This window comes from Streptomyces prunicolor (genome assembly GCF_045162825.1).
GTDB classification, from domain to species: Bacteria; Actinomycetota; Actinomycetes; order Streptomycetales; family Streptomycetaceae; genus Streptomyces; species Streptomyces prunicolor.
Map to the genome: position 1 here is coordinate 3,875,102 of NZ_CP108676.1, position 911,529 is coordinate 4,786,630.

Annotated in this window: 818 protein-coding genes, 10 tRNA genes, 3 rRNA genes, 1 other RNA gene, 13 pseudogenes and 2 riboswitches (2 of these 847 only partly in view); of the genes and pseudogenes, 390 read left to right on the plus strand and 455 right to left on the minus strand. The window is 69.6% G+C overall.

All coding sequences use genetic code 11. The features are described 5' to 3' along the window. Positions 1-423, plus strand: partial view of a DUF6177 family protein gene (locus tag OG588_RS17385; RefSeq protein ID WP_405948092.1) — the 3' end only. The gene continues 1,050 nt to the left of window position 1, outside the view; only the last 423 of its 1,473 coding nucleotides appear in the window; its start codon lies off the left edge, out of view; its stop codon occupies positions 421-423. 159 nt (positions 424-582) lie between these two features. Here OG588_RS17385 and OG588_RS17390 read toward each other — a convergent pair whose 3' ends face one another. The 4 genes from OG588_RS17390 to OG588_RS17405 are packed head-to-tail and all read right to left on the minus strand — an operon-like array spanning position 583 to position 6,855. Beyond that, positions 583-870, minus strand: coding sequence for a hypothetical protein (locus tag OG588_RS17390; protein ID WP_405948093.1), 288 nt, complete (start codon positions 868-870; stop codon positions 583-585). Then, positions 870-5,573: a putative T7SS-secreted protein gene (locus OG588_RS17395; protein ID WP_405948094.1), complete on the minus strand. Its 4,704-nt coding sequence runs from the start codon at positions 5,571-5,573 to the stop codon at positions 870-872. Before OG588_RS17395 ends, OG588_RS17390 begins: the two co-directional genes overlap by 1 nt. Beyond that, positions 5,573-6,223 (minus strand): hypothetical protein, encoded by a 651-nt coding sequence (locus OG588_RS17400; protein WP_405948095.1) that lies wholly within the window; start codon positions 6,221-6,223, stop codon positions 5,573-5,575. The genes OG588_RS17395 and OG588_RS17400 overlap by 1 nt, the downstream gene beginning before the upstream one ends. Further along, positions 6,223-6,855, minus strand: coding sequence for a hypothetical protein (locus tag OG588_RS17405; RefSeq protein WP_405948096.1), 633 nt, complete (start codon positions 6,853-6,855; stop codon positions 6,223-6,225). The genes OG588_RS17400 and OG588_RS17405 overlap by 1 nt, the downstream gene beginning before the upstream one ends. A 244-nt stretch (positions 6,856-7,099) precedes the next feature. Here OG588_RS17405 and OG588_RS17410 point away from each other — a divergent pair, with 244 nt between their 5' ends. The 4 genes from OG588_RS17410 to OG588_RS17425 all read left to right on the plus strand — a co-directional run bounded on the left by OG588_RS17410 (position 7,100) and on the right by OG588_RS17425 (position 12,296). Further along, on the plus strand, positions 7,100-8,641 hold the full coding sequence (locus OG588_RS17410; protein WP_405948097.1) for a pyridoxal phosphate-dependent decarboxylase family protein: 1,542 nt from the start codon (positions 7,100-7,102) through the stop codon (positions 8,639-8,641). Positions 8,642-8,766: 125 nt separating this feature from the next. Further along, a complete protein-coding gene (locus OG588_RS17415; protein WP_405948098.1) occupies positions 8,767-9,585 on the plus strand; it encodes an SAM-dependent methyltransferase in 819 nt (272 codons plus the stop codon). 172 nt (positions 9,586-9,757) lie between these two features. Further along, a complete protein-coding gene (locus OG588_RS17420) occupies positions 9,758-11,296 on the plus strand; it encodes an APC family permease (RefSeq protein WP_405948099.1) in 1,539 nt (512 codons plus the stop codon). Between the two features lie 40 nt (positions 11,297-11,336). Beyond that, positions 11,337-12,296 carry a D-2-hydroxyacid dehydrogenase family protein gene (locus OG588_RS17425; RefSeq protein WP_405948100.1) on the plus strand — a complete coding sequence of 320 codons (960 nt, stop codon included), beginning with the start codon at positions 11,337-11,339 and terminating at the stop codon, positions 12,294-12,296. 50 nt (positions 12,297-12,346) lie between these two features. Here OG588_RS17425 and OG588_RS17430 read toward each other — a convergent pair whose 3' ends face one another. Beyond that, entirely contained in the window at positions 12,347-12,895 is a 549-nt protein-coding gene (locus tag OG588_RS17430) for a DUF2087 domain-containing protein (RefSeq protein WP_405948101.1), read from the minus strand. Positions 12,896-13,091: 196 nt separating this feature from the next. Between OG588_RS17430 and OG588_RS17435 the strand changes: the two genes are divergently transcribed. Beyond that, entirely contained in the window at positions 13,092-13,391 is a 300-nt protein-coding gene (locus OG588_RS17435) for a chaplin (protein WP_019056476.1), read from the plus strand. Between the two features lie 116 nt (positions 13,392-13,507). On the opposite strand, the gene OG588_RS17440 is transcribed toward OG588_RS17435, so the two are convergent. The 7 genes from OG588_RS17440 to chpG all read right to left on the minus strand — a co-directional run bounded on the left by OG588_RS17440 (position 13,508) and on the right by chpG (position 18,108). Continuing rightward, positions 13,508-14,374 (minus strand): tyrosinase family protein, encoded by an 867-nt coding sequence (locus OG588_RS17440; protein WP_405948102.1) that lies wholly within the window; start codon positions 14,372-14,374, stop codon positions 13,508-13,510. Beyond that, the gene (locus OG588_RS17445) at positions 14,358-14,801 is read right to left on the minus strand and encodes a tyrosinase family oxidase copper chaperone (RefSeq protein ID WP_405948103.1); all 444 of its coding nucleotides are present in this window, start codon (positions 14,799-14,801) and stop codon (positions 14,358-14,360) included. Before OG588_RS17445 ends, OG588_RS17440 begins: the two co-directional genes overlap by 17 nt. 166 nt (positions 14,802-14,967) lie before the next feature. Then, a complete protein-coding gene (locus OG588_RS17450) occupies positions 14,968-15,486 on the minus strand; it encodes a hypothetical protein (protein ID WP_266856876.1) in 519 nt (172 codons plus the stop codon). A gap of 224 nt (positions 15,487-15,710) precedes the next feature. Continuing rightward, positions 15,711-16,208, minus strand: a complete 498-nt coding sequence (locus OG588_RS17455) for a DUF5949 family protein (protein WP_366091436.1) — start codon at positions 16,206-16,208, stop codon at positions 15,711-15,713. Between the two features lie 127 nt (positions 16,209-16,335). Beyond that, the gene (locus OG588_RS17460; RefSeq protein WP_266856879.1) at positions 16,336-16,626 is read right to left on the minus strand and encodes a hypothetical protein; all 291 of its coding nucleotides are present in this window, start codon (positions 16,624-16,626) and stop codon (positions 16,336-16,338) included. Positions 16,627-16,891: 265 nt separating this feature from the next. Further along, positions 16,892-17,608 carry a hypothetical protein gene (locus tag OG588_RS17465; RefSeq protein ID WP_405948104.1) on the minus strand — a complete coding sequence of 239 codons (717 nt, stop codon included), beginning with the start codon at positions 17,606-17,608 and terminating at the stop codon, positions 16,892-16,894. Between the two features lie 260 nt (positions 17,609-17,868). Continuing rightward, the gene (chpG, locus tag OG588_RS17470; RefSeq protein WP_019065678.1) at positions 17,869-18,108 is read right to left on the minus strand and encodes a chaplin ChpG; all 240 of its coding nucleotides are present in this window, start codon (positions 18,106-18,108) and stop codon (positions 17,869-17,871) included. A 254-nt stretch (positions 18,109-18,362) separates the two neighbouring features. On the opposite strand from chpG, the gene OG588_RS17475 reads away from it, so the two are divergent. The 9 genes from OG588_RS17475 to OG588_RS17515 are packed head-to-tail and all read left to right on the plus strand — an operon-like array spanning position 18,363 to position 28,855. Next, the gene (locus OG588_RS17475) at positions 18,363-19,442 is read left to right on the plus strand and encodes a DUF3344 domain-containing protein (protein WP_405948105.1); all 1,080 of its coding nucleotides are present in this window, start codon (positions 18,363-18,365) and stop codon (positions 19,440-19,442) included. A gap of 54 nt (positions 19,443-19,496) precedes the next feature. After that, positions 19,497-20,696 carry a glycosyltransferase gene (locus tag OG588_RS17480; RefSeq protein WP_405948106.1) on the plus strand — a complete coding sequence of 400 codons (1,200 nt, stop codon included), beginning with the start codon at positions 19,497-19,499 and terminating at the stop codon, positions 20,694-20,696. Then, positions 20,693-22,114, plus strand: coding sequence for an exopolysaccharide biosynthesis polyprenyl glycosylphosphotransferase (locus tag OG588_RS17485; RefSeq protein WP_405948107.1), 1,422 nt, complete (start codon positions 20,693-20,695; stop codon positions 22,112-22,114). Before OG588_RS17480 ends, OG588_RS17485 begins: the two co-directional genes overlap by 4 nt. Positions 22,115-22,117: 3 nt before the next feature. Then, positions 22,118-23,452 carry an O-antigen ligase family protein gene (locus tag OG588_RS17490; protein ID WP_405948108.1) on the plus strand — a complete coding sequence of 445 codons (1,335 nt, stop codon included), beginning with the start codon at positions 22,118-22,120 and terminating at the stop codon, positions 23,450-23,452. After that, positions 23,449-25,233 carry a murein biosynthesis integral membrane protein MurJ gene (gene murJ / locus OG588_RS17495; RefSeq protein WP_405948109.1) on the plus strand — a complete coding sequence of 595 codons (1,785 nt, stop codon included), beginning with the start codon at positions 23,449-23,451 and terminating at the stop codon, positions 25,231-25,233. Before OG588_RS17490 ends, murJ begins: the two co-directional genes overlap by 4 nt. Beyond that, the gene (locus OG588_RS17500) at positions 25,217-25,975 is read left to right on the plus strand and encodes a polysaccharide deacetylase family protein (protein ID WP_405948110.1); all 759 of its coding nucleotides are present in this window, start codon (positions 25,217-25,219) and stop codon (positions 25,973-25,975) included. Before murJ ends, OG588_RS17500 begins: the two co-directional genes overlap by 17 nt. Next, positions 25,972-27,126 (plus strand): glycosyltransferase, encoded by a 1,155-nt coding sequence (locus OG588_RS17505; protein WP_405948111.1) that lies wholly within the window; start codon positions 25,972-25,974, stop codon positions 27,124-27,126. The genes OG588_RS17500 and OG588_RS17505 overlap by 4 nt, the downstream gene beginning before the upstream one ends. Beyond that, positions 27,123-27,755 carry a lipopolysaccharide biosynthesis protein gene (locus tag OG588_RS17510; protein WP_405948112.1) on the plus strand — a complete coding sequence of 211 codons (633 nt, stop codon included), beginning with the start codon at positions 27,123-27,125 and terminating at the stop codon, positions 27,753-27,755. The genes OG588_RS17505 and OG588_RS17510 overlap by 4 nt, the downstream gene beginning before the upstream one ends. Positions 27,756-27,760: 5 nt before the next feature. Continuing rightward, positions 27,761-28,855 carry a GNAT family N-acetyltransferase gene (locus tag OG588_RS17515; RefSeq protein ID WP_405948113.1) on the plus strand — a complete coding sequence of 365 codons (1,095 nt, stop codon included), beginning with the start codon at positions 27,761-27,763 and terminating at the stop codon, positions 28,853-28,855. A gap of 22 nt (positions 28,856-28,877) precedes the next feature. Here the strand turns inward: OG588_RS17515 and OG588_RS17520 are convergent, their stop codons facing one another. Further along, positions 28,878-30,188 carry a glycoside hydrolase family 26 protein gene (locus OG588_RS17520; RefSeq protein ID WP_405948114.1) on the minus strand — a complete coding sequence of 437 codons (1,311 nt, stop codon included), beginning with the start codon at positions 30,186-30,188 and terminating at the stop codon, positions 28,878-28,880. Positions 30,189-30,341: 153 nt separating this feature from the next. On the opposite strand from OG588_RS17520, the gene OG588_RS17525 reads away from it, so the two are divergent. Then, positions 30,342-31,643: an ATP-grasp domain-containing protein gene (locus OG588_RS17525; RefSeq protein ID WP_405948115.1), complete on the plus strand. Its 1,302-nt coding sequence runs from the start codon at positions 30,342-30,344 to the stop codon at positions 31,641-31,643. Next, positions 31,643-32,899: an NAD(P)-binding domain-containing protein gene (locus tag OG588_RS17530; RefSeq protein WP_405948116.1), complete on the plus strand. Its 1,257-nt coding sequence runs from the start codon at positions 31,643-31,645 to the stop codon at positions 32,897-32,899. Before OG588_RS17525 ends, OG588_RS17530 begins: the two co-directional genes overlap by 1 nt. Before the next feature lie 44 nt (positions 32,900-32,943). Here OG588_RS17530 and OG588_RS17535 read toward each other — a convergent pair whose 3' ends face one another. The 3 genes from OG588_RS17535 to OG588_RS17545 all read right to left on the minus strand — a co-directional run bounded on the left by OG588_RS17535 (position 32,944) and on the right by OG588_RS17545 (position 34,927). Further along, complete coding sequence (locus tag OG588_RS17535) at positions 32,944-33,918, minus strand: chaplin (protein WP_405948117.1); 975 nt, start codon at positions 33,916-33,918, stop codon at positions 32,944-32,946. 106 nt (positions 33,919-34,024) lie between these two features. Further along, complete coding sequence (chpD, locus tag OG588_RS17540) at positions 34,025-34,252, minus strand: chaplin ChpD (protein ID WP_033284615.1); 228 nt, start codon at positions 34,250-34,252, stop codon at positions 34,025-34,027. A gap of 258 nt (positions 34,253-34,510) precedes the next feature. After that, positions 34,511-34,927, minus strand: a complete 417-nt coding sequence (locus tag OG588_RS17545) for a rodlin (RefSeq protein ID WP_405948118.1) — start codon at positions 34,925-34,927, stop codon at positions 34,511-34,513. A gap of 191 nt (positions 34,928-35,118) precedes the next feature. On the opposite strand from OG588_RS17545, the gene OG588_RS17550 reads away from it, so the two are divergent. After that, positions 35,119-35,532, plus strand: a complete 414-nt coding sequence (locus OG588_RS17550) for a rodlin (protein WP_328683251.1) — start codon at positions 35,119-35,121, stop codon at positions 35,530-35,532. Positions 35,533-35,847: 315 nt separating this feature from the next. Beyond that, complete coding sequence (locus OG588_RS17555; RefSeq protein WP_365300600.1) at positions 35,848-36,258, plus strand: rodlin; 411 nt, start codon at positions 35,848-35,850, stop codon at positions 36,256-36,258. 60 nt (positions 36,259-36,318) lie between these two features. On the opposite strand, the gene OG588_RS17560 is transcribed toward OG588_RS17555, so the two are convergent. From OG588_RS17560 to iolC, 10 genes are all read right to left on the minus strand, one after another. Further along, positions 36,319-38,250 carry an AMP-dependent synthetase/ligase gene (locus OG588_RS17560; protein ID WP_405948119.1) on the minus strand — a complete coding sequence of 644 codons (1,932 nt, stop codon included), beginning with the start codon at positions 38,248-38,250 and terminating at the stop codon, positions 36,319-36,321. Positions 38,251-38,346: 96 nt separating this feature from the next. Continuing rightward, positions 38,347-39,954: a von Willebrand factor type A domain-containing protein gene (locus OG588_RS17565; protein ID WP_405948120.1), complete on the minus strand. Its 1,608-nt coding sequence runs from the start codon at positions 39,952-39,954 to the stop codon at positions 38,347-38,349. A 148-nt stretch (positions 39,955-40,102) separates the two neighbouring features. Continuing rightward, positions 40,103-40,966 (minus strand): ABC transporter permease, encoded by an 864-nt coding sequence (locus tag OG588_RS17570; protein WP_019056502.1) that lies wholly within the window; start codon positions 40,964-40,966, stop codon positions 40,103-40,105. Beyond that, positions 40,963-43,809, minus strand: coding sequence for a CocE/NonD family hydrolase (locus tag OG588_RS17575; protein ID WP_405948121.1), 2,847 nt, complete (start codon positions 43,807-43,809; stop codon positions 40,963-40,965). Before OG588_RS17575 ends, OG588_RS17570 begins: the two co-directional genes overlap by 4 nt. A gap of 186 nt (positions 43,810-43,995) precedes the next feature. After that, on the minus strand, positions 43,996-45,420 hold the full coding sequence (locus OG588_RS17580) for an APC family permease (RefSeq protein ID WP_405948122.1): 1,425 nt from the start codon (positions 45,418-45,420) through the stop codon (positions 43,996-43,998). A gap of 208 nt (positions 45,421-45,628) precedes the next feature. Next, entirely contained in the window at positions 45,629-47,131 is a 1,503-nt protein-coding gene (gene mmsA, locus OG588_RS17585; protein WP_033284526.1) for a CoA-acylating methylmalonate-semialdehyde dehydrogenase, read from the minus strand. Between the two features lie 14 nt (positions 47,132-47,145). After that, entirely contained in the window at positions 47,146-49,032 is a 1,887-nt protein-coding gene (gene iolD, locus OG588_RS17590; protein WP_405948123.1) for a 3D-(3,5/4)-trihydroxycyclohexane-1,2-dione acylhydrolase (decyclizing), read from the minus strand. Next, the gene (gene iolB / locus OG588_RS17595) at positions 49,029-49,868 is read right to left on the minus strand and encodes a 5-deoxy-glucuronate isomerase (protein WP_405948124.1); all 840 of its coding nucleotides are present in this window, start codon (positions 49,866-49,868) and stop codon (positions 49,029-49,031) included. The genes iolD and iolB overlap by 4 nt, the downstream gene beginning before the upstream one ends. Positions 49,869-49,878: 10 nt before the next feature. Further along, positions 49,879-50,748 carry a deoxyribose-phosphate aldolase gene (locus OG588_RS17600; protein ID WP_405953146.1) on the minus strand — a complete coding sequence of 290 codons (870 nt, stop codon included), beginning with the start codon at positions 50,746-50,748 and terminating at the stop codon, positions 49,879-49,881. A gap of 119 nt (positions 50,749-50,867) precedes the next feature. Next, complete coding sequence (gene iolC, locus OG588_RS17605; protein WP_405948125.1) at positions 50,868-51,818, minus strand: 5-dehydro-2-deoxygluconokinase; 951 nt, start codon at positions 51,816-51,818, stop codon at positions 50,868-50,870. A 515-nt stretch (positions 51,819-52,333) separates the two neighbouring features. Here iolC and OG588_RS17610 point away from each other — a divergent pair. Continuing rightward, on the plus strand, positions 52,334-52,534 hold the full coding sequence (locus OG588_RS17610) for an AlpA family transcriptional regulator (RefSeq protein ID WP_019056510.1): 201 nt from the start codon (positions 52,334-52,336) through the stop codon (positions 52,532-52,534). A gap of 138 nt (positions 52,535-52,672) precedes the next feature. Here OG588_RS17610 and OG588_RS17615 read toward each other — a convergent pair whose 3' ends face one another. From OG588_RS17615 to OG588_RS17625, 3 genes and pseudogenes are all read right to left on the minus strand, one after another. Next, the gene (locus OG588_RS17615; RefSeq protein ID WP_366091410.1) at positions 52,673-52,957 is read right to left on the minus strand and encodes a hypothetical protein; all 285 of its coding nucleotides are present in this window, start codon (positions 52,955-52,957) and stop codon (positions 52,673-52,675) included. Between the two features lie 124 nt (positions 52,958-53,081). After that, a complete protein-coding gene (locus OG588_RS17620) occupies positions 53,082-54,125 on the minus strand; it encodes a zinc-dependent alcohol dehydrogenase family protein (protein WP_405953147.1) in 1,044 nt (347 codons plus the stop codon). A 193-nt stretch (positions 54,126-54,318) separates the two neighbouring features. After that, positions 54,319-54,534, minus strand: a pseudogene (locus OG588_RS17625) (cation:proton antiporter); the annotation flags it as partial. 61 nt (positions 54,535-54,595) lie between these two features. Between OG588_RS17625 and OG588_RS17630 the strand changes: the two are divergent. The 3 genes from OG588_RS17630 (at position 54,596) to OG588_RS17640 (ending at position 58,278) form a co-directional block, all read left to right on the plus strand. Further along, complete coding sequence (locus tag OG588_RS17630; RefSeq protein WP_405948126.1) at positions 54,596-55,546, plus strand: PrsW family intramembrane metalloprotease; 951 nt, start codon at positions 54,596-54,598, stop codon at positions 55,544-55,546. Between the two features lie 92 nt (positions 55,547-55,638). Continuing rightward, the gene (locus tag OG588_RS17635) at positions 55,639-55,878 is read left to right on the plus strand and encodes a heavy-metal-associated domain-containing protein (protein ID WP_019056516.1); all 240 of its coding nucleotides are present in this window, start codon (positions 55,639-55,641) and stop codon (positions 55,876-55,878) included. A gap of 129 nt (positions 55,879-56,007) precedes the next feature. Continuing rightward, on the plus strand, positions 56,008-58,278 hold the full coding sequence (locus tag OG588_RS17640; protein WP_405948127.1) for a heavy metal translocating P-type ATPase: 2,271 nt from the start codon (positions 56,008-56,010) through the stop codon (positions 58,276-58,278). A gap of 953 nt (positions 58,279-59,231) precedes the next feature. Here OG588_RS17640 and OG588_RS17645 read toward each other — a convergent pair. The 5 genes from OG588_RS17645 to OG588_RS17665 form a co-directional block, all read right to left on the minus strand. Next, on the minus strand, positions 59,232-60,521 hold the full coding sequence (locus OG588_RS17645) for a citrate synthase (protein ID WP_033287238.1): 1,290 nt from the start codon (positions 60,519-60,521) through the stop codon (positions 59,232-59,234). Positions 60,522-60,701: 180 nt separating this feature from the next. Next, positions 60,702-62,987, minus strand: a complete 2,286-nt coding sequence (locus OG588_RS17650) for an ATP-dependent RecD-like DNA helicase (RefSeq protein ID WP_405948128.1) — start codon at positions 62,985-62,987, stop codon at positions 60,702-60,704. A gap of 40 nt (positions 62,988-63,027) precedes the next feature. After that, positions 63,028-63,216, minus strand: coding sequence for a DUF397 domain-containing protein (locus OG588_RS17655; protein WP_405948129.1), 189 nt, complete (start codon positions 63,214-63,216; stop codon positions 63,028-63,030). A 4-nt stretch (positions 63,217-63,220) separates the two neighbouring features. Further along, positions 63,221-63,400: a DUF397 domain-containing protein gene (locus OG588_RS17660; RefSeq protein WP_405948130.1), complete on the minus strand. Its 180-nt coding sequence runs from the start codon at positions 63,398-63,400 to the stop codon at positions 63,221-63,223. An 8-nt stretch (positions 63,401-63,408) separates the two neighbouring features. Beyond that, complete coding sequence (locus OG588_RS17665) at positions 63,409-64,245, minus strand: helix-turn-helix domain-containing protein (RefSeq protein WP_405948131.1); 837 nt, start codon at positions 64,243-64,245, stop codon at positions 63,409-63,411. Positions 64,246-64,453: 208 nt separating this feature from the next. On the opposite strand from OG588_RS17665, the gene OG588_RS17670 reads away from it, so the two are divergent. From OG588_RS17670 to OG588_RS17705, 8 genes are all read left to right on the plus strand, one after another. Continuing rightward, positions 64,454-64,867, plus strand: a complete 414-nt coding sequence (locus OG588_RS17670) for an ATP-binding protein (RefSeq protein ID WP_405948132.1) — start codon at positions 64,454-64,456, stop codon at positions 64,865-64,867. Positions 64,868-65,214: 347 nt separating this feature from the next. Continuing rightward, on the plus strand, positions 65,215-66,444 hold the full coding sequence (locus tag OG588_RS17675; protein ID WP_405948133.1) for an FAD-dependent oxidoreductase: 1,230 nt from the start codon (positions 65,215-65,217) through the stop codon (positions 66,442-66,444). A 258-nt stretch (positions 66,445-66,702) separates the two neighbouring features. Next, complete coding sequence (locus OG588_RS17680) at positions 66,703-67,740, plus strand: LacI family DNA-binding transcriptional regulator (RefSeq protein WP_405948134.1); 1,038 nt, start codon at positions 66,703-66,705, stop codon at positions 67,738-67,740. Next, positions 67,737-69,275 carry a sugar ABC transporter ATP-binding protein gene (locus tag OG588_RS17685; RefSeq protein WP_405948135.1) on the plus strand — a complete coding sequence of 513 codons (1,539 nt, stop codon included), beginning with the start codon at positions 67,737-67,739 and terminating at the stop codon, positions 69,273-69,275. The genes OG588_RS17680 and OG588_RS17685 overlap by 4 nt, the downstream gene beginning before the upstream one ends. Beyond that, positions 69,265-71,217, plus strand: a complete 1,953-nt coding sequence (locus OG588_RS17690; RefSeq protein ID WP_405948136.1) for a substrate-binding domain-containing protein — start codon at positions 69,265-69,267, stop codon at positions 71,215-71,217. The genes OG588_RS17685 and OG588_RS17690 overlap by 11 nt, the downstream gene beginning before the upstream one ends. Before the next feature lie 75 nt (positions 71,218-71,292). Further along, a complete protein-coding gene (locus tag OG588_RS17695; RefSeq protein ID WP_266856955.1) occupies positions 71,293-72,195 on the plus strand; it encodes a ribokinase in 903 nt (300 codons plus the stop codon). After that, the gene (gene rbsD / locus OG588_RS17700; RefSeq protein WP_266856957.1) at positions 72,192-72,584 is read left to right on the plus strand and encodes a D-ribose pyranase; all 393 of its coding nucleotides are present in this window, start codon (positions 72,192-72,194) and stop codon (positions 72,582-72,584) included. The genes OG588_RS17695 and rbsD overlap by 4 nt, the downstream gene beginning before the upstream one ends. Before the next feature lie 244 nt (positions 72,585-72,828). Further along, a complete protein-coding gene (locus OG588_RS17705; protein WP_405948137.1) occupies positions 72,829-73,224 on the plus strand; it encodes a DUF937 domain-containing protein in 396 nt (131 codons plus the stop codon). 129 nt (positions 73,225-73,353) lie between these two features. Here OG588_RS17705 and OG588_RS17710 read toward each other — a convergent pair whose 3' ends face one another. Continuing rightward, positions 73,354-73,704, minus strand: a complete 351-nt coding sequence (locus tag OG588_RS17710) for a hypothetical protein (RefSeq protein WP_365989834.1) — start codon at positions 73,702-73,704, stop codon at positions 73,354-73,356. 277 nt (positions 73,705-73,981) lie between these two features. Next, complete coding sequence (locus OG588_RS17715) at positions 73,982-74,881, minus strand: LysR substrate-binding domain-containing protein (RefSeq protein ID WP_405948138.1); 900 nt, start codon at positions 74,879-74,881, stop codon at positions 73,982-73,984. Between the two features lie 175 nt (positions 74,882-75,056). Between OG588_RS17715 and OG588_RS17720 the strand changes: the two genes are divergently transcribed. After that, positions 75,057-76,070: an aldo/keto reductase gene (locus OG588_RS17720; protein WP_405948139.1), complete on the plus strand. Its 1,014-nt coding sequence runs from the start codon at positions 75,057-75,059 to the stop codon at positions 76,068-76,070. A gap of 39 nt (positions 76,071-76,109) precedes the next feature. Next, on the plus strand, positions 76,110-76,541 hold the full coding sequence (locus OG588_RS17725; protein WP_405948140.1) for an SRPBCC family protein: 432 nt from the start codon (positions 76,110-76,112) through the stop codon (positions 76,539-76,541). Positions 76,542-76,557: 16 nt separating this feature from the next. On the opposite strand, the gene OG588_RS17730 is transcribed toward OG588_RS17725, so the two are convergent. Genes OG588_RS17730 through OG588_RS17740 form a run of 3 tightly spaced genes read right to left on the minus strand, consistent with a single transcriptional unit; the run spans position 76,558 to position 79,702 of the window. Continuing rightward, positions 76,558-77,358, minus strand: coding sequence for a sugar phosphate isomerase/epimerase family protein (locus OG588_RS17730; protein WP_405953148.1), 801 nt, complete (start codon positions 77,356-77,358; stop codon positions 76,558-76,560). Positions 77,359-77,393: 35 nt separating this feature from the next. Then, the gene (locus OG588_RS17735; RefSeq protein ID WP_405948141.1) at positions 77,394-78,548 is read right to left on the minus strand and encodes a dihydrodipicolinate synthase family protein; all 1,155 of its coding nucleotides are present in this window, start codon (positions 78,546-78,548) and stop codon (positions 77,394-77,396) included. Beyond that, positions 78,545-79,702, minus strand: a complete 1,158-nt coding sequence (locus OG588_RS17740) for a Gfo/Idh/MocA family protein (protein ID WP_405948142.1) — start codon at positions 79,700-79,702, stop codon at positions 78,545-78,547. Before OG588_RS17740 ends, OG588_RS17735 begins: the two co-directional genes overlap by 4 nt. Before the next feature lie 239 nt (positions 79,703-79,941). On the opposite strand from OG588_RS17740, the gene OG588_RS17745 reads away from it, so the two are divergent. Beyond that, on the plus strand, positions 79,942-80,988 hold the full coding sequence (locus OG588_RS17745) for a LacI family DNA-binding transcriptional regulator (RefSeq protein WP_019056537.1): 1,047 nt from the start codon (positions 79,942-79,944) through the stop codon (positions 80,986-80,988). Positions 80,989-81,141: 153 nt separating this feature from the next. Here OG588_RS17745 and OG588_RS17750 read toward each other — a convergent pair. Then, a pseudogene (locus tag OG588_RS17750) lies at positions 81,142-81,599 on the minus strand (GNAT family N-acetyltransferase). Positions 81,600-81,649: 50 nt separating this feature from the next. Between OG588_RS17750 and OG588_RS17755 the strand changes: the two are divergent. Both OG588_RS17755 and OG588_RS17760 read left to right on the plus strand, forming a co-directional pair. Further along, positions 81,650-82,072 (plus strand): hypothetical protein, encoded by a 423-nt coding sequence (locus OG588_RS17755; RefSeq protein ID WP_405948143.1) that lies wholly within the window; start codon positions 81,650-81,652, stop codon positions 82,070-82,072. Further along, positions 82,069-82,461: a DUF4253 domain-containing protein gene (locus OG588_RS17760; RefSeq protein WP_405948144.1), complete on the plus strand. Its 393-nt coding sequence runs from the start codon at positions 82,069-82,071 to the stop codon at positions 82,459-82,461. The genes OG588_RS17755 and OG588_RS17760 overlap by 4 nt, the downstream gene beginning before the upstream one ends. 150 nt (positions 82,462-82,611) lie before the next feature. Here the strand turns inward: OG588_RS17760 and OG588_RS17765 are convergent. Next, positions 82,612-82,680: pseudogene (locus OG588_RS17765) on the minus strand (GNAT family N-acetyltransferase); the annotation flags it as partial. Positions 82,681-82,845: 165 nt separating this feature from the next. On the opposite strand from OG588_RS17765, the gene OG588_RS17770 reads away from it, so the two are divergent. The 3 genes from OG588_RS17770 (at position 82,846) to OG588_RS17780 (ending at position 85,926) form a co-directional block, all read left to right on the plus strand. After that, entirely contained in the window at positions 82,846-83,784 is a 939-nt protein-coding gene (locus OG588_RS17770; RefSeq protein WP_405948145.1) for a GNAT family N-acetyltransferase, read from the plus strand. A gap of 17 nt (positions 83,785-83,801) precedes the next feature. Beyond that, complete coding sequence (locus OG588_RS17775; RefSeq protein ID WP_405948146.1) at positions 83,802-84,602, plus strand: sugar phosphate isomerase/epimerase family protein; 801 nt, start codon at positions 83,802-83,804, stop codon at positions 84,600-84,602. A gap of 79 nt (positions 84,603-84,681) precedes the next feature. Further along, positions 84,682-85,926 carry an MFS transporter gene (locus tag OG588_RS17780; RefSeq protein WP_405948147.1) on the plus strand — a complete coding sequence of 415 codons (1,245 nt, stop codon included), beginning with the start codon at positions 84,682-84,684 and terminating at the stop codon, positions 85,924-85,926. Here OG588_RS17780 and OG588_RS17785 read toward each other — a convergent pair. From OG588_RS17785 to aroA, 3 genes are all read right to left on the minus strand, one after another. Then, a complete protein-coding gene (locus OG588_RS17785) occupies positions 85,904-86,494 on the minus strand; it encodes an RBBP9/YdeN family alpha/beta hydrolase (RefSeq protein WP_405948148.1) in 591 nt (196 codons plus the stop codon). The genes OG588_RS17780 and OG588_RS17785 overlap by 23 nt on opposite strands. A gap of 103 nt (positions 86,495-86,597) precedes the next feature. Next, entirely contained in the window at positions 86,598-87,257 is a 660-nt protein-coding gene (locus OG588_RS17790; protein WP_405948149.1) for a GNAT family N-acetyltransferase, read from the minus strand. A gap of 29 nt (positions 87,258-87,286) precedes the next feature. Then, positions 87,287-88,540: a 3-phosphoshikimate 1-carboxyvinyltransferase gene (aroA, locus tag OG588_RS17795; protein ID WP_398850559.1), complete on the minus strand. Its 1,254-nt coding sequence runs from the start codon at positions 88,538-88,540 to the stop codon at positions 87,287-87,289. Positions 88,541-88,942: 402 nt separating this feature from the next. Between aroA and OG588_RS17800 the strand changes: the two genes are divergently transcribed. Beyond that, positions 88,943-90,772, plus strand: coding sequence for a glycoside hydrolase family 3 protein (locus OG588_RS17800; RefSeq protein ID WP_405948150.1), 1,830 nt, complete (start codon positions 88,943-88,945; stop codon positions 90,770-90,772). A gap of 111 nt (positions 90,773-90,883) precedes the next feature. Next, positions 90,884-91,522: a hypothetical protein gene (locus OG588_RS17805; protein ID WP_405948151.1), complete on the plus strand. Its 639-nt coding sequence runs from the start codon at positions 90,884-90,886 to the stop codon at positions 91,520-91,522. 49 nt (positions 91,523-91,571) lie between these two features. On the opposite strand, the gene OG588_RS17810 is transcribed toward OG588_RS17805, so the two are convergent. The 5 genes from OG588_RS17810 to OG588_RS17830 all read right to left on the minus strand — a co-directional run bounded on the left by OG588_RS17810 (position 91,572) and on the right by OG588_RS17830 (position 99,490). Further along, on the minus strand, positions 91,572-93,005 hold the full coding sequence (locus tag OG588_RS17810) for a S28 family serine protease (protein ID WP_405948152.1): 1,434 nt from the start codon (positions 93,003-93,005) through the stop codon (positions 91,572-91,574). Between the two features lie 96 nt (positions 93,006-93,101). After that, a complete protein-coding gene (locus tag OG588_RS17815; protein WP_405948153.1) occupies positions 93,102-93,494 on the minus strand; it encodes a hypothetical protein in 393 nt (130 codons plus the stop codon). A 77-nt stretch (positions 93,495-93,571) separates the two neighbouring features. After that, on the minus strand, positions 93,572-97,321 hold the full coding sequence (locus tag OG588_RS17820; protein WP_405948154.1) for an ABC transporter ATP-binding protein: 3,750 nt from the start codon (positions 97,319-97,321) through the stop codon (positions 93,572-93,574). Between the two features lie 174 nt (positions 97,322-97,495). Next, positions 97,496-98,566, minus strand: coding sequence for an esterase-like activity of phytase family protein (locus tag OG588_RS17825; protein WP_405948155.1), 1,071 nt, complete (start codon positions 98,564-98,566; stop codon positions 97,496-97,498). Positions 98,567-98,638: 72 nt separating this feature from the next. Beyond that, positions 98,639-99,490, minus strand: coding sequence for a serine hydrolase (locus OG588_RS17830; protein WP_405948156.1), 852 nt, complete (start codon positions 99,488-99,490; stop codon positions 98,639-98,641). Positions 99,491-99,635: 145 nt separating this feature from the next. On the opposite strand from OG588_RS17830, the gene OG588_RS17835 reads away from it, so the two are divergent. From OG588_RS17835 to OG588_RS17845, 3 genes are all read left to right on the plus strand, one after another. Then, positions 99,636-101,957, plus strand: coding sequence for an ArnT family glycosyltransferase (locus OG588_RS17835; protein WP_405948157.1), 2,322 nt, complete (start codon positions 99,636-99,638; stop codon positions 101,955-101,957). A 242-nt stretch (positions 101,958-102,199) separates the two neighbouring features. Then, a complete protein-coding gene (locus OG588_RS17840) occupies positions 102,200-103,006 on the plus strand; it encodes an endonuclease I family protein (RefSeq protein WP_405948158.1) in 807 nt (268 codons plus the stop codon). 218 nt (positions 103,007-103,224) lie between these two features. Next, positions 103,225-104,073 (plus strand): LppX_LprAFG lipoprotein, encoded by an 849-nt coding sequence (locus OG588_RS17845; protein WP_405948159.1) that lies wholly within the window; start codon positions 103,225-103,227, stop codon positions 104,071-104,073. A 463-nt stretch (positions 104,074-104,536) separates the two neighbouring features. Here OG588_RS17845 and OG588_RS17850 read toward each other — a convergent pair whose 3' ends face one another. Next, positions 104,537-104,902: a hypothetical protein gene (locus tag OG588_RS17850; protein ID WP_405948160.1), complete on the minus strand. Its 366-nt coding sequence runs from the start codon at positions 104,900-104,902 to the stop codon at positions 104,537-104,539. 198 nt (positions 104,903-105,100) lie between these two features. On the opposite strand from OG588_RS17850, the gene OG588_RS17855 reads away from it, so the two are divergent. Then, positions 105,101-105,856 (plus strand): DUF5919 domain-containing protein, encoded by a 756-nt coding sequence (locus OG588_RS17855; protein WP_405948161.1) that lies wholly within the window; start codon positions 105,101-105,103, stop codon positions 105,854-105,856. Continuing rightward, positions 105,849-106,316: an NUDIX hydrolase gene (locus OG588_RS17860; protein ID WP_405948162.1), complete on the plus strand. Its 468-nt coding sequence runs from the start codon at positions 105,849-105,851 to the stop codon at positions 106,314-106,316. Before OG588_RS17855 ends, OG588_RS17860 begins: the two co-directional genes overlap by 8 nt. A 234-nt stretch (positions 106,317-106,550) precedes the next feature. Here OG588_RS17860 and OG588_RS17865 read toward each other — a convergent pair whose 3' ends face one another. Next, positions 106,551-107,087 carry an HXXEE domain-containing protein gene (locus OG588_RS17865; protein WP_405948163.1) on the minus strand — a complete coding sequence of 179 codons (537 nt, stop codon included), beginning with the start codon at positions 107,085-107,087 and terminating at the stop codon, positions 106,551-106,553. A gap of 167 nt (positions 107,088-107,254) precedes the next feature. On the opposite strand from OG588_RS17865, the gene OG588_RS17870 reads away from it, so the two are divergent. Continuing rightward, positions 107,255-108,037: a VOC family protein gene (locus OG588_RS17870; RefSeq protein ID WP_405948164.1), complete on the plus strand. Its 783-nt coding sequence runs from the start codon at positions 107,255-107,257 to the stop codon at positions 108,035-108,037. Positions 108,038-108,106: 69 nt separating this feature from the next. On the opposite strand, the gene OG588_RS17875 is transcribed toward OG588_RS17870, so the two are convergent. The 3 genes from OG588_RS17875 to OG588_RS17885 all read right to left on the minus strand — a co-directional run bounded on the left by OG588_RS17875 (position 108,107) and on the right by OG588_RS17885 (position 112,300). Further along, positions 108,107-109,792 carry a thiamine pyrophosphate-binding protein gene (locus OG588_RS17875; protein ID WP_405948165.1) on the minus strand — a complete coding sequence of 562 codons (1,686 nt, stop codon included), beginning with the start codon at positions 109,790-109,792 and terminating at the stop codon, positions 108,107-108,109. Then, positions 109,789-110,757 (minus strand): agmatinase, encoded by a 969-nt coding sequence (gene speB / locus OG588_RS17880; protein WP_019056560.1) that lies wholly within the window; start codon positions 110,755-110,757, stop codon positions 109,789-109,791. Before speB ends, OG588_RS17875 begins: the two co-directional genes overlap by 4 nt. Before the next feature lie 73 nt (positions 110,758-110,830). Continuing rightward, positions 110,831-112,300, minus strand: a complete 1,470-nt coding sequence (locus tag OG588_RS17885; protein ID WP_405948166.1) for a sodium:solute symporter — start codon at positions 112,298-112,300, stop codon at positions 110,831-110,833. Between the two features lie 157 nt (positions 112,301-112,457). Between OG588_RS17885 and OG588_RS17890 the strand changes: the two genes are divergently transcribed. Further along, on the plus strand, positions 112,458-114,005 hold the full coding sequence (locus OG588_RS17890; RefSeq protein WP_405948167.1) for a PucR family transcriptional regulator: 1,548 nt from the start codon (positions 112,458-112,460) through the stop codon (positions 114,003-114,005). 66 nt (positions 114,006-114,071) lie between these two features. Beyond that, the gene (locus OG588_RS17895; protein WP_405948168.1) at positions 114,072-114,863 is read left to right on the plus strand and encodes a phosphatase; all 792 of its coding nucleotides are present in this window, start codon (positions 114,072-114,074) and stop codon (positions 114,861-114,863) included. A 22-nt stretch (positions 114,864-114,885) separates the two neighbouring features. On the opposite strand, the gene OG588_RS17900 is transcribed toward OG588_RS17895, so the two are convergent. The 4 genes from OG588_RS17900 to OG588_RS17915 all read right to left on the minus strand — a co-directional run bounded on the left by OG588_RS17900 (position 114,886) and on the right by OG588_RS17915 (position 118,719). Then, entirely contained in the window at positions 114,886-115,857 is a 972-nt protein-coding gene (locus tag OG588_RS17900) for a cation diffusion facilitator family transporter (protein WP_405948169.1), read from the minus strand. A 4-nt stretch (positions 115,858-115,861) separates the two neighbouring features. Further along, positions 115,862-116,743, minus strand: a complete 882-nt coding sequence (locus OG588_RS17905; RefSeq protein WP_405948170.1) for an acyl-CoA thioesterase — start codon at positions 116,741-116,743, stop codon at positions 115,862-115,864. A 35-nt stretch (positions 116,744-116,778) separates the two neighbouring features. Next, entirely contained in the window at positions 116,779-117,936 is a 1,158-nt protein-coding gene (locus OG588_RS17910) for an acyl-CoA dehydrogenase family protein (protein ID WP_405948171.1), read from the minus strand. Positions 117,937-118,116: 180 nt separating this feature from the next. After that, complete coding sequence (locus OG588_RS17915; RefSeq protein WP_405948172.1) at positions 118,117-118,719, minus strand: TetR/AcrR family transcriptional regulator; 603 nt, start codon at positions 118,717-118,719, stop codon at positions 118,117-118,119. A 106-nt stretch (positions 118,720-118,825) separates the two neighbouring features. Between OG588_RS17915 and OG588_RS17920 the strand changes: the two genes are divergently transcribed. The 4 genes from OG588_RS17920 (at position 118,826) to OG588_RS17935 (ending at position 124,591) form a co-directional block, all read left to right on the plus strand. Then, complete coding sequence (locus OG588_RS17920; RefSeq protein ID WP_405948173.1) at positions 118,826-120,442, plus strand: carboxyl transferase domain-containing protein; 1,617 nt, start codon at positions 118,826-118,828, stop codon at positions 120,440-120,442. A gap of 77 nt (positions 120,443-120,519) precedes the next feature. Then, positions 120,520-122,448, plus strand: a complete 1,929-nt coding sequence (locus tag OG588_RS17925; protein ID WP_405953149.1) for an acetyl/propionyl/methylcrotonyl-CoA carboxylase subunit alpha — start codon at positions 120,520-120,522, stop codon at positions 122,446-122,448. Positions 122,449-122,486: 38 nt separating this feature from the next. After that, entirely contained in the window at positions 122,487-123,425 is a 939-nt protein-coding gene (locus tag OG588_RS17930) for a hydroxymethylglutaryl-CoA lyase (RefSeq protein WP_405953150.1), read from the plus strand. Between the two features lie 5 nt (positions 123,426-123,430). Then, entirely contained in the window at positions 123,431-124,591 is a 1,161-nt protein-coding gene (locus OG588_RS17935) for an acyl-CoA dehydrogenase family protein (RefSeq protein ID WP_405948174.1), read from the plus strand. A gap of 7 nt (positions 124,592-124,598) precedes the next feature. Here the strand turns inward: OG588_RS17935 and OG588_RS17940 are convergent, their stop codons facing one another. Continuing rightward, the gene (locus OG588_RS17940) at positions 124,599-125,234 is read right to left on the minus strand and encodes a biliverdin-producing heme oxygenase (protein WP_405948175.1); all 636 of its coding nucleotides are present in this window, start codon (positions 125,232-125,234) and stop codon (positions 124,599-124,601) included. Then, positions 125,231-126,352 (minus strand): polyprenyl synthetase family protein, encoded by a 1,122-nt coding sequence (locus tag OG588_RS17945; protein ID WP_405948176.1) that lies wholly within the window; start codon positions 126,350-126,352, stop codon positions 125,231-125,233. The genes OG588_RS17940 and OG588_RS17945 overlap by 4 nt, the downstream gene beginning before the upstream one ends. Before the next feature lie 189 nt (positions 126,353-126,541). On the opposite strand from OG588_RS17945, the gene OG588_RS17950 reads away from it, so the two are divergent. The 7 genes from OG588_RS17950 to OG588_RS17980 all read left to right on the plus strand — a co-directional run bounded on the left by OG588_RS17950 (position 126,542) and on the right by OG588_RS17980 (position 134,298). Continuing rightward, positions 126,542-126,862: a hypothetical protein gene (locus tag OG588_RS17950; protein WP_405948177.1), complete on the plus strand. Its 321-nt coding sequence runs from the start codon at positions 126,542-126,544 to the stop codon at positions 126,860-126,862. Positions 126,863-127,098: 236 nt separating this feature from the next. Then, a complete protein-coding gene (locus OG588_RS17955; protein WP_405948178.1) occupies positions 127,099-128,151 on the plus strand; it encodes an ABC transporter substrate-binding protein in 1,053 nt (350 codons plus the stop codon). Between the two features lie 110 nt (positions 128,152-128,261). After that, complete coding sequence (locus OG588_RS17960) at positions 128,262-129,095, plus strand: siderophore-interacting protein (protein WP_405948179.1); 834 nt, start codon at positions 128,262-128,264, stop codon at positions 129,093-129,095. 161 nt (positions 129,096-129,256) lie between these two features. After that, positions 129,257-130,699 carry a lysine decarboxylase DesA gene (gene desA, locus OG588_RS17965; RefSeq protein WP_405948180.1) on the plus strand — a complete coding sequence of 481 codons (1,443 nt, stop codon included), beginning with the start codon at positions 129,257-129,259 and terminating at the stop codon, positions 130,697-130,699. Further along, positions 130,683-131,966, plus strand: coding sequence for a lysine N(6)-hydroxylase/L-ornithine N(5)-oxygenase family protein (locus OG588_RS17970; RefSeq protein ID WP_405948181.1), 1,284 nt, complete (start codon positions 130,683-130,685; stop codon positions 131,964-131,966). The genes desA and OG588_RS17970 overlap by 17 nt, the downstream gene beginning before the upstream one ends. Continuing rightward, positions 131,963-132,523, plus strand: a complete 561-nt coding sequence (locus OG588_RS17975; RefSeq protein ID WP_405948182.1) for a GNAT family N-acetyltransferase — start codon at positions 131,963-131,965, stop codon at positions 132,521-132,523. The genes OG588_RS17970 and OG588_RS17975 overlap by 4 nt, the downstream gene beginning before the upstream one ends. Continuing rightward, positions 132,520-134,298, plus strand: a complete 1,779-nt coding sequence (locus OG588_RS17980; RefSeq protein WP_405948183.1) for an IucA/IucC family protein — start codon at positions 132,520-132,522, stop codon at positions 134,296-134,298. The genes OG588_RS17975 and OG588_RS17980 overlap by 4 nt, the downstream gene beginning before the upstream one ends. An 83-nt stretch (positions 134,299-134,381) precedes the next feature. On the opposite strand, the gene OG588_RS17985 is transcribed toward OG588_RS17980, so the two are convergent. After that, positions 134,382-135,971, minus strand: coding sequence for a beta-N-acetylhexosaminidase (locus OG588_RS17985; protein ID WP_405953151.1), 1,590 nt, complete (start codon positions 135,969-135,971; stop codon positions 134,382-134,384). A gap of 95 nt (positions 135,972-136,066) precedes the next feature. On the opposite strand from OG588_RS17985, the gene OG588_RS17990 reads away from it, so the two are divergent. Next, complete coding sequence (locus OG588_RS17990) at positions 136,067-136,945, plus strand: DUF4429 domain-containing protein (RefSeq protein WP_405948184.1); 879 nt, start codon at positions 136,067-136,069, stop codon at positions 136,943-136,945. 75 nt (positions 136,946-137,020) lie between these two features. On the opposite strand, the gene OG588_RS17995 is transcribed toward OG588_RS17990, so the two are convergent. Next, positions 137,021-138,598: a purple acid phosphatase family protein gene (locus OG588_RS17995; protein ID WP_405948185.1), complete on the minus strand. Its 1,578-nt coding sequence runs from the start codon at positions 138,596-138,598 to the stop codon at positions 137,021-137,023. 165 nt (positions 138,599-138,763) lie between these two features. On the opposite strand from OG588_RS17995, the gene OG588_RS18000 reads away from it, so the two are divergent. After that, positions 138,764-139,021 carry a hypothetical protein gene (locus OG588_RS18000; RefSeq protein WP_019056583.1) on the plus strand — a complete coding sequence of 86 codons (258 nt, stop codon included), beginning with the start codon at positions 138,764-138,766 and terminating at the stop codon, positions 139,019-139,021. Positions 139,022-139,035: 14 nt separating this feature from the next. Then, positions 139,036-140,853 carry a glutamine--fructose-6-phosphate transaminase (isomerizing) gene (glmS, locus tag OG588_RS18005; protein WP_019056584.1) on the plus strand — a complete coding sequence of 606 codons (1,818 nt, stop codon included), beginning with the start codon at positions 139,036-139,038 and terminating at the stop codon, positions 140,851-140,853. A gap of 182 nt (positions 140,854-141,035) precedes the next feature. Here glmS and OG588_RS18010 read toward each other — a convergent pair whose 3' ends face one another. After that, complete coding sequence (locus OG588_RS18010) at positions 141,036-141,563, minus strand: universal stress protein (RefSeq protein ID WP_019056585.1); 528 nt, start codon at positions 141,561-141,563, stop codon at positions 141,036-141,038. Positions 141,564-141,919: 356 nt separating this feature from the next. Between OG588_RS18010 and OG588_RS18015 the strand changes: the two genes are divergently transcribed. The 5 genes from OG588_RS18015 (at position 141,920) to OG588_RS18035 (ending at position 145,392) form a co-directional block, all read left to right on the plus strand. After that, positions 141,920-142,264: a hypothetical protein gene (locus tag OG588_RS18015; protein WP_405948186.1), complete on the plus strand. Its 345-nt coding sequence runs from the start codon at positions 141,920-141,922 to the stop codon at positions 142,262-142,264. Positions 142,265-142,641: 377 nt separating this feature from the next. Further along, positions 142,642-143,904 (plus strand): helix-turn-helix domain-containing protein, encoded by a 1,263-nt coding sequence (locus OG588_RS18020; protein ID WP_405948187.1) that lies wholly within the window; start codon positions 142,642-142,644, stop codon positions 143,902-143,904. Between the two features lie 141 nt (positions 143,905-144,045). Beyond that, positions 144,046-144,648, plus strand: a complete 603-nt coding sequence (orn, locus tag OG588_RS18025) for an oligoribonuclease (RefSeq protein ID WP_405948188.1) — start codon at positions 144,046-144,048, stop codon at positions 144,646-144,648. Between the two features lie 82 nt (positions 144,649-144,730). Further along, a tRNA-His gene (locus OG588_RS18030) sits at positions 144,731-144,803 on the plus strand. A gap of 88 nt (positions 144,804-144,891) precedes the next feature. Beyond that, positions 144,892-145,392 (plus strand): GNAT family N-acetyltransferase, encoded by a 501-nt coding sequence (locus OG588_RS18035; RefSeq protein WP_405948189.1) that lies wholly within the window; start codon positions 144,892-144,894, stop codon positions 145,390-145,392. Here the strand turns inward: OG588_RS18035 and OG588_RS18040 are convergent. Together OG588_RS18040 and OG588_RS18045 are read right to left on the minus strand one after the other, a co-directional pair. Then, entirely contained in the window at positions 145,364-146,143 is a 780-nt protein-coding gene (locus OG588_RS18040; protein ID WP_405948190.1) for a serine/threonine protein kinase, read from the minus strand. The two genes, OG588_RS18035 and OG588_RS18040, sit on opposite strands and share 29 nt — an antisense overlap. A gap of 264 nt (positions 146,144-146,407) precedes the next feature. Then, positions 146,408-147,463, minus strand: a complete 1,056-nt coding sequence (locus OG588_RS18045) for a LacI family DNA-binding transcriptional regulator (RefSeq protein WP_405948191.1) — start codon at positions 147,461-147,463, stop codon at positions 146,408-146,410. A 330-nt stretch (positions 147,464-147,793) separates the two neighbouring features. Between OG588_RS18045 and OG588_RS18050 the strand changes: the two genes are divergently transcribed. The 6 genes from OG588_RS18050 (at position 147,794) to OG588_RS18075 (ending at position 155,146) form a co-directional block, all read left to right on the plus strand. Beyond that, a complete protein-coding gene (locus OG588_RS18050) occupies positions 147,794-149,116 on the plus strand; it encodes an ABC transporter substrate-binding protein (protein WP_405948192.1) in 1,323 nt (440 codons plus the stop codon). Then, entirely contained in the window at positions 149,113-150,141 is a 1,029-nt protein-coding gene (locus OG588_RS18055) for a carbohydrate ABC transporter permease (RefSeq protein WP_405948193.1), read from the plus strand. The genes OG588_RS18050 and OG588_RS18055 overlap by 4 nt, the downstream gene beginning before the upstream one ends. Beyond that, positions 150,138-151,043: a carbohydrate ABC transporter permease gene (locus OG588_RS18060; RefSeq protein WP_366091336.1), complete on the plus strand. Its 906-nt coding sequence runs from the start codon at positions 150,138-150,140 to the stop codon at positions 151,041-151,043. The genes OG588_RS18055 and OG588_RS18060 overlap by 4 nt, the downstream gene beginning before the upstream one ends. A gap of 106 nt (positions 151,044-151,149) precedes the next feature. After that, positions 151,150-152,577: a GH1 family beta-glucosidase gene (locus tag OG588_RS18065; RefSeq protein ID WP_405948194.1), complete on the plus strand. Its 1,428-nt coding sequence runs from the start codon at positions 151,150-151,152 to the stop codon at positions 152,575-152,577. Positions 152,578-152,755: 178 nt separating this feature from the next. Further along, positions 152,756-154,300 carry a histidine ammonia-lyase gene (hutH, locus tag OG588_RS18070; protein ID WP_405948195.1) on the plus strand — a complete coding sequence of 515 codons (1,545 nt, stop codon included), beginning with the start codon at positions 152,756-152,758 and terminating at the stop codon, positions 154,298-154,300. A gap of 135 nt (positions 154,301-154,435) precedes the next feature. Next, entirely contained in the window at positions 154,436-155,146 is a 711-nt protein-coding gene (locus tag OG588_RS18075; protein WP_405948196.1) for a hypothetical protein, read from the plus strand. A 59-nt stretch (positions 155,147-155,205) separates the two neighbouring features. Here the strand turns inward: OG588_RS18075 and OG588_RS18080 are convergent, their stop codons facing one another. The 7 genes from OG588_RS18080 to OG588_RS18110 all read right to left on the minus strand — a co-directional run bounded on the left by OG588_RS18080 (position 155,206) and on the right by OG588_RS18110 (position 162,922). Next, entirely contained in the window at positions 155,206-155,580 is a 375-nt protein-coding gene (locus OG588_RS18080; RefSeq protein ID WP_405948197.1) for a VOC family protein, read from the minus strand. A 225-nt stretch (positions 155,581-155,805) separates the two neighbouring features. Then, positions 155,806-156,699 (minus strand): carbohydrate ABC transporter permease, encoded by an 894-nt coding sequence (locus OG588_RS18085; protein WP_366091326.1) that lies wholly within the window; start codon positions 156,697-156,699, stop codon positions 155,806-155,808. Continuing rightward, on the minus strand, positions 156,696-157,676 hold the full coding sequence (locus OG588_RS18090; protein WP_405948198.1) for a carbohydrate ABC transporter permease: 981 nt from the start codon (positions 157,674-157,676) through the stop codon (positions 156,696-156,698). Before OG588_RS18090 ends, OG588_RS18085 begins: the two co-directional genes overlap by 4 nt. After that, complete coding sequence (locus tag OG588_RS18095; protein ID WP_405948199.1) at positions 157,673-158,971, minus strand: ABC transporter substrate-binding protein; 1,299 nt, start codon at positions 158,969-158,971, stop codon at positions 157,673-157,675. Before OG588_RS18095 ends, OG588_RS18090 begins: the two co-directional genes overlap by 4 nt. Positions 158,972-159,234: 263 nt before the next feature. Then, positions 159,235-160,710 (minus strand): cellulose binding domain-containing protein, encoded by a 1,476-nt coding sequence (locus OG588_RS18100; protein ID WP_405948200.1) that lies wholly within the window; start codon positions 160,708-160,710, stop codon positions 159,235-159,237. A 107-nt stretch (positions 160,711-160,817) separates the two neighbouring features. Further along, positions 160,818-162,221 carry an ATP-binding protein gene (locus OG588_RS18105; protein WP_398850592.1) on the minus strand — a complete coding sequence of 468 codons (1,404 nt, stop codon included), beginning with the start codon at positions 162,219-162,221 and terminating at the stop codon, positions 160,818-160,820. Next, on the minus strand, positions 162,218-162,922 hold the full coding sequence (locus OG588_RS18110) for a response regulator transcription factor (RefSeq protein ID WP_019056609.1): 705 nt from the start codon (positions 162,920-162,922) through the stop codon (positions 162,218-162,220). Before OG588_RS18110 ends, OG588_RS18105 begins: the two co-directional genes overlap by 4 nt. Before the next feature lie 121 nt (positions 162,923-163,043). Here OG588_RS18110 and OG588_RS18115 point away from each other — a divergent pair, with 121 nt between their 5' ends. Then, on the plus strand, positions 163,044-163,586 hold the full coding sequence (locus tag OG588_RS18115; protein WP_405948201.1) for a hypothetical protein: 543 nt from the start codon (positions 163,044-163,046) through the stop codon (positions 163,584-163,586). A gap of 36 nt (positions 163,587-163,622) precedes the next feature. Here OG588_RS18115 and OG588_RS18120 read toward each other — a convergent pair whose 3' ends face one another. Then, entirely contained in the window at positions 163,623-164,495 is an 873-nt protein-coding gene (locus OG588_RS18120; protein ID WP_405948202.1) for a spermidine synthase, read from the minus strand. Positions 164,496-164,637: 142 nt separating this feature from the next. After that, entirely contained in the window at positions 164,638-165,072 is a 435-nt protein-coding gene (locus tag OG588_RS18125) for a hypothetical protein (RefSeq protein WP_405948203.1), read from the minus strand. 271 nt (positions 165,073-165,343) lie between these two features. Between OG588_RS18125 and OG588_RS18130 the strand changes: the two genes are divergently transcribed. Then, complete coding sequence (locus tag OG588_RS18130) at positions 165,344-166,807, plus strand: hypothetical protein (protein ID WP_405948204.1); 1,464 nt, start codon at positions 165,344-165,346, stop codon at positions 166,805-166,807. A 116-nt stretch (positions 166,808-166,923) separates the two neighbouring features. Here OG588_RS18130 and OG588_RS18135 read toward each other — a convergent pair whose 3' ends face one another. Then, positions 166,924-167,520: a histidine phosphatase family protein gene (locus OG588_RS18135; RefSeq protein WP_405948205.1), complete on the minus strand. Its 597-nt coding sequence runs from the start codon at positions 167,518-167,520 to the stop codon at positions 166,924-166,926. 208 nt (positions 167,521-167,728) lie between these two features. On the opposite strand from OG588_RS18135, the gene OG588_RS18140 reads away from it, so the two are divergent. From OG588_RS18140 to OG588_RS18170, 7 genes are all read left to right on the plus strand, one after another. Further along, positions 167,729-168,730, plus strand: a complete 1,002-nt coding sequence (locus tag OG588_RS18140) for a phosphatase PAP2 family protein (RefSeq protein ID WP_405948206.1) — start codon at positions 167,729-167,731, stop codon at positions 168,728-168,730. Then, a complete protein-coding gene (locus OG588_RS18145; RefSeq protein ID WP_405953152.1) occupies positions 168,681-169,826 on the plus strand; it encodes a hypothetical protein in 1,146 nt (381 codons plus the stop codon). The genes OG588_RS18140 and OG588_RS18145 overlap by 50 nt, the downstream gene beginning before the upstream one ends. Continuing rightward, positions 169,817-171,415, plus strand: coding sequence for a hypothetical protein (locus tag OG588_RS18150; RefSeq protein WP_405948207.1), 1,599 nt, complete (start codon positions 169,817-169,819; stop codon positions 171,413-171,415). Before OG588_RS18145 ends, OG588_RS18150 begins: the two co-directional genes overlap by 10 nt. Beyond that, positions 171,412-172,752, plus strand: coding sequence for an AAA domain-containing protein (locus tag OG588_RS18155; protein WP_405948208.1), 1,341 nt, complete (start codon positions 171,412-171,414; stop codon positions 172,750-172,752). Before OG588_RS18150 ends, OG588_RS18155 begins: the two co-directional genes overlap by 4 nt. 226 nt (positions 172,753-172,978) lie before the next feature. Further along, entirely contained in the window at positions 172,979-173,350 is a 372-nt protein-coding gene (locus OG588_RS18160) for a hypothetical protein (RefSeq protein WP_405948209.1), read from the plus strand. Between the two features lie 537 nt (positions 173,351-173,887). Continuing rightward, a complete protein-coding gene (locus tag OG588_RS18165; RefSeq protein WP_405948210.1) occupies positions 173,888-174,502 on the plus strand; it encodes a bifunctional DNA primase/polymerase in 615 nt (204 codons plus the stop codon). Continuing rightward, positions 174,493-174,566, plus strand: a tRNA-Lys gene (locus OG588_RS18170). Before OG588_RS18165 ends, OG588_RS18170 begins: the two co-directional genes overlap by 10 nt. Positions 174,567-174,627: 61 nt before the next feature. Here OG588_RS18170 and OG588_RS18175 read toward each other — a convergent pair. After that, the gene (locus tag OG588_RS18175) at positions 174,628-175,992 is read right to left on the minus strand and encodes a M6 family metalloprotease domain-containing protein (protein WP_405948211.1); all 1,365 of its coding nucleotides are present in this window, start codon (positions 175,990-175,992) and stop codon (positions 174,628-174,630) included. A 376-nt stretch (positions 175,993-176,368) separates the two neighbouring features. Here OG588_RS18175 and OG588_RS18180 point away from each other — a divergent pair, with 376 nt between their 5' ends. After that, on the plus strand, positions 176,369-178,324 hold the full coding sequence (locus OG588_RS18180) for a putative bifunctional diguanylate cyclase/phosphodiesterase (RefSeq protein WP_405948212.1): 1,956 nt from the start codon (positions 176,369-176,371) through the stop codon (positions 178,322-178,324). Here the strand turns inward: OG588_RS18180 and OG588_RS18185 are convergent. Beyond that, positions 178,312-179,448, minus strand: a complete 1,137-nt coding sequence (locus OG588_RS18185; RefSeq protein ID WP_405948213.1) for an LLM class flavin-dependent oxidoreductase — start codon at positions 179,446-179,448, stop codon at positions 178,312-178,314. The two genes, OG588_RS18180 and OG588_RS18185, sit on opposite strands and share 13 nt — an antisense overlap. Positions 179,449-179,490: 42 nt before the next feature. Further along, complete coding sequence (locus tag OG588_RS18190; RefSeq protein ID WP_405948214.1) at positions 179,491-180,960, minus strand: MFS transporter; 1,470 nt, start codon at positions 180,958-180,960, stop codon at positions 179,491-179,493. A 71-nt stretch (positions 180,961-181,031) separates the two neighbouring features. Between OG588_RS18190 and OG588_RS18195 the strand changes: the two genes are divergently transcribed. Then, positions 181,032-181,451, plus strand: coding sequence for a MarR family transcriptional regulator (locus OG588_RS18195; RefSeq protein ID WP_405948215.1), 420 nt, complete (start codon positions 181,032-181,034; stop codon positions 181,449-181,451). Between the two features lie 301 nt (positions 181,452-181,752). Here the strand turns inward: OG588_RS18195 and OG588_RS18200 are convergent, their stop codons facing one another. Next, positions 181,753-182,487, minus strand: a complete 735-nt coding sequence (locus OG588_RS18200) for an aspartate/glutamate racemase family protein (protein WP_405948216.1) — start codon at positions 182,485-182,487, stop codon at positions 181,753-181,755. Then, the gene (locus OG588_RS18205) at positions 182,484-183,302 is read right to left on the minus strand and encodes an aspartate/glutamate racemase family protein (protein ID WP_405948217.1); all 819 of its coding nucleotides are present in this window, start codon (positions 183,300-183,302) and stop codon (positions 182,484-182,486) included. Before OG588_RS18205 ends, OG588_RS18200 begins: the two co-directional genes overlap by 4 nt. 170 nt (positions 183,303-183,472) lie before the next feature. Here OG588_RS18205 and OG588_RS18210 point away from each other — a divergent pair, with 170 nt between their 5' ends. Together OG588_RS18210 and OG588_RS18215 are read left to right on the plus strand one after the other, a co-directional pair. Further along, a complete protein-coding gene (locus tag OG588_RS18210) occupies positions 183,473-184,435 on the plus strand; it encodes a D-2-hydroxyacid dehydrogenase (protein ID WP_405948218.1) in 963 nt (320 codons plus the stop codon). A gap of 22 nt (positions 184,436-184,457) precedes the next feature. Continuing rightward, positions 184,458-185,840, plus strand: coding sequence for an amidase (locus tag OG588_RS18215; RefSeq protein WP_405948219.1), 1,383 nt, complete (start codon positions 184,458-184,460; stop codon positions 185,838-185,840). Between the two features lie 45 nt (positions 185,841-185,885). Here OG588_RS18215 and OG588_RS18220 read toward each other — a convergent pair whose 3' ends face one another. Beyond that, positions 185,886-186,320, minus strand: a complete 435-nt coding sequence (locus tag OG588_RS18220; protein WP_405948220.1) for a hypothetical protein — start codon at positions 186,318-186,320, stop codon at positions 185,886-185,888. 94 nt (positions 186,321-186,414) lie between these two features. Continuing rightward, positions 186,415-186,909 carry a DUF3830 family protein gene (locus tag OG588_RS18225; RefSeq protein ID WP_365310422.1) on the minus strand — a complete coding sequence of 165 codons (495 nt, stop codon included), beginning with the start codon at positions 186,907-186,909 and terminating at the stop codon, positions 186,415-186,417. Between the two features lie 47 nt (positions 186,910-186,956). Here OG588_RS18225 and ehuB point away from each other — a divergent pair, with 47 nt between their 5' ends. From ehuB to OG588_RS18255, 6 genes are all read left to right on the plus strand, one after another. After that, positions 186,957-187,874 (plus strand): ectoine/hydroxyectoine ABC transporter substrate-binding protein EhuB, encoded by a 918-nt coding sequence (gene ehuB / locus OG588_RS18230; RefSeq protein WP_405948221.1) that lies wholly within the window; start codon positions 186,957-186,959, stop codon positions 187,872-187,874. Then, positions 187,871-188,590: an ectoine/hydroxyectoine ABC transporter permease subunit EhuC gene (gene ehuC / locus OG588_RS18235; protein WP_019056632.1), complete on the plus strand. Its 720-nt coding sequence runs from the start codon at positions 187,871-187,873 to the stop codon at positions 188,588-188,590. Before ehuB ends, ehuC begins: the two co-directional genes overlap by 4 nt. Then, positions 188,587-189,237: an ectoine/hydroxyectoine ABC transporter permease subunit EhuD gene (ehuD, locus tag OG588_RS18240; RefSeq protein WP_366091298.1), complete on the plus strand. Its 651-nt coding sequence runs from the start codon at positions 188,587-188,589 to the stop codon at positions 189,235-189,237. Before ehuC ends, ehuD begins: the two co-directional genes overlap by 4 nt. After that, a complete protein-coding gene (gene ehuA / locus OG588_RS18245; protein ID WP_398877075.1) occupies positions 189,227-190,024 on the plus strand; it encodes an ectoine/hydroxyectoine ABC transporter ATP-binding protein EhuA in 798 nt (265 codons plus the stop codon). The genes ehuD and ehuA overlap by 11 nt, the downstream gene beginning before the upstream one ends. 220 nt (positions 190,025-190,244) lie before the next feature. After that, a complete protein-coding gene (locus OG588_RS18250; RefSeq protein WP_405948222.1) occupies positions 190,245-191,003 on the plus strand; it encodes an IclR family transcriptional regulator in 759 nt (252 codons plus the stop codon). Between the two features lie 99 nt (positions 191,004-191,102). Next, a tRNA-Lys gene (locus OG588_RS18255) sits at positions 191,103-191,176 on the plus strand. Positions 191,177-191,262: 86 nt separating this feature from the next. Here OG588_RS18255 and OG588_RS18260 read toward each other — a convergent pair. The 5 genes from OG588_RS18260 to OG588_RS18280 form a co-directional block, all read right to left on the minus strand. Next, entirely contained in the window at positions 191,263-192,888 is a 1,626-nt protein-coding gene (locus tag OG588_RS18260; RefSeq protein WP_405948223.1) for a long-chain-fatty-acid--CoA ligase, read from the minus strand. A 39-nt stretch (positions 192,889-192,927) separates the two neighbouring features. Continuing rightward, on the minus strand, positions 192,928-193,383 hold the full coding sequence (locus OG588_RS18265) for a DUF3592 domain-containing protein (RefSeq protein ID WP_405953153.1): 456 nt from the start codon (positions 193,381-193,383) through the stop codon (positions 192,928-192,930). Between the two features lie 104 nt (positions 193,384-193,487). Continuing rightward, entirely contained in the window at positions 193,488-194,096 is a 609-nt protein-coding gene (locus OG588_RS18270; protein ID WP_405948224.1) for a lytic polysaccharide monooxygenase, read from the minus strand. 120 nt (positions 194,097-194,216) lie between these two features. Then, complete coding sequence (locus OG588_RS18275; RefSeq protein ID WP_405948225.1) at positions 194,217-195,353, minus strand: SPFH domain-containing protein; 1,137 nt, start codon at positions 195,351-195,353, stop codon at positions 194,217-194,219. Positions 195,354-195,407: 54 nt separating this feature from the next. After that, positions 195,408-196,760 (minus strand): peptidoglycan-binding protein, encoded by a 1,353-nt coding sequence (locus OG588_RS18280; protein WP_405948226.1) that lies wholly within the window; start codon positions 196,758-196,760, stop codon positions 195,408-195,410. 181 nt (positions 196,761-196,941) lie between these two features. Here OG588_RS18280 and OG588_RS18285 point away from each other — a divergent pair. The 4 genes from OG588_RS18285 to OG588_RS18300 all read left to right on the plus strand — a co-directional run bounded on the left by OG588_RS18285 (position 196,942) and on the right by OG588_RS18300 (position 202,059). Beyond that, positions 196,942-197,015: transfer RNA gene (locus tag OG588_RS18285), tRNA-Lys, on the plus strand. Between the two features lie 121 nt (positions 197,016-197,136). Further along, positions 197,137-197,850, plus strand: coding sequence for a FadR/GntR family transcriptional regulator (locus OG588_RS18290; protein WP_398850614.1), 714 nt, complete (start codon positions 197,137-197,139; stop codon positions 197,848-197,850). 316 nt (positions 197,851-198,166) lie between these two features. Further along, positions 198,167-200,128: a glycosyltransferase family 2 protein gene (locus tag OG588_RS18295; RefSeq protein ID WP_405948227.1), complete on the plus strand. Its 1,962-nt coding sequence runs from the start codon at positions 198,167-198,169 to the stop codon at positions 200,126-200,128. Beyond that, positions 200,125-202,059, plus strand: coding sequence for a galactose oxidase-like domain-containing protein (locus tag OG588_RS18300; protein WP_405948228.1), 1,935 nt, complete (start codon positions 200,125-200,127; stop codon positions 202,057-202,059). The genes OG588_RS18295 and OG588_RS18300 overlap by 4 nt, the downstream gene beginning before the upstream one ends. Before the next feature lie 126 nt (positions 202,060-202,185). Here the strand turns inward: OG588_RS18300 and OG588_RS18305 are convergent, their stop codons facing one another. Continuing rightward, positions 202,186-203,214, minus strand: a complete 1,029-nt coding sequence (locus OG588_RS18305) for a glycoside hydrolase family 6 protein (RefSeq protein WP_405948229.1) — start codon at positions 203,212-203,214, stop codon at positions 202,186-202,188. 175 nt (positions 203,215-203,389) lie between these two features. Between OG588_RS18305 and OG588_RS18310 the strand changes: the two genes are divergently transcribed. Beyond that, complete coding sequence (locus tag OG588_RS18310) at positions 203,390-204,133, plus strand: ANTAR domain-containing protein (RefSeq protein WP_405948230.1); 744 nt, start codon at positions 203,390-203,392, stop codon at positions 204,131-204,133. A gap of 252 nt (positions 204,134-204,385) precedes the next feature. On the opposite strand, the gene OG588_RS18315 is transcribed toward OG588_RS18310, so the two are convergent. Both OG588_RS18315 and OG588_RS18320 read right to left on the minus strand, forming a co-directional pair. Further along, entirely contained in the window at positions 204,386-205,069 is a 684-nt protein-coding gene (locus tag OG588_RS18315; RefSeq protein WP_405948231.1) for a class F sortase, read from the minus strand. Positions 205,070-205,074: 5 nt separating this feature from the next. Then, positions 205,075-205,647 (minus strand): hypothetical protein, encoded by a 573-nt coding sequence (locus tag OG588_RS18320; protein WP_405948232.1) that lies wholly within the window; start codon positions 205,645-205,647, stop codon positions 205,075-205,077. A 146-nt stretch (positions 205,648-205,793) separates the two neighbouring features. On the opposite strand from OG588_RS18320, the gene OG588_RS18325 reads away from it, so the two are divergent. Then, positions 205,794-206,573, plus strand: a complete 780-nt coding sequence (locus OG588_RS18325; RefSeq protein ID WP_019056659.1) for an HAD-IIA family hydrolase — start codon at positions 205,794-205,796, stop codon at positions 206,571-206,573. Between the two features lie 52 nt (positions 206,574-206,625). Here the strand turns inward: OG588_RS18325 and OG588_RS18330 are convergent, their stop codons facing one another. The 5 genes from OG588_RS18330 to OG588_RS18350 all read right to left on the minus strand — a co-directional run bounded on the left by OG588_RS18330 (position 206,626) and on the right by OG588_RS18350 (position 211,562). Further along, positions 206,626-207,312 carry a phosphonatase-like hydrolase gene (locus OG588_RS18330; RefSeq protein WP_405948233.1) on the minus strand — a complete coding sequence of 229 codons (687 nt, stop codon included), beginning with the start codon at positions 207,310-207,312 and terminating at the stop codon, positions 206,626-206,628. Between the two features lie 17 nt (positions 207,313-207,329). After that, entirely contained in the window at positions 207,330-208,454 is a 1,125-nt protein-coding gene (locus OG588_RS18335; protein WP_405948234.1) for a TIGR03364 family FAD-dependent oxidoreductase, read from the minus strand. 80 nt (positions 208,455-208,534) lie between these two features. Then, the gene (locus tag OG588_RS18340; protein WP_405948235.1) at positions 208,535-209,293 is read right to left on the minus strand and encodes a GntR family transcriptional regulator; all 759 of its coding nucleotides are present in this window, start codon (positions 209,291-209,293) and stop codon (positions 208,535-208,537) included. A gap of 31 nt (positions 209,294-209,324) precedes the next feature. Then, positions 209,325-210,125 carry a hypothetical protein gene (locus OG588_RS18345; protein ID WP_405948236.1) on the minus strand — a complete coding sequence of 267 codons (801 nt, stop codon included), beginning with the start codon at positions 210,123-210,125 and terminating at the stop codon, positions 209,325-209,327. Between the two features lie 252 nt (positions 210,126-210,377). Further along, complete coding sequence (locus OG588_RS18350; protein ID WP_405948237.1) at positions 210,378-211,562, minus strand: ROK family protein; 1,185 nt, start codon at positions 211,560-211,562, stop codon at positions 210,378-210,380. Positions 211,563-211,618: 56 nt separating this feature from the next. Here OG588_RS18350 and OG588_RS18355 point away from each other — a divergent pair, with 56 nt between their 5' ends. The 3 genes from OG588_RS18355 (at position 211,619) to OG588_RS18365 (ending at position 214,186) form a co-directional block, all read left to right on the plus strand. Continuing rightward, entirely contained in the window at positions 211,619-212,722 is a 1,104-nt protein-coding gene (locus OG588_RS18355) for a Gfo/Idh/MocA family oxidoreductase (RefSeq protein ID WP_405948238.1), read from the plus strand. After that, on the plus strand, positions 212,719-213,234 hold the full coding sequence (locus OG588_RS18360; RefSeq protein WP_405948239.1) for a heme-degrading domain-containing protein: 516 nt from the start codon (positions 212,719-212,721) through the stop codon (positions 213,232-213,234). Before OG588_RS18355 ends, OG588_RS18360 begins: the two co-directional genes overlap by 4 nt. 85 nt (positions 213,235-213,319) lie before the next feature. Continuing rightward, complete coding sequence (locus OG588_RS18365) at positions 213,320-214,186, plus strand: LLM class F420-dependent oxidoreductase (RefSeq protein ID WP_405948240.1); 867 nt, start codon at positions 213,320-213,322, stop codon at positions 214,184-214,186. On the opposite strand, the gene OG588_RS18370 is transcribed toward OG588_RS18365, so the two are convergent. The 5 genes from OG588_RS18370 to OG588_RS18390 all read right to left on the minus strand — a co-directional run bounded on the left by OG588_RS18370 (position 214,175) and on the right by OG588_RS18390 (position 219,101). After that, complete coding sequence (locus tag OG588_RS18370) at positions 214,175-216,346, minus strand: acyltransferase family protein (protein ID WP_405948241.1); 2,172 nt, start codon at positions 216,344-216,346, stop codon at positions 214,175-214,177. The two genes, OG588_RS18365 and OG588_RS18370, sit on opposite strands and share 12 nt — an antisense overlap. 89 nt (positions 216,347-216,435) lie before the next feature. Beyond that, positions 216,436-217,293, minus strand: coding sequence for a fumarylacetoacetate hydrolase family protein (locus tag OG588_RS18375; RefSeq protein WP_026150366.1), 858 nt, complete (start codon positions 217,291-217,293; stop codon positions 216,436-216,438). Between the two features lie 141 nt (positions 217,294-217,434). Further along, complete coding sequence (yidC, locus tag OG588_RS18380) at positions 217,435-218,121, minus strand: membrane protein insertase YidC (RefSeq protein WP_405948242.1); 687 nt, start codon at positions 218,119-218,121, stop codon at positions 217,435-217,437. Between the two features lie 102 nt (positions 218,122-218,223). Then, the gene (locus OG588_RS18385; protein WP_405948243.1) at positions 218,224-218,514 is read right to left on the minus strand and encodes a DUF6412 domain-containing protein; all 291 of its coding nucleotides are present in this window, start codon (positions 218,512-218,514) and stop codon (positions 218,224-218,226) included. 59 nt (positions 218,515-218,573) lie between these two features. After that, entirely contained in the window at positions 218,574-219,101 is a 528-nt protein-coding gene (locus tag OG588_RS18390) for a winged helix-turn-helix transcriptional regulator (RefSeq protein WP_405948244.1), read from the minus strand. A gap of 70 nt (positions 219,102-219,171) precedes the next feature. On the opposite strand from OG588_RS18390, the gene OG588_RS18395 reads away from it, so the two are divergent. After that, complete coding sequence (locus tag OG588_RS18395) at positions 219,172-220,569, plus strand: MFS transporter (RefSeq protein ID WP_405948245.1); 1,398 nt, start codon at positions 219,172-219,174, stop codon at positions 220,567-220,569. A gap of 67 nt (positions 220,570-220,636) precedes the next feature. Here the strand turns inward: OG588_RS18395 and OG588_RS18400 are convergent, their stop codons facing one another. The 3 genes from OG588_RS18400 to OG588_RS18410 form a co-directional block, all read right to left on the minus strand. Then, entirely contained in the window at positions 220,637-221,737 is a 1,101-nt protein-coding gene (locus OG588_RS18400) for a CU044_5270 family protein (RefSeq protein ID WP_405948246.1), read from the minus strand. After that, a complete protein-coding gene (locus tag OG588_RS18405) occupies positions 221,734-222,441 on the minus strand; it encodes an RNA polymerase sigma factor (RefSeq protein WP_405948247.1) in 708 nt (235 codons plus the stop codon). Before OG588_RS18405 ends, OG588_RS18400 begins: the two co-directional genes overlap by 4 nt. A gap of 110 nt (positions 222,442-222,551) precedes the next feature. Next, on the minus strand, positions 222,552-223,346 hold the full coding sequence (locus tag OG588_RS18410) for a class E sortase (protein ID WP_405948248.1): 795 nt from the start codon (positions 223,344-223,346) through the stop codon (positions 222,552-222,554). Between the two features lie 249 nt (positions 223,347-223,595). Here OG588_RS18410 and OG588_RS18415 point away from each other — a divergent pair, with 249 nt between their 5' ends. From OG588_RS18415 to OG588_RS18440, 6 genes are all read left to right on the plus strand, one after another. Next, positions 223,596-225,071, plus strand: coding sequence for a beta-1,6-galactanase (locus OG588_RS18415; RefSeq protein WP_405948249.1), 1,476 nt, complete (start codon positions 223,596-223,598; stop codon positions 225,069-225,071). 89 nt (positions 225,072-225,160) lie between these two features. Beyond that, on the plus strand, positions 225,161-226,315 hold the full coding sequence (locus OG588_RS18420) for an MFS transporter (protein WP_405948250.1): 1,155 nt from the start codon (positions 225,161-225,163) through the stop codon (positions 226,313-226,315). A 234-nt stretch (positions 226,316-226,549) separates the two neighbouring features. Continuing rightward, positions 226,550-227,578, plus strand: a complete 1,029-nt coding sequence (locus tag OG588_RS18425; RefSeq protein ID WP_405948251.1) for an SEC-C domain-containing protein — start codon at positions 226,550-226,552, stop codon at positions 227,576-227,578. A 6-nt stretch (positions 227,579-227,584) separates the two neighbouring features. Next, the gene (locus tag OG588_RS18430; protein ID WP_405948252.1) at positions 227,585-227,950 is read left to right on the plus strand and encodes an ester cyclase; all 366 of its coding nucleotides are present in this window, start codon (positions 227,585-227,587) and stop codon (positions 227,948-227,950) included. Between the two features lie 100 nt (positions 227,951-228,050). Further along, positions 228,051-228,518: a very short patch repair endonuclease gene (locus OG588_RS18435; RefSeq protein WP_405948253.1), complete on the plus strand. Its 468-nt coding sequence runs from the start codon at positions 228,051-228,053 to the stop codon at positions 228,516-228,518. Positions 228,519-228,740: 222 nt separating this feature from the next. After that, complete coding sequence (locus OG588_RS18440; protein ID WP_405948254.1) at positions 228,741-230,750, plus strand: DUF262 domain-containing protein; 2,010 nt, start codon at positions 228,741-228,743, stop codon at positions 230,748-230,750. Here OG588_RS18440 and OG588_RS18445 read toward each other — a convergent pair. Genes OG588_RS18445 through OG588_RS18455 form a run of 3 tightly spaced genes read right to left on the minus strand, consistent with a single transcriptional unit; the run spans position 230,747 to position 234,835 of the window. Beyond that, complete coding sequence (locus OG588_RS18445) at positions 230,747-231,592, minus strand: protein NO VEIN domain-containing protein (RefSeq protein WP_405948255.1); 846 nt, start codon at positions 231,590-231,592, stop codon at positions 230,747-230,749. The genes OG588_RS18440 and OG588_RS18445 overlap by 4 nt on opposite strands. Continuing rightward, positions 231,582-233,426 (minus strand): DEAD/DEAH box helicase, encoded by a 1,845-nt coding sequence (locus OG588_RS18450; RefSeq protein ID WP_405948256.1) that lies wholly within the window; start codon positions 233,424-233,426, stop codon positions 231,582-231,584. The genes OG588_RS18445 and OG588_RS18450 overlap by 11 nt, the downstream gene beginning before the upstream one ends. Continuing rightward, positions 233,426-234,835, minus strand: coding sequence for a transcriptional regulator (locus OG588_RS18455; RefSeq protein WP_405948257.1), 1,410 nt, complete (start codon positions 234,833-234,835; stop codon positions 233,426-233,428). The genes OG588_RS18450 and OG588_RS18455 overlap by 1 nt, the downstream gene beginning before the upstream one ends. A gap of 119 nt (positions 234,836-234,954) precedes the next feature. Between OG588_RS18455 and OG588_RS18460 the strand changes: the two genes are divergently transcribed. Continuing rightward, the gene (locus OG588_RS18460) at positions 234,955-235,644 is read left to right on the plus strand and encodes a hypothetical protein (protein ID WP_405948258.1); all 690 of its coding nucleotides are present in this window, start codon (positions 234,955-234,957) and stop codon (positions 235,642-235,644) included. A gap of 240 nt (positions 235,645-235,884) precedes the next feature. Continuing rightward, positions 235,885-237,252: a DNA cytosine methyltransferase gene (locus OG588_RS18465; protein ID WP_405948259.1), complete on the plus strand. Its 1,368-nt coding sequence runs from the start codon at positions 235,885-235,887 to the stop codon at positions 237,250-237,252. Positions 237,253-237,312: 60 nt separating this feature from the next. Here the strand turns inward: OG588_RS18465 and OG588_RS18470 are convergent, their stop codons facing one another. From OG588_RS18470 to OG588_RS18480, 3 genes are all read right to left on the minus strand, one after another. Beyond that, positions 237,313-237,909, minus strand: coding sequence for a hypothetical protein (locus OG588_RS18470; protein ID WP_405948260.1), 597 nt, complete (start codon positions 237,907-237,909; stop codon positions 237,313-237,315). A gap of 120 nt (positions 237,910-238,029) precedes the next feature. Further along, a complete protein-coding gene (locus OG588_RS18475) occupies positions 238,030-239,448 on the minus strand; it encodes a PIN-like domain-containing protein (RefSeq protein WP_405948261.1) in 1,419 nt (472 codons plus the stop codon). A gap of 148 nt (positions 239,449-239,596) precedes the next feature. Then, positions 239,597-240,229 (minus strand): ATP-binding protein, encoded by a 633-nt coding sequence (locus tag OG588_RS18480; protein WP_405948262.1) that lies wholly within the window; start codon positions 240,227-240,229, stop codon positions 239,597-239,599. Positions 240,230-240,447: 218 nt separating this feature from the next. Between OG588_RS18480 and OG588_RS18485 the strand changes: the two genes are divergently transcribed. Beyond that, positions 240,448-241,293 carry a helix-turn-helix domain-containing protein gene (locus OG588_RS18485; RefSeq protein WP_405948263.1) on the plus strand — a complete coding sequence of 282 codons (846 nt, stop codon included), beginning with the start codon at positions 240,448-240,450 and terminating at the stop codon, positions 241,291-241,293. Next, a complete protein-coding gene (locus OG588_RS18490) occupies positions 241,294-241,509 on the plus strand; it encodes a DUF397 domain-containing protein (RefSeq protein ID WP_405948264.1) in 216 nt (71 codons plus the stop codon). It abuts the gene before it with no gap. A gap of 20 nt (positions 241,510-241,529) precedes the next feature. On the opposite strand, the gene OG588_RS18495 is transcribed toward OG588_RS18490, so the two are convergent. Next, on the minus strand, positions 241,530-242,132 hold the full coding sequence (locus tag OG588_RS18495) for a nitroreductase family protein (RefSeq protein ID WP_405948265.1): 603 nt from the start codon (positions 242,130-242,132) through the stop codon (positions 241,530-241,532). Positions 242,133-242,247: 115 nt separating this feature from the next. Here OG588_RS18495 and OG588_RS18500 point away from each other — a divergent pair. The 6 genes and pseudogenes from OG588_RS18500 to OG588_RS18525 all read left to right on the plus strand — a co-directional run. Next, positions 242,248-242,766, plus strand: a pseudogene (locus tag OG588_RS18500) (DUF6879 family protein); the annotation flags it as partial. Positions 242,767-243,012: 246 nt separating this feature from the next. Then, the gene (locus tag OG588_RS18505; protein ID WP_405948266.1) at positions 243,013-243,753 is read left to right on the plus strand and encodes a DUF6879 family protein; all 741 of its coding nucleotides are present in this window, start codon (positions 243,013-243,015) and stop codon (positions 243,751-243,753) included. Then, positions 243,750-244,589 (plus strand): helix-turn-helix domain-containing protein, encoded by an 840-nt coding sequence (locus tag OG588_RS18510; RefSeq protein WP_405948267.1) that lies wholly within the window; start codon positions 243,750-243,752, stop codon positions 244,587-244,589. The genes OG588_RS18505 and OG588_RS18510 overlap by 4 nt, the downstream gene beginning before the upstream one ends. An 87-nt stretch (positions 244,590-244,676) precedes the next feature. Further along, positions 244,677-245,120 (plus strand): hypothetical protein, encoded by a 444-nt coding sequence (locus tag OG588_RS18515; RefSeq protein ID WP_405948268.1) that lies wholly within the window; start codon positions 244,677-244,679, stop codon positions 245,118-245,120. Between the two features lie 272 nt (positions 245,121-245,392). Then, entirely contained in the window at positions 245,393-245,830 is a 438-nt protein-coding gene (locus OG588_RS18520; protein WP_405948269.1) for a hypothetical protein, read from the plus strand. Positions 245,831-245,923: 93 nt separating this feature from the next. Then, complete coding sequence (locus OG588_RS18525; RefSeq protein WP_405948270.1) at positions 245,924-246,307, plus strand: hypothetical protein; 384 nt, start codon at positions 245,924-245,926, stop codon at positions 246,305-246,307. 54 nt (positions 246,308-246,361) lie between these two features. Here OG588_RS18525 and OG588_RS18530 read toward each other — a convergent pair whose 3' ends face one another. Next, positions 246,362-246,715, minus strand: a complete 354-nt coding sequence (locus tag OG588_RS18530) for a hypothetical protein (RefSeq protein WP_405948271.1) — start codon at positions 246,713-246,715, stop codon at positions 246,362-246,364. A 199-nt stretch (positions 246,716-246,914) separates the two neighbouring features. Here OG588_RS18530 and OG588_RS18535 point away from each other — a divergent pair, with 199 nt between their 5' ends. Together OG588_RS18535 and OG588_RS18540 are read left to right on the plus strand one after the other, a co-directional pair. Further along, complete coding sequence (locus tag OG588_RS18535; protein ID WP_405948272.1) at positions 246,915-247,766, plus strand: hypothetical protein; 852 nt, start codon at positions 246,915-246,917, stop codon at positions 247,764-247,766. 346 nt (positions 247,767-248,112) lie between these two features. Then, positions 248,113-249,045 (plus strand): annotated as a pseudogene (locus OG588_RS18540) (hydrolase); the annotation flags it as partial. A gap of 73 nt (positions 249,046-249,118) precedes the next feature. Here OG588_RS18540 and OG588_RS18545 read toward each other — a convergent pair. Continuing rightward, positions 249,119-250,528: a HupE/UreJ family protein gene (locus tag OG588_RS18545; RefSeq protein WP_405948273.1), complete on the minus strand. Its 1,410-nt coding sequence runs from the start codon at positions 250,526-250,528 to the stop codon at positions 249,119-249,121. Continuing rightward, positions 250,525-251,709 (minus strand): DUF3500 domain-containing protein, encoded by a 1,185-nt coding sequence (locus OG588_RS18550; RefSeq protein WP_405948274.1) that lies wholly within the window; start codon positions 251,707-251,709, stop codon positions 250,525-250,527. Before OG588_RS18550 ends, OG588_RS18545 begins: the two co-directional genes overlap by 4 nt. Before the next feature lie 401 nt (positions 251,710-252,110). Here OG588_RS18550 and OG588_RS18555 point away from each other — a divergent pair, with 401 nt between their 5' ends. Further along, positions 252,111-252,422: a hypothetical protein gene (locus OG588_RS18555; RefSeq protein WP_405948275.1), complete on the plus strand. Its 312-nt coding sequence runs from the start codon at positions 252,111-252,113 to the stop codon at positions 252,420-252,422. A 286-nt stretch (positions 252,423-252,708) separates the two neighbouring features. On the opposite strand, the gene OG588_RS18560 is transcribed toward OG588_RS18555, so the two are convergent. Both OG588_RS18560 and OG588_RS18565 read right to left on the minus strand, forming a co-directional pair. Beyond that, the gene (locus tag OG588_RS18560) at positions 252,709-253,134 is read right to left on the minus strand and encodes a hypothetical protein (protein WP_405948276.1); all 426 of its coding nucleotides are present in this window, start codon (positions 253,132-253,134) and stop codon (positions 252,709-252,711) included. Positions 253,135-253,258: 124 nt separating this feature from the next. Then, a complete protein-coding gene (locus OG588_RS18565; RefSeq protein WP_405948277.1) occupies positions 253,259-254,635 on the minus strand; it encodes a DUF445 domain-containing protein in 1,377 nt (458 codons plus the stop codon). Positions 254,636-254,742: 107 nt separating this feature from the next. Between OG588_RS18565 and OG588_RS18570 the strand changes: the two genes are divergently transcribed. Continuing rightward, positions 254,743-256,074, plus strand: coding sequence for an SGNH/GDSL hydrolase family protein (locus tag OG588_RS18570; RefSeq protein WP_405948278.1), 1,332 nt, complete (start codon positions 254,743-254,745; stop codon positions 256,072-256,074). 71 nt (positions 256,075-256,145) lie between these two features. Here OG588_RS18570 and OG588_RS18575 read toward each other — a convergent pair whose 3' ends face one another. From OG588_RS18575 to OG588_RS18590, 4 genes are all read right to left on the minus strand, one after another. Next, positions 256,146-257,003, minus strand: coding sequence for a DUF1707 domain-containing protein (locus OG588_RS18575; protein ID WP_405948279.1), 858 nt, complete (start codon positions 257,001-257,003; stop codon positions 256,146-256,148). A 67-nt stretch (positions 257,004-257,070) separates the two neighbouring features. Continuing rightward, on the minus strand, positions 257,071-258,048 hold the full coding sequence (locus OG588_RS18580; protein ID WP_405948280.1) for an ATP-binding cassette domain-containing protein: 978 nt from the start codon (positions 258,046-258,048) through the stop codon (positions 257,071-257,073). A gap of 2 nt (positions 258,049-258,050) precedes the next feature. After that, positions 258,051-258,827, minus strand: a complete 777-nt coding sequence (locus OG588_RS18585) for an ABC transporter permease (RefSeq protein ID WP_405953154.1) — start codon at positions 258,825-258,827, stop codon at positions 258,051-258,053. A gap of 88 nt (positions 258,828-258,915) precedes the next feature. Then, positions 258,916-259,716 carry an ABC transporter permease gene (locus tag OG588_RS18590; RefSeq protein ID WP_405948281.1) on the minus strand — a complete coding sequence of 267 codons (801 nt, stop codon included), beginning with the start codon at positions 259,714-259,716 and terminating at the stop codon, positions 258,916-258,918. Positions 259,717-259,939: 223 nt separating this feature from the next. Here OG588_RS18590 and OG588_RS18595 point away from each other — a divergent pair, with 223 nt between their 5' ends. Beyond that, positions 259,940-262,384: a transglycosylase domain-containing protein gene (locus OG588_RS18595; protein ID WP_405948282.1), complete on the plus strand. Its 2,445-nt coding sequence runs from the start codon at positions 259,940-259,942 to the stop codon at positions 262,382-262,384. A gap of 31 nt (positions 262,385-262,415) precedes the next feature. Here the strand turns inward: OG588_RS18595 and OG588_RS18600 are convergent, their stop codons facing one another. The 3 genes from OG588_RS18600 to OG588_RS18610 all read right to left on the minus strand — a co-directional run bounded on the left by OG588_RS18600 (position 262,416) and on the right by OG588_RS18610 (position 263,671). Next, a complete protein-coding gene (locus tag OG588_RS18600; protein WP_405948283.1) occupies positions 262,416-262,736 on the minus strand; it encodes a DMT family transporter in 321 nt (106 codons plus the stop codon). A 34-nt stretch (positions 262,737-262,770) separates the two neighbouring features. Further along, positions 262,771-262,847: riboswitch (guanidine-III (ykkC-III) riboswitch) on the minus strand. A 63-nt stretch (positions 262,848-262,910) separates the two neighbouring features. Continuing rightward, positions 262,911-263,267 carry a co-chaperone GroES gene (locus tag OG588_RS18605; RefSeq protein ID WP_026150372.1) on the minus strand — a complete coding sequence of 119 codons (357 nt, stop codon included), beginning with the start codon at positions 263,265-263,267 and terminating at the stop codon, positions 262,911-262,913. Between the two features lie 56 nt (positions 263,268-263,323). Beyond that, entirely contained in the window at positions 263,324-263,671 is a 348-nt protein-coding gene (locus OG588_RS18610) for a DUF3618 domain-containing protein (protein WP_019056704.1), read from the minus strand. Between the two features lie 94 nt (positions 263,672-263,765). Between OG588_RS18610 and bcp the strand changes: the two genes are divergently transcribed. After that, a complete protein-coding gene (bcp, locus tag OG588_RS18615; protein WP_405948284.1) occupies positions 263,766-264,233 on the plus strand; it encodes a thioredoxin-dependent thiol peroxidase in 468 nt (155 codons plus the stop codon). Between the two features lie 12 nt (positions 264,234-264,245). On the opposite strand, the gene OG588_RS18620 is transcribed toward bcp, so the two are convergent. Next, complete coding sequence (locus OG588_RS18620) at positions 264,246-264,782, minus strand: GNAT family N-acetyltransferase (RefSeq protein WP_405948285.1); 537 nt, start codon at positions 264,780-264,782, stop codon at positions 264,246-264,248. A 155-nt stretch (positions 264,783-264,937) separates the two neighbouring features. On the opposite strand from OG588_RS18620, the gene OG588_RS18625 reads away from it, so the two are divergent. The 3 genes from OG588_RS18625 (at position 264,938) to OG588_RS18635 (ending at position 266,355) form a co-directional block, all read left to right on the plus strand. Continuing rightward, on the plus strand, positions 264,938-265,591 hold the full coding sequence (locus OG588_RS18625; protein WP_405948286.1) for an HNH endonuclease signature motif containing protein: 654 nt from the start codon (positions 264,938-264,940) through the stop codon (positions 265,589-265,591). Further along, complete coding sequence (locus OG588_RS18630; RefSeq protein WP_405948287.1) at positions 265,588-266,265, plus strand: HNH endonuclease; 678 nt, start codon at positions 265,588-265,590, stop codon at positions 266,263-266,265. Before OG588_RS18625 ends, OG588_RS18630 begins: the two co-directional genes overlap by 4 nt. A gap of 17 nt (positions 266,266-266,282) precedes the next feature. Beyond that, positions 266,283-266,355: transfer RNA gene (locus OG588_RS18635), tRNA-Leu, on the plus strand. Between the two features lie 50 nt (positions 266,356-266,405). Here the strand turns inward: OG588_RS18635 and rdgB are convergent. From rdgB to OG588_RS18655, 4 genes are all read right to left on the minus strand, one after another. After that, entirely contained in the window at positions 266,406-267,008 is a 603-nt protein-coding gene (gene rdgB / locus OG588_RS18640; protein ID WP_405948288.1) for an RdgB/HAM1 family non-canonical purine NTP pyrophosphatase, read from the minus strand. Between the two features lie 42 nt (positions 267,009-267,050). Further along, the gene (locus OG588_RS18645; protein ID WP_317774915.1) at positions 267,051-267,464 is read right to left on the minus strand and encodes a hypothetical protein; all 414 of its coding nucleotides are present in this window, start codon (positions 267,462-267,464) and stop codon (positions 267,051-267,053) included. A 155-nt stretch (positions 267,465-267,619) separates the two neighbouring features. Then, positions 267,620-268,357 carry a ribonuclease PH gene (rph, locus tag OG588_RS18650; RefSeq protein WP_019056710.1) on the minus strand — a complete coding sequence of 246 codons (738 nt, stop codon included), beginning with the start codon at positions 268,355-268,357 and terminating at the stop codon, positions 267,620-267,622. 127 nt (positions 268,358-268,484) lie between these two features. Next, the gene (locus tag OG588_RS18655) at positions 268,485-268,844 is read right to left on the minus strand and encodes a PTS glucose/sucrose transporter subunit IIB (RefSeq protein ID WP_281169871.1); all 360 of its coding nucleotides are present in this window, start codon (positions 268,842-268,844) and stop codon (positions 268,485-268,487) included. Between the two features lie 15 nt (positions 268,845-268,859). Here OG588_RS18655 and OG588_RS18660 point away from each other — a divergent pair, with 15 nt between their 5' ends. Together OG588_RS18660 and OG588_RS18665 are read left to right on the plus strand one after the other, a co-directional pair. Next, positions 268,860-270,152, plus strand: a complete 1,293-nt coding sequence (locus OG588_RS18660) for a PTS transporter subunit EIIC (protein ID WP_405948289.1) — start codon at positions 268,860-268,862, stop codon at positions 270,150-270,152. A 193-nt stretch (positions 270,153-270,345) separates the two neighbouring features. Continuing rightward, the gene (locus tag OG588_RS18665) at positions 270,346-271,596 is read left to right on the plus strand and encodes a PTS transporter subunit EIIC (RefSeq protein WP_019056713.1); all 1,251 of its coding nucleotides are present in this window, start codon (positions 270,346-270,348) and stop codon (positions 271,594-271,596) included. 65 nt (positions 271,597-271,661) lie between these two features. On the opposite strand, the gene OG588_RS18670 is transcribed toward OG588_RS18665, so the two are convergent. Beyond that, complete coding sequence (locus OG588_RS18670; protein ID WP_405948290.1) at positions 271,662-272,414, minus strand: MBL fold metallo-hydrolase; 753 nt, start codon at positions 272,412-272,414, stop codon at positions 271,662-271,664. A 214-nt stretch (positions 272,415-272,628) separates the two neighbouring features. On the opposite strand from OG588_RS18670, the gene OG588_RS18675 reads away from it, so the two are divergent. After that, a complete protein-coding gene (locus tag OG588_RS18675) occupies positions 272,629-273,048 on the plus strand; it encodes a type II toxin-antitoxin system PemK/MazF family toxin (RefSeq protein ID WP_019056718.1) in 420 nt (139 codons plus the stop codon). Between the two features lie 109 nt (positions 273,049-273,157). Here the strand turns inward: OG588_RS18675 and OG588_RS18680 are convergent, their stop codons facing one another. From OG588_RS18680 to clpS, 7 genes are all read right to left on the minus strand, one after another. Continuing rightward, entirely contained in the window at positions 273,158-274,108 is a 951-nt protein-coding gene (locus OG588_RS18680) for a PLP-dependent cysteine synthase family protein (protein ID WP_405948291.1), read from the minus strand. Between the two features lie 6 nt (positions 274,109-274,114). Further along, positions 274,115-274,393, minus strand: coding sequence for a MoaD/ThiS family protein (locus OG588_RS18685; RefSeq protein ID WP_405948292.1), 279 nt, complete (start codon positions 274,391-274,393; stop codon positions 274,115-274,117). A 103-nt stretch (positions 274,394-274,496) separates the two neighbouring features. Further along, a complete protein-coding gene (locus OG588_RS18690; protein ID WP_019056721.1) occupies positions 274,497-274,592 on the minus strand; it encodes a putative leader peptide in 96 nt (31 codons plus the stop codon). 91 nt (positions 274,593-274,683) lie between these two features. Continuing rightward, positions 274,684-275,112, minus strand: coding sequence for a Mov34/MPN/PAD-1 family protein (locus tag OG588_RS18695; protein ID WP_019056723.1), 429 nt, complete (start codon positions 275,110-275,112; stop codon positions 274,684-274,686). 77 nt (positions 275,113-275,189) lie between these two features. After that, positions 275,190-276,617 carry an amino acid permease gene (locus tag OG588_RS18700; protein ID WP_405948293.1) on the minus strand — a complete coding sequence of 476 codons (1,428 nt, stop codon included), beginning with the start codon at positions 276,615-276,617 and terminating at the stop codon, positions 275,190-275,192. 277 nt (positions 276,618-276,894) lie between these two features. Further along, positions 276,895-277,500, minus strand: coding sequence for a DUF2017 domain-containing protein (locus OG588_RS18705; RefSeq protein WP_019056725.1), 606 nt, complete (start codon positions 277,498-277,500; stop codon positions 276,895-276,897). A 12-nt stretch (positions 277,501-277,512) separates the two neighbouring features. Continuing rightward, positions 277,513-277,830 (minus strand): ATP-dependent Clp protease adapter ClpS, encoded by a 318-nt coding sequence (gene clpS, locus OG588_RS18710; protein WP_019056726.1) that lies wholly within the window; start codon positions 277,828-277,830, stop codon positions 277,513-277,515. 80 nt (positions 277,831-277,910) lie between these two features. On the opposite strand from clpS, the gene OG588_RS18715 reads away from it, so the two are divergent. Both OG588_RS18715 and OG588_RS18720 read left to right on the plus strand, forming a co-directional pair. Continuing rightward, a complete protein-coding gene (locus tag OG588_RS18715) occupies positions 277,911-279,257 on the plus strand; it encodes a nicotinate phosphoribosyltransferase (RefSeq protein ID WP_405948294.1) in 1,347 nt (448 codons plus the stop codon). A gap of 143 nt (positions 279,258-279,400) precedes the next feature. Beyond that, entirely contained in the window at positions 279,401-279,985 is a 585-nt protein-coding gene (locus OG588_RS18720) for an isochorismatase family protein (protein ID WP_399005175.1), read from the plus strand. A 284-nt stretch (positions 279,986-280,269) separates the two neighbouring features. Here OG588_RS18720 and OG588_RS18725 read toward each other — a convergent pair whose 3' ends face one another. Together OG588_RS18725 and OG588_RS18730 are read right to left on the minus strand one after the other, a co-directional pair. Continuing rightward, positions 280,270-280,623, minus strand: coding sequence for a hypothetical protein (locus OG588_RS18725; RefSeq protein ID WP_405948295.1), 354 nt, complete (start codon positions 280,621-280,623; stop codon positions 280,270-280,272). A 134-nt stretch (positions 280,624-280,757) separates the two neighbouring features. Next, on the minus strand, positions 280,758-283,100 hold the full coding sequence (locus OG588_RS18730; RefSeq protein ID WP_405948296.1) for an immune inhibitor A domain-containing protein: 2,343 nt from the start codon (positions 283,098-283,100) through the stop codon (positions 280,758-280,760). 436 nt (positions 283,101-283,536) lie between these two features. Here OG588_RS18730 and OG588_RS18735 point away from each other — a divergent pair, with 436 nt between their 5' ends. Further along, positions 283,537-283,860: a hypothetical protein gene (locus OG588_RS18735; protein WP_019056735.1), complete on the plus strand. Its 324-nt coding sequence runs from the start codon at positions 283,537-283,539 to the stop codon at positions 283,858-283,860. A gap of 125 nt (positions 283,861-283,985) precedes the next feature. Here OG588_RS18735 and OG588_RS18740 read toward each other — a convergent pair whose 3' ends face one another. Further along, the gene (locus OG588_RS18740) at positions 283,986-284,639 is read right to left on the minus strand and encodes an RDD family protein (RefSeq protein WP_405948297.1); all 654 of its coding nucleotides are present in this window, start codon (positions 284,637-284,639) and stop codon (positions 283,986-283,988) included. An 89-nt stretch (positions 284,640-284,728) separates the two neighbouring features. Continuing rightward, the gene (locus tag OG588_RS18745) at positions 284,729-286,237 is read right to left on the minus strand and encodes an RDD family protein (RefSeq protein ID WP_405948298.1); all 1,509 of its coding nucleotides are present in this window, start codon (positions 286,235-286,237) and stop codon (positions 284,729-284,731) included. A 266-nt stretch (positions 286,238-286,503) separates the two neighbouring features. On the opposite strand from OG588_RS18745, the gene OG588_RS18750 reads away from it, so the two are divergent. Next, positions 286,504-286,977, plus strand: coding sequence for an SsgA family sporulation/cell division regulator (locus OG588_RS18750; protein WP_366091227.1), 474 nt, complete (start codon positions 286,504-286,506; stop codon positions 286,975-286,977). A 67-nt stretch (positions 286,978-287,044) separates the two neighbouring features. On the opposite strand, the gene OG588_RS18755 is transcribed toward OG588_RS18750, so the two are convergent. Further along, entirely contained in the window at positions 287,045-288,451 is a 1,407-nt protein-coding gene (locus tag OG588_RS18755) for an FAD-binding oxidoreductase (protein WP_405953155.1), read from the minus strand. Between the two features lie 92 nt (positions 288,452-288,543). Between OG588_RS18755 and OG588_RS18760 the strand changes: the two genes are divergently transcribed. Further along, positions 288,544-290,010, plus strand: a complete 1,467-nt coding sequence (locus tag OG588_RS18760; RefSeq protein ID WP_405948299.1) for a tetratricopeptide repeat protein — start codon at positions 288,544-288,546, stop codon at positions 290,008-290,010. A 9-nt stretch (positions 290,011-290,019) separates the two neighbouring features. On the opposite strand, the gene nthA is transcribed toward OG588_RS18760, so the two are convergent. The 4 genes from nthA to hppD all read right to left on the minus strand — a co-directional run bounded on the left by nthA (position 290,020) and on the right by hppD (position 292,460). After that, the gene (gene nthA / locus OG588_RS18765) at positions 290,020-290,601 is read right to left on the minus strand and encodes a nitrile hydratase subunit alpha (RefSeq protein WP_405948300.1); all 582 of its coding nucleotides are present in this window, start codon (positions 290,599-290,601) and stop codon (positions 290,020-290,022) included. Then, entirely contained in the window at positions 290,591-290,899 is a 309-nt protein-coding gene (locus tag OG588_RS18770) for an SH3-like domain-containing protein (RefSeq protein ID WP_405948301.1), read from the minus strand. The genes nthA and OG588_RS18770 overlap by 11 nt, the downstream gene beginning before the upstream one ends. Continuing rightward, positions 290,892-291,173, minus strand: a complete 282-nt coding sequence (locus OG588_RS18775) for a hypothetical protein (protein ID WP_405948302.1) — start codon at positions 291,171-291,173, stop codon at positions 290,892-290,894. Before OG588_RS18775 ends, OG588_RS18770 begins: the two co-directional genes overlap by 8 nt. A gap of 141 nt (positions 291,174-291,314) precedes the next feature. Then, positions 291,315-292,460: a 4-hydroxyphenylpyruvate dioxygenase gene (gene hppD, locus OG588_RS18780; RefSeq protein WP_405948303.1), complete on the minus strand. Its 1,146-nt coding sequence runs from the start codon at positions 292,458-292,460 to the stop codon at positions 291,315-291,317. 126 nt (positions 292,461-292,586) lie between these two features. Between hppD and OG588_RS18785 the strand changes: the two genes are divergently transcribed. From OG588_RS18785 to OG588_RS18815, 7 genes are all read left to right on the plus strand, one after another. Further along, positions 292,587-293,081: an Lrp/AsnC family transcriptional regulator gene (locus tag OG588_RS18785; protein ID WP_405948304.1), complete on the plus strand. Its 495-nt coding sequence runs from the start codon at positions 292,587-292,589 to the stop codon at positions 293,079-293,081. Between the two features lie 12 nt (positions 293,082-293,093). Then, positions 293,094-293,741, plus strand: coding sequence for an ABC transporter permease (locus OG588_RS18790; RefSeq protein WP_266857411.1), 648 nt, complete (start codon positions 293,094-293,096; stop codon positions 293,739-293,741). Then, entirely contained in the window at positions 293,734-294,993 is a 1,260-nt protein-coding gene (locus tag OG588_RS18795) for a betaine/proline/choline family ABC transporter ATP-binding protein (protein WP_405948305.1), read from the plus strand. Before OG588_RS18790 ends, OG588_RS18795 begins: the two co-directional genes overlap by 8 nt. After that, positions 294,990-295,796 carry an ABC transporter permease gene (locus tag OG588_RS18800; RefSeq protein ID WP_405948306.1) on the plus strand — a complete coding sequence of 269 codons (807 nt, stop codon included), beginning with the start codon at positions 294,990-294,992 and terminating at the stop codon, positions 295,794-295,796. The genes OG588_RS18795 and OG588_RS18800 overlap by 4 nt, the downstream gene beginning before the upstream one ends. Beyond that, positions 295,793-296,749 (plus strand): glycine betaine ABC transporter substrate-binding protein, encoded by a 957-nt coding sequence (locus OG588_RS18805; RefSeq protein WP_405948307.1) that lies wholly within the window; start codon positions 295,793-295,795, stop codon positions 296,747-296,749. Before OG588_RS18800 ends, OG588_RS18805 begins: the two co-directional genes overlap by 4 nt. Before the next feature lie 80 nt (positions 296,750-296,829). Next, the gene (locus tag OG588_RS18810; RefSeq protein WP_405948308.1) at positions 296,830-297,402 is read left to right on the plus strand and encodes an ArsR/SmtB family transcription factor; all 573 of its coding nucleotides are present in this window, start codon (positions 296,830-296,832) and stop codon (positions 297,400-297,402) included. Positions 297,403-297,417: 15 nt separating this feature from the next. Beyond that, the gene (locus OG588_RS18815) at positions 297,418-297,612 is read left to right on the plus strand and encodes a hypothetical protein (RefSeq protein WP_405948309.1); all 195 of its coding nucleotides are present in this window, start codon (positions 297,418-297,420) and stop codon (positions 297,610-297,612) included. On the opposite strand, the gene OG588_RS18820 is transcribed toward OG588_RS18815, so the two are convergent. From OG588_RS18820 to OG588_RS18845, 6 genes are all read right to left on the minus strand, one after another. Next, positions 297,609-298,403 carry a S16 family serine protease gene (locus tag OG588_RS18820; protein ID WP_405948310.1) on the minus strand — a complete coding sequence of 265 codons (795 nt, stop codon included), beginning with the start codon at positions 298,401-298,403 and terminating at the stop codon, positions 297,609-297,611. The genes OG588_RS18815 and OG588_RS18820 overlap by 4 nt on opposite strands. A gap of 145 nt (positions 298,404-298,548) precedes the next feature. Next, the gene (locus OG588_RS18825; RefSeq protein WP_355913202.1) at positions 298,549-299,190 is read right to left on the minus strand and encodes a helix-turn-helix domain-containing protein; all 642 of its coding nucleotides are present in this window, start codon (positions 299,188-299,190) and stop codon (positions 298,549-298,551) included. 385 nt (positions 299,191-299,575) lie between these two features. Further along, positions 299,576-301,375 carry a DEAD/DEAH box helicase gene (locus OG588_RS18830; protein WP_405948311.1) on the minus strand — a complete coding sequence of 600 codons (1,800 nt, stop codon included), beginning with the start codon at positions 301,373-301,375 and terminating at the stop codon, positions 299,576-299,578. 220 nt (positions 301,376-301,595) lie between these two features. Further along, positions 301,596-301,964 (minus strand): type II toxin-antitoxin system death-on-curing family toxin, encoded by a 369-nt coding sequence (locus OG588_RS18835; RefSeq protein ID WP_405948312.1) that lies wholly within the window; start codon positions 301,962-301,964, stop codon positions 301,596-301,598. Beyond that, positions 301,964-302,161, minus strand: coding sequence for a hypothetical protein (locus OG588_RS18840; protein ID WP_366091213.1), 198 nt, complete (start codon positions 302,159-302,161; stop codon positions 301,964-301,966). The genes OG588_RS18835 and OG588_RS18840 overlap by 1 nt, the downstream gene beginning before the upstream one ends. 32 nt (positions 302,162-302,193) lie before the next feature. Continuing rightward, positions 302,194-303,666 (minus strand): MFS transporter, encoded by a 1,473-nt coding sequence (locus OG588_RS18845; RefSeq protein WP_405948313.1) that lies wholly within the window; start codon positions 303,664-303,666, stop codon positions 302,194-302,196. Positions 303,667-303,879: 213 nt separating this feature from the next. Here OG588_RS18845 and OG588_RS18850 point away from each other — a divergent pair. Next, positions 303,880-303,954, plus strand: a tRNA-Cys gene (locus tag OG588_RS18850). A gap of 254 nt (positions 303,955-304,208) precedes the next feature. On the opposite strand, the gene OG588_RS18855 is transcribed toward OG588_RS18850, so the two are convergent. Then, positions 304,209-305,072, minus strand: coding sequence for an SDR family NAD(P)-dependent oxidoreductase (locus OG588_RS18855; RefSeq protein WP_405948314.1), 864 nt, complete (start codon positions 305,070-305,072; stop codon positions 304,209-304,211). A gap of 217 nt (positions 305,073-305,289) precedes the next feature. Between OG588_RS18855 and OG588_RS18860 the strand changes: the two genes are divergently transcribed. The 4 genes from OG588_RS18860 to OG588_RS18875 all read left to right on the plus strand — a co-directional run bounded on the left by OG588_RS18860 (position 305,290) and on the right by OG588_RS18875 (position 307,887). Continuing rightward, complete coding sequence (locus OG588_RS18860) at positions 305,290-305,964, plus strand: TetR family transcriptional regulator (protein ID WP_405948315.1); 675 nt, start codon at positions 305,290-305,292, stop codon at positions 305,962-305,964. Between the two features lie 47 nt (positions 305,965-306,011). Continuing rightward, on the plus strand, positions 306,012-306,713 hold the full coding sequence (locus OG588_RS18865; protein WP_405948316.1) for an NAD-dependent epimerase/dehydratase family protein: 702 nt from the start codon (positions 306,012-306,014) through the stop codon (positions 306,711-306,713). Between the two features lie 65 nt (positions 306,714-306,778). Beyond that, a complete protein-coding gene (locus OG588_RS18870; RefSeq protein ID WP_405948317.1) occupies positions 306,779-307,168 on the plus strand; it encodes an antibiotic biosynthesis monooxygenase family protein in 390 nt (129 codons plus the stop codon). Between the two features lie 185 nt (positions 307,169-307,353). Further along, positions 307,354-307,887 carry a DUF4328 domain-containing protein gene (locus tag OG588_RS18875; protein ID WP_405948318.1) on the plus strand — a complete coding sequence of 178 codons (534 nt, stop codon included), beginning with the start codon at positions 307,354-307,356 and terminating at the stop codon, positions 307,885-307,887. A gap of 69 nt (positions 307,888-307,956) precedes the next feature. On the opposite strand, the gene OG588_RS18880 is transcribed toward OG588_RS18875, so the two are convergent. From OG588_RS18880 to OG588_RS18935, 12 genes are all read right to left on the minus strand, one after another. Continuing rightward, positions 307,957-308,676 (minus strand): DinB family protein, encoded by a 720-nt coding sequence (locus tag OG588_RS18880; RefSeq protein ID WP_405948319.1) that lies wholly within the window; start codon positions 308,674-308,676, stop codon positions 307,957-307,959. Between the two features lie 117 nt (positions 308,677-308,793). Then, positions 308,794-309,978, minus strand: coding sequence for an SUKH-4 family immunity protein (locus OG588_RS18885; RefSeq protein WP_405948320.1), 1,185 nt, complete (start codon positions 309,976-309,978; stop codon positions 308,794-308,796). 170 nt (positions 309,979-310,148) lie between these two features. Then, a complete protein-coding gene (locus OG588_RS18890) occupies positions 310,149-310,646 on the minus strand; it encodes an AAA family ATPase (protein ID WP_405953156.1) in 498 nt (165 codons plus the stop codon). Positions 310,647-310,690: 44 nt separating this feature from the next. Next, entirely contained in the window at positions 310,691-313,009 is a 2,319-nt protein-coding gene (locus OG588_RS18895; RefSeq protein ID WP_393043302.1) for a xanthine dehydrogenase family protein molybdopterin-binding subunit, read from the minus strand. Next, positions 313,006-314,643, minus strand: a complete 1,638-nt coding sequence (locus OG588_RS18900; protein WP_405948321.1) for a 2Fe-2S iron-sulfur cluster-binding protein — start codon at positions 314,641-314,643, stop codon at positions 313,006-313,008. Before OG588_RS18900 ends, OG588_RS18895 begins: the two co-directional genes overlap by 4 nt. Continuing rightward, positions 314,640-315,533, minus strand: a complete 894-nt coding sequence (locus tag OG588_RS18905; RefSeq protein ID WP_019056386.1) for a xanthine dehydrogenase family protein subunit M — start codon at positions 315,531-315,533, stop codon at positions 314,640-314,642. The genes OG588_RS18900 and OG588_RS18905 overlap by 4 nt, the downstream gene beginning before the upstream one ends. A gap of 244 nt (positions 315,534-315,777) precedes the next feature. Continuing rightward, positions 315,778-317,418, minus strand: coding sequence for a beta-N-acetylhexosaminidase (locus OG588_RS18910; protein ID WP_405948322.1), 1,641 nt, complete (start codon positions 317,416-317,418; stop codon positions 315,778-315,780). A 1-nt stretch (position 317,419) separates the two neighbouring features. Beyond that, complete coding sequence (locus OG588_RS18915; protein WP_405948323.1) at positions 317,420-318,283, minus strand: carbohydrate ABC transporter permease; 864 nt, start codon at positions 318,281-318,283, stop codon at positions 317,420-317,422. Continuing rightward, the gene (locus OG588_RS18920; protein WP_405948324.1) at positions 318,280-319,197 is read right to left on the minus strand and encodes a carbohydrate ABC transporter permease; all 918 of its coding nucleotides are present in this window, start codon (positions 319,195-319,197) and stop codon (positions 318,280-318,282) included. The genes OG588_RS18915 and OG588_RS18920 overlap by 4 nt, the downstream gene beginning before the upstream one ends. Positions 319,198-319,240: 43 nt before the next feature. Next, positions 319,241-320,536, minus strand: coding sequence for an extracellular solute-binding protein (locus OG588_RS18925; RefSeq protein ID WP_405948325.1), 1,296 nt, complete (start codon positions 320,534-320,536; stop codon positions 319,241-319,243). A 242-nt stretch (positions 320,537-320,778) separates the two neighbouring features. Next, positions 320,779-321,066, minus strand: coding sequence for a DUF3039 domain-containing protein (locus OG588_RS18930; protein WP_026178118.1), 288 nt, complete (start codon positions 321,064-321,066; stop codon positions 320,779-320,781). A gap of 85 nt (positions 321,067-321,151) precedes the next feature. Beyond that, positions 321,152-321,724, minus strand: a complete 573-nt coding sequence (locus tag OG588_RS18935; protein ID WP_405948326.1) for a YqgE/AlgH family protein — start codon at positions 321,722-321,724, stop codon at positions 321,152-321,154. Between the two features lie 252 nt (positions 321,725-321,976). Between OG588_RS18935 and murA the strand changes: the two genes are divergently transcribed. Next, entirely contained in the window at positions 321,977-323,323 is a 1,347-nt protein-coding gene (gene murA, locus OG588_RS18940; RefSeq protein ID WP_019056393.1) for a UDP-N-acetylglucosamine 1-carboxyvinyltransferase, read from the plus strand. A 99-nt stretch (positions 323,324-323,422) separates the two neighbouring features. On the opposite strand, the gene OG588_RS18945 is transcribed toward murA, so the two are convergent. The 6 genes from OG588_RS18945 to OG588_RS18970 all read right to left on the minus strand — a co-directional run bounded on the left by OG588_RS18945 (position 323,423) and on the right by OG588_RS18970 (position 330,589). After that, positions 323,423-323,704, minus strand: a complete 282-nt coding sequence (locus tag OG588_RS18945; RefSeq protein WP_019056394.1) for an HU family DNA-binding protein — start codon at positions 323,702-323,704, stop codon at positions 323,423-323,425. Between the two features lie 418 nt (positions 323,705-324,122). Next, positions 324,123-325,562 (minus strand): NAD-dependent malic enzyme, encoded by a 1,440-nt coding sequence (locus tag OG588_RS18950; RefSeq protein WP_405948327.1) that lies wholly within the window; start codon positions 325,560-325,562, stop codon positions 324,123-324,125. Between the two features lie 306 nt (positions 325,563-325,868). Further along, complete coding sequence (locus OG588_RS18955) at positions 325,869-328,181, minus strand: HelD family protein (protein WP_405948328.1); 2,313 nt, start codon at positions 328,179-328,181, stop codon at positions 325,869-325,871. A gap of 163 nt (positions 328,182-328,344) precedes the next feature. After that, on the minus strand, positions 328,345-329,106 hold the full coding sequence (locus OG588_RS18960; RefSeq protein ID WP_266857491.1) for an anti-sigma factor: 762 nt from the start codon (positions 329,104-329,106) through the stop codon (positions 328,345-328,347). 38 nt (positions 329,107-329,144) lie between these two features. Continuing rightward, positions 329,145-329,666, minus strand: coding sequence for a sigma-70 family RNA polymerase sigma factor (locus OG588_RS18965; RefSeq protein ID WP_019056398.1), 522 nt, complete (start codon positions 329,664-329,666; stop codon positions 329,145-329,147). Between the two features lie 329 nt (positions 329,667-329,995). After that, positions 329,996-330,589, minus strand: a complete 594-nt coding sequence (locus tag OG588_RS18970) for a CGNR zinc finger domain-containing protein (protein WP_405948329.1) — start codon at positions 330,587-330,589, stop codon at positions 329,996-329,998. A gap of 221 nt (positions 330,590-330,810) precedes the next feature. Here OG588_RS18970 and OG588_RS18975 point away from each other — a divergent pair, with 221 nt between their 5' ends. Beyond that, a complete protein-coding gene (locus OG588_RS18975; protein WP_405948330.1) occupies positions 330,811-332,343 on the plus strand; it encodes a recombinase family protein in 1,533 nt (510 codons plus the stop codon). Positions 332,344-332,547: 204 nt separating this feature from the next. On the opposite strand, the gene OG588_RS18980 is transcribed toward OG588_RS18975, so the two are convergent. From OG588_RS18980 to OG588_RS19015, 8 genes are all read right to left on the minus strand, one after another. Further along, the gene (locus OG588_RS18980; protein WP_405948331.1) at positions 332,548-332,844 is read right to left on the minus strand and encodes a hypothetical protein; all 297 of its coding nucleotides are present in this window, start codon (positions 332,842-332,844) and stop codon (positions 332,548-332,550) included. A 172-nt stretch (positions 332,845-333,016) separates the two neighbouring features. Further along, positions 333,017-334,465: a replication initiator gene (locus OG588_RS18985; protein ID WP_405948332.1), complete on the minus strand. Its 1,449-nt coding sequence runs from the start codon at positions 334,463-334,465 to the stop codon at positions 333,017-333,019. A gap of 108 nt (positions 334,466-334,573) precedes the next feature. Continuing rightward, positions 334,574-334,768: a hypothetical protein gene (locus tag OG588_RS18990; protein WP_405948333.1), complete on the minus strand. Its 195-nt coding sequence runs from the start codon at positions 334,766-334,768 to the stop codon at positions 334,574-334,576. Between the two features lie 67 nt (positions 334,769-334,835). Then, on the minus strand, positions 334,836-335,027 hold the full coding sequence (locus tag OG588_RS18995; RefSeq protein ID WP_405948334.1) for a hypothetical protein: 192 nt from the start codon (positions 335,025-335,027) through the stop codon (positions 334,836-334,838). After that, entirely contained in the window at positions 335,020-336,204 is a 1,185-nt protein-coding gene (locus OG588_RS19000; RefSeq protein WP_405948335.1) for an FtsK/SpoIIIE domain-containing protein, read from the minus strand. The genes OG588_RS18995 and OG588_RS19000 overlap by 8 nt, the downstream gene beginning before the upstream one ends. Before the next feature lie 149 nt (positions 336,205-336,353). Further along, positions 336,354-336,539 (minus strand): hypothetical protein, encoded by a 186-nt coding sequence (locus tag OG588_RS19005; protein WP_405948336.1) that lies wholly within the window; start codon positions 336,537-336,539, stop codon positions 336,354-336,356. Between the two features lie 5 nt (positions 336,540-336,544). After that, the gene (locus tag OG588_RS19010; protein WP_405948337.1) at positions 336,545-336,781 is read right to left on the minus strand and encodes a hypothetical protein; all 237 of its coding nucleotides are present in this window, start codon (positions 336,779-336,781) and stop codon (positions 336,545-336,547) included. Further along, the gene (locus OG588_RS19015; protein ID WP_405948338.1) at positions 336,781-337,152 is read right to left on the minus strand and encodes a hypothetical protein; all 372 of its coding nucleotides are present in this window, start codon (positions 337,150-337,152) and stop codon (positions 336,781-336,783) included. Before OG588_RS19015 ends, OG588_RS19010 begins: the two co-directional genes overlap by 1 nt. Before the next feature lie 192 nt (positions 337,153-337,344). On the opposite strand from OG588_RS19015, the gene OG588_RS19020 reads away from it, so the two are divergent. After that, on the plus strand, positions 337,345-338,088 hold the full coding sequence (locus OG588_RS19020) for a GntR family transcriptional regulator (protein ID WP_405948339.1): 744 nt from the start codon (positions 337,345-337,347) through the stop codon (positions 338,086-338,088). A gap of 1,159 nt (positions 338,089-339,247) precedes the next feature. Here the strand turns inward: OG588_RS19020 and OG588_RS19025 are convergent. Next, the gene (locus OG588_RS19025; protein ID WP_405948340.1) at positions 339,248-339,574 is read right to left on the minus strand and encodes a hypothetical protein; all 327 of its coding nucleotides are present in this window, start codon (positions 339,572-339,574) and stop codon (positions 339,248-339,250) included. Positions 339,575-339,872: 298 nt separating this feature from the next. Between OG588_RS19025 and cutA the strand changes: the two genes are divergently transcribed. Then, positions 339,873-340,199 (plus strand): divalent-cation tolerance protein CutA, encoded by a 327-nt coding sequence (gene cutA, locus OG588_RS19030; protein WP_405948341.1) that lies wholly within the window; start codon positions 339,873-339,875, stop codon positions 340,197-340,199. Between the two features lie 3 nt (positions 340,200-340,202). On the opposite strand, the gene OG588_RS19035 is transcribed toward cutA, so the two are convergent. After that, positions 340,203-341,474, minus strand: a complete 1,272-nt coding sequence (locus OG588_RS19035; protein ID WP_405948342.1) for an XRE family transcriptional regulator — start codon at positions 341,472-341,474, stop codon at positions 340,203-340,205. Between the two features lie 232 nt (positions 341,475-341,706). On the opposite strand from OG588_RS19035, the gene OG588_RS19040 reads away from it, so the two are divergent. Continuing rightward, a complete protein-coding gene (locus OG588_RS19040; RefSeq protein ID WP_405948343.1) occupies positions 341,707-342,219 on the plus strand; it encodes a hypothetical protein in 513 nt (170 codons plus the stop codon). Continuing rightward, positions 342,216-342,404: a hypothetical protein gene (locus OG588_RS19045; protein WP_405948344.1), complete on the plus strand. Its 189-nt coding sequence runs from the start codon at positions 342,216-342,218 to the stop codon at positions 342,402-342,404. The genes OG588_RS19040 and OG588_RS19045 overlap by 4 nt, the downstream gene beginning before the upstream one ends. 542 nt (positions 342,405-342,946) lie before the next feature. Here OG588_RS19045 and OG588_RS19050 read toward each other — a convergent pair. The 3 genes from OG588_RS19050 to OG588_RS19060 form a co-directional block, all read right to left on the minus strand. Next, positions 342,947-344,107 (minus strand): uroporphyrinogen-III synthase, encoded by a 1,161-nt coding sequence (locus tag OG588_RS19050; RefSeq protein ID WP_405948345.1) that lies wholly within the window; start codon positions 344,105-344,107, stop codon positions 342,947-342,949. A gap of 124 nt (positions 344,108-344,231) precedes the next feature. Beyond that, positions 344,232-345,587 (minus strand): nitrate/nitrite transporter, encoded by a 1,356-nt coding sequence (locus tag OG588_RS19055; RefSeq protein ID WP_405948346.1) that lies wholly within the window; start codon positions 345,585-345,587, stop codon positions 344,232-344,234. Between the two features lie 283 nt (positions 345,588-345,870). Further along, complete coding sequence (locus tag OG588_RS19060) at positions 345,871-346,320, minus strand: ATP-binding protein (protein ID WP_405948347.1); 450 nt, start codon at positions 346,318-346,320, stop codon at positions 345,871-345,873. A 241-nt stretch (positions 346,321-346,561) separates the two neighbouring features. Here OG588_RS19060 and OG588_RS19065 point away from each other — a divergent pair, with 241 nt between their 5' ends. From OG588_RS19065 to OG588_RS19075, 3 genes are all read left to right on the plus strand, one after another. Then, positions 346,562-347,413 (plus strand): helix-turn-helix domain-containing protein, encoded by an 852-nt coding sequence (locus OG588_RS19065; protein WP_405948348.1) that lies wholly within the window; start codon positions 346,562-346,564, stop codon positions 347,411-347,413. Between the two features lie 12 nt (positions 347,414-347,425). Next, the gene (locus OG588_RS19070; RefSeq protein ID WP_405948349.1) at positions 347,426-347,623 is read left to right on the plus strand and encodes a DUF397 domain-containing protein; all 198 of its coding nucleotides are present in this window, start codon (positions 347,426-347,428) and stop codon (positions 347,621-347,623) included. An 80-nt stretch (positions 347,624-347,703) separates the two neighbouring features. Further along, positions 347,704-348,735, plus strand: a complete 1,032-nt coding sequence (locus OG588_RS19075; protein WP_405948350.1) for a hypothetical protein — start codon at positions 347,704-347,706, stop codon at positions 348,733-348,735. A gap of 74 nt (positions 348,736-348,809) precedes the next feature. On the opposite strand, the gene OG588_RS19080 is transcribed toward OG588_RS19075, so the two are convergent. From OG588_RS19080 to OG588_RS19095, 4 genes are all read right to left on the minus strand, one after another. Next, positions 348,810-350,096, minus strand: a complete 1,287-nt coding sequence (locus tag OG588_RS19080) for an acyltransferase (RefSeq protein ID WP_405948351.1) — start codon at positions 350,094-350,096, stop codon at positions 348,810-348,812. Next, positions 350,093-352,225: a glycosyltransferase gene (locus OG588_RS19085; protein ID WP_405953157.1), complete on the minus strand. Its 2,133-nt coding sequence runs from the start codon at positions 352,223-352,225 to the stop codon at positions 350,093-350,095. Before OG588_RS19085 ends, OG588_RS19080 begins: the two co-directional genes overlap by 4 nt. 206 nt (positions 352,226-352,431) lie before the next feature. Beyond that, complete coding sequence (locus tag OG588_RS19090) at positions 352,432-353,505, minus strand: hypothetical protein (protein WP_405948352.1); 1,074 nt, start codon at positions 353,503-353,505, stop codon at positions 352,432-352,434. A 231-nt stretch (positions 353,506-353,736) separates the two neighbouring features. Further along, complete coding sequence (locus OG588_RS19095; RefSeq protein ID WP_405953158.1) at positions 353,737-354,708, minus strand: LysR family transcriptional regulator; 972 nt, start codon at positions 354,706-354,708, stop codon at positions 353,737-353,739. A gap of 101 nt (positions 354,709-354,809) precedes the next feature. Here OG588_RS19095 and OG588_RS19100 point away from each other — a divergent pair, with 101 nt between their 5' ends. The 3 genes from OG588_RS19100 (at position 354,810) to OG588_RS19110 (ending at position 357,448) form a co-directional block, all read left to right on the plus strand. Then, on the plus strand, positions 354,810-356,048 hold the full coding sequence (locus OG588_RS19100) for an MFS transporter (protein ID WP_405948353.1): 1,239 nt from the start codon (positions 354,810-354,812) through the stop codon (positions 356,046-356,048). A 216-nt stretch (positions 356,049-356,264) separates the two neighbouring features. Beyond that, a complete protein-coding gene (locus OG588_RS19105) occupies positions 356,265-356,825 on the plus strand; it encodes a TetR/AcrR family transcriptional regulator (RefSeq protein WP_405948354.1) in 561 nt (186 codons plus the stop codon). Next, positions 356,822-357,448 carry a DUF1349 domain-containing protein gene (locus tag OG588_RS19110; protein WP_405948355.1) on the plus strand — a complete coding sequence of 209 codons (627 nt, stop codon included), beginning with the start codon at positions 356,822-356,824 and terminating at the stop codon, positions 357,446-357,448. Before OG588_RS19105 ends, OG588_RS19110 begins: the two co-directional genes overlap by 4 nt. A 309-nt stretch (positions 357,449-357,757) precedes the next feature. On the opposite strand, the gene OG588_RS19115 is transcribed toward OG588_RS19110, so the two are convergent. Further along, complete coding sequence (locus OG588_RS19115) at positions 357,758-358,021, minus strand: hypothetical protein (protein ID WP_405948356.1); 264 nt, start codon at positions 358,019-358,021, stop codon at positions 357,758-357,760. A 283-nt stretch (positions 358,022-358,304) separates the two neighbouring features. Here OG588_RS19115 and OG588_RS19120 point away from each other — a divergent pair, with 283 nt between their 5' ends. The 6 genes from OG588_RS19120 to OG588_RS19145 are packed head-to-tail and all read left to right on the plus strand — an operon-like array spanning position 358,305 to position 367,593. Continuing rightward, a complete protein-coding gene (locus OG588_RS19120; protein WP_405948357.1) occupies positions 358,305-359,573 on the plus strand; it encodes an extracellular solute-binding protein in 1,269 nt (422 codons plus the stop codon). Then, on the plus strand, positions 359,570-360,538 hold the full coding sequence (locus OG588_RS19125; RefSeq protein WP_405948358.1) for a carbohydrate ABC transporter permease: 969 nt from the start codon (positions 359,570-359,572) through the stop codon (positions 360,536-360,538). Before OG588_RS19120 ends, OG588_RS19125 begins: the two co-directional genes overlap by 4 nt. Next, the gene (locus OG588_RS19130) at positions 360,535-361,359 is read left to right on the plus strand and encodes a carbohydrate ABC transporter permease (RefSeq protein ID WP_019056421.1); all 825 of its coding nucleotides are present in this window, start codon (positions 360,535-360,537) and stop codon (positions 361,357-361,359) included. Before OG588_RS19125 ends, OG588_RS19130 begins: the two co-directional genes overlap by 4 nt. A 16-nt stretch (positions 361,360-361,375) precedes the next feature. Beyond that, entirely contained in the window at positions 361,376-363,616 is a 2,241-nt protein-coding gene (yicI, locus tag OG588_RS19135) for an alpha-xylosidase (protein WP_405948359.1), read from the plus strand. After that, positions 363,616-364,626, plus strand: a complete 1,011-nt coding sequence (locus tag OG588_RS19140; protein ID WP_405948360.1) for a LacI family DNA-binding transcriptional regulator — start codon at positions 363,616-363,618, stop codon at positions 364,624-364,626. The genes yicI and OG588_RS19140 overlap by 1 nt, the downstream gene beginning before the upstream one ends. 54 nt (positions 364,627-364,680) lie before the next feature. Further along, the gene (locus tag OG588_RS19145) at positions 364,681-367,593 is read left to right on the plus strand and encodes a glycoside hydrolase family 3 C-terminal domain-containing protein (protein ID WP_405948361.1); all 2,913 of its coding nucleotides are present in this window, start codon (positions 364,681-364,683) and stop codon (positions 367,591-367,593) included. A 70-nt stretch (positions 367,594-367,663) separates the two neighbouring features. Here OG588_RS19145 and ssrA read toward each other — a convergent pair. From ssrA to ftsE, 5 genes are all read right to left on the minus strand, one after another. Continuing rightward, positions 367,664-368,051: a transfer-messenger RNA gene (ssrA, locus tag OG588_RS19150) on the minus strand. A 105-nt stretch (positions 368,052-368,156) separates the two neighbouring features. Beyond that, positions 368,157-368,705 (minus strand): SsrA-binding protein SmpB, encoded by a 549-nt coding sequence (gene smpB / locus OG588_RS19155; protein ID WP_405953159.1) that lies wholly within the window; start codon positions 368,703-368,705, stop codon positions 368,157-368,159. A gap of 81 nt (positions 368,706-368,786) precedes the next feature. Continuing rightward, positions 368,787-369,971 carry a S41 family peptidase gene (locus OG588_RS19160; protein WP_405948362.1) on the minus strand — a complete coding sequence of 395 codons (1,185 nt, stop codon included), beginning with the start codon at positions 369,969-369,971 and terminating at the stop codon, positions 368,787-368,789. Between the two features lie 67 nt (positions 369,972-370,038). Continuing rightward, a complete protein-coding gene (gene ftsX / locus OG588_RS19165; RefSeq protein ID WP_393043232.1) occupies positions 370,039-370,956 on the minus strand; it encodes a permease-like cell division protein FtsX in 918 nt (305 codons plus the stop codon). Positions 370,957-371,012: 56 nt separating this feature from the next. Continuing rightward, positions 371,013-371,702 (minus strand): cell division ATP-binding protein FtsE, encoded by a 690-nt coding sequence (ftsE, locus tag OG588_RS19170; protein WP_405948363.1) that lies wholly within the window; start codon positions 371,700-371,702, stop codon positions 371,013-371,015. 260 nt (positions 371,703-371,962) lie between these two features. Here ftsE and OG588_RS19175 point away from each other — a divergent pair, with 260 nt between their 5' ends. Next, complete coding sequence (locus OG588_RS19175) at positions 371,963-372,154, plus strand: hypothetical protein (RefSeq protein ID WP_019056429.1); 192 nt, start codon at positions 371,963-371,965, stop codon at positions 372,152-372,154. Positions 372,155-372,271: 117 nt separating this feature from the next. Here the strand turns inward: OG588_RS19175 and OG588_RS19180 are convergent, their stop codons facing one another. The 4 genes from OG588_RS19180 to OG588_RS19195 form a co-directional block, all read right to left on the minus strand. Beyond that, complete coding sequence (locus OG588_RS19180) at positions 372,272-372,886, minus strand: hypothetical protein (protein WP_405948364.1); 615 nt, start codon at positions 372,884-372,886, stop codon at positions 372,272-372,274. Between the two features lie 335 nt (positions 372,887-373,221). After that, positions 373,222-374,328, minus strand: coding sequence for a peptide chain release factor 2 (gene prfB / locus OG588_RS19185; RefSeq protein WP_405948365.1), 1,107 nt, complete (start codon positions 374,326-374,328; stop codon positions 373,222-373,224). Positions 374,329-374,573: 245 nt separating this feature from the next. Then, positions 374,574-375,812: a serine/threonine-protein kinase gene (locus OG588_RS19190; RefSeq protein ID WP_405948366.1), complete on the minus strand. Its 1,239-nt coding sequence runs from the start codon at positions 375,810-375,812 to the stop codon at positions 374,574-374,576. A 177-nt stretch (positions 375,813-375,989) separates the two neighbouring features. Then, complete coding sequence (locus OG588_RS19195; protein WP_405948367.1) at positions 375,990-377,720, minus strand: serine/threonine-protein kinase; 1,731 nt, start codon at positions 377,718-377,720, stop codon at positions 375,990-375,992. Between the two features lie 345 nt (positions 377,721-378,065). On the opposite strand from OG588_RS19195, the gene OG588_RS19200 reads away from it, so the two are divergent. The 8 genes from OG588_RS19200 (at position 378,066) to OG588_RS19235 (ending at position 393,922) form a co-directional block, all read left to right on the plus strand. Then, positions 378,066-381,827, plus strand: coding sequence for an FHA domain-containing protein (locus OG588_RS19200; protein WP_405953160.1), 3,762 nt, complete (start codon positions 378,066-378,068; stop codon positions 381,825-381,827). A gap of 155 nt (positions 381,828-381,982) precedes the next feature. After that, on the plus strand, positions 381,983-383,368 hold the full coding sequence (locus OG588_RS19205; RefSeq protein ID WP_405948368.1) for an ABC transporter substrate-binding protein: 1,386 nt from the start codon (positions 381,983-381,985) through the stop codon (positions 383,366-383,368). Positions 383,369-383,375: 7 nt separating this feature from the next. Then, positions 383,376-384,716: a carbohydrate ABC transporter permease gene (locus OG588_RS19210; protein WP_405948369.1), complete on the plus strand. Its 1,341-nt coding sequence runs from the start codon at positions 383,376-383,378 to the stop codon at positions 384,714-384,716. Then, entirely contained in the window at positions 384,713-385,621 is a 909-nt protein-coding gene (locus tag OG588_RS19215; RefSeq protein ID WP_405948370.1) for a carbohydrate ABC transporter permease, read from the plus strand. Before OG588_RS19210 ends, OG588_RS19215 begins: the two co-directional genes overlap by 4 nt. A 165-nt stretch (positions 385,622-385,786) precedes the next feature. Beyond that, positions 385,787-388,048, plus strand: a complete 2,262-nt coding sequence (locus OG588_RS19220; RefSeq protein ID WP_405948371.1) for a CDP-glycerol glycerophosphotransferase family protein — start codon at positions 385,787-385,789, stop codon at positions 388,046-388,048. Positions 388,049-388,201: 153 nt separating this feature from the next. Then, a complete protein-coding gene (locus OG588_RS19225; protein ID WP_405948372.1) occupies positions 388,202-390,394 on the plus strand; it encodes a CDP-glycerol glycerophosphotransferase family protein in 2,193 nt (730 codons plus the stop codon). A 7-nt stretch (positions 390,395-390,401) separates the two neighbouring features. Further along, positions 390,402-392,627 (plus strand): CDP-glycerol glycerophosphotransferase family protein, encoded by a 2,226-nt coding sequence (locus OG588_RS19230; protein ID WP_405948373.1) that lies wholly within the window; start codon positions 390,402-390,404, stop codon positions 392,625-392,627. Beyond that, the gene (locus OG588_RS19235; RefSeq protein ID WP_405948374.1) at positions 392,624-393,922 is read left to right on the plus strand and encodes a hypothetical protein; all 1,299 of its coding nucleotides are present in this window, start codon (positions 392,624-392,626) and stop codon (positions 393,920-393,922) included. The genes OG588_RS19230 and OG588_RS19235 overlap by 4 nt, the downstream gene beginning before the upstream one ends. A 93-nt stretch (positions 393,923-394,015) precedes the next feature. Here the strand turns inward: OG588_RS19235 and OG588_RS19240 are convergent, their stop codons facing one another. Beyond that, positions 394,016-394,429, minus strand: a complete 414-nt coding sequence (locus tag OG588_RS19240; protein WP_019056748.1) for an organic hydroperoxide resistance protein — start codon at positions 394,427-394,429, stop codon at positions 394,016-394,018. 131 nt (positions 394,430-394,560) lie between these two features. On the opposite strand from OG588_RS19240, the gene OG588_RS19245 reads away from it, so the two are divergent. Next, positions 394,561-395,034, plus strand: coding sequence for a MarR family winged helix-turn-helix transcriptional regulator (locus OG588_RS19245; protein WP_405948375.1), 474 nt, complete (start codon positions 394,561-394,563; stop codon positions 395,032-395,034). Here OG588_RS19245 and OG588_RS19250 read toward each other — a convergent pair. After that, positions 394,994-397,069: a glycosyltransferase family 39 protein gene (locus OG588_RS19250; protein ID WP_405953161.1), complete on the minus strand. Its 2,076-nt coding sequence runs from the start codon at positions 397,067-397,069 to the stop codon at positions 394,994-394,996. The two genes, OG588_RS19245 and OG588_RS19250, sit on opposite strands and share 41 nt — an antisense overlap. 167 nt (positions 397,070-397,236) lie before the next feature. Here OG588_RS19250 and OG588_RS19255 point away from each other — a divergent pair, with 167 nt between their 5' ends. From OG588_RS19255 to OG588_RS19265, 3 genes and pseudogenes are all read left to right on the plus strand, one after another. Next, positions 397,237-398,508, plus strand: coding sequence for a glycosyltransferase 87 family protein (locus tag OG588_RS19255; protein WP_405948376.1), 1,272 nt, complete (start codon positions 397,237-397,239; stop codon positions 398,506-398,508). Positions 398,509-398,587: 79 nt separating this feature from the next. Further along, positions 398,588-399,568 (plus strand): UDP-glucose 4-epimerase GalE, encoded by a 981-nt coding sequence (gene galE, locus OG588_RS19260; protein WP_405948377.1) that lies wholly within the window; start codon positions 398,588-398,590, stop codon positions 399,566-399,568. Positions 399,569-399,596: 28 nt separating this feature from the next. After that, positions 399,597-399,836, plus strand: a pseudogene (locus OG588_RS19265) (ADP-ribosylglycohydrolase family protein); the annotation flags it as partial. Between the two features lie 42 nt (positions 399,837-399,878). Here the strand turns inward: OG588_RS19265 and OG588_RS19270 are convergent. Next, a complete protein-coding gene (locus OG588_RS19270; protein ID WP_266857566.1) occupies positions 399,879-400,505 on the minus strand; it encodes a TetR/AcrR family transcriptional regulator in 627 nt (208 codons plus the stop codon). A gap of 313 nt (positions 400,506-400,818) precedes the next feature. Here OG588_RS19270 and OG588_RS19275 point away from each other — a divergent pair, with 313 nt between their 5' ends. Together OG588_RS19275 and OG588_RS19280 are read left to right on the plus strand one after the other, a co-directional pair. After that, positions 400,819-401,736, plus strand: coding sequence for an ABC transporter permease (locus OG588_RS19275; protein ID WP_019056756.1), 918 nt, complete (start codon positions 400,819-400,821; stop codon positions 401,734-401,736). Further along, on the plus strand, positions 401,729-402,598 hold the full coding sequence (locus OG588_RS19280; protein WP_366091159.1) for an ABC transporter ATP-binding protein: 870 nt from the start codon (positions 401,729-401,731) through the stop codon (positions 402,596-402,598). The genes OG588_RS19275 and OG588_RS19280 overlap by 8 nt, the downstream gene beginning before the upstream one ends. 163 nt (positions 402,599-402,761) lie before the next feature. On the opposite strand, the gene OG588_RS19285 is transcribed toward OG588_RS19280, so the two are convergent. Continuing rightward, positions 402,762-407,693: an NAD-glutamate dehydrogenase gene (locus tag OG588_RS19285; protein ID WP_405948378.1), complete on the minus strand. Its 4,932-nt coding sequence runs from the start codon at positions 407,691-407,693 to the stop codon at positions 402,762-402,764. A gap of 716 nt (positions 407,694-408,409) precedes the next feature. On the opposite strand from OG588_RS19285, the gene OG588_RS19290 reads away from it, so the two are divergent. After that, entirely contained in the window at positions 408,410-408,976 is a 567-nt protein-coding gene (locus tag OG588_RS19290; protein ID WP_405948379.1) for a DJ-1/PfpI family protein, read from the plus strand. 217 nt (positions 408,977-409,193) lie between these two features. Here OG588_RS19290 and OG588_RS19295 read toward each other — a convergent pair whose 3' ends face one another. Continuing rightward, positions 409,194-409,859, minus strand: a complete 666-nt coding sequence (locus tag OG588_RS19295) for an HAD family hydrolase (protein WP_405948380.1) — start codon at positions 409,857-409,859, stop codon at positions 409,194-409,196. An 86-nt stretch (positions 409,860-409,945) separates the two neighbouring features. Further along, positions 409,946-410,461: a DUF6912 family protein gene (locus OG588_RS19300; RefSeq protein ID WP_405948381.1), complete on the minus strand. Its 516-nt coding sequence runs from the start codon at positions 410,459-410,461 to the stop codon at positions 409,946-409,948. Between the two features lie 835 nt (positions 410,462-411,296). Here OG588_RS19300 and OG588_RS19305 point away from each other — a divergent pair. Then, positions 411,297-411,674 (plus strand): Rv3235 family protein, encoded by a 378-nt coding sequence (locus OG588_RS19305; protein ID WP_405948382.1) that lies wholly within the window; start codon positions 411,297-411,299, stop codon positions 411,672-411,674. 344 nt (positions 411,675-412,018) lie between these two features. Here the strand turns inward: OG588_RS19305 and secA are convergent, their stop codons facing one another. Beyond that, positions 412,019-414,835 (minus strand): preprotein translocase subunit SecA, encoded by a 2,817-nt coding sequence (gene secA, locus OG588_RS19310; protein WP_405948383.1) that lies wholly within the window; start codon positions 414,833-414,835, stop codon positions 412,019-412,021. A 268-nt stretch (positions 414,836-415,103) separates the two neighbouring features. Between secA and OG588_RS19315 the strand changes: the two genes are divergently transcribed. Further along, a complete protein-coding gene (locus tag OG588_RS19315) occupies positions 415,104-415,709 on the plus strand; it encodes a GNAT family N-acetyltransferase (protein WP_405948384.1) in 606 nt (201 codons plus the stop codon). A gap of 69 nt (positions 415,710-415,778) precedes the next feature. Next, positions 415,779-416,954, plus strand: coding sequence for a winged helix-turn-helix domain-containing protein (locus OG588_RS19320; protein WP_405948385.1), 1,176 nt, complete (start codon positions 415,779-415,781; stop codon positions 416,952-416,954). Positions 416,955-416,973: 19 nt separating this feature from the next. Here the strand turns inward: OG588_RS19320 and OG588_RS19325 are convergent, their stop codons facing one another. The 3 genes from OG588_RS19325 to OG588_RS19335 all read right to left on the minus strand — a co-directional run bounded on the left by OG588_RS19325 (position 416,974) and on the right by OG588_RS19335 (position 419,480). Next, positions 416,974-417,720, minus strand: a complete 747-nt coding sequence (locus OG588_RS19325; RefSeq protein ID WP_405948386.1) for a response regulator — start codon at positions 417,718-417,720, stop codon at positions 416,974-416,976. Positions 417,721-417,925: 205 nt separating this feature from the next. Continuing rightward, entirely contained in the window at positions 417,926-418,618 is a 693-nt protein-coding gene (gene hpf / locus OG588_RS19330; protein ID WP_365308152.1) for a ribosome hibernation-promoting factor, HPF/YfiA family, read from the minus strand. A gap of 313 nt (positions 418,619-418,931) precedes the next feature. Beyond that, the gene (locus tag OG588_RS19335; protein WP_405953162.1) at positions 418,932-419,480 is read right to left on the minus strand and encodes a ComF family protein; all 549 of its coding nucleotides are present in this window, start codon (positions 419,478-419,480) and stop codon (positions 418,932-418,934) included. A gap of 18 nt (positions 419,481-419,498) precedes the next feature. Between OG588_RS19335 and OG588_RS19340 the strand changes: the two genes are divergently transcribed. Together OG588_RS19340 and OG588_RS19345 are read left to right on the plus strand one after the other, a co-directional pair. Continuing rightward, positions 419,499-419,738: a hypothetical protein gene (locus tag OG588_RS19340; protein ID WP_405953415.1), complete on the plus strand. Its 240-nt coding sequence runs from the start codon at positions 419,499-419,501 to the stop codon at positions 419,736-419,738. After that, positions 419,739-420,272 carry a hypothetical protein gene (locus OG588_RS19345; RefSeq protein ID WP_405953416.1) on the plus strand — a complete coding sequence of 178 codons (534 nt, stop codon included), beginning with the start codon at positions 419,739-419,741 and terminating at the stop codon, positions 420,270-420,272. A gap of 252 nt (positions 420,273-420,524) precedes the next feature. Here OG588_RS19345 and OG588_RS19350 read toward each other — a convergent pair. The 5 genes and pseudogenes from OG588_RS19350 to mtnA all read right to left on the minus strand — a co-directional run. Then, positions 420,525-420,830: pseudogene (locus tag OG588_RS19350) on the minus strand (ComF family protein); the annotation flags it as partial. Positions 420,831-421,014: 184 nt separating this feature from the next. Beyond that, positions 421,015-422,853 (minus strand): LpqB family beta-propeller domain-containing protein, encoded by a 1,839-nt coding sequence (locus OG588_RS19355; RefSeq protein WP_405948387.1) that lies wholly within the window; start codon positions 422,851-422,853, stop codon positions 421,015-421,017. Then, a complete protein-coding gene (gene mtrB / locus OG588_RS19360; RefSeq protein WP_405948388.1) occupies positions 422,843-424,927 on the minus strand; it encodes an MtrAB system histidine kinase MtrB in 2,085 nt (694 codons plus the stop codon). Before mtrB ends, OG588_RS19355 begins: the two co-directional genes overlap by 11 nt. A gap of 1 nt (position 424,928) precedes the next feature. After that, on the minus strand, positions 424,929-425,618 hold the full coding sequence (mtrA, locus tag OG588_RS19365; RefSeq protein ID WP_187284748.1) for a two-component system response regulator MtrA: 690 nt from the start codon (positions 425,616-425,618) through the stop codon (positions 424,929-424,931). Between the two features lie 8 nt (positions 425,619-425,626). Then, a complete protein-coding gene (gene mtnA / locus OG588_RS19370) occupies positions 425,627-426,766 on the minus strand; it encodes an S-methyl-5-thioribose-1-phosphate isomerase (protein ID WP_405948389.1) in 1,140 nt (379 codons plus the stop codon). Between the two features lie 140 nt (positions 426,767-426,906). On the opposite strand from mtnA, the gene OG588_RS19375 reads away from it, so the two are divergent. Genes OG588_RS19375 through OG588_RS19395 form a run of 5 tightly spaced genes read left to right on the plus strand, consistent with a single transcriptional unit; the run spans position 426,907 to position 432,541 of the window. Continuing rightward, complete coding sequence (locus tag OG588_RS19375; protein WP_405948390.1) at positions 426,907-428,262, plus strand: hypothetical protein; 1,356 nt, start codon at positions 426,907-426,909, stop codon at positions 428,260-428,262. Between the two features lie 4 nt (positions 428,263-428,266). Next, on the plus strand, positions 428,267-429,052 hold the full coding sequence (locus OG588_RS19380) for a DUF4129 domain-containing protein (RefSeq protein ID WP_405948391.1): 786 nt from the start codon (positions 428,267-428,269) through the stop codon (positions 429,050-429,052). Continuing rightward, positions 429,049-430,242 carry a DUF4350 domain-containing protein gene (locus OG588_RS19385; RefSeq protein WP_405948392.1) on the plus strand — a complete coding sequence of 398 codons (1,194 nt, stop codon included), beginning with the start codon at positions 429,049-429,051 and terminating at the stop codon, positions 430,240-430,242. Before OG588_RS19380 ends, OG588_RS19385 begins: the two co-directional genes overlap by 4 nt. Next, complete coding sequence (locus OG588_RS19390) at positions 430,239-431,231, plus strand: AAA family ATPase (RefSeq protein ID WP_405948393.1); 993 nt, start codon at positions 430,239-430,241, stop codon at positions 431,229-431,231. Before OG588_RS19385 ends, OG588_RS19390 begins: the two co-directional genes overlap by 4 nt. Next, positions 431,231-432,541, plus strand: coding sequence for a DUF58 domain-containing protein (locus OG588_RS19395; RefSeq protein ID WP_405948394.1), 1,311 nt, complete (start codon positions 431,231-431,233; stop codon positions 432,539-432,541). Before OG588_RS19390 ends, OG588_RS19395 begins: the two co-directional genes overlap by 1 nt. A gap of 98 nt (positions 432,542-432,639) precedes the next feature. Here the strand turns inward: OG588_RS19395 and rrf are convergent. From rrf to OG588_RS19415, 4 genes are all read right to left on the minus strand, one after another. Beyond that, positions 432,640-432,756: ribosomal RNA gene (rrf, locus tag OG588_RS19400) — 5S ribosomal RNA — on the minus strand. 92 nt (positions 432,757-432,848) lie between these two features. After that, positions 432,849-435,971: ribosomal RNA gene (locus OG588_RS19405) — 23S ribosomal RNA — on the minus strand. Positions 435,972-436,285: 314 nt separating this feature from the next. Further along, a 16S ribosomal RNA gene (locus tag OG588_RS19410) occupies positions 436,286-437,813 on the minus strand. The 16S, 23S and 5S rRNA genes sit together here, the layout of an rRNA operon. 581 nt (positions 437,814-438,394) lie before the next feature. Further along, positions 438,395-439,402 (minus strand): stage II sporulation protein M, encoded by a 1,008-nt coding sequence (locus tag OG588_RS19415; RefSeq protein WP_366097324.1) that lies wholly within the window; start codon positions 439,400-439,402, stop codon positions 438,395-438,397. Positions 439,403-439,530: 128 nt separating this feature from the next. On the opposite strand from OG588_RS19415, the gene OG588_RS19420 reads away from it, so the two are divergent. After that, on the plus strand, positions 439,531-440,559 hold the full coding sequence (locus OG588_RS19420) for an RDD family protein (RefSeq protein WP_405948395.1): 1,029 nt from the start codon (positions 439,531-439,533) through the stop codon (positions 440,557-440,559). A gap of 32 nt (positions 440,560-440,591) precedes the next feature. On the opposite strand, the gene OG588_RS19425 is transcribed toward OG588_RS19420, so the two are convergent. Together OG588_RS19425 and ahcY are read right to left on the minus strand one after the other, a co-directional pair. Beyond that, the gene (locus OG588_RS19425) at positions 440,592-441,206 is read right to left on the minus strand and encodes a hypothetical protein (protein WP_405948396.1); all 615 of its coding nucleotides are present in this window, start codon (positions 441,204-441,206) and stop codon (positions 440,592-440,594) included. A 163-nt stretch (positions 441,207-441,369) separates the two neighbouring features. After that, a complete protein-coding gene (gene ahcY, locus OG588_RS19430) occupies positions 441,370-442,827 on the minus strand; it encodes an adenosylhomocysteinase (RefSeq protein WP_019065449.1) in 1,458 nt (485 codons plus the stop codon). A gap of 484 nt (positions 442,828-443,311) precedes the next feature. On the opposite strand from ahcY, the gene OG588_RS19435 reads away from it, so the two are divergent. Both OG588_RS19435 and OG588_RS19440 read left to right on the plus strand, forming a co-directional pair. Further along, entirely contained in the window at positions 443,312-445,501 is a 2,190-nt protein-coding gene (locus OG588_RS19435; RefSeq protein ID WP_405948397.1) for a fructose-specific PTS transporter subunit EIIC, read from the plus strand. Positions 445,502-445,749: 248 nt separating this feature from the next. Further along, positions 445,750-446,094 (plus strand): S26 family signal peptidase, encoded by a 345-nt coding sequence (locus OG588_RS19440; RefSeq protein ID WP_405948398.1) that lies wholly within the window; start codon positions 445,750-445,752, stop codon positions 446,092-446,094. A 112-nt stretch (positions 446,095-446,206) separates the two neighbouring features. Here the strand turns inward: OG588_RS19440 and OG588_RS19445 are convergent, their stop codons facing one another. The 7 genes from OG588_RS19445 to OG588_RS19475 form a co-directional block, all read right to left on the minus strand. Continuing rightward, a complete protein-coding gene (locus tag OG588_RS19445) occupies positions 446,207-447,187 on the minus strand; it encodes a cation diffusion facilitator family transporter (protein WP_405948399.1) in 981 nt (326 codons plus the stop codon). A gap of 145 nt (positions 447,188-447,332) precedes the next feature. Further along, positions 447,333-448,484: a mannose-6-phosphate isomerase, class I gene (gene manA / locus OG588_RS19450; protein WP_405948400.1), complete on the minus strand. Its 1,152-nt coding sequence runs from the start codon at positions 448,482-448,484 to the stop codon at positions 447,333-447,335. Positions 448,485-448,593: 109 nt separating this feature from the next. Further along, entirely contained in the window at positions 448,594-449,721 is a 1,128-nt protein-coding gene (locus tag OG588_RS19455) for an SIS domain-containing protein (RefSeq protein ID WP_405948401.1), read from the minus strand. A 31-nt stretch (positions 449,722-449,752) separates the two neighbouring features. After that, positions 449,753-449,923: a Trm112 family protein gene (locus OG588_RS19460; RefSeq protein ID WP_019072213.1), complete on the minus strand. Its 171-nt coding sequence runs from the start codon at positions 449,921-449,923 to the stop codon at positions 449,753-449,755. 412 nt (positions 449,924-450,335) lie between these two features. Continuing rightward, on the minus strand, positions 450,336-451,700 hold the full coding sequence (locus OG588_RS19465) for a phosphomannomutase/phosphoglucomutase (RefSeq protein ID WP_405948402.1): 1,365 nt from the start codon (positions 451,698-451,700) through the stop codon (positions 450,336-450,338). A gap of 100 nt (positions 451,701-451,800) precedes the next feature. Further along, complete coding sequence (locus OG588_RS19470; protein ID WP_405948403.1) at positions 451,801-453,417, minus strand: L-lactate permease; 1,617 nt, start codon at positions 453,415-453,417, stop codon at positions 451,801-451,803. A 146-nt stretch (positions 453,418-453,563) separates the two neighbouring features. Beyond that, entirely contained in the window at positions 453,564-453,995 is a 432-nt protein-coding gene (locus OG588_RS19475; RefSeq protein ID WP_078532602.1) for a DUF3499 domain-containing protein, read from the minus strand. A gap of 278 nt (positions 453,996-454,273) precedes the next feature. Here OG588_RS19475 and OG588_RS19480 point away from each other — a divergent pair, with 278 nt between their 5' ends. Beyond that, a complete protein-coding gene (locus tag OG588_RS19480) occupies positions 454,274-454,723 on the plus strand; it encodes a metallopeptidase family protein (protein WP_405953163.1) in 450 nt (149 codons plus the stop codon). 29 nt (positions 454,724-454,752) lie between these two features. Here OG588_RS19480 and OG588_RS19485 read toward each other — a convergent pair whose 3' ends face one another. The 3 genes from OG588_RS19485 to OG588_RS19495 form a co-directional block, all read right to left on the minus strand. Further along, a complete protein-coding gene (locus OG588_RS19485) occupies positions 454,753-456,243 on the minus strand; it encodes a DUF5719 family protein (RefSeq protein WP_405948404.1) in 1,491 nt (496 codons plus the stop codon). Continuing rightward, positions 456,240-459,980, minus strand: coding sequence for a glycosyltransferase (locus OG588_RS19490; protein ID WP_405948405.1), 3,741 nt, complete (start codon positions 459,978-459,980; stop codon positions 456,240-456,242). Before OG588_RS19490 ends, OG588_RS19485 begins: the two co-directional genes overlap by 4 nt. 210 nt (positions 459,981-460,190) lie before the next feature. After that, complete coding sequence (locus OG588_RS19495) at positions 460,191-460,454, minus strand: WhiB family transcriptional regulator (protein WP_003975777.1); 264 nt, start codon at positions 460,452-460,454, stop codon at positions 460,191-460,193. 607 nt (positions 460,455-461,061) lie between these two features. On the opposite strand from OG588_RS19495, the gene OG588_RS19500 reads away from it, so the two are divergent. The 4 genes from OG588_RS19500 (at position 461,062) to OG588_RS19515 (ending at position 465,129) form a co-directional block, all read left to right on the plus strand. After that, positions 461,062-461,571, plus strand: a complete 510-nt coding sequence (locus OG588_RS19500) for a cysteine dioxygenase family protein (protein ID WP_366097312.1) — start codon at positions 461,062-461,064, stop codon at positions 461,569-461,571. A 101-nt stretch (positions 461,572-461,672) separates the two neighbouring features. Further along, entirely contained in the window at positions 461,673-462,632 is a 960-nt protein-coding gene (gene cofD, locus OG588_RS19505; RefSeq protein WP_366097311.1) for a 2-phospho-L-lactate transferase, read from the plus strand. Next, positions 462,629-463,954 carry a coenzyme F420-0:L-glutamate ligase gene (locus OG588_RS19510; RefSeq protein ID WP_405948406.1) on the plus strand — a complete coding sequence of 442 codons (1,326 nt, stop codon included), beginning with the start codon at positions 462,629-462,631 and terminating at the stop codon, positions 463,952-463,954. The genes cofD and OG588_RS19510 overlap by 4 nt, the downstream gene beginning before the upstream one ends. Before the next feature lie 164 nt (positions 463,955-464,118). Further along, a complete protein-coding gene (locus OG588_RS19515) occupies positions 464,119-465,129 on the plus strand; it encodes a DNA-3-methyladenine glycosylase family protein (protein ID WP_405948407.1) in 1,011 nt (336 codons plus the stop codon). A gap of 127 nt (positions 465,130-465,256) precedes the next feature. On the opposite strand, the gene OG588_RS19520 is transcribed toward OG588_RS19515, so the two are convergent. Both OG588_RS19520 and OG588_RS19525 read right to left on the minus strand, forming a co-directional pair. After that, positions 465,257-466,339 (minus strand): sugar phosphate nucleotidyltransferase, encoded by a 1,083-nt coding sequence (locus OG588_RS19520; RefSeq protein ID WP_405948408.1) that lies wholly within the window; start codon positions 466,337-466,339, stop codon positions 465,257-465,259. A 165-nt stretch (positions 466,340-466,504) separates the two neighbouring features. Continuing rightward, on the minus strand, positions 466,505-467,839 hold the full coding sequence (locus OG588_RS19525) for a peptidoglycan recognition protein (protein WP_405948409.1): 1,335 nt from the start codon (positions 467,837-467,839) through the stop codon (positions 466,505-466,507). Positions 467,840-467,978: 139 nt separating this feature from the next. Here OG588_RS19525 and OG588_RS19530 point away from each other — a divergent pair, with 139 nt between their 5' ends. The 5 genes from OG588_RS19530 to OG588_RS19550 all read left to right on the plus strand — a co-directional run bounded on the left by OG588_RS19530 (position 467,979) and on the right by OG588_RS19550 (position 473,954). After that, complete coding sequence (locus OG588_RS19530; protein ID WP_405948410.1) at positions 467,979-468,722, plus strand: TIGR03089 family protein; 744 nt, start codon at positions 467,979-467,981, stop codon at positions 468,720-468,722. A gap of 204 nt (positions 468,723-468,926) precedes the next feature. Continuing rightward, positions 468,927-470,111, plus strand: a complete 1,185-nt coding sequence (locus OG588_RS19535) for an LCP family protein (RefSeq protein ID WP_405948411.1) — start codon at positions 468,927-468,929, stop codon at positions 470,109-470,111. A 208-nt stretch (positions 470,112-470,319) separates the two neighbouring features. Then, positions 470,320-472,047, plus strand: a complete 1,728-nt coding sequence (locus OG588_RS19540; protein ID WP_405948412.1) for an LCP family protein — start codon at positions 470,320-470,322, stop codon at positions 472,045-472,047. 129 nt (positions 472,048-472,176) lie between these two features. Continuing rightward, a complete protein-coding gene (locus OG588_RS19545; protein ID WP_405948413.1) occupies positions 472,177-473,739 on the plus strand; it encodes an LCP family protein in 1,563 nt (520 codons plus the stop codon). Next, a complete protein-coding gene (locus OG588_RS19550; RefSeq protein WP_405948414.1) occupies positions 473,736-473,954 on the plus strand; it encodes a hypothetical protein in 219 nt (72 codons plus the stop codon). The genes OG588_RS19545 and OG588_RS19550 overlap by 4 nt, the downstream gene beginning before the upstream one ends. A 31-nt stretch (positions 473,955-473,985) precedes the next feature. Here the strand turns inward: OG588_RS19550 and OG588_RS19555 are convergent, their stop codons facing one another. After that, positions 473,986-475,035, minus strand: a complete 1,050-nt coding sequence (locus OG588_RS19555; RefSeq protein WP_405948415.1) for a glycosyltransferase family 2 protein — start codon at positions 475,033-475,035, stop codon at positions 473,986-473,988. A gap of 126 nt (positions 475,036-475,161) precedes the next feature. Between OG588_RS19555 and OG588_RS19560 the strand changes: the two genes are divergently transcribed. Further along, complete coding sequence (locus OG588_RS19560) at positions 475,162-476,619, plus strand: LCP family protein (RefSeq protein ID WP_405948416.1); 1,458 nt, start codon at positions 475,162-475,164, stop codon at positions 476,617-476,619. Between the two features lie 73 nt (positions 476,620-476,692). Here the strand turns inward: OG588_RS19560 and OG588_RS19565 are convergent, their stop codons facing one another. Then, complete coding sequence (locus OG588_RS19565; RefSeq protein ID WP_019065074.1) at positions 476,693-477,217, minus strand: acyl-CoA thioesterase; 525 nt, start codon at positions 477,215-477,217, stop codon at positions 476,693-476,695. Positions 477,218-477,337: 120 nt separating this feature from the next. Here OG588_RS19565 and OG588_RS19570 point away from each other — a divergent pair, with 120 nt between their 5' ends. Then, on the plus strand, positions 477,338-478,633 hold the full coding sequence (locus tag OG588_RS19570; protein ID WP_405948417.1) for an LCP family protein: 1,296 nt from the start codon (positions 477,338-477,340) through the stop codon (positions 478,631-478,633). A 69-nt stretch (positions 478,634-478,702) separates the two neighbouring features. Here the strand turns inward: OG588_RS19570 and OG588_RS19575 are convergent, their stop codons facing one another. Then, the gene (locus OG588_RS19575) at positions 478,703-479,860 is read right to left on the minus strand and encodes an acyl-CoA dehydrogenase (protein WP_405948418.1); all 1,158 of its coding nucleotides are present in this window, start codon (positions 479,858-479,860) and stop codon (positions 478,703-478,705) included. Positions 479,861-480,056: 196 nt separating this feature from the next. On the opposite strand from OG588_RS19575, the gene OG588_RS19580 reads away from it, so the two are divergent. Next, positions 480,057-481,400: a UDP-glucose dehydrogenase family protein gene (locus OG588_RS19580; RefSeq protein ID WP_405948419.1), complete on the plus strand. Its 1,344-nt coding sequence runs from the start codon at positions 480,057-480,059 to the stop codon at positions 481,398-481,400. A 340-nt stretch (positions 481,401-481,740) separates the two neighbouring features. Here OG588_RS19580 and OG588_RS19585 read toward each other — a convergent pair whose 3' ends face one another. Further along, positions 481,741-482,241, minus strand: a complete 501-nt coding sequence (locus tag OG588_RS19585) for a CGNR zinc finger domain-containing protein (protein ID WP_405948420.1) — start codon at positions 482,239-482,241, stop codon at positions 481,741-481,743. Between the two features lie 84 nt (positions 482,242-482,325). Here OG588_RS19585 and OG588_RS19590 point away from each other — a divergent pair, with 84 nt between their 5' ends. Beyond that, entirely contained in the window at positions 482,326-482,691 is a 366-nt protein-coding gene (locus OG588_RS19590; protein WP_405948421.1) for a VOC family protein, read from the plus strand. 43 nt (positions 482,692-482,734) lie between these two features. Further along, on the plus strand, positions 482,735-483,118 hold the full coding sequence (locus tag OG588_RS19595; RefSeq protein ID WP_405948422.1) for a VOC family protein: 384 nt from the start codon (positions 482,735-482,737) through the stop codon (positions 483,116-483,118). A gap of 15 nt (positions 483,119-483,133) precedes the next feature. On the opposite strand, the gene OG588_RS19600 is transcribed toward OG588_RS19595, so the two are convergent. From OG588_RS19600 to OG588_RS19615, 4 genes are all read right to left on the minus strand, one after another. Then, entirely contained in the window at positions 483,134-484,276 is a 1,143-nt protein-coding gene (locus tag OG588_RS19600; RefSeq protein WP_019063968.1) for a dipeptidase, read from the minus strand. 143 nt (positions 484,277-484,419) lie between these two features. Beyond that, positions 484,420-485,598, minus strand: a complete 1,179-nt coding sequence (locus OG588_RS19605) for a dipeptidase (protein ID WP_405948423.1) — start codon at positions 485,596-485,598, stop codon at positions 484,420-484,422. A 50-nt stretch (positions 485,599-485,648) separates the two neighbouring features. Continuing rightward, positions 485,649-486,185 carry a 5-(carboxyamino)imidazole ribonucleotide mutase gene (purE, locus tag OG588_RS19610; protein ID WP_366097296.1) on the minus strand — a complete coding sequence of 179 codons (537 nt, stop codon included), beginning with the start codon at positions 486,183-486,185 and terminating at the stop codon, positions 485,649-485,651. Next, the gene (locus OG588_RS19615; RefSeq protein WP_405948424.1) at positions 486,182-487,321 is read right to left on the minus strand and encodes a 5-(carboxyamino)imidazole ribonucleotide synthase; all 1,140 of its coding nucleotides are present in this window, start codon (positions 487,319-487,321) and stop codon (positions 486,182-486,184) included. Before OG588_RS19615 ends, purE begins: the two co-directional genes overlap by 4 nt. A 163-nt stretch (positions 487,322-487,484) precedes the next feature. Between OG588_RS19615 and OG588_RS19620 the strand changes: the two genes are divergently transcribed. Then, a complete protein-coding gene (locus tag OG588_RS19620) occupies positions 487,485-488,018 on the plus strand; it encodes a GtrA family protein (RefSeq protein WP_366097294.1) in 534 nt (177 codons plus the stop codon). A 16-nt stretch (positions 488,019-488,034) separates the two neighbouring features. Here OG588_RS19620 and OG588_RS19625 read toward each other — a convergent pair whose 3' ends face one another. Then, positions 488,035-489,312, minus strand: a complete 1,278-nt coding sequence (locus OG588_RS19625; RefSeq protein WP_026151512.1) for an ATP-binding protein — start codon at positions 489,310-489,312, stop codon at positions 488,035-488,037. Positions 489,313-489,440: 128 nt separating this feature from the next. Then, complete coding sequence (locus OG588_RS19630; RefSeq protein WP_174447603.1) at positions 489,441-490,118, minus strand: response regulator transcription factor; 678 nt, start codon at positions 490,116-490,118, stop codon at positions 489,441-489,443. A gap of 334 nt (positions 490,119-490,452) precedes the next feature. Between OG588_RS19630 and OG588_RS19635 the strand changes: the two genes are divergently transcribed. Beyond that, positions 490,453-491,949 (plus strand): oligopeptide:H+ symporter, encoded by a 1,497-nt coding sequence (locus tag OG588_RS19635; protein ID WP_405948425.1) that lies wholly within the window; start codon positions 490,453-490,455, stop codon positions 491,947-491,949. A gap of 118 nt (positions 491,950-492,067) precedes the next feature. Here OG588_RS19635 and OG588_RS19640 read toward each other — a convergent pair whose 3' ends face one another. The 6 genes from OG588_RS19640 to OG588_RS19665 all read right to left on the minus strand — a co-directional run bounded on the left by OG588_RS19640 (position 492,068) and on the right by OG588_RS19665 (position 497,549). After that, positions 492,068-493,405: a hypothetical protein gene (locus OG588_RS19640; RefSeq protein ID WP_405948426.1), complete on the minus strand. Its 1,338-nt coding sequence runs from the start codon at positions 493,403-493,405 to the stop codon at positions 492,068-492,070. Then, positions 493,402-494,520 carry a hypothetical protein gene (locus tag OG588_RS19645; RefSeq protein WP_405948427.1) on the minus strand — a complete coding sequence of 373 codons (1,119 nt, stop codon included), beginning with the start codon at positions 494,518-494,520 and terminating at the stop codon, positions 493,402-493,404. Before OG588_RS19645 ends, OG588_RS19640 begins: the two co-directional genes overlap by 4 nt. After that, on the minus strand, positions 494,517-495,380 hold the full coding sequence (locus OG588_RS19650; RefSeq protein ID WP_405953164.1) for a hypothetical protein: 864 nt from the start codon (positions 495,378-495,380) through the stop codon (positions 494,517-494,519). The genes OG588_RS19645 and OG588_RS19650 overlap by 4 nt, the downstream gene beginning before the upstream one ends. A 29-nt stretch (positions 495,381-495,409) precedes the next feature. Beyond that, positions 495,410-496,165, minus strand: coding sequence for an LPXTG cell wall anchor domain-containing protein (locus OG588_RS19655; RefSeq protein WP_405948428.1), 756 nt, complete (start codon positions 496,163-496,165; stop codon positions 495,410-495,412). 248 nt (positions 496,166-496,413) lie between these two features. After that, a complete protein-coding gene (locus OG588_RS19660; protein ID WP_019063980.1) occupies positions 496,414-496,941 on the minus strand; it encodes an ATP-binding protein in 528 nt (175 codons plus the stop codon). Between the two features lie 230 nt (positions 496,942-497,171). Continuing rightward, complete coding sequence (locus OG588_RS19665; protein ID WP_019063981.1) at positions 497,172-497,549, minus strand: STAS domain-containing protein; 378 nt, start codon at positions 497,547-497,549, stop codon at positions 497,172-497,174. Between the two features lie 324 nt (positions 497,550-497,873). Here OG588_RS19665 and OG588_RS19670 point away from each other — a divergent pair, with 324 nt between their 5' ends. From OG588_RS19670 to OG588_RS19680, 3 genes are all read left to right on the plus strand, one after another. Continuing rightward, on the plus strand, positions 497,874-498,755 hold the full coding sequence (locus OG588_RS19670) for an RNA polymerase sigma factor SigF (RefSeq protein WP_266857686.1): 882 nt from the start codon (positions 497,874-497,876) through the stop codon (positions 498,753-498,755). 165 nt (positions 498,756-498,920) lie between these two features. Next, entirely contained in the window at positions 498,921-499,850 is a 930-nt protein-coding gene (locus tag OG588_RS19675) for an aminoglycoside phosphotransferase family protein (protein ID WP_405948429.1), read from the plus strand. A gap of 106 nt (positions 499,851-499,956) precedes the next feature. Next, a complete protein-coding gene (locus OG588_RS19680; protein WP_405948430.1) occupies positions 499,957-500,760 on the plus strand; it encodes a DUF5995 family protein in 804 nt (267 codons plus the stop codon). Between the two features lie 31 nt (positions 500,761-500,791). Here OG588_RS19680 and OG588_RS19685 read toward each other — a convergent pair whose 3' ends face one another. Both OG588_RS19685 and OG588_RS19690 read right to left on the minus strand, forming a co-directional pair. Then, positions 500,792-501,691, minus strand: coding sequence for a hypothetical protein (locus OG588_RS19685; protein ID WP_405948431.1), 900 nt, complete (start codon positions 501,689-501,691; stop codon positions 500,792-500,794). Further along, entirely contained in the window at positions 501,691-502,104 is a 414-nt protein-coding gene (locus OG588_RS19690; RefSeq protein ID WP_266857694.1) for an ATP-binding protein, read from the minus strand. The genes OG588_RS19685 and OG588_RS19690 overlap by 1 nt, the downstream gene beginning before the upstream one ends. A gap of 196 nt (positions 502,105-502,300) precedes the next feature. Between OG588_RS19690 and OG588_RS19695 the strand changes: the two genes are divergently transcribed. The 4 genes from OG588_RS19695 (at position 502,301) to OG588_RS19710 (ending at position 505,677) form a co-directional block, all read left to right on the plus strand. After that, positions 502,301-503,152, plus strand: a complete 852-nt coding sequence (locus tag OG588_RS19695) for a helix-turn-helix domain-containing protein (protein WP_405948432.1) — start codon at positions 502,301-502,303, stop codon at positions 503,150-503,152. A gap of 8 nt (positions 503,153-503,160) precedes the next feature. Then, complete coding sequence (locus OG588_RS19700) at positions 503,161-503,355, plus strand: DUF397 domain-containing protein (RefSeq protein WP_405948433.1); 195 nt, start codon at positions 503,161-503,163, stop codon at positions 503,353-503,355. A gap of 88 nt (positions 503,356-503,443) precedes the next feature. After that, positions 503,444-504,625, plus strand: a complete 1,182-nt coding sequence (locus OG588_RS19705; RefSeq protein ID WP_405948434.1) for a serine hydrolase domain-containing protein — start codon at positions 503,444-503,446, stop codon at positions 504,623-504,625. A gap of 179 nt (positions 504,626-504,804) precedes the next feature. Beyond that, positions 504,805-505,677: an alpha/beta fold hydrolase gene (locus OG588_RS19710; protein ID WP_405948435.1), complete on the plus strand. Its 873-nt coding sequence runs from the start codon at positions 504,805-504,807 to the stop codon at positions 505,675-505,677. A 110-nt stretch (positions 505,678-505,787) separates the two neighbouring features. Here the strand turns inward: OG588_RS19710 and OG588_RS19715 are convergent, their stop codons facing one another. The 7 genes from OG588_RS19715 to hutU all read right to left on the minus strand — a co-directional run bounded on the left by OG588_RS19715 (position 505,788) and on the right by hutU (position 513,794). Beyond that, positions 505,788-506,765 (minus strand): CehA/McbA family metallohydrolase, encoded by a 978-nt coding sequence (locus tag OG588_RS19715; RefSeq protein WP_405948436.1) that lies wholly within the window; start codon positions 506,763-506,765, stop codon positions 505,788-505,790. Positions 506,766-506,784: 19 nt separating this feature from the next. Beyond that, on the minus strand, positions 506,785-507,192 hold the full coding sequence (locus OG588_RS19720) for a hypothetical protein (protein WP_366097279.1): 408 nt from the start codon (positions 507,190-507,192) through the stop codon (positions 506,785-506,787). 416 nt (positions 507,193-507,608) lie between these two features. Next, positions 507,609-508,202 (minus strand): winged helix-turn-helix domain-containing protein, encoded by a 594-nt coding sequence (locus tag OG588_RS19725; RefSeq protein ID WP_405948437.1) that lies wholly within the window; start codon positions 508,200-508,202, stop codon positions 507,609-507,611. 90 nt (positions 508,203-508,292) lie between these two features. After that, a complete protein-coding gene (hutI, locus tag OG588_RS19730; protein WP_405948438.1) occupies positions 508,293-509,480 on the minus strand; it encodes an imidazolonepropionase in 1,188 nt (395 codons plus the stop codon). An 83-nt stretch (positions 509,481-509,563) separates the two neighbouring features. After that, positions 509,564-510,910, minus strand: coding sequence for a formimidoylglutamate deiminase (locus OG588_RS19735; protein WP_405948439.1), 1,347 nt, complete (start codon positions 510,908-510,910; stop codon positions 509,564-509,566). Then, a complete protein-coding gene (locus tag OG588_RS19740) occupies positions 510,907-512,133 on the minus strand; it encodes an allantoate amidohydrolase (protein ID WP_405948440.1) in 1,227 nt (408 codons plus the stop codon). The genes OG588_RS19735 and OG588_RS19740 overlap by 4 nt, the downstream gene beginning before the upstream one ends. Next, on the minus strand, positions 512,130-513,794 hold the full coding sequence (gene hutU / locus OG588_RS19745; protein WP_405948441.1) for a urocanate hydratase: 1,665 nt from the start codon (positions 513,792-513,794) through the stop codon (positions 512,130-512,132). Before hutU ends, OG588_RS19740 begins: the two co-directional genes overlap by 4 nt. Before the next feature lie 149 nt (positions 513,795-513,943). On the opposite strand from hutU, the gene OG588_RS19750 reads away from it, so the two are divergent. From OG588_RS19750 to OG588_RS19770, 5 genes are all read left to right on the plus strand, one after another. Beyond that, complete coding sequence (locus tag OG588_RS19750; RefSeq protein WP_405948442.1) at positions 513,944-515,350, plus strand: diaminopimelate decarboxylase; 1,407 nt, start codon at positions 513,944-513,946, stop codon at positions 515,348-515,350. Positions 515,351-515,533: 183 nt separating this feature from the next. After that, positions 515,534-515,932 (plus strand): hypothetical protein, encoded by a 399-nt coding sequence (locus OG588_RS19755; RefSeq protein ID WP_405948443.1) that lies wholly within the window; start codon positions 515,534-515,536, stop codon positions 515,930-515,932. After that, on the plus strand, positions 515,929-516,804 hold the full coding sequence (locus OG588_RS19760; RefSeq protein WP_405948444.1) for a transcriptional regulator: 876 nt from the start codon (positions 515,929-515,931) through the stop codon (positions 516,802-516,804). The genes OG588_RS19755 and OG588_RS19760 overlap by 4 nt, the downstream gene beginning before the upstream one ends. 34 nt (positions 516,805-516,838) lie before the next feature. Beyond that, positions 516,839-517,369, plus strand: a complete 531-nt coding sequence (locus tag OG588_RS19765; RefSeq protein ID WP_405948445.1) for a roadblock/LC7 domain-containing protein — start codon at positions 516,839-516,841, stop codon at positions 517,367-517,369. Positions 517,370-517,391: 22 nt separating this feature from the next. Further along, complete coding sequence (locus OG588_RS19770) at positions 517,392-517,766, plus strand: hypothetical protein (protein WP_266771580.1); 375 nt, start codon at positions 517,392-517,394, stop codon at positions 517,764-517,766. A gap of 21 nt (positions 517,767-517,787) precedes the next feature. On the opposite strand, the gene OG588_RS19775 is transcribed toward OG588_RS19770, so the two are convergent. The 3 genes from OG588_RS19775 to OG588_RS19785 all read right to left on the minus strand — a co-directional run bounded on the left by OG588_RS19775 (position 517,788) and on the right by OG588_RS19785 (position 521,120). Further along, positions 517,788-518,381 (minus strand): hypothetical protein, encoded by a 594-nt coding sequence (locus tag OG588_RS19775; protein WP_405948446.1) that lies wholly within the window; start codon positions 518,379-518,381, stop codon positions 517,788-517,790. Between the two features lie 292 nt (positions 518,382-518,673). Beyond that, positions 518,674-519,528, minus strand: a complete 855-nt coding sequence (locus tag OG588_RS19780) for a MurR/RpiR family transcriptional regulator (protein WP_405953165.1) — start codon at positions 519,526-519,528, stop codon at positions 518,674-518,676. A gap of 53 nt (positions 519,529-519,581) precedes the next feature. Further along, complete coding sequence (locus OG588_RS19785; RefSeq protein ID WP_405948447.1) at positions 519,582-521,120, minus strand: aromatic amino acid ammonia-lyase; 1,539 nt, start codon at positions 521,118-521,120, stop codon at positions 519,582-519,584. 142 nt (positions 521,121-521,262) lie between these two features. On the opposite strand from OG588_RS19785, the gene OG588_RS19790 reads away from it, so the two are divergent. The 7 genes from OG588_RS19790 (at position 521,263) to OG588_RS19820 (ending at position 527,590) form a co-directional block, all read left to right on the plus strand. Continuing rightward, the gene (locus OG588_RS19790; protein WP_405948448.1) at positions 521,263-522,297 is read left to right on the plus strand and encodes an ABC transporter ATP-binding protein; all 1,035 of its coding nucleotides are present in this window, start codon (positions 521,263-521,265) and stop codon (positions 522,295-522,297) included. After that, positions 522,294-522,935 carry an ABC transporter permease gene (locus OG588_RS19795; RefSeq protein WP_019064012.1) on the plus strand — a complete coding sequence of 214 codons (642 nt, stop codon included), beginning with the start codon at positions 522,294-522,296 and terminating at the stop codon, positions 522,933-522,935. Before OG588_RS19790 ends, OG588_RS19795 begins: the two co-directional genes overlap by 4 nt. Next, entirely contained in the window at positions 522,935-523,606 is a 672-nt protein-coding gene (locus OG588_RS19800) for an ABC transporter permease (RefSeq protein ID WP_405948449.1), read from the plus strand. Before OG588_RS19795 ends, OG588_RS19800 begins: the two co-directional genes overlap by 1 nt. A gap of 117 nt (positions 523,607-523,723) precedes the next feature. After that, entirely contained in the window at positions 523,724-524,659 is a 936-nt protein-coding gene (locus OG588_RS19805) for an ABC transporter substrate-binding protein (RefSeq protein ID WP_405948450.1), read from the plus strand. 141 nt (positions 524,660-524,800) lie between these two features. Further along, positions 524,801-525,481 (plus strand): carbonic anhydrase, encoded by a 681-nt coding sequence (locus tag OG588_RS19810; protein WP_405948451.1) that lies wholly within the window; start codon positions 524,801-524,803, stop codon positions 525,479-525,481. A 59-nt stretch (positions 525,482-525,540) separates the two neighbouring features. Then, the gene (locus tag OG588_RS19815; RefSeq protein WP_405948452.1) at positions 525,541-527,139 is read left to right on the plus strand and encodes a SulP family inorganic anion transporter; all 1,599 of its coding nucleotides are present in this window, start codon (positions 525,541-525,543) and stop codon (positions 527,137-527,139) included. 19 nt (positions 527,140-527,158) lie between these two features. Further along, complete coding sequence (locus OG588_RS19820; protein WP_405953166.1) at positions 527,159-527,590, plus strand: hypothetical protein; 432 nt, start codon at positions 527,159-527,161, stop codon at positions 527,588-527,590. A gap of 485 nt (positions 527,591-528,075) precedes the next feature. On the opposite strand, the gene OG588_RS19825 is transcribed toward OG588_RS19820, so the two are convergent. Next, the gene (locus tag OG588_RS19825; RefSeq protein ID WP_405948453.1) at positions 528,076-529,467 is read right to left on the minus strand and encodes a cystathionine beta-synthase; all 1,392 of its coding nucleotides are present in this window, start codon (positions 529,465-529,467) and stop codon (positions 528,076-528,078) included. Between the two features lie 147 nt (positions 529,468-529,614). On the opposite strand from OG588_RS19825, the gene OG588_RS19830 reads away from it, so the two are divergent. From OG588_RS19830 to OG588_RS19840, 3 genes are all read left to right on the plus strand, one after another. Further along, positions 529,615-530,652, plus strand: coding sequence for an SGNH/GDSL hydrolase family protein (locus OG588_RS19830; RefSeq protein ID WP_405948454.1), 1,038 nt, complete (start codon positions 529,615-529,617; stop codon positions 530,650-530,652). Between the two features lie 511 nt (positions 530,653-531,163). Next, positions 531,164-532,384, plus strand: coding sequence for an acetyl-CoA C-acetyltransferase (locus OG588_RS19835; RefSeq protein WP_405948455.1), 1,221 nt, complete (start codon positions 531,164-531,166; stop codon positions 532,382-532,384). Positions 532,385-532,667: 283 nt separating this feature from the next. Continuing rightward, on the plus strand, positions 532,668-533,447 hold the full coding sequence (locus OG588_RS19840) for a hypothetical protein (RefSeq protein WP_019064021.1): 780 nt from the start codon (positions 532,668-532,670) through the stop codon (positions 533,445-533,447). 249 nt (positions 533,448-533,696) lie between these two features. Here OG588_RS19840 and OG588_RS19845 read toward each other — a convergent pair whose 3' ends face one another. Next, a complete protein-coding gene (locus OG588_RS19845; protein WP_405948456.1) occupies positions 533,697-534,008 on the minus strand; it encodes a hypothetical protein in 312 nt (103 codons plus the stop codon). A gap of 102 nt (positions 534,009-534,110) precedes the next feature. Between OG588_RS19845 and OG588_RS19850 the strand changes: the two genes are divergently transcribed. Further along, positions 534,111-534,341 (plus strand): DUF4287 domain-containing protein, encoded by a 231-nt coding sequence (locus tag OG588_RS19850; RefSeq protein ID WP_026151524.1) that lies wholly within the window; start codon positions 534,111-534,113, stop codon positions 534,339-534,341. A 105-nt stretch (positions 534,342-534,446) separates the two neighbouring features. Here OG588_RS19850 and OG588_RS19855 read toward each other — a convergent pair whose 3' ends face one another. The 3 genes from OG588_RS19855 to OG588_RS19865 all read right to left on the minus strand — a co-directional run bounded on the left by OG588_RS19855 (position 534,447) and on the right by OG588_RS19865 (position 537,029). Then, positions 534,447-535,334, minus strand: a complete 888-nt coding sequence (locus OG588_RS19855; RefSeq protein WP_019064024.1) for a Bax inhibitor-1/YccA family protein — start codon at positions 535,332-535,334, stop codon at positions 534,447-534,449. Between the two features lie 171 nt (positions 535,335-535,505). Beyond that, entirely contained in the window at positions 535,506-536,714 is a 1,209-nt protein-coding gene (locus tag OG588_RS19860) for a 4-hydroxybenzoate 3-monooxygenase (RefSeq protein ID WP_405948457.1), read from the minus strand. A 228-nt stretch (positions 536,715-536,942) separates the two neighbouring features. Beyond that, positions 536,943-537,029 (minus strand) — tRNA-Leu (locus OG588_RS19865). 450 nt (positions 537,030-537,479) lie between these two features. Here OG588_RS19865 and OG588_RS19870 point away from each other — a divergent pair. Beyond that, positions 537,480-538,250, plus strand: coding sequence for an ABC transporter ATP-binding protein (locus OG588_RS19870; RefSeq protein ID WP_405948458.1), 771 nt, complete (start codon positions 537,480-537,482; stop codon positions 538,248-538,250). Between the two features lie 159 nt (positions 538,251-538,409). After that, positions 538,410-540,938 (plus strand): ABC transporter permease, encoded by a 2,529-nt coding sequence (locus tag OG588_RS19875; protein WP_405948459.1) that lies wholly within the window; start codon positions 538,410-538,412, stop codon positions 540,936-540,938. Between the two features lie 93 nt (positions 540,939-541,031). On the opposite strand, the gene OG588_RS19880 is transcribed toward OG588_RS19875, so the two are convergent. Then, positions 541,032-542,324, minus strand: coding sequence for a class I SAM-dependent methyltransferase (locus OG588_RS19880; protein WP_405948460.1), 1,293 nt, complete (start codon positions 542,322-542,324; stop codon positions 541,032-541,034). Between the two features lie 257 nt (positions 542,325-542,581). Beyond that, positions 542,582-543,967 (minus strand): NAD(P)/FAD-dependent oxidoreductase, encoded by a 1,386-nt coding sequence (locus OG588_RS19885; RefSeq protein ID WP_365305576.1) that lies wholly within the window; start codon positions 543,965-543,967, stop codon positions 542,582-542,584. 487 nt (positions 543,968-544,454) lie between these two features. Between OG588_RS19885 and OG588_RS19890 the strand changes: the two genes are divergently transcribed. The 3 genes from OG588_RS19890 to OG588_RS19900 all read left to right on the plus strand — a co-directional run bounded on the left by OG588_RS19890 (position 544,455) and on the right by OG588_RS19900 (position 546,920). After that, positions 544,455-545,198, plus strand: coding sequence for a methyltransferase domain-containing protein (locus OG588_RS19890; protein ID WP_405948461.1), 744 nt, complete (start codon positions 544,455-544,457; stop codon positions 545,196-545,198). Positions 545,199-545,314: 116 nt separating this feature from the next. Continuing rightward, positions 545,315-546,328, plus strand: a complete 1,014-nt coding sequence (locus OG588_RS19895; protein ID WP_405948462.1) for a zinc-binding dehydrogenase — start codon at positions 545,315-545,317, stop codon at positions 546,326-546,328. A 304-nt stretch (positions 546,329-546,632) separates the two neighbouring features. Then, a complete protein-coding gene (locus OG588_RS19900; protein ID WP_405948463.1) occupies positions 546,633-546,920 on the plus strand; it encodes a hypothetical protein in 288 nt (95 codons plus the stop codon). Between the two features lie 48 nt (positions 546,921-546,968). On the opposite strand, the gene OG588_RS19905 is transcribed toward OG588_RS19900, so the two are convergent. The 3 genes from OG588_RS19905 to OG588_RS19915 all read right to left on the minus strand — a co-directional run bounded on the left by OG588_RS19905 (position 546,969) and on the right by OG588_RS19915 (position 549,333). Next, positions 546,969-547,772 (minus strand): protein kinase, encoded by an 804-nt coding sequence (locus tag OG588_RS19905; RefSeq protein ID WP_405948464.1) that lies wholly within the window; start codon positions 547,770-547,772, stop codon positions 546,969-546,971. Positions 547,773-547,779: 7 nt separating this feature from the next. After that, complete coding sequence (locus OG588_RS19910; protein WP_405948465.1) at positions 547,780-548,658, minus strand: radical SAM protein; 879 nt, start codon at positions 548,656-548,658, stop codon at positions 547,780-547,782. Positions 548,659-549,129: 471 nt separating this feature from the next. Beyond that, on the minus strand, positions 549,130-549,333 hold the full coding sequence (locus tag OG588_RS19915; RefSeq protein WP_405948466.1) for a hypothetical protein: 204 nt from the start codon (positions 549,331-549,333) through the stop codon (positions 549,130-549,132). A 303-nt stretch (positions 549,334-549,636) separates the two neighbouring features. Here OG588_RS19915 and OG588_RS19920 point away from each other — a divergent pair, with 303 nt between their 5' ends. After that, positions 549,637-551,004 (plus strand): hypothetical protein, encoded by a 1,368-nt coding sequence (locus OG588_RS19920; RefSeq protein ID WP_405953167.1) that lies wholly within the window; start codon positions 549,637-549,639, stop codon positions 551,002-551,004. Here OG588_RS19920 and OG588_RS19925 read toward each other — a convergent pair. The 14 genes from OG588_RS19925 to OG588_RS19990 form a co-directional block, all read right to left on the minus strand. Next, positions 551,001-551,954 (minus strand): exopolyphosphatase, encoded by a 954-nt coding sequence (locus tag OG588_RS19925; RefSeq protein WP_405948467.1) that lies wholly within the window; start codon positions 551,952-551,954, stop codon positions 551,001-551,003. The genes OG588_RS19920 and OG588_RS19925 overlap by 4 nt on opposite strands. Next, positions 551,951-552,613, minus strand: coding sequence for a DUF501 domain-containing protein (locus OG588_RS19930; RefSeq protein WP_405948468.1), 663 nt, complete (start codon positions 552,611-552,613; stop codon positions 551,951-551,953). The genes OG588_RS19925 and OG588_RS19930 overlap by 4 nt, the downstream gene beginning before the upstream one ends. Before the next feature lie 32 nt (positions 552,614-552,645). Further along, entirely contained in the window at positions 552,646-553,122 is a 477-nt protein-coding gene (locus tag OG588_RS19935; protein ID WP_019064035.1) for a septum formation initiator family protein, read from the minus strand. A 147-nt stretch (positions 553,123-553,269) separates the two neighbouring features. Then, positions 553,270-554,556, minus strand: coding sequence for a phosphopyruvate hydratase (gene eno, locus OG588_RS19940; RefSeq protein WP_366097248.1), 1,287 nt, complete (start codon positions 554,554-554,556; stop codon positions 553,270-553,272). Between the two features lie 331 nt (positions 554,557-554,887). Further along, positions 554,888-555,583: a transglycosylase family protein gene (locus OG588_RS19945; RefSeq protein ID WP_393045084.1), complete on the minus strand. Its 696-nt coding sequence runs from the start codon at positions 555,581-555,583 to the stop codon at positions 554,888-554,890. A 9-nt stretch (positions 555,584-555,592) separates the two neighbouring features. Continuing rightward, a riboswitch (cyclic di-AMP (ydaO/yuaA leader) is annotated at positions 555,593-555,773 on the minus strand. 193 nt (positions 555,774-555,966) lie between these two features. Next, positions 555,967-556,965 (minus strand): transglycosylase family protein, encoded by a 999-nt coding sequence (locus OG588_RS19950; RefSeq protein WP_405948469.1) that lies wholly within the window; start codon positions 556,963-556,965, stop codon positions 555,967-555,969. A gap of 226 nt (positions 556,966-557,191) precedes the next feature. Next, complete coding sequence (locus OG588_RS19955; RefSeq protein ID WP_405948470.1) at positions 557,192-558,541, minus strand: cytochrome P450; 1,350 nt, start codon at positions 558,539-558,541, stop codon at positions 557,192-557,194. Continuing rightward, positions 558,538-560,610, minus strand: coding sequence for a hypothetical protein (locus tag OG588_RS19960; protein ID WP_405948471.1), 2,073 nt, complete (start codon positions 560,608-560,610; stop codon positions 558,538-558,540). Before OG588_RS19960 ends, OG588_RS19955 begins: the two co-directional genes overlap by 4 nt. A 389-nt stretch (positions 560,611-560,999) precedes the next feature. Beyond that, positions 561,000-562,007 carry a nucleoside triphosphate pyrophosphohydrolase gene (locus OG588_RS19965; protein ID WP_405948472.1) on the minus strand — a complete coding sequence of 336 codons (1,008 nt, stop codon included), beginning with the start codon at positions 562,005-562,007 and terminating at the stop codon, positions 561,000-561,002. Positions 562,008-562,154: 147 nt separating this feature from the next. Beyond that, entirely contained in the window at positions 562,155-562,802 is a 648-nt protein-coding gene (locus tag OG588_RS19970; RefSeq protein ID WP_019065382.1) for a SurA N-terminal domain-containing protein, read from the minus strand. 174 nt (positions 562,803-562,976) lie between these two features. Beyond that, the gene (locus OG588_RS19975) at positions 562,977-563,801 is read right to left on the minus strand and encodes a glycoside hydrolase domain-containing protein (RefSeq protein WP_019065381.1); all 825 of its coding nucleotides are present in this window, start codon (positions 563,799-563,801) and stop codon (positions 562,977-562,979) included. Between the two features lie 158 nt (positions 563,802-563,959). After that, positions 563,960-565,489 carry a serine/threonine-protein kinase gene (locus OG588_RS19980; protein ID WP_019065380.1) on the minus strand — a complete coding sequence of 510 codons (1,530 nt, stop codon included), beginning with the start codon at positions 565,487-565,489 and terminating at the stop codon, positions 563,960-563,962. Continuing rightward, positions 565,486-566,097 carry a hypothetical protein gene (locus OG588_RS19985; RefSeq protein WP_405948473.1) on the minus strand — a complete coding sequence of 204 codons (612 nt, stop codon included), beginning with the start codon at positions 566,095-566,097 and terminating at the stop codon, positions 565,486-565,488. The genes OG588_RS19980 and OG588_RS19985 overlap by 4 nt, the downstream gene beginning before the upstream one ends. Before the next feature lie 112 nt (positions 566,098-566,209). Beyond that, a complete protein-coding gene (locus tag OG588_RS19990) occupies positions 566,210-568,555 on the minus strand; it encodes an N-6 DNA methylase (RefSeq protein ID WP_405948474.1) in 2,346 nt (781 codons plus the stop codon). A 235-nt stretch (positions 568,556-568,790) separates the two neighbouring features. On the opposite strand from OG588_RS19990, the gene OG588_RS19995 reads away from it, so the two are divergent. Then, positions 568,791-569,492, plus strand: coding sequence for a hypothetical protein (locus OG588_RS19995; RefSeq protein ID WP_405948475.1), 702 nt, complete (start codon positions 568,791-568,793; stop codon positions 569,490-569,492). A gap of 252 nt (positions 569,493-569,744) precedes the next feature. Further along, positions 569,745-570,494, plus strand: a complete 750-nt coding sequence (locus OG588_RS20000; protein ID WP_266857806.1) for a hypothetical protein — start codon at positions 569,745-569,747, stop codon at positions 570,492-570,494. A gap of 79 nt (positions 570,495-570,573) precedes the next feature. Here the strand turns inward: OG588_RS20000 and OG588_RS20005 are convergent, their stop codons facing one another. Continuing rightward, a complete protein-coding gene (locus OG588_RS20005; RefSeq protein WP_405948476.1) occupies positions 570,574-571,311 on the minus strand; it encodes an HNH endonuclease family protein in 738 nt (245 codons plus the stop codon). Positions 571,312-571,587: 276 nt separating this feature from the next. Continuing rightward, complete coding sequence (locus OG588_RS20010) at positions 571,588-572,532, minus strand: SCO6745 family protein (RefSeq protein ID WP_405948477.1); 945 nt, start codon at positions 572,530-572,532, stop codon at positions 571,588-571,590. Positions 572,533-572,638: 106 nt separating this feature from the next. On the opposite strand from OG588_RS20010, the gene OG588_RS20015 reads away from it, so the two are divergent. Continuing rightward, complete coding sequence (locus OG588_RS20015; RefSeq protein WP_405948478.1) at positions 572,639-573,250, plus strand: TetR/AcrR family transcriptional regulator; 612 nt, start codon at positions 572,639-572,641, stop codon at positions 573,248-573,250. 125 nt (positions 573,251-573,375) lie between these two features. Here OG588_RS20015 and mfd read toward each other — a convergent pair whose 3' ends face one another. The 3 genes from mfd to OG588_RS20030 form a co-directional block, all read right to left on the minus strand. Continuing rightward, positions 573,376-576,906, minus strand: a complete 3,531-nt coding sequence (gene mfd, locus OG588_RS20020; protein WP_405948479.1) for a transcription-repair coupling factor — start codon at positions 576,904-576,906, stop codon at positions 573,376-573,378. Positions 576,907-577,308: 402 nt separating this feature from the next. Beyond that, complete coding sequence (locus OG588_RS20025; RefSeq protein ID WP_405948480.1) at positions 577,309-579,882, minus strand: ABC transporter permease; 2,574 nt, start codon at positions 579,880-579,882, stop codon at positions 577,309-577,311. Further along, positions 579,879-580,667: an ABC transporter ATP-binding protein gene (locus OG588_RS20030; RefSeq protein ID WP_405948481.1), complete on the minus strand. Its 789-nt coding sequence runs from the start codon at positions 580,665-580,667 to the stop codon at positions 579,879-579,881. Before OG588_RS20030 ends, OG588_RS20025 begins: the two co-directional genes overlap by 4 nt. 434 nt (positions 580,668-581,101) lie before the next feature. Here OG588_RS20030 and OG588_RS20035 point away from each other — a divergent pair, with 434 nt between their 5' ends. Continuing rightward, complete coding sequence (locus OG588_RS20035; RefSeq protein WP_405953168.1) at positions 581,102-582,658, plus strand: MFS transporter; 1,557 nt, start codon at positions 581,102-581,104, stop codon at positions 582,656-582,658. A 12-nt stretch (positions 582,659-582,670) separates the two neighbouring features. Here OG588_RS20035 and OG588_RS20040 read toward each other — a convergent pair whose 3' ends face one another. The 3 genes from OG588_RS20040 to OG588_RS20050 are packed head-to-tail and all read right to left on the minus strand — an operon-like array spanning position 582,671 to position 585,235. Next, entirely contained in the window at positions 582,671-583,831 is a 1,161-nt protein-coding gene (locus OG588_RS20040; RefSeq protein ID WP_405948482.1) for an oxygenase MpaB family protein, read from the minus strand. 56 nt (positions 583,832-583,887) lie between these two features. After that, positions 583,888-584,943, minus strand: coding sequence for a polyprenyl synthetase family protein (locus OG588_RS20045; RefSeq protein ID WP_405948483.1), 1,056 nt, complete (start codon positions 584,941-584,943; stop codon positions 583,888-583,890). Beyond that, positions 584,933-585,235: a polyprenyl synthetase gene (locus tag OG588_RS20050; protein WP_405948484.1), complete on the minus strand. Its 303-nt coding sequence runs from the start codon at positions 585,233-585,235 to the stop codon at positions 584,933-584,935. The genes OG588_RS20045 and OG588_RS20050 overlap by 11 nt, the downstream gene beginning before the upstream one ends. Before the next feature lie 340 nt (positions 585,236-585,575). Between OG588_RS20050 and OG588_RS20055 the strand changes: the two genes are divergently transcribed. From OG588_RS20055 to OG588_RS20070, 4 genes are all read left to right on the plus strand, one after another. Further along, positions 585,576-586,010 carry a DUF485 domain-containing protein gene (locus tag OG588_RS20055; RefSeq protein ID WP_405948485.1) on the plus strand — a complete coding sequence of 145 codons (435 nt, stop codon included), beginning with the start codon at positions 585,576-585,578 and terminating at the stop codon, positions 586,008-586,010. A 23-nt stretch (positions 586,011-586,033) separates the two neighbouring features. Next, positions 586,034-587,692, plus strand: a complete 1,659-nt coding sequence (locus tag OG588_RS20060) for a cation acetate symporter (protein WP_405953169.1) — start codon at positions 586,034-586,036, stop codon at positions 587,690-587,692. Positions 587,693-587,817: 125 nt separating this feature from the next. Beyond that, entirely contained in the window at positions 587,818-589,539 is a 1,722-nt protein-coding gene (locus OG588_RS20065) for a PHP domain-containing protein (RefSeq protein ID WP_405948486.1), read from the plus strand. Then, positions 589,536-590,135, plus strand: a complete 600-nt coding sequence (locus OG588_RS20070) for a hypothetical protein (protein WP_405948487.1) — start codon at positions 589,536-589,538, stop codon at positions 590,133-590,135. The genes OG588_RS20065 and OG588_RS20070 overlap by 4 nt, the downstream gene beginning before the upstream one ends. An 84-nt stretch (positions 590,136-590,219) precedes the next feature. Here OG588_RS20070 and OG588_RS20075 read toward each other — a convergent pair whose 3' ends face one another. The 3 genes from OG588_RS20075 to OG588_RS20085 form a co-directional block, all read right to left on the minus strand. Continuing rightward, the gene (locus tag OG588_RS20075; protein ID WP_405948488.1) at positions 590,220-591,107 is read right to left on the minus strand and encodes a cellulose-binding protein; all 888 of its coding nucleotides are present in this window, start codon (positions 591,105-591,107) and stop codon (positions 590,220-590,222) included. Positions 591,108-591,314: 207 nt separating this feature from the next. After that, positions 591,315-593,999 (minus strand): SUKH-4 family immunity protein, encoded by a 2,685-nt coding sequence (locus OG588_RS20080; protein ID WP_405953170.1) that lies wholly within the window; start codon positions 593,997-593,999, stop codon positions 591,315-591,317. An 8-nt stretch (positions 594,000-594,007) separates the two neighbouring features. Continuing rightward, complete coding sequence (locus OG588_RS20085) at positions 594,008-595,033, minus strand: SMI1/KNR4 family protein (RefSeq protein ID WP_405948489.1); 1,026 nt, start codon at positions 595,031-595,033, stop codon at positions 594,008-594,010. 384 nt (positions 595,034-595,417) lie between these two features. Between OG588_RS20085 and OG588_RS20090 the strand changes: the two genes are divergently transcribed. Both OG588_RS20090 and OG588_RS20095 read left to right on the plus strand, forming a co-directional pair. Beyond that, complete coding sequence (locus OG588_RS20090) at positions 595,418-595,957, plus strand: YwqJ-related putative deaminase (RefSeq protein WP_405948490.1); 540 nt, start codon at positions 595,418-595,420, stop codon at positions 595,955-595,957. A gap of 95 nt (positions 595,958-596,052) precedes the next feature. Next, positions 596,053-596,547 carry an SUKH-3 domain-containing protein gene (locus OG588_RS20095; RefSeq protein WP_405948491.1) on the plus strand — a complete coding sequence of 165 codons (495 nt, stop codon included), beginning with the start codon at positions 596,053-596,055 and terminating at the stop codon, positions 596,545-596,547. A 250-nt stretch (positions 596,548-596,797) separates the two neighbouring features. Here OG588_RS20095 and OG588_RS20100 read toward each other — a convergent pair whose 3' ends face one another. Next, the gene (locus OG588_RS20100; RefSeq protein WP_405948492.1) at positions 596,798-598,129 is read right to left on the minus strand and encodes a sensor histidine kinase; all 1,332 of its coding nucleotides are present in this window, start codon (positions 598,127-598,129) and stop codon (positions 596,798-596,800) included. A gap of 195 nt (positions 598,130-598,324) precedes the next feature. On the opposite strand from OG588_RS20100, the gene OG588_RS20105 reads away from it, so the two are divergent. The 6 genes from OG588_RS20105 to OG588_RS20130 all read left to right on the plus strand — a co-directional run bounded on the left by OG588_RS20105 (position 598,325) and on the right by OG588_RS20130 (position 603,134). Then, a tRNA-Gln gene (locus OG588_RS20105) sits at positions 598,325-598,396 on the plus strand. A gap of 164 nt (positions 598,397-598,560) precedes the next feature. Next, entirely contained in the window at positions 598,561-600,006 is a 1,446-nt protein-coding gene (glmU, locus tag OG588_RS20110; protein ID WP_405948493.1) for a bifunctional UDP-N-acetylglucosamine diphosphorylase/glucosamine-1-phosphate N-acetyltransferase GlmU, read from the plus strand. A 77-nt stretch (positions 600,007-600,083) separates the two neighbouring features. Beyond that, entirely contained in the window at positions 600,084-601,064 is a 981-nt protein-coding gene (locus tag OG588_RS20115) for a ribose-phosphate diphosphokinase (protein ID WP_019064636.1), read from the plus strand. Between the two features lie 188 nt (positions 601,065-601,252). Continuing rightward, entirely contained in the window at positions 601,253-601,837 is a 585-nt protein-coding gene (locus OG588_RS20120) for a 50S ribosomal protein L25/general stress protein Ctc (protein ID WP_405948494.1), read from the plus strand. 97 nt (positions 601,838-601,934) lie between these two features. Next, positions 601,935-602,537: an aminoacyl-tRNA hydrolase gene (gene pth / locus OG588_RS20125; RefSeq protein ID WP_405948495.1), complete on the plus strand. Its 603-nt coding sequence runs from the start codon at positions 601,935-601,937 to the stop codon at positions 602,535-602,537. 96 nt (positions 602,538-602,633) lie between these two features. After that, positions 602,634-603,134 (plus strand): hypothetical protein, encoded by a 501-nt coding sequence (locus tag OG588_RS20130; protein WP_405948496.1) that lies wholly within the window; start codon positions 602,634-602,636, stop codon positions 603,132-603,134. A 74-nt stretch (positions 603,135-603,208) separates the two neighbouring features. Here the strand turns inward: OG588_RS20130 and ppc are convergent, their stop codons facing one another. Further along, positions 603,209-605,941, minus strand: a complete 2,733-nt coding sequence (ppc, locus tag OG588_RS20135) for a phosphoenolpyruvate carboxylase (RefSeq protein WP_405948497.1) — start codon at positions 605,939-605,941, stop codon at positions 603,209-603,211. Between the two features lie 307 nt (positions 605,942-606,248). Between ppc and OG588_RS20140 the strand changes: the two genes are divergently transcribed. Together OG588_RS20140 and OG588_RS20145 are read left to right on the plus strand one after the other, a co-directional pair. Beyond that, entirely contained in the window at positions 606,249-607,265 is a 1,017-nt protein-coding gene (locus OG588_RS20140; RefSeq protein ID WP_405948498.1) for an acyl-CoA desaturase, read from the plus strand. Then, the gene (locus OG588_RS20145) at positions 607,262-607,939 is read left to right on the plus strand and encodes a TetR/AcrR family transcriptional regulator (protein ID WP_019064642.1); all 678 of its coding nucleotides are present in this window, start codon (positions 607,262-607,264) and stop codon (positions 607,937-607,939) included. Before OG588_RS20140 ends, OG588_RS20145 begins: the two co-directional genes overlap by 4 nt. A gap of 65 nt (positions 607,940-608,004) precedes the next feature. Here the strand turns inward: OG588_RS20145 and OG588_RS20150 are convergent, their stop codons facing one another. The 3 genes from OG588_RS20150 to OG588_RS20160 form a co-directional block, all read right to left on the minus strand. Next, on the minus strand, positions 608,005-608,178 hold the full coding sequence (locus OG588_RS20150) for a CsbD family protein (RefSeq protein WP_019064643.1): 174 nt from the start codon (positions 608,176-608,178) through the stop codon (positions 608,005-608,007). Positions 608,179-608,268: 90 nt separating this feature from the next. Beyond that, positions 608,269-608,631, minus strand: a complete 363-nt coding sequence (locus OG588_RS20155; protein ID WP_405948499.1) for a VOC family protein — start codon at positions 608,629-608,631, stop codon at positions 608,269-608,271. Positions 608,632-608,634: 3 nt separating this feature from the next. Further along, positions 608,635-609,438: a trans-aconitate 2-methyltransferase gene (locus tag OG588_RS20160; protein WP_405948500.1), complete on the minus strand. Its 804-nt coding sequence runs from the start codon at positions 609,436-609,438 to the stop codon at positions 608,635-608,637. A gap of 104 nt (positions 609,439-609,542) precedes the next feature. On the opposite strand from OG588_RS20160, the gene OG588_RS20165 reads away from it, so the two are divergent. Continuing rightward, positions 609,543-610,040 (plus strand): MarR family winged helix-turn-helix transcriptional regulator, encoded by a 498-nt coding sequence (locus OG588_RS20165; protein WP_019064646.1) that lies wholly within the window; start codon positions 609,543-609,545, stop codon positions 610,038-610,040. A 131-nt stretch (positions 610,041-610,171) separates the two neighbouring features. Here the strand turns inward: OG588_RS20165 and OG588_RS20170 are convergent, their stop codons facing one another. Further along, entirely contained in the window at positions 610,172-610,939 is a 768-nt protein-coding gene (locus OG588_RS20170) for a response regulator transcription factor (RefSeq protein WP_033284298.1), read from the minus strand. Positions 610,940-611,200: 261 nt separating this feature from the next. On the opposite strand from OG588_RS20170, the gene OG588_RS20175 reads away from it, so the two are divergent. Further along, entirely contained in the window at positions 611,201-611,665 is a 465-nt protein-coding gene (locus OG588_RS20175; RefSeq protein ID WP_405948501.1) for a GNAT family N-acetyltransferase, read from the plus strand. On the opposite strand, the gene OG588_RS20180 is transcribed toward OG588_RS20175, so the two are convergent. From OG588_RS20180 to galT, 4 genes are all read right to left on the minus strand, one after another. Next, positions 611,652-612,290 (minus strand): Uma2 family endonuclease, encoded by a 639-nt coding sequence (locus OG588_RS20180; protein ID WP_405948502.1) that lies wholly within the window; start codon positions 612,288-612,290, stop codon positions 611,652-611,654. The two genes, OG588_RS20175 and OG588_RS20180, sit on opposite strands and share 14 nt — an antisense overlap. A gap of 154 nt (positions 612,291-612,444) precedes the next feature. Then, on the minus strand, positions 612,445-613,587 hold the full coding sequence (gene galK, locus OG588_RS20185) for a galactokinase (RefSeq protein WP_405948503.1): 1,143 nt from the start codon (positions 613,585-613,587) through the stop codon (positions 612,445-612,447). Between the two features lie 10 nt (positions 613,588-613,597). Beyond that, positions 613,598-614,563: a UDP-glucose 4-epimerase GalE gene (galE, locus tag OG588_RS20190; protein ID WP_405948504.1), complete on the minus strand. Its 966-nt coding sequence runs from the start codon at positions 614,561-614,563 to the stop codon at positions 613,598-613,600. Then, positions 614,563-615,621, minus strand: a complete 1,059-nt coding sequence (galT, locus tag OG588_RS20195; RefSeq protein ID WP_405948505.1) for a galactose-1-phosphate uridylyltransferase — start codon at positions 615,619-615,621, stop codon at positions 614,563-614,565. Before galT ends, galE (OG588_RS20190) begins: the two co-directional genes overlap by 1 nt. Before the next feature lie 157 nt (positions 615,622-615,778). Between galT and OG588_RS20200 the strand changes: the two genes are divergently transcribed. The 3 genes from OG588_RS20200 (at position 615,779) to OG588_RS20210 (ending at position 619,552) form a co-directional block, all read left to right on the plus strand. Next, the gene (locus OG588_RS20200) at positions 615,779-617,467 is read left to right on the plus strand and encodes a sodium:solute symporter family protein (RefSeq protein ID WP_405948506.1); all 1,689 of its coding nucleotides are present in this window, start codon (positions 615,779-615,781) and stop codon (positions 617,465-617,467) included. 21 nt (positions 617,468-617,488) lie between these two features. Further along, a complete protein-coding gene (locus OG588_RS20205; protein ID WP_405948507.1) occupies positions 617,489-617,821 on the plus strand; it encodes a hypothetical protein in 333 nt (110 codons plus the stop codon). 438 nt (positions 617,822-618,259) lie between these two features. After that, the gene (locus OG588_RS20210; RefSeq protein ID WP_405948508.1) at positions 618,260-619,552 is read left to right on the plus strand and encodes a helix-turn-helix domain-containing protein; all 1,293 of its coding nucleotides are present in this window, start codon (positions 618,260-618,262) and stop codon (positions 619,550-619,552) included. 38 nt (positions 619,553-619,590) lie between these two features. Here the strand turns inward: OG588_RS20210 and OG588_RS20215 are convergent, their stop codons facing one another. Then, a complete protein-coding gene (locus OG588_RS20215) occupies positions 619,591-619,998 on the minus strand; it encodes an ATP-binding protein (protein WP_405948509.1) in 408 nt (135 codons plus the stop codon). 227 nt (positions 619,999-620,225) lie between these two features. Here OG588_RS20215 and OG588_RS20220 point away from each other — a divergent pair, with 227 nt between their 5' ends. Both OG588_RS20220 and OG588_RS20225 read left to right on the plus strand, forming a co-directional pair. Further along, positions 620,226-621,077, plus strand: coding sequence for a helix-turn-helix domain-containing protein (locus OG588_RS20220; RefSeq protein WP_405948510.1), 852 nt, complete (start codon positions 620,226-620,228; stop codon positions 621,075-621,077). Positions 621,078-621,085: 8 nt separating this feature from the next. Next, on the plus strand, positions 621,086-621,358 hold the full coding sequence (locus OG588_RS20225; RefSeq protein ID WP_405948511.1) for a DUF397 domain-containing protein: 273 nt from the start codon (positions 621,086-621,088) through the stop codon (positions 621,356-621,358). A gap of 18 nt (positions 621,359-621,376) precedes the next feature. On the opposite strand, the gene OG588_RS20230 is transcribed toward OG588_RS20225, so the two are convergent. The 13 genes from OG588_RS20230 to rsmI form a co-directional block, all read right to left on the minus strand. After that, positions 621,377-622,069, minus strand: coding sequence for a response regulator transcription factor (locus tag OG588_RS20230; RefSeq protein ID WP_266857887.1), 693 nt, complete (start codon positions 622,067-622,069; stop codon positions 621,377-621,379). Between the two features lie 248 nt (positions 622,070-622,317). Continuing rightward, positions 622,318-624,117, minus strand: a complete 1,800-nt coding sequence (locus OG588_RS20235) for a PQQ-binding-like beta-propeller repeat protein (protein WP_405948512.1) — start codon at positions 624,115-624,117, stop codon at positions 622,318-622,320. Between the two features lie 46 nt (positions 624,118-624,163). Beyond that, positions 624,164-625,912, minus strand: coding sequence for a PQQ-binding-like beta-propeller repeat protein (locus tag OG588_RS20240; protein WP_405948513.1), 1,749 nt, complete (start codon positions 625,910-625,912; stop codon positions 624,164-624,166). 222 nt (positions 625,913-626,134) lie between these two features. Continuing rightward, positions 626,135-627,937 carry an ABC-F family ATP-binding cassette domain-containing protein gene (locus tag OG588_RS20245; protein WP_405948514.1) on the minus strand — a complete coding sequence of 601 codons (1,803 nt, stop codon included), beginning with the start codon at positions 627,935-627,937 and terminating at the stop codon, positions 626,135-626,137. A gap of 133 nt (positions 627,938-628,070) precedes the next feature. After that, on the minus strand, positions 628,071-629,063 hold the full coding sequence (locus tag OG588_RS20250) for a peptidoglycan recognition family protein (protein WP_405953171.1): 993 nt from the start codon (positions 629,061-629,063) through the stop codon (positions 628,071-628,073). A 237-nt stretch (positions 629,064-629,300) separates the two neighbouring features. Continuing rightward, positions 629,301-631,298, minus strand: a complete 1,998-nt coding sequence (locus OG588_RS20255) for a nitrate- and nitrite sensing domain-containing protein (protein ID WP_405948515.1) — start codon at positions 631,296-631,298, stop codon at positions 629,301-629,303. A 77-nt stretch (positions 631,299-631,375) separates the two neighbouring features. After that, entirely contained in the window at positions 631,376-632,155 is a 780-nt protein-coding gene (locus OG588_RS20260; RefSeq protein ID WP_405948516.1) for an MHYT domain-containing protein, read from the minus strand. A 192-nt stretch (positions 632,156-632,347) separates the two neighbouring features. Next, positions 632,348-633,277: a 4-(cytidine 5'-diphospho)-2-C-methyl-D-erythritol kinase gene (locus OG588_RS20265; protein ID WP_405948517.1), complete on the minus strand. Its 930-nt coding sequence runs from the start codon at positions 633,275-633,277 to the stop codon at positions 632,348-632,350. Continuing rightward, positions 633,274-634,176 carry a 16S rRNA (adenine(1518)-N(6)/adenine(1519)-N(6))-dimethyltransferase RsmA gene (rsmA, locus tag OG588_RS20270; protein WP_405948518.1) on the minus strand — a complete coding sequence of 301 codons (903 nt, stop codon included), beginning with the start codon at positions 634,174-634,176 and terminating at the stop codon, positions 633,274-633,276. The genes OG588_RS20265 and rsmA overlap by 4 nt, the downstream gene beginning before the upstream one ends. 100 nt (positions 634,177-634,276) lie before the next feature. Next, positions 634,277-635,587, minus strand: coding sequence for a ubiquitin-like domain-containing protein (locus OG588_RS20275; RefSeq protein WP_405948519.1), 1,311 nt, complete (start codon positions 635,585-635,587; stop codon positions 634,277-634,279). Positions 635,588-635,707: 120 nt separating this feature from the next. Continuing rightward, positions 635,708-636,616: a TatD family hydrolase gene (locus tag OG588_RS20280; RefSeq protein ID WP_405948520.1), complete on the minus strand. Its 909-nt coding sequence runs from the start codon at positions 636,614-636,616 to the stop codon at positions 635,708-635,710. A 51-nt stretch (positions 636,617-636,667) separates the two neighbouring features. Continuing rightward, entirely contained in the window at positions 636,668-637,093 is a 426-nt protein-coding gene (locus tag OG588_RS20285) for a hypothetical protein (protein WP_405948521.1), read from the minus strand. Between the two features lie 480 nt (positions 637,094-637,573). Then, on the minus strand, positions 637,574-638,434 hold the full coding sequence (rsmI, locus tag OG588_RS20290) for a 16S rRNA (cytidine(1402)-2'-O)-methyltransferase (RefSeq protein ID WP_405948522.1): 861 nt from the start codon (positions 638,432-638,434) through the stop codon (positions 637,574-637,576). 62 nt (positions 638,435-638,496) lie between these two features. Here rsmI and OG588_RS20295 point away from each other — a divergent pair, with 62 nt between their 5' ends. The 4 genes from OG588_RS20295 (at position 638,497) to OG588_RS20310 (ending at position 645,200) form a co-directional block, all read left to right on the plus strand. Beyond that, positions 638,497-640,239: a dolichyl-phosphate-mannose--protein mannosyltransferase gene (locus OG588_RS20295; RefSeq protein ID WP_405948523.1), complete on the plus strand. Its 1,743-nt coding sequence runs from the start codon at positions 638,497-638,499 to the stop codon at positions 640,237-640,239. Positions 640,240-640,280: 41 nt separating this feature from the next. Then, positions 640,281-641,657, plus strand: coding sequence for a hypothetical protein (locus OG588_RS20300; protein WP_405948524.1), 1,377 nt, complete (start codon positions 640,281-640,283; stop codon positions 641,655-641,657). A gap of 107 nt (positions 641,658-641,764) precedes the next feature. Beyond that, the gene (locus OG588_RS20305) at positions 641,765-643,396 is read left to right on the plus strand and encodes a penicillin-binding transpeptidase domain-containing protein (protein ID WP_405948525.1); all 1,632 of its coding nucleotides are present in this window, start codon (positions 641,765-641,767) and stop codon (positions 643,394-643,396) included. 124 nt (positions 643,397-643,520) lie between these two features. Then, the gene (locus OG588_RS20310; protein WP_405948526.1) at positions 643,521-645,200 is read left to right on the plus strand and encodes a penicillin-binding transpeptidase domain-containing protein; all 1,680 of its coding nucleotides are present in this window, start codon (positions 643,521-643,523) and stop codon (positions 645,198-645,200) included. A gap of 23 nt (positions 645,201-645,223) precedes the next feature. Here the strand turns inward: OG588_RS20310 and OG588_RS20315 are convergent, their stop codons facing one another. Beyond that, positions 645,224-645,580 carry an SsgA family sporulation/cell division regulator gene (locus tag OG588_RS20315; protein ID WP_405948527.1) on the minus strand — a complete coding sequence of 119 codons (357 nt, stop codon included), beginning with the start codon at positions 645,578-645,580 and terminating at the stop codon, positions 645,224-645,226. A 170-nt stretch (positions 645,581-645,750) separates the two neighbouring features. Between OG588_RS20315 and OG588_RS20320 the strand changes: the two genes are divergently transcribed. The 8 genes from OG588_RS20320 (at position 645,751) to OG588_RS20355 (ending at position 651,403) form a co-directional block, all read left to right on the plus strand. Continuing rightward, positions 645,751-646,785 (plus strand): energy-coupling factor ABC transporter permease, encoded by a 1,035-nt coding sequence (locus tag OG588_RS20320; protein ID WP_405948528.1) that lies wholly within the window; start codon positions 645,751-645,753, stop codon positions 646,783-646,785. Between the two features lies 1 nt (position 646,786). Further along, entirely contained in the window at positions 646,787-647,548 is a 762-nt protein-coding gene (cbiQ, locus tag OG588_RS20325; protein ID WP_405948529.1) for a cobalt ECF transporter T component CbiQ, read from the plus strand. Continuing rightward, positions 647,536-648,300, plus strand: a complete 765-nt coding sequence (locus tag OG588_RS20330; RefSeq protein ID WP_318016843.1) for an ABC transporter ATP-binding protein — start codon at positions 647,536-647,538, stop codon at positions 648,298-648,300. The genes cbiQ and OG588_RS20330 overlap by 13 nt, the downstream gene beginning before the upstream one ends. Next, on the plus strand, positions 648,297-648,764 hold the full coding sequence (locus OG588_RS20335; protein WP_405948530.1) for a MarR family winged helix-turn-helix transcriptional regulator: 468 nt from the start codon (positions 648,297-648,299) through the stop codon (positions 648,762-648,764). Before OG588_RS20330 ends, OG588_RS20335 begins: the two co-directional genes overlap by 4 nt. A gap of 129 nt (positions 648,765-648,893) precedes the next feature. Next, positions 648,894-649,358 carry an organic hydroperoxide resistance protein gene (locus tag OG588_RS20340; RefSeq protein ID WP_405948531.1) on the plus strand — a complete coding sequence of 155 codons (465 nt, stop codon included), beginning with the start codon at positions 648,894-648,896 and terminating at the stop codon, positions 649,356-649,358. A 33-nt stretch (positions 649,359-649,391) separates the two neighbouring features. Next, entirely contained in the window at positions 649,392-650,564 is a 1,173-nt protein-coding gene (locus OG588_RS20345) for a serine hydrolase domain-containing protein (RefSeq protein ID WP_405948532.1), read from the plus strand. 28 nt (positions 650,565-650,592) lie between these two features. Continuing rightward, a complete protein-coding gene (locus OG588_RS20350) occupies positions 650,593-651,027 on the plus strand; it encodes a RidA family protein (protein WP_405948533.1) in 435 nt (144 codons plus the stop codon). 94 nt (positions 651,028-651,121) lie between these two features. After that, on the plus strand, positions 651,122-651,403 hold the full coding sequence (locus OG588_RS20355) for a hypothetical protein (RefSeq protein WP_405948534.1): 282 nt from the start codon (positions 651,122-651,124) through the stop codon (positions 651,401-651,403). Between the two features lie 17 nt (positions 651,404-651,420). On the opposite strand, the gene OG588_RS20360 is transcribed toward OG588_RS20355, so the two are convergent. From OG588_RS20360 to OG588_RS20375, 4 genes are all read right to left on the minus strand, one after another. Further along, positions 651,421-652,266: a DMT family transporter gene (locus OG588_RS20360; protein ID WP_405948535.1), complete on the minus strand. Its 846-nt coding sequence runs from the start codon at positions 652,264-652,266 to the stop codon at positions 651,421-651,423. Continuing rightward, positions 652,263-652,775 carry a YbaK/EbsC family protein gene (locus OG588_RS20365; RefSeq protein ID WP_405948536.1) on the minus strand — a complete coding sequence of 171 codons (513 nt, stop codon included), beginning with the start codon at positions 652,773-652,775 and terminating at the stop codon, positions 652,263-652,265. The genes OG588_RS20360 and OG588_RS20365 overlap by 4 nt, the downstream gene beginning before the upstream one ends. Before the next feature lie 562 nt (positions 652,776-653,337). Continuing rightward, the gene (locus OG588_RS20370; protein WP_405948537.1) at positions 653,338-653,523 is read right to left on the minus strand and encodes a DUF397 domain-containing protein; all 186 of its coding nucleotides are present in this window, start codon (positions 653,521-653,523) and stop codon (positions 653,338-653,340) included. Further along, complete coding sequence (locus tag OG588_RS20375) at positions 653,520-654,365, minus strand: helix-turn-helix domain-containing protein (RefSeq protein ID WP_405948538.1); 846 nt, start codon at positions 654,363-654,365, stop codon at positions 653,520-653,522. Before OG588_RS20375 ends, OG588_RS20370 begins: the two co-directional genes overlap by 4 nt. A gap of 137 nt (positions 654,366-654,502) precedes the next feature. On the opposite strand from OG588_RS20375, the gene OG588_RS20380 reads away from it, so the two are divergent. Beyond that, positions 654,503-654,901: an ATP-binding protein gene (locus OG588_RS20380; protein WP_405948539.1), complete on the plus strand. Its 399-nt coding sequence runs from the start codon at positions 654,503-654,505 to the stop codon at positions 654,899-654,901. 14 nt (positions 654,902-654,915) lie between these two features. Here the strand turns inward: OG588_RS20380 and OG588_RS20385 are convergent, their stop codons facing one another. The 3 genes from OG588_RS20385 to OG588_RS20395 all read right to left on the minus strand — a co-directional run bounded on the left by OG588_RS20385 (position 654,916) and on the right by OG588_RS20395 (position 658,556). Beyond that, entirely contained in the window at positions 654,916-655,470 is a 555-nt protein-coding gene (locus OG588_RS20385) for an isochorismatase family protein (RefSeq protein WP_405948540.1), read from the minus strand. A 141-nt stretch (positions 655,471-655,611) separates the two neighbouring features. Continuing rightward, entirely contained in the window at positions 655,612-657,834 is a 2,223-nt protein-coding gene (locus OG588_RS20390; RefSeq protein ID WP_405948541.1) for an MMPL family transporter, read from the minus strand. Positions 657,835-657,956: 122 nt separating this feature from the next. After that, a complete protein-coding gene (locus OG588_RS20395) occupies positions 657,957-658,556 on the minus strand; it encodes a TetR/AcrR family transcriptional regulator (RefSeq protein WP_405948542.1) in 600 nt (199 codons plus the stop codon). A 213-nt stretch (positions 658,557-658,769) separates the two neighbouring features. Between OG588_RS20395 and OG588_RS20400 the strand changes: the two genes are divergently transcribed. Then, positions 658,770-662,024 carry a S41 family peptidase gene (locus tag OG588_RS20400; protein WP_405948543.1) on the plus strand — a complete coding sequence of 1,085 codons (3,255 nt, stop codon included), beginning with the start codon at positions 658,770-658,772 and terminating at the stop codon, positions 662,022-662,024. A 126-nt stretch (positions 662,025-662,150) separates the two neighbouring features. On the opposite strand, the gene OG588_RS20405 is transcribed toward OG588_RS20400, so the two are convergent. The 4 genes from OG588_RS20405 to OG588_RS20420 all read right to left on the minus strand — a co-directional run bounded on the left by OG588_RS20405 (position 662,151) and on the right by OG588_RS20420 (position 665,814). Then, the gene (locus OG588_RS20405) at positions 662,151-662,348 is read right to left on the minus strand and encodes a hypothetical protein (RefSeq protein ID WP_266857980.1); all 198 of its coding nucleotides are present in this window, start codon (positions 662,346-662,348) and stop codon (positions 662,151-662,153) included. Positions 662,349-662,441: 93 nt separating this feature from the next. Next, entirely contained in the window at positions 662,442-663,353 is a 912-nt protein-coding gene (locus tag OG588_RS20410) for an SDR family oxidoreductase (RefSeq protein WP_405948544.1), read from the minus strand. Continuing rightward, positions 663,350-664,285, minus strand: coding sequence for an alpha/beta fold hydrolase (locus OG588_RS20415; RefSeq protein ID WP_405948545.1), 936 nt, complete (start codon positions 664,283-664,285; stop codon positions 663,350-663,352). Before OG588_RS20415 ends, OG588_RS20410 begins: the two co-directional genes overlap by 4 nt. Continuing rightward, the gene (locus tag OG588_RS20420; protein ID WP_405948546.1) at positions 664,282-665,814 is read right to left on the minus strand and encodes a flavin-containing monooxygenase; all 1,533 of its coding nucleotides are present in this window, start codon (positions 665,812-665,814) and stop codon (positions 664,282-664,284) included. The genes OG588_RS20415 and OG588_RS20420 overlap by 4 nt, the downstream gene beginning before the upstream one ends. 183 nt (positions 665,815-665,997) lie before the next feature. Between OG588_RS20420 and OG588_RS20425 the strand changes: the two genes are divergently transcribed. Then, positions 665,998-666,645, plus strand: coding sequence for a MerR family transcriptional regulator (locus OG588_RS20425; protein WP_405953172.1), 648 nt, complete (start codon positions 665,998-666,000; stop codon positions 666,643-666,645). Here the strand turns inward: OG588_RS20425 and OG588_RS20430 are convergent. Continuing rightward, the gene (locus OG588_RS20430) at positions 666,633-667,436 is read right to left on the minus strand and encodes an exodeoxyribonuclease III (protein WP_405948547.1); all 804 of its coding nucleotides are present in this window, start codon (positions 667,434-667,436) and stop codon (positions 666,633-666,635) included. The genes OG588_RS20425 and OG588_RS20430 overlap by 13 nt on opposite strands. Before the next feature lie 68 nt (positions 667,437-667,504). Between OG588_RS20430 and OG588_RS20435 the strand changes: the two genes are divergently transcribed. Further along, positions 667,505-667,981, plus strand: coding sequence for a GNAT family N-acetyltransferase (locus OG588_RS20435; protein ID WP_405948548.1), 477 nt, complete (start codon positions 667,505-667,507; stop codon positions 667,979-667,981). Between the two features lie 24 nt (positions 667,982-668,005). On the opposite strand, the pseudogene OG588_RS20440 reads toward OG588_RS20435, so the two are convergent. Both OG588_RS20440 and OG588_RS20445 read right to left on the minus strand, forming a co-directional pair. Next, a pseudogene (locus OG588_RS20440) lies at positions 668,006-668,311 on the minus strand (transposase); the annotation flags it as partial. A 209-nt stretch (positions 668,312-668,520) separates the two neighbouring features. Further along, positions 668,521-668,973, minus strand: a complete 453-nt coding sequence (locus tag OG588_RS20445) for a MarR family transcriptional regulator (protein ID WP_366097156.1) — start codon at positions 668,971-668,973, stop codon at positions 668,521-668,523. 90 nt (positions 668,974-669,063) lie between these two features. Here OG588_RS20445 and OG588_RS20450 point away from each other — a divergent pair, with 90 nt between their 5' ends. Next, a complete protein-coding gene (locus tag OG588_RS20450; RefSeq protein ID WP_405948549.1) occupies positions 669,064-669,804 on the plus strand; it encodes an SDR family NAD(P)-dependent oxidoreductase in 741 nt (246 codons plus the stop codon). Positions 669,805-669,963: 159 nt separating this feature from the next. Here OG588_RS20450 and OG588_RS20455 read toward each other — a convergent pair whose 3' ends face one another. Next, positions 669,964-671,511, minus strand: coding sequence for an FAD-dependent oxidoreductase (locus tag OG588_RS20455; protein ID WP_405948550.1), 1,548 nt, complete (start codon positions 671,509-671,511; stop codon positions 669,964-669,966). A gap of 114 nt (positions 671,512-671,625) precedes the next feature. Here OG588_RS20455 and OG588_RS20460 point away from each other — a divergent pair, with 114 nt between their 5' ends. From OG588_RS20460 to OG588_RS20495, 8 genes and pseudogenes are all read left to right on the plus strand, one after another. Beyond that, positions 671,626-672,123 carry a MarR family transcriptional regulator gene (locus OG588_RS20460; RefSeq protein ID WP_366093527.1) on the plus strand — a complete coding sequence of 166 codons (498 nt, stop codon included), beginning with the start codon at positions 671,626-671,628 and terminating at the stop codon, positions 672,121-672,123. Between the two features lie 369 nt (positions 672,124-672,492). Further along, a pseudogene (locus OG588_RS20465) lies at positions 672,493-672,990 on the plus strand (recombinase family protein); the annotation flags it as partial. 86 nt (positions 672,991-673,076) lie between these two features. After that, entirely contained in the window at positions 673,077-673,502 is a 426-nt protein-coding gene (locus OG588_RS20470; RefSeq protein WP_405948551.1) for a hypothetical protein, read from the plus strand. After that, positions 673,499-673,708 carry a hypothetical protein gene (locus tag OG588_RS20475; protein ID WP_405948552.1) on the plus strand — a complete coding sequence of 70 codons (210 nt, stop codon included), beginning with the start codon at positions 673,499-673,501 and terminating at the stop codon, positions 673,706-673,708. The genes OG588_RS20470 and OG588_RS20475 overlap by 4 nt, the downstream gene beginning before the upstream one ends. 314 nt (positions 673,709-674,022) lie before the next feature. Continuing rightward, positions 674,023-674,547, plus strand: coding sequence for a hypothetical protein (locus OG588_RS20480; protein ID WP_405948553.1), 525 nt, complete (start codon positions 674,023-674,025; stop codon positions 674,545-674,547). A gap of 2 nt (positions 674,548-674,549) precedes the next feature. Continuing rightward, on the plus strand, positions 674,550-675,761 hold the full coding sequence (locus tag OG588_RS20485) for a sensor histidine kinase (RefSeq protein ID WP_405948554.1): 1,212 nt from the start codon (positions 674,550-674,552) through the stop codon (positions 675,759-675,761). Then, positions 675,758-676,423, plus strand: a complete 666-nt coding sequence (locus tag OG588_RS20490; RefSeq protein WP_405948555.1) for a response regulator — start codon at positions 675,758-675,760, stop codon at positions 676,421-676,423. The genes OG588_RS20485 and OG588_RS20490 overlap by 4 nt, the downstream gene beginning before the upstream one ends. 747 nt (positions 676,424-677,170) lie before the next feature. Continuing rightward, positions 677,171-677,440, plus strand: coding sequence for a hypothetical protein (locus OG588_RS20495; RefSeq protein WP_405948556.1), 270 nt, complete (start codon positions 677,171-677,173; stop codon positions 677,438-677,440). Between the two features lie 160 nt (positions 677,441-677,600). Here the strand turns inward: OG588_RS20495 and OG588_RS20500 are convergent. The 7 genes from OG588_RS20500 to galU form a co-directional block, all read right to left on the minus strand. Beyond that, positions 677,601-677,674, minus strand: a tRNA-Ala gene (locus OG588_RS20500). Positions 677,675-677,735: 61 nt separating this feature from the next. After that, a complete protein-coding gene (gene glpR, locus OG588_RS20505; RefSeq protein WP_405948557.1) occupies positions 677,736-679,070 on the minus strand; it encodes a gephyrin-like molybdotransferase receptor GlpR in 1,335 nt (444 codons plus the stop codon). 207 nt (positions 679,071-679,277) lie between these two features. Continuing rightward, entirely contained in the window at positions 679,278-679,892 is a 615-nt protein-coding gene (locus tag OG588_RS20510; protein ID WP_405948558.1) for a GNAT family N-acetyltransferase, read from the minus strand. 20 nt (positions 679,893-679,912) lie between these two features. Next, on the minus strand, positions 679,913-680,455 hold the full coding sequence (locus OG588_RS20515) for a molybdenum cofactor biosynthesis protein B (protein WP_405948559.1): 543 nt from the start codon (positions 680,453-680,455) through the stop codon (positions 679,913-679,915). After that, on the minus strand, positions 680,452-680,964 hold the full coding sequence (gene moaC, locus OG588_RS20520; RefSeq protein ID WP_405948560.1) for a cyclic pyranopterin monophosphate synthase MoaC: 513 nt from the start codon (positions 680,962-680,964) through the stop codon (positions 680,452-680,454). The genes OG588_RS20515 and moaC overlap by 4 nt, the downstream gene beginning before the upstream one ends. A gap of 62 nt (positions 680,965-681,026) precedes the next feature. Next, on the minus strand, positions 681,027-682,349 hold the full coding sequence (glp, locus tag OG588_RS20525) for a gephyrin-like molybdotransferase Glp (protein ID WP_405948561.1): 1,323 nt from the start codon (positions 682,347-682,349) through the stop codon (positions 681,027-681,029). A 5-nt stretch (positions 682,350-682,354) separates the two neighbouring features. Beyond that, complete coding sequence (gene galU, locus OG588_RS20530) at positions 682,355-683,257, minus strand: UTP--glucose-1-phosphate uridylyltransferase GalU (protein ID WP_026150493.1); 903 nt, start codon at positions 683,255-683,257, stop codon at positions 682,355-682,357. Positions 683,258-683,389: 132 nt separating this feature from the next. Here galU and OG588_RS20535 point away from each other — a divergent pair, with 132 nt between their 5' ends. Then, the gene (locus tag OG588_RS20535; protein WP_405948562.1) at positions 683,390-683,971 is read left to right on the plus strand and encodes a 5-formyltetrahydrofolate cyclo-ligase; all 582 of its coding nucleotides are present in this window, start codon (positions 683,390-683,392) and stop codon (positions 683,969-683,971) included. Positions 683,972-684,039: 68 nt separating this feature from the next. Here OG588_RS20535 and OG588_RS20540 read toward each other — a convergent pair whose 3' ends face one another. Beyond that, complete coding sequence (locus tag OG588_RS20540; protein ID WP_405948563.1) at positions 684,040-686,790, minus strand: penicillin acylase family protein; 2,751 nt, start codon at positions 686,788-686,790, stop codon at positions 684,040-684,042. 194 nt (positions 686,791-686,984) lie between these two features. Here OG588_RS20540 and OG588_RS20545 point away from each other — a divergent pair, with 194 nt between their 5' ends. The 6 genes from OG588_RS20545 (at position 686,985) to mscL (ending at position 692,800) form a co-directional block, all read left to right on the plus strand. Beyond that, a complete protein-coding gene (locus OG588_RS20545) occupies positions 686,985-688,565 on the plus strand; it encodes a potassium/proton antiporter (protein WP_405948564.1) in 1,581 nt (526 codons plus the stop codon). A 269-nt stretch (positions 688,566-688,834) separates the two neighbouring features. Next, positions 688,835-690,109 carry an MFS transporter gene (locus tag OG588_RS20550; protein ID WP_405948565.1) on the plus strand — a complete coding sequence of 425 codons (1,275 nt, stop codon included), beginning with the start codon at positions 688,835-688,837 and terminating at the stop codon, positions 690,107-690,109. A 70-nt stretch (positions 690,110-690,179) separates the two neighbouring features. Beyond that, entirely contained in the window at positions 690,180-690,509 is a 330-nt protein-coding gene (locus OG588_RS20555; RefSeq protein ID WP_366093510.1) for an FmdB family zinc ribbon protein, read from the plus strand. Positions 690,510-690,607: 98 nt separating this feature from the next. Continuing rightward, positions 690,608-691,441 (plus strand): S-methyl-5'-thioadenosine phosphorylase, encoded by an 834-nt coding sequence (locus OG588_RS20560; protein ID WP_405948566.1) that lies wholly within the window; start codon positions 690,608-690,610, stop codon positions 691,439-691,441. A gap of 165 nt (positions 691,442-691,606) precedes the next feature. After that, the gene (locus OG588_RS20565; RefSeq protein WP_405948567.1) at positions 691,607-692,179 is read left to right on the plus strand and encodes a hypothetical protein; all 573 of its coding nucleotides are present in this window, start codon (positions 691,607-691,609) and stop codon (positions 692,177-692,179) included. A gap of 159 nt (positions 692,180-692,338) precedes the next feature. Then, positions 692,339-692,800, plus strand: coding sequence for a large conductance mechanosensitive channel protein MscL (gene mscL, locus OG588_RS20570; RefSeq protein ID WP_019057455.1), 462 nt, complete (start codon positions 692,339-692,341; stop codon positions 692,798-692,800). 62 nt (positions 692,801-692,862) lie between these two features. On the opposite strand, the gene OG588_RS20575 is transcribed toward mscL, so the two are convergent. Next, positions 692,863-693,039, minus strand: coding sequence for a hypothetical protein (locus OG588_RS20575; protein ID WP_405948568.1), 177 nt, complete (start codon positions 693,037-693,039; stop codon positions 692,863-692,865). Between the two features lie 49 nt (positions 693,040-693,088). Here OG588_RS20575 and OG588_RS20580 point away from each other — a divergent pair, with 49 nt between their 5' ends. The 5 genes from OG588_RS20580 (at position 693,089) to OG588_RS20600 (ending at position 698,445) form a co-directional block, all read left to right on the plus strand. Continuing rightward, entirely contained in the window at positions 693,089-694,318 is a 1,230-nt protein-coding gene (locus OG588_RS20580) for a low temperature requirement protein A (protein ID WP_405948569.1), read from the plus strand. Between the two features lie 103 nt (positions 694,319-694,421). Beyond that, complete coding sequence (locus tag OG588_RS20585) at positions 694,422-694,742, plus strand: hypothetical protein (RefSeq protein WP_405948570.1); 321 nt, start codon at positions 694,422-694,424, stop codon at positions 694,740-694,742. A 301-nt stretch (positions 694,743-695,043) separates the two neighbouring features. Further along, complete coding sequence (locus OG588_RS20590) at positions 695,044-696,072, plus strand: P1 family peptidase (protein WP_405948571.1); 1,029 nt, start codon at positions 695,044-695,046, stop codon at positions 696,070-696,072. A gap of 242 nt (positions 696,073-696,314) precedes the next feature. Then, positions 696,315-697,541: an Ig-like domain-containing protein gene (locus tag OG588_RS20595; protein ID WP_405948572.1), complete on the plus strand. Its 1,227-nt coding sequence runs from the start codon at positions 696,315-696,317 to the stop codon at positions 697,539-697,541. A 157-nt stretch (positions 697,542-697,698) separates the two neighbouring features. Next, a complete protein-coding gene (locus tag OG588_RS20600) occupies positions 697,699-698,445 on the plus strand; it encodes a DUF6227 family protein (RefSeq protein ID WP_405948573.1) in 747 nt (248 codons plus the stop codon). Positions 698,446-698,455: 10 nt separating this feature from the next. Here the strand turns inward: OG588_RS20600 and OG588_RS20605 are convergent, their stop codons facing one another. From OG588_RS20605 to OG588_RS20640, 8 genes are all read right to left on the minus strand, one after another. Beyond that, positions 698,456-698,710: a hypothetical protein gene (locus OG588_RS20605; protein WP_405948574.1), complete on the minus strand. Its 255-nt coding sequence runs from the start codon at positions 698,708-698,710 to the stop codon at positions 698,456-698,458. Positions 698,711-698,836: 126 nt separating this feature from the next. After that, complete coding sequence (locus tag OG588_RS20610; RefSeq protein ID WP_405948575.1) at positions 698,837-700,909, minus strand: fructose-specific PTS transporter subunit EIIC; 2,073 nt, start codon at positions 700,907-700,909, stop codon at positions 698,837-698,839. 142 nt (positions 700,910-701,051) lie between these two features. Next, positions 701,052-701,999 (minus strand): 1-phosphofructokinase, encoded by a 948-nt coding sequence (pfkB, locus tag OG588_RS20615; RefSeq protein ID WP_405948576.1) that lies wholly within the window; start codon positions 701,997-701,999, stop codon positions 701,052-701,054. Further along, positions 701,996-702,757 (minus strand): DeoR/GlpR family DNA-binding transcription regulator, encoded by a 762-nt coding sequence (locus OG588_RS20620; protein ID WP_019057446.1) that lies wholly within the window; start codon positions 702,755-702,757, stop codon positions 701,996-701,998. The genes pfkB and OG588_RS20620 overlap by 4 nt, the downstream gene beginning before the upstream one ends. A 141-nt stretch (positions 702,758-702,898) precedes the next feature. Then, positions 702,899-703,375 (minus strand): hypothetical protein, encoded by a 477-nt coding sequence (locus OG588_RS20625; protein WP_405948577.1) that lies wholly within the window; start codon positions 703,373-703,375, stop codon positions 702,899-702,901. Between the two features lie 73 nt (positions 703,376-703,448). Further along, positions 703,449-704,186, minus strand: coding sequence for a Crp/Fnr family transcriptional regulator (locus OG588_RS20630; protein ID WP_405948578.1), 738 nt, complete (start codon positions 704,184-704,186; stop codon positions 703,449-703,451). Between the two features lie 2 nt (positions 704,187-704,188). Continuing rightward, the gene (locus OG588_RS20635; RefSeq protein ID WP_405948579.1) at positions 704,189-704,335 is read right to left on the minus strand and encodes a hypothetical protein; all 147 of its coding nucleotides are present in this window, start codon (positions 704,333-704,335) and stop codon (positions 704,189-704,191) included. Between the two features lie 1,284 nt (positions 704,336-705,619). Continuing rightward, positions 705,620-707,176, minus strand: a complete 1,557-nt coding sequence (locus OG588_RS20640; RefSeq protein WP_405948580.1) for an MFS transporter — start codon at positions 707,174-707,176, stop codon at positions 705,620-705,622. 102 nt (positions 707,177-707,278) lie between these two features. Here OG588_RS20640 and OG588_RS20645 point away from each other — a divergent pair, with 102 nt between their 5' ends. Beyond that, positions 707,279-708,244 (plus strand): helix-turn-helix transcriptional regulator, encoded by a 966-nt coding sequence (locus OG588_RS20645; protein WP_405948581.1) that lies wholly within the window; start codon positions 707,279-707,281, stop codon positions 708,242-708,244. 7 nt (positions 708,245-708,251) lie between these two features. Here OG588_RS20645 and OG588_RS20650 read toward each other — a convergent pair whose 3' ends face one another. Continuing rightward, on the minus strand, positions 708,252-708,884 hold the full coding sequence (locus tag OG588_RS20650) for a TetR/AcrR family transcriptional regulator (RefSeq protein WP_405953173.1): 633 nt from the start codon (positions 708,882-708,884) through the stop codon (positions 708,252-708,254). 603 nt (positions 708,885-709,487) lie between these two features. Beyond that, a complete protein-coding gene (locus OG588_RS20655; RefSeq protein ID WP_019057440.1) occupies positions 709,488-710,486 on the minus strand; it encodes an RNA polymerase sigma factor RpoD/SigA in 999 nt (332 codons plus the stop codon). Positions 710,487-710,699: 213 nt separating this feature from the next. On the opposite strand from OG588_RS20655, the gene OG588_RS20660 reads away from it, so the two are divergent. Continuing rightward, the gene (locus tag OG588_RS20660; RefSeq protein ID WP_405948582.1) at positions 710,700-711,230 is read left to right on the plus strand and encodes a GNAT family N-acetyltransferase; all 531 of its coding nucleotides are present in this window, start codon (positions 710,700-710,702) and stop codon (positions 711,228-711,230) included. 46 nt (positions 711,231-711,276) lie between these two features. Here OG588_RS20660 and OG588_RS20665 read toward each other — a convergent pair whose 3' ends face one another. Then, positions 711,277-712,080 (minus strand): dioxygenase, encoded by an 804-nt coding sequence (locus OG588_RS20665; protein ID WP_026150488.1) that lies wholly within the window; start codon positions 712,078-712,080, stop codon positions 711,277-711,279. A gap of 135 nt (positions 712,081-712,215) precedes the next feature. Here OG588_RS20665 and OG588_RS20670 point away from each other — a divergent pair, with 135 nt between their 5' ends. Further along, positions 712,216-712,743, plus strand: coding sequence for a MarR family winged helix-turn-helix transcriptional regulator (locus tag OG588_RS20670; RefSeq protein WP_405948583.1), 528 nt, complete (start codon positions 712,216-712,218; stop codon positions 712,741-712,743). 112 nt (positions 712,744-712,855) lie between these two features. On the opposite strand, the gene OG588_RS20675 is transcribed toward OG588_RS20670, so the two are convergent. Next, entirely contained in the window at positions 712,856-714,430 is a 1,575-nt protein-coding gene (locus tag OG588_RS20675; protein WP_405948584.1) for an MFS transporter, read from the minus strand. 148 nt (positions 714,431-714,578) lie between these two features. Further along, a complete protein-coding gene (locus OG588_RS20680) occupies positions 714,579-715,214 on the minus strand; it encodes a TetR/AcrR family transcriptional regulator (protein WP_052346976.1) in 636 nt (211 codons plus the stop codon). A 334-nt stretch (positions 715,215-715,548) separates the two neighbouring features. On the opposite strand from OG588_RS20680, the gene OG588_RS20685 reads away from it, so the two are divergent. From OG588_RS20685 to OG588_RS20715, 7 genes are all read left to right on the plus strand, one after another. Next, positions 715,549-716,832, plus strand: coding sequence for a M6 family metalloprotease domain-containing protein (locus OG588_RS20685; RefSeq protein ID WP_405948585.1), 1,284 nt, complete (start codon positions 715,549-715,551; stop codon positions 716,830-716,832). Positions 716,833-716,888: 56 nt separating this feature from the next. After that, on the plus strand, positions 716,889-718,544 hold the full coding sequence (locus OG588_RS20690; RefSeq protein WP_405948586.1) for an IclR family transcriptional regulator C-terminal domain-containing protein: 1,656 nt from the start codon (positions 716,889-716,891) through the stop codon (positions 718,542-718,544). 95 nt (positions 718,545-718,639) lie between these two features. Continuing rightward, positions 718,640-718,712 (plus strand) — tRNA-Arg (locus OG588_RS20695). Positions 718,713-718,904: 192 nt separating this feature from the next. Further along, positions 718,905-720,050, plus strand: a complete 1,146-nt coding sequence (locus tag OG588_RS20700) for a sensor histidine kinase (protein WP_405948587.1) — start codon at positions 718,905-718,907, stop codon at positions 720,048-720,050. 183 nt (positions 720,051-720,233) lie between these two features. Beyond that, positions 720,234-721,151, plus strand: a complete 918-nt coding sequence (locus tag OG588_RS20705; protein WP_405948588.1) for an ABC transporter ATP-binding protein — start codon at positions 720,234-720,236, stop codon at positions 721,149-721,151. Next, a complete protein-coding gene (locus OG588_RS20710; RefSeq protein WP_405948589.1) occupies positions 721,144-721,896 on the plus strand; it encodes an ABC transporter permease in 753 nt (250 codons plus the stop codon). Before OG588_RS20705 ends, OG588_RS20710 begins: the two co-directional genes overlap by 8 nt. Before the next feature lie 240 nt (positions 721,897-722,136). After that, a complete protein-coding gene (locus OG588_RS20715) occupies positions 722,137-722,811 on the plus strand; it encodes a response regulator (RefSeq protein ID WP_405948590.1) in 675 nt (224 codons plus the stop codon). 287 nt (positions 722,812-723,098) lie between these two features. Here the strand turns inward: OG588_RS20715 and OG588_RS20720 are convergent, their stop codons facing one another. From OG588_RS20720 to OG588_RS20730, 3 genes are all read right to left on the minus strand, one after another. Continuing rightward, a complete protein-coding gene (locus OG588_RS20720) occupies positions 723,099-724,211 on the minus strand; it encodes a DUF475 domain-containing protein (protein ID WP_405948591.1) in 1,113 nt (370 codons plus the stop codon). Positions 724,212-724,390: 179 nt separating this feature from the next. Continuing rightward, entirely contained in the window at positions 724,391-725,512 is a 1,122-nt protein-coding gene (locus OG588_RS20725; RefSeq protein WP_019057423.1) for a GNAT family N-acetyltransferase, read from the minus strand. A 183-nt stretch (positions 725,513-725,695) separates the two neighbouring features. Continuing rightward, positions 725,696-726,883 carry an MFS transporter gene (locus OG588_RS20730; RefSeq protein ID WP_405948592.1) on the minus strand — a complete coding sequence of 396 codons (1,188 nt, stop codon included), beginning with the start codon at positions 726,881-726,883 and terminating at the stop codon, positions 725,696-725,698. A 70-nt stretch (positions 726,884-726,953) separates the two neighbouring features. On the opposite strand from OG588_RS20730, the gene OG588_RS20735 reads away from it, so the two are divergent. The 3 genes from OG588_RS20735 to OG588_RS20745 all read left to right on the plus strand — a co-directional run bounded on the left by OG588_RS20735 (position 726,954) and on the right by OG588_RS20745 (position 729,518). Continuing rightward, the gene (locus tag OG588_RS20735) at positions 726,954-727,928 is read left to right on the plus strand and encodes an ArsR/SmtB family transcription factor (protein WP_405948593.1); all 975 of its coding nucleotides are present in this window, start codon (positions 726,954-726,956) and stop codon (positions 727,926-727,928) included. Between the two features lie 106 nt (positions 727,929-728,034). Next, entirely contained in the window at positions 728,035-728,538 is a 504-nt protein-coding gene (locus OG588_RS20740; protein ID WP_405948594.1) for a glutathione peroxidase, read from the plus strand. Positions 728,539-728,627: 89 nt separating this feature from the next. After that, complete coding sequence (locus OG588_RS20745) at positions 728,628-729,518, plus strand: MerR family transcriptional regulator (protein WP_405948595.1); 891 nt, start codon at positions 728,628-728,630, stop codon at positions 729,516-729,518. 114 nt (positions 729,519-729,632) lie between these two features. Here the strand turns inward: OG588_RS20745 and OG588_RS20750 are convergent, their stop codons facing one another. From OG588_RS20750 to OG588_RS20760, 3 genes are all read right to left on the minus strand, one after another. Beyond that, on the minus strand, positions 729,633-729,842 hold the full coding sequence (locus tag OG588_RS20750) for a DUF397 domain-containing protein (RefSeq protein WP_405948596.1): 210 nt from the start codon (positions 729,840-729,842) through the stop codon (positions 729,633-729,635). A 253-nt stretch (positions 729,843-730,095) separates the two neighbouring features. Further along, entirely contained in the window at positions 730,096-730,953 is an 858-nt protein-coding gene (locus OG588_RS20755; RefSeq protein WP_266858089.1) for a helix-turn-helix transcriptional regulator, read from the minus strand. A 419-nt stretch (positions 730,954-731,372) separates the two neighbouring features. Continuing rightward, complete coding sequence (locus tag OG588_RS20760) at positions 731,373-732,125, minus strand: GPP34 family phosphoprotein (RefSeq protein WP_026150485.1); 753 nt, start codon at positions 732,123-732,125, stop codon at positions 731,373-731,375. 477 nt (positions 732,126-732,602) lie between these two features. Here OG588_RS20760 and OG588_RS20765 point away from each other — a divergent pair, with 477 nt between their 5' ends. Both OG588_RS20765 and OG588_RS20770 read left to right on the plus strand, forming a co-directional pair. Continuing rightward, positions 732,603-735,206 carry a D-alanyl-D-alanine carboxypeptidase gene (locus tag OG588_RS20765; protein WP_405948597.1) on the plus strand — a complete coding sequence of 868 codons (2,604 nt, stop codon included), beginning with the start codon at positions 732,603-732,605 and terminating at the stop codon, positions 735,204-735,206. Between the two features lie 385 nt (positions 735,207-735,591). Then, positions 735,592-737,517 carry an MFS transporter gene (locus OG588_RS20770; RefSeq protein ID WP_405948598.1) on the plus strand — a complete coding sequence of 642 codons (1,926 nt, stop codon included), beginning with the start codon at positions 735,592-735,594 and terminating at the stop codon, positions 737,515-737,517. A 3-nt stretch (positions 737,518-737,520) separates the two neighbouring features. On the opposite strand, the gene OG588_RS20775 is transcribed toward OG588_RS20770, so the two are convergent. Next, positions 737,521-738,360, minus strand: a complete 840-nt coding sequence (locus OG588_RS20775; RefSeq protein ID WP_405948599.1) for a hypothetical protein — start codon at positions 738,358-738,360, stop codon at positions 737,521-737,523. An 81-nt stretch (positions 738,361-738,441) separates the two neighbouring features. Here OG588_RS20775 and OG588_RS20780 point away from each other — a divergent pair, with 81 nt between their 5' ends. Both OG588_RS20780 and OG588_RS20785 read left to right on the plus strand, forming a co-directional pair. After that, a complete protein-coding gene (locus OG588_RS20780; RefSeq protein ID WP_405948600.1) occupies positions 738,442-739,230 on the plus strand; it encodes an SDR family oxidoreductase in 789 nt (262 codons plus the stop codon). A 135-nt stretch (positions 739,231-739,365) separates the two neighbouring features. Then, entirely contained in the window at positions 739,366-740,943 is a 1,578-nt protein-coding gene (locus tag OG588_RS20785) for a sodium:solute symporter family protein (RefSeq protein ID WP_405948601.1), read from the plus strand. Positions 740,944-740,949: 6 nt separating this feature from the next. On the opposite strand, the gene OG588_RS20790 is transcribed toward OG588_RS20785, so the two are convergent. The 3 genes from OG588_RS20790 to OG588_RS20800 form a co-directional block, all read right to left on the minus strand. Next, positions 740,950-742,068, minus strand: a complete 1,119-nt coding sequence (locus OG588_RS20790) for an ADP-ribosylglycohydrolase family protein (protein WP_405948602.1) — start codon at positions 742,066-742,068, stop codon at positions 740,950-740,952. Positions 742,069-743,060: 992 nt separating this feature from the next. Beyond that, the gene (locus OG588_RS20795; protein WP_405948603.1) at positions 743,061-743,612 is read right to left on the minus strand and encodes a hypothetical protein; all 552 of its coding nucleotides are present in this window, start codon (positions 743,610-743,612) and stop codon (positions 743,061-743,063) included. A gap of 110 nt (positions 743,613-743,722) precedes the next feature. Beyond that, positions 743,723-746,308, minus strand: a complete 2,586-nt coding sequence (locus OG588_RS20800; protein WP_405948604.1) for a bifunctional FO biosynthesis protein CofGH — start codon at positions 746,306-746,308, stop codon at positions 743,723-743,725. Between the two features lie 303 nt (positions 746,309-746,611). On the opposite strand from OG588_RS20800, the gene OG588_RS20805 reads away from it, so the two are divergent. After that, positions 746,612-748,150, plus strand: coding sequence for a CehA/McbA family metallohydrolase (locus OG588_RS20805; RefSeq protein ID WP_405948605.1), 1,539 nt, complete (start codon positions 746,612-746,614; stop codon positions 748,148-748,150). 1 nt (position 748,151) lies between these two features. On the opposite strand, the gene OG588_RS20810 is transcribed toward OG588_RS20805, so the two are convergent. After that, positions 748,152-749,021 carry an endonuclease/exonuclease/phosphatase family protein gene (locus OG588_RS20810; RefSeq protein WP_405948606.1) on the minus strand — a complete coding sequence of 290 codons (870 nt, stop codon included), beginning with the start codon at positions 749,019-749,021 and terminating at the stop codon, positions 748,152-748,154. Between the two features lie 52 nt (positions 749,022-749,073). On the opposite strand from OG588_RS20810, the gene OG588_RS20815 reads away from it, so the two are divergent. Then, positions 749,074-749,466 carry a nitroreductase/quinone reductase family protein gene (locus OG588_RS20815; protein ID WP_405948607.1) on the plus strand — a complete coding sequence of 131 codons (393 nt, stop codon included), beginning with the start codon at positions 749,074-749,076 and terminating at the stop codon, positions 749,464-749,466. A gap of 49 nt (positions 749,467-749,515) precedes the next feature. On the opposite strand, the gene OG588_RS20820 is transcribed toward OG588_RS20815, so the two are convergent. The 4 genes from OG588_RS20820 to OG588_RS20835 form a co-directional block, all read right to left on the minus strand. Continuing rightward, complete coding sequence (locus tag OG588_RS20820) at positions 749,516-750,979, minus strand: aldehyde dehydrogenase family protein (RefSeq protein ID WP_405948608.1); 1,464 nt, start codon at positions 750,977-750,979, stop codon at positions 749,516-749,518. Then, the gene (locus OG588_RS20825; protein WP_405948609.1) at positions 750,976-752,706 is read right to left on the minus strand and encodes an amidohydrolase family protein; all 1,731 of its coding nucleotides are present in this window, start codon (positions 752,704-752,706) and stop codon (positions 750,976-750,978) included. The genes OG588_RS20820 and OG588_RS20825 overlap by 4 nt, the downstream gene beginning before the upstream one ends. Positions 752,707-752,802: 96 nt before the next feature. Further along, positions 752,803-753,921, minus strand: coding sequence for an LLM class flavin-dependent oxidoreductase (locus OG588_RS20830; RefSeq protein WP_405948610.1), 1,119 nt, complete (start codon positions 753,919-753,921; stop codon positions 752,803-752,805). Positions 753,922-754,029: 108 nt separating this feature from the next. Further along, positions 754,030-754,806: an SDR family NAD(P)-dependent oxidoreductase gene (locus OG588_RS20835; protein WP_405948611.1), complete on the minus strand. Its 777-nt coding sequence runs from the start codon at positions 754,804-754,806 to the stop codon at positions 754,030-754,032. A gap of 201 nt (positions 754,807-755,007) precedes the next feature. On the opposite strand from OG588_RS20835, the gene OG588_RS20840 reads away from it, so the two are divergent. Together OG588_RS20840 and OG588_RS20845 are read left to right on the plus strand one after the other, a co-directional pair. Further along, a complete protein-coding gene (locus OG588_RS20840; protein ID WP_405948612.1) occupies positions 755,008-755,742 on the plus strand; it encodes a hypothetical protein in 735 nt (244 codons plus the stop codon). Positions 755,743-755,814: 72 nt separating this feature from the next. After that, positions 755,815-756,609 carry a hypothetical protein gene (locus OG588_RS20845; protein ID WP_405948613.1) on the plus strand — a complete coding sequence of 265 codons (795 nt, stop codon included), beginning with the start codon at positions 755,815-755,817 and terminating at the stop codon, positions 756,607-756,609. A gap of 50 nt (positions 756,610-756,659) precedes the next feature. Here OG588_RS20845 and OG588_RS20850 read toward each other — a convergent pair whose 3' ends face one another. The 3 genes from OG588_RS20850 to OG588_RS20860 form a co-directional block, all read right to left on the minus strand. Continuing rightward, positions 756,660-757,310, minus strand: a complete 651-nt coding sequence (locus OG588_RS20850) for a response regulator transcription factor (protein WP_405948614.1) — start codon at positions 757,308-757,310, stop codon at positions 756,660-756,662. Between the two features lie 148 nt (positions 757,311-757,458). After that, the gene (locus OG588_RS20855; protein WP_405953174.1) at positions 757,459-758,361 is read right to left on the minus strand and encodes an LLM class F420-dependent oxidoreductase; all 903 of its coding nucleotides are present in this window, start codon (positions 758,359-758,361) and stop codon (positions 757,459-757,461) included. Between the two features lie 17 nt (positions 758,362-758,378). After that, positions 758,379-759,632, minus strand: a complete 1,254-nt coding sequence (locus OG588_RS20860; RefSeq protein ID WP_405948615.1) for an amidohydrolase family protein — start codon at positions 759,630-759,632, stop codon at positions 758,379-758,381. Positions 759,633-759,842: 210 nt separating this feature from the next. On the opposite strand from OG588_RS20860, the gene OG588_RS20865 reads away from it, so the two are divergent. Together OG588_RS20865 and OG588_RS20870 are read left to right on the plus strand one after the other, a co-directional pair. Beyond that, positions 759,843-762,800, plus strand: a complete 2,958-nt coding sequence (locus OG588_RS20865) for a BTAD domain-containing putative transcriptional regulator (RefSeq protein ID WP_405948616.1) — start codon at positions 759,843-759,845, stop codon at positions 762,798-762,800. A 217-nt stretch (positions 762,801-763,017) separates the two neighbouring features. Next, complete coding sequence (locus OG588_RS20870; protein WP_398849956.1) at positions 763,018-763,179, plus strand: hypothetical protein; 162 nt, start codon at positions 763,018-763,020, stop codon at positions 763,177-763,179. 78 nt (positions 763,180-763,257) lie between these two features. Here OG588_RS20870 and OG588_RS20875 read toward each other — a convergent pair whose 3' ends face one another. From OG588_RS20875 to OG588_RS20885, 3 genes are read right to left on the minus strand one after another with little or no spacing between them, the layout of a single operon-like run. Next, entirely contained in the window at positions 763,258-763,653 is a 396-nt protein-coding gene (locus OG588_RS20875) for a hypothetical protein (protein ID WP_405948617.1), read from the minus strand. Next, the gene (locus OG588_RS20880; protein WP_019057385.1) at positions 763,653-763,931 is read right to left on the minus strand and encodes a hypothetical protein; all 279 of its coding nucleotides are present in this window, start codon (positions 763,929-763,931) and stop codon (positions 763,653-763,655) included. The genes OG588_RS20875 and OG588_RS20880 overlap by 1 nt, the downstream gene beginning before the upstream one ends. A gap of 42 nt (positions 763,932-763,973) precedes the next feature. Beyond that, positions 763,974-765,554 carry a FadD3 family acyl-CoA ligase gene (locus OG588_RS20885; protein WP_405948618.1) on the minus strand — a complete coding sequence of 527 codons (1,581 nt, stop codon included), beginning with the start codon at positions 765,552-765,554 and terminating at the stop codon, positions 763,974-763,976. A 99-nt stretch (positions 765,555-765,653) separates the two neighbouring features. On the opposite strand from OG588_RS20885, the gene OG588_RS20890 reads away from it, so the two are divergent. The 3 genes from OG588_RS20890 to OG588_RS20900 are packed head-to-tail and all read left to right on the plus strand — an operon-like array spanning position 765,654 to position 768,060. Beyond that, positions 765,654-766,802: a lipid-transfer protein gene (locus OG588_RS20890; RefSeq protein ID WP_405948619.1), complete on the plus strand. Its 1,149-nt coding sequence runs from the start codon at positions 765,654-765,656 to the stop codon at positions 766,800-766,802. 17 nt (positions 766,803-766,819) lie between these two features. Continuing rightward, positions 766,820-767,236, plus strand: coding sequence for a Zn-ribbon domain-containing OB-fold protein (locus OG588_RS20895; RefSeq protein ID WP_405948620.1), 417 nt, complete (start codon positions 766,820-766,822; stop codon positions 767,234-767,236). Then, positions 767,233-768,060, plus strand: coding sequence for an enoyl-CoA hydratase/isomerase family protein (locus OG588_RS20900; protein WP_405948621.1), 828 nt, complete (start codon positions 767,233-767,235; stop codon positions 768,058-768,060). Before OG588_RS20895 ends, OG588_RS20900 begins: the two co-directional genes overlap by 4 nt. Before the next feature lie 3 nt (positions 768,061-768,063). Here the strand turns inward: OG588_RS20900 and OG588_RS20905 are convergent, their stop codons facing one another. The 3 genes from OG588_RS20905 to OG588_RS20915 all read right to left on the minus strand — a co-directional run bounded on the left by OG588_RS20905 (position 768,064) and on the right by OG588_RS20915 (position 771,907). After that, entirely contained in the window at positions 768,064-768,612 is a 549-nt protein-coding gene (locus OG588_RS20905) for a hypothetical protein (protein ID WP_405948622.1), read from the minus strand. A gap of 32 nt (positions 768,613-768,644) precedes the next feature. Then, entirely contained in the window at positions 768,645-770,993 is a 2,349-nt protein-coding gene (locus OG588_RS20910) for a PQQ-binding-like beta-propeller repeat protein (RefSeq protein ID WP_398849950.1), read from the minus strand. Positions 770,994-771,172: 179 nt separating this feature from the next. Beyond that, positions 771,173-771,907, minus strand: a complete 735-nt coding sequence (locus OG588_RS20915) for a VOC family protein (RefSeq protein ID WP_405948623.1) — start codon at positions 771,905-771,907, stop codon at positions 771,173-771,175. A gap of 134 nt (positions 771,908-772,041) precedes the next feature. Here OG588_RS20915 and OG588_RS20920 point away from each other — a divergent pair, with 134 nt between their 5' ends. Further along, positions 772,042-772,677: a TetR family transcriptional regulator gene (locus OG588_RS20920; RefSeq protein WP_019057375.1), complete on the plus strand. Its 636-nt coding sequence runs from the start codon at positions 772,042-772,044 to the stop codon at positions 772,675-772,677. Between the two features lie 121 nt (positions 772,678-772,798). On the opposite strand, the gene OG588_RS20925 is transcribed toward OG588_RS20920, so the two are convergent. Both OG588_RS20925 and OG588_RS20930 read right to left on the minus strand, forming a co-directional pair. Next, positions 772,799-773,263, minus strand: a complete 465-nt coding sequence (locus OG588_RS20925; RefSeq protein ID WP_405948624.1) for a nitroreductase/quinone reductase family protein — start codon at positions 773,261-773,263, stop codon at positions 772,799-772,801. Then, the gene (locus OG588_RS20930) at positions 773,260-774,450 is read right to left on the minus strand and encodes an acyl-CoA dehydrogenase family protein (protein ID WP_405948625.1); all 1,191 of its coding nucleotides are present in this window, start codon (positions 774,448-774,450) and stop codon (positions 773,260-773,262) included. Before OG588_RS20930 ends, OG588_RS20925 begins: the two co-directional genes overlap by 4 nt. A gap of 76 nt (positions 774,451-774,526) precedes the next feature. On the opposite strand from OG588_RS20930, the gene OG588_RS20935 reads away from it, so the two are divergent. Next, positions 774,527-775,699, plus strand: coding sequence for a thiolase C-terminal domain-containing protein (locus OG588_RS20935; protein ID WP_405948626.1), 1,173 nt, complete (start codon positions 774,527-774,529; stop codon positions 775,697-775,699). Here the strand turns inward: OG588_RS20935 and OG588_RS20940 are convergent. The 4 genes and pseudogenes from OG588_RS20940 to OG588_RS20955 all read right to left on the minus strand — a co-directional run bounded on the left by OG588_RS20940 (position 775,597) and on the right by OG588_RS20955 (position 779,216). Further along, positions 775,597-776,763 (minus strand): acyltransferase family protein, encoded by a 1,167-nt coding sequence (locus tag OG588_RS20940; protein ID WP_405948627.1) that lies wholly within the window; start codon positions 776,761-776,763, stop codon positions 775,597-775,599. The genes OG588_RS20935 and OG588_RS20940 overlap by 103 nt on opposite strands. 112 nt (positions 776,764-776,875) lie before the next feature. Continuing rightward, complete coding sequence (locus tag OG588_RS20945) at positions 776,876-778,207, minus strand: hypothetical protein (protein WP_405948628.1); 1,332 nt, start codon at positions 778,205-778,207, stop codon at positions 776,876-776,878. Beyond that, complete coding sequence (locus OG588_RS20950) at positions 778,204-778,383, minus strand: DUF397 domain-containing protein (protein WP_366093443.1); 180 nt, start codon at positions 778,381-778,383, stop codon at positions 778,204-778,206. Before OG588_RS20950 ends, OG588_RS20945 begins: the two co-directional genes overlap by 4 nt. After that, positions 778,380-779,216 (minus strand): annotated as a pseudogene (locus tag OG588_RS20955) (helix-turn-helix transcriptional regulator). The gene OG588_RS20950 and the pseudogene OG588_RS20955 overlap by 4 nt, the downstream one beginning before the upstream one ends. Positions 779,217-779,279: 63 nt before the next feature. Between OG588_RS20955 and OG588_RS20960 the strand changes: the two are divergent. Next, positions 779,280-779,705, plus strand: coding sequence for a hypothetical protein (locus OG588_RS20960; RefSeq protein WP_405948629.1), 426 nt, complete (start codon positions 779,280-779,282; stop codon positions 779,703-779,705). Between the two features lie 1,074 nt (positions 779,706-780,779). Here the strand turns inward: OG588_RS20960 and OG588_RS20965 are convergent. From OG588_RS20965 to OG588_RS20985, 5 genes are read right to left on the minus strand one after another with little or no spacing between them, the layout of a single operon-like run. Continuing rightward, complete coding sequence (locus tag OG588_RS20965) at positions 780,780-781,475, minus strand: pyridoxal 5'-phosphate synthase (RefSeq protein WP_405948630.1); 696 nt, start codon at positions 781,473-781,475, stop codon at positions 780,780-780,782. A gap of 9 nt (positions 781,476-781,484) precedes the next feature. Continuing rightward, positions 781,485-782,363 carry a GNAT family N-acetyltransferase gene (locus tag OG588_RS20970; RefSeq protein ID WP_405948631.1) on the minus strand — a complete coding sequence of 293 codons (879 nt, stop codon included), beginning with the start codon at positions 782,361-782,363 and terminating at the stop codon, positions 781,485-781,487. After that, positions 782,360-782,959 (minus strand): GNAT family N-acetyltransferase, encoded by a 600-nt coding sequence (locus OG588_RS20975; protein ID WP_405948632.1) that lies wholly within the window; start codon positions 782,957-782,959, stop codon positions 782,360-782,362. The genes OG588_RS20970 and OG588_RS20975 overlap by 4 nt, the downstream gene beginning before the upstream one ends. Before the next feature lie 12 nt (positions 782,960-782,971). Next, positions 782,972-783,400, minus strand: a complete 429-nt coding sequence (locus OG588_RS20980) for a Zn-ribbon domain-containing OB-fold protein (RefSeq protein WP_405948633.1) — start codon at positions 783,398-783,400, stop codon at positions 782,972-782,974. A gap of 25 nt (positions 783,401-783,425) precedes the next feature. Next, on the minus strand, positions 783,426-783,875 hold the full coding sequence (locus tag OG588_RS20985; protein ID WP_019057364.1) for a hypothetical protein: 450 nt from the start codon (positions 783,873-783,875) through the stop codon (positions 783,426-783,428). A gap of 231 nt (positions 783,876-784,106) precedes the next feature. Between OG588_RS20985 and OG588_RS20990 the strand changes: the two genes are divergently transcribed. The 4 genes from OG588_RS20990 (at position 784,107) to OG588_RS21005 (ending at position 790,297) form a co-directional block, all read left to right on the plus strand. Beyond that, a complete protein-coding gene (locus OG588_RS20990; RefSeq protein WP_405948634.1) occupies positions 784,107-785,720 on the plus strand; it encodes a subtype B tannase in 1,614 nt (537 codons plus the stop codon). Between the two features lie 239 nt (positions 785,721-785,959). Further along, the gene (locus OG588_RS20995; protein WP_405948635.1) at positions 785,960-787,153 is read left to right on the plus strand and encodes a flavin-containing monooxygenase; all 1,194 of its coding nucleotides are present in this window, start codon (positions 785,960-785,962) and stop codon (positions 787,151-787,153) included. 106 nt (positions 787,154-787,259) lie between these two features. Beyond that, positions 787,260-789,485, plus strand: coding sequence for an acetate--CoA ligase family protein (locus tag OG588_RS21000; RefSeq protein WP_405948636.1), 2,226 nt, complete (start codon positions 787,260-787,262; stop codon positions 789,483-789,485). Further along, positions 789,482-790,297 carry an enoyl-CoA hydratase/isomerase family protein gene (locus tag OG588_RS21005; protein WP_405948637.1) on the plus strand — a complete coding sequence of 272 codons (816 nt, stop codon included), beginning with the start codon at positions 789,482-789,484 and terminating at the stop codon, positions 790,295-790,297. The genes OG588_RS21000 and OG588_RS21005 overlap by 4 nt, the downstream gene beginning before the upstream one ends. A gap of 21 nt (positions 790,298-790,318) precedes the next feature. Here the strand turns inward: OG588_RS21005 and OG588_RS21010 are convergent, their stop codons facing one another. After that, entirely contained in the window at positions 790,319-790,912 is a 594-nt protein-coding gene (locus OG588_RS21010) for an HAD family acid phosphatase (protein ID WP_405948638.1), read from the minus strand. 221 nt (positions 790,913-791,133) lie between these two features. On the opposite strand from OG588_RS21010, the gene OG588_RS21015 reads away from it, so the two are divergent. Next, positions 791,134-791,742, plus strand: a complete 609-nt coding sequence (locus OG588_RS21015; protein ID WP_405948639.1) for a flavin reductase family protein — start codon at positions 791,134-791,136, stop codon at positions 791,740-791,742. 33 nt (positions 791,743-791,775) lie between these two features. Here OG588_RS21015 and OG588_RS21020 read toward each other — a convergent pair whose 3' ends face one another. Further along, positions 791,776-792,414: a TetR/AcrR family transcriptional regulator gene (locus OG588_RS21020; protein ID WP_405948640.1), complete on the minus strand. Its 639-nt coding sequence runs from the start codon at positions 792,412-792,414 to the stop codon at positions 791,776-791,778. Positions 792,415-792,504: 90 nt separating this feature from the next. Between OG588_RS21020 and OG588_RS21025 the strand changes: the two genes are divergently transcribed. The 3 genes from OG588_RS21025 to OG588_RS21035 all read left to right on the plus strand — a co-directional run bounded on the left by OG588_RS21025 (position 792,505) and on the right by OG588_RS21035 (position 794,073). Further along, complete coding sequence (locus tag OG588_RS21025) at positions 792,505-792,951, plus strand: anthrone oxygenase family protein (protein ID WP_405948641.1); 447 nt, start codon at positions 792,505-792,507, stop codon at positions 792,949-792,951. A gap of 160 nt (positions 792,952-793,111) precedes the next feature. Further along, a complete protein-coding gene (locus OG588_RS21030; protein ID WP_405948642.1) occupies positions 793,112-793,669 on the plus strand; it encodes a VOC family protein in 558 nt (185 codons plus the stop codon). 110 nt (positions 793,670-793,779) lie between these two features. Further along, positions 793,780-794,073 carry an SCO0607 family lipoprotein gene (locus OG588_RS21035; RefSeq protein WP_405948643.1) on the plus strand — a complete coding sequence of 98 codons (294 nt, stop codon included), beginning with the start codon at positions 793,780-793,782 and terminating at the stop codon, positions 794,071-794,073. A 3-nt stretch (positions 794,074-794,076) separates the two neighbouring features. On the opposite strand, the gene OG588_RS21040 is transcribed toward OG588_RS21035, so the two are convergent. Beyond that, positions 794,077-795,336, minus strand: coding sequence for an MFS transporter (locus OG588_RS21040; RefSeq protein ID WP_405953175.1), 1,260 nt, complete (start codon positions 795,334-795,336; stop codon positions 794,077-794,079). 247 nt (positions 795,337-795,583) lie between these two features. Here OG588_RS21040 and OG588_RS21045 point away from each other — a divergent pair, with 247 nt between their 5' ends. Continuing rightward, positions 795,584-796,657: a GlxA family transcriptional regulator gene (locus tag OG588_RS21045; RefSeq protein ID WP_405948644.1), complete on the plus strand. Its 1,074-nt coding sequence runs from the start codon at positions 795,584-795,586 to the stop codon at positions 796,655-796,657. Positions 796,658-796,671: 14 nt separating this feature from the next. On the opposite strand, the gene OG588_RS21050 is transcribed toward OG588_RS21045, so the two are convergent. The 4 genes from OG588_RS21050 to OG588_RS21065 all read right to left on the minus strand — a co-directional run bounded on the left by OG588_RS21050 (position 796,672) and on the right by OG588_RS21065 (position 801,333). Continuing rightward, complete coding sequence (locus OG588_RS21050; RefSeq protein ID WP_405948645.1) at positions 796,672-797,943, minus strand: MFS transporter; 1,272 nt, start codon at positions 797,941-797,943, stop codon at positions 796,672-796,674. 159 nt (positions 797,944-798,102) lie between these two features. After that, positions 798,103-799,152, minus strand: coding sequence for an alcohol dehydrogenase catalytic domain-containing protein (locus OG588_RS21055; protein ID WP_405948646.1), 1,050 nt, complete (start codon positions 799,150-799,152; stop codon positions 798,103-798,105). Further along, positions 799,152-800,306 (minus strand): acyl-CoA dehydrogenase family protein, encoded by a 1,155-nt coding sequence (locus OG588_RS21060; protein WP_405948647.1) that lies wholly within the window; start codon positions 800,304-800,306, stop codon positions 799,152-799,154. Before OG588_RS21060 ends, OG588_RS21055 begins: the two co-directional genes overlap by 1 nt. Positions 800,307-800,415: 109 nt before the next feature. Further along, the gene (locus OG588_RS21065; RefSeq protein WP_405948648.1) at positions 800,416-801,333 is read right to left on the minus strand and encodes an SDR family NAD(P)-dependent oxidoreductase; all 918 of its coding nucleotides are present in this window, start codon (positions 801,331-801,333) and stop codon (positions 800,416-800,418) included. Positions 801,334-801,428: 95 nt separating this feature from the next. Here OG588_RS21065 and OG588_RS21070 point away from each other — a divergent pair, with 95 nt between their 5' ends. After that, a complete protein-coding gene (locus OG588_RS21070; protein ID WP_405948649.1) occupies positions 801,429-802,376 on the plus strand; it encodes a cyclase family protein in 948 nt (315 codons plus the stop codon). Positions 802,377-802,744: 368 nt separating this feature from the next. On the opposite strand, the gene OG588_RS21075 is transcribed toward OG588_RS21070, so the two are convergent. The 4 genes from OG588_RS21075 to OG588_RS21090 form a co-directional block, all read right to left on the minus strand. Continuing rightward, on the minus strand, positions 802,745-803,233 hold the full coding sequence (locus tag OG588_RS21075) for an ATP-binding protein (protein ID WP_365987325.1): 489 nt from the start codon (positions 803,231-803,233) through the stop codon (positions 802,745-802,747). Between the two features lie 509 nt (positions 803,234-803,742). Continuing rightward, on the minus strand, positions 803,743-804,651 hold the full coding sequence (locus tag OG588_RS21080) for an acyl-CoA dehydrogenase family protein (protein WP_405948650.1): 909 nt from the start codon (positions 804,649-804,651) through the stop codon (positions 803,743-803,745). 1 nt (position 804,652) lies between these two features. Then, positions 804,653-805,786: an acyl-CoA dehydrogenase family protein gene (locus OG588_RS21085; protein ID WP_405948651.1), complete on the minus strand. Its 1,134-nt coding sequence runs from the start codon at positions 805,784-805,786 to the stop codon at positions 804,653-804,655. A gap of 10 nt (positions 805,787-805,796) precedes the next feature. Beyond that, complete coding sequence (locus OG588_RS21090; protein WP_317772899.1) at positions 805,797-806,993, minus strand: amidohydrolase family protein; 1,197 nt, start codon at positions 806,991-806,993, stop codon at positions 805,797-805,799. Between the two features lie 85 nt (positions 806,994-807,078). Between OG588_RS21090 and OG588_RS21095 the strand changes: the two genes are divergently transcribed. Further along, a complete protein-coding gene (locus OG588_RS21095; RefSeq protein ID WP_405948652.1) occupies positions 807,079-808,596 on the plus strand; it encodes a class I adenylate-forming enzyme family protein in 1,518 nt (505 codons plus the stop codon). Here OG588_RS21095 and OG588_RS21100 read toward each other — a convergent pair. Further along, on the minus strand, positions 808,575-809,087 hold the full coding sequence (locus OG588_RS21100; protein ID WP_019057337.1) for an EF-hand domain-containing protein: 513 nt from the start codon (positions 809,085-809,087) through the stop codon (positions 808,575-808,577). The two genes, OG588_RS21095 and OG588_RS21100, sit on opposite strands and share 22 nt — an antisense overlap. 204 nt (positions 809,088-809,291) lie before the next feature. Further along, positions 809,292-809,681 carry an STAS domain-containing protein gene (locus OG588_RS21105; RefSeq protein WP_019057336.1) on the minus strand — a complete coding sequence of 130 codons (390 nt, stop codon included), beginning with the start codon at positions 809,679-809,681 and terminating at the stop codon, positions 809,292-809,294. Positions 809,682-810,002: 321 nt separating this feature from the next. On the opposite strand from OG588_RS21105, the gene OG588_RS21110 reads away from it, so the two are divergent. Both OG588_RS21110 and OG588_RS21115 read left to right on the plus strand, forming a co-directional pair. Further along, entirely contained in the window at positions 810,003-810,575 is a 573-nt protein-coding gene (locus tag OG588_RS21110; RefSeq protein WP_405948653.1) for a sigma-70 family RNA polymerase sigma factor, read from the plus strand. 239 nt (positions 810,576-810,814) lie between these two features. After that, positions 810,815-812,128 (plus strand): zf-HC2 domain-containing protein, encoded by a 1,314-nt coding sequence (locus tag OG588_RS21115; protein WP_405953176.1) that lies wholly within the window; start codon positions 810,815-810,817, stop codon positions 812,126-812,128. A gap of 407 nt (positions 812,129-812,535) precedes the next feature. On the opposite strand, the gene purU is transcribed toward OG588_RS21115, so the two are convergent. Both purU and OG588_RS21125 read right to left on the minus strand, forming a co-directional pair. After that, positions 812,536-813,420: a formyltetrahydrofolate deformylase gene (gene purU, locus OG588_RS21120; protein WP_405948654.1), complete on the minus strand. Its 885-nt coding sequence runs from the start codon at positions 813,418-813,420 to the stop codon at positions 812,536-812,538. 184 nt (positions 813,421-813,604) lie between these two features. Further along, complete coding sequence (locus tag OG588_RS21125) at positions 813,605-814,105, minus strand: hypothetical protein (RefSeq protein WP_405948655.1); 501 nt, start codon at positions 814,103-814,105, stop codon at positions 813,605-813,607. Between the two features lie 117 nt (positions 814,106-814,222). Between OG588_RS21125 and OG588_RS21130 the strand changes: the two genes are divergently transcribed. Then, the gene (locus tag OG588_RS21130; RefSeq protein ID WP_405948656.1) at positions 814,223-815,533 is read left to right on the plus strand and encodes an ABC transporter substrate-binding protein; all 1,311 of its coding nucleotides are present in this window, start codon (positions 814,223-814,225) and stop codon (positions 815,531-815,533) included. Between the two features lie 38 nt (positions 815,534-815,571). On the opposite strand, the gene OG588_RS21135 is transcribed toward OG588_RS21130, so the two are convergent. Together OG588_RS21135 and OG588_RS21140 are read right to left on the minus strand one after the other, a co-directional pair. After that, complete coding sequence (locus tag OG588_RS21135) at positions 815,572-817,380, minus strand: hypothetical protein (protein ID WP_405948657.1); 1,809 nt, start codon at positions 817,378-817,380, stop codon at positions 815,572-815,574. 200 nt (positions 817,381-817,580) lie between these two features. Beyond that, the gene (locus OG588_RS21140; RefSeq protein ID WP_405948658.1) at positions 817,581-818,966 is read right to left on the minus strand and encodes a transcriptional regulator; all 1,386 of its coding nucleotides are present in this window, start codon (positions 818,964-818,966) and stop codon (positions 817,581-817,583) included. Positions 818,967-819,223: 257 nt separating this feature from the next. On the opposite strand from OG588_RS21140, the gene OG588_RS21145 reads away from it, so the two are divergent. The 3 genes from OG588_RS21145 (at position 819,224) to OG588_RS21155 (ending at position 822,347) form a co-directional block, all read left to right on the plus strand. Beyond that, the gene (locus OG588_RS21145; protein WP_405948659.1) at positions 819,224-819,886 is read left to right on the plus strand and encodes a bifunctional DNA primase/polymerase; all 663 of its coding nucleotides are present in this window, start codon (positions 819,224-819,226) and stop codon (positions 819,884-819,886) included. 83 nt (positions 819,887-819,969) lie between these two features. Then, on the plus strand, positions 819,970-820,743 hold the full coding sequence (locus OG588_RS21150; protein WP_405948660.1) for an ABC transporter ATP-binding protein: 774 nt from the start codon (positions 819,970-819,972) through the stop codon (positions 820,741-820,743). Further along, positions 820,740-822,347 carry a transporter gene (locus OG588_RS21155; RefSeq protein ID WP_405948661.1) on the plus strand — a complete coding sequence of 536 codons (1,608 nt, stop codon included), beginning with the start codon at positions 820,740-820,742 and terminating at the stop codon, positions 822,345-822,347. Before OG588_RS21150 ends, OG588_RS21155 begins: the two co-directional genes overlap by 4 nt. A 114-nt stretch (positions 822,348-822,461) precedes the next feature. Here OG588_RS21155 and OG588_RS21160 read toward each other — a convergent pair whose 3' ends face one another. Then, entirely contained in the window at positions 822,462-823,319 is an 858-nt protein-coding gene (locus OG588_RS21160; RefSeq protein WP_405948662.1) for an alpha/beta fold hydrolase, read from the minus strand. A 597-nt stretch (positions 823,320-823,916) separates the two neighbouring features. Continuing rightward, complete coding sequence (locus OG588_RS21165) at positions 823,917-824,609, minus strand: metal-dependent transcriptional regulator (protein WP_398849912.1); 693 nt, start codon at positions 824,607-824,609, stop codon at positions 823,917-823,919. Positions 824,610-824,847: 238 nt separating this feature from the next. Between OG588_RS21165 and OG588_RS21170 the strand changes: the two genes are divergently transcribed. Then, on the plus strand, positions 824,848-825,603 hold the full coding sequence (locus OG588_RS21170) for an SIS domain-containing protein (RefSeq protein WP_405948663.1): 756 nt from the start codon (positions 824,848-824,850) through the stop codon (positions 825,601-825,603). Between the two features lie 19 nt (positions 825,604-825,622). On the opposite strand, the gene OG588_RS21175 is transcribed toward OG588_RS21170, so the two are convergent. After that, a complete protein-coding gene (locus OG588_RS21175; protein WP_266858241.1) occupies positions 825,623-827,038 on the minus strand; it encodes a PAS domain-containing protein in 1,416 nt (471 codons plus the stop codon). 153 nt (positions 827,039-827,191) lie between these two features. Between OG588_RS21175 and OG588_RS21180 the strand changes: the two genes are divergently transcribed. Beyond that, entirely contained in the window at positions 827,192-827,800 is a 609-nt protein-coding gene (locus OG588_RS21180; RefSeq protein ID WP_405948664.1) for a nucleotidyltransferase family protein, read from the plus strand. On the opposite strand, the gene OG588_RS21185 is transcribed toward OG588_RS21180, so the two are convergent. Both OG588_RS21185 and OG588_RS21190 read right to left on the minus strand, forming a co-directional pair. After that, complete coding sequence (locus tag OG588_RS21185) at positions 827,781-828,245, minus strand: GNAT family N-acetyltransferase (RefSeq protein WP_405948665.1); 465 nt, start codon at positions 828,243-828,245, stop codon at positions 827,781-827,783. The two genes, OG588_RS21180 and OG588_RS21185, sit on opposite strands and share 20 nt — an antisense overlap. Before the next feature lie 466 nt (positions 828,246-828,711). After that, positions 828,712-828,849, minus strand: coding sequence for a hypothetical protein (locus tag OG588_RS21190; protein ID WP_405948666.1), 138 nt, complete (start codon positions 828,847-828,849; stop codon positions 828,712-828,714). A gap of 122 nt (positions 828,850-828,971) precedes the next feature. Here OG588_RS21190 and OG588_RS21195 point away from each other — a divergent pair. Together OG588_RS21195 and OG588_RS21200 are read left to right on the plus strand one after the other, a co-directional pair. Continuing rightward, positions 828,972-829,277, plus strand: a pseudogene (locus OG588_RS21195) (RRXRR domain-containing protein); the annotation flags it as partial. A gap of 67 nt (positions 829,278-829,344) precedes the next feature. After that, the gene (locus OG588_RS21200) at positions 829,345-830,184 is read left to right on the plus strand and encodes an HNH endonuclease (protein WP_405948667.1); all 840 of its coding nucleotides are present in this window, start codon (positions 829,345-829,347) and stop codon (positions 830,182-830,184) included. A 293-nt stretch (positions 830,185-830,477) separates the two neighbouring features. Here the strand turns inward: OG588_RS21200 and OG588_RS21205 are convergent, their stop codons facing one another. Genes OG588_RS21205 through OG588_RS21215 form a run of 3 tightly spaced genes read right to left on the minus strand, consistent with a single transcriptional unit; the run spans position 830,478 to position 833,122 of the window. Continuing rightward, the gene (locus OG588_RS21205; RefSeq protein WP_405948668.1) at positions 830,478-831,311 is read right to left on the minus strand and encodes an ABC transporter permease; all 834 of its coding nucleotides are present in this window, start codon (positions 831,309-831,311) and stop codon (positions 830,478-830,480) included. Beyond that, positions 831,308-832,297 (minus strand): ABC transporter ATP-binding protein, encoded by a 990-nt coding sequence (locus tag OG588_RS21210; RefSeq protein WP_405948669.1) that lies wholly within the window; start codon positions 832,295-832,297, stop codon positions 831,308-831,310. The genes OG588_RS21205 and OG588_RS21210 overlap by 4 nt, the downstream gene beginning before the upstream one ends. Positions 832,298-832,300: 3 nt before the next feature. After that, on the minus strand, positions 832,301-833,122 hold the full coding sequence (locus OG588_RS21215) for an ABC transporter permease (protein WP_405948670.1): 822 nt from the start codon (positions 833,120-833,122) through the stop codon (positions 832,301-832,303). A 128-nt stretch (positions 833,123-833,250) separates the two neighbouring features. On the opposite strand from OG588_RS21215, the gene OG588_RS21220 reads away from it, so the two are divergent. Further along, the gene (locus OG588_RS21220; RefSeq protein ID WP_405948671.1) at positions 833,251-834,192 is read left to right on the plus strand and encodes a winged helix-turn-helix transcriptional regulator; all 942 of its coding nucleotides are present in this window, start codon (positions 833,251-833,253) and stop codon (positions 834,190-834,192) included. On the opposite strand, the gene pdxH is transcribed toward OG588_RS21220, so the two are convergent. Further along, positions 834,182-834,865: a pyridoxamine 5'-phosphate oxidase gene (gene pdxH, locus OG588_RS21225; RefSeq protein WP_405948672.1), complete on the minus strand. Its 684-nt coding sequence runs from the start codon at positions 834,863-834,865 to the stop codon at positions 834,182-834,184. The two genes, OG588_RS21220 and pdxH, sit on opposite strands and share 11 nt — an antisense overlap. A gap of 171 nt (positions 834,866-835,036) precedes the next feature. On the opposite strand from pdxH, the gene OG588_RS21230 reads away from it, so the two are divergent. Continuing rightward, positions 835,037-836,149 (plus strand): citrate synthase 2, encoded by a 1,113-nt coding sequence (locus OG588_RS21230; protein ID WP_266858254.1) that lies wholly within the window; start codon positions 835,037-835,039, stop codon positions 836,147-836,149. 75 nt (positions 836,150-836,224) lie between these two features. Here OG588_RS21230 and OG588_RS21235 read toward each other — a convergent pair whose 3' ends face one another. The 13 genes from OG588_RS21235 to OG588_RS21295 form a co-directional block, all read right to left on the minus strand. Next, entirely contained in the window at positions 836,225-836,842 is a 618-nt protein-coding gene (locus OG588_RS21235; protein WP_405948673.1) for a TetR/AcrR family transcriptional regulator, read from the minus strand. Beyond that, a complete protein-coding gene (locus tag OG588_RS21240) occupies positions 836,830-837,564 on the minus strand; it encodes an enoyl-CoA hydratase family protein (RefSeq protein ID WP_405948674.1) in 735 nt (244 codons plus the stop codon). Before OG588_RS21240 ends, OG588_RS21235 begins: the two co-directional genes overlap by 13 nt. Next, positions 837,561-839,129, minus strand: coding sequence for a 4-coumarate--CoA ligase family protein (locus tag OG588_RS21245; RefSeq protein ID WP_405948675.1), 1,569 nt, complete (start codon positions 839,127-839,129; stop codon positions 837,561-837,563). The genes OG588_RS21240 and OG588_RS21245 overlap by 4 nt, the downstream gene beginning before the upstream one ends. Before the next feature lie 97 nt (positions 839,130-839,226). Beyond that, a complete protein-coding gene (locus OG588_RS21250) occupies positions 839,227-840,357 on the minus strand; it encodes an acyl-CoA dehydrogenase family protein (RefSeq protein ID WP_405948676.1) in 1,131 nt (376 codons plus the stop codon). Positions 840,358-840,427: 70 nt separating this feature from the next. Beyond that, the gene (locus OG588_RS21255; protein ID WP_405953177.1) at positions 840,428-842,281 is read right to left on the minus strand and encodes an acetyl/propionyl/methylcrotonyl-CoA carboxylase subunit alpha; all 1,854 of its coding nucleotides are present in this window, start codon (positions 842,279-842,281) and stop codon (positions 840,428-840,430) included. Positions 842,282-842,310: 29 nt separating this feature from the next. Beyond that, positions 842,311-843,909: an acyl-CoA carboxylase subunit beta gene (locus OG588_RS21260; RefSeq protein ID WP_398849902.1), complete on the minus strand. Its 1,599-nt coding sequence runs from the start codon at positions 843,907-843,909 to the stop codon at positions 842,311-842,313. Beyond that, entirely contained in the window at positions 843,906-845,621 is a 1,716-nt protein-coding gene (locus OG588_RS21265; protein WP_405948677.1) for an acyclic terpene utilization AtuA family protein, read from the minus strand. The genes OG588_RS21260 and OG588_RS21265 overlap by 4 nt, the downstream gene beginning before the upstream one ends. Then, complete coding sequence (locus OG588_RS21270) at positions 845,618-846,424, minus strand: TIGR03084 family metal-binding protein (protein WP_405948678.1); 807 nt, start codon at positions 846,422-846,424, stop codon at positions 845,618-845,620. Before OG588_RS21270 ends, OG588_RS21265 begins: the two co-directional genes overlap by 4 nt. Before the next feature lie 1,005 nt (positions 846,425-847,429). Next, positions 847,430-848,386 carry an EamA family transporter gene (locus tag OG588_RS21275; RefSeq protein WP_405948679.1) on the minus strand — a complete coding sequence of 319 codons (957 nt, stop codon included), beginning with the start codon at positions 848,384-848,386 and terminating at the stop codon, positions 847,430-847,432. Positions 848,387-848,467: 81 nt separating this feature from the next. Next, a complete protein-coding gene (locus OG588_RS21280; protein ID WP_405953178.1) occupies positions 848,468-850,585 on the minus strand; it encodes an ABC transporter ATP-binding protein in 2,118 nt (705 codons plus the stop codon). A gap of 111 nt (positions 850,586-850,696) precedes the next feature. Further along, a complete protein-coding gene (locus OG588_RS21285; RefSeq protein ID WP_019057298.1) occupies positions 850,697-850,828 on the minus strand; it encodes a hypothetical protein in 132 nt (43 codons plus the stop codon). A 266-nt stretch (positions 850,829-851,094) separates the two neighbouring features. Next, positions 851,095-851,856, minus strand: coding sequence for a metallophosphoesterase family protein (locus OG588_RS21290; protein ID WP_405948680.1), 762 nt, complete (start codon positions 851,854-851,856; stop codon positions 851,095-851,097). Continuing rightward, positions 851,853-854,696, minus strand: a complete 2,844-nt coding sequence (locus tag OG588_RS21295) for an FAD-binding and (Fe-S)-binding domain-containing protein (protein ID WP_405948681.1) — start codon at positions 854,694-854,696, stop codon at positions 851,853-851,855. Before OG588_RS21295 ends, OG588_RS21290 begins: the two co-directional genes overlap by 4 nt. 267 nt (positions 854,697-854,963) lie before the next feature. Between OG588_RS21295 and OG588_RS21300 the strand changes: the two genes are divergently transcribed. From OG588_RS21300 to OG588_RS21335, 8 genes are all read left to right on the plus strand, one after another. Then, positions 854,964-856,700 carry a sensor histidine kinase gene (locus tag OG588_RS21300; protein WP_405948682.1) on the plus strand — a complete coding sequence of 579 codons (1,737 nt, stop codon included), beginning with the start codon at positions 854,964-854,966 and terminating at the stop codon, positions 856,698-856,700. After that, complete coding sequence (locus OG588_RS21305) at positions 856,697-857,101, plus strand: roadblock/LC7 domain-containing protein (protein WP_019057294.1); 405 nt, start codon at positions 856,697-856,699, stop codon at positions 857,099-857,101. Before OG588_RS21300 ends, OG588_RS21305 begins: the two co-directional genes overlap by 4 nt. Further along, positions 857,101-857,445: a DUF742 domain-containing protein gene (locus OG588_RS21310; protein WP_327403236.1), complete on the plus strand. Its 345-nt coding sequence runs from the start codon at positions 857,101-857,103 to the stop codon at positions 857,443-857,445. Before OG588_RS21305 ends, OG588_RS21310 begins: the two co-directional genes overlap by 1 nt. Then, complete coding sequence (locus OG588_RS21315) at positions 857,426-858,103, plus strand: GTP-binding protein (protein WP_405948683.1); 678 nt, start codon at positions 857,426-857,428, stop codon at positions 858,101-858,103. Before OG588_RS21310 ends, OG588_RS21315 begins: the two co-directional genes overlap by 20 nt. Beyond that, positions 858,100-859,317 (plus strand): cytochrome P450, encoded by a 1,218-nt coding sequence (locus OG588_RS21320; protein ID WP_405948684.1) that lies wholly within the window; start codon positions 858,100-858,102, stop codon positions 859,315-859,317. The genes OG588_RS21315 and OG588_RS21320 overlap by 4 nt, the downstream gene beginning before the upstream one ends. A 68-nt stretch (positions 859,318-859,385) precedes the next feature. Continuing rightward, positions 859,386-860,612 (plus strand): cytochrome P450, encoded by a 1,227-nt coding sequence (locus tag OG588_RS21325; protein ID WP_405948685.1) that lies wholly within the window; start codon positions 859,386-859,388, stop codon positions 860,610-860,612. A 96-nt stretch (positions 860,613-860,708) separates the two neighbouring features. Next, positions 860,709-861,827 carry a phosphoserine transaminase gene (serC, locus tag OG588_RS21330; RefSeq protein WP_266858293.1) on the plus strand — a complete coding sequence of 373 codons (1,119 nt, stop codon included), beginning with the start codon at positions 860,709-860,711 and terminating at the stop codon, positions 861,825-861,827. A gap of 266 nt (positions 861,828-862,093) precedes the next feature. Beyond that, positions 862,094-862,897 (plus strand): acyl carrier protein, encoded by an 804-nt coding sequence (locus OG588_RS21335; protein ID WP_405948686.1) that lies wholly within the window; start codon positions 862,094-862,096, stop codon positions 862,895-862,897. Positions 862,898-862,966: 69 nt separating this feature from the next. Here OG588_RS21335 and OG588_RS21340 read toward each other — a convergent pair whose 3' ends face one another. Beyond that, positions 862,967-863,149 (minus strand): DUF397 domain-containing protein, encoded by a 183-nt coding sequence (locus OG588_RS21340; RefSeq protein WP_405948687.1) that lies wholly within the window; start codon positions 863,147-863,149, stop codon positions 862,967-862,969. Further along, positions 863,146-864,015, minus strand: coding sequence for a helix-turn-helix domain-containing protein (locus tag OG588_RS21345; protein WP_405948688.1), 870 nt, complete (start codon positions 864,013-864,015; stop codon positions 863,146-863,148). Before OG588_RS21345 ends, OG588_RS21340 begins: the two co-directional genes overlap by 4 nt. 189 nt (positions 864,016-864,204) lie before the next feature. Here OG588_RS21345 and OG588_RS21350 point away from each other — a divergent pair, with 189 nt between their 5' ends. The 4 genes from OG588_RS21350 (at position 864,205) to OG588_RS21365 (ending at position 866,967) form a co-directional block, all read left to right on the plus strand. Continuing rightward, positions 864,205-864,624: an ATP-binding protein gene (locus tag OG588_RS21350; RefSeq protein ID WP_405948689.1), complete on the plus strand. Its 420-nt coding sequence runs from the start codon at positions 864,205-864,207 to the stop codon at positions 864,622-864,624. Positions 864,625-864,833: 209 nt separating this feature from the next. Continuing rightward, the gene (locus OG588_RS21355) at positions 864,834-865,427 is read left to right on the plus strand and encodes a hypothetical protein (RefSeq protein ID WP_405948690.1); all 594 of its coding nucleotides are present in this window, start codon (positions 864,834-864,836) and stop codon (positions 865,425-865,427) included. A gap of 88 nt (positions 865,428-865,515) precedes the next feature. Then, complete coding sequence (locus OG588_RS21360) at positions 865,516-866,094, plus strand: GNAT family N-acetyltransferase (RefSeq protein WP_405948691.1); 579 nt, start codon at positions 865,516-865,518, stop codon at positions 866,092-866,094. A gap of 60 nt (positions 866,095-866,154) precedes the next feature. Then, positions 866,155-866,967, plus strand: coding sequence for a MerR family transcriptional regulator (locus OG588_RS21365; protein WP_405948692.1), 813 nt, complete (start codon positions 866,155-866,157; stop codon positions 866,965-866,967). Here OG588_RS21365 and OG588_RS21370 read toward each other — a convergent pair. After that, positions 866,949-867,383 carry a GNAT family N-acetyltransferase gene (locus OG588_RS21370; RefSeq protein WP_405948693.1) on the minus strand — a complete coding sequence of 145 codons (435 nt, stop codon included), beginning with the start codon at positions 867,381-867,383 and terminating at the stop codon, positions 866,949-866,951. The two genes, OG588_RS21365 and OG588_RS21370, sit on opposite strands and share 19 nt — an antisense overlap. Positions 867,384-867,645: 262 nt before the next feature. Further along, positions 867,646-867,870, minus strand: a pseudogene (locus OG588_RS21375) (hypothetical protein); the annotation flags it as partial. A 69-nt stretch (positions 867,871-867,939) separates the two neighbouring features. Between OG588_RS21375 and OG588_RS21380 the strand changes: the two are divergent. Next, complete coding sequence (locus tag OG588_RS21380) at positions 867,940-868,122, plus strand: hypothetical protein (protein ID WP_366093366.1); 183 nt, start codon at positions 867,940-867,942, stop codon at positions 868,120-868,122. Positions 868,123-868,269: 147 nt separating this feature from the next. On the opposite strand, the gene OG588_RS21385 is transcribed toward OG588_RS21380, so the two are convergent. Continuing rightward, positions 868,270-868,761, minus strand: a complete 492-nt coding sequence (locus OG588_RS21385) for a DUF5753 domain-containing protein (RefSeq protein WP_405948694.1) — start codon at positions 868,759-868,761, stop codon at positions 868,270-868,272. A gap of 71 nt (positions 868,762-868,832) precedes the next feature. Further along, complete coding sequence (locus OG588_RS21390) at positions 868,833-869,681, minus strand: helix-turn-helix domain-containing protein (protein WP_405948695.1); 849 nt, start codon at positions 869,679-869,681, stop codon at positions 868,833-868,835. Between the two features lie 106 nt (positions 869,682-869,787). Between OG588_RS21390 and OG588_RS21395 the strand changes: the two genes are divergently transcribed. From OG588_RS21395 to OG588_RS21410, 4 genes are all read left to right on the plus strand, one after another. Further along, positions 869,788-869,973 carry a hypothetical protein gene (locus OG588_RS21395; RefSeq protein WP_405948696.1) on the plus strand — a complete coding sequence of 62 codons (186 nt, stop codon included), beginning with the start codon at positions 869,788-869,790 and terminating at the stop codon, positions 869,971-869,973. Between the two features lie 305 nt (positions 869,974-870,278). Then, positions 870,279-870,971 carry a vWA domain-containing protein gene (locus OG588_RS21400; RefSeq protein WP_405948697.1) on the plus strand — a complete coding sequence of 231 codons (693 nt, stop codon included), beginning with the start codon at positions 870,279-870,281 and terminating at the stop codon, positions 870,969-870,971. Positions 870,972-870,973: 2 nt separating this feature from the next. Next, positions 870,974-872,212, plus strand: coding sequence for a protein phosphatase 2C domain-containing protein (locus OG588_RS21405; RefSeq protein ID WP_405948698.1), 1,239 nt, complete (start codon positions 870,974-870,976; stop codon positions 872,210-872,212). 3 nt (positions 872,213-872,215) lie between these two features. Next, entirely contained in the window at positions 872,216-873,865 is a 1,650-nt protein-coding gene (locus OG588_RS21410) for a hypothetical protein (protein ID WP_405948699.1), read from the plus strand. Positions 873,866-873,898: 33 nt separating this feature from the next. On the opposite strand, the gene OG588_RS21415 is transcribed toward OG588_RS21410, so the two are convergent. The 4 genes from OG588_RS21415 to OG588_RS21430 form a co-directional block, all read right to left on the minus strand. Next, positions 873,899-874,999: a macro domain-containing protein gene (locus tag OG588_RS21415; protein ID WP_405953179.1), complete on the minus strand. Its 1,101-nt coding sequence runs from the start codon at positions 874,997-874,999 to the stop codon at positions 873,899-873,901. Between the two features lie 107 nt (positions 875,000-875,106). Beyond that, positions 875,107-875,811 (minus strand): Type 1 glutamine amidotransferase-like domain-containing protein, encoded by a 705-nt coding sequence (locus OG588_RS21420; protein ID WP_405948700.1) that lies wholly within the window; start codon positions 875,809-875,811, stop codon positions 875,107-875,109. A gap of 71 nt (positions 875,812-875,882) precedes the next feature. Next, on the minus strand, positions 875,883-876,680 hold the full coding sequence (locus tag OG588_RS21425; protein ID WP_052346970.1) for an ABC transporter permease: 798 nt from the start codon (positions 876,678-876,680) through the stop codon (positions 875,883-875,885). Between the two features lie 68 nt (positions 876,681-876,748). Next, entirely contained in the window at positions 876,749-877,783 is a 1,035-nt protein-coding gene (locus tag OG588_RS21430; protein ID WP_405948701.1) for an ATP-binding cassette domain-containing protein, read from the minus strand. Between the two features lie 85 nt (positions 877,784-877,868). On the opposite strand from OG588_RS21430, the gene OG588_RS21435 reads away from it, so the two are divergent. Continuing rightward, complete coding sequence (locus tag OG588_RS21435) at positions 877,869-878,672, plus strand: TetR/AcrR family transcriptional regulator (RefSeq protein WP_405948702.1); 804 nt, start codon at positions 877,869-877,871, stop codon at positions 878,670-878,672. Here the strand turns inward: OG588_RS21435 and OG588_RS21440 are convergent. Further along, positions 878,656-879,651, minus strand: coding sequence for a WD40 repeat domain-containing protein (locus tag OG588_RS21440; RefSeq protein WP_366093348.1), 996 nt, complete (start codon positions 879,649-879,651; stop codon positions 878,656-878,658). The genes OG588_RS21435 and OG588_RS21440 overlap by 17 nt on opposite strands. A 94-nt stretch (positions 879,652-879,745) precedes the next feature. Between OG588_RS21440 and OG588_RS21445 the strand changes: the two genes are divergently transcribed. The 3 genes from OG588_RS21445 (at position 879,746) to OG588_RS21455 (ending at position 882,244) form a co-directional block, all read left to right on the plus strand. Next, entirely contained in the window at positions 879,746-880,492 is a 747-nt protein-coding gene (locus OG588_RS21445; protein ID WP_405948703.1) for an SGNH/GDSL hydrolase family protein, read from the plus strand. A gap of 116 nt (positions 880,493-880,608) precedes the next feature. Then, positions 880,609-881,196 (plus strand): Uma2 family endonuclease, encoded by a 588-nt coding sequence (locus tag OG588_RS21450; RefSeq protein WP_405948704.1) that lies wholly within the window; start codon positions 880,609-880,611, stop codon positions 881,194-881,196. Positions 881,197-881,251: 55 nt separating this feature from the next. After that, positions 881,252-882,244, plus strand: a complete 993-nt coding sequence (locus OG588_RS21455; protein WP_405948705.1) for an aldo/keto reductase — start codon at positions 881,252-881,254, stop codon at positions 882,242-882,244. A gap of 260 nt (positions 882,245-882,504) precedes the next feature. Here OG588_RS21455 and thpR read toward each other — a convergent pair whose 3' ends face one another. Beyond that, positions 882,505-883,062, minus strand: coding sequence for an RNA 2',3'-cyclic phosphodiesterase (thpR, locus tag OG588_RS21460; RefSeq protein ID WP_405948706.1), 558 nt, complete (start codon positions 883,060-883,062; stop codon positions 882,505-882,507). 39 nt (positions 883,063-883,101) lie between these two features. On the opposite strand from thpR, the gene OG588_RS21465 reads away from it, so the two are divergent. Next, positions 883,102-883,614: a GNAT family N-acetyltransferase gene (locus OG588_RS21465; RefSeq protein ID WP_405948707.1), complete on the plus strand. Its 513-nt coding sequence runs from the start codon at positions 883,102-883,104 to the stop codon at positions 883,612-883,614. Between the two features lie 54 nt (positions 883,615-883,668). Here the strand turns inward: OG588_RS21465 and OG588_RS21470 are convergent, their stop codons facing one another. Together OG588_RS21470 and OG588_RS21475 are read right to left on the minus strand one after the other, a co-directional pair. Continuing rightward, a complete protein-coding gene (locus OG588_RS21470; RefSeq protein WP_405948708.1) occupies positions 883,669-885,021 on the minus strand; it encodes an MFS transporter in 1,353 nt (450 codons plus the stop codon). A 149-nt stretch (positions 885,022-885,170) separates the two neighbouring features. After that, positions 885,171-885,608 carry a MarR family winged helix-turn-helix transcriptional regulator gene (locus OG588_RS21475; protein ID WP_405948709.1) on the minus strand — a complete coding sequence of 146 codons (438 nt, stop codon included), beginning with the start codon at positions 885,606-885,608 and terminating at the stop codon, positions 885,171-885,173. Between the two features lie 154 nt (positions 885,609-885,762). Between OG588_RS21475 and OG588_RS21480 the strand changes: the two genes are divergently transcribed. Continuing rightward, positions 885,763-885,945 (plus strand): hypothetical protein, encoded by a 183-nt coding sequence (locus tag OG588_RS21480; protein WP_026150456.1) that lies wholly within the window; start codon positions 885,763-885,765, stop codon positions 885,943-885,945. Between the two features lie 19 nt (positions 885,946-885,964). Here OG588_RS21480 and OG588_RS21485 read toward each other — a convergent pair whose 3' ends face one another. Next, entirely contained in the window at positions 885,965-887,359 is a 1,395-nt protein-coding gene (locus OG588_RS21485; RefSeq protein WP_405948710.1) for an NCS2 family permease, read from the minus strand. Positions 887,360-887,481: 122 nt separating this feature from the next. On the opposite strand from OG588_RS21485, the gene OG588_RS21490 reads away from it, so the two are divergent. Both OG588_RS21490 and OG588_RS21495 read left to right on the plus strand, forming a co-directional pair. Continuing rightward, entirely contained in the window at positions 887,482-887,772 is a 291-nt protein-coding gene (locus OG588_RS21490; RefSeq protein WP_405948711.1) for a DUF2530 domain-containing protein, read from the plus strand. A gap of 137 nt (positions 887,773-887,909) precedes the next feature. Continuing rightward, complete coding sequence (locus OG588_RS21495) at positions 887,910-890,306, plus strand: cation-translocating P-type ATPase (RefSeq protein WP_405948712.1); 2,397 nt, start codon at positions 887,910-887,912, stop codon at positions 890,304-890,306. Positions 890,307-890,476: 170 nt separating this feature from the next. On the opposite strand, the gene OG588_RS21500 is transcribed toward OG588_RS21495, so the two are convergent. The 4 genes from OG588_RS21500 to OG588_RS21515 form a co-directional block, all read right to left on the minus strand. Beyond that, positions 890,477-891,313 carry a hypothetical protein gene (locus OG588_RS21500; protein ID WP_405948713.1) on the minus strand — a complete coding sequence of 279 codons (837 nt, stop codon included), beginning with the start codon at positions 891,311-891,313 and terminating at the stop codon, positions 890,477-890,479. A 175-nt stretch (positions 891,314-891,488) separates the two neighbouring features. After that, positions 891,489-892,247: a calcium-binding protein gene (locus OG588_RS21505; RefSeq protein WP_405948714.1), complete on the minus strand. Its 759-nt coding sequence runs from the start codon at positions 892,245-892,247 to the stop codon at positions 891,489-891,491. Positions 892,248-892,382: 135 nt separating this feature from the next. Further along, entirely contained in the window at positions 892,383-895,529 is a 3,147-nt protein-coding gene (locus OG588_RS21510; RefSeq protein ID WP_405948715.1) for a sacsin N-terminal ATP-binding-like domain-containing protein, read from the minus strand. 107 nt (positions 895,530-895,636) lie between these two features. After that, on the minus strand, positions 895,637-896,374 hold the full coding sequence (locus OG588_RS21515) for a LuxR C-terminal-related transcriptional regulator (protein ID WP_405948716.1): 738 nt from the start codon (positions 896,372-896,374) through the stop codon (positions 895,637-895,639). A gap of 175 nt (positions 896,375-896,549) precedes the next feature. Between OG588_RS21515 and OG588_RS21520 the strand changes: the two genes are divergently transcribed. Next, a complete protein-coding gene (locus OG588_RS21520) occupies positions 896,550-897,203 on the plus strand; it encodes a calcium-binding protein (protein ID WP_405948717.1) in 654 nt (217 codons plus the stop codon). 84 nt (positions 897,204-897,287) lie between these two features. Here OG588_RS21520 and OG588_RS21525 read toward each other — a convergent pair whose 3' ends face one another. Next, positions 897,288-897,998 (minus strand): PH domain-containing protein, encoded by a 711-nt coding sequence (locus OG588_RS21525; RefSeq protein WP_405948718.1) that lies wholly within the window; start codon positions 897,996-897,998, stop codon positions 897,288-897,290. A gap of 208 nt (positions 897,999-898,206) precedes the next feature. Here OG588_RS21525 and OG588_RS21530 point away from each other — a divergent pair, with 208 nt between their 5' ends. Together OG588_RS21530 and OG588_RS21535 are read left to right on the plus strand one after the other, a co-directional pair. Beyond that, a complete protein-coding gene (locus OG588_RS21530) occupies positions 898,207-898,560 on the plus strand; it encodes a hypothetical protein (protein ID WP_405948719.1) in 354 nt (117 codons plus the stop codon). 150 nt (positions 898,561-898,710) lie between these two features. Continuing rightward, positions 898,711-898,983: a hypothetical protein gene (locus tag OG588_RS21535; protein ID WP_405948720.1), complete on the plus strand. Its 273-nt coding sequence runs from the start codon at positions 898,711-898,713 to the stop codon at positions 898,981-898,983. Positions 898,984-899,113: 130 nt separating this feature from the next. Here OG588_RS21535 and OG588_RS21540 read toward each other — a convergent pair whose 3' ends face one another. Together OG588_RS21540 and OG588_RS21545 are read right to left on the minus strand one after the other, a co-directional pair. Continuing rightward, complete coding sequence (locus tag OG588_RS21540; protein WP_405948721.1) at positions 899,114-899,305, minus strand: DUF397 domain-containing protein; 192 nt, start codon at positions 899,303-899,305, stop codon at positions 899,114-899,116. Further along, positions 899,302-900,168, minus strand: a pseudogene (locus OG588_RS21545) (helix-turn-helix domain-containing protein). Before OG588_RS21545 ends, OG588_RS21540 begins: the two are co-directional and overlap by 4 nt. Positions 900,169-900,590: 422 nt before the next feature. Here OG588_RS21545 and OG588_RS21550 point away from each other — a divergent pair. Next, positions 900,591-901,463 (plus strand): helix-turn-helix domain-containing protein, encoded by an 873-nt coding sequence (locus tag OG588_RS21550; RefSeq protein ID WP_405948722.1) that lies wholly within the window; start codon positions 900,591-900,593, stop codon positions 901,461-901,463. Here the strand turns inward: OG588_RS21550 and OG588_RS21555 are convergent. Beyond that, positions 901,457-902,011 (minus strand): Uma2 family endonuclease, encoded by a 555-nt coding sequence (locus OG588_RS21555; protein ID WP_405948723.1) that lies wholly within the window; start codon positions 902,009-902,011, stop codon positions 901,457-901,459. The genes OG588_RS21550 and OG588_RS21555 overlap by 7 nt on opposite strands. Positions 902,012-902,048: 37 nt before the next feature. After that, positions 902,049-902,975, minus strand: coding sequence for a DUF3027 domain-containing protein (locus OG588_RS21560; RefSeq protein WP_405948724.1), 927 nt, complete (start codon positions 902,973-902,975; stop codon positions 902,049-902,051). A gap of 479 nt (positions 902,976-903,454) precedes the next feature. On the opposite strand from OG588_RS21560, the gene OG588_RS21565 reads away from it, so the two are divergent. From OG588_RS21565 to OG588_RS21580, 4 genes are all read left to right on the plus strand, one after another. Continuing rightward, on the plus strand, positions 903,455-904,879 hold the full coding sequence (locus tag OG588_RS21565; protein WP_405948725.1) for an MFS transporter: 1,425 nt from the start codon (positions 903,455-903,457) through the stop codon (positions 904,877-904,879). Between the two features lie 72 nt (positions 904,880-904,951). After that, positions 904,952-905,416: a hypothetical protein gene (locus OG588_RS21570; RefSeq protein ID WP_019057242.1), complete on the plus strand. Its 465-nt coding sequence runs from the start codon at positions 904,952-904,954 to the stop codon at positions 905,414-905,416. Next, positions 905,386-906,090, plus strand: coding sequence for a futalosine hydrolase (locus OG588_RS21575; RefSeq protein WP_405948726.1), 705 nt, complete (start codon positions 905,386-905,388; stop codon positions 906,088-906,090). Before OG588_RS21570 ends, OG588_RS21575 begins: the two co-directional genes overlap by 31 nt. Further along, positions 906,087-906,950, plus strand: a complete 864-nt coding sequence (locus OG588_RS21580; RefSeq protein ID WP_405948727.1) for a 1,4-dihydroxy-6-naphthoate synthase — start codon at positions 906,087-906,089, stop codon at positions 906,948-906,950. Before OG588_RS21575 ends, OG588_RS21580 begins: the two co-directional genes overlap by 4 nt. Before the next feature lie 162 nt (positions 906,951-907,112). Here OG588_RS21580 and OG588_RS21585 read toward each other — a convergent pair whose 3' ends face one another. Then, positions 907,113-907,496: a cold-shock protein gene (locus OG588_RS21585; RefSeq protein WP_019057239.1), complete on the minus strand. Its 384-nt coding sequence runs from the start codon at positions 907,494-907,496 to the stop codon at positions 907,113-907,115. A gap of 151 nt (positions 907,497-907,647) precedes the next feature. Between OG588_RS21585 and OG588_RS21590 the strand changes: the two genes are divergently transcribed. After that, a complete protein-coding gene (locus OG588_RS21590) occupies positions 907,648-907,896 on the plus strand; it encodes a hypothetical protein (RefSeq protein WP_019057238.1) in 249 nt (82 codons plus the stop codon). On the opposite strand, the gene OG588_RS21595 is transcribed toward OG588_RS21590, so the two are convergent. Both OG588_RS21595 and OG588_RS21600 read right to left on the minus strand, forming a co-directional pair. Continuing rightward, entirely contained in the window at positions 907,875-908,540 is a 666-nt protein-coding gene (locus OG588_RS21595; protein WP_405948728.1) for an HAD family hydrolase, read from the minus strand. The genes OG588_RS21590 and OG588_RS21595 overlap by 22 nt on opposite strands. A gap of 51 nt (positions 908,541-908,591) precedes the next feature. Then, a complete protein-coding gene (locus OG588_RS21600; RefSeq protein WP_405948729.1) occupies positions 908,592-909,587 on the minus strand; it encodes a hypothetical protein in 996 nt (331 codons plus the stop codon). Between the two features lie 130 nt (positions 909,588-909,717). Here OG588_RS21600 and OG588_RS21605 point away from each other — a divergent pair, with 130 nt between their 5' ends. After that, positions 909,718-911,529 carry the 5' portion of a helicase-associated domain-containing protein gene (locus tag OG588_RS21605; protein WP_405948730.1) on the plus strand. The gene runs 843 nt beyond the window's last position, so 1,812 of the gene's 2,655 nt are visible here — the first part of the coding sequence; it begins with the start codon at positions 909,718-909,720; the stop codon falls past the right edge of the window.

Below are 911,529 nucleotides of genomic sequence, written 5' to 3' on the forward strand. Positions count from 1 at the left end.
ACCACCGCCGGCGTCGCCCAGGACACGACCCTCACCCTCGGCTACGCCACCCCCGCCGAAGTCCCCCTGGACGCCCTGGAATCCCTCGCCGCCACGCTGGTCCACGAACACGACCTGACGACGATGCTCACCACCCTGCGCAACGCCCGCGCCGACCTCACCCTGCCCTCACACCTGGAAGCCCCGCCCCTCCCGGTCTCCTTCACTCTCGGCCCACGCGACATCCGCGCCATCGGTCTCACCCACGCCCGCCGCCCACCCCTCGCCACAAAGCCGCGGCAACTCGGCGCCCCCACCTACCCGGCCCTCCACTACCCACTCGGCGACGGAACCGACCCCGAAGCCTGGTCGGCACTCCAGAACCTGGCCAACCACCTCAAGAACGGCCCGGGCGTTACCAGTTCGGCACAGCTGCCGAGCTGAGCCGACTACGCACTGAGGAACCGGCATTCCCCGGTCACGGCGTGCACCGAGATGTTGGTGGGGCCGTAGAGCAGGTACTTGTCGTCCCTGGTAGCGAGATACTTCACGCCCTGAAAAGGAATTCCGCCGCCAGCCGCTCCGCCTGCTCCAGCGCACACATCAGTTCGTCCGCTGGTTAAAGGGATCCACCGAGTGACATTCATGAATGCTCAGAAATCGGCAATCACCAGTCTCGCCGTGCACCGAAATATGAGTAGTTCCGTAGAGGAAGTACTTGTCGTCCCTGGTGGCGATATATTTCGCACCCTGCCAGGCAAAATAGTAGAACTCACCCTTCCTTGCCTTCAGCTCATCCTCACCAAACAGGGCAACCTCACTGTCCCAGCCAGCGGATGTTTTCCGGAGGAATTCCGCCGCCAACTGCTCTGCCTGGTCCAACGTATACATCAGTTCGTCCTCATCAGCTTGAATGCCTTGTAATATGTGGGGTTGACAAATCCCGTTTGGACGTCAACGAAAAGTACCCGACCTTGATGGTTCACGACATTGAATACGTGCCCCGGCTCACCTAGGACAGGGGAGTCCCCTGCGACTATACCGCGAGCACCGTCTCCAGAATTTCGAATATGGTCGACCATGTCCCAGAAGCTCGTATCCTTGAAGCTTCCTCCATACACACCCTCCAGTCGATCGAGGGATTGCGGAACCTTTACGTATCCGGGCGCAGGATTAATTCCCTCGCCGCGCATATATCGTTCATAAGATTCGACGACGTAGGTACAGTTCATATTCCCTCCCTCGGGGTTGAACTGCTTCGCCCAATCAGAAAGATCGGTCGTCTCGTACGGCTTGACCGGGATCGCCGTCTTCTGCGGAGCGAGGCCGAGCGGATCGCAGGACACCAGAGGCCGGTCCACATACGCGACGGGATTCGCCGCCGGGGCCAGGCCGAGGGGGTCCAGGCTGGTGTACCGGCCCACTTCCGGGTCGTAGTACCGGAGATAGTTGTAGTTCAGGCCCGTCTCGGCGTCGAAATACTGTCCCGGGAGACGGAGGGGCGTGTAGGCATTACTGCCCACCGCCCAGGACGTTTTTCCCCAGTGCGTGGCCCGGGACCGCCAGGCGATTTCCCCGGACTCGTCGATCAGTTCGCGCGGAGTTCCCGAAACATCGGAGACGATGGCGAAGAACCGGGCGTCGATCTCCTCCTGCGTGCTCTCGGACACGGCCCGGCGCTCGCTCTGGGCGATCGCTTCGGCACCGTAGAGATGCCACGTCATCGTCACCGAGTCGCGCGGGTCCCCCCAGCTCGTCGTCTGCTCGCACAGCGAGGATCCGTCCCAGGCGAAGTCCACCTGTTCCAGTACGTCGACGCCGTTCTCGGCGATGCGCTGTTTCCCGATGCGCCTGCCGAGCGCGTCGTACCGGTACCGCCACACCGTGTCGTCCGGAGTGACGACCTGAGTGAGCCGGTCCTCCGCGTCCCAGCTGTAGCGCCAAGTGTCCGGTTTGCGCGAGAGCCGGGTCTTCTGACGGAGCACCACCCGCCCGGCAGCGTCGTGCTCGTAGCGGATCCGGCCGGCGCCCCTGATGTTCGCGCCCTGGTAGGTGCGTTCGCCGCACGCGTCGTCCCCGAACTGGCGCGTGGGCCAGTCCGCTCCCACCTGGTTACCGACTCTGTCGTACGCGTAGGACTCCGCCCACCCGTCCCCACTGACCTGAGTCGCCCGTCCCGCCCGGTCCAGTTCGTACCGCACCGCGCCGTTCAACTGGTCGTGGACCTCGGTCGGCGTGCCGTCGGCGCGGTACTCGTAGGTTCTCGACTGGATACGGCCCAACGGGCGGTCCACGGCCTGGGACTTGAGCCGGCCCATGTCGTCGAACGAGCGGGAGATGCTCAGCAGGTCGCCGAACCGACGGCTGCTCTCACGGCCGACCCGGTCGTACTCCAGCATCACGACCCGGCCGTCCGCCGTGAGGCGGTGGGGCTGTGCCGCGGCATCGTATTCCCAGGCGCTGTCGACGCCCGCCGGTGTCGTACGTCCCGTCAGTCGTCCGAACTCGTCGTACCGGTACGCCACTTCCCGGCCGTCGATCCCCTCCGAGATCAGTCGCCCGCGCCGGTCACGGAGGAGGCTGAGATCCGAGTCGGTGTTGGTGGCCCGGGCGATCTGGTCGGTGAAGTCGTAGGCGTACGTCATCACCTCCCCGTCGGCGTTCTTGCGGACGACCTGGCCCAGCTCGTTGTGCTCGAAGGTGACGGTCTGGCCGAGCGCGTTCGTGCGGGAGACCAGATCGCCGGCCGCGCTGTAGGAGTACCGATTGACCCGGCCGCCGAAGTCGGTTTCGGTGACCAGCCGTCCGACGACGTCGTATGCGTACGTCCAGTCCAACCCGTCAGGGTTGCTCACTCTCGTCAGCCGGAGTTCGTTGTCGTACTGGAAGTCGTAGCGAGAGCCGTCCGGCTCGACGCGGGCGGTCAGCAGGTCGAAGGGGGAGTACTCGAAGCGGGTGACTCCCCCGATCGTGTCCGTGCGGGTGAGGCAGTTTCCCTCGCCGTCGTAGGTCCAGGTCTCCTCGGTCCCGTCCGGATTCAGCCGACGGGTGACCTTGCCCTCGACGGACCATTCGAGCCGGGCGGTGTCACCCAACGGGTCGGTGACGGACACGAGGCGGCCGAGCCCATCGTGCTCGTACCGTGTGACATTGCCCTGGTGATCACGGACCTCGATGGGCAGGCCGGCCGGGTCGGAACGGATACGGGTCACCCGGCCGTGCTGATCACGTACCGCGGACAGGTGCCCGGATTCGTCGTACGTGAAGGAACTCGTGCCGCCTGCCGAATCGGCGACCAGTGTGCGGTTGCCGCGCTCGTCGAACTCCTGGCGCACCGTGCTTCCGTCTGGCCGGACCGTGCGCGTGGGGAGTCCGAGGTCGTCGTAGGAGAACGTGGTGCGGCGACCGTCCGGGCGGATGATCTCGGTCGGGTTGCCCGTCTCGTCGTAGGAGAAGGACGTCGTGCGGCCTACGGCGTCGGTCCGGGACAGCAGCCGATTGAACCGGTCCCGCGTATACCGGGTGGTGTTCCCCGCAGGATCCACGATCGCGACGATGTGATGCAGGTCGTCGACGAAATACCGGCGCACGGCTCCGGCGCCGTTCGTCGCCGTCGTGGTGCGCAGGCCGGTTTCCGGGTCTCTGTCGCCGTAGGACAGGCGCAGACTCATGTGGCCCGCCGAGCCGCCCTGCGCGATGCACCGGTTCGCCTCGTCGTACTCGTAGGCGTACGCGTATCCGTTCGTGTCCGTCCACGACGTGACCCGGTGTGCCTCGTCGTACGCGAATCGGAGGGGCAGGCCGGACGAGTTGACGACCTCGGTGAGATTCCCGCGCGTATGGCCGTACTTGATCAGCGGGAGGTCCGATCCGCCGTCGCCGCCGCCGATCAGTTCCAGGCCGGTGATCAGTCCGTCGGCGCTGTCGATCCTCAGGTGGTGTCCGGCGCTGTCGACGATCGACGAAGGGACGCCTGTTCCGTCGTACTCGAAGGTGATCCAGTTGCCGTTGGCGTCGTCGATCTGGACGAGTTCGGCCAGCGTTTCGTCGCGGTCCGCGAAGTGCCAGACCCGCCGGGTCTGCGGGTCGGTGACGGTGTAGCCGTCCGCCTCCCGGCTCAGCGGCCACCGGGCGCCGTGCGTGGGCATGACGGGCAGGCCGGGGGCCGGATGCGGGTAGAAGAGGCGGGTTCCGTCCTCGTGGACGAAGGTGACGCCCGCCGCCGCGATGTCGAGGCGCTGATCGACCGTGCTGATCCAGGACGGGCCGAGCCAACGGCCGTACGTGCGGCCCGACTCGACCCGGCGCTTGAAGGCGAACGGCAGTGCGCCGGGCAGCGTGACGTCCGTCTGGGACAGGAACATCCTGCCCGTGGCCAGGTTGACCGGGTCCGTGCCCGCGGACTCCACATCCTTGGCAGCCTGGCTCTCGGCCGCGGCCGGCGTCTCGGCGAGCGCGCCCTCCTCGGCGAGCGTGCTGTCGGCGGCGAGCATGCCCTCCTCCGCGGCGGTGCCCGCACCGTCCGAGGCGACGGCCAGGACGGCCTGGGGAAACAGCTCGCCGGCGAAGTTGTACGGGTCCGACTTGAACGAGTTCCAGCCCGATTCCAGGGCGCGTTCGGGATGCGTGGCCATGCTGACCACGCCGCCGAGCAGCTGGACCTTGTTCTGCAGGAAGGCGGCCGGATGCGTGAGGTTGTACGGGTCCATCACATTGACGCTGCGGGCGAAGTTCACGATGCCCGCCGTGCCCTTGACCACGCCGCCGAGGACATGCGTCGAGTCGACGTACTGGGCCTCCAGGAGATCCGCGCCGTCCAGCTTCAACTGCTGTACGGCGGAAGGCTCCTTGGGGGCGTGCGCGAGCGCGGCCGTCAGCTTGGTCTCCGTCTCGGCGGCGACCGCGTTCCGCTGCCGCCGCGCCGCGTCGAGGACCTCCTGCGCCGCCCGCAGCGCGGCCCCGCCGGGATCCTGCTCGGGCGGCAGCGGGCCGGGGTCCTCGGTGCCGCCCTCCGCCTTGCGGTCGTAGTCGTCGACCTGCTTCTTGTACGCGTCCGAGGCGGACTTGCCCTTCCGGTACAGGCGGATGGCCTCCTCCGCCTGCTTCTGCGCCCACTCGACCGTGTCGGCAAGGCTGCCCAGCGCCGCGGCGGCGTCCGAGCAGGCCGCCCCCGCCTGCAACCACTTGGTCGGGTGTACGGCGAACTTCTCGCGGAAGGTGTCCGCGGCCTCGCCCTTCCAGCCCGCCGAGTCCACGGCCTTCATGCCGACGCCGACCTCCGCGAAGGCGTCGGCGAACACCGCCAGATGCGTGGCCTTCTCGCGGATCGTCGCCGGTTTGCCGTGGATCAGCCCGGTCGGCTCGGCGTCCGGCCCCAACTGCTGTTCGTCCACGTGCGCGCCGAGATAGGAGGCGAGCTGGTCCCCGCCGGCCCTTACCTTCTGCGCCGCCCCGTGCGCGCCGACCGTGTCGAGGACATCGCCGGTGAGGTCGGCGCCCTGGTCGACGGCGTGCCCCACATCGCGCTTGGCCTCGTCGAGGAGCCCCTTGCCCTCGCTCAGCGCCTTGCCGCCGTACTTGCTCCAGATCGACATCAGCCCTGCTGCCCCTCCGGCTTGAGGCCGAGGCCCGTGCTCACCGTGGCGTCGTAGTCGTCCTGGTCCATGCCGAGCGCGGTCGGCACCGCCTCCACACCGGGGACCACGTCGGTCGTGGCCACGTCACGGGCCATGCCCTTGAGGACCTGTTCCGAGTTGGTGGCACCGTCCTCGAACGACTTCGCGCTGTAGTCCGGGTCCAGCGAGGCGGGCGTGGCCAGTTGGCTCCAGCTCTGCTTCTCGATCTGGTCCTCGGAGGCGTACGGGTTGCCCTCCAGGGAGTTCAGGCCCACCTTGAGCGAGTTCTTCACGGTCTGGTCCGCCTGGTACTCCGTCCCCGCCGCGAGACCGATCGCTTCCGCGAAGGAGTTCCCCTCGGCGACGAGGGAACGGACACCCCACTGCCAGCGCTCGCAGAACGAATGGAACACGGTCCCTACGGCGTCGTCGCCGATCGTCACACCGTCCATCTCCAGATCGTCGAAACCGCGCCCCGCGCCCGACCAGCCCACCTTGTCGGCGAAGCCCAACTTCCCCAGCTCGCCAAGGACCTTGTCGATCCCGTCGGCGATCAGCGCCAGCCCGACGACCTGCAGATCCGGCCCGCCCGCGCCGCCGTCGCCGCCCTGCGAAACTTCCCCCGCCATTACCGCCCGACCTCCCCGTCCAGCCCGTCCAGCCCACCTGGTCCGTCCGGCCCGTCCACCGCGACGTCCTCCGGTACGACGCCGACCACCGGCGGCAGTACGAGCCCCCGCTCACCGTCCGCCGCGTCCACCAACACCCCGCACGGCACGCCCGATCCGGCCACCGTCGGTACGGCGGCGTCCAGGAGAGCGGCACCCCACACACCCCGGTACCGCCACTCCCGTTCCGCTTCGCCCCGGGCCGCCGCATACCGCGCCAGCGCGGCCTCCCCGGTGAACGCGAGGATCCACCGCACTCCACCCAGGTCGACCGTCAAGGGCGCTTCGGCCACAGGGTCCACCCCGGGCAACGCGCCCATCGGCACCAGCACTTGTGACCGCCGGAACTCACCCAACTGATCGAGGAACCGACGCCGCCGAGCCCGCACTTGCGCGGCCTCGACCTCGGCTTCGACCTCGGTCTCGACCTCGGTCTCCTCCTCGGAGACCACCTCTACGGCCACCTCTACGGCCACCTCGACGACCGTCTCCCTCGCCGTACGGATCACCGTCTGATCGGCGATGTCCGCCAACCGCGACCGTGGCGGCCCCGACGCGACTCCGCTCACCGCTGCCTCTGGCTCGTCCACCATCAAGCCCCCGTCGCAGGGCGGCTGTTCACCCTATTTCCGTGATCAAACTTCGGCATCGTCACACGTTGCGATTACCACCTGCAACCAGATCCGAGCCAAGTGCGAACAAAGGAATTCCCAAAAGGAAGTCTCAAGTCGAGTTGCACCGGTAGACGTGTCGGCCGATGTGGCCGCTCGTTACGATCATGGCCCTCGCTTCGCTGACCAGGGGGTCTTGTGACGACGAGAGGCCCCGCACGCCGCCATGACTCAGCGTTTGCACGACCAAGACCCGTCTCCGTTCGGCGAGTTCGACGAGTTCGGCGAGTTCGACCCGTCCCCGGAGCCGCCCGCGGTCCACGCGAAGGTGCTCCGGGACGAACTCGTGGCAGCCGCCGAGTGGGCCGCCCGCTACCTGAGCGAACTGCCACAGGGCCCGGTCGCCCGTCCGCTGCCCACGCAACTGCGATCCCGGCTGCGTGCGGGACAACTTCCGCAACGCGGCGGGGAGTTGAGCGGTGTGCTGGACTTCGTACGCGACGAGATCGCCCCGTACCCGACCGGAAACGGGCACCCCGCGTTCTTCGCCTGGGTCAACTCACCGCCCGCGCCCGCCGGGATCGTCGCCGACCTGCTGGCCTGCGCCGTCAACGCGACCTGCGGCATGGGCGAGAACGCCCTGATGGACCTGGAACGCGGCACCGTCCGCATGCTCGCCGACCTCGCGGGCCTGCCCGACAGCGCGGGCGGGGTACTGACCAGCGGCGGCTCCATGGCCAACCTGCTCGCCCTGGCCACCGCCCGCACCTGGTTCCTCACCCGGCGCGGCTCCGCCGACGGCCCCGCCTACGACCGCGACCACGCCCGCCTCACCCTCTACTACAGCGCCCAGGCACACATGTCCGTCGCCAAGGCAGCCGCCTGCGTCGGCCTGCCCGCCCATCGGCTACGCCCCGTCGCCACCGACCCGCACGACCGGCTGGACCCCGCCGCCCTGCGCGCCGCGGTCACCGCCGACCTGGACGCGGGCCTGCTCCCCTTCTGCGCCGTCACCACACTCGGCACCACCGCCACCGGCGCCGTAGATCCGCTCGAACCGGTCACGGACCTGTGCCGGAGCACGGGAATGTGGCACCACGCGGACGGCGCCTGGGGCGGACTCGGCGCAAGCGTGCCCGCCCTCGCACCCCACTACGCGGGCGTCGACGGCATCGACTCACTGACCGTGGACCCGCACAAGACCCTCAGCGTGCCAGTGGGCTGCGGCGCGCTGCTCGTCCCCGACCCCGAACACCTGCACACGGCCTTCGCCCACCAGGCCTCCTACCTCACCGCCGGTGAACCGGACGCCCTGCCCTGGCTGTCCCACGCGACGATCGAACTGACCCGTCCCGGCACCCGGGCCCTCGCCCTGTGGGCCACCCTGCACCACCTGGGCCGCGACGGCGTCACCGGCCTGATCGAGCACTACCTGGCCCTCGCCGACCAGCTGCGCGAGCGGATCACCGCCGAACCCCGACTCCAGCTGCTGGCGGGCGGCCCGTGGCCGGTCGCCTGCTTCCGGCTCACCGACCCCTACGGGGACTCCCCGGACGCCCTCCACACCCGCGTCGCCCGCCGCGTCCAGGACAACGGACGCGCCTACCTGGCCACCGTCGCCGTACACGGCCGCACCGTCCTGCGCGCCGCCCTGTGCAACTACCGCACCACCACGGACGACCTCGACCTGCTGATCCGCGAAGTCCTCCACGCGGCCGACGCCGAGCGCTCCGCCCCCGGGACCGATCAGTCACCCCGGCATCGGTAGCCACCGGCCGCCGTCTTCCCCGCCCCGGACGGTTGGCAGAAGATGGTGTCCTGCCAAGCCGCGCCCCGCGAACTCCCCGCGTGGCGAAGCCCGTTGGAAGCCCGTTGAGCGAAAGGTGATCACTCATGGCCGACGAGCCGGACCCTTCGCCCGGTATCGAACCCGACGTACCTGACGCGGCCAACGTGCCCAACGTCGCCCGTATCTACGACTACTTCCTCGGCGGCCACACCCACTACCCCGCCGACATCGCGGCCGCCCGCCGCATCACCGCCGCCAGCCCCCAAGCACCCCTGCTGGCCCGCGCCATGCGCCGCTGGCTGGTGCGGGTCGTGGCCGCCATGACCGCCGAGGGCATCACCCAGTTCCTCGACCTGGGGGCCGGCCTGCCCACCCAGGACAACGTGCACGAGGTCGCCGCCCGCCACCACCCCGACACCAAGGTCGTCTACGTCGACAACGACCCCGTCGTCCTCGCCGAGGGCAGGCCCCTCCTGGACCCCGGACGATCCGTACTGCTCATGGGCGACGTACAGGACATGGCAGCCGTCCTCGACCACCCCGACCTGCACACCCTGATCGACCTCACCGCTCCGCTGGGCGTCATCGTCTCCGGCGTCGTCCACTTCCTGCCCGAAACACCGGCCACCACGGCCCAGTTCGCCGCCCTCCGCGACCGTCTGGCCCCGGGCAGCGCACTCGCCCTCAACTCCCTTGTGTCCGACGGCGATCCCACCGGCGCCACCACCCTGTTCCGCCTCTACCAGGGAGAAACAGGCCGCGGCCAGCTCCGCACAGCCGATCAGCTCCGCCGGTTCTTCGCCGACTTCACCCTCCAACGGCCGGGCCTCGTCCCCCTGGACGACTGGCGTCCCGACGCCCCCGTCCCGCCGTCCGCGCTCCCCGACCCCTTGATATGGGGCGGCCTGGCACGCAAGCCGTAAGCCCCGGCCACCCAGGGAATCAAATCGGCCTCCGTGTTTCACCCCGGTTTCCGTTACGTCCGGATGGATACGTAATGGTCAAGACTGGCCCCCGAACGCTTGTGGGATTTCACAACGGCGACGGATCATTGGCCGAATCCCGCCCCTCCCCAGACCCCGCAGGAGGCCCCCGGTGGCCGCTGGTCAGTCAACCTCCAAGCCGGTCGACGCACCGGCCGCAGCACAGGCGGAGCGGCAGAAGCTGCGCAAGCACTTCGGCCGTTTCGACATCCTCTTCTTCCTCCTCTGCACGATCGTCGGCGTCGACACGATCGGCACCATCTCCAAGGAGGGTGCCGAGGCGTTCACCTGGCTCATCGTGCTGGCCGCGGTGTTCTTCATCCCCTCCGCGCTGCTGACCGCCGAGCTCGGCGCCGCGTTCCCGGAGGAGGGCGGCCCCTACATCTGGACCAGCCGGGCCTTCGGCCGCCTGGCGGGCGCGGTGAACAACTTCCTGTACTGGATCACCAACCCGGTCTGGCTCGGCGGCACCCTCGCCGTCTCCGCCGTCACGGCGTACACGACCTTCTTCAACGACGGCAAGGACCTCAGCACCCCCGCCTTCTACGTCTTCGCCCTCGTCTTCATCTGGGTCGGCGTCCTCGCCGCGATCCTCTCCTTCGACGTCGGCAAGTGGATCCCCACCATCGGCGCCTGGAGCCGCTTCGTCCTCCTCGGCCTGTTCACGATCACGGTCGTCGTCTACGGCATCCAGCACGGCCTGCACGGTTTCGGCCCCGGCGACTTCTCCCCGACGTACGCGGGCTTCGTCGGCCTGGTCCCCGTCCTGATGTTCAACTACGTCGGCTTCGAACTGCCCAACACCGCCGGCGACGAGATGACCGACGCCCAGAAGGACGTCCCCTTCGCGATCTTCCGCAGCGCCGCCCTCGCCGTACTCCTCTACGCCCTCCCCATCCTCGGCATCCTCCTGGTCCTCCCGGTCAAGGCCATCACCGGCCTCGGCGGCTTCCTCGACGCGATCCGCCAGGTCTTCACCGTCTACGGCGGTGACGTGGCCGCGGACGGCACCGTCACCAGCAGCGGCGCCGGCACGGTCCTCGGGGACATCGCCGCGGTCCTGTTCATCCTCACGGTGCTGTCCTCCGGCGTCACCTGGGTCATGGGCTCCGACCGCGCCCTCGCCGTCTCCGGCTACGACGGCGCCGCGCCCCGCTTCCTCGGCGTCATCTCCAGCCGCTTCGGCACGCCGGTCCGGGTCAACATCCTCAGCGGCCTGGTCTCCACCCTCGTCCTCGTCCTGGCCCACCAGCTCACCAACGGCAGCGCGGCCAAGCTCTTCGGCGCGGTCCTCGGTCTCGCCGTATCGACCACGCTGGTCAGCTACTTGGGCATCTTCCCGGCCCTGGCGGTACTGCGCTACAAGGCCCCGGACGTCCCCCGCCCCTACAAGGCGCCCGTCCCCATCCTGCTCAGCGTCGTGCTCACAGCGCTCATCGTGTTCGCGAGTGTGCAGCTGGTCGCGCCCGGTGCGGGCGACCACTGGTTCGGCGCCGACTACGCCCCGGACGGCTGGACCAAGGACGAGCGCGGGCAGTACCTGCTGACGGAACTCGTACCGCTCATCGGCTTCATGCTCCTCGGCGTCCTCTTCTGGGCCCTGGGCAAGCCGACCCGCACGGCCAACTCGCTCTCGCTCGCCAAGGAGTAGCGTTCCCGTCGATCACCGGGAACCGAACCAAGGAACCACCGTGCCCCTGCGCTGCGTTGTCCTCGACGACTACCAGAACGTCGCGACCGAACTCGCCGACTGGTCGCCGATCGAGGACACCGTGGAGGTCGTGAGCCTGCGTGAACACCTCGACGACGAGACCGAGTTGGCCGCCGCGCTCGCCACCGCCGACATCGTCGTCACCCTGCGCGAACGCGTCCCCTTCCCCGCCTCGCTGCTCGCCCGACTCCCCCGCCTGAAGCTGCTCGTCGCCTCCGGCATGCGCAACACGGTCATCGACTACGCCGCCGCGAAGGCGCACGGCGTCACCGTGTGCGGCACGGCCAGTTCCTCGACCCCGCCCGTCGAACTGACCTGGGCGCTGCTGCTGGGCCTCGCCCGGGGAATCGTCGAGGAGAGCAACTCCGTGCGCGACGGCGGCCCTTGGCAGCAGACGGTCGGTGCCGACCTGCACGGCCGCACCCTCGGGCTGCTCGGCCTCGGCAAGATCGGCAGCCGCGTCGCCCAGGTGGGCCTGGCCTTCGGGATGCGCGTCACGGCGTGGAGCCAGCACCTCACGAAGGAGCGCGCGGACGAAGTGGGCGTACAACTCGCCCTCTCCAAGGAGGAGTTGCTCGCGGGCAGCGACTTCGTCTCGGTCCACCTCGCCCTCGGCGACCGCACCCGCGGTCTCCTCGGCCCCGCCGAACTCGCCCTCCTCAAGCCCACCGCGTACCTGATCAACACCTCACGCGCGGCGATCGTCGACCAGGACGCCCTGCTCACCGCCCTGCACGAGGGCCGCATCGCCGGCGCCGGCCTCGACGTCTTCGACACCGAACCCCTCCCCGCCGACCACCCGATGCGCACGGCACCGCGCCTGCTCGCGACACCCCACCTCGGCTATGTGTCGCACGCCAACTACACGACGTACTACGGCCAGACCGTCGAGAACATCCAGGCCTACCTGGCGGGCTCGCCGGTACGGCAGCTGCCGTAGAACCCAAGGCCCGTACGGCAGTTGACGCCCATTGACGCCGAACCCGCGCGTCACGCCGCCGTTGTCGACGACAGCCGGTAGATACCCTCGCTCCGGCGCAGATGCTGGAGGTCCACCAGGTAGCGCCGGAGCGTCACATGGTCGATCTCGCCCTCGTCGCACCAGGCGCGCAGCTTCTCGTTGACGATCCGCTCGGGGTACTCGACGCCGGGGGTGAAGGTCTGCTCGGCGATGTGCTGGAGCACCACCTGCTTGCGGGTCCACTGGGCGGGGAGGCGGACGAGGCGGCCGCCCCGGACAAAGGTCCGCAGGATCATGTCGGTGTGCTCGTCACCGGTGGGCGGGGTCTCCTCGGCGGGCTCCTCGCCCTGCCGCGCCAGCTTCTTGAACAGGTCGTAGTCGACGCGGAGTTCGCCGTCGTCCATGGTCTTCACCACGCCCTGTTCGCGCAGCTTGAGCAGGGCGAGCGCCGTCCCCTTCGAGGTCAGGCCCGCCACCTCGGCGACCTGCTCGGTGGTCTCGGCGCCCAGGGCCACCGCCGCGAAGGCGCGCACCCGGTTCTGCTCGGCGAACAGACGGAACAGTTGGTCGGTTGCCATGCCGGGAGGTTAATGGACGCCCACCCGTCGAGGGCACCGAATTTCCGGCCGTCGAACGCCCGCTCCCGGCGCTCGAAGTCCTGTTCAAAAAGGTGATCCCCGCGCTGTCGCCGTTACCAGCCTTGCGCCGCCGCGTTGAACTCGGAGTGCGGTGGCGAGTCGTGCCACCGCACTCATCGAACCAAAGGAGAACGTGATGTCTCGCATCGCGAAGGTGGCCGTGGTCGCCCTCGGCACCGGTGCCGTGGCGCTCGGTGGCGCCGGCCTGGCCATGGCGGACGCGGGCGCGCAGGGTGCGGCCGTCGGTTCGCCCGGCGTCCTGTCGGGCAACGTCGTGCAGGTGCCGGTCCACATCCCGGTCAACGTCTGCGGCAACACCGTCAGCGTGATCGGCCTGCTGAACCCGGCCTTCGGCAACACCTGCGCCAACGTGAGCGGCCACGGCCACCCCGGCCACCCCGGCCCGGGCTACGGCGGCAACGGCTACGGCCACTGATCCGACCGCACGCTTCGACCGCACCCGCGGACGGACGTACGCGAAGAGCCCCGGCACCTCAGGCGCCGGGGCTCTCCCCGTGTCCGCGACCGGTCAGCCGTAGCGGCGAACCGACATCACGCGTACCGATAAATACTGCTGACGTCCTCCAGCTGCTGCGGCGTCACGTCCCACGGCGGCATCCGCTCCTGCCGGGCCACGACCCGCCCCTCCTGGTCGTCGCCCGCGCCCGGCGGCTTCGCCGGCAGATAGCGGGCGCCGCGGTGCTTGTTCTGCCAGCGCGTCCACTGCAGGTCGACGAAGGCGTGGTGCAGCCAGAAGACGGGGTCGTTGACGGACGCGCCGCCGAGCATCACGCCCCCGACCCACTTGTGGACCCGGTTGTGGTTGCGCCAGGACGCGCTGCCCCGCCCGGTGCCCCACCCCTCCAGCCGGTTGCGGAACCCCGTGCGGCAGGTCGAGTCCCAGGGCGAGACGTCGTAGACCGGGTCGGCGAGCGCCCCGTCCAGGTCGCTCTTCGTCGGCAGCGCGATCGGGGCGCCGGCCCGGCCCAAGTCCCTTGTGAGGTACGGCTCGTCGGTGATGTTCTCGGTGATCTTCCACTTGCCCGTCGCGTAGGCGAACGGCCCGGTCGTCACCTGATGGTCGGAGCGCCGCCCGGTGCCGCCGAGCAGGTCCTTGGTCCAGGGCGTGGAGGTCGCGGAGCGCTCCCGCGTCCAGTCCCAATAGGGCACCGTCACCGAGGAGTCGACCCGGCGCAGCGCCCGCTCCAGGTCCAGCAGGAACTGCCGGTGCCAGGGCAGGAAGGAGGGCGCCATGTGCGCGGAGCGCAGTCCGTACTCCCCGTCGGGCACGAAGAACTCGATGTGCGTGCGCACGAACTCGTCGTACTCGCCCCGCCGTTTGATCTCCAGCATCGCCGCCACGAACCGCCGCTTCTCGGCGCTCGTGAGTGTGCTGACGTCCTTACGCGTGTACGCCATGGTCTCCCCCCATGTGCATCTGCTCCATCGGCCCGTCCGCCTCGCGCAACTCCCGGCCGGGGCTCAGCTCGTCGACGGCCGCGCGGGTTGCCTCCAGGGCGGTGGGATACGAGCGGTAGTGGTCGACCATGCTGAGCCAGGTGCCGTCGGCGCGGCGCATCAGATGCAGCGGCCGGCCGTCCACCGTGACCTGCCAGCCGTCCTTCAGCACTCCGTGGATACGACGGCCCCGGTACGTCTCGTCGAAGGCGGTGTCCCCGGGGTCCTCGCCGGAGCGCGTGGGCCGCGAGGCCGCGACGACGGGCACGAGAGCCAGGGCGAGCACGGCACCGAACGCCCCGCGCAGCGCCTCCCGCCGCGACCTGCGCACCGGCCCGGGTCTGACCGCATCCCGGCCCACGGGTACTCCACCGACGCTCACGCTCATGGCCCAACTCCCTCGTCCGTTCCGACCGTTCGAGGGGCTAACGTCCGACCCCCCGCCCGGTCACCGTCCGAAGCGCCCAGGGCAAGCGGAAGGGCCCGGGTCGCACCACCCGGGCCCTTACCTCCACACTCCGGTCCTACGACCGTCCGCGCTCCGGCGCCATGGCCTACAGGCCCGCCCCCGTGACCAGGTCCGCGCCCGGCACGGTCTGCAACACCGGCGCCAGGACGCCCAGTTGGGGCGCCTTCAGGTCCGGGAGGCCGAAGTTGTCGGGGTTGGGCGGGGTCAGCGGCACGTCCAGCGCCAGGCCCGGGGCCATCGTGCGCAGGTCGGAGGCGGGCGTGCTGACGCCGACGTGGTCGAAGCCGTCGCCGAGGACGTGCGGCAGCGGTGCGCGCAGGCCGAGGCCGGGCAGGCCGCCGTGGACCGGGAGCTGGGGAATGGCCCGCTCGGGGATGAGCCGGCCCTCGACGTACCGCGGGCCCTCGGGCGAGCCCGGCATGGGCACCGGGATCTCCCCGCCCAGCTTGGGGAGTTCCATGCCGAGGGCGCTCTCCGCGCCTTCCAGCGGCACGGGCACGGGAACCGCGCCGAGCGCGGCGGCGGGGGTCGCGGCGGCGGCGCCGGTCGCGGCCGCCACGGCCGTGATGACGGCGGCGATGGTTCCTCGGGTGGTCGACTTCATCGAGTACGGTCCCTTTCGGAATTCGGAGGCTCTGCGTGCTGAACTCTGTGTGCTGCCCGGGTAACGAGGCCGGGCAGGACTTCAGTTCAAGATTCCCCCGAGTGCCGTAGTAGTCAGCTTTCCGGAATTCCCGTCGGCGGACCGGGATCTGCTTCCCGTCAGCGGGCCGGAACCGTCAATTCCCGCCCGCTGTGCGGTCGTTGATCCAGCCGTTGATCCGGCCGTCAGCCGCGCAGGCTGCGGGCGGGCAGGATGATGTGCGCGGCGGCGTTCAGGGTGTCCTCGGAGCCGGCGAACTCGGCCAGCGCCTCCGGGGTGACGGGCTTGCCCGGCTCGGCCTCGGGCCACGGGCGGGTGGTGAACACCAGGTAGGCGAAGCCGCGTTCGCCGACCGCCGCGAGCCACTCGGGCGGCGGCACGCACTGGGCGTTGAGCTGCGGCATGTTGAGGACGGCCTGCCCGGACTCGATGAGCATGGTGATCGGCAGGCTGGGCCTGGTGGCGCCGTCGACGACGTTGCCGCCGACCGGGAGCCCGTTGTCGGTCAGCAGCCGTTCCACGGCGGCGGTGGCGGCCTCGGGGCCGTCCGCGGCGTCGCCCAGGGTGTAGGCGAGGAGGTAGGGCATGTCCCCGTCGGGGGCCTCGCCGCTCCACGCCAGGACGACGAGGGTGCCGAGGTCGGCGACGCGGAAGGGGCGCGTTTCGCTTGAGGTTGAGGTCACCGCGCGACCTTATCGACGGGCCGGAAGGCCACCGGACGCGTTCTCACCCGTCCGGCCGATGGCGCGGGCACCCCGCCACACGAACGAGGGACGCCTCGCGACGCCCCTCGAACACCACCGGCGAGACTCAGCTCTGCAGCGGCAGACCGCCGAGCAGCGGGTTGTGCTGGTTCAGCGCGGCGGTCGCACCCTTGACGGTGTTGAGCGCGGAGCCCTTGTTCTCGGTGTCCAGCGCGTCCGACTGGTGCTGCAGCGGCATCACGTCGGCGGGCTGGAGCTGACCACTGGTGAGGGTGTTGACGGCGCCGGTGAGGCTGGTGGGCGTCACGTCGGCGGGGCTGTAGGCGAACGCGGGCGCGGCGGCACCGGCGATGGCGAGGGACCCGGCAACGACAGCGGCAGCCTTCAGGGACTTCATCGTGTTCCTTTCTTCGGCAACTCATGTCACCAGAGCGAATTCTGTCGCCGTGTGTAACGAGTTCCGGCCGGGGCGGAAACCCCGTGCGCAGAAAGTTTCTGCTGCCCACCCGAATGCAGCGTGTGTCTCATCGGCGTTTCCCATCCTCATATGAAAAGGCCGTACACGAGAAAAGGCCGCCGGACCGATCCCCGAAAGGACCGGCCCGACGACCGTTCTACGACTGCTCTACGACTCTTCTAGGGCTGTACTACGACAGCTCGCGTCAGACGCCCGGAAGTGCCGGAACCGCGGGCACCGCCGGAAGCGCGGACGTCGACGGCAACGACGGCAGCGCGGGCAGTCCGGGCAGGCTCGGCGCGGGCAGACCGCCGCCCAGCAGCGTGGCCGCGACCACGTTGACGAGGCCGGTCACCACACCGGTGACCGCCGGGACGACGCCGGCCACGTCGCCGGAGGTGACCGCCGCGAGCAGCGTGGCGACCGCTTTCTGCAGGGACGCGAGGGCGTCACCGGCGAGGTCGGCGGGCGCCTTGGCCTTGGAGTCGTCGCCGCTCTTGAGCGAGGGCAGCGCGGGCAGGGCGGGCGCCGCCGGCACAGCGGGAACGGCAGGCACGGCAGGCGCCGCGGGGACGGCCGGGACCGCCGGAGCGGCCGGCGCCGCCGCGGTGATCTTGGCGACGGCCGCGGTGACGGCGTCGCCCAGCGTCTTCGCCTGGTCGGCGGAGAGCTGGCCGTTGTCGGCCTTGAGCGCCTGGGCCAACAGGTCGGTGACGGGGGTGAGCACGCTGCCGAGGTCGCCGAGGCTCTTGACCGGGGCGAGCAGTGCGTCAGCGTTGGGGACCGGCGCGCTCGACGCGGCGTGGACGTGCTTCCGCGCCGAGTCGTTGTCGGCGGCGACGGCCGCGGGGCCGGCGATTCCGATCAGGACAGTGGCACAGAGCACGGAGGACGCAACGCGCCGTGCGGGCAGACCACGCATGGGTGTTTCCTTTCGGTGGTGCTTCGGATCTTGAGCCCACCGTGAAAGCGCTCACCACCATCTGCAACCGGTCGGACGCGCCGGGTGACCGCCCGTCAACCGCGCAGTCGACGTCGTGCCTGGTGAGGGCCATGTCAAGACCGAAGCGCCGGACCGGGACCGCTACCGCCCATTCGGGGCAACACCGCCGAACGCCGACCGGCCGTCCCCCCGTGGAGACCCCACGGGAGAACGGCCGGACGAAGTGATGCGCGCGGACGTCAGTCGTTGACGCAGGTGTTGCCGAAGGCCGGGTTCAGCAGGCCGATGACGTTGACGGTGTTGCCGCAGACGTTGACCGGGATGTGGACCGGCACCTGCACGACGTTGCCGGACAGCACGCCCGGGGAGTGGGCGGCCGCGCCGTGCGCGTCGCTGTCGGCGGCGGCGATGCCGGCGGTGCCCGCCATGGCGGCGGCGGCAACGGAGGTCAGGACCAGGCCCTTCGCGATACGCGACATGGAGAGGTGCTCCTTGGGGTTGAAACAAACACCCGGGCGGGGATGCCCGGCGCTGTGTCAACGCGCGGCGCCCAAAGGGGTTGTGCCGCCAATGGGGTGATCTCCCAGAGGGCCCAACTTCACCATTCCGACACACTTGTTGCGTTTCGCCGGATTAATACGGATAGCCACTAGAGTTGCGCACCTCCCGAAGTACCCCTATAGCCAGCAAATCGCATATAGGGGCCGTACTTCCCGAAAGGGCACCGCCGGTCATGCGCAATTCCCTGGGTCCGTTGCTGCGCCGGGCGTCGACGGGCGCTCTCGCCCTCGTCACGATCTGGGCCCCGGCCGCCTCCGGAGCATCCGCCCCGCCCACGGAGGCGGCGCGCGTCCCCTTCGCCCAGCGCTACCACGCGCTCCAACACGGCGGCATCGTCCGCGCGGCCAACACCTCCATCAGCTGCCGCGCGAACTCGGCCTCCTGCCCGGCTGTACGAGAGGGACAGTCGGCGGTCAACGGCGACTTCGACATGTTCTACGTCGACATCGACAGCGACCCGAACACCTACAACTCCTCCCGCGCGGAGGTCCGGCTGCCCGAGGGCGCCCGGGCCACGTACGCGCGCCTGTACTGGGGCGGCAACCTCCGCGTGGGCGAGCAGAAGCCGCCCAAGGACAACGGGCGGGTGCTGATCGCGGAGCCCGGCGGCGAGTACAAGGCGGTGCTCGCGGACACGGTCGTCGGGCACCGGGTGGCGGGCGGCGCGGACGCGTTCCAGGCCTCGGCGGACGTCACGAAGCTGGTCCGGGAGAGCGGTTCGGGCCTCTACACGGTCGCCCAGATCAACACGGCGATGGGCAAGTCGGCGACCGGTGCCTGGGGCGGCTGGACGCTCGTCGTGGCGTACGAGAAACCGCAGGAGCCGCTGCGCCGGCTGGAGTTGTGGGACGGCTTCGACGCGATGGACTCCCGTACCGGCGCGGAGATCCGGATGCGCGGGGTGCGTGTGCCCGCGCACGCCGGGGGACGCGCGGGCGTGGTGGCGTACGACGGGGATCGCGGCCGTACCGGGGATTCGCTCACTCTCTCGACCGGTCGTACGAACGCCACCGCGCTCGGTGACGGTGCCAACCCCCGTGACGACGTGCTGAATTCCACGATCAGCGACCCGGCGGCGGCGCCTTCGGAGCGTGCGCCCGCGTATGCGAACACGCTCGGCTACGACTCCGATGTGTTCGATCTCGGCAAGGCGCTGCGTCCCGGCGGTGACCAGCTGGCCTTCCGGCTCGTTTCCCACCGGGACGCGGCGTGGTTCGGGGCGCTCTTCGTCGCCGTCGACGCCCAGCAGTGAGGCGCGTTCCCGCCCGCAGTCCCGAGCGCCACCCGTGAGCGAGGAAACCGCGCAATGCACCCACCAGCAACCGACACTCGGCCACGGGTCCTGCACCTCGCCCAGCCCGTGGACGCCGGGGTCGCCCGTGTCGTCATCGATCTGACGCGGGCTCAGCTCGCCTCGGGCCTGCACGTCACGGTCGCCTGCCCCGCCGGCGGCATCCTCGCCGACGGGGTCCGGGCGCTCGGCGCCGACGTACGCCTGTGGGAGGCGACCCGGTCACCCGGTCCGGCGCTCGTCTCCGAGGTACGGCGGCTCGCCCGGGTGGTCGCGGAGGTGCGGCCCGATCTGGTGCACGCGCACAGCGCGAAGGCAGGTCTGGCCGGGCGGCTCGCGGTACGAGGGCGGATTCCGACCGTGTTCCAGCCGCACGCCTGGTCGTTCGAGGCGGTCGGCGGGGTCACCGCCGCGCTCGCCGTCGGCTGGGAGCGGTGGGGCGCGCGGTGGTCCACCCGGACGCTGTGCGTGAGCGAGGCGGAGCGGACGACCGGGCTGCGGGCCGGGGTCCGGGGGCGCTGGAGCGTGCTCCCCAACGGGATCGACACCGAGCACTTCCACCCCGCGGCCGTGGACACCGTACGGGCCGGGATCGAGCAACTCGCCGGGGTCGATCCGGCGGCTCCCCTGGTCGTCTGCGTCGGGCGGCTGTGCCGGCAGAAGGGCCAGGACGTCCTGCTGAGCGCATGGGACGAGGTGGTCCGGCGGGTGCCGAAGGCGCGGCTCGTACTCGTCGGCGACGGGCCCGACCGGGAGGCGCTGCGTCAACTCGCCCCGGATTCCGTGCTGTTCGCGGGCGCCGTCGCCGATCCGGTGCCCTGGTACCAGGCCGCCGACCTGGTGGTCCTGCCCTCACGCTGGGAGGGCATGGCGCTGGCCCCGTTGGAGGCGATGGCCTGCGGGCGGCCCGTCGTCGTCACCGATGTCGCGGGCGCCCGCGAGAGCCTGCCGGCCGGTCTCGCCCCGCGCTGTCTGGTGCCGGCCGAGAACCCCGCGGTGCTGTCCGGGGCCGTCGCCGAGCTGCTGCTCGATCCGCTGCTGCGCGAGTCCCTCGGCCACCAGGGGCGCCGGTACGTCCAGTCCACGCACGACGTGCGGCACACCGCCGAAGCGGTCGCGGGGGTCTATCGCGATCTGCTCGGCGGCGCCCCGGAGACGAAAGAAAAGGACACGTCCGTCGTGCCCACCGAGTGCAGGGAGTCCATCCACTCGTGACTGCGGAAAGCACCGTCCCCTCCCCCGGCGGACAGCCACGGGACCACGGATTCTCGAACGTCTCGGTCATCCCCCGCCGCACCGGCGGCGGTTTCCGGTTCCCGGTCCGCAGACCGCCCGCGCGGCCGGTCTCACCGCTGCCGCTGCTCGGCGCGGACCTCGGCGCCGCCCTGCTGGGCGCGCTCGCCCTCACCGGCAGCCAGCGCCGTCCACTCCTGGTGGCCCTGCTGATCGCCGGGTCGATACTGCTGCGCCCGCATCTGCCCCGGTCCGTACCGCGCGTCCTCGACGAACTGCCCGCCGTCTGCGGCCGGATCGCGGTCGCCTGGCTCGCCCTCGGCACGCTCACCGCGGCCTACGCCCCCGACCGCGCGCTCTCCGCACGCACCCTGCTCCTGGGCTTCGCCCTGCAAACGGCGGCCAGTTGCGTGGCCCGCGGCGCGGTCCACAGCCGTCGCCGCAAGGTACTCCTCAACCGCCCCCGCACCGCTCTGGTGATCGGCCCGGCGACGACCGCGCAACGCGTGGCGGCGGCGGTGCTACGGCACCCGAAGTGCGGGATCGAGCCGATCGGCATCGTCGCCGAACACCCGGACAGCACCGAGGGGTTGCCGGTCCTGACCACCGGCGAGGAGGTCGAGCGCGCCCTCATCCAGAACGGCGTCCGGGCCGTCCTCACCGTGCATCCCTCGGTACGGTCCGAACGCGGGCCGCTGCTGCGGGCGTTGGCGGAGTCGGGCTGCGTGGTCTGGGAGGTCGACGCCGACTCACCTTCGTACGAGATGCGTGACCAGCTCGCCGGATTCGCCTGCCGCAGGCTGGAGTTGGGGTCGCGGAGGGCGGGCAGCTTCGGTAAACGCGCGCTGGATGTCCTCGCGTCCGGCACCCTGCTCCTCCTGGTCAGCCCGCTGCTGCTGGTGTGCGCGGTGGTGCTCCGTCTCACCGACGGGCGCGGGGTCGTCTTCCAGCAGGAGCGCATCGGCAAGGACGGGCGCCCCTTCACCCTGCTGAAGTTCCGCACGCACCGCCCGGTCGACGAGCACGAGGCGGCGACCCGCTGGAGCGTCGCGGGCGAGCTGCAGATGAGCCGCTTCTGCCGCTTCCTGCGCCAGACCTCGCTGGACGAGCTGCTCCAGCTCTGGAACGTGTTCCGGGGCGACATGAGCCTGGTCGGCCCCCGCCCCGAACGCCCCTATTTCGTCGCGCAGTTCAGCCAGACCTACCCCGGCTACGCGGCCCGCCACCGGATGCAGACCGGCATCACCGGCCTCGCCCAGATCCACGGGCTGCGCGGCGACACCTCGATCGAGGACCGCTGCCGGTTCGACAACGCGTACATCGACAACTGGTCGCTGTGGCAGGACATCTGCATCCTGGCCCGCACGGTCACCGCGCTCGTCCGTCCGACCGGGAGCTGAGCCGTGAACCACCGCCTGCGCACGTTCGCCCCGGTCCTGCCGGTCGTCGCCGTGATCGCCCTGCTCGGCCTGCCGCTCACCCCGGGCGAGAGCGGCGCCGGCCCGGCCGACGCGGTCTCCGGACTCGTCGTGCTGTACTGCGGAATCCGCCTCCTCCGCGACCGGCAACGCCCCCTCACCCCAACTGCCGTAGCAGTCATGGGACTTCCGATCATCGGCCTGTCGATCGCCGCGATGGGCGCGTCCTCACCGGGCGCGGGCCTGAGCGGCCTGGGCCGCTACCTCCAGATCTTCGTCCTGGTCCCCGCGGCAGTCGTCCTCCTGATCCGCGACCGCCGCGACTTCCGCCTCCTGGCCTGGTCGTTCGTGTCACTCGCGCTGTGGCAGGGCGGGATCGGCGTCAAGCAGTACGTCACCGCGACCGGCGCCTCCTACCAGGGCGAGGACATCCGCGCGGTGGGCACCTTCGGCCCGACCGACGTGATGGGCATGGCGACGGTCGTGTCCTTCGGCCTGATCTGCGCGCTGGCCCTGGCCCTTGGCCGAAATGACGCACGCCAACGGGCAGTTGCGGCAGCCTGCGCCTTCGCCCTCCTGATCCCCCTCGCCCTCTCCTTCAGCCGGGGCGCCTGGATCGCGACGGCGGCGACCTGCGCGATCCAGTTGGCCCTGGCCGGCCTGCGCCGCGCCCTGAAGGTGGCCGCGGCAGTGACAGCGGCGGGCGTGGTCCTGGTAGGCGGCTTCGGCGTCGGTACGGCGATGCTCCAGGAGCGGATCGACAGCATCACCCAAGTCACCGACGCCCCCGACCAGTCGGTGATCGACCGCTACACGATGTGGGCGGCGGCAACGGCGATGTGGCGCGAACACCCGCTGACCGGCGTCGGTTTGAAGGGCTTCCCCGAACACCGGGACGGCAACGCCTCGTTGGCATTGTCCTCAGGCAGCGACACGGAGGGCGCGGGCGCCGCCTTCCTCAAACAACCCCTCCTCTCCCCGCACAACATGTACCTCCTGGTCCTGAGCGAACAGGGCCTGATCGGCCTCGTCACCCTGGCAGGCAGCTGGCTGGCCCTCCTGGTCTGCGCGCTGCGGGGCCTGTTCCGAGTCCACCGCACCAAACTCCCGGGCCTGGACTGCGCGTTGGTCTCCAGCGGCCTCCTCACCTGGCAACTGATCGACTTCATGTACGCAGACATCGGCGGCCCGTCGACGGTCCTGACGGCGGTGGTCTTCGGCGTGGTGGCGTGGTGGTCACTGGTTGGGGCGACGGCTGAGGACCGGCCGGCGGCGACAACTCCGGTGCGAGCGACCCCCGAAGGGGCCCTGACCCGATGACGGTGAAGCCTCCAACACAGGCCAACACCAACCCCCTCAAGGGGCGCGGGGCTGTATCAACCAGCGACTCCGCCGCAGAGCGCAACACACAGGCCAACACCAACCCCCTCAAGGGGCGCGGGGAACTGCGCGACCAGCCCCCACGGCGCAGCACCCAAACAACAACCGACACCACCCCACTACTGCCACCGGCCCGCACCTCCGAAGACACCCCCACCCCCGATTCCCGCAGCTTCCTCGCCAAAGCCGCACTGATCACCGCCGCCCTCTCCCTCACCGGCTCCCTCCTAGGCCTGGCCAGAGACCAATCCCTGGCCCGCCTCTTCGGCGCCGGCAGCGAAACAGACGCCTTCCTCGTCGCCTGGACCATCCCGGAATTCGCCGCCACCCTCCTGATCGAAGACGGCCTCGCCTTCGCCCTGATCCCAGCGTTCAGCATGGCCCTGGCCCGCAGAGCGCAAGGCGCCCCCGGCGACCCGGTACGAGCCCTGGTGGCAACCACCCTCCCCCGCCTGGCCCTCGCCTTCATCGCCGTATCAGCGCTACTCATCGGCACAGCCCCCTACCTGGTCGAAGCCCTGGCCCCCGGCCTCCCGAACCCCGCCCTCGCCATCAGCTGCACCCGCATCACCGCCACCTGCGTCCTCAGCTTCGGCCTCGCCGGCTACTGCAGCGCGGCCCTCCGAGCCCACCGCCGCTTCGTGGCCCCGGCGGCGATCTACGTGGCGTACAACATCGGCATCATCGCCGGGATGTACGCCTTCGGCGCCCACTGGGGCGTCCGCTCGGCGGCCCTCGGCGTGGCCGGCGGCGGCGTCCTGATGGTGCTGACGCAACTCCCGGCCCTGTGGCGCCAGTTGACGAGCCACAAGCCCACGACCCCGGACACGGGCCCCGCAGAAGCCCGCCCGATGAACCTCGCCCTGATGGCCACCGTGCTGCTCTTCGCCCTGTGCCGCCAGTCCCAGGTCCTCATCGAGCGCTTCCTCGCCTCGCACCTCCCGGCCGGCGCCATCTCGCACCTGAACTACGCGCAGAAGGTCGCCCAGATGCCGATGATGCTCTCGATGATGCTGTGCACGGTCACCTTCCCGGTGGTCGCGCGGGCGCTCGCCGAGGGCGACACGGAGAAGGCCCGCAACCGCGTGGAGCGGGACCTCGCGCTCGCCGCCTGCCTGGTGCTGCTCGGCGCCGCCACGGTGATCGCCTGCGCCCCGCAGATCATCCAACTCCTCTTCCAGCGCGGCGCGTTCACCGCTCACGACACCGCCGCCACGGCCGGCGTGATGCGCGTGTACGCCCTCGGGCTGCTCGGCCAGACCCTGGTGGGCGTCCTGGTCCGCTCCTACTTCTCGGCGGGCCGCCCCACCTGGTACCCGGTCGGCGCGATGGCCGCCGGCATCGTCGTGACCTCCTGGATCGGCGCCTGCGCGGTGGGCCCCTGGGGCGTCATCGGCATCGCCGTCGCCAACGCCACCGGCATCACCTTCACCGCTCTGCTCCTGCTCTACGGATCGGGCCCGCGCAGTGTCCCGCTCCGCACCCGGCAGGTCCTGATCGAGCTGAGCCGGCCGGTGCGCGCGGCCGTGGTCGCGACGATCGCGGGGGCGTTCGTGGCCCACGCGCTGCCCTCGCCGCTGCTCGGTCTCACCGTCGGCTGCACGACCGTCACCGTCGTCTTCGTCCTGCTCGGCTGGGCCCTGGGCGCCCAGGGCTTCGCACCCGCACTGGAAACCGTACGCTCCGTCACACGAAGGCTCATCCATGGCCGCTCCCGTTGATTCCCCGACCACCGGCAGACGCGCCACGGGCCCGGTCCCGTGGGTGGCGATGTACCACTCCGTAGGCGACTGCTCCGACGACCCCTACCGCATCACGGTCACCCCCGACCGCCTTGAGCAGCAGCTGAGTTGGCTGCGCAGGCGCGGTCTGCGGGGGGTGTCCATGGCCGACCTGCTCGCCGCCCGCGCCCGGGGCGAGGGCCACGGCCTGGTCGGTCTCACCTTCGACGACGGCTACGCCGACTTCGTCGCCAACGCCCTTCCCCTGCTGGCCCGTTGGGACTGCGGCGCCACCCTCTTCGTCCTCCCCGGCAGGCTCGGCGGCGACAACGCCTGGGACCCGCTGGGCCCGCGCAAACCCCTCCTCACCGCGGACGGCATCCGCCAAGCGGCCGCCGAGGGCGTGGAGATCGGCTCCCACAGCCTGACCCACGTCGACCTCACGAAGGCGGACGACGCCACCCTGCGCGCCGAGGTATCCGAAAGCCGCACCAGGCTCCAGGAGTTGCTCAACTCCCCCATCGACGGCTTCTGTTACCCCTACGGCACGATCGACGCCCGCGCCATGGACGCCGTGCGCGAGGCCGGTTACACCTACGCCTGCGCCATCGACCCCGGCGACCTCAACGGCCCGCACGCGCTCCCCCGCCTCCACATCGGCCAGAACGACACCGCCGTACGCCTCTTCCTCAAGTACCGGCTGCACCGCCTGCGCCGGCGTCCGGTGGAGGGGCTCGCATGAGGGCCCTGCACATCATCACCGGCCTCGGCGTCGGCGGCGCGGAGCAGCAACTCCGGCTGCTGATCCGGCACTTGCCGGTCGACTGCGACGTCGTGACGCTCACCAACCCGGGCGCGGTCGCCGCCGGCCTGACCGCCGACGGGGTGCGCGTCCACCACCTCGGCATGACCGGCAACCGCGACCTGGCCGCCCTCCCCCGCCTGGTCAGAATCATCCGCACCGGCCGCTACGACCTCGTCCACACCCACCTCTACCGCGCCTGCGTCTACGGCCGGCTCGCCGCCCGGATCGCGGGCGTGAAGGCGGTCGTCGCCACCGAACACTCCCTGGGCGACTCGCAGATGGAGGGCCGCAGCCTCAGCGCCGGGGTCCGCGCCCTGTATCTCGCGAGCGAGCGCCTGGGCCGCTCGACGGTCGCCGTGTCCCCCACGGTCGCCGAACGCCTGGAGCGCTGGGGCGTGCCCGGGCCGCGTATCGAAGTGGTCCCCAACGGCATCGACCTGGACCGCTTCCGCTTCGACCCGGTCCAACGCCTGCGCACCCGCCAGCGGCTCGGCCTCCCCGAGGGCGCGTACGTCGTCGGCGGCATCGGCCGCCTCGCCGCCGGCAAACGCTTCGACGTCCTGATCCGCGCCCTGGCCCAACTCCCGGACGACTACTGGCTGTTGCTGGTAGGCGGCGGCACCGAGGAGAACCTCCTGCGCCGCACGGCCCACGACTGCGGGGTCGCCGACCGGGTGCTGTTCACCGGCGAGCGCCCCTACACACCCGACGGCACCCCGGGCCCCGACCTGCCCTCCCTCACCGCCGCCATGGACCTGCTCGCCTCGCCGTCCCCCGAGGAGGCCTTCGGCCTGGCGGTCGTGGAGGGACTGGCGTCCGGGCTACCCGTGCTCTACGCCTCCTGCCCCGCCATCGAGGACCTCCCCCCACAGGCCGCGGCCGCCGCCCGGCGGGTGCAGGGCGGCCCCGAGGTCTTCGCCCGCGCGCTGGCGGCGGCCCGCGCGCAGGGCCCGCGTCCGCGCACCGCCCCGGACGCCGCCCACCACTACTGCATCACCCGCAGCGCCGCCCACCTCATGGACGTGTACGCGGCCGCGGTATCCACCTCGTCGCCGTCCCCCGCATCCCAGGGAGCCAGTTCCTCATGACCGAGATCCGACAGCACCTCCCCCTCAGCCGCGCGAAAGCCCTCCCGGCCTGGTCCCTCCTCGCGGCCGGCGCCGTGACCGGCGGCCTGCTCGGCGGCGCGTACGGCGTCGTCAAGAGCCCGACGTACACGGCCACCAGCTACGTCATCGCCGTCCCCACCGACAAGGCCGACTCCGCGACAGCGCTCGGTTTCGCGCAGGCCTACGGCCGGGTCGCCACGCAGCTCGCGGTGCTCGGGGACGCGCAGGTGTGGGCGGGCGTGCCGGTGAAGACACTCCAGTCGAGCGTGCAGACGGCGACCTCGCCGGACGCGCCGATGGTCGCCGTCACGGCCACCTCCTCGCGCGCCGACGTCGCCGCCGACATGGCCAACGCCGTGTCCCGCTCGCTGACCGTGCACGCGAACGACGCCAAGGCCGCGACCCACGTCGAACTCCAGACCTTCGCCCGCGCCATCAAGCCGACCGCGCCCACCTCGGCCTCGGCCGCGGTGACCGGCCTGGTCGGCGCGAGCGCGGGCGGTCTCCTCGGCGGCCTGCTGCTGCTCGTCCGCCCGCGCCGGACCACGGACGAGACCGGCCGTCCCGCCTCGGTGCCCAGCCCGGCCACCGCGGCCGACGTGCTGTGACACCGGTGTACTCGACCGAACTCGTCACGGACGCCCAGGAGTTCGCCGAACTGGCCCCGGCCTGGGGCCGGTTGTACCAGAAGTGCGGCGCGGCGACCCCGTTCCAGTCCCACGCCTGGCTGCACTCCTGGTGGCTGTCGTACGGCCGAACGGGCCGACTGCGCCTGCTCGTTGTCCGCGACGGCCGCGAACTCGTCGCCGCTGCACCCCTGATGCTCGTCCGCAGCCCGGTGCCCGCGCTGGTCCCGCTCGGCGGCGCGATCTCCGACTACGGGGACGTCCTGCTGGACGACGAGCACGGCGACCCGGCCGTGGCCGCGCTCACCGAGGGTCTCGCGTCCGCCGCCCGCACCGCGCTGATCGACTTCCGCGAGGTGCGCCCCGGCGGCGCGGTCGAGCGCGTCTACGACCGCTGGCGCGGCCCCCGCCGCCGCGTCCACGACTCGCTGTGCCTGGAACTGCCCGCCGTACCGATGGCCGACCTGGTCGCCCGGCTCCCCTCCTCCAAGGCCCAACGCGTCCGCGCCAAACTCCGCAAGCTGACCGCGCTCGGCGTCGAGCGTCACGTCGTACAGCCGGACGGCGTGGACTCGGCGCTACGGCGGCTGCTGGAGCTGCACGAACTCCAGTGGCAGGGGCGGAAGGTGACGTCCGAGCATCTCCAGACCCGGTTCTGCGAACACCTGGTGCGCTCGGTCGGGCCGATGGTGCGCTCCGGGGACGCCGTCGTCACCGAGTTCCGGCTCGACGAGGACGTGGTCGCCGTAGATCTGACGTTGTTGTCGCGGCGGCTCGCGGGCGGTTATCTCTACGGCGCGCATCCGCGGCTGCGGGAGCGGAAGGCCGATGTGGCGGTGATGCTGCTCGACGCGTGCGCCGAGCACACCGGGGCGGGCGAGCCCCGCACGCTGAGCCTGCTGCGCGGGGACGAGCCGTACAAGCATCACTGGCGGCCCGAACCGGTCGTCAACCAGCGGCTGTTGCTGGCCCGGCGGCGGACGGCGCCGCTGATGGGGGCGGTCGTCTGCGATGTCGCCGCGCGCCGGCGGGGCAAGGTGCTCGTGCGGAAGTGGAAGGAACGCGGTGGCGACGGACCGTGAGCGGCCCGCCGCCACCTCTGGTTCAGCGGTCGCGCTGCCACCAGTCGAACTTCACGCACAGCTTCCCACCGAGCCAGTACTCCACCCAGTCGCCCAGCTCGACCGGCGAGCAGTTGGCCGGGTGCGTCGGGGTGGGCGGTGTGGTGGGTGTGGTGGGTGTGGTCGGTGTCGTGGGCGTGGGCGGCTTGGTCGGCTCCGGAGTAACCGGAGTAGGTGTCGGAGTCGGGGTCGGGTCCTCGGTGCGGCCGAACAGGACCGAGCGGTAGACCTGGGACGACTTCGGGTTCTCGGAGCACTGCCACACACCGTGCGGGCAGTAGTCGGTGACCGTGTTGTACAGCGGCTTGTGCTCGTCCATCCAGGCGAGCATGCGCTTCATGTACTCCGCGTTGTCGCCGTTTCGGAAGAGTCCCCATTCAGGATAGGAAATGGGCTTGCCGTGGGATTTGGCGAAGTCCACATGTGCCTGAAGTCCGTAGGGCTCCTTCACTTGTTCGTCGAACGTCAGCCCGGACGGCTGGTCGTACGAATCCATTCCGACGATGTCGACCGTGCCGTCCCCCGGATAACACTGCGTCCAGGGAACGGCGTCCCGGCCACGGGTCGGATCGAAGTCGAACCGGAATTTCTGGCCCGGCACCGAGCGCATCGTGGTGACGATCCTGTTCCAGTACTTCTTCCAGGCCTCCGGGTCCGGCCCGCAACGAGAGGTGTACGTGGTGCCGTTCATCTCCCAGCCGAGCACGATCACCGTGTCCGGCACCTTCAGGTCGACCAGCCGTTCGGCGAGGGCCTTGAAGTGCTGATCGAACTGACCGGCCGCGCCCTGCTGGAGCAGCTGCCGCACCTGCCAGTCGGAGACACCGTCCTCGTTGTGCTCCTGCATCGGCACGTTGAGGACGAGCATCCGGTCGGACTTCTCGGTACGCCAGTCCGCCCACACGTCGAGGAGACCGGGGGCGCCCTCGATGTCGCTCCAGTGGTTGCCGGGCAGGTAGGTGTGCCCGACGCGCAGTTCGGCACCGCCCAGCCAGCTGCTGAGCGCGGCCATCCGGGCCACACCGCGAGCCCCGGAGTCGAGGAAGGCTCCGAAGGCGGGGGCGTCCTTCGGCTCGGAGGTCTTGGTGGCCTCGGGTGCCTTCGCGGGTTCCACGACGGCCGGGGTCGTGGGTGCGGTGGCCGCGGTCGGGGTGGTCACGGGAGCAGGCGGATCAGTGACCCGCGTCACCCCCGCCGCGAACCCGGGACCCGACGCGAAAGCCGCCGACGCGGCGACCGTGGCTGCGATGAAGGCGAGTCGTCCGGTCCGGGACCGTCGCTGCTGTGGGGCCATGCCTGCTCCTCTCTCCACTCTCGTACTCCGTTCCGACTTTGCTTTTCCTTCTACTGACACTCAGTCATATGAATATGAATTACGCCACCGCCGTTACGGCTTCCGAGTTCCTCCATCGCCCGCACGGGTGAACCGAACCGAAGGAAACAGTCCGTGTCGCTGCTCGACATCCGTGTCCCCGCAGTTCTGTTGCGGATCGACCGGAATCCCTTTCACCACGGAACACTGGGTGCCGTGCGTTCGCTGGGCCGGGCGGGAGTGGAGGTGCATGTGGTCGCCGATTCCACCGGAAGTCCCGTGCGCAGCTCCCGCTTTGTCTGCCAGATGCATCCCCCGCCGCCGCCCGGCGCGACGCCCGCCGAGATCGCCGGCACGCTCCGCCGGGTGGCCGCGCGGATCGCGCGTCCGGCCGTACTGATCCCGATGGACGACGCGAGTGCCGTCGCGGTCGGCCGACTGAGTGACGAACTCGCGCCCTCCTACCTGCTGCCGCAGCAGCCCGGCGCGCTGCCCGAACGGGTCGCGGACAAGGCGGAACTGGCCGCCGTGTGCGCGGGCGCGGACATCCCGCACCCGGTGACGCTGATCCCGGAGAGCCCGGCGCAGGCGGCGAGCGCCGCGTGGCAGCTGGGGCTGCCGGTGGTCGCGAAGTGGAGCCGGCCCTGGCTGGTGCCGGCCGGGACCGGGCTGCGCAGCACGGTGGTGGTGCACAGCGGGCAGGAGGCGCGCGAGCTGTTCCTGCGCGCCGAGGAAGCGGGCAGCCGACTGCTGTTGCAGGCGTTCCTGCCGTCGGGGCCCGACCGTGACTGGTTCTTCCACGGGTACGCCGACCGGTCCGGCGCCGTGCGCGGCGGTGGCCCCGGCCGCAAGCAACGGGCCTGGCCGCGTGGCGCGGGGTTGACGGCGGTGGGCCGCTGGACGCCCAACGCGCAGGTGCAGGCGCTCGCCGAGCGTCTCACCGCCTCGCTCGGCTACCGGGGCATCTTCGACCTGGACTTCCGCCGCTGCGGCACGACCGGCGACTATCACCTCCTCGACTTCAACCCGCGGCCCGGCGCCCAGTTCCGGCTCTTCGCGGACTCCGCGGGCCTGGACGTCGTCCGCGCCCTGCACCTGGATCTGACCCACCGTCCGCTGCCGGACGGGTCGCCGCGGCCGGGGCGGTCGTTCGTGGTGGAGAACTACGCGCCGCTCAGCGCACTGCGGCCGATGCTCGGCGGACGCGAGCTGGCCTGGCACTCGCCGGACGACCCGGGTCCGGGCCGCGCGATGTGGGGGCTGTGGGGACGGCATGTGCTGCGCAAGCTGCGGGAGCGGCTGGGCGGACCGGCCCCGGCGGCACGTCCGGCGGAGGCGCGGGTGGTCCGGCAGGCAGGCGAGAGCCACCCCAACACGCCCGTCGAACCGGCCGAGTTGACCAAGTTGACCGATGACGAGAAAGCGAGCAGCTGCTGATGTACGACCTGCTGGTGGTGGGCGCGGGCCCGTACGGCCTGTCCATCGCGTCCCACGCTGCGGCCGCCGGGCTGAACCTGCGGGTCTTCGGCCGGCCGATGGCGTCCTGGCGCGACCACATGCCCCGGGGCATGTTCCTCAAGTCGGAGCCCTGGGCCTCCAACTTGTCGGACCCTGAAGGCCGTTGGCCACTCGCCGGGTACTGCGCGACCCAGGGCGTGGAGGCCCGGCACGGGGAGCCGATCCCGGTCGAGATGTTCGCCTCGTACGGCCTGTGGTTCGCGCGCAACGCCGTCCCGGAGGTGGACGAGCGGACGGTGGAGCGGATCGCGCCGGTGCCGGGTGGTTTCGAGGCGGTGACCGACGACGGCAGGGTGCTGCACGCCCGGACCGTCGCGCTCGCGGTCGGTGTCATGCCGTTCGTCGAAATCCCGTCGGCGCTAAGGGGGTTGGGGCGGTCTCTCGTCTCGCACAGCAGCCACCACAGCGCGCTGGACGACTTCCGCGGCAAGGACGTCACGGTGATCGGCGGCGGCCAGGCGGCGCTGGAGACGGCGGCACTGCTCGCCGAACAGGGCACGCGGGTACGGGTGTTGGCGCGGACGGACGAACTGTCCTGGAACGACGTGCCGCCGGCCTGGGAGCGCCCGTGGTGGCAGTCGGCCCGCTCCCCGCACAGCGGCCTGGGCCCCGGCTGGCGCAACTGGTTCTACTCCGAGCGCCCCGGCCTCTTCCGCCGGCTGCCGGAGTCGACCCGGGCCGGGATCGCGGCGAACGCCCTTGGTCCGGCCGGTGCTTGGTGGGTGCGGGACCGGGTCGAGCCGGTGGTGGAGGTGCTGCTCGGCCATGAGGTCGCGGCGGCCGACGTGGTGCCGGGCGGGGTCCGTCTGGAGACGGTGAGCCGGGCGGGCGGGACACGCTCCCTGGACACCGAACACGTCATCGCGGCAACGGGGTTCAAGGCGACGACCAACCGACTCGGGCTGCTCTCCAGCGAGTTGAGGGGCTCCCTGGCCACGGTGGGCGACGGTTCCCCCGAGGTCGGCCGGGACTTCGAGTCCTCGCACCCCGGCCTCTTCATGGCGGGCCTGGTGACCGCCTCGGGCTTCGGCCCGGCGATGCGCTTCGTGCACGGCGCCACGTACACGGCGGGCGCGCTGGCGCGGGGAGTCGAACGCCGACTGCGCTCGGAGCCGCGCGGCGGGATGATCCCGGCGCCCGGACGACGGGGTACACCGGCCTTCGTACGACGCTGACGGCGCGGGCGTGCCGGGCGGTGACGTCCGGCACCCCGTGCGTATTACCTACGGGACGCGGCTCGGCCTCGCCGGTAGAGGATCATGCCACCCGCGATCAGCGCGGCACTGGCACCGGAAGTGGCCAGCATGGCCTCACTGCCGGTGTGCGCCAGAACGGGCGGCGGGGTGTGATTCCCACCGGTGGGCGGAGGCGTGTGGTTCCCGCCTGTGGGGGGCGGCGGGGTGTGGTTGCCGCCGGTGGGAGGCGGCGGCGTGTGGTGCCCGCCGGTGGGGGGCGGCGGGGTGTGGTGCCCACCCGTAGGAGGCGGTGGGGTGTGGTGTCCGCCCGTGGGGGGAGGCGGAGTGTGGTGCCCACCGGTGGGAGGCGGCGGCGTGTGATGCCCACCCGTAGGGGGAGGCGGCGTGTGGTGGTGGCCGCCGGGCGGAGGCGGCGTGTGGTGATGCCCGCCAGGCGGAGGCGGCGTGTGGTGATGCCCGCCAGGCGGAGGCGGCGTGTGGTGATGCCCGCCAGGCGGAGGCGGTGGCGTCTCCTCACAGTCCTCCGGAATGCCGTGGCCCGAGTCACCGGAGCCGTAGCCCGAGTGATCGCCGGAGCCGTAGCCCGAGTCGTCTCCGTAGCCATGACCGTGACCGTAGTTGTGGCCGTAGTCGTGCCCGTGGCCATAGCCGGAGCCGTACCCGTAGTCATCGCCCGAGTCGTCGTCGGAGTCTCCGTACGACGGCTCGGTCCACCGGTGGTGGCCGCCGTGCTCACCGCCGTGCCGGTGTTCCTCCTTGCCGCCGGCACAGGAGTTGCCGAACGTCGGGTTGAGCCCGGACACCCCGTCGGCGGTGTTGCCGCAGGCGTTGACCGGTGCGTCGATCGGGACGTCGATGCTGTTGCCGGACAGGACGCCCGGCGAATCCTTGGCAGCGCCGCCGGTGTACGAATCGGCCAGGGCGGGGCTGCCGCACAGGGACAGAATGCTCGTCGCGGCGGCCGCCGCGACCATTCCCTTACCCAGGGTCTGTCGCAATCTCGTTGTCTTCCTGCTTGAAGAAGTGGGAAAAAAAGCCGGCCTTGGAACGAAACGTGTCCAAGGCCGGCCGTGACACAGCCGGAACGGCTGGTGTGTTACGTCGTCAGTCGTTGACGCACGTGTTGCCGAACGCCGGGTTCAGCAGGCCGATCACGTCGATCGAGTTGCCGCACACGTTGACGGGGATGTGCACGGGAACCTGGACCACGTTGCCCGAGAGGACACCCGGCGAACCGACAGCGGCACCCTCGGCACCGGCGTCGGCGAAGGCCGGGGCGGCCATACCGAGAGCCATGATCGCACCGGCGACAACAGCAGCACTCTTCTTCATGAACGTTCCCTTCTCTGCGGTCATGCCCACCATGACCTGCAGCCTGTAAAACGAGGGATAGACGCAGGAAGAAACTCAAGAACGCGTGTCACCTGACAATTCACTCGATCGTCGGCACCTAATTGACGCGATGGCCGCACAGATGCAGAAACGCTTCTCTTCAAGGGGAGTCAGGAAGAAGGCGGCAATACGAAACGGCCGGGGTGGCCCGTACGAATTTTCCGTACGGGCCAACCCGGCCGCTTTATTGACGGACGGTCAGCTGCCGATGGCGCCGTTGCCCGACAGGACCGGGATGTTGTCCGCGATGTGCGACAGCGGCTCGTCACCCTTGGCCTGGGTGGAGTTCTCGGCGCACTGCTGGTTCTGCGGGGCCGAGAGGACCGGCACGTCCTGGAGGACGGTGACCGGCACCAGCACGCCCACGATCGAGGCCGCGTTGGCCTTGACCGGCAGGCCGACACAGAGCTTGTTCAGGTCGCCCTGGGCGAGCCCGAGCTGGGGGCTCATGTCGCCGGCCGTCTTGGCGTTGCCATAGGCCTGCTCGGCACCGTTCCCGTTGACCGTGGTGACGCCGTTGTCGTTGCCGATGGCCAGCGCCTGCGGGGCGGCCGTCGCCGAGACGCCGACGACGGAAGCCGCGACAGCCGTCGCAGCCATTGCCTTCTTGAGCATTTCTGCGGTCCTTTCCTGGCAGAGACACAATTCCTGCTCCCCCATCAACAGAGGTCGGCCGGATTGGTTGCGTGGCTTCACCCGGTTGGATTCATCTGGGCCATTGGAGTGAATCGGAGCAACCATGCGGCCCGGTGCCAGTTGTTCAGGTCGCTCCGGTGGACGGGGTTACTCCAGAAGGGACCACGCAAGTGATCAAGAAGGTTATGGCTGCTGCGGCTGTCGCCGCTTCCGTCGTCGGAGCCTCGGCTGCCGTCGCCGCCCCGGCGATGGCGATCGGTAACGACAACGGCGTCACCACGGCGAACGGCAACGGCGCCGAGCAGGTCTACGGCAACCAGGCCACGTACGGCAATATGAGCCCCCAGATGGCGCTCATCCAGGGCTCGCTGAACAAGCCCTGCATCGGCCTGCCGGCCAAGGCGAACCTGGCCTCGCTGGTCGGCCTCGTGCCGGTCACCGTCGCGCAGGACGTGCCGATCCTCTCCGCGCCGCAGAACCAGCAGTGCACCGAGAACTCCACCCAGGCGAAGGGCGACGAGCCGCTGTCGCACATCCTGGACAACATCCCGGTCCTGTCGGGCAACGGCTCCGCGGGCAGCTGACCTCGCGGACGTGCACAGCGGGCCGCCGATCTCTCGGCGGCCCGTTGGTTTGCCTCGCCGGGACGCACGGAAGGCGGCCGAGGAGTTCGGGAAGCTGCGCGCGGCCCGTCCGCTGGTCCCCCCGCGGACAGCAGCCCCTGCCGAGCGACCCGCCGCGGATCACCCGCCGCGTCCCCGGGCGAGGAAGCCAACTTGCTTACACGCGAGCCGACTTATTGCTCCATACGGGGTAAAGGCCGCAACCAAACCAGTCATCACTCAGTTGATCATCGTGCGGCTCCGCAACGGGAGTCCGTCCTCCGAAAGGGTTTGAACATGAAGAAGCTGTGGGCGACCGCGGCTGTTGCCGCCTCCCTCGCCGGTGCCACCGCCGCTGTCGCCACCCCGGCGATGGCGATCGGCAACGACGACGGTGTCACCACCACCCAGGGCAACGGCGCCGTGCAGAAGTACGGCAACCAGGAGACCAAGGGCGACATGAGCCCCCAGCTCTCCCTCGTTCAGGGCAGCCTGAACAAGCCCTGTGTCGGCCTGCCCGCCAAGGTCAACGCCGCCTCCCTGGTCGGCCTCGTGCCGGTCACGGTCCTGCAGGACGTGCCGATCCTCTCGGCCCCGCAGAACCAGCAGTGCACCGAGAACTCCACCCAGGCCAAGGGCGACGAGCCGCTGTCGCACATCCTGGACAACATCCCGGTCCTGTCGGGCAACGGCGCCGTGGGCAGCTGACCTCAGCACCACGCACCACAAGAGCGGGCCGCCGAGCAATTCGGCGGCCCGCTCTGCGTGTTACGGCCGTTTCGACTTCGCGTACAGGGCCTCGATGTCCTCCGCGTACGCCGCCGTCACCACGTGCCGTTTGAGTTTCAGGGACGGGGTGAGGAGGCCGTTGTCCTCGGTGAACTCGCCCTCGATCAGGGCGAAGGCGCGGATCGACTCGGCGCGGGAGACGGCCTCGTTGGCGTGGTCGACGGCTTTCTGGACGTCGGCGCGCAGGCGGGGGTCCTCGACGAGGTCGGCGAGCGGGGTGTCCGCGGGGAGTTTGCGGACCGCGAGCCAGTGGGCGAGGGCCTCGGGGTCGAGGGTGATCAGGGCGGCGACGAAGGGGCGGTTGTCGCCGACGACCAGGCACTGGCCGACCGGGGCGCGGCTGCGCAGGCGGTCCTCCAGGACGGCCGGGGAGACGTTCTTGCCGCCGTTGGTGACGAGGATGTCCTTCTTGCGGCCGGTGATGGTGAGATAGCCGTCCTCGTCGAGGGCGCCGAGGTCGCCGGTCGCGAACCAGTCGTCCTTCAGTACGGCGTCGGTGGCCGCCGGGTTGTTCCAGTACGCGCCGAAGACCACTCCGCCCTTGATGAGCACCTCGCCGTCGTCGGCGATGCGGATCGTGGTGCCGGGCACCGGGAGGCCGACCGTGCCGGGGCGGGGCCGCAGGGGTGGGACGACGGTGGCGGCGGCTGTGGTCTCGGTGAGGCCGTAGCCCTCGTAGATGATGATTCCGGCGGCGGAGAAGAAGAGGTTGAGGTCGCGGTCGAGCGGGGAGCCGCCGCTGATCGCGTAGCGCAGGCGGCCGCCGAGTTCCTTGCGGATACGGCGGTAGACCAGCAGGTCGTAGAGGGCCCAGGCGGCGTAGAGGGCGGGGCCGGGGCCCTTGCCCGTGCCGAGGAACTTGTTCAGATACGCCTCGCCGAAGCGGATCGCGATGCGGTCGGCGCGGTCGAAGGAGGCGGCGCGGCCCATCTTCTCGGCGGTCGCGCGGCCGGCGTCGTGGATCTTCTCGAAGAGGTACGGCACGCCGACCAGGAACGTGGGCCTGAACTCCCGTAGTGCCGGGCGGAGTTCGTCGGGCTTGATGCTCGGGCAGTGGCCGATCTCGATGCGGGCCATCAGGCAGGCGATCTGGAGGGTGCGGCCCATGATGTGCGCGAGGGGGAGGAACAGGAGCGTCGAGGCGACCTGGCCGGTGACCTCCGTGAAGAGGGGGTGCAGCAGCTCGACCATGTTGGCGGCCTCGGCGTGCAGGTTGGCGTGGGTGAGGACGCAGCCCTTGGGGCGGCCGGTGGTGCCGGAGGTGTAGCAGATCGTCGCGATCGTGTCCGGGGTCAGGGAGGCTCGGCGCTTGGTGATCTCGTCGTCGGGCAACTCCTCGCCCAGGGTGGTGAGTTCGGCCATGGCTCCGGCGTCCAGCTGCCAGACGCGCGGGGGTTGGGGGTGGCGGGCCGTACCGGTGGTGACCGTGTCGGTGTTCTCCGCGGTCTCCGTGACGACGAAGCGGGCGCCCGAGTCCCGGACGATCCACTCCACCTGGTCCGCCGACGAGGTCGCGTAGATCGGTACCGTCTGGCCGCCGGCCGCCCAGATCGCGAAGTCGAGGACCGTCCACTCGTAGCGGGTACGGGACATGACCGCGACCCGGCCGCCCGGTTCGAGGCCTGCGGCTATCAATCCCTTTGCGGTGGTGGTGACTTCGCGGGCGAAGGCGGTAGCGGTGACGGGGTGCCAGGTGCCGGCCCGTTCGCGGCGGAGGACCACGGTGTCGGGGGCCTCCGCCGCGTTGGTGAACGGCAGGTCGGCGGTGCTGCCGGTCGTCGGACGCGGGGCGAGCGGCAGAGTGCTCGCCTCTCGTACGACGCCCCGCTCGTCCCGGGTGAGTTCGACCCGGGTGCGGGCCGCGAGGTCGGTGCGTTGCCGCGCCCGCTTCAGGTCCTTGCGTACGCCCATGACAGCTGCTCCCGGTCGACGGTGAGACGGTGGCTGGGGCGTCAACTTACTCGCAAGTAGGGGAAGGTCAATGGGGTCTGTGCGGTACCGGTGGATTCAGTTCATTCGGTTCGCCTCGTCGATCGCCTCGGCGAGTTGCCGTACGTCCGCGTCCTCCGTTTTCTTCGCCAACGCGTGGGCGCGGGAGGCGAGTTGGCCGAGGCCCGGGTTGCCGGGCAGGGTGCCCTCGCTGTCCTCGGGTGAGCGGAGGGTGTCGGCGAAGTAGGCGGCCACGGCGGTGACTTGGAAGCGGGGGGACGCACTGCTCAGGGAGTCGTGCAGGGCGCCGGTCTCCAGTTGGCCCGCATCCTCGTGCGGGGCGCGGGTGTTCGGGTCGAGCCAGCGGACGCTCGCGGTGGCGAGGTGGCCGTCGGCGCCGGGCCTCGTGCGGACGGCGTAGAGGGCGGTGACGGTGTGGCCGGGGCCGATCTCGCCGCCGTCGACGTTGTCATCGCGGAAGTCGTCGTCGGCGACCTTGCGGTCCTCGTAGCCGATGAGGCGGAACTGGGCGACCGTCTCGGGGTCGAAGGCGACCTGGGCCTTGGCGTCGCGGGCGGTGAGGTCGATGTTCTGCGGGAGTTGGTCGACGAAGACCTTGCGGGCGTCGGCGTCGTCCGAGACGTACGCGGTGTGGCCGTCGCCCTTGTCGGCGAGTTTCTCCATCAGGGCGTCGCCGTAGTCGCTGCCGACTCCGACGCCGAAGAGGGTGATGCCGTGGTCGCGGCGTTCGTTCGCGATGCGTTCGAGGATCGAATCGGCGTTGGTGTCACCGGTGTTGGCGAGGCCGTCGGAGATGAGGACGACGCGGTTGGTGGCGCCCTTGCGCAGGCCCTCGCCGGCGGTGGCGTAGCCGGTCTGGACGCCCGCGCCGAGGTTGGTCGAGGACTGGGTCTCCAACTCGTCGATGGCGTCGTGGACTTGGCCGCGGTGGCCGTCGAGGCGGGTCATCGGGAGGACGGTCTCGGCCTCGTCGCTGAAGGTGACGAGCGCGACCGAGTCGTCATCGCGGAGCCGGTCGGTCATCTCGTCGAGGGACTTCTTGGCGAGGTCCAGGCGGCCCGTCTCGGCCATGGAACCGGAGACGTCGATGACGAACGTCAGGGCGGCGGGCGGGCGTTCGTCGGTGGAGTCGGCGGTGCGGGTGGCGAGGCCCACGCGGACGAGGGACCAGTTGGAGCTGTCGGTGCGGGCGCCGTCGACGGTGACCGTGAAGCCGTTGCCGTCGGGGCGGTCGTAGTCCTGGCGGAAGCTGTTGACGAACTCCTCGGGGCGGATCGTGGACGGGTCGGGGCGTTCGCCGTCGGCCAGGACGCGGCGGGCGTAGCCGTAGGACGCGGTGTCGACGTCGAGGGCGAAGGTGGAGAGGTAGTCGGGGGACGGGGCGATCTTGTCGGCGGGGGTGCTTGTCTGTTCGCCGTCCTGGTCCGCGTCCGAGCTCTGGCCGTCGTTCTGTTCGCCGCCCGAGGGGACCGCCGGGGCCGGGAAGCCGGTGCGGTTCGACGCGTCCGAGTTGCTGGAGTTGCTGCCGCCGCCGCCCGCGCCGCAGCCCGTGAGCAGTAGGCCGCCCGCGGCGGCGAGGGCGAGCAGGGTGGTGCGCAGTCGCCGGGTGCGGTGGTGTGACCGCTCCCCCGGCAACCTGCTCGGTCGTGTTCGGTTGGTCTCCATCTCCCGTGCCCCCTCGGTCCGTTGACGTCGACTTCTTGCGACTGTGACGGCGGAGGGGGCGGGAATGTGCGCTACGGGGAGTTGCGGAAGCGTCTCGAAGGGGTCGCGATCATGGCCCGTCGAGACCGGTGGGTGATCCTCCGGTGACCTAGGACACGATGTCCTTGCGGGCGAAACCCCGGAAGGCCAGGGCGAACAGGACGATGGCGTAGGTAACGGAGACCGCCGTGCCCTGGATCATGCCGGACCACTCGGGATGGGGTTGTACGGCGTCCGCCCAGGCGAACTGCCAGTGTGCGGGCAGGAAGTCGCGCCAGTGGCCGAGGGCCGTGACGGCGTCCAGGACGTTGCCGACGATGGTCAGGCCGACCGCGCCGCCGACCGCGCCGAGGGGGGCGTCGGTCTTCGTCGAGAGCCAGAACGCGAGCCCGGCGGTGACCAGTTGGGACACGAAGATGAACGCCACGACGACCAGCAGGCGTTGGGCGGCCGTGCCCGCGCCGATCGCGCCGCCGGTGGGCAGCTCCAGCGGACCCCAGCCGTAGGCGGCGGTGCCGACGGCCAGGGCGACGAGCGGGAGCAGGATCATCGCGGCGAGGCTGAGGCTCAACCCGACCACCAGCTTGGACCACAGGAGGCGGGCCCTCGGCACGGGTGCCGCGAGCAGATAGCGCAGGGAGGACCAGCTGGCCTCCGAGGCGACCGTGTCCCCGCAGAACAGGGCGACCGGGACGACCAGCAGGAAGCCGGCCGACACGAACAGGTTCACCGCGGCGAAGTTGGCGCCGGACGAGGTGGCCGTGTCCATCAGGGTCACCTGGGAGCCGCGCTCGCCCGGGGTGCCGCCGATCGCGAAGGCGGCGACCAGGATGAAGGGCAGCGCGGCGAGGATGCCGCCCATGATCAGCGTGCGGCGCCGCTTCAACTGCCGGACCAGCTCCACCCGTAGGGGCAGGGTGCGGCCGGCCCGGTAGCCGGAGGCCACCTCGACGGGCTCGGCGAGCGTGCTCATGCGGAACCTCCGATCAGGGTGAGGAAGGCGTCTTCGAGTCGGCGGTGCGGGCCGACCGAGGAGACGGGGACTTCCAGGCGGACGAGTTCTACGAGGAGTCGGGCGGCGGTGCCTGGGCCGTGGGGACCTTGGGTGGGAGGTGGGGACGGCGTGCCCTCGGTGGCGGTACCAGCCGGGGTGACTGCGGCAGCCGTGGCGGCGGCCGTACTCGCCCCGTTCGTCGGGGAGTTGGCGGACACCAGCTCATCACCCGGTACCAGCTCATCACCCGGTACCGGTTCGTCACCTGGCGCCGGTTGACCACCCGGTGCCAGCCGCACCAGCAGGCCGCCCTCCGCGCGGACCACCGACTCCACGTCCGTGAGCGCCGCGATCTTCTCCACCAGCGGGTCGGAGATGTCCGAGGCGAGGCCGACGAGGAGGGTGTCCCCGGAGCCGATGATCTCGGCGACCGGGCCCGCCTGGACGAGGCGGCCTCGGTCCATGACCACCAGGTGGGTGCAGGACTGTTCGACCTCGGCGAGGAGGTGGCTGGAGACGATGACCGTGCGGCCCGCCTCCGCGTAGCGGATCATCACCTCGCGCATCTCGCGGATCTGGGGCGGGTCGAGACCGTTGGTCGGTTCGTCGAGGATGAGGAGGTCGGGGAGGCCGAGCATGGCCTGGGCGATGGCGAGGCGCTGGCGCATGCCCTGGGAGTAGGTGCGGACCGCGCGGGCGAGCGCGTCGCCGAGGCCCGCGATCTCCAGGGCCTCCTCCAGGTGGGCGTCCTCCGGCGGGCGTCCCGTGGCCTGCCAGTACAGCTCCAGGTTCTCGCGGCCGGAGAGGTGCGGGAGGAAGCCCGCGCCCTCGACGAAGGCGCCGACCCTGGACAGCACCGGGGCGCCCGGTCGGATCGCGTGCCCGAAGACCCTGATCTCGCCCGCGTCCGGCTTGATCAGGCCCATCAGCATCCGCAGGGTGGTCGTCTTGCCCGCGCCGTTCGGGCCCAGGAGGCCGAGCACCTGGCCCTTCTCGACGCGGAAGGACAGGTCCCGTACCGCGTACCGGTCCGCCGACTTCGCGTACCGCTTGCTCAAGTCGGTGATCTGGAGCGGGACTTCGGACAGTTCGGGGGCGGGGGGTGCCGTGGCGGTGCGGCGGCGGCCGGTCAGGAGCAGGGCCGCGGCGATCGCCGCGCCTGCCAGCGGGAGCCACCAGACCCAGGACGGGAGCGTCGCCGCCGCGGTCGTGACGGCGGGGGCCGTCGGTACCTTGAGGTCGCTCTTCAGGGTGACGGTGTACGTCGCCGGGGCCGCCGGGGAGGCGTAGCCGAGGTCCGTCGAGGCGAGGACCAGGCGCAGGTGGTGGCCGCTCTGGACGTCGTAGTCGATGGCCGGGAGGGTGATCGTGACGTCCTTGCCGGACTTGGTGCCCTCGATCCTGAGGGGGGTCACCAGCTGGGAGGGGAGCACCTGTTGGGTGCCGCCGGGGCCCACGTCGTAGACCTTGCCGAAGAGGACGGTGTCGTCGCTCGTCGACTTGACGTGGACGGTGACCGTGGGCGAGCCGGTGATGCGGAGGCTCCTGGTGACGGGGGCCGAGTCGAACGCGGCGTACTGGCCGGGGAAGTCGAGGGAGACCCCGATGCCCAGGGAGGAGAGTTGGGACAGGCCGCCGGTGCTGCCGAGGCCCGGCAGAGCCGAGATGGCGGGTGGGCTGGCGCCTGCCGGGTTGGTGAAGGACTGCTCGCGGCGGCCGGTCAGGGCGATCGTGCGCGGGTCGCTCTCCAGGCCGGGGTACGCGCTGCCGCTCGCGCCGCGCAGCTGGGCCGCGCCGTCCGTGGAGTCGACGCCTCCGGTGCGGGTGACGCGGAACGCCGGGCCGGTGTCGGTGTTCTTGTCGTCCTTCAGGTACCGGTCGAACCAGGACGTCACGCGTGCCTGGACGCGGCTCGTCTCCATGTCGCCGCCGTCATGGCCGCCGGCGATCCAGTCGACGTCGACCGGGGCGCCGTTCGCGCGGATCGCCTTCTCGGCCGCGTCGGCCTGGCCGAGCGGGAAGAGGGAGTCGGTCTGGCCCTGGAGCAGGAGGGTCGGGACGTTGATCCGCTGGGCCACGGCGGACGGGGAGCGGGCTTCGAGGAGGGCGCGGGCCTCGGCGTCGGGCTTTCCGGACTCGGCGACCCTGTTGTACATCTGGCACAGCGCGGGCTCGAACTTGGCGCAGCCGCCACCGGAGTTGATGAAGATGCCGGCCCAGAGCTTCTTGAAGACGCCGTTCGGGAACAGGGCGTCCGCGAGGTTCCAGTACGTGATCGCCGGGGCGATCGCGTCCACCCGGTCGTCGTAGCCGGCGGCGAGGAGGGAGATGGCCCCGCCGTAGGAACCGCCTGCCATGCCCACGCGCGGGTCGCCCGGCTTGTCGAGCTGGACGTCAGGTTGCTTCGCCAGCCAGTCGATCAGCTTCGATACGTCCTTGACCTCGCCGGACGGGTCGTTCAGGCCGATCTTGCCGGTCGACTTGCCGAAGCCGCGGGCCGACCAGGTCAGTACCGCGTAGCCGTCCTTGGCCAGATCCTCCGCTTCTTTTCGTACGTCGTCCTTGTTGCCGCCGAAGCCGTGGGCAAGGAGGACTGCGGGGCGGCGCGTTGATCCGCCCGTTGTGAAGTACGAGGTGTCCAGGGTGACGCCGTCGATCGCCATCATCCGGTCTGTCTGGTGGACCGGGGGTGTGTTGTCCGAGGCTGCGGCCGTCCAGGTGCCGGCGGCGGCGAGCACGACGACGGCTGCGGTGGCTGCCAGCCAGCGCCGGGGGTGTCGTAGTCGTCGTAGGCCTTGCAGCCCGGGCAGTCGAAGATCCATGCGTTCAACGGTACGGGGCGTCTCTGACAGTTGGGGCAGACTCTGGGGTGAGCCGGGGGTGAGGTGTGTACCGCGCTTGGTGTACGGCCTCGGGGGTGGGGGCTTCTGTGGATTGCCGGGTGCGGGCTCGTCGTGGCTGGTCGCGCAGTTCCCCGCGCCCCTGAGGAGGCCTCGCCCCTTCGGGGCTTAGGCCTCCTCAGGGATTGAGATCAGCCAGCGGGTTTCCCTGCGTGGGCGGAGATAGAGCGCCCAGTACAGCGTTGCCGCCGTCACTATGCCGCCCGTCCACAGCAAGTACGTCGTCTCCTGCTGGGTGAGGATGTAGGCCAGGACTGCGATCAAGAGGATCGGCATTGCGGGCCACAACGGCATGCGCCACGCGTGCGTGTGGCGATGGTTGCCTCGTCGGGAGAGTAGGGCCGCTACCGCCACCAGCAGGTACATGGCGGTTACCGAGACGCCTGTCACGCCGTACAGGGTGTCGAGGTTGACGAAGCAGAGGATCGCGCCGGGGATGCCTACCGCGAGGGTGGCCACCCAAGGGGAGCCGAAGCGGCCTAGTTTCGAGAAGAGCGTGTTGACCGGGTGGGGCCAGGCCTTGTCCCGGGCCGAGGCGAAGAGGACTCGGGAGTTCTGGATGACCATGACGATGCCGGCGTTGATGATCGCGAGGGCTACGCAGAGGCTGACGAAGGTGCCCACCGCGGAGTTGGACCAGGCTGTCACCATCGACCCGATGTCGCCGCCGGTCAGGGTCGAGAGGTCGTTCGCGCCCATCGTGATCGCCACCACCGGGACCAGGATGATCACCGTGGAGATCGCGAGGGTGGCCAGGACCGTGCGGGCTACGTTGCGGCGCGGGTTCTCCAGTTCTTCGGAGAGGTAGACCGCCGTCGAGAAGCCTTGCGTGACGAACAGGGCTATCGCCAGGCCCGAGACCACCAGCATCGCCGTCACCGTGTCCGTGTGGCCGCCTGTCCCGGCTACCTGCATCGACGTCAGGCTGCCCAGGCCTCGTTGGCTGTGCGTGAAGCCGAGCAGCGCTACGACTCCTGCCGCTATGACCTCCAGGACCAGGAAGATGCCCGTGATCCACGCGTTGGCGCGTAGGTCCAACAGGCCCGCCAGCGTTGCCAGGAGCATCACTCCGGCGCCGGTCATGGACGGGTTCAGGTGGGCGATCGGGGCCAAGTAGTCCGCCGTGCCCATCGCTATCACCGGCGGGACGATCATCACGACCAGGAGGGACAGGACGAAGACCAGCCAGCCCGCGAGCCTTCCCGCCAGTGTCGACACCATCGCGTACTCGCCGCCCGCGCTGGGGATGAGGGTGCCCAGTTCGGAGTAGCAGAACGCCACGGCTATGCAGAGGACCGAGCCGATCGCGATCGTGAGGGCCGTCGCGGTGCCGAGCGTGCCGAACAGGTCGGGGACGACCACGAAGAGCGTCGACGCCGGTGTCACGCAGGAGAGCGTGAGGAGCGTGCCGCCAACGATGCCGATGGAGCGCTTCAGCTGCTGCGGGTTCTGGCTCTGGCTCTGCGGACTCTGGGGGCTGTCCGACGTCGCCTCGGAAACGGCGGCCTCGGCAGTGGGGAGGGTGTCGGTCACGCGCTGATGGAACATTGACGGAAACCATCACGTCAATGGGTGTTCACCTACGGAATTCGTTGATCCAGTCCGTTCGGAGTGCCGTATTCGGCACCTGGACGCAGTGCCGGTCCCGCCTGTGAGCGCTACGGGAACCGCAGCCGTCGTGGGCGAAAAAATGGGGCCGTCCGGGATACGGACGGCCCCACTCGGTGCTGCTCGGTGTTGATCAGTGGTTGCGCGGGAACCCCAGGTCCACGCCCGACGGGCCGTCGGCCGGGTCCGGCCAGCGAGTGGTGACGACCTTGCCGCGGGTGTAGAAGTGCGTGCCGTCGTTGCCGTAGATGTGGTGGTCCCCGAAGAGGGAGTCCTTCCAGCCACCGAACGAGTGGTAGCCCACCGGGACCGGGATCGGGACGTTGACGCCGACCATGCCGGCCTCGATCTCCAGCTGGAAGCGGCGGGCGGCGCCGCCGTCGCGGGTGAAGATCGCGGTGCCGTTGCCGAAGGGGGAGCTGTTGATCAGCGCCACGCCCTCGTCGTACGTGTCGACGCGCAGGACGCAGAGGACCGGGCCGAAGATCTCGTCCTGGTACGCCTTCGCCGTCGTCGGCACCTTGTCCAGCAGGGAGATGCCGATCCAGTGGCCGTCCTCGAAGCCCTCGACCGTGTAGCCGGTGCCGTCGAGGACCACTTCAGCGCCTTCTGCCGCCGCGCCCGTCACGTAGGACGCGACCTTGTCGCGGTGGACCGCGGTGATCAGCGGGCCCATCTCGCTCGTGGGGTCGTTGCCGGGGCCGATCTTGATCTTCTCGGCGCGCTCGCGGATCTTCTCGACCAGCTCGTCGCCGATCGAACCGACCGCGACCACGGCCGAGATGGCCATGCAGCGCTCGCCCGCCGAGCCGTAGGCCGCGCTCACGGCCGCGTCCGCCGCCGCGTCGAGGTCGGCGTCCGGGAGGACCAGCATGTGGTTCTTGGCGCCGCCCAGGGCCTGGACGCGCTTGTGGTTCGCCGCGGCCGTGGTGTGGATGTAGCGGGCGATCGGGGTCGAGCCGACGAAGGAGACCGCCTTGACGTCCGGGTGCTCCAGGAGGCGGTCCACCGCCACCTTGTCGCCGTTGACGACGTTGAAGACACCGTCGGGGAGGCCGGCCTCCGCCAGCAGTTCGGCGATCTTCAGGGACGCCGACGGGTCCTTCTCGGACGGCTTGAGGACGAAGGTGTTGCCGGTCGCGATGGCGATCGGGAACATCCACATCGGCACCATGGCCGGGAAGTTGAACGGCGTGATGCCCGCGACCACGCCAAGGGGCTGGCGGATCGACGAGACGTCCACGCGGCTCGCGACCTCCGTCGACAGCTCGCCCTTCAGCTGCACGGTGATCCCGCACGCCAGGTCGACGATCTCCAGGCCGCGCGCGACCTCGCCCAGCGCGTCGCTGTGCACCTTGCCGTGCTCGGCGGTGATCAGCTCGGCGATCGCGTCCCGGTTGGCGTCCAGCAGCGCGCGGAACTTGAACAGGATCGTCGTGCGCTTGGCGAGGGACGAGGTGCCCCAGGTCGCGTAGGCGTCCTTGGCGGCGGCTACGGCCGCGTCGACCTCGTCGACGGTCGCGAAGGCGACCTTCGTGGTGACCGCGCCGGTCGCCGGGTCGGTGACCGGCCCGTACGTGCCCGACGCGCCTTCGACGGTCTTGCCGCCGATCCAGTGGTTGACGATCTTCGTCATGCCCAGATGCTCCTTCACAGATGGCGGCGTCGGGTGGAGACGTGCCGTTCGTACAGCTCACGTGCCTTGACCGCGGACGATCGGGTCGCGGTCGCGGCCACAGGTACATCCCACCAGGCCTGCGCCGGAGGCGCGCCCGACACTGTGTCTGCGGTTTCGGTCTCCACGTAGACACATGTGGGAGTGTCGGCCGCCCGCGCCACGGCGAGTGCCTCGCGCAGGTCGCTGACGGTCTTCGCGCGCAGCACGCGCATGCCGAGGCTGGCCGCGTTGGCGGCGAGGTCGACGGGCAGCGGGGCGCCGGTGTATGAACCGTCGGCAGGCGAACGGTGGCGGTACGCCGTGCCGAAGCGTTCGCCGCCCACCGACTCCGACAGGCCGCCTATCGAGGCGTACCCGTGGTTCTGTATCAGCAGGACCTTGATCGCGATGCCTTCTTGTACGGCGGTCACGATCTCCGTCGGCATCATCAGATACGTGCCGTCGCCGACCAGCGCCCACACCGGCCGGTCCGGCGCGGCGAGCTTCACGCCGATCGCGGCCGGGATCTCGTAGCCCATGCAGGAGTAGCCGTACTCCAGGTGGTACTGGTCGAACGACCGCGTCCGCCACAGCTTGTGGAGATCGCCGGGGAGCGAGCCCGCCGCGTTGACGATGATGTCCGACGCGTCGACGATCTCGTCCAGCGCGCCCAGGACTTGGGGCTGCGTCGGGCGTACGTCGGGTTCCTCCGCCTCGTAGCAGGCGTCGACGCGCTGCTCCCAACGCTCCTTGTCCTCGCGGTACTCGGCGATGTAGGACTCGGAGACCCGGTAGGCGTCCGGGCCCAACTCCCTTGCCAGCGCGGTGAGTCCGGCGCTCGCGTCCGCGATCAGCGGCTGTCCGGCGAGCTTGTGGCCGTCGTAGGCACCGATGTTGAGGTTGAGGAAGCGGACGCCGGGGCGTTCGAAGAGGGTGTGGGAGCCGGTGGTGAAGTCGGTGTAGCGGGTGCCGATGCCGATCACCAGGTCGGCCAGGCGGGCGAGTTCGTCGGCGGTCGCGGTGCCGGTGTGGCCGATGCCGCCGACGTCCTGGGGGTGGTCGTGGTTCAGGGAGCCCTTGCCGGCCTGGGTGGAGGCGACGGGAATGCCGGTGGCCGACGCGAACTCGGCGAGGGCTGCCTCCGCGCGGCTGTGGTGAACTCCGCCGCCCGCGATGATCAGGGGGCGGTTGGCCGCGCGAACTGCCCTTACCGCTTCGGCGAGTTCGGCCGGGTCGGCGGCCGGTCGCCTTACGTACCAGGTGCGTTCGGCGAAGAACTCGTCCGGCCAGTCGTACGCCTCGGCCTGAACGTCCTGCGGGAGAGCGAGGGTTACGGCTCCGGTCTCGACGGGGTCGGCGAGTACGCGCATGGCGTTCAGGGCGGCGGGGATGAGTGCTTCCGGGCGGGTGACGCGGTCGAAGTACTTCGACACCGGGCGCAGACAGTCGTTGACCGACACATCGCCCGCATACGGGACTTCGAGCTGCTGGAGCACCGGGTCGGCGGGGCGGCCGGCGAAGGTGTCGCCGGGGAGGAGCAGGACCGGGAGGTGGTTGATGGTGGCGAGGGCGGCGCCGGTGACGAGGTTGGTGGCGCCGGGGCCGATCGATGTCGTAACGGCGTGTGCGGACAGGCGATTCGACTGACGCGCGTAGCCGACTGCCGCGTGGACCATGGACTGTTCGTTGCGGCCCTGGTGGTAGGGCATCTCATCGGCGTACTCGATGAGGGCCTGGCCGAGGCCGGCCACGTTGCCGTGGCCGAAGATGCCCCAGGTCGCGTCGATCAACCGCCGCCGTACGCCGTCGCGTTCGGTGTACTGGACGGACAGGAACCGTACGAGTGCCTGTGCGACCGTCAGCCTCGTCGTCGAGGTCATCGGTAACCACCTGTGCTTTCAACGTGGTCCGGGTGGAAGCAGATCCGCCACTCCCTCGTTCCCCCCGGCCCCGCCATGACGTTCAGGTAGTACATGTCGTGACCCGGCTGGGCGATCGACGGGCCGTGCCAGCCATCGGGCACGAGCACGGCGTCGCCGGAGCGGACCTCCGCGAGGACGTCGGATCCGCCCTCACGGGAGGGGAATACGCGCTGATAGCCGAAACCGTTCGGGCCGTCGATCTCGAAGTAGTAGATCTCCTCCAACTCGGCTTCCTCGCCCGGCCGTTGTTCGTCGTGCTTGTGGGGCGGGTACGAGGACCAGTTGCCGCCGGGCGTGATGACCTCGACCGCGATCAGCTTGTCGCAGGCGAAGGCGTCCGCGGAGGCGAAGTTGCGGACGCGGCGAAGGCAGGTGCCGTCGCCGCGTCGTTCCACCGGAACCTCCGGCGCGGGGCCGTAGCGAGCGGGGAGTCGTCGCTCGCACTTCGCTCCTGCCAGGGCGAAGCGGCCTCCCGCGCCGGAGGCGATCTTGACCTGGGCGTCGCGGGGCACGTACGCGAAGTCGGTGACTCCGGCGAACACGCTTTCCCTGCCCAGGAGTTGGAACTCTTCGTCCGCAATTCGCACGGTACATCCACCGCTGAGCGGAAGCACGATCCACTCGCTGTCACCGGTGGTGAAGTGGTGCGTCCCGCCCGGCTCCAGTTCGACGACCCGCAGACTGCTGTGGGTCCAGCCGGCCCGCTTGGGGTCGATGTCCACGGCGTACTGCGCGTTGGCGGCGGAGCCCTTGGGGACGTACAGCTCGGGGACGTACGGCTCGGCGGTCGTCATAAGGCGGCCCTCACAGCAGTCCTACGGCGGTGTCCACGGCGGCGGCGACGTCGCCGTCCGCCGGGTAGAGCAGCGAGCGGCCGACCACCAGGCCGCGCACGGTGGGGAGTTGGAGGGCGCCGCGCCACTTCTCGTAGGCGCCGTCCTGGTCGTCGCCGACCTCGCCGCCGAGAAGGACGGCGGGGAGGGTGGAGGTCTCCATGACCCGGGCCATGTCGTCCGGGTTCTCGGTGACGGGGAGCTTGAGCCAGGTGTAGGCCGAAGTGCCGCCCAGGCCCGAGGAGATGGCGATGGACTTGATGACGGCGTCGGCGGAGAGGTCGTTCTTCAGCTTGCCCTCGTCGGTGCGGCGGCTGATGAACGGCTCGACGAACAGCGGGAGTTGACGCGCGGCCATGTCGTCGATGGCGCGGGCGGTGGACTCCAGGGTGGTGAGGGAGCCCGGGTCGTCGTAGTCGATGCGCAGGAGCAGCTTGCCCGCGTCGAAGTTGAGGCGCTCGATGTCCTGGGCTCGGTGGCCGGTGAAGCGGTCGTCGAGTTCGAAGCTCGCGCCTTGCAGCCCGCCGCGGTTCATCGAGCCCATGACGACCTTGCCGTCGAGGGCGCCGAGGAGCAGCAGGTCGTCGAGGATGTCGGCGGTCGCGAGGACGCCGTCGACGCCGGGCCGGGAGAGGGCGAGGCAGAGGCGTTCGAGAAGTTCGGCGCGGTTGGCCATGGCGAACTTGTGCTCGCCGACGCCGAGCGCGCCGCGGGCCGGGTGGTCGGCGGCGACGATCATCAGCCGGCCGGCGTCGTTGAGCAGCGGGCGCCGGACGCGCCGGGCGGCGGCCTCGGCGATCGCCTCGGGGTGGCGGGAGCGGACGCGGACGAGCTCGGAGATGTCGACGCGGGGGCCGGTACCGCTCTCGTGCCCCGAGGGTCCGGAGGGATCCGACGGGCCGGTGGTGAGACCGTCCCCGCCTCCGTGTTCGTGCTCGGCGCCCGCCACGCGGCCGGCCCTCACAGGACCGCTCCGGCGGCGATCGCGCCCTCGACCTCGGCGACGGTGGGCATCGCGGAGGAGCACTCCAGGCGGGAGGCGACGATCGCGCCGGCCGCGTTGGCGTGCCGCATGATCTTCTCCAGGTCCCAGCCGGACAGCAGGCCGTGGCAGAGCGAGCCGCCGAAGGCGTCACCGGCGCCGAGTCCGTTGAGGACGGTCACGGGCAGCGGGGGTACCTCGGCGGTCGTACCGTCGCGGTGCACGGCCAGGACGCCCTTGGGGCCCTGCTTGACGACGGCGAGTTCGACACCGGCGTCCAGGAGCGCGCGGGCGGCGGCGTGCGGTTCGCGTACGCCGGTGGCGACCTCGACCTCGTCGAGGTTGCCGACGGCGACGGTGGTGTTGCGCAGGGCCTCTTCGTAGAAGGGGCGGGCCTCGCTCGGGTCCTTCCAGAACATGGGCCGCCAGTCGAGGTCGAAGACCGTCGTACCGGACTTGGCGCGGTGCGCGAGGGCCGCGAGCGTGGCCGTACGGCTGGGCTCCTCGCTCAGGCCGGTGCCGGTGATCCAGAAGATGCGGGCCTCGTGGATCGCGTCCAGGTCGAGGCCGTGGGCGTCGATCTCCAGGTCCGGGGCCTTGGGCTGCCGGTAGAAGTACAGCGGGAAGTCGTCCGGCGGGAAGATCTCGCAGAAGGTGACCGGGGTCGGCAGTCCGGGGAACGGGGTGACCCAGCGGTCGTCCACGCCGAAGTCGCGCAGCGCCTCGTGCAGGTAGGTGCCGAAGGGGTCGTCGCCGGTGCGCGAGATCAGGGCGACCTCGCGGCCCAGCCGGGCGGCGGCGACCGCGACGTTCGCCGCGGAGCCGCCGAGGAACTTCCCGAAGGTCGTCACCTGGGGCAGCGGCACGCCCGTCTGCAGCGGATAGAGGTCCACCCCTAGCCGCCCCATGGTGATCAGGTCGTACGCCATCGACTTCCCTTCGCGCCCTCGTTTCCGGGCCCCCTGAGGACCGGATGCGGAGCGGCTTCGTTTCGGCTCTCCACGGTTTGTAGTCCCGGTGGCCGAGCCCTGTCAATGTTTTGTCCAGACATTCGGACGAGACAGGGGTGGGCGAGGGGTAAGGGCTTGCATAGTGACGGCCAGGAGAGGTCGCTTTGTCGGGTGCGGGTCCCTTGCGGCTGGGCGTGCCCACGCGGCGGAGCCGCACATCGACACAGCCCCGCGCCCCTTCGGGGGCGCTCTAGTCAACGCGCCGCGCCTATGCGCCCGCGTGCGCCTTTGCGTCACCTGTGTCACAAAAGACCCCCTCGTGTCACACATATCGCGTGTACGCGGGTTTTGCGTCACACCCGGTCGACAGGCGCTTCCCGTCCCTCACTCTGTGTCGTTGACCGGGCACAGGCTTTGTGATCGCCAGCGCAGCGCACGGCTCCCCCGACGGCCGCCCCCGGTCGCCGCCGCGGCGCGCGCAGGGAGGTGCACTCATGACCGACCGACGGCTCTGGTCGTACAAGGAAATCGCGGCCCACATCCGCGTCCAGCCCGACACCGTCCGCTCCTACCGCAAGCACGGCCTGCTGCCCCCGCCCGACCACGTGGAGAGCGGCAAGCCGTTCTGGTACGCCGACACGGTCCGGGCGTGGGTGGCCGCCCGGCCGGGGAACCGGGGGCGTAGGGACGACTGAGCCGGTCTCGGGTCCGGCCGGGTCGGTCACGTCGGTGGACGGACCGGCCCGGAGCGGGATGCGGGCGGCCGGAGGTCACGGCGGCGATCGGTGGCGTTCGCCGCCCGGCCTCGCCGGGCGAGGTCTCGGCCCACGGGCCTACTCGCCCGGCGGAACCCGCACGAAACCCTCGGTCCAGTCGTCCTCGTCGAGCTCTCGGGCGTCGAAGTGGAAGCACTCCGGTTCGTCGCGGAAGCCCGGCAGCAGTCGCGCCTGACGCACACGCTCCTCAACCCGTTCAAGAGTCGAGTAGATGCCGAGCAGCTTCAGGTCGTCGCCATCGGACTCGTCGCAGAACACGCCGCTCTCGTCGACGTGCACTGTCGAGCCGTCGTCACCGGCTTCGTTCTGGTGGCCGACATGCCACAGCGGGTACACGATCACGGACGTGAAGCTAGCAGCACCCGTTCGTGGGGCTGCGTCGGCCGATTTCATGGTGGGCCGCCCTCTTCGTCTCGTCGTGGGCCGCGCTCTTCGTCGTGGGCTGCCCCCTTCGTGGTGGCCGCGCTCAACTCCACGGTTCGATGACCGTCACCCCCGCTCCCGGCGCCGTACCCATCGCGGCCAGCGCCGCCGGTGTCTCGTCGAGGGTGATCGTGGTGGTGGTCAGCAGGTCGGGGCGGAGCACTCCCGCTCGGACCAGTTCCAGCATGGGTGGGTAGGTGTGGGCCGCCATGCCGTGGCTGCCGAGGAGTTCGAGTTCCAGGCCGATCGCGCGGGCCATGGGGATCGGGGTCGTGCCGGACGGGGAGGGGAGGAGGCCGACCTGGATGTGGCGGCCTCGGCGGCGCAGGCCGTTCACCGAGGCGGCGCAGGTCGCCGGGGAGCCCAGGGCGTCCAGCGACAAGTGGGCGCCGCCGCCCGTCAGTTCGCGTACCGCCTGTGCCGTGTCCGGGGTGCTCGTGCCGTCCACGCACTCCGTCGCCCCGAACTTCCTTGCCAGCGCGAGTGCTTGGGGTGAGATGTCGACCGCGACGACTCTGGCACCCGCGGCCGCCGCGATCATCACCGCCGACAGGCCGACTCCCCCGCAGCCGTGCACCGCGACCCACTCGCCCGGCGCGACCCGGCCCCGCTGCACCACCGCGCGGAACGCCGTCGCGAACCGGCATCCCAGCGAGGCCGCCGTCGTGAAGGTCATCTCGTCCGGCATCGCCACCAGGTTCACGTCGGCGTGGTTCAGCGACACGTACTGGGCGAAGGAACCCCAGTGGGTGAAGCCGGGTTGGGTCTGGCGCTCGCACACCTGTTGGTCGCCGGACGCGCATGCTCCGCAGGTTCCGCAGGCGCACACGAAGGGGACGGTGACTCGGTCGCCGGGGTGCCAGTTGGTGACCCGGGTGCCTACCGTCTCGATCACGCCGGCTAGTTCGTGGCCCGGGACGTGAGGGAGGGTGATGTCCGGGTCGTGGCCTTGCCAGCCGTGCCAGTCGCTTCGGCAGAGGCCTGTGGCTTCGACCCGGACGGTCACTCCGTGGTCTGCGGGGTGGGGGTCGGGTACGTCTCGTACGTCGGCGGGGTCACCGTATTGCTCGAACACCACCGCTTTCACTTGGGCTCCCATCGCCGTTTTTGTCTGCGGGTTCGTCGTGGCTGGGCGCGCCCCGCGGCGGAGCCGCATATTGACGCAGCCCCGCGCCCCTGAAGGGGCGCTCAGTCTCAGCCTCTCTCAAGCCGAACCGTTGGTGAAAGCGTCGCAATGGACCCGGCACCCACCACGTCGCCCTCCCCGTCAGTTTCACCACCGCGAGGATGACCGCGGCGGCGGTTATCAGGCCGCCCGTGCGGTCGTAGACCTGTCCGTCGCCCGCCCAGCCGAGTACGTCGGGACCGACCAGGATGCCGAGGACGATCTCGAAGATGACCAGCGGGACGGGGAGCAGGCGGCTGATCGCGTAGGCCAGCAGGGGGGCCAGTACCGCGATGGCCATGATCAGGATGAGCGTCCCGGACTGCGACATGAGGCGTATCTACCATAAAGTGCCGGTAAATCTGCCCTGTAGGAGTACGAGGGGATTTGCCGTGATCTACTCTCCGCCGCCCGGTGCGCCCCGGGCCCGTATCCCCGGGCCGCAGCAGCCGCCGCCGACGTACCCCCAGATCCGTACCGGTCTCTGGAAGCACTGTCTGGGCGGCGGGCTGGCGCTGTGGGTGCTGACCGCGCTGGTCACGTACGCGACGAAGAACACCACCCTGCTGCCGACGCTGATCCTGCTCGGCAGCTTCCTGGTGCCGGTGACCTTCGTCCTGTGGGCGTACGAACGGCACGGGCGCGACCTGGGCGTCAGCGTGATCCTGGGCTGCTTCCTGACCGGCGGCACGCTCGGGGTGCTGGGCGCCTCGGTGATGGAGTACTACCTGCTGCACCCCTCCTTGTGGATGTTCGTCGGCGTCGGTCTCATCGAGGAGGCCGTGAAGCTGGGGGCGCTGATGTTCGTGCTGCGCCGGCAGCCCCGGCTGCACGGGATGCGCGCGGGCCTGATCCTCGGCGCGACGGTCGGCTTCGGCTTCGCGGCTCTGGAGAGCGCCGGGTACGCCTTCAACGCGGCCGTCTCCGCCAAGGGCATCGATCTGCGGGCGCTGTTGGAGACGGAGATCCTGCGGGGGGTCCTCGCACCCTTCGGACACGGGCTGTGGACAGCGATCGCGGGTGGCGTCCTACTCACGTACCGGCAGTTGAACGGGCGCTTCCGGTTCACCGCCCCGGTCGTCGGCACGTATCTCGGCGTCTCGTTGCTGCACGCCCTGTGGGACTCGACGCACGGGATCGCGATCTGGCTGGTGGCCCGGCTGTCGGGCACGGGCCTGGACAAGCAGTTGTTCGCCCAGGGGTACATCCCGAGGCCGACCGACCAGCAGGAGCATCTCTTCACGATGTTCTCGGTGGGCGGAATGGTGCTCGTGGCCCTGCTCGGCATCGCCTGGGTGCGGTCGCTGGCCCGTCGCGACCCCTCTTGGAGAAATACCCCCTAGGGGTATAGTGTCGAATGCACAGTGAGTCACCGTGGGCCACTCCGCGCCCATGACCCCCATCTGCCTCCACACGCCTCCACGAGGAGAACGACATGACCGCCCAGACCGACACCCAGGGTTCCGTCACCACCGTCTACAAGGTGAGCGGGATGAGCTGCGGACACTGTGAGGGCTCCGTCTCCGGCGAGATCTCCGGGCTGCCCGGTGTCAGCTCGGTGAAGGCCGTCGCGTCGACCGGCGAGGTCACCGTCGTATCCGCCGCCCCGCTCGACGACGAGGCGGTCCGCGCGGCCGTCGACGAGGCGGGCTTCGAGCTCGTCGGCCAGGCCTGAACAGCACCGGCCAGCACCCGTCTTCATCAGCAGGACGCTTCTAGTAGGACGCTTCTGTTTTCCGACCGGGCCGTGCCGACCAGCTGATACTGGCTCCGCGCGGTCCGGTCCGATGTCTGGAGTCCGGACATGACCAGCACCACCACAGCGACACCCACCACCGCGGAGACACCCATAGCCGCGGACCCTGAATCCGCCGCCGCCGAGGTCGAGTTGCTCATCGGCGGGATGACCTGCGCCTCCTGCGCGGCCCGCGTCGAGAAGAAGCTCAACCGCATGGACGGCGTCAGCGCCACGGTCAACTACGCGACCGAGAAGGCGAAGGTCAGCTATCCGGCGGGCATCCAGGTCGCCGATCTGATCGCGACCGTGGTGAAGACCGGGTACACCGCCGAGGAACCCGCGCCGCCGCAGCCCGAGACGCCGTCCACTCCCGAGGCCGATCCCGAACTCGCCTCGCTGCGGGAGCGGTTGACCGTCTCCGCCCTGCTCGCCGTGCCCGTCGTGCTGCTCTCGATGATCCCGGCCCTGCAGTTCGACAACTGGCAGTGGCTCGCGCTCACCCTCGCCGCGCCCGTCGTCGTCTGGGGCGGACTGCCGTTCCACAGGGCCGCGTTCACCAACGCCCGGCACGGCGCCGCCACCATGGACACCCTCGTCTCGGTCGGCACGCTGGCCGCGTTCGGCTGGTCGCTGTGGGCGCTGTTCTTCGGCGACGCGGGCATGGCCGGCATGCACGACGAGTTCCGCCTCACCGTCTCGCGTACGGACGGCGCCTCGACGATCTACCTCGAAGTGGCCGCCGGAGTCGTCGCGTTGATCCTGCTGGGCCGCTATCTGGAGGCCCGCTCGAAGCGCCGTGCGGGCGCTGCCCTGCGCGCGCTCATGCAACTGGGCGCCAAGGACGTCGCCGTACTGCGGGACGGGCGTGAAGTGCGGGTCCCGGTCGGCGCGTTGGCGGTCGGCGACCGTTTCGTCGTACGGCCCGGGGAGAAGATCGCGACCGACGGCACCGTCGTCGAGGGCGCCTCGGCGGTCGACGCGTCGATGCTGACCGGCGAGTCGGTACCGGTGGACGTGGCACCGGGTGACACGGTCACCGGCGCGACCGTGAACGCCGGCGGGCGGCTCGTCGTAGCGGCGAGCCGTGTCGGGTCGGACACCCAACTCGCCCGCATGGCGCGGCTGGTGGAGGACGCGCAGAACGGCAAGGCCGAGGTGCAGCGGCTCGCGGACCGGATCTCCGGGATCTTCGTGCCGGTGGTGCTGCTGATCGCGGTCGGCACGTTCGGGGTGTGGCTCGGAGTCACGGGTGACGTGGCCGCCGCGTTCACCGCGGCCGTCGCCGTGCTGATCATCGCCTGCCCGTGCGCGCTGGGCCTGGCCACCCCGACCGCCCTCATGGTCGGCACCGGCCGCGGCGCCCAGCTCGGCATCCTGATCAAGGGCCCCGAGGTCCTGGAGTCCACCCGCCGCGTCGACACGGTCGTACTCGACAAGACCGGCACGATCACCACCGGCCGCATGACCCTCCAGGAGGTCTACGTCGCCGACGGCACCGACGAGCGGGAGCTGCTGCGGCTGGCGGGCGCCCTGGAGCACGCCTCCGAGCACCCCGTCGCGCGGGCCGTCGCGGCGGGCGCGGAGGAGCGGGTCGGACCACTGCCGTCCGCCGAGCACTTCGAGAACGTGCCCGGACGCGGCGTACGCGGGCGCGTGGAGGGCCACGAGGTGGCCGTAGGGCGCCTCTTCGACGATCTGCCGGAGGAGTTGGCCCGCGCCAGGTCCGAGGCCGAGAGCGGCGGACGTACGGCCGTGGTGGTCGGCTGGGACGGAGAGGCGCGCGGAGTCGTCGCGGTCGCCGACGCGATCAAGGACACCAGCGCCGAGGCCGTACGGCAGTTGCGGGCCCTCGGGCTCACCCCGGTGCTGCTGACCGGCGACAACCGCGCGGTGGCCGATTCCGTGGCCGCCGCCGTCGGGATCGACCCCGGGGACGTCATCGCCGAGGTGCTGCCCGAGGACAAGGTCGCTGTCGTACGACGGCTACAGGGCGAGGGGCGGAGCGTCGCCATGGTCGGCGACGGCGTGAACGACGCCGCCGCGCTCGCCACCGCCGATCTCGGGCTCGCGATGGGCACCGGGACGGACGCAGCGATCGAGGCGAGCGATCTGACACTCGTGCGCGGGGATCTGCGGGTGGCCGCGGACGCGATCCGGCTGTCCCGGAAGACGCTCAGCACCATCAAGGGCAATCTCGTGTGGGCTTTTGGATACAACGTGGCGGCGCTGCCGTTGGCCGCCGCGGGGATGCTGAATCCCATGATCGCGGGGGCCGCCATGGCCTTCTCGTCGGTGTTCGTGGTCTCCAACAGCCTGCGACTTCGGACATTTCGCTGAAGTTCCGCAAAGTTACCGGGAGTTACGGGAAGTCGAAGTAAGAGTCCCCCTAGAGACGGACGACGGCCTCACATAAGCTCTTCACAAGGCTCGCGCATCATCCTTACGCTGGGGTCCCGACCACGACATCGGGGCTCTTGCGCATCTAACGGACATATGCAAGAGACGCAGATCACAGTGGTGTGAACGTAACCATCGAAGGGGTTCGAAGGTCTAAGTTGACGATGTCAGCAAGCGTCTTGGGGGGCGCGAACTGGCATCTGAGGATGTCTTGGGGGACTTCCTCAGAGATGCGTTGCCGGGACACGTACACCGGGGAGCTTTGAGCGGCCCTCCCGTCGTGCGGTGTCCCGGCAGATCGCACACATCACTGGCTCCACCCGGTAGTACGAGGAGTTTTGCTCGTTCTACTCAACGAGGCTCAGCTTGATCGAGCTTCGGCAGTACGCAGTACAGCGATTCAGGCGCTGGTTCTCAAAGACGCCCGGCCGGATCCCGTGGGGGGAATCCGCACCGGGACATGGGAAGGCGCCCTGTACGCCGGCCCGTGGGGGGACCGTCGGCAGGGCGCCTTCTTCCCCTCTTTTTTCGAGCTCGGTTCGCCTCCGGGGCGCCAAAGCCTGTGTCGAGAGCCCCACCGTGCTCGGCGCTGCGCGCCTCCGCGCTCCCCCAGAGGGGGGACCCCCAGCCTCTCGACACAGGCGCGCCCCTTCGGCTCACTCGCCGACGTGAGGCGAGGAGGTCGAAAGGGCGCGGCCTTGCCGTGGTCCGGAGTTTTGCAGTGGTGCAGTACTCCGGAGTTGTTGCTGCGCTGCGGCGCCCCTTCCCTTATGGACGCCGGGCACTGCTGCTTTTAGGGGCGCGGGGAACTGCGCGACCAGCCCCCACCGGACCCGCAGCGAACAACCTGCGGATCCAGCGGAGTTTCCTGGCGGAGTTCTTGGCGGAGTGCTTCAGCGACCCTCGACCGGCACGAAATCGCGCTCGACGACACCCGTGTAGATCTGGCGCGGGCGGCCGATACGAGAACCCGGCTCCTTGATCATCTCGTGCCACTGGGCGATCCAGCCCGGGAGGCGGCCCAGGGCGAACAGGACCGTGAACATCTCGGTCGGGAAGCCCATCGCCCGGTAGATCAGGCCGGTGTAGAAGTCGACGTTCGGGTAGAGGTTGCGCGAGACGAAGTAGTCGTCCGACAGCGCGTGCTCTTCGAGCTTCAGCGCGATGTCCAGCAGCTCGTCGGACTTGCCGAGGGCCGAGAGGACGTCGTGCGCCGCCGCCTTGATGATCTTCGCGCGCGGGTCGAAGGACTTGTACACCCGGTGGCCGAAGCCCATCAGGCGGACGCCGTCCTCCTTGTTCTTCACCTTGCGGATGAAGGAGTCGACATCGCCGCCGTTGGCCTGGATGCCTTCCAGCATCTCCAGGACCGACTGGTTGGCACCGCCGTGCAGCGGGCCCCACAGCGCGTTGATGCCGGCCGAGATCGAGGCGAACATGTTGGCCTGCGAGGAGCCGACCAGGCGGACCGTGGACGTGGAGCAGTTCTGCTCGTGGTCCGCGTGCAGGATCAGCAGCTTGTCGAGCGCGGAGACGACGACCGGGTCGAGGTCGTACTCCTGGGCGGGGACCGAGAAGGTCATGCGCAGGAAGTTCTCGACGTAGCCGAGGTCGTTGCGCGGGTAGACGAACGGGTGGCCGATCGACTTCTTGTACGCGTACGCCGCGATCGTCGGAAGCTTGGCGAGCAGCCGGATCGTGGAGAGGTTGCGCTGCTTCTCGTCGAACGGGTTGTGGCTGTCCTGGTAGAAGGTGGACAGCGCCGAGACGACCGACGACAGCATCGCCATCGGGTGGGCGTCGCGCGGGAAGCCCTTGTAGAAGTTCTTGACGTCCTCGTGCAGCAGGGTGTGCTGCGTGATGTCGTTCTTGAACACGGTGAGCTCGTCGACGGTAGGCAGCTCGCCGTTGATCAGCAGGTAGGCGACCTCCACGAAGGTGGAGCGCTCGGCCAGCTGCTCGATCGGGTAGCCGCGGTACCGGAGGATGCCCTGCTCACCGTCGAGGTAGGTGATGGCGGATTTATAGGCGGCGGTGTTCCCGTAACCGCTGTCCAGCGTCACCAGACCGGTCTGGGCGCGGAGCTTCCCGATGTCGAAGCCCTTGTCGCCGACGGTGCTGTCGATCACCGGGTAGGTGTACTCGCCGTCGCCGTACCGCAGTACTACAGAGTTGTCGCTCACGTCATCCCTCACCGACGTTGTGCCTCTTCTTCGAGGTTGCCCTGACTGTCTCTACCATCCCCCATTTGGCGCAGGAGAGTGCACTCGGGGTCGACCATTGGGCCTATTGGAGGCACTCAGTGCCGCCAACCTGTTCATCCTGCCCCCTCCACCCCGGCATCTGGAAGTGCTGTGTGACCTTCATGACTCATTTGATCGATCATTTTTTACGGTCAGTCGGAAGTCCAGTGCCGTGCAGCGCCGCCCCGCCGACACCGTGCGCACGGCCTGCCCGATCGCCTTGCGCGATCCGACCAGCACAACCAGCTGTTTGGCCCGGGTGACGGCCGTATACAAAAGGTTCCGCTGGAGCATCATCCACGCGCTCGTGGTGACCGGGATCACCACAGCCGGATACTCGCTGCCCTGCGAACGGTGAATTGTCACCGCATACGCGTGCGCCAGTTCGTCCAGTTCATCGAATTCGTACGGAACCTCCTCGTCCTCGTCCGTCAGCACCGTGAGGCGCTGGTCCACCGGGTCGAGTGAGGTGACGACGCCGACCGTGCCGTTGAAGACGCCGTTCTCGCCCTTCTCGTAGTTGTTGCGGATCTGGGTGACCTTGTCGCCGACCCGGAAGACCCGGCCGCCGAACCGCTTCTCGGGAAGGTCGGGGCGACCGGGCGTGATCGCCTGCTGGAGCAGTCCGTTGAGGTTGCCCGCGCCCGCCGGTCCCCGGTGCATGGGCGCGAGCACCTGCACGTCCCGGCGCGGGTCGAGCCCGAACTTGGCCGGAATCCGGCGCGCCACCACGTCCACGGTGAGCCGGCCGACCTCCTCCGTGTCGTCCTCGACGAAGAGGAAGAAGTCCTTCATGCCGTCCGTGACCGGATGCTGCCCGGCGTTGATCCGGTGCGCGTTGGTGATCACGCCGGACTGCTGGGCCTGGCGGAACACACGCGTGAGGCGTACGGCGGGGATCGGACCGCCGTCGGCCAGCAGGTCGCGCAGCACCTCGCCGGCGCCGACGCTGGGGAGTTGGTCCACGTCTCCGACGAAGAGGAGGTGGGCTCCTGGGGGGACCGCCTTCACCAGCTTGTTGGCGAGGAGGAGGTCGAGCATGGACGCCTCGTCCACGACCACGAGATCGGCGTCCAGGGGGCGGTCCTTGTCGTAGGCCGCGTCGCCGCCGGGCTTGAGTTCCAGGAGGCGGTGGACAGTTGAGGCCTCGGCGCCGGTGAGCTCGGCGAGGCGTTTGGCGGCGCGGCCGGTGGGGGCGGCGAGGACGACCTTGGCCTTCTTGGCGCGGGCCAGCTCGACGATCGAGCGGACCGTGAAGGACTTTCCGCAGCCGGGGCCGCCGGTGAGGACGGCGACTTTCTTGGTCAACGCGAGCTTGACGGCGGCCTCTTGCTCGGCCGCGAGCTCCACGCCCGTCTTGCCCTTCAGCCAGGCCAGCGCCTTGTCCCAGGCCACGTCGTGGAAGCCGGGCATGCGGTCCGCGTCCGTGCGCAGGAGGCGGCGGAGCTGGGCGGCGAGGGAGAGTTCGGCGCGGTGGAAGGGGACGAGGTAGACGGCGGTGACGGGGTCGGGGCTGCCGTCGGGGCCGGGGACCTTCTCGCGTACGACACCGGGGTCGCCCGACTCCTCGTCCGGGAGGGCGAGTTCGGCGAGGCACTCGATGACGAGGCCGGTGTCGACCTGGAGGAGCTTCACCGCGTCGGCGATGAGCCGCTCTTCGGGGAGGTAGCAGTTGCCCTGGTCGGTGGCCTGCGAAAGGGCGTACTGGAGGCCTGCCTTGACGCGCTCCGGGCTGTCGTGCGGGATGCCGACGGACTGGGCGATCTTGTCGGCGGTGAGGAAACCGATGCCCCAGACGTCGGAGGCGAGGCGGTACGGCTGGTTCTTGACGACGGAGATCGACGCGTCGCCGTACTTCTTGTAGATGCGGACCGCGATCGACGTGGACACCTCGACGGTCTGGAGGAAGAGCATGACCTCCTTGATCGCCTTCTGCTCCTCCCAGGCCTCGGCGATCTTCTTCGTCCGCTTGGGTCCGAGCCCGGGGACCTCGATGAGCCGCTTGGGCTCGTCCTCGATGATCTGGAGCGTGTCCAGGCCGAAGTGCTGGGTGATGCGGTCGGCGAAGACGGGGCCGATGCCCTTGACGAGGCCGGAGCCGAGGTAGCGGCGGATGCCCTGGATGGTGGCGGGGAGGAGTGTTGTGTAGTTCTCCACGGTGAACTGCTTGCCGTATTGGGGGTGCGAGCCCCAACGGCCCTCCATGCGGAGGGATTCGCCGGCCTGGGCGCCGAGCAGCGCGCCTACGACGGTGAGGAGATCGCCGCCGCCTCGGCCGGTGTCGACGCGGGCGACTGTGTAGCCGTTGTCCTCGTTGGCGTAGGTGATGCGTTCCAGGACGCCTTCGAGGACGGCGAGGTGGCGCTCGCCTGTGGGGGTCCCCGGTTTTGCCGCCTGGTTGGACATGGGTCGACGGTACCGGGCGGGTGTGACAGTGGGGGTGGGGTCAGGGGTGGGGGTGCTGCTTCAGGGCTTCTATGAAGGTGGTGAAGGTGGGGAAGGTGAGGGTGGCGTGGGTCGGGACCTTCGAGTCCCTGATGGCTATGTGCGGGTGGCGGTAGGCGATCTCCACGCAGGCGTCGCCCTGGCCGCCCCCGGAGAACGATGACTTCTGCCAAGTGCCAGGGGTGATCATGCGGTCACAGCTCCTTCGCCAGCCTGTTGATGAAGGCAGTGAAGGCCTCGGCGGGGAAGCTGAGGGTGGCTCGGGCCGGGACCTTGGAGTCGCGGACGGCTATGCGAGTGGGGGAGTTTGCGATCTCCACGCAGTTGTTCCCGTCGTCCGGGCCCGAGTAGGACGACTTCCGCCAGCTGCTCATGGCATGCCTCACAACTCTTTCGCCAGCCTGTTGATGAAGTCACACGACCGTTCAGGGGCGAGTGACACGGCCTCCACCTTACGGAAGCGCGTTCGAAAGGCGCCGAGTTGTGCTTCGGAGTCGATGAAAGCCGAGCCATGGGGTACATCCCGCACCACCGTGTCCAGTTTGGGAACCTGACCGCCCGCGTACGTCATGGCACTCGCGGCTCTGGCGAAGCCGTCCAGGTCGAACGGGATGACACGCACGGTGACGGTGTCCGCTCGGGAAAGTTCGAGGAGCTTGGCGAGTTGGGCTCGGGAGGCTGCGCGGTCACTGACCCTGATCCGCAGGGCCGACTCGTGGATCACCAACTCGTACGGGATGTTGGTCTGTTGACGCCTCATCCGGTGCCGGACGCGCAACTCAAGCTCGTCGTGGGTGAGTTCGGGCACCCTGGCGGAGAAAACCGCGCGGGCGTAGTCCTCCGTCTGCAGCAGACCCGGTACGTACAGGATCGCCACCTCCTGCAGAAACGTGGCGTGGTGGTCCAGTTCGGCAAGGTCCAGGAACGACGTGGGCAGCAGACCCCGGTACTCCTCCCACCAGCCACGCGTACGGTCGGTGGCCATCGAGACCAGTGCGTCGATGAACTCCTTGTCCGTACAGGCGTAGTGGGAAGCGAGACGGCGTACCCGTTCCTCACTCACGCCCACGAGTCCGGATTCGATGTGGCTCATCTGGACGCGGTTCGCCCCGAGCAGCGCTGCTGCCTCAACGGCGGTGAGCCCGGCCTCCTCGCGGAGCCTGCGCAGTTCAATCCCCAGACGCATGTTGCGTGCGGTTGGTTCGCGCCTCTGGACCATGAACTGCTCCTCGTTCGGGGCGGATTACGCGATTGACTTGCTCGGGGTTACACGTTACCCCTACCGTCGGTGATGCGACGCACACGCTGCGGAAATACCGGGGTACCGGAAGCGCACCACTCCGTCCTGCCGGGACGGCTGCGGCAAGCCACCGCCCGCGACACCCCGCAGTTCTCCGAAACCCCCATCACCGAACCGGAGTTGGCGCATGCCCGAAAACCCACCCGCGCCCTGGGAGTACTGCCTCTACATCCCGAACGACCTGCGTGCCGTCACCGTCAGCCGCCGCACCCTGCGCCTGATCCTCACCGTGCACGGCCTGATCCGCCTCGCCGACACCGCCGAACTCCTCGCGACGGAGCTGGTCGCCAACGCCGTACTGCACGCGAACGGGCCCGCCGCCCTGCGGGTGGGCTGGGTGGCGGGGGTGCTACGGCTCGGGGCGTGGGACGCGGACCCCCAACCTCCGGAGCCACCACGGTCGTTGGAGGAACTCGGCGACGCGGAAGACGGCCGCGGCCTCGCCCTGGTCCGGGCCTGCGCCGACCAATGGGGCTGGCAGCCGTTGTCCCGGAACGGCAGGCGGGGGAAGCTCGTGTGGTGTGAGCTCGCTGCTGCTTGAGGGGGCTTCGACGTTGAGTGACGCGCGGGGCGCCCAGCCCCAGGAGAGGTGACCCGCAGAACTGTGACACTCCTGCGGAAAGCGTCACACTTCTGCGGGGAGGGTCCCCCCGGCGGGGACGGGCAAAGGGCCGCACCGCTCACGTGGCCGTGTTCGGGATGTGGTCGGGATGCCTGGCACCTCTGTGGGCATGGAGATCAAGGCGCCAAGTTTGTTAGCGTGCGGGTCGAGGACACGCGAAGACACGGCCCGGTACGGGTTAGTCCGGGCAGCGCCGAAACGCGCCGAACACCTCACTTCGCCGGCAGCCTCCGTGTACGGGACTGCCAACGCCAGGTGTGACCTGTGTGTCCCTTTCTCTGTCGTTGCGCGAGGAAGGGACGGCCGGCATGCCGTATCCACACGTGATCGTCATCGGCGCGGGGCTGGGCGGGCTCTGTCTCGCACAGGGCCTGCGCCGGCGGAACATCGGATTCTCGGTGTACGAACGGGACGTCGACCTGGTGTCCCGTCAACAGGGCTATCGCATCCACATCGACACCCACGGGGACAGCTCCCTGGCCGACTCCCTGCCCCCGGAGCTGCACCGGCTGTTCCGGGCCACGGCCGGGGTGCCGCTGCCGCGCACGCCCGTATTCGACAGTCGGCTGAGGCAGTTGGCCATACTGGCGGGGGACGGAGGCACTCATCTCGCGGTCGACCGGCTGACGCTGCGTCGGATACTGCTGACGGGGCTGGCGGACGCCGTCACGTTCGGCAAAAGGTTCACCCACTACCGCACCGGGGCGGACGGCCGGGTCGTGGCCTGCTTGGGCGACGGGACCGAGGCGAGCGGCGATGTGCTCGTCGCCGCAGACGGGGTCAACTCCCCTGTACGCCGTCAGCATCTGCCGCACGCACGGGTGGTGGACACGGGCCTGCGGCAGCTGTACGGCAAGGTGCCCCTCACGAAGACGACCAGGCCCCTCTTCCGGGAGGAGATGTTTGCCGTGTTCACGCCGGTCATCGGACCGGAAAGGCAGTTCGTCGGCATCGCCCCGGTCGAATTTCTCGAGCCGCCGAGACGGGCAGCCGACCGCCTCGCGCCGATGGCGGCCCTGGACGACAGCGCGGACTACATGACGGTCTCCTTCGGTTCCCACCGGGATCATCTCCCGTACGACGACGCCCAGTTGCAGACAATGACCGGATCCGAACTTCAGCGGGCAACCCTCCGGCTGATCGAGGGGTGGCACCCGCAGGTCCGCCGGATCATCGAACACTGGATTCCCGAAAGCGTCTTCCCCCTGACCTTGCGCACCAGCGTGCCCATCCCCGCATGGCACCCGAGCCGCATCACGCTGCTCGGGGACGCTGTCCACGCGATGAGCCCGGCAGGCGGGATCGGCGCGAACACCGCCCTGCGCGACGCCGGCCTGCTCGCCGCCGCGCTGGGGAAGGCAGCCCATGGCCGGCCGGTCATCGACGCGCTCGCCGATTACGAATCCGTGATGACCGGATATGGATTCGACGCGGTGCGCACCTCGGCCGACAACGGACGGCGCATGCTCGGCCAGGACCCATTGCCGGGGTCCTGACGGCATCCGGGCCCAAGAGCGCCGTCACGGGCACGTTGGCGTCGGCGCTCGCGGGTTCTCCGTCGGCGCCGGCCGGCACGAACCACGGGTGACCGGCAGCACTCCGGCACGGGCAGAAACAGCCACCGCATACGCGACGCTCCGATGAGCAGGGTTCATCACGATCGGGTCTCAGAGGTCGGCCGGGGGCTTGATTTACTCCCGTGTAATCGATTCCAATCCTCCATGTAATCGATTCCACGAGGAGGTGGAACGGCGATGGCGAGCATCAAGGACGTCGCCGCCGCGGCCGGGGTCTCCGTGGCCACGGTGTCGCGGGTGCTGAACGACCATCCGTCGGTCAGTGACGACGCGCGTACCCGCGTGGTGGCCGCCGTAGAGGCGCTGGGTTATCGCCCCAACGCCGTCGCCCGTTCGTTGCGCACCGATCAGACCCGCACGCTCGGGCTGGTCATCAGCGACGTGCTCAACCCGTACTTCACCGAGCTGGCCCGCTCCGTCGAGGAGGAGGCCCGCGCCCTCGGGTACAGCGTCATCATCGGCAACGCCGACGAGCGGCCGGAGCTGCAGGACCACCACGTGCGGACGCTGCTGGACCGGCGTATCGACGGACTGCTCGTCTCCCCCACCGACGGCGGCTCCCCCGGCATGCTGGACGCCGCCCGAGCCGGGACCCCGATGGTGTTCGTGGACCGGTGGATCCCGGGCCTGGACGTGCCCGTCGTGCGGGCCGACGGACGGGCCGCGATCCGGGATCTCGTCGCGCATCTGCACGGGCTCGGGCATCGCAGGCTCGCCATCATCGGGGGGCCTGCTGCTACGACCACCGGTAGTGAGCGCGTCGCTGCCTTCAGGGACGCGCTGGCCGAGTACGGGATACCCCTCCCCGACGTCTACATCGGCCAGGGCGACTTCCAGGTCGAGAGCGGGCGGCGGGTCACCGAGGGCTTCCTCGATCTGCCCGAGCCGCCCGAGGTCGTGTTCGCCGCCGACAACCTGATGGCCCTGGGTGCTCTGGACGCCGTACGCGCGCGTGGGTTGCGGGTTCCGGAGGATCTCGCGCTGGCCGCGTTCGACGACATCCGGTGGTTCGTGCACACCGATCCGCCGATCACCGCGATCGCTCAGCCGACCAGTGAGCTGGGGCGGGCCGCCGTGCGCGCCCTGATCGATCTGATCGAGGGGCGGGCGCCGCAGTCCGTCACCCTCCCCGCCCGGCTCGTCGTACGCCGCTCGTGCGGCGAACGCGGTGAGCCGGGAACCTCGTCATCCCCTGTTCGAAGGAGCAAGTCGTGAGCAACCAGGACGAGTTGCTGCGCATCGAGGGCATCCGCAAGACCTTCCCCGGTGTCGTCGCGCTGGACGGCGTCGACTTCGATCTGCGCCGGGGTGAGGTCCATGTGCTGCTCGGTGAGAACGGCGCGGGCAAGAGCACCCTCATCAAGATGCTCTCCGGCGCCTACCGCCCCGACGGCGGTCGCATCCTGGCCGGTGGCGAGGAGGTGCGCATCCACAGTGCGCAGGACTCCGCGCACCTCGGGATCGCCACCATCTACCAGGAGTTCAACCTCGTTCCCGATCTGACGGTCGCCGAGAACATCTTTCTGGGGCGGCAGCCGCGTCGCCTCGGGATGATCGACCGGAAGCGGATGGAGGCCGACGCCGCCGTGCTGCTGGAGCGGGTGGGTGTGAACGTCTCGCCGCGCGCTCGGGTGCGTGAACTCGGTATCGCGCGGCTCCAGATGGTCGAGATCGCGAAGGCGCTCAGCCTGAACGCGCGCGTGCTGATCATGGACGAGCCGACCGCCGTCCTCACCTCGGAAGAGGTCGAGAAGCTGTTCTCCATCGTGCGTCAACTGCGCGCCGACGGGGTCGGGATCGTTTTCATCACCCATCACCTGGAGGAAATCGCCGCCCTAGGGGACCGCGTCACCGTCATTCGGGACGGGCGGTCCGTTGGACAGGTGCCTGCCTCCACCCCGGAGGACGAGCTCGTACGGCTCATGGTGGGGCGGTCGATCGAGCAGCAGTATCCGCGTGAACGGGCCGACGCCGGCGCCGCGTTGCTCTGCGTCGAAGGACTCACCCGGGACGGGGTCTTCCACGACATCAGCTTCGAGGTGCGGGCCGGTGAGGTCGTCGGCATCGCCGGGCTCGTCGGGGCGGGTCGTACCGAAGTCGTACGGGCTGTCTTCGGGGCCGACCCGTACGACCAGGGGGCCGTCACCGTCTCCGGTGGGCTCATCCCCAAGCATGACGTCAACGCGGCCATGGCGGCCGGGATCGGGCTCGTGCCCGAGGACCGCAAGGGGCAGGGGCTCGTCCTCGACCAGTCCGTGGAGGAGAACCTCGGGCTCGTCACCATGCGGGCCGCCACCAAGGGTGGGCTTGTCGACCTCAACGGGCAGCGGGTCGCCGCCGCGCGGATCGCGAAGCAGCTGGGCGTGCGGATGGCCGGACTCGGCCAGCAGGTGCGGACGTTGTCCGGTGGCAACCAGCAGAAGGTCGTCATCGGCAAGTGGCTGCTCGCCGACACCAAGGTGCTGATCCTCGACGAGCCGACCCGCGGTATCGACGTCGGCGCCAAGGTCGAGATCTATCAACTCATCAATGAACTCACCGCCGGTGGCGCCGCCGTGCTCATGATCTCCAGTGATCTGCCCGAAGTTCTCGGGATGAGTGACCGGGTGCTGGTCATGGCCCAGGGGCGGATCGCGGGCGAGCTCTCCGCCGAACAGGCCACGCAGGACTCGGTGATGGCACTCGCCGTCAGCACACCCAGCACATCAGACCAAGCAACTACCGCTGTGGAGGGCCACCGTGGCCACTGACACGCTCAAGAGCACGCCGGGCGCGAGTGGCGCCTCGGGGATCCGCCGACTGCTCCTGGACAACGGCGCGTTGACCGCGCTCATCGTCCTGGTCATCGCCATGTCGGCGCTGTCCGGCGACTTCCTGACCACCGACAACCTCCTCAACGTCGGTGTCCAGGCGGCCGTGACCGCCATCCTCGCCTTCGGCGTCACCTTCGTGATCGTCTCGGCGGGCATCGACCTGTCGGTCGGTTCGGTGGCGGCCCTCTCGGCCACCGTGCTGGCCTGGAGCGCCACGCAGCACGGCGTCCCGGTCTTCCTCGCCGTCGTCCTCGCGATCGCCACGGGCATCGCGGCCGGTCTCGTCAACGGTTTCCTCATCGCCTACGGCAAACTCCCGCCGTTCATCGCGACGTTGGCGATGCTGTCGGTGGCGCGCGGGCTGTCGCTGGTGATCTCGCAGGGTTCCCCGATCGCCTTCCCGGACTCGGTCTCGCACCTCGGTGACACGCTCGGCGGCTGGCTGCCGGTGCCGGTCCTGGTGATGATCGCGATGGGGCTCATCGCGGCCTTCATCCTCGGGCGGACCTACATCGGCCGCTCCATGTACGCGATCGGCGGCAACGAAGAGGCCGCGCGGCTCTCGGGGTTGCGCGTCTCCAAGCAGAAGCTCGCGATCTACGCCCTGTCCGGTGTCTTCGCCGCCGCCGCGGGCATCGTCCTCGCCTCCCGGCTCTCCTCCGCGCAGCCGCAGGCCGCCGACGGTTACGAGCTGGACGCGATCGCCGCGGTCGTCATCGGTGGCGCCTCCCTCGCGGGCGGCACGGGCAAGGCGTCCGGCACGCTCATCGGCGCGCTGATCCTCGCGGTGCTGCGCAACGGCCTCAACCTCCTTTCGGTGTCGGCCTTCTGGCAGCAGGTCGTCATCGGTGTCGTCATCGCGCTGGCGGTCCTGCTGGACACCGTGCGCCGCAAGGCGGGCGCAACTCCCGCCTCCGGTGCGGGCGGTGGCGGTGGCAGCAAGGGCAAGCAGGCGACCACATACGCGCTCGCGGCCGTCGTCACCATCGCGATCGTCGGCGCGACCTCCTTCCTGCACAACGACTCCGCTACGTCCGCGAAGCCCAAGCTCGGTCTGTCCCTCTCCACGCTCAACAACCCGTTCTTCGTGCAGATCCGGTCGGGCGCGCAGGCCGAGGCGAAGAAGCTGGGCCTGGACCTGACCGTCACGGACGCGCAGAACGACGCCTCCCAGCAGGCCAACCAGCTGCAGAACTTCACCAGTTCCAACTACGGCGCGATCATCGTCAACCCGGTGGACTCGGACGCGGCGAGCAACTCCGTGAAGGCCGCCGACAAGGCGAAGATCCCGGTCATCGCCGTCGACCGGGGCGTCAACAAGGCGGCCGTGGACACGCTCGTCGCCTCCGACAACGTCGTGGGCGGTGAACTCGCCGCCAAGACCGTCGCCGAGAAGCTCGGCGGCAGCGGCAAGATCGTCATCCTCCAGGGCCAGGCGGGCACTTCGGCGGCGCGCGAGCGGGCGGAGGGCTTCGCCAAGGGGCTCAAGGCCTACCCCGGTATCCAGGTCGTCGCCCAGCAGCCCGCCGACTTCGACCGCACCAAGGGCCTCGACGTGATGTCGAACCTGCTCCAGGCCCACCCCGACGTCCAGGGCGTCATCGCCGCCAACGACGAGATGGCGCTCGGCGCGATCAAGGCGCTCGGCTCCAAGGCCGGCAAGTCGGTCTCGGTCGTCGGCTTCGACGGCACGCCGGACGGCCTGACCGCCGTCAAGCAGGGCACGCTGTACGCGTCCGTGGCACAGCAGCCGAGCCAGCTCGGCAAGATTGCCGTGGACAACGCGCTGCGCGCGGCTCAGGGCAAGAAGGTGGAGACGACGGTGAAGGTGCCAGTCAAGGTCGTCACCAAGGAGAACGTGGCCGGCTTCACCGGCTGACCACGACCGCCCGACAACCACCGCCTGACAACGACCGGATCAACACTCCAAGTCACCACTGTGGGGAGTCAATTGATGTACGACTACGACCTCCTGGTCGTGGGATCGGCCAACGCCGACCTCGTGATCGGCGTCGAGCGGCGGCCGGGCGCCGGAGAGACGGTCCTCGGTTCCGACCTGGCCGTCCACCCCGGCGGCAAGGGTGCCAACCAGGCGGTCGCCGCCGCCCGGTTGGGAGCCCGTACGGTCCTGCTGGCCCGGGTCGGCGACGACGCGAACGGCCGGCTGCTGCTCGACTCGCAGAGGGCCGCCGGTGTCGACACGGTGGGTGTGCTGGTCGGCGGTGCGCCGACCGGGGTCGCGCTGATCACGGTGGACCCGTCGGGCGACAACAGCATCGTGGTGTCGCCCGGCGCCAACGGAAAGCTGTTCCCCGTGGACGTCCAGGCCGCCGGGTGCCTCTTCCAGGCCGCCCGGGTGGTCTCCGTACAGCTGGAGATCCCGCTGGAGACGGTCGTAGAAGTCGTACGGAGTCTCGCGGACGGCAGCCGCTTCGTGCTGAACCCGTCGCCGCCGCGGCCGCTCCCGGCCGAAGTCCTGGCCGCCTGCGACCCGTTGATCGTCAACGAGCACGAGGCGAAGGTGATCCTCGGGGACGCGTGTGTGAGCGAGCGGCCCGAGGACTGGGCGCGGATCCTGCTGGCGAAGGGGCCGCGTTCGGTGGTCGTGACGCTGGGCGCGGAGGGTGCGTTGGTGGCGTCCAAGGACGGGGTCACCCGGGTGCCGTCCGTGAAGGTGGACGCCGTGGACACGACGGGCGCGGGGGACGCGTTCACCGCGGCGCTGGCCTGGAAGTTGGGTGCGGGGTTGTCGTTGGCCGAGGCTGCCGCGTACGCGGCCAGGGTCGGGGCGGTGGCCGTCACCAAGAAGGGCGCCCAGGACTCCTTCCCGACGGCGGACGAGGTCGCGGCACTGTGAAGAAGGCAGGGATTCTCAACCGTCATCTCTCCGGCGCGCTGGCCGAGTTGGGGCACGGGGACGGGGTGCTGGTGTGCGACGCCGGGATGCCGATCCCGAAGGGGCCCCGGGTGGTGGACCTGGCGTTCCGGGCCGGGGTGCCGTCGTTCGAGGAGGTGCTGGACGGGCTGCTGGCCGAGCTGGTGGTGGAGGGCGCGACGGCGGCGAGCGAGGTGCGCGGCGCGAATCGGGCGGCCACGGCGCTGCTCGACGCGCGCTTCCCCGACGGCCTGGACCTCGTCTCCCACGAGCGGCTCAAGGAGCTGTCGGCGGATGCGCGGCTGATCGTACGGACGGGCGAGGCGCGGCCGTACGCGAATGTGCTGCTGCGGTGCGGGGTGTTCTTCTAGAAGTGTGACAGTTCGGGCGAATGTGTAACACTTTCAAATTCGAGGGGGCCCGGTCCGTCGACCAAGCCCCCTCGGGTTTTCCCCTCCAACATCAGGACCCCTCACGATCCCCCCAGATCCCCCTCCAAGAGTCCTGATGCCATGTACGACCCACGGACTACGGGGAGGGTTGTACGGCATCTTGAGAATTCTTCAAGACAGCTTCCGGGTGCCGACGAAACGGAGCGGACGTAGCGTTTCGGACATGAGCGAACCCTCGGCTACGACTTTCCAGAGCGCCGTCCTCGACGAACTGGGCGGCGACAAGGTGCAGGAGATCGCGGGGCTGCTGGGCACGGACGAGGCAGGCGCGAGGGAGGTCGTCGGCACGACGGCCTCGGCGCTGTCCGGCGAGGCGGCGGCCGTGGAGTCCCCGGCCGCCGAGGCACCCCAGGAGGCTCCGCTCCAGGGCGTGGCCATGCTGGGCGGGTTCGCGACCGGGGGGCTCATGGCCGGAGTGCTGGCGAAGGCGGCCAAGCCTGTGGCGAACGCGGTGGCCAAGAAGACGGGACTGCCGCCGGCGACCGTCACGCGGGTCGTCGAGATGCTGATCCCGGCAGTACTCGCGGTGCTCACGAAGCGGGCGGCGAAGAAGAAGTAGGGCGAAGAAGTAACCCGTGCGGTGCGGGTGTCGGCCGGTCGGTGCGGCATACTCCTGACCTCCTGCCCCACCCCGGATCGAACGGGGTGGGGCAGGGCTCAGGGGTGTGTCAGTGCGGGGTGGTCGGCGTCAGCGGACGGTGACCGAGACACCCTTGGACACGGCGGCGCCGTCCTTGACGCGCAGGACCTGGACGCCCTTCTTCTGGAACTTGTCGGTCAGCTTGTAGGCGCTGTGGTTGACCTTGGCGGTCACCGGCAGGGACTTCCAGGTCTTGCCGGTCTTGACCTGGAGCGTGACCTTGCTGCCCTCCTTCAGACCGGCGGTCTTGCCGGTGAAGGTGACCACGTCGCCGAGCTTCACGGCAGCGTGGTTGGCCTTGAGGGTGATGCTGGGCGCCGGGGCGGCGACGGCGGCAGTGGTACCGACGGCGACGAGCGCGGCGGAGACCACGGACACGGCGGCTATACGCACGTTCACAGATAACTCCTTGTTTTGTTTCTCGAATTACTTCTCTTATGCGTCTCTCAGGCTTCTCTCATGCAAGAGAAAGCCCGGAAGGCCGCGCTTCCGGGCTTTCTCCCGGCCCCGCGGCGAGCACGATCCTACAGACATGACCTGGGGAGATACGGTTCCGAAAAGCTCCGAAAAACCTAAATCGACAGGCTGTTCACAGGAATTGCGCACACTACGCGGACCCTGATCTGCGTTTATAAAAATGAGCTGTGTGAAGGTGACTCTCACATTCCGGCTGCGCTCAGGCGGCGCCCCGGCCCGCGAGGACCGTCTCGCGGAACGAGGCGACCACGGGCCGTAGATCGATCCGGTGCCAGGCCGCCCACAGTTGGACAGACGCTCCGTGCCAGGGCAGTTCGCGTACCGCGACACCGTCGGTCGTGCCGCGCATCATGCTCTTCTGGATGAGCGCGAGGCCGAGACCGGAGGCGACCAGCCCCAGCGCGGTGAGCGGATCGGCCGCGTCCAGACGGATGTCCGGGGTGAAGCCGGAGGCCACGCACGACGCGACGAACGTGTCACGCCAGGCCGGGTCGTGGGAGTCGCCCACCGCGATCCACGGCTGCCCGTCGAGGGCCTCGGGGGTCAACTCCGCCCGCCCAGCGAGGGGATGCTCCGCGGGCAGCGCGAGCAGCAGCGGATCCCGCAGCAAAGGGGCGGTGTCCAGGTCCGGGTCGTCCTCGGGCGGCGGCGTGCGCACGAGCGCGATGTCGAGGCTGCGCTGGCGCAGTCCCTCGAACTGCTCGGCCGACTCCTGGTCGTACAGCGCGACGTGAATGCCCGGGCGTCGATCGCGCAGGGTGCGCAGGGCGGTGGGCAGGATGCCCGTGTGCATGGCGTCGGCCACGTAGCCGATGCACAGACCGCCCTCCTCGCCGCGGCCGAGCCGCCGGCCGAGGTTCTCCAGCCGGTCAGCGTGGCGCAGCAGGGCACGCGCCTCGGTCAGGAAGACCCGGCCGTCGGAGGTCAGCCGGATGCGCTGCTGGCTGCGTTCGAAAAGGGTCAGGCCCAGGTTCTTCTCGAGCTGGGCGATCTGCCGGCTGAGCGGCGACTGGGAGATGTGCAGCCGCTCGGCGGCACGGCCGACGTGTTCGGTCTCGGCGACGGCGACGAAGTAGCGGAGTTGGCGCAGGTCAAGCATGTAGGACCTCGGAGGACTCAAGTATGTCCAAGCAAGTCTTGGACAGTCTCACCCAAGGATCCTAACCTCGAACACGCAAGGCCGACGGATCGCGCATTCAGTGATGAATACGCCGTAATCACCACCCCTCGGTACTCATCTCCATCTCCATCTCCATCGCAAGGATCCCCCCCCCATGACCATCAAGCCCCTCCTGCCCGGCACCCTCGGTTTCGGCACCGCGCCGCTCGGCAACATGTTCCGCGCCATCCCCGACGAGGAGGCCGCGGCCACCGTCGAAGCCGCCTGGGACCAGGGCATCCGCTACTTCGACACCGCACCCTTCTACGGCGCGGGCCTCTCCGAGATCCGGCTCGGTGACGTACTGGCGCAGCACCCCCGCGACGAGTTCGTCCTCAGCACGAAGGTCGGCCGCGTCATCCTCGACGAGATCGAGGACCCGGCCGCACGCGACCTCGGCGAGAAGGGCGGCCTCTTCGAACACGGCCGCCCGAACAAGATGGTCAACGACTACACCGCCGACGCCACCCTCCGCTCCATCGAGGACAGCCTCAAGCGCCTGCGGACGGACCGCCTCGACATCGTGTGGGTGCACGACGTGGCCCAGGACTTCTACGGGGACGAGTGGCTGGCCGCCTACGAGACCGCCCGCACCGGCGCGTTCCGTGTCCTGCAGAAGCTGCGCGAGGAGGGCGTCATCAAGGCCTGGGGCCTTGGCGTCAACCGTGTGGAACCCCTGGAGCTCACCCTCGACCTGGACGAGCCGAAGCCCGACGCCTTCCTCCTCGCCGGCCGCTACACCCTCCTCGACCACGACCGCGCCCTGCAACGCCTGCTGCCCGCCGCCGCCGCGCAGGACGTCGACATCGTGGTCGGCGGCCCCTACAGCTCGGGCATCCTCGCCGGCGGAACGCACTTCGAGTACCAGCAGGCGCCCGCGCACATCATCGACAAGGTGGCGCGGATCAAGGCGCTCACCCAGCGGCACGGGGTCGGTATCAAGTCCGCCGCGCTGCAGTTCTCCCTCGCCCATCCGGCGACGGCAGCCGTGATCCCCGGCGCCACCAGGCCGAGCCGCATCGCCGAGGACCTGGCCGCTCTCGGCGAGCCGATCCCGGCCGCGTTCTGGGCGGATCTGCGCGCGGAGCGACTGATAGCGCAGGACGCTCCCGTACCCGCCACCGTCTGACCCTTCACCCCTCCCCCCACGCCCCCTCAGGAGGATCCCGTGGCCACGACCACCGCATCCCTCGACATACCCGCCTCCCCCGACCACGTCTGGCAGCTCATCGGCGGCTTCGACTCGCTGCCCGACTGGCTCCCCTACATCCCCGCCAGCGAACTCAGCGACGGCGGACGCGTCCGCAGCCTCAGGAACGAGGACGGCGGCGTGATCGTCGAGCGCCTCGAAGCCTTCGACAACAAGGCCCGCACCTACAGCTACTCGATCCTCCAGGCCCCCTTCCCCGTCACCGGCTACCTCTCCACCCTCACGGTCCACGAGACACCCGGGCAGGACACGGCCCGCGTCGAGTGGTCCGGCGCCTTCACGCCGGACGGCATCAGCGACGACGAGGCCATCGCCCTGTTCCAGGGCATCTACGCGGACGGCCTCGCCGCACTGAAGCAGACGCTCACCGTTCCCGACCGGCGCGCGTGACCCCGCGAGGACGGGCTCAGCGGATCACGTGTTCCACGAACCTCGCGGCCGTCTCCGCCAGCACCTCCCGCCCGTCCCGCGCCCACAGCGCGTCGTTGAACAGCTCCACCTCGATGGGGCCGGTGTACCCGGCGGCCTCGACGTACGCCTTCCACTCCCGCATGTCGACCGCGCCGTCCCCGATCTGCCCGCGGCCGTTGAGCACGCCCTCGGGCAACGGGGTGGTCCAGTCGGCGAGTTGGAAGGTGTGGATACGACCGCCCGCGCCCGCCCGGGCGATCTGCGCCGGGGCCTGGTCGTCCCACCAGATGTGGTAGGTGTCCACCGTGACGCCGACCTGCTGGGCGGGGAACCGCTCCGCGAGGTCGAGGGCCTGGGTGAGCGTGGAGACCACGCAGCGGTCGGAGGCGAACATCGGGTGCAACGGCTCGATGGCCAGCCGTACGCCCCGCTCCTCGGCGTAGGGCCCCAACTCCCCCAGCGCGTCGGCGATCCGCTCCCGCGCGCCGTGCAGATCCTTCGAGCCGGCGGGCAGACCGCCGGACACCAGGACGAGGGTGTCGGTACCCAGAGTGGCGGCCTCGTCCACGGCACGGCGGTTGTCGTCCAGAGCGCGAGCGCGCTCGGCCGGGTCGATCGCCGTGAAGAAGCCGCCCCTGCACAACGTTGTCACCGTGAGGCCCGCGCCGCGGACCAGCTTCGCGGTCTCCTCCAGGCCGTACGACTGGACCGGCTCGCGCCAGAGGCCGACGCCGGGGACGCCCAACTCCAGGCAGGCGTCGACCAGTTCGGGCATCGACAGCTGCTTGACCGTCATCTGGTTGATGGAGAAGCGGGACAGGTCGGCGGCGCTCACTGGGTCACTCCGTACAGGGCGAGCAGGTTCTTCATCCGTTCCTCCGCGAGCTTCGGGTCGGGGAACAGGCCCAGGCCGTCGGCGAGTTCGTAGGCGCGGGCGAAGTGCGGGAGGGAGCGGGCCGATTGGAGGCCGCCGACCATCGTGAAGTGCGACTGGTGGCCCGCGAGCCAGGCCAGGAACACCACGCCGGTCTTGTAGAAGCGGGTCGGCGTCTGGAAGAGGTGACGGGACAACTCGACCGTCGGGTCGAGGAGTTCACGGAAACCGGCCGTGTTCCCGGTGTCCAGGACGCGGACCGCCTCCGCAGCCAGCGGGCCGAGCGGGTCGAAGATGCCGAGCAGGGCGTGACTGAAGCCCTGGTCGTCGCCCGCGATCAGCTCGGGGTAGTTGAAGTCGTCGCCGGTGTAGCAGCGGACGCCCTGCGGCAGTCGGCGCCGGATGTCGATCTCCCGCTGAGCCTCCAGGAGCGACACTTTGATGCCGTCGACCTTGTCGGGGTGCGCGGCGATGACTTCGAGGAACGTGTCGGTGGCCGCGTCCAGGTCGGACGAGCCCCAGTAGCCCTCCAGCGCCGGGTCGAACATCGGGCCCAGCCAGTGCAGGACGACGGGCTCGGTGGCCTGGCGGAGCAGGTGACCGTAGACCTCCAGGTAGTCCTCAGGACCCTTGGCTACGGCCGCGAGCGCGCGGGACGCCATCAGGATGGCCTGCGCACCCGATGCCTCGACGAGCGCCAACTGCTCCTCGTACGCGGCCTGTACGTCGGCCAGGGACGCCGGGCCGGTGAGCTGGTCGGTGCCGACACCGCAGGCGATGCGGCCGCCAACGGCCTTGGCCTCGGCGGCACTTCGGCGGATCAGCTCGGCCGCGCCCGCCCAGTCCAGGCCCATGCCGCGCTGGGCGGTGTCCATCGCCTCGGCGACACCGAGCCCGTGGGACCAGAGGTGACGGCGGAAGGCGAGGGTGGCGTCCCAGTCGACGGCGGCGGCCGAGTCGGGGCTCGTGTCGGCGAACGGGTCGGCGACGACGTGCGCCGCCGAGAACACCGTACGAGAGGTGAAAGGGGTGCCGGAGGTGACGGCGAGGGGTTCCTGGCGGGGCTCGTACGCCCTCAAGACCCCGCTGCTGTCCGGGAGTTGGATGGTCACAGGGTGATCTCCGGAACGTCGAAACGGCGGCCCTCGGCGGACGACTTCAGGCCCAGCTCGGCGAGTTGGACGCCACGGGCGCCGGCCAGCAGGTCCCAGTGGTAGGGGGCGTCGGCGTAGACGTGGCGGAGGAACAGCTCCCACTGGGCCTTGAAGCCGTTGTCGAACTCGGTGTTGTCGGGGACTTCCTGCCACTGGTCGCGGAAGACCTCGGTGGCGGGGAGGTCCGGGTTCCAGACCGGCTTGGGGGTGGAACTCCGGTGCTGGGCACGGCAGTTGCGCAGCCCGGCGACAGCCGATCCTTCCGTCCCGTCGACCTGGAACTCGACGAGTTCGTCGCGGTTGACGCGGACGGCCCAGGAGGAGTTGATCTGGGCGATGGCGCCGCTGTCGAGCTCGAAGATGCCGTAGGCGGAGTCGTCGGCGGTGGCGTCGTAGGGCTTGCCGTTCTCGTCCCAGCGCTGCGGGATGTGGGTGGTGGCGATGGCCTGGACGGACTTGACGCGGCCGAACAGCTCGTGGAGGACGTACTCCCAGTGCGGGAACATGTCGACGACGATGCCGCCGCCGTCCTCCGAGCGGTAGTTCCACGACGGGCGCTGGGCACTCTGCCAGTCGCCCTCGAAGACCCAGTAGCCGAACTCGCCCCGGATGGACAGGATCCGGCCGAAGAAGCCGCCGTCGATGAGCCGCTTGAGCTTCAGCAGACCCGGCAGGAACAGCTTGTCCTGGACGACGCCGTGCTTGATGCCGGCGGCGTCGGCGAGGCGGGCCAGTTCCAGGGCGCCGTCGAGGCCGGTGGCGGTCGGCTTCTCGGTGTAGATGTGCTTGCCCGCGGCGATCGCCTTCGTGAGCGCCTCCTCGCGGGCCGAGGTGACCTGGGCGTCGAAGTAGATCTCGACGGTCGGGTCGGCGAGGACCGCGTCGACGTCCGTGGAGACGTTCGCCGGGTCGAGCCCGTGCTGCTCGGCAAGCGCCTTCAGCGCGTGCTCGCGGCGGCCTACGAGGATCGGTTCCGGCCACAGCACGGTTCCGTCGCCAAGGTCTAGACCACCCTGCTCGCGCAGTGCGAGGATCGAGCGGACGAGGTGCTGTCGGTAGCCCATGCGCCCGGTCACGCCGTTCATGGCGATACGCACCGTCTTGCGTGTCACGTGTTTCCCTTCGTCCACGCACGTTTCCACGTACGCCTCAAGAATCCAGCAAGCGCTTTCTATATATGCAGAAGCTAGCCTTTGCCCACTGGTCTGTACAAGACCGTGATGGGGTCGAGTTGTTCGAGGGGGCGAACGACCGGGGCAGGTGGCCTTATGGTCTGCTCGGACGGGGGCTTCCTTTGAGCAGCCTATGTACAACGGCGTACGACAAGATGCGCGACCGGAGGACGAACAACATGACGGTGACCCTGGCGGACGTGGCGGCCCGCGCCCAGGTCTCCCCCGCGACGGTGTCGCGCGTACTGAACGGCAACTATCCGGTCGCGGCCACCACGCGCGAGCGGGTGCTGCGGGCGGTCGACGAGCTGGACTACGTGCTCAACGGTCCCGCGAGCGCGCTGGCGGCGGCCACCTCCGACCTGGTCGGCATCCTGGTGAACGACATCGCCGACCCCTTCTTCGGGATCATGGCGAGCGCGATCCAGGGCGAGATCGGGGGGCCGGGGGGTCGCGCGGGCGGGGAACGGCTGGCGGTGGTGTGCAACACGGGCGGCTCCCCGGAGCGCGAGCTGACGTATCTGACCCTGCTCCAGCGCCAGCGGGCGGCGGCCGTGGTGCTGACAGGCGGCGCGATGGAGAACGCGCCGCACGCGGCGGCGGTCGCGGCGAAGCTGCGGAAACTGGGCGAGGCGGGGACGCGGGTGGTGCTGTGCGGGCGCCCGCCGGCGCCGGACACGGGGGCGTTCGCGCTGACCTTCGACAACCGCGGGGGTGGGCGTGAGCTGACGGAACATCTGATCGGCCTCGGCCATCGCCGGCTGGGCTACATCGCGGGCCCGGAGGAACGGACGACGACCCGACACCGGCTGGAGGGCCACCGGGAGGCGCTGGCCGCGCACGGGATCGTGGAGGATCCGCGGTGGACTGTTCATGGCCGTTACGACCGTCGGTCGGGGTACGAGGCCACGCTGGAGCTGCTGCGGCGGGATCCGTCGCTGACGGCCGTGGTCGCGGCGAACGACTCCGTCGCGGTGGGAGCGTCTGCGGCTCTGCGGGAGTCGGGGCTGCGGATTCCGGACGATGTCTCGGTCGCCGGGTTCGACGATCTGCCGTTCAGCGTGGACGCGGTGCCTTCGCTTACGACGGTGCGGTTGCCGTTGTCCGAGGCGGGGGCTCGGGCGGGGCGGATCGCCATGGGGCGGGAGGAGCCGCCGCCCGGTGGGATCGCCACGGTTCGGGGGGAGTTGATGGTTCGGGGGTCTTCGGGGGTGCCTCGGAAGTAAGGGGCCCGGGAGTTGGGGGGTGTGGCGGGTTTTTTCCGGTGTCTGCCGCAGGGGACCTTGTCTGCGGAAGTGTGACAGTTTGGCGCAAAGTGTCACACTTCTGTGGGTCACCTTGCCGGTGGGGGCTTCTCCGCGCATCGCTCGGCCGCGGCCTCAGAGACCTCGGATGCAGGCATGCAGATGCATGCCGTGTCGGCCGTCGTCGTGTACGGCGGCGCTGCGCTTGGTGCCTTCCAGAAGGTAGCCGGAGTTGGTGGCGACCCTGCACGAGGCGTGGTTGCGGGTCGAGTCACCCAGTAGGCCACGCCCGCTGTGCCGTCGTCGAAGTCCAGACCGCGCAGTGCGAGCCGGCCGAGCACCTCGGCGCCGTCGTCGCGGGTGATCGCCCAGTGACCGCCCTTCTCCTGTTTCCAGTCCTGGCGGTATGCCTCGAACCACTCCCGGACCTGGTCCTCGGTGGAAGGCCGACGCGTGTGCCAGCGGCGGATCTCGTCGTCCTGGTAAGCGGACAGGAACACCGGCGCGTCGGCTTCCTCCCGGGAGCGCAGCAGCAAGCCCCCGATGACGGGGAGCACGGGTTGAGGTGAGCCGCCGAGCGAGCCGGGGGCAATGACGGGCGGCGTGACGTCCCGTTGTCAGTCCCTCCCCATATCGTCCCGGCATGGTCTTCCCCTTGCCCGATGAACTGTCCCCGCTCTCCGGCCGCTTCGAGGCGCGGGGGGAGGTGGAGGTGTGGTTCTCCGACGAACTGCCGGAGGATCTGGTCGAGTTGTGGCCCAGGCTGCTGGAGTCGGCCGAGGTCACGGGGCTGTATCCGTTCATCTGCTGGCGGGGTGATCCTTACCAGGCCGAGGACTTGAGCGAGGTCGACGCGGTCCGGCTCGATGACGTGCTCGCTGCGGACTTCGCCGAGTATCGGCGCCGGCGGCTGCCGTACTGGTCGAATCCGCCCTCGGCCGACGTATTGCCGGACGACGACGATCCGGAGGACTTCGGATCCTGGCCGCACGATCCGGGGCCGCCGTTCGAGAGCTGGCCCGGGCTCGCGGTGGGTGGGGTGGGGTGGGCACGGGTGCCGGGGTGAGTGCGGCGGAGGCCGGCCGGTGGGCCGTAGCGGAGCTGCTCGGGGACGAACCCTTTGTGCACACCTGCCAGTTGGCGCTTGTGCCCGCGCACCGTAGCGCCGATGTGCCGGCGATCGTCGGGTGGGCTGCCGAGGCGCCGGTTCCCTTGTTGTGTGCGTTGTTGCGGAGTTGGGAGGAGCGGTTCGGGGCGCGGGTCGTGTCGGGGTTCGGGGGTGCGCTGACCGTGTCGGTCGCCCGGCCGCCGCTTGATGTCCCGCACCCGGAGCAACTCGCCCTGGAACATGTGCTGTCGACCGCCGACAACATCGTGGACGATCCGCCGACACCGTTCCCCGAGTACGCGAACGGGCTTGTCGGCCGGCATCAGTGGCGGTTCTGGTGGGACTAGGGCGTGCCCCGAACATCGGGTCGTCGGTTCGGAGGATCGCGCGGCGGGCCGACCACCAAGTCCGCCTGGCCGCTTAGCCGCCTGGCCATCTGGCCGCCTTGCCCCCTGCGATCACTCAACCAGGCCGCCCCGCCGAAGACCGCTCACCCACTCGCGGAGTACCAGCCGCTCGGTCCTGATCGGGGCGGGTGGCCATGCGACGGGGCCGAGTCCGGTCATTGCGGGGAACCTGTCGCACGCCCCGGAGCATGCTCCGAAACCATGGAGGCATGGCTCCAACCGTGGACGCGCGGCCCTTCCCCGTACTACCGTCAGAACCGCAATACCTCTGACTGAGTCAACTACCCTGCGCGAGCACCGGGGACCGAGCACCGGGGATCGATCATGACCGTCCAGGACATCCGCGCCTTCAACCGTTTCTATACGAACGTCATCGGCGCCCTCGACTACAGCCGCCACCTCTACGCCCCCTTCACCCTCACCGAGTCCCGCGTCCTGTACGAACTCGCGCACTCCCCCCGTACGGACGCCGCCGATCTCCGTACCGAACTCTCCCTCGACGCCGGGTACTTGAGCCGGATCCTGAACCGGTTCGAGCAGGACGGGCTGGTCGAGCGGGCGCCCTCGGAGCGGGATCCGCGGCGGCGGCAGGTCACGCTCACCGAGCGGGGGCGGGAGACCGCCGAGCTGTTGGCCCAGCGGGCGGACGAATCCGTCGGGGCGCTGCTCGCGACCGTGGCGGACGCCGACCGGCCGCGGCTCGCCGACGCGCTGCACACCGTACGGACCATCCTGTCGGCGTCGGACAAGCGGCGGCCGCGGCCCGAGGACGTCGTGCTGCGGGAGCCGGGGGCCGGTGACCTGGGCTGGATCGTGCAGCGGAACGCCGCGTTGTACGCCGCCGAGTACGACTTCAACGCCGACTACGAAGGGCTCGTGGCGCGGATCGTCGCCGATTTCGCCGAGGATCACGATCCGCATCTGGAGCGGGTGTGGATCGCCGAGCTCGACGGGCGGGCGGTGGGGTGTGTGATGTGTGTGCGGGACGACGCCCCGGGGACCGCCCGGCTGCGGTTGCTGCTCGTCGAGCCCGACGCGCGCGGGCTGCGGATCGGGGATCAACTCGTCGCGGCGGTCGTCGAGTTCGCGCGCGGGGTCGGTTATCGCGACCTCGTGCTCTGGACGAACGACATTCTCGGCGCCGCCCGCCGTATCTACCAACGGCACGGGTTCGTGCTCGTCGCCGAGAAACCGCACCGTTCCTTCGGCCAGGATCTCGTCGGTCAGGACTGGCGGCTCGACCTGCACGGGACCGGTGAGTGACGAGTAGGGTCCCGAGTATGAAGCTCGCCTTCTCCACCCTCGGTGTCCCCGGCCTCCCCGTGGCCGACGTACTGGAGCTCGCCGTCACGCACGGCTACCACGGCGTCGAGCTGCGCGCGCACCCGGAGGAGCCCGTGCACCCCGGTATCGACGCCTCCCAACGGGCCGACGTGGTCGCCGAGTTCAAGGCGGCCGGGGTCGAAGTCCTGGGCCTCGCCGGGTATCCGCGGGTGGCCGCACCGGGCGACGACGACGTCGTACTCGCGGAGATCCGTGAACTGCTGGAGCTGGCACGGGACTTGGGCGCACCCTTCGTGCGGGTGTTTCCCGGCGGCGGCACCGAGCAGTCCGTCGAGGAGGCCGACGCGACCGCCGCTCGGCGGCTGGGCACGGCCGCCGAGTGGGGTGCCGACCTCGGCGTACGGGTGCTGCTGGAGACCCACGACTCGCACCGGACCGGTGCGGACGCGCTCCGTGTGCTCGGGCCGGTCGGGCATCGGCAGGTCGGGGCGCTGTGGGACGTCATGCACACCTGGCTGGGCGGTGAGCAGCCGTCGGAGACGGTCGCCGCGCTGGGCCCGTATCTCGGATACGTGCAGGTCAAGGACATCGCGTCGGCCGACGACACCACTCCGCTGGCGCTCGGGGCCGGTGTGCTTCCGCTCGCCGAGTGCGTCGAGGTGCTGTCCCGGCACGAGTGGGACGGCTGGCTGTGCTGGGAGTACGAGAAGCGGTGGTACGAGGGCGCCGCGCCACTCCCCGAGCTGCTGGCCGCCGGTCACGATCACCTGGCACGTCTGCTCAACGACTCCGCGTAAACAACTGGCGGCCCCTACGGGTCGCGGCTTAGGGTCCCCCGGTGCCTCCTCACCCCGCCCCGCGCCCTGTCATGCCCTCATGAGCCTCACCCGGACGTTGATCGACGTCCGGCCCCTGCGGACGTCCCCGGTGTTCCGGCGGCTGCTGATCGGGCGGACGGTGTCCGTGCTGGGCTCGTTCATGACCTCGGTGACCGTCATGTACCAGGTCTGGGACATGACCCACAGCACGGTCTGGACCGGCGCGGTCGGGCTGGCGAGCGCGGTGCCGACCGTGGTCGTCGGGCTGTTCGCCGGTTCGTGGGTGGACCGCGGCGACCGGCGGCGCATCTTCCTCTTCAACACCGTTGGGCAGGCCGCCAGTTCGCTCCTGCTCGCCGTGCAGGGTTTCACCGGTCACGTCCCGGTGCTCGGCGTGCTCGCGCTGATCGCCGCGCAGTCGGGCTTCAGCGCGGTGGGCGGCCCGGCGTCGGGCGTGTTCGTCCCCCGGCTGCTGCCGAAGGACCAGGTGGCGGCGGGGCTCGCCCTCAACACCATGTCCTTCACGACGATGATGCTCGTCGGCCCCGCGCTCGGCGGCCTGCTGATCGGCTGGGTCGGCATCGGCGCCGGCTACCTGGTCGACGCGCTCACCTTCCTCGTCGCTTTCTACGGCGCCTTCGGCCTGCCCGCGCTGCCGCCCGAGGGTGAGCCGTCGCGCGGCGGACTGCACGGCGTCCTGGACGGCCTGCGCTTCCTGGCCGGCCATCGGGTGGTGCGCGGCGCGCTGCTCACCGACCTGGCCGCGACGGTCCTCGCGATGCCGGTCAGTCTGTTCCCGCTGATCAACTCCGAGCGTTTCGGCGGCGATCCACGCACCCTGGGCCTGTTCCTGTCGGCGGTCTCGGTCGGCGGCATCACCGCGTCCGTCTTCTCCGGCACCGTCACCCGGCTCGGCCGCCCGGGCCCGGTGATGCTGCTCGGCGCGAGCATCTGGGGCGTCGCGCTGGCCGCCTTCGGCCTGATGACGAACCCGTGGGCGGGGCTCGGCTGCCTCGCCCTGGCCGGTGCGGCCGACGCCTGCTCGGTGGTCTCCCGCAGCACGATCATCCAGACCCACACCCCGGACGCCCTGCTGGGCCGCGTCTCCGCCGCCGAACAGATCGTCGGCCAGGCGGGCCCCAACCTGGGCAACCTCCGCGGCGGCCTGGTCGCCGGCTGGACCTCGGGCGCGACGTCTCTGTTCACCGGGGGGCTGCTGTGCGTACTGGCGGTGGCGGGGGTGGGCGCGAGCACGCCCGAGCTGCGGGCCGGAGCGGGCGTCACCCCACCGGTCGAGCCGTGAGCCGCGCCGTCCCGTCCAGGCACCAGTCCAGTACGGCGGGCCAGGAGCCGTAACCGGCGACCAGGTCCAAGTGGCCCCCGCCCGGGACGAGTTCGGTGGGGATGCCGAACGGATCGCCGTAGGCGGTGCGGGCGCCTTCCGGGCAGTACGGGTCGTCGTCACCGGCGACGAGACGGACGTTCCCGGGGAGGGTGAAGTCCGCGGCGGGCGGGACGAATCCGGCGACCTCCGGATATCCGGCGACGACGGACGCGGACGGCGGTCCGACCAGCAGCACCCGATCGACCGCACCGCCCTCGACCAGCCCGCGGGCGACGGCGTGCAGCCAGAGCAGGGCGGAGGCGCTGTGCGCGAGCACGACCCGCTCGGAGTCGGCACCGCCCGGCAACTCGCCGAGATGGCGGCCGAGTTCACCCAGCCATACGTCCAGGTCGGGCTCGTCGGGGTCGGGCAGCTGAGGGTAGGTGACGTGATGCCCGAGTGCGCGGAGCCGGTCGGTCAGCCAGTGCTGCCAATGCTCCTTCGGGCGGTGGTTCTGCCAGCCGTGGAGGATGAGGTAGGCGGTCATGAGAGCGATGGTTTCCGATCACCGGCCGAACGGTCCAGTCGGCCCACTCGGTCCATTCGGCCTGCTCGGCCCACCCGGTCCACCCGGTCCACCCGGTCCGCGATCAACTCAGGCTGTCCGCCCGCGGGTTGCCCCGCGCCAGCCGCGCCCGCGCCCGCACCCGCGCCTCCAACCCCGCCCGGCACTCCGGCCACTCCGCCGCCGTGATCGAGTAGATCGCGGAGTCCCGCAACCGCCCCTCCTCGCCCGGCGCCCAGGAGCGGGACCAGTTGCGCAGGACGCCCTCGAAGCGGGCGCCGACGCTCTGGATCGCCGCGCGGGAGCGGTCGTTGCGGGCGTCCGTCTTCAGGTCGACCCGGGACACGCCCCACACCTCGAACGCGTGCCGGAACAGCAGGAGTTTGGCCTCGGCGTTGACGCCCGTGCCCTGCGCCGAACCCGCCAGCCAGGTGAACCCGACCTCGACGGCGTCGAGTTGGTCGTCCGTCAGCCAGGAGCGGGGTTCCCAGTAGGCCGTGACACCGACCGCCCTCCCGGTGGCCGTCGACACCTGGGCGTACGGCGCGAGTTGGCCCGTCGCCGCCCTGCCCAACTGGGCGTCGATGTAGGCCTGCACCTGATCCGCCCTCGGCACCCAGGTGAACGCGTACGAACCCCGGTTCTCCTCCGCCGCCACCGCCAGTTCGGCCGCGTGCCGGTGATCGAGAGGCTCCAGGCGCACCAACTCGCCTGCCAGGACAGGAGCCTTCAGTTCGAAACCCACCCGTTGACTCCTTGTCCCGGCGTCTCGGCCTATTCCGGCAACTGCGCTCGCAGCGCCGCGAACGCCTCGTGGAAACCCGGGAAAGTCTTCCGTACGCACCCCGGGTCGTCGAACGAAATACCCGGCACCCGGAGCCCGGTCACCGCGAAGGACATGACGATGCGGTGGTCGCCGTAGGACTTGATCTCCGTGCCCGTGACGGGAGTTGCCCCCGGCACGTCACTCGGCCTGATCTCGATCCAGTCGTCCCCCGTCGCCACCTCCACGCCCAACCGCCGGAGGCCCTCCGCACAGGCCTCCAGCCGGTCGCACTCCTTCACCCGCGTGTTGCCCACGTCCTCGATCCGGACCGGGCCCGAGGCGAACGGGGCGATCGCCGCCAGCGTCGGCATGGTGTCCGAGATGTCCCGCATGTTGACCGTGAGGCCGCGCAACTCGCCCGTGCCCCGCACCCGTGTGCCGTGCGCGTCGGTCTCCACCTCCGCACCCATGCGGCGCAGTACGTCGACGAATCCGAGGTCGCCCTGGAGCGCGCCGGTGCCGAGCCCGGGGACCGTCACCTCGCCGCCGGTCACTGCCGCCGCCGCGAAGACGTAGCTGGCGGTGGACGCATCCGGTTCGATGCCGTAGGTGGTGGCCCGGTAGCCCCCCGACGGGACCACGTAAACGGAGCCCTCCGTGCGGACCTCCACCCCGAACTCCCGCATCATCGCGATCGTGATCTCGACGTACGGCGCGGAGACGAGGTCGGTGACCCTGATCCGCAGGCCCTTCCTGGTCAGGGGGCCGAGGAGGAGCAGGGCCGTCAGGTACTGAGAGGACTGGCCCGCGTCCAGGACCACCTCTCCACCCTCCACCCCCGACGCCTCGATGCGCAGCGGGTGGTGACCCTCCGCCTCCTCGTGGCGCAGGTCCACGCCCAGGTCGCGCAGGGCCTGGGTGAGCGGAAGGAGGGGGCGGCGGCGCATCTGCGGGGACGCGTCGAAGCGGAAGCTGCCGTGGCCGGCCGCCGCCAACGTCGGCAGGAAACGGGCCGTCGTCGCGCCGTCCCGGCAGTACACGTCCGCCTCCGCGACCGCGGGACCTTCCGGGCGGCCGTCGATCTGCCAGGCGTCCGGACTCCGGCCCACGCGATAGCCGAGCCGGGTCAGGCCCTCGGCGAACCCCTCGGTGTCGTCCGAGCGGAGGGGGCGCCGGAGGGTGGTGACACCGTCGGCCGCCGCCGCCAGGAACAGCGCGCGGGCGGTGATGGACTTGGAACCGGGGATGTCGACTACGGGCATGCCCTCATGATCGGACGGCGCTCGCCCGCCCCGCCGGGACGTCCACGGGATGGACGACCACCGTTCGCCCGCGCGTCCCTGTGCGTGACCGCATCCGTCCCGTTGTGCACGGGTTCACCAACTTCCGGGAATCGGCCACCAGGAGGGAACCCGCATCCCCTCCCCTCCGTCCAACCGGCATGCTGCCGGATGAGTCTCCGCGGTACGGCGTCGGCCTCGCTGCTGGCTGCGAAAGCTGACAAACCCTCTCCTCCGTACCGCGGCCGGCGGCACGCCGTCATCGGCGCGCCCCCCTCCAACTGCGCCGATGGCGGCCCCTCAGCTGGGTACTGTGCGTTCCCTTGACTGGCAGAAACTTCCCGGATATTCGTGAAGTCGTGGAAGTTTCCTTCAGCGGATCCGATGATCCGAAGTGGAACACCTCCGGAAGGAGCGCACGTGCCCTCCAGACGTACCGTTCTCGCCGCGACCATGGGCGTCACCGCGTCCCTCGCGGTCGGCGGCACCGCCCACGCCTACGACGCCGACGACAAGACACTCCGCTCGCTGATCTCCCGTATGACGCTGCCGGAGAAGGTCGGCCAGCTGTTCGTGATGCGGGTCTACGGCCACTCCGCCACCGCCCCCGACCAGGCCGACATCGATGCCAACCTGAGCGAGATCGGCGTGCGCACGGCCGCCGAGCTGATCGCCAAGTACCGGGTCGGCGGCATCATCTACTTCACCTGGGCCCACAACACCCGCGACCCGCACCAGATCGCCGCCCTCTCCAACGGCATCCAGAAGGCGTCCCTCAGTCAACCCCGAGGGCTACCCGTACTGGTCGCCACCGACCAGGAGCACGGCATCGTGTGCCGTATCGGCGCGCCCGCCACCCTCTTCCCGGGCGCGATGGCGATCGGCGCGGGCGGTTCCCGTGCCGACGCCCGCATCCTCGGCCGGATCTCCGGCGCCGAGCTGCGCGCGATGGGCGTCAACCAGGACTACTCCCCCGACGCCGACGTGAACGTCAACCCGGCCAACCCGGTCATCGGCGTACGGTCCTTCGGCGCCGACCCGGACGCGGTGGCCAGCCTGGTCGCCGCCGAGGTGAAGGGGTATCAGAGCAGCCGGGTGGCCGCGACCGCCAAGCACTTCCCGGGGCACGGAGACACCGCGGTGGACAGCCACTTCGGGTTCCCGGTCATCACGCACAGCCGCGAGGTGTGGGGGAAGCTGGACGCCGTGCCCTTCCGGGCGGCCATCGGCGCGGGCATCGACTCGATCATGACCGCGCACATCATGGTCCCGGCCCTCGACGACTCCGGCGACCCGGCCACCCTCTCCCACCCCATCCTCACCGGCATCCTGCGCGGCGAACTCGGCTACGACGGGGTCGTGATCACCGACTCACTGCAGATGGAGGGCGTACGCCAGAAGTACGGGGACGACAGGGTGCCGGTGCTCGCGCTGAAGGCAGGGGTGGATCAGCTGCTCAACCCGCCGTCCCTGGACGTCGCCTGGAACGCCGTCCTCAACGCCGTGCGGGGCGGGGAGTTGACGGAGGCGCGGCTCGACGAGTCGATCCTGCGGGTGCTGCGGCTGAAGGCCCGGCTGGGGTTGTTCGAGGACGCCCACGCCAGCCGGGCGGGCGTGGACCGCACGGTCGGGACCGCTGCTCATCTCGCCGCCGCCGACCGTATCGCCGAGCGGACGACCACCCTGCTGGTCAACTCGGCGGGACTGCTGCCGCTGTCCCGCCGTACGCACGGGAAGGTGCTGGTGGTCGGCGCCGATCCGGCCTCCCCCTCCGGTACTACGGGGCCACCCACCGGGGTGCTCGCGGCAGCCCTCGGGGAGCTGGGGTTCACGGCGACCGCCCTGTCCACCGGTACGGCTCCTTCCGCCGCGACCGTCGCGAAGGCCGTGGCGGCGGCGCGCGAGGCGGATGCGGTGGTGGTGGCGACCTACAACGTCACGGCGGCCGATGCGCAGAGGACGCTCGTCGAGCAACTGGTCGCCACCGGGAAGCCGGTCGTGGCCGTCGCCGTCCGCAACCCCTACGATGTTGCCCAACTGCCCGCAGTCTCCGCCTACTTGGCGTCCTACTCCTGGACCGACGTCGAACTCCGGGCGGCGGCACGGGTGATCGCGGGCCGCGTCCGGCCCCGCGGGAAACTCCCGGTGGCGGTACAGCGCGCGGACGATCCGACGCAGGTGCTGTATCCGGTCGGGCACGGACTGTCGTACTAGGGGTACGTTCCGCACCCGCCCCACCCCCGCCAACTGGCCCAAAGCCCCCCGCACGTCTGGCGTGCGCCCGCCACCGCGGGTCACGCTGGGCGGGGGCAGTCGGGGGGATCGATGCGTGAGCGATGGAGCGTGGGGGTGGTGTGCGCGCTGCTCGGCGCCCTGGTGACCGGCTGCTCGTCGGCGAACGGTTCCGACGCGCGGGAAGGCCGGCTCGGCGGGAAGGCGCCCGCGCCCTCGACCTCCTCGGGGACCACCCAACCCTCCGGCTACGGCACGGTGTTCCTCGGCGTCGACGAGTGCAGTTCCTTCGGTACGACGAGTTTCACCGAGGTGCCGTGCACCAGCGAGCGGGCCGCCGCCCGCGTCATCGCCCGCTACGACGGCGATGCGAGCGACGGTCCCGCGTGCCCGGCGATCACGGACTTCGTGCTGCACATCAGCGCCCAGGGATCCTCGGGCGGGGTCGGCGACGGGGTCATACCTAAGGGCTACGCCTGTCTGCGCAACCTGGAGCCGCCGCACCCCGGCGACCCGGGTGGCGGGGGCGGGCCCCGCACGATCGTCGGCGACTGCGTCTACAGCTCGGGCAGCGGCCAGGTGCGGGAGACGGCGTGCGACGGCTCGGGTCAGCGGAAGCCGCAGTACAAGGTCGTCAAGGCCGTGCTCCGGCGCGCGAGTTGCCCCGCCTCGACCGCCCTGTACGTCCAGCTCGGCGGCGAGCAACCGGTGGGCTGCGCCCGGCCGGTGTAGTCAGGTGACTGCCAACGGCCGGGCACAGCACGGAGGTTGAGAACGGGCTTTACGGGCGCAGCGTCGGCTCGCGCTGCACGTCCTGCCGGTCCAGCTTCGCGTCGTACGGCGCGAGGGGCTTGGCCTGTGCCGTGGTGGTGGCCGGGACACCGGCCCACGCGAGGATGCGGGCGGTGGCGAGTGCCTTCTGGTCGGCGGTCAGGGCCGCGACGTTCGCGCCGTGGTTGAGGCCGGGCGCGGTGAAGACGTACGAGTCCTTCGCGCCCTTGCCGACGGCGAAGCGCTCCGCGCCCCACGGGTCGTTCTGGCCGTAGACGAAGAGCATGTGGCTGGCGTGGTGGCGGACCCAGCTGTCCACGTCCCGCATGGCGCCCGGCTGGAACTTCATCGGGATGGAGCGGGGGACGAAGTTGCGGGGCGGCTGGTAGCCGTAGTGGATGTACTTCTTCTCGATGTACGGGAACTGGATGGTGGGGGCGCCGAGTTGGGTGCCCGCCTGGTAGTAGTACGGGGTGTACGGGTCCAGGCCCTGGTCGGTGTAGAAGGAGAAGCCGGAGATCGTGTCGACCGAGGTCCAGATCTCGTCGTCGGTGGCGGCCTGTGCGTTCGCGGGGATCGTGTCGCAGTCGGAGACCAGGCTGTACTGCCAGAAACCCCAGACGTAGTCGAGGACGACGGCTTCGTAGGCCTTGTCGAGGCTGCCGACGGTGGTGAAGGTGAAGCCGTTCTCGGCCGCGTACGCCGCGTACTTCTTCTCCAGCGCGTCCCTGCGCACCAGCGCCTCGCGCTGTACGGCGTCCAGGCGGTCTCGGCACTCCTTGGTGCCGACCTTGGTGAAGAAGCGGTCGTAGGCCGAATCCTCGTTGTTCACCACGTCGTTGGGGGCGACGTAGGCGACGACGCCGTCCATGTCGTGCGGGTAGAACCGCTCGAAGTAGGTGGCCGTCATGCCGCCCTTGGAGCCGCCGGTGGCGATCCAGTTCTTGGTGTAGATCGACTTGAGGGCCTTGAAGACGCGGTGCTGGTCGCTGGCCGCCTGCCAGATGTCGAGCTTGGACCAGTCGGCCGGGGCGGGCCGGGACGGCGTGAAGTAGCGGTATTCCAGGGAGACTTGGTTGGCGTCCGCGATCCGGGTCGGTTCGCTGCGGCTGGGGGTCGTGGAGACGTTGTAGCCGCTGGTGTAGAAGACCGTCGGGCGGGAGACGTCCTTGTGCAGCACGGTGATCCGCTGCTGGAACGTGCCCTTGGACGGGTGCCGGTGGTCGATCGGCTGGGTGTAGTTCAGGACGAAGTAGCGGTAGCCGGTGTACGGCTTCTCCTGGATCAGGCTCATGCCGGGTATCGCCAGCAACTGGTCCTTGATGTCCGCCGTTTGACTGGCCTGGCCAGTCTGGCCGACCTGGGCGGCGGTGGCCACCCCGGCCGTGCTCAGCGTGCCTATGAGCACGGTGAGCGCCAGCAGCCATCTGAGCGCCTTGCGCATGCAGTCTCCCCTGTGAGGCAGTTGTGAACGGGAAGCTATCGGAGCAACTCCCGTCACACCAGAGGAGATTGTGCGGCTACGGTGCCGACCTGCGGTTCAGCAGAGGATCCAGCCCGAACTGACCGAGCCGCCGCCGACCGCGCCCTTCACCCGTACGCACCGGTGCCCGGCGTGCACGGTGACCGGTCCGGCCCGGCGCGTGTACCGGCCCCTGTCGACGACCGGGCGGTTGCCGCGGGCCTGGACGCTGACCGACATGGTGCGCTTGGCACCGGACCTCTTGGGGGCGGTGTACGCGCAGATGTACTCGCCCCGGCGGAAGACATGGACGGTGCCGGTGGAGAAGGGCAGCGTCACCACCTCCCGCCCCGGGCAGACCACGGCCGCCTGGGCGGTGCCGGGGGCCGCGAGCGCGAGCAGTCCGGACACGGTGAGCACGGCCGTGCCGAGCGCCACCCGCCGTCGTAGCGCACCCATGTCCACAGTCATCCCTCCCGCACAGCACAGCAGCCGAACAGCGTACTGATGTACGGACGCAAGACGTATGTCGCATGGTTGCGCACCCCTCAGCGGGGCGCGGCGACCGGCTCCTCGGTCTCGGGCGCGCCGACGAACGTGCGCCACAGCTCGGCGTAGTACCCGTCGAGCGCGAGCAGCTCGTCATGTGTGCCGTCCTCGACGACCGCCCCGTGATCCATCACCACGACCCGGTCCGCGCGGGCCGCCGTCGTCAGGCGGTGGGCTACGACGAGGGTGGTGCGGCGGCCTGCCAGGCGGTCGGTGGCCTGGTTGACCTGGGCTTCTGTGGCCAGGTCCAGGGCCGCTGTGGCCTCGTCCAGGAGGAGGATGTCAGGGTCGACCAGTTCGGCGCGGGCCAGGGCGATCAGCTGGCGTTGGCCCGCCGAGAGGTTGCGCCCGCGCTCGGCGACCTCGTGGAGGTAGCCGCCGTCGAGCGTGGCGATCATCTCGTGGGCGCCGACCGCGCGGGCCGCCGCCTCCACCTCGGCGTCGGTGGCGTCGGGGCGGCCGTAGGCGATGGCGTCGCGGACGGTCCCCTGGAAGAGGTACGCCTCCTGGGGGACGACGCCCAGGTGGTGGCGGTACGACGTGATGTCGAGGGCGCGGAGGTCCGTGCCGTCGACGGTCACCCGGCCGCCCGTCGGGTCGTAGAAGCGGGCGACCAGCTTCACGAGCGTCGACTTGCCCGCGCCGGTCTCGCCGACGAAGGCGACCGTCTGGCCGGCCGGGATGCTCAACTCCACTCCCCCGATGGCCTCTGCAGTATCTGCCTCTTCGGCGGAGCCGTACGCGAAGTGCACGTCCTCGAAGGCGATGTCGCCGCGGAGGGACAGGACTTCGAGGGGTTCGTCGGCCGCTCGCGTGGACGTCGGTTCCTGGAGCAGCTCCTGGATGCGGCCCAGGGAGACGGTGGCCTGCTGGTAGCCGTCGAAGACCTGGGAGAGCTGCTGGACCGGGGCGAAGAACAGGTCGATGTAGAGGAGGTAGGCGACCAACGCGCCTGTCGTCAGGGTCGCGTTGTCCACCCTGCCCGCGCCCGCGATCAGCACGGACGCCGCCGCCACCGACGACAGCAGCTGCACGAAGGGGAAGTAGATCGAGATCAGCCACTGGCCCCGCGTGCGCGCCTCGCGGTAGCTGCTGCTGCGCTCGGCGAACCGTCGGCCGCCGTCGCGCTCGCGTCGGAACGCCTGCACGATCCGCAGCCCCGACACCGACTCCTGGAGGTCGGCGTTGACCGACGACACGCGCTCGCGGGCGAGTTCGTACGCCTTCACGCTCGCCCGGCGGAAGAAGAAGGTGGCGATGACCAGTGGGGGGAGCGTCGCGAAGACGACGAGGGCGAGCTGTACGTCGATCACCAGCAGGGCGACCATGATGCCGAAGAAGGTGACGACCGAGACGAAGGCCGTGACGAGCCCCGTCTGCAAAAACGTGGACAGCGCGTCGACGTCCGTCGTCATCCTCGTCATGATCCGGCCCGTCAACTCCCGCTCGTAGTAGTCGAGTCCGAGGCGTTGAAGCTGGGCGAAGATCTTGAGGCGGAGGGTGTAGAGGACCCGTTCGCCGGTACGGCCCGTCATGCGGGTCTCGCCGCGCTGGACCGCCCACTGCACAACTACCGCGAGCAGAGCCAGGATTGACGCCGACCAGATCGCGCCGATCGCCATCTTGTCGACGCCCTGGTCGATGCCGTGCCGGATCATGATCGGCAGCAGCAGGCTCATGCTCGCGTCCACGGCGACCAGGCCGAGGCTGATCAGCAGCGGTGCGCCGAAACCGCGCAGCAGTCGGCGCAGGCCGTAGGAGTCCTCGGCGCGTACCGCGCGTGCCTCGTCGATGTCGGGGACGTCGTTCGCCGGGGGCAACGCGTCGACCTGGGCGAGGAGTTCGGGGGTCGCGGGCATCCCGGACAGGGCGGTGTCCTTGGGTTCGCGGTCGCCGGTCCACAGGTGGGGGGTGAGCCCGCGCTCGGCGTCGAACTCCGCGTCCAACTCCTCGCGTACGGAGGTGTCTTCGGCCGGTTCCGCGGCGGGCAGGGCGTGGCCCGGTGAGACGCCGCCGAGTTCGTCGGGGTCGGTGAGGAGGCGGCGGTAGAGCGGTGAGCGCGCCTGGAGTTCGTCGTGGGTGCCGATGTCGGCGAGGCGGCCGGCGTCGAGGACGGCGATGCGGTCGGCGAGGTTGAGGGTGGAGCGGCGGTGCGCGATGAGGAGGGTGGTGCGGCCCTGCATGACGTGTTTGAGGGCCTCGTGGATCTCGTGCTCGACGCGTGAGTCCACCGCCGAGGTCGCGTCGTCGAGGACCAGCAGGCGCGGGTCGGTGAGGATCGCGCGGGCGAGGGCGACGCGCTGACGCTGGCCGCCGGAGAGGGTGAGGCCGTGCTCGCCGACCGTGGTGTCGTAGCCGTCGGGGAGTTCCGCGATGAACCGGTCGGCCTGCGCGGCCCGGGAGGCGGTGAGGATCTCCTCGTCGGTCGCGTCGGGGCGGCCGTAGGCGATGTTGTTGCGGACCGTGTCCGAGAAGAGGAAGGAGTCCTCGGGGACCAGGCCGATCGCGGCGCGCAGGGAGTCGAGGGTGAGTTCGCGGACGTCGTGGCCGCCGATGAGGACGGCGCCGTGGGTGACGTCGTAGAAGCGGGGCAGCAACAGCGAGACCGTGGATTTTCCGGAGCCCGAGGAGCCTACGACCGCCAGAGTCTCGCCGGGGCGGATCTCGAAGGTGAGGCCGTTGAGGACCGGGCGGTCGTGGTCGTAGCCGAAGGAGACGTCGTCGAACTCCACCGTGGCCGGGGCGTCGGCGGGGAGTTCCTTGGTGCCGTCCGTCATGGAGGGCTCGGTGTCGATGAGTTCGAGGACGCGTTCGGTGCCGGCGCGGGCCTGCTGGCCGACCGTGAGGACCATGGCCAACATGCGGACCGGGCCGACGAGTTGGGCGAGGTAGGTGGAGAACGCGACGAACGTGCCGAGCGTGATGTGGCCGCGTACCGCGAGCCAGCCGCCCAGCGCCAGCATCGCGACCTGGCCGAGGGCGGGGACGGCCTGGAGGGCGGGGGTGTAGCGGGCGTTCTGGCGGATCGTGCGGAGGCGTCCCGCGTAGAGGCGGCGGCCGACCTCGCGGAGCTTTCCGGTCTCCTGGTCCTCCTGGCCGAAGCCCTTCACGACGCGTACGCCGCTGACTGCGCCGTCGACGACACCGGCCACGGCGGCGGCCTGGGCCTGCGCGTACCAGGTGGACGGGTGCAGTTTGCTGCGGCTGCGCTTGGCGATGATGCCGAGGGCGGGGGCGACCGCCAGGGCTATCAGGGTCAGGGGGAGGGACAGCCAGGCCATGATCGCGAGGGAGATCACGAAGAGCAGGACGTTCCCGATCGTCATCGGGAGCATGAAGAGCAGGCCCTGGATCAGCTGAAGGTCGCTGGTGGCGCGGCCGACGACCTGGCCGGTGGACAGCTCGTCCTGGCGGCGGCCGTCGAGGCGGGTGATCGTCCCGTACATCTCGGTGCGGAGGTCGTGCTGGACGTCCAGGGCGAGGCGGCCGCCGTAGTAGCGGCGGATGTACGTCGAGACGTAGACGAGGATCGCGGCGATGATCAGGGCGGCTGCCCAGGGGGCCATCGTGCGGGTGTGGCCGGTGATCACGTCGTCGATGATCACCTTGGTGACCAGGGGGACGAGGGCGGTGACCGCCATGCCGGCGAGGGAGGCGCCCAGGGCGAGGATGACGTCCTTGGGGTAGCGCCAGGCGTATCCGGCGAGCCGTCGGGCCCAGCCCTGAGTGTCCCCCTGTTGTGCTGCCACGCGGGTGCCTTCCGTTCGCCGATCTACGGAAGGCACCAACGCGAGAAGGAGCGGATTTCATCCCTCCGCAACAAAAGAGGCTGCGAGGGTCGGCTTTCGGGTGCGGGTCCGTTGTGGCTGGTCGCGCCCACGCGGCGGAGCCGCGAATCGATACAGCCCCGCGCCCCTGAAAGACTAAAAGGCGGGGGTTGTGCGGACCCGGAGGTAGTAGAAGCGGGTCGTCTGGACCGTGTTCTGGTTGTCGTCGCTCACCAGTAGCACCTTGTAGGCGCCCTTCTCCTTGCCCGTGATCACCATGCCCTCGATGTTGTCGAGGAGGGGGTTCGGCTGGGGTTGCTTTGCCGTGGCGCCGAGGGTCGGGCAGTCGGCGATGTCGGCCAGCAGGGTCTTCTTGATCAGGTGGACGCCGGGCTGGCCGGTGAGGGTGTCGATGCCGCTGGTGTTCGTCGCGTGGCGGGGGTCGGCCAGGTAGAGGCGGACGGTGTTGCCGACGCCGCTGGTGAAGCCGCGTTCCAGGACGAGGAGGCGGCCGTCGGGGAGGGCCTGTACCTCGGGGACGCCGAGGAAGGAGGCGTCCGGCTTGTAGGCGTACTGCGCGGCGAGCTTGAAGTGGTCGCCCTTGGTCCGGGTCCAGGTCTGGAAGCGGACGGCGCCCGAGGTGTCCCCGGCGATCGGGTACTCCATCGACGCGAGGAGGGTGTGGCCGCCGGGCAGCAGGGTCAGGCCCTCGAAGGTCTGGTTGGAGACGGCCCGGCCCGCCGGGGCGACCAGGAGCGAGGACGGGACCGGGAGGCGGTCGAGGATCTTGCCGTCGGCGGAGTAACGGCGGATCGACGGCTCGGTCTCGGAGGTGATCAGGCGCGTGCCGTCGCGGTCGATGGCGAGGCCCTCGGAGTCGAGCGCGGCGCCGTTCTCGTCGGCGAGCGGGACGACGCGCTTCGGCTGGAGCGTCTTCGCGTTCAGATTGAACAGCGAGGAACGGTCCTCCAGGGCGGCGATCGAGCCGTCCTTGTCCACGGCGAGCGCGGAGAAGTTGCCGACGAACGTGCCGTCGTACGTCGTCTTGTCGAGCGCGTCGGAGAAGCGGTCGATCGAGACGGAGGGCGAACAGGCGTTGGCAGTACGGGTGTTGCTGGCATCGGTGGTACGGGAGTTGCTGGCGTTCGCGGGACCGGCGGCGGCGGTGAGGCAGGTGGCCGCCGCCAGGCCGGCGGTCGCGGTCGCTATTACGGTTCTCAGGCGCATGGGCGTCACCGTAGGACGGGTGGATGACGTGCGGGAGACCGCACAGTAAAGCGATGCCCTTGAGCAGGGGCTTTACGCAAGATCCTTGTGGATCGCCTTTGCGACGCCCTGGATCGTCGTGATGCCGTAGCTCATCGTGCTGTTGTCCTGGGTGAGCACGGACATCATGTAGTCGTGGCCGCCGCCGTTGAAGGTGCCCAGGCTGTGCACGCGCCAGCCGTGCGTGGAGCGCTGCAGCCAGCCGTTCTTGACGTGGACGGTGACGCCGGAGGGAGCACCGGACGGGGTGCCCCAGCGCTGGCTGGAGATGACCTGGTTCATCAACTTCAGGATGTACGCACGGGAGTTGTCGCTCAGCACCGTGTTCTTGGCGGTGACCAGCTTGAGCAGTTTCTGCTCGTCGGTCACGGTCTCCTGGGTCAGGCCCCAGTAGTTGTTCGCGCCGGGCTTGGTCTGGGTCATGCCGGCGGCGGACAGGAAGCCCTTGATCTTCGTCAGGGTCAGCTGCTTCCACAGGGTGGAGGTCGCGGTGTTGTCCGACTTGGTGATCATGGCCTTGGCGAGCGTCGACTCGCGCGTCGTCAGCGTGCGGTTGTGCTTCTTCGCGTCCCACAGCAGCGTGGCGAGGACGGTGACCTTGACGGTGCTGGCCGAGTCGTAGGCGCTCGTCGCCCGCAGGGTGCAGGTGGTCTTGGTGGTGCGGTCGTAGAGGCCGACGGCGACGGTCCCCTTGCGGTTCGCGAGCGCCGCGGTGATGTCCTTCTTCAGCTTGGCGGCGAGGCCGGCCTTGGCGGACGTACAGCTGACCGTCGGAGTGGCCGCGGCAGCGGGAGTCGCGGCGGCCAGCACGGGTATCAGGAGGCCGGCGCCCACGCCGACGGCCACCACTCTGGCTCGGCGGGATGTCCAATGAGACTGAGTCATGCATGAGTTGACTCACAGGAAGGCGTGAAAGGTTGTACGGGTTGGGGAACGGTTGTACGACGCGTTACCCGCCCCTTTGCGAATTCACAGCCGGGGGCAAGGTGCGGCACAGCACTCTCCCACCCTGCCTTCGCACGATGCGTGGGTGACATCTGCCACCGATCCGTACCCCCACACCGACCCCGCGTCCGCCGACTGGCCGCCGCCGGCCCCACCCGTCGACGCGCCACCCGAGAAGGCGCCCCGCTGGTCGCTGCCCGCGCTCGTCGCGATCCTGGTCCTGGCGGCCGTGCTGTACTCCTGGAACCTCTCCGGCTCCAGCCTCAACAGCTTCTACAGCAGCGCCATCTACAGCGGCACGCAGAGCTGGAAGGCCTGGTTCTTCGGCTCGCTGGACGCGGGCAACTTCCTCACGGTCGACAAGCCGCCCTTCTCCCTGATGGTCATGGGCCTGTCGTGCCGGATCTTCGGCTTCGGCACCTGGCAGATGATGCTGCCGGAGGTCGGCGCCGCGCTCGGCACGATCTGGATCCTGCACTCCTCCGTGAAGCGGTACTTCGGGCACGTGGCCGCGACGATCACCGCGCTCGTGCTCGCGCTCACCCCGATCACCGTCGCCATCAACCGTGACAACAACCCCGACACCATCCTCGTCCTGCTGATGGTGGCGGGCGCGGCCCTCGGCCTGCGCGCCGTGCGCACCGATCGACTGCTGCCGCTGATCGGCTCCGCGGTCTGCTTCGGCTTCGCCTTCAACACCAAGCTCCTCCAGGGCTACATCGCCCTGCCCGCCGTCTTCGCCGTGTACCTGCTCGCGTCGAGGCTCGGCTGGAAGAAGAAGCTCGTCCAACTGGCCCTGGCCACAGTCGCGTTGGCCGTCTCCAGCTTCTGGTGGGCCACGGTCGTCTCCCTCGTCCCGGCCTCGGACCGCCCGTACATCGGCGGCTCGACCGACGGCACCGCCTGGGACCTGATCATGGGCTACGACGGCTTCGGCCGCGTGTTCGGCGGCGAGGGCAACGGCGGCGGGGGCGGGGGTGGCGGCGGCGGTACGTTCGCCGGCACCGCGGGCCTCGGCCGTATGTTCAACGACATTCTCGGCGGCCAGATCTCCTGGCTGCTCCCCTTCTCGGCCATCGCCCTGATCGCCGGCCTGGTCCTGGTCGGCCGCGCCCCGCGCACCGACGCGACGCGCGCCGCGCTGGTCATGTGGGGCGGCTGGACCCTGCTGCACTACGTCACGTTCAGCATGGCCCAGGGCACGATGCACCCGTACTACACGACCGCGCTCGCGCCGGGCATCGCCGCCCTGTGCGGTGGCGGCGGCGTCATGCTGTGGCGCGCCTTCCGCAGCGGTGACGCGCGCTGGTCGTGGGTCCTGCCGGCCGGTCTCGGGGTCACCGGGATCTGGGCGATCGTCGTACTCCGCCGGGCCTCCGGCTGGAACACCTGGCTGTGGCCGACGATCGGCGTTCTCATGGTCCTCGCGATCGTGGGCCTGTTCGTGTTCCGCTCCGGCTCCGGCAATCGGGCCCGGCTGCTGACCGCGTCCATCGTGGCGGCGATCATCGCGGCCCTGGCCGGTCCGACGGCGTACGCCGTGACTCCGGCCGCGTCCAGCGGTACCGGCGGCGGCATGGGCGGCACCAACCCGACGGCCGGTCCGTCGACCGGCGGCGGCATGGGCGGCCCCGGTGGCGGGGGCGGCGGCCGCGGCGGCTTCGGCGGCGGCGAGGGTGGTCCCGGCGGAATGGCCGGCGGCGGCACCCAGCAGGGCGGCGGCCAGGCGAACGGCGAGGCGCCCGGCGGGATGACTCCGGGTGGCGGTGGCACCGGTGAGGTACCGCAGGGCGGTGGCGCGCCGAGCGGGGCGCCGACCGGTGGCACCGGCGGCACGGCCGGTGGTCAACAGGGCGGTACCACCGGGGAGTTCCCCGGCGGCGGTACGGCTCCTGGCGGCACCGGAACCGGCAGCGGTACGGCTCCGGGTGGCGGCACCGGCGGTACGCGGGGCGGCTTCGGCGGCGGCGGTGGCGGCATGGGCGGCACCACGTCCAGCGCGCTCATCTCGTACCTGGAGAAGCACCAGGACGGCGCCAAGTGGCTGCTCGCGGTGTCCAATTCGCAGAGCGCGGGCCAGCTGATCCTCAGCACCCACAAGCCCGTCATCTCCATGTGGGGCTTCACCGGCTCCGACAAGGCGATGACCCTCGCCAAGCTCAAGGAGCTGGTGAAGAAGGGCGAGTTGCACTACATCCAGCTCGGTGGCGGCGGGATGGGCGGCAACAGCACCCTGAACACCGAGATCACCGCGTGGGTGCAGAAGAACGCGACGGCGGTGAAGGAGAGCGCGTACGACAAGAGCGCGTCGACGGAGGAGAGTTCGAGCTCTTCGTCCTCCACGACCGGCACCTCGACGACCAACACGTCGACGATCTACCGGCTGGACCCGTCGGACGTGAAGTGACGCCGACGTAGCCGATTCGGACGTAGGTGACACCGACGTAGGTGACGCCGACGTAGCCGAACGGCCAACGGCCCCCGACCTCATGGTCGGGGGCCGTTTTGGTACGTCAACTCGCGTAGACACGAGGCAAATTGTCGCGTCCGGTCACCTGATCGACACGTCTCGTTTATTTACAGGACCGCATGTGCATGTCACGCTCCCGATTGCCGCCCCATTCAACCCGCGTAGATGGGACACTCTTTATGCTTGGGACACGGATCCACCGCTGGAAATCGGTGGCGTTGACGACCGCCGCCGTCCTGGTCGGCCTCACCGCGCCGACCCTGACCGCGACCCCGGCGTCGGCCACGACCACGGCGTACGACGCGACGTACTACAAGAACGCGGTCGGCAAGACGGGCACCAGCCTCAAGTCCTCGCTGCACACGATCATCAGCACCAACGTCACGAAGATCTCGTACGCGGCGGTCTGGAACGCCCTCATGGCCACCGACCAGGACCCGAACAACAGCAGCAACGTGATCCTGCTGTACAGCGGTGTCTCCCGCGCCAAGTCCCTCAACGGCGGCGACGTCGGCGACTGGAACCGCGAGCACACCTGGGCCAAGTCCCACGGCGACTTCGGCGAGGTGGTCGGTCCCGGCACCGACCTGCACCACCTGCGTCCGGCCGACGTCCAGGTCAACAGCATCCGCGGCAACCTGGACTTCGACAACGGCGGCAGCGCGGTCACCAACGGCGGCGGCAGCACCGTCGACTCCGACTCCTTCGCGCCGCGCGCGGCGGACCGGGGCGACGTGGCCCGCATGATCCTCTACATGGCCGTGCGCTACGAGGGTGACGACGGCTTCGCCGACCTGGAGCCCAACGAGAAGGTCGGCAACGGCAGCAACCCCTACATGGGCAAGCTCTCCGTCCTCAAGGCCTGGAGCGCGGCGGACCCGCCGAGCGCCTTCGAGGAGAAGCGCAACCAGGTCATCTACGACACCTACCAGCACAACCGGAACCCGTTCATCGACCACCCGGAGTGGGTCGAGGCGATCTGGTAGGTCTGTGTGACGGGTCGGGCTCCTCGCCGGTGGCGGGGAGCCCGATCGGTGAGCCGGCTGTCGTCGTTTGCCGAGTACTCCGGGCCGTTGACCGCACTGGACGCGCATACCTCACAAGACCCCGGCGGACCCCGGCAGACCCCAGTACGCACCCCGAGTTAGGCTCACGCCCTTGGCATGGATCTGCCATCTGCCATCTGTCTTGGGGGGTTGTGGGAATGTCCGTCCTTGTTTCCGTACCGCGCGGAGTGACGAGCGTGGCCTTCGCGGCCGTGCTGCTCGCGGGGGGATCGGTTGCTTGCGGTGCGGGTGCCAAGAACAACTCCGCGGTTGCCAACCCGCCCAAGGTGACGCCTGCGGTGGCCGTCGCGAAGGCAGCGAAGAACGCCTCGGACATCGCATCGCTCCACTATCGGATCAGCGGGACCGTGCCAGGGAAAGGCCGCCTGAAGGCCGAGGCCTCCATGACCACTCAACCGCTGGCCATGAGTATGAAGCTGACCACTACGGCCGCCCAGGGTGGAAACAGCCAACTGGAGATCCGGTTCGTCGACAAGGTGATGTACCTCGGCGGGAGTGCGGTGCGCCCGGACAAGCTGAACGGCAAGAGCTGGCTCACGGCCGCCCCGGCCGTATGGGGACGCGGCGGAGTGGACAACCAGTCCTACGGCATACTGCCAAGTCAGCTACAGGCAAGCCCCATTGCGCAGTCCACACTTCTGACCGGATCCAAGGACCTGCGGCTGATCGGGACCGAGACGGTCGACGGCGCCAAGACCACGCACTACAAGGGGACGGTCAACAGCAAGGCCCTGACCCTAGGGAGCCTCGACCAGTTCACACAGCTGGAAGTCTCCGACCCGCTGACCATGGACGTGTGGACAGACGGCGACGGCCGCACCAAGCAGTTCCGTATGCGGGCCCAGCACAATGACGACATGGTCGGCACCGGAGACGGGCCGCTCGACCTGACCATCACCTTCCTCGACATCAACCAGCCCGTGACCATCAAGGCGCCGCCGGCCAAGGACACCACTCCACTCGCCGCCGACGCGCAGGGAAGCTGAGCAATACCTGGCCGACGGAAGCCACGCTCAGGCTCAGCCCTCGAAGTCGTACTCCAAGATGTACGACGCCGCGTCCACCGGATGTGACTAGGCCCGACGGCGTGCCCACAGCGCGCCATGACTCCGACGGAGGATCAGGGCCACAGCACAGAGCCCCGCCCGATGCGTCGCAGGGGAGGACGCACGGGCGGGGCCGCCGACTCGCTGAGCCGTGTTGCTCGCCGTCGCTCAGCGAGCTGGAGTCACCACATGATCACCGGAACATCGGTACCGCTCGTGCACTCGGGGCAGGGCAGCATCCCGGTTTGCCGACAGCGGGAGCAGCCGTCGAAGCCGCAGCACTCGGGACACCACACCGCCCGGTGCCCGACGCACCGCTTGCAGTACCCCGGAAGTTCCTCCAGCGGCACGCCCACGAGCCCCTGCTCCGCTGACGGGTTGCGGGACCGCTCCGGGGCAGTGGTCACCCCGCTGCCTCAGCGGGCCGTTCGAGGGGGGCATCGTCATCGTCGTCGATCGCGTCGGCGTTGTCCCAGACAGGATCGGCCAGACGCGCGCCACGGCTCTCCGCGACGCGGTGCACATCGGTCAGAGCCTCGGTCAACTGCACGGCCAGCAAGTGGAGTTCGCCCGAAGTCCACCCGCGCCCGTCGAGGACGCCCCTGGCTTCCTTCATGAGGTCAGCGGCCAGGCCGAGTTGAACCGCCTCCATGTTGTCCGCAAGGCGCGCCAGGTAGCCGCCGGAACCATCCCCAGAGAGAAAACACGGCTTGCCCTCCGGACCCACCCACGGCAGGAGCCGTACTACGTCGTCGATGTGTCCCGTCATCCCGACACCTCCACCTGTCGTCAACTCCGCGTAGTTGATGGCCGCGCCCCCGGACCGTCCACCACGGTCGCGGGGGTCTTCGAGGCTGTCGCCCTTCACCCTTCCGGTCCGGCTGGGCCGTTCCTACTTCGTTCGGAGGCCGTTAGACACGGAGTAGGTCTAGCGTGAGAAGCGTGCCTAACGTCCTCGGGGGTACCTGTGAACGAAGCTCTTCGCCGTGCCATGGCTCAGGCGCGGATGTCGGACCGTCAGTTGGCAGAGAAGTGCGGCGTTGATATCAAGACGGTCGGCCGGTGGGTCACCGAAACGGGGCGCGTTCCTCGTGCCCGCCAAAGATGGGCCGTCTGCGAAGCACTCGGGGAGGACGAGGCGGTGTTGTGGCCAGCAGCCGCAAAGAAGGCGATCAAGGTCGGTCCGGACCGTGAGGTCGTGTCCGTCTATCCCTACCGCTCCGGCGTTCCGGCCTCCCTGTGGCGGTCGTTGATCACCAAGGCCGAGCGAGAGCTGACCTTCGCGGGATACACGAACTACTTCCTGTGGCTTGAACAAGCCCGGTTCGGAACCGCGTTACGTCGGAAGGCCGCCCAAGGGTGCCAAGTCCGGTTCCTGCTCGGCGACCCTGACAGCGATCTCACGCGATCACGTGAACAGGACGAAGACGTTGCACTCACCCTGTCCACCCGCATCCGCGTGACGCTCGCCGAACTGGAGAAGATCAGACAACAGCCAGGTATCAGCGCGAGGTTCAGCGATGGGCACGCGTACCTGTCCGTGTTCCGCTTCGACGACGACATGATCGTCACGCCCCTGCTGACGCACAGCGTGGGGCACGACGCCCCCACGCTGCACCTGCGTCGCCACCAGGACGACGGCATGTTCGACCGCTTCGCATCCCACGTCGACGAACTGTGGAACCGGGGCACTCAGGTATGGGACGAGGAAAACAATGGGTAGGCGCGACTACGAGAACGACCCGAACGCCCCGACTGCGAACAGCCTGGTCCCGGCTGCCTCCGCCATCGTTGTCGACGACTCCGGGCGCATCCTGCTCCAACGCCGTCGCGACAACGACATGTGGGCGCTTCCCGGTGGAGCCATGAACATCGGCGAGTCACTGCCGGAGTGTGCCGTCCGCGAGACCCGCGAAGAGACCGGGTTCGACGTCGAGATCATCGGCATCGTCGGCACCTACACCAACCCCCGCCATGTCTTCGCCTACGACGACGGCGAGGTACGGCAGGAGTTCTCCATCTGCTTCCTGGCACGCCCCGTGGCCGGGCGACTGGCGGTGTCCGAGGAATCCACGGACGTCCGCTGGTTCCAGCCCGCAGAGGTCGACGCACTCCCGATGGTCCCCAGCATCCGAAAGCGCGTGAACGACTGGCGCGACGGCAACGCGCCCGCGGCCCGGTAGTCGGAATGGCGACACCCACGGAGCTGTCCCTGCCACGACGAACGGCATGAACGCGAGCAACACCGTTCTGGCATGGACGTTGCCTCAGCCGGTCGTCCTCGCCCTCGACCACCGCTACCGGGATGTCGTTGCTCCCAGGATCGCCGCCGAGGCTCCGCTGCAGTTGCCCTGGGTTGAACTCCCCCTGATCCAGAGGGAGTTCAACCATCCCCCTTCTCGCACCCGGAACCCTGTTCACCCCCGGCGCAACAACTGCCGCGCCACCCCATGCGTCCCGACCGTCGCCGCCGCGGCGAGCGCCAGCCCCGTTGCCACATCACGCGGCCGCGCGGGACGCAGAACACCGGCCCGCCGCAGCCGGCCCCGGGCCCACAGCGTGAAGGGGACGACCACGAGGGGCGAGGTGACCACCCCGGGCGTGTATCCCCGGACGGCGGCGGCCTGCCCCAGATGCACCAGGGCGTGCAGGCCGAATCCGTTGAGGGCCGCTTGGTAGAAGCCGGAACGTCCACCCGTACGGTGTCCGTCGGCCGCGGCGATCGCGACCACCCCGCCCATCACGGCGACGGCCGTGGCGAACTCCCGCCCGTCGACGGACTCCAGCCGCCGCCACACCTGTTCCGGCACGCGCGGATACCGCTGCCGCAGCCCGGGCACGTGTCCTCGGGCCCAGCTCGGCATCGTGGCCAGCTCCTCCAGATCGTGCACCGCCCACGCGGCCAACAGCCCGAGGGCCACGCCGACTTCGATCGCCCGGCCGCCTTCGCCCACTCGTGTCCACCCATGGCGGGGAGTCCGTCAGCGCGCGGCGCCGGCATGGGCGAACGTTCGGCCGTTCGGTGGAAACCGGAGTCCTGTCAGTGCTCGTGCGCGGACGGCGCCGGTCGGGACGGCATCGTGGCTCCCGTCCCGGCCCACCCCTCGCTCAGGAGGACTTCATGCTCGGCACCGACTTCACCACCGGATCGCCCAACTGGCTCGACCTCGGCAGCCCCGACACCGACGCGGCAGCCGCGTTCTACGGCGCCGTCCTCGGCTGGCGGTTCGTCTCCGCCGGTCCCGACACAGGCGGGTACGGCTTCTTCCAGGTGGACGGGAAGACCGTCGCCGCCCTCGGGCCGCTCACCGAGGAAGGGGCGAACTCCGCCTGGATGATCCACTTCAAGACCGGCGACATCGCGGCCACCGTCGAGGCCGTCACGGCCGGCGGCGGAACCGTACGGATGGAGCCCATGGACGTCATGGGCGAGGGCATGCTGGCCCAGGCCACCGACCCGCAGGGCGCGCAGTTCGCACTCTGGCAACCGGGGAAGACCGCGGGTCTGGAACTCGCCTCCGCCCCGAACACCCTGCTCTGGGCCGAACTGCACGCCCCCGACCCGGAGGCGGACATCGCCTTCTACCAGGGCCTGTTCGGCTGGCGCAGCCAGGAGATGCAGGCGCCCGGCATGACGTACCGGGTACTGAGCACCGCCGAAGGGGACCAGCAGAACGCCTCCTTCGGCGGGGTCGCGCCGCTGGGCGACGGCGCGGGCGAACTCCCGCGCTGGGTACCGTACTTCCACTCGACGGACGTCGACGCCACGATCACGGCGGCACAGTCCAACGGCGGTTCCGTACTGATGCCGGCGACGGATGTGCCCGAGGTCGGCCGGATGGCCTGGCTCGCCGACCCCTTCGGCGCGGTGTTCGCGCTTCTGACGCCGGATCCGCGGATGTGAGACCAGGGGTACGCCGCGAAAGTGTGACACTCTGCGCCGAAGTGTCACACTTCCGCGGGGAGGGTCCCGTCACCCCAAGTGCGTAGCCGCGAACATCCGCAGCACGGCAGGGAGTACGACCACGGAGGGCCCCGGCTCCCCCAACGCCTTCGCCAGGTCCGACTCCAACGTCTCCGGAGTCGTACGAACCCCGCGCACCCCGAACGACTCCGCCAGCGCCACGTAATCCGGCCGGGTCAGTTCCGTCGCCGTCGCCTCGCCGAACGCGTCCGTCATGTACTCGCGGAGGATGCCGTAGCCACCGTCATCGACGATGAGCCACGTGACGTTCAGGTCGTACTGCTTGGCCGTCGCCAACTCCGCGATCGAGTACAGCGCACCCCCGTCCCCCGACACCGCCAGCACCGGACGCGTCGGGTCCGCGGCGGCCGCGCCGAGCGCCGCCGGGAAGCCGTAGCCGAGGCCGCCCGCGCCCTGGGCGGAGTGGAGATGGTTGGGGCCCTTCGCGTCGAAGGCGGACCAGGCCCAGTACGCGAGGATCGTCATGTCCCAGAAGGACGGGGAGTTGGCCGGCAGTGCCTTTCGTACCGACTCCAACACGCCCTGTTCCAGGGTCAGTTCCTGCGAGTCGATACGCTCCCGCACACGGCCGAGCAGCTCGGCCACCCGCCCCTCCGCCGTCGGATCCGCTCGCTCCGTCACCGTCTCCAGCAGCGCCTGAAGCCCGTGCCACGCATCCGCGTGGATGCCCAACGCCGGGTGGTTCGACTCCAGTTTGCCGAGGTCCGCCTCGATCTGGATGACTCGGCCGTGCGGAGTGAACGTGTGGTAGTTCGAGGACAGTTCACCCAATCCCGAACCCACCACCAGTACGACGTCCGCGTCCTCCAGGAAGTCGGTCGTATATCGGTCCTCCAGCCAGGACTGGAGGGACAGCGGGTGCGTCCACGGGAACGCCCCCTTGCCGCCCGGCGTCGTCACCACCGGTGCCCGGAGTCTCTCCGCCAGCTGCCGCAGCTTCTTCGACGCGTCCGCCCGTACGACTCCCCCGCCCGCGATGATCGCCGGGCGAGCGGCGCGCGACAGCAAGTCGGCTGCTACGGCGGTCAGTTCGGGGCGTGGCAGGACGTCCTCCGGGGTCGCGTCCACCGCCGTCACCACCGGGAGGAGGGTCTCGGCCAGTAGTACGTCCTGGGGGATCTCCACCCACACCGGGCCGTGCGGAGCCGTCAGCGCCGACTTCCAGGCCTCCGCGATCGCGGACGGGATCTGCGACTGGGCGCGGACGGTGTGGACGGACTTCACCACGCCCCTGAACGAAGCGGACTGGTCGGGCAGTTCATGCAAATACCCATGCCTGCCACCGCCCAGGCCCGCGGTCGGGATCTGGCTGCTGATCGCCAACACCGGGGCCGAGGCCGCCCGCGCCTCCTGGAGCGCGGCCAGTGACGTCAGCGCGCCCGGGCCCGTCGACAGCAGCAGCGGGGCCGCCTCGCCCGTGATGCGGCCGTACGCGTCCGCCGCGAACCCGGCGTTGTTCTCCACCCGTAGGCCGATGTAGCGGAGGTCGGAACGGCGCAGGGCGTCGAACATGCCGAGCGCGTGCTGGCCCGGCAGGCCGAAGACGGTGGTCGCGCCGAGCCCGGCCAGGGTCTCCACGACCAGGTCACCGCCGTTGCGGCCGGGGGGAGGATTCAGCGCGGCCTCCGTCTGAGCCGCGGTCGGGCGGAGTTCCAGGTCGTGGTCGTGGGTCACTTCGAACGAGCCTCGGCAATCTGACGGGACATGATCGTGATCAGGTCGTACGCGGTGTGCGACGCGGCCACCGAGGTGATCTCGGCGTGGTCGTACGCCGGTGCCACCTCGACGACGTCCGCCGACACCAGGTTGCAGGATGCCAGGCCGCGCAGGATCTCCAGAAGTTCGCGGGAGGTCAGGCCGCCGGCCTCGGGCGTGCCGGTGCCGGGCGCGTGGGCCGGGTCGAGGCAGTCGATGTCGATGGAGATGTACAGGGGGCGGTCGCCGATGCGCTGGCGGAGCTGGTCGGCGACCTCGTCGGCGCCCCGGCGGTACACGTCCGCCGACGTGACGATGCCGAAGCCCATCTTCTCGTCGTCCTTGAGGTCCTGCTTGCCGTACAGCGGACCGCGGATACCGACGTGCGAGAGCGCCTCCGTGTCGAGGATGCCCTCTTCGACTGCCCTGCGGAATGGGGTCCCGTGCGTGTACTCGGCGCCGAAGTACGTGTCCCAGGTGTCGAGATGGGCGTCGAAGTGCAGCAGCGCCACCGGGCCGTGCTTCTTCGCCACCGAGCGCAGCAGCGGGAGCGCGATCGTGTGGTCGCCGCCCAGGGTCATCAACCGCGCGCCGGTGCCCAGGAGTTGGTCCGCGGCCTCCTCGATGGTCTCGACGGCCTCGTTGATGTTGAACGGGTTCGCCGCGATGTCACCGGCGTCCGCGACCTGCGCCAGCGCGAACGGGGACGCGTCCTGCGCCGGGTTGTAGGGACGCAGCAGCCGGGACGCCTCGCGGATCGCGTTGCCGCCGAAGCGCGCGCCCGGCCGGTACGAGACACCGGCGTCGAACGGCACCCCGACCACCGCCACGTCCGCGGTGCCGACCTCGTCCAGCCGCGGCAGCCGGGCGTAGGTCGCGGGTCCGGCGTACCGCGGGGTGCGGGAGGAGTCGACCGGGCCGCGGGGCGTCTCGTTGCTGGTCATGGGCACTGCCTTCTTTCCTACGCTTCGTCGCGTATGGGATTTTTCCTGCAGGTTTGTACGCCTGATGACGACTTTACCGGGGAGCCACCATCGGCTCGGACACTCGTTCGGGTGCGCCGCGCCCCGCCAGCCGGTCCCGCCACGCGGCGAGTACGGCCGGGTCGGTCGCGGGCGTCGCGAGAGAGACGGTCACATAGGCGGCCAGAGACGACAACAGGCCGTAGTACACAGGCTCGTTGGCGAGGATGCCGTAGGTCGCCATCAGGCCGACGACCGCGAGGCCGCCGACGATCACCGAGGCGAGCGCACCCTGTGCGGTGCCGCGCTTCCACAGCAGACCTCCGAGGATCGGGACGAGCAGGCCACCGACGAGGAGGTTGTAGGCGACTGTCAGCGCCTCCACGACGTTGTTCAGCGCGATCGCCGTGCCGATCACCGCGACGCCCATGACGAGGATGAAGGCGCGGTTGCCCCGGACCTCGTCCTGCTCCTCCTCGTCGCCCTCCCGCCGTACGGCTCCTCTCAGCCGCGACCAGATGTCGTTGTTGGCGACCGTGGCGCAGGCGATCAGCGCGCCGGAGGATGTGGACATGACGGCGGCCAGGGCGGCGGCCAGTACCAACCCCCTTACACCGACCGGGAGTTCGTCCTTGACTATGGTCGCGAAGGCGTCGTCCGGGCTGCCGAGGTTCGGGTAGAGGACCTTGGCCGCGGTGCCGATGACGGCGCCGGCGAGGGCGTAGACGAGGCAGTAGGTGCCCGCGACCGTGCCGCCCCACTTGGCCGTCCTGTCGCTGCCCGCCGTGAACACCCGCTGCCAGATGTCCTGGCCGATCAGCATGCCGAACGTGTAGATCAGGACGTAGGTGAAGATCGTCTCGCCGCCGATGCCCAGCGGGTCGAAGTACCCGGTGGGCAGCTTCGCCTTCATCTCGCTGAAGCCGCCCGCCTTGACGACCGCGATGGGCAGCAGGAGCAGGAGTACGCCGATCGTCTTCACCACGAACTGCACCATGTCCGTCAGCGTGATCGACCACATGCCGCCGAGCGTCGAGTACGCGACGACGATCGAGCCGCCGAGGACGATCGCGAGAGTGCGATTCATGTCGAAGAGGACGTCGAAGATCGTGGCGTAGGCGATGGTCGAGGTGACCGCCAGCATCAGGGTGTAGGCCCACATGACCACGCCGGAGATGACGCCCGCGCGGCCGCCGTACCTGAGATCGAGCATCTCCGACACCGTGTACACCTTGAGGCGGGCGATGCGGGCGGAGAAGAAGACGGAGAGGGCGAGCAGGCCGAGGCCGATGGTGAAGACCATCCACGCGCCGGACAGGCCGTACTGGTAGCCGAGACCCACGCCTCCGATGGTGGACGCGCCGCCGAGGACGATCGCGGCCATGGTGCCGGAGTACATGACGGGGCCCAGGCGGCGGCCCGCGACCAGGAAGTCGCTCTTCGACTTGGCGCGGCGCATGCCCCACCAGCCCATGGCCAGCATGCCGGCCAGGTAGACGACGATGACGGTGTAGTCGACGGCCATACGGGGGCCTCCTTACGCACGTGCTCGGAGTCCCGGGAAGTCCGGGGGGAGTCTCGGGGGACGGCTTGCGCCGCGACCGACCCTAGGTGGCCGGAAAGCGGCTGCGAAGTGTACGTTTCATCCATCCGAGCCCGAGGTGATGGAGGAAACGTCCACCATGCCGGACCTCACGGTTCCGCCCACTCCCCCCGTGTATCTCTCCGCCCTCCTGGCCCGCGAGGACCTGGGGCTGCGGCAGATCGCCGGGCCGTCCGACCCCGACACCGCGATCCACTGGGCGCACGTGTCGGAGATGCCGGACCCGTATCCGTACCTGCTGGGCGGCGAACTGCTCCTCACCGCGGGGGTCCACATCCCGGAGGCGGCCGGCTCGGGCACGTACTTCGCCGACTACGTCTCCCGGATCGTCGAGGCGGGCGGCGTGGCCCTCGGCTTCGGCGTCGCGCCGGTCCACGACACCGTGCCGAGAGCCCTGGTCGCGGCCTGCGACGACTACGACCTCCCACTCCTGGAGGTCCCGCCGCCGACCCCGTTCACCCGGGTGGCCCGCGCGGTCTGGCAACTGATGGCCCAGGCCCGCCTCGCCGAACTCCGCCGCATCACCGAGGCCCAGCAGAGCCTGGCGGCAGCAGCCTCCCGCCCCGACCCGGTCCCTTCGGTCCTACGCCAACTCGCCCAGCGGGTAAGCGGTCGCGCGGTGCTGTACGGACCCGACGGCACGGAGATCGCGGCCGCGGGGCGGGGAGCGTCGGCGGTGGAGACGCGGGAGGCGCGGGAGGCGTTGGCGGGGCTGGCGCGGGTGGTACGACCCCCCGCGGCTTCGACCCCATCCCCTACGCCCCCTAATTCCTCTACGTCTGCATCCCCTACATCCCCTACATCTCCTACGTCCCCCACCTCCGCCGCCGACACCGTCCCCGGCGCCCATCTCGCCGCGTACGCCCTCGGTACCGGTCAGGGTTTCGTCCTAGGGGTCGCCGCCCCGGACCGCGCCCCCGGCGACCACACCATCGCCTCGGTCGCCGCCGTACTCCTCTCCCTCCTCACCGGCGAACACCAGAGCCGCACGGGAGCGGACCGGTCCTCGGCGCTCGTACGGCTGCTGCTGGGCGCCCCGCCGGAGGAGGTCGCGTCGCTGCTAGGCGGCGACCGGTGGCTCGTCGTGCACGCGACGCCCGACACCCCCGCCCCTGATCCCGTCGCCGCGTCCGCGCTGGGCGCCGCGCTCGGGTCGGCGTTGATCGATCTGGCGCCGGAGGTCGTACGGGTACTCCTCCCCGCCGATCGCGAACCAGCCCCGCAACCCGGCTGGACCCTGGGGGTCAGCGCCGCCGTCACCCCCGAGGAGTGGCCCGCCGCCGACACCCAGGCGGCCCGTGCCCTGGCCCGCGCCCGTGCGACCCGTACCCCGCTGGTACGACACGGTTCCTCCGGCCGCGCCGGTCTCGCCGAACTGCTCCCCCACGACGAGGCCGAGGCGCACGCCCGCACCCTCCTCGCGCCGCTCGCCGCCCACCCCGCGCTCGTCGAGACGCTGCGCACCTGGCTCTCCCTGCACGGGAGTTGGGACCGTACGGCAGTCGCCCTGGCCGTGCACCGCAACACCGTGCGGCAGCGGATCGCCCGGTGCGCGGCACTGCTGGAGACGGACCTGGACGATCCGGACGTACGGATGGAGCTCTGGTTCGCGCTCGGGCGAGTGTGAGTGATCCACATCCCAGCGTGCGGGACGCCGGGCACGCGCACAGTCCTCTGCTCCACAATGGGGAGCATGCCGATATCCGGGACCCTCAGCCGCGCCGAGCTCGTCGATCACCTTGTGAAGACCCGTATCGCGGGCGACGTAGCCACTCCCCGCGAGAACAACCTCTCCCACTACCGCAAGCTCGCGAACGGCGATCGCCACTACTGGTTCGGCCTGGAGCTCGGCAGCCGCTGGACCGACGAGCAGGACGTGCTCGCGGTGATGGCGGAGCGGGTCGGTGTGAACGACGATCCCCAGTACCGCTACGGCCAGGACACCATCGACCCGGAGCTGACCGTCGAGGGGCTCGACCGGCTGGCGGCGCGGCTGCGCAAGGCGGCCGACGGGCAGCAGCGGGTGCTCTTCGCGACCGGCCACCCGGGCGGTCTGCTCGATGTGCACCGTGCCACGGCCGCCGCCCTGCGCACGGCCGGCTGCGAGATCGTCGTGATCCCGGAGGGGCTGCAGACGGAGGAGGGGTACGTCATGCAGTTCGCGGACGTGGCCGTCCTGGAGCACGGGGCGACACTCTGGCACACGCACTCCGGTGAGCCGATGAAGGCGATCCTCACCGCCCTGGAGCGCGAGGGCCGCCCGCTGCCCGACCTCGTCGTCGCCGACCACGGCTGGGCGGGCTACGCGGGGCGGCACGGCGTCGACTCCGTCGGGTACGCCGACTCGAACGACCCGGCACTCTTCCTCGCCGAGTCGGAGGGCACCGTCCAGGTGACGGTCCCCCTCGATGACCACGTCGTCAGCCCCAGGTACTACGACCCGATGACGGCGTATCTGCTGGCGGAGGCCGGACTGTCGTCCTGAACGGCCGGGCTCAACTCCCCTGTCACGGCCAGGGGTTGAGCCCTTCCGCCCGGCGCTGCGCGTACCCCGGTGTCGGGTCCAGATAGACCCGGTTCACCGACGGGAACGCCTCGCGCAGCCGCTGCTCGGCCTGTTCGCAGGCCCACTCGATCTGCGCGGCGCTCGACCGGTCCCGGAAGTCGATCTTCGCGGCGACCAGCGCCTCGCGCGGGCCCTGCACGAGGGTGGTCAACTCCAGTACGGCTTCGATGTGTTCGACCCCGAGCAGCTCCTCGCGGATACGGTCCCGCATGGCCTTGGGGAGGGGGCGGCCGATGAGGAGTTCGGCGTTGGAGCGGCCGAGCACCCAGGCGACGTAGAGCAGCAGGGCGCCGATGCAGAGCGAGGCGATGCCGTCCCACACCCCTGAGCCCGTGAGCTGGCCGCCGAGCAGGCCGCCGGCCGCGAGGACCAGGCCGATCAGGGCGGCGGAGTCCTCAAGGACTACGGCCTTGACGGCGGTGTCGGGGGTGTAGCGGAGGTAGCGCTTGAAGCTGGCGTCGAAGCGGGCCGCCTCGCCGCGCGCCTGGCGTACGCCCGTCCGCAGGGAGTAGCCCTCCAGGAGGAAGGCGACGCCGAGCACGATGTACGAGATCAGCGGGTCGCCGAGCTCCTCGCCGGAGACGAGGGTGTGGATGCCGTCGTAGATCGAGAAGACCGCGCCGCCGACGAAGGTGGCGACGGCGGCGAGCATCGCCCAGATGTAGCGCTCGGGGCCGTAGCCGAGGGGGTGTTCCTCGTCGGCGGGTTTGCCGCTGCGTTTGAGAGCGGTGAGGAGGAGGAGTTCGGTGACCGTGTCGGCGACCGAGTGCGCGGCCTCCGACAGCATCGCGCTGGAGCCGCTGATGACGCCGGCGACCGCCTTCGCGAGCGCGATGCCCAGGTTGGCGACGGCGGCGACGATCACCGTGACGGTGGACTCGCCGCCACCGTCACCTTCCTCTGTTTCTGCCATGCCCTCAGTGTTCCCGAGGAACCCGGACCACGCCCTCCTGAATGACGGAGATGGCCAGTTGACCGTCCTGCGTGTAGATCCGCGCCTGCCCGAGCCCGCGCCCGCCGGACGCCGACGGCGACTCCTGGTCGTAGAGCAGCCACTCGTCGGCGCGGAACGGCCGGTGGAACCACATCGCGTGGTCGAGGGAGGCCCCGACCACATCCCCTACGGCCCAGCCGCCTCGGCCGTGTGCAAGGAGGACGGAGTCGAGGAGGGTCATGTCGGAGACGTAGGTCGCGAGTACTACATGGAGGAGGGGATCGTCGATGGGGCCTTCGAGCTTGCCGTTGGTGCGGAACCACACCTGGGAGTGCGGTTCACGCGGCTCGCCGAACTTGCCGTACGGCGGCTCCTCGACGTAGCGCAGGTCGATGGCCTCGCGGGCCTCGATGAACTTCTCGACGACCTCGGGGGCGATGTGGTCGTAGCCGCGCAGCCGGTCCTGGGAGGTGGGCAGGGTGGCCGGGTCGGGGGCGGACGGCATGGGGGCCTGGTGTTCGAGGCCGTCCTCGTGGCGCTGGAAGGACGCGGAGAGGGCGAAGATCGGCTGGCCGTGCTGGACCGCGACGACGCGGCGCGCGGTGAAGGAACGGCCGTCGTTCATGCGCTCGACGGTGTAGACGATGGGCGCGCCGGGGTCGCCGGGGCGCAGGAAGTACGCGTGGAGGGAGTGGGCGAGACGGTCCTCGGAGACCGTCCGGCCGGCGGCGACCAGCGCCTGGGCCGCCACCTGCCCGCCGAAGACGCGGGGGACGACGGCGGACTGGGACTGGCCGCGGAAGATGTTCTCCTCGATCTGCTCAAGGTCGAGCAGATCGAGGAGACCCTGAAGTGCCTGGCTCATGGCACCTTTTCTACTGGCCGGTAATTTCGGGGACCTTACAGGCCCATGTCCTTCGCGATGATCGTCTTCATGATCTCGCTGGTGCCGCCGTAGATGCGGTTGACGCGGTTGTCCGCGTACAGGCGGGCGATCGGGTACTCGTTCATGAAGCCGTAGCCGCCGTGCAGCTGGAGGCAGCGGTCGATCACGCGGTGGGCGACCTCGGTGGTGAACAGCTTGGCGCTGGCCGCCTCGGCGGGGGTCAGCTCACCGGCGTCCAGGGCCTCGGTCGCGCGGTCGACGACGGCCTCGGCGGCGTCCACCTCGGCCTGGCAGGCGGCCAGTTCGAACTTGGTGTTCTGGAACGCGGCGACGGGCTGGCCGAAGACCACACGCTCCTGCACGTACTGCTTCGCGAACCGGACGGCGGCCTTGGCCTGCGCGTACGCGCCGAACGCGATGCCCCAGCGCTCGGAGGCGAGGTTGTGGCCGAGGTAGTAGAAGCCCTTGTTCTCCTCGCCGAGGAGGTCCTCGACCGGGACCTTCACGTCGACGAACGCCAGCTCGGCGGTGTCGGAGGTCTTCAGGCCGAGCTTGTCGAGCTTCCGGCCGACCGAGTAGCCCTCGGCCTTGGTGTCCACCACGAAGAGGGAGATGCCGTGGCGGCGGTCCTCCTTGGAGGACGGGGAGGTGCGGGCGCAGACGATCATGCGGTCGGCGTGCACGCCACCCGTGATGAAGGTCTTGGCGCCGTTGAGGACGTAGTGCGTGCCGTCCTCGGAGAGCTTGGCGGTGGTCTTCATGCCCGCGAGGTCGGAGCCGGTGCCCGGCTCGGTCATCGCGATGGCCCACATCTCCTCGCCGGAGACGAACTTCGGCAGGTACTTCTTCTTCTGCTCGTCGTTGGCGAGCAGCTTGATGTAGGGCAGGCCGAGCAGCACGTGCACACCGGAGCCGCCGAAGGAGACACCCGCGCGCGCGGTCTCCTCGTAGAGGACGGCCTCGAACTTGTACGAGTCGATGCCCGCGCCGCCGTACTCCTCGTCCACGCGGATGCCGAAGACGCCGAGCTCGGCGAGCTTGTAGTAGAACTCGCGCGGCGCCTGGCCGGCCGCGAACCACTCGTCGTAGACGGGGACGACCTCGGCCTCGATGAAGGCCCGGAGGGTCTCCCGGAACGCCTCGTGGTCCTCGTCAAACACCGTACGGCGCACCGCCGCCACCCTTCTTTGCGCCTGAACCGGCGCCGCTCTCGCGGATGTGGTTGCTCGCCATCGGGGTTCCTCAATTGATGGTTGCGGTCCGATGGCTAAGCGCTTGCTCAGCATCGAGCGTACCGGCCGGTAGGCGGGAGCGTCCAGTGGAACGGGCACGTAACGCTCGTCACGCCACCTTCACCCACCCGAAGCCGCCGCCCCCAACGCCCCCCTCGCCATCCGATGCAGCAACTCCGCCGTCGCCCCCCGCCCAGGCAATGACCCCGGTCGCCCCAGATGCGGAGTCGAGTTCAGCAGCCCGAACACCGAGTGCACCGCCGACCGCGCGCTGGGTTCGGCCAGTTCCGGGTACACCTCCCGTACGACCTCGACCCACAACTCCACGTACTGGCGCTGTAGTTGACGCACCAGCTTCCTGTCCGTGTCCCGGAGTCTGTCCAGCTCGCGATCGTGGAGGGTGATCAGGGGACGGTCGTCGAGGGCGAAGTCGATGTGGCCCTCGATGAGGGAGTCGAGGAGCGGCTCAGCGGAGGTCACGCCCTCCGCCTCCGCCAGGCGGCGCTTCGCGCCCGTCAGGAGCTGGCCGCTGATGCCGACCAGCAGCTCCGCGAGCATCGCGTCCTTGCCCGGGAAGTGGCGGTACAGGCCAGGCCCGCTGATGCCGACGGCCGCGCCTATCTCGTCGACCCCGACGCCGTGGAAACCCCGCTCGGCGAAGAGCCGCGCGGCCTCCTTGAGGATCTGCTCGCGGCGGGTGGGGGCGTCGGTTCTCGTGGTCATGGAAGCAATTCTAGACAGGGAGGTTAGCGGTCGTTAACCTGAAGGAAATGGTTAACGCTCATTAACAGCCGAGAGCGGCCGATCGCTGTGCGAGGGGACCCACGGAATGCAAGAGGCACCGGAGCTGACGAGCGCGGCCGATCCCGCGTCGGAGGCGTGGCGGGCCAACGAGGCGGCGCACCGCGCGCTGGGCAAGGAGCTGCGGCAGAAGCTCGCCGCGGCCCGGCTCGGCGGCGGTGAGCGGGCCCGGGACCGGCACACCGCGCGCGGCAAGCTGCTCCCCCGCGACCGCGTCGACACGCTGCTCGACCCCGGCTCGCCCTTCCTGGAGCTGGCCCCCCTCGCCGCCGACGGGATGTACGACGGAGCCGCCCCCGCCGCCGGTGTCATCGCCGGGATCGGCCGGGTGAGTGGTCGTGAGTGCGTGATCGTCGCGAACGACGCCACGGTCAAGGGCGGGACGTACTACCCGATGACCGTGAAGAAGCATCTGCGCGCCCAGGAGATCGCCCTCGAGAACCGGCTCCCCTGTATCTATCTCGTCGACTCCGGGGGCGCGTTCCTGCCCATGCAGGACGAGGTGTTCCCGGACCGGGACCACTTCGGGCGGATCTTCTTCAACCAGGCCCGGATGTCGGGGGCCGGGATTCCGCAGATCGCCGCCGTGCTGGGGTCCTGTACCGCCGGGGGCGCCTACGTCCCCGCCATGAGCGACGAGGCCGTCATCGTCCGGAATCAGGGGACGATCTTCCTGGGCGGGCCGCCCCTCGTGAAGGCCGCCACCGGCGAGGTCGTCACCGCCGAGGAGCTGGGCGGCGGCGACGTCCACGCACGCGTGTCGGGCGTCACCGACCACCTCGCGGAGGACGACGCCCATGCGCTGCGGATCGTCCGGAACATCGCCGCCACACTCCCCGCACGCGGGGCCCTGCCCTGGGAGGTCACCGAGACGGTCGAGCCCAAGGTCGACCCGTACGGGATCTACGGCGCCGTCCCCGTCGACTCCCGTACCCCCTACGACGTACGGGAGATCATCGCGCGCGTGGTCGACGGCTCGCGCTTCGCCGAATTCAAGGCCGAGTTCGGGCAGACCTTGGTCACCGGCTTCGCCCGCATCCACGGCCACCCCGTCGGCATCGTCGCCAACAACGGCATCCTGTTCTCCGAATCCGCCCAGAAGGGCGCCCACTTCATCGAACTGTGCGACCAGCGCGGCATCCCCCTGGTGTTCCTCCAGAACATCTCGGGGTTCATGGTCGGCAAGGACTACGAAGCGGGCGGCATCGCCAAGCACGGCGCCAAGATGGTCACCGCCGTCGCCTGCGCGCGCGTGCCGAAGCTGACGGTCGTGGTCGGCGGTTCGTACGGCGCGGGCAACTACTCGATGTGCGGCCGCGCGTACTCCCCTCGCTTCCTGTGGATGTGGCCCGGCGCCAAGATCTCCGTCATGGGCGGCGAGCAGGCCGCGTCCGTCCTCGCGACCGTCAAGCGGGACCAGTTGGAGGGGCGTGGAGAGTCCTGGCCGCCGGAGGACGAAGAGACCTTCAAGGATCCCATCCGGCAGCAGTACGAGCGCCAGGGCAACGCCTACTACGCCACCGCCCGGCTCTGGGACGACGGGGTCATCGACCCGATGGAGACCCGCCAGGTGCTGGGTCTGGCCCTGACCGCCTGTGCCAACGCGCCCCTGGGAGAACCCCAGTTCGGCGTCTTCCGGATGTGATGAGGATGCCCGAGATGGTCGACACATTCGAGAATCCCGAGACACCCAAGATTCCCGAGACGCCCGAGGTACCCGAGATGTTCGAGACGGTCCTCGTGGCCAACCGGGGTGAGATCGCGGTCCGCGTCATCCGCACCCTGCGCTCCCTCGGCGTGCGCTCGGTGGCCGTCTTCTCCGACGCCGACGCGGACGCCCGGCACGTCCGGGAGGCCGACACGGCGGTACGGCTCGGTCCGGCACCGGCCGCCGAGAGCTATCTGTCGGTGGAACGGCTCCTGGAGGCGGCGGCCCGCTCCGGCGCGCAGGCCGTGCACCCGGGCTACGGCTTCCTCGCCGAGAACGCGGCCTTCGCGCGCGCGTGCGCCGACGCCGGGCTGGTCTTCATCGGACCCTCGGCCGACGCGATCGCCCTCATGGGCGACAAGATCCACGCCAAGGAGACGGTGGCGGCGGCCGGTGTCCCGGTCGTCCCCGGCGGCCGTGACCCCGAACTCTCCAAGGCCGCGCATGAGTTGGGTGCACCCGTACTCCTCAAGCCGTCGGCCGGCGGTGGCGGCAAGGGCATGCGCCTCGTCCGCGACCTCACCCTCCTGGACGACGAGATCGCCGCCGCCCGCCGCGAGGCCCGCGCCTCCTTCGGCGACGACACCCTCCTGGTCGAGCGCTGGGTCGACCGCCCCCGCCACATCGAGATCCAGATCCTGGCCGACGGCCACGGCAACGTCGTCCACCTCGGCGAACGCGAGTGCTCCTTGCAGCGCCGACACCAGAAGGTCGTCGAGGAGGCCCCGAGCGTGCTCCTCGACTCCGGCACCCGCGCGGCGATGGGCGAGGCCGCGGTGCAGGCGGCCCGCTCGTGCGGGTACGCGGGCGCGGGCACGGTCGAGTTCATCGTGCCGGGCAGCGACCCGTCGTCGTACTACTTCATGGAGATGAACACCCGCCTCCAAGTGGAGCACCCGGTAACGGAGTTGGTGACCGGGCTCGACCTCGTGGAGTGGCAGCTGCGGGTGGCGGCCGGCGAGCGGCTCCCCTTCGCGCAGGACGACATCACGCTCACCGGGCACGCGATCGAGGCCCGCATCTGCGCCGAGACCGTGTCCAACAAAGAGGGCGCGCGCGGATTCCTCCCCTCCGGCGGCACCGTCCTGAAACTGAACGAACCCCAGGGCAACGGCGTCCGCACCGACTCCGGCCTCTCCGAAGGCACCGAGGTCGGCAGTCTCTACGACCCGATGCTCTCCAAGGTCATCGCCTACGGCCCCGACCGCGCGACCGCGCTCAGGAAGCTCCGGGCGGCCCTCGCGGACACGGTCACCCTGGGCGTGCCGACGAACGCGGGGTTCCTGCGCAGGCTCCTCGCTCATCCGGACGTCGTGGCGGGCGAGTTGGACACCGGGCTCGTCGAGCGGGAGGCGGACTCGCTCATCCCCGACGAGGTGCCCGTGGAGGTGTACGAGGCGGCAGCGGCCGTACGGCTGGAGGCTCTCCGTCCCAAGGACGACGGGTGGACCGATCCCTTCTCGGTGCCGGACGGGTGGCGGCTGGGCGGTACTCCTAAGCCGGTCGGGTTCCACCTGAGGGTGACCGAGCCTGTGGAGTACGTCCCGCGCGGTACCCACACCGTCACCGCGGACCAGGTCGCCGTCACGCTCGACGGGGTCCGGCACACCTTCCACCGGGCCGGTGACTGGCTGGGCCGGGACGGGGACGCGTGGCAGGTGCGGGACCACGATCCGGTGGCCGCCTCGCTGAGCGGGGCCGACCGTTCCGGTGCCGGTTCGCTGACCGCGCCGATGCCGGGGACGGTGACCGTGGTGAAGGTCGCCGTAGGAGATCAAGTGGCCGCCGGTCAGAGCCTGTTGGTGGTGGAGGCGATGAAGATGGAGCACGTCGTCTCCGCGCCGCACGCCGGCACCGTCGCCGAACTCGACGTGACGCCCGGCGCGACGGTCGCCATGGACCAGGTGCTGGCGGTCGTCACACCCGTGGAGGAGGACCAGTGACACTCGGACCAGCGGCACTCGGACCAGCGGCACTCCCGATGGTCGTACCGGCCCCCGATCTGCCCGCCCGGGTGCGCATCCACGAGGTGGGAGCGCGGGACGGGCTGCAGAACGAGAAGGCGACCGTACCCACGGAGGTGAAGGCCGAGTTCGTGCGGCGGCTGGCCGACGCGGGCCTGACCACGATCGAGGCCACCAGCTTCGTGCACCCCAAGTGGGTGCCCCAACTGGCCGACGCCGAGGAGCTGTTCCCGCTCGTGCGGGACCTGCCGGGCGTACGCCTCCCCGTCCTCGTGCCGAACGCCCGCGGACTCGACCGGGCCCTGTCCCTGAAGGCGACCCGCGTCGCCGTCTTCGCCAGCGCCACCGAGTCCTTCGCCAAGGCCAACCTCAATCGCACGGTGGACGAGTCGCTGGCCGTGTTCGCCCCGGTCGTGGCCCGCGCCAAGGACGAGGGCGCCCATGTGCGCGGCTATGTCTCCATGTGCTTCGGCGACCCCTGGGAGGGCGCGGTCCCGATCGCTCAAGTGGTGCGTGTCTGCCGGGCGTTGGTCGCCATGGGCTGCGACGAGCTGAGCCTCGGCGACACGATCGGGGTGGCAACTCCCGGCCATGTGCTGAAGTTGCTGGCCGCGCTCAATGAACAAGGCGTCCCCACCGCCCTGTTGGGCGTGCACTTCCACGACACCTACGGCCAGGCACTCGCCAACACCCTGGCCGCCCTCCAGCACGGCGTCACCACCGTGGACGCCTCCGCGGGCGGCCTCGGCGGCTGCCCGTTCGCCAAGTCCGCGACCGGCAACCTCGCCACCGAAGACCTCGTGTGGATGCTCCAGGGTCTCGGCATCGACTCCGGCGTCGACCTCGCCCGTCTCACCGCCACCAGCGTGTGGATGGCCGAACGACTGGGCCGACCCAGCCCGTCCCGCACTGTCCGCGCACTCGGTAAAACAGCACAGCCCCACAAGGAGCAGTGACCGCCATGGACCACCGTCTCTCCCCCGAGCTGGAAGAACTCCGCCGTACGGTCGAGGAGTTCGCGCACGATGTCGTCGCGCCGAAGATCGGCGACTTCTACGAGCGGCACGAGTTCCCGTACGAGATCGTCCGTGAGATGGGCCGCATGGGCCTGTTCGGACTGCCGTTCCCCGAGGAGTACGGCGGGATGGGCGGCGACTATCTGGCGCTCGGCCTGGTGCTGGAGGAGTTGGCCCGGGTCGACTCGTCGGTCGCGATCACGTTGGAGGCCGGGGTGTCCCTCGGCGCGATGCCCATCCACCTCTTCGGCACCGACGCCCAGAAGGCCGAGTGGCTGCCCCGGCTGTGCTCCGGCGAGATCCTCGGTGCCTTCGGGCTGACCGAGCCGGACGGCGGCTCCGACGCGGGCGCGACGCGGACGACGGCCCGGCTCGACCCGGACACCGACGAGTGGGTGATCAACGGCTCCAAGTGCTTCATCACCAACTCCGGTACGGACATCACGGGTCTGGTGACGGTCACCGCGGTGACAGGACGCAAGCCCGACGGCAAGCCGCTGATCTCGTCGATCATCGTGCCGTCCGGGACGCCCGGCTTCACGGTCGCGGCGCCGTACTCGAAGGTCGGCTGGAACGCCTCGGACACCCGTGAGCTGTCCTTCGCGGACGTCCGGGTCCCGGCGGCGAACCTGCTGGGTGAACTGGGGCGCGGCTACGCCCAGTTCCTGCGCATCCTGGACGAGGGCCGGATCGCGATCGCGGCACTCGCCACCGGACTCGCGCAGGGCTGTGTCGACGAGTCGGTGAAGTACGCCAAGGAACGGCACGCGTTCGGGCGGGCGATCGGCGCCAACCAGGCCATCCAGTTCAAGATCGCCGACATGGAGATGAAGGCCCACACCTCGCGGCTGTCCTGGCGCGACGCGGCCTCCCGGCTGGTCGCGGGCGAACCCTTCAAGAAGGAGGCTGCCCTCGCCAAGCTGTACTCCTCGACCATCGCCGTCGACAACGCCCGTGACGCCACCCAGGTGCACGGCGGGTACGGCTTCATGAACGAGTACCCGGTGGCCCGTATGTGGCGCGACTCCAAGATCCTGGAGATCGGCGAGGGCACCAGCGAGGTCCAACGGATGCTGATCGCCCGCGAGTTGGGCCTCGCGGGCTAGCAGCTGTTCAAACGGGCTCAGGTGCCGGGGCGCCCAGGCCTGCCGACAACTCCCCTGAGATCAGGGCGATGTGACGGTAGGCCCGTTCGGCGGCGGCCAACACCTTTTCCTGTACGGCTGGTTCACCGAGCGCCCGGTCCAGGCGTTCGGTGAAGGCCGCCCAGCGGATGCGGTCGCCGCTGCCGTAGTACGACACCCCGTTCCCGTCCGTGAGCCGGTACGCCTCGGTGACGTGGCGGAGCAGGAACATCGCGCCGAGGGTCGAGCCCTCCAACACGTAGAGGAAGCCGAGGAGTTCACGGGGTTCGGTCGCGGCGGTGCGGCGTATCTCCCGTGCGAACTCCTCGGCGGACGGGCCGGGTTGAGGTGTGGTGCCGAGGGCGGCGAAGTGGTGCAGGTCGCGTCCGATGAGGGGGAGCTTGACGAGGTCGGGTGACCACACCGACGTGACGGATGGGCAGGTGACACGAGTGAGTTCGCCTTCCAGTGCCTCCAACACCACGCGATAGGAGGCGAGTTGGCCGACGTAGCGGTCCAGTGGGAGGGTGCCGGCGAGCATCGCGGTGGCGAACCCGGTGTTCTCCAGGGCCTGGTGCCAGGCGCGGGTGCCGTTCCTGAGGCGTCCGCTCAGCTGGTCCGTCATACGCCGCTCCGCTGCCGGACCGCCGCGAGCAGACGGTCGATGAGGTGGCCCTTGCGTTCGATCGTCACGTCGAAGTAGGCGGCGCTGTGCTCGGAGCGGCACACGCCGTGCACGGCGTCCTTCGCGGCGCGCTTCAGCGCCACGGCTTCCTCGGCGAGCGCGAGGAGCGTGCGCTCCAGTCGGGGGTGACCGAGAACGTACGGTTTGAAGTCCTCGCGCGGGCTTCCGGCCGGTAGGTCGTCGAGGAGTTCCAGGAAGACCCGGTTGCCCAGGCCGTCGAAGTCCTCGTGGGTGTTGGCCCCGCCGAACTCGGGCACGAAGTCGGTGAGGTCGTTGAACAGCTGGCTGGCGAGGCCCAGTTGACGCATCGCGCCGTCCAGGGCCACCCGGTCGTCCTCGACCACCCGCAGCCCCGCGACCGCCGCGTCGAGCGGCATCCAGAACAGGGTGCCGGTCTTGAGGGCGGCCGTCGCCTCCCAGAAGCCGACCCGTGCGGCGCGCGGCGCGGCCAGCAACTCCGCGCGCGTGAGCGCCGTACGCGAGGACATGTCGACGGCCTGCCCGGTGAAGCCGCTGCCGACCGAGCGCACCAGGCTGTCCACGACGGCCGGGTCGGCCGCGTGCCGCAGCGCGGACATGATCAGCCAGGCACCGGTGTTGAGGGCGAGCGGGGTGCCGTGGGTGCTGTGGAGAGCGGGTTCGCCGTAGCGGATCTCGCTGCCGTCCTGGATGTCGTCGAGGGCGACGGCCGCCTTCAGCAGAATCCTTACGGCAACTGCCGTGCGGCGGATCACCGCGAGGTCGGAAGCGGTCTCCAACTCCCCTGAGAATCCTCGGTAGTTGCGGTACGCCCAATACACCATCGAGGGCCGCAGCGGGGCCCGGCCGCCCGGTGCCCCGGGTGTGGGGGGCAGCGCCTGCTGGCCGACCTTCGAGCCGAGGGCGTCGGCGACCGGTTCGTACAGGACGCGGCGCAGGGCCGTGTCGTAGACGGAGACCGCCGCCGTCCGCGCCGGGGCGGTCAGCGCGTCGAGGAACTCGGCCAGGTCGTCCTCCAGCAGTGCCGCGTCACTCCGCACCACCGCTTCCACTTCCGTCACATCCACTGTGGCAGCCACTCAACCTCCGCAGGTCGCCGAACACCGGTGCGCAGAGCTTGCTGGGCACGAGCATGATCACAACGAAGGGGCAGGACAAGGTGGTTGAAAGCCAAAGTGTGATGGGCGCCGTACTCCTCAACGAGAACCCCGAGTTCGATCGACGCCAACACCCGGGGTGACAGCGTCCCGGGAACCGACGACCGGGAGTTGCAGGACGAGGGCAAGGGCGGCATGGGCGAGGACACGACCTGTCTGGCCGTGATGCGCACACCTCGGGCGCGGCTCGCGGCCACCGCGACACTGGCCACGGGGCTGAACCTGTTCCTCGGCTACGTCGGGAACGGTGCGCTCCAGCAGCCATGGCGGTTGCTGGAGGTGTGGGTGCCCCCCGAGCACGGGTGGGCGCCGGCACCGGCCCCGACGGAGACCGACGACGGCATGGGTCCCGACGTCGCGGTGGCGCTCCTCGCACCGACGGTCGCGTTCGAGATCGACCCGCTGATGTACGCCGAGATCCCTCGGCCCTGACAGAGAGCCTTCCGGTCGCGCGGGCGATCCGGTGGACGTCCTGGCCACCCGGCGCCGCGATGCGGCCAAATCGCCGGGCCGCCGGCAACGGGCCGCCGCCTGAGGTGAGTTGAGCGCGGCTCAGTGGCCGGGGCGGCGGACGGTGACCACCCGACCACTGGACACTCAGTGAGGTTAGGCTAACCTACCTTCGAATTGTCCGGCGGGCGCTCCGCCCTGTTCGAAAGCAGCCACACATGTCCAACGCCCGTGCCACCCACCTCTCCCGCCGCGGCATCCTCGCCGCGGGCAGCGCCCTCGGCCTCGGTGCCGTGCTCGCGGCCTGCGGCGACGACGACGCGAAAAGCGGTGGCTCGGACAAGGAGACGACGGCCGCGACGAAGTCCGGCCCCTGGTCCTTCAAGGACGACCGCGGCACCACCGCGAAGACCGACAAGATCCCGGCGAACATCGTCTCGTTCATCGGCGTCGCCGCCGCGCTGCACGACTACGGCATCGAGTCCAAGGGCGTCTTCGGGCCGACGAAGCTGAAGGACGGCAAGGCCGACGTGCAGGCCGGCGACCTCGACATCAGCAAGGTCACCGTCATCGGCAACGAGTGGGGCCAGTTCAACATCGAGAAGTACGCGGCCCTCGCCCCCGACGTCCTCATCACCACGATGTTCGACTCGGCCGGCACGCTCTGGTACGTCCCGGAGGAGTCGAAGAAGAAGATCCTCGCCGTGGGCGCGCCGACCGTCGGTATCTCGGTGTACGACGTGCAGCTGCCGACGCCGTTGCAGCGGATGCTGGAGCTTGCCAAGTCCCTTGGTGCGGACACCACTTCCGCTACGATCACCGCGGCCAAGAAGCGGTTCGAGGACGCGGCTGCACGGCTGCGTGCCGCGGCCAAGGCCAAGCCGGACATCAAGGTTCTCGTGGGGTCCGCGAGCCAGGACATCTTCTACGTCTCCGGGTCGAACCTCTCCGTCGACCTGGAGTACTTCAAGGCGCTCGGCGTGAACTTCGTCGAGCCGTCCGCTGCCGCGTTGAAGGCGAGCGGTGGATGGTACGAGAACCTGAGCTGGGAGAACGTCGACAAGTACGGGGCGGACGTCATCATGATGGACAACCGGACGTCGGCGGTTCAGCCCGCGGACATTACCGAGGGCACGTGGAAGAAGCTCCCCGCTGTTAAGGCCGGGCAGGTCATCGCGCGTAATCCTGAGCCGATTCTGTCGTACGACAAGTGCGCGCCGTTGCTTGAGGATCTCGCGAAGGCTATTGAGAACGCGAAGAAGGTCAGTTGATTTAGGAGTGGTTGCGCTTTGTGGGGAGCTGCGGGCCGTGTGTGGCTGGTCGCGCAGTTCCCCGCGCCCCTTTAGGTAGGACACCTCACGCCCCTGCAGAGGAGCCCCCCATGACTACGGCCGTTGCCGCGCCCTTCCGCTTCTTTTCACTCCACGTCGTGCGGACGGAGCGGCTTGGGCCGTCTCTGGTCCGGGTCACCTTCGCGGGGGACGATCTGGCTTACTTCTTCTCCGGCGGGTGTGATCAGTCCCTGTCGCTCTTTCTTCCCCAACCCGGTCAGGTGGAGCCCGCTGTTCCGTACGAGCTCGGGGACGGGTGGTGGCAGGGGTGGCGTGAACTCCCGGACGGCGTACGGGCCGTGATGCGGTCGTACACCCTGCGCGCGTTGCGGCGCTGCCCCGACGAGATCGATATCGACTTCGTGCTGCACGAACCCGCCGGTCCTGCCTCCCGTTGGGCGTCGCGCGCCTCCGCCGGTGATCGGGTAGTGCTGCTCGGGCCGGCTGTCGCGGACAATCGGGCGATTCGGTTCCGGCCGCCGGAGGATGCCGATCTGGTGGTCGTGTGGGGCGATGAGACCGCCGTGCCGGCCGCTTCGGCGATTCTGGAAGGGCTGCCCGCGGGGACCCGTGCGCGGGTGTGGCTGGAAGTCCAACATGCCGGGGATATCCAGGACTTGGCCACCGACGCCGATGCCGAAGTGACCTGGCTGGTGCGTGAGAACCAGGGCGTCGAGGGGTCCCCCATGGCCCTCGGCGCCCTTCGGGATGCCCAACTGCCGCCTGCCGAGCGGCCGTACGTGTGGATCGCGGGCGAGGCCGGTCAAGTGAAGGCGTTGCGGCGGCACTTCGTGGGTGAGCGCGGGTTCGACCGGCGCCGGGTGACCTTTGTCGGGTACTGGCGGCAGGGGCTCAGCGAGGAGCAGTTGCGCGACGCCGGGTGAGGGACAGCTGGGCGTGAGAGGCAGCTGATGCGTGAGTGACGGCTGTCACGGGAGCGGCGGGCTTCATGGACATTAAGTTAGGTTAGGCTTACCTAAGTTGATGTTGCGGAACCCCGCCGCTCACCTGTCCCGCACGGACTTCCCCACCGGAGGACCCCCACATGCGCTCGCACCTGCTCAATGACACGACGGCGGAGCACTACCGCCGCTCCGTGACGGAAGGCGTGGAGCGGGTGGCGGCCAAACTCGCCACCACGGAACGACCGTTCACCGGCGTCTCGGTCGACGCCCTCTCCCCCCTCATCGACCGGATCGACCTCGACCGCCCGCTCCACGACACCGGCGCGGTGCTGGACGAGCTGGACGAGGTCTATCTGCGTGACGCGATCTACTTCCACCACCCCCGCTATCTCGCCCACCTCAACTGCCCGGTCGTCATCCCGGCCGTGCTCGGCGAGGCGGTGCTCTCCGCCGTCAACTCCTCCCTGGACACCTGGGACCAGTCGGCCGGCGGCACCCTCATCGAGCGCAAGCTGATCGACTGGACGAACGAGCGGATCGGCCTCGGGCCGCACGCCGACGGGGTGTTCACCTCCGGCGGCAGCCAGTCCAACCTCCAGGCGCTGCTGCTCGCCCGCGAGGAGTCGAAGACCGACAGCCTGGCCAAACTGCGGATCTTCGCCTCCGAGGTGAGCCACTTCAGCGTGAAGAAGTCGGCGAAACTGCTCGGCCTCGGGCAGGACTCCGTCGTGTCGATACCCGTCGGCGCCGACAAGCGCATGCAGACGGTCGCGCTCGCCCGCGAGTTGGAGCGCTGCAAGAACGCCGGGCTCGTCCCGATGGCCGTCGTCGCCACCGCCGGCACCACCGACTTCGGCTCCATCGACCCGCTGCCCGAAGTCGCCGCCCTGTGCGAGCAGTTCGGGGTGTGGATGCACGTGGACGCGGCCTACGGCTGCGGTCTGCTCGCCTCGCTGAAGCACCGGGGCCGGATCGACGGCATCGAGCGCGCCGACTCGGTCACCGTGGACTACCACAAGTCCTTCTTCCAGCCGGTGAGTTCGTCCGCCCTGCTGGTCCGTGACGCCGACACGCTGCGCCACGCGACCTATCACGCGGAGTACCTCAACCCGCGCCGCGCGGTGCAGGAGCGCATCCCCAACCAGGTCGACAAGTCCCTCCAGACCACCCGCCGTTTCGACGCGCTCAAGCTGTGGATGACGCTGCGCGTGATGGGCGCCGACGGCATCGGTCAACTCTTCGACGAGGTCTGCGACTTGGCCGTGGAGGGGTGGAAGCTGCTCGCCGCCGACCCCCGTTTCGACGTGGTCGTCGAGCCCTCGCTCTCCACCCTCGTCTACCGCTACATCCCGGCCGCCGTCACCGACCCGGCCGAGATCGACCGCGCCAACCTGTACGCCCGCAAGGCCCTGTTCGCCTCCGGTGACGCGGTGGTCGCGGGCACCAAGGTCGCGGGCCGCCACTACCTGAAGTTCACCCTGCTCAACCCCGAGACGACGACCGACGACATCGCCGCCGTCCTCGACCTGATCGCCGGCCACGCCGAGCAGTACCTGGGAGAGTCCCTTGACCGCGCTTCCTGAAGCCTCGAACAAGACCTACGACTTCGTGGGGATCGGGCTCGGGCCCTTCAACCTCGGCCTCGCCTGCCTCACCGAGCCGATCGCCGAACTCGACGGCGTCTTCCTGGACTCGAAGCCCGACTTCGAGTGGCACGCCGGCATGTTCCTCGACGGCGCCCACCTCCAGACCCCGTTCATGTCGGACCTGGTCACCCTCGCCGACCCGACCTCGCCGTACTCCTTCCTCAACTACCTGAAGGAGAAGGGGCGTCTGTACCCCTTCTACATCCGCGAGAACTTCTACCCGCTGCGCGTCGAGTACGACGACTACTGCCGCTGGGCGGCAGGCAAGCTCACCAACGTGCGCTTCAGTACGACGGTCAGCGAAGTGGCGTACGAGGACGATGCCGAGGTCTACGTCGTCCGGACCGAGGGCGGTGACGTGTTCCGCGCCCGGCAGCTGGTCCTGGGCACCGGTACCCCGCCGTATCTCCCGGAGGCCGTAGCGGGTCTGGGCGGGGACTTCATCCACAACTCCCGGTACGTGCAGCACAAAGCGGAGTTGCAGGCCAAGGAGTCGATCACGCTGGTCGGCAGCGGGCAGTCCGCCGCCGAGATCTACTACGACCTGCTCGCCGAGATCGACGTGCACGGCTACGAGTTGAACTGGGTGACGCGCTCGCCGCGCTTCTTCCCACTGGAGTACACGAAGCTCACGCTGGAGATGACCTCCCCGGAGTACATCGACTACTTCCACGCGCTGCCGGAACAGACCCGCTACCGCCTCACGGCCGAGCAGAAGGGCCTCTTCAAGGGCATTGACGGCGACCTCGTCAACGAGATCTTCGACCTGCTCTACCAGAAGAAGGTCGGCGGTCCCGTTCCCACCCGGCTGCTCACCAACTCCTCGTTGGACAGCGCCACTTACCGCGACGGTGTGTACGAACTCGGTCTCCGGCAGGAGGAGCAGGAGAAGGACTACACCCTGCGCTCCCAGGGCCTGATCCTCGCCACCGGCTACAAGTACGCCGAGCCGGAGTTCCTCAAGCCCGTCCACGAGCGGCTGCGCTACGACAGTCGGGGCAACTTCGACATCGCGCGCAACTACTCGATCGACACCACGGGCCGGGGCGTCTTCCTCCAGAATGCCGGCGTCCACGCGCACAGCATCACGTCCCCGGACCTGGGCATGGGCGCGTACCGCAACTCGTACATCATCCGTGAGCTGCTCGGCACCGAGTACTACCCGGTCGAACAGACCATCGCGTTCCAGGAGTTCGCCGTATGACCGCCCTCACCGACGCCTTCACCTTCCGCCCCCTGGACCCGCTCCAGGACGCCGAGTTGCTGCACCGGTGGCTCACGCACCCCAAGGCCGCGTTCTGGATGATGCAGGACGCGAAACTGGAGGATGTCGAGCGCGCGTACATGGAGATCGCGGCCGACGAGCACCAGCACGCGCTGCTCGGGCTCCAGGACGGGGTCCCCGTCTTCCTGATGGAGTACTACGACCCCCGTCACCGCGAACTGGTCGGCCTGTACGAGCCGTTGCCCGGTGACGTCGGCATGCACTTCCTGACACCGGCCACCGAGGCGCCCGTCCACGGCTTCACCCGTGCGGTGATCACCGCCGTGCTGGCCCGCCTCTTCGAGGACCCGGCCGTCGCACGCGTCGTCGTGGAACCGGACGTGTCCAACACCGCCGTACACGCACTGAACGAGGCGGTCGGGTTCGTGCCCGAGCGCGAGATCCAAAAGCCGGAGAAGAAAGCCTTGTTGAGCTTCTGCACACGGGAACGCTTCTTTAATGAGCACAGCTTGATGGCGACGGCGGTGTCCGCATGAGCCTCGCCGACGCCGTCGCCCACCTCTCCCCCGAACGCTGGGAGAAGGCCAACCGCCTCCTCATCCGCAAGGCCCTCGCCGAGTTCGCGCACGAGCGGCTGCTCACCCCCGAACTCGTCGAGAAAGACGGTGACTTGTACGTCGTCCGCAGTGACGACGGCCTGACCCGGTACCGGTTCACCGCCACCCGGTACGCCCTCGACCACTGGCAGGTCGACGCCGACTCGATCACCCGTCACCGCGACGGCGCCGAACTCCCCCTCGCCGCACTGGAGTTCTTCATCGAGCTGAAGCAGGCGCTCGGGCTGACCGAGGAGATCCTGCCGGTCTACCTGGAGGAGATCTCCTCCACCCTCTCCGGCACCTGCTACAAGCTCACCAAGCCGCAGCTCCCGGTCGCCGAGCTGGTCAAAAGCGACTTCCAGGCCATCGAGACGGGGATGACCGAGGGCCACCCCTGCTTCGTCGCCAACAACGGCCGGCTCGGCTTCGGCATCCACGAGTACCTCTCGTACGCCCCCGAGACCGCGAGCCCGGTCCGCCTGGTGTGGCTGGCCGCGCACCGCTCGCGGGCCGCGTTCACGGCGGGCGTGGGCATCGAGTACGAGTCCTTCCTGAGGGAGGAGCTGGGAAGTGTGACGCTGAACCGTTTCCGCGTCACACTTTCCGAGCAGGGTCTCGATCCCGACGACTTCCTCCTCATCCCGGTCCACCCCTGGCAGTGGTGGAACAAGCTCAGCGTCACCTTCGCCGCCGAGATCGCCCGCGGCCATCTCGTGTGCCTCGGCGAGGGCGACGACGAGTACCTCGCCCAGCAGTCCATCCGGACCTTCTTCAACAAGTCCCACCCCGAGAAGCACTACGTGAAGACGGCCCTGTCCGTCATCAACATGGGCTTCATGCGCGGACTGTCGGCCGCCTACATGGAGGCGACCCCGGCGATCAACGACTGGCTCGCCCAACTCATCGACAACGACCCGGTGTTGAAGTCCACCGGCCTGTCGATCATCCGCGAGCAGGCCGCCGTCGGCTACCGCCACCTGGAGTACGAGGCGGCGACCGACCGCTACTCGCCGTACCGCAAGATGCTCGCCGCGCTCTGGCGCGAGAGCCCGGTCTCCTCGCTCCAGGACGGCGAGTCGCTGGCGACCATGGCCTCGCTCGTGCACCTGGACCACGAGGGCGCGTCCTTCGCCGGCGCGCTGATCGAGCGGTCGGGACTGACCCCGGTGGAGTGGCTGCGGCGGTATCTGCAGGCGTACTTCACCCCGCTGCTGCACAGCTTCTACGCCTACGACCTGGTGTTCATGCCGCACGGCGAGAACGTCATCCTCGTCCTGAAGGACGGTGTCGTCGAGCGCGCGATCTACAAGGACATCGCCGAGGAGATCGCCGTCATGGACCCGGACGCGGTGCTGCCGCCGACGGTCGAGCGGCTGCGGGTCGAGGTCCCCGAGGACAAGAAACTCCTGTCGATCTTCACCGACGTCTTCGACTGCTTCTTCCGCTTCCTCGCCGCCGGCCTGGCCGCCGAGGGCGTCCTGGCGGAGGACGACTTCTGGCGTACGGTCGCGGACGTCACCCGCGAGTACCAGGACGCGGCGCCCGAACTCGCCGACAAGTTCCGGCAGTACGACATGTTCGCGCCCGATTTCTCGCTGTCCTGCCTCAACCGTCTCCAACTGCGCAACAACAAGCAGATGGTGGACCTGGCGGACCCGGCCGGCGCACTCCAGCTCGTCGGCACCCTGAAGAACCCGATCGCCGGGTTCTGACCCCACCAGCAGGCGGGCACCCCGGGGTACGGTCCCCCGGGGTGCCCGTCCTTTTGCCCTGAACCACTACACGTTTACATCAACTAGCTCGCGGGCCAAGGGACTTGAGGCGACCGGTAGTAGTCGATCCCCAGCGCGTCCCACCTCGGGGCCTGCGCCGCGAGCCGCACCTTGTACGTGTCCCAGTCGTGCGTCGAGGCCGGCGACCAGCCCAGCTCGGCCACGCCCGGCAGCCTGGGGAAGGCCATGTACTGGATGTTGGCGTCGGTCACGATGGTCTCCGACCACAGCGGCGCCTCGACGCCCCGGATCGCCGAACTCGGCACCCCGGCAAGGTAGTTGCCCGGGTCCCAGTCGTAGGACCGCTTGACCTCGACGAGCCCTGCCCAGTCCTGGCCGAGCGGGGTGTCCTCGGTGTACTTCATGTCGAGGTAGACCCGGTCGGCGGGCGAGAGGATCAGCCCGGTGCCGTTCTTCGCGGCCTCGGCGACCTGCGCCTTCTCGGCGGCGTCGGTGTCGTCGAGACCCCAGTACTGGGCGAGGGCGCCCTTCACGGGATGGGCGCCGGTGATCTGGTGCCAGGCGATCACCGTCTTGCCGTACTTGGTGACGATCGGCTGCACCCGGTCCATGAACTTGACGTAGTCCTCATGGCTGGTGGAGTGCGCCTCGTCGCCGCCGATGTGGAGATAGCGGCCCGGGGTGAGCGCGGCCAGTTCGCGGATCACGTCGTCCACGAAGCCGTAGGTGAGGTCCTTGCCGACGCACAGCGAGCTGAAGCCGACGTCCGTGCCCGTGTAGAGCGGGGGCGCGATGCCGTCGCAGTTCAGGTCGGCGTAGGAGGCGAGAGCCGCGTTCGTGTGGCCGGGCATGTCGATCTCGGGAACCACTTCGAGGAAGCGTGAGGAGGCGTAGCGGACGATCTCCTTGTAGTCGTCCTTCGTGTAGTAGCCGCCGGTGCCGCCGCCGACCTCGGTCGAGCCGCCGTAAGTCGCCAGGCGGGGCCAGGAGTTGATGGCGATGCGCCAGCCCTGGTCGTCACTGAGGTGCAGATGCAGCTCGTTGATCTTGTAGAGCGCCAACTCGTCGATGTAGCGCTTGACTTGGTCGACCGTGAAGAAGTGCCGGGAGACGTCCAGCATCGCACCGCGGTAGGCGTAGCGCGGGGAGTCCTCGATGGTGCCGCCCGCGATCTGCCAGGGGCCGTGCTGCACCGACTTCTTCTCGACGGCGGCGGGCAGGAGTTGGCGCAGGGTCTGCACGCCGTGGAAGAGGCCTGCGGGCCTGCTCGCGGTGATGGTGACCCCCGCGACCCCGCTGACGAGCCGGTAGCCCTCGGCACCGAACGTGCCCTTGGCCAGGCGGAGTTGGATGCCGCCCTTCCCGCGCGAGGTGACCGGCAGCCGGTAACCGGTGGAGGGGCGCAGGATGCCCGCGAGGTACGCGCCGATCCGGCGCGACTCGCGTGTGTCGTCGACGCGGATGCGGGTGCTGCTCGTGATCTTGTACGGGTGCCCCGCGGGGGTGACCTTGGCGGGCGCCGGGACCACCCGGCCCAGCGGGGTGGCGGTGGCGGGCGCGGCGGCAGGTGCGGCGCCGACGACGGACACGCTCGCGGCGGCGACGAGCAGTAGCGAGCCGAGGAGGCGGGTCGTTCTGTGGCGCTGTCTCACAAGGCGTCTCACGAGCGGTCCCTTCCTTTGAACTTCCTTTGAGCCCGGACAGGTACAGACCATTCTGTCGCCTGACCGGTGGAAGAATCCCTCCCATGGCGGAAATCATCCAGAAGGACGGCACCTGGATCTTCGACGGCGACGCCCTGCGGCTGACTCCCGGACGGGACAAGAACGTCGGCCTGTTCCGCAAGACCCTGGGTGAACTCGTCGTCCCCTTGGGCGCGTTGGCGGGCGTCTCGTTCGAGCAGGGCCGTAAGTCGGGTCGGCTGAGACTGCGGCTGCGCGACGGCGCCGACCCGCTGCTGCACGCCACCGGCGGCCGGCTCACCGAGGGCGACGACCCCTACCAACTGCCCGTCGAGTCGGACCGGTACGGCGTCGCCGAGTACTTCGTGGACGAGGTGCGGGGCGCCCTGTTGCTCGACGAGGCCCCGGCCGCCCCGGTGGACGCGTACCTGCTGCCGGGCCCCGCCGTACCGCTCTCGGTGTCCGCCGGGGACGGCACGGCGAGCTTCGACGGCGAGCGCGTCCGGCTGGAGTGGAACTGGAAGACCGAGGACGCCAAGTCCGCCGCCGGCGCCCGCACCCTCGCCGTCACCGACCTCGTCGGCGTGGAGTGGCGTCCGTCGGCCGGGCTGGAGAACGGCTACATCCGCTTCTCGGTGCGCCACGCGCCGACCAAGGCACCGCCCAAGTACGACCCCAACTCCGTGGAGTTGTGGGGCTTCAAGAAGGACCCGCTGATGGCCCTGGTCGCCGCGGCCGTCCAGGCCCGCCTCCCGCACCCGGCCGCCGAGACGGACGTACGACCTGAACAGCCTGCACCCGCACGGCAGTTGACGGCCGCGGCGGAGGACGGCCACGACGCGCTGCTGCGGCGGTTGCGGGAACTCGGGGAGCTGCACCGGGACGGGGTGCTCACGGACGAGGAGTTCGCGATGGCCAAACAGGCGGTCCTCAAACGGATGTGACCATCCGTCAACCGAGGACCGCCTGCGGGATGAGTCGCACCCTGCCTTCCGGGCACAACTCGGTCTACTTCAGGGCTACTTGGCCTTGCGGGCGACCGTGAAGCGGTCGATCTCGGCGCCGGTCTCGGCGATGCCGCGGACCGTCAGGGTGGTCGTACGGCCCTTCGAGGCGGGCTGGACGTCCACGCGCAGGAACGAGTAGTTGAGGTAGCGGACGCGCGACCAGGCGACCGTCTCGTTGACCTTGCCGTCCTTCGTGTTGACGAAGGCGGCGACCGAGTCGAGGTCGGCGACGTGGCCCTCGTAGGAGTCCGGGGCGGAGAACGCGTACAGGCTGCGGCCGGCCGCGCCCGCCGTCACGTAGACGACACCCTCGGTCTCCGGGTAGGCCGTGCCGCCGATCGGCAGCTTCTTGACGACCGCGTCCTTCTTGATGACGTCGGTGCGCTCGTACTGGTGGTTGTGGCCGTTGATGACCAGGTCCACCGTGTACTTCTCGAACAGCGGCACCCACTCGTTGCGCACTCCCCCCTCCGAGGAGTGCGCCGTCGAGGTGCAGTACGCGCAGTGGTGGAAGAAGATCACCACGAAGTCGATGTCGTGCGCGGCGCGGTACTTCTTGAGCTGCGCCTCAAGCCACTTGGTCTGGGTGCCGCCGGAGATGCCGAGGTTGGCCGGGATCTCGAAGGACACGTCGTTGGCGTCCAGCGAGATGATCGCCGTGTTGCCGTAGACGAAGGAGTAGACGCCCGGCAGGTTCTTCTTGTCGGGGCCGTTGTCCGGCAGGTTCCAGCGGGCGTCCTCGCCGCCGTAGCCGTTGGGCGAGTACCAGGCCTCCATGTCGTGGTTGCCGTAGGCGGGCATCCACGGCACGGACTTGGCGACCGACTCGGTCTGCGCGAGGAACTGGTCCCACGTCCGCGAGTCGAAACCGGCGTCGGTGGTCTGGCCGGCGCCCGCCGGGTCGGCGTAGCAGATGTCACCGGCGTGCAGGTGGAAGGCCGGGTTCTGGCCCAGCAGCAGGCTGTTGTTGGCCAGGCCGTGGTAGCCGACGCCCTCGTCGCCGAAGGCGGTGAAGGTGAACGCCTTCTTGTGGTCGGGGGCGGTGGTGAAGGTGCCCAGCGTGCCGAGGAGGTGGGCCTCGGCCGGGTCGAAGCCCGCGTGGCCGACGCCGTAGTAGTAGGTCTTGCCCGGGCGCAGGTGGGTCAGCTTGGCGTGCAGGTAGTACTGGGTGTGGTCGCCGCTCGCGCCGACGCCCGCCGGGGTGTACAGCGTGCGCACCTCGGCCTCGATCTTGCGGGAGAGGTCCCAGGGGTGCGCGCCGATCCGGACGAACGGTTTCTTGACGTTGATCGGGACCTGCCAGGAGACCGTCACCTCCGTGCTCGGGTCGTTGCCGAAGGCGAGGTGCCGGCCGAACGGGGAGACGAGGGCCCCGTCGACGGACTCGCCGGAGGTGGCGGCGTAGGTGGCCGAGGCCTGGCTGGGGACGGCCGCCTGGGCGACCGCGCCCGGCACGAACACGCCACCCGCGATGGCGCCGAGTGTCACGGCACCGCCCCTGACCATCGTGCGCCGCGAGAATCTCGCGCGCAGGTACTCGTGCTGCTCCGCCATGCTCATGCGCTCTGCGAGCTCCGCGGGTACTCCCATACGAGGAATGTCCATGGCGTCTGAAACTCGTCGACATGGGCAACGGTGCGCAAGACACAGGATGGACAGCTTGCGAACAGAGCCCCATAAGACTTTCAACAGGCGGTTGCCCGATATCGGGCAGGATTCTTGCAAACCTCCCTTCGGTACCCCAGGATCAACCGGGTGCACGACGAACTCGTTGATCATCTGACGCGCTCCTCACCCCTCAACCGGGGCGAGGCACTGCGGGTGATCCAGGACGTGCTCGCCTACTTCGACGAGACGACCGAGCAGTACGTCCGTCGCCGCCACCGCGAGCTCCAGGCCCAGGGCCTGGTCAACGCGACGATCTTCGACCGGATCGAGGCGGACCTGAAATACCGGGCCGTGGCCCCGCCGGAGCTCACCCTCCGGCAGCTGCGCCGGATCGTCTACGGCTAGGAATACGTATATATATGTGCGGAATCGTCGGATACATCGGCAAGCGTGACGTCGCTCCGCTGCTGCTGGAGGGCCTGCAGCGGCTGGAGTACCGCGGCTACGACTCCGCGGGCATCGTGGTGACGACCCCCAAGGCGGCCGGCCTGAAGATGGTCAAGGCCAAGGGCCGGGTCCGTGACCTGGAGGCCAAGGTCCCGGCACGCTTCAAGGGCACCACCGGCATCGCCCACACCCGCTGGGCCACCCACGGCGCCCCCTCCGATGTGAACGCCCACCCGCACCTGTCCGCCGACAGCAAGGTCGCCGTCGTCCACAACGGCATCATCGACAACGCGTCGGACCTGAGGAAGAAGCTGGAAGCGGACGGCGTCGAGTTCCTCTCCGAGACCGACACCGAGGTCCTCACCCACCTCATCGCCCGCTCCCAGCAGGAGAAGCTGGAGGACAAGGTCCGCGACGCCCTCCGGGTGATCGAGGGGACGTACGGCATCGCCGTCCTGCACGCCGACTTCCCCGACCGCATCGTGGTGGCTCGAAACGGCTCCCCGGTGGTCCTCGGGATCGGCGAGAAGGAGATGTTCGTAGCCTCGGACATCGCCGCACTGGTGACGCACACGCGCCAGATAGTGACGCTGGACGACGGCGAGATGGCGACCCTCAAGGCCGACGACTTCCGGACATACACGACCGAGGGCACGCGGACCACGTCCGAGCCGACCACCGTCGAGTGGGAGGCCGCCTCCTACGACATGGGCGGCCACGACACCTACATGCACAAGGAGATCTTCGAACAGGCCGACGCCGTGGACCGCGTGCTGCGCGGCCGCATCGACGACCGCTTCTCCACCGTGCACCTCGGCGGCCTGAACCTCGACGCCCGCGAGGCCCGGCAGATCCGCCGCGTGAAGATCCTCGGCTGCGGCACCTCGTACCACGCGGGCATGATCGGCGCCCAGATGATCGAGGAGCTGGCCCGCATCCCCGCGGACGCCGAGCCGGCCTCCGAATTCCGGTACCGCAACGCGGTAGTCGACCCCGACACCCTGTACATCGCGGTCTCGCAGTCGGGCGAGACGTACGACGTGCTGGCTGCGGTCCAGGAGTTGAAGCGCAAGGGCGCCCGCGTCCTCGGCGTGGTGAACGTCGTCGGCTCGGCGATCGCCCGCGAGGCGGACGGCGGCATGTACGTGCACGCGGGCCCCGAGGTCTGTGTCGTCTCGACCAAGTGCTTCACCAACACCACAGTGGCGTTCGCCCTGTTGGCGCTGCACCTGGGCCGCACCCGCGACCTCTCGGTCCGCGACGGCAAGCGCATCATCGAGGGCCTGCGCAAGCTGCCGGCCCAGATCTCCGAGATCCTCGACCAGGAGGAGGAGATCAAGAAGCTGGCGGCCGAGTACGCCGAGGCCCACTCGATGCTCTTCATCGGCCGCGTCCGCGGCTACCCGGTGGCCCGCGAGGCTTCCCTGAAGCTCAAGGAGGTCTCGTACATCCACGCCGAGGCCTACCCCGCCTCGGAGTTGAAGCACGGCCCCCTCGCCCTGATCGAGCCCGCCCTCCCCACGGTGGCGATCGTCCCCAACGACGACCTCCTGGAGAAGAACCGCGCCGCCCTGGAGGAGATCAAGGCCCGCAGCGGCCGCATCCTGGCGGTGGCCCACCAGCACCAGGAGAAGGCCGACCAGACGATCGTCGTCCCGAAGAACGAGGACGAGTTGGACCCGATCCTGATGGGGATTCCGCTCCAACTCCTGGCGTACCACACGGCGTTGGCGCTTGGGCGGGACATCGACAAGCCGCGCAACCTCGCGAAGTCAGTCACGGTCGAGTAGAGGTCTTGGTCTTTTGCCTTTAGGGGCGCGGGGCTGTATCAATTTGCGGCTCCGCCGCGTGGGCGCGACCAGCCCCCACCGGGCCCGCAGAGGCAAGACAACAGACAGGCCCCCCACGTGTGCCCAACACACATGGGGGGCCTCGCAGTTGACGGCAAGTCAGCCAAGGGCGCTAAGCCGACCTACGGGATGACAATCACAGGCCGCTGCGCCCGCTTCGCCAACCGCCCCGCAACAGAGCCAAAGATGCGCCCGACGATCCCATGGGTCGAGCCCACAACGATCGCATCCGCCTCGTACTCCCGCCCCACCTCTTCGAGTTCATGGCAGATGTCCCCACCACGCTCGACAAGAATCCAGGGCACTTCGGCCAAGTACTCGGCGCACGCCAGCTCAAGCCCCAACACCTCGGTGCGGTGATCCGGCACGTCCACGAAGACCGGCGGCTCACACCCCGCCCAGACAGTCGTGGGCAGCCGGTTGGCGACATGGACGATGACGAGGCCCGAGCCGGAGCGATGGGCCATGCCGATCGCGTAGGCGAGGGCACGCTCGCTGGACGTCGAGCCGTCGAAGCCGACGACGACGCCGTGCTTGAAGGCTGGGTCGCAGGAATGACGTGGCTGTTCCGCCGCCAGGGGCTCGGCCGCCGTGGGATCGGCGACGGGCCGCTTGCGGTCCGCGGGTTCGAAAGATTCGTGACCGGCCATGGGTGTCTCGGCTTTTTGATCCTCTTGGGAGGGGACAACAGGATGCGGCGGAGCTGTGTCCGGGAATCATCTTCCCAACCCCATACCCCCAAGGGTACGGCGGCACTCCTCCTTAGCCCATATCCCGCACATGCTCCGGCGGAGTTCCCCGGAGCATGCACGAGGGGGCGCCCGTAACGCAATGGTTGCTGCCCCGTACAGGCGGTTTGCACAGGATTCACTTATCCGCGCCGCCCCATGTCCCTCCATGGACTGCCGTGGACTGCCCTACAGTGACCGACGCATCGAACACGCGTTGAACCCGGCGAGCCACCGCCGCGTCGAACCCGGCGAGCCGCCGCCCCAGGGAGCACGCCATGTCCGGACACCGCACGACCTCCGAGGGACACCCCAGCCCCGACACCGCGACCGACGTGGTCCGCTGGGCGGTCTTCAGCTGCGTCCTCGTCCCCCTGGTCCTCCTTTGGTACGGCACCTCGCTCGCCGGCGCCACCGGTACGGCCCTGGGCCTCGCGGCCGTCACCGCCGCCTGCCGGGTGCTGCTGCGCCGTTCCGAACAGAGCGAGGCCCGGCTGCTGCCCGAGGAGCCGGCACCGCCACTGGCCGAAGAACAGCCCCCGCACCGCGGCCACCGTCACCGGGCCGGGGCGGGGGCGCACAGGGGCGGGCGGCACGCGGGCGGAAGTGCACCGGTCGACTGACCGGTTTCAGCGCACGCGCCCGACGCTTTTCAGCCAACTTCCGGCCACCGTGCATCCGTTGCCCTCACCACCCCCCAACCCCCGTTCCACCTGCACGGAAAGGGTCTGGGAGGCCTTGCGCACCCTACGGGGATTGGCCACTACGACGAGGCGCACTTCCCTGCACGGCCCACGAGTGCAACGCTTCGTGATCGAATGCTTCACGCCAAGTTGCCATGTCGACAATGTGCCGGTTGCCGAACTGGTCACCCCGGCACCACTGGACACAGTAGATTCGATCTTGACGTCTTACGGCGGGGGACTCGTGCAGGACCGAGGGGAAACGTGCAGGAGCGACACAACCGAGGAGCCGCGACCACCGAGGGGGGCTTAGCAGTATGAGCCACGACTCCACTGCCGCGCCGGAAGCCGCGGCCCGGAAACTTTCCGGGCGACGCCGCAAGGAGATCGTCGCGGTGCTGCTGTTCAGCGGCGGCCCCATCTTCGAGAGTTCCATACCGCTGTCGGTGTTCGGAATCGACCGGCAGGACGCCGGAGTTCCGCGCTACCGCCTCCTTGTGTGCGGTGGCGAAGAAGGCCCGCTGCGCACCACCGGAGGGCTGGAACTCACCACACCGCATGGCTTGGAAGCGATCGCACGGGCGGGCACCGTCGTCGTGCCGGCCTGGCGGTCGATCACCTCGCCACCGCCGGAGGAGGCACTCGACGCGATCCGCCGGGCGCACGAAGAAGGGGCCCGCATCGTCGGCCTGTGCACCGGCGCCTTCGTGCTGGCGGCGGCGGGCCTGCTGGACGGCCGTCCCGCGACGACCCACTGGATGTACGCGCCGACGCTGGCCAAGCGCTATCCGTCGGTGCACGTGGATCCGAGGGAACTCTTCGTCGACGACGGGGACGTGCTGACGTCCGCCGGTACGGCGGCCGGAATCGATCTCTGTCTCCACATCGTGCGGACGGACCACGGCAACGAGGCGGCCGGCGCGCTCGCCCGGCGCCTGGTGGTCCCACCGCGCCGAAGCGGCGGCCAGGAGCGCTATCTCGATCGGTCTTTACCAGAGGAGATCGGCGCCGACCCGCTCGCGGAGGTCGTCGCCTGGGCGCTGGAGCACCTCCACGAACAGTTCGACGTGGAGACGCTGGCGGCACGCGCGTACATGAGCAGGCGTACGTTCGACCGCCGCTTCCGCTCGCTCACCGGGAGCGCTCCCCTGCAATGGCTGATCACGCAGCGGGTGCTCCAGGCGCAGCGCCTGCTGGAGACGTCGGACTACTCGGTGGACGAGGTCGCGGGTCGCTGCGGCTTCCGCTCGCCGGTGGCTCTACGCGGCCATTTCCGGCGCCAGTTGGGCTCGTCGCCCGCCGCCTACCGGGCCGCGTACCGCGCCCGCAGGCCCCAGGGCGACAAGCAGGTGGACGGCGACGGCGCTCCCGGCCAGAGCGGTGGTCCTGGCTCCCTGGGTCCGGCCGGGCTGCCGCCCGCGCTGCACCCGGACGGCCCGGTCCCGATGCAGACCCGTCGTACGGCGGCGAGCGCGCTGTCGGCGGCGGCGTCCGCGTCGGCCTCCTCGGCGGAGAACGGCCGTGAGGCGTACGCCACAAGTCGGGCGGCGAGTCTGCCCGGTCAGCGCAGCGCGCCGTAGGGCCGTAGTACCCGCGACGTAGTAGCGGGAAGGCTCCCGGGGGTTTCCGTCAGGAGATCTCCGGGAGTTTTCGCGTGCCCGGAGCACAAGGTCAGCGCACGGTCGGCTCGGCTGAGCGGCGCGCAGCTTAAGGTTAGACACATGAACGATCGCATGGTGTGGATCGACTGCGAGATGACCGGCCTCTCGCTGTCAGACGACGCTCTCATCGAGGTGGCCGCCCTCGTCACCGACTCCGAGCTGAACGTGCTCGGCGAGGGGGTGGACATCGTCATCCGCCCGCCGGACCAGGCGCTGGAGACGATGCCGGACGTAGTACGCCAGATGCACACCGCGTCCGGCCTGCTCGACGAGCTGGCCGGCGGTACGACGCTGGCCGACGCCGAGAAGCTGGTCCTGGCGTACATCCGGGAGCACGTCAAGGAGCCGGGCAGGGCCCCGCTGTGCGGCAACTCGGTCGGCACCGACCGCGGTTTCCTGCTCCGTGACATGCCGACCCTGGAGGAGTACCTCCACTACCGCATCGTGGACGTCTCCTCGGTGAAGGAGCTGGCCCGCCGCTGGTACCCGCGGGCGTACTTCAACAGCCCCGAGAAGAAGGGCAATCACCGCGCCCTCGCCGACATCCGCGAGTCCATCGCCGAGCTGCGCTACTACCGCGAGGCGATCTTCGTCCCGCAGCCCGGCCCCGACTCGGAGACGGCCCGCACGATCGCCGCGAAACACGTCCAGCCCACCCCGTAAAAGCCGTGCGCGAGCACCCCTTCGGACCCTGTACACTTTTTCTCGGCCGGTCGGAAACTTTCAGAGTGAACGACCGGGCATGGTGGGTGTAGCTCAGCTGGTAGAGCACCTGGTTGTGGTCCAGGAAGTCGCGGGTTCAAGTCCCGTCACTCACCCTGAGTAGTCAGCCGGTGACTTCGGAAACGAGGTCACCGGCTGATTCGTTTTCCGGCAACGTTCTCCGGCAACGGGAGCCCGCCCACAATGGACACCGAACTCATCAGCACCGCACGCCTGGATCTCGTCCCGCTGAGCGCGGCCCACGCGGAGGAGATGGCCACGGTCCTGTCCTCCCCCGCCCTCCACACCTTCACCGGCGGCGAACCGCTGAGCCCCGACGCCCTGGGGACCCGTTACGAGCGCCTGGTCGCCGGCTCCCCGGACCCGGCGGTCTCCTGGCTCAACTGGGTCCTCCGCCTCCGCGCCGACGCCCACCTCACGGGCACCGTCCAAGCCACCGTGACCGGGTCCGAGGCCGAGATCGCCTGGGTGGTCGGAGCACCCTGGCAGGGCCGCGGCTTCGCGAGCGAGGCGGCGCAGGGCCTGGTGTCCTGGCTCACCGCCCGCCCCGCCTTCCGTACGGTCGTGGCGCATATCCACCCGGACCACCGGGCATCCGCGGCAGTCGCCACGGCGGCGGGCCTGACGCCGACCGACGAGTGGCAGGACGGCGAGATCAGGTGGCAGCGCGCCACCCGTCCGTGAACTCCCGTACGCTCGCGAACCGTTCGGCGGGATCGGCACGGGTGGCCCTTTCCAGTACGGCTAGTTGACCCGCCGTACCCCGCCAGGCGCGCTCGCCGTCCCCCGCGTCGAGGAGGAGGCGGGCGGTACGGCCGAGGCCGTAGACCGTCGTACGGATGTCGATGCGGGCGCCGAGGTGCCACTCCTCGGGGGCCATGAAGCGGGCCGAACCCGGGAGTCGGTCCTCCTGGAGGACGAAGGGGCCGGGGCGGTACTCGTCGAGGTCGATGAGGTGGAGGACGTCGGCGCCGAAGTCGTAGAGGAACGCGCCGTCGTAGAGATCCACGGCCACCATCCCCGCGGCCTCCACCGCGAGGTGTGCGTCCAGGACACGGTCCACGGCACGGAGGACAGAGGCGAGGGGCAGGGCGCGGAAACGGGCGCGGGCGGGGCCGTAGAGGGACTCCCCGTGGCGCCAGGGCGTGACGACCGCCGTACGGCCGCTGTCCGCCACGGCGATCCGGTGCAGTTGCGGGACGATCGCCGGGTGCCGTACGGCCCGGTGAAAGTCCCAGGCACGGTCAAGTGAGGCCTGGGCGGGGGCAGTTGTCGCCTCCTTGACGAACCAGCGTTCCCTGTCCGGGAGTTGGACGCCATAGGAGACACACCCGGAGTCCTGTTCGCGGAAGACGCGGAACACCTTGCCCACTGTGCGGAGGTAGGGCTCGGTCGCGGGGATCTCTTCTACGGTCAGGAGGGGGTGGGGAGTCATGGGTGCCAGTTTGGGCGTCGGTGCGGGTCGGTGTGGTCGGTTTGTCGCGTAGGGGGACCGCCTTGGTGAACGGGGCCGCCACTCAGCCGACGGCGCGTTCCGCCTGCTTGAGCAGGAGCAGCCGCGTCAGGACGCGAACGGCGTGGTTACAGCACTCGGTGCCGGTTTCGCCAGGATCACCGGAGTCACTGCCCTCGGCGTGAACCGGCATGCCACCAACAAGCCAAGCCACCTGAGCACCCGAGCACCCGGTGACCCCATCCCTCACGACGACGCCCGCATCACCAACTCCGTTGCCAGCACCGCCTGTCGGCGCTCCAGCCCCCTGGACGTAGCCGGGCGCCGGTCCGCGATCTCGGCCAACAACAGGTCGATCATCGCGCGGCCCATCTCCTCGATCGGCTGGCGGACGCTCGTGAGCGGGGGGTCCATGTGGCGGGCGATGGCCGAGTCGTCGTAGCCGACCAGGGCCACGTCGTCGGGGATCACGCGGCCTTCCTCGCGGAGGACCTGGCGGGCGCCCGCCGCCATCACGTCCGAGCCGGCGAAGACCGCGTCCACGTCGGGGCGGCGGGCCAGCAGTTCCTTCATCGCGCGCCGACCGCCCTCCTCCGTGAAGTCGCCCAGCTGGATGAGGTGTTCGTCCACCGCGTGGCCCGCGTCGAGGAGCGCCTCGCGGTAGCCGTCCACGCGGCGTTGGGCGCCGTACACGTCGAGGCGGCCGGTGATGTGCGCGATGCGGGTGCGGCCTCGGGAGAGGAGGTGTTCCACTGCCGAGCGCGCGCCGCCGTAGTTGTCCGAGTCGACGGACGTCAACGTCTCCGCCGCCGAGCGCGGGCCGCTGATCACCGCGGGAATCTCCAACTGCGCCAGCAGGTCCGGGAGTGGGTCGTCCGCGTGGACCGAGACCAGGAGGACGCCGTCCACCCGGTGTGCCGCCAAGTACTGGGCCAGGCGCTGTCGTTCGCGGTCGCTGCCGGCGAAGATCAGCAGCAACTGCATCTCGGTTTCGGAGAGTTCGGCTCCTACGCCCTTGAGCATGTCCGAGAAGTACGGCTCCGCGAAGAAGCGGGTCTCCGGCTCGGGGACGACGAGGGCGATGGCGTCGGTGCGGTTCGCGGCGAGGGCGCGGGCGGCCGTGTTGGGGACGTAGCCGAGTTCGTCCACCGCCGCCTCGACCGCCGCTCGGGTCGCGTCGCTGACTCTTGGCGAACCGTTGATCACCCGGGAGACCGTGCCGCGGCCCACACCGGCGCGCGCCGCGACCTCCTCCAGGGTCGGCCGGCCGCCACTCCGGCTCCGCGCTCCGTGGCCTGCCATTGGCTCCGCCTCCTGTCGACCCACCCGTTGGCCTGGAATGTAACAGTCCTGATCAGGGAAGAGGGGCGTGAGGAGCCCCGCCTCCGGCCGGATCCACGCCTCCCGCACAGTTAGCTAACAGACGAATAACTGAACGCATCTCTCCGCGTCCGCTCCCTTGACACCCCCGCGCGAACCGACGACTCTTCAACACATCACCGGTGGGAGCGCTCCCACGGTACCTGACACATACACATCCCGCACGTTCCCCGCCCGAGCCGCAGCGTGAACTAACGGGCCCAACAATGCAGTTGGCCGGGGGGTCGGCACGTCAGGCAACAGGAGGACGCAATGCGCACGAGTACCCGACGGTCCCATCGGCTGATGGCCCTCGCGGCCGTCGCCGCGCTGACCACAGGGGTGCTGGCCGGCTGCTCCAGCGACTCGAACGACACCTCGTCGAATTCGAGCGGCGGCACTTCCAAGGGCAAGACCACGCTGACCGTCGGTACCTTCGGCGTCTTCGGCTACAAGCAGGCCGGTCTGTACGACGAGTACATGAAGCTCCACCCGAACATCACCATCAAGGAGGACGTCACCACCCGTACCGACGTGTACTGGCCGAAGGTCCTCACCCGGCTCCAGGCCGGCGCGGGCACCGACGACATCCAGGCCATCGAGGTCGGCAACATCACCGAGGCCGTGCAGACGCAGGCCGACAAGTTCGTCGACCTCGGCAAGGACGTCGACAAGACCCAGTGGCTGTCCTGGAAGAACGCCCAGGCCACCACCAAGGACGGCAAGCAGATAGGCCTCGGCACCGACACCGGCCCGATGGCGATCTGCTACCGCAAGGACCTCTTCAAGAAGGCCGGGCTGCCGACGGATCGCACGCAGCTCGCCAATCTGTGGAAGGGCGACTGGTCGAAGTACGCCGATGTCGGCAAGGACTACATGAAGAAGGCGCCCAAGGGCACCAAGTTCGTGGACTCCGCGTCGTCCGTCTACAACGCGGCCATCGGCGGCGAGAGCCAGCGGTACTACGACAAGGACGGCAACGTCATCTGGGACAAGTCGACCGGTGTGAAGGCGGCTTGGAACGCGGCGATGGACGTGGCGACCAGCAACATGTCGGCGAAGCTGAAGCAGTTCGACCCGACCTGGGACCAGGGCTTCGCCAACGCGAGCTTCGCGACGGTGGCCTGCCCCGCGTGGATGATGGGCTACATCCAGGAGAAGGCGGGCGACTCCGGCAAGGGCAACTGGGACGTGGCGGCGGCGCCGACCGCGGCCAACTGGGGCGGTTCGTTCCTGGGGGTTCCCACGGCGTCCAAGCACCAGGCCGACGCCGTGGCGCTGGCCAAGTGGCTGACCGCACCGGAGCAGCAGGAGAAGGTCTTCGCCAAGCAGGCCAGCTTCCCGTCCACCCCGGCGGCGTACCCGAACCTGAAGCCGGCCGCCGCCACGACGGCCTACTTCTCGAACGCGCCGATCACCCAGATCTTCTCCGACTCGGCGAAGACCATCCCGGTGCAGACCTTCGGCATCAAGGACCAGCCGATCGGTACCGCGATCACTGACGTCGGCATCCTCCAGGTGGAGCAGAAGGGCAAGACCCCGGCCCAGGGATGGAGCGCCGCCACCAAGGAGATCAAGGACGTGCTCGGGCAGTGAGCAGCTCCAAGCAGGCCCTCGCACACCCCGCGCCGGGCTCCGGCGCCGCGCCCGGCGACAAGCCGGGCGCGGCCCGCGGCGCCGGCGGTCGCGGTACGCCGGCTCCCGGCCCGAGTTCGTGGCGGAGCCGGCTGTACCGCTGGGACATGAAGGCGGCGCCGTACGCGTTCATCTCCCCGTTCTTCATCATCTTCGGGGCCTTCGGGCTCATCCCGCTGCTGTACACGGGCTGGTACTCGCTGCACAACGTGCAGTTGTCGTCGCTGGACCACAAGTCGTGGGCGGGGCTGGACAATTACCGGAACCTGTTGTCCTCGGACTTCTTCTGGAACGCCCTGAAGAACACGTTCACCATCGGGCTGATCTCCACCGTGCCGCAGCTGTTGATGGCGATCGGGATCGCGCATCTGCTCAACTACCGGCTGCGCGGCTCGACCGTGTGGCGGGTCGTGATGCTCACCCCGTACGCCACCTCGGTGGCCGCGGCGACCCTCGTCTTCACGCTGCTGTACTCGTGGGACGGCGGGATGGTCAACTGGCTGCTGCACTTCGTCGGCGTGGATGCCATCAACTGGCGTGAATCCACGTGGGGTTCGCAGTTCGCGGTGTCGTCGATCGTGATCTGGCGGTGGACGGGTTACAACGCGCTGATCTACCTCGCGGCGATGCAGGCGATCCCGGGCGACCTGTACGAGTCGGCGGCGATCGACGGCGCGAACCGCTGGCAGCAGTTCCGCCATGTGACGGTCCCCCAGTTGCGCCCGACCATCCTCTTCACAGTGGTCGTCTCCACCATCGGCGCGACCCAACTCTTCGGCGAGCCCCTGCTGTTCGGTGGGGTCAGCGGTTCGAAGGGCGGCTCCGAGCACCAGTACCAGACGCTCGGTCTGTACATGTACGACCAGGGCTGGATCATCGGCAACCTCGGCAAGGCGTCCGCGATCGCCTGGTCGATGTTCCTGATCCTGCTGATCGTCGCCGCGATCAACCTGCTGTTCACCCGACGGCTGAGGAAGTCCCAATGACCACAAGCGAACTGACAGCCCCTCAGGACGCCGTGCCCGTACGGGAGGTGCGCGCCCCTCGCCGCCGTGTCATGGGCGCGGGCAAGCAGATGCACGGGGGCCCGCTCACCTACGCCGTCCTCATCCTCCTCGCGCTGGTCTCGCTGGCCCCGCTGGTGTGGACGGCGATCGCGGCCTCGCGCAACAACCAGCGGCTCGCCGAGACCCCGCCACCGCTGTGGTTCGGGGCGAACCTGTTCAAGAACCTCCAAGCCGCCTGGGAGCAGGCCGGCATGGGCACCGCGATGTTCAACTCCACGGTCGTCGCGGGCTCGATCACCATCGGCACGGTCCTGTTCTCCACCCTGGCGGGCTTCGCCTTCGCCAAGCTGAAGTTCAGGTTCTCCAGCACGCTGCTCCTGCTGACCATCGGCACGATGATGATCCCGCCCCAACTGGCCGTCGTACCGCTGTACTTGTGGATGGCTGACCTGCACTGGTCCAACCACCTCCAGACGGTCATCCTGCCGACGCTGGTCAGTGCCTTCGGTACGTTCTTCATGCGCCAGTACCTGGTCCAGGCCCTCCCCACCGAACTGATCGAGGCGGCGAGAGTGGACGGCGCGAGCAGCCTGCGGGTGGTGTGGCACGTGGTCTTCCCGGCGGCCCGCCCGGCCATGGCGGTCCTCGGACTCCTGACCTTCGTGATGGCCTGGAACGACTTCCTCTGGCCGATCATCGCCCTCAACCAGCAGAACCCGACCGTCCAGGTCGCCCTGAACTCCCTGGGCACCGGCTACATCCCCGACCAGTCGGTGATCATGGCGGGCGCGCTGCTCGGCACGCTGCCGCTGCTGATCGCCTTCCTGCTCTTCGGCAAGCAGATCGTGGGCGGGATCATGCAGGGCGCGGTCAAGGGCTGACGGTTCGCCGCCTTCCTCATCTCGGTTCTCTTCTACGTCAGTTGGGGAGCCGGGGCACCGCCGCCCCGGTCTCTCCGGCCCCCTCCTCCACTATGGGAGCGCTTCCATGCCTGAGCCCATTACACCTGTCACCTTCCCTTCCGCCTTCCTCTGGGGCGCCGCGACCTCCGCTTACCAGATCGAGGGGGCGGTGCGGGAGGGCGGTCGTACGCCCTCGATCTGGGACACGTTCAGTCATACGCCGGGCCGTACGGCCGGTGGTGAGCACGGTGACATCGCTGTCGACCACTACCACCGCTACCGCGACGACGTGGCGCTGATGGCGGACCTGGGCCTGACGGCGTACCGCTTCTCGGTCTCCTGGCCGCGGGTGCAGCCGACCGGCCGGGGCCCGGCGGTCCAGGTGGGCCTGGACTTCTACCGCCGTCTGGTGGACGAGCTGCTGGCGGTCGGCATCAAGCCGGCGCTGACCCTCTACCACTGGGATCTGCCGCAGGAGTTGGAGGACGCGGGCGGCTGGCCGGAGCGCGACACGGCGTACCGCTTCGCCGAGTACGCGCAGATCATGGGCGAGGCGCTGGGCGACCGTGTGGAGCAGTGGATCACGCTCAACGAGCCCTGGTGCAGCGCGTTCCTGGGCTACGGCTCGGGAGTGCACGCGCCGGGCCGTACGGACGCGGCGGCTTCGCTCAAGGCGGCGCATCACCTCAACCTGGCGCACGGGCTGGCGACTTCGGCGCTGCGCGCGTCGATGCCGGCCCGCAACTCGGTCGCGGTGAGCCTCAACTCATCGGTCGTCAGGCCCGCTTCGCAGTCCCCGGAGGACATGGCGGCGGCCCGCAAGATCGACGACCTGGCCAACGGGGTGTTCCACGGGCCGATGCTGCACGGCTCGTATCCGCAGTCCCTCTTCGAGGCGACGAGGTCGGTCACGGACTGGTCGTTCGTCCAGGACGGCGACCTGACGCTCATTCACCAGCCGCTGGACGCACTGGGGTTGAACTACTACACCCCGACGCTGGTGGAGGCGGCGGAGGCGGCCCCGGCGGGCCCGCGGGCGGACGGTCACGGCGTGAGCGCGTACACCCCCTGGCCGGGCGCGGACGACGTGGCGTTCCTCCAGACGCCGGGCGAGCGCACGGAGATGGGCTGGACGATCGATCCGACGGGCCTGTACGACCTGATCACGCGGTACACGAGGGAGGCGCCGGGACTGCCGTTGTACGTGACGGAGAACGGCGCGGCCTACGACGACAAGCCCGACCCGGAGGGCAACGTCCACGACCCCGAGCGGATCGCGTATCTGCACGGCCACCTGTCGGCGGTGCGGCGCGCCATCGCCGACGGGGCGGATGTGCGGGGCTATTACCTCTGGTCGCTCATGGACAACTTCGAGTGGGCGTACGGCTACGAGAAGCGGTTCGGGGCGGTGTACGTGGACTACGCGACGCTGGCGCGGACGCCGAAGTCGAGCGCGCGGTGGTACGGGGAGGCGGCTCGGACGGGGGTGCTGCCTGGGGTGCAGGGGGTCTGACCGACGGGGGTGAGGGGGACGGGGCGCGGTATGCCGTGGGGGCGTGCCGCGCCCCGTCCTCGATGCCACCGAGGGGGACCCGTATCCATGAGGCGAGACCGCCCTTGCCAAGCGCTAAATAGAGTGATTCATTCGATCCGCAAGTGAATGGATACACGTCAAGCGCGAGGAGAGGTCCGTGGCCGCCCCTGAGATCACCGCTGTCACCCTGGGCCCGGAGCCGATCAGCATCGAGCAGTTCGTCGCGGTCGCCCGGCACGGTGCGCGGGTCGAGTTCGACGCGGCGTACGTCGACCGGGTCCGCAAGTCCCGCGCGCTGGTGGAGCGCTTCCTCGCCGAGAACCGCCTCGTCTACGGCGTCACCACCGGGTTCGGTGACAACGTCACGGAGGTCATCGCCCCGGCGGACGCCGAGCGGCTCCAGCGCAACATCGTGCGCTCGCACGCCGTGTCGGTCGGGGAGCCGTTGCCCGTCGAGGTGGTTCGTGCCATCGCGTTGATGGAGTTGGTCGGGCTCGGGGAAGGGTTCTCCGGCATCCGGTTCGAGACGCTGGAGCTGATCCGGCGGATGCTCAACTCCGGGGTCACGCCGCACGTTCCCGGCGAGGGTTCCGTGGGCTATCTGGCCCCCGAGGCGCACATGGCGCTCGTACTGCTGGGAGAGGGCCGGGCCTGGTACGGCGGCGAACTCCTGCCCGGTGCCGAGGCGTTGGCCCGGATCGGCGAACGGCCGACCCGACTCGCCTGCAAGGAGGGGCTGTCGCTGACGAACGGGACGCACTCGGTCACCGCGATCGCCGTCCTGGCCGCCCATGACGCCGAACTCGCGGCGACCACAGCCGACGTGGCCGCGAGCCTGTCGGTGCAGGCACTCAAGGGCACCGTCCGCGCCTACGACGCCCGGATCCAGGAGCGGAAGCGACACCCCGAGCAGGCCGCCGTCGCCGAGAACCTGCGACGGCTGACCGAGTCCAGCGCGATCAGCGCCGAGTTCCTCGATCACCGGCTCCAGGACGCGCTCTCCCTGCGTGCCGTACCGCAGATGCACGGTGGTGCGAAGCGGGCACTGGCGCAGGCGCGGGAGGTCATCGTCGAGGAACTCCACTCTGTGGGCGACAACCCGGTCATCCACCCCGAGGGCGAGGACGGGGTCGCGCTGAGCGGGGCGAACTGCGACAGCACGTACGTCGGGATCCAGGCCGACTCCATGGTCAACGCGATGACCGTGCTGGCCAAGGTCTCCGAACGCCGTACCGACCGCATGGTCAACAGCAACTTCAGCGAACTGCCCGCCTTCCTGGTCCGGCAGCAACCGGGGCTCAACAGCGGCTACATGATCGCCCAGTACACGGCCGCCGCCCTGACCATGGAACTGCGCGGCCTGGCCGTCCCCGCCTCCGCCGACAACGTCACTACCTCCGCCAACCAGGAAGACACCGTCAGCAACGGTTACTTGGCGGCTCTGAAGGCTTACCGCGCGGCCCGCAAGCTCGGCTACGTCCTCGCGATCGAGCTGATGTGCGCGACCCAGGCCCTCGACCTCCTCGCACCGCTCTCGCCCTCACCGGCCGCGGAGGCACTGCGGGCCCGGATCCGGGAAACCGTGCCGGCCGTCGACGAGGACCGGGTCTTCCATGCCGACATCGAGCACATCGCCGAACTCGTGCGCGGCGGGGATGTGTTGAGGGCCGTAGAGGGTGTCGTGGGGGCACTGCGCCGCTGACGTCGGGCCAAAGGACGAAAGACCCCGCCGCCATTCACAGCCGCCCCTCAGATCCCCCGCAGCGGCCTCTCAGCCCCAAGGCGTCTGATCTCTACGTACGGGGTGATTCGATCCCGGCGCAGACGGGAGGACGTCATGTTTTTCATCGTGTTGGTGCTGCTGGCCCTGATCGTCGGCGGGGCCGTCGCCTTCAGCAAGAGGCAAGCGGGCGGCGGGAGTTCACGGTTCGGCACCAGCGGCTACGGCCCCGGCCCCGGCCCCGCTTCGCAGTCCTACGACGCCGACGCCGGCGCCGAGGCCACCCGCTGGGTGGAGCGGCTGGGCGGGAGTCTGTCGACGCTGGACGCCGGTGGGAACACCGCCGCCCGGCAGGCCCTCGCCGACGCCACCGAGCGGCTCCGCGCGGCCGAGGGGCAACTCGCCGTCGCCTACTCGCCGATGCAGTACGGGCTCGTGACGCAGACCGCCGTCGAGGGGCTGCATCACATCCGTACCGCCCGTGGGGCACTGGGACTTGACCCCGGGCCCGAGTTGCCCGCGCAGGGTGCCGGCGGACAGGTCACGGTCGGTGGGCAGACGTACACCTCCTCCGCGCGGCCCGGCACGAACACGCCGTACTACTACCCCGGCGGGGTCGTCAACGGCCGTTCCGTGGGCGGGGGTTGGTACAGCACCCCGTGGTGGAAGACCGCCCTTGTCGCAGGTGCCGCCGGGGTCGGTGGCATGTTGCTCGCGGACGCGCTGTTCGACGGGTTCCACCATCACGGGCCGCACGGTGGGATGTTCGGCGGTGGGCCGGGGGGACCCGGTGGGTTCGGGGGGTTCGGCGGGCCCGGGGGGTTCTGAGTCGGTGGACCGCCTGGTCGGGCGCTGGGTTCCGGGCACCCGACCAGGTCCGCGCCCGGTTACAGATACGGGCGGGTGATCAGCTCGATCGCGTGGCCGGCGGGGTCCTTGAAGTACACGCCTCGGCCGCCGTGTTCGTCGTTGATCTCGCCCGCGCGGCGCATCTGCGGATCGGCCCAGTGCTCGATGTCGCGGTCACACAGCCGCCGGTAGGCGCGGTCGAACAACTCGTCGTCGAGCAGGAACGCGTAGTGCTGCATCTGGATCTCCACCGGTGGCTCGGCGAACTGCAGGAGCACTCCGTCGGTGAGCTGGATGTTCGTGAACGGGCCCCAGGACGGCGCTTCGGAGAGTTCCAGCAACTCCCGGAAGAAGCGAGCCGATTCGTTGCGGTCCTTGGCGGCGATGATGGTGTGGTTGAACGTGGCTGTCATGCGGATGACCTCGCTGTGGTTCGACACGGGAATGGGACTCGCGATACGCGAGTGCCGGGGGTCCGCGTGCCGAACCGAGGGGGTGCGTGCTCCGCACCCACCGTGCGGTCAGCCCTCCACCGGATGGCCGATCCGTGTGTGGCGTGGTAGCGCCGGTCCGGTGTTCACGTCGGAGGACGTTACTTGATCGGACCGGCTGTCACAACGGGCTCAACTGGAAGGGTGTCAGCCCTTGTTGGCGCCCAGTGTGAGACCGCTGACGAACTGGCGCTGGAGCGCGAAGTACACGACCAGGGTCGGGATCGCGGTGAGCAGGGCGCCGGCCGCGACCAGGTTGGGGTCGGTGAAGTACTGGCCGGAGAGGTTGTTCAGGGCGGAGGTGATCGGCATGTTCTCGCCGGTCGAGATCAGCACGATCGCCCAGAAGAAGTCGTTGTAGATCCAGATGGAGAGCAGGGTGGCCAGGGCCGCCATCGCCGGTTTGCACAGGGGCAGCACGATCTGCCAGTACATCCGCCACACCGACGCCCCGTCGACCAGCGCGGCCTCGGTCAGTTCGTGCGGCAGCATCCGCATGTAGTTGCTCAACACGAAGGCGCAGAAGCCCGATTGGAACGCCACGTGGATGAGGACCAGGCCGAGCGCGGAGTCGTAGAGCTTGCCGCTCATCGTGATGCCGGGCAGGTCGATCAGCAGGTACAGGCGGTACAGCGGGGTGATGATGACCTGCTGGGGCAGCAGGTTGCCGGCCGTGAAGACCAGCAGCAGGGCGATGTTGAGCCGGAAGTCGAAGCGGCTGACGTAGAACGCGACCATCGACGCCAGCAGCAGCGTGAGCAGCACGGCCGGGACCGCGATGATCAGTGTGTTGACGAAGTAGTGGATCATGTCGGACTGCTGGAACGCGTTCTTGAAGTTGTCGAAGTTCAGCGTGTCCGGCCAGGAGACGTAGCCCTTGTCGCTGGTCTCCGAGTACGGGCGCAGGGCCGCGTAGACCGCCCACAGCAGCGGGGCGAGCCAGGCCAGCGAGGTGACGACGAGGAACGTGTGCAGCAGGACCCGGGCCGGGCGCAGCGGGGTGCGCTGCTTCACGCCGAGCGCGGCGGTGGGGGTGGTCATGCGCGCCGCTCCTTCCGGAAGGTCGCGATCAGGTACGGGATGATGACCACGAGGGAGATGACCAGCAGGACGACGGCGATCGCCGACCCGTAGCCGATCCGGCTGGACTCACCGACGATGTTGTTGGTGATCAGGATCGACAGCAACTCGGTGCCCTGGGCGCCCTTGTTGAAGACCCACACCAGGTCGAAGGCGCGCAGCGACTCGATGATCGTGACGACCAGGACGACCGTGTTGGTGGGGCGCAGGGTCGGGAAGATGACGTTCTTGAACGTCTGCCACTCGTTCGCGCCGTCCAGGGCCGAAGCTTCCCTCAGCGATGGGTCCACGCCCTTCAGGCCGGCCAGGTACAGGATCATCATGTAGCCGGCGTGCCGCCAGGACGCGGCGATCAGGACGGCCCACAGGTTGAGCTTGGGGTCGCCGATCCAGTCGATGTAGTGGCCGGGCTTGTTGGCCCCGATGAGGCTGTTGATCAGGCCGGTGTCGGGGTTGTAGATCAGCTGCCAGACGAATCCGGTGACCGCCAGCGACATCACGACCGGCAGGAAGAACGCGGTCTGGTAGACGCGGCTGAAGCGGATGTTCTTGTCCAACTGGACGGCCAGGAACAGGCCGAAGGGCGTCGGCAGCAGGATGAGCACGACGAACCAGATGACGTTGTGCTCGAGGGCGGGCCAGAACTGCGGGTTGTCGGTGAACAACTGACGGAAGTTGTCCAGCCCGACCCACTTGATGGAGTCGAAGCCGATGCCGTCCCAGCTGGTGAAGGCCAGGGCGATCGAGGCGAGGGCGGTGACCCAGACCAGGGCCACGTGCAGGACCGTCGGCACGCCCGCCATGAAGGCGAGCGTGATGCGGTCACGGCGGGTCAGCAGGCGCTTGGCGCCCTGCGGGACCCGCTTGTTCTCGGGCGCGGGGCCCGGAGGCGGAACGGCGTCCGCCTCCGGGCTCGTCGTAGTCGTCTCGGAGATCATGAGGAGGCGAAGATCGTCTTCTTCTGGCGCTCGATCGAGGACAGCAGACTGTCGACGCCCTTGGGGTTCTGGAGGAACTTCTGCAGGCCGGGCTGCATCACCGTCGAGGTGAAGTCCGGACGGGAGTCGCGGTCCATGAACTGGGTGAGGCTCTTGGCGGCGCCGATCATATCGTACGCCTTCTTCTGCAGCGGCGAGTACGCGGCGGTGGAGGCCTTGCTGGAGGCGGCCACCACGCTCGGGTCGGTCTTGAGGTAGAGCTCCTCGGCCGCCGGGCTGCCCAGGTACTCCAGGAGCTTGACGACACCGTCGTGGTTCTTCGGGGACTTGCTGACCATGAAGCCGTCGGTGGGCGCCTCGACGGTGTCCTGGCCGTACGCGGAGTTGATCTCCGGGAAGGGGAAGAAGTCGAGGTCGTCGAGGTCGGCCTGCTTGGTGAACTGCTGCGCCACGAAGGAGCCCAGGACGTACATGCCGGACTTCTTCGCCACCAGGCCCTGGGCGGCGTCCTGCCAGGTGCGGCCCATGAAGCCGTCCTGGTGGTACGGGAGGAGCTCGGCCCAGTGGTCGAAGACCGCCTTGACCTTCGGGTCGGTCCACGCCTCCTTGCCTGCCATCAGGGACTTGTGGAAGTCGTAGCCGTTGAGGCGGAAGTTGATCTGGTCGAAGGTGCCCATCGCCGGCCAGGCGTCCTTGTCGCCGAAGGCGATCGGGACCAGGCCGTCGCTCTTCATCTTCTTGCACAGGGCGACCAGTTCGTCCCAGGTGGTGGGGACGGTGTAGCCCTTCGCCGTGAAGACGCTCTTGCGGTAGAAGACCGCCCACGGGTACGTGGTCAGCGGCACGAAGTAGTACTTGCCGTCCTCGCCCTTGCTGAGCTTCTTCATCGCGTCGGGGAAGTTGTCCCCGATCTTCGCCCACACGTCGTCGATGGGCGAGGCGAGCTTCTTGGCCGCGAAGAACTGCATGCGGTACCCGGCGAACCAGTTGAACACGTCGTCCGGCGTGCCCTGGAGGTAGGAGTTGATCTGCTCCTGGAAGGTGTTGTGGTCCTTCGTGTTGACCTTGACGGTGACGCCGGACTGCTTCGTGAAGGCCGTGTACATGCTCGCGTAGGCCTTCTTCGGCACCGCGTCGGACTGGTTGGAGCCGAGGGAGACGGTCTTCGGGTCGGACGAGCTGCCGCTGCTGCCGCAGGCGCTCAGCAGGGGTATGCCGGCGCCGAGCACGGCAGCGCCACCTATGCCGCGCAGGACGGAGCGGCGACTGGCGGCGGGGAGAGAGAAGTCGGGCATGAACGGCTCCTGACGGACAGGGTTCGGCCGGAATGCGCCACGCCCCAGGTCTTCGTAACCGACCAGAAACCAACGCGACCAAACACGGTGGCGTAATAACAGTCCTATGTCTGGTCATGCGTCAACACCCGCCACCTTCATTTGTCGAAACGTAATCGACACTCAGGAGCAAAAGGAGCGAACGTACGACCGAGGGGCCGCACGTCCGCTCCGGGGTGACCGGGGTCACGGGGTCCACGAGGGGCCCCGGGCCCATGGGGCGCCTACTGGAAGGCCGCGAAGGCCTTGGTGAAGGCGGACGGGGCCTGGACGATCGAACTGCAGGTCGCGTCCGCACTGGGCTTGGCACCGCCGGGGCACTGCTTGTCACGGGTCGCGGACCACATCGAGAGGCCGCCCAAACCCTTCGCCTTTGCGAATGCCGCCAACCCGTTCGCGTCCTCGACCGTGAAGACCTCCGATGACACGTCGTTGACACCGATCATCGGGGTCACTGCAACCGCTTTCCATGCAGAACTGTCCGAGAGCCCGAGAATGCTCTTGACTTGGGCTTGTGTAGCAGTAGCCGCTTGCTGTGAGTACGTTCCCATATTTCCGCTGTACGCCGGTCCGTAGTCCATCGCCATGATGTTGACCGTGTTGATCTTGACGCCGTTGGACTTGGCATTGGACAACAGGTTCACCCCGTCCTGGGTCAGACCCTCGGGCATCACGGGGAGCGTGTAGGAGACGTCCAGGTTCGGGTGCTGCTGCTGGAGCTTGGCTATCGCCTGGGCGCGGATCGTGTTGGCCGCCGTGTTGGGCAGCGCGCCGCCCTCGATGTCGAAGTCGACCTTGGTCAGGCCGTACGCGTCCACGACCTTGCCGTACGCCGTCGCCAGCGCGCTCGCCGAACCGCACGTCGTCGCCAGCTCGGAGCCGGACGCGCCGCCGAAGGAGACCCGGACGTCACCGCCCTTGGCACGCAGCGCGCCGATCTGCGAGGCCACCCCGTCGCTGCCGAGGTCAGAGACCCCGCCCCACTTCGGGGTACAGCCGCCGCCGTCGGTGATGAAGGCGAGGTTGTAGTTCTTCACGCCGGTCGCGGTGACGTTGGCGAGCAGGTCGAAGGCGGGATAGAGGGAGGTGTCGACGTAGGGGGCGAAGCCCGCGCCGGCCGTCGTGCCGGTGCCGGTGCTCTGGGTCGGGGAGGCGGTGGGAGTGGCCGTGGGCTTGGGGGTGGCCGTGGGGGTGGGCTTGGAGGTCGGCGAGGCGGTCGGCGTGGGCGTCGGTGACGAGGTCGTCGGGCGGCCGGTCGGCTCGGGGGTCGCGGTGCCGTCCGCCGAGCACTTGGCGTTGTCGACGAGACAACTGGTCGGCTGGCCCGTGCCGTTGACCACGAAACCGACCGTGACCGACTCGCCGGCCGCGAGCCCGTCCGTGTCCCACTTCGGCGGCTTCACGGTGACGCGCTGCCCGCTCACGCTCGACTCGGCGTTCCACAGCGAGCTGAGCTTCGATCCCGACGGGAGGTCGAACTCCAGCGTCCAGTCCTTCTTCGTGGCCCCGGTCGTGTTCGTGACGACGTACTGCGCGGTGTATCCCGTCGACCACTCGCTGGTTCTGGTGTAGGCCGCGCCCACGCTCGCCGCCTGGGCGATGCCGGTCAGCATGATCGCGCCGCCACCGACGACCGCGGCGGCGACCGCTCCGCCGATCACCTTGTTCCTCTTGCTGATCCTGCGCCGGTGCGTGCTCATCGCGTGCCTGCTTTCGCCGTACGGGGGTGGGGTGCGGCAGCACGCTAGCGATCCGGAACCGGGCAAAACGCCTGATCCGGACGGGAGTTCGCGATCTTAGGGTGCGCTTAAGGGAGGGATCGGGAGCGGTTAAAGGTAGAGACCAATTTCCCGCGCCGACGCCGTCGTACGGCTCCCCGATGCCCGTTGCGCTCCGGCTCCCGCCCATCCAGCTGGATCCAGATCCGCACCTCGGTGCCGCCGAGCATCGAGGACCCGATGCGGACGTCCCCGCCGGTCGACTCCGCGAGCCGACGCACGATGTCCAGGCCGAGCCCGGTCGACCCGGCGCTGCCGGAACCGCGCCCGCGGGCCATCGCCGCCTCGGGGTCGCGTATGCCGGAGCCCGCGTCCGAGACGAGCACGATCACCGCGTCCTCGCTGTTGTGCACGTCGACCGCGAAGGCCGTGCCCTCGGCGGTGTGCCGGAACACATTGCCGAGCAGCGCGTCCAGGGCCGCGACCAGGTCGGCGCGGGCCACGGGTATGCGCACCGGCCGCTCCACCCCGGCGACCCGCACCTTGCGGCCTTCGTCCTCGGCGAGCGCGGACCAGAACCGCATCCGCTCACGCACCACCTCGGCCGCGTCGCACCCGGCACCGGGCCCGGCCGCCACGGTCTGCGGCTTGGCCTCGCGCGCGGTCCGGATGATCGTGTCGACCTCCCGCTCCAACTGCGCGACGGCGGTCCGCGTCTGCTCGGCGGCGGGCCCGTCCCCGAGCGAGGCCGCGTTGAGCCGCAACACGGTGAGCGGCGTCCGCAGCCGGTGCGACAGATCCGCCGCCAACTCCCGCTCATTGGCGAGCAGTTGTACGACCTGGTCGGCCATGGAGTTGAACGCGACCGCCGCCAGCCGCAGTTCGGTCGGCCCCTCCTCGGGCACCCGTGCCCCCAGCTTCCCCTCCCCCAGTTCGTGCGCGCCCTCGACGAGGCGCTGCGCGGGCTGCACCATCCGTACGCCCAGCCGGTCGGCGACCGCGACGGACCCGACGATCAGCGCGATGCCGACCCCGGCGAGCACCGCCCAGGCAGTCCCGACGCCGTTGCTGACCTCGGACTCCGGGACGTAGACCTCGACGACGGATATCTCGCCGGAGCTGAGCGCGACCGGCTGGAGCAGGACGGAGCCGCCGGGCACCTCGGTGGTGGAGGCGCGGCCCAACTTCCGTACGGTCGCGATGTCCTTGCCCGCGGCGCGCTGCAGCCCGATGTCGAGGGCGGCTTTCCCCTCCCCCGCCGGTATGTGGACGGCCATCCCGGAGTCCGCGCCCGCGGAGGCGACGACCTTCTCCAACTGGTCCCGGTCCGTGGTGATCGACAGTGCGGGGGCGACGGCGGCGGCCTCCCGCTCGGCGTTCGAGAAGGCGCGGTCGCGGGCCATCTCCTTGATGACCAGGCCCAGCGGCACCGCGAAGGCGACGACGACCATCGCCGCGATCGCCAGACAGACCCTGACCAGCGCCCACCTCATCGCAGCGACTCCGCTCCCGGTGGCTCCAGCTTCACGCCGACACCCCGCAGGGTGTGCAGATAGCGTGGCTGCGCCGCCGTCTCCCCCAACTTCCTTCGCAGCCAGGACAGATGGACGTCGATGGTCTGGTCGTCGCCGTAGGACTGCTGCCACACCTCGGCGAGGAGTTCCTTGCGCGGTACGACGACTCCGGGGCGGCCCGCGAGGAAGGCGAGGAGGTCGAACTCGCGCCGGGTGAGGTCGAGTCGGACGCCGTCCAGCTCGGCCTGGCGGCGCAACGGGTCGACGGTGAGGCCGCCGACGCGGATCACCGTGGACGGGGGTGCCTCGCCGGTGGTGGCACGGGAACGTCGTAGAACCGCGGACATGCGGGCGGAGAGATGGTCGACCGAGAAGGGCTTGGTGAGGTAGTCGTCCGCGCCCGCGTTGAGCAGCCGGACGATCTCGCTCTCGTCGTCCCGAGCGGTGGCGATGATCACGGGTACGTCAGTGATCCCGCGCAGCATCTTCAGTGCCTCGGACCCGTCCAGGTCGGGCAGTCCGAGGTCCAGGATGACCACGTCGAAACGGAAATGGGCGACCTCGCGCAGCGCCTCAAGTGCCGTACCGACACTGCGCACCGTGTGCGCGGCATCGGTCAGATGCCGGATGAGGGCGGAGCGTACGAACTGGTCGTCCTCGACCACGAGCACACTTGCCATGCGCCGCACCGTAGCCCATGCGGGCTACGCGCATCCGGGCCTGTGGACAACTCCCCCTCTGTGGACAAGCGGTGCGGGACCGACGGGACACCTGTGGGGCGCGTGAGGCAGTATGGCGGCGATGCCCACGTTGCCCAGAGGACTCGTCAACGGATTCGTCCACGTGCTGGCCTGGTCGCTCGCCACCGGCGCGGCCGTCACGCTGTCCTGGTGGGGCGTCCACACGGTCATGACGGGCACGGCCTACGACCCGCCGCGCGCCCTGCCCATCACGGCGGCCGGCGCGACCGAGCAGGCGGCCCAGCCACCGGCCTCGGCACCGGTTCGCGCCGAGTCCCCGCCGAGCCCGACGAGCACCCCGACCCCGACCCGCACCCCCGGCCCGACCCCCACGAAGACGACGAGCACGAGCCCGTCCCCCGCCGCTTCCCCCTCCGGCCAGGTCAAGAGTTACGCCACGGACGGCGGGCGGGTGGTACTCGAACTCGACACCTCACCGGCCTATGTGACGCTCGTGTCGGCGACGCCGGGTACGGGCTGGTCGATGCAGGTGTGGAAGGAGCCCTCGTGGCTCCGGGTGGAGTTCACCAAGGGCACGGGCAAGGTGTCGGTGATCTGCACGTGGCACGACGGGGCGCCGCGGGTGGACGTCGGTAACTACTGAGTTTCCCGGGTGCGTTGCTGGGGTGCGTTGCTTCGGCTAGCGGAACACGGACGGGGGCGGTGCCGGTGAGGCGACCGCCGCGGCGTCCGTCACGGGTACGGCTCCGCCGGTGAAGTCGGTGAGTTCGCGGCCGTGTTGGAGCCGGCCAGGGTGGGGATCGGAGGCGGCGCGCCGGGTCAACTCGGCGAACGGCAGCGGGTGGTCGGAGGCGACGAGCACCGCGTTGCCGAACCGCTTGCCGCGCAGCACGGTCGGGTCGGCGATCAGCGCGCGTTCCGCGAACCGGGCGGCCACGGTGGCGATTTGGCCGCGCAGGTGGGCGAGCGGGGGTCCGTCGGCGAGGTTGGCGGCGTAGAACCCACCGGGCTTGAGGGCCCGGCGCACCTCGTCGAGAAACTCGGTGGAGGTGAGATGGGCGGGCGTACGGGCCCCACTGAACACATCCGCCACGACGAGATCGGCCCACTCCTCGGGCACCTTCGCGAGGCCCGCGCGGGCGTCGGTCGACCGCACCCGGATCCGCGCGTTCGGGTCCAACGGCAGCTCCCGCCGGACCAGTTGGACCAGCGCCGCGTCGAACTCGACGACCTGCTGGGTGGATCGGGGCCGGGTCGCGGCGACATACCGGGCGAGCGTGAGGGCACCACCGCCGAGGTGCACGACGTGGATGGGCTTCCCGGCCGGCGCGACGAGGTCGATGACGTGCCCGAGCCGGCGCTGGTACTCGAAGGAGAGATACGCCGGGTCGTCGAGATCGACGTACGACTGCGGCGCCCCGTCGATCAGCAGCGTCCAGGCACGCGCGCGTTCCCGGTCGGGTATGAGCTCGGCGAGCCCACCGTCGACGGGTTCGACGACGGCTTCGGCAGTGGCGGCACCACCACGCCGGGTACTCCTGGACTTTCCCATTGCCCCATTATCGACGGACGGGGATGGTCCGGCGCGGCATCGCGCCCCTAGGGGCGCGGGGCTGTGTCGATATGCGGCTCCGCCGCGTGGGCGCGACCAGCCCCCACCGGCCCGCGGGTCGATCACCGCCCGCCCCGCGGAGCTACCGGCAGCCGTCCGCCGCCTCGATCAACCGAGCCGCCTCACCCAGCGCGGCCCGCAGGACCTCCGGGTCGGTCGCGAGGTCGGCGTCACCGGGGGGCAGCAGCCAGTCCGAGCCCTCGACAGGCGGCTCGGGGTCAGGGGCCAGACGCAGGCCCCGGCCGTTGGTCTCCGTACACGTGCTGCCCGGCAGGTCCCACGCCGCCGCCGTGCCCGGCGGTACCAGGAAGCCGAGGGTGTCGTCGCCGTCGTCGTGCAGGACGGGGCCGACCCCGTCGCACGCCCCGCGCCGCAGGATGTCGACCGCCTCCAGGCCCTGCCGCGTCGGCACCGTCACCAGATCACAGGCCGAGTCCACGAACGGTGGCGCACTGTACTCCGCGCTCGGCATTCGAGGATCGACGCTCTGACTGGTCTCCATCCCGGTCTGCACCACGGAACCCCTCCTTGGACGAGCGGGTCGGGAGTCGGGTGGCTCCCGGGTCCATGGAGTTCAACGCGTTGAAGCGTCAACGGCTACGGCACAAGTCAGCCGCAAAGGATGGCAGTTCATGGCAGATCCCGGATGAGATATCCGGTTTGTAGCCAAACCCTGCGTGGCGGGTCATGCACAGCAGGTACGTTCTTGCCCGCTGGAAACAGGGCGTCACTCAACAAGTCACCCTGAATCCGGCATGGTTCGACGGTTCGCACGAGAGGACCCGGCCATGGCGTCGTCAATGGTGACCCCGTCCCCGCTCCCCCGACCACCGAGACCCAACCTCGCCTTCCGGCGGCTGCGCGGACCGCGCTCACCGGCGGAATTCGCCGCGGCCGTACGCCGGTCCGCGCGGGAGATCGGCGAGCGGGTCAGCTGCGACGCGCGCTACGTAGGCCGCGTCGAGGCCGGTGAGATCCGTTGTCCCAACTACGCGTACGAACGGGTGTTCCTGCACATGTTCCCCGGCCGCACGCTCGCCGACCTCGGCTTCGCGCCCCGCTCGTCCGTACGCGGACGCGGGGCGCGCGCCGCCGAGGACACGCCCCCCGCACACCTCACGAGCCCGGCCCTCACCACGGATGAGGCGGCCAGAACGGGTGAGACGCGGGACGTGTACGAGCCGTATGACACGCAGGACCCGTACGACACGCACGAGAACCACGAGGAGAGCGACGTGCTGCGTCGCGCATTCATGAGGGGCGGCACCGTCACGGTGGCCGCCGGCACGCTGGGCCCCTTGGGGCTCACCCTGGACGCCGGGGCAACGGAACGTTCCGTCCGTCGCCCCGGCACGAGCGAGGCGGGCGCCCTGGAAGAGGCCGTCCGCAGAATCCGGCTGCTCGACGACCGGCACGGCGCCGACGGCCTCTACCGGCGCGCGGCGGCCCCGCTGCGCGCCGCCTACGCCCTGCTCGACGCGGGCACCACCCGGCAGTCGGTCGCCGAGAGACTGCACTCCGGAGCGGGTGAACTCGCCATCTCGGTGGGCTGGTTGGCCCACGACTCCGGCCGCTTCGACGACGCCCGCTCGCACTACGCCGAGGCGCTCGCGACCGCCCGCCTGACCGGCGACGCCGGCCTTGAGGCACACGCCTTCTGCAATACGGCGTTCCTCGCGCGGGATGCCGGCCGGCCACGGGAAGCGGTGCGCGCCGCGCAGGCCGCGCAGCGCGTCGGACGCCCGCTGGGTTCCGCCCGCCTGATGTCGCTGCTCGCGCTGCGCGAGGCGGGCGGCTGGGCGGGGCTCGCCGACCGCACCGGCTGCGAGCAGGCGCTGGCCCGGGCGCAGGCGCTCTTCGCGCGGGGGCACTCGGACGCCGACCCGGAGTGGATGAGCTTCTACGGAGAGGCCGAGTTGGAGGGGCTTGAGGCGCAGTGCTGGTCGACTCTGGGCGACTGGCCCCGGGCGGCGCGGCATGCGCGGCGTGCGGCGCATCTTCAGGATCCGCATTTCACTCGGAACATCGCGCTGTACATGGCTGAGCTGGCGGATGACCTTGCGCGCGGCGGGCGGCCGGACGAGGCGGCGACTGCGGGGATGCGGGTGCTTGATCTTTTGGACCTGGTGCAGTCGTCGCGGATTCAGACGATGTTGGCCGGGACTGCGCGGGTGCTGTTGCCTCACCGGCGGGCATCAGGGGTGTCCACGTTTCTGGACAGGCACTCGGGGTTGCCTCGTACTGCGGCGTGAATCCTCCAAGGAATCGTTGTGACGAATCTGCCGGCCGGTGGGGGCTGGTCGCGCCCACGCGGCGGAGCCGCAAATAGACACAGCCCCGCGCCCCTATAGACAGGGGCGTCTGCCGCCTAGGGGACTAGATGACCCAGGTCGTTCCAGCTCTCGATTGCCGGGTCACCGTAGGCCCAGCCCAGGATCGACAGGGACGTCGGGTTGAGGCGTATCCGCGCCGCGAAGTCGATCGGCAGGCCGAGCCAGCGCGCGCCGATCGAGCGGAGGATGTGGCCGTGGGCGAAGACCAGGACGTCGCGGTCCTCGGACCGGGCCCAGGTGACGACCTCGTCCGCGCGGGCGGTGATCTCGGCGAGGGTCTCCCCTTCGGGGACGCCGTCGCGCCAGATCAGCCAGTCGGGGCGTACGGAGCGGATCTCCTCCGGGGTCATGCCCTCGTAGGCGCCGTAGTCCCACTCCATGAGGGTGTCCCAGGGGGTCGCGCGGTCGCCGAAGCCGGCCAGTTCGCAGGTCTCACGCGCGCGTGCCAGGGGGCTGGTGCGGACCTCCACCCCGGGGAGGCCGTCGAAGGGGGCCCGGTGCAGTCGCTCGCCGAGCACCTTGGCGCCGCGTCGGCCCTCTTCGAGGAGGGGGACGTCGGTCCTGCCGGTGTGCTTCCCGGACAGTGACCATTCGGTCTGTCCGTGCCGGGCCAGCAGGATGCGCGGTGCCATGAGGGACCCTTCCGGGAGAAAACGAGAGGCGGGTCACTCCATCATCGCGCACCCTGGAGAAGGGCAACCCGGGGGGCGATCTCTGCGTCTTTGAGGTCCGGGGGCGCCGGAAACGGGGCGCACACGTACGCCGTAAAGTGTCCCGACCGGGCTACTGGGAAGCCGGACCACGGGACAGCGCACAGCACAGAAGGGGGAGGGCGATCGGATGCCGCAGACCGAGACACCAGGCATCGAGGCGGACCGGCGAAGCCGGCTGCGCTGGTGGACCGAGCTGCCGCTGATCCTCCTGGTGTACGCCTCGTACTCGGCGGGCCGGCTGCTGGCCAGGGGCGACACGGCCAGCGCCGTGGACCACGGGCTGGCGATCCTGCGGATCGAGAAGGTCCTGCACATCAATGCCGAGCACCCGCTCAACCGCCTGTTCACGCGCGAGGCCTGGCTCGGTATCCCGGCCGACTTCTGGTACGCGTCGCTGCACTACCTGGTCACGCCCGCGATCCTGATCTGGCTGTTCAGGTCGCGCTCCCAGGTCTACCGCGCGGCCCGCACCTGGCTGATGGCGTCCACGTTCATCGGCCTGATCGGCTTCACCCTGCTCCCGACCTGCCCGCCCCGGCTGCTCTCCCCCGGCTACGGCTTCGTGGACACGATGGCCCAGTACAGCTCGTACGGCTGGTGGGGCGGCGACGCGAGCGCGCCGCGCGGCCTGGGCGGCATGACGAACCAGTACGCGGCGATGCCGAGCCTGCACTGCGGCTGGGCGCTGTGGTGCGGTGTGATGCTCTGGCGCCACGGCGGAACACGGCTGACCAAGGTCGTCGGGGTCGCCTATCCGCTGCTCACGGCGATCGTGGTCATGGGTACCGCGAACCACTACCTCCTCGACGCGGTCGCGGGCGTGGTCGTGATGGGGCTCGGGTTCCTGCTGGCGCCGCAGGTGATGAAGGCGGCGGACCGGCTCAGGGCGCGGTTCGAGGGGCGCGGATCGCTGGTAGCGGCCCGCTCCCGTGACGCCTCTCTCGACGCTTCCCGTGATGCCTCTCGGGACGCCTCTCGTGGCTCAGAAACCTCAATTGTCAGTGGCGGATGCCAGACTTCGCCGGGTGAGCGAATTCCACGGCAGCGCGAGTCACAGCTCGGTACCGGAGCCGAGCCGGGTGCCTCCCCCACGGACGCGGGGGACGGCGCTCCGGCACCGGCTCGCTGAGCTGCGCGGCCCGGACGTCCCGGCCAAGGCGCTGGACGCGCGCGCCCTCGCGGCGCTGGCGGCGAACCCGGGCTGCAAGCGACGGGCGATCCTGGACGGCGCGGGGGTGAACAAGGCGGTGCTGGCCGACGCGCTCGGCTCGCCGTCGGCCTTCGGGCAGTCGCAGTTCGCCTTCATGCGGGGCAATGCCTTCGAGGCCCGGGTCAAGGCGGACGGCGGCGCGGAGCTGCTGCGGCTGGTGCACGAGAAGCTGGACGCGGGCGCCGAGCCGCCGACCCGCGCGCGGGTGCCCAAGCTGGACGCGATCGGCCCCGAGGGACGCGCGGCCCGTACGGCGCTCGCGCTGCGCGAGGCCACCGAAGCCGCCGCCTGGACGCTGCTCGACCACCCGATGCTCGCCCTCGACGTGGCGGGCTCGCCCGCGTTCCTGGAGCCGGACGCGGTCGTCGTGCACCCGGACGGCAGTTGGACGGTCGTGGAGATCAAGTCCTTCCCGATGCTGGACGGTTCGGCGGACCCGGCGAAGGTCGGCGCGGCGGCCCGCCAGTCGGCGGTGTACGTGCTGGCTCTGGAAGAGGTCGCGGCCAAGCTGGATCCCGCTCCCCGGGTCCGGCACCGCGTCCTCCTGGTCTGTCCGAAGGACTTCTCGAACCTCCCCACCGCGTCCGCCGTCGACGTCCGTAAGCAACGCGCGGTCACCGGCCGCCAGTTGGCCCGCCTCACCCGCATCGAGGACATCGCCGACACCCTCCCCGAGGGCACCTGCTTCGCCCCCGACCGCCCGGCCGCCGAGCTGACCGCCGCCGTCGAGTCGGTCCCGGCCGCCTACGCCCCCGAGTGCCTGGCCGCCTGCGAACTGGCCTTCCACTGCCGCGACCACTCCCGCGCGTCCGGCGCGGTCACCTCCCTCGGCCGCTCACTGCGCGCCGAGTTGGGCGACCTGACGACGGTCGACGAGGTCCTGGCGGCGGCCCACGGAGAGGCAGGCGACCCGGACGACCCGGCGGTGGCGGCCCTGCGCAGGGCCGCCGAGCTGCGCGCCGAGGCCCTGGAAAGCGCGGCTGCCCCACGGCCGGAGGAGGCCCCGTGTCTCTGATCTCAACTCTCGCCCGCCTGGAGGCCGTTCACAGCGGCCGTGCCCAGCCCACCGCCACCGTCCGCCACCGGCACCTCGCCGAGCGCCCCCTCGTCCTCGTGCCGCTCACCACCGCAGGTGAGGCCGGGGCGCCCCTCGGCGCCCTGGTCGGCACGGATCGGGACGCGCCGCGCCTGCTCGTCGTACCGCAGCCGCGCGACCGGGACCTCAGGTTCACGTTCCTGGCCGAACTCGCGGATGTGGTCCTGCCGTACATCGACACGTACGCCGACGACGTGGAGGCCGCCGAGCGCAACGAGACCGATCCGGAGACCGGCAAGCGGGTCAAGGTCGAGGTCGAACTGTGTGCGGACGCCCCGCAGTTGATCGTGCCGAGCCGCGCGGGCATCGAGTTGGTACGGCTGCTCGGCCGTTCGATGCGGTTCCGCCGGACCGCCGAGCAGGACCCGGAGACCCCGCACCCGGCGCCCCCGCGCGTGCCGTTGCTCGGCCGGTGGCTGACCCACTTCGGGGAGCGGGCCCGCGTGCCCGGTTCCTCACTGCTGCTCGCGCTCACCGAGGTGCTCGGCCGGCACTGGGCCACCGGCCAATCCAGCCTGGAGGACCAGCACTTGGCCGCGCTGCTCGCCTGGATCGATCCGCCGGACGGTGTCTCCGGCGCCAAGGCCGCGCTCGACGCGGAGCTGCGGCGGGACGCGCGCGGCCAGTTGGTGTGCCCGCCGGCCGGGCCGGCCACGGACCCGGCGTTCGACAACAAGCTGCTCGCCCCCGCCATCGAGCGCTACGACCGCGCGCGTACCGCCCTCGCCGCCGCCGAGGACGGTCTGGAGGCCGACGACCGGCTCGGTGAACTCACCGCCGCCGAGCGGGAGATCAGGGCCCTCGTCGAGAGGGTCACCCGCCCCACCTGGGACGCGGTGTGGCACGGGCTCGACCTGTTGCGGGCGCTGCCGGAGGGCGCGCACGCCGTCGACCGGTGGACCCGGGACCGCTGGTCGTTCACCGGCCACCGGGACCGGATCGTCGCCGGTGAGCCCCCGCAGCCGCGCCGCGACGACGCGGTCACCGCGGCCAACAAGCTGGCCACGCGCGAGCGTGAACAGGCCCGCCTGGATGCCCAGGAGGCCCTGGACGACCCGCTGGTGATGGCCGGGCGGCGGCTCGCCGGGGAGGCATTCGCGGGCGAGGTCACGGATGTCGTCATGACGTACAGCGAGGGCAAGAGCCCCCGCCCGCGCCCCCTGGTGACCGTGCGCACGGACGACCGGCCGCATCTCGGGGAGCGGGTGAAGGTGTTCCGGTCGCTCGCCGGGAAGCCGCAGTCGGCGGAGTTCGTGGGCCACGAGGAAGAGGGCGCCCTCGTCGTCCTCCGGGTCGTCGACAAGATGGGGCGCGGCAAGGAGCCGGAGACCGGTTCCGTGCCGGAGAAGGGTGACCGGATCTGTTTCACGCTGTTCGAGCACGAGCAGCGGGGCGGCGCGAAACTGCCCGACCAGGAGGAGACACCGTGGACGCACGGGGGCCCGCCGGGTGAGGAGAGCGCCGTACAGGAGTCCGCCGACCCGGTGACCGAGGAGGACGTCCTGTGAGCGCCGACATCGTCTTCGACCCCGGTGCCGAGGCCGGCCGCGCGACCGACGCGATCCTCCGCGACACCCTGCACGGCACCGCGCGCGGAGTCGTCGTCGACTCCCCACCCGGTGCCGGCAAGTCCACGCTCGTCGTCCGCGCGGCACTCGAACTGGCCGACGCGGGGCGCCCGTTGATGGTGGTCGCGCAGACCAACGCCCAGGTCGACGACCTGGTCGTCCGGCTCGCCGAGAAGAACGGCGAGCTGCCGGTCGGCCGCCTCCACAGCAGTGACGCGGACCCGTACGACAAGGCACTGGACGACCTGCCGAACGTACGGAAGTCGGCGAAGGCGGGCGAGCTGGCCGGGCTCCCGGTCGTCATCTCCACGGCGGCCAAGTGGGCGCATGTGAAGGTGGACGAGCCGTGGCGGCACGCGATCGTCGACGAGGCGTACCAGATGCGTTCGGACTCGCTGCTGGCCGTGGCCGGGCTGTTCGAGCGGGCCCTGTTCGTGGGCGACCCGGGGCAGTTGGACCCGTTCGCGATCGTCGGCGCGGAGCAGTGGGCGGGCCTGTCGTACGACCCCTCGTCCTCGGCGGTGACGACCCTGCTCGCCCACAACCCCGAACTGCCGCAGCACCGCCTGCCGGTGTCGTGGCGGCTCCCGGCGTCGGCGGCCCCTCTGGTCTCGGACGCGTTCTACCCGTACACCCGTTTCCGCAGCGGCACGGACCACGGCGATCGGCGGCTCAACTTCGGTGTCCCGTCGGACGGTTCAGGCCCGGACCGGGTGATCGACGAGGCCGCGGAGTCGGGCTGGGGCCTGCTGGAACTGCCGGCACGCCACACGCCCCGCACGGACCCGGAGGCGGTACGGGCGGTGGCGACGGTCGTACGACGCCTGCTGGACCGGGGCGGCGCGGCCACGTCCGAACGCTCACCCGACCCCACTCCCCTCACCGCCGACCGCATCGCCATCGGCACCGCGCACCGGGACCAGGCGGCGGCGATCCGGGCGGCGCTGGGCGAGTTGGGCGTCACGGACGTCACCGTGGACACGGCGAACCGGCTCCAGGGCCGGGAGTTCGACGTCACGGTGGTCCTCCACCCCCTCTCCGGCCGCCCCGACGCCACCGCCTTCCACCTGGAGACGGGCCGCCTGTGCGTCCTCGCGTCCCGCCACCGGCACGCGTGCATCGTGGTCTGCCGGGCGGGCGTCACCGACCTCCTGGACGACCACCCGTCGACGGAGCCGGTGCAGTTGGGGGTGACGGTGAAGTTCCCGGACGGGTGGGAGGCGAATCACGCGGTGCTGGCGCATCTGGCGGAACACCGGGTGGTCTGGAGACCGTGACCGGCACGCCTGTGCGAACGCCGGGTGACGCGAGACCTTGACCTGCGGCTCCTCGGGATCCGGCCTGCGGAGTGATGAATACCGGGCTGGGCGGCTGGGCATCCAATCATGCGGTGCGGGATCCGTGCCTCGGGAGTATGCCCGGGGCCCCTTGCGCACCCGGGGGACAATGGACGGTGGTCCGCTCATGAGGCGGGTCATCCGTGACGTACGAGGAGGAGAAGACATGGCGGAGCAAACGCCGCGTCGCAACGAATCGCGGCTACGCCCCGCGCCCCTGCTCTTCGAGCCCGCGCAGGCGGCCGAGGACCCGGAGCACTTCTTCGACCTGGAGTCGATAGACGACCCCCGCGCGCTGCTGGCCCGCGCGACGGAGCTGACCCACGCGTTCCGCGCCGCGACCGACCGCGCGGTGGAGTTCCAGGCGATCGCGGCGGCACAGCTCGCCGATCCGCGCCGCTTCGACCGGCTGACGCCGGCGGACATCGCCGAGCGGGCCGAGTGGACCGAGGACTACGCGAAGAAGATGGTCGAGTTCGGCCGGGACCTGCTGCGCGGCACGGAGGGCAGGGACAGCGGGGGCGCCGACCCGGTGTGAACCGGGGGGTAGACCCGGGGAGGGATGGACCGGGGGGGCTGACCGGGGCCGGACCGGGCCCGGGGCCCGCGACTCCTGCGGCACCCGCAATGCCCGCAGCGCTCGCGGCACCCGTGGCACCCGCGGCACCCGTGGCACCCGCGGCACCCGTGGCACCCGCAACGCTCGCGACACCTGCGGCGCCCACAACATCCGCAGCGCCTCCAACGGCTCGCGACTCCCGCGACGCCCACAACACCCTCGGCGCCCTCAGCACCCGCAACGACTCGCGGCGCCCCCAACTCTCGCGACACCTACGGCGCCCGCGGCTCCCACAACACCCGCCAAGCGCGCGGCACCCGTGACTCACGCGGCTCCCGCGGCGCCCACAACGCCAGCCACCCCCACAGCCCCCTCCACACCCCCGCATCTCACCCGACACCAGAAGACGCGTCTGGCATATGCCGGTCGGGCAAGATACTCCCTCCCGCCCCCTCCTGTCCCGATTTCTGGCAACCCTTAGCTAGCAGGCACTCACGGCCGGTAGACCTACGGGACATGAGCCGCACACAGGACGAGCCCTTCGCCGACCGCTTCGACATCTCGGGGGTCACCTCGGACGGTGCCGCCTGGCTCGCCTCGGCAGGAACGTATCCGCGCAGCACCCTCGCCCTCTGGAAGGAACGGCCGGACGCCCCGGTCGTCCTGCCCTGCGGCTCCGCGTTCGACGTGGTGAGCGCCCCGGCGGTCTTCGGGCGCCGTATGGTCGACCGTTTGTGGGAGGAGGGCCCGGGTTCGGGACCGGTCGCGACGTACCGGGGGCGGATGCTCCTGTTCGCCGGCCCGGGTACCGCTCAGCGGTTGCCGTCGCTGCTGGGCTGGGAGGAGTGGGGCACGCGCTCCGGGGAGCACAGCCGTACGGGGTCCGTTCCGCCGCTGCTGTGTCACGGCAAGGGCGACGCGGTGACCGTCCCGGCGCTGGTCGGCACGGCCTCGTCGGCGCCGTTCGACTCGCGCTGGCTGGTCGCCCCGGACACCCGTCGACCTTGGCTTCCCGGTGCCGAGATCCTGCTCTGGGCGGCCGTGCGGGCGGCCCGGACCGCCGTACGGATATCGATTTTTCCTCCCCCGGATCAGGATGCTAAGGTCTACGACGTCAGCAGGCGCCGCTAGCTCAGTTGGTTAGAGCAGCTGACTCTTAATCAGCGGGTCCGGGGTTCGAGTCCCTGGCGGCGCACCTGTGAAGGGCCCCTCGCGAGAGCGAGGGGCCCTTTGACGTATCCGGTGTTCGGGAGGGATCAGCCTCCCGCCTCCCCCCGCTCCCCCCGCTCCCCCCGCTCCCCCGGCGTGATCGTCACCGTCCACGCCCCCGAAGCCGTCCGCCCCTCCACCTCCACCTTCACGTTGTCGCCGGGCACGGTGAAGCTCTCACCGAGGGCGACCGGGGCGTCGGCGAGGGGTGGGTAGACCGAGGTCTCCCAGCAGGCCTCGGTGCGTGGGTGGGCGTCGACGACCTCGATCGGGCCGTTCCCGGAGGCCGCGCCGTCGCGCACCCGGTACACGAGGATGCCCTGCTTGCAGGCCGTGCTGTCGTTGCCGACCGGGCTGCGCGCCTCGAAGGCCAGCGCGCTGTCGGTCCCGGTGCGCACGACCGCCAGTTTGGCCCCCAGGCCGAGCCCGAACGCCGGTGATCCCGCCGAAGCCGCTGAGATTGTCGAGCCCGCCGCACCGGGCCCGGCGGCCACCGGTTCCAGGGTCAGCCGTTTCGGCGCGGTCCCCCGTACGCACACCACCTGGCGCGGATCCAGCCAGCCCAGCTTCCACTTGTGCCAGGCGAACAGGTCGGGCGACAAGCCGAATTGACTGCCCATCAGATCCCAGTCGCCGACGTACGTGTCCCAGTCGCCCTTGCCGTCCACCGGCCGGTGGTAGAGGTCGGGCAGGTCGAAGACGTGGCCCGTCTCGTGGGCGAGGACGAGCCGGTCCGGCGGGTGCTTCTCGAAGACCGTGACGACCCGTCGGACGTCCGTGCCGTCGGCCCGCAGCGGGGTGTCCAGGTTGACGACCTTCGTCGCGTCCGAGTCCACGCCGGGCGCGTCCGGATCGGCCACGAAGTAGACGATGTCGTAGCGCGAGAAGTCGACCTGGGGGTCGGCGGCGGCGAGCGCGTCGCGGAGGTAGGCGGCCCGGTTCACCGGGTTCCAGTCGCGCTGTATGGCGTACGACGTGGACGCGTGCGGCATGCGGATCCAGTTCCGCAGCGGGTGCGGGCGGAGCGTGAACCTGCCGTAGGAGGCGTGTTCGTAGAAGCGGGTGGTGGCCGGGAAGTGGTCGGCGGCCAGTTCGGCGGGGGTGGTGCGCGGGGTCGCGTCGGGGAAGGAGAGGAAGATCATCACCGCGTCGAGCGCGCGGGTGGGGCGCGGGTAGGCGGTGTTCCAGGTGTCGAGGCCCTCGGAGTGGTGGGCGTCGGTGCGTTTGAGGGCGCAGGGTGTGGTCGAGAACGGCTCGGCGACCGACTGGCTGGACATGATCGAGGTCGCGGCGAGTGCGGACATGGTGGTGAACACGGCCGCGGTGCCGCGCAGTCCGGGGCGCGTCCGCCACTGGGCGAGCCCCTTGAGCGCCGTACGGGAGAGCCCCTTGAGGGGGAGCTGACACGGCACGTTCGACCTCCGGGAGCGGGTTCGCGGGACACCGACACCCAGCCTGTGGTGGTTTGTTGGGGTACGCCCTGTTTATCTGCACCAGAAGGGTGAGGGGGCCGCCCCGGAGGGCCGGGACACGCCCGGGCTGACATCCGGAAACACTCACGGAACGTCACATGTGGTCGGCCTTTTGAAGAACCCGCCCAGGTGCGGGCGGAAACGATCTGCCGGAACCGGCCGTTGTTCCGGGACACTGGAGAGTGGCTGGAAGGGCCGGGGGCCAACCTCTATGATCGGCACACTTTCCTGCACGGACACGGCACGGCGGCCCCCCACCCGGTCGGCCATCCCGACGAGACCCATCCGAAGATCGAGTGCACTGCGGGAGCGAGCGGTGAGCGGAACGTCCGAAGGGCCGGCGCCCGCGGCGGATCTCATCCGGCCGGCCGTCACAGAGAGTAAAGGCGAGGCGTCACCTCGCATCCATGTCCCCGGGTCCGTTGAGCCCGGTGAGTCCAGCGGCTCCGGTGAGTCCGGTCTGTCCAGCGGCTCCGCTGAGCCCGATCGGCCCAGCGGCTCCGGTGAGTCCCGTCAGTCCGGTGGCTTCGGTGGCTTCTCCGAGTACGGCCCGCTCGGGTCCGCCTTCTCCGCGGCCCCCCTCGCGATGGCCGTCGTGGACCGCGACGGTCTGGTCGTCAGCGCGAACGACACGTTCGGCGCGCTGCTCGGCAAGGCGGGTGCCGCGCTGACCGGGCTGGTCGCGGCCGAGCTGATGGACCTGAAGTCGGACGCGCGGACCTGGCACGCCTATCGCGAGGTGCTGAGCGGCCGGCAGGCCAAGCTGAGCTGCACCCGCCGGGTCAAGCACCCCGACGGGCACTCCCTGTGGGTGCAGGTGAGCGTGGCGCCGCTGCCGGCCGAGGAGCACGGCGTGCTGCTGTCGCTGACCGACATCAGCGCCCGCCGTGAACTCCAGGCGCGGCTACGGCACTTGGAGATGCACGACCCGGTGACCCGGCTGCCCAACCGCACCCTGTTCTTCGAGCGGCTCGCGGCCGCGCTGGAGGCGGAGTCGTACGAGCAGGGCGGCACCGGGCGGATCGGCCTGTGCTATCTGGATCTGGACGGCTTCAAGGCGGTCAACGACACGCTCGGACACCGCGTCGGCGACCGGCTGTTGGCGGCCGTGGCCGAGCGGTTGACGCGGTGTGCGGACGAGGCAGGCTATGCCCGGGCGAGTTCGCCGCTGGTGGCGCGGCTGGGCGGGGACGAGTTCGCGCTGCTCGTCGAGGACTCGACCGGCACGGACCAACTGGCCGATCTCGCCGAGTCGGTGCTGAAGGCGTTGCAGGCGCCGTTCGACCTGTCGGGGCAGCGGCTGTCGTTGTCGGCGTCGATCGGTGTGGTCGAGCGGCAGGCGGCCGGTACGACGGCGACCGGGCTGATGCAGGCCGCCGACACGACGCTGTACTGGGCGAAGGCGGACGGCAAGTCCCGCTGGACGCTGTTCGATCCGGAGCGCAACGCGCACCGCATGACCCGCCAGGCGCTGGCCTCCACCCTCCGTCCGGCCATCGAGCGGGGTGAATTCACCCTGGAGTACCAGCCGTTGGTGGGGATGGAGAACGGACGGCTGCGCGGGGTCGAGGCGTTGGTGCGCTGGAATCACCCGCAGTTCGGCATGCTGACGCCGAATCGGTTCATCGGACTGGCCGAGGAGGACGGCTCGATCGTGCAGCTCGGCCGTTGGGTCCTGGTCACCGCCTGCCGCCAGGCCCGCCGTTGGCAGCTGGACCACCCGGACGAGCCGCCGATCTTCGTGAGCGTCAACGTGGCCGTACGCCAGGTGTGGGACTCGGACCTGGTGGCGGATGTGGCGCAGACGCTGGCCGAGACCGGACTGGACCCGCGGCTGCTGCAGTTGGAGCTGACGGAGTCCGCGGTGATGGGGTCGGCGGGGCGGCCGTTGCAGGCGCTCCAGGCGCTGAGCGACATGGGTGTGCACATCGCCATCGACGACTTCGGCACCGGGTACTCGAACCTGGCGTACCTGAGCCGACTGCCGGTCTCCGTACTGAAGTTGGACGGTTCCTTCGTCCGCGGCTTCCAGTACGAGGGTGAGGGTGTCCCGCCGAACCCGGCGGACGAGGTCATCGTCGAGGCGATGATCCAACTCGCCCACCGGCTGGGCCTGTCGGTGACCGCCGAGTGCGTGGAGACCTCGGCGCAGGCGGCCCGGCTGCGCCGGATCGGCTGCGACACCGGACAGGGGTGGCTGTACTCCCGTCCGGTGGCGCCGGATCGTATCTCCGAGCTGCTGGGGACGAAGGCCTGCAATCAGGCTTCCTGATCGGCCGTCAACTCATAGGCGTCGGCGATCAGTTCGTACGAGCGCAGGCGCAGGTCCGCGTTGTGGGCGTGGGACGTGAGCATCAACTCGTCGGCGCCCGTGCGCTTTTGCAGGTCGTCGAGTCCGGTGCGGACCTCGTCGACCGTGCCGTGGATGACGTTGGCGTTCCAGGACGTGATGAACTCCCGCTCCATGGGGCTGAATTCGTACGCCTCGGCCTCTTCCGGGGTGGGCACGAGGCCGGGGCGGCCGGTGCGCAGCCGGACCATGTTGAGGGCGGCGGCCAGCACCTGGCGGCGGGCCTCCTTCTCGTCGTCGGTGGCGAGGGCGGAGACACCGATCAGGGCGTACGGCGCGTCGAGCACCGCGCTCGGGCGGAAGGACTCGCGGTAGAGGTCGAGCGCCGGGACGGTGTTCTGCGCGGAGAAGTGGTGGGCGAAGGCGAACGGCAGGCCGAGCATGCCGGCCAGGCGGGCGCTGAAGCCGGAGGAGCCGAGCAGCCAGATCGGCGGGCGGTGCGGGGACTGGACGCCGCCGGGCGAGGTCGACTGGATCGGGCCGGGGACCGCGTGGATGCGGGCGTAGGGGTGGCCGGAGGGGAAGTCGTCGTCCAAGAAGCGGGTCAGCTCGGCCAGTTGCTCGGGGAAGTCGTCGGCGCCCTCGTTCAGGCGGTCGGTACGGCGCAGGGCGGCGGCGGTGGAGCCGTCGGTGCCGGGGGCGCGGCCGAGGCCGAGGTCGACGCGGTTCGGGGCGAGCGCCTCCAGGGTGCCGAACTGCTCCGCGATGACGAGCGGGGCGTGGTTCGGGAGCATGACGCCGCCCGAGCCGAGGCGGATGCGGTCCGTGTGGGCGGCGAGGTGGGCCAGGATCACGGCGGGCGAGGAGGAGGCGACGCCCGGCATCGAGTGGTGCTCGGCGACCCAGTAGCGGTGGAAGCCGCGCGACTCGGCGAGCTTGGCGATCTTCACGCTGGTGCGGAGCGCGTCCGTGGCGGTGCGGCCGGCGCCCACGGTCACCAGGTCCAGTACGGAGAGCGGGACGGGGGCGGTGCCCTGTGCCGTGCCCCGGATCTCGTCACCCCTGATCTCGTCGGTCGCGCCCCGGACCTCGTCGTCTGCCGCCACGGTGGGTGCCTCCTGTTGTGAGCTGTGCGGTTCCTTCCCGGGCTAACAGGAGGCTGTCTCCGGTTTATTCCCGGGAGTGGGCGCGTGTGTCGGGTGGCGGCGCGAGGGGATCACGAGGACACCGGCCGCGATCGCGAGCAGGACCACCGGGAGTGCCATGGCCAGGTGGAGGCCGGCCAGCGGGGTCGACCCGGCCGCCATCAGGGCCGCCGTAGCAGCCGCTCCCAGGACCGAACCCAGTTGCCGGACCGTGTTGTTGACGCCCGAGGCCGTGCCTGCGAGGTGCGGCGGAACGTTGCGCATGGCCTCCGTGGAGAGCGGCGCGATCATGCAGCCGGTGCCGAGGCCCATGAGCATCAGGGGTGCGGTGAGGGTCAGGGCGTGGGCGCCGGGGGTGGCCAGGAGGATGGCCGCGGTGAGGCCCGTACCGAAAGAGAGGAGACCGGCGAGGAGGACGCGCCGCCCGCCGATCCGGTCGCTCAGGCGGCCCGCGTACGGCGAGACGAGCAGGGAGACGAGCGGGGAGGGTGCGAGCGCGAGGCCGGCGTGGATCGCGCTGAGGCCGAGTTGCTGTTGGAGGAAGAGGCTCAGCGGGAGGATCGCGCCGATCAGGGCGGCGCCGATCGCACCCATCAGGGCGGTCATGACGGTGAAGCCGCGGTCGGTGAACAGGGCGAAGGGGATGAGGGGTTCGGCGTTCTGACGGCGGGCCTGGTGGCGGAGGAACAGGGCGCCGAGGGCCAGGGACGCGGCGGCCAGGGTCCAGATCCCGGGGTTCCAGGAGTAGCGGTCGCCTTCCATCAGGGCGAAGGTGAGGCCGGTCAGGGCGGCGCCGGAGAGCAGGACGCCGGGGACATCGAGGCGGTGGGCGCGGCCGGTACGCAGGTCGGGTACCCAGCGGAAGGTCAGCGCGAGGACCAGCAGGCCGACGGGGATGTTGACGAAGAACACCCAGCGCCAGCCGACCGTACTGACGATGAGCCCGCCGAGGGTGGGACCGGAGAGGGTGGCCACGCCGGCGACCGAGCCCCAGATCCCGAGTGCGGTACCGCGCCGGGCGGCGGGGAAGGTGGCGACGATCAGCGCCATGGTCTGCGGGGTGAGCAGGGCCGCGCCGAGGCCTTGCACAACCCTGGCCGCGATGAGCGTCGTAGGCCCGGTGGCCAGGCCGCAGGCCGCGCTGGCCAGGGTGAACAGGGCGGTTCCGGCGGCGAACAGGGTGCGCTGACCCTTCATGTCGCCGAGCCGGGCGGAGGTCACCAGGAGGGCGGCGAGGACGAGGGTGTAGCCGCTGACCATCCACATCACCTGGTCGAGGCCCGCGTGCAGGGAGTGCATCACGTCGGGGATCGCGATGTTGACGATCGTCATGTCGAGGAGGGTCATGAAGAACCCGAGGGAGAGCGTGGCCAGGACGGCCCAGGGGTTTCCGCGCAGCTTCGGCGCGCCGGTCTTCGCTGCGCCTGCCTTCGCCATGCCCGTCATCCGTGTCTTCCGCGTCATCCGTGTCATGACGAGAAACATATCCATCAGATCTAGATGCATCAAGATGAGATGCATCTCTTTCTGATATATCTGGGTCCATGAACGTCGACGACCTGTTCCTGCTGGGTGTCCGCCTTCAGAAGATCGCGGAGTCCGCCATCCCCACCGAGGGCATCGGCGATCACCCCACCAGCACCCGTACGGTCCTGATCGTCGCCGCCGACATCCGGGACCACCCCGGCACCACGGTCACCGAGGTCGCCCGGCGCACCGGCCTGGTGCAGAGCCAGGTCTCCAACTGCGTCGCCCGGCTGCGCTCCGCCGACGCGCTGATCACCGAGCCCGACCCGACGGACGGCCGCCGCACCCTGCTCCGCCCCAGCCCCGAGCCGTCGACGCGGATGCGGGCGGTCCGCGAGGCCCCGATCGCCCCGGCGCTGGCGGCCGCCACCACCGACCCGACCGAGGCCCTGGCGCTGCTGGAACGGCTGGAGGCGCTGCTGAGGCCGACCGACTGAGCGGGTGGCCGGGCGGGCGGGTAGGTCGGAGCGGTGCCCGACCGAATCGACGCACCACCGAACCGACCGGCACCACCGGATCGACCGGCCGGCCTGGGTCGTCCGGCAGGCCGACGGAGAGGTCCACTCCAGGACAGCGACCGGCCGATCCGGGTTACTCGGCAGGCCGACGGCGCCGCTCGAACACCCCGCATCCCGACACCCCGGCATCCCGGCACCCCCGGCACCCCACCGTGCCCCACCGACCGAGACCGGCCGCTCGCGCATCGCGGTCTGTCCGCCGCCCCCAGCCCCCGCCAGGTCAGCCGGCCTGTACGAGCGGTTCCTTCGTGAACAGTGTGCCCAGGTCCGGCGCGTTGACCTTGCGGTCCGCCAGGCGCAGGGCCTCCCAGACCGTGACCTGGTTGGCCGTGAGGACCGGCTTGCCGAGTTCCTTCTCCAGGGCGGGGATGTGGGCGGCCGTGTGCAGGGCCGTGTCGGGGAGCAGGACCGCCTCGATGTCCGGGGCGTCCACCGACCGGGCGAGGGTGAGTACCTCGTCGTAGCCCCATGTGCCGACCTCGGCCGCGGTGATGATGCCGGAGGCGCGCACCGTGGCCGGTTCCACTCCCCCGGCGCGCAGGAAGTCGGCGAACAGGTTCGCCACGTCCTCCGGGTACGTCGCTCCTACGGCCACCCGGCGCACCCCCAGCTCCTTCGCCGCGTGCACGAAGGCGAAGGACGTCGACGACGCCGGGAGGCCCGCCGCCCGGGCGAGGGCGCGGACCTGCTCGTGGGCGCCCTCCCAGCCGTAGACGAAACTGCCGCTGGTGCAGGCCCAGACGACGGCCTCGGCGCCGGACATGCGGAGTTGCTCGACGCCCGCCGTGAGGCGCTCGGGGGAGCCCATCCTCAGGAGCGCGTCCACGCGGTGTGCGTCCTCGCCGATGTCCGTGTGGACCACGTCGAGGCGGACGTCGCTGCCGAGGAGCTGTTCCATGCGCGGGTAGTCGTCCTCGGCGGAGTGGCCCGGGTAGAGGAATCCGAGTGCGGTCATGACCAGCCTTCCTGGTGTTCTTCCGGCAGTACCGGCCCCTGACGGCGGGCCGGTTCTCCCCCACTGCCCCAATGGGTGTGGGAGGTGCCCCCAAGCAGCGCCTGATAGGGGCCCACGGCACGCGTACCCAGTCGGCGCAGGGCTGCCCACATCGTGACCTGGTTGGCCGATATCACCGGTATGCGCAGTTCCGCCTCCAGTTGGGGGATCACGTCGTACGTCGGGAGGTTGGTGCAGCTGATGAAGAGCGCGTCGGCCGCACCCTTGACGGCCTGGTGGGCCATGTCGACGACGTCGCGGTACGGCACCTTCCAGATGTGCCGGGTCAGGCCCATGAAAGCGCGGCCGGTGACCTCGACGCCGGCCTCGGCGAGGTACTCCTCCAGGGACTGGGTGACGGACACGGTGTAGGGGGTGACCAGGGCGATCCGGCGGGCGCCCAGTTCGGTGAGGGCGGCGAGCAGGGCGCCCGAGGTGGTCAGGGACGGGACCTCGCCGGCCCGGGTCATCGCCTCGCACATCGCGCGCTCCCCGGCGATCCCGCCGACGAAGCTTCCGGAGGTGCAGGCGTACGCGACGACCTCGGGGGCGACCGCGTTCAGCGTGCGGACCGCGTCGTGGAGCGTCTCGTGCTCGCTGACGAGCCGCGCCAGGTCGAGGCTCACCTCGACGGGCACGAACGGCGTCCGCGTGAGATGCAGCGAGATGTCGTCGGGGACCCAGCGCCACAACTCGCGGTCCAGCGCGAAGTCGAAGGGGGCGACGACACCGACACCGCGCTGCGGGCGGGGTCCGCCCAGGAAGGAAACATGCATGGCTACACCGGCCTCACCAAGAGAAACGGGGTGACAACGGTCCGTGCGGGCGTCCGTGTTGACGAAGGTAGGTTCGAGTGCGAGCGTGGTCAATCCGTGCATGTCAGACGGCCGCGCTCGGTGCCTCCCGCCGTGCTTCACGCTGTACCTCCCGCGAGAAACGGCTTCGCATGACCGCAACTCCCCCTGCCCTGCCCACCCTTCTCGTCCTGGACGCCGACCCGCTGCCCCGACTCGGCAAGCTGACCGGGCGGGTGCGCGTCGAGCACGCCAGTGAATCGACGCTCGCTGATCAACTTCCGTCCGCCGACGTGCTGTTGGTGTGGGACTTCGCCTCACACGCGGTGCGCGCCGCCTGGCCGGGCGAGGGTCCCCGGCCGCGCTGGGTGCATACCGCCAGCGCGGGTGTGGACCACCTGATGTGTCCCGAACTCGCCGACTCCGACACGGTGGTGACGAACGCGCGGGGCGTCTTCGACCAGCCGATCGCCGAGTACGTCGCCGCCCTCGTCCTCGCGATGGCCAAGGATCTGCCCGGGACGCTGGAGCTCCAGCGGGAGCGGACCTGGCGGCACCGCGAGGCGCAGCGGGTGGCCGGAACACGTGCGTGTGTGGTCGGCTCCGGGCCGATCGGGCGGGCAATCGTCCGTACGCTCAAGGCACTTGGGGTGACGACCGCGCTGGTCGGCCGCACCCCGCGCACCGGTATCCACGGCCCCGGCGAGATCGACCGGCTGATGGCCCGCGCCGACTGGGTGATCTCGGCGGCCCCGCTCACCGACGACACGCGGGGCATGTTCGACGCCCGCCAGTTCGGCTGCATGCAGCCCTCGGCGCGCTTCATCAACGTGGGCCGGGGCCAACTCGTCGTGGAGAGCGCGCTCGCGGAGGCACTCACCAAGCACTGGATCGCGGGCGCCGCCCTCGACGTCTTCGAGGCCGAACCCCTCACCCCGGACAGCCCGTTGTGGCAGGTACCGGGGCTGATCGTGTCCCCGCACATGAGCGGCGACACGGTCGGCTGGCGGGACGAACTCGGCACGCAGTTCGTCGCGGCGTACGAGAGATGGGAGGCGGGAAAGCCGCTGCCGAACGTGGTCGACAAGAAGCGTGGGTACGTACCGGGGCACTGAACTCCCCACTCTGGAGGGCCGGATGACGACCGAACTCACCGAGCTGACCGCCGTGGAACTCCTCGACGGCTACCGCAGAAGGGAGTTCAGTCCCGTGGACGCGACCCGCGCCACCCTCGAACGGGCCGAGGAGATCCAGCCCGCCGTGAACGCGTTCGTACGGCTCGACGCGGAGGGCGCGTTGGCGTCGGCGGCCGAATCCGCGGAACGCTGGCGACGCGGGGAACCGACCGGGCTGCTGGACGGCGTGCCGGTCACGGTCAAGGACATCCTGCTCCAGCGCGGGACTCCGACCCTGCGCGGCTCCAAGACCATTTCCGAGCAGGGCAGTTGGGACGAGGACGCGCCCTCGGTGGCCCGACTGCGCGAGCACGGCGCGGTGTTCATCGGCAAGACGACGACCCCGGAGTTCGGCTGGAAGGGCGTGACGGACTCCCCGCTGTCGGGCATCACCCGCAATCCGCACGACCCCTCGCGCACGGCGGGTGGTTCAAGTGGCGGGAGCGCGGCGGCCGTTGCCCTCGGCGCGGGGCCGTTGTCGCTGGGCACGGACGGCGGCGGCAGTGTCCGTATCCCCGCGTCCTTCTGCGGGATCTTCGGGCTGAAGCCGACGTACGGCAGGGTGCCGCTGTACCCGGCGAGCGCGTTCGGCACGTTGTCGCACGTCGGGCCGATGACGCGGGACGCGGCGGACGCGGCGCTGATGCTGGACGTGATCGGCGTCCCGGACGCCCGTGACTGGTCGGGGCTCGACCGCGCGCCGGGTTCGTTCACGGAGGGGCTCGCGGGCGGGGTCCGGGGCCTGCGGATCGCGTACTCCCCGTCCCTCGGCGGCCAGGTGGCCGTGCGTCCGGCGGTCGCGGCGGCGGTACGGCGGGGCGTGGAGCGGCTGGCCGCGCTCGGCGCGTACGTCGAGGAGACCGACCCCGACTTCAGCGACCCGGTGGACGCCTTCCACACCCTGTGGTTCAGCGGAGCGGCCCGGGTGACCCAGAAACTCGCGCCGCGGCAGCGGGAGTTGCTCGATCCGGGGCTGCGCGAGATCTGCGCGACGGGAGCGGGCTTCTCGGCGCTGGACTATCTCGCGGCGGTGGACGCCCGCATGGAACTCGGCCGCAGGATGGGCCTGTTCCACGAGCGCTACGACCTCCTCGTCACGCCGACGCTCCCGATCACCGCGTTCGAGGCGGGAGTTGAGGTCCCGAAGGGTTCCGGGCACCGGCGTTGGACGGGCTGGACCCCGTTCACGTACCCCTTCAACCTGACCCAACAGCCCGCCGCCACCGTCCCCGTGGGGAACGACGGCGACGGGCTGCCGATCGGGTTGCAGATCGTGGGGGCGCGGCACCGGGACGATCTGGTGCTGCGGGCGGCGCACGCGCTGGACTCCGGGGAGCGCGGCTGACGGTGGGCCTGCACGCCTCGCTGTTCCGAGGTCCGGCCCCGTGCCTTACCGGCCGCCTGTCATCACCTGTACGCGGCCCACCGGAGGAATCCATCGGCACCCGGGCAGGCCGTCCAGGTCGATCACCGGCACGTCCGTCAGCTCGTCCTCCAGGAAGAACTGACCGTGCCTTTCCTCCGGGATGCCCGCGGCGGCGAGCGCGTCGGCCGCCGAACCGCCGCAGAACATGCCCGAGACAACCGTGTAGCGATCCTCGGAAAGCTCGCGCCACAGTCCCCACTGGTGATGCCCGTCCGAACAGGCCAGGTGCACCATCAGCAGACGGTCATCCGGCGAGACCAACGGCCGCACCGAGTCCACGGACCAGCGGCAGGAGCCGTCCGGGAAGCCGGACAACCGACGAGCCGACTCCGACGTCGGCGCGGCGCGCAGGACCATCACTGTCCAGCACGCCGTCACCCAGCCCGTGATGTTCCGCATACCAACTCCCAAACCCGGCGAATCGATCCCGAGGAGAAGACTAGATCTCGAGCGCGGTGCCACGGTCGCGCAGCACCACCGGACGAACCGGGAATCAGGCCCGCCGGAAGCTGAGGCTCTCCCCCGCCGCCCCCGACCGCCACAGGTCGTTGCAGGCCTCCGCCATCTCCTCCAGGCCCTCGACCACCTGACCCCAGACGATGCCGGGCACCCAGCCCACGTCGCCGTTGAGAAGGAGGTTGTTGCGTTCGTAGAACAGGGCCAGGTCGACGACCGTCGTGCCGGCGCGGACCTCGCGGTCGTAGCCGTAGGCCTTCGTGCCGAGTTCCGTGCCGGCGAAGGCGAAATAGCAGAGATCGCCCGGTATGGGGGTGACTGTGGGGTTCTCCAGCGGGGGTTCCGTTTCTGCGAATGGCGGGAAAAGGGCGTAGATCTCGTTGCGGGCGTACTTGGCGTGGTAGACGTCGCCGACGAGCGGGAGTGCGTCCCAGATCGCCGCGCAGGTGAGCGGGGCACGTTCCACCAGCAGTTTTGCCCGGCAGTGGACGTTCCGCTTTGCGAGTGAGACCTCGATGAAGTGATCCGTCATGCCTCCCAGGGTGCATAACCCGAGAGCGGTCGGGTAGCTGCGCGCCCATGGCTCCACCAATTGGGAACGACAGACACACATCCGGTCACACGCCGGGTCACACCCGTCGGGCACTGCTCGCCGGGGTGGCGGCGGCGGGTGCGCTGGGCGCGGCCGGCTGCAGTCGGGTGGCCACCGCGTCGACCACGAGCGGCGGTGATCTGCTCGACCGGCTGAAGGCGCAGGGCGTCGCACGGCTGGGGATCTCGGGTGAGATCCCGTTCGGGTACATCGACAAGGACGGTCGACTGACCGGTGAGGCACCGGCGTTGGCGAAGGTCATCTTCCAGCGCCTCGGCGTCGACAGCGTCCAGCCCGTGCCCACCGAGTTCGGCTCGCTCATACCCGGCCTGAACTCGCAGCAGTTCGACGTCGTGGCCGCCGGCATGTACGTGAACCCGGAACGCTGTGAGCAGGTCATCTTCGCCGACCCGGACTACCAGGTGCTCGACTCCTTCGTCGTCCGCAAGGGCAACCCGAAGGGGCTGCACAACTACAAGGACGTCGTCGCGAAGAAGGCGAAGTTCGCCACCGGCACCGGGTGGGCCCAGATCCAGCACGTCGTCGACGCCGGGTACAAGCAGAGCGACATCCTGATCGTCCCGGACCAGGTCGCCGGGCTGAACGCCGTGGAAGCGGGGCGAGTTGACGTCTTCGCCGGTACGGCGCTCACCACCCGCGCGGTCGTGAAGAAGTCCGCCAAGGCGGAGTCGACCACGCCGTTCGCCCCGCTCGTCGACGGGAAACCGCGCATCGACGGCGGCGCCTTCGCGTTCCGGCCGACCGAGACGAAGCTGCGCGACGCCTTCAACGCCGAGCTGCACAAGCTCAAGAAGAGCGGGGAGCTGTTCCGCATCCTGCGGCCCTTCGGGTTCACCCAGGCCGAGATGACGGACCTCACCGCGAAGGAGCTCTGCGCCGGATGACCTCAGGACTCTGGGAACTCGTCCTCAAGGGGATCTGGACCACCGTCCAACTCCTCGTCCTCAGCGCGCTGTTGGCCACCGCCGTGTCCTTCGTCGTCGGCATCGCCCGGACCCACCGGCTGTGGATCGTCCGCTTCCTCGCCGGTCTGTACACCGAGGTGTTCCGCGGCACCTCCGCCCTCGTCATGATCTTCTGGGTGTTCTTCGTCCTGCCGGTCGCCTTCGGCTGGCAACTGGTCCCGCTGTGGGCGGGCACCCTCGCCCTCGGCCTGACCTACGGCGCGTACGGCACGGAGATCGTGCGCGGCGCCCTGAACGCGGTCGACCCGGCGCAGCAGGAGGGCGGGGTCGCGCTGAGCTTCACGCCCTGGCAGCGGATGCGGCTGATCCTGCTGCCGCAGGCCGTGCCGGAGATGATCCCGTCCTTCTGCAACCTGCTGATCGAACTGCTCAAGGGCACCGCCCTGGTCTCGGTCATGGGCATGGGCGATCTCACCTTCAGCGCCAACCTGGTGCGGCTCGCGCTGCAGCAGAGCGCGGAGATCTACACGTACATCCTGCTCATCTACTTCGTGATCGCGTTCGCCCTCACCCGGCTGATGCGCGGGCTGGAGAAGAAGCTGAAGGCGGGGATCGGCAAGGCGCCCGGCAACGAGAAGGCCGCACGTGAGCTGAAGCGCGCGCAGACCACGGGTGTCGGAGGTGGCGTCGCGTGAAGTGGGACTGGAACGCCGTGAGCGAGTTCATGCCGTACTTCTGGGACGGCCTGAAGGTCACCCTGCAGATCCTGGTCCTCGGATCACTGATCTCGTTCGTCCTCGGACTGGTGTGGGCGCTGCTGATGCGGACGCCGTCGCGCTGGGTGCGCTGGCCGGTCGGGGTCGTCACCGAGTTCGTGCGGGACACCCCGCTGCTGGTGCAACTGTTCTTCCTGTTCTACGTGTTGCCCGAGTGGGGCCTGACCTTCTCCGCGCTGACCACCGGTGTCTTCGCGATCGGGCTGCACTACTCGACGTACACGATGCAGGTCTACCGCGCGGGCATCGAGGCGGTGCCCGTCGGCCAGTGGGAGGCGGCGACCGCGCTGAACCTGCCGGTGCGCCGGACCTGGACGGCCGTGATCCTGCCGCAGGCGATCCGCCGGGTGATCCCGGCGCTCGGCAACTACGTGATCGCGATGCTCAAGGACACCCCGATCCTGATGGTGATCACCGTGCTCGAACTGATGGGCCAGGCCCGGCTGTTCTCCCAGGAGCACTACCAGTTCACCGAGCCCATCACGGTGATCGGTGTGGCCTTCATCCTCATCTCCTATCCCGCCTCCCTGCTGATCCGAGCCCTGGAGCGACGCCTTGTCCGCTGACACGCCCCTGACGAAGGAAACCGACGCCAACGCCAACCCCCCGGTGGACGGCAGCGAGTTGATCCGCCTGGACCATGTGACGAAGCGCTTCGGGTCCAACACCGTGCTCGACGACCTCGACTTCGCCGTCGAGTCCGGGAAGCACGTCACCCTGATCGGTCCCTCCGGGTCGGGCAAGACCACGATCCTGCGGCTGCTGATGACCCTGACCAAGCCGGACGAGGGCACGATCACCGTCGACGGGGAGCAGCTGTTCCCCGCGCCCGAGAAGCAGATCCGGGAGATCCGCAAGAAGATCGGGATGGTGTTCCAGCAGTTCAACCTGTTCCCGAACATGACCGTGCTGCGCAATGTGACGGAGGCGCCGGTCACCGTCCTGGGTATGCCCAAGGACGAGGCGGAGGCGCGCGCCCTGGAGCTGCTCGACCTGGTCGGCCTCGCCGACAAGGCCGGCGCCCGCCCGACCCAGCTCTCCGGCGGCCAGCAGCAGCGCGTCGCGATCGCCCGGGCACTGGCGATGCGCCCGCAGGTCCTTCTGCTCGACGAGGTGACCTCCGCGCTCGACCCGGAACTGGTCGCCGGCGTCCTCGACGTCCTGCGGGACATCGCCCGCACCACCGACATCACGATGCTCTGTGTGACCCACGAGATGAATTTCGCCCGGGATATTTCGGATCAAGTCCTGATGTTCGACTCGGGAAAGGTCATCGAATCGGGCCCGCCGGAGCAGATCTTCGGCGATCCGGAACAACAGCGGACCCGGGAATTCCTCGGCGCGATTCTTTGACAATTATTCAATTACGACACGTGAGCAATCGAACACCCAAGGTCCGCGCCACGGGGAATACCTAAGGCATATGTCAATTGTCTCGCGCCGCAGTTGGGAGGCCGTAAGGAGGGCCACAATCTCGCCAACAGCCGCTCCACATCGGCCGTTTGACAGCTATCGTGGAGGGGATTCGCTGTCCGGTATCACGGCCCAAAAAGCGAGCGCAGGGAGAAACACCGTGGCGCTGATGCACGAGCCGACCGCTCCCTACCACTCGGTACAGGACGCACTGCGCATCCTGGAGACAGTCGCCGGACACTCCACCGGCGTCACGGACACCGAACTCGCCCGCCGCACCGGCCTCGGCACCGAGCGCCTGACGATACTGCTGCGGACCCTGCGCCGCGAGGGCTACGTCGAGCAGCTCACCGACGGCGCGTACGTCACCGGCGAGGCGCTGAGCCGGCTCGGCTCCGCGGCCGGCCGGGAGCAGGCGGTGCGCGAGCAGATCCAGCGGACCCTGGACCGGCTGCGCGACTCCCTGGGCGCGGCGGTCTACGTCAGCCGGTACGTCGACGGCGAGGTCACGATCACCCAGTACGCGGCCGGGCCGACCACCCCGGCGGTCAACGAGTGGGTCGACTTCCGCGTCTCCGCGCACGCGACCGCGCTCGGCAAGAGCCTGCTGGGCCAGCTCGACCACAACGGCCGGCGCGACCATCTCTCCCGGCACAAGATGGCCCGCCTCACCTCGCGCACGATCACCAGCGACCGGCTGCTGCTCTCCCGCCTGGAGACCCAGCCGCCGACCGTCCCGCACCTCGACCTCCAGGAGTACGCGGTGGGCACGGTCTGCGCGGCCGTCCCGATCACCGCCGGCGCCTCGGTGGGCTGCCTGGCCCTCTCCCTCCCGGTCGAGCACGCCCACCGCCTGCGCCAGGCGGCGGACACACTGAACCGCGAGGCGGGCCCGGTGCTGCTGTCGCTCGCGATCTGAGGGCTGCCGCGACCCTGGTCCGGAGCACCCATCCGGACCAGGTAGTATTTTTCTTGTCGCCCTCCGCGAGACTCAGATCCAGCGGAAGGCGTGAGTCACGCGCCGCTAGCTCAGTTGGTTAGAGCAGCTGACTCTTAATCAGCGGGTCCGGGGTTCGAGTCCCTGGCGGCGCACTGTTGGTGACCAAGGGCATCCTTCTTCGGGAGGGTGCCCTTGGTCGTTGAGCGACGGTCATCGGACAGATCAAGGAACGCGTAGATCAACCGGACCGACCCCGGTCACCGACGACGGGCCCTTCGGCTTCCTCCGGAGTCAGTCGCCGATAGGCCGCCTCCCCCGGCGGCCGCCACCACACCGGATCCGGACATACGACCCCCTCCTTCCTGAGCCCCGCCCGATGGATCTTGTTCGTCGCCGTCACCGGCATCCGCTCCACCACCCGCACGAACCGGGGCGCCATCTTCGTGCCCAGATCGGGCTGGGCCAGCAGGAACTCCGCGAAGTCGAGGGGGTCGAAGTGGCCGGCGAGGGTCGCCATGACCTGATCGCCGGTGACCGGATCCGGTACCGCGTAGACCGCCACCGCGTCGGCGCCCTCGTAGCGGGCGAGGATGTTCTCGATCATCGCGGCGGCGAGGTTCTCGCTGTCGACGCGGAGGCGGTCGTCGGTGCGGCCGGCGAAGTAGAGGTAGTCGTCGGGGTCGCGGTAGAAGAGGTCACCGGTCCAGTACCAGCCCTCGCGGCGCCGTTCCGCATCCGCCTCGGGGTTGCGCCAGTAGCCCTCGAAGGGGTTGGCGCCGCGGTTCACCAACTCCCCTATCGCCTCTTCCCCGTTGAGCAGCCGACCGGCCGAGTCGAAGGCCGCCGGCGGGCACTCCGCACGCGTCTCGGGATCGAGTACGGCGAGCCCGGGCGCCGCCCGCCCGACCGCTCCGGGCGGTGTCCCCGGCGACCACTGCACCGCCGCCCCGCCCTCCGAGGACCCGTACCCCTCCACCAGCCGCACCCCGAACCGCCGCTCGAACGCCGCCGCGTCCACCGCCCCCGCCTCCGTGCCGAAGCCCATGCGCAGCGGGTTGTCCCGGTCGTCGGGGCGTTCCTCGGTGGCCAGCACGTACTGCACGGCGCGGCCGACATAGGTGAAGTACGTGGCCCCGTACGTCCGTACGTCCTCCAGGAACCGTGACGCCGAGAAGCGGCGGCGCAGCGCCACCCCCGCGCCGGCCACCAGCGCCGGTGCCCAGTCGGCGATCACCGCGTTGCCGTGGAACATCGGCATGCAGATGTAGTGCACGTCGTCGCGAAGGATTCCGAAGCTGTCGGCCAACGAGCGCCCCGCTGCCGCCAGTCGGCCCTGGGTGCAGATCGCGGCCTTCGGGGCGCCGGTGGAACCGGAGGTGAAGTAGAGCAGGACGCGGTCGTCGGGGGTGGCGCCGGAGAAGGCGGAAGGGTGCGCGTCCGCGTACGGGGCGAGCAGGTCGACGTAGGGCTGAGTGTCCGTCACCAGGAGGCGTATGCCAGGGAGTTGGAGGTCGTCGAGGAGCGGGAGGTGGGTGCGCTCGGTGACGAGGACCCGGCATTCGGTGTGCAGGATGTCGCGGGCCAGTTCGGGGCCGCGGCGGGTGGGGTTGATTCCGGCGACGGCCGCGCCCGCGAGGGCCGCTGCGCTCAACCACAGGGGATATTCAGGGGTGTTGTCGAGCAGTACGCCGACATGGGGCTCGGCACCTGGCGGCAGCAGGTCCGCGAGGAGTGCCGCTCTGGCCGCGGCGCCGGCCGCCATCTCGTGGTGGGTGAGCACCTGTTGCCCGCACCACAGACCCGGGCGGTGGTCGCCCCACCGCGCCTGTACGAGTTCCGCGACGGTACGCCTCCTGGACTCCATGGGGGCGCAGGGTAGTTGACGTACCGTCAGATATGGAGACTACGAGCCCATGAAGTCGAACATCTTGTGGGCCACGAGCATGAAGAAGACGCAGAAGGCGACGATCACGCCGAAGAACACCAGCATGCAGCCCGCGCCTGCCGCGAGCTTCCCTCGGGACGGGGCGTGGGCGGTGGCCCGCTCGGGGTGATCGGCCGCGTAGTACACGGTGACGATGTCGCCCTCCAGGGTCGTGCCCGGCCCGTTCCGCTCCTCGAACCTGACCGTCCGGCCCTCGCGCGTCGTGAACTCGAAGACGTGGTGCAGCGTCGTCGACACCATGGTGTCCCCGGCGCCGCCGCTGGTCGTCGTGTACGTCCGCAGACAGCGGGCCTCGGCCGTGAGCCCGCTGCTCCAGGCGCTGTTGACCTGGCGCGAGCGGCGGATCACGGCGGTCGCGCCGAGCGCCACGATGGCGATCATGAGCAGTGGCGCGATGTAGAACAGCGCTTCCATGGTGTCCCCCGAGGTCAAGTACCGCTTGGTGGAGGGAACCTACCCCCGGGGGATGCCGAACTGTCTCAAGCAATGCTCAGAACCTCACGCTCACGACCTCGACGTCAGAACGTGACGTCATCGCAGGAGTAGAACGCGTTGGTCGTGTCCGCGATCGTCCACACCGCGACGATCACGTGGTGACCGGAGAGGCCGGACGGGAGCGTGCCGGTGTGGGAGATGGTGGACGACGAGGGGCGCTGGCCGTTGTAGGGGACGGTGAGGAACGGGGTGGTGTTGAGGTCCGAGCGGGCCAGGTTGTGGTTCTGGTTCCAACCCGCCTTGGTGACGTAGTACTTGAAGTCCGTCGTCGCGTGGATCGCCGTGAACTGCCAGCGGAACGTGTACGACTGACCACCCGTCACCTTTGTCGTCGGCCAGGCGGCGCCCGACGGGGCCTTCGGTGCGCTGAGTTGGCTGAAGCGGCTGATTCCGCCGTTGCAGATCTGGCCGTCGGCGGGGCCGGCCGCCGGGAAGCCCTTGGGGCCTTCGACGCTCTGCGGCTCGTACTGGATGTCACCGCAGTTGGTCACCGTGCCGTTGGCACAGAGCTTCTGCCTGCTGATGGGGAGGTCGGTGTAGCCGTGGCTGCTCGCGGCCCCGGACGAGAGCACGATGGCCCCGGCCGTGGTGAGTCCGAGCACGCCCGCGTACCACTTGGTCTTTTTGCGCATGCTGCCGCTCCTGGAGAACGTGTGGGGAGTTCCGTGAGCCGTGCAGGTCTAGACCAAGTCTCAGATTATTGCCCTTACTTGACCCTGTCCATACCGCTCACGGCGCGGCTTCTCCCCGTCTCACGGCGCGCCTTCCCCCCGTCCCGAGCAGAACGCGACCGTCAAGTCCTTCACCAGCGCCTTGCGTTCGTAGTCGTCCAGCTCCACCAGACCCCGCATGGTCAGCCGCGTCACCGTGTCCTCCACGGAGTCGACCACCGACGTGAGCATCGTCGCCCGCTGCTGCGCGTCCAGCGTGGCGATACGGCGCCGGGTCATCGCCGCGGCCACCTCCGGGGCGTACTCCACCCGCACCGGCCGTACCGAGAACACCTCGATGCCGACCGGCGCCGAGTCCGCCGCGACCAGCCGGGTCAGCGCGTCGGCGGCCAGGTCGGCCGCGCCCTTCGCGCCGCCGCCCGGCACCTCCACCGGCACCCGGGCCAGCGCCGCCTCCACGCACTCGCGCAGATACGTCTCGTGGTCCTCGACCCCGAGGGTGGCCCGCGCGGTGTCCCGCACCCGCCACACCACGAGCACGACGACCCGCAGCGCGACCCCGTTCGCGTCGGCCCCCGGCATCGGCTCACCGCGCCAGTGCCGCAGCCGTACGTCGACCCGGCGGCGCAGCAGCAGCGGGTTGACCCACATCAGCCCGGTGCGCCGCACCGTCCCCCGGTACCGCCCGAACAGGCCGAGCACCCAGGCCCGTCCGGTACGGCCCCGGGCCAGCCCCCCGAAGCCGAACAGACCCAGCGCGCCGGCCCCGGCGTACGCGGCCCACTGTGCGGGACCGAGGCCGGCACCGGCGTAGAACGGCAGCCGTAGCGCCTCGGTCGCGAGCGGGGGCAGGACGCCCGCCCACCACGAGGTGGCGAGGCAGCCGGCCAGTCCGCAGGTACCGGCGAGCACGCCCGCCGAGCCGGGGAGCACCCGGGCCGGGCGTTCCACCAGGTCGGGGTCGACCTCCGGGGCCGGGCGCGGCCTGGCCGGGACCGGGCGGCGGAAGCGGGGCTGCTCGCCGGTGCCCTGCCGGCGCGCCACGACGGCGGGCCTGAGCGGGACCGAGACCGGGTCGGGGTCGTCGCGGAACAGCAGGTGGACGGGGATCTCGGTGGTCGCCTCGTTCTGGATGAGCCGTGCGGGACGGGTCTGTCCCTCCGGCGGCCCCACGGGCTCTTCGTTCTCGGGCGTCTGTGATGTGGTCGTCGTACTCATAGGTGCCTCCAGCCTCCGCGCCAGATGCGTCACAACGGGTGGGGATGTGCGTGATTACGAGAAGAGGCGGCGCCAGGTCTCCGGGCCCGGGTAGCCGTCCGCCGCGCCGCCGCGCCAGCCCTGGGCGCGTTGGAAGGCCTCGACGTTGCGGCGGTCCGGCTCGCCCCAGCGCGGGCCCGGGCCGGTCGTGTAGTACTTGCCGAAGCCCTTCTTGACCAGCTGTTTTCCGAGCTCGGTGACGTACTTGTTGGTCGCGCCGGGGCGGAACACGGCCTTGCCCGGATAGCCGGGGACGCCGTGCGAGGAGGGGACCGACGCGGGTGGGCCCGCCGCTCCCACGGCCGCCGCGCCGCCGACGTTCTTGCCCTTGCCGGTGACGAGGAGTTGCCAGGTCTGCGGGCCGGGCAGACCGTCCGCGTCCGCGCCGGTCCAGCCCTGCGCGAGCTGGAAGGCCTGGGTGGCCCGCCGGTCCGCGTCCGACCAGCGCGGGCCCGGACCCGAGGTGTAGTACGCGCCGGCGCCCCGGGCAACGAGCATCGTGCCGAGCTGGGTGACGTACTTGTTGTTGGCGCCGGGGCCGAAAGCCGCCGCCCCCGGATACGGCGTGTTCGTCTTGCCCGCGCCCGCCGGGGTCACCGGGGTCACGGGTGTCACCCCTTCCGTACCGCCCGTCACGCCCTTGTAGCGGTACGGCACATAACTGTCCGAGTGGCTCCAGTACGCGTACGGCGTGGACTGGCGGCGGGCGTGCGAGGGGGTCTCCTCCAGGGCGATGTAGTAGGTGTGCGTGTAGTCGGTCCAGCCGCCGAAAATGACGACGTGCGAACCTTTCTCGGGGTTCGCGAGATTGTGGAACAGGAGAATGTCGCCGGGTTCCAAGTCGTCCTTGGAAATACGCACCCCGTACTGGTCGAGGCTCCCGGTCCATTCGTTCCCCGGCAGTCCCCAGGCCATCGAGACGAACCCCGAGCAGTCCTGCCGGTAACCGTCCGACCAGTACGCGTTCATGCTGTACGGCACCTGCGCGGCGATCCAGATCTTGGCCCGGTTGATGATCTCCGCGCGGGTGGTCGTGGGCGCCTTGACCGCACCGGCCGGCTTCGCCGGTTTGCCGCTCGGGCCGTGCAGCGGGGCCTTGCTGCCCTGCGGGGTGGCGGGCTCGTCACCCGTGTCACCTGCGGGGACACCGGGGCGAGCCGGTGCGTGGGGAGCAGCCGCGGCCGGTACGGCGTGCCCCGCGGCGAGGGCGGCGGACGCGGCGGCGGCCACGAAGAGGACCCGCTGAGCGGCGGGGTGGCCGCCGATCCGGCCGGTCGGGGAATGCGGCCGGCGGTGCCGGCGGTCAGCACATCCGGGGCAATCGCAATCGCTCGCGGGATCGAATTCCTCGAATACCGGAGTCTCCATGCGACGCCCCTCACACTCCAGGTGGAAATATCCGCGCTCGTGCACATCCGCCAGCTTCTCAACTGTCTTCCGGACTCGCATGTTGACGGTCCGAATGATGTACAGAGGCCCCGCCCGGGCCTGTCCGGGGGTGGTCGGGAGCACCCCCGGACATCCGGTAGAGTTGTGCAGGTCAACACGCGCGCCGCTAGCTCAGTTGGTTAGAGCAGCTGACTCTTAATCAGCGGGTCCGGGGTTCGAGTCCCTGGCGGCGCACAGACAGCGAGGCCCTCCGCACTGCGGGGGGCCTTTTGCGTGGGCGGAAGACCCGCATGGGCGGAACATCCGTGTGGGCGGAACACAGCTCGCCCCCCGTTTGGCCGGATACCCTCTGGCCATGACAGCCCGTGACCTGCAGGAGCGGATCAAGAAGCTCATCCTCGACCGTCGGCTGTCCTCCGGGGCCCCGCTGCCGACCGAGCCCGAGCTGATGGTGTTTCTCGGTGCGAGCCGGAACTCGGTGCGCGAGGCGCTCAAGGCGCTGCAGGCGATGGGGATCGTCGAGATCCGGCACGGGTTCGGGACGTACGTCGGCCCGATGTCGCTCGCGCCGATGGTCGAGGGGCTCGCCTTCCGTACCGTCGTCGGGCACTACCGCGGCGAGGACAGTCTGCTGCAACTGCTCGAACTGCGGGAGGCGGTGGAATCGGGGCTCGTGGCCCGGCTCGCGGGGCGGTTGCCGGAGCGGGATCTCGTCGAACTGGACGCGCTGGTACGGCAGATGGAGCGGGAGGCCGCCGAGGGGGTCGGGCTCGCGGCCACCGACCGCGCCTTTCACGCCACCCTGTACCGGGGTCTGGACAACGCGCTGCTGAGCGAGGTCCTGGACGCGTTCTGGGACGCCTTCCACCGTGTCCACACCGATCTCGCGACCGGCCCGCAGGACCCCGAGGTCACCTGCCGCCAGCACCGGGAGATCCTCGACGCGGTCCGGTCCGGGGACGCGAAACGCGCCGAGCGGGCCATAAGAGAACACTTCGACAACGTGCGCACAAGACTGTCCACAACGGCTCCACATGATCCCCACACCCGCCCCAATGAACGCGTATGACCGGTAAACACCGCGTTTCGTGTCTTGCGATCAAGCTGAGCACCGTAGAACCCTGGTTTTGAAGATACTGCCGGTACACGGCAGTTGAGGGGGTAAGGAACCGGTTGCACGGTTTCGCGGGGAGGAGGGGCCCCGCTCGGGAACAGATGTCGGAGGGGGCATCTCGCAACCGGACGGTCGCGGTCGCACATCTCTGTGAGTGGACTGTGTGGTGACTGTGGCCACCACTGACACGCCCGTCGAGGGTCGAGGGGGACGCCCGGCGGACGGCCGAGACAAACAGACACGCGCGCTTCTGCGTGTGGGGGGATGACTCATGACGTCGACGCCGACGGGCGCCCGACAGGGCTTCGACCCGTCCCGAACCACCGAACTCAGAGTCCCGGGCCACCGGACCGGCAGCTTCCGCCGGATCAAGAACACACTTCCGAGATACGACTACGAGCACTACAGCCGCCTGGCGGGACCCCTCACGCAGCCCGAACCGGGCAAGCCGTACAAGGTCCAGTACCGGTCGCTGCTGTCGCAGGAGACGCACCGCCTGCGCGCCGCCCTCATGCTGAGCGCGGCGCCGCTGCTGTCCCTGATCCTGCTGGGCTGGCTGATGCAGCCCGAGCACTGGACCCAACGCGACTATCCCGCCTACGACTTCCTGCCCGCGCTGGACATCGTGATGCTGGTCGCGATCGGTCTGATCGAGTTCTTCCGCTGCATGAACGTGCTGTCCAACGCGCACGCCACGCTGGTCGCCCGCGACCCGGTCCCGGTGGTGCCCGAGATGGGCACACGCGTCGCGTTCATCACGACGTTCGTGCCCGGCAAGGAACCCCTGGAGATGGTCACCAAGACCCTGGAGGCGGCCGTACGGCTGCGCCACTGGGGCCTGTTGCACGTGTGGCTGCTGGACGAGGGCGACGATCCCGAGGTCAAGGCCGTCTGCGGGCGGCTCGGCGTACACCACTTCACCCGCAAGGGAGTCGAGAAGTGGAACCGCCCCAAGGGCGCCCACCGCGCGAAGACCAAGCACGGCAACTACAACGCCTGGTTGGAGGCACACGGCGACGAGTACGACTACTTCGCCTCCGTCGACACCGACCACGTGCCGCTGCCCAACTACCTGGAGCGGATGCTCGGTTTCTTCCGCGACCCGGACGTCGGATTCGTCATCGGCCCCCAGGTGTACGGCAATTACGAGGGCCCGGTCACCAAGGCGGCCGAGTCGCAGCAGTTCCTCTTCCACGCCCTGATCCAGCGGGCCGGCAACCGCTACGGCTCGCCGATGTTCGTCGGCACGTCAAACGCCGTACGGATCAAGGCACTTCAGCAGATCGGCGGCCTGTACGACTCGATCACCGAGGACATGGCCACGGGCTTCGAGATGCACCGGGCCAAGAATCCGGCGACCGGGAAGAAGTGGAAGTCGGTCTACACGCCGGACGTGCTCGCGGTCGGCGAAGGGCCCAGCGCCTGGACGGACTTCTTCACGCAGCAACTCCGGTGGTCCCGGGGGACGTACGAGACGATCCTCAAGCAGTACTGGAAGGGCTTCTTCTCGATGCCTCCGGGCAAGCTCTTCAACTACACCATGATGATCATCTTCTACCCGATGTCGGCCCTCAACTGGATACTGGCGGCGCTGAGTTGCTCCCTGTTCCTGGGTCTGGGCGCCTCGGGTGTGAACATCGACCCGACGGTGTGGCTGATGCTCTATGGCAACGCGTCCGCGCTGCAGATCGGCCTCTACATATGGAATCGGCGGCACAACGTCTCCCCGCACGAGCCGGAGGGGTCGGGGGGTGTCGCCGGCATGGTGATGTCCGCGCTGTCGGCGCCGATCTACGCCCGCTCGCTGCTGGACGCCGTACTGCGCCGCAAGAGCAAGTTCGTGGTCACGCCGAAGGGTGATTCGGCCAGCCCCGACACGCTGTTCGGGACGTTCCGGGTGCACTGGTTCTTCATCCTGATCTTCGGCGGCTCGCTGATGGCAGGGGTCGAGAACGGGCACTCCCACCCGGCGATGATCACGTGGACCGCGTTCGCGCTGCTGATCACCGCGTCGCCGATCCTGGCGTGGCGGTACATGGTGCGGCAGGAGAAGAAGCAGTCGTCCGCCGTCCTCCCGGACGAGCCCCAGGACGCCGTTCCGCCGCCGCAGGCGTTGCCGGTCGCGCATGCCCCGCAGCAGAAGCCCAGTTGGGTGGCGTCGGGCACGGGCAGCGGTGGTGGCGAGCAGACCATGCAGATCGCGCTCGGTGGGCTGGGGGGTCGTAAGGAATGAAGGAAGCCGGCCGGCGCCGTGCCCGTCGACTCGCGATCAGCACGGTGGTCGTACTCGCCCTGGCCGGGATGAACGGGCCCTGGCTGTACAGATTCGGGACCGAGAGATACCACCAGTACGTCATCAACAAGCCCGAGTACAAAGCCGACAACGGGCACTGGGACATCGTCCAGTTCCCCAAGGAGTACCGGCAGGACACCATTCACGCGGTGCTGCTGCACACCGGGAAGGTGCTGCTGGTCGCGGGCTCGGGGAACAACCAGGACAACTTCAACGCGAAGAAGTTCGAGTCGCGGATCTGGGATCCCGTGAAGGGGACCATCAAGAAGGTCCCGACCCCCGCCGACCTGTTCTGTACGGGGCACACCCAACTCGCCAACGGGAACATCCTCATCGCGGGCGGCACCCAGAAGTACGAGAAGCTGAAGGGTGACGTCAAGAAGGCCGGCGGGGTCATGATTCTGTACAACGAGAATCCCGACAAGCCGATAACGCTGTCCAAGGGCACGAAGTTCACGGGTAAGGCGAACGGTAAGTCGTTCGTGTCCACGGACTCGGTGCTGATTCCGCGCGCGACGAAGGTGTTCGACAAGAAGACCGGCAGGTTCCTGCGGAACAATCCCGGTTACGCGCGGATCGTCGTCGAGGCGCCGAAGGAAGGTACCAAGTACGAGACCGGCGCCCAGGACAACTACCGGATCCAGGGATTGACCGGGGCCGACGAGCGCAACACGTACGGGATCGGGAACAAGTTCGGGCTGGACAAGCGGGACTTCGAGGGGATCAAGAACGCGTACGAGTTCGATCCGGTCGCCGAGAAGTACATCAAGGTCGATCCGATGAACGAGGCTCGGTGGTATCCGACGCTCACGACTCTGTCGGACGGCAAGGTGCTCAGTGTTTCCGGGCTTGATGACATTGGGCAGTTGGTGCCGGGGAAGAACGAGATCTTCGATCCCGCGACGAAGAAGTGGACGTACACGAAGACGAAGCGGCAGTTCCCTACGTATCCGGCGCTGTTCCTGATGGAGAACGGGAAGCTGTTCTACTCGGGGTCCAATGCGGGGTACGGGCCGGACAACGTGGGGCGGGATCCCGGGATCTGGGACGTCGACACCAACTCGTTCACCAAGGTGCCGGGGCTCAGTGATCCGAACATGTTGGAGACCTCGGCGACTGTGCTGTTGGCTCCGGCTCAGGACGAGAAGTACATGGTCATCGGGGGTGGGGGTGTTGGTGAGTCGAAGTTGTCCACCAACAAGACTCGGCTCGTTGATCTGAAGGACGCGAATCCTGTGTTTGTGGACGGGCCCTCGTTGGAGAAGGGGACTCGGTATCCGCAGACCTCGATCCTGCCTGATGACACGGTGCTTGTGTCGGGTGGGTCCGAGGATTATCGGGGGCGTAGTGAGTCCGATATTCTCCAGGCTCGGTTGTATCACCCTGACACCAACAGTTTCGAGGAGGTCGCCGATCCGCTGGTCGGGCGGAACTATCACTCCGGGTCGATTCTTTTGCCGGACGGGCGGGTGATGTTCTTCGGGTCCAATCCTCTGTATGCGGACAAGGCGGACACGAAGCCGGGGGTTTTTGAGCAGCGGATCGAGATTTACACGCCGCCGTATCTTTACCGGGATTCCCGGCCGGATCTTTCTGAGGGGCCGGGGTCCATTGCTCGGGGGGCTTCGGGGACGTTCACCTCGGCGCACGCTTCTTCGATCAAGAAGGTGCGGTTGATTCGGCCGAGTGCGTCCACGCATGTCACGGATGTTGATCAGCGGTCCATCGCGTTGGACTTCAAGACGTCCGGGAGCAAGATCACGGTGACTGTGCCGAAGGATCGGAATCTGGTGCAGTCGGGGTGGTACATGCTGTTTGTGGATGACGATCAGGGGACGCCTAGTAAGGCGGTGTGGGTGAAGGTGCCGTAGGGGTCGTTCTTTGGGTGCGGGTGCGTGGGGGCTGGTCGCGCAGTTCCTCGCGCCCCTAAAAAACAGGGGCGTTGCGGCTGGTCGCGCCCATGCGGCGGAGCCGCAAATCGACACAGCCCCGCGCCCCTAAGGGGTTGACGCTTGCGCCAGTTTCAAGGCGTAGGTTGGCCACCAATTGCCCGCCTTGGGGCCGCCCTTGCACTCGCCGTCCGACTCTCCCGGGCGTTTGATCCACAAGTACGCGTCCACCAGCGGGTCCGCCGTCTTTGTTGTGGGGGTTTCGCCCAGGGCCCTGCCCGGGGGGTTGCACCAGTTCTCGTCTGTGTCGCCATCCGTATACGGTCCGTTGCCGTTGCGGCTGGTGTCGATGACGAAGTGTTTGTCGGCGGTCTTGGCCGAGAGTTGCTTGCCGTAGGCGATGGAGTCCTGGGTGGAGTAGAAGTTGGAGACGTTCACCGCGAAGCCGTCGGCCTTCGCCAGGCCCGCTCGTTCGAGGGGCTGGTAGATCTCGTCGGGGTGGCCCCAACCCGCGTTTCCGGCGTCCAGGTAGACCTTCGTGTGGGTGAGGGACTTGAGCTTGGTGATCGCGTAGGCGAGTAGGTCGTAGCGCTCCGCCTGGTACTGGGTCGGAGTGCAGCCGTCCACCAGGTGCAGGAGCGCGTCCGGTTCCAGGATCACCGTCGCGGAGCGGTCTGCGATGCCCTGCGCCACGGCGTCGATCCACTCGCGGTACGCGTCGCCGTCGCCCGCGCCGCCCTGGGAGTACTGGCCGCAGTCGCGGTGCGGGATGTTGTAGAGGACCAGGAGCGCGGTGCGGCCGGCTCGGTCGGCGGCCTCGGTGAAGCCCTGGGCCTCCGCCTTCGGGTTCTCCGCGCCGATCCACTCACCGGTCGGCTGCTCGGCGATCTTTCGGATCTGCTCGGCGTCCGCCGTCTTGCCCGCCTTGACGTAAGTGGCCACCTGGCGGGCCGCGTTGGTGTCCGGGTTGACCCAGATCGGGTCCGCTCCCTCGGGCTGTTGGGTGATCTTCGCGTTCGCGTCGGGTTTCTTGTCCCCGTCCCCCGAGGAACACCCCGCGATCAGCAACGCGGCCCCCAGAACCAACGCCGACGTCCGTGTGCCGAAGGAGACCGGGGTCCCCTGGCTGCCGTACATCCAACTCCCCCTTGGCTGTACCGATCCAAGGCTCAATCGTGACATACGTGGCGTGCCGCCCACGAGAACGCCGGGGTGTTGTCGTCCGGCTGTTACACCTCCGTCCCTCGGGGTAGATGGGCGGCCTAAGGGCTGTCCGGCGGGCTCGGTCGCGGGGCAGGAGGAGGCGGTCGTCATGGACCACGCGACCCGGGAGGGTCGGCTCGCCGCGGTGCTGGTGGAGGCCGCCGACACTCTGATCGAGGACTTCGACACCGAGGAGTATCTGCGGCGGCTGGCCGATCATTGCGTAGAGCTGCTGTCCGCTTGGGCTGCCGGGGTTGTGTTGATCGACGGTGGTGAGGCGGTGGCGCTGGCCGGGAGCAGGCGCGGCGGTCGCGAGGAGGTGGCTCTCGATCTGCTGGCGGCCCAGCACAACTCCGGGCCCTGCCTCGAGAGTTACGGCTCCGGTCGGCCCGTTCCGCCGGTGTCGATCAGCTCGGCCCAGGTGGCCGCCCGCTGGCCGGAGTTCACCGAGCGGGCCCTGCGGCACGGTGTCGTGGCGACCTTCGCGGTGCCGGTGCGGCGGCACGAGACGCTGCTCGGCGCGCTCAATGTGTTCGAGTCGGCGCTGCCCAACTCCGCTACGGATAGGGGGCGTTCGGAGGTGGCGGTGGCGCAGGCCCTCGCCGACGCCGCTGCTCTGGGGCTGGAGAATCATCGCGCGTACGCCCAATCCCGTTCCCTGGCGGGGCAGTTGCAGGAGGCGTTGTCGAGCCGGGTGCGGATCGAGCAGGCCAAGGGGATGCTCGCCGAGCGCTGGCAGGTCGGTACCGACGAGGCGTTCATCGCGCTGCGCGGGCACGCGCGACGACACCGGTTGCCGTTGGACCGGGTCGCGCGGACGGTGATCGAGGGGGGACTCGTGGATCGACTGTGACCAGTGCATATGACAGCGAGCAACTACTGTGAGACATGGCGTCATTTGCCCTCTAGGCCCGGACGCCCATTCGTTCTAGAGTCGTTCCCAACGGCCCTAGCCCCTGGCCCGAGTCCGCACCTTCCACCACTGGTTTTTCCAGACCTCCCGCGCCGTTCGCCGGGTTACTCCCGCAGCCCGTGCGCGTGCGGTTGAGGACCAGCCCGGTCGGCGGCTTCGAGGGGGGAGCAGGTCGTCGGCCGGGCCGGGTTGTCACAGTCCGGTGCCGGTGAGGTAGGCGGACACGATCACGTTCGCCGTGTAGCTGCGGCTGGCGCGGTCGAAGGTGCCGCCGCAGGTGATCAGGCGGAGTTCGGCGCGGCCCGACTCCCGGGTGCCGTAGGCCTGTTGGGCGTCGAAGTGGTTTCGGTTCAGGACGCGTACGTCGTCGACGGTGAACTCGGCGACCTTGCCGTCGTCGCGGATCACCCGGATCGTTCCGCCCGGGCGCAGGGTGCTGAGCTTGTAGAAGACGGCGGGCCTGGTCTCGGTGTCGACGTGGCCGACCATCAGGGCGGTTCCGGGGGCCCCGGGCCGTACTCCGTTTCCGTACCAGCCGACCACGCCCGCCTGGTCGAACGGCGGTGGGTCGATCGCGCCCTGCGTGTCGAGGCCGCGGGCCACCACCGGTGCCTGTACGGCGAGTTGGGGAATGTCGATGCGCTGGGGCAGGGCGTTGCCCAACGGCTTTGCCGCGGGCGGGAGTTCGGCCTCCGGGGGGCGGCCGACCGCCGCCACGTCGCCGGTCGTCGGCGCGGACATGCCCTGCCGGATGTCGGTCAGGTCCTGCCCCCACAGCCACAGCCCGAGCAGCAGCACGGCCCACGCCACTCCGGTCAGCAGCCGTCCGGTGCCGGTGGAACGCTCGTGCTCGGCGGGCCGGTCGTGATCGAACATGCCGGTCAGCCCGTCCTGCGGCTCCGGCGGGCGCTGCGCAGCGCCACGGCCGTCGCGGCGACACCGGCCAGCAGCAGACCCACCACCGCGTGCGCGGTACCGGGACCGGCCGCACGGGCGTCCACGGCCGCGAGGTGCGCCGTACCGCCACCGCCCGCGTGGACGGGGGCGACGGGTGAGGCGGGGGTGGAGGGGGACGAGGGGGGTGCCGAGGGCGACTGGGACTGCTGGGACGACTGGGAAGCGTTCGCTACGACCTTGATCGCGCCCTTCACCGTCACGCTTCCGCAGGTGATCTTCACGTCGTAGCTGCCCGGTGCCAGCGAGCTGCGGACCCGGGTCTCGCCGGCGAGGGTGCCGGCCGCGCCGACCAGCTTGGCGTCGGCGACGAACGCGTCCGACGCCGCCGAGCCCGTCGTACCGGCACAGCCGCTGATCTTCAGCGCGACCTCGCCGCCGGGGGCCGGGGAAGCGGGGGTCACCGAGACACCGCCTCCGTCCGCCGCGTACGCCGTCGGGGTGAGCGTCGCGAGGACCACCGCGGCAAACGCACAGAGTGTGACTTTCAGTGAACCCATCGTGAACCTCCAGATACCTGGAGACTCCTCCTCACCGTGGACGCCCGCATCCTCAGCCGCGCCCGGCTGCTCCGTATGGGGGACGGCGCCGGAAGGTGCATAGCATGGTCACCTCACATGCCCGCGTACCGCAGGAGTGCCCACCCATGACAGAGCGAAAGCCCATCGAATCGTGGCTCACCGACATGGACGGGGTGCTGATGCACGAGGGCGTCCCGGTGCCCGGCGCGGAGGCGTTCATCAAGACGCTGCGGGAGAAGGGACGTCCGTTCCTGGTCCTCACCAACAACTCGATCTACACCGCGCGTGACCTGCACGCCCGGCTGAACCGGATCGGTCTCGACGTGCCGGTGGAGAACATCTGGACCTCGGCGCTGGCCACCGCGGCCTTCCTGGACAACCAGCACCCTGGCGGCACCGCCTATGTGATCGGCGAGGCCGGGCTGACGACGGCGCTGCACGACGCGGGGTACGTGCTGACCGACTCCGACCCCGATTTCGTGATCCTGGGCGAGACCCGTACGTACTCCTTCGAGGCCCTGACCAAGGCGATCCGGCTGATCAACGACGGGGCCCGGTTCATCGCGACCAACCCCGACAACACCGGGCCCTCCCCCGAGGGCGCCCTGCCGGCCACCGGTTCGGTGGCCGCGCTGATCACCAAGGCGACCGGCAAGGAGCCCTACTTCGTCGGCAAGCCGAACCCGCTGATGATGCGGTCGGCGCTGAACACCATCGGCGCGCACTCGGAGAGCAGCGCCATGATCGGCGACCGGATGGACACGGACGTACTGGCCGGGCTGGAGGCCGGGATGGAGACCTTCCTCGTCCTCACCGGGCTGACGACCAGGGGCGATCTGGAGCGGTACCCGTACCGGCCCACGAAGGTCGTGGAGTCCATCGCGGACCTGGTCGACCTGATCTGACCTGATCCGATCCGGCCGGGGGGATCTCTCCTCGCGCCACGGTTGCCGTTCGTCATGCGAGCACTCCGGGCAACTGTCCTACGCCGTCCAGGACTTGGGTCGCCCCGGCCGCCCGCAGCGCGTCCGCGTCGTGGGCGCCGGTCAGGACACCGGCGACCAGGCCCGCGCCCGCGCGGACCCCGCTGAGCATGTCGTACGAGGTGTCGCCGACGACGGCCAGCTGTCGTACGTCGTCGGCAACCGCCGTACGCAGGAAGGCCGTCAGCACCATGTCCGGGTACGGGCGTCCCCGGCCGCCGGCGTCGGCGGGGCACAGCGTGAGGTCGGCGAGGCCCTGCCAGCCGAGCGCGGTCAGGATCGCGTCCTGCGTGGTGCGGGCGAAGCCGGTCGTCAACACCACCGTGCGGCCTTGGGACTTGAGCGATTCGATCGTCTCGCGGGCGCCGGGCAGGGCGGCGACCCGGCCGCCGTCGACGAGTTCGGCGTACGCCGCTTCGAAGGCCTTGTTGGCGTCCTGGGCCCTGGTCTCCGTGCCGAACAGGTGGCGGAAGACGGAGATCTTGGACTCGCCCATGGTGGCGCGGACGTGGTCGAGCATCGAGTCGGGTCCGGAGCCGGGTTCTTCGCCCAGGTGGTGGGCGGCAGCGGCGAACGCCTCCTCGACGAGACCACCGTCGGCGACGGTGGTGCCGGCCATGTCGAGGACGACGAGACGGATGTCGGGTGGCGTGGGGGGCATGAGGGGGGTCACGGGGGTCACCAGTCCAGTTCGTTCGCGGTGGTTTCGGCGATCGCCGGGGAGCAGGTCATGCCGCGTCCGCCGGGTCCGGTGACCAACCACACGCCGTCGCGCACCTGTTGGCGGTGGACGACGCGGGCGGGGTCGGTGCACTGCGCGTACACGCCGGCCCAGCGGCGGCGGATCTTCGGGAGGGGACGGCCGAGGAGCGACTCGACGACCTCGGCGAGATGGTCGTAGGGATCCTCGGTGGTGTCGAAGGCGAAGGGGTGCTCGTACTCGTGGGTGTCGCCGATGGTCAGTCCGCCGTCGGCGCGCTGCACCATGAGGAGTTGCATGGCGTGCGCGGCCGGGATCCGCAACTGCGGTTGTTCGGCGTCGAGTCGGTCCAGGGCCTGGCCGCGGTAGGCCGGGTAGTAGCGGAAGCTGTCCGCGTCGGCGACCGATGTGGTGAGCGGTTCGCCGAGCGGGTCGGTCTGCATCATCTGCAACCGGACGCGGCGGACGGGGAGTTCGGGTCCGGCGAGTTCGCGGACGAGTCCGCCGAGCCAGGCGCCCGTGCACAGGATCACCGTGTCGGAGGCGTGCACGTCCCCGTGGTCGTCGCGTACCGCGTGCTCGCCGATGACCTCGCGGACCTCGCGGCCCGGCAGAAAGGTGTAGTTCGGGCACTTCGACAGTTCGGCGCGCAGGGCGAGTTGGGCGGTGCGGGGTTCGACGGCGGGGTCGCGCTCGCAGTAGAGGGCGGCGGTGAAGTCGCCGCGCAGGGCGGGGTTGACGGCGCGGGCCTCGGCGGGGGTGAGGAGTTTGTAGCCGCGTGCCGCGGAGTCCTCCCGCGCTACGGCGGCCTCGGCGACGGCGAGTTCGCGCTCGCCCCGGACCGGGGTCAGCGAACCGTTGGCCCGGAAGCCGAGCCCGGGGACGCGGGCGCCGATCTCCTCCCACAACTCCCTTGCGCGCAGGGCGGTTTCGAGTTCCTCGCCGCCCGCGCGGCCGCTCACCCAGATCTGCCCGAAGTTGCGCAACGAAGCGCCGCGAGCCTCCGCCTCGCGCTCGATCTGTACGACCTCATGGCCGCGTTCCACTGCTTGCCAGGCGTGCATGGTGCCCACCACGCCGCCTCCGACGACTGTCACTCTCACGACCTGAGCCTGACCGACGGCCGCACCTTTGGGCTAGACCCGTTACTTATTTGTTATAAGGAGGGGGGTTCGCCAGGTGCCTACTGATGCGTCAGGTGACTGGTGAACGAGAAGCGGTCGCCTCGGTACAGGCCCCGCACCCGTTCCAGTGGGCGGCCCTCGGTGTCCCGCGAGACGCGGTGGATCAGCAGCATCGGGAGGGCGGGCGGGGTGCCGATGAGGAGGGCCTCGCGCGGGGTGGCGAGCACGGTCTCGATGCGTTCGTCGGCGTCGCCGAAGTGGATGCCGCGGGCGACCAGGTAGCCGTAGAAGGAGGAGTCGGGCTCGAAGTCGGTGTCCAGGTGCGGGACTCGGGCGACGGAGACGTAGGTGCTTTCGAGGCCGACCCGCTCGTCGTCGGCGAGCAGGACGCGCTCCAGGTGCCAGACGGGTTCGCCGCGGGTCAGTCCGGTCTCGGCGGCGAGTGCGTCGGGGCAGGGGAAGCGGTCGAGGGTGACGAGGCTGCGGCCCGGGGTGCGGCCCTGCCGTCGTACGCCCTCGGTGTAGCTGGCCAGGGACAGCGGCTGCTCCAGTTTGGGCCCCGCGACGACCGTGCCCCGGCCCTGCCGGCGCAGCCTGCCCTCCAGCACGAGTTCGCGCAGCGCCTGCCGCACGGTCTCGCGGGCGACCTCGTAGCGCTCGGAGAGGTCGCGCTCGGTGGGGATCGGGCCACCCTCCCCCAACTCGTCGACGAGCGCGGCGATTTGGGCCTTCACCGCGTAGTACTTGGGGATACGGCCGTGCTCCGGGATGCCGGAGCGGACGGGGGCGCCGGGGGCCTGGTCGTTCGGGTAGTCCACGGGGAGATCGTCGCAGAAGCGACGGGCCGCGCTAGCGGCGCCTCCGGGCCAGCAGCAGGGCGCCGGCCGTGACGAGGAGGACGGACGTGGCGGCGAGGACGAGGTGTTCGGGGCCGATTCCGGTGCGGGCCAGTTCGTCGGTGAACGAGAGGTCCTCGGCGGGCGCGGTGGCGGTGGGAGCGGGAGTCGTCGTAGAGGTGGCGGGGGTGCTGGATCCCGGGACGGCGGGGTCGACGTCGAAGCGGTAGTCGTTCGACTGGCCGACCCAGTCCCCGTCGTCGGCATGGCGCTGTACGACGGCGGCGTCGGCGGTGATCTCGTTCGCGACGGCGTCCGGGGCGAGGGCCAGGCGCACCTTCACCGTGAGGGTCTTGCCGGGGTCGACCGTGAAGCCCGGGAAGCCGTCGTCGAAGGCGCCGACGAGTTCGGCCTCGTCGGTCCGGGCGAAGTGGACCGGGTGCGGGCGGGGGCGGGTGCCGTCGTAGAACTCCAGCTTGGGCTGGGACGGTTTCAGGGCGCGCTGCTGGTCGACGAGGACGACCACCGGGTGGATCGCGGTGCAGCGGTGGGCGGTGGTGTTGGTGAGGTCGAGGTACCAGGTGCCGTAGCCGCCGCCGGCCTCGTAGGAGTCGGGGCCGTCGTGGATGCGGGTGGTGAGGGGGAAGGTGTGGGCGTCGGGGGCCGCGCAGGTGGGAACGGCGGCCGCCGCGTCTGCCGCGTGGGCCGGTGGTGTGGCTGCGATGAGGAGGGGGGCGGCTGCGGCGAGGCAGAGGGACAGGGACCGGGACAGGGGTGCGCGCAGTGGGGTGCGCGGGCGCAGGGGTAGTCGCATAAACACATGAGCGTGCCGGACGGGGGCCGTCGATCAGGGGTGCCGTGCCGGTCGCGGGCCGCGAATGCCTCGAACGGGCGCGGCGGGACCCCTGTTCGGCGGAAGTGTTACAGATCTGGCGAAAGTGTCACACTTTTGCGGACCACCTACCGTCCCCGGCCGGCAGTCCGCCGGGCCGGCGCCTCGAACGGCGGGGCATGGCAGCTGTTCGGCGGAGGCGTGACGCTTGCCCGGACCGCCTGCCGCCCGCCGCTACCCGTCCGCCCGTCCGAACAGCGGACCCAGCAGCAACTGCGCCGCTCCCTCCGCGACACCCCGCGCCCCGCCGGCGGCGACCCGTACGGGTACGGCGGCCTCGCGGGCGCCCTCGCGCCGGGCGCGTTCGTCGAGGACGGCGGCGACTCCGCGCACGAAGGGCTCCGGGTCGGCGGCGATGGTCCGGCCGCCCAGCAGCACGAGGTCAATGTCGAGCAGGCCCACGAGGTTCGCGGCGCCCGCACCCAGCACCCGCGCCGCTTCATCGACGTCACCGCGCGCCACGGCGGCCAGGCACAGGGCCTCGATACAGCCCCGGTTCCCGCAGTCGCAGGGCGGACCGTCCAGCTGGATCACCTGGTGCCCGAACTCACCGGCCCCGGTCCGCGCGCCCCGGTGCACACCCCCGCCGATCACCAGTCCGGCGCCGAGCCCGGTCCCGAGGTGCAGATAGGCGAACGCCCCGCCCACCCCGCCGACGGCCAGCCCGAGCGCGGCGGCGTTCGTGTCCTTGTCGACGACGACAGGCACCCCGAGCCGCCGGGCGAGCGCGTCCCGCAGCGGAAACCCGTCCCACTCCGGGAACCCGGTGACCCGGTGCAGAACGCCGTGGGCGTGATCGAGGGGGCCGGGGAGAGCGACACCGACGCCGAGCAGGTGGCCAGTGGCGGCGAGGGCGGCGGACGCGGGGCGCAGGTCCGCCGAGCCGACGGCGTCCGGCACCACCGTCCCGATCACCAGCCCCTCGACCTCCCGAGCCACCGCCTCCACAACCACCCCGGCCCCCGCCCCCAGATCCAGCGGAGCCCCCCGCTCCCCCACCACCGCACCGGTGAGATCGACGAGCACCACCCGCAGCTCGTCCCGGTCCAGATGCACCCCCACCGCAAGCCCGGCCTCCGGCACCAACCGCAGTACCGTGCGCGGTTTCCCGCCCGTGGACGCGCGCCGCCCCGCCTCCGCGGCGAGGCCGGACTCCCGCAGCCGGGCGGTGATCTTGCTGACGGCCTGGGGGGTGAGCCCGGTGCGCTCGGCGAGTTCGAGGCGGCTGATCCCATCCGTGCCGGCCGTCCGCAACAGGTCGAGGACCAGCGCGGTGTTGTGGCTGCGCACGGCAAGCAGATTCGCGCCCACCGCCGTAGTCGTTCCGCTTCCGGCCCCGCCCCGCGCACTGTTCTTCACACCCCCATTGTCCCCACCACTTGCACTTTGGCAACAGCGTTGCGAAAGTGGAGGGCATGACTGGACGCACCACTCGCACACCCCTCCGCGTCGGGCTCGTCGGCTACGGCCTCGCGGGCTCCGTCTTCCACGCCCCGCTGATCGCCGCCACCGAGGGCCTCGCACTCGACACGGTCGTCACCTCGAACCCGGAGCGGCAGCAACAGGCCCGCGCGGAGTTCCCGGACGTCCGCGTGGCCGCGACCCCGGACGAGCTGTTCGACCGCGCCGGCGACCTGGACCTGATCGCCATCGCGTCGCCGAACAAGACGCACGTCGCGCTCGCGACCACCGCCCTGAAGGCCGGCCTGCCGGTCGTCGTGGACAAGCCGATCGCCGGCACGGCAGCCGAGGCGCGCGAGCTGGCGGCTCTGGCCGAGCAGCACGGCCTGCTCCTCTCCGTCTTCCAGAACCGCCGCTGGGACAACGACTTCCTGACCCTGCGCAAGCTCCTGGCCGAGGGCGAGCTGGGTGACGTATGGCGCTTCGAGTCCCGGTTCGAGCGCTGGCGCCCGCAGCCCAAGGGCGGCTGGCGCGAGTCCGGTGACCCGGCAGAGATCGGAGGTCTTCTCTACGACCTCGGCAGCCACGTCGTGGACCAGGCACTGACCCTCTTCGGCCCGGCGGCCTCCGTGTACGCCGAGTCGGACATCCGCCGCCCGGGCGCGGAGACGGACGACGACACCTTCTTCGCGATCACGCACACGAACGGCGTCCGCTCACACCTGTACGTCTCCGCGACGACCGCCCAACTCGGCCCACGTTTCCGGGTGTTGGGCTCCAAGGCGGGCTATGTGAAGTACGGCCTCGACCCCCAGGAGGCGGACCTGCGCGAGGGCAAGCGACCGGGCACGGCGGACAGTTGGGGCCAGGAACCCGAGTCCCTCTACGGCCGTGTCGGCGCTGGGGGTCCCCCCGCTGGGGGAGAGTCCCCGCTGACCGGCGGTGGCCGCCTTGAGCCGACCCTCCCCGGCGACTACCCCGCGTACTACGCGGCCGTCGCCGCCGCCCTCCGTGACGGCGCCCCCAACCCGGTGACCGCCCTGGAGGCGGCCGCCGCCCTCGACGTACTGGAAGCCGCGCGCCGTAGCGCCCGCGACGGAGTGACGGTGACCCTGTGACCCAGAACAAGCCCTCGATCACCCAGCGGATCGCCCCGGAGATCACCCCGACGGTGGAGGAACTGGAGGCGCAGGAACGACACTTGGTGTTCCAGCACTTCACCTACGACGACGCGTGGGAGCTGGGTTCGCTGCTCGTGGAGATGGCCCGGGAGCGGCAGGCCCCGGTGGCCATCGACATCCGGCGCGGCGGTCAGCAGCTGTTCCACGCGGCGCTGCGGGGTTCGGCCCCCGACAACGACGCGTGGATCGACCGTAAGCGCAAGGTGGTCGAGCGTTTCGGCGCCGCCTCCTACCTGGTCGGCACCCGCTTCCGCGCCAAGGGCAGCACCTTCGAGGAGTCCTCCCGCCTCGACCCCGACGAGTACGCGGCGCACGGCGGTTCGTTCCCGATCAATGTCGAGGGCGTGGGCCTGATCGGCACGGTGACGGTGAGCGGGTTGCCGCAGTTGCAGGACCACCGGTTCGTGGTCGAGGCGCTGGAGCAGTTCCTGGGCGACGACCGGAAGTAACCGCCGAAGGAAACAATCCGAGGCTCCCTCCGGTTGGCACTGTCCAGCACGTCCCGCACGTCCGACAGCGGAGGGAACAGGACCGATGAGCAGTGCCCTGAAGGAAACGGTCGGCCGGTACGGCATCTGGAGCGTGGGCCTGCGCTCCGAAGAGCCTTCCCTGCGCGGCGAGTTGACCGAGGCCGCGGCCGAGCTGGAGCAACTCGGCTACGGCGCGCTCTGGTTGGGTGGCAGCAGCGCCACCGCCAACGCCGTCCCGCTCGTCGAGGCGACGACACGCATCGCCGTCGGCACCAGTATCCAGAGCATCTGGCAGTACTCGGCGGCCGAGAGCGCGGCGAGTTTCGCGGAGTTGGAGGCGGCGCACCCCGGCCGCTTCCTGCTCGGCCTCGGGGTGGCCCACGCGAAGAACACGGCCGAGTACAGCCGCCCGTACTCGGCCCTGGTCGCCTATCTGAAGGCCCTGGACGAGGCCGGAGTACCCGCCGGGCGCCGCCTCCTCGCCGCCCTCGGCCCGAAGACCCTGGAGCTGGCCCGGGACCACGCGGCGGGCTCGATCCCGTACCTGGTCACACCGGAGCACACGGCCAAGGCCCGCGAAGCCCTCGGTGAAACCCCGCTGCTGGCACCGGAGTTGGCGGTGGTTCTGGAGACGGACCCGGCCCGAGCCCGCACCGTGGCCCGCGAGTTCCTCTCCATGTACCTCACCCTCCCGAACTACACCAACAACTTCCTGCGCAACGGCTTCACCGAGGCCGACCTCGCGGACGGCGGCAGCGACCGGCTGATCGACGCGGTGTTCGCGTGGGGCGACGAGGCGTCGGTCCGGGCCCGCGTCGACGACTACCTCGCGGCGGGTGCGGACCATGTGGCACTCCAACTGCTGGACGGCGACTCCCGTGCGGGACTGCCCCGGGAGGGATGGCGCAGGCTCGCCGCCCTACTGGACTGAGACGAGCCCCTGCTCCCGCAGTTCCTGGCCCAGCACCGGAGTCAGCGCCTCGGCATAGGTCTCCGCCAGGTGGCTCTCGTCGCGGTAGACGAACGTGTCGCCGACGGCCACGGGGCAGTTGCCCGACCCGGGGCACAGCCAGGGCTTCGGGTCGATCACGGTGGCACCGGCACGGAGGGCGCCTTGCCGGTTGGCCTCCCGGCGGGTGGGGTCCTTGATCGCCTCGCTCTGGTCCGACTCGCACTTGTCCAGCCGCAGGGGATGCGCCGACGCGCACTCGACGGGGTCGTCCTGCGCGTTCGGCCACGGGGTGTCGAGCAGGACGGCCACCTGGTCGGCGGCTCGGGCCAGCCGCTCGTAGACGCGCGCGTAACCCGCCGTCCAGTCCTCCAGCGGATCCTTCATCGGCTTCACGGGCTTGGCCACCTCGGAGGAGGAGGCCAGGACCAGCATCGGGTGCAGCTGCTCGATCCGCCGCAGCGCGTTCTCCCGCCAGGTGTCGCACGAGGTGTACGGGCCGGGGCCGTTGACGGTCGTGATGTCGGCCGTCTTGCAGGACGCCTTCGTCAGGGACACCAGTTTCCAGCCGTACTGGTGGCTCAGTTTCTCCAGCGCCGGGAACCACTGGGCGGCATGCGAGTCGCCGTAGAGGACGACGACCTTGTCCGCGGACGGGGCGCCGTACTCGCAGGTCGGCGAGCTGGTGGCCGTGTAGTTGACGTGGCAGCTGTCGCGGTAGACGGCGGAGCGCTTCGTCTTGATGGCGGCGAGTGCCGGTGACAGGTTGCTCGGCAGCGCGGTCGCGGGTGCGGCGAGGAGGCCGGTGAGCCGGGCCTCGGGGTCCGATGCCGTCGTCAGGGCCTCCGCGAGGCCGGGCACGCGGGTGCCGGAGCCGATCGGTGGCGGGAAGGCCGTCGCGACGAGGGCGGCGGACACGACGGTCGCGGAGAGGCCGAGGCCGAAGGCCACCGCCGTCGTGGGTCTGCGGCGCAGCGAGCCGCTGAACCGGACCGGGTTCTCCAGCAGACGCAGGCTCACCCAGGCCAGGGCCAGGGCGACCGCACACAGCGCGAGGTTCAGCCGGAGCCCGGCCGGCCGTCCCAGGGCCGGCGGGCCGAGCATCAACAGCGGCCAGTGCCACAGGTACCAGCCGTACGAGAGGTCGCCCAGCCAGGCCGCGGGGCGCAGGGCGACCGGCGTGACGGTGGATTCCCTCGTGGCGGTGGATTCCCTACGGCAGCCGCCCGCGATCACCAGCGCCGCGCCGAGCACGGGCAGCAGCGCGAAGTGGCCGGGGAACGGGGTGTCCGCGTCGTACAGCGTCGCCGCCGCGATGATGCACGAAAGCCCCAACCACGCGCAGGCGTAGGCCAGTTGGCGCGGTAGGCGCTCCAACGCCCGCGCGCCGAAGGCCAGTAGGGCGCCGGTGCCCAGTTCCCACAGGCGGGTGTGCGGGCCGAAGTACGCCCAGGAGGGGGAGGTCTCGGTCGTCCGGACGGCCAGGACGTACGACACCAGGCACAACACGCCCAGCGGCAGGGCCCGTAGCCACGGACGTCGGATCAACTTCCAGCTGACGAGCAGGAGCAGCGGCCACAGGAGGTAGAACTGCTCCTCCACGGACAGCGACCACAGGTGCTGGAAGGGCGACGGCGAGCTTCCCTCACGGAGGTAGTCGGTGCCCGAGTCCGCCAGGTCGATGTTCACGAAGTACAGCGCGCCCGCCAGCGCGTCGTGCATGAACTCGGCGTAGCGGACCTTCGAGGCGAAGAGCCGGCAGCCGATCATGGTGGCCAGCGACACCAGGGTCGCCAGCGGGAGTATGCGCACGGCACGGCGGGCGTAGAAGCGGCGCAGGGAAAGGGTTCCGGAGCGGTCGGCCTCGCGGAGCAGGCCCGAGGTGATGAGGAATCCGGAGATCACGAAGAAGACGTCGACCCCGACATAGCCGCCGGCCGCGAACGTCACTCCGGCGTGCGCCAGCACGACGAGCGTGACGGCCAGGCCGCGCAGCGCCTGGATGTCGGGCCGCGACGGCGGCTTCGGCGAACGGGCGGGCAGCCGTGCGGCGAGGCCGCGTCCACGCGGCGGTGATCCGTCGGGCCGCCCGTCCGGCGCCGTGTCCTGCTGCGGGCAGGTGGTGGCGGGGGTGTGCGTCATACCTGGAACTGTGCGCGGAGCGCGGGGAGTTCCAGTCCTTCACGGCGCATTGGTCCCCCGCCGTCCGCCAAGCGTTCTTCAGGCGTTCGTCAGGCGTCCTTCAACTCCTGCCGCTGCCGCCCGAGTCCGGAGATCTCCAGCTCGACCACATCCCCCGCCCGCAGGAACGGCTTGGGCTCGGGCTGCCCCAGGGCGACGCCCGCCGGAGTACCGGTGTTGATGACATCGCCGGGGTAGAGGGTCATGAACTGGCTTACGTAGCGCACCACTTCGGCGACCGGGAAGATCTGCTCGGCGGTCGTCCCGTCCTGCTTCAACTCCCCGTTCACCCACAGCCGTAGCGACAACCCCTGCGGATCGCCGACCTCGTCCGCGGTCACCAGCCACGGCCCCAGCGGGTTGAACGTCTCGCAGTTCTTGCCCTTGTCCCAGGTCCCGCCCCGCTCGATCTGGAACTCCCGCTCGGACACGTCGTGCGCGACCGCGTACCCCGCGACATGCGCGAGCGCCTCCTCGTGGGACTCCAGGTAGCGGGCCGTACGCCCGATGACGACGGCGAGTTCGACCTCCCAGTCGGTCTTCACGGAGTTGCGCGGGACGAGCACCGTGTCGTACGGCCCGACGACCGTGTCAGCGGCCTTGAAGAAGACGACCGGCTCGGCGGGCGGCTCGGCGCCGGTCTCGCGGGCGTGGTCGTGGTAGTTCAGCCCGATGCACACGACCTTGCCGATCCGTGCCAGCGGCGGCCCGACCCGCAGCCCGTCGGCGTCCAGCGCGGGCAGCTCCCCGGCGTCGGCCGCGGCGCGGATCCGGCCCAGCGCGGCGGTGTCGGCGAGCAGCGGCCCGTCGATGTCCGGGACGATGCCGGACAGGTCCCGCAGGGTCCCGTCGGCGTCGAGCAGCGCGGGCCGCTCCGCCCCCGCCGTACCGACTCGCAGCAGCTTCATGTTCACCATCTCCATCGATCGTGCGGGCCGTCGACCGATGGGTGCAGCCATCGGATGACTGGTCGATCCTCCAAGCTCATGGTCCAGTCCGCAATACCCGGTTCACGGACTGGACCGTCACCGCGGGCGGTCAGGCCGCCGTCACGTGGAGAGCACCGCCCGCTCCACGGCGCTCCAGGCCGCGCTGGTCACCACGTACAGGGCGACGGCGAGCGGCACGACGGCCACGGTGATCAGCGTGCCGTAGGAGAGGAGCGGCAGCACCTTGCCGAGGGCCCCCGTACCGGTACCGGCGCCGGCACCGGTAGCTGTGTCGGCGGCCGTGCGGCGGGCGCGGACGTAGGTGAAGGTCGCGATTACGGCGACGACGAGGAACAGCCCGACGTAGACGAGTCCGGCCGGCCCGAACATCCCGTCCCCGGCGAGCGCGTCGGTCCAGCGTCCGCCGAGCGGCGCGGTGAACAACTGGTGGGAGAGGAGGCCGTCGCCGCCGCCGGAGAACAGGCGGTAGAGGAGGAAGAACGCGGGGAGTTGGAGCAGGCTCGGCAGGATTCCGGACAGCGGGGACACCTTCTCCTCGGTGTGCAGTTCGAGTACGGCCTTCCGCAGCTTCTCGGGCTGCTTCGCGTACCGCTTCCGCAACTCGGCGATACGCGGCTGGAGTTGGGCCCGCGCCCGCTGCCCGCGCGCCGCGGCCCGCGACAGGGGATGCACGAGGAGTCGTACGAGAGCGGTGAACAGGACGATCGCGGCGGCGGCCGCGGCCGTTCCGAACAACGGGTGGAGCAGGTCGGCGAGTTGGTCGACCAGGGCAGCGAAAACGGACATGAAGACAGACATGGGTGAGCCCTCCGTGGGTCTCGTCGTGCCGGAAGTGGGCATGGCGACGGGACGGCCCCGCGCGGAGGCGGAAAAGGCTGCTGGGAATGCCTACGCGGTGGTCGTCCGGAGGGGGTGTCCGGGGGCTCGGGGGCGTGGGCGGCCCGAGGCGTCGGGGTCGCGCTGGGGCAGGAACGCCGTACGGCGGGCCCGGTCGCGGATGGCCGTACGGACCCGGGTGGGCGGTACGGCGGGCGCGCTGCGCGCGGTGAGGAGGGCGCAGACGGCGAGGGCGGTACCGGTCGCGGCGAGCGCGACGACGGCCGGGAGGCCGGCGGTGTCCACCAGCACGAAGGGGAGCAGGAAGAAGAGCAGCAGGGCGGTCGCCCGACTGTGGTTCATGGTCCGCCCCCCTCTCCCGACTGCCGTAACTACGGTAACTACCTTTCTCGTACTGTCCGTTATACCGGATCGGGCTCGATCGGCTGGAGGAGTCGTCGCGGTTTGAGGAGCGCCCGGCCGACCGGGTCCGCCGGGTCCGGATCGAGTCCCGGGCCCGGGTCCATGAGGACGTCCGCGACGGGGACGACGAAGCCGCAGGCGGGGCACTCGCCGTAGGAGCCGAGTTCGGTGCCGCAGTCCGCGTGCCGGAAGTAGCGCAGCTGTGTCTCGCCGTACTGCTCGCGCTTCCACCGGCCGAGCGAGCGCAGCACCGGCCACAGGGCGATCCCGCGCTCGGTGATGACGTACTCGTCGCGCGGCGGGGACTCCTGGTACCGGCGCTTTTCGAGGATGCCCTCGGCGGTGAGCGCCTGGAGGCGGGAGGCGAGGACCGCGCGCGGGATGCCGAGGTGGGCGAGGAAGTCGTTGTAGCGCCGCACGCCGTAGAGGGCGTCCCGGACGACGAGCAGTGTCCAGCGCTCGCCGACCACCTCCAGCGCCCCGGCCATCGAGCATTCCTGTCCCGCGTAGTCCTTGCCCAGTGACATGCCACCCACCCTAGCCACATTTTCGAGAAGTAAGTTCAATGAACGAACCTTCAGTGTTACGGTACTCCACATGACTAGGTTCAGTGAACGAACCCTCACCGAGGTTCCCGAAAAGCACGAGGTCACCGAGGTGAGCGTGCCGCACCCCCGCGCCACCCTCGCCCTGACCAGCGCGGCCACCGCCGTGGCACTCATGACGTACACCGCGCCGATGGTCACGCTCCCCGACATCGCAGCCGCCCTGCACACCCCGCTCTCCGCCCAGGCCTGGCTCCTGAACGGCACCCCGCTCGGCCTGGCCGCACTGCTCCTGGTCGCCGGCAGCCTCGCCGACGACTACGGCCGCCGCCGGATCTTCCTCGCCGGCACCTTCGCGCTCGGCATCACCACGGCCCTGTCCGCGCTCACCTCCTCGACCTGGCTGTTCACGCTGACCCGGATCGCACAGGGCGCGTCCAGCGCGGCGCTGCTCGCCAGCAGCCTGGGCCTGATCGTGCACGCCTTCCCGACCCCGCGCGGCCGTCTGCACGCGACCGGCGTGTGGGGCGCGTTCGTCAGCGGCGGCATAGCGGTCGGCCCGCTGGTCGCGGGCGCGATGCCCGACTGGCGGGTGGCCTACGGCGTGCTCGGCGCGGCGGCGATCGTGGTGGCGGCCCTCGGCGTCCGCACGTTGTCCGAGTCCCGCGCGCCACGAGGTGGACGCCCCGACCTCGCCGGAGCGGTCACCTTCGGGCTGGCCCTGGTCGCCCTCGTCGCCGCCCTCACCCTGGGCCGCGACGGCTGGCTCCGGGCGCCGGTGGGCCTGCTGTTGCTGGCGGCCGTGCTGCTGGTCGGCGTCTTCGCGCTGATCGAGCGCCGGGGCAGCACCCCGATGATCGACCTGAGCCTGCTGCGCCACCGCCTCTTCCTGGCCTCCTCGGCGGGCGGCCTGTTCACGGGCCTCGCGGTGATCGGCCTGTTCAGCTTCCTGCCGACGCTGTTGCAGCAGACGCTGCGCCTGTCGGCGATGGACACGGCCTGGCTGTTCCTCCTCTGGTCGGGCCTGTCCTTCGGGGTCGCCCTCCAGGCCCGCCGCCTCGCCGGGCGCGTCTCCTCCCGGCACCAACTCGCCCTGGGTTTCCTCCTCCACGCGGCCGGCGTCCTGACGATGCTGGGCGCGCTGGGCTCCGGTTCCTGGCTACGACTGCTGCCGGGACTGGTGATCGCCGGGGTGGGCAGCGGACTGCTGAACGCCGCGCTGCCGCTGCTCTCCGTGGAGTCGGTACCGGCGGCACGGGCCGCGATGGGGTCGGGGGCGCAGCAGACGTTCCGGTACATCGGCTCGTGCGCCGGGGTCGCGCTGACCATCGCGATCGCGACGTCGGCGGGCGGTGGGCTGGCTCGGGGTGCGGACATCGCGATGGTGGTGTCGGCGGGGCTCGCGGTCGTGGCCGCGGTGAGTGTGGGGGTGTTGCGGGAGCGGGCATGAGGCGTCTGTCCACACCCGCTCGGGCCCGCCCCGCCGCGCCTCCTCAGGGGCGCTCCCCTGGCGGGTCTCAGGGGCGCTCCCCTGGCTTGTTCACGACGCCCCAGGCGTTGCGGACGATGATCATCGTGAAGGGGGTCGAGCCCGCCGCCGGCGAGGCGTCGGCGTACGGGCCCTCGGCGTCCTGGGACATCTCGGGCGGCGCGGAGTGCAGGGTCTCCCCCAGGTACACGTACGTCTTCGGGTCGAAGAACAGCTCCTGCTTGCCCTGCCAGCCCGAGGCGCTGGGCTTGGCGTAGGTCACGGTGACCCCGATGGCCGCCCGCCCGACGGGGTCTTTGATGCCCTTCTCCACCCGGGCGCCGGGGATCTTCGCAAGCGCCCGGAACAGACCCGCCTGCACGTTCGGCGGGATGAGCACGGAACGGTAGAGGACGTCGATCTCCCGCCAGTCGCGCTCCGCCGTGGTCTCGCCCTTGATGTCGCCGAGGGCGTGCTCCTTGCGGATGGCGGCCATCATGCGGCCGGGGTCGCTCGGGAGCGTCTTGAGGAAGCGGTAGAACTGGCGCTGGGACCGGTCGTCGTAGCCCTCCTTCTTCCACTTCTCCTCCTGGTTGGGGCCGTACCAGACCTGGAGTTCGTTCGGGTCGAAGTGCGAGATGTCGCCCGCGCCCGGGATGCCGGGCAGGCGTGCGGCGCCCGTGCCGTCCCAACGAGTCCACTCCTCCGAGGTCTGCGGCTTCCCCTGGCCGAGCGACGTGCTCTTCTCATAGACCCACTGCTTGGGGCCGGGCTCGGTGGCGCCGATCTTCTCGACGGTGGCGGCGGCCAGTTCGAGGGTGTAGGCCGAGGCCTGCGCGGAGAGCAGCTGACGGCCGCCGGATGTGGCAGACGGGGTGGGGGCGGTGGACGGCGTGCCGTGGGTGAGGGAGACCACGGCCCCGCCGGTGACGACGAGACCGGTGGCCGCCGCCGCGGTCAGCAGGACGAACCTGCGGCGGGGCAGCACAGCCGTGGTGGGACGCGGCCGGTTCCGGGCGACGGCCTCCTGACGGAACGCCTCGGTGAGCAGGGCGCGTTGGGGCGCGAGGCGGTCGCTGTCGGGCAGGGGGACATCGGCACGCAAGGGGACGTCGGTGCGCAGGGCACGTGCATCGGCCGGCTCGTTCATGCGGGATCACCTTCTGATACGTGCGGTTCGAGTGGTGGGACAGCGGCACCGGCGGTGCCGGCGATCTCGTCGGACTCGCCGAACGGGCGGTACGGGCCTGCCGTGACGCGGAGTTTCCTGCGGGCCCGGTTGAGCCGGGACCGGACGGTGCCGACCGGGATGTCGAGGGCCTCGGCGATCTCCTGGTAGCTGAAGTCGGCCCAGGCGAACAGGAGCAGGGCGTGCCGGTCTCCCTCGGAGAGGGCGGCCAGCGCCTTGGCCAGGGGCCGGGACGCGGCCTGCGCGGTGACGCGGTCGTCGGCGGAGTCGGTCCAGGTCTCGGCCACCGGGTCGCGACCGGTGCGGGCGAGCAGCTTCAGCGCCTTGACCTCCTCACGGCGGTGCCGGCTGATCAGCTTGGCCGCGATGCCGTGCAGCCAGGGGCGGACACCGGCAAGCCCGCTGTCGTAGCGGGCCCTGATCCGGAAAGCCGTCAGGAAGGTCTCGGCGGTGACGTCGTCGGCCGCGTCACGGCCGAGGCGCCGGGCGACGTACTGATGGATGGTGGGCGCGTGGCGGTCGAACAGCACGGCGAAGCGCTCGGGTTCGTCGAGCGACGCCGCGATCAGCAGGGCGTCCGGCAGCGCGGTGCCCGCTCTCGCGGTGTCCGCTCTCGTAGTGCCGTTCCCCCAGGAGGAGCGGCACAGTGGATCGGAATCGGTCATCGGCGGTCCGTGTGGTCGGAGGAAAGGGACAGCGTTCACCAGTACTTGCCGACTGACCGGAATCGGGTTCACGGACCGGGTTCATGGATCGGGTTCACGGACCCCCGGTGTCAGGTGCGGGGCCGCATGGAGGTGAGCGTGCCCCACACGACCATGCGGTACCGGGAGGTGTACTCCGGGGTGCAGGTGGTGAGGGTGATGTAGTACCCGGGACGGCTGTAGCCGTAGGACGGCTTGACGATCGAGCGCGGGATCGGGCGGATGACTCCGGAGTCGGTGGCGGAGGTCTGCGGCAGGATCTTGTCGACCGTGTAGGTGAAGGTGGCCGCGCTCGTCTCGACCTGGACGGTGTCCTTGACGCGCAGTCGCGGGAGGTACCGGAAGGGCTCGCCGTGGGTGTTGCGGTGCCCGGCGAGCGCGAAGTTCCCTGCCTGGCCCGGCTGTTGGGTGCCGGGGTAGTGGCCGACGTACCCCTTGTTGAGCACGTTCCGCTTGCTGACGCCTTCCGCGACCGGGACGCGGAGGTGGAGGCGGGGGACGGTGAGGATGGCGTAGGCCTGGGAGCGGTGGGGGGTGGTGGCGGAACCGGGAGAGGTGGTGGGGGTGGATCCGTCGGTCGAGGTGGTGGCGGTCGGGCGGCTCGGTGAACTACCGCTCGCCGTACCGGAGTTGGCCGACAGGGTCGCGCCTCCCCCTCCGCCGGGTGTCGCCCATTGCCGTTCCAGGGCCTGCACTTGGTGGTCGGCGCCGCGGCGGGCCTCGCGGTTGGTCCACCACAACTGGTGGACGACGAGGAGGAGCAGGACGACCCCGGTGGTGACGAGCAGTTCGCCGCCGGTCCACAGGGCGCGTCGGCGCAGCGCACGGCGTCGACGGCTGCGGTGCTGAACGACGGGGACCCGCATGCGTACGCCTCCTTCACCCACCGGCCGCCCTTCACCCACCGGCCGCCCGCACGATAGGCGGCGGCTCCCGAACTCTCCAGACCTGCGCCCTTTCCGACCTGTTCGGCTCTTCGTACACGGGTTTTAGAAAGGGGTGTCACAACCCTCGACAACCTCACGCACCACACCCGATGCTTCCTGATGGCACGAGCCGGGGGGGATGGCCGACGCCGGTGGGACGACCGGCGGTTGAGCGAATCGGGAGTAGAGATGATCCGACGCAGAACCCTGCTGGCCGCAGCGGGTGGTGGTCTCCTCGGCACCGCCCTGGCGACCGGTACCGCACGCGCCGACGCGACGATCGCGGTCAACCCGGCGACGAAGTACGGCACTTGGGAGGGCTGGGGCACCTCGCTCGCCTGGTGGGCGAACGTCTTCGGCGCCCGGGACGACTTCGCCGACATCTTCTTCACCACCAAGTCGACGACGTACAACGGCACTTCACTGCCCGGCCTGGGCCTGAACATCGCCCGCTACAACCTCGGCGCGTGCAGCTGGAACGCGGTGAACGGCGAGTCGATGGTCGCCTCCGCCAACATCCCGGCGTTCAAGCAGATCGAGGGCTACTGGCAGGACTGGAACAACGAGGACCCCACCTCCTCGGCCTGGGACTGGACCGCGGACGCGACCCAGCGCGCGATGCTGGTGAAGGCGACGTCACGCGGGGCCACCACCGAACTCTTCGCCAACTCCCCCATGTGGTGGATGTGTTCGAACCACAACCCGTCGGGCGCCTCGGGCGGCGGCAACAACCTCCAGACCTGGAACTACCGCCAGCACGCCTCCCACCTGGCATCCGTCGCCCTCTACGCGAAGAACAACTGGGGAGTGAACTTCGCGACGGTCGAGGCCTTCAACGAGCCCTCGTCGAGCTGGTGGACGGCGACCGGCACGCAGGAGGGCTGCCACATGGACTCGACGGTCCAGGCGGCCGTACTCCCGTACGTCCGCAGCGAGTTGGACAGCCGCGGCCTGACAAGCACGAAGATCTCGGCGTCCGACGAGACGAGCTACGACCTCGCGCGCACGACCTGGAGCGCCTTCAGCTCGACGACGAAGGGGTACGTGAACCGCGTCAACGTCCACGGCTACCAGGGCTCGGGCGGCCGTAGGGACCTGCTGTACACGGACGTGGTGACGACGGCGGGCAAGGCCCTCTGGAACTCGGAGACCGGCGACAGCGATTCGACGGGCCTGACAATGGCCAGCAACCTCCTCTACGACTTCCGCTGGCTGCACCCCACGGCGTGGACGTACTGGCAGGTCATGGACCCGTCGTCCGGCTGGGCGATGATCGCGTACGACCAGAGCACGCTCGCGGCCGGCGCGGTGCAGACGAAGTACTACGTGATGGCCCAGTTCAGCCGCCACATCCGCCCCGGCATGACGATCCTGGACACGGGCGTGAGCTACGCGGCGGCGGGTTACGACGCGTCGGCGAAGCGCTTGGTGATCGTGGCCGCCAACACAGGCTCGTCGTCGACGACTTTGACCTTCGACCTCTCCAAGTTCACGACGGTGGCAGGGGGTTCGAGCGGTCTGGTCCCGCGTTGGAACACGGTGACGGGTGGCGGGGGCGACTTGTACGCCGCCCACTCGGACACGTATCTGAGCGGCAAGACGGTGAGCGCGACGTTCGCGGCGGGGGCGGTGCAGACGCTGCAGATCGACGGAGTGGTGATCTGACCCCGGGGTCCCAAGTCAGTTACGGCGGCGGGCGGTTCGGCCTGCTCGCCCTGGCGCTCGGCGGTTTCGGAATCGGTCTGACCGAGTTCGTGATCGCCGGGCTGCTGCCCCAGGTGAGCCACGGCCTGGACGTGTCCACGGCGGCCGCGGGCTGGCTGATCTCCGGCTACGCGCTGACGGTCGCGGTGGGCGCGATAGCGGTGACGGCGGCGACGGCCGCCCTGCCCCAAAAGCCGCTCCTGGTAGGCCTGTTGGCCCTGTTCGTAGCAGGCAACCTACTCTCGGCGCTGGCCCCGAACTACGGCGTGATGCTGCTCGGCCGAGTGGTGGCGGCCCTGTGCCACGGCTCGTTCTTCGGCATCGGCTCACTGGTCGCCCGCCGCCTGGTCCCTCCCGAACGCGCCTCGCGGGCAGTGGCGTTGATGTTCGCCGGCCTGACGGTGGCGAACGTGCTGGGGGTGCCGTTCGGCGCGCTCGTCGGCGAACGGTGGGGCTGGCGGGCGACGTTCTGGGCGATCACGGCGATCGGGGCGGTGGCGTTGATCGCGATCGCCGCGCTGATCCCGGCGTGGGCGGGAGGGGTGGGAGGGGTAGGAGTGTCGGGAGGAAGGGCCGACCTCCGTTCACAACTGCGCGCCTTCCGCTCCACCCAGGTATGGCTGACCCTGACGGCCACGGCCCTCGGCTACGGCGGCATGTTCGGCGCGTTCAGCTACATCGCGTACACCTTCACGCGGGTCACGGGCTTCTCGACGACGGACGTGGCGTGGCTGTTGGTGGTCTACGGCACGGGGCTGGTCGTCGGCAACATCGTGGGCGGGCGGGGTGCGGACCACAACCGTGACGTGACGTTGCTGGTGTCCTTGAGCGGCCTGGCGATCACGCTGGTGACCTTCGGGCTGCTGGCGAACAGCCGCCCGGCATCGGTGATCCTGGTCTTCCTCCTGGGCGCGTTCGGCTTCGCGACGGTCCCCGGGATGGTCACACGGGTCACGGATGCGGCCGGGGGCGTACCGCTGGCGGCGAGCGCGAACGTCTCCGCGTCGAATGTGGGGAACGCGGTGGGGGCGTGGTTGGGGGGCGTGGTGATCAGTGCGGGGTGGGGGTACACCGGGCCGTTGTTCGTGGGGGCGGGGATTGTGGGGGTGGGGTTGGGGGTCATGGGGTGGGCTGCGCGGGGCGCGGTGGATGCGGGGAGCGGGGTGGAGCGGGCGGGTGGGGTCGTGGAGGCGAGGCGGCCGTGAGGGGGGCGAGGCAGCCGTGAGGGGGGCGAGGCAGCCGTGAGGGGGGCGAGATGGCCGTGCGGGGGGGTGAGATGGCCGTAAAACTGGCGGCAACCGGAAAGCCACCCGCCGTTCCCCGCGCCACGGCCTCCGAGGGACCGCACACCGCTCCCCTACCGCACTCTCACCGGCCGACCTGGGCATATCTCTCCCCTTGCCTCCATCTGTGTCGGCATCGGCAGTACCGTGTCGTTCATGCGCCCCGACACGCCCGCCGAGAACGTCGACCACTCCGCCGAAGCGGCCCGCCTGGAGCGGACCGCCGCCCGTTACCCCGAGGACGCCGAGGCCCTGCTCCTCCAGGCCGCGGCCCACCTGGAACTGGCCGGCGACCGCCCCGCCGCCAGCGCGCTCTACGACCGCCTGCTGTCGTCGCCGGACACCCTGGAGACTCCGCACCTGGTACGGGCCCTCAAGGCCTCGAACCTCTGGGAGTACGGCCACGAGGCCGAGGCCAGGGCCATCATCGACGGGGTACGGACGGAGTCCCCTCGCGATCCCGCCCCCTGGGTGATCGTCGCGGAGTCCCTGGAGGCCCACGACGAACTGGAGGCGGCGCAGGAGACGTTCACGGAGGGAGTCACCCTGCTCCTGACCGACGTACCCGAACCCCCTTACTCCACCCACCCGTTGCTGTTCGGCCGACACCGGGTACGGCGGATGCTGGGCGTGTCGCACGACGAGTGGGACACGCTGGCGGACACGTTGCATTCGGCCCACGCGTCCTCCTCGTCGCCGGTGTCGTTGGACGAACTGCACGATCCGAAGCGGGTGTGGTCGCTGGGGTCGGACAACCCGGCGGAGCTTGAGGCCGAGATCTCCCGGCTGCGGGCGGAGTTGGGCGCGTTCCGGGAGGCGTTGTCGCGTCCGTTCCCGGTGGCCGTACTGCACTGGCCGGAGGGGGAGTTGGCCGAGCTGGTGGGGGCGTACGAGTCCCTCGCGGTGGAGTATCCCTCGCACGAGGGACACCTCGCGACGATAGAGGGGTCGTTGCGGGAGTTGGCGGCGAGCGGTACGCAGAATCTGGGGATCGTGACCGGGACGGTGCCTTCTTACGAGGCGTTCGCCGCGTCGGAGGGGGCTTCGCCGGGGGATGCCGACTTGCTGCCGCAGTATGCGACGACCCTTGCGGCTCGGGGGCGGGCTGTGGTTTGGCCGCCTCAGCGGGGGGCCAGTTGTTGGTGTGGGTCGGGACGGGCTTACGGGGAGTGTCACGGGGGCTGAGGGGCGATGGTGGCGGCTGCACAACATGGGCTAGCTGACAGCGAGTTGGTACTTCGCTACTTCGAGATGTGGAACACCGGCGATTCGGCTGTCGCCGGTGAGGTTCTTCATCCGGAGTGGCGGGACCACGCGCATCCGGAGATCACGGGGCCAGATGATGTTCGGCGGGCGGTGGAGCGCGTACGGGCTGCTCAACCGGACCTGCGCTTCGACATCAGTGCGGTGTTGAGCGAGCGGGAGCTGCTGGCTGCGGTTGGAGAGGTGAGTCGGGGGTCTGGTTCGGCGGCGACGATGAGCGGGCTCATTTGGCTGATCCGTGTTCAAGACGGCTTGCTGGCAGAGATGTGGACTTACCGTCGCGACGAACGGTGATGATCTACCGACTCTGATCGCCAAGCTTAGTCACCGTGCGAAGCCAGGAGCCTGTCGAGACCACGTGCTCATGGCTTCGCACGGGACTACCCTCTGCTGCGTGTCCGAAGATCCCAAGTGGGAAGCACCAGAGGGTTCCTGGGCCTCGTCCGCAGCTCGCCGTCGCAACATGCAGGCGATCCGCAGCCGTGATACCAAGCCCGAGAAGCTGATCCGCCGCCTAGTTCATGCCCAAGGGCTGCGCTACCGCGTCGCTGCTCGACCCCTGCCAGACCTTCGCCGAACAGCAGACATGGTGTTCCGCCCAACCAGAGTGGCGGTCTTCATCGACGGCTGCTACTGGCATGGGTGCCCCCAGCACTACGTCCCGCCGAAAACGAATCCTGGTTACTGGTCTGAGAAAGTCCTGCGCAACATGAAGCGCGATCGCGACACGGATCAGCGGCTCGTAGAGGCGGGTTGGCTGGTACTGCGCTTCTGGGAACACGAGTCAGCAGAAGAGTGCTCGCTCACGGTCTGTAAGACAGTCGCGGACAGAAAAGCACGGCAAGGCAAGCCCTCCCATTGAAGCCACCGAGCCTGCGGCATCCGGCCCTGGACAAGTGAACGCATCACATCGCCTCTGCGATGTAAGAGTCCAGGCCACAAGACCTCCTCCTCCCCTACCCTGTTCCTAGCGAGTGCGGCGGCGTAGGCAGCTTCTGTGGGGAGGCTGTCTGGTTGAGCTCGCAGCGAGGACACAGCGGGTGCGGGCAATCGAACCGCGACCGCGCGGGACACTGGGGGCAAGGTGGCGGTCGAGCGCACAAACCGCGACGTCCGGACACTCATCACGCAGATCGCGGCCGGAGAGATCATGCTCCCCGAGATCCAGCGTGGATACGTGTGGAAAGCATCGCAGGTTGGCAGGCTCATTGAGTCGCTGTATCGCGGATACCCGGCTGGCTCCCTTCTCTTCTGGAAGACCGGCCAGCATGCCGAAACCCGCGGAGCAGCGATCGGCATGTCACAAGCGCTTCCGAGCGTCATGCCTCTTTACCTGCTCGACGGCCAACAGAGGCTCACCTCACTCTTCCGTGTCCTCACTGATCACGCAGAAGCTCAGGTTGTCTTCAACATCGAGACAGAGGCCTTCCAAAACCAGAGTGCCGCTACCCGGCGCAACAGGAAGTGGATCAAGGTCTATGACGTCGTCGGCCCTGATTCCGACATGTTCGCCATCCATGGCGAACTCAAGGAAGCCGGACTCGCCGTTCCCGACTCTGAGATCGGGCGTCGGCTAAGCGCACTTCAGAAGATCAACCAGCGCGACTTCCACATGGAAGTACTGCACGACTTCGAATATGAGGAAGTCGCCGACATCTTCGTCCGCGTAAACAGTGGCGGACGAGCGCTGAAAACAACGGACCTCGCGCTTGCGACACTCTCCGCACGTACGCCCGGATTCCTAGGGCAGTTGGAAGCGGAATCAGCCCGCTGGGCAGAGCACGGGTACGGAGCTCTCGACGTCAACTTCCTTATCAAAGCCCTGACATTGAGTCTGTCGACCACCGGGAAGCGCCTCGCGTCCGTAGCCAAGCTCACCGCCGCCAGCAAGGAAACAGTCGAAGCAGGGTGGGAAAAGGTCCAACGAGGTCTCACCCGCGTCGTACCGCTCCTTGAGCAGAGACTTATGATCCCGACAACCGCCTTGGTGCCGTCGCTCGCGGCACTCTACCCTCTGATCCTCTACTACGGACGGCGCCAAGAAGGCACAGAGGTCCCGGAAGAGGTGGAAAGCGGCCTTCTGTACTGGTTCCTTGCCGCTACAGCACGCAACCGGTATGGCGGTGCTTCGGACACGGCACTGACACAGGACATCAGGACGCTCGACGCTGAAAGTCCAGTGGCTGCGCTGCTTTCCAACCTAGGGATCCGTGAGGGTGGGATTTCTGTAACCGCAAGTGATCTGGCCGGGCGCAATCACCAAAGCCCTTACATGATGTTCTGCTACCTGGCAGCAGCTCACGCCGGCGCCACCGACTGGTGGGATGGGGGCCCTATTTCGGGGAGCGTCGACCGGTCTGGCAAGCCGCAGTACAGCCTCGTACATCCCGCCACGAAATTGCGCATTCACGGCAGCAAGTACTCAACCACGGAGATCAACGAACTCGCGAACATCGTCTTCGTCTCGGAGCAGACGGCGAAAAACATGATCGGCAGCCGCTCTCCAGCCGCCTACATGCAAAGCGTCAGCGCTGGCGACCGTGCCGCACACGCGATCCCGAACGACCCCGCCGTACTCGAACCCGAGGGATACCGCGATTTCCTGGCCGCTCGAAGAACTCTGCTAGCAGAGCGGATCACAACCCTCCTCAACCAGTTCCGACCTGCTTTCCTGACCACGGACTTCACGGCAGCCGAGACCAGCGTTCGGCAGTCGCTCGTGCTCGCTGCATACATCGGAGCCGGCCGGAGCGTGCTAGTGGCAGAGGCCGAAGCCGACGGCCAGAGCTGGACCGTGTGGATCGACCCCGCGGACTTCGAAGCAGCGCTCGATGCTGCCGCCACCGGCCTGGCCAGCGACGTACCCGTCGGCGACGAAACAGCACCTATGCGCGTCGATGATGAAGGCAGCGTGACCTTCGGTCTTGGCCCTTTCGTCATCCGGGGTTCGCTCGATCAATGGCGAACCACGGTCAAGGATGCCTTCGAGAACACGCAGCCCCTGGCAGATTGCCCCGAGCCCAACGACGATCAATGGGATGCGGAGCCTGAGGAGTTCCTGCTCTCGGACACTGGAGTGCGGAAATCTGGCTAGGGTACGGCCACCCCTCTGAGCACATCAGGCGCAGTATTAGCCAGCATCGGCATGATGCTCGGAATTCCTGGTACGGGCACCTCGGGCGGAACGTCAAGTCGGCACGACTCCCAACGGCCCCGTGCAGTGCGGTCCGAGGGAACATGGTCCGCAATCCATTGCTTTGGGACCGCGGCTACTGCCGTTAGCTTTAATTCCGGATTGAGCCGTACCGTAACGAGTTCCCAGTCCGGGTCACGCAGCATGGTCTCGTATTCATTGCGCGATATGTAAACAGTGAGTCGACCTACACGGACGGTCGTCTTGACTTCCAGATGAGCGGAGTGCTCATAGGCGTCGACAAAGATGTCGTAGCCGTATCCGTCAGACCACGCCGCGACGTGCTCCACGCGACCTTTCGCCGATTCGGACAGCAACTCAAGGAGTGCCAGTTCGCCTGCGGAACCGATCCGGGAGCGCTCCTCGGTGTCCACCTTTCCCCAGGCGGTGCTCACTTGCGCATACGCTTCTTCCGGTGTGAAGCCAAGAGTCTCTGCCGCGCGCAGGGCGTCTTCGGGGAGTTCTTCCGGTCTCCGAATGAGCAGGTCGGCATCCCGGAACCACGGCACTCCGCTCTGGGTCATAGCGGCGTCAAAGACTCTGCACTTCAGCGGAACGCCGCTGTTCACATCGCCGAGGAGCCCCGTTTCCCGGATCCAGGCGTACGCCGCGTCGTACTGGGTTGGTGTGATGTCGCTGAAGTCGCCATGCGTAGTGAAGAGAGCACGGACTCGTGCAGTTCCGCTGACTGGGAGTCTTTCCAGCCAGCGAACTGCCCCGCGCAGGACCGGCTCAGGCGGCACGGGCACGAAGGTGACCCATCAGCGCCTGGAGATCTCGATGGTCCAGGCCACCGCCGACTGCTGGTTCTTCCTCAAGGTCGGCCAGTTGCTGGACAGCCGGGTCATCAAGGATGCCACCCATGAACTTCAGCTTGTCGCTGAGCCGTTGATCAACAATTTCGTCGATGGTGCCCTCTGCAGCGAGCACCGTGATCCGAGTCTCCGTCTCCGGAGCTAGACCGAGACGGTGAATCCGATCGAGGCTCTGGAGGAAACGGCCGGCTGCGAAGTCTCGGTCCACGTAAACAGCGTCATGGCAATGATGGTGAAGGCTGATGCCCTCACCGAGGGTGCCCGGATTGGACAAGAGGACCATGCAGTCAGGGTCGTGCCGGAAGCGCTTGATCGCCACCTCGCGGTCCACGTCCCCCATCGCGCCGTAGACGAGAGCGGGCGAGAACTCGCTGAGCATACTTTCCAGCGTGTTAAGGCTGCGCACGAAGGTGGACCAGACGAGTGTCTTACGTCCCTGAGCGGCGTTCCGGTTGACGATCGCGAGGACCTCACGGTACTTCGGCGACATTTCGTAGCTCGGAAGATCCCGCATCAAATCGAAGAGCGGTGTGCCCTCAGGCACGGAAAGCGGAGGCACCTGGTACGACAGCGGCTCATAACGTGTGGTGCCAACGGCGAGTAGTGCCGGGCTAGTCGCCGCCATCAGCATGTAGACGATTACCTTACCGAGAGCGAGGAAGTCGCCTTCCGAACCAGCAGCACGGGCGGAGAACCGCCCGACGAGTGCCTCGTACACCTCCTGATGAAGGGGTGGCATAGGCACGGGTGTCAGGTTCGTCGACACAGGTGGCAGGCCGAGTTCGCCCTTGGTGGTGCGAGTGAACAAGGGACGCAGAACCTGGCTCGCCTTGGCTAGATCTCCGCCGGCCACTGCCTGGATTACCTTCTGGCGCCCGTGGCCCGGCCATACGAAACCGAAGAGGTTCTCCAGGTCCTTCACGCCGTTCGGAGCCGGTGTTCCGGTAAGAATCAGCCGATGCCTGCTACGAGGCCCGAGGGCGAGGCAAGCAGCACCATCCGTGCCGTCGGCACCGCGCTTCATCCTGTGAGCTTCATCGAGCAGGAGCATCGACGGCCGCGCAGCCAGCCATTGGCCGAGTTCATTCACGACCCCGTCCTGGCGCAGGCGCTCGTAATTGACAATGAGCGCGTCCGCACCCGGATCAGCGTGTCTGGAGAAAACGTCCATACTCAGCGGCTCACTCAGGCACTCCTGGTTCTCGTACTGCCAAGACTCGAAACAGGACTTGGGCCCAACGATCAAAAGCCGCTCAACGCCCTTGGTACGCCTCAGACTATGGAAGACGGCAAGCCCTACACGGGTCTTCCCTGCCCCGGGGACAGAGAAGTTGGCGCCATGACGCAGAGACAGCAGTTTCGCAATGTCGCGGCGCTGAAACGTGGTGAGATCCGCTACCCAGTCGTGGCCCAGCAGACTGCCGACTTCCTCAGGGTCGACTTCTCCGTCCAAACCCGCCGCCGGATCAAGGCGTCTGGCAACGGTCTGAGCATCGATGGCGGAGTCTCTCGCCAGCGCAGCCAACTGAGGGTCCCAGGCAACGCTCTTGGGTTCAGGCCAAGCAGCAAGCGCCACCAAGTTCGTCAGGAGGTCGTCAATCTCAACCTCCATGGTTCCTGGTGAGCGCTGCACACTGCTCTGGAATCGAAGAGCAAGGCGTCGCAGATCGCTCTCATAGCTCGCCCCGGCTCGAAGTCGCGCTCGCGTCACACCCTCGCCGAAGCCAATTTCCAGGCTGGGCACAGAAGGCTGCTCAGCCATCAGTTCTCCCGTGTCGCATCGAGCAACCAGGCAACCCCATCGCCGGGAGAGGTGAAGGTGCGTCCCGCCTGTTTGGCCAACCGGGCAAGACTGGCCTTCAGCGTGAGCAGGGCATCGTCAAACGCATCCTCGTCGAGAGCACGCTTGGCCCTGGCTTCGGCAAACTCCGCGGCGCACTGGTTGACGTAGTCAGCCGCGTCGGTAAGGCGCGCGGGGACAGCTACCTGGCGCTTCTGGAGCTCGGCATTCGCCCCTGCCATCTTCACGGCAACGTCGAAGGTCCGGCGTGCCAACTTGATGAGCGTGTCAGCCTGAGCCACAGTCGCGCCATCCAGTTTGTCGCCGGCCTGTGCGGTCGCCTTCGCCTGGAGCAGAGCATCCGTCAGAGCCCGAGTGGTCTTCACCGCCGCCGTAGCATCCGGGATCGCGACACCTTCGAGGCCTGGAATCGACACAGCAGAGGACTCCTGGGCCGCAGGCCGCAAGTCATCAGGAAGGCGCTCTTCGAGGTAACGGCTGTGGAAATCAGCCTCTGCAAGGCGCACCGTGGTTTTCGCGTAGTTCAACACCACCATGGCCAGACGCGACTCCTTGAGCTGTTCAGCAGCGTCCGGGTCCGTCTTGGCGAGCTTGGTGTAGTCGCGGTGAAGCTCACGCAGCTTCTCCTGATGGTCCTCAAAGTCAACCAGCCGTAGAACAGCACCGGTTGCGGTCTGGCTACGGTCAAGTGCGTCGTTGACCAACTGGTAGACCCAACGGTCTTGCTGGAGTGTGGTCTTCTTGATGTTGAAGTCACGAGCCACGTCTTCTTCACGGCGACCGTCAGCAAGCTGGTCTTCAATTGCGATGAGGCGGTTGATGTACGAGTACTCGCGGCGCTTGTCTCGACGGAGCTGCAGTGCAAGCTCAACACTGTTGATATCGCGACGTGATGTATCCGCAGGGAGCACGCCCACCCGGATGTCCCCGATACCCAGGTCCTTCAGCGCGGCACAGCGGGTGTTCCCATCGACGAGAATGCCGTCCGGGCTGATGATCCCAGGCTCCCGCTGGCCCACGTCATCCAGCTCGTCCTGGAGCGCCGTGTAGTCAGGGTCGGTCTGATTGGGGTTCGATGGCCTGCAACGCAGCAGGTCATGCAGATACGTTTGTGCAGGCTCACTCCACGGCTCTTCCTCAAGGACCCGATTGCGCTCCGGATCCAGGGTGCGCTGCGCGCGGATGCGGTGAGTATCCGGGTTGAAGTAGAGCATGTTGACGGGCATCGAGATGACGTGCAGGTGCTTCTGTTCACCGCGCCACTCCACACTGATCTTGGCGCCGTCCTCGGCCATGGCCTGTTTCAGACGTTCGTCCACCAGTGAGCGAATCTTTTCACCCTCGGGCGGGACGCCGAACTTCACAGCCATAACCAGAGCCTCCAAGCGACCAGACGCAGCGTGTCCCAGCATCATGGCAGGACCCGCTGACACAGGGTGCACCGATCATCCACAATCAACGTCTGATCACTTGGAGAACGGAGCACGACGTGACGCTGCCCGCCTGGGATGCCCCTGAGCTCAAGGCCGGAACCATGGTCCGCGGGGCGCTCTGGCTCATCCAAGTCGTCGGCGAGGGGCACACTTTCACCAAGGAGCAGATCCGGAGCGCCTTCCCAGGGATCTCGCAGGCAGACCGACGCATACGCGATCTCCGCGACTACGGCTGGGTCGTCTTTACGAATGCCGACGATGCAACGCTGATGGCTGAAGACCAGCGCTTCGTCAAGGCAGGCGTCCCTGTCTGGGACCCTGCGGCCCGCCGCGCCGCAGCACCACAGAAAGCCATCTCCAACAAGGAGAAGCAGGCAGTCATGGCCCGCGACGACTACATGTGCAGCATTTGCGGTGTCTCCGGCGGCGAGGCGTATGTGGACGACTCGAACCAAACTGCCGTGCTCTCCATCACCCGCCGCGAGACCGTACTCCCGGATGGCCAAGAACGAATCCTGCTCGTTACGGAGTGCAAGCGATGCCGTGCAGGAAGCGATGACCGTCCCGCCCGAGCCGATGAAACCGTGGCTGATATCAAGGCCCTAGACCCCAACGACCGACGCCGACTTCTCCGGTGGATCGAGCGCGGACGACGCGGCTCTACCGCCCTGGATCGGGCGTGGAACAACTACCGGCGCCTGCCAGCCGATGCCCGCGACGAGGTACGGACCACTCTCGAAGGCTGATCACTTCCCGTCCCACTGTGTGGTGCGTGAGCCTTGTGGGTTTCATGCATGTCAGTGGGCCACCGTAGACTTGACCATCACGCCCGGCTCGCCGTCCCAACTGGGTGACGCTGTCGAAGATCGGCGACTAGGGTGCTGCTGCGGGATCTGTGTTCAATCAGATGCCCGCTGTGATAGCGAGCCGAGCGCAAAACCCTCGGCCCCGCGCTGGCTCAGCCTGCGCGCCTGAAAGGAGATCGAATGGCGGCGCCAGAGCGTGACAGGCAGCTCGAAGTCGTCGAGATCTGCGCGGGCGCGGGAGGCCAGACCCTCGGGTTGGAGCGGGCGGGATTTCGCCACCGTGTCGCGGTAGAGCTCGATGAGAACGCTGCGTTGACGCTGCGCTGCAATCTGCAGGAAGTCCTCGGTTACAGCAAGCAAGAGGCAGAAGACGCTGTAAAGATCGGCGACGTTGCCGACCCCGAAACTTGGAACCCCGAAGAGCATAAAGGTGTCGACCTGCTCGCGGGGGGTGTGCCGTGCCCACCGTTCAGCATTGCGGGGAAGCAGCTGGGCGCCAATGACGAACGCGATCTTTTTGCCTGGGCGGTCGAACTCTGCGGGGAGATCCAGCCGAAGGCACTCCTTTTGGAGAATGTGCGGGGGCTCAGCGCCAACCGCTTCACGGCCTACCGGCAGCATGTCCTGGACCGGCTTCACGAGTACGGGTACATCGGCGACTGGAAACTCCTCCACGCCAACAAATTCGGCGTCTCCCAGCTCCGGCCACGGTTTGTGCTCGTTGCCCTCAAGCGAGAATTCGCGGAGTACTGGGACTGGCCGACGTTCTGCGAGGAAGAGCCGCCGACGGTGGGCGAGCTCCTCAAAGACCTCATGGCAAGCAGAGGTTGGGAAGAAGACCAAGTCGCCGAGTGGGTCAAGAGGGCAGACGACATCGCGCCCACAATCGTTGGCGGTTCCAAGAAGCACGGTGGCGCTGACCTCGGTCCCACACGGGCCAAGCGGGCGTGGGCAGAGCTGGGCGTGGACGCCATGGGCGTGGCAAACGATGCCCCGGAGAAGGGATGGCAAGTTCCGGACGGCGTCCCAGGACCGAAGCTCACCACCGCCATGGTTGCCCGGATTCAAGGCTGGCACGATATCGAGCCGCCCAAGGGCAGCAGCTCGACCGCAGATGGTGAGTTCCGCTGGAGGTTCCACGGGCGTAAGACATCCGTGTACCGACAGATCGGCAACGCGTTCCCTCCGCCCGTCGCCAAGGCGCTAGGAGTGGCCATCCGGAAAGCCATCCGCCAGGAGGGCAAGCGTCAGACTCTCGTGGAGAACACCGACCGGGTCCTGGATCCCGTGTACAAGCTGCTCCGTGGGTCTGAGCGGCCTCTGACTGTCGACCAGATCATTGAGAAGCTCGCCAAGAAGGGCACTCTCCTTGAACAGCCGGATGTCGAGCGACGCTTGAACCACCTTGGTCACGACTTCGCAGTGACGATGACGGCCCGGTCCAACGGTGTCATTGCATACAGCCTCGGTGAGTTCAAGGCGTTCACCGGTCAGGACAACCACCAGCGGCATGACCTGTTCACCCAGCACCGGGCCAAAATCAGCTAGTGGAGCAGAAGAAGCTGCGGAGCGGCTTCAGCCGCTAGCGGAGCCCCCGCAGCTGGAGTGCTACTCAGCCAGCCTGCCCGTCAGGTTGTGCTTCTCAGCCTCGGTGAGTGATTCCGACTTCTTGATCACTTTCGCAATGAGCTCCGGCACCTTCGTGTAGTCGATTTCCAAGTCGGCCAGGGTGTAGTACTGGCTGCCGTCCGCCTCAGACGTTGCGATGTTGAACCCCAGCTCGCGGAGTTCTCTCGCACGGCGCTCTGAATGGGTTTTGTCCCCGGTCACGATGCGAAGCCTGTCGCTGTCGACCCGCTTGCCAAGGTTCCGCAGAAGGATCATGAACAGGAGCTCGTGCACTTGGCTGCCGTAGGGAACCCTGAGGAACCGCTCAGGGATCACGTCGGCGTAACGGTTCTTCATCTCAGCCTCGATGCAGGCCCTCAACTCCACAAATTCCTGGCACACAGAGGGTAGTTGCGAGAGCAGCAATGCCTTTATGGACTGAGCAAGGTGGCGTTTCGCGAACAGGTAAGCATCAATGAGGTCGTCCGGCGAGGAGTCCTCCCCCTCAAACGCGGCCCCCAGCTCCCGCACCGCGTAGGCCGACGTCGGCTTAAGGCTCTTCCACGCCTCGAACTGATCCTCGTTCTCTGCAGGCACGACAGCATCCCTTCTTCATTGTGAGAGCGGAGGGGCGACGATAGCGCGCGAGGCACTGGGGTCACGCGACGATTTTCAGTCCGTCCGCAAGCGTCACGGGAACCCTTCCCGCAAGCTCGTTCAGTCAGTGGGGCGTTGGCTCTCCGCTGCCTGCTCGGAGGCCAATGCGCTCAGGATTCCGCGGTCGGCCGACGGCACAGAACCCAAGAGGTCAAGGAACCACGGAGCGATCCACGAAGACTCCCGATGGAGCCATTCCCCGGATGGCAGCACCGTGCCCGGCTTCCAGTCGGGCCCAGGCGCATCAGTACCCCGTACCGCCGCGGCAATATCCACCCTCGGTTCCCCTTCGGTGACTTCTCGCCGGTGCAACTGTGCCGTGACGCCGATGAGCCACCACTGAGCAAGGCGATCCGCAGATGCCAGCGACTCCATCGTGATACGTACAGCCGAGGAGGTCAGCCCGGCCGACCGATAAGCGGTGATCGGCAAGCCGCCGAGTGGGGCTACCTTCACGGCCGTCCTTGCCGTCACCACTGTGCTGTCGTCCAGTACAGGCGGGGTGAACGTCTCAGACACCCGGCGGATCTCTTCGTACGTGTCGTCTGCGAGCTCTGCGTTCAGATACTCGCCCACACCCGCGTAGAAGTCCGGCGGTGTCTCAAGTCGCAGCTCGGCGCCGGCACGACGCTGGATCTCGTCCAGCAGTGCGGGCCAGGGACGCTGCTGGCCGTTGCTGATGTCGTACCAGTCACCTTTGACATCATTCGACACGAAGAGCACACGGCGGCTCCCTTCTGGGAGCAGAGCAGCCTGCTCAATCACTTCCTCCCATATCAGGAAGTCGCCAGCCGTATGCAGTGGAGTGCCCTTGCCTACGTCCTCGAAGCCCGGAGGAATCTGATTGGGGAACCTGAACGCCACAGCCTCGTCCAACCGTTGCTGCAGCAGATTGTCTTCTGGCTGATGACCTACGCGGTCTCCAAAGAGTTCTGCCACCCGAGGCAAGATTGGGTCAGCTGTATCGACGTCGATCGGGGTAAGGTCATGCCCGTTCTTCAGCATGTCCAAGTGAGCCTTGAACGCGTCCCGATACACGGCGAGATGCTGGTTGACAGCCGCCTCACTAACCAAGAGCTCCAGGGCATCTATCTCGGCTGGCACCCGCGCGTACTTCTGCAACTGAGCCCGCACGGTGTCCTTCGCCGCGATGATCGCATTGCGCGCGGTTATCAGCTTGGCATTGACGGACTTCGAGGCATCGGCGAGGACACGCTTGCGCGACTCCAGTACGCTACGACGCCCGCGGACGAATTCGAGCCCAACCTGATACGGCATCCACAGGTGCCCCGAGACCTGGCCCAGCGCGGCAAGGACTTCCTCTCGGGATTCCGCCGTGTACTCGTAGAGGCTGAGCAGCACGTTGGTATCCAGAACGATCAGAGCGTCCTGAAAGAAGGCCAGGCGGGCAACATCCTGCGGCGATGGCACAGGCTGGAGCCACGCGTGAAACCGCCGAAGCAGTGCCGGATCCTCCATGTGCACATCCCCCTGAACTCGCGCGACCTCAGCCCACGATCATCCTGGCACAGGAGTAAGGGAGAAGCGGAAGCAGATTGCCAGGAAGGGGGATGCCCCGACGCCGGAACATCCCATACAAGCCTCACCGTCAAGCAGCATGCGATGGCTATGCCGCGTCCGCTTCGGCTTCGTAGTGCATCTGGGCGCGGTCGAGGATGTCGTCCGGGTCATGCCCCCGAGCGACGGTCCAGTGGAGCAGATCCGCGATCAGCTCGACGGCCGACTCATCTAGACCTGCCACCCGCCCCGTTCGACGCAGGGCATGACCACCGCTGGACTCCTGGTACTTCTCAAGTGCCTCAACAGCCCGCTCAATTCGCCGACAGGCACCTCCCGTGCCGATCGAGATCTCACACCAAACTGCCTTACCCACTGCGGTCAGGACCGTCCCCCAGTCCACAGCAAGTGCCGCAAGCAGATGGAGACCGCGTCCGCACTCCTGGTCGCAGTCTGGCGACTTGATAGATGGCATCACCTGGCTCTTGTCGTGGACTTCAAGGCGGAGCCGTTCACCCCTCCACTCAAGGATCAGGGTCGCTGATACGCCTTCGCCGACATGCTTGACGACGTTTGTCGCCAGCTCAGTGACCAGCAGCTCTACCTCGTCAGCGGCAACAGGCATGCCCCACTGGCCCAGTTGCCTGACAACGGCTCTCCGGAGCAGTCGCACTTCCGCCGGCGCTGCCTCAAAGGGCAGAACACAGCGAAGTCGGGGTTCAGCAACTTCGTAGCCAGGCATGGCCACTCCTCCCTCCCAAGCCACGCTCGTGCTGCGCCTGCCGTGTCCGTACGGCTGCACTGCGTAGCGGTCTGTGAGCGAGCATGACACAGAGAACTCTCACTGTGTAACTTCTCATGAGAATCTATCGGGTGAATCTGATGGTGGGCCTGCTGATCCGCTGCCTAGCCTGATGGGGATCTCCGGGCCTGCCGCCCGGCACATGGCGAAGGAGCCCAATGTCCGAACGGACCACAACCCGCCGCCGCCAACTAGGCGCGATGATGCGAAAGTTGCGCGCCCGCAAGGGGATGACCCTTGAGGAGGCAGGTGGGCTCGTCGGCGTATCCAAGGCGACAGTCAGCAGGTACGAGACCCAAGCCGGGCCCGTGAAATGGCTCGTCGTTGATGCGCTGTGCCGCGAGTACGGAGCAACTGAGGCCGAGCGCAAGGCCGTTGTCGGGCTGGCGAAGGACGCCAAGCAGCAGGGCTGGTGGAACTCCTTCGCCGACTCCATCCCGGAGAGCATGAACCTGCTGCTCACGCTTGAGGACGAGGCCGTGCATGAGAATCACTTCGCCTGTGTCTATGTTCCCGGCCTCTTGCAGACGCGCGCCTACAGCACCGCACTGCAGAAGGCCAACGAAGTGCCCCTGGAGACCGCCGAGATCGAGCGGCTGGTCGACATCCGCATGCAGCGGCAGGAGATCCTCACTCGCCCGAAGCCCCCGCGGCTCTGGGCGATCCTCGATGAGTCAGTGATCCGCCGCGTCGTCGGATCGCCGCAGACCATGAGAGAACAGCTCGACAGGCTTCTCGAAGCCAACGAGTCGCCTCACATCACTCTTCAGGTGCTGCCCTTCTCCCAAGGCGCCCACGGTGCCGCGCTCGGCAGCTTCGTCATCATCGGCGGCACCGAGCCGACCCTCGACGTGGTCTACGTCGACTTCCATACGGGCTCCCTCTTCCTGGAGAAGGAGGAGGAACTGAGCCGATACAGACTTGCGTTCGAGTATCTGCGTGCACAAGCGTTGGACATGGAGGCTTCCTCCACGATGATCCATCGCGCCCGCAAGGAGCTGTGAATGTCTGTCGGCCCACACGCTATGTCCGAACCCGTCTGGTTCAAGTCGTCGTACAGCGGCGCCAATACGACCGAGTGCGTAGAGGCAGCCTTCACCCCGGCTGGGGTGCTCGTGCGGGACTCCAAGGACGTGAGTGGCCCTGTCCTCGCAATCCGAGCCCGCGCCTGGCACTGCCTGATAGGCGAGTTGGGCCAGGAGGAGCCGAGAGGACACTGAAGCCGGCTGGCCATTCGCCCTCAGGCATGCTGCCCCCACTGCCCCCGGTGAATAACGTCCTCAGCGGCTCGCCGCCGCTCCGCGATCCGGGCGCCCTGCTCAGGAACATCGTCGGCCCGGTACCCGACCGTGATCCCCCCGATCGGGTCGTACTCTTCCGGCACCCCGAACTCCGCCCGAAACGGCTCCAGATGCTCCGGCATGATCCCGAAGAAGCAGGCGCCGAGCCCTTCGTCGACCGCGGTCAGGAGCATCAGCAGAGACGCCATCCCCGCGTCGATGTACCAGTACGGCGCGGGCCAGCGGGCTTCAGCGCGGTCCTCCCAGCCCTTGTCGGGTTCGGCATAGCGCGCCAAGTAAGCGGCCTTGTGCGCCAGAGGTACCACGACCAGCGGAGCGTCCTGCATGGTCGGGGTGTTCTCCACCCGCGTCGGCACGAACGGCCAGAAGCGGGCGCGGTCGGCCGGGTCAGTCAGGGCGAGGAATGCCCAGCCCTGGGAGAAGCCGGCCGAGGGGGCTCGTAGCGCGGAGGCGAGGATGCGCTCGGTCACCTCCGGGGTTAGCGGCTTGTCGGTGTAGTGACGGATCATGCGTCGCCGGCGGACCACTTCGGAGAATTCCATGTCGGCAGATCCTGCCATGAACTCCCGGAGCTCTGGGCGCTGTTGAGCTACTGATCAGCCGTCGTAGGGTGAGACCTGGTGGGGACCCCTCAGTCAATGGTCAAGGAGGCTGTTCGTGCTCTTGGACGGTGACGAGTGGCGGCGGACATTCGATGCGTACGAGCGTGACGCATGGCGATTCGAGGCTCAGCCCACCTACTCCATGCCCAGGGAAGCCGAGAGCGTCGCCCGCTTCCTTCGCCGTGAGCCGAAGCCCGCCGACCACAATGCGCGCTGGCATGAACGAGTGCGCGGATACGTGGCATCGGGGCGCAGTATTGGGCGAGTTCGGGTCGTCCAGAGACCGTTGACCGACTATCAGCGGTACCAGTTCGCATGGGGAATTCCGGGGAACCTAGCAGCCGGTGAGGGCATCCGCATCCTGGATGTCACATATGAGGACTACGGCCTGCCTCTGTCGGGAACCGACTGGTGGATGTTCGACGAGGAACGGATAGTGCACCTCAACTTCCGGCCGGACGGGACACAGATCAGCCGAGAGGTGTTCGCGGGAGAAACTTACCCGTACCTGGAGTGGAAGCGGATTGCGCTAGCTCACTCGGTGCCGTTCTCCGAGTATGTGAAAGAAATCGAGTGCGCTGTGAGCCTGAGAAAGCAGGTCGGTCGCGAAGTGATCTGGCGCAAGTGCTCTGCGAGTTGCCCAGGTGAACCGACCTCGCCCGGCCGCCTTGGTACGGCGTCGCCGTATCAGCACTGACCAGTCCCGCTTGCGCGCAATCTCAGCGAACCCCACAGGATGCGCAATCTGCTGCAATCCTGAGACGTGCCCAAGCCCCGTCCACGCATCCTGGATCTCCAACAACCGCATCCGGAGGGTGACATGACGCTCAGGTTCCTCGGTACGACCAGCGACGACGGCGACTGCCCCACCCTGTACGAGATCGAGGGCACGGACGAGATCCTCGTCCAGGGCGAACGGGAAACCGACCCGGAGCACCTCACCCAACTGCGGGACGTCAAGGAGTCCGAGACCTTCGTCCGTGTGCCTCGCAGTCTGCTGAGCCGCTACGCGCCGAGGAGTGATGCGCCCGAACTCCAGCCGTTCGCCTCGATCTCCGGGCTCTTTCGCGACTTCAAGCACACCGCCTGGCGCCTGGAAACACGCCGTGGCTACGCCTCAGACCGCACCAGTCCCAAGTGGGCGCGGTTCCTCGCGGGCGAGGACATCGCCGGCGAACCGGACAACGCCTGGCGGGAGAACGTGCGCGCGCAGACCACCCTGGGCAAGCGGTTCGAGCGTGTCCGCGTGGTTGACCAACCGCCCACTCAGGGACAGGAGTTCCTCCTTGCGAGTGCGCCCAGCAACGTCTCCGCAGGAGAGGACATCCGGCACCTGACCCGCGTCCAGGCACAGCAACTGCGGCTTCCGGATTACGACTTCTGGCTCTTCGACTCCGAGATCCTCGCCCGTTTCGCGTTCGACGACGAGGACACCACGCTGGGCGTGTACGTCACCGAGGACCCTGCCGAAGTCCTCGCCGCCTGCCAGGCTCGGGACGCCGCCTGGCACCATGCCGTACGTACCGAAGAATTCGCCAGGCGGGTACGTTCCATCGTGTGAGCACGGACTACCAGACCGCCAGAGAAGCCCTCGGCGCGCGGCTGCGCGAGTTGCGCACCGAGGCCGGTCTGGACCTTGCCGCCAAGCTCGGTTGCCAGCCCTCGAAGGTCTCCCGGCTTCAGAACGGCAAGCAGACTCCGACCGCAGCCGACCTGACCAAGTGGGCGCAGGCCTGCGGCCGACCAGACGTTGAGGCTGAACTCCAAGGGCTGCGAGCCGGGCTGGAGATGAAGCAGCGGCACCGCTCCTGGCGACGCCAGCTGGCCGGCGGACACCGCGGGCGCCAGGAGATCGCCGTACGCCAGACCGACGCCACGAAGACGATCCGGGGTCTTGAGGTGTCGCGCGTTCCGGGGCTGTTCCAGACTCCCGAGTACGCCCGCGTCATCTTCGACTCCAACGCGGAGTTCCGAGGTATCCCGCCAACTACCGAGGCCGCCGTCGAAGCCCGCATGCGCCGCCAGGAGTCGCTGTACGACCCGGCAAAGACCTTCCGGTTCCTCGTCTGCGAAGCCGCGCTCTACCACCGCTCATGCCCCGCGGACGTAATGGCAGAGCAGCTGGACCGGCTGTACAACCTGGTGGGCCAGCGGCGGATCGAGCTCGGCATCCTGCCCTTCAGTGCGCAGTTGCGGCGTACGGCCCCGCACGCCTTCTGGATCTACGACCGTCGGTTGGTGATCGTCGAGACGATCAGCGAAGAGCTGTGGCTCACCGGCGAAGAAGACATCCAACTGTACGAGCGAGCGTGGAACTGGCTCGCCGAGTCCGCCGAGTACGGGCCGCCAGCACGCCGTCTGATCGGGCGGGCAAGGGCATCTTTGAATCCCTCGTAGCCAATCCGCCGCAAGCGGCGCCCCTGCATACGCAATCACGCGCAATCGCCATCTCTATGCGCAATTGCGCGGCCTAACGTCCTGGTCATGACCACAAAGCCTGCCTTGTGCGACGGCCCCTGGATGGCGACCAGCGCACCCTCCTCGCATTCAACGGACGGCGAGTCGGATTCACCACCACTCGGCCAACTTCTCGTACGGTCTGCGGCCGGCCTCCGCGACCGCACCGCGGTGCAGGCTCTCGTCGAGGAGGAGTTGCTTCTCGCTCGGGACCACGTCCGTAAAGCGCTCATGACGCAACAAGACGGCATCACGGCGTGCCGGTGGGAAGGCATGGCCGGGCATCTTTACACGCTGGGACTCGACGAAGGCGAGCGCGCTTTCCTCGGGTTGGTGTTGTCGATCGTGGGCGTGCAGCAGAGCTATCTCGCCGCGGTGGAATACCTCGACGAGCGCCGCCTGAAAATCGTGCTCCAGGCAATGATTCGGCTGGCCGACAACGACCAGATCGCCATCGGCACACGAATGTGAGCCTACGAAGCCGGCATACGCCCTTGGGGCGCCCCGAGCTCGATGACGCCCTCGCTGCTCCCGACCGTCGACACGCCTTCGCCATGTCTCACGGCGGGCTGAAGATCCCTCTTCCACATACACGACGCCCACGCCCAGTTCCCGGAAGTGGGCTACCCGAAAATCCCTCAACCGCGAGGTGAAGCCGTGCTCCACACCACCCCACCGGTGCCCGAAAGGCCACCGGGTCCGACCCCGCCCAGCCTGGATACGAGCGCGAAGGAGAACACGCGATGACCACCGCCGTAGCCACCACAACCCGTACCGGCCACTCCCTCGTCCCCGACACTGACTTCAACATGCTCGCCGCGTTCTGCGCCGACGAGTACGGCCTCGAACGTGCCGTCGCAGACCGCGTCGTCGATCAGGCGCTCGCTCTGGTCTTCGTCATGGGCACCACGGGCGAAGGCGCCTCCATGGCCCCGTCCCAACAGGTCGATCCCGGCTGGCACACGCTCATCCTCCACACCGACTGGTACGCCAACTGGTGTGAGGGCAGCTTCGGTTACTTCCTGCACCACCAGCCGAATAGCAAGACCCGTACCGGCGGGCTGATGACCGAGGTCGTGCAGAAGATCCGGGCGGCCGGCTTCGAGGTCGACGACCAACTCTGGGGCACAGCCGCCGAATGCAACCCGCCCGCCTGCTGCGGCGACGGGCCCTGCTGCTGATCAGCATCCCCCAACTCCTCACCAGGGCGGACCGATCTCCCTCAAGGTCGGCCCGCCCCCCCCCATTTATCGCTAGAAACGGACTACCTTCCCGTGTCCCTGACCGAGCTGACCGCAACCAGCCGCGTCACCGTCTTCCCCCTCGAAACCCTCACCCTCGCCTACACCACCCAGTCCAGCGACGAACGCGGCCTGGGCGACATCGGCCTCGTCGCCGTGGTCGACGTACTCAGCGAAGGCGAGGAGTTGTGGCGGCTCGCGCGCAGCCTTGGCGGCCGTAACAGCGATGCAGACCGGGCCCGTTGGATCCTCACCCAGGCAAACCGCGCCCGCGTGGTCGCCGCCTACACAGACCTACCGCGCACAACCTGGACGGCGTACATCCGCCGCCGTATCGACCTCGACGTGCTCTTCGCCAACCACGACACCCTGCTCACCGGTCGAATCTCGCTGCCCACGTCATCCCGTGGTGCGTGACTCATGAGCCGGCCGCGGAGAACGCCGATGACGCCACCCGTTCCACCCCGAAGGTCACAACTCCGGAGCCAGCAGCGTCAGCCGTAGCAGCGCCGCGACCGCCAGTGCCGACGGGACCGCGTACCACCACCTGCGGAGCCAGTCCGCCTTGACGAACACCCAAGTCAGCCCCGCTGTCACGGCCGTGAGAGCCAGGGCGGTGCCTGACGCGAAGTTCGAGTGGGCGGCCGTTTCGCTGTCCCAGGGGCCTGCGGGGTTGGCCGCGTACGCGAGGAGCGTCATGTACGCCGTCGCCAGGTGGCCCAGGGTGAGGACGAGGGCGCAGAGCGCGGGCGCTGTGCGGTTGCGCGGGGGCCGGTCCGGTTCCCCGGCGGCGTGGGGCGTTGAGGGGCGGACAGGGCTGGTCACTTCAAGGCCTCCTTGGCGTCGTCCAGTTCGCGGTCGATGAAACCTGGTCGATACCAACTCCCCACGCCCCACTGTCCATTACGCACTTATTGCACAAGAGATCTTCACCATTTCCGACCTGTATCCCTATCATGCGGAGATCAACAGGCCCGGCCAAGGCGACACTTGGGCGGGCCTCTCAGGTTCTCGTGGGGGATTCATGCGTATACGCGTTGCGGCTGCCGCCGTCGTTTCCGGTGCCGTCGTCCTGTCCGCGCTCGCGCTTCCGGTGGCCGCCCAGGCGGCGGAGCGTACGGGGGCGGCGGCGAAGCTAACCTCCTTCGCCGCCAAGGCAGTTCAGCCCAGAGACTCCTCGGGCAACACCAAGTTCTCGCACGCTGTCATCAACGGCGGCAAGGACATCGTCCTCGGTACCACCGGCACGAAGTCCGTCACCGTCACGTACACCGCCACGGACGCGAGCGGAATCGCCCTCACCGAGGCGTTCCTGTGGCAGGGCACCGACAGTTCGACCACGGACGGCATCACCGGCGGGCTGGGGACGGACGACGACCCCGCCTGCACGGAGACGGCGACCCAGGGCACGTACACCTGCAGGGCCGTCTTCAACATCCACCCCGCCACCGACATGAAGGGCAACGGGGTGGCCGGGACCTGGAAGCTGTTCCTGGGGGCCTGGGATCTGTACGCGAACGCCAGTTCCAACGACGACGTCGCCACCGCCGCGATCAAGAAGGCCTCCACGCTGACCGCCAACGCCACACCCGAGCCGGTCAAGAAGGGCAAGACCATCACGGTCACGGGCAAGCTCGCCCGCGCGAACTGGGCGACGGGCAAGTACGCGGGCTATGTGTCCCAGCCCGCGAAGCTGCAGTTCCGCAAGAAGGGCAGCAGCACCTACACCACCCTCAAGACCGTCAAGACCAACAGCACCGGCGTCCTGAAGACCACCACCAAGGCCACGGTCGACGGCTACTACCGTTACGTCTTCGCGGGCACCTCCACCACCGCCGCGGCCACAGCTCCCGGCGACTTCGTCGACGTCCGGTAGCGGCGGTTCGGCAACACCTCAACATCAGCACCTCAACATCATCAGCACCTCAACGTCAGCACGTCAGCACTTCGGTGCCGGGTCGCCGCGCGTCATCGCACCCGGCACCGCGCCATTTCCCCGCCCTCGGTATCGCCGAGTAAGAGATCTACGTGAACCGCCGAGAGGGTCTCCCGACACCCCCGATCCTCTGTGTACCGTCCTCCCTTGTGTCGATCGGTGATCACTCAACTACCGTTCTACGCGCGAAGATTCATCGCACTTGGCAACACCCGCAGCACCCGCACCCCCCTGTTCATTCCACCCCCCACTGATGGAATCCCCCCACTTCACGGAGGTTCACCGGATGCTCAAACTTGGCAAGTTCACGTCACCTCGCAGGTTCACCACCGCCCTCACCGTCCTCGGCATGCTCGCCACCGGCGCTGCCGTACAGGCCGCCACCGTCACCCCCGCGCACGCGGCCACCACCCACCGCGTCCTGTTCGACGACGGCCACGCCGAAGAGGCCGGTAACGCCGACTGGATCATCTCCACCAGCAAGCCCGACCCGCTGTCCCAGGACTCCTCCCCGTCCTCCGACAAGGACTGGACCGGGGCGCTCTCCTCATGGGGCATCGCCCTGCAGAAGACCGGTGACTACAGCCTCAAGACCGCTACCAGCGCGCTGACTTACGGCGGTTCGTCGGCCACCGACCTGTCGAACTTCGACACCCTCGTGCTGCCCGAGCCGAACATCAAGTTCACGACCGCCGAGAAGACCGCCATCATGAACTTCGTGAAGGCCGGCGGCGGGCTGTTCATGATCTCCGACCACACCGGGTCCGACCGCAACAACGACGGCTACGACGCGGTCCAGATCCTCAACGACCTGATGACCAACAACAGCGTGGACTCGACCGACCCGTTCGGCTTCTCCATCGACTCGCTGAACATCACCTCCGGCTACCCGGCCGCCATCAGCGACAGCAGCAACGCCGTGCTGCACGGCTCCTTCGGCACCGTCACCAAGAGCCTGATCGCCAACGGCACCACGGCCACGATCAAGCCGGCCGACAACTCCGCCGCCAAGGGCCTTCTGTACCGCTCCGGTTACTCCGGCAACACCGGCGCCTTCTTCGCCACCAGCACCTTCGGCAGCGGCAAGGTCGCGTTCTGGGGCGACAGTTCGCCGATCGACGACGGCACCGGCCAGTCCGGCAACACGCTCTACGACGGCTGGAACGACACCGGCGCCACCAACGCCGCCCTCGCCCTCAACGCCACGGAGTGGCTGTCCTCGTAAGCCGCACCAGCAAGTAGCGGTGTGGGTGCGGGGCCGGGGAATCAACTCCCCGGCCCCGCACTCGTTTCTAGGGCAGCGTGGAGAGTGCCGCCGGTCCAGGGGCGGACTCCGTCCCCGTCGCCGCGCTCTCCAATTCCGGCTGGCTGCGGCCCCGTTGGCGTTCGACCAGCGTCCACGCACCCGCCACGGCCGCCGCCACCACAAGAACCGTCAGCATCCCCGTCGTATGGGACCCCGCGCTGTCGGCGGCCCTGGCCACCGGGTTGGGCAGCCCCAACCGGTCCGCCAGCCAACCGACAGCCGCCGTGGCCGTGATCAGCGCGCCGCCCACCCGTAGCGCGGGCTGCACCCGCAACCGCGCGAGGACCAGCAGCGATGGCAACGCCAGGCAGACCAGGAGGAGTTGGACCAGTTCGATGCCCAGGTTGAAGGCCAGCAGACTGCTCGCCAACTGGGCTGTGGACAGGTGCATTTCGGCGAGCACGAAGGAGAACGCCATGCCGTGGCCCAGGCCGAAGACGCCCGCCACGATCGCTTCCTTGCCGGGGAACAGCGGGCGGATCGCGTGGACCGCGCCGACCAGGATGCTCGCCGCGATGAACGCCTCGACCGGTCGGCCGGGGATCTCGAAGCGGGTGAGGGCAGTTGCCGCGAGGGCGACGGAGTGGCCGACGGTGAAGGCGAGGGTGATACCGCCGATGCGCCTGAGCGCCGCGCGCGGGCCGGCCAAGCCCCGCCAGCGTCCGCCTGCCGCCAACAGCGGTGCGGGGAGCAGCAGGATGAGCAGGAACAGCAGATGGTCGGTGCCGGTGAGGATGTGGTTGCCGCCGAGTTCGAGCATGGCGACGAAGCCGCGCCAGGCGCTGCCCTCGCCGAGATCGACGGTGAGCGGCGGGACCTTCATGTGCCGGACGTCGAGACGGATGGTGCCCACCTGCGTGGCGCCGTCGCCCTCGACCCGACCCGCGGCCCAGTCCTGACGCACCGACACCAGCGTTACGTGGGTGATGACTTGGTGCACGATCACGTCGTAGCCGAGGGTGAAGTGGCGTACGTCCGCTCCCGTCGGCGGAGTGAGTACGGCCTTCGCGATCAGCTCGCGGTACGGGCCGGTGGAGGTCTGTTCGGTGCGGCTGAGGCTCAGCGCGCCGATGCCGACCTGCCACGCCTCGCCCTTGAGGGTGGTCGGGTGGATGTGCTCGGCGAGGTAGGCGCGGATCGCAACGGCCTTGGTGGAGAGGGCAGTTGGGGCGATGGTGCTGAGGTCGATGCCGCTCGCCCGGGTGAAGTCGTCGACCGGCAGGGCCAGCCGCGCGGTCACCGAGGCCTGGTACACGTCGAGTTGGACCACCGAGTGCGGCATCGGATGCGCGGCGGCCGGCGACGCCCCGAGGAGGAGCGCCGCCGGTACCGCGATCGCGATCCCGGCCACCAGGCGAAGTAGCGCTGTGGTCAGCCAAGTTCGCGGTCCGGTCATGAGAAGGTGAACTCGCTGCCGTAGTCGCGGGTGTGGTCGCGGTACACGGTGTGATAGTGGACCTTGCCCTGGAAGACGAGGCCGTTCTGGCAGACGAACTCGATCCACACACCGGGGCCGTCGATGCGCACGTAGTCGCCCTGGGTGTCGAGGGCGGTGCCGCCGGAGTAGGCGACGTAGGTCTCGTTCAGCTCATGCGCGTACGTCTTCATGAGCTTCTTCGCGGTGGCGTCGTCCACGTTGGCGATCCAGGGGTGGATGGCCTTCAGGACCAGTTGCTGCTGCTTGTGCGAGAGCGTGCTGACCTTGATGCCCTCCTTCGTCTCCGGGAACTGGCCGTCCTGGCCCGGGCCGAGGAGTACGTCGCTGAACGACTCGGAGAGCTTGGCGGTGGCCAACTGCTCGGTACTCAGGCTGCTGGTCAGAGCGAGCATTCCGTTGCGCTGCGCGTCCAGGGGCGAGTACGTGGTGCCGTCGTCGTCGGTCCAGCTGCTGGGCTCGACCCCGACGAAGAACGGGCTGGCGCCTGCCACCTTCCCCTTCTTGTAGGTCTCGTTCACGGCGAGGTGGTGGCCGCCGAAGTGCAGCTGCCAGGTGCCCGTCGTCGAGGGGGTGCCGAGGAACGCCAGGAAGTAGACGCCGCTGCCGTAGCCGCCCATTCCGCCGCCGGCGCCACCGGACGGCGGGGTGCCGGTCGGAACGTCGGTCGGGGCGTCGGTGGCCGTCGAGCTCGCGGACGGGTCGGCCGTGGCGGACGGGTCCGCGGAGGCCGTGCTCGACGCGGTGTCCGACGGCGCCGGGCCCGCGGAGCTGGTGGCCTGTGCGGCGTTGAGCACGTCGTCGGCCTTGAGGATCTGCGTGATCTGGTCGTACCCGGTACCCGTGCCGGTGCCCGTGGCGAGCTTCACCACCTTCATGGCGGCGGCGAGTTGAGTGTCCGTCAGGGAACCGAGCTGGATGCCTGGCCGGCAGGTCGAGCCGCACGGGAGGTTGGACCACGCGGTGGCGTTCGCCTGCGAGAAGTCCAGCAGCACCTCCGCCTGCTGGTCGGCGTCCAGCGTGTTCAGGAACTCGTTGGCGGCGCTGACCACGGCACCGACGCCGGTGGCCTTCCTGTCGACCGGATGCTTGGCGCCCGCGGCCGATTTACTCGCCTGCGTGTCCGTCGAGGCATTAGCCACGGCGAAACCGCCACCGACCAGCACAACCGCCGTAACGGCTCCGGCTATTCCACGCCAGGTCCGTCTCGTACGCACGAGACGGGTTCTTTCTCTACTCACGAACGACTCCTTCGATTCCATCAATTCCAGAAAGACGTCCCAGCCGCATGGGCAGCACCCATCGCCGCTCGTCAGCGGTCGCAGGCAGGGGTGAGACACGCAGGGAGCGGCGCCGGTCGGCCGCTCGCGCGATTGTTGGCAAGATTATCGACGTTCTTACCTGAATCTCAATGGATGGTCACGTAGGTAAAATAAGTTTCAGGTTGCACAGCAATGCGACATGAATTCAGAGAATTCACACAGTCATTCGCCAGGCTATTCTTATCGCCTGAATAGGATTACCTGCTACCAGGAGGCATGTCATGACCAAGGTCCCCAGCGTTCCCAGCGCGGTGATCGCCGCGAGCGGTCTCGTCGGCGGATACGGCGTGGCCCGCTGGACCAGGAAGCGACAGCTCGGCGGAGTCGTCCTCGCCGCAGCCGGTGCCACCGCCGCACAGCAGTGGCGCCGGCAGGCGGGCGGCAAAGCGGCCGGCGCACTCACGGTCGCCTACATCGCCGCGTTCGCCGCCTCCCACCCCCTGGCCAAGAAGGTCGGCGCCTGGCCCGCCGTCTTCGGGGTCGCAGGCGCCGTAGCCCTCACGTCCTGGGCGGTCGCCGACCGCCACGCGTGACGACCGTCGGCCGCGTACGGCGGCAAGGCGACGTGTCGGGGGGTGTCCGCCCGCAGCGGTCGGCGCGTCAACACGGGCAAGTCGGTGAACGCCGGTCCCCGCGCCGATCCGAGGACGGACACCCCCCGGCGCGGCGCCGACCCCCAACGCACCCCAGGCGACCCACAACGCACCCGCACCCACCCACAAACCCGCACCCCCACCCACCCAGGGGCGCGGGGAACTGCGCGACCAGCCACAAACAACCCGCACCCGACGACGCCTCAGCACCGCCCCGCCAACCGCCTCACCTGCCCGCCGCGGCGCACAGCAACCCGTCCGCCGAGTCCTCCCCACCGCGCGGCCTGAAACAACGTCCCACCGTCGCCGCGACCAACGCCCCCGCCGCGATCACCAGCGTCGCGAACGCCCACGCCAGCGGCTGTTCCGACTCGAACGACACGTACATCAACACCGCCGGCGGCACCGCCACCAGCAGTAACGGCCAAGCCAGATCGTCCCGGTGACCGACGTAGCCCGCCAGGAACACCAGGATCACCGCGAGCGCCACCCCGCCGCCACCGGACACCTCGCCCGCCACCGACACCGGCACCGATCCCGACGGAACGCAGATGACGTACGCCCCCGTCGCCACCCCCGCACCGAGCATCCGGGTCAGCCAGCGTTCCGGCCAGGGGCGCGTCCGCAGGGGACTCAGCAGCTTCTCGGTCATGTGTACGAGGGTTCCGTCACCGCCGGGGCCGCGACAGAGTACGAGTACTCAGATCCCAGGGTCACGGAAACGCCGGCGCGACTGTCGCATCCACCGCCACCAACCCCGCCCCGATCTCCCGCCCCTACACCCCCGCCAACCGCGTCACCGTATAGATCAACAACCCGACCAACGACCCCACCACCGTGCCGTTGATCCGGATGAACTGCAGGTCACGCCCGATGTTCGCCTCGATCTTCCGGGTCGTGTGCTCCGCGTCCCAGCCCGCCACCGTGTCCGTGATGAGGGAGGTGATCTCCTTGCGGTACGTCGTCACGACGTACACCGCCGCGCCCTCCACCCAGCCGTCGACCTTCTCCTGAAGCTTCGGCTCCACGGCCATCCGCGCGCCCAGCGACAGCAACGAGGCCCGCACCCGCAGCCGTAGCTCACTGCGCTCGTCCTCGGCGGCCGACACGATCATCGAGCGTACGGACGTCCACGCGCTGGCGATCAGGTCCTGGACCTCGCCGCGGCCGAGGACCTCGCCCTTGAGCCGCTCCACACGCGCGCGGGTCTCCGTGTCGGACTGGAGGTCGGCGGCGAAGTCGCCGAGGAAGCGGTCCAGGGCGCCGCGGGCGGGGTGGGAGGGCATGTCACGCATCTCGGTGACGAAACGGAGCAGCTCCTTGTAGACGCGCTCGCCGATGCGCTTGTCGACGAACCTCGGGGTCCACCCGGGCGCCCCGCCCTCGACCGCGTCCATGACCTGCTCGTCGTGCAGGACCAGCCAGTCGTGCGCGCGGGCCACGATCAGGTCGACGACCCGTTTGTGACCGCCGTCGGCCACGATCTTCTCCAGCGTCTTCCCTATCCCGGGCGCGATCTCCTGGGCGTCGGCCCGCCGGGTGATCGCCTCGCCGACGATCGCCTGGACGTCGGAGTCCCGCAGCACTGTGAGGGCACCCCGGAGCGCCGCCGACAGCTCGGCCGTCACGCGGTCCGCGTGTTCCGGTACGGCCAGCCAGGCGCCGAGGCGGCTGCCGATGCCGACCGCGCGCAGACGCTGCCGTACGACCTCCTCGGAGAGGAAGTTCTCGCCGACGAACTCGCCCAGGGAGACGCCCAGTTGGTCCTTCTTGGTGGGGATGATCGCGGTGTGCGGGATGGGCAGGCCCAGCGGACGCCGGAAGAGCGCCGTGACCGCGAACCAGTCGGCCATCGCACCGACCATGCCCGCCTCGGCCGCCGCGGCGACATAGCCCGCCCAGGGGCCCGCGCCCGAGTTCGACGCCCATTTCGCGAGCACGTAGACGACGGCCACGAAGAGCAACAACGCCAGCGCCGTCAGTTTCATCCGGCGGACGCCGCGCTGTCGCTCCTGGTCGGCCGCGCTGAACGTGGTCATCGTGCGGCGGGACCCGTCACTCTCGGTGCCCGCCCCAGCCCTGACCACCGCCTCCGCCTCCGCGTCCGCCTCTGTCCGTTCCATCCGCTCCACCCGTTCGCCGGTACCGTACATATTGTCCCTTCCTGACCGACTCCCGGAACGGAACAGGAGTTCCCACAGTCACCCGATCGGGCAAAATGGCAGGGTCCTGCCAGTCACCCCGAGGAGATCCGCACCGCATGGCCAAGCGTCGTGGTTATGCCCTGCTGTCCGCGATCATCACCTTGATCGCGGTCCTTTCCGTCTGCATATACGTCGGGGCCGCCGCGGGTGACGGAGGCCCGGGCGACGACGGGAAGAACTCCTCCGGCGCCCGCTCCCCGCACAACTCCGCCGCCCCCGCCTCGGCCGGCAGCTGGGTGGGTGCCTGGGCCGCCGCCCCGGTGGGCGGCGAGGCCGGTACGGAGCAGACCGGCATGGCGGGCCGCTCGGTGCGCAACGTCGTCCACACGAGCGCGGGCGGGACGAGCGCCCGGATCACCCTGTCCAACCTCTACGGCCAGACCCCGCTCACCCTCACGCACGCCTCGATCGCCGTCGCCGCCGCTCACGACAGCTCCGCCGCGGTCAAGGGCACCATGCGCCGGCTGACCTTCGGCGGCGCGACCTCGGTCACCGTCCCGGCCGGGCAGCAGACGCTCAGCGACGCCGTGCGCCTCCAAGTCCCGCAGGGCGCCGACCTGTTGGTCACCACCTACTCCCCCACCGCGTCGGGGCCGGTCACCTACCACCCGTACGCACGGCAGATCTCCTACCTCGCCGACGGCGACCGCGCCGAGGACGCGACCGGCACGCCGTACCGTGAACGCACCGCGATCTGGCGCTACTTGACCGCGGTGGACGTGCTGAGCAGCCAGGCGGACGGCACGGTCGTCGCGTTCGGCGACTCGATAACCGACGGTTCCACCTCGACCGAGAGCGCCAACCACCGCTGGCCCGACGCCTTTTCGCAGCGGCTGCGCGCGGCCGTCGCCGCCGGGCAGGACGTGCCCCGCTACAGCGTCGTCAACGAGGGCATCAGCGGGAACCAGATACTCACCGGCAAGGCGGGCCGGCCCGTCGAGAACCAGAGCGGCCTCGACCGCTTCACCCGGGACGTGCTCGGCCGTCCGAACGTCAAGGTCGTCATCGTCGACCTCGGCGTCAACGACACCCTGCACGACGCCCGCGCCGACCACATCCTCACCGGCCTGCGCACCCTGGTCCGCCAGGCGCACGCCCACGGCATCAAGGTCGTCGGCGCCACCCTGATGCCCTTCGGCAACTACTTCCGGTACACCGCGGCCCGGGAATCCGTACGCCAGCAGGTCAACGCGGGGATCAGAAGCAGCACGGTCTACGACGCCGTCGTCGACTTCGACAAGGCGCTGCGCGACCCGTACGCCCCGCGCAGGCTGGCCTCCGAGTACGACTCGGGCGACCATCTCCACCCCAGCGACCGGGGCTACCGGCAGATGGCCCGCACCGTCGATCTCGCGGACCTCAAGGGCGCGGTACCGGCCCAGTTGTGAGCTGGCGGCGGTCAGCCCCGCCGAAAAAACCTCAGCCCCCGCAAAACCTCGGCCCCCGCCGAAAGAAGACCTCAGTCCCAGTCCCGGTGCCTGCGGTCCCGCCGCTCCCGCTGCCGCTCGCGCCGCTCCTCGTGCCGTTCCCTGCGCTCCTCGTGCCGGCGCCGGATCGCCTCGCGGTGTTCGTCCATGGCCTCGCGGTGGGCGTCGTGCAGGCCCGACAGGGCGTCGCGGTGGGAGCCGTAGAGCTGCTTGGCGGACGAGCCGCGCTCCAGCTTCTCCTGGCGGCGCTCCTCCTTGAGGCGCTGGCGTTCCGCCCGGGTCACCTTGCGTTCCACGCCGACGCCGCCCCAGAAGGCGAAGCCCGTGAGGATCACGCGCGGGGCGCCCGGGTCGCCGCGCACACCCTCCTGGCTCTGGTCGAAGGCGCCCATGATGCCGATGCCGCGGACGACGACCTCGACGCCCGGCGGCACGATGACCTGGACTCCGCCCATGATCGCGATGCAGTTGATCTCGACCTCGCGGTCCGCGAAGTTCGCCTCGCGCAGGTCGAGGTCGCCGCCACCGAAGAAGGAGAAGCAGGTGAACCGCTTCGGAACCGTCCACCGCCCCTTGCGCTGGAACCCGGACAGGATGGCCACGGCACCGGTCGAGGACCCCTCGCCGCCGACGATCCGCCCGGCCCAACTCCCGCTGTCCACCGGCTCCTTGACCATGTTCACCGGCGGCGGGGTGACCCCGGCGACGGGCAGGTCGCGGGTGATGGGGGTGAGTTCGCCGTACGTGCGCGCCTTGTACGTCGCCTCCAGACGCTCCTCGAACTCCTCCATGTCGAGGCGGCCCTCCGCGACGGCGTCGCGCAGCACCTCGGCGACTCGCTCACGGTCGGCGTCGGATGCGCGGAGCTCCGGGACTGCGTCGTCGGTCATACAGAGCAGCCTACGAGTTCACTCCGCGCAGGGCCATGAGGGAAAGCGAGCCCGCCTTCTCCATCTCCTACGACACCGCTTTCTCGGCCTGTTCCGCGTACATCTTGGCGATGACCGCCTCGATGTCCGGCTCCCGCACCGACAGGTCCACCATCGGGTACTCCGCCGCGATCCGCGCGACCAGCGGAGCCGCCGACTCCGACGCGGGGAACGCCAGCCACTGCCGGGGGCCCTCCACCTTCACGACCCGCGCGTCCGGCACCTCGATCGGGGGCAACTCCCGTTCCAGGTCCACCACCAGGGTCCGCTCGCTCTCCCCCGCCTCGTGCAGCCCGGCAAGGGGGCCGTCGTACATCAGGCGCCCGTGGTCGATGACCATCACGCGGGAGCAGAGCTGCTCGATGTCCTGGAGGTCATGGGTGGTGAGGAGGACCGTGGTGCCCTGCTCGGCGTTCAAGTCCCGCAGGAACTCCCGGACTTTGGCCTTGGAGATGACGTCGAGGCCGATGGTCGGTTCGTCGAGGTAGAGCACCTCGGGGTCGTGCAGCAGGGCCGCCGCGATGTCGCCGCGCATCCGCTGGCCGAGCGAGAGTTGCCGTACGGGGACGTCCAACAGGGCGCCCAGTTCGAGGAGTTCGACACAGCGGTCGAGGTTCTCGGCGTAACGGGCGTCGGGGATGCGGTACATGCGGTGCATCAGGTTGTACGAGTCGATCAGCGGGAGGTCCCACCAGAGGGTGGTCCGCTGGCCGAAGACCACGCCGATGCGGTGCGCGAGCCGGGTGCGTTCGCGGGACGGGTCGATGCCGGCCACCCGCAGCCGGCCCCCGCTCGGGGTGAGGATGCCGGTCAGCATCTTGATGGTGGTCGACTTCCCGGCGCCGTTCGGACCGATGTAGCCGACCATCTCGCCGCGGGCCACCGTGAAGGAGATCGAGTCGACGGCGCGCACCTGGCGCCGCTCCCGTTTCATGAACCCGGTCTTCTTGCGCACGTCGAAGACCTTCTCGACCCGGTCCAGTTCGATGAACGCCTGCTCTGTCACCGTCAACTCCCAGTGCTTCGGTACGACTTGAGCCCGGCGCGCCAGGCCAGCCCGGCCAGCGCGCAGAAGGCGAGTGCCACCAGCGGCGAGGCGAACTCCGCGCCCGGCGGCAGGTCCAGCGGGTACGGCCGCCCCAACACATAGGACGCGGGCACCCAGTTGACGAAGGCGAGCGGCAGCATGAAGGTCACGCCCCGCACGAAGTCCTTGCCGAACACGGCCGGCGGATACTGCAGCAGCGTGGTGCCGCCGTACGTGAACGCGTTCTGCACCTCGGCCGCGTCCTGCGCCAGGATCTGGAAGGCCGCGCCCGCCACGAACAGCGCCCCGAAGATCGCCGCGCCGCAGAGCAGCATCATCGGCACCAACAGCAGCTTCCCGACAGTCCAGTTGACGTCGATGTGGAGCAGCGCGTACCCCAGCACCATGCTGCCCTGGGTGATCCGGCCGAGGCGGCGCAGGGCGAACCGGTCGGCGCCGATCTGGGCCAGTACCGGTGCCGGGCGCACGAGGAGGGTGTCGAAGGAGCCGTCGCGGATGCGGGCGCCCAGCACGTCCATCGAGCCGAGGACGAGGTCGGAGATGCCGAACGCGGTCGCCGACAGGCCGTAGAGGAAGGCGACTTCGGGCAGGGACCAGCCGCCCAGCGAGTGGACCTGCGAGAACATCAGCAGGATCGTGACGAAGTCCAGGCCGGTCACCAGCAGGTTGCCGATCACGGTGATGACGAAGGACGCGCGGTAGGTCATGCTCGACCGGATCCACATCCCGGCGATCATGCCGTAGGCACGCAACCCCTCGCGCCAGCGCGGCAGTTCATCGTCACCCGGGTGACGAAGGAACGCCCCCTCACTCGTTCGGGTCGTCTCAGCCACCCTGCACCACCACCCTCCGCGTAGCCGCCGACTGCATCAGCCGCCCCGCCGTGAGCAGCACCACCGCCCAGGTCGCCTGGAAGGCGTACGCGTGGAGCGGAGCGGTCTTCCCCATCAGCACATCCGCCGGCATCTGGATCTGCGCCGCCCACGGCAGCACGCGGACGATGTCGCCGAGCGCGCCCGGGAACGCGTTCAGCGGGAGCACCATGCCCGAGCAGAAGATCCCCAGGATCATCGTGGCCTGGTTGATGCCCGTGCCGTCCATCAGCCAGAACACGCTCAGGGCGGCGAGGTAGCGGATGCCGAAGCTGACGAGGATCGCGAGCAGCAACGACACCAGGAGAGCCGCCCAGGAGGTGACGTCCGTGGGCAGCGCCATCGGGAAGAACAGCGAACCGAACACGAACGGGATCACGCCCCGCCCCAGCAGCTGGAACATCGACCGCCCGAAGTCGCTTGCCAGACACCACAGTTGGAGGTCGGCGGGCCGGTACAGGTCGACCGCGATGTCGCCTGTCCGGATCCGCTCCATCAGGTCCTTCTCGAACCCGCCGCCCTGGATCGCCAGCGTCGCGTACAGGCACTGCCCGAGCCACACGTACGTCACCGCCTGCGCCTGGTCGTACCCCCCGAGATGCGGGCGCTCGTCCCACAGCGCCAGGTAGGTGTAGACGAGGACGACACCGAAGACGGTGTTGGTGAACACCCCGGCGAGCGTCGCCGCCCGGTACGTCGCGTACCGCCTGAAACCCCCCGCCGCGACGGCCGCGTACAACCGCCCAGCGCCCACAAAAACCACCCTCCACCGCATCTTGACACCGAAGCGCAGGAGCCTAGTCCGCAGGTGGTGACGCACGCCACGCATTTTCCGGGCAAGTGCGTGCCGATCGGCGGGAACGGAACGCATGGTGCGAGAGTCTTCGTCTGGGGGCGCAGAAGCGCACAAGGCCGTACAGGAACGTACGCGTGGGCGTAGGGGACCGTACGACGCGAAACAGGAGTCCGTGCACGACATGAGCGACCAGCCGCAGCCGCAGCAGCCGAACCAGGGCTGGGCACCGAGAGAGCCGGAAGCGGCTGCCGCACCCGAGGCGCCCGGAGCGCCCGGAGCAGCCGGGGGCGAGAAGCCCAAGAAGGCCAAGCGGCCCAAGCGCACCGGCTGGCGGCGGATCATCCCGACCTGGCGCATGACACTCGTCGGGTTCATCGCGCTCGTGGCGCTGCTGATCGGCGCGTTCTATCTGGGCTACTCGATGGTCAAGATCCCGCCGGCCAACGCGCTCGCCACCAAGCAGTCCAACGTGTACCTGTACGCGGACGGCTCCCAACTGGCCCGCGACGGCGAGGTCAACCGGGAGAACGTCGGCCTCGCCCAGATCTCCGCGAACGCCCAGCACGCCGTACTGGCCGCCGAGGACCGGGATTTCTTCACCGAGTCGGCCGTCGACCCCAAGGCGATGGTCCGCGCCGCATGGAACACCGCGACCGGCAAGGGCACCCAGTCCGGCTCGACGATCACCCAGCAGTACGTCAAGAACTACTACCTGGGCCAGGAACAGACCGTCACCCGCAAGGTGAAGGAGTTCTTCATCTCGATCAAGCTGGACCGCACGGAGTCCAAGGCCGAGATCCTGGAGGGCTACCTCAACACCAGCTACTTCGGCCGCAACGCCTACGGCATCCAGGCCGCCGCCCAGGCCTACTACGGCAAGGACGCCACCGATCTCGACGCCGGCCGCGGCGCCTACCTCGCCGCACTGCTGAACGCGCCGAGCGAGTACGACGTCGTAGCGCATCCGGAGAACAAGGCCGCGGCGGTGGCCCGTTGGAACTACGTCCTCGACGGCATGGTCAAGAAGGGCTGGCTCACCGAGTCCGCGCGGGCCGGCATGAAGTTCCCGATGCCGAAGGAGGCGACGGCCTCAACGAGCATGTCGGGACAGCGGGGTTACATCGTCGGCGCGATCAAGGACTACCTCACCACCAACAAGATCATCGACGCGGACACCCTCGAAGCCGGCGGCTACCGCATCACCACCACGCTCCAGAAGAGCAAGCAGGACGCCTTCGTGAAGGCCGTCAACGACCAAGTCATGTCCAAGCTCGACAAGAAGAGCCGCAAGGTCGACAACTACGTGCGCGCGGGCGGCGCTTCGGTCGACCCCAAGACCGGCAACATCGTCGCGATGTACGGCGGCATCGACTACGTGAAGCAGTACACGAACGGCGCGACCCGCGGCGACTTCCAAGTGGGCTCCACCTTCAAGCCGTTCGTCCTCGCGTCGGCCATCCAGAACGACTCGCAGACCCAGGACGGCCAGACCATCACGCCCAACACCTACTACGACGGCACCAACAAGCGCCCCGTGGAAGGCTGGAACGGCGGCTCGTACGCCCCCGAGAACGAGGACCAGGCCTCCTACGGCGACATCACCGTCCGTACGGCGACGGACAAGTCCGTCAACTCGGTGTACGCGCAGATGGCGGTCGACGTGGGCCCCACGAAGGTCAAGCAGACCGCCATCGACCTCGGCATCCCCTCCGACACCCCGGACCTGACCGCCACCCCGTCCATCGCGCTCGGCCCGTCCACCGCGAGCGTCCTCGACATGGCGGAGGCGTACGCCACGATCGCCAACCACGGTCAGCGGCACACGTACACGATGATCTCGAAGATCACCAAGGACGGCACGGCCGAGATCAAGCTGCCGGAGCGGAAGACCACCCGAGCGGTGAGCCGCGAGTCCGCCGACACCACCACCTCGGTCCTGCAGAGCGTCGTCGACAACGGCACGGCGACCGCGGCCCAGGCCGCCGACCGCCCGGCGGCCGGCAAGACCGGCACGGCGGAGGAGGACACGGCGGCCTGGTTCGCGGGCTACACCCCCGACCTGGCGACGGTCGTCTCGGTCATGGGCCAGGACCCGACCACCGCCGCCCACAAGTCGCTCTACGGCGCGATGGGCCTCGAACGCGTCAACGGCGGCGGGGCGCCCGCCCAGATCTGGGCCCAGTTCACCAAGTCGGCCCTCAAGGGCACCGAGGCGAGCGACTTCGACCTCGACCTCCAGGAGGGCGCCGAGACGGTCGCACCCCCGAGCCTGCAGCCCAGCCAGCCGGCGACGACGGGCGACCAGGGCAACGGCGGCACGACGACCACGGGCGGACAGGGCGACCAGGGTCAGACGCAGGGCGGCACGACCGACGGAGGTACGACCACCACCGACGGCGGCACCACGACGACGACCGGCGGCACGACGGGCACCACGACCACGGGCGGCACGACGACGGACGGCGGCACGACCACCACCGACGGCGGCACGACGGGCACGACCACGGACGGCGGCACCACGACGACGGGCGGCACGACGGGGACGACAACGGACGGCACCACCGGCGGCACGACGACCGGGGGGACGACGGCGGGCCCGCAGAGCACGGGTCGCAAGAAGGAGTGACCGCTGGTTTCAAGGGGGGTGACCACCGGTCTCAGTGACCGGAGGTGGCCTTCAGGCCCACGACGGCGACCAGCAGCAGAGACACGAAGAAGATCCGGGCGGCGGTGACAGGCTCCCCCAACACCACCATGCCGAGCACCGCCGCCCCCGCCGCACCGATCCCGACCCACACGCCGTAGGCGGTACCGATGGGCAGGGACTTCGCGGCGTACGACAGCAGCAGCATGCTGGCGACGATTCCAGCGCCGGTGAACACGCTGGGGACAAGCCGCGTGAACCCGTCGGTGTACTTCATCCCGATCGACCAGCCGACTTCGAGCAGACCGGCGACGACGAGCAGAACCCAGGCCATGACAGGCACCTCCGAGACGTACGTACTGAACGGGGGTGCGTCGTCTTTCCGTGTCGCTGTCCCGGTACGGCGCGTCTCGTCGGGTTCCTTTCCAACGTAGCAAAGGGACGGCAAAAGGGGCTGGTGACGATGGTCACCAGCCCCTTCGAGGCTTGCTGCCTACAGGTGCGCGTCCTACAGATACAGGCCGGTCGAGTCCTCGGACCCCTCGAAACGGTCGGCGGCGACGGCGTGCAGGTCGCGCTCGCGCATGAGGACGTAGGCGACCCCGCGCACCTCGACCTCGGCGCGGTCCTCGGGGTCGTAGAGGACCCGGTCGCCGGGCTCCACGGTCCGCACGTTCTGCCCGACGGCGACGACGTCGGCCCAGGCCAGCCGCCGCCCGACCGCGGCCGTCGCGGGGATCAGGATCCCGCCACCCGAACGCCGCTCGCCCTCGCTCTTGTCCTGCCGCACGAGCACACGGTCGTGCAGCATCCGGATGGGCAGCTTGTCGTGCTGGGTGCTCTGCTCGTCTCTCTTGGCGCTCACGCCCACGAACCTACCTGCCCAGGACCCGTCCGTACGCGGGCGGGTCACCCACGGTTTCAGCCCTTACGACCGCTACGACGCCGGGACCCGAGGACGAACAGCCCCACGACACCGACGGCGACGAGAGCGACAGGAACGATCCGCTCGACGCGCGGCGCACCCTCCTCGTCCACGAACTGACCCTTGACGTCACTCACGACCCGGTTGACGCCGACGTACGCCCTGCCGAGGGTGTGATCGATGCTGGACGCGACCTTGGCCTTCGCGTCGCCCACGATGGTCTTCGGGTGCACCCGCACCCCGATCTCGTCGAGCGTGTCGGCGAGGACATCGCGGCGACGCTTGATGTCCGCCTCGATCTGCGCCGGGGTTCTGGTGTCCGGCGTGTTCGACGTGTCCGTCACCGTACGGCCTCCGAAGTCTGCTGGTACTTGTGCCGGACAGTCTGTCAGCTCTCGCGCGGAGTGCACTGTCAGCACCCCCGGTTACGCTAGCGCGATGAGTGAACGACTCCAGCCCGGGGACGTTGCCCCCGCCTTCACGCTCCCCGACGCCGACGGCAACGAGGTCTCCCTCGCCGACCACAAGGGCCGCAAGGTCATCGTCTATTTCTACCCGGCGGCCCTGACCCCGGGCTGCACCAAGCAGGCCTGCGACTTCACGGACAACCTGGAACTGCTGACGGGCGCCGGCTACGACGTCCTCGGCATCTCCCCCGACAAGCCGGAGAAGCTCGCCAAGTTCCGCGAGAAGGAGAACCTCAGGATCACCCTCCTCGCGGACCCCGACAAGAAGGTCCTCGACGCGTACGCGGCCTTCGGCGAGAAGAAGAACTACGGCAAGACCTACATGGGCGTGATCCGCTCCACGATCATCGTGGACGAGTCCGGCAAGGTCGAACACGCGCTGTACAACGTCCGGGCGACGGGCCACGTGGCGAAGATCATCAAGGACCTGGGCGTCTAGCCGGCCAGTCCTCTACGCACCTCCGTACCTGAACGACACCCACACATCGGGAGCCAGGTCGGGCCGCTCCGGCACCGGCCTGCGCTCCTCGCCCCACTCCCCCGGTGCAAGCGCCTCGCCAACCCGCCGCCAGAACGCCACGGCCCCCGGATTGGCATCCTGAAACGCGACCTCCCACTCCCCCGGATACCGCGCGACGACATCCCGCACGGCCCGCATCCCGACCCCGGCCCGCCGGGCACCGCGCACGACGAAGAAGCTGTTGAGGACCCGGGTGGGCGCGGTGATCCCCCGCACGAAGGCGAACCCGACGGGATGCTCACCGCTCACGAAGAGATACGGCGCCCAGTCACCGTCCCTCCCGTCGAACGCCGCGTCCACCCGCTCACTGCGGAACGTGCCGTCGGCGTTGGGCAGTTGAAGTCGCGCGCCTGTCCCGAACTCGGACATGTCATGCCGGAACATCAGCCAGAGCCGCTCCACGGTGGGGCGGTCGGCGGGGGTGGCTGGTCGTACGTGTACGTGTGCCGTTGCCATGAAAGAGGTCATGAAAAAAGCCTCCCGGGTGGATGAGGGTCCGTTCCTGGAAGGCTTCAGCGACCCGGACTCTACCAACTGCTTTACGGTTCGGGCGTGACTGTCCGATAAGCGGTTCGTTACTCCATTCGAGGCCACGAACGTGTGGTCGAGATCGGAGGGAAACGGTGGGAGTCAGCGCGTATTCGCGGGAGCGGCTGGAGGGGGCGGCTCAGGGGGCTCGGACGTTGTCCGAGGCGTTGGAGAGGTTGGGGGTGGATCCGAGGAGTTCGACTCGGCGCTATGTCCTTGGGCGGATGAAGAAGCTGGGGGTGGACGTCTCCCACTTCGAGCGGGAGGGGGTGAAGTGGACGAAGGAGATCCTCCAGGCGGCCGTTTCGGCGTCGACGAACATGTGCGAGGTACTGCGGCGTCTCGGGCTGGAGGTCGTGGGTGGACATCACACGCACATCAGCCGTCGTATCAAGGCATACGACATCGACACCTCGCACTTTCGGATGCCGAACCGGCGCGGCGAAGCCTGGCGCCCTCGGACACCTGAAGGACTACTCGTCGAGCAGCCGATCGGTCAGGCTCGGCGCATCCCCAGCGATCGGCTCAAGTGGGCGATGAAAGCGTCGGGAATGCAGGAGCGGTGCGCTCTGTGCGGGGCGCAAGCGGTCTGGCGAGGACATCCGCTCCCGCTGGAGGTCGATCACATCGACGGCAACTGGCGCGACAACCGCATCGAGAACCTGCGGTTCCTGTGCCCCAACTGCCATTCGACGACCGCCAGTTACCGGGGGCGTGGAAAGGGACGCGCCAAAGGCGGCACCTCATGAGCAGCGGTGTGCAGTACACCCGCGAGCGACTGACCGAAGCCGCCGCGCGCTGCTCCGACATCGACGAGGTCATCGCCTTCTTCGGTACGCAGCCCTACGGCAAACTTCGCCGCCACCTCTTTGGGCGTTTCGACCACTTCGGAATCGATGTCTCCCACATGCCACGGCAGAGACGATCGAACGCGGCGCCGACCAAACCGACCACCGACGAACTGCGCCACGCCGTCGAGGGAGCCACGTCCATCGCAGACACGCTCCGCGCCCTGGGGATGGAGCCGTACAACAGCAGACTGCGCACGCTGCTCCGCCAATGGCTGACGGAAGACGACCTCGACACCTCCCACTTTCTGGGACAGGCGCACCAGCGAGGTCGGTCAGGCGGTGTGCTTCTTCGGCGTGCCGAGAACATCCTCGTCCAGCATGACGGCAGTCGCCGAACGAGAACCCACCTGCTGCGTCGGGCGCTCCTCGAGGTAGATGCACCAGAGGTGTGCGCCGAATGCGGGATCGGCCCCGAGCGGCTCGGCAAGCCCATGACGCTGGAGGTCGATCACATCAACGGGGACTGGAGTGACGACCGGCGCGAGAACCTTCGGTTGCTGTGCCCCAACTGTCACGCGATAACGAACACGTGGTGCAGAGGAGGTCGACAACGCAGTTGCGGCGCCCAGTAAAGTAGGTCTCAGCACTGGCGCCCGTACGCCAAGGGCTGAGCGGCGATCTTTAGGTGGTCGTGTCTGTCGGTTCGAATCCGACCGGGCGCACAAGGATGCCCCGCACCTGCGATTCGCAGATGCGGGGCATTTTCGTGAAGTCAGCCCAACAACTCCCGAACCACCGGCACCAACGCCCGGAACGCCTTCCCCCGATGGCTGATCGCGTTCTTCTCCTCGGCCGTCAGTTCCGCGCAGGTCCGCGTCTCGCCCTCCGGCTGGAGGATCGGGTCGTAGCCGAAGCCGTTCGTGCCGACCGGTACGTGGCGCAACAGCCCCCGCAGCTGGCCCTCGACCACCCGTTCCGTGCCGTCCGGCAGGGCCAGGGCCGCCGCGCACGCGAAGTGGGCGCCCCGGTGTTCGTCCGCGATGTCCGAGAGCTGGGCCAGGAGCAGGTTCAAGTTGGCCTGGTCGTCGCCGTGTTGGCCGGACCAGCGGGCCGAGAAGATGCCGGGGGCGCCGTTCAGGACGTCCACGCACAGGCCCGAGTCGTCGGCCACCGCCGGGAGGCCCGTCGCCTGGGCCAGGGCGTGGGCCTTGAGCAAGGCGTTCTCCGCGAAGGTCACGCCCGTTTCCTTGACGTCGGGGATGTCGGGGTACGACTCCGCGCCGACGAGGTCGTGGGGCAGGGCCGCGGCGGTGAGGATGGACCTCAGTTCGGTGATTTTGCCGGCGTTGCGGGTGGCGAGGATCAGGCGTGTCATGCCGGTCAGTATCCCAACCTCCGCCACACGCCTATGAGACGGCTACGACGTGCAGACCTTCGTCAACTCGCCCGCCGCGTCCGTCACCGGGCTGATGTCGGGGGTGTCGTCGCCGTTCTTGACCGCCGTACGGACGTTGTCGACGGCCGTACTCAGGTCGTCCACCGCCTTGTTGACGTCCGCGTTGTCGGTCTTGTCGCCGATCTTGTCGAGGTCCTTCTCGATGGAGTTGAGGGACTGGTCGGTCTGGGTGGGGTCGTTCGCCGCGTTCTCCACGGCCTGTTGGAGGCCGGTGACGCTGTCGGCGATGGTGTCGGCGGTCTGGACGCAGTCGATGGCCTTGTCGACGGCGTCGCAGCCGGTGGCGAGGCCGGCGGTCAGGCCGATCGCCGCGACGGTGGCGGCTATGGCGATACGGCGGCGACTGCTGCGGCTTCGTCGGCTTGCGGCGGCCATGGTTCGGTTTCCTCCCCGTGGGGCGGGCCTCGGCGGCCACTCCCCGTTTCCGTTCCGTATGCGTAGGGACGCGGGGGCGGGCCGCCGGGTTGCCCCCGCGGCCCGCCTCTCTTGGTACGACCTTGGTGCGCCCTTTACCTGACCGCCCCAGCCTCTTACTTCTCCAGCGCGGCCTCAAGTGCCTTTCGCTGTACGGCGGTCAGCTCGTCGCAGCCGGCGACCGCCAGGTCGAGAAGGGCGTTGAGTTCGTCGCGCGCGAAGGGCTCGGCCTCGGCGGTGCCCTGGACCTCGACGAAGCGGCCGTCGCCGGTGCAGACGACGTTCATGTCGGTCTCGGCGCGGACGTCCTCCTCGTAGCAGAGGTCGAGGAGGGGGACTCCCCCTACGATGCCGACCGATACGGCGCTGACCGTGCCGGTGAGCGGCTGGCGGCCGGCCTTGATCAGCTTCTTGCCCTGGGCCCAGGTCACCGCGTCCGCCAGCGCGACGTACGCGCCGGTGATGGCCGCCGTACGGGTGCCGCCGTCGGCCTGCAGCACATCGCAGTCGAGGACGATGGTGTTCTCGCCGAGGGCCTTGTAGTCGATGACCGCGCGCAGCGAGCGGCCGATGAGGCGGCTGATCTCGTGGGTGCGGCCGCCGATCTTGCCGCGGACGGACTCGCGGTCGCCGCGGGTGTTGGTGGCGCGGGGCAGCATGGAGTACTCCGCGGTGACCCAGCCCTCGCCGCTGCCCTTGCGCCAGCGGGGGACGCCTTCGGTGACGGAGGCGGTGCAGAAGACCTTCGTGTCGCCGAAGGAGACGAGGACGGAGCCCTCGGCGTGCTTGCTCCAGCCGCGTTCGATGGTGACGGGGCGGAGCTGTTCGGGGGTTCGGCCGTCGATGCGAGACATGGCGAAGAGCCTAGTGGTAGGTCCGGCCCACACATGGGGAAGGGGCTCCTCCCGCATCGGGAAGAGCCCCTCAGTACACCTGGTACCAGTACACCTAGTACGCGAAGCCGGGGATGATCCCCGCGCTTCACATCAGGTCTTCGATGTCCGCCGCGATCGGGTCCGCGTCGGTGCCGATGACGACCTGGATCGCTGTGCCCATCTTGACGACGCCGTGGGCGCCGGCAGCCTTCAGCGCGGCCTCGTCGACGAGGGCCGGGTCCTTCACCTCGGTGCGGAGGCGGGTGATGCAGCCCTCGACCTCTTCGATGTTGTCGATGCCGCCCAGTCCGGCAACGATCTTCTCAGCCTTGGTGGCCATGTTGTTCTCTCCCTGATCCGAACCGCTTTGTCGCAGTAACCCACAGTTGGCCCAGCTTCGCGAGCGGTCATGTCGTGCGTGCCGAATGATGGTGACGATCACATCGCCAACTGGTCTACACCACATTACCGAGGGGCGTCCATGAGTGCCGACAGTGCCGCCGCCCGTCCTGGGCGGACCCTATGGGGCAGCCTGTTCCAAGGGCTGCAGAAGATGGGCCGCAGTCTCCAACTCCCCATCGCCGTACTGCCGGCGGCCGGCATCCTCAACCGGCTCGGGCAGCCGGACGTGTTCGGGGACGACGGGCTGGGGTGGACCAATGTCTCGAAGGTGATGGCGGGTGCGGGCGGGGCGCTGCTCGACGGGCAGCTCGGACTGCCGCTGCTGTTCTGTGTGGGCGTCGCGATCGGGATGGCGAAGAAGTCGGACGGGTCGACGGCGCTGGCCGGAGTCGTCGGCTTCCTCGTCTACTACAACGTGCTGCGCCAGTTCCCGAAGGACTGCACGGGCGGCACGAACGTGGTGCCCGGCATCGGGTGCCAGGCCGCCGATCACTCGGTCTCGGTGTTCACGTACCAGAATCCCGGGGTGTTCGGCGGGATCGTGCTGGGGCTGCTGACCGCGTTCTTCTGGGCGCGCTACCACCGTACGAAGCTGGTGGACTGGCTCGGCTTCTTCAACGGCCGCCGTCTCGTCCCGATCATCATGTCGTTCGTGGCGATCGCGGTCGCGGCGGTGGCGCTGTGGGTCTGGCCGCCGATCGGTACCGGCCTCGAGCACTTCAGCGACTGGCTGAGCGCGCGGGGTGCGCTGGGCGCCGGGGTGTTCGGTCTCGCCAACCGGGCGCTGCTGGTCGTAGGGCTGCATCAGTTCCTGAACGTGCCCATCTGGTTCCAGTTCGGCAGCTACACCAAGCCGGACGGGACGGTGGTGCACGGTGACATCAACATGTTCCTGGCGGGCGACCCGCACGCGGGGCAGTTCACCTCGGGCTTCTTCCCGATCATGATGTTCGCGCTGCCGGCGGCGGCGCTCGCGATCGCACACTGCGCGAAGCCGAGCCGCCGCAAGGAGGTCGGCGGCCTGATGCTCTCGGTCGCGCTGACCTCCTTCGTCACCGGCATCACCGAGCCCATCGAGTACTCGTTCCTGTTCATCGCGCCGGTCCTCTACGCGGTCCACGCGGTGCTGACCGGGGTGTCGATGGCGGTGACCTGGGGACTCGGGGTGCATGACGGTTTCAGCTTCTCCGCCGGTCTGATCGACTACGCGATCAACTGGAACCTGGCGACGAAACCGTGGGCGATCATTCCGATCGGGCTGTGCTTCGCGGCGGTGTACTACGTCGTCTTCCGGTTCGCGATCACGAAGTTCGACCTGAAGACGCCGGGGCGGGAGCCGGAGGACGAGCGCGAGGACGTCACCAAAGCCTGACGGAACAGGCAGGCAGGGCAAGCGAGTTGGGCCCCCGGACCATCGGTCCGGGGGCCCTTCTCCATGTATGCCGTCGTGTACGTCGCGTAGCGATCCGGTCGCAGATTCAGCGGGTTCCTTTATGCGGACTTCATCTGCTACAACAGGTCTACACCACTGAGTGGTGTAGACCACCACCCGATGGAGGAAGTCTATGTCCACCGCCACCGCGCCAACGGCGGCCCCCGCGAAGAAGTGGGGATCCGGCCTGTTCCAGGGCCTGCAGAAGATCGGTCGCAGCCTACAGCTGCCGATCGCTGTGCTTCCGGCGGCGGGCATCCTGCTCCGGTTCGGTCAGGCCGACATCCACGACAAGCTGCATCTGCCGGACAAGGTGACGGCGGTCTTCGCCACCGCCGGTGGCGCGATATTCGACAACCTGCCGCTGCTGTTCTGCATAGGTGTCGCGATCGGCTTCGCCAAGAAGTCCGACGGCTCCACCGCGCTCGCGGCGCTCGTCGGCTTCCTCGTCTACAGCAATGTGCTCAAGGCCTTCCCCGTCACCGACGCGCAGATCCTCAAGGGCGCGGACGTACCCGCGACTTACAACAACCCCGGTGTCCTCGGCGGCATCATCATGGGTCTGCTCTCCGCGGTGCTGTGGCAGAAGTTCCACCGGACCAAGCTGGTCGACTGGCTCGGCTTCTTCAACGGCCGCCGTCTCGTGCCGATCGTCATGGCGTTCGTCGGCACGATCATGGGCGTCTTCTTCGGCCTGATCTGGAAGCCGATCGGCGAGGGCATCTCGAACTTCGGTGAGTGGATCACCGGTCTCGGTGCCTTCGGTGCCGGTCTGTTCGGTCTGATCAACCGCGGTCTGATCCCGGTCGGCATGCACCAGTTCGTCAACTCGGTGGCCTGGTTCCAGATCGGCGACTACAAGGACTCCACCGGCGCCGTCGTCCACGGTGACCTCACCCGCTTCTTCGCCGGTGACCCGAGCGCCGGAATGTTCATGTCGGGCTTCTTCCCCATCATGATGTTCGGCCTGCCGGCCGCCGCGCTCGCCATGGCGCACACCGCCCGCCCCGAGCGCCGCAAGGCCGTGCTGGGCATGATGATCTCGCTCGCGCTGACCTCCTTCGTGACCGGTGTGACCGAGCCGATCGAGTTCTCGTTCATGTTCATCGCCCCGGTGCTCTACGCGATCCACGCGGTGCTGACCGCCCTGTCCATGGCGGTCACCTGGGCGCTCGGCGTCCACGCGGGCTTCACCTTCTCCGCGGGCTTCATCGACTACGCGCTGAACTGGAACCTGGCCACCAAGCCCTGGCTGATCATCCCGATCGGTCTGGTCTTCGGCGCGATCTACTACTTCGTCTTCCGCTTCGCGATCATCAAGTGGAACCTCCCCACCCCGGGCCGCGAGCCCGAGGAGGAGCTGGAAGACCTCACCAAGGCGTGACCCCCGTACGGCCATGACGAAGGCCCCGGCACCGAGTTGGTGCCGGGGCCTTCGCGTACGGAGAACTAGATCTCGTACGACGCTCTCGGCGCCGCCAGTTCCACCGGGCCGGCGTAGACCTCGCGCGCGTCGGCCAGGTTGGCCTGGGGGTCGGTCCACGGGGGGATGTGGGTCAGCACCAGTCGCCTGACCCCCGCCCTGGTCGCCGTCTCGCCGGCCTCGCGGCCGTTGAGGTGGAGGTCCGGGATGTTCTCCTTGCCGTGCGTGAACGCGGCCTCGCACAGGAACAGGTCGGTGTCCCGGGCGAGTTCGTCGAGGGACTCGCTGATGCCCGTGTCGCCGGAGTACGTCAGGGACCGGCCGCCGTGCTCGACGCGGATGCCGTACGCCTCGACGGGGTGGCGGACCCGCTCGGTGTGCACGGTGAAGGGGCCGATGTCGAACGTGGACGGCTTCACCGTGTGGAAGTCGAAGACCTCGCTCATGGAGGAGGCGGTGGGGGTGTCGGCGTAGGCCGTGGTCAGACGGTGCTCGGTGCCCTCGGGGCCGTAGACCGGGATGGGGTCGCAGCGGCCGCCGTCGTGGCGGTAGTAGCGCGCGACGAAGTACGCGCACATGTCGATGCAGTGGTCGGCGTGCAGATGGCTGAGGAAGATCGCGTCGAGGTCGTAGAGACCGCAGTGGCGCTGCAGCTCGCCAAGGGCGCCGTTGCCCATGTCGAGGAGCAGCCGGAAGCCGTCGGCCTCTACGAGGTAGCTCGAACAGGCCGATTCCGCGGACGGGAACGACCCCGAGCAGCCGACGACGGTGAGCTTCATAAAGCAGAAACCTCCGCTGGCGGGAACTTCTGGAGTTGGGTGACGGGGGTCGTGCGGTCCGTCGAGCGTAAGGCGCAAAAGGGCCGGTCGCTCCTCCGCCAAGGGCTGTTGTGGGGGAACTCACCTGTGCTGTCACCGGTTCGGCTGGAACCGGGGCGCGTGGGGTATGTAAGAGGGCGCGCGGCTTGGATTGCGCGCCGGTACGGTCGTTCGCATGAACACGTACTGGTGGCTCGGGCTCGCGGCTGTGGTGTTGCTGGCGCTGGTCGCCACGCTCGTCGACGGGTGGGGGCGGGGGTCGTCCCGACGGGTGCGGGGGGATCGGCCTCGGCCCGCTGAGATCTGGTGGGCGAACGTGCCCTACGAGGATCAGCCCGGGGTTGTCAAGGATCGGCCTTGTCTGGTGCTTGCCGTGCGCGGGCGGAAAGTTACCGTCGCGAAGATCACCAGCAAGTATCACGATGGGCGGGGTGGGGTAATTCCCTTGCCGCCGGGGGCTGTTGGGGATGCGCGGGGGCGGGCCAGCTATTTGGAGACCGACGAGTTGAGGAAGGTGTCGGTGTCTGAGTTTCGGCGGCGGGTTGGGGTGGTGGACCCGGTCCTTTGGGATCAGGTCCGTCACCTCACCGGTTGAGGGTGCGTTTTCGGGTGCGGGTCCGTTGTGGCTGGTCGCGCCCACGCGGCGGAGCCGCAAATCGATACAGCCCCGCGCCCCTGACCTAGCTGCCCTCAGCCCCTTTTCATCATGCCCAGAGTTGGCCCTGAAGCGTTTTGATCGCTTCCTCTGTCGTCGCCGCCGTGTAGACGCCCGTCGACAAGTACTTCCAGCCGCCGTCCGCCACCACGAACGCGATGTCCGCGGTCTCCCCCGCCGCTACGGCCTTCTTGCCCACGCCGATTGCTGCGTGGAGGGCCGCGCCTGTGGAGACGCCGGCGAAGATGCCCTCCTGTTGGAGGAGTTCGCGGGTTCGGGTGACCGCGTCGGCCGAGCCGACCGAGAAGCGGGTTGTCAGTACGGAGGCGTCGTAGAGCTCGGGGACGAAGCCCTCGTCGAGGTTGCGGAGGCCGTAGACGAGGTCGTCGTAGCGCGGCTCGGCGGCGACGATCTTCACGTCCGGCTTGTGTTCGCGGAGGTAGCGGCCTACGCCCATGAGCGTGCCCGTGGTGCCGAGGCCCGCTACGAAGTGGGTGATCGACGGGAGGTCGGTGAGGATCTCCGGGCCCGTTGTCGCGTAGTGGGCGCCCGCGTTGTCCGGGTTGCCGTACTGGTAGAGCATCACCCAGTCCGGGTGTTCGGCGGCGAGTTCCTTCGCCACGCGGACTGCGGTGTTGGAGCCGCCCGCCGCGGGGCTGGGGATGATCTCCGCGCCCCACATGTTGAGCAGGTCGCGGCGTTCCTGCGAGGTGTTCTCGGGCATCACGCAGACCATGCGGTAGCCCTTGAGCTTCGCGGCCATGGCCAATGAAATGCCGGTGTTGCCGGAGGTGGGCTCCAGGATCGTGCAGCCGGGGGTCAGGCGGCCGCTCTTCTCCGCCTGTTCGATCATGTGCAGGGCCGGGCGGTCCTTGACCGAGCCGGTCGGGTTGCGGTCCTCCAGCTTGGCCCAGATGCGGACGTCGGTGGACGGCGACAGCCGCGGCAGGCGCACCAGAGGGGTGTTGCCCACCGCGGCCAGCGGAGAGTCGTAACGCATCGACGATCAGGCCATACCGCCGGCCACGGCCGGCAGGATCGTGACGTTGTCGCCGTCGGTCAGCTTGGTGTTGATGCCGTCGAGGAAGCGGACGTCCTCGTCGTTCAGGTACACGTTGACGAAGCGGCGCAGTTCGCCGCCGTCCACGATGCGGGCCTGGATGCCCGCGTGCCGGGTCTCGAGGTCGGCGAAGAGCGCGGTGAGGTTCTCACCGGCACCCTCGACGGCCTTCTGGCCGTCGGTGTAGGTGCGGAGGATGGTGGGGATGCGGACCTCGATGGCCATGGCAAGGGGCTCCTGTCGGAAGCGGGAGGGGTCTGGTCTCGGTGGGCGCGCGGCACGATCGTGGGCGCACCGGGGCGCACGGCCTACGGCGACTGCGCGAGGGTCAACAGATGGCGCTGCTGAGCCGGCACAGGTCGACGTGCAGCCGCGCCACGAGCAGTGTGCCCGGCGCCTTGTCGCTCACGTCGAGAAGAACCATGGGCTCATCGTATCGATTCCCGGTCCGGTCCTCGGTAGGGGATCTCACACTTCGGACCGTTTTCATCCGGAGTACGAGATCGGGGCCCGGATCAGTACGCCTCCACCACCTTGACCTCCTCCTCCGTGACCTCGCCTTCCAGGATCTGGTACGAGCGGAACTGGAAGGGTCCCGCCTCGTCGGAGTCGGCGGTGGAGACGAGGACGTAGTGGGCGCCGGGTTCGTTGGCGTAGGAGATGTCGGTGCGGGAGGGGTAGGCCTCGGTCGCGGTGTGGGAGTGGTAGATGATCACCGGCTCCTCGTCGCGGTCGTCCATCTCGCGATAGAGCTTCAGCAGGTCCTGCGAGTCGAACTCGTAGAACGTGGGTGAGCGGGCCGCGTTCAGCATCGGGACGAAGCGCTCGGGGCGGCCCTCGCCCACCGGGCCCGCGACGACTCCGCACGCCTCGTCGGGGTGGTCCGCGCGCGCGTGGGCGACGATCTGGTCGAAGAGGGCCTGGGTGATGGTCAGGGTCGGCATGGTCGTCAGGATAAGCAGAAGGGCCGTCCCGTACCGAGTGGTGGTACGGGACGGCCCATATGGCGGGATCGGGCGGGTCAGCCGACCTTCTCGAACTCCGGGTCGCGGCGCTCGGTGACCTGCGGGTTGCGGGACTTGAGGGCGTACCAGCCGGCGCCCAGGGCGAAGGTCCAGCCCGCCATGACGTAGAGGCAGACGCGGGAGTCGGGGTCGTAGGCGATGAGGCCCGTGACGAAGAGCAGGAACGCGATGGCCACGTAGGAGAACCTCGCGCCGCCCGGGGCCGGGAAGGACGAGGCCGGGAGGCGGCCCGCGTCGACCGCGCGGCGGTAGAGGACGTGGCTGATCAGGATCATCAGCCAGGTCCAGATGCCGGCGGCGGTGGCGACCGAGGTGACGTAGCCGAACGCCTTCTCCGGGACGACGTAGTTGAGGACCACGCCGATGCCCATGAAGGCGACGGAGATCGTGATGCCGGTCGCCGGGGTCTTGGAGGCGGACAGCTTGCTGAAGACCTTCGGGGCCTCGCCGTTGTCCGCGAGGGTGCGGAGCATGCGGCCCGTGGAGTACATGCCCGAGTTGCAGGAGGAGAGGGCGGCCGTGAGGACTACGAAGTTGACGATTCCGGCGCCTGCCGGGATGCCGATCTTCGCGAACGCCTCGACGAACGGGCTGACGCCCGGGGCGAATTCGGTCCACTTCACGACGCAGAGGATGACGGTGAGGGCGCCGACGTAGAAGAGGGCGATGCGCCACGGGAGGGTGTTGATCGCCTTGGGGAGGGTCTTCTCCGGGTTCTCGGACTCGCCCGCGGTGACGCCGACCAGCTCGACGGCGAGGTAGGCGAACATGACGCCCTGGAGGGTCATCAGGGACGAGCCGATGCCCTTGGGGAAGAAGCCGTCGAACTGCCAGAGGTTGGCGACGGAGGCGGTGTCACCGGCGCTGCTGAAGCCGAAGGTGAGGACTCCCAGGCCGATCACGATCATGCCGATCAGGGCGGTGACCTTGACCATCGAGAACCAGAACTCGATCTCACCGAAGAGCTTCACCGAGATCAGGTTGGCCACGAAGAGGATGACCAGAAAGACGAGTGCGGTCACCCACTGGGAGACGGCGGGGAACCAGTAGTTGACGTAGATGGCGGCGGCCGTGAGTTCGGCCATGCCGGTGACCACCCACATCAGCCAGTACGTCCAGGCGGTGAAGTAGCCGAAGAACGGGCCGAGGAACTCGCGCGAGTACTCCGCGAAGGAGCCCGACACCGGGCGGTACAGGAGCAGTTCGCCGAGCGCCCGCATGATGAAGAAGATGATCACGCCCGCGAGGGCGTACATGAAGATGAGGCTGGGTCCTGCCTTGGCGATGTTCGCCCCGGCTCCCAGGAACAGTCCGACGCCGACGGCGCCGCCGATCGCGATCATCTGGACCTGACGGCTGCCGAGCCCGCGCTCGTACCCCTCCTCGGGGGTCTTGTCCGTCTCGTCGACCTGAGCGGAGGTCATGTGTGGTGCGCCTTTCTCCGAATCCCCCCATGGACTTGGAGCTGCCCGGCCGAGGTCCGTCGGCCGCGTGGCGAACCCGGCGGGACATGGGTGGCGTCCGCCGGGCGGTCGTGAAGATTTATCACGGTCGCAATCTTGAGCGACGGGGGGATTTGTGGCGTACACCACAGGAAGAAGCGGACAAAAAGGAGCGACGGCCAGCATTCCTGGCCGTCGCGGTGACGTGATCGTTATTCGGATTTGAGCGTCCCCTGAGCGAACGGAACGGTTGCTCCGGTCAGCGCATCAGGGTGTTGACCAGGGTCTCCTGGAGGCCGCCCAGCCAGAGGTACGCCATCACCATCGGCTTGCGCGGGTCCTCGTCCGGGAGGCGGTAGAGGTCGTCGGTGTCGTCCTCGTCGGTGATGTCGAGGCGTGAACCGATCGCCAGGCGCAGGTCGTTGAGCGAGCCGAGCCACTGCCGGGACTCCTCGGCGGTGAGCTTGAGGATCGCCCCGCCGTCGCCGCCGGGGGTGAGCGAGTCGAGGGTGCGGACGACCGCGAGGGCGTTCTCGCGCTTGCCGGCGCGGAGGTCGTTCTCGGTGAAGCGGCGGAACTCGGCGGAGTGCGCCATCCGTTCCTCCGCGTCCTGCGGGGAGTCGGGGGCCTGCTCCGGGTCGGTGTACGCGTCCGGGAACAGGCGCCGGAGCACCGGGTCGGCGGGCGGCTCGCTCGGGCCCTCGGCGAAGAGTTCGGCGAGCGGGTCGTCGGAGGCGTCCTCGCCCGGTCCCGGGCCGATCAGCTCCAGGAGCTGGACGGCCAGCGACCGGATGATGGAGATCTCGACGTCGTCGAGCGCGACGGCCGCGCCGCCGCCGCGAATGGGTTCGAAGTGTCCTGGCATCGGGATGGGTCGCTACTTCCGGTCCTGCTGGAGGGTGGCCCACAGACCGTAGCCGTGCATCGCCTGCACGTCGCGTTCCATCTCCTCGCGGCTTCCGCTGGAGACGACGGCGCGGCCCTTGTGGTGGACGTCGAGCATGAGTTTGTGGGCCTTGTCCTTGGAGTAGCCGAAGTACGTCTGGAAGACGTACGCGACATAGCTCATGAGGTTGACCGGGTCGTTGTGGACGATCGTGACCCAGGGGACATCGGGCTCGGGTACGGCGAAGACCTCCTCCGCCGACTCGGTGCGTTCGATCTCCAGGGGTGCGGGTGACGTCACCCGGCCCATGCTGCCACCAGAAGGGGGCCTCCGCACAAATGGACCCCACAAATCGTCAGAGTGACGAGATGGGAGTAGCATCACTCGTCATGAACACAGCGGACCTTGGGCTGCCGGTGGACGTTCCCTCGACGGCGCTCTTCACCGACCACTACGAGCTGACGATGCTGCAGGCCGCCCTCAAAGCGGGTACGGCCGACCGGCGTTCGGTCTTCGAGTGCTTCACCCGTCGGCTACCCGAGGGGCGTCGCTACGGCGTCGTCGCGGGCACCGGGCGCGTCCTGGACGCGGTGGAGAACTTCCGGTTCGACGCGGACGTCCTCGGCTTCCTGCGCGAGCGGAACGTCGTCAACGAGGAGACCCTGGAGTGGCTCGCCGCCTACCGCTTCAGCGGTGACGTCTGGGGCTACCCGGAGGGCGAGGTGTACTTCCCGGGCTCGCCGATCATGCGGGTCGAGGGTTCGTTCGCCGAGTGCGTGCTGCTGGAGACGGTGATCCTCTCCATCCTCAACCACGACTCCGCGATCGCGGCCGCCGCCTCCCGCATGGCCTCCGCCGCGGGTGAGCGCCCGCTGATCGAGATGGGCGCCCGCCGCACCCACGAGCTGGCCGCCGTCGCCGCCTCCCGCGCGGCCTACGTCGGCGGTTTCGCCACCACCTCCGACCTCGCGGCCGGTTTCCGCTACGGCATCCCGACCGTCGGCACCTCCGCGCACGCCTTCACCCTGCTGCACGACAACGAACGCGACGCGTTCCAGGCCCAGGTGGACTCGCTGGGCCGGAACACGACGCTGCTCGTCGACACGTACGACGTGACCGAGGCCGTCCGTACGGCAGTTGAGGTCGCCGGGCCCGAACTCGGCGCCGTCCGCATCGACTCCGGCGACCTGCTGCTCGTCGCGCACCGGGTGCGGCAGCAGTTGGACGAGCTGGGCGCCGTCAACACGAAGATCGTGGTGACCTCCGACCTGGACGAGTACGCCATCGCCTCGCTGGCGGCGGCGCCGGTGGACGCGTACGGCGTCGGCACCCAGCTGGTGACCGGTTCCGGGCATCCGACCTGCTCGATGGTCTACAAGCTGGTCGCCCGTGCCGAGTCCGCCGATCCGAAGGCGCCGCTGGTGCCGGTCGCGAAGAAGTCCAGCGGCGGCAAGACGTCGATCGGCGGGCGCAAGTGGGCGGCACGGCGGCTGGACGGCGACGGGATCGCGGAGGCCGAGGTCGTCGGCACCGGGCCGGTACCGGCCGAACTGGCCGACCGGCAGCTGCTGGTGGAGCTGGTCAAGGGCGGTGAGGTCGTCGCGCGCGAACCGCTGGACGTCGTACGGGACCGGCATGCGGGGGCGCGGGGCAACCTGCCGTTGTCGGCGACGCAGTTGTCGCGCGGGGAGGCCGTGATTCCGACGGAGTACGTGCATCTGCGGTCGGGTAGTTAAGAACCGCCGATGAAGACCCCTGGTCGAGACCCGCTGGTTGAGGCCCACTGGTTAAGACCCGTACGAAAATCAGGGGTGCGCCCTCCCGTAGTGCCGCCGGAGTCTCTAGGCTCGAATCTCACTCACTGTCGAAGGACACCACCATGCGCCGCGCCTTGATCGTCGTTGACGTGCAGAACGACTTCTGCGAGGGGGGCAGTCTCGCGGTGGCCGGGGGTGCGGATGTGGCCGCCGCCGTCACCGAGCTGATCGGGCAGGCTCCTGCCGGGTACCGGCATGTCGTGGCCACCCGCGATCACCACATCGCGCCCGGTGGGCACTTCGCCGACAACCCTGACTACGCGCGCTCCTGGCCCGCGCACTGTGTCGCGGGTACGGAGGGGGTCGGGTTCCATCCGAACTTCGCGCCTGCGGTTGCCTCCGGGGCGATCGACGCGGTGTTCGACAAGGGGGCGTATGCGGCGGCGTACAGCGGGTTCGAGGGGCGGGATGAGAACGGGGTTTCGCTCGGGGACTGGTTGCGGGCTCGGGAGATCGACGAGGTGGATGTGGTCGGGATCGCTACCGATCACTGTGTGAAGGCGACCGCGTTGGATGCCGTGCGGGAAGGGTTTCGTACGCAGGTGTTGCTGGACCTCACAGCCGGGGTTGCGAAGGAGACGACCGATCGGGCGTTGGAGGAACTGCGCGCGGCGGGCGTGGAGTTGACCGGGAAGCCGGTCGTCTAGCCGCTTTTTGTCCGCGGGCCGGTGGGGCTGGTCGCGCCCACGCGGCGGAGCCGCACATCGATACAGCCCCGCGCCCCTCAGAGGCAGCCCCTTCGGGGCGTGCCGCCGCGGACCGGCTAACGGCGCCCAGGGCGGCAGCTACGCGCCGAACCGGCCCCTACCGGGTCCGCAGACAACGCACCGCCCCTCAAGCGAAGCGCTATCGCGGCGCCAGCCGCGCCCTGAAGGGGCGCGGGGAACTGCGCGACCAGCCCCCACCGGGCCGCAGGCAACACACGAGCGCGCTACGCCGAGGCCGCAGGCCTCCGCAAGAGCGCCTTGATCGGATGCCACAGCTCCTGTGCCCGCTCCGGACCCGGGATCACGACAGCGTTGTCAGGGGCCGGTGCCGTACGCCATATCAGGCCGTCGGGGTGGTGCAGGACCGCCGTGATCTCGTCCGGGGTCGGTGGGGCCGCGTTGCCGCGCAGGTAGACGGCCCGCATACCGAGGTTGCGGAGCCTGGTCAGGGCCCGGGCCCGGTTGCGGGCGTGGACGAGCACGCGGACGCAGCCGTCACCCTGGGCGGCGGGTCTGGGCAGGTTCAACGCCACCACCACGCTGCCGGTGGGCAGCTTGCAGAAACCTCCTGCGGACAATGCGGTCACACCCCCTGGCGGGTCGAGTCGAGGTCGGTGTCAATAAGCCAAGCACAGGACGCACCTAAACACGGATCGGCGGCGACCCGCCAGGGGGTCACCGCCGATACGTTTCTGACCTGCGCTTTTACCGACTACTTCGCCGAAGGGCCGACCTGGACGCTCACCGTCGAGCCGTCACGAGGCTCCTTGACGATCTTGATCCGGGTGTTGGTGTCAGTGATCTTGACACCGGCCGTCGGGTTCGACGTGTCGTAGTAGGTCGACTTGCCGTCGTCGAAGACGGGGACGCCGGGCTGCGACTTCACCTTGGTCGCGACGTCCGCGTTGTGCAGCGTCATCGAGTCCGTCCGGTACAGGCTGAACGGCGAGTCGTACGCCTGGACGCGGTTGCGCATCAGCGTGCCGTTGGACCACTTCAGCTGGGTCGGGTGGGAGTCGATCGGCAGGATCAGACCCTCACCGGCGTGCTCGCTGGTGTTGTCGTCCGCCTGCGAGGTGTCCCACTTCCAGATCAACAGGCCGTTCTGGTAGGCGTAGTGCTCCACCCAGTCCGGACGGGTCGTCGAGAAGCCGAAGTTGTACGGGCCGACCTTCAACACCTTGTCGTACGACACGTATTGACGGTTCTCGGCGATGTAGTACTGCGCGTAGTCGTCCGTGAAGGACGAGCCGATGCGCGAGAAGCCCTTCGCCGTCCAGGCGGCGTCGGCGGACTCGGCGTTGTCGGAGAAGAGGGTCGCGCCGTCGGCGGTCACCGTGATCTCGTCGGCCGCGAAGCCCTTCTGCGCCACCCCGCTGTCCGTCGAGTAGCGGAAGCGGACGTCGACCTTCTGGCCCGCGTAGGCGTCCAGCGGGTACGTCAGCTTCTGGTACGCCGCCGCCGTGCCGGTGAGCGCGGGGTTGCCGCTGCCGTCACGCGGGATGGCGGAGCCGTCGGCCAGCGTGCCGTCGATCGGGGTCCAGCTGGTGCCGCCGTTCGTGGACACCTCGGTGTAGAGGTAGTCGTAGTCGGCCTCGATGTCGTAGTAGCCGTCCAGCGTGAGGGAGGCGGCCGACTTGCCGGTCAAGTCCACTGTCCGGGAAAGGGTGTTGCTCAGGCTGTTGCCGCTGCCGCTCCACCACTGCGTGGCACCCTGCGCCGGGGTGACCACCTCGGTGGTGACCTCCTTCTCCGGCAACTGCACCACGAGCGCCTGCGGGTTCTTGGTGTTGTACTCCGCGACGCCCAGCGTGTGCTTGGACTTGGTGCCGGCCTTGGCGATGTCGTAGTCCAGCCAGCCCAGTTGGAGCTTGTCCCAGGCGTTCATGTCGCCGGGCAGGTCGCCGATGGCTTCCTTGCCGGTGCCGAGCCAGGAGCCGGACGACATCAGCGTCCAGAAGCCGGTGGAGTTCTCGCCGCCCGCGGTGTCGTACTCGTCGGGCAGGCCGAGGTCGTGGCCGTACTCGTGGGCGTAGACGCCGAGTCCGCCGTTCTCCGGCTGGATGGTGTAGTCGCCGACCCAGATGCCGGTGTCACCGACCTGGGTGCCGCCGAGCAGGTTGGTGCCGGGACCGGTGGCACCGGCGTCGGTGCCGAAGGCGTACCAGCGGTGGGCCCAGATCGCGTCCTCGCCCTGCGCGCCGCCGCCGGCCGACTCGTCCTCACCGGCGTGCACGATCTGGAAGTGGTCGATGTAGCCGTCGGGCTCGTTGAAGTTGCCGTCGCCGTCGTAGTCGTAGCGGTCCCACTGGTCGAACTGGGCCAGCTCCGTCTTGATCTCGGCGGCCGTGTCACCGGCGGCCTCGCGCTGGGCGACCCAGGCGTTGACGCCGTCCTGGACCGCGTACCAGGCGCCGGTGGAGGCGCTGTTGGAGCCGTAACGGGCCTCGTTGTAGGGGACCTTGACCCAGTCGGTGACCTCGCCCTCGACCGAGTAGCGGCCCGAGGACTGCTTCTCGTAGTACTTCTTGAGCGACTCGGTGTTCTTGCCGGTGCCGAAGTACAGGTCCTGGAAGTGCGCCTGGTTGTAATCCGCCTGCCAGGCCGTGGAGTTGTCCTTCGCCCGGTCGGGCGCGGCTATCTGGTTGTGCAGCGGGCCGACGGTGCCGCCGTAGCGGGTGTCGACCTGGTCGCCGAACTCGACCAGGATCGTGAAGATCTTGTCGGTCTTCTCCCGGCTCAGTTCGACGTACTTGCTCTTGCCGCCCTTGCTCTTGAGCTGGACGACCTTCGAGCCGTTGCGGTCCTTGACCGAGGCCTTGCCGGCTATGACCTCGTTCAGGGCCTCCTGCCGCTGCGCGTCCTGCGTCTTGCTCAGCGGGCCGTCGAGGTCGTGCTCCTTCTGCGCGACCGGCGCCGGGTCGTGCCGGTCGACAGTGGTGGCCTTGGCCGAGGTGTTGGCCTCCGCCACGGCGAACGTCGAGAACGTGGCGGTTGCCGCCGCGAGGGCCACGCCCACCGCGGCCGCTCTGAACGTCCAGGGTCTGCTGGTCACTTGAGGTCCTCCCCTGCGCACACTCGACCGCGCGGAAGGGGGGGTCCTGGAGTCATGGAAGGTCCGCGCGCGGTGAACGCGTGATAGTCAAGTGACGTTATTTGACTAGAGGTTTACGGGAAAAGACAGACCTTGACTTGGACAGGACAAGTGCACTATGCGAAGCCGGGGTCCGCTTTACGGACACGCACGGCCGACTCGTCCAGCACTCAACAGGCGCGTACATCCGTCCACTTGGTGGACGCTATGACTCCGTGCGCCCCCCATGCTCCGGAGCTGTGTGTTAGGTCATGCTTACTGCACGTTCCACTCGGGCATGCAGGCGAATAGAGTCGATTGGCGGAACGCCCGGAACCGGCGGAAAGCCAGGCCGACATCGTAGTCGCACCCCCCTTTCACAGCCTCCCCTCCATCGCCTAACGAGGACTCGATTGCCATGCCTCGTCCGACCGCCGCACAGCTCGCCTACGGTTCGTTCACCGTGATCTTCTCGACGCTCGCCATGCTGCTGCTGTCACAGACGAACTCCGGTCTGGGGATCGCGGTCATCGCATGCGCGGCGCTCGCCCTCGGGGTGCTCGTCTCCCTGACGGTGCCGCAGCCGAAGACCCGTGCCCAGGCAGCGGCCCAGGCCGCCCCCCAGACCGCGGTAGCGGCCGCTCCGCCGCAGCGCCGGGTGCCGGTGTCGGTACGGCGGGAGACCGTGTCCGCCGCCGCCGTGTCGTCCGCACAGCCGGTCCGGGAGCGGAGCACTCCCTAGACCAAGCACAAGGCCAAGCTCGATCTCGACCTCAAGTTCAAGTTCAACTACGCGAATCGGCGGGCCCGTTGACCACGGACCCGCCGATCGCTGTGTGTGCGCTCCGGGAGTTGACCCCGGTCACCTCAACGCGTGCTGACCACCACGGTCTTGGCGGCCTTGTCGTGCAACCCCTGCTTGTACGGCTTGTCGAAGAAGCTCCAACCACCGCAGATCGCCGTCCAGATACAGGCACAGCAGAACGCGAACGGGATCCACAGCACCGCCGCGCGGATCAGGTTGGTCTGCACGGACGGCGTCGACCCGTTGTCGAGGTTCGCGACGCGCAGGCCCAGCCACTTCTTGCCCAGCGTCTGCCCCGACTTGGCCATCATCACGGTGTCGTAGCCGATGTAGAGCACGGCCGCGATGAGCGACTGGCCCAGCGACTTGGCGTACGACGCCCCGTCGGAGCCGACGTCGTACTCATGCACCCCGAAGGCCCAGGTGACCAGCCAGATGACGATGCCGACGAGGATCAGGTCGATGATCCGGGCGAGCGTGCGCCGGCCGCTCTCGGCGAGCGGGGGCATACCGGCGAGGGGGTCGGTGGGGTAGGAGCCGCCGCCGTAAGGGTCACCGGCACCACCACCGCCGCCGTACGGAGGGGGCTGCGGAGGCTGGTTCCCGTAGGACTGGTCGTACGGTGAGCCCGATCCCTGGCCAGGAGGGGGCTGCTTCCTGAACGGGTCGTCGTCCGGCGGCTGCTGGCCGGAGCCCGGAGGCGGTTCGGTACTCATGGGCAGAGTCGACCGCGAACCGCCCGACTCCGCATCCGGCGAGCGGCCGTCCGGGGTACGGAATCAGGTACCCCGGATGCCGTACCCCCCTATCCCGCTACGAACGTATGTGCTGCCTTGTCGTGCCAGCACTGGCGCCAGGGCCGGTCGAAGAGACACCAGGCGACACCGACGATCCCGATGCCGAGCAGCCCCGGGACGCTGTAGACGAGCCAGCGGCGCAGCGCCCCGCCGAAGCCGGGCGGCTCGTGGCTCTCGATGCCGCGCACCTGGAGACCGCAGAGCTTCTTGCCCAAGGTGCGGCCCCACTTGGCGGTCGGCAACGCCTCGTAGAGGACACCGAAGAGGAGGAGGACGGCGAGGACGATGCCCAGGTAGACGGCCGTCGTGCCGTCCAGCAGCCAGACCGTTTCGGTACGGCCGGAGAGCTTGGCCGCGTCGATCTTCTCGTTGATGTGGTCGGCCGCCTTGGTGCCCAGCGGTACGGCGGCCCCGGCGGTGACCGCGCCGAGCACGACGGTGTCGACGAGCCGCGCGACCAGCCGCTTGCCGAGCCCCGCGGGCCGCGCCGCCGACTGCCGCCGGGCCGCCGCCTGGAACACGTCCTCCACGGGCGGCTTCCAAGGCGCAACGGGCCCCTCCTCGTCCCCCGCCAGCCGGTGCACCTGCTGCGCCCAGGACGGCTGCCCGCCACCGGGTCCGGCGGCCATGGGCATGCCCACGGCGGCGCCCTGCGGCTGGACCGGGCCGGGTTGCTGGGGGACGCCGGGGGCGGACTGCTGGGGGCCGGAGAGGGCCGTGGAGGACGCGGGGGCGGCGGAGGCGGCGGGCGCCCCGGTGCCGGTGCCCGCCTGGCCCACCTGAGCCTGCGCGGCGGCACGGGCGGCTGCCGCTTTTCCGGCGCCGAAGCCGGGGGCGGAGGGGTCGTTGGAGGGGGTGCTCCCGGCGGGATTCCGGGGGCCGAAGCCGCCACCGGCGGAGCCTGTTCCCACGGGACCCTGCGCCCCGAAACCGGCCCCCGTGCCCCCGCCCTGCGCCCCCGGCGCCCCGCCCTGTTGGGGCGTGCGCGGGGTCGGGCGGCGGAAAGTCGTCGTGCCCTCGTCCGGGGTGTCCGTACCCGGGGTCGGGGTCGTCGGGCGGCGCAGGGCGAAGGTGCCGGGGTTGGACGGGTCCTCGGGAGCGGTCGCCGCCGTGCCGTCCGGCTGGGCGGGGTGGTCGGCGGGGACCCTCGGGTCCGCGCCCGCTCTCGGGTCCGGGGAGCCCCAGGAGACGCGGCGGTCCTGGTCGCCGCCGAACCCGCTCTGGTGGGAGCGGTCCGCGCCCCACGCCGCCGCCGGCTCGGGGCGGCTGCCGTGCTGGGCCTGAGCCGGGCTCACCAGGTTGTCCGGCGCCGGGTCCTCGTCGAAGAAGTGCGGCCCGGTCTCCTCGACGGACTGGCCCGTCCCGCCGACGGGCAGGCCGTCCGACGGTGCCGGGCGGCTGGTGCCGGGCACCCAGGCCGTGCCGTTCCAGTACCGGACGTATCCAGGAATGGACGGGTCCGGGTAGTACCCCTCGCGGGGCCTGTCGTCACCGGGTGCCGGGGTTGGGGCGCTCATGTCCGTCGTCCCGTATCTGCTCGGAGGTCAAATGGGGGTGTCCACATCTATCAGACCCGTGCGACCGCCACTGCCCGTCCCGCCGGACCCACCCCTTTCCGGGCAACCTCGTGCACGGAGTCCACACGCTCCGAAGCCCCGCGAAGCCTTCGTGACGCGGCGCGGAAAAAAAAGATTCCCGAACTCGCGTAATGCTTCCGCCCGCACGGCCTCTCCACTCGTACGGGCCCACCGCAGGGCCCGGTCAGCGAGAGGAGACACACGTCATGCACACAGTCGTAGAGCGGGAGTTGGAGCTCAAACTCATCCTGTCGCCGGAGCGGAGCATTCCGGTCCCGGCCCTGCTGAGCTACCGCACCGACGATCCGTACGCCGTCCACATCTCCTTCCACATCAACTCCGAGCACCCCGTCAACTGGACGTTCGCCCGCGAACTGCTGGTCGAGGGCGTGTTCCGGCCGTGCGGGCACGGGGACGTGCGGGTGTGGCCGACGAAGGTGGAGCGGCGCAGCGTCATCCTGATGGCGCTGAGTTCACCCGACGGAGACGCCCTGCTCCAGGCCCCCGCGGCCCAGGTGTCGGCGTGGCTGGAGCGCACGCTGCGGGTGGTCCCTCCGGGCTCTGAGGCGGAGCAGCTCGGCATCGACGACGGCCTGGCCGAGCTGCTCGCACCGACCGCGGCCGACGACCTGTGGCTGCGCGACCCGTGGCCGTCGGACGAGTCGCGGGACGGGGAGTGAGTTCAGAAAGTGAGTCACTTTCGGCGAAAGTGTCACACTTTTCCAGACAGGGTGTCCCGCCCCCGTGTCAGAACAGCTTGCCGGGATTGAGGATCCCCAGCGGGTCGAAGCTCGCCTTCACCGCCCGCTGCACCTCCACGCCCACCGGGCCGATCTCGCGGGCCAGCCACTCCTTCTTCAGGACGCCGACACCGTGTTCGCCGGTGATGGTGCCGCCGAGTTCCAGGCCGAGGGCCATGATCTCGTCGAAGGACTCGCGGGCGCGCCGGGACTCGTCGGCGTCCTGCGCGTCGAAGCAGACGGTGGGATGCGTGTTGCCGTCGCCGGCGTGGGCGCAGACGCCGATCGTCAACCGGTACTTCTCGCCGATCCGTTCCACCCCTTCGAGCATCTCGCCGAGCCGCGACCGGGGCACGCACACGTCGTCGATCATCGTCGTGCCCTTGACCGCCTCCAGCGCCGTGAGCGACAACCGCCGCGCCTGGAGCAGCAGTTCGGACTCGGCGGCGTCCTCGGCGGGCACGACCTGCGTGGCTCCGGCCGCCTCGCACAGGGCTCCTACGGCGGCCAGGTCGGCGGCCGGGTCCAACGTGTCGAAGGCGGCGAGCAGCAGCGCCTCCGTCGTCTCCGGCAGTCCCATGTGCGCCAGGTCGTTGACGGCCTTGACGGTCGTACGGTCCATCAGTTCGAGGAGGGACGGCACGTGCCCGCCCGCCATGATCCGGCACACCGCGTCGCAGGCCTCCGCCGCAGAGGCGAACTCGGCGGCCAGCACGAGCTGTTGGGGCGGCTGCGGCTTCAGTGCCAGGATCGCCTTGACGACGATCCCGAGCGAGCCCTCCGACCCGACGAACAGCCGCGTCAGGTCGTACCCGGCGACCCCTTTGGCCGTACGCCGGCCGGTGCTCATCAGCCGACCGTCGGCGAGGACGACGTCCAGGCCGAGGACGTACTCGGCCGTCACCCCGTACTTCACGCAGCACAGCCCGCCGGACGCGGTGCCGATGTTGCCGCCGATCGTGCACATCTCCCAACTGGAGGGATCCGGCGGGTAGTAGAGGCCGTGTTCGTTGACCGCGCGGGAGAGCGTCGCGTTGATGACGCCGGGCTCGACGACCGCGATGCGGTCGACCGGGCTGATCTCCAGGATGCGGTCCATCTTGACGAGGGACAGCACGATGCAGCCCTCGGACGCGTTCGCCGCGCCCGACAGGCCGGTGCGGGCGCCCTGCGGGACGACCGGGAGGCGCAGTTCGGTGGCGACGCGCATGACGTGCTGGACCTGTTCGACCGTGCGCGGCAGCACGACGACGGCGGGGGTGCCGGACGGGCAGAAGCTCGCCATGTCGTTGGCGTACGAGTCCGTGACGTCCGGATCGGTGAGGACGGCCTCGGCGGGCAGCCCGGCCAGCAGCCGGTCGACGAGAGTCCCGGTGTCCTGGTCGCGAGGCGCTTCGATACGGCTCATGATCACAGCGTCGCACTCGCGGCCATCGGTGTGAACCCCGTCCACGCGTGGCTTTCGGTGCCGGGATGTGGTCGTCGTACTGACGCACAGTGAGCGCCATGGAGAACGAACAGCGGAGCCCCGGTACGTCCCTGGTGGCGGAGGCGCCCAGGCGCCGCTCCCCCGTTCTGCGCCGGGTGCTGATCGCCACGGTCGCCGGGTGTGCCGTGGTGGGCGGGCTGCTGTGGCTGCTGCCCGAGGAACCGCGTCCGGTGCCGCCGCCCGCGCCGGGACCCAAGGCGCAGGCGCTGACCGCGGTCACCGCGGGGGTACCGGCCGCGCTGCCGGACCTGGCCGCGCTGATCGGCGACCGGGAGACGCGGGTACGGGTCCATCCGCGCGATGCCCGGTCCTGGGCGGTGCTCGGCTCGGCCTATGTGGAGCAGGGGCGGCGGACCGGGGACACCCTGTACTACCCGAAGGCCGAGGAGGCCCTCCGCACCTCGCTGAAGGTGCGCGCCAAGGGCAACGACGCGAGCGCCGTCGCGATGGACGGCCTGGCGGCCCTGGCGAACGAACGGCGCGACTTCCGCGCGGCGCGCACCTGGGGCGAGGCCGCGGTGAAGGCGGCGCCGAGGCGCTGGACGACGTATCCGCTGCTGATCGACGCGTACACCGGGCTCGGCGACTACAAGGCGGCCGGGCGCACCCTCGACAAGCTGCTGGAGCTGCACACCGGCCCCGCCGTGATGGCCCGGGCCGCCGCCGTCTACCGCGACCGGGGCTGGCGCGAGGACGCCGCCGCCCAGCTCGCCGACGCGGCGGCGAAGGCCACCGCCCCGGCGGAGCAGGCGGCCTGGCTGCAACGCGCCGGCGAGCTGGCCTGGGAACGCGGGGACCGCGAGGTCGCGCTACGGCACTTCGAGGCGGCCGTACGGCTCGATCCCGACCAGCGGGAGGCGCTGGCCGGTGAGGGGCGCGCGCTGGCGGCGCTGGGCCGCACCTCGGAGTCCCTGAACGCGTACCAGGTCGCCCTCGCCAAGCAGCCGACCCCCCAATACGCCCTGGAGCTGGGCGAGTTGTACGAGTCGCTGGGACTCACGCAGGCCGCCCGCGTCCAGTACGACACCCTGCGTGCCCTCGCCGCCAAGGACACGGCGGCGGGGGTCGACGACGAGTTGGTCCTCGGCGTGTTCGAGGCGGACCACGGCGACGCGCAGGACGCCGTACGGCGGCTGCGGGCCGAGTGGACCCGGCAGCCGGGAATCGCGGTGGCCGACGCACTCGGGTGGGCGCTGCACCGGGCCGGGCAGGACGAGGAGGCGCTGAAGTTCGCGTCGGTGGCGACGGACAAGGTGCACGGGGGCGGGGTGCGGGACGCGCGGTACGCGTTCCACCGGGGCATGATCGAGCGGGAGTTGGAGAAGTTCGCGTCCGCGCGGCGGCACCTCCAGGACGCGCTGCAGATCAACCCGTACTTCTCGCCGCTGCAAGTGCCCTTGGCCCAGGCGGCGTTGGCGGCGCTGGGCGAGCCGTCCAACGAGCCACCGCCCACGGACAAGGAGCCGCAGGAGAAGACGGGTTGAGCCGCCGCGTCACACGGCCGCCGTGCCGATCAGCGCGTTGCGGCTGACCAGCGCGGCCAGTTCGCCCTCCGACAGTGACTCCGTGCCGGTGGGCCTGCGAGGCAGGACCATGTAGCGGCTCTCCGCGCTGGAGTCCCACACGGTGATGTCGGTGGTGGTGGGCAGCTGGAGGCCGAACTCGGCCAGTACGGACCGGGGTTCGCGGACCACGCGGGAGCGGTAGGCCTCCGACTTGTACCAGCCCGGGGACGGCCCCAGCAGCGGGAGCGGGTAGCAGGAGCAGAGGGTGCAGACGATGACGTTGTGGATCGCGTCCGTGTTCTCGACGACCCGCAGCCGCTGGAACGAGCCGTCCATGAAGCCGAGTTCCTGCACGGCCGCCGTGCCGTCCGTCAACAGCCTTGCCCTGTAGGCCTCGTCGGTCCAGGCGCGGGCAACGACCCGTGCCCCGTTCGCCGGCGACGCACGCGCGAGGAAGGCGTCGAGCACCTCGTCGACCGCACCGGCCGTGACGACCCCCTTCTCCTCCAGCAGGGTCTCAAGTCGCCGCACCCGCCGGGAGATCGAGGCGTCCTCGTGGTCAGCGCTCATCGGCCGCACCCTTTTCGTGTTCCTCTTCGCACGCTTCCAAATAGCTTTCCCAGAGGTCCAGTACGACGTGATGGTCGCCCTCGCCCCACAGGTCCCGGGCCGCGAACCGCACCGCGTAGACCTGCTCCACCGGCGCGTCCCCGCGACCTTGAGCACTGACGTCCGCGACCTCCGCCGGTCCTTCCGACTCGACCACGACACCGGACTTGCCGCGTGCGTAACGGGGCAGGCGGGTGTGGTGCGGCGGGTCGTGCGGGAAGGTCCGGACGCGGGTGCCGGGCGGGAAGCGGTCACTCATCGAGCTCACCCGGCTCGATCACGCCCTTGCGTTCCAGCAGGACGGTGATCGCGGTGAACCAGCGCTCGTAGTACGACATCGTCAGGTACGCGGCGGGCGGGATCGCCTCGATCGTGTCCCGGAACTCGTTGGTGTTGAAGATCCCTTGCGCGCGCAGGGCGTTGAAGAGCCCGACGACCCGCGCCTCCCAGTCGGCGTGGAAGGGCTCGGGGTCGTCGGTGGTGTCGATGGCACCGAAACCCTGGGTGCCGCCCACGTCGTTGATCCTGGCCATGGGTGCAGCGTACGGCTCCGCGTGGAAGCGGGTGACGGCCTGGCCGTAGGCACCGCCTGCCGCAGCCGGCGCACCGCCGGCGCGGTCAGATCGATCGGCGCGTCGGCCACGGTCCCCCAAGTCCCTTACGGAACCCGCGCGTTACAGGTTGCCCCGCTTCTCCTGCTCCCGCTCGATCGCCTCGAACAGCGCCTTGAAGTTGCCCTTGCCGAAGCCCATCGAGCCGTGTCGTTCGATGAGTTCGAAGAACACCGTAGGACGGTCCTGGACCGGCTTGGTGAAGATCTGGAGAAGGTACCCGTCCTCGTCACGGTCGGCGAGGATCTTCAGCTCGCGCAGGGTGTCGACGGGGACGCGGGTGTCGCCGACCCACTCGCCGAGGGTGTCGTAGTAGGAGTCGGGGGTGTCGAGGAACTTCACTCCGGCCGCGCGCATGGTCCGTACCGTCTGCACGATGTCGTTGGTGTTGAGCGCGATGTGCTGGACGCCCGCGCCGCCGTAGAACTCCAGGTACTCGTCGATCTGCGACTTCTTCTTCGCCACGGCGGGCTCGTTGATCGGGAACTTGACCTTGAGCGTGCCGTCGGCGACGACCTTCGACATGAGGGCGCTGTACTCGGTCGCGATGTCGTCGCCCACGAACTCCTTCATGTTCGTGAAGCCCATGACCTTGTTGTAGAAGCCGACCCACTCGTTCATGTGGCCGAGTTCGACGTTGCCGACGCAGTGGTCGATCGCCTGGAAGGTGCGGTGGGCGGGGGCCGCGACCAGGGGGTCGGCGGGGGCGAAGCCGGGGAGGTACGGGCCGTCGTAGCCCGTGCGCTCGACGAGGGTGTGCCGGGTCTCGCCGTAGGTGGCGATCGCGGCGAGGACGACCGTGCCGTTCTCGTCCTTCAGCTCGTACGGCTCGGCGAGCGAGCGGGCGCCGTGCTCGACGGCGTAGGCGTGCGCGGCGCGCGCGTCCGGCACCTCGATGGCGAGGTCGACGACACCGTCACCGTGCTCGGCCACGTGCCGGGTGAGGAACTCGCCCCAGGGGGTGCTGGGCCTGATGACGGAGGTGAAGACGAAACGGGCGGAGCCGTTGGTGAGCACGTACGAGGCGGTCTCGCGGCTGCCGTTCTCCGGCCCGGAGTAGGCGACCAGCGTCATGCCGAAGGCCGCGGAGTAGTAGTGCGCCGCCTGCTTGGCATTGCCCACGGCGAAGACGACCGCGTCCATTCCCTTCACCGGGAAGGGGTCGGCCTGCCGGGCGGTGTCGGGAGTGTGGTGAGTGGTCTGTGTCATGGCCGCAGGCTCCCGCTCCTTCGCAAGGTGCGCAATAGTTCGCATATCTGCTGGGCAATATGTTCAGTGATACGGCGGTGTCGGCGGGCTTTCTGTACAGGATGACCAGGCGTTGGAGGCGGCAGCATGGGGATCGATCAGCTCGACGGCCGGATCATCGTGCTGTTGGCCCAGGAGCCGCGCATCGGAGTGCTGGAGATGTCCCGGCGGCTGGGGGTGGCCCGGGGGACGGTGCAGGCGCGGCTGGACCGGCTTCAGTCGAATGGAGTCATCCGGGGATTCGGCCCACAGGTCGATCCGGCGGCGCTCGGGTATCCGGTCACGGCGTTCGCGACGCTGGAGATCCGGCAGGGGCAAGGCCCGGACGTCCGGGCGCACTTGGCGACCGTCCCCGAGGTCCTCGAACTGCACACCACCACCGGCAGCGGGGACATGCTGTGCCGGCTCGTGGCCCGGTCGAACGCCGATCTCCAGCGGGTCATCGACCGGGTTGTCGGTTTTGATGGCATTGTCCGGGCCGCCACCGCGATCGTGATGGAGAACCCCGTTCCGCTGCGGATCATCCCGCTGGTGAAACAGGCGGCGGAAGACCCGGAAGGGACGACGACCTGGCCGACGTAGGGGTGTGGGCATGTGAGCTTCTGGGAGTACTTGGGCAACCGGCACCAGCAGCTGCTCACCGACGCCTACCAACACGCCAGCGCGGTCTTCCAGTGCATGGTCGTGGCCACGCTGATCGGCGTGGTGATCGGGGTCGTGACCTATCGGAGCGAGTGGGCGGGCAGCCTGGCCACGACGGCCACCTCGACCATTTTGACCATTCCGTCGCTCGCCATGATCGGTCTGCTCATTCCGATCGTCGGGCTGGGCGTTCCGCCCACAGTGATCGCTTTGACGCTGTACGGCCTGCTGCCGATCGTCCGTAACTCGATCGTGGGCCTGCGCGGGGTCGACCCGTCCCTCGTGGACGCGGCGAAGGGCATCGGGATGTCCCGGCTCGCACGGCTTCTGCGGGTCGAACTGCCGCTCGCCTGGCCGCCGATCCTGACCGGTATCCGGGTCTCCACACAGATGCTGATGGGCATCGCGGCCATCGCGGCGTACGCCTCCGGGCCCGGCCTCGGCAACGAGATCTTCCGCGGAATCGGGTCGCTGGGCAGCAAGAACGCCCTCAACCAGGTGCTCGCGGGCACGCTCGGGATCATCGTCCTGGCGCTGCTGTTCGACGCCGCTTACGTCCTTCTCGGACGGCTGACCATTCCCAGGGGGATCCGTGTCTGAGCCATCCGCGTCCGAGCCGGGAACCGCGACCTCCGGTGCCTCCATCGAGCTGGAGAACCTGACCAAGCGATATCCGGGCAGCGCCGACCCGGCCGTCGAGAGCGTCAACATGGAGATCAAGGCGGGTGAGTTGGTCGTCTTCGTCGGGCCGTCCGGCTGCGGCAAGTCCACCACGCTCAAGATGATCAACCGGCTGATCGAACCGACCGGTGGCCGGATCCGCATCGGCGGCGAGGACGTCACCGACATCGACCCGGTGAAGCTGCGCCGCAAGGTCGGCTACGCGATCCAGTCGAGCGGTCTCTTCCCGCACATGACCGTCGCCCAGAACATCGCGCTGGTCCCGAAGATGATCGGCTGGTCGAAGTCCCGGATCAGGAACCGGGTGGAGGAGATGCTCGACCTGGTCGGTCTTGACGCCGGCGAGTTCCAGGGCCGCTATCCGCGCCAGCTCTCCGGCGGGCAGCAGCAACGCGTGGGCGTGGCAAGGGCGTTGGCGGCGGATCCGCCGGTGCTGCTGATGGACGAACCGTTCGGCGCGGTCGACCCGATCACCCGCGATCACCTCCAGGACGAGTTGATCAGACTCCAGCACGAACTGCACAAGACGATCGTCTTCGTCACCCACGACTTCGACGAGGCGATCAAACTGGGCGACCGGATCGCGGTGTTGCGCGAACGCTCGCACATCGCGCAGTTCGACACCCCGGAGGCCATCCTCACCAACCCGGCCGACGACTTCGTGTCCGGTTTCGTGGGCGCCGGGGCGGCCCTGAAGCGGCTGAACCTGACCCGCGTACGGGACGTGGAGATCACCGACTATCCGACGGTGACCGTCGACGACCCGCTCCAGAACATCTTCGACAAGCTCCGGGACAGCGGGACCAACGAGATCCTGCTCCTCGACAAGCGCGGCCGGCCCTACAAGTGGCTGCGGCGCGGCGACATGATGCGCGCCAAGGGCTCGCTCGCCCGGGCGGGCACGCTGGTCAGCGACACGGTGACCCGGGACGCGACGCTCCGGGACGCGCTGGAGGCGGTGCTCACGGACAACGCGGGGCGGGTCGCGGTCACCGGGCGGCGCGGGGAGTACACCGGGGTCGTCGACATGGAGACGCTGATGAACTCCGTGCACGAACTCCTGGAGGCCGACCGGCTGGAGGCGATGGAGGGCCGGCATGAGTTGGAGGAGGCCCGGGCCCTCCAGACGCACGCCGAGCAGGAAGGCCCCGGCGGGGAGGAGAAGGCGTGACCACTCCCGAGCTGGACGAGGAGACCGAGGCCGAGGCGGTGGTGCCGCCTACGACTCCCCCGAAGCGACGCATCACCTGGCAGAAGCTGACCTTCCTGCCCGCCGCGCTGGTGGCGATCCTGCTCGCGACCTGGCTGTGGTTCAACCAGGCGCACCTGGACGCCATTTCGGAGAACGCCCTCTCCAACGGCCAGGTGAGCAAGGCCCTTTGGCAGCACGTCCAACTGACCGTGATCTCCACGTTCTTCGTGCTGATCATCGCGATCCCGCTGGGCATCCTGCTGACCCGGGCGGCGTTCCGCAAAGCCGCCCCGGTGGCGATGACCTTCGCCAACATGGGACAGGCCACCCCGGCGATCGGCCTGTTGGCCCTCCTGGTGATCTGGCTCGGCACCGGCGAGAAGGCGGCCCTGATCGGCATCATCATCTACGCCGTCCTGCCAGTACTGTCCAACACCATCGCGGGCCTGAAGGCCAACGACCCCACCCTCCTCGAAGCGGCCCGAGGCATCGGCATGTCCCAACTCGGCGTCCTGGCAAAGGTGGAGCTCCCCCTCGCGGTCCCACTGATCCTGGCCGGCGTCCGAACCGCCCTGGTCCTCAACGTCGGTACGGCGACCTTGGCGACCTTCGGCGGGGGCGGCGGCCTGGGCGTCCTGATCACCACCGGCATCACCACCCAGCGGATGCCCGTCCTGGTGCTCGGCTCGATCCTCACGGTCAGTCTCGCCCTGCTGGTGGACTGGCTGGCCTCCCTGGCCGAACTCCTGCTGCGGCCACGGGGATTGGAGGCGGGCGCATGAAACGCACCTGTCTGGTGACGGTCGGTGCGCTGATCGTCGTCTCCGGCTGCGGGCTGACCAGCGGCTCCCCGATGGTCGACGACGTCAGCCCCGGCACCGTCGGCAAGGGCGAGCCCCTCAAGGGCGCCCATCTCACCGTCGCCTCAAAGGAGTTCACCGAGCAGCTGATCCTCGGCGCGATGATGGGCATCGCCTTCGAGGCGGCCGGCGCGGACGTCCTCGACCGGACCGGCATCCAGGGTTCGATCGGAGCGCGGGAGGCCGTCAAGTCCGGTGACGCGGACGGGATGTACGAGTACACCGGCACCGCGTGGATCACCTACCTCGGCAACAGCAAGCCGATCACCGACCCGCTGAAGCAGTGGCAGGCGGTACGGGACGCGGACCTGAAGAACGGCATCACCTGGCTGCCTCCCTCCGCCCTGAACAACACCTACGCGCTCGCGATGAACCAGGCCAACTTCAAGAAGTACGGCACGAAGACGCTCTCCGAGGTGGCCGCGCTGGCGAAGAAGGACCCGGGCGCGGTGACGGTGTGCGTGGAGAGCGAGTTCGCCAACCGCGCGGACGGGCTGCCGGGCATGGAGAAGGCGTACGGGATGAGTCTCCCGGCGAAGAACATCACGCAGATGGACACCGGGATCATCTACACCCAGGTGAAGAAGGGGAGTTGTACTTACGGCGAGGTCTTCACGACCGACGGCCGCATCAAGTCGATGAACCTCGCGGTGATGGCCGACGACAAGAAGTTCTTCCCCAACTACAACGCGGCGCCCGAGATCAACACGAAGGCGCTGAAGAAGTGGCCGGCGATCGCGGAGGTCCTGGCCCCGGTGACGAAGAAGCTGAACAACACGGTGGCGCAGACGCTGAACGCGAAGGTGGATGTCGACGGGGAGGATCCGCATCAGGTGGCGTTGGACTGGATGAAGGCGGAGGGGTTGGTCAAGTAGGGCCATCGGAAGCGAGTTACAAAGGACTGGTTGCAAAGAAGTGCTTGCAACGGGTTCTTTGCAAGGCTACCTTTGTACGCATGCAGGAGCCCGAACCGTCCAAGTACCGCAATCTCGACGCCCGTTCGCTGCGCGGGATCGCCCATCCGCTGCGGATGCAGTTGCTGAACGCGCTGCGACGGTACGGACCGGCCACCGCGTCGATGCTCGCCGAGCGGCTGGGCGAGTCCAGCGGGGCGACCAGCTACCACCTCCGCCAACTCGCCACGCACGGGTTCGTCGAAGACGCCCCGGAGCGCGGCAAGGGGCGGGAGCGCTGGTGGCAGGCGGTCGAGCAGGGCATCGGCTTCGACGAGAATCTGCTCATCGACGCCGACCCTGCGGTGCGTGGTGCGGCCGACACGTTCCTGCACGAGGTGGCGACCGCCCACGCCCGTGAACTGTCGACCTGGGTCGGCACCCGCGAGGACTGGCTGCCCAAGTGGTCCCACTCGACCGACATGAGCGACTGGACCGTGCGGCTGACCCCCGAGCGCACCCGTGAACTCGTCGGAAAAATGCACGAGTTGCTCGAAAGCTACGAGGACGAGAACGCACCCGAAGCAGAACAGGTGCGCTTCCACCTGCACGCCTTCCCGACCGAATCAGAGTGAGAAGAGGCAACCCCGATGCACCCGGAAACCCACCTCCAGTTGCACCACGCCCGCGCCGCCGAACTCCAGGCCCAGGCAGACGCCCACCGCCTCGCCGCCGAGGCCAGAACCCCGCGCGAACTCCGCACCCGCCTCGGCTGGACCCTCGTAGAACTGGGCCTTCGCCTGGCGGCCGCGCCGCCCAACGGCACCAAGCCCGCCGTCGCCTAACAGCCCGGCACGGAACCCTTCCCCGTCTCCAACGCCTCCAGCGCGCTCACCGCGCCCTTCAACGAGGTCACCGCCACCAGCCGTAGCCCCTTGGGCAGTTCGGACTTGGCGTCCGAGCATTCGGCCTTCGGCACCAGGAACACCGTCGCACCGTCACGTCGCGCGGCCTGGGTCTTGAGGGCCACTCCCCCGACCGCGCCGACCGTGCCGTCGGTGCCGATCGTCCCCGTACCGGCGATGGTGCGCCCGCCTGTCAGGTCGCCGCCGTTGCCGTCGCCGTTCAGCTTGTCGATGATCCCCAGGGTGAAGAGCAGGCCCGCGCTGGGGCCGCCGACGTCCGCCAGCTTGAGGGTGACCTTGACCTTCTTGTCGCTGAGTTTCAGGTAGTTGAGCGCGGCGGTGGTCGCGTCGTCCTGCGACTCCTGCATCTGCTCCGTGTTGTGCTGCTCGATCTCCTTGACGCTGTTGCCGCTCGGGTAGACCGAGTCACGCGGCATGACCGCTCGGTCGGTGCGGAACCAGCTGTCGATCACATCGCTCAACGAGACATGCTGATCGGGTCCGGTCGCCTCGATCGTCGTCATGCGCAACTGACCGCTCGTCGTGCGCACCGGCGCCCCGGAGATCGTGATCACCGGGGTGCCCTTGTTCTCGCCGAGGACGTTCGCGGTCAGACCGGGCTGCGCCAGCGAGAAGGGCAGCGGCGCGAAGCCCGCCGTGGCGAGCAGCGCCACGACGGGCAGGGCGCAGACGGCTACGGCCTGGGGGCGCGTGAGGCGAGAGAGGAGCACGGGATCAATCTAACGCGACGGCCACTTTCGGCCGGGCGCCGGTCACCCCATGCCCGTGAACGACCTCAGGCCTCACGCGCCTCAGGCCTCACGCGCCTCAGACCTCACGCGCCTCAGACCTCACGCGCCTCAGACCTCACGTGCCTCAGCGCAGCGCCTCCGCGACCTCGCGCGCCGCGTCGACGACCCGTGGTCCGACCCGCTCGGGCACCGCGTCGGCCAGCATCACGACACCGACGCTGCCCTCGACCCCCGTGACGCCCAGCAGCGGAGCCGCGGCACCGCTCGCGCCGGCCTCCAACTCGCCGTGCGTCAAGGTGTATCCGGGCTCGTCCGCTCCCTGATGCCGGGCGGCGAGGATCGCGCGGCCCGCGGCACCCTTGTCCAGGGGGTGGCGGAAGCCGGCGCGGTAGGCCACGTGGTAGTCGGTCCAGGTCGGCTCGACCACCGCGACGGCGAGGGCGTCCGCCCCGTCGACCAGGGTGAGGTGAGCGGTCGCCCCGATGTCCTCGGCCAGCGAACGCAGCGCGGGGAGCGCCGCCTCCCGTACAAGGGGATGCACCTGGCGCCCCAGCCGCAGCACGCCGAGCCCGACGCGGGCCCGGCCGCCCAGGTCACGGCGTACGAGTGCGTGCTGTTCGAGGGTGGCCAGCAACCGGTACACGACGGTCCGGTTGACGCCCAGTTTGTTGGACAGTTCGGTGACGGTCAGCCCGTGGTCCGTATCGGCCAGCAGTTTGAGGACGCGCAGTCCCCGGTCGAGCGTCTGGGAGGTCTCCGCGGTCACGACGCCCACTCCTTAGGTGGTGAGGTCGGCGGCCCCCTCGCGGCGGTTGCGTCACCGAGTCCCGTCAGTGACGCGCTTCAGAGGCCGCCGGTCGGCGAGCGGCCCGGCGTGTCCGGGCCCGGTCGCTTCACGGCTGCGCTCCGCGGCGGCGCTGCCACGGGGCGTGTGCGTAGCGGGACAGTAGCGAAGGCGGTTCGCTGAGCGGAAGTCTCCGTCCAGAATCCGGTCACCGACTGGTACGGACCGGTTCACTACATGACGACATGTCCTGACCTGTGGATCGCCCATGCGCAAATTCCGCACAGATGTGCGGGTCGGCGGCGCATCCGCAGCACGGGTCGACCGGCGGTGAACCAGCAGCGGGACAGGCAGCGGGACCGGCGGATCACTTCATGCGCGTGGCCCACTCCTGGACCTTCGCGATGCGTTGCCGCAGCTGCCCGGCCGTGGCCTCGGCGCTCGGCGGGCCGCCGCAGGTGCGGCGCAGCTCGGTGTGGATGACGCCGTGCGGTTTGCCGGTCTGGTGGACGTACGCGGAGACCATGGTGTTGAGCGACTTCCGCAGCTCCATCATCTCCTTGTGGGAGACGACGGGCCGCCGCTCGGCGGGCAGTTCGAGCAGGTCGGCTTCCCCGTCCGGCTTCTTGCGGCTGTGCGCGATCTGCCGGGCCTGCCGCTTCTGGAGCAGCATCTGCACCTGGTCGGGTTCGAGGAGTCCGGGGATGCCGAGGTAGTCCTGCTCCTCCTCGCTCCCCGGGTGCGCCTGCATGCCGAACTCGGCGCCGTCGTAGAGCACCCGGTCGAAGACGGCCTCGGACTCCAGGGCCTCGAAGGAGAACTGCTCCTGCTCGCCGGTGTCCTCGTCCTGCTCCTTGTTCGCCTCGTCCATCTCCTTCTCGGACTCGGCGTACGGGTCCTCCTCGCCCTCCTTCTTGGGCTTGTCGAGGGCGTGGTCGCGCTCGACCTCCATCTCGTTGGCGAAGGTGAGGAGGTCGGGGACGGTCGGGAGGAAGACGGAGGCGGTCTCACCGCGCCGCCGGGACCGCACGAAGCGGCCGACGGCCTGGGCGAAGAAGAGGGGCGTGGAGATGGTGGTGGCGTAGACGCCGACGGCGAGCCGCGGCACGTCGACGCCCTCGGACACCATCCGTACGGCGACCATCCACCGGTCGTTGCTCGCCGCGAAGTCGTCGATGCGCTTGGAGGCACCGGTGTCGTCCGACAGCACGACGGTCGCCTTGCTGCCGGTGATCTCGCGGATCAACTTGGCGTAGGCGCGCGCGGAGTCCTGGTCGGTGGCGATGACGAGGGCACCGGCGTCCGGGATGCCCTTCCTGACCTCGGTCAGCCGCTGGTCGGCGGCGCGCAGCACGCTCGGCATCCACTCGCCGCGCGCGTCCAGCGCCGTACGCCAGGCCTGACTGATCGCGTCCTTCGTCATCGGCTCGCCGAGCCGCGCGGCGATCTCGTCACCGGCCTTGGTCCGCCAGCGCATGTTGCCGCTGTAGGAGAGGAAGATGACGGGCCGGACGACGTGGTCGGCGAGCGCGTTGCCGTAACCGTAGGTGTAGTCGGCGGAGGACCGCCGAATCCCGTCCTTCCCTTCCTCGTACGTCACGAAGGGAATGGGATTGGTGTCGGACCGGAACGGCGTACCGGTGAGCGCGAGGCGGCGAGTGGCCGGCTCAAAAGCCTCCAGGCAGGCCTCACCCCACGACTTGCTGTCACCCGCGTGGTGGATCTCGTCGAGGATGACGAGCGTCTTGCGCTGCTCGACACGGTTGCGGTGCAGCATCGGCCGTACGCCGACGCCGGCGTAGGTGACGGCGACTCCGTCGTAGTCCTTGCCGAGCGGCCCGGCGCTGTACTCGGGATCCAGCTTGATCCCTATCCGCGCGGCGGCTTCCGCCCACTGCTTCTTCAGGTGCTCGGTCGGCGCGACCACGGTCACCTGCTGCACGACATGGTGGTGCAGCAGCCAGGAGGCAAGGGTGAGCGCGAAGGTCGTCTTGCCGGCACCAGGGGTCGCGACCGCGAGGAAGTCCCGCGGCTGCTCCTGGACATACCTCTCCATCGCACCTTGCTGCCAGGCACGCAGCTTGCCGGCGGTGCCCCAGGGGGCGCGGCCGGGGAAGGCGGGAGAGAGGTGGTGGGAGCTGGTGGAGGAGGCGGCGGTAGTAGTCACGGTCTCCGGGTTCGGGGGTAGGGCGGCTCGGTTACGTCGGCTACGTCGGCTACGTCGGCTACATATGACAACCGGGCCACCCTACCGGCGGGGTGGTGGTGTCAACGTGCGGACGACGCCGGGGCGGCGGGGGATGGGACTGACGTCACAAATGAGGGGGGCGGGGGTGAGGTGAAGTCAGCTCGGGGGCGGTTCGAGTTGGCGCGCAGGCCGCACGGGGTCAGCGCGCGAAGCGCGGCAGCCGGCCGGCGATCTTCGGCACGTCCAGCGCGCCCTGGCAGACGTCCAGTACGAAGCGCTCCGCCTCGTCCACGTCGAAGTCCGCGTCCAGGGGGTGTCCGTTCAGGTGCAGGAAGACCCAGGTCGCGTACCAGGCGATGCGCTTGTTCCCGTCCACGAGGGCGTGGTTCCGGGCGAGGGACTCCATGAGCGCGGCGGCTTTCTGCCATACGTCCGGATAGGCGTCCTGCCCGAACACGCTCGCCCGGGGCCGCGCGAGCGCCGAGTCGAGGAGGCCGTAGTCACGCACCTCGTCCGTGCCGAGCCGCTTCGTGAGGTCGAGCTGCTCGGGAAGGGTGAGGTAGTCCATCAGGCGAGCCTCCGGTTCAGCTCGGCGCTGGCCTTCAGCACATGCTCGGCCGCCTCGTCGAACAGTCGCGCACGCTCGTTCACCGCCGCGATCACCGCGTCGTGTGCGAAGGCCTGCATGCTGAGCCCCTCCGCCGCCGCGCGGTCGCGCAGGGCAGCGAGCTCTTCGTCCGTGAATCGCAGGTTCAGTCCAGCCACGCCTCAACGGTACCAACCAGTACCACGTGGTATCACCGCGCTTCCGTCCGCACCCGCGTGCTCACCCAGGCCCCCACCAACGCGACCCCCGCCATCGGCAGAAACACCGCGGCGAAGGCCCCGGGATGCCCCGAATGGGCCCCGCCGCTCGCCGAGCCGACGACGTGCCCCACCGTGCCACCCCCCAGCGCCCCGAACGCGGCCCCGCCGACAGAGAGCAGCACAACATTGGACAGCCCATCAGAGATCTGCAACGCGGCGGAGTTGGAGCCGGCCTCCGCCGGAGCGGACAGCTGGAGCAGCAGCACGCTGGTGGAGGAGATCACCAGCCCCATCCCGAAACACCCGAACCCCCACGCGACGGCGACGATCCACACGGGCACGGCATGGATGAGGACGCTCGGCGCGGCGGCGATCGCGGCAGCCACCAGCACCATCCCGACCGTCATCAATCGCTCCCGATACGGCACCACCCACGCCCGAGCCTGCACCCACGACCCGAGCGCCCACGTCCCACCCCCAGCGGCGAGCGAGAACCCGGCCAAGGTCGGCGACAGCCCCCGCTGCGTGACGAGCATCAACGGCACGAAGGACTCGGCCGAGATGAACGACCCCGCGGCCACCCCGCGCAACAACACGACCGAGGGCAGCCCTCGCACCGCCCGATACGTCCCCCGCGGCAACAACCCGAGCGCGGCGGGCACGAGCAGCGCGACGCCGGCGGCAGCGGGAAGAAGGGAGAACCAGCGCAAACCCTGAGCGGCGTACTGAAAGAGCCCGGCGCCGAGGGAGATGGCAAGGGCAAGCCGAATACGACGCCGGTCGAAAGACGCGGACGGCTCACCGACACCGACATCGCTCACCGGCCCGGCCGCCCGCCGCCGTATCTGAGGAAGGGCAAGCGCGAGCGGAAAGACGACAAGCACGGGAATCCCGAGGAACACCCACCGCCACCCCAGCTGCTCGGTCACCACACCGGAGGCAAGCGGCCCGACAACGGACGGTACGACCCAACTCGCGGCGAACGCGGCCATGATGGCGGGCCGCAACCGCTCCGGATAAGCCCGCCCGACGACGACATACAGAGCGACGATGACGAGCCCACCCCCGAGCCCCTGCACGGCCCGCCCGAGAATGAACACCCACATGACCTGAGCGGTCCCCGCCACCACCAGCCCGGCGGCGAACGCCCCGATCCCACTGGTCAACGCCCCGAGCGGCCCCCGCCGGTCCGACCACTGCCCGGCGAACACCATCCCGAACAGACTGGTGGTGAAGTACCCGGAGAACGCGAACGCGTACAACGACACCCCGCCCAGTTCCCGAGCGGCAACCGGCATCGCCGTCCCAACTGCCGTCGCCTCAAAGGCGATCAGCAGAACAACGGACACGATCCCGACACTGAGCGCCCGATGCGACCGCCCCAACACGGTGTCACGACACTCGTCGGCCAGGTCAGGGGCGGTGTCCGTGACGCCGGCGTCACGGGGTTCGAGGACGGTCATGCAGGCCAGCGTAAGGTCCACCGGCCGGGTTGACCCCTGTCGGAGGATGGTCGGGCGCTGAGACCTTGGTCGTACGACCAGCGACCCCAGCGCCCCCCAGCGACCCCACCAGCCACTCCCCATTCATGAACGGCGTATGGCAGTCCCGTTGCGCCATCCCCGGCCCCCTTGTCCGGGGCCGCCGCCCGGTCCTACGGTCAACTCAACAAACACGGCCGTGTGCCCGAGTGGTTCAGGGACTCGCCTGCAAAGCGAGTTACGCGGGTTCGATTCCCGCCACGGCCTCCAACTTTGTGGATGACCTGCACGTATACACGTTGCAGAGTGCTTCCTACATCTGGGACTCCCACGCCAGACAGGACTACGTCAGTCGCTTGGTCCTCTACCGAATGACCTAGCGCCAGAGCGCCACATCGTGCACAGGGAGCCCGAGTGACCTCACGTACACCTCTCCGGCCCGGCCGTTGCGCGATCCGCGGACGGCCGGGCTCGACAACGATGAGGACAGTGAGGGCGGTGGGCAGGACCGACCGAGCGGTGGGTCAGAGGGCGAACTCGACGGGCTCCTTGCCCTGCGTGACGAGGCTCTTCCACAGGTCGCTGGGGTTGCCGGTGGAGGCGTTGCGGAACTCCTCCCAGTACCAGTCGGCGCCCAGGAGCTGCTTGACGCGAGGGACGGCGACTCCGTCGGGGCCGGTGTAGTAGCGGACCTTCTCGATCCTGCCGTCCGTGACCGCCTGGTAGATGGCCTGCGCGGTCACGGACGGGCTGGAGCCGGTGCCCTGCATGCCGAAGAAGCGCTGCATGCCGGACTGGTAGTCCTCGGGGATGTCGCCCGCCTGGTCGATCTTGGTGAAGATGCGGGTGGCGTGGGCGCCCGGGAAGACCGCCTTGACCGAGACACCGAAATCCGCCATCTCTACGTTGAGGCCCTCGGAGAAGGCCGCGACCGCGGCCTTGGAGGCGGCGTAGACGGCGGTGTAGGGGTAGCCCTGGTCGGCGCTGATCGAGGAGATGTTGACGATCACGCCGGAACGCTGCTCGCGGAAGTGCGGCAGGAAGGCCTTGGTCAGGGCCATCAGGCCGAAGACGTTGGTCTGGAACTGGTCGTGGATCTGCTCCATCGAGGCGGCCTCGACGGGGCCCATGTGGTAGTAGCCGGCGTTGTTCACCAGCGCGTCGATGCCTCCGAACTGGGCGGCGGCCTGTTCGGCGAAGGCGGTGTCGGCACCCTCGTCGTTGACGTCGAGCAGGAGGGTCTTCACGTTCGGCAGGTCGTCATGGATGGCGAGGTCCGTCTCCTTGCGGACGGTCGCTACGACGTTCCAGCCCTGGGACGCGAACAGGCGGACGCTGTCGCGGCCGAAGCCGGAGGTGGTGCCGGTGATGACAACGGTGCGGTTCATGAGGGGGACTCCTTCGTGACGTTCTGTGCCGGAACGGTGGATGTGCGTCCGCGCTCGGCTCGATCCGCCGGGGCTCGGGCCACCGAATTTCCAGACCAGCGGTCTCTTACGCGATCAGGGATTCGGCCCATTTCAGACCGACGGTCTGTTGTGATGCATTCAACTTAAGGCACCGTCGGTCTGATGTCAAAAGACCGGGAGTCTGTAATATGTGGGCATGAATACTTTCCAGCGTGCGCGCAGCGAGGAGCAGCGGGAGATCAGGCGGCGGGCGATCCTCGACACGGCCGCCGCCATGCTCGACGAGATGCCGGTGAGCGCGGTGAGCCTCAACGAGCTGAGCCGTCGCGTCGGGCTCGCCAAGTCGAACGTGCTGCGCTATTTCGAGTCCCGCGAGGCGGTCCTGCTGGAGCTGCTGGACCACGCCTGGAAGCAGTGGATGGCCGACCTGCCCGACCTGCTGACCGCCGGCATCGACGCGGAGGCCGCGGTGGAAGAGCGCGGCGAGCAGTTCGCCGCGGTGATCAGCGACTCCCTCGCCGAACGCCGCATGCTGTGCGATCTGCTCAGCGCACAGGCCGGCGTGCTGGAACACAACGTTTCCCCAGAGGTCGCCGCCCGCTACAAGAGGGCCGCCGTCGCCAACGTCGACGCGCTCACGGCCCTCGCCCGCGTTCACCTGCCCGAGCTGGGCGATCGCGCTCAGCAGCTGGCGGCGTCCATGATCATGGTGATCGGTGCGGTGTGGACCCACGCCCGCCCGTCGCAGGCGATGCTCGCCGCCTACGAGGCCGACCCCTCGCTCGCCGTTCTGAAGATGGACTTCGCCGTCGCCCTACAAGAAGCGCTGGCCACCCTCACCGTCGGCACGCTCGCCCGCACTTCTCTCTGAATGCCACCGCCAGCCCAGAGCCACCCCTCTCATGCCTAGGAGCAACCGTGCGCGTCATCATCTTCGGAGCGTCCGGAATGGTCGGACACGGCGCACTGCGCGCCTGTCTCCTCGACGAGGCCGTCACCGAGGTCCTCGTCGTCGTCCGCAGCCCTCTTCCGCTGGACCATCCGAAGCTGCGGCAGATCATCCACACCGACTTCACCGACTACACCGCCGTCCAGGACCAGTTGACGGACCTGGACGCCTGTTTCTTCTGCCTCGGCGTCTCCGCCCTCGGACGCGGTGAGGAGGAGTACACCCGCGTCACCTACGACTACACCCTCGCCGCCGCCCGTGCCCTGCACGCCGCGAACCCCTCGCTGACCTTCGTCTACGTCTCCGGCGAGGGCACGGACAGCACCGGCAGGAGCCGCCAGATGTGGGCCCGCGTCAAGGGCCGCACCGAGAACGACCTGCTCGCCATGCCGATGCACGCGTACATGTTCCGCCCCGGCTACATCCAGCCCGTCAGCGGCGCCACCTCCCGCACCCCGGTCTACCGCGTCCTGTACCGCATCACCGGGAGCCTGTACCCCCTCCTGCGGCGCGCCTTCCCCCGCCATGTCACCACCACCGACGCCGTCGGACACGCCATGCTCGCCGTCACTCGACTAAAAGGCGCCGGCCCCACGGTGCTGCACAACCCCGACATCAACCGCCTCGCCGCAGTCGAGCCCGGGCAAGCGCCAAAGCCTCCGCACTCCTGATCGTCCTGGAGGCCGCTCCCGGCACCCCGAAGATCTGGCGACGCCCACTGCCCTACCGTGGCGCCATGAGCGATCACTCCGAGGGGCCTGTCACACCCGTCGAGGCCTATGAACCCCCTTACTACGTGGCTGTCTTCACCACGGTGCGAACTCAGGACCAGAGCGACTACAGCGAGACCAACGCCCGTATGGAGGACCTGGTGAAGGACATCCCCGGGTACCTGGGGATGGACCACGCCCAGACTCCGGGCGGGCTGGGCATCACCGTCGGGTACTTCCGCGACGCCGACGCCCTCACGGAATGGCGGACCGACGCCGAGCACCACGTGGCGCAGAAACGCGGGCGAGCCCAGTGGTACGAGAGCTACACGCTGCATGTGGCGAAGGTGGAGCGGAGTCACGGGTTCGTGCGGGCGCAGGTGCCGCAGGACCCGCAAAGCCCTGCGGCAGGCTGACCGGCCGAAGTCCTGGACCGAGGACGTGAAAATCGTACGCGCGTGCGGCGATCGGACCCCTATGATCACTCAGCCCCGGCGTCCGCCGCGGCCACACCCGCCTCCGAGACAGGCCGAAGTCGATGACGAGTACCGCCCGCAGAGCTCCCCGGATCCTTGTCCGTTCCGCGCAGGTGGCGATAGCTGTGTCCGCTGTGGCGGACGTGTTCCGTGCGGCGGCGGTCCGGGATCAGTACGTGGACCGCTCGGACGCATCCGAGTCGGGCCTCATCTCCATGGTCTTCGTCTATCTGACGACTCTCGCGATCGTGCTGTTCCTCGTGTGGCTCACCCAATCCCGGCGCAACGCCCATGAGTTGATGCCCGGGGCCGCGGTGCCGAGTCGGGGCCGGACGATCGGCATGTGGTTCATTCCGCTGGTCAACCTCATTGTTCCTCGCGGGATCATCCTCGCCATCGGACGCGCGAGCTCCGCGTCCTGGGAGGAGAAGCGGGACACGACCCTGGTGAACGCGTGGTGGGCCGCCTGGGTCGGGCACGGGCTGGTGCTCACGGTCGCGAGCCGGGTGGCCCCGGGCTCGATGGCCTTCCTGGTGGTGGAGGAGGCACTCATGATCGCGGCGGCCGTACTGGCGGGGCTCGTGATCGAGCGCATCACGGCGTTGCAGAACGCCGCACTCGGTGCCACCGTTCCGGCCGAGCCCCTCGCCCAGACCTGAGGTGCTTCCCTTCCCTGCCCTCGGTTGAACTCCCTCAAGACGCCCGAACTCCCCCAAGGCGCCTCGGACTTAGCCCTCGCTCACAACCCGCGCCCGCCACAGATCCCGCAGCAGCGCGATCTCCGCCATGTGGTGAATGAATTCCAGGTTCGCCCCCGCCAGCACAGCGACAAACGGGTCGTCCGGGTCGGAGCCGTACGGGTACTGGGAGAAGCCGACCGTATCCAGCTGTTCCTCCGTGACCGTGGCGGCGGCCGCTCGCCAGCGGTCGATCACCGGCCAGAACCGCTCCAGCGTCAAGGCCGCCGAAGGTGTGAAGTCGACCATCAGCTTGGGATCTTGCCGCCGGTCACCGAACGCCCACTCCCACGCCCCCGCGAACTGGAAGTGCAGGTGCCCCAGTCGCCACGCGATGGTCGTGATCGGGGTCGTGTCCGGTTCCGGCTCGCCCGTGTGGGCCAAGATCTGCTCGACCCGCTCGACGGTCACGCTCCAGTCGTCGGCGATCTTGGCAACCGTCATACCGTCGGCGGCCTGGCGGGCCACCTCCGCGTACTCGCTCGCCGGGATGTCCGCCGCGCCCAGGTCGAGTACCCACTCCCCCGGCCCGAACGCCCTTGGTGTCACCGCCTCGCCGCGACGCCGGAGCGACCAGCAGTCTGGCGCCGGCTCCCACAGGTACTCCTCGTCACCGAGCCCCCTCAGCCGGACCTCGGCCATCTCCCGGGCCTTGTCGAACTGCTCCAGCAGCAAGCCGAGTCGGTCGGTCCGCGTGCGCCCGGTCTCCATGTGTGATCCCCTCGCCCGTGCCGTCTCGTACCCGCGCCCCATCGCGGTGCGGTCCAGCGGACCGTAACGGCTCGGCCCACTCGGCGCGAACGAATTCCTCGGCCGCCCACGCGCGCGTCACAGCACCCCGCCCGCCTCGTCCCGGAACGCCTCCGTCCAGTAGTGCGGGTGGCGGCCGGACCCCTGGGTGTTCCGTCCCGTCGGGTCCACCGTCGCCAGGGTCTGGAGCATCGTCGTCGCCAACTGGTCGTACGCCTCTGCCGTCAGCTCGCCCGACAGGTCCGCGTCGATCGTCTTCTCGCGGTGGAGCAGCCACAGGGTGAAGGCGAGGGTCGAGACGTCCGTGTTGAGGGGAGCCAGTGTCGCTTCCGGCTCGCTCCAGGTCAGGACCTCGCCCGTCGCACCGTCCACCACCAGGCTGTTGTCCTCCAGGAGGTAGCCGAGGCGGATCAACTGGTCGGCGTGGGGCGGGAGTTCCTCGGCGGGCTCGTCCTCGTAGAACTCGGCGAGGGTGGACAGCGAGACGTCCGTGTCCAGGTGGAAGAGGAACGCGTCCTCGGGCAGGCCCGTCTCGCGCAGGAAGCGGCGGGTCGGTTCGTGGGTGAGGGTGGCGGGGAAGTCGACCTCTTCGAAGCGCGCGACCGTGCCCTGGCCGAACTCCTGGTCCAGCAGGCGGGCCGGGATGTCGAGGGTCAGACCTGACGTCGTGCCGGGACCGGCGACCAGCGCCAGCGGGCGGATCAGTGCCGCCGCCTTCCAGAACGGGGGCACCTCGCCGGCCGTCCCCGACTCGAACACCGCGAGCAGTTGGCGGGATGCCTCCGCCGCCGTCTTCGTGCCGTGCCGGCCCTCGTAGGACGCGAACTGGCCGCGCAGGTCCGTCAGTTCGTCCGTCGTCGTCGTGAAGCGGGCCAGCGTCTCGATCGACGGGGCCAGCGGGCCGGTCTCCATGAGGTCCGGGCGGTCGTGGAAGAAGTACGTCGTCGCGATCTCGCCCGTCTCGCCGTCCAGCAGGATCGACTCCGCCTCCGCGCCGCCGGGTCCCCGGAGCGCGCCTATCACCAGCTGATCCCGGAGCGCCTGCGCCAGTGGGCCGGGGTCGCCCAGCGAGTCCGCGACCGTCCGCAGGCCCTCTTTGCGCAGCTCCTCGAACGTCAACAGGCCGCTGTCACCCGGCAGTCCGGGCCCCGTCAGCCAGCGGCGCGTCGACGCGTGCGTGATGTACGGATCGAGGTCGTCCTCGGTCAAGGTGATCGTGGACGTGGTCATGGTCGCCGTAGAACCGGCGTAGGTCCTGCTCATTGTTCGTTCCCCCGTGCGTGAATCTTCCCCGTGTGCCACCGGTGTCCCGCTGTCTCCCCACTGCCCAAAACCCTACGCGGCACCACTGACAATCGCCCTGACCAGCGAAAACGCCTCGCAGAGCGCGGGAGGACGCGAAACGTCCGAAACGTCCTCACCTCATCAGACGCTCAAACCACCCGCGAACGTTCCCGTCCCTCGATGATCGCGTCCACCGTCTCCCCCACCGTCAGCCCGGAGGTGTCCAGCCACAGGCCGATGCGCGGGGTCTCCGTCCGCAGGGTGCCGTCCAACTCCTCGACCGTCCACGCGCCGTAGCCGTTCTTCGCCCGGCCCGCCTCTCGTGCCGTCACGGTCGCCGGGGTCGGTGCGAGGACGATCACGTGCAGCGGGCGGGTGCGGATCAGGTCGACGTACGCCGGCAACTCCACGCCCAGCACCACGTCCTGGACGACCGCCGTGAACCCGGCCTCCGCGTACGCGTCCGCCGTCGCCGCCGACAGCCGGTACCGCAACCGGAGTTGGGACTCCCCCTCGCCGCCCGCACCGGGAACGTACTCCTCGCGTCCCGAGACGACCATCCGCCGGAAGACGTCACCCCGGACATGCGCCGCCCTCGGCAACCTCTCCGCCAGCGCCTGCGCGACCGTGGACTTGCCCGCGGCCATCACGCCGGTGATGAGGACGACCCCCTTGAGCAACGTCCGCCCGCCTACTGGCCGTAGGGACCGCTGTTCGTCACCACCGCCGCCTGCGGGCGGATCGGGAGGCGGTTCACGGGGCGGCCCGTCGCGGCGCGTACGGCGGACGCGATCGCCGCCGGGGAGGTGACCACCGGTACCGCGCTGACCGCCTTCGCCCCGAAGGGGGCGACCACGTCACGTTCCTCGACGAGTTTCACGATCTTGATGTCGGGGGTGTCCAGGGCGGTGGGCAGGGCGTAGCCCGTGAGGTCGGGGTGGCGGATCAACCCGCGCGCGGTGCGCAGGTTCTCGGTGAGTGCGATGCCCACGCCCTGGGTTACCCCGCCCTCGATGCGGGCGACCAGCTGGGTCGGGTTCAGGATGCGGCCGACGTCCTGGGCGAGGGCCAACTCGACGACCCGGACCGAGCCCAGCTCGATGTCCACGTCGACGACCGCGCGGATCGCGCAGAAGGCGAGCCCTACGAAGGCGTCGCCCTGGCCCGCCTCGTCCAGGGGCTCGGTCGGGTGCGGGCGGCACTGGGCGGTGGCCCAGAGTTCCTTGCCGTCCAGGGCCTCGGTGACGGTCGTCGAGAGGACGCCGTCGTAGGAGGTGATCTTGCCGTCGGTGATCTGGAGCAGCTCGGTCGACATCCCGAACTTGTGCGCCAGCGGCTGGAGTAGCTGGGTGCGGACCATTTTCGCGGCCCGTTCGACCGCGCCGCCCGATACCCAGGTGTGGCGTCCTCGGCAGCCGGGGCCGGCCGGGGGCTGATCGGTGTCTACGGGGGCAACGTGCACCTCGTCGATACCGAGGGTCTCCTGGACGATCTGCCGGGCGAGCGTGGTGAAGCCCTGGCCGGTCTCGACGGCCGCGCACAGCACCGTAGCGATGCCGTCGTGGACCTTCACGGTGGCCGTGGAGACCTCGTCCGCGCCCTCGGCGCCGAGCATGTGGACCATGCCGAGGCCGTAGCCGACGCCCCGGCGCACCGCGCCCGGTTCGCCCGCGCCCTCGGGGCCGCCGGGCAGCAGCCACTCGTCCTCGGGGGTGTCCTTGGGGAGCTGCGGCAGCGGGAAGTCCCGTACGGCCTGGAGGAGTTCGGCGACCGGCGCCGGGCAGGTCACCGTCTGGCCGGTCGGGAGGACGTCACCGGTGGCCATGGCGTTGCGCAGGCGCAGTTCGGCCGGGTCCATGGCGAGCTTCTTGGCGAGCTTGTCCATCTGCGCCTCGTAGGCGGCGCAGACCTGCATGGCACCCTCGCCGCGCACGTGCCCGGAGGGCGGGTTGTTCGTGCGGACCGCCCAGCCCTCGATGAAGGCGTTCGGGACGACGTACGGGCCGCAGGCGAAGGAGACGGCGGCGGCCAGCGCCTCCGAGGAGGTGTCGGCGTAGGCGCCCGCGTCGAGCAGCACCTGGGCCTCGACCTTGACCAGCCTGCCGTCCTCGTCCGCGTGGTGGCGGTAGCGCAGGAGCGTGGGGTGGCGGTGGGTGTGGCCGAGGAAGGACTCCTCGCGCGTGGCGGTGAGTTTGACCGGGCAGCCGGTCTTCAACGCGAGCAGTCCGAGCGGGAGTTGGAAGCCCTGGTCCTCGCGGTCGGCGGTGGCACCGGGGACGCCGGTGACGACGACCTTCACGCGGTCGGACTCCAGGCCGAAGCAGGCGGCGGCCGTGTCGCGGTCGTTGTGCGGGTCCGTGGAGGCGATGTACAGCTCGACGCCGCCGTCGGGGCGGGGCACGGCGAGACCGGCCTCGGCGCCGATGGGGGCAGGGTCCTGGCGGCCGATGCGGTACAGGCCCTCCACGACGATGTCGGCGACCGCGTCCGGGTCGCCGTGACGCAGCGGGATGTGCCGGATCAGGTTGCCGTCGGGGTGCAGCGGCTCGGCCTCGAAGGCCTGCTCGGGGTCGGTCACCGGGTCGAGTACCTCGTACTCGACCATGATGGCCGCGGCGGCCATCCGCGCGGTGTCGGGGTGGTCGGCGGCGACCGCGGCGATGGGCTCCCCGTGGTGGCGGACGACCTCGGAGGCGAACACCGGTCGGTCGGCCGTGCCCCGGCCGTAGCGGTCCCGGCCCGGCACGTCCTCGTGGGTGATGACGGCCCGTACGCCCGGCATGTCGCGCGCGTGGGACGTGTCGACGGACACGATGCGCGCGTGCGGGTGCGGTGAGCGCAGGACGGCCGCCCAGAGCAGGCCCTCGGCCCACAGGTCGGCCGCGTACGGGAAGGTGCCCTCGGTCTTCGCGCGGGCGTCGGCGGCCGGGAGGGAGGCGCCCAGGCCGTGGCCCGGATGCTCCGCGGCGGGCGCGGCCTCCGTGGTCGCGGTGGCGGCTTCGTTGCTCACGCCTGACCTCCGTCCTGGCCGTAGACCTGGTCCTGCGTGCGCGGGGACTCGAACGCCGACTGGTGGACGCCACCGCCCCCGGGACCCGCCTGGTGGGGAATACGCGCCTCGTCGCCGTCCGACTCAGGTTCGGCGGCAGCGGCGTGCGCCTCACGTTCGGCGACGACTTCCTGTACGGCGTCCAGGACACCCCGGTAGCCGGAGCAGCGGCACAGGTTGCCGCACAGGGCCTGGCGCGCCTCCAGTTCGGTGGGCGCGGGGTTGCCCTCCAGGAGGTCGTGCACGGTCATCGCCATGCCGGGCACGCAGAAACCGCACTGCACGGCACCGCACTTGGCGAGCGCCCGCTGCACGTCGGAGGGCTGACCCTCGACGGCGAGACCCTCGACCGTACGGACCTCGGAGCCGGCGGCGGTGACGGCGGGCACCAGGCAGGAGGCGACGAGCCGTCCGTCGACCTGGACGTTGCAGGCTCCGCACTCGCCCTGCGAGCAGCCGTCCTTGGCGCCCGCGAGGCCGAGGCGTTCGCGCAGCACGTAGAGCAGCGACTCGCCGATCCAGGCGTCGGTGACGGGCCGGTCGGCGCCGTTGACGCGCAACACGTAGGAGGCGAGCGGGTGTTCCTCGCCGGGGATCTTCGGGGCCGGTTCGGCGGCCTCGTCCGGCGCGTCGGGCTCGACGGCCGTCACGGGCGCCTCAGCGGCCTCCGGAGCGTCGTCGGCATCCTCGGCCGCGTCGGCCGCCGCGGACGTCTCAGCGGGCCCCTCGGCGCCCTCCGCGGACCCTTCGCCGTCGTCGCCCGCCGCGCCGCTCCCATGAGCCGACTGTGCGTCGTCCGCGGCGAGTTCGGCGGCGGTGTCGTCGTGGCGGTCGGCGCGCGCGTCGCCGTAGGGGTCGCCAGGGGCTTCGGAACGGGTGTGCGCGTACGGGTCGCCGGGTTCGCCGTACGGCTGCCGGGTCGCTTCGGCGGGCGGCCGGGTGGCGGCCTGCGCCGACACCTCGCCGGTCGTCCCGGACCGGTCGGCCGGGTGTTCCATGCCGTGCCCGTCCGTGCGGGTCCCGGGCCGCTCCGCCACGTCCGCGCCGGACGCCTGCTGTGCCCAGTTCTGGCCCGCGCCGTCCGTCGCCCAGGGCGCGGGCGCGCCGCCGGGCAGGGTGGCCGGAGGGGTGCCGCCCCACTGCTCGACCAAAGCCGAGGTGGTGAACTCGCCCGATTCGTCCGGGAGATCACCACCGGCGACGGGGATCGACCACTCCCCGGTCACGTCACGCCCGGAAGCTCCGCCCCCGTCTGGGGCGTTGGTGTCTTGGAATGTCCACTGGCCGGTGCCGCCGGGGCGGTACGAGAACTGGTCGCCCCCGGCCGTCCCCTGCTGCGGTACGGCGTTCGGGTCGGGCCACTGGACGCCCTCGGCGGGCACCGCCCAGGACCCGGACGACGACGGGTCGGCGTCCGGGGCGGCCTCTATGGGCGGCGGCACATAGCCGTGCCCCGGGGCGGCCAGGAGGGCATCGATGCCCCCTTCGGGGAGTTTCACGAAGGCCGTGGCGCCGTCGTCGTAGTCGCCCTGGGGCAGCGGGTCCCAGCGTCCGCCGCCCTGAGGGGTGCCCTCTCCGTGCTGGTCGTCGGTCACGACAGCGCCCTCCCGAGTGCTCGTCGGGCCAGTGCGGCGACGGTGCGCCGCAGGTGCAGTACCGCGGGCGGAAGCTGTTCCACGGAGCCGTCCTCGGCCGGTACCGGGTCGGGGATGCAGGCCGCGGCGACGTACTCCCCGAAGGCGCTCAGCGCCTCGGGGACGATCGTGCGGCTGTTGTCCCAGTCGATCAGCCGGGCCACCCACTGTTCGGCGTCCAGCGGTCTGAGCGGCATCGGCGCTATGGCTCCGACGGCGCACCTGACCCCGCGCCTGGCGGGGTCGAGGACGACCGCGACGGACGCGACCGAGCGCCCGGGTCCTGTCCTGCCGGTGGCCTTCAGGAAGACCTGCGGGGCGTGCAGCAGCGGCACGCGCACGAAGCCGATGAGTTCGCCGCCGCGCAGCATCTCCACGCCGGCCAACAGGTGCGACACCGGGATCTCCCGGCGGGCTCCGTCCTGGCCCGCGATGATCAGCGTCGCCTCCAGGGCGGCCAGTACGGGCAGCGCGTCACCGGTGGGCGCGGCCGAGGCGATGTTGCCGCCCAGGGTGCCCGCGTTGCGGATCTGCGGCGGGCCCGCGGCACGCGCGGAGGCGGCGAGCGCCGGGATGAGGGCGGCGAAGTCCGGGCGGCCCATCCGGGCATGCGTGAGGCCCGCGCCGAGCAGCGCGTGCCCGTCCTGGTACTGCCACCCGCGGATCTCGCTGATCCGCCCGAGACCGACCAGCGCGCTGGGCCTGAGCTGCCCCGAGTTGACGGCCGCCATGAGGTCGGTGCCGCCGGCCACGGGAACGGCCGTGGGCAGGGCCGTGAGCGCCGCCACGGCCTCGTCCAGCGTTGTGGGCAGCGTGACGGACTGCCCCGCCTGCGGTGCGTGCGTGGTCAAACCGGCTACCCCTTCCCGCTGCCCCACCTGGTCCCACCTGTTGCTGCCGTACGGTACGTGCTGACAGGGCGGACGTGGCAACTCTGGCACATCTTCGCAAGACCCGAGCGCGGGGGTCCGCTAGGAGGCATTCGCCCGTCTCATCCGGGAGATGGTCCGTTTTCGTACGGCATCACCGGTACGCGCAAATTGCCACCCATCGGGGACTCTTGGGGGCTTTTCCCCTTACGGGTTCCGCGCGTTCTCACGCGCGCGGGGGCGGGCCGTCCTTGGGTCGGCCGAGCACTCCGGGGCGACGTTGCCATGGCAGTGGTCCGGTGGGCGGACGGTAGGCGACGCCCAGGGCGTCGAGGCGCGCGTAGTGGGCGGTCATCCGGCGCTCGAAGTCGGCGAAGTCCCGTTCCCCGGGCGCCGGAAGAGCGCTCCAGGCGACCTCGGCGAAGGCCGCGAGCCGGGGGAACGTCTGGTAGTCCACGCGTGCGTGGTCCTCCATCACCTCGGTCCACACGTTGGCCTGCGTGCCCAGCACATGACGGGCCTCGGCCTCGCTGAGCTGCTCGGGAACCGGCTCGAAGCGGTAGACGTCCTCCAGGGTGCGCACATGGGCGATCGGCACCGGCTCGTCCTCGCCCGGAGCCTGCCGCCAGTCCAAGTACACATACTGCTCAGGGCACATGACGACGTCGTGCCCCGCGCGGGCGGCGGTGATCCCGCCCTCGTACCCACGCCAGGACGACACGACCGCCCCGTCCGCGAGCCCGCCCTCCAGGATCTCGTCCCACCCGACAAGCCTTCTCCCGCGCGCGGAGAGCCACTTGTCGAAGTGTCCGATGAACCAGGACTGCAACTCGTCCTCGTCCGCGAGCCCGAGTTCCGCGATGCGCGCCTGCGCGGTCGGCGACTGCTTCCACTGGTCCTTGAGGCATTCGTCACCGCCGACGTGAATGAACTCCGAGGGGAACAGCTCCAGGAGTTCCTCGAACACCCCCTCGTAGAACCGCAGGGTGTTGTCAGTGGGGGCCAGTACGTTGGGGTTGATCCCCCAGTTGTCCCAGACGGAGAGGGAGTTGCCCCCCTCGATCGATGCAGTGATGACGTCGGTGTTGCCGAGTTCCGGATACGCGGCGATGGCGGCCTGCGAGTGTCCCGGTACGTCGATTTCCGGGATGACGGTGATATGCCGCTCGGCCGCGTAGGCGACGATCTCCCGGATGTCGTCCTGCGTGTAGAAGCCGCCGTGGGGCTTGTCGTCCCACAGCGGTGAGGCACGGTGGCCGAATTTCGTACGGGCCCGCCAGGAGCCGATCTCGGTCAGCTTCGGGTAGCGGTTGATCTGTACGCGCCACCCCTGGTCGTCCGTCAAGTGGAAGTGGAAGACGTTGAGTTTGTGCGCCGCCATGAGATCCAGGTAGCGCAGGACGCCTTCCTTGGGCATGAAGTGCCGGGCTACGTCGAGCATGAGGCCGCGCCAGCGGAAACGTGGGGAGTCCTGGATCGTGAGATGCGGCACGGCCCAGGTCCGACCGCGGTCGAGCGGAGCCCTGCGATACGCGTCGGGGCCGAGGAGTTGACGGAGCGTCTGGGCGCCCCAGAAAACCCCGGCCGGGCTGCCGCCCTCGATGAAGACCCCGTTCGAGTCACTGACGAGGCGGTACTCCTCGGGGCCGAGCGCGTCGTCGAGTTGAAGCCCGATGCCGCCGTCGCGGGCGTCGTCGAGTTCCCGCCCCTCGTGCAGCGGCAGACCGGTGGCCTGCTGGAGGGCAGTGCGCATCCAGTTGCCGACGCCTTCCGTCGCGTCGCCGGCGTAGAGCTTGGAGCGCTTCGTCAGCCGCACCTCGCCGGAACCGACGGCAACACTGCGGGGCTGAGGAATCAGTTCGGTCACGTCAGTCCTTAACCGCTCCGCCCAGCCCCGAGACCAGACGTCGCTGTACGAGTACGAAGAACACCAGCACCGGAATCGTCATCACCGTGGAGGCCGCCATGACCCCGCCCCAGTCAGGATCGTCCGGCTTGTAGAAGACAAGGAGGGCCATCGGCAGGGTCGACTGGGAAGTGTCGCTGATGATGAAGGACTTGGCGAAGAGGAAGTCGTTCCAGGCCGAGATGAAGGAAAACACGCTCGTGGCGACCAACCCCGGGAAGACGAGCGGGAAAAGGATCTGCCACAGGAATCGCGACCGGCTCGCCCCGTCGATGTACGCGGCCTCCTCCAGCGCGTCCGGTACGGCTTTCACGAACCCCCGCAGCATCCAGATCGCGAACGGCAGCGAGAACGCGATCTGAGGCAGGATCAGCGCCCCCAGCGTGTTCAGCAGCCCGAGCCCCCGCATGGTGAAGAACAGCGGGATCGTCAGCGCTTCCACGGGCACCATCTGGGCCACCAGGAACATGATCAGGAGGGTGGTCCGGAAGCGGAACCGGAATCGCGTCACCGCCGTAGCGGCGAGAAAGGCGATCAACGCCGAGACGATGACCACCGAGCCCGCCACGACAAGGCTGTTGACGAAGTAACGGCCGAATTCCTGCTGCCCGAACACCCGCCGGAACGAGTCCAGAGAGGGCGCGAGCGTCCACGGCCGGGGCTCGCTCGACTCGATCTCCCCGGCCGGTTTGAAAGCGCTGAGCACCATCCAATAGAGGGGGAAGGCGACGACGACCGCGATCAGCAGCGCCGAGGCCTCGGCAGCGAGCCGCCAGGGCCGCCGGGGTCGTCGTACAAAGCCGCCAAGACCGCGAAGCAGACTCACAGCTCCTCCCCCTGCCTGCGCAGCAGGCGCAGATAGACCAGCGTGACGGCGAGCAGCATCAGCAGCATGACGACACCGATCGCCGAACCGAGGCTGTACTTCGAGGACGCGAACGCCTGTTGGTAGGCGTACACGTTCAGCACGAGGTTCTGGCCCGCGATGCCGCCGCCGTTGGTCATGACGTAGATCTGGGTGAAGACCTTGAAGTCCCAGATGACGGACTGAATGGTCACGACGGTCAGGATCGGCCGCAGCATCGGCGTCAGCACGGACCGCCAGATCCGCCACTGCGAGGCCCCGTCCAGCGCGGCGGCCTCCAGCACCTCGGAGGGCACGGCACGGATCCCGGCGTAGACGGTCACCATCACGAACGGGAAGGAGCACCACACCACTTCGAGCAACACGAGGAAGAACGCGCTCAGCCGCCCGTACGTCCAGGAGTGATCTCCGAGGCCGAGGATGCGATTCACCGGCCCGAAGTCAGGGTCGAAGAGCAGCAACCAGACCGTGGAACCAGTGACCGCCGGTGTCGCCCAAGCGCCGAGCGCGGCCAGCATCAACACCAGCCGAGGCAAGGCCCGCACCCGCGTGAGCAACACGGCGAGCGCACACCCGACAGCGAGCGTCGACACCACACACGCCCCCGCGAACAACACGGTGGCCACCAGCACTTGCCAGAACTGACTGTCCGAGAAGAGCGCGGAGTAGTTCCCGAACCCCTCGAAGGCAGTCGGCTCCCCACCACTGACCTGGGCTTGCGTGTACTGGAAGAAGGAGATCAGGCCGAGCTGATAGATCGGGTAGACCAACAGCCCACCAAGGACCACAAGAGCCGGGGCAAGATACAACCAAGGCGTACCTGAACGCCCTTGGGGGCGCGGGGAACTGCGCGACAAGCCACGACGCTCCCGCACCCGCGAACGCTCCACAACAACCGAGCTATTAGGCGCCACCGGATCAACCCGCAGAGCTAAACGCCGCGTTCATCTTCTTCGCCGCGTCCTTAGAAGCCGCCGCCACGTCCTTCTTCCCGCTGATGACCTCCTGCAGCATCGTCGGCAGCACCAGCGAAGAATCGATCTCCGACCAACCGGGCGACGCAGGCACGAACTTCGTCCCCGCAGCCAGGGTCTGAACGAACGGCTTCTCGAACGGCACCTTCGCCGCAGCCGCATCCCGGACGTCGGTGAACGTCGGCAGGAACCCCATCGCGTCGAACATGGACGCCTGCGTAGCCTTCGAGGTGAGCTGCTCCATCAGATCCACCGCCAGCGTGCGGTGCGACGTGCTCTTCAGGACACCGATGTTGTTGCCCCCGGCGAACGCGGGAGCGACAGACCCGGACGCGACCCCCGGCAACGGCACGACCGCGTACTTGCCCTTGACCTTGCCCGCCTCGACAGCCGTGTGGCTGAAGTCGCCCCCGATCGCCATCCCCGCCTTGCCGGCGGCGAACGCGGTGATCGTGTCGTTGCCGCCCATCACCGCGCACTTGGCGGCGGGACAGTTGTCGCTCGTGAAGAGGGAGGTGTAGGCCTTGATGCCCTTCTGCGCGGCGGCACTGTCGATCCCGGAGGTGTACGAACCCCCCTTGGCGGTGGCGAGTTCACCACCGTTGGCCCACACGAAGGGCATCGCGCCGTACGTGTAGGCGCCGCCGACGACCAGGCCGTAGAGGTCGGACTTCGCCTTGTGGATCTTCCGGGCGGTGGCTGCCAACTCGGCCATGGACTTGGGGGGTTGCAGGCCCAGGTCCTTGAACACGTCGGTGCGGTAGTACAGGGCGCGGACGCCGACGTAGAACGGGGAGCCGTACGTCTTGCCGTCGACCGTGACGGACTGCTTCGCGGTCGGGTCGGTGTCCTTGGCCTCACTCCACGCGCCGAACTCCTTGGTGACGTCGAGGAGTCCGCCGTCCTTCACATAGCCGGCCGTGTCGGTGTTGCCGTACTCCATGACGTCGGGCGCGGACTTCGGGTCGTTGAAGGCGGCCTTGACGCGCTGGGCGCGGGTGTCGATCGGGATGTACTCGACGTCCACCTTGGTGCCCTTGTGGGCCTTCTCGAAGGCGGTGACCACGGAGTCGACGACCTTCGCCTTCGGGTCGTTGCCGACCTCCTGGAAGAGCCACACCCGCAGGGTGCCGCTCTGGTCGTCCTTGTCCGAGGACGAGTTGTCGGAGGTCTGGGGCGCGCAGCCGGCGACGACAGCGGCAGCCGCCAGGAGTACGGCGAATCTGGGGGCGAGCTTCATGGAGCGTTCCTCCGGGAATCCGGGCGTGCGTTGCAACATATGCAATGGGCGTTTCGCTCTGCACAACACCACGGAGATTAAGGAGTAGATGAACGCGGCCACAAGAGGTCTCAACCACTTCGTGACACGCGAAAGCCAGCCGAAAAGCCGTCGAAACATGCAAAAGGCCCTCAGGGCGCACCGAAGCGCGCCCTGAGGGCCTCAGAAACCAAGAGCCTCAGAAAGTCAGACCGGCCGAACGGCTACTTGTCGCCGCCCTTGCCCTTGTCGCCGTCGCCACCCGAGCCCATGGACTCGTAGATCTCCTTGCACATGGGACACACCGGGTACTTCTTCGGGTCGCGGCCCGGCACCCAGACCTTCCCGCACAACGCCACCACGGGAGTGCCGTCGAGGGCGCTCGCCATGATCTTGTCCTTCTGGACGTAATGGGCGAAGCGCTCATGGTCCCCGTCGCCGTGCGACACCTGGGGCGTCGGCTCTACGAGGGTCCCCGTACCAGTCCCGCGCTCGGGCTCAAGAGTGCTCATACGGCCAAGGGTACTGAAGCTCACGGGCATCAGTTCCGCGAAGGGTCGTTCAGTTCGGGGATCGGTTCAAGGATCGGTTCAGGGATCAGTTCAGCGAGGCGTCGTCCGGATACGTCGCCACCATCGCCAGCTCACTGCGCTGGCGGCGCAGCACCTCGCGCCAGAGTCTCTCCGGGGACGGCGAGGACACGTCGCCGGGCTCCGACTCGACGACGTACCAGGCGCCCTCCACCAGTTCAGACTCCAGCTGCCCGGGTCCCCAGCCGGCGTATCCGGCGAAGATCCGCAGCGAGCCGAGCGCCGAGGCGAGCAGCTCCGGCGGGGCCTCCAGGTCGACGAGTCCGATCGCGCCGTGCACGCGCCGCCAGCCGAGCGGGGCGCGCTCGCCGGCCGCGCCGCCCGGGATGACGGCGACGCCGAGGGCCGAGTCCAACTGCACCGGCCCGCCCTGGAAGACGACGCCCGGCTCGCCGGCGAGATCCGCCCAGCCCTCCAGGATGTCGCCGACGTCCACAGGAGTCGGCCGGTTGAGGACGACACCGAGGGAGCCCTCCTCGTCGTGGTCGAGAAGGAGCACCACCGCGCGGTCGAAGTTCGGGTCCGCCAGGGCGGGTGTTGCCACGAGCAACCGCCCTGTGAGCGAGGACACCTCGGTCATGCCTGACATGATCCCGCATCTTCCCCGTGATGGGGGACGCAATGCGGGTACCAGAGTGCATGCAGCTCAGGGCGCACCGAAGCGTCCTCCGCGCACACCCCCACCCCGTGACCCCATGTGTCCGATTGAGAACGGTTCGTGTTGTGACACAGCTATGACGTGGCTGAGCGGTCCTCGGGCTTACAGGAGGGGGGTGGGCGGCGATTACTCTGTCTCTTCGGCCCCTGCCCAACTCCACGGAACGCGAGATTCATGACCGTCAACGGCTCAGACGACGTACTGCTTGTCCACGGCGGAACCCCGCTGGAGGGCGAGATCCGTGTCCGCGGTGCGAAGAACCTCGTACCCAAGGCCATGGTCGCCGCCCTGCTGGGCAGTGAGCCAAGTCGACTGCGCAACGTACCGGACATCCGAGACGTTCGTGTCGTACGCGGACTCCTGCAACTGCACGGGGTGACGGTCCGTCCGGGTGAGGAGCCGGGCGAGCTGGTGCTCGATCCGTCGCACGTGGAGAGCGCCAACGTCGCCGACATCGATGCCCACGCGGGCTCGTCGCGCATCCCGATCCTGTTCTGCGGTCCGCTCCTTCACCGGCTCGGGCACGCGTTCATCCCGGGGCTCGGCGGCTGTGACATCGGCGGCCGGCCGATCGACTTCCACTTCGAGGTGCTGCGGCAGTTCGGCGCGAAGATCGAGAAGCGGGCGGACGGCCAGTACCTGGAGGCCCCGCAGCGGCTGCGCGGCACGAAGATCCAGCTGCCGTACCCGTCCGTCGGCGCGACCGAACAGGTGCTGCTGACGGCGGTGTTGGCGGAGGGCGTCACCGAACTCGCCAACGCGGCCGTGGAACCGGAGATCGAGGACCTCATCTGCGTACTGCAGAAGATGGGCGCGATCATCGCCATGGACACCGACCGCACGATCCGCATCACCGGTGTGGACTCGCTCGGCGGCTACACCCACGCGGCCCTCCCGGACCGTCTGGAGGCCGCGTCCTGGGCGTCCGCGGCGCTGGCGACCGAGGGCAACATCTACGTCAAGGGCGCGCAGCAGCGCTCGATGATGACGTTCCTCAACACCTACCGGAAGGTGGGCGGTGCCTTCGCGATCGACGACGAGGGCATCCGCTTCTGGCACCCCGGCGGGCAGTTGAAGTCCATCGCGCTCGAAACGGACGTGCACCCCGGCTTCCAGACGGACTGGCAGCAGCCCCTGGTCGTCGCCCTCACCCAGGCGACGGGCCTCTCCATCGTGCACGAGACGGTCTACGAGTCCCGGCTGGGCTTCACCTCCGCGCTCAACCAGATGGGCGCGCACATCCAGCTCTACCGCGAGTGCCTGGGCGGCTCCCACTGCCGCTTCGGCCAGCGCAACTTCCTGCACTCGGCGGTCGTCTCGGGCCCGACCCGCCTCCAGGGCGCCGACCTGGTCATCCCCGACCTCCGCGGCGGCTTCTCGTACCTCATCGCCGCGCTGGCGGCCCAGGGCACGTCCCGCGTCCACGGCATCGACCTCATCAACCGCGGCTACGAGAACTTCATGGAGAAGCTCATGGAGCTGGGCGCGAAGGTCGAACTCCCGGGCAAGGCCCTGGGTTAAGCATCTGTAGTACGACGATGGGGCGGCCACCCTGACCGGGTGGTCGCCCCATTCGCGTTACTTGAGCCTCGTACGCAATCCCGTCGCGTACGCGAAGGCCTACTTGCCCTTGGCGGCTTCCTTGAGCTTCGAGCCCGCGGACACCTTGACGCTGTAACCGGCGGGGATGTTGATCGGGTCGCCGGTCTGCGGGTTGCGCGCGGTGCGAGCGGCACGGTGGGTGCGCTCGAAGGTCAGGAAGCCGGGGATCGTGACCTTCTCGTCGCCCTTGGAGACGATCTCGCCGACGGTCTCGGCGAACGCGGCCAGAACGGCGTCGGCGTCCTTGCGGGTCACCTCGGCACGGTCGGCCAGCGCGGCCACCAGCTCACTGCGGTTCATGTTGTTACTCCCGTGTTCTTCTTGCCGTTTGAGGCGTGCCACGCGGCGGAGCCGCATATCGGGCACGGTGAAGCCGATGCTGCCAGGGTCCTCGGTGAGTCCCCGGACCCGGGTCCGTCGTCCAGACCCTCGCGCCCGAAGACGCATCCTGCCCCTACCTGCGGCGGGAAAGCCAATCCGGCACCCGTAGGAGTCGCGAGAACACCCTTGGGAGTCACACGAAGAGCGCCACGCCCTCTGCGTGATGACGCTCCGTCGGCTCCCGGCAGCGAGGGCCGGGCCTGGAAGGCCCGAAACCTGGCCGCCACGATAAACGGCCGCCGAAGGCCCCGGGTTCCGCGACGCGCCGGTGTGCGCTCGGCCGTGGCGATCCTCACAACCGCCGCACACCCGCCGCACACCCGCCGTTCGAGGGGTTCTACGACGCGGAGGGCGCCGTCGAGGCCGCCGCCGCTCCCGCCGCCTTCGCCGCGTCGCGCACCGCGCCCGCGACCGCGCCGGCGACCTTGTCGTTGAAGACGCTGGGGATGATGTAGTTCGCGTTCAGCTCGTCCTCGGTCACCACGTTCGCGAGTGCGCTCGCCGCGGCCAGCATCATCTCGGTGTTGACGGTGCGGGACTGCGCGTCCAGCAGACCGCGGAAGACACCCGGGAAGACCAGCACGTTGTTGATCTGGTTCGGGAAGTCCGAGCGGCCCGTGGCGACAACCGCGGCCGTCTGACGGGCGATCGTCGGGTCGACCTCGGGGTCCGGGTTCGCGAGCGCGAACACGATCGCGCCCTCGGCCATCGCGGCCACGTCGTCGCCGTCGAGGACGTTCGGGGCGGAGACGCCCACGAAGACGTCGGCGCCGCGCACGGCCTCCTTCAGGGTGCCGGTGAGGCCGTCGGGGTTGGTGTTGTCGGCGATCCAGCGCAGCGGCGAGTCGGGCTTGGCGTCGACCAGGTCCTCGCGGCCCGCGTGCACGACACCGTGGATGTCGGCGACGACCGCGTTCTTGACGCCGGCGGCGATCAGCAGCTTGAGGATGGCCGTACCGGCCGCGCCCGCGCCGGACATGACGACCCGGATGTCACCGATGCCCTTGCCGGCGACCCGCAGCGCGTTCGTCAGCGCGGCGAGCACCACGATCGCGGTGCCGTGCTGGTCGTCGTGGAAGACGGGGATGTCGAGGGCCTCGCGCAGCCGGGCCTCGATCTCGAAGCAGCGCGGCGCGGAGATGTCCTCCAGGTTGATGCCGGCGAAGCCCGGGGCGATCGCCTTGACGATCGCGACGATCTCGTCGGTGTCCTGGGTGTCCAGGCACAGCGGCCAGGCGTCGATGTCGGCGAAGCGCTTGAAGAGGGCCGCCTTGCCCTCCATGACCGGCATGGCGGCCATCGGGCCGATGTTGCCCAGACCCAGGACCGCCGAGCCGTCCGTCACGACCGCGACGGTGTTGCGCTTGATGGTGAGGCGGCGCGCGTCCTCGGGGTTCTCCGCGATCGCCATGCACACGCGGGCCACGCCCGGGGTGTAGATCATGGAGAGGTCGTCACGGTTGCGGATCGGGTGCTTGGACTGCATCTCGATCTTGCCGCCGAGGTGCATGAGGAACGTACGGTCCGAGACCTTGCCCAGCGTGACGCCCTCGATGCCGCGCAGCTGCTGGACGATCTCGTCGGCGTGCGCCGTGGACGTCGCCGCGATGGTGACGTCGATACGGAGCTTCTCGTGGCCGGAGGCGGTCACGTCGAGGCCGGTCACCGAGCCTCCGTGGGACTCCACGGCCGTGGTGATCTGGGATACCGCCGTTCCGCTGGCGGGCACCTCCAGACGGACCGTGATCGAGTAGGAGACGCTGGGCGCCGTAGCCATGGCCGACTTCCTCTGCTTTCACCGTTGAGCTGAGTACGCGTTCCGATGGTCGCACCTACTACCGGGTAGGCGTTAGCCGCCCCCGATTGCGAACGTTTTGTTCGCAAGAAAAAGAGGCCCCCGTCACTTTTCCCGTGACGGGGACCTCTCTGACAAGCAATGACACCGACCCGCCATGCTCGCCTCGCGGCAAGTGGTCGCTCTAAGCGACGAAGGTTGGGCCCGGGGGCTTGGATCGGGCCGGTGTCACATCCAGGCTAACAAACAGATCCCGTAAGACCATTCCCATCCCGAAGGTTCACCGTATTAGTCCCTGAGAAGGTCCGGCACCCCGTTCGCGTCCGGCTCGTCCCGCTCGGCCGAGACGACCGTGAGCTGCTGGGTCGCGCGGGTGAGAGCGACGTACAGGACACGGAGCCCGGCGGGCGACTCGTCGGCGATCTCCGCAGGCGAGACGACCACCGTCGCGTCGTACTCCAGCCCCTTGGCCTCCAGGCTGCCGAGGGCCACGACCCGGTCCCCGAGGCCGGTGAGCCAACGGCGGGCCTCCTCGCGGCGGTTCATGGCGACGACCACGCCCACCGTGCCGTCGACGCGGTCGAGCAGCTGGGCGGCCTCCGCGCGGACCGACTCCGACAACGAGTTCCGTACGACGGCGAAGTGGGGCTTCACTCCCGTCGAGCGGACCGCGGACGGGGACTCGGAGCCGGGCATCGCCAGGGCCAGGACCTTCGCCGCCAGTTCCGCGATCTCGGCCGGGTTGCGGTAGTTGACCGTGAGGGTGAAGCGGCGGCGGGGGCGGGAGCCGAGGGCCTCGTCACGGGCCTCGGCGGCCTCGTCGGGGTCGGACCAGGAGGACTGGGCCGGGTCCCCTACGACCGTCCAGGTGGCGTGCCGGCCACGGCGGCCGACCATGCGCCACTGCATCGGGGTGAGGTCCTGGGCCTCGTCGACGATGACGTGGGCGTATTCGACGCGCTCCTGGGCGAGCCGCTCGGCCCGTTCGCGCTGCGACTCCTCGCGCGTCGGCATCAGCTCTTCGAGGCCGGTGAGCTGGTCCAGCGGGTCCAGGTCGCGCCGCTTGCGGGGGCGGGCCGGGGTGCCGAGGATCGCCTGGAGTTCGTCGAGGACGGCCACGTCGTGGACCGAGAGGCCGTCCCGCTTCAGTGCGCGGGCGACCCTGCGGACCTCGCCGGGGTTGAGGATGCGCCGGGCCCAGCGGCCGAGCTTGCGCTCGTCGGACATGGACTCCAGGACGGCGCGCGGGGTGAGTTCGGGCCACCAGGCGTCGAGGAACGCGATGAAGTCGTCCTCGCTCGCGATGTCCTCGTCGAAGGACGAGCGCAGTTCGGCGGCCAGCTCGGGGTCCGTGTGCCGCCCGGCCGAGCCGGAGCGCTCCCACAGGGCGTCCAGGAGGAGCTTGCGGGCGCGCGGGCGCAGCATGTTGACCGGGGCCGTACCGCTGAGCGCGCTCTGCCGGACGCGCTCCAGGTCGGCGGCCTCCAGTTCGAGCCGGCGCCCGAAGGCGACGACCCGCAGCCGGTTCGGCGCGTCGCTCAGCTCCAGGGCCCCGCGCGCGGCCTTCCGCAGCACCGCGAGCATCCGGTACGAGCCCTTGGCGCGGGCCACGGCCGGGGAGTCGTACAGGGTGGCCTCGGCGCCGTCGACGAGCGAGCCGATGGCCCGGATGGCGACCTGGCCCTCCTCGCCGAGGGACGGCAGGACGCCCTCCGTGTACGCCACCAGCAGCGGGGTGGGCGAGACGATGAGGATGCCGCCCGCGTACCGGCGCCGGTCCTGGTAGAGCAGGTAGGCGGCGCGGTGCAGCGCGACGGCCGTCTTGCCGGTCCCCGGGCCGCCCTCGACGTACGTCACCGAGGCGGCGGGGGCGCGGATCACCAGGTCCTGCTCGGCCTGGATCGACGCCACGATGTCGCGCATGGTGTGGCTGCGGGCCTGGCCGAGCGCGGCCATGAGGGCGCCGTCGCCGATGACGGCGAGCTGCTCGCCTTCGAGGAAGGCGGTCAACTCCGGCCGCATCAGGTCGTCTTCGACCCCGAGGACCCGCCGCCCCTTCGACCGGATGACCCGGCGCCGTACGACACGCCCCGGGTCGACCGGCGTCGACCGGTAGAAGGGCGCCGCGGCGGGCGCCCGCCAGTCGATGACGAGGGGCGCGTACTCGGAGTCCAGGACTCCGATACGGCCGATGTGCAGGGTCTCGGCGATGTCGGCGGTCTGGTCGTCCCGGACAGCGCCTTCGGCCGGCTCCACGGCGGTGTAGGCGCCGTCGGGCCCCTTCTTGCCGTCCTCGCCGAGCAGGAGGTCGATCCTGCCGAAGAGAAAGTCCTCGAACTCGTTGTTGAGCCGGTTGAGGTGGATACCGGCGCGGAACACCTGTGCGTCCCGTTCGGCGAGCGCGCCGGGCGTGCCGACCTGACCGCGTTTGGCCGCGTCGTTCATGAGGAACTCGGCCTCGTGGATCTTCTCTTCGAGCCGCCGGTACACCCGGTCCAGGTGTGCCTGTTCGACGCTGATCTCCCGGTCCCGTAGTGAATCCTGGGCGGATTTGTCGGACACCGTGTCGAGCGCGGTCTCCTGTTGAGCCTGTGCGGCCACCGGGCCCCCTTCTGACGTGCTGGGCAGCCGTCAACCGTACGCGAAAGTAAGGCTCTGTAGCGAGGGGCGTGCCCGGTGGATCTTGACAAAGACGCGGGGCCCGGCACGCGCACCTGCCGCGTTCCGGACCCCACACACCACAACCGGCCAGTTGTTCGGTGCTTTACGCGTCGACCGCCACGAGCTTCTTGCCGTCGAAGGTCATGACCTCGAAGTGGTCGATCTCGTTCGGCGTGAAGGCCGCGCCGCCCTGGGCGTAGAGCGGGTTCTTGGCCTCGGCCTTGGTGGCGTTCGCGATGCCGTAACCCCAGGCCGGGACCGACCAGGAGCTCATGGTCTCGCGCTCGCCGTTCTTGCCGACGGCGATCAAGGAGCACTTCAGCGGGCCCTTGACGTTCTTGAGCTCGACGACCCCGAGGGTGCCCCAGTCCTTCTTGGACATCGCCACGGTCGCGGTCACCTTGGTGCTCGCGTCCGTCGCCGTGACCTTGTCGGACAAAGTGTCGAAGGTGGTCTTGGCGGTGGACACCGCCACGCTGCCCTTCTGGCCCGAACTGTCGCCGCCGTTGGCCGCGATGACGGCCAGCGGTCCCGCGATGATCAGGGCCGCCGCGGCGGCGATCATGTAGAAACTGCGGCGACGCTTCAGGGCTCGACGGTCGCCGACGTCGTCGACCAGCCGCTCCACCAGCCGGGGACTGGGTTTCGCGGCCAGGGACTCGGCGATCGCCGGGGTGCCGGTGCCCGGCAGATCCGCGAGCGCCGCCAGCATCGGTTCCATCCCGGCCAGCTCGTCGAGCTGCTGGGCGCACCATTCACAGGTCGCGAGATGGGCCTCGAAAGCGGTTGCTTCGGCGTCGTCGAGAATCCCGAGGGCGTAGGCGCCGACGGTCTCGTGTTCGTTCGAGCCCTGAGATCCCTGCATGGAACCAGGACTACCCGTTCCGTATCCCCCGTAAATGCTCATGCCGTCACCCCCCGCTCCTCCAGAGCAAGCTTCATCGATCGAAGGGCGTAGAACACCCTTGAGCGCACCGTGCCACTGGGGATGCCAAGCGTCTCGGCCGCCTCATTGACGGTACGCCCCTTGAAGTACGTCTCGACGAGCACCTCCCGGTGGGCCGGGGTCAGGTCGTCCAGCGCGTCCGACAGTGTCATCAGCCACAACGCCTTGTCGATCTCGTCCTCCGCGGGGATGACCTCCAGCGGCGACGGGTCCACCTCCTGCGGCCGGGCCTGCCGGCTGCGGTGACCGTCGATGACGATGCGCCGTGCCACCGTCACAAGCCAGGGTCGTACCGATCCGGTCGCTCGATTGAGCTGGCCGGCGTTCTTCCAGGCCCGGATGAGCGTCTCCTGCACCACGTCCTCGGCACGTTGCCGGTCCCCGGCGACGAGCCGCAACACATAGGCGAGCAAGGGTCCGGCGTGCTCTCGGTACAGGGCACGCATCAGCTCCTCATCAGGTTCCGAGGACTGGGACATGCGATGTCGGGCCCTCGGTGCGTGTTCATTGGCCACGACGGAATCCTTGCGCACGCCCACCTCCGGTGTCCGGGGGTTCCCCCGGTCGGTCGCTCAGGGAGAGGTACGCGGACGGGTGCGGGAGTGTTCAACGCGAGGCGACAGTTTTCTTGGAAGTGACGTGACGAGCGGGACATGAGTGCACATTCCCACCGTACGATCTTTACATTTCCACCACACGAGCAAGATCACGCGGGCTGCCCGTGCCGCGCCGGAGTGAAACGCACTGTTGTCGAAATCACTTCGACAATTGACGTCCCGTCACTCCACAGAAGCCGCATAAGGGATTCTCAGGCTCGGGCGAGCGCAGCGCGCCGACGATGCCGAGCCACTCTTTCGCGGTTCCCGCAGACCTCACTGGAGCACCAACGCCTCCGCCGCCCCCGGGACGTATCGAGATAAACGATCGGGCAGTTGTCCCCCTCGCACTCCCTCAGCGAGGCCCGCGCGACGGGATCGGTGAGCAGTTCCACGACGTCCCGAGCGATGACTGCGAGCAACGCACCGCACCCCGGAGTCCCGTCCAACTCCCGCACCAGCACGCCCTCTTCATCGCGTACGGCACGGGGGGCGGGGGGTGCGGCGCGGGCGAGGTCGTTGACGCGGGCGAGGGCGAGGTCGTGGGGCCGGGTGTCGTTCGACGGTCTGCTGCGCACCAACTGGCTTATCTGCCCGCGCAGTTCACGAAACCCGACAAGCCAGCCGAAATCGACGTGCGCGAGCGGGGTGGTCGCGGGGACGAGCCCTGATCGGACGATCCACGCGCGGAGCGGCTCCGGCGCGTCGAGCCGTTCCTCGGGGTGCGTGGTCGCGAGGAGATCCAGACAGATCCGCCCGGCGTCGAAACGCAGCTCGTACGGGGCCATGGTCGAACCCAGTGCCATGTGCCTGTCACCGCCTAGGGATTGCCCCGGTCGGGAAACCGTTGTCTCTACAGTGCCTGCCCGCTCGCGTGGCCGGAACCCCTTGGGGCTTGTCGGCGCAGGGCGGGGTCATCCAGGTCAGCTCGTGGTGGCTCGCTCGCTTCTCAGTGCAGGTCGGTGGAATCCAGCCCGTCCGGGGACTTCCGTTAAACGCACTGTAGTGCGGGGGCGGAGTCGGCATCATGCAAGACGTGATCACCACGGAGTACGACGGCTGCGGCAAGTGCCTGGTAGTGGTGCGGCGGTTATCACGGAAGTCGGATGCAACGTCATCGCCGGAACGACAGCTTGATCAGTCGTTGGCGGCCGTGGCGTCGGTAGGCGGACACGTGATCGCGTTCGCGGACGACATGGAGGTCAGCGGAGCTACGGACCCGCTCACGCGTCCGGGGCTTGGTCCGTGGCTGCGGGGGGAGATGGGTCCGTACTCGGGAATCGTGGGTGCGGCCGTTGACCGCATCGGGCGCAACCAGCGAGACGTCCTCAACACCGCATACGCCATCCACGAGGCAGGGCGCATTCTGGTGACCTACGGGCATGACGGCCCGTGGGACCTAACCGACCCGGCAGACGAGATGAGGCTCAGTATGGAGAGCTTCGGAGCGCAGATGGAGCTTCGGGCGATCCAGAAGCGCAACCGTGACGAGACCCGCCGGGCCCGGGATGCGGGTGAGCCGAAGCAGATGAACCCCTACGGGTACCGCTACGTGCGCCTGGTCCCGATGGGCAAGGTGGATCATGTGGAGGTCGACCCGGTGGCCGCCGAGATCATCCGGAAGGTCGCCGAGCGCATCCTGACTGACACCACGGGGAAGATCACCACGTACACGGAAGCCGCGCGGCTGACGCGGGCGGGGGTTCCGTCGCCACGTGATCACCGGGCGGTCATGTACGGGCGGGAGCCGAAAGGGACGCCGTGGACCGGTCCGGCGATCCGGAACATCCTCACCAGCGAGGCATCCCTAGGGTTCCTGATGCACCAGGGCCGCCCGGTCATCGGCAGGGACGGGCACCCGGTACGGCTGGCGCCGCCGCTGTGGGACCACGCCACCCGGGATGAGCTGATCAAGGCCACCGCGCCGAAGCAGCAGCGCACCCGCCGGGGCAGCCGGGCGCCGAAGGGGACACGGCTCCTGTCCGGACTGGCGTACTGCGGGACGTGCGGACGGCGCCTCAAGGTGACCGGCGGGGAGGCGGACACCATCACCTACGTGTGTAACGGGCGGTTCATGGGCATTGCAGCTTCCCAGGACTGCAAGCCCGCCCCCACCATGCGGACACACCTGTTGGACGCCGAGGTCACCACGTGGTTCCTGGCACGGTACGGCGCGGGTCAGGTGATGCGCCGAGAGTACGACCCGGGCACCGGCTACGCCGCCCGCATCACCGCGCTGGAACACGACCGCAAGCGGCTGCGGGAGGACCGGTCGGCAGGCCTGTACGACGCCGACGACGACGCGGCATGGTTCCGCACCGAGTACGCCCGCATGGGACGCGAGATCACCGAACTGAGGGCACTGCCCGACCGGGCCCCCTCGATGCGCATGATGCCCACCGGCCAGACCATCGCCGACGCGTGGCACAACGCCCCCGACGACGCGGCCCGCCGGGAAATCCTCACCGGCTACGACGTCCGCGCAGCCCTCCATCCCGCCGCCGCCCCGCAACGCGTCCGCATCACCGGCGCCACCCTCTTGCAGGAAGAGGCTGCCTGACACCCAGCACACGCCAGGGGACCGGCGCAGGGACACCGTTCCGCCGGTCCCCACGCATGCCCACACACAAACGATCCTGCTTCTGTCCCCGGCACAGTCCCCGCCGTGCCCCGCCCACCCACCCGTGCAACCCCGCCGTAGCGCGCCCGTCACCGAGAGCCCAGCGTCATGCCCCGCCCGCCCGGGTCCGCGGCCCCGCCTGCCTCACCCCGGCCGTATCCCGCCGTCCCAGCGCCCGATCAGCGCCAACGACGGCAGGAGGTACCTCACCGTGGTTCCCGTTCTCGTGGTGAACTCCACAGCCCGGATCAGCACGTCGCACAGGGAAGATCCCCCCAGCCCGGCAAGCACGTCCACCGTCCCGCCCATGATCTCCGACAGCAGCCACGGACCCGAGCTGTAATGAAACACCCCTGCCGCATAGTCAGCCGCCAGCCGGAACATGAGATCCGAACCACCCGCGCGCTCCACCACAGCCCTGAACCCCGCCGACCGCGTCATGATCTCCCACCGCTCACACGCAGAAGAAGGATGCGCTTCGCGCGCCTCTCCTCCCAAAAGCCGGACGACCGCAGCCGCCGTATCCGGGCCCCCGGTGGTCACACGCCAGGTACTCAGAGCCTCCTGACGGCCCTTCACCGTGCGAAGACAATGAAACCGGCCAACGACACTGTCAGGCCGCATCGGACCACCTGCGTTCGGCGACCAGTTCCCGTCTGATCTCCCGGAGCACAACGAGGTCATCGGCGATCCCGGCCGCGATGAGTTCCGCACCAGGGGTGTGGCCCGATCCGACATAGCGCCACACCGACTCGACCACCGGAGACAGACCCGCATCAAGACCGGACAGGGACACACCATGACGGGCCGCACGGGCCGTGCGCAGTTCCCCGTACGTGGTCGAGTAGGCGCGCGACTTGGTAAGGCAGTGGCCCCGGTAGCCCAGCGTGTGAGCCCAGGCCCGCAACCGCAGGTGTTCCAGTCCGGGCAGCCGTCCCAGACGCCAACAGGTGCCCATGAGCGCGCGCACGTGAGCGGAGACGGGAACCAGGGCGATGTCATCGAGCGACCTGATCGGGTAATCCGTGCCGCCCGCATCGCCGACGCCCTTACTGACGTATTTGGCGACGTACGCCGCCACCGCCTGATCAGTCACCGCGCCGTCATCGGCGAAAGCCCGCCGGATGGAATGCACATCGAGTTGCCCGCCCCAGCGGAACACCAGCTCTCCCACGCCCGGCAGGTAAGGCATGGAAACCTCCACCGAGGCCGCAGCCGATCGCACGGCAGCGCCGAGGAGTTCGGCACTGGCCCAGTCCGGCGGAGGCGTACTCGGCCCGTCGGGTCCGTCGAGACGGATCACGGCATGGAAGTGCACGGCACCCCGCCTCTGATACTCCGTAACCTTGGCGAAGCTCAGCCGCAGATGATCCCCGATCTTCGACTGAGGGATGCCGGCGGACGTGGCGAGGTGGCGCCGGATCGCGCGGATTGTCCTGTTCCACAGCTCCCCGGCATGCGCGTGCCACAGCACGTGAGACGGGTAGTCGTAGCAGTCCGCGCAGAGCGGTTGCCCCGCCGCCGGATCATCCGCCGCGTGGACGTGGCCACAGCCGAGGGGCCGCCCATGCTCGCATGCGCCCCCGTCGCGCCGAGGATGGCAGCGCTCATCATCGGCGGTGGCCCGGTGGACCGCGCCGAACGAGGGAGCGGTGAGGGTGACGAACAACCGGGGATGGGCGGTCACCGTCACAGGCACGCTCTTGCCGCCCAGAAGACCGGAGCGCACGAGATGGAACGTGTCGCCGGAGTGGAGACGCGAGCACGGCGCACAGCGCGATTCCCGGCGGTTGCGGCACCGCACGGCCATCCGCACGCCCGGCTCAGTGTCGGTGTCGTAGCGGCGCAGCACCTGCCCCGTGTCGGCGTCGACCACGGTCGTGCGACCCGCGAGGTAGATCGGGTGCGCGCATCCTCCTGTGGCCTTGATCTGTTCGAGCCAGCGCGGAAAGCCTGGTTCATTGGCGAGGCGTATCAAGTCTCGTTCAGTGTCGGAGAGACGACGCAGACGCTCCGCCCTGTGAAGAACGGAGCGCCGCGCGTCAGCGGTCGTGAGCTGCATACAGGGGCGGTGACCTTTCAGCGTGGGCAGTCAGACGGACTGCGCAGGCGTGGCTGTAGAAGTGACGGCGGTGCACGCTGCTCCTTAAGGGAGTTGGGATCTAGAAGGTCAGGAGTGCCCGGAGCACATGCCGACGAGCACGCCCAGGGCGGCGATGATGATGAGGAACTTCAACAACCGGAGCATGCGCGCAACCTCCTTCCAGGCCACGGCGTACAGGATGGGATCAGCGGTTGCGCCGTCGGCGGTCGCGGCAGCAGACGCACCGCCGGAGGTGTCCTCCACGGGTGCGCTGCCGGGCACGACGGCAATACGGACAGCGGATGTACCGGCGAGGCATGGGAAACGCCCCTGTCTGGAAGAGAGCTGGTTACACCGCGAAGCGGTCGAAGACCCAGCTCACCAACTCGGAGATCATGAAGAAGGCTGGCGTTTGACCGAGGTAGAACCCGAAGAGGCCGATCAGTACGGCGACCCACCACGGCACCTCGCGCGAGCGGACCAGCAACACCGTGATCACGCCGAAGAAGAGCACGTAGGACAGTGCCGCACCATCACTCATGGCTCTGGCCTCCCGCTTCCAAAGCCGCAGCGAGGGCAGGGAGTTCAGGTGTCCGGTGTGCGTTGAGCGATGCATAGTGGCGCACTTCGTCGGGAGACAGGAGCATCGAGCGCGCCCGCACCCAGTGACCGCCGACCGTGGTCACCGCGACTCCCTTTTCGTCCTCGGTGATCGCCTGAGCCACGGCGATGGCGTCCGGCGACAGATCACCTAGAGCCATCTCCGCCGAGGCTTCGTCGTTGACCCGATGGCAGATCCGGCCGCCGAGCTGAGCGCGCAAGGCTGTGACACCGGGGCCGAGTTCGGAGCCGAAGCGCTGCGCCGCCACCACGAGATGAATGCCGAGAGCGGCACCGAGTTGAGCGAGGCGCAACAGGGCTGTGGAACACTCCACGGCTTCTTTGCGACCGGCCAGGGTCGCGCCACCCAGATACAGTTCTGCGATCTCGTCGACCAGAACCACGATGGGCACGGGCCGTTCGTCGTCGCCGAGGCCCCAGACGGAGCGGACCCCTGCCGCCCGGCACATGGCCATCCGCGACTCGGCTTCGCTGATCATCGCGTTCAGGAGTCCGATGGCCTCACGCCGGTTGGTCGCCAGCGCGGAGAGCCGTTGAGCGAAGAGGGAGAACTCCATCCCGCCCTTGCAGTCGATTCCCACGAGGGCCACCGGCTGTGCCCCCAGGTGCGTGACGAAAGCCGCCAGCAGCGTGGACTTCCCGGACTGCGTCGCACCGACCACCAGCCAGTGAGGAACCTTGCGCAGGTCGATGGTCCACGCCGAGCCATCTCCGGTCCGGCCGACCACCGCCGCCATGAACCGTCGCGCCGGGTACATGCGCCGTACCGGATCACCGGCGAGCGGATCACGCGCGGTCGCGACGATCAGCACTTCTCCGCGCTCCGGCGAGATCACCCGTACCGAGTGGACCCGCCAGGTATGGATGATCGCCTCCGTCACGGCGATGAACTGCGCCGGAGTCTGGCCAGGATGCAGACGCACCCGCACCGACAGGCCACAACCAATCCGGTTGATCTTCGGCACGCCGAGCCGAGGAGGCACCGGCCGCAGAGCCATCCCCCGCACCATCGTGTCCCGCCCCACCATCGTGTAACGCGGACGCCGCACGACAGCCAGGTCCGTGTTCTGGCACAGCCGCCGCCAGGTGAACCACATCCGGCAGACCGTGACCGGAAACCCGATCACGTACCAGGTCCACGGCACATCACCGAAGCGCCGCAGCAGCTTGGGCTCCCAATACGACTGCGTCAGGAGTCCCACACAGACCAGGGCCGTGATCGTCCACACGGTCAACGTTGCGAGCATCAGTGATCACCGTCCCGGCGCTGCTGGTCCAGTTGGTCGAGCATCTGGAGAACCCGGCGCCCGTTGTCCGACGCCGAGTCCGCATGCGTGATCACCAACGCCAGGATGGTCTTGACCGTCTTTGGGTCTCGCAGAGCGGTCAGCAGCGAGTGGCAGCCGTCGAGGATGCGAAGATCCCGCATCATCGCCTTCACAGTGTCGTCGTCTCGGAGCGCCACCAGTCCTCACCACCCTTCTCCCGCGCGAAGACGAAGCTGGCCATCTTGGAGGCTTCCGCCGTGTCCCGCACCAGCCGTTCCAGAGAGAGCAGGCGGGTACCGCGATCCATGGGCGTGAGGTCGATGATGTAGGCGATCGTCGCCAGGCTCATCAGACGGTCGTGCAGCGCCTGCCAGTCCCAGTCAGGAGCTAAGGCATCTACGGCCATCAGGCCTCACCCCCCGAGGACTTCGCCCGTCCCAGGGCCACGCCGCTTACCGGGGGCGCCCCATCGGGCGTGATGGCGGAGGCGCGGAACGACGTCCCCTTGCGGCCCTCGATCTCCCAGGCCACGGCCACCAGGTCGATGATGCTCACCCGGGTGCCTTCCGCGATGCCGTGCGGTTCGTTGGGCACGGCGACCTCGATCACGTCCGCACGACGGTTGTCTCGCTGACGGACAGAGACCCCAACGACGTAGATCACATTGCCATCGCGATCCTTCCTGACCTCCCCTGTCTCTTGATTGACTCTCGGTTCGGGCGGGACGACGCACATCAGTGCGCCCAGTCGTCGCACGTCAACCGGGATGGTCTGCATAGGTCCTCACGCCTCTCGGCTCGATCTCCAGAGTTTGCGATATTTGCAATCGCATACTCATTCTGATGAGTAGTGAGCATGGCTCACGTCGAGCCGTCTTGGCAAGCACTTAAGCTGACGAGTGCGGGACGGACGTGCCTTAAAGTGCAGGGCAGCACGCCGAGTCGCACGCTGCCGCAGGGAGATCAGGGAATGCCTGGAGACATCGTCCGACCCAGCCCCATGTACAAGCAGCTGGCTGATCGACTTGCTGAAGCAATCGCCGAGGGCGAGTACGAGCCCGGCAGCGTGCTCCCCAGCGAGACCCAACTCATGGAGCGCTACAGCGTCTCCCGCCCCACCGTGCGCTCAGCCATCGCGGAACTCCGCTCCATGGGCCTGGTGGAGAGCCAGCACGGCAAGGGCTCGTTCGTCCGCGCTCACGGACTCCCCGCCGCCGTCATCGAGCGCACCATCACCCGCAGCGGCAAGAGCTTCGCCCTCGGATGGCCCGCCGAAGAGGTGGAGTTGCCAGCCGTCACCCGAGGTGAGGCAGCCGGGATCGCAGCCACGCTCTTGGACCGCAGCGACGAAGCCGTGTTCATCACAGACCGCCTCTTGGCCGACCCAACGACCGGTGCCCGCGCCGCCCACCGCACGCTGATCCCCTTCGCAGTCGCCGAGGAGATCCCCTCACTGGCCAAGCATCCGGACGCCGAACCGGTCGACATCTACGCCGAGTTGGCCGCAGCCGGACACACCCTCACATGGACCGAGACCGTCACCGCGCGCACCGCCCTCCCCGACGAGCGCGCCGACCTGAACCTGACTGACGGCATCCCGATTCTGATCACCTACCGCGTGACCGCCTCCGCCGACGGCCGCCCGCTCATCCTCGAAGAGCTGCGCGTCAGCGCGGACCGCGCCCGACTCACCTTTCGCATCAGCACGGAGTAGCCGACCCCGCACGCCGAGGCCTGTCGAGGCCGATCGGTCTAACTCATCTCTACTTACTCAAGGGCGCGCCTACGGCGCGCCGGGCGGTCGGGCGCTCCGGACGGGCTGCGGCGTGGCCGCCGGTCCCGTCCGGGCGCCCACCGCCCGGCATTCGATGCGCCCCTGAGCAGCAGAGAAGCCCCGCCAGCTTTGGCCGGCGGGGCACTGTCACCATGCGCTCAGCGAGTGCAAGTGTCCGCGTGCTGGCGCGCCCCGAACTTCGCGGGCGAGATCCCGGGAGCGTACGCGTTCAGGCGACAACCCGAGCACGTCACCCACTGGTGGCCGTTCGCGTCCTCTTCCACACGCACCTTGCCCCGCCCGCGAGTCCGTAACGGACGCCCGACCGTCTTCCGCTTCATCCGGATGCCTCTCTCCGCGCTCACCGCCCCCAACCATGGTGCGCGGGTCAACCCCCGCTCGGCTAGGGGCGGTTGGCGGAACAGCTTTGGACAGCCACCTTGGCGCGAGCCTCGAAGATCATGGCCCCACATTGGGCGTTCCAGGCAGATCCACAGACCTGCCCGATTCGCAGGCGCGTAAGGGGTCATGATCACTCACGCCAAGGCAGCTCCCGCCCAATGCCGCACCGCCACCCGCGTGCCCACAGCGCGCCGCTCATCTCCGAACGCTCAAGCGAGAGCCCGTCTCAGGGCTTGTGCCGCCGCGCGGATTGCCTCAGGCGTACCTTTGAGATGCACTACACCCTTGCCCTCCGCGCCAGTGTGCGCGGTCGCCCAGAGATCTTCCCGGTGCAGACCCAGCGCTAAGACGGCCGCGTTCAACTCCTCCGCCGCGTCGCGCGCCTCCGCCCACGCCTGGACGTATTCCACCCCTCGAACCCATGCCGTCGAGTCGCCATCACGTAACTCGCCCGGCGAAGCCTCCGCAGCCACGGGAGCACACCCCCTTGCCCATCAAACACAGTAGCCTCACGTATATGTTGCAGACGCAAATTTCTGTTCGGTGGTTGCACCTTGGGGGAGTCGGTCATCTCCGGTTCATCGTGCGCGGTCGCTCCTCCGAGACGTCCCCTGACAGGCTGCGTCCCCCTTCCCGGCTGGAAAGGGGGACGCAGGATTGAGAAGTCGTCGGGGGCGCCTCCCGACGACTTCCGGTCCTACCGGAGGTAGGCCTTGTACACGTACCCGTAGGTCAGACGCGGGAGCCCGCCCCTGCTGCGCTGTTTGAGTACGACCCCGACCCAGTTCCGGTTGTACGACGGGGCGAAGGTGTCGCGGATGAAGACGCGATCTCCTCGATAGAGCAGACCCTTGACGTAGCCGTTGTAACCGGGCTTGGCCCGGAGCCTCAGGCCGTTGACCGCGACGGTCTTCGTCGAACCCGCCGTAACGGACTGCTGGACCGAACCCGCCTCGGGAGCAGCGACAGCCGTCGAGGCGCCCACGCCGACGAATCCGACCAGCGCCGCAACGACAGCGGTCAACCACAACCCCAACTTCCTACGCGAAACGCTGATCTTTCTCATGTGCGTCCTTCCCGTTCGCAGGGCGATGAGTCGCCCAACGCTGCGCGCACTCATCCTGATGAGTAGCGAGCATGCATGTTTGCGATAGGGAACGTCAAGGGGGTTGTGAGGATTGCCGCTATGCAGGCCGGCTGAGGTCCTTCAGTGGCAGCGGTTCGCAGGAGGAAATCCCACGCAGGCGCTCCGTGGGCCCGGCATCGCCGCCAAGCCGAGCAGGCCAGAGACGGGGATACGCCTGGTGGATAAGCTCGCGCTCATGACTGAGTTCGTGCAGGTGTCCACAGCGACGGAGACTCGTGAACAGGCGATAGAGCTGGCCCGGTCCGTAGTGCAGAGCCGGTTGGCCGCAGGCGCACAGATCATCGGGCCCGTCGTCTCCGCCTTCTGGCATGACGGAGCGTTCGGGACCGGTGAGGAGTGGCAGCTACTGCTGAAGACCCGGCAGGCACGGTACGACGAGCTTGAGGCGCACCTCCTCAAGCATCACCCGTGGCAGAGTCCGGAGATTGCAGCTGTTCCAATCGTGGCCGGGTCAGAGGCGTGCCTGCGGTGGCTGGCCGCGAACACGGAGCCCACCGAGTAGGAGTCAGGCCCTGGCCTTGTCCAAAACTTCGGCAACGGCAGGCAGGGCGTGGTGATTGCTGAGCTTCCGCAACACAGGGGAGAGTCTCTGACGGGGCCGTACAGAGGCGACACCGGCAGAGAGGTCAAGCGCGCGGCTGGTCACGGACGCTGCTTGCTCGATCTCACCCGCCTTCAGATAGGAGTCAGCGAGCCACGACAGGTACAGGCTCTTGTCCCGTGCGTGCGCGTCGTCGTACTGCGCGAGCGCGGACTCAAGAGTCGGGACCGCCCGCAGAGGACGGCTCAGCTCCGTCCAACACCGGCCGCTCATGATCTGTAGTTCGGTCCGGTCCACCCACGCCACCCAGTCCGGCTGCGGCGCATCGTCGATCTCTGCCAGCGCCGCCTGTGACACTTCCAGGGCACGTTCTGTCTCAGCCGCAAGGCCTGCAACAGCATTCGCCCAGGCGAGCCGCTCGTACAACAGCGCGCGGACACCGGGGGCCGCACCGGGGCCAGCCGTCGCGCAGGATCGTGCAGCGATCTCTATAGCCGCCTGCCGGTCACCGTTGACGGTCTGGTAGGCGAGGAAGGCCAACGCATTGCCCGCCAGCTCCGCATCCCCCGCGTCGACTGCGGCCTTGTGGCTGGCCTCGTACAGGCCTGTCGCGTCCTGGTACCGGCCGCCGTCGAAAGCGGCCCAACCGGCTTGCTGCGCTTGTTCGGCAAGCACCGAAAGCAGAGCCTGCCCAGTCTCGTCGGTGTACGCCGTATCGCGCAGTAACGTCCTGGTGGCTTCGTACTCTCCGAGATAGACCCGGTATGTGTCGCCGCCTCCGAGAACGTCATCCAGACGTCGCAGGCGCGCCGTTCGCTTCCTGAGCCTCTCGGGAAGGTCGCTGCCGACTCGGCCGCCCACATGACGAGGAGCCAGTTCGGGTAAGCCGACGACGAGACCGACGCTGGCCGAAGCCCTTAGGAACTTCCTGCGCTGCAAGTCATCTCCGTCCACGTCGGGGGCGAGAACAGACACTGGACGCACGGGACGCGTCGAAGTTGGCACCTCCCAGCTACGTGGAGTGAGACCAAGCAACTGCCCTGGGATCCTCAGCGCATCCGCGATACGCACGATCTTCTCGTACGTGGTCACACTTCCCTGCCCGCGTGCCAGAAGCCCTACCCGCTCCGGCTTCATGTCGCACTCGGCCGCGATCTTCGAATAGCTGATCCGGGCCTCGACGCGCGCCAGGCGGAACACCGTGCCGAAGTCGTGAGCCGCGATTGCAGCTCTCATGTCTGCACGGTCAAGGAGCGTGCGCGGAAGCGCGGTTGGCGGTTCGTAGCCCGTCATGAGATGCCTCGTCGCATCTGAAGTCCCTCTGCCCAGGGGCAGCTTACCCATCATGGGGATACCCATGGACGGGAAGTCAGCAGGCTCACAGCACTGAAAGGTTGAGGCATTCAGGACCCCGGCGACCGCTCGCGACGGCCCCGGGGCGCGGCCAACGCTGACAAGGAGCGCCGACATGGCAGAGATTACGGCTTCATCAAGTACCCCGCCATGCACCACCGTTGACGGCTGGCTCGCCTCCGCCCATCCGTCGCCGAGCACCGTATGGAGCGAGTGGAGCAACGCCGGGAAACTCGCGCTGATCCCGCTCGGGCACAGCTTCGAAGCGGTCCGTATCCCCGAAGAGGTTGTCCACGCCGTCGTCCGAAGCGACGAGCCGACCATCGTGAGCACTCAGCTTGCTCAGCGCGCGGGCGGTCCGGTCATCCACGACCCCTGGTTCCACCGTTACTACGCCCTCGTACCGCCCGGCACCTCCCAGGCATGGACGGCGCGCGCTGCCGACTGCTTGGGCGAGGGCACCTACCTGGGTGTGCCGCGCACCGACCGCACCGATCCGGGCGAGCACACTCAGGCCTCGTACTGGTCAGTGCCGATGACCCAGCCGGGCGCCCTGTGCATGGCCGCCGACTTGCTTGAACTCGTGATCTTGGGTGGCTGCCTCACGGACGGCGAGGACGAGTCATGACCGCACCCGCAACGGACTCCTCGGCGTGGTCGGCAGAATGCATCGTCGCGCAGCGTCCGGAATACAAGGAACTACACGACGACTGCCGCCAGACCACGGACATCCCGCTCCCCGGAACCACGGGCATCCTGCTCCAGCCCCGCTGTGGCTGCGCCTGCCATCCCTTCAACACGCCAGGCATCTGAACAGCCCACTCCGCCCTGGTCAAGGGCCCCATGGCGACCGCAGGGTCAGGGTCGCGAAGACCCCCGCTCGTTCTCGGCCGCGTGTGGCCCGAAAGCCGGAGAGCAGGCGGGACCAGCCCCGCCGTTTCTGCCCCCGCAGAGACGGCGGGGTTTCTCCGAACCGGTCGGCTCCGAGACTTTAAGGTCTGGCGATCAGCGGGGCCCCTCCAGGAGCAAGGCAGGGGGCCCTGTGGAACCAAAGACACGGTGAAGCCATCCGGCCCCACCTCGCCGCGAGCTTACGGGCCCCCTGCCATGCCCCTGCCCCGCAGACCGCCAGACCTCAAACTCTCTCCGCCAACCTCCCACCGTCGCCGACCGACCGCCGCCATCAGCCCGAAAATCCCAGGTCAGACAGGTTTCCGGGCGCCCTCAGCGGGCACATTGTCTTTAGAGGAAGTACCCGTCCGGCGATTGAGGACGAGGCCCTTTCGGGGCCGAAGGGGGGTCTGGGGGCGCAGCCCCCAGCTACGCCCCCATCAACACCCCGCACGAAAGCCCGGTCAACCGTCGGAGTACTTCGTGTCGGCCGCCGGATCCAACGCCAGCCGATACCCCCGCTTCACCACCGTCTGGATCAGCTTCGGAGAACCAAGTGCCGTACGGAGGCGGGCCATCGCCGTCTCCACGGCGTGCTCGTCGCGCCCGGCGCCGGGCAGCGCGCGGAGGAGTTCCGCGCGGGCCACGACCCACCCGGGGCGGCGGGACAGGGCCCGGAGCAATGACATACCGGCCGGCGGGACGGGTCGTAGCGCGCCGTCGACGAGGACCGCGTGGCCGCGGATCTCCACGCGGTGGCCGGCGATGGGCAACGTGCGGGCGCGGCCGGGGAGTTCCTGGCAGAGGAGTTGGACGAGGGGACCGAGGCGGAAGCGTTCGGGCTGGACCGTGGCGATGCCGTGGTTCTGGAGCGGGAGCGCGGTGACGGGGCCGACGCAGGCCGGGAGGACGTCGTGGTGGAGGGCGGCGAGGAGTTCGGGGAGAAGGCCCCGGGTCTCGGCGCGGGACAGGAGCGACGCGGCGGCCGGTGCGCTGGTGAACGTCAGCGCGTCCAGGCCGCGGGAGACCGTGGCGTCCAGGAGCCGGTCCAGCGGGGCGATGTCCTCGGGCGGCATCCACCGGTACACGGGAACGACGACCACGTCCGCTCCCCCGGCCCGCAACGACTCCACGAACCCGGGCAACGGTTCGCCGTGCAGCTGGATCGCGACCCGGCGTCCCTCGACACCCTCCTCCAGCAACCGGTCCAGCACCTCCGCCATGGACTCGGACGACGGCGACCACTCCTCCGTCAACCCGGCCGCGCGCACCGCCCCTTTGACCTTGGGCCCGCGCGCGAGCAGTTCCACCCCGCGGAGCCGGTCGAGGAGCACCTCCCCGAGCCCCCACCCGTCGGCGGCCTCGATCCACCCCCGGAACCCGATCGCGGTCGTGGCCACCACCACGTCCGGCGCCTGGTCGATCAACTCCTTGGTCGCGGCGAGCAGTTCGCTGTCGTCGGCGAGGGGCACGATGCGCAGCGCGGGCGCGTGCACGACCACCGCGCCGCGCCGCTGGAGCAGTACCCCCAGCTCGTCGGCGCGGCGTGCGGCGGTGACGCCCACGGTGAACCCCGAGAGGGGCCCGTGTTGCGCGCGCTCCGCTGGCTGCTGTTCCTCGTGCATGGCTCTCGTCCCGAACGTAGTCGTACCCGCAGTCGTACATGGAATGACCCGGTGCCTACATGCCGAACGAGCCTGTCAACGGCGCGTGACAGGCTCGGTTCGGCTTTATGTCGGCGGTGTTACGTCACACCTCGGCATAGCTGAGCTGCGACTTCGCCTCCGATGCGGAAGCCTTGGCCTGAGCCTGGGCGGTAGGGCGGCGAAGGTATACGGCCCAGGTGGCCACGAAGCAGAGGCCGTAGAAGACGAGGAAGGCGACGAACGCGCCGGTCCCGGAGCCGGAGGAGAGGAACGACTGGCGGAAGGCGAGGTTGATGCCGACCCCGCCGAGCGCGCCCACGGCCCCGATGAGCCCCATGGAGGCCCCGGAGAGCCGACGTCCGTAGGCCGCTGCCTCGTCCCCTTCGAGCCCCTTCGCGAGCGCCTTGGTCTGGAAGATGCCGGGGATCATCTTGTACGTCGACCCGTTGCCGAGCCCGCTGAGCACGAACAGCACGACGAACACGGTGACGAACAGCGGCAGCGACTTCTCCATGCTGGCGACGACCAGGATGGCGGTCGCGGCGGCCATGGCGACGAAGTTCCACAGGGTGATCTTCGCGCCGCCGTACCGGTCGGCGAGCCAGCCGCCGACGGGACGGATGAGCGAGCCGAGCAGCGGCCCGATGAAGGTGAGATACGCGGCCTGCAACGGCGTACGGCCGAACTGCACCTGAAGCACCTGCCCGAACGCGAACGCGTACCCGATGAACGACCCGAACGTGCCGATGTACAGGAACGCCATGATCCAGGTGTGCCAGTCGCGCGCGGCGTCCTTGGCAGCGCCGGTGTCGTTCTTGACGGAGGTGAGGTTGTCCATGAAGAGGGCGGCGAGGAAGGCGGCGACGAGGATGAGCGGGATGTAGATCCCGAGCAGCACACGCGGCCCGCCACTGGCCCCGATGATCGCGAGGGCGACGAGCTGGATGACGGGGACGCCGATGTTGCCGCCTCCGGCGTTCAGCCCGAGCGCCCACCCCTTCTTCCTCAGCGGGAAGAAGGCGTTGATGTTGGTCATGGAGGAGGCGAAGTTGCCGCCGCCGATGCCGGCCAGCAGGCCGATCCAGAGGAAGGTGTCGAAGGACGTCCCCGGCTTCATCACCACGAAGGCGGCGATGGTCGGGACGAGCAGCAGGCTGGCGGAGACGATCGTCCAGTTCCGCCCGCCGAAGACGGCGACCGCGAAGGTGTACGGCACCCGCACGACCGCGCCGACCAGCGTGACCATCGACGTCAGCAGGAACTTGTCGGCCGGGGTCAGCCCGTACTCCGGGCCCATGAAGAGCACCAGCACGGACCACAGGGTCCAGATCGAGAAGCCGATGTGCTCGGAGAGCACGGAGAAGAGGAGATTCCGCCGGGCGACCTTCTCACCGGTCTCCCGCCAGAAGGTCTCGTCCTCCGGATCCCAGTGCTCGATCCACTTGCCAGTGGCTGTCATGACGCCTCCACGGTGCACTACGGGGTAACGAGCGGTGATGCATCCCGAAGGTAGGGAGGGCGGGTTTCCGCGCTGTGGCTGTGAGTGACCGGAAGGGAACGTTGCTCTCACGGGCGGCGGACGGGCTCGGTGAGGTGGGCCCCCGGCGGGTGTGGGGACTCTCCGGGGAGGGGAGGTGGGTCGTGGAAGTGTGACACTTTGCGGGAAGGTGTCACACTTCTGGGGGGAGGGTGCCGGGGCCGCGTCGCTCCGGCGCCGGGTTCGGGTGGGCTTCGGCGGCAACTCAATGGCCGCCCACTTCGAACCACAGCAGCTTTCCGGCTCCCCGGTCCAACGGTCCGCCGTCACCGATCGGCCAGCCGCCCCAGGAGGTGGCGTACGCCTGGATGAGGTGGAGGCCACGTCCGTTGTCGGCGTCGGGTGGGGCGGGCGGGAGTTGTTCGCCGGGCCGCCTGTCGAAGGGGGCGGGGATGTGGGGGTTCGAGTCCCAGACGCCGACGCGGAGGCGGCCGTCGCCGAGGGCGGTGAGGCGGAGGGAGGCGGGGCCGTGCGTGTGCCGGTAGGCGTTGGTGACGAGTTCGGACGTCAACAGCTCGACCACGTCCAGGACTTCGGGCATCCCGTGCCCGTGGAGGGCGGCCCGTACGGTCATACGTGCGACGCGTGCGGCTCGGGGGTCATGGGGTAGGCGGAGGGCGTACACCCAGGTGGCGGGCGGGGATACGGTGACCATGACTGACTCCGGGAGGGGGCGGGTGGGTGAGTGGACTCGGTTCGCTCAACGGCCGCGCCGGGCGGTGGCAGTGCCGAGGGTGCGGTGCGCTTCCGGCTTATGGGCGGGGGCGGTTGGGCGGGGGTACGGGCTCTACAGTAGGACCGAGTGGGAGATAAATCTCCCAAACTTCAGAGATGTACCTGCAATTACCTCGTGTGAGTTACACACGCGCCGCGACGCGGCCCGAAGAGGAGGTGCCTTGCCGCCCACCAACAACCCCAACCTGCGCCAACGGCGACTCGGCACCGAGCTGCGCAAACTCCGCGAGGGCGCCGGACTGAACGTCACGCAGGCCGCCGCCCGCCTCGGCGTCAACCAGGGCCGGGTAAGCATGATCGAGACCGGCCGCAGCGCCCTCAGCGCCGACCGCGTCCGCAGCATGACGCGCTCGTACGACTGCTTCGACGACCAACTGATCGACGCCCTGGCCGAGATGACGGGCCGGCGCTCACGTGGGTGGTGGGAGGAGTACCGCGACAACCTGCCCGTCGGCCTCATCGACCTCGCCGAACTGGAGCACCACGCAACGGCGTTGCGCGTGGCGTTGGTCGTCCACATCCCGGCTCTGCTCCAGACCACCGACCACGCCCGAGCCCTCTTCAAAGAGGCAGTGCCGTCCCTACGGCAGTTCGAGATCGAGCACCGGGTGAGCCACCGCGTCAAACGGCAGGGCGTCCTTCACCGCGAAACTCCGCCCCCTTACACGGCGGTGATCCACGAGGCCGCGCTACACATGGGATACGGCGGCCCTGTCACGGTCCGTGGCCAACTCCACCACCTGCTGGACATGAGCGAGCTGGACCACGTCACCGTACGGATCATCCCGTTCGGGAAAGGCTCCTTCCCCGGCACGGGACAGCCCATCGACTACCTCATGGGCGCGGTACCCCAACTCGACACCGTCCAGTTGGACGCCCACCACGGGTGCGAATTCCTTGACGCCGCCTCGCAGTTGGACAAGTACCGGCACGTCATCGACCGGATGGAGGAGAACGCCTTGAAGCCCGAAGCATCGCGCGACCTCATCCACCGCATCAGCCAAGACACCTGAAAGGGTCGAGCCATGGCCAACTATGTCTGGCAGAAGTCCACTTACAGCCCCGACGCCTCCAACTGCGTCTACGTCGCCGACGGCCCCGCCGATGCCATCCGCCTCCGCGAAAGCGACACCCCCAACACAATCCTCACCACCACAACCGACGGCCTACGGCACCTCATGGACACCCTCAAGTCCGCCGACCGGCGTTCCGCGAGCGGGTGAGCCCGCCTCGGCCGCGCGACGCGGATCCTCACTGCCGTGAGACACGCCGCCGGACCGGTCAGGTGTCTAACGTCGCCTCCATGACGAGGACAACGCCCCCACGCCCGCTCGATGTCGAGGCGCTCTTCCCGGAACTGGCAGCCTTCCGCGGGACGACCACTCGGCTCCATCCGCGGCCGGGCAGACCGGACCTGACGGCCAGTTCCGTGGGCGGTCCCATGCTGTGGCCGGTGCACGAACCGTGGCCGGTGTGCGGCGAGGCCCACGGCCGTGGGCGTGGTCGGCGCCCGGCCGACATCCGCCGCTATCGGCAGGTTCTGGCTTCCGTATGGGGCCGCGAGCAGGCTCCCGGACCGACGGACGACGAGCGGGAACTCCTGCGCGAGTTGCACCGGGAGCACCGGATCCCCGGGGCGTCCGAGACCGATCCGCTGCCGATGATCGGCCTCGCGCAGCTGTACCGGCGGGATGTGCCCGACCTGCCGGCGGGGCCGGGCGAATGCGATCTGCTTCAGGTGTTCTGGTGTCCCTTCGACGCGCACGGCCCGGGCCGGTCCGACCTGGAGTTTCACCTGCGCTGGCGGCGGTCGTGGGAGGTCGGCGAGGCGCTCACCGCGCCGCCGCAGCCGCCGGTTGTCGGGTCCGACGGCTTCGTGCCCGAGCCCTGCGTACTGCACCTGGAGCAAGTGGTCACTTATCCGTTCGCCGGCCTTCTGCCCGAGCAACTGTGCGCCCGGATCGACGCCTGGGAGGAAGCCCTGGAAGAGGAGGCTGAGCAGTCGGCCGACAGAAACGCGACAGAGCCGCCCGGCTACCAGTACGACCTCTCCATCCCGCCCGGCTGGCGCGTGGGCGGCTTCGCTTCCTGGCACGCGACCGACCCGTACCCCATGGAGTGCCTGACCTGCACGACACCGATGCACCTGCTGCTGACCATCGACAGCTCGGAGTGGGACGGCGGCAGCGGCAGCTGGAAACCGCTGGAGGACCGGAACCAGCCCACTCACCGGTGCGCCACCCCCACGGAGGTCGTTGTGGGCCGCTGGGGTGAGCTCAACGTGTTCGCCTGCCCCAACGATCCCGAGCATCCGCACCGCTGGAGCATCCAGTAGCTAGTCGAGTCCGAGTGCGGCTGGCCGCAGCAGATGGTGGACCTGGTCGGACCGGTCGCCGTGGCCGTCGCCGTCTAAGAAGGCGTCCCCTTCCGCCGACTCCTGCCCCGCACAACCCCGTTGGGCCACAACCTCGGACTCCGCTTCGCGGCGATGTCCTCGATCCACCCGAACGCGAGGATCGCCACCGCGATGAGCGGCCAGATCAGCAGGAACATCAGGAACGTGTCCGTCTTGTCGAGGAACGACGTCGCCGCGTCGCTCTCCATGAACGGCAGGTTGTACAGCTGGTCGATGATCGGGACCGTGGCCATGATGAGGAGGTTGTGCCACAAGTAGATCGTGACGGCACGGTTGTTGGACAGCGTCACCAGCTTGTCCCAGCGAGCCAACCGCCCCGGCAACTGCTGCCAGGACGGCGCGTACTGGAGCAGGATCACCACGACGCCGAAGGACCAGGCCGCCTGCGCGAGCGGGATGTCGTTCAAGTCCCAGCCGTCCGGGCCCAGATGACCCGACGCCCACCACAACCCGAAGCCCATGATCACGGTCGCGCCCGACACCGCGAGGTAGCGCGGGACCTTCTTCAGTACGCCCTCGTGGTGCGCGAAGCCCAGGACCCAACAGCCGCCGTACACCGCGAAGTCGGACACCGCGTTGCCCGTCTCACCGGGGATGGTCACCAGGCCCGTGCCCACAACTGCCGTCAGCGCCAAGGGTGCCAGCAGCGTCGCCCAGGGGACCCTCCGGAACGCCCACAGCAGTAGCGGCGACGCGATCACGAACCACAGATACGCCCGCAAGTACCACAACGGGCCCGCCGCCTGGTCCGCCCACGTGCTCTCCAACAGGCCCGACTCCGAACCCAGATGCTCGGGATACGGCGGCGCGCCGAACGGCACGAGGTAGTCGAAGATCTTCGCCGCGCCCCACCAAGTGCCGCCCAGGTCAGGGTCCTTGAGCGGGTTCCAGCCCATCCCGAACATCATCACCAGCACCACCGCGCCGAACGCCCAGAGCGGCGGCAGCAGTCGCCGTAGCCGGCCCCTGATCACGCCCAGCGCGGGACGGTTCAACGAGCGGGCCATCAGCGAACCCGCCAGCGCGAACATCACGCCCATGGAAGGGAACAGGACCGACAGCCACGCCCAGCCGAAGAGGTGGTAGATGACCACCCGGACGAGGGCGATCGAGCGGAGGAGGTCGAGGTAACGGTCCCGGCCGCCGCCCCCAGCCCCCTTGGCCTTCGTCGGTTCCGGCGCCAACTCCGGTTCCTGCTGGCGCTGTTGGGGAATCCCGTACGCCGGTGTCGACTCGGGATCCGGGTTCGTGCCTGTCCCGGTCGTGTATCCGTGCGTCATGCCACAGTCCTCCGGTCACTCCTGCTGCCGCCACCGCCACGTGCCCCCGGCACCGCACCTCCCGGCGTCCCCACAACCCCCGTCCGCCGCAGCTTCTGCCAGCGCAGGCGGCCTCCGGTGAGCGCGGTGATCCAGGACTGGAGCAGTACGACGTACATGAGTTGGCGGTAGAGGATCTGTTGCAGGGGCAGGGAGACGAGGTGGGTCATGCGTTCGCGGTCGAGGCGGAAGGCGTAGGCCGCGCAGAACGCCTGGATCGCCAACACGCCCAGCCAGGCCAGGAACGTCTTCTCCGTCGGGCCGAACACCAGGCCGTACAGCAGGAATACGTCGATCAGCGGGGCCAGGATGGGGGCGATGACCATGAAGAGGGCCACCAGCGGGAGGCCTACGCGGCCGAAGCGGCCGGACGGGCCGCGGTCCAGGAGCGCGCCCCGGTGCTTCCAGATCGCCTGCATCGTGCCGTAGGACCAGCGGTAGCGCTGGGACCACAACTGCTGGACCGTCTCCGGGGCTTCCGTCCACGCCCGCGCCTTCTCGGCGTAGACGACGCGCCAGCCGTCGCGGTGCATCGCCATCGTGATGTCGGTGTCCTCGGCGAGCGTGTCGTCGCTCATGCCGCCGACCCGCTCCAGCGCGCTTCTCTTGAAGGCCCCCACGGCGCCCGGGATCGTCGGCATGCAGCGGAGGATGTCGTACATACGGCGGTCGAGGTTGAAGCCCATCACGTACTCGATGTGCTGCCAGGCGCCGATCAGGGAGTCCCGGTTGCCGACCTTCGCGTTGCCGGCGACCGCGCCGACGCGCGGGTCGCCGAACGGCTGGACCAACTCCCGTACGGTGGCCGGTTCGAAGACCGTGTCGCCGTCCATCATGACGATGAGGTCGTGACTGGCGTTCGCCAGACCGCGGTTGAGGGCGGCCGGCTTGCCCGCGTTGACCTGGCGTACGACGCGGACGTTCGGCAGGAACAGCGCCTCCACGATTCTCGCCGTACCGTCCGCCGAGCCGTCGTCGACGACGATCACCTCGACCGGATGCTCGCTCGCCATGAGTGAACGGACCGTGTTCTCAATGCACTTGGCCTCGTTGTACGCCGGGACGAGGACCGTTACCGGTTCGGTCACCGGTGGACCCCAGGCGAAGCCCTTGCGGCGCACCCGGCGGGCGTGGATGACGGAGAGCAGCAGCATCAGCGCGAAGCGGGCGATGACGAGCGAGCCGGTGATCGCCAGGCCCACCACCAGGACGTCCATGATGCTGTCCGAGGCCCGGACCAGGAAGATCCACGCCTTGCCCTTCCACAGGTTGACGCCGGTCACCGGGGTGAGCGCGCTGCGCGCGCCGAGCGCCTCGGTGAGGTTGTCGAACTTGTAGCCCTTGCCCTGCATCTCCGGCAGGAACTTGTCCAGCGCCTCGACCGTCTGGTGGCGGTCGCCGCCCGAGTCGTGCATCAGGACGATCGCGCCCTTGCCGCCGCGCGGGGTCGCGTTACTGATGATCTTCGCGACACCGGGCTTCTGCCAGTCCTCGCTGTCCGTGTTGTTGACGACGGTGATGTAGCCGCGGGTACCGATGTACTCGGTCACCGGCCAGGACAGGTTGTCCATCGCGTCGGCGGAGGACGAGTACGGCGGGCGGAAGAGCGAGGTACGGATGCCCGCCGCGCCGGTGATCGCGAGCTGGGTCTGGGACAGCTCCCAGTCGATGCGCTTCTTGGACTGGAAGGAGAGGTCGGGGTGGCTGAAGGTGTGCACGCCGACCTCGTTGCCCTCCGCCACGATGCGTTTGACCAGTTCCGGGTAGCGCGAGGTCATGGTGCCGGTGACGAAGAAGACGGCGTGCGCGTGGTGCTTCTTGAGCACGTCCAGGACCTTGGGCGTCCAGGTCGGGTCGGGGCCGTCGTCGAAGGTCAGCACGATGTCGTGGTCCGGCACGTCCAGGCTGGTCGTACGGCCGCTGCGGGTGTCGATGACCGGGCCGCCGTCGAGGATCTTGTCCGGCACCTTGTCGGTCGCCGCCTCGGGGCGGATGCGGTGGTCGGCGAGGATCTCGCTGTGCACATAGCCGCGCAGCATCAGCATCGCGAGCAGCGCGACGAGGAGCAGCATCGGGAGCAGGAACCGCATGGACAGCCGACGGCGCCGGGGATCGCGCGGGGCGCGACGCGTGGCGCGCGGGGCAGCGACACCGGGCTCGTCTCCCTTGCGGACGCCGGGCCCAACTCCCTTCGAGACAGGCGGAGTTGCGGGAGTCACCGGACTCGTTGGAGCTGATCCGTGACGGCCGCCCGGGGCCTGGTTCGTGGCCCTGGGGCGGCGGTTGTGCGATGCCATCAGAGGATGTGCTCCGGAGTCTTGGACGGTGCCGGTGCCGGTTCCGAGGGAGCGGCCGGCCCCTGTGCCACGGGCGACGGGGTGCTCGGGGCGTCGGCCACCGTGCCGGTGCCCGTCGTCGCGCTCGGGGTCGGTGTCGGGTCGGACGGCGCACTCGTGGCCGTCGACGGCGTCGGGTCGGGCGAGGGCGAGACCGGCAGCGAAGGCTGTACGACCGGATTGCTCGCGCCGCCACTCGTCGGCGCCGCGGCGCTCTTGCTCGCGGACGCCCCGGGCGACGCGGACGCGCTCGTCTTGGCACCGGGCTTCGCGGACGCGCCGGTCGTGCCGCTCACGCTCGCGCCCGGCGACGGCGTCGTGCCGTCGCTCGCCGTCGGAATGTTCCCCGGCGCCACGCTGCCGCTGCCGCCGGACGGCCGACCGGAGTCGGACGGCGCCGGTGAGGTGTCGACCTTGCCCGCGGGCGCGTCGTCCTTCTGCCCCGGCACCGGAAGCCACGGCGCGTCCGAACTGCCGGACAGCAACGTGATGACGATGACGACGGCGTACACCGCGCACGCGATGCCGACGGCCATACCGAACCGCCGGTACCTACGGCTACGACGGCCGGACTCGTCGACGAAGACGGGCTTGTCGGAACCGTCGTTACCGGAGCCGGGCCTACCTCCGGCTTCCCCCTGCGGTGCGGGCCCGTCGAGCTGAACGGTCACCTCGTCGGGGTCGGCCGCTCCCCCTTCAGCCCCGGTCCCGATCCCGGTCCCCGCCCCCGTCTCCGGCGACGCGCCCCAGGGATCGGCGAGGATTCCCGCACCGATGGCGGACACGTCCTTCCCGGTGGGCGGCTCGGGCCACCCGGTCCGTATACGACGACCGTCCTTGGCCGTACGACGGCTGTCCTTGCCCGCATGACGACCATCCGCGCCGCCATGCCGACCGTCCGAGCCGATATTTCGACCGACCTTGGCGGCATGCCGGCCGCCCTCCAGGATTTCTGGTCCTCTGGTCCCTCTGGTTTCTCCGGCTGTTCCGGTCGCTTCAGTGTCCGGGAACGCCTCCTCGGCCTCTCCGCCCATGACCGGTACTTCTCTGGTCGCGGATGCAGCTTGGGGCCATTCCGGTTGGGCGTCTTCTCGCCACTTTTCCATGCGCACGCACATCCCCCCACGGGACTGTTCCGGGTGCGCCAACGACCCTGAGCACACGCCGCCGAACCGGGCCCCCACCCGGTCCTCGCGCCCCCCTTACCACACCGTGCTCAGGCCCTGAAGGTAGCGCACGGGGAGCACTTCATGTGGCGGGATGCGTCATTTTCTCCTTTTTAGCATGTCCACGTCGATGGCCGGAATCCATCCATCCACCGGCCGACGCAGCCATCCGTCGACGTTGCCGATCTCCACCGCAGCACGTCGAAGCGCATCGAATCCGGGGTGCACCAGCCCCTTTCGCCACACGAGCGACACGGCGGACAACGGCACCGGGTCCACCAGTGGCCGCAACACCGTCCGGGCCATGGCCGGAAAATCCACCACGGCGAGAATCGGGGTCCCCGTCTTCGCCATGACCCGTTCGAACTCCTCTTCGCCTACGGCCATGGGTACGGGCCCGGCAACCTCGATGTCACGCCCCTCGAACAAACGACGCGCGAGATCCGTCCACTCCGGAGTACGCGGATTCCCGGCCCCGGCGTACACGCCCTCCCCCGCGAGCGCGTCCACCGGCACCTCCGCGAGCGCCGCCAGCCGATGTCCCTCGGGCAGCACGACCGCCATCGGCTCGTACCGTACGAGTTGATGATCGAGCCCGGCCCGCAGTCCCGGCTCCAGCCCGGCGAACCGCCCGAACGACACATCGAGCCGCCCGGCCATCAACTCCCTTGCCGCGCCCGCCAGTCCACTCTCATAGCGAGCCATCAGCTCCTGCTCCGGGGCGAGTTCACGGGCCCGGTGCAGCACACGGCGCCCGGTGCCCAGCCCCGGCGAGTTCAGATCGACGAGCAGCGGCCGGGGCTGGACCTCCCGAAACGCGGCGAGCAGCTCGTCCTGCGCCCCGAGCACCCGCCGCGCATACGGCACCAGCCGCTCACCGTCCGCCGTCAGGGTCACCTGCCGAGTGGTCCGCACGAACAGCTCGGCCCCCAACTCCCGCTCCAGCCGCCGCACATCACGACTGAGCGCCTGCTGGGCGACGTACAGGCGGGCGGCGGCGCGGGTGAAGTGCAGCTCCTCGGCCACGACGAGAAAGGCACGGAGGAGTCGGGGATCCACGTGGACGGGCATCCGGGGCGTCGAGGGCATCCGGCGAACTTACAACGCAGGTGCGTGAATCGACGCGGACCAGGTGTTGGACCCGGTGATCCACTGCGGGCGACGGTTGCCCCATGCCACGTCGTACGCCCCAACAGCCCACCTACCGCCGCCTGTTCACCATCCCCGGCACCCGAGCCTTCACCGCCGGGAACCTCATCGCCCGCCTCCCCGCAGGCATGTTCAGCGTGAGCGCGGTGGTGATGATCGCCGGTTCACGGGGTTCGTACGCCCTCGCCGGCGCGGTGACGGCGACGGGTCTGGCGGCGACCGCGCTGGCCGCCCCCTGGATCGCCCGGCTCATCGACAGACACGGCCAGTCCCGAACAGCCTTACCGGCAACGGCAGTTGCAGCACTCGGCTCCCTCACCCTCCTCCTCTGCGTCCGCTACGGCGCTCCCGACTGGACCCTGTTCGCCGCCTACGCGGCCACCGCGACGACCCCGAACACCGGCGGCATGTCCCGCGCCCGCTGGGCCCACCTGCTCGACGGCGACTCCGAGGCCCTGCACACGGCGAACTCCTTCGAGCAGGCGGCCGACGAGCTGTGCTTCATGCTGGGCCCGGCACTCGCGGCCTTCCTGTGCGGCACGTTCTTCCCGGAGGCGGGCACACTGACCGGGGCGGTCCTCCTCGTGACCGGCACCCTGATCTACACGGCACAACGCGAGACGCAACCCCCGCCGAGCCCGACCCCGAAGGGCGGTTCCCCGCTCCGCAGCCCCGGCATCCCACCCCTGATCGCCGGGTTCGTGGCGACGGGCGCGGTGTTCGGTTCGATGGAGGTCGGCACGCTGGCGTACGCCGACGCGGCCGGCCAACGCGCCGCGGGCGGCGCGGTGTTGGCGCTCCAGGCGGCCGGTTCCTGCGCGGCGGGCCTGCTCTACGGCAAGCGGAAACCGACGGGGCCGCCGGAACGCCGCCTGCGGTGGTGCCTGTTGGCGATGAGCGCCCTGATGTCCCTGCCACTGCTGGCAGCGAGCACGCTGGGCTCGCTCCCGGCGCTGGGGACGGCCTTGCTACTGGCAGGCATGGCAACGGCCCCGACGATGATCACCGCGATGACACTCGTCCAACACCGCACTCCCGAGGGGAGGTTGAACGAAGGCATGAGCCTGGCGGTGACGGGCCTGCTGCTGGGGATCGCCTGCGGCTCGGCGACGGGAGGCTGGGTGGCGGAGCACGCGTCACCGACGGCGGGCTTCGCGGTACCCATGGCGGCAGCGACAGCTGCAACGGCAACGGCGCTGCTGACCGTGCGTCGTAGGGCTGTCCCGCCGTGTGCCGCAGTCCGGCCAGGACCACATCCGTGATCCTTTCCGCCTCGGTGCGGGTGAAGGGGTGCAGGCCGCGGCCGACGTACAGGTACACCGGGCCGGTCAGCATCTCGGCGAGGAAGTAGGTGTCTACCGGGGGCAGTTCACCGCGCTGAACCGGCGCGATGTGTTCGCACCCTTATCGTACGAACGTTCTTATGGTGCGATGAGGCAAGTAGCCCCAGGGTGCCGATCGCGGGGAGTTCCGAGCCGATGAGTGCCGTAGCGCGGCGAACCGAGCCGCAGCGACGAGACCGCATCCTGGCCGTGACGCTGGACATCATCGAGGAGCGGGGGCTGAGCGGCGCGACGTACCGCACCATCGCCGCGGCAGCCGACGTGCCTCTCGGGTCGATGACCTACCACTTCCCGAACCGGGACGATCTGATCTTCATCGCGTTCGAGCGCTTCGCGAACGATCTCTTCTCACCGCTCGACGAGTCCATGGGAGATCTCGAACCTGGCGAGGACCCTCGTGAGCGCCTCGTCCGGATGATCGTCACGGACTCCCGCGACCGCAGGCGCGACATGGTCCTGCTGGCGGAGCTGTACGTTCTGGCGATCCGCGACGAACGCTACGCCGAACTGATGCGGCAGTGGATGCGACGTGCCAAGGACGCCGTCTCCCGCCACATCCACGGCGTCAGCGGTCACGTCATCGACGCCGTGCAGGAAGGCATCGGCCTGCAACGGTACTTCCTGCCACAGGAGTTCACCGAGGACGTCGTCCGCCGCACCCTCCACGACCTCATCCCGCAGGAGGAAACGACATGACCATCACCCGTAACGTGCCCGGCCTGCCCTTCACCCTCTCGCCGTCGTCCGGCGAGGCGTGGACCACCGACGAGGCGACGGCCACGCTGACAGTCGCGGCGGCCGCTCACAGCGACATCTTCATCGACCCGGGAGCGGACTCGCAGCTCAACGCCGAGTCCATGCTCAACGCCGCGACCCTGCTCGGCGTCCCCCCGGAGGGTGACTTCCAGTTCAGCGCACGCGTCACCGTCGACTTCGAGTCCACCTTCGACGCCGGCGTACTGCTCCTGTGGATCGATGACCGCAACTGGGGCAAGCTCTGCTTCGAATTCTCTCCCGACCGCGAGCCCATGATCGTCTCCGTGGTCGCCCGCGGTGTCGCGGATGACGCCAACGCCTTCGTTGTCGACGGCCGGACGGTGTGGCTGCGCGTCTCCCGAATCGATCACGCCTTCGCCTACCACGCGTCCCTCGACGGCAAGACCTGGCGGATGATCCGCTTCTTCACCCTCGACGACACCTCCACGCCCGCCTCCATCGGCTTCGAGGCACAGTCGCCGACCGGTGACGGCTGTGCGGTCACCTTCGACGACATCCACTTCACCGGCGAGCGTCTGCACGAACTGCGCGACGGCTCGTGACGCGGAGGGCGATACGCCCAGATCACATGCGGTGGTGAAGGCATCGGTCATCGCGCGCAACGGCCCGCGCCGGAACTCCATCGGGACGGACGCCCGGTGAGTGTCCAGTCGAGGGTGTGGCTGGTGGTCGCGTGGTGGTCGGGCCAGGGATCCCGCTCCGCGTAGGCCACGAAGAGTGCGCGTAGGCCACGAAGAGGTGGCCCCACCGACGCGATCAGCCGGCCGCCGGGCCGAAGCACCCGCCGGAACTCGGCCGGCGTCGGCCTCAAGTCCTCCGGACAGTGCGCGAGTCCTCCGGACAGCGCAGGCTCAGTGACGCGACCACGTCGTCGAACACACCGTGATCGAACGGCAGCGGGGCGCACAGGTCGACCACGCGCAGGGCCACGTCGTCGCCGAGCCGCCGAGCGGCCGAGTCGCCGCCTCGCCGGCGCCGGCATCCCGGCGCTGGCATCCCGGCGCTGGCATCCCGGCGCTGGAGTCGATGCCGGTGACGACGGCGCCGCGCTCGCACAGCGCGGCGAACAGCGGGCCCGCGCCGCGGCCGGCGTCCAGGATCCGACGGCCGGTCACGTCCCCGCGAGGCAGCCCAGCCTCAGCAAGGTCAATCTCAGCGGCACTCTCTGTACCGCAACCGCTCACGCCCGGGACCTCGGCCGACCGGGAGGCCCCCGTTGTGTCGGAACCCCTTGTGCCGACCCCTTCTGTCGGCCCCCTTTCATCGAATCGCTTGCGCCAATCTCCGCCTAACCCATTGACGCATCAGCACCCCCTGCATACCTTCCTCCATCGAAGCGCTTCGACACCCATCCGACTCCCCCGGAGGCCCTGGATGTTGACGACACGAAGGCAAGCGATGACGGCCGCGGCGATCCTGACGGGGTCTCTGCTCCTCTCCTCCTGCGGCGGCTCCGACAGCAACTCCTCGGACAGCAAGACCCTCAAGCTCTGGCACTACGAGGGCCCCGACAGCGCGATGGGCGTCGCCTGGAACGAGGCCATCAAGGAGTTCGAGGCCCAACACCCGGGCGTCAAGGTGAAGTTCGAGGAGAAGGGCTTCGAGCAGATCCAGAAGACGGCCCCGATGGTCCTCAACTCATCCGACGCGCCGGACATCATGGAGTACAACAAGGGCAACGCGACGGCGGGCCTGCTCTCGAAACAAGGCCTGCTCACCGACCTGACCGCCGAAGCGACGAAGCGCGGCTGGGACAAGAAGATCCCCGCGAGCGTAGGCACCACGGACGTCTACAACGCCAACGGAGTGATGGGCTCCGGCAAGTGGTACGGCGTCACCGACTACGGCGAGTACACGATGGTCTATTACAACAAGGCCCTCTTCAAGAAGTACAAGATCGCCGAGCCGAAGACGTTCGACGAACTGACCACTGCACTGGGCCAGTTCAAGGCGAAGGGCATCACCCCCCTCGCGAACGCCGGCGCCGAGTACGTGGCCCAGCAGTACCTCTACCAACTCGCCCTCTCGAAGGCCGACCGCGCCTGGGTCGACAAGTACGAGCTGTACAAGGGCAAGACGGACTTCCACGACCCGGCCTGGACGTACGCGGCGACGACCTTCGCCGACTGGGTGAAGAAGGGCTACATCGCCAAGACCTCCAGCTCCACCAAGGCCGAGGACGCCGGAGTCTCCTGGATCCAGGGCAAGGCCCCGATCCTGTTCTCCGGCAGCTGGTGGTACGGCCGCTTCCAGACGGAGGCCAAGTTCGACTGGGACACGGCACTTTGGCCCGGCTCGAACCTCACCCTCGGCTCCGGCGGCAACATCTGGGTCGTCCCCAAGGGTGCAAAGAACAAGCAACTCGCCTACGACTTCATCGACATCACCCTGTCGAAGAAGATCCAGAACCTGATGGGCAACAAGGGCGGCATCCCGGTCGCGGCCGACACCTCCGCGATCACGGACCCCAAGTCCAAGGAACTCATCGCCAACTTCAACACCGTCTCCGCCCGCGACGGCCTCGCCTTCTACCCGGACTGGCCGGTCCCCGGTTTCTACGATGTCCTCGTCTCCGAGACCCAGAAGCTGATCACGAACAGCGAGAAGCCGGACGCCTATCTCAGCAACCTGCAGAAGGCGTACGACAAGGGCGTCCCGTCGACATGACGGTCACCGTCGAGAAGGGCGCGCGGGCCACCCGCAGGAACCGACACCCCGGCCCGCGCAACCCTCGTAGCCCCCACCCCCGCAACTCCTACGCGCTCTTCCTCGTCCCCGGCGCCCTCGCCGCCCTCGCCGTGATCGTCGTCCCGTTCCTGATGAACACGGCCGTGAGCTTCACGAGTTGGCAGGGCGTCGGCGACCCCAAGTGGACCGGCCTCGCCAACTACCGTGACCTGCTGGACGATGCGGAGTTCTGGGCGTCCTTCCGCCACAGCCTGTTCATGGTCGTGGCGATGGCGGCCGTACCCACGATCGTCGGACTCGTGCTGGCCGCCGCCCTGTTCGACTACATCGCCAAACACTTCGGCACCCGCATGGCCGCGATCCTCCGCGCCTGCTTCTACCTCCCCCAGGTGCTCCCGATCGCGGTCGCCGGCATCGTCTGGAGCTGGATCCTCGCCCCCGACAACGGCTCCCTCAACGCCCTGTTGAAAGCAGTGGGGTTGGGCTCCTGGCAGCAGGACTGGCTGGGCGACCCGGACCTCGCGCTCTACAGCGTCATGGGCGTCATGGTCTGGGTCCAACTCGGCTTCCCGCTCGTGGTGTTCATGGCCGGACTGCAACGCGTCGACCCCCAGCTCTACGAGGCCGCCGAGCTGGACGGCGCCGGCTGGTGGCGCCGCTTCTGGCACATCACGCTGCCGCAGATCCGCCCGGAGATCTACGTCGTCCTCACCTGGTGCACGATCGCCGCGCTCAAGGTGTTCGGCGCGGTGTACGTGCTCACGAAGGGCGGCCCGGGCGGCGCGACCGACGTCCCGTCCTACTTCTCCTTCACCACGTTCTTCGAGAAGACCCAGGTCGGCTACGGAGCCGCGATATCAACGGTGTTGACGGTGATCATCCTGGTCCTCTCCCTCGCGTTCCTGAAACTCCAGACCCGCGCGGAGGAAGGTGACCGCGCATGACGACCGCCCTGCGCCGCTACCCGGTACTGATCGCCCTGTGCCTCGCGGCCCTCTTCATGGTCGTGCCGTTCCTGATCGTCGTGGTCAACGCCGTGAAGTCACCGGCCGAGTACTCCGAACACGGCCCCCTCAGTCTCCCCAACGGCGTCTACCTGGACGGCCTCAAGGACTTCTGGCAACGCGTCGACTACGGCCAGAAACTCTTCAACTCGGCCCTGATCAGCGGCTCGGTGGCCCTCCTCGCCGCCGCCCTCTCCGTCCTCAACGCGTACGCGATCGGCATCGGCCGTATCAAGGGCCGCACGTGGGTCCTGGCCTTCTTCGTCCTCGCCAACATGCTGCCGCAGGAGGCGCTGGTCTACCCGATCTACTACCTGAGCAAGCAAGTCGGCCTCTACGACACGAGGTTGAGCGTCATCATCGTGTTCACGGTGATCCAGGCGGCGTTCGGCACGTACCTCCTCTCCTCCGTGCTCGGCCAGTTCCCCCGCGAGATCCTCGAAGCGGCCCGGATCGACGGCGCCAACAAGTGGCAGGTGCTCTGGCGGATCGTGGTCCCGGTCAGCCGCCCCACGATCGGCGTCCTGCTGGTCTTCTTCTTCATCTGGACCTGGAACGAGTTCCTGCTCCCCCTGGTCATGCTGATCTCCAACGACAACCAGACCGTGTCGGTGGCCCTCGGCGTCCTCCAGGGCCAGCGCCTGATGGACGCCACGATGACCAACGCGGCTGCCCTGCTCGGTGTGTTGCCCGCCATCGTCTTCTTCCTCGTCTTCCAGCGGACCCTCACGCGCGGCATCGCCGTGGGTGCCGTCAAGTAGTAAGGGGACCCCCCACATGAAGTTCACCGACGGCTACTGGCTGCTGCGCGAGGGCGTCACCGCCGCCCACCCGGTCGAGGTCCTCGATGTCACGTCCCCCGAGGGCGCGTTGGAGATCCACGCCCCGACCATGCCCATCCGCCACCGCGGCGACCTGCTGAAGGGACCGGTCGTGACGATCAGCGCCCACGCCCCGATGCCCGACGTCATCGGCGTCACCTTCACCCACTTCGAGGGCGAACAGCCGCGTGGCCCCCAATTCGACGTACATACCGAAGAGTTCGCGATCCACACGTCCTATGACGACGAGCACGCGACCCTCACCTCCGGCGCGCTCTCGGTCAAGGTGGCCCGCACCGGCCCCTGGCACGTCGACTTCCTCGCCCATGGCCGCACCCTCACGAGCAGCGGCCCCAAGGGCATGGGCATCATGCGCGACGCGACCGGCGCCCACTACCTGCGCGAGCAGCTCGGGCTCCAAGTGGGCACCTCCGTCTACGGACTTGGCGAACGCTTCGGCCCGCTCGTCAAGAACGGCCAGGTCGTCGACATGTGGAACGCCGACGGCGGCACCGCCACCGAACAGGCCTACAAGAACATCCCCTTCTACCTGACCGACGCGGGCTACGGCGTCTTCGTCGACCACCCCGGCAAGGTCTCCTTCGAGGTCGGCTCGGAGGCGGTCTCCCGGGTCCAGTTCAGCGTGGAGAGCCAGCAGTTGACGTACTACGTCATCTACGGCCCGACCCCCAAGGACATCCTCCGCAAGTACTGCGCCCTCACCGGCCGCCCGGCCCTCCCGCCCGCCTGGTCGTTCGGCCTGTGGCTGTCGACGTCCTTCACCACCTCGTACGACGAGGAGACGGTGACGTCGTTCATCGAGGGCATGCGGGAGCGCGAACTCCCGCTCTCCGTCTTCCACTTCGACTGTTTCTGGATGCGCGAGTTCAACTGGTGCGACTTCCAATGGGACCCGAGGGTCTTCCCCGACCCGGAAGGCATGTTGGCGAGGCTGAAGGAACGCGGCCTGCACATCTCCGTCTGGATCAACCCGTACATCGCCCAGCGCTCCCCGCTCTTCGCCGAGGGCAAGGCACTTGGGCACCTCCTCCGCCGACCGGACGGAAGCGTCTGGCAGTGGGACCTGTGGCAACCCGGCATGGCCCTGGTCGACTTCACCAGCCCGACCGCCCGCGACTGGTACGCCGGAAAGCTGGAGGCGCTCCTCGCGCAGGGCGTCGACTGCTTCAAGACCGACTTCGGCGAGCGCGTCCCGGTCGACGTCGCCTACGCGGACGGCGGCGACCCCGAGCGGATGCACAACTACTACACCTACCTCTACAACCGCACGGTCTTCGACGTCCTGCGTAAACACCGCGGCGAGGGCGAGGCGGTCGTCTTCGCCCGCTCGGCCACAACCGGCAGCCAGAAGTACCCCGTTCACTGGGGCGGCGACTGCGAGGCGACATACGAGTCGATGGCCGAGTCCCTGCGCGGCGGCCTCTCCCTCGGCCTCTCGGGCTTCGGCTACTGGAGCCACGACATCGGTGGCTTCGAGGGCACCCCGACCCCCGCCCTCTTCAAACGCTGGCTGGCCTTCGGCCTGTTGTCCTCCCACAGCCGCCTGCACGGCAGCTCCTCGTACCGCGTCCCATGGCTCTTCGACGAGGAATCCGTGGACGTACTACGGCAGTTCACCCGCCTGAAGCTGAGCCTCATGCCGTACCTCTACGAGACCGCGCGCACCGCCTCCGCCGAGGGCGTGCCGATGATGCGGGCGATGGTGCTGGAGTTCCCGGACGACCCCGGCTGCGCGCACCTGGAACGGCAGTACATGCTCGGCCAAGACCTGCTGGTGGCACCGGTGTTCAGCGACGACGGGGACGTCTCGTACTACGTCCCCGAGGGCACCTGGACCCACTACCTCACCGGCGACACGGTCACCGGCCCGCGCTGGGTGCGCGAACGCCACGGCTTCGACAGCGTGCCGCTCCTGGTCCGGCCCGGCGCGGTGATCCCGGTCGGCGCGGTGGCCGACCGGCCCGACTACGACCACGCCGACGGCGTCACTCTGCGGGCGTACGCCCTGGAGCGGGGCGCACAGGTGACGGTGCAGGTCGGAGAGGTGACCTTCACCGTCGTACGCGAAGGGGACACGCTCCGGGCGTCCTGCACGGATCCGTCCATCTCGTGGGCGCTGGCCGCCGGTTCGCGGTCGAAGTCGGGCAGCGGGTTCCTGACCCTGGAGCTGGGCTGATGGTGAAGATCACGGACGTGGCCCGGCACGCCGGGGTCTCCCCCAGCACCGTGTCGTACGCCCTGAGCGGCAAACGCCCGATCTCCGAGGAGACCCGGCAACGCGTCGAGGCGTCCATCCGCAAACTGGGTTACCGCCCGCACGCCGGCGCCCGCGCCCTGGCCAGCAGTCGGTCCAACGTCCTGGCGCTGGTGATCCCCTTACGGACCGGCATCCACGTCCCGGTCGTCATGCAGTTCGCGGTGTCCGTGGTGACCACCGCCCGCCGCCACGACCACGACGTGCTGCTGCTCACCCAGGAGGAGGGCGAGGAGGGCTTACGGCGGGTCGCGGACTCGGCGCTCGTCGACGCGATGATCGTGATGGACGTCCAACTCGACGACCCTCGGCTGCCGTTGCTCCGTTCCCTGGACCGCCCGTCGGTGATGATCGGCTTCCCGGCCGAGGCGGACGGACTGACCTGCGTCGACCTCGACTTCAGGGCGGCCGGCGAGCTGTGCGTGGAACGGCTCGCGGGGCTCGGCCACCGGGTCGTCGCCCTCGTCGGCTCCCCGCCGGAGGTGTACGTCCGCGGAACCGCCTTCGCCCAGCGGGTCGTTCAGGGCTTCACGGCCGCCGCCGACCGCAACAGGCTCGCCTCGTCCGTCCACCCCTGTGAGGCAGCACCGGGCGCCGCAGCCGCCGTAGCGGAACAACTTCTGCGCGAGCAGCCCGCGTTGACCGGAGTCGTCGTCCACAACGAGCCGCTCCTCGAACCCCTGATAGACGCCTTCGAGCAGCTCGGGCTGCGCGTCCCCGGCGATCTGTCGATCACCGCGATCTGCCCCGACGAACTCGCCGAGTCCGTACGGGTTCCGGTCACGTCGGTCGCCCTGCCCAGCGCCGAACTGGGCGCCCGGGCGGTCGAGCTGCTGATGAAGAAGCTGGGCGGCAAGACCGTCCCCGACGCGACGCTGCTGTCCCCCCGGCTGACGGAACGCGCGAGCACGGCACCGCGCAACGCACCCTGAGGCCTCCGAGTTCCGTAACGCCCGCATGCAAGGCCCTACTTGAGGAGCCGTGACATGAAAGGCAAGAGAAGAAGACACAGAACCACGCTCGTCGTCGCCTTCGCCCTGATCGCCGGCCTGGGAGCGACGGTCCCGGCGACCGCCGACACCCCGTACCCCTTCCGCGACCCAACTCTCCCGGTGAGCAAGCGTGTTGACGACCTCCTCGGCCGCCTGACCCTCGACGAGAAGATCTCCCTCCTCCACCAGTACGAGCCCGCGATCCCCCGCCTCGGCATCCAGTCCTTCCGCACCGGCACCGAGGCCCTGCACGGGGTCGCCTGGCTCGGCAAGGCGACCGTCTTCCCGCAGGCCATCGGACTCGCCTCGACCTGGGACCCGGCGCTGATGCAGCAGGTCGGTTCGGCGGTCGGCGACGAGGCCCGCGGCTTCCAGCAACAGCGCCCGGACGGCTGGGGGTTGAACCTCTGGGCCCCGGTGGTGAACCTCCTCCGCGACCCGCGCTGGGGCCGCAACGAGGAGGGCTACAGCGAGGACCCGGAACTCACCGGCGCCCTCTCGACGGCGTACGGCGAGGGCCTGACCGGCGGCGACCCGAACCACCTCAAGACGGCCCCCACCCTCAAGCACTACCTCGCCTACAACAACGAGGTCGACCGCGCGACCACGTCCTCCGACCTGCGCCCACGGGTGGCGAAGGAGTACGACGAGGCGGCCTTCAAGCCCGCGATCGAGGCGGACGCGGCAACGGGCGTGATGACGTCGTACAACCTCGTCAACGGCCGCCCCGCCACGGTGAATCCGGACCTGAACGACGTCGTGCGGAAGTGGACCGACCAGTCCCTGCTGAACGTCACCGACGCGTTCGCCCCCGGCAACCTCGTCGCTCCGCAGCAGTACTACCCCACGATCGCGGAGGGCGACGCGGCAGCGCTCAAGGCGGGCATCGACAGCTTCACGGACAACAGCGCGGACCCGGGACCGACGACGACGGCCATCAACTCGGCTCTCCAGCAGGGCCTGTTGAAGTCATCGGACATCGACACGGCCGTCTCCCACGTCCTCTCCGTCCGCGTCCGCCTCGGTGAGTTCGACCCGGGCGGCGGCAAGTACGGCTCGATCGACGCGTCCGTCATCAACAGCCCCGCGCATCAGCAGTTGGCGCGCAAAGCCGCGGCCGAGGGGATGGTGCTGCTCAAGAAAAGTGTGACACTTCCGCTGAAAGTGTCACAGAAAAACGTAGCAGTGGTCGGCCCCCTCGCCGACACCCTCTACACCGACTGGTACTCAGGCACGCTCCCCTACGCCGTCACCCCCGCGAAAGGCATCGCCTCAAAACTGGGCACCGGAGTGACCACCAGCGAGGGCGTCGACCGCATCGCCCTGCGCGACACGGCAACCGGCAAGTACGTCACGGCAGGCACCGGCGACACAGGCGCACCCTTGCAGGAGGCCACGAACACCCCGACAGCAGCCGACCAGTTCGACGCCTTCGACTGGGGCTCCGGCATCGTGACCCTGCGCTCGGCCGCCAACGGCAAATACGTCGGCTACAACTGGTCGAACTTCGTCAACGACCAGACCCAGCCCAACGGTTGGTACGTCCAGCAGCAGTTCAAACTGGAACAGCAGGACGACGGCACGTACTTGCTGAAGTACGCGGGCTACGAAACGTCGGAGTCCTGGTGGTCGAACCCCCTCTACCTCGGCCCCACCGACGCGAACGGCACCCTGGGCCTGGTCCCCAAGGACCAGGCCGCGCACTACGCGAAGGACGTGGTCCGCAGCGGAGTCGCCGACGCGGTGGCGGCGGTCAAGGGCAAGGACGCGGCGGTCGTGGTCATCGGCTCCATGCCGTCGATCAACGGCCGCGAGGCCCACGACCGCACGGACATGGCCCTGGCCCCGACCCAGGAGGCCCTGGTCAAGGCGGTCCACGCGGCCAACCCGAAGACAGTGGTCGTGGTCGAGAACAGCTACCCCACCACGCTGGGTGCGTTGCAGAAGGAAGTCCCGGCCCTCCTCTGGACCTCCCACGGGGGCCAGGAAACGGGCAACGCCCTCGCCGACATCCTCTACGGAGACACCAACCCGTCCGGCCGCCTCACCCAGACCTGGTACCGCTCGGAGTCGGACCTCCCGTCGATCCTCGACTACGACATCATCAAGTCCGCCCGCACCTACCAGTACTTCCAGGGCACCCCGCTCTACCCCTTCGGCTACGGCCTCTCGTACACGACCTTCCGCTACGGCACCCTGAAGCCCGTCGCCGGCGGCTACGAAGTCCCGGTGACGAACACGGGCACCCGGGCGGGCGACGAGGTCGTACAGCTCTACACACACCAGCGCACATCACGGGACAAAGAACCCCTGAAGCAGTTGAAAGCCTTCCAGCGGGTATCGCTCGAACCCGGCGAGACAAAGACGGTCCGCCTGAAAATCCAGCAGAAAGACCTCGCCCACTGGGATGTCACCCGCTCGAAATGGGCGGTGGAAAGCGGCACGTACGACGTCATGGCCGGAGCATCGTCGGCGGACATCCGCGCCCGCACGACCTGGCGCGTCCACGGCGAGACCATCCCACCCCGAAACCTGTCCCGAACGACCCGCGCCGAGAACTTCGACGACTACTCCGGCATTCACCTCGTGGACGAGTCGAAAGCGAGCGGTACGGCGGTGGGTGCGGCTGCGGAGGGTGCGTGGCTGAAGTTCACGGACGCGGAATTGGGCGCGGGGACAACGAAGTTCACAGCCCAGGTCGCCGGGACGGCCGCCGGCACGATCGAGGTCCGGCTCGGCTCTCCGACCGGCAGGCTCGTCGGTACGGCACGCGCGGGCGGGACGGCATCGTCGTACGACTATGAGACGGTGACCGCCGACCTGTCGGGCGGCGCGGCGAAGGGCCGTACGGACGTGTATCTGGTCCTGAGCGACGGCCTGCGGCTGTCGACCTTCTCGCTCCGCTGAACCGACTTCACCGAATGGAAAGGAAAAAGGCCCCGCTGCCGAAGCAGCGGGGCCTTTACCCACATGGGATGAGTGGAGATGGCGGGAATCGAACCCGCGTCCACCGGTGCAGAATCAGGGCTTCTCCGTGTGCAGTTCGCTGTGATTTTCTCGGCCCCGGTGATCACGCGAACAAGTCGCCGACGGGCCCAGTCACTGTTTGATTTCCCATCGAACCCCGTGACCGGGCTCGACGGTTTAGTTCCCTAGATTATGCCAGGGTCCGGGTCGGGAACACCCCCGGGCTGACACCCTTTTAGGGTCCTTCAGTCGCTGTTATTAGGCAGCGAGGGCGAAGGACTGGGAATCGCTCTTGGAATTGGCGATTATTGGTTGCGACATATGGTTAACGAGATCATTGCCGCTTCCTCGACACGCTTCACCTGCTTCGACAGCCGCTGTCGAAACCGATCATCCCCATGTTGTTTTTTCAAGCCCCTCCGAAGAGGGATGCGCACCCGCTGTGGGGTGCAGTTGCCATCGTACGTGAACAACGCGCGCCGATGCCACCGTATTCCGTGTGGCTACTCGCCGCGCTGCTTCCGCTTCGCCGCCGCGATCGCGCGGTCCGACTCCCGGCGGTCCTGCTTCTCGCGCAGGGTCTGCCGCTTGTCGTACTCCTTCTTGCCGCGGGCGAGGGCGATCTCCGCCTTCGCCCGGCCGTTGCTGAAGTACAGGGCGAGGGGCACGATCGTGTGACCCGTCTCCTGGATCTTGGACTCCAGCTTGTCGATCTCCTCGCGGTGCAGCAGGAGCTTGCGCTTGCGGCGCACGGAGTGGTTGGTCCAGGTGCCCTGGTGGTACTCGGGGATGTGGGCGTTGTGCAGCCACGCCTCGCCCCCGTCGATCTGGACGAAGCCGTCGGTCAGCGAGGTCCGGCCCTCGCGCAGCGACTTGACCTCGGTGCCGGACAGGACGAGACCGGCCTCGAAGGTGTCGATGATCGCGTAGTCGTGCCGGGCCTTCTTGTTCTGGGCGACGATCTTGCGCTTGCCGCCCTTCTCGCCGTCCCTGGCCTTGCCGCCGGCGGCCCCGCCGCCCTGCTTGGGCTGGGACTCCTTGGGTACGTACATTCCCTTGCTCATAGTGCTGCCCATTTTCGCACTACAAGGGGGTCCGAGGGAAAGGCGATTACGGACGGCGATCGGGAACGCCTACGACGCGTCGCCGAGCCCGCTCAACACCGTCTCGGCGCGCTCCACGGCGGCCTGCCCCTGTGCGGTGACATCGAGGTCGGGGGTGATGCCCCGGCCGTCGACGGTGTGGCCGGAGGGGGTGCGGTAGTGGCCGACGGTCAGTTCGGCGACGACGCCGTCGGGGAGCTTGCTCGGCATCTGGACCGAACCCTTGCCGAAGGTCCTGGAGCCCACGACGACCGCGCGACCGCGGTCCTGGAGGGCGCCGGTGAGCATCTCGGCCGCGCTCATCGTGCCGCCGTCGACGAGCGCGACCAGGGCTCTGGTGGTGTCGCCGCCGGTGGCCGCGTGCAGGGCGCGCTGCTGGCCGTCGACGTCGTAGGTGGCGACGAGGCCGCCGTCGAGGAAGGCGGAGGCGGCGGTGACGGCCTCGGTGACCAGGCCGCCGGAGTTGCCGCGCAGGTCGAGGATGAACGCGGAGTCGGCCGGGGCCTGTCGCACGGCGGTGCGGACGAGGTCGCCGACGCCCTTGGTGAACGCGGCGATCTTGATCACGGTGACCTCGCCGGGCAGCCTGCGGACGGTCACGGAGTCGGTGGAGAGGCGGGCGCGCCGTACGGTCTCGCTCCACGCGTGCGTGCCGCGCTCCAGGCCGAGGGTGACGGCGGTACCGGCGGCGGCGTCCTGGGCGTCGCCCCGCAGTAAGGAGACGACCTCGGTGACGGGCTGTCCGTCGACGTTCTCGCCGTCGACGGTCCGTAGCCGGTCGCCCTTGTGCACACCCGCGGCGGCGGCGGGCGACCCGGACTGCACCTTGGTCACCTCGATCCGGCCGTCCCGCTCGCGCCGGGCCCAGAGCCCGACGCCGGTGTACTGGCCGTCGAGGGCCTCCTCGAACTCCTCGTACTCCCCTTGGGAGTACACGGCACCCCAGCGGTCCCCGCTGCGGCTGACGGCGCGCTCGGCGGCCTCCATGGGCGACTTGCCGTCGGCCTTCGCCTCGGCGGCGGCCTTCGCGACGTCCTCGTGTGAACTCACCGACGCCGAACGGGCCGTACCGGACCCCGTTTTCCGGTCGGACAGGTCGGGTTCGTCGAACGACCCGGCCGCCGCACCGGCCACCAGCACGCTCGCGAACACCAATGTCAGGGCGGCCCCGCGGCGGATGCGGCGGGGCTGACAGAACAGGTCACGACCTGACATGGCGGTGAGTCTAGGACAACGCGAAGGGCCGCACGGGCGGTTGCCCGTACGGCCCTCTTGGCATGTGTCACACCTTCAGGTACTTGCGCAGCGCGAAGAACGCCGCAAGCGCGGGCATCAGGAGGCTCGTCGCGAGGATGAGCGGGAGCTTCGTCAACACCGCGTCCCAGCCGATGAAGTTGATCAGGTTCAGCTTGTGGGACAGGTCCAGGCCGTGGTCGATGATGAAGTACCGGCCGACCACCAGGAATCCGCAGGCGACCGTGCCGCCGATCAGACCGGCGACCGCGGCCTCCATGATGAACGGGGCCTGGATGTAGAAGCCGGACGCGCCGACCAGGCGCATGATGCCGGTCTCGCGACGACGGCTGAACGCCGAGACGCGCACCGTGTTGACGATCAGCATCAGGGCGACGACGAGCATGAGGGCCATCACCGCGCGGGCGGCCCAGTTCATGCCGTTCAGGAGGCCGAAGAGGTTGTCCAGGATGCCCTTCTGGTCCTGCACCGACTGGACGCCGTCACGGCCGTCGAAGGCCGTCGCGATGACCTGGTACTTCTCCGGGTCCTTGAGCTTGATGCGGTACGACTCCTGCATCTGGTCCGGCGTGAGCGAACTGGCCAGGGGCGAGTCGCCGAACTGCTGCTTGTAGTGCTTGTACGCCTCGTCCTGGGACTCGAAGACGACCTTCTGGACGACCGACATCTTGCCGAGGTCGGACTTGATCTGCGCCTTCTGGTCGTCGGTCACCGCGCCCTTGGCGCAGTTGGGGTCGGACTCGGCGTCGCTCTTGTTGCAGAGGAAGATCGAGACGTTGACCTTGTCGTACCAGTAGCCCTTCATCGTCGTCACCTGGTCGCTCATCAGGAGCGAGCCGCCGAAGAGGGCCAGGGACAGGGCTACGGAGACGACGACCGCGAAGGTCATCGTCAGGTTGCGGCGGAGACCGACACCGATCTCGGACAGTACGAACTGGGCGCGCATGGCGGCTTCTTCAGGCCTTTCCGTGGACGGACATCAGACGGCGGGTCGGTCGGCGGTCAGTGCTGGTAGCCGTAGACGCCACGTGCCTGGTCACGGACGAGGCGGCCACTCTCCAGCTCGATGACGCGCTTGCGCATCTGGTCCACGATGTTCTGGTCGTGCGTCGCCATCACCACGGTGGTGCCGGTCCGGTTGATCCGGTCGAGCAGCTTCATGATGCCGACGGAGGTCTGCGGGTCGAGGTTGCCGGTGGGCTCGTCCGCGATGAGGAGCTTGGGGCGGTTCACGAAGGCTCTCGCGATGGCCACGCGCTGCTGCTCACCACCGGAGAGCTCACCGGGCCTGCGATCCTCCTTGCCGCCGAGCCCGACGAGGTCGAGCACCTGGGGCACCGATTTGCGGATCTCGCCCTTGGACTTGCCGATGACCTCCTGCGCGAAGGCCACGTTCTCGGCGACCGTCTTGTTCGGCAGCAGGCGGAAGTCCTGGAAGACGGTCCCCAGCTGGCGGCGCATCTGCGGCACCTTCCAGTTGGAGATGCGGGCGAGGTCCTTGCCCAGCACGTGCACCTGGCCCTGACTGCACCGCTCCTCGCGGAGGACCAGCCTCAGGAAGGTGGACTTTCCGGAGCCGGAGGACCCCACGAGGAACACGAACTCGCCCTTCTCCACTTCCAGGGAGACGTCCCTGAGAGCGGGGCGGGTCTGCTTGGGGTAGACCTTGGAGACACTGTCGAATCGGATCACGGGTGCACCACGGGTAGCCGGGGGTAGGTGAGCGTGACCATACGCGACCCGGGTGTGCCCGCGCAGTCGGCGTCCGGGGTTGTGCGACGCTTGCGCGTTTTGTCACTGATTTGAAGGGCTGGAACGCACAAGGTCGGGGCAGGATAAGGCGAGCCGCGCCGAATCCCGCGGAACCTGGCACAGTGGAGGGGAACGTTCGGGAACGTTCTCGTATCCCGCGGCGTTGTGTCTGTGATAGCCGGTGCAAGGAGGGCGAGCGCATGACGTACGACCGGTTGGTGTGCGCGAACTGCGCGGCGCCCGTGAACGAGGGCCGCTGTCCCGTCTGCCGTGCGAACCGCGCGCGGCTGCAGCAGGAGAATCCGTGGGGCAATCTCAACCCCATGGCATTGATCGCCCTGCTCGCGGTATTGATCGCGGCGCTGGCGCTGGTGGCGCACCAGACCGCGTAAGCGGCCTGTACGAAGGCATACAGAACACAGAACAGAGACATGCAGAAGGGCCCGGAGCGCACGCTCCGGGCCCTTCGTCGCACGACGTGCGTACGGTCCGTACGGGGACGGCTACCGTCAGGCGATCGTGCCGCCGCGGTTGCTGCTCGCGAGACGCGGGAGCACGCGGAAGGCGATGCCGCCGGCGATCATCGTCGCGGCGCCGATCAGCAGGAACGCGGTCTGGCCGGCACCGGTCTCGGCGAGCTCACCGCCGCTGCCCTGGGCCGTCGTGTCGGACCCGGTGTCGGTGAGCGCGGAGGTGCCCGCCTCCTGGGCGGAGGAGCCGCCGTCGGGGTCGGTGTTGTTGCCGCCGGTGGAGCCGGAGCCACTGGTGCTGCCGTCCGACGGGGTGCCGGTGGGCTCGTCCGTCGGCTCGGTGGGGTTGCCGGTGGGCTCGGTCGGCTCGTCGCTCGGCGGCGTCGAGACCGGCGTGGACGGCGGCGTGGACGGCGGCGTGCTGTCCGGGGCGGTCGGGATGCCCGAGTCGGTCGGGCTCGCGGGCGGAGTCGAAGCCGGAGGACTCGACGGGTCGTCAGGGCCGAAGCCGACGTTCGCGCTGACCCCGCTGTCGTCCACGGTCACACCGAGGTCGAGCGCCGATGCGGCACCCGCGGCGGTCAGCGAGGCGCCGGCGGCGATGATCGCGCCGGCCGCTATGCGCGCGACACGGATCCGCGTCTTCTTGGTCATTAGGTTGCTACCCCCAGTAGCTCGTCGTCAGGGTGGCGCGTCGGTGTCCGGGGCCGTGATCGACGGGGGTGGCGGCTGGCGAAAGCTCAAGTCCCCCGGTTCACATGCGCCCCGCAGACACGCATGCCACGCTTCACCCTTCCCAGTTTTCACAGCAACGTCAAGGCCGTTGCGAGCGCAATGTCCAACTAGGCGTTCTTTGCTGGGGAATGGAACCTGTGAGTGTGATGTAAAACCCAGACATCAAGGCTCAAGAGGGAGACAAAAAAGGCAACTGCCACCCGATGGGAGGCAGTTGCCTTGTCGACAAAGTAACTCGGGAATCCCTTGTGGAGTTACTTCTCCTGCTGCTTGCGCCAGCGAATTCCGGCCTCCAGGAAGCCGTCGATCTCGCCGTTGAACACAGCCTCGGGGTTGCCGACCTCGTACTCCGTGCGCAGGTCCTTGACCATCTGGTACGGGTGCAGGACGTACGAACGCATCTGGTTGCCCCAGGAGTTGCCGCCGTCGCCCTTGAGGGCGTCCATCCGGGCCTGCTCCTCCTGGCGGCGGCGCTCCAGCAGCTTGGCCTGGAGCACGTTCATCGCGCTGGCCTTGTTCTGGATCTGCGAGCGCTCGTTCTGGCAGGAGACGACGATGCCGGTGGGGAGGTGGGTCAGACGCACCGCGGAGTCGGTGGTGTTGACGCCCTGGCCGCCGGGACCGGAGGACCGGTACACGTCCACGCGCAGCTCGGACTCGTCGATCTCGATGTGGTCGGTCTGCTCGACCACCGGGAGGATCTCGACACCGGCGAACGAGGTCTGGCGGCGCCCTTGGTTGTCGAACGGCGAGATCCGGACGAGCCGGTGGGTGCCCTGCTCGACGGAGAGCGTGCCGTAGGCGTACGGCACGTGCACGGCGAAGGTGGTCGACTTGATGCCGGCCTCTTCGGCGTACGACGTCTCGTAGAGCTCCGTCTTGTAGCCGTGGCGCTCGGCCCAGCGCAGGTACATGCGCTGGAGCTTCTCGGTGAAGTCGGAGGCGTCGACGCCTCCGGCCTCGGCGCGGATGGTGACGACGGCCTCGCGGGAGTCGTACTCGCCGGAGAGGAGGGTGCGGACCTCCATCTCGTCCAGCGCCTTCTTGACGGCGGTCAGTTCGTTCTCCGCCTCGGCTCGGGTGTCCGGGTCGTCCTCCTCCTCGGCCATCTCGAAGAGGACAGAGAGGTCGTCGATCCGGCTGCGCAGGGCCTCGGTCTTGCGGATCTCGGCCTGGAGGTGACTCAGCTTACTGGTGACCTTCTGCGCCGCCTCCGGGTCGTCCCACAGGGAGGGCGCTGCCGCCTGCTCCTCAAGGACGACGACTTCTGCCCTCAGCGTGTCCAGGTCCAGGACGGCCTCGATCGACTCCATGGTCGAGGAGAGGGACTTGAGCTCTTCGGAAACATCGACGACTGCCACGCCTCCAGCGTAACGGCTCCGCCAAGCGGGGAGTGCCGGGCCTGGAACGGGGCTCAGGTCACCCGGCACCGGGGCGGGCATACCGGGGGCTCCGCCCGCAGACCCCCGGACCTATGCCCACCCAAGAGGCGGCCACTCCCAGCCCGTCCGGCGTTTGAGGACGAGGCCGTTCAGGCCGAAGGGGGGTCTGGGGGCGCAGCCCCCAGGGATGGGTCGGGTAGGGGCGGCGGGGGCGAGAAGAACCCTTACGGCGAAGCCGGTGCCGAGTTCTTCGTGTCCGGGGAGTCCCCGCCGGAGTCGCCCGACGTCGCCGCCCACGTGCCCACCCCGACCGCGGCCACCAGCACCACCCCCGCCGCCGCCAGCGTCAGCCGCCGACGCCGCGTGGCCGCCCGGTGCCGGGCGGAGCCGGGACGCGGGGCGCCCGCCGGACGCGGGGCGCGGGCCGTACCGAGAGGACCGCCCGCCAGCTCGTCCGGCGCGGGTACCCGCATCGACGTATGAGTGTCCCGGTTGGAGTCCGCGGGCTTGGCGCCGGGCACCAGCGGTACGGCACCCCGTCGCACCCGCTCGCTGCGCGCAGGCGTGGCCACCGGGGTCTCCTCCTGCTCCGCCTCCTCCTGCTCGGCGTCCGGCTCGTCGACGTCCAGTGGAGGCATCCCGGCCAGCAGGGGGAGTTGCTCACGGAGGCGGGCGGCGAGTTCGGAGGCGCGCAGGCGGGAGGCCGGGGCCTTCGCCAGGCACTGCACCATCAGCTGCCAGAGTTCGTCGGGGATCCCGGGCAGCGGTACGACGGTCTCGGTGACGTGGCGTCGTAGCACCGCACCGGGGTGGCCGCCGCCGAACGGGGTGAAACCGGCGAGGAGTTCGTACAGGACCGTCGCCAGGGCGTAGATGTCGACGGCCGCGCGCGGGGGCAGGCCCTCGACGATCTCGGGGGCGAGGTAGTCGGGCGTGCCGATGATCTTCGTGGCCCTGGTGCGGCGCGGGGAGTCGATAAGTTTGGCGACCCCGAAGTCCGTCAGCAGGGCGGGGTGCGCTCCGCCGGGGCCGAGCGGGCCCTGCATGTCGAGGAGGACGTTCTCGGGCTTGACGTCCCGGTGGACGACGCCGGCCGCGTGGGCCGCCGCGAGTCCGTCCGCGATGTCGGCGACGATCGCGACCGCGGCCTCCGGGGAGAGCCGGCGTTCCCGGTCGAGGCGGGTGCGCAGATCCGTCCCCCGGACCAGGTCCATGACGAGGGCGAGGTCGGTGCCGTCGACGACAAGGTCCCGTACGGACACGATGTTCGGGTGCTCCAGGCCGAGCAGGGCCGTGCGCTCCTGCACGAAGCGGCCGACGAGTTCCTGGTCGGACGCGAGGTCCTCGCGCAGCAGCTTGACGGCGACGGGCCCTTCCGGCCCCTCACCGAGCCACACCGTGCCGGCACTGCCCCGCCCCAGGATCTGGTTGGCGGTGTACCGGCTGCCGATCTTCCGTGCCAAGGCTGCTCCTACCGACGCGTGTGTCGCTAAAACTACGCGTCGGATGAGCCAACCTTCACCGCGGAGGCGGAAATCACCCACTGGGTGTCGACAAATCCCCAACCCAGCGTCCGACAAGGGCGATTCGGGGGTCGGTTGCCGGTCGTGTCGAGGGTCGGCCGCCCGTCGCGTCGAGGGTCAGTTACCGGTCGCGGAACTCAGGTCCTTGACCCAGCCGCTGATCTGTCCGGCGACGCCGCTGATCTCCTGCCAGTAGCTCTTGCCGGTGCCGATCCAGTCCTGAAGCGGGGTCAGCTCCCAGACCAGCCAGCCCGCGACGAACAGCAGGACGATCGTGAACAGGCAGCCCTTGAGGCAGCCGAGCCCGGGGATCTTCATCGGGTTGGCGCTGCGCTGCCTCGGCTGGCGGGGCTCGCGGGCCGGCTCCGGGGGCCGCTGGGGCTGCTGGCGGCTCGGCGGGGCGTACTGCTGCGGCTGTTGCTGCTGCGGATGGCCGTAGCCGCCGCCCTGCTGCTGCGGCTGCTGGCGCTGGGACGGGCGCTGCTGCGGGCGCTGCTGGGCCGCCTGGCGGGGCTGCTGCGGTGGCTGCTGGGCGCGCGAGACCGGGCGCTGGGGGCGGCGGCGCAGCGGGTCCTCGGCCGGGTCGAGGTAGGGCTGGAACTGGGTCTGTTCGTTGCGGTCGCGGGCGGCGCGGAGCTGGTTCTGCCAGGGGTGCGGCTGCTCGGGGCCGGCGCCGGACTGGTTCTGCTGGTTCTGCTGGCCGTATGGACCGGCCTGGTTCGGCTGGCCGTACTGCCCGGGCTGGTTCTGCGGCATGACCGTCGTCGGGTCGGCCGCGCCGCGGTTCGGCATCACCGTGGTCGGGTCGGCGGCGCCCACCGGGCCGCTGGTGTGCGGGAGGACGCTGGTCGCCGCGTTCGGGTCGTAGGCGCCCGCGCTGTGCGAGAGGACCTGCGTCGGGTCGGCGGCGCCGGGCACGGTCGGTACGGCGGCGGGCGCGGGGTCGGGGGCCAGCAGCCTGCCGACGTTCTCGGCGGCGGCGATCTGCGCGGAGTTCGCATGTACGCCGACGCCCTCGGCGACGACGCGCAGGCCGCGGGCGAGGTTCTCGGCGCTGGGCCGCTCGTCCGGGTTCTTGCGCAGGCAGCGCTCGATGACCGTCCACAGGGGGTCGGGGACCGTCGAGGGACGGCGCGGTTCGGCGCTCAGGTGCTGGTGGAGGACTTCGAGGGCGGAGCCGCCGGAGAACGGCGGGTGGCCGGTGACCAGCTCGTACAGCAGGATGCCGGCGCCGTAGATGTCCACGGCGGAGGTCTGCGGGCGGCCCTCGGCGGACTCCGGCGCGATGTACGCGGGCGTGCCGACGAACTCCTGCGTGCGGGTCAGGCCCGGGGAGTCGGCGAGGCGGGCGATGCCGAAGTCGGTGAGCAGCGGGTACATCTGGCCGCCGCCCTGCTTGAGCAGGACGTTCGCCGGCTTCAGGTCGCGGTGCACGACGCCGTCGGCGTGGCTGGCGGCCAGCGCGTCGGCGATCTGCGCGGTGAGCAGGGCTGCGCCGACGGGGCTGAAGGGGCCGTTCTCGCGCAGGTAGTGGTGCAGGTCGGGGCCCTCGACGAGGTCCATGACGAGCGCCAGGAGATCGCCTTCCACGACGAGGTCGCGGACTCTGACGATGTTCGGGTGGGTCAGGCGCAGCAGCACCGACCGCTCGCGCAGGAACCGCATCACGATGTCGGGATCGTTCGCGAGTTCTTCCTTGAGGACCTTGATCGCGACGGTCTCGCCGGGCTGGCCCTGTACGGCTGCCTCGGCGCCCGCGGTCTCACGCTGGCGGGCCCGCCAGACGGTGCCCGTGGCGCCGCGTCCGAGTGGCTCCTCCAGGAGGTACTTGCTGCCTACCGGCCGCACGTCTGCGCTCCCTGCTGCTTGCCTGTGTTCCGGTCCACTGTAGTGCCGCCCCTCTTGGGGCTACCTACGTAAGCGTTGCCGTACATGTTCGAAGGAAAGACGCTCTCCCCGGTCTCCCGGTTGCCCCAATGGTCACCGAAGCCGGACATGACCGGTCTCACTCGATCACCGGTGCGGCACTGGTCAGGCACTTTTGGGGACAGAGCTGACCAATCAAGATCACTTGGTACCGGGCCCCGGGCGAGTTGTCAGTGGCAGGTGCGAGGATGCGTGCAGTACTGGCCGATGTGCTCGCGCGGGGTGGGGGAATATTCCGTGCCGGGGCAGAAGGGACCGCTGACGGCGATGCAGATCCGGCTGACCGTCGTAGACCCGTTGGGGCCGCCCGCGCAGCCGCGGGGCCGCTCCGCGAGTTGCGATGTGCTGGTCACCGCGCCCGCCGGCACGGCCCTGGCCGCGGTGGCGTCCGCGCTGGCCTCGGCGGTCTCCGCCGACGCGGCCGTGTCCCAGCCCGAGCGGAGCCGCGAGTCCGGCGGCCCGATCGTGCTGTACGCGGGCGTGGAGCGCCTCGACACCCAGCGCTGCACCCTCGGCGAGCCGCCGCTGACGGACGGCGCGGTGCTGTCCCTGGGCGCCCCGGCCGAGCCCGAGGCGCATCCCGAGCTGGACGACGCCCCGACCCAGCTCCATGTGGTCGCGGGCCCGGACGCGGGCGGGGTGCACCTCCTGCACGGCGGCCAGATCCACATCGGCCGCTCCGCCGACGCCGACGTCCCGCTGGACGACCCGGACGTGTCCCGGCTGCACTGCGCGGTGACGGTCGACCCCGGGGGCCGCGTCTCGGTGGCCGACCTGGGCTCGACGAACGGCACGACCCTGGCGGGCACCCGCGTGGGCACCCGCCCGGTGCGCTTCGCCCCGGGCACGCTGCTCCGCATCGGCGAGTCGGCGCTACGGCTGACCCCGTCCGGTGGTCCGGGAGCCCGCGCGGAGACGGCCCCCGACGGCGAGGGCCACGTGCGCGTGTCCCCCGGCACCCCGGCCGCCCCGCGCAGCGAACCGCTCGTGGTCCCGGGCCAGGGCGGCGCCCCGAGCATCGAGCACCGTGCCGTCCAGGTCGGCGGCGACACCCACGCGGGCCGCTTCGGGGTGTTCGGCGAGGCTCCTGAGGACGGGGACACGGACGACGCGTTCTCCGCGCGGACGACGACCTCGCGCATCCTCACCGACGACGACGCCGACGTCGACGCCCACAGCGGACGCAAGGGCACCCCGCTCCGGGGCACCGATGTGCCTCAGGGTGTGCGCAAGCGCGGCGGCATCGGCAAGTGGGCGCGGCGCCTGACGGGCGGTCGCGGCGACTCGACGGCCGAGGACGCCGAGTCGGCGTACGACTCGACGTACGACGCCTCCTACGACCAGGAGGGTGCCGACGAGAGCGTGCCGCCCCCGCCCGTGGTCCTCCAACAGCCGGACACCTGGCCCGATCCGGCCGCCCTGCTGCTCACCGCGCTGGGCCCGGGCCCCCGCCTGTGGGAGCGCGCCCCGGGTCACCCCGAGGCGCTCACGGTGCGGCTCGGCACGGCGGACCGCGCGACACCGGACGGCTCGGCGCTGCTGGCCGCGGTGCCGGTGACCTCCGGGCTCCGTGAGGTCGGCGCGCTGGGCCTGGCCGGTCCGCGCACGCGGCTGGCGGGACTGGCCCGCGCGGTGGTGGCCCAACTCGCGGCGCTGCACTCCCCCGACGCCCTGGAGATCGTGCTGATCAGCACGGACCGCGCGCGTACGGTGGCCGAGCGCACCGCCGAGTGGGCGTGGCTCGGCTGGCTGCCGCATCTGCGCCCCGGGCACGGCCAGGACTGCCGGCTGCTGCTGGCCTACGACCGGGAGCAGGCGACGGCCCGGACGGACGAGCTGCTCCGGCGGCTTGAGGACCACGCCATGGACGCGCACTGTGGCGGTACGGGTCGGCCGAGCGTCGCCTCCGGCACCTCCGGCCGTCGTACTCCGGGCATCGGCGCGCAGCGCGGCTCGGCGGAGGGGCGGTCGGGCCTTCCCTCGCCACACGGTTCACTCGCCGCACAACACGGTTCAGCCGAAGGCCAGTTGAGTGCCGCCGCACGGCACACGGCCGACGACCGTCAGCAGCGTGGGGCGACGGGCACCTCCGCCACCCCGACCACGTACAACACCACCGACGACGCCCACCACCACCGCTCCGGCAGCTCCGACGACCCGGCGTCCGGTGCCACCCGACCCCGTTCGTCCGGCACCGGCGACGACACCTCCGCCGATTCCCTCCGCGGCGCCGCCCACCGTCCCGCGTGGGCCCGCACCGACGACGGTGACGGCTCGGCGGACGGCTTCGTGGGCCCGTACACCGTGCTCGTGGTGGACGGTGACCCCGGTGGGGCCGATGTGCGCGAGGCGGTGGCGCGGCTGGCCCATGACGGGCCCCGGGCCGGTATCCACGTCGTGTGCCTCGCCGAGACGGAAGCGGCCTCGCCCGGGTCCCCCGTGACGGAGACCTACGAGGCGGCCTGCGCGGCGGCGCCGACGTTCCGGGAGTGCGGGGCGGTCGCGCTGCTGAGCGGTGATGTCGCCACGGCGCTGCGGCTGTTGCGGGTCGCGCACGGCGGTACGGGGGCGTCCCGGGCCGGCGGTACGGGGGTGACGCGACCGGGTGCGGGAGCGTCGCGAACCGGCACCGAAGCAGCACGACTCGGTACGGAGGCATCCCGACCCGGCACAGGCGCGTCACCTCCCCGCACAGAGCCGTCACGCCCCGGCCGGTCCGACGCCGACCAGGCACACCTGGGCCAGAACGACCCCTCCCGCCCCGGCCCCGTAGGCAACGGCACCATCGCCGCAGTGGACGCGGTGTCTCTCGCGTGGGCCGAGCGCTTCGCGCGGGCGCTCGCGCCGCTCAGGGCGGACGGTCCCGCGACCGAGCGGCACACGCGTGTGTCGGCGCCGTTGCCCCAATCGGCGCGGCTGCTGGACGAGTTGGGGCTGGCGCGGGCCACCCCGGCGTCCCTGCTGACGCGTTGGGCGGACGCGGGGGACGACAAGGACGCGATCGGCGGGCGGGCCTGGGCGGTGCTCGGGGCCGGTCCGCGCGGGCCGGTCACCGCGGACCTCGCCGCCGAGGGACCGCATCTGCTGATCGAGGGCCCGCCGGGCAGCGGCCGTACGGAGTTGCTGCGGGCGGTCGTCGCGTCCCTCGCCGCCGCCGAGCGGCCCGACCGGCTGGGCATTGTGCTGATGGACGGGCGGGACAGTGTCGGCGCGAGCGGCGGGCACGGTGAGGGTCTGCGGGTCTGCACGGACGTACCGCATGTCACCACTCATCTCACCGCCAACGACCCTGTCCGGATGCGGGAGTTCGCGCAGTCGCTGAGCGCCGAGCTGAAGCGGCGGGCCGAGTTGCTGGGCCGGATCGGCTTCGTCGAGTGGCACTCGCGGCACGAGGTGTCGGGGCGGATCATCTCGCAGCGCGGTACGTCCGGGGCCGGGGATCTGGAGTCCCCGACCAGTTCGACGATCCGGCTGCGCCCGTCGGCGGCGGCCCGTCAACAGACGGAGGCGGCACCGCCGTTGCCCCGCCTTGTCGTGGTGGTCGACGATCTGGACGCGCTGGTGAAACCCCCGCTCGGCTCCCCCGGGCGTCCCGCGGCCGGGTCGGTGATACGCGCGCTGGAGGCGGTGGCCCGCGAGGGCGAGCGGCTCGGGGTGCACCTGGTGGCGGCCGCCGCCGTAGAGGCGCGTACGGCCGAGGCCGAACCCGCGCGGCACCTCACCCTCCGGGTCAGCCTCGACGCGACGACCCAGGGTCCGGACGAACCCGCCCCGGGGCGTGGCCGGTTGACCCTGGCGGACGGCCGGGCGACCCCCTTCCAGGGTGGTCGCGTCACGGGTCGCATCCCGCGCACGGCGACGCTCCGGCCCACGGTCGTGCCGCTGGAGTGGCAGCGCATGGGCGATCCCCCGGCCCGCCGCCCGGTCCGCGAACTGGGCAACGGGCCAACGGACTTGGCACTCCTGGCCAGCGCGCTGGAGCGGGCCACGCGCTCGGTGTCGGCGGCGGAGGTGCCGTCGCTCCTCTGATCGTTCACAGGCTGCCCACACAACCCCACGTCACGACCCAATCACGATCGCGTACTTGACAGCGGACGCCATCTTGCCGCGTTCAAGTACCGGGCGTAGACCAGTGCGCACGGAAGCGTTCGAGCGTTCGACGAGGAACGAAGAACGGGGCAGTGATGCGCAGCACGAGCAGCACCCACCGGACACGCACCACCGTACGTACAGCGGCAGTTGTCGCCGCGGGGGCACTGACGCTCTCGCTCGCCGCCTGTGGAGGCGGCGGCGACAAGAGCGACGACGGCAAATCCAGCACCCCTTCGGAGAGCACCGGCACGGTCACCCTGCCCAAACTGAACGGCGCGACCCTCGAAGTGGCCGCCGTGTGGACCGGTGACGAGCAGAAGAACTTCAAGACCGTCCTCGCGGAGTTCGAGAAGCGCACGGGTGCCAAGGTCACCTTCGTGCCCGCCCAGGACCCGATCATCAACTTCCTCGGCTCGAAGGTCGCGGGCGGCCAGCCGCCGGACATCGCGATGCTCCCGCAGCCCGGCGCCATCAAACAGGCCGTCGACAAGAAGTGGGCCAAGCCCCTCGGCGCCGACGCCCTCAAGGAGTTGCAGAAGAACTACTCGCAGGGCTGGCAGGACATCGGCAAGGTCGGCGGCAAGCAGTACGGCGTGTACTACAAGGCCGCCAACAAGTCGCTGATCTGGTACAACGCCAAGGTCTTCGAGAACGCGGGCGCCAAGGAGCCCAAAACCTGGCAGGAGTTGCTGAAGACCGCGCAGACGGTCTACGACTCCGGGGTCACGCCGTTCAATGTCGCCGGCGCGGACGGCTGGCCGCTGACGGACTGGTTCGAGAACGTCTATCTCTCGCAGGCGGGCCCGGAGAAGTACGACGCGCTGGCTCAGCACAAGATCAAGTGGACTGATCCCTCCGTGAAGGAGGCCCTCACCACGCTGGCCCAGATCTGGGGCAAGAAGGCCTATATCGCGGGGGGCCAGAGCGGCGCGCTCCAGACGGAGTTCCCCGCCTCGGTGACGCAGACCTTCACCGGCGGCGACCAGCCGAAGGGCGCGATGGTCTACGAGGGCGACTTCGCGCAGGTCAACATCCAGCAGACGAAGGCGAAGGTCGGCACCGACGCGAAGGTGTTCCCGTTCCCGGCGGTGGGCTCCAGCTCGCCCGTGGTCTCGGGCGGCGACGCGGCCGTCATCCTGAAGGACTCCAAGGCGGCCCAGGCGCTGGCGACGTTCCTCGCCTCACCGGACGCGGCGACGATCCAGGCGAAGCTCGGCGGCTATCTCTCCCCGAACAAGAACGTGCCGGACTCGGCGTACCCGAACGCGGTGCAGCGGACGATCGCCAAGGCGCTGATCGCGGCCGGTGACGACTTCCGCTTCGACATGTCCGACCAGGCCCCGCAGTCCTTCGGCGGGACCCCGGGCAAGGGCGAGTGGAAGGATCTCCAGGACTTCCTGAAGAACCCGACGAACATCGCGGGCACGCAGGCGCAGTTGGAGAAGGACGCGGCGGCGGCGTACGCGAGCGGGAGCTGAGCCCGAGATGGCATCGGCAGCGGCGGAGGCCCCCGGGGCCTCCGTCCCTCCCCGTAACCGCAAGAGCGTGACCGGCACCCGCAGGACCGTGGCAGTGCTGTTCCTGCTGCCCGCCCTGGTGCTGCTCGGCGCGCTCGTGGTCTACCCGATCGGGTACTCGCTGGTCCGCAGCTTCGGCAACCAGGCCGGCGACGGTTTCGCCGGATTCGACAACTACAAGGCCCTGTTCACCGACGACGGCATCCGCACCGCCCTGAAGAACAACGTCATCTGGGTGATCTTCGCGCCGACGGTCGCCACCGCCCTCGGCCTGATCTTCGCGGTGCTGACCGAACGGGTGAGCTGGGGAACGGCGTTCAAGCTGGTCGTCTTCATGCCGATGGCGATCTCGATGCTGGCCTCCGGCATCATCTTCCGCCTCGTCTACGACCAGGACCCGCACAAGGGCATCGCCAACGCGGTCTGGGTCGGCATCCACGACACGTTCGTCTCGTCGTCGGCGTTCCCGAACGCCCACCCGGGCCGCGAGTCGCCGCTGAAGGCCGACCACGGCGGCTTCATCACCAGTACGACGGTCCACACGGGCCAGACCGTCATCCTCCCGCTGGTCGGCGTCGCCCCCGACCAGATGCCCGACGGCGCGAAGAAGGCCGTGGCCGCGAAGGCCGAACCGGGGAAGATCACCGGCACGACCTGGCAGGACTTCACCCGCGGCAAGGGCGTCGGCAAGCTCGGCGGGGTCGACCCGTCCGAACTCGGCTACGGCGGGATGAAGATCGAGGCGGTCAAGGACGGCAAGGTGGTCGCCTCGACGAAGGCCGCGGGCGACGGCACCTTCACGCTGCCCGCCAAGGCCGACGGAGCCCAACTCCGGCTCCCGGCAGGCAACTTCAAGGCGCCGTACAACGGAGTGGAGTGGCTGGGCCCGTCGCTGGTGACACCGGCCATCATCGGGTCGTACGTGTGGATGTGGGCCGGGTTCGCGATGGTGCTGATCGCGGCCGGACTCGCGAGTGTGCCACGGGAGTTGCTGGAGGCGGCGCGGGTCGACGGCGCCAATGAGTGGCAGGTGTTCCGGAGAGTCACGGTGCCGCTGCTCGCGCCGGTGCTCGCGGTCGTCGCCGTCACGCTGATGATCAATGTGCTGAAGATCTTCGACCTGGTCTTCATCATCGCCCCGGGCTCCTCGCAGGACGACGCGAACGTGCTGGCCCTGGAGCTGTACCGGAAGGGCTTCTCGGAGGACCAGCCCGGTGTGGCCAGCGCGATCTCGGTGTTCCTGCTGCTGCTGGTGATCCCGGTGATGCTCTTCAATGTGCGTCGGCTCAGGCGGGAGGTGCGGCGATGACGACGGATGCCGGAAGTCTCGGTAAAACCGGGCCAGTTGAGGTCGTCAAGGCGCGGGAGTCGCTCGGTGGGCGGCTCGCGGCGGCGGCGAGCGGGGGGCTGGTCCGGGTGTTCCTGATCCTCGTCGGCCTGTTCTGGCTGGTGCCGACGCTCGGGCTGCTGCTGTCCTCACTGCGCAGCCCGGAGGACATGAACGCGAGCGGCTGGTGGAAGGTCTTCAGCCAGCCGTCCCAACTCACCCTCCACAGCTACAAGACGCTGCTGGAGAACAGCGACATCACCAACTCGCTGTGGAACACCGTCCTGATCACCGTCCCGGCGACGATCCTCGTCGTGGTGATCGGCTCGCTCGCGGGCTACGCGTTCGCGTGGATGGAGTTCCCGGGCCGCGACTGGTGGTTCCTTGGCGTGGTCAGCCTGTTGGTCGTGCCGGTGCAGGTCGCGCTGATCCCGATCGCCGAACTCTTCGGAAAGATCGGCCTGTTCGGGACCATCTTCGGGGTGATCCTCTTCCATGTGGGATACGGGCTGCCGTTCGCGGTGTTCCTGCTGCGGAACTTCTTCGCGGAGATCCCGCGCGAACTGCTGGAGGCGGCACGACTGGACGGCGCGGGTGAACTGCGGCTGTTCGCACGGGTCGTGATGCCACTGGGCGGGCCCGCGATCGCGAGCCTGGGCATCTTCCAGTTCCTGTGGGTGTGGAACGACATGCTGGTCGCGCTGGTGTTCACCAAGTCCAGCACGCAGCCGATCACGGTCGCACTCCAGACACAGGTACGCCAGTTCGGCAACAACATCGACGTGCTGGCACCCGGTGCGTTCATCTCCATGGTGATCCCGCTGGCCGTGTTCTTCGCGTTCCAGCGGCAGTTCGTGTCCGGCGTGATGGCGGGCGCGGTCAAATAGCCCACAAATAGCGTCGAACGGGGCACATTTCGGGAGGCGGGCCGTCATCGGCCCGCCTTTTCCCGTTCACCGGGGATCCCCCGTATGCCGTACCCGGCGTAACCAAGTCACTCCATCGGCCGTTGCCGGGCAGAACGCCCGCGCCGACCGACCCATGGATGTCCCTTGCCCAGGTTCAGTGTCATTGTCCCCGCGTACAAGGTGCAGGCGTACCTGCACGAATGCCTGGAATCGGTGCTCTCCCAGTCGTATCCCGATCTGGAGTTGATCGCGGTCGACGACTGCTCGCCGGACGCCTGCGGCGCGATCATCGACGAGTTCGCGGCCCGCGACGCCCGTGTGCGCGCCGTCCATCTCCCGGAGAACCAGGGCCTCGGCCGCGCCCGCAACGCCGGTCTGGAACAGGCGACCGGTGACTATCTCGTGTTCCTCGACAGCGACGACACGCTCACGCCCGACGCACTGCGTGCGATCGCCGACCGCCTGAAGGAGACCGGCGAGCCGGACGTCCTGGTCTTCGACTACGCGCGCACCTTCTGGTCGGGCGAGGCCCAACGCAACAAGGTCGCCGCCCAGTTGACCGAACAGGGCCCGGCGCCCTTCCGGCTGGAGGACCGCCCCGGGCTGCTGCGGGTCATCATGGTCGCCTGGAACAAGGCGTACCGACGGGAGTTCGTCGAGCGCGAGGGCTTCGCCTTCCCGCCCGGCTACTACGAGGACACCCCGTGGACCTACCCGGTCCTGATGACGGCGGAGACGATCGCGACCCTCGACCGGGTCTGCGTCCACTACCGCCAGCGCCGTCAGGGCAACATCCTCGGCACCACCAGCCGTTGCCACTTCGACGTCTTCGACCAGTACGACCGGGTCTTCGCGTTCGTCGACGCGCACCCCGAACTCGACCAGTGGCGGCCGGTGTTGTTCCGCCGCATGGTCGACCATCTCGCGACGGTGTTCACCAAGCCGGGCCGCCTCCCGCGCGGCACCCGCGCCGAGTTCCTGCGCAAGGCCCGCGCCCACTACCGCCGTTACCGCATCCCCGGCACCCCGGTCCCGGTGCGCACCCGGATGCGTCACACGCTCGTGCACTTCGGCGTCCACCGCACGTTCCGGACCCTGCAGGCGGCGATGAGCTGGCGGCGCAGCGCGGTCAAGCTCGCCGCGAAGGCGCTGCGCGCACTCAGGGCGGCGATCCTCCAACTCCACTACCGGGTCCAACTCCGGCTCCCGCTAAGGAATCGCGCGGTGTTCGCCGCCTACTGGGGACGCGGCCACAGCTGTAACCCGGGCGCGCTGGAGAGCGCGTTCCGCACCCACGCCCCGCACATCCGCACCGCGTGGATCGCCCGCCCCGAGCACCACCACACGATCCCGGCCGCGACGCGCCGACTGCGCCCCAACACCGCTGCCTACTGGACCGCGTTGGCCCGCTCCAAGTACCTGGTGAACAACGTCAACTTCGATCGCCGACTGGTCAAGCGCCCCGGCCAGGTCATGATCCAGACCCAACACGGCACCCCCCTCAAGCACATGGGCCTCGACCTCCAGGAACGCCCGGCGGCAGCACGGGACATGGACTTCGGCGAGCTCCTCAAGGGCGTCGACAAGTGGGACCACGTCCTGTCCCCCAACCGCCACACCACCCTGACCTGGGAGCGGGTCTACCCGGGCAGCTACACGACGCTCGCCTACGGCTACCCGCGCAACGACGTGTTCCAGCAGGCGACTTCGGCCGACGTGCACCGGCTGCGCGAGTCGCTCGGCATCCCGCAGGACGCGATCGCCCTCCTCTACGCCCCGACCCACCGCGACTACCGCCGCACCCAGCGCGCCCACCTCGACCTCGACCGCGTCCTGCGCCGCCTCGGCCCGCGCTTCGTCGTGCTGGCCCGCGCCCACTACTGGCACGAGGGCCCGCTTGCAGCCGCCGCGTCCGGCCGGATCATCGACGTCACCGACCACCCCAGCGTCGAGTCGCTCTGCCTCGCCTCGGACGCGCTGGTCACCGACTACTCGTCCCTGATGTTCGACTACGCCAACCTCGACCGCCCGATCGTCATCCACGCGGACGACTGGGAGGCCTACGAGGCGGCCCGCGGCACCTACTTCGACCTGCGCGCCTTCCCGCCGGGCGCGGTCGCGCGCAGCGAGGACGAACTGATCGACATCTTCGCGACCGACCACTGGCGCGGCTCCCGCTCGACCCAGCTGCGCACCGCGTTCCGCGAGCGCTTCTGCCCCTACGACGACGGCCGCGCAGCCGAACGGGTCGTACGCCACGTGGTGCTGGGCGAGACCGACCTCCCGCCGGTCGTCCCCCTCGCCGACCGCCACCCGGTCCCGTCGGCCGCCGCGAGCCACACCCGCTCCCCACTCGCCACCGTGCCGCAACCCGCGACGTCCCAGCCCCTCACCGACCGACTCTGAACGCCGTTCCCACACAGGGGAGTTCGCATGCCGTCAAGCCCCTCGCGACCCACACCGACCCGCCCGACCACCTGGCGCCCGACCGGACGCCCCGGGGTCTGCCGCGCGCACTGACCCGGAACCACCCCTCCGGCCCACTGGAGAAAGAACAGAATGCCCCGCTTCAGCATCATCGTCCCGTCCCACGGGGTCGCCGGCCGGCTCTCCCTGGCCCTGGACTCGGTCCTCGCGCAGTCCTACGGCGACTTCGAGCTGATCCCGGTCTGCGACGCCCCCGGCTCCCCGGCCGCCGACGTCGCCGACGCTCACGCCGGGCGGGACTCCCGGGTGGCCCCGGTCAACTCCCCACCCTCCGCCGGCCTGAGCGGGGCCCGCAACACCGGCCTGCGGGCGGCGACCGGCTCCTACGTCCTGTTCCTGGACGGCGACGACACCCTCGCCCCGGGCGCACTGGCCGCGCTGGACACCCGGCTGACAGGGACCGGTGACGTCGATGCCCTGTACTTCGAACACGAGCGCACCCCGTGGTGGGAGGGCGAGCCCACCAACCCGGCCGCCCCGCTGCTCGCGAAGACCCCGGCGGGCGCCTTCTCCCCCGCGCAGGCACCGCAGTTGACGGGCGTACAGCTCCCGGCGTGGAGCGCGGCCTACCGCCGCGCCTTCCTCACCGACCACCAACTCACCTTCCCCGAGGGCCGATTCACGGACCTGGGCTGGGGCGGCCGGGTCACCGTCGCCGCCGAGCGGGTGGCGGTGCTGCGCTCGGTGGTCGTACGGCATCTGCTGCGCAGGCAAGGCAGCCGGCTCAACCTGCCCGGCGAGCACCACCATCAGCTGCTCGACCAGGTGGAGTCGGTGCTCGGCGCGGCGGAGGGTCTGGCTCCCGAGCGGTCGCACGCGCTGTTCGAGCAGCTCTTCGCGGTGGTGCTGAAGACCGCCTCGCGGCCCGAGCGGCTCCCGTCCGGGCACCGCGCCTTCTTCCGCCGGGCCGGGCGGCTGTATCGGAGTCACCGGTCCGCCGATTTCCGTGCGCCGGGCGGGAGTCTGGGGGTGCAGCACCGGCTGCTGGCCTCGGGGGCGTACACGGCGTTCAAGGCGCTGCGCGGCGCCAACCGGAAGGCCTCGGGGGCGGCCGAGCGGGTCCCACGTCCCCGGATGCTCCGCACCCGGCTGCGGTACGCCCGTGCCCTGCGCCGTCGGCTCGACCCCAACTTGGCCGTGTACTGCGCCTATTGGGGACGCGGCTACGCGTGCAGCCCGGCCGCGATCCACGCCAAGGCGAGCCAACTCGCCCCGCACATCCGCTCGGTGTTCCTGGTGGAGCCGGACGCGGTGGACGCCGTACCGAAGGGTGTCGAGCACGCCGTCATCGGCAGCCGGAAGTACTGGGAGGTGCTGGCGCGGGCCAAGTACCTGGTGAACAACGCCAACTTCGCGGAGGGCGTCGTCAAGCGTCCCGGCAGCGTGCACGTCCAGACGCAGCACGGGACCCCGCTGAAGAAGATGGGCGTCGACCAGTCGACGTACCCGGTGGTGGCCGCCGCGACCGGCAGCTTCGCCAAGTTGCTCGGCCGGGTGGACCGTTGGGACTACAACATCTCCTCCAACCGGCACTCCACCCAGATGTGGGAGCGCGCCTTCCCCGGCTCGTACGAGGCGTTGGAGTACGGCTATCCGCGCAACGACGTCTACTACACGGCGACGGCAAAGGAAGTGGCGCGTGTGCGGCGGGAGTTGGGGGTCCCGGAGGGCAAGACGGCCGTCCTGTACGCGCCCACCCACCGCGACTACCAGACCGGCTTCGACACCGGGCTCGACCTGGAGGCCTTCTGCGCGGCGGCCGGCGATGACGTGGTCGTGCTGCTGCGCGCCCACTACTTCTACGACCAGGGACGGGCCAAGAGCAGCGGCCGGATCATCGACGTGACCGGGCACCGCTCCTCCGAGGACGTGTGCCTGGCCGCCGACGCGCTGGTCACGGACTACTCGTCGATCATGTTCGACTACGCCAACCTCGACCGGCCGATCGTCGTGTACGCCGACGACTGGGAGGTCTACCGGGAGACGCGGGGCGTCTACTTCGACCTCATGGAGGCGCCGCCAGGACCGGTCGCGCGGACACCGGAGGAGTTGGCGCAGGTGTTCCGCGACGGCTCGTACGCGGGGGCGGAGTCCAGCGCCCTGCGGGCCGAATTCCGGTCCCGTTTCTGCGAGTTCGACGACGGACTGGCCGCCGAGCGGGTCGTACGCCGGGTGCTGCTCGGCGAGCCGCCGGAGTCGATCCCGCCCGTGATCCCGCTCGCGGAGCGCGTCCCGGCCCCCGCCGCCACCCTCGTAAGGAGCTGAACCCGAAGTGCCCCGCTTCAGCGTCATCGTCCCCGTCTTCAAGGTGCAGGGCTTTCTGCGCGAGTGCCTCGACTCGGTTCTGGAGCAGTCGTACCAGGACATCGAGGTGATCGCCGTGAACGACTGCTCGCCGGACGGGTGCGGCGTGATCCTCGACGAGTACGCGGCCCGCGACCCGCGCGTCCAGGTGCTGCACCTGCCGGAGAACGTCGGCCTCGGCCGCGCCCGCAACGCCGGAATGCCCCTGGCCACCGGCGACTTCCTGTTCTTCCTCGACAGCGACGACACCCTCACGCCGGGTGCCCTGCGCGCGATGGCCGACCGGCTCGACGCGAGCGGCGACCCGGACGTGCTGGTCTTCGACTACGCGCGCACCTACTGGTGGGGCGGCACCCGGCGCAACGTCCTCGCGCACGTCCTCACCGAGGTCGACGACACCTTCACGGTCGCCGAACACCCCGAGATCCTCGACCTGTTGATGGTCGTGTGGAACAAGGTGTACCGCCGGGAGTTCGTGCACAAGCACGCCTTCGAGTTCCCGCCGGGCTACTACGAGGACACGCCCTGGACGTTCCCGGTGCTGCTCAGCGCCGAGCGGATCGCCACCCTCGACCGGATCTGCCTGAACTACCGGCAGCGGCGGCAGGGCAACATCCTGTCCACCACCAGCCGCAAGCACTTCGACATCCACGACCAGTACGAGCGGGTCTTCGCGTTCGTCGACTCCCGCCCGGAGCTGGCGAGTTGGCGCCCGTACCTGCACCGCAAGATGGCCGAGCACTGTCTCGACATCCTCGGCAAGCCGGACCGGCTGCCCCCGTCCGACAGGGCCGAGTTCTTCCGCCGTACGGCCGAGCTGTTCGCCAAGCACAAGCCGGCGGGCGGCGCGAAGGCGGACGCCGAAGTCCGCGCTCTGGAAGGCAGTTACGCGCTGTACCGGGTCCGGCGACAGGCGGGGCGGGGCGGTCGACAGCTCCAACGCCGGGCGCTGCAGGCCCGTAAGTCGGCGGCCGGACGCGTCAAGGGCGGTTTGTCAGCGCTGCACGCTCGCCGCTCCCTCGACCCCAACCTCGTTGTGTACTCGGCCCTTTCGCACCGCGGTGTCCTCGGCGACCCGGCCGCCGTCTACTACAAGGCGAAGGAGATCGCCCCGCACCTTCGAGGCGTGTGGGTCGTACAGGACGCGGAACAGGCCGCGTTGTTGCCGCCGGACGTCGAGCACGTCCTCCTCAACACCCTGCGGTACCGCCAACTCACCGCCCGCGCCAAGTACTTCGTCAACAACGTCAACTGGCCCGGCACCCTCGCCAAGCGCCCCGGCAGCGTCCACATCCACACCCACCAGGGCACCCCGCTCAAGTACATGGCGGCCGACCTGCTGGACAAACCCGGCGCCCGCTACGGCGTCGACGTACCGCAGATGCTGCGCCGCGCCGACCGCTGGGACCACAGCCTGGTCGCCAACCGGCACTCCGAGCTGGTGTGGGAGCGGGCGTATCCGTGCCACTTCGCCTCGGCGCGGACGGGGAGCCCGCGCAATGACGTTCTGGTCGGAGCAACACCGGGGGCGGGGGCGGCAGTTCGGGAGCGGCTCGGCATCCCCGCCGGGCACACCGTCGTGCTGTATGCGCCGACCCGGCGTGAGTATGTCCGGGGCGGGCACGTCGACCGGCTCGACCTGGCCCGGTTCGCCGAGGATCTCGGTCCGGAGCACACCCTGGTCGTACGGCTGCACCCGTCCCTCGCGACCGGACCCGCGCGCGGCATGGGCCTCGCGGACCTGCACCGGCGCGGAGTCCTGGTCGACGCGACCGACGAACCCTCCGTGGAGGACGTCATGTTGGCGTCCGACGCGCTCGTCACCGACTACTCGGCCCTGATGTTCGACTACGCCAACCTCGACCGGCCGATCGTGCTGCACGCCGACGACCGGGAGGCGTACGCGGCCAGCCGGGGCACCTACTTCGACGTCACCGCCGCGCCACCGGGTCATGTGTCCGGCTCCTACCGGGAGTTGGCGTGGGTGTTCGCGTCGGGTGCCTGGCGGGACGAGGACTCGACGCGGCTGCGGGGTGAATTCCGGGCGCGGTACTGCGAGTTCGACGACGGGAGGGCCGCGGAGAGGGTCGTACGGACGCTGCTTCTGGGTGACGAGGGCTGGCTGCCGCAGACCGAGTCCGGGGCGCGGGTCCCCTCTCCTGCCGCCGGTCACGACCAGTTGGCGTCCTCATGAGGCCGCGTACCTGGGTGCTGGTGCTGGCCGCGGTGTTCGCGGTGCTCCAACTCGCCAATGTCACCGGACGGGCGACACCCGACACGAAGAACTACCTGTCGTACGCGATGAGTCTGCGCGGGGCGAGCGAGCGGGAGGCGGCGGCCGTCGCCATCGACTACAGCTGCGCGAGCCAGGGGGCGAACGCGCGGCGCGACCAGAGCGTGAACCCGCTGAACTTCCACGGCAAGGACCCCGCCGCGCGGGTCGCGAAGAAGTGCCGGGACGCGGAGTGGCGGGGGGTGAACGCACGGCTGCGGGCCGGGCAGACGGGCGGGTTCATCACGCCGTTCACGTCGGAACGGTTCATGCGGATCTTCGAAGTGCGGCCCGGATACCCGGTGTTCCTGGTGCCGTTCGTGACGCTGCTCGGGCCGGTCTGGGGGATGTGGTCGGCGAGTGTCGTCCTCACGGTCGCGGGCGGGATCCTCGTCTTCCTGATTCTGCGCACCTTGTCCGTGTCGGTGCCGCTCGCGCTGACCGGGCAGGCGCTGTACTACGTGCTTCCGTGCGGGACGACCTCGATGCGGCCGATGACCGAGGGGCTGATGACGGCTCTGACGCTGGCGGCGCTGTGGGGCTGCGGGCTGGTGCTGAAGGGGCAACGTTCGCGTGTCGGGCTCGCGTTGGTGGGTGGTTCGTTGGTGCTTCTCTTCACCGTCAAGCACTCGCAGTCCCTGTTCCTCGGGCTGTGCCTGGCCGGTGCGGGTGCGGTGGTCGCCGTAGGGCGAAAGCGGCGTGGGCGGGCTCTGGGGCGGGCGTTGGTGGCGATTGCCGTGTTGGGCGCAACTGCCGCGCTGGGCACGCTGGTTCTGGCGAGTGCGCTGCATTACCCGTCGCAGACCGACAGCCTTCAGGACCTGCTGACCGATCACTACGCCCGGCCCGACCGCACGCGGCTGTGGCCCGAATTCCTGCACCTGGAAGCGAACTTCTGGGTGGAGTGGACGCGGCAGCAGTTGTGGCAGCCGATGCTTGCGGCTGCGCTGGGCGCGGGGGTGTGGGGTGCGGTGCGGCGGCCGGCGTTCGGGGTGTTCCTGGTCGGGACCGCGTTCACAGGGGTTCTCACGCAGGCCGCGCATCCCGATGTCAGCGTGTGGGGTGGGCGGTTGATCGTGCTGGTGTGGTTGTTGCCGGTGGTGGGGGTGCCGTTGTTGCTGGAGAGTGTGGTGCGGGGGAAGGCTGTTGTGGGCGCGGCTGCGCCGACTCCGGTTCCGGGGCAGGGAGTTGGGGAGCACGCTCACTCGGTGCGGTGAGGTGAGATGCGGTGTGGTGCGGTACGACGAGGTGGCCGGCGGCGTGTATGCCGCCGGCCACCTTTGTGCCGGGTCAGGGGAGTGTCGTAGTGACTACTCGATGACGAGGTCGACCTCGATGTTGCCGCGGGTCGCGTTCGAGTAGGGGCAGACCTGGTGGGCGGTCTCGACCAGCTTGCGGCCGGTCGCCTCGTCCACGGTGTCGGGGAGCTCGACGCGGAGGGTCACCTTGAGGCCGAAGCCCTCGCCCTGCTTGCCGATGCCGACCTCGGCGGTCACGGCCGCGTCGGTGACGTCGACCTTCGCCTGCCGGCCGACGAGGCCGAGGGCGCTGCCGAAACAGGCGGCGTAACCGGCGGCGAACAGCTGCTCAGGGTTGGTGCCCTGGCCGTTGCCGCCCATCTCGACCGGAATGCCGAGCTGAAGGTCGATCTTGCCGTCGTTGCTGACCGCGCGGCCGTCACGGCCGTGGGTGGCGGTGGCTACGGCGGTGTAGATCGCGTCCATTGGAAACCATCCCTCTCGGAAGTCTTGGTGGGGGTGACCGGTCCGGGTGTCCGGGCCGCCTCACGACGACAAGTAGAGCACACAATTCAATTGCCCACAACTAAATGGCCCGCTAGCGCTATCCTGGAGGCATGACCACCACTCCCGCCGCCTCCCCCAGCACCGACTGGCTCCGCCTCGACCAGCAGATCTGCTTCTCCCTGAACGCCGCGTCGCGCGCGTTCGGCGGTGTGTACCGCGTGATCCTCAAGGATCTCGGGCTTACGTATCCGCAGTACCTGGTGATGCTGGTGCTGTGGGAGCACGGCGAACTGCCGGTCAAGAAGCTCGGCGAACACCTGCGGCTCGACTCCGGCACGCTGTCCCCGCTGCTCAAGCGGCTGGAGACGGCGGGGCTGGTACGGCGTGAGCGCAGCGTCCGTGACGAGCGGTCGGTGGAGGTACGGCTGACCGACGAGGGGGTCGCGCTGCGGGAGCGTGCGGTTGAGGTGCCTCGGCGCATCCTTGGGGCTACCGGGTTCGACCTCGATGAGATCCGGGCGTTGCGGGAGCGGCTTGACCAGCTCACGGGGGCGTTGGATTCGGCGACGTTGGATGAGTCGTAGGCGCGGACACCGGCTGCGTTGACCGCGTCGACTGTGGGGGCATCCGGCGGATGTAGAGGGCCAGTTTCACTCGCCCTCGTACGTACTGCTGTCTTCGCGCGAACTCCCCGTCCACGACGTCGAGTTTGACCCGGTCGGTCGGGTCGCCGGGCACCCAGCGCGAGGGGAGCAGATTCGACTGCGCGACGATCCAGACCCGGTCCACCCCGGCGAGCCGCGCCCGCAACGCCCCCGGCCCCACCTCACGCCCACCGAGCGTCCCGGACCTCGCCCCCGACTCCCCCAACGCCAGATCCCGGGCCCCGACGAACGGCCCCGGATACGCCAGCGCCGTCACCCGCCAGAACGACGGCAGGAACAACACCGGGTCGCCGGGCCGGAGTTCACGCCCGGCGAGTGCGGAGACGGCGGCGAGATTCTCGGGGCGGTGGGCGGCGGAGCGGTCATTCCGGTAGGCAGGAAGGCCGTGGAGGAAGGGGGCGGTTGCGGCTAGGACGCCGGCGAGCGTGATGAGGTTGGCGCGGGTGGCGAGGGTGGCAATGGGGATGCGGTGGGCGAGGAGGGTGCGGCGGAGTGGGCGGCGGTCGGTCGGGGGGCGTCGGGTGTCGGGCCTCAGGAGGGCCGTACGGTCAACTCCGGTGAGAGATGGGCAGCTTGTGGTTGCGGCTGCGGCTCGTGCCCCGCCTCCAGCTCCGGCTTCGCCTGCGCTTCCGGCTCTGTCTCGTACGTCGGCTCCGGCCCCGGCTAGGGCTTCGGCTAGGGCTTCGACTGCGGCACCGTCCCGGGCGTCGGCTTGGGCTTCGACTGCGGCACCGTCCCGGGCGTCGGCTTGGGCTTCGACTGCGGCACCGTCCCGGGCGTCGGCTTGGGCTCCGACTCCAGCTCCGACCCCAGCCCCGGCTGCGGATCGGCCCCCGCCTCCAGCTCCGGCTTCGCCTGCGCTTCCGGCTCTGCCTCGGACGTCGGCTCCGGCTCCCGCTCTACGGTCGCCTCCCAGCCGGTGACCACCCCCGCTCGCCGCACCCACCAGCTCGCGGGGACTCCCGGACTCAGCCACCACCCGCTCGACCTCCGCGCACCGACCGTCAGGCACACCCCGCCCCTCCAACCACAGCCGCCTCACCGCCCCCACCACCCGGTCCGCCCCCGCCGCCACCAACAGCGGCGCCCCCGCCAGCGCGTACAGCACATACCGCTCGTGGAACAAGGGCCGGAATTGAGACACCGTCAGCAGGAGCACCGGCGGGACCAGGAGCAAGGGGAGGGCGACCGACGTGAGCCGTCCGGAGCCGAGGCCGAGGAGGATCAGGAGGAGCGAGGTCCAGAAGACGATGCCGGTCGGGGTGACGGCGAGGAAGTCGCGGGCGAGGCGTTCCGTCGTGTCCCAGTCGGGCACGCGCAGCCACGCCACCTGTCCCGACTGCCGTTGGGACACCCAGGCCAGCGGCAACAGGGCGCCCACCGCGACACCCACCGCGCATCCCCAGCCGAGCCACACCGTTCTGCGCGCCCGCGTCGCCGCCAGCGTGATCGCGTGCGCGAAAAGCACCAGGACCGCGAACTCGTGCAGCAGAAAGGTCACAGCGAGGACAGCGCCGTACGGCCACCACGACCGGCCGGGTCGTTCCTCCAGTGCCCGCACCAGGAGCAGCGTCGCCCCGGCCACGCCCGCCGCGACGAGGGCGTAGGAACGGCCCTCCTGGGCGTAGTGGCCGGTCAGCGGGGTGATCGCCCAGAGGAGGCCGGCCCAGAGGCCGACGCGGGGGCGGGCCAGGCGGACGCCGAGGGCCGCGACGAGGCCTGCCGTGGCCGCCGCGCCGCACACGGAGGGCAGGCGGAGGGCGACCTCGCCGGGGTGGACGGTGAGAACGGCGTGCATGAGGAGGTAGTAGAGGCCGTGCACCGCGTCGACGCCGTGCAGCAGGTGCCAGATCTGTGGCACCGTGCGCCGCCCGACCAGGAACGTGACGCCCTCGTCGCCCCACATCCCGCCCCGGTCGAGTCCCCACAGCCCCAGCGCGAGCATCACGGCCATCGGCACGACCACGGCGACGACCCCCGCACGCGTCCGTCGCCCGTGCCTGTACTCACCCTCACCTTGGCTGTCCACCTGGCTGATTTTGTACCGTTAGCAAGCTCTTACCGACGATTGACGGTGTATTAGCATTCCTGCGGCATTCGCCCGGCTTACGATCCGCCGTGATGAACGCCGCCCGTAGACCCCGCCTCCTCGCCCTCACCCTCGCCTGGCTCGCCACCCGCGCGGGGATGCTCCTACTCCTCGCGTACAACGGCCTCCCCCTGCTCGGCCATGGCGGGGTCGCACGGGAGGTGTGGCGCCTGTACCACCACTGGTACGGCGTGCTCTCCCACGGCGCGTTCCCGGCGCACGACCCCTTGTGGCAGTACCCGCCGGGCGCCGGGCCCGTGCTCCTGTCCCCCGCGCTGCTGCCGGACCTGACCTACTTCCAGGCGTTCGTCGTCCTCACCCTCGCGACCGACGCGCTGATCACCGTGACCCTGGCCCGCGCGGGCACCCGTCCCGGCCACAGCCTGCGCGGCGCCGCGTACTGGATCGCCTGTCTTCCGCTCCTCCTGCACATGCCCCTCGTCCGCTACGACGTGCAGGTCACGGCGTTCGCCGTCATCTCCCTGTTGACGTTGTCGCGCTCCACGCGCGTGTGCGGCGCGTTCGCGGCGCTGGGCGCGCTGGTGAAGGTGTGGCCGGCGCTGGTGCTGCTGGGGATGCCGAGGGGGCGGACGACGCGGTCGGTGTGGTCGTGGGCGGTGGGGACGGGAGCCTTGTCGCTCATGTCTCTCGTGGTCTTGTTCAACAATCCTTTCGCCTTCTTGCGCCAACAGGGCGGCCGGGGCGTACAGATCGAGTCACTCGGCGGTACCGCCCTTGGCCTGGCCACCCACGTCGGCTGGCCGGGACAGGTGCACTACCGGTACGGCGCGATGGAGTTCACGGGGCCGTACGTCTCCGCCGTCGCCGACGCCTCCCTCGCGCTCACGGCGGTCGCCTTCGGGCTCCTGCTGCTGTGGCGGATCCGGGCCCGCCGCTGGACCGACGCGACGCCGTACGACGCCGCGCTGAGCGCCGTCCTGCTGTTCACGGTGACCAGCCGGGTGATCAGCCCCCAGTACATGATCTGGCTGCTCGGCCTGGCCGCCGTCTGTCTGACCTCGCGGCACACCACACAGCGCGCGGTGGCCGCGCTGATCGTGGCGGCGACCGCGGTCAGCACCGTCGAGTTCCCCATCCTGTACGGCGACGTCATCCACTCCACGTGGACGGGCTGCGCCCTGATGGTCGTACGCAATGGTCTGCTGGCCGCCGCGGCCGTCCTCTCGTTCGTCCGCCTGTGGCGGTCGTCGAGGCCGCTCCCGGCGACTGCACGCGCGCGCGTGCAGTCCCCCGGCCCCTACGGGGAGTCCCAGCAGTTGACCTCGGCCCACTCCGGCGCCTGATTGACTGAACGCCGGAACGCGTGGGGGACGCACCGCACGCGGGTCGAACGACACCCAGTGACGGAGGGGACGGCCGCACATGACCTGGCTGATCACCGGCGGCGCCGGCTACATCGGAGCGCACGTCGTGAGGGCGATGACCGAGGCGGGCGAACAGGCGGTCGTCTACGACGACCTCTCCACCGGCATCGCCGAGCGCGTGCCCGAGGGCGTCCCCCTGGTGGTGGGTTCGACCCTGGACGCGGAACGGGTGGCCCGCACCCTCGCCGACCAGGAGGTCACCGGAGTCGTCCATCTGGCGGGGAAGAAGCAGGTCGGCGAGTCGGTGGACCTGCCGTTGCACTACTACAGGGAGAACGTCGAGGGCCTGCGCGTCCTCCTGGAGGCGGTCACCACGGCCGGCGTCCCGTCCTTCGTGTTCTCGTCCTCGGCGGCCGTCTACGGCATGCCGGACGTGGAGCTGGTGACCGAGGAGACGCCCTGCGTGCCCATGTCGCCGTACGGCGAGACCAAGCTGGCGGGTGAGTGGCTGGTCCGCGCGACGGGCAAGGCGACCGGCCTGTCCACGGCCTCTCTGCGCTACTTCAACGTGGCCGGCGCCGGCGCCCCCGAACTCGCCGACGTGGGCGTCTTCAACATCGTCCCCATGGTCTTCGAGAAGCTCACCGAGAACGCGCCCCCGCGCATCTTCGGCGACGACTACGCCACCCCGGACGGCACCTGCGTCCGCGACTACATCCACGTCGTGGACCTGGCCGAGGCGCACGTCGCCGCCGCCCGCGCCCTCCAGGCCTCCCCCGGGCGCGCCCTCACCCTCAACATCGGCCGCGGGGAAGGCGTTTCGGTCCGCGAGATGATCGACCGCATCAACTCGGTCACCGGCTACGACCGCCCCCCGACCGTCCACCCGCGCCGCGCCGGCGACCCGGCCCGTGTCGTCGCCTCCGCCGACCGCATCACCACCGAACTGGGCTGGAAGGCCAAGCACGACGTCGAGGACATGATCGCGTCGGCGTGGGAGGGGTGGGTGCGGTTGCATCCGGGGGCCGCGCGGTCTTGATGAGCGTGATCCGGTGACCTCCGACCTGATGAACTCCGGCCCTGTGGACGGCTGTTCCCGATCTGAACGCGCCCTGGGCGCCGTCCTCGGCTCCGCCGTCGGCGACGCTCTCGGCGCGCCCTTCGAGTTCGGTCCCGAAGGCGCCTTCTCCGCCCGGTTTCCGGTGCCCGGCCAGGGCGGCGAGATGTGCGGGGGCGGCGGCTGGGACCCGGGTGAGGCGACCGACGACACGCAGATGGCCGTACTCGTCGCGGAGTCGCTGAGAGAGGGGGCGTCGGCGAGTTAGGAGTACAGCGGGTACGGCGGCGCCCTACAGCGCCTTGAGCCCCTCCGTCGTCGCCCGGGCCAGCGCTCCCAGGTACCCCTTCGGCAGCTTCGGGCTGCGGATTACCACGGCACGCCAGTACAGGGGGCCGGAGATCAGGTCCAGGGCCAGGTCCTCGTCCATGCCGGGGCGGATCTCGCCACGCCGTTCCGCCGCCGCGAGGATCTTGCTGGCCACGCCCTCCTGGCCCTCGCGCAACGCCTTCTGCATGGCGTCGGCGATCTCGGGGTTGCGGGCCGCCTCGGCCTGGAGGTCCGGGATGATCTGCGAGGCGACGGGGTGACGCAGCGCCCGTGACGTCACCTCGTACAGCATCCGCAGGTCACCCTCCAGCGAACCGGTGTCCGGCGTCGGCAGCCCCATCACCGCGATCGCCGACACGACGTCGAGCACCAGGTGCAGCTTCGAACGCCAGCGGCGGTACACCGCCGTCTTGCCGACACCCGCGCGACGTGCGATCCCCTCGATCGACATCCGGGCATATCCGACCGCCGCCAACTCCTCGAAGACCGCCGCCCGAATGGCCTCGGTCACATCCTCGCGGAGTACGGCCGCCCCGGCGGGGGCGCGGCGGCGCTGACGTGTCTGGGGCTCGTCGGCGTTCGTCGTCATAGCCCAAGCATAGGGGCGTTGCGACGAAACGGTTGCGTTCCGACGCGGCGTGCGCGTGGTGCGTCACGACGAAACGGGCTCGTCGGGACGGAACCGGCCCGTCCCGACGCAAACCCCACGACCCTAACGACCCCTCACATCCGTCACGACGAAACGGTTGCGTTCCGACGCCGAATCGGCCTACGCTCACGTTGCGACGATACGGTCCCGTCCCGACGTAAGAGAACGTAAAGAGAAGCGTAAGGAAACGCCGGACGACGGGACACGGCAGCCGGACGCATGCACCCCCTCCCCCCGAGCGAAAGCAGCGGATGTGAGCCAGGTCCTCGACACACCGCCCCCTTCGCCGGCTCCGGCCGACGAAGACGACCTCGCGGCGCTCGCCGCCCGCCACGGCCTCACAGTCAGTGGTGCCCGCCCCTCCCTGCCCGAGTACGTACGGCAGTTGTGGGAGCGGCGCCACTTCATCACCGCGTTCGCCACCGCCAAGCTGACCGCGCAGTACAGCCAGGCGAAGCTGGGCCAGGTCTGGCAGGTGATGACGCCGCTGTTGAACGCGGCGGTGTACTACTTCATCTTCGGCATCCTGCTGGGCACCAAGCGCGGCGTGCCGGACTACATCCCGTTCCTGGTGACGGGCGTGTTCATCTGGACGTTCACGCAGAGCTCGATCATGGCGGGCACCCGGGCGATCTCGGGCAACCTCGGCCTGGTCCGGGCCCTGCACTTCCCCCGGGCCGCGCTGCCGATCTCGTTCGCGCTCCAGCAGCTCCAGCAGCTGCTGTTCTCGATGGCCGCCCTGGTCGTGATCCTGCTCTGCTTCGGCGTGCCGATCAGCTTCTCCTGGCTGATGGCGGTCCCGGTGCTGATCCTGCAGTTCACGTTCAACGCGGGCGTCTCGATGATCATGGCCCGGATGGGCGCGAAGACGCCGGACATCGCGCAGCTGATGCCGTTCGTGCTGCGCACCTGGATGTACGTCTCCGGCGTCATGTGGAGCATCGACAAGCTGACCAGCAAGGACCACCTGCCGCACATCGTGACGCTCGCCCTGGAGACCAACCCGGCGGCCGTCTACATCGACCTGATGCGCTACTCGCTGATCGACAGCTTCCACTCCAGCCAGCTCCCCCCGCACGTGTGGCCGGCCGCGTTGGGCTGGGCGCTGATCGCCGGAGTCGGCGGCTTCATCTACTTCTGGAAGGCTGAGGAGACGTACGGCCGTGGCTGAGCAGACCATCGAGTACCACACCGAGCGGACCCGCGTGGCCGCCGACAGCACGATCCCCACTGTCGTCTGCGACGGCGTCGACATCGTCTACCGGGTCAACGGAACCGGCGCCGGACGCGGCTCCGCGACCGCCGCCCTCAACCGCATGATGCGCCGCGAGAAGGCCGAGAAGGCGGCGGGTGTCCGCAAGGTCCACGCCGTAAAGAAGGTGTCGTTCGTCGCCTACAAGGGCGAGGCGATCGGGCTGATCGGCACCAACGGTTCCGGTAAGTCCACCCTCCTCAAGGCGGTCGCGGGCCTGCTCCCGGTCGAGAACGGCCGTATCTACACCCACGGCCAGCCCTCCCTCCTCGGCGTCAACGCGGCCTTGATGGGCGACCTGACCGGCGAGCGCAACGTCTACCTCGGCGGCCTGGCCATGGGCATGTCCCGGGAACAGGTCAGGGAGCGCTACCAGGGCATCGTCGACTTCTCCGGGATCAACGAGAAGGGCGACTTCATCACGCTGCCGATGCGCACGTACTCCTCCGGCATGGGCGCCCGGCTGCGGTTCTCCATCGCCGCCGCCAAGGACCACGACGTCCTGCTGATCGACGAGGCGCTGGCGACGGGCGACCGGTCGTTCCAGCGGCGTTCGGAGGAGCGGATCCGCGAGCTGCGCCAGCACGCGGGCACGGTGTTCCTCGTCAGCCACAACAACAAGTCGATCCGCGACACCTGCGACCGCGTGCTGTGGCTGGAGCGCGGTGAACTGCGGATGGACGGGCCGACGGAGGACGTCCTGGAGGCGTACGAGGCCTTCACGGGCGGCGCCGACAAGCCCAAGGAACCGGCCCCTGCTCCCGCGGGCAAGGTCGCCTAGAGTCTCTCGTCCTGATTGCCCCTGAGGCACTCCATGAAAAGGGCGCCCCGAGCCATTGCGGCCCGGGGCGCCCTCGTCGTCGTAGCGACTACCAATGCGACTACTGAAGCGACTACTAATAGGCGCCTTCTAAAGAAGGGGCGTAGTAACTACGCCCCAGGGACTACGAGTGCGTCCGCAGCAGCGTGCGCATGGTGCGCATCGCCACCGACAGGTTGGCCAGGTCGAACGTCTCCGAGCCCTGGATCTCGTCCAGGGTCGTCCGCGCCCGGCCCAGGATCGCCGCGTTCTTCTCCTGCCAGGTCACGAAGCGCTGCTCGGGGGTCGAGGTGCCGTTGCCCGCCGCGAGGATGTCGGCCGTCAGCGCCGCGTGGGCCGCGTACAGGTCCTCGCGGATGGAGGCGCGGGCCATGGACTGCCAGCGGTCCGCGCGGGGCAACTCGATGATGCGGTCCATGAGTTGGGTGATGTGGAGGCGGTCGGCGAGGTCGTAGTAGACCTCGGCGACGTCCATCGGGTCCTTGCCCGTGCGGTCGGCCACCGAGACGATGTCGAGCGCCGGGAAGGCGGAGGAGAAGCCTGCCACCCGGGTGGCGAGTTCGGCGGGGACGCCGGCGCCGGTGAGCTCGTCGTAGATCTGCTGGTACCAGTCCAGGTCCGCGCCGCGCAGCAGCTTGGGCAGCTGGGACCAGACCTGCTCGACGCGCTCGCCGAAGAACTCGACGGTCTCGGCGAGTTGGAGCGGCTGCGGCCGGTTGTTGAGCAGCCAGCGGGTGCCGCGCTCGCACAGGCGGCGCGAGTGCAGGCGGATGCGGGTCTGGACGGGCGCCTCGACGGTGTTGTCGAGGGCCTCGACGCCGTCCCACACCTCGGCGGCGTCGAAGATCGCGCGGGCCGCGGTCTGCGCCCGGACGATCTCCTCCAGGGAAGCCCCGGTCTCCTCGCGGAGGCGGTGCAGGAAGCTCGTACCGCCGGTGTTGACCGTGTCGTTGACGAGGACCGTGGTGACGATCTCGCGGTGCAGCGCGTGGGTGTCGATCTGCTCGGCGAACTTCTCGCGCAGCGCGGTCGGGAAGTAGGCGTGCAGCAGGGTGCGCAGGTAGGGGTCGTCGGGCAGCGTGGTGTGCAGCAGCTCGTCGGCGACCGTGATCTTCGTGTACGCCAGCAGGACGGCCGTCTCGGGACTGGTCAACCCCTGTCCCTGGGCGAGCCGTTCGCGGATCTGGCGGTCGGTCGGCAGGAACTCCAGGGCCCGGTCGAGGTGGCCCTCGCGGACCAGGGTGCGCAGGAAGCGCTGCTGGGCGTGGAGCATGTCCTTGGACTGGGCGAGCGCGTTGGCGATCGCGGTGTTCTGCGCGTAGTTGTTGCGCAGGACGAGCGCGCCGACCTCGTCGGTCATCTCGGCGAGGATCTTGTTGCGCTGCTTGACGGTCATGTCGCCGTCGGTGACCAGGCCGTTGAGCAGGATCTTGATGTTCACCTCGTGGTCGGAGGTGTCCACGCCCGCGCTGTTGTCGATCGCGTCCGTGTTGATCTTGCCGCCCTGCTGGGCGAACTCGATCCGGCCGAGCTGGGTCAGCCCCAGGTTGCCGCCCTCGCCGACGACCTTGACGCGCAGGTCGGCGCCGTCCACGCGGATCGCGTCGTTGGCCTTGTCGCCGACGTCCGCGTGGGACTCGGTGCTGGCCTTGACGTAGGTGCCGATGCCGCCGTTCCACAGCAGGTCGACCCGTGACTTGAGGATCGCCTTCATGAGGTCGGCCGGTGTCATCTTGGCGACCTTGTCCTCGATGCCGAGGGCCTCGCGGACGTGTGCGTTGACCGGGATCGCCTTCGCGGTGCGCGGGAAGACGCCGCCGCCGGCCGACAGCAAGCCGGTGTCGTAGTCCGCCCAACTGGAGCGCGGCAGCTCGAACATGCGGCGCCGCTCGGCGTACGAGACGGCCGCGTCCGGGGTCGGGTCGAGGAAGATGTGCCGGTGGTCGAAGGCGGCGACCAGGCGGATGTGCTCGCTGAGCAGCATGCCGTTGCCGAACACGTCACCGGACATGTCGCCGACACCGACGACCGTGAAGTCCTCGCTCTGGGTGTCGACGCCCAGCTCCCGGAAGTGCCGCTTGACGGACTCCCAGGCACCGCGCGCGGTGATGCCCATCTTCTTGTGGTCGTAGCCGGCCGAGCCGCCGGAGGCGAAGGCGTCGCCGAGCCAGAAGTTGTAGCTCTCGGCGACTCCGTTGGCGATGTCCGAGAAGGTCGCGGTGCCCTTGTCGGCGGCGACCACCAGGTAGGTGTCGTCCTCGTCGTGCCGGACGACGTCCGCCGGAGGGACGACCTCGCCGGCCACCAGGTTGTCGGTGATGTCGAGCAGGGCCGAGATGAACATCTTGTAGCTGGCGATGCCCTCGGCGAGCCACGCGTCGCGGTCCACGCTCGGGTCCGGCAGCTGCTTGGCGACGAAGCCGCCCTTGGCGCCGACCGGCACGATGACGGTGTTCTTCACCATCTGCGCCTTGACCAGGCCGAGGATCTCGGTACGGAAGTCCTCGCGCCGGTCGGACCAGCGCAGCCCGCCGCGCGCGACCTTGCCGAAGCGCAGGTGCACGCCCTCGACACGCGGCGAGTACACCCAGATCTCGTACGCCGGTCGCGGCGCCGGCAGGTCCGGGATGGCCTGCGGGTCGAACTTCATCGAGACGTACGCGTGCGCGTGCCCGCCGAGCGCCTCCTGGAAGAAGTTGGTGCGCAGGGTCGCCTTGATGACGGTCAGGAAGGAGCGCAGGATGCGGTCCTCGTCGAGGCTCGCCACCTGGTCGAGCGCCGCGTCGACCTCTTCGAGGAGGGCGTCCACGATCTCCCGCCCGGCGCGCTGCCGGTCCGGCGACATCCGCGCCTCGAACAGCGAGACGAGCAGCCGCGTGGTGTGGACGTTGTTGCGGAGGGTGTCCTCCATGTAGTCCTGGCTGAAGGTCGAACCGGCCTGCCGCAGGTACTTGGCGTACGCCCGCAGCACCATCGCCTGACGCCAGTTCAGCCCGGCGCTCAGCACCAGCGCGTTGAAGCCGTCGTTCTCGGCCTGCCCGGTCCAGGTGGCGGCGAACGCCTCCTGGAACCGCTCGCGGCCGTTCTCGCCGAGAGAATCCCCGTTGCCGTTCTGCGACTTGGGCATCCGCAGCCCGAAGTCGTAGATCCACGCGGTCGTACGGTTCGAGCAGCGCAGTTCGTACGGCCGCTCGTCGACGACCTCGACGCCGAGGCGGCTGAGGACCGGCAGCACGGCGGAGAGGGAGACCGAGGCGCCCTTGCGGTAGATCTTGAAGCGGCGCTCGTCGGGGGCGGCGCCCACCGGCTCGTAGAGGCTGAGCGCGAAGGCCTGCTCCTCGGTGAGCTGTTCGAGGTGGACCAGGTCGGCGACGGCGGCGCGCGGGGAGTGGTCGGCCTTGTAGCCCTCGGGGAAGGCGTTGCCGTAGCTGCGCAGCAGTTCGGCGGCGCGCTCCTCGCCGCACTCCGCGTTCAGCGCCTCGCCGAAACCGTCGGCCCAGGAGCGGGCGGCCTCGACCAGGCGGGTCTCGATGCGGTCCTTGTCGGCGTCGGACAGCTCCGGCAGCTCGGTGCCCTGCGGGACACGGACCACGAAGTGCAGCCGGGAAAGGATCGACTCGGTGTTCCAGGCGGTGAAGTCGACGCTGATGCCGTCGAGCTCTTCTTTAAGGATGTCGATGATCCGCAGGCGTACGCCCGTGGTGTAGCGGTCGCGCGGGAGGTAGACGAGGGCCGAGTAGTAGCGGCCGTACTCGTCCTGGCGCAGGTACAGGCGCAGTCGCCGACGCTCTTGCAGGTAGAGCACGGACGTGACGATGGACCGCAGTTCGTCGACCGGGGTCTGGAACAGCTCGTCGCGCGGGTACGTCTCCAGGATCTGGAGCAGGTCGCGGCCGTCGTGGCTGTTGGGCGAGAAGCCGGCGCCTTCGAGCACCTCGTCGACCGTGCGCCGGATCACCGGGACCCGGCGGACGGACTCGGTGTAGGCGGCGGAGGAGAACAGGCCCAGGAAGCGGCGCTCGCCGACGACCTCGCCGTTCTCGTCGAACTTCTTCACGCCCACGTAGTCGAGATACGACGGACGGTGCACCGTGGAACGGCTGTTGGCCTTCGTCAGCACGAGGAGCTTGTGCTCGCGGGCCTTGGCCCGGGCGTCGGCCGGGAGCCGCTCGAAGGACGGGCTCACCGGGTGGCTGTCCTCGGCGCCGTGCTGCGGGTCGGAGCGCAGGATGCCGAGGCCGGTGCCGGGGACCGCGACGAGGGAGTCGTCCTCGCGGAGTTGGTACTCGCGGTAGCCGAGGAAGGTGAAGTGGTCGGCGGCCAGCCAGCGCAGCAGCTGGCGGGCCTCCTCGACCTCGCTGGAGGGCAGGTCGGAGGCGGTCGGCTCGGTGGGCAGCTCGTCGGCCATCCGCAGGGCCGAGTCCCGCATCTTCTCCCAGTCCTCGACGGCCTCACGCACGTCGGACAGGACGCGCAGCAGGTCGGCGGTGATCTGCTTCAGGTCGGCGCGGTCGGTCTCGCGGTCGATCTGTACGTGGATCCAGGACTCGGTGTATGCGTCGTGCGGCAGCTCACCGGCGGGCGGGGTGGTGAGCACCTCGATGAGCTTGCCGGTGAGGTCGCGGCGGACGACGACCTGCGGGTGGATGACGACGTGGATGCCGCGGCCCTGGCGGGTCAGCTCGTTGGTCACCGAGTCGACGAGGAAGGGCATGTCGTCGGTGACGACCTCGACGACGGTGTGGCTGCACGTCCAGCCGTTCTCCTCGACCGACGGGGTGTGCACCCGTACGTTCGCCGTGCCCTGAGGTCGGGTCTCGGCCAGCCGGTAGTGGGAGAAGGCGGCTCCGAAGACATCGACCGGGTCGCGGCCTGCGAGGTCCTCCGGGGCGGTGTGCAGGTAGTAGCGCTGGAGGAACGCGAGCACGGTCTCCCGGTCGGGAGTGCCCCCGTCCGTCGACCCGGTCGGTAGGTGCCCCCCGACCGGGCTGTTCTCAGCTACCCGAGCAGCCCTCTCGAGCAACTCGGCCTTTGCTTCGTCCAGCTTGGTCTGCATTGTCCTCTGGCTCCTGTCGCGCGCCGTTGCGTGACGTAGAAAGAAGTACGGTCACTTCCCCTGCGGCTCGACGCCACGGCCCGGGTTCTCCGGTCTGCTCAGACGCTATGCCGCAAGGTGAGATGAGCGGTGGGTTATCAGCCATTTTCGGCACGCCCGACGGGTGTGACGCTGCTCTCTGCCGCGCCGGTACCCGGGGTGTGCACGGCGTCCTGGGAGCCCTTGGAGCTCCGTCCCGCCCGCGAGGGTCTGTCGCACAGACCCTGGGAGGACCAGCGACCGCCGCCCGGTCACGGATGTGGTCCGTGGTCGCCGGGCGCGGAGCAGGGGCGACGATGCCCCCGCGAAATATCGCGCTGATCACGCCACAAGGCTATCTCTCCTTACCGGGGGCTCGTCATGAGCCGGTTGTGTACAAAACAGAGGGTGGAACTTTGACGTTATGCACAGGGGCGCAGCACATGAAATCGTCGTATTCACGGGCAGTCGGGACGGTGACGATGACGGTGTCCGAGCGGTGAGGCCCCTTGGCAAGCGCTCCGGCGCGCGGCACGTTGCCTATGAAGCGGCACGTTGCCCATGAACTTGGGAGCTCATGAGTTCACGAGCCCTTGAGCTCTTGAGCCCGTGACGCCCGACGCTCACGAGCCCACGGCCCCGTGAACCCATGACGCCCGGCGGAGACACCTGCCACGGCCACAGAGGAGCGCATCGACATGACAGCGAAGATCCTCATCGTCACCGGCGACGCAGCGGAGTCGCTGGAAGTCCTCTACCCCTACCAGCGCCTGCGCGAGGAGGGCTACGAGGTCCACATCGCCGCCCCCGAGCGCAAGAAGCTCCAGTTCGTCGTCCATGACTTCGAACCCGGCTTCGACACCTACACCGAGAAGCCCGGTTACACCTGGCCCGCCGATCTCGCCTTCTCCGAGGTCGATCCCGGCCAGTACGCGGCCCTCGTCATCCCCGGCGGCCGGGCCCCCGAGTACCTCCGCAACGATCCCGAACTCCGCAAGATCCTCAAGTTCTTCTTCGACACGGACAAGCCCGTGGCCCAGATCTGCCACGGCCCCCTGCTCACCGCCGCGATCGACGGCCTGCGCGGCCGGCGCGTCACGGCGTACCCGGCGCTCGAACTCGACATGCAGTCCGCCGGCGCGACCTTCCAGGACGCCGAGACGGTGGTCGACGGCACGCTGGTCTCCGCTCGCGCGTGGCCGGATCACTCCAGCTGGATGCGGGAGTTCCTGACGGTGCTGCGGGCGAAGGCACCGGTGACGTGACCTCGGCGGTCGGCGGTCGGCGGTCGGCGGTCGGCGGTCGGCGGTCGGCGGTCGGCGGTCGGCGGTCGGCGGTCGGCGGTCGGCGTGAGGTGACAGGGTGCGCGGTGCTTCTTGAAGTGCCGTGTCCCTGAGGCACAGAGCCCTTGAGTCGCTGCACTTCGGAAGGCACAGCCCCTTGAAGGCGCCGCGCCCCGTCACCCCGGCCGACAAGTCACCGTCACGCCGCCAGCCGCTCCGCCTCCGCGACGGCTTCCGCCAGGGAGTCCACCACCGGTACGCCGACCCCTTCGAGGCTGGCCCGGCTGTGCGAACCGCCGGTGTAGAGCACGGCCCGCGCGCCCACGTGCAGGGCGGCCACCGCGTCGTCGGCGGCGTCCCCGATCACCACGGTGCGCGCGGGGTCCACGTCGGCCAGCGCCCCGAGGTGCCGCACCATGTGCTCGGCCTTGCTGCCGCCGGAGGGACCGGTGCGCCCGTCGACCCGTATGAAGTGCGGTTCTATCCCGAACTCCCGCACCAGCGGGACGAGTTCGTCATGGCCGTACATGCTGAGGATCGACTGGCTGCGCCCCGCGGTCCGCCACCCCGCGAGCAGCTCCGCCGCGCCCTCGGTGAGCCCGCAGACGACGCGGTGCTCGGAGTAGTACCGATGGAAGGTCACGTCCATGACCTCCCACTCGGCGTCGGTGGGCAGCCGTCCCAGCAGCCGCTCGTAGAACTTGGGCACCGGCACGCAGTACAGCGCCCGGTACTCCTCCATCGTGATCGGCGTCAGCCCCAGCTCGGCGAACGCCGCGTTCGTCGCCCCGATGATCGCGTCATTGTCGTGGAACAGCGTGCCGTTCCAGTCCCAGACGATGTGCGCGCTTCCTTGCATCCCCATGCCAAAAAAGTACCCGCCGCCACTGACAATCAAGATAATCGCAGTTCAACGGGCACATACGGCCATCCGACCGCCGCCGAACAGGCTCAGTCGGCCAGCCCGACGAGGTTCGGGATCTCCTGCGTCGCGTACCAGAGCAGCTCGTGGTCCTCGGCCCCGTCCACGACGAACTGCGCGTCGTCGTCCCCGCGGTCCGCCGCCGGAAGCGCGTCGGCGGCGGCACTCACGTCACCCTCCGCGTCCCCGAGATCCACGTGTACGGCAGCCGCCTTGCCCAGCGCCACAGTTCCACTGACCCGCACCTCGCCGAGTGCCGCCGGGTCGAGTCCGCGGTCGGGGTCGGCGTGCGCGGTGCCGTCGGGTACGTCGACGGCGACCACGACCCGGCGGCGGGGTGCGTCGGGGTCTGCCGCCAGGAGCCGCAGCGAGGCGAGCGCGGCCCGGTTCAGCGCCGCGTACTCCAACTCCTCGATGTCGTCGGAGAGATACCACTCGCGCAGCGCGGGCGTGACGGCGTACGCGACGAAGGGTCCCGTCCCCAGCTCGCCCGTCTTGTACGCCTCGGCGAGACCGGAGAGGGTCAGGGGGACGTAGACGCGCATGTCTGGCCGCTTTCGTAGTTCGGAGAGTGCCTCGGAGAAGACGGTTCCGCGGACGGTGCCGCGCCTCCGCGAGGGTCTTCAGGATACGTGCGCGTGTCCCCTATCGAGTCCCCACCCGCACCCCCGAAGGCGTCCACCTCGCGCCCGAAATTCACCCGCGGCACCCCTGCGCTGACGGGCCAGGAGGCCCCCAAATCACCCGGATAAGTGAACAATCCGGCCCCTCCGACCCGCGCCGCCCCTTCCTTGCGGCCCCCGCCCATGACCCCGTACAAGATCCCCAACCACGAAGTTACTTCTCGGTACATTCCGGGACGACCACAACGGGGACCCCATGCACAAGGTCATGACCAGGACCGCCCAGCACACCCCGACCCGCCCCCCGACCCGCCGCGACCCCCGCCGCCCCGGCACGGGTTCGCCTCGCGGACACGGTGAGAGCGCGTCCCGCACGACGACCGGCGAGACCCTGCCGGCCACCTCGGCCGACGCCGTGGGCTCGCTTCCCACGACTCCCGGAACCGGGGCGACCGCCAACGCGGCCCAAGCGTCACGCGCAGCCGCCCCCTCCGCGACAGCGGGCCGAGGCGCAGCCCGCCCGCCCCTGGGAGACGGCCGCCCACCGGCCGCTGCGGGCCGTAGTACATCGGCTGCGGCCACGGCAGGCCGAGGCGCAGCTCGTACGACGCGTACGACGCCCACGGCCACGTCGAGCGGGGGCGCGGCCCCGACGGCTCTCGCGCCGTCGCCAGGTCGCGGCACAGCCCCTGCCACGCCCCCTCCCGCCGCAGGCCGAGCCGCACCCCCCACCTCGCCACACGCCGAACCCCACACCGTGCCCGCCCAGGCCGCCCGCAGCCGCGTCCCGCAGCCCCGCCCCACCGATCTCTTCGCCGACCGCCTCCTCGCCGTGCTGAGCGGCCAGCGGCCCGTCCACTCGATGCTCCGCCACACCGCCGGCCGCGCCTACGACGAACTGGCCCGCCTCGCCGAACACGGCCCCCTGCGCGCCACCCGAGGCACCCGCCCGGTGGTTCGCGACATCGGCTACTACGTCGCCCGCGAGGGCGCCGTGGAGGCCTTCGCCCGCATCGGCGCCGGTGACCAGATCCGTGCCATGGCCTTCCGCCTGGAACGCGGCGCGGACCTCCGCTGGCGCTGCACGGCAGTGGAACTGGGCGGCCCTCGCGCCCCGCACCAGGACGACGACTGAGAGGGCTGACGGCGGACCGGGGCCTACGGCGGCTGCGGCGGACCGGGACCTACGGCGGCTACGGCTGGCGGGCTGGCAACCACCCGCTGCGTCAGGTCGCCCCCGCCCATGCCGACCGACGCCCCCCGTCGTACCCACCGCACCCCCGCGCCTGCCCGCAACCGCACGCGCGCACGCCCGCCTGCACCCCACTCGCACACACGCACACACGCCGAAGGGCCGGGCACCATAACGATGCCCGGCCCTTCAAGGTCCTCCACCGGAGAGCGGCGGCCCCGGCAAGCTCGACCCCTCACTCAAGGGGCCGCCCGCCGCAGCTCACCACTCGACCCACGGAGCGACCCTCACTTCTTGCGGCGGCTGCTCCGGCGACCCTGCTTGCGGCGCTCCGCGCGCGTGAGGCCGTCCGCCTCGGAGCGCACCGGCTCGTCGTCGTCGCTGCTGAAGTCGCCCTCGACGATGCCGCCCTCACCGTCCACGGTCGGCGCGGAGAAGTGCAGCCGGTCCGGCCGCTGCGGGGCGTCGAGCCCCTTGGCACGGATCGCGGGACGGGCGCTCGCCTGCGCGGGCACCGTGTCCTCCTTGTCGAGCGACGGCTTGTCGTCCTCGACGGGGACTTCCTCGACCTGCTGCTCGACCTGGACCTCCAGGTTGAACAGATAGCCGGCGGACTCCTCCTTGATGCCGTCCATCATGGCGGTGAACATGTCGAAGCCTTCGCGCTGGTACTCGACCAGCGGGTCCTTCTGGGCCATCGCGCGCAGGCCGATGCCCTCCTGGAGGTAGTCCATCTCGTAGAGGTGCTCGCGCCACTTGCGGTCCAGGACCGACAGCACGACCCGGCGCTCCAGCTCGCGCATGATCTCGGAGCCGAGCTGTTCCTCGCGCCCCTCGTACTGCTCGTGGATGTCGTCCTTGATGGACTCAGAGATGAACTCGGCGGTCAGACCGGCCCGGTCCCCGGCCGCCTCCTCCAGCTCCTCCACGGTGACCCGCACCGGGTAGAGCTGCTTGAACGCGCCCCACAGCCGGTCCAGGTCCCAGTCCTCCGGGAAGCCCTCGGCCGTCTCCGCGGTGATGTACGCGTCGATCGTGTCGTCCATGAAGTGCACGACCTGCTCCTGCAGGTCCTCGCCCTCCAGGACACGGCGGCGCTCGCCGTAGATGACCTCGCGCTGCCGGTTGAGGACCTCGTCGTACTTGAGGACGTTCTTGCGGGTCTCGAAGTTCTGCTGCTCGACCTGCGACTGGGCGGACGCGATCGCGCGCGTGACCATCTTGTTCTCGATCGGCACGTCGTCCGGGACGTTCGCCATCGACATCACGCGCTCGACCATCTGGGCCTTGAACAGCCGCATCAGGTCGTCGCCGAGGGAGAGGTAGAAGCGGGACTCGCCCGGGTCGCCCTGTCGGCCGGAGCGACCGCGCAGCTGGTTGTCGATACGGCGCGACTCGTGCCGCTCGGTGCCGAGGACGTAGAGGCCGCCGAGGTCCTTGACCTCTTCGAACTCGTCCTTGACCGCCTGCTCGGCCCTCTCCAGGGCGGCGGGCAGGGCCTGCGCCCACTCCTCGATGTGCTCCTCGGGGTCGAGGCCGCGCTGGCGCAGCTCCGCCTCGGCGAGGTCGTCGGGGTTGCCGCCGAGCTTGATGTCCGTACCGCGGCCGGCCATGTTGGTCGCGACGGTCACGGCGCCCTTGCGGCCGGCCTGGGCGATGATCGGCGCCTCACGGTCGTGCTGCTTGGCGTTCAGCACTTCGTGCTGGATGCCGCGCTTGGCGAGCTGCTGCGAGAGGTACTCGGACTTCTCCACCGATGTCGTACCGACGAGGATCGGCTGGCCCTGCTCGTGCTTCTCGGCGATGTCGTCGACGACCGCCTCGAACTTCGCGACCTCGGTGCGGTAGATCAGGTCCGACTGGTCCTTGCGGACCATGGGCCTGTTGGTCGGGATCGGGACGACGCCGAGCTTGTAGATCTGGTGGAACTCGGCGGCCTCGGTCATCGCCGTACCGGTCATGCCCGAGAGGTTGCTGTAGAGGCGGAAGAAGTTCTGAAGGGTGATCGTGGCGAGCGTCTGGTTCTCGTCCTTGATGTCCACCCCTTCCTTCGCCTCGATGGCCTGGTGCATGCCCTCGTTGTAGCGGCGGCCGGCGAGGATACGCCCGGTGTGCTCGTCGACGATCATGACCTCGCCGTCGATGACGACGTAGTCCTTGTCCTTCTTGAAGAGTTCCTTGGCCTTGATGGCGTTGTTCAGGTAGCCCACCAGCGGGGTGTTCACCGACTCGTAGAGGTTGTCGATGCCCAGCCAGTCCTCGACCTTGCTGACACCGCCCTCGTGGATGGCCACCGTGCGCTTCTTCTCGTCGACGTCGTAGTCGCCCGTCTCCTCCAGGCCCTTGAGCGAGTTGCCTGCCTCGCCCTTCTTCAGGCGGGTGACCAGCTTGGCGAAGTCGCCGTACCACTTGGTGGCCTGGTCGGCCGGGCCGGAGATGATCAGCGGCGTACGGGCCTCGTCGATGAGGATGGAGTCGACCTCGTCGACGATCGCGAAGTTGTGGCCGCGCTGCACCAGTTCGTCCTGCGACCACGCCATGTTGTCGCGCAGGTAGTCGAAGCCGAACTCGTTGTTCGTGCCGTACGTGATGTCGCACGCGTACTGCTCGCGGCGCTGGGCCGGGGTCATGTTGGCGAGGATGCAGCCGACCTCAAGGCCCAGGAACTTGTGGATGCGCCCCATCATCTCGGAGTCGCGCTCGGCCAGGTAGTCGTTGACCGTGATGATGTGGACGCCGTCTCCGGAGAGGGCGTTCAGATACGCGGGCAGGGTGCCGACCAGGGTCTTGCCCTCGCCGGTCTTCATCTCGGCGACGTAGCCGAGGTGCAGGGCCGCGCCGCCCATCATCTGGACGTCGTAGTGGCGCTGGCCGAGGACGCGCTTGGCGGCCTCACGGACGGTGGCGAACGCCTCGGGCAGCAGGTCGTCCAGGGTCTCACCGTCGGCGTAGCGCTGCTTGTACTCCTCGGTGAGGGCCTTCAGCTCGGCGTCGGAGAGGTCCACGAAGTCCTCTTCGATGGACTTGACCTGGTCCGCGATGCGGTGCAGCTTGCGCAGGATCTTGCCTTCGCCTGCACGCATGATCTTCGAGAGGACGGACACGGGGCTTGGTCTCCTTGCCGGTCGGGCCTGGGACGGTCGGTTACCAATGACATGACTGAGCAACGGCCATCGTATGCGAGGACCCCGCCACGCCGGGAGCCTGCCGGGGACGCCGACCGTCCACTCGTTCAAATCTGCTTCAAAGAGGACAACGGCCGGGGGTCGCCGATGGTGCCGTGTCCCTCCGAGGAATTGCGCGAAATGTGATCACGCGCTCACGCAGCGCAAAAGGATGGCGTCCGTGTGCGCCCCCGAGCAGAATCGGCCGATGGAACCCGTCACGCTCACGACCGACCGTCTCCTCCTGCGTTCCGTAGGCCCCCGGGACACCGATGTCGTGTATTCCGCCGCCCAGGACCCCGAGATCCAGCGCTGGACGACGATCCCCTCGCCCTACCTTCTGGAGCACGCGCAGAGTTTCACCGAGCAACTGGTCCCGGAGGGCTGGGAGAACAGTTCGATGTTCACCTTCGGCGTCTTTCTCCCCGGACTCCCCGGACTCCCCGAAGGGGAGTTGGTGGGCATGCTCGCGATCACGATGCGCTCCCTGGGCGTCGGCGAGGTCGGCTTCTGGGCCACCAAGGAGCACCGCGGCAACGGCTACATCACCGAGGCCACCGTCGCCGTCTCCCGCTGGGCCTTCACCCGCCTGTCGATCGACCGCGTGGAATGGCGTGCGGAGGTCGGCAACAAGGGCTCCCGCGCGGTGGCCGAACACGCCGGTTTCACCATCGAGGGCACGCTCCGCTCCGCACTCAACAACAAGGGCGTACGGCGGGACTGCTGGGTGGGCTCCCTGCTCCCGTCGGACCTGGGCCTGCCGTCGACGGCGCCGTACCTGCCCACCCAGCCGCACCTGCCCACCCAGCCGTAGCGCATCCGTAGCGGGACGAATCCCCAGCTCAGCCCGCGTTGTCAGTGCCACCCTCTATCGTGCGGAGACATGACGAGTGCCCCGCGCCCCACGACCGACCTGTCGGCGGACGAAGCCCGCCGCATCGCCCTGCGAGCCCAGGGTTTCCTCGGCGTCCCCGACCGCCGCGCGGGCGTGCGCGGCGTGCTCCGCCATCTCGGCGCGGTCCAGCTCGACACCATCTCGGTCCTAGCCCGCTCCCACGAACTCATCCCGTACGCCCGCCTCGGCGCCGTCCCCCGCAAGACGGTCGAGGACGCGTACTGGACCGAGACGCATGCCTTCGAGTACTGGTCGCACGCCGCCTGCATCCTCCCCGTCGAGGAGTGGCCCCACTTCGCCTTCCGCCGCCGCGCCTACCGCGGCCGCCCGCACTGGAACCACGACCTCCCCGACGGCACCTACGACCAGGTCATCAAGCAGCTCCAGACCGAAGGCCCGCTGACGTCAACGGAGTTGGGCGGCGCCAAGCGCACCAGCGAGTGGTGGGACTGGTCCGGCGCCAAGGTCGCCGTCGAGCGCGCGCTCATGTACGGCGAGGTGGTGTGCGTGCAGCGCCGCGGCTGGAAGCGCGTCTACGACCTCGCCGAGCGCGCGATCCCGCAGACCCTGCTGCACGACGAGCTGGATGACACGGAGTGCCTCCGCCGCCTGGTCCGGCTGGCGGGCCAGTCCTTGGGCGTCGGCACGCGCGCGGACCTCGCCGACTACCACCGTCTCAAGGGCGAGCAGGTAGACGCCGTGATCGCCGACTCGGGCCTGGTCCCGGTCACGGTCGAGGGCTGGGGCAAGCCGGCCTGGGCAGACCCGGCGGCCCTGGAGACACCCCCGCGCGGCCGCCACCGCACCACACTCCTGTCCCCCTTCGACTCCCTGATCTGGGAGCGGGCCCGCACAGAGCGCATCTTCGGCTTCACCCACCGCCTGGAGGCCTACGTCCCCAAGCCGAAACGGGTCTACGGCTATTTCGCGATGCCGGTGCTGGCGGGAGGCCAACTGGTCGGCCGCGTCGACCCCGCGCGCGAGGGCCGCACCCTGGTGGCCAAGCAGGTCACCCTGGACGGCGTGAAGGCCGTCCCGTCCGTGGCGCAGGCCCTGGTGGAGGCCGCGAGCTGGGTGGACTGCACGGACGTACGTGTGGAGCGGGTGGACACCCCCGAGCTGCGCGCCCCCCTCGCCAGAGAACTCGTCCGTCTCCTGGCATGAGGGACACCTGGCCCGAGGGTCAGCGGATCTCGAGGATCTTCTCCCGCATCGCGTAGACGACCGCTTCCATCCTGGAGTGCAGCTGGAGCTTCTCCAGGATGTTGCGCACATGGTTCTTCACGGTGTTCTCGGAGATGAACAACTGCTTGGCGATATCGCGGTTGTTCATTCCGGTGGCGACGAGTTTGAGAACCTCCAGCTCACGGTCGGTGAGCCGGGGCGCGGGCACCAGTCGGCGCTCGTCGGTGCGCTGGATCATCGACTTGAACTCGGTGAGGAGTTTCGACGCCATGGAGGGGCTGATCTGCGACTGTCCGTCGGCCACGGCGCGAATGGCGGTGACCACTTCGTCGGTCGAGATCTCCTTGAGGAGATATCCCGTCGCGCCCGCCTTGATCGCGTCGTAGAGATCGGCCTCTTCGTCGCTGATCGTGAGCATGATGATCTTCGCGCTGGGTGCCACCTCCTTGATGGAGGTGCACGCCTCGATCCCGCCCCGCTTCGGCATCCGTACGTCCATCAGGACGATGTCGGGCAGCAGGTCGGCGGCCTTGTCCACGGCCTCTGCGCCGTCACCGGCCTCGCCGACGACCTGGATGTCCTCCTCGGCCGCCAGCACGATCTCCAGGCCGCGGCGGAAGAGGGCGTGGTCGTCCACGACAAGGACTCTGATCGGCTCCTTGCGTGTCGAGCCCGCTTCCGGGCCCATGCCGACGACGCCGCCGTCGGCATCCCCGACATGCATCGGTCCGAAGCTGTCCGCCATCGTTCCTCCCCCTGAAGGCTGTGGCCTGTGGTCCTGTGCCATCGCCAACCCAAGGCAGCGGCCCACCGGTTGGGCCTGTACGGCCATGATTCCATGCCCGGACGACAGTGCGGTCACGGAGCGGGGCGCGAAGTGGTCGCACACCGGTGCCCCTGGGGGCGCACACGCGCTCCAGGGGCACCGGCTCAGCTGTCTGCCGGGTGGGTCAGCCGCCCAGCGTGCCGCCGGCCGCGGGCGGTTGCGCCTGCGTGACCATCGGGTCCGTGCTGAGGTGGATGACGCCGTAGTCGTAGGCGTGCCGTCGGTAGACGACGCTCGGTTCCTTGGTCTCGGAGTCGACGAACAGGTAGAAGTCGTGTCCGACCAGTTCCATCTCGTAGAGCGCCTGGTCGAGGGACATCGGAGAGGCGACGTGGGTCTTCTCGCGGACGACGAGGGGGCCTTCGCCCTTCACCTCCAGCGAGCCGATCTTCTTGGTGGGCACACCGTCCGGCTGCTCGTCCGGGACGGCGTGGCCGTTGCCGTTGAGCGTCGCGGCGCCCGGGACGTGGTCGGGGACCTCGGCGGCGGTGAGCCTACGGGCGCCGCGGCGGGTGTTGCGCTTGTCGTGCTGCTTGCGCAGCCGGGCGTCCAGCTTCTCCGCCGCGAGGTCGAGTGCCGCGTACGGATCGTTGGCCGATGCCTCCGCCCGGATCACCGGACCGCGGGAGCGGAGCGTGATCTCCACTCGGTCACAGCGGTCGGCCTGTCGGGGGTTCGGCTCCTTGGACACCTCCACGTCGAGGCTGATCACCTTGCCGTCGAGCTTCTGGATCTTCTCCAGCTTCAGCTTCTCGGCCACGTGCTTGCGGAACCGCTCGGGCACCTCGGTCTTGCGGCCCTTGACGACGATGTCCACGCAGAACTCCGTTCCCGGATCGCTCCGCTTCGCTGCGGAGCGTCTCCCTTTCGCACCAGGCTCCGGTCACCCCGGAACCTCGGACTCGGTGACTTCCACCTCCTCCTCCCCCATGGGCAAGATCTCCACCCCATGGCCGCGGGTGATTGCAGAAAACCCGCAGCACGGCATTCGGATAGGAGAGGTGCGGCCTGCGCCTTTCTCTCACAACCGAACATATCTCGCCCGGACGGATGTCGTCACCCTCTACTGCGGCGTACCTCCGTTCAGGTGAATTGCCCCTGTCATTACCTGCAACGACGCAAGTTCACGGTCAGTTCCGGTTTATTTCGAAGGAATCTGGCGACGCCGCGATCACCGCCGCGCAGATCAGGTCAGCGGGGCCGTTCGCACCCACGATTCCCGGTGCACTGAGTGCCATGTTCCTCCCGTTCTCCATTGATCCGCCGTTTGATCTGTCGATGTGTTCCTCTCTGCCTTCCCTGGACACACGCGCATACACAGCGGCGGTCGCGCCAACTTCTCCGCCGCACGCGATCGCCTCACGCACGGCACGCGCCGCCTCCCTCAAGGAGGCCCCCGTCGTCATCAGGTCGTCGACGAGCACCACCCGACCACCCGCGAGCAACCGGGCACCGCCCGCGACCACCTCCAGCGCGCCGGCGAGATTGTCCAGCCGTTCCCGCGAGTTGAGCCCCGACTGATCGGCCACCCACCGCCGCTGCCGCAACACCGCCACCACCCGGGCCGGCGTCCCGCTCCGCCGCAACTCCCCCGCCGCCGCCAACGCGATCCGCCGCGCCGGATCATGCCCCCGAGCCCGCACGGCCCCCCGCGCGGAAGGCACGGGCACGAGCAGCACCGGCAGCTGACTGTGCCCGTGCCCCTGGCCCCGGGACCGGACCTGACCGACATCCACGCGCGGCCCGACCTGCGCGCCCCGACCGACCTGCGCATGTCGCCCGTCCTGAGCCTGCGGCTGCCCTGCCTGCACCGGCCCGACCTGAGCCTCGCTGACCGGCCCGACCTGAGCCTGTGCGGTCTGCCCGACCGGACTGACCGGAGCCTGCCGCTGACCGACCTGTGTATGTCGCCCGTCCTGAGCCTGCGGCTGCCTTGATTGAGCCTGCGCGAGCTGAGCCTGCCCAACCTGAGCGTGCGGCTGCCGTACCTGCGCCTGCGCAACCCACGCCTGCCCTGCCTGCTCCTGCTCCTGCTCCTGCTCCTGCTCCTGCTCCTGCTCCTGCTCCTGCTCCTGCTCCTGCTCGATCTGAGCCCGCGCTACCTGCCCAGCCAGCCCGAGCTGAGCCTGCCGCTGCTCTGGTTGATCCAGCGCGGCCTGCCTTGCCAGCCTTTCCTCCGCCACCTGCCCCGCCTGCACCGGATATCCGCCACCCGACGGCGGCCCCCCTGCCTCAATCTCCCCACCCTGAACCTGCCGCATCCGACGCTGCCCAACCGGCACCTGCCATGCCTGGGCTTCCCTGAACTGCGCCTGCCGTGCCCGCAGTTGCCCTACTTGAACCTGCCCTACCTCAACCTGTCCGCCCCGCGCCTGATCCGCCCGAGACCGAGACCACTCCTCTTGCGCCGTACCGCCCCCCTCAACCACCGGCCGTCCCACCTGCACCGTGCCAAACCCGGCCACCACTGACCGCGCGGCCTGCACCGCGTCAGCCCCCGGAACTACCGGCTGGACACCCGACACCGCATCGCCCCCGACAACTCCCCCACCGCACCCCAACCCCACGGCCACTCCCGCACCCCCACCCCAGCCACTCTCACCACCCACGTAGCCCTCCTCCCCCGGCTCCGCAGACCCCGGCACCAACCCCCCACCCACTCCCGCCAAGCCCCCGACCACCCCCACCAAACCGCCACCCACCCCCGCCACAGCCCCGTAGACTCCCACCCCGCACTCCCGAAGCCCCACCCGCACAGCGCCCGCCAGAGCCGCGCCCAGTGGCCCCGCGAGGGCCAGTGCGCCTCGTTCCTTGTGGGCGAGGAGTGCCGCGCGCACCTCGTCCGCGTAAGGAGCCGCCGCGTACGTCGCCGGGAGCCCGGCCGGCTCGGGCATCGGTCGTACCCGGCCCGGTACGGCCCCGGTCAGGACGGCACGGCACTCCGGGCAGAGCACCGTGCGAGGCCTCCCGCAGCCTCCGCACTCGGCCGGCAGCACCAGATCCGTGAGGTCACGCCACCACCCCCGCATGCCCACCACTGTGCCAACGCCCTCGCCGACCGGCCACCCCTGTGGACAACTCCACGCACCCGTCGACAGCCGTCACCCACACGAGTGCAAGGCCGCTCCGGAAATCACGAACGGCCGCCTCCACCGAGCCTCAGCCCGACCGGAGACGGCCGCTTTCAGTGCGCCACCTCAAAACACCGACGCGTCACCCCGGATAAACCGGCGCCGACCCCGCCTTGACCACCTTCTGCCACTGCGCCCCGTTGGGCAGCCGCACGATCCCGTCCTCCGAGTAGGCCACCAGCGGCAGCTTGTCGTTCTCGGACGCGGCGATCTCCTTCACCCCGGTCAGGGCCGCGGGCGCCGGGCCCTCCGGCGTGGAGCCGTCGACCTGGACGTAGCGCATCTGCAGCACGCCCTGCTGCTCGCGCCCCACCACCACGAGCCGGCTGTCCCCGGCCCACGACATGGCCGTGATCTCCTCCAAGTCCGGGGTGGCGGAACGCAGTTCGAGAACCGAGACCACCGGCGTCTCCCCCGCCGCCCCGCTCCGCTGGATCCGCCCGATGAGCAGGGACCGCTTGCCTTCCTTCTCCACGACGAGCGCGATCCTCACCCCGTCGGCGGCCACCCGTACGGATTCGACACGGCCGTCCAGCCCCGGTGTCTCGACCGCGATCGGCTCTCCCGCGCCCTTCTGCAACAGGAGCAGCCGGGGCTTCTTCGGGTCCTGGTCGGCCACCCAGAGGTCGTTTTGCGCGTCCCAGCTGGGCGCGGTCAGCCGGTCGGCCTCCGTCTTGCCCTGGCTGGTCAGCACGGGGTCTCCGAGTGAGGCGCCGGACACCAGCGACCCGACGTAGAGCGACTTCCCGTCGAGACTGACCCCGGCCCCGGTCTCCTCGTCGCGCGACACGGCCACCGACCGCAGTTGCTTGACGCCCTCGCCCAGCGCGCCCGGCACCGGCTCGGCCTGCGTGCTGCGGCTGCTGCCGGCGATCCGCACCACGCGGTGCTTGTCGTCGAGGAAGTACAGGTACCCGGGGCGGTTGACGGCGCCGTGTGCCCCGACAGTGTCCGCGCTGCTCTCCTTGTAGAGGCACAACTGCGCGCCGTTGGCGGCCTGCAGCTCGACCTCGTCCACTGTGGGCGTCATGGTCTGGAGCGTGTAGAGGATCTGTGTCGCCATCTCGTTGCACCGGGCCAGCCCCACCCGCGAGGCCTTCTGGTTCAACGGGACCGTCAGCTTGTTCGTGTCGTCGGGCGTCAACGAGGTGACGCCCTTCCGCAACGCCGTCCCGGTGGGGAAGCTCGACCGGACCACGGGCCCGAGCCAACTGGTGGGCCCGTTGAGAAGCGACCGCACCATCTGCGTCATGGGGTCCACCCGCCGCCGTACGAACACGGGGTCGGCGACGGCGATCGGCTGCGGATTCGTACCGGCCGACGTGTTCGACGCGAAGTAGTACTTGTTGACCGACATGTAGTTGCGCTGAAAGTCCGACTCACCCATGACGACGCCCTGCGGCAGTTCGTCGATGCGCCACTGGCCGCTCTTCGCGTCCTTCGTCAGGTGTACGGCCTTGCTGTACTTCCCGTCCGCCGGCGCGTACGCCTGCTGCGAGTCCACCGTGGCGACCCGGTCACCGGTGAGCGTGTACGTGAAGGTGCCGGTGTCCTCCCTGCCGACCGGGGGACGGACGGCATCGGTACTCGGCCCGTCGGCGAGCACCGTGGTGGACTGCTCCGGCTGCCAGCCCCGCGCGGCCTTGGCGGACAGGTACAGGCGGGCCGTCTTGTAGGTCGGGTCGTCGCTGGTCAGCGCTTCCAGGAAGCCCTGCACGATCTCCCCCTGCGACGCGTCCTCCCGGGGCGGCATCGCGAAAACGCGCACCTGGGTGTCCTGTCTGGGCGTCGACTCAACCCCCCGGAGATCTCCGCTGTCGGGCATCGAGGCACATCCCGCCAGCACTACGACGCCCATCGCGACGTACGCCGCCGCGCGTGCCGGCTTCCGCCGAGCGCCTCCCGCGCGGTCAGCGCCCACGAGATGCCTCCCCCTGCTTGTTCGAATCCTCCGGTACGCCGGCCGGGTCCGTGCTGTCCGTGGCCTCGCTCCGGGCCGGCTCCACGGGCGTCCGGTCCTCCTGCCGCCGGGTGCTGCCGGTCGGCCGGGGCACCACGCGCGCGCCGTTGCCGGGCAGCGCCGTCGGGTCCGCCGTGGCGGTCGTGGCGCCCATCCTCGGGGCGATCGGGGTCCGCGCGGGTATCGGCGACCCCTGGTCACCCATCGGCTGCACCGGGACCGTCGCGCGCTTGTCACCGCCCCCGCTCGGCAGACCGGCGTCATTAAGTCCACGATTACGGCGTGAGTCCTTGGGCTCCAGGGGTATCGGCGAGCCCCGTAGCGGTTCGTCCGCGGTCCGCGGCAGCGTCAGCCGGAACTGCGAACCGCCGCCCGGCTCCCCCCACGCCTGCAGCCAACCGCCGTGCAGCCGCGCGTCCTCCAGGGCGATGGACAGCCCCAGTCCCGTACCACCGGTGGTACGCGCGCGTGCCGGGTCGGCCCGCCAGAAGCGGCTGAACACCCGGGTCGCCTCACCGGGCTTGAGCCCCACTCCGTAGTCGCGCACCGCGATGGCGACCGCCCCGCCCGCGGTGGCGAGCTTGACTATGACGTCCTTGCCGTCGCCGTGCTCCACGGCGTTGACGACGAGGTTGCGCAGCACCCGCTCCACCCGCCGGGCATCGGCCTCAGCGACCACGGGCTGCTGGTCGCCGACGACGCGTATCTGCGTGCCCTTGCGCTCGGCGAGCGGCGCGGCGCCGCTGAGCACCCGCCGTACGACCTCTCTGAGATCTATCGGCTCGGCCTCCAGGGCAGCCGCGCCCGCGTCGAAGCGGCTGATCTCCAGCAGGTCCGCGAGCAGCGTCTCGAACCGGTCCAGCTGGTCGGCGAGCAGTTCGGCCGACCGCGCGGTCATCGGATCGAAGTCCACGCGCGCGTCGTGGATGACATCGGCCGCCATCCGTACGGTCGTCAGCGGTGTCCGCAGCTCGTGCGACACATCGGACACGAACCGCCGCTGCATCCGCGACAGGTCCTCCAACTGCTGGATCTTCAACTGAAGGTTCTGCGCCATCTTGTTGAAGGCCTCGCCGAGCCGCGCGATGTCGTCCTCGCCGGTGACCTTCATCCGCTCCTGGAGCCGCCCGGCGGACAGCCGCTCGGCGATCCCGGCGGCCATCCGCACCGGCGTGACGACCTGCCGCACGACGAGCCAGGCGATGGCACCCAGGAGTACGACGACGAAGAGCCCGGCCGTGGCAAGGGTTCCCTTGACCAGGCTGAGCGACTTCTCCTCCTGGGTGAGCGGGAAGAGGTAGTACAGCTGGTACGGGTCGCCGTTCGGGTCGTTGACCTGCTTGCCCACGACCAGCGCCGGCTGGGAATCCTTGCCGTTGCTGTAGATGATGCGGGTGTAGCTCTGGGCAGCCGTCGTACGGTCGTTGACCCGCGCGCGCAGGTCCTCAGGCACGCTCGCGGACGGGTCGACGTACCCGGAGCCGCGCGGGCTGCGTCCGCCGCCGCTGTCCATGCCCGCGGGCAGTGTCACCACGTCGAAAGCGCCCTGACCGCCGCTGGACAGCGACGACACGAGGTCGCTCATCCACTGGATGACGTTCTGGGAGGAGTTGCCGCCGGTCGCGGAACCGTCGTCGGCGGTCCCGCTGGCCGCCTCGTCGGCCCGCTGCTTGGCCACGGCGAAACCGCCCGTGGCCTGGCTCTGCGAGGCCTTCACCTTGGCGTCCAGCAGGCCGTTGCGCACCTGCCCGATGACGACGAAGCCGAGCAGCAGGACGACGCCGAGCGACATCAGCAGGGTCGTGACCACGACCTTGAGCTGGATGTTGCGCCGCCACAGCCGCATGACCGGCAGCAGCGGCCGACGCACCCAGCGCATGAACAGGCGGAGGACCGGGCTGCCCTGGACTCCGCCCTGCAGCAGCCCGCCCTCCAACAGGCGCCCCCAGCGGGAGCCCGCCGCCGTCCGGCCGACAGGCCGCCCCGCGCGGGCCCCGGACCCCCCGGGCGCCGAAGCGGCACTGTCCCTGGACATGTCAGCTCGGTCCCGCCTTGTAACCGACCCCGCGGACGGTCACCACGATCTCCGGCCGCTCCGGGTCCTTCTCGACCTTGGAGCGCAACCGCTGGACATGCACGTTCACCAGCCGGGTGTCCGCCGCGTGCCGGTAGCCCCAGACCTGCTCCAGGAGCACCTCACGCGTGAACACCTGCCACGGCTTACGGGCCAGCGCGACCAGCAGGTCGAACTCCAGCGGCGTCAGCGCGATCGACTGACCGTCCCGCTTCACGGAGTGACCGGCCACGTCGATGACCAGATCCCCTATGGCGAGCTGCTCGGGCGCCGGCTCCTCCGACCTCCGCAGCCGCGCCCGGATCCGGGCGACCAGCTCCTTCGGCTTGAACGGCTTCACGATGTAGTCGTCAGCGCCCGACTCCAAGCCCACCACGACATCGACGGTGTCGCTCTTCGCCGTGAGCATCACGATCGGCACCCCGGACTCCGCCCTGATCAGGCGGCACACCTCGATACCGTCCCGTCCGGGCAGCATCAGGTCCAGGAGCACCAGGTCGGGCTTGCTCTCACGGAAAGCGGCCAGCGCCTTGTCGCCGTCGGCTACGAAAGACGGCTCAAAACCTTCACCACGCAACACAATGCCGAGCATCTCGGCCAGTGCGGTGTCGTCATCGACGACAAGGACTCGTCCCTTCATAAACGACATCATCCCATTAACTAAATCGTTACCTGTCGTGACCTGTCACACAGCTCTGCCAGCGCCCCCGCAGTCACGGGCGAAACGGCGCCTTCTTCGGTGACGATCGCCGTCACCAGCTCGGGAGGCGTCACGTCGAACGCCGGGTTGTACGCCTGGGTCCCCAGTGGTGCCACCGGAATCCCGCCTCCCGCTCCCGACACCGTCACTTGGGGTGACGTGATCTCCGTCACTTCGAAGCCGGGGCGCTGCTCCACCTCGATGGACGCCCCGTCCGGCGTGTCCGGATCAATCGTCGTCACCGGCGCCACCACGATGAACGGCACATGGTGATACCGGGCGAGCACGGCGAGCGGATAGCTCCCCACCTTGTTCGCCACCGAACCGTCGGCGGCGATCCGGTCCGCCCCGATCAGCACCGCGTCCACCTCCCCGGCCGCGAACAATGAGCCCGCCGCGTTGTCCGTGAGCAAGGTGTACGCCATTCCGTTGCGTGCCGCCTCATACGCCGTCAGGCGAGCACCTTGCAGCAACGGACGCGTTTCGTCCACCCACAGCCGCCTCAGCCGCCCGTCCCGGTGCGCCGCGAGCGCCACCGCGAAGGCCGTGCCCTCGCCGCCCGACACCAGCGCCCCGGTGTTGCAGTGGGTCAGAATCCGGTGCCCGCCGCCGGGCAGCAGCTCGTCCAGCAGGGCCAGCCCGTGCGTGGCCATCCGCGCGCTGGCCTCGGCGTCCTCCCGGTGCAACCGCCGCGCCGCCGCCAACGCGGCCCCTGCCGCCTGCTCGGGATCGCCTCCCTTGGCCACCGCGTCGCGGTGCGCGGCCTGGGCCCTGCACACGCCTACGGAGAGGTTCACCGCGGTGGGCCGGGCGCCCGCCAGCGCGAGAGCGGCCTCGTCCACGTCGAAGCCCCGCGCGGCGGCGAGCGCGACGCCGTACGCCCCCGCGATGCCGAGCAGCGGCGCCCCGCGCACCGCCAGCGAGCGGATCGCGTCCACCAGCGCGGACGCGTCCGTGCACACCAGCTCGACCTCCTCGGCCGGCAGTCTCGTCTGGTCGAGAAGGACCAGCACAGGGCCCTCGGGGGGCTCGTCCCAACGGATCGCGGGTATCTCGGTCGGCCGGCCGTCCTCGCCGGATTGCGCGTACTGATCAGCCATGCGGTCAGTCTGCCCCGGATCCGGCGGACAATTGAAGGTGCGCAGCCCATACCGCGGCCGGTCACCGCTCGACCACCCCATGGCACGATGGCTGCCAACCTGCCACCGCGCCTGCGGACGGGCACCGTGAAGGAGCGACGATGAACGACACTCCGGGCTGGGCCTCGCCCGGATCCGCCCCGCCCGGCGGGCCCGAGCCCGGCGCGTCCGAGCCCGCCGGGCCCGCCGAGGGCTCCGGCCCCGCGGACGAGCCGGGCACAGACTCGTCGGGCCCCGGCCCGCAGTGGTCCAAGGAGCAGCCGCCACCCGCCCAGTGGTCCGCGCCCACCGGCGCTCCCGGCCAGGGCCAGGCACCACCGCCCCCACCGCCGGGCCCGGGCTGGGGCGGCGGCCACCCCGCCGGCCCGGCCGGTCCCGGAGGCCCTGGGGGATACGGCGGCTACGGCGGGCCCGGCGGCAACGGCGCTCCCGGCGGCTGGGGAGCCGGCTGGGGCGGTCCCCCGCCCGCGGCCAAGCCCGGTGTGATCCCGCTCCGCCCGCTCGGCGTGGGCGAGATCCTCGACGGCGCCGTCTCCACCATGCGCACCTACTGGCGTACGGTCCTGGGCGTCTCGCTCGCCATCGCGGTCGTCATGCAGACCGTCGTCGTCCTCGTCCAGGGCTTCGCCTTCAGCGACCTCTCCAGCACCAACGCCCTCGACGACCCGAACGCCAGCGCCTCCGAAGTGACCCGCGCCATGAGCGAGGCCTTCCTCAGCACCGGCGTCGTCTACCTGGTCGTCCTCATCGGCACCGTCGTCGCCACCGCCCTGCTCACCGCGGTCACCAGCCGTGCCGTGCTCGGCAAGCCGGTCACCGCCGGAGAGGCCTGGCGCGACGCCCGGCCCCAGGTGCTCAAGCTGTTCGGCCTGATCTGCCTGCTGGTCCTCATGGCCCTCGTCCTCATCGGCGTCCCCACCGTGCCCGGCATCATCGTGGCCGTCACGGGTTCGCAGGACGGGGGCATCGCACTCGCCGTCTTCGGTGGCCTCGTCGGCTGCGTCCTCACCCTCTGGCTGGCGATCCGCTTCTCCCTGGCCTCGCCCGCGCTGATGCTGGAGAAGCAGGGCATCGTGAAGTCGATGAGCCGCTCCGCGAAGCTGGTGCGCGGCTCCTGGTGGCGGATCTTCGGCATCCAGCTGCTCGCCCAGATCATCGCGAGCATCCTGTCGTCCATCCTCGTCATCCCGTTCGCCTTCATCGCCGGACTCGTCAGTGGCGACGGCTTCAGCGGCCTGGTCGACGGCACCGGCGACCTCGGCTGGACGTTCCTCATCATCAGCGGCCTCGGCTCGGTGATCGGCCGCATGATCGCGTTCCCGATCACGGCGGGCGTCACCGTGCTCCTGTACATCGACCAGCGCATCCGCCGCGAGGCCCTCGACCTCGACCTGGCTCGTGCCGCCGGCGTCCAGGACTACGGCACCGCCGCCCACGGCCCCACCCCGGGGAGCTGATGCGGTGAGCCTGGCGGGGGGAGTTCTGACAGCGGTGCCGGCGGCACTGCCGCGCGCCGCCGAATCGGCCGTAGGGGCACTGCTGCGCGCCCGCGGCTCAGCCGTACGGTCGTCGCTCCTCGCGGGCGACGAGCCGCCGGTGACGATCCCGCGCGACCCCGCGCGGGAGGCGGCCCGGCGTGAACTGTCCAAGCAGATGTACCACCAGAACGATCCCAGCCTGGTGCAGCGAGCCCTGGACGCCATCTGGAACTGGATCGACAAGCTGTTCAACAGCGCATCGGAAGCGGCACCCGGCGGCACGCTCGGCCTGGTCGTCGTCATCCTGGCCGTCCTCGCGGTCGGGGCCGCCCTGTGGTGGCGCCTCGGCACCCCGCGCCGCCAACCCGTCTCCACTGCCGCCCTGTTCGAGGACGGCCCCCGCAGCGCCGCCGAACACCGCGCGGCCGCCGAGGCACACGCCGCCCAGGGACACTGGAACCCCGCCGTGCAGGAACGCATGCGTGCCATCGTCCGCGCCCTGGAGGAACGGGCCCTGCTCGATGCCCGCCCGGGCCGCACAGCCGACGAAGCAGTCGCGGAAGCCGGCCGCGCACTGCCCTCGCACACGGCCGAACTCCGCGCCGCCGCGGCCCACTTCGACGACGTGACGTACGGCGGACGGAGCGCGAGCGAGCAGTCGTACCGCCGCATCTCCGAGCTCGACCGCGACCTGGAGCGCACCAGGCCCGTCCTCACGAGCATCGCCCACAGCACGGCCCACCAGACCAGCCAAGGGGCCGCCGAATGACCGCGGAGGCCACGCTTCCCGCCACCTCGGCCTCGCCGACCGCCCGCCAGGTGTGGACCCGCGCGCGGGGCATCCTCCTCGCGCTCGTGATCCTCCTGGCGGCCGCCGTGGCGATCGCCGCGATCCGCTCCGACGCCCGGCACGGCGACCTCGACCCGCGCTCCGCCGACCCCTACGGCAGCCGCGCCGTCGCCGAACTCCTCGGCGACCGGGGCGTGTCCACGCGCGTGGTCACCACCCTGGCCCAGGCCCGCGCCGCGGCCGGCCCGGACACCACCCTCCTGGTCGCCGTCCCCGACCTGCTGACCAACAGTCAACAGTCCGGCCTGCACGCGGCGTTCACCGACTCCGGCGGCCGTACGGTCCTCATCGCCCCCGGCGCCCCGTCCCTGAACCGGCTCGCCCCCGAGGTCACCGCGGACTCCGGACCCGCCCTCACCTCGGCACTCTCCCCCGACTGCGCCCTGCCCGCAGCCCAGCGCGCGGGTGACGCGGAAACCGGCGACTACAGGTACAAGACCACCGCCACCGACGCCGACGAGTGCTACCCCAGCGACGGCATGCCGACCCTGCTCCGACTCCCGGACGCATCCGGGGGCGGCGACACCGTCGTCATCGGCTCGCCCGACATCCTCTTCAACAAGCGTCTCGACAAGCAGGGCAACGCCTCGCTCGCCCTTCAACTCCTCGGCTCGCGCCCCCATCTGGTCTGGTACCTCCCCTCGCTGTCCGACACGTCGGCCACTGACTCCGGCAGCCAGAGCTTCTTCGACCTGCTCCCCTCGGGCTGGCTCTGGGGCACCCTGCAACTGTTCATCGCAGCAGCCCTGACCGCCCTGTGGCGGGCACGCCGGCTCGGCCCCCTGGTGCCCGAAAAACTCCCCGTGGCGATCCGCGCCTCCGAAACCGTCGAAGGCCGCGCCCGCCTCTACCGCAAGGCCAACGCCCGCGACCGCGCGGCCACCGCCCTGCGCTCCACGACCCGCACTCGCCTCGCCCCCCTCGTAGGCGTCCCCGTCTCCCAGGCGCACGCGCCCGAAGCCCTGCTCCCCGCGCTCTCCGCCCACCTCCACGGCGACGGACAGACCCTGCACGCCCTCCTCTTCGGCCCGCCGCCCAGCGACGACGCGGCCCTCATCGCACTTGCCGACCAACTCGACGCCCTCGAAAGAGAGGTACGCCGTTCATGATGGACCCGACCACTGACAACGCCGGGTACACGGGAGACGCGGGCACCGCCCGGGCCTCCCTCGAATCCCTGCGCGCCGAGATCGCCAAAGCCGTGGTCGGCCAGGACCCCGCCGTGACCGGCCTCGTCGTCGCCCTCCTCTGCCGCGGACACGTTCTACTAGAAGGAGTCCCTGGAGTCGCCAAAACGTTGCTCGTCCGCGCGCTCGCATCCGCGCTCGAACTCGACACCAAGCGCATCCAGTTCACCCCGGACCTGATGCCGAGCGACGTCACAGGCTCCCTGGTCTACGACACGCGCTCCGCCGAGTTCCGCTTCCAGCCCGGCCCCGTCTTCACCAACCTGCTCCTCGCGGACGAGATCAACCGCACCCCTCCGAAGACCCAGTCGTCCCTGCTGGAAGCCATGGAGGAACGCCAGGTCACGGTCGACGGCACCCCGCGCCCGCTCCCCGACCCCTTCCTGGTCGCCGCGACGCAGAACCCGGTCGAGTACGAGGGCACGTACCCCCTCCCCGAGGCCCAACTCGACCGCTTCCTCCTCAAACTGACGATCCCTCTCCCCTCCCGCCAGGACGAGATCAATGTGCTCACCCGCCACTCCGAAGGCTTCAACCCGCGCGACCTGCACGCCGCCGGCCTGCGCCCCGTAGCCGGCCCGGCCGACCTCGAAGCAGCCCGCGCGGCCGTCGCCAAGACGACGATCTCCCCCGAAATCACCGCCTACGTAGTCGACATCTGCCGCGCCACCCGCGAATCGCCGTCCCTCACCCTCGGCGTGTCCCCGCGCGGCGCCACCGCCCTCCTGGCCACCTCGCGCGCGTGGGCGTGGCTCACGGGCCGCGACTACGTCATCCCCGACGACGTGAAGGCCCTGGCACTCCCCACCCTCCGCCACCGCGTACAACTGCGCCCCGAGGCCGAGATGGAGGGCGTGACGGCGGACTCCGTCATCAACGCGATCCTCGCCCACGTCCCGGTCCCCCGCTGATGGCCCTCACCGGACGCGCCGCCCTCCTCGCAGCCCTGGGCTCCCTCCCCGTAGGCATCTGGGAACCCAGCTGGACAGGCATCCTGGCCGTCAACGCCCCCCTGGCGGTGGCCTGCGCCTGCGACTTCGCCCTGGCCGCCCCGGTACGCCGCCTGAGCCTTACCCGCTCGGGCGACACCTCCGTACGCCTGGGTGAATCCGCCGACGTCACCCTGACGGTCACCAACCCGTCCCGCCGCCCGCTCCGCGCCCGCATCCGCGATGCCTGGCCCCCCAGCAGCTGGCTCCCCGGCACCGAATTCGCCGCGTCCCGCCACCGCCTGACGGTCCCACCCGGCGAACGCCGCCGCCTCACCACCCGTCTACGCCCCACCCGCCGCGGCGACCGCCACGCAGACCGCGTCACCATCCGTTCCTACGGCCCCCTAGGCCTCCTCACCCGCCAGGGCACCCACGCGGTCCCCTGGGCGGTACGCGTCCTGCCCCCGTTCACCAGCCGCAAGCACCTTCCGTCGAAACTCGCCCGCCTGCGCGAACTCGACGGCCGCACCAGCGTGCTGACTCGCGGCGAGGGCACAGAGTTCGACAGCCTGCGCGAATACGTCCCCGGCGACGACACCCGCTCCATCGACTGGCGCGCCACCGCCCGCCAGACCACAGTCGCGGTACGCACCTGGCGCCCCGAACGCGACCGCCACATCCTCCTGGTCCTCGATACCGGCCGCACATCGGCGGGCCGCGTCGGCGACGCCCCCCGCCTCGACGCCTCCATGGACGCCGCCCTGCTCCTGGCAGCCCTGGCGTCCCGCGCCGGCGACCGCGTGGACCTCCTCGCCTACGACCGCCGGGTCCGCGCCGTCGTCCAGGGCCGCACAGCACGCGACGTACTCCCGTCGCTGGTCAACGCGATGGCGACGCTCGAACCGGAACTCGTCGAAACAGACGCCCGAGCCCTGGCGGCCACCGCGATCCGCACGGCACCCCGCCGCTCCCTGATCGTCCTGCTGACAAGCCTCGACGCAGCCCCCGTCGAAGAGGGCCTGCTCCCCGTCCTCGCCCAACTCACCCAGCGCCATACGGTTCTGGTGGCATCCGTGGCAGACCCCCACATCGCCCGCATGGCCACGGCCCGTGGAAACACGGAGGCGGTCTACGAGGCAGCCGCCGCCGCACGTGCCCAAACCGAACGCGACCGCACCGCGGAAAAACTCCGCCGAGCCGGCGTCACCATCGTCGACGCGACACCGGACGACCTTGCACCAGCGCTGGCGGACGCATATCTGGCCCTCAAGAGTGCGGGACGCCTGTAATAAGGAGGCCTGCTTGAGAAAGCAGGGCCTTTTACAGGACCCCTAAACGCAGAAAACCCCCGTACCGGATTAACGGTACGGGGGTTTTCGCAATATTTGTTCGGCGGCGTCCTACTCTCCCACAGGGTCCCCCCTGCAGTACCATCGGCGCTGTAAGGCTTAGCTTCCGGGTTCGGAATGTAACCGGGCGTTTCCCTCACGCTATGACCACCGAAACACTATGAAACAGACAACCGCACCACACCCGGTGGCCCCGGGTATGGGGTTGTTCGTGGTTTCAGAACCAACACAGTGGACGCGAGCAACTGAGGACAAGCCCTCGGCCTATTAGTACCGGTCACCTCCAGCGGTTACCCGCCTTCCAGATCCGGCCTATCAACCCAGTCGTCTACTGGGAGCCTTAACCCATCTAGTGGGTGGGAACACTCATCTCGAAGCAGGCTTCCCGCTTAGATGCTTTCAGCGGTTATCCCTCCCGAACGTAGCCAACCAGCCATGCCCTTGGCAGAACAACTGGCACACCAGAGGTTCGTCCGTCCCGGTCCTCTCGTACTAGGGACAGCCCTTCTCAATGTTCCTGCGCGCGCAGCGGATAGGGACCGAACTGTCTCACGACGTTCTAAACCCAGCTCGCGTACCGCTTTAATGGGCGAACAGCCCAACCCTTGGGACCGACTCCAGCCCCAGGATGCGACGAGCCGACATCGAGGTGCCAAACCATCCCGTCGATATGGACTCTTGGGGAAGATCAGCCTGTTATCCCCGGGGTACCTTTTATCCGTTGAGCGACGGCGCTTCCACAAGCCACCGCCGGATCACTAGTCCCGACTTTCGTCCCTGCTCGACCCGTCGGTCTCACAGTCAAGCTCCCTTGTGCACTTACACTCAACACCTGATTGCCAACCAGGCTGAGGGAACCTTTGGGCGCCTCCGTTACTCTTTAGGAGGCAACCGCCCCAGTTAAACTACCCATCAGACACTGTCCCTGATCCGGATCACGGACCCAGGTTAGACATCCAGCACGACCAGACTGGTATTTCAACGACGACTCCACCTGAACTGGCGTCCAAGCTTCACAGTCTCCCAGCTATCCTACACAAGCCGAACCGAACACCAATATCAAACTGTAGTAAAGGTCCCGGGGTCTTTCCGTCCTGCTGCGCGAAACGAGCATCTTTACTCGTAGTGCAATTTCACCGGGCCTATGGTTGAGACAGTCGAGAAGTCGTTACGCCATTCGTGCAGGTCGGAACTTACCCGACAAGGAATTTCGCTACCTTAGGATGGTTATAGTTACCACCGCCGTTTACTGGCGCTTAAGTTCTCAGCTTCGCACACCCGAAAGTGCACTAACCGGTCCCCTTAACGTTCCAGCACCGGGCAGGCGTCAGTCCGTATACATCGCCTTACGGCTTCGCACGGACCTGTGTTTTTAGTAAACAGTCGCTTCTCGCTGGTCTCTGCGGCCACCCCCAGCTCACGGAGTAAATCCGATCACCGGTGATGGCCCCCCTTCTCCCGAAGTTACGGGGGCATTTTGCCGAGTTCCTTAACCATAGTTCACCCGAACGCCTCGGTATTCTCTACCTGACCACCTGAGTCGGTTTAGGGTACGGGCCGCCATGAAACTCGCTAGAGGCTTTTCTCGACAGCATAGGATCATCCACTTCACCACAATCGGCTCGGCATCAGGTCTCAGACTATGTGAGTGGCGGATTTGCCTACCACTCGTCCTACACCCTTACCCCGGGACAACCACCGCCCGGGATGGACTACCTTCCTGCGTCACCCCATCACTCACCTACTGCAGGTCTGGTCCGTCGGCTCCACCACTTTCCATTCCCCGAAGGGTCCGGAACGGCTTCACGGACTTAGCATCGCCTGGTTCAATGTTTGACGCTTCACAGCGGGTACCGGAATATCAACCGGTTATCCATCGACTACGCCTGTCGGCCTCGCCTTAGGTCCCGACTTACCCTGGGCAGATCAGCTTGACCCAGGAACCCTTAGTCAATCGGCGCACACGTTTCTCACGTGTGTATCGCTACTCATGCCTGCATTCTCACTCGTGAACCGTCCACCACTAGCTTCCGCTGCGGCTTCACCCGGCACACGACGCTCCCCTACCCATCCCAGCGGGCGTTGGCCCTATTGCTGAAATGACACGACTTCGGCGGTACGCTTGAGCCCCGCTACATTGTCGGCGCGGAATCACTAGACCAGTGAGCTATTACGCACTCTTTCAAGGGTGGCTGCTTCTAAGCCAACCTCCTGGTTGTCTCTGCGACTCCACATCCTTTCCCACTTAGCGTACGCTTAGGGGCCTTAGTCGATGCTCTGGGCTGTTTCCCTCTCGACCATGGAGCTTATCCCCCACAGTCTCACTGCCGTGCTCTCACTTACCGGCATTCGGAGTTTGGCTAAGGTCAGTAACCCGGTAGGGCCCATCGCCTATCCAGTGCTCTACCTCCGGCAAGAAACACACGACGCTGCACCTAAATGCATTTCGGGGAGAACCAGCTATCACGGAGTTTGATTGGCCTTTCACCCCTAACCACAGGTCATCCCCCAGGTTTTCAACCCTGGTGGGTTCGGTCCTCCACGAAGTCTTACCTCCGCTTCAACCTGCCCATGGCTAGATCACTCCGCTTCGGGTCTTGAGCGCGCTACTGAATCGCCCTATTCGGACTCGCTTTCGCTACGGCTTCCCCACACGGGTTAACCTCGCAACACACCGCAAACTCGCAGGCTCATTCTTCAAAAGGCACACAGTCACGACGCATTGAGTAAACTCAATGCGCGACGCTCCCACGGCTTGTAGGCACACGGTTTCAGGTACTATTTCACTCCGCTCCCGCGGTACTTTTCACCATTCCCTCACGGTACTATCCGCTATCGGTCACCAGGGAATATTTAGGCTTAGCGGGTGGTCCCGCCAGATTCACACGGGATTTCTCGGGCCCCGTGCTACTTGGGTGTCTCTCAAACGAGCCGTTGATGTTTCGACTACGGGGGTCTTACCCTCTACGCCGGACCTTTCGCATGTCCTTCGCCTACATCAACGGTTTCTGACTCGTCTCACAGCCGGCAGACTGTGAAAGAGAGATCCCACAACCCCGTATACGCAACCCCTGCCGGGTCTCACACGCATACGGTTTGGCCTCATCCGGTTTCGCTCGCCACTACTCCCGGAATCACGGTTGTTTTCTCTTCCTGCGGGTACTGAGATGTTTCACTTCCCCGCGTTCCCTCCACATACCCTATGTGTTCAGGTATGGGTGACAGCCCATGACGACTGCCGGGTTTCCCCATTCGGAAACCCCCGGATCAAAGCCTGGTTGACGACTCCCCGGGGACTATCGTGGCCTCCCACGTCCTTCATCGGTTCCTGGTGCCAAGGCATCCACCGTGCGCCCTTAAAAACTTGGCCACAGATGCTCGCGTCCACTGTGCAGTTCTCAAACAACGACCAACCACCCATCACCCCCGGTCTGTACCGGAGTTCACTGGGGTCGGCACTGAAGGCAGCTTGTTACAGCCGTGCCCTCAGACACCCAACAGCGTGCCCGGCACCGTCGTCACTCGAGGTCAGCTTTCCACGCTCCGAAGAGCAGTACTTGCAGCCCGAGATGACGGACAGTGCCGAATAATCAACGTTCCACCCTTGAGCAACCACCGTCGAACGTGTGCCGACGTAATGGCCCTGGACCACTGAGCAAGCTCAGCGGCCTAGATGCTCCTTAGAAAGGAGGTGATCCAGCCGCACCTTCCGGTACGGCTACCTTGTTACGACTTCGTCCCAATCGCCAGTCCCACCTTCGACAGCTCCCTCCCCACAAGGGGGTTGGGCCACCGGCTTCGGGTGTTACCGACTTTCGTGACGTGACGGGCGGTGTGTACAAGGCCCGGGAACGTATTCACCGCAGCAATGCTGATCTGCGATTACTAGCAACTCCGACTTCATGGGGTCGAGTTGCAGACCCCAATCCGAACTGAGACCGGCTTTTTGAGATTCGCTCCACCTCACGGTATCGCAGCTCATTGTACCGGCCATTGTAGCACGTGTGCAGCCCAAGACATAAGGGGCATGATGACTTGACGTCGTCCCCACCTTCCTCCGAGTTGACCCCGGCGGTCTCCTGTGAGTCCCCGTCACCCCGAAGGGCACGCTGGCAACACAGGACAAGGGTTGCGCTCGTTGCGGGACTTAACCCAACATCTCACGACACGAGCTGACGACAGCCATGCACCACCTGTACACCGACCACAAGGGGGGCACTATCTCTAATGCTTTCCGGTGTATGTCAAGCCTTGGTAAGGTTCTTCGCGTTGCGTCGAATTAAGCCACATGCTCCGCTGCTTGTGCGGGCCCCCGTCAATTCCTTTGAGTTTTAGCCTTGCGGCCGTACTCCCCAGGCGGGGAACTTAATGCGTTAGCTGCGGCACCGACGACGTGGAATGTCGCCAACACCTAGTTCCCACCGTTTACGGCGTGGACTACCAGGGTATCTAATCCTGTTCGCTCCCCACGCTTTCGCTCCTCAGCGTCAGTAATGGCCCAGAGATCCGCCTTCGCCACCGGTGTTCCTCCTGATATCTGCGCATTTCACCGCTACACCAGGAATTCCGATCTCCCCTACCACACTCTAGCTAGCCCGTATCGAATGCAGACCCGGGGTTAAGCCCCGGGCTTTCACACCCGACGTGACAAGCCGCCTACGAGCTCTTTACGCCCAATAATTCCGGACAACGCTTGCGCCCTACGTATTACCGCGGCTGCTGGCACGTAGTTAGCCGGCGCTTCTTCTGCAGGTACCGTCACTTGCGCTTCTTCCCTGCTGAAAGAGGTTTACAACCCGAAGGCCGTCATCCCTCACGCGGCGTCGCTGCATCAGGCTTTCGCCCATTGTGCAATATTCCCCACTGCTGCCTCCCGTAGGAGTCTGGGCCGTGTCTCAGTCCCAGTGTGGCCGGTCGCCCTCTCAGGCCGGCTACCCGTCGTCGCCTTGGTGAGCCATTACCTCACCAACAAGCTGATAGGCCGCGGGCTCATCCTGCACCGCCGGAGCTTTTAACCCCCACACATGAGTGCAGGAGTATTATCCGGTATTAGACCCCGTTTCCAGGGCTTGTCCCAGAGTGCAGGGCAGATTGCCCACGTGTTACTCACCCGTTCGCCACTAATCCCCACCGAAGTGGTTCATCGTTCGACTTGCATGTGTTAAGCACGCCGCCAGCGTTCGTCCTGAGCCAGGATCAAACTCTCCGTGAATGTTTTCCCGTAATCGGGACCACACACACGAGAGCGGAACAGTCAGGCGGAATAAGCCCGACCGTTCACAGCGTCCTCGCTGTATGTTTTCTTCAAAGGAACCTCGCCCCAACCATCAGATGATGACTGAAGACGGGGTATCAACATATCTGGCGTTGATTTTTGGCACGCTGTTGAGTTCTCAAGGAACGGACGCTTCCTTTGTACTCACCCTCTCGGGCTTTCCTCCGGGCTTTTCCCTTCGGCCTTGCGTTTCCGACTCTATCAGACCGTTTCCGGCCCCGATTTCCTCGGTGCTTTCCAGGTTTCCGCTTCCGCGTTTCCCTTTCCGGCGGTTCCGACTTTATCAGAAGTTCCGGGCCGGACTGACCGGCCGCTCTTTTCCGATTCATCGGGAGTGTGGCTTCTTTGGAATCGATGGTTTCTATCGACGTTTCCAGAAGCAGACAGACACTCACTGTCGCCGACCGGATCAGATCCAGTTCTAGGCAACTGTTCGAATCTACCTCCCCGACCGGTCCGTGTCAACGGCTCCTGTGGGGCGAAGAGGAGACTAGCAGCTCAGCCGGAGTGGCCGCACATCAGGCGGCTGTCGGGACAGAGGAGCTGCGTTCGGCCGCCTCGACATCGCCCGTCTCACCGGCGCGTACGGCACGACCGCCCAGGACGTAGACGTACGTCAGGAAGGCTCCTTCGGCGAGGATGCCGATGCCGATGCGGGCCCAAGTAGGGAGGCCAGACGGGGTGACGAAGCCTTCGATGGCGCCGGAGACGAACAGGACCAGGGCGAGGCCGATCGCCATACCCACGGCTGCTCGGCCTTCTTCGGCCAGGGCCGTGCGGCGCGAGCGTGGGCCGGGGTCGATGACGGTCCACCCCAGGCGCATCCCCGTGCCGGCGGCGACGAAGACCGCCGTGAGTTCGAGCAGGCCGTGCGGGAGGATCAGGCCGAGGAACGTGTCGAGCCGGCCCGCCGACGACATCAGGCCGATGCCAACACCCAGGTTGAGCATGTTCTCGAAAAGGATCCAGAGGACTGGCAGGCCCAGGAAGACGCCCAGGACCAGGCACATCGCGGCGGCCTTGGCGTTGTTCGTCCAGACCTGGGCCGCGAAGGCCGCCGCCGGGTGGCTGGAGTAGTAGGTCTCGTACTCGCCGCCTGGGCGGGTGAGGTCTCGCAGCTGGCTCGGGGCGGCTATGGAGGACTGCACTTCGGGGTGGGTGCCTATCCACCACCCCAGGAGGATCGCGACCACGGTCGACAGCAGCGCGGTGGGGACCCACCAGTGGCGTGCCCGGTACACCGCGGCCGGAAAACTGTGCCCCAGGAAGCGTGTGACATCGCGCCAGGAGGCACGACGGGTTCCCGTCACCGCACTACGCGCGCGTGCCACGAGTTGGCTGAGCCGTCCGGTGAGCTGGGGGTCCGGGGCGCTGGACTGGATCAGGGAGAGATGGGTGGCCGTGCGCTGGTACAGCGCGACGAGTTCGTCGGCCTCGGCGCCGTTGAGGCGACGCTGGCGGCGGAGCAGCGCGTCGAGGCGATCCCACTCGGCTCGGTGGGCCGAGACGAAGACGTCGAGGTCCATCTGGTTGCCTGCTCCTCGGCTGCTCGTCGACTGCTGGTCGTGGATCAGCTTGTCGTACTGGGGCGCGATATGCCCTCAGCTTGGCAGACTGGCTGTTCCAGGGGCAGGGCAGGGGAAGGGCGGCAGGCGTGAGTGAGCTGGTGACGGGCGAGGCGGTGGCACTGGAGTTGCGCCCCGCGAGGCTGCCCAGCAGGGCGCTGGCGGTGTTGCTCGATCTGATCGTGGCCATAGCCGCCTACACCGGCATAAGCGTGGCGCTGATGTTTGCCACGGCTTCTTTGGACGTCGCGGCGCAGATCGCGGTGTCAATCGCGGCCTTTGTGCTGGTGCTGGTCGGCGGGCCCATAGCGGTGGAGACGCTGAGTCATGGGCGTTCGCTCGGGAAGCTGGCGTTCGGGCTGCGCGTGGTGCGGGACGACGGCGGGCCGATCCGGTTCCGGCACGCGCTGGTACGGGGTGCGATCGGTGTGATCGAGATCCTGATGACGTTCGGGGTGGTCGCCTGTATCGCCTCGCTCGTCTCGGCGCGCGGGCGGCGGCTCGGGGATGTGTTCGCGGGCACACTCGTCGTACGGGAAAGGGTGTCCGCCGGGCCGACGGCCTTTGTGCCTCCTCCGCCGCCGTGGCTGACGGGACGTTTCGCCGAGCTTGATCTGTCCGCTGTTCCCGACGGGCTGTGGCTGGCCATCCGGCAGTACCTGACGCGGATGCAGCAGCTGGATCCGCAGGTCGGGTGGGCCATGGCTCAGCGGCTTGCCGCGGACCTGGTGGCTCGTACGGGCGCTCCGGCGCCGCAGGGGGTTCCGCCGGCCGCGTATCTGGCGGCGGTGGTGCAGGAGCGGCAGGCGCGGGATGTGCGGCGGGCCTTCGGGAACGGCGCGGTCGGGGGCGTACCGGTCGCCGGGTTCGGGCCCGGGGCGGGTGTGCCGGGTGCCTTCGGCAATTCGGCGTTCCAGCCGTCGCCGGCTCCTCAGCAGCCGTACGGTTCCGCTCCCGCTCCCGCGCCCGTTTCTTGGCCGCCCTCTGGCGCTCACCCTGTTCCCGCCGCGGGTGGCCCGGGAGCCGATCCCGTCGTGCCCGGGGCGCAGCCCCCGGCACCGCAGAACTCGGCGCCCGCCGACCCTCGGCCCTCCACCGGGTTCGCGCCGCCCGCCTGACTCGCCTCGCCGCCGCCCCGGCTCGCCGCCGCTCAACCGAAGACGGACGGCGGCGACTCCAGCTCCTCCAGCTCGATGCCGGGTGCCGCGAGCACCACGTCGCCGGCGATGTGCACGGCGTGCTGCTCGCCCGTGTCCAGGGCTGTGACCTGGTATTCGTCCACGGTCAGAGGGCCGTTGTCAGTGCCGTGTGTTTCTCTTTTCAGCAAGGCCCAGGACTGGTCCACGGTGCGGGGGGCGAGGACCGGTTCCGTGAGGCTGACCAGGCGGACGCGGGTCGCGGTGGGAGAAGGGGTGAGGCGCAGGAGACGGGTGGTGGCGATGAGGAACGCGGGGGAGGTGCCGGTGAAGGCGTGGGCGCGCACATTGCCTTCGGTGGCATCGGTGCCGGTGGGGTCGGTGCGGACCCAGGTGACGCCGTCGAGAGCGGCGCCGCGCACCTGCCAGCTCGCCGCGTGGAGTTCCAGCCGGATGGGGCGGCCGAGTTCATCGAGGGTGAGGTCGACGGAGCCGTTGTGATCGCCGGAGGGGGTGGTGAGTTGGGAGACATAACGCCAGCCGGACGGGCCGGGGGCGCAATGGAAGTGTTCTGCTGCGAGGGGGGTGTGGTCGTGCGGATCGTGGAGCGAATAACGGCCGCGGGGCATCGGGGTCCTGGGTCTTGACGGGCCGGTCCGGCCGGAGGAACCAAAGGAGCAGGCCCCCGGCACGGGGGTGCGGGGGCCTGCCTCGGAGGATCTGCTGCTGAGGTCCCGCCGCTGAGAACCGCGTCAGTGCACGGACGCGGTCACAGCGGGCGGGGTCGCCGGATCAGTAGCGGTAGTGGTCCGACTTGTACGGGCCCTCGACCTCGACGCCGATGTACGACGCCTGCTCGGGGCGGAGCGTGGTCAGCTTCACGCCGAGCGCGTCCAGGTGGAGGCGGGCGACCTTCTCGTCGAGGTGCTTGGGCAGCACGTAGACGTCGGTCGGGTACTCCTCGGGCTTGGTGAACAACTCGATCTGGGCCAGGGTCTGGTCCGCGAAGGAGTTGGACATCACGAACGAGGGGTGGCCGGTGGCGTTGCCCAGGTTCAGCAGGCGGCCCTCGGACAGCACGATGAGGACCTTGCCGTCGGGGAACTTCCAGGTGTGGACCTGCGGCTTGACCTCGTCCTTGACGATGCCCGGGATCTTCGCCAGGCCGGCCATGTCGATCTCGTTGTCGAAGTGACCGATGTTGCCGACGATCGCCTGGTGCTTCATCTTGGCCATGTCCGCGGCCATGATGATGTCCTTGTTGCCGGTCGTGGTGACGAAGATGTCGCCCTTGTCGACGACCTCGTCCAGCGTCGTGACCTGGTAGCCGTCCATCGCCGCCTGCAGTGCGCAGATCGGGTCGATCTCGGTGACGATCACGCGGGCGCCCTGTCCGCGCAGGGACTCCGCGCAGCCCTTGCCCACGTCGCCGTAGCCGAGGACGACCGCGGTCTTGCCGCCGATGAGGACGTCGGTGGCGCGGTTGATGCCGTCGATCAGGGAGTGGCGGCAGCCGTACTTGTTGTCGAACTTCGACTTGGTGACGGCGTCGTTCACGTTGATCGCCGGGAACAGGAGGGTGCCGTCACGGTGCATCTCGTAGAGACGGTGCACGCCGGTCGTGGTCTCCTCGGTCACGCCGCGGATCTCCGAGGCGAGCTGGGTCCACTTCTGCGAGCCGTCGCTGATGGTGCGCTGGAGGACCTGGAGGACGACGCGGTGCTCGTCGGACTCGGCGGTGTCGAGGGAGGGGACCTTGCCGTCCTTCTCGTACTCGACGCCCTTGTGGACGAGCATCGTGGCGTCGCCGCCGTCGTCCAGGATCATGTTCGGGCCGCCGGTGGGGGTGTTCGGCCAGGTCAGCGCCTGCTCCGTGCACCACCAGTACTCCTCCAGGGTCTCGCCCTTCCAGGCGAAGACCGGGATGCCCTGGGGGTTCTCGGGCGTACCGTTCGGGCCGACGGCGATGGCGGCGGCCGCGTGGTCCTGGGTGGAGAAGATGTTGCAGGACACCCAGCGGACCTCGGCGCCGAGGGCGACCAGGGTCTCAATGAGGACGGCGGTCTGCACGGTCATGTGCAGCGAGCCCATGATGCGGGCACCGGCCAGCGGCTGGCTGGCGGCGAACTCGCGGCGGATCGACATCAGGCCGGGCATCTCGTGCTCGGCGAGGGTGATCTCCTTGCGGCCGAACTCGGCCAGGGAGAGATCGGCGACCTTGAAGTCCTGTCGGTTGTCGACAGTCGTCATTACGAGGAGCTCCTCGGGGTTGGGGCCTTGTGGATACGGCTGGTCTGCGCGGCAGCGGACACAGGGGTGCCCGAAGGAGGGCACCGCGATGCCCCCGTACGCACAGCGCAGTCCGTCGGAGGCCCTCTCTCCCTCGGTCGGTCCGCGGTGGGACCGCCCGACCGCCATCAGCAGCGACGTCTGGCTCTCCACCCAAGCTACACCGGTGGACCGGGCCGCCCCCAGCCCACCTCCGGACTGATCCGGCCGAACTACAGCGGGCGCCCGGTGTCGGATCGGGTTTCCGGGGGAGCCGCAAGAGGGTGCCCGCGAGCGGTGGATGGAGGGGAGTGGACGACGGCGACCAGGGGCTTCCGCGTCTTTGAGTCGGGCGTCGGATGTTGCAGGATGCACGGAGATCAGGAACCTCTGATCGATCTCGCGGGACGTCCGGGACGGCGTTCCGCGCGACGCAGGTGTTGGACGAAGGTGTTAGGAGAACGACGTGACGAGTACGGCCGGCCCTCCCCTCACGGGCCACGGCGACGGCGAGCCGCAGCGGTTGAGGCTGCTCGCGGTGACCGCGTGCCCGACCGGCATCGCGCACACGTACATGGCGGCGGAGAAACTCGCGCAGGCCGCCGAGAGCCGCGGCATCGACATGAAGGTGGAGACGCAGGGTTCCATCGGGGCTGAAAACATCCTGGATGACAACGATGTCAGCACCGCGGACGGCGTGATCATCGCGGCGGACAAGGACGTGGACCTGAGCCGTTTCGTCGGTAAGCGGGTCCTCATGGTCGGGGTCGCCGAGGGCATCCGGCACCCCGAACGACTGATCGAGCAGGTGCGGTCCGCGCCCGTGCACACGGCGGGCGGTACGGCCTCGGCGACCACCGCGCCGACCGGCAGGGAGCGGAGCGTCGCGTACAAGGCGCTGATGAACGGGGTCAGTTACATGATCCCGTTCGTCGTGGTCGGCGGGCTGCTGATCGCGATCTCGCTGTCGCTCGGCGGCCACCCGGACCCCTCCGGCGGTCTGGTCATCCCGAAGGACTCCTTCTGGATGGACGTGAACAACATCGGCGTGATCGGTTTCACGCTGATGGTGCCGATCCTGTCCGGCTACATCGCCTACGCGATCGGCGACCGGCCCGCGCTCGTGCCGGGCATGATCGGCGGGTGGATCGCCAACACCGGTTCGCTGTACGACTCGAAGGCGGGCGCCGGGTTCATCGGGGCGATCGTGACCGGGTTCCTCGCCGGGTATCTGGTGCTGTGGATCAAGAAGGTCAGGGTCCCGAAGTTCGTACAGCCGATCATGCCGATCATCGTGATCCCGATCGTGGCGACGACGGCGCTCGGACTGTTCTTCATCTACGTCATCGGGAAGCCGATCTCCTGGGTGTTCGAGCACCTCACCAGCTGGCTCGGCGGGATGACCGGCACCAGCGCGATCCTGCTCGGCACGATCCTGGGGCTGATGATCGCGTTCGACATGGGCGGGCCGGTCAACAAGACGGCGTTCCTGTTCGGCGCGGGGCTCATCGCCACCGGCAATCAGGCCGTCATGGGCATGTGCGCCGCCGCGATCCCGGTGATGCCGCTCGGCCAGGGCCTGGCCACGTTGATACGGCAGCGCCTCTACACCGAGCAGGAACGGGAAACCGGTCTGGCCTCGCTGTTCATGGGCTGCTTCGGCATCTCCGAGGGCGCGATCCCGTTCGCGGCGGCGCGACCGGCGCAGGTCATCCCCGCCAACATGCTGGGCGGCGCGGTGGCCGGTGCGGTCGCCGGACTCGCCGGGGTCAAGGACGCGGTGCCGCACGGCGGGCCGATCGTGGCGGTGCTGGGCGCGGTGAGCGGCGTACCGATGTTCTTCGTGGCGGTGGCGATCGGTACGGCGGTCACCGCGGTGACGACGGTCGCGCTGGTCGACGTGAGTGAGCGGAAGCGGCGCGGGGAGCCCGCCGGGCACGGGGTCACTGTCGAGCCCGGGCTCGCGTTGGTCGGGGCCGGTGTGGGAACTCCGGGCGCCGGGGCTGTCGTAGCGGAGCAGCGGACTGTGCGCGGAGAGACGGTGGCAGCGAGCGTGGTGGGCTCGGGCGGCTCAAGTTCGCCTGCTGCGAGAGCGGTTGGGGCTTCGGCCGGTGCCGACTCGGCCGCAGCCGAAGGCACCCCCGGTTTCGGCTCCCCCGCCGAGGAACCCACCACGAGCCCCACCCCGGAAGTCCTCCCCGAGGTCCTCTCCGGGTATCTCACCGAGCAGACCGTCAAGGTACGGCTCGACGCGGGTGACAAGGACGCCGTGATCCGGGAGATGGCCGGGCTGTTGGCGCGGACCGGGAAGGTCGTGGACGTCGAGGAGTTGGTGGCGACCGCGTTGCGGCGGGAGGCGCAGGGGACGACCGGGCTCGGGGACGAGATCGCGATTCCACATGCCAAGACGGATGCGGTGAGTGCGCCCGTCGTCGGGTTCGCGCGGTCCGCCGAGGGCGTCGAGTGGGGTTCGCTGGACGGTACGAAGGCCCGGCTCGTGTTCATGATCGCCGTGCCGGAGGCGGCCGCCGGTGATGAGCATCTGCGGATTCTGGCGCTGCTGTCGCGGAAGTTGATGGATGTCGGGTTCCGGGAGCGGCTGTCGGCGGCCCGGGACGAGTCGGCGGTGCTCGGTGTGTTGAGCGAGGTCGGCTAGTCAGCCGGTGCGGGCCTGCGGCTGTCGTGGGCGCGGGTCCGCACTGACTGTTCGTAGATGCCCGTTACCCTCGCGCCCGCGGAAGTGACGCATGGGACGGGGACGCGGGGGGCGAGGACTCGGGGGGGACGCGGCTGTCGTCGTGGGCGTGTTGGCGGTGGTGTTGGCGGTCGGCGCGCTCTCGTACGCGCGGAATTCCTACGGGAGTTCCACCATCAGCAGCAAGAGCATGTCGCCGCGGTGACCTCGTGCTGTTCTCGGCGCCGGACCGCTGCAGGTTCAGCGCGAGCGTGTTGCAGCGGATCGTCGGGGTGGGCGGCGACCGCGTGGCGTGCTGCACGGGCTCGGGCACGGCCGCGCGGATCACCGTGAACGGAAAGCCGCTGGCGGAGCCCTATGCGAAGCAGGGTGATGTCGACGGCGTGCACAAGGCGTACGACGTGGCGGTCCTGAAGGGGCGGTGGTCGAGTCCGCCGTCCGGGACCGGGGGGCCGACGACCGTACGGTCGCCTCCGGCATCGGGGCGGCCGTCATCGGCGGGGTCGTGCTCGCCCTGGTCGGGATCGGCCTGGGGATCGCCGTGTTCGTCGTAGGGCCACGGCAGCGGGCGGTGTCGGTGGCGCGTGGCCCGTTCAGGAGGGCTAGCTGGAGCAGCGGGGCCGTCGGACGTCTCGGCGGGACCCGCTGCCGTAGCGGCGAAGGGCTTCAGTGGTCGGCGGGGTGCTGGGCCGGGCCTCCGGGGGTGGCTTCGCGGTCCGGGCCCTTGGTGGCTTCGGACTCGCTGTAGATGTCAGGTTCGAGGTAGATCACGCGCGCGATCGGGACGGCTTCGCGGATGCGGGACTCGGCGGCGTTGATCGCGGTGGCGACCTCGGTGGCCGTGTCATCGTGCTGGACGGCGATCTTGGCGGCGACGAGCAGCTCCTCGGGGCCGAGGTGGAGCGTGCGCATGTGGATGATGCCGGTGACGGTGTGGCCGTCGACGATCGCGGTCTCGATCTTCTTGACGTCCTCGATGCCGGCGGACTCGCCGAGCAGCAGGGACTTGGTCTCGGCGGCCAGGACCAGGGCGATCAGGATGAGCAGGATGCCGATGCAGAGCGTGCCGATGCCGTCCCAGACGCCGTCGCCGGTGAGCAGGGCCATGCCGACGCCGCCGAGGGCGAGGACGAGGCCGATGAGCGCGCCGAAGTCCTCCAGGAGGACGACCGGCAGCTCGGGGGCCTTGGCGCGGCGGATGAACTGCGACCAGGAGTGCGTGCCGCGCAGTTCGTTCGACTCCTTGATGGCCGTACGGAACGAGAAGCCCTCGGCGATGATCGCGAACACCAGGACGCCCACCGGCCAGTACCAGTGCTCCAGTTCGTGCGGGTGCCTGATCTTCTCGTAGCCCTCGTAGACGGCGAACATGCCGCCGACGGAGAAGAGGACGATCGAGACGAGGAAGGCGTAGATGTACCGCTCGCGGCCGTACCCGAAGGGGTGTTGCGGGGTGGCCTCGCGCTGGGCCTTCTTGCCGCCGATGAGGAGCAGGGCCTGGTTGCCGGAGTCCGCGAGGGAGTGGACCCCCTCGGCGAGCATCGAGGACGAGCCGCTGAAGGCGAACGCCACGAACTTCGATACCGCGATCGCGAGATTGGCGCCGAGTGCCGCCACGATCGCCCTGGTGCCGCCTGACGCGCTCATGTGTTCGCGGTGTCCCTTCGCCTTCGTACGTCTACGTCGGACGTCTGCCCCGGATGGGCCGTCCGACGTCTTTGCCCGTCCTTTGCCGGTGGGCCATTCTTGCAGCCCTGCCCAGCGACGGCTCGTCAGATATCCACAGGCCCGGTCATACGATCACAGTGGCGCGGAAGACCGTGCCGACTCCGGACACCTCGGCCGTGTCTCCCGCCGGGACGAACACCGACTGACCGGGCGTCAGTTCGAACTCGCCCGCCTTCACCGCACCGGCCGTGCAGAGCAGTATCTGCGGGGTGCCGAGGGTGAGGTCGTGGGCGCCGGTGCCCTCGGGGAGGACGTACCGGGACAGCCGGAACTCGTCGATGGGGGTCTCGTAGACCTCCTCGCCGTCGGGGGACGCCTCGGGGCGCAGTACTCCGGGGTCGTTCGCCTCGAAGTTGACGATGCGCAGGAGTTCGGGGACGTCGACGTGCTTGGGGGTGAGGCCGCAGCGCAGGACGTTGTCGGAGTTGGCCATGATCTCGACGCCGAGGCCGTTGAGGTAGGCGTGGGGGATGCCTGCGCCGAGGAACAGGGCCTCGCCGGGCTGGAGTCGGACGTAGTTGAGGAGCATGGCCGCGATGACGCCGGGGTCGCCCGGGTAGTGGTGGGCGATGTCGGCGTAGGGGGCGTAGTCGCCGCCGAGGCGCGTGCAGGCGGTCGCCGCCGCGGTGACCGTGTGGCGCATCTCCTCGGGGTCGGCGGTGAGGATCGCCGTGAGGACCTCGCGCAGGGCGGCTTCCTCGGGGTGTGCGTGCAGGAGGTCGACGTACGGCTTCAGGGAGTCGACGCCGAGGCCCGCGAGCAGGTCGGCCGCGTGCAGCGGGTCGCGGAAGCCGCACAGGCCGTCGAACTCCGTGAGCGCGCAGATCAGTTCGGGCTTGTGGTTGGCGTCCTTGTAGTTGCGGTGCGGGGCGTCCACGGGGATGCCACGGCGCTCCTCGTCGGCGTAACCCTCCTTCGCCTGCTCCAGGTTGGGGTGCACCTGGAGGGAGAGCGGGGCGCCGGCGGCGAGGATCTTCAGCAGGAAGGGCAGTCGCGGGCCGAACTTCGCCACCGCCTTCTCGCCCAACTCCCGCTCCGGAGCTGCCTCGATGACCTCGACGAGCGTCCCGCGCGCGGTGCGTGAGGGGGCTCCCGGGTGCGCGCCCATCCACATCTCCGCCTGCGGTTCGCCGTTCGGCTCGACGCCGAGCAGCTTGGGGATGGCGGTGGTGGAACCCCAGGCGTAGGGGCGGACGGTGTTGTCGAGGCGGTCCATGTGGCTCTCTACCGGTTCTCTCTGCGTACGACCCGAGGACGACCTGGGTACGACGTGGCTTCGCGCCCCGTACGACGCTGTACGGCGGCTCAGGGCTTCGACGACAAGATCAGGCGCCCGAGGCGAGCGCGAGGTAAACGGCGGCGAAATCCGTCATGGCGATCAGCTCCGCGAGGGTCTCCAACTCGCCGCCCTCTTCCGGCTCCAGCTCGCTGATCGGCGTGTCGTGGCTGAGGGCCAGGTCACGGGCGGTGGGCGCGGCCGTGAGACCGCCGATCGGACGGTCCCGGAGCAGCACCACGCGTGCGTGCAGCGCGGGTGCCTCGTCGATGCGGTCGCGGAAGAAGTCGTCGGGGTCGGCGCCGGCGGCGAGCGGGCCGGCCAGCAGCGCGTTGTGCTCGGCGAGTGCCTCGGGGAGTTCGGAGACGAGCGCGGGGCGGCCGGCCAACTCCGCGAGCGCGGCGGCGAATCGGCGGCCCGCCGGGCCCGCGGACGTGCCCTCCGTCCAGATCACCGGGAGCGAGTCGGCGAGTTCTGCGGCCAGGGTCTTCGCGGGATTGCTGTACGTCGCGACGGCGGGCCCGCAGCGCTCGGCGACCTGGTCGAGCCGGTCGGCGACCTTCTCCAGGGCCTCCGGAGGCGCGCTGAGCAGTCCTGTGCGGTCCAGGATCGCGAGCAGCGGGGTGAGCAGCGCCCAGAGGACTCCGGGGGCGGAGGCGGCCAACGGCTCGTCGTGTTCGTACGGCGCGGTCGCCATCGGTACGAAGAGGCCGTGGGCGCCGTCCACCGCCTCGGTGAGGGGGCTGCGGGTCGGTGCTACGGCTACGACGGTGCAGCCGCGGCGGTAGGCCTGCTCGGCGAGGAGGGAGAGGCCGGGTTCGGTGCCGTCCGGGGTGGTGATCAGCAGGAGGTCCACGGAGCCGGCCCAGCCCGGGAGTTCCCAGCGCAGGGCGCCGGCCGCGGGGGCGACGCCGGTGGGTGCGAGGCGGGTGACGGGGCTGCTGGCGCCGGCGAGCTTGCCGAGCAGGTCGGCGACGCAGGTGGCGGCGGCGCCGGGGCCGGCGATCAGGATGGCGCGGGGGCGGCCGTCCGGTTTCAGGTCGTGGACGCCGGCCTCGGCGGCGTGCCGGGCGGCTGTGCGCACCCGGGCGCCGGCTTCGGCGGCACCGCGGAGCAGGGCTCGACGGTCGGCCTCGGTCAGCGCGTCCGGGGAGTCGAGCAGCGATTCGTCGAGCATGGGCGGCGGCCTCCGATCGCGTCGTCGTCGGTTACGCGGGGTGGCGGGCCTCGTCAACGAGCAGTACGGGGATGCCGTCCCGGACGGGGTAGGCCAGGCCGCAGTCCTCGCCGGTGCAGATCAGCTCGGTGTCCTGCTCCTTGAGGGGGGCGTGGCAGGCCGGGCAGGCCAGAATCTCCAGGAGGCCGGCTTCGAGCGGCATGAGGTGTCCCTCCGAGGGGGTGTCTGCGACTGTCTGCGACGCTTGGGCGGATGTGCCTGGTCAGGGTACCGCCGGTTGGTAGGGCTTGCCGGAGTTGGGCTCGGCGTACCTGGGGGCCGCCGCCCCCAGACCCCCGCGTCGGCCTGAACGGCCTCGTCCTCAAACGCCGGACGGACTGAGAATGCGGGCCGGTGTTGGAGAGGTGGGCCCCCGGCCCCCTCTAGGTGGGGGTACGACGGTGTACTCGGCCTCGGGCACCGCACCGCACCGCACCGCACCGCACCGCACCGCACCGCACCGCACCGCACCGCACCGCACCGGCTGAAAATGCCGACCCACGTGGAAAAGCGCGCCCCCCTCCAGATGGGTCGGACCGGCATCGAGAAGAACTCTCAGCCGAGGCACCGTCACCTCACCCCCTGATGATCCCCAGCACCTCGTCCCGCACCTTCCCCATCGTCGCCTCGTCCCGCGCCTCCGCGTTGAGCCGCAGCAGCGGTTCCGTGTTGGACGGGCGGACGTTGAACCACCAGTCGGCGGAGGAGACGGTGAGGCCGTCGAGTTCGTCGAGGGTGAGGTCGGTCTGGTTCTCGTAGGCGGCGCGGATCGCGGCGAGGCGGGCCTGCTGGTCGTCGACCGTGGAGTTGATCTCGCCGGAGCCCACGTAGCGGTCGTACTGGGCCACGAGGGCCGAGAGGGTGCCGTCCTGGCCGCCCAGCGCGGCGAGGACGTGGAGGGCGGCCAGCATGCCCGTGTCGGCGTTCCAGAAGTCCTTGAAGTAGTAGTGCGCGGAGTGCTCGCCGCCGAAGATCGCGCCGGCCTTCGCCATCTCGGCCTTGATGAAGGAGTGGCCCACGCGTGTGCGTACCGGTGTGCCGCCGTTCTCCTTGACAACCTCGGGGACCGACCAGGAGGTGATCAGATTGTGGATGATGACGCCCGTGCCGCCGTTCCTCGCCAGCTCGCGGGAGGCGACCAGCGCGGTGATCGCGGACGGGGAGACCGGGTCGCCGTTCTCGTCGACCACGAAGCAGCGGTCGGCGTCGCCGTCGAAGGCGATGCCGAGGTCGGCGCCCTCCACGCGGACGCGTGCCTGGAGGTCGACGATGTTGGCCGGGTCGAGCGGGTTGGCCTCGTGGTTCGGGAACGTGCCGTCCAGCTCGAAGTACATCGGGACGAGGGTGAGCGGCAGGCCGGCGAACACGGTCGGGACCGTGTGGCCGCCCATGCCGTTGCCCGCGTCGACGACGACCTTCAGGGGGCGGATGGAGGTCAGGTCGACAAGGCCGCGGAGGTGCGCCGCGTAATCCTCCAACGTGTCCCGCTGTGTGATCGTTCCCGTCGGTCCGGAGACCTCCGGCGCGCCCGAGTCCAGCCAGGACTCGACGAGTTGGCGGATCTCGGCGAGGCCGGTGTCCTGGCCGACGGGGGCCGCGCTCGCCCGGCACATCTTGATGCCGTTGTACTTCGCGGGGTTGTGCGAGGCCGTGAACATGGCGCCGGGGAGGTCGAACGCGCCCGAGGCGTAGTACAGCTGGTCCGTGGAGCACAGGCCGATCTCGGTCACGTCGACGCCGCGCGCCGCCGCTCCGCGTGCGAAGGCGGCGGACAGGCCCGGGGACGAGGGCCGCATGTCATGTCCCGTCACGAGGGCGCTCGCGCCGGTCACTTGGACGAAGGCCGCTCCGAACAGCTCGGCCAACGACTCGTCCCACTGGTCCGGGACGACGCCCCGTACGTCGTACGCCTTCACGAGCTGCGACAGATCAGCAGACACGGCCAACCCTCCAGAAAGTCCTATCGGTCGCCCCAAACTACCCGCCAGGACCTGCGTGCGACGTGCGGCAACCGAGCCGTCCACACACCGTTACCTCAGCTCAGGGCAGCATCCACCCCAGGACGGCCGAACTCTGCCCGGCCACGATGAGGCACATCACCAGCAGCAGCCCCCCGCTCCAGGGCAGCACCTTGCGCAGGAGGTCGCCCTCCCGGCCCTCCAACCCGACGGCCGCGCAGGCGATGGTGAGGTTCTGCGGCGAGATCATCTTGCCGAGGACACCGCCGGAGCTGTTGGCGGCGGCGAGCAGTTCGGGCGAGAGTCCCGACTCGTGGGCCGCGCTCACCTGGAGGGCACCGAACAGGGCGTTGGACGACGTGTCCGATCCGGAGACGGCCACGCCGAACCAGCCGAGGACGGGTGACAGGAAGGCGAGCCCCGCGCCGGCGGCCGCCACGAAGTGCCCGATGGTGGCGGCCTGTCCGGAGAGGTTCATGACGTAGGCGAGTGCCAGGACGGATGTCACGGTGAGGATCGCGAACCGCAGTTCGTGCACGGTCGCCGCCCACTCCCGTACCGCCACGCGCGCGTGGACCCCGAGGACGACCGCGGTGCACACCCCGGCGATCAGCACGAGCGTGCCGCCCGTGGCGACGATCGGCCAGGTGAACACATTGCCGCCGACGGGCTTCCCGTCCGGGTTGACGACGTCCAGAAAGGGCCAGTCGTACACGCGCGTGGCCCCCGCCAGCCAGTCCTTGACGGCGGGGATCTGCGCGATGGAGAAGATCGCCACGATCAGCGCGTACGGCGCATAGGCGCGCAGCACTTCGCGCCGCGGGTCCTCCTCCGCCAGGTCCTCGCTGGGTACGCCGGTGAGCACGGACGCCCGCACCGACTCGGGGGCGGGCCTGCGCGCCTGCGGTACGGCGACCAGGGCGCCCGCGCCGGCCAAGGCGGCGGCGATGTCGGCGAGTTGGGCGGAGACGTAGTTGGAGGCGGCGAACTGGGCCGCGGCGAAGGCGAGTCCGCACGCCATGGCGGGGACCCAGGTCTCCCGGAGGCCGCGTCTGCCGTCCACGAGGCCGACCAGTACGAGCGGCACCACGAGGGCCAGCAGCGGTGTCTGACGGCCCACCACGGAGGCCACCGAGTCCAGTGGCAGGCCGGTGACCTGGGCGAGGGTGACGACCGGTGTGCCCATCGCCCCGAAGGCCACGGGCGCGGTGTTGGCGACCAGGGCGACGACGGCCGCGCGCACCGGGTCGAAGCCGAGCGCGACGAGCATGACCGAGCAGATCGCGACAGGTGCGCCGAAGCCGGCGAGGGCCTCCAGGAGAGCGCCGAAGCAGAAGGCGACGACCAGGGCCTGGATGCGGGGATCGTCGGACAGCCGCCCGAAGGAACGGCGCAGGATGTCGAAGTGCCGGGTGCGGACCGTCATCCGGTACACCCAGAGGGCGTTGACGACGATCCACAGGATGGGGAAGAGGCCGAAAACGGCTCCCTGGGCGGCGCTGGAGACGGTCTGTTCCAGCGGCATGCCGTAGGCGAGCCAGGCGACCACGGCGGCTGCCAGAAGGCCGGTCAGGCCTGCCCAGTACGCCTTCAGGCGCACCCCGCCGAGCAGGACGAGGACGATGACCAGAGGCAGGGCCGCCACCAGGGCGGACAGGCCGATCGAGTCGGCGACGGGTTCCAGTTCCTGGACGTACACGGGCGCCTCCCCGGGTTCCGCGATGCGGAAAGTGATTTCTCACTGGTCCGGGAATCGTCGTGTCCGCGACAAGGGCACGTCAATGGGCGTGCATCACTGGATGAAACGCCAAGTGAATCGTTGAACGAACTGCGGGGCGGACGCCGTCAGTTGTCCGGCGAGCGCAGCACCCGCAGATGCCCCCGACGCGCGACCTCCATCGGGTCCGCCGTACGGGCCCCGCCTCCGCCACCGGCTCCCGCCGCTCGCTCCTGCGGACGAGCCGCCTCGCGCACCGCGTTGGCGAGCGCCTCAAGGTCGTCGCCGCTCGGGCGGGCCGGAGCGGAGCTGTCGAGGAGGCGGACGACTTCCCAGCCGCGGGGCGCGGTGAGGCGCTCGGAGTGCTCGGCGCACAGGTCGTAGCAGTGGGGTTCGGCGTAGGTGGCGAGCGGGCCGAGGACCGCGGTCGAGTCGGCGTAGACGTACGTCAGCGTCGCGACGGCGGGGCGGCCGCAAGCGGTGCGCGAACAGCGACGTACAGGGCTCACGACGTTGGACGGTACCGCACTCTTGAGCGGGCCGCGACGACTCTCCCCCAGGTCACCCCACCGTGTCGGGCTGTGAGACGCCCCACACGCACCACCGGTTACACGTCGCTGACCTGCACGGACACCCCTTCACGAGATCTCGAACGGGGTCGGACCCGGTCACCACTCGGCACAAACACCGTCAATTGCCTTGAGAGGGACGGTCTTCGAGACATACGGAATCGAGCCCAACCTTGGCTGGAATGGTCATCCGGCGACATGCCGTGCGGAGCGTCCGACGGCGGTGGAGTCGGGCGGCGGGACCCTGCGGGGACTACGCTTCACCAGTGATGGACACCCCTGTACCGCCCTCTGCCGCCAACCCCGGGCCCCGCCGCCGCGATCGCCACGGCCGGGGCATGCGCGGCCCGATCGCGCCGCCCCAGGTTCCGCTCGCCGCGAGCCGCGCCGAGGCGTTCGCGGATCTGGTGCAGGACTCCGTGGAGCGCCTGGAGCGACGCTGGCCGCAGTTGGCCGAGATCGATTTCCTGGTGCTGGAAGTCCCTCGACTGGGTGGTGCGGGAGAGGGCTGGAACGACGAATCGGTGCCCCTGGGGGGCACGATCGCCGCCCGTGAGGGGCAGCCCGCGCGCGTGGTCATCTACCGGCGCCCGGTCGAGATCCGCACGAAGGCGCGCGACGAACGGGCCGCCCTGGTCCACGAGATCGTCGTGGAACAGGTCGCCGAACTGCTGGGGCTCACCCCGGAGACGGTCGATCCGCGCTACGGGGAGGACTGAACCCTCCCCACGCGCGCGTGCCCCGGCTCCTACTTCTTCTGCAGGACGGACAGGTCCTCGTCCGTCTGCGGCACCGACACCGTTCCCCGGTCGTCGGGCAGCGTCTGGATCGTGAAGCCCGGCACGCCCTCCTCGGTCGCCGACAGCGTCCGGGCCGCGTACACCGGGCCGCCCGACTGCGGTTCGACCGTCAGCGCGTAGGTGCCCTTCAGGCCTGCGGGCACCGGGAGTTCGACGTCCTCGGTGGTGCCGGCCTTGATCGTGTACGTCTTCGAGACGGGCGTGCCGCCGCCGCTGCCCGCGGACGCGGTGACCTTGACGGTCGCGGTGCGGGTGGGCGCGACCAGGGACAGCGTGGAGCCCTTGGCGCTGTTGTCGGCGGCCGTCGCGCGCGTACCGACCTGGCCGGTCGCCGGGATGAACGCCGTCTCCTGCTTGCTGCCCTTGCCCCGTACGACCTTCAGCGCGGCGACGATCGGCACGGACTGGTCGGTCGGGGTCAGCACCAGGGACCCCGGGTCGCCGCGCGTGACGTCGCCCAGGTCGACGGCGGTGGTCATGCCCGCCTTCACGTGCACGGTCTCGTGCCCGGCCGGCGTGATCATCCCCGTGGGTGACGACAGCCGCACCTTCAGGTCGGCGTCCGAGTCGCCCGGCGTGAAGGCGATCAGCCGCACCGAGGTGGCGTCCTTGGGGATGCCCGGCATGACCAGGCTGCCGGCCGGGTCGGTGGACGCGGCCAGCCAGTCGCCGCCGAGCTTGGCATCGAGGGCCTGCACGGACGCGCCGACCCGGCCGCTGCGCACGCTCACGTGCACGGTCAGGTCGGTCTCCTCGTCGTCGGTGAGCGTTGACAGCAGGATCGGCTCGCTGGCGTGCGGCTCGACCGTGATGCCCTCCCCCACCGTCGACTTGAGGTCGCCGTCCTTGCCGTAGAGCTGGATGTCGACGACGGCGGCGGAGTCGTCCGGGTTGGTGAGGTGCACGTAGTCGGTGCGGCCGGTGGCGGTGCTGGCACCCGGGAACCAGAACTCGGTGTCCGGGGCGGTGCAGTTGACGCCCTGGAGGCCGCGTCCGTTGCCCGCGGCGACCTCGGTGGTCTCCTGGACGGTCCAGCCGGGCGCGTACTTGCCCTCGGCGGTGCCGAGCAGCGCGGGCGAGTCGGCGCCCGAGCTGTCGCCGGTGGCCGGGGTGCCGGGGTCCTTGGGTTCCAGGACGGGCTTGGCGGGCTTCTTCTTGCTGCTCGTGCCGTCGCCCGACTCCTCGGTGGCGGACTGGAGTTCGGCCTTGCCGCTGCTGTCCGTGCCCGTGGTGACGGGCGTGAAGGACGTGTACGAGGTGTCGGCGAGGTCGGAGGTGCTGGGTGCCGGGCAGAGCAGGCTGGTGCGCTCCACGGGCAGCTGGGCGGCCGCCTTGGCGGTGCCGGCGCCGGACGCGGCCGGTGCCTTCATCTCGGCGAACCCGGTGACGGCGGCGAGCGCGACCACACCGGCGAGGAGGGAGAGGGCGGGGCGGTTCACTGCTGGCTCCCGTCGGGACGCTGCTCGTTGCCGTGCGGTTGTTGCTGGGCCGGGTCGTACGTCGGGTCGTAGGCGGGGTCGTAGTTCGCGTCGTAGTTCGGGTCGTAGCCCTGGTTCTGCCCCTGGTCCTGGCCCTGGTTCGGGTCGTAACCCTGGTCGTACGCCGGGTCGTAGGCCTGCGCGGGCTGGCCGCCGTACGCGTACGGGTCGTACTGGCCCTGGCCTCCCTGGCCGCCCTGGTAGGGGTCCGCCTGATACGACTGGTCGTAAGTGCCCGCCGGGTACTGCTCGCCGCCGTAGGTGCCGTACTCGGCGCCCGCGTAGCTCGCCGCGTCCCACTCGCCGTAGGACTGCTGCTGCGGGATCGCGGCGACGGCCTCCTCCTCCGGAGGAGGCGTGGCACCCGCGGCGAACGCGTCGAACTGCCCGGTGTCCGCCGGGTCGTCGGTCTCGTCGGTGGATTCGGCCTCCGCCTGGGCGCGCAGGCGGCGGGCCCTGCGGCCCTCACCCGCGACCGCCTGGGCCGGGATCAGCTCCTCCTCGGGGAGGTCGTCGTCGATCTCCCGGCGGCGGCCCGGGAGGGCGAGCACGACGAGGACGAGGGCGAGCGCGCCCTGGGTCCACAGCCAGGCGGTGTGGCCGATCGGGTCGTCGTAGGTGACGTCCAACTTGCCGCCGGAGGCGGGGAGTTCGAAGCCCTGGGCCCAGCCGTCGACCGTGGTGCGGGTGAGTGGCTTGCCGTCCAGGGTGGCCGTCCAGCCCGTGGCCGAGGAGTCGGCGAGGCGCAGGACGCGGCCGGTGGCGCCGGACGGGATCGTGGTGTGGATGTCGACGGGTCCGGCGGCGACGGGCTTCGGGGCGGCGGAGCCGGTGACGATCGCCGCGCGGGAGACCTCCTCGTTCACCCGCCACAGGGCGCTGCCGTCGGCCTGACTGAGGCGGCTGAGGCCGGGGGTGGCGTCCAGGACGCGGCTGACCTCGCGGGGCGCGCCCTTGTGGACGAGGACGTAGCGCACGGCGAAGCCGCCGAGTTCGTCGGCCTGGTCGGCGCCGGAACCGGCGACGAGGTTGGCGACGACCTTGTCGAGCTTGGTGTTCTCGCCGTCCGCCGCGGCGAACTCGCCGTCTCCCATGCGGGCGCCGGAACCGCGCACCAGCATGTAGCCGACGTGCGCGGCGGAGTCGCTGTCGAGGACGAGGGTGCGGGCCTGGTCCTGGGTGCCGCTCTCCTCGGCGACGAACGCGGGCACCTGGGTCGGGTCGTGGCGCTCCAGGGGGCCGTCGGCGCCGCGGAGCATCCAGCCGGCGGCGACGAGCAGCGGGCCCGCGGCCGAGGCGAAGGCGATCAGCACGGCCACCGGCTGGCGCCAGCCGAAGCTCTGCTCGGCCACGCGCGCGCGTGCCCCGTCGGCGCCGAGCGCGGCGGCGGCGAGGAGGGCGAGGCCGTAGACGAGGGTCGCGGGGCCGGCCCAGGTGGAGCTGTTGGACAGGACGGCGAAGACCAGGCCCACCAGGGCGATGCCCCAGGCCGTCCAGATGCCGAACTGACGCTCGCTGCGCAGCAGGGCGGCGAGCGCGGCCAGGACGATGCCGATGAGCATCAGGCCGCTGACCGTGCCGGGGCCGCCCGGGCTGGCGCCGAGCAGGTCGAGGGGGGACGCGGACCCGGAGCCGTACTCCAGGCCTGCCTGCTGGAAGAAGCCGAACGGGAGCAGGGTGAGCGACCAGGGCGCCAGGATCAGCAGCGGGGTGCCGTACTGGGCCAGGAAGCGCGGGCCGTAGCCGACGAGGTCGCCGCGGCGCACGGCCAGCAGCGCGATGCCCAGGAGCAGCGTGATGGGCCAGATGATCGGCGTGAAGGCGGTGGTGATCGTCAGGAGGAGGGCGTACGCCCAGGTGGCGCGCCAGCTGCCGCGGGCCCCGGAGGTGTGGGTGAGGCCGCTGGCCGCGATGCCCGCGCGGGCCATCAACGGGAGCAGTACGGCCAGGACGGCGGTGCCGATGTGGCCGCCCGCGAGGGCGCCGGTGGCGGCGGGCAGGAAGGCGTAGACGACGGCCGCCCACGCGCGCAGCAGGCGCGACTCGACGAGTGGGCGGGAGGCGAAGTAGGCGGTGAACCCGGCCAGCGGGACCGAGGCGACCAGCAGGACCGTGACGGCGATGCCGGTCGAGCCGAAGAGCAGCGAGGAGAGCATCGCGACGAGCGCGAGGTACGGCGGCGCGGACGGGGTGCCGCCGACGCCCACCGGGTGCCAGGAGTCCAGGAAGCGGGACCACAGCTCACTGGAGTCGCCCGGGGCGGGCAGCAGCGCGCCGCCCGTGAGCGCGCCGCTGGCGAGCAGGCCGCGGCAGGCGACGAGCGAGACGAGCAGCAGCACCAGGAAGAGCACCGGGCCCGGCTTGCGGGCGATGCGCTTCACCCGCGCGAACTGCTCGATTTCCAGGAAGTCCGCGTCGTCGCCACCGGGTCCAGACTCGACGGCGCCGCCGTGCCGGCCGGCTCCGGAGGTGACCTCGGGGTCCGAGGTGTCTACGAAGCTTCCGGCGACCTGTTCGAAGGTGGCCCGCACGGTCGCGCCCGGCGGCGGGAACAGGGGCCGCAGTTCGGCCTTGTCGATCTGGGCGCCGCTTCGCCTGCGCCGTCCGGCGAGGATCCGCTCGGGGCGCAACAGGGTCCCCAGAAGGCCGCGGATCTCGTCGAGGGCCTGTCCGGGGACCTTGCCGACGAGGTTGGCGACGGTCCGCAGCAGGGTGCCGACGACGACCCTGAAGAGCACCCAGGGCAGCACGGCCGTACGGCTGTTGACGAGCAGGGTGTAGACCGCGCCGGCCTTGTCGACCTTGTGCGGGGAGGCGACGGTGCGGCCCGCGCAGTCGACGGCGCGGCGCTCGCGGGAGGCCGCCTCGGCGTGCCGTACGACCGCCTCGGGGGCCACCAGGACACGGTGGCCGGCGGCGGTGGCGCGCCAGCACAGGTCGACGTCGTCACGCATCAGGGGCAACCGGCGGTCGAAGCCGCCGAGTTCGTCGAAGACGTCGCGCCGGACGAGCATGCCGGCGGTGGACACGGACAGCACGGGCCGTACGTGGTCGTGCTGGCCCTGGTCCTGTTCACGGCGGTCCAGGCCGGTCCAGCGGCGGCCGGAGTGGGCGATGGTGACGCCGACCTCCAGCAGCTGCCGCCGGTCGTACCAGCCGCGCAGCTTGGGGCCTACGACGGCCACGTCGTCGCGGCCCAGTTCGTACTCCTGGTCCACGACCCGCAGCAGTTGCGCCAGGGCGTCCGGCTCCGGGGCGGAGTCGTCGTGCAGCAGCCACAGCCACTGGACCGGTTCGCCGTACGGGAGTTCGGGCAGGTCGTAGGCGTCGTCGCGCCACGTGCGCGTGACGGGGTCCCAGCCGCTGGGGCGCTTCAGGTACGGCAGCTCGTCCGGAGTCAGCAGCGGCGCGGTGCGGTTGGCCTCCTCGACGGCCTGGCCGAAGCCGGTGCGCCGAGCGAGGTGGAGCACGCGGTCGGCGCCGAGGGCGTCGGTGACCAGCTGGGCGGAGTCGTCCGCGCTGCCGGTGTCGGCGGCCATGACGCTCTGCACGGGGCGCTCCTGGCCGAGCAGCCCGGCGAGCGCGTCGGGCAGCCAGCGGGCGCCGTCGTGGGAGACGAGCACCGCGGTCACCACGTGACGCGGGAACTCAGGAGTGGCAGCGTCGTGTTGGCCTGCCGTGTGGCTGTGCACGGACATCGAGGTACGGGCCCCGGTTCGATGGACTGCGGTGGACGCCCGTGTCCCGAGGGGACTGCGGTACGTCTCGGACGAGCGCCCACACTATCGGCTGGGCATGGCAACGGCCCGCCGCCTGTGGATAACCCAGCTGCGACGGGCCGTTCAGTACGTCCTGAGGTATGTCCCGAGGTATGCCCCGCGGTATGTCTTGAGGTGTGCCGTACGGCTTCAGACGGCGGCCTTCTTGAGCCGACGGCGTTCCCGCTCGGAGAGGCCGCCCCAGATCCCGAAGCGTTCGTCGTTGGCGAGGGCGTATTCGAGGCATTCGGAGCGGACCTCACAGGCCAGGCAGACCTTCTTGGCCTCGCGGGTGGAACCGCCCTTCTCGGGAAAGAAGGACTCGGGGTCGGTCTGGGCGCACAGCGCGCGCTCCTGCCAGCCGAGTTCCTCGTCCGCGTCGTCGACCAGCAGTTGCTGCACCAGCTCGGTCATGTGCGCCCCTCGTCCGTCTTTCGCGTCCCCGTGATGTAGCCGTTACCGATGTCGGCTGAACGACACGAGTGAAATTACAAGTGTGCTGCTCCGGGCGAGTCAAGCCGAGATCTGCTATTGGGCCCCTTATTCACTCTGCGGAACCAAGGCCTAGCGGAAAGTGTTCAAATCGGCATAAACATTGACAGCCAGAGGAGACCCCCCGAGCGCCTCCTACCCCGAGACGGAGCCTGTACGGGAGAGGACGCCCAGGAGTTCGATCTCGTTCCACTGGGGTTTGTGCGCCCGGTTGTGCGCCATGTGTCCCGGTAGGCGCATGAACAAACCTTTCACCTCGGAGATGAACCGGATGAGGTGAAACATGTCCCACATACCGGGCGTCGAGTTGACAGTGCGGGTGTGAACCGCTGTCCTTGTGGGCATGCTCGCGAACTTGGCACCCACCTCGACCCGCACCGCCGGGTCCCTCGGTGCTGCCCACGCTCGCTGTAGCTGTTGTTGCTGTTCCGGCTGTTGAGCCCACGCGCTCCAGCCCTGCTTGCTCTCTTCATTTGGTGACACCCAGCCCCCGCCGTTACTTCTTACGCCGAGGAACCACCGCACCCCCATGAACAGCGACAGCGACCTCCAGATCGCCGGCGACATCCTCGAAGTCCCGCACCTGCTCCAGCCGCCGCGCGAACACCCCACCACCGTGGCCGAGTTCGTCGGCCTGGCGCGCTCCGTCGCGGCCGACCGCACCCAGTGGGAGCACCTCGTCGAGTACGACGCGACGACCCGCTGGTACCACCGGCTGCGCACCGGCCCCGGCTACGAGGTGTGGCTGCTGTCCTGGGTGCCCGGACAGGGCAGCGGACTGCACGACCACGGCCCCTCCTCCGGTGTGCTGACCGTCCTGGAGGGCACGCTGACCGAGCGCACCGAGCGGGGCACGCGCGCGTTGGGGGCGGGCGGGCAGCGGGTGTTCGCGCCGGGGTACGTCCACGAGGTCGTCAACGACACCCTCGAACCGGCCATAAGCCTGCACGTCTACTTCCCGGGCCTGACCGAGATGCCGATGCACACGGCGTGCGCGCGGCGCACCGGGTCCGAGCCGGTTGACGCCGTGACCGCCTGACGCGATGCGGTGACCGCCGGGCGCGCGCTACGACGACCGCCCGGACCTCGATCCGGCGACTGCCCGCCGCGTTGTCAGACCCGCCTGCAAGACTTGTCCCCATGCGCATTGTGGTTCTGGCAGGCGGTATCGGTGGTGCCCGGTTCCTGCGCGGTCTCAAGCAGGCCGTGCCGGACGCGGACATCACGGTGATCGGCAACACGGGGGACGACATCCACCTCTTCGGGCTGAAGGTCTGCCCGGACCTCGACACGGTGATGTACACGCTCGGCGGCGGCATCAACGAGGAGCAGGGCTGGGGTCGGGCCGACGAGACCTTCCACCTCAAGGAGGAGCTCGGGGCGTACGGGGTCGGGCCCGAGTGGTTCGGTCTCGGCGACCGGGACTTCGCCACGCACATCGTGCGGACCCAGATGATCGGCGCCGGGTTCCCGCTGAGCGCGGTCACCGAGGCGCTGTGCGACCGGTGGCAGCCGGGGGTGCGGCTGATCCCCATGACGGACGACCGCGTCGAGACGCATGTCGCCGTCGAGGTGGACGGCGAGCGCAAGGTGATCCACTTCCAGGAGTACTGGGTACGGCTGCGCGCGTCCGTGGCCGCCGAGGCCGTCGTACCGGTCGGGGCCGAGCAGGCCAAGCCCGCGCCCGGGGTCCTGGAGGCGATCGCGGACGCGGACGTCATCCTCTTCCCGCCGTCCAACCCGGTCGTCTCCGTCGGCACCATCCTCGCCGTGCCCGGCATCCGGGAGGCGATCGCCGAGGCCGGGGTGCCGGTGATCGGCCTCTCCCCCATCGTCGGGGACGCGCCCGTGCGCGGGATGGCCGACAAGGTGCTCGCGGCGGTGGGCGTGGAGTCCACGGCCACGGCGGTGGCCGAGCACTACGGCTCCGGGCTGCTCGACGGCTGGCTGGTCGACACCGTGGACGCGGCCGCCGTAGCGGAGGTCGAGGCGGCGGGCATCCGGTGTCGGGCCGTCCCGCTGATGATGACCGACACCGAGGCGACCGCGCGGATGGCGCGGGAGGCGCTGGCGTTGGCGGAGGAGGTGCGGGCCGTATGAGCGAGGTGGCACCGGTGGAGGGGTACCGGGTCTGGGCCGTGCCCGGGATGCCCGAGGTGGCGGCCGGGGACGATCTGGCCAAGCTGATCGCGGCGGCCGAGCCCGGGCTCGTCGACGGGGACGTGCTCCTCGTCACCTCGAAGATCGTGTCCAAGGCGGAGGGGCGGATGGTCGAGGCGGCCGACCGGGAGGCCGCGATCGACGCCGAGACCGTACGGGTCGTGGCGCGGCGCGGGGCCCTGCGGATCGTGGAGAACCGGCAGGGGCTGATCATGGCCGCGGCAGGCGTCGACGCCTCCAACACCCCTGCCGGGACCGTGCTGTTGCTGCCCGAGGACCCGGACGCGTCCGCGCGCGCGATCCGCGACGGGCTGCGGGACGCGCTCGGCGTCGTCGTCGGCGTCGTCGTCACCGACACCTTCGGGCGACCGTGGCGCACGGGGCTCACGGACGTCGCGATCGGCGCCGCGGGGGTGCGGGTGCTGGACGATCTGCGCGGGGGCACGGATGCCTACGGCAATCCGCTGAGCGCGACCGTCGTGGCTACGGCGGACGAACTCGCCGCCGCCGGTGATCTTGTCAAGGGCAAGGCCTCGGGGTTGCCGGTCGCCGTGGTTCGGGGGCTGCCGCATGTCGTGACCAGCACCGACGCCGAGGATGACGGGTTGGGCGCGCGAGCCTTGGTGCGGAGCGGGCGTGACGACATGTTCCGGCTCGGGACGTCCGAGGCGGTACGGGAGGCGGTGACCCAGCGTCGTACGGTGCGGGCCTTCACGGACGAGCCGGTGGATCCCGGTGCCGTACGGCGGGCCGTGGCCGCGGCGGTGACCGCGCCGGCGCCGCATCACACGACGCCGTGGCGGTTCGTGCTGCTGGAGTCCGCCGAGTCGCGGGCTGCGTTGCTGGATGCGATGCGGGACGCGTGGATCGCGGATCTGCGGCGGGACGGGAAGTCCGAGGAGTCCATCGCGAAGCGGGTGCGGCGGGGGGATGTGTTGCGCGGGGCCCCGTATCTCGTGGTGCCGTGTCTCGTCATGGACGGGGCGCACACGTACGGGGACGCTCGGCGGGACGGGGCCGAGCGGGAGATGTTCGTGGTGGCGGCGGGGGCCGGTGTGCAGAACTTCCTGGTGGCGCTTGCCGGGGAGCGGTTGGGGTCGGCGTGGGTTTCTTCGACGATGTTCTGCCGGGATGTCGTGCGGGGGGTGCTGGGGTTGCCGGAGGGGTGGGATCCGATGGGGGCGGTGGCTGTGGGGCATGCGGCGGCGGCGCCTGCGGCTCGGGCTGAGCGGGATGCGGGGGCGTTTATTGAGGTGCGGTGAATCGCCGTTGGGGCTGGTCTCGGTTGCGAGTGCGGGTCGCCTGTGGCTGGTCGCGCCCACGCGGCGGAGCCGCAAATAGACACAGCCCCGCGCCCCTGTAGGGCGCGCTGCACCCTAGGCTCGTAAGACTCTTCAGGTACCTCACATCACCCCTGGACCTCACCGTGGCCGGACGTTTTGCTCCTCGGCCCACTCGTACGACTGTGCGGGGTGGGGATGTCGTCGCGCCTGGGGGTGTGCCTCGGCAGGGTTCGGCGGCGGCCGGGCGGGTGCGGAGGTGGGTGCCGGACGGGGTGCTTGATCTCGGGCTGGTGCTCGGGCCGTTGCGGCGGGGGCCCGGGGATCCGACGTTTCGGGTGGACGCGGACGGGGCCGTGTGGCGGGCCAGTCTTACGCCCGTGGGGCCGGGGACGTTGCGGGTGTCCGCGCACGGGGGTGAGGTGCGCGGGGAGGCTTGGGGGCCGGGGGCCGAGTGGTTGTTGGAGCGGTTGCCGGAGATGCTTGGTGCCGGTGACGATCCTGAGGCGTTCGTACCTCGGCATCGGCTTCTGGCCGTGGCTCAGCATCGGCGGCCGGGGTTGCGGTTGACGCGGACCGGGCTGGTGCTGGAGTCGTTGATTCCGTCGGTGTTGGAGCAGAAGGTGACGACCGACGAGGCGTATCGGGCCTGGCGGTTGTTGGTACGGAAGTTCGGGGTGCCGGCGCCTGGGCCTGGTCCTGTGGGCGGGCGGATGTGGGTGATGCCGGCGCCGCGCGCGTGGGCGTTGATCCCGTCGTGGGAGTGGCATCGGGCCGGGGTCGACGACAAGCGGGCCTCGACGATTCTGCGTGCCGTACGGGTCGCTGCGCGGCTTGAGCAGGCGGGGGCGATGTCCGCGGAGGATGCGCGGGCTCGGTTGGAGGTGGTGCCGGGGGTGGGGGTGTGGACGTCCGCGGAGACCGTGCAGCGGAGTCATGGGGCGGCGGATGCGGTGACCGTGGGGGATCTGCATCTGCCGGGGATCGTGGGGTGGGCGTTGGCCGGGGACCGGGACGCGGATGACTCGGTGATGTTGTCGTTGCTGGAGCCGTATGCGGGGCAGCGGCATCGGGCGGCTCGGTTGATTCTGCTGAGCGGGCGTACTCCTTCGCGGCGGGCGCCGAAGATGCCTCGCGGGGACATCGGGAAGTTGTAAGGCGGGCGCGTGTACTCAGCCCGTTGGGGGTCCCCCCTCTGGGGAAGTTTGAGGACGAGGCCGTTCAGGCCGATGGGGGTCCGGGGGCGCAGCCCCTGGGACGGCGCCCCTCCCCACCCGCACGAACCTACTGGTCAGAAGAGAACCGCACCGCCCCCGCCGGAATCCGCGCATCGCACCACACCCGCATGCCGTCCCGGAGTTCGTTGTCGGCGCCGATGATCGCGCCGTCGCCGATGACCGTGCCGGTGAGGACGGAGCGTTCGCCTACGACGGCTCGGGTGCCGATGAGGGAGTCGGTGATCACCGCGCCGGGTTCGATGACCGCGCCCGGGAGGATCGTCGAGCCGAAGACCCTCGCGCCCTCCGCCACGAACGCGCCCTCGCCCACCACCGTGCCGCCGGTGAGTTTGGCGTCGGCGGCCACCCTGGCCGTGGGGAGGACCAGGCGGTCTCCGCAGCGGCCGGGGATCGCGGGAGATGGGGCTCGGCCCAGGACCAGGTCCGCCGAGCCTCGGACGAAGGCCGCCGGGGTGCCCAGGTCCAGCCAGTAGGTGGAGTCCACCAGGCCTTGGAGGTGGGCTCCCGCCGCCAGCAGATCGGGGAACGTCTCCCGTTCCACCGACACCGGGCGGCCCGCCGGGATCGTGTCGATGATCGAGCGGCGGAAGACGTACGCCCCTGCGTTGATCTGGTCGGTGACGATCTCCTCGGGGGTCTGGGGCTTCTCCAGGAAGGCCAGGACTCGGCCCGTCCCGTCGGTGGGGACCAGGCCGTACGCTCGCGGGTCCGTCACCTTCGTGAGGTGGAGGGAGACGTCCGCGCCCGTCGTCTCGTGGGTGTGGACCAGGGCCCTGATGTCCAGGCCCGTCAGGATGTCGCCGTTGAAGATCAGGACCGGGTCGTCGGGACCCGAGTGGAGCCGCGAGGCCACGTTGCGGATCGCGCCGCCTGTGCCGAGGGGCTCGTCCTCCGTGACGTACTCGATGTGAAGGCCGAGGGACGAACCGTCACCGAAGTACGGTTCGAACACCTCCGCCAGATAGGAAGTGGCCAGGACGATGTGGTCCACGCCCGCCGCTCTCGCTCTCGCCAGCTGATGCGTGAGGAACGGCACCCCCGCCGCCCTGACCATCGGCTTCGGGGTGTGCACCGTGAGCGGGCGCAACCGGGTGCCCTTGCCGCCGACCAGGAGGATCGCTTCTGTCACCTGTCGTCTCTGCTTCCTGCCGGGACCGGCCGAACTGTTTTTTCGGCCGGCCAGTGTATGCAGACCGTGCATGTGTACGTGTAGGTGTACGCGTGCCGTGTGTCCGTCTGTACGTGTGCAGGTGTCCCGCAGACTCTTTTCCGGCCCCCCTGTCGGTCCTCTCCGTCAGCGGCCCTGGTACCGGGCCGACGTGGAGCGGGCCGAGCCGAGCTTGCCGTAGAGCTGCCGACCTGGGCACTCCGTGGCGAACCCGTCCCGATGGCCGGAGATCACATTGAGTCGTACGTTCTTTCCTTTTCGGTAGAGATTGCCACCACCGGACTTCAGGTATGTCTTGCCGCGCGGATTGACCCCGTAGAGGCCGAGCTTCCACGCGGTGAGCTTGGCGATGGCGGTCACTGCCGCCGAGGACGGTTTGGCGCTGCCGAAGGTTCCGAGGACCGCGATCCCCATGCTGTTGGTGTTGAAACCGAGGGTGTGGGCGCCCATGACCGCCTTCGCCACTCCCCCGGCGCGGCCCTCGTAGATGGTCCCGCACTTGTCGACGAGGAAGTTGTAGCCGATGTCGCGCCAGCCGCTGCTCTTGACGTGGTAGCGGTAGATACCGCGGATGACTGAAGGCGCTTGCGAGCAGCGGTAGTTGTTGCCGGTGGCGGTGTGGTGCACGAAGGCCGCCTTGACCTTCTTGGTGTACACGAACCCCTTCTCCCGCAGCTTCTCGTCGGCACCCCAGCCGTGCCGGGTGACGATCCGCGGGCGCGGCCCGATGTACGGCTGCGCCTTGGCGCCCAGGGCGACCATGTCCCGTTCCGTGGCCTGCTTGCTCAGCGCCGGGATCTCGGTGGCGGCGAGGCGGGGGGTGGCGGTGCGGTTGGTGGTCGCGGGGCGGGCGCCCGCGGGTGGGGCCGCCTCTGCCGCGCCTGGGTCCACCAGTTCCAGGTGCAGGCCGGTGGGGAGCGACGACGGCTGTTCGTCGATGTTTCCTACGGTCCGGGTCGCCGCCCCGGTCGCTCTTACTCGTACGTCCACTCCGTCCGAGTCGCCCACCCACAGCGGGGCCGTGGAGCCGTGGACGTGACCCGAGTCGCGTTCGGCGGTGCCGGGGTCGGCGCCGTGGTCCTCGTTGTGGGTGTCGATGTCCTGCCAGCCGGACCACTCGCCGGTACCGGTGGTCCGGGTGCGGACCTGGACCTGGCCGCGCAGTTCGGTGTCGGGGTCGGACCAGGTGACGCCGACGAGGGAGAAGCGGTGGACGTCGGCGCGGGTCAGGCCCTGTTCGGGGGCCGCGCCCAGGGTGCGGTCGCGGGTACGGGGGGTCAGGGGCAGCGACTGGGTGCTGCCGGGGAGGTCCGGTGCGGCGGTCGTCGACGCGGATCTCGCGCCGCTCGCCGGCTGCACCGCCGGTGCCGGTGCCGGCGCCGCGGCTGCGGGCAGGGTGAGCGGGAGGGCCAGTGCGGCCGCGCAGGTGACGCCGATCGAGGAAGCAAGGAATCCACGCATGCCCCTGATTCTGAACATAGTCATACATATCTGCCCATCCGGGAATTGACGGACCGTCGGCTGCCGTTCGTCCGAACCGGTGGTCCGGGGCGCCCGTGCGGGGGCGTGCGGCGGTGGGTGTCCGCGTACGCTTGCGCGGGTGAACGCCACCGATCGCACCCCTGCCGACCTGCTGCGTTCCGCGCTTGCCGCGGATCCCGGCCGCCCCCTGGTGACCTTCTACGACGACGCCACGGGGGAACGGGTCGAATTGTCCGTGGCCACCTTCGCCAATTGGGTGGCCAAGACCGCGAATCTGCTTCAAGGGGAGCTGGGGGCGGGGCCCGGTGATCGGGTCGCCGTGTTGTTGCCGGCGCACTGGCAGACGGCGGTGTGGTTGCTGGCGTGTTCGTCCGTGGGGGTTGTCGCTGACGTGGGTGGGGATCCCTCCGGGGCCGATGTGGTGGTGAGTGGGCCGGAGTCCTTGGAAGCGGCGCGTGCCTGTGGTGGGGAGCGGGTTGCCCTTGCCTTGCGGCCGCTTGGGGGGCGGTTTCCGCAGACTCCGGTCGGGTTCGTCGACTATGCCGTTGAGGTGCCGAGTCAGGGCGATCGGTTTGTTGCGTTCTCTCCCGTTGATCCTGGGGAGCCTGCGTTGGTCGTGGGCGGGAGTGAGTTCACGGGCGCGGAGGTTGTTGAGCGGGCCCTTGCCGACGGGGGTGTGGATGCGGGGGGTCGGGTGTTGTCCGGGCTCTCGTACGACACGTGGGACGGGTTGAGCTCGGGGTTGTATGCGCCGCTTGCCTCCGGAGGGTCCGTGGTCCTGTGTCGGAATCTGGCGGAGTTGAGTGAGGAAGCTTTGGCGAAGCGGGTTGAGAGTGAGCGGGTGACTGTTTCGCGGCTCTGAAGGGGGCGGTGACAGTTGTTTGGCGAGTTACGGCCGGCGGGGGCTGGTCGCGCCGTTCCCCGCGCCCCTAAAAGCAAAAGGCACTAGTCACCCGAATGGGTCAGCAACGCCCACCTCCCCCGCCCCATCCACGCCATGGTCGTAAGAGCAGAACCACCGCAGGACCACACACTCTTACGACGGCCATGAGGGGTGGAACCGCACGTGTTCGACGACACCGTAGGAGGCGTTCTCGGGCCGGGTGCGGGGGCATCCGCTTCCGGGGCGGGGCTCATACGTCGGCGGCGTCGGCGGTGGGTGCGGGGAGTCGCGGCCGGGGTGGGAGTGGTCGTCGTAGGGGCCGCCGGGGTCGGGTGGGCCGTCTACGCCAAGCTGGACTCGAACATCACGCCCGACAACGCCGCCGCCGCCGAGCTCGCCCGGTACGAGAAGGAGCGGCCCACCGCCCTCGTGAAGGGGGCGCAGAACATTCTGCTGATCGGGTCCGACTCGCGGTCGGGGGACGGGAACGCGGAGTACGGGCGGGACTCGGGGACCGAGCGGTCGGACACGACGATCCTGTTGCATCTGGCGGCCGACCGGCGCAGCGCCACCGCCGTGTCGTTGCCGCGGGACCTGATGGTGGACGTGCCGGGGTGTCTGCGACCGGACGGGACGCGCACCGAGCCGATGTTCGCGATGTTCAACTACGCGTTCCAGGTGGGGGGTTCGGGGTGCACGATCCGGACCGTGGAGAAGCTGACGAATGTGCGGATCGACCATCACATGGTGGTGGATTTTCATGGATTCAAGGACATGGTCGATGCCGTGGACGGGGTGGACGTCTGCCTGAAGGCTCCTATCCGTGACAAGGCCGCCAAGTTGAGGCTGCCCGCGGGCAAGGTGACCCTCGACGGGGAGCAGGCGCTCGGGTATGTGCGGGCCCGGAAGTCGCTCGGGGACGGTAGTGACACCGATCGGATGGACCGTCAGCAGGGGTTCCTGGGAGCGCTCGTCAACAAGGTGCAGAGCGACGACGTGCTGTTCAATCCGGTGAAGTTGTATCCGGTGCTGGACGCGGCCACCTCGTCGCTGACCACCGATCCGGAATTGGCGAATCTGCGCGGTTTGTACGAACTGGTGCGCGGGCTACGGAACATCCCCACCGAACATGTGCAATTCCTCACCGTTCCGCGGGAGTCGTACATTTACAACGCGAATCGCGACCAGCTCGTGGAGCCCGAGGCCGAAAAGCTGTTCGCCCGGCTGCGGGCGGACGCGACCGTGGCGGTGACGAAGGAAGTACCGCGAGATTCGGCCACAAATGCCCTTAATACGGCGCCGGGTTCGGAGGCCACGCCCGCGCCCACGTTTCGCGGGAACACCGCCGCCGAGGACACCTGTGGGTAAAGCGCTCACCAAGTCGACGAACTTTTGTTCCGAAAAATAGGGCGGATTGACCGGTTGTAGGGACGTGGAATTTGTCACCGCAGTCACTTGCCGCTCAACTGGACGGATAGTGTGAGCGATCCGGTGTGCTTGCCGCACTGGATGAACGAGACCCGAGCGCCTGGAGGGGGAAGGCGCCGCGTGGCCCCGACGGAGGATTCGGTAAACCGTGGACGCGCAAGGCCGTGGGCGGGCGGACAACATCGACCCCGCAGACCAGTGGGTACTCAATCCGAACACTGGTGAATACGAACTGCGACTGACTCCTTCCACACCGCAGTCAGCGGTGCCGGGGCCCCGTAGAGCCACTGCGCAGAACCGCAGTGTGGCGGCGCCGGAGCGGGAGACGGTCCCGAAGAGTCCGGGGCGTGAGGTGCCGCCGCCGCGCAGACGGCGGGGCGCGCCCGAGGAGCCACCCGGGCGGCGCGGGCGCCGGCCGGTGAAGAAGAAGGCCAAGGGCAAGAAGGTCCTGATGTGGACCGGCGGCGGGCTGGCCTTCGTGCTGGTCGCCGTCTCCGCGGCCGGCTACCTCTACATCAAGCACCTCAACGACAACATCACGACCGCCTCCGACGACGGCGCGAGCACCGGTGGCTTCAGCAAGGGCAAGGCCATCAACCTGCTGGTGATCGGCACCGACAAGCGCACGGGCTCGGGCAACGAGGGCTACGGCGACGCCGGCAGCGTCGGCCACGCGGACACCACGATCCTGCTGCACGTGTCCAAGGACCGCTCGAACGCGACCGCGCTCAGCATCCCCCGTGACCTGATCACCGACGTCCCGGACTGCCAGACGACCCAGTCGGACGGCACGACCAAGATCATCCCGGGCACGACGAGCGTCCGCTTCAACACCAGCCTCGGCCAGGACGGCCGTACGGCGAGCTGCACCGTGCGGACGGTCACCGAACTGACCGGGATCCAGGCCGACGACTTCATGGTGGCCGACTTCAACGCCGTGAAGACGCTGACCGACGCGGTCGGCGGGGTCGAGGTCTGTCTGGCCAAGAACATCGACGACGCCGACTCGCATCTGAAGCTGTCCAAGGGCACGCACAATCTCTCGGGCGAGCAGGCGCTGGCCTTCGTGCGGACCCGGCACTCGGTCGGCTTCGGCGGTGACCTGAGCCGGATCACGCTGCAGCAGCAGTTCCTGAGCGCGCTGATGCGGAAGCTGAAGTCCAACTCCACGCTCACCAGCCCCTCAAAGATGGTGAAGCTGGCCGAGGCCGGCACCAAGGCGCTGACCGTCGACGAGAACCTCGACACCATCGGCAAGCTGAAGGACCTCGGCCTTGAGCTGGGCAAGCTCAACCCGAAGAACCTGACCTTCACCACCGTGCCGGTCGTCGACAACCCGGCGGAGAAGACCCCGGTGACGGTCGTCCTCAACAACACGACCGCCCCGCAGGTCTTCTCGCTGATCAAGAGCGACACCTCCTTCACCGCGGTCAAGCAGGAGGCCGCGAAGGAGAAGGCCGCCGTGGCCGCCCGGCTGAAGGGCACCAAGTCCGCCGCCTCCGCGGTGCGGGTGCGGATCCTCAACGGAGGGGCCGTCGCCGGCAGCGCACAGGAAACTCTTACGTGGCTGCAGAATGATGAGGGCGTGCTCAAGTCCGAGAACGCGGGCAACGCTCCGGCGGCGCTCGCGAAGACGACCCTCGAGTACGCACCCGACCAGGCGGACCAGGCTCGACGGCTCGCCGACATCATGGGTCTCTCGGGATCCGCGATGAAGCCGGGAAAGAGTGTGCAGAACTCCCAGGGGCTGCCGGCGATGACGCTGACCCTGGGCAAGGACTTCAAGGGAGCCGGCGTCCCGCTCACCTCGACCGCGGGGTCGACGCCGGAGGGGGTCCAGAAGTCCACGGCGGACAAGGTTGAGTGCGCCAAGTAAGTGACCACACGGGTCCGTTCCGCGTCTAACAGGGCGCGGGGCGGACCCGTGCGTCAGGGCGCGTCGTGGAGGGGTGGGGACTTGACTCGGAGCAGCGTGCGTGGGGAGGTGCCGGCGGTTGAGGACACGATGTCCCTCACGCCGGTGGACGGGAAGAGACCGTCGGACGGGGGCGGGGACGGCGACGACGGCAGACGCAAGGGCCGTAGACGCCGGGCGTTGCGCTGGTCGGCGATCGTCCTCGCGGTGGTCATAACCGGGACGGCCGGCGCCGGATATTTGTACTACCAGCACCTCAACCACAACATAAAGAAAGACCCCCTGAACATCGGGGACGAGAAGGACCGGGCGGCCGAGTCCAAGGCCAACGCGGCCGGGCAGAAGCCGTTGAACATCCTGCTGATCGGTTCGGACGCGCGGGACTCCGCGGAGAACCAGAAGCTGGGCGGCGCGAAGGACACCTTCGGCAGCGCGCCCCGCGCCGACGTCCAGATGCTGCTGCACGTCTCGGCGGACCGCTCGAACATGTCGGTCGTGAGCATGCCGCGCGACACCCTGACGGACATCCCCAAGTGCACGGACCCGGACACGGAGAAGAAGTACGCGGCCGAGACGGACGTCATCACGAACGACTCGCTGGGCCGCGGCGGCCCCGGCTGCACGGTGGCGACCTGGGAGAAGCTCACCGACATCCACATCGACCACTTCATGATGGTCGACTTCGCGGGTGTGGTGTCGATGGCGGACGCGATCGGCGGGGTGCCGGTCTGCGTGGACGCCAACATCTACTCGCACACCTCCTCCGGCAAGGGCTCCGGCCTGAAGCTGAAGAAGGGCACCACGGCCGTGAAGGGCACGCAGGCCCTGCAGTGGCTGCGTACGCGCTACGGCTTCGAGGACGACACCGACATCGCCCGGACCAAGGCGCAGCACCAGTACATGAACTCGATGGTCCGCCAGCTGCGGGAGAACGCCACGCTGAGCAATCCGACCAAGCTGCGCAGCCTCGCCGAGACGGCCACGAAGGCGCTCACGGTCGACAACGGCCTCGGGACCGTCGCCAAGCTGTACGACCTGAGCAAGGAACTGAAGAAGGTTCCGACCGCCCGGATCACCATGACGACGATGCCGTGGGAGTACTCGGGCAGCAGCGGTCGGGTGGTGCCCAGGACGACCGACGCCGACCAGCTGTTCCGGCTGGTCCGCGAGGACATCGCGCTGGACGGCAAGGACAAGAAGAAGACGGCCACGGCGGTGAAGGCGTCCACCGATCCGGCCGCCGCCGACGACGAGATCGCCGTACAGGTGGAGAACGGCACCCGCACCGACACGACGAGTGCGGTACGCGGGCGGGCGACCGCGGTGGCCCAACTCCTCGTCGGCAAGGGCTTCAAGGAGGCGGTGGCCGACTCCTCGACGACCCCCAGCCAGGCCACCACGATCGTCCGCTACCCGAGCGCCGATCTGGAGGGCGACGCCCAGCGGGTCGCCAAGGCGCTCGGTATCCCGACGAGCGCGGTGAAGAAGTCCACGAGCGTCTCCGGGGTCACCCTGGTCGTCGGCGCGGACTGGAGCACCGGCACGAAGTACAAGGCCCCGGCCGAGGACGACACGACACCGACGTCGGCGGACGCCCTCAACGGCTCGGACACCACGGCCTGCATGCACGTCGACCCGAACTACGTCTGGTGAGCGGACCGTTGTTGCCGGGGCGGGCCGGGGAGATCCGGTTCGCCCTCGCGCTGCTCGCCGTCGCGATCGCGCACTTCGCGACGGCCGTCGCCTTCGGCCACTCCGTCGCGGGCGCCCTGGAGACGCTCGCCGAGGACACGGTGATGTTCGTCGCCGTGGTCTCGACGGTCGCCCGCGTCAGGTCGCGGATGCGGCGGAGGGCGCAGGAGCGCTGAGCGGTTCACGGGCCTGCCGCCCTGCGGTACTTCAGCTGCTCGTCGAGCTGAGTACCGCGGGCCGCCTGGACGCGATCACCCTGCGCGCAAGGGACTTGGGGCTGGTGAGGAAGCCGTAGCCCCAGGACATGTGCATGGTGGCGAGGGCTACCGGGATCTGGAGGCGGGCCTTCAGGGAGAGGCCCTTGCCCGCCGGGAGCGAGCCGAGGGCGATCGCGGCGAGGTAGCCGGCCGGGATCAGGAAGCCCCAGGGCGTCAGGGCCGCGCCGACCACGATGCCGGCCGCGATCGCGCAGACCGCCGTCGGCGGGGCGAGGTAGCGGAGGTTGATGGAGCCCTCGTGGTAGCGGGCGACGACGTGGCGCCAGCGGCCGTAGTCCTTGTACTGCTTGGCCAGGGCCTTCACGCTCGGCCTCGGGCGGTACGACACCCGCAGCTCCGGCGAGAACCAGATGAGGCCGCCCGCCTCCCTGATCCGGAAGTTCAGCTCCCAGTCCTGGGCGCGGATGAACTCCTCGTTGTAGCCGCCCTGTTGCTCCAGTGCCTCGCGGCGGAACACCCCGAGGTAGACCGTCTCGGCGGAGCCCGCTTCCCCTCCGGTGTGGAAGGCCGCGTTGCCCACGCCGATCTTCGAGGTCATCGCGGCGGCGACCGCGTCCTCCCAGGCGTTCTCGCCCTCGGCGTGCATGATGCCGCCGACGTTCTGCGCGCCGGTCTCCTCCAGGAGGCGTACGGCGGTGGCGATGTAGTTCGGCGAGAGGATGCCGTGGCCGTCGACGCGGACGACGATCGGATGGCGGGAGGCCTTGATCGCGGCGTTGAGGGCGGCAGGCGTACGGCCGGTGGGGTTCGGGACGGTGTGGACGCGCTTGTTTTCAGAAGATGCAGTTTCCGCTACGAGCTGGGCCGCGATCTCGTCCGTACGGTCCTTCGAGGGACCGATGGCGATCACGACCTCCATCTCGCCGTCGTACTCCTGCGCGAGGATCGCTTGGACGGCTCCGCGCAGATGCCGCTCCTCGTCGAGGACGGGCATGATCACAGAAACGGCGGGGAGTCGCACGTCGGGCTTGGCGTTCATAGGGGGCTCACGTTACCGCGAACGGGGGACACGGACGCGCCCCGCCCGGGCGTCTGCCGTCGTATCAGATCGTATCGGCCTACGGTGCTCAAGATCCCACGTACGGCCCTCGCGGAGGTGTCCCCCATGCCCACGCCGCCCCGCCGCTCCCCCGCCGCCCGTCCCCCTCAGCGGCGTCCACGGCCCCCCGTACGACCGAAGAAGAAGCCGCGCTGGGCCATGCGGGCGGCGACCACGCTGTCCGTGGTGGTGCTCGCGTCCGCCGGGATCGGGCACGCGGTGGTCACCAGCCTCGACGCCGACATCGCCCGCGTCGACCCCTTCAAGGACATGAAGAACCGCCCGCGCGCGGGCCACGGCATGAACGTCCTGCTCGTCGGCACCGACGGCCGCGACAAGATCACCGAGCAGGAGCGGCGCCAGTACCACCTCGGCGGAGCGCCCTGCCACTGCACCGACACGATCATGATCGTGCACATCTCGGAGGACCGGGAGCGCGCCAGCGTGGTCAGCCTCCCGCGCGACTCCTACGCCGAGACGCCCCCGCACGTCGACCAGACCACCGGCGAGCACCACGGCCCGCACCCCATCAAGCTCAACGCGGCGTACGCGGAGGGCGGCCCCAACCTCACCGTGCGGACCGTCGAGTCCATGACCCACGTGAAGATCGACCACTACCTGGAGGTCGACTTCACCAGCTTCATGAGGACGGTCGACGTGCTCGGTGGCGTGAAGATCTGCACCGCCGAACCCTTGAAGGACTCGTACACGGGTCTTGATCTCCCCGCCGGCAGCCACACCCTGATGGGCGGGCAGGCCCTCCAGTACGTCCGCTCGCGGCACGTCGACGGCGCCTCCGACCTCGGCCGGATGAAGCGTCAGCAGCGTTTCCTGGCGGCGCTGATCGACCAGGCCACCTCCTCCGGGGTGCTGCTGAACCCGCTGAAGTTCCGTGACGTGACCCGCGCCGTGCTCGGCTCGGTCCGCGCGGACAAGGGCTTCGGCACCGACGAACTCCTCGACCTCGGGCGGGCGATGCGCGACTTCTCCCCGTCCTCCTCCGAGTTCACCACCGTGCCGATCGGGCAGATGGGGTACGTGGTGAAGGGCATCGGTTCCACGTTGAAATGGGACCAGGCGAAGGCGGCGAAGCTCTTCCAGGCCCTGCGCGACGACAAGCCCCTGACCGTGCACAAGGCGGCGCGCGCCAACGCCGTGAAGGTGGACGTGGCCCCGCAGCAGATTCAGGTCCAGGTGGAGAACGGGACGGCGACGGGCGGGCTGGGCAAGCGCGTCGACGCGGCGCTGGCGGCGACCGGCTTCCGTACGACGCACCAGCCGACGAGCGCGGCCGACCACGCCGTACGACGGACGGTCGTGGCCTACGACCCCCGCTGGGACCGTTCCGCGAAGTCCCTCGCCGCGGCGCTGCCCGGGAGCGAGCTGCGGGCGGTGAAGGGGCAGGGGCCGGTGCTGAAGGTGATCGCCGGGAGTGACTTCAAGCAGGTCACGCGGGTGCGGGCGACGGATGTGCAGCAGGGCGAGTTCGGGGTGGTGACCGGGGACGAGGTGGGGTGTTCCTGAAAAGTGTGACACTTTGGCGATTTCTGTAACACTTTTCCCAGGAGGGTAGGTCCCCCCTCCCCTCACCTCCGCCTCACTCGTCGAGACCCTCCGCCGCCCGCTTCTCGCGCAGTTCCATGATGGCGCGGCGGCGGGACAGCCGGTGCGTGCGGCGGATCTGGGCCTCTTGGTAGCGGCGCTCGTCGCGCTCGGTCTCCGGGATCACCGGGGGCACCGCGCGGGGCTTGCCGTCGGCGTCGACGGCGGCGAAGACGAGATACGCGGAGCCGACCTGGGTGGCCGGGGTCGACTCGTTCCAGCGCTCGGCCAGGACCCGCACGCCGACCTCCATGGAGGTCCGCCCGGTCCAGTTGACCTGGGCCTTCACATGGACGAGGTCGCCGACCCGGACCGGTTCCAGGAACGCCATCTCGTCCATCGACGCGGTGACGGCCGGTCCACCGCTGTGCCGCCCGGCGACGGCGCCCGCCGCGTCGTCGACCAGCTTCATGATGACCCCGCCGTGCACCGTGCCGAGCAGGTTCGTGTCGGCATTCGTCATGATGTGGCTGAGGGTGGTCCGGGAGGCGGACGTCGGCTTGCCCGGCAGGTCTGTCATGGACGCCACCCTATGCCGGGGTGGACATCTGCGGACTTTGTGTTGGCTTCGCAACAGCAGTGCCCTGATTTTCCTACGACCCTTGTAAAGGACATGGCCGCTACCTGCACACTGGGCCCCATGAACGATTGGCCCGAGGGATGGTCCGGCGGCAACCGCGGCAACGAGTACGGACGCGGTAGCGCGAACGCACAGCCGGAGAGCGCACGTGTGATGCGCCAGGTACGACGCGGCCCGCAGGCCCCGCCGTACGGCGCCGGAGTCCCGCCGCAGCCGTCGTACACGGACGGCCAGGGCTATGACGAGGGCCAGAACGGCTACGGCCAGGGCGGCTACGACAACAACGGGTACGACGGCTACAACACCGGCCAGGTCTACGGCGGTGGCGGGTCGGGCGGACCGCAGGGGCCGGACGGCGGGCGTGGTCCGCGCCGTCCCCCGAACTGGCGCCGTCGTATCAAGTGGACGGCGATCACCCTGGTCACCGTGCTGGTCGTGACCTCCGTGGCGACCTACTTCTGGGCCGACTCCAAGCTGAACCGCGACGTCGACCTGTCGAAGGTGATCGACCGGCCGGAGGCGGGCGACGGCACGAACTACCTGATCGTCGGGTCCGACAGCCGCGAGGGGCTGTCCGCCGCCGAGAAGAAGAAGCTGCACACCGGTTCCGCCGCGGGCAAGCGCACGGACTCGATGATGATCCTGCACGTGGGCGACAGCGGCGACACCCTGATCTCGCTGCCGCGTGACTCGAACGTCACGATCCCGTCGTACGTGGGCTCCACCTCCGGCAAGACGTACCAGAACACGGGCCGGCAGGAGAAGCTCAACGCGGCGTACGCGGAGGACGGGCCGACGCTGCTGGTCCGGACGATCGAGTACAACATGGGCCTGCACATCGACCACTACGTCGAGATCGGCTTCAACGGCTTCGCGGACATCGTGGACGCGGTCGGCGGTGTCACCATCGACATCGACAAGGGCTTCAAGGACTCGTACTCGGGCGCCGACTTCAAGGCGGGCAAGCAGACGCTGAACGGCGAGGAGGCGCTGGCCTTCGTCCGTACCCGGCACGCGTTCGCCGCCTCGGACCTCCAGCGCACGAAGAACCAGCAGAAGTTCCTGTCGGCCCTGGCCCACCAGGTGGCGACCCCGGGCACCCTGCTGAACCCCTTCAAGCTCTACCCGACGCTCGGCGCGGGCCTGGACTCACTGAGCGTCGACAAGGACATGTCGCTCTGGGACCTGGCCTCCATGTTCTGGGCGATGAAGGGCGTCAGCGGCGGCGACGGCACCTCCATGAACATGCCGATCTCCGGCTCCACCGGCGGCAACCTCCTCTGGGACAAGGCGAAGGTCAAGACGCTGGTGAACGAGCTGAACAACGACCAGAAGGTCACGGTCTCGGGCAACTGACGCGACCGTTGACGTGAGGAAGGGGGCCCTTGGACAAGGGCCCCCTTCCGCACGTCAACTCGCTTGCCGCTACGGCAGGTTGCGCGCCATGACGATGCGCTGGACCTGGTTCGTGCCCTCGTAGATCTGGGTGATCTTGGCGTCGCGCATCATGCGCTCGACCGGGTAGTCGCGGGTGTAGCCGTACCCGCCGAGGAGCTGGACCGCGTCGACCGTGACCTCCATCGCCACATCCGACGCGAAGCACTTGGCCGCCGCGCCCTGGAAGGTGAGGTTCTTGTCGCCTCGCTCCGACGCCGCCGCGGCCTGGTAGGTGAGGGCTCGGGCGGCCTCGATCTTCATGGCCATGTCGGCGAGCATGAACTGGATGCCCTGGAAGTCGGCGATCGGCTTGCCGAACTGCTTGCGTTCCTTGACGTAGCCCTTGGCGTAGTCGAGGGCGCCCTGGGCGATGCCGAGGGCCTGGGCCGCGATGGTGATGCGGGTGTGGTCCAGGGTCTTCATCGCGGTGGCGAAGCCGGTCCCCTCGGCACCGATCATGCGGTCGGCGGGGATGCGGACGTTGTCGAGGTAGACCTCGCGGGTCGGGGAGCCCTTGATGCCGAGCTTCTTCTCCGGGGCGCCGAAGGAGACGCCCTCGTCGGACTTCTCGACGACGAACGCGCTGATGCCCTTGCTGCGCTTCTCGGGGTCGGTCACGGCCATCACCGTGTAGTACTCGGAGACGCCCGCGTTCGTGATCCAGCGCTTCACGCCGTTGAGGATGTAGTGGTCGCCGTCGCGGACCGCCTTCGTCTTCATGCCGGCCGCGTCCGAGCCGGCGTCCGGCTCGGAGAGGGCGTACGAGAACATCGCGTCGCCCTTGGCGAGCGGGGTCATGTACCGCTTCTTCAGGTCCTCGGAGCCCGAGAGGATCACCGGGAGCGAGCCCAGCTTGTTCACCGCGGGGATGAGGGAGGAGGACGCGCAGACGCGGGCCACCTCCTCGATCACGATCACCGTGGCCAGCGCGTCCGCGCCGGTGCCGCCGTACTCCTCGGGGACGTGGACGGCGTGCAGGTCGTTCGCCACCAGGGCGTCGAGGGCCTCCTGCGGGAAGCGGGACTCCTCGTCCACCACGGCGGCGTACGGCGCGATCTTCGCCTCGGCCAGTGAACGGATCGCGTCGCGGAGCATGTCGTGCTCCTCTGACGGGCGGTACAGGTCGAAGTCAGCCGATCCGGCCAAGGTCTCTCACGCTCCAAGGACACTGTGATGACGGTGCTCATTACGATGACGGTGCTAATTACTGTTAAGTAACCCAAATTTTAGGGGCCCGCCCACGGGAGGGATACGTGAGCTTGGCGACAGGGGGAAAGGTGCCCGTCAGGACCTCCGACTATGCTCGGGCGCGCATCGCCCCCGTACCCCTTCTGGAGCATTCATGGCCCTCAAGATCACCGTGATCGGCACCGGCTACCTGGGCGCCACGCACGCCGCGGCCATGGCCGAGCTGGGCTACGAGGTGTTGGGTCTGGACGTCGTTCCCGAGAAGATCGAGATGCTCCAACGGGGTGAGGTCCCGATGTACGAGCCGGGGCTCGAGGAGCTGTTGCGCAAGCACGTCGCCGGGATCGAGGGCTCCACCGGGCGGCTGCGCTTCACCATGGACTGGGCCGAGGTCGCGGAGTTCGGCGACGTCCACTTCATGTGCACCAACACCCCGCAGAAGCACGGGGAGTACGCCTGCGACATGTCGTACGTCGACCGGGCCTTCGAGCTGCTCGCCCCGCACCTCACGCGCCCCGCGCTCGTCGTCGGCAAGTCCACCGTGCCGGTGGGCTCGGCGGACCGGCTGGCCGCCTATCTCGCCGCGCACGCGCCCGCCGGCGCGGACGCCGAGCTGGCCTGGAACCCGGAGTTCCTGCGCGAGGGCTTCGCCGTCCAGGACACGCTGCACCCGGACCGGATCGTCGTCGGCGTCCGCAGCGAGCGGGCCAAGAAGTTGCTGCGCGAGGTGTACGCCACCCCGGTCGCGGCCGGATCGCCGTTCGTCGTGACCGACTTCCCGACCGCCGAGCTGGTGAAGACGGCCGCGAACTCCTTCCTCGCCACGAAGATCTCCTTCATCAACGCGATGGCCGAGGTCTGTGAGGCCGCGGACGGCGATGTGGTGAAGCTGGCCGAGGCGATCGGGCACGACGAGCGGATCGGCAAGAAGTTCCTGCGGGCCGGGATCGGCTTCGGTGGCGGCTGCCTCCCGAAGGACATCCGGGCGTTCATGGCGCGGGCCGGTGAACTGGGCGCCGACCAGGCTCTCACCTTCCTCCGCGAGATCGACTCCATCAACATGCGGCGGCGCGGCCAGATGGTCGAGATGACCCGCGAGGCGCTCGGCGGCGGCTCCTTCCTGGGCAAGCGGGTCGCCGTCCTCGGCGCGACCTTCAAGCCGGACTCGGACGACGTCCGCGACTCCCCCGCACTGAACGTCGCCGGCCAGATCCACCTCCAGGGCGGCCAGGTCACCGTGTACGACCCGAAGGGCATGCCCAACGCGCTACGGCTGTTCCCGACGCTCGGGTACGCCGACACCGCCGTCGAGGCCGTACGGGGCGCCGATGTCGTCCTGCACCTGACGGAGTGGCGGGAGTTCCGCGAGCTGGACCCGGCGACACTCGGCGAGGCCGTACGCGCCCGGGTGGTCCTGGACGGCCGCAACGCGCTGGACCCGGCGCTGTGGCGGAAGGCGGGCTGGACGTTCCGGGCGATGGGGCGTCCCACGGCGTAACGCACGGTCGGGGCGGTGGGCCGTCCCACGGCACAACGCACGGTCGGGGCGATGGGCCGTCCCACGGCACAACGCACGGTCGGGGCGATGGGCCGTCCCACGGCACAACGCACGGTCGGGGCGATGGGCCGTCCCACGGCACAACGCACGGTCGGGGCGATGGGCCGTCCCACGGCACAACGCACGGTCGGGGCGATGGGCCGTCCCACGGCACAACGCACGGCTGGACGGACGACGCCGGTCCGGCCGAGGCTCAGTCGGCCGGACCGGCGTCTGGCTGCATTCTGCACCACTGGGCTGTGCTGGGCGCGATGACCGCCCAAGTCGCCTTCTGCGAGGGCTACTTGGACCGATACCTGCGCATCTTCGCGCGCGCCCCGCACACCGCCATCGAGCACCAGCGGCCCTTGCCCGCCGGGCTGCGGTCGTAGTACGCCCAGTGGCAGGTGGGGGCTTCGCAGGCTTTGAGGCGGGGCCAGGTGCCCTCGGCGAGGGACCGGGCGATGGCTGCCGCGATGCGGGAGAGCAGGAGGTCGCTGTCCGCGGGCTCGATGCGTGCGGAGCCGTCGTGCGCGTCGACGGCCACCAACAGCGGGGCCCGCGCGAGGAGTTCGCCGAGCGGGGTGGTCTCGCGGTGCGCGGGATGACCCGCATGGGCGAGCAGGGCCACCCGCAGCGATTCGCGTAGTTCGCGCGCCGACTCCGCCTCCCCCTCCGCGAGTCCGAAGCGTGCGCGGCCATCCTCCGTGTCGAGTTCGTCGGCGCCCGCCTCGATGTCCAGCGTGTTGACCAGGGCCTCGATCAGGGCGAGGTCGCCGGGGGCGGGAACTCTCTCACTCATGCTTGCGACGTTACCTCCAATGCGGGAGCATGCAGTAACCGTTACCCCATAACAACATCTGCAGGTAACCCGAAGGAGTCCGTCATGGCCATCGCCGAGCTGGGTACCGTCGTCCTGGACTGTCCCGACCCGCGCGCGCTCGCCGCCTTCTACGCCGGAATCCTGGGCGGCACCGTCGAGGACGAGGACGGCGGCGACTGGGTGGACCTGAAGCTGCCGGGCGGGCGGACACTGGCGTTCCAGGCAGCCCCCGGACACGTACCGCCGAAGTGGCCCGCGTCCGGCGACTCCCAGCAGTTCCACCTGGACCTGACCGTCACGGACCTGGACGCGGCCGAGAAAGACGTCCTGGCGCTGGGCGCGACGCCGCTGGACACCGAGGACCGCTCACGCGCCTGGCGTGTGTACGCCGACCCGGCGGGGCACCCGTTCTGCCTCTGCGCCTGCTGAGACCGCCCATACCGCCGACACCGCCGACATCAGGGAGCTCACCATGTCCGCCGTCGCACGTTTCCGCTCCACCGTGCTCGACTGCCCCGACCCGCTCGCACTCGCCGAGTTCTACGCCGGGATTCTCGGCGGCACACCCCACGTCGCCCATGACGAGTGGGTCGTCCTCGACATCCCGGACGGGCCGCGGCTCGCCTTCCAACGGGTGACGGAGTACGTCCCGCCCCAGTGGCCGCGCGCGGACCGGCCGCAGCAGCTCCATCTCGACTTCGACTCCGGGGCGACCTGGGAGGAGCTGGAGGTCGCGGAGGCGAAGGCGTTGGCGCTCGGCGCGCGGCCGTTGCACCAGGAGGACAAGGAGAACTTCCGGGTGTACGCCGATCCGGCAGGGCATCCCTTCTGCCTCTGCCGGATCGACCACCCGTAAGCACACCCGCGTTCGTTACCCGTCCAGCTCGGCGATCTTCGCCGTCGACGGCTCGCGGCGCTGCTGCGCGGCGCGGGCCGTGAAGTCGGCGCTGCGCAGGGCGCGTTGGACGTTGCCCCAGCTGAGCAGGGCGAGGTCGGGCTCGGACCAGCCGCGGTGGAGGAGCTCGGCGATGAGGTTCGGGTAGCAGGAGGCGTCGGCGAGGTCCTGCGGGTGGGCGGTGCCGGCGTCGTAGGTGCCGGACAGGGCGACGCACTCGCGGCCCGCGACCTCGTGGACGTGGTCGAGGTGGTCGGCGACGTCCCGGACGGAGGGCCCGGTCTGCTCGGCGGTGAGCGGCACCATGCACAGGCCCTTGGCGGCGCCGACCGCGGCGAGGAGTTCGTCGGAGAGGTTCGCCGGGTGCGGACGCAGCGTGCGGGCGGCGGAGCGGGTGAACAGCACCGGTGCCTTCGAGACCGCCAGCGCGCGGCGGATCGTGCCGTCGGAGGCGCCGGAGAGGTCGGCGAGCACCCCGAGGCGGTTCATCTCGCGCACGACCTCCTCGCCGAACCGGGTCAGCCCGGCCTCGCTCGCCCAGGACACCCCGGCCAGCGTGAGGACCCGTAGACCCAGCGCGTGCAGGGAGCGCAGGATGCCCAGGGAGTCGCCGAGCGCGGCGGCTCCGGCGGGGCCCAGCAGCACGGCGATACGGCCGCAGTGGCGCACGTCGGTGGTCTCGCCGGCGGTGTACGCCAGGCGCAGGCCCTCGGGGTGGGCGCGGACCACCGTGTTGACCAGATCCAGCTGCTCCAGGGTGGCGCCCACCGCCCGGTCCCCGTCGAGGCCCTCGGGCAGGTGCAGCGACCAGAACAACGCGCCGACATGCCCCTCCCGCAGCCGCGGCACATCGGTGTCCACCGAACTCTCCCCCAGCTCCAGGTCGAACCACGGCAGATGCCGCAGCGCCCACGGCAGCCCGCTGTAGCCGTCCGCGACCGGGTGCGCGGCGAGGATGGCGTGCGCGCGCTCCAGCGGGGCGGCGGCCGGGTCGGAGACGGGGTCGTACGGTTCCGCGGTGTCCGGCGGGAAGACCCCGGCGGGGAAGGGCTCGTGGACCAAGTCGTCGAGCTCGCCGACCTCGGTCGTCGCGTGCAGTTGGTCCTGGAGGTCGGCCATGGCGGGGCTCCGTACGTCGTTACGGCAGTACGGTCACCGTCGCACGCCCGCAAGGGGGCTACCTGGTGAGCGGGGCGTTCGGGGTACGGGGGGCGGGACGGCCGGTCACCCGTGGGCCGCCCCGCCCTGAACGAACCGTCCGGTCAGCCGTCCAGCGACTCGATCGTCGCGTTCGACGGCCCCCGCGTCGCCTGGATCTCCCGTGCCACGTCCTCCGCCGCGCCCAGCACCCGTACCGCGTTCTGCCAGGTCAGCTTGGCCAGGTCGGGCCTGGACCAGCCGCGGTCGAGGAGTTCCGCGATGAGGTTCGGGTAGCCGGAGACGTCGTTCAGACCGTCCGGGGTGAAGGCCGTGCCGTCGTAGTCGCCGCCGATACCGAGGTGGTCGACGCCCGCGACCTCGCGCATGTGGTCGAGGTGGTCGGCGACGGTGGAGACGGTCGCGATCGGGCGCGGGTGGAGTTCCTCGAAGGCGTGGTGCACCTTCATCGCCTCTTCGGTGGTCTCCAGGTGGTGCAGGCCGTGCGCGCGCATGTTGTCGTCGGCCGCGACCGTCCAGTCCACGGCGGCCTGGAGCACGAACTTCGGTACGAACGTCACCATGGCCATACCGCCGTTGCCCGGCAGCCGCTCCAGCACGTCGTCGGGGATGTTGCGCGGGTGATCACAGACCGCCCGGGACGACGAATGGGAGAAGATCACCGGCGCCGTCGACGTGTCCAGCGCGTCGCGCATCGTCGTCGCCGCGACGTGCGAGAGGTCGACGAGCATGCCCTCGCGGTTCATCTCCCGCACGACCTCACGCCCGAACGCCGACAGCCCGCCGACCCCCGGTTCGTCCGTCGCCGAGTCCGCCCACGCCACGTTGTCGTTGTGGGTGAGCGTCATGTAGCGGACGCCGAGGGCGTACAACCCCCGCAGCGTGCCGAGGGAGTTGGCGATCGAGTGCCCGCCCTCCGCACCCATGAGGGAGGCGATACGGCCCTCCCCGCGCGCCGACTCCATGTCCGCGGCGGTCAGCGCGGGCGCCAGCTGCTCCGGGTACCGGGCCAGCAACTGCCGTACGCAGTCGATCTGTTCCAGCGTCATCGGCACCGGGTCGGGCAGGTCCGAGCGGACGTACACCGACCAGTACTGCGCGCCGACGCCGCCCTCGCGCAGGCGCGGGATGTCGGTGTGCAGATGGGCGTTCTGGTGTACGGCGATGTCGCGGGCGTCGAGGTCGTAGTTGACCTGCTGGCGCAGCGCCCAGGGCAGGTCGTTGTGTCCGTCGACGACCGGGAACTCGCGGAGCAGCTCCCGGGCTTGATCAAGTGACGTCATCCCTGTGTCCCCCGTGTCCCCCGTGTCCCCCGTGTCCCCCGTCATCCCCGTCACTTCCCGAAACCGAAACCGCTGCCCGAACCCTCGACCTTGGTCCGCAGGCGCTTGCCCTTCTCGGTGGCCTGGTCGTTCAGCTCCTGCTGGAACTCCCGCATCCGGACGAGGAGTTCGTCGTCGTGCGTGGCCAGGATGCGGGCGGCGAGCAGTCCCGCGTTGCGCGCGCCGGCGACCGAGACGGTGGCGACGGGGACACCGGCCGGCATCTGCACGATGGACAGCAACGAGTCCATGCCGTCCAGGTACTTGAGCGGTACGGGCACGCCGATCACCGGCAGCGGACTCACCGAGGCGAGCATGCCGGGGAGGTGGGCGGCGCCGCCCGCGCCCGCGATGATCACCTTGAGGCCACGCCCGTCGGCCTGCTCGCCGTACGTGATCATCTCGCGCGGCATCCGGTGCGCGGAGAGGACGTCGACCTCGTACGCGATCTCGAACTCGTCGAGGGCCTGCGCGGCGCCCTCCATGACGGACCAGTCGGAGTCCGACCCCATGACGATTCCTACGACGGGTCCTGCGACGGAGCTCATTCGGTGATCGTGCCTCTCAGATAGCCGGCTGCGTGGCGGGCGCGGTCCAGGACGTCGTCCAGGACGTCGCCGTAGGTGTTGACGTGGCCCACCTTGCGGCCGGGCTTCACGTCCTTGCCGTACATGTGGATCTTCAGTTGGGGGTCCCTGGCCATGCAGTGCAGGTACGCGGAGTACATGTCCGGGTAGTCGCCGCCGAGAACGTTACACATCACGGTCCAGGGGGCCCGTGCGCGCGGATCGCCCAGCGGGAGGTCGAGGACCGCGCGGACGTGGTTCGCGAACTGGCTGGTGATCGCGCCGTCCTGGGTCCAGTGACCGGAGTTGTGCGGGCGCATGGCGAGTTCGTTGACGAGGATGCGACCGTCGCGGGTCTGGAACAGCTCGACGGCGAGATGGCCGACAACCCCGAGTTCCTTCGCGATGCGCAGCGCCATCTCCTCGGCCTGGAGGGCGAGGGACTCGTCCAGGTCGGGGGCCGGCGCGATGACCGTGTCGCAGACGCCGTTGACCTGCTGGGACTCGACGACCGGGTAGGCGACGGCCTGGCCGTGCGGGGAGCGTACGACGTTCGCCGCCAGCTCCCGCACGAAGTCGACCTTCTCCTCGGCGAGCACGGCGACACCGGCACGGAACGGCTCGGCGGCCTCCTCCGCCGAGTCGACCACCCACACGCCCTTGCCGTCGTAGCCGCCGCGGACGGTCTTGAGGACGACGGGGAAGCCGTCCCCCTCCGCCGCGAACGCGACGACGTCCGCCGGGTCGCCGACAAGACGGTGCCGCGGGCACGGCACGCCGATCTCGACGAGCTTCGCGCGCATCACGCCCTTGTCCTGGGCGTGCACGAGCGCGTCCGGGCCGGGGCGGACGGGGATGCCGTCCGCCTCCAGGGCGCGCAGATGCTCGGTGGGTACGTGTTCGTGATCGAAGGTGATCACGTCGCAGCCCCGCGCGAAGTCACGCAGCGTGTCGAGGTCGCGGTAGTCGCCGATGACGACATCGCCGACGACCTGCGCCGCGGACTCCTGAGGGATGTCACTGAGGAGCTTGAATTTGATGCCGAGCGGGATGCCCGCCTCGTGTGTCATACGAGCGAGCTGCCCCCCGCCGACCATGCCGACTACCGGGAACGTCACTCCCCCAGGGTATCGGTCACGCCGGGGCGGCCCGATTTCCGTACCTCTTACCGTTCTTTTCCGGGTCTCTTCCCGACCTGTGAGCCGCTTCACGGGCGGCGGGGGAAAGCGGTGGTTAGCATGGCTGGGTCGAGAATCCGAGAAGACAGGGGCCTGCACAACCATGGAGCCTGGTTCCGAAGGGCCTTTCAAACGGCTCGCCCGCGAGGTCGCCAAGTTCGGCGCGGTGGGCGTGGTGGGCACCGTGGTGAACTTCGCGGTCTCCAATCTGCTGTGGCATCTGACCAGCCTGCAGGCCGTGCGCGCCAACGTGATCGCGACGATCGTCGCCATCGCGTGCAACTACGTCGGCTTCCGGTATTTCACCTACCGGGACCGCGACAAGAGCGCCCGCACCAAGGAACTGAGCCTGTTCCTGGCGTTCAGCCTGGTCGGCCTGGTGATCGAGAACGGCATCCTGTTCGCGGCGATCTACGGCTTCGGCTGGGACAGCTCGCTGCAGCGCAACGTCTTCAAGGTGCTCGGCATCGGCATCGCGACGCTGTTCCGCTTCTGGTCGTACCGCAGCTGGGTGTTCAAGGCGCTGCCGACCGAGGACGAGGACGCTGCCGAGACCGGGGAGCCGGTCGCGGAGCCCTTTCTGAAGCAGAAGCAGAACCCCGAGCCGCTGCCCCGCCCCAAGCAGCACGTGAGCTGAATCCCCCACTCCCGTCCTAGCGGACCGTGGGCTCGTCCTCGTCCACCGGCAGCCGCTTCGTCGGCGGCGTGCGCGACAGGAAGAGCCCGAACACCGGCGGCTGCGCCTGCAGCATCTCCAGCCGCCCGCCGTCCGCCTCCGCGAGGTCACGCGCGACCGCGAGGCCGATCCCGGTGGAGTTACGACCGCTGATCGTGCGCTCGAAGATGCGGGCGCCGAGGTCGGTGGGAACGCCGGGGCCCTCGTCCGTGACTTCCACGACGGACTGGTTGCCGGTGACGCGGGTGCGCAGGGCGACCGTGCCGCCGCCGTGCATCAGGGAGTTCTCGATCAGCGCGGCCAGCACCTGGGCGACCGCGCCCGGGGTGCCGACGGCCTGGAGATGCCGCTTGCCCGAGCTGACGATCGCGCGGCCCACGCCTCGGTAGGCCGGGCGCCACTCGGCGAGCTGCTGCTGGATGACCTCGTCGAGGTCGAAGGAGACGGCGGAACCGGTACGGGGGTCACGCGCGTTCGTCAGCAGCCGCTCCACGACGTCCGTGAGCCGCTCGACCTGCGTCAGCGCGATCGTCGCCTCCTCCTTCACCGTGTCCGGGTCGTCCGTGAGGGTGATCTCCTCCAGGCGCATGGAGAGCGCGGTGAGGGGCGTACGCAGCTGGTGCGAGGCGTCGGCGGCCAGCCTCCGCTCGGCGGTGAGCATACGGGCGATGCGCTCGGCGGAGGAGTCGAGGACATCGGCGACCCGGTCCAACTCCGGGACGCTGTACCGCTTGTGCCGGGGGCGCGGGTCACCGGAACCGAGCCGCTCGGCGGTCTCCGCGAGGTCGGTGAGCGGCGAGGCGAGCCGGTTGGCCTGCCGTACCGCGAGCAGTACGGCGGCCACCACGGCGAGCAGCGCGACGGCGCCGATGATGAGCAGCGTCCGCCCGACCTCACGGGTGACGGTCGAGCGCGGCTCCTCCACGGTGACCGTCTCGCCCTCCTCGCCCTTGGCGGTGGAGCGGATGACGTCACCGGTCGGCTTGGTGCCGACCGCGATCACCGGGTCGCCCGGGATCCGGATCACGGCGTACCGATCCTCCGTGACCTGCGTACGCAGCACCTCGGAGTCGACGATCTCCGCCCCGAGAATCCGACTGTCCACGATGCTGGCCAGCCGGAGCGCCTCGGAATCCACCCGTTCCTGGGCGCTGTTGCTGATCGTGCGTGTCTCGACGATGACGAGGGAAACACCGAACACGGCGATCACCACGAGCACCACAGCGAGGGTGGACTGAATAAGACGACGACGCACGGCCACTCTCCGAGAAACGGCGACTTCAGCGCCCCGAAAGGGGCGCGGGGAACTGCGCGACCAGCCCTAGACGGCGGCCAGTCGCGCACACCACACCAGCCACCCACGTCGCAACGCGCGTAGCCGACCTAGCTCTTCTCGAACCGGAACCCGACACCCCGCACAGTGGCGATGTACCGAGGGTTGGCCGCATCGTCACCGAGCTTCTTCCGCAGCCAGGAGATATGCATGTCGAGGGTCTTGGTGGACGACCACCACGTCGTGTCCCACACCTCGCGCATCAACTGGTCCCGGGTGACAACCCGCCCGGCATCCCGCACAAGCACCCGCAGCAGGTCGAACTCCTTGGCGGTGAGCTGGAGTTCCTCGTCGCCCATCCACGCACGGTGGGACTCGACGTCGATACGGACGCCGTGCGTGGCGGGCGGCTGCGCGGGCTCCGCGGCGCCGCGCCGGAGCAGCGCCCGGACGCGGGCGAGCAGTTCGGCGAGCCGGAAGGGTTTGGTGACGTAGTCGTCGGCGCCCGCGTCGAGGCCTACGACGGTGTCCACCTCGTCGGCGCGCGCGGTCAGGATGAGGATGGGGACGGTGTGGCCCTCGGCGCGCAGTCGGCGGGCGACTTCCAGGCCGTCCATACCGGGCAGGCCCAGGTCCAGGACACACAGGTCGATGCCGCCCTGGATGCCGGCATCGAGGGCTGTCGGTCCGTCCTCGCGCACCTCGACCTCGTAGCCTTCCCGTCGCAAAGCGCGGGCCAGCGGCTCCGAGATGGACGCGTCGTCCTCGGCGAGCAGTACACGGGTCATGAGCTGATGGTAGTCCGCCTTGGACAGCGGTCGAGGTGTGATCGCCACGAGTGATTCTTACCTTGGGGCAAGTCGGATTCGCTGCCGTGAAGAATTCGGGTCGAACCTGTGTCTGTGCGATGCGATCCTTGCATTCACCTTCGAAAGACCGACCATGGTTCCACTATTCCCTGTGATCGATGTCTCAAGTCCTTCCATATCCGGCGGTGTCCTGCCGTATGGTGGCCTGACCGCCTGTAGTGACACTGAAGACCTTTGGCGAGCATTTACAGCTGAAGGTCTCTTTTGTGTGCTGCCCTCTCAACCAGCACGGCCCGACCAGCAAGGATCGATCATGGCGTCCAGCCTGACGAAGGACTCGGTGACTCCGGGCACCCCCGGTTCCGATACGACCTTCTTCGGCCACCCCCGCGGACTGGCCACTCTCTTCATGACCGAGATGTGGGAGCGATTCTCCTACTACGGCATGAAAGCTCTGCTCCCGCTGTACCTGGTGGCACCGGGCGGCCTGCACATGAGCGCGGCCACCGCTACCGCGATCTACTCGGTGTACCTGTCCCTCGTGTACCTGCTCGCCCTGCCCGGCGGCTGGTTCGCGGACCGTGTCCTCGGCCCCCGCAAGACGGTCGCCGTCGCCGGCGTGATCATCATGCTCGGCCACCTCACCCTGGCCCTCCCGTCCTCGGGCACGTTCTTCGCGGGCCTGGGCCTGGTGGCGGTCGGCTCCGGTCTCCTGAAGGCCAACATCTCGACGATGGTCGGCCACCTCTACGAGGGCCCGGACGACCCGCGCCGTGACGGCGGCTTCACGGTCTTCTACATCGGCATCAACATCGGCGCGTTCGCCGCGCCGCTGGCCATCGGCACCATCGGCGAGAACTACAACTGGCACCTCGGCTTCGCGCTCGCCGCGGTCGGCATGGCCATCGGCCTCGCCCAGTACCTGCTCGGCACGAGCCACCTCAGCTCCCGCTCGGACCTCGTCCCCAAGCCGCTGTCCGCCGAGGAGAAGGCGGCCACGCTGCGCAAGTCGGGCCTGTGGGCGGCCGTCGCCGTCGTCTTCTACGCGATCGTCGGCTTCTCCGGCCACTACACGCTGAACTGGCTGCTGGTCCCGATCACGATCGCCGGCCTCCTCATCCCCGTCCTGGTCATCGCCCGCATCAAGCGCGACAAGGACCTCGACCGCGCCGAGCAGTCGAAGATGTCCGCGTACATCTGGTTCTTCGTCGCCGCGGCCGTCTTCTGGATGATCTACGACCAGGGCGGCTCGACGGTGTCCCTGTTCGCCGACTCCTCGGCGAAGAACACCGTCTTCGGCTGGAACTTCCCGATCTCCTGGTACCAGTCGGTCAACCCGGTCCTCATCATGGCCCTGGCCCCGGTCTTCGCCTGGGCCTGGCTGGCCCTGGCCCGCCGGGGCAAGGAGCCGAGCACGGCGACCAAGTTCGCGATGGGCCTGGTCCTGATCGGCGCGTCCTTCTTCCTCTTCCTGGCCCCGCTCGCGATCGCCGACGGCGGTCACAAGGCGGCGGCGATGTGGCTGGTGGCGATCTACTTCGTCCAGACGGTCGGCGAGCTGACCCTCTCCCCCGTCGGCCTCTCCGTCACCACGAAGATGGCCCCCGCGAAGTACGCCTCCCAGATGATGGGCGTCTGGTTCCTCGCGGTGACGGCGGGCGACGCCACGACGGGCCTCCTGTCCATCGCCGGCGTCGACCTGAACAAGACGGGCATCGTCGCGTTGCAGGCCGCCCTCGCGGTCCTGGCGGGCGCGGCGGTGTGGATGTACCGCAAGAGGGTCAAGGAACTCATGGGCGACGTGCACTGACGTTCGTCCACTGACGTTCGTCCACGGCTACGTGACAAAGGGCCGCTGCATCCCTCGGGATGCGGCGGCCCTTTCTGTGTCCCCGGCGTTCTCCAGTGAACGTCGGGCCCGCGCTCGTCTACCGCAGCCGCCTCCGTCCCGGCAGGAACGTGAACACCGCCACGCCCAGCAGGATCGCCGTACCGGAGACCAGGCCGAGCGCTTTCAGGCCGCCGTGGCTGTCCGAGCCCGTCTCCGCCAAGCCGCCGGAGGACGATGTCGACGTCGACGTACCGCCCGTCGTGGTGGAACCGGACGCGCCGCTCGCCTGTTCCGTCGTGTCGAGGGTCAGGGAGACCTCCGACTTCGTGGGTGTGCAAGTCGTCGTCGTGCCAAGGGCGCTGACCGTGAGGACGCCGGGTGACAGCGTCGACGTGCCGCTCGCGCCCGGTTTGTAGGTACCGGTCAGGTCCGGGATGTCGATCGGGTCGCCGGACTTGATGGCGGCGGAGTTGGTCGGGCCCTCGACATGGACCGTGCCGCTGTCGGCGCCGCCCAGGACCACCTCCATCGACGGTTTCACGGAGTCCGCCGGGATGTCGGCCGGACTGTCCATCACCGACCCGTTGAACTTCACGGTGAGGTCGTAACTCCCGCCGTCCTTAGTGGCGTTGATCTGCACGGGCGAGGTCGCGCTCTTGTCACCGATCGGCGTCTTGCACGCGTAAGGGACGGAGACCTCCTTGCCGGTGAAGTCCGTCTGACCGGTCCCGGTGCCGTCGCTGGAACTCGCCGACACAGACGCGGATGTGGATGCCGATGCCGACTCGGAATCCGAGTCACTGGGCGACGGAGACGCCGACGTCGAGTCCGATGCGGTCGGCGACGTACTCGACGAACTGCCGTCCCCCGCCGTCACGTTGATCGTCGCCGAAGGCGAGACCGTCGCCGTCGGCGCGCACTTCGTGTCCGTCGAGAACGCGTTGACCGTGTACGCGTCCGGTGTCAGCGTCACCGACCCCGCTGTCGTCAGTTTCAGCGTGCCCTTCATGTCGGACAGGGTCATCGCCGCGCCCTTGGGGATCGCCGGGTTCGTGCGCGGGCCCAGCATCGCGATGTCGGCGGTCTGCGCGCCGCCCGCCTTCAACGTCCCGGACGGCTGGACCGAGTTGGCGGGCAGGTCGATGATGTCGGGGTTCTTGGACGCGGCCTGGGTGAACTTCCAGACGACGTCGACCGTGTCGCCCACCTTCGCCGTGGCGGGCGCGGTGATCTCGACCTTGGTGGTGCCGTCGACCGGGTCGATGCCGGCGGGCGGCACGCAGTGGGTGGCGTAGGACACCTCGGCGGCCTGCGCGGCCTGGGCGCTCAGGCCGAGCGCGAGGCCCGCACCGCCGAGGACCAGCGCGAACGCGGCCGCGCCCGCTCTCCGTACACCGCCTCCGCCGGCCGGGATGACTCTCCTTCGCTTGCTCACGTAGGTCCCTTCCTGGTGGGAGTCGTCGGACTCGTCGGGCTGTCGTCGTGCGGTGCGGAGAGTCGACCGGCCGCCGTGCCCGGATCCGAATCCGGGGTGAACCACGGCAGGGTCGAGGTCGTAGGGGCGGCCTCAGCCGCTTCCCGGGGCGTGGGCGCCTTGCCGAACTTCGGCATACGCAAGGTGACTTGGGCAGGCACGTGCAGGCTCCGGTGCCGGGGCGGGCCCATGCTGCGGGCCGCCTTGCGTGGCCGTAGCCGGTCCACCACGGCCATCCCGACGCGGAACACCGCCGCCGGTACGACCACGCAGAGCAGGATCCAGAACAGGGTCACGCCCCAGGGGCGGCCGACTCCCCATGGTTGTTCGGCGAGGACCCGGCCGCCGTACTTCATCGAGACGGTGTAGTCGCCGTGCGCTCCGGCCGAGAGTTCTACGGGGAGTTTGATCTCCGCCTTCCCGCCGGGCGCGATCGTGCCGTTGAACTGCTGGTCGTCCCACTGCGGCGCGAACACCCCGTGGGAGGTGCCGACTTGGAACAGGGGGTTCTTGACGGCGGTCGAGCCTGCGTTGCCCACGGTGAAGACCAGCGTGCGGGACGGTGGCGCCCCGAACCAGGTCAACAGCCCGCTCGAACCGTCCAGTCGGGGGTCGGAGATGACCGACAGCCGTCCGGTCGACGGCTCCGCGGGGAGTGGTTCGACCGCGTGGCCGGCCACCTGGAAGACCGTGTCCGCCGACGCGCTCGCCCCCGTCACCGTCGCCACATGCACCACGCACGGGCACGGCACCGGCGGTTCGGACACCGGCAGCTTCTTGCTGAAGATGCCCTTGGCGTCCGTCGTGACGGCTCTACCGTCCGCGTTGGCACAGGAGTTGGTGCCGCCGATCACCCCGCGCGCGGGCGTCGCCTGTCCGCAGATCAGCACCATCAGCAGGGCGTGCGCCCGCCAGCCGCTCCCGGAGACGGTGATCGAACCGCCCGCCCCTGCTTGTGTTTTGGAGAGCTTCACCGTCGGCCCACCCGCCGCCGCGGCAGTTGTCGCCCCCGCCAACGGCAGCAGAAGCAGCGCGAGCACCGCCACCAGCGCCGGAATCCGCACCTTGCCGCTCACATCCCCGCTCCCGTCAACTCGGCCTGCGTGTACGGGTGTTCGGCCTTCGCATCGTCCTCATCCGTACGGCGCCGTCGACGTCGTAGTCGCAGCCGTAGTCGTACGAGAAGCAGCGCGGCCCCCGCCGTCAACGCGCCCCCGGCCCCCGCCACCGCTCCCCACGGCACGAACCGTGTCGACACGTCCGCCGTATCGCGTGCGCCGCCTGTCGCCGTGACCGTGAGGTGTACGTCGACCGCGTCCAGGGTGGGGTGGTCGGGCCAGGGTTCGGTGAGCTTGAGGCGTTGGCCTGGCGGGAGTTGGACCGGGAGGGTGCGGGGGGTGCGGTCCAGGAGGGTGCCGAAGACGCCGGTGGCGTGGACGGCGAGTTTCGGGGCGAGGGGGGTGGTGCCGCGGTTGACCAGTTCGTAGGTGATGCGGTCGCCGTGGACAGCCACATGTTCGATGGTCAGCGCGGACAACATCGGTCCGGATACGTGGAGTTGGAGTCGTGCCGTCACCTCGCGACCACGCGCGTCCCGCGCGACGATCGTGGCGGTGTGGTCGCCGGGGGCGGCTGTCGTCGGGACGTTCACCGTGAAGGGGATGTCCGCCCGGGTACGGGCCGGTACCCGAACTCCCGTGTCGGCGAAGGTGATCGGGATGCCGGTGGCGCGCAGTCGTACGGTGACCGGGTGGGTGGTGGGGTTGGTCACGGACACCGTGTCCTGGAGGGGCGTGCCGGGCTCGCCCTCGGCGTAGAACGTCGGGCGTCCGCCGCCCGCGGGCGCAACGGTCCATCCCTCGGCGGCCGTTGCGGTCGGTGCGGCCGCAAGGAGGGCGAGGAGGGACAGGCCCAGGACGCGGGCGGTCGACGACAGCATGGGCGGCTCCAGCGGGCTCAGGGCTGTCAGCGACGGGCGCGGGCCGTCTGGTTGCGCCGGGTCAGCCACAGGGTGCCCGCCGCGCCCGCGAGCAGGACCGTGCCGCCGAGCGTGCCGAGGGCGATGACGGAGTCGTCGGGGCCGGTCTTCGGGAGCGTGCCGCTGGAGTCCGTACCGGTGCCGGAACCGGTGGAGCCCGTGGAGCCCGTCGAGCCCGTGGAGCCCGTCGAGCCCGTCGAGCCCGTCGAGCCGCTGGATCCCGACGAACCGCCTGCCGCCGTCACGTCCAGCGTGAGGGACGGGCCGGGGCTGTTGGTGGGGGTGCAGGTCGTCGTCGTACCGAGGGCCTTGATGGTGAGGACGGCCGCGGTGAACGTGACCTTGCCGGTCGCCTTCGGGGTGTACGTGCCCGTCAAGTCGTTGATTTTGATGGGGGTGTTGGCGGGGATCGCGGCCTGGTTGGCCGGGCCCGACACCGCGACCGTGCCGCTGTCGGCGCCGCCCAGTTTGATGGTGGCGCTCGGGCTCATCGCGCCCTTGCCGAGTTCGACGGGGCTGGACGAGACGCCCTTCTGCCAGGACATGGTGAGCTGGTAGCCGCTGCCGCTCTTGACACCCTTGATGTCGATCGGCGAGACGGCGGTCTTGACGCCGATGGGCGTCTGGCACTTGTAGTTGACGTCGACCACGTCGGCCCGGGCTGCGGGGGCGGCCATGAATAACGCCGAGCCGGCCAGGGCCGCGACGGACGCGAGCGCTGCGGTTCGTTTCTGGTACGACACGGTCCCCTCATTCCTGACGGCACATCAGATCGGCCGTCAAGGTACGCCCGGGGTCGTGAGGAAGGAAGACAAGGCGCACGCCGGAGTTGTGACGATCCGGCGTACGTGAGGGGGTGATTGAGGAGGGGTGAGCGGGAAGGAGGGGGCGAGCGGACGGGGCGGGCGGGCCGATCGGGGTGACCGTGGGTAACCCAAGGTGAGCGTCGGCCTGGCAGACCGGCGGACCGACCGAGCAGGGCGGACGGGCCCTACGCGGGCGCGCCCAGCTCCGCCCAGACCGTCTTGCCGGTGACTCCCGGGGCGCGGACGACTCCCCAGTCCAGGCACAGCCGCTGCACGATGAACATGCCGTGGCCACCGGGGCGGCCCGCGCGGTGCGGGGTTCTGGGGGCGGGCTGGCCCGTGCCGCGGTCGGAGACCTCGACCCGGATCACCTTCTTGTCGCAGGTGATCCACATCTCGTCCGGGCCTTCGGCGTGCAGACAGGCGTTGGTGACCAGCTCGGAGACGACGAGGAGCACGTCCTCGGCGGCGGCACGCCGGTCGGCGCCCTCGGCGGGCAGCCAGCCCCAGGCGTACAGGGCCTGGCGGGCGAAGTCGCGGGCCAGCGGTACGACCCCGCTCTCGCCCGCGAAACTGAGCCTGCGGGTGTCCCGGCCCACGGCCGGTTCGGCGTCGTCCCCGACGGACGGCACGGCAGCGCCTCCGGCGGGCGCCTCCGCGGCGCCACCGGACTCCGGGCGGTCGCCCGGCGGGTAGGGCCGGGTGGTGCTCATCAGCGCTTCACCTCACCGATTCACCGGTTCACGATTCACAAGTCGGTACGGGTTCAAGAGTCAGTCGGTACGTGTTCAAGAGTCAGTACGTGGATCAGGAACGATTTCGTCGCTCACGGTCTCGACAGGTTCAGATGTTCTCCTGCCCGAGCGAACCGGCAAAACACCCCTTACTCGGCACGGAAGACGAGGCACGGGGAATCCGCCGGTCGCGCGGGGAGGAACGGGGCTCAGCCGGACTCATCGGCGAGGGCGGCCCCAAGGGTGTCGTGGACGGTGAAGACCGCATCCGCCCCGGTGATCTCGAACACGCGCGCCACCGCGGGCTTCATCCCCGCGAGGTGCACCCCGCCGCCTGCGGCATCCGCCTTCAGGCGCGCGCCGAGCAGTACGTTCAGACCCGTGGAGTCGCAGAACTCCAGCCGTGAGCAGTCCACGACGAGCCGTGCGTACCCATGGGCGAGCAGGTCCTCCAGCGGCTCGCGCAACAGATCGGCGGTGTGGTGATCCAACTCACCCGCCGGTGTCACGACAGCGCTCAGGCCCTGTTTCCGCACCTCGACCAGAAGCCGGCCAGACTGTGCGCTGCCGACCGTCCCGCGGTCCATGCCGTCTCTCTCTCCCGAGGTCGTGGCTGTTGACGTTCGCCCTGGAACACTACGCCTTCCTCACACTCTCCAACACCCGAACAACCGCCCATAAATGGACATATGGGTGCACAGCGCACTTGCGGCGGGCTCCGGAAAACGGGTAGGGCTAGTAGAGACAAGTATTTGGACATTCGATACGACGGACAAGTCCGGCCACCGACCGGCTCTCGCCCCGACTGTCGATACGACCGACCGACCGACACGACCGGCTTTGGAGGCGCCGCACTCCGCAGTGCACGCACCGGCTTCGGCAGCCATATGCCGAGAACGATGGAGGACGCCATGTCACCCCGGCTCGACGCATCGCCTACCCCGACAGCGACGTCGACACCCCCACCGGCACAACTGGATCCCAATCCCATCGAGGGGCTCCCCGAGATCCCCCCGTACGACGAGATCGGCGCCGTCGACGCACGGGCGCTCTCCAAGACCCTCTTCGAGCGCCTGGAATCGCTCGAGGAAGGGACGCACGAGTACTCGTACGTCCGCAACACGCTCGTCGAGCTCAACCTCGCGCTGGTCAAGTTCGCCGCCTCCCGCTTCCGCTCGCGCAGCGAGCCGATGGAGGACATCATCCAGGTCGGCACCATCGGCCTGATCAAGGCGATCGACCGCTTCGAACTCAGTCGCGGCGTCGAGTTCCCCACCTTCGCGATGCCAACCATCATGGGTGAGATCAAGCGCTTCTTCCGCGACACCTCGTGGTCCGTGCGCGTCCCGCGCCGCCTTCAGGAACTCCGGCTCGACCTGGCCAAGGCCGGCGACGAACTGGCCCAGCAACTCGACCGCGCCCCCACGGTGGCCGAGTTGGCGGAGCGCCTGAAGCTCTCCAGGGACGAGGTCGTCGAGGGCATGGCGGCGTCAAATGCCTACACCGCCAGCTCACTTGACGCCCAGCCCGAGGAGGACGACTCCGAGGGCGCGCTGGCGGACCGGATCGGCTACGAGGACCACGGGCTCGAAGGCATCGAGTACGTCGAGTCGTTGAAGCCGCTGATCGCCGAACTCCCGCACCGGGACCGGCAGATCCTCTCCCTGCGCTTCGTCGCCAACATGACGCAGTCGGAGATCGGCGACGAACTGGGCATCTCGCAGATGCATGTGTCGCGGCTGCTGTCGCGGACACTGGTGCGGCTGCGGAAGGGACTTACGGTCGAGGAGTAGGCCCCGACTTGATTTTCCGGGAGCTGGTCTTCCCGGTCTTCCTGGTCTTCCCTGCCTGTGCTGAGCGCGGCGCGCGTGTGCGTGCGCCGCGCTCAGGCCGTTCCCGGCGTGTTTCGGATCATTCGGAGCGTCGGTCAACTCGCCTCCCGGCTACGGTTGTTGCCCATGACAGCCACCGAGCCGGACACCACGGACATCGACGAGGCCTTGATCCGGGATCTGTTGCGCGAGCAGTACCCGGAGCTGGCGGATCGCCCCCTGAAGCTCGGCGCGCTCGGCTGGGACAACCAGGTGTGGCGGCTCGGCGACGACCTGGCCGTCCGATTGCCGTGGGCGACGGAGTCCGCGGACGCGCTGCTGCTCAAGGAACACACCTGGCTGCCCGCTCTCGCCCCGCACCTTCCCCTGCCGGTCCCGGTCCCGCAGCACCTCGGTGAACCCTCGGAACGTTTTCCACGCCCCTGGCTCATCACCACCTGGGTACCGGGCGAGCCCGCCGACCGCGCGCCCGTGACGCGCGGCGCGGAAGCGGCCGTAGCGCTGGCCGCCTTCCTGACCGCGCTGCACCGCCCCGCCCCCGAGGGAGCACCCGGGGGACGGGACCGCGGCGGCCCGCTGGCCGACCACGCCGAAGGCTTCGCCCTCGGGCTCGCCTCGGCCACCGAACTGGGGCTGATCCGCGACCCGGACGCCGTACGGAGGGTCTGGGAGGACGCCGTAGCCGCACCCGAGTGGACGGGCCCGGCGCTGTGGCTCCACGGTGACCTGCATCCGGCCAACGTCCTGACCACGAACGGCACGTTCGCCGGCGTGATCGACTTCGGCGACCTCTGCGCCGGTGACCCCGCCTACGACCTCGCCGCCGCGTGGATCCTGCTGCCGGACGGCGCGGCGGACCGCTTCCACGAGGCCTACCGTCCGACCCCCGACCCCGCGACCCTGCGCCGCGCACGGGGCTGTGCGGTGCTGCGCGCGCTCGCCGGCCTCCACATCGGGCACGCCGGCGACCACGGCCGCCCCGGGGGCAAGTCCACGTGGGGGCCACCGGCCCATGCTTCGCTACGGCGCCTCGTCGCATCGCCGACGGGAGGTTGAGAAAAGGGGGCTCAACTGCCGGAGCACGGTGGTAGGACAGGGACCGGCAGTACGGACAACGGCCGGGGCGCGGGCCGAACGAGCCACTGCGGGACGGGAGTTGGGCATGGCGGGCACCACTGGCATGGCGGCACAGAACATCGACGAAGTTGTGGACGGGCTCGCGGAAATCGTGCGGGAGGCAACGGATGCCGGTGACCGGGTCGGATATTTCGCGGCGCTGTACCGCCAGGTGACCGTCGAGATCCGCAAGGCCATCCACGCCGGGCAGTTCGAGGACGGCCCCCGGATGGACCGCTTCGACACGCTCTTCGGCAACCGTTACTTCGCCGCGTACGACGCCTGGCGCCGTGACCGGAGCGGGCCGCGCTGCTGGCGCGAGACGTTCGGGCTGCTCGACGACGGCGACACCGTCATCGTCCAGCACCTGGTCCTCGGCGTGAACGCCCACATCAACCTCGACCTGGCCGTAGCCGCCGCGCGGACGAGCCCCGGCGCGGACATCCACGCGTTGCAGCACGACTACCTGCTGGTCAACGACATCCTCGCGGGGGTGGTCCTGGTGCTGGAGGACTCGGTGGGCGCCGTGTCCCCCCTCCTGTCCCTGCTGGACAAGGTCGGAGGCCGCACGGACGAGGAGATCCTGGACTTCAGCGTCGTCCAGTCCCGGCAGGAGGCCTGGTACAACACGGTGCTGCTGGCGGGCCAGACGGAGGCGCAGCGCGAGGTCACCATCGAACGGCTTGATGTCCGGGCTGCGGTGCTCGCGCGGTTGATCGCCCGGCCGGGCCTTCTCGTCCGCCCGGCGCTTGAGCTGATCCGTCACACGGAGAGCGGTGATGTGGCGGCTGTCATCGCGCATCTGGACGGGGCGATGGAGCGGGCGTCCGCCGGGCGGGAGGCGAGCTGAGGCCCGGCGGATCGGCCCTCCGCCTCCGGTCTCAGGGGCCCTCGGTGAACAACTCCCGCGCGTCGGTGATCTCGTGGGAGCGGTCGAACCAGGTGCCGAGTTCGTCCAGGTCGGTGGAGGCGAGGATGCGGTCGCGGACGTCGGCGGGGACGTCGATCTGACGCCGTTGGAGGGTACGGAGAATGGCCTCCGCCCACCCCTCAGCGCGCCCCACCTCCCGGCCTTCTTCCCGGCCTTCACCTCGCACCTGCTCCGCCAGCGGGTGCCGCCAGAAGTACTGGATCGCCGTCATCAGGTCCCTCCACATCTGCTGGGCCTGGCGGTCTGCCAGGCACGAGTCGACGAACTGCACGAAGACCGCGGCACTGTCCGGGTCGATGGTCCGCAGGGCGGTGGCCAGGTTTTCCAGTATGGCGGCGGCCTGCGGGCCACGGCCATGCGTCATGGCGGAAAGCACCGCAAGGGGTACGTCCCGTTCGGCCTCCCGCTCGTCCACGATCACCGGCACGTTGTCCGGCCCGAGGACGAAGGGGCGCACCGTCAGCGAGGGGCACCCGCGCACCCCGAGATGGATGGGCTCCGCCGCCCAGCGGGCCGTGGCGCTGTTCTGGGTGATGACGATGAGCACTGGTTCGCAGCGGTACTTCTCGTGCAGGTAGCTGAGGTAGTACGGCCAGCTGCTGCGTTTCCTGTCGTCCGGCTTGCCCTGTGATTCGACGACCAGGAGGTAGGCACCGTCGTCGGTCTCCGCCCGGAGCAGCGTGTCCACGCGTTTCTCGACCGGTTCGATCTCGGTGAGGTCCACGTTCATGGCGGCGAACTCACGCGGTTCGGGGAAGGGGATGCGTAACACGCTCTGCAGGGCGCGGGTGAGAAGCGCGGGGTCCTTCTGGAAGATCCGGTGCAGCGCTTCGTGGGACGAGCTGACCACTACGCCGCCTCCAGTTCGCACCACACGTACTTGCCGCGCTGCCCGTTCCTCGACAACGGCTGCCACCCCCAGCAGTCGGAACAGGCCCGCACCAGCGCCAGCCCTCTCCCTGCCTCGGCGTCCAAGAGCTCCCCCAACTGCCCCGGCGGTTCAGGGGGTTCGGGGTCCGCGTCCCACGCCCCGACACGCAGCACCCCCGCCGACCAACGCACGCGGAGCATCACCGGCCCCTTGGTGTGGAGTACGGCGTTAGCCACCAACTCCGTTGCGAGGAGTTCGGCGGTGTCCACGACCCGGATGAGGCCGTGCGCGGTGAGGACCAGGCGGAGGGTGCGGCGACAGACGGTGACGGCACGGCGATCGTGCGGCACGGAGAGGGAGTACTCCCAGGGTTCGGGCTCGGTTTCGGGCATGGGGCAGCTCCGGACGGGGTGAGGTGGGTGATGGGCGCGGGCGGTGGCATTGCCGCAGCCGTCATGGCAGGGCGGAGCGGTGCGCTTCCGTAGGGTGTGCGTCGCATCACCGACAGTAGGGTGTAAATTCGTACCCTCGCAACCGCCTCGCGTAATCTGACCCCGAACGAGGAGTCCCAGAGAGGCAGTTACTCGGATGACCATGCGGAGCCAGCCCACCGCCCGACACGTGCGTCTGGGTTCCGAGTTGCGCAAACTGCGGGAGGCCGCAGGCAAGCCGGCCAAAGAGATCGCCGGGCTCCTCGGGTCGAGTTCGGCGCACATGAGCCAGATCGAAGCCGGGAGTTCAGCGATCAGTGAGGAGCGCCTACGCAGGTTGGCGGCTCACTGCGCCTGCACGGACGAGGAGTTGATCGAGGCCCTTGTAGCGATGGCGACCGAGCGCACACGCGGGTGGTGGGACGAGTACAAGGGAGTCCTGCCCCAGGTGAACCTGGACGTGGCCGAGGCGGAGCACCATGCGAAGTTCCTGCGGGAAGTCGTCATCACACACGTCCCCGGGCTGCTCCAGACACCGGACTACGCGCGGGCCGTCTTTGGCTACATGCGCCCTGAACTGCCGGAGAGTGAGCTGGCACCCCGGGTGGACCACCGGATGAAACGGCGAGCCGTCATCGAGGGCGACGACCCGACCCCGTACGAGACGATCGTCCACGAGTTCGCCCTGCGCATCCGCGTGGCCGACCGCCAGGCATCCATCGCTCAACTCCGCCGCATCCTGGCCGAGATCGAGCAAGGGCACGCCTCCGTGCGTGTCATCCCCATCGACCAGGACGACTTCGCCGGTGCCGGCGCCTCGATGATGTACATGGGCGGTCCACTGGCCCAACTGGACACCGGGCTCAGGGACACCCCAGGTGGGACCATGTTCATCGATGCCGAAGCACAGTTGAAACGGCTCCGAACACTCTTCCGTAAAGTGGAGAAGGCGTCGCTGGAACCCACGGCGTCACGGGACTTCATCCACCACCTGACGAAGGAACTGTGAGACGCATCATGAGCCACGCCCTGCACTGGCAGAAGTCCACGTTCTCGGACGGCGGCGAAGGCAACACCTGCGTCGAACTCGCCGCCACCCCTACCACCCTCCACCTCCGCGAAAGCGACACCCCCCACACCCAACTCACCACCACCACCGCCCCGTTGACCCACCTCATACGCAGCCTGAAGTCGGGCCTGTTCCGCACCTGAGCACACCCGCCCTGGGGGGGATATCCCCCATCGCGATCCTGGGGCACACCGGATCGCCCCCGCCGGAGGCCGAAACTAGCGTTCAGCCATGACTTCGGCCCTGCGGAAGCACCTCGCCATGGCACTCGGTGTCGCCACGCTGCTCGCCGCCGAGATGGGCACTGCCGTAGCCCAGCCCGCCGGTACCGCCCCTGCGGAGCAGCTGCGTCAGGACGCCAAGGCGATCCACGCCCTCGGTGTCAGCGGAGTGCAGGCCCGTACGGTCGCGCCGAACGGCAGGGAGTCCGTCGCCGCCAGCGGTACCGCCGACCTGAACACCGGCCGCCCGGTCCGCTCCGACGGCTACTTCCGTATGGCCAGCACGTCCAAGACGCTGGTCGCCACCGTGGTGCTCCAACTGGACGCCGAGGGCAGGCTGTCGCTGGACGACACGGTCGACCACTGGCTGCCAGGTGTGGTGCGGGGCAACGGCAACGACGGCACCCGCATCACCATCCGCCAACTGCTCCAGCACACCAGCGGAATCCACGACGACCTCCCCGGATACACCACACCGGAGGAGTACTTCCAGCAGCGCTACGCCGTCTACAGCCCCGAGCAGTTGATCGCCCGCGCCATGACCCACGCACCGGACTTCCCACCGGGCGAGGGCTGGAGCTACTCCAACACCGGTTACGTCCTGCTCGGCACCATCATCCAGAAGGCCACCGGCCAGCCCGCCCACCAGGAGATCGACGACCGTATTCTCCGTCCGCTCGGCCTCAACCAGACCCGCTGGGGCGGTACTTCGTCCACCCTGCCCCGACCGCACGCGAAGGCCTATCAACTCTTCGGGCCCGATTCCTTGGTGGACGTCACCGAGCAGATACCGGTGGACTACGAGAACCTCTCGTACGTCACGACCACCCGCGACGAGAACACCTTCCTCCGCGCACTGCTCGTCGGCCGCCTGCTGCCCCCGCGACAACTCGCCGAGATGAGGCGAACCGTCCCCGTGAGCGCGGAGGTCCAACTGCTGTGGCCCGGCGGCCGATACGGACTCGGCCTGGCCGAACGTCCCCTGAGTTGCGGAGGAACCTACTGGAGTCACGAGGGCGGCGACGGCGGCTACATCACCCTCAACGGCGTCACCGGCAACGGCAGTCGAAGCGCCGTGGTCTCCATGTCCGAGGCCCGCGGCGACACCCTGGACCACATCCTCGCCCAGGAGAACGCGGCCAGCGCCCTGATCGACCACGCGTTGTGCGCCGGGACCCCCAACACCCCGTAGTCAGAGCAGAGTTACCGGGTTGCTCAGCGCCGCCATCCGCCCTCCCGGATGACGCACCTCGAGTTGACCCACCTCGTACACGGCAAGAAGTCAGGCCTGTTCCGCGCCCGCGCTCGGGCGAACTGCTCAGACCTGTCACGGAGTTCAGGATCACCAGGGACGCCTGGAACACTGGCTCGATGTTCAGCCAGAGCATCGTGGCCGTGTCCACCGAACCGACCGTGGAGCTGTTCGTCGCACAGACCCCGGGACCCGCCGAGCGCACCCTGCTGGTGATCCACGGCGGTCCTGACTGGGACCACACCTACCTGCGCGAACCGCTCGCCCAGCTCGCCGGTCGCCGTCGGGTGATCCTGGCGGACCTGCGCGGCTGCGGGCGTTCCACCCGTGGCCTCGCCGATGACGCGTACACCCCTGCCGCAGCCACCGGCGATCTCACCGTCCTGCTCGACGCACTTGTCACCGGTGTCACCGGTGACACCGGGCCGGTCGATGTCCTCGGTTTCTCCTACGGCGGCCTGATCGCCCAGCGCCTGGCGCTGGCCGCACCCGAGCGCGTCCGGCGGCTCGTTGTCGCCTCCAGCAGCATCCTGCCGGTGCCGCCCTGTGCCTTCGACGGCTGGCCCGAACGCACCAGACGGCTCGCTGCCGAGGCCGCCGTATGGTCCGACCCCTCGCTGTCCGGCCCGGAGCTGACCCGCGCGGCGGCGTTCGCAGCAGCGGAGGCGAACGTCTGGCGCCCGGAGGCGCTGCCCGACTACCTGGACCGCCTGGCCACTGTTCGCTTCACGGCCGAGTGGATGCGTCCCTGGCGGGCCGGCACCCTAGCCCCGGCACGTCACGAGGACGCCGCCCGGCAGCTCGCCGCACTTGACCTCCCTCTCCTCCTGCTCCACGGCCGACAGGACATGATCTTCCCGGCGCTCCTCGCCGAGGAAGCCGAGCGGCTGATCCCCTCCGCCCGCGCCGCGGTCCTCGACGAAGCCGGCCACATGGCCCACATCGATCAGCCCACCGCCTGGCTCGACGCCCTCACCGACTTCCTGTCCTGACCGTTGAACCGGGCGATTGAACCGGGCGATGGATAGCGCCAAGTACATCGGCGTACATCGACGGTTACCTCGATGTCGCGCGGAACCCGGGATCGTGAGCCGACCGGCGTTCAGAGCAGAACGATCGGGTTGCTCAGTGCCGCCATCCGCCCACCAGGACCCGGATGACGCACCTCGACCCGGACGAACACCGACTCCCGCGCACGCGCACCGATACGCCACTCCACCGCGCCCACCCCCGCGACGGACAACGAAGCAACGTGGACCTCCCCCGCCCCCGTATGAAAACTGACCACTCCCGAAGGCACCCCACGCACGCCCACCCGAGCCACGACCGGCTCGCCGCAGCGCTCCAACTGCCCACCGATACCAACTCGTTGAGCGCCCGAAGAGACCTCGAACGACAACTCGACGTCGGCAGACTCGGCGATCCAACTCCGCCCGCCACGGATACCGGCGAGCACCGCGTCCGTACTCAACTCCCCGGCCTGGACGACGGTGTGCGGAACACCGATCTGACCCGACAGATGAGCGTCGCTGTTCCCCATCGCCGGCCGCCACCCGCCCCGCCGCCGGATGTCCGTACCGAGACTCCGCCCCCACTCTCCCAACGCCGCCTCGTTGTCCGCCTGCCAGGGCAGGTCCGAGCTCCACGGCCCGTTCCACACCTCCACCACGTCGAACCCCTGGTACGGGTACAGGAACGTGCCCGAGTCGTACGGCGCGTGCGGATGGGCGACCACGCACAGCCCGCCCCCGCGACGGACCTCGTCGAGATGCCGGTCGATCACCTCGTCCCGCACGCCGTACCGCCAGTCGACGACCCGCCCGTACCGGACACCCAGCGCAAGCCAGTGCCCGGTACGGGTGGTGACCTCCTGACCCAGAATCACCAGCAGGTCGTCACCGGCGTAGCGACCCCAAGTGCCGTGCGTATCGGCGTTGTTGTGCTCGGTGGCCGCCAGGAAGTCCAAACCCGCCGCACGGGCCTCGACAGCAAGACGTTCCGGTGTCAGCTCACCGCCGTGCGAACACACCGAGTGCACGTGACAGTCGCCCCGGTACCAGCCACCTTCTCGAACGGCCACCTTCTCGAACGGCACCCGATCACGCGGCGTCGAGGGCATCGGTGATCTTGCGGGTCATCTCGGCCATGACGGGGCTGGACTGGTTCTTGCCGGTCCGGGTGCCCGCGTCGAGGGCTACGAGGACGGTGCCGCGGAAGTTGGCGGCCTCGGCCGGGTCCTGCTTCTTGAGCACGCTCATCGCCTCGGTCAGGGCCGGCAGCACGCGGTCGGCGATTTCGGCCACGGACTTGCCGTTCAAGCCCTTGATCTTCGACTTCTCGGCGAGCACGTACCCGATCGGGCCGGTCGCGGAGGCCAGGGCGATGCTGCCCTGGGTGGCGACCTTGTGCGGCGAACCGGCGGCACCGGCGGCGGCCATGAGCGAGACGGCGCCGTACGCGGCGGTACGAACGGTGGTCTTGTCCTGGTCGGTGAGGTTGATGCCCATGGTGATGTGCTCCTTAGGTCCGTAGATCAGTTTCCCGCTGATTCCTTCTGACCCAGAGCCTGTGCCCACCCGGTTTCACGACGCCCTCACCGCGCTTTCAGCGCACACGCGGCCCATGAAATTCGGCCCTCCCTGGCGGAGTTCGCGGAAGCACGGCCACAGTCAACTCAGACGCTAAAAAGCGGGCAACGAAGTTTGCGCCTCTCAGACTTCCGTCGGGCGCGGTGACGCCGACGAGTGCAGGAGTCGTAGGCCCGTCTCGACCAGTAGCCAGCCGAGGCGAGCTCGAACCGGGGTACCGGTCCGGACCGGACGGTCGGCGCGGGTGGTTCGGCACAGCTCCCAGGCGCGGGCCTGTGCACGCAGATCGGCGGCGCGGGCGGCATGGAGGCGGAGGTGTAAATCCGGGTGGTGGTTCATGATGCGGCTTCCCCCCGGCGGTTGCGGAACGCTACACGCAGCACGGTCACCGGCTCGGCCCCTTCTGGGCGTCGTGACGGGTCGTCGAACCGCTCACCGTAGGACTCCAGCAGCATCGAGATCCGCTCCCCCACCTCGGCGAGTTCGGCGGCCGTCAGGTAGACGATGTCGTCGCCGAACTGCTCCGCCTCGCGCCACTCCCGCGGCAGTTGCTGCCGGGTCTCGGCCGCGTGGGTCATCCTCTCGACGTACAGCTCCGCCACGGCAGTGTTGAGCATCTCGGCCGCCTCGCTGTCGACGTCCTGCCAGTCGGTGTAGCGGGCCGTGGCCCGCCAGGGCTTCTCCCGGCCCTGGCCTCCCTCGGCTTCCTCGACCAGGCCGTACTTGGCGAGCATCCGCAGGTGGTACGAGCAGCTGGCCACGGACTCGCCGGTGAGCTCCGCGGCGCGGGTCGCGGTGAATGGCCCTTCAACGCGCAGCAGCCCGACCAGTTTCATCCGGGTGGGGTGGGCGTAGGCCCGCAGGGCGCGAGGGTCCGCAAGATGGACGGAGCGCTTCGGAGTGCCAGCTTGGGGCGTGAGCTCGGGCATGCGTCTAAAGCTATCTTTCTAAAGACTCCTTTACAAGCAGTTCGAGGAATCACGAACCGCCCTCTTGGACGCCCCGTGCAGCGACGTCAGTCAGACGACCCGCACTCCCCGCCGCCACACCCCCCTCACCAACGGCACCCCCGGCCGATAAGCCAAATGCACATGGCTCGGTGCATCCAGGAGCACCAGGTCCGCCCGCACCCCCACCGCGACCCGCCCCACGTCGTCCCGTCGCAACGCCGCCGCCCCGCCCGCCGTAGCCGCCCACACCGCCTCGTCCGGAGTCATCCCCATGTCCCGTACCGCGAGCGCGATGCAGAAGGGGACGGAGGACGTGAAGGACGAACCCGGGTTGCAGTCGGTGGACAGCGCGACCGTGATGCCCGCGTCCAACAGGCGGCGCGCGTCCGGCCATTGCGCGCGCGTCGAGAACTCGGCGCCGGGGAGCAATGTGGCAACCGTCGCGCCGCTCGCCAGCGCGTCCACGTCCGCGTCCGTGAGGTGGGTGCAGTGGTCCGCGCTCGCCGCGTCCAGTTCTACGGCTAGTTGGACCCCCGGGCCGTACGACAACTGGTTGGCGTGGATGCGCGGGTGGAGGCCCTTCGCCCGCCCCGCCGTGAGGATCGCGCGCGCCTGGTCGCCGTCGAACGCGCCCTTCTCGCAGAACACGTCGATCCAACGGGCGTGCGGGGCGCAGGCGTTGAGCATCTCGCCGGTGACCAGGGACACGTACGCGGCCGGGTCGTCGGCGTAGTCGGGCGAGACGATGTGCGCGCCGAGGTACGTCACCTCGTCCGTGTGCGCGGCGGCGATCCGCAGCGCGCGGGACTCGTCGGCGACCGTCAGACCGTAGCCGGACTTCGTCTCGAAGGTGGTGGTGCCCTGGCGGAGCGCCTCGTCCAGGTAACGGGTGAGGTTCGCCTCCAGTTCCCCGTCGCTCGCCGCGCGCGTCGCCGCGACCGTCGTACGGACGCCGCCCGCGCTGTACGCCCGCCCGGACATGCGGGCGTTGAACTCCTGCGTGCGGTCGCCCGCGAAGACGAGGTGCGAGTGGGAGTCCACGAAGCCCGGCAGGACCGCCCGCCCACCGGCGTCGACCCGATTGTCAGTGGCGGGTGCTTTGCTTGTTTCACCGGTCCACGCGATGCGGTCGCCGTCGATGACGACAGCCGCGTCCTGGATCAGACCGAGAGGGGATCTGTCACCGAGGGAGGGGTCGTTGGTGACCAGCGTGGCGATGTTGGTGATGACAGTGGTGCTGGTGCTGGTGCCGCTCATCGTGTCCTCGTGGGTGTGGGGGGTCGTGCCCTCGTGGGTGCGGGGGATCCTTGCCTCGTGGGTTCGGGAGGCGGCGATCGGCTCTACGCGCGCAGGGCTTCGACAGCTGCGGCGAGCGCCTGCGGCACATCCGGTACGAGCGCGTGCGCGCCGTCACGTACGACGTGCCGCCCGCCCACGACCGTGTGCCGTACGTCCGCTGCCGTCGCCGCGAATACGGCCGTCTCGGCGCCGAGCCTGGGCACCGGCCCCGCTGTTCTGACCGAGTCGAGCGCGATCGTCGTGAAGTCGGCGAGCGCGCCTGCCTCAAGAGTGCCCACTTCCTCCCAGCCCAGCGCGGCGTGACCGTCGGCCGAGGCCGCGCGGAGCAATGCCGCCGCCGTCCAGTGACCCCGTGTGCGGGTGCGCAGCCGCTCGTTCAACTCCATTGCGCGGGCCTCTTCGAGGAGGTCGATGACGGCGTGGCTGTCCGAGCCGAGGGAGAGGGGTGAGCCGGCGCGCTGGAGGGCGACGGCTGGGCCGATGCCGTCGGCCAGGTCCCGTTCCGTCGTCGGGCACATGCAGGTGCCGGTGCCCGAGCGCCCCAGCAGCTTGATGTCCTCGTCCGTGAGGTGGGTGTTGTGGACGCCGGTGGTGCGGGGGCCCAGTACCCCGTGGTCGGCGAGGAGTTGGGTCGGGGTGCAGTCGTGGGCGGTGCGGCAGGCGTCGTTCTCGGCGGTCTGCTCGGACAGGTGGACGTGGAGCGGGGCCCGGCGCTCCTCGGCCCACCTCGCCACCGTCGCCAACTCCCGTGCGGGCACGGCCCGTACGGAGTGGATGGCGGCACCGATCCTTGCGTGATCTTGTTCCTTGAGAAGTGAACAGCGTTCGGCCCAGGCGTCCGCGCTTCCGTCGGAGAAGCGCAGCTGGTGGCGGTTGGGGGGCTGTCCGAAGCCGGAGGAGAGGTAGGCGGTGTCGAGGAGGGTGATGCGGATACCGGCTTCGGAGGCGGCGGCGATCAGGGCCTCGCCCATGGCGTTGGGGTCGGCGTACGGGGTGCCGCCGTGGGCGTGGTGCACGTAGTGGAACTCGCCGACCGCCGTGATCCCGGCCAGCGCCATCTCGGCGTACACCGCGCGGGCCAGTGCGTGGTAGGTGTCCGGGGTGAGCTGGTCGGCGAAGGAGAACATGAACTCCCGCCAGGTCCAGAAGGTCCCGGAGCCGACCTGGACGGTGCCGCGCAGGGCGCGGTGGAAGGCGTGACTGTGGGCGTTGGCGAGGCCGGGGAGGGTGAGGCCTCGGAGGGGCTCGGCGCCGGGGGGCGGGGCGTCAACTCCGGTACGGACGGCTGCGATTCGCCCGTCCCTCACCTCCAGGGCGACGCCCGGCTCGACGTTGGTGTCGAGCCAGGCGTGTTCCAGCCAGTACGTCCGCGTGGTGGGGTGCGTCACCTGCAGGCCAGCCCTTCCAGTACGTCGGCGAGTGCGGTCACCCCGGCCACGCAGTCGTCCTCGGCCGCGAACTCGGCCGGGGAGTGCGAGACGCCCGTGGGGTTGCGCACGAACAGCATGGCGGTCGGGATGCTCCCGGAGAGGATTCCGGCGTCGTGTCCGGCACCGGTGCCGAGGACGGGGACGTTCAGGCGCGTGTCCTCGCCGTTCTTCCCCAGGACTCGGGCGAGTTCGTCGCGCAGGGCGTGGTCGAACTCGACGACCGGGGTGAAGGACTCCCGGACGATGTCGAGGTCGATGCCGTGCGCCTCGGCGTACTCGCGGGCCGCCTTCTCGACGCCGGTGACCACGGTGTCCAGGGTCGCCTGGTCGGCGGCGCGGGAGTCGAGCCAGCCGCGCACCAGGGAGGGGATGGCGTTGACGCCGTTCGGTTCTACGGCGATCTTCCCGAACGTGGCGACGGCGCCCGCGAGTTGGGCCTCGCGGCGGGCGGCGAGCACGGTCTCGGCGTACGACAGCATCGGGTCGCGCCGGTCCACCAGCCTCGTCGTACCGGCGTGATTGGCCTCGCCCCGGAAGTCGAACCGCCACCGCCCGTGCGGCCAGATGGCACTGGCGATGCCTACCTGGTCTCCGGAGAGGTCGAGGGCGCGGCCCTGTTCGACGTGGAGTTCGACGAACGCGCCGATACGGGCGAGCCGTTCGGGGTCGGGGCCGATGGCGTCGGCGTCGAAACCGGCCGCCGCCATGGCCTGCGGCAGGGTGACCCCGTCGCCGTCGGTCAGCCGGTGCGCCTGCTCGACGGTCAGTTGCCCGGCGGTGAGCCGCGACCCGACACAGGCGAGCCCGAAGCGGGCGCCTTCCTCGTCACCGAAGTTCACGATGGCGAGCGGCTTGGTGAACTCGACGCCCCTGCCGCGCAGTTCGTCGAGCGCGGCGAAGGACGACACGACGCCGAGGGGGCCGTCGAAGGCCCCGCCGTCGGGTACCGAGTCGAGATGCGACCCGGTGACGACGGCGTCCCCGGCGGCGGGATCCCCGAGCCAGGCCCACTGGTTGCCGTTGCGGTCGAGCTCGTAGGTCAGGCCGCGTGACTTGGCCTGCGCCTCGAACCAGTCCCGGCATTCGGCGTCGGCGCCGGTCCAGGCGTAGCGGCGGTAGCCGCCGGAAGCAGAGTTGCGGCCGATCGGCAGCAACTCCGCCCACATGCTGTGGAAGGTCACGCCTCTCCACCCTCGCGCATCGGCACCCGCACACCCCGCTCGTCCGCGACCCGCTCCGCGATGTCGTATCCGGCGTCGACGTGGCGGATGACGCCCATGCCGGGGTCGTTGGTCAGGACCCTGCGGATCTTCTCGCCGGCGAGGGCCGTGCCGTCGGCGACCGTCACCTGGCCCGCGTGGATGGAGCGGCCCATGCCTACGCCGCCGCCGTGGTGGATCGACACCCAGGATGCGCCGGAGGCCACGTTGACCATCGCGTTCAGCAACGGCCAGTCGGCGATCGCGTCGGAGCCGTCGAGCATGGCCTCGGTCTCGCGGTACGGGGAGGCGACGGAGCCGGAGTCCAGGTGGTCGCGGCCGATGACCAGCGGGGCGGCCAGTTCGCCGGAGGCCACCATGTCGTTGAAGCGCTCGCCGGCCTTGTCGCGCTCGCCGTAGCCGAGCCAGCAGATGCGGGCGGGCAGGCCCTGGAAGTGGACGCGTTCGCCCGCCATCTTGATCCAGCGGTGCAGGGACTCGTTCTCCGGGAAGAGGTCGAGGATCGCCTTGTCCGTCTTGTGGATGTCGGAGGCCTCACCGGACAGGGCGGCCCAGCGGAAGGGGCCCTTGCCCTCGGAGAAGAGGGGGCGGATGTAGGCGGGGACGAAGCCGGGGAAGGCGAACGCCCGCTCGTACCCGGCGAGTTGGGCCTCGCCGCGGATCGAGTTGCCGTAGTCGAAGACCTCGGCGCCGGCGTCCATGAAGCCGACCATCGCCTCGACGTGCTTCGCCATGGACTCGCGGGCGCGGGTGGTGAAGCCCGCCGGGTCCTTGGCGGCGGCGTCGGCCATGTCCTCGAAGGCGATGCCGATCGGCAGGTAGGCCAGCGGGTCGTGGGCCGAGGTCTGGTCGGTCACGATGTCGATGGGGGCGCCCTCGGCGAGCATCTGCGGGAACAGTTCGGCGGCGTTGCCGAGGAGGCCGATGGAGAGCGGGCGGCGGGCGTCGCGGGCCTCGACGGCGAGCTGGAGGGCGTGCGCGAGGGAGTCCGCGCGAACGTCCAAGTACCGGTGCTCGATGCGGCGTTCGATGGCGCGCGGGTCGACGTCGATACAGATCGCGACGCCGTCGTTCATCGTCACGGCGAGGGGCTGGGCGCCGCCCATGCCGCCGAGGCCGGCGGTGAGGGTGATGGTTCCGGCGAGGGTGCCGTCGAACTTCTTCGCGGCCACGGCGGAGAAGGTCTCGTAGGTGCCCTGGAGGATGCCCTGGGTGCCGATGTAGATCCACGAACCGGCGGTCATCTGGCCGTACATGGTCAGGCCGAGGGCCTCCAGGCGGCGGAACTCCTCCCAGTTGGCCCAGTCGCCGACCAGGTTGGAGTTGGCGATGAGGACACGCGGTGCCCACTCGTGGGTCTGCATCACGCCGACCGGGCGGCCGGACTGGACGAGCATCGTCTCGTCCTGCTTGAGGGTGCGCAGGGTGCGGACCATGGCGTCGAAGGAGCGCCAGTCGCGGGCGGCCTTGCCGGTGCCGCCGTAGACGACGAGCTTGTCGGGGTGTTCGGCGACCTCGGGGTCCAGGTTGTTCTGCAGCATCCGCAGGGCGGCTTCCTGCTGCCATCCCAGGGCGCTCAGTTCCGTACCGCGCGGTGCTCGTACGGGGCGGGGTCCTGACATGGTCTGCCTCCTAGCGGACTGCTCTCAGCGGATCTGAGCTACGCGTTTTTACTGTTGCTATTCACATCCTGACTTCGTGAATAGAACTAGTCAATACATCGGGGCGTCTCTGTGGGCAGGCTCTGAATGTTTGGCTGGATGTACCGATCATGGGCGACGACACAACGGGGGCTGCAGTGAACGACGAAACCCAGGGTCACACGGACGGCGCCGAACGCACCGCCCGCCGGGACGAAGCCGTACAGGCCGCCGTGGAGCAGGGGCTGCTGGGGCCCGGCGCCCCCATCGCCGCGCTGCTGGACGTCACCGGTGTCCGGGAGTCGGCGGCGGCGCTCCGCGCGGCGTTCGACGCGGTGACCGCGCCCGGGACGCCCGTACTGCACGCGTTCGCCGTGAAGGCGAGTCCGCTCGTGCCGGTGCTGCGGCTGCTGCACGAGGAGGGCATCGGCGCGGAGGTGGCGAGCCCGGGTGAGCTGGCCCTCGCGCGGGCGGCGGGCGTACGGCCGGAGCGGACGGTGCTGGACGCGCCCGCGAAGACGCCGGCGGAGTTGCGGGAGGCGCTGGCGCTGGGGATCGCCGTGAACGCCGACAATCCGCAGGAGTTGGAGCGGATCGACGGGCTGATGCGGTCGGCGACCAGTCGTTCCCCGCTCGGGATCCGGGTCAATCCGCAGATCGGGGGCGGGTCGATCGCGGCGCTGTCCACGGCCACGGCGACCTCGAAGTTCGGGGTGGCGCTGCGGGACGAGGGGGCGCGGGAGTGGGTGGTGCGGGCGTTCGCCGAGCGGCCGTGGCTGACCCGGCTGCACGCGCACACCGGGTCGCAGGGCATCCCGCTGTCGCTGCTGGCGCGGGGCGTGGAGGAGACGTACGAGCTGGCTGAGGAGATCAACGCGCGGCTCGGGCGGCGGCAGATCGACACGCTCGACATCGGCGGCGGCCTGGGGGTGAACTTCGGTTCGGACGCGACGAGCCCGACGTACGCGCAGTACGCGCGGCTGCTGAAGGAGGCGGTGCCGGGGTTGTTCGACGGGCGGTACGGGCTGGTGACCGAGTTCGGGCGGTCGATGCTGGCCAAGCAGGGCACGGTGGTGGCCCGGGTCGAGTACGCGAAGAGTGCCGGTGGGCGGCCGATCGCGATCACGCACGCGGGCGTGCAGGTCGCGACGCGGACGGTGTACGCGCCGCAGTCCTGGCCGCTGCGGATCGCCGCCTACGACGGGAAGGGGCGGCCCAAGATGGGGGCGGACGTGGTGCAGGACGTCGCCGGGCCCGCGTGCTTCGCGGGGGATCTGCTCGCCGAGGGGCAGGCGTTGCCCTTGCTGGAGCAGGGTGACTACGCGGCGGCGCTGGACACCGGGGCGTACTACTTCGCGGCGCACTACGCCTACAACTCCCTTGCCCGGCCGGGGATTTACGGCTTCGTGCGGGACGGTGCCGGGGGTGTGTCGTTCGCGACCGTGCGGGAGCCGCAGACGGTGGCGGAGATCGTGGCCGAATCCGGAGGGGCGCACGCCGCCGCGCTCACCACCCTGCGGGCGCCCGGGCGCCGTTGACGCACGCCCGTACGAGCAGGGTTCAACTGACCCATGCAACTGGTGTGAAAACGGGGTCAGTTGACCCACCTTAGTCACTCGAGGGCATGTTCCACCGGAAAATGCCAGATCCCTCACCCCTCGGCCACACGGTGCGTAGCTTCGTCGTCACTCAGCCGAACCGCAGGCGGGAGGGGAGCCACGGTGCCCGGAATCGACGAGTGCTTACTGGAGGCCATGCGACTGCCCGGTGCCCGGGGCGCCGCGCTGGTCGACTGGACGAGCGGGCTGGCCCTGGGCGTCGTAGGAGAGTCGCCCGGGGGTGACCAGGAGGCCAGTGCGGCCGAGGCCGCGGAGTTGGCTCGGCTGGCGGCCGAGCACCGGGCGTTCGCGGCCGTCGGGGCGGACGGTCAGGCGGCCGACGATCCGCCGCTGGAGGATCTGATCGTCAGCAACCGGGACAGCTATCACGTGCTGCGGTTCGTGCGGACGTCGTTCGACAGCAGTGTGTTCCTGCATCTGTGGCTGACCCGCGCGGAGGGCAATCTCGCGCTGGCCCGGATCCGGCTCGGCGAGATGGCCGGACGGCTGGTGCTGGGATGACGGCGGTCAAGGCCACGCCCACCACCCCGCCGCCCCGGCTGCCCGTACGGGACAAGGCCGCCGCCGGTGAGCGGGGGTGGGGCGGGGCCTCGCCGATGCTGACGCGGCTCGCCGCCGAGAAGGCCACCGGTGTCCTCGTCCGCGAGCGCGGCAGCCTGCATCTCGTCGACGGCCACGTCGTGCACGCCGAGAGCCCGTCCGCCCCCGGCCTCGAACTGCTCCTCACCGCGCACGGCACCCTGGGCGCCGAGGCCTGGGAGGCGGCGGCCCGGGCGACCGACGACCGGCACGCCACGACCCGACTGCTGCTGGACGACGGCCTGTTGAGCCCGGGCGCGCTGGAACTGTGCCATCTCGGGGCGCTGTACGACGCGGCGTACTTCGTGCTCGCGCCGAGCAGCACCCCGGGGCGTTTCCGGTACGGCGTCACGCATCCGATCGGGGGTGTGCGGCCGGTTCCGGTGGCCGCGCTGGAGCGGGAGACGCTGCGCCGGCGCGATCTGCTGCACCGCGTCTGGCCGGACGCGGCGACGGACGGCGCGCCGCTGGTGCGGGCCGACCCCGTCGCGCCCCCGCCGGTCACCGCCCGGCAGGCCGCGGTGCTGGCCCAGGTCGACGGCGTCCGTACGGCGCCGGACATCGCGCGGGTGCTGGGCCGGCGGGCGTACCCCACGCTGCTGGACGTCCGGCGGCTGGTGTCGGCGGGGCTCGTGTCGCCCCGGCCGCCCACGCCCGCCACCAGACCCTCACCCGGCACCACCGGTGCTGGCACCGGCACCGGCACGACAGATGCCGACGGCACCGATCCCCATGTCACCGACCCCGACATCACCTTGCTGAAGAGGCTCAGAGATGCGCTGGAGGCCCTTTGAGTGGCAGCGAACACGCGCCGAGAGGAGAGAGCCGATGGCCTCCGAGGCAGAGATCCTCGACGAGCTGCGCCGGTTGAGAGCCCGCGTGCCCCAGCTGACCGGGGCGCTGGCGACGGGCGTCGACGGTCTCCTCCTGGCGCAGGACACCCCGGGCGTCGAGCCGGAGCGGGTGGCCGCGCTCACCGTGACGGCGCTCGGCGTGGCCGTACGGATGGCGGACGCGACCGGGCAGGGCGACTTCCGCGAGCTGATCGTGCGCGGGGTCTACGGCTATGTCGCGACCTACGCGGCGGGCCGCGGCGCCGTGCTGACCGTGCTCGCCCAGGACCGGGTCCACGTCGGCCGGCTGCTGCTGGAGGGCCGCCGCGCGGGGGCCCGGATCGGAGAACTGGTCGACGCCGAGGCGGCGGTCGCGGCAGCCGCCGTAGCCGCCGCAGCCGAAGAGAAGGCCGACCCGGCGCCGCCCGCCACGGCGCCCCCGAAAACCACCACCGCACGAACGAGAACAGCGCGCGCACCACGCACCACCACAGGCACCAACGCGCGCACCACCACCGAAAGTTGAACGGAACCAGAGGAGCACTGTCATGGCCAACACCGAAACCTCCCTCAAAGAGGCGCTGACCTCCATCGAGGGCGCGACCGGGGTCGCGCTCGTCGACTACACCAGCGGTATGGCGCTCGGCACGATGGGCGGCAGCAAGACCTTCGACCTCGGCGTCGCCGCCGCCGGGAACACCGACGTCGTGCGCTCCAAGCTGCGCACGATGGAACACCTCGGGCTGAAGGGCGAGATCGAGGACATCCTGATCACCCTGTCGAGCCAGTACCACCTGATCCGGCTGCTCAAGGGCCGGGGCGGCAACGGCCTCTTCCTCTACCTGGTCCTGGACGCCAACCGGGCCAACCTGGCGATGGCCAGGCACCAGTTGAAGAAGATCGAGGCGGACCTGGAGGTCTAGGACCAAAGGTCCGGAGCCCGGCTACGCGAAGACGTCGCTGTGGCGGCGCGCCCCACCCGGGGTCGCGTCGCCCGCGGCGATACCGGTGGAGCGGTAGCCCTTGACCGGCTTGCCGGCGGGGGCGCCGTGCCACTTGTCCAGCCAGTCGACGCGGATCCACAGCAGTACGTCGTCGGCGCGCTCGCGGCGGCCCAGCCAGGCGGCCTTCAGGCGCAGCCCGGTACCGGCTCCGGCGAGCAGCATGCCGCCCGCCGCCGGTACGGCGAACCCGCTGCCCAGCGCGAGCGCGAAGGCGAGGACGAGCCACCAGCGGTGGGCGCGGCGCCAGTTCCGTACGCTCACCGCGCGGTCCTGGAGCACGTCGTGCTTGCCGGCCCGGGCGGCGCCGCGCGCGAGGGCGGTGTACCGCTTGCGGCGCGTGTACGACACCACGATCGCCGCGATGATGAACAGCGCGGCCCCGGCCATCACCCCGATCCGGCGCCCGGTGATGCCGGGCAGCAGTACGCCGACACCCGCCGCCAGCACCCCGAACCACCACATCGGGGCGGCTCCGGCCCGTACGACGACTGCCACTCGGGCCAGCCCCTGGACTCTGCGATCTCCGCGTGCCACGTCCCGCCTCCTGGTCGTCCCGGCACAGTTCCGTAGTGCCGGGGAGACTAGTGAGCGAACGTGAGACGAGTCTGAGAAGACGGCAGCTGAGACGGGTTTTCCGGCTGGGCGGGGCAGGCCCGCTCAACAACTCGGCGGGCACGGATACCCAGGGGCGCGGGGCTGCGACATGCGCGGCTCCGCCGCGGGGCGCGACCAGCCACAGCGCACCCACACCCGCACCCGCACCCGCACCCGCACCCGCACCCGCACCCGCACCCGACAACCCCCGCCTCCGCCGGCGCAGCGCCCCTCACTCCACGAACAGCCCCCGCGCCGCCGCCCGCGCGTCGAACTCCTCCAGCCTCGCCTGCGCGTCCGGCAGGTCGTCGCACATCGCCTCCAACAACACCCGGCCGAGCAGCATCGGCGCGCAGGCCGTGTCGAAGGCGAGGCCGGTGCCGACGGCGGCCGGGATCAGCAGGTCGGAGACCTTGGCGACGGGGGCGAACGCCGAGTCCGCGACGGTGACGACGGTCAGGCCCGCCTCCCGCGCGTACGCCAGCGTGTCGACGACCTCGCGCGGATGCCGGGGCAGCGCGAAGCACAGCAGGGCGGTGGCACCGGCCCGGACGGCCGCGTCGATCCGGTCGTGGATCATCGTGCCGCCCTCGTTGAGCAGCCGTACGTCCGGATGGACCTTGGCGGCGAAGTACGCGAAGCCGTACGCCTGGGAGGCCGCCGCGCGCAGCCCGAGCACGGGCAGCGGGCGTGAGGCGGCGAGGAGGCGCCCCGCCTTGGCGACCGGGCGGGGGTCGGCCAGTATCTCGGCGAGGTGCTTGAGGTTCTCGATCTCGGCCTCTACGGCCTGCTGGTACTCGTTGTACGACGCCGTGTCGGTGACGGACTCGGCGGGCGCGACCTCGCGGAGGTGTTTGCGCAGCGCCGGGTAGCCGTCGAAGCCGAGGGCGACCGCGAAGCGGGTCACGGAGGGCTGGCTGACACCGGCGAGTTCGGCGAGTTCGACGCTGGAGAGGAACGGCACCTCCGCGGCGCGCCGCACCATGCTGTGCGCGATGCGCCGCTGGGTCGGCGTGAGCCGGTGCCCCTCGAAGAGCGCCTGCAACCGTCCGGCCGGGCTGTCGGTCACATCCGTACTCCTGTCCATCGTCACCTCCTCCACCGTCACCTCCAACGTCACGTCCACGCTCCCATCCACGCTCATGACGTGCTCCCCCTCCAGATGTCCGTGAACCGGTCGAGCAGTCCCGCCGCCGCCGTCACATCGTCCGTGAGCGGCCGGTCCGCCGTCCCGTCGTCCAGCACCGATTCGGCCAGCTCCAGCGCGCGGCCGACCGGGAGTTCCGGGTCGGGCCGCAGGTCGCGCTGGCGCAACGCGCGTACGGCGGCGACCAGTTCGCAGCCGACGACGAGACGGTACGCGCGGCAGGCGCGCAGTGTCTGACGGGCGGCGAGCGAGGCGAAGCTGGCCTGTTCCTCGACGCCCCGGGAGAGTACAGCGTGCCCGAGCGAGGCGGGAGCCGAGAACGCGCGCAGATCGCCGAGGGCGGCAGCGGCGGCGTACTCCAGGATCATCACGCCGGAGGACGCGGCCTCGTTGTCGGCGAGGAACGGCTTGAGGCGGGTGAACGCGGGCTCGTTCAGCGAGGAGAGCCGGGACGTCGACAGGCGGGCGACCTGGGTGAGCGCGAGCCTGAAGTGGTCCAGGGCGAGGACGAGTTGGGCCTGGTAGAAGCCGCCGTGGTGGTAGGCGGTCATGTCCTCGGCGGAGATGAAGGGGTTCTCGGCCGCCGCGTTGATCTCAATCGCGAGCACCTCCTCCAACGCGTCCGCCGCGTCGTGCGCGGGCCCGTGGATCTGCGGCAGACACCGGAACCCGTACGGGTCCTGGATCCGCCCGAGCGGAGGAGTGGGCCTATCGGCGGCCCCGATCAACTCCCGCATCCGCCGGGCGACTTCGGTCGACCCCCGGTGCGGCCGAGCGACGTGCACGGGCGCGGCGAACGGCTCGTGCGACCCGTCGACGGCGAGCAGCGAGAGCGCCCCGACGACCTGCGTGGCCCCGATGAGCCCGCGCAACTCGTGCAGGGCGAGGGCGGATTGCCCGAGGGTGAGGGCGTTGCTGCTGATCAACGCCAACGCGTCGTTGTTGTCGAGGGGTTGGGGCTCGGGGACACCCACAGGACCGGGACCGCCGAAGACGCCCCGCCAGGGATGCTCCCCCACCAACGCCAACCCCACCTGAGCCAGCGCCGCGATGTCCCCCGTCCCCACCGACCCGAACTCGTTGACGACCGGATACACCCCGTTCTCCAGTGCCTCGCACAACGCCGTGACGACCGTCGGCCGTAGTCCCGCACCCCCGGCCAGCAACTGGTTCGCGCGGACGGCGAGCATCGCGCGGACCTCCCGGGCCGGAAGCTCGTCGCCGATCGCGCCCGCGTGGCTGCGGAGCAACCGCAGCCCGTGTTCGGCGGCGGCCTCGGTCGGCACATCCTCGTTCCGGTTGGCGCCGACGCCGGTCGAGCGGCCGTAGACGCGGCCCGTCGCGGCGATCTGGCGGGCCGCGTCCCAGGAGTCGGTCGCGCGCTTCATCGCGTCGGTGCCGGGGACCGGACGGGCGTCCCCGTCGGCGAGGCGGACGACGTCGGTGACCCCGAAGCCGACCCCGTCGAGGACGACCAGACCGGTGCCCCCGGACAGCGCCACATCGGAGGCGTCCACGATCTGAGACGACATAAGGCGACGAACTCCCCTCAATCAGGACACTCGATCTTGCCTGCCGGGCATCCGTTACTTCGGATTAACGCGGAGACATTGACAAACTATTCAGACACCGAGAACTCTGCATGACGTTATACAGCCGGGCAAGGGACAACTCATGATCCAGTTCGACGCGGTCCACAAACGCTTCCCCAACGGCACGACAGCAGTTCACGACCTCTCCCTGGAGATGCCGGAAGGCGGGGTCACCGTACTGGTCGGTTCCTCCGGTTGCGGCAAGACGACCACCCTTCGGATGATCAACCGGATGATCGAACCGACCTCGGGCGTCATCAAGGTCGGCGGCAAGGACGTCACCCAACAGGACGCGGCCGAACTGCGCCGTTCCATCGGGTACGTCATCCAGCAGTCGGGCCTCTTCCCGCACCGCACGGTGCTGGACAACATCGCCACCGTGCCACTGCTCCTCGGCCACGGACGGAAGAAGGCCAGGGCCCGCGCGGCCGAACTCCTGGAGACCGTCGGGCTCGCCCCCGACGCCGGGAAGCGCTACCCGCACCAGCTCTCCGGCGGCCAGCAGCAGCGCGTCGGCGTGGCCCGCGCGCTCGCCGCCGACCCGCCGGTGCTCCTGATGGACGAGCCGTTCGGCGCCGTCGACCCGGTGGTCCGCACCCAGCTCCAGGACGAACTCCTGCGCCTGCAGAAGGAGTTGAACAAGACCATCGTCTTCGTCACGCACGACATCGACGAGGCCGTACGGCTCGGCGACCGCATCGCGATCTTCCGCACCGGCGGCCACCTCGTCCAGTGCGCGGCCCCCGCCGAACTCCTCGCCCGCCCGGCCGACGACTTCGTCGCCGACTTCCTCGGCGCCGAACGCGGCCTCAAGCTGCTCTCGCTCACCACCCTCGCCGAGGTCCCGCAGGGCCCCGCCCCCGAGGGCGGCACCTGGACCCTGGTCGTGGACGAGGCCCGCAAGCCGCTCCACTGGGCGACCAAGGACGCGGAGATCCCCGTACGACCGCTGACGGACGGCGACTCCCTGCTCGCCGCGCTCAACGAGTCCGTCGCGTCCCCCACCGGCCTGATCGCCCGCGTCGACGCGGCCGGCGTCCTCACCGGCGTCTCCTCCCGCGACGACATCCACACCCACGCGGGCCAGGCCCACGCGGAAGCGCGAGTGGCGGCGTGACCATCGACTGGTCGTGGATAGGCGACCACACCGACGACCTCACCAGCCTCACGTTCTCGCATCTCCAGGCCGCGCTGACCGCCGTCTTCCTCGGCCTGCTGATCTCGCTCCCGCTGGCGGTCGTGGCCCACCGCGTCCGCCCGCTCCGAGGCTTCCTGCTCGGCCTCTCGAACGTGCTCTTCACGATCCCGTCGATCGCGATCTTCGTGCTCCTGCTCCCGATCAGCGGCCTGACCCGCACCACGACCGTGATCGGCCTGACGGTCTACACGCTGGTCGTGCTGCTGCGGAACACGGTCGAGGGCCTCGACTCGGTCCCCGCGAAGACGAAGGAGGCCGCGAAGGCGATGGGCACGCGCCCCCTGCGCACACTCCTCACCGTCGAACTCCCCCTCGCGCTCCCGGTGATCATGGCGGGCGTCCGTATCGCCACGGTCATGTCGATCTCGCTCGTCTCGGTCGCGACCTACATCGGCGACGGCGGCCTCGGCCAGCTCTTCACCGACGGCTTCCAGCGCGACTTCCCGACGCCGGTGATCGTGGGTGTGGTCCTCACCCTGCTGCTCGCCGTGGTCGCGGACGCGGCCCTGGTCGCCCTCCAGTACGTACTCACCCCGTGGAAGAGGCGGCGAGCCTGATGTTCGAACTCTTCAAGAACCTCGCCAAGTGGCTGACCAGCGGCTCCCAGTGGGCCGGTACGGACGGCATCGCGCACCGCCTCGCCGAGCACCTCCAGTACTCGCTCCTGGCGACCCTCATCGCCGCCGCGATCGGCCTCCCGCTGGGCCTGCTGATCGGCCACACCGGCAAGGGCGCGTTCCTCGCGATCAACCTCGCCTCCTTCGGCCGCGCGCTGCCCACCGTGGGCCTGGTCGTCCTCGTCTTCCTGGCCAGCGGCCTGTCGATGTGGCCGGTGTACATCGCGCTGGTCGCCCTCGCGGTCCCGTCGATCGTGACGAACACCTACGCCGGGATGACGGCCGTGGATCCGGACGTGAAGGACGCGGCGCGCGGGCAGGGCATGCGCGGCCACCAGGTCCTGTTCCAGGTCGAGTTGCCCCTCGCGCTCCCCCTGATCATGACCGGCCTGCGGCTCGCGCTCATCCAGGTGGTCTCCACGGCCACCGTCGCCGCTTACGTCTCCTTCGGGGGCCTCGGCCGCTTCGTCTTCGACGGACTCGCCCAGCGCGACCTCGTGCAGGTGCTCGGCGGGGCGGTGCTCGTCGCCGTCGTCGCCATCGTCCTGGACCTCGGCCTGTCCGGCCTCCAGCGCTTCCTCTTCCGCCACCGCACGGCGGCGCTTCGCTGACTGTGCCGTCTATCGTCTGCGGCTTCGTCGTGGCTGGTCGCGCCCACCCGGCGGTAGCCGGACATCGGCACGGCCCCGCGCTCCCTTCGGGGCGCGCCGAACCTGAAGGAACCCGAAATGAACCGTCGTACCCTCCTCGGCGCCCTCGCCGGAACGGCCGTCGCCGTCCCCGTCCTGTCCGCCTGCTCCAGCGGTGTCACCTCGCTCGACGGCGGCGGCTCGGCCGGCGGTGGCAGCGCCTCCAGCAAGAACGGCGTCACCATCGGCACCGCCAACTTCACCGAGAACCAGGTCCTCGGCTACCTCTATGCCGCCGCCCTCGAAGCGGCCGGCGTGAAGGTCAAGGTCCGCCCCAACCTCGGCACCCGCGAGATCGTCTTCCCCGCCCTCAAGAGCGGCGACATCGACCTCCTCCCCGAGTACCAGGGCTCGCTGCTCACCTACCTCCAGCCCAAGTCCAAGGTCGCGGAGGCGGGCGAGATGCAGAACGCCCTCACTCTCGCCCTCCCCTCCGGCCTCCAGGTCCTGCCCTACGGCATCGCCGAGGACGCGGACTGCTTCGTCGTCACCCGCGCGACCGCCAGGAAGTACGGCCTCACCTCGCTGGCCGACCTGGCGAAGCACAACGGCAAGCTGACCCTCGGCGCCTCCGCCGAGGTGAAGACCCGTCAGGTGGGCGTCGTAGGGCTGAAGGACGTGTACGGCGTGGAGTTCAAGGAGTTCAAGTCCCTTGATTCCGACGGGCCGTTGGTGAAGGGCGCGCTGAAGAAGGGCGATGTGGACGTGGCGAACCTGTTCACCACCGACACCGACATCAAGGCCAACGACTGGGTGGTCCTGACCGACCCCAAGACCCTGATCCCCAGCCAGCACATCGTCCCGCTGATCGCCGACCGCGTGGCCGACCCGACGGTCCGCAAGGCCTTGGCCCGCCTCGGCAACCTCCTCACCACGGCCCAACTCACCGAGCTGAACCGCCAGGTGGACAAGGACAAGAAGGACCCGGAGGACGTGGCGAACACGTACGCGAAGCAGCACGGCATCACGAAGTAGTCGCCGGGCGAAGTAATCGCCGGGCGAAGTAATGACCGGTTGATGATCTGACGACGAATCACCCAAGTGTCGTTAAATCGGCACTCTGGGTAACTGGGCGCATGCGTAGGGTGATTTCACGCTCACCACCTGAGGACACGCATGGCCTCGAACCGCAGGGCCTTTCTGACGGCCACCGCCGTCGGCGCGCTGGCCGCCGCCCCCGCGACCGCCCCTACGACCGCCACCGCCGCCGTCGGCCCACACTCCCACCCGACCACCGCCCCCGCCGCGCTCGCCGAACTCCTGGACGGCAACCGCCGCTACGCCACCGACCACTCCCGCCACCCGGACGAGAGCCGCCGGCTGCGCCGGCAACTCGCCACCGCACAGCACCCGTTCGCGGTGATCGTCGGCTGCATCGACTCCCGGGTGCCGCCGGAGCTGATCTTCGACCAGGGCCTCGGCGACCTGCTGTGCATAAGGACGGCCGGCGAGGTCCTGGACGAGGCGGTGCTCGCGTCCATCCAGTACGGGGTGGAGGAACTGCACATCCCCCTGGTGCTGGTGCTCGGCCACGAGCGCTGCGGCGCGGTGGCCGCGACCCTCGCGCACCTGGAGACCGGCGCCCCCGTCCCCGGCCATCTCGCCCTCCTGGTCGACGAGATCAGCCCGGCCGCGCGCCGCACCCGCGCCCTGCCCGGCGACTGGGCCGAGCACACCATGCGGGCCCACACGGCCTGGGTCCGTGACGCGATCCGCGCCGACCCCGCCTTCACCTCCGCGCATGTCGTCGCGGCCCGCTTCGACCTCGACACGGGGCTCGTGTCGTTGCTCCCGTAGCCCCAACTCCCCACTGCCGCAGGCCCATTGCCCTTACGCTCCCCCACGCGAAGAAGCTCATGAACATGAACGGCGTGCTCTCCGTCCTGCCCTCCCCCGCCGACTTCCGCACCATGACCCGCGCCCCGCGCCGCGACCTCCTGTGCGGCCTCACGGTCGCCGTGGTCGCCCTCCCGCTCGCCCTCGGTTTCGGGGTGACGTCCGGTCTCGGCGCGGCCTCCGGCCTGATCACCGCGATCGTCGCGGGCTCGCTCGCCGCGCTGTTCGGCGGTTCCGCGCGCCAGGTCAGCGGGCCGACCGGCGCGATGACCGTGGTCCTCGTCCCGATCGTCCACGAGTACGGCGCGAACGGCGTCCTGACGGTCGGTCTGCTCTCCGGCCTCATGCTCCTCGTGCTCGCGTTCGCCCGCGCGGGGGCGGCGATGGCGTACGTCCCCGCACCGGTGATCGCCGGTTTCACGATCGGCATCGCGTGCGTGATCGGGCTCCAGCAGGTGCCGTCGGCGCTGGGCGTGCGCACCCCGAGCGGTGACCAGGTCGCGGTGGTCGCGGCGCGGGCGGCGGAGGAGTTCGACGCGACCCCGCACTGGGCCGCGCTGCTGCTGGCCCTCGGTGCGGCGGCGCTGATGCTGGCCGGGGCGCGCTGGAAGCCCACGGTTCCCTTCTCCCTGGCGGCAGTTGCCGTCGCGACGATCGTCTCGGAGGCCTTGCACCTGCACGTGACCCGGCTGGGCACCCTCCCGTCCTCGATCCCGGCCCCGTCGCTCGCCTTCCTGGACATCTCCCGCGTCCCGACCTTGCTGCTCCCCGCCGCAGCGGTAGCCGCACTGGCCGCTCTGGAATCCCTCCTGTCCGCCTCCGTCGCGGACGCGATGCGCCCCGGCGAACGCCACGACCCCGGCAAGGAACTCTTCGGCCAGGGCATCGCCAACCTCGCCGCCCCGCTCTTCGGCGGCGTCCCGGCGACGGGTGCCATCGCCCGCACCGCGGTCAACGTCCGCACCGGCGCCACCTCCCGCCTCGCCGCCCTCGCGCACGCCGTGATCCTCGCCGGGATCGTCGCGGTCGCGGCGCCGCTGGTGGGCCGTATCCCGCTGGCCGCGCTGGCCGGAGTACTGCTCGCGACGGCGATCCGCATGGTGGAGACGGACGCGGTACGGGCCATGGCCCGCGCCACCCGTGGGGACGCCCTGGTGATGGCCCTCACCGCCGCCTCGACGCTCGCCCTGGACCTGGTGCGCGCGGTGCTGATCGGCCTCGGTGTCTCGGTCCTGCTCGCCCTGCGCGCGGCGATGCGCGGCACCCGCCTGACCCCGGCCACGGCCGACGAACTCCCGGGCGCCGCAGGCACGGTGACCTACCGCTTCGACGGCCCGCTCCTGTTCGCCGCCGCCCACCGCTTCCGCCGCAGCCTGGCCGATGTGCGGGACGTGACGGCCGTGGACCTACGACTGTCGGGGCTGACGGCGGTCGACGCGACGGGTGCGCTCGCGCTGAAGGACGCGGTGGGTGAGCTGCGTGACCGGGGTATCGAGGTCAGCATCACGGGCGTCGAGCACGGTCATCGCCGGGTGCTGGAGTCGCTCGGGGTGCTCCCGGTGAACCCGACGTCCAACAGGGGGGCTATCCCCAGTGCAGCGGGCGCGGCGGCTCCCTAATCTGAGTCGCATGACGGGAATGGATGCGAACGACGTCGAACTCAAGAAGGAACTCAACGCCACCCTGCAGGCGCGCAGGGAACTCGGCGACGAGTACGAGTCGGCGCTGGTCGACTCGTTCCTGGAGAAGGTCGATCAGCGGATCGACGGCGCGGTGGAGCGCCGGGTGCGCCGGCAGATGGCCGAGCAGCAGATGGTGGTGGCCCGCGGATCACGCGGACCGAAGGCTGCCAACGACTCCTGGGGCGAACGCTTCGGCTTCGGCATCGTCTCAATGGTCCTGGCGATCCCGCTGTCCGCGATCGGCGGCGGCATCGCCCACCTCCCCGGCCTGCTGGTGGCCTGGGCCGGCATCGTCGGCGTCAACGCCGTCCAGGCCGCCCGCACCAACCCGGGACTCTTCGGCGGCCGGCGCCACAAGTCCTCCCAGGACAGCGCGTGGGAGGACTGACCGTCCCGGTCACGTGTGAAGCACGTCCGGCACCCGGTCGCGGGCCTGCTGACGCTGCCGTAGGAAACACTCGCGGCACCAGGGGAGTTGGGCCACCACGGGACCTACCGGGTCCACTGGGCCGTAGAAAAAGCACGAGGCACGAGGCCGTGAAAAAGCTATGCGCGGGGACCGCCGCACCCCCCGTTGCCGGGAGGGCGGGACGACGGCGGTCCCCGCGAGGGACGCGTGCCGGGTCAGGGCCGGGCGTGCGCGTCCTAGGCGTCGGTGGAGGTCCGGGAGCCGCTCCGGAGGTCCGTGACGCCGTTTTTGTGTCGGCGAGGCGGGGAGCCGCTCCCGCCCTGCCGACACCCACTAATCTGCCCGACGCTTGTTAAGCGTGTGCTGCGTGGACGTGACGCCCTCGTACCACTTCCGCGAAGTCCACCGTTTCGGTGGGCAACCGCAAAGTCGCCGTCGGCACGGCCCGTTCACCGGACGTTTTGCTACTGCTTCCCGCCCTTGGCGAGGAAGGACAGCAGGTCCTGCCGGCTGATGACACCGGTCGGCTTGCCCTCGACCAGGACGATCGCCGCGTCGGCGCCGCCCAGCACGGTCATCAGGTCGCCCACCGGCTCACCGGAGCCGACCTGCGGCAGCGGGGCCGACATGTGCTTCTCCAGCGGGTCGGTCAGCGAGGCGCGCTGGGTGAACAGGGCGTCCAGCAGCTCCCGTTCGACGACCGAGCCGACGACCTCCGCCGCCATGACGTCCGGGTGACCGGCGCCCGGCTTCACGATCGGCATCTGCGAGACGCCGTACTCGCGCAGCACCTCGATGGCCTCGCCGACCGACTCCTCCGGGTGCATGTGCACGAGGGACGGGATGGCTCCGTGCACCTTGTCGTTGAGGACGTCGGCGACGCGGGCGCTGGGACCCTCGTCCTCCAGGAAGCCGTAGTCGGCCATCCACTCGTCGTTGAAGATCTTCGAGAGGTAGCCGCGCCCGCTGTCGGGGAGGAGTACGACCACGACGTCGTCCGGCCCGAGCCGCTCAGCCACCCGCAGGGCAGCCACGACGGCCATGCCGCAGGAGCCGCCGACCAGCAGCCCCTCCTCCTTGGCCAGTCGGCGGGTCATCTGAAAGGAGTCCTTGTCGGACACGGCGACGATCTCGTCCGCGACGGTCCGGTCGTAGGCGGTCGGCCAGAAGTCCTCACCGACACCCTCGACGAGATACGGCCGCCCGGAACCGCCGGAGTAGACCGAGCCCTCGGGGTCGGCGCCGACGACCTGGACCCGGCCCTCGCTGGCGTCCTTGAGGTAGCGCCCGGTGCCGGAGATGGTGCCGCCCGTGCCCACACCCGCCACGAAGTGGGTGATCTTGCCCTCCGTCTGCTCCCACAGCTCAGGGCCGGTCGAGTGGTAGTGGGAGAGGGGGTTGTTGGGGTTGGAGTACTGGTCCGGCTTCCAGGCGCCCGGCGTCTCGCGGACCAGCCGGTCGGAGACGTTGTAGTACGAGTCCGGGTGCTCGGGGTCCACGGCGGTCGGGCACACGACCACCTCGGCGCCGTACGCGCGCAGCACGTTGATCTTGTCGGTGGACACCTTGTCGGGGCACACGAAGATGCAGTGGTACCCCTTCTGCTGGGCCACGATGGCCAGGCCGACGCCCGTGTTGCCGCTGGTCGGCTCGACGATGGTGCCGCCGGGCTGGAGTTCCCCGCTCTTCTCCGCCGCCTCGATCATGCGCAGGGCGATGCGGTCCTTCACGGATCCGCCGGGGTTGAAGTACTCCACCTTGGCCAGGACGGTCGCCTGGATGCCCGAGGTCACACTGTTGAGCCTCAGCAGCGGGGTGTTGCCGACGAGGCTGATCATCGAGTCGTGGAATTGCACCGTTGTCTCCGGTTGCCGCAAAGAAGTGGTCGTTATGGGTCATGCCAGCCTAAGGCCCGGAAATGACGTTCACCGCCTGTTGAGATTGGGCGACGTGCTGTTCGGGGCAAGGAGTGGATGACGGCTTAGAGGAGGTGGCGGCGACGTATGACGAGGATGTCGAGGGCGCGGGTGGCCCGGCGGATCGCGGCCGGTGCGGCGTACGGCGGTGGCGGGGTCGGGCTGGTGGGCGCGGCGGCCATCGGGCTGGTGCTGGCCGAGGTCCGCTTCGTGAAGCGCCATGTGGGCAACGGCCATGCGCCGGGCAGCAACCATGTGCCGAGCGCGGACGGCAGGTACGGACATGTCTACGACACCCCGGGTGAACCCCCGATCCGGCTGACCATGCTCGGCGACTCCACGGCGGCGGGCCAGGGTGTCCACCGGGCGGCCCAGACCCCGGGCGCGCTGCTGGCCTCGGGCCTGGCGGCGGTCTCGGAACGCCCGGTCGAGCTGCACAACGTGGCCCTCCCCGGCGCCCAGTCCGACGACCTGGACCGCCAGGTGGCGCTGGCCCTCGCGGACACCACCCGGGTGCCCGACGTCTGCGTGATCATGATCGGCGCGAACGACGTCACCCACCGCATGCACCCCACCAGATCGGTCCGCCATCTGTCGGCGACGGTACGGCGGCTGCGCACGGCCGGCGCCGAGGTGGTCGTCGGCACCTGTCCCGACCTCGGGACAGTGGAGCAGGTCCAGCAGCCCCTGCGCTGGCTGGCCCGCCGGGCCTCCCGGCAACTGGCGGCGGCCCAGACGATCGGCACGGTCGAGCAGGGCGGCCGCACGGTGTCGCTGGGCGACCTGCTGGGCCCCGAGTTCGCGGCGAACCCGCGCGAGCTGTTCGGCCCGGACAACTTCCACCCCTCGGCGGAGGGGTACGCGACGGCGGCCATGGCGGTCCTCCCGACGGTGTGCGCCGCACTGGGCCTCTGGCCGGCCGAGGAGGACCGCCCGGACGCGTCCCGCCGCGAGGGGTTCCTCCCGGTGGCACGGGCCGCCGCGGAGGCGGCTTCGGAGCCGGGGACGGAGGTCACGGCGGCGATGCCTACGGGGCCGCGGGGGCCGTGGGCGTTGCTGAAGCGACGGAAGAGGCGCCGGGTACCGGAACCGGAGGCGGCACCTTCCAGCCCGTCCGGCGTCTGAGCCCTGGCCGGCACCCTCCAGCCCGACCGACGTCTGGACCCGAGGAGGCACCCTCCAGCCCGACCGACGTCTGAGCCCTAACCGGGACCCTCCAGCCCGTCCGACGTCTGGACCCGAGGCGGCACCCTCCAGCCCGACCGACGTCTGGACCCGAGGCGGCACCCTCCAGCCCGTCCGGCGTTTGGACCCGAGGCGGCACCCTCCAGCCCGTCCGGCGTTTGGACCCGAGGCGGCACCCTCCAGCCCGTCCGGCGTTTGGACCCGAGGCGGCACCCTCCAGCCCGTCCGGCGTTTGAGGACGAGGCCCCTTCGGGCCGATGGGGGTCTGGGGGCGCAGCCCCCAGGGACGCCCGCCCCCACCGACCCGCCCGCTCATCCGCCGGAGGCCCAAGCAAGCGCTTAGAAAACTGCGGTCAGGGTCACACAGCGATCCCCGTGACCTGTGCCATACGTGCGGGTAACTTCCCAAGAAAGCCGTGCCAGTCCCCGCACATACGCCAATGGAGCCGTGATGCCCGAAGCCGTCATCGTCTCGACCGCCCGCTCCCCCATCGGCCGCGCCGTCAAGGGCTCCCTCAAGGACCTGCGCCCCGACGACCTCACCGCCACGATCATCCAGGCCGCCCTCGCCAAGATCCCCGAGCTGGACCCGAAGCTCATCGAGGACCTGATGCTCGGCTGCGGCCTCCCCGGCGGCGAGCAGGGTTACAACCTCGGCCGGATCGTCGCCGTACAGATGGGCATGGACCACCTGCCGGGCTGCACGATCACCCGCTACTGTTCCTCGTCCCTCCAGACCAGCCGCATGGCCCTGCACGCCATCAAGGCCGGCGAGGGCGACGTCTTCATCTCGGCCGGTGTCGAGATGGTCTCCCGCTACGCCAAGGGCAGCTCGGACGGCATCCCGGGCACCACGAACCCGGTCTTCGACGAGGCGCAGGCCCGCACCGCCGCCACCGCCGCGTCCGAGGGCTCCAGCTGGCACGACCCGCGCGAGGACGGCCTGCTCCCCGACCCGTACATCGCGATGGGCCAGACCGCGGAGAACCTCGCCCGGATCAAGGGCGTCACCCGCCAGGACATGGACGAGTTCGGCGTCCGCTCGCAGAACCTCGCCGAGGAAGCCATCAAGAACGGCTTCTGGGAGCGCGAGATCACCCCGGTCACGCTGCCCGACGGCACGGTCGTGTCGAAGGACGACGGCCCGCGCGCCGGTGTCACCCTGGAAGGCGTCTCCGGCCTCAAGCCGGTGTTCCGCCCCGACGGCCTGGTCACGGCCGGCAACTGCTGCCCGCTGAACGACGGCGCCGCCGCGGTCGTCATCATGAGCGACACGAAGGCCCGCGAGCTGGGCCTGACCCCGCTGGCCCGGATCGTGTCGACCGGCGTCTCCGGCCTCTCCCCCGAGATCATGGGCCTCGGCCCGGTCGAGGCGTCCAAGCAGGCGCTGGGCCGCGCCGGTCTCACCGTCGACGACATCGACCTGTTCGAGATCAACGAGGCGTTCGCCGCCCAGGTGATCCCGTCCTACCGCGACCTGAACATCCCGCTGGAGAAGCTGAACGTGAACGGCGGCGCGATCGCCGTCGGCCACCCCTTCGGCATGACCGGCGCCCGCATCACCGGCACGCTGATCAACTCCCTCCAGTTCCACGACAAGCAGTTCGGTCTGGAGACGATGTGCGTCGGCGGCGGCCAGGGCATGGCGATGGTCATCGAGCGCCTCAGCTGACCAACTCCCCGTAATCACGCGGGAACTTTGCGTCACCATTTGGCCCGGAACCCAGTAACCACCTGGGTTCTGGGCCGATTTGTGATCCAATCTCCCCCAGGATGTGACCTATCTCCCTTCGAAGAGGGATTTCCCCAGGTCAGGACCGTTTCACCACCAAACATCGGGCCCAAAGTCCTGCCCGTTTCGTGACGTTACGCACTGACAGCTGGTTAGTCCGCCCTTCAAGCTGATGTAGGAAGTCGGGGGTCGACTTTGAACCGGGAGTACGTCAGTGAGCGCCATGCCGATCGCTTTGCTGCTCACCACGGCCGCCACAGGCGCCGTGGGCGTCGCCGTCCTGCGCACCCTCTTGGTGCTCCGTCGCCAGGTAGCAGCCCTGCACACCGAACTCGCCGAGGGCCGGGCCGCCGCCGTACGGCCGCTCGTGCCCGCCGCCCGCACCCACACCGACGCGGATGAGATACGCGCCGCCGTGGCCGAGGCGCTGGCCGAGGAGCGGGAGCGGGAACTCGCCGAGGCACGGGCCTTCTGGGCCGCCCAGGAGTCCCGCGACACCGAGGTGCCGACCCTGCTGGGTCTGCCCGACAGCGAGCTGTTCCTGCCCCGCCAGAGCGACTTCGTGGGCCTCGAACCGCTGGAGCCGGTCACCGAGCTCTCCGCCGACGCCGACGAGTTCGCCGGCGAGTCCCCCGAACTGGCCGCGGCCCGCCGCCGCCACCCGTCCCACCCGGACTTCGTCCCGGCCCAGTCACCGGTCGCGAACGACCACGAACGCACGGTGGCGACGCTGGAGGAGCTGGCCGAGGCCGCCGTGGAACTGGCCGACGTCCGCCCCGGCCCCCTGGGCACCCTCGACGTCTACGTCTTCGTCGACGGCACCACCCTCTGCATGACCCCGGGCCACCGCGAAACCGCCGAACGCCTCGCGGCAGCGCTCCGCGCGGGCGAAACCCCGTTCCTCCTGGGCGGCTCCGGAATCTCGGGCGCCTACACGCTGACCTTCGCGTGCGGCGAGGAGAACGTGTACATCCTGGCGGACAGGGTCATAGCGTCACTTTGATTTTTGCTGGGGTGCGCCCGGTGCGTTTTCGGGTGCGGCTGAGTGGGGGCTGGTCGCGCCGTTCCCCGCGCCCCTAAAAACGCAGGGTGCCGTGTCTCTTTAGGGGCGCGGGGAACGGCGCGAGCAACCACGAACCACCTGCAGCCAACCCACAACAGAACCCCCCTCAGGGGCGCGGGGCTGTGTCAATTTGCGGCTCCGCCGCGCGGGCGCGACCAGCCACAACGCACCCGCAGTCGCAAGCGCACCTCAGACCCCCGCCCTCTTCTGCGCCTCCGCGACCAACCCCACCGCCTGCTCGACCTCGGCGTCACTCACCAGCACAACCGCCAAGTCATGCACAGCAACGGTGATTTGATCCGCCGCGGCGAACATCCCCGCATCCGGCATCTCCCGAGGCACCCCCAGGGGATCCTCAACCCGCTGCGCCCACAGGGCAAACTCCCTGGCCAGCCCCAAAGCCTCAGCGGCAGCACCCCGTTGCAGACGACTCTGCGGCGCAGCCCTGAGCCGGTCCGCAAAGTGATCCACCGCTTGAGTCAACCGCGTCGTATCCACCACGCCGCGAGACTACGCGCCGTACCGGGACTGTTGCCAACGGGCGAACGCTCAGGCACGGTGACTTGAAGGACCGGCTTACACCCCATGCGTCCGGAGGCGCCGATGTCCCAAGTGTTCTCCCAGGAGACCCACCGCAACATGCTCGCCCGCATCCCCCACTGCACCGGTCGTGAAGTGTCCGACTGGCTGCGCACCGTCGACGAAGGCCCCGCCCTCTTCCGCTTCGAGGAGAAGGTCAGCTGGCTCCGCGCCGAGCACGACCTCGCGTACGGCCACGCCAAGGCGATCATTCACGAGTACGACCTGAGGAGGGCCGCGCGCAAACTGCTCTAGGCGCGCACCACAGACCGACCCATCACGGACACGGACATGACGAAGGGCCCCGGGAACGAACCCGGGGCCCTTTCGCGCAAACCGCTTGCCGGTGCTTACCGGTGGCTAGTTGTTGCTGTTGAGGATCGAGATGAGTCGCAGGAACTCCATGTAGATCCACACCAGCGTCAGCGTGAGCCCGAACGCGGCGAGCCACGCCTCTTCCTTCGGGGCGCCGTAGGCGATCCCGTCCTCGACCTGCTTGAAGTCCAGGGCGAGGAAGCACGCGCCGAGGATGATGCCGACGACGCCGAAGAAGATGCCGAGCGGGCCGCTGCGGAAGCCGAGGCCGTCACCGCCGCCGAACACCGCGAACAGCAGGTTCACCGCCATCAGCAGCACGAAGCCGAGCGCGGCCGCCATCACGAAGCCGTAGAAACGGCGGTTCACGCGGATCCAGCCCGCGCGGTACGCGATGAGCACACCGGCGAAGACCGCCATCGTGCCGATCACGGCCTGCATGGCCGCGCCGCTCGCGATGCGGTTGTCGACGACGCTGGAGATGACGCCGAGGAAGACGCCTTCCAGGGCGGCGTACGACAGGATCAGCGCCGGGACGGGCTTGCGCTTGAAGGACTGCACGAACGCCAGCACCATCGCGATCAGCGCGGAGCCGATGGCGATGCCGTACGAGCGGTTGATGTTGGCGTCGTCGACCGGGAGCAGCGCCCAGGCGATTGCGGCCGTCACGATCAGCGTGCCGAGGGTGGTGCCGGTGCGCAGGACGACGTCGTCCATGGTCATCCGGCCGGTGGTGGCCGGGGCCTGGGGCGGTGCACCCTGCTGAAGGTCCTGCTGGGCGTACGGGTTCTGCGCGTACGGGTTACCGCCCGCGTAGGGGTTGCCCTGCGTCCCCACGGCGGGGCCCCCGGCCTGCGGCGCGGTGTTGAAGCCCGCGTAGCCGTTGTCGCGGCTGAACCCCCGTCGCGAGAAGACCGGGTTTCTGCTCCTCATTTCACTCCTCCATGGCCGCCTCGCGCGGCCTTGGGCTCAAGAGTAATAGGTAGGCAAAGGATTGACCCTACCTCTTGGGGAGGATCTTCCCCTCGTCCTGCCAAGGTACGCGGTCGATCGCACGCCGTGCGAACACTGGTACCAACCCGTGACGCCCCCCTTAGAGCCGCCTTATCCCCGCCCTTCTCCCCGCCCATCTCCCTGGTCATCGAAAGGGAAGCCGGTGTACGCCTCCGCGAGATCCGTCTCGGCCGCCCGCGAGGTCGCGATCCGCTCCAGCCGGGCCAGCTGGAGCCGCCCCTCGAAGGGCGTCGCGTCGGGCGCGCGGTGCAGGAGGCTCGTCATGTCGTAGGAGAACCGCTCGGCCTGCCACACCCGCCGCAGACAGGTGGCGGAGTACGCGTCGAGCCGCTCCTCACTCCCCGTCTCCTTCTTGTACGTCAGTGCCCTCGCGAAGGTGACGACGTCGCCGACGGCGAGGTTGAGCCCCTTGGCCCCGGTCGGCGGCACGATGTGCGCGGCGTCCCCGGCGAGGAAGAGCCGCCCGTACCGCATGGGCTCGTGGACGTACGACCGCATGGGGGTGACGGACTTCTGGGTGATGGGACCGCGCTCCAGCCGCCACCCGTCCTCGGTCTCGAACCGTCGCTCCAGTTCCCCCCAGATGTCGTCGTCGCTCCACTTCTCGGCGTCCGCGCTCTCCTCCACCTGGAGGTAGAGACGGGAGACGGACGGGGAGCGCATGGAGAGGAGGGCGAAGCCGCGCTCGTGGCGGGCGTAGACCAGCTCGTCGTGGGAGGGCGCGACGTCGGCGAGGATGCCGAGCCAGGCGTAGGGGTACGACCGCTCGAAGACACGGGTCAGCTCGGCGGGGATGGCGTTGCGGGCGACGCCCCAGAAGCCGTCGCACCCGACGACGTAGTCGCAGTCGAGGACGTCCTCGCGGCCCTGGTGCCGGAAGCGGACGCGGGGGCTGTCGGTGTCCGCTCCCTCCACCTCCAAGGCCTCCGCCTCGAACAACAACGGTCCGCCGTCAGCGAGTTGAAGGGCGATCAGGTCCTTGCACACCTCGGTCTGCGCGTACACGGTGACGCTACGACCGCCGGTGAGGGCCGGGAAGTCGACGCGGTGCCGCTTCCGGTCGAACCGCAGCTCGATCCCGTCGTGCCGCAGCCCTTCGCGGTCCAGCCGCTCACCGGCGCCGGCCGCTCGCAGCACGTCGACGGTCCCCTGCTCCAGGATCCCGGCCCGCTGCCGGTGCTCGACGTACTCCCGGTCCCGACTCTCCAGCACGACCGAGTCGATCCCGGCGTTGTGCAGCAACCGGGCGAGGAGGAGCCCGGCGGGGCCGGCTCCGATGATGCCGACGGTGGTACGCATCGGGGGTTCCCTTCCAGGGTGTGCCGTTCGGTGGCGGTCGTTCCCGTTTGATCGGTCGTTCCCGTTCGATCGATGTTCGCCTGGTGAAATTCTCTTCACCTCATCGATACGCCTCAAGTCTCCGACCGCACGGGTCACCTGTCAACGGTCGGGAGGGGGGCAGCGAGGGCCGCCGAGGGAGCACTGAAACAACACACCGTTCCCGCAAGTCACGCGCAGTAACTGCGATGGTGCCCGGAGCCGGACTTGAACCGGCACGCCCGCGAAGGGGCAGCGAGGTTTAAGCTCGCCGTGTCTGCATTCCACCATCCGGGCAGGCCGTGGGCTCCGCATCGAGGTCACGAGCCTATCGGGACGCGCGTCCCCAACAGCGGGCAGGCGGACCGATGTTGTCTTATTTTATTGATGTCTGAGGGTTCATCAGACCACTGAATGAGCCATCAGCACTTGCCAACAGCCTTGCGTGCGATCTGGGGGCTCGTATGCGGAATGACGGAATTTCACCGCCCGAACGAGGGTGCTCCACCGGTTCTCGACGGGATCGTTCACAGAGGCGGGTCCAGGGGCTCTCTTGGAGGGTGTCCTGAGGGCCGTCTTGAGTGCCGTCTCGGGGGTGGTCCTCATCCCCAGGTATGACACCGCTGAGCGCAGTCCGACTGAAGGCTGCCCCCGGAACCAGAACAGCGGCTGACTACACGGCGCGGTCGGGCCGAGAGGATGGGTGGCGTATCCAGCAATACCGTCGTCCCGACAGGAGCGCCCTCCGTGACCACCACCCCCATCGCCGAACGGACCACCTCCGTGGCCGCGCGCGCCACGGATCTTTCCAAGATCTACGGACAGGGCGAGACCCAGGTGGTCGCCCTCGACCAGGTCTCGATCGCCTTCCGGCAGGCCGAGTTCACCGCGATCATGGGCCCCTCGGGCTCGGGCAAGTCCACGCTGATGCACTGTGTGGCCGGCCTGGACACCTTCTCGTCCGGTTCCGTGCGCATCGGTGACACCGAGTTGGGCTCCCTGAAGGACAAGCAGCTCACGAAGTTGCGCCGGGACAAGATCGGTTTCATCTTCCAGGCGTTCAACCTGCTGCCGACGCTGACGGCCCTGGAGAACATCACGCTCCCGATGGACATAGCGGGCCGCAAGCCGGACAAGCAGTGGCTGGACTCGGTGATCACGATGATCGGTCTCGCCGACCGGCTCAAGCACCGGCCCTCCCAGCTCTCCGGCGGCCAGCAGCAACGCGTCGCCGTGGCACGGGCGTTGGCCTCCCGCCCCGACATCATCTTCGGCGACGAACCGACCGGAAACCTCGACTCGCGCTCCGGCGCCGAGGTGCTGGGCTTTCTCCGCAACTCCGTACGGGAGTTGGGGCAGACGGTGGTCATGGTCACCCACGACCCGGTGGCGGCGGCGTACGCGGACCGGGTGGTGTTCCTCGCGGACGGCCGCATCGTCGACGAGGTCTACGAGCCGACGGCGGACTCGGTGCTCGACCGCATGAAGCAGTTCGACGCGAAGGGCCGCACCAGCTGACGTTCGGTGGGCCGGACTGACGGTCCCTCAACCTGCGCCCCCCGCAACCGACTTCACTGCCCGGGCCCCGACTTCACCGCCCCGGCCCCCGATTTCGCCGCCCCGGCACCTGACCCCGCCGCCCGGCTCATCCCTCGTAGACCTGGACTGAGTAGACCCATGTTCCGTACCGCCTTGCGCAACGTACTCGCGCACAAGGCCCGGCTCCTCATGACCGTGCTCGCCGTGATGCTCGGCGTCGCGTTCGTGTCGGGGACCCTGGTCTTCACCAACACCATCTCGAACGCCTTCCAGAACAGCTCGGCCAAGGGCTTCGACCAGGTCGACGTGGCCGTCCAGGCCAAGTCCCAGGACGACAAGGGCGACACGGTCGGCAAGACGCCCGAGCTGACCCAGGCCATGCTCGACACCAGCGCCAAGGTGCCGGGGGCCGCGTCCGCGACCGGGGTCGTCAACGGCTTCACCGCCATCGCCGACAAGAAGGGCAAGCTCATCGGCGGCGGCTTCCAGTCCGAGGGCGGGAATTATTGGGGTGGCAAGGACGCCCGCTATCCCCTCAAGTCCGGTACGGCACCGCACGGTTCGGGCGAGGTCGCGATCGACTCCGAGACCGCGAAGCGTGCCGGGTACGAGGTCGGCGACACCGTGCGCATCTCGGTCGACGGGCCGGTGCTGACCCCGAAGATCACCGGCATCTTCACCACCGACGACGGCAATGTCGCCGCCGGCGGCAGCCTCGCCCTCTTCGACACCACGACCGCGCAGAAGCTGTTCGGCAAGGCGGGGACGTACGACGAGATAGATGTGAAGGCCGCGGCCGGGACCAGTCAGGCGGCGCTCAAGGCGCAGCTGGACCAGGCCCTGCCGAAGGGGCTCACCGAGACCACCACCGCCAAGAAGCTCGCCGACGACCAGGCCGAGGCCATCGCCTCCTCGATGAGCGGGCTGAAGTCGGGGCTGCTGGTCTTCGCGGGCATCGCGCTCTTCGTCGGTACGTTCATCATCGCCAACACCTTCACCATGCTGGTCGCCCAACGCACCAAGGAACTGGCCCTGTTGCGCGCGGTCGGCGCCTCGCGCCGGCAGGTCACGCGGTCGGTGCTCCTTGAGGCGTTCGTGGTCGGCGCGGTCGCCGCGGTGGCCGGTCTGCTCGCCGGTATCGGTATCGGAGCCGGGCTGCGCGCCCTGATGGGGACGATCGGCGCGACCGTCCCGGACGGCCCGCTGGTCATCACCTCGAACACGGTGCTGAGCGCCCTCGCGGTCGGCATCCTCATCACCATGCTCGCCGCCTGGCTGCCCGGTCGCCGGGCCGCGAAGATCCCGCCGGTCGCCGCGATGAGCAGCCTGCACGCGACAGCCACCACCAAGTCCCTGGTGCTGCGCAACACGCTCGGCGCGCTGTTCTCCGGGGCGGGCATCGCCGTCGTCATCGCGGCCACCTCGATGAGCGGTTCGGACGGCCAGGCGCCCATGGGTGTGGGTGCCGTACTCCTCATCATCGGTGTGTTCATCCTGACCCCGCTGCTGTCCCGCCCGATGATCGCGGCCTCCGCACCGGTTCTGCGGATCTTCGGGATCTCCGGCAAGCTGGCCCGCCAGAACTCGGTGCGCAACCCGCGCCGTACGGCCGCCACCGCCTCCGCGCTGATGATCGGCCTGACCCTCATCACCGGCATGACGGTGATGGCGGGCAGCCTCCAGCAGGCGATCGACAAGATGGCCTCGTCCGCGATCAGCGCCGACTACATCGTCTCGATGGCGAACGGCAACCAGCTCTCCCCGGACGTCGACAAGACCCTCACCACCACCTCCGGCATCACCGCCAGCAGCCCGCTGCGCAACGCCCCTTCGCGCATCGACGGCAAGACCGAGTTCCTGACGGGCGTCAACGGCTCCGCCATCGGCAAGCTCACCGACCTCAAGGTCGACAGCGGCACCTTCAAGGTCGCGGGCACGCAGGTGGTCGTGGACGATGACACCGCCAAGTCCTATGGCTGGAAGGCCGGTTCGACCTTCACCACGCACTACGAGGACGGCAAGGCGCAGCAGCTCACCGTCTCCGCGGTCTACGAGGGCAACGCGCTGATCCGCGGCATCATGCTCGACAACGCGACGCTCGCCCCGCACCAGACCGACCCGGCCGACATGCAGATCCTCGTCAAGACCGCTGACGGGGCGTCGAGTTCGACGAAGGACAAGCTGGAGAAGGCCCTCGGCTCCAACCCGGCGGTCAAGGTCCAGGACAAGAAGGACCTCTCCGACAGCATCGCGCAGGTCTTCACCCTGATCCTCAACATGGTCTACGGCCTGCTCGCCATGGCGGTGATCGTCGCGGTCCTCGGTGTCATCAACACCCTTGCCATGTCGGTCTTCGAGCGCTCGCAGGAGATCGGGATGCTGCGCGCGATCGGCCTGGACCGCAAGGGCATCAAGCGGATGGTCCGCCTGGAGTCCCTGGTCATCTCGCTCTTCGGCGGGGTGCTCGGCATCGGTCTCGGCGTGTTCTTCGGCTGGGCGGCCGGTGAGCTGATCGGCTCGAAGATGGCGACCTACGAACTGGTCATCCCCTGGGCCCGGATGGCGCTCTTCCTGCTCCTCGCGGGCACCGTCGGCGTCCTGGCGGCCCTGTGGCCGGCCCGGCGCGCGGCGAAGCTGAACATGCTGTCAGCCATCAAGTCCGAGTAGCGGCAGCTGAGTTGACCCAAAGAAAGAGGGCAAGGGCCCCGTTCCGGAGTGGAACGGGGCCCTTCCTGTTGCCCGGTCGCCCGGGAGGTGCGGTCAGTTCCAGGTGCGGGTCCGCAACGGCACCCCGGAATCACCGGAGTCGGGGGTCCGGACCGCCAACACCTGGTTGACCCCTATGCGGTTGCGCTCGAAGCCGAGCGCGGAGGCCGCCATGTAGAGGCGCCAGACGCGCGCCCGCCCGGCGCCGACGATCCCGACCGCGCGCCGCCACTCGGACTCCAGGTTGGCGACCCAGCGGCGCAGGGTGAGCGCGTAGTGCTCGCGGATCGCCTCGACGTCCCGCACCTCGAACCCGGCACTCTCCAGCTGGGTCACGGTGGTGCCGATGGGGGCGAGTTCACCGTCGGGGAAGACGTACGCGTCGATGAACTCGTCGATGTCGTACGCCGATTCGTCCTGCCAGGGGCGGCGGGCGATCTGGTGGTTCAGCAGCCGCCCGCCGGGTCTGAGCAATGCGAAGAGGTCCCTGGCGTACTCCAAGTACCGCTCGGTGCCCACGTGTTCGGCCATGCCGACGGAGGAGATCGCGTCGTAGGGCCCGTCGGTGACGTCACGGTAGTCCTGCACGCGGATCTCGACCTTGTCGGTGAGTCCCTCCTCGGCGACGCGCTTACGGGCGTAGGCCGCCTGCTCCTGCGAGAGGGTCACGCCGACGACGCTCACGCCGTAGTCGCGGGCCGCGTGGATCGCCATCGAACCCCAGCCGCAGCCGACGTCCAGCAGTCGCTGACCAGGCGTCAACTCCAGCTTGCGGCAGATGAGTTCGAGCTTGTCGCGCTGGGCGTCCTCCAACGTGCCGTCCGGGGAGTCCCAGTAGGCGCACGAGTAGACCATCGAGGGGCCGAGGACGATCTCGTAGAAGTCGTTGCCGACGTCGTAGTGGTGGCTGATGGCGCGTTTGTCGGTGCGTTTGGTGTGGAGGTGGGCGCGGCTGCGGCGGACCTCCTCCGGGGGCGGTGCGGGCGGCAGCGGGAGCCCGCCGAGTTTCACCAGTCCGCGTACGGCGGACCGTACCTCGGGGTCGCGCAGGGCCTGGGTGAGGGTGCGGGCGTCGTCGCCGCGTTCCCACACGAGGGCGGAGATTCGGTCGAGCCCGGCGTACAGGTCGCCCTCGATGTCCAGGTCCCCGGCGACCCAGGCGCGGGCCATGCCCAGTTCGCCGGGCTTCCAGAGGAGTCGGCGCAGGGCACGGCGGTTGCGTACGACCAAGGTCGGCGCATCGGGCGGCCCTGCCTCGGAACCGTCCCAGGCGCGGATGCGCACCGGGATGGGGGTTCCCAGTAGCTGTTCGAAGAGGGATTTGAGCCGCAGCGCGGCATCAGCCATGGCGCACACCTCCGTGACGCGGATCCCGGAATTGTCCATCACTACGTAAACACCAGCCAGGCCCGCACGCAGTCCTGCTTGAGCGTTACGAGTAGGCAAAATGCATGTAGCGGCCATGAAGGTGACACGTGCAGCACGCCGAAGGGGCCGCCCGCACCACGGATGGCGGACGGCCCCTTCGGGCGTACAGGTACTACGGGTACTACGAGTCCTGGCAGGCACTACGGGTACTACGGGTCAGCGGTGACCGGAGGCGGTCAGGAGGCCTTGGCCTTCTCCTCGGTCTTGGCTGCCGCAGCGGGCGCCGGCGCCGGCTTGGCGGCCTCGTAGAACTCCTCGCGGGGGTTCTCCATGGCGCCGAGCGACACGACCTCGCGCTTGAGGAACATCGCGAGCGTCCAGTCGGCGAAGACGCGGATCTTGCGGTTCCAGGTCGGCATGGCCAGACCGTGGTAGCCGCGGTGCATGTACCAGGCGAGACGGCCCTTGACCTTGATCTTCACCTTGCCCATGACGATCATCGCGACGCCCTTGTGCAGGCCGAGACCGGCGACCGCACCCTTGTTGGCGTGCGAGTACTCCTTCTGCGGGAAGCCCCGCATACCGGAGATCACGTTGTCGCCGAGGACCTTCGCCTGGCGCAGCGCGTGCTGGGCGTTCGGCGGGCACCAGGCGTTCTCGACGCCGGCCTTGCGGGAGGCGATGTCGGGCACCTGGGCGTTGTCGCCGGCGGCCCAGACGTAGTCGGTGCCGGTGACCTGGAGGGTCGGCTGGGCGTCGACGTGACCGCGCGGGCCGAGCGGGAGGCCGAAGCGGGAGAGAACGGGGTTCGGCTTGACGCCGGCCGTCCAGACGATCGTGTTCGAGTCGACCTCAAGACCGTTCTTGAGAACGACATGCCCGTCGACGCAGGAGTCCATCGAGGTCGAGAGGTAGATCTCGATCCCGCGGCTCTCCAGGTGCTCCTTGCCGTAGAGGCCGAGCTTGGGGCCGACCTCCGGGAGGATCTTGTCGGCGGCGTCGACGAGGACGAAGCGCATGTCCTCGCGGGAGACGTTGTTGTAGTACTTGGCCGCGTCCCGGGCCATGTCCTCGACCTCACCGATGGTCTCCGCACCGGCGAAACCGCCGCCGATGAAGACGAAGGTGAGCGCCTTGCGGCGGATCTCCTCGTCGGTGGTGGAGTCGGCCTTGTCGAGCTGCTCGAGGACGTGGTTGCGCAGGCCGATGGACTCCTCGATGCCCTTCATGCCGATGCCCTGCTCGGCGAGGCCGGGGATCGGGAAGGTGCGGGAGACCGCGCCCATCGCGATGACGAGGTAGTCGAAAGGCAGCTCGTACGCCTCGCCCACGAGGGGGGCGATCGTGGCGACCTTGCGGTCCTGGTCGATGGTGGTGACCCGGCCGGTGAGGACCTCCGCCTTCGGCAGCACGCGTCGCAACGGGACGACGACGTGCCGAGGGGAGATGCTGCCGGCGGCGGCTTCGGGGAGGAAGGGCTGGTAGGTCATGTACGACCGGGGGTCGACGACCGTGACGGTCGCCTCGCCGTAGCGCATCTTCTTGAGAATGCGCCGAGCTGCGTACAGGCCTACGTACCCACCGCCTACTACGAGGATCCTGGGACGCTCCGTGGTGCTCATGGCATCGAGTATCCACCTGCCCCAGGGGGGTCGCTCGTGCGCCCCTTCACAAGCTTGCACGGGGGCTGTGTTATCCTCCGCGACTCGCATGATCCAGGTCACTCCACGGGCGGGGAACCACGGGTCGGTTCGCCCCGTTGTCAAGGCCGCGTGAGCTGCCACTCTGCCGCGCCGGACCCCCTGGACCACACCTCCGCGACACCCTCCCGAAACTCCCCCGAATCACTCCCGCACCACCCCGCCGAACACGCTCCCAGCCCTGCCGAGACCCCGGAAGGGCCAACCGGGGCAGTCTCGTCGTCCAACAGGACAGAATTCCTTGTGAAGAACTTCACGAACTTTCTTACGAGCGTGTTCTGAAGGGGGTCGGCGAGCGCCTCTGCTTCCGCTCATACGTTATATGGGCTGCTCAGGAGTTTAGTACCGGCGAGTAATAATTCGGGCTCGCGAGGGTCCGTCAGAGCGCCTTCTCCCCATACTCGGAAGCATGGCCGTCTACGACACGCTCGGCACGACCTATGCCAGAACCCGGCGCCCGGACACCCGCATCGCCGCGCGGATCCACACGGCCCTCGGGGACGCCACGGACGTGATCAACGTGGGCGCGGGCACGGGCTCCTACGAACCGGCGCGGACGGTCCTGGCCGTAGAACCCAGCCGGATCATGCTCGCCCAGCGCCCGCGCGGGGCCGCGCCCGCCGTGTGCGCGGTCGCCGAACGCCTCCCGCTGCGCGACGGCGCCGCGGACGCGGTCATGGCCCTGCTGACCGTCCACCACTGGAGCGACCTCGCGGCCGGCATCGCGGAGCTCCGCCGGGTCGCCCGCCGCCGGGTCCTCGTCCTGACCTGGGACCAGCAGGTCTTCCGCGAGCGGTTCTGGCTCGTGCGCGACTACCTCCCCCAGGCCGCCGCCCACGACGACACCCGCGCCGTAGCGACCGAACGGCTGGCCGCGCTGCTCGGCGGGGCGCGGGTGGAGGCCGTCCCGGTCCCGCACGACTGCACGGACGGATTCGGCGCGGCGTACTGGCGCCGTCCGCACGCCTACCTCGACCCCGAGGTGCGCGCCGGCATCTCGATGCTCGCCCAGACCGGAGAGAACGCCCTGGCTCCCGGCCTGGCGTCACTCGCCGACGACCTCACGACGGGCCGCTGGCACGCCCGGTACGCCGACCTGCTCGCTCGCGACACCGTCGACGTCGGCTACCGGCTTCTGGTGGCGGACTTCTGACCCACGCGTACATCAACTGACCCACGTGTACATCAACTGACCCACATGTGCGCCAACGGCATTGGATCCAGGGCGAGTCGGGAATGAAGCCGCTGCGGCCGCACGTTGGCAGCCCCATGACGTCCTCGCCGACCACCATGCGCGCCGTCCAGCTCTCCGCCCCCGGCCCCGTGGAGAACCTGCGGCTGACCGCGCTCCCGCTGCCGCCCGAGCGGGACGGCTGGGTGCGTATCCGGGTCGAGGCGTTCGGCCTCAACCGCTCGGAGCTGAAGCTGCGGCTGGGTGTGAGCGAGGGCGTCAGCTTCCCCCGGGTGCCGGGCATCGAGGCCACCGGCACGGTCGACGCGGCGCCGGCCGGGAGCGGACTGGCTCCCGGGCAGAAGGTCGTCGCGATGATGGGCGACATGGGGCGGACCTACGACGGCGGGTACGCCGAGTACACGTCGGTGCCGCTGTCTCAAGTCATCCCCGTCGACACCGAGTTGCCCTGGGAAGTGCTGGGCGCCCTACCGGAGATGGTGCAGACCGCCTACGGCTCGCTCACCGTCGGCCTGGACCTGCAGCCCGGCCAGACCGTGCTGATCCGTGGCGGCACGTCGTCGGTGGGCCTGGCGGCAGCGGCGCTGGCGACCTGGCGCGGAGCGACGGTACTGTCCACGACCCGCCGCCCCGACCGCCTGGCTCTGCTGAAGGAGCGGGGCGTCGACCACCCTCTCCTCGACACCGGCGAAGTGGCGCCCGCCGTACGCGAGTTGTACCCGTCCGGCGTCGACGCCGCCCTCGACCTCGTCGGCACCCCGACCCTCCCCGACACCCTGCGCGCGGTACGCGTCCACGGCACGGCCTGCTTCGGCGGCAGCCTCTCCAACCAGTGGACGGTGCGCGACTTCTCCCCGAACGAGTACCTCCCGAGGGGAGTCCGCCTCGCGGGCTACTTCGGCGACGCGTCCGACCTGTCTCCGACGGTGTTCCAGGAGATCGTCGACGCGGTCACCGCCGGTCAACTGGCCTTCCCTGTCGACCGGGTGTACGACGGGCTGGAGCAAGTACCGCGGGCTCACGAGGACATGGAGCATGACCGGGCTACCGGGAAGTTGGTGGTGCGGGTCCGGCATGAGCACTGGCGCTAGCACTGCATGACGAGCCGGGACCGATCGAAGTGCCGGGCCGCCCTGGACGGGGACCGCGTTGCCGCCGAGCTGATGACCGACGCGGTTACACAGGCGCTCGAAAGCCCGGCAGAACGAAGAGAGTTGGGCCGGGGTCTCACACGACCCGGGCCAATGACCGCCACCTTCGCCGTGGCCGTCGCCAAGCGGGGCTTCGCGGACCTGAGGCAGCCTGAGGTCGGGGGCACTCTGCTCCAGCTCCGCACTCAGGTCCGTGCGCGAGTACGGCTTCAACTCCCTTGGTACGTCTGCCGGGAGGGCCCGTATGCCATCCGTGACGAAGAACAAGGTCCCCGTCCGACGCGATGAACGACAGTGGGCCGTGGTCCGGCCACCAGGGCCAAGCGGTGCCGAGCGGCAGTTCCGAGGTTCCGCCGAGGGTGGCAACGTTCTGGTCGGTGGCCCGGTGTGGCGTACGGCGGCGACCGGACCCGACCGGCAGATCGCCGACCACGACCAGCGGCTCGACGCCCTCGAACACGCCCCGATGGCCCCTGCCGTCCCTCGCCGCAACGTGCAGCGGTACGCCATGGCGCGTCTCCCGAGGGCATGAGGAGGCCCCGGTCATCTCCCACGGGGGAGAGACGACCGGGGCCGGCTTTCAGGCTTTCGGTACGCCCCGATGTTCAACCCACGCCTGCGCCGCTACAGCCATTGCCTTGAGCCATGACGCATCGGGCTTCCTCTCCGCGAACGCTCGGTACATACGCAGGTTGGCGGCGGCGAAGGCATCGATAGCCCTCGGGTTGGCGCCCACCCACGCCTTACACCCCGATACCCACTCCTCCGCGGATTCCGGGCTATGCCCTGCTGACACGAGCTGGAGGGCCAACAGGGCGGGGTCGATGAACCCCGCGCCCCGAGTGGGCCACGCCCAGTCCACGGCCCACATTCCCCGTTCACCGACAAGGAGGTTGCTGGGGTTGATGTCTGTATGGAGCAACGCGTCGCCCCGGAACAACTCCGCTTCCGACTCGTCGAGAGCGAACCGATTCCACCGGGTCTCACGCCAGTCCCGAGCTACCTCGGAAAGGCCCAACGCCCCGATGCAGTCAACGAGTTCGACGACCGCCGGCAGATCCGTCGAGTCGGGCGTGAAGTCAGACGATCGGCCGTCAACCGCTTCGAAGCCCAACACGAGCCAGTCGTCGTCTTCCGCATGCCACCGCAACGCGGGAGAGACGGGCCAGACTGCCGAGTTGATCGACCTCTCTCTGATGAGTGAGTCTCGACGACCCCCGGGCCGGTTGCGCACCGCCTTGACGAAGAACGGTCCCGTCTCGGAGTCGACCAAGGCTGTGAGGTCCGAACTGAACCCGCGCGCGGTCCGTTCCATGCTGCTCAGGGCGCCCGTGTGCGGATGGATCAGTGCCCGGATCTCTGACTCCGGAAGGTCGGGGTTCATGTGTCCTTCAGTTCTTCGGAGTGCACTCACTGCCCGGTGTCCCCGGGCTGCACTCGTCGTCGGTGTCGGGCGAGCAGGCTCCGAACTCGCCGGGCACCCACCTGTCCAGAATGGACGCGTTGGCCGAAGCCATGGCGGGGCTGCCGAGGATAGCGGCGAGCGGCGTGTCCTGGACGTTGCCGACGCTTAGCCACCGCGAGAAGACGCACGGGGAGACGTCGCCATCGGGACCGATGGCCGCTCGGTCGGTACCGCACCGCCCGCACAGTCCTTCAGCGTCGGGCGCCTGTCCCTCCGCACCACGGCCGAAGGGGCGGACGTGATCCATACGGATGTCAGTCACGCCCAGGGCCTGAAGCTCTTGCCGCGCCTCGTCGGCGCGTTGCCTCTCGTCGCCGACGATGATTCCGGCGCGCAGCGGGATGCCGAGCTGAACGGCCTTCACGATGTTTGCCCGTGTCCGAGCGTGGCTCGGGCGGCCCGTCATCGCGTTGTGTTTCGCATCCTTGTCGGAGTAGTACGAGGTGGCCAGCGTGACGCCGTCGCGCTGCAACGTCTCCCACCACTCCGGCGTGATGTGCACAAGGTTGCTGTACACCTCGACCCTCAAGTCGAGGGTCAGCGCGTGGCCGACCAGGGCTCGGGCGTCGGGGTGCATGGTCACCTCCCCGCCGGTGAACTGAACACCGGGCACACCGGCGCTGGCGGCCTGGTCGAGAACACTGACCCACTCCTCGCGGGTCATGGTGCCGTGCGTCCCGTCCGGCCCCGAGTCGTTGTGGCAATGGACGCATTGGAGCTGACACTTCCGGGTCAGGTCCAGCCACAGGAACCGGGGAGTGGCCGTCGTCGGCGCGACGGTTGGTGCTTCCGCGATTGTGGTCACGCGTGTACCTCTTTCCCTGAGTGACGTTCATGGACGTGCACCCGCCCCGCCGGGACTTCTCGAAAGTGGGGGACCATCGAATCGGTCTCTTCCGGCGGGACGGGAGTTCAGAGGCCGTCAGTAGCGGCAAGGAGGATGGTCGACACGGAGAGAGCGGCGACCGACAAGACGAAGCAGACCCACCCGTAGGGTCGTACGGCCCGCCAGGGCCGCTTCACCATCGGATCCGTTCCAGAGTGCCGCCCGAGCATTCGGGGCACGGGACCTTGTTCAGATAGGCGCACCTGGGGCAACCCGCGAAGCCGCAGCACCCGAGGCACCAGACTTGGCGCCATCCCGCGCACGTGCCGCACACGTTGGAGATCTCCTCCAACAGGTCGAACAGCGTGATGACGTCACGCGGAGCGAAGGGGCTACGCCCTGCACGGCGCTTCGCCGGTCCTGGTTTCGACTCATCAACAGCCGGGGCGGTCACTGTTCCTCGCCCTCCTCCGCATGTGGATGATTCACCAGCTCTGCATTGCAGCTCTGCACCTTGCTCAGGTCCCCGGCGCCGCGCGCGGTCTCGCGTTGGTCCACCAGGGCGCCGCACACCCCGCATCCCTCGACGCCGACGGGTTCGAGGGCGACTACCAGGACAGCCGGGTTCGCTGAAGTTCTCGTGTGAGCCGTCATGACGTACACAGCTTCCGAAGGCCCTCGTCCACCCGCTCGATCAACGAACGGCTCGGGGGAGCAAAGCGCGGCGGCCACCAGCGCGGAGCGTGCTCCCTGAAGCCGCACCATTCGTCGATGGGTACGGACACGGAGCAGGGGCCGTCGTAGCGAACCGCCTGCCCTTGCATCTTGGATTGCATCGCTTCGCCTCTCACTGACGTTGTCGCTCTACGCAACCAAGTCGTTGCCCACAGCGGTACCGTTGGAAGGTCGGCGGAGCTTGAACGACTTGAACGCTTGAGTTCGCGGGGAGTGATCGACGTGGCAAAAGGCCGGCCGAACGAGAACCTGGCGCTGCTCCTGGACGAAGCAGACTTCAAACACCGGCAGTTCGCGCGGGCCGTGAACCGCATCGGTGCCGAGAGGGGCCTCAACCTCCGGTACGACGAGTCCTCGGTGGCTCACTGGCTCAAGGGGGCCGTGCCGCAGAAGGCCGCCCGGCCGGCCGTTCTCGAAGCTCTCTCTCGGCGCATCGGGCGCCCAATTACCCACGAGGAAGCGGGATTTGGCGTCACACCGATCGTGGCTGGTTTGGACATTGCACCTGAGCACGCGCTGAACACCATTGAGGGTCTGGTTGATACCGGAAGGGCAGACATGGACCCATCGCGTCGAGCAGTCCTCACCACCGCGCTCTACTCGGCAACGCTCGCTGTGCCAGGCTTCGATGAAGCCGACGAGACCCTGGACCGGCTGGAGCACCAGGCCGCAGGCCGAACAGTCCGGATCGGGCCCGGTGACGTAGCCGCAGTCCGCAGCATGACGGACAAGATCGCTGACATCCTTGACGAGTTGGGCGGCGCACACGCGCGCCCGATGGCCGCCGCGTTCATCGTCAACTCGGTGTCCTCCTACCTCCGTGCAGACGGAACAGACGACGTCAAGAACGACATGCGGGCCGCCGCATCCGATCTCGTGTACCTGACGGGATGGATGGCCATGTACGAGAAGGCGCACGGGCTCGGCCAGCGGTACTACCGCCAAGCCCTCGGCCTGGCCAAGGCCGGGGGAGATCAGGTGACGTACTGCCGGACACTCCGCGGCATGGCCCTCCAGGCCGCCAACCTGAAACACGCGACCAAGGCCCTCGAACTGGCAGACTCGGCCGCCGAAGCCGCTCCCTCCGCCGGCCCGCGCCTACAGGCGTTCCTGCGCGGCCAACAGGCGCACGGTGCCGCACTGGTCGGGGACCGGCGGCTCGCCTTCTCTCGACTCAGCGAGACTGAGGCCGCACTCTCGAAAGCGGACAACAGGCGTGACGCGGTGGGCGGTTACGACCGGTCCGCGTACGAGTTCCACGTGTCGAGCGTGCTGTACGCCCTCGGCGACGTTCCCGGATCGATCGACGCCATGAAGGCGTCGAACCGTGCACGCCCCTCGGTGGAGAAGCAAGGAAACGCCCACGCGAACGGCCTGCTTGCACAGCGGCAACTTGAGCTGGGGCACCTCGAAGCAGCGTGCGCGACTTGGGGGGAATTCCTCGACGACTACGCCCAGCTCTCATCCGCCCGAGCTGACGAACACTTCGACATCATGAGGCGACGCATCCGCCCGCACCTCCGCAACCCGAGGGCGCGGGAGCTGAACGAACGGGCACGGGAGCTTGCCCGGCAGAAGGCCGCGGCCTAGCCCTCCGCCGCCTTGAACGCGATCCCGTCCAAAATGTCGTGTTCGCTCACCACGACCTCGCTCGCCCCGACCCGCTCCATGATCGAGAGGAGTACGAGGGCGCCCGCGCCGATGACGTCGACGCGGCCCGGGTGCATGGAGGGGATGGCGGCGCGTTCGGCGTGGGTGGAGGTCAGGAGGGACTCCGTGATCTCGCGGACGCGGTCGTAGGAGACGCGGGAGTGGTGGATGGCGTCCGTGTCGTACTCGGGGAGGTTCTGGGCGATCGCCGAGACCGTGGTGACCGAGCCGGCCAGGCCCACCAGGGTGCGGGCCTCGCGGAGGGGGACTGTTTGTTCCGCCAGGTCGAGGGCTGTCTCGATGTCCGCGCGCATCGCCGTGATCTGGTCCGGGGTGGGCGGGTCGGTGACCTTGCCGTCGCGGACCAGGTGGCGTTCGGTCATGCGGACGCAGCCGATGTTCACGGAGCGGGCGGCGCGGACGGCGTCGTCGCCGACCACGAACTCCGTGGAGCCGCCGCCGATGTCCACGACCAGGTAGGGCTTGGCGAGGGCCAGGTCGTCCCGGCCGGTCAGTTCCGCTGTCGCGCCGGTGAAGGAGAGTTCCGCCTCCTCGTCGCCGGTGATGACCTCCGGTTCGACGCCGAGGATGTCCAGTACGCCGCGGACGAAGTCGTCGCGGTTGGAGGCGTCGCGGGAGGCCGACGTGGCGACGAAGCGGAGGCGTTCGGCGCCGAGTTCCTTGATGATCGCCGCGTAGTCGCGGCAGGCCGCGAAGGTGCGCTCCAGGGCCTCGGGGGCGAGGCGGCCGGTCTTGTCCACGCCCTGGCCGAGCCGGACGATCGTCATCCGCCGGTCCAGGTCCACGAGTTGACCCGTCGCCGGGTTCACGTCGGCCACGAGGAGGCGGATCGAGTTCGTACCGCAGTCGACGGCGGCGACGCGGGTCACTGGTCGTCCGCCTTCGCCTCGACGGGCTCCTCGACGGGCTCCTCGGCGGGCTTCTCTACGGGCTTCTCGACGGGCTTGAACGCGAAGTAGCCCGTGCCGTCCTCGTTCGTCTCCGTCTGCCGGCCCTCGCCGGTCGGGGGCACCCCGGGCACCCTCACGCACGGGCCCTTGGCCCACCACTCCGGCAGCATCGCGAGCGCCTCGTCGCCGAGTGGGTTGACGCCCGGGCCCGCGGCCAGGGAGTGGCCCACCAGGACGTGCAGGCACTTCACGCGGTCCGGCATGCCGCCCGCGCTCGGGAAGCCCTCCAGGACCTCGATGGCGTCGCGGCGCGCGATGTAGTCCTCGTGGGCGGCGCGGTACGCGGCGGCCAGTTCGGGGTCCGTCTGCAGCCGCTCCGTCATCTCCTTCATCACGCCGTTCGCCTCAAGGGTGCCGATCGCCGAAGCCGCGCGCGGGCACGTGAGGTAGTACGTCGTCGGGAAGGGGGTGCCGTCGGGGAGGCGGGGGGCCGTCTCCACCACGTCCGGCCGGCCGCACGGGCAGCGGTGCGCGATCGCGCGCAGGCCGCGCGGCGGACGCCCGAGCTGCTGTTTGAAGGCCTCGACGTCCGCGACGGTGGGCTCGGTGCGGGGAGTGGGCGGCGGGGGCGTTTCCATGCCGGTACGAAGATCTCTCTGTCAGTTCGGTGTCACTGGTCGGAGGCGTCGGACTTGTCCACGCCGTCCCAGACGTTCGAGTACCACGGGCGGTCGGCCGCCCCCAGTTCCGCGCGCGACTGCTTCGCCGCGTCCGGGTCGATCACGATGTAGCCGGTCTCCCCCGGCATCACATAGTGCAGCCGCTGCCGGATCTGCTGTTCCGCGTACGAGTCGTCCTGCCAGCGTGCCTTGAGGTCGCGGAGCTGCTCGACGCGCTGCCGCGCCTGCTCCTGCTGCCGTTGGAGATCGGAGATCTCGGCGCGCTGCGAGACGTACTGCCTTATCGGGTACGCCAGCGCCACGATCAGCGAGCACAGCACCAGGGCGAGGAGGGCCGCCCGGCCGGTGAGCCGGGAGCGGCGGGCCTGCCGCTTGGTCTGGGAGCGGTAGACACGGGCCGCCGTCTGCTCGCCGAGCAGCTTGAGCCTGGTCGCGGTGGAGAACCGGTCCCGGTCCTTCACGGCCATGTCCCGCCTCCCCTTCACACGTGCGTACGTCCCCGCACACGGTACGGGACCGGGTGCGGGGACGTACGTACGACTGGCTAAGGCTTAGCCCGGTATGGGTCAGCCCTTGCTGTGCCCATGGTCCGCAGAGCGGACGAGGGGGAAGGCTCAGCCCTTGAAACGCGGGAAAGCGGAGCGGCCCGCGTACTCCGCCGCGTCGTCGAGGATCTCCTCGATGCGGAGCAGCTGGTTGTACTTGGCGACGCGGTCCGAGCGGGCCGGGGCGCCGGTCTTGATCTGGCCGCAGTTCACCGCGACGGCGAGGTCGGCGATGGTGGTGTCCTCGGTCTCGCCGGAGCGGTGGGACATCATGCACTTGAAGCCGTTGCGCTGGGCCATCTCGACGGCGTCCAGGGTCTCGGTCAGCGAGCCGATCTGGTTCACCTTGACGAGCAGGGCGTTGGCCGAGCCCTCCTCGATGCCGCGGGCGAGGCGCTCCGGGTTGGTGACGAAGAGGTCGTCGCCGACGATCTGGACCTTGTCGCCGATGCGGTCGGTGATGACCTTCCAGCCGGCCCAGTCGTCCTCGTACAGCGGGTCCTCGATGGAGACGAGCGGGTACGCGGAGACGAGCTCCTCGTAGTACTCGGTCATCTCGGCGGCCGAGCGGGACTTGCCCTCGAACTCGTACTTGCCGTCCTTGTAGAACTCGGACGCGGCGACGTCGAGCGCGAGCCCGATCTGCTCGCCGGGGATGTAACCGGCCTGCTTGATGGCCTCGATGATGAGGTCGAGGGCGGCGCGGTTGGACTCCAGGTTCGGGGCGAAGCCGCCCTCGTCGCCGAGGCCGGTGGACAGGCCCTTGGTCTTCAGCACCTTCTTGAGGGTGTGGTAGACCTCGGCGCCCCAGCGCAGCGCCTCGGAGAAGGACTCCGCGCCGATCGGGGCGATCATGAACTCCTGGATGTCCACGTTCGAGTCGGCGTGCGAGCCGCCGTTCAGGATGTTCATCATCGGGACGGGCAGCAGGTGCGCGTTCGGACCGCCCAGGTAGCGGAAGAGCGGGAGGTCGCTGGCCTCGGCGGCGGCGTGGGCGACGGCGAGGGAGACGCCGAGGATGGCGTTGGCGCCGAGCGCGCCCTTGTTGTCGGTGGCGTCCAGGTCGAACATCGCCTGGTCGATCAGGCGCTGCTCGGTGGCGTCGTAGCCGACCAGCTCCGGGCCGATCTGGTCCATGACGGCGAGGACGGCCTTCTCTACGCCCTTGCCGCCGTAGCGGTTGGGGTCACCGTCGCGCAGCTCGATGGCCTCGAAGGCACCCGTGGAGGCGCCGGACGGAACGGCGGCACGACCCGAGCTGCCGTCGTCGAGGCCGACCTCGACCTCGACCGTGGGGTTGCCTCGGGAGTCCAGGATTTCCCGGGCTACGACGACGTCGATGGACGGCACGAGCATCTCCTTCTTGGGATCTGACGCGACTGCGGCAACACCGCAGCGGCTCTGCGAGACGAGCCTAACCGGCTCAGGCCGATTGGCCATCCGGTCGGCCGCCTGATGGACAGAACCGAGAGTAAATTGTTTCCGAACGGAACAAAGAGTCCCGGGGAAGAACACGGAGACACAAAAAGCCCCGCCCCGGTGCGTACGGGGGAACACGCACCGGAGCGGGGAGCCCGTGGGGGACGGGGGTGACCCTCACGAGGTCTCCATGATGGACACCACGGATGTGAGGGCGCTGTGGTTCAGCTACGAGCCCGATATGTCACTCGGGATCGGTTTCGCGACGTCACTTCAGGTGGAGCTGCTGGCCCGGGAAGATGAAGTCGGCGTCGTCGATGATGTCCTTGTTCAGCTTGAACAGCTGCTGCCAGCCGCCCTTCACCTTGTGCTTCTCGGCGATGGAGCTGAGGGTGTCGCCCTTGACGACCTTGTACTCGCCGTCGCCCTTCTTGACCTTCTTGCCGGTCGGGGTGGAGACGGTCTTCTTGGCGGCCGGGCGCTCGGCGGAGCGGGAGGCGGTGGTGTCGCCCGTGGAACGCTCGGTGGTGCTCTTGGAGGAGCTGGAGCTGTTCGAGCCGCTCGACGAGCTGGAGCTGCCGCCGGAGTAGGAGGCGCCGGAGAGGCCGGTGCCGCAGGTGGGCCAGGCACCCTTGCCCTGGGCGGCGAGAACCTTCTCGGCGACGGCTATCTGCTGGGACTTGGAGGCCTGGTTCGCGGTGGAGGCGTAGGCGGTGCCGCCGTACGCGGCCCACGTCGAGGCGGAGAACTGCAGGCCGCCGTAGTAGCCGTTACCGGTGTTGATGGACCAGTTGCCGCCGGACTCGCAGCTGGCGACCGTGTCCCACTCGGAGGCGGTGGCGGCGGAGGCGCTGCCAGTGGCCATCAGCGGAGCGGCGATCGCGACACCGGTTACACCGGCGAGCGTGGCGACGCGGGTGGCCTTGGACGGACGGCGGTGCTTGCCCTTGCTGGAAAACAGCATGGAAAATCCCAATCCCCTCACCGACGCCTACGAGGTGAGCTGTCGGGTTCGGGCCGTGTGAGTTGCCCGGCCGTGCTCGTACGTCTCGTACGAGCACGACTTAACCCCAAGCCGGTTCCGGTCGTCTCTCAACTCCCGGGCCCGGCGCTTACCTTGGGTCCCCCGCTCCTGCCTACGGCGCTTGACGCGACGACTGTTCCCGGAGGCCGCTGGCAGGACTCGGCGTGTGCGGCAACCGGGGCTCGTGGTGACGAGCGGCCTTGACCGTAGACACGGAATCCACGGAATTCCAAAGACGATCAGGGCTTCTGAGACTCATCCCACACTTTGATCAAACCGGACATTCGACGCGAAGCGTGACGCGAACTCCCGCCGCTGGCTTGCTACTTTTCGTCCGCTTCCGTACCGACGTCCAAGGTCTGACCGGCGGCGATCTGGGTCGGATCGGCGCCTATCACCTTTTTGTTCTCGGCGTAGAGCGCGCGCCATCCGCCGTCGTAGCCAAGGGAGTCGGCGATGGACGCGAGGGAGTCGCCGGCGCGGACGGTGTAGGTCTGCGGCGACACGCTCTCCTCGGCACTGGCGCCGCGGTGCTTGCCGGCACTCTGCTGAGTGCTCTGCTGCTCACCCTGCTGATCGCCGGAATCGCTGAGCGCACCCGTGTCGACGAGGCTCCACTTGCCCACCGCCTGGGCCGAGTTGTCCGATTCGTCGAGTTTCGGGGAGGCGGCGACCGAGTCGTCGCTCGCGGAAGGAGTGGTGGACTTGTCGGACTTGGAAGAGTTGTCCGACGCGGAGGGCGAGGGACTGCTCGACGAGTCGCCGTCGGAGGAGTCGGACGAATTCGAGTCCGTGGTACCAGAGTTGGACAACCCGGAAGAAGCGGACGATCCAGACGAGTCGGAAGAGCCCGAGGAGTCGGAGCCGGAGCCGGAGTCGGAAGAGTCCGTCGGGGTGCCCGAGGGTGAGTCGCTCGCGACGCCCGTGTCGACGTTCGTCGAACCCGAGGTCGTGGTGAGGCCGGAGACCAGCGCGCAGGTCAGCCAAGGGGAGGTGCCCTTGTCGTCGAGGATCTTCTCGGCGACGGCTATCTGCTGGGAGCGGCTGGCCAGGTCGGCGGTCGGGGCGTAGTCGAGGCCGCCGTACTTGTCCCACTCGTCCTCGGACAGCTGCAGGCCGCCGTACTGGCCGTTGCCGCTGTTCTCGCTCCAGGAGCCACCGCTCTCGCAGTTGGCCACCTTGTCCCAGGTGGTGCCGTCGGCGGCGTTCGCGGCGGCGGCGCCGAGGAGGGGGATGGCGATGGCGGAGCCGGTCACGCCGGCCGCGACGAGGATTGCCGGAGCCTGACGGGGGCGACGGTGACGACCGTTCCCGGAGAGCATGCGGAGGCCTTTCGCGTGACAGCGGGGGAGCGCGCGGCGGAAGGGGGTGGGGGGTGGTGCGGGTCGCCGCGCTGGTAGGTGAACGTATCCACAGTCGATCACTTGTCACAAGTTAATGCCACGGAGATCACGTGAAGATCACAGAGTTGAGGAACTGTCACTTTCAGGTTTAGGGGGTCGGATTGCCTGTTCGGCGGCCGTGCGTCTACGGGGTCTGACCGCCCGTTCAGCGTCGCTCCGGGGTGAACTCCACGGGCAGGGTGCGCAGTCCGCGCATGATGAGGCCACCGCGCCAGCGCAAGTCGGCCGGATCTCCGGCAAGTTGCAGGTCGGGCAGGCGGGTGAGGAGCGTGGCGAGCGCGGTCTGGCCCTCCAGGCGGGCGAGCGGGGCGCCGAGGCAGTAGTGGATGCCGTGGCCGTAGCCGAGGTGTTGATTGTCACGCCGCCCGAGATCGAGGACGTCGGGATCGGCGAACCGTTCCGGATCGCGGTCCGCTGCGGCCAGTACGACCAGCACGGGGTCGCCGGCTGCGATGTCCTGCCCGCCGAGGGTGAGGGGGCGGGTGGCGAAGCGCCAGGTGGCGAGCTCCACCGGGCCGTCGTAGCGCAGGAGTTCCTCTACGCCGGTTTCGAGGAGGTCGCGCTCCCCCGCGGCCAGGGACTTCTCCAGGCGGGCGCGCTGCTCGGGGTGGGTGAGGAGGGCGTAGGTCCCGTTGCCGATGAGATTGACGGTCGTCTCGAACCCGGCGAACAGCAGGATGAAGGCCATCGCCGCGGCCTCGTTCTCGGTGAGGTGCTCGCCGTGGTCGGAGGCGCGGATGAGGCCGGAGAGGAGGTCTTCGCCGGGGGGAGGGGTGGGGGTGCCGGAGGGGTTCCTGCCGGGGGTGCCGGGGAGGTTCCCGTCGGGGTGCGGGGTGGGGGTGTCGGAGAGGGCCTCGCGCTTGCGGTGGATGAGGTCGGCGAGATAGCTCCGCATCTTCTTGACGGACCGGGCGACTCCGCCGCGCGGCCCGCCCCCGTGACGGATCATCATGCCCGCCCAGTCCCGGAAGTCGTCCTGGTCCTCGCGGGGGACGCCGAGGAGGTCGCAGATGGCGTAGATGGGGAGCGGGAAGGCGAAGTCGTGGATGAGGTCGGCGGAGCCGTCGTCGGCGAACCGGTCGATGAGGTCGTTCGTCAACTCCTGCACGCGCGGGGCGAATTCAGCCACTCGGCGCGGGGTGAACGCCTTGCTGACCAGTCGTCGGAGGCGGGTGTGGTCCGGCGGGTCGATGTTCAGCAGATGCGTCATCAACTCGGCCTTGCGCTCACCCGGGATCCCGGTCTTGCCCTTGGCGTGCGCCGGTTCATCGTGATGCGCGGGGTTCTTGGAGAGGCGGGGGTCGGCGAGGGCGTGCTTGGCATCGACGTAACGGGTGACCAGCCAGGCCTCAACTCCGCTGGGGAGGCGGGTCTTGTGCACGGGGGCGTGTTCGCGGAGCCAGGCGTAGGTGGGGTAGGGGTTGGTGGCGAACTCCCAGGTGAAGAGGTCGGGGGTCGGGCCGGAGGAGGGGTGGGGGTGCGGCTGGTCTGTCACTCCTTGACGGTATCCGGGGTGGGGGTGCGCTTGGCGAGGGCTTTCAGGGCGGCGGGGTGTCCCATGTCGGCGGCTTTGCGGTACCAGGGCGTTGCTTCGGCGGGCTTGCCCTGCGCTTCGAGGAGGGTGGCCAGGCGGTAGGCGCCGTAGGAGTCGCCGGACTCGTAGGCCTTCTCGTACTGGGCACGGGCTTCGTCGGGGTGGCCTTGCTTCTCCAGTACGGCGCCGTAGTGGGCTACGTCGAGCAGCCCGTCGGCGTAGTCCGCGAAGAACCTCACGGCGTCCGCCAATGAATCCGGCTCCACCTCCAAGAGTCCTTGCAGGTAACCCGCCCGCTCACTGCCGTCGGCCACCGCGCGCCCCAGCCATACCTCGGCTATCTCACGCTCGTTGCCCAGGAGATGCCACATGCCCAGGCTCAGGGCAGCCTCGGTGTATCCAGTGCGCGCCACCTCTCCGTAGTACTGATGGCCCGCAGCTGCGACGTCCCCCTTTCCGAGCAGCACATCGCCCAAGCAGTGCGCTGCCTCCGGGTTCCCTTCCGCGACCCCGACCCTCAGCAACCGTTCTGCTCGCTCCAACAAGAGTCTGCCGAGTAGCGTCGCCGCGTCACCGTCACCGCCCTCGGCAGCCAACTCCAGGAAGGGTTCCGCCTCCCGGCTCTCGCCGCGCTCCACCAGCCGCCGCCCAAGATGCCCAGCGGACTCGACCCACCCCGTCTCCGACGCCCGCCGGAACCACGACTCGGCCTTCTCCCCCTCCCCGAGGCTCTCTTCGAGCAGGCCGAGGGCGTGCATGGCCGACGCGTCCCTCGCCTCGGCCTCGCGCAGATACTCCGTCCGTGCCCCAGTGACGACGTTCTCGACGTCGTACACCGCCGGGTTCGCCCGCGCCGCATCCAGCGCGTGACCCCACACCCACCCAGCAACGGTCGGGAACCCCTCGTCCTGTTCCGCCGTGTGCACGAAGTACGGCAGCACGTCCCCGAACCGTCCCTGCTCCCCTTCACTGCAACTCAGCATGCGCAGCACCCCGTACCGCTTCCGCCCAGCCCACTCCCAGGCATCCTGCAGGGACTCCCGTTCCAGCCCCGCGATGCCGTACCCCTCGTGCACCGTCACCAACAGGTCCTGTGGCAAAGGCCCCTTCAGTCCGCACCGGGCCAGATCCACCGCCGCCCGCACCAGCGCGTGGGCGCGGGGGTGCCGCTCGCGGTTCGGGGCGAGTTGCCAGTCGTTCCAGAGGCGGGGGCCGATGGCGAGGTAGGTGGCGACTCCCACCGTGCCGCTCTCGCAGGCGGCCTCGATGAGCCGGGGATCACCGGCCTCCTCAGCACGCTTCCGTTCGGCGGGTCCCCAGGCGCGAGGAAGTTCGACGAGCTGCGCCAGGCCCAGCAGCCGGCCCTGCGCGGACGTCCTCCGGGCGTACTTGGCGTAGGCCTCCTCCCGCATCGTCGCCAGTACGACCGCTTCGAGCTCGGTCAACTGGCCCAGCAGTCGCGGCTCCAGACCACCGCTCCCGAGATGCACGTCGAGGTCGTCCAGCCAGACGACACACCGCTCCGTCCGGCCCTTCAGCTGCGCGGGCAGCTTCCGCAGGTCTTCGTGCTGGGCGGGCGCGAACACCCGGTGGTCGGGGAGCACTTGAGCCATCGCGGCCAGGGCGGTACGGGACTTACCCGAGTACGCCTGTCCGAGGACGATCACCAACCCGCCCTCCGAACGCGCCTGCTCCAACGCCCAGTTGGCCATCCTGTCCTGGTCCCTGCCCACGTACGGCGGCAGCGCGGGCAGCCCCTTCACCCGGCGGGTCGGCCGGACCCCGTGTGTGCGCGGCTCGACGTCCTTCGCCAACGGCCAGTCGAGCGGGCCTGGTTGGGCGTCACCCGGGGGTGGGTTGCCGTACGTGTTACTCACGTGCTGGACGCCGACGACCTGTCCGTTGAAGGTGCCGCTGCGGAAGTCGATGAGGTCTCCGCCGGTGGGCTCCGGAAGCAGGGGCAGGCTCGTCAGCCGTCCGATGTCGACAAGGGCTCCGTCGCTGGGCGCCAGCAGCACGGTCGGGAGCAACCGATCGATGAGGGACCGGAGTTCACTGGCCGCCGCAATGTCGGACGGCCTGCCGATTCCCTCGCGCAGCTGGCGACGCCACAGTGCCGTCAGCTCCTCACTGGGGGACCGTCTCCTCCCCCATTTGACAGCGCCGATGGCCTCCGCATACGCATCTAGTCCCCGCCGCCCAAACCAGGCTGCGAAGTGGCCCTGGACCGCCGCCCAGTCAGACGAGCCCAATCCCATCGCCAACACATCGGCCGCCTCATCCGCCAGCCGATCCAACTCCCCGTCGTCCACGCACTCCCCCACACCCGAACCCGTCCCTGCCCCAACGGTCTCAACGGTACTGAGCCCACGCCCCCAGATCCGCCCCTCGGAGCGACCTCACCCGCTCTACTTCACCTTCACCGTCCGGCCGCGCTCCCCGACTCGACCTCCCTGATCGCATCCCGATAAGCCCGCCCCACCGCCCGCAACGCAGCCTCCGGATCCACCCCGGCCGCCTCAGCCCGCACAGCCAGCGCCAGCAACTCGTACCCGATGCCGCCCTCCCCCTTCGGCAACGTCACCTCAAGTCCCGCCGTCCGCACGCGCGATGCCAGTTTCGCCGCGAGGGCGAGGCCGGGCTGGCCCATGGGGATGCCCTCGGTGATAGAAGTGCGCTGCTTCTCCTCGGCCTTCGTGCGGAGCCAATGCGCCTTCACCTCCTCGGGAGTTGACGCCGTTTCGTCGCCGAAGACGTGCGGGTGGCGGTGGATCAGCTTGGTGATGATGCCGGCGGCCACGTCGTCGATGGAGAAGGGGGTCTCGGGATCCTCCTCGGCGATGCGGGCGTGGAAGACGACCTGGAGGAGGACATCGCCCAACTCCTCGCGCAGTTCGTCGCGGTCGCCCTCCTCGATCGCCTCGACGAGTTCGTACGCCTCCTCGATGCCGTACTTCGCCAGACCCTTGTGGGTCTGCTGGGAGGACCACGGGCACTCGGCGCGGATGCGGTCCATGACCTGGACGAGGTCGAGGAGGCGAGCGCCCGGGAGGTCGTAGGAGGCGGGGAGGAGTTCCAGGTCCGGCATCTGGACTCGGCCCGAGCCTGCCAGGCGGGCCAGGCCGTCGGTCAGGGCCGGTTCGCCCTCTCCCGTGGCCACGATCACCACCGTGGAGCCGTCCGCGCAGGCCGCGACCAGTTCCTCGGCGGTCGGGGACGCCTCGTCGACCGCTATGCCGGCCTCGCTCAGATACGGCAGCTGCGGATGCGTACCGTCCGCGCACAGCACACGGTCGGCGTCACGCAGCGCCTGCCAGGCCGGCCAGGACAGCAGGCCGGGGGCGACGCGGTGGCTGGTGGTGAGCAGGACGATGCGGCCGGGGGTGGGGGCGAGGCCGCCCTCGGGGGCGGGGCTGGTTGCGTTCACCCACCGAACGTAACCCACGCCGCCGACAGCCCCGGAGTTATCCACAGGCCGCAGAACTGGACCTAGCCCTAGACCTTCCGCGCTCCGGCCTGCCGCGCCCGCCGTACCGTTACGCCGGCACGCCGGTCACGTACGCCAGCCCGCCGCTCACGCCGACTGCTGAGTCCCCGCCGCCGTGACCTCCCGCACCCAGGGCGTCTTCGCGTCCACCCTGCTGCTCTTGGTCACATCCCACGTGCCGTAGCGCGGGTTGAGGTCGACGTGGAGTTCCTTGGAGGCGTTGGAGAGGGCCTTCCAGAAGGCGGGCTGGGTGGTGTCGGTGCCGAGTTTCGCGGCGAGTTTGCGGCCCTCCACCTGGAGGCGGAGGTTCTCGTCGAGGCGCTTCGGGGGGACGCCGTACTGGGCCAGCCAGGTCGCCTCCAGGGCCTTGGCGCCGCCCGCCTGCTGGGCGAGGCCGGCCCGCATGTCCTGGATGTCCTTGCGGGTGACGGTGACTCCGGCGTCCTGCGCCGCGCGGTGGACGACCTGGTCGAACACCATGCCGTAGAGCGTCTCGCGGGTGAGGCCGCCGGTGGTGGCGATGGCCCGCTCGTACTGTGCCTGGTTCTGCACGGCCGACCGCTGGGCCGTGCGTACCTCGTTGACCCTGCTCTGCAGCTGCGCGACGGTGATGCGCTGGCCGCCCACGACGGCCGCGGCGCCCGGATGCGCCTCGTTTCCGCAGGCGGTCAGGGCGGGGGCCGCGGCGGCGATCACGGCGGTGAGGACGAGCGCGGTGCGACGGCGGCGGTGCAAGGAAGCCTCCCGAGGAGATTGTGCGACGGTGCACAAAGTCTTGCGGTGATCGATGTTAGGCAGTGGGTCGCCTGGGGCCAACCCATTCGACCAACGATTCACCAGGACTTCGGGCACCGGCACGCACGCGTGTGCTCCATGGGCTCCCCGTAGTCAGCCGCTACGGCCCCGCGCTCAGCCGGTGATGGCCACCGGCGCGTCCCACGCGTCGCGGTCCACGGTGATCGTGTAACCGCCGCGCGTCTCCTTGCTGTTCACCATGTACTGGTGCGCGCGGCTGTGGTTGGTGAACTGGGTGGAGCCCCAGGGCCAGTCCGACGTCGTGGTGTTCGTCTTGTCCCACAGCGCGTACCAGAGGTTGCCCGGCAGGTCCGTCTTGCTGGTCGCGGTCGCAATCGCCTTGGCGCTGGAGCTGCTGAAGCCGTAGAGGCCGCTGCGGTAGATCTTGGCGTGCAGTTCCTTGTCGAAGGCGCGGACGTACGTCAGCACGGCGTTGTTGCAGGACGTGTTCGTCGTGTCGTACGACTCCATGTCCAGGTAGACCGGGCTGCCGGCCTTGAAGCCGAGCGCGGCGGACTTGGCGACCGCGTCGTCCGCCTCGGACTTGCCGACCGCCGCGGCGGTGGAGGCGCTGATCTTCACCGAGCCGCCGGAGCCGCAGGACGGCTGCGAGCCGACGTAGAGCGGGATGAACTTCCAGCCGACCGTGGTGAGGGACTTGACCCAGGACGCGGTGAGGTTGGGCTGGCTGCAGCCGCGGTTCTTGCCGCCGATGTAGACGGCGGCGGCGCCGTAGAGGCCGCCGTGCCAGGCCTTCATCGCGGCGAGGGAGGGCGCGGCGCAGGTGTCGAACGCGCGGCCGGTGTAGGTCTTCTGGGCGGGCCAGGTGGTGGCGGCCATCGAGTTCGTCGCGGCGATACCACCGCCGGCGACGACGGCGACGCCCGCGACGCCCCAGGTGATGTATCTGCGCTTCTTCGACTGGCGATGCTCGGACATGAAAGACCCCACCCCTGGTGTACACGTAACGCCTGATGTACACGTGTTTGTTCGTACGTATCTGGCAAAAGTGAACCGCAACCTATCCGGTGCCGTTCATGCGTTCGGGAAACTCCGCCCCCAGAAGGTCACAACGTTCTCCCAGGGAACGGCAAAAACTACCCGCGCACCTGCCCCAGCCACTGCAAGGTCCGCCGGATGTCCGCCACGAGCGGGTGTCCGGGGCCGTGCCGGCGTTCGACGTCGCCCAGGAGGCGGGCGAGGGTGTCGTGGGCCGCGCCCCGGTCGCCGAGGGCGAGCAGCAGGTGGCCGATGCGGCGGCGGACCTCGTGGGCGAGTTCGGGGTCGCCGGCGACGTACTGGTTCTCGTAGTACGGCAGCAGCGCGCGGTACTCCGCGAGGGCCGCCACCGGGTCGCCGAGCGACTCCAGGCACTGGGCGGCGTCGTAGCGGTAGCGCAGGGACTGCGGGTCGGACGGACCGGCCTCGGCGGCGCGTTCGTCGGCGAGGCGGCGCAGTTCGGGCAGCGCGCGCCGGTACTGGCCGTCGTCCATGAGCGTGGCCGCGTACTGCTTGCGCAGGGTGCGGACGACCGGGGACTGCGCGCCGTGCTGCTCGGCGGCGGTGGGCAGGATCGCGCCGAGGATGTCGACGGCCTGCGTGATACGGCCCTCGCCGAGCAGTCGCTTGACCTCGTCGACGGCGGCGGCGACATCGGGTTTCTCGGCGGGGGTCGGCGCGAGCGGGGCGGGCTGGGGCGCGGGGGTGCGGGCGCGGTCCGGCCAGGGGGCGTGCGGGCGCAGGAAGGGGCGCGTGGGGTCGAGTGGCGCCCCGCTGGGCATCCCGCGCGCGGGCAGCAGCAGCGCGAGACGTTCGTAGACCTCCTGCGCGGAGCCAGGGCGGTGTTGCGGGTCCTTGGCGAGCAGGTGCAGGACGAGCGTTTCGAGCGACTCGGGGACCTCGGGGCGGATACGGCGGACGGGCACCGGCGGCTCGTACAGGTGCCGGTGCAGCACGCCGAGGGCCGTCGAGCCGGAGAACGGCACGTCCCCGCTGAGGAGTTCGTGCAGCAGCACACCGAGCGCGTACAGGTCGGTGTACGGGCCGACCGCTCCGCCCATCGCCTGCTCGGGCGCCATGTAGGCGGGCGAGCCGATGGGGGTGCCGGTGTGGGTGAGGCGGGTGGTGTCGGCGTCCATGACGGAGGCGACGCCGAGGTCGAGGACGGTGACCGTGCCGTCCTGCTTCACCATCACGTTGCGCGGCTTCAGGTCGCGGTGGACGATCGGCACGGCGTGCACGGCGCTGAGCACGGCGCACAGTTGGGCCGCGACGGAGACCGCCCACTGCCACGGGTACGGGTTGTGCTCGGCGAGGTGGTCGGAGAGGTCGGCGCCGTCGATGTACTGCATGACGAGGAACAGCTCCTCGCCCTCACTGCCCGCGTCGTGCACCGTGACCAGCCCGGGGTGGTCGACCTGCGCGGTCACCCGGCACTCGCGCACGAAGCGGCGGCGCAGTTCGTCGGCCTCCTGGCCGGCCACCTTGTCGGGGCGCAGCAGCTTCACCGCCACGCGCCGGTCGAGCCGTTGGTCGTACGCCGTCCAGACCTGGCCCATGCCGCCCTGTCCGATGAGCGTGGACAGTTCGTAGCGGTCCGCGACGACACGCCCCGCCGTCATGGTCACTTTCCGCCCTCGTCGTGCTTGCGCAGATAGTCACTGAGCTCGTCGAGCTCGGCGCGCACCTGGTCGATCCGGGCGGGCGCGGGGCGCTGGGGCGGGGGCGGCGGCACCGGAGTCTGGGACTGCGGCGGGGTGTAGGGCGGTTGCGGCATCTGGGTCTGGTGCAGGGGCGGTTGGGGTTGGGGTTGGGGAACGGGCGTGGCGCTGAACGGCGTCACGGTCTGCGGATAGCCGTACGCGGACGGCACGGTGGGGCCTTGGGGCGGGTAGCCGGCGAACTGCTGCCGCTGCTGCTGGTGGAAGCGGATGTCCACCGCCAGGAAGTACACGCTGCTGAACACGCCCAGGAGCATCACCGTCGCCATCGCGATGTCGGTCCTGGAGTCGCCCTCCGGCAGCGAACCGACCACGGCGAAGCAGCCGATGGACACCGGCAGGCTCGCCCAGGCGAGCGCCCAGTCGATCTTCCGCCCGCGCGTGAAGGCCACCCGGAACAGCGGAACGCAGGCGAGCATCCCGCAGCAGAGGGTGCCGATCGCGGCGAACAGCACGCGCAGGGTGACGACGTTGTTGTCGCTGCGGGCGGGCGGCACCGCGCCGTGGCCGTACATGACTGCTCCCGGGCCCGTAATCGATGTGGGGTTCGAGCGTATAGGCCCACACCGACATGCGGTCCCGGGTTGTACCGAACCGTTGTCGTGCTGATCGCTTCCTACCGGTGTCTCAGTCCGGCGTGACCGTGCCGTCCGTCAGGCCGTCGTACATGCCGCGCACGAGCTGCTCGCCGAGCCGGCCCGCCTGCCGCAGCGCCCGTTCGAAGTCCTCCAGGGCGCGGAACCGGGCTCCGTAGCGCCGCTGTTCGTCCAGGGGGAGGCGCGGCAACTGGAGCCTGCGGACGTCGAGTCGGGTCGCCGTGGACGCGTAGCTGCTGGCCTGGCGGTTGTTGGCGGTGCCGCGCAGGAAGCCGGCGAGGAACCACGGGTCCAGGGCGCCGGGTTCGGGCCGGAGCAGGACGAGGCTGCGGCCCAGGGCGGCGCCCGCGGTCGTGTCGTCGATCACGCGTGCCATCGCACCGCCGCCGACCACCGGGACGACGACATCGCCCGGCTCCGTGAGGACGGCCTCCTCGTCACTCTCGGGGAGGATGCCGGAAGGGGCCGTTCCGGCGAGGACGTCGTGGTCGGTGAGAACGGGCACACGCGCGTGGCCGCCGTTTCCGCCGGTACGCATCACCAGGGCGCCCCCGCGCGCGAGTTCACCGATCGTGGTGAGCGGCCAGCGCGTGGGACGGTCGGGATCGGCGGAGTGGTCGACGGGCGGCGGGGTGAGGTCGGCGGTCAGCCGGAGCGTCTCGCCGAGCCGCTCGCGTACGGCCGTGAGCTCGTCGGCGCCGTCGGCCGCGGTCGCGGGCGGGAGGTGCCGGGCCGGGGCCAGGTCGACGTCGTCGTCGAGGAGTTCGATGACCGGCACGGAACGCGCCAGCCCCGGCTCGTCGTCCAGCCGTCCCGCGCGGTCGAACGCCTTCCAGGCGTCGAGCACCGCGCCCCGCACTGCCTGCCAGTCCGGCCCGCCGCGCCCCTCGGTGGCGAACCGCCCGGTGTCCACCAGCAGCACCTCCGGCTGCGCGGCCGCCCGTTCCGGCCGCCGCAACACCCACAGGTGCAACGGGATGTTGTACGGCGGCGCCGCCCCGATCGGCAGCGCTACGACCGCCTTCAGCGCCCCGCGCCGCAACAGGTCGGCGCGGATCCGGCGGCCGGAACGCCGGGAGGCCGCGGCCGGCGGCATCAACAGCACCGCCGTGCCGCCGTCCTTGAGCCGGGCCAGCGCGTGCTGCACCCAGGCCAGCTCGGACTCGTTGCGGGCCGGGAAGCCGTACTCCCAGCGGGGGTCGTAGGCGAGTTCGTCGTGGCCCCAGTTCCGCTCGTTGAACGGCGGATGGCACAGGACGATGTCGGCCCGCAGTGCCGGGTACGCGTCGGCGCGCAGCGTGTCGCCGGTCGTGGCGCGAACGGTGACCTGCGCGCGCAGGGCGATCCGGAGCGCGGTGAGTGCGGCGAGGTCGGGGGCGTCGTCCTGGGCGTACAGCTCCTGGTCGGGGCGGGGGGTGACGGCGCGCAACAGGGCGCCGGTGCCGCAGGCCGGGTCGAGTGCGGTACCGGGCGGGCCTGCCGCGCCTGCCGCGCCTGCCGTGCCCGCCGACTCGGCCAACTCGGCCATCAGGCGGGCGAGTTCGGTCGGGGTGAGCGTGTACTGGCGCGGGTTGGCGTCGAGGTGCCGCCCGAGCAGGAACTCGAACGCCTGGCGGGCGCCCAGCTCGGCGGCGAGTTCGGCGGTGCCGCGGAGGAGGGGGGCGGAGGGGAGGAGCTGGGGGCCGGTGGGGGTGTGAACGGCGGAGGTGGGGCTCGGGGTGGGGCTCGGGGTGGGGGCGAGGTTCGCGGCGAGCGGTGCGTGAACAGCTGGCGGCGTGTGAACGGTGGGGGCGGCGTTCGCGGGCGGAGCCGTGTTCACAGGGGATGCGGTGTTCACGAGGGCCGGGGGTGTTGTCGGGTCGGCCGGGGTGTTCACAGCGTTCGGGGTGTTCGGGGTGTTTCGGGCAGCGTGGGTGTTCGGCGTGTTCACAGCCGCCGCGGCGCTTCCCTCCCGCTCCCTGTGAACTCCCCGTCCGCGCACCGCGCCGAAGCGCGGCACGATCACCTGTTCCAGCGCGCCGGGCAGCATCGCGGCCATCCGCTCGTCCGAACCGGCGCTCACGTCCAGCCAGACGGTGGGGCGTTCATGGATGAGCAGGAGGGCGCAGCCGGCGTAGACCAGGGCGGTGACCGGGCCCTCGGGGTGGCCGACGAGTTGCTGCCAGACCCGTTCCCGCAACGGGACTTCGGCGAGTTTCCCCTGCTTGCGCAGCCAGGACTCGACCTCGGTGAGGGCGAAGGCGGGGCTGGTCTCGGTGCCGCCGACCGGTTTGGGGAAGTCCGCGTGGCGGCGGCGCCAGTTGCTGACGGCGGCACGGCCCACACCGGCGAGCCGTGCGATACCGGCGGCGGTCACCTCTGTCGCGTTGTCCTGCACCCGCCCCACTCCTCTCGTCCCGCCGTCCCGCGGACCCCGTTGCGCCTGCTGTCGGCCTGCTGTTCTGTCTGTGACGCCGAGCATACCGACGCACGCAAGATCCACCCCTTCACGGCCGTGTACACACGAACATTTGTGAACCGTGTTGACTCGGTTCACAGCCTCTGTTCTTATTGACCCAGCGAACGAGCGACCGCCGGAGGGAGGCGGTCGCCGCATCGGGGAGGGGACAGCCATGGGGATGAAGGGCAAGGTCGCGCTGGGCGCCGTCGTGGGGGTCGTCGTCATCGGGGTCGTGTCGGCGAACGCCGGCGGCAACGGCGGAGGCAGCGGTTCGGGCAGCAGCGGCAAGGGTTCTTCGGCGTCCGCGGAACACAAGGACGCCGGGAAGAAGAGCTCGGACAAGAAGGGCTCGACCAAGGCCGTCGAGACGAAGAAGGCCGCGTTCGACGGGGACGGCGACTTCCAGGTCGGCACGGACGTCAAGCCCGGCACGTATCGCAGCAGCGGCAACACCGACGGCATGTGCTACTGGGAGCGGGCCAAGAACGCCTCGGGCGACACGGACTCGCTGTTGGCCAACGACAATGTGAGCGGCGCCAGTTACGTCACCATCAAGTCCACCGACAAGATCTTCAAGTCGAGCGGCTGCAAGGACTGGGAGGCCGTCGACGCGAAGGCGCAGGGCTCCCCCGCCACGAAGATGGCCGGCGACGGCGGCATGTTCAAGGTCGGCGTCGACATCGCCCCCGGCACCTACAAGTCCACCGGCAACACGGACGACATGTGCTACTGGGAGCGCACGAAGGACGCCGAGCAGGGGCTGGACTCGATCCTCGCGAACGACAACGTGACCGGCACGGCCGTCGTCACGATCAGCGCGAAGGACGCCTACTTCAAGACGACCGGCTGCAAGGACTGGAAGAAGACGGCCTGATGCGCGAGCCGGCCTGACGCCCATGTCGGGCCGGCGCTCCCGCACCCGCCGCTCTCACCACGCAGTCGAAGCTCCCGCGCCGCGCAGTCGGCCTGCCTGCCTACCTGCCTACCTGCCTACCTGCCTGCCTGCCTGCCTGCCCGGCAGCTCACCGGAGCCCGCTTCGGGGCACGCCCCCACTTCACGACCTCGCCGCCTCGCCGCGCCTCTCACCTCGTCATCTTCATCTTCACCTTCACCCAAGGAACTGCCATGCGTCGAACCGCACTTGCCGCCCTCTGCCTCACCACCGTGGCCGCCGCGGGACTCACCGGGTGTCTGCCCGGTGAGGACAAGGCGGACAGCAAGCCGAAGGGCCCGTTCGCCGGGCTGACCGGTGGCGAGATCGCCGACCGGTCCCTGACCACCACCACCGCCGCCTCGTCGCTACGACTGAAGGGCGACATACCCGACGACGAGAGCGGCGGCACGATCGTGATCGACATGGCGCTGAACAAGAAGGGCGAGTGCGCCGGCACGTTGAGCTTCAAGGGCCAGGGCAAGGCCGACATGGTCAAGACCGGCGACACCATCTACATGAAGTACGACGAGGCGTTCCTGCGTGCGCAGAGCGACGGCGAGTCCAAGGCGGACACCGACGCGGTCGTGGACATGATGGCCGGGAAGTGGACCAAGATGTCCGCGAAGGGCGAGGACGCCAAGGACATTGCGAGCTTCTGCGATCTGAAGTCGATGCTCGGCGGCGCCGAGGACGGCAACTCGGACGCGACGCGCGGGAAGACGACCACCCTCGACGGCACTCCGGCGATCGCCCTGCACGAGAAGGACGGCAAGGACACCTACACGCTGTATGTGGCGACCGAGGGCAAGCCGTATGTGCTGCGCATCGACAGCGTCTCCGCGAAGGACCCCGGGACGCTCACGTTCGGCGAGTACGAGAAGCCGGTGCCGGCGAAGAAGCCCACCGGCAAGATCCTGGACCTGGACGCGCTGGGCAGCTGAGCCACTGAGCCACCAAGTCTCCTGTGGCTACGGCACGTTCACGGGGCGTGCCGTAGCCGCAGGTCAAGGCCGTGTCACCTCAGTTCGCGTGGAACCTGGCCGGCGCGTTCGTCGGGTTGCCCCCGGTCGGCAGGGCCTGCTTCGAGCAGGTGGAGAGGACCTTGACCATCGCGGCCTTCTCCGCCGAGGTGACCCACAGCCCGTACTTCTTCTTCACGGCGACCTGCGCGGCGACATACGTGCACCGGTACGCCTTGGGCGGCACCCAGGTCGCCGTGTCGCCGTCGCCCTTGCTGCGGTTGGGGCTGGCGCCGACGGTGAGGAGGTTGAGCGGGTCGTTGGCGAGAGCTATGCGCTTGCTGGCGTCCCAGTACTTGGCGCCCTTCTGCCAGGCGTCGGACAGAGCGACCAGGTGGTCGATGTCGACGAGGCTGGCGCCGCGCTTGTATATAACTTCCTTGCCGGAGTACGGATCGGATTCGAGGACGCCGTACGACACCTTGCAGTCGCCGTCGGTGAACTTCACCTGCTTCAGGTCCCGTTTGAGGATGTCGTCCCTGGTGTCACAGCTGTTGGAGTCCGTGTCGGCCCAGGCCGTGCCGAACCGTTCACGGGAGTAACCGGTCTTCGGTGCCCGCCCCTTGACGGTCAGTGACTCGGCGGCGGTCAGGGCCGCGCCCCCGCCGGAGCCCGTGCCGGAGCCTCCGCCTGCCGTCGCCCCGGGCCCGGAGTCGCCCGTTCCCATCGTGTCCTGCTTGCATCCCGCGACGGACAACATGACCAAGGCGGCGATGGCCGCCCCACTCCTCAGACGCATCACGTGCGCCCCTCCCCTTGCTCACCCGGCCCCGCCCCGACAGGGGCGGATAGTGACCTGGTGCCCACGTTAGCGGCGGAGATGTTGCGGATATATAGGGCTCGGAGGCACATGGCGCACAAGTAGGGTGTATGGCCGCGACCGAGTTGGCGAAGGCGCCCCTACTTCGCACCCCCTCCCCACACTCCCTCCCCAACACCCGGCTCACGCACCACCGCAGGCAGTGCCTCAGGCAGCACTTCGGACACCGCTTCGAACACCGCTCCAGTCACCACCTCAGACCTTGCCGATGCCCAGCGTCGACTCCGAGGGCAGCAACCCGGAACCCAGTACGGCGACCCAGAACTCCCCCAGCAGGTCGGCGAGTCGGTCGGTGTCGGTCCGGCCGAGGAACTGCCAGGGTGCGGCGGCCAGTTGGTCGGTGCGGCGCTCGACCTCCTGGCGCAGGTCACGGCCCACCCTGGTCGCCGTACCCCTGTCGTCTATGGCGCCTCGGGCGACCAGGCGTTCGCGGGCCGCCGTCCACGCCTCCGGGCTCCAGCCCCGGCTCTCGAAGCGCTGGACGGAGGCGGCTCCGATCGCGGCGAAGGAGACCAGGGCCTCGACGGGGTCGAGGCCGGCGACGAGGAGGGCCGCGAGGTGGCCGTCGCCGCGGTGCTCGCGCAGGATCGTCGCCGCCTGCCACAGCTGGAGGTGGGGTTCGGCGGGCCAGGCCAACTCGGCGTTGGCCGCGGCGAGGGGGCGGCCCGCGGTGTTCGCCGCCTCGGCGGCGCGGCGGGCGAGGGCGGCGGCCTCCGCCAACTCCGGGCTGTCGACACGGTCACCGAATATCGCGCGGTACGCCCGGTCCATGCCGCGCAGCCTCGCCTTCAGTACGGCGTCCGGGCTCGCGATGCTCCACGCCGGGTCCATGTGCTCGGCGACCATGCGGGGGCTGAAGCTGTAGAAGGCGGAGGCCACTCGTTCACCGCCGACCGGGCCCAAGGGCGCGGCGCGCAGCGGGAAGTAGCTCGGCCAGCGCTCCTCGGTGTCGTATCCGAGCGCGGCCGCCTCCTCGAAGACCTCCGGCGCGTAATACAGCACCGCGTGCAGGGGTTCGAGCAGGTGCCAGAGCTGGCGCACGCGGCTCAGCTCCACGGGGACGCGACTTTCCACGACAGCAGGGCTTTCCGCAGTGGCGGGACTTCCCGCGGTCTCCACTCCACGCACGCTCTCCGACATGGCGTAACTCCTCGTCGCGTCCCGGTCGTTCCACAACTTGACACTGACAAGATTGCACCAATCGCCCGAACTTGTCAATGCCTAGATTCGGCGTACGCTGCTGCCCATGAGCACAGCCAAGACTTCCGGTGACAGCCGCCGCCCGTATCACCACGGCGATCTGCGCCGCGCCATCCTCACCGCCGCGCTCGACGTCGTCGCAGCCGACGGCCCGTCCGGGCTGAGCCTGCGGGATCTCGCCCGCCGTGCCGGTGTCTCGCACGCGGCACCGGCGCATCACTTCAAGGACCGCACCGGGCTGTTGACGGTGATCGCGGCGGAAGGGTTCGGGTTGCTGGCCGGCGCGATCGGGGAGGCGGCGGACCTGAAGGACGCGGGCGTGCGGTACGTGCGTTTCGCGCGCGAGCATCCGGCGCACTTCCAAGTGATGTTCGCGCCCGAGCTGTTGCGCGACGGCGATCTCGAACTCGCCACGGCCCGCGCCCTCGCCACCGATGCCCTGCGCCATGCCGTCTCCGCCGTACCGCCCGAGGGGCGTGGCGCCGACGCCCGCCTCGCCGGTGTCGCCGCGTGGTCCCTGGCGCACGGCTTCGCGACGCTGCTGCTGGGTCACAACCTGGACGGGGCGGTGGATGAGCGGGATCCGGAGGAGGTGTTCCGGGTGCTGGCGGGCATGCTGTTCCGCCCGACCTCCGGCCTGACCCCGCCCCCCGCCTGACGCGACCGACCGGCGGGCACCTCTGCCCCCGACCGACCGGCAGGCGCCTCTCCACCCCCGGCCGACCGGCCCTCTACGGCTCCCCGTAGCTCTCGCTAGGACTCGCTACGACTCGCTACGACTCGCTACGACCCCAGGATCGAAGCCAGGAACTCCCCCACCCACCCCAGCAACTCCCGCCCGACGAGCGGCTTCCCGCCCACCTTGGCCGTCTTCGGGCGCGGTACCAGCACCTGGTGGGCGGCCGGCTTGATGACGGTGCCGGGGTAGAGGCGCTTGAGGCGCAGTTCCTGGGACTCCCTCAACTCCACCGGTGCGAAGCGGATGTTGGTGCCCTGGAGCACGATGTCGCCGACGCCGCACGCGCGCGCGAGCATGCGCAGGCCCGCCACCAGCAGCAGGTTCTCCACCGGCTCGGGCAACTTGCCGTACCGGTCGACGAGTTCCTCGCGTACGGCCTTGATGTCCTCCTCCGTGTTGGCGGAGGCGATGGACCGGTAGGCGGAGAGGCGCAGGCGCTCGCCGGGGGCGTAATCGTGCGGGACGTGCGCGTCGACCGGGAGCTCGATCTTGACCTCCAGGGGCGGCTCCTCCTCGACACCGCCCTCCAGAGAGGCGCGGTAGTCCGCGACCGCCTCGCCGACCATGCGGACGTACAGGTCGAAGCCGACGCCCGCGATGTGGCCGGACTGTTCGCCGCCCAGGAGGTTTCCGGCGCCTCGGATCTCCAGGTCCTTCATCGCCACGTACATACCCGCGCCCATCTCCGTGTGCTGGGCGATGGTCGCGAGGCGCTCGTGGGCGGTCTCCGTCAGGGGCTTCTCCGGGGGGTACAGGAAGTACGCGTATCCCCGCTCGCGGCCACGCCCCACCCGCCCGCGCAGCTGGTGAAGCTGCGACAGGCCGAAGTTGTCGCCTCGTTCGACGATCAACGTGTTCGCATTGGAGATGTCGATGCCCGACTCGACGATCGTCGTCGACACCAGGACGTCGAACTTCTTCTCCCAGAAGTCGACGACCACCTGCTCCAGGGACTGCTCCGTCATCTGGCCGTGGGCCGTGGCGATGCGTGCCTCCGGGACGATCTCGCGCAGTCGGGCCGCCGCGCGGTCGATGGATTCGACGCGGTTGTGGATGTAGAAGACCTGGCCCTCGCGCAGGAGTTCGCGGCGGATCGCGGCGCCGATCTGCTTCTCCTCGTAGGGGCCGACGAACGTCAGCACAGGGTGACGCTCCTCCGGGGGCGTCGTGATCGTCGACATCTCGCGGATGCCGGTCACCGCCATCTCCAGGGTTCTGGGAATCGGGGTGGCCGACATGGTGAGCACGTCGACATTCGCGCGGAGCTTCTTCAGCTGCTCCTTGTGCTCGACGCCGAAACGCTGCTCCTCGTCGACGATGACCAGGCCGAGGTCCTTGAACTTGGTCTCGGAGGAGAACAGGCGATGGGTGCCGATGACGAGGTCCACGGAGCCCTCGCGCAGGCCCTCCAGGGTCGCCTTCGCCTCCGTGTCGGTCTGGAAGCGGCTCAACGCCCGTACGTTGACCGGGAATTGCGAGTACCGCTCGGTGAACGTCCCGAAGTGCTGCTGCACGAGCAGGGTCGTCGGGACGAGGACGGCGACCTGCTTGCCGTCCTGTACGGCCTTGAACGCGGCCCGTACGGCGATCTCGGTCTTGCCGTAGCCGACGTCGCCGCAGACCAGCCGGTCCATCGGGATCGACTTCTCCATGTCGTCCTTGACCTCGGCGATGGTCGTCAACTGGTCGGGCGTCTCCACGTACGGGAAGGCGTCCTCCAGCTCCCGCTGCCAGGGCGTGTCCGCACCGAACGCGTACCCCGGGGCGGCCATCCGGGCCGAGTACAGCTTGATGAGGTCGGCCGCGATCTCCTTGACGGCCTTCTTGGCGCGCGCCTTGGTCTTCGTCCAGTCGGCGCCGCCCAGGCGGTGCATGGTCGGGGACTCGCCACCGACGTACTTGGTGATCTGCTCCAGCTGGTCGGTGGGGATGTACAGCCGGTCGCCGGGCTGGCCGCGCTTGGCGGGGGCGTACTCGACGACCAGGTACTCGCGCGTGGCGGTCTGCACCGTGCGCTGCACCATCTCGATATAGCGGCCCACACCGTGCTGCTCGTGGACGATGTAGTCGCCCGCCTCCAGGGTGAGCGGGTCGATGGTCTTGCGGCGGCGGGCCGGCATCCGGACGCCGTCCTTGCCGGCGGCCTTCTGCCCGGAGAGGTCGGTCTCGGTGAGGACGGCGAGCTTCAGCGCCGTATCGACGAAGCCGTAGTCGATCGAACCGGTCGCCACGTGCACTACGGAGGGGGCGATCTCCCCCAGCTCCGTCTCCAGACGGGCCGCCACGCCCTCACTGCCGAGGACCTCGACCGTGCGGGCTGCGGGGCCGTGGGCCTCGGTCACGAAGACCGTGCGCCAGCCGTCGGCGAGCCAGCCCTTGGTGTCGGCGAGGGCCTTCGCGGTGTCGCCGCGGTAGGTCTCGGGGGCGTGCATCCCGAGCTTCAAGGTGTCCGCGTCCAGCTCCTCGTCGGCCGCGAACGGCGACACCGACCACCACATCATGTCCAGCTCGCGCGCCCGGTCCCGTACGTCCGCGATGCCCCATAGGGAGGCCGCGCCGACGTCGATGGGCGCCTCGCCGCCACCGGCGGTCGCCGCCCAGGACGCTTGCAGGAACTCCTGCGAGGTGGCGACCAGATCGGACGCACGCGTGCGTACCCGCTCCGGATCGCATACGACGGCCATCGCACCCTTGGGGAGCACGTCCAGCAGCAGCTCCATGTCGTCGACGAGCACCGGGGCCAGCGACTCCATACCCTCTACGGCGATGCCCTCGGCGATCTTGTTGAGCAGCTCGCCCAGTTCGGGGTGCTGCTCGGCGAGGGCACGCGCACGCGTGCGGACGTCTTCCGTCAACAGGAGTTCACGGCACGGGGGTGCCCACAGGCCGTGTTCGGCGACCTCCAGGGAGCGCTGGTCGGCGACCTTGAAGTAGCGGATCTCCTCGACGTCGTCGCCCCAGAACTCGATGCGCAGGGGGTGTTCCTCAGTGGGCGGGAACACGTCCAGGATGCCGCCCCGTACGGCGAACTCGCCGCGCTTCTCGACGAGCTCCACGCGCGCGTACGCGGCGGCGCCGAGCGCGTCCACGATCGCGTTCAGGTCGGCGCTCTGGCCCGTCCTCAGGGCGACCGGCTCCAGGTCTCCGAGACCCTTGACCTGCGGTTGCAGCACGGACCGCACGGGCGCTACGACGACGGAGACCGGGCCCGTCTCCGGGTCGTCCTCCCTGGGGTGGGCCAGGCGGCGCAGGACGGCGAGGCGGCGGCCCACGGTGTCGCTGCGCGGGCTGAGGCGCTCGTGCGGGAGGGTCTCCCAGGACGGGTAGTCCACGACGCCGTCCGGCGGGAGCAGTGAGCGCAGGGCTGCCGCGAGGTCCTCGGCCTCCCTGCCCGTCGCGGTCACCGCGAGGACGGTACGGCCGGTCTCCCTCGCCAGCGCTGCCACGGCGAAGGGGCGCGTCGCCGGGGGGCCCACCAGGTCGACGTGCATGCGGTTGCCGTCGGTCGCGGCGCGGGTGGCTTCCGCGAGGGCGGGGTCCTTGACTACGGCGTCGAGCAGACCGTGCAGACTCATGGAGGGGCGCTTCCGTCCGGGGGGTGGGCAACACGAAGGGCCCGACGCGGGAAGTGGGCCGGGGGGTATCCAGCGTACGTCGGTGCGCTGGCTGGCGCCGGGGCTGTGGATAACCCCGCTTTCTCGGCACCCTGAGCTGACGTTGACGTACCAGGGTGCTCCGCCCCCTGGACCCCTGGGCCTATGCCCACCCACCACCCGACTCGGTCCGCCCCAAAGTGACCCCTCAAAAGCAAAAACGCCCCCCGACAACAAACAGACCCGGCGCCAAGAAGTCCCCCGTGACTTCTCGGCGCCGGGCCTGTCCCCGTTCCCCCGTTCCCCCGGTCCCCCGGTCCCCCGGTCCCCCGGTCCCCCGGTCCCCCGTTCCCCCGTTCCCCCGTTGGACAGTGGCTCGGTTGGCTATTCGGTGGCGATCGCGTTGAGGACGTTCATCCGCCCCGCCCGGAACGCCGGGATCAAGGCAGCGAACAGACCCACGAACGCCGACCCGACGAACACCGCGATGATCGTCCCCCAGGGAATCTCCAGGACCTTCAAGCCCTCCAGGGCGAGCAGCTGCTGAGCGGTCGCGCCCCAGCCCATCCCCAACCCCAGGCCGAGCAGCGCTCCGAAGAGGGCAATCACGACCGACTCCATGCGGATCATCCGGCGGAGCTGGCGGCGGGACATACCGATCGCCCGCATCAAACCGATCTCCCGGGTCCGCTCGACGACCGACAGGGCGAGGGTGTTCACGACACCCAGGACCGCCACGATGATCGCGAGGGCGAGCAGGCCGTAGACCATGTTCAGGAGCTGGCCGATCTGGTCCTTCAGTTCCTGCTTGTAGTCGGTCTGGTCGCGTACCTGGTACTGCGGGTACGGGGCCATGGCCTTCTTCAGGGCGGCGTACGCCTGCTTCTCCTGGCCGTCCTTGGCCTTGGCGAACATGATCTCGTTCGGCGGGATCTTGTTCGCGGGGACGTACTTCTGCATCGTGGCGATGCTGGTGTACCGCGCGCCCTGGTCGATGGCCACGTCGTCGTCCGTGATCGCCGCGACCTTCAGCTTCGCCGTCTCGCCGCCCTTGAAGGCGACGCTGATCGTGTCGCCGACGTGGACGCCGTGCTTCTTGGCGTACTTGGAGCCCACCGACATCGCGTTGGTGCCGTAGGCGGCGGACAGTTCGCCGGCCGTGGTGGCGCGGCGCAGGTCCTGGGCGTAGGACGGGTCGGCGGCGGTGATGCCGTCGGTGTCCTTCTGGCCGTCGGGCGAGGTGAGGGTGGCGTCGAGGTCCTTGTAGCGGGTGACGTGGACGAGGTCCGGCGACTGTTCCATCGCCTTCTCGGCCTGCGGCACGATCCGCTGGTTGCCCTGGACGATGAAGTCGGCGCCCACGGACTTGTCGAGCTCGCTCGTCGCCGAGGCGACCATCGAGGAGCCGACCACCGAGAGGCAGGCGACCAGCGCGAGGCCGATCATCAGGGCCGCACCCGTAGCACCCGTACGCCTGGGGTTGCGGAGCGCGTTGCGTTCCGCCAGGCGCCCCACCGGTCCGAAGGCCCGCAGCAGGACCACACTGATGACCCGTACGACCCCGTTGGCCAGTAGTGGGCCGATGATGACGAAGCCGATCAGGGACAGTACGACACCCGCCCCCAGTACCAGCGAACCGTCCGCCGCCTTCTTGGCGGTCGCCGCCGCGAACAGTGCGGCCACACCGGCCCCCGTCAGCACCAGGCCGATCAGACCCCGTACCCAGCCCGCCTTGCCGTCGGCCGGCGTACCGGCGTCGCGCAGCGCGGCCATCGGGGAGACCTTCCCGGCCCGGCGGGCCGGCAGGTAGGCGGCCAGGATCGTGACGATGACACCCAGCAGCAGACCGAGCACCGGAGTGGTCCACTTCACCGTCAGATCCCGCGTCGACAGGTCCATGCCCGCCGCGCTCATCAGTTTCATCAGGCCTACGGCGATGCCGACACCGGCGCCGACACCGAGGATCGAGCCGACGATCCCGAGCAGGGTCGCCTCGACCAGCACCGAGCGGTTGACCTGCCCCCGGGAGGAGCCGACCGCCCTCATCAGGCCTATTTCGCGGGTCCGTTGGGCGACCAGCATCGAGAAGGTGTTGATGATGAGGAAGATGCCCACCAGGAACGCGATCCCGGCGAAGCCGAGCATGGCGTACTTGATGACGTTCATGAACTGGCCGACGCCCTTGCGGTTCTCGTCGGCGTTCTCCTTGGCCGTCTGGATCTTGTACGTCCCCGTCGAGGCGAGGGTCTGTGCCACGTTCTGCTTGAGCTGACTGTCCGTCACACCACTCGCGGCAGTCACGCCGAGCTGGGTGAACCGGCCGGTGGCGCCCAGGAGTTCACGCTGGGCGGTGGCGGTGTCGAAGTAGACGACGGCCGCACCGGGGTTGGTCACCTTGAAGGTGGCGATGCCGACGATCCGCGCGGTGAAGTCACCGGTCTGGGAGATGGTGCGCAGCGAGTCGCCCATCTTCAGGTGGTGCTTGTCGGCGGTGTCGGCGTCGACCATCGTCTCGGTCGGACCGCGCGGGGCGTGGCCTGAGGTGATCTCCATCGAACGCAGGTCGTTCTTCGTCCAGTTGCCCGCGATGGTGGGCGCGCCGGTCGAGGAGCCCATGTTCTTGTTGGCGCTGTTCACGACGGTCACGTTCATCGAACTGACGCCGCCCTCAACGGACTTGACGCCCTGGGCCTTCGCCACCTGCGCGACCGTCGAGGCCGGCAGCGACTCGGGCAGTCCGTTCTGCGGGGTGCTGCCGTCGGCCTTGGCCGCCTTCGGCAGGACCGTCACGTCGGACGCGGTGGCCGCGAAGAGTTTGTCGAACGTCGTGTTCATCGTGTCGGTGAACACCAGCGTGCCGCACACGAACGCCACCGACAGCAGCACGGCTATCGCGGAGAGCGCCATCCGCCCTTTGTGCGCGAAGAAGTTGCGCCTCGATGTCTTCATGACGGTCATGACGTACGCCCCCGCGCGTCGAAGTCCTTCATGCGGTCGAGGACGGCGTCCGCGGTCGGCTTGAGCATCTCGTCGACGATCCGGCCGTCCGCGAGGTAGAGGACGCGGTCCGCGTACGACGCTGCCACCGGGTCGTGCGTCACCATCACGATGGTCTGGCCGAGGTCGTCGACCGACCGGCGCAGGAAGCCCAACACCTCTGCTCCCGCGCGGGAGTCGAGGTTCCCGGTCGGCTCGTCGCCGAAGATGATCTCGGGGCGGGCCGCCAACGCCCTTGCCACGGCTACGCGTTGCTGCTGGCCGCCGGAGAGCTGGTTGGGCCGGTGCTTGAGCCGACTCGACAGTCCGACCGTCTCCACGACCTGCGCCAGCCACCCCTTGTCGGGCTTGCGGCCGGCTATGTCCATGGGGAGGGTGATGTTCTCCAGCGCGTTCAGCGTCGGCAGCAGGTTGTACGCCTGGAAGATGAACCCGATCCGGTCCCGGCGCAGTTGGGTGAGCTTCTTGTCCTTGAGGCCGGTGATCTCGGTCTCGTCCAGGTAGATCTGCCCGGAGGTCACGGTGTCGAGCCCGGCGAGGCAGTGCATCAGGGTGGACTTGCCGGACCCCGAGGGGCCCATGATCGCGGTGAACTGGCCGCGGGCGATGTCCACGTCGACATGGTCGAGGGCGACGACGCGGGTCTCCCCGGCCCCGTACGCCTTGACGACCTGCCGCGCTCGCGCGGCAACGGCCGTACGCCCTCCAGTGCCCCCGTGCCTGGGAATGGTCACAGCCGATGTCACGGTATGTCTCCTAAGTCGGACGGCGGATGAGCGTGCCGGTGTCCGGTCGATGCGTTTCAAGTGGTTACGACGATGAGTCTGGCGGCGGGAGGGGGTCCGGCGCGCTGGTGCTCAGCGCAGTCTTTCCCGGGGGAAAACCCCACCCTCCTGGGTTCGGCCTGCCGCCCCCCAGCGGCATAAAGCCAGGTTAAGGACGGCCCCCCGCCCTTCTCCTCCTCCGCCGGTACGAACCATCCCCGGGTCGTAGTACGGAGGGACCCCTAGGGGCTCTCCACCGCCGGGTGGAGTCGATCTCGGGGTCCGGTCCACCCAGTGACCCGACCAGGTTCCGCCCTGCCGCTACGTGAGGGCCAAGTGAGAAGCTGGTGCGCGGCAGATAGGTGCAAGGGGAAAGGATTCCTGTGGATCAGGGGGACAGGGACAGCGACACCGAGATACGACCCGAGGCGGCCGGGCAGCCCGCTCCGGCGCCTCCCGAGCAGCCCACGCCGGCGCCTCCCGACCGACCCACGCCTCCCGACCAACCCGCGCCGGCCCCTCCCGACCGGCGCCGGAAAGCCGTCGTCGCGGCTCTCATGCTCGCGATGGCACTGGCCGCCCTCGACTCCACCATCGTCTCGACCGCCGTACCGCAGATCGTCGGTGACCTCGGCGGCTTCTCCGTCTTCTCCTGGCTGTTCTCCGGCTATCTGCTGGCCGTGACGGTCACCCTGCCCGTCTACGGCAAGCTCTCCGACACCTTCGGCCGCAAGCCGGTGCTGATCACAGGCGCGGTGGTCTTCCTCGCGGGTTCGCTGCTGTGCTCGGTGGCCTGGAGCATGGGCGCGCTGATCGCGTTCCGGGTCGTACAGGGCCTGGGCGGCGGGGCGTTGCAGGGCACGGTGCAGACACTCGCCGCCGATCTGTACCCGCTGAAGAAGCGGCCGAAGATCCAGTCGAAGTTGTCCACGGTGTGGGCGGTGTCGGCGGTCGCGGGCCCGGGTGTGGGCGGACTGCTCGCGGCCTACGCCGGCTGGCGCTGGATCTTCCTCGTCAACCTCCCCGTCGGAGCAGTGGCGTTGTGGCTGATCGTCCGCCACCTCCACGAACCGCGGCGCACCCGCACCTCCCGCCCCCGCATCGACTGGGCGGGCGCGCTCGCCGTGTTCGCCTGCGGAGGCGTGCTGATCACGGCCCTGGTGCAGGGCGGAGTCGCCTGGGACTGGCTCTCGGCACCCTCAATCGCCCTCTTCGCTACGGGACTTGGGCTCGCCGGAGTGGTCGTGGCGATCGAACGCCGGGCGGCCGAGCCCATCATCCCGGGGTGGGTGTGGCGGCGCCGTACGATCGCGGCGGTCAACTTGGCGCTCGGCGCACTGGGGTTGCTGATGGTGGCGCCGAGTGTGTTCCTGCCGACGTACGCGCAGTCGGTGCTCGGACTGGCACCCGTGGCGGCCGGATTCGTGCTGTCCGTCTGGACGTTGAGCTGGCCGGTGTCGGCCGCGCTGAGTCAGCACGTGTACCGGCGGATCGGTTTCCGCAACACGGCGATGATCGGGATCGGGGCGGCGACGCTGATCCTGTTCGCGTTCCCGTTCCTGCCGTATCCCGGCGCGGCCTGGCAGCCGATGGTGCTGATGCTGCTGCTCGGCGCGGCCCTCGGACTCTTCCAACTCCCGCTGATCGTCGGGGTGCAGTCGACGGTCGGGTGGGCGGAGCGGGGCGTGACGACCGCGTCCGTGCTGTTCTGCCGCCAGACCGGGCAGACCATCGGCGCCTCCGTCTTCGGGGCCGTGGCCAACGGGGTGTTGGCGTCCCGGCTGGGCGGCGCGAGCGACCTGGACTCGGTGACACGGGGGCTCGATGCGGGGGCCGTGCCGGAGGCGACCCGGCGGGCGATCGCGGACGCGGTGCACGCGGTGTACCTCGGCGCGGGCGTCGCCGCCGGGGTGGCGTTCCTGGTGCTGCTGTTCCTGGCGCCGCGCCGGTTCCCGGTCCTCAAGGAGCAGTGAGGAGCGCGTGGTTCAGGAGACGGTGGCGGCCGGTGGGGTCCAACGGCGGGTGCGGGGAACCGAGTTGGAGACGCCGTAGTCCTTCTTGAGCTGTTCGGGGATGGCGTAGTGCATGACGCGGCCGCGGGTGAGGGAGGACAGCTCCAGGACCGTGACGAGGTGGCCGAGGCGGTCCAACGCCCAGGCGCCGAGCGGGGAGTGGTCCTCGATGGTCTCCAGGACGCCGAGGAGGTGGGGCACGGACTTGACGACCGTGTCCCACGGAGTGCGCGGCACCCGGAGCCAGTCGGCGCAGGTGTCGCCGATGAGATGGCGGATGAGGGCGGAGACGATCGGGTCGAAGAAGGTCCCGGGTACGACCTCCTCGTAGAGGTCGATGAGTTGGCGGGTCAGGTGCGCGCCCTCCTCGGACGGGCCCATGTGCCGGACCATGTACAGGTCGAGGAACTGCCGTGCTTCCTCAAGGGACTTGGGTACGGCGTCCTGGTCGACGCCGAGCATGGCGCCGACCACGCGCCAGGCGTAGTAGTAGGCCTCGGCGCCCTCCGTCGACATGTGGATGCCGAGCCGGTGCAGGCTGTCCAGCACGAGCATCGAGAAGAACATCTGCCCGCCGATCATGTCCTCTTGGCAGATCGGCGTCCCCAACTCGGCTGTGTCCCAGCGGTTTTCGCGGAGGAGGTGGTGGCGGATGGAGGCGTGCAGGAGGCGGACCTTCTGCGCGGCGGGGATGAAGCGGCTGCCGGCCTCGAAGGCGTCGGGCTGCATCAGGTAGACGGTGAACTGGCCTGTCTCCGCCATGCGTTTGGAGGGGTACTGCAGCCCGTGGCTGGCCGACAGGAGTTTCGCGACCGGCGGGACGACGTAGCAGGCGGGCATGGAGGCGAAGGACAAGGCGGTCGAGATGTGCACGTTGTTGTCGATGAAGAAGAGCCGCGCCTTCTCCATCTCGCCCCAGTCGACCCAACTCGGCGGCGCGCTCGTGGCGTTGAGGTACTCCAGGGCTACGGCGGGCAGGCCGTCCGGCAGCGGGGCGCCCGCCACGGAGACGTAGCGCATGAGGGTGTTGAACTTGCCCACCTCCCCGCGGTCGAAGAGCGCGGCGACGGTGGCGTCGGCGAGTTCGTCACCGGCCAGGCGCAGGCCGTTCATCGACGTCTCGGTGTAAGTCACGGTGGGCTCCTCGAAGTTCGCGGGCCAGGACGTTCGCGGATCGGGACGTTCGCGGGTCAGGAGAGGCGGACCGTCGCCGAGTGGGCCAGCGCGGTCAGCGCGGCCTCGGCGGGGGCGGGGACATGCAGCTCGTGGAGGGCGTCGAGCGCCTCCTCGACCCGGGCGGCGATCATGCCCTCGACCCGGTCGGGTGCCTTCAGCCGACGCATCGTCTCGCGCACCGTGTCCAACTCGGCTTCGTCCAGGCCGCGTTGGCCCATGAGCGCGCGGAGCCGCTCCCGGTCCTCGGCACCGGCGCTGCGCCAGGTCTCGGCCAGGAGGGCGGTGGGCCGGTGGCCGCGCACGTCGTCGGCGTTGGCCTTGCCGGTGTGTTCCGGGTCCCCGAACAGTCCGAGGACGTCGTCCCGCAGCTGGAAGGCCTCGCCCAGCGGCAGCCCGTACGCCGAGTAGCCGTCCCGCAGCCGCCCGCCGGCCCCGGCCAGCGCGCCGCCGATCAACAAGGGCTGTTCGACCGTGTACTTGGCGGTCTTGTAGCGGATCACCTTCAGGGACGCGGCGGTGTCCGGCTCGGCCCCGGTGCGCAGGATCTCCAGGCACTCACCCGCGATCAACTCCCGTGCCAGCACCGCCCACAGCGGCCGGGCACGGGCGAGATACGCCCCCGGCAGCCCGCTGGTGGCGAACAACTGCCCTGCCATGCCCATCAGTAGGTCCCCCACCAGCAGGGCGAGCGACCTGGCGGCCGCGACGGCCCGCGGCCGGCGGCGTACGGCACCGCGCAGCGCGATGTGGGCGGTGGGGCGGCCGTGCCGCAGCGGGCTGTCGTCGATGAGGTCGTCGTGCACGACCGCGGCGGCGTGCACCAGTTCCATCGAGGCCGCCGCCCGTACCAGCGCGTCGCTGTCGGGCTGTCCCGCCGCGCGCCAGCCCCAGTAACAGAACGCCGCCCGCAGCCTCTTGCCGTCCGCGACCGCGGCCTCCAGCTGCCCGGCGACCGGACTCAGCGCCGGGTCGATCTCCGCGAACCGGTCGGCCTCCTCGGCCACGAACCGATGGAGCACCTGATCGACACGGCCCTTGAAAGCGGCCGGTTCCCACCGCTCAGACGCCATCGGCGGCGGCCTGTCGGGCGAGCGCGTGCCGGGCGAGGGTCTCCAGATGCGCCGGAGGCACAGCGCCATACCGGTCCAGCACCAGGCGCCCGCGCGCCGCCAGATCCGACTCGGCGTCCGCCGCCAACTCCGCGACGTCGGACCGGAACAGCAGCCCCCGTACGACCCCCAGGGCCGAGCCCACCACGGACCCCACCGCCCCCGCCGTGCTCACCGCCAGCTCGGCCGATCCGGCCACCAGCAACAACGCCCGCTCGCCCAGACCCTCGTGCCGATCCGTCGCCCGTGTCATGCCACTCCCACCCGTATCCCACCCGTAGTACTTCCGGCCGTAGTACTTCCGGGCGACACCGATCACCCGCCCTCCTGTCAGGATCGCGACAGCCCGGGCACACGAGAGGAGAAACTCACGATCGAGTGATCACTTCGCTCGACCGTGCGGACAGCGAGACAGCACAGACAGCAGGGCCAACACCCAAGGTCAGCACCCGGTTGACGCCACAAGCCCACACCGACCGCCCAGTTCGGCGAAAAGCGCCCACATCCCCCAACCGGCGAGTAACATGCGTCACCCGCTCCGCCCACTCCCTGCGGTCCGCCGCCACGGACCCGAGCCACGCAAGGAGCACGGGATGTCCTACGACCCGTACCCTCCGCATGATTCACCCGCCCCGCACGACGCGTCCCTACCCCGTCTCACCTACCCCTGGCAGCCACCCCCGCCCCCGCCCGAACGCCGCCGCCTCCCCCGTCGCCCCGCCCTCGGCAACCACAGCGATCTGCGCATCCTGCGCGGCGCGTACCGCCGTCAGCGACGCGTGGCGACCACCGCCGCGCTCGGCTACTTCTGCCTCTTCCTCGGCCTCTCCGCGTTCGCGCCCTCGCTGATGTCGAGCACCGCCACCGGCGGCGTGCCCACCGGGCTGTTGCTCGCGCTGGTCCAACTCCCCGTCACCTGGCTGGCGATAGCGCTCTACGAGCACACGGCCCGCCGTCGCGTCGACCCCCTCGCGGACCGCTTCCGCAAGCAGGCCGAACTCGACGCCAGACGGGAGGCGGCACGATGACCGCAACGACCACCCTGACCGCGATGACCGGCTTCAGGGACTCCGCGCAGACCATGTCGCTGGTGGCCTTCACCTCCGTCGCCACCATCACCCTCCTGCTCTGCGTGATGACGGGCCCGGACCGCGACGACCTCGACGAGTTCTACACGGGCTACGGCTCCCTCTCTCCACTCCGCAACGGCCTTGCCATAGCCGGTGATTACATCTCCGCGGCGAGCGTGCTGGGCGCGGGCGGGGTGATCGCCCTGTACGGCTACGACGGTGTGGTGCTCGCGCTGAGCACGGCCCTGTCGTTGCTGCTGCTGATGTTCCTGCTGGCCGAACCGCTGCGCAACGCGGGCCGGTTCACGATGGGCGACGCGCTCGCCCGCCGGATGCCGAGGCGGTCGGTCCGGATCGTCGCGTGCGCGGTGACGATCATCGCGCTGCTGCCGCTGATGCTGGTCCAACTCGCGGGCGCGGGACAGCTGTTGGCGTTCATCCTCGGTTTCTCCAGCGACTTCCTCCAGACCGGCTGCGTCATCGGCCTGGGCGCGCTGATGATCAGCTACGCGGCGATCGGCGGGATGAAAGGCACCGCGCTCATCCAGATCCTGAAGATCGTGATGCTGCTCGGCTCGGGAGCCGTGATAGCCGTACTCCTACTGAACCGTTTCCACTGGGACTTGGGCGCGTTCTTCGACACGGCGGCGGAGCGCAGCGGCGCCGGACCGGCCTTCCTGCACTCGGGACTCGAGTTCGCCGGAGGCCCAAGTCCCCGGCTGGACATGATCAGTTCACAGCTGACGGTGGTGATCGGCGGCGCCTGCCTCCCGCACATCACGATGCGGATGTACACCGCGTCGAGCGCCCGGCAGGTGCGGCGGTCGATGTCGTGGGCGGTGTCGAGCGTGGCGCTGTTCGTGGTGATCGTGACGGTCGTCGGGTTCGGCGCGACGGCGCTGCTCGGCCGGGCGGCGATCGCGCGGGCCGACCCGCAGGGCAACACGGCGTATCTCCTGGGCTCGCGGGCGGCGTTCGGGGCCGACGTGTCGACGACGGAGACCCTTCTCTTCACCACCGTCACCACGGCCGTCTTCCTCACCCTGCTCGCCTCGGTCGCCGGGATGATCCTCGCCTGCGCCAACTCCCTCGCCCACGACGTCTTCGCGACCCGCGTCCAGGAGATGCCGGTCCGCCGCGAGATGACGCTGGCCCGCTACTCGGCGCTGGCGGTGGGCGTTCCGGCGATCCTGCTCGCGACGCTGGTCCAGCACCGGAGCCTGCAACCCCTGGTGACCCTGTCCTTCTGCCTGGGCGCCTCGGCCATAGCGCCCGCCCTCGTCTACAGCCTCTTCTGGCGCCGCTACACCCGAACAGGCCTGCTCAGCACGCTCGTTGGCGGCACCCTTGCCGTCCTGCTGCTGATGCCGGGCACGAACCTGGTCTCCGGCTCCCCCACCGCCGCCTTCCCGAACGCCGACTTCAACTGGTTCCCGTTCACCACGACGGGCCTGGTCACGATCCCCCTCGGCTTCGCCTTCGGCTGGCTCGGCACGGTCGCCTCGGGCCGCCGCGAGGAGGAGGAACAGCGCAGGCGGTACGACGCGACGGAGGGCTGGATCCTGGCGGGCGCGGTACGGGGAGACAGCGCCGAGTCACGCGGAGAGACACCGTATGACCGACGCAAAAGCCCCGCATGACCCACGTTGTAGCCGTGCATGACTCGTTCTTTGCCACACCACCACCTCGACTCCCGCTGTTCACCGTCCCTTTCCAGACTCTGCACGTCCGAGCGTGAAGGTCCCTGCATCAGCGGGAGTTGAACATGAGCCACGGCCACAGTCACGGCGACCACGGTCACCACCACCATCACCACCACGGGGACGGCGACACCACGTCGCTGCCGCCCGCCCTCGACACGTCGGTACCGGACGAGGAGTTGACACCCAGTCAGCTGTCCCGGAGAGGCATGCTGCGCCGAACGGGCCTGCTGGGCGCGGGACTCGCGGCGGGCGGCGTGCTCGCGGGCGCGGGGGAGGCAGCCGCGTCGGCACAGCAGGCGGCGCAGCAGCAGGCGGCCAAGTCGTCCAAGGGCAACGGCCGTTACCTGTGGCTGGCCGGCGACCACCACATCCACACCCAGTACAGCAGCGACGCGAAGTACCGGGTCATCGACCACGTACGCCAGGCGAACGCGCACGGCCTGGACTGGATGGTCATCACCGACCACGGCAGCGTCGCGCACGCCAAGATCGGTGTGGAGAAGGTCAATCCGGACATCGTCGAGGCCCGTGACCAGACCGACGACACCCTCGTCTTCCAGGGCCTGGAGTGGAACATCCCGGGCGCCGAGCACGGCACGGTCTTCGTGCACCCCGGCTCCAACGAGGTAGCTGTACTGAAGGAGTTCGAGAACTCCTTCGACGGCAGCGTCAAGAACGCGAGCGGCAACTCGCCCGCCAACGAGGCCCTCGCCATCGCGGGCGTCAACTTCCTCGCCGACCAGGTCCGCCGCCGCAAGGTCAAGGACGCGCTGTTCCTCGCCAACCACCCGGCGCGCAAGGGCATCGACTCCCCGCACGAGATCCGCGGCTGGCGCGACGCGCAGCCCTCGATCGCGGTCGGCATGGAGGGCGCCCCCGGCCACCAGGCGGGCGGCATCCCGAAGCCGAACGGCCCCGGCGGCGGACGCGGCATCTACGACGGCAGCCCGAGCGCGGACTCGTTCCCCGGTTACCCGCTGGAGAGTTACCGCACCTGGGGCGGCTTCGACTGGATGACGTCGACGGTCGGCGGCCTGTGGGACAGCCTCCTCGCCGAGGGCAAGCCCTGGTGGATCACCGCCAACTCCGACTCCCACAACGTCTACGCGGACACGGCGGTACGCGGCCCGGGCGGCGACTTCAACGCCAACGGCCGCTACGAGGACCCGGTTTACGGCACCGGCATCAGCCTCACCGACACCGACTTCTGGCCCGGCCAGTACTCCCGCACGCACGTCGGCGCATCGTCCTTCGCCTACAAGGCGGTCATGGACGGCATCCGCGCGGGCCGCGTCTGGGTCGACCACGGCGGCCTGATCAGCGGCCTCGACGCCCGCCTGTCCTACGGCGGCCGCGAGGTCACCCTGGGCGGCGCGCTGCACGTACGCCGAGGCGCGCAGGTGGACCTGGTCATCAGGATAAGCCTGGCGAACGGCCCCAACTGGGCCCAGTTCCAACCCAAGTTGGCCCGAGTCGACGTCATCCAGGGCGACGTCACCGGCCCGGTCGCGGACAAGGACACTTTCGCCACCCCGAAGACAAAGGTCGTCAAGTCCTTCGAGGTCAACAAGTCGACGGGCACCGTCCGCCTCACGTACTCCCTCGGCCGCCTCGACAAGCCGGTCTACGTCCGCCTCCGCGGCACCGACGGCAACCGCTCCGCCGTAGGCATCAACGGCCCGTCCGTAGACCCCGTAGGCCCCGCGATGGACGTCCTCGGCGACGCCGACCCGTGGAAGGACCTCTGGTTCTACTCGAATCCGATGTGGGTCCTCCCCGCATGACCGCTCCCCACGACCCGTCCGGCGTCCACCCCGTCATCGGGGTGGACGCCGGCACGACCACGCTCCGCGAGGCGGACCACCTGATCCGCGACCTGACGACCACGCTCGGGCTTCCGCCGGGGACGGTCGCCTGTACCCACCTGATCCGGACGGAGGGGCGGAGGGGTACGGCGGTTTCACTCGCCCTGCCGGAGAAGGGCTCAGCGGAGGAGGTCTGGCGACGGCTCACGGCGACGGAGATGGGCGCGGCCCTGGACGACCGTAGGCACGGTCCCGCCGAGGCGGCTGCCGCCGCCGCGGCCGAGCACGCCGCGCGCCGGTCCGGCCGAGCCGTTCTTTTCCCCGGCTCGGATCAACTCACCGGCACGCTCACGGTGGCCGACCTCCTGCAACTGTCCGCCGTGGACAGAGTGATCGTGGTGGGCGCGACGTCGGGCGAAACTCCGGACCCTGTCACACCCGTACACACCCAGGACCACGTACGCCCCGAATGGCGCGAGGGCCAACTGATCCTGGCCCTGGTACCGGCGGCGGCCAACACCCTGGCCCCCTTCGAGGTCCCCAACCCGACACCGTGCTGCGCAGATCACCCGTGACTGTCCCCACCTAAGGGGCGCGGGGAACTGCGCGACCAGCCCCCACCGGCCGGCACACAACCACAACCGCGCCCCCCCATCACATCACTCCGCCGCAGCCCGCCCCGTAAGCGCGGTCAAACTACTCCGCACATGATCCATATGCGCCTGCACGTCATCCCAGGTCTCCCCATGCTCGCGCAGCACCCGCTCCGTATCCCGAGCAACCCGCTCCGCCCGCACCCGAGCCTCCGCCACCACCTCAGCAGCCCGCTCCGCCGCTTCTTCCTGCCGCCGCCGATCCGACAACTCCGCGTCGGCGAAGGCCTGTTGCGCCTCGGAGAGCGCCGCCTCGGCACGGGCGATCCGCTCGGCGTACTGCGCATCCAGAGCACCAGCACGCTCCTCCGCGGAACGCTCCTCCACAGCCCACCGCTCGTCATGCTCCTTGGCCTGCTCCCCCAACATCGCCGCGGTCCGCTGCCGCACCTCACGCAACGCGGAAAGCGCCTCCGTACGCCCCTCCTTCACCTCCCGCCGAGCCCCGATCCGCATGTCGTCGGCCTCGGCACGGGCGGCAAGGAGCCGCTGCCGAGCCCGCTCCTCGACCTCGGCACGGAGCGCGTCAGCGCACTCCCGCGCAGCCTGGAGCACACCCGCGGCGCACGCCTCGGCCTCCGCGACCTGCTCCTCCGCCGCACGCCGCGCGGACTCCCGTAGCGCAGCGGCCTCCTCCACCCCCAACTGGAACAACCGCTGAGCCCGCTCACCCAACGTCTCGTACGTCTGCGGAGCGAGCCGGGACACGGCAACCCGCATCCGCTCGGCCTCCGCCTCCATGTCCTTGGCCAGTACGGTCAGCCGCGCGGCCCGCTCCCAGGCCACGTCCCGGTACTGCGAGATCGCCGCCGCGTACGCGTCGACCTGGTCGGGGCGGTAGCCGCGCCCCCGTACGGCCACGAAGCCACGTGGTGACACCGATGCGCTGCTCATCCTGGAACCCCTCTCCATCCGACGGACACGACATGATGATTTGCCGCATATCTTGATGGATCGGGCGTAAGTGTTCATAACGCGACACTCCGCAGACAGGTCACGGGCATCAGGCAACACAAAAGGGCCGGACCCGATCACACGACCGGGCCCGGCCCTTCAATACAGCTCAATACAGCTCAATACGGCCTGTTCAGCGGGTCGGGGTCACAGCAACCCGTCCCACATCTGCTCCAGCAACACCGACCACCAGCTCTCCGGCGACCCGAGCGCCGCCGGATCCAGCGAAGCGAGCTGCGCCTGGAAGTCGACGGTCCAACGGCCCGCCTGTTCCTGGTTCAACCCGTACCGCAGTCGCCACATCCGGCCCAGCAGCGCCAGACAGCGCGCGAACTCCGGCAGCCCCGTGTTCACGAACTGCGGCGGTACGGGCGCACCGCCCGGCCCCGCCTCCACGGGCACGGCGACGATGTTGGCCGTGCCGTACTGGACGCAGATCGCGCGGCCGAAGTCACTGCCCATGACGAGGTACGAGCCCGCGTCGGCGGACGACCGCACCCCGCGCTCCTGCGCGAGTTCGGCCAACGTCGGTACCGGGCGCCCCGGTTGGGCCTGCGCCCAGAAGAACGGGCCCATGTCCATCGGCAGTCCCGCCGCGACCAGCGTGTGCGCGACGACCGGCGGTACGCCCTGCCGGGACACCGCCGCCTGCTCGAACCGGAACACGCCCGGCCCGAACGCGCCCGCCAGTTCCTGCGCGATCGCCTCCGGCGGGATCGGCGGCGTCGGCTGCACCGGCGGCAACGGCGCCCGCACCGGGGCGAGTCGGGCCGGCCCGTCGGCGACCTGATGCAACTCGCCCTGGTGGGCGAGGAGTTCGCGCATCCCCTGCTGCCGGCTCGCGTGATCAGTGCCGTACGGCGCGATGCTCGCAATGCGGGCCTGCGGCCACTGTTCGCGGATCATCCGCGCGCAGTACGCACCCGGCAGCTCGCAGGACTCCAACTCCGTGTGCAGTTCGAGTACTTGGTCCGGCGGGATGTTCATGCCGCGCAGCTCGTGGAAGATCTGCCACTCCGGGTGCGGCGTCCCCGGCGCGGACCGCCGGATCAACTGCTGCTCGGACCCGTCCGGCGCCCGGTACCGCAACACGGCCTGATAACCCGGCCCTACGGTCGGCACCCCCTGCTGCGGATAGCCGTAGGCGGGCTGCTGTTGCCCGGGGAACGGCTGCCCCGGCGGCGGCATGGCACCCGGAGGCATCGCACCGGGCGGAACCGCACCCGGCGGCATCGGCTGCTGCGGAGCACCCGGCGGCATACCGGGAGCGCCCAACGCACCGGGCGCGCCCGGGAATTGCGGCGGCGGAGGCGCACCGGGCCCGCCCACCGGGGGCCCGGCCAGCATGGTCGCCGCGTGGTGCACGGCATCGGGGCCACCACCCGGCGAACCGGGGGCGCCGGGAGCACCAGGCATCCCGGGAGCGTTCGGCGGCTGAGGCGCACCGGGCGCGTGCGGAACGCCAGGGGCACCCGGCGGCTGCGGAGGCCGCGGCCCCGCCGCCCCAGGCCCACTCTGTCCCGGGTCGGCAAACATCGTCGCCGCATGGTGCACCCCACCCGGAGGCGTACCCCCGGGAGTGTTCGGCGCACCGGGCACACCGGGCGGCTGCGGAGCACCGGGCCCCGCCTGACCGCCACCAGGCCCACCCGGACCGCCCAGCCCCTCCGGACCGAGCCCCGAGACCAACTGCGTAGCAACATACCCACCGCCCGGCGCCTGCGGAGGCGGCGGAGGTGAGCCAGGCCCACCGCCCGGCCGCGCACCCGGCGTCCCCGGAGCACCCGGCGGCGGAGGCGTGGTCGAGCCACCGCCCCGGCGCGGCGGAGGCGCCGCCTTGCTGGTGGCGGCGTCGGCGATGTCCCCGGCGTTGGGCGCGAGCGCCCGCCCCGGCACCCCGGGCCCAGCAGGAGGCTGAGGCACGTTACCGGCCCCGTGGGGATACCCGTACGACGACGAACCCGGCACACCACCAGGCACCCCAGGCCCAGGCCCCTGCTGCTGCGAACCCCCAACCCCACCACCGGAGTTGGAGTTGGAGTTGGAGTTGGAGTTGGAGTCGTCCAGCGCCGGAGCCGTTGCCGTCCGCGGGAGTTGGCTGCCCCCGGAGATCAGCGCGGTCTTGGCGTCGGGCGGGGTGTTGTCCTCGGGCTCGCTCAGCGGCGGCGCGAAAACGGTCGCGGGCAGCGGTACCGAATGGTCCGCGCCGGGATCCGCGTTGGTGTCGGTGCCGGCCCAGGGCGTGGCCCCGGCAGGCACGGCGGGCGAGTCCTGCACCCCGGACCCTCCGGCATCCGGCCACGCCGAAGCGGCGGGCACCCCGGCCTGAGTCTCCGGCAGCGCCCTCCCCCACGAACCGTGAGCCGAGGAACCCGGAGCACCAACTCCCGCACCCTCAGCGGGAGTAGAAGGAGAAGCCGCCGCCGAAGCCGAAGCGGACTCCCCCCGCCGATCCGGAATCCCCAGCTTGTCCGCCGCCTCCTGCAACCACTCCGGGGGACTCAACAGGAACGAGGTCTGGTTCAGGTCCACCCGCGCGGGAGCGACCGGTACCGCGTCGGCGATCTCGTCGGCGCGGCCGTACTCCTCCTCGTAGCGGCGGATGACCTCACCCACCGGCAGCGCGGGCCACAGCGTGGCCTCGCCGCTGTCGCGGGCGAGCACCAGCCGCTGCGCGCCGCCGTCCGACCGCGGCCCCTCGGCCCGGTCCTCGGCCCAGATCACGAAGCCGAGTTCGAACTCCCGCACCCGCACCTCGCGATGCTGGTACGAGGGCACATCGCCGTTGATCCACTCCTCGGCGCGCTCCTGCGCCTGCGCGAAGGTCACCATCGTCTCGCTCACTCCCCCACCGAAGACGCGGAAGACGCCGAAGCCGCGGAAGAGGCCGCCGACACCGGCAGCACCGTCGCGAACCCGCCGTCCACCATCAGATTCGCCACCGTCTCCAACTCCGGGGGATTTCCCGCGAGTCGGGCGAGGAACTGATCGAAGTCGTCCCCGGCGGGCAGCAGCAGCCGCTCCACGCGCACGGCCGGCGCCCAGGACGGATCGACGTCGCGGGCGTCGTCGTAGGCGCAGAACCACACGGAACCGATCCGCTGTCCCTTCACCTTCACCGCGAGCAGGCCGCCCTGGACGAAGCCGACGGCCAGGTAGTCCTTGGTGAGGTGGTCGCGCAGGCATTTGTTGACGTAGACAAGGTCGTTGACGGCGGCCTCGTCACGGACCGTGAAGAACGGCTGGTCGATCAGCAGCCCCAACTCGGCGTCCAGCGCGGTGCCGACGGGCGCGCAGCCGCCGGCGGCCTTGAGGAACGACCGGTAGGCGCCCGGGAGTCGGTAGCCGAGGTCCTCCTCGACGCCCTGCACCTGCGCCTCGGTCACCGCGACCGTCGACTTCGGCAGGCCGAAGTGCGCGGGGCGGGTCTCCTGGAGCGGGCGGGTGCCGCGCTTGTCGTGGGCGACGGCGGCCGTGGCGATCCCGCCGTGGTGGCGCAGCAGCGCCTTCACGTCGACGGGGACGAGTTCGAGGCGCCGGGTGCCGACCACGTGGTGCCAGGTCCAGCCGTGCGGGGTGGCCACCGCGGGCACGGTGTCCCACAGCTCGTGACCGGTCGCGGCGAGCGCCGCGTTCGCCGACACGTAGTCCGTGAGGCGCAGTTCGTCGACGCCGAAGCCCTCCGGGGGCTCGGCGATCTCCGCGACCGCGCGCGCGTACGGCGAGAAGTCGGGGTAGCCGTGCTCGTCCATCCGCACCCCTCTGGGGTGGCGGGCCGCCCGGACCGGGTCCGGGAAGTGCACGACCTGCCCGGCGTAGGCCGCGTTCGGTGGCGCGGCTCGCTGCCCGAGCCGACCTGTCGTCATGGCGGTTGCCCCCTGCGGCATTCAGTACGATTCACAGCGGCCGCATGTCCAACTCGCCCCACTGTGCCCCGTATCGACTGTCTCGTCTTCTTGACGTCTTAGTTCGACCGTCTCCCCGCGTGTCTCCACGCGTCGACCGCGTGGATAGCGGTGCGGACAGCCTATGCGGTACGGCGACACCGGTCACCGGCGGCGGTCGGCCGCACCCGCTCACCGCACCCATCACCGAACGCACCGCACTCGTCACCGAACCCTCACTTCCGTGACCTGACGTCACTCCGTCGTGACAGCCCGCCGAAGCCCTGGCGTGTCGCACCGCCCCAGCTACCGCACCAGCCACGGCATTTGGCACTCTGTGACCCGCCGGGGGATGCTCGGGAGGGGATGACGATCATGAACGCGACGCAGACGGGACCGCACACCGGGGCGCACACCGGACCTTCAGGCGACCCCCGGGTCGGCTGGAGCGCCACCGAGGCACGGCAGGCGCCGGCCCTCAGCCACCGCCGTGACGGCATACTTCCGACCGTCGCCGCCGCCCTCTCCGTGCGCGGCGCCACCACCCTCACCGGCACCGCCGCCCGCGGCGACCAGCCGCCCGCGCTGCACCCGCTCGTGCAGGACTTCCTCGACACCCTCCCCAGCGCCCAGCGCGACCGTTTCACCGGCCGCTGCGCCGAGGCGATCCTCATCTCCCGCCACATCACCACCGCCGACGAGGCCCGCAGCAAACGCGCCGCGCGCAAGCCGATGACCAACGGCGAGGCCCGCAAGACCCTCAAGCAGGCCAAGCTCACCGCCCGCCGCATCCGCGAGGACGGCGACCCCCTGCACGGCAGCTTCGCGACGCCCTGCCGAGCCTGCACAGCCCTGAGCGCCCACTTCGGCGTCCGAGTAGTGGACCCCGCAACGGAACCCGGCTGACCCCACCCCCGCCCCACACAGCACGACCGCACAACCACACCACCAGACCTCAGCACGACCGCTCCACCACCCCTGACGCCGACGATCGAAGGCAGATGCAAGCCGACCGCCACTACTCCACGCGCTTCTCCGTACCCGTCGACGCCGCCCTGCGCGACGCCGGCTGGCAGCCCGGCCGCTGGGACATAAAACAGGCCGAGATCTGGGCGGACACCCTGCGCGACCACACCTCGCCCGCGGGACACCAGCACGCCGTGTTCCCGGCGGCGGTGGAGGCCTGGGCCGAGTTCGGCGGCCTGCGCATCACACCCTCCGGCCCCGGCCGCCAGATCTCCCCGGTGGCACTCCGCCTGGACCCCCTGCACGGCCTCCACATGGCCCGCACCCTCGGCGACCTGGGCCGAGCCCTGGACACCGACGTCAGCCCCCTGGGCGAGGAGCCCGACACCCAGTCCCTCCTGGCCATCGACTCCGAGGGCCGCGTCTACGCCCTGGACCACACCGGCGACTGGTACCTGGGCCCAACCATCGACCAGGCCCTGGCCACGCTGATCTCGGGCATAGAGCCGGTACGCCTGACGGCAGGCTGAGGGCGAAGGCCTGCGCCGGACACCCGGCCGGGCACACACCCAGACCGGCGCTGAAAGGCCCCCACGAGCCCCCACCGGCCCGCGGCCGCCGACGAACCGGGAGCGGGTCGTGGCGGTACGGCGCAGCCCGCCGCGTACCCGGCACCAACCCGTTCAACCGTGGTGACAAACAGTGGGGCCCGAGTGCGGCGGGCTCGCCGTACCGCCACGACCCCGACCCGCCCACCACCCCCTGCGCGGGCCCCACCCCTCACGCAGCCGGAATAACCGCCGACACCCGAAACCCCCCGGCATCCGTAGGCCCCGAAACAAACACCCCACCCAGCGCAAGCACCCGCTCCCGCATCCCCACCAGCCCGTTCCCGCCAGAGGGCAACCGCGCCGCAGCCGCAGAGGCCAGCTCAGGCGGCGGCTCGTTCTCGACCTGCATAGCGATCTCCGACACCCGATGCGCGAGCCGCACATGCGTCTTCGCACCCGCCGCATGCTTGTGGACGTTCGTCAACGCCTCCTGCACCACCCGGTACGCGGTCTGCTCGATCTCCGCCGCGTACGACCGGCTCTCACCCTCGACGGACAGATCCACGGCCATCCCGGCCGCCGCCGACTGCCCAAGCAACTCGTCCACATCGGACAGACAGGGCCCGTCACCCGCACCCACACCCGCGCCCTCGTCATCGGCGGCCCGAGAAGCCGCCGCCGCAGCAGCCACCCCCACCGCGACCAACGGCACGGCCGCCGCCCGCTCGCGCGCGTCCCGACCGTCCCCGCTCCTCAACACCCCCAGCATCTCCCGGAGTTCGGTGAGCGCCTGCCGCCCCATGTCCCCCACGAGCGCCGCGTTCTTGACGGCCTTCTCCGGATCCTTCCGAGCCACCGCCTGAAGCGCCGCCGCATGCACGACCATCAGACTCACCCGATGCGCGACGACGTCATGCATCTCCCGCGCGATCCGGGTCCGTTCCTCACCCCGCGCCCACTCGGCCCGCTCCTCGGCCCGCTCCGCGAGGAGCTGCAGCTCCCGCTCCAGGCTGTCCGCACGCTCCCGGAGACTCTCCATCAGCCGGCGCCGGGCGCCCACGTACATCCCGAGCAGCACAGGCGGCGCGGTCATCCCGACCGCGATGGAGATCGAGGCGAACGGGACGAACCAGTCCCCCAGTTCCCACGTCCCCCGCTGCATGTCCTGCCGTACCCGCACGAACATGACGATGAGCATGCCGAGGAAGGACATCCCGGCCAGCGACCCGATGATCCGGCGCGGCAGCTCGGACGCGGCGAGGGTGTAGAGACCGACGATGCCCATCAGGTAGCCCATCTGGGCGGGGGTGATGGCGATGGAAACAAGCACGACCGCGATCGGCCACTTCCGGCGGACGATCAGCGCCGACCCGGCCAGCACCCCGAAGACGACTCCCACCGCGGCCGGGATCCCCGCGTCGTGCGCGAACCGAACGCCTTCCGCCCCGCACTCCACGGCGGACCCCGCCGCGAGCCCCGTGTCCAGCACCGCACTGCGCCACCTGGTCCACCACCCCGGCCCTCCCCGGGCCGTGGCATGGTCTTCCCCCGTCGTGGTCATGCCTCCAGCCTACGGGCGCCGGCGCCCGGTTTTCCGGCGAGTTTCCGTGCACCGGCCTCCACCACGGCCCGTAATCGGACAGCCACGAAACCACTCACCCACGACAAGTCCCGTCGCACGGAGGGCATCGCGTACGGCATAGTGTTCTGTGCCCACTCGGCGACCAGGCTAAATGTCCGGTTCTCACGAGTTTGATCCCCCGTGGTGTAATTGGCAGCACCGTGGCTTTTGGTGCCATTTGTCCGGGTTCGAGTCCTGGCGGGGGAGCGAAAACCGATCGCGACTGATCGACACCTGAGCAACTCCCTCCCCCCGCACCCCACTTCGGGCCCTGACAGCACTGTCAGGGCCCACTCTCATGTCCCCCATGAAACGCCCCGGTATCCTGCGAATGTCCACCCCCCAGCATTCCGAAGCCGAAGGGCAAACCCGTGAGCGCCATTCGCCCGGCAGCCGTCGTCGTCCTCGCAGCGGGTGAGGGCACCCGTATGAAGTCGGCCACACCGAAGGTCCTGCACGAGCTCTGCGGCCGGACCCTCGTCGGTCATGTGCTGGCCGCCGCCCGCGAGTTGGAGCCGGAGAACCTGGTCGTCGTCGTGGGCCACGCCCGCGAGCAGGTGACCGCCCACCTCGGCGCGACCGACCCCGGCGTACGGACCGCGGTCCAGGCCGAGCAGAACGGCACGGGTCACGCCGTACGCATGGCGCTCGAAGAGCTCGGCACCGTCGACGGCACCGTGGTCGTCGTCTGCGGCGACACCCCCCTCCTGCGCGGCGAGACCCTGCGCGCCCTCACGGCCAACCACTCCGCCGACGGCAACGCGGTGACCGTCCTGACCGCCGAGGTCCCGGACGCGACCGGCTACGGCCGGATCGTCCGCGACGGCGCCTCCGGCGCAGTGACCGCGATCGTCGAGCACAAGGACGCCTCCGACTCGCAGCGCGCGATCCGCGAGATCAACTCCGGAGTCTTCGCGTTCGACGGGCAGTTGCTCGCCGACGCGCTCGGCAAGGTGCGCACCGACAACAGCCAGGGCGAGGAGTACCTCACCGACGTCCTCGGCATCCTGCGCGAGGCCGGGCACCGGGTCGGCGCCTCCGTCGCGGGCGACCACCGCGAGATCGCCGGCATCAACAACCGCGTCCAGCTGTCCGAGGCGCGCCGCATCCTCAACGACCGGCTGCTCACCGAGGCCATGCTCGCCGGCGTCACCGTCATCGACCCGGCGACGACCTGGATCGACGTCGACGTCACCTTCGGCCAGGACGCGATCGTCCACCCCGGCACCCAGCTGCACGGCACCACCCGCATCGGCGAGGGCGCCGAGGTCGGCCCCAACACCCGCCTGACGGACACCACCGTCGAGGCCGGCGCCCGCGTCGACAACACCGTCGCCGTCAGCTCGCACATCGGCCCGCAGGCGTCCGTCGGCCCGTTCGCCTATCTCCGCCCGGGCACCCGGCTCGGCGCCAAGGGCAAGATCGGGACGTACGTCGAGACGAAGAACGCGACGATCGGCGAGGGCACGAAGGTCCCGCACCTCTCCTATGTCGGGGACGCGACGATCGGCGACTACACCAACATCGGTGCCGCCAGCGTCTTCGTGAACTACGACGGCAAGGACAAACACCACACCACCGTGGGGTCGCACTGCCGCACGGGTTCGGACAATATGTTTGTGGCACCCGTCACGGTCGGGGACGGCAGTTACACCGCCGCCGGCTCCGTGATCACGAAGGACGTACCGCCGGGTTCGCTGGCCGTGGCCCGTGGCCAGCAGCGGAATATCGAGGGTTGGGTGGCCCGCAAGCGTCCGGGCAGCGCGGCGGCGAAGGCCGCGGAAACGGCTTCCCGCCAGGGCGAGAGCGAGAACTGACCGGAAACGGGCGCGTCGAACACGGCGTACCGTGATAAACGCACACCCAGTTGAATGACCTCTGAGGAGACAGTGCTGTGACCGGGATCAAGACGACCGGCGAGAAGAAGATGATGTTCTTCTCCGGCCGCGCCCACCCCGAGCTTGCCAAGGAGGTCGCCCAGCAGCTGGGTGTCGGGGTAGTCCCGACGAAGGCCTTCGACTTCGCGAACGGCGAGATCTACGTCCGCTTCGAGGAGTCGGTGCGCGGTGCGGACTGTTTCGTGATCCAGAGCCACACGGCTCCGATCAACCAGTGGGTCATGGAGCAGCTCATCATGATCGACGCGCTCAAGCGCGCGTCGGCCCGCTCCATCACCGTCATCGTGCCCTTCTACGGCTACGCCCGCCAGGACAAGAAGCACCGCGGCCGCGAGCCGATCTCGGCCCGCCTCATCGCGGACCTGATGAAGACGGCGGGCGCCCACCGCATCCTCACCGTCGACCTGCACACCGACCAGATCCAGGGCTTCTTCGACGGCCCCGTGGATCATCTCTTCGCCCTCCCGCTCCTCGCGGACTACGTGGGCTCCAAGGTCGACCGCAGCAAGCTGACCGTCGTCTCCCCGGACGCCGGCCGCGTGCGTGTCGCCGACCGCTGGTGCGACCGCCTCGGCGCGCCCCTCGCGATCGTGCACAAGCGGCGCGACAAGGACGTGGCGAACCAGGTGACCGTCCACGAGGTCGTCGGCGAGGTCAAGGGCCGCGTCTGCGTCCTGGTCGACGACATGATCGACACCGGCGGCACGATCTGCGCCGCCGCGGACGCCCTGTTCGCGCACGGCGCGGAGGACGTCATCGTGACGGCCACCCACGGCGTGCTCTCCGGCCCCGCCGCGGACCGTCTGAAGAACTCCCGCGTCAGCGAGTTCGTCCTCACCGACACCCTCCCCACCCCGGGCGAGGTGGGCGCCGACCTCGACAAGATCACCGTCCTGTCGATCGCCCCGACCATCGCGAGCGCGGTCCGCGAGGTCTTCGAGGACGGCTCGGTCACGAGCCTCTTCGACGAGCACTGACCCCGCCCGTCATAGATCGATTTCCGGTACGGCCTCCCCGCCGAGTAAGCTGCCACAGTTGCTCGGCGAGGGAGGCCGTACCGCTTCGCAAGAAGTTCGTACGGCGGTCCGTTATCGACGCGCTCTTCGTAGCAGGCCGATGTTCGGCCGGGTGACCACCTTCCCCGACTGTTCTACGAGGAGTGACCATGGCCGACGTCAAGCTCGCCGCCGAGACCCGCACCGAGTTCGGCAAGGGCGCCGCCCGCCGTATCCGCCGTGACAAGAAGGTCCCCGCCGTGGTCTACGGCCACGGTGTCGACCCGCTGCACATCACCCTGCCGGGCCACGAGCTGCAGCTCGCCCTGCGTACCCCGAACGTCCTGCTCACCCTGGACATCGAGGGCACGACCCAGCTCGCGATCCCGAAGGCCGTCCAGCGTGACGCCATCAAGGGCTACCTGGAGCACGTCGACCTGCTCACCGTGAAGAGCGGCGAGAAGGTCACCGTCGAGGTCTACGTCCACACCGAGGGCGAGCTGGCCCCGGGCTCCTTCCTGCTGGAGCACGTGCTGAGCACGATCACCGTCGAGGCCGAGGCCACGCACATCCCCGAGTCGGTCACCGTGTCCATCGCGGGCCTGGAGGCCGGTGCCGCCATCGCCGCCAAGGACATCCCGCTCCCGGCCGGCACCACGCTGGCGATCGACGAGGACGCGGTCGTCCTCCAGGTCCTGGCCGCCCAGGCGGAGGAGGCGTCCGCCGACGCCGACGCCGAGGGCTCCGAGGCCTGATCCTCACCTTCACCACTGTGTCAGCCGCTGTTCCCACCGGGAGCAGCGGCTGGCTGCCGAGGGTCCCCGGGGGCCCCGAAAAGCACAGCAAGGAGACATGGACGTGACGACCGACGCCAATGCCCCCTGGCTGATCGTGGGACTCGGCAACCCCGGCCCCGAGTACGCCGGCAACCGGCACAACGTGGGCTTCATGGTGGCCGATCTGCTCGCCGAGCGGATCGGCGGCAAGTTCAAGCGGGCCGGTAAGGCGCAGGCGCAGGTCCTGGAGGGCCGGATCGGAGCGCCGGGTCCGGCGAGCCGCCGGGTCGTCCTGGTCAAGCCGACCTCGTTCATGAACCTGTCCGGCGGCCCGGTCAACGCGCTGCGCGACTTCTACAAGGTGCCGCTCGCGAACATCGTCGCCGTGCACGACGAACTCGACATCGACTACGGCACCCTGCGCCTCAAGCTCGGCGGAGGCGACAACGGCCACAACGGTCTGAAGTCGATGACGAAGGCGATGGGCCCGGACTACCACCGGGTGCGCTTCGGCATCGGACGCCCGCCGGGCCGGATGCAGGTCGCCGACTTCGTACTGAAGGACTTCTCCTCCACGGAACGCAAGGAACTGGACTTCCTGGTGGACCGGGCGACCGACTCCCTGGAGTGTCTGGTGAGCGAGGGCCTGGAGCGGGCGCAGAGCGCGTACAACTCCTGAGCCGTCCGACTTACCCGACTCACCCCCCTTGCCCGACTTGGCTGACTTAACCCGCTTGTCCCTCGCGGGAGTTGACCGCGCGTGCGGGTATGGCCAATGATCCCCGCCATGTCACCCGCAGCCTCCGCCTCCCCCGGCGCCTTCGCCGCCCTGAACTTCGGACGGCTCGCGGCGATGGGCACGGTCACCGTGCTGATCCTGATCGCGGGGCTGTGGGGTTCCTGGCCGACCGCGCACAACGTGATGCTGACCAAGGGCCGCGAGAGCGGCACCATCGAGGTCACCGCGTGCGGCGACGACACCTGCACCGGCCCGTACACCCCGGTCTCGACGGGATCGAAGGCCCGCGCCAAGGTCGTCATCGAGCACACGGTCGCGGTGAAGAAGGGCCAGACGTACACGGTGGTCGTGAAGCCGGGCACCGACGAGGTCATGCGCTCCGGTCCCGCCGGCATCCTCTATGCCTGGGTGCCCCTCGGCGGCGCCCTGTTGCTCGCCTCGGTGGTGGTCGCGGGCGGGCTGCGGCTGACCCGGGCCGCGTGGGTGCTGGCGGGGACGGGGATGGTCTTGCTGACGGCGGCGTTCCTGGCGCTCTGAACGGTCGTAGGACATACGTCAGGACATGAGGATGCCCCCGTGCGCTCGCGTGCACGGGGGCATCTCCCTGTGGATCAGCCGGTGTTGCGCAGGCCCGCCGCGACACCGTTGACGGTGAGGAGCAGGGCCCGCGAGAGCAGCGGGTCGGGCTCGGCGCCGGCCGCCGCCTCGTCTCGCTGGCGCTTCAGCAGCGTCACCTGGAGGTAGGAGATCGGGTCGAGGTAGGCGTCGCGGATGGTGAACGTCTGCTTCAACACCGGGGTGGCGTCGAGGAGTTCGGTCTCACCGGTGACGCGGAGCACCTCGGCGACGGTCAGGTCGTGCTCGGCCCTGATCGTGTCGAAGACGTGCTTCAGCTCGTCCGGGACGAGGGTGTCGACGTAGTGCTGGGCGATCCGCAGGTCCGTCTTCGCGAGAGTCATCTCGACGTTGGAGATGAAGTTGCGGAAGAAGTGCCACTGCTCGTGCATCTCGTCGAGCACGGTGTCGAGACCGGCTTCGCGCAGCGCCTTCAACCCTGAACCCACGCCGTACCAGCCGGGCACGATCTGCCGGGACTGGGTCCAGCCGAACACCCACGGGATGGCGCGCAGTCCGTCGAGCGAGACGCCCGAGCCGGGGCGGCGGGAGGGCCGCGAGCCCAGGTGCAGATCGGCGAGCTGGTCCACCGGCGTGGAGGCGAGGAAGTACGTCGGCAGGTCCGGGTCCTCGACCAGCCTGCGGTAGGCGGCGTGGGCGGCGTCGCTGACCAGGTCCATGGCCGCGTCCCAGCGTGCAAGGGCCTCGTCGGACTGGCGGGGCGAGGTGTGCAGGGCGGAGGCCTGGAGGGTGGCCGCGACGGTCAGTTCGAGGTTCTCGCGGGCCAGTGACGGCACCAGGTACTTGTCGGAGATGACCTCACCCTGCTCGGTCACCTTGATCTCGCCCTCCAGGGTGCCCCAGGGCTGGGCGAGGATCGCGTCGTGGGACGGACCGCCACCGCGGCCGACGGTTCCGCCGCGACCGTGGAAGAGCCGGAGCCGGACGCCGTACCGGTGCGCCACGTCACGCAGCCGCCGCTGCGCCCGGTGGATCTCCCACTGACTCGTCGTAATACCACCGAACTTGGAGGAGTCCGAGTACCCGAGCATGACCTCCTGGACGTCCCCGCGCAGCGCGACGAGCCGCCGGTAGGACGGGTCGGAGAGCATGTCCTCAAGGATCGTGTCGGCGGCCTTCAGTTCGTCCGTGGTCTCCAGGAGCGGCACGATGCCGACCTTCGCCCACCCGGCGTGCAGGTCGATCAGCCCGGCCTCGCGGGCGAGGACGGCGGCGGCGAACACGTCGTCGGCGCCCTGGCACATGGAGATGATGTACGACTCGATGACCTCGGGCCCGAAGACGGCGAGGGCCTTCTTGACGGTCTCGAAGACGCCGAGGGTCTTCTCACCGGCCGCGTCGACGGGCGCGGGGGTGGGGGCCAGCGGCCGCCGCGACCGCAGCTCCTTCGCGAGCAGCTTCGCGCGGTACTCGCGGGGCATGTCGGCGTACCGCCAGGACTCCTCGCCGAGCCGGTCGAAGAGCTGGCCGAGCGCGTGGTGGTGGGCGTCCGCGTGCTCGCGTACGTCCATGGTGGCGAGCTGGAGGCCGAACGCGCCGAGCGTGCGGATCGTACGGTCCATGCGGCCGTCGGCGAAGAGGCCGCCGCGGTGGGCGCGCAGCGAGGTCTGGATCAGGGTGAGGTCGTGCAGCAGCTCGGCGGTGCCGAGGTAGTCGCGGCCGTCCTCGTGCGGGGTGCCCTTGGCCAGGCGGCTCTTGGTGTTCTCCAGCTTCTGCCGGATGCAGGTGGCCTTGAGACGGTAGGGCTCCTCGGCGTTGAGGCGCTTGTAGCGGGGGCTGATCTCGGGCAGCAGCTCCAGGTCGGTCCGGAGGGACTCCAGCAGCTCCTCCGTCGCGCCCGTGTAGCGGATGGAGTTGGAGAGGAAGCCGCGCAGCTCGTCGATCGTCTCCAGGGCGTCGTTGATGCCGTGCTCGTGCTGGAGGATCAGGACGTCCCAGGTGACCTGCGGGGTCACGTTCGGGTTGCCGTCGCGGTCGCCGCCGATCCAGGTGCCGAAGGTGAGCGGGCGGGTGTCGTCGGGGAGCTTGACGCCGACGCGCTCCAGCTCGGCGGTGAGGTCCTCCAGGACGTCACCGACGGCGCCCGCGTGCAGCTCGTCCAGGTAGTAGATGGCGTTACGGGCTTCGTCGGCCGGTTCCGGACGGACGACCCGGAGTTCGTCCGTCTGCCACACCAGGTCGATGTTCTCGGCCAGACGGGTGTCGTAGCGACGGCGGTCGGACTCGATGACCGGGGTCTCCAGGAGCGTGGCGATGCGCCGGAGCTTGTTGAGGACGGACCGGCGCGCGGCCTCGGTGGGGTGCGCGGTGAAGACCGGGCGGACGTTCAGGTTCTTGACCGTCTCGCGCAGGTGGTCGGGGTCGGCGTCCTTGAGGCGGTCGGCCGTACGGGCGAGGAGACCGCCCTCGGCGGCACGGCGGGCGCGCAGCTCGCGGCCGCGGTGCACCTGCTCGGTGACGTTGGCCAGGTGGAAGTAGGTGGAGAAGGCGCGGACCAGCTTGGCGGCGGTCTCCAGCTCTATGCCGCGCAGCAGCTCGGCGGCGGCCTCGCCGTCCTCCCGGGTGAGGCGGCGGACCTTCTCGACCAGTTCGAGCAGCTCGGGGCCCTCCTGCCGGACGAGGGTCTCGCCGAGCAGGTCGCCCAGTCGCCGGATGTCGGCGCGCAGCTCATGGTTGGTCGTGGTGGCCTGGTCGTCGGCACTGCTCACAGGTGCGGCTCCTTGCAGTGTTTGAAGCTCGTCTGGAGGGAACCCGGACGGCGGTCCCGCGGCGGGTGCCGCATAGGGGACGGACATCCGGGAAGAAAACAGAGCGGACCGCGCTGTCCGACCGACACCCAGGATAGGTGTCCACTCTGACGCGCGGTCTCACGGGCTTCGTCCACCGGTCGACGCGCTGCCATACTTACGTCGCCGTAGGTTACGGAACCGTAGGGAAGTCCGTGCTGAACTGTTGCTGCCCGGCTCCCGCCGTCCGACGCTCCGCCTCCACCTCCGAACCCCACAGGGGACGCCCATGACCACGAGCTCCGATGTGATCGACGACGCCCCGCGGGCGAACGACGACGGCACTCCGCTCCCCGCCGCCACCCTGGGCGGCGAGAGGAAGGGGTCGCTGGAGCAGATCACTCTTCTCCTCTTCATCACCGTCCCGTTCCTGGCCCTGCTCGCGGCGGTGCCGCTGGCGTGGAGCTGGGGCGGGGTGAGCTGGCTGGACCTCGGCCTCCTGGTGTTCTTCTACTACCTGGGCTGCCACGGCGTGACGATCGGCTATCACCGGTACTTCACGCACGGTTCCTTCAAGGCGAAGCGCCCGCTGCGGATCGCCGTCGCGATCGCCGGGTCGATGGCGGTCGAGGGGCCGCTGGTGCGCTGGGTCGCCGACCACCGCAAGCACCACAAGTTCTCCGACGCGGAAGGCGACCCGCATTCGCCGTGGCGCTACGGCGAGACCGTGCCGGCGCTGATCAAGGGCCTGTGGTGGGCGCACATCGCGTGGATGTTCGACGAGGAGCGCACTCCGCAGGACAAGTACGCGCCGGATCTGATCAAGGACAAGGCGATCCGGACGATCTCCCGCCACTTCATCTACTGGACGATGCTCTCGCTCGCGCTGCCCGCGCTGATCGGCGGACTGGCCACGATGTCCTGGTGGGGCGCGTTCACGGGCTTCTTCTGGGGCTCGCTCGTGCGGGTGGCCCTGCTGCACCACGTCACCTGGTCGATCAACTCGATCTGCCACGCGGTCGGCAAGCGCCCCTTCAAGTCCCGTGACCGCTCGGGCAACGTGTGGTGGCTGGCGATCCTGTCCTGCGGCGAGTCCTGGCACAACCTGCACCATGCCGACCCGACGTCCGCGCGGCACGGTGTGGAGCGCGGCCAGCTGGACTCATCGGCGCGGATCATCCGTTGGTGCGAGCAGCTCGGCTGGGCCTATGACGTGCGCTGGCCGTCACGCTCGCGTATCGATTCGCGCCGTATCTCCGGTACGGACGGCTCTCAGCCCCGGAAGGAGTCGGCGGAGGCGGCATGATTGACGCCGTGGCGACCGATCCCAGCAGCACCCCGAGCAACGAGAAGCCCCGACGCGCGCGCCGCACCCGGATGACGGGAGCGGAGCGCCGGGCCCAACTGCTCGAGGTCGGTCGCACGCTGTTCGCGACGAAGGGCTTCGAGGCCACGTCGGTGGAGGAGATCGCGGCGAAGGCCGGGGTCTCCAAGCCGGTGGTCTACGAGCACTTCGGCGGCAAGGAGGGCCTGTACGCGGTGGTCGTGGACCGCGAGATGCGCCGCCTCCTCGACATGGTGACCAGCTCCCTGACGGCCGGCCACCCCCGCGAACTCTGCGAACAGGCGGCCTTCGCCCTCCTCGACTACATCGAGGAGTACACGGACGGCTTCCGCATCCTGGTCCGCGACTCCCCCATCCCCCAGTCCACCGGCTCCTTCGCGTCCCTCATCTCGGACATCGCGACCCAGGTCGAGGACATCCTGGGCCGCGAGTTCAAGAGCCGGGGCTTCGACGCGAAACTCGCCCCCCTCTACGCCCAGGCCCTCGTCGGCATGGTCGCCCTGACCGGCCAGTGGTGGCTGGACGTCCGCCGCCCGAAGAAGGCGGAGGTCGCGGCCCATCTGGTGAACCTGGCGTGGCACGGGTTGGACGGGTTGGAGTCGAAGCCACATTTGATAGGGCGCCGAAAAAGCTGAACCCGTAGTGCAGCAAGCAAGAGGGGCCCCTGCCGTCCGGCAGGGGCCCCTCACCGCTTCCGGCGTCAGCGCTTGAAGGCGTCCTTCGCCTTCTCCTTGGCCTGCCGAGCGTCACCCTTGGACTTCTCGGCCTGCCCCTTGGCCTTCATCGTCTCGTTGCCCACGGCCCCGCCGACCGTCTCCTTGAGCTTGCCCTTGGCCTGTTCCTTCTTGGCCTTGGCCTTCTCGTCCTTCGCCACGGTTCATCAACTCCCGGTCGGATGGAAACTCGGTACTCGGTACTCGGCGCCACCGACCGGGTAGCCGCGAGGGCGAGACGCAAACACCGATCAGGCGTCCGGCTCCAGGAACTCCAGCCGGTTCCCCACCGGATCCTCGGAGTAGAAACGCCGGTACCCAGGCAGGTCCTCGTCCCAAGTGACGGACGCCCCAAGGGACTTCAGCCGGGCCGCGTACGCCTCGATGTCGATCACCCGCAGTCCGGGGTGGGCCTTCTTCGCGGGCCGGAAGTCAGCCTCGATCCCCAGGTGAAGCTGGACCGCCCCCGCCCCGAACCAGCACCCACCCCGCGCAGCCAGCACAGGCGGCTTCGGAATCTCGGTCATCCCGAGGACGTCGACGTAGTACGCCCGCAGCGCGTCCTCCGACCCCGCCGGAGCCGCCAACTGCACGTGATCCACGGCCGCGAGCACCCCTCACGCCCCCTTGCGGGCCACCGCGAACAAGCGCCGGAACGGGAGCACCGTGCCGTACTCCGCCGTCGGGTACGCCTCGCGGAGCAGGTCGCGGTACTCGGCGACGAAGGCGTCCCGTGCCTCCGGGTCGTCCGCCAGGGCGGTCAGGGCGGGGCGCAGGCCCGTGCCCTTGACCCAGTCGAGAACGGGGTCCTCGCCCGCGAGGACGTGTTGGTACGTCGTCTGCCAGACGTCCGGCGCGCAGCCCAGGCGGGCCAGCCGGTCGAGGTAGACGCCGGGGGTGTGGACCGAGTCCTCGCGGCGCAGCACCTCGCCCAGCCGTCCCTTCCAGCGTGCGGTGGCGGCCAGTTCGCGCATCAGGGCGTGCAGGGGCGCGTCGATGTTGTCCGGCAGCTGGAAGGCGAAGGTGCCGCCGGGCGCCAGCGCGGACACCCAGTCACCGAACCGGTCCAGGTGCCCCGGCACCCACTGCAACGCCGCGTTCGACACGATCAGGTCGTACGGCTCCGTCGGCGCCCAGTCCGTCGCGTCCGCGTGGGCGAAGTCGAGGCTGCCGCCGCCGGTGGTGGGGCCGGCGTAGGGGGCGGTCTGCGCGAGCATCTCGGGTGAGTTGTCGTAGCCGGTGATGTGCGCGGTGGGCCAGCGGTCGGCGAGGACGGTGGTCACGTTGCCGGGGCCGCAGCCGAGGTCGGCGATCCGGGGCGGGGTGCCGGGTACGTCGGTGACCCGGGCGAGGAGGTCGGTGAACGGGCGGGCGCGGTGGTCGGCGTGGCGCAGGTACTGCGCGGGGTCCCAAGTCGTCATGCCGTCCACTCTCCCCGCCCATATATCTTGATGTCAAGAGACTCTGCATCAAGAGGCTTGATATCAAGAGACTTCATGTCGACACAACCACTACACTGATCGTCATGGAGGACGAGGTCGATCGGCTTGTCGCAGCGTGGCGCCGGGAGCGCCCCGACCTCGACGTGGAGCCACTTGAGGTGCTCAGCCGGGTGAGCAGACTGGCCCGGCACCTGGACCGGGCCCGTCGGCTGGCGTTCGCCGAGCACAGCCTGGAGCCCTGGGAGTTCGACGTACTGACGGCGCTCAGGCGCGCGGGCAGCCCCTACCAGCTCTCCCCCGGCCAGCTGCTGACCCAGACCCTGGTCACGTCCGGCACGATGACGAACCGTATCGACCGGCTCGCGCAGAAGGGCCTGGTCGAGCGGCTCCCCGACCCCAGCGACCGCCGGGGTGTACTGGTCCGCCTCACCGAGGAAGGCCAGGACCGCGCGGACCAGGCCCTGGCCGGCCTGCTGGCACAGGAGCGCGCGATCCTCGCGGAACTCTCCCGCGCCCAACGGGGCGAACTGGCAGGCCTGCTACGCCAGTTGACCGCCCCGTTCGACAACATCCCCGGCTAGGTCGACGGGTCCCGCCCCCGCACGCCGGGCGAGTGCGATCGCCGCGAGGGCGGAGTGGACGCCCAGTCTGCCCAGCACGTGCAGAGCTCCCCCGCGCCCAACAGAGCGAACAGGCCGAACAGGCAAGCCCGCTAAGCCAGTTGACCGCCCCGTTCGACAACATCCCCGGCCAGGTCGACCGGACCCACCCCCGCACGCCTCGCCAGCGCGACCGCCGCGAGGGTGGAGTGGACGCCCAGTTTGCCGAGCACGTTTTGCATATGCGTCCGGACTGTGTGCGGGGAAAGGAACAGTCGCTCGGCGACCGCCTTGCGCCCCAGTCCGGCCACCATGCAGCGCAGCACTTCCCGTTCCCTCGGCGTGAGGGACTCCACCAGGCGCTCGCTCTCGGTGCGGTGCTTACGAGCGGCCGTCAACTCCCGTAGGACGCCGGTCAGCAGGGCGGGTGGCAGGTGCGTCTCGTCGCGAAGCACCCCTCGGATGACGGTTAAAAGCCTGGACAGCGAGCAGTCCTTGGCGACCCAGCCGGAGGCCCCGGCCTGCAGGGCCAACGCGGCCCGGCGCGGATCGTCCTTCTCGGCCAGCACGACCATCCGTACGCTCGGCTGGGCCGAACGGACCCCGGCGACCAGGGAGATCCCGTCCACCAGCCCGTCCTCGTTGCCCGCCTGTACAGGCACGGCGGGCCGGACGCCTGGCACGTTACCGCCCAGATCGGCGTCCACGAGCAGGACGTCGAATCTGCGGCCCTCGGCGTTCGCGCGCTCCATGCAGCGCAGCGCGGCGGGACCACTGCCGGCCGCGGACACGTCGACATCGGGCTCGGCGGCCAGTGCCGCGGCGAGCGACTCGGCGAAGATGCGATGGTCGTCGACGACCAGGACTCGGATGCGAACCACGAAACCCCCTTCCCCAGGCTCCTGGTGGAGCAGGGGATACCTCATCGTCGGGAGACGAAGCGATGATTGCGGGTACGACGCCCGGGAGCGGCCTGAGCCGCACGGCCGCCGCCGTGCAGACACTGCTACCCCCACATCGGGCGTCGTACCCGACTTGTCTCGCCCCCTGAACAGCACCGGCCCCCACCGGTGCTGCTCACAGCGTACGGCTGGGGCGCAGCAGCGGAAGCTAATTTGCAGAACTGACTGTCCGGCACGTTTATGGTGAGCCGCATGTTTCGTATTGAGACGGAAGTCGACAAGGAGCGACGCGATCTGCTCCGCGCCCGGCTGCTCGAAACCAACACGGCCGCGTCGCCGGTGCTGCGTGCCCTGCGCGGAACCCCTCGCGAACGTGAAGTTCCGCTCCAGATCTGGGCGTTGGACGAGACGGGCGAGCTGGCGGGCGGACTGGTCGGCCACACCTGGGCGAACTGGCTGCATGTGACGTACCTGTGGGTGGACGGCCGCCACCGCGGTACCGGCCTCGGCTCCAGCCTCCTCGCCGAGGCGGAGCGCGTCGCCCGCGACGAGCGCGACTGCGTGGCCGCCCGCCTGGAGACCTGGGACTTCCAGGCACCCGACTTCTACCAGAAGCAGGGGTACGAGGTGGTGTGCGTGATCCCGGACTATCCGCCGGGGGTGACGGAGTACACCCTGACGAAGAGCCTGGTCACAGCTCGCTGAGGGCGTCCGGGCTGATGTCGACGTCGATGTCGTACGGCAGGCTCAGGTCAAGCTTGTCGTGGTGGATGCCGGTCAGGGCGTACGTCTTGTTCACCGGGTCGATTTCGTAGACCCGCACCACCGGGTGCTGGTTGCCCTCAGCCATCTCGACCAGCCAGAAGTACGGGATACCGGCGGCGGCGTACTTGCGGGGCTTGGTGTCGCGGTCGCGAGCCTCGGAGTCCGGGGAGACGACCTCGACGGCGAGCAGGACATCCTCGGCCTGGAAGCGGGTCTGCTCCAAGCCTGTGATGGCTTCGGCGCGGACGACACTGAGGTCGGGCTCAGGGCCGTTGCGGCGGTCGAGGACGACAGTCATCTCGCGGCAGACCTTCAGCTCCCCGGGGACCGTACGACGCAGGCCGGCCACCAGAAGGTCGATCATTCGACTATGGAAAATCCTCTGCGGGCTCACGAAGACGAGGCTCCCGTCGATCAGCTCGGTGTGCGGCGGGAGGTCGGGCAGGGTGAACAGGTCATCGACGGTGTACCCGTCGCGCGGTGGTACCGGCCAACGGGTGCCGGGCCCGTCGGCTGACCCGGGCGGCGGCTCGGGGGTCTGCGCGGCGATCGGCTCGGCGGTCATGGTGATTCCTCCCATGGGCGGGATTCTCGGCCTGCGCGTCCACGGTAACCGCCGGAATCCGCGAACGTCATCACAAGGGGTGACCGGCCCTGCCTGGCGTCCCTCGGTGTCGTCGCCCCACCATCCGACGAGCGGGGCGACAACGAGCCCGGGATCAGCTCACTCGCCGCGCCCCCGCCGAAGGCACCGCCGGGAACACGCGCGGGGCCGTGTAACCCGCCGCCGCGAACGCCTCCTCGACCGCCTTCGTCACCGTGTCCGTGTCGGCGGCCTCCACCAGGACGACCGCCGAGCCGCCGAAACCGCCGCCCGTCATCCGCGCGCCGAGCGCACCCGCGCCGACCGCCGTGTCGACCACGAGGTCCAACTCCGGGCAGGAGATGCGGAGATCGTCGCGGAGGGAGGCGTGGCCCTCGGTCAGGATCGGGCCGATCGCCCGTACGTCTCCCGCGTCGAGCAGGTTGATGACCTGGTCGACGCGGTGGTCGTCCGACACCACGTGGCGGACGTAGCGCTGGATCCGCTCGTCCGACAGGCGGGCCAGGGACGATGACAGATCCTCGTACGCCACGTCCCGCAGGAACGGGACGCCCAACTGCCGCGCGCCCTCCTCGCAGCCCTCACGGCGTTCCGCGTACGCGCCGTCGCCCAGCGCGTGCTTCACGCGGCTGTCGACGACCAGGAGCGAGAGGCCCTCGGACGCCAGGTCGAAGGGGATCTGACGGATCGACAGGTCGCGGCAGTCGAGGTGGAGCGCGTGGCCCTCCTCGCAGCAGGCCGAGGCCGTCTGGTCCATGATCCCGCAGGGGACGCCGACGAAGTCGTTCTCCGCGCGCTGCGAGAAACGCGCCAACTCCGGGGCGGACAGGCCGAGTTCGAAGAGGTCGTTCAGAGCGAGTGCCGTGACCACCTCAAGCGCCGCCGATGACGACAGGCCCGCGCCCGTCGGGACCGTGGACGACAAGTGAATGTCCGCGCCCGTCACCTCGTGGCCCGCCTCGCGGAGCACCCACACCACACCCGCGGGATACGCGGCCCAACTCGTGTTCGTGCGCGGGGCCAGCTCGTCCACGTGCAGTTCTACGACCGGGCCCTCGATGTCCGCCGAGTGGAGGCGCAGGACGCCGTCGCTGCGGCGGGACACCGCCGCCACCGCCGTGTGCGGCAGGGCGAGCGGCATCACGAAGCCCTCGTTGAAGTCGGTGTACTCGCCGATCAGGTTGACCCGGCCCGGCGCGGCCCAGACGCCCTCGGGAGCGGTGCCGTACAGCTCCTCGAAGCCCTCAAGTACACCCACGTGTTCTCTCCTAACCCTTCGATACGTTCTGCGCGAACGCCCACGCGTCCGCGACGATGCCCGCGAGATCCGCGCGGGTCGGGTTCCAGCCGAGGCGCTCCTTGGCCCGGGTCGCCGAGGCCACCAGGGTCGCCGGGTCGCCGCCGCGGCGCGGGGCCACGACCTCGGGGATCGGGTGCCCGGTGACCTGGCGGACCGTCTCGATGACCTGGCGGACGGAGAAGCCCTCGCCGTTGCCCAGGTTGCAGATCAGGTGCTCACCCGGGGTGGCCGCCTTCAGCGCGAGCAGGTGCGCGTCGGCCAGGTCCGCCACGTGGATGTAGTCACGGACGCAGGTGCCGTCCGGCGTCGGGTAGTCGTCGCCGAAGACGGAGATCGCCTCGCGCTTGCCCTGGGCGACCTGGAGGACGAGCGGGATGAGGTGCGACTCGGGCGCGTGCCGCTCGCCGCAACTGCCGTACGCACCGGCCACGTTGAAGTAGCGGAGGGAGACCGCGCCCAGCCCGTGCGCCGCCGCCTCGCTGGTGATCATGAAGTCGACCGACAGCTTGGACGCGCCGTAGGGGTTCGTCGGGGAGGTGCGGGTGGTCTCGACGATCGGGACCTCGTCCGGCTCGCCGTACGTGGCCGCCGTGGAGGAGAAGACGAGCTTGCGGACGCCGGCCTCGCGCATGGCGGCGAGGAGGGCCATCGAGCCGCCGACGTTGTTCTCCCAGTACTTCTCCGGCTTGACGACCGACTCGCCGACCTGCGAGAACGCGGCGAAGTGCAGGACCGCGTCGTACGAGGAGTCCAGCCACTTGGCGGCGTCGCGGATGTCGCCCTCGATGAAGGAAGCGCCCGCCGGTACGCCCTCGCGGAAACCCGTCGAGAGGTTGTCCAGGACGGTGACCTCGTGGCCCGCCTCCAGCAGGTGCTGGGCGACCACGCTGCCGACGTATCCCGCGCCGCCCGTGACCAGGTACTTACCGCTCATCAACTCGCTACCTCTCGCAGTCGCTGTGCCGCGAACTCCGGCGGCACGTCGTTGATGAACACGCTCATGCCGGACTCGGAACCCGCGAGGAACTTCAGCTTGCCGGACGTACGGCGAATGGTGAAAAGCTCGAGGTGGAGCGCGAAGTCGTCCCTGCTCACACCGTCGAACTCCTCCAGTGTGCCGAACGGCGCCTGGTGCCAGGCGGAGATGTACGGCGTCGGAGGCTCGCCCTCACCGAAGATCCGGTCGAAGCGCCTCAAGAGTTCCAGATAGACCTTGGGGAACTCTGTGCGGGCCGCCTCGTCCAGGCCGAGCAGATCGGGCACCCGGCGCTTGGGATACAGGTGGACCTCGTAGGGCCAGTGCGCGGCGTACGGCACGAAGGCCGCCCAGTGTTCACCCTCAAGGACGACCCGCTCACCGGCGAGTTCGCGCTCCAGGACCGAGTCGAAGAGGTTCTCACCGCCCGTCGCCTCCTTATGAGTTGCGAGTGAACGCAACATCAGCGCGGTGCGCGGGGTGGTGAACGGGTAGGCGTAGATCTGGCCGTGCGGATGACCGAGCGTCACGCCGATCTCCTCGCCGCGGTTCTCGAAGCAGAAAACCTGCTCGACGGAGGGAAGATGCGACAGCTCCGACGTCCGGTCCGTCCACGCGTCGAGGACGAGGGCCGCCTGCTCCTCGGTCAGCGAGGCGAAGGACGCGTCGTGGTCGGAGGTGAAGCAGACCACCTCGCAGCGCCCGGAGTCGCCGGCCAGCGAGGGGAAACGGTTCTCGAACACGGCGACGTCGTACGACGAGTCCGGGATCTCGCTGAGCCGGTCGCCGGTCGTCGGGCAGAGCGGGCACTGGTCGACCGGCGGGTGGTAGATGCGGCCCTGGCGGTGCGAGGCGATCGCCACCGAGTCGCCGAGCAGCACGTCCCGCCGTACCTCCGAAGTGGTGACCGTGCGCTCCAGCGGGCGTCGGTCCACCGCGTCGCGCACGGTGTCGTCCCGCAGGTCGTAGTAGATGAGCTCACGACCGTCGGCCAACCGGGTCGAGGTCTTCTTCACGCCGGGCTCTCCATCCGTACGTACATCCACGCCGCATCCGGGCTTCACACAGAACTAAACACATCAAACCACCAATCCCCCCAGTCGTCACCATCAAAATCAAACAAAGAACACCAACCAAAGACATCGAACAGACATCAAACAAGGTGAGCGCTTGATGCAGACTCTGCAGACCCCCACCTCTCTCGCCGCCGAGCTACGGCTCCCCACCAACGGGCTCGACTACGCGATCCTGGCGATCTACTTCGTGGTCGTCCTGGGTATCGGCCTGGCCGCCCGCAGATCGGTGAAGACGAGCCTCGACTTCTTCCTCTCCGGGCGTTCGCTGCCCGCGTGGATCACCGGACTCGCCTTCATCTCGGCCAACCTGGCCGCCACCGAGATCCTCGGCATGGCTGCCAACAGCGCCCAGTACGGCGCCTACACCGTCCACTGGTACTGGATCGGCGCCATCCCCGCCATGGTCTTCCTCGGCCTGGTGATGATGCCCTTCTACTACGGCTCGAAGGTCCGCTCGGTCCCCGAGTTCCTGCTGCTCCGCTTCGACAAGTGGGCACACCTGCTGAGTTCGATCCTGTTCGCCTTCGCCGCGATCCTGATCGCGGGCGTGAACCTGTACGCCCTCGCGATCGTCGTCGAGGCGCTGCTGGGCTGGCCGCAGTGGGTGGCGATCATCGTCGCCGGTGCGTTCGTGCTCGCGTACATCACCCTCGGCGGGCTGTCGTCGGCGATCTACAACGAAGTACTCCAGTTCTTCGTGATCCTCGCCGCCCTCATCCCCATCTCCTACCTCGGCCTGAAGAAGGTCGGCGGCTGGGACGGGCTGACCCACAAGCTGGACGCGGCCCACGGCCACAACTTCACCACCGCGTGGGGCGGCACCGGCATCGGCAGCGTCAACCCGCTCGGGGCGAACTGGCTAACCATCGTGCTCGGCCTCGGCTTCGTCCTCTCCTTCGGCTACTGGACGACCAACTTCGCCGAAGTCCAGCGCGCGCTCTCCGCGAAGAACCTGTCCGCGGCCCAGCGCACCCCGCTGATCGCCGCGTATCCGAAGGTCTTCATCGTGTTCCTGGTGATGATCCCGGGGCTGGTCGCCGCGGCGCTCGTCCCGAAGATCGGTACCAGCGGCTCGGATCTGCAGTACAACGACGCGATTCCGTACCTGATGCAGGAGTTGCTGCCCAACGGCGTCCTCGGCATCGCGGTCACCGGTCTCCTGGCCGCCTTCATGGCCGGTATGGCGGCCAACGTGTCGTCCTTCAACACGGTGTTCACGAACGACATCTGGGCCAAGTACGTCGTGACGGACCGCGAGGACGCGTACTACGTGCGCTTCGGCCGCCTGATCACGGTGATCGGCGTGGCGGCGTCGGTGGGCACGGCGTTCCTGGCGTCCTCCTTCTCCAACATCATGAGCTACCTCCAGACGCTGTTCTCCTTCTTCAACGTGCCGATGTTCGTCGTCTTCATCGTCGGCATGTTCTGGAAGAAGGCCACCCCGAAGTCCGGCTTCTGGGGCCTGCTCGCGGGCACGGTCACCGCGATGGTCAACTACTTCTGGATCTACAAGCAGGGGATCATCTCCATCCCCTCCGACCAGGGCGCGAACTTCGTCTCCGCGATCGCCGGGTTCGTCGCCGGTGCGGTGGTCATGTTCGTGGTGTCCCTGTTCACCCAGCCGAAGACCGCGGAACAGCTCCAGGGCCTCGTCTACGGCACGACCAGCCCCGGCATGACCGAGGCGCCGGCCGCGGGCGACGACGCGTGGTACCGCCGGCCCGCGCTGCTCGGTTGGGGCGCGGTGATCCTGGCCGCCGTCTGCTACATCCCGTTCTCGTTCTAGTCGCGGGAGGATTGAGAAACCATGTCTGAGAACTCAGGGCACTCCGAACACTCAGGGCACTCCGAGCACGACGTCCAGCGCGAGGTCAGTGAGCTGGAGAGCAAGTCGACGACCGCGTCCCGGCTGTTCGATCTGCGGCTGATCATCGGGGGGTTGTTCGTCGTCTACGGCGTCATCGTCACGATCGCCGGGATCAGTCCTTCGCAGGCGACGCTGGACAAGGCCGAGGGCGTCAACATCAATCTGTGGACCGGGATCGCGATGTTGCTGCTGGGGATCTTCTTCCTGGGGTGGCTGAAGCTGCGCCCTGTACCTCCGGTGGAAGTGACTACGGAGGACGAAGAGGGGGCTTAGGTCGTCTGCCGGGTGCGGGTGGGCTGTGGCTGGTCGCGCAGTTCCCCGCGCCCCTTGAGGCAACCGGGCCGGCGGTGTTGGTCAGCTGACCTGCACCGGTCGCGCCCACGCGGCGGAGCCGCACATGTCACAGCCCCGCGCCCCTTAGGGCAAACGTGCTGGCCGTGTTGGTCAGCGGGTCGGGGCAAGCCCGCCCAGTTGAGAAAGTGTGACACTTTCGCGAGAAGTGTCACACTTTTCTGGAGAGGGTGGTCCGGCGGGACCGGATTCGTCAACACCATCCGGAGTCGGCCAGGACCCGAGGGTCGATTGGGGGGCGCTGAGCCCAGCACACCGCGCCGGACGGGCCAGATGCGATCAACTCGCTTTCCGCGCAAGGGTTTTGCACGTTGCGCAAGCGGCCTCGACGGCCCCGGTCGTGCGGTGTGGGAGGGGCCCGTGCCCGTTGACCCGCTCTGGAACAGCACGCGAGTACGCGAGTTGGCCACGCAACGGCGCCCCGGCGCGCTCATCCGCCTCGGCCGGGAACACCGCGCCTGGACCCTCGCCGCCCTCGGCGACAGGCTCGGCTGCTCACCGGCCACAGTCTCCCGGCTGGAGCGCAGCACCAGGGTCGTCGACCTGACCCTGGTGCACCGCGCCGCCCTCGAAGTCGGCGTTCCGCGACACGTCCTGGTGAGTTCTCTCGCGCCACCCACCCCGACGGTATCGACGGCCACTAGAGTGACGGCCAGTCCGCACGCCGAGGAGGACCCGATGCGCCGCCGTACGCTGCTCACCGCAACGGCAGCCGCCGGACCGGCCGCCCTGCTGCTGGGGGTGGACGAGGCCCTGGCCGACACTCCCGCACCGACCGGCACCGGACCGCTGGACGCCCGGCTGGCCGCCGCCCGCGACCTGTACGACAAGGGCACGCACGCGCCTCTGCTCGCCGCCCTGCCCGGTCTCATCGCGGACGGGCACGCCGCCGCCTCCTCGCGCCGGGAACTCGATCAGGCCCGGCTCTCCTCCGTCTACAGCCTTGCCGCCGCCGTACTGAGCAAGCTCGGCTCCTACGAGCAGGCCCGGCTCACCGCGGACCGCGCCCGGACCTGGGCCGAGGTCTCCGGCTCCCCGCTCGCATCGGCCGCCGCGGTCCGGGAGTTGGCGATCGTGCTACGCCACCAGGACCGCGGCGAGGAGGCCCAGCGCCTCATGTCGGCGGCGGCTTCCGGGGTGCAGGCGACGGGACTGAGGACCGACGCGTCGGCGTCGGCGTACGCGCAGATGCTCTGCACCCTGGCCTACACCGCCGCCCGGGGCGGCCACCGCGCCGAGGCCCTGGCGATGACCGAGGAAGCCCGCCGCGCCGCCAGCCGGCTGCCTCAAACCGCCCCGCCGGGACGCCTGTTCCCCATCAACCCGGCCGCCGTCGACCTGTACGCGGTCGGAGTCCACTGGGCGCTCGGCGATGCGGGCGCGGCCCTGGAGGCGGGAAAGAACCTGCGCCCCGCACAGTTCCCGACCGCCGAGCGCAAGGCCCGCCTGGGCACCGACATGGCACGAGCATGGTGGGCATGGAATCGCCCCGAACAGACCACCCAGGCACTGCTCTCCGCACACCGCGCCAGCCCCGCCGAGGTCCGGGACCGCCCCGCGATCCGCAGCATCGTCCACGAACTGGCGGAACGGCACCCGCGTACCACCGGTGTCCGTGAGTTGCAGGCGGCGGTACGTCAGCAGTCGAGCTGACACACGGCGAGCCCTGACCTCCGGCCGCGTTCTTGGCCCTAGGCCACGCCCAGTTCGCACCAGACGTACTTGCCGCGCCGCCCATTCCTCGACAGCGGCTGCCACCCCCAGTTGTCGGCACAGGCCCGCACCAACGCGAGCCCTCTCCCTGCCTCGGCGTCCAAGAGCTCCATCAACTGCCCCGGCGGCTCAGGCGGTTCAGGGTCCGCGTCCCACGCCCCCACCCGCAGCACCCCTTCCGAACGCCGCACGCGGAGCATCACCGGCCCCTTTGTGTGCAGTACGGCGTTGGCGACCAGCTCCGTCGCGAGGAGTTCGGCGGTGTCCACGACCCCGATGAGGCCGTGCGCGGTGAGGACCAGGCGCAGGGTGCGGCGGCAGACGGTGACGGCACGACGATCGTGCGGGACGGAGAGGGAGTACTCCCAGGGTTCGGTTTCGGGCATGCGTGAACTCCGTTGGTGGTGTGGGGAGTTGATGCGGTTCACGGGCGGTGGCCTGTCACGCCGTCATGGCAGGACGGGGTGGTGCGCTTCCGGGGTCCCGGGGTTCCGCACGGTGTGCGTCGCACGACCGACAGTAGGGTCACAATTTGGGACCACGCAAGCCGTTCCCGTAATCTGCCCCTCGAACGAGTTGCCCGCGCAGGGCACTCAGGCACGAGGAGGAAGCCGTGGCGCGCAGGAAAGTACCCACCGCACGCCAGGAGCGTCTGGGCGCGGAACTGCGGAAACTCCGCGAGGCCGCAGGGCTCAAGGGGCGCGAAGCCGCCGCGCTGCTCGGGACGGACTCGGCCCAGATGAGCCAGATCGAATTCGGCACGGCGGGCGTGAGCGAGGAGCGCCTAAGGCGACTTGCCGCCCAATACGCCTGTACGGACGCCGAGTTGGTCGAAGCGCTGGTGGCCATGGCGACCGATCGGACAGTTGGCTGGTGGGAGGAGTACCGGAGTCTGCTGCCCACACCGTTCCTGGATCTCGCCGAGTTGGAGCACCACTCCACGTACCGGCTCGAAGTGGAGTTCCTGCACATCCCAGGCCTCTTCCAGACCGAGGACTACGCCCGCGCCGTCTTCGCATACCGCGTCCCCGAACTCCCCACGCAAGACCTGGAGTTGCGCGTACGCCACCGCATGGAACGCAAGGTCATCACCCAAGGCCCCGACCCGATCCCCTACGAGGCGGTGATCCACGAGGCGGCGCTGCGCATCAGGGTCGGCGACCGAACCGCCACCCGGACTCAGCTCACCCGCGTCCTGGAACTCTCCGAGGCGGATCACATCACGGTCCGCGTCATCCCCTTCGACCTGGACGGCTTCGCCGGCGCTTGGAGCGCCATGATGTACGCGGGGGGTGCCGTACCCAAGCTGGACACAGCGGTACGCGACGCGGCCCACGGCACGACCTTCGTCGACTCCGAAGCCCAACTCGGCGCCTTTCGAACGCTCTTCCGTAAAGTGGAGTCCGTGTCACTCGACCCCGGACGCTCGCGTGACTTCATCCACAACCTGGCGAAGGAACTGTGAGGCGCACCGTGACCATCCCCGACAACTGGCAGAAGTCGTCCTTCTCGGGGGGCGCCGACGGCAACAACTGCGTCGAACTCGCCAGCACCTGGCAGAAGTCGACCTTCTCCGGCGGCGGCGACGGCAACGCCTGCCTCGAACTCGCCACCACCCCCGCCGCCTTCCACCTCCGCGAAAGCGACACCCCCGCCACCCTCCTCACCACCACCCCCACGGCCCTCGCCGCCCTCCTCGACGGCATACGGTCCGGCACCCCGGTCGCCGGCCGCCCCCACCGCTGATCCGGCACCAGAACTCGCCTACAGGTCCGGCCCCGCCGAATGGTTCACCGGCCCCGCCCTGTCGAGCAGCCCCGTCCGCGCCGCCAGGGCCGCCGCCTCCAGTCGCGACCCCACGCCCAGCTTCATCAGCACCCTCTGCACATGCGTGCGGGCCGTTGACGGGGCGATACCCATGCCCGCCGCGATCAGGCGGGTGTCCTCGCCGTCTGCCACGCGGACCAGGACCTCCACCTCCCTCGGCGTCAGCATCTGCAGCAGCCGTTGGCCCTCGTCGTCCGGCTGGGCTGCCGGGTTGAGGAGTTCGCTGAAGGCGCCCTGGAGCAGCTGCGGGGCTACCGCCGCCTCGCCCGCCCTCGCCTTCATGATCGCCCGCTCCACGCCCTCGATGCGCTCGTCGTGCCGGACATAGCCGGACGCGCCCGCGGCGAAGGCCGCCGCGATGCCTCGGGGGCTCGGGACCGGGCCCAGGACGAGGACCGCGACCTGCGGACGCTCACGTTTGATCTTCACCACCGGGTCGAAGATGCCGGGCTCGGCCGGTGTCGCCGTGCCGATCAGGCACACCTCGGGGGCGCGGGTGATCACCAACTCGGCCGCGCCTGCCGCCGGTGCCGCCGCTGCCAGCACCCGGTGTCCCCGCAGCTTCAGTGCCGAGGCCAGCGCCTCGGCGAGCAAACGGTGGTCGTCGACCACCATCAGCCGCACTCCCATCGAGCAACCCCCCAGTCCCCCCAATGGATGCCCACTATGGATGCCCACCGGTCCCCAAGAACAGAGGGCCCCCCAGCACCCCCGCTCTTCATGCCCCCGGAAGCTACACGCTTGTTCGACGTTGCGCTGCCCCTACTGGAGAGAAGTGCCCCAGATCGACGGAGTTTTTCGCATTCCTGGCATTCGGGAGTGATGGGGGTGATGGGAGTGATGGGGGTGATGGGAGTCGTGGTGAGGGTGGGGGTGGGTCAGCTCGTCGTGCCGAAAGCGATCGCCAAGTCCTTGTCGGCCGTTGACGACGACGATGCCTTGTCCGCGTAGACCGACGACATGTACAGGTGGCCCTCCCCGTAGAGGATCTCCGCGTAGTCCGGGAGGAAGGTCGTCTCCGCGCTCCGTACCGTCTCCGTGCTCGGGTTCTCCAGCAGCTTGGTCTCCTTGAAGGAGGAGCCGTCGATGCTGACGATCTGGCCGCCCTTGTTGTACGGCGGTGCCTTGTACGCGATGACGTTCGTGCCGTCCATGCGGAGCGGGGTGATCGTGTAGCCCTCGCCCGCGTCCGCGCGCTGGCCGGTCTGCTTGCCGGTGGCGAGGTCGAAGGCGACGATCTCGTTGGTCTGGCTGTAGGAGTCGCCGGAACCGTCGTGTTCTTCGGTCGGCACGTACAACCGGTCGTTGCCCACGGCCAGTTCGGTGCAGTACTCGACACGCGTGATGCCGTCGCAGCGGGCCGCGTACTGCTTGCCCGGCGCCGGGATGTGCGAGCGCAGGGCGCCCGTCTTGTTGTCGATGGAGAAGAAGTCCGAGACGCCGCTGCCGTCGCCCGCGCTGTCGCCGACGTCGGCCGCGACCACCAGCGGGTCGGTCGACACGATGCTCGCGTACTCGATGCCCTGGGCCATCTTGTAGTCCGAGAGCACCTTCCCGGAGACCGGGTCGATGGTCTGGATGTGCAGGGTGGGCGAGTCGTACGTGCCGCACCGGCGCACCGCCACCAGCTTGGCGCCGCCGCCGTAACCGGCGTCGTAGCAGTCGGCGGTCTTCGGGCTCCACAGGACCTTGCCGGTGGAGATGTCGAAGGCGGCGCCGCCGTCGGTGCTGCCCACGGCGACGGTGTTCGCGCTGATGGTGACGTTCTCGAAACTGATCGGCTGGTCACCGGAGTTGGCGGTCTTCGTCCACAGCTTGGTGCCCGCGTTGAGGTCGATCGCGGCGATCTGGCTGCAGCCGTGCGAGGGCTTGTCCTCGGTCGGCATGGCGGGCTCGTAGAGGATCGCTGTCTTGCCGTCGGTCGTGGTGTGCTTCGTGGCCTGGCAGACCGGGCCGGGGAGTTTGATCGTCCACTGCTTGGCGCCGGTGTCGCGGTTGTAGCCGACCACCTCGGCGCTGCCGCTCTTGGCGTACACCTTGTCGGTGAGCCAGGAGCCGGAGGTCACCATGGTGTCGCTGACCTTGGGCATCGGGACCTCGAAGAGGACCTTGGAGGCCGGGTTGGCGGGGATCTTCTCCTTGCCGCCGGACGTCGTACCGCCCTTGTCGTTCGTGCCGCCCGTGGTGCCGCCGGCGGTCGCGGCCTTCTTCGTGTCGTCGTCCTTTCCGGACGAGGACGAGTACCAGATCCCGCCGCCGACGATCAGCGCGATCGCGACCACGGCAGCCGTGATGATCACCGCGGACGCCCCGAACTTCCGTCCGCCGCCGCCCGGTTGGCCCGGCTGCGGGTGCAACGGCATGGTCGGCTGCCCCGGCGCCGGGTAGCCGTAACCCGGCTGCTGGCCATAGGGGTTGGGCTGCTGCGGCTGGGCGTACGGGTTCGGCTGCTGGCCCGGGTAGCCGTAGCCGGGCGGCGGGGCGGCCTGCGGAGGCCCCTGGGGCGGCTGGGGCTGCTGGGGTGCCTGGGGGTAGCCGTAGACCGGCTGTTGGGGCGGAGGGGCCTGCGGGTAGCCGTAGCCGGGTGCCTGCGGAGGCTGCTGTGGGGGCTGGTCCTGGGGTGGGCCGAAGCCGCCCTGCGGGGGCTGGTTCGGTGGGGGCGGGGGCGGCTGGGTCATGACGAGTACCTCGGGGAGGACGGCGGGGTGGGGAGAAGTCGGGGTCTCACTTGCCGTACGCGAGCATCAACTTCTCCTTCGTGTCGTCATTGCCGTTCAGCCGGGTCGACGAGATGTAGAAGCGGCCGTCCACGTAGTCGATGTCCCGGGAGAAGAAGCTCGACTCGATCTGCGCGGTGCCGGACGGCATCTGCAGCAGCTTCGTCGTGGTGTGCGCGGAGCCGGTCGTCGGGATGGACACGACCTGGCCGCCCGCGGTGTACGAGGCATCGACGTAGGCGAGGAGCTTGCCGCCCTGGACCTTGATCGGGACCGTCGACACGGACGCGGGTGACTTGACGCGCCACTTCTCCTTGCCGGTGGCCAGGTCGATCGCCACGATCTGGTTGGCGCCGGTCGTCGCGTCCGTCGGGAGGTAGAGGGTGTTCGCGTCGACCGCGAGTCCCTGGCAGTCCCCCAGGTCGCTGTCGAGGAACGACGAACCGCACGAGGGCGCGAACGTGGCCTTGGAGTCCACCTGCGAGCGGACCGAACCGTCGTTCTTCAGCGTCGAGATGTTCCAGTGCTTGTCGTCCTCGTCGGTCATGTAGAGGACGACCGGGTTCACGGAGTAGACATGGCCGACCGTCCAGCCCTTGGGGATCGCCTTGGTCCACTTGACCTTGCCGGTCGCCGGGTCCAGTTCCTGCACCTCGTCGTGCTCGGTGGAGGAGCCCGCCCCGCAGGACGCGACCGAGATCAGCTTGGCGCCGCCCGCGAACCCGCCCGGGAAGCAGGCCGCGCCGTACTTCTTCTTCTCGTACAGTTTCTTGCCGGTGTCGACGTTGTAGGCGATACCGGACTGCGAGCGGCCCACCATCAGCGTCTTGCCGGTGATGGACAGCCCGATGCTGAGCGCGCTGTCGAAGAGGGCGCCGTCCGGGACGACCGCCGTCCAGCCCTTCGCCCCGGTGTTCAGGTCGAGTTGCTGGAGCTGGTTGCACTTGGCGTTGTCACTGACACCGCTCTCGTACGCCACGACGATCTTGCCGTCGGACGACTGCTGCGAGGTGACCGCGCAGATCTTCTGCGGGAAGGTGATCGTGGGCCAGGTCGGGTTGCCGTTTCCGACGTTGTAGGCGACGACCTCCTTGTACGCCGCCTTCACCGCGGTCTTGCCGGTGATCCACATGCCGGGGGCGTCGGCGCCGGAACCGGGCGCGTCCGGCGCCTCCTTGTACCAGAGCACCTTCGCCTCGCCGGACTTGCGGCCCTCGTTGAGGTTCTGCGGGTCCTTGCCGCCGTCGCCGCTGCCGTCGCCGGGGTTGGCGGGGTCGTCGTCGACAGTGCCGCTGCCGGAGGGCGCGGGGCTGTCGCTCCGCTCCGCCACCGGCTTCTTGTCGTCACCGCCGCTGGTGACCGCCCACACCGTGCCGCCGACGACCAGGAGTCCGGCGACCGCTGCCGCGATCACGAGCGCGGGCTTGCCCTTGAAGGGGCCACGGCCGGAGGGGGGCGGGGGCGGGGCGAACTGCGGTGGGGGCGGCGGGTATCCGTAACCGGGTTGCTGACCGTACGGCCCCGGCTGCTGCGGCTGGCCGTAGGGGCCGGGTTGCGGCTGCGGCTGGCCGTACGGGCCCGGCTGTTGCGGATAGCCGTAGGGGCCGGGCTGTTGGGGTTGCTGGTGCGGATAGCCGTAGCCGGGTTGGGGCTGCGGCGGAACGGGAGCGCCGAAGCCGCCCGACGGTGGCTGTGGCGGTTGGTTCGGCGGCGCTCCGTAACCGCCGGACGGCGGCTGTTCGGGCGGCTGAGTCATCAGCGGCTCCCCCTCGTTCACTGATTTTTAGCCACGCCCCGAGGTTCGCGAAGGATCCGGAGGCGCGTTCAAGCAGGTCTCAGACGGCTCTTTCTATCACCCGGCTGTCCATGAAGAACGGGCCGGTTCACCCCTGTTCCCAAGGGAGGACCGGCCCGTGATGCCGTCGTTATGCGTGGGGGGTCCGGGGGGTGTCCCCCCGGAAAGCACAGCACGCAACCTTCACGCGTCCTCCGCGAGTTCCAGCCACCGCATCTCCAGCTCGTCGCGCTCGCCGCTCAAGTCCCGGAGTTTCGCGTCCAGTTCGGCCACCTTCGCGAAGTCCGTGGCGTTGTCGGCGATCTGAGTGTGGAGCTTGGCCTCCTTCTCGGAGACCTTGTCCAACTGCCGCTCGATCTTCTGGAGTTCCTTCTTCGCGGCCCGCTGGTCGGCGGCGCTCACGGCGGGTGCGGCCTTCTCCACGACGGGGGCGGCAGCGGCGGCCACTTCCTCCATACGGTGGCGTCGCTCCAGGTACTCGTCGATGCCACGCGGCAGCATCCGCAGGGTCGCGTCGCCAAGGAGGGCGTATACCTTGTCGGTGGTGCGCTCAACGAAGAACCGGTCGTGGGAGATCACGATCATCGAGCCGGGCCAGCCATCGAGGACGTCCTCCAGCTGGGTCAGGGTCTCGATGTCGAGGTCGTTCGTGGGCTCGTCGAGGAAGAGGACGTTGGGCTCGTCCATCAACAGCCTCAGCAGCTGCAGCCGTCGCCGCTCACCACCCGACAGGTCCCCGACCGGCGTCCACTGCTTCTCCTTGTTGAAGCCGAACGTCTCGCACAGCTGCCCGGCGGTCATCTCCCGCCCCTTGCCGAGATCGACGCGCTCGCGCACCTGCTGCACGGCCTCCAACACCCGCAGCGTGGGCTTGAGTTCGACCACCTCCTGGGAGAGGTAGGCGAGCTTCACCGTCTTTCCCACGACGACCTTGCCGGCCGCGGGCTGCGTCTCGCCGTCGCTGCGGGAGGCGTCGGCCAGGGCACGCAGCAGGGAGGTCTTGCCGGCGCCGTTGACACCGACCAGGCCGACGCGGTCGCCGGGGCCGAGGTGCCAGGTGATGTGCTTGAGGAGGACCTTCGGTCCGGCCTGGACGGTCACGTCCTCCAGGTCGAAGACCGTACGGCCCAGCCGCGTCGACGCGAACTTCATCAGCTCGCTGGTGTCGCGCGGCGGCGGTACGTCCGCGATCAGTTCGTTGGCGGCCTCGACGCGGAAGCGCGGCTTGGACGTACGGGCGGGGGCGCCGCGGCGCAGCCAGGCCAGCTCCTTGCGGACCAGGTTCTGCCGTTTGGTCTCCTCGGTGGCGGCGATGCGCTCGCGCTCGGCGCGGGCGAAGACGTAGTCGGTGTAGCCGCCCTCGTACTCGAAGACGTCGCCCTTCTGCACGTCCCACATCTGCGTGCAGACCTGGTCCAGGAACCACCGGTCGTGGGTCACGCAGACGAGCGCGGAACGGCGCTCGCGCAGGTGCTGGGCGAGCCAGGCGATGCCCTCGACGTCGAGGTGGTTCGTCGGCTCGTCCAGGACGACCAGGTCCTGGTCCTCGATGAGCAGCTTGGCGAGCGCGATACGGCGGCGCTCGCCGCCGGAGAGCGGGCCGATGACGGTGTCGAGTCCCTGCGGGAAGCCCGGCATGTCCAGGCCGCCGAAGAGTCCGGTGAGTACGTCGCGGATCTTGGCGTTGCCCGCCCACTCGTGGTCGGCCATGTCCCGGATGACCTCGTGGCGGACGGTCGCCTCCGGGTCGAGGGAGTCGTGCTGCGTGAGGACACCGAGGCGGAGTCCTCCGGAGTGGGTGACGCGGCCGGTGTCGGACTCCTCCAGCTTGGCGAGCATCCGGATGAGGGTGGTCTTGCCGTCTCCGTTGCGGCCCACGACCCCGATCCGGTCCCCTTCGGAGACACCGAGCGAGACGCCGTCGAGCAGGGCACGGGTGCCGTACACCTTGCTGACGTTCTCGACATTGACCAGGTTGACGGCCATTTCTCTCCTGACAGGGGGGACGGTCAGCCTCCCAGGGTAATGCGCGGGGGGAGGGTGATGATCCGTGCAGGTCAGGGGGCGTTGTCGGTCGTCTGCGGGCCCGTCGTGGCTGGTCGCGCAGTTCCCCGCGCCCCTAGGAAGTTGCTGCTGAGCTTCTTACATCTGCCAGGAGGTCGTACATCGTCTGACCCGGGCAGTCCGTCTGGAGCCAGTCCCTGTGGCCGCTGATCGTCTCGTTGTCCTTCTTCACGCCGTTCACCGGGTTGGTGTAGGTGATCTTCGCCTGGGGGTCGAGGCCCTTGAAGCGGGCGATCACCTTGATCAGGCGGATCAGCGAGGCCTTTGCCGCAGCCGTCGGGGGCTGGGCCACGAGGTTGCCGATGAGGGCGATGCCCAGGTTGCCGGAGTTGAAGCCTGCCGTGTGGAAGGCGGTGACCAGGTTGCCGTCCTTGTCGAAGGCCGGGATCAGGTCGTCGCCGGAGTAGCGGCCCTCGTAGACCACGCCCGCCTCGTCGATGAGGAAGTGGTAGCCGATGTCGCCCCAGTCGAGGGTGATCGCGTGGTACTCGTAGATCCCGCGGACGGTCGAGGCCGGGTCCGGGTCGGCGTTCGGGGTGTCCGTGTGGTGGACCGTGATCGACTGCAACGGGTAGTACGCCTCAGGCGTGTTGACCTTGCCGTCCTTGTACCGCTTCGACTCGTCGGCACCCCAGGCCGGGCGCGAGAGGTAGCGGACGCCACGGACGCGGGTCGCCTCGGAAGGCACGTGGAAGGTGCGGTCGGGGCCGCGGGTGCAGTCGATCGCGACCGTGTGTACGTCCGTCGCGCCTGCCGGTGCCTTGACCTCGTAGCTCGTGGCCTCGTCGGCCGCCACCAGGGCCGTACCGCCGCCGTCCACGGTCGCGCAACCCGTGCCCGTCTGCTGCCAGTCGCCGTCCGCGAGGCGGATGCCGGCGCCGTCCTGGTCGCCGGTCCAGCGCAGGCCGACGTAGGACGCGGCGAAGGCGGTGGTGGCCGGGGCGGTGCCGGTGGCGGTCGCCGTGCGGGTGGCCGGGAAGGTCTCCGGCTTGGTGCCCGAGGGGGCCGCGTCGGTGTCGGACGTGGAGTCGGTGGCCGCGAAGACCACCGGGGTCAGGGCGGCCCCGGCGGCTACGGCACCGGCGGCCCCTATCGCGCCGCGACGCGAAAGGGACCGCTTCCGGCGGTGGGACGGTGTGGGGGACGACGGCGTGGGGGTTTCGGACACGGAACTGACCCTTCCAACAGTGCGCTTGAAGTATCAAGCAAACCTATCTGTCCCATCCGCCCCACCTGTACCGCGATTGCGGTACATCTGTGTGGAGATGGTGCGAAGAGTGCGGTCTCAGGCACCCGCCCCGCGCAGCCTCTGCCGCGGGACCAGGGCCGACACGGGTGCCAACCCCCGCCCGCCGGGCGCCTGTTGCTGCTCCCCCACCGGCATGTCGTCGCGCATCAGGCCCTCGGGGATGAGCACCGCGGCCGTGACCCCGCCGCTCTGCGAGTGCCGTATCTCCACGCGCAGGCCCTGCCTCTCGCGCAGCCGGTTGACCACGAAGAGGCCGATCTGCTTGGCGTCGAGGAGGTCGACCTTCTCGGACTGGATCTTGCGGTTGGCGTCGGCCAACGCGTCGTCCTTCATGCCGAAGCCGCTGTCCTCGATCTCGATGAGGACGCCCTCCCGCATCCGGGCCGCGCGCAGCTGTACCTGGGTGCTGGGCGGTGAGAACGCGGTGGCGTTCTCGACGAGTTCGGCGAGCAGATGGATCACGTCGGCGACCGAACCGCCGGTCAGCGACACCTTCGGTACGGCCCAGATCTGCACCCGGGCCGAGTTCTCGATCTCGGCGACGGCCGCGCGCAGGATGTCGGACAGCGGGATCGGGTCCCGCCAGCCGCGGCCGGGCGCGATGCCGGACAGGATCAGCAGGCTCTCGGAGTGGCGGCGCATGCGCGTGGCCAAGTAGTCGACGCGGTACAACTCGTGCAGCTCGGCCGGGTCGCGCTGTCTGCGCACCATCGCGTCGAGCAGGTCGAGTTGGCGGTGCAGCAGGACCTGGCTGCGGCGGGCGAGGCTGACGTAGACGCCGGAGATCCCGCTGAGGAGTTCGGCGCGTTCGGAGGCGGCCTTGAGGGCGGCGCGCTGGACGGCGGTCAACGCGGTGCCGACCTGGGCGAGTTCGTCACCGGCGAGGCGGCGCAGGGGGGCTTCGGCGTCGATGTCGACGCCCTGGCCCGCGTGCAGTCGGCGCATGGCCTGCGGGAGGCGGCGGCCGGCCACTTCGAGGGCGGAGTTGCGCAGATCGAGGAGTTCGACGATGAGGCCGCGGCCGACGAGCACGGAGACGAGGAGTGAGAGCAGCACGCCGACCAGGCCGAGCACGACGGCGATCCCGGAGGCGCCGAGCGTGTCCCAGCCGAACGGGTCGGCGGCGGCCGTGGCTCCCGTACCGGCCTCGGTCTCGGCCGCGTCGAGTCCGGTGAGGACTCCGCTCGCGGTGGAGTCCCAGTCGCCGAGGAAGCGGGCGGACGCGGCGGAGGTGCCGGGGCCCGCGCTGCGGACCCGGTTCTCGACCGCCTGGAGCTGGGTGTAGCCGCTGCTGTCGAGGAGCGTGCGGTACGCCGTCCGGTGCTCGGGCCTGAGGTCGGCGACCGCGGGTGCGAGCAGCGCGCGCTGAGTGGCGACGGCGCCCACGAACAGCGCGTACTGCTCCTTCGTCAACTCGCCCCCGGTGCGGGCCGCGCCGAGCAGCGCCTGCTCCTGGGCGACGGCCTCGCGGGCCCGGGACAGTTCGAGCACCACGCGCGCCTCGGAGGCGTCGGCGGCGGTCTTGTCGCCGGTGAGCGCACCGGTGACGGCGAAGCCGTGCTCGACGATCGCCGAGTAACTGTCGTACGTGGACGTCGACTTGGCGCCCTTGGCGGTGGCTTCGGCGCGCAGTGCCGCCAGGCCCTTGGCATCCGTCTCCAGCTTGTCGATACGGCCCGGCAGCGTGGAGTCGATGAGCGCCGCGTCCGAACTGGAGTCGTTGACACCGTCGCGCAGGGCGACGGCGGCCTTGTCGGTGACCCCGGTGGCGGTCTTGAAGGCGCCCGGGGCGTCCGCCCGGCGCAGGGCGGCGGTCCGCTCACCCTGCACCGCCGTCACGAACTCGGCTACGGGGGTGAGGAGTTCGGAGTTGACGTCCTTGGCGGTCTCGGTGTCGGCGATGCTCGACGCGGTCGTCACCGCGGCGAAGCCCCACAGGGCCATCAGGGACACGATGGGCAGCATCAGCAGGGCGACGATCTTCGCGCGGACCGATCTGGGACGCAGTCGGGCCGGCGCGCGCAGGACACGCATGAGGGACCTCGTTCGGAGGATGGGGGAAGTGCGGGGTGGCTCGTGAGGCGGCTGCGACCTGGCCGGCCGAAGTCCGGTCAGACCGTGGCGAGTTCGACCTCGCGGAGCAGCTCCGCGGCGATGGCCGACTCGTGGTGCTTGCCGGTCGGGGAGAGAGCTACGTAGGCGGAGGCCAGGAAGAGGAACGACCCGAGCACGACGGCCAGCGGGAAGATGAACTCCGTGGCGGTGGCGCCGGAGAGGGTCGCGCTGCTGGGGGCGAGGGTGACGCTCACGGCGTACATGCCGGTGTAGTGCATGGTGCTGACCGCGAGGCCCATGACGAGGGCGGCGAGCGTGGCGAGGACCGGGCCGCGGACGACGAGGGTGAGGGTGAGCGCGGCGGTCGCGGCGACGACGGCGATCACGACGGAGGCGATGACGAGCCCGGGGTCGTAGGCGATCTCGCCGTGCAGGTCGAGGGCGGCCATGCCGGTGTAGTGCATGGCGGCGACGCCCACGCCGGTGCCGATGCCGCCGAAGGCGACCGAGGTGACGCGGGAGCGGCCGTATCCGGCGGTGAAGACACCGGCGGCGACCACGCCGATCGACATCAGCAGGCTGAGGACGGTGAGCGGGACGTCGTAGCGGATGGGGGTGCCTTCGACGCTGAAGCCGAGCATGGCCACGAAGTGCATGGTCCAGATGCCGGAGCCGATGGCTACGGAGGCGAGGGTCAGCCAGTTCCGTTTGGAGGCGCCGTCGGCCTCAAGTGCCCTTACGGTGCAGCGCAGTCCGAGCGCGGCGCCGACGCAGGCCATCGCGTAGGACAGGACCGGGGTGACCCAGCCCGCGCTGAAGTGATCCATGTGGCCCATGGGGAGGTTCCTCTCGGGCGTGGCGCGGCGAGACCGCGCGCGCAGGGAGTACCGCCGGTAACGAGGACCGGGGTTGGCTGATCATGACAGCCCTTTCCCTGTGACATAGGGCGCGAAAGGGACCTTGAGGTCGATTGACGAACAATAAATCCATGTGGTTTGGATAACACCGAACATGCGCATTTTTGCAGGTCAGGCGGGTGTTCCGTGAACCTGGCGTGAAGGTCGGTCGATCACAGTCGCCCCGGCCGCCGGACCCGCCGCCGTCCGTACCGTTCGGCATGTTCCGGAGGCCGTCAGCGCCTCGGCCACCTTCGCCGCCGACCCGGCGTCGCGGACGAGGAACGCCGTCGTCGGGCCCGAACCGGAGACCAGCGCGGCGAGGGCGCCCGCGGTGCGGCCCGCGGCGAGGGTGTCGGCCAGTTCCGGGAAGAGCGAAAGGGCCGCGGGCTCAAGGTCGTTGGAGACGGCGGCGGCGAGCGCGTCCGGGTCGCCCTTCGCGAGCGCGTCGAGGAGCGGCCGGGAGGCGACCGGTTCGGGGATGTCGGTGCCCTCGCCCAAGCGGTCGAACTCCCGGAAGACAGCGGGGGTCGACAGCCCGCGTTCGGCCATCGCGAACACCCAGTTGAAGGTCGAGCCGGTCTCCAGGACGGTCAGCTTCTCCCCCCGCCCGATACCGAGCGCCGCCCCGCCCACCAGGCTGAACGGCACATCGCTGCCCAACTCCGCGCAGATGTCCAGCAGTTCGGCCCGCGAGGCACCGGTGCCCCACAACGCGTCGCACGCCACCAGCGCGCCCGCGCCGTCCGCACTGCCGCCCGCCATGCCACCGGCGACGGGAATGTCCTTGGCGATGTGGATGTGCACGGCGGGGTCACGGCCGTACCGCGCCGCGAGTGCTACGGCCGCGCGTGCCGCCAAGTTCGTGCCGTCCAGGGGCACTTGGGCCGCGTCCGGGCCCGTGCAGGTGACGCGGAGTTCGTCGGCGGGGGTCACGGTGACCTCGTCGTACAGGCCGACCGCGAGGAAGACGTTGGCCAGGTCGTGAAAGCCGTCGGGGCGCGCGGCGCCGACCGCGAGTTGGACGTTGACCTTGGCGGGGACGCGGACCGTCACGCTCACTGCTGACCCTGCTCCTTCGGGGGTTCGGGGGTCGTCCCCCGGGATGATGCAGCCTCCGCGATGCGTGTGAACTCCTCGACCGTGAGCGACTCGCCGCGCGCCTGCGGGGACACCCCGGCGGCCACCAGTGCGACCTCCGCCGCCGCAGCCGATCCCGCCCAGCCCGCGAGCGCCGCCCGCAAGGTCTTACGGCGTTGCGCGAAGGCCGCGTCGACCACTGCGAACACCTCGCGCCGGGTGGCGGTGGTCTTCAGCGGCTCGGGCCTGCGCGTGAGTGCGACGAGGCCGCTGTCCACGTTCGGGGCGGGCCAGAAGACGGTACGGCCGATGGAGCCGGCCCGCTTGACCTCGGCGTACCAGTTCGCCTTCACGGACGGGACGCCGTACACCTTCGAACCGGGCGGCGCGGCCAGCCGGTCGGCGACCTCCGCCTGGACCATGACCAGGGTGCGCTCGATGCTCGGGAAGTGCTCCAGCATGTGCAGCAGGACCGGTACGGCCACGTTGTACGGGAGGTTGGCGACCAGCGCGGTGGGGGGCGGGCCCGGCAACTCCGTCACCTGCATCGCGTCCGAGTGCACCAACGCGAAACGGTCGGCGCGGTCGGGCATGCGGGCCGCGATCGTCGCCGGGAGCGCGCTCGCGAGGGTGTCGTCGATCTCCACGGCGGTGACGCGGTCGGCGACTTCGAGCAGGGCGAGGGTGAGTGAGCCGAGGCCTGGGCCTACCTCCACGACCACGTCGTCGGGGCGGACGTCTGCGGTGCGGACGATGCGGCGGACCGTGTTCGCGTCGATCACGAAGTTCTGGCCGCGCTGTTTGGTGGGGCGGACGTTTAGGGCTGCCGCCAGCTCGCGGATTTCGGCGGGGCCGAGGAGGGCGTCGGGGTTGCTGCTCACGTTCCTAGGTTACGGGCCGTCTGACAGGTGCGGCGCCGTCGTGGCTGGTCGCGCAGTTCCCCGCGCCCCTTTGGGGGGCGAGCCCCCCAAACCCCCCATCTCAGCCGTGGAGCCTCGTCCCGCAGTGCGGCCACGGACTCGAACCCCTGCGCACATACAGCCTCTTCGCCCGCAACGTCTGTTCCTCCGCGCTGGCGTCCTGGGGGCGGCCGCTGCCGCCCAGGCTGTGCCAGGTGTGGGTGTCGAACTGGTAGAGGCCGCCGTACGTGCCCGACGGGTCCACCGCGCCGGGGCGGCCGCCGGACTCGCACGTCGCCAGGCCGTGCCAGTTCAGCTGATCCGCGCCTTGGACCGACGTGGGCATGGGCTTCGTGCCGACCTTGACCAGCTGCGAGCGGGGCTCCCGCACCAGCTCGTCGTCCACCCGGCGCGGCTTCTCCTTGACGCCGTTGACCGTGCGGAGGGCGTAGGTGACGCGGCGCAGGCCCGGGTGGCCGGCTCGTTCGACGACCTCCGTGCCCTTGAAGAGGGTCGGGTCGTCGGTGCGTTCCACCTTGAAGGGGATCGCCTCCTCGCGGACCTCCCGGGTGCCGGTGACGCGCAGGACCGTGATCGTCTGGCCGTCGCGCGGGAAGCTGTCGGGCGGGACCGAGGTGGTGTCCTCGCCGTGCAGGCCCACGCCCGCTTCCTGGACCGCCTCGCCGACCGTCGCCGCGTTGGTGCGGATCGTGCGGGCGCGGCCGTCGGCCATGATCGTGACGGTGCGTTCGGTGCGCACGTCGAGGGCGAGTCCGGCGCGGCCGATGGGCTGGGAGCGCGAGGTCGAGACGTAGGCGCCCTCGGCCCGTACGCCGAGTTGTTCGAGGGCGCCGTCGACCGTGCGTGCCGTCGTCCACACCTCGCGCCGCTCGCCGTCGATGGTGAGGCGCACGGGGCGGCCGTAGCGGACCGCGACCTCGTCGCCGCTGGCGAGCGGGGCGTCGCGGCCGGGGGCCACCACGTCGTGGGCGCCTACGTCGACTCCCTGTTGGGCGAGGAGTTCGGTGACGTCGTCGGCGAAGGTGTGCAGGGTGCGGGGCTTGCCGTCGACGTTCAGCTCGATCGCCTTGTCCTTGGCGACGAACGCGGTGGTGCCGCCGGCGAGGAACGCGACGACCAGCGCCTGCGGGACCAGCCGCCGCATCGCCGAGCCGGAGTCCGGGCGGTCGGCTCTTCGGCGCCGCCCGTGCCGTGCCGGTGTCTCGCTCGCCGGCTCCGCGGTGCCCGCCTGGCGCGGGAACACGGGTTCGTGCGCCTCGTAGGCAGGCCGGTACGTGTCCTCGTACACCTCGGTGTGCCCGTCGGTGTACACATCGGCGCGTACACCGCGGTCGTACGTCTCGTAGGTCTCGTAGGTCTCGTATTTGCTCACGCCGACACGCTCCAGAAGGCCAGAAGGGTCCGGATCGGGCCAACAGAACTTAGCGGAGCGACCGTCACTCTCCAAAGCGACGCGGCTACCCAGAGTTGTGTTCGATGCGTTCTGGAAGGCTCAATAGGCGAACGCCCGGGCCGTGTTGGCCGCCAGCGCCGTCGCCAGCGCGTCCTCCTCGATGCCCCGTACGGCCGCCATCGCGCGCACCGTGACCGGAATGAGGTAGGGGGCGTTGGGCCGTCCGCGGTACGGGGCGGGGGTGAGGAAGGGCGCGTCGGTCTCCACCAGGACCAGCTCCAGGGGGGCCACGGCGAGGGCGTCCCGCAGGTTCTGGGCGTTCTTGAAGGTGACGGTGCCGGCGAAGGACATGAAGTACCCGGCGCGGGCGCAGAGTTCGGCCATCTCGGCGTCGCCGGAGTAGCAGTGGAAGACCGTGCGCTCGGGGGCGCCTTCCTCCTTGAGGACGCGCAGGACGTCGGCGTGGGCGTCGCGGTCGTGGATGACCAGGGCCTTGCCGTGCCGCTTGGCGATCTCGATGTGCGCGCGGAACGACTGCTCCTGGGCCGCCTTGCCCTCGGGCCCGGTGCGGTAGTAGTCGAGGCCGGTCTCGCCGACGCCCTTGACCTGGGGCAGTCCGGCGAGACGGTCGATCTCGGCAAGGGCTTCGTCCAGGGCCGCGTCGCCGCCCGCCACCCGCGCTCCCTGCCGGGACCAGCCGTCGGGGTCGCCGTGGACTATGCGCGGGGCCTCGTTCGGGTGCAGGGCGACCGTCGCGTGGACGGAGTCGTGGCGCGCGGCCGTCTCGGCGGCCCAGCGCGAGCCCTTCACATCACATCCGACCTGGACGACCGTCGTCACACCGACCGACGCGGCCTTGGCGAGCGCCTCGTCCACCGTGCCGGACTGCATGTCGAGGTGGGTGTGGGAGTCGGCGACGGCCACCCGGAGGGGTGCCGGGAGCGGCGGCGCCGCGTTCTTCTCGCTGCGGCTACTGCTACCACTACCGCTGTCGCTGGAGGAAGGCATGCCCCGATCCTACGAAAGGGGCATGCCCGCCCGGTCGTCGGAGCCGGTCGGTCAGCTCGCCTTGCGGTGGAACGGGTGGAGGAGGTCGGAGAGGTGCCAGTGGTGGTCCTCGCGCTCCGGCAGCGGGGTCACGGCGGCGGCGTCGCCGTCCTCGGTAGCCGCTGCCGCCGCCCGGGGCCGCGGCGCCTGGTACTGCCGCTGCGCGGCCTCCCGTACCGACGACACCTGGCCCGCACGCATGATGCGCACGACATGCCCGTCGCAGTTGAGGCAGGCGGGCCGGCTGAGCGGTGACGGCACGACCTGGCCCTCCGCCACGTACATCACGAACTGGTGGCCGTCGGTGTCGACGTGGTGCTCTATCTCGTACGACTGCTCCCAGCCGTGCCCGCACCGCATGCAGGCGAAGGAGTACGACTCGTTGACCACGGCCGTGGCAGCGCCACGGACGCCGGTCTGCCCTGCGATCTCACTCATGCCAGCTCCTGCTTGCTTTCCGCTGGACCAGGTCCTGTCGTTACATTCCCGTCGTCCGCCCGGAGGGCGGGCCCGGCGGCGTCAGGTGCGTGCTCTCGGCGTGCCGGGCCTGGACCCGCGTACTGGACGTACTCGGGTCCGGGCCCGGTGCGGCGAGAGTGCGTGCATGGCGTCTCCGGGCAGACGGGAATGTGACGGCAGGGCCTAGGCGCCCCCGGCGTGGGATTCCCCCCGGAATCCGTTGGAGGCGAGGGACGGGTGCGTCCCTTCATCCAGTGGACGCCTCCGGCAGGGCGAATGCATCAGTCCTGTCGACTGTTGGAGGCGATTTGGACTTTCCTTGTCGAATCGCCCCGTCAAGGGGGTCCGGGCTTTGCATTTCGTGACCGCGCTTTGCCCCGCCATGGGGCGCGCGCTCATCGGAACAGCGCCCCGCTCAGAGGAACCTTTCTCGCAGGTCAGAGGGTTTTTTGCGCAAGCTCAGAGGGGTTTTTGCGCAGACTTCGCCGCCACCACGGCATCGAACACCTCGCGCTTGGGAACGCCTGCCTCGACGGCCACGGCCGCGATCGCCTCTTTACGCCGCTCCCCCGCCTCCTCGCGCACCCGCACCCGCCGTACCAGCTCGTCGGCGCTCAGTTCCTCGGCCTTCTCGGGCGCTCCCTCGACCACGACCGTGATCTCGCCGCGCACGCCCTCCGCGGCCCATTCCGCCAGCTCGCCGACCGGGCCGCGCTTGATCTCCTCGTACGTCTTCGTCAGCTCGCGGCAGACGGCCGCCCGGCGTTCGGCGCCGAAGACCTCGGCCATCGCGGCGAGGGTGTCGTCGAGCCGGTGCGGCGCCTCGAAGTAGACGAGGGTCCGCCGCTCACCGGCGACCTCCCGCAGCCGCGACAGCCGCTCGCCCGCCTTCCTCGGCAGGAACCCCTCGAAGCAGAACCGGTCCACCGGCAGCCCGGACAGCGCGAGCGCGGTGAGTACGGCGGACGGGCCCGGTACGGCGGTGACCTTGATGTCCTTCTCCACGGCGGCGGCGACCAGCCGGTACCCCGGGTCGGACACGGACGGCATCCCGGCATCGGTCACCAGCAGCACGCGCGAGCCGCCGAGCAGCGCCTCGACCAACTCCTGTGTCCGCGCGGCCTCGTTGCCCTCGAAGTACGACACGACCCGGCCCTTGGGCTGCACCCCGAGCGCCTGCGTGAGCCGCCGCAGCCGTCGCGTGTCCTCGGCGGCGACCACATCGGCACCCGCCAACTCCTCGGCGAGCCGCGGCGGAGCGTCCGCGATGTCGCCGATGGGGGTGCCGGCAAGGACCAGAGTTCCGGGAGCAACTGTCACGTTTCCATCCTCTCAGGGGAGAGAGGCGGGACTCACACAGCCCTGTTCCCTACGATGGCGCGGTGACCAGTACCGCGTCCTCCATGGACACCCGGCAAGGGCAGGCCCCGCAAGACCAGCGGCCGTCGTGGCAGCAGCGGCTGCGCCGATTCGGCTACACGGCGGGGCCCAGAAGCGACGTACGCGACCGGCTGGTGCCGCCGTACGCGGAGCCCAGCCCGCGGCTGTGGGCGGCGCTGGGCTTCTCGCCGGGGCTCGTCGACCGCATCACCCGCTGGTCGGGCTGGGGCGGTCCGCTGCTGGTCACGCTCATGGCGGGCGTGATGCGCTTCTACCACCTGGGCAGCCCGAAGGCGGTGATATTCGACGAGACGTACTACGCGAAGGACGCGTGGGCGCTGGTCCACCGCGGCTTCGAGGTCAATTGGGACAAGAACGCCAACGACCTGATCCTCCAGCACAACGGCCACGTCCCGATCCCGACCGACGCGGCCTATGTCGTGCACCCGCCGGTCGGCAAGTACGTCATCGGCCTCGGCGAGCTGATCTTCGGCTTCAACCCCTTCGGCTGGCGCTTCATGACGGCGCTACTGGGCACGCTCGCGATCCTGATGCTGTGCCGCATCGGCCGCCGCCTGTTCCGCTCCACGTTCCTGGGCTGTGTCGCGGGCGTCATGATGTCGCTCGACGGCCTGGCCTTCGTGATGGCCCGCACCTCGCTGCTCGACGGCGTCCTGATGTTCTTCGTGGTGGCCGCGTTCGGCTGCCTGCTCCTGGACCGGGACAGGGCCCGGGCAAAACTCGCGGCCGCGCTACCGGTCGACGCGGACGGCCGCGTCCGCCCCGACGCCCACATCGCCGACACCCTCTCCCTCGGCTGGCGCCCCTGGCGCTGGATGGCCGGCCTGACGCTCGGCCTCGCGATGGCCACCAAGTGGAACGGCATGTTCTACGCCGCCGCCTTCGTGGTGATGGCCGTGCTCTGGGACGTCGGCTCCCGCAAGGTCGCGGGCGCGAGCAAGCCGTACGCCGCGGTCCTCAAGCACGACGTGGGCCTCGCCTTCATCTCCACCGCCCCGGTCGCGATCTCGGTCTACGTCCTGTCCTGGCTCGGCTGGATCCTCTCCCCCGCGAACGGCACCGGCGGCTACTTCCGCAACTGGGCGGCGACCGACGGCAAGGGCGGCTTCTGGAGCCAGTACATGCCGGACTGGGCGCGCAGCCTGTGGCACTACGAGCACGAGGTCTACGAGTTCAACGTCGGCCTGCATTCCCCGCACACGTACATGTCCAACCCCTGGAGCTGGCTGGTCGACGGCCGCCCGGTCTCGTACTTCTACGAGTCCCCCTCCCCCGGCGCGGACGGCTGCCCGGCGAGCGCGGGCGAGAAGTGCGCCCGCGAGGTCCTGGCCATCGGCACCCCGCTCCTCTGGTGGGCGGCCTGCTTCGCGCTCCTGTACGTCCTGTGGCGCTGGGCGTTCCGCCGCGACTGGCGCGCGGGCGCGATCGCCTGCGGCGTCGCGGCCGGCTACCTCCCCTGGTTCATGTACCAGGACCGCACGATCTTCTTCTTCTACTCCATCGTCTTCCTCCCGTTCCTCTGCCTCGCGGTCGCGATGCTCATCGGCGCGGTCATCGGCCCCCCGAACTCCAGCGAGACCCGCCGGGTCGCGGGCGCGGTGGGCGCGGGCGTCCTGGTCCTGCTGATCACGTGGAACTTCATCTACTTCTGGCCGCTGTACACGGGGACGGCGATCCCCATCGACCAGTGGCGGTCGCGGATGTGGTTGGACACCTGGGTCTAGGCGAAGAACGAAGAACGCAGGAACAGGGGGGACTGGACGACGTGGACGATCACCTTGAAGCCGCGGTCAGAGCGCTGGCGTGGAACTCGGCGACACCGGGCAGCGTGCTGCTGCGGCTGCTCAAACTTGACCACCGGGACGTGCGGAGAACCATCACCTGGCGCGCCGACCTGCCGCCGGAGGTCGTCGACGCGATCCTGACGGACCCCGATCCGCGGATCCGGCAGGATTTCGCCGACAGCGCCACTGCCGACGCGGCTCAGCGCGCCCGGCTCATCGACGATCCGTCACCGAAGGTCGTTCTCCTCCTCGCCGTCGGGCCGACGCCGTACCGGCTCCCGGTGGAGCCGCTGCCCGACTGGGCGTACGAGCGGCTGCTGAAGCACCCGGACGAGCGCATCCGCCGCGAGACCGTCGTGTCGCACCTCGTCCCCACCCGTCTCCTGGCCGGCCTGGCGGACCATCCCGACAGCGCCCTTCGCGCGGCGGCCTGCCGCGCGTGGGAGGAACTGCCGCACGCCACAAGGGAGTTGCTGCTCCGGGACGACGACCTGAAGGTGCGGCAGGCCGCGGCGATACAGGTCTGCCGCGAGGACGCGGAGCGGACGGCGTGGCTGGTCGAGAGCCTCGGCAACTCCTGGCCGGTGCACGAGGTGCTGCGGACCGGGCTGCTCAGCCGCGAGTTCGCCGAGCGCATGGTGGCCGAGCCGAACCCGGTCTCGGTGGCCGCGAACCCCTCCCTCCCACCGGACCTCGTACGCCGGCTGGCCGTCGACCCGAACCCCCGCATCCGCCTCGTCGTCTCCGCCCGGCCGGAACTGACGGAGGCGGAACGCGCGGCCGTCGACTACACCGTGGAGCCCGAGGCACGCCTGGACACCCTGGACTGGGTGTGGGACGCCCGCGAGGACGTCGAGGTGCTGCGCCGGTGCGCGACGTCCGCGCACACCTGGCTGCGCCGCAGCGCAGCGGTGTGCCCGGCCCTGCCCCCGGACATGGTCGAACTCCTCGCCCAGGACGAGGACTTCGCCGTACGACTGCTGCTGGGCGAGTTCCATCCCGAGCCGCCGCCGGAGCTACTGCTCGACCTGTATCTGCACGGCACTCACCGGGCCGTGGCGATGCTCATCGCCAACCCCCGGTTCCCGTCGGAGGGAATGGCGGCCCGTTTCCTGAACTCCCCGGATCCGGACCACCGTCGGCTGGCGCTGCGTGATCCCGCGCTGACCCCCGAGGACATGGACCGGCTCAGCCGTGAAGGGCTGCCCGGGTTGGCCGCCCGGGACCCGCGACTGCCCCTGCCGCGGATCCGTGAACTGCTCGCCGACCCCGACCTGGTCGGCTCCGTCGCCGGCAACCCCGCTCTCCCCGTCGAGGACATGCACCGGCTCCTCGACGCCGCGGGGGTCCCCGCCTGATCGCTCGTCGGGCGATCTCCGTTAGGACAACAAAAGGCAACACCCCTCACACCTTTCCCCCACGCCACTTACAGTCGGAGGACTGACAACGGGGAGAGGAACGCGCGATGCGCAAGGGGGTAAAGGCCACCGTCATCGGCAGTGTGTTCGCCGTGATGGTGGGCGGGGCCGGGTACGGGGCGTTCAACGTCGTGTCCGCGCTGGGAGGTTCGGACGGAGTGGCTGGGGTCGGTGGTTCCACGGCCAAGAAGACCGGGCCGCCCAGCAGCAGTGAGGTCAAGGAGACCACCAAGAAGTTCTTCGCGGCCTGGGAGAGCGGGGAGTCGGTGACCGCCGCGTCGTACACGAACAACGACGCCGCCGCCGACCTCGTGCTGGAGTCCTACAGCGGGGCCGGTCACATCACGAAGGTGAAGATCACGCCCGGTACGGCGACCGGCGCCACCGTGCCGTTCACGGTGAAGGCAACGGTGTCATACGACGGGAAGTCCAAGCCGCTCAGCTACCGGAGCCGACTGACCGTCGTACGCGGGAAGACCACCGGGCGGGCCCTGGTCGACTGGCAACCGACCGTCATCCACCCGGAGTTGAAGACCGGCGACACCTTCGTCACCGGGGAGTCCGCGAGCCCGGCGATCGAGGCCGTGGACCGGAACGGGACCGTGCTGACGAAGGAGAAGTATCCGTCGCTGGGGCCGATACTCGACGAGTTGCGCGACAAGTACGGTGACAAGGCGGGTGGTACGCCCGGTATCGAGCTGTCGATCAAGCACGAGGCCGCGGACTCGGCCGACACCACGCTGCTGACCCTGGAGAAGGGCAAGGCAGGCAAGGTGCGCACGACGCTCAACGCCACCGCGCAGGCCGCCGCCGAGAAGGCCGTGACGAAGTACTCGGAGTCGTCGATCGTGGCTCTGCAGCCGAGCACCGGGCAGGTGCTGGCGATCGCCAACAACCGTAACGACGGCTTCAACGCCGCGTTCCTGGGGCAGTTGGCGCCGGGATCCACCATGAAGATCATCAGTGCCGCCACACTCATCGACACCGGGCTGACCACGATGAACGGCTCGGCGCCCTGCCCGCCCACCGCGACCTGGCAGAGCCAGACCTTCCACAACCTGACGGGCCTGTCCCCGGACGAGGGCGCGAGCCTCTCCGACAGCTTCGCCCGCTCCTGCAACACGGCCTTCGTGAAGTTCGCCGACGACGTCAAGGTGGATTCCCTCACCACGGAGGCCGAGGACCGCTTCGGGCTCGGCCGGGACAACTGGAAGACCGGCATCCCGTCCTTCGACGGCTCGGTCCCCGCGTCCGGCGGCCCGGACACCGCGGCCAACCTGATCGGCCAGGGCCAGGTGCAGATGAGCCCGCTGAACATGGCGTCGGTGACGGCGACCGCGAAGACGGGCACCTTCCGCCAGCCGATCCTCGTCGCGCAGAGCCTCGACGGCCGCCAACTGGCCACCGCCAAGGGCCTGTCGGCGAGTACGTCGGCCCAGCTGCGGGCGATGATGAACCGCACCGCGACCAGCGGCACCGCGGCCGGCATCATGTCCGGGCTCGGCGGCAGCATCGGCGCGAAGACGGGCTCCGCCGAGGTGGACGGGCAGTCCAAGTCGAACAGTTGGTTCACCGGTTACCGCAACGACGTGGCCGCGGCCGCGATGACCCAGGACGGCGGCCACGGCATCGACGCGGCCGGCCCGATCGTCCGGGCCGTACTGGCGGCAGGTGGCTGATCTCACTCCGCGGGGAAACGAACTCACCCGCACAGGACGGGACTCTAGGGTGGGCCCCGTCGTTGGGGTGTGAGAGGGCCTAGGGCGGCGGGGGCCCAAAGGGATTCGCGGAGGATCGGGAACTGTGGGCACGAGGGGCAAGAAAAAGGTCGTCGCCGAGCGGCGCAAGGCCAGACCCGCCGTCGTCGGCGGGGTGATCGCCGTGGCCGTCGTCGGCGCGGGCGTCGGCGCCTACGCGCTGTACGACGGCGGGGCGTCGGCCGAGGCACGCACGTCGACCACCGCCGACCACAAGGCCATCAAGACGGGCCCGTTGTCGGCGACCGAGGTGCAGACGACCGCGAAGCGCTTCCTCACCGACTGGCAGTCGGGCAAGGTCGCCCAGGCCGCCGCCACGACCGACAAGTCGACGGCGGCCACCGCCCTGCTCACCGGCTACACGAAGAACGCCCACATGAAGGGCATCACCGTCACCGAGGGCGCCCGCACCGGCGCCAAGGTGCCCTTCTCCGTGAAGTGCACGGTGTCGTACAAGGGCATCAACAAGCCCATGACGTACGCCACTTCACTCACCGTCGTGCGCAGCGCGAAGGACGGCAAGCCGTACGTCCAGTGGCACGCCTCCGTCGTCCACCCCGACCTCGCGGACGGCGACACCCTGGTGACCGGCGAGTCCGGCACCCCGCCGATCAAGGCCTACGACCGTGACGGCGGCGAGCTCACGACCGCCAAGTACCCGTCCCTGGGGCCGGTGTTGGACGGGCTGCGGGAGAAGTTCGGCAAGAAGGCCGGCGGCAAGGCGGGCGTCGAGCTCCGGGTGGTCCGGGGCAAGAAGTCCAAGGAGTCCGACAAGACCCTCGTCGAGCTGAGCAAGGGCACGCCGGGCAAGGTGAAGACGACGCTCAGCCCGACCCTCCAGGCGGCGGCCGAGACACAGGTCAGCAAGCAGAAGAACTCCTCGGTCGTCATGATGCGCCCGTCGACCGGCGAGATCCTGGCCGTCGCGAACGCCTCGCACGGCTTCAACGTGGCCTTCCAGGGCTCCCTCGCCCCCGGCTCCACGATGAAGGTCGTGACGTCGACGATGCTCTTCGAGAAGAACCTCATCACCCCGGACGCGTCGCACCCCTGCCCCAAGACGTACAAGCTCGCGGGCTGGACCTTCCACAACGACGACGACTCGGAGATCAAGAAGGGCACGTTCAAGATGGCCTTCGGGGCCTCCTGCAACAACGCCTTCATCAACTTCGCGCCCAAGCTGTCCAACAGCGACCTGACGACGGAGGCCCAGCAGGTCTACGGCCTCGGCATGAACAACTGGGCCATCGGCGTCCCCACCTTCGACGGCTCGGTCCCGGTGCAGAGCGGCGCGCAGATGGGCGCCTCGCTGATCGGCCAGGGCGGGGTCCGCATGAACCCGCTGAACATGGCGTCGGTCGCCTCGACGGTCGACACGGGCACCTTCCACCAGCCGTACCTGGTCTCCGCGACGGTCGACAACCGCACGCTCGCCAAGGCCTCCCGCACGATGTCCTCGACGACGCAGTCCGAGCTGAAGGAGGTCATGAAGTACACGGCGGACTACGGCACGGCAGCCGAGGCGATGTCCGGGCTCGGTCCGGACTACGGCGCGAAGACCGGCTCGGCGGAGGTCGACGGCCAGAAGAAGCCCAACGGCTGGTTCACCGCGTACAAGGGCGACCTGGCCGCCGCCGGTGTGGTCCAGGCGGGCGGCCACGGCGGCGACACGGCGGGCCCGATCGTGGCGGCGCTGCTCAAGCTGGGCAGCAGCCTCGGCGGCTGAACCTCCGTGTCCCTACGGGGAGTTCAGCTCCCGACGGGCGTGGTGGCCGCCGTATAGGTCCGCCGCAGGAAGCGCATGATCGTCTTCGTCTCGAACTGGACGACGGAGACGCCCTGTTCGGAGTGGAACTCCACCACGGCCTGCACCCGCCCGCACGGCCACACCCGCACCTCGCCGCTGCCGGCCGGGGCACGCAGCCCCTGCTCCAGCAGCTCCCGGTCGAAGGTCCATTCATGCGGTCCGGGCAGGCCGATACGGACGGCTCGGGGATCGGATTCGGGGTCGTACCGCAGGACGACGGGGACCGCGTCACGGTCCAGCCGGTCCACGTCCTCATCGGTGACGATATGGGCTCGCGCGTACTGTTCGACTACGGACATCGGGCGGCCCCTTACGCTGAGTGACCTGTGTGAAAGCTATGCATCCGCTTCCACTACCCAAATGTCGCACATTTTCTCGGGAGCGCCCTCCGGGGCGATAGATCTCACATATCGGCAAGAGACTTCCTCGCTCTTGCAAAGGACTCGCAACAAGCATCTAAAATCATCCCGTGCATGTGCCTGACGGATTCATCGACGCCCCCATATCCGCCGCGACCGCCGTGGTCGCCGCCGGCGCCATCGCCGTGAGCCTGCGCGGCGCCCGCCGCGAACTCGACGAGCGGACGGCGCCGCTGGCGGGCCTGGTCGCCGCGTTCATCTTCGCCGTGCAGATGCTCAACTTCCCGGTGGCGGCCGGCACCAGCGGCCACCTGCTGGGCGGCGCCCTGGCCGCGATCCTGGTCGGCCCCTACACAGGCGTCCTCTGCGTCTCGGTCGTCCTCCTCATGCAGGGCATCCTGTTCGCGGACGGCGGCCTGACCGCGCTCGGCGTGAACATCACCGACATGGCGCTCACGACGACGGTCGTGGCGTACGCCGTCTTCCGCGGCCTGGTGAAGGTGCTGCCCCGCACCCGCCGCTCGATCACCGCCGCGTCCTTCACCGCGGCCCTGCTCTCGGTCCCCGCGGCCGCCCTCGTCTTCACCCTCCTCTACTCCCTCGGCGGCACCACCGACGTCTCCCTCGGCAAGGTCGCCACCGCGATGATCGGCGTCCACGTCCTCATCGGCGTCGGCGAGGCCGCGATCACCGCGCTGACGGTGGGCGCGGTGATCGCCGTACGCCCGGATCTGGTCCACGGCGCGCGCGGCCTGGAGCAACGCCTCAAGCTGCGCGTGAACGGCGAACTCGTTGACGCGCCAACGCAGTTGGCGCCGGTCGCTGCTCGGGGTGCTTCGCGTCGCAAGCTCTGGATCGGCGGCCTGGTCACATCCCTCCTCCTCGCCGGTTTCGTCAGCTTCTACGCCTCCTCGAACCCCGACGGCCTGGAGAAGGTCGCCGCCGACCAGGGCATCGACCGGCAGACCAAGGAGCACGCCTCGGCGGACTCCCCGCTGGCCGACTACGGCGTACGGGACGTCGACGACGCCCGGCTCTCCGGCGGCCTCGCGGGCGTGATCGGCGTGGGCGTGACGGTCGTGGCGGGCACGGGCGTCTTCTGGGCGGTCCGCAAGCGCCGTGGCACCACCTCGCAGGCGGCCTGAGATGGGCGCGGGCCACGCCCACCGCCTCTACCGACACGGCCACTCCCCCGTCCACGCGCTGCCCCCGCACACCAAACTGGCCGCCGTCCTCGCCTTCGTGGTGATCGTGGTGTCGACCCCGCGCGAGGCGATGTGGGCGTTCGGCCTCTACGCCGCACTGCTCGCCCTGGTCGCGTACGCGGCCCGCGTGCCCGCCGCCTTCCTCCTCCGCCGCCTGCTGATCGAGATCCCGTTCGTGGCGTTCGCGGTCCTCATGCCCTTCGTGGCGGAGGGCGAGCAAGTGACCGTCCTGGGCGTCCAGTTGAGCGTGAACGGCCTCTGGGGCGCGTGGAACGTCCTGGCGAAGGGCACGCTGGGCGTAGCCGCCTCGGTCCTCCTCGCCGCGACCACCGAACTCCGCGAACTCCTCCTGGGCCTCCAGCGGTTGAAGCTCCCGCCCCTCCTCGTCCAGATCGCGTCCTTCATGATCCGCTACGGCGATGTCATCACGGACGAGATGCGCCGGATGCGGATCGCCCGCGAGTCACGGGGTTTCGAGGCCCGGGGCATCCGCCACTGGGGTGTGCTCGCGAAGTCGGCGGGCGCGCTGTTCATCCGCTCCTACGAGCGCGGGGAGCGGGTCCATCTGGCCATGGTGAGCCGGGGTTACACAGGCTCCATGCCGGTGATCGACGAGGTGACCGCGGACCGGGCGCAGTGGTCGTACGCCCTCGCACTCCCGTCAGCCGCCCTTGTCGTATGCCTGTTGGGATGGACGCTGTGACCGATTCCCTTTCGCTGGAGGTCTCTGGCCTCGCCTTCGCCTACCCCGACGGCCAACAAGCCCTGTTCGGCGTCGACTTCACCGTCGCGCGCGGTGAACGGGTCGCCCTGCTCGGACCGAACGGCGCCGGCAAGACCACCCTCGTGCTGCACCTCAACGGCATCCTCACGGCCGGCGCCGGGACGGTGACGGTGGCCGGACTCCCGGTCGGCAAGCGGCACATGGCGGAGATCAGGCGCCGGGTCGGGATCGTCTTCCAGGACCCCGACGACCAGTTGTTCATGCCGACGGTCCGCGAGGACGTGGCGTTCGGCCCGGCTGCGGCCGGCATGAAGGGCGCCGAGCTGGAGCAACGGGTGCGTACGGCACTGGAGTTGGTGGGGATGGCGGAGTTCGCGGACCGTCCCCCGCACCACCTCTCGTTCGGGCAGCGGCGGCGAGTCGCGGTGGCAACGGTCCTGGCGATGGAACCGGAGATCCTCGTCCTGGACGAGCCCTCCTCCAACCTCGACCCCGCCTCGCGCCGCGAACTGGCCGACATCCTGAGGTCGTTGGACGTGACGGTCCTCATGGTCACGCACGACCTGCCGTACGCACTGGAGTTGTGCCCGCGCGCGCTGATCCTCAGCGAGGGCGTGATCGCGGCGGACGGCAAGACCGGCGAACTCCTCTCCGACGAGGCGCTGATGCGCGCCCATCGCCTGGAGCTGCCCTTCGGGTTCGACCCGCGGTCCGTGACAATGGGCGCGTGACGAACGAGGACCGTACGGATACCGGGTCGCTGCTCCTCGACGAGCAGTTGTGCTTCGCGCTGTACGCGGCCCAGCGGGCGCTGACGGCCGCGTACCGCCCCCTCCTGGAGGAGCTGGAGCTGACCTACCCGCAGTACCTCGTCCTCCTCGTCCTCTGGGAGCGCGGCGAGACCCCGATCAAGGACCTCGCGACGGCCCTGCGCCTCGACTACGGCACGATGTCACCACTCCTGAAGCGCCTGGAGGCGGCGGGCCTGGTCCGTCGGGAGCGGTCGGCACACGACGAGCGCTCGGTCCTGGTCGCGTGCACGGAGCGCGGTACGGCCCTCAGGGAGCGCGCGACCCGGGTACCCGGCGCGCTGCTGGCGGCGACGGAGCTGGAGATGCCGGAAGTCGCCCGCCTGCGGGGGGAACTGTGGCGGCTGGCGGAGCGGGCGGAGGCGGCGGCGGAACGGGCCCGCTGACCTGCTGACCTCGGGTTACCGACGGTTCGCACCCCTGAAGGACACGACCGCACTACTCGCCAGTATCTTGTGCACGATGTAGTTGCGCACTCTCTGTGTCCGTGTTTCCACCCCGGGGGAGGTCCCGCCATGACCGACGATTCCGCTGCCACCACCGACACCGCCGTCGACACCCGCCCGACGAAGATCATGTACGTCGCCGAGGCCACTGCCCACGGCGGCCGCGACGGCTATGTCAGCAGCCTGGACGGCCGGCTCTCCCTCCAGGTCGCGATGCCCCCGGCGCTGGGCGGCGACGGCAACGGCACCAACCCCGAGCAGCTCTTCGCGGCCGGCTACAGCTCCTGCTTCCACAACGCGCTCGTCCTGGTCGGCCGTAGAGCGGGCTTCGACCTGACCGGTTCCACGGTCGCCGCGAAGGTGGGCATCGGCCCCAACAAGCAGCACGGCTACGGCCTCGCGGTCGCCCTGAGCGTGTCCCTGCCGATCCTCGACCAGGGCATCGCGGCGAAGCTGGTGGACGCGGCGCACGAGGTCTGCCCGTACTCGAACGCGACCCGCGGGAACATCGACGTGACGATCCTGCTTGGTTGAGAGAGGCCGGACGGCAGAACAAGGAGCGCGGACGTGGACGTGAACGGCGTGGTGGCCGAGGGCTTCGAGCCGGTCAGGGAGGCGTTCGTACGGAACTTCGAGGTACGCGGGGACCGGGGCGCGGCGGTGACGGTGTACCGGCACGGACACCGGGTCGTGGACCTCTGGGCGGGCACGAAGGACGTCGACGGCACCGCACCCTGGGAACAGGACACGGCCCAGATCGTCCGGTCGGCGACGAAGGGCGTGGCGGCCGCCGTACTGCTCCTGCTGGCGCAGCGCGGGGAACTGGACCTGGACGCTCCGGTGGGCGAGTACTGGCCGGAGTACAAGACGGCCGGCAAGGAGCACACCCGGGTGTGGCACCTGCTGGCCCACCGCGCGGGCGTACCGGTACTGGACCACCCGCTGACCCCGGCGCAGGCCGCCGACCCGGTGCTCAGCGCGACGGCGGTGGCGGCGCAGGCACCGGCGTGGGAGCCGGGCACGGACCACGGGTACCACGCGCAGACGTACAGCTGGCTGACCGGTGAACTGGTTCGCCGGGTGACGGGCCGGTCGATCGGCGAGTGGATCGCGGACGAGATCGCGGTCCCGGTCGGGGCGGACCTGTGGGTGGGCCTGCCGACGTCCTCGGCGAACCGGGTGGGCCGAGTCGCCCAGCTGGAAGCCCCGGCAACGGACGCGAGCGCGCTCCGCATGCGCCCCAAGCGCTCGGTCTCCGAGGCGTACGCGAACCCCGACTCGCTCACCCGGCGCGCGTTCGGGGCGATCACGCCGATGCCGGACGAGAACGACCCGGCGTACCGGGCGGCCGAACTCCCCGCGTCGAACGGCATCGCGACGGCGGACGGACTGGCCCGTTTCTACGCGTCGCTGATCGGCGAACTGGACGGCGGGACAAGGCTGTTCGAGCCGGAGACGATCGAGCCGGCCCGCACGGAACGCTCGTCGGGCCCGGACCGCGTCCTCGTGGTGAACACTCGTTTCGGCCTGGGCTACATGCTGCACGGCAGCGCGTCCCCCCTCCTCTCGGAGGGCTCCTTCGGCCACCCGGGCCGAGGCGGCGCACTGGGCTTCGCCGACCCGGAGTCGGGCATCGCGTTCGGCTACGTCACGAACGGCTTCCGCAAGAGCGTGACGGCGGACCCGAGGGCACAGGCGCTGGTGAGGGCGGTCAAGGCGTCTTTGCCGCAACCGGAATGAACCGGCCCGGCCGGGAGGTTCCCCGTCCATGACGCCCAAGAACGACGACCCCGCCACCGCCACCGACGCCCGCACGATCACCAACCCGCCCACGCTCCACGACCCGACCCCGTTCGGCTACAGCCACGCGGTCTCGGCACCCGGTGAACTCGTCTTCATCGCGGGCCAGTACGCCTCCGACGAGACGGGCACACCGGTACCGGGCGACTTCGCGGCACAGGTGGAGTTGGCGTTCCTCCGCCTACGGTCGGCGCTGGCGGGAGTAGGCCTGGACTTCGAACACGTGGTCCGCCTGGGCACGTTCATCGTCGACCACGACCTCACCAAGCTGGAAACCCTGGGCAAGGCCCTGCACGCGAACTTCGGCAACCGCCTACCGGCCCAGACCCTCAGCGGCGTCGCGTCCCTCGCACTGCCCGGGATGCTGTTCGAGGTGGACGCGGTGGCGGTACGGCACGCCTGACGGGCACGGCTCGAGTCGTCGGATGTCGCCGTATCCGACACCGATACTCTCGTGGGCCGCCGACGAACGGTCGGCGGAAATCGAGGGAGAACCTGTGAGTCGAGCCGACGTCCCACTCCGCGTCCCGGTCCTGTACGCGATATCCGCGACCTGCGCCGTCATAGGCGCGCTGCTGTGGATACGCGGCGAGATCAACACACCCGCCACACTGCAGTCCAGTTCCTACGGTTCCTTCCTGGCAGCAGAGACCACCGCAGAGTCGACCTGGCGGGTGTGGTCACCGGCTGTGCCCCAAGCTCGCCTCGGCCTGTACCTCATCGGGGTCTCGCTGGTACTGACGGTGACAGCACGCCTGTTCTCCATCCGCCGGGACTGAGCCTGCGCCGCAAAACCCTAACCGGCCCGCAGCATGAGCCCGATCCCGACGACCAGCAGTCCGGCCGCCGCGAGGCGCGGGGCTCCGAAGCGTTCCTTGAAGAAGAGTGCCCCGATCGCCGCGCCGACGATGATCGACGACTCGCGCAGGGCGGCGATGGGAGCGAGTTCGGCGCGGGTCTGGGCCCACAGGACGAGGCTGTACGCCGTCACGGACAGGGCGGCGCCGAGGAAGCCGACGGCGGCGAACGGCCGTAGTTTCGCGATGAATTGGCCTCGCCAGCGGTGCAGGGCGTACGCCGGGACGGCCAGGCCCTCGATCGCCATCAGCCAGGCGATGTAGCCGAGCGAGGACCCCGAGGCGCGCACGCCCAGCCCGTCGACGACGGTGTACGCGGCGATCGACACGCCTGTCGCCAACGCGGCCCCGATCGCAGCCCAGTTGGGCCGCCGCCCGCGCATTCCCCACAGGGCGACGCCGGTCAGGCCCGTGCACGACAGGGCGATGCCGGCGGCGGCCCAGGCATTCGGCACCTCGTGGGCGAAGACGGCGGCCAGTACGGTCACGAGGAGGGGCGCCGTGCCGCGTGCGATGGGGTACGCCTGCCCGAAGTCCCCCAGCCGGAAGGACTTCATCAGCAGCGCGAAGTACACGACGTGGATGACCCCCGACACGATCAGATACGGCCATGCCGCAGCCGCCGGGAACCCTCCGAACGGCGCCAGCGCCAACCCGATCAGCGCCCCGCCGCCCGCGATCAGCGTGAAGCCGACGAGCTTGTCCTCGATGCGGTGGGCGAGGGCGTTCCAGCAGGCGTGGGTGACGGCGGCGAGCAGGACGGCGGCGGCGACCTCCGGAGTCACGGGGTCTGCTCGCGCACGTCCACGAGGGTGGCACCGGCCTGCGCGACAAGTTCCTTGGGCTCCATGGGGAACACGGCGTGCGGGTTGCCTGCGGCGGCCCACACGACGTCGTGCGCGAGCAGCGAACGGTCGGCGAGCACACGGGTCTTCGTACGGTGCCCGAAGGGAGGCACGCCCCCGATGGCATACCCGGTCGTCTCCCGTACGACGTCCGCCTTGGCCCGGGTGACCTTCTCCACGCCGAGCTCCTGCCGGACGAGTTCCAGGTCCACCCGCGATGCCCCGTCCATCAGCACCAGTACCGGAATCCCGTCCGCCGCGAAGATCAACGACTTGCAGATCTCACTCAACTCGCACCCGATCGCTGCGGCGGCCTCGGCTGCGGTACGGGTGGCGTCCGGGAAACGCCGAGTACGACCGACCAGCTCCGCGAGCCCCAACTCCCTTAGCGCTTCGGCGAATCGGGGGTTGGCGCCGGAGTTGTCGTCTTCGGTGTTGTTCGTGGTCATGGGGGCACGGTAGCGGCGGGTGTACTGGGCCTGCGACTGAGTTCTGAACGTTGGGCCACTCGCTTCTCAGCCAGTGTCGGGGGGCCGGGGTGAGGGGACGCACTCGCGCCTCGCCGGCACGCCACCTCGGCTCAGCGGCCAACTGTGGGTGGGGGGGTTGCTGGAAGCCGGGGGCAAATCTAACCACCGTCATGAGACGGAGCACCGGGGTGGTAGGTGGGTCGGGGAAGTGTGACACTTCCGCCAAAACTGTCACACTTCTGCGGACCAGGTACCCCGGGGGAGAAGCCACCCACTCACCGTTGGCCGCTGAGCCGACCCGGCGTGCTGGCGAGACGCGAGTGCGCATCCGTCACCCCGGCCGACAACGCAGTACAGGCAAGGGGATGTGTGCCTGGCCACCCGTTCCTCCGGGCTGCTCGCTCGCTTCTGAAACGGGCTGGAGCGGGCCGAGTCAAGGGTGGAGCGAAGCGGAATCGGCGTAGCCGACGCGACCGCAGGGAGCGCCCTTTACTCGGGCCGCGGAAGCCCGACACTGGCCAAGAAGCGAGTGGCCCAACGTTCACTTCGATACGTACGTGACGAACTCGCCCCAAACGGGAGCGGAGAGAGCGACCTGCGCACCCAGCTTGTTCTTCGAGTCACGGATGCGGATCACCGCGGGGGTAGTAGCCACCTCGACGCAGTCGCCGGATTCATTGCTGCTGCTGTAGCTGCTCTTGAACCAGTGGAGTTGCGAGGTGCTCATAGTGCTCCCAGCGCTTGCTCGATGAAGGCCAGCGACTCTCTCGGCGTGAGAGCCTGGGCCCGCATCATCCCATAGCGCAGTTCAAGGACCCGAAGATCCCTGGGGTTTGAGACCGGGCGACCGTTGAACGCTCCGTCGGACCGTCCGATCGCTGTGCCGTCGCTGAACTTCAGCACCTCGATCAGGCCGTTCATGCCTGCGTGCTCCTCGCAAGCGGTAGGCATGACCTGAAGCGCGACGTTCCGCAACCTCCCTACCTCCAGCAGGTGTTCGAGCTGTCGACGCAGCACTGCCTTGCCGCCGATCGGGCGTTCCAGTGTCACCTGTTCCTGAATGAAGCAGAGTGCGGGTTCGGGCGAGCGGTCGAAGACGGACTTCCGAGCGATACGGGCGGCCACATCCCGATCCACCACATCCTGGGGGTAGGGAGGCTGCCGAATGTCGAACAACGCCTGCATGTACTCGGACGTTTGCAGCAGACCATGGATGTTGTGGTTGCTGTAAAGGAGCATCTCGACCGCCCGGTCTTCCATCTCCTTCAGCTCCCGCACCTTCTTCGGGTACCGAGCCTTCTGCATGTCCTCCATAAATGCCTTCAAGTGCCCCTGGGCGTTCAGCAGTTGATCCACCCGGTCCAGGAACTCCGGCCGCGGAATCCGCACCCCGCGCTCGATCTTCCGGATCATGTCCTCGCCGTAGCCCATCGCCACCGCGAGTTCAGCCACCCGCATTCCCGCCGCCTCGCGGAAAACCCTGAGCATCCGCCCGACCGCCTGGACCAACGGCTCGATCTCATCGCCGGGTTCGACATCCCAACCGGCTTCATCCGCACCCTCGTTCATGCCCCACCTCCATCGCGCTTCCGTACCCGTACAACCGACGAGACAGCCGAGACAGCGCGGGACAAAGCGGAGACATTCACGGTACGCACGGTCGCCATCACTCACCCAGGGAAGCAAATCCCGCCACGCTGAGTGACATGAATCAAGAAATCGCCGCCCCTCCCAACTTCACCGTCCTCCTCTCCCCCACTCCCCGAGGCGCACGTCTCGCCCGGCTCCTCGCCACAGAGCAACTCCGCTCCTGGGGGCTCCCGTTGGACCGAGCCGCGCAGATCGTCGCCGAGTTGGCGGCCAACGCCGCGACCCACGGGCGCGTCACGGGACGCGACTTCCGGCTGACCCTGTACGTCGTCGCCGGAACCCTCCGCATCGAGGTGTCGGACACGCGCGGCGACCAACTGCCCCGGCTTCAACAGGCAGACCCGTGTGGTGAATCGGGCCGGGGGCTGCTTCTCGTGGATGCCCTGGCCGACCGTTGGGGTGTCACCCCGGGGCCGCGCCCGCGTAAGACGGTCTGGGCCGAGGTGAGGACGTGAGTGAAGAGTGAGGTTCAGCCTCCGAGTGCTACGTCCTTCGCCGTCTCAACTCCCGCCGTACGACCCGGTGCCGTGTGGTACTTCCAGTACAGGTTCGTGTGCGCGATGACCTGCTCCGGCGGCGGCGCACCCCACTTGCTCAGGTCCGACGTGGTGTGGGCGTCGCCGACGAGGGTCACGTCGTAGCCGCGTACGAACGCGCCGTGGAGCGTGGAACGGATGCACGCGTCGGTGGACGCGCCCGCCACTACCAGGCGGCCGACCTGGGCGGCTGCCAGCACCTCTTCCAGGGAGGTGTCCTCGAAGGAGTCGGGGTAGTGCTTGGGGACGAGGGGCTCGCCGTCCCAGAGGTGGAGTTCGGGGACGTACTCCCAGGCCTCGCTGCCCGCCGGCACCTCCTCGTCGGAGTGCTGGACCCAGACGACCTGGACGCCTTCCTCGCGAGCCCTGTCGACGAGCGCGGAGATGTTGGCGACGACAGCGTCACGCTCGTACGCGTCGGCCACGACACCGACCTGGACGTCAATCACGAGGAGTGCGGTGTTGGGGCGTTCTGTGAGTGTGGTCATGCTCAACACGCTAGTCCGGCCCACTGACATCCGCTCGGTTCGGGGCGGTCCCTCCGTCGCCAACGCGAACTGCCGCGCCACCCGAACTCGGTGACGCGGCAGATCAGTTGCCCGGTGCCTCAGTGCCTCGCGGCAGCCGCCTCAGGCCCGGACCAACTCCCGGTCCTCGTCGGGATCCGCGTTCGTGGAGTCGAGGTCGCGCAGGCCCTCGCCCTCGACGTCCACGTTGGGGAGGATCCGGTTCAGCCACTCCGGGAGCCACCATGCCCGCTTGCCGAGCAGGGCCAGCACCGCGGGGACGATCGCCATGCGGACCACGAACGCGTCGAAGAAGACCGCGACCGCCAGACCGAAGCCGATCATCTTGACCATGGACTCGCTGGAGGTGATGAAGCCCGAGAAGACCGCCATCATGATGACCGCCGCCGCGGTGACGACCCGGGCGCCGTGCTTGAACCCGGTGACGACGGCCTGGCTGGGCTTCTCGCCGTGGACGTAGGCCTCGCGCATTCGGGTCACGAGGAACACCTCGTAGTCCATCGCCAGGCCGAAGACCACGCCGACCAGGAAGATCGGCATCATCGACATGATCGGACCGGTCTCCTCCACACCGATCAGGCCCGACAGCCAGCCCCACTGGAAGACCGCGACGACCGCGCCGAGCGAGGCGAGCACGCTGAGCAGGAAGCCGAGGGCCGCCTTCAGCGGGACCAGGATCGAGCGGAAGACCACGATCAGCAGCAGGAAGGCCAGGCCGACGACCAGGGCCAGGTACGGGATCAGGGCGTCGTTGAGCTTCTGCGAGAAGTCGATGTTCATCGCCGTGGTGCCGGTGACCAGCACCTGCGCGTCGGTGTCGGCCTTGATGCCGGCGCCTTCGTCACGGATGGAGTGCACCAGGTCCTCGGTCGTGACCGACGACGGCTTGGAGTCGGGCACGACGGTGATCGTCGCGGTGTCGCCGGCCTTGTTGAACATGGCCGGACTGACCGAGACCACGTCGTCGAGGGTCTTGATCTTGTCGGTCACCGTGGTGGCGGCGGCCTTGGGCGCGTCGCTGTTCTTGGCGTCCACGACGATCATCAGCGGGCCGTTGAAGCCGGGACCGAAGCCCTCCGCGAGGAGGTCGTAGGCCCGTCGCTGGGTGGTGGACGTCGGCTGCGAGCTGTCGTCGGGCAGACCCAGCTGGAGCTGGCTGGCCGGCAGCGCGATCGCGCCGAGGCCGAGCACGCTGAGGATCAGGACGGCCGCCGGACGCCGTACGACGAAGCTCGCCCAGCGGGTGCCCATGTTCGGCCTGGCCGCCTTGGCCGCTTCCTTGGCGCTGCCGCCGCCCAGCCACTTGGCCTTCTCGCCGGTCGGCTTGATCCTGCGGCCCGCGTAGCCGAGCAGCGCCGGGATCATGGTCAGCGCGATGAACACCGCGACCACGACCGTGCCCGCCGCCGCGACACCCATCTTGGTCAGCATCGGCACGTTGACGACCGCGAGACCGGCCAGCGCGATGACGACCGTGAGGCCGGCGAAGACCACCGCCGAGCCTGCCGTGCCTACGGCCCGGCCTGCCGCGTCCTCGCGTTCGCGGCCCTCGGCCAGTTCGGCCCGGTAGCGGGACACGATGAACAGCGCGTAGTCGATGCCGACGGCGAGGCCGATCATCATCGCGAGCGTCGAGGTCGTCGAGCCCAGGTCCAGCGTCTTCGCCAGGACCGTGATCGTCGAGACGCCGATCCCCACCCCGATGATCGCCGTCAGCAGCGGCAGGCCGGCCGAGACCAGCGAGCCCAGGGTGATGACGAGGACCACGGCGGCCAGGGCGATACCGATGATCTCGCCGACGCCCATCTCCGCGGCGGCCTGGAGCGCGTCACCGCCGACATCGACGGTCAGCCCGGTGGCCCGGGCCTCGGCCGCGGCGTCCTCCAGGGCGTCCTTGCTGGCGTCCTTGAGTTCCATGCCGGCGACGTCGTACTTCACCGAGGTGTAGGCGACCGTCCCGTCCTTGCTCACGGCGTTGGTGGTGAACGGGTCGGAGACGGAGACGACTTCGGAGCCGTCGGCCAGTTCCTTCACCGTCTTCTCGACGGTCGCCTTGTTGCCGGCGTCGGTCATCTTCTCGCCGCTCGGCGCCTTGAAGACGACGCGTGCGGTGCCGCCGTCCGAACTGGAGCCGGGGAAGCGCTGGTCCAGCAGGTCGAAGGCCTTCTGGGCCTCGGTCCCGGGTATGGAGAAGGAGGTGGAGCCCGCTGCGGGCGCGTTGGCCGCGCCGACTCCCGCGAGGGTCAGCAGCGCGATCCATAGGAGGGCGACGTAGTGCCGTCGCCTGAAGGCGAGACGGCCGACTTTGTAGAGGAACGTGGCCACGAGGGCGTACTCCCGGTCAGGTCGTGGGGTTCTTCGGGGCAGGGGTGATCAACCGGTTGGGGACACGGGTGATCGGCCCGACGACGTGAGCGGTTACGTCAGGTGGGCGTGCTGTGGGTGTGTCAGGTGGTGGGCGCGCCGAGTGCGGGGAGCACGACGGCGTCGATGTACGAGGTCAGGTAGGCCTGGGTCGGCGGCTCGTCCTCGATGATCGTGCGGGTGGCGAAGGCGCCGATCATCATGTGCACCACGAACTCCAGCGCCGGGCAGTCCGCACGGACCTCGCCCCGGTCGACGGCGCGTTGCATGACGATCCGGAACTCTTCCATCTCCGGTTCGACCAACAGCTCGCGGAACGCCCGCAGCAGGTCGGGGTTGTTGTGCGTCGCCATGGCCAGACCCCGCATCAGCGCGGAGTTCTGTTCCATCCGGCAGTCGTCCTCGCGGACCACCATGGCGTGCATGTCGCCCCGGAGCGATCCGGTGTCGACATCGGTGGCCCGTCCCGGCTTGCTGTGCCGCATCGCACGCACGACCAGCTCGGCCTTGCCGCCCCACTGGCGGTAGAGCGTCGCCTTGCTGGACTTGGTGCGGGCCGCCACGGCGTCCATGGTGAGGGCGTCGTAGCCGACTTCCCGGAGCAGGTCGAGCACGGCCGCGTACAGCTCGGCCTCGCGCTCGGGTGTGATGCGACTGCGACGCGCCGTTGCGACTTCAGTCATGCCACTCACCTCTCCGGATCCGAACGAGACGGTTTCGTACCGGCCTCGCGTAGTCATGAATGTAGCGCACCTTCCAGCGAAACGAAACCGTTTCGTACGTGTGGAGAGTCACCCACCGGTCCCCCGTCGGGTCACGCGCTGGGTCACGCGCTGAGCCAGCCCGGCGATTTTTCATAAGTTGCTCTGGTCCGTCCCCCGGAAAAGCATAGGGAGGTGAGCTATCTGCGCCTGCCGCACCTCAGTGGCGACCTCCTGAGCTTCGTGGCCGAGGACGACCTCTGGCTGGCCCCTCTCGACGGCAGGGGCCGCGCCTGGCGCCTCACCGTCGACCGTACGAAGGTCGGTCACCCCCGCTTCTCCCCCGACGGCCGCCACATCGCGTACACGACCTGGCACAGCCTGGTCCCGGAGATCCATCTCGCGCCGGTCGAGGGAGGCCCCGGCCGCCGGCTCACCTACTGGGGCAGCGCCGACACCCAGGTCTGCGGCTGGACCCCGGACGGCGACATCCTCGCCGTGGCCTCGCACGGCGAGCCGTTCTCGTACTTCACCTGGGCCCACAAGGTCCCCACCGACGGCGACCCCGGCGGCCGCCTCCCCTGGGGCCCGGTCTCCGACATCCAGCTCGCCGACGTCGACGGCGAACTCCAGACCCTGCTCCTCACCGGCACCCCACCGCACGAACCCGCCGCCTGGAAGCGCTACCGCGGCGGCGCGATGGGCCGCCTCTGGCTGCACGGCCGCCGCCTGCTCGCCGACCTCGAAGGCCACCTGCACTCCCCCATGTTCGTCGACGGCCGCATCGCCTTCCTCTCCGACCACGAGGGCATCGGCAACCTCTACTCCTGTTCCTACGACGGCTCCGACCTCCGGCGCCACACCGACCACGACGCCTTCTACGCCCGGCACGCGGCGAGCGACGGCACCCGCGTCGTGTACCAGTGCGCCGGTGACCTGTGGATCGTCGACGACCTCTCCCCGACATCGGCCCCCCGCAAGCTGGACGTGCGGTTGAGCGGGCCCCGCGCGGGCCGCCGTACGTACCAAGTCCCCGCCGCCCAGCACGTCGACGGCATCTCGGTCGACGAGACGGGCCGTGCGAGCGCCGTCGTCGTACGCGGCAGCCTCTACTGGCTCACCCACCGCGACGGCCCGGCCAGAACCATCACCGACACCCCGGGCGTACGGGTCCGGCTCCCGGAGATGCTGGGCTCCGGCGGACAGGTCGCCTACGTCACGGATGCGGACGGCGAGGACGCGATCGAGATCGCCTACCTCCCCCGCGCCACCGGCGACCGCGAGCCCCGCCGACTCGCCTCCGGCGAGGTGGGCCGCGTACTGGAGCTGGTGTCGGACACGGCGGGCGAGCGCCTCGCGATCGCGGCGCACGACGGACGCCTCCTGCTCCTGGACGCCACGGAGGACTCTGGGGGCACCTCCCGGACGGAGTCTGGGGGAGGCGAAGTGACGGAGCTGATCTGCTCGATCAACGGCCCGGTACGGGACTTGGCCTTCTCCCCGGACGGCAGCTGGCTGACCTGGTCCCACCCGGGCATCGGCCGCTCGCTCCGCCAGATCAAGATGGCGCGGATCAAGGACCGTTTGATCGTCGACGTCACCAACGGCCGCTTCGAGGACGAGAATCCGGTCTTCACGCGGGACGGCCGCTACCTCGCCTTCCTCTCCTGGCGCGGCTTCGACCCGGTCTACGACGTCCACACCGGCGACCTCTCCTTCCCGCTCGGCTGCCGCCCCTACCTCGTCCCCCTCTCCTCGGCCACGCCCTCCCCCTTCGCACTGACCCCGGAGGGCCGACCGGCCGCCGGAGGCCTGGACGCGGCGGAGGACGACGAGGGCGCGGACGGCGCGGTGATGGTGGAGGTGGAAGGACTGGAGAGCAGAGTCACCCCCTTCCCGGTCTCGGCCTCCAAGTACTCGGCGCTGTACCCGGTTTCGGGCGGCGGACTGGTCTGGCTGCGCTGGCCGATCTCGGGCGCGCTGGGCGAGACCTTCGCCAACCCGGACGACACCAGCGGCCGTCCGACCCTCGAGTACTTCAACATCAGCAAGGCGAAGAAGTCCGAACTCGTAGACCACTTGGACTGGTTCGCGGTGAGCGGAGACGGCACACGACTCGTCGTGGTCGACGAGGACGAACTACGCGCCGTCCCCTCCACAGAGTCCGGCGACAGCGACTCGACGGTCTGGATCGACCTGCGCCGCATCCTCCACGAGGTGGACCCGCCCGCCGAGTGGCGCCAGTCGTACGAGGAGGCGGGCCGCCTGATCCGCGCGTACTACTGGGACCCGCAGATGTGCGGCATCGACTGGACCGGGGTCCTGGACCAGTACCGCCCACTGGTCGAACGCGTGGCGTCCCCCGACGACTTCGCGGACCTGCTCCGCGAGGTCCTGGGCGAGTTGGGCACGTCCCACGCCTACGTCACCGCGTCCCGCCGCAACGAGGGCCCGCCCCACTACCAGCGCCGACAAGGCCTGCTGGGCGCCAACTTCGTCCACAGGGAGGGCGGTTGGACGGTGGCCCGCATCCTCCCCGGCGAGTCCTCCGACTCCAAGGCCCGCTCCCCCCTGGCCGGCACCGGCATCCGAGAGGGCGCGATCCTGACCCACGTGGACGGCCGCCCGGTCGACGAACTCACCGGCCCGTACCCCCTGTTGGCAGGCGCGGGCGGCACAACGGTAGAGCTGACCTTCACCCCGGCGGAGGGAGAAGGCAGGGCCCGCCGAGTCGCCGTGGTCCCCCTCGTCGACGAACGCCCCCTGCGCTACCAGGACTGGGTGGCCAAACGCCGGGCGGTGGTACGGGAGTTGAGCGGCGGCCACTGCGGCTACCTCCACATCCCCGACATGGGCGGCTCCGGCTGGGCCCAGTTCAACCGCGACCTACGCCTTGAGGTGTCCCGCCCGGCCCTCATCGTCGACGTACGCGGCAACGCGGGCGGCCACATCAGCGAACTGGTGGTGGAGAAACTGACCCGCACGATCCTGGGCTGGGACCTGACCCGCAACGCCCAGCCGGTGTCGTACGCGTCAAATGCCCCCAGGGGCCCGGTGGTTGCCCTGGCCGACGAGGCAACATCCTCGGACGGCGACATGATCACCGCCGCCTTCAAACTCCTCAAGCTCGGCCCGGTGGTAGGCCAACGAACCTGGGGCGGAGTGGTCGGCATGACCGGCCGCCACCAACTGGGCGACGGCACGGTGATCACGGTCCCGATGAACGCCGCCTGGTTCGACGCGTACGGCTGGTCGGTCGAAAACAGGGGCGTGACCCCGGACTTGGAGATCCTCCGTACCCCGCTGGACTGGGCAGAAGGACGGCACGCTCAGCTGGACGACGCGATCCGGCTGGCGCTGGACCTGTTGTCCATCCACCCGGCGGCGACTCCGCCCGACTACTCAGCCGTCCCGGACCGAAGCAGACCGAAGTTGCCGCCACGCTCTTGAGAAACAGAGGGGCGATTTCCTTAGGGGCGCGGGGAACTGCGCGACCAGCCCCCACCGGGCCGCCACTCAACAACGAAACGTGGGGCGCCCCCAAAACACAGGGCGCCCCACGCAAACAGACCTCAACTACACGTCGTAGTCCTGGTCCATCTCCTGGTCCATACGCTCCCGCGCACCCTGCCCCTGCCCCTGCCCCTGACGCTCAACGTCCTCGTCCCGCTGCTGACCCCGGTCCCGCGCCTGGTCCTTGCCCTGGTCCATACGGTCCTTGGCCTTGTCCGCGAGGTCCTTGGCCTTGTCCTGGAACTGGTCCTTCATACCCATGTGGGTTCACTCCCGTACTGAGGGGGGGGACTTGTGGGCCCCTTGCTGGGGCCTCGACCAGATTCACACGCCAGGACAAACCCCGCATTTCGATCAGTCACCCTCCGTGACACGCACCGCGGCCCGTGCCGCAGCCCGCGCCGCTTCGTCCGCCGCCCCACCCGCCCCCACAAGCCCCGACCGCATCCCCTCCAACCGAGACCCGAACCGCCGCATCTCCCGCTGCCCCACCGCCCCGATGACCCCCGGCAGATACCCCCGCACCCCCTGCATCCCCCGCAACCACCACTGCCCGTACACATGACTCGACCGCCGCTCGATCCCGGCAACGATCCGGTCCACAGCCGGCCCCAGCGGATACGTCTTGTTGGACGGCCAGGGCAACCGCTCCCTCAACTCCCGCATGACCGCGTCCTGATCAGCCCCCCGCACCATGTCCGTGTCGGTCCACGACAGATACCCGACCCCGACCCGCACCCCCTTGTAACCGACCTCGGCCCGCAGACTGTGCGCATACGCCTCGACCCCGGCCTTGGACGCGCAGTACGCGGTCATCATCGGCGCCGGAGTGATCGCGGCCAGCGAGGCGATCTGCAGCAGATACCCCCGGCTCTCCATCAGCACCGGCAGAAACGCCCGCGCGGTCACCGCGGACCCGATCAGATTGACCTCGATCACCCGCCGCCAGGCGACCGGATCGGAGTCGAGAAAAGGCCCACCACTCGCGACACCCGCGTTGGCGACGACGATGTCGACCTTCCCGAACCGCTCCTTGACCTCACCCGCCACCCGAGCCATCGCCTCGTGATCGGTGACATCGGCGTACCAGTGATCGCTGTCGGTGTGCAGCCGCTCGGAGACCTGCTTCAGCGCATCCGGTTCCAGCCCGACCAGCGCCAACTTGGCCCCGCGCGCGGAGAGTTTGCGGGCGAGGAGCTCGCCGACACCCCGCGCGGCCCCGGTCACGACCGCGACCTGACCCTCCAGACCCACCCTGCTGCTCATGCGCCCTCCTTGACCTGATCGCCCTGACTCAACTGCACGTACGTCGCGGCCAGTTCACGAATCTTCGCGCTGACCAACTCCGGCGCCTCGACAGGCGTCATATGACCGAGCCCGGGAAGTTCGGTGATCCCGATGCAGTTGGGCAACGCGGCGACCAGCGCCCGCGCATGCACCGGCGGCGTCATCCGGTCCGCCGTACCGACGAGGACGGCCGTCGGCACCGCCAACTCCCGTACGCCGCCGTCGAGATCGAGCGAATCAAGCACCCGCGACCACGCGTACCGCACCGGCGCAGGGCACGCGTGCACGATCCGCGCGCACGCCTCGACCATGTGCGGGGCCGAACCGGGGCCCATCGTCCCGTACTTGAGGATCCGCCGCGCGACCGGCGTGACCGGCCCGAGCGGTGCCCGCGTCCCCAGTATCTTCCGGGTCAGCCGGGTCCGCATCCGCCCGGCCCGCAACGGCACCACGAGCGACTCGTCGACCAGCCGCGAACTCCCCGTACTGCACAGCAGAACGGCCACCGCGTGCTCCCGGAACCGCGTCCGCCCGGCAGCCGCCAGCACGGTCATCCCGCCCATGGAGTGCCCCGCGATCACCACCTTCTCCCCGGGCGCGAGCGTCTCCTCCAGTACGGCTTCCAGGTCGTCGGCGAGCGCGTCGGTACTGTGCGCGACGGCCACCGGACTGCGCCCGTGACCCCGCTGGTCGTAGACGATGACGCGGTGATCGGCTGCCAACTCCCGTACCTGCGCGGCCCAGAAGGCCGTGGAGCAGGACCAGCCGTGCGACAGGACGACGGCGGGCGCGTCCTCGGGTCCGTGCACCTCGACGTGCAGCCGGGAGCCGTCGGCCGAGGTGACGGTGAGCTCGCGGGCGGGGACGGGCGGGGCGTAGGGCCCGGAGGAAACGTGCATGAGACGACTCACGCGCTGGCCACCTCCGTCTCCGTTACGGTCTCCGTAGCTGTCTCCGCCTTCTTGTCGGCAGAAACCCGTACGACCTCGTACTCCGTGAGGTCAACTCGTCTTGTGGCCTTGCGGAATTCGGCCGTGGTGCCGGGCCAGATGGTGGTGTTGAGGCCGGAGGCGTCCGTGTACCAGCTCGTGCAGCCGCCGGTGTTCCACACCGTGCGCTTCATCCGTTCCTGCACGCGCCGGTTCCACGCGCTCACCGCGCTCGGCCGGGCGTCGAGGGCGACGCGGCCACCCAGGACGTCCAACTGCCGTACGTAGTCGGCGAGATAGTTCAACTGGGACTCGATCATGAGGATCATGGAGGAGTTCCCGAGGCCCGTGTTGGGTCCGATGATGGTCATCCAGTTGGGGAACCCGGCCGCGGAGGCACCGCGCAGGGCCTGCATCCCGCCCTGCCACGCCTCGGCCAGCGTCCGCCCGTCCGCGCCGACGACCCGGTCGGCGATCGGCATGTCCGTGACGTGGAAGCCCGTACCGAAGACGATCGCGTCGACCTCGGCCGTACTGCCGTCGGCGGCGACGACGGTCGACCCGCGGATCTCGCTCAACCCGCTTGCCACGACGTCGACATTGGGCCGGGCGAGGGCCGGGTAGTAGGTGCTGGAGAGCAGGATGCGCTTGCAGCCGATGCGGTAGTCGGGGGTGAGCCGGGCGCGCAGGGCCGGGTCCTTGATGGAGCGGGCCATGTTCCGCTTGGCCAACTGCTCGACCATTCCCAGCTCGTTGGGCCGCTTGGTGAACGCCTGGACCTGCAACTCCCGCAGCCCCCACAGGAGTCCGCGCCGCGCCTGGGTGGTGAACGGCAGCGCGCGGTGCACGGCGCGTTCGGCGCCGCTGATGGGGCGGTCGACGCGGGGCATCACCCAGGGCGGGGTGCGCTGGAAGAGGGTGAGGCGCCGCACGTCGGGCTGGATCGCCGGCACGATCTGGATCGCGGAGGCGCCGGTGCCGACCATGGCGACGCGTTTGCCGCGCAGGTCGTAGTCGTGGTCCCAGCGGGCCGAGTGGAAGACCTTGCCGGGGAAGGAGTCGAGCCCCGGGATGTCCGGGATCTTGGGGTCGGAGAGCGGCCCGGTGGCGGAGACGACGAGGTCGGCGGAGTAGGAACCGCCGGTGGTCTCGATGTCCCAGCGCAGCCGCTCCGCGTCCCAAGTCATCATCTTGACCTCGGAGTTGAAGCGGATGTGCGGCCGGAGCCGGAAGACGTCGGCGACGTTCTCCAGGTAGGCGCGGATGTGCTCCTGCCCGGAGAAGGTGCGCGGCCAGTCGGCGTTCGGCGCGAAGGAGAACGAGTACAGATGCGACGGTACGTCGCAGGCGCAGCCGGGATAGCTGTTGTCCCGCCAGGTCCCGCCCACGCTGTCGGCGCGCTCCAGGACGACGAAGTCGGTGACCCCCTCGCGCCGCAACCGCACCGCGGCCCCCAGCCCACCGAACCCGGACCCGATCACCGCCACCCGCACATGCTCGCGTTCGGTCATCCCGTGTCCTTCCCTACGACCACAAAACCGCGCCAGTGAACACTGGCGCAATCGGAGCGTAGGGCAGCTTCGTACTCATGGGTAGGGGGCGGGACGACGAAAGTTACCGACGGTACGACGTAAAGTGCGGGCGTGGCGGAGAAGGCAGAACGGGCGGAACCGGCGGAGAAGCGCGAGTACCGCATGGAGGAGTTGGCCGAGGAGGCCGGCATCACGGTGCGCACCCTGCGCTTCTACCGCGAGCGCAAACTCATCCACCCGCCGCGCCGGGAGGGCCGTATCGCCTGGTACGACGAGACCCACCTGGCCCGCCTGCGCACGATCTCCGCGCTGCTGGAGCGCGGCCACACCCTCAACGGCATCGCGGAACTGGCGGAGGCCTTCGACCACGGCCGCAACGTCGGCGAGCTGCTGGGGCTGGGCGCGCCGACCGAGGAGACGCCGGTCCGGCTCACCCCGGAGGCCCTCGCCGACTACTTCGGCGACCAGGCCACCCCGGAGAACTTCGCCGCCTCGCTCGAACTCGGCTACCTGGGCACCGACGGCGGCGAGATCGTCCACATCAGCCGCCGCCTCCTCGACGTCACGGCCGCGCTGGTCCGCGAGGGCATCCCCCTCGCCGACGTCCTCAGCGCGGGCCGCCGCGTCCGCGCACACGCGGACGCCCTCGCGGAACTCTTCACGGACATGGTGCTGGCACAGGGCGGCCGCACGACAGCGGACCTGCAACGCCTACGACCGCTGGCGAAGAGCGTCGTAGAGGCGGAACTGTCGATGGCGATGGACCGGCGGCTACAGCAAGGCGACGGTCAGGGACCTCAGAGGTCGTAGACCACCGTCACGGGCGCGTGGTCCGACCAGCGCTCGTCATGCGTGGCCGCGCGCTCGACGTACCCCTTGACCGCCTTGGCGGCGAGCCCGGGCGTGGAGACGTGATAGTCGATGCGCCATCCGCTGTCGTTGTCGAACGCCCGCCCGCGGTAGGACCACCAGGAGTAGGGCCCCTCGACGTCAGGATGAAGCGCGCGGACGACATCCACGTACCCACCACCCTCGGCGTCGAGGACGCTGCCGAGCCACTCCCTCTCCTCGGGCAGGAAGCCGGAGCTCTTCTGGTTGGCGCGCCAGTTCTTGAGGTCGGCGGGCTGGTGGGCGATGTTCCAGTCGCCGCAGACGACGACCTCGCGCCCGTCGGCGGCGGCCCGCGCGCGCAGCTCCTTCAGATGGACGAGGAACTCGCCCATGAAGCGCACCTTCTCGTCCTGCCGCTCGGTGCCGACCTCGCCGGAGGGCAGGTACAGGCTCGCGACGGTGACGCCGGGGAGGTCGGCCTCGACGTACCGGCCGCTCCCGTCGAACTCGGCCGAGCCGAAGCCGATCTGGACGCGGTCCGGTTCGCGGCGGGTGTAGAGGGAGACGCCGGCGCGGCCCTTGGCGGCGGCCGGGGCGTGCACGACATGCCAGCCCTCGGGGGTGCGGACGTGCTCCGGCAGCTGCTCCGGCTCGGCCCGCACCTCCTGCAGACAGAGCACATCGGCGGAGGTCCCGGCGAGCCACTCCACGAAGCCCTTCTTCGCGGCGGCCCGCAGTCCGTTGACATTTACTGAGGTCACAGTGAGCACTCCGGCACGATACCGGCACACTGGACGGAGTCCGGATCCCCACAAAGCGTAGAAGTGTGACACTCGGCATGAACATACGTACCGTCCCGTTCGACCACCCCGACGCCGTCAAGCTGAACGACCAGGTCCAGGCGGAGTACCACGTCCGCTACGGCGACGGCGGCGACGCCACGACCCTGGACCCGACGGACTTCGAACCCCCGAACGGCATCTACCTGATCGCGTACGACGCCAACGACGACCCCGTCGCCACCGGCGGCTGGCGCTCCCAGGACGCCAACGGCGAGGGCAACGAGGACGGCGACGCCGAGCTCAAGCGCATGTACGTGATCGAACAGGCCCGCGGCCTGGGCCTGGCCCGCCGCATGCTGGCCGCCCTGGAGGAGAACGCCCGCGCGGCCGGCCGCACCCGCATGGTCCTGGAAACCGGCACCAAGCAGCCGGAGGCCATCGCCCTCTACACGTCCAGCGGCTACGAGCCCTGCGTGAAGTTCGGGTACTACCGCTTCCACGAGGACAGTCGGTGCTTCGCGAAGGTGCTGTGAGGGCTTGCGGCTCTTCTTAGGACTTCCCTTGGGGCTTCCCTTGGGACTTCCCTTGCGGCTCCCTTTGCTGGCGATGACGGGCTTGATCCCGCGCGCCCACAACAGGCGGCGGTACTTGTCGAAGTCGTAGCCGCGGTCGGCGTACAGCCGTTTGGGCCGATTGCGGGGGCGACCGCGCAGTCCCCGGATACGTGGGATCGCTTCCAGTAACGGGATCAGCCGCGTGACGTCGTGCCGATTTCCCCCGGTCACGGAGACGGCCGGCGGAGTGCCGTGCTGGTCGACGATCACATGATGCCTGGAGCCAGGACGCCACCGAACCGCAGATGGAACGCGTCGACCTCGCGCAGGGTCCTCCGCAATGCTTCCTCGAACGCGGTGAGATCCGCTTTGCCACGAGAAGTGTCAGCGGGTCAGCCTCACTGAGCTCTCTCCTGATCCCTCTTCAGCGGTTCCGGCCGGTCCTGCCGGGGTGCGTCCCTTCGGGCGCGGAGGAGCTGCTGCACGGTGGGTCGGCGCTCTGTCGGGGTGGTGCTGTCTTATGCCAGGGCGGCGTTGATTCCACGGATAGCGGCGGTGAGGCCGGACAGGTCGTCGGCCTGGAGGTGATCGAGGACGCGTCGTCGCACACTCGCGCGGTGGTGGGGGTGTGCTTCGTTCATGGCTGTGAGTCCGGTGGTGGTGAGGGTGGTAATGATGCCGCGGAAGTTGTCGGGGTCACGGTTCTTGGCCACCAGGTCCCGGGTCCGCAGACTGTCGACGACCCGGGTGATCCGGCTCGGGGTCAGGCCCATGAGGCCGGCGAGTTCGGCCATGCGCAGGCGCTGCTCGGGTGCTTCGCTGAGCCGCAGGAGGACGGCGAATTCCGTCATCGTCAGGTCCCCGGCCCGGTTCATGTCGTCTTCCAGCAGCCGAGGAAGGGCGTGGACGAGGCGGCCCAGTTCGTGCAGCAGCTGCGTTTCCTGCGGGGTGAGCATGTCGGTATCGCGCATGGGCCTCACCCTGCCCGCCATCGTTTGACTACACAAGTGACTCCGAGTATCAATTGCCTAAGCAAGTGATGTCTACGGGAAGACGCCCTCATGAACCCCCTGACCGGCAAAGCGGCACTCGTGACCGGCGGCAGCCGGGGCATCGGCGCCGCGACCGTGCTGCGACTCGCCCGTGAGGGCGCGGACGTCGCCTTCACCTTCACCTCCTCCCACCACCGGGCCGAAGCCCTGGCCGAGCAGGTGAGGGAGCTGGGCCGCACCGCCGTTGCTCTCCAGGCGGACAGCACCGACCCCGCCCAGATACGCGACGCGGTCGACGACGCCGCCGCACGCCTCGGACGACTCGACATCCTCGTCAACAGCGCCGCCGTCATGATCCCCGGCACCATCGAGAAGCTCAGCGTCGACGACATCGACCGGACCTTCGCCCTCAATGTCCGCGCGGTCTTCCTCACCGTCCAGGAGGCGCTGCGGTACCTCCCCGAGGGAGGGCGGATCATCATCCTCGGCAGCAATGTCGCCGACTACACTCCCTTCCCCGGGATGGCGCTCTACGCCTCCAGCAAGTCCGCGCTCCACGGACTCACCCGCGGACTGGCCCGCGAGCTGGGCCCCCGCGGCATCAACACCGTGCTGGTCCAGCCCGGCCCCACCGACACCGACGCCAACCCCGCTGACGGCCCCCAGGCCCACCGCATGCGCGACCTCACCCCGCTGGGCCGCTACGGCCGCCCCGACGACATCGCCGCGATGATCGCCCACCTCGCCGGAGAAGGCGGACGCCACATCACCGGCACCACCATCACCATCGACGGCGGCCTCAACTCCTAGGACATTTTCTGGGGGTCCGGCGCCCAGCGCGTGGCGGTGTGCCGCAGCCGGCCCGGGCAGATCCCTGCCCGGGCCGGCTGCGGCACACCGGATCATCCGACGATGGTGCGGAGGATCGCCGGCTTTCGGTGCTGTCCGCCGTGTGTCCGATTCAGCGGGTCACAGGCCGTTGGTGGCGGCCAGGGCGAGGACGGCGGCCAGGTCGTCGGCGGGGCGGCGGGTGGCGATGTAGCCGTCGGGGCGGATGAGGACGAGTTCGTCGCCGGTGACCTGGTAGGCGTGGTGGGCGAGGTCGTCGGTGTCGATGACGGTGTTGGCGCCGGTGGCGGTCAGGTCGGTGGTCACCCGGATGGTGCGCGGGCCGTCGGGGGTCTGCTGGACGGCGTGGCTCCCGAAGGAGAGCAGGGTCCACTGGGGGCCGCGCAGCAGGTCGAACAGGCGGGTGGGGCTGCCGGTGTCGGCGTCGCGGCAGGGCGCGTCGGGGGCGCGGACCCCCGCGCCGGGGCCGTGGGTGAGAGGGCTGTCGGTGTAGGCGATGCCCAGGCCTGTGGTGCGGTCGTCGGTGAGTCCCTGCTGGGCGGAGGGGCCGTCGCCGGCGGCTGCCGTGCGCATCACGTTGCCCAGGCGGGTGGTGCTGTCGTCCAGGACGTTGCGGGCGACGGGGCGGCGCTCGTGCTCGTAGGTGTCGAGCAGGGCCGGGTCGGCGCCGTCGAGGAGGGCGGCGAGCTTCCAGCCGAGGTTGTAGGCGTCCTGGATGCCGGTGTTCATGCCCTGGCCGCCGGCCGGGGAGTGGATGTGGCCGGCGTCGCCGGCCAGGAGGATCCGCCCGGAGCGGTAGCGGTCGGCCAGGACCACGTTGATCCGGTAGAGGGAGAGCCAAGCGACGTCCTGGATGACCACGCCCGGGACTGTGGCGCGCTCGGCAAAGATGCGGCGGAACAGCTCCAGCGACGGCTCCTCGGGCTCGGCCTGGTCGGCGGGGATGGACGCCTGGAACTGCCACAGGTCGGTGCCGGGCAGCGGGAACAGCGACAGCAGGCCGTCTTCCTTGCTGGTCCACAGGTGCTGGCAGTGGCGGGACAGGCCGGTGACGCGGACGTCGCCCAGGTGCCAGCGCTGGTCGGTCAGGGAGACGCCGTGCATGTCGATGCCGGCCAGCGCGCGGACGGTGCTGCGTCCGCCGTCGGCGCCGACGGCGTAGCGGGCGCGCACGGTGCGGCTGCCCGCGTCGGGCCCGGCGGTGACGGTGGCGGCGACGCCGTCGTCGTCCTGCTGGAGGTCGGTGACCTCGCTCCCCCAGTGGATGACTCCGCCCAGTTCGGCCAGGCGGTCGCGCAGAATCTGCTCGAAGCGCGGCTGGGAGAGCCAGACCGGCGGGTAGGGGGCGTCCGTGGTGTGCGCGCCTCCGGCGAGCTCCACCGCCTCGGAGACCACCTGCTCGCGGTCGTAGCGGCGGGTGGGGACGTTCACCCGGCCCTGGGTCAGGACGCGCCCGGCCACGCCGAGGTCGTCGGCGACCTCCATGGTGCGGGGCTGGATGGTCTTGGCGCGGGAGGCGTTGCTGGGCGTGGTGGAGCGTTCCAGGAGGAGGAAGCTGATGCCGCGTCGGGCCAGGTCGCAGGCCAGGGTCAGGCCGGTGGGACCGGCGCCGATGATCAGGACGTCGGTCGTGGTCGGGTTCGCGGTGGTGGGAGTGGGCTCGTTCATGGCGTTGATTACCTACCTTAGGTATCATGTTTGACGATGGCCCGATCTCCTGCGAGGTCGGCTTCCGGAAGAGACAATATACCTACGTTAGGTATCTATCAAGGGAGCATAGACATGGATCCTCTCAGCGAGAAGGCGACCGGGCTGCTGCCGCACCTGCTCCAGCTGCGGACCCTGCTCAACCGTGGGCAGCTCTACGAGCAGGCCGTCCAGGAAGCAGGAGTGGCACTGGACCGGCCCGCCATGACGATCCTGGTCATCCTGGACGCCGCCGAACGCCCGCTGCGGGTCGGCGAGATCGCCACCCGCATGCAGGTCGTCGGACCCCACGTCACCCGCCACCTCAACAGCCTGGAAAAGCGGTCGATCATCAAGCGCGTCCCCGACCCCGAAGACCAAAGGGCCCGCCTGATCGCCCTTACCCCGTCCGGGCAGCGGATCGTCCAGCAGTACACGGCCATCGTCAACGGCTGGTTCACCGCGGCGCTCGCCCAGTGGCCCGACCACGACCGCACCGAGCTCATCCGTCTGCTCACCCGCTTGACCGGTGACCTGACCACTCAATTCGACGCCGTCGCCGCCGGCGGCACCCCGGCCCGGGGCGAGGACTGAAATTCACTGCGGGACCAGATCGCCGACCGGCAAGCGCCGCGGCACCTACGACGGACGCAGGCTGAGCCACCACGAGCCCTGAGCCCGCAGAGTGCCCGCACGCGGAACACCCGACGGCCGGAACAACAGCTCCACGGAGCCGTCCGACCGGCCATCCAGGCGCAGGCTGCGGAGTGGGGCGACGGGGCGCACGCCAGCTCCATGGTGCCGTCAATCGCAGTCACGCCGGCGCTGGGCACCTCTCACAAATGACCGGATGCGAGAGTTCTGAGAACACCCTCCGGGCGATCACGTTTCCGCAGGTCGCCATGTGCAGAAAACCTCTCAGAACCTCGTCGTTCTGCCAAATAGTTCTGACGGACTTCCGGGGTGGACCTGTCGCCCGATCAAGCAGCAAATGCGGGAGAACGAAACGACTGTCCGAAGCGTGAAGCCCCGGCCGGGAGTCCGTGCCTCACCCGCGGCGGGAAGACCGCGACGAAGTACCACACCCCGCGCTTCATCCTCGTCCCCGCGCTCCGCGAAGAACTCGACGTCCGCATCCCCGAGGACCGCGGACCCGGCCAGGCGTGGAAGCCGGGACCGCCGGTCGGGGCGGCACCCGTCGCGCCGGCCGCGAAGCCGATCCGGATCGGGTGCGCCCGGTGCTCGACCGCCCAGCAGGAACTCCAGTCCCAACTCGATGCCCTCGCCCTCGCGCAGTGCAAGCGCGTCTTCTCCGAGAAGATCAGCACCCGCGTCAAGGTGCGGCCCGAGCTGGAGGAAGCGCTCAAGCTCGCGTACGACATCAAGGAGGCCGCCCCCGACCAGGAGGTCATCCTCACCGTCCACGAGCTGAAGCGCCTCGCGCGTAACGCGGCCGAGCTGATGACCCTGTCCACCCAGCTCCAGACCGCCGGCGTCCAGCTCGAACTCCTCACCGGCCCCTCCCCGGCATCTACGACCCCAAGGGCATGGGCCCCATATTCTTCGCCGTCCTCGCCGTCGACGCCCAACTCGACCGCAACTACATCCGCGAGAAGACCCTGGAGGGCCAGGTCACCGCGGCGAGCAAGGACAACCACGGCGGACGCCCCAAGGTCATCGACGACGACTCCCTCACCTTCGCCGTCGCGCTGAAGGACAAGGGCGTCCCCGTCCCGGAGATCGCGAAGAAGCTCACCATCAAGACCGGCAAGAACGTGGGCAAGCGCCCCTCGGTCGCCTCGCTCTACCGGGCCCTGGCCGAAGCCGAGGAGGCCGACGCTTCCGACGAAGCACAGGTCATCGGCCCCCGGCGGCAGGTCCGCGCCCGCATCACCGGCCCCGGCAGCGGCACCGACCCAGAGCTGATGGAACGGCTCACCCGGCAGGTACTCGACGGAAAGACAGACGTATGAGCGACGCCGAGCAGAACGTCACCCGGATCGGACGCCCGCAGCCTCCCCACGACTACAAGACGTACCACGGCCCCGTCGAGACCAAGACCCGTGAGAACAACGTCCACGTCATCACGTTCACCGCCTCCGAGGAATCCGACCTCCTCCACGCGGCCGGCTCGTGGATGGCGGAGAACCTCGACGCCGTCCTCATCGGCCTGAACTGAATCGGCGACTTTCTGTCCCCGCACGACATCGACCCGCCCGGCCCCCACTCCACCGCGTGGACCTCACCGTCGGCCTCGGCACCACACCGCCGGCCATCCTCAAGGTCCCGACCAGCCCTGCGGCCAGCCGCACAGACTGATCACCGGTACGCCAGCGCGGGGCAACACAGCGCGCAGCAATCACGCTGCCGGCGTTTTCCTTGGTGTGGCGTCGCCCGGCAGGTGGGGTGGACATCGGGGAGCGGTTGATCTCCACCCCCGTTTCCACCCATGGGTCCAGGTGCTGTGAGCCACATCGCAGCAGTCTTGAGGGCATGACAACGACCGAGTGGATCACCGACATCGCCCTCATCCTCGTCGTCTTCCGGCAGTTGCGGGAAGGCCGACTCGACCTCAAGTCCTTCCTGATCCCGCTGGGGATCGTGACCTTCGTGGCCTACTCGTACCTGGACAGCGTTCCTACCGCGGGCAACGACCTGCTGCTGATCGGGGTCCTGATGAGCGTGGGTGCTGCGCTCGGCGTCGCCGGCGGCATCTACACCCGGCTCCGGACCGTTGGCGAGCACGTCCTGATCAAGGCCGGTGCGGTGTCGGCGATCCTGTGGGTAGTGGGCATGGGGGCGCGGATGGGTTTCCAGATGTGGACCGAGCACGGTGGTGGCGCCGACGACGTCGCCCGGTTCAGCATCACTCACCACATCACCAGCGAGGATGCCTGGGTAGCGGCGTTCGTGTTGATGGCACTCACTGAGGTGGTCACGCGGCTGGCGACGATCTTCATACGAAGCCGGACCCGGACGGTGACCCACCCCGTGCCCGCCCTCGACCGTACGGCCTGACCGTGAGTTATGTTCTGCCCGTGTTCGCAACCGAGAGCGCCCCGCCCCATGGGAAGACCGCGGCCCAAGGGGCGGGCTCGCGGCCGGTTCCCGGACAGGACCCGCGTGTGCAGTGGGTGCTGACCCTCGCGGTCATCGTCGTCGGAATCCTGACGATCCGGCCCATGGGTTTCAGCGACCGGGGTCTGACCGTCGCTGTCCTCTTCGTGATCAACTCTGCGGCGCTGCTGGCCCGGCGCCTGCCCGAGAGCAAGGTTCCCCAGCATCTCGCTCTCGTCTGGCTGTCCCTCGGCGTCGTCGCGGCGGCCGCTCTGATCGGCGCCGGCCGCAGCGGAACGACTTACCTTTTCGCCTTCTTCCTCGCCGGTCACATCGGATACCGGCTCGAGACCAAGCCGGCCCTCGTTCTCGCGGGGATCTGCAGTCTGCTCTGCGGCGGTGTCCTGTACCTCCACCTCGGGCCGGGGCACCTCCTGTTGCCCTGGGCACTCGGTCTCGCCACCGGCGCCCCGGTCCTGGTCGGCATCGTCAACCGCAGTCAACGCCGGGCCGTACTGGCGGCGATCGCGGCAGCCGAGTCGGCCGAACGCGCCGCCCGGGCCGAGGCCCAGACCGCCGTGCTGACCGAGCGCAGTCGGATCGCACGGGACGTGCACGACGTTCTGGCGCACTCGCTGGCCGGGATCAACATGCAGTTGGAGCTGGCCGATGCACTGATCGACACCGGTGACCTGGAGAAGGTCCGGGAGGCCAACAACAAGGCCCACGGCCTGGTCAAAGAGAGCCTGAAACAGGCTCAGTGGACCGTGCACGCGCTGCGCGAGGACTCGCTGCCGCTGCTGGAGAGCCTGGCCGCGATGCTCGAATCGTCGGGTCACCGTGGCGTTCTCACCGTCACCGGGACCGTCCGTGAGGTGCCGGTCGAAGTGACCCAGAATCTGCTGCGGATCGCCCAGGAGGCGCTGACCAACGCCGCTCGGCACGCTCCCGGGGGAGATGCCGGCGTGGAGCTGACGTTCGCCGCCTCCTCGACCACACTGAGGATCTGCAACCGCCCCGCCACCCGTGAGGTGACCGCGGGCGTCGGTAGCGGGATGGGGTTGATCGGAATGCGCGAACGCGTCGCTCTGCTGGGCGGAACCGTCACCGCGGGCCCGGTCACCGAGGGACCGGATCAGGGCGGCTGGCAGGTGGAGGCAGTGATCCCGGGATGAGTGAACCGACCGAGAAGCCGCAGCGGTTGAGGGTGGTCGTCGCCGACGATCAGGCCGCCGTTCGGGAGCCGCTCGCCGCAGTGCTCGGGCTGTCCGAGGACATCGACGTCGTCGCGGCCGCCGCGGACGGAAGCGAGGTGCTGACGGCTGTTGCCGCCGGGCCTGTGGACGTCGTGCTGATGGACCTGCGCATGCCCGTGATGGACGGGATCGAGGCAACCCGTCGGCTGGGCGAGGAGTACCCGGAGGTGGCGGTGGTCGTGCTGACCACCTTCGCCGACGACGACTCGATCCTGGGCGCGCTGAGCGCAGGAGCCCGTGGTTACCTGACCAAGAACGCGGGACGCCAGGACATCACCCGGGCGATCCGGGCCGCTGCCGCCGGTCAGTCCGTGCTCGACCGCGAAGTCCAGGACCGGCTGCTCGCCACCGTCAGGACCAAGGCGCCGGTGCCGGGACAGGCCCTGCCCGAGGACCTCACACCCCGCGAACGCGACGTACTCACCCTCATCGGCCAGGGCCTGCCCAACCGGGGCATCGCGGAGAAGCTCTTCATCAGCGAGGCCACAGTCAAGACCCACATCAACAATCTGTTCGCCAAAGCGGGGATCCACGACCGAGCCGACGCCGTCCGTCGCGCCATCGAGGCCGGCCTGACCTGACCTGCCTGAGACGCCGCAGCCGACGTGCACCGGGCCGGTTCGACAGTGGAGCGAGTCAGCACCGGCTCTCTGCGGCAGTACATACAGCACGCCGGCGAGCGCCGCCCGGTCGGGAATACCCAACCGCCCCGGACAGCGGCGGCGCCGCTCGGGAGCAGGCGGCAGCAGCTGGGTAACCCGCTCCCCCAGGTCGTCAGGAACAAGAAAGGAAAGCACTGCCCTCGGCGGAGTCGCCGAGGAGGTCATCACCTTGGCAGTCGCTTTCAACCGCGTCAGCCCTGAACGATGGCGGCGCGATCACCCGTACTTCCAACTCCTCGACGTCCTGCGCACCAACGCGAAGCGGGCCGAGACATGCATCGCGCAACTTGAAGAGGAGGGCGACTACGGGAGTACCTCCCACTTCCACGCTGACATCGACGCACTCAGCGCCCTCACTCGGTTCTACAACGCACAGGACAAGGGCGAAGACCCCGACCCAAGCGCCGTAGGCGAGGCCCTTCAAGACGCCGATACCTTCGGCAGGCCACCGCCGCCCACACAGCGGCCAAGCCGCCCGTTCCCATTCCCCGGACCGAACGGCTGCGGCCACCGCCAGCGGACCATCTGCCGAAGATCTGCCAGAAGCCCACCATCACCGTCCGCCCCGGCGACCTCGGGAAGATCGACAAGTACCGGCAGGACCGGCACTACCTCCACCCGGCCTGGCAGGACGCCTACCGCCCCGGCCGAGCCAACATTGAGGGGTTGAACGGCAGGGCCAAGAGCCACGGCATCGATATCGCCGACCCCCGCCAGCGACTCGCCCACGGCCGCGTCGCCCAGACCATCCTCCTCGCCTTGATGATCCTCACCATCAACCTGGGCATCCTGCTCACCTGGGACCAGACCACGACGGAGACTTCCTCCAACGCCGTCCCCGCAGACTCCACGACACCGAACGGGCTCACGCCACCGCCGGTCATCGCAACCGGACTGCCCCCGCCCCGCCGGCCCCCGGACGCCACAGCAAACTGACACCTCAGCAGCGCGCCGAGAGCATCCACGCGCCCACAGCCATCGCCACGTCCGGACACCGCCTCGAACAGGTCCAGCACATGCAAAGATCCCGCCCGATCAACAGATCGGACGGGATCTCGTCAACTACTCCCGAGCTAACTCAAGAACAGTCGTGCGGTGGACCTGTGGGGATTTGAACCCCAGACCCCCTCGATGCGAACGAGGTGCGCTACCAGACTGCGCCACAGGCCCTTGCAACGAGTGAAACTCTAGCATCCCCGTCAGGGTGCTTGGAAATCCGTTCCTTGCCTGGTCACTCGTTGGCCGCGCGGGGCCGTTCGCCGTCCTCGTACTGGTCGAACAGGGGGGTACGGCCCCGCTCTCGGGCCCGGCGGGCGGACGCGGCGCGGCGGGCGTCGGTGCGGCCGTCCGGCGTCGCTTTGTCCTCCGACGAGTCCTCCGCATCCTCGTCCCGAGCGTCGCGGGCGTCACGGTCGTCCATGGCGTCCCGTCCGTCGCGGTCGTCCCGCGCGGTGGACTGCGCCTCCTGCTCCGGTGCTACGGAACTGGAGCGGGCCGAGCTCCACGCGTCCGGTGCCCCGAGGTCCACGTCGGACGTGGCGCGCGGTGCGACCGGCGCGGTGACGTACGTCGGCAGCGGTACCGGTACCGGGTCCCAGCTGTCACCCTGGCCGGGTCGGCGCTGCCGCTCGCGCTGCTGGTCGACCCACTCGGCGTGGTCGGTCTGCTCGACGAGGGCGCGGCGGTCGGCGGCGAGCGCGGACAGCCCGGGGTCCGTCGCCGGTTCCGAGCCCTCGTCGGTGTCGTCGATCCGGGCGTCCACGGACGCGCGCCTGCGCGGCTGACGCTCGCGCAGCCGCTGCGCGGCGACCTCGGCCTGGCGCCGGTCCATCTGGTAGGCGAAGCGGCGGCGTTCCTGGGAGCGCAGGTAGGCGATGTATCCGCTGAGCAGGACCGCCGGTACGCCGGGCGCCCAGAGCAGGGCGAGCCCGCCGACCGCCGCGACGATCGCGCCGAGCGTGAAGGCGAGGAAGAGCATCACGGTGGTACGTCTACGGCGCGCGAGCACCTTCACGCGCCGGGCGCGCGCTGCCGCGGCCTCCTCGGCGGGCGAACGCCGAGCGACCGGCGCGCGCTTGCGCGCAGGCGCGGACGCGGGTGCGGACTTGGCGGACTTGGGCGCCTGGGCCGCGGCGGGGGCTTGCTGGGGTACCGGTTTTGACGCCTGCTCACGCGCCGGTTCACGGACCGGCTCACGCTCGGGTTCGCGCGCCGCCCCACGTTCCGGTTCGCGCGCCGCTTCCGGGCGCTCCTGATTCTGCTGCCGGACGGGCGCGTGCACCTGGGGACGGACAGGGGGCATGGCGAAGGCCCGGACGTCCACCGAATCGGTGACGGCGTCCGGCACTACGGCGCTGGACTCCCCCTCCTCGGTGGAGCGCGCCCGCAGGTCCTTGGCGTACCGGCGCTCCATCCCCGCCCGTCCGGACAGCAGCCGGATGGCGGTGCTGAAGCGTTCCGTCGGACGGGCCTCGTTCAGCTCGTCCTGCCTACGGAGCCACATCGGCACCAAGTAGGCGGCCCAGGCCCCGACAATGACTGCGTAGATGAGGCCGCTGCTGCTCACGCCTCACACGGTAGAGGGGTTTGCGTGAGGCCATCTGCCAATTGAGCCGGTGTGTCGCACGATCTGGCTGATATTTCGAGCTTTTTTTGTGATGGATGCGATCAACAGGCCGCTCGGTTGGCGAATTCATTGCCCCGAGACGGTCATTCGTCGATCACTTTCGAACACTTATTCCATTTCTGGGCTTCGGGTCCAACGGGCTTGCCGCTATGCGGGATTGTCGTGCGGGGTGCTCCGGGAGCGTGCCCGCTGCCAGCGGGCCAGCAACCCCTCGGGCACCTCTTCCGCGGTGAGCGCGAAGACGAGGTGGTCGCGCCAGGCGCCGTCGATGTGGAGATAACGGGGCCTGAGGCCCTCCTCACGGAATCCGAGTTTCTCGACGACCCGACGGCTCGGGCCGTTCTCCGGGCGAATGCAGACCTCGATGCGATGCAGTCCCACGGCCCGGAAACAGTGGTCCACGACGAGCGCCAGGGACGTCGGCATCACTCCGCGCCCTGCCACCGATTCGTCCACCCAGTAGCCGATGTGGCCCGAGCACATCGAGCCCCAGGTGATCCCGGCGACCGTCAACTGCCCGACCAGACGCCCCTGGTATTCGATGACGAACGGCAGCATCCGGCCCGAGTTCGCCTCGGAACGAAGATGCCGGACCATCTGCCGGTACGTCGGCCGGTGTGCGATCGGCCCGCTGGGGGTGGGCGGCGGAATGGTCGCCTCCCAGGGGCGCAGCCAGTCCCGGTTGCGCCGGTTGACCTCGCGCCAGGCCCGCTGGTCGCGGAGCTTTATCGGCCTCAGGACGATGTCGCCGTCCACCAGCACGGCGGGCCAGGATGGGCTGTTCAGCTCGCACCCCCACTGGTGTCGGCGGGTCTGGGGTGATCGCCGCCTCGGATCTGGTCCACGGCGTGCGCCAGCAGGGGCTCCAGGACGGCGAGGCCGTCCCTCACCCCGCCGGTGGACCCCGGCAGGTTGACGATCAGTGTGCCCCGGGCGACTCCGGCCAGGCCCCGGGAGAGCGCCGAAGTCGGCACCTTGTCCCGGCCGTACGCCCGGATGGCCTCGGCGATGCCGGGCACCTCGTAGTCGATCACCGCGCGGGTCGCTTCGGGGGTGCGGTCGGTGGGCGAGACGCCGGTGCCGCCGGTGGTGACGACGGCGTCGTAACCGGCTTCCACGGCAGCCCGCAGCGTGGCCTCGACCGGGTCGCCGTCGGGGACCACCTGGGGCCCGTCGACAGCGAAGCCGAAGCCCTTGAGGCCGTCCGCGATCAAGGGGCCGCCCTTGTCCTCGTAGACCCCGGAGGCAGCGCGGTTGGAGGCGGTGACCACCAGTGCGCTGTACGGCGCGAGCAGCGCACCGCCGACCGAATCGTCGAGCGTCATGTCCGGCTCCAGTCGCCCGACTTGCCGCCCGTCTTCTCCTCCACGCGCACGTCCGTGATGACCGCTCCCTTGTCGACCGCCTTGACCATGTCGATCACGGTGAGCGCCGCGACGGAGACCGCGGTGAGGGCCTCCATCTCGACGCCCGTGCGGTCCGCCGTCTTCACGGTGGCCCGGATCCGTACGGAGTCGTCCGCGACCGACAGATCCAGTTTCACACCCGACACCGACAACGGGTGGCAGAGCGGGATGAGGTCCGGGGTGCGTTTGGCGCCCATGATCCCCGCGATGCGCGCGGTGGCCAGGGCGTCGCCCTTGGGGACGCCCTCACCGCGCAGCAGTTCGACCACGCGGGGCGAGACGAGGACGCGTCCGCTGGCGGTGGCGGTGCGCGCGGTCACGTCCTTCCCGGACACGTCGACCATCCGGGCGGCGCCCGCGTCGTCGATGTGCGTCAGTCGGTTGTGCGCAAGGGGTCCAGGGGTTTCCCCCCGGAAAGGCTCAGTCATGCTGTGTGGCGCTCCCGGTCCGGGCGTGTTGTGCGCGACACGGTACCGCCAACTTGGAGTACTCAGCCGAGCAGGACCACCTGGACCTCGGTGCCGGGTTCCACGGACTCGACGTCCTCGGGGACGACGATCAGCGCGTCGGCGAGCGCGAGGGCCGCGACCAGGTGCGATCCGGCGCCCCCTACGGGGGTGACTTCTCCGTCGGCGTACGTCCCGCGCAGAAACTGTCTGCGGCCCTTCGGGGAGGTCAGCGCCTTGTCGGTGGTGAGGGTGGCCCGGGTCGTCGGGCGGTGCACGTCGTCCAGGCCCATCAGGGCGCGGATCGCGGGGCGGACGAACAGCTCGAAGGAGACGTACGACGACACCGGGTTGCCGGGGAGGGCCAGCAGCGGGATGTGGTCGGGGCCGATGGAGCCGAAGCCCTGGGGTTTGCCGGGCTGCATGGCGAGCTTGCGGAAGTCGATCCCGGCACCCTCCTCGTCCCCGTCCCCTACGGAGGACAGCGCCTCCTTGACGACGTCGTACGCCCCGACGCTCACGCCGCCGGTGGTGACCAGGAGGTCGGCGCGGACGAGTTGGTCCTCGATGGTGTCGCGGAGGGTCTCGGCGTCGTCGGCGACGGCGCCGACCCGGTAGGCGATGGCTCCGGCGTCGCGGGCGGCGGCGGTGAGGGCGAAGCTGTTCGAGTCGTAGATCTGGCCGTCGGCCAACTGCTCGTCGGGCTGGACGAGTTCGCTGCCGGTGGACATGACGACCACGCGCGGGCGCGGGCGTACGCGGACCGTGCCTCGGCCGATCGCGGCGAGCAGGGCGATCTGCGGCGGGCCGAGGACGGTGCCCGCGTCCAGGGCGCGGTCGCCGGCCTTCACGTCGCTGCCCTTCGCGCGTACGTGCGCGCGTGCCTCCGCCGAGCGGTACACGTGCACGTGCCCGCCGGCTCCCTCTGGGGCCTGGCTGCGGGCCCGCATGCCGGTGACCGGGCCGCCGCCGAGGCCTCCGTCGGTCCACTCCACGGGGACGACGGCCTCGGCGCCGGGCGGGAGCGGAGCGCCGGTCATGATGCGGGCGGTCTCACCGGGGCCCACGTGGAGCGGCTCGCTCTGGCCCGCCGCGACATCGCCGACGACCGTCAGGACGGCCGGGAACTCCTCGCTGGCGCCCGCGACGTCCGTGACCCGCACCGCGTATCCGTCCATCGAGCTGTTGTCGAAGGGCGGGAGCGAGACCGGCACCGTGATGTCCTCGACCAGGACGCAGCCCTGGGCGTCGAGCAGTTGCAGCTCGATGGGTTCCAGGGGGCGGACGGTCGCGAGGATGTCCTCCAGGTGCTCGTCCACCGTCCAGAGGTGGTCGGGCCCTGCGGTGCGGTTCGCGGCGGTGCTCAACGTTGCTACATCTCCTCGGCTACGTAACTGCGAAGCCAGGCGCGGAAGTCCGGGCCCAGGTCTTCACGTTCGCACGCGAGTCTGACAATGGCACGCAGATAGTCGCCCCGGTCGCCGGTGTCATAGCGGCGGCCCTTGAAGACGACGCCGTGCACGGGGCCGCCGATCTTCTCGTCGGTGGCCAACTGCTGGAGGGCGTCGGTGAGTTGGATCTCGCCGCCGCGGCCGGGCTCGGTCTTGCGCAGTATGTCGAAGATGTGCGGGTCGAGGACGTAGCGGCCGATGATCGCATAGTTCGACGGGGCGTCGGCCGCGTCCGGCTTCTCGACCAGGCCGGTCACCTTGACGACGTCGTCGTCCGCGGTGGCCTCGACGGCCGCGCATCCGTAGAGGTGGATCTGCTCGGGCGCGACCTCCATGAGCGCGATGACGCTGCCGCCGTGCTGCTCCTGGACCTCGACCATGCGCGCGAGGAGGGGGTCGCGGGGGTCGATGAGGTCATCCCCGAGGAGGACGGCGAAGGGCTCGTGGCCGACGTGCGGGGCCGCGCACAGGACCGCGTGACCGAGGCCCTTGGGGTCGCCCTGGCGGACGTAGTGCATGGTGGCGAGGTCGCTGGACTCCTGGACCTTGGCCAGCCGGCTCGCGTCGCCCTTCTTCTGAAGGGCGGATTCGAGCTCGTAGTTGCGGTCGAAGTGGTCCTCCAGGGGGCGCTTGTTTCGTCCGGTGATCATGAGGACGTCGTCGAGCCCAGCCGACGCGGCCTCTTCGACCACGTACTGGATCGCGGGCTTGTCCACGACCGGCAACATCTCCTTGGGAGTTGCCTTGGTGGCCGGCAGGAACCTGGTGCCGAGACCGGCTGCGGGGATGACAGCCTTGCTGATCCTGGGGTGCGACTGAGTCATGCCCGAACCTTATCCGGTGCCTTTGTGCTGAATCTGTGGCTCCGGTTAAAACGCTCTCATATGAGCACATTAGGAAGGGTACGGGTGGGACCTGTGCGTCACCTAGGACATGAACCTGAGCCTGACAAGCGAATGTTGCGACGAGAGTTCCTCTCGGTGAGGAACAGGTTGACGGCCGATGACGTACGGGAGGCCGCCGTCGCGCTCGCCCAGCGTGCCCTGGAACTGCCCGAGTTGGCGCACGCGCGCACGGTGGCGGCGTACGTCTCCGTAGGGAGCGAACCCGGAACCCCCGTACTCCTGGACGCACTCCGCGCGCGCGGCATCGACGTCCTGCTCCCCGCGCTGCTCCCGGACAACGACCTGGACTGGGGCGTCTACGACGGCGAGGGCTCGCTCGCGCGGGTCCAACACGGCGGAAAGATGGCCCTGTTCGAGCCCTCCGGCGAGCGGCTCGGCCCGGACGCCGTGAGCGGCGCCGACGTCGTCCTGCTGCCCGGTCTGGCGGTCGACGGGCGCGGGATGCGCCTGGGGCGCGGCGGGGGGTCGTACGACCGCGTGCTGGCGCGGCTGGAGCGGGCGGGTGTCCATCCCGCGCTGGTGGTGCTGCTGTACGACTCCGAGGTCGTCGAGCACATGCCTACGGAAGCGCACGACCGGCCGGTGCGGGCGGTGGTGACGCCGGCGGGTGTGCGGCGGTTCGCGGGGAACTGAAGGGCAACTGAAACGGCCCTCCACGCGTGTGTGGAGGGCCATTTCAGTTTGTTCGGTTGTTCAACGACTCACGGTTTGAGCACCAGGGTGTCGCTCGTGCTGCCGTCGACCGCCTTGGACGAGAACGACCAGGGCAGCAGCTCGCCGTCGACCCACTTGCCGGTCTGGTCGGTGTAGTGCGCGCTGTAGGCGTGCCCGGAGGCTCCGGTGAGGTTGATCCACTTGGACTTGTCGAAGTCGTCGAGGTTGACCACCATGCGCATCGACGGCACCCAGACGACTCCGTAGCCGCCGGCCGCGTTCCAGCCGGTCGCGTTGACCGTGGCCTCGCCGCCGCTGAGCTTCCAGGGGCCGCGGTTGAGGACGTACTGGACGATGCCGGGGCCGCTGGTGCCCAGGGTCTGGTTCTTCAGGAACAGGCGGTGCAGCCGGCCCCAGCTCCAGGTGTCGATGTCCTTGCCGAGCTTGGCGGTCAGCTCCCAGCGGGCGTCGATCATGGCGCGCTTGAACAGCTGGTTCATGTTGCTCGCCGACGGACGGTTGCCCGACGCGGGGGTCTTCCACCAGTCGCTGTTCGGGTCGTCCATCAGCTTGCGGACGACCTCGAACCAGCGGTCGCCGCCGTCCGGTTGGGCGTCGTCGGCGTCACGCTCGCCGCACTCGCGCACCTTCTGGTTGTCCTCGTCGGCGGGACCGGTGGTGTCGACCGGGGCGACGTACAGGCACTGGCCCTCGACCCGCAGCTCCTTGGGCAGCTTGTTGCCGAAGGCGAGCTTGAGGATGTTGCGCCAGACCGAGTTGAAGTAGGCGGCCGCCGCCGAGTCGGCGTCCTGGGTGTAGTCCCAGCCCTCCAGGAGCTTCTGCGCCTCGCGCACATCCGGGTCGGGCTCGTCGATCTTCAGCAGCTTGGGCACGAGCAGCTTGGCGATCTCGCTGCTGTCGTCGAGCTGCATCTGCCGCATGTCGTCGGTGGAGATCTTGCCGCCGCCGTCGATCTTCGACTGGATCAGATCGGTGATGCGCTGACTGCGGGTGCCGTAGCCCCAGTCCGTGGTGAGCGTGTACGGGTACTTGTCCTTGTCGATCACGGCCTGGTTGGCGGTGACGATGTAGCCGCGTTTCGGGTTGTACTCGTACGGCAGGGCGGCCTGTGGGATGTAGCCGGTCCAGTCGTACTTGGAGTCCCAGCCGGGCACGGGCAGCGAGCCGTCGCCCTTGCCGCGGATCGGGATCCTGCCGGGCAGCGTGTAGCCGATGTTGTTCTTGGTGTCGGCGTACACGAGGTTCTGCGAGGGCACGTCGAACTTGGCGGAGGCCGAGCGGAACTCGCTCCAGTCGGACGCCTTGTCGATGGCGAAGACGGCGTCCATGGTGGTGCCCGGGTCCTCGGCGGTCCAGCGCAGGGAGATGCCGTAGCCGTCGCCTCTGTCAGGGGCCGCGGTGTCGACGGCGGCCTTCTTGCCGACCTTCACCAGTTCGTCGTTGCGGTCCGAGAGCAGCGGTCCGTTGTCGGTCGACCGGACGACGATCTTCTTGGACGCGCCGCCGGCGACCTTGATGGTCTCCGTGCGGGTCGTGAAGGGCTTCGTGGTGCCGTCGACCAGGTAGCCGTCGCCGGAGAGCTTCTCCAGGTAGAGGTCGGTGACGTCGACCCCGGAGTTGGTCATGCCCCAGGCGATGTCCTGGTTGTGGCCGATGACGACGCCGGGCATGCCCGCGAAGGTGTAGCCGCTGACGTCGTACTGGCACTTGCTGGAGATCGCGCGGCAGTGCAGGCCCATCTGGTACCAGACGGACGGCAGCGAGGCTTCCAGGTGTGGATCGTTGGCCAGGAGGGGCTTGCCGGTGATGGTGTTCTTCCCGGCGACGACCCAGGAGTTGGAGCCGATGCCCTGGCCGTTCACGCCGACGGCCGTCGGGAGGTCGTCCAGGACGTTCGAGAGGCCCGCCAGCTGGCTCGTGAGGGCCGAACCGGACGAGGACGACGTCGAGCCCGTCGTACCGCTCGTGGACGTGCTGGAGGAGCTGTCACCGCCGTCGAAGGTCTTGGTGTACTCGTCGTACTCGCCCTCGGTGACGATCGCCTGGTTGCGGCTGTACGGATAGTCCGGGTACAGGTCCGCGATCTGCTGGGGGCCCAGGCGGCTGGTCATCAGGGCGCGGTCGATCTCGTCCTTCATGTTGCCGCGCAGGTCCCAGGCCATCGCCTTGAGCCACGCGACCGAGTCGACCGGGGTCCACTTCTGGGGCTTGTAGTTGTTCTTGAAGCCGAGGGCCGCGTACTCCAGGGAGATGTCCTTGCCGTCCTTGCCCTGGAGGTAGGCGTTGACTCCCTTGGCGTACGCCTGGAGGTACTTCTTCGTGGAGGCCGACAGTTTGGTGTCGTACTCCTTCTGAGCCACCCGGTCCCAGCCCAGGGTGCGCAGGAACTCGTCGTCCTTGACCTGGTCCTTGCCGAACATCTCGGACAGCCGCCCGGCGGTCATGTGCCGGCGCACGTCCATCTCGTAGAACCTGTCCTGCGCCTGGACGTAGCCCTGCGCCATGAACAGGTCCGCGTCGGAGGACGCGTAGATCTGCGGGATGCCGTAGCTGTCACGCTTGACGTCGACGGGCCCCGACAGGCCCTCGAGCGTGATCGAGCCCGTGGTCTGCGGAAGGGAGGCGCGGACCGTGCTGACGGACCAGTACGCGCCGTAGGCGATGCCCCCGATGATGGCCATTACCAGAACAAGCACCAGTAGACGGGCTTTGCGCCCCTTTTTCCTGCCGGACTTGCCGGGCTTATGACCCGATGAGGCGGTGGTGTTGGGGGGCATCGCTGTCCTTGCTGTCCTAACGCGAGCGGCAGGGCGGGCTGTGCTTTTGACTGAGCGCTGGAGCAACCATAGGCGCAGGGTCCCGAGCGACTTGACGCGGAGTCGGGTACCGACGCGGACGGGCGTTCGATCTTGCCTCGGGAAGTGTCAAGAAAGCGTCAAGAGTTAGGTAAGGTAACGAAGTACTTGGATGCATGGCGCCGCAGCCTCGCGTCCCCTGTACATGTGCTGCCGCCCTGTACGCGCGTCAGCCGAGGAAGGGAAGGCCACTGACTGTCCACCACCTCGACCAGCTGCTGCTCGTCTGCTCGCTCGTCCTGCTCGTCGCCGTCGCGGCGGTCCGGATCTCCTCGCGCAGCGGGCTCCCCAGCCTGCTCGTGTACCTGGGGATCGGCGTCGCCATGGGCCAGGACGGCGTCGGCGACATCCACTTCGACAACGCCGAGCTGACCCAGGTCATCGGATACGCGGCCCTGGTCGTGATCCTGGCCGAAGGCGGCCTCGGCACGAAGTGGAAGGAGGTCAGGCCGGTCCTGTCCTCCGCCGCCACGCTGGCGCTGGCGGGAGTGGCGGTGAGCGTCGGCGTCACAGCCGCGGGCGCGCACTACCTGGTCGGCCTGGAGTGGCGGCAGGCGCTCATCATCGGAGCGGTGGTGTCCTCGACGGACGCGGCAGCGGTCTTCTCCGTGCTGCGCAGAATCCCCCTCCCCGCGCGCGTGACGGGCACCTTGGAGGCCGAATCCGGCTTCAACGACGCTCCGGTGGTCATCCTGGTCGTCGCCTTCTCCACGGCGGGCCCCGTCGAGCACTGGTACATGCTGGTGGCCGAGATAGCCCTGGAGCTGGCCATCGGCGCGGCCATCGGCCTCGCGGTGGGCTGGCTCGGCTCCTGGGGGATGCGGCACGTGGCGCTGCCCGCCTCCGGCCTCTACCCGATCGCCGTCATGGCGATCGCGCTCACCGCGTACGCCACGGGCGCCCTGGCGCACGGCAGTGGCTTCCTGGCCGTCTATCTCGCCTCGATGGTGCTCGGCAACGCCAAGCTGCCCCACTGGCCCGCCACGCGCGGTTTCGCCGACGGGCTCGGCTGGATCGCCCAGATCGGCATGTTCGTCCTGCTCGGCCTGCTGGTCACCCCGCACGAGCTGGGGGACGACGTGTGGCCCGCGCTCATCATCGGCCTGGTGCTGACGATGGTGGCCCGGCCGCTCAGCGTGGTGGTGAGCCTCACGCCGTTCCGGGTCCCCTGGCAGGAGCAGACCCTCATGTCCTGGGCCGGACTGCGCGGCGCCGTGCCCATCATCCTGGCGACGATCCCCATGGTGAACGGCGTCGAAGGCAGTCGCCGCATCTTCAACATCGTCTTCGTCCTGGTCGTCGTCTACACCCTCATCCAGGGGCCGACGCTGCCCTGGCTGGCCCGCAAGCTGAAGCTGGGCGAGGGGGCGGAGGCCGCCGACCTCGGCATCGAATCGGCGCCCCTGGAGCGGCTGCGCGGGCATCTGCTGTCCGTCGCGATCCCCGGGGAGTCGAAGATGCACGGCGTCGAGGTCAACGAGCTCAGGCTGCCGGCCGGGGCCGCGGTCACCCTCGTCGTACGCGACGGAAAATCGTTTGTTCCGTTGCCTTCCACGGTCCTGCGGCGCGGTGACGAGCTCCTCGTGGTCGCCACGGACCCCGTCCGGGACGCGGCCGAGCAGCGGCTGCGCGCGGTGGGCCACGGCGGCAAGCTGGCGGGGTGGCTGGGCACGGACGGCGCGGGCGCCAGTCGTTAAGGGCATGTTTCGTACGGTTCACATGTTCACCAATCGCAGATGAACGCGCGCGTGGTGCCCATTTTCACAGGCTCACCGGGTCTGATCACCTGTACGATGAAGGCACATTCTGATCGAACCAACTCTGCCTGACGCAGTGCTGGCGCGACCGTATGGCGGCCGAATCCCTCTCCGCGTGGGCACCGGTATCTACCGCAGTTCCGCGCAAGAGGACAGTGCTCGGCTCCCCCGCACGGGGCGCGCTACCAGGTGGCAGAAAGGCACGGGCCGTGGCATCCACGGTCACCTCCCGCCCGGGATCACGTCCTGGATACGGGCAGCTGCTGCACACGCGTGGCGCCTGGACGTTCCTGCTCCCCGGCTTCGCGGCACGCCAGCCGTTCGCGATGCTCACCATCTCCATCGTGCTGCTGGTGCAGCACACCACCGGCTCCTACGGCGTGGCGGGCGCCGCAGCGGCCGTCACCGGCGTCTCCATGGCCCTGTTCGCGCCCTACAGCGGACGCCTGGCCGACCGCTACGGACAGCGGACCGTGCTGCTCCCCGGCGTCCTGGTGCACACCCTGTCGGGCCTCACGTTCACAGCGCTCGCGCTCGGCCACGCACCCCTGTGGGCGCTGTTCGTGGCGGCCGTGCCGACCGGTGCCTCGGTGCCGCAGATCGGGCCCATGGTGCGCGCCCGCTGGGGTGTGAAGCTCCAGGACTCGCCCCTCATGACGACCGCCGCGGCCTTCGAGTCCGTCACCGACGAACTGACCTTCGTCTTCGGCCCGCTGCTCGCGACCGCCCTGTGCACCGCCGTGAACCCGGCCGCGGGCCTGATCACGGAGGCCGCGCTCACCCTCGTCGGCGGTCTGCTGTTCGCCGCCCAGAAGGGCACCCAGCCCAAGGTGGCCGCCGTCGGGCACGCACGCGTGGAGCACGTTTCCGCGCTGAGCATCCCCGGGGTGCGCGTACTGATCGTGACCTTCCTGGGCATCGGTTCCGTCTTCGGCGGAATGCAGGTCTCCCTGGCCGCCTTCAGCGAGTCGATCGGCGAACCCGGCCTGAACGGCGTCCTGTACGGCACGTTCGCCGCCGGCAACATGCTCTCCGGGATCGTCTGCGGTGCCGTCGCCTGGAAGGTCGCGCCGCAGCGCCGCCTCCTGGTCGCCTACGCGGCCCTCGCGCTGACCGCGTCCGCCCTGTGGACCGCCCACTCGGTGCTGTTCCTGGCCGCCCTCGGTCTCCTGGTCGGCATGTGCATCGCGCCCGCCCTGATCACCGGTTACACCCTGGTCGAGGGTCTCGTCCCGGCGGGCGCCCGCACCGAGGCCTTCACCTGGCTGACCGGCGCGGTCGCCCTCGGCCAGGCCGCCGCCGTCACGGTCGCCGGACAGCTGGAGGACCGCCTGTGGGGCGGCGCCGGATTCCTGGCCCCGATGGTCGGCACGGTGCTCGCCCTGGGGACCCTGGTCGCCCTGCGGTCACGCCTCGCGACCCGGCCCCGCAGCCGTACCGTGGCACGTGGCGTCGGTCACCGCGTGCCGGTGGCAGTGGACTGATCCCCGGGAATAGGTCAGTATGGACGCTCGTTAGCACTCATTGAGTGAGAGTGCCAGGAGGAAGACAACAGTGCCGACCTACCAGTATCAGTGCACCGAGTGCGGCGAGGGCCTCGAGGCGGTGCAGAAGTTCACCGACGACGCCCTGACCGAGTGCCCCAACTGCGGTGGCCGCCTGAAGAAGGTGTACTCCGCGGTCGGCATTGTCTTCAAGGGCTCCGGTTTCTACCGGAACGACAGCCGCGGCTCCTCGTCGAGCAGCTCGCCTGCCACCGCGAAGCCGTCGACGTCCTCGGACTCGAAGCCGTCCACCCCGTCGACCACTTCGTCGTCCTCGGACTCGAAGTCGAAGTCGTCGAGCTCGGGCTCCTCGTCCGGCAGTAACAGCTCCGCCGCGTAGGACTTTTCCGCGGGACCCTGTCGTCGTACGACGACAGGGTCTTCGGCGTTTTCAGAGCCGCTTCCTACGCCTTTTCGACGGCGGCTAGGGTGCTGGCCATGGCGAACGCAGAGATCGGCGTAATCGGTGGCTCCGGGTTCTACTCGTTCCTCGACAATGTGACCGAGATCCAGGTGGACACCCCCTACGGACCGCCCAGCGACTCCCTGTTCCTCGGCGAGATCGCCGGCCAGCGGGTCGCGTTCCTGCCCCGGCACGGTCGCGGCCACCATCTGCCGCCGCACCGCATCAACTACCGGGCCAACCTCTGGGCGTTGCGCTCCGTCGGGGTGCGCCAGGTCCTCGGCCCGTGCGCGGTGGGCGGGCTGCGCCCCGAGTACGGGCCGGGCACCCTGCTGGTGCCGGACCAGCTGGTGGACCGCACGAAGTCCCGGACGGGCACCTACTTCGACGGCCTCCCGCTGCCCGACGGCGCGGTGCCGAACGTGGTGCACGTGTCCCTGGCCGACCCCTACTGCCCCACCGGCCGGACGGCCGCGCTGAAGGCGGCGCGGGGGCGGGACTGGGAACCCGTGGACGGCGGCACGCTCGTGGTGATCGAGGGGCCGCGCTTCTCGACCCGCGCCGAGTCGTTGTGGCACCAGGCACAGGGCTGGTCGGTGGTCGGCATGACCGGCCACCCCGAGGCGGCACTCGCCCGTGAACTGGAGCTCTGCTACTCCTCGTTGACCCTGGTCACCGACCTCGACGCGGGCGCCGAGACCGGCGAAGGCGTCTCCCACGACGAGGTGCTGCGGGTGTTCGCGGCCAACGTGGACCGGCTGCGGGGCGTGCTGTTCGACACGGTGGCCGCGCTGCCGGAGAGCGAGGCACGGGGCTGCCTGTGCGCGAACTCGCTGGGCGGGATGGATCCGGGCTTCGAGCTGCCGTAGCCGCCGTGCCGGAGGGGACGGCGAGGGCTTCCTGACGGCGGAACTTCCCGTTCGGGTGAGGAGGTTGTCCACAACCGGCGGGTAACACACGGGCTCCGGCATGCCTCGGCGGATTGCCGCATCGTGGGACCGCAAGCCGATCCCTCGTCGCAGGTGGTGGTCCCCATGTCCCTCTCCCCTCCGTCCTTTCCCGGCCCGTTGGGCACCGATTCCTTTCCGCGCCCGTTGGGCACCGACGCTCCGCCCACGTGCGAGGTGCCGCACTTCGCGCCGGTGCGGGTGCGCGGCGGTCGCCACCAGCTGCGCCGGCTGCTACGGCACCGGAGGCGGGCCGTGGCCGCGGGGCTCGCGCTGACCGCCGCCGCGCTCGTGGCGGCCGGCCCGCGTGATGCCGCGGAGGCACGGCACAGCGAGCGGCCTCGCGGGCACCCGGTGGCCGATCCGGTACGGCAGCGCCGGGCGGTGGAGTGGGTGTCGGCGCCGGTGCGGATCGCGGACGCCGGTACGGTCCGGCTGCTGCGGGCCGGCGACCGGGTCGATGTGATCGCCGCCGAGGAGTCGGCGCCGGGCGGTGACGTCCAGGTGGTCGCGCGCGGGGCGCGGGTGACGAAGGTGCCCGAGCCGCTCGAAGTGGCGGACGGTGGCGGGGCGTTGGTGGTGCTGTCGGTGGAGCGCTCCACGGCGGCGCGGCTGGCCGGCGCGAGCGCCACGGCACGGCTGGCGGTGACACTGTGGTGAACCGTGCGCTCCGTGCCGTGATCCGGGTCTTCCGTCGCCTGTGCGAATTCGTGTCAAGTCCCTCGTTGGAGTTACTGAATTGGACAGGGCGGCCGGGCCTTGACGTAGGTTGCGGAGCTGTTGGTTCCACACCCTGCACGTGCGAGAAGAGGCTCCGAGTTGAGCGAGAAGAAGAAGGAATCGGGCGTCTGGCAGGGCTTCAAGGCCTTCCTGATGCGCGGGAACGTCGTCGATCTGGCAGTCGCGGTCGTCATCGGCGCCGCCTTCACGAACATCGTCAACTCGGTGGTGAAGGGGATCATCAACCCGCTCGTCGGGGCGATCGGCACACAGAACCTGGACACCTACAGCTCATGTCTGAGCAGCAGTTGCTCGGGCGACAAGGGCATCCAGCTGATGTGGGGCTCCGTCCTGGGAGCCGCCCTCAGCTTCGTGATCACCGCGGCGGTCGTCTACTTCCTGATGGTCCTGCCGATGTCGAAGTACCTGGCCCGCGCGGAGGCCCAGCGCAAGGCCAAGGAGGGCACGCAGGAGGTCATCGAGATCACCGAGCTGGAGGTGCTCAAGGAGATCCGCGACGCGCTCGTCGCACAGCGCGGCGAGGGACACCGGGAGCCGTAGCCGAGGGCTCGGCTGCGGCCGACGGCTCAGGCGTGGCCGAGGGGTCAGGCGCGGCCGACGGGTCAGATGTGGTGGGGCGGCTTCTCGTCGAGGAAGCGCTGCAGGTCGGCCGCGCTGTCACCCTCGGGCCGCTCGCCCCACCCGCGGTCCGTGTCGTCCGAGGACGGCCGGCTCAGCGGGTCGTCGAAGACCAGCGCGGGCTTCGGATCGCGCGGCTCGGGGGCGGTGGGAGTACTCATGCCTCCAGGGTACGGCGCCCGGCCGACGTCATCTGCTGTGCTTGGCCCCATGACGTCCGAGACTCACAGCCCCCCGCGCCCCCTACGGCCCCTGCGCCCGCTCACCGCCCGAGGCCGGGACGAGCCGCACCGGGTCGCCTCGCCGCTGGAGCTGTTCTTCGACCTGTGTTTCGTCGTGGCCATCGCACAGGCGGGCCTCCAGCTGGCGCACGCCGTCGCGGAGGGGCACACGGGCGAGGGCGTACTGAACTACGCGATGCAGTTCTTCTCGATCTGGTGGGCCTGGATGAACTTCTCCTGGTTCGCCTCTGCCTACGACAACGACGACGTGCTGTACCGGGTCGTGACGCTGGTGCAGATCGCCGGCGTCCTGGTCCTCGCAGCCGGAGTCTCACGGGCCTTCGACCAGCACGACTACGTGGTCGTCTGGCTCGGCTACCTGATCATGCGACTGGCGATGGCCGCGCAGTGGCTGCGGGCGGCGAAGGACACCGCGGGCCCGGAGCGGACGATGGCATTGCGGTACGCGGGCGGCGTGCTGCTCTGCATGGTCGGCTGGACCGGCCTGGTGGTCCTGCCGGAACCGGCCCGAGGCTGGGTGTTCCTCGTGATGGTGATCGCCGAGCTGTGCGTGCCGCGCTACGCGGAGAAGGACTTCCCTACGCCGTGGCATCCGCACCACATCTCGGAACGGTACGGGCTGTTCACGATCATCGTGCTGGGCGAGACGATCGCGGCGGCGACGGTCGCCGTGAAGTCGGGGGTGGACGAGCACGACGCGCTGGGCGAGTTGCTGCCCATCGCTGCGGGCGGGCTGCTGATCGTGTTCGCCGCCTGGTGGATCTACTTCGTGGTGCCGATCCACGGCCACCTTCGCTCCAACAAACAGGCGTTCCTCTGGGGTTACGGCCACTACCTGATCTTCGCGTCGGCGGCCACGATCGGCGCGGGCCTGGAGGTGGCGGTCACGCAGGCGATCGGCAAGGCACACATCTCCACGCTGGCCGCGTCCGCCGCCGTGACCCTGCCGACGGCGCTGTACCTGCTCAGCGTCTGGGCACTCCACGCCCGCCACTACAAGGTGGGCATCGCCCAGCAACTGGTCCTTCCGTTGGCCGCGTTGCTGGTGATCTGCTGCACGTTCCTGGGCCACTGGGCAGTGCTCGCGGCGGGCCTGGTGTCGGCACTGACGGTGGCGGTCGGGGTGAAACTGACCGCGCGGAGGGCTGCCGGCGGGTCCGGGGGAAGCAGGGCTGGAGTGGAGGCGGCGGTGGAGTGACTGCGGCTGGGGCGGTGGAGCGCGGTGGACCGGCCTCAGCTCGGGCGGCGAAGTGCGGTGGGCCGGCCTCGGCGGGGGCGGCGAAGTGCGCTGAACTGGCTGGGTGCGGTGGGCTGGACGGGACTGGGTCGGCCGCGTGCGGTGGGCGGACCGGTGCGGCAACGGCAACGGCAACGGCAACGCACGCTGGCAGGAGGATCGCCACAGCGACGACAACAGGCGACGATCCGACCGCCGGTGCGACAGCCACACGCACTGGGCCGACTGCCGGCGGGTCAACCAGGCGCACTGGACCCACCGCCACCGGATCAGTCACGTGCGTTGGACCACCTGGCCCGGGATCAGCCACGCGCGCCGGCCCAACTGCCCTCGGGTCAGCGGCGTGTGCGGGACCCACTACCACCGGATCAGCCATGTGCGCTGAACCACTTACTCCCGGATCAGGCACGCGCGCCCGCCCAGCTGCCCCCGAATCCGCGGCGCGTGTTGAGCCGACCGCCCCCGGATCCGCAGCGCGTGCTGAGCCGACCGCCCCCGGTTCCGCCACCCACACTGACCCGACCCACCCCATCACCACCACCGAAACAAGCGCCGAAACAACCGCCGACACCCAGCCGACCCCCATCGAAACAGCTGGCCAAGCCGGGCCGAACGTCCCCGGATCAGCGGTGCGTACCGTGCCGGGCGTCGCCGGATCAGGGGCTCGCTGGGCAAGACTGAGCTCCATGACAGTTGACGCGTTGACGGATGTTGCCGGGGTGCGGGTGGGCCATGCGACGCGGTCGGGGGACGGTTGGCTCACCGGTACCACCGTCGTGCTCGCGCCGGAGGGCGGGGCGGTGGCCGCCGTGGATGTGCGCGGTGGTGGACCCGGTACCAAGGAGACTGACGCGCTCGACCCGCGCAACCTGGTGCAGCGGGTGGACGCGATCGTGCTGACCGGCGGCAGCGCGTACGGGCTCGACGCCGCGTCCGGGGTGATGGCCTGGCTGGAGGAGCAGGGGCGTGGGGTACGGGTGGGCGTGGATCCGGCGCACGTCGTGCCGGTGGTGCCCGCGGCCTGTGTCTTCGACCTGGGGCGGGGTGGGGACTTCAAGGCCAGGCCGGACGCGGCCACCGGGCGGGCCGCGGTCGAGGCCGCCGCGATCAGCGGGCCCGGGGGGCGGGTGCGCGAGGGATGTGTGGGCGCCGGTACGGGGGCGGTGGTCGGGCCGTTGAAGGGCGGGATCGGGACCGCGAGCATCGTGCTGGAGTCAGGGATCACGGTGGCGGCGCTGGTGGTGGCCAACGCGGCGGGGTCGGCGACAGACCCCGAAACGGGCGTGCTGTACGGGGAGTTGTTCCAGGGGCGGGTGGAGTATCCCGAGCCGCACGTCCACGAGGCAGCCCAACTGCGCCTCACCGAGGCCGCCGAGAAGAACGCGCCGCCCCCGCTGAACACCACGCTCGTGGTGGTCGCCACGGACGCCGAACTCACCAAGGCGCAGGCCCAGAAGGTGGCGGGCACGGCGCACGACGGCATCGCGCGAGCCGTACGACCGGTACATCTCCTGAACGACGGTGACACGGTGTTCACGCTCGCCACCGGAACCCGCCCGCTCGACGCCGAGAACCCCCTCGCCCTCAACGAGGTCCTCGCGGCCGGCGCGGAGGTCGTAACCCGCGCGATCGTCCGCGCGGTACGCGCCGCCGAGCCGGTGGACGGGCCGGGCGGAACGTGGCCGTCGTACGAGGAGTTGTACGGGAGACGGTAGGCATCCTCCAGCAACCCCCCACCCGCCGTTGGCCGCTGAGCCGACCCGGCGTGCAGGCGAGACGCGAACGCGCACCCCACACCCCGCCCCGCCCCAGACGCCGCCCCCGCTTATGTCCCGGTTCTGTCACCGGACGGCGTCCATGAAGAACGCCGGGAACCCGCACGGGGGTGCGAAGCCTCTTTGTCCACGCATCGCAGCGGATCACGCATCACGTACATCACACGAACCTGGAGCAGCCCGTGGCAACGCCGGACATAGCAGCGCGGCGCGTACTGGGGGCCATCGCCGCCCTGGTGGTCGGCACCCTCACCCTCAGCGCGTGCGGTGGCAACGCCAGCGCGGACGCCAACACCGACAACAAGGGCGGCAGCAACGCGACCGCCAAGACGTCGACCGCGAAGATCACCATCTCCGCCAAGGACGGCGCGACGAACGCGTCCATCAACTCCACCGGCGTGAAGGTCAGCGACGGCAAGTTGACCGACGTGAAGATGACGGTCTCCGGGTCGGGGGAGGCCGTGGACGGTGCGATATCCGCCGACGGCGGGAGCTGGAAGCCGAAGGAGCAGTTGGAGCGCGGGACCAAGTATCAGATATCGGCCACCGCGAAGGATGACAACGGCAAGACCGCCGCCGCCAACTCCATCTTCACGACCGTCACTTCGAGCAACAGCTTCATCGGGACGTACACCCCGGACAACGGGACGACGGTCGGTGTCGGGATGCCGGTGTCGTTCAACTTCGACAAGGTGATCAGCGACAAGAAGGCCGTGCAGTCGCACATCACGGTGACGTCCAGCAGCGGACAGCAGGTCGTGGGGCACTGGTTCGGGACGCAGCGGCTCGACTTCCGGCCGCAGGAGTACTGGAAGGCCGGTTCCAAGGTCACGATGAAGATCGACCTGGACGGCGTGCAGGGCGCGAACGGCGTCTACGGCGTGCAGAAGAAGACGGTCACCTTCACCATCGGGCGCTCGCAGGTGTCCACCGTCGACGTCAACACGCAGACCATGACGGTCGTACGGGACGGACAGACCTACAAGTCGCTCCCGATCTCCTCGGGCAGCCCGGAACACACCACGTACAACGGGCAGATGGTGATCTCCGAGAAGTTCACGCAGACGCGGATGAACAGCCAGACGGTCGGTCTGGGCGGGGAGTACGACATCCCGGACGTGCCGCACGCGATGCGCCTGACCACATCGGGGACGTTCATCCACGGCAACTACTGGTACAACAAGTCCAATCCGCCCTTCGGGCAGACGGGCACCAGCCACGGCTGCGTCGGACTCGCGGACGTACAGGGCGCGCAGGGTGCGACGAACGCCAAGTGGTTCTACGACAATTCACTCATCGGGGACGTCGTGATCGTGAAGAACTCCCCCGACAAGACGGTCGCCCCGGACAACGGGCTCAACGGCTGGAACCTCGGGTGGAGCGAGTGGACCGCCGGAAGTGCCGCCTGACCGGCGGGTTTTGACGGAACTTCGGGCCGCGCGGGAACATCTCGCGCGGCCCGCGCGTTTTCCGGGCAGACGTTTTCTCGGTTCACAGACATGATGTCCGACCGAGGGGCTACGGTATGCACCCACAAGGTGACATGCAGCAACGCCGGGAGAAGCCTTGAGCGTTCCGTACGACACGGCAGCGTACGAACAACCCGAGTCGCCCGAGTCTCCGGAGGAGCATCTCGCGCGACTCCTCGGCCGTGCCCTGAACTCCTTCGAGTTGCCGGACGAGACCATAAGGCGTCTCGACTGCGCGCTGGCGCACGACAGTTCGCTGCACTCCGCGCACCACAGCGCGGGCCTGCACCGGGAGACGTACCGGCACACATGGCTGCTCGCGGACGGCGCGGCGCTCACTCTCTGGGAGCTCGTCCACAACACGGTGCTGGGCCGCGACACCCAGCACGAGGTGTACGTCGACGAGGAAGAGCTGCGCACCGCGACCGTGCGCCTGCCGCTGCCGCCGGACACCCCGGACTTCGAACTGCCGGTGCTGGTGCAGCTGTCGCCGATCCCGGAGCCCCGGCACACGTACGTGGCGGACGACTCCGCGGACCACGCGCGCAGGTTATTGCGCCGCGCGGAGAACGCGGACCGCCCGGACGCGGAGACGGCAGCCCTGCTGGAGTCGGCGTTCGCGCACCAGATCACACAGGCCTTCGGCCGCCCGTTCCGAGCGGGCCGTGCAGCGCTGTGCTTCTCGCTCTACGAGCACGCGTTCCTGCTGTGCGACGGCGCGGAGATCTCCCTGTGGGAGGTCGAGCACACGGCGACGCCTGACGGGCGGCACATGTGTGAGGTGTACGTCAGCGAGGACGCGGCCCGCGACGCGATGGAACGGCGAGCCGCGCAGGTCTTCTGAACGGGAAGCATCAACGCCCGTCGCTGAGCTGTCGTACCAGACCCGCGAAGGCGTCGTGCTCCGCCGGGGTCAGTTCGACGGACTCGCGGTGGGGGGCGCTGTCCCGCTGGTTCGGGAGGCCGTGGAGCGGGTGGGCCGGGTGCCACGCGGTGGGCTCGGCGAGGGAGCGGCGCAGGACACGCGTCAGGCCGAACACCCAGACGACACTCGCCAGGGCGAGGACGGCCACACCGGTCAGCTGGAGGATCGAGACGTGCTCAGGCATGCGTTCCAGTAGACACCACGGTCCGGGACCGTGGTCCCGGACCGTGACGTATCTCGCAGTTGCCGTGAACACCTCACGGCGGCCCAAAAGAGGCCAGACATCGGCCAGACAGAGGCCGGCAAGCGGCTATGCGGCGACCGGCTGCTTCGGCTCCGCCGCCGGGGCGGCTATGTCCTCCGGCGCTCCGGGGGCCGTACCGCCGACGGACTGCTTGCGCATTCCCTTCAGTACGACGACCAGGCCCGCCGTGACGCACATACCGACCGCGATGGCGATCAGGTAGAAGAACGCGTGGCCGATCAGCGGGACCACGAAGATGCCGCCGTGCGGGGCTCGCAGGGTCGCGCCGAAGGCCATCGACAGGGAGCCGGTGATCGCGCCGCCCACCATCGAGGACGGGATGACGCGCAGCGGGTCGGCCGCCGCGAACGGGATCGCGCCCTCGGAGATGAACGAGGCGCCCAGGACCCAGGCGGCCTTGCCGTTCTCGCGCTCGGTCTCGGTGAAGAGCTTGCCGCGCACGGTGGTCGCCAGGGCCATCGCCAGCGGCGGGACCATGCCGGCCGCCATGACCGCGGCCATGATCTTCATCGCCGAGTCACTGGGGTTCGAGACCGCGATGCCCGCCGTGGCGAAGGTGTACGCGACCTTGTTGACCGGGCCGCCGAGGTCGAAGCACATCATCAGGCCGAGCAGGGCGCCCAGCAGGATGGCGTTCGAGCCGCTGAGGCCGTTCAGCCAGTCGGTCATGCCCTTCTGCGCCGAGGCGATCGGCTTCCCGATGACCACGAACATCAGGAACCCGACGATCGCCGTGGAGATCAGTGGGATCACCACCACCGGCATGATCCCGCGCACCGCCTTGGGGATCTTCACCTTCTGGATCGCCAGCACCACACCACCGGCGATCAGACCGGCGGCCAGACCGCCGAGGAAGCCCGCGTTGATGGTGGAGGCGATCATGCCGCCGACGAAGCCGGGCACCAGACCGGGCCGGTCCGCCATGCCGTAGGCGATGTAACCGGCCAGCACCGGGACCAGGAAGCCGAAGGCGACGGCGCCGATCTGGAACATCAGCGCGGCCCAGCTGTCGGTCTGCGTCCACACGAAGTGCTGCATGACCGAGGGCGCCGACTTGATCTCGTAGCCGCCGATCGCGAAGCCGAGGGCGATCAGCAGACCGCCCGCCGCGACGAACGGGACCATGTAACTGACGCCGGACATCAGCCACTTGCGCAGCATCGAGCCGTAGCCCTCGCCCGCCTCGCCGCCGCGCTCGACCGGGGTCGGCGCGGATCCGCCGGTGACCTCGCCGCGCTCCGCCTTGCCGCGGACCTCGGTGATCAGCTCGGCGGGACGGTTGATGCCCGCCTTCACGCCGACGTCGATGGTGGGCTTCCCGGCGAAGCGTTCCTTCTCCCGTACGGGCACGTCGTGGGCGAAGATCACGGCGTCCGCCGCCGCGATCACCGCCGGGTCGAGCCGGGTGAAACCGGCCGAGCCCTGCGGCTCCACGACGAGTTCGACACCGGCGTCACGGCCCGCGTTCTCCAGCGCCTCGGCCGCCATGTAGGTGTGCGCGATGCCGGTCGGGCAGGAGGTGACGGCGACGATACGGAACGGCTGCTCGTCGGCGCCGGTGTCCACAGCCGCCGTAGAAGCCGTGGAAGCTGTGGAGCCGTCTGCTGCCGAACTGCCCGTCGCGGCGCCGGCGGAGGCCGCCACCGGCGTCGCGACGGAGTCTGTGCCGCCCTCGGGTTCGTCGCCGCGGATCAGGGCCGCCGCGCTCTCCGCGTCGCCCACGGACCGCAGCGCGGAGGTGAACTCGGCGTTCATGAGCTGACGGGCCAGTGCGGAGAGGATCGTCAGGTGGGCGTCGTCGGCCCCGGCGGGCGCGGCGATCAGGAAGATCAGGTCGGCGGGGCCGTCGGGAGCGCCGAAGTCGACGCCCTCGGCGCTGCGCCCGAAGGCGAGCGACGGTTCGGTGACGTACTCGCTGCGGCAGTGCGGGATGCCGATGCCGCCGTCCAGGCCGGTCGGCATCTGCGCCTCGCGGGCGGCCACGTCGGCGAGGAAGCCGTCGAGGTCGGTGACCCGGCCCTGGGCGACCATGCGCTCGGCGAGGGCACGTGCCGCCGCCTCTTTGGTATCGGCGGACAGGTCGAGGTCGACCAGGTCCGCGGTGATCATCTCGCTCATCGCGGGCTCCTTCGCACGCGTATCGCCCGGCAACTGCCGTGGGCGGGGGTGGGGACGGGGACGGGGGTACTGCGGGACTGCCGGAAGGGGGCGGCCGTTAACAGGGAGCGGGGGCGGGCGGTCGTAGGGACCATGAGCGCGCTCATGTCACCGGCTCCGTCAGGACGCGGTCCACCGGGACGTCCGCCGTGACCGTCACCGCGGCCGGGTCCAGGTCGGCCGGGGTGGGCATCACGCTGCCGGGGAGCTGGACGGCGGCGGCGCCGTGGGCGACCGCCGAGGCCAGGGCTTCGGGGCCGTGGCCGCCGGCGATCAGGAAGCCGGCCAGCGAGGAGTCCCCCGCGCCGACATTGCTGCGTACGACGTCGACGCGCGCGCTGCCGAACCAGACACCGGAGCCGTCCACCAGCAGCTGCCCGTCCGCGCCGAGGCTGGCGAGGACGGCGCCGGCGCCCAACTCCCGTAGTTCTTCAGCCGCCTTGACCGCGTCGCCGACGGTGGCGAGCGGGCGGGAGACGGCCTCCGCGAGTTCCTCGGCGTTGGGCTTGACGACGTCGGGGCGTTCGCGCAGGGCCTCGATGAGCGCGGGGCCGGAGGTGTCCAGGGCGATACGGACGCCGGCGGCGTGCGCGCGGGCCACCAACTCGGCGTACCACGACGGCGCGAGGCCGCGCGGGAGGCTGCCGCAGCAGGCGATCCAGTCGGCGTCACGGGACTGCCGGCGAACCGTCTCCAGGAGCAACTCCTGTTCGGCGGCGGTCAGTTCGGGACCAGGGGCGTTGATCTTCGTGAGGACGCCGTCCGCCTCGGCGAGGGCGATGTTCGAGCGGGTGGCCCCGGCGACCGGGACCGGCGCGACCTCGATGCCCTGCGCGTCGAGCAGGTCCGCGACCAGCGCGCCCGGAGCGCCGCCCAGCGGCAGGACGGCGACCGTACGGCGGCCCGCGGCGGCGACCGCGCGGGAGACGTTGACGCCCTTGCCGCCCGGGTCCATGCGCTCGCCGGTGGCCCGTATGACCTCGCCGCGGTCCATCGAGGGGACCTCGTAGGTGCGGTCGAGGGACGGGTTCGGGGTGACGGTGAGGATCATGCGCGCACTACTTCCATGCCGCCGCGCTCCATGGCGGTGGCGTCTTCTGGGCTCAGCCCGCTGTCGGTGATCAGGAGGTCCACGTCGCTCAGGGCGCCGAAGCGGGCGAAGTGCTCCTGGCCGTGCTTGGCGGAGTCGGCGAGCAGCACCACGCGGCGGGCGGCGCCGACCGCCGCGCGCTTCACCGCGGCCTCGGCGAGGTCGGGGGTGGTCAGCCCGTGCCCGGCGGAGAAGCCGTTGGCCGCCACGAACACTACGTCCGCGCGGATCTCGCTGTACGCCCGCAGCGCCCAGGCGTCGACGGCAGCGCGCGTACGGTGCCGCACGCGCCCCCCGACGAGGTGGAGCTGCATGCCCGGGTGGTCCGCGAGGCGGGCCGCGATGGGCAGCGAGTGGGTGACGACGGTGAGCTCGGCCTCCAGCGGGATGATGCCCGCGAGGCGGGCGATCGTCGTACCGGCGTCGAGGATCACCGTGCCCTGCATCGGCAGCTCGGCGAGGGCCGCCTTGGCGATCCGGTCCTTCTCGTCGGCCGCCGTCGACTCGCGCTCGGCGAGGTCCGGCTCGAAGTCCAGCCGCCCGGCGGGTATGGCACCGCCGTGCACCCGGCGGACGAGTCCCGCGCGGTCGAGGGCCTTCAGATCCCGGCGGATCGTCTCCGCCGTGACCTGGAACTCCTCGGCCAGTGAGATCACGTCCACCCGACCGCCGTCACGGGCCAGCCGGAGGATCTCCTGCTGCCGCTCCGGTGCGTACATGTCCGTTCGCCTCCGACCTGTGCCCGAACTTGTGGTTTCGCTCGGAGGCTACGCCCGGATTTCCGGAAAGTAAACAGGTTCGGGCATGAGGTGGACATGAACGGGCAGATGGATCATTCCGGAGGCGGCCGCGGTGTGCGGTCAGCTGTGACGCAGGTCCTTGATCTTCTTCTCGGCGGCGAGGATGGCGCGCACCAGTTCACCCCGGGCGGCCTCCTGCCGCATGGCCTGGACGAGCTGGGCGTGGTGCTCCTGGACACCGATGTGTACGGCCGCGGGGTCGGGCTCGGGCAGAGCGGTGGCGACGTAGTCCTTCACACACTCGACGACCTTCGCCAGTTCGAGCCGGACGGCCTCGGTGTGGTCGGCTATTCCCTCGATCATGTTGCCGGTCCGGGAGATCTCCGCGAAGTCGTCGGCGACGCAGGGCTTGCGGGTGAGGCCGCACTGGGCCTTGTAGAGGTCGCCGAGCCACTCGGCCGGCTTGTCGAAGTCGGTGTTCGTCTCGTCCTTGCGGCGCATCTTCCGCGTCCAGGCGAAGACCTGCCTGTGATGCCGGTACATCAAGGCCCCGAGAAGGCCAGAGACGGCGGACACCAGGAAGGTGCTGGTCATCATGCGGTGATCCGTTCGGGGATGGAGCGCGAGCGGGGAGGGTGAACGGGGAGGGTGAACAGCGTGCCGGGCCGGGTCAGACCGCGTCGGCGAGGTGACGCAGCGCGTCGACGTCGTGGACCAGGAACCTGCGGTACCGGGCCTCGACGATCCCGTGGTAGCGCAGGGTGCGGAGCGCGTTCTCCGTTGTGGATACGGCGAGTTGGAGCGCGGCCGCGATGTCCTTCTGGCCCGGGCCGGTGATGGTGATGGCGGTGGAGCCCGTCCGCGGGTCGGGGGAGCCCGCGGTGTCGGCGAGATGCGCCAGCAGCCTGCTGGTGCGCTCCAAGGGCGGCCGGGTGGTCAGGGTGTAGACGAGTTCGTCGGTGCGGTTGCGGTCCTCGAGGCTGCGCAGGAGCGCGCGCCTGATCTTGGGCCTGCCGCCCAGCAGGACATTGAAGCGGTGCGCGCGGCAGGGGATGACCACGGTCCTGGTCAGGCACCGGGTGCGGACGGCGGAGTCGGAGGTGATGAGCTTGGCCTCGCCGACCAGTTGGCCGCCGCCCCGGAACCGCGTGACGGTGGGGGCACCGGCCCAGTCGCCGAGCGGGAAGCGGTCCTGTCGTACGACGCCGTCCCAGATCATGTACACGTTCCGGTCCTCGGAGCCCATCGGCAGGTACTCGTCCTGGCCGAAGCTGCGGCCCCGCAGGTCGTCCTGGAGCAGAAAGCGCCAGTCCTCGGCCGACAGGCGGCGCAGGAAGCTTCCCTCGGGCTTTTCCTCGTGGCCCATGAGAAGGTCGGTCGGCCGGTTGGTGTCGGCGGTCGAGGGCACGCTCACTCCCCCGCACCGGCGGCCGCGTCGGCGTGTGCACCGGCGCACACACCCTGAGGCGCGCGGTGGTGACGATGTGCCACGAGCAGGGTGCCGCGGGAGCCGCGGCGCGACAGCAGGAATATGCCGTCGTCGTTGACGGTACTCATCCAGTCCAGTCCTCTTGGCGGTTACGCAGGGGAACCCCGCTGGTCAGCGAGGCTCCGGGTGGTGGGTCCGGAACTTCCGGGAGGTACGGCACCGCCCGGCTGGTGAGGCCCGGCGGGTGGAAGCGGGTGGAAACAGTGACGCGGGACAGACGGTACCCCTCGCCACGAGCGAAGAGCCAGTCGTGTTTTCGATGGCGCCCGAAGAGAATGTAGATCGTTTCGGGAACCCCTGACGGCGGGGCTTTATTACAGAAGATCGCGGGCAATTCGAAGGGGAAAGAAATCACCCTTCACCCAAACATCGATCCCGGCCGAACCGGTTATCCGCACCCTCCCCAGGGGTGTGACGGAACGGTTCTCAGGTAGCCGGGATATGACACCCGCGCAAACCGGCGGCAAAAACGAGAGGCCCCAGGGCACCACCCCTAGGACCTCCCGAAATGGTCCGGACCCACCAAGGATCAGACCGGTGCCCAGTAAACACCACGGACGCCGTTTGGGTCACTCCCCGCCTGCCGACAATGGCGCCCCGAAGGGGGATAGCCAGGCAAAACCCCCTCCAGTGGGGATTGTCACCGACAGCACACCTCTCCGCACACGCCGTCGGGACGCCCTAGCGGGCCGCGTTTTTTGTCCCCTTTGACCATGCGGGAGCAAGGCCCTTTCGCCACCCACGGGAACATGACAGTGGCATCAAGTGATAGCCACCGATCAAGAGTAAACAGATTCCGCCAACACGAGCCTGCCTGCCCGACACCCCGGCCAAACAGAAGCACGCCCGGCAAAACCCACGGAGCACGCGACTCCGACCCACTCCATTAACCGGACGCCGCCGCAGCGATTCCCTTTCGATGGCCAATCAGAGCCGACAAGAAATGCGGCGATCCGGGCCGACGGGCGGAATCCTGAACGGAAATCAATGGTTCGCCGCCGCACATCGTAAAGGTCGACAAACGAATAAGGCCACTGCTCCGGACTCCGCGCCGGCACCCCCGACGCACACCCCCGGCCCGCCCGTCACACCGACAACTCACACCCAGTCAGTTTTCTTGCGGCGCAGGTCAGTTGGGCGCACGAGACACCCGAAGTCGGCGTGTTCCCCACAGAACAGATCATTCAGGTACGTAGTACGGCGATCACCCCGGAGTACGCCGTCGAACCGCCCCGCGTACGCCTCCCCGTGAGCACCGGCGTACGCCATCATCCGGCGTTTCACGTCGAGCGCCCCGCCCCCGTGCTGCCTCGGGGCGGGGCGCTGTCGCACATCGACATCGACCGAGGGCGTCAACTCCCGCTCGGCGCGGCCGACTTCTCGACAGCCGACGCCTTGGCCGCCTCCACAGCCGCCCGTCCCGCCGCCGCACGCCCCGCCGCCGCCCTCCCCGGCAGCGCGAACATCAGCAGGAAGATCACGCCCATCACCCCGGCCACCCAACCCAGCGCGTTCTGGAAGGCGTTGACGAACGCGGGCCCCACCTCCGCCGGGGTCAGCCGGTCGCCGATCGAGCCGAAGAAGACCACCGACACCAGCCCGAGTCCCAGCGCATTGCCCATCTGCTGAACGGTGTTGATGAGCCCGGACGCCGAACCCGCGTGCTCACGCGGCACTTCGGAGAGGATCGTGTCGGTGAGCGGGGCGAAGATCAGGCCCATGCCGGCGCCCATCACGACGAGCGGGAGCGCCATCTGCCAGGAGGCGATGGCCAGTTGGTACCGGTCGGCCTCCCAGAGGTAGAGCAGCACGCCCACGACCATCACCAGCGCGCCGGTCTGGAGCACATTGCGTCCGCCGAGCCGCGGCACCAGCTTCTGCACGGACATCCCGGCCGCCACCGAGACGGCGATCGAGAACGGTACGCCGGTCAGACCCGCCCGCAGCGGGCTCCAGCCCAGCCCGATCTGCATGTACAGCGTCCAGACCAGGAAGAAGATGCCGAGCCCGATCCCGAAGACGGTCTGCACGGCGATACCCGCCGCGAAGCTCTTCACCTCGAACAGCGACAGCTCGACGAGCGGCGAACCGTCCCGCGCGGCCTTCCGCCGCTCGTACGCCACCAGCGCGGAGAAGACCCCGATCGATCCGGACATCGACACGAACCCCCAGGCGGGCCAGCCCAGTTCGTCGCCCCGGGTGAGCGGATAGAGCAGCATCAGCAGCCCGAGGGTGACCAGGGCGACGCCGACGAGGTCCAGCTTCAGGGCGCGCGGCGCCTTCGACTCGGTGATGAAACGGCTGCCGAGGATCAGGCCGGCGATCCCCACCGGCAGGTTGATCAGGAAGATCGGGCGCCATTCGAGACCGAAGAGGTTCCACTCCGTGAGCAGCGCGCCGAGCAGCGGGCCCGAGACCGCGCCCAGGCCGACGATCGCGCCGAACAGCCCGAACACCTTGCCCCGTTCGTGCGCCGGGAAGGTCGCGTGCACGATCGACAGCACCTGCGGCACCATCATCGCCGCCATCCCGCCCTGGAGGATGCGCGAGGCGACCAGCATCTCCGGGTTCGCGGCGAGGCCGCACAGCGCGGAGGCGAGCGTGAAGCCGCCGATCCCGAGGAGGAACAGCCGCTTGCGGCCGTAGATGTCACCGAGCCGCCCGCCGGTGATCAGCCCGGCGGCGAAGGCGAGCGCGTAACCGGCCGTTATCCACTGGATCTGGGCGAAGGAGGCGCCCGCGTCCCGCTGGATCGACGGGATCGCGACATTGACGATCGTGACGTCGACGAGGTCCATGAAGGCCGCGGTCATCACGATCGCGAGGGCGAACCAGCGCCGCCGGTCGGCCGCGGCGGTCACGGGGACTGCGGGGGCCGGGCTGTCCACAAGGGTTTCGGTGGAGGTCATGGCTTGAAGCTATGGCCCCATTAGGTCAGATCGTGTCCTAGTTCTACGGCATCCTCGAATCCATGACGACGACGGAGAGCTCATGACTACGACGGAGGGCTCATGACGACGGACACCCCGGCCCGGCTCCTCCAGCTCCTCTCCCTCCTCCAGACGCCCCGCGAGTGGCCCGGCGGCGAGCTGGCCGACCGGCTCGGGGTGTCCCGGCGCACGGTCCGGCGGGACATCGACCGGCTCCGCGAACTCGGCTACCCCGTGCAGGCAACGCTCGGCTCCGACGGCGGCTACCGGCTCGTCGCGGGCAAGGCGATGCCCCCGCTGGTGCTGGACGACGAGGAGGCGGTGGCGATCGCGGTCGGCCTGCGCGCGGGCGCCGGTCACGCGGTCGAGGGCGTCGACGAGGCATCCGTACGGGCACTGGCGAAGCTGGAACAGGTGCTGCCCTCGCGGCTACGGCACCGGGTCGCCACCCTCCAGGCCGCGACCACCCCGCTGACCAGTGGCGACGGCGCGAGCATCGCTCCCGAGACACTCACCGTGATGGCCTCGACGGTGGCCGGCCAGGAGCGGCTGCGCTTCGCCTACCGCGCCAAGGACGGCACCGAGTCCCGCCGCCTGACGGAGCCGTACCGCCTCGTCTCGACCGGTCGGCGCTGGTACCTCGTCGCCTACGACCTCGACCGCGAGGACTGGCGGACGTTCCGGGTCGACCGGGTGAGCCGGCCGTTCGCCACGGGTTCGCGGTTCACCCCGCGCGAGCTGCCGACCGGAAGCGCGGCGGAGTACCTGCGGCAGTCGATGTACCGGCGCCAGGAGACGTACGAGTACGTCGTGACCTTCGCCGCCCCCGCCGACGCCATCGCGGCGCGCATCCCGGCCTGGCTCGGCACCCCGGAGCCACTCGACGAGCACAGCTGCCGGCTGCGGGCCACGACCGGCGACGCGGTGCACTGGCTCGCCGTACGGCTGGCCATGCTGGGGTGTGAGTTCACGGTGCAGGAGCCGGAGGAACTGGTGCGGTACGTACGGGAGTTGGGGGAACGGCTGACTCGTGCCGGCGGTGCCTGAGCCGGGCTCAGGCGGGGCCCGGTGCTCGTCCGATCTCCGCCCACGGAAGGTGCCGCAGCACCCGCAGGTTCCGCAGCGCCAGTTCCGCGGGGCCCGCCTGCGCACCCGCTCCGGTCGACTCCTCGCCGAACGCCCAGCCCTCAACGGCCGTCCGTACGGCGACACTTGCCGCGGCGGCGGCGAAGCGCAGTTCCGGGGAGGTCACGGACGGGATCCGGGCGGCGGCGACATCGTTGCCCTTGGCCATGCGTTCCGCCAGCACCTCCCCCAGGGCGCGTTCTCCCGCCTGGCAGACCTCTGCCCACACCTTGCGCAGGCCGGAGTTGGACTCCGCCATGCGGATCAGCGGGCGGACCCAGGTCCAGGAGTTGACGGAGACGCCCACCCCGGGGGTCAGCGTGTGGCGTACCCCGTGTTCCAGGGCCTCCGGCACCGACAGTGCGGGCGGGGCCGCGCGGACCGCCTCCGCCCAGCGCTCGGCGCCGGCCGCGTAGAGCGGGGCGACGGCCTCTTCCTTGGTGGCGAAGTAGCGGTAGAAGGTGCGGGGGGCGATGCCCGCGGACTGGGCGATGTCCTCGGCGCGGGTGGCCCGCAGCCCGTGTCTCACGAAGAGTCCGGCCGCCGCCCGGGCGATCTCCATCCGGGTCTCGGCCTTGCGCCGCTCGGTCAGCGAGAGCGGTGCGGAGGGGCCGGAGAAGGGGGCGGAGGGGCCGGAGTGGGAAGTCGGGCTGGAATCCGGTGCTGGGGTGGGGCTGCTCACACCGGCAGGCTATGCCTCTGTGGCACAATCTGCCATTCGGCGGGCCACCCCGGGGTTCAGGTACGGGGTGCCCCGCCATCCCGGCGTGCCCGCGCCGCACCGACCCCGCATGCGAAAAGAACCGGGCCCCGACGCCTGGGGGGTAGGCGCCGAAGCCCGGTTCGGGAGAGTCCCGGCGCCGGGGGGGGGTGGTGCGTCGGGACTTGGCTCAGGGGGTCTCGGGGCATGGCCCCGGACCCGAACTCCTGGGCCCTGAAGTCTTGTTCCCAGGGCTCAGCAGCTTGAAGCGGCGTTACACAGCCATGTTCGCGCGGCCTCCCGCCACCGGGCGTACGCGGTCCGGCGCGCACCTCGTTCGTACGCGCCCCCGCGTCCACCGGGCGGGGCCCGGAGGCCGGGGACTCACGCCCCCGGCACAGCTCCCGCCGTGCGCACAGCCGCTTCCGCCGTGCGCACAGCCGCTCCGGCCACGCTCACGACCGCTTACGCCGCCGCGTCGAAGCCGGTCTGGCTGGCCAGCTTCTTCAACTCCAGCAGTGCGTGCTTCTCGATCTGGCGGATCCGCTCGCGGGTCAGGCCGTGCTCCTTGCCGACCTCGGTGAGCGTGCGCTCCCGGCCGTCCTCCATGCCGTACCGCATCTTGATGATGGAGGCCGTGCGCTGGTCGAGGCGGCCGATCAGGTCGTCCAGTTCCTCGCTGCGCAGGAGGGTCATCACGGACTGCTCGGGCGAGACCGCGGAGGTGTCCTCCAGGAGGTCACCGAACTGCGTGTCGCCGTCGTCGTCCACCGACATGTTCAGCGAGACCGGGTCACGCGCCCAGTCCAGGACGTTCGTCACGCGCTCGGGGGTGGTGTCCAACTCGGCGGCGATCTCCGCGTGTTCGGGCTCCCGCCCGTTCTTGCGGTTGAACTCGCGCTGCACCCGGCGGATCCGGCCCAGCTCCTCCACGAGGTGGACGGGCAGGCGGATGGTCCGGGACTGGTCGGCGATCGAGCGGGTGATGGCCTGGCGGATCCACCAGGTCGCGTACGTCGAGAACTTGAAGCCCTTGCGGTAGTCGAACTTCTCGACGGCGCGCACCAGGCCCGCGTTGCCCTCCTGGATCAGGTCGAGGAGGGGCAGGCCGCTACGGGGGTAACGGCGGGCCACGGCCACGACCAGACGGAGGTTGGATCGGATGAAGACGTCCTTGGCACGCTCCCCTTCGGCGACCAGGGCCTCCAGCTCGGCGCGGGTGGCGTCCGCCTGGGACTTCTCCTCGCCCTCAAGGACCTGGCGCGCGAACACGCCCGCTTCGATGGTCTGCGAAAGCTCGACTTCCTTGGCGGCGTCGAGCAGCGGTGTGCGCGCGATTTCGTCGAGATACATGCCGACCAGGTCGCGGTCGGCGATCTCGCCGCCATGGGCGCGAACACTGCGCGCCACGCCGGAGGTCTCGCCGGAGGCGGACTTACGACGGGCGACGGCACGGGTTGCCATGCGTGCTCCCTTGCGAATGGGGGTCCCCCCAGGCCCTTTGGCACTGGGGGAGGGTCAGCAGGTGTTCGTCCGATGCTGTGGCACTTGTCCGGTGACTCTTCTCGTGTGCCCTGCATCTGATGGAAACAACGACTGGAATCCGGACAGAATTCCCAACCCGCTCCCCTATTTTTCTGATCTTGCAGTACCCTGTCCGGCCACAAGGGGGTAACGATGCCGTCGGAACATACAGAGGTGCAGGTCAGGCCAGGAGTCGAGAGTGACCTCGACGCCCTCACCGAGCTCTACAACCACTACGTACGCGAGACCCCGATCACCTTCGACACCGTCCCCTTCACGCCGGAGGAGCGTCGCCCTTGGCTGCTCTCCCACCCTGAAGACGGGCCATACCGCCTGAAGGTTGCCGTGGACGGGACCTTCCAAGGGAACTCACAGCGAATCCTCGGCTATGCCACATCCAGCCCTTACCGGGTGAAGCCCGCCTACTCGACCTCGGTGGAGGTCACGGTCTACCTCGCCCCGGACTTCGGCGGCCGGGGTATCGGCACCCTGCTCTACAAGGCGCTGTTCGAGGCCCTGGAGACCGAGGACGTGCACCGGGCGTACGCGGGCATCGCGCAGCCCAACGAAGCGTCCACGCGGCTGCATGAACGCTTCGGGTTCCGGTACATCGGCGTCCACCGGGAGGTGGGCCGCAAGTTCGGCCGCTACTGGGATGTCGCCTGGCACGAGAAGGAGTTGTAGCCCTTCCCGAAGGGAAGGGCCTTTCGACCCGGGCTCGGCCTCAGCTTCAGCCGAACTGCACCGACCGCTTCGCCATCCCCATCCAGAACCCGTCGATCACGGACGGGTTCAGGGCCTCCGGCGTATCCAGCTCACCGCCCGCGTCCGCCGCGCCCAGAGTGACGAACAGCGGGGCGAAGTGCTCGGTGCGGGGATGGGCGTAGCGCCCGGCCGGTGCCTTGTGGAGGAAGTCCAGCAGGCCGTCCCAGTCCCGGGACTCCAGCGCGCGCCGGCCCCAGTCGTCGAACTCGGAGGACCAGGTCGGCACGCCCCCGCCGGTGTGGCGCAGTGCGGCCAGGTTGTGGGTGAAGAAGCCGGAGCCGACGATCAGGACGCCCTCGTCGCGCAGCGGGGCGAGCTTGCGGCCGATGTCCATCAGCTTCGCCGGGTCGAGGGTCGGCATGGACACCTGGAGGACCGGGATGTCGGCGGCCGGGAACATCTCGACGAGCGGGACGTACGCCCCGTGGTCGAGGCCGCGGTCCGGGACGTCCTGCACGGGGATACCCGGGGCGCGCAGCAACTTCCGTACGGACTCGGCGAGTTCGGGGGCGCCCGGGGCGTCGTAGCGGACCTGGTAGTAGTGCTCGGGGAAGCCCCAGAAGTCGTAGACCAGGGGGACGGGGTCGACCGCGCCGAGGGCGAGGGGGGCCTCCTCCCAGTGGGCGGAGACCATGAGGATCGCCTTGGGGCGGGGGAGGTCGGCGGACCAGGCGGCGAGTTCGCCGGGCCAGATCGGGTCGTCCGCGAGGGGCGGGGCGCCGTGGCTGAGATAGAGGGCGGGCATGCGCTCCGGTGCGGCGGTGGACATGACGGTCACTCCCCTGGGTCGAACCTTGGTCGAACTCGGTACCCGAACTCGATGCTTGAACTCTCAAACTTCCCGAGCGAGAGCTTACGCCCCATTTGTTTAACCTTCAAGGAGAGCTCTCGTACAGTGGAGTGCATGAACACGGCACCCGCACCCGCTGACGCAGCGGCACCCTCCGACGAACCCCGCTGGCTCACCGCCGAGGAGCAGCGCGTCTGGCGTTTCTACATGCACGCCAGCACCCTCCTGGAGGACCATCTGGACCGCCAGCTCCAGCGGGACGCGGGCATGCCGCACATCTACTACGGCCTGCTCGTGCAGCTCGCCGAGGCGCCGCGCCGCCGGCTGCGGATGACCGAGCTGGCCATGAACGCGAAGATCACCCGCTCCCGGCTCTCGCACGCGATCGCGCGCCTGGAGAAGAACGGGTGGGTGCGCCGCGAGGACTGCCCCTCCGACAAGCGCGGCCAGTTCGCGGTGCTGACCGACGAGGGCTACGGCGTGCTGCGGCGCACCGCGCCGGGCCATGTGGCCGCCGTACGGCAGGCGTTGTTCGAGCGGCTGACCCCGGAACAGCAGAAGTCCCTCGGCGAGATCATGGAGATCGTCACCGAGGGACTTCAGCCGAACGAAGCGGGTGCGGACCTGCCCTGGCTCCGCTGAGCCGCTCAACTCAGGCGAGAACCAGGGCAGTTCCTGGGAGTCGTACGTACGGGGCGTCCCCTTCCCCGTACGTACGGATGGTGCGAAGGGGGTACGACCGGGTCGGGCGTCGTCAGTGGGCGACGACCGGGATCTTGAACTCGTCCTCGACACCGTCACCGTCACCGGAGGCGACCGGGTCGGAACCCTGCTTGCCGGCGTTGACGAGGACCGAGACGATGACCGCGGCCGTCACCAACATGCCGACGGCGAACCAGATGGCGTTGGTGTAGCCGTGCACCTGGCCCTGCAGCGCGACGAGCTGCTGCTGGGTCTTGGAGGCGCCCGCACCGGCGATGTGGTCCTTGACGTACGCGGTCGTCGCGGACGCGGCGATCGTGTTCAGCAGGGCCGTACCGATCGCGCCGCCCACCTGCTGCGAGGTGTTGACCATCGCGGAGGCGACACCCGCGTCCCGGGGCTCGACGCCCAGGGTGGCCAGGGACATGGCCGGCATGAACGCCGTACCCATGCCGAGGCCGAGCAGCAGCATCGCGGGCAGGATGATCGAGGCGTACGACGAGCCGATCTCCAGCTGGGTCATCAGGAGCATGCCGACCGCGGCGACCAGGAAGCCGGGACCCATGAGCAGGCGGGCCGGCAGGCGGGTCATCAGGCGGGTGCCGATCTGGGTCGAGCCGACCATCATGCCGACGATCATCGGCATGAAGGCGAAGCCGGTCTTGATCGGCGAGAAGCCCTTCACGACCTGCAGGTAGTAGGTGAGGAAGAGGAACGTGCCGAACATCGCGATGATGGCGATGCCGAGCGACAGGTAGATACCGCCGCGGTTGCGGTCGGTGATCACGCGCAGCGGCAGCAGCGGGGCCTTGACCCTGGACTCGACGATCACGAACGAGACCAGCAGGACGGCCGACGCGATGAAGAGCGCGATGGTGGAGGAGTCGCCCCAGCCGTTGGACTCGGCGCGGGTGAAGCCGTAGACGAGCGAGACCAGGCCGAGGGTCGACAGGAGCACGCCGGGGATGTCGAGCGGGTTGCGGTTGCGGCCGCCCGCCGGCTCTCGGATGACGAAGTACGCGCCGAGCGCGGCGACGATCGCGAACGGGATGTTCACGAAGAACGTCCAGCGCCAGTCCAGGTACTCGGTCAGCACACCGCCGAGGATGAAGCCGACGGCGCCGCCGCCACCGGCGATCGCGCCGTAGATGCCGAACGCCTTGGCACGCTCCTTGGCGTCCGTGAACATCACGGCGAGCAGGGAGAGCGCGGCGGGCGCGAGCAGGGCGCCGAACGCGCCCTGGAGGGCACGGGCGCCGAACATCATGGCGCCGGTGGTGGCGACACCGCCGAGCGCGGACGCGGCGGCGAAGCCGGTCAGACCGACGACGAAGGCGCGCTTGCGGCCCCACAGGTCGGCTATACGACCGCCGAAGAGCAGCAGACCACCGAAGGCGAGGGCGTAGGCCGTGACGACCCACTGCCGGTTGCCGTCGGAGATGCCCAGGTCGGTCTGGGCGGACGGGAGGGCGATGTTCACGATGGTCGCGTCCAGCACGACCATCAGCTGGGCGAGCGCGATGAACGCGAGCGCCTTCCAGCGGTTGGAATGGGCTTCGTGCTCGGCCTCGGAGGCCTTGTCGCCCTTGTCGAGAGCGCCTGGGGCGCTTCGAGCTGATTCAGACATGGTGGTACCCACTTCGGGACTTCGTGACGGAAAAATACGGAAGAAGAACGTCGAAGAACGCGGAGAACGTGATCGGGGACGGCTCGTCTACGTCGACGAGAGCCGGAAGTCTGTTGTTGAGACAGGCGTGATGCTCTGAACTAATCGGTCAGGGCTGCCGGAGATCCTCCATGGTCGCGGCGGTGCCGGGCAGGACCGAGCGGGCCGGGGCCCGCAGTCCGTCCAGGAACAGCTGCAGGTGTCGGTGTACGAAGCGGTCGGCGCTGAGGCAGCCGGTGCCGGCCGGGGGCCGGCTGAGCTGGGCCACGGCGACCATCAGATCGCCGACACCCACGTCGGACCGGAGCTGCCCGGCCCTCCTGGCCCGTTCCATGACCTCGTCGATGAGCTCCTCGACCCGCTCGCGGGCGGCTTCCAGATCCGGGTGGAACTGGTCGAAGGTGCTGGAGATCATCGGGCACAGCGCGCTGATCCGCTCGTCCGCGGAGACGTGCACGAAGCGCTCCAGAGCGGCGAAGGCGTCGCCGGTCTCGTTGAGCGCCTGTTCGGCGGCCTCCGCCGTACGGTCCATGACCGAGACGACGACCTCGCGGACGAGGGCGTCACGGTCCGGGAAGTTGCGGTAGAGCGTGGCGTTGCCGACGCCGGCCCGGCGGGCGATCTCGTCGAGCGGCACATCGGGGCCGAACTCGACGAACATCTCGCGGGCGGCGGTGACGATCCGCTCCCGGTTGCGCAAAGCGTCGGCGCGCGGCCGGGTCACCTTTCGCTGTACGGGGGTCATCGCGGTCGTCACGGCGAACTCCTGAAGGTCTTGGACTGCTGAGGCGATCCGGGGACGGAATCCCCGTTTCGCTCGGACACATGGCTAAACGGGGAGACGCTCCCCGGTTATTTCCACCTCCGCGATTGTTCTGATGTGACCTGACTCACATTCGCCGGGATCCCAGTTCGGATCTTCGCCCGGCGCTCCCGCGGGGGCTCCCCGTTCGGCCCCCTACCAGCGAGAACCACACGGTCGGTCTCCTCCAGCGCGCGCCCTCGCAGCACACGACACAGGGTGATCGAAAGGGTGCAGCCGGAGACCGGCGGCTGCCGTTGGCGCGAAGGGTCCCTGCATGCAGCCCAGCCGTCGGATACGCCCGCGCCGCGTGGCCGCCCTCGCGTCCGTGACCGTCCTGACCCTCGCGGTCAGCACCTCGGCCGGTACCGGACACCTCACCCCGGGCACCATGACGGCGGCGGGCCCGGTCGCGCTCGCCCGCACCTCCGCACTCGGCTCCTGCATGATCAACGGCCCCCTGGACGTCCAGATGTCCGAGGGCATCCCCACCCCCGGCGGCTACTCCCGCTCCACCGGCACGGTCCACGCCCTGACCCTGATGGTCGACTTCTCCGACGCCCCCGGCGAGGGCACCGCCATGGACCGGTACCGCGAGTTCTTCCCCAAGACCCAGGAGTGGTTCGCCACCAGCTCCTACGGCCGCCTCGACTACCGCCCCGAGACCCCGGTCACCCACTGGCTCCGCATGCCCAAGCCCTTCAGGTCCTACGGCATAGAGCGCGGCGCGCCCTTCGACCCCGGGTACCGGCAGCTCGTCCAGGACATCGTGGCCGCGGCGGACCCGACGGTGGACTTCCGCCAGTACGACCTCCTGAACGTCCTGGTCACCCCGAACGCGGGCCCCTCCGCCCTGGACACAGTCCTGTCGGTGACGTTCGCGGGAAACACGGAAGCCCCGGTCGCCGACGGCGTCCCGGTCTCGAACGCCTCCTTCGTCTACTCCCGCCAGGACGACGGCTCCGGCTCCTACGCCCAGACCGGCTACCGCGTCCTCCCCCACGAGAACGGCCACGTCTTCGGCCTGCCCGACCTCTACACCCAGGAGGGCGGGGGCGCGGTCGGCCACTGGGACATCATGAGCGAGGACTGGGGCGCCAACAACGACTTCCTCGGCTGGCACAAGTGGAAACTCGGCTGGCTGGACCCGTCCCAGGTCAACTGCGCGATGACCAGGGGCACTTCGGAGTACACCCTGACTCCGCTGGAACACCCCGGCACCGATGGCACCCGCCTGATCTTCGTCCCCCTCACCCGACGGACGGGCTACGCCCTGGAGCTGCGCACCCGCGAGGGCAACGACGAGGCGGTGTGCCGCCCGGGCGTCCTCATCTACAAGGTGGAGGCGGACGTCGACACGGGCATGGGTCCGGTGAAGGTGTACGACGCGCACAGGGACAGCGGAGGCTGCACCCGAAGCCCCAACGTCCACGCCGAGTTGTCGGACGCGCCGTTCGGGGCGGGGGAATCGTTCAGTGATCCACGGACGGGGGTTCGGGTCGCGGTCACGGGGGCGGATGCCGCCGGGGACTATGGGGTGACGGTGACGCGGACGCGGTAGCAGTGCCGGCCTCGGGCTTACCGTAGGGCTGCCGAGACCGCCGCACCGGAGAATCGATGCCCGCAGACACCGCCGACGCCCGTCCGCTCACCGAACCCATGCCCGCCGAGGCGGTCGCGCCGCTGATCCGCGGGGTCGCGGTGGTGCGTCAACTGACCGATGCGGGTGGCGTGTTGAGCCTCAGCGGGCTCGAACGGGCCACCGGGCTCGCCCGTTCCACGGTCGACCGGATCACCGCGACGCTCGCACGCATGGGGTACGTCCGTCTCGACGGCCGGGACGCGGTTCTCACCCCTCGGGTCATGGAGCTGGGCAACGCCTATCTCGCCGCCCTGCGCCTGCCCTCGCTCCTCGACGCCCGCGCGGACGCCCTGGCCGACGAGTTGGACGAGTCGGTGTCGCTCGCGGTCGCCGACCGGGACGGCATCCGGTTCATCCACCAGGCGACCCGCCGCCGCGCGATGTCCCTCAGCTTCCGCATCGGCGACCTGCTGCCGGCCGAACGCACCGCGCCGGGACCGCTGTTCGCGACGGAGTGGACGGAGCGGGAGTGGCGGCGCTGGCGGGAGCGGCGGGCCGCTGATCCGACGGACACGGGGTTTCCGGCCCTTCCCGTACGGTCGTCGCCCGGGCCCGACTTCGAGCGGTCGGCCGTACAGGCACGCCAGAACGGCTACGCACTGGACGACCAGTTGATCGAACCGGGGCTGGTGGCGGTGTCCGTACCCGTACGGGATCCGCGTACCGGCACGATCGCGTGCGTGGCGAGCGTCGTGAGCCACACGAGCCGGCACACGGCGGAGGATCTGCGCAACTCCCTTCTGCCGAGGCTGCGTTCGGCGGTACGGGCGATGGAGGAGGACCTGCGCGAGGCGTCCCAGGGGGAGCCCGTCGCCGCCCCCTCCGGACTCGCGACCTGGACGGGGGCGTCCAAGCAGGAACTGGGCCGGGAGTTCGTCGAGTCCCTGGCCCGCGGCCTGACGGTCCTGACGGCGTTCGGCGAGGGCCGCGCGGAACTGACCCTGACGGAGGTCGCCCAGGCGACGGGCCTGGCGCGGGCGACGGCCCGCAGGGCGCTGATCACATACGAGCACCTGGGCCTGATCGCCCCGTCCGGCGACCGCCGTTTCGCCCTCACACCCCGGGTCCTGTCCCTCGGCTTCCCGCCCCTCTCCCGTACGACCCTCCCCGACCTGGCGCTCCCCCACCTCACCGCCCTCGCGACCCGCATCCACGAGTCGGCGTCCCTGGCGATCCTCGTGGGCCACGACATCCAGTACACGGCCCGGGTCGCCACGAGCCGGGTGATGAGCGTGAACATCGCGGTCGGCACGCGTTTCCCGGCGTACGCGACGGCACTGGGCCGCGTGCTGCTGGCCGACGCGGAACGCCCGGACCCGGGTGAGCTGCGCCCCCTGACCCCGCGCACGCTGACGGACCCCGCGGCCCTGGCAACGGCCCTGGAGACGGTCCGTTCCCAGGGCTACGCCCTGGTCGACGAGGAGCTGGAGGCGGGCCTGCGCTCGATCGCGGTACCGGTCCGCGACCGCACGGGCCGGGTGGTGGCCGCCCTGAACACGGCGACCCATGTGACCGGCCGGACGGTCGAGGAGTACGTCCGGGACATCCTCCCGGCGCTGACCGAGACGGCGACCGCCATCGAGGCGGATGTGCGGGTGGCGGGGCGCTTCACAGGGCTGTCGGCGTCCTGAGCCGGGAGCCCGCCCGTGCCCTGCCCTCCCACCCCGAACCACCCCGCCCAAATCCGCTACCCTGTCCTGGACCGCCTTCCGGGGCGATCGGTCCCGCCTTCGTAGCTCAGGGGATAGAGCACGGCTCTCCTAAAGCCGGTGTCGCAGGTTCGAATCCTGCCGAGGGCACAGCGTAGATCGAGCCAAGGCCCAGGTCCCGGAGCACGTCTCCGGACCTGGGCCTTACTCCTTCGTTTCTACGCCTGCGAAGACGGTTCCATCCCAGGCAGACGAAACGGACGCCTGCACCGACTTGAGGCGGTCAGGGTCCGGCTCCGGCCGTGTTGGACGTACGGCTGATCACACCCATAGGTTCGGGACATGGGAGATGTCTCGCGCCGACGCCTGATCCTCCTCGACGCGGCGGCGGCCCTCGTGTTCGCGCTGCTTCCGCAACTGACGCCGGTACGGCCCGACAGCGGCGGCGGGCCCGCCGGGCTCACCATGTCGCTGCTCCCGCTCGCCACCGCGCTGCCGCTCGCCGTACGGCGGCTGTGGCCCGTCCCGGTGTTCGCGACCGTCCTCGTCGCGTGCTGCGTGGCGCTGGCCGCCGGTCTCGGCCCTGTCGTCTTCCTCGCCGCCGCCTACGCCCTGTACCTGGTCGCGGCGACACGGCGACGACAGCCGGCGCGGTCGGCCGTGGTCGTCGGCGGGGCGAGCACGGCGGGCGCGGCCCTGCTGACGATCACGGGCGGGCAGCACTACTCGGGCGGCACCCTGGCGGTGCAACTGCTGTTCGGGATGCTGATGTTGGGGGCGACGTGGGCCGCGGGGACGGCCGTACGGGAGCGGCGCGAGAGCCTGCGGCGGACCATCGCGCAGGCGGCCGAGCAGGCCAAGGTCGAAGAGCGCATGAGGATCGCCCGGGACATCCACGACGTCGTGACCCACAGCGTGGGCCTGATCGCCGTCAAGGCCGGGGTCGCCAACCACGTCATCGCCACCCGCCCCGAGGAGGCCAGGGAGGCCCTCACCGTCATCGAGGACATCAGCCGCGGGGCGCTGCGCGACATGCGGGCCACCCTCAGGGTGCTGCGCCGGGAACACGTCGACCAGCCGCAGGACCTCCAGCCGGTCCACGGACTGTCGGACCTGCCCTCCCTGGTCCGTACGGCCGAGGCGGCGGGCGTCCGCGTCGACCTGCGCTCCGACTGTGCGGAGGAACCGCCCGACGGGGTCGCGCTGACCGCGTTCCGGATCGTCCAGGAGGCGCTGACCAACGTCGTCAAACACGCTGCCCCGACCCGCTGCCTGGTCAGCGTCACCGCGCGGGACGGCGTGCTGACGATCGGCGTCGACGACGACGGCCCCGGGCCCGGGCACAGGCCGACCGTGCCCGGCGGCGCCATGGGGCTCGTCGGGATGAGGGAACGGGCCGTCGCGCACGGCGGAACCCTCACCGCGGGCCCCGGCCCCGGCACGGGCACAGGCACGGGCTTCCGGATCCTCGCGACGCTGCCGTACTAGCGGCACTCGGATCGTCCCGCGTCGCCGTACCGGTGGCACGCCGACGGCCATACGTCCCGCCCATCGCATATGGCTGGCCGAAACGGACTCATACCTCGGTATGGGTCCGGGCCGCCGAACCGGTCCGTGGCGTCCCGACCCCGGTCCGATGTGCGGTGCGGCCCCCGCGGCCAGACTCGTCGGGTGATCGACGTCCAGAACCTGACCAAGCGGTACGGGCCGGCCACCGTGGTGGACGGCCTGACCTTCACGGTGCGGCCCGGAGCCGTCACCGGCTTCCTCGGCCCCAACGGCGCCGGGAAGTCGACCACCCTGCGGATGCTGCTGGGCCTGACCCGCCCCGACACCGGAACCGCCCGGATCGACGGGCAGGCCTACGGCGAACTGACCTACCCCCTCCGGCACGTCGGCGCCCTGCTGGAGACCTCGGCCCCGCATCGCGGCCTGACCGCGCGCGACCATCTGCGCTGGCTCGCCCAGAGCAACCGGATCGCCCCCGGCCGGGTCGCCGAGGTCCTGGAGGCGGTCGGGCTCGCGGACGCGGCCCGGCGCCGGACCGGCACCTTCTCCCTCGGCATGGGCCGGCGGCTGGGCCTGGCCGCCGCGCTCCTCGGCGACCCGCCCGTGCTGGTACTCGACGAACCGGTCAACGGCCTGGACACCGAGGGCATCCGCCGGCTGCGCGACCTGCTGCGCTCGATGGCCGCCGAGGGCCGTACCGTCCTCATCTCCAGCCATCTGATGAGCGAGATGGCCCTGGTCGCCGATCACCTGGTCGTCATCAGCGGGGGCCGGCTCCTCGCGGACACCGAGATGTCGGACTTCATCGAGCGCCACGGGCGATCGTACGTCCGGGTCCGCACCCCCGAACCCGACCGGCTGGCGCGGGAGTTGACGGGCGCCGGGGCCACCGTGACCCGAATTCCCGGCGGTGGCCTGGACGTTGTGGGCCTGGCGGCCGCGGACGTCAGCCGGATCGCCGCGGCAGGCGGCTTCCCGCTGGACGAACTCGGCACCCACGCCGGGTCGTTGGAGGAGACCTTCCTCGACGTCATCGCAGCCGGCACCCTCGGCACGAAGGGCGGGAACACCCATGCATGAGACGCTCGCGGCCGTCCGCGCCGAGACCACCAAGCTGCGCGGCATCCGCGGCACCCAGCTCGCGCTGCTGCTGTTCGCCGCGGTCAGCGTGCTCATCGCCGCCCTCGACGGCTGGTCCGCGAAGAACGCGCTGGAGTCCGACAACCCGAGCCTGCGTTCCGACTTCACCCCGGAGCAGGCCGGTCTCGACGGCGTCCTCTACGGCCAGTTGGCGCTGATCGTGTTCGGTGTGCTCGTCGTCACCAGCGAGTACACCTCCGGCATGATCCGGGTCTCGCTGCTCGCCGTACCCCGGCGCGGGCGGCTCTACCTGGCGAAGACGATCGTCACCGCCGGCGCGGCGATGGCCGTCTCCCTCCCGGTCACCGTTGTCGGCTACCTGGTCACGCAGGCGGCCCTCGGGTCCCACGGTTCCTCGCTCGGTGCGAGCGGTGTCCCTCGCGCCCTGGTCGGCGCGGTCGTCCATCTGACCCTGATGTGCCTGTTCGCGGCCGGTATCGCGGCGATCGCCCGCAACGCCGTCGTACCGCTGGCCGTGCTGCTGCCGATGGTGCTCGCCGGAACGCACATCCTGTCCCTCATCGGCGCGACCAAGGAGATGGCCCGGTACTTCCCCGACCAGGCGGGAAACGAGCTGCTCACCGTCCGCTCCCCGCACACGGCCTTCGGCTTCACGGTGCTGCTCGCCTGGACGCTCGCCGCCCTCGGCTGGGGCTGGCTGCGCCAGCGCCGGTGGGACAGCTGACAGGACCGGCAGGGGACATCTGCCCCATGCCCTGGGACAGCCCGCCCCGTAGCCCTTGGGACAGCCCGCCTCCACCCGGTCGTGCGGCACGACGCTCGGCGCGGTGGCCGACGGCACGGCGGAGCTGCCGCTGGACGTGGCGTGAAGTGCCTTGCTGGTCGGGCGAGTTGACGAAGAGGCCGGGCTAACATGCCCCACACCACCAAGTTCCACGAGCGGACGAGGAACCGGAGAACACGCATGGCCGAGGCGATCCGGGTGCTGATCGCGGACGACCAGGCACTGCTGCGCGGGAGCTTCCGGGTCCTCGTCGACTCCACCCCCGGCATGGAGGTCGTCGGTGAGGCGGGCGACGGCGCCGAGGCGGTCCGGCTCGCCCGCGAACTCGCCCCGGACGTCGTCCTGATGGACCTCCGGATGCCGGTCCTCGACGGCATCGCGGCCACCCGGGAGATCTGCTCCGACGAGACGCTGACCGGTGTCCGGGTGCTGGCCCTGACCATGTTCGACATGGACGAGTACGTCTACCCGGCCCTCCAGGCGGGCGCCGGCGGCTTCATGCTGAAGGACGCCTCACCGTCCGACCTGGTCGACGGCATCCGGGTCATCGCCACGGGCGAGGGCGTACTGGCCCCGACGGTCACCCGCCGCGTCATCGCCAACTTCTCCCGCCGCGGCGAGACCCCGCGACCCGCACCCCGCCTCGTCGGCCTCACCAAACGCGAACACGAAGTCCTCGTCCTGATCGCCAACGGCCTGTCCAACGCCGAGATCTCCGAACACCTCACCATCAGCATGCCGACCGTGAAAACCCACATCGGCAGCCTTCTGGCCAAACTGCCCGCCCGGAACCGCGCACAGCTGGTCATCATCGCGTACGAGAGCGGGTTGGCGGAGCGGGGGATGCCTACGTGAGGGCGGCGAGCGGGGCACGGAGCACGCCGTAAACCCGCAGGACAACTCCCGCCCCCGCCCACCACAATCCACCGGCAACGCGTACGACGCGCTCGCCTGTCTCTTCGGGGTGCGCAACTCCTACGGGTTCCGGCCGCCGGCCGAGGGCGGGGGCTGCCGGTGGACGCGTCCGGCGAGGTGCGCGCCGCCTTCGCCGGGTACGGCGGGCCCGACCACGTCCACAGCACCACCTGGATCACCGGGGACGAACTGGCCGACGCCGACCGGGACGAGACCGACCGTTCCGGCTACGGAACCTTCGCCGTGTCCACGGGCTCAGCAGCCGTCCCCTCCGTCTCCGCCAACGCCCGGTTCCGCCGCACCGACGACCAGAACGACCAGCCGATCAGCACCACGCCCACCAGCCCCGTGATGACCTCGTTGATCTGGTACTGGATGGTGACCATGAGGATCACCGCCAGGGCGCCGATCGCGTAGTGGGCGCCGTGCTCCAGGTAGACGTAGTCGTCCAGGGTGCCCTGGCGGACCAGGTACACCGTCAGGGAACGGACGTACATCGCTCCGATGCCCAGCCCCAGGGCCATCAGCACGATGTCGTTGGTGATGGCGAACGCGCCGATCACGCCGTCGAAGGAGAAGGAGGCGTCGAGGACTTCGAGGTACAGGAACATGAAGAACGCGGCCTGGCCTGCCAGTACCACCGCCGAGCGCTCGCTCTCCCGCTCCCGTTCCTCCTCCGCCTCCAACCGGTCCTCGAAGAAGCCCGAGAGGCCGCCGACGATCATGTACGTGATCAGGCCGGCGATGCCGGAGATCAGGACCGTCTGGGCCTTGTCCGCGTGGGCGCCGCCGTGTTGGTGGGCGTGGGCCGCGAAGGTGAACGAGGTGATCAGGAGGACGATCAGGGCGATGCAGACCGACAGCATGTCGACCTTGCCGAGCTTGGCCAGGGGGCGTTCCAGCCAAGCCAGCCACTTGATGTCGCGGTCCTCGAAGATGAAGTCCAGGAAGATCATCAGCAGGAACATGCCGCCGAAGGCCGCGATCGCCGGGTGAGCGTCGGTGACCAGCTGTTGGTAGCGGTCCTTGTCGGTCAGGGCCAGGTCCACCGCGTCGAACGGGTTCTTCTTCGCCGTGACCGCGACGATCACCACCGGGAAGGCGAGGCGCATCCCGAAGACCGCGATCAGGACGCCGATCGTGAGGAAGATCTTCTGCCAGAAGGCCGACATCTTCTTCAGGATCCCGGCGTTGACCACCGCGTTGTCGAACGACAGCGAGATCTCCAGGACCGCCAGGATCGCGATGACGCCGAACGCCGTCCAACCGCCGTACCAGACTCCCAGGGCCAGGCCGAGCGCGGTGACCGCGAACGACCAGCGGAAGGTCTTCAGGAGCACGGGTTGCCCCTTCCTGTTGTCGCGCGGTCGCCCGCGGGCCGGGCACAACAGCCCTGACCATCATCGGCGTTGTCTACCACGACCGCCTGTCGTACAGGTGACGGGGGCAGGCTCGCGGGGCGCGAAAAGGGCCCCCGACCTTCCGGTCCGGGGCCCCGAGCCGACACGTCGCCGCGCCGTCACTTCTTCGGCGGCACCTTGCCCGTCGTACGCAGCGTGCCCACCGTTTTGAGGAGGCGGTCCGCCGGGTCGCGCAGGGACTGGTGGGCCAGGACCGTGTTGCGCAGGCCGCGGACCGGGCGGCGCCAGAGGCGGTGGGCCGCCGCGACCGGGTGGGGGCGGGTGGCGAAGCCCTCGGCGACGCGCAGTTCGCGCGTCTTGAGCCAGTCCTTCCACTCCTTGTCGCCGCGCCCCAGGTCCATGAGCCGTACGCCGTGCCGGCCCGCCTCCTCGGCCATCCTGAGGTGCATGATCAACCCCGGTGAGTAGTACCGGAGTTCGGGGTCGTACGCCGTGAACCACGCGGCGAACAGGGTGCGGGACGTCGGGCCGAAGTGGGCCGCCACGGGACGGTCCCCGGCGTAGAGGACCGACAGAATGCCGGTGAAGTGTTCCTCGCGGACGTGGAACAGGTGGTCCACCAGGTCCACGATCCACGGGCGCGCGAAACGGTCCATGCGGCCGGTCCTGCGGTACTGCGCCGACTTCCAACGCATCAGCGTGTGCAGGACTTTGGGGTCGCGTTCGTCGTAGACGAAGCGCATCTCACCCAGGTCGCGGCCGAGGCGGCGTTCCTTCTTCAGGGTCGTCTTGGCGATGCCCGGGTACGCGCCGCGCAGCCACTCGGGGTAGGGGACCTCGCCGTCGCCGTCCTTCAGGTCGATCACCGGGGACGCGAAGGTGCCGGTGACATGGCGGCCGAACGGCTGTTGTTCCTCGACGAGATGGTCGAACTCGAAGACCGACAGGCCGCAGGCCCGCAGGAGTTGCTGGACGTCCCAGGTGACACCGGGCCGGTGCACCAGTGCCTGGCAGTCGGAGAGGCCGAGGCCGATGGCCCGGCCGACGCCGACAGGGTTGCGCTCGTACGGGAAGAAGCCGACCGGCTCCCCGCCCTCGTGCAGAACCGCCACCTGCGCACCGCCGCGGTGGCGGCCGACACCGTCCGCAAACTCCGGTGCCAGGAAAGGGTTCGCATAGTCCGGCGACTCGTCCATCGCCTTGTGCCAGGCCTGGCGGAGCGTGGTGGTGAGCTCCTCCGGTCTGTGGATCGTGATGTCCGCCTTACCGGCGGATCGCATGGATCGCATGGGCGACCGTCCCCCCACTTTCCCCCACGACGCGTCGTCCGCGTCCTGCCTACGTATCCCAAGGTACGACGAGACACGAACAGTTCGGCAGGGCTCAAACGTCGCGAAACAGTACGGACGCTGTCAAGGATGCCTGTGGTCACGGAAAAGTACGGATCGCCCAGCCGGTGTCGATCAGGACACGCCGGCTGCGGCGGTCACCGGCCGGTCCTGCCGAGCGTGTGCCGCCAACACCAGTGTCACCGCGACCGATGCGGTCGCCATCAGGGTCATCGCCGTTCCAGGAGAGGTCAGTTGGGCCGCCGTGCCCGCGAGGGCCGCGCCGACGCCCTGCATGGCGAGCAGGCCCGCGGAGCGCAACCCGAGGCTGTGGCCCGCGAGTTCGTCGGGGGTGAGCTCCATCAGGCGCTCCTGAAGGACGAGGCTCGCACCGTAGCCGACGGAGCCGACGCACACGGCGATCGCCGCCCACGGCATGCCCGGCCGCAGCGCGAAGAACAGGTACGGCGCGGCCAGCAGCAGGCGCAGCGGGATGTCGAGGCGGGTGCGCAGAGCGGGCGGTACGAAGCGGCCGAGGGTCAGGTCGCCGACGAACATGCCCAGCGCCGCGCTCGCGAACAGCGTGCCCGCGGACCCGGAGTCGTAGGGGACGTAGAGGGATTCACAGCCGACCACCAGGCCGTTGGGGACCCACAGGCCAAGGAAGGTGAGGCGGCGGGGGCGGGAGGACCACAGGAGGGCGTTCGTGCGCCAGGTCGCCGAGACCGAGGGGCGGCCGGTGGAGCGGGGCGGGCGGGCGGTCAGGCCGAGGCGGACGACGAGGGCCGTGGTGGCGTAGAGGGCCCCGGCGAGGAGCAGACAGGCGCGCGGGGAGAGGAGGGTCAGCAGGGCGCCGCCCGTCGCGAAACCGGTGACCTGCATCAGGCCGGTGGCCATGTTGAAGACCGAACGCCCCAGCAGGAAGCCGTTCTTGGGCAGGATCTCGTTCAGCAGGCCCCCGCTCACTCCGCCGCCCAGCGAAGCGATCAGGCCCTGCACGAACACGACACCGAAGGCCGCCCCGATCGGCAGGCCGGGCAGCGCCAGCAGTGCCGTACAGGCGGCGAAGGCGGAGTTGATGCCGGCCAGGGCGGCGCGCGGGGGCAGCTTGTCGGAGCCGGAGAGGAAGAGGGTCGCGCCGAGCAGCTGGGCGAGCTGCGGCCCGAACATGCTCACCGCCGAGAGCAGCGGCGAGTTCGTCGCCCGGTAGACCAGCGTGGCGAGCGCCAGCCCGCTGATCGTCTGGGCCGCGTTCTGGACGGCGTAGGAGAAAAAGAACGGCGTGTACTCGGGGACACGGAAGAGCTCGCGGTAGCTGCGCATGGGCGGAGTCTGCGAGAGCACGCGCGGGGGTCGTATTCTTTCGCGTGGAGACGAAACGCCGGGGGTGCGGATGGGATGGTGGCAGATCAACGCCGACACCCTCGCGCGGAGCCGGTTCGTGCTGTCGTCGTTCACCGAGACCTTCGCCTCGCTGAGACTGCTGCACACAGGTATGGCCGCGCACCCCGGCGAGCAGCTGTGGCTGCGGGACCATCTGCCGGGCTACCGGCGGCTGTTGGCGGCCGATCCGGTCACCGGGCTGCTGGTGCGGGCGGGCCTCGGACGGGACTGGACCGCCGACTTTCTCGCGCCCGCACCGAGGGACCGGGAGCCCTTCGAGGCGGCCGTCGCACGGGTGCGGGCGGCACCTCCCGCCACCGCGCGCGCGAACCTCACGATCTCCCTCCGCGGCCCGCTCCCCGCCGCCCTGGAGCGCGACGACCTGCCCGAGCGGGCGGCCCAGCTCCTGGAGTACGTGTGGGAGGAGACCGTACGGCCGTCCTGGGAGCGGCGCCGACGCGTCCTGGAGGCCGATGTGGTCGCGCGGACCGCGCAGGTGAGCCAGGGCGGCTGGGCGACCGTGCTGGACGCGCTGCGGCCGGGGCGGACGCGGTGGCTCGGGGAGAACCGGCTCCAGGTCAATCTGCACGAGTATCCGCCGCGCGAGATCTCCGGCGCGGAGCTGGTCTTCGTGCCGGTGACGTCGAACGGGGCGAGCGGCGGGTGGGTGTCGTGGGAGGAGCCCGACCGGTACGCCATCGTCTACCCGTGCGCGGGGGCGCTCGCCGACCATCGCGGGCGGCCGGTGCCGGCGGCCCTCGGCGCGCTGCTGGGGACGGCCAGGGCCGGGGTGCTGGTGCTGCTCTCCGCGCCGATGAGCACCAGCCAGCTGACCGCCGTGACCGGGCAGGCGCTGGGCTCGGTGGGGCGGCATCTGCGGGTGCTGCTGGACGCGGGGCTCGTGGAGCGGCGGCGGGCGGGGCGGTCGGTACTGTATTCGCGGACGGCGGCGGGGGAGGTCGTGGTGAAGGCGGCGGGGCTGTGAGTACAGGGGTGGGTGGGCCTGTAAGCACAGGGGTGTGCGGGCCCGTGAATACAGAGGCTCATGGCCCCGTGGGGAGAACGACATTTACCGGAGTTAGCATCCGGTTATGACGACTACAGAGAACACGGGTCCCCTCGGTGTCGAGATCGGGTCGCTCAAGGGCGGCTCGGCGGACCTCTCGCAGTACGCGGGCAAGGCCGTCCTCGTGGTGAACGTGGCCTCCAAGTGCGGACTGACCCCCCAGTACACGGGCCTTGAGCGGCTCCAGGAGCGGTACGCGGCGCAGGGCTTCACCGTGCTGGGCGTGCCCTGCAACCAGTTCCTCGGGCAGGAGCCCGGCAGCGCCGAGGAGATCGCCGAGTTCTGCTCGGCGACGTACGGCGTGACCTTCCCGCTGACCGAGAAGGTCGAGGTCAACGGGGACGGCCGGCACGAGCTGTACGAGCAGCTCGTCGGCTTCGCGGACGGCGAGGGCCACACCGGTGACATCCGCTGGAACTTCGAGAAGTTCCTGATCGGCCGCGACGGCAAGGTCGTCGCCCGCTTCTCCCCGCAGACCGAGCCGGAGTCGGCGGAGGTCGTGGCGGCGGTGGAGACGGCCGTCGCCTAGGACTGTCGCAGGCAGGTGTTGACCTTGCCCCTGGGGCAGGGCTGAGCGTCCTTGTCGCCGGGCGGACAGATACCGCCCGGTGACGGAGGATGGCTGAGGTGGACGCTGTGGACTCTGCGGACGACGAACTGCTGACCATCGGCGCGTTCGCGGCGCGGGCGCGGCTTTCGGCCAAGGCGCTGCGGCTGTACGACCGGCTCGGGCTGCTGTCCCCGGCTCATGTCGACGAGGTCAGCGGTTACCGCTACTACCGCGCCGACCAGGTCGAGCGGGCCCGACTCGTGGCGCTGCTACGGCAGTTGGACATGCCGCTGGCGCGCGTCGCCGAGGTGGTCGAGGCCGACGGGACCGACGCGGCGGAACTCCTCGCCGTGTACTGGACGGACGTCGAGACCCGGATCGCCGGGCAGCGCACGCTCGCCGAGTACCTCCGTGCACGCCTTTCGGGGAGGAGCTCCGAGATGCACGGAAAGTTCGTGGTCGAGACGGTCGAGGTACCGGAACAGGTGTTGATCACCGAGACCCGGCACACCCTCGCGGACGAGTTGCCGGCCTGGATCGGCGCCTCCCTGGGGCGACTTGAGGCGGCGGCGAGGGAGTGTGGGGGCGTGAGCGGCACGCCGTTCGTCGTCTACCACGCCGAGGTGTCGATGGAGAGCGACGGTCCGGCCGAGTCCTGCGTGCCGGTCGCCGACGAGGCGGCGGCGCGGGCGTGGGTCGCGCGGCAGGGGCGGGCCCGGCAGACAGCGGTGCGGGTGGAGCCGGCCCGAACGCTGGCGTACACCCGGATCACCAAGGCGCAGGTGGCCCATCCGCAGATCGTGGCCGCGTTCGAGGCGGTGGAGCGGTGGGTGGCCGCGGAGGGGCTGCGGTACGCCGGGCCGTGCCGCGAGGTGTACTTCGCTGACTGGGACGCGGCGGGCGCCGGGGATCCGGTGTGCGACGTGGCGTTCCCGGTGGAAGAGGCCCAGTCCCGGTAGTCGTGGAACGGGCCCGGTGGCCGCGTGGACATGGCCGAGCCCCCTCGGCCGGGACGGCGGGCCAGTCGAGAGGGCTCTTTCGGTGGTGCCTATGAAATTGTGAGTGCTCATCCGTCACGCGAGGTCGGCAGCCCCCCGGCCGACCTCAGCCACGAAGGCGTTCCACGAGCCGGCGGGAAACGCGAGCGTGGGGCCGTCAGGGGTCTTGGAGTCCCGTACGGCCAACGCCGCGAGAGCTGGGGACTTGACCTCGACACAGGCGCCGTTTCCGGCCGAGTACGAGGACTTGATCCAGTTGTCCGTGGCGCCTTGCTGAATTGCCATTTTTGCTCCGGTTATGCCAGTTGATGAGTTGCTGTCACCGCGCCTCACGTCCGGCCACGAGCGTTCCGGACGTACAACACGGTTTGCGCCAAAGCCTGTTGCTCGATGGCGTGATCGACGCTACTCGCCAACATCGGCGCGCGAAGCGGCCATTCACTCGACCGGGTGGCATATACCCCTGGTGTCTTCCATCCCGATCGGCGGAAGGTGTAAGGTGCGGCACCTTCCGCCGCTGGGGCCCCTCAGCGCACGTTCAGCGCGCGTATTCCTTCGCGATGTCCGCGATGAACTGATGGGACTGGTCCACGTTCAGGGCCTGCGCGCGCAGGTGCTCGTACATGACGCTGTACTTCTGCACATCGGCCGCCTTCTCCAGGTACAGGTCGCTGGTGACGCCCTCGATGTAGACGACGCTGGAGTCCGCCGCGTCGGGGAACTCCAGGATCGCGTACTGGCCGTTGAGACCCGGGTGCGCGCCCACCTCGTACGGCAGCACCTGCACGGTGACGTGCGGGAGTTGGGACATCTCGGCGAGGTTCTCCAGCTGCTCGCGCATGACCTGGCGGCCCCCGACGACCCGGCGCAGGGCCGCCTCGTCCAGCACCGTCCACAGCCGCAGCGGGGACTCCTCGGCGGAGACCCGCTCCTGCCGGCGCAGCCGTACGTCGACGCGCTTCTGGATGTCGGTCGGCGAGGTCTCGGGCAACGCGCCCCGGATCAGCGCCTCGGCGTAGGGCCGGGTCTGCAACAGGCCGGGGATGATCTGCGGCTCGTAGGCCCGCAGGCTCGCCGCGTCCGTCTCCAGACCGATGTAGACGCTGTACGGGATGTCGCCGAAGGAGTGCCACCAGCCTTGCTGGCGTGAGTCCTTGGCCATCTGCATGAGCGAGTCGACGATGCGGACGTCCTCGACCTCGTAGACCCCGCACAGGTCGCGGACGTCGCGCTGGCTGATGCTGCGCCGCCCGTTCTCCAACCGGCTGATCTTCGACTGCGACACCAGCAACCGCTCGGCGACCTCTTCGGCCGTCATGCCCTTGAGCTCGCGGAGCCGACGCAGCTCCTGGCCCAACCGGCGTCGCCTGACGGTGGGATTGACACTTGACGCCACGGGAACGTGCACCTCCGGCTGCATGCCTCTACTTGGCAGTGCTTGTTGCTGCTCACTGCTACTTGCCGCTACTTGCTGCTCACTGCTTGCCACTTTGCGTATCTGCTGTTGAGCAGACTGCCACCAAGATGGTTTCTACCGCTGGGAAACGGTGGATATGCGGCAGGTACGAGCCAGGTTCGGGTTGCCGAAGGCGGCCGTAGATGCGGCCGAGCGGGGTGGAGTGACGTTACGTCTACTCCACCCCGCTCGGACCAGCGGCTCCCGAACCGGGTCTTGGGGACTGGCGGTGCGGCGTGCGTGTACTGCGGTCGTGCGGTGGTGCGTTGGCGCCTTGGTGCCGGTCGTACGACGGTCGTGCGGTGGTGCCGGTCGTGCGAACTGCTCCGCGGTGTTGGCGCGTCCCGTGGGACTGCGGCTCAGTGAGCCACGGCGCGCGCCATGGTGCCGCGGTGCGGTTGCATCGGAACACCACGAGCCGGTTCCGGTGGCCTTGATCCGGGCGCGGCCTGACGGCCGGCCGGGGCCGGGCTACGGCGTGGCTGTGCGGCCACTCCGTTCTGGACGTCCATCACGGCGTGCGCCACGAGTCCGCCCATGGGGTCGTGCCTGATCAGGTCCCGCAGCCGGGAGCGGGACGAGCGTCCCTCATTACCCGGATACAGGTGTTTGCCGAGACCGACCGCGTGCGCCAGTGCGGCGAGCGCGGCTGTCCGCGGATCCGGCGGTACGCCGGTGCGGATCGCGGAATCGAGTCGGCCCCTGATCTCGCGGCTGATCTCGTTGTCCGTCGCTTGGTAGCGAGTCGTCGGCAGCACCCCGCACATCTGTCCCGCCACGGCATGCACCATGCCGCACCGCTCCAGATGCGAGAGGTAGGTCTGGCGAAGTCCCAGTCGGGGCCCGCCAATCCAGTTCACCGCACGTACGGGAGCGCCACGCCTTCGCAGCAACTCCAACGCGCAGTCCAAAGTTGGATCTCCGGTCGGCCGTGGCACGACCACGGCGATACGATCCCCGTCTGGGGCTATCCGTCCGGCCAGCGCCAGCTCCACTAGCTGTGCTCCGGCCAGACCGAGGTCGAGCGACTGCGGCTGTGCAGTGGTACCCGTGGCCGGGTCCAATGCCAGCAACAGAAGCTCTTCCGGAAGAGTTCTGCGGCTCCTGCCCATCCATGCCTCCCCGCGTGGATGAATGACAGGGTGACCCCTCTCACATTGGTCTGTCGAGGGTGCGTGACCGCTTCGTGATGGAACCGGCAGGTATGTCGTTCTCGTCTACCGCAGGGGTTAAGCCCGCACACAGGACACTGGTACATGGTTCGGACAGCGGTGTTGATGCGTTGTCCGGACTGCGGGTAAGAGATTTTCCAGCTGACTTCCAGCTGATTTTCCAGCTGTTTTTGTAGCTAACTCGGTTATCTCGGTCGGTTCGGTTGACGCACGCGGCGCGTGCGGCGCATGGAGGAGGCATCGGTGGCGGGCGAGTCCCCCGACAGGTCGAAGCAGCGCGAGTCGTCGGGAGAACCGACGCCGGGGAGCGCGAGTCCGGTTCCTGAGGCACGGGGTGAACGGGACCCCCGGCTGGCGGTGGCCCGAGAGGCCACGACGCCGGCCACGGCCGCCCAGGGCGGGGGCGGGAGCGGAGGCGTGGACACGGCGACGAAGGTGTTCTCGATCCGGGAGTTGCGTGCGGCGGAGGCGGAGGCGGAGGAATCGGCCGAGGCCGGCGAGGGCACCACCTCCGTCGATTCCGAGGAATCCGAGCCCACCAGCACGCAGAACCCTTCCGCCAAGGGGGGCGCTGGGGGCGATTCCCGGTTGCGTGAGGCCGTGGCGGCTTGGGTGGCGTCGGCGGACGAGTCCGGGGAGGCCGATGAGCCGGCTGCGTCGGACAGGGCGGCTGCGTCGGACGGGGCGGACGCGTCTGACGGCTCGGATGCGTCGGATGCGTCTGACAGCTCGGAGCGGGTTGCCGACGCCGAAAGCCCTGAGGTCGCAGAGGAAGCTTCCGCTGACGAGGACGCCGAGGGAGACCCTGAGGAGCCCGCTGAAGGCGCGGAGGCCGAGGACGCGAGGGAAACGCCCTCGACCGGCGCCACGGACGCGGAGACCGCCGAGGACGCCGTTGAGGCCGGTGGTGGCGGCTCTGGGGCCACTGACGGCTCCGGCTCCGGCTCCGGCTCCGGCGACAGTTCCGGCGACAGTTCCGCCGAGGTCGAGCCCGTCGACGGCGACGAGACGCGCGACGCGGCTGACGCCGAGGCCGAGACCGAAACCGAGACCGAGACCGGCGACGACGTGACCGAGGTCGATCAGGTCGCCGACGCGGTCGCGGACGCACGCACGGAAGCCGCTGACACCGACTCGGGCGATGCGCCTGAGGACGCGGTTCCTGAGGCGGGCAAGTCTGCTGCGGCCGAGGTCGGGGAAGCCGAGGCGGACGACGCCGAGGCCCACGCGGGCGCCGAATCCAAGGCCGCCGAAGGCGACGCGACCGGCACACGGCCTGACGACGCCAAGCCTCACACCGAACCGGAAGCCGCCGAAGGCGACACGGACGCGGACGCAGAACTCCCGGCCGCAGCCGCCGACCCCGAGCCGAACCCCGAGCCGAAAGCCGCCGGCGACGGGCCCGCCCCACAGGGGCCACCCGCACCCGACGACGAGACCCGCACAGGCGGTGCGGGTGGGAACACGAAGGCGGCCGAAGGCGAAGCCGAGGCCGTTGATCACCCCACCGCCGTCTTCAAGGCGCCCCGCCCGCCCAAGCCCGCGGTGGACCAGCCAACCACCATGCTCAAGGCCCCCACGGCCCCCACGGCGCCGAAGACCCCCGAGTCCGCCCCCGAGCGCACCAGCAAGTTCGTCGCCCTCAAGCCCCTCGACGAGCCCCGCAGGGACGCGCCCCGCAGGGACACCACCCGCCCCGTCCCCCAACTCGGCCCGGAACACACCACCCAGCAACCGCTCCCCCCGAAGCCCCCGCTGGACCTCCTCGCCGAGCTGACCAACACCCCGCCGCCCCCGGAGACCCCGGTCCGTACAGCGATCCGCAGGGTCAAGATCTGGACCCCGCTGGTCATCCTCCTGGCGATCGTCTTTGCAGTAGTACAGGCCGTACGCCCGCTGCCGACCCCCTCTCTCACCCTCACCGCCGCCGACTCGTACACCTTCGACGGCGACAAGGCGAACCTCCCGTGGCCGAGCGAGGGCCAGGGCTGGATGGACGTCAACGGCATCGGCACGATGGGCGACTTCGGCAAGCAGACGCCGGTCGCGATCGGGTCCGTGGCGAAGGCGATGACCGCGTACATCGTCCTCAAGGACCACCCGCTGAAGGCGGGCACGGAGGGCGAGAAGATCACCGTCGACGCGACCGCCGAGAAGGAGGGCGGCTACGACAAGGACGGCGAGTCCACGCTCAACACCGTGAAGGCCGGTGACGTCCTCACCGAGAAGCAGGCGCTGTCGGCGATCATGATCCCGTCGGCGAACAACATCGCGCGCCTGCTTGCCCGTTGGGACGCGGGCTCCGAGGCGGCGTTCATCAAGAAGATGAACGACACCGCGAAGTCACTGGGGATGACGAACACGACGTACACCGACGCGTCGGGCCTGAAGGAGACCACCGTCTCCTCCGCCGAGGACCAGGTGAAGCTCGGCAACCAACTGGTCAAGATCCAGGCCCTGATGGACATCACCAAGCTGCCCAGCTGGGTCGACCCGTCCGGTCACAAGTGGACCAACTACAACCGCCTGGTGCCCTACAACAACTCGCTCGGCATCAAGACCGGCACCACCACCGCGGCCGGCGGCAACCTGCTGTTCGCCGCCACCAAGGAGGTCGGCGGTGAGACGGCCGTCATCGTCGGCGCGATCCTCGGCCAGCACACCGCGCCGATCATCGACACGGTGAACGCGGTCAGCAAGACGGCGATGCTCGCGGCGCAGGACGCGATGACCTCGGCGAAGATCCTCAAGAAGGGGACCGTGGTCGGGTACGTCGACGACCAGCTCGGCGGGCACACTCCCGTCGTCGTCACCAAGGACGTCGCGGCGGTCGGCTGGGCGGGCCTGAAGGTGAAGCTGTCCTTCGCCCCCGATGCCGTACCGCACACCGCGAAGGCCGGCACCCAGGTGGGCACGCTCACCGTGGGCGACGGTTCGAGCGGTGCCGTCAAGGTGCCGGTCGCTCTCCAGAAGGATCTCGCCGAACCGGCCTTGACGTCCAAGCTGACCCGCCTCGGCTGACCCACGAGGCGCTGCGCGTCACCGCGCACGTCACCGCGTCCCGTCGGCGGGCCCCCACCCGGGAGCCCGTCGGCGGGGTGCGTGCCAGGGCCTGTCCGGCGGATCAGGTCGCAGGAAACGGCGGTACCCTGTGAGCACAGGTGAGCGGGGTCTGGTGCGTGCAGCTGCAAGGCGGAGGAGGGCGGCGACGCGGAGCGTCGGCAACCGACGACAACGCGGCAGATGTGCGTGCCGGACCCCGCGTCTGCGACAGGATCCGCCGGGCAGGTCCTGGCGTCGCGAATCGGGGCACGTCGCCGGTCGAGCGGGACGCGGCGTCGAACAGGCCGGGAACGGGACGGAACGCGGCCGGGAACAGAAGACGGGACACGGGGAGTGCCTTCAGGTGGCCACAGCGGAGCCGACACGCGCCGACGATGCCGATCCGGGCCCGGTGACCGGCCCGCGAATACGCGTACCCGCGCACACCGCGACAGACAAGGCGGATGACGCGGCAGCAGCCGACGCCCAGTACCCGGACGACGCCCGGCACCCGGACGACGGCGGGACCCGCGAGGTCGAAACCCGTGAGAACAGCACCCGCCTGACGCGGTTCGTCGACCGCCTCCGCGCCCCCTTCCTCGCTCACCCGGTGATCGGCTTCACGCTCCTCTCCGGTGTCCTCCACATCGTCTGGTTCTTCACGTTCGCGAACAGTGGTGGCGACCTCGCGGCGCAGGACGCCTGGGCGGAGTTCGTCGGCCGGCACCCGGACTCGGCGTACAACCTCGCCTGGTACGGCGGCATGCACCCGGTGTCGTACAGCGTGGTCTCGCCGTATCTGATGTCGGTGCTCGGTGTCCGTACGACGATGATGATCGCCGGGACCATCTCGGCGGGCCTGCTCACCATGATCCTGATCCGCAGCCGCTCGGTGAAGAACCCGCTGTGGGCCTCGCTCGCGGGTGTCTTCGCGCTGCTGTGCAACGCGGCGTCGGGCCGCGTGACCTACGGCCTGGGCCTGGTGTTCGGACTCGGCGCGGTGGCTGTGGTGTTCTGCTGGCCCTACCGCTGGCGCTACAAACGCTGGGCGAAGGCCCTGTGCGCGGCCCCGCTGGCCGCGCTCGCGACCATGTCGTCGCCGGTGGCCGGGCTGTTCGTGGGCCTGGTCGCCGTAGCCCTGTTCCTTCAGAAGCGGCGCCCGGGTGCATGGGCCCTCGGGCTCGCGCCCGCGGCCGTGGTGGCGGTCTCCGCCTGGCTGTTCCCGTTCTCCGGGACGCAGCCGATGCTGTTCGGCTCGATGATCCTGCCGCTGGCGTCCGGGGTGATCGTCTACTTCCTGGTGCCGCGCGAGTGGAAGACCGTACGGATCACGGCGGCCGTGTACAGCATCGGCGTCATCCTGGTCTGGCTGGTCAGTTCGCAGATCGGCTCGAACATCAGCCGACTGGCGATGCTGTTCGCGGGCGTGGCCCTGATCGCCGCGCTGCCCTTCGCGGTGCCGCGCTCGCGCAAGTGGTACGCGATCGCGCTGGCCTTCGTCGGCTTCAACGGCTGGATCGGCTTCAAGTCGGTCGACGACGTCATCAACACCGCACCGGCCGCGTCCTGGTCGCACGAACTCGCCCCGCTCGTCAACGAGTTGCAGACGGTCGGCGCCGAGCGCGGCCGCGTCGAGGTCGTCCCGGCCGCGTCCCACATCGAGGCCTCCGCGCTCGCGCCCTACGTCAACCTGGCCCGCGGCTGGAACCGCCAGGCCGACATGGAGCGCAACCCCCTCTTCTACGACGACACCCTCAACTCGGCGAACTACCACGAGTGGCTCCAGCGCTGGGCCGTCCACTACGTCGTGCTGCCGAAGGACAAGCTGGACGGCGACGGCGGCGAGCGCGAACGGGCCCTGGTCCAGCGCGGGATGCCGTATCTGAAGCAGGTCTGGGGCGACACGAACTGGCAGCTGTTCCAGGTCACCGATCCGACGCCGCTCGCCGAGCCGAACTCGGTCGTCGACCGGGCGGAGCAGGGCGAGTTGACCATCGAGGTGAAGAAGAAGGGCCGGATCCTCATCCGCATCCCGTACTCGCCGTGGCTGAGCATCGTCGACGCGAAGGGCAAGAGCCTCAAGCCCCCGCAGGAGACCGACGCGTCCAAGCACCGTGCCGAGGGCACGCCGAAGACGTACGACAACCTCAACGGGTGTCTGATGGAGACGGAGGAGGACTCCAAGGGCGACAAGTGGACGATGTTGCTGGCGCCGAAGACGGGGACATATCGGCTGGCGGCGCCGTACCAGTTGCCTCGGGGTACTCCGTGTCCGGATGAACTGAAGTAGTGGTCAGCGGAGTTGGTCCACGTACCTGTCCGTGCCCGGCACCGTGGGGATGAACGGTGCCACCAACTCCACGCGCCCCAGCCCCGATTCGGCCACCGGCGTCTCAAGATCCCCGAAGTACTCCTCCCAGCACTCCCGCGGATCCGCCTCCAGGAACCACAGCAACGTGAGTCGGGTGTCGACCCCCTCGACCTGCTTGACGTAGGTCATGCGGTCGCCCGGCAGCGGTGTCGGCCGGAAGACGGTCACCATGGCGGCCGGTGACCCGGCGAGCCGCTTGGGGAGATGCCGGGAGCGGAGCCACTCCAGCAACTCGGCGCGCTGCTCGGCCGATTCGCTGTCGACGACCTCCAACACCAGCCCGGCGTAAGGATGGTCGAGGGCGTGGAAGTCCCTCGGTCCCGCCGCGCCGTCGCGGTAGACGGTCGCCTCGTGGTCCTGGAACGCCGTGAAGACGTGCGTACGGTCCTGGTACACCCGCCCATCCCGGTTGAGCCGTTTGTTGATGCCGACGGTCCACTTCATGTGGTCGTCGTAGCGGCCCTCGGTGACCCAGTACGTGGAGAGGTAGCAGCCGGCGGTGACGGGCTCGGCGATCGCCGACTTCTCGGGCCGGCGCAGGAGTTGGAGATCGCGGGTGGCGACCCAGCGGCGGCCCGAGTACATCCAGGGCATGGCCATCGCGCCCGCGTAGTAGTGGTCGTCCTCGTACCAGCGGTTGTAGGCGTACTCGTGGCCGGGATGCGGTTCGACCATGGTGATCAGCGCATGCCCCGGCCGGACTCCGTACGGTCCTACGGCGGCCAGTTCGGCGTACACGTCGCTCCGGGTTTCCTCGCTCACGTCGCTCCCCTTCCGTCCTCCGCCGGTCGCCCATACTCTGACGCCCCGTCAGATAAACCGCCAGACCCCGGGAGGGATCGGATGTCGCTGCTCGCGGGCAAGACCGTCGTCGTCTCGGGGGTCGGGGCCGGGCTCGGTCACCAGGTCGCCGCCGCCGTGGTGCGGGACGGGGGGAACGCCGTGCTCGGTGCGCGCACGGAGGCGAATCTCGCCAAGTCGGCCGCCGAGATCGATCCGGACGGCACGCACACCGCGTACCGGGCGACGGACATCACGGACGAGGCGCAGTGCGAGGCGCTCGTGGCGGTGGCGCTGGAGCGGTTCGGGCGGGTCGACGCGGTGGTCCAAGTGGCCGCGTGGGACAGCTACTTCGGCGGGGTTGAGGACGCGGACTTCACGACCTGGCAGTCGGTGATCGACGTGAATCTGCTGGGGACACTGAAGATGACGCGGGCCTGTCTGCCGGCACTGAAGGAGGTGGGCGGCGGCTCGGTGGTGTTCATCGGGACGCAGTCGGCCGTAGCCGCGCCCTCGCAGGTGCGGCAGGCGGCGTACGCGGCGTCGAAGGGGGCGCTGACGAGCGCGATGTACTCGCTGGCACGGGAGTTGGGGCCGTACCGGATCCGGGTGAACACCGTGCTGCCGGGGTGGATGTGGGGGCCGCCGGTGGAGGCGTTCGTGCAGTTCACCGCGCACACGGAGCAGGTGCCGGAGGCGGAGGTGCTGAAGCGGCTGTCCGACCGGATGGCGTTGCCCGAGCTGGCGACGGACGGGGATGTGGCGGACGCGGCGGTGTTCCTGGCGTCGGAACGGGCGCGGGCGATCACGGGACAGTCGTTGCTGGTCAACGCCGGTGAGCTGATGCGATGAGTTCACATAGCTGAACGCGGAACATCAATCCGAACGATTTTACTTCCCCTTGACCGTGCGCTTACTTGTCGTGCTCACGCGCGACCGCCCACGATGAGCCCCGGGCTGAACCGGCTCAATCGTGGGAGGGCGCATATGAACGGGCTCGACTGGGCCGTGCTCATCGGCTATTTCGGCGTGATGGTGGCGATCGGCGTGTGGTCGCACAAGCGCGTCGACAACGTGAGCGACTTCTTCACGGCCGGCGGGAAGATGCCGTGGTGGCTGTCCGGCATCTCGCACCACATGTCGGGCTACAGCGCGGTGATGTTCACCGGCTACGCGGGCATCGCCTACACCTACGGCGTCACGTCCTTCATCACCTGGTCGTTCCCGATCGCGCTGGGCATCGCCATCGGCTCCAAGCTGTTCGCACCGCGCATCAACCGGCTGCGCTCACGGCTCCATGTGGCATCCCCGCTCGAATACCTGAAGAACCGATACAACCTCAAGACCCAACAGGCGCTCGCATGGTCCGGGATGCTGCTGAAGATCGTGGACGTGGCGGCCAAGTGGGCGGCGATCGCGACCCTGTTGTCGGTGTTCACAGGTGTGTCCCTGAACCAGGGCATCCTCATCACCGGCGCGATCACGGCCGTCTACTGCACGATCGGCGGCCTGTGGGCGGACGCGCTGACCGAACTCGGCCAGTTCATCATCCAGTTGCTCGCCGGCGTCTCCATGTTCGTGGCCGTCGTACTGAAGTTGAACGACAAGGGCATCGGATTCTTCGGCGCCTGGGACGAACCGGCGCTCCAGGGCCACGGCAAACCGCTCGTCGGCCCCTACGGCACGGTCTTCCTCCTCGCGTTCCTCTTCATCAAACTCTTCGAGTACAACGGCGGCATGCTCAACCAGGCCCAGCGCTACATGGCCACCAAGAGCCCCTACGAAGCCGAGCGTTCGGCCCGCCTGTCGGCGGCGCTGTGGCTCATCTGGCCGACGGTCCTCTTCTTCCCCATGTGGATGTCCCCGCTCCTGGTCCACGCGCAGAAGCCGGACGGCTCCGACTCCTACGGCCTGATGACCGAACAACTCCTCCCTCATGGCCTGTTGGGCCTGGTGGTCGTCGGCTTCTTCTCCCACACGATGGCGATGTGCTCGTCCGACGCCAACGCGATCGCAGCGGTCTTCACGAGGGACGTGGCACCGGTCGTATCGGCCAAGGCCCGTGCGTGGGACGACCGTTCGGGGCTCATCGCGGCCCGCGTGACGACGGTCGTCTTCCTCGGCCTGTCGATGTCGGTGGCGACACAGATCAACTCGCCCACGTTCAAGGACATCATCACGGTCGTCATCAAGTGGGTCGCCGGCCTGATGGGCCCGATCGCGATCCCGATGATGCTGGGTCTGCTCCGCCCGTTCCGCAAGTCCGGTCCCACGGCGGCGCTGACGAGCTGGGCGGCGGGCCTGTTCGCCTTCTGGCTGGTCAACTACCCGATCAACTGGGAGGTGGACGGCGGAGTCCCGCTCCAGTACCAGGTGTCGATCCCGCTGGCGGTCTCCCTGGTCCTCTACATCCTCATCGGCTATGTGAAGCCCGAGGACACCCCTGAGCGTGACGCGCTGATCGAGAAGATCAACGGCGGCGGGGACGACGACGGAGAGGCGGCGGCAGTGGCGGTACCGGCCCAGGCGCAGGCGGGCGACGACGTGGTGGGCAGCCAGTCGTAGCTACGGCTACGCGCCTCTGGGGTATCTGGCGATCCACCCCGGGGCGGACCCGGCGGGCCCGTGCAACGCGGGCCCCTGGGTCATCTCCACCGCGAAGTCGTCGGCGAGCACAAGCAACGTGGGACGGCCCTCCAGCTCGGCCAGCCAGGCCGGCGGGAGGGCCGTCTCGCCGTACAGCGCCCCGACCAGCCCACCGGTGAGCGCCCCGGTGGCGCCCGAGGGCCCGCCCTGATTCACGGCGAGACACAACCCATGCCGTACGTCCTCCCCGACGAGCGCGCAGTAGACGGCCCCGGCGAGCACCCCTTCCGCGCTCCCCTCCCCCACCAGCTCCTCGACCCGCCCGGAGGTGGGCATCCCCTGCCGTACGGCACCGAGGGCGCGCTGAAGGGCGTCGGAGACGGGCGGATGTCCGGGCCGCGCGGCGAGCAGGGCGAGCGCCCGCTGCACGGCGGCGTCGAGGCTCTCCCCTCGGGCCAGCCCGTGCACGATGACGGCGTAGGCACCGGCGGAGAGATACCCGACGGGATGCCCATGAGTCTGCGTCGCACACTCCACGGCGAGCTGCATCACCAACTGAGGCTCCCACCCCACGAGCAACCCGAAAGGCGCGGACCGTACGGCAGCCTCACTCCCCACCTCACCAGGATTCTTGGGCGCGTCAAGAGTCCCCATCCGCTCATCCCCAAGTCCCAACAAGCAAGCCCGAGTTGGATCCCGCCGAGCGTAGAGCCACTCCTCCCGCGCGAGCCAACCGTCGTCCTTACGACGCTCATCGGGCCCCCAGTCGTGCTGGGTGGCGGCCCACCGCAGATAGGCCCGATGCAGATCGGTGGGCGGATGCCAAGCACCGGTATCCCGTCTGACCTGCGCCCGGATCAACCCGTCCACGGTGAAGAGAGTGAGCTGCGTGAGATGCGTGACGGCGCCCCGCCGCCCGTACCCGAAGGCGAGATCCACGACGCCCTCCGCACCGTAGGCCTCCCGGATCTCGTCGATCGCCAACAGATCGACGGGCGCACCAAGGGCATCCCCCACAGCGGCCCCGAGCAGCGTCCCCCGCACCCGACTCCGAAAATCCTGCTGCTCGACCCGGCCCCAGACGGCCGCGGTTGCCGTACTCACCCAGGCCTCCTCAGGGCTCCGTCGTACGTACGAGTCAGTTCAGCACTGTAATCGAACGGGGACGGTGGGTTGAGGGGGTGGATCGGTATACAGGGGTTGGGCTGGGAGGGGGTTGGTGGTGTGGACGTTGGGCCACTCGCTTCTCAGTCAGAGTCGGGCTTCCGCGGCCCGAGTAAAGGGCGCTCCCTGCGGTCGCGTCGGCTGCGCCGATTCCGCTTCGCTCCACCCTTGACTCGGTCCGCTCCAGCCCGTTTCAGAAGCGAGCGAGCAGCCCGGAAGAACGGGTGGCCAGGCACACATCCCCTTACCTGTACTGCATTGTCGGCCGGGGTGACGGATGCGCGCTCGCGCCTCGCCAGCACGCCGGGCCGGCTCAGCGGCCAGCCCCGGGTGGGGACTTGAGCCATAGACAGGGTCGGAGACAGGGCAGGCGGGAGGCCGGGGCGGTGAGGGGGGCCAGGGCGGTGGGTGGGTCGGGGAAGTGTGACACTTCCGCCGGAACTGTCACACTTCTGCGAACCGGGTACCCCGGGTACCCGGGGAGGGCCGGGGAGGGCCGGGCGGTGGGGGGCCGTCCTCCGGGCCGCCGCCCAGAACCGACCCGACCCCGCCTACAGCCCGCAGCCCATGGCCCATGGCCCATGGCCCCATGCCTACGGCTCAAGTCCCCACTCACCACTCGCCACTCCCCACTCACCGTTGGCCGCTGAGCCGACCCGGCGTGCAGGCGAGACGCGAGCGCGCACCCTCCACACCGGCCCACAACGCAGCACGGGCAAGGGGATGTATGCCTGGCCACCCATCCCTCGGGGCCGCCCGCTCGCTTCTCCAACGGGCTGGAGTGCACCGAGTCAAGGGTGAAGCGCAGCGGAATCGGCGCAGCCGACGCGACCGCAGGGAGCGCCCTTTACTCGGGGCACGGAAGCCCGACACTCACAAAGAAGCGGGCGGCCCAACGGCCACTCCCCAAGGTACGGCCACTAGCGCCTCCGCTACTTGACCACAATCACCTTCGTGCTCGTCGTCCCGAACGCCCACAGCGCCGCTCCGTCCGCCTTGCCCATCCGTACGCCGCCCGTCTCCTTGCCCGCCGCCGGCGGGGGCGAGGAGCCGTCCACCGCGTTGGAGAAGGCGATGTTGAGGCCCGCCTTGGTGGCGAAGTAGACGATGTTCTCGATCTGGACGCCGTCGGAGCCCGTCGTGGCGTCCTTGCGGACCGACACCGTGTACGTGCCCGGGTCCGGGCTCACCGTGCCCGGCCAGACCGCGAACGTCCGGCCGGCCTTGTCGCTCGCGTCGACCAGCCAGACCCGTTTCTGGCCGACGGCGTAGACGATGCGCCGCCCGGTACCGGAGGAGGCCGGTACCGCGGCGGCCGTCACGTGCGGCTTCGGGGACGTGGACGCGTGCGCGGACGCCGAGGCGCGCGGCTGGGCGACGGGCGCCTTCGGGTGCGGCCCCTTGTTGGCCTGGACGGCCAGGACCGTCACCGCGGCGATCGCTCCCACCGTCAGACCGGTCACCCAGACCTTGGAGGCAGGCACGGGCACGCATCTCCTCAGCTACTCACAGCCCCCACATCCCGATCGAACAGGGGTCGGATCATCGTACCGGCCCCCATCCCGGCACCCGCCCCATCCAAGCCCCCGCCCGCTCAGTCCAGCACCGGCAACAGCTCCGGCAGATGCCCGTCCGAGACGGAAGCGGCCCGCTGTCGTTCCTCCGAGACCTCGCCGTACAACGTCGTCCGCGGCCTCGCCGGCCTTCCCGCCAGTTCCGCTACGGCGACCAGGTCCCGCACCGACTTGTAGGAGCCGTACGACGAGCCCGCCATCCGCGAGATCGTCTCCTCCATCAACGTGCCGCCGAGGTCGTTCGCCCCGGAGCGCAGCATCTCCGCCGCACCCTCCGAGCCCAACTTCACCCAGCTCGTCTGGATGTTGGGGATCCAGGGGTGGAGGAGCAGTCTCGCCATCGCCACCACCGCCCTGTTGTCCCGCATCGTCGGGCCGGGCCTCGCGATCCCCGCCAAGTACACCGGCGCGTTCGTGTGGATGAACGGCAGCGTCACGAACTCCGTGAAGCCGCCCGTGCGTTGCTGGATGGACGCCAGCGTCCGCAGGTGGCCCAGCCAGTGCCGCGGCTGATCCACGTGGCCGTACATCATCGTCGACGACGACCGGATGCCCAACTCATGGGCCGTCGTGACGACTTCGATCCATGTCGCCGTCGGCAGCTTGCCCTTCGTCAGGACCCACCGCACCTCGTCGTCCAGGATCTCCGCCGCCGTACCGGGAATGGTGTCCAGGCCCGCCTCCTTCGCCGCCGTCAGCCACTCGCGGATCGAAAGGCCGGTGCGCGTCGCGCCGTTGACGACCTCCATGGGGGAGAACGCGTGGACATGCATCCCGGGGACCCGCTCCTTCACCGCCTTGGCGATGTCGAAGTACGCCGTGCCGGGCAGGTCGGGGTGAATGCCGCCCTGCATACAGACCTCAACTGCCCCCACCTCCCAGGCCTGTTGGGCTCGGTCCGCCACCTGGTCCAGCGACAGCGTGTACGCGTCCGCGTCCGTACGGCGTTGCGCGAAGGCGCAGAAACGGCAGCCGGTGTAGCAGACGTTGGTGAAGTTGATGTTCCGCGTGACGATGTACGTCACCTCGTCCCCGACCACCGACTTCCGCACGTCGTCCGCGATCCGGGTCAGCGCGTCCAGCGCCGGGCCGTCCGCGTGCAGCAGGGCCAGCGCCTCCGCGTCGGTGAGTTTCGTCGGGTCGTCGGCCGCCGTCGCCAGCGCCTGCCGTACGTCCGTGTCGATGCGCTCGGGGACCATGCCGGGTGCCGCCGCCTCACGCAGGGCGCCCCAGTCGCCGTAGACCTCGTCGAAGTCGTCACGGCGGTCGGACGTACGGCCCTCCGTGTCGATCGTCGTATGGAGATCCGTGCGGCCGGATGACACGAAGGCCTCTTCCGGCTCCTGCCACGCATGGCCCTCGACCACCGCGTCCTCACGCGCGAGTCCCGTCTCCGGGTCCGCCAGTGCTCGTACGTGCGGCAACAGGCGTGGGTCCAGCCAGGGTTCGCCCCGCCCCACGAACTCCGGGTACACACACAGCCGTTCGCGCAGTTCGAAGCCCGCCTCCGCCGACTCCTCGCGCAGCAACTCGATCTGCGGCCACGGGCGTTCGGGGTTCACGTGGTCGATGGTGAGCGGGGAAACCCCGCCCCAGTCGTCGATGCCCGCGCCGATCAGGCGCTTGTACTCCGAGTCGACCAGGTTGGGCGGGGCCTGGATGCAGGCCGACGGGCCCATGATGTGGCGCGCCACCGCGACCGTCGCCACCAGCTCGTCCAGTTCCGCGTCCGGCATACCGCGCATCGCCGTGTCCGGCTTGGCGCGGAAGTTCTGGATGATCAGTTCCTGGATGCCGTGGTAGGAGCGCGAGATCTTGCGGAGTGCGAAGAGGGAGTCCGCGCGCTCCTCGTACGTCTCGCCGATGCCGATCAGGATGCCGGAGGTGAAGGGGACCGAGGACCGGCCCGCGTCCTCCAACACCCTTAGGCGTACGGCCGGTTCCTTGTCCGGGGAGCCGTGGTGCGGGCCGCCGGGCTCGGACCAGAGCCGGGTCGCGGTCGTCTCCAGCATCATGCCCATGCTCGGCGCCACCGGCTTCAGGCGCTGGAAGTCCGTCCAGGTCATCACCCCGGGGTTGAGGTGCGGGAGCAGGCCCGTCTCCTCCAGGATGCGGATCGAGATGGCGCGGACGTACGCGATCGTGTCGTCGTAGCCGTGCGCGTCGAGCCACTCGCGCGCCTCCGGCCAGCGGTCCTCGGGCTTGTCGCCGAGGGTGATGAGGGCTTCCTTGCAGCCAAGGGCCGCGCCCTTGCGCGCGATGTCGAGGACCTCGTCCGGCGACATGAACATCCCGTGGCCGGCGCGGCGGAGCTTGCCGGGGACGGTGACGAAGGTGCAGTAGTGGCACTTGTCGCGGCAGAGGCGGGTGAGGGGGATGAAGACGCTCTTCGAGTACGTGATCACGCCGGGGCGGCCGGCCGTCTCCAGGCCCGCGTCGCGCACCCGGGCGGCGGACGCGGTGAGGTCGTCGAGGGCCTCGCCGCGGGCCTGGAGCAGCACCGCCGCTTCCGTGACGTCGAGGGCGACGCCGTCACGGGCCCGTTTGAGGGCGCGACGCATGGAGTTCTCGGTCGGGCCGGTTCCGGAGCTCGCGGGAGTCGTCATCCTTCGAGCATACGATCGGTGTGATCAGGCCAAAGAGGGGCGCCCGATTCGTTCCGGCCGGGCAGGTCGTTACACGGTGTCACTGGCAGTGGGAGCACTCCCCCCTCGCTGATACCGGCTCCGTCCTCCCCCGCCTTCCACCCCACCTTCCCCGCACCCTCCCCATGCCGACTCCGGTTTCCCGACACCCGCCGATTCCCTGTCCTTGCACGGGAGTTCACAGCCGACTATCAGAGTCGTACGGGTCACCTCCGCTCACCTCCGCGCCATCCCTGTCCCTCACGACCCCCCGGGAGCAGCAGCATGTGCGACGACGATCACGGAAACGGCCTCAACCGACGTGCGCTGATCGTGACGGGCGCCACCGCCGCGCTTACGTTGGGGAGTGTGACCTTCGCAAGCGGTGCGGCAACTCCCGCAAGCGGTGCCCAGGAGACGCGGACGGTCCGGGGCACGCTCCCGACCGGTTCGCCCGACTATGTGTACGTGCCCGTCGAGATCCCCACGGGGGTCAACGAGATCAGGGTGGCCTACACGTACGACAAGCCGCCCGTCCCGGCCGGCACCCAGGGCAACGCGCTCGACATCGGCATCTTCGACCAGCGCGGCACCGATCTGGGCGGCCGGGGTTTCCGGGGCTGGTCGGGCGGGGCGCGCACGGAGTTCTTTCTCCGCGTGGACGACGCGACCCCCGGCTACCTCCCCGGCCCGGTGCACGCCGGCACCTGGCACGTGGCGCTGGGCCCGTACACCGTCTCCCCGCAGGGACTGTCGTACGAGCTCACGATCACGCTCACCTACGGCGAACCGGGCGTCGCGCCACGGCCGGTGTATCCGCCGGAGCGGGCGAGGGGGCGCGGGCGGGCCTGGTATCGGGGTGACTGCCATCTGCACTCCTGGTACTCCGACGGGCGCCGCACCCCCGCCGAGATCGCGGCGCTGGCGCGGGCGGCGGGCCTGGACTTCATCAACTCCTCCGACCACAACACCCCGTCCTCGCACCCCCATTGGGCCCCGGAAGCAGGCGACGACCTGCTCATCATGCTCGGCGAGGAGATCACGACCCGTAACGGTCACGTGGTCGCCCTCGGCACCGAGCCCGGCACCTTCGTCGACTGGCGGTACCGGGCGCGCGACAACCGCTTCGGACGGTTCGCCCGCGAGATCCGGCGGGCCGGTGGCCTGGTGGTCCCGGCCCATCCGCACGCCACCTGCATCGGCTGCGCCTGGAAGTTCGGCTTCGGCGAGGCGGACGCCGTCGAGGTGTGGAACGGCCCCTACACGCCCGACGACGAGATCGCCCTGGCCTCCTGGGACGCGACGCTGGTGGCCTCCGTACGGGAGAACCGGGAGAACCCGGGGTGGCTGCCGGCGATGGGCAACAGCGACGCCCACCGCGACCCGGACGCGATCGGCCTGCCCCAAACCGTCGTCCTGGCCGAGGACTTGACGCGGGAGGCGATCCAGGACGGCATCCGCGCGGGCCACTCCTACATCTCCGAGTCCAAGAACCTCTCCCTCACCTTCACCGCGTCCGGCGGCCGGGCCCAACACGCGGGAATCGGCGACCGGTTGAGGGTCGACGCGGACACCCCGGTCACGGTACGGCTGGAGGTCGCCGGCGCCCCGCGCTGCACCGTCCGCTTCGTGACCGACCAGGGGGTTCTGTTCACCAGCGGCCCGCTGCCGGTGAGTGGGGCGGGGACCGTGGAGTGGCACACGACGGCGGTCTACACGGCGTACGTACGGGCCGAGTTGAGGCACGAAACGGCGGCGGGGGCGGTACCGGGGGCGCTGGCCGCGTTCACGAATCCGATCTTCCTGGGTGAGGCCGAACGGTGAACTAGGCCCTGCCGTCGCTCAGGTCGACAACAACAGCCGCATGATCCGTGGGCCACACCCCGTCGACCGGCCCGTCCCCCGCCCGCCGTACGCTCCGAATATGGCCGGGCCGGCCCCGCTCCATCGGCTCCACGAAGACGTAGTCGATCCGGACGCTGGGCCCGAACGTGCCCGCCACGTAAGGATTCGCGAGGTCCCAGGTGACCGAAGGGGCTCCCGGCTCGGCGAAGTCCCAAGCGTCCATGAGGACTTGACCGGGTACGGCGGGCGCCGTCCGGTACCCGCCGAACAGCCGGACCTCGTCCGAGTCCGGCCAGGCGTTGAAGTCGCCGGTGACGACGGCAGGGAAGGCCGTCCCGTCGCCGCGATGCTCGGCGACGAACTCCGCGAGTGCGGTGACCTGTTGACACCGTACGGCCGAGGCCTCGACCGCGGAGGAGAGGTGGGCGGTGAAGAAGGGGACGCGATACCCCGGCGCGTCCAGCCCCGCGTACAGCGCGAGCCGCCCGCCGTCACCGTCGCCCGGCGGCAGCGGCAGCACGGCCCGCTCGGCGACGGGCCAGTGGCTGAGGACGGCGTTGCCGATGCCGACGGTGGGGTCGCCGAGTCGTCGCTGCCAGAACCCGGGGTCGTGAGAGGCTCCCCAGGTCCAGTGCATGCCGAGTTCCGAGGCGAGCCAGGCGGCGAGGTTCTCACCGCTGGAGCCATCGGTACCGCCGGTACCAGCAGTACCGTCCGCGCCCCCGGTGTCCCACACCTCCTGCAACCCGACGACATCGGGCCGCAGTTCCCGCAACACGGCGAGAATCGCCTTCTGCCGGGCCTCCCAGGGCCCGTACCGCCACCACAGGTTCCACGTCACGATGCGCACGGAATGATTGAAGTCCACGGACGCAGCCAGCCGACAGGAGATCCGGAAACCGATGCCGAGCACCCCCGAGTCCAAGTACCGCAATGTCACGAGATTCCAGCGCCTGCTGAACTCGGCCATGCGCCACCTCCCCACCCAGACCGTCCTGGAGACCACCGGCCGCGTCTCCGGCCGACCCCGCCGCACCCCACTCGGCGGCCGCCGCGTCGGCGACACCTTCTGGCTGGTCTCGGAGTTCGGCGAACTCTCCCAGTACGTCCGCAACATCAAGGCGAACCCGAAGGTACGGGTCCGCATCATGGGCCGCTGGCACACCGGCACGGCCCACCTGCTCCCGGACGACGACCCTCAGGCCCGCCTGCGCACCCTGCCCCGCTTCAACAGCGCGGCGGTGAAGGCGATGGGGTCGAGTCTGCTGACGGTGCGGGTGGATCTGGACAGGTGACAGGTGACAGTGGGCGGGGGATGCGGCCCGGCGGGCGGGGAGCTTCGCGTCACCCCGGCCACACGATCGCCTGCACCTCGCTGTACGCGTGCAGCGCGTACGAGCCGACGTCGCGTCCGACCCCGCTCTTCTTGAAGCCCCCGAACGGCGCCTCCATGTTGCGCCCCACGGTGTTGACCCCGACCCCGCCGGCCCGCAGCAGCCGGGCCACCCGGAAGGCGCGGGCCACGTCCCCCGACCACACGTAGTCGATGAGGCCGTAGTCGCTGTCGTTGGCGAGGGCGATCCCTTCCTCCTCGTCGTCGAAGGGGACGACCACGACGACCGGCCCGAAGATCTCCTCACGGACGACCCGCATCTCGGCGGCGCAGTCGGCCAGGACGGTGGGCGCGACGAGGAACCCCGGTCCGTCGGAGGGCCGTTCGCCACCCGCGACCACCACCGCCCCTTCCTTCCGGCCGAGTTCGACGTACGACTCGACGCGCTCCCGGTGCGCCGCCGAGATGACCGGCCCGACGACCGTGTCCGGCGAGCGCGGGTCGCCGACCTTCAACGCCCCGGCGTATCGGGCCAGTTGCTCGACCAGCCGCTCGTACACACCACGCTGCGCCAGCACCCGCGTGGGCGCCGTACAGATCTGCCCGCTGTAGAAGGAGAAGGTCGTACCGATCCCGGACACGGCCGATGCGAGATCCGCGTCGTCGAAGACGACAGCCGCGCCCTTCCCGCCCAGCTCCATCAACTGCCGTTTCATCCCCCGCCCGCACACCTCGGCGATCCGCTGCCCGACGGCCGTGGAACCGGTGAAGCTGACCATGTCGACGTCCGGCGACTCCACAGCCGCCTCACCGACCTCCACCGACTGCCCGTTGACGACATTCACGACCCCGCGCGGCACCCCGGCCGCCTCCAGCGCCTCCGCCATCCGGTAGACGGACAGCGGGTCCTGCGGCGCCGGTTTCACAACCACCGTGTTGCCCATGGCGAGGGCGGGGGCAATCTTGCCGGCGGGGTTCGCCCAGGGGTTGTTGTACGAGGTGATGCAGGTGACGACACCGACTGGCTGCCGTACCGCAATCGCCCCCATGACGGCCGCCCGCCCGAACGGGCCCGCCTCGTTGACCTGCGGCGCGATCGCCCACTCGGCCGGTTCGACGCTCGCGTACCGCCGGAACCGGGCCGCGGCGACGCCCACTTGCATGCCCTGCGCGGTCCCGGTGGTCGCGCCGGTCTCCGCCTGGGCGAGTTCGGCGTACGACACGAGCCCGCGACGGATGATGTCCGCCGCCCGCCCGAGGATCGCCGCGCGTTCCTCGGCCGGCGTACGCGACCACGGCCCAAAGGCTTCCCGGGCGGCGGCGGCAGCGGCGAACACCTGCCCCCGCGAGGCCTCCGGCGCCCACCCCACGGTCTCCTCGGTAGCCGGATCGATCACGGCGTAATGCCCACCGTCCGGCTCGACCCACTCGCCCCCGACGAACAGCCTTTGCTCGCCCGCGACTTGGGAACTCACTTCGTGCTCACCGTCCTGGTGTCCCGCCCCGACCGCAGCACCCGCCCCGGCACGGACCCGCTCACCACGTCGTCCCGGATGGCCTCAACCCCGTTGACCCACACGGCCGTTATCCCGATCGCCTTGGAGTCCAGGCGCGGACTGTCACCCGGCAGGTCGTGCACCAGGGTGGCCTTGCCGGCGTCGATCCGTTCCGGGTCGAAGAGCACCAGGTCCGCATGCCAGCCCTCCCGCAACTGCCCCCGCTCCCGCAGCCCGAACAACCGAGCCGGATCATCGGTGAGCATCTTCACGGCCTGCTCAAGCCCCACCAACTTCCGCCCGCGCAGACAGTCCCCGATAAATCGAGTCGTGTACGGCGCCCCGCACATCCGGTCCAGATGCGCCCCCGCGTCGGACCCCCCGAGCAACACGTCCTCGTGCTGCCAGGTCTCCGCACGCAGCGCCCAGGAGGCCGGGTCGTTGTCGGAAGGCATCGGCCACAACACCGTCCGCAGCTCATCAGCCGCACAGATCTCGACCAGACACTCGAAGGACTCCTGCCCACGTTCCTCGGCGATGTCCTTGACCACCCGCCCGGTGAGCCCCTCGTTGGCCGCGCTGTACGTATCCCCGATCACATACCGCCCGAAGTTCGCGAGCCGCCGAAAGACGCCCGCCTCCTTGCTGTTGGCGTTCCGCAGCATCTCGGCCCGTACGTCGGGTTCGCGCAGCTTGGCGATCCGCTCGGGCACGGGCAGGCTCAGGATCGGCCCCCACCCGGGTATCAGGTTCAGCGCGCAGAAGGTGCCCAGGGACATGTTCATCGGCGTGAGGATCGGCATGGTCAGCGCGACGACCCGCCCCCCGGCCTTCCGAGCCCGCTCACTGGCGAACAACTGCCGGGGCACGCGCTCCGGCACGGCGGCGTCGATGGTCAGCACGTTCCAGTTCAACGGCCGCCCCGCCGCCGCGCTCATCTCGACGAACAGATCGATCTCCGCGTCACTGAACTGATCCAGACACCCGGCGACAATCGCCTCGATCTGTGTCCCCTCGTGCTCCCCAACAGCCCTGGAAAGCGCGATGAGTTCGGCGGGCAGCGCATGTCGGGAGGCGACGGGCTTCCCGTCACCGTCGGAGTGGGTGGAGGACTGGGTGGTGGAGAAACCCCAGGCACCCGCGTCCATGGCCTCGTGCAACAGCCTTACGATCTCGGCGAGTTGCTCCTCACTCGGCTGCCCGCCCACGGCATCCGCCCCCATCACATACCGCCGCAGCGCACAATGCCCCACCATGAACCCGGCGTTGACGGCGATCCGCCCTTCGAGCGCGTCCAGGTACTCGCCGAAGGACGACCACGTCCAGGGCGCCCCCTCTTCGAGCGCGACCAGCGACATGCCCTCGACCTTGGACATCATCCGCCGCGTGTAGTCGGCGTCGGAGGGCCGGGATGAGTTCAACGGGGCAAGGGTGAAGCCACAGTTGCCGGCGGCGACGGTAGTCACCCCGTGATTGAGGGACGGCGTGGCATACGGGTCCCAGAAGAGCTGAGCGTCGTAGTGGGTGTGCGGATCGACGAACCCGGGCGCGAGAACGAGCCCACGCGCGTCCTCCGACGTCCGGGACTCATCGGTGATCGTGCCGATCGCAGCGATACGACCGTCACGTATCCCGACGTCGGCGATGTACGCGGGTGCACCCGTCCCGTCCACGACGGTCGCGCCCTTGATGACGTGATCGAGCATGAGCCTTGCCTCCTTGGACTCCGGGGGCGCTGCCCTACCCAGGGGCGCGGGGAACTGCGCGACCAGCCCCCACGCACCCGCACCCCGCAACGGCGATTACACGGCAGCCCGGAACCGGGACGTCCGGTGAACGGGATCCGTATCGATCTTCGGAACCACGTGCTCCCCGATCAACCGAATCGTCTGCAACGTCTCCTCCTTCGGCACCCCCACCGGCAACCCGAAGGTCAACTGATCCGCCCCGGCCTGCTCCCACCGCTTGCACTGGGTGAGCACCTCGTCCGGATCCCCGCAGATCAACAACTCCTCCTCGATGAGGAGTTCGACGAACTCGGGCGTGTACTCGGGCAGCGTCTCCGGCCACACGGGGAACCCCTCGGGCCGCGGGAACGTGTCGTGGTACCGGAACACGAGCGAGGGCAGGTAGTGCAGCCCACCGTTCGTCGCGATCCGTATCGCCTCGTCATGCGTCGGCGCGCAGACGGCCGTGGTCGTCACCATCACGTTGTCGTTGACGAAGGCACCCACCGGCTCGGCGTTCACGATCTCCGTCTTGTACTGCTCCAGCACCCACTCCATGTCGGACACCTTCTGGATGCTGAACCCAAGGACGCCCAGTCCCTTCCGCGCGGCCATCGCATACGACGGAGGCGACCCGGCGGCGTACCACATCGCGGGGTGCGCCTTGCCGAACGGCTTGGGCAGCACCTTCCGCGGCGGCAGCTGCCAGTGCTTGCCCTGGAACCCGACGTACTCGTCCTGGAGCCACATCTTGGGGAACTCGGCGATGGTCTCTTCCCAGATCTCCTTGGTGTAGTTCATATCGGTCACGCCCGGTATGAACCCGAGGATCTCGTGCGAGCCGGCGCCCCGCCCGCTGCCGAACTCGAAGCGGTTGCCGGTGAGATGGTCGAGCATGGCGACCTTCTCGGCGACCTTCACCGGGTGGTTGACCTGCGCGAGGGGGTTGAAGATCGCCGACCCGAGATGGATGCGGTCCGTCGCGTGGGCGAGATAGCCGAGGTAGACGTCGTTGGCCGAGAGGTGCGAGTACTCCTCCAGGAAGTGGTGCTCGGACGCCCAGGCGTACTTGAAGCCGGACTTGTCCGCCTGGATGACGTACTCGGTCTCCTCCATCAGCGCCTTGTGCTCGGCCAGCGGGTCCGTCTCGGCACGCTTGCCCACGTATCCCTGTACAAAGAGCCCGAATTCCAAGGAGGTTCACCGTCCCCAGTCCAGATGGTTCCTATGAGTGGTACGACTTTCTGACGCTGCGTCAGATTCGTCAATAGATGACGCCCTGTCAGATACCGTGAAACGACGTCAGAAGACGCTGACCCCGGCCAGCCAGCCCCCGTCGATCACGAACGGCTGCCCGGTGATGTAGGAGGAGTCGTCACAGCTCAGGAAGAGCGCCAGGCGCGCGACCTCCGCCGGCTTCCCGATCCGCCCGAGCGGCACGAGCTTGCGGTACAGCTCGTCGAGGGCCGCGGACATCCCCTCGACGTCCGCGTCGGGGTCGAGTTGAGCCGGGTTGGACATCGCCGTGTCGATCGCACCCGGGCACATCGCGTTGACCCGGATCCTCCGATCGGCCAGCTCCAGCGCGGCGACCCGGGTGAGCCCGAGGATGGCGTGCTTGGTCGCCGCGTACGTACCGACGGCCGCCATCCCCGTGACCGCCGTGTACGAGGCCGTGTTGACGATCGTGCCACCGTCCTCCATCGCCGCCGCCACGGTCTTGATCCCGAGGAAGCAGCCGACCTGGTTGACCCGCACGACCTGCATGAACTCCTCAAGCGGCGTATCCACAAGGGAGTTGAACCGCAGGATCCCCGCGTTGTTCACCAGCCCGTCGATCCGCCCGTACGCCGACTTGGCGGCCCCCACGGCGGCACTCCAGTCCGCCTCTTCGCCGACGTCGAGATGGACGTAGGACGCGGACGCGCCCAACTCCTTCGCCAGCGCCTCCCCTTGCTCGTCCAGCACATCCGCTACGACGACTGTCGCGCCCTCGGCCGCGAACAGCCGCGCCTCCTGCTCCCCCTGCCCACGCGCCGCTCCGGTGACCAGAACGACGCGCCCGTCCAGCTTGCCCATGCGGGCCTCCTCGGGATCGGTGGATGCGGGGCATCGTAGCGCCGTATCTGACGAAGCGTCAGATGGAGCGGGAGGGGCTCCTTGCGCAAGAGAGGGGTCTTGCACAAGCACACGGCAAGTGCGCAAGCCCACTTCAAGTGACCGCGGAGTAGGGATATTTGACCCTGGCCATACCTCGGCTTGGCTCCAACAATGCCTGTCATGGCAAAGCGGAGATTGCGCAACAGGAAAGTCAGGTACGTGGCGATCGGCGCGGCACTCGCCACCGGCGGGGCGGTCATCACGCTGCTGCCGTCGGCGAACGCGGCCGACGCGAAGACACCGGACCAGATCATGACCATGTGCGAGCGGTCCGCGGTGGTCAATGGCGATCAGCGGTCCGTGGAGGATTTCGGCGGCGCCTTCGCGGACGGTTTCCAGGCCGACAACTGCGACTACGTGGAGACGAATTTCGAGACCTTCGACGGGCCCACCGAGAAGGCGTCCATCGACTTCCCGAACTGCGAGCCGAACGCCACCGATCCGGCCAAGGTATCCATCACCTGGTCGTCGACCGCGGCCCAGGGTCAGGGTAAGTACGTCTCCACCCAACAGGGCGCCGCAGGCGGGCTCTTCGGATTTCTGAGCGGGTCCTGGAGCAAGCACAAGGGCACCCTCGACATGACCGTGAAGTCGGCGACGGCCGGGGACACGGAGGCGCGGGACGTGCCGGTCGGCAAGGTGCTCCACATGGAGTTCACGCCGAAGTTGCAGCGCATGACCGGTGAGTGGCGGGTGCGGGTCGACGCCCGGGAGCAGACCACCGTCCTGCCGGCCAGCCCGGAGCAGAACTTCGTGGCGCCGGATGTCGTCGAAGGACCCGTCATCCTGCCGGGTGCGGCGGGTGCTCCCGGTGTCGTGGACGGCACCTCGAAGGCGGTCCTGGAGGACTGCTGAGCCGGCGGAAAACCGTCAAGTAACCGCAGCTCAAGCCCACTTCACCCCCACGTAATCCCCCTGGAGACACCCATGAGCAGGAACGGCCGCACGAGAAGTCACCGGAGCAAGAAGAAGCGCATCACCCTCGCCCTGGCCCCCGTCGCGGCGCTCGCGGCGATCGTCCCGCTGATGAACCAGGCGAACGCCGCCACCCCGTCCGAAGTGAGCGCCGACTGCTCCGCGGACTCCGACAAACTGGCCAACTGCGAGTTCGTCGACGTCCAGTTCAAGGACAACAGCCTCGGGCCCAACGAACGCGTCTCCCCGGTGTCCGACAACTGCGGTTCCACGAGCACCGCGACGAAGACCTTCACCGTGAGTACGTCGGTGACGAGAACCCTTCAGCTGGAGGAGGGAACCGTCACCGAGGCCGGTACGAAACTCGGCAACTCGCTCTTCGAAGTCGGCCTGGAATTCAGCACGTCGACCATCAACATCACGCGTGACGACAAGACGACCACCCTCGCGTTCAGCCGGACGGACACCGTGCAGGCGGACAGCACGGCTTTCTACATGTGGTCCGCCAAGCGCACCGATGTCAGCGGATTCCTGAAGGCCACGTACAAAGAGGCGCAGGACGGTCAGACGGTGTTCTTCGCACCGAGCGAGGGCGCCGCGACCGTGCACGTCTTCTATCCGCAGATCCTGAACAACGGAACGCCCGACGGGCGCCTTTGGCTGCGGAATGTGAAATGCGAGACCACCGCGGCCGACGCCGTCCCGAACTCGACAAAGGCCCTCCAGTCCGAAGAGGCCGGATTCGGTCAGGGCGGCGCCAATGTCACCGACGTGGAAATACCGCTGTCGGAGATACCGGCACCCTAGATCCCCGGAAAGGGATTCCGGCCGGTGATCTCAAGTGATCTCAGGTGTTCTCAGGTGCGAAGCACGGGCGTGGCTCCCAGCCAGCGCAGGACCGCGTCCGTGCCGCTCCTGGCGTCCAACTTGGCATAGATGTTGCTGAGGTTGTTGCGGACGGTCTTCTCGCTCAGCCGTAATCGCTGGCCGATCTGCTGCGCGCCCAGGCCGGTCGACAGCAGCTCCATGATCTGCTGCTCGCGCGGTGAGAGCATCGCGCGCAGTCGCTCCATCGTCTCGTCGCTCGCGATCATCCGCCGGGCCCCCTCGCGCAGGGCGTCGCATGCCGACGGAGAGAGGTAGGTGTGCCCGACGGTGGCCGCCGCCATCGCCGAGGACATCATCTCGGGGCAGTGGTCGCCCTCGACCAGATAACCCGCCCCGGCCTGGAACACCTCGACCACCGCTGCGGTGTCCCGGCGCGGGCTGACCACGACCGCCGGGACACTCCGGGTGCGGAGAACCTCCAGCAGCCCCGGAAAGGACACGGCCGGGTCCTCGCAGTGCAGCACGACGACGTCCGCCGCGGTCTCCGCCAACCCGTGGTAGGGCGGGGGGACATGCAGCACACGGTCCACGTACGGATCGTCCGGGGGCGGCCAGTTCTCGTGCGGCCAGGTGACCCCGGCGGAGGCCACGGCAACTACGAGTCGTTCGGAGGATCGCACTTCGGGGGTCCTTCCGCCGGAGCCATGACGTCCGTACGTCCGTACATACGCGGCTCGGCGTGACCATGTTCAAACAGGATGTGATCGCGTTCGAACAGGCCGTGATCAAGGTGCGGTCGTCATCGGAGGGCGGGTTCAGAGGACGGGTTCAGAGCAGGGGCCCCACCTCGGTCCCGAACTCCCTTATCTGGTCGATGAGTTCGGCACGGTCCCGGCAGCGGAACCGCACCTGGATCTGGTCCACGCCCATCGCGCCGTAGGCACGCAGCGACTCCGCGAGGACCTCGGGCGCTCCGGTGAGCGTGCGCCGCCCGACCTCCCACCCCGGGTCGCCGACGTACAGCGGCTCGGTGATGGCCCCGAACACGAACGGCCCTTCCACGGCGGCCTCTTCGCGCAGTCGCCGGATCCGCGCGAACTGTGCGGGCAGCTTGTCGCGCGGGTCGCCCTGCGGCAGCCAGCCGTCCGCCTTGAGCGCGGCCCGGCGTACGGCGGCGGGGGACGAACCGCCGACCCAGAGGGGGACGTGCTCCTGCGCCGGGCGGGGCCGCTGCCCGAGCCCCTCGAAGTCGTACAACTTGCCGTGGTGCTCCGGGAATTCGTCCGGGCCTAGCGCGGCGCGCAGTGCGTCGATCGCCTCGTCGAGTACGGCCCCGCGCCGGTCGAAGTCGACCCCCAGCGCCTCGAACTCCTCCCGTACGTGCCCGGCGCCGACCCCGAGGATCAGGCGCCCGCCGCTCAAGTGGTCCACGGTGGCGTACTGCTTGGCGGTGAGCAGCGGGTGCCGTAGGCCCACGACCGCGACATGGCTGAGGAGTTGGACGCGCTCGGTGACGCCGGCGAGGTAGGAGAGGGTGGCGACGGGGTCGTACCAGATCGTGCTCATGGCGGTGGCGAGGCGGCGCGGGACGCCGACGTGGTCGCAGCCCGCGATGTAGGCGAAGCCCGCCCGGTCGGCGGCCCGCGCGATCTCGACGAGGTCGGCGGGGCCCGCGTCGGCCTCCCAGGGCTCGGCGTAGATGGTGCTCTGCGACTGGACGGGGAGTTGCATCCCGTAGGCGAGGCCGCTCACTTGGGGCCCTCCCACAGGCCGTCCGGGGTCAGGCCCAGCAGGTCGATCGCGTTGCCTCGGACGATCCGTTCGACCACGTCCGGTGCCAGGTGGCCCATCTGGGCCTCGCCGACCTCGCGGGACTTGGGCCAAGTGGAGTCGGAGTGGGGGTAGTCGGTCTCGTAGAGGACGTTCCCGACGCCGATCGAGTCGAGGTTCTTCAGGCCGAAGGGGTCGTCGAAGAAGCAGCCGTAGACGTGCTCGGTGAAGAGTTCGGACGGCGGGCGGTGGACCTTGTCGGCGACGCCGCCCCAGGCGCGGTTCTCCTCCCAGACCACGTCGGCGCGCTCCAGGATGTAGGGGATCCAGCCGATCTGGCCCTCGGCGTACATGACCTTGAGGTCCGGGAAGCGTTCGAACTTGCCGCTCATCAGCCAATCCACCATGGAATAGCAGCAGTTGGCGAAGGTGATCGTCGATCCGACGGCGGGCGGCGCGTCGGCCGAGGTGGAGGGCATACGGCTGCTGGAGCCGATGTGCATGGCGATGACGGTCTGCGTCTCGGCGCAGGCCTGGAGGAACGGGTCCCAGTCGTCGGTGTGGATGGAGGGCAGGCCGAGGTGCGGGGGTATCTCGGAGAAGGCGACGGCACGGGTGCCGCGGGCGGCGTTGCGGCGGACCTCGGCGGCGGCCAACTCCGGGTCCCACAAAGGGATGAGCGGGAGTGGTATCAGGCGGCCGTGCGCGTCCGGGCCGCACCACTCCTCCACCATCCAGTCGTTGTAGGCGCGGACGCAGAGCAGCCCGAGTTCGCGGTCGGCGGCCTCGGTGAAGGTCTGGCCGCAGAAGCGCGGGAAGGTGGGGAAACAGAGCGCGGACTGGACGTGGTTGACGTCCATGTCGGCGAGCCGGGACGGGACGTCGTAGGAGCCGGGACGCATCTGCTCGTAAGTGATGACTTCGAGCTTGATCTCGTCCCTGCTGTAGCCGACGGCGGTGTCGAGGCGGGTGAGGGGGCGGTGCAGGTCCTCGTAGACCCACCAGTCGCCGATGGGGCCGTCGTCGCCGGGTTCGCCCATGACGGGCTTGAACCGGCCGCCGAGGAAGGTCATTTCCTTCAGTGGCGCGCGGACTATGCGGGGTCCTGTGTCCAGGTACTTCTTGGGCAGCCGGTGCTGCCAGACGTCGGCGGGTTCCACGGTGTGGTCGTCGACGGAGATGATCAGAGGGAGGGTCGCCTGGTCGGTCGCCTGGGGGTTCTGGGTGTCCATGGCGCTCACGGTAGCGCCGATCTGACGACCCGTCAGCTAGCCTGATACGGGTTCGGGGTGCTCGGTTGTGTGCGGAACTGTGCGCAGGCGGTGTGAGGGCCTTGTGATATCCCGCGTGGCCACCTGTGACCGGTGCCCCCGAGAGCTGACGCATCGGGCGCGGACAAGGCAAACTGTCGTAGTTAACAGGCTTGCCTAGGGGGAACGGCGATGGACGGTGGACCGCGAGTACCGGAGCAGCGGCGCCCCGAGTCCGGCTCGGAGGAGTCGACCGCGCTGCGCTTCAGCGTGCTCGGTCCGGTACGTGCCTGGCGGGGCCCTGTTTCGCTGAACACGGGCTCTCCCCAGCAACGCGCCCTGCTGGCCGCGCTGTTGCTGCGCGAGGGCCGGACGGCGACCGCCGGTGAGCTGATCGACGCCCTGTGGGGTGACGACCCTCCGTCGCAGGCGCTGGCCGCGGTGCGGACGTACGCGTCCCGGCTGCGCAAGGCGCTGGACGCCGGGGTCCTGGTCAGCGAGTCGGGCGGGTACGCAGTACGGGGGCTGCCCGAGGGCGCGTTGGACGTGGCCGAGGTGCACGACCTGGCGAACGAGGCGGAGAAGGCGAAGTCGACGGGTGACCTGTGCCATGCGCGGGACCTGCTGGGCCGGGCGCTGGCGCTGTGGGACGGGGAGCCGCTGGCCGGACTCCCGGGCCCGTACGCGGAGGCGCAGCGGGTCCGCCTGGAGGAGTGGCGGCTCCAACTCCTCGAATCGCGCCTCGACATGGACCTGGAGCAGGGCTGCCACGCGGAGGCCGTCAGCGAGTTGACGGCCCTCACCGCGGCCCACCCGCTCCGCGAACGTCTCCGCGAGTTGCTGATGCTCGCCCTGTACCGCTCCGGCCGCCAGGCGGAGGCCCTCGCGGTGTACGCGGACACCCGGCGTCTGCTCGCCGACGAGCTGGGCGTGGACCCGCGCCCGGGTCTGCGCGAACTCCAGAACCGCATCCTCCAGGCCGACCCGGGCCTCGCGGAACCCTCCGCACCGGCGGCGGAGTCCGTGCCGGCACCGCTCCGCCCCCACCAACTCCCGGCGACAGTCCCCGACTTCACCGGCCGCGTGTCCTTCGTAGCGGAACTGAGCGATGTCCTGGCCTCGGCCGAGGGCCGCGTGATGGCGGTGTCGGCGCTCGCCGGCATCGGGGGCGTCGGCAAGACGACCCTCGCGGTGCACGTGGCCCACCAGGCGCGATCCACCTTCCCCGACGGGCAGTTGTACGTCGACCTCCAGGGCGCGGGCTCGCGGGCCGCCGAGCCGGAGACCGTACTGGGCGCGTTCCTGCGGGCGTTGGGCACCGCGGACTCCGCGATACCGGACTCCCTGGAGGAACGCTCCGCGCTGTACCGGTCGGTGCTGGACGGCCGCCGGGTGCTGGTGCTGCTGGACAACGCGCGGGACGCGGCCCAGGTCAGGCCCCTGCTGCCGGGGACGGAAGGCTGCGCGGCGCTGGTCACCTCCCGGGTCCGGATGGTGGACCTGGCCGGAGCGCATCTCGTCGACCTCGACGTGATGTCCCCCGAGGAGGCCCTCCAGCTCTTCACGAGGATCGTGGGCGTCGAACGGGTCGCCGCCGAACGGGAGTCCGCCCTCGACGTGGTCGCCGCGTGCGGGTTCCTGCCGCTGGCGATCCGCATCGCGGCATCCCGGCTTGCGGCCCGCCGTACCTGGACGGTCTCGGTGCTCGCCGCCAAACTCGCCGACGAACGGCGCCGGTTGGACGAGCTGCAGGCCGGCGACCTGGCCGTGAAGGCCACCTTCGAGCTGGGCTACGGCCAGTTGGAGCCGGCGCAGGCGCGCGCGTTCCGGCTGCTGGGCCTCGCCGACGGGCCGGACATCTCCCTCGCGGCGGCGGCGGCGATGCTGAACCTCCCGGTGGAGGAGACCGAGGACCTGCTGGAATCCCTCGTAGACACGTCACTTGTCGAATCGGCGGCTCCGGGCCGCTACCGGTACCACGATCTGGTGCGGCTCTACGCGCGTGCGTGTGCGGAGCGGGACGAGTCGCCGCCGAGCGAGACGGCGGCCGCGGTCTCGCGGTTGCTGGACTTCTACCTGGCCACCGTCTCGGGCGTCTACCTGATCGAACGGCCCGGGGACCGGCTGGTGGACCACCTGGAGCACACCGAACATCCGGGCCTCGTGTTCTCGGACCGGCACACCGCACAGGACTGGCTGTACGCCGAGGCGGTGTCCCTGCTGGCCTGCGTCCGGCAGGCCGCGCGGCCGGAGACACTCCGGCGGGCCGTGGACACCCTGTGGGCGGCGTGCGACCTCGCGGAGTCGGGCACCAACTCCAAGGAGTACGAGGCCGTCGTGGAACGGCTGCGGGAAGTGGCTCAGGAGGCGGGCGACTCCCGCTCCGAGGCACGGACGTTCATGGCGCTGGCCTTCGTGCACCACGTCTCCGGCAGCCGGTTCGACGCGGCCGTCCAAGAGGGCGAGCGGGCCATCGAGCTGGCCGAGGCGGAGGGCGACGCGCTCACCAGCTGCTGGTCGTCGAACATCAGCGGCGCGGTCGCGATGTACCAGAGCCGCCTCGCGGACGCCGAGCAGCACTTCACCCGCGCCCTGGAGAGCTTCCGGGTGGTCGGGGACCGTACGGGAGAGGCGAGCGCCCTGTGCAACCTCTCCCGCACCCATCTGGCGACCGGCCGCACGGAGAGCGCGGTCGCGCTGGCCCGGCAGGGCACCGCGTTGTACGACGACATGGAGCACGACCTCAGGGGCGCCAACGGCCGCTACGCGCTGGGCCTCGCGCTCACCCGGAGCGGGAAACTGGCCGAGGCGACCGAGTGCCTCCAGGAGGCTCTGCGCGTGTTCCGGGACCGCCGGCAGCGCCTGTGGGAGGGCATGACCGTCTTCCGACTCGCCGAACTCGACCTCACGGCACGGCGTCCCGCGCAGGCGGCGGCGAACGCCGAGATGGCGCTGACGCTGCTGCGCGGTGTCGGCGGCGACTGGCGGCAGGGCAACGTCCTCACGGTGCTCGGCCGCGCCCTCACCGGCATCGGCCAGCTGGACCGGGCACAGGTCTGCTGGCGGGAGGCGCTGGACATCTTCGAGACGCTGGGCGCTCCGGAGGCGCAGGAGGTCAGGGGCTTGCTGACGCCGTCGGCGGCGGTCTGACGGCACCCTGGCACGGGCTCTGGCGCTGTATCGTTCATCGTTCGTTTATCGCGGCCCGGCAGTCTCGAACGTGTCGGGCCGTCGCGTCGGGGGGCAGGCGGAACGACACAGTGCCGGGCCTTTAGGGTGAACCGGCCCACAAGATCCGCCCGGCAGTCCTCGGGGGAGTTGCCGGGCGGATCTTGTCCAGTCACCGCACAACACAGGGGAGCGCAAGATGAGCGACGAGAACACCACCGACAACGTCCACGTCACCGACGAGCCGACCGTCGTCACCACGGACAACGTCCACGTCACCGACGAACCGCTGACGGTCACGGCCAAGGACTCCGGCAAGGTCACGACGGACAACGTCCACGTCACGGACGAAGAGGCCTGACAGACCTGCCTCCGCACGGGGGATCGGCCGCGACAGCTCTGGGGGGAGCTGTCGCGGCCGATGTGTTGTTCCAGGGTCCTACAGCGCCCTGACGGCCACCCGCGGTGCGCACAGTTTCCGCAGGTCGTCGGCGTCGGACGTGTACAGCGCGACGTTCCCGGACTGCCGTTCCGCGATCACGGCGAGGGCGGCGTCGATGGCGTATTTGTGGCCGTGCAGGCGGGTGCTCTTCAGGAGGGCGATCGCGGCCTCGGCCACATCCCGTGTCACGGGCTCGACCACGACCCGGGACATCGCCCAGCTCCACGCCGCGAGATTCACCTGTCCGTGGTACGCCTCGATGAGGGTCATAGAGCTGGTCACCACACGGATGCCGGTCCGATGGGCGTCCTTGAGCCGGGCCAACATCATTCGTTCGCCGCGTACCGCCCGCGATAAGCCCTCACTGTCCAGCACATAGGTACTCGCCCCCATCAGCTCGCCTTCGGGTAGTCGACATCGTCGACCCCATGGTGACCGGTGAAATGACGGTCGAGTTCCTTCCGCTCGGCCTCGGCAGCGGCCAGCTCCTCGTCAGTGACGGCCCCGTGCTCCTCCTCCAGCCGGTTCACCAGCTCGCCCAGCAGGTCCTGCTCGTGCTGACGCTCTATGGCCTTGGTGACGTACGCGCTGAACCCCCCCGCCCCCACCTCCCGCCGAATCTGCTCGGCAAGCTCTTCCGGAAGCGTGACGGTGTACTTCTTCGTTGCCATACCAGTCACCATACCGCAGGGCAACCGGGACAACAGGGCCGCTCACAAACCCCGCAATTCCCCCTTCACCACCTTCCCGCTCGCGTTCCGAGGCAGCTCCCCCACGAACTCCACCACCCGCGGCACCTTGTAGTTCGCCATCTCCCGCCGCGCCCAGGCGATCAGGTCGTCGCCGGTCAGCGTCACGTCCGGCCGCCGTACGACGTACGCCTTGCCGACCTCGCCGAGCCGCGCGTCCGGTACGCCGATGACCGCCACGTCCGCCACATCGGGATGCACGCCCAGCAGCTGCTCTATCTCCGCCGGGTACGCGTTGAAGCCGCCGACGATGAACATGTCCTTGATCCGGTCGGTGATCCGGAGATTGCCCTCGTCGTCCAGGACACCGACGTCACCGGTGCGCAGCCAGCCGTCCTCGCCCAGTACCTCCGCCGTGGCCACCGCGTCCTCGTAGTAGCCCCGCATGACGTTGAAGCCGCGCACCAGCACCTCGCCCGGCGAACCGAACGGGGCCGCCACCCGCACCTCCGTCCCCGGAATCGCCCGCCCCGACGTCGACGCGATGACCGCCGGATCGTCCCCCCGCCGGCACATGGTCGCGATGCCGCTCGCCTCCGAGAGGCCGTACGCCGTAAGAACCGTCCCCACCCCCAGCTCCCCCCGCAACCGCTCCACCAGCCGCAACGGCACCACCGCCGCGCCCGTGACCACGAGCCGCAGCGCCGAGAGGTCGTGCGCGTCGCGGGCCGGGTGGTCGAGGAGGGACTGGTGGAGAGTGGGCGGGCCCGGGAGCACCGAGACCCGTTCCGCCGCGATGTTCGCGAGCACCGTGTCGACGTTGAACACCGGCTGCGGGATCATCGTCGCGCCCCGCATCAGACAGGCGATCACCCCCGCCTTGTAGCCGAAGGTGTGGAAGAAGGGGTTCACGATCAGATAGCGGTCGCCCTGCCGCAACCCCGCCAGGTCACTCCACACCTCGTAGGCCCGCAGCGTCTGCGCGTGCGTGATCACCGCGCCCTTCGGACGGCCCGTCGTACCGGACGTGAAGATGATGTCCGAGACCGACGCCCCGTCCAACTCCCCTTCCCGCGCCCGCACTTCATCCGCCCCCACACCCTCCCCGCCCGCCAGGAAGTCCTTCCAGGTACGGAAGTCGGCGGGCGCGTCATCGGCCAGCACCACCACCTGCTCCAGCGCCGGAAGCCCGGGCAGCGGACCGTCCCCGGCCCCCTCCCCCGCCGCCCGCCGCAGCGACGCCACATACGACGTCCCCAAGAACGTCCCGGTCACGAACAACAGCCGCGCCTTGCTGCTCCGCAGCACATACGCGGCCTCGCTCCCCTTGAAGCGCGTGTTCAGCGGCACCAGCACCGCACCCGCCGACACCGCGCCCAGCGCCGAGACGATCCAGTCCGTCGAGTTCGGCGCCCAGATGCCCACCCGGTCGCCGACCTCCACCCCGCTCGCGACACAGGCCGCCGCCGCGCGCTCCACCCGGGCGCCCAGTTCGGCGTACGAGATCCTCGTCCGGCCCTCCACCACCGCCTCGGCGTCCGCGTACCGCTCGGCGGCGGATCGCACCAGGCACGGGATGGTGCCCCACTCCACGTCTCCGCGCATGAACGGCCTCCCCAAACCCAGTAGCTGACTACCCGTCAGATTAGCTGTAGCCTGACGCCCTGTCAGCAGCCCCGGTGTCACGCGGAGGTGCACAGAAACATGGCCGGACTCAAGGACGCGACCGCGATCGTCGGCATCGGGCAGACCTCCTTCGCCAAGCAACTCCCCGAGGACGAGCGGACCTTGGCCTGCCGTGCCGTACTCGCCGCCCTCGACGACGCCGGAATCTCCCCGAGCGAGGTCGACGCCCTCGCCTCCTACACGATGGAGGAGACCGACGAGGTCGAACTGGCGAAGGCGGTCGGCTTCGGGGACCTGACGTTCTTCAGCAAGGTCGGTTACGGCGGCGGCGGTTCATGCGCGACCGTCGCCCACCTCGCCACCGCCATCGCCGCCGGACAGGCGACGGTCGGCGTGGCCTGGCGCTCCCGTAAGCGCGGCAGCGGCGCGAGACCGTGGACCGACACGACCCGCCAACTCCCCACCCCCGCCCAGTGGACCCGCCCTTTCGGGCTGCTCCGCCCGGCGGACGAGATAGCCATGCTCACCCGCCGCTACATGTACGAGTACGGCGCGACCCGGGATCACCTCTTCAACGTCGCCCTCGCCTGCCGGAACAGGGCCAATCAAAATCCGGCGGCCATCATGTACGACCGCCCCCTCACCCGCGAGATGTACATGACCTCCCGCTGGATCAGCGAACCCCTCTGCCTCTTCGACAACTGCCTTGAGACCGACGGGGCGTTGGCCTGCGTGGTCGTCTCCCGCGAACGCGCCCGCGACTGCCGACGCCGGCCCGTCTACATCCACTCCGCCGCCCAGGGCCTCCCCGCCCAGCACCACGGCATGGTCAACTACTGGAACGACGACCCGCTCACCGGGCCCGCCTGGACCGCCGCCCGACACCTGTGGAAACACGCCGACTTCACCCCGCAGGACGTCGATGTCGCCCAGATCTACGACGCGTTCACCGCCCTCGTCCCGCTCTCCCTGGAGGGCTACGGCTTCTGCGGACGCGGCGAGGGCGGCGCCTTCACGGAGGGGGGCGCGCTGGAGATCGGCGGCCAACTCCCCCTCAACACCGGCGGCGGCGGCCTCTCCGAGGCGTACGTCCACGGCTTCAACCTGATCAACGAGGGCGTACGGCAGTTGCGCGGCACCAGCACCGCCCAGGTCCCGGACGCCGCCACCTGCCTGGTGACGGCGGGCGAGGGCGTCCCCACCTCCGCCCTGCTGCTCACGAAGTGAAAGAGGAGTCGACCGCCATGCTCACTCCGCTCACCGACGCCGACGGCGCCCCCTTCTGGCAGTACGCCCGCGAGGGCGAACTCCGCGTCCAGACCTGCGCCGACTGCGCCGAGCCCCGCTTCCCGCCCCGCCCCTGCTGCCCCCACTGCCAGTCCTTCGCGAGTGAATGGCGGCAGGTGAGCGGGCGGGGGCGGGTGTGGTCGTACGTCTTCCCGCATCCGCCGCTCCTTCCCGACTACGCCGCCGTCGCGCCGTACAACGTCGTCGTCGTCGAGCTGGTCGACGCGCCGCGGATCCGGCTGGTCGGGAACCTCGTCAGCGAGGCGGGGGCCGCGCTCAACTCCCTTGCCCCCGGCCGGATTCGGATCGGGGCGCGGGTGCAGGTCGTGTTCGACGAGGCCGGGCTTCCGCAGTGGATCCTGGAGCGGTCATGACTCCCACCACTCCCACCACTCCCACCACTCCCAGCACCCCCAGCACCCCCACCACTCTCACCGTCTCCGCCGACAAGGACACCGGCGTCGCCGTCGTCACCCTCGACCGGCCGCGCAAGCTCAATGCCATCGACCTCGCCACAGCCGCCGAACTGGCCGCCGTATGGCGGGAGTTGCGCTTCGACGACTCCGTACGGGCCGTCGTCCTCACCGGCGCCGGGGAGCGCGCCTTCTGCACAGGGCTGGACCGGGACGCGGTGGTCCCGCAGCCCAACTCGCCGTACATGCAGGACGACCCACTGCTCCACATCGGCCCGAAGGCGAACGACCTGTGGAAGCCGGTGATCTCCGCCGTGCGCGGGATGGCGTGCGGCGGGGCCTTCTATCTGCTGGGCGAGAGCGAGTTCGTGATCGCCGACCCGACCGCCGTGTTCTTCGACCCGCACACCACCTACGGCATGGTCAGCGCGTACGAGTCGGTGCTGATGGCGCACCGGATGCCGTACGGCGAGGTTGCGCGGATGATGCTGATGGGAACGGCGGAGCGGATCTCCGCGCGGCGGGCGTACGAGCTCGGGCTGGTCTCCGAACTCACCGATCCTGGGCGGGCGTTGGAGGCGGCCGTGTCCTGCGCGACCGTCATCGCCGGGTATCCGACGGAGGGTGTCCAGGGCACCGTACGGGCGTTGTGGGCGGCGAAGGAGGCGGCGCGTGCGCAGGCGTATGCGCAGGCGCCGCCCCTGATCGCCCTTGGCAATCTGCCGACCGAACGGCAGGCGGAGTTGTTCGCCGACCGGAAGAACGGCGGCTTCCGGACCCGGTGAGGGTCAGGTTCCGGCGGTGGCCCTGGGGTCGACCTCGCAGTGGTCGACCGAGGTGGAGGTGCCGAGCACACGCACCCGGACGGTCGCCTTGCCGTTCGCCGGGACCTTGACGTCCGCGTAGTTGAAGTCGACCTCGTTGTCCTGGGCGTCCTTGAAGGTGACGTCGACGGAGAAGGTGGCCTTGCGGCTGTTCGGGTTGCTGACCTCGACCGTCGCGTACTGCTTCGTCGCCGTCGCGCAGCTCACCAGCCTCGCCGTACCGTCCAGCAGGCTGCTGCTGCCGCTGCCGGAAGTAGCCGTAGAAGTGGGCGTGGGGCGGTAGTTGGGCCGACGGGTGTACGAACTGCCCCCCGACGTACCGCCTGACGATCCGCCCGACGTCGATGACGTCGACGTGTCGTGATCCTGACTGGAGCTGCTGCACCCGCCCCCACCCCCGCTGCTCCCATGACGGCTGCTGCTGTGATGCCGTCCGGTGGAGAAGCCGGTGAGGGTGAGAACCGTCAGTGCCAGTACTGCCGTGAGTTTGAGCCTGCGCCCCCGCGTTTGCATCCGCTCATGGTAACGACCTCAACGGGCGCCGCTCACGCGGTCCTTGCGGTGCCCGTCCCCTTCTCCGCGTCGAGGGCGTACACGCAGCGGTCCTTGCTGCACGCGTACACGACGCCGTCCCTGACGACCGGCGCCCCAGTGATCTCGCCGCCGGTGGCGAGCTTCCAACGGAGGCGGCCGTCATCGGACTTGAGGGTGTAGAGGAGGTGGTCGGTGGAGCCGAAGTGGATACGGCCCTCGGCGACCGCGGGGGCGCCCACGATGTCGCCGCCCGCCTGGAAGCGCCACTTGGGCGTGCCGGTGACCGCGTCGAGCGTGTAGAGACCCTTGCCGCTGCCGACGTGGACGTGACCGGCGGCGACGAGGACCGGTTCGATCGAGGCCCGGGACTCCGTCGCGATGCGCCAGCGGTCGCGGCCGTCGGCGGCGTCGAGGGCGTAGACCGTACCGAGGTAGTCGGCCAGATAGATTCCTCCACCTGTCACCGCCGGGCCGGGAGCGAAGGTGGGCGCGCAGAGGAAGACGGCCGGGGCCTCGAAGTGCCAGCGGACGCGCCCGCTCGCCACCTCGACAGACAGGACGCGGGTGCCGGCGGCGACGTAGACCTGACCGTCGGGCGCGGGCGTGATCCGTACGGGTACGCCGCCGCAGGAGGCCGCGTCGCCGATCGGGTACGCCCAGCGCTCGTCGCCCGTCCGGGCGTCCAGGGCGCGGAGCCGGGCGTCCTGCCAGACGTACACGGTGCCGTCGTGCAGCGCGGGGCCCGCCTCCGGGGACTCGAAGTCGGTCTGCGCGCCGGTCAGCTGCCAGAGTTTCTGCCCGCTGGACGCCTCCCAGGCCTGCACTCCGCCGCCGCGTGTGCCGGTGACGACGGTGCCGCGCTCGGCCTTGAGGGAGTACACCCAGGCCTCGGTGGACAACCGCCACAGGTCACCGCCCTCACGGGCGTCCAGGGCGAAGAGGGTGGGCCCGTCCGAGGCGTGGATACGGCCGTCCGCGACCGCCATCGACCAGGCGACGTCCCGGGTCTTGAAGCTACGGCGGCCGGTCTGCACGTCCAGGGCGTGCACCTCGAAGGAGGTGACGTAGACGAGGTCACCGGCGACGGTCGGGGTGCCCCAGACGTCGTTCGACATACGGAACCGCCAGGGGCGCCAGCCGGCGGCGGTTTCCGGGGGCAGTGGGGGCGGCGCGGGCACGGCGGGTCCTACGGCGGGTTCCGTGCCGTTGACGCCGGGCCGGGGCCGGGACCAGGAGGCGACCAGGCCGGCCTCCGGAGGGGGTGCCTTCACGGCGGCGGCGCGGGCGTCGGCGACCCGGGGCCCGGGGCCGATGGGCACCGGCGCGCCGGCCAGTCGTACGGGCCCGGTGTCGGGGGCGCCGACCGGGACGGGCACGACGGGGTCGTGAGAGGGCGGCGGCGGTACGGCGACGCGCCCGCCACCACCGCTGCGCCCGGCGGTGGGCGTCGGTTTCACCGGCGGGCGGCCACCACGCCGGGTCTCGATCAGGGTCACCGCGCGCTCGGGCAGCCAGGCCGAGGCCGTACCGCTGTCGTCGGAGCCGGAGCCGAAGAGGTGCGGGGCGAGCTGGGCCTGGAGGTCGGCCGGGTTGGGCCGGCCGGTGGCCTCCATCTGCATACAGGACTCGATGAGCGGGCGCAGTTCGTCCGGGAGACCCTGGAGGTCGGGGCCCTCGCGCAGCAGCATGAAGACGGTCTCGACCGGGTTGGCGCCATGGAACGGGGGGTGTCCGGTGGCGGCGAAGACGAGCATCGAGCCGAGCGAGAACACATCACTCGCGCCGGTGACGCTACGGGAGTCCTTCGCCTGCTCGGGAGACATGTAGGCGGGCGTACCCACCGCCACATTCGTCATCGTCAAACGCGTGTTCGACACACCGGAGGCGATACCGAAGTCGATGACCCGAGGCCCGTCCTCGACCACGAGCACGTTCGACGGTTTGAGGTCACGGTGAACAAGACCCGCCCCGTGAATGGACTGCAGCGCCTCCGCGACCCCCGCCGCGAGCCAGCGCACCGCCTGGGCCGGCATCGGCCCGCACTCGTTCACTATCTCTTCGAGGGAGGGCGCGGGCACATACGCGGTGGCCAGCCACGGCACGGCCGCCCGCGGATCGGCGTCGACCACGGCAGCCGTATAGAAGCCGGAAACGGCCCGCGCCGCCTCGACCTCACGCGTGAAGCGGACCCGGAAGAGCTGGTCCTCGGCGAGTTCCGTCCGCACGGTCTTGATCGCCACCCGCCGGCCGGACGCCGAGCGCGCGAGATAGACCAGCCCCATGCCGCCCGCGCCCAGCCGTCCCAGCACCTCGAACGGCCCGATCCGCCGCGGATCGTGCTGCGTCAGCTGATCCACCACTTGCCTGCCACCTCCCCGTACGGGCCACGCCACCCACATAAGTACGCGACCCCGTGCAGCGTCTCACCACCGCACCGCCATGGCGGCACGCACCCTGATTCTTCCTGGCCGGGCCACAGGTTGCGAACCCGGCGACTAATCGGGGTGTCTCGCCATATCTCCGGACAAACGTCCAGGTGTCAGCGTTGCAGCAGCGCGAACGACGCCCCTTGATTGTCCGTGACGACCGCCACTTTCCCGTACGACGTCTCGAAGAGCGGAACCTGCACCCGCCCGCCGAGCCGCCGTACGGCCCCCAGAACAGGCTCGATGTCCTCGACCCGGAAGTGCACGAGGAAATGCGGCGGCATCTCGACCGGGAAGACGTCGGAGACGGGCGCCCGCCCGAAGTCGGGAGCGGCCTCCGGCCCGAACAGAGCGTCTGTGAAAAGTCCGCCGTAGAAAGTGTTCGCGGTCTCCGTGTCGCGGGCGTACAGCTCGGCCCAGCCGAAGGTGCCGGGCTTGTGCCGGGTGCCGAAACCGGAATGCCGGGCGGCCTGCCACAACCCGAAGACGGCCCCCTCCGGGTCGGCGGCGAGGACGGCGGTACCCAGCTCCCCCAAGGCCACCGGAGCCATCACCACCTGCCCACCGGCCTCCCGGATGCGCCCGCTCAGCCGCACCACGTCCGGCGTCGCGAAGTACACCGTCCACACGGTCGGCATCCGCCCGTCCGCCTTGTGGGCCAGCCCCGCGACGGCCTCGCCGTCCTTGCGGGCCCATACCGAGCCGCCGTACGCCTCCTCGAAGGTCCACCCGAAGAGCTCACCGTAGAAGCGCCTGCCCGCGGCCAGGTCCGGCAGCTGCGCGTCCACCCAGCAGGGGACGCCCTCTCCGTAGGTGTTTTCCTTCGCGGATGCCCTGTTTTCGGCCATACCGTCAAAGTAACGGCGTCGCACGCACCCCGCAGACCAGGCACACCACCCTCCGGACCCCCGTGCACCCCATTTGCAGTCGGCCGAATCGCGCTCCGATCACCCCTCGGTAAGCTGACGGCATGACAGGACAAGTGCGTACCGTCGACGGCCGCGTGGCCGGCCGGCGTGGGCAGGCGACCCGGCAGAAGCTGCTCGACTGCCTAAGCGAGATGCTCAGCTCTTCCCCTTACCGGGACGTCAAAGTCATCGATGTCGCCCGGAAGGCGGGGACTTCACCCGCGACCTTCTACCAGTACTTCCCGGACGTCGAAGGCGCCGTCCTGGAAATTGCCGAGCAAATGGCCACGGAGGGCGGTCAGTTGACCGATCTGCTGGCCGGCCGGTCATGGGTCGGCAAGGCGGGTTGGCAGACCTCCCAGGAACTCGTGGACGGTTTCCTGGAGTTCTGGCGCAGGAACGACGCGATCCTCAGGGTCGTCGATCTCGGCGCCGCCGAGGGGGACAAACGGTTCTACAAGCTCCGGATGAAGATCCTGAACTCCGTGAACAACTCCCTCTCGGACGCGGTCGCCGAGTTGCAGGCCAAGGGCAGGGTCGACAAGGACGTGAACCCGGCGGCGGTCGCCGGTTCACTGGTCGCGATGCTCGCGGCCGTCGCCTCGCACCAGAAGGGTTTCCAGACGTGGGGCGTCAAGCAGGCTGAACTCAAGCCGAACCTGGCGCTGTTGGTCCACCTGGGCGTGACCGGCAAGAAGCCGACGAAGTAGGAGCGGTCCCCGCTTCCCAGGCCCTGGCTTCTCAGGCTCTGACTTCTCAGGTCCCAAGTCCTGTCTCGTGGGCGGTGGTTCACTTAGGTGGACCACCGCCTGCCCTGCATCCACGACGCGTTCAGCGCCGCACGACCCGGAACAACCGGATCTCCCGGTCCACCCGTTTCTGGTACGTGGCGTACGGCGGCCAGAAGACGAGCGCCGCCTTCCACACCTCGGCCCGCTCCTCACCCTCCAACAGCCGCGCCGTGACCGGGATTTGCTCACCCTTCCAGCTGATCTCGGCATCGGGATGGGCGAGGAGGTTGTGCGTCCAGGCGGGGTTGCCGGTACGCCCGAAGTTGGACCCGACGAGAATCCACCCGCCCTCCACCGGCATACAGGCGAGCGGACTGTGCCGCGGCTGCCCACTCCTCGCCCCGGTCGAGGTCAGGATCACCCCCGGCAGCATCTGGGCGCTGAGCAGCACCTTCCCGCGCGTGAGCCGGTGCACGGCCCGGTCCATGGCGGGAATGACATGCGGGGCGATCCGCGCGAACGCCCGGGTCGACGACACCTTCTGCACCGCACGCACACCGATCACACCGTCACCTCGCGACTCTCGAAGAGGTGCGCGCCCTCGGCGGCGTACGCCCGCAGCCGATGCACCGGCCCGAACAACAACTCGTCCCCGGCGGCACGCTTGAAGTAGAGATGGGCGTCGTGCTCCCAGGTGAACCCGATCCCGCCGTGCAGCTGAATCCCCTCACCGGCAGCGGTCCGCAGCGCCTCCAGCGCCTGAGCAAGCGCGAGCCCACCGACCCGCTCCCCGTTGCCGATCGCCCAAGCGGCGTAGTAGGCAGCCGACTTGGCCGCCTGCACCTGCACATACACATCGGCCAACCGGTGCTTCACCGCCTGGAACGACCCGATCGCCCGCCCGAACTGCTCCCGCTGCTTGACGTATTGGACGGTCCGTTCCAAGGCCCGGTCGGCGGCCCCGACGGCTTCGGCGGCGAGTACGGCGGCGACGGTGTCGCCGGTGGCGGACAGTTCCCGTAGGACGTGCGGACTGTCGTCGGCGCCGAGCAATTCAGCGTCTACGTCCCGCAGTTCGAGCCGAGCCTGCGGACGGGTCGCGTCGAGGGAGGTCTGCCGTACGCGTACGAGCCCATCCGCGTCCCCCGCCACAAGGAACAGCAGAGTCCGCGACCGGGCAAAGCCCCCCGCATGGGCGGCGACGAGCAGCAACTCCGCACTGTGCCCGTCGAGCACCTGAGCGACCTGCCCGTACAACCGCCAACCGGAGTCGCCGACTTGCCGGGCCTGCACCCCGCCCGCGCGCCCGCCCCCCGCCCATTCCCCGCCGTTGGGGCCGGTGAGGGTGAGGGCGGTGGTGAGGGCGGTACCGGGTACGGCGAGGGCGGCGGTCAGGGAGCCGGCGGCGATGCGGGGAAGCAGCCGGGCGCGCTGGGTCTCGGTGCCGAGGGCGAGGACGAGGGGCGCGGCGAGCACGGCGGTGGCGAGAAGAGGAGAGGGGGCCAGGAAACGGCCCGTCTCCTCTGCCGCGAGGGCGAGTTCGGTGGGCGAGCAGCCGACACCGCCGTAGGCCTCGGGGAGGGCGAGTCCGGGGAGGCCGAGTTGCTGGGCGAGGGCGGTCCAGAGGGCCGGGTCGTGTCCGGCGGGGGTGTCGACGGCGGCGCGCAACTCGTTCGATCCGCACCGCTTTTGGAGCAGTTCGCGGAGGGTACGGCGGATCTCGTCCTGCTCGGCGGTGAAGCTGGCGTCCATGGCACTTCCCTCCAGATCTGACGGTCCGTCATATTAGGAGTCCGGGCACGATATGCACAGAGGGAGGAGGCGCCTCATGACACCGGGGAGCCGCAAGGTCGCCGTAGTGGGCGTCGCGCTGTCCGACTGCGGGCGCGTGGACGACACGACCCCCTACGCCCTGCACGCCCAGGCGGCCCGCCGCGCGCTGGCGGACGCGGGTCTGGGCCGGGAGGTGGTGGACGGCTTCGCGTCGGCGGGCCTGGGCACGCTGCCGCCGGTGGAGGTGGCCGAATACCTTGGCCTGCGCCCCACTTGGGTCGATTCGACGGCGGTGGGCGGCTCGACGTGGGAGGTGATGGCGGCCCACGCGACGGACGCGATAGCGGCGGGCCACGCGAACGCCGTCCTGCTCGTCTACGGCTCGACGGCCCGAGCCGACATCAAGGCGGGCCGCCGCACCGGCAACCTCTCCTTCGGCGCGCGGGGCCCGCTCCAGTTCGAAGTCCCCTACGGCCATACGCTGATCGCGAAGTACGCGATGGCCGCGCGCCGCCACATGCTCGAATTCGGCACGACGATCGAGCAGTTGGCGGAGGTGGCGGTACAGGCCCGGGCGAACGCGGCCCTGAACCCCGAGGCGATGTTCCGCGACCCGATCACCGTCGACGACGTGCTCTCCGGCCCGATGATCGCCGACCCGTTCACCAAGCTGCACTGCTGCATACGGTCCGACGGCGGGGCGGCGATCCTGCTGGCGGCCGAGGAGTACGTACGGGACTGCCGTACGGCACCGGTGTGGGTGCTCGGGACCGGGGAGCACGTCTCGCACGCGGCGATGTCCGAGTGGCCGGACTTCACGGTGTCACCGGCGGCGGTGAGCGGGCGGCTGGCCTTCGAGCGGGCGGGAGTCGGGCCCGAGGAGATCGACTTCGCGGAGATCTACGACGCGTTCACCTACATGACGTTGGTGACGCTGGAGGATCTGGGTTTCTGTGCGAAGGGTGAGGGGGGCGCCTTTGTGGAGAAGGGGCGGTTGCGGGTGGCCGGCGGGGAGTTGCCGGTGAACACGGACGGGGGCGGGCTGTCGGCCCAACACCCCGGGATGCGGGGGCTGTTCCTGCTGGTGGAGGCGGTGCGGCAGTTGCGGGGAGAGGCCGGGGCCCGTCAAGTGACGGGCGCGGACGGCGACTTGCCGCGACTCGGAGTCGCCTCCGGGACGGGCGGCTGGTTCTGCTCTTCGGGGACGGTGGTGCTGGGGCGGGATTGAGCCATCAGGGACTTCCAGGACCGGTTCCGCTTGAAGGGCAGTTCGAAGATCTGGGAGAAGAGCCATGCCGTCAGCACCGACACGGGCAGGCCCAGGAGAAGCGTGAAGCAGAAGGTGTGCAGCCCGGGCGCGACGAAATGCGGGGCCACTCGGCGGATGACGACCAGGACGATCGGCAGGTGGATCAGGTAGAGGCTGTAGGAGAAATCACCGAGGCGCTGAAGGGGGCGCGCGGTCAACAGCCGTACGAGGAATGCGGGTTGGCCGGTGGCGACCGCCGCGATGAGCATCGTCATGGCGGGAGCGATGGCGAGGTCGATCCAGAAGTAGTGGCGCACCGTCCAGACGGAACCCTGGATGAAACCGAGAGCCAGCACAGGCAGGGCGGCCAGGACGGCGAACCACCCCCACGGCAGACGGCGAACCCGCTCCGACGCGACGACGATTCCCGCACCCACCACTCCCGCGACGAACACGGGGGCGAGATGCGGGGCGAGCCAGTTGTCACCCTCGACCGGGTTCGCGCCGGGGGCCATCAGTCCGCTGACGATCACCGGGAGCGTCACGCACGCGACCACGGCGGCCGCGCTGAACCGCCGCCGGACAAGAAGGATGAGGGGGAAGAGGAGATACAACTCGGCCTCCACCCCGATCGACCAGAACGCGCCGTTCGGGGTCGGGGCGAAGAGCACATCCTGAAGGACAAGGCCGTAGACGATAAGTGATGACCCGTCAGGCGCCCCGTAGTGCGAAGCCGGGACCACGAACAGCGAGATGACGAGGCTCATGGCCAACGCCGCCCAGTACGGTGGCAGGATGCGCCAGGCGCGTCGGCGCAGGAACTGGGCGACACCGCCCGACCGCCAGCCGTGCCGGGCCGGGGAGATCGCGAGCGAGAAGCCGGACAGCACCAGGAAGAAGACGACGGCGATACGCCCGAACATCAGCAAGTCCAGCACCCGGGGCGCCGAACTGTCGGGATACCCCGGGAAGGCGTACAGCCAGCAGTGGAACAGCACCACATACAGCGCCGCCAGCCCGCGGAGACCATCCAGTCCCCGCACCTGCCGACGTACGGGTGCTTCGCTCGCTCTCACATCCACTGAAACTGAAATCGCTCGGCCCTTCCTTCGACGCCACCCTCGGCGAGTGGTACGCGGCGTCCGGCCGCGCAGTTCAATGGTCGGGGTGGACCGTGATGACGGCTTTGTCGTTGCCCGGGTCCGGGTCGCGGTCGCCGACGTACCAGTCCTGGGCGGATTTCTTGTCCTGGAGGGTCAGGGTGCCTTCGCCCGGTTCGCCGAGGCGCATCGTGAACGTGAAGGTCTGGGTCTTGCCGGGCTCCAGGGCCTTGACGTCACAGGTGTAGGTGAAGGCGCCGTTCTTGCAGTAGGGCTCGTAGGAGTCTTCGTCGTACTCCTGCATGGGCTGCTTCACCATCTCCATGCCGAGCGGCGGGCTGAACACCAACTGCTCCGCGGCGCCGGCGTCGGCGGGGCCGTCGTTGCGGACGGTGAGCTTGAAGGTCCGCTTGGTGCCGGGGGCGCCGTACAGGTTCACGTCGGAGACCGAGTAGTCGGCGTGGGTGTCGAGCACGACGTTCGTCCAGCCGCCGCCCTGGGCGTAGGTGCCCTTCTCGGCGGCGGTGGCTTCAGGACGGAGAACCGGACCGTCACCGTGCTCCCCACCGGCCATGACACCCCCGTTTTCCGACCCCATGTCCAGCGCCCGGGCCTTGCTGTTGAAGGAGGCGTACATCTTCGTCTTGGGTGCACGGAGCCGGAGCACGGGCCGGACGGTCACGGTCTGCCCGGGCGCGATGCGGAGATCCGGGAACTCGCAGACCGCGATGTGGCCCTTGTAGAAGCTCGGATAACGGCAGTTGGCGTACTGCTCCTCGAACTCCAGTTGTTCCAGGCCGACTTCGAGCACCAGTCCCCTGACCGGCACCTCGCCGGTGTTCCGGATGACGATCGGCCGGCTCAGCTCGGCCCCCGGACGAACTCCGCCGAGTGACTTCGCTGTCAACACCTCGACCACCGGTTCGCCTACGACAGCCTTCGTCCGCGCGGTGACCTTCTTGCCGCTCCGGTTCGCGTACGTGTACCGGACCACACCGGTGTCCCCCGGCTTGCTGCCCTTCGCCGCGACCAGGGAGACACCGCCGTCCGACCGGCTGTCGTAATCGGAGCGCACCTCACACGTCATATGTGTGGGGCTGCCCGTGCAGGTGCCGCCCTTGCGCAGTACGACCGCGCTCTTCGCGCCGGGCAGCACGTCCACGGTGAGGGTGTGATCGGCGGACCCCCTGACACCGGTGTGCGCCTTGCCGTCGTCGGCGGAGAAGTGGAACGGGTCCTTGTCATGGGGGCCGGACTTGTCGCCGACGGGGCGCAGGTAGAAGACCTCGGGCGCGGTGATCGAGGGCGCCTTGTCGGTGGTGCCGCAGGAGGTGAGGGCCGTGAGCAGGAGGGTGGCGGTTGCTCCGACGCCGGCTGCGCGCTTCAACGGACGGCGCGGAGGAACTCGGTCCAGGTGGTGGGGGTTACTCCGAGGGTGGGGCCGGTGAGGTGCTTCGAGTCGCGGATGTGGATGGTTTCGGGGGTGGGGGCTATTTCGAGGCAGGCGCCGCCCTCGTTCGTGCTGTAGCTCGACTTGAACCAGGCCAGTTCGGTCGTGTTCACAGTTGCCCCGCTTTCCTCTCGATGAGTTCTGCGGATTCCCATGGCGTGAGCGCCTGGGCCCGCAGCATGCCGAAGAGGTCGAACAGCCCGTTGACCTGCTCCGGCTTGGAGATCAACGTACTGCCTGCCTGCGACTCGACGAAGACGAGATTACGGCCCTCTTCGGTGCTCATCAGTTGCATGGGCCCTTGCAGACCCGCGTGCATGTGCCGTTTCGTCGGCATGACCTGCACCGTCAGGTGGTTCAACCTCTGCATCAGGTCGGCCAGTTGCAACAGTTGCTCCTTGAGCACCGCCGGGCCGCCGAACTCCCGCTCCAGCGCCGACTCCCCCATCAGGAAGCTCACGCGGGGCGGCGGATTGCGGGTCAGCACCGCCTACCGTTCCAACCGCGCGCTGACGTGCCGTTCGATCTCCGCTTCCGTGTATGCGGGTACGCGTGACACGTACAGGGCCCGCGTGTAGGCCTCCGTCTGGAGAAGGCCCGGAATCACCAACGTCTCGTATCCGCTGATGATTCGGGCGAGCCGCTGAAGCCGGACCCAGTTCAGGTACTTCGGCGGGTATTTCTCCTCCTCCATCATCTCGATGCAGGCGAGAAACGCACCGCGCCCGTCCAAGCCCCTGTCCGCGTCCTCCAGGAACCCTGTTGTCGGGATGCGCTCACCGCGTTCATAGGCCCCGAACAACGACTCGGAAACCATGACGCGTTCAGCGGCCTCCCTCTGTGTGAGCCCCAACCTCAGCCGGTGAATCCGCAGCAAGTCCCCCACGAACTTCCGCACCAGGGACACCTCACCCTCAGCCCCCACAACGATCACCTTCCTCCCCACAAAACGGCAATGTGCATCGTGTTCGCCTAGTCACGCTAAGCAATCCCGGCAACGCTCGCACCCATGACGCAGAAACTCACCCCGAATTGGGTCCCACAGTCTGGGCTTCAACTACGCCTGGCCGGAGTCCACTTCGACGCGATCCGGGTCGGCGGCATCCGTGGGGAAGCGGCACTGCACCACCTCTCCACCCTCACCGACGGTCACCCCGGCCCCGTCGTACGCGAAGTGAACGGGAACCGGTGGACGTACTTCCTCCTCGCCCCCGGAGACAGCACGGAGGACGACTGGCCGCCCGGCGTACGGAGGTTCTCGCGGTCGACACGGGACGAGTACATCGGGGTACCGGCGCCGGAGGGCAACACGTATCCGTTGAGTTGGCGGTGCGGGGCGCCGGAGGTGGGGGAGTTCGTGGACTCGGAGTTGCTGCATGGGGTGTTGATGGCTCAGCTGACGGAGGGTGTTGATGACGAGGGCGGTCATCAGTGAACGTTGGGCCACTCGCTTCCCAGCCAGTGTCGGGCTTCCGCGGCCCGAGTAAAGGGCGCTCCCTGCGGTCGCGTCGGCTGCGCCGATTCCGCTTCGCTCCACCCTTGACTCGGTCCGCTCCAGCCCGTTTGAGAAGCGAGCGAGCAGCCCGGAGGAACGGGTGGCCAGGCATGAACACCCTTACCTGTACTGCGTTGCGGGCCGGGGTGAGGGGACGCGCTCGCGCCTCGCCAGCACGCCGGGCCGGCTTAGCGGCTACCTGCCGGTGGGGGGGGAGAAGCGAGAGAGCACGAGCGGTGGGAACGCGACCCCCATGCGCAGGTCCGGGCCGGTGGTGCGAGGGGGCGCGCTCCCGTCTCGCCAGCACGCCGCGTCGGCTCAGCGGCCGACCCCGGGTGGAGGGCACAGCCTCCAGAGGGCGGGGTCGGCAGCACGGCGGGTGGGGTGCCAGGGGGGTGGGTGGGTCGGAGAAGTGTGACACTTTCGCCAGGACTGTCACACTTCTGCGGACCAGGTACCCCGCACCCCGGGAAGGTCCGGTCGGCAGCCGACAGTCGGCACGGTCGGCAGTCGGTCAGGAGCCGGGGCCCGGGGTTCTGGGTCCAAGGCCAGGGCTGGGGCCCAGGGCCAGGGTCTTCCTCCACGCCCGCGACCCAGCCCCGCCCCGATCTACCCACAGCCCACGGCCCGCACTCCACGGCCCACGACTGCAGACTCCCCCCAGCAGTGCTCACTACCCGTAGCCCATCGCCCATCCCGTCGCCCGTGGGCCGTTGCCTATGGCTCAAGTCCCCACCGGCCGCCAGCCGCTAAGCCCACCCGGCGTGCAGGCGAGACGCGAACGCGCCTCCCTCACCCCGGCCGACAACGCAGTACAGGCAAGGGGATGTGTGCCTGGCCACCCGTTCTTCCGGGCTGCTCGCTCGCTTCTCAAACGGGCTGGAGCGGGCCGAGTCAAGGGTGGAGCGGAGCGAAATCGGCGTAGCCGACGCGACCGCAGGGAGCGCCCTTTACTCGGGCCGCGGAAGCCCGACACTCACAAAGAAGCGAGTGGCCCAACGGTCAGTACACAACTCAGGGCCAGAGCAACTCCCTCGACCAGCCCCGCTCCCCCCGGACATAGCTCAGGCGCACGTGTCGTCGTAGCGCATCGCCCTGGAAGAACTCGACCTCGTCGGGGAACACGCGGTACAGGGTCCAGGACGGGGCGGGGGTCTTCGGTTCCCGTTGGGCCAGTTCCCACGCCTCTTCCGATGCCTGCGTCAACTCGGCCAGGGACGACAGGACTTCGCTCTGGTGACCCGTCAGCGCTGCCGCCAACGCTCCCGTCGAGTGCGCGTGCAGGTCCGCCTGGGATTCGGTCGGGGTCGCCGGGGTGACGGGGCCTCGTAGGCGGACCTGTCGGCCGAGGCGGGGCCAGTAGAAGGCGAGGGCGGCGTAGGCGAAGCCCTTCAGCTGGTGGCCTTTGCGGCTCGTGGAGTGGGTCGCGAAGGACCAGCCCTCCTCGTCCGCGCCGTGCAGCATCACCATCCGTACGTCGGGGAGGCCGCCGCCCTCTGTCGCCGGGTCGCCGTCCCGCGTCGCCAGTGACATCACGTGTGGTTCGGTCTCCCCCGCCGCCACCGCCTCCGCGAACCAGGTGGTGAAGAGAGGGAGGGGGGTGTCCGGTGTTGCGGTCGGGTTCAAGGGTGGGAGCTTGGTCAGCTCTGGGGCCCATACCCGTAGTGACTTCAGTAGCTCGTGGAGATCCGTTCCCGGTGCCGTTCCCATGGTCGAGTATCACCTCGGCGTCGGGTCGGACCGGAAGTCGTAGCCCGCGAAGTCCTCCACCGGGCGGTAGCCGATGCGCTGGTACAGGGCGTTGGTCGTGGGGTTGGCCAGGTCCGTGAACAGGAGTACCTCCTCCGCGCCCACCGCCCTCGCCATGCTGCTGACCTCCGCCGTCACCGCGCCCGCGTAGCCCCGGCCCCTGAGGTCCGCCGGGGTGTAGACGGGGGCCACCCTGACCTGGCCGGCCACCTTCGGTGTGATCCCGGCCATGGACACCGGCGTACCGTCCGGGACTTCCCAGAGCGTGATCCCGCCGTACGCGATCCGGGAGTCGGCCCACTCGCCGGGGTCCTGCGAGGTGGCGCTCTCGCCGATCGCCTCGTGGAACTCGGCGTACCAGCGCATGAGTTGTTCGCGGTCCTTTGCTGTCGCGACTCTCGGGCTGCCCGGCGGAGAGGGTTCCGGGGTCGTCAACTCGCCCAGGCGGTACAGGCGTTGGCGTCCATGGAGTTCGGGGGTGGCGCCCGTTCGTCCTGCCCATGCCTCCGCGAACGTCGATGCCGTGTCCCGTTCGGCCATGACTCCCGGCAACTCGTCGCCGCGCAAAGCCAATTGGGCCACCAGCTCCGTGGCCTCCTCGGCCGTGAGCGGTGTCAGCATCAGGCGGCCGGGAGGGGTGCGGAAGAAGGTGGCCCGTACTTCGCCGTCTCGTTCCAGTGTGCCGAACACCGGGTCGCCCTCGCCGTACACACGCAGCCCTCGGCCGCGCAGCGCCGTCGTCACCGTCAGGTGGATCGTGTGCAGGGCGGGGCGGGAGCGCAGGAACTCCCCTGCCCGGGTGAGGAATTGGTCCAGGTCCTCGGTGATGTGCCAGTCGGCGGCCGTCACAGCTGCACCTCCGGGTCCGTCGCCACGCGTCCGTGCAGGTGTACGTCACGGAACGCGTCCTGGCGGCCCGCCTCGAACATCGCCCCACGCAGCGTCCCCTCGGCCGGGAAGCCGCAGCGTTCGGCGATACGGCAGGACGCGTCGTGGCCGAGGGCGTGGCCCAGTTCGAGGCGGTGCAGGCCCAGGTCGGTCAGGGCCCAGTGGGCGGCGAGGACGAGGGCGCGGGTCGCGACGCCGCGGCCGCGGGCCTCGGGGAGGATCCAGTAGCCGACGCGGGCGACGCGGATGACGTGGTCGATGTCGTTGACGCCGATGTGCCCGAGCGTCGTACCGTCGGCCGCGTCCGTGACGCAGAACGACGCGCTGACCCCGTCCGCCGCACTCTCGGCGCGGGAGCGCAGCGAGTCGCGGGCGCTGGTGACGTCCGTGACCGGCCGCAGTGGAGTGTTCCAGCGTTGGAACTCGGGGTCGGACACTCCATGCAGCCAGTCCGTCACATCGCTGTCGGCGTCCGCGTCCCAGGGGCGCAGCCGGAGTCCGTGACCGTTCAGCTCGGGGAAGGGGTGCTGGAGCGACCGCTCGCGTATGTGGGCCATCGCGCCATTGAATCAAGCGTTACGCGCACCGGATACGTCATTTTCCCTCGGCCCGAACACCGGCACCCCGTCCCGGAACGCCACCTCGACCGCCATCCCCGCGCGCAGTTCGGCAGGCCCGGCCCGCACGATCTCCGTCATCATGCGCGGGCCCTCCGCCAGATCGACCACCGCCGCTACGTACGGCACCCGCTCCCCGAAGGGCGGCAGGTCGTTGCGGTGGACGACGGACCAGGTGTAGAGCGTGGCGTGGCCGCTCGCGGGTTCCCAGGTGACGTGCTCGCTCCAGCAGTGGGGGCAGAACTCGCGGGGGTAGTGGTGGGCCCGGCCGCAGTCCGCGCAGCGGCGGAGGAGCAGGCGGCCCTGTGCCGCGGCCTCCCAGTAGGGGCGGGTGAACGCGTCGGGCTCGGGGAGGTCGTACCGCGGGGCACCGTCGGCCATCAGGATCGCTCCAGCGCGTCGCTCATCAGAACCACCCCAGTGCCGCGTCCACCGACCACACCTGCCAGGACATCGCGAACAGGGCCACCAGCGAGATGAGCGCCATCATCGCGTTCTGCCCCTGCTCCGCCCAGTCGTGGATCATGAGCGTGAAGTAGAGGACGTTGAGGAGCAGGCCCCCGACGAGGGCTGCCGGGGTGAGGAACCCCGCGACCAGGCCCAGGCCGACCGCCAACTCGGCGTAGACGACGACGTACGCCATCGTGCGCGGGCGCGGCGCGACCATCACGTCGAAGCCCGAACGGACCGCGGTCCAGCGGTGTTTGGCGGCGACATCGGCCGCCCAGGCGATACCCGTGCCGCGCTCGAACCAGGCCTTCTTGTCCTTGTGCCGCCAGCTCTCCAGCCACCACAGCCCGAGTCCTATGCGGAGGACGGCGAGCCAGTCCGCTCCGCTGAGCCAGATCGCATCCATGAATCTGACGGTACGTCAGAAGCTGAAGAAAGCCGAGAGGGGGCCATGAAAATCCTGTGTACCGGCCGTGCCGCTGTGGGTCCGCCATGAATCCCGGCAGATTGTTGACGATTTTGTTCGACGCCGATTACGTTCACAAACGCAAGGTCAGGGAGCGGTCAGGAAGACGCGGTCCGGAAAACGAGAGGCAGCACGGTGAAGCACAGGGCAGTGAAGCGCAGGACGGTAGTCATGGGCATCGGCGCGACCGCCGGTGTCGCGGCGGTCGGCGGCATCGCGCTCAGCGCGAACGCGAGCAGCTCGAAATCGTCGTCGCCATCGTCCTCGTCTTCCTCGGACACCCTGGTCTTCGACCCGGACGCCTACACGAAGCTGACGAAGACCGTCACGGACACCGCGGGTACGAAGCACACGGTCGTCTACCACTTCTGGAAGGCGATCACCTACGTCGCCAACCCGGTCGACGCCACCTACCAGTCCCTGATCGTCAGCTCCCCGGTGGAGATCGACGGCAAGGCGGTCGACGCGAGCAACGCCCCGATCCTGCTCGCCAACTCCATCGGCGGCTACCTCCCCGCCTCCGTGGCGACCGCCACCGAGGTCGGCGGCGGCGGTTCGGCGATGGGCGGCGGCGCGGCCCCGTCCGGTGCCCCCAGCTCCGCCGCCTCGGCCTCGGCCTCCGCGAGCGCCGCCGCCCCCGGCGCCAACGGCAACACCAACGCCACCGGCGGCGCCACCTCCAGCAACCAGCTCCTCGCGCTGGCCGCCGGCTACGTCGTCATCGAGCCCGGCGCCCGCGGTCGTACCCTCAAGAACTCCAGCGGCGAGTACTACGGCACCGCCCCGACCGCGATCGTCGACCTCAAGGCCGCGGTCCGGTACGTGAAGTCCAACAAGGGGCGCATCCCCGGCAACGTCGAGCGGATCGTCTCCGCGGGGACCAGTGCGGGCGGCGCGCTGTCGTCCCTGCTGGGCGCGTCCGGTGACAGCCCGATCTACGACAAGTACCTCAAGGAGCTGGGCGCGGCCGACGCCTCCGACGCGATCTTCGCGACCGGCGCCTGGTGCCCGATCACCGACCTGGAGCACGCCGACGGCGCCTACGAGTGGAACTGGGGCGGCAACGACCTCAGCACCGGCAAGGCGGTCGACCAGACGGTCTCCAAGGCGTTGCAGGCGCAGTTCGCCGAGTACCAGGCCGGCCTGAAGCTGCGCGGCCTCGGCGGCTTCGGTCCGCTGAACGCCCGCAACCTCGACGAGTACATGGTCGAGCAGTACCTGGAGCCGTCGGCGACCACGTACCTCGCCGCCCTCTCGGACTCCGCCCGCGCGACCTACCTGAAGGCCAACACCTTCATCACCTGGTCCGGCGGCAAGGCCACCTTCACCTGGGCCGACTTCCTCACCCACGTCGGCGCCCGCAAGAAGGACGCCCCCGCCTTCGACGCCTTCGACCTGTCGGCCGGTGAGAACAACGAGTTCGGCACGGGCAAGACGCTGGCCCGCCACTTCACGGCGTACGGCGCGAAGAACGACTCAACGGGCCTGAGCAGCAAGCGGGTTCCGAGCGACATCCCCGCCAAGCTCGACCTGATGAACCCGATGTACCACCTGGTCGAGAAGGTCAACCCGAACCGTTCCAAGCACTGGTGGATCCGCCTCGGCACCAAGGACTCGGACACCTCGCTGACGGTCGCCGCCAACCTCGCCGCCCGCCTCGACAACCTGGGCGACGACGTCAACCACATCTACTACTGGGACGAGGGCCACGGCGCCAACACCGACCCGGGCGACTTCATCACGTGGATCGCCCAGGTGACGGGCCACAAGGCCAAGCGCCGGTAAGCCACCCTCCCCTCAGCCGCGGCACCGGTTTCCCGTCATACATTCCGGTCGCCGCCTCACGACGCCGAGCCCCTTCGCGCACGACGCGGGCTCGGCGTCGTGGCTTTTCCCAGAGCCCTCACACACCAGAGGACCTACGCCACCCACCTCACCCACTCCTCCACACCCGTGATCGATCCGCAACCAATTCCGGGCTTGACCGAGACCCATCAACGTGGGACGTGATTACGCTCGCGCTCATGGCCGACTCCACAGCGACCCCGAACCCCGCGGCGCACAACCACGCAGACCGCCCCGTGTACGTCATCGGCGGCGGCCCCGGCGGTCTCGCCGCCGCGTACGCGCTGCGCGCGCAGGGCATCCGTGCCGTCGTACTGGAGAAGTCGGACCGGGTCGGAGCGTCCTGGCGCAGGCACTACGACCGCCTGCACCTGCACACCACCCGGCGCCTGTCGGGGCTGCCCGGGCTCACGATGCCGCGCCGGTTCGGGCGCTGGGTCTCGCGGGACGACGTGGTGCGCTATCTGGAGAAGTACGCCGAGGTCCACGAGCTGGAGATCGTCACCGGCGTCGAGGTCTCCCGCGTCGAACGCTCGGCGGACGGCACCGGCTGGCTGCTGCACGCCACCGGCGGCCGTGAACTCACCGGCCGCGCGGTCGTCATCGCCACCGGCACCAACCACACCCCCCGCATCCCCGACTGGCCCGGCCGCGACACCTACACCGGCGACCTCCTGCACGCCGCCGACTACCGCAACGCCCAGCCCTACGCCGGCCGGGACGTCCTGGTCGTCGGCATCGGCAACACGGGCGCGGAGATCGCCGTCGACCTGGTGGAGGGCGGAGCATCGCGCGTCCGCCTCTCCGTCCGCACGGCCCCGCACATCCTGCGGCGCTCGACCGCGGGCTGGGCGGCCCAGTACACCGGCGTTCTCGTACGACGGCTGCCGGTCGGCCTCGTCGACCGGCTCGCGGGGCCGGTGTCCAAGGTCAGCGTGCCGGACCTGGCGGCGCAGGGGCTGCCGCGCCCCGACACCGGGCTGTACAGCCGGGTCAAGGAGGGCTCGATCCCGGTCCAGGACGTCGGTCTCATCGACGCCGTGCGCAAGGGACGGGTCGAGATCGTGCCGGCAGTGGAGAGCTTCGAGGACGGCAAGGTGGTCCTCGCCGGCGGCGACCGCATCGGGCCGGACGTGGTGATCGCGGCCACGGGCTACGTCCGCTCCCTGGAGCAACTCGTCGGCCACCTGGGCGTGTTGGACGCCCGCGGCAAGCCGGTCGTGAACGGGGCCCGCACCCCGAAGGACGCGCCCGGCCTGTACTTCACCGGGTTCACCAACCCCATCAGCGGGATGCTCCGCGAGCTGGCCATCGACGCGGAGAAGATCGCGAAGGCGCTCGCCAAGTCCGTCCGCAAAAGTGCCGTGAGCTAGGGTCCGTCCGTTCTTTGCGTGCACGACAGTTCCTGACGCTGTGTCAGTTCAGTAATCTGACAGTGCGTCAGTTGATTATGCCGTCACACAGGAGCGGGGCGGACCGATGCTTGGATCAACCCACGGCACCCTCACCACCGACTCCCGCCGGGCCCGGGTCATCGCCTGCGGTGAGCAACCCGGCCCCGCCGTCCACGGCAGGCCCGCCGACGTCGACGATCTCGACGTCAGCGGGCGGCCGTTGTACGCGGGCGTACCCGACCTGGACCGTTTCTTCCGCCCCGAGTCGGTCGCCGTGATCGGCGCCTCGGACGCGGAGGGCCGCCCGAACACCGGCATCACCCGCCAACTCATGGCCTGGGCGGAGCGGGTGGGGGCCCGCCTCCACCCGGTGCACCCCACCCGCGCGACGGTCTTCGACGTCCCCTGCTTCCCCTCCATCGCCGACCTCCCCGAACAGGTCGACCTGGCCGTGGTGTTGGTGGCCGACCCGCTCCCCGTGATCGAGCAACTCGCCGAGGCGAAGGTGAGGTTCGCGGTCGCCTTCGCGTCCGGCTTCGCGGAGACGGGCGAGGCGGGCGCCCTGGCACAGGCCCAACTCGCCGCCGCCGTAGGCCGATCCGGCCTCCGCCTCCTCGGCCCGAACACCAACCTCAACGCCTTCGAGAACTTCCGTGAGGACCTGGAAGGCCCCGCGATCGCCCTCATCACCCAGTCCGGCCACCAGGGCCGCCCGGTCTTCGCCCTCCAGGAACTCGGCATCCGCCTCTCCCACTGGGCCCCCACCGGCAACGAAGCCGACCTGGAGACAGCCGACTTCATCTCCTACTTCGCCGAACGCCCCGAAGTAGGCGCCATCGCCTGCTACGTCGAGGGCCTCAAGGACGGCCGCTCCTTCCTCCTCGCCGCCGACCGCGCCGCCCGCCGCAAGGTCCCGGTGGTCGCGGTGAAGGTCGGCCGCACGGAGACCGGCGCCCGTACAGCCGCCTCCCACACCGGCAAACTCACCGGCGCGGACACGGTGGTGGACGCGGCGATGCGCCAGTACGGCGTGATCCGCGTCGACGGCCTGGACGAACTCCAGGACACGGCGGCCCTGTTGGCGCGCGCGAAGCCTCCGGTGGCCGAGGGCGTGGTCGTGTACTCGATCTCCGGCGGCACGGGCGCCCACTTCGCCGACCTGGCGAGCGAGGCGGGGCTGCGGCTCCCGCAGCTGTCGGACGCGAAACAGTCCCAACTCCACGAGTGGATACCGCCGTACCTGAGCGTGGCGAACCCGGTCGACAACGGCGGTCACCCGGTGGGCGATTGGCGCGGCCGGAAGATCATCGACGCGATCCTCGACGACCCGGAGGTAGGGGTACTGGTCTGCCCGATCACGGGCCCGTTCCCGCCACTGAGCGACAAGCTGGTGGAGGACCTGGTGGCCGCGGCGGAGGAGACCGACAAGCTGGTGTGCGTGGTGTGGGGCTCACCGGTGGGAACGGAACCGGCGTACCGCGAGCGGCTGTTGGGCTCGTCGAGGGTGGCGACGTTCCGCACGGTGGGGAACTGCATCACAGCCCTCCACGCCTACTTCTCCCACCACCGCTTCGTCCGCGCCTACCACTCCCCCTTCGACGAGGCCCCCCGCACCGTCTCCCCCTCCTTCCGCAAGGCCGAGGCCCTGATGCGCCCGGGCCAGCAGCTGAGCGAGCACGCGGCGAAACAACTCCTGCGGGCCTACGGCATCCGGGTCCCCCGCGAGCAGTTGGTGACCAGCGCGGCAGCGGCCGTACGGGCGGCGGGGCTGGTGGGCTACCCGGTGGTGATGAAGGCGTCCGGCGCGCAGATCGCGCACAAGACGGAACTCGGCCTGGTGAAGGTGGGCCTGACCTCGGCGAGCCAAGTCCGGGACGCGTACCGCGAGTTGACGGACATCGCGCGCTACGAGGACGTGACCCTGGACGGTGTGCTGGTGTGCCAGATGGTCGAACGGGGCGTCGAGATGGTGGTGGGCGTCACGCAGGACGAGCTGTTCGGCCCGACGGTGACGGTGGGGCTGGGCGGGGTGCTGGTGGAGGTCCTGCGGGACGCGGCGGTACGGGTGCCGCCGTTCGGCGAGGAGGCGGCGCGGGACATGCTCGGCGAGTTGCGCGGGCGGCCGTTGCTGGACGGGGTACGGGGACGCCCCCCGGCCGACCTGGACGCGCTGGTGGAGGTGATCCTGCGGGTACAGCGCATGGCCCTCGAACTGGGCGATGTGCTCTCGGAGTTGGACATCAACCCGCTGATGGTGCTGCCCAGGGGGCAGGGCGCGGTGGCGTTGGACGCGTTGGCGGTGTGCCGATGAGTGATCCGACGACTGATGCGACGGTTGAGGTCACGCACACGATCGCGGGCGGCGTCGCGTACCTCACCCTCAACCGCCCCGAGGCACTGAACGCGATCACCCAGGCCCAACGGGACCGCCTGATAACCCTGTTGGGAGAGGCATCGGCGGACCCATCGGTACGGGCCGTGGTCCTGACCGGCACCGGCCGCGGCTTCTGCGCGGGCGCGGACCTGCGGGGCGGTGGAACTTCAGCCGGTGACGAACGGGTGGCCGGAGACGTGGCCCGCGTGATCCGCATGGGCGCACAACGCCTGATCGCCGCCGTCCTGGACTGCGAGAAACCGGTGATCGCGGCAGTCAACGGCACGGCGGCCGGCCTCGGCGCCCACCTGGCCCTGGCCTGCGATCTCGTACTGGCCGCGGAGTCGGCGAGGTTCATCGAGGTGTTCGTACGGCGCGGTCTGGTACCGGACGGCGGCGGCGCGTATCTGCTGCCCCGCCTGCTCGGCCCGCAGCGCGCGAAGGAGCTGATGTTCTTCGGCGACGCGGTGAGCGCGGTGGACGCGGAACGACTGGGCCTGGTCAACAGGGTCGTACCGGACGGGGAGTTGGAGAAGACGGCCCGGGAATGGGCGGAACGCCTTGCCAGCGGCCCGACCCGCGCCCTCGCCCTCACCAAGCAGCTCGTCAACGCGTCCTTGGACAGCGACCGGGCGACCGCGTTCGCGGCGGAGGCCGCGGCGCAGGAGATCAACATGACGACGGAGGACGCGCGGGAGGGCGTGGCCGCTTTCGTGGAGCGAAGGAGCCCCGAGTACCGGGGGCGGTGACCCGGGGCGCCCGAGTCGCCGTCAGTCCAACAGGCCGTCGTAGTCCGGGAGTTTGTACGTGGTGTCGGCGTAGCCGCCCGAGAGGTCGGTCGTGTTGTTGCCGATGTTGGCGATGATGTCGTAGCCGTTCGCCTCGATCGCCTCGCGCTGTGAGGTCTTGAAGTCGGCGATGGACTTGGTCAGCAGCTCTGCGACCGTGCGGGCGTAGAGGCCGTCGACCGTGTAACCGACCTTCTTCAGGTTGGACTTGGTGACCGCGTTGAAGAGGTTGCTGCGGGCGCTGACGAAGAACACGCTGATGCCCTTGGCGTGCGCGTCCTGGGCGAGGGCGAGGACCGGCGGGGTGGCGGGGACCGTGATGCCGCCCTCGAAGTAGGTCTCCAGCGAGGTGTTGTCGATGTCGAGCACGATCGCCTGCTTGGCGCCGGAGGTGTTGGCGGCGGCGCGGGAGTCGATGTAGGTCTGCGCGGGGCCGGTGACGGCGGCGACGTCGGTCAGCCACTGGGACTCGGTCACGGTCGAGTCGGCGGCCTGCGCGGGCAGGGCGGCGGCGAGCGCGAGGGCGAGGCCGACCACGGCGGCCAGGGCGCCGCCGCGTGCGGTGAGACGGTTCATCGGGTGGGTGCTCCTCAGATCACGGCAGCCCACCGGCGGGGTACCGGGGGCGGTCGTTGCGCAACATTGCTGCCGGTGGGTGTGCGGGGAGTGACCCGGAGTGGTCCGTGCGGCGTCGTAACTGCCATGTTCTGACCGGGAGTCTGTGAATCGGCCGTCAGAACCCGCACGTCCCGCACCCCTTCCTATCTGATGGCCCGTCAGCTTCAATGGGTGGTGTGATGGGACACGCAGGGGCAGCAGCGGCCGCCGTCCGTTACCTCAGGTCGGCCGGAAGCGCTCCGGCCGCGCAGCCTGTCGAGGCGCTGCCGCGGCCGGAGCTTCGGTGCGTCACGGACGACGAGCGGGCACCGGTCGACCAGGGCGAGTTCCGGCGCGTGCTGGGCACGTTCGCGACCGGCGTGACCGTGATCACCGCCCCCGCGGCGGACGACGGGCCCGGCCCGGCCGGCTTCGCCTGCCAGTCCTTCTCCGCCCTCTCCCTCGACCCGCCCCTCGTCGTCTTCATGGTCGGCCGCACCTCCACGACCTGGCCCCGCATCGCCCGCGCCGGCGTCTTCTGCGTCAACGTACTCGCCGCGCACCAGGGCGAGTTGTGCCGCGGCTTCGCGGTGAGCGGCCGGGACAAGTTCGCGGACGTGCCGTACGACACCTCCCCCGTCTCCGGGTCCCCGCGCCTCACCGGCGCCGCGGCCTGGGTCGACTGCACGATCCACGCGGTGCACACCGGGGGCGACCATCTGATCGTGGTGGGGCGGGTGGACGGACTCGGCGTGACCGACGAGGGGGATGGGGCGCCGCTGCTGTTCCACCGGGGTCGCTTCCTCTGACCCTTCCAGGACCTCCGCCGGGACGGTGGTGTGTCAGATCACCGCGAGCCGGTCCACCAGCAACTCCACCCGCCGCTCAGCGTCTTCCGGCGGCAGCCGCCCCGCCCGGGTCAGGGTGGCCAGCCCGTGCAGGGCCGCCCAGAACACCTCGGTGAACAGTCCCGGGTGGACACCTTCCCCAGCGACCTCGCCGAGGCTCTCCAGCAGGGCGGCGAACGCGTCCTTCAACGGCTCCGGGGTGTCCTCGCGCGCGAACGCCAGGCCGCCGTCGAGCTGGAACATCGCGTCGTAGACCGCCGGGTTGCGCGCGGCGAAGTCGAGGTAGGCGCGGGCCAGGGCGGTGACCCGGGCGCGAGAGCCGTCCGCGGCGGGCGTCGAGGCGGAGGTCGCAGCGGACGTCGCGGCGGAGGCTGTAGCAGAGGTCGCAGCGGAGGTCGCGGCCCGCAGCGCCGTTGCCATCTCGGCGGCGCCTTCGAGAGCCACCGCGCCGATGATCTCGCGCTTGCCGCGGAAGTGGCTGTAGAGGACGGGCTGGCTGTACTCGATGCGCTCGGCGAGCCGGCGGGTGGTGACCGCGTCCCAGCCCTGCTGCTCGGCGAGTTCGCGGGCCGTCGCCACGATGAGGCGCTCGCGGCCCGCCCGTTCGCGCTCCTTGCGTTCCTGTACCGACATGACTCGATCCTAGCACCGCTAGACAATCGAGCGGCAGTAGGTCTAGCGTTGACTCGCCAGCTAGCAACGCTAGATCCTGGGAGGGGCATCATGCTCAACGCACTTGAGGTCTTCACCACCGTGGTCGTCGGCCTGATGGTGGGGGTGGAGTTCTCCGTCGCCTTCGTCATGAACCGGATCTTCAACGCCCTCCCCGAGGACAGTGGCCAACTCGGCCGCGCCCACGGGGGCCGCATGCTCGGCGCCGTGATGCCGTTCTGGTACATCGGCTCGCTCGCGCTGAGCGCGGTCTGGGCCGTCGCCGCATGGCACCACCCCGGCACCGGCCTCGTCGTCACCGCCGCCGCGCTGCTGATCGTGAGCGTGATCATGTCGATCCTGCTGCTCGTCCCGATCAACAACCGGGGCAAGACGTGGACCCCCGAGAACCGGCCCGCGGACTGGAAGGAGCAGATGAACCGCTGGGACCGCTTCCACTACGTCCGCGTCGCCGTCATCGTCACCGCCTTCACCCTGCTGGCCGCCGCCCTCGCGTGAACCACCGCACCACACCTCCTGGCCCGCGGATCCACGGCACAGGTCGCGTAGCCGGAGGAACGGCCAGCAGGACAGCAGGTCAGCAGGGCCAGTAGGCCAGAGACTGACCTACCCCGCCCCTACCGTCGCCCCGACACCGGCAGCGACGAAGGGAACCCCCATGCCCCAGCTCCAGCACATCAACTCCGCGCCGACGGGCTACACCACCGTCGCCCCCTGGGTCGTCACCGACGACACCGGAGCCTTTCTCGACTTCGTCGCCGCGGCGTTCGGCGGGGAGGAGCTCGGGCGGGTGGTGACCGAGGGCGGGGCGATCGGGCACGGCGAGATCCGGGTCGGGGACACGGTCGTGCTGGCCTTCGACCGAAGCGCGGACTGGCCCGTCATGCCGAGCCTGCTCCGCGTGTTCGTGCCCGACGCGGACCAGGCGTTCGCCCGGGCCCTCGACGCCGGCGGCCGGGTCGTCACTCCCCTGGCGAACCACGCCTTCGGACAGCGCGGCGGCCGGATCAAGGACCCCTTCGGCAACATCTGGTGGGTGGTCGCCCACGTGGAGGACGTCCCCGAGGACGAGATGTGGCAGCGGCTCGGGCAACCCGAGTACGCCGAGGCCATGCGCCTCGCCCAGGAGACCTTCGACGCCGAACTCAGCGGCCGGGGGCGCGGACGCGGCAGCGCGCCCGTGCGGACGACGGTTCCTCCGAGCGCTCCTGAGTAACCCGCACGCCGATTCTGAGCCCACGTACTCATGAAGGTCCGCTCCACCTCCGACAGCCTTGCTCTCAGACCGATTCGAGCATTCGAGCATCTGCCCGGGGGACCTCAACCATGAGCAAGCGCACGCGAGTCGCCGTTCTCACATCCGTCCTGATATCCGCAGCCGGGCTGCTGTCCGCCTGCTCGTTCTCCACGGCGGACGCCATGTGCGGCGGGGGCGAGTACCCGGTCCTGGCCGTGGGCAGCACCGCGGGCGGCGCCTGCGTGAAGAACGGCGACACCCCGCCGAGCGGCTATGCGCGGTACCCGAAGGGGAAGGTGCCGCAGCACGTCGACGACAAGTGGGACACGTACTGGCAGACCCACACCGTGGACGCGAAGGGGAACATCACCTCCGCGCCGTAGCCGTCACGCCACCGCGACCGCACCCATCCGCGCGACCGGCCGCCGCCGGATCACCAACGCCATCAGCGCCGCCACCGCGCACAACGCCCCCGCCACGTACCAGACCATGTCGTACGACCCGAACGCGTCCCGTGCCACCCCGCCCAGGAAGGCGACCAGCGCCGCGCCGATCTGGTGCGAGGCGAGGACCCAGCCGAAGACGATCGCGCTGTCCTCGCCGTACTGCTCGCGGCACAGGGCGAGGGTCGGCGGGACCGTGGCGACCCAGTCGAGGCCGTAGAAGACGATGAAGAAGAGCATCGGCGGGTGGACCGTGGGGGCCAGCAGCATGGGGAGGAAGAGGAGGGAGATGCCGCGCAGGGCGTAGTACACGGCGAGCAGCCGGCGGGGTTCGAAGCGGTCGGTGAACCAGCCGGAGGCGATCGTGCCGACCACGTCGAAGACACCGATCACCGCGAGCAGCGAGGCCGCCGCCGTGATGGGCATGCCGTGGTCGTGGGCGGCGGGCACGAAGTGGGTCTGGATCAGACCGTTCGTGGACGCGCCACAGATCGCGAAGGTCCCGGCCAGCAGCCAGAACGGGCCCGTGCGCACCGCCTTGAGCAGCACCGAGACCGTACGGCGGGCCGCGCCCGTCACCGGTTCCGGCTTCGGTACGAACTCGGTCGAGCCGTACGGCTTCGCGCCCACGTCGGCCGGGTGGTCCCGCAGCAGCAACCACACGAAGGGGACGACGGCGAGCGCCGCGAGAGACACCGTCACCGCCGCCGGACGCCAACTGTGCTCCTCGACTATCCAGGACAGCAGCGGCAGGAAGATGAGTTGGCCTGACGCCGAGGCCGCCGTGAGGATGCCGGTGACCAGGCCCTTGCGTGCGGTGAACCAGCGGTTGGTGACCGTCGCCGCGAACGCGAGCGCCATCGAACCACTGCCAAGACCCACCAACAGGCCCCAGCACAGCAGCAGTTGCCACGGCGCCGTCATCCACACCGTCAGGCCGGACCCGAGCGCGATCACGGTCAGCGCGACCGCGACCACCCGCCGGATACCGAAGCGGTCCATCAGCGCCGCCGCGAAGGGGGCCGTCAGCCCGTACAACGCGAGGTTGATCGACGCCGCCGCCCCGATCGTGCCGCGCGACCAACCGAACTCCTGATGCAGCGGATCGACCAACAACCCGGGCAGCGAACGGAAGGCCGCCGCCCCGATGATCGTCACGAAGGTGACGCCGGCGACGAACCAGGCCCGGTGCAGTGACATCATGCGGCTCCGCCGCGGGCGAGTACGACGGCTACCGCTGCCGCTACCGCTGCCGCTGCCGCTGCCGCTGCCGCTACCGCTGCCGCTACCGCTGCGGCTACTGCGCTCGGGGCCGGGCTCCCCGGCGGTGCTGGGGCTGGTCGCGGCATCGGTTGTCTGCGTCACGTCAATGACCTTCCGGCATCCCGCCCCTCACGGGCCACTGGCCCGAAGGACAGCATTCGCTAGGATCGGGCCATACAATCGAGCCATGGCCACAGCCACCACCGACGGTTTCCGCCCGCACCGCGTCGTCGTCCTCGCCCTCGACGGCCTCCTCCCCTTCGAGCTGGGCATCCCGCACCGCATCTTCGGCCGCCCCAGGGACGCCGAGGGGCGGCTGCTGTACGAGGTCGTCACCTGCTCGGTCCGCCCGCCCGGCCCGGTCGACACCGACGCCGACTTCGCCATCCACGTCCCGAACGGCCCGGAGGCCCTGGCCACCGCCGACACCGTGATCGTCCCGGCGTCGTACGAACTCGGCCCGGTCTTCGAGGACGGCGTCCTCACCCCCGAACTCACCGCCGCCCTCGCCCACATCCGCCCCGGCACCCGCCTCGCCTCCATCTGCACCGGCGTCTACGTCCTCGCCGCCGCCGGCCTCCTCGACGGCCGCCCCGCCACCACGCACTGGGCGGACGCCGAGCGCTTCCAGGAACTGTTCCCGCAGATCGAGGTCGACGCCGACGTCCTGTTCATCGACGACGGCGACGTCCTCACCTCCGCCGGTGTCGCCGCCGGCATCGACCTGTGCCTGCACATGGTCCGCCGCGACCACGGCACGGCGGTCGCCAACGACGTCGCCCGCCGCACGGTCGTACCGCCCCACCGCGACGGCGGCCAGGCGCAGTACATCCACCGCCCGGTCCCCGACCCCCAGGTGGCGACCACGACCGCCGCCCGCACCTGGGCGCTGGCCCGCCTCCACGAACCCCTCCAACTCCGGGACATGGCCGAGCAGGAGGCGATGTCCGTCCGCACCTTCACCCGCCGCTTCCGCGAGGAGGTCGGCATCAGCCCCGGCCAGTGGCTCACCCAGCAACGCGTCGAACGAGCCCGCCACCTCCTCGAATCCACCGACCTCTCCATGGACCAGGTCGCCACGGACTCCGGCTTCGGCACAGCCCAGTCAATGCGCCAGCATCTTCAAACGACCCTCGGCGTCACCCCGACCAGCTACCGCCGCACCTTCCGCACGGGAACATCGGGAGCAACGGGAGCAACGGGAGCAACGGGAGCAACGGGCACGGTAGACGCACTCGGCGCACTAGGCGCCCTGAACTGACCAAGCACCGCAGCTCACTTGGCACCCTCCACACCCGCCCCAGCTCCAGCCCCAACACCCCCTAGCTCTACGGCACCCCCACCACTCCCCTCCGCACACGCACCCCGTCTCGCCCGCCGCACCTCCCCCCACCACCCCACACCAGTCATCGCCACGGTCAGACACACCCCCGCCAGAATCGCCGTGGACGGCGCAGCCACCTTGAGCAAGGCGCCGGCCAGTGACCCCGTCGCCGCATACCCCACCCCCGACGCCGCGTACATCACGGAGTACCCCGCGGCCAGCGCGCCCGGCGGCAACACCTCGCGCAGGGACAGATTCCGGGTGAGCATCGCCCCCGACTGGAGCGTGCCGCCCATGACCAACGCGACCGCGATCCCCGCCGTGGCCGGTATCAGTGCGGCCAGCGCCACACACGCCGAGGTGCCGGCCATCAGCACCACACTCCGGGTGCGCAACAACCCCGGCCAGCCGCGCAGCCCGTAGACGAACGCGCCGAGCCCACCACCCACCGCCATCCCGGTCAGCAGGGGACCCGACCAGCCGACGCCGATGCCCCGCTGTTCGAGCAGGGCCGGGAGGACAAGCTCCGCCAGCCCGAGCAGGGCAAGGCTGGCCGCGCCGACGACGTACACCGGCCAGGCCCCGACCAGCACTCGGAGCAGCGGAGGCCCCTCCCCGCCACTCCCACTCTCCGCCCCCTCCGCCCCGCCCCCGCCCCACCGGGCGGGCAGCAGCCACAGCCCCCCGACCGACCACGCCATCAACCCCGCCGCGAGCAACAACGGCACCCTCGGCGCAACACCGAGCGCGAGCCCTGCCACCGCCGCCGGGGACACGGCCCACACGCCCGCCGTGAGTATCGACTCGACGGACAAGGCCTGCGCCACGGACCGCGCCGGGACCAACTCGCTGAGCAGCGTGCGCAGTCCACCCGTAGCCGCAGCCGGCGCGCCCCCGGCGACGAACGCGAACCCGGCGAGCACCGCGGGATGCGCCCCCGGAAACACCCCGAGCCCCAGAAACCCCACCGTCCCGACCGCGAGCCCGACGGCCAACTGGACCCGCGCCCGCTCCGGCCGCAACCGCATCCCGAGCACCGGCGCACCGCCGATCTCCCCCAGGACATAGGCCGCCGCGAGTATCGCGCCCAGTGAGTAGCCCCCCGGCCGCTCGCGCACCAGGAAGACCAGGGCCAGCGGCGCCATCGCCACCGGCATCCGGGCACCCACGGAGGTGCAGGCCCAGGCCAGGACCGGTCGGGAGACCACATCGCGGTAAGTCATGCCAAAACGCTACGGGCCGCGACTGACAACGCCCCACGAATTTCCCACGCCTGTGGATAACTCCAGCCATGCAACCGTCAAGCGCGCTCGCCGCCGCCGCCGCCGATGACGTCGACGTCGACGTCGACGATGATGACGTCGACGATGACGTCATCGTCGTCAGAACGTGAGAACCCCCCGCGCCACCCGCCCCGCCTCCGCGTCCCCCGCCGCCTTCTCGAAGTCCTCGACGGGATACGTCTCGGTCACCAACTCGTCGAGCAGCAACCGCCCTTCGCGATACAGCTGGGCATACAGGGCGATGTCCCGCTGCGGCCGGGACGACCCGTACCGGCACCCGAGGATCGACTTGTCCAAATACATGGACGAGACGAGGAAGGACGCCTCGGCGGTAGCCGGCGGCACCCCGAGCAACACGGCCTGCCCGTGCCGATCCAGCAGATCCACGGCCTGCCGGATCAACTCCACCCGCCCCACGCACTCAAACGCGTGATCGGCCCCGTTGGGCAGAATCTCCCGCACACCCTCGGCAGACGTAAGGAAGTGAGTGGCCCCGAACTCCCGAGCCACAGCCTCCTTCCCGGGATTCGCATCCACCGCGACAATCGTCAACGCCCCCGCGATCCGGGCCCCTTGAAGAACATTGAGCCCGATGCCACCCGTCCCGATGACGACGACACTGTCCCCAAGACCGACCCGCGCCCGATTGAGCACAGCACCGACCCCGGTCAACACCCCGCACCCGATGAGCGCGGCGGACGGCATCGGAATGTCCTTCGGAATCCGCACGGCCTGCACGGCCTTGACCACGGTCCGTTCGGCGAAGGCGGAGTTGGAAGCGAACTGGTACACCGACTGCCCGCCCCGCGTGAACGGCTGTCCCGGCCGCCCGATGGCCTGCCGGCACATGGTCGGCCGCCCCCGGTCGCACTCGGCGCAGGTACCGCAGTTGGCGAGCGTGGAAAGAGCCACATGATCCCCAGGCCCGACATGGGTGACACCCACACCCACGGCCTCCACCACGCCCGCACCCTCATGCCCCAGCACCACAGGAACGGGGAAAGGTATGGTCCCGTCCACCACAGACAAATCGCTGTGGCACAACCCGGCCGCCGAGATCGCTACCAACACCTCACCCGGCCCCGGCTCCCGCACCTCCAGATCGTCCACGACCTGGATCTGCTTGCCGTCGAAGACCACACCGCGCATCAGACGACCCCCTTGGGTTCCCTGGGCAGACCGAGCACCCGCTCGGCGATGATCGTGCGCTGAACCTGGTCAGAGCCGCCGTAGATCGTGTCGGCCCGCGAAAAGAGGAACAGGTGCTGGAACAGGTCGAGTTCGTACGACAGCGACGGCGTCCAGTCCACCGGCCCCACCGTCGCCGCGGCCCCGCGCACCTGCATCGCCAACTCCCCGAGCCGCTGATGCCACCCGCCCCACAACAGCTTGGCCACACTGGGCGCCCCCGCGTCCCCGGCCCGCCCGAGGGTCCGCAGGGCGTTCCACCGCATGGCCTTCAACTCGGCCCACTGCCGCACGAGTCGATCGCGCAGAACGGGATCGAGCACCGCCCCCGAAACAACGGCCGCCTCAACGACCCGCCCCAACTCACTCGCGAACCCGATCTGTTGGGCCAGGGTCGACACCCCCCGCTCGAATCCGAGCAGACTCATGGCGACCCGCCACCCCTCCCCCTCACCCCCGACCACATGCTCGGCACGCACGCGCGCCCCATCGAAGAACACCTCGTTGAACTCACTGGTCCCGGTCAACTGCCGTATGGGCCGCACCTCGACGCACCCCGGCTGATCCATCGACACCAGCAGAAAACTCAACCCCCGATGCCGCCGAGACCCCACCTCGGTCCGAGCCAACACAAAACACCAGTCGGCCTCATGGGCGAGCGAGGTCCATATCTTCTGCCCGGTGACCCGGTAGGTACCGTCCCCACCGTCCCGCACAGCAACAGTCCGCACCCCGGCAAGATCGGACCCGGCCCCCGGCTCGCTGTACCCCTGACACCAGAGTTCGTCCCCCGCAGCAATGGCGGGCAGAAACCGAGCCTTCTGCTCATCGCTCCCATGCGCAATGAGGGTAGGAGCAAGCAGATTCTCCCCAATGTGACCAGACCGCGGCGGCGCGTCCGACCGCGCATACTCCTCGGCCCAGGCGACCTGTTGGGTAAGGGTGGCCCGACGATTCCCATGACCGTCCTCCGACCAACCCATCCCGATCCACCCGGCTTTACCGAGAGCCCGCTCCCAACTACGCCGATCCTGCCCGGACTCGACATGCTCCGACAGCCAGTCCCGCACATCCGCCCGAAACGCTTCATCCGCGTCAGTGAATCCAAATTCCACAGGGCTCTCCTCACAACACCGGCCAGGTCAGCCACCTAAGGGGCGCGGGGAACTGCGCGACCAGCCCCAACGCACCCGCACCCGCCCCACAACCGAACCCCCCACCCCACTAGGCGTTAGGCCGCTCCCCACCCCGCGCAGCCCGCTCCATCTCCTGCAACCGAGAAAGCATCGGCATCGGATCCACCCCAACGGACCCCGGCAAGAACTCCGCGATCTTTTGAGCCGTCCAACCGCCGGAGGCATCCGCGTACGCAGCCCGCAACTCCCGCGGCTGCGCCCACACCGCGATCTTCGGCCCGGCAACGGTATAAACCTGCCCAGTAATCCCCTGCTCCCGAGCCGAGTCCGACAGCAGATAGACAACCAGCGCCGCAACATCCTCCGCCGACCCGATCTCCGCCAACTCCATAGGAACGTTCGCAGACATCCGCGTACGAGCAACAGGCGCCACCGCATTGGCGGTAACCCCATACTTGTTCAAGCCCAGCGCAGCGCTCCGCACCAGCGAAATAATCCCGCCCTTCGCCGCACTGTAATTGGCCTGAGAAACCGACCCTTGATGATTCCCACTGGTGAACCCGATCAGGGTCCCGCCCCGCTGCTTCCGCATCACAGCCGAAGCAGCCCGAAAAACAGTGAACGTCCCTTTCAGGTGAGTGGCGAGAACCGGGTCCCACTCCTCCTCGGACATATTGAAAAGCATCCGCTCCCGAAGAATCCCGGCAACGCACACCACCCCGTCGATCCGCCCGTACGAGGACACCGCCACATCGACAACCCGCTGCCCCCCAGCCATGGTCGAGATGTCATCGGCAACGGCAACCGCCTCCCCGCCCGCCGCCAAGATCTCCTTGACCACCCCCTCGGCGATCTCACTCGTGGGCGACACCCCGTCCATCGAGACGCCGTAGTCATTGACGACGACCCGCGCCCCCTCCGCGGCAGCCGCCAGCGCGACGGCCCGCCCGATCCCCCGCCCCGCCCCCGTCACGGCGATGACCTTGCCAGCCAAGAAGTTCCCCATGTCCGGCCCCTCCCGCGGTTTCTGACGGTCCGTTAGATTCGACTCAGATTCTACGACCCGCCAGATACCTGAGGACAAGCCCCGGGGAGGCCCCGATGTCACCGCAGCCGTCACCACCGGCACTCGGTCCGGAGTTCCACGCCATCGCCAAGCGCGTGAACAACTGGGGCCGTTGGGGTGCGGACGACGAGATCGGCACGCTGAACCTGATCACCGACGACGTGATCCGGGCCGCCGCCACCGAGATCCGCACCGGCCGCCGTATCCCGCTCGCCCTCCCCCTCCAACAGGACGGCGTGCAGGCGGGGTTGGTCCCCGGCCGGATCAACCCCGTGCACGCGATGGTGCAGATCAACCAGGAGCTCTTCGGCCCGGGAACGGTCGCGTGCAGCGACGACATCGTGACCATGGGGTTGCAGGCCGGCACCCACTGGGACGCGCTGACCCATGCCTCGCACTCCGGGAAGCTCTACAACGGCCGCCCGGCCGACACCGTGACCCCGCACGGCGGGGCGGAGTTCGCCGGGATCGACAAGGCGCGGCACATCGTCTCGCGCGGGGTCCTGCTGGACGTGGCGCGCGCGCGTGGCGTCGATCGCCTCGACGGCGGCCACGCGGTCACCCCTGAAGACCTCGAAGCGGCCGAGGAGTTCGCCGGTGCGCAGGTCCGCGCGGGCGACATCGTGCTCGTACGGACCGGGCAGGTGCAGGTGTATCTGGCCGGCGACAGGCACGGGTACGGCTATCCGTCACCGGGGCTGTCGGTCCGTACGCCGGAGTGGTTCCACGCGCGCGATGTCGCGGCGGTCGCCAACGACACCCTCACCTTTGAGGTGTTTCCGCCGGAAATAGATGACTTGTGGCTGCCGGTGCACGCTCTCGACCTGGTCGAAATGGGCATGTTGCAGGGCCAGAACTGGAATCTCGAAGAGTTGTCCACAGCCTGTGGACAAGAGAACCGCTACACGTTCTTCCTGTCGGCGATGCCCGAACCTTTCGTCGGCGCAACGGGAACCCCAGTAGCCCCTGTCGCCATCCTCTAGGGCAGTCCGGTTTTGACGAGGGCCGGACTTACGGTCGGATGGCGGCCCGCTGCTGCCCGCCCCGAGCACGGCACCGCGTGCCGCCATCCGACTCCGGCGCCCCGTCCTGATCCCCACCCCGAGGGAACCCACGCCGAACGCGACCCACACTCGCCGAGGGCTCCCGTCACCGAAGCCCTCGTCGTCCCCTCGCGGCGAATCGCTGCCCACAAGCGTGACCACATGGTCACGTCGCGTCAACGCCCATCCGGGGATTTGTTCTGTAAGCCCCGTTTATCACAGGGCGCGCACGGAAGCACAGCCCGGCGCATCTCCGCCCGGCACTTGCAAGCAGCACCTACACCGACCGCACCGGAACCTGGGAGCTTCTACACGGCCTCGTACGCGAAGCCCTCGAAATCGAGGCCCTCATAGCCCTCGAAGCCCTCGTACGCCGCGACACCGCCCCCGCACGCGACCTCCCGGGGTTCGCTGTCCCGGTCGATCTCGCACCAGATGCGCTTGCCGGTGCCCTCGGCGCTCCAGCCCCAGCGGTCGGCGAGGCCGTCCACCAGTGCCAGGCCGCGCCCGCCGGTCTCGTCGCCGTCCGCACAGCGCGGCACGGGGGCCTTGCAGCTGGTGTCGGCGACCTCCAGCCGTACGGTGGCCGACTCGGTCACCACGTCCGGCAGGGAGAGCCGCAGCACGGCCGGACACCCCGTGTGCACCACGGCGTTGGTGACCAGCTCGGAGACGAGCAGGATCAGCGTCTCCGCGAGCGGCTCGTCGGCTTCTATCCCGGACCCGGCGAGCCGCGAGCGCGCCCACCGCCGGGCTCGCCCCACCTCAGCGGGGTCGGGCCGGATCTCCAGCTGCACTTGAAGCACCTGCACCGCTCACACCATCCGAACCGGCGGACACTTAGCCTCGCGCCTCACGAGGGCCACGATCGTAGCCATTTCCTGCATGACCAGAACAACGGCCAGAACCAGGGTCACGGAACGTGAATCCCTTGTGAGACAGCATGGTTGACGTTCAGTCACCCCAACAAGCGCTTCGGGCATATTCCAGCGCGAAGGAGTACGTGTGCGGGATACTGTGCGACGCTCGTCGCGGGCAGTCGAACAGGCCGGGGTGAAAGCCTGTTCTGCCGTGCGAGCGGGGGTGCGCATCGCCCGATCCGGAGCCGCCTCACAGGCAACACCGGCATGGCTCGTACCTTGAACCACTCGCATCCCACACAAGGTACCGGAGCCCGACGGCGACTCCGGGCCGTGACGAGTCACGCATAGGACACAACCCGATATCAACGCTCCGTGATTCCGCTGTGCCACGATCCGCGACACCGTTGTCAGGCCCACCCCGGTCACCGCAGGCAGGCGCCCCACTAGGCCGCGCCGGCCAGCAGATCCGCCGCGAGCAGTTCCTCACTCTCCGTGTTCCCACCGCCACGCCGAGCCCGCACCCACGCCCGTTTCAGATGCAGATGAACCTCGGACTCCCAGGTGAACCCCATCCCGCCATGCACCTGCAGACAGTCCCGGGCCCCCCGCACGGCCGCCTCGTCGGCCAACACCCGAGCCGCCGCGATATCCACCACATCCCCGGTCACAGCCGCCGCGTACACGGCCGCCCGAGCCACCTCCACCCGCACCAACGACTGCGCACACAAATGCTTGACGGCCTGAAACCCCCCGATCGCCTGCCCGAACTGCTCCCGCGTCCGGGCGTGTTGCACCGCAAGCCCACACACACGCGCGGCGGTACCGAGCTGCTCGGCGGCAGTGAGAAGAACAGCAACAGGATCGGTACGCCCCGGAGCCGGCACCCGATGCAACGGTGTCAACGGATCCACCGACCGCAGCGCTACGGCCCCCTCGGCCCCCGGCAACACGACATCGGCCTCGTCCAGCCACTCCACGAGGCTCCCGTCGGCAGCGGCGACAACGGTCTCCCCGGTGGCCGCGCCCGGCACCACTCCGGCAGCGAGATGCGTAGCCACCAAGGGCCCGGGCACCAACGCCCACCCAAGTTCCTCAAACACCAACACGGCTTCGGGAAGCCCGAGTCCGGCTCCCCCGTCCCCTTCCGGCAACCGAAGTGAGAACACCCCAAGCTCCCCAAGGGCCCGCCAAAAACCCCGGTCCAACCGAGGAGCGCCCTTTAGAGGAGCGCCCTTCAGGGGCGCGGGGAACTGCGCGACCAGCCCCCACACACCCGCAGCCGAAGAACGACCAACCACACCCCGCGCTGCATCCCGCAACGCTCTTTGATCATCCGTGAGTTGAAACCGCACGTCAGCGTCCCTTCGGCAACCCAAGAATCCGCTCGGCCACGATGTTCTGCTGGATCTGCGACGTACCCGCAGCGATCGTGTACGACAGCGAAGACAGCCGATCCAGCACCCAAGCCCGTTCCAGATCAAGGGAGTCGGGCCCAAGAACGTCCGCCGCCACGTCGTACAGCTCCTGACGGGCGTGCGAGTAGCGGAGTTTGAAGACCGAGCCGCCCACACCCGGGACACCGCCAGAGGCTTCCGCCGCACTCACATTCCACTGAGTGAGCCGCCACAACGCCCGGAACTCGGCGTTCAACCGCCCCAGTTGACGCCGGAGCACAGGATCGTCCCAACGCCCGTTCCGCCGAGCCTCCACCGCCAGCTCCCCCAACACCCGCCGACAGGCAACGACCTCCCCCACAAAGGCCGTACCGCGCTCGAACGACAACGTCACCATCGTCACGCGCCAGCCATCGTTCTCGTCCCCCACCCGATTCCCGACAGGCACCCGCACCTCGTCAAGAAACACCTCGGCGAACTCAGCGGACCCGGCCAGCGTCCGCAACGGCCGTACGGTGATCCCCGCCGCGGACATCGGCATCGCGAGCCAACTGATCCCCCGATGCTTCGGCGCCGACGCATCCGTCCGCACCAACAGCTCACACCAGTCGGCGACTTCAGCATGCGAGGTCCAGATCTTGGAACCGGTGACCACGTAGTCGTCGCCGTCCCGCCACGCGCGCGTGCGCAGCGCCGCGAGGTCGGACCCGGCATCCGGTTCGCTGAACCCCTGGCACCACACCTCGTCACCGCGCAGCACCGGCGGCAGCCAGCGCTCCCGCTGCTCGGGCGTACCCTCGGCGGCGATCGTCGGCCCGGCGTGCAACAGCCCCACGAAATTGGCCCCTACGTAGGGCGCGCCCGCCTTTTCCGTCTCCTCCAGGAAGATCAGGCGGGTGGTCGGGGACGCGTCCCAGTGCACGTCGGCGTACCCGGCGTCGTACAACATCCGCTGCCAGCCGAGGTCGTAGGCGCGGCGCCCGGGCCAGTCGTCCGGCGACGGCTTGGAAGGCAGCGTCGGCAGCACCTTCGCCAGCCACTCCCTCAAACGCCCCCGGAACTCGTCCTCCTCGGCCGTGTACGAGAGATCCATCAGTGAGCCATCACCGATCGAGGTCCAGGCCCAGCATGCGGATCGCGTTGCCCCGCATCAGCTTGTAGACCGTCTCGTCGTCGAGGCCCTTCACATGGTCGAGGGCGACCTCCTTGGTGTGCGGGAAGGTCGAGTCGACGTGCGGGTAGTCGGTCTCGAACGTGGCGTTGTCCCGGCCCACCACGTCCAGCGAAGCGACCCCGTGCTTGTCGCGGAAGAAGCAGCAGAACATCTGCCGGTAGTAGTACGTCGACGGCGGCTCCGGGATCAGGTCCCGCACGCCGCCCCACGCGCGGTGCTCCTCCCACACGTCGTCGGCGCGTTCCAGGGCGTACGGGATCCAGCCCATCTGCCCTTCGGAGTACGCGAGTTTGAGGGTCGGGAACTTCACCAGGACTCCGCTGAAGAGGAAGTCCATCATCGAGGCCATCGCGTTGTTGAAGGAGAGCGAGGCCTGTACGGCGGGGGGCGCGTCCGGGGAGGCGGCGGGCATCTGGGAGCTGCTGCCAATGTGCATGTTGACGACCGTGCCCGTCTCCTGGCAGACCGCGAAGAACGGGTCCCAGTAGCCGGAGTGGATCGACGGCAGCCCGAGGTAGGTGGGGATCTCGGAGAACGTCATCGCGCGCACTCCGCGGGCCGCGTTCCGGCGGATCTCCTCGACCGCCAACTCCACGTCCCACAAAGGGATCAGGCACAGCGGGATGAGCCGGCCGCCGCTGTCGCCGCACCACTCCTCGACCATCCAGTCGTTGTAGGCGCGGACGCAGGCGAGAGCGACCTCCTTGTCGTGCGCCTCGGCGAAGGTCTGGCCGCAGAAGCGCGGGAAGGTCGGGAAGCAGAGCGAGCCCTCGACGTGGTTGAGGTCCATGTCCTTGAGCCGCTCGGCCGGGTCCCAGCAGCCGGGGCGCATCTGCTCGCGGGTGATGCCCTCCAGGGTCATCTCGTCGCGGTCGAAGCCGACGGCGGCGATGTTGCGCTTGTACGGGAACTTGAGGTCCTCGTAGATCCACCAGTCGGTGGGCGGGCCGTCCGGGTCCATCGTGATCTGGTATTTGCCCGCCACGTAGGCGAGTTCGCCGATTCCGGCGGTGAGCGGCTGGGGGCCGCGGTCGCGGTACTTCTTCGGCAGCCAGGTCTCGAAGAGGTGCGCGGGTTCGATCACGTGGTCGTCGACGCTGATGATGCGGGGCAGTTCGGTGGTCATGGGTTCCCCTCCGCAGGGACGGCACTTATCTGATGACCCGTCAGATAGCATGTCACCTGACGAGTCGTCAGCCAAGGAGGGGACCATGAACGAGACGGCGTACTCCCTGAGTTCCTCCCGCACCCTGTGGGAACTGGTCGCCCGCCGCGCCGACTTGACCCCCGACCGCCCGGTCCTCCTCCAGGACGACCGGGCCCTGAGCTTCGGCGAGTTGCGCGACCGGTCGGAGCGCGTGGCGGCCGGCCTGTACGGCATGGGCGTGCGCCCCGGCACGGTCGTCGCCTGGCAGTTGCCCACCCGCATCGAGACGGCCCTGCTCTCCTTCGCGCTGGCCCGCCTGGGCGCCGTACAGACACCGGTGATCCCCTTCTACCGGGACCGCGAAGTCGGCTTCGCGCTACGGGAGTCGAAGGCCGAGTACTTCGCGGTGCCGGGCGTCTGGCGCGGCTTCGACTACGCGGAGATGGCACGACGGCTCGGCGCGAGGGGGATCTTCGAGGCGTACGACGGCGCTCAACTCCCGGACGGGGACCCGGCGTCGCTGCCCGCCCCGCCCGCCGACGGCACCTCGGTCCGCTGGATCTACTGGACCTCCGGCACCACCTCCGACCCCAAAGGCGTGCTGCACACGGACCGTTCACTGATCGCGGGCGGCTCGTGCCTCGCGCACGCGCTGCGGCTGAGGGCGGACGACGTGGGGTCGATGGCCTTCCCCTACGCGCACATAGCCGGGCCCGACTACACGGTGATGCTGCTCCTGTACGGCTTCCCGGCCGTGATGTTCGAGCAGTTCGCGCTGCCGGACGCGCTGGAGGGGTACCGCAAGCACGGGGTGACGGTGGCCGGTGGCTCAACTGCCTTCTATTCCATGTTCCTTGCCGAGCAGCGCAAGCAGCCGGGGAGCAAGGTCATTCCCTCGCTACGGCTGCTCGCGGGTGGCGGTGCGCCCAAGCCGCCGGAGGTCTACCACTCCGTCGTACGGGAGATGGGGGTCCAGCTCACCCACGGGTACGGCATGACCGAGGTGCCGATGATCACGATGGGGGCGCCCGACGACACCGTGGAGAATCTGGCGACGACCGAGGGGCGGCCGCCGGAGGGGATGGAGATACGGATCGCCGAGGGTGGCGAGGTGCGGTTGCGTGGGGAGGCCGTGTGTCAGGGGTACTTGGATCCGGCGCAGACGGCCGAGGCGTTCGACGGGGACGGTTTTCTGCGGACCGGGGACCTCGGGGAAGTGACCGCGAGCGGGCATCTCATCCTCACCGGGCGGCTCAAGGACGTGATCATCCGCAAGGGGGAGAACATCTCGGCCAAGGAGATCGAGGATCTGCTGGCCGCGCATCCGGGCGTCGGGGACGTGGCCGTCGTGGGGCTGCCGGACGCGGAGCGTGGGGAGCGGGTGTGTGCGGTGGTCGAACAGCCGCCGGGGGCCGGGGAGTTGACCCTTGCCGCCGTCACGGACTATTTGCGCGCGGAAGGGCTGTCCGTGCACAAGCTGCCGGAGCAGCTGGAGATCGTGGACGCCCTTCCGCGCAACGACGCCTTGCGGAAAGTGCTCAAGTACAAGCTGCGGGAACGTTATTCGGGGACGGTGAAGTAGCGGGCGAAGGAGGAGATGATCTCCGCCTCGCCGACCTTGCCGTCGCTGTCCGTGTCGAGGGCGTCGGCGGCCATCGCGGCGATCTCGTCCGGTACGCCGAGGGCCTTGAGGACGCGCACGGTGTCCGCGATGGTGGCCGAGCCGTCGCCGTCCGGGTCCGCGACGTCGAGGGCCGCGTGCAGGAAGGGGCGGCCGATCTCGGCGAAGCGCTCCGGGTTGTCGCGCAGCCGCTTGACCGCGCCGTTCACGAACTCCTCGCGGCTGACGCGCTGGTCGCCGTCCCGGTCCGCGATGCCGGCCATGCCCTGCCAGAACGCCTCCGCGCCGATGTACAGGGCCTGGCCCTTGTCGGAGCGGGCCGCCGTACCGAACTCCGCCAGCAGCGCCTTGGCCGCCGAGTTGAAGTCCTCCCGGTCGATGAACCCGTTGCCGTCCTGGTCGAAGGTGGCGAAACGGGCCGCGATCCGTCGCTCGTACTCGGTGCTGACCATGTCTTTCGGGCCGCCTTACTCATGTGGGGTGCGCTTGGGACGGAGCGTACGACGCCGGGGCGGGTCCGGGAGCGGAAAACGACGCTTGTACCAAGATCGGGGAAATTCCGAAACAACGACGTCACGCCGGAAACCGACGCGTCACGCGGAGACGCGGGGACGCGAAGAGGCATCCGCCTCGTCTCGCTCCGAGAGGGGTCCGCCTCACGCCGAGAGGGGGTCCGCTTCATCCTCGGGCTCGTCCTCTGTGGCGGTCATCACATCGGGGTAGACGTCGAAGAGGCGGCGCACGCCGAGGGCGCCGAGGACCCGGTTGACGTGCGAGCCGTCGACCGCGCCCTGGGCGGGCAGGACCACGCGCAGGTGTCCCTGGCAGGAGCGGATCAGGCGGCGGGAGGCGATGAGCACGCCGACGCCGCTGGAGTCGCAGAACAGCACCTCGGAGAGGTCCAGGACCAGACTGTGCTGCCCCTCGGCCACCACGTCGTGCACCCGCTGGCGCAGCACCGGCGAGGTCACCAGGTCCAGTTCGCCGGACACGAGGAGCACGGACCAGCCGCCGCGCTCGCCGTCGTTCACTTTGAAGGCCACCATCGCGCCTTTCGCTAGCCGGAACTCCCGGAAACCGTCCGGAAACGGAAGCCGTACCTACGCTTCCTTGCAGCGCGGCTGCCCAGCGGCCGTTCCCTGAAACACGGGGGCAGAAACGGAAACCGGCCGGAAGAGGCTTGTTTTAGTCGCCTTCGATCCTGTTCGATCAGGTGTGGGCAGGGTAGGCGCAGATCCGTTACCACCCGCGCCGCCTCGGGGGCGTGCAATTGCAGAATGGGGGGTGCGCTGTCAGACGTGCCCACTACATTCGAAGAGACGGTGAGCGCACGCTTGATCCGGGCACGGACACGGTGAGGGGGCCGCATGGCGACGAAGGACGCACCGCCCCGTTGGGACCGCAAGATGCAGCAGCGGCTGGCCCGCGGCGAGGCGGCGGCCCTCGGTGAGCTGTACGACCGCTTCGGCTCCCTCGTGCACTCCCTCGCCCACCGCGTGCTGGGCGACGAGAGTGCCGCCGACGGCATCACCCGCGAGGTCTTCGCCCATGTGTGGGAACACCCCGACGCCTACGACCCCAAGCAGGGCCCGCTGCGTTCCTGGGTGGCCGCGTTGACCCACCGCCTCGCCGTGCAGCGGCTGCGCGCCACCGAGACCGCCGCCCTCGCGCAGGGCGGCCAGGGCTCCACGGAGGAACTGGAGCGCAAGGTCCGCCGCGCCTCCGTCGCCGCACGCGCCGACTACATCGTCACGTCCATGCCCGCCCCACTGCGGGCCGCCCTGGAGCTGGCCTACTTCCAGCGCCGTGACTACCGCCAGACCGCCGTCGACCTCGGCGTCACGGAGGACGAGGCCCGCCGCCGCCTGCGCCTCGGCCTCCAGCTCCTGTCCACCGCCCACGACGCCGGCGCACCGCCGGGAGCGGGGGGTAGGGCGTGAGCGACGCCTGGCGGGACGGGTTCGAGAGGCCCAAGGGTTACGAGGGTCACGAAGGTTACGAGGATCACAAGGGGGACGGCGAAGGGGCCGGGGAAGGTGAGGGTGGCGTCGTGCCTGCGCAGGGTGGGCCGGGTGGGTCCGGTGGGTCCGGAAGGCCCGGCGACTCCGAGGACGGCCGCCCAGTGAACGACGGCTCCGGGAACGGCGGTTCGGTGAACGACGACGGTGACGGTGACGGCGTGCGGGGTGGGCCGGGCGGTTCCGGCGGCCGTTCCGGTGATGATGCCGGCGGCGGTTCCGGTGATGGTCCCGGCGGCGGTTCCGGTGGTTCCGTGAGCGGGGAAGGTGAGCCGCTGCGGATTCCGATGCCGCGTGCCTCCGTGGAGGACACCGGACGCCCGCTGCCCGAGCTGGACGCGGCCGAGTCCCGGGCCGTGCCGCTGGTGCTGGAGCACCGGGTGCTGAAGGCGTTGCTCGGTGCGTGGGCGCTGGCCGCGTGCTCGGCGGCGGAGACGGCTGCCGTGGAGGAGCATCTCGGTGAGTGCGGGGCCTGTGCGGACGAGGCGTTGCGGTTGCGCGGTGCGGTCGGGCTGCTGCACCCCGTCGAGCCCCTGGACCTCGACCCCGGGCTGCGCACGCGCGTCCTGACCAGTTCCTTCGATCGCCGGCCGCCGCGTATCCCGGTGCCGGTGTGGGCGACGCCGTACGACGCGGAGAGTGCCCGGCTGGATGCCCTGTTGCAGGACATAGGCGACGCCGAGTGGCATGCGCCCGTGCGGTTGCGGTGGTTCGAGGGCGAGGGGCCGACGAGTCGTCGTACGACTGTCGCCGGGGTCATCGCGCATCTGCTGACCGTCGACGGCCTGGTCGCGGCGGCGCTGGGGCTCGACGACCCGCTGACCGGGGAGATCGCGAAGGCGATGACGCCGGCCTCGCGCACGGAGGCGTACTGGAAGTCTTCGCACTTCCCGCCGACCCGTTCCATCCGCTCGCCGTGGCGCGAGCAGACCCACAACATCGTCCGTACGGTGTCGTTCACCGGCGGCACCACCGGCAAACTGGCCGTCTCCTACGGCGACTTCGAGCTTCCGTTGCATGATGCGATGCTCGATCGGGCCTTCGAGTGCTGGGTGCACGCGGGGGATATCGCGGAGGCGGTGGACTATCCGTACGATCCTCCGTCCCCGCGCTACCTGAACCGGATGATCGATCTCGCCGCCCGGATGTTGCCGGTTGTACTGGCTGAGCGGCGGCGGCACGGGTTGGCTTCGCCGGGTGGGGGTCGGCATCTGGTCGGGGTGGGGGAGCCTGGTCGTAGCCTTCGGCTGGAGATCGAGGGGCATGGCGGGGGTGAGTGGCTGATCGCCCTCGACTCGCCCGGGGCGGTGGGGTCCGCGGAGCGGGAGGTTGCCCATATCGCCCTGGATGGCGTGGAGTTCTGCCACCTTGCCGCGGGGCATGTTTCGCCGGAGGACGCGGCTGCGGGGCAGCTCGGTGACCGGGAGGCGATCAGGGATGTGCTGTTCGCTACGGCGTCGTTGAGCCGGATGTAGGGGTGGGGTGCGGGTTCGTCGGGAGGTGCGGGCCGGTGGGGGCTTGTTGCGCAGTTCCCCGCGCCCCTGAAGGGGGTTCGGGTTCGTCGATGGCTGCGGGTGCGTCGTGGTTGCTCGCGCCGTTCCTCGCGCCCCTGAGGGGGTTCGGGTTCGTCGTTCGCTGCGGGTAGTTCGTGGTTGCTCGCGCAGTTCCCCGCGCCCCTCAAAACTGGGCCCGAGTTACGAAGGGGCACGGGGAACTGCGCGACCAGCCACGACGCACCCGCAGCCGAACCCGAAACCCCTACGCGGCGCAGGAGACTGGGCTCTTCTTCGAAACTCGGGCCCAATTTCCAGGGGCGCGGGGAACTGCGCGACCAGCCCCCACGCACCCGCAGCCGCCCCCGAACCAGCAACCCCCCGAACTCCTAGGCGAACACGACCGTCCGGCGCCCGTTAAGCAGAATCCGGCGTTCCGCGTGCCACTTAACAGCTCGCGCCAGCGCCTGGCACTCCACGTCCCGACCGACCGCCACCAACTGGTCCGGCGTCACGTCATGCCCCACCCGCTCGACCTCCTGCTCGATGATCGGGCCCTCGTCGAGGTCGGCGGTGACATAGTGCGCCGTCGCTCCGATCAGCTTCACGCCCCGCAAGTGAGCCTGGTGATACGGCTTCGCGCCCTTGAAGCTCGGCAGGAAGGAGTGGTGGATGTTGATGATCCGCCCACTGAGCGCCTTGCAGAAGTCGTCGGAGAGGACCTGCATGTAGCGGGCGAGGACGACGAGTTCGACGTCCTCCTCGCGGACCAGTTCCAGGACCCGCGCCTCCGCCTCCGCCTTCGTGTCCTTCGTCACCGGAATGTGGTGGAAGGGGATGTGGTACGACTCCACCAGCTCGGCGAAGTCCGTGTGGTTGGACACCACCGCCGCGATCTCCACCGGCAACGCCCCGATCCGGGCCCGGAACAGCAGGTCGTTCAGACAGTGCCCGAACTTGCTGACCATGAGCACGACCCGCATCCGGTCCGCGGCCCGGTTGATCTGCCAGTCCATGTGGAAGGAGTCACCGATCGCCGCGAAGCTCGCCCGCAGCTTCTCCACCGTCACCGGCGACTCCGCCGAGAAGTGGACGCGCATGAAGAACAGTCCCGTGTCGTGGTCGCCGAACTGCTGGCTGTCCTCGATGTTGCAGCCGGTCATGAAGAGGTAGCTCGACACGGCGTGCACGATGCCCTGCTTGTCGGGGCACGACAGGGTGAGGACGTACTGGTCGGCGGCTGCCGCGGCGGCGGCGCTGGACTGGGCGTTCATGCAGGACAGGTTCCCATATCCCCCTGAACAGAGGCACCGCTGTCCGCCACCCGGACCCACCCGCACCGACTAAACGCACGGCGCGCTACGAAGGGGCGCGGGGCTGTATCGATATGCGGCTCCGCCGCGTGGGCGCGGCCAGCCCCCACTCACCCGCACTCACCGACGAAACCGAAACCCAGCCCTACGCGGACCGCGTAATGATCTGCAACACCTCCAGCGTCCGCGGCGGCGTATCCGGATCATCCCCGTCGCTCACCGCCATCCGCACATGCGCGTCCCGCGCCGCCCGTACCGCGTCCGGCCACGCCTCGTGGTCGACGTACACGGAGACCTGGGCGTCCGGGCCGACCTGGTGCATGATCCGCAGGACGCGCAGGACGGCGGTGTCGACGAGCGCCGCCTCCTGGGAGTCGCGGAAGATCGTGCCGACGTACTTCTCGGCGGACCAGTTGTCGAGCCAGGTGTCCTCGACGAGGCGGTAGACGGCGTCGGTGACGTCGCCGTAGCCGTCGACACCGGCCAGCCAGACGCTCTGCTGGAACGCCGGGTCCGAGAGCATGTGCAGCGCGGAACGCACGTTGCTGCGCCAGCGCCACCAGGGCATGTCGTTCAGTGGCATGCCGCCCATGGTGGAGGAGCGACGGGGGCGACGGGAAGAGTTCTCCGAACCTTGCACGGTCATCGATCGTACGTTCCTCGTCACACACACAGGAACGCCCCCCGTAATTCACCTCCGCGTCACCACTTGTTGACCCGGAGTCACACCCGGGTTTGTGGTGTGGCGGAAGCGTGTCTGTCCATGACAGGCAGGCGACGCAACCGCAGCACCTTCCTCCCCACCTTCACCCGGCCCGTCAGAGCGACCGTCATGTCGGCGGCGGCTCTGGGAGCATGTGCCTCGTTCCTGGCCGGCTGCGGGGTCATCCCCGGCACCACGGCGGGCTCCGGCGACGGCTCGATCACCGTCATGACCTGGGCGCCGTGGGACACCAACGCGACCAACAAGCCAGGCATGCCCGCCATGGCGACGGCGTACGCGAAGTGGATCAACAAGCACGGCGGCATCAACGGCCGCAAACTCAAGGTCCTGACCTGCAACGACCACAACACCAGCGTGTCCGCGGCGAAGTGCGCCCGCGAGGCCGTGCAGGAGAACGTCGTCGCGGTCGTCGGCTCCTACAGCGAGTTCAGCGACTCGTACTTCGCCCCGCTGGAGGGCGCCGGCATCCCGTACATAGGCGGCTACGGCGTCACGACCGAGGAGTTCACCCGCGCCCTGTCCTACCCCGTCAACGGCGGCCAGCCCGCGCTGCTCGCGGGCCTCGGCAAGGAACTCGCCTCGACCTGCGGCCCGGTCACCCTCGTACGGCCCGACTCCATCGCCGGCGACGACCTGCCCCCGCTGCTGAACGCCGGGCTCTCCGCGGGCGGCCACGCGGCGGCGACCGACCAGCTCGCGGCCGACGACGCCACCGAGTACGCGACCCAGTCGACGCGCGCCCTGAAGAGCGCGAGCGGCGGCTCGGGCAAGGAGGGGTGTGTGGTGCCCTCGCTCGGGGACCGTACCGACACCTTCATGGACTCCTTCCGGCGCGACCGCCAGGACTATCCCGCGGTGCACGCCGCGACCGTGCTCGGCAGCGTCGACCAGACCGAGATCAACTCGACGGGCGGGCAGTCCGGGCCGTACGAGGGGTCGTACATCACCGGCTGGTACCCGGTCGCGGGCGACGCGCGCTGGGACCCGATGAAGAAGGCGATCAACGAGGTGGCCTTCGGCGACAACCGCATCGACCCGGCGGACGCGGGGGTGGAGACCACCTGGATCGCGTACACCGCGTTCAAGACCGTCGTGAACTCGCTCGGCAGCGGTGACATCACCGCCGACACCGTACGGCGCGCCCTCGACGACGGTGTGAAGGTCACCACGGGCGGGCTCACGCCGACGCTCCAGTGGAGCCCCCGCGACGACAACCTCGCCTCGGTGGGTCTGGCCCGGCTGGTCAACGCGGCCGTGACCCTTCAGGTCGTACGGAAGGGCGTTCTGGTGTCCGCGAAGAAAGGCTTCTTCGATATGACGAGGACGCTCGACGGCGCGAACCTCGACTGAGATCCGCCGAAATCCGCGCTGTCGGGAGTTACTCAGAGCTAGAGCTGGGTCGGCTGGCGCTGGGTCAGGCCGTAGGTCTTCGCGATCGTGTTCCAGAGGGTGGCGGCCTTCGCCTTCTGGTTGCTGGCGACGCCGCTCGCCGCGTTGCCCGCCGCCGTCTGGCCGGTGGTGCGGGCCTGGCCCTTCTTGCAGCCCTTCTTGCCCGCCGCCTGGTCGGCCCAGGTCGCGTAGTGGTTGTCGGCCGACGCCGACGCCTTCCACGCGTTGGTGAGCGCGGTCGTCAGAGCCGCGTTGTCCGGCAGCTTGTCCACCGTCAACTGCGAGAGCTTGGTGACCAGTTCGGCCCGCTGCTTGGCCGCGTCCCGCAGGTCGGAGGCGGACTCGCCGAGCTTGTTGCAGGCCTTCACATTGCCCACGGCGTTGATCACCGAGGCACGGCTGCTGCCGCTGTCGGCGAGCAACTTGTCCAGCGCTACGGCCTGTTGCTTCGCGGCATCGGTGCCCGCCGACGAGGAACCGTCCGTCGCGGCCGACGTGGCGGCCACCGTCTTGTTGGTGTCGTCACTCTTGCTGCCGCCCCCGCTGAGCAGCGCCCCCGCGCCTACCCCGAGGATCGCGATACCGACCCCGACCCCGGCGATCAGCGGCACCCGCGAACGCCGCCCGCCCCGGCCACCGCCGTCGTCGTCCTGCGCCCCGCGCCGACCACCGCCGTCCCCGGGCGGGGCGTACGAAGGCTGTGCGTACGACGGCTGCGCGTACGGCGCTTGGGCCTGGCCGTAACCCTGCTGCCCCTGCTGCCCCGGCTGTTCGGCGCGCGGCGGCTGCTGGAAGCGGGGCATCTGCTGCGTGGCCCCGGACGGCTGCTCGGCCCCGGCGTCGCTGCGGAAGAGGTTGTCGAACTCGGCGGGCGGCTGCCGGTCGTCCGGCCCGCCGGGCCGCGCCCCGTACCCGGGAGCGGCACCCTGAGCGGGCACCGGCGGGAGGAACTGCGTCGGCTGGGCGTCGGGGTGCGCGGCCTGCGGCATCGGGCCCGCAGGCATCTGGGGCGGCAGCGCGCCGGGCCCGACGGGCGGGATGTACTGGGTCGCGCCCTCGTCCATGGCGGCCATGCCGGCGGCGGTGACCGGCGGCAGGAACTGGGTGGCACCTTCGTCGCCGGGCATGTTGACCACCGGCGGGATGTACTGCGTCGCGCCCTCGTCGGCGGGCGGCAGCGGGGCGCTCGGGAACGCGGGGGCCGCGGCCGGGAGGGGGGCGGCACCGGACGGCTGCTGGTGTGCGTCGGAACCGGAAGTGCCGTATCCGTAGCCGTAGTTCTGCGCGGCGCCCTGAGGTATCGCGTTCGCCTGCTCGGAGGCGTAGCCCGCGCCGACGTACCCGGCGGAGTGCTCCGGGGCGTATCCCGACGGGTACTCCTGTGCGTACGACTGCTGCTGCACGCCGTAGGCCGCGTGCCGGTCGCTCTCCTGGGGCAGGGCACCCGGCTGGCCCGGGATGCCGTCCTGGGTGCCCCACGGGGACGGCGCGGGCTGTTCGGGCCCGGCGCCCCACTGCTGCGCCGGTTGCTGCGGCTGCTGCTGGTCCGGGTCTCCCCAGCCCTGGCCCGGCGGCGGGGCCTGGTGCTGCTGGTGGTGCTGGGGATCGTGCTGCTGGTCCGGGCCCCACGACCCGCCCCACGACTGGCCTGCGGCCGGGGGTGCTATCGCGGGCTGCCCGCCCGACTGTTGGTCACCGCGTCCGCCCGTCATACCCGGCAGGAGGGGTGCGCCTCCGTCGGAGGGCAGCACGATGCCTTCGCGCGCGGGTCGCGCCGAGGGCTCCTCGCCCTGTCCACTCTGCGTCACCGGGACTCCTACGAATGGGGGACCTACGGGATCGTCGGCTCACGCTACCGGGTACCCCGAGCCCGGTGCCACGCAGCACTGGCCTGGACCTGCCATCTTGTGACGGCGGTAACAGTTCCGGGCCCGTATCCGCTCCAAGTGCCGCTGTCCGCACTCCTTTCCGCACCGGAGCGGTGTTCACCCGCTGGTCCCCCCGCCGTTCACGCGGCGGCCTGCAACTCCATCCGTGCCCCGAACTCCCGCACCACCGGCTCGTCCCGGTACGGCTCCAGGCGCTGCTGGAAATCCTCCAGGTACTCGGCGCCCCGGTTGGACCGCAGCGAACCGAGCAACTCCACCGCCTTCAGGCCCGTGTTGCAGGCCTGCTCGATCTCGCGCTGCTGCACCTGCGCGCTCGCGAGAAGGACGTATCCGATGGCCCGGCGGCGGGCCCGCGACTCCGGGTGCCCGTCCAGGGACTCCTGCGCGGTCCGCGCCGCCGCCTCGGCCTGGCCCAGGTCGCGGTGGCAGTGCGCCAACTCGTCGGCGAGATACGCCTCGTCGAAGTGCGCGATCCACGCCGGGTCGTCCCCGGTCGACGGATCCGCCGCGTCCAGCGCGCTCACCGCGCGCCCCGACGCGAGCTGCGCCGACCGCGCGTCCCCCATCAGGGCGTGTCCGCGCGCCTCCGCCGCGTAGAACATCGCCTCGGCCCGCGGGGTCACCCGCCCACGCGCCCCCTCCTGCGCCGCCCGCGCCAACTGGGCGATCTCACGCGGGTTTCCGAGCTGCGCGGCGAGGTGGCTCATGGAGGCGGCGAGCACGTACCCGCCGTATCCCCGGTCCCCGGCCGCCTGCGCGAGGCGCAGCGCCTGGATGTAGTACCGCTGCGCCAGGCCTGGTTGACCCGTGTCGACGGCCATGTAGCCGGCGAGTTCCGTCAACCGGGCGACGGCGGCGAACAGTTCACGCCCCACGGCTTCCCGGTACGACCCCGCCAGCAGCCCGGAGACGACACTGTTGAGGTAGTGCACGACGACCGGGCGCACATGCCCGCTGCCGTACTGATGGTCCAGCTCGCTCAGCGCCTGGGTCATCGCGCGCACGGCCGCCACGTCGGACGGGCCCACCCTCGGCCCCGCCGCACGGGCGACCTGCGAGTCCGGCGAGGAGATCAGCCAGTCGCGGCTCGGCTCGACCAGCGCGGACGCGGCGACCGACGAACCCGACAGGAAGTCCCGGCGCCCCACATCGCTGCGCCACAGCTCACACACCTGCTCGATGGCCCCGAGGACGGTCGGCGAGAACTGCAGGCCCACGCCCGACGCGAGGTTCTTGCCGTTGGCCATGCCGATCTCGTCGATCGTGACCGTACGGCCCAGCTTGCGGCCCAGCGCCTCGGCGATGATCGCCGGAGCCCGCCCGCGCGGCTGCTGTCCCCGCAGCCAACGGGCCACGGACGTCTTGTCGTAGCGCAGGTCGAGACCGTGCTCGGCGCCGCACATGTTGACCCGGCGGGCCAGCCCGGCGTTCGAGCACCCCGCCTCCTGGATGAGCGCCTGCAGCCGTTCGTTCGGCTGCCGCGCGACAAGTGGCCTTGCGGCCATGGCGTACCCCCTGGGAACAACCCCTGAAGCGAAAAGATTCCGGCCGTGAAGATCAATGCCCAGCGAACATGGCGAAAATGCGAAGCATGCGAGGAATGCCGGGGTAAAAGCTGATGCTCGCCCCTCCCCTGGCTACCCAACTCCCGCCGTCGTTCCTCCCGCGCGCCCCCGCACATGCCTCCATGCGCCCCAGTTGCGGAATCGATGCCCCTCCCCCGCGCGCGCTACGCCCGTAACTCCAGGTGGGTGCGGGAGTTGTGTTGGGCGTGGAAGAGACGATCGCGGGCACCGAAGCCGCTCAGATTCCGAAGCAGCGCGGGGAATCGCTGCTGGAGACAGCCGTACGCTACGCCGAGGAGCGCCACTGGGACGTCTTCCCCGGCACCTGGCTGGAAGCCGTCGACGGGGTGCAGCACTGCTCCTGCGGCGACCCCGCGTGCGCCGCACCCGGCGCACACCCGGCGCGTGAGGACTGGGCGACGCAGGCGACGGGCAGTGCGACGGTCGCACGGCGGATGTGGCAGAAGCAGCCGGCGTCCTCGATTCTGTTGCCCACCGGGCGGACGTTCGACGCGATCTCCGTCCCGGAGAGTTCGGGGTTTCTCGCGCTGGCCCGGATGGAGCGGATGGAGTTGACGCTCGGGCCCGTGACGTTGACGCCGGCGCGGCGGATGGAGTTCTTCGTTCTGCCCGGGGCTTCGGTGAAGGTGCCGGATCTGGTGCGGAGGATCGGGTGGGCGCCGGCGTCGTTGGATCTGGTGGTGCTGGGTGAGGGTGGGTATGTGGCCGCGCCGCCCACTCGGTTCGGGTCTCGGGGGGCTGTGCAGTGGGCCTGCCGGCCGACTGCGGCCAATCGTTGGCTGCCGGATGCGGAGGAGTTGATCTCGCCGCTCGCCTATGCGTGTGGGAGGGATCGGTAGTTCGGCGGGTGCGGGCCGGTGGGGGCTGGTCGCGCAGTTCCCCGCGCCCCTTAGGTAGGACCCCTGACCGTAGGCTGCAAGGTATGACGTCTGCTGCCGTGAGTGTGCGTGGGCTCTGGAAGCGGTTTGGGCAGCAAGTTGCTGTTGCCGGGATTGATCTGGAGTTGCCCGCTGGGAAGTTCATTGGGCTGGTCGGGCCCAACGGAGCCGGGAAGACCACCACCCTCTCCATGATGACCGGGTTGTTGCGGCCCGATCAGGGGAGCGTCTCGGTCGTCGGGCATGACGTGTGGGCGGATCCGGTGGCCGTCAAAGCGCGGATCGGGGTGCTACCGGAAGGGCTTCGGCTCTTCGAGCGGCTCTCGGGGCGTGAACTCCTCGGCTACAGCGGGCGGTTGCGGGGGCTGCCCGGAGCCGAGGTGGACAAGCGGGCCACTCAGCTCCTCAACGTGCTTGACCTGGCCGGGGCCCAGCACAAGCTCGTCGTCGACTACTCGACCGGTATGCGCAAGAAGATCGGGCTCGCCGCCGCTCTCCTCCACAACCCCGAAGTCCTGTTCCTGGACGAGCCGTTCGAGGGCGTCGACCCGGTCTCCGCGCAGACCATCCGGGGTGTCCTGGAGCGCTACACCGCCTCCGGCGCCACCGTCGTCTTCTCCTCCCACGTCATGGAACTCGTCGAGTCCCTCTGCGACTGGGTCGCCGTGATGGCCGCCGGCCGCATCCGCGCCCAGGGCACCCTCGCCGAGGTCCGCGCCGAATCCCCCACCCTCCAGCAGGCGTTCCTCGAACTCGTCGGCGCCGGCACCCGCGACCACAGCGCCGACCTCGACTGGCTGGGCGGCGGCGCCCGATGAGCGACACCACGGCAGCGGCCTCGATCACCCCTGTCGTCGTACGCCTGAAGCTGTCCCTGCTCCGCAACGGTCTACGACAGTCCGGTGGCCGGCGGGCCGCGTACGTCGCGTCGGCGGTCGTGGCGCTCCTGTTCGCCGCGCTCCAACTGCTCGGGCTGATCACGTTGCGCGGGGACGCGCACGCGGTCTCCGTGGTCGTCCTCCTCGTCGCGGTACTGGGGTTGGGCTGGGCGGTGATGCCGCTGTTCTTCCCGTCCGGCGACGAGACCCTCGACCCAACTCGCCTGGTGATGCTGCCACTTCGGCCCCAGCCCTTGGTACGGGCGCTGCTGGCGGCCTCGTTGGTCGGCATCGGGCCGGTGTTCACGCTGGTGCTGCTGGTCGGTTCGGTGATCGCGGTGGCGCACGGCGCGGCCGCGTACGTCACGGCGGTCGTGTCGGTCGCCCTCGGGCTGCTGATCTGCGTGGCCCTCGCGCGGGCGGTCGCCACGGCCAACATCCGCCTGCTGACCAGCCGCAGGGGCCGGGACCTGGCGGTGCTGAGCGGGTTGGTGATCGCGGTCGGGGCGCAGTTGGTCAACTTCGGTGCGCAGCGCCTGGGTACGTCCGGACTGTCCCAACTCGACCCGGCGGCGCAGGTGTTGCGCTGGGTGCCGCCCGCGTCGGCGGTGGGCGCGGTGGACTCGGTGAGCAAGGGTTCGTACGGCCTGGCGGCAACTCAACTCGTGTTGTCCGCTTGCGCCTTGGGGGGCCTGCTGCTCCTCTGGTCACGCAGCCTGACCAAGTTGATGACCGCGCCGGACGGCTCGACGCTCCAGTCCGCGGAACCGGCCGCGAAGGACAAGGCGTCCGCCGGTGGCCTGGCCCGCCTGCTCCCCTCCGACCGTACCGGCACGGTCATGGAACGCAGCCTGCGTTACGTGTGGCGCGACCCCAAGACCAAGGCCGCGTGGGTGACTTCGCTGGCGATCGGGCTGATCGTGCCGGTGTTCAACGCGTTGCAGGGCACGGGCTCGGTGTACTTCGCGTGCTTCGCGGCCGGGATGCTCGGCATCCAGATGTACAACCAGTTCGGCCAGGACACGTCCGCGTTCTGGATGGTCGCGATGACGATCTCCACGACGCGGGACGCCTACGTCGAACTCCGCGCTCGCGCGCTGGCGTTGCTGGTGATCACCCTGCCGTACGCGGCCCTCGTGACCGTTCTGACGACAGCGCTGCTCGGCGACTGGTCCCGGCTCCCGGAGGTCCTCGGCCTCTCCTTCGCCCTGCTGGGCGCGATGCTCGCGACCGGCGCCTGGACCTCGGCCCGCTTCCCCTACTCCATCCCCCAGGGCACCCACAAAAACGTCGCCCCCGGCCAGGCCGGCCTCGCCTGGATCTCCATCTTCGGCGGCATGATCTCCGCCGCCCTCCTCTGCTCCCCCGTCATCGCCCTCACCATCTGGTCCAACGTCAGCGCGGACGGCGACCAGTGGAGCTGGGCGCTGCTGCCGGCGGGGGCGGGTTACGGGACGGCACTGACGTACGCGGGCCTACGCCTGGCAGCACCGGGGACGGCGAGGCGGCTGCCGGAGATCCTGGCGGCTGTCAGCAAGGGCTGACGGGACTTTTCAAGGGACGGGACCGGCATCTTTAGGGGCGCGGGGAACTGCGCGACCAGCCACAGCGGACGCGCACTCGCCGAACAACCGCACCCCCCACCCCACTAGGCGCTCTCACACCAGCACCCCATCAAGAAACGGCTCGATAGCCGCCCGCCAAGCCGACGGCTGGTCATAGTGCACAAGATGCCCGGCATCAGCCACCTCCGCATACTCCCCGCGAGGCAGCACCCGCACCATCTCCTGCGCCTCAGCCCGCCCCAACTCACCGTCAAGCCCGCGAACGACCAGCGCAGGACACTGCACCTGAGCCAGCTCCTCCCAGTGCGCGTCGTACACCCACGTCTCCCGCGACTTCAACATCTGCTCCGGCTCGAACACCGGCCGCCACCCGTCGGGAGACTCATGCATGACCTCGGCGTAGAACTCCCCCCGGGACGGATTCGGCCGCTCCACCCACGGATCGTCCTCGCCGAACCACTTACGGACATCCGCGAGCGTGGCGAAGGGAACGGGCCAGGACTCGAACCAGTCCGCCCACTCCCGCTGCGAGGCCGCGCCCAGCGCGGACGCCCGCATGTCACAGATGATCAACCCCCGCACCAGATCCGGCCGCTTCGCCGCGAGCTGCCACGCGGTGAGCGCTCCCATCGCGTGCCCGATGAGGACGACCGGAGCCAGCCCCAGCTGCTCCAGCGCGGCCTCCGCGTCCTCGACGTAGGCCTCGCGAGTGAAGGCCGCCTGGGGCGGCTTGTCGCTCTGGCCGTGGCCGCGCTGGTCGAGTGCGACGGCGCGGTGCCGTTCGGAGAGCCAGCGGGCGGTGGACGCCCAGTGCGAGGCACGGCCCATGAGGCCGTGCAGTAAGAGAACTCCGGGTGCCCGCTCGATCTCCCCCGCCTTGGGCGGGTCCGCGAACTCCCATGCGGCCAGGCGTACGCCGCCTGCTCCGGTCACGTCGATGCGCCGCGCCATTGGTCCTGGCACCCCCCTAGCTCCGCACGGACCGCTCGCTCCCGCTTCGAGCCCACCGGTCCTGTGAACCACGCTCTGCCGCCTGTGCCGTTTCTTCCTGCTGTCGTCTCTTCTCTCGCTCGTCTCTTCCTACAGCTCGAACCCCGTGGGTTTCATCACCCACAGGTTATCGAATACAGATTCGAAAACGCTGTTTCCGGCCGGAACACCCCTCGTTCGAGTGACCCGGCTCAAGGAATGATCGCCGCTGCCGAGGGGAGATCTTCAGCGGGAGGCGGACCGCTCGGGGAAACCGGTCCGAAGGGGATGACCTTGAGAGCTCGGGGCTCCGGGTCAGCACAGGGGAGGACAGGCCCCGGCGCCGCACGGCGCCGGGGCCCTCTCCACGTCTACGGCACATCCTCCCGTCCCCCTCACGGTCATATGCCTTACGCGACAGCCTGGCACGCGCAGCGCCCGAGCGCTGCGATTCAGCGCACAGAATCTCGGATTCGCCGAGTTCGCCGACGGCCCCGCCGGAACGCCACAACTACCCCTCGCACCACACGAGTTGAACGACCCGCAGCTCAGCGCGCGGCCCGCGCCTCACCCCTCGGCTCAGCGCTTGGCGACGAACACATGCGAGGCGATCTCCGACTCCAGCTCGGCCGCCTCACCGCCGCTGCCCACGAGCACCCCGCCCGCGGACTCCGTCACGCTCACCACCGAGCCGGGCTGCACGCCCGCGCGGCGCAGCGTGTACATCAACTGCGCGTCCGTCTGGATGGGCTCGCCGATCCGCCGCACGACGACGGTCTTGCCTTCGACACCCGGGTCGAGGTCGGCCAGCGACACCATGCCCTCGTCGAGGAACGGGTCCGCCCCGTCCTTCTCGCCCAGCTCCTCAAGACCGGGGATCGGATTGCCGTACGGCGACTCCGTGGGGTGGCGCAGCAGCTCCAGGACGCGGCGCTCCACGGCCTCGCTCATCACGTGCTCCCAGCGGCAGGCCTCGGCGTGCACCTGCTCCCACTCCAGGCCGATCACGTCGACGAGCAGACACTCGGCGAGCCGGTGCTTGCGCATCACGCGGGTGGCGAGCCTGCGGCCCTCGTCGGTCAGCTCCAGGTGGCGGTCGCTCGCCACGGCCACCAGGCCGTCGCGCTCCATGCGTGCCACCGTCTGGCTCACCGTGGGCCCGCTCTGGTCGAGCCGCTCGGCGATGCGGGCGCGCATGGGGACCACACCTTCCTCCTCCAGCTCGAGGATGGTGCGGAGATACATCTCCGTGGTGTCGATCAGTCCGGACATACGTGCCCCTCGATTACCTCTGCCCGAAGCTCGACAGCTCCGCGGCGCGTGCGCTGGCCCTGGACTCAATTCTGACGCATACCACTGACAACCGTGCCGCGCCGCTGAAACCAGCCGGTTACAGCCGCTCGCAGCGCCTCTCCCGACGGGCTGTCCAACGTGCTGTCGCCGTATTGACATCCCCTTGGTCCAGACCGCACGGTGATCCGCGACACACACTCACCGAGGGGACTTCCGCATGAGCGACCGTACGCCGGCAGGCCAGTTCTTCGACGCCGCGATCACCCTGCTCCAGCGGGTCCGCGACGAAGAGGCCGAGCCCGTCCAGGCGGCCGGCGCGCTCCTCGCGGACACCGTGGCCGACGGCGGGCGCCTGTTCGCCTTCGGTGCCGGGCACTCCTCCCTCGCGGCCCAGGACGTCGTCTACCGCGCGGGCGGGCTCGCCCTGATGAACCTGCTCACCGTCCCCGGAGTCGTCGGCGTCGACGTCATGCCGGCCACGCTGGGCTCCGCCCTGGAGCGCGTCGACGGCCTCGCGAGCGTCGTCCTGGAGACGTCACCGCTGCGCTCCGGAGACGCCCTGGTGATCATCTCGCTGTCCGGGCGCAACGCGCTCCCCGTGGAGATGGCGATGAAGGCCCGCTCCCTCGGCGTCCGGGTCATCGGCGTGACGTCGGTGGCGTACGCCTCGGAGACGACGTCACGGCACGTCTCCGGGACGTACCTCAAGGACCACTGCGATGTCGTCCTCGACTCGAAGATCGCGATCGGCGACGCGGAACTCACCCTCGACACCATCCCGGCCCCCTTCGCCCCCGCCTCCACGGTCGTCACCTCGGCCCTCCTCCAGGCGGTCATGGCAACGGCCGCGGTGACCCTGGCCGACCGCGGCATCGAGCCCCCGCTGCTGCGCTCCGGGAACGTGGACGGCGGCCACGCGTGGAACGGCCGGGTCTTCGAGGAGTACCGGGACCGGATCTTCTACCAGTACTGAGCGGCTGCCCAGTAGTGGCTCATTTCCCGCCCGCCGCTTCCGCCAGATCCAGCGCGGCGGCGATCCGTACGGCCACGTCCTCGGCGTAGATCGAGTCGGACCGTTCGAACTGGCTGCGCCCGGCGCCCCGTAGGAACGTCACAACGCCCAGGGTCCGGCCCCGGCTGCGCAGCACCGCGCACAGGGCGTGCACGGCGTCCAGGGGCCACTGCCGGGCGCGGGCCCACTCACGGGCCTGTTCCGGCGGGACCGTGCCGATGCTGGCCCGCACGGAGCCGACGCGTTCGACGCACTGCAGGGCGGGATGCCCCTCTCCGTAGCGCACGGGAAGTCCGGCGGCGCCGGTGAGGAGGCTGGGGCCGGGGGCTCCCGTGGGCGTGGCGGCGACCCGGATGAGGCGTACGGCCGTAGCGCGCACCCCGTCAGCATCGTTCAACGATCCGCCCGCGACCCGGTCGACGAGTGCGTGGTCGGCGAAGCCGGCGAGGGCGAAGTCGAGGTGGACGGTCGCCGCGTCGCGCGGGTTCTCGCACTCGGCTGCGGCGCGGGCGGCGCGGTGCAGTTGCTGGGCGCGGAAGCGCAGCAGCGAGGCCTCCTGTTCGAGCTGCTTGGCCTCGGTGACGTCCTGGAAGAGCCAGCCGACACCCAGCGGCACCGGTTCCTCGGTGAGCGGCGAGGCCAGCCGCAGGAAGCCGCTGCGCCAGCAGCGCCGCAGATTGCCCTCCGGTGTCCGGACGCTCACCCAGATCTCGGCGGGCGCGGGCGGTGCGCCCTCGGCGAGCACGTGCGTGAGCGCGGCCTCCAACTCCTCGACCCCTTGGGCGAGCAGCTCCCCGAGGGGCCGCCCGAGCACGGAGGTACGCCCGGTACCGAGCGCGCGAGCGGCATGCGAGTTGACGACGGCGGGCCGCAGATCGGCGTCGACGAGCACGACCCCCCAGGAGGCGTCCTCGAACAACGCCTCGCTCAAGGCGATCGACCGCTCAAGGTCGATCTGGGCGTGCACTTCACTGAAGGCGCAGTAGACCCCGGCGGGCTTCCCGTCGGGCCCGCGCACGGCGGCGGACTGCGTCCGCACAAGCACCCGCCCGCCATCCTTCGTAAGAAGGGCGAACTCATTGACCTGCCGCCCAGGGGCCTGCATGGCGGACATGAGCCGCCCCTCGACCTCCTCGGCGTCCGCACTCCGTACGGCCCACCCGGCCAGCCCCTGCCGCCCCACGGCCTCGGCCGCGGTCCAGCCGAGGATGCGCTCCGCCTCGCGGTTCCAGTGCGTCAGCACCCCGTCCGCGTCGAAGGCGCACAGCGCCGCGTCCATGCCGTCCAGCAATGCGGCCAACAGATCCGACCCACCGACACCTTCGGGCCCGCCGTCCCGCTCGGGCTCGTCGGGACCCAATTCGTCGGTGGTCCCACTACGCCGGGAAGCACTCACCTGGACCCCCTGCAGGCTGCGTCCGCGGACACGACGCGTCGGTTCACTCACTCCCCCTCATTCAACTCGAACGTGACGCAGCACACACCAAGTTCCCGCAAGATTGAAGGAATCGTTGTACGGCGCCACCCCGAGCCCCGGCACACTCGATCGATGCTCGCCCGCCTCCCACTCGACGAACAACTCACGGCGCTGCGGACGACGTTGTCCCGCAACGAGACTCTCCTGGAGATCCTCGACCGCACCGCGGCCCTCGACCTCCCGAACTGGTACCTCACCGCGGGCTGCCTCTTCCAAACCGTCTGGAACACGGTCACCGGCCGTCCCCCGACGCACGCCATCAAGGACTACGACGTCTTCTACCACGACGACACGGACCTGTCCTGGGAGGCGGAGGACAGGGCGATCCAGGCAGGCCGCGAGGCCTACGCGGGTCTGCCCGCCGAGGTCGAGATCCGCAACGAGGCCCGCGTCCACCTCTGGTATGAGCAGAAGTTCGGCACCCCGTGCCCGCCGTACGACTCCGTAGAGGCCGCGATCGACTCCTTCGCGGCGACGACCTGCTGCCTGGCCGTACGCCTCAAGGAGGACGGCGACTGGCGCGTATACGCCCCGCACGGCCTCTCCGACGTCTTCAACCTCGTCGTGCGCCCGAACCCGGTCCAGGCGCCACAAGAGGTCTACGAGACGAAGGCGGCCCGCTGGCAGCAGGCCTGGCCGGAGCTGACGGTCCTGCCCTGGCCTACGCCAGCCGCAACGTGATCCACAGGTCGCTCTCCCCGTCCAGCACGTACCGCTCGGTCTCGACAAACCCCCGCGCCTCGGCGAACCGCACACCATCCGAGTTGGCGGCCAGCACCACGGTCTCGATCACCCCGGCACCGAGCGCACGCGCGCGCGTGAGGCCGTTTCCGTAGAGGGCGGCTCCGTAGCCCCGCCTCCGGAACTCGGGCAGCACGCGCGCGATGACGGTCACCACGCCGTCCTCCGGAGGACGCACGGTGGAACAGCCCACGAGCACGTCCCCCAGGTACGCGTTCTCCAGCCGATTACGCCCACTCCGCTCCCGCACCTCGTCGAGAGACATCGCGGCGGGCGGCACGATCAGGTTGTGGACGTGCCGCCAGTCCCGCAGCCCGGTCTCGTCTTTCACCGGTTCGATGCGAAGGTCCGTCACCGCTCCCCGCTCCACACGCTGTTCTGTCATGGCAGAACGCTAGGTGAGCGGACCGGCCTCTGTGCGCGGGTAGCAGGAAGATCGGCTACTCGTTCGACGAATGCGATCTGTTCGCACGAATGGGCGACTTCTGTTGGATCAAGCCCCGAGGGCAGATCTCGGTCTCTAGCGTCGATCGCACACTTCGGAAAGGAGGCCACTCGCTCCCCGGGCATCGATCCGGAGTCCGCGCCGCCGCGGCGGACGGACGCAGAGTGGCCAGCCCCAGTCATCGCGATCGCAGAGATCAGGGAGGTACCCCGATGACTACGTTTCCCGTGGGCGAGCAGACCCACCAGGCCGTGCTTCCTCAGCGGCCTGCTCCGGAATCCGTGGAAGCAGACACCCCTGGGAGCAGGGACGAAACGGCTCACGGACTCCCCGCCACCGCGCGGGGCACCGGCGGGGAACATGGGCGAGGGGAGACCGACGGGCGCGGTACCAGGGCCCGTCGGCGTCACGCCAAGAGCGCCGCCTCGGCGGCGAAGGCGGCAGAGAACCGGAGCGGTGACGCTCCCGCACACCACCAGTCGTACACGGGCGGGGTCGGCGTGAGCAGGGTCTTCGTGCTCGCCAGGGACGGACGACCGCTCATGCCCTGTCATCCGGCCCGCGCCCGCGAACTCCTGGGAAAGGGACGGGCCGTGGTCGCTCGGCAGGTGCCGTTCACCATCCGGCTGAAGGACCGCGCACTCCCCGACTCGGAAGTCGACGGGAGTGCAGTTACGCATCGACCCCGGCTCGAAAGGCACCGGCCTCGTCCTCACCGACGAGAGGCGGGAAGCCGACGAGCGAGGCACCGGCGTCACTGTCAGACGCGGGCTGATCGCGATCGAACTCCAGCATCGCGGCGATCAGATCCACCGGTGCATGCGGCAACGCGCCGGTTACCGGCACAGACGCCGCTCGGCCAACTGCCGCTACCGGGCGCCCCGTTCGGCCAACCGTCCTCGTCCCGCAGGATGGCTTCCACCCTCCCTGCGCCATCGGGTCGACACCACCCTCTCCCTGGCGACCCGCCTGTGCCGCTACGCCCCCGTCACCGAAGTCCACGTCGAGCGCGTCGCCTTCGACACTCATGACTCATGCCATGGGTGCGGGAAGGCCCCTGTCCGAAGCCGAGTACAGGCAGGGCCCACTCGCCGGAACCACCGCCCGCGCCTACCTCCACGCCAAGTGGAACAGCGCCTGTGCCTACTGCGACGCGAGGGGCGTGCCTCTGAACATCGAGCACCTCAGACCCCGTAGCCGAGGTGGCTCCCACCGCGTCTCGAACCTCGTCCTCGCCTGTGTCCCCTGCAACGAGGCCAAAGGCAGTACCCCGGTGGAGACCTTCCTCGTCGACCGGCCCGACCGCCTCGCGAGGATCCTCGGACAGGCCAGGGCAGCGCTCCACGACGCCGCAGCCATGAACGCGACCCGTTGGCGACTCACAGAGGCACTGGGTGCCCTCGGTAGACCCGTACACACCTGGTCGGGCGGGCGCACGAAAGACAACCGCAGCGCCATGGGGCCGGCCAAGACACACACCCTGGACGCCTTGTCCGTCGGACGCCTGAACCACGAGAGCGGCGACGCGATCGTGCGGTACCCGGAGCGGGTGCTTGTCGCCAAGGCCACCGGGCGCGGCTCCTACGCCCGCACGACTCCGGACCGGTTCGGCTTCCCGCGGCTTCGCCGGGCTCGCGCCAAGCAGCACTTCGGGTACGTCACCGGGGATCTCGTACGGGCCACGGTGCCCCGCGGCAAGTGGGCGGGCACGTGGACCGGCCGTATTTCCGTCCGGGCCAGCGGGCAGCACAGTCTGGCGACGCCGAGAGGTCGCGTGAACGTCTCTCACCAGAATCTGCGGCTCCTCCAGCGGGGCGACGGATACGGATACGGCGGTCGTCCGGAGCCGGCGCCGTCAACATCCAGAAAAAGCGGTTGATCCGTCGCCGACCGGTTCCTAGTGTGTGGTGCACACGAGAAGGGAGGTGGTTCGCCAGATGTATGGAAACCGGACGCGTGAGGTGACTGCGGGCTAACGGCCCGTCGCCACACCCAGTGCGGTGCCGGACCAGCACGTGAGACATGCGTGCAGCCGGCCCAATCTCCAGCAGTCACCCGACCCGCGAGCTCGCCGGTACGTCCGGCCGGCTCCCCCGCTGTGAGGCGGAGGGACCTGAGCTCGCGGGTCGCCTGCGTTTTCGGGGCCGTTTCTCGGGGCCGTTTTCGGGGGCCTTACGCGAGGCGCAGTCTGCCCGTTCGCTGGGCGTGGGCCTCGCCGACCCGGAGGATCAGCGCCGCCGCCGCGAGAAGCAGTGCGCTCAACAGAGTGAGCCAGCCCAAGGTCGGGGCCAGGGCACCCAGCGTGTCGCCTTCCAGCAGAGCGCCCCTTACGGCGATCAGGCTGCCCGTCAGGGGGAACACCGCGCCCACCACCTGGACCACCGTCGGCAGGGCGAAGTGCGGTAGCCGGACTCCGCTGACGAACCACAGGGGCTCGTCCAGGACCGTGTACAGGAACGCCGAGTCGCGGGAGAAGACCAGGAGGCTGTTCAGGAACGCTCCCCATGCCACCGCGGGGATGAGCAGGGCGAGCACCACGACTCCGTACATCCACCAGGACGCGACCGACAGCGTGCCGAAGCCGAGCAGGGCGGCGGTGGTGAAGCAGGTCAGGAGCCAGGCGTTCTGGAGGAGGGCGCCGGCGCCGTTCGCGATCATCAGGGTGAGGCGGCCCGCGGGGGACAGGAACAGCAACTCCAGTGTGCCCGTGGTGCGTTCGAAGGAGAAGTGCCAGGCCGACTGGACCAGGGAGAAGAAGAAGGCGTAGGCGAGGGTGCCGGTGGCCAGGAAGGCCAGCAGGCGGTGGGGGTCCGCCGCGAGGGGCCAGTGGGCGGCCGCGTCGGATGCCGTGGCGACCGGGCGGAGGGTGTAGTAGGTCGTCGCCAGTTGCAGGATCGGCCAGACCAGCATCGAGAAGACGACCAGCGGCTGGCCGAAGAGACGGCGGTGCTGTTTCAGGCTCTCCGCCGCGAAGACACGCGCCGCCGACCTCATGGCGTCGATCACGCCAGAACCACCGGCCCCGGCACCGTCCCGTCCGTCAGCGCCAGGATCGCGTCCTCCAGGCTCGCCTCCCTGACCTCCAGGGCGGTGATGGCTCCGCCCGCCCCGACGATCGCCGCCGCCAGCGGGCCCGCCATGTGGTCGGGGCTGCGGAGGGTGAGGATCTCGCCGCCGCCGTCCGCCGGTGCCCGCGTCGCCCCGAAGCGGGTCGCCACCTCGGCGACCGCGGGCGGGACCTGAGGCACCGTGACCCGTACCGTGCCGAGGCTTCCCGTCGCGGTCTTCAGCTCGGCGGGGCTGCCCGCCGCGAGGTGCCGGCCGTCGGCGATGACGTAGACATGGGCGCACAGTTCCTCGACCTCGGCCAGGTAGTGCGAGGTGAGGAGCACTCCCGTGCCCTCGGCCGCGAGCCGGGCGACGACGCGGCGCAGGTCGCGGGCGATCGGTGCGTCCAGGCCCAGGGTGGGTTCGTCGAGGAGCAGGTAGGCCGGGTCGTTGATCAGGCCGCGGGCGATGGCCAGGCGTTGGGTCATGCCCCGCGAGTAGCGCTCGACCATGGTGTCGGCGGCCTGGGCGAGGCCGACCAGAGACAGCAACTCGTCGATCCTGGCTTGGAGTTCGCGCTTGGGGACGTCGTAGAGCTGGCCGAAGTACCAGAGGTTCTCGCGGCCGGTCATGCGCGTGTAGACCATGCGTTCGCCGCCGGCGATGAGGTTGATACGGCGGCGTACGGCGCGGGCGTCGGCGACGGAGTCGAGGTCGTCGACGCGGACGGTGCCCGAGGTGGGCCGTAGCAGCGTGGCCAGGATCTTGATGGTGGTGGTCTTTCCGGCGCCGTTGAGGCCGAGGAGGCCTGTGATGCGGCCTGCCGGGATGTCGAGGTCGAGGCCGTTCACGGCGGTCTTGGTGGTGCGCGGGCCGAAGAGGCCGCGGTCGCGGACGGGGAATTCCTTGTGCAGGTCGCGGACCTCGATGCCGGTGTCGGGCATGGGCTAGTACGTCCTTTCCACGGCTCGGCGTTCGAAGTACGGGAGCGTCCTGACGCCGAGCAGCAGGTACGCGGCGGAGAGCAGGAGGCTGATGGCGAGGCGGGGGGCCAGGTCGGTGAGGGTGTGGCCGCCGGTGAGGGTGCCGTGCAGGACGTCCATGGCGGCGGTGGTGGGGAAGGCTTCGGCCAGCCAGCGGACGTAGCCGGGCAGGTAGTCGCGCGGGAAGGTGTAGCCGCAGAGCAGGCCCAGGACGATGAAGACGGTGTTCTGGGAGATGTGCGCCTCCCCCGCCGCGATCATCAGGCCGCCGAGGCCGACCGATATTGAGAACACCGCGATGATCAGGGCGAGCGCGCCCGCCACCGCTCCCGGCGCAGATGCCACCGGGATCGAGATCCCCAGCGCGCCGATGACCACGCCCAGGGTCAGGAACTCGGCGATGCTGCTCAGGACCGCGAACGCCGTGAAGCCGAGCAGATACGGCAGCCGGGTCGCGGGGGCGATGAGCAGGGCGCCGAGCGTGCCCTGGCGTTGTTCGGTGATGAGCGCTTTCGCGGACCAGAGGATCAGCCGGACCGTGAACTGGAACGCGGTCGCGCCGACCGCGAGATACGCGAGGTAGGCGCTCGTACCGCTGCCCTTCGCGAAGTCCGCGCCGGTCTCGCCGCCGCCGATGGCGTGGAAGCCGAGGTAGCCGAGCGCGATGGTGAGCGCGGCGGGCAGGACGGTGCCGACGGCGTACGTCCATGGGTAGGCGCGCCTGGTCATGTGCCAGGTGCGCAAGGTGGTGGCCCGGCCGGTGCGCCAGGCGGTGGCTGTCGCCATCCGATCCCCCGTCGATATGAGTGAGCACGAGTGAGTCTCTATTGGGAACTCGCTTTCTCATCAGGGTTTCTATCGGGAACTGAGCTGGTGGCGCAAGATGGTGTGCGGGACAGGATTGGCCAACAGGGATGACTGCCGACATGGAGGGCGTCTTGGTGCGAGCCGTACCGGAGCGGGACGCGGCCTGTGCGATCGCGCAGGCGGCTGCCGTGATCGGCGACTGGTGGAGCCTGCTGCTGGTACGGGAGACGGCCCGCGGGCACCATCGCTTCGACGCGTTGCAGGAGGAGCTGGGCATCTCCCGCAAGGTGCTCGCGGAGCGGCTCGGGCAGCTCGTCGACAGCGGGGTCCTGGCGAAGGTGCCGTACCAGGAGGGGCCGGTGCGTTACGAGTACCGGCTGACCGCGACCGGGCGGGCACTGCTGCCGGTGCTGGTGTCGATGCAGGACTGGGCCGACCGCTGGCTGCTGGGCGACGGCTCGCTGACCGCGTCCGCCGAGGGCGACAGCGCGGAGGCGCGCCGGATGGCGGCCCTGCCCGGCACCCGGTTGCCGCCGCTCACCCTGCCCGCGCACACCGGGGACGCCCTCGACCCGGTGGCCGACGCACCGACCGTGCTCTTCTGCTACCCGGCGACCGGCCGCCCCAGCCCGCTGCCGGACGGCTGGTCGGACATCCCGGGGACGGTCGGCTGCACCCTGGAGAACCGGCTGTTCCGGGACGCCTACGACGAGTTCGTGGCCGCGGGCGTCTCGGTGCGCGGAGTCAGCACCCAACGGCCGGACGAACAGCGGGAGTTCGCGAAGGCGGAGCGCATCCCCTTCCCGCTCCTCTCGGACGTCGATCTACGGCTGTCCGCGGCGCTGCGGCTGCCGACGTTCCGGGCGGGGCAGCTTCTGCGCCTGAAGCGGGCGGTGTTGGTCGTGGACCGCGAACGGGTCGTACGGCACGTGCAGTTCCCGGTGACGGACATTCCGGGGGCGGTGACGGCATCCCTCGAAGTCGCCACCGCCGTAAGGGACTTCAAGGGCCCAGGAGATCTCGGGGACCTCAGGGACCTCAAGGACTGAGGCGCTCCACCCGCCAGGTTCCGTCCGGCTCGGCGACGTAGCGCAGGCGGTCGTGCAGGCGGTTCTCGCGGCCCTGCCAGAACTCGACCGTCTGCGGGGCGATGCGGAAGCCGCCCCAGTGGGGTGGCACCGGGACCTGTTCGCCCTCGGGGTAGCGGGCGGTCAACTCCTCGTACGACGACTCCAGTTCGGCTCGGGAGGGGATCACCGAGGACTGGACGCTGGCCCAGGCGCCGAGTTGGGAGCCGTGCGGGCGGGTGCGGAAGTACGCGGCGGTCTCGTCGCGGCCGGTGCGGCGGGCGGTGCCGGTGACCAGGACCTGGCGGGCCATCGGGTGCCAGGGGAAGAGCAGCGAGACGTACGGGTTGACGCCGAGTTCGCGGGCCTTGCGGGAGTCGTAGTTCGTGTAGAAGACGAAGCCCTGGTCGTCGTAGTGCTTCATGAGGACGGTGCGGGAGCTGGGGCGGCCCTCGGCGTCGGCGGTGGAGACGACCATGGCGTTCGGCTCGTAGACCAGGTCCTGGGCCGCCGCTTCCTCGAACCAGCGGCCGAACTGTGTCATGGGGTCGGCCGCCAGGTCGTTCGCGTCGATGCCCGCCACGCGGTACTGCTTGCGCATCGCGGCGGGGTCGAGGCGGGGATCACGGTCGGCGGTGGGATCGCGGTCGGTCACATGGTCATCCTGCCGTACGGCGCCGGGAGGGCGGGCACGGTCGCGAGTTCGGGTGGCACTCAGTGCCGCAACCCTCCCCCTGGATGGCACTCGGCGTTATGGTGCTGGAGTCTCTACCTTCGGCCCGCGAGTCCCCCGCGACCGTGGAGCCACAGCATGAGGAGCCGCCTGATGCCCGACCTCGACCCCGGCTTTGTACCTGGACTCGAAGGAGTCGTCGCGTTCGAGACCGAGATCGCCGAACCGGACAAGGAGGGCGGCGCCCTGCGGTACCGGGGCGTCGACATCGAGGATCTGGTCGGTCACGTCTCGTTCGGCAACGTCTGGGGGCTGCTCGTCGACGGCGCCTTCGACCCCGGGCTGCCGCCCGCCGAACCGTTCCCGATCCCGGTGCACTCCGGTGACATCCGCGTCGACGTACAGTCCGCGCTGGCCATGCTCGCGCCCGTGTGGGGCCTCAAGCCGCTCCTCGACATCGACGAGGAACAGGCCCGCGACGACCTCGCCCGCGCGGCCGTGATGGCGCTGTCGTACGTCGCCCAGTCCGCGCGCGGGCAGGGGAACGCGATGGTGCCGCAGAGCGAGATCGACAAGGCGCAGTCCGTTGTCGAGCGGTTCATGATCCGGTGGCGGGGGGAGCCGGATCCGAAGCATGTGGCCGCGGTGGACGCGTATTGGACGTCTGCCGCCGAGCACGGCATGAACGCGTCCACCTTCACGGCGCGCGTCATCGCCTCCACGGGGGCTGATGTCGCCGCCGCGCTGTCCGGTGCCGTGGGTGCCATGTCCGGGCCTCTGCACGGGGGTGCGCCGTCCCGTGTGCTCGGGATGATCGAGGAGATCGAACGGACCGGGGACGCGGAGGCGTACGTCCGGCAGGCGCTCGACAAGGGTGAACGGCTGATGGGGTTCGGGCACCGGGTGTATCGGGCCGAGGATCCTCGGGCGCGCGTACTGCGGCGTACGGCGCGGGAGTTGGGGGCGCCGCGGTTCGAGATCGCGGAGGCGTTGGAGAAGGCGGCGCTTGCGGAGTTGCACGCTCGTCGGCCTGATCGGGTGCTCGCGACCAACGTCGAGTTCTGGGCGGCGATCGTGCTGGACTTCGCCGAGGTGCCGGCGCACATGTTCACGTCGATGTTCACGTGTGCGCGGACCGCCGGGTGGTCGGCGCACATTCTTGAGCAGAAGCGGACGGGGCGGCTTGTGCGGCCGTCCGCTCGGTATGTGGGGCCCGCCACGCGGGGGCCTGAGTCGATCTCGGGGTTTGGGGATATCGCCCACTGAGGAGGGGGCTGAGGTGGGTGGGCGGGTGCGGGTGCGTGGGGGCTGGGCGCGCGGTTCCCCGCGCCCCTGAGGGCATCACCGCAAGGTGTGTTCCAGTAGTGCCGCCCATTGAGTCACCACTCGCTCCCGGCGGCCCCTGTCGTCCGTGAGCAGGTTGGCCAGGCCCAGGCCCCTCGCCATGTCCAGGAGGCCCTGGACTGTTTCGCGCACCCCCGGCCGGGACTCGTCCGCGTCCAGGAGGTCCACGGCGATTCTGTGGGTCTCGCGGCCCACCTTCGCCTCCAACTCAGTTACCCGGGGGCGGAGTTGGTCCTCGTTGGAGGCCGCTACCCAGAGGTGCAGGGCCGCGCGGAACAACGGGCCGGTGTAGAGGTCGACCAGGGCCCCGATCACGGCCCGGTGGTCTGCGGCGCCCTGGGGGAAGAGGGAACGCAGGGCCGTGGAGCGTTCCTCGGCCACGTACTCGACCGCTGCCGTGAAGAGGTCCTCGCGGGTCGGGAAGTGGTGTTGGGCGGCGCCTCGGGAGACGCCGGCGCGTTCGGCCACGACCGAGACCGTGGAGCCTGCCCAGCCGTGTTCGGCGAGGCAGGACACGGCGGCTTCCAGGAGGCGTTGCCGGGTGGCCCTGCTGCGGTCCTGCTTGGGTCTGCGGTCGACCGCGCCCGGCGCCGTCGTCGCGCTCACACCACCCATGCGGGATCCCGTCGTTCGAGGAATGCTGTCATCCCCTCGCGGGCCTGCGCGGAGCCGAACAGCCGTGCCGAGAGCGCGGTCAGGTCGGCCGCGTCCCGGTCGAAGGTCTCCAGCACCCTAGCCGTGAGCAGCCGTTTCGTCTCGGCCAGGGCCTCGGGAGCGGCTCGGCGCAGGCCGTCGAGGATCGGTGCGAGCATCTCGTCCACGTCCTCTCCCGCCGCCGTCAGCAGGCCTGCGCGGGTCGCTTCCGTCGCGGCGAAGCGTTCGCCGGTGAGGTAGTAGCGGGCCACGGCGCGGGGGTCCGTGCGGGGCAGGAGCGGGAGGGAGATCACCGCCGGGGCGACTCCGATCCGCACCTCCGTGAACGCGAAGGTGGCGGACGTAGCACCGACTGTCATGTCGCACGCGGCGAGCAGGCCCAGGCCGCCCGCGCGTACGTGGCCCGTCACTCTCGCGACCACCGGCTTGGGGAGTTCCACGATCTGGCGGAGTACGGCCACCAGGGCGTCCGGCGGTGGCGGGTCCCGTAGGTCCGCGCCCGCGCAGAACGTGTTGCCGGTATGGGTGAGGACGACCGCCCGTACGTCGGCGTCCTTCCCGCACTCCGTCAGCGCGTCCGCCAACTCCCTTACCAGGGAGGCCGACAACGCGTTCCTGCTCTCCGGTGAGTCGAGGCTCAGGGTCTCGATGCCACGCGCGCGTGCACGACCGATCAGCGTCATGAGCGGCCTCGCAGTTCCCGGCGCAGGATCTTGCCGGAGGCGGCGCGCGGGACGGCGTCGATGAAGGTGACCATGCGGACGCGCTTGTACGGGGCGACGCGTTCGGCGACGTACATCAGGACCTCGCTCGGAGAGAGGTCGGGGGCGGTCTGTTGGCGGACCACGTACGCATGCGGGACCTCGTTGTTGTCGTCGTTGTACTCGCCCACGACGGCCACGTCGGCGATGCCGGGGTGGGTGAGCAGGAGGGCCTCCAGTTCGGCGGGGGCCACCTGGAAGCCCTTGTACTTGATGAGTTCCTTCACCCGGTCGACGACGAACGTCCAGCCTCCGGCGTCCACGTAGCCGACGTCGCCGGTGCGCAGCCAGCCGTCCTGGTCGATCATCGCGGCGGTGTCGTCGGGGCGGCCGAGGTAGCCCTTCATCACCTGGGGGCCGCGGATGAGGAGTTCGCCCGCCTCGCCGATGCCGAGGTCCTTGTCGGGGTCGTCGAGGGAGACGATCCGCATCTCGGTACCGGCGATGAGTTTGCCGACGGTTCCCGGGGGTGCGGTCGGCATGTCCCGTACGGGGACCACGTGGGTGCCCGGGGACAGTTCCGTCATGCCGTACGCCTGCCCTACGGGGGGCAGGCCCAGGCGGTGGGAGCAGGCGGCGGCGAGGTTCGCGTCGAGGGGGGCGGCGGCGCTGATGATGTATTTGAGGGACGAGAGGTCGTACTGGGCGACCGCCGGGTGCTTGGCCAGGGCCAGGACGATCGGCGGGGCCACGTAGAGGCCGGTGATGCGGTGGTTCTCGATCGCCGCGAGGAAGGTCTCCAGGTCGAAGCGCGGGAGGACGACGACCGCGGCGCCCTTCCTCAGGGGGGCGTTCATCAGCGCCGTCAAACCGTAGATGTGGAAGAAGGGGAGGACGGCGAGGATGCGGTCGCCGGGGCCGGTGGGGACCGTGGGCTCCAACTGGGCCAGGTTCGTGGCTAGTTGACGGTGTGTGAGCATGACGCCCTTGGGGCTGCCCGTCGTGCCCGAGGAGTACGGGAGGGCCGCGATGTCCTCCGCCGGGTCGATGTCGACCTCCGGCGCGGGGGCGGTCGAGCCGAGCATGTCGGCCAGCGAACGGTGTCCGGGCGCGCTGTCGCAGACGAATATCTCCTCGACCCCGCCCGCGAGTTCGGCGGCGCGGCGGGCCGCGTCCACGAGCGGTGACACGGTGACGATCCAGCGGGCCGCCGAGTCGGTCAGCTGCTTGGCGAACTCCTCCGGTGTCGCGAGCGGGTGCACCGTCGTGACGGAGGCACCCGCGCGCGTGGCGGCGTAGAACGCCAGCGGGAAGGCGACCGTGTTGGGGCTGTGCAGGGCGAGCACGTCCCCCTTGCGCACACCCGCCTCCGCGAGCCCGGCCGCGATGCTCCGGTGGAACCGGTCCACCTGGGTGTACGTGAGGGTGGTGCCGTCCGTGCCGTCGACCAGCGCGGGTTCGTCCCCGAACTCGGCGGCCCGGGCCAACACCGCGTCGTGGATGGGGAGTTCTACGGCCGGAACGTCTGCGTACTCGCTGCGGAACATGGTTCCTCCTGGCGCGGACTGCACGGGGCTTCAAGCCGGCGCGGGGCTTCAGGCTGACCGCGGGGCTTCAAGCCTGCTTCGGTCCTCGGGCCCCGGGTCAGTACGACTTCGGGAGGCCCAGGGTCTGGTGGGAGACGTAGTTGAGAATCATCTCCCGGCTCACCGGAGCAATACGAGCCACGCGTGCGGCAGTTATCAACGAAGCGAGCCCGAACTCCCGCGTGAGGCCGTTTCCGCCGAGAGTGTGCACCGACTGGTCCACCGCCCGCACGCACGCCTCCCCCGCCGCGTACTTGGCCATGTTGGCGGCCTCGCCCGCGCCCGCGTCGTCACCGGCGTCGTACAGATGCGCCGCCTTCTGCATCATCAGGCGGGCGAGTTCGAGGTCGATGTGTGCCTGGGCGAGGGGGTGGGCGATGGCCTGGTGGGCGCCGATGGGGGCGTCCCATACGGTGCGGTCGCGGGCGTACTCGATGGCTCGGGCCAGCGCGTAGCGGCCCATGCCGATCGCGAAGGCGGCGGTCATGATGCGTTCGGGGTTGAGACCGGCGAAGAGTTGGAGCAGGCCCGCGTCCTCGTCTCCGACCAGTGCGTCTGCGGGGAGTCGTACGTCGTCCAGGGTGAGCTCGAACTGCTTCTCCGTGGCCTGGAGTTCCATGTCTATCTGGCGGCGGGTGAAGCCGGGGGCGTCTCGCGGGACGATGAACAGGCAGGGCTTCAGGCGGCCGGTTCGGGAGTCTTCCGTGCGGCCGACTATGAGGGTTGCGTCGGCCAGGTCCACGCCGGAGATGAAGACCTTGCGGCCGGTGAGGAGCCAGTCGACTCCGTCGCGGTGGGCCGTGGTGGTGATGCGGTGTGAGTTGGAGCCGGCGTCGGGCTCGGTGATGCCGAAGGCCATGGTGCGGGTGCCGTCGGCGATTCCGGGGAGCCATTCCTGTTTTTGGGCGGCTGTGCCGAAGCGGGCGATCACTGTGCCGCAGATTGCCGGGGAGACGACCATCATCAGGAGGGGGCATCCGGCTGCGCCCAACTCCTCCAGGACTGTGGAGAGTTCGGAGATGCCGCCGCCTCCGCCGCCGTATTCCTCGGGGAGGTTGACGCCCAGGTAGCCGAGCTTGGCTGCCTCGGACCAGAGTTGCTCGCGGTCGTAGGTGCGGCCGTGGCGTTTGCCTAGGGCGGAGACGGCTGAACGTAGAGACCTGTGTTCTTCGGTTTCGGTGGTGGGCATGTTTCTCCCTCGTTGTGGCTGGTCGCGCTCGCGCGGCGGTAGCCGCAAATAGATACAGCCCCGCGCCCCTTTAGGTGGGCTGGATTACCGCCAATAGGGCGGCTAGCTGTACCTGTTGGCCAGGTACAGCGTTCAGGGCCGTCAGACTTCCCGTGACCGGGGCTGTGATCTTGTGTTCCATCTTCATTGCCTCTAGCCACAACAGGGGCTCACCGGCGGTCACTTCGGCCCCTACCGCCAGGCCCTCCGCGACCCTCACCACTGTGCCCGGCATCGGTGCCAACAGTGAGCCGGGGGCCAGTTGGGCGGCTGGGTCGGGGAAACGAGGGAGGGCCGTCAGGGTCGTTGCGTTCACGTACACCTGGTCGTCGCCGTAGCTCGCGACCTCGAACTTCCTTTGCACGCCGTCCACTTCGAGTACGACTCGACCGGCGTCCGCGTGGATGACACGCACCCCGTCCGCCGACAGGCCCTCCCTCGTGTGGCGGTACTGGACCTCGTACTCGGTGTCGCTCATGGCGTAGCGCTTCACCTGTGGCTGGGACGGTACGTTGCGCCAGCCGCCTCCTCCGAAGCGGGAGCGGCCGTGGGTGTCCGCCAGGGCGGCGGCCAGGGGGGCATGTGGGTCGGGGGCTTGTTGGGTGAGTTCCGGGAGGTGGCGGTCGTAGAAGCCCGTGTCCATGTGGGCGGTCGTGAACTCCTTGTGGCGCAGGGAGTTGACGAGGAGGGTGCGGTTGGTGAGCGGGCCGTGGATTGTCGCTTGCTCCAGGGCGCCTGCGAGTTTGCGGAGGGCTTCCGCGCGGGTGGGGGCGTGGGCCACGACCTTGGCGAGCATGGGGTCGTAGTGGACGCCGATGTTGTCGCCGTCGGTGTAACCGGTGTCCAGGCGGACGCCGTTCGGGACGGCCAGGCGGTGCAGGGTGCCGGTCTGGGGGGTCCAGTCGGTTGCCGGGTCCTCGGCGTAGAGGCGGGCCTCTATGGCGTGGCCGTGCGGGTGCGGGGGGTCGCTTTCGAGGGGCTCGCCCTCCGCGATGCGCAGTTGCAGGGCCACCAGGTCGATGCCGAACACGGCTTCTGTCACCGGGTGTTCGACCTGGAGGCGGGTGTTCATCTCCAGGAAGTGCGCCTTGCCGTCGGGGGAGATCAGGAACTCGACCGTTCCGGCGCCCTCGTAGGCGACCGCGCGGGCGGCGCGTACCGCCAACTCGCTCAGTTCTTCCGCCAGTTGATCCGACAGGCCCGGTGCCGGGGACTCCTCGATCACCTTCTGGTGGCGGCGTTGGAGGGAGCAGTCGCGGGTGCCGAGGGACCAGACCGTGCCGTGGGTGTCGGCGAGGATCTGCACCTCGACGTGTCGGCCGCCCTCCACGTAGAGCTCGACGAAGACCTCGCCGTCGCCGAAGGCGCTCATCGCCTCGGCGCGGGCGGCCGTCAACTCGGCGTCGACGTCGGCGAGTTGTCGTACGACGCGCATACCGCGGCCGCCGCCACCCGCCGCCGCCTTCACCAGGACCGGGAGGTCGGCCTCGGTGACGTGTTCCAAGGGCGCGATACCCATCAGTTCCTTGGCGCGGGTCTTGGAGGCCATGGCCTCGATCACCTCGGGTGGCGGGCCGATCCAGACCAGGCCGGCGGCCTGGACGGCGCGGGCGAAGTCGGCGTTCTCGGAGAGGAAGCCGTAGCCGGGGTGCACCGCGTCGGCGCCCGCCGCGACGGCCGCCTTCACGATCAACTCCCCACGCAGATACGTCTCCTGGGGCGTCGCCCCCGGCAGCCGTACCGTCGAGTCGGCCATGCGCACGTGCAGCGCGTTCTCGTCGGCGTCCGAGTGCACGGCGACCGTGCGGATGCCCAGTTCGCGGCAGGTGCGGAAGATCCGGCAGGCGATCTCGCCCCGGTTGGCGACGAGGACGGTCGCGATCATGTGGCCCCTCATGTCGTCGGTCATGGCCCTCACATCCGGAAGACGCCGAAGCCACCGCGCGCGCCCTCGAAGGGCGCCGTGTGGATGGCGGACAGGCACAGGCCGAGGACGGTGCGGGTGTCGCGCGGGTCGATGACACCGTCGTCGTACAGCCGCCCCGACAGGAACATCGGCAGGGACTCGGACTCGATCTGCTGCTCCACCATGGCGCGCAGCGCGGCGTCCGCGTCGTCGTCGTACGGCTGCCCCTTCGCTACGGCCGACTGGCGGGCGACGATCGACAGGACGCCGGCGAGTTGCTGGGGGCCCATGACGGCGGACTTGGCGCTGGGCCAGGCGAAGAGGAAGCGGGGGTCGTAGGCGCGGCCGCACATGCCGTAGTGGCCGGCGCCGTACGAGGCGCCCATGAGCACGGACAGATGCGGTACGCGGCTGTTGCTGACGGCGTTGATCATCATCGCGCCGTGCTTGATGATGCCGCCCTGTTCGTACTCCTTGCCGACCATGTAGCCGGTGGTGTTGTGCAGGAAGAGCAGCGGGATGTCGCGTTGGTTGGCCAACTGGATGAACTGGGCGGCCTTTTGGGACTCCTGGCTGAAGAGGACTCCTTGGGCGTTCGCCAGGATGCCGACGGGATAGCCGTGCAGGGTGGCCCAACCCGTCACCAGGCTCGTGCCGTAGAGGGGCTTGAACTCGTCGAAGTCCGAGCCGTCGACGAGTCGGGCGACGACCTCGCGCGGGTCGAAGGGGGTCTTCAGGTCCCCCGGGACGATGCCCAGCAGCTCGTCCTCGTCGTACTTGGGAGGTGCCGCCGGGGCCGGATCGCCGTACGCCTTACGGTGGTTGAGGCGGGCGACGACGCGGCGGGCCTGCCGCAGCGCGTCCTGCTCGTCGACGGCGAAGTGGTCCGCGAGCCCCGAGACACGTGCGTGCATCTCGGCGCCGCCGAGCGACTCGTCGTCGCTCTCCTCGCCGGTCGCCATCTTCACGAGCGGCGGCCCGCCGAGGAACACTTTCGCCCGCTCCTTGACCATGATCACGTGGTCGGACATACCGGGGATGTACGCGCCACCGGCGGTCGAGTTGCCGAAGACGACCGCGATCGTGGGGATGCCGGCGGCCGAAAGGCGGGTCAGGTCGCGGAAGATGGCGCCGCCCGGGATGAAGATCTCCTTCTGGGAGGGGAGATCTGCGCCGCCGGACTCCACGAGGCTGATGCAGGGGAGGCGGTTGGCGAGGGCGATGTCGTTGGCGCGGAGGGCTTTCTTCAGGGACCAGGGATTGCTGGCCCCACCGCGCACGGTGGGATCGTTGGCGGTGATCAGGCACTCCACGCCCTCTACGACACCTATGCCGGTGACGAGTGAGGCGCCGACCGCGTAGTCGCTGCCCCAGGCGGCGAGCGGGGACAGTTCGAGGAAGGGCGTGTCGGGGTCGAGGAGCAGCTCGATGCGCTCGCGGGCGAGCAACTTGCCGCGTTTGCGGTGCCGTTCGACGTATTTCGGTCCGCCACCCGCGAGAGCTTTGGCGTGCTCGGCGTCGAGGTCGGCGAGTTTGGTGAGCATGGCCTCGCGGTGGGCCGCGTAGTCGGGACCGTTGGTGTCCAGGGCGGTCGGAAGGACGGTCACAGGAGGGCCTCCGGTATGTCCAGACGACGGGAACGCAGCCATTCGCCCAGGGCCTTGGCCTGCGGATCGAAACGATGCTGGGCGGCGACGCCCTCGCCGAGAATCCCCTCGACAACGAAGTTGAGGGCGCGGAGGTTGGGCAGCAGGTGCCGCGTCACGACCAACTCGGCGGTTTCCGGGAGGAGTTCACGGAACCGTTCGACGGTCAGCGCATGGGCGAGCCAGCGCCACGCCTCATCCGTACGCGCCCACACCCCCACGTTGGCGTTCCCTCCCTTGTCACCGCTACGGGCCCCGGCGACCAGACCAAGGGGCGCCCGCGTCGTGGGCCCGTCCGGCGGAGGCTCGGGGAGGGTCGGCTGCGGAACGTCTTCCAGTACGCGGGTGTCGTGGGCCGGGGCCACAGCAATCCGGCGCCCGTCGTGGAGGACGGCCATATGGTCGACGGCGCCATGGGGGACATACACATCATCGAAGACGCCATAGGGCGCTCCCTTTCCAGGTGGGGTCAGCACATGGAAGCCGGGGTAACTGGCGAGTGCGAGCTCGACGGCGGCGGCACTCAACGCCCGCCCGACGACCTCCGGATCCGCATCCCGCACGACGAGCCGCAGCAGTGCGCTGGCGGTCTCCTCGGTGGAGGCGTCCGCGTGGTCGGTACGGGCGAGATCCCAACGAAGTTCACCGGGCCGGGACTTGGCTTTCCCCTCGTCGAAAGCGGCCTCCATCTGTTCCCGGACGAGCGTGGCCTTGCGCTCGATGTCGAGCCCGGTGAGCACGAAGGTGACCTCGTTGCGGAAGCCGCCCAGCCGGTTGAGCCCGACCTTGAGAGTGGGCGGCGGAGCCTCCCCCCGCACCCCCTCGATCCGCACCCGATCGCCCCCGGTCTCGTCCTCCCCGATCCGGACGGTGTCGAGGCGGGCGGTGACGTCGGGGCCGGCGTACCGGGCGCCATGCGTCTCGTACAGGAGCTGCGCGGTGACGGTACCGAAGTCCACGACTCCCCCCGTGCCGGGGTGCTTGGTGATGACGCAGGAGCCGTCGTCGTGGATCTCGGCGAGCGGGAAGCCGGGGCGGCGGAGCTTTTCGGGCGCGTGCTCGGTGAAGAAGGCGTAGTTGCCGCCGGTCGCCTGGGTCCCGCACTCCAGCACATGTCCGGCGACCACGGCCCCCGCGAGCCGGTCGTAGTCGCCCGCCACCCACCCGAAGTGAGCGACGGCGGGACCCGTGACCAGAGCGGCATCGGTGACGCGCCCGGTGACCACGATGTCGGCCCCCGCTTCGAGACAGGCGGCGATACCGAAGCCGCCGAGGTAGGCGTGCGCGGCGAGGGCATCCGGATACCGAGCGGCGAGATCGTCCCCTTCGACGTGTGCGACCCGTACGGCTATCCCGAGCCGGTCCGCCAACTTCCGTACGGCGTCGGCGAGTCCGGCGGGATTGAGCCCTCCGGCGTTCGTGACGATCCGCACCCCACGCTCCTGGGCGAGCCCGAGACACTCCTCCAACTGCTTGAGGAAGGTACGGGCGTACCCGGCGCCGGGGTCCTTCAGCCGGTCCCGGCCCAGGATGAGCATGGTCAGCTCGGCGAGGTAGTCACCGGTGAGGACGTCCAGTCGACCGCCGGTGAGCATCTCGCGCAGGGCGTCGAACCGGTCGCCGTAGAAGCCGGAGGCGTTGCCTATGCGGAGGGGGGCGACGGTGGACGTCATTGTCCGGCTCCCGTCGACTTCGGCGGCCGCCCGGCGCCGGGTGGCCCTGCGAAGGCCTGGGCGATGTCGAGCCATCGATCGGCATCGGGGCCGACCGCCTCCACGGCGAGGTCGGTGCGGTGGGCGCGCTGGGTGACGAGGAGGCAGAAGTCGAGGGCGGGCCCGGTGACACGTTGCGGAGCGTCTTCGGGGCCGTAGACCCACAACTCACCCTCGCCGGAGGGAGCGTGGAGTTCGACGCGGAACTCCTCACTCGGCGGGGTGAGCCCGTGCACACCGAAGGCGAAGTCACGTGCGCGCACACCGATGCGCACCACATGCCGGAGCCGATCCGTAGGTGGCCGGACCACACCGACCGCGTCGGCGACATCCTGCCCATGGGCCCAGGTCTCCATAAGCCGACCGGTGGCCATGGAGGCGGCCGACATGGGTGGGCCGTACCAGGGGAAGCGGGTTCCTGTGGGTGCGGCGTACAGGGCGTCCAGCAGCGCCGTCCGCCCGGCCCGCCAGTCGGCGAGAAGCTGAGCGGGGGTCTTCGCGGCCCCCTCCTGCGCACCCTCGTCCACGAACGTCTCGGGAGTGGCAAGGGCCTTCTCGACCAGCGCACGGAACGCGTTCCCGTCCGTCACGGCGAGCAGGGCGGAGTGGTCGGTCCAGGCCAGGTGGGCGATCTGGTGGGCGACGGTCCAGCGGGCAGCGGGGGTCTCGACGGCCCAGCCCTCCGGCCTCAACTCGGCTACCAGCCGGTCGAGTTCCTCGCTCTCCTCACGCAGGTCGTCGAACACGCGCGTCGGATCGGACATGGGGGGAGCATGGCAGGGGCGCCAGAAACAAGCAAGCGTGCTTGCATTATTAAGTGGGGGGGGGTGGGATGAGGGCAGGACGGGGAAGTGCAGTGGGCCTGAGCTGCGGAGTGGACGTTGGGCCGCCCGCTTCTTTGTGAGTGTCGGGCTTCCGTGCACCGAGTAAAGGGCGCTCCCTGCGGTCGCGTCGGCTGCGCCGATTCCGCTGCGCTTCACCCTTGACTCGGTGCACTCCAGCCCGTTGGAGAAGCGAGCGGGCGGCCCCGAGGGATGGGTGGCCGGCTGCGAGTGCCCTTGCCTGTGCTGCGTTGTGGGCCGGTGTGGAGGGTGCGCGCTCGCGTCTCGCCTGCACGCCGGGCCGGCTCAGCGGCCAACGGTGAGTGGGGAGTGCTGAGTGCTGAGTGGTGAGTGGTGAGTGGTGAGTGGGGACTTGAGCCGTAGGCATGGGGCCATGGGTAATAGGCCATGGGCCATGGGCTCCGGGCTGCGGGCTGCGGGCGGGTCGGGTCGGTTCTGGGCGGCGGCCCGGAGGACGGCCCCCCACCGCCCGGCCCTCCCTGGCCCTCCCCGGCCCTCCCCGGGGTACCCGGTTCGCAGAAGTGTGACAGTTTCAGCGGAAGTGTCACACTTCCCCGACCCACCCACCGCCCTGGCCCCCCTCACCGCCCCGGCCTCCCGCCTGCCCTGCCTCCGACCCTGGCCATGGCTCAAGTCCCCACCCGGGGCTGGCCGCTGAGCCGGCCCGGCGTGCTGGCGAGGCGCGAGCGCGTCCCCTCGCACCGGCCGACAACGCAGTACAGGTAAGGGGATGTGTGCCTGGCCACCCGTTCCTCCGGGCTGCTCGCTCGCTTCTGAAACGGGCTGGAGCGGACCGAGTCAAGGGTGGAGCGAAGCGGAATCGGCGCAGCCGACGCGACCGCAGGGAGCGCCCTTTACTCGGGCCGTGGAAGCCCGACACTGACTGAGAAGCGAGTGGCCCAACGTCCACCTACACACCCGGTCCACCTACGCCTCTACCTTCGCCTTCCCCCGGCCCACCTGCGTCCGCACCGCCCCCATGCTCGCCGCAATGACAAGCGCAATCGCCATCGCCTCAGGAACGGACAGTGCCTGGTGGAGGATCAGGAAGCCCGCCGTCGCCGCCACGGCCGGTTCCAGGCTCATCAGGATGGCGAAGGTGGAGGCGGGGAGGCGGCGCAGGGCGAGGAGTTCGAGGGTGTAGGGCAGGACCGAGGAGAGGATCGCCACCGCAGACCCGAGGGCGACCGTCGTGGGGTTCAGGAGCTTCACGCCCGACTCCGCGATGCCGAGCGGCAGGAACACCACCGCCGCCACGACCATCGCCAGCGCCAACCCATCAGCCTGCGGAAAGCGACGCCCTGTACGAGCGCTGAAAACTATGTACGTGGCCCACATAGCTCCAGCCCCCAGGGCGAAGGCCACACCTACAGGGTCCAGGCTGCTGAAGCCTCCGCCGCCGAGGAGGAAGACGCCCGCCAGGGCGAGCCCCGCCCACACCGCGTTCAGTGCGCGCCGGGACGTCAGAACCGAGAGGGCGAGCGGGCCGAGTACCTCCAGCGTCACCGCCGGACCCAGGGGGATGCGGGCCAGCGACTGGTAGAAGAGGCCGTTCATCGCGGCCATCGTGACGCCGAAGACGACGACCGTGCCCCAGTCCGCGCGCGAGTGACCGCGCGGGCTCGGGCGGCAGATCACGAGCAGGACCACCGCGGCCACCAACAGGCGGAGCGCGACCACGCCCAGCGCGCCCACCCTCGGCATCAGCGTCACCGCCAGCGCGCCACCGAACTGCACCGAGATACCTCCGGCCAGCACCAGACCCACCGGTCCGAGCGAACCCCTGCGGCGCGGGGCGGCGGCGGTCGGAGTGGCCACGGGGGCGGTAGTCGACGTACTGGTGGGGATGCTCACGGGGCTTCCAGGGCTCGGCTCAGCGCGCATTCGTCCATCACGATGCACTGCTCAGTCCATGGTAATGGACTTCGACAGGTGTGAGAACCCTTTATGCAGCTGTCGCTGGGCCTAGTCCCGGAACAGGGGCCGCCCGTCGGGGAGGGTGGTGGGCATGGGTCCGAAGAGGGGATCGGAGTACTCCGGGTACTCGGTCTGCGGGTAGGTCGGTTGATACGTCGGCTCGTACGTCCGCTCATACGTCGGCTCGTACATCGGCTCGTACGTCTGCGGCGCCCAGCTCTCGACGAAAACCGGCGCCGCGGAATACCCGTAGCCCACGCCCGCCGCCGCACCCTCCGCCACTGCCACCGGCACGCTCACCGGCGTCCCTACCGGGATCCCCGTCTCCGCGAACGACGGCAACCGCAGCTCCCCGGTGTCCATCGCCGCGTTGTTCTGCGAGCGGTGCAGTCGCGAGTACGCCCCACCCCGCGCCATCAACTCCTCGTGCCGGCCCGTCTCCACGATCCGGCCCCGGTCCACGACCAGGATGCGGTCGGCATCGGGGGCGAGGTTGAGGTCGTGGGTGATCATGATGGTCGTACGGCCCGCCATCAGCCGCCGCAGGGGCTTTACGACCCGACGGGCGGCCATCGAGTCCAGGCCGGTGGTCGGTTCGTCGAGGACCAGGACCGGCGCATCGCGCAGGATCGCGCGGGCGATCGCCAGGCGCTGGAGCTGACCGCCGGACAGGCGGGCCGAGTTGGGGTCGACCTTCGTGTCGTAGCCGTCGGGGAGGCGGAGGATGAACTCGTGCGCGTCGGCGGCGACGGCCGCGTCCATGATCGCCTGCTCGCTCGCGCCGGGCCGGCCGCAGGCGATGTTCGCGCGGACGGTGTCGTGCAGGACCAGCGTCTCCTGGGGGAGCAGGGTGACGTACTCGCGCAGGCGGGCCAGCGGAAGGTCGCGCAGGGGGACGCCGTCGAGGAGGACCTCGCCCGCGTCGGGGTCGTAGAAGCGGAGCAGCATTTTGGAGACCGTGGACTTACCGGCGCCGCTGGGGCCGGTGACGATCACCAGTTCGCCGGGGTTGACGGTGAAGGAGAGGCCCTCCAGGGCGACTCGGTCGGCGCCGGGGTAGCTGAAGGAGACGTCGCGGAGTTCGACGGTGCCGTCGGGGCGGCCGGTCTCCGTGTCGCGGGCGGGGTCGGCGACGGACGGGCGGACGTCCAGGATCTCGATCAAGCGTTCCGCGCCTGCGGTGGCCGCGGTGATGGTCAGGCCGAGTTGGGCCAGGCCGCGGACGGGCGGGTACAGGTAGCCCAAGAAGGCGGAGAACGCGAGGAGTTGGCCGAGGGTCATACGGCCGGTGGAGATCTCCCAGGCGCCGATGCCGATGACGGCGAGCACGCACACGGTCTCGATGACGGCGACGAGTTGCTCGTAGGCCTCGTTGAGGCGGGTCGAGCGGACGGAGGCCCGGAACCAGGCCCCGGCCTCCTCGTTCAGGCGGCGGCGTTCGGCGTCGCGCCGGCCGTAGGCCTGGGTGAGGACGATGTTGCCGAGGGACTCCTCGACGACCGAGGTGATCGCGCCGTCGGCGACCCGGCCCTCGCGCGAGACGTCCTTGATGGAGCCGGAGAAGCGGCGGGCCGCCAGCCAGAAGAGGGGGGCGAGGACGAAGGTGGCGGCGGCGAGGTCCCAGCGGAGCCAGAACGCGGCGGCGGCGTAGAAGAGGGCGGAGAAGATTGCGGAGGCGGTGCCGATGACGCCGGACACGACGAGGGTCTCGATCGCCTCGACGTCGCCGGTCAGGCGGGACAACAGGTCGCCCTGGCGGTGCCGTTGGAAGAAGTGCGGGGGCAACTGCTGTACGTGGCCGAAGACATGCTCGCGCAGTCTCATCACGAAGCGTTCGGTGGCCCAGGCGGCAAGGGAGTTGCCGGCGTACGAGACGAACGCGCCGACGATCGCCACGCCCAGCCACTTGGCGGCGGGGCTCCAGAAGGCGCTCAGCGAGCCCTTCGCGAGGGCGCGGTCGGTGAGGTCGCTGAAGAGGAGGATGGCCTCGGTCTCGGCGAGCGCACCGACGATCGTGCACACCCAGACGAGCATCAGCCAGCGTCTGAGACCCGCGGTGAGCGGCCAGAACCGCCGGAAGGCGACTTTGGCGGGAATGGTGGGAGTTCCGTAGTCCTCGTCGTATTCGTCGAGGTCTTCCTGATCAGGATCCGTCGTCGCATCCATATCCACGCCCACAATCCCCTCCGCTTTCCGTCATCAGAATTCTCTTGGATTTTCGAATTCGGGAAAGAAAAGAGGGCCGACTGCGTGGGTCGGCCCTCTTCTACTGCCGGTTCAGCTGTCCTGGCCGGGCAGCGGCTTCGGCAGCGGCTTCGGCTGGTGCTTCTTGCGCGGCTTCGGGGGCGGCGGGGGGAGCTGCTTCGACTTGGGCTTGGGGGGCAGCGGGGCGAGCTTCTTGAGGCTCATGCCGAACTCCTTGGGTTGTGCAGTGGATTGTGCGTCAAAGTCGAGCGTTTTACCGCCCGGGGAATTCCCGACACCGAGGAACTTACACGCGGCCGACGCCACGAAGCAGCAAAGTCGGCAAGCAAACGGCAAGCAGGTGCTGTGAATACCTTTGCGAATCCTGAGTTACGACCCCGAACCTGAGAGTTCTCTAATAAACCTGAGAGCAGCCTTAACGAACCTGTGCTTCCGCCCTCAGCCGGGTGCCCCTGAAGTCGTATACGGCGTCACCCGCGCCCGTCCCGAGGCCCGAACATCTCCAGCGCCTCCGTGTCCGACGCCCGCGCGTTGAGGAAGTAGTCCGCCCACTCGGCGATCTCCGGGTAGCCGGACTCACGGGTGAGGCGGGCGATCGCCGTCGGGATGTCGTACGGCGTGACACGCAGGTCCGTGCCGGGGCCGAGCAGGCACCAGTGGGCGCCGGTGCGGCCGTACGGCATGCCGACGCTGCCGGGGTTGACGATCAGGCGGCCGTGGGCGAGGCGGACGTACGGCATGTGGGTGTGGCCGCAGACCACTGTGCGGACGGTGTCGTCGAGGCCGGTGAGGACCTCTGTCCAGCGCGCGGGGCGGGAGTCGACCAGGACAACTTCCTCGTCGTTCCTGGGAGTTGCGTGGCAGAACAGGACCCTGCCCAGGCCGCGGACCGCAAGGGTGAGCGTCTTGGGGAGGGTGGCCAGGAAGTCGATCTGGTCGGGGCGGAGGGCCGTTGCCGCGTAGGGGGCGATCGGGTCGGGGATTTCGGTGCGTTCGCCTCTGCGGTACTCGACCAGTTCGCGGTCCGCGTTGCCCGAGATCCACAGGACTCGGTCGCCCTGTGCGCGCAACAGGTCGACGACTTCCGCCGGTTGGGGTCCGGCCGTGGTGTCGCCGGTGAGGACGATGCGGTCCGCGGTGGCCACCTCCGGTTCGGCGAGGACCGCTTCCAGGGCGGGGAGCACTCCGTGGATGTCGGAGAGGACCGCGACTCGGCCCAGTTCGTCGGTCACTTGACCTCTTTCTCCAGCGCGTCCGCCAGCACCTCCGCGAGATGCCGGCCCCGTACCCCTGCCAGCTGTTCCAGCTGTGTACGGCACGAGAAGCCGTCCGCCAGGACCACCGCGTCCTCCGGTGCCTCCCTTACGGAGGGGAGGAGTTGTTCCTCCGCGCAGGTCGCCGACACCTCGTAGTGCCCCTTCTCGAAGCCGAAGTTGCCCGCCAACCCGCAGCAGCCGCCGGACAGTTCACCCGTGAGACCGGCTGCCTCGCGCAGGCGGCGGTCGGGGGTGTCGCCGAGTACCGCGTGCTGGTGGCAGTGGGTCTGGCCGACCGTCGGTCGGTTGATGTGGGGTGGGGTCCAGTCGGGGGCCAGGCGTTCCAGGGCTTCGGCGAAGGTGAGGATCGAGGCGGACAGGCGGGCCGATCGGGGGTCGTTCGGCAGCAACTCCGGGAGGTCCGTGCGGAGGGCTGCCGCGCAGCTCGGTTCGAGGACGACGATGGGCACATCCCCCATGCCCGGGAGCTTGCTCATCGTGTCCAGCGTGCGGCGCATCACCTCACGGGCGCGGTCGAGTTGGCCCGTCGAGACGTATGTCAGGCCGCAGCACACCGGCTTCCCCGCCGTCACCGGAAGCACGTCCAGCCCCGCCGCCTCCAGCACCCGCACCGCCGCCAGCCCGACCTCCGGCGAGAGGTGTTCCGTGAAGGTGTCCGGCCACAGGAAGACACGCTCTCGAACGGGTACCTCTGCTCTCGCGTCCCGCCGCCACGCCCGCGTGAACGTCACCCCCGCCACCCGAGGAATCCCCCGCTCCCCCGCGATCCCGCCCAGCCGCTTCGCCAGCGCCGCCAACGGCCGTACAGAAGATAGGGAGTTGACCAGCCATGCCGTGCGCGTGCGCGCCACCAGTCGCAGCCAGCGCGGCAGCCAGCCCATCGAGTAGTGGGCCGCGGGCCTGCGCCGGCCCTCGTAGTGGTGGTGCAGGAACTCCGCCTTGTACGTGGCCATGTCGACCCCGACGGGGCAGTCCGTGCGGCAGCCCTTGCAGGACAGGCAGAGGTCCAGTGCGTCCCGGACCTCCGTCGACCGCCAGCCGTCGGTGACCAGTTCGCCCGCGAGCATCTCGTGGAGGAGTCGGGCCCGCCCGCGTGTGGAGTGCGCCTCTTCGCCCGTCGCGCGGAACGACGGGCACATCACCGACGGTCCCGACACCTCTGTCGTACGGCACTTGGCCACCCCAACGCACCGTCGTACCGCCGCCGAGAAGTCGCCGCCGTCGGACGGGTAGCCGAACACCACGTCCACCGGCTCGCGCGGGAGCACCGAGAAGCGGAGGTTCGAGTCGAGCGGGGCCGGCCGCACCAGCATCCCGGGGTTGAGGAGGTCGTCCGGGTCCCAGACTCCCTTCGCGCGCTCGAACAGGGTCACCATCGCGGCGCCGTACATCTTCGGGAGGAGTTCCGCGCGTGCCTGGCCGTCCCCGTGTTCGCCCGAGAGCGAGCCGCCGTGCGCCGTCACCAACTCGGCCAGTTCCTCGGAGAAGCGGCGGAAGCGGGCCACCCCTGGCTCCGTCAGCAGGTCGAAGTCGATGCGGACGTGGATGCAGCCGTCCCCGAAGTGGCCGTACGGCGTGCCCCGTAGGTCGTGCGCGGTCAGCAAGCCCCTGAAGTCCCGCAGGTACGGGCCCAGTTGAGCCGGCGGTACCGCGCAGTCCTCCCAGCCCGGCCACGCCTCCGAGCCGTCCGGCATCCTCGTCGCCGTACCGCTCGCGTCCTCGCGGATGCGCCACAGGGTCCGTTGGTCCGCAGGGTCCGTCACCACCAGGGAGTCGAGGACGTCGGCCGCGCGGACGATCGTCTCCGCACGCGCGCGTGCCTCCGCCTCCGTGTCGCCGCCCGTCTCGACGAACAGCCAGGCGCCGCCCCGGGGGAGGTCGGCCGTGGAGCGGACCAGGTCGGCCGCCATGCCCTCGACGGTGAGCGGCCCATGGACCAGCAGGCCCGCCGCCGCCTCCGCCGCCGCGCTCTCGTCGGCGTACCCGAGTACCGCCAACGCACGCGCGCGGGGTGCCTCGACGAGGCGTACGACCGCCTCCGTGACGATGCCCAGCGTGCCCTCGCTGCCGCAGAAGGAGCGGGCGACATCCGCGCCGTTCTCGGGGAGGAGGGCGTCCAACGCGTAGCCCGAGATGCGGCGGGGGAGGTCCGGGAAGCCGGTGCGCAGGCGGGCCAACTCGGCCTCGGCGAGGGGGCGTAGGCCCTCCGGGGCGCCCGCCCAGTCGCGGCCCAGCGTCAGGCGGTCGCCCCGCGCGGTGATCACCGACAGTTCGCTCACGCTGTCCGCCGTCGTACCCCAGGCGACCGAGTGGGAGCCGCAGGAGTTGTTGCCGATCATGCCGCCGAGGGTGCAGCGGCTGTGGGTCGAGGGGTCGGGGCCGAAGCGCAAGCCGTGCGGCGCGGCGGCCTGTTGGAGGCGGTCCAGGACCAGGCCGGGCTGCACGACCGCCGTACGCGAGGCGGGGTCCAGGGACACCAGGCCGTTCATGTGGCGGGTGAAGTCCAGGACCACGCCCGTGCCGGTCGCCTGGCCGGCGATCGACGTGCCGCCGCCGCGGGCCACCACCGGCACCCCGTGCGCCCTGCACGCCGCGAGCGTCGCCGCCACGTCGTCGGCGTCACGGGGCGCGACGACGCCCAGGGGGACGCGTCGGTAGTTGGACGCGTCCATGGTCATCAGCGCCCGGGACGTGACGTCGAAACCGACCTCGCCCCGGACGGTGCCGCGCAGCTCCGCCTGGACAGCCGCCAGTTCCGCCCGAGCGCCCACCGACTCCGCCTGAAGATCCGCCATGCCCCCAGCATGCACCCGACCACTGACAGTGACCGTCCGGCATCTGGCGAAACGTTCCGGGAAACTTCGCGCCGACGGACCACCAATTCCGTAAACGCATCCAGAACCTACCCAGTTCGATCACTAATTCTCATATAGTGACCGGCAGTTGAGCACCCGGTGTCGCTTCTCGCCCAGGAACCCGACGAGCACCCCCCGAGGACACGACCGAGGACGACTGAGGACCCCGACCAAAGACGCCCGAGGACCCGACCGAGGACCCCCTTCATGACCGCCCCCATACTTCCCGGCGAACGACCCACCTTCCGCACCGTCGCCCCCGCGCCCCTGTTCACCGCCGTGCTGGCCGGGCTCGCGGTCGCCGGCGCGGTCTATGTGACCCCCGGCTCGAAGCGCCTCGCGGTCGCCTGCGGCGCCGGTGCCGGCGCGCTGCTGCTGTGCGCGGCCGTCGCGCTCGCCGCGCACGCGTACCAGACGGCCCGGATCACCCGCCGCCGCCTTGAGGCCGTCACCCTGGACGCCGGACGGCTGCTGCAGGAACGGGCCCGGCTGAGCACGGACTTCGACCGGGAGCGCGTGCAGCTGACCGAGGAGCTGACCCACGAGCGGGCCCGGCTGACCGCGGAACTCTCGCAGGAACGCGCCCGGTTGACCTCCGACTTCTCCCAGGAGCGCATGCGGCTCACCACCTCCTTCGCGGAGGAGCGCACCCGCCTCACGGAGGAGCGCGAGCTGGAGCGCGCCCGGCTGACCGCCGAGAACAAGCAGCTGTCCGAGAAGGCCCGCCGGGACTCCCACGAGCGGGCCGCCGCGCTCTCCGCGACCGCCAACGCGGCGGGCCGGATGCAGGCGTTGGCCACCGGCATGCTCGCCGACCTGCGTGCCATGGAGGAGCGGCATTCGGACGAGGACGTCCTCGCCGACCTGCTCCACCTCGACCACCGCACCGCGCAGGCGGGCCGTATCGCCGACTCCGTCGCCGTTCTCACGGGCGCCCGGTCCGGCCGCCGTTGGGCCCGCCCGATCGCCATGGAGTCGATCCTGCGGGGCGCGATGGGCCGGATCAGCGGCTATCAACGCGTGCGCGTGCACTCCGCGAGCGACACCGCCGTCGCCGGGCACGCGGCCGAGGGCGTGATGCACGCGCTCGCCGAACTCCTCGACAACGCCGCGAACTTCTCGCCGCCGAGCGCCGAAGTACATGTCTACGTAGAAGAAGTGCCCGCCGGGGTCATCCTCTCGGTGGAGGACAGCGGTCTGGTCATGGGCGACATCCAGCTGCGCCGCGCCGAGCGCGCCGTCTCCGGCGACTCCACCGAACTGGGCGGCCTCACCGGCACCCGGCTCGGTCTCCCGGTCGTCGGGCGGCTGGCCCGCAAGTACGGCCTGAAGGTGTCGTACCGGCCCTCCGCGCGGGGTGGCACCGGCGTCCTGATGCTCGTACCGCAGGACATCCTGGTGCCCCAGGACGCGCCGACACCGCAGGTGTCCCTGGACCTGCCGGAGCCGTCGCCACAGCCCTCACCTTCAACACCGGTGGATCCGGAGGCGGTTCCCGAGCCCGCGCCCTCCGTCCGGGACCATCCGTGGATGTCCTACGCCGCCGGGCGCACCCTCGCCGATCTGGACCCGGACCCGGTGCCCACGCACGAGTCGCCGGAGCACGGTGTCCTCGCCGACGCGGTGACGGACGTAGCGAACGCCGTGACGGACGCAGCGAACGAGTTGCCCGAAGGTCTGCCCAAGCGGCGCCGGGGTCAGGCACTCGCGGAGGCCGAGCGTTCACGCGCGCGTGCGGAGTCCCCGGTGCCCGAGACGACGCGTCCCGCCCCCTCGGCCGACGACACCCTCGCCCGCACCGCCCGCTTCAACAGCTTCCGCCGGGCCGTACGCGAGGCGGCGACCGACCAGGGCACGCGCGCGTCCGGCACCGACGCGGACAGCCCCGTATCAGCAGAGCCCACCCCCTCCCTCTCCCACTCGGAAGGCAACCCCACCTCATGACCGGCACGACCACCGCCGACGAGAAGCTCACCTGGCTCATCGAGGGCCTCCTGGAGCGCACCCCGGGCGCGCGGCACGCGCTCGTGCTGTCGCGGGACGGCCTGAAGCTGTGCCGGACGCCCGAACTCTCCGTCGACCAGGCCGACCAGCTCGCCGCGATCGCCGCCGGGATCCAGTCGCTGTCGCACGGCGCGTCGGTGGAGTTCGGGGACGGCAGCGGGGGTGTGCGCTCCGCGATGACGGAGTTCTACGGCGGGGTGCTGTTCATCGTCGAGGCGGGCGAGGGCGCGCACCTGGCCCTGGTCACCGCCGAGGACGCGGACGCGGGGCTGATCGGGCACAACATGAGCGAGCTGGTCGAACAGCTCGGCGAGCACCTGCGCGCGGAACCCCGTTCGTGATGAGCCGCCCCGGCAGGGACGACTCACCCGACCGCCTCTACACGCTCACCGGAGGCCGCACCCGTTCCGGCCCGGACAGCCCGTTCGACCTGGTGACCCTCGTGGTCGCCGAGTGCGATCCGGCGACCGGGATGCAGTCGGAGCACGCGGCGATCCTGCGGATCACCGAACACCCCACGGCCGTAGTCGAGTTGGCGGCCGAACTGAAACTCCCGGTGTCCATCACCAAGATCCTCCTCTCCGACCTTCTCGCGGCCGGCCGGGTCAGCGCCCGCCATCCGCGCAAGGCCGATCTCGATCCCGACGTCCTGGAACAGGTGCTCGTTGGACTCCGCAACCTCTGACGCGCGCACCCCCTTGGGTGCCTCCGCCGACAACGGCCTGAAGATCGTGGTCGTCGGCGGCTTCGGCGTCGGCAAGACCACGCTGGTCCGCTCGGTCAGCGAGATACGTCCCCTCAACACCGAGGAGACGATGACGAAGGCCGGCGAGGCCGTCGACGACATCAGCGAGGTGCGCGGCAAGTCCGCGACCACCGTCGCCTTCGACTTCGGCCGCATCACGCTCGACGCCCGCAATGTGCTGTACCTGTTCGGCGCCCCCGGCCAGGAACGGTTCTGGTTCCTCTGGGACCGCCTCTTCTCCGGGACGCTCGGCGCGGTCGTCCTCGTCGACACCCGCCGCATCGGCGACTCCTGGTACGCGATCGACCGCCTCGAACACCACGGCACCCCCTTCATCGTGGCCTGCAACGACTTCGGCGGCCCGACCTACGCCCCGCAGCAGATCCGCGAGGCCCTCGACCTCGACCCGCACGTCCCCCTCCTGGACTGCGACGCACGCTCCCGCGCGTCCGCGAAACAGGTGCTGATCAGCCTGGTCGAGCACGTCAAGAACGAACAGACCAGGGTCCGTTACGACGGCCAGGACCCCGGTCGCTACGACGGCCAGGGCGCCGCCCGTCCCCAAGTCCCCGCCCCTCAACAGGAGTTGGCCCTGTGACCGCCCCTGCCCCCGCACCCGTACCGCTGGGTGGACCCAGGTTCCAGACCGAACCGGCGCAGCTGTACCGGGAGATGAGGCGCGAGCACGGCGCCGTGACCCCCGTGGTGCTCGACGGCGACATCCCGGCCTGGCTGGTGCTCGGCTACCGCGAACTGCACCAAGTCACCGGCGATCCAGTGCTGTTCAGCCGTGACTCCGACCTCTGGAACCAGTGGGACGGCATCCCCGACGACTGGCCGCTGCTGCCGATGATCGGCCGTAAGCAGCCGTCGATCCTCTACACGGTCGGCGAACGGCACCGCGAGCGCGTCGGCATGATCAGCGACGCGCTGGAGGCCGTGGACCCGTCCGAACTCCGGTCGTACACCGAGAAGTTCGCGGACGAGCTGATCGACGGGATCTGCGCCAAGGGCGAGACGGATATCGTCGGCGACTACGCGATGCTGCTGCCGGTACGGGTCCTGGCCCGGCTCTACGGCTTCCGGGACGAGCAGGGTCCCGGTCTGGTGACCGCGCTCAACGACATGATCGACGGACGCGACCGCGCGATCGCCGGGCAGACCCATCTCGCCACGTCCATGGGGCGGTTGCTGGCCGACCGGAAGGACGATCCGGCCGACGACGTCGTGTCACGGATGCTCACGCACGACTCCGGCTTCGACGACTTCGAGATCGCCCAGGACTTGATGGTGATGATGGCGGCGGGCCACCAGCCGACCGCCGACTGGATCGGCAACTCGCTGCGCCTGATGCTGACGGACGACCGTTTCGCGGCCTCGCTGTTCGGTGGCCGCAACAGTGTCGCCGAGGCGATGAACGAGGTCCTCTGGGAGGACACCCCGACCCAGAACGTGGCCGGCCGCTGGGCCTCCCGCGACACCCAGCTCGGCGGGCGTCGTATCCGCGCCGGCGACCTGCTCCTCCTCGGTCTCCAGGGTGCCAACTCCGACCCCCAGGTCCGCACCGACGGCTCCGCGCTCACCGGCGGCAACAACGCGCACTTCTCCTTCGGGCACGGGGAGCACCGGTGTCCGTTCCCGGCACAGGAGGTGGCCGAGGTGATCGCGCGGACGGGGATCGAGGTCGTACTGGACCGTCTCCCGGACATCGACCTGGCGGTACCGGCCGAGTCCCTCACGCGGAGACCTTCGCCGTGGCTGCGGGGCCTGACCGCCCTGCCGGTGCGGTTCACGCCCGTACCCGCGCGCTGAGTTCCCGCCCTTGCGCCTTGCCCTGCCCTTCCTTTGAGCCCAGCCCCTGCCTTTGGAGGCACTCCCGCATGAGCACCGGTACCGAAGACACCCGTATCGTCCTCGACCCCTTCGTCGGCGACCTGGACGGCGAGAGCGCCAGGCTGCGTGCGGCCGGTCCGCTGGCCGCCGTAGAGCTGCCCGGTGGCGTGCCCGTGTGGGCGGTGACGCGGCACGCCGAGGCGAAACAGCTGCTCACGGATCCGCGGCTGGTGAAGGACATCAACGTCTGGGGCGCCTGGCAGCGCGGCGAGATTCCCCCGGACTGGCCGCTGATCGGGCTCGCGAACCCGGGCCGTTCGATGCTGACCGTGGACGGCGCCGACCACCGCCGGATGCGCACGCTGGTCGCGCAGGCGCTCACCCCGCGCCGAGTGGAGCAGATGCGGGAGCGGATCGCGAAGCGGACCCAGGGCCTGCTCGACGGCCTGGACGGGGACGAGGTCGACCTGAAGGCGGCGTTCGCGTACCCGCTCCCCATGTACGTCATCGCCGACCTCATGGGCATAGCGGAGGACCAACTCCCGCGCCTGAAGGAGCTGTTCGAGAAGTTCTTCTCGACGCAGACCCCGCCGGCCGAGGTGATCGCCACCCTCACGGAACTCGCGGGCATCATGGCCGCGACGGTCGCGGCCAAGCGCGCCGAACCCGGCGACGACCTGACCTCCGCCCTGATCGCGGCGTCCGAGAACGGCGACCACCTCACCGACGAGGAGATCGTCTCCACGCTCCAGCTGATGGTCGCGGCGGGCCATGAGACGACGATCTCGCTGATCGTCAACGCGGTCGTCAACCTGTCGACGCACCCCGTCCAGCGCGCCCTGGTGCTGGCCGGCGAGGCCGACTGGTCCTCGGTGGTCGAGGAGACCCTGCGCCACTCCACCCCCACCTCGCACGTCCTGATCCGCTTCGCCACGGAGGACGTCCAGGTCGGCGACAAGGTCCTCCCGGCCGGGGACGCGCTGATCGTGTCGTACGCCGCGATCGGCCGCGACGAGGAGGCCCACGGTCCGACGGCGGGCGAGTTCGACATCACCCGCACCAGCGAGAACCGCCACATCTCCTTCGGCCACGGCCCGCACGTCTGCCCGGGTGCGGCCCTCTCCCGCCTGGAGGCGGACGTGGCGCTCCCGGCCCTCTACGAGCGCTTCCCGCACCTGGACCTGGCGGTCCCGGCGACGGAACTCCGCAACAAGCCGGTGGTGACGCAGAACGACATCTTCGAGCTGCCGGTGAAGCTGACCCCGGGCGACTGATCCACTTGTCCACGGGCCGGAGGACCCATCTCCTCGGTCGTCTCATCGAACGGACGCGTTTCCGTCCGGTTTCACCGAGGGGATACGCTCCGGCTCGTGGCTGATATCGAGATTCCCGCTGACATCAAGCCCGCCGACGGACGTTTCGGCGCTGGCCCCTCCAAGGTGCGGACGGAGGCGCTGGACGCGCTGGCCGCCACCGGTACGTCTCTGCTGGGTACGTCCCACCGCCAGGCCCCGGTCAAGAACCTGGTCGGCAAGGTGCGCGAGGGCGTCTCCGCCCTCTTCTCCCTCCCCGAGGGCTACGAGGTCGTCCTCGGCAACGGCGGTTCGACGGCCTTCTGGGACGTCGCGACCCACGGGCTCATCGACAACAAGTCCCAGCACCTGACCTTCGGCGAGTTCAGCTCGAAGTTCGCGAAGGCGGCCAAGCTGGCGCCGTGGCTGGCCGAGCCGACGGTCATCTCCTCCGACCCGGGCACGCACCCGGACCCGGCCGCCGAGGCGGGCGTGGACGTGTACGCGTACACGCACAACGAGACGTCGACGGGCGTCGCGGCCCCGATCAAGCGGGTCGCGGGAGCCGACGAAGGTTCCCTCGTCCTCGTGGACGCCACGTCGGGCGCGGGCGGCCTCCCGGTCGACATCGCCGAGACGGACGTCTACTACTTCGCCCCGCAGAAGTCCTTCGCCTCCGACGGCGGCCTGTGGATCGGCGTCTTCTCCCCGGCCGCGATCGAGCGCGCCGAGCGCATCCACGCGTCCGGCCGCCACGTCCCGGAGTTCTTCAGTCTCCCCACGGCGATCGACAACTCCCGCAAGAACCAGACGTACAACACCCCGGCCCTCTCCACCCTGTTCCTCCTCAACGAGCAGCTTGAGTGGATCAACGGCCAGGGCGGCCTGGCCTGGTCGACGGCCCGCACGAAGGACTCGTCGAGCCGTCTGTACAGCTGGGCGGAGGAGTCGAAGTACGCGACCCCGTTCGTGTCCGACGCCACCAAGCGCTCGCAGGTCATCGGCACGATCGACTTCGCCGACGAGATCGACGCGGCGGCCGTGGCGAAGGTGCTCCGCGCGAACGGCATCGTCGACACCGAGCCCTACCGCAAGCTCGGCCGCAACCAGCTCCGCGTGGCGATGTTCCCGGCGATCGACCCGGCGGACGTCGAGGCGCTGACGAAGTGCATCGACTACGTCATCGAGAAGCTGTAATCGCCGTACAGTCACACGGTTCTACGACGACGAAGGGCGCCCCGCGGTTGAACCGCGGGGCGCCCTTCGTCGTCGTAGGGCAATGCGGGGCAGCCTGCACCCGACGTCCAGGTGAACCCGCAACCCGGACAAACCCCCCGCACACCACAGCCCCGTAACAGCGAACGCACAAGGGACAACTCCCGCCCCACCCCGCCGGTCGAACTCGACGCGTCGCACACCTGCGGCGCAACTCCTCGATTCCCGACCGAAGTTGGAGTTGCCCCATGCCCAGGAAGTCCCTGCCGACGCGGCTCGCCGCCACCGCCGCCCTGCTCTTCGCCACCGGCGCCCTGTCCGCACCGGCCGCCTCCGCGGACCCGTCCCCCGGCGACGCGTACGTACTGACCGTGACCACGAACCCGGCGACCACCAGCTACGACAACCGCCACGTCGACGTCACCGGCACCGTGACCAAGGCCGACGGCACCCCGGCGCCGAACATCCCCGTCACGGTCGAGGAAGTCGTCCAGTTCACCACCTGGAACCCGTGGGGCGACCCGATCGACCCGCACTACTACGAGCCCCGCGACCTGGGTAAGCCGGTCACCGACGCCAACGGGAAGTTCACGATCCCGGACGTCACCATCGACCACGCCACCGACAGCAGCCTGCTCAACGTCGAGCAAGGGGTGCAGATCACCGCCCTCTACGACGAGGACGGCGACCTCAACACCCCGCAGGACGGCTACTTCGCGGACACCACCGTGGGAGTCAACACCCAGTCCAGTTCGGTCAGTTACCGGCTCAGCAAGAAGAAGGTGAAGGCCGGCGACATCCTCACCGTCACGGGCAAGGTCACCCTCCCCAAGGGTGTCCAGCCCCAGGGCACGGAGGTCTTCCTGCAGACCTACTGGGAGCAGGAGTACGACGTGAAGGTGACCGCCACGTACGACGGTTTCTTCGTCATGTCAGTACGCGTCACCGGCTACGACGACACGTTCGCGCTGCGCACGGCGCCGAGGGACATGTACGTGGCGGGGGCACAGCAGGCTCTGCCGATCACCAACACGTCGCTGCCCCGCAGGTAGGTAGTCTCCAGAAAGTGTGACACTTCGCGCTGAAGTGTCACACTTTTGCGGGGAGGGTGGTGGGGGGGGTCAGAACTGCGAGAGGAAGCCCTGCCAGCTCTCACGGGAGACGATGAGGAGGGTGACGCCGTCTTCCGGGTGCTTGCTGTCGCGGACGGCGCGGCCGTGGGCCGCGGTGTCGGCGACCTCGACGCAGGCGTTCTCCGCGCCCGAGTACGAGGACTTCCAGAAGGGGCTAACAACCTCGGTCACGATGTGTCTTCCTTCAAGCTCCGCAGTACGCCCCGGATGAGCTTCGCGCTCGCGTCCGGCGTCAACGCAGACGATCGTAGTAGGTCGAACGCACTGGCGTAAGCGGCAAGGTCTTCGGCTCCCTCAAGGACCGATGTACCTCGCAAGTTGTCCATGGCGACCGCTTCGGCTGTGGGCTCCTCGTCGAAACTGAAGGAGTAGAAGGCGGAGGAGTAACCCGCCAATACGCCCGCACTGACCGGCAGCACCTGCACAGTGACGTTCTTGCGCTTGCCGACTTCAAGGATCGCGGACAGTTGCTCCCGGTGAATCTCGATACTCACCAGCGGTTGCGCGAGGACGGCTTCCCAGAGGATCGCCGTGTACGAGGCTCCGCCCTCCTCGATCTTCGCCTGCCTCCCCACACGGACCTTCACCAACTGCGCGGCCCGCTCCGGCTCGATGTAGTGGGGACTGGCGGCGATAACCGCCTCCGCATAGGCGGGAGTTTGTAGGAGCCCCGGCATCATTACCGGCTGCCACTCACGGATAAAGGTCGCGTCGTCCTCCAACGCGATGTGATCGACGTAGTCAGGCCTCAGGTGTGCGGCATGCTCCAGCCACCAGCCCCGGTTCTTGGAGTGCTTGGCCAACTCCTCCAGCTTGACGCGGACTTCAGGGTCAGAGACGCCGTACGCCTCCAACAGCAGCCGCACTTCGATCACGCGCGCGGTGACATGACCGCTCTCAAGTCGGCTGATCCTGGCCTGACTTGACGCGATGACGTCGGCAGCCTGCGGCTGATCGAGCTTCGCTGCGTGCCGGTACTGCCTGAGCGCCGTACCCAAACGCCTACTGCGTACCGTCGGCCGTCCACCTGCGGGCATGGGACACCCCCCCTCTCCTCCGGCAACGATGCCACACGCACCCCTACTTCCGAGGGCATGTCACTCGATCGAGTGGACAGGTGAATGCATTCACTCGAACCTGTTGCGCAGGCGCCGAATCCGGCCGTAGCTTCGTGAAGGCGCCGCAGCGCAGCCCAACTTGACGCCACGTCAGGACAGAGTCCCCCCATGCCCGCGTCCGAGAGCTTCCGCATCCCCAAACACCGCCGACACGTCCCCACCGCCCGCCAACGCGTCCGCAAGACCCTCGCGGACTGGGGCATCACCGACGAACTCGCCGACGCCGTAACCCTGTTGGCGAACGAACTGGTCACCAACGCCGTGACCCACTGCAAGGTCTCCCACTCCCAGATCAAGGTCGAACTCACCCTCGACGGCAGGGAGTTGGTCCTGGAGGTCTCCGACCCGGACCGGGACAGACTCCCCCGCCCCCACGACTCGACCCCGGACGAGGAAGGCGGCCGGGGCCTCGCGCTCGTCGCCGCGCTGGCCGACAACTGGGGGTGCCGGCAGGAGCCGTACGCGAAATGTGTGTGGGCGAGGTTCGCTCTGGAGGGGGTTCAGACTCATGTTCCGGCGACTTTATGAGGCAGCGACCCGCCTACTACTCACGCCCCCAACTCCCCTGACAGACACGGAACTTGCTCAAGAAGTCCGGACGCCCGACCCCTACGTATGGCGACTCCCGCCCGTCACACTTCCGTAAGACGGTCCTCGCCCACACCCCCGAACGTGTCTGTTAGCGTCCGCGCGACCCCTCGAAGATCCGCGTCGGGTTCCGCGAACGCACCTGCGCCATGCCCGCCGTAGCGCTGGGCCTGAACTTCGCGTGGGAGTGGACGTACGCCGTGCACAACCTGGCCTTCGACCCGTCGGTGCAGGGCGGTGTCAACCTGGTGTGGGGCATCGCCGACGCGGTCATCGTGTACACGTTCTTCCGGTACGGGCGGGCCGAGTTCCCGTCGTTCGTCACGGCGCGGATGTTCGGCGGCCTGAGCGTGCTGCTGTTCGGGATGTCGTTCGCCGTGCAGTGGCTGTTCCTGGCGAAGTTCGGCGCGGAGGACGGGGGCGGCTACTCGGCGTTTCTCCAGAACCTGCTGATGTCGGCGCTGTTCATCGCGATGTTCGTCGCGCGGCGCGGGCTGCGTGGGCAGTCGGTGACGATCGCGGTGGCCAAGTGGCTCGGCACGCTCGCGCCCACGATCCTGTTCGGCGCCATCCAGCACGACGGGTTCCTGCTCGGGCTCGGCATCATGTGCAGCGTGCTCGACCTCGTCTATGTGTGGTTGTGCGTGGGGGCGAAGCGGGACGGCGGCGTGGGTGACGCGGGTGACGTATCCGAGCCCCGTAGCGTGACAACTCGGGCCGACAGCGCGTCCGTGGAGGCCTGACCACGCGTACGCGGCGAAGCTGCTGCCCCGCAAACACCCCTTTTCGGCAAGGAGTGTTGGCACCGCTGGGTACGCATACGATCGACCGGTGAACGAGCACGAGACCGTAATCCTGCACGCGAGCGCGACGCCGTCCGCTCCCGCCCTCGTCCTTCGTCCCTGGCGCACGGAGGACGTCGCCGCACTCGTCGAAGTGTTCCGGGATCCGACCCTGCGCCACTGGACCACTTCAGGCGTGGAGAACGAGGCCGACGCACTGCGGTGGATACGGGACCAGGAGCGGAACTGGGCGACGGGAGACCACCTCGCTTTCGCGGTCCTCGAAGCGCAACCCCAACCCGCCTCCGGCCAAGGCCAGTTGGCGGGCCACGTGATCCTCAAGGGAGCGGCCACCGGCAAGTCGTCGGCCGAGGTGGGCTACTGGACCGCCGCGCACGCCCGCGGGCGAGGTGTGGCACCGCGCGCGTTGGAGGCCCTCAGCGACTGGGCCTTCGACACCCTGGGGCCCGACGGGTTGGAGCGCCTTGAACTCCTGCACCAGGTGGACAACCCGGCCTCCTGCCGCGTGGCCCACAAGAGCCGGTACCCCCTCGAAGCCGTCCTGGCTCCGGCGCCGCCCGCGTATCCCCGCGAGGGTCATCTGCACGTACGGCACCGGGACAGTTGAGACAACCGGCCGAGACCGCGGGCTTGCACCTCACACGGCGTCAGGGAGCATCGTTGACGCATGAGCATCGACCAGACATGGAAGGTCGGAGCGCTCGCCGAGGCGAGTGGGCTGACTGTTCGTACGTTGCATCACTGGGACCGGATCGGGCTGCTCGGTCCGTCCAGGCGTACGGCCGCCGGGCACCGCGAGTACACCGAGCAGGATGTGGTCCGCCTGTACCAGGTGCTCGCGCTGCGCCGTCTCGGCCTGGGACTGGAGACCATCGCCACCTGCCTGGACGTCGGAGTCGACCCGGTCCGGCTGGTGAACGAGCACCTGGCCGCCGTAGAGGCGTCCATCGCGTCCCTCGAAGCGCTGAGGCACCGACTGGCCCACATCCAGGGCGAGTTGGCCTCCGATCGGGCACCGGAGATCTCCACGCTGATCGGCGCGCTCGGGACGATGGGCGGCGCGGACCCGGAACGCGAGCAGGCGCTACGGCGCCACCTCGACGACGACCAGATCCAGACGCTGCACGACCGGGCGGCGGCGCTCGGCCCCGGCGCCCACTACCTCCTGGAGGTCGAGTGGCCCGAGCTGTACCGCAGGGCCGAGGCGCTGCGGACCGCCGGGGTGGAGCCGACGTCACCCCGGGTGAGGAAGCTGGTGGCCCGGATGGACGAGCTGAGCTCGCTGTTCAACGGGGGTGACAGCGGTATCTCGGCCGCGGTGCGCTCCGCCTGGCGGCACGAGCCGGCCGCGCTGTCCGGCGACCCGACGGTTCCGGCCGACGCGTGGCACGACCTGACGGCCTACCTCGACCAGGCCCGCGCGCACACCCACTCCACCGCGCGACACGGTCGCACCACTGCCTACAGAGTGATCCAGTAGCGGCGCTTGATGCCCGCGTCGGTGGTGCGGAGGTCCTCCAAGACGCCACCGTTGCGCTCGATGCTGCGCGCCGATCCGACGTTGTCGTCGTCGCAGGTGACGAGGACCCGACCCAGACCGAACGCGGGGGCCTTGAGGAGAACCGCCCCGAGGGCCCACGTGGCCAAGCCGCGTCTCCGGGCGGAGGGCCGGATGCTGTAGCCGATGTGGCCGCCGACATCGAGCAGGAAAGCGTTCAGGTAGTGCCGCAGATCGATGGCTCCCAGATAGCTGTCGTCCTCGACGATCCACCAGTGGGTGGCGTGGACGCGCCCCTCCCCCAAGGCGACCGACCTGTCCGACTGCTGATGCAGTTCCTCGACCCACGCCGAGAAAACCTCGGGCCTGTCGAGGTCGCCTTCAGGTGCGAGACGCAAGCCGGTCCCGTCCTGGTGCGCACCTGGAGGCCACTCATCACGCGCCGCGAGCCATGAGGACTGGAGTCGACCTGTGGGTCTTATCAGTTCAGGCATGCGGGCGACGATAACACCCACCGCCCCCTCTGATCAGGCATTTTGCGCTGGCCCGGGGCCGCGACCGCTCACCGTCACACCCGTCATACCCGTCATACCCGTCATACCGGTCACACCCGGATGGCACGTGATCAACCATGGGCAAGATCCACTTTCCCAACAGGCCCTAGCCCTCTCCACCCACATTGGTCAGCGCGTCCACGATCATGCGGGTGGCGAAGTCGGGGTTGTCGGCGATGCGGTTGATGTGTTCCGCGAGCAGGAACGCCGTGGCTTCCAGCGGAGTCATCTCGTCCTTGGTCCAGTCGCCGTACTGCTGACGCCACAGGTTGGGGCTCAGCCCGGCGCCCGCGGCGATCACCAGACCGGCCATCATCGGGATGACCTCGGGTGCATCAACCGGCCTGCGGGGCACGGGTGTTCGTGCTGCTCGGGCTGTCCTGATGGTTGGATCTTGCGCGTGGACAACATGCTGTGGAACAGGCTGTCGGCGGAGGCGCGAGCAGAGGTGGACGGGCTCATCGCCGCCGGCCGCACCATCGAGGCCATCGTGATGATGCTGGAACGCGCCGGCCCGCCACGGCCTGACATACGTGAGTGCGTTGATCTGCTGGCGTGGCGACACCGGGCGCAGAACGAATAAGCGATACGCCCGTACGTACTGCGGTCAGGCGTCGAGGTTCAGACGAACCCGGGTGATGATCCGCCTCGCCTCGGCTCCGTACACGGCGGACACGGCGTGTGTCTCCCAGACCCTTCGATGCAGGGCGACGGCGTCGGGGTCGTCGAGTCAGTGCTCGGTGTGCCAGTCCTCTGTCACGACGAGGCGATCGTCCAGCATCGTGAAGCCGTTGCCGATCACCAGCGGGAGCACGGCGTCGAACGGCACGACCCCGAGTCGGACGGTGTCCAGGTCCAACACCTCGAGAATCCGGTCGAGTTGGGCGGCCATGATCTCCGGCGAACCGAGCCGGGCGCACAGCGTCCCTTCCCAGACCAACTGGTGCAGCTCCTTGCCGGGGATCTGCAACCACTCCTGCCGCTTCATCCGCGCGCGGACCGCGTCGTCCGTGTCCTTGGTGGTGTTCATCAGCTCCGCAAGACCTTCGAAGACGCTTCGCGCGTAGTCGGCGGTCTGGAACAGGCCGGGGATGACGTCCGGATCCCACGCCCGCAGGGTCCGTGAATTGAGGACGAGGGAGTTCCACTCTTCCTGGACGGGCCGATGACCGGCTTCCAGTCGCTCCTGCCAGGGACGTAGCTGCGAGCTTCCTTCGTTCATCGCGGTTCTGCCTCGTCTCGCCTCGTCCTGACACATCGCAACGTGCCTCATTTCATGCCCGGTTGCGTCGGTCAGCGGTCCAGATCGTGCCGTACGCGGGCAATCACTCTCTGCGCGTCAGAGCCGTAGACGGCCCCCTCGGCGAAGACATCCCAGGCTCGGCGGTAGAGAGCGATCGTTTCGGCGTCCTCCAACCAGAGTTCGGCGTGCAAGTCCTCAACTGTGACCAGTCGGTCGTCCAGGATCCAGAATCCGTTCGGCCGCGACAGAGGCAGTTCGGCGTACAACGGCACGATCCCGAGGTGGACGGTGTTCCTGCCCACCACGCCCTGCAGACGGTCCAGTTGAGCCGCCAGCACCTCCGGCGGACACACCCGAGCCCACAACGCGCTCTCATGCATGAGCAGGTTCAATCGCTTGCCCGGCCGGTACAACCATTCCTGCCGCTTCATACGGGCCTGTACCGCGCCCTCCACATCGTGCGCGGAGCGCCGGAACTCCGTGGAGCGCTCGAAGACGTTCCGGGCGTAGTCGGCGGTCTGAAGCATGCCGTTGACGACGCTGTTGTCCCACACGTGCAGGGTTCGGGACTCGCCGACGATGGCGTTCCACGTCTCCTGCACGGGGGCATGCCCTGCCGCCAACTGACGGCGCCAGGAGCGGATATGGCTCTCGAAACCCTTCAGGCGGGCGCGCAGTTCCGGGAACACCGCAGGCTGCCCCACGGCTTCGGCCCACGCTCGCAGGTCGTCGTCCGTGGGTGTCTGTCTGCCGTTCTCCAGCTTGCTGACCTTCGACTGCGGCCATCCCAGTCGCCGGGCCAGCTCCGTACCGGTGAGACCGCCGGCAGGACTGTCGGCGCGCAATTCCCTAAGCCTGCGCCCCAGTTCCTCACGCGCTCTCTGAAAGTCCGTGCTCACCGGTACCCGTCTTACCTCTGGTCGTCGCTCACATCTGCGCCACGAACGTCCGGTTCGGCACCGCGTGGTGCCAAGGTCGCGCCTCGCCTTCCCGAAGGTGTCACTGGTGCTGTTCGACCGCGACGCGGACAGCGATCTGCTGGAGGCCACCGGCGAACCCGCGCGTGACCTCGACGAGCCGGACAGCGTGCGGTGGCTCGACAGCCGGCTGAGGCCGTTCCACGTCAGGGTCGGGCCCCCGGACGCCACGGACGGCGCAGGCCCCGACACCGACATCGGCACCGGGGCCTGACGCCCTCATAGCGGACCGCGGGCGAAAGCCGGGCGTTTTCCGGGTTCTTACCGGTTATTTGGACGAACCGCAGACCGATCGCCCGCACACGTGCATACTTTTTCATCAGTAACCGACCGGGCTGCCACAGCCGCACCTTTCGGCGTGTTCCCTGTCGCACGCAACGGCGCCCACTCGATTTCCACGTCTTCCACGTCGAGAAAACACGCCGTATTCCGTACGGCGTCCCTACGCCCCTTTCCCCTTGCCCTTTTTCGTTTTCCGTTTTCCGTTTTCCGTTTTCCGTTTTCCACGTCAGGACAGGAATGTCTGCATTCTCGAACGTCGAACGCCCCGCCGTGTTTCCCGTCTGCCTCTGCATCGACGTCTCGTACTCGATGCAGGGCCCGCCCATGAACGCCGTCAACGACGCCCTCCCCGAGATCAAGGCCGCGATCAAGAGCGACCCGTCCACCGGCGAGATCGCCCGGCTCGCCGTGGTGACCTTCTCCGACCAGGCCGACATCGTGCTGCCCCTGACCGACATCGCGTTCGCCGACATGCCCGTGCTGTCACCGCAGGGCGGCACCAACTTCGACGTGGGGCTGCGCGCCTCCGGCGACGCGCTGCGCGACGGCATCAAGGGCCTCGGCAAGGGCAGCGCCTACCACCAGCCGGTGATCTTCTTCATCAGCGACGGTGAGCACAACGCGGGCGTCGACTGGACCCACACCCGGGGACAGATCACCTCCAAGGAAGACAAGTACGGGGCGCAGATCGTCAGCTTCGGCTTCGGCCAGGCCAACCGGGAGACCATCCAGCAGGTCTCGACGGGCTTCGCCTTCTTCACCGACGAGAGCGACCCGGGAACGGCCGTCCGCGAGATCCTGCGCACGGTGCTCAGGAGCATCCGGACCACCTCCAGCAGCTTCTCCTCGGCCACCGGGGGCGCGCTCTCGGTGCCGCTCGACGGAACGAAGCTCACGCAGCTCCCGCTCGCCCAGCACATGGTGAACTGAGCGTGCGCGTAGGCAAGTTCATCGGGCGCAAGGGTCGGCACGCGGCCGCGGCGCCGGGCCAGGGGGCCGCTGTACCGGACACCGCCGACACGACGGAGCCGGGCGCGGCGGACCTCACGCCGCCGGACCTCACACCGCCGGAGCCCACGCTTCCGGACCCCACGTCGCCGGAGCCCATGGCCACCGCCGTGGACAACGGCTCCGCCACGGACAGCCACTTCGCCACCGACAGCCGCTCCGCCACGGACGGCGACTTGGCCACGGACACCGTCCTCGCCTCCGGTACTCCCGGTACTCCCGGTACTCCCGGTACTCCCGGTACTCCCGGTACTCCCGATGGCGAGAACACCACAGGCACCGCGCTTCCGCCCATCGCCCCGCCCCGCACCCTGGCCACCGAAGCCCCGCAGGTGGGCGACCATCTGCAACCCCTCCCGCTCCCCCGACTCGCGCCTACGACAACCTCGTTGCCCGGACTGCGGGCCGACGGGGGATTGCTGGGCGACCGGTGGCTGGGCGCGGCCAGCCTCGCCGGGCAGTCGCACCTGAACGGCGGCAGCACGGCACAGGACGCCTACCAGTTCACGCTCTCCGACGACGGCTCACTGCTGATCGCGGCGGTCTGCGACGGCATGGGCTCGCGTCCCCTGACCTCGCAGATCGGCGCGACCCTCCTGGCCTCCCTGCTGTGCGAGGAGGCCCGTACGGTCACCGCCGGACAGCTCGCGGCGGACCCGCGCGCCGTACTGGGCGGCATCCTCGACGCGGCCTGCGCGCGGGTGACGCAGGTGCGCACGGCGGGGCTGCCCGGCCTGACGGACCGGGATCTGTCCTGTACGGCCGCCCTGGCGCTGCTCCCTGCCACGGGCACCGGCTGGGCCGCCCGGGTCGGGGACTGCGCGGTGCTGCGGCTGGCCGGCGAGGTGTGGGAGACCGTCTTCGACCGCGACGGCGGACCGGTCAACATGGTCTCCGCCGCGCTGCCCCACCCCACTCCCGCGGAGGTCGCCGAGTACGCCCCGCTGGCCGAGGAGAGCCCGGGCGGCTGTCTGATCCTGGCCTCGGACGGGCTGGCGGAGGACGCCTTCGGCTCGCCCGCGGTGCGCGCCTGGCTCGCCGAGCGCTGGTCGCGGCCCTGCGACGCCGCCGCGATGGCGGACTCGCTGCGCTACCGGCGCCGCGGCTCGCACGACGACCGGACCGCCCTCGTGGTGTGGTCACGGCAGCTGCGGAACGGATGACCGATGCGCATCGTCACCAGCAGGCTCGGCCGCCGATACCAGGTCGAGTCGCAGCCCTTCAACACAGACGGCGGCCAGGGTCTGCTGTACCACTGCACCGACCAGGACGGGGTGAAGCGCGTCTTCAAGGAGTACAAGACTCCTGAGTCCGTGTCGTCCGAGGTCCACCGGCTGCACCAGCTGGCCCATCTCGGCCAGGACGCCGTGCACCGCGCCGAGAACGGCAGCAACCCCGCGGCACACGGCGGGCTCGCCACGACCGCCGAATCGTCCATCAACTGGCCCATCGACGTGATCCACGGCAGGAACGGCGCCGTGGAGGCCGTCATCCTGCCCCTCATCCCGCAGACCTTCATGTTCACGAACTCGGACGGAAAAGTAGCGCCCCTCACGCTCGACTTCCTCTACCTCGCCCGGGCCGAGCCGCCACCGCCACCGGCTCAGGTACGCCTCGGTGTACTGCTGCGCGTGTGCGACATCTTCAAGCAGCTGGAGGACCTCAAGCTCACCCATGGGGACCTGGCAGCAAAGAACCTCGTGTGGCGGGAACACGACACCCACGCCTATCTGATCGACTGCGACGGGCTGACCCCGTGGAGCACCCCTGCCACGCACGGGGTCGCCACGCAGGAGTGGACGGACCCGCGCCGCATCGCCGGTGTGATCCCGGCGCACGACCGATTCAGCGACCGGTTCGCGCTCGCCCTGGTGCTCTACCGCGGCCTGTTCCTCAACCCGGGTGGTCCTCGATGGCCGCAAGGGCACCAGAGGGGGCAGTGGATCAAACCCTCGCAGTTCCCCGGCCGCTTGGACCCGGCGCTACGACAGCTGTTCAGCCGCGCGCTCGACGACCCGTTCGCCACGAATACGCGGCCCAGCGCGGCCGAGTGGCATCGCGCCCTGCACACGGCTTTCGTGATTCCGGGCCGCCCGCCCACCTACCGTGCCGACGCACTGCGCGTCCTGGACAACTACGCCGCCCAGCACCGACAGGCGATCCAGCACCAGCGCGCCGCCCCACGAACGATGCAGAGCCCGGCGCACGGCCTTCCGCCCCAGACACCCTCGCCCCACCCGCAGCTCCAGCCCCAGGTACAACCGCAGGCGTACATACCCATCCCGCTCCCGCGACCCGTACCGCAGGCGGCCCCGCCACCGCAGCCGGTACCCCAGTCGCTGCCCCAGGCACCCTGGACACCCGTGCCCGCCCGTCGGCGCGGCAACACGCCGAAGGTCCTCGTGGTGCTGGTGGCAGCGCTCGCTGCGTTCGGCATCGGCGGCTACGTCGCCAAGCAGAAGTCCGCCGACCCGTCCACCGCGGTCCCGCTCTCGGCGGGGCCACCCTGCCCGGACGAAGTGACTGCCCGGATTCCGGACGGCACCGGCGCGACGCTGCTGCACACCTACACGACGGAGTCGAACCTCATCCGGCTGTGCAAGACCACGAGTGGACAGATCTACTACGACGGCACCTGGCTCCACCCGGACGCCACCCACAAGGCGTCCGAAGCGGTCACCGTCCCCGCCGAGGCCACCACGGACGGCTACCAGGCGGCCAACCAGGGCTATCTGTACGTCATCAAGGGCGAGTGGGTCATCATCCACCAACCCAAGGGCGCGACGAAGAAGTACCGCCTCACCGAGACCAGTTGAGAGTTCCGTCCCCGGCCGTCGCGCCGCCGGGGCTCAGCGGCGGCGCGCGGCGAGTGCGTCCAGTACGGCGGCGGCGCTGACGGGATTGCGTGTCACCAGGTGCACCGACCAGTCCGGGTCGGCCGCCAGCGCGATCTCCAGCGCCCCGAGAACGGCCTCCGCGCTCTTGCGCGCGTCCAGGCCGCCGCGCCCCGCGCCGAACAGGGGCAGGGCGACGGACCGCAGCGGGAGCCCGCCGGAATCCCGCTCCTGGCCCGCGAGTTCGAAGACGCGCAGGACCGCCTCGGCGACGGCTTCCGGTGCCGTCTCGTAGCCGTTCCCGGTCGCGGACGGCGTGGTGACCGCCGCATGGAAGATTCTGCGCACCCCGCGCGCCGCCAGCGCGCCCGCCGAGGTCACCGCCACCGTGCCGGGCGCCACGGGCAACCCGGACGGCGCCGAGCGCTCGCTCCAGGACCTCAGCTGATCCGCGATCACGTCGTCCACGATCCGTCCGCCGGCGTCCTTCGTCGCCCCCGCCCGCCGCAGGCTCCCGGAGATCGTGCGGCGGAACGTCTTGGACATCTCGAAGTAGATGTTCTCCGACGACACCAACACATCGACCCGCTCGATCAGTTCGATGGGCGCCACGTGCAGGGTGATCGTCACCTCGCCGTGCGGAAAGGGCGTCTCCACCGGATGCCGCCCCGCCCGCACGAGCGGGGGCGGCTGGGGCGGCTGGAACGACCCGGGCGCGGTGTACGCCGCACCGGACACCACGGGTTCGGCTCCCGCCAGGATCGCCTCGGCGACCTGGCGGACGAGCAGTTTCTCCTGGTGCTTGCGGAAACGGTCGGCGCCGATCCCCGCCAGGTCGGCGGCCCTGTCGCGGCGCACCTTGCCCGACAGCGCGCGCGTGCCCGACGCCAGACCGAAGGTCATCCGGCCCACCTCCCGCTGTCCGGGGTCGAGTCCGTCGACCGCGCGGCGCAACGCGTTCTCCACCGCGGCCGTGTCGACCTCGCCCCGCCCCGGCCCCGGGCGCCCGTCCGCACCGGTGGACCGCGCGAGCACGCCCGGCAGCTCGACGAGGGCCGCCTCGTGCAGCCGTAGCAGCCCGAGCGCGCGGATCCTGTGCAGTTCCTGACTCAACACGTCGAGTATCGGCGGGTGTTGTTGCCTTGGTCCGTCCCCCAGATCCATGTCCGAAAGCATGCTGGTACGCCGCACGCCCGGCAACGGAATCCGCCGAACTCGCTACGTCACGGGCGGACCGGATGTACCGGATGTACCGGAGGGACCGGATGAAACCGCCACCGACCCTCGGAAACGACCTCCACCTTGCCGTCCCTGACGCACACGGCCGTGTCGTCGTCGATGAAGTAGAGCGGGAAGTCCGCCCGCGCCACGATGCGATCGGCCCAAGTGTCGTCCCGCTCGGGGAAGTTCGGCGAGTACAGGTGCGGCTTGAGGTACCAGTCGAAGAGGCCGAACGGCGGCTCGACGGTCGTCGCGCCGAGCAGGTGGAGGTCCGCGGTGTCCCCGATGACGTCGGCGGAGTGCGCGGTGAGATGACGGCTGAAGATCATCGATCCGGCACTGACCCCGACATAGACCCGGCTCTCCAGCGCCTCCAGGAATCCGTCGGCCAGGCCGTTGCCGGTGATGCTGCGTGCGAGGTGGTAGTGGTTGCCGCCCTCGACATAGATGACGTCGGCGTGGAGCAGCCGGTCCAGGACCAACTGCCGGGGCAGGCCGTTCAGTTCAAGGACGTCGAACTCCCGCCAGCCGAGCCCGTGCAGCCGGTTCAGGTCCTCGACGAACCACCCGTGGTCCCCGGGCTCGGCGACCGACGCCGTGGGGACGTACACGACGTTCGCCGATCCGAACGGCTTTCCCAGCATGTCCCGCAGCGCGTCCCGCAAGGTCTCGTTGCGCAGGCCACTGGCCGTCAGCAGAAGATTCATCGGGCGAGCCAAGCACGGCCGACGGGGACGCGCAACGAACCAAGGGACGCACACCGCACGCCCCTTGCCGCCTACCGGCTGAGCCTGCGGAACCTCCGTACCGCCAACGGCAGGAACAGCAGTGTCAGCGCCGCCGGCCACGCCCCCGCGAGCAGCAACGCGTGCTGTTCCGGCCAGGACGTGCCCTGTCCCGTCGGTGCGCCGAAGAGCGCGCGCGTGGCGCCGGCCGTCGAGGAGAGCGGGTTCCAGAGGGCGGCCTGGCCCAGCCAGTGGGGCATCTGCTGCGGGGAGACATAGATGCTGGAGATCATCGTCAGCGGGAAGACGATCGCGAACAGCCCGCCCACCTGCTCGGGCCCCGGCAGCAGCAGCCCCAGCCAGACCCCCACCCAGATCAACGCGAACCGCAGTGCCAGAAGCAGCGCTACGGCCTTCACGAAGCCGACGCCGAAGTCGGGTCCTGAACCGAACTCCGGGCGCCAGCCCATGCCGTACGCCGTGGCCATCATGATGCCCAACTCGGCGCAGGCGACGATGAGATCGGTCGCACCGCGTCCCGCCACCACCGCCGACGGCGCCATCGGCATGGAACGGAACCGGTCGATGACACCCTTCTTGGCATCGTTCACGAAGATCGTCGCCGTGGAGACGAACCCCATGGCGACCGTCATCACGAACATCCCCGGCATCAGGAACGCCTTGTAGTCCCCGCCGCCCGGCACCCGCATCGCCTTGCCGAAGACGTACCCGTACAGCAGCACGGACAGGATCGGGAAGCCCAACTGCCAGAGGATGCTGACCGGTTGGCGCCGGTAGTGGGTCAGGCCACGCCGGACGACGTTCCAGCAGTCGGCGACCGTCCAGAACAGGCGACCGTGCTGCGGCCGTCTGCGGTACGTCCGCCCGGTCGCCTCGGACGCCGTCGACGCACCGCCGCTCACGCCGCCGCCCCCTCAGCCGCCGGAACCTCGAACTCCGGCTCCTGGTCTGTCGGTTCCTCTTCCGTACGGCGGCCCGTCAGCCGGAGGAACACGTCGTCCAGGCTCGGGCGGCGCAGTCCGATGTCCTCGACCGGGATGCCGTAGTGCTGGAGGTACCGGGCTACTTCGCTCAGCGACCCCACCCGGTCGACCACCGGCGCGTGCACCCGCAACTCCCCCATGTCGGCCTCCGGTTGGCCACCATGGGCCACCCTCGCGACCGCCTGCAACGCGTACGGGATGTGGGCCGGTTCGCGCACCACGACCTCGACGCGGTCGCCGCCGACGCGGTTCTTGAGGCCGTCGAGGGTGTCGTCGGCGATGGCCCGGCCCTGGTCGATGACGGTGATGCGGGAGGCCAGCCGGTCGGCCTCCTCCAGGTACTGAGTGGTCAGGAGGACGGTCGTGCCGTCGGCAACCAACTGCCGTACCGCTTCCCAGACTTCGCCCCGGCTGCGCGGGTCGAGGCCGGTGGTCGGTTCGTCCAGGAAGAGGACTGCGGGGGCCAGGATCATTGACGCGGCGAGGTCCAGGCGGCGGCGCATGCCACCGCTGTAGCCGCCCGCGCCCTTGTCGGCGGCGGCCTCCAGGTCGAACTGGCGCAGGAGTTGGGCCGCCCTCAACTTGGCCCGCTTGCGGCCGAGATGGAAGAGGCGCCCGAACATCTCCAGGTTCTGCCGGCCGGTGAGGATCTCGTCGATCGCCGCGTACTGGCCGGTCAGCCCGATCCGCGAACGCACCTGGCGCGGCTGCCGGGCCACATCGAGACCGGCGACGGTCGCCCGACCGCCGTCGAGCCGGACGAGGGTGGAGAGGATGCGGACGGCGGTGGTCTTGCCGGCCCCGTTCGGACCGAGCAGCCCGTGCACGGTGCCTTCACGGACGGCCAGGTCGAAGCCGTCGAGGGCGCGTTTGTCGCCGTAGCGCTTCTCCAGGCCTTCGGCCTCCACGACATATCCGCCGCTGCGTGCGTCGCTGTGTCCGTCGCTCATGAACCCTCCCTCCCGAACTGCGTGCACCGTATCCGATAGCGCGTACGGTGTACTCGGTTTTCGCCCATGGACCTACACTCCCCGCATGACGAGCAGGCCACCGAACTCGACCTCGACCTCGACGGAGTCCAGCGGCAGCGGTGACATCGGCCGCACCCTCGAACTGCTGTGGGACACCGGCCCCCGCCCCAGCCGAGGCCCCAAGCCCGGCCTGTCCGTCGACCGGATCGTGGACGCGGCCATCCGCATCGCGGACGAGGAGGGGCTGGACGCGGTCTCCATGCGCCGGGTCGCCACCGACCTCGGCACCGGCGCGATGTCCCTGTACCGCTACATCCCCGGCAAGGCCGAACTCCTCGACCTGATGCTGGACCGGGTCCGCTTCCCGGACCACCCCAACGACGGCGCGGGCAGCGGCAGTTGGCGAGCGGCACTGGAGTCCGCCGCCCGCGACGCCCTGGCCGTCCACCGCCGGCACCCCTGGCTGCTCCGCGTCAACCAGTCCCGCCCGCTCCTCGGGCCCCGCGCCCTCGCCACCCTGGAACACCTGCTCGCCCGCATCCGCCCGATGGGCCTGACCGACCCGGAACTCGTCTCGACGGTCGTCATGATCGACGGCTACGTCGTCGGCGCCGCGCGCACCCAGGTCCACCAGGAGGAGGCGGCCCGCAGCACCGGCCTGACCGACGCGGAGTTCTACGGCGCCCAGGTCCCGGCGCTGGAGAAGGCGATGGCGACCGGCGCGTACCCGACCCTCGCGTCCCTGTCCCCCGACACCTTCACCGCCGGCTTCGACCACTTCGAGTTCGGGCTCGGACGCATCCTGGACGGGCTGGAGATGGTGGTCCAACAGCGGTGCGCGGCACGGGAGTTCAGCGTCGACGCGTGAGGCGCCGCAGCCCGAACAGCGCCCCGCCGACGACCACGACGGCCAGGGCGCCGATCTTCACACTGTTCCCCGAGCCGCCATCACTGTCACCGCTCGCCGAACTCCCGCCCCCGGAGGGCGACTTGGACGAGTCCGAACTCCCCCCAGGAGCATCCTCGGCCTGCACCGGACTGTCGGTGCCCTCGCTCCCGTACATCAGCTTGGTCCCGTCGGCGGAGTAGCTGACGGACTCCCCCTGCCCCTGCAACGGCACGTCGAGACGCCCCTCGCGCTTGATCTTCCCGCCGTTCCAGTCGTAGTAGATCCCGCCCAAGTACCCGCGTACGGCGAGCTGTTGGCCGTTGGGCGAGAAGGCGGCGTCGGTGGCCCAGAGGTCCACGGCGGCGATGGGCTTGAAGTAGTTCGTCCCGGAGGAGGAGAGCGTGGCCGGGCCCTCGAACAGATGCCCGCCGTCCTCCTTCTTGTCGATGATGTACACGCGCCCGGTCTTGGGGTGCACGAGCAGCGACTCGGCGTTGCGCGCGCCGTCCGAGTACTTCACGACGTACTGCGTGGCCCGGATCGTCTGGTTCTTGAGCACCTTCGGCTCGGGCAGCTTGTAGATCCAGACGTACGGCCAGGTCCCGTCGAGGTTGTCGCCGATGTCGCCGATGTAGATCTCGTTGTGCGGCCCGATGGAGATGGCCTCGACGTCACGCGGCTTGCCGACCCCGCTGAAGGTGACCGTGGCGACCGTCTTGCCGGTGCTGCTGTCGACGGCGTAGATGTACGGGCCGTCGTCGCTGTCGTTGTGCGTCCAGTAGATGCCGGGGTGGAGGTGCGAGGCGGCGAGCCCGCTGGACTCGGTGATCCGGGAGTCCGTGATCGTGAACCCCTTGTCGCCCTTGCCGTCACCGTCGTCGGAGGGTGCTGCGGCTGCGGGCAGGGCGAGCGCGCCGACGAGGAAGCCGGCACCGAGGAACGCGAGGAAGCGACGCATGCCCCAAGCCTGCCATCCCGCACACCGCCGGGCGTGGTGGGCCTCACACCCCGCCCGTTCCGTGGACGGGTGATTGATCGTCCATCATGAGCGGATGCTCAGGTTCATGCCCGTAGGCGACTCCATGACGATCGGGAGCGCGGGCGAACACACTTGGCGTTACCGGATGTGGCAGCACCTGCGCGCGACCTACGGCGGCCCGTTCGCCGTGGTCGGCCCGCGCGAGACGCTGTACGACAAGGCGACGGACTCGCCCACGTCGTACGAGTACGCCAACCCCGACTTCCCGCACTTCCACCTCGCCGGCTGGGGCGAGGGCTGGCTGCACATGGCCCCGCTGATCGGCGAGGCGGTCCGCGCGCACCGGGCGGACGTGCTCCTGGTCTCCCTCGGCCTGATCGACCTGGGCTTCTACACGAACGCGACGCAGACGGCGGACAACCTGCGGTCCTTCGTGGCGGAGGCCCGCACCGCGAGACCGTCCGTCCGCATGGTGTTCCTCCCGGTGATCCCGAACGTCCGCGCCCGCACGGACGCGCCCTTCGCCACCGAGGTCGCCCTCTTCAACGAACTCCAGGCGAAGGCGGTGGCCGACCTGGACGACCGGCGCTCCCCTCTCCTCCTGGCCTCCCTCCCGGAGTCGTACGACGTCGACCACGACACGTACGACGGCACCCACCCGAACGCGTCCGGCGAGCACAAGATCACGGGGGCGTTCGCGGGGGCGATGCATCAGGCGTGGGGGGTGGGCGGGGAGTACGGCGAGGACGCCCCGGCCGGGGGCGACAACACCCAACACCGGCCGCACCACTCCTCGTCGAGGCGGCCGGCCCGCCGCTGACCAAGGGCGTGATCACGCCGGTCGATGGCGTGATTCCCGCGTCTCCCGATCACCGTGCGTATCGTTGTACTGCGCGGCTGCACTTGTGTGGAGGGCGGCCGGGGAGGAGCGCCACGATGACCGTCCTTGAAGACAGGATCGCGATGGCCAAGAGCGACGACGAGATCACGCTCGACGAGCTGTTCGAGCGGATCGAGAAGATGCCCGCCCCCGAGGGATACAAGGTCGAGATCGTCGAGGGGACCGTGTTCATGTCGCCGCAGAGGGACACCCACTGGGAGATCATCCTGGACTTCGTCGAACAGCTGCGGACCAAGTACCCCCGGCAGCGCGTGAAGTCCGACGTCCGTATCGACTACCCGGGTCACCTCAACGGATTCGCGACCGACGTGACGGCGATGGCCGAGGGCGCCGAGAAGACGGAGAGCGGGCGCTGGCGCTACCAGGACGTCGAGTTCGTCGCCGAGGTCATCTCCAAGGGCACCGCCGCCAACGACTACGGCCCCAAGAAGGCCGCGTACGCGCTCGCCGAGGTCCCCGTCTACGTCATCGCCGACCCGTACCAGGGCCGCTGCCACATCTACACCCACCCCAAGGGCGACGACTACACGACCGAGACGAAGGTGGCGTTCGGGGACGACCTCGATCTCACCGACACGGTGGTCGGCCTCACCCTCACCACCGACGAGTTCCCCCGCGACTGATCCCCTTCTGACCCCCCTTGCATAGAGCGCACTCAAAGTCGTTGGCTAGACACTCATGAAGTACACGCAGCTCGGACGCACAGGCCTCAAGGTCAGCCGACTGGTCCTCGGCACGATGAACTTCGGACCGCAGACGAACGAGGCGGACAGCCACGCGATCATGGACGCGGCGCTGGACGCGGGCATCAACTACTTCGACACCGCGAACGTGTACGGCTGGGGCGAGAACAAGGGCCGTACCGAGGAGATCGTCGGCAACTGGTTCGCCAAGAGCCCCGACCACCGCGACAAGACGGTCCTCGCCACCAAGGTCTACGGCAACATGGCCGCCGACGGCGACGCCTGGCCCAACCACGACAAGCTCTCCGCCGTGAACATCCGGCGGGCGGTCGACGCCAGCCTCAAGCGGCTCCAAACGGACTACATCGACATCTACCAGTTCCACCACATCGACCGTGCCACCCCGTTCGAGGAGATCTGGCAGGCGATCGACACCCTCATCCAGCAGGGCAAGATCCTCTACGTCGGTTCCTCGAACTTCCCCGGTTACAAGATCGCCCAGGCCAACGAGATCGCCGCGCGGCGTGGTGGCACCATCGGCCTCGTCAGCGAGCAGTGCCTCTACAACCTGGCCGAGCGCCGCGCCGAGATGGAGGTCATCCCGGCCGCGCAGGAGTACGGCCTCGGGGTCATCCCCTGGTCCCCGCTCCAGGGCGGACTCCTCGGCGGGGTCATCAAGAAGGAGATCTCGGGCGGCCGCCGGGCAAGCGGCCGGGCCGCGGACACCCTCGCGAACCCCACCTCACGCGCCCAGATCCAGGCCTACGAGGACCTCCTCGACAAACACGGCATCGAACCCGGCGAGGCAGCCCTGGCCTGGCTCCTCACCCGCCCCGGCATCACCGGCCCGATCGTCGGCCCGCGCACGGCCGAACAGCTCGACAGCGCGCTGAGGGCCGTAGAGCTGGAGTTGAGCGAGGAGATCCTGACGTCGCTGGACGAGATCTTCCCGGGTCCGGGCCCGTCGCCGGAGGCCTTCGCCTGGTAATGCCGTGAGGACAGCGCCCTTAAAGGGCGCGGGGCCGTGACGTTTGCGGCTCCGCTGGGGGCAAACACCGTGAGGACAGCGCCCCTTTAGGGGCGCGGGGAACTGCGCGACCAGCCACACTCGGCCCGCAGCCGAAAGACGACCCGCAGTTCCCCAGTCCTCACTTGCCAAGCGCCGCCGCAAGCCCCACGACAACGAACAACAGCACAAGCACACCGGCCATGATCCGGTTCCGGGTTTTCGGGTCCACGTACCCGAGCCTAACCGCCCGCCCCCAGCCCCCAACGCCCGACCACCTCGTACCGCGGCTGCTCCCCCGGCACACCCGACCTCGGCAGGTTGCTCCGCACCAACGCCACCTCGCCCACCGTCCACGAACGACCCGCGAAGTCGTCGAGCCGGTCGAGATACGGCCGTACGTCCATGGCGTCCCGGCCGCGCGCCACGGTGAGGTGGGCGCGGTACCGCCGGTGCTCCCCCGCCGCCGCAGCCTCCTCACACCGCTCCGCGAGCTGGCGCAGGGCCGACACATCGCCCTCCACCCCCGCCCACAACGCCCGCCCGTCCCCGAACTCCCCACCCCGACGCACGGCCAGCCCGAACGGCTCACTCCGCCGCGCCACCCGCCCCAGCCGAGCCGACAGTTCCGGTACGACGTCCTCGTCGACCTCGCCGTAGAAGGCAAGCGTGAAATGCCACCCCGGACGGCCCGTCCAGCGGAGCGCCTCCGCACCCGGGAGGCTCCTCAACTCATCGACCACTACGGCGAGTTCGGCAGTCACGTCCTCCGGGGGCAACACCGCGGCGAAGAGTCTCATGCGCACCAGACTGCCACTGCCGACTGCCACTATGGAGTCATGGGTATCAGCATCAGAGACGGCGGCCCCGACGACATCCCCGCGATACTCGGCATGCTCGACAGCGCCGTGGCGTGGCTCGTCGCGCAGGGGCGGACCGGGCAGTGGGGCAGCACGCCGTGGTCGGAGAATCCGAAGGCCGTGGCGATGGTCGAGCGGTACGTGGCGCAGGGCTCGCCCTACATCGCCGAGATCGACGGCGTCCCCGTCGGCACGCTCACCCTCACCGACTCACCGGGTCCGTACATCGACGCCGTGGACGAGCCCGAGCGGTACGTCCATCTCCTCGCCTCCGACCGGCGGTTCAAGGGCCACGGCGTCGGCAGCGCGCTGCTCGCGCACGCGGCGGAGGAGACGCGGCGGGCCGGGATCTCCCTGCTGCGCGTGGACTGTTACGCGGGGGACGACCGCAAGCTCGTCGCCTACTACGAGGCCAACGGGTTCACCGCGACCGAGGCGTTCGTCGTCGGGGACGACAAGTGGCCGGGACAGGTGCTGGCCCGGAGGGTCTAGCAAGCCCTCCAGGCCAGGCCAGTCATGCCACGCCACGCGGCGCCACTACAACTCTCAGGCCGCCGTCGCCAGTTGCTCCCGCTCGCGCGGGACGAAGGCGACGCTCGGGTGCCCGTGGTTCCAGTCGAACGACAGCCGCAGGTCGCCGATGCGGGCCAGGATCACGCCGATCGTGGCCGCGGCGAGGGCCGCGATGACGCCGCCCAGGGCGAAGCTCACCCGGGGGCCGTAGGCGTCGGTGATCCAGCCGACGATCGGTGCGCCCACCGGCGTACCGCCCATGAAGACCATCATGAACAGGGCCATGACCCGGCCGCGCATGGCCGGGTCGGTGCCCATCTGGACGGCGGTGTTGGCCGTGACGTTGACCGTCAGGCCGAAGATGCCGATCGGGATCATGAGCAGGGCGAACAGCCAGTAGGAAGGGGCCACGGCGGCTACGACCTCCAGGAGGCCGAAGGCTGCCGCCGCCGCGATCAGGACGCGGAGGCGGGTGGTGCCGCGGCGGGCGGCGAGCAGGGCGCCGATCAGGGAGCCGACCGCCATCAGGGTGTTGAAGAGGCTGTACGCGCCCGCGCCCGCGTGGAAGATGTCGTCCGCGTAGGCCGACAGCCACACCGGGAAGTTGAAGCCGAAGGTGCCGATGAAGCCGACGAGGACGATCGGCCAGATCAGGTCGGGGCGGCCGGCGACATAGTGCAGGCCCTCGCGGAGCTGGCCCTTGCCGCGCGGGGCGCGGTGAACGGCCTTCAGGTCGCGGTTGCGCATCAGGAGCAGGCTCGCCAACGGGGCCACGAAGGACAGGCCGTTGAAGAGGAACGCCCAGCCCGTGCCGACGCCGGTGATCATGACGCCCGCGACGGCGGGGCCGACCAGGCGGGCGGACTGGAAGTTCGCCGAGTTGAGGCTGACCGCGTTCTGCAGTTGCTCGGGGCCGACCATCTCGGAGACGAAGGACTGGCGGGCCGGGTTGTCGACCACTGTGGCGAGGCCCACGGCGAAGGCGGCGACGTAGACGTGCCAGACCTGGACGTGGCCGGAGATGGTGAGGAAGGCGAGGGCGAGGCCGGTGAGGGCCATCGCGGACTGCGTGACGAGCAGCGTGGGGCGCTTGGGCAGCCGGTCGACGAGGACACCGCCGTAGAGCCCGAAAAGCAGCATCGGCAGGAACTGGAGGGCGGTCGTGATGCCTACGGCGGCGGAGGAGCCGGTGAGGCTGAGGACCAGCCAGTCCTGGGCGATGCGCTGCATCCAGGTGCCGGTGTTGGAAACGACCTGGCCGATGAAGAACAGGCGGTAGTTCCGGATCTTCAGCGAGCTGAACATCGAGGACTTGCCGGGTGGTGCGGGCGGGGAGTCGGGGGTGGCTGGCGCGGGTGCGGAGTCTGCTCCGGTTCCCGAACTCAAAAGGTCGCCTCCTCTTTCTTTTGCTCGTTCGCCTACGGGGCGCTTTCTGCCGGTGTCGAGAGCCCGACCGTGCTCGGCCCTTCGGGCCTCCGCGCGCTCGACCTCTCGACACCGGCGCGCCCCTACGGCTCACTCGCGCATAGACAGACTTACAGGTGTGCGAGTTTCTCCAGCACGGGGGCGGCGGCGACGATCTTCGCCCACTCGTCCTCGTCGAGGCCGTCGACCAGGCCGGCCAGGAACGCGTTGCGCTTGCGGCGGCTCTCTTCGAGCATCGCCTCGGCCTGGGGGGTCTTGGTGACGACCTTCTGGCGCCGGTCCTCGGAGTGCGGCTCCAGCTGGACCAGACCCTTCGCTTCGAGCAGCGCCACGATGCGGGTCATCGAGGGCGGCTGCACGTGCTCCTTGCGAGCGAGCTCGCCAGGGGTCGCGCTGCCGCAGGTGGACAGGGTGCCGAGCACCGACATCTCGGTGGGGCTCAGTGACTCGTCGACCCGCTGGTGCTTGAGTCGACGGGACAACCGCATCACGGCTGATCGCAAGGAGTTCACGGCGGCAGCGTCGTCGCCATGGGTTAGGTCCGGCATGTTCTTTAGCGTAACTCATTACTCTCGCTAAAGACCAATGGCGACACGCCGAGATGCCCGTGACCCTGACCACTGAACCCTTCCGTCACCCATATGAGTGATACCGGCGCGGAACGTCACCCACCGCCGGGAACCGCCCCGGACCCTCATCTACATGGGGACCAGCGTGCTCAGCCTGCGGATAGACGGGGAGCTGCTCGAACGGCTCCGACACCATGCCTCGAAAAGGGGAATGAGCGTCCAGGACTATGTGGTCCAGACGCTCATTCGGGACGACTTCGACGAGCGGTTCCAGACCGCCGTGGAAGAAACCGAGAAGTTCTACGGGGTCACGTGACAGCCCGTAGAAGCGCGGGTCACGTGAGACCCAGCGCCGGCATCAGGTAGTAGAACCCGAACACGGCCGCCACGACGTACATCGGCACCGGGACCTCCCGGCCCCGGCCCGCCACCAGCCGCAGCACCACGAAGGTGATGAAGCCCATGCCGATGCCATTGGTGATCGAGTAGGTGAACGGCATCATCACCATCGTGATGAAGGCCGGGATGGCGATCGTGTAGTCCGCCCAGTCGATCTCCTTGACGGAGCCCGCCAGGATCAGGAAGCCCACCGCGAGCAGCGCGGGGGTGGCCGCCTGGGACGGGACCATCGTGGCGATCGGCGTGAGGAACAGCGCTACGGCGAAGAGCGCGCCCGTGACGACGTTCGCGAAGCCCGTGCGGGCGCCCTCGCCGACACCCGCCGTGGACTCCACGAAGCAGGTGGTCGCGGAGGACGAGCTGGCACCGCCGGCGGCGACCGCGATGCCGTCGACGAAGAGGACCTTGTTGATGCCGGGCATGTTGCCCTCGCCGTCGGTCAGCTTGGCCTCGTCGCTGATGCCCATGATCGTGCCCATCGCGTCGAAGAAGCACGACAGCAGGACCGTGAAGACGAAGAGCACGCCGGTCAGCACGCCGACCTTGCCGAAGCCGCCGAACAGGCTGAACTTGCCGATCAGGCCGAAGTCCGGGGTGGCGACCGGGTTTCCGGGCCACTTCGGCGTGGTCAGGCCCCAGGAGGGGATCGTCGCGACCGCGTTCACGATCACCGCGAGGACGGTCATCGTGACGATGGAGATGAGGATCGCGCCGGACACCTTGCGGACGATCAGCCCGAGGGTGAGCAGGACACCGAGGATGAAGATGAGCACCGGCCAGCCGTTGAGGTGACCGTCGGCGCCGAGCTGGAGCGGGACGGTGGTCTGGGCGGCGTCCGGGATGCGGGAGATGAACCCGGAGTCCACGAGCCCGATCAGCATGATGAACAGGCCGATACCGATCGAGATGGCCTTGCGCAGTCCGTAAGGCACCGCGTTCATCACGCGCTCGCGCAGCCCGGTGGCGACCAGCAGCATCACGACCAGACCGGCCAGCACGACCATGCCCATCGCGTCCGGCCACGTCATGCGCGGCGCGAGCTGGAGGGCGACGACGGAGTTCACGCCGAGTCCGGCGGCCAGCGCGATCGGTACGTTGCCGATGACACCCATGAGGAGGGTGGTGAACGCGGCCGTCACGGCCGTGGCGGTGACCAGCTGGCCGTTGTCGAGGTGGTGCCCGTACATGTCCTTCGCGCTGCCGAGGATGATCGGGTTCAGCACGATGATGTACGCCATCGCGAAGAAGGTGGCGAACCCGCCCCTGATCTCGCGGGGGAGGCTGCTGCCCCGTTCGGAGATCTTGAAGTAGCGGTCGAGGGCGGTCTGCATGGGATGTTCCTACGAGCAGAAGTGGACAGACGGAAACCGTTTCAGTATGAACATATGAAGACGTCAGGCGCTATCTCCGCGCGTAGACCAGGGAGGGTTGCGTCGCCTCGTAAGCTGGGGGCATGGCGAAGTGGACACCGACACACGAGGCACCGGAGCCCCTTGAGGGCCCGATCGTCCCGACGATCATCGGCCTCACGATCCTCTGGTTCGTCCTCTTCCTGGTACAGCTCCCCTTCTACGGCTGGTACGACGACCACGGCCACCTGTGGTGGCTGTGGACCTGCCTGGCCGGAAGCGGACTCGGGCTGATCGGTATCTGGTACGTCCGGGGGCGCGATGCCGCCCTCAAGCGGTTGGCGGCCGAGGCTGCCGTTTCGGCCACGGAGACCCCCTCCCCTGCCGCGGAGTGACGAGCTCCCCCTGCCGCGGAGCGAGAAGCCTCCCCTACACCCCTGGCATCACCCCGCCCCGCCCGCCGTCCTCCCCTGGTCGGATCTTCCGGGCACTCGGCGGGTGAAGCCGTAAATCCGCACGTACCGTCGAATGCATGACGCACACCGACGCGGGCGCCGAACTCGATCCTGTGCACCCCGTGCCCATCCCGGCACGGCGGGCCCAGGGACTCAGCACCGCCGAGGTCGCCGAGCGGGTGGCGCGCGGGGAGGTCAACGACGTCCCGGTGCGCAGCAGTCGTTCGCTGGGCGAGATCGTGCGCGCCAACGTCTTCACCCGGTTCAACGCGATCATCGGCGTGCTCTGGCTGATCATGCTGTTCGTGGCGCCGGTCCAGGACAGCCTGTTCGGGTACGTGATCATCGCCAACACCGGGATCGGGGTCTTCCAGGAGTGGCGGGCGAAGAAGACCCTCGACTCCCTCGCGGTGATCGGCGAGGCGAAGCCGACGGTACGGCGCGACGGGGCCGCGGTGGAGGTGAGCACCTCCGCGATCGTGCTGGGGGATCTCATCGAGATCGGCCCCGGTGACAAGGTCGTCGTCGACGGGGAGTGCGTCGAGGCCGACGGGCTGGAGATCGACGAGTCGCTGCTCACCGGTGAGGCGGATCCGGTGGTCAAGCGGCCGGGGGATGCCGTCATGTCCGGCAGCTTCGTCGTCGCCGGCGGTGGCGCGTTCGAGGCGACGAAGGTGGGGCGTGAGGCGTACGCGGCCCAACTCGCCGAGGAGGCCTCGCGGTTCACGCTCGTCCACTCCGAGCTGCGGACCGGTATCTCGACGATCCTCAAGTACGTGACGTGGATGATGATCCCGACCGCGATCGGCCTGGTCATCAGCCAACTCGTCGTCAAACAGCACGGGTTCAAGGACTCGATCGCGCGGACGGTGGGCGGGATCGTCCCGATGGTCCCTGAGGGGCTGGTCCTCCTCACCTCGGTGGCCTTCGCGATCGGTGTCATCCGACTTGGCCGGAAACAGTGCCTCGTCCAGGAACTTCCGGCCATCGAGGGCCTCGCCCGCGTCGACACGGTCTGCCTCGACAAGACGGGCACGCTGACCGAGGGCGGGATGGACGTCACCGAGTTGCGTCCGCTCGGCGGGGCCGACGAAACGTACGTACGCAAAGTCCTGGGTGCATTGGGCGAGTCGGATCCGCGGCCGAACGCGTCGCTTCAGGCGATCATCACCGCCTATCCGGACAGCGGGGAGTGGCGGTGCGTGGAGTCGCTGCCGTTCTCGTCGGCGCGCAAGTACAGCGGGGCGTCGTTCAGCGAGGGTGACGGGGAGTCGAGTACGTGGTTGCTCGGCGCCCCTGATGTGCTGCTGGATGCGGATGATCCGGCGCTGGCGGAGACCGGGCGGCTCAATGAGCAGGGGCTACGGGTGCTGTTGCTGGCGCGGGTCTCGGGTGAGCTGGATGATCCCGGGGTCGTGCGGGGGGCCTCGGCGACGGCGCTGGTGGTGTTGGAGCAGCGGTTGCGGCCCGACGCGGCGGAGACGTTGGCCTATTTCGCCGAGCAGGATGTGCACGCGAAGGTCATTTCCGGGGACAACGCGGTGTCCGTGGGGGCGGTGGCCGGGAAGCTGGGGCTTACGGGGCAGGTCGTGGATGCCCGTCAACTGCCTTCGGATCAGGGGGAGATGGCCAAGTCCCTTGACGAGGGCACGGTGTTCGGGCGGGTCACTCCGCAGCAGAAGCGGGACATGGTGGGGGCGTTGCAGTCCCGCGGGCACACCGTCGCGATGACCGGGGACGGGGTGAACGACGTACTCGCCCTGAAGGATGCCGACATCGGGGTGTCGATGGGGTCCGGGTCCGAGGCGACCCGGGCTGTCGCGCAGATCGTGTTGCTCAACAACAGCTTCGCCACGTTGCCTTCGGTGGTCGCGGAGGGGCGGCGGGTCATCGGGAACATCACGCGGGTGGCGACGCTGTTCCTGGTGAAGACGGTGTACTCGGTGCTGCTGGCTGTGCTGGTGGTGTGCTGGCGGGTTGAATATCCGTTCCTGCCGCGGCACTTGACGCTGTTGTCCACGTTGACGATCGGGATTCCGGCGTTCTTTCTCGCGTTGGCGCCCAACACGGAGCGGGCGAAACCGCACTTCGTGCGGCGGGTGATGCGGTACTCGATCCCGGGGGGTGTGATTGCCGGGGCGGCGACCTTCGTGACGTATCTGATCGCCCGTCACCACTACACGGGGAAGGGGTCGTTGGCTGCGGAGACGAGCGCGGCGACCCTGACGTTGTTCCTGATCTCGATGTGGGTGCTGGCGATCATTGCGCGGCCGTACACGTGGTGGCGGGTGGCGCTGGTGGCGTCCATGGGGGCGGCGTTCGTGGTGGTGCTGGTCGTGCCGTGGCTTCAGCACTTCTTTGCGCTGAAGTTGGTGGGGGTGACCATGCCGTGGGTTGCGGTGGCGATTGCGGGGGTGGCGGGGGTTGTGCTGGAGCTGGTGTGGAGGTTGGTTGATCGGCGGGGGGCGGCTTGAGTGGTCGGCTGGGTGCGTAGTTCGTCGGGTGCGGGTTAGTGGGGGCTGGTCGCGCAGTTCCCCGCGCCCCTAAAAACAAGCCCGCCGCAGCCCCGTTCTTAAGCCCGCGCCCCTTAAAAGCAGCTGCCGCGCCCCTGTTTTCGGGGCGCGGCAGCTGCTCTTAGATACTGCTACTTCACGTCGACGTAGTCGCCCGTGGCGTTGACCGCCGGGGTCGTCGAGGTGCCCGCGAAGCTGTAGCGGAAGTAGCCGTCGACCGTGGCCTTGACGGTGGTCTTCAGGGTGCCGGTGGAGCTGGTCTTGATGGTCTTGACCGTGGTGTAGGTGCTGGCGCCCTTCTTGCGGAACTGGAGCTTGACCGGCTGGGTGGAGTAGCCGGAGTACTTCTTGGCGTCCCAATTGGCGCGGGTCAGGTTGCCGGTGACCGTGATGGTCTTGCCCTTCTTGACGGGCTCCGGGGCGGCGTTGACCGTCAGCTTGGACAGGCGCTGGACCGAGACCTTGCCCAGGTTGTTCCCGAAGGTCGGGTTGCCGTCCTGGTCGAAGGCGATGGCGCCCGCCTGCCAGGTGCCGGCGATGCTGTTGACCATGTCCTCGTGGCTGGCGCTGAGGGTGGCCTTGCAGCTCTCGACGGTCGCGGAGGTGTCCGTGCAGGTCGGCAGGTCGTCGGGGGCGACGCCGTACTCCGACGACTTGATGTCGGTGCCGTGGTAGATGACCGGGATGGTATCGAAGTCGCTGCTCTTCAGGCTGGCGGCGTGGGTCACCTTGTAGGTGATCGAGAACTTCACGGAGCCCGTGGCGGGCACGACAACGGCCTTGCCGGCGTTGACCTTCACGCTGGAGAAGGTGACGTCGAGCGTGGCGGCGGTAGCGGCGCCGTCGGCGGTCGCGGAGCTGAACGCGGTCTTGCCGGACGTGGCGTCGGCGGCCTGTGCGGCCGGTACGGCGAAGGCGGAGAGGACCAGGGCGCCGGAGACGGCGGCCACGGTGGCGCGTATGCGCATGCGTGTTCCCCAAGTGGGAAAGGGGGCCCCGGCGCGCTGGTCGTTCCGAACGGCTCGTCGTCGGCGCCTGGGGCCCAAGTGATGGCGGAGCCTGTTGGCTCACGTGAGGTGATCCGCGACGGGCGGTGAGGGTTGTACGCCGGAAGCAGATCTTTGTACGGGGATTGCGAACTGATTACTTCACGTCGACGAAGTCACCTGCGGCGTTGACCGCCGGGGTGGTCGACGTGCCCGCGAAGCTGTAGCGGAAGTAGCCGTCCGCGGTCGCCTTGACGGTGGTCTTCAGGGCGCCCGTCGAGCTCGTCTTGATGGTCTTGACGGTGGTGTAGGTGCTGGAGTTCTTCTTGCGGAACTGGAGCTTCACCGGCTGGGTCGAGTAGCCCGCGTTCTTGTTGGTCTCCCAGTTCGCGCGGGACAGCTTGCCCGTGACCGTGATGGTCTTGCCCTTCTTGACCGGCTCCGGGGCGGCGTTGGCCGACAGCTGGGAGGCGCGCTGGAAGTTGAAGGAACCGGCCTTCTGCTTCCAGATGAAGTCGCCGTCCTTGGCATCGATCCACGCTTCGACGTACCAGGTGCCGGCGTTGTCGTTGAAGAGGTCGCCGACCCTCGGGTCCACCAGCACCGAGGCCGAGCAGGTCGAGGTCGTGGCGTTGACCTTCACGCAGGTCGGCTTGCTGGTCGTGAGGTAGCCGTAGCCGGGACCCTCCAGCTCGAACTCGTCGGCACTCGCGATGCCCGAGTTGTCGGTGGCCGTCACGCTGACCTTGATGCTCTTCGAGCTGGAGGCGGCCACGGTCACCTTGTTGTCGCCGTCGACGACCACCTTGGTGATCTTCGTGTCGCCCAGACTGCCGTCGGCCTGCGCGGCCGGGACCGCGAGGGCCGAGAGGGCGAGGGCGCCGGAGACGGCGACGACGGTGGCACGTATGCGCATTGTTCCCCCAGTGGAACGTGAAGGTGATCGCGGAGCCGGGCGGCTCCGATGATCAGATTCACGACGTAGGGGAATGGTTGTACATCTCGTGACTTTTTCTTGGGGTAATGATGAAGATCATCCGTCCCCGCCCGCTCAGTCGAACCAGCGGTCCCGCGCCAACTCCTCGGTCCGGGACGGGTCCTCCAGCAGCGCCGCCACCTCGAAACGGCGTGGCCACTGCCCGGCCGCCCAGGCCAGACCCGCCGCTACGCCCTCCAGCGTCGACGCGTGCAGCACCCCGTCCCGTGTCCGGCGCCAGTCGATCTCCACGCCGTCCACGACGAGTTCCTCGTGTTCGACGTAGGTCGCGGGGGTGAGGGGGCCGAGGAGGACGCGGACGGAATTCGGTACGTCGTGTTCGGTGCCCTCCGAGTCCACCGACCCCGTCACCGACTCGCTGAGGCGGCGGACCTGGAAGAGTTCCGCCAACTCGGCTGCCCTGGACGGGCGTACGGGGAGGAGTGGGGTGCCGGAGGTGAAGGGGAGCAGGTCGGGTGAGTCGACGACCACGGCGTCGGCCGCGTCCACGACTGTCACCTCGCCGTCGACCACGGCACGCAGGTCGTCCGGGAGGGTCACCTGGTCCGGGTCGAGGTCGGCCAACGCGCTGTACAGGGCGTGCAGTTGGGCGCCGGTGACCTCTCGGTCGGGGTCGGCGAGGCGGTCGAGGAGTTCGGCGGCGCCGCCGGGCTCGTCGAGGAGCGCGGCGACGGAGGTGCGGACGCCGAGGGCGCGCAGTACCTGTTCGTCGTCGAAGCCGGTCGCGTCCGCCTCGTCGTAGAGGCCGCGGAGGAGGGGGTCTCCGCCGGCGGCCAGGAGGCCCGCCGGGCGGCGGCCGTCCAGTACCGGGTGGCCTCGCAACCACCATGCCGTGTACGGCCGTACGGTCTCGTACGAGCCGTCGGGGAGGAGGATGCGGACCTGTTGGGTGATCGCGTCGCGGAGTGGGGGCTGGGCGAGGAGGGCGAGGGCCTGGGGCCAGCGGTCGTCGTCCACCAGGTCCAGGTCGCGTACGGCGACCAGTTCCGTGGCTACGGGAGGTACGGGGGTGTCGGGGAAGCGGTCCAGGACGTCTTCCGACCAGACGTCCACGGAGTCCAGCAGGCCGGGGTCGTCCGGTTCCGCGAAGTCGCTGTCCCGGGGCTCCAGTTCGTCGGGGTCGAGGACCACGTCGGTGGCGCGGACCAGGGCGAAGGTGGCGAGGACTCCGCAGGCGGCCAGGGGTTGTTCGCCCCAGCGGTCGGCCAACTCGGCGTCGACGAAGGCCAGTTCGTCCTCGCGCATCACCTGGGCGAACGGGCTGCCGGGCAGGACCAGTTCACCGGCGGGCGCGAGTTCGCCCTCCTCGTCGGGGAGGGCGAGAGCGCCCAGCCAGGGTTCGTCACCGGGTTCGAGATCCGCGTCCCGCACGAGAGCCAGCACCGTGTCCGCCAACTCCTCGGCGTCCGGGGCCGGTTCGTCCCATACGGCGCCGCCCTCGTCGTCGAGGGAGGCTGCTACGGCGGCTCGTACCTGGGGTGTCGTGAGGACCGCGCGGGGCGTCGCGGGGAGTGCGCCGAGCTTCTCCAGGAGGGGGTGCGCCGCGTCCGGGTGGGCGACCTTGAGGCCCAGCCGGGCGAGGACTTCGGGTTCGACCTGGGCGGAGTCGGGGGTGGGGAGGAGGACTTGGCGGGGCCCGATCGTCGTCCTGCCGTCGGCGAGCGGGACGGGGAGGCCGGTGAGGCGGTCCGGGTCCACGCCCGCGAGGCTGTCGTAGAGGCTGCGCCACCAGGCGGGGTCCTTCTCCAGGCCTGCCAGGCGGTCGACCGCGTCGGTGAGGGGGACCCGGGCTACGCCCAACGTCCGTAGTTCCACGCGGCGTTCGAGGCCCGCGGGGAGGAGGGTGGGGAGCACCTCGGCGAGGACCTGCACGGTGTCGGCGCCCGCGCCCTCGACGACCTCGGCGTCCCGGGGTCGTAGCGACTCGGGCAACTCCGATTCGTCGGTGGGGAGTTCGTTGTCGTCGGTGCGGGGTTTGATCGCGGGTGGGAGGAAGGCGGTGCGCGGGAGGCGCTGCAGGATCGCCTGGCGCAGGGTGCCGTCCAACTCGCCCTTGCCCAGCGGGCCGGGGACGAGGTCGATGATGCCGGTGGTCACCGGGCGCCAGGCGGCGAGGAGTTCGACGTACGCCTCCGCCGCGCGCTCCACGACGAAGTCGGTCAGCGGGCCGGGGGCGGCGTGCCGGCGGGTGGTGTCGAGGGGGAGCGAGGCGATCAACAGGGCTGGTACGCCCAGGGGTTCGTCGCTGGGTGTGGGGGCGTGGACGACGGGGGTCGTGCGGGGGCGGGCGGGGGTGCCGTCCTCGTCGACGGGGACGGCCCAGGTGACGGACCAGTACGGGCGCGACCGTTCCTCTACGGGGCGGTCGGCGAGGAGTTCCTTGTCGAGCGTGCCGTGCGCGGCGGCGGTGCGCCAGCGGGTGGTTCCGTCGCGGGTGTCCTCTACGACCGTGTCGGCGCCGTCGGTGCGGCGGCCGAGGGTGCGGGGGGCGTCGTCGCCGACCTCGATCACGACCTCGGCCAGGCCGGGGAGGGCGAGCAGCAGGGCGTCGTCGACGGCGCCCAGGAGGCGCTCGGCGAGGTCCTCGGCTGCGGTGTCGCGCAGCGGGAGGATGACGACCGTGTCGTAGGGGTCGGGGGCGGTGCCCTCGGCGGCGAACGGGAGGCGGAGCAGCGGGATGTGGCCGTCGCGGCGGCGGATCTCGGTGCCGAGGCCGGGGCTGTGGCGGGCGGTGTCGTCGGCGAGGGCGCGGGACTCGGCGAGCGACCAGCGGACGCCGCCGTGCCTTCCGACGACCGCGGGTTCGTCGGTCACCGCGACGACCGCGGCGAAGCCGACGCCGAAACGGCCGACCGCGCTGTCGCCCGCGTCGCGCTTCGCGGAGGCGCGAAGGGTGGAGAGGGATTCGACACCGGTGGCGTCGAGGGGGGCGCCGGTGTTGGCGGCGCACAGGACGCCGTCGCGGAGGGTGAGGCGGAGTCGGCCGGGTACGCCGGCGCGGGCGGCGGCGTCGGCGGCGTTCTGGGCGAGCTCTACGACGAGGCGGTCCCGGTACCCGCCGAGGACGAGGTCCTCCTCGGCGTTGGCGTCCTCCCGGAACCGCGCCGGGCTGGTCGCCCAGGCGTCGAGCACCCGACGCCGCAGACGGGCGGTACCGAACGGATCGGCACCCTCGGCAGCGGGCCGCACGAACTTACTCACGTACGTTCACTCTCCTCATCGACGTCGCGATGAAGGTACCGCGCGGAGGGGAGGGGGTTGCGCGGGGCTGGTGTGGAGACGGGGGTTGGGATGGGTGCTCCGGCCACTCACGACGTCTCGGGGAACAGCCGCGCGACAGCCGCCGTACGGCTCGACACCCCGAGCTTGCGGTAGACGTTCTCCAGATGCTTGCGGACAGTGCTCGGCTCGACCACCAACTGCCCCGCGATGGCTCCGTTGCTCAGGCCCTTCGCCACGGCACGCATGACGTCGAGTTCACGGAGCGTCAACCGGACGGGCGTCTGCCGTCGCCGAGCGGCCTCGCGGTAGATGTCGTACAGGTACGGGCGCATCAACTCCAGTGTGAGCCGGTCCCGTTCGCTGAAGGGGCGCACGTGCTCGCGGCTGAGGTTGTACATGCGGATGCGGCCGGGAGCGGTGGGCAGGGTCACCACGATCATGGTGGTGAAGGGGCGCATGTACTCGCTGAACAGGGCCAGGTTCCGGAACTCCCGCGTGGGCAGGTGGTCCGACAGCTGGGAAACCTCCAGATCACCGTGGCTCCGCTCGACCGCGACACAGTGGGGGTGCTGGTGCTTGAAGCGCCACCAGGCCTCGTCGTCCACCGGGGGGTAGTGGCCCCCGTACTCCACCGCCTGATCCCCCAGCGGGGACCGGGTGGGCAGGTCCACCTCGCAGAACTCCGCCAGGTCGCAGGGGACCAGCCGCCCCAGTCCCTCGAGCAGCGACAGCGGCGGGACCTCGTCCGTCGTGCTGTGCCGTGCCTCGTCGATGACGTCGAGCATCGCCCGCAGGTGGCGCTCGGTGATCGAGTGACGGCTCATGACCGCGGCCCCCTTTCCACCGCCTCCGGCTGCTTCGAAGCTACGCCCCTTTGCCCGGTATCGGGGTCCGGAGGATTCGCCGAATGGCGAATGGTGGCCACGAGGGGGCGGGGCCACCGTGGACCACGGAACATCCGCCCCCTCGAACGAGGGGATCCATGGACGGGGAGAGCTCATGAACGGACGAACCAGGCCGAGGATCAGCCGGACGAAGATCCTCGCGGGGGCCGGAGCCGTGGTGCTGGCCCTGGCGGCCACGGCCGCCATCCAGACAGACGCGGCCGCGGCCCCGACGCCGACCTGTTACGGCTTGACGGCCACCGTGTGGGGAGGAGCGGGCAACGACACCATCAACGCCGGACCGGCCAGGGACATCATCGCCGGCCTGGGCGGAAACGACACGATCAATGGAGGCGGGGGCAACGACGTCATCTGCGGAGGGGACGGCAACGACTGGCTCGTGGGCGGTGCCGGCACGGATCGCATCGCGGGCAGCAACGGCGCCGACACCATTCAGGGCGGGGCCGGCGACGACCAGATCGTGGGCGGGGCCGGTCGCGACCGTCTGATGGGGTTCGCGGGCAAGGACTCCCTTTGGGGAGACGCGGGCAACGACACGCTGGACGGCGGGAACGGCCAGAACTTCGCCGTGAATTGGGGCAACGACACCCTGACCGGCGGCTCCGGCAATGACCTCCTCAGGGGCAGCGCGGGCAACGACACGCTGTACGCGCGTGACGGTGTTCGTGACACCGTCCTCGGCTACGCCGGCTGGGATCGCTGTGTGACCGACCGTGTCGACACCAGGGTCGGGTGCGAGGCGAGTTGACCCACACGTCGACTCGGTTCCGGTTCGACGGGGTCGCCCTCCGGCAAGGGGAGGGCGACCCCGTCGGCCGTGGGTTTCCCGGCTTCAGGCGTGGTCCGGGGAACGTCGGTCGGCGAAGGTCTCGCCGAGACGGTCCAGGAAGAGGAAGAACACGGGAAGGCAGAGCAACGGAACGCCCAGGAGCAGCAGGTACGAGTGCGTCGGCCGGTCGGTGAAGATCATCCAGCCGTCGAGGACGAACATGGCGACCACGACGACCAGGTCGGCGAGCAACGCCCGCTGCCCCGCCGTACGCCGTCGCGCGTCGCGCAGGATGCGCTCCTCCACCTCGGGCCGCATACCGAACGACGCGAGCCCGAGCCGTACGGCGGTGGCGCACAGGTCGGCGGCCTCGTCGGCCGGGGCGTCCACCTGAAGCTCGTCGAGGTGGTGGAGGCGGACCCGGCGCCCGTCGCCGCCGTAGAGGTACGCCTGCCAACGAGGACTACCCCGCCTGACCTCTTCGACCCGGATGCCGTAGACGTCGGCCCAGGTCCAGGTACGAGTACGCAGCGGCCCCCGCACGGTGACTCCGTCGGCCGTGACGAACGTACGCGCCCACCACTGCTCCAGCACCACCCGGCCACCGATGAACAGCCAGAGCACCAAGACCAGCACCTGCCAGTTCGTCAGCCCGGTCGACGACAGCGAGTTCAGCGCGGTGACGACGACGAAAACCGCCACAGCCCCCAGGGTGACGCTCGCCGCCGGCACGCCCCGGTGCCTGCGGTACTCCCGCTCGATCCCGTCATTCATGGGAACTCCCCCCGTTTTCAAGGCCCTTCATGGCTGATGCGCCAGGGCGAGGGGATGTTACGACCGGCACCTATGAGCGCAGGACTCGCCCTGGGTGCCGCTGCCGTAGCTGCTCTTCACTCGTCCGACCGGTACCTGAGGACGAATCAGAGGCAAGGCACATATCGTCTGAACCGACCTTCCAATTCGACACGAAAAGGGGCTAATCATGTCCTACCGAATCGGCGTGATCATCGCGGCAGCGGCAAGCGTGGGGGCGTTGACCGTCCTTCCCGCGAGCGCGGGCGGTCAGGAACCGGGTGGCCCCACCGTCAGATTCACGGCGGGCGGCGCGGCCTGCGAGGCCACCCCCAACAACCCGCACTGGTCCTCAGGCGCCTCGGACCGCCGCATCCTGTTCAAGACCCGGGTCACCTGCACCGGCACCTATCCGTCCGTCACGGTCCGCATCCAGGGCAGCCTTCAGCGAGGACCGTTCATCGGCCCCAAGCTCGTCGTCGCGACCTCCGACCAGACCCAGGTGATCAAGAGCGGCAAGGCGCCACGTTCTACAGACCCCTGACCGCCGGTCGGCAGGTGTCCGCTCCGGGGATGTACACGGGATACATCAAGGGCCAGATCACCGCTCCCGTCCCCGGCAACATCGACGGCGGTCACTCCAAGACCGTCGAGGTGAAGTGACCCGTCGGCCTCCACTCCCTAGGGTCACTTCATGGACATTCGCGGCATCGACCCTCGTGACACCACGTGGGAGCAGGACCATGCCCAGTATCGGGTCTACTTCTGGGACGTGGCGGCGGTCACCGCGCACGAGTACGAGGTCCTGGGCGAGGTCGACATCGACGAAGTCCTGACCTGGGCGTCCCAGTACGCGGCCGAGCGGGGCTGGGCCTACACGGTCTACGCGGCGGTGACGACCGACGGGGACGGCCCGGGACTCATCCGGCTGGCCGGCGTTCTGGGCGACCCGTTCGCGGGTGTGTGAGGCACATCTCCCAGCGTGCGGGGACCCTTCGCCGCGAAAGTGTGACACTTCGGCGGGAAGTGTCACACTTTTTGAGGGTGGGTGCCGGGGGGAGCGGGGGACGAAGCCGGCCAGATCAGTTCAGGCGCGGTCACACCCCTCCCAGCTGGTGCACGAACCCCGTCCATGCGGCCGGGGTGACGGTGAACCGGGGGCCCTCAGTGTTCTTGGAGTCACGGATGTGGACTGTGCCGGGGACTACGGCGACCTCGACACAGGAGTCGCCTTCGGAGCTGCTGCTGTAGCTGCTCTTGAACCAGGTTAGTTCGGGCTCGCGGATCACGTTTCCCCCAGCAGTTGCTCGATGAAGGCTGTCGACTCACGCGGGGTGAGAGCCTGAGCCCGGCTGATGCCATACCGCAGTTCAAGGATACGTAGCAGCTTGGGTTCCGAGACCGGCCGACCGTTCGCCAGGACCGGCGAGCGTCCCACCGCCGAGCCGTCGGCGAACTTCAGCACATCGATTCCGCCGTCGACTCCCGCGTGTTCTTCGCGGTCCATCGGCATTACCTGAAGCTCGACGTTCCTCAACTGTGCTGTCTTCAGCAGGTGTTCCAGCTGTCGGCGCAGCAACTCCCTCCCTCCGAGCGGACGCCGAAGTGTCCACTCCTCCAGGACAAAGCCGAGTTCGGGCCCGGGGTCCCGCTTGAAGATCGTCTTGCGGGCCAGGCGCGCGGCGATGTACCGCTCTACTTCGTCCCCGGTATACGCGGGGCGCCTCATCAGGAGAAGGGTGCGTGCGTACTCCGGCGTCTGCAGCAACCCGTGGATGTTCAGGGGATCGTAGAGCTGAAGCTCGACCGCCTGCGCCTCCATCTTCGCCAGCGCCCGCACCTTCTTCGGGTAGCGGACCTTGGCCACGTCCTCCTTCATCGCCGAGATCAGCCCGTCCGCCCCCAACACCTCCTCGGACTAGTCCAGATACTCGGGCCGCGGAATCCGTTTCCCGCCCTCGATCTTGTAGACCAGGTCCTCGCCGCACCCCACCGCCACAGCGAAGTCCCCGACCCTCATCCCCACCGCCTCGCGCCGCAGTTTCAGCTGCCGCCCGACCGTCGCGAGGACCGCCAACCCCCACTCGTCGTCCGGGTCCACCTCCCAACCCGGTTCATCCACCTCGCCGTTGACCTGCTCCGGTTCACTCATCCCGCACCCCTCCTGATCCGTACGACCGTGCCGCGACGCCCCTACCCGCGTAACCGGTCCCGACAGCCTGGACACGACCGGACAACGCCTGGACAGTCACCGTACGCAACGAACACGTCACAGCTCACGGCAGACCCACCGAACTCCAGAAACCCGAACTCCGGTGCAGGTGGCGCCTTTTCCCAAGAACCCACGACGGTGAAAGGACCCCCACCAAGCCCCACCCCACCCTCCCGGCAGCCGGATCCGCCATTCGCCCATTTGGGTGAACATCACCAACTAGGCTGGATTCCGGGCAGGTTGCGTGATCTACGCTCAGCGCGACACAACCGCAGACAGCAGACAGCAGACATACGACGGCCCTCGCCGGGACTGGCATCCCAAGGCGAGGGCCTGACCACCAAGGAAGAAGAGCCTTCCCGATGGATACGCACGACATTAGCGCGCCCCCGCGCGCTCAGTCCCGGCACACCGCCGACAAACACCCGAACCAGCGGTACCGCGCCCACGGCGTTGGGCTGACTCACGACAACGCCCGCCACACCACCCGCTTCACGGTGATCGGCAACCACCTCGCCCAGCACCCGGAGTTGTCGGCCCTGGCGATCGGCCTCGGCGTCCACATCCAGTCCCTCCCCGCAGGCACCCGCGTCGACATCAAGACCCTCGCCGCCCGCTTCCCCGAGGGCACGACCCGAATCGCCGCCGCGCTACGGGAGTTGGAGACCCACGGCTACCTCCGTCGCGAACGCCACCGCATCCCCGACGGCCGCATCATCACCCGCACCATCTCCTGCAACCAGCCCGGCAGCAGCCGTAGAGACACTCATGCCCCGGCGACACCGAAGAAGCCGAAGAAGCACACGCCCCGCAAGGCACTGCCGCCCGTACCGCGTCCGGCCTACCCCTCCCCCGCGCTCATCCAGCAGGCCACGGATCTCCTCACAGGCCTCCGCCGCCACGACCCCCGCCTGCTCCTGTCGGCCTGCGACACGGCCCACCTGGCGCAGGGAGTCGCCGCGTGGCTGGAGCGGGACGTGGCCCCCACAGCCGTACGCCACACCCTGACCACGGACCTGCCATCCGATCCGCTACGTCGGCCCGCAGCCCTCCTGGCCCACCGGCTGACGGCCCAACTCCCGCCCCCACCACCGTTCCGCGCCCCGGCCCCACCACCGGCCGTACGCCACCCACTCCAGAACTGCGACCGCTGCGACCGCGCCTTCCGCTCACCGACGCCGGGACATTGCCATGACTGCCGTACTCCGGTTGCCGCCGGCCGCATTGGTCAGTGAACGTCCGCCTCGGGCTCCGGCAGCGGGAGTTGGTCGAGGTCGAGGGTGAAAGTGCGGCCGTCTGCCAAAGGGATGGGGAGCTTGCCGGTGCCGTACTTGTGGGTGTGGGCAGCGATGTAGCCCGTGCCGGTCGGCTGGGTGTGGAGGACCACTTCCCGCGCGTAGGGGTCGACGACCAGGTAGACCGGGATGCCGTAGCGACCGTACTTCGCGGTGCAGTCGTCGTAGTCCTTGCGGACGGACGAGGTCGAGACGACCTCGGAGATCAGCAGGACGTCCTCGAAGCTGTAGCGCGTGCCCTCGCGGTGGGCGTCCTCGCGCAGGATGGCGAAGTCGGGGGCGGAGTTCTCGTCGGCGGGGAAATCGATGTACACGTCGGAGGCGACCTTCGCGTGACGGCCGAGGGAGAGCGAGTCGATCTGCATCGACCGGATAGTGCTGGAGTGCTCGAAACTCTGCGGCGTCAAGATGATCTTCCCGTCGATTCCGAAGAAAACCACGTGCCCTTCGGGGAACTCGGTACGCGCAATCGTCGAGTCGATGCTCATGGCGCTGCTCCTTCCCGTGTACCGCCAGAATACGGCCCTACGAGTGCCCCAACTCCGCCGTTTCCTCGTCCGCCCCCACCGAGACCGACCCCGAATCCGCCGCAGGCCGCAGCGGGAACGGGTCCACCATCGTCTCGTCGATCACCGGGGCCGGGGGCTGGGGCGGTTTGGGCATGATCGCTGCTTCGGAGTGGCCGCCGCAGCCGTAGGACAAGGACACGACGTGGCCGTCCGCCGGGGAGAACTCGTTCGCGCAGACTCCGAACGCCTGGCCCAGGGAGCCGCCAATCGCGACCAGGAAGCCGCAGCTGACGCAGGCCGCGGGGGCCGCCTGGGCCATCGGGGTCTTCGAGCCGAAGCCGTCCTCCCAGCGGTCGGCGGCGACGTGGAGGCCGTAGCGGGAGAGGACTCGGGCGCGGCGGATGCCCAGTTCCTCCGCCACCGAGGCGATCGAGCCCCGGGTGGGGGCCATGGGGAGGGTGGCGGGGGTACCCGCCGTCACCTCCGCGTCCTCCGCCTCGACCAGTTCCGCCATCTCCTCGGAGACCGCGGAGTTCGGCGGGGGCTCGTCCTCGCCCGTGTAGCCGGGCTCCAGGCGGAGGTCCTCGGCGTCCGTGGGGAGGAGGTCGCCGGGGCCCATGTCGCCGGGGCGGAGGCGTTCGCTCCACGGGACCCATTCGGGGGCGAGGAGGGAGTCGGGGCCGGGGAGGAGGACGACCTCGTCCAGGGTCACCAGCTTCGCGCGGGACGCCCTCGCGACCGTCACCGCCCAGCGCCAGCCCCGGTAGCCGAACTCCTTGCACTCGAAGAAGTGCGTGACCACACGGTCGCCCTCGGATTCGAAGCCCGCGTGTTCGCCGACCACGCCGGGGGCGGCGGCCTCCTCGGCTGCGGCACGGGCGAGGTCGACGGCCTCGGCGCACAGGCGGTCGGGGGTGCGGCTTCGCGTGGTCGCTGCGCTCACAGGTATCGCTTCTCTCCTACGCCGTCTCACGGGTGCGCCTGGTGTGGCGAAGGGAGCGGACGGAGCGGCTGAAAGACATGTACCAGGCCCTTGGGGGCACTGGTGGAGGGCCGCGTCGACGTCCGCACCCGATCGCGCTCGGGCACGCCTACGCCATCCATTCTGCGGGATGGCCGAGAGGCGCGCGGCCGAGAACAATCGCCACGGCGCGCTACGCACGCTACCTTCTCTCGCGCCATGCGCCCACACCGACAGCCCCTTGGGCGCTGCGCGGCGACCAAACAGAGACCTGAGCGGCGACCTGAGCGGCGACCGGACAGGGACCTGTGACGGCCACCGGTAGACCTGTGCACCGGCCACCCGCAGACCTGTGCACCGGCCACCCGGCGAGCTGTGCACCGGCCCAGAATTCGCCCCTGTACGCCTCCATACGCGCGGTAACCGCACTACTCACGCCGTTCTCGGGGCACTATGACGGGGTGGCAGCCGCGAGGGCGCCCCAAGGTGCCACCGGGATCGGTGGCACGAAGGGGAACATCCGAGGTGGCGGTTCGGGCCGGGTTGGCGGTTCCGTCCGTGCGATGGGTCGTGCCCTGCACTTCCCGGTGACCGGTACCGCCCGCGGTATCCGCAAGGCGACGCACGCGCACGGCGCGGGCGAGTCGGGGCTCGGCCGGCTGATCGAGCTGCACGCGGTGAACGGCGCCGGTGACGTCATGATCACCGTCGCCCTCGCGTCGACCGTCTTCTTCTCCGTGCCGACCGACGAGGCCCGGGGGCGGGTCGCTCTCTATCTCGCGATCACCATGGCTCCGTTCACCGTCCTCGCGCCGGTGATCGGGCCTCTCCTCGACAAACTTCCGCACGGGCGCCGCGCCGCGATGGCCGCCGCGATGCTGGCCCGTGCCCTCCTCGCGCTGATCATCTCCGGCGCGGTCGCCAGCGGCAGCCTGGAGCTGTATCCGGCCGCCCTGGGCGCTCTGGTCGCCTCGAAGGCGTACGGCGTCGTCAGAAGCGCCGTGGTGCCCCGGCTGCTGCCACCCCGTATCTCCCTGGTGAAGGCCAACTCCAGAGTCACCCTCGCCGGGCTTCTCGCCACCGGTGTCGCCGCCCCGATCGCGGGCGGGCTGCACGCCATCGGCGATCCCTGGCCGCTCTACGGCGCCTTCGTGATCTTCGTCGCGGGTACCGTCCTGTGTTTCTTCCTGGACCCCAAGGTCGACTCGGCCAAGGGCGAGGACACGGCGCTGCTCGCGGCGGACGCGGACCATCTGCACGGGCCGCATCCCAAGGAGGTCAAGCGTCCGGGGCTGCGCACGGTCGGCATCGCCGTCACCCACGCGCTCGGCGCCAACGCGGCCCTGCGCTGGCTGTCGGGCTTCCTGACCTTCTTCCTCGCGTTCCTGCTGCGCGACCATCCGATGACCGGGCAGAGCGCGGCCGTGTCGCTGGGCATCGTCGCCGTCGCGGCGGGCGTGGGCAACGCGCTCGGTACGGCGGTCGGTTCCTGGCTGCGGCAGCGGGCGCCGGAACTCATCATCGTGACCGTGGTCGCGCTGGTGCTGGGCGCGGCCATCACCGCCGCGCTCTTCTTCGGGGCCGTGCTGGTGGCCTGTCTCGCGGCTACGGCAGGGTTCTGCCAGGCGCTGGCCAAGCTGTCCCTGGACGCGCTGATCCAGCGGGACGTGCCCGAGCTGGTGCGGACCTCGGCGTTCGCGCGGTCCGAGACGATGCTCCAGATGGCCTGGGTGCTCGGCGGCGCGATCGGCATCGTCATGCCGCTGAACGGCGCCCTCGGCTTCACCCTCGCCGCCGGAGTCATCGCCCTGGGCTGGCTGACCACCCTGCGCGGGCTGCTCTCCTCGGCCCGGCAGGGCGGCAGCGGACGCCCGCGAGTGGCCTAACCCGCACACCCGGCCCGGCACGCCGCACCCCACGTGGGGGGAGTACTGGACGGGCCCGATAGCCTTCGCCCCATGACCATGCAATCCGCTGTGCGACGCCGCCGCGCCGTCGCCGCCGCCGGCGCCGTTTCCGCCGGACTGCTCGTCCTGTCGGCGTGCGACAAGCCGACGCCGGTTTCGACGATCACCGTCGGGAGGAACTCGGTCCACACCGAGGCCACCTGCTACAACGACGGCGACGCGGTGAAGACCGCGGAGCTGACGAAGTGCCTGAAGGCCTCCACGTCGATCTCGGTCGACCCGGACGAGACCGTGCGCTTCGGTGTCGACCCGAAGATCGCCGACAACGGCTGGACGATCCTGATGAACGGTCAGCCGCTGACCGACTCCAGCAAGAAGACGTACCGCACGATCCCCGGCAGCGTGTTCTTCAACACCCAGTACGGCGCGACCGGCAACTCGACCGTCGTCTCCATCAAGGAGGGCGACAAGACGGTCAAGGGCCTGTGGTCCTTCAAGTTCAAGAAGGACTCCTGACCACGTCCCCGTCCACTCCGTCTTCCGTACGGATTCTCGTCGCCACCGCCGTCCCCGCCGAACGGGACGCGGTGGCACGGGCGTTCACGAGCGACACCTTGTGCACGGTTGATGTCATCGCCGCCGGGGTGGGTCCCGCCGCTGCCGCCGCCGCTACGGCCATCGCCCTCGCCGGTGCCTCGTACGACCTCGTCGTCTCCGCCGGGATCGCCGGTGGCTTCCAGCCCGAGGCGCCCGTCGGTTCCCTCGTGATCGCCGACGAGATCACCGTCGCCGACCTGGGCGCGGAAACCCCGGACGGGTTCGTCCCGGTCACCGAGCTGGGCTTCGGGGCCGTCACCCACCGTCCGCCGAGTGCACTCGTACGAGACCTCGCGGCCGCGACCGGCGCCCGCACCGGAGCCGTACTCACCGTCTCCACGGTGACCGGAACGGCCGCCCGCGCCACGGAACTCCGCGCCCGCCACCCCCGGGCCCTCGCCGAGGCGATGGAGGGCTTCGGCGTCGCCGAGGCCGCCGCCGCGCACGGCATCCCCGTCCTGGAACTGCGCGCGGTCTCCAACCCCGTCGGCCCGCGCGACCGCACCGCCTGGCGTATCGGCGACGCGCTCGCGGCCCTGACGGAGGGATTCGGGAAGTGTGCGCCCGTACTGGAGAGTTGGAGACAGGTATGACCCCGTTCACTGAATCCACCGAGCCTCTGCGGATCGCCTTCTCCCCGTGCCCGAACGACACGTTCGTCTTCGACGCCTGGGCCCATGGCCGGGTGCCGGGTGCGCCCGCGCTCGACGTGACCTTCGCGGACATCGACATCACCAACGGCATGGCCGAACGCGGTGAGTTGGATGTGCTGAAGGTGTCGTACGCCGTGCTGCCGTACGTTCTCGACGAGTACGCGCTGCTGCCGTGCGGGGGCGCGTTGGGGAGGGGGTGCGGGCCGCTGGTCCTCACCCGGGGCGCGGACGTGGACCTGACCGGGCGTACCGTCGCCGTGCCGAGCGAGCGGTCGACGGCGTACATGCTCTTCCGGCTCTGGGCGGCCGACACGATTCCGGGCGGGGTCGGCGAGATCGTCGTCATGCCGTTCCACGAGATCATGCCGGCCGTGCGGGATGGGAAGGTCGACGCGGGGCTCGTCATCCACGAGGCGCGCTTCACGTACCAGAACTACGGGCTGCACAAGCTCGCGGACATGGGCGAACACTGGGAAGCCACGACCGGGCTGCCGATCCCGCTGGGCGCGATCATCGCGAAACGGTCGTTGGGCGCGGATGTGTTGAACCTCCTCGCCGAGTCCGTACGGGTCTCCGTCCGCGCGGCCTGGGACGATCCCGAGGCCTCTCGTCCGTACGTCATGGCGCACGCGCAGGAGATGGATCCGGGCGTCGCCGACCAGCACATCGGGCTGTACGTCAACGAGTTCACGGCGGATCTGGGGGACGACGGGTACGCGGCGATCCGGGGGTTGCTGACGCGAGCGGCGGCGGAGGGGTTGGTGCCCGCACTGGGACCGAACGCGCTCGCGTTTCCCTGAACTTCCCGGTTGCCCTGAGCTGGTGGCGCCGTCCCTGGGGGCTGCGCCACCAGACCCCCAACGGCCCTGAAGGGGCCTCGTCCTCAAACGCCGGACGGGCTAGATTTTGCCGGCCTGCGCCGAGAGGCCCCCTCACTCACATCCGCTGGATCTCCCGGATATCTACACGTCCAACTGGTCAGCCACCGCGCGCAGCAGGCCCGCGATCTTCGCGCCCGCGGGCTTGTCGGGATAGCGGCCGCGTTCCAGCATGGGTGTGATGTTTTCGAGGAGGGTGGTCAAGTCCTGGACGATGGAGGCCAGTTCGTCCGGCTTCTTGCGTTGGGCCGCCGCGACCGACGGGGTCGGGTCGAGCAGGGTCACCGAGAGGGCCTGGTCGCCGCGCTGACCGGCGACGACCCCGAACTCCACGCGCTGTCCGGGCTTCAGGGCATCAACTCCGGCGGGCAGAACCGAGGAATGGACGAAGACGTCACCGCCGTCGTCACGGGAGAGAAAGCCGAAGCCCTTCTCGCTGTTGAACCACTTGACCTTGCCGGTAGGCACGTCTGTCCTCGTCCTCGTACTCGTCGGAAAACTGCTTCGGATAGCAGACCGGCGGGTCGTCGGGACCCGCCGGTACCAAGGCTAATGGTCTTCAGGCCGGTGACAAGACGTCGCCGGGTTGTTCCTTTGCGCAGGGAACTACCCTGGTCCAGTGCGCGACAAAACCCAAACGAATTCCGCCGCGGCCGGCGACCGACTGATCCGTGCCGGTGCCATCGTCTTTTTCCTCGGTGCGGTGGCCACACTCGTCACCGTGGTACCGCTGTTGCTCCACACGACGCCTTTTCCGACGTACATGTACCTCTTGAGCATGCTCATGGGCGTCGGATTCCTGCTCGCCGCCGGAGGCGTGCTCCAGTCCGTCGCCGCGGGGCGTCGTCAGGCGCGGGCCGGAAGGTAGTCCGAAAGCCATCGCGGGAACTCGGTGAGGTCGGCGAGCACGATGTCCGCCCCGGCGGCGCGCAGTTCGTCGGCGTCGCACGGGCCCGTCGCCACGGCGACCGACAGGGCCTCGGCGGTTCGGGCTCCGCGCACGTCTCCGACGTGGTCGCCGACGTAGACGCTCGCGCCCTCCTCGCGCAGCGCCTCCGCCTTCTGCTCGGCCCACAGGTTGCCGATCACCGCGTCGGCGTCGATGCCGAGGTGGGCGAGGTGCAGCTTCGCGTTGGGCTCGTACTTCGCGGTGACGACGACCGCCCGCCCACCCGCCGCGCGTACGGCCGCGATCGCCTCGGGGGCGCCGGGCATCGCGGGGGTCGCGGCGATGGCGATCGACGGGTACATCTCGCGGTACAGGTCGGCCATGGCGGGCACCTCGTCCGCCGGGAACCAGTTGATCAACTCGTCCCCGAGCGGCGGCCCGAGCCGGGTGACCACCAGATCGGCGTCGATGTACGTCCCCGTCCGCTCCGCCAGTGCCAGCATGGCGGCATGGATCCCGGGCCGGGAGTCGATGAGGGTCATGTCGAGGTCGAAGCCGACGGTCAGGGCGGGAAGGGCGGTGGGCCGGTCACTGTTCTGGGCGCGCGAGATCATATGGGCCATTGTGCCCAGTCGCTACGACAATCCCACCGGCCCACCGAACACCCGGCGGCCCTACCGCTGCCGCTGCGACCGCCACACCAGATACAGCGCCGACGCCACCGCCGCGCCCCGCACCACCCACGGCCAGGTCTCGGAGATCGCGGCGTTCATATGGCCCTGGGCGATGGGGGTGCCCCAGCGGCCGGTGTTCCTGCCCCACAGCCAGACGATGCCGGCCACGACGGCCGCCGTCGGCAGGCCGATCACCGCCGCCTTCGTCTCGGCGTCGGTCAGCCGCCGCGAGGCGTACGCGATGAGCCAACCCAGCAGCAGCGCGAACCAGTTGCCGAGTGCGGCGCCCACCACGAGCAGCGCGGCGGCGATCAGCAGGAGGGGGTTGGACCAGCGTCCGGCGGGGAGGCGGGGGACCATACGGCGGCGCCGGGCGGGGACCACCGAAGCCTGCTCGATCACCGGGGCGGTCGCCGGTACCGGTGCGGTCGGCGTCTCCTTCGGGGGTTCCTTGGGCGGCGGGGGCTTGAGGAGTTCGGGGATCTCGACCCCGCCGGTGAACCCGGGCACGCTGTCGCCGAGCGCGAATCCGTTGCCGCTCTCCACCCGCCACCAGTCGGGCTGCATGACGCTCGCGCCGAGTTCGGACGCGCTCGCGAGGTGCGGTGAGGAGGCGGAGTTGTCGGGCGGGGACGCCGGTTCGGGTGCGGACTTGGTGAGGCGGGTGCGCGGCAGCGGTACGACCCGGCGCAGGCCCTTGGGCCGTAGATCGTCCTCGTGGTCCCGTTGTACGGGGACGGAGGGCGTCGGTGTCCGGGGGACGCCGGCGCCGGTGCCGGCCGCGGTGACGACCGCCTCCGGGGTGCCGATGCCCTTGAGGATGCGCTGCACGGCGGCCGGTGTGTCCACGGTGGACCCGGCCCGGCGCCGGTCGATCTCGTTGCGCAGCTCGGACACGAGCCGCATCCGCACGACCGAGGGCAGCTGCCGTTGGTGCGCGACGTCACCGACGCGGCTCAGATACTCGTAGACGACCTGGTCGCTCTCGATACCCACGAAGTCCCCTCAGGGGCGGGTGCGTTGGATACCCCTCGGTGACAGACGTTACCGCCAGCAGGCCCGATGCCGGGAACCTCACGTCGTACGCGCTCCCCCACCGTCACCCCCACCCGCTACCGTGGGTCGGATGAGCACCCCGGCCACGCCGCCCCGTTCGCTCGCGGAGGCACTCCGAACCAGGGACGACGTCTCCCTGGCCGCGCTGCTGCGCAGCCGCCCCGACCTCATCACGCCCGTTCCCACCGACCTCACCCAGCTCGCCACCCGGGCCGGCACGCGCGGGTCGGTCGTGCGGGCGCTGGAGCGGCTGGACCGTTTCGCGCTGCAGACGGCGGAGGCGCTGGCCGTGGCGGCGGACCCGGCGCCGTACGACGTGCTGCTCGGGCTGATGGCGGGGGACGCGCGCGATCCGGCCGTCACCGACGCGCTGCCGCGCGCCCTGGCGACCCTGCGCGAGCAGGCGTTGGTGTGGGGCGCTGACGACCGGCTGCGGCTGGTGCGGACGGCGCTCGAGCTGCTGGCGCCGTCGCCGCAGCACCCGTCGCCGACCGGGCTCGGGCCCACGGTCGCGGAGGCCACGGCGGGGATGTCGCCGGGCCGGATCCAGGAGATCGTGACGGCGGTGGGCCTGCCCTCCACGCATGACTCCGTCTCCGCGGTGGCCGCGCTCACCAAGCTGTTCACGGCCCGGAGGCGGATGAAGGCGTTGCTCGCCGGTGCCCCCGAGGAGTCCCTGGAAGTGCTGAACCGGCTGGTCTGGGGGCCGCCCTACGGGCAGGTGACCGCCGAGCCCGCGGCCCGGCTGCGCTGGCTCATCGACCGGGGGCTGCTGCTGCCCACCGCGCCCGGCACGGTCGTGCTCCCCCGTGAGGTGGCCCTGCATCTGCGGGCCGGGCGCGCGCACCGCGCGGCGGAGCCGGTGGCTCCGGCGGTCGAGGCGAAGGCGACGCACCGTCCACAGGTTGTGGACACGACGGCGGCCGGGCAGGCGTACACCGCGCTGGCGACGGTCGAGGAGCTGCTGAAGGACTGGGACGAGGGCGGGCCGACGGTCATGCGCGCGGGCGGCCTCAGCGTCCGTGACCTGAAGCGGACGGCGGTCGCGCTGGATGTCGCGGAGCCCGTCGCCGCGTTCTGGGTCGAACTCGCCTACGCGGCGGGCCTGTTGGCCTCCGACGGCGAGACGGACGAACGGTACGCGGCGACCCCGGCCCACGACGAGTGGCTGGAGCAGCCCGCCGCGCAGCGCTGGGCCCGGCTCGCGGAGGCGTGGCTCACGGCGACCCGGACGTCGGGGCTGGTGGGCGGGCGGGACGGGAAGGACCGGACGTTGTCCGCGCTGGGCCCGGGGCTGGACCGGTCGGCGGCTCCGGAGGTACGGCACCGGGTGCTGGGCTTGCTCGCCGGGCTCCCTGAGGGGGCCTCGCCGTCCGCCGAGTCCGTGTTGGCGCGGTTGCGGTGGGAGCGGCCGGTTCGGGGGGCGGGGGGTGCGCAGGCGGGTCCGCAGGAGGGCGACGATCTGCGTAGTCGGCTTGCCCGGTGGACGTTGAGCGAGGCGGAGATGTTGGGGGTGACGGGGCGGGGGGCCCTGTCGGCGCAGGGGCGGGCGTTGTTGGGGCTGCGGGGCGCGGTGGCGGGTGGCAGAGGTAGTGGCAGTGGCAGAGGTGTGGAGGGCGGGGGTGGGGGTGGCGGGCTCGCGGTGGCCGGCTTTTCCGGCGTCGCCAACCCCTCAGACCCCTCAGCCCCGTCAGCCCCGTCCGATCCCTCCGGCCCCGGCGACAAGCTCCCCGTCCATCATCACCACCGCCCGCCCGCTTCCCTCCAACCCCTCTCCCCCGCCGAGCAGGCCACGGCGAGTGCCGCCGCCGCTCGTCTCCTCGCGCCGCTTCTCCCCGAGCCCTTGGACCATGTCCTGCTCCAGGCGGACCTGACGGCGGTG

What these genes read in the sequence shown, in the direction of transcription:
- OG588_RS19805 (WP_405948450.1), top strand. Translation starts at nt 523,724, where the DNA reads ATGAACCGTCGTACCCTCCTCGGCGCCCTCGCCGGAACGGCCGTCGCC.
- smpB (WP_405953159.1), bottom strand. Translation starts at nt 368,705, where the DNA reads ATGTACGTACCCAAGGAGTCCCAGCCCAAGCAGGGCGGCGGGGCCGCC.
- OG588_RS19045 (WP_405948344.1), top strand. Translation starts at nt 342,216, where the DNA reads ATGACCGCACCCGCAACGGACTCCTCGGCGTGGTCGGCAGAATGCATC.
- OG588_RS20725 (WP_019057423.1), bottom strand. Translation starts at nt 725,512, where the DNA reads ATGCGATCCGCCGGTAAGGCGGACATCACGATCCACAGACCGGAGGAG.
- OG588_RS18130 (WP_405948204.1), top strand. Translation starts at nt 165,344, where the DNA reads ATGGCGTCGTCAATGGTGACCCCGTCCCCGCTCCCCCGACCACCGAGA.
- OG588_RS21430 (WP_405948701.1), bottom strand. Translation starts at nt 877,783, where the DNA reads ATGAGCGACGGACACAGCGACGCACGCAGCGGCGGATATGTCGTGGAG.
- OG588_RS19040 (WP_405948343.1), top strand. Translation starts at nt 341,707, where the DNA reads ATGGCAGAGATTACGGCTTCATCAAGTACCCCGCCATGCACCACCGTT.
- OG588_RS20490 (WP_405948555.1), top strand. Translation starts at nt 675,758, where the DNA reads ATGAGTGAACCGACCGAGAAGCCGCAGCGGTTGAGGGTGGTCGTCGCC.
- OG588_RS20995 (WP_405948635.1), top strand. Translation starts at nt 785,960, where the DNA reads ATGGCCGACTCCACAGCGACCCCGAACCCCGCGGCGCACAACCACGCA.
- OG588_RS21355 (WP_405948690.1), top strand. Translation starts at nt 864,834, where the DNA reads ATGCCCGCCGTAGCGCTGGGCCTGAACTTCGCGTGGGAGTGGACGTAC.
- OG588_RS20095 (WP_405948491.1), top strand. Translation starts at nt 596,053, where the DNA reads ATGCAAGCCGACCGCCACTACTCCACGCGCTTCTCCGTACCCGTCGAC.
- OG588_RS18425 (WP_405948251.1), top strand. Translation starts at nt 226,550, where the DNA reads ATGCGCCCCGACACGCCCGCCGAGAACGTCGACCACTCCGCCGAAGCG.
- OG588_RS18945 (WP_019056394.1), bottom strand. Translation starts at nt 323,704, where the DNA reads ATGAACCGCAGTGAGCTGGTGGCCGCGCTGGCCGACCGTGCCGAGGTG.
- OG588_RS21190 (WP_405948666.1), bottom strand. Translation starts at nt 828,849, where the DNA reads ATGAGCGGTCGTCCGTCCCTGGCGAGCACGAAGACCCTGCTCACGCCG.
- OG588_RS19950 (WP_405948469.1), bottom strand. Translation starts at nt 556,965, where the DNA reads ATGCTCTCCGGGAACGGTCGTCACCGTCGCCCCCGTCAGGCTCCGGCA.
- galE (WP_405948377.1), top strand. Translation starts at nt 398,588, where the DNA reads ATGACCTGGCTGATCACCGGCGGCGCCGGCTACATCGGAGCGCACGTC.
- OG588_RS19860 (WP_405948457.1), bottom strand. Translation starts at nt 536,714, where the DNA reads ATGCGTACCACCGTCGGCATCATCGGAGCCGGCCCCGCCGGGCTCCTC.
- OG588_RS17780 (WP_405948147.1), top strand. Translation starts at nt 84,682, where the DNA reads ATGAGCCTCACCCGGACGTTGATCGACGTCCGGCCCCTGCGGACGTCC.
- manA (WP_405948400.1), bottom strand. Translation starts at nt 448,484, where the DNA reads ATGGACCGCCTCGACAACACCGTCCGCCCCTACGCCTGGGGTTCCACC.
- OG588_RS19985 (WP_405948473.1), bottom strand. Translation starts at nt 566,097, where the DNA reads ATGTACGGCCACGGCGCGGTGCCGCCCGCCCGCAGCGACAACAACGTC.
- OG588_RS18320 (WP_405948232.1), bottom strand. Translation starts at nt 205,647, where the DNA reads ATGGGTTCACTGAAAGTCACACTCTGTGCGTTTGCCGCGGTGGTCCTC.
- OG588_RS20875 (WP_405948617.1), bottom strand. Translation starts at nt 763,653, where the DNA reads ATGGGGGCGAGTACCTATGTGCTGGACAGTGAGGGCTTATCGCGGGCG.
- OG588_RS20050 (WP_405948484.1), bottom strand. Translation starts at nt 585,235, where the DNA reads ATGACACGGGCGACGGATCGGCACGAGGGTCTGGGCGAGCGGGCGTTG.
- OG588_RS18405 (WP_405948247.1), bottom strand. Translation starts at nt 222,441, where the DNA reads ATGACCGATTCCGATCCACTGTGCCGCTCCTCCTGGGGGAACGGCACT.
- galU (WP_026150493.1), bottom strand. Translation starts at nt 683,257, where the DNA reads ATGACTCAGTCGCACCCCAGGATCAGCAAGGCTGTCATCCCCGCAGCC.
- OG588_RS17695 (WP_266856955.1), top strand. Translation starts at nt 71,293, where the DNA reads ATGTACGACTACGACCTCCTGGTCGTGGGATCGGCCAACGCCGACCTC.
- OG588_RS19060 (WP_405948347.1), bottom strand. Translation starts at nt 346,320, where the DNA reads ATGGTCACCGTATCCCCGCCCGCCACCTGGGTGTACGCCCTCCGCCTA.
- OG588_RS18495 (WP_405948265.1), bottom strand. Translation starts at nt 242,132, where the DNA reads ATGGAATTCTCCGAAGTGGTCCGCCGGCGACGCATGATCCGTCACTAC.
- OG588_RS17845 (WP_405948159.1), top strand. Translation starts at nt 103,225, where the DNA reads ATGTCCGTCCTTGTTTCCGTACCGCGCGGAGTGACGAGCGTGGCCTTC.
- OG588_RS19945 (WP_393045084.1), bottom strand. Translation starts at nt 555,583, where the DNA reads ATGCTGTTTTCCAGCAAGGGCAAGCACCGCCGTCCGTCCAAGGCCACC.
- OG588_RS21095 (WP_405948652.1), top strand. Translation starts at nt 807,079, where the DNA reads ATGAACGAGACGGCGTACTCCCTGAGTTCCTCCCGCACCCTGTGGGAA.
- OG588_RS20075 (WP_405948488.1), bottom strand. Translation starts at nt 591,107, where the DNA reads ATGAGCAGCGCATCGGTGTCACCACGTGGCTTCGTGGCCGTACGGGGG.
- OG588_RS17960 (WP_405948179.1), top strand. Translation starts at nt 128,262, where the DNA reads ATGACTACGGCCGTTGCCGCGCCCTTCCGCTTCTTTTCACTCCACGTC.
- OG588_RS17840 (WP_405948158.1), top strand. Translation starts at nt 102,200, where the DNA reads ATGCTTGGGACACGGATCCACCGCTGGAAATCGGTGGCGTTGACGACC.
- OG588_RS21455 (WP_405948705.1), top strand. Translation starts at nt 881,252, where the DNA reads ATGAAGTACACGCAGCTCGGACGCACAGGCCTCAAGGTCAGCCGACTG.
- OG588_RS20845 (WP_405948613.1), top strand. Translation starts at nt 755,815, where the DNA reads ATGAGCAGGAACGGCCGCACGAGAAGTCACCGGAGCAAGAAGAAGCGC.
- OG588_RS17640 (WP_405948127.1), top strand. Translation starts at nt 56,008, where the DNA reads ATGACCAGCACCACCACAGCGACACCCACCACCGCGGAGACACCCATA.
- OG588_RS17825 (WP_405948155.1), bottom strand. Translation starts at nt 98,566, where the DNA reads ATGCGCCTGAGAACCGTAATAGCGACCGCGACCGCCGGCCTGGCGGCG.
- OG588_RS17805 (WP_405948151.1), top strand. Translation starts at nt 90,884, where the DNA reads ATGCGTGAGCGATGGAGCGTGGGGGTGGTGTGCGCGCTGCTCGGCGCC.
- OG588_RS19160 (WP_405948362.1), bottom strand. Translation starts at nt 369,971, where the DNA reads ATGTCAGGTCGTGACCTGTTCTGTCAGCCCCGCCGCATCCGCCGCGGG.
- OG588_RS17500 (WP_405948110.1), top strand. Translation starts at nt 25,217, where the DNA reads ATGGCCGCTCCCGTTGATTCCCCGACCACCGGCAGACGCGCCACGGGC.
- OG588_RS20515 (WP_405948559.1), bottom strand. Translation starts at nt 680,455, where the DNA reads ATGACGCTCGACGATTCGGTCGGCGGTGCGCTGCTCGCGCCGTACAGC.
- OG588_RS17480 (WP_405948106.1), top strand. Translation starts at nt 19,497, where the DNA reads ATGCACCCACCAGCAACCGACACTCGGCCACGGGTCCTGCACCTCGCC.
- OG588_RS19780 (WP_405953165.1), bottom strand. Translation starts at nt 519,528, where the DNA reads ATGGACAGGAGTACGGATGTGACCGACAGCCCGGCCGGACGGTTGCAG.
- OG588_RS20340 (WP_405948531.1), top strand. Translation starts at nt 648,894, where the DNA reads ATGACCGACGATTCCGCTGCCACCACCGACACCGCCGTCGACACCCGC.
- OG588_RS18385 (WP_405948243.1), bottom strand. Translation starts at nt 218,514, where the DNA reads ATGAACCACAGTCGGGCGACCGCCCTGCTGCTCTTCTTCCTGCTCCCC.
- mtrB (WP_405948388.1), bottom strand. Translation starts at nt 424,927, where the DNA reads ATGTCCAGGGACAGTGCCGCTTCGGCGCCCGGGGGGTCCGGGGCCCGC.
- OG588_RS21500 (WP_405948713.1), bottom strand. Translation starts at nt 891,313, where the DNA reads ATGCGCATACGCGCCACCGTGGCCGCCGTCTCCGGCGCCCTGGTCCTC.
- OG588_RS17850 (WP_405948160.1), bottom strand. Translation starts at nt 104,902, where the DNA reads ATGACGGGACACATCGACGACGTAGTACGGCTCCTGCCGTGGGTGGGT.
- OG588_RS21210 (WP_405948669.1), bottom strand. Translation starts at nt 832,297, where the DNA reads ATGCCCGACACCGGCATCGAGGTCCGCGACCTGCACAAGGAATTCCCC.
- OG588_RS20625 (WP_405948577.1), bottom strand. Translation starts at nt 703,375, where the DNA reads ATGATGACCAGCACCTTCCTGGTGTCCGCCGTCTCTGGCCTTCTCGGG.
- OG588_RS19895 (WP_405948462.1), top strand. Translation starts at nt 545,315, where the DNA reads ATGACGTCCTCGCCGACCACCATGCGCGCCGTCCAGCTCTCCGCCCCC.
- OG588_RS21275 (WP_405948679.1), bottom strand. Translation starts at nt 848,386, where the DNA reads ATGCGCGCTGAGCCGAGCCCTGGAAGCCCCGTGAGCATCCCCACCAGT.
- OG588_RS19055 (WP_405948346.1), bottom strand. Translation starts at nt 345,587, where the DNA reads ATGACAGCCACTGGCAAGTGGATCGAGCACTGGGATCCGGAGGACGAG.
- OG588_RS17545 (WP_405948118.1), bottom strand. Translation starts at nt 34,927, where the DNA reads ATGCTCAAGAAGGCAATGGCTGCGACGGCTGTCGCGGCTTCCGTCGTC.
- OG588_RS18705 (WP_019056725.1), bottom strand. Translation starts at nt 277,500, where the DNA reads ATGCCAGGACACTTCGAACCCATTCGCGGCGGCGGCGCGGCCGTCGCG.
- OG588_RS20535 (WP_405948562.1), top strand. Translation starts at nt 683,390, where the DNA reads ATGTTGCGACGAGAGTTCCTCTCGGTGAGGAACAGGTTGACGGCCGAT.
- OG588_RS20620 (WP_019057446.1), bottom strand. Translation starts at nt 702,757, where the DNA reads ATGTACGCACCGGAGCGGCAGCAGGAGATCCTCCGGCTGGCCCGTGAC.
- OG588_RS17390 (WP_405948093.1), bottom strand. Translation starts at nt 870, where the DNA reads ATGTATACGTTGGACCAGGCAGAGCAGTTGGCGGCGGAATTCCTCCGG.
- OG588_RS20750 (WP_405948596.1), bottom strand. Translation starts at nt 729,842, where the DNA reads ATGGCAATTCAGCAAGGCGCCACGGACAACTGGATCAAGTCCTCGTAC.
- OG588_RS18015 (WP_405948186.1), top strand. Translation starts at nt 141,920, where the DNA reads ATGTCCGGACACCGCACGACCTCCGAGGGACACCCCAGCCCCGACACC.
- OG588_RS19635 (WP_405948425.1), top strand. Translation starts at nt 490,453, where the DNA reads ATGGCGTCCAGCCTGACGAAGGACTCGGTGACTCCGGGCACCCCCGGT.
- OG588_RS20540 (WP_405948563.1), bottom strand. Translation starts at nt 686,790, where the DNA reads ATGCCCCCCAACACCACCGCCTCATCGGGTCATAAGCCCGGCAAGTCC.
- OG588_RS18660 (WP_405948289.1), top strand. Translation starts at nt 268,860, where the DNA reads ATGAGTGCCGACAGTGCCGCCGCCCGTCCTGGGCGGACCCTATGGGGC.
- OG588_RS19605 (WP_405948423.1), bottom strand. Translation starts at nt 485,598, where the DNA reads ATGACGTCACTTGATCAAGCCCGGGAGCTGCTCCGCGAGTTCCCGGTC.
- OG588_RS20380 (WP_405948539.1), top strand. Translation starts at nt 654,503, where the DNA reads ATGAATCAAGAAATCGCCGCCCCTCCCAACTTCACCGTCCTCCTCTCC.
- OG588_RS17895 (WP_405948168.1), top strand. Translation starts at nt 114,072, where the DNA reads ATGCCGATATCCGGGACCCTCAGCCGCGCCGAGCTCGTCGATCACCTT.
- iolB (WP_405948124.1), bottom strand. Translation starts at nt 49,868, where the DNA reads ATGACGACCGCCGAGCCGTACGTCCCCGAGCTGTACGTCCCCAAGGGC.
- OG588_RS20650 (WP_405953173.1), bottom strand. Translation starts at nt 708,884, where the DNA reads ATGGAGATCGCCCGGGCGGCGGCCGGACTCTTCGTGAGACACGGGCTG.
- OG588_RS20710 (WP_405948589.1), top strand. Translation starts at nt 721,144, where the DNA reads ATGCATGAGACGCTCGCGGCCGTCCGCGCCGAGACCACCAAGCTGCGC.
- OG588_RS19790 (WP_405948448.1), top strand. Translation starts at nt 521,263, where the DNA reads ATGATCCAGTTCGACGCGGTCCACAAACGCTTCCCCAACGGCACGACA.
- OG588_RS19120 (WP_405948357.1), top strand. Translation starts at nt 358,305, where the DNA reads ATGACGGCCGCGGCGATCCTGACGGGGTCTCTGCTCCTCTCCTCCTGC.
- mfd (WP_405948479.1), bottom strand. Translation starts at nt 576,906, where the DNA reads ATGAGTCTGCACGGTCTGCTCGACGCCGTAGTCAAGGACCCCGCCCTC.
- OG588_RS20180 (WP_405948502.1), bottom strand. Translation starts at nt 612,290, where the DNA reads ATGACCGCCGAGCCGATCGCCGCGCAGACCCCCGAGCCGCCGCCCGGG.
- OG588_RS20545 (WP_405948564.1), top strand. Translation starts at nt 686,985, where the DNA reads ATGGCGCCGCAGCCTCGCGTCCCCTGTACATGTGCTGCCGCCCTGTAC.
- OG588_RS19015 (WP_405948338.1), bottom strand. Translation starts at nt 337,152, where the DNA reads ATGCAGACCATCCCGGTTGACGTGCGACGACTGGGCGCACTGATGTGC.
- OG588_RS20685 (WP_405948585.1), top strand. Translation starts at nt 715,549, where the DNA reads ATGCAGCCCAGCCGTCGGATACGCCCGCGCCGCGTGGCCGCCCTCGCG.
- OG588_RS18715 (WP_405948294.1), top strand. Translation starts at nt 277,911, where the DNA reads ATGAACACAGCGGACCTTGGGCTGCCGGTGGACGTTCCCTCGACGGCG.
- OG588_RS21325 (WP_405948685.1), top strand. Translation starts at nt 859,386, where the DNA reads ATGAGCACCGGTACCGAAGACACCCGTATCGTCCTCGACCCCTTCGTC.
- OG588_RS19750 (WP_405948442.1), top strand. Translation starts at nt 513,944, where the DNA reads ATGGGCGACGACACAACGGGGGCTGCAGTGAACGACGAAACCCAGGGT.
- mtnA (WP_405948389.1), bottom strand. Translation starts at nt 426,766, where the DNA reads ATGGCTGATCAGTACGCGCAATCCGGCGAGGACGGCCGGCCGACCGAG.
- OG588_RS20060 (WP_405953169.1), top strand. Translation starts at nt 586,034, where the DNA reads ATGACCGGCTTCAGGGACTCCGCGCAGACCATGTCGCTGGTGGCCTTC.
- OG588_RS17995 (WP_405948185.1), bottom strand. Translation starts at nt 138,598, where the DNA reads ATGGGAGTACCCGCGGAGCTCGCAGAGCGCATGAGCATGGCGGAGCAG.
- OG588_RS19130 (WP_019056421.1), top strand. Translation starts at nt 360,535, where the DNA reads ATGACGACCGCCCTGCGCCGCTACCCGGTACTGATCGCCCTGTGCCTC.
- OG588_RS18645 (WP_317774915.1), bottom strand. Translation starts at nt 267,464, where the DNA reads ATGGCCGCCGCAAGCCGACGAAGCCGCAGCAGTCGCCGCCGTATCGCC.
- OG588_RS17775 (WP_405948146.1), top strand. Translation starts at nt 83,802, where the DNA reads ATGAAGCTCGCCTTCTCCACCCTCGGTGTCCCCGGCCTCCCCGTGGCC.
- OG588_RS18090 (WP_405948198.1), bottom strand. Translation starts at nt 157,676, where the DNA reads ATGATCTCCGAGACGACTACGACGAGCCCGGAGGCGGACGCCGTTCCG.
- OG588_RS19710 (WP_405948435.1), top strand. Translation starts at nt 504,805, where the DNA reads ATGTTCAGCCAGAGCATCGTGGCCGTGTCCACCGAACCGACCGTGGAG.
- OG588_RS17810 (WP_405948152.1), bottom strand. Translation starts at nt 93,005, where the DNA reads ATGCGCAAGGCGCTCAGATGGCTGCTGGCGCTCACCGTGCTCATAGGC.
- OG588_RS19590 (WP_405948421.1), top strand. Translation starts at nt 482,326, where the DNA reads ATGGCCATCGCCGAGCTGGGTACCGTCGTCCTGGACTGTCCCGACCCG.
- OG588_RS17665 (WP_405948131.1), bottom strand. Translation starts at nt 64,245, where the DNA reads ATGGTCCAGAGGCGCGAACCAACCGCACGCAACATGCGTCTGGGGATT.
- OG588_RS18890 (WP_405953156.1), bottom strand. Translation starts at nt 310,646, where the DNA reads ATGGCCGCGGGCAAGTCCACGGTCGCGCAGGCGCTGGCGGAGAGGTTG.
- OG588_RS20735 (WP_405948593.1), top strand. Translation starts at nt 726,954, where the DNA reads ATGGGATGGTGGCAGATCAACGCCGACACCCTCGCGCGGAGCCGGTTC.
- OG588_RS20580 (WP_405948569.1), top strand. Translation starts at nt 693,089, where the DNA reads ATGACGTCCGAGACTCACAGCCCCCCGCGCCCCCTACGGCCCCTGCGC.
- OG588_RS20055 (WP_405948485.1), top strand. Translation starts at nt 585,576, where the DNA reads ATGTCCTACGACCCGTACCCTCCGCATGATTCACCCGCCCCGCACGAC.
- ftsX (WP_393043232.1), bottom strand. Translation starts at nt 370,956, where the DNA reads ATGCGCGCCCAGTTCGTACTGTCCGAGATCGGTGTCGGTCTCCGCCGC.
- OG588_RS19785 (WP_405948447.1), bottom strand. Translation starts at nt 521,120, where the DNA reads ATGTCGTCTCAGATCGTGGACGCCTCCGATGTGGCGCTGTCCGGGGGC.
- OG588_RS20455 (WP_405948550.1), bottom strand. Translation starts at nt 671,511, where the DNA reads ATGAACGAGCCCACTCCCACCACCGCGAACCCGACCACGACCGACGTC.
- OG588_RS18700 (WP_405948293.1), bottom strand. Translation starts at nt 276,617, where the DNA reads ATGACCTCCGCTCAGGTCGACGAGACGGACAAGACCCCCGAGGAGGGG.
- OG588_RS17815 (WP_405948153.1), bottom strand. Translation starts at nt 93,494, where the DNA reads ATGACTGTGGACATGGGTGCGCTACGACGGCGGGTGGCGCTCGGCACG.
- OG588_RS20880 (WP_019057385.1), bottom strand. Translation starts at nt 763,931, where the DNA reads ATGGCAACGAAGAAGTACACCGTCACGCTTCCGGAAGAGCTTGCCGAG.
- OG588_RS18330 (WP_405948233.1), bottom strand. Translation starts at nt 207,312, where the DNA reads ATGCCCCCCACGCCACCCGACATCCGTCTCGTCGTCCTCGACATGGCC.
- OG588_RS20835 (WP_405948611.1), bottom strand. Translation starts at nt 754,806, where the DNA reads ATGGGCAAGCTGGACGGGCGCGTCGTTCTGGTCACCGGAGCGGCGCGT.
- OG588_RS18620 (WP_405948285.1), bottom strand. Translation starts at nt 264,782, where the DNA reads ATGACCTCTTTCATGGCAACGGCACACGTACACGTACGACCAGCCACC.
- OG588_RS18045 (WP_405948191.1), bottom strand. Translation starts at nt 147,463, where the DNA reads ATGGCAGGCCACGGAGCGCGGAGCCGGAGTGGCGGCCGGCCGACCCTG.
- OG588_RS18670 (WP_405948290.1), bottom strand. Translation starts at nt 272,414, where the DNA reads ATGAAGCTCACCGTCGTCGGCTGCTCGGGGTCGTTCCCGTCCGCGGAA.
- OG588_RS19975 (WP_019065381.1), bottom strand. Translation starts at nt 563,801, where the DNA reads ATGTCCGAGCATCGCCAGTCGAAGAAGCGCAGATACATCACCTGGGGC.
- OG588_RS19095 (WP_405953158.1), bottom strand. Translation starts at nt 354,708, where the DNA reads ATGCCCGTCCACGTGGATCCCCGACTCCTCCGTGCCTTTCTCGTCGTG.
- OG588_RS21105 (WP_019057336.1), bottom strand. Translation starts at nt 809,681, where the DNA reads ATGGTGGCCTTCAAAGTGAACGACGGCGAGCGCGGCGGCTGGTCCGTG.
- OG588_RS20870 (WP_398849956.1), top strand. Translation starts at nt 763,018, where the DNA reads ATGAGCGACGAGAACACCACCGACAACGTCCACGTCACCGACGAGCCG.
- OG588_RS17800 (WP_405948150.1), top strand. Translation starts at nt 88,943, where the DNA reads ATGATCCGAAGTGGAACACCTCCGGAAGGAGCGCACGTGCCCTCCAGA.
- OG588_RS20975 (WP_405948632.1), bottom strand. Translation starts at nt 782,959, where the DNA reads ATGGCCCACATACGCGAGCGGTCGCTCCAGCACCCCTTCCCCGAGCTG.
- OG588_RS19760 (WP_405948444.1), top strand. Translation starts at nt 515,929, where the DNA reads ATGACGGCGGTCAAGGCCACGCCCACCACCCCGCCGCCCCGGCTGCCC.
- OG588_RS18065 (WP_405948194.1), top strand. Translation starts at nt 151,150, where the DNA reads ATGCCTGAGCCCATTACACCTGTCACCTTCCCTTCCGCCTTCCTCTGG.
- OG588_RS18845 (WP_405948313.1), bottom strand. Translation starts at nt 303,666, where the DNA reads ATGACCGTCCTCGAACCCCGTGACGCCGGCGTCACGGACACCGCCCCT.
- OG588_RS21535 (WP_405948720.1), top strand. Translation starts at nt 898,711, where the DNA reads ATGGACATTCGCGGCATCGACCCTCGTGACACCACGTGGGAGCAGGAC.
- OG588_RS20080 (WP_405953170.1), bottom strand. Translation starts at nt 593,999, where the DNA reads ATGGTGACCTTCGCGCAGGCGCAGGAGCGCGCCGAGGAGTGGATCAAC.
- OG588_RS18855 (WP_405948314.1), bottom strand. Translation starts at nt 305,072, where the DNA reads ATGAACCGCACCGTTGTCATCACCGGCACCACCTCCGGCTTCGGCCGC.
- OG588_RS18570 (WP_405948278.1), top strand. Translation starts at nt 254,743, where the DNA reads ATGGCCAAGCGTCGTGGTTATGCCCTGCTGTCCGCGATCATCACCTTG.
- OG588_RS18190 (WP_405948214.1), bottom strand. Translation starts at nt 180,960, where the DNA reads ATGACACGGATGACGCGGAAGACACGGATGACGGGCATGGCGAAGGCA.
- ehuB (WP_405948221.1), top strand. Translation starts at nt 186,957, where the DNA reads ATGGCTCCACCAATTGGGAACGACAGACACACATCCGGTCACACGCCG.
- OG588_RS18315 (WP_405948231.1), bottom strand. Translation starts at nt 205,069, where the DNA reads ATGTTCGATCACGACCGGCCCGCCGAGCACGAGCGTTCCACCGGCACC.
- OG588_RS19375 (WP_405948390.1), top strand. Translation starts at nt 426,907, where the DNA reads ATGAACGACACTCCGGGCTGGGCCTCGCCCGGATCCGCCCCGCCCGGC.
- OG588_RS18115 (WP_405948201.1), top strand. Translation starts at nt 163,044, where the DNA reads ATGCCCACGTTGCCCAGAGGACTCGTCAACGGATTCGTCCACGTGCTG.
- OG588_RS21520 (WP_405948717.1), top strand. Translation starts at nt 896,550, where the DNA reads ATGAACGGACGAACCAGGCCGAGGATCAGCCGGACGAAGATCCTCGCG.
- OG588_RS20815 (WP_405948607.1), top strand. Translation starts at nt 749,074, where the DNA reads ATGCCGAGCACCCCCGAGTCCAAGTACCGCAATGTCACGAGATTCCAG.
- OG588_RS19415 (WP_366097324.1), bottom strand. Translation starts at nt 439,402, where the DNA reads ATGGACCTCGACGTCTTCGTCTCGGCCCACCGAGCCGAGTGGGATCGC.
- OG588_RS18720 (WP_399005175.1), top strand. Translation starts at nt 279,401, where the DNA reads ATGCGCCGCGCCTTGATCGTCGTTGACGTGCAGAACGACTTCTGCGAG.
- OG588_RS20005 (WP_405948476.1), bottom strand. Translation starts at nt 571,311, where the DNA reads ATGCGTCTGAGGAGTGGGGCGGCCATCGCCGCCTTGGTCATGTTGTCC.
- OG588_RS17415 (WP_405948098.1), top strand. Translation starts at nt 8,767, where the DNA reads ATGGCCGACGAGCCGGACCCTTCGCCCGGTATCGAACCCGACGTACCT.
- speB (WP_019056560.1), bottom strand. Translation starts at nt 110,757, where the DNA reads ATGACCAGCAACGAGACGCCCCGCGGCCCGGTCGACTCCTCCCGCACC.
- OG588_RS17705 (WP_405948137.1), top strand. Translation starts at nt 72,829, where the DNA reads ATGAGCGAACCCTCGGCTACGACTTTCCAGAGCGCCGTCCTCGACGAA.
- OG588_RS18140 (WP_405948206.1), top strand. Translation starts at nt 167,729, where the DNA reads ATGCCGCAGACCGAGACACCAGGCATCGAGGCGGACCGGCGAAGCCGG.
- OG588_RS20990 (WP_405948634.1), top strand. Translation starts at nt 784,107, where the DNA reads ATGGGCATCGGCGCGACCGCCGGTGTCGCGGCGGTCGGCGGCATCGCG.
- OG588_RS20740 (WP_405948594.1), top strand. Translation starts at nt 728,035, where the DNA reads ATGACGACTACAGAGAACACGGGTCCCCTCGGTGTCGAGATCGGGTCG.
- OG588_RS17905 (WP_405948170.1), bottom strand. Translation starts at nt 116,743, where the DNA reads ATGAGCCAGGCACTTCAGGGTCTCCTCGATCTGCTCGACCTTGAGCAG.
- OG588_RS21365 (WP_405948692.1), top strand. Translation starts at nt 866,155, where the DNA reads ATGAGCATCGACCAGACATGGAAGGTCGGAGCGCTCGCCGAGGCGAGT.
- OG588_RS21555 (WP_405948723.1), bottom strand. Translation starts at nt 902,011, where the DNA reads ATGAGCATCGACTCGACGATTGCGCGTACCGAGTTCCCCGAAGGGCAC.
- OG588_RS21480 (WP_026150456.1), top strand. Translation starts at nt 885,763, where the DNA reads ATGGGGACCAGCGTGCTCAGCCTGCGGATAGACGGGGAGCTGCTCGAA.
- OG588_RS17830 (WP_405948156.1), bottom strand. Translation starts at nt 99,490, where the DNA reads ATGACTCAGTCTCATTGGACATCCCGCCGAGCCAGAGTGGTGGCCGTC.
- OG588_RS21245 (WP_405948675.1), bottom strand. Translation starts at nt 839,129, where the DNA reads ATGTTCCGCAGCGAGTACGCAGACGTTCCGGCCGTAGAACTCCCCATC.
- OG588_RS20805 (WP_405948605.1), top strand. Translation starts at nt 746,612, where the DNA reads ATGTGCGACGACGATCACGGAAACGGCCTCAACCGACGTGCGCTGATC.
- OG588_RS21015 (WP_405948639.1), top strand. Translation starts at nt 791,134, where the DNA reads ATGGGACACGCAGGGGCAGCAGCGGCCGCCGTCCGTTACCTCAGGTCG.
- OG588_RS17755 (WP_405948143.1), top strand. Translation starts at nt 81,650, where the DNA reads ATGGTCTTCCCCTTGCCCGATGAACTGTCCCCGCTCTCCGGCCGCTTC.
- OG588_RS18520 (WP_405948269.1), top strand. Translation starts at nt 245,393, where the DNA reads ATGACCACCGCCGTAGCCACCACAACCCGTACCGGCCACTCCCTCGTC.
- OG588_RS21345 (WP_405948688.1), bottom strand. Translation starts at nt 864,015, where the DNA reads ATGCCCGCAGGTGGACGGCCGACGGTACGCAGTAGGCGTTTGGGTACG.
- OG588_RS18545 (WP_405948273.1), bottom strand. Translation starts at nt 250,528, where the DNA reads ATGACCGGACCGCGAACTTGGCTGACCACAGCGCTACTTCGCCTGGTG.
- OG588_RS21030 (WP_405948642.1), top strand. Translation starts at nt 793,112, where the DNA reads ATGCCCCAGCTCCAGCACATCAACTCCGCGCCGACGGGCTACACCACC.
- OG588_RS18410 (WP_405948248.1), bottom strand. Translation starts at nt 223,346, where the DNA reads ATGCGGGTCCCCGTCGTTCAGCACCGCAGCCGTCGACGCCGTGCGCTG.
- OG588_RS17680 (WP_405948134.1), top strand. Translation starts at nt 66,703, where the DNA reads ATGGCGAGCATCAAGGACGTCGCCGCCGCGGCCGGGGTCTCCGTGGCC.
- OG588_RS19445 (WP_405948399.1), bottom strand. Translation starts at nt 447,187, where the DNA reads ATGAGCGCGTCAGGCGGCACCAGGGCGATCGTGGCGGCACTCGGCGCC.
- OG588_RS19560 (WP_405948416.1), top strand. Translation starts at nt 475,162, where the DNA reads ATGCCCACGCCGCCCCGCCGCTCCCCCGCCGCCCGTCCCCCTCAGCGG.
- OG588_RS18020 (WP_405948187.1), top strand. Translation starts at nt 142,642, where the DNA reads ATGAGCCACGACTCCACTGCCGCGCCGGAAGCCGCGGCCCGGAAACTT.
- OG588_RS18325 (WP_019056659.1), top strand. Translation starts at nt 205,794, where the DNA reads ATGACAGAGCGAAAGCCCATCGAATCGTGGCTCACCGACATGGACGGG.
- OG588_RS19080 (WP_405948351.1), bottom strand. Translation starts at nt 350,096, where the DNA reads ATGACGCACGGATACACGACCGGGACAGGCACGAACCCGGATCCCGAG.
- OG588_RS20120 (WP_405948494.1), top strand. Translation starts at nt 601,253, where the DNA reads ATGGCCGACGTCAAGCTCGCCGCCGAGACCCGCACCGAGTTCGGCAAG.
- OG588_RS20370 (WP_405948537.1), bottom strand. Translation starts at nt 653,523, where the DNA reads ATGAGCACCTCGCAACTCCACTGGTTCAAGAGCAGCTACAGCAGCAGC.
- OG588_RS17785 (WP_405948148.1), bottom strand. Translation starts at nt 86,494, where the DNA reads ATGACCGCCTACCTCATCCTCCACGGCTGGCAGAACCACCGCCCGAAG.
- cofD (WP_366097311.1), top strand. Translation starts at nt 461,673, where the DNA reads ATGCGCATTGTGGTTCTGGCAGGCGGTATCGGTGGTGCCCGGTTCCTG.
- OG588_RS18980 (WP_405948331.1), bottom strand. Translation starts at nt 332,844, where the DNA reads ATGACGCGGTCGGCGGGGTTCAGGGCTGTGGTGGAGCGCGCGGGTGGT.
- OG588_RS17980 (WP_405948183.1), top strand. Translation starts at nt 132,520, where the DNA reads ATGAGCCTCGCCGACGCCGTCGCCCACCTCTCCCCCGAACGCTGGGAG.
- OG588_RS18040 (WP_405948190.1), bottom strand. Translation starts at nt 146,143, where the DNA reads ATGACTCCCCACCCCCTCCTGACCGTAGAAGAGATCCCCGCGACCGAG.
- OG588_RS18295 (WP_405948227.1), top strand. Translation starts at nt 198,167, where the DNA reads ATGACGTCGACGCCGACGGGCGCCCGACAGGGCTTCGACCCGTCCCGA.
- bcp (WP_405948284.1), top strand. Translation starts at nt 263,766, where the DNA reads ATGAGTGAACGACTCCAGCCCGGGGACGTTGCCCCCGCCTTCACGCTC.
- OG588_RS17940 (WP_405948175.1), bottom strand. Translation starts at nt 125,234, where the DNA reads ATGACGGACCAGCTGAGCGGACGCCTCAGGAACGGCACCCGCGCCTGG.
- OG588_RS19725 (WP_405948437.1), bottom strand. Translation starts at nt 508,202, where the DNA reads ATGCCCGAGCTCACGCCCCAAGCTGGCACTCCGAAGCGCTCCGTCCAT.
- OG588_RS20930 (WP_405948625.1), bottom strand. Translation starts at nt 774,450, where the DNA reads ATGGACGCCAGCTTCACCGCCGAGCAGGACGAGATCCGCCGTACCCTC.
- OG588_RS17405 (WP_405948096.1), bottom strand. Translation starts at nt 6,855, where the DNA reads ATGGTGGACGAGCCAGAGGCAGCGGTGAGCGGAGTCGCGTCGGGGCCG.
- OG588_RS19800 (WP_405948449.1), top strand. Translation starts at nt 522,935, where the DNA reads ATGTTCGAACTCTTCAAGAACCTCGCCAAGTGGCTGACCAGCGGCTCC.
- OG588_RS17990 (WP_405948184.1), top strand. Translation starts at nt 136,067, where the DNA reads ATGGCGGAAATCATCCAGAAGGACGGCACCTGGATCTTCGACGGCGAC.
- OG588_RS21160 (WP_405948662.1), bottom strand. Translation starts at nt 823,319, where the DNA reads ATGGCGCGGCGCATCGACGTGACCGGAGCAGGCGGCGTACGCCTGGCC.
- chpG (WP_019065678.1), bottom strand. Translation starts at nt 18,108, where the DNA reads ATGTCGCGTATCGCGAAGGGCCTGGTCCTGACCTCCGTTGCCGCCGCC.
- OG588_RS19140 (WP_405948360.1), top strand. Translation starts at nt 363,616, where the DNA reads ATGGTGAAGATCACGGACGTGGCCCGGCACGCCGGGGTCTCCCCCAGC.
- OG588_RS19225 (WP_405948372.1), top strand. Translation starts at nt 388,202, where the DNA reads ATGCCCCGCTTCAGCATCATCGTCCCGTCCCACGGGGTCGCCGGCCGG.
- OG588_RS18365 (WP_405948240.1), top strand. Translation starts at nt 213,320, where the DNA reads ATGAGCAGTGCCCTGAAGGAAACGGTCGGCCGGTACGGCATCTGGAGC.
- OG588_RS20985 (WP_019057364.1), bottom strand. Translation starts at nt 783,875, where the DNA reads ATGGATGCGATCTGGCTCAGCGGAGCGGACTGGCTCGCCGTCCTCCGC.
- nthA (WP_405948300.1), bottom strand. Translation starts at nt 290,601, where the DNA reads ATGAGCGCTGACCACGAGGACGCCTCGATCTCCCGGCGGGTGCGGCGA.
- OG588_RS19050 (WP_405948345.1), bottom strand. Translation starts at nt 344,107, where the DNA reads ATGCACGAGGAACAGCAGCCAGCGGAGCGCGCGCAACACGGGCCCCTC.
- orn (WP_405948188.1), top strand. Translation starts at nt 144,046, where the DNA reads ATGAACGATCGCATGGTGTGGATCGACTGCGAGATGACCGGCCTCTCG.
- OG588_RS21465 (WP_405948707.1), top strand. Translation starts at nt 883,102, where the DNA reads ATGGGTATCAGCATCAGAGACGGCGGCCCCGACGACATCCCCGCGATA.
- moaC (WP_405948560.1), bottom strand. Translation starts at nt 680,964, where the DNA reads ATGACTGAGCCTTTCCGGGGGGAAACCCCTGGACCCCTTGCGCACAAC.
- OG588_RS20015 (WP_405948478.1), top strand. Translation starts at nt 572,639, where the DNA reads ATGAGCACAGCCAAGACTTCCGGTGACAGCCGCCGCCCGTATCACCAC.
- OG588_RS20900 (WP_405948621.1), top strand. Translation starts at nt 767,233, where the DNA reads ATGACTCCCACCACTCCCACCACTCCCACCACTCCCAGCACCCCCAGC.
- OG588_RS20885 (WP_405948618.1), bottom strand. Translation starts at nt 765,554, where the DNA reads ATGCGCGGAGACGTGGAGTGGGGCACCATCCCGTGCCTGGTGCGATCC.
- OG588_RS19675 (WP_405948429.1), top strand. Translation starts at nt 498,921, where the DNA reads ATGACAGCCACCGAGCCGGACACCACGGACATCGACGAGGCCTTGATC.
- OG588_RS20645 (WP_405948581.1), top strand. Translation starts at nt 707,279, where the DNA reads ATGACGACGGACACCCCGGCCCGGCTCCTCCAGCTCCTCTCCCTCCTC.
- OG588_RS17935 (WP_405948174.1), top strand. Translation starts at nt 123,431, where the DNA reads ATGGACCACCGTCTCTCCCCCGAGCTGGAAGAACTCCGCCGTACGGTC.
- OG588_RS20855 (WP_405953174.1), bottom strand. Translation starts at nt 758,361, where the DNA reads ATGCAACTCCCCGTCCAGTCGCAGAGCACCATCTACGCCGAGCCCTGG.
- OG588_RS18095 (WP_405948199.1), bottom strand. Translation starts at nt 158,971, where the DNA reads ATGCCCGACTTCTCTCTCCCCGCCGCCAGTCGCCGCTCCGTCCTGCGC.
- glmS (WP_019056584.1), top strand. Translation starts at nt 139,036, where the DNA reads ATGTGCGGAATCGTCGGATACATCGGCAAGCGTGACGTCGCTCCGCTG.
- OG588_RS20065 (WP_405948486.1), top strand. Translation starts at nt 587,818, where the DNA reads ATGAGCCACGGCCACAGTCACGGCGACCACGGTCACCACCACCATCAC.
- OG588_RS20405 (WP_266857980.1), bottom strand. Translation starts at nt 662,348, where the DNA reads ATGGGTATGAAGGACCAGTTCCAGGACAAGGCCAAGGACCTCGCGGAC.
- OG588_RS17610 (WP_019056510.1), top strand. Translation starts at nt 52,334, where the DNA reads ATGACCGACCGACGGCTCTGGTCGTACAAGGAAATCGCGGCCCACATC.
- OG588_RS19325 (WP_405948386.1), bottom strand. Translation starts at nt 417,720, where the DNA reads ATGGCGGACAGCTTCGGACCGATGCATGTCGGGGATGCCGACGGCGGC.
- OG588_RS21055 (WP_405948646.1), bottom strand. Translation starts at nt 799,152, where the DNA reads ATGCGCGGTGTGGTCTTCGACGGCAAGCAGATCCAGGTCGTGGACGAT.
- OG588_RS18160 (WP_405948209.1), top strand. Translation starts at nt 172,979, where the DNA reads ATGGCGGAGCAAACGCCGCGTCGCAACGAATCGCGGCTACGCCCCGCG.
- OG588_RS18050 (WP_405948192.1), top strand. Translation starts at nt 147,794, where the DNA reads ATGCGCACGAGTACCCGACGGTCCCATCGGCTGATGGCCCTCGCGGCC.
- OG588_RS18565 (WP_405948277.1), bottom strand. Translation starts at nt 254,635, where the DNA reads ATGTACGGTACCGGCGAACGGGTGGAGCGGATGGAACGGACAGAGGCG.
- OG588_RS21335 (WP_405948686.1), top strand. Translation starts at nt 862,094, where the DNA reads ATGCCCAGGAAGTCCCTGCCGACGCGGCTCGCCGCCACCGCCGCCCTG.
- OG588_RS20245 (WP_405948514.1), bottom strand. Translation starts at nt 627,937, where the DNA reads ATGGCCGTCAACCTGGTCAATGTCGAGAACGTCAGCAAGGTGTACGGC.
- OG588_RS20860 (WP_405948615.1), bottom strand. Translation starts at nt 759,632, where the DNA reads ATGGACACCCAGAACCCCCAGGCGACCGACCAGGCGACCCTCCCTCTG.
- OG588_RS18835 (WP_405948312.1), bottom strand. Translation starts at nt 301,964, where the DNA reads ATGGACTACCTCACCCTTCCCGAGCAGCTCGACCTCACGAAGCGGCTC.
- mtrA (WP_187284748.1), bottom strand. Translation starts at nt 425,618, where the DNA reads ATGATGTCGTTTATGAAGGGACGAGTCCTTGTCGTCGATGACGACACC.
- OG588_RS18135 (WP_405948205.1), bottom strand. Translation starts at nt 167,520, where the DNA reads ATGGCACCGCGCATCCTGCTGGCCCGGCACGGACAGACCGAATGGTCA.
- OG588_RS21440 (WP_366093348.1), bottom strand. Translation starts at nt 879,651, where the DNA reads ATGCGTCGCTTCCTCGCGTTCCTCGGTGCCGGCTTCCTCGTCGGCGCG.
- OG588_RS18300 (WP_405948228.1), top strand. Translation starts at nt 200,125, where the DNA reads ATGAAGGAAGCCGGCCGGCGCCGTGCCCGTCGACTCGCGATCAGCACG.
- OG588_RS21570 (WP_019057242.1), top strand. Translation starts at nt 904,952, where the DNA reads ATGACCATGCAATCCGCTGTGCGACGCCGCCGCGCCGTCGCCGCCGCC.
- OG588_RS20010 (WP_405948477.1), bottom strand. Translation starts at nt 572,532, where the DNA reads ATGTCGGAGAGCGTGCGTGGAGTGGAGACCGCGGGAAGTCCCGCCACT.
- OG588_RS19035 (WP_405948342.1), bottom strand. Translation starts at nt 341,474, where the DNA reads ATGAGAGCTGCAATCGCGGCTCACGACTTCGGCACGGTGTTCCGCCTG.
- OG588_RS18750 (WP_366091227.1), top strand. Translation starts at nt 286,504, where the DNA reads ATGCACACAGTCGTAGAGCGGGAGTTGGAGCTCAAACTCATCCTGTCG.
- OG588_RS20145 (WP_019064642.1), top strand. Translation starts at nt 607,262, where the DNA reads ATGATTGACGCCGTGGCGACCGATCCCAGCAGCACCCCGAGCAACGAG.
- OG588_RS18270 (WP_405948224.1), bottom strand. Translation starts at nt 194,096, where the DNA reads ATGCGCAAAAAGACCAAGTGGTACGCGGGCGTGCTCGGACTCACCACG.
- OG588_RS17435 (WP_019056476.1), top strand. Translation starts at nt 13,092, where the DNA reads ATGTCTCGCATCGCGAAGGTGGCCGTGGTCGCCCTCGGCACCGGTGCC.
- OG588_RS18310 (WP_405948230.1), top strand. Translation starts at nt 203,390, where the DNA reads ATGGACCACGCGACCCGGGAGGGTCGGCTCGCCGCGGTGCTGGTGGAG.
- OG588_RS19690 (WP_266857694.1), bottom strand. Translation starts at nt 502,104, where the DNA reads ATGCCCGAAACCGAGCCCGAACCCTGGGAGTACTCCCTCTCCGTGCCG.
- OG588_RS19105 (WP_405948354.1), top strand. Translation starts at nt 356,265, where the DNA reads ATGAGTGCCGTAGCGCGGCGAACCGAGCCGCAGCGACGAGACCGCATC.
- OG588_RS17955 (WP_405948178.1), top strand. Translation starts at nt 127,099, where the DNA reads ATGTCCAACGCCCGTGCCACCCACCTCTCCCGCCGCGGCATCCTCGCC.
- OG588_RS17660 (WP_405948130.1), bottom strand. Translation starts at nt 63,400, where the DNA reads ATGAGCAGCTGGCGGAAGTCGTCCTACTCGGGCCCGGACGACGGGAAC.
- pth (WP_405948495.1), top strand. Translation starts at nt 601,935, where the DNA reads ATGGACGTGACGACCGACGCCAATGCCCCCTGGCTGATCGTGGGACTC.
- OG588_RS17395 (WP_405948094.1), bottom strand. Translation starts at nt 5,573, where the DNA reads ATGTCGATCTGGAGCAAGTACGGCGGCAAGGCGCTGAGCGAGGGCAAG.
- OG588_RS21475 (WP_405948709.1), bottom strand. Translation starts at nt 885,608, where the DNA reads ATGCCGGACCTAACCCATGGCGACGACGCTGCCGCCGTGAACTCCTTG.
- OG588_RS17565 (WP_405948120.1), bottom strand. Translation starts at nt 39,954, where the DNA reads ATGGAGACCAACCGAACACGACCGAGCAGGTTGCCGGGGGAGCGGTCA.
- OG588_RS19200 (WP_405953160.1), top strand. Translation starts at nt 378,066, where the DNA reads ATGCAGATCCGGCTGACCGTCGTAGACCCGTTGGGGCCGCCCGCGCAG.
- OG588_RS17400 (WP_405948095.1), bottom strand. Translation starts at nt 6,223, where the DNA reads ATGGCGGGGGAAGTTTCGCAGGGCGGCGACGGCGGCGCGGGCGGGCCG.
- OG588_RS19670 (WP_266857686.1), top strand. Translation starts at nt 497,874, where the DNA reads ATGTCACCCCGGCTCGACGCATCGCCTACCCCGACAGCGACGTCGACA.
- yicI (WP_405948359.1), top strand. Translation starts at nt 361,376, where the DNA reads ATGAAGTTCACCGACGGCTACTGGCTGCTGCGCGAGGGCGTCACCGCC.
- OG588_RS18490 (WP_405948264.1), top strand. Translation starts at nt 241,294, where the DNA reads ATGTCTGTCGGCCCACACGCTATGTCCGAACCCGTCTGGTTCAAGTCG.
- OG588_RS18370 (WP_405948241.1), bottom strand. Translation starts at nt 216,346, where the DNA reads ATGACGCACACCCCCGCCACCACCTGCCCGCAGCAGGACACGGCGCCG.
- OG588_RS18585 (WP_405953154.1), bottom strand. Translation starts at nt 258,827, where the DNA reads ATGATCGCCGGGATGTGGATCCGGTCGAGCATGACCTACCGCGCGTCC.
- OG588_RS20285 (WP_405948521.1), bottom strand. Translation starts at nt 637,093, where the DNA reads ATGAGTGAGATCGCAGGGCAGACCGGCGTCCGTGGCGCTGCCACGGCC.
- OG588_RS20165 (WP_019064646.1), top strand. Translation starts at nt 609,543, where the DNA reads ATGGAGGACGAGGTCGATCGGCTTGTCGCAGCGTGGCGCCGGGAGCGC.
- OG588_RS18665 (WP_019056713.1), top strand. Translation starts at nt 270,346, where the DNA reads ATGTCCACCGCCACCGCGCCAACGGCGGCCCCCGCGAAGAAGTGGGGA.
- OG588_RS18745 (WP_405948298.1), bottom strand. Translation starts at nt 286,237, where the DNA reads ATGAGCGCCCCAACCCCGGCACCCGGTGACGACAGGCCCCGCGAGGGG.
- OG588_RS19525 (WP_405948409.1), bottom strand. Translation starts at nt 467,839, where the DNA reads ATGCGTGGATTCCTTGCTTCCTCGATCGGCGTCACCTGCGCGGCCGCA.
- OG588_RS20665 (WP_026150488.1), bottom strand. Translation starts at nt 712,080, where the DNA reads ATGTCCACCGCCGCACCGGAGCGCATGCCCGCCCTCTATCTCAGCCAC.
- OG588_RS19885 (WP_365305576.1), bottom strand. Translation starts at nt 543,967, where the DNA reads ATGAGCACCACGGAGCGTCCCAGGATCCTCGTAGTAGGCGGTGGGTAC.
- OG588_RS18455 (WP_405948257.1), bottom strand. Translation starts at nt 234,835, where the DNA reads ATGGCTGTGAAGTTCGGCGTCCCGCCCGAGGGTGAAAAGATTCGCTCA.
- OG588_RS18225 (WP_365310422.1), bottom strand. Translation starts at nt 186,909, where the DNA reads ATGACGGATCACTTCATCGAGGTCTCACTCGCAAAGCGGAACGTCCAC.
- OG588_RS19285 (WP_405948378.1), bottom strand. Translation starts at nt 407,693, where the DNA reads ATGCAGACCAAGCTGGACGAAGCAAAGGCCGAGTTGCTCGAGAGGGCT.
- rph (WP_019056710.1), bottom strand. Translation starts at nt 268,357, where the DNA reads ATGTCTCGCATCGACGGCCGAACCCCCGAACAGCTCCGCCCCGTCACC.
- OG588_RS18120 (WP_405948202.1), bottom strand. Translation starts at nt 164,495, where the DNA reads ATGGGAAAGTCCAGGAGTACCCGGCGTGGTGGTGCCGCCACTGCCGAA.
- aroA (WP_398850559.1), bottom strand. Translation starts at nt 88,540, where the DNA reads ATGCCCGTAGTCGACATCCCCGGTTCCAAGTCCATCACCGCCCGCGCG.
- OG588_RS18535 (WP_405948272.1), top strand. Translation starts at nt 246,915, where the DNA reads ATGCGTATACGCGTTGCGGCTGCCGCCGTCGTTTCCGGTGCCGTCGTC.
- OG588_RS20840 (WP_405948612.1), top strand. Translation starts at nt 755,008, where the DNA reads ATGGCAAAGCGGAGATTGCGCAACAGGAAAGTCAGGTACGTGGCGATC.
- OG588_RS17440 (WP_405948102.1), bottom strand. Translation starts at nt 14,374, where the DNA reads ATGGCGTACACGCGTAAGGACGTCAGCACACTCACGAGCGCCGAGAAG.
- OG588_RS19510 (WP_405948406.1), top strand. Translation starts at nt 462,629, where the DNA reads ATGAGCGAGGTGGCACCGGTGGAGGGGTACCGGGTCTGGGCCGTGCCC.
- OG588_RS19585 (WP_405948420.1), bottom strand. Translation starts at nt 482,241, where the DNA reads ATGAGTGAGAGAGTTCCCGCCCCCGGCGACCTCGCCCTGATCGAGGCC.
- OG588_RS19300 (WP_405948381.1), bottom strand. Translation starts at nt 410,461, where the DNA reads ATGCGCGTCTACGTCCCCCTGACCCTCTCCGGTCTCGCCGAGGCGTAC.
- OG588_RS18775 (WP_405948302.1), bottom strand. Translation starts at nt 291,173, where the DNA reads ATGGCCAGGATCAACGACGTGGGCGGCACCCAGGGTTTCGGTGCCATC.
- OG588_RS20935 (WP_405948626.1), top strand. Translation starts at nt 774,527, where the DNA reads ATGACACCGGGGAGCCGCAAGGTCGCCGTAGTGGGCGTCGCGCTGTCC.
- OG588_RS21010 (WP_405948638.1), bottom strand. Translation starts at nt 790,912, where the DNA reads ATGAACCGTCTCACCGCACGCGGCGGCGCCCTGGCCGCCGTGGTCGGC.
- OG588_RS19315 (WP_405948384.1), top strand. Translation starts at nt 415,104, where the DNA reads ATGGAACCCGTCACGCTCACGACCGACCGTCTCCTCCTGCGTTCCGTA.
- OG588_RS18555 (WP_405948275.1), top strand. Translation starts at nt 252,111, where the DNA reads ATGACCAAGGTCCCCAGCGTTCCCAGCGCGGTGATCGCCGCGAGCGGT.
- OG588_RS17635 (WP_019056516.1), top strand. Translation starts at nt 55,639, where the DNA reads ATGACCGCCCAGACCGACACCCAGGGTTCCGTCACCACCGTCTACAAG.
- OG588_RS21150 (WP_405948660.1), top strand. Translation starts at nt 819,970, where the DNA reads ATGACGTCTGCTGCCGTGAGTGTGCGTGGGCTCTGGAAGCGGTTTGGG.
- OG588_RS20070 (WP_405948487.1), top strand. Translation starts at nt 589,536, where the DNA reads ATGACCGCTCCCCACGACCCGTCCGGCGTCCACCCCGTCATCGGGGTG.
- OG588_RS18950 (WP_405948327.1), bottom strand. Translation starts at nt 325,562, where the DNA reads ATGGCTACGGCGCCCAGCGTCTCCTACTCGATCACGGTCCGTCTGGAG.
- OG588_RS18430 (WP_405948252.1), top strand. Translation starts at nt 227,585, where the DNA reads ATGGTGGCGGCTGCACAACATGGGCTAGCTGACAGCGAGTTGGTACTT.
- OG588_RS21025 (WP_405948641.1), top strand. Translation starts at nt 792,505, where the DNA reads ATGCTCAACGCACTTGAGGTCTTCACCACCGTGGTCGTCGGCCTGATG.
- clpS (WP_019056726.1), bottom strand. Translation starts at nt 277,830, where the DNA reads ATGGGCCGGGTGACGTCACCCGCACCCCTGGAGATCGAACGCACCGAG.
- OG588_RS20715 (WP_405948590.1), top strand. Translation starts at nt 722,137, where the DNA reads ATGGCCGAGGCGATCCGGGTGCTGATCGCGGACGACCAGGCACTGCTG.
- OG588_RS21310 (WP_327403236.1), top strand. Translation starts at nt 857,101, where the DNA reads ATGAGCCGCCCCGGCAGGGACGACTCACCCGACCGCCTCTACACGCTC.
- OG588_RS20085 (WP_405948489.1), bottom strand. Translation starts at nt 595,033, where the DNA reads ATGACGACAGGTCGGCTCGGGCAGCGAGCCGCGCCACCGAACGCGGCC.
- OG588_RS18275 (WP_405948225.1), bottom strand. Translation starts at nt 195,353, where the DNA reads ATGAGTACGACGACCACATCACAGACGCCCGAGAACGAAGAGCCCGTG.
- OG588_RS18210 (WP_405948218.1), top strand. Translation starts at nt 183,473, where the DNA reads ATGACCGCAACTCCCCCTGCCCTGCCCACCCTTCTCGTCCTGGACGCC.
- OG588_RS18465 (WP_405948259.1), top strand. Translation starts at nt 235,885, where the DNA reads ATGGCGGCGCCAGAGCGTGACAGGCAGCTCGAAGTCGTCGAGATCTGC.
- OG588_RS21020 (WP_405948640.1), bottom strand. Translation starts at nt 792,414, where the DNA reads ATGTCGGTACAGGAACGCAAGGAGCGCGAACGGGCGGGCCGCGAGCGC.
- OG588_RS21530 (WP_405948719.1), top strand. Translation starts at nt 898,207, where the DNA reads ATGTCCTACCGAATCGGCGTGATCATCGCGGCAGCGGCAAGCGTGGGG.
- chpD (WP_033284615.1), bottom strand. Translation starts at nt 34,252, where the DNA reads ATGAAGAAGAGTGCTGCTGTTGTCGCCGGTGCGATCATGGCTCTCGGT.
- OG588_RS21400 (WP_405948697.1), top strand. Translation starts at nt 870,279, where the DNA reads ATGTCTGCATTCTCGAACGTCGAACGCCCCGCCGTGTTTCCCGTCTGC.
- cbiQ (WP_405948529.1), top strand. Translation starts at nt 646,787, where the DNA reads ATGGGCGCGGGCCACGCCCACCGCCTCTACCGACACGGCCACTCCCCC.
- OG588_RS18080 (WP_405948197.1), bottom strand. Translation starts at nt 155,580, where the DNA reads ATGACAGCCACGTTCAACCACACCATCATCGCCGCCAAGGACCGCAAC.
- OG588_RS18655 (WP_281169871.1), bottom strand. Translation starts at nt 268,844, where the DNA reads ATGTGGTGTAGACCAGTTGGCGATGTGATCGTCACCATCATTCGGCAC.
- OG588_RS21595 (WP_405948728.1), bottom strand. Translation starts at nt 908,540, where the DNA reads ATGGCCCATATGATCTCGCGCGCCCAGAACAGTGACCGGCCCACCGCC.
- OG588_RS19830 (WP_405948454.1), top strand. Translation starts at nt 529,615, where the DNA reads ATGACGAGGATGTCGAGGGCGCGGGTGGCCCGGCGGATCGCGGCCGGT.
- thpR (WP_405948706.1), bottom strand. Translation starts at nt 883,062, where the DNA reads ATGAGACTCTTCGCCGCGGTGTTGCCCCCGGAGGACGTGACTGCCGAA.
- OG588_RS17860 (WP_405948162.1), top strand. Translation starts at nt 105,849, where the DNA reads ATGGGTAGGCGCGACTACGAGAACGACCCGAACGCCCCGACTGCGAAC.
- OG588_RS19100 (WP_405948353.1), top strand. Translation starts at nt 354,810, where the DNA reads ATGCCACGTCGTACGCCCCAACAGCCCACCTACCGCCGCCTGTTCACC.
- ahcY (WP_019065449.1), bottom strand. Translation starts at nt 442,827, where the DNA reads ATGACGACTGTCGACAACCGACAGGACTTCAAGGTCGCCGATCTCTCC.
- OG588_RS19175 (WP_019056429.1), top strand. Translation starts at nt 371,963, where the DNA reads ATGACGTACGACCGGTTGGTGTGCGCGAACTGCGCGGCGCCCGTGAAC.
- OG588_RS18400 (WP_405948246.1), bottom strand. Translation starts at nt 221,737, where the DNA reads ATGAACGAGCCGGCCGATGCACGTGCCCTGCGCACCGACGTCCCCTTG.
- OG588_RS21485 (WP_405948710.1), bottom strand. Translation starts at nt 887,359, where the DNA reads ATGCAGACCGCCCTCGACCGCTACTTCAAGATCTCCGAACGGGGCAGC.
- OG588_RS18075 (WP_405948196.1), top strand. Translation starts at nt 154,436, where the DNA reads ATGTTTTTCATCGTGTTGGTGCTGCTGGCCCTGATCGTCGGCGGGGCC.
- OG588_RS20895 (WP_405948620.1), top strand. Translation starts at nt 766,820, where the DNA reads ATGCTCACTCCGCTCACCGACGCCGACGGCGCCCCCTTCTGGCAGTAC.
- OG588_RS18195 (WP_405948215.1), top strand. Translation starts at nt 181,032, where the DNA reads ATGAACGTCGACGACCTGTTCCTGCTGGGTGTCCGCCTTCAGAAGATC.
- OG588_RS19890 (WP_405948461.1), top strand. Translation starts at nt 544,455, where the DNA reads ATGGCCGTCTACGACACGCTCGGCACGACCTATGCCAGAACCCGGCGC.
- OG588_RS17445 (WP_405948103.1), bottom strand. Translation starts at nt 14,801, where the DNA reads ATGAGCGTGAGCGTCGGTGGAGTACCCGTGGGCCGGGATGCGGTCAGA.
- OG588_RS19255 (WP_405948376.1), top strand. Translation starts at nt 397,237, where the DNA reads ATGAACGCCGCCCGTAGACCCCGCCTCCTCGCCCTCACCCTCGCCTGG.
- OG588_RS19180 (WP_405948364.1), bottom strand. Translation starts at nt 372,886, where the DNA reads ATGACCAAGAAGACGCGGATCCGTGTCGCGCGCATAGCGGCCGGCGCG.
- OG588_RS20655 (WP_019057440.1), bottom strand. Translation starts at nt 710,486, where the DNA reads ATGGCAACCCGTGCCGTCGCCCGTCGTAAGTCCGCCTCCGGCGAGACC.
- OG588_RS21000 (WP_405948636.1), top strand. Translation starts at nt 787,260, where the DNA reads ATGCTTGGATCAACCCACGGCACCCTCACCACCGACTCCCGCCGGGCC.
- OG588_RS20905 (WP_405948622.1), bottom strand. Translation starts at nt 768,612, where the DNA reads ATGCAAACGCGGGGGCGCAGGCTCAAACTCACGGCAGTACTGGCACTG.
- OG588_RS19905 (WP_405948464.1), bottom strand. Translation starts at nt 547,772, where the DNA reads ATGAACCCCGACCTTCCGGAGTCAGAGATCCGGGCACTGATCCATCCG.
- OG588_RS19495 (WP_003975777.1), bottom strand. Translation starts at nt 460,454, where the DNA reads ATGACCGAGCTGGTGCAGCAACTGCTGGTCGACGACGCGGACGAGGAA.
- OG588_RS17655 (WP_405948129.1), bottom strand. Translation starts at nt 63,216, where the DNA reads ATGATCACCCCTGGCACTTGGCAGAAGTCATCGTTCTCCGGGGGCGGC.
- OG588_RS20385 (WP_405948540.1), bottom strand. Translation starts at nt 655,470, where the DNA reads ATGACCACACTCACAGAACGCCCCAACACCGCACTCCTCGTGATTGAC.
- OG588_RS20240 (WP_405948513.1), bottom strand. Translation starts at nt 625,912, where the DNA reads ATGACTCAGCCGCCCGAACAGCCGCCGTCCGGCGGTTACGGAGCGCCG.
- OG588_RS20640 (WP_405948580.1), bottom strand. Translation starts at nt 707,176, where the DNA reads ATGACCTCCACCGAAACCCTTGTGGACAGCCCGGCCCCCGCAGTCCCC.
- OG588_RS19090 (WP_405948352.1), bottom strand. Translation starts at nt 353,505, where the DNA reads ATGGGCGGAGAGGCCGAGGAGGCGTTCCCGGACACTGAAGCGACCGGA.
- OG588_RS18740 (WP_405948297.1), bottom strand. Translation starts at nt 284,639, where the DNA reads ATGAGTACCGAACCGCCTCCGGGCTCCGGCCAGCAGCCGCCGGACGAC.
- OG588_RS18575 (WP_405948279.1), bottom strand. Translation starts at nt 257,003, where the DNA reads ATGACCGACGACGCAGTCCCGGAGCTCCGCGCATCCGACGCCGACCGT.
- OG588_RS18695 (WP_019056723.1), bottom strand. Translation starts at nt 275,112, where the DNA reads ATGCCGACCCTGACCATCACCCAGGCCCTCTTCGACCAGATCGTCGCC.
- OG588_RS18395 (WP_405948245.1), top strand. Translation starts at nt 219,172, where the DNA reads ATGACTAGGTTCAGTGAACGAACCCTCACCGAGGTTCCCGAAAAGCAC.
- OG588_RS20780 (WP_405948600.1), top strand. Translation starts at nt 738,442, where the DNA reads ATGTCGCTGCTCGCGGGCAAGACCGTCGTCGTCTCGGGGGTCGGGGCC.
- OG588_RS21490 (WP_405948711.1), top strand. Translation starts at nt 887,482, where the DNA reads ATGGCGAAGTGGACACCGACACACGAGGCACCGGAGCCCCTTGAGGGC.
- OG588_RS21130 (WP_405948656.1), top strand. Translation starts at nt 814,223, where the DNA reads ATGACAGGCAGGCGACGCAACCGCAGCACCTTCCTCCCCACCTTCACC.
- OG588_RS18515 (WP_405948268.1), top strand. Translation starts at nt 244,677, where the DNA reads ATGACCACAAAGCCTGCCTTGTGCGACGGCCCCTGGATGGCGACCAGC.
- iolD (WP_405948123.1), bottom strand. Translation starts at nt 49,032, where the DNA reads ATGACCTCGACGACGAGGCTGACGGTCGCACAGGCACTCGTACGGTTC.
- OG588_RS19250 (WP_405953161.1), bottom strand. Translation starts at nt 397,069, where the DNA reads ATGGCCGTGATGCTCGCGCTGGGGCTGTGGGGACTCGACCGGGGCGGG.
- OG588_RS18450 (WP_405948256.1), bottom strand. Translation starts at nt 233,426, where the DNA reads ATGGCTGAGCAGCCTTCTGTGCCCAGCCTGGAAATTGGCTTCGGCGAG.
- OG588_RS21045 (WP_405948644.1), top strand. Translation starts at nt 795,584, where the DNA reads ATGGCCACAGCCACCACCGACGGTTTCCGCCCGCACCGCGTCGTCGTC.
- OG588_RS18975 (WP_405948330.1), top strand. Translation starts at nt 330,811, where the DNA reads ATGCAAGACGTGATCACCACGGAGTACGACGGCTGCGGCAAGTGCCTG.
- rdgB (WP_405948288.1), bottom strand. Translation starts at nt 267,008, where the DNA reads ATGACACGCCTGATCCTCGCCACCCGCAACGCCGGCAAAATCACCGAA.
- OG588_RS20605 (WP_405948574.1), bottom strand. Translation starts at nt 698,710, where the DNA reads ATGCCTGAGCACGTCTCGATCCTCCAGCTGACCGGTGTGGCCGTCCTC.
- hppD (WP_405948303.1), bottom strand. Translation starts at nt 292,460, where the DNA reads ATGACACAGACCACTCACCACACTCCCGACACCGCCCGGCAGGCCGAC.
- OG588_RS19900 (WP_405948463.1), top strand. Translation starts at nt 546,633, where the DNA reads ATGCCATCCGTGACGAAGAACAAGGTCCCCGTCCGACGCGATGAACGA.
- OG588_RS20395 (WP_405948542.1), bottom strand. Translation starts at nt 658,556, where the DNA reads ATGACTGAAGTCGCAACGGCGCGTCGCAGTCGCATCACACCCGAGCGC.
- OG588_RS17475 (WP_405948105.1), top strand. Translation starts at nt 18,363, where the DNA reads ATGCGCAATTCCCTGGGTCCGTTGCTGCGCCGGGCGTCGACGGGCGCT.
- OG588_RS20980 (WP_405948633.1), bottom strand. Translation starts at nt 783,400, where the DNA reads ATGGCCGACGGTGCCCCGCGGTACGACCTCCCCGAGCCCGACGCGTTC.
- OG588_RS20025 (WP_405948480.1), bottom strand. Translation starts at nt 579,882, where the DNA reads ATGACCGTCATGAAGACATCGAGGCGCAACTTCTTCGCGCACAAAGGG.
- OG588_RS18965 (WP_019056398.1), bottom strand. Translation starts at nt 329,666, where the DNA reads ATGTCCCAGTCCTCGGAACCTGATGAGGAGCTGATGCGTGCCCTGTAC.
- OG588_RS19815 (WP_405948452.1), top strand. Translation starts at nt 525,541, where the DNA reads ATGAACATGAACGGCGTGCTCTCCGTCCTGCCCTCCCCCGCCGACTTC.
- purU (WP_405948654.1), bottom strand. Translation starts at nt 813,420, where the DNA reads ATGAACGCCCAGTCCAGCGCCGCCGCCGCGGCAGCCGCCGACCAGTAC.
- OG588_RS19695 (WP_405948432.1), top strand. Translation starts at nt 502,301, where the DNA reads ATGACCATGCGGAGCCAGCCCACCGCCCGACACGTGCGTCTGGGTTCC.
- OG588_RS21035 (WP_405948643.1), top strand. Translation starts at nt 793,780, where the DNA reads ATGAGCAAGCGCACGCGAGTCGCCGTTCTCACATCCGTCCTGATATCC.
- OG588_RS19235 (WP_405948374.1), top strand. Translation starts at nt 392,624, where the DNA reads ATGAGGCCGCGTACCTGGGTGCTGGTGCTGGCCGCGGTGTTCGCGGTG.
- OG588_RS21100 (WP_019057337.1), bottom strand. Translation starts at nt 809,087, where the DNA reads ATGGTCAGCACCGAGTACGAGCGACGGATCGCGGCCCGTTTCGCCACC.
- OG588_RS17915 (WP_405948172.1), bottom strand. Translation starts at nt 118,719, where the DNA reads ATGACCACGAGAACCGACGCCCCCACCCGCCGCGAGCAGATCCTCAAG.
- OG588_RS19855 (WP_019064024.1), bottom strand. Translation starts at nt 535,334, where the DNA reads ATGAGGAGCAGAAACCCGGTCTTCTCGCGACGGGGGTTCAGCCGCGAC.
- OG588_RS18305 (WP_405948229.1), bottom strand. Translation starts at nt 203,214, where the DNA reads ATGTACGGCAGCCAGGGGACCCCGGTCTCCTTCGGCACACGGACGTCG.
- OG588_RS20480 (WP_405948553.1), top strand. Translation starts at nt 674,023, where the DNA reads ATGACAACGACCGAGTGGATCACCGACATCGCCCTCATCCTCGTCGTC.
- OG588_RS20680 (WP_052346976.1), bottom strand. Translation starts at nt 715,214, where the DNA reads ATGACCCCCGTACAGCGAAAGGTGACCCGGCCGCGCGCCGACGCTTTG.
- OG588_RS20865 (WP_405948616.1), top strand. Translation starts at nt 759,843, where the DNA reads ATGGACGGTGGACCGCGAGTACCGGAGCAGCGGCGCCCCGAGTCCGGC.
- OG588_RS20890 (WP_405948619.1), top strand. Translation starts at nt 765,654, where the DNA reads ATGGCCGGACTCAAGGACGCGACCGCGATCGTCGGCATCGGGCAGACC.
- OG588_RS19880 (WP_405948460.1), bottom strand. Translation starts at nt 542,324, where the DNA reads ATGGCTGATGCCGCGCTGCGGCTCAAATCCCTCTTCGAACAGCTACTG.
- OG588_RS18415 (WP_405948249.1), top strand. Translation starts at nt 223,596, where the DNA reads ATGATCCGACGCAGAACCCTGCTGGCCGCAGCGGGTGGTGGTCTCCTC.
- OG588_RS19240 (WP_019056748.1), bottom strand. Translation starts at nt 394,429, where the DNA reads ATGGACGCGATCTACACCGCCGTAGCCACCGCCACCCACGGCCGTGAC.
- OG588_RS20000 (WP_266857806.1), top strand. Translation starts at nt 569,745, where the DNA reads ATGCGTCGAACCGCACTTGCCGCCCTCTGCCTCACCACCGTGGCCGCC.
- OG588_RS19565 (WP_019065074.1), bottom strand. Translation starts at nt 477,217, where the DNA reads ATGACAGACCTGCCGGGCAAGCCGACGTCCGCCTCCCGGACCACCCTC.
- OG588_RS18280 (WP_405948226.1), bottom strand. Translation starts at nt 196,760, where the DNA reads ATGGAGACTCCGGTATTCGAGGAATTCGATCCCGCGAGCGATTGCGAT.
- OG588_RS21385 (WP_405948694.1), bottom strand. Translation starts at nt 868,761, where the DNA reads ATGAACGAAGGAAGCTCGCAGCTACGTCCCTGGCAGGAGCGACTGGAA.
- galE (WP_405948504.1), bottom strand. Translation starts at nt 614,563, where the DNA reads ATGAGCGGTAAGTACCTGGTCACGGGCGGCGCGGGATACGTCGGCAGC.
- OG588_RS18785 (WP_405948304.1), top strand. Translation starts at nt 292,587, where the DNA reads ATGGGGATCGATCAGCTCGACGGCCGGATCATCGTGCTGTTGGCCCAG.
- OG588_RS20460 (WP_366093527.1), top strand. Translation starts at nt 671,626, where the DNA reads ATGGATCCTCTCAGCGAGAAGGCGACCGGGCTGCTGCCGCACCTGCTC.
- OG588_RS21450 (WP_405948704.1), top strand. Translation starts at nt 880,609, where the DNA reads ATGACCGTCCTTGAAGACAGGATCGCGATGGCCAAGAGCGACGACGAG.
- OG588_RS20130 (WP_405948496.1), top strand. Translation starts at nt 602,634, where the DNA reads ATGATCCCCGCCATGTCACCCGCAGCCTCCGCCTCCCCCGGCGCCTTC.
- OG588_RS21240 (WP_405948674.1), bottom strand. Translation starts at nt 837,564, where the DNA reads ATGACGCTGATCGGTCGTGCACGCGCGCGTGGCATCGAGACCCTGAGC.
- OG588_RS20235 (WP_405948512.1), bottom strand. Translation starts at nt 624,117, where the DNA reads ATGACCCAGCCGCCCCCGCCCCCACCGAACCAGCCCCCGCAGGGCGGC.
- OG588_RS18085 (WP_366091326.1), bottom strand. Translation starts at nt 156,699, where the DNA reads ATGACCACCCCCACCGCCGCGCTCGGCGTGAAGCAGCGCACCCCGCTG.
- OG588_RS19455 (WP_405948401.1), bottom strand. Translation starts at nt 449,721, where the DNA reads ATGCTCGACGAATCGCTGCTCGACTCCCCGGACGCGCTGACCGAGGCC.
- OG588_RS18885 (WP_405948320.1), bottom strand. Translation starts at nt 309,978, where the DNA reads ATGAGCAGGACCTACGCCGGTTCTACGGCGACCATGACCACGTCCACG.
- OG588_RS20140 (WP_405948498.1), top strand. Translation starts at nt 606,249, where the DNA reads ATGACCACGAGCTCCGATGTGATCGACGACGCCCCGCGGGCGAACGAC.
- OG588_RS20675 (WP_405948584.1), bottom strand. Translation starts at nt 714,430, where the DNA reads ATGTCTGAATCAGCTCGAAGCGCCCCAGGCGCTCTCGACAAGGGCGAC.
- OG588_RS20375 (WP_405948538.1), bottom strand. Translation starts at nt 654,365, where the DNA reads ATGAACGAGGGTGCGGATGAAGCCGGTTGGGATGTCGAACCCGGCGAT.
- OG588_RS17510 (WP_405948112.1), top strand. Translation starts at nt 27,123, where the DNA reads ATGACCGAGATCCGACAGCACCTCCCCCTCAGCCGCGCGAAAGCCCTC.
- OG588_RS18770 (WP_405948301.1), bottom strand. Translation starts at nt 290,899, where the DNA reads ATGAGTGACCGCTTCCCGCCCGGCACCCGCGTCCGGACCTTCCCGCAC.
- OG588_RS19820 (WP_405953166.1), top strand. Translation starts at nt 527,159, where the DNA reads ATGGATGCGAACGACGTCGAACTCAAGAAGGAACTCAACGCCACCCTG.
- OG588_RS20445 (WP_366097156.1), bottom strand. Translation starts at nt 668,973, where the DNA reads ATGCGCGATACCGACATGCTCACCCCGCAGGAAACGCAGCTGCTGCAC.
- OG588_RS19875 (WP_405948459.1), top strand. Translation starts at nt 538,410, where the DNA reads ATGTTCCGTACCGCCTTGCGCAACGTACTCGCGCACAAGGCCCGGCTC.
- OG588_RS17430 (WP_405948101.1), bottom strand. Translation starts at nt 12,895, where the DNA reads ATGGCAACCGACCAACTGTTCCGTCTGTTCGCCGAGCAGAACCGGGTG.
- OG588_RS18265 (WP_405953153.1), bottom strand. Translation starts at nt 193,383, where the DNA reads ATGGAAGCGCTGTTCTACATCGCGCCACTGCTCATGATCGCCATCGTG.
- OG588_RS19245 (WP_405948375.1), top strand. Translation starts at nt 394,561, where the DNA reads ATGACCACCACTCCCGCCGCCTCCCCCAGCACCGACTGGCTCCGCCTC.
- OG588_RS19395 (WP_405948394.1), top strand. Translation starts at nt 431,231, where the DNA reads ATGGCCCTCACCGGACGCGCCGCCCTCCTCGCAGCCCTGGGCTCCCTC.
- OG588_RS18105 (WP_398850592.1), bottom strand. Translation starts at nt 162,221, where the DNA reads ATGAGGTGGGCGCTGGTCAGGGTCTGTCTGGCGATCGCGGCGATGGTC.
- OG588_RS18985 (WP_405948332.1), bottom strand. Translation starts at nt 334,465, where the DNA reads ATGCAGCTCACGACCGCTGACGCGCGGCGCTCCGTTCTTCACAGGGCG.
- OG588_RS20960 (WP_405948629.1), top strand. Translation starts at nt 779,280, where the DNA reads ATGACGCAGAAACTCACCCCGAATTGGGTCCCACAGTCTGGGCTTCAA.
- OG588_RS18290 (WP_398850614.1), top strand. Translation starts at nt 197,137, where the DNA reads ATGACAGCCCGTGACCTGCAGGAGCGGATCAAGAAGCTCATCCTCGAC.
- iolC (WP_405948125.1), bottom strand. Translation starts at nt 51,818, where the DNA reads ATGGCGTACGACCTGATCACCATGGGGCGGCTAGGGGTGGACCTCTAT.
- OG588_RS17450 (WP_266856876.1), bottom strand. Translation starts at nt 15,486, where the DNA reads ATGAAGTCGACCACCCGAGGAACCATCGCCGCCGTCATCACGGCCGTG.
- OG588_RS17885 (WP_405948166.1), bottom strand. Translation starts at nt 112,300, where the DNA reads ATGGCCGTCGACTACACCGTCATCGTCGTCTACCTGGCCGGCATGCTG.
- OG588_RS21005 (WP_405948637.1), top strand. Translation starts at nt 789,482, where the DNA reads ATGAGTGATCCGACGACTGATGCGACGGTTGAGGTCACGCACACGATC.
- OG588_RS18815 (WP_405948309.1), top strand. Translation starts at nt 297,418, where the DNA reads ATGCACCCGGAAACCCACCTCCAGTTGCACCACGCCCGCGCCGCCGAA.
- OG588_RS20435 (WP_405948548.1), top strand. Translation starts at nt 667,505, where the DNA reads ATGAACATACGTACCGTCCCGTTCGACCACCCCGACGCCGTCAAGCTG.
- OG588_RS21350 (WP_405948689.1), top strand. Translation starts at nt 864,205, where the DNA reads ATGCCCGCGTCCGAGAGCTTCCGCATCCCCAAACACCGCCGACACGTC.
- desA (WP_405948180.1), top strand. Translation starts at nt 129,257, where the DNA reads ATGCGCTCGCACCTGCTCAATGACACGACGGCGGAGCACTACCGCCGC.
- OG588_RS18870 (WP_405948317.1), top strand. Translation starts at nt 306,779, where the DNA reads ATGAGCGATCACTCCGAGGGGCCTGTCACACCCGTCGAGGCCTATGAA.
- OG588_RS20100 (WP_405948492.1), bottom strand. Translation starts at nt 598,129, where the DNA reads ATGACCACGACGGGGGAAGACCATGCCACGGCCCGGGGAGGGCCGGGG.
- OG588_RS19705 (WP_405948434.1), top strand. Translation starts at nt 503,444, where the DNA reads ATGACTTCGGCCCTGCGGAAGCACCTCGCCATGGCACTCGGTGTCGCC.
- OG588_RS19110 (WP_405948355.1), top strand. Translation starts at nt 356,822, where the DNA reads ATGACCATCACCCGTAACGTGCCCGGCCTGCCCTTCACCCTCTCGCCG.
- OG588_RS20420 (WP_405948546.1), bottom strand. Translation starts at nt 665,814, where the DNA reads ATGACCGAACGCGAGCATGTGCGGGTGGCGGTGATCGGGTCCGGGTTC.
- OG588_RS18860 (WP_405948315.1), top strand. Translation starts at nt 305,290, where the DNA reads ATGAATACTTTCCAGCGTGCGCGCAGCGAGGAGCAGCGGGAGATCAGG.
- OG588_RS19295 (WP_405948380.1), bottom strand. Translation starts at nt 409,859, where the DNA reads ATGGGGATGCAAGGAAGCGCGCACATCGTCTGGGACTGGAACGGCACG.
- OG588_RS17925 (WP_405953149.1), top strand. Translation starts at nt 120,520, where the DNA reads ATGTTCGAGACGGTCCTCGTGGCCAACCGGGGTGAGATCGCGGTCCGC.
- OG588_RS17870 (WP_405948164.1), top strand. Translation starts at nt 107,255, where the DNA reads ATGCTCGGCACCGACTTCACCACCGGATCGCCCAACTGGCTCGACCTC.
- OG588_RS21070 (WP_405948649.1), top strand. Translation starts at nt 801,429, where the DNA reads ATGTCACCGCAGCCGTCACCACCGGCACTCGGTCCGGAGTTCCACGCC.
- OG588_RS19765 (WP_405948445.1), top strand. Translation starts at nt 516,839, where the DNA reads ATGGCCTCCGAGGCAGAGATCCTCGACGAGCTGCGCCGGTTGAGAGCC.
- OG588_RS19680 (WP_405948430.1), top strand. Translation starts at nt 499,957, where the DNA reads ATGGCGGGCACCACTGGCATGGCGGCACAGAACATCGACGAAGTTGTG.
- OG588_RS17520 (WP_405948114.1), bottom strand. Translation starts at nt 30,188, where the DNA reads ATGGCCCCACAGCAGCGACGGTCCCGGACCGGACGACTCGCCTTCATC.
- OG588_RS20315 (WP_405948527.1), bottom strand. Translation starts at nt 645,580, where the DNA reads ATGTCCGTAGTCGAACAGTACGCGCGAGCCCATATCGTCACCGATGAG.
- OG588_RS19390 (WP_405948393.1), top strand. Translation starts at nt 430,239, where the DNA reads ATGATGGACCCGACCACTGACAACGCCGGGTACACGGGAGACGCGGGC.
- OG588_RS19210 (WP_405948369.1), top strand. Translation starts at nt 383,376, where the DNA reads ATGGCATCGGCAGCGGCGGAGGCCCCCGGGGCCTCCGTCCCTCCCCGT.
- OG588_RS20690 (WP_405948586.1), top strand. Translation starts at nt 716,889, where the DNA reads ATGCCCGCAGACACCGCCGACGCCCGTCCGCTCACCGAACCCATGCCC.
- OG588_RS17720 (WP_405948139.1), top strand. Translation starts at nt 75,057, where the DNA reads ATGACCATCAAGCCCCTCCTGCCCGGCACCCTCGGTTTCGGCACCGCG.
- OG588_RS21185 (WP_405948665.1), bottom strand. Translation starts at nt 828,245, where the DNA reads ATGACAGAACAGCGTGTGGAGCGGGGAGCGGTGACGGACCTTCGCATC.
- OG588_RS20785 (WP_405948601.1), top strand. Translation starts at nt 739,366, where the DNA reads ATGAACGGGCTCGACTGGGCCGTGCTCATCGGCTATTTCGGCGTGATG.
- OG588_RS18595 (WP_405948282.1), top strand. Translation starts at nt 259,940, where the DNA reads ATGAGCGACCAGCCGCAGCCGCAGCAGCCGAACCAGGGCTGGGCACCG.
- OG588_RS21220 (WP_405948671.1), top strand. Translation starts at nt 833,251, where the DNA reads ATGACTGCCGACATGGAGGGCGTCTTGGTGCGAGCCGTACCGGAGCGG.
- OG588_RS19425 (WP_405948396.1), bottom strand. Translation starts at nt 441,206, where the DNA reads ATGCCCCGCGGCCGTTATTCGCTCCACGATCCGCACGACCACACCCCC.
- OG588_RS21525 (WP_405948718.1), bottom strand. Translation starts at nt 897,998, where the DNA reads ATGAATGACGGGATCGAGCGGGAGTACCGCAGGCACCGGGGCGTGCCG.
- OG588_RS19835 (WP_405948455.1), top strand. Translation starts at nt 531,164, where the DNA reads ATGCCCGAAGCCGTCATCGTCTCGACCGCCCGCTCCCCCATCGGCCGC.
- OG588_RS17460 (WP_266856879.1), bottom strand. Translation starts at nt 16,626, where the DNA reads ATGAAGTCCCTGAAGGCTGCCGCTGTCGTTGCCGGGTCCCTCGCCATC.
- OG588_RS17530 (WP_405948116.1), top strand. Translation starts at nt 31,643, where the DNA reads ATGTACGACCTGCTGGTGGTGGGCGCGGGCCCGTACGGCCTGTCCATC.
- OG588_RS17930 (WP_405953150.1), top strand. Translation starts at nt 122,487, where the DNA reads ATGGTCGTACCGGCCCCCGATCTGCCCGCCCGGGTGCGCATCCACGAG.
- OG588_RS21235 (WP_405948673.1), bottom strand. Translation starts at nt 836,842, where the DNA reads ATGGGTGGTGTGAGCGCGACGACGGCGCCGGGCGCGGTCGACCGCAGA.
- OG588_RS20560 (WP_405948566.1), top strand. Translation starts at nt 690,608, where the DNA reads ATGGCGAACGCAGAGATCGGCGTAATCGGTGGCTCCGGGTTCTACTCG.
- OG588_RS18480 (WP_405948262.1), bottom strand. Translation starts at nt 240,229, where the DNA reads ATGCCTGGCTACGAAGTTGCTGAACCCCGACTTCGCTGTGTTCTGCCC.
- OG588_RS19005 (WP_405948336.1), bottom strand. Translation starts at nt 336,539, where the DNA reads ATGATGCGGGATCTTCGCATCCTCGACGGCTGCCACTCGCTGCTGACC.
- OG588_RS21445 (WP_405948703.1), top strand. Translation starts at nt 879,746, where the DNA reads ATGCTCAGGTTCATGCCCGTAGGCGACTCCATGACGATCGGGAGCGCG.
- OG588_RS20160 (WP_405948500.1), bottom strand. Translation starts at nt 609,438, where the DNA reads ATGACGACTTGGGACCCCGCGCAGTACCTGCGCCACGCCGACCACCGC.
- OG588_RS18220 (WP_405948220.1), bottom strand. Translation starts at nt 186,320, where the DNA reads ATGCGGAACATCACGGGCTGGGTGACGGCGTGCTGGACAGTGATGGTC.
- OG588_RS19630 (WP_174447603.1), bottom strand. Translation starts at nt 490,118, where the DNA reads ATGACCCGTGTACTGCTCGCCGAGGACGACGCGTCCATCTCGGAGCCG.
- OG588_RS17890 (WP_405948167.1), top strand. Translation starts at nt 112,458, where the DNA reads ATGCCGGACCTCACGGTTCCGCCCACTCCCCCCGTGTATCTCTCCGCC.
- OG588_RS18165 (WP_405948210.1), top strand. Translation starts at nt 173,888, where the DNA reads ATGAGCCGCACACAGGACGAGCCCTTCGCCGACCGCTTCGACATCTCG.
- OG588_RS21200 (WP_405948667.1), top strand. Translation starts at nt 829,345, where the DNA reads ATGGGTGCGGGAAGGCCCCTGTCCGAAGCCGAGTACAGGCAGGGCCCA.
- OG588_RS21580 (WP_405948727.1), top strand. Translation starts at nt 906,087, where the DNA reads ATGACCCCGTTCACTGAATCCACCGAGCCTCTGCGGATCGCCTTCTCC.
- OG588_RS21255 (WP_405953177.1), bottom strand. Translation starts at nt 842,281, where the DNA reads ATGATCGCGACCGTCCTCGTCGCCAACCGGGGCGAGATCGCCTGCCGG.
- OG588_RS19840 (WP_019064021.1), top strand. Translation starts at nt 532,668, where the DNA reads ATGCCGATCGCTTTGCTGCTCACCACGGCCGCCACAGGCGCCGTGGGC.
- OG588_RS20230 (WP_266857887.1), bottom strand. Translation starts at nt 622,069, where the DNA reads ATGGGAGTGCGGCTGATGGTGGTCGACGACCACCGTTTGCTCGCCGAG.
- OG588_RS21280 (WP_405953178.1), bottom strand. Translation starts at nt 850,585, where the DNA reads ATGGATGCGACGACGGATCCTGATCAGGAAGACCTCGACGAATACGAC.
- OG588_RS18935 (WP_405948326.1), bottom strand. Translation starts at nt 321,724, where the DNA reads ATGACCGAGGTGTCCTCGCTCACAGGGCGGTTGCTCGTGGCAACACCC.
- OG588_RS20590 (WP_405948571.1), top strand. Translation starts at nt 695,044, where the DNA reads ATGACAGTTGACGCGTTGACGGATGTTGCCGGGGTGCGGGTGGGCCAT.
- OG588_RS21550 (WP_405948722.1), top strand. Translation starts at nt 900,591, where the DNA reads ATGGATACGCACGACATTAGCGCGCCCCCGCGCGCTCAGTCCCGGCAC.
- hutI (WP_405948438.1), bottom strand. Translation starts at nt 509,480, where the DNA reads ATGAGCGGCACCAGCACCAGCACCACTGTCATCACCAACATCGCCACG.
- OG588_RS19020 (WP_405948339.1), top strand. Translation starts at nt 337,345, where the DNA reads ATGCCTGGAGACATCGTCCGACCCAGCCCCATGTACAAGCAGCTGGCT.
- OG588_RS18475 (WP_405948261.1), bottom strand. Translation starts at nt 239,448, where the DNA reads ATGGAGGATCCGGCACTGCTTCGGCGGTTTCACGCGTGGCTCCAGCCT.
- OG588_RS19010 (WP_405948337.1), bottom strand. Translation starts at nt 336,781, where the DNA reads ATGGCCGTAGATGCCTTAGCTCCTGACTGGGACTGGCAGGCGCTGCAC.
- OG588_RS19720 (WP_366097279.1), bottom strand. Translation starts at nt 507,192, where the DNA reads ATGGGCATCAACCTCACCGACCAGGACAAGACCACCGTTCGTACCGCC.
- OG588_RS19460 (WP_019072213.1), bottom strand. Translation starts at nt 449,923, where the DNA reads ATGCCGCTCGAAGCCGGCCTCCTGGAGATTCTGGCCTGCCCGGCCTGC.
- OG588_RS21180 (WP_405948664.1), top strand. Translation starts at nt 827,192, where the DNA reads ATGCTCGCCCGCCTCCCACTCGACGAACAACTCACGGCGCTGCGGACG.
- OG588_RS18805 (WP_405948307.1), top strand. Translation starts at nt 295,793, where the DNA reads ATGAAACGCACCTGTCTGGTGACGGTCGGTGCGCTGATCGTCGTCTCC.
- OG588_RS18505 (WP_405948266.1), top strand. Translation starts at nt 243,013, where the DNA reads ATGACGCTCAGGTTCCTCGGTACGACCAGCGACGACGGCGACTGCCCC.
- OG588_RS17650 (WP_405948128.1), bottom strand. Translation starts at nt 62,987, where the DNA reads ATGTCCAACCAGGCGGCAAAACCGGGGACCCCCACAGGCGAGCGCCAC.
- OG588_RS20330 (WP_318016843.1), top strand. Translation starts at nt 647,536, where the DNA reads ATGGACGCTGTGACCGATTCCCTTTCGCTGGAGGTCTCTGGCCTCGCC.
- OG588_RS20800 (WP_405948604.1), bottom strand. Translation starts at nt 746,308, where the DNA reads ATGACGACTCCCGCGAGCTCCGGAACCGGCCCGACCGAGAACTCCATG.
- OG588_RS19320 (WP_405948385.1), top strand. Translation starts at nt 415,779, where the DNA reads ATGACGAGTGCCCCGCGCCCCACGACCGACCTGTCGGCGGACGAAGCC.
- OG588_RS20255 (WP_405948515.1), bottom strand. Translation starts at nt 631,298, where the DNA reads ATGCGTGTCCTGCGCGCGCCGGCCCGACTGCGTCCCAGATCGGTCCGC.
- OG588_RS21295 (WP_405948681.1), bottom strand. Translation starts at nt 854,696, where the DNA reads ATGGCGGATCTTCAGGCGGAGTCGGTGGGCGCTCGGGCGGAACTGGCG.
- OG588_RS20450 (WP_405948549.1), top strand. Translation starts at nt 669,064, where the DNA reads ATGAACCCCCTGACCGGCAAAGCGGCACTCGTGACCGGCGGCAGCCGG.
- OG588_RS18215 (WP_405948219.1), top strand. Translation starts at nt 184,458, where the DNA reads ATGACGACCGAACTCACCGAGCTGACCGCCGTGGAACTCCTCGACGGC.
- OG588_RS18880 (WP_405948319.1), bottom strand. Translation starts at nt 308,676, where the DNA reads ATGGAGACCGGGCGCACGCGGACCGACCGACTCGGCTTGCTGCTGGAG.
- OG588_RS19770 (WP_266771580.1), top strand. Translation starts at nt 517,392, where the DNA reads ATGGCCAACACCGAAACCTCCCTCAAAGAGGCGCTGACCTCCATCGAG.
- OG588_RS20565 (WP_405948567.1), top strand. Translation starts at nt 691,607, where the DNA reads ATGTCCCTCTCCCCTCCGTCCTTTCCCGGCCCGTTGGGCACCGATTCC.
- OG588_RS19500 (WP_366097312.1), top strand. Translation starts at nt 461,062, where the DNA reads ATGAACAGCGACAGCGACCTCCAGATCGCCGGCGACATCCTCGAAGTC.
- OG588_RS21125 (WP_405948655.1), bottom strand. Translation starts at nt 814,105, where the DNA reads ATGACCGTGCAAGGTTCGGAGAACTCTTCCCGTCGCCCCCGTCGCTCC.
- OG588_RS20425 (WP_405953172.1), top strand. Translation starts at nt 665,998, where the DNA reads ATGGAGGAGTTGGCCGAGGAGGCCGGCATCACGGTGCGCACCCTGCGC.
- OG588_RS19075 (WP_405948350.1), top strand. Translation starts at nt 347,704, where the DNA reads ATGACGAGGACAACGCCCCCACGCCCGCTCGATGTCGAGGCGCTCTTC.
- OG588_RS18205 (WP_405948217.1), bottom strand. Translation starts at nt 183,302, where the DNA reads ATGCATGTTTCCTTCCTGGGCGGACCCCGCCCGCAGCGCGGTGTCGGT.
- OG588_RS20175 (WP_405948501.1), top strand. Translation starts at nt 611,201, where the DNA reads ATGGTGAGCCGCATGTTTCGTATTGAGACGGAAGTCGACAAGGAGCGA.
- OG588_RS18690 (WP_019056721.1), bottom strand. Translation starts at nt 274,592, where the DNA reads ATGGTTCTTCTCGACGTGAGCGACAAGGCGCCGGGCACACTGCTCGTG.
- OG588_RS18375 (WP_026150366.1), bottom strand. Translation starts at nt 217,293, where the DNA reads ATGAAGCTGCTGCGAGTCGGTACGGCGGGGGCGGAGCGGCCCGCGCTG.
- OG588_RS21505 (WP_405948714.1), bottom strand. Translation starts at nt 892,247, where the DNA reads ATGCGCATACGTGCCACCGTCGTCGCCGTCTCCGGCGCCCTCGCCCTC.
- OG588_RS19660 (WP_019063980.1), bottom strand. Translation starts at nt 496,941, where the DNA reads ATGAGCACCACCCGGCCCTACCCGCCGGGCGACCGCCCGGAGTCCGGT.
- OG588_RS18810 (WP_405948308.1), top strand. Translation starts at nt 296,830, where the DNA reads ATGCAGGAGCCCGAACCGTCCAAGTACCGCAATCTCGACGCCCGTTCG.
- OG588_RS19145 (WP_405948361.1), top strand. Translation starts at nt 364,681, where the DNA reads ATGAAAGGCAAGAGAAGAAGACACAGAACCACGCTCGTCGTCGCCTTC.
- OG588_RS21040 (WP_405953175.1), bottom strand. Translation starts at nt 795,336, where the DNA reads ATGATGTCACTGCACCGGGCCTGGTTCGTCGCCGGCGTCACCTTCGTG.
- ehuC (WP_019056632.1), top strand. Translation starts at nt 187,871, where the DNA reads ATGACCTCAGGACTCTGGGAACTCGTCCTCAAGGGGATCTGGACCACC.
- murA (WP_019056393.1), top strand. Translation starts at nt 321,977, where the DNA reads ATGACCGTCAACGGCTCAGACGACGTACTGCTTGTCCACGGCGGAACC.
- OG588_RS18035 (WP_405948189.1), top strand. Translation starts at nt 144,892, where the DNA reads ATGGACACCGAACTCATCAGCACCGCACGCCTGGATCTCGTCCCGCTG.
- OG588_RS20965 (WP_405948630.1), bottom strand. Translation starts at nt 781,475, where the DNA reads ATGGGAACGGCACCGGGAACGGATCTCCACGAGCTACTGAAGTCACTA.
- OG588_RS20365 (WP_405948536.1), bottom strand. Translation starts at nt 652,775, where the DNA reads ATGACCACGAACAACACCGAAGACGACAACTCCGGCGCCAACCCCCGA.
- OG588_RS19545 (WP_405948413.1), top strand. Translation starts at nt 472,177, where the DNA reads ATGTCCCTCACGCCGGTGGACGGGAAGAGACCGTCGGACGGGGGCGGG.
- eno (WP_366097248.1), bottom strand. Translation starts at nt 554,556, where the DNA reads ATGCTCGTGCCGTCCATCGACGTCGTCGTAGCCCGGGAAATCCTGGAC.
- OG588_RS21090 (WP_317772899.1), bottom strand. Translation starts at nt 806,993, where the DNA reads ATGACCACCGAACTGCCCCGCATCATCAGCGTCGACGACCACGTGATC.
- OG588_RS19810 (WP_405948451.1), top strand. Translation starts at nt 524,801, where the DNA reads ATGGCCTCGAACCGCAGGGCCTTTCTGACGGCCACCGCCGTCGGCGCG.
- OG588_RS19595 (WP_405948422.1), top strand. Translation starts at nt 482,735, where the DNA reads ATGTCCGCCGTCGCACGTTTCCGCTCCACCGTGCTCGACTGCCCCGAC.
- OG588_RS17505 (WP_405948111.1), top strand. Translation starts at nt 25,972, where the DNA reads ATGAGGGCCCTGCACATCATCACCGGCCTCGGCGTCGGCGGCGCGGAG.
- OG588_RS21250 (WP_405948676.1), bottom strand. Translation starts at nt 840,357, where the DNA reads ATGCCCACCACCGAAACCGAAGAACACAGGTCTCTACGTTCAGCCGTC.
- OG588_RS21155 (WP_405948661.1), top strand. Translation starts at nt 820,740, where the DNA reads ATGAGCGACACCACGGCAGCGGCCTCGATCACCCCTGTCGTCGTACGC.
- OG588_RS20350 (WP_405948533.1), top strand. Translation starts at nt 650,593, where the DNA reads ATGACGCCCAAGAACGACGACCCCGCCACCGCCACCGACGCCCGCACG.
- OG588_RS21270 (WP_405948678.1), bottom strand. Translation starts at nt 846,424, where the DNA reads ATGTCCGATCCGACGCGCGTGTTCGACGACCTGCGTGAGGAGAGCGAG.
- OG588_RS19125 (WP_405948358.1), top strand. Translation starts at nt 359,570, where the DNA reads ATGACGGTCACCGTCGAGAAGGGCGCGCGGGCCACCCGCAGGAACCGA.
- OG588_RS18680 (WP_405948291.1), bottom strand. Translation starts at nt 274,108, where the DNA reads ATGCGTTACGACTCTCCGCTGGCCGCGGTGGGCAACACCCCTCTGGTG.
- OG588_RS18200 (WP_405948216.1), bottom strand. Translation starts at nt 182,487, where the DNA reads ATGACCGCACTCGGATTCCTCTACCCGGGCCACTCCGCCGAGGACGAC.
- OG588_RS19915 (WP_405948466.1), bottom strand. Translation starts at nt 549,333, where the DNA reads ATGACGGCTCACACGAGAACTTCAGCGAACCCGGCTGTCCTGGTAGTC.
- OG588_RS20090 (WP_405948490.1), top strand. Translation starts at nt 595,418, where the DNA reads ATGACGATCATGAACGCGACGCAGACGGGACCGCACACCGGGGCGCAC.
- OG588_RS20260 (WP_405948516.1), bottom strand. Translation starts at nt 632,155, where the DNA reads ATGGGCCACATGGATCACTTCAGCGCGGGCTGGGTCACCCCGGTCCTG.
- pfkB (WP_405948576.1), bottom strand. Translation starts at nt 701,999, where the DNA reads ATGATCCTCACCGTCACCCCGAACCCGTCCCTCGACCGCACCTACGAG.
- cutA (WP_405948341.1), top strand. Translation starts at nt 339,873, where the DNA reads ATGACTGAGTTCGTGCAGGTGTCCACAGCGACGGAGACTCGTGAACAG.
- OG588_RS19000 (WP_405948335.1), bottom strand. Translation starts at nt 336,204, where the DNA reads ATGTGGTTCACCTGGCGGCGGCTGTGCCAGAACACGGACCTGGCTGTC.
- OG588_RS19270 (WP_266857566.1), bottom strand. Translation starts at nt 400,505, where the DNA reads ATGACGACGAACGCCGACGAGCCCCAGACACGTCAGCGCCGCCGCGCC.
- purE (WP_366097296.1), bottom strand. Translation starts at nt 486,185, where the DNA reads ATGAGCTCCGTCGCAGGACCCGTCGTAGGAATCGTCATGGGGTCGGAC.
- OG588_RS21085 (WP_405948651.1), bottom strand. Translation starts at nt 805,786, where the DNA reads ATGGATCTCTCGTACACGGCCGAGGAGGACGAGTTCCGGGGGCGTTTG.
- OG588_RS20635 (WP_405948579.1), bottom strand. Translation starts at nt 704,335, where the DNA reads ATGAGTACCGTCAACGACGACGGCATATTCCTGCTGTCGCGCCGCGGC.
- OG588_RS17715 (WP_405948138.1), bottom strand. Translation starts at nt 74,881, where the DNA reads ATGCTTGACCTGCGCCAACTCCGCTACTTCGTCGCCGTCGCCGAGACC.
- OG588_RS19215 (WP_405948370.1), top strand. Translation starts at nt 384,713, where the DNA reads ATGACGACGGATGCCGGAAGTCTCGGTAAAACCGGGCCAGTTGAGGTC.
- OG588_RS20215 (WP_405948509.1), bottom strand. Translation starts at nt 619,998, where the DNA reads ATGCCCGAAACCGAACCCTGGGAGTACTCCCTCTCCGTCCCGCACGAT.
- OG588_RS19480 (WP_405953163.1), top strand. Translation starts at nt 454,274, where the DNA reads ATGGACACCCCTGTACCGCCCTCTGCCGCCAACCCCGGGCCCCGCCGC.
- OG588_RS19700 (WP_405948433.1), top strand. Translation starts at nt 503,161, where the DNA reads ATGAGCCACGCCCTGCACTGGCAGAAGTCCACGTTCTCGGACGGCGGC.
- OG588_RS21435 (WP_405948702.1), top strand. Translation starts at nt 877,869, where the DNA reads ATGACGAGCAGGCCACCGAACTCGACCTCGACCTCGACGGAGTCCAGC.
- OG588_RS19580 (WP_405948419.1), top strand. Translation starts at nt 480,057, where the DNA reads ATGGCCCTCAAGATCACCGTGATCGGCACCGGCTACCTGGGCGCCACG.
- OG588_RS17730 (WP_405953148.1), bottom strand. Translation starts at nt 77,358, where the DNA reads ATGACGGTCAAGCAGCTGTCGATGCCCGAACTGGTCGACGCCTGCCTG.
- OG588_RS20305 (WP_405948525.1), top strand. Translation starts at nt 641,765, where the DNA reads ATGCGCAAGGGGGTAAAGGCCACCGTCATCGGCAGTGTGTTCGCCGTG.
- OG588_RS20045 (WP_405948483.1), bottom strand. Translation starts at nt 584,943, where the DNA reads ATGGCGTCTGAGCGGTGGGAACCGGCCGCTTTCAAGGGCCGTGTCGAT.
- OG588_RS19290 (WP_405948379.1), top strand. Translation starts at nt 408,410, where the DNA reads ATGACAGCGAAGATCCTCATCGTCACCGGCGACGCAGCGGAGTCGCTG.
- OG588_RS18930 (WP_026178118.1), bottom strand. Translation starts at nt 321,066, where the DNA reads ATGAGCACTCTTGAGCCCGAGCGCGGGACTGGTACGGGGACCCTCGTA.
- OG588_RS18345 (WP_405948236.1), bottom strand. Translation starts at nt 210,125, where the DNA reads ATGCGACTACCCCTGCGCCCGCGCACCCCACTGCGCGCACCCCTGTCC.
- OG588_RS20660 (WP_405948582.1), top strand. Translation starts at nt 710,700, where the DNA reads ATGCCGTCGGAACATACAGAGGTGCAGGTCAGGCCAGGAGTCGAGAGT.
- OG588_RS17410 (WP_405948097.1), top strand. Translation starts at nt 7,100, where the DNA reads ATGACTCAGCGTTTGCACGACCAAGACCCGTCTCCGTTCGGCGAGTTC.
- OG588_RS20745 (WP_405948595.1), top strand. Translation starts at nt 728,628, where the DNA reads ATGGCTGAGGTGGACGCTGTGGACTCTGCGGACGACGAACTGCTGACC.
- OG588_RS20700 (WP_405948587.1), top strand. Translation starts at nt 718,905, where the DNA reads ATGGGAGATGTCTCGCGCCGACGCCTGATCCTCCTCGACGCGGCGGCG.
- OG588_RS19085 (WP_405953157.1), bottom strand. Translation starts at nt 352,225, where the DNA reads ATGCGGTTCCTGCTCCCGATGCTGCTCCTCGTCGCGCTGCTCGCGATG.
- mmsA (WP_033284526.1), bottom strand. Translation starts at nt 47,131, where the DNA reads ATGACGAAGATCGTCAACCACTGGATCGGCGGCAAGACCGTCGAAGGC.
- OG588_RS18630 (WP_405948287.1), top strand. Translation starts at nt 265,588, where the DNA reads ATGAGCAGCGGTGTGCAGTACACCCGCGAGCGACTGACCGAAGCCGCC.
- OG588_RS18675 (WP_019056718.1), top strand. Translation starts at nt 272,629, where the DNA reads ATGAACACGTACTGGTGGCTCGGGCTCGCGGCTGTGGTGTTGCTGGCG.
- OG588_RS19205 (WP_405948368.1), top strand. Translation starts at nt 381,983, where the DNA reads ATGCGCAGCACGAGCAGCACCCACCGGACACGCACCACCGTACGTACA.
- OG588_RS18110 (WP_019056609.1), bottom strand. Translation starts at nt 162,922, where the DNA reads ATGGCAAGTGTGCTCGTGGTCGAGGACGACCAGTTCGTACGCTCCGCC.
- OG588_RS20280 (WP_405948520.1), bottom strand. Translation starts at nt 636,616, where the DNA reads ATGCCTTCCTCCAGCGACAGCGGTAGTGGTAGCAGTAGCCGCAGCGAG.
- OG588_RS18260 (WP_405948223.1), bottom strand. Translation starts at nt 192,888, where the DNA reads ATGGAGTCCAGGAGGCGTACCGTCGCGGAACTCGTACAGGCGCGGTGG.
- OG588_RS17465 (WP_405948104.1), bottom strand. Translation starts at nt 17,608, where the DNA reads ATGCGTGGTCTGCCCGCACGGCGCGTTGCGTCCTCCGTGCTCTGTGCC.
- OG588_RS21110 (WP_405948653.1), top strand. Translation starts at nt 810,003, where the DNA reads ATGGCGACGAAGGACGCACCGCCCCGTTGGGACCGCAAGATGCAGCAG.
- OG588_RS21170 (WP_405948663.1), top strand. Translation starts at nt 824,848, where the DNA reads ATGAGCGACCGTACGCCGGCAGGCCAGTTCTTCGACGCCGCGATCACC.
- OG588_RS21515 (WP_405948716.1), bottom strand. Translation starts at nt 896,374, where the DNA reads ATGAGCCGTCACTCGATCACCGAGCGCCACCTGCGGGCGATGCTCGAC.
- hutU (WP_405948441.1), bottom strand. Translation starts at nt 513,794, where the DNA reads ATGTCAGGACCCCGCCCCGTACGAGCACCGCGCGGTACGGAACTGAGC.
- OG588_RS18970 (WP_405948329.1), bottom strand. Translation starts at nt 330,589, where the DNA reads ATGGCACTGGGTTCGACCATGGCCCCGTACGAGCTGCGTTTCGACGCC.
- OG588_RS18600 (WP_405948283.1), bottom strand. Translation starts at nt 262,736, where the DNA reads ATGGCCTGGGTTCTGCTCGTCGTCGCCGGTCTGCTCGAAGTCGGCTGG.
- OG588_RS18100 (WP_405948200.1), bottom strand. Translation starts at nt 160,710, where the DNA reads ATGAGCACGCACCGGCGCAGGATCAGCAAGAGGAACAAGGTGATCGGC.
- OG588_RS19665 (WP_019063981.1), bottom strand. Translation starts at nt 497,549, where the DNA reads ATGGACCGCGGGACGGTCGGCAGCGCACAGTCTGGCCGGCTTCTGGTC.
- OG588_RS19930 (WP_405948468.1), bottom strand. Translation starts at nt 552,613, where the DNA reads ATGGAAACGCCCCCGCCGCCCACTCCCCGCACCGAGCCCACCGTCGCG.
- OG588_RS19570 (WP_405948417.1), top strand. Translation starts at nt 477,338, where the DNA reads ATGAACGATTGGCCCGAGGGATGGTCCGGCGGCAACCGCGGCAACGAG.
- OG588_RS17560 (WP_405948119.1), bottom strand. Translation starts at nt 38,250, where the DNA reads ATGGGCGTACGCAAGGACCTGAAGCGGGCGCGGCAACGCACCGACCTC.
- OG588_RS21050 (WP_405948645.1), bottom strand. Translation starts at nt 797,943, where the DNA reads ATGACTTACCGCGATGTGGTCTCCCGACCGGTCCTGGCCTGGGCCTGC.
- OG588_RS20760 (WP_026150485.1), bottom strand. Translation starts at nt 732,125, where the DNA reads ATGGGCAGGAGCCGCAGAACTCTTCCGGAAGAGCTTCTGTTGCTGGCA.
- OG588_RS18060 (WP_366091336.1), top strand. Translation starts at nt 150,138, where the DNA reads ATGACCACAAGCGAACTGACAGCCCCTCAGGACGCCGTGCCCGTACGG.
- OG588_RS19850 (WP_026151524.1), top strand. Translation starts at nt 534,111, where the DNA reads ATGTCCCAAGTGTTCTCCCAGGAGACCCACCGCAACATGCTCGCCCGC.
- OG588_RS18960 (WP_266857491.1), bottom strand. Translation starts at nt 329,106, where the DNA reads ATGCAGGGATCTCAGGGCTCGAACGAACACGAGACCGTCGGCGCCTAC.
- OG588_RS17670 (WP_405948132.1), top strand. Translation starts at nt 64,454, where the DNA reads ATGCCCGAAAACCCACCCGCGCCCTGGGAGTACTGCCTCTACATCCCG.
- OG588_RS20205 (WP_405948507.1), top strand. Translation starts at nt 617,489, where the DNA reads ATGTCTGAGAACTCAGGGCACTCCGAACACTCAGGGCACTCCGAGCAC.
- OG588_RS21265 (WP_405948677.1), bottom strand. Translation starts at nt 845,621, where the DNA reads ATGACGTCCACCGTCGCCCCCCTCCGCATAGGCAACGCCTCCGGCTTC.
- OG588_RS18010 (WP_019056585.1), bottom strand. Translation starts at nt 141,563, where the DNA reads ATGGCCGGTCACGAATCTTTCGAACCCGCGGACCGCAAGCGGCCCGTC.
- OG588_RS19555 (WP_405948415.1), bottom strand. Translation starts at nt 475,035, where the DNA reads ATGAACGCCAAGCCCGACGTGCGACTCCCCGCCGTTTCTGTGATCATG.
- OG588_RS19995 (WP_405948475.1), top strand. Translation starts at nt 568,791, where the DNA reads ATGGGGATGAAGGGCAAGGTCGCGCTGGGCGCCGTCGTGGGGGTCGTC.
- OG588_RS21140 (WP_405948658.1), bottom strand. Translation starts at nt 818,966, where the DNA reads ATGGCCGCAAGGCCACTTGTCGCGCGGCAGCCGAACGAACGGCTGCAG.
- OG588_RS20475 (WP_405948552.1), top strand. Translation starts at nt 673,499, where the DNA reads ATGAGCGACGCCGAGCAGAACGTCACCCGGATCGGACGCCCGCAGCCT.
- OG588_RS20470 (WP_405948551.1), top strand. Translation starts at nt 673,077, where the DNA reads ATGGGCCCCATATTCTTCGCCGTCCTCGCCGTCGACGCCCAACTCGAC.
- OG588_RS18355 (WP_405948238.1), top strand. Translation starts at nt 211,619, where the DNA reads ATGACTGGACGCACCACTCGCACACCCCTCCGCGTCGGGCTCGTCGGC.
- OG588_RS18560 (WP_405948276.1), bottom strand. Translation starts at nt 253,134, where the DNA reads ATGACCGAGAAGCTGCTGAGTCCCCTGCGGACGCGCCCCTGGCCGGAA.
- OG588_RS20610 (WP_405948575.1), bottom strand. Translation starts at nt 700,909, where the DNA reads ATGAGCGAGATGATCACCGCGGACCTGGTCGACCTCGACCTGTCCGCC.
- OG588_RS18735 (WP_019056735.1), top strand. Translation starts at nt 283,537, where the DNA reads ATGCCTCGTCCGACCGCCGCACAGCTCGCCTACGGTTCGTTCACCGTG.
- OG588_RS21410 (WP_405948699.1), top strand. Translation starts at nt 872,216, where the DNA reads ATGCGCATCGTCACCAGCAGGCTCGGCCGCCGATACCAGGTCGAGTCG.
- OG588_RS20200 (WP_405948506.1), top strand. Translation starts at nt 615,779, where the DNA reads ATGCAGACTCTGCAGACCCCCACCTCTCTCGCCGCCGAGCTACGGCTC.
- OG588_RS21215 (WP_405948670.1), bottom strand. Translation starts at nt 833,122, where the DNA reads ATGGCGACAGCCACCGCCTGGCGCACCGGCCGGGCCACCACCTTGCGC.
- OG588_RS21305 (WP_019057294.1), top strand. Translation starts at nt 856,697, where the DNA reads ATGACCGGCACGACCACCGCCGACGAGAAGCTCACCTGGCTCATCGAG.
- OG588_RS20575 (WP_405948568.1), bottom strand. Translation starts at nt 693,039, where the DNA reads ATGAGTACTCCCACCGCCCCCGAGCCGCGCGATCCGAAGCCCGCGCTG.
- OG588_RS20825 (WP_405948609.1), bottom strand. Translation starts at nt 752,706, where the DNA reads ATGCTCGATCACGTCATCAAGGGCGCGACCGTCGTGGACGGGACGGGT.
- yidC (WP_405948242.1), bottom strand. Translation starts at nt 218,121, where the DNA reads ATGTCCGTTTTCGCTGCCCTGGTCGACCAACTCGCCGACCTGCTCCAC.
- OG588_RS17975 (WP_405948182.1), top strand. Translation starts at nt 131,963, where the DNA reads ATGACCGCCCTCACCGACGCCTTCACCTTCCGCCCCCTGGACCCGCTC.
- OG588_RS19385 (WP_405948392.1), top strand. Translation starts at nt 429,049, where the DNA reads ATGACCGCGGAGGCCACGCTTCCCGCCACCTCGGCCTCGCCGACCGCC.
- OG588_RS17900 (WP_405948169.1), bottom strand. Translation starts at nt 115,857, where the DNA reads ATGGCAGAAACAGAGGAAGGTGACGGTGGCGGCGAGTCCACCGTCACG.
- OG588_RS20915 (WP_405948623.1), bottom strand. Translation starts at nt 771,907, where the DNA reads ATGGCCGAAAACAGGGCATCCGCGAAGGAAAACACCTACGGAGAGGGC.
- OG588_RS20730 (WP_405948592.1), bottom strand. Translation starts at nt 726,883, where the DNA reads ATGCGCAGCTACCGCGAGCTCTTCCGTGTCCCCGAGTACACGCCGTTC.
- OG588_RS18995 (WP_405948334.1), bottom strand. Translation starts at nt 335,027, where the DNA reads ATGAGTGATGGTGCGGCACTGTCCTACGTGCTCTTCTTCGGCGTGATC.
- OG588_RS19935 (WP_019064035.1), bottom strand. Translation starts at nt 553,122, where the DNA reads ATGGCCGTGAAGGACCGGGACCGGTTCTCCACCGCGACCAGGCTCAAG.
- OG588_RS20410 (WP_405948544.1), bottom strand. Translation starts at nt 663,353, where the DNA reads ATGAGCAGCAGGGTGGGTCTGGAGGGTCAGGTCGCGGTCGTGACCGGG.
- OG588_RS18390 (WP_405948244.1), bottom strand. Translation starts at nt 219,101, where the DNA reads ATGTCACTGGGCAAGGACTACGCGGGACAGGAATGCTCGATGGCCGGG.
- OG588_RS19600 (WP_019063968.1), bottom strand. Translation starts at nt 484,276, where the DNA reads ATGGCCGACCTCCAGGACCAACTGCACGCGACGACCGAGGTCGGCGAG.
- OG588_RS21420 (WP_405948700.1), bottom strand. Translation starts at nt 875,811, where the DNA reads ATGAATCTTCTGCTGACGGCCAGTGGCCTGCGCAACGAGACCTTGCGG.
- OG588_RS19620 (WP_366097294.1), top strand. Translation starts at nt 487,485, where the DNA reads ATGGAGCCTGGTTCCGAAGGGCCTTTCAAACGGCTCGCCCGCGAGGTC.
- OG588_RS17920 (WP_405948173.1), top strand. Translation starts at nt 118,826, where the DNA reads ATGCAAGAGGCACCGGAGCTGACGAGCGCGGCCGATCCCGCGTCGGAG.
- OG588_RS21285 (WP_019057298.1), bottom strand. Translation starts at nt 850,828, where the DNA reads ATGAGCCTCAAGAAGCTCGCCCCGCTGCCCCCCAAGCCCAAGTCGAAG.
- OG588_RS17570 (WP_019056502.1), bottom strand. Translation starts at nt 40,966, where the DNA reads ATGAGCACGCTCGCCGAGCCCGTCGAGGTGGCCTCCGGCTACCGGGCC.
- OG588_RS19490 (WP_405948405.1), bottom strand. Translation starts at nt 459,980, where the DNA reads ATGTCCGTGCACAGCCACACGGCAGGCCAACACGACGCTGCCACTCCT.
- OG588_RS18485 (WP_405948263.1), top strand. Translation starts at nt 240,448, where the DNA reads ATGTCCGAACGGACCACAACCCGCCGCCGCCAACTAGGCGCGATGATG.
- OG588_RS17770 (WP_405948145.1), top strand. Translation starts at nt 82,846, where the DNA reads ATGACCGTCCAGGACATCCGCGCCTTCAACCGTTTCTATACGAACGTC.
- OG588_RS18760 (WP_405948299.1), top strand. Translation starts at nt 288,544, where the DNA reads ATGGAGAACGAACAGCGGAGCCCCGGTACGTCCCTGGTGGCGGAGGCG.
- OG588_RS17555 (WP_365300600.1), top strand. Translation starts at nt 35,848, where the DNA reads ATGAAGAAGCTGTGGGCGACCGCGGCTGTTGCCGCCTCCCTCGCCGGT.
- OG588_RS21495 (WP_405948712.1), top strand. Translation starts at nt 887,910, where the DNA reads ATGACGCACACCGACGCGGGCGCCGAACTCGATCCTGTGCACCCCGTG.
- OG588_RS18685 (WP_405948292.1), bottom strand. Translation starts at nt 274,393, where the DNA reads ATGGCCATCGAGGTCCGCATCCCCACCATCCTCCGCACCTACACCGAC.
- OG588_RS18925 (WP_405948325.1), bottom strand. Translation starts at nt 320,536, where the DNA reads ATGAAGCTCGCCCCCAGATTCGCCGTACTCCTGGCGGCTGCCGCTGTC.
- OG588_RS21165 (WP_398849912.1), bottom strand. Translation starts at nt 824,609, where the DNA reads ATGTCCGGACTGATCGACACCACGGAGATGTATCTCCGCACCATCCTC.
- OG588_RS19070 (WP_405948349.1), top strand. Translation starts at nt 347,426, where the DNA reads ATGGCCAACTATGTCTGGCAGAAGTCCACTTACAGCCCCGACGCCTCC.
- OG588_RS21300 (WP_405948682.1), top strand. Translation starts at nt 854,964, where the DNA reads ATGACCGCCCCCATACTTCCCGGCGAACGACCCACCTTCCGCACCGTC.
- OG588_RS17575 (WP_405948121.1), bottom strand. Translation starts at nt 43,809, where the DNA reads ATGGATCTTCGACTGCCCGGGCTGCAAGGCCTACGACGACTACGACAC.
- OG588_RS21230 (WP_266858254.1), top strand. Translation starts at nt 835,037, where the DNA reads ATGCCCGACCTCGACCCCGGCTTTGTACCTGGACTCGAAGGAGTCGTC.
- OG588_RS17745 (WP_019056537.1), top strand. Translation starts at nt 79,942, where the DNA reads ATGACGGTGACCCTGGCGGACGTGGCGGCCCGCGCCCAGGTCTCCCCC.
- murJ (WP_405948109.1), top strand. Translation starts at nt 23,449, where the DNA reads ATGACGGTGAAGCCTCCAACACAGGCCAACACCAACCCCCTCAAGGGG.
- OG588_RS21065 (WP_405948648.1), bottom strand. Translation starts at nt 801,333, where the DNA reads ATGGGGAACTTCTTGGCTGGCAAGGTCATCGCCGTGACGGGGGCGGGG.
- OG588_RS20670 (WP_405948583.1), top strand. Translation starts at nt 712,216, where the DNA reads ATGAACACGGCACCCGCACCCGCTGACGCAGCGGCACCCTCCGACGAA.